The sequence below is a fragment of the Neorhizobium sp. DAR64862/K0K3 genome, from assembly GCF_050500185.1.
Classification (GTDB): Bacteria; Pseudomonadota; Alphaproteobacteria; order Rhizobiales; family Rhizobiaceae; genus Neorhizobium; species Neorhizobium soli.
Window position 1 is genome coordinate 2,081,508 of sequence record NZ_CP191449.1, and the last position, 911,573, is coordinate 2,993,080.

At 60.9% G+C, this 911,573-nt stretch carries 867 protein-coding genes, 12 tRNA genes, 1 other RNA gene, 4 pseudogenes and 1 riboswitch (2 of these 885 cut by a window edge); of the genes and pseudogenes, 392 read left to right on the forward strand and 492 right to left on the reverse strand.

Annotated features, from left to right (window positions below; translation table 11 throughout):
• The 10 genes from ACQY1L_RS10155 to ACQY1L_RS10200 form a co-directional block, all read right to left on the reverse strand.
• A protein-coding gene (locus ACQY1L_RS10155; protein ID WP_430240803.1) for a DUF3168 domain-containing protein crosses the window boundary here: on the reverse strand, positions 1-118 show its beginning. The gene continues 284 nt to the left of window position 1, outside the view; the window shows 118 of its 402 coding nt (coding positions 1-118); the start codon lies at positions 116-118; its stop codon lies beyond the left edge, outside the window.
• A complete protein-coding gene (locus ACQY1L_RS10160; protein WP_430240804.1) occupies positions 115-447 on the reverse strand; it encodes a phage head closure protein in 333 nt (110 codons plus the stop codon). Before ACQY1L_RS10160 ends, ACQY1L_RS10155 begins: the two co-directional genes overlap by 4 nt.
• Positions 447-1,016, reverse strand: a complete 570-nt coding sequence (locus ACQY1L_RS10165) for a head-tail connector protein (RefSeq protein WP_430240805.1) — start codon at positions 1,014-1,016, stop codon at positions 447-449. Before ACQY1L_RS10165 ends, ACQY1L_RS10160 begins: the two co-directional genes overlap by 1 nt.
• Before the next feature lie 116 nt (positions 1,017-1,132).
• Positions 1,133-2,416, reverse strand: coding sequence for a phage major capsid protein (locus ACQY1L_RS10170; protein WP_430240806.1), 1,284 nt, complete (start codon positions 2,414-2,416; stop codon positions 1,133-1,135).
• A gap of 16 nt (positions 2,417-2,432) precedes the next feature.
• A complete protein-coding gene (locus ACQY1L_RS10175; protein ID WP_430240807.1) occupies positions 2,433-3,026 on the reverse strand; it encodes an HK97 family phage prohead protease in 594 nt (197 codons plus the stop codon).
• A 76-nt stretch (positions 3,027-3,102) separates the two neighbouring features.
• Positions 3,103-3,429 carry a DUF6107 family protein gene (locus ACQY1L_RS10180; RefSeq protein ID WP_062453454.1) on the reverse strand — a complete coding sequence of 109 codons (327 nt, stop codon included), beginning with the start codon at positions 3,427-3,429 and terminating at the stop codon, positions 3,103-3,105.
• A gap of 179 nt (positions 3,430-3,608) precedes the next feature.
• Entirely contained in the window at positions 3,609-3,917 is a 309-nt protein-coding gene (locus ACQY1L_RS10185; RefSeq protein WP_430240808.1) for a type II toxin-antitoxin system RelE/ParE family toxin, read from the reverse strand.
• Positions 3,917-4,192, reverse strand: a complete 276-nt coding sequence (locus ACQY1L_RS10190; protein ID WP_430240809.1) for a CopG family ribbon-helix-helix protein — start codon at positions 4,190-4,192, stop codon at positions 3,917-3,919. The genes ACQY1L_RS10185 and ACQY1L_RS10190 overlap by 1 nt, the downstream gene beginning before the upstream one ends.
• Before the next feature lie 60 nt (positions 4,193-4,252).
• Positions 4,253-5,422, reverse strand: coding sequence for a phage portal protein (locus tag ACQY1L_RS10195; protein WP_430240810.1), 1,170 nt, complete (start codon positions 5,420-5,422; stop codon positions 4,253-4,255).
• Between the two features lie 46 nt (positions 5,423-5,468).
• A complete protein-coding gene (locus ACQY1L_RS10200; protein ID WP_430240811.1) occupies positions 5,469-6,098 on the reverse strand; it encodes a hypothetical protein in 630 nt (209 codons plus the stop codon).
• A gap of 97 nt (positions 6,099-6,195) precedes the next feature.
• Here ACQY1L_RS10200 and ACQY1L_RS10205 point away from each other — a divergent pair, with 97 nt between their 5' ends.
• The gene (locus ACQY1L_RS10205; protein WP_062453459.1) at positions 6,196-6,396 is read left to right on the forward strand and encodes a hypothetical protein; all 201 of its coding nucleotides are present in this window, start codon (positions 6,196-6,198) and stop codon (positions 6,394-6,396) included.
• A 109-nt stretch (positions 6,397-6,505) separates the two neighbouring features.
• Here ACQY1L_RS10205 and ACQY1L_RS10210 read toward each other — a convergent pair whose 3' ends face one another.
• From ACQY1L_RS10210 to ACQY1L_RS10225, 4 genes are all read right to left on the reverse strand, one after another.
• Positions 6,506-7,843, reverse strand: coding sequence for a DNA-packaging protein (locus tag ACQY1L_RS10210; protein WP_430240812.1), 1,338 nt, complete (start codon positions 7,841-7,843; stop codon positions 6,506-6,508).
• Between the two features lie 88 nt (positions 7,844-7,931).
• Positions 7,932-8,570 carry a hypothetical protein gene (locus ACQY1L_RS10215; protein WP_192086833.1) on the reverse strand — a complete coding sequence of 213 codons (639 nt, stop codon included), beginning with the start codon at positions 8,568-8,570 and terminating at the stop codon, positions 7,932-7,934.
• Positions 8,571-8,818: 248 nt separating this feature from the next.
• Positions 8,819-10,279 (reverse strand): protein adenylyltransferase SelO, encoded by a 1,461-nt coding sequence (locus tag ACQY1L_RS10220; RefSeq protein WP_430240813.1) that lies wholly within the window; start codon positions 10,277-10,279, stop codon positions 8,819-8,821.
• Positions 10,280-10,386: 107 nt separating this feature from the next.
• Positions 10,387-11,784: an MFS transporter gene (locus ACQY1L_RS10225; protein ID WP_430240814.1), complete on the reverse strand. Its 1,398-nt coding sequence runs from the start codon at positions 11,782-11,784 to the stop codon at positions 10,387-10,389.
• Between the two features lie 182 nt (positions 11,785-11,966).
• Between ACQY1L_RS10225 and ACQY1L_RS10230 the strand changes: the two genes are divergently transcribed.
• The gene (locus ACQY1L_RS10230) at positions 11,967-12,596 is read left to right on the forward strand and encodes an outer membrane protein (protein ID WP_062453463.1); all 630 of its coding nucleotides are present in this window, start codon (positions 11,967-11,969) and stop codon (positions 12,594-12,596) included.
• Between the two features lie 268 nt (positions 12,597-12,864).
• Positions 12,865-14,784, forward strand: a complete 1,920-nt coding sequence (locus ACQY1L_RS10235; RefSeq protein ID WP_430240815.1) for a diguanylate cyclase — start codon at positions 12,865-12,867, stop codon at positions 14,782-14,784.
• 24 nt (positions 14,785-14,808) lie between these two features.
• On the opposite strand, the gene ACQY1L_RS10240 is transcribed toward ACQY1L_RS10235, so the two are convergent.
• From ACQY1L_RS10240 to ACQY1L_RS10280, 9 genes are all read right to left on the reverse strand, one after another.
• Positions 14,809-16,035 carry a nickel/cobalt efflux transporter gene (locus ACQY1L_RS10240; protein WP_430240816.1) on the reverse strand — a complete coding sequence of 409 codons (1,227 nt, stop codon included), beginning with the start codon at positions 16,033-16,035 and terminating at the stop codon, positions 14,809-14,811.
• Positions 16,036-16,061: 26 nt separating this feature from the next.
• Positions 16,062-16,343 (reverse strand): metal-sensing transcriptional repressor, encoded by a 282-nt coding sequence (locus ACQY1L_RS10245; protein WP_062453466.1) that lies wholly within the window; start codon positions 16,341-16,343, stop codon positions 16,062-16,064.
• A gap of 113 nt (positions 16,344-16,456) precedes the next feature.
• A complete protein-coding gene (locus ACQY1L_RS10250; RefSeq protein WP_430240817.1) occupies positions 16,457-16,657 on the reverse strand; it encodes a hypothetical protein in 201 nt (66 codons plus the stop codon).
• A 401-nt stretch (positions 16,658-17,058) separates the two neighbouring features.
• Complete coding sequence (locus ACQY1L_RS10255; RefSeq protein WP_062453468.1) at positions 17,059-17,394, reverse strand: hypothetical protein; 336 nt, start codon at positions 17,392-17,394, stop codon at positions 17,059-17,061.
• 88 nt (positions 17,395-17,482) lie between these two features.
• On the reverse strand, positions 17,483-17,680 hold the full coding sequence (locus tag ACQY1L_RS10260) for a hypothetical protein (protein ID WP_062453469.1): 198 nt from the start codon (positions 17,678-17,680) through the stop codon (positions 17,483-17,485).
• Positions 17,681-17,764: 84 nt separating this feature from the next.
• Positions 17,765-18,730 carry a magnesium and cobalt transport protein CorA gene (locus ACQY1L_RS10265; RefSeq protein ID WP_062453470.1) on the reverse strand — a complete coding sequence of 322 codons (966 nt, stop codon included), beginning with the start codon at positions 18,728-18,730 and terminating at the stop codon, positions 17,765-17,767.
• A gap of 44 nt (positions 18,731-18,774) precedes the next feature.
• Positions 18,775-18,975 carry a heavy-metal-associated domain-containing protein gene (locus ACQY1L_RS10270; protein ID WP_062453471.1) on the reverse strand — a complete coding sequence of 67 codons (201 nt, stop codon included), beginning with the start codon at positions 18,973-18,975 and terminating at the stop codon, positions 18,775-18,777.
• Positions 18,976-18,990: 15 nt separating this feature from the next.
• On the reverse strand, positions 18,991-19,401 hold the full coding sequence (gene cueR / locus ACQY1L_RS10275; protein WP_113111210.1) for a Cu(I)-responsive transcriptional regulator: 411 nt from the start codon (positions 19,399-19,401) through the stop codon (positions 18,991-18,993).
• Positions 19,398-21,872, reverse strand: coding sequence for a heavy metal translocating P-type ATPase (locus ACQY1L_RS10280; RefSeq protein ID WP_430240819.1), 2,475 nt, complete (start codon positions 21,870-21,872; stop codon positions 19,398-19,400). The genes cueR and ACQY1L_RS10280 overlap by 4 nt, the downstream gene beginning before the upstream one ends.
• A 135-nt stretch (positions 21,873-22,007) precedes the next feature.
• On the opposite strand from ACQY1L_RS10280, the gene ACQY1L_RS10285 reads away from it, so the two are divergent.
• Together ACQY1L_RS10285 and ACQY1L_RS10290 are read left to right on the forward strand one after the other, a co-directional pair.
• A complete protein-coding gene (locus tag ACQY1L_RS10285) occupies positions 22,008-22,343 on the forward strand; it encodes a hypothetical protein (RefSeq protein WP_192076624.1) in 336 nt (111 codons plus the stop codon).
• Position 22,344: 1 nt separating this feature from the next.
• Positions 22,345-23,151 carry a hypothetical protein gene (locus ACQY1L_RS10290; protein WP_192076623.1) on the forward strand — a complete coding sequence of 269 codons (807 nt, stop codon included), beginning with the start codon at positions 22,345-22,347 and terminating at the stop codon, positions 23,149-23,151.
• 82 nt (positions 23,152-23,233) lie between these two features.
• Here ACQY1L_RS10290 and ACQY1L_RS10295 read toward each other — a convergent pair whose 3' ends face one another.
• Positions 23,234-23,701: a YcgN family cysteine cluster protein gene (locus ACQY1L_RS10295; RefSeq protein ID WP_092662467.1), complete on the reverse strand. Its 468-nt coding sequence runs from the start codon at positions 23,699-23,701 to the stop codon at positions 23,234-23,236.
• A gap of 162 nt (positions 23,702-23,863) precedes the next feature.
• Here ACQY1L_RS10295 and ACQY1L_RS10300 point away from each other — a divergent pair.
• A pseudogene (locus ACQY1L_RS10300) lies at positions 23,864-26,071 on the forward strand (transglycosylase domain-containing protein); the annotation flags it as partial.
• Between the two features lie 197 nt (positions 26,072-26,268).
• Here ACQY1L_RS10300 and ACQY1L_RS10305 read toward each other — a convergent pair.
• Both ACQY1L_RS10305 and ACQY1L_RS10310 read right to left on the reverse strand, forming a co-directional pair.
• Complete coding sequence (locus ACQY1L_RS10305; protein WP_113111215.1) at positions 26,269-26,589, reverse strand: HigA family addiction module antitoxin; 321 nt, start codon at positions 26,587-26,589, stop codon at positions 26,269-26,271.
• Positions 26,561-26,845, reverse strand: coding sequence for a type II toxin-antitoxin system RelE/ParE family toxin (locus ACQY1L_RS10310; protein ID WP_113111216.1), 285 nt, complete (start codon positions 26,843-26,845; stop codon positions 26,561-26,563). The genes ACQY1L_RS10305 and ACQY1L_RS10310 overlap by 29 nt, the downstream gene beginning before the upstream one ends.
• A 117-nt stretch (positions 26,846-26,962) precedes the next feature.
• Here ACQY1L_RS10310 and ACQY1L_RS10315 point away from each other — a divergent pair, with 117 nt between their 5' ends.
• Positions 26,963-27,547, forward strand: a complete 585-nt coding sequence (locus tag ACQY1L_RS10315; protein WP_113111217.1) for a DUF1214 domain-containing protein — start codon at positions 26,963-26,965, stop codon at positions 27,545-27,547.
• Positions 27,544-28,125, forward strand: a complete 582-nt coding sequence (locus ACQY1L_RS10320; RefSeq protein ID WP_430261849.1) for a DUF1254 domain-containing protein — start codon at positions 27,544-27,546, stop codon at positions 28,123-28,125. Before ACQY1L_RS10315 ends, ACQY1L_RS10320 begins: the two co-directional genes overlap by 4 nt.
• A 17-nt stretch (positions 28,126-28,142) precedes the next feature.
• Here ACQY1L_RS10320 and ACQY1L_RS10325 read toward each other — a convergent pair whose 3' ends face one another.
• Positions 28,143-28,316 carry a hypothetical protein gene (locus ACQY1L_RS10325; RefSeq protein WP_156461810.1) on the reverse strand — a complete coding sequence of 58 codons (174 nt, stop codon included), beginning with the start codon at positions 28,314-28,316 and terminating at the stop codon, positions 28,143-28,145.
• Positions 28,317-28,971: 655 nt separating this feature from the next.
• Between ACQY1L_RS10325 and ACQY1L_RS10330 the strand changes: the two genes are divergently transcribed.
• Positions 28,972-30,063 carry a DUF2336 domain-containing protein gene (locus ACQY1L_RS10330; protein ID WP_430240820.1) on the forward strand — a complete coding sequence of 364 codons (1,092 nt, stop codon included), beginning with the start codon at positions 28,972-28,974 and terminating at the stop codon, positions 30,061-30,063.
• A 3-nt stretch (positions 30,064-30,066) separates the two neighbouring features.
• Here the strand turns inward: ACQY1L_RS10330 and ACQY1L_RS10335 are convergent, their stop codons facing one another.
• A complete protein-coding gene (locus tag ACQY1L_RS10335; protein WP_092661659.1) occupies positions 30,067-30,417 on the reverse strand; it encodes a DUF1491 family protein in 351 nt (116 codons plus the stop codon).
• Between the two features lie 146 nt (positions 30,418-30,563).
• Here ACQY1L_RS10335 and ACQY1L_RS10340 point away from each other — a divergent pair, with 146 nt between their 5' ends.
• Positions 30,564-30,725, forward strand: a complete 162-nt coding sequence (locus tag ACQY1L_RS10340) for a Thivi_2564 family membrane protein (protein WP_092662461.1) — start codon at positions 30,564-30,566, stop codon at positions 30,723-30,725.
• A gap of 31 nt (positions 30,726-30,756) precedes the next feature.
• Here the strand turns inward: ACQY1L_RS10340 and ACQY1L_RS10345 are convergent, their stop codons facing one another.
• Together ACQY1L_RS10345 and ACQY1L_RS10350 are read right to left on the reverse strand one after the other, a co-directional pair.
• On the reverse strand, positions 30,757-31,938 hold the full coding sequence (locus tag ACQY1L_RS10345; RefSeq protein WP_430240821.1) for a peptidoglycan-binding protein: 1,182 nt from the start codon (positions 31,936-31,938) through the stop codon (positions 30,757-30,759).
• Positions 31,910-33,517 (reverse strand): sensor histidine kinase, encoded by a 1,608-nt coding sequence (locus tag ACQY1L_RS10350; RefSeq protein WP_162759516.1) that lies wholly within the window; start codon positions 33,515-33,517, stop codon positions 31,910-31,912. Before ACQY1L_RS10350 ends, ACQY1L_RS10345 begins: the two co-directional genes overlap by 29 nt.
• Before the next feature lie 456 nt (positions 33,518-33,973).
• On the opposite strand from ACQY1L_RS10350, the gene ACQY1L_RS10355 reads away from it, so the two are divergent.
• From ACQY1L_RS10355 to ACQY1L_RS10365, 3 genes are all read left to right on the forward strand, one after another.
• On the forward strand, positions 33,974-34,411 hold the full coding sequence (locus ACQY1L_RS10355; protein WP_092661655.1) for a DUF5330 domain-containing protein: 438 nt from the start codon (positions 33,974-33,976) through the stop codon (positions 34,409-34,411).
• Between the two features lie 182 nt (positions 34,412-34,593).
• On the forward strand, positions 34,594-35,016 hold the full coding sequence (locus ACQY1L_RS10360) for a SufE family protein (protein ID WP_062453480.1): 423 nt from the start codon (positions 34,594-34,596) through the stop codon (positions 35,014-35,016).
• Between the two features lie 134 nt (positions 35,017-35,150).
• A complete protein-coding gene (locus ACQY1L_RS10365; RefSeq protein ID WP_430240822.1) occupies positions 35,151-36,167 on the forward strand; it encodes an acyltransferase family protein in 1,017 nt (338 codons plus the stop codon).
• 5 nt (positions 36,168-36,172) lie between these two features.
• On the opposite strand, the gene ACQY1L_RS10370 is transcribed toward ACQY1L_RS10365, so the two are convergent.
• The 10 genes and pseudogenes from ACQY1L_RS10370 to ACQY1L_RS10415 form a co-directional block, all read right to left on the reverse strand.
• The gene (locus ACQY1L_RS10370; protein ID WP_430240823.1) at positions 36,173-36,940 is read right to left on the reverse strand and encodes a DUF6456 domain-containing protein; all 768 of its coding nucleotides are present in this window, start codon (positions 36,938-36,940) and stop codon (positions 36,173-36,175) included.
• Between the two features lie 22 nt (positions 36,941-36,962).
• Positions 36,963-37,403 carry a helix-turn-helix domain-containing protein gene (locus ACQY1L_RS10375; RefSeq protein WP_430240824.1) on the reverse strand — a complete coding sequence of 147 codons (441 nt, stop codon included), beginning with the start codon at positions 37,401-37,403 and terminating at the stop codon, positions 36,963-36,965.
• Positions 37,404-37,613: 210 nt separating this feature from the next.
• Positions 37,614-38,045 (reverse strand): MucR family transcriptional regulator, encoded by a 432-nt coding sequence (locus tag ACQY1L_RS10380; RefSeq protein ID WP_062453483.1) that lies wholly within the window; start codon positions 38,043-38,045, stop codon positions 37,614-37,616.
• A gap of 414 nt (positions 38,046-38,459) precedes the next feature.
• Complete coding sequence (mnhG, locus tag ACQY1L_RS10385; protein ID WP_430243892.1) at positions 38,460-38,804, reverse strand: monovalent cation/H(+) antiporter subunit G; 345 nt, start codon at positions 38,802-38,804, stop codon at positions 38,460-38,462.
• On the reverse strand, positions 38,801-39,094 hold the full coding sequence (locus ACQY1L_RS10390; RefSeq protein WP_430243894.1) for a cation:proton antiporter: 294 nt from the start codon (positions 39,092-39,094) through the stop codon (positions 38,801-38,803). Before ACQY1L_RS10390 ends, mnhG begins: the two co-directional genes overlap by 4 nt.
• 56 nt (positions 39,095-39,150) lie before the next feature.
• Positions 39,151-39,624, reverse strand: a complete 474-nt coding sequence (locus tag ACQY1L_RS10395; RefSeq protein ID WP_062453485.1) for a Na+/H+ antiporter subunit E — start codon at positions 39,622-39,624, stop codon at positions 39,151-39,153.
• On the reverse strand, positions 39,621-41,237 hold the full coding sequence (locus ACQY1L_RS10400) for a Na+/H+ antiporter subunit D (RefSeq protein WP_430240825.1): 1,617 nt from the start codon (positions 41,235-41,237) through the stop codon (positions 39,621-39,623). Before ACQY1L_RS10400 ends, ACQY1L_RS10395 begins: the two co-directional genes overlap by 4 nt.
• 9 nt (positions 41,238-41,246) lie before the next feature.
• Positions 41,247-41,624, reverse strand: a complete 378-nt coding sequence (locus ACQY1L_RS10405) for a Na+/H+ antiporter subunit C (RefSeq protein WP_062453487.1) — start codon at positions 41,622-41,624, stop codon at positions 41,247-41,249.
• A 134-nt stretch (positions 41,625-41,758) separates the two neighbouring features.
• Positions 41,759-42,166 (reverse strand): annotated as a pseudogene (locus tag ACQY1L_RS10410) (Na+/H+ antiporter subunit B); the annotation flags it as partial.
• 295 nt (positions 42,167-42,461) lie between these two features.
• Positions 42,462-44,909, reverse strand: coding sequence for a putative monovalent cation/H+ antiporter subunit A (locus tag ACQY1L_RS10415; RefSeq protein WP_430240826.1), 2,448 nt, complete (start codon positions 44,907-44,909; stop codon positions 42,462-42,464).
• A 173-nt stretch (positions 44,910-45,082) separates the two neighbouring features.
• Here ACQY1L_RS10415 and msrB point away from each other — a divergent pair, with 173 nt between their 5' ends.
• Positions 45,083-45,493 carry a peptide-methionine (R)-S-oxide reductase MsrB gene (gene msrB / locus ACQY1L_RS10420; protein ID WP_430240827.1) on the forward strand — a complete coding sequence of 137 codons (411 nt, stop codon included), beginning with the start codon at positions 45,083-45,085 and terminating at the stop codon, positions 45,491-45,493.
• A 76-nt stretch (positions 45,494-45,569) separates the two neighbouring features.
• On the opposite strand, the gene ACQY1L_RS10425 is transcribed toward msrB, so the two are convergent.
• The 4 genes from ACQY1L_RS10425 to trhA form a co-directional block, all read right to left on the reverse strand.
• Positions 45,570-46,454: an aldose 1-epimerase family protein gene (locus ACQY1L_RS10425; RefSeq protein WP_430240828.1), complete on the reverse strand. Its 885-nt coding sequence runs from the start codon at positions 46,452-46,454 to the stop codon at positions 45,570-45,572.
• Positions 46,455-46,523: 69 nt separating this feature from the next.
• Positions 46,524-46,934 (reverse strand): (R)-mandelonitrile lyase, encoded by a 411-nt coding sequence (locus ACQY1L_RS10430; protein WP_092661642.1) that lies wholly within the window; start codon positions 46,932-46,934, stop codon positions 46,524-46,526.
• 95 nt (positions 46,935-47,029) lie between these two features.
• Entirely contained in the window at positions 47,030-47,530 is a 501-nt protein-coding gene (locus ACQY1L_RS10435; protein ID WP_430240829.1) for an N-acetyltransferase family protein, read from the reverse strand.
• 89 nt (positions 47,531-47,619) lie between these two features.
• The gene (gene trhA, locus ACQY1L_RS10440) at positions 47,620-48,285 is read right to left on the reverse strand and encodes a PAQR family membrane homeostasis protein TrhA (protein WP_062453491.1); all 666 of its coding nucleotides are present in this window, start codon (positions 48,283-48,285) and stop codon (positions 47,620-47,622) included.
• A gap of 320 nt (positions 48,286-48,605) precedes the next feature.
• Here trhA and ACQY1L_RS10445 point away from each other — a divergent pair, with 320 nt between their 5' ends.
• Both ACQY1L_RS10445 and ACQY1L_RS10450 read left to right on the forward strand, forming a co-directional pair.
• Entirely contained in the window at positions 48,606-49,469 is an 864-nt protein-coding gene (locus ACQY1L_RS10445; RefSeq protein ID WP_430240830.1) for a VOC family protein, read from the forward strand.
• 104 nt (positions 49,470-49,573) lie between these two features.
• The gene (locus tag ACQY1L_RS10450) at positions 49,574-50,746 is read left to right on the forward strand and encodes an AI-2E family transporter (protein WP_062453493.1); all 1,173 of its coding nucleotides are present in this window, start codon (positions 49,574-49,576) and stop codon (positions 50,744-50,746) included.
• A gap of 23 nt (positions 50,747-50,769) precedes the next feature.
• Here the strand turns inward: ACQY1L_RS10450 and ACQY1L_RS10455 are convergent, their stop codons facing one another.
• A complete protein-coding gene (locus tag ACQY1L_RS10455) occupies positions 50,770-51,177 on the reverse strand; it encodes a DUF930 domain-containing protein (RefSeq protein WP_082471859.1) in 408 nt (135 codons plus the stop codon).
• Between the two features lie 145 nt (positions 51,178-51,322).
• Here ACQY1L_RS10455 and ACQY1L_RS10460 point away from each other — a divergent pair, with 145 nt between their 5' ends.
• The 4 genes from ACQY1L_RS10460 to ACQY1L_RS10475 all read left to right on the forward strand — a co-directional run bounded on the left by ACQY1L_RS10460 (position 51,323) and on the right by ACQY1L_RS10475 (position 54,790).
• The gene (locus ACQY1L_RS10460; protein ID WP_274598265.1) at positions 51,323-51,454 is read left to right on the forward strand and encodes a hypothetical protein; all 132 of its coding nucleotides are present in this window, start codon (positions 51,323-51,325) and stop codon (positions 51,452-51,454) included.
• 98 nt (positions 51,455-51,552) lie between these two features.
• Positions 51,553-53,643 carry a S9 family peptidase gene (locus tag ACQY1L_RS10465; RefSeq protein ID WP_430243897.1) on the forward strand — a complete coding sequence of 697 codons (2,091 nt, stop codon included), beginning with the start codon at positions 51,553-51,555 and terminating at the stop codon, positions 53,641-53,643.
• 298 nt (positions 53,644-53,941) lie between these two features.
• Positions 53,942-54,217 (forward strand): hypothetical protein, encoded by a 276-nt coding sequence (locus tag ACQY1L_RS10470; RefSeq protein WP_062579631.1) that lies wholly within the window; start codon positions 53,942-53,944, stop codon positions 54,215-54,217.
• A gap of 156 nt (positions 54,218-54,373) precedes the next feature.
• Positions 54,374-54,790: a MerR family transcriptional regulator gene (locus ACQY1L_RS10475; RefSeq protein WP_430240831.1), complete on the forward strand. Its 417-nt coding sequence runs from the start codon at positions 54,374-54,376 to the stop codon at positions 54,788-54,790.
• Positions 54,791-54,794: 4 nt separating this feature from the next.
• On the opposite strand, the gene ACQY1L_RS10480 is transcribed toward ACQY1L_RS10475, so the two are convergent.
• Positions 54,795-55,112, reverse strand: coding sequence for a type II toxin-antitoxin system RelE/ParE family toxin (locus ACQY1L_RS10480; RefSeq protein WP_062453497.1), 318 nt, complete (start codon positions 55,110-55,112; stop codon positions 54,795-54,797).
• A gap of 5 nt (positions 55,113-55,117) precedes the next feature.
• Positions 55,118-55,405, reverse strand: a complete 288-nt coding sequence (locus ACQY1L_RS10485) for a type II toxin-antitoxin system ParD family antitoxin (protein ID WP_113165199.1) — start codon at positions 55,403-55,405, stop codon at positions 55,118-55,120.
• A gap of 182 nt (positions 55,406-55,587) precedes the next feature.
• Here ACQY1L_RS10485 and ACQY1L_RS10490 point away from each other — a divergent pair, with 182 nt between their 5' ends.
• On the forward strand, positions 55,588-56,169 hold the full coding sequence (locus ACQY1L_RS10490; protein ID WP_430240832.1) for an N-acetyltransferase family protein: 582 nt from the start codon (positions 55,588-55,590) through the stop codon (positions 56,167-56,169).
• A gap of 67 nt (positions 56,170-56,236) precedes the next feature.
• Here ACQY1L_RS10490 and ACQY1L_RS10495 read toward each other — a convergent pair whose 3' ends face one another.
• The 7 genes and pseudogenes from ACQY1L_RS10495 to ACQY1L_RS10525 all read right to left on the reverse strand — a co-directional run bounded on the left by ACQY1L_RS10495 (position 56,237) and on the right by ACQY1L_RS10525 (position 59,915).
• Complete coding sequence (locus ACQY1L_RS10495) at positions 56,237-56,605, reverse strand: type II toxin-antitoxin system PemK/MazF family toxin (protein ID WP_430240833.1); 369 nt, start codon at positions 56,603-56,605, stop codon at positions 56,237-56,239.
• Positions 56,602-56,868 (reverse strand): AbrB/MazE/SpoVT family DNA-binding domain-containing protein, encoded by a 267-nt coding sequence (locus ACQY1L_RS10500; RefSeq protein WP_113111231.1) that lies wholly within the window; start codon positions 56,866-56,868, stop codon positions 56,602-56,604. The genes ACQY1L_RS10495 and ACQY1L_RS10500 overlap by 4 nt, the downstream gene beginning before the upstream one ends.
• Positions 56,869-56,951: 83 nt before the next feature.
• Positions 56,952-57,272 carry a type II toxin-antitoxin system HicB family antitoxin gene (locus tag ACQY1L_RS10505; RefSeq protein ID WP_180215451.1) on the reverse strand — a complete coding sequence of 107 codons (321 nt, stop codon included), beginning with the start codon at positions 57,270-57,272 and terminating at the stop codon, positions 56,952-56,954.
• Between the two features lie 105 nt (positions 57,273-57,377).
• A pseudogene (locus tag ACQY1L_RS10510) lies at positions 57,378-57,536 on the reverse strand (type II toxin-antitoxin system HicA family toxin); the annotation flags it as partial.
• A gap of 44 nt (positions 57,537-57,580) precedes the next feature.
• Positions 57,581-58,495: a c-type cytochrome gene (locus ACQY1L_RS10515; RefSeq protein WP_430240834.1), complete on the reverse strand. Its 915-nt coding sequence runs from the start codon at positions 58,493-58,495 to the stop codon at positions 57,581-57,583.
• A 77-nt stretch (positions 58,496-58,572) separates the two neighbouring features.
• Positions 58,573-59,010: a c-type cytochrome gene (locus ACQY1L_RS10520; RefSeq protein WP_062579617.1), complete on the reverse strand. Its 438-nt coding sequence runs from the start codon at positions 59,008-59,010 to the stop codon at positions 58,573-58,575.
• A gap of 302 nt (positions 59,011-59,312) precedes the next feature.
• Positions 59,313-59,915, reverse strand: coding sequence for a superoxide dismutase (locus ACQY1L_RS10525; RefSeq protein ID WP_113111233.1), 603 nt, complete (start codon positions 59,913-59,915; stop codon positions 59,313-59,315).
• 190 nt (positions 59,916-60,105) lie between these two features.
• Here ACQY1L_RS10525 and ACQY1L_RS10530 point away from each other — a divergent pair, with 190 nt between their 5' ends.
• From ACQY1L_RS10530 to ACQY1L_RS10545, 4 genes are all read left to right on the forward strand, one after another.
• Complete coding sequence (locus ACQY1L_RS10530) at positions 60,106-60,429, forward strand: hypothetical protein (protein WP_192086857.1); 324 nt, start codon at positions 60,106-60,108, stop codon at positions 60,427-60,429.
• Positions 60,430-60,544: 115 nt separating this feature from the next.
• A complete protein-coding gene (locus ACQY1L_RS10535) occupies positions 60,545-61,276 on the forward strand; it encodes a sulfite exporter TauE/SafE family protein (RefSeq protein WP_430243900.1) in 732 nt (243 codons plus the stop codon).
• 64 nt (positions 61,277-61,340) lie between these two features.
• Positions 61,341-61,622: a ribbon-helix-helix domain-containing protein gene (locus tag ACQY1L_RS10540; RefSeq protein ID WP_430240835.1), complete on the forward strand. Its 282-nt coding sequence runs from the start codon at positions 61,341-61,343 to the stop codon at positions 61,620-61,622.
• Positions 61,623-61,773: 151 nt separating this feature from the next.
• The gene (locus ACQY1L_RS10545) at positions 61,774-62,403 is read left to right on the forward strand and encodes an alpha/beta hydrolase (protein WP_430240836.1); all 630 of its coding nucleotides are present in this window, start codon (positions 61,774-61,776) and stop codon (positions 62,401-62,403) included.
• A gap of 55 nt (positions 62,404-62,458) precedes the next feature.
• On the opposite strand, the gene ACQY1L_RS10550 is transcribed toward ACQY1L_RS10545, so the two are convergent.
• A complete protein-coding gene (locus ACQY1L_RS10550) occupies positions 62,459-63,346 on the reverse strand; it encodes a branched-chain amino acid aminotransferase (protein ID WP_430240837.1) in 888 nt (295 codons plus the stop codon).
• Positions 63,347-63,493: 147 nt separating this feature from the next.
• On the reverse strand, positions 63,494-63,676 hold the full coding sequence (locus tag ACQY1L_RS10555; RefSeq protein ID WP_430240838.1) for a hypothetical protein: 183 nt from the start codon (positions 63,674-63,676) through the stop codon (positions 63,494-63,496).
• A gap of 211 nt (positions 63,677-63,887) precedes the next feature.
• Here ACQY1L_RS10555 and ACQY1L_RS10560 point away from each other — a divergent pair, with 211 nt between their 5' ends.
• From ACQY1L_RS10560 to ACQY1L_RS10580, 5 genes are all read left to right on the forward strand, one after another.
• Entirely contained in the window at positions 63,888-64,616 is a 729-nt protein-coding gene (locus ACQY1L_RS10560) for a gamma-glutamylcyclotransferase (RefSeq protein ID WP_430240839.1), read from the forward strand.
• A gap of 148 nt (positions 64,617-64,764) precedes the next feature.
• Entirely contained in the window at positions 64,765-64,959 is a 195-nt protein-coding gene (locus ACQY1L_RS10565; protein ID WP_062453509.1) for a hypothetical protein, read from the forward strand.
• 109 nt (positions 64,960-65,068) lie between these two features.
• Positions 65,069-66,583, forward strand: a complete 1,515-nt coding sequence (locus ACQY1L_RS10570) for a phospholipase D-like domain-containing protein (protein WP_430240840.1) — start codon at positions 65,069-65,071, stop codon at positions 66,581-66,583.
• Between the two features lie 168 nt (positions 66,584-66,751).
• Positions 66,752-67,576: an aldo/keto reductase gene (locus tag ACQY1L_RS10575; protein ID WP_430240841.1), complete on the forward strand. Its 825-nt coding sequence runs from the start codon at positions 66,752-66,754 to the stop codon at positions 67,574-67,576.
• Positions 67,577-67,769: 193 nt separating this feature from the next.
• A complete protein-coding gene (locus ACQY1L_RS10580) occupies positions 67,770-69,083 on the forward strand; it encodes an alpha/beta hydrolase family protein (RefSeq protein ID WP_430240842.1) in 1,314 nt (437 codons plus the stop codon).
• A 70-nt stretch (positions 69,084-69,153) separates the two neighbouring features.
• Here ACQY1L_RS10580 and ACQY1L_RS10585 read toward each other — a convergent pair whose 3' ends face one another.
• Positions 69,154-70,170: a magnesium transporter CorA family protein gene (locus tag ACQY1L_RS10585; RefSeq protein ID WP_062453512.1), complete on the reverse strand. Its 1,017-nt coding sequence runs from the start codon at positions 70,168-70,170 to the stop codon at positions 69,154-69,156.
• A gap of 272 nt (positions 70,171-70,442) precedes the next feature.
• On the opposite strand from ACQY1L_RS10585, the gene ACQY1L_RS10590 reads away from it, so the two are divergent.
• Entirely contained in the window at positions 70,443-71,126 is a 684-nt protein-coding gene (locus tag ACQY1L_RS10590; RefSeq protein WP_430240843.1) for a spermidine synthase, read from the forward strand.
• A 16-nt stretch (positions 71,127-71,142) separates the two neighbouring features.
• On the opposite strand, the gene ACQY1L_RS10595 is transcribed toward ACQY1L_RS10590, so the two are convergent.
• From ACQY1L_RS10595 to ACQY1L_RS10605, 3 genes are all read right to left on the reverse strand, one after another.
• A complete protein-coding gene (locus ACQY1L_RS10595) occupies positions 71,143-71,322 on the reverse strand; it encodes a hypothetical protein (protein WP_062579592.1) in 180 nt (59 codons plus the stop codon).
• Positions 71,323-71,399: 77 nt separating this feature from the next.
• Entirely contained in the window at positions 71,400-71,792 is a 393-nt protein-coding gene (locus ACQY1L_RS10600) for a hypothetical protein (protein ID WP_062454796.1), read from the reverse strand.
• 116 nt (positions 71,793-71,908) lie between these two features.
• Positions 71,909-72,916, reverse strand: coding sequence for a YihY/virulence factor BrkB family protein (locus tag ACQY1L_RS10605; RefSeq protein WP_430243902.1), 1,008 nt, complete (start codon positions 72,914-72,916; stop codon positions 71,909-71,911).
• Positions 72,917-73,048: 132 nt separating this feature from the next.
• On the opposite strand from ACQY1L_RS10605, the gene ACQY1L_RS10610 reads away from it, so the two are divergent.
• Positions 73,049-74,635, forward strand: coding sequence for a helicase HerA-like C-terminal domain-containing protein (locus ACQY1L_RS10610; protein WP_430240844.1), 1,587 nt, complete (start codon positions 73,049-73,051; stop codon positions 74,633-74,635).
• Positions 74,636-74,643: 8 nt separating this feature from the next.
• The gene (locus ACQY1L_RS10615) at positions 74,644-75,033 is read left to right on the forward strand and encodes a c-type cytochrome (RefSeq protein ID WP_430240845.1); all 390 of its coding nucleotides are present in this window, start codon (positions 74,644-74,646) and stop codon (positions 75,031-75,033) included.
• Between the two features lie 16 nt (positions 75,034-75,049).
• On the opposite strand, the gene ACQY1L_RS10620 is transcribed toward ACQY1L_RS10615, so the two are convergent.
• The 3 genes from ACQY1L_RS10620 to ACQY1L_RS10630 all read right to left on the reverse strand — a co-directional run bounded on the left by ACQY1L_RS10620 (position 75,050) and on the right by ACQY1L_RS10630 (position 77,545).
• Positions 75,050-75,850, reverse strand: a complete 801-nt coding sequence (locus ACQY1L_RS10620; protein ID WP_430240846.1) for a hypothetical protein — start codon at positions 75,848-75,850, stop codon at positions 75,050-75,052.
• A gap of 71 nt (positions 75,851-75,921) precedes the next feature.
• Positions 75,922-76,746, reverse strand: a complete 825-nt coding sequence (locus tag ACQY1L_RS10625) for a VOC family protein (protein ID WP_430240847.1) — start codon at positions 76,744-76,746, stop codon at positions 75,922-75,924.
• Between the two features lie 46 nt (positions 76,747-76,792).
• On the reverse strand, positions 76,793-77,545 hold the full coding sequence (locus tag ACQY1L_RS10630; RefSeq protein ID WP_430240848.1) for a DUF899 domain-containing protein: 753 nt from the start codon (positions 77,543-77,545) through the stop codon (positions 76,793-76,795).
• A 54-nt stretch (positions 77,546-77,599) separates the two neighbouring features.
• On the opposite strand from ACQY1L_RS10630, the gene ACQY1L_RS10635 reads away from it, so the two are divergent.
• Positions 77,600-78,046, forward strand: a complete 447-nt coding sequence (locus tag ACQY1L_RS10635; protein ID WP_430243905.1) for a MarR family winged helix-turn-helix transcriptional regulator — start codon at positions 77,600-77,602, stop codon at positions 78,044-78,046.
• Positions 78,047-78,157: 111 nt separating this feature from the next.
• Here the strand turns inward: ACQY1L_RS10635 and ACQY1L_RS10640 are convergent, their stop codons facing one another.
• The 7 genes from ACQY1L_RS10640 to ACQY1L_RS10670 form a co-directional block, all read right to left on the reverse strand.
• Positions 78,158-78,580 (reverse strand): organic hydroperoxide resistance protein, encoded by a 423-nt coding sequence (locus ACQY1L_RS10640; RefSeq protein ID WP_062453520.1) that lies wholly within the window; start codon positions 78,578-78,580, stop codon positions 78,158-78,160.
• A 267-nt stretch (positions 78,581-78,847) separates the two neighbouring features.
• Positions 78,848-79,573: a L,D-transpeptidase gene (locus tag ACQY1L_RS10645; RefSeq protein ID WP_092661600.1), complete on the reverse strand. Its 726-nt coding sequence runs from the start codon at positions 79,571-79,573 to the stop codon at positions 78,848-78,850.
• A 285-nt stretch (positions 79,574-79,858) separates the two neighbouring features.
• Entirely contained in the window at positions 79,859-80,683 is an 825-nt protein-coding gene (locus ACQY1L_RS10650) for a L,D-transpeptidase (RefSeq protein WP_430240849.1), read from the reverse strand.
• A 91-nt stretch (positions 80,684-80,774) separates the two neighbouring features.
• Positions 80,775-81,683 (reverse strand): alpha/beta hydrolase family protein, encoded by a 909-nt coding sequence (locus ACQY1L_RS10655; RefSeq protein WP_092661597.1) that lies wholly within the window; start codon positions 81,681-81,683, stop codon positions 80,775-80,777.
• A gap of 87 nt (positions 81,684-81,770) precedes the next feature.
• Entirely contained in the window at positions 81,771-83,408 is a 1,638-nt protein-coding gene (locus ACQY1L_RS10660) for a cisplatin damage response ATP-dependent DNA ligase (protein ID WP_430240850.1), read from the reverse strand.
• Between the two features lie 174 nt (positions 83,409-83,582).
• Complete coding sequence (locus ACQY1L_RS10665; RefSeq protein WP_430240851.1) at positions 83,583-84,593, reverse strand: ligase-associated DNA damage response exonuclease; 1,011 nt, start codon at positions 84,591-84,593, stop codon at positions 83,583-83,585.
• A 40-nt stretch (positions 84,594-84,633) separates the two neighbouring features.
• Positions 84,634-86,172 carry an MDR family MFS transporter gene (locus tag ACQY1L_RS10670; protein ID WP_430240852.1) on the reverse strand — a complete coding sequence of 513 codons (1,539 nt, stop codon included), beginning with the start codon at positions 86,170-86,172 and terminating at the stop codon, positions 84,634-84,636.
• A 122-nt stretch (positions 86,173-86,294) separates the two neighbouring features.
• Between ACQY1L_RS10670 and ACQY1L_RS10675 the strand changes: the two genes are divergently transcribed.
• Both ACQY1L_RS10675 and ACQY1L_RS10680 read left to right on the forward strand, forming a co-directional pair.
• Positions 86,295-86,825 carry a MarR family winged helix-turn-helix transcriptional regulator gene (locus ACQY1L_RS10675; protein ID WP_430240853.1) on the forward strand — a complete coding sequence of 177 codons (531 nt, stop codon included), beginning with the start codon at positions 86,295-86,297 and terminating at the stop codon, positions 86,823-86,825.
• An 82-nt stretch (positions 86,826-86,907) separates the two neighbouring features.
• Positions 86,908-88,287, forward strand: a complete 1,380-nt coding sequence (locus tag ACQY1L_RS10680; RefSeq protein WP_430261851.1) for a TIGR03808 family TAT-translocated repetitive protein — start codon at positions 86,908-86,910, stop codon at positions 88,285-88,287.
• Here the strand turns inward: ACQY1L_RS10680 and ACQY1L_RS10685 are convergent.
• Both ACQY1L_RS10685 and ACQY1L_RS10690 read right to left on the reverse strand, forming a co-directional pair.
• Positions 88,284-88,604: a type II toxin-antitoxin system RelE/ParE family toxin gene (locus ACQY1L_RS10685; protein WP_430240854.1), complete on the reverse strand. Its 321-nt coding sequence runs from the start codon at positions 88,602-88,604 to the stop codon at positions 88,284-88,286. The two genes, ACQY1L_RS10680 and ACQY1L_RS10685, sit on opposite strands and share 4 nt — an antisense overlap.
• Complete coding sequence (locus ACQY1L_RS10690; RefSeq protein ID WP_430240855.1) at positions 88,601-88,882, reverse strand: ribbon-helix-helix domain-containing protein; 282 nt, start codon at positions 88,880-88,882, stop codon at positions 88,601-88,603. Before ACQY1L_RS10690 ends, ACQY1L_RS10685 begins: the two co-directional genes overlap by 4 nt.
• Positions 88,883-89,029: 147 nt before the next feature.
• Between ACQY1L_RS10690 and ACQY1L_RS10695 the strand changes: the two genes are divergently transcribed.
• A complete protein-coding gene (locus ACQY1L_RS10695) occupies positions 89,030-89,677 on the forward strand; it encodes a glutathione S-transferase family protein (RefSeq protein WP_430240856.1) in 648 nt (215 codons plus the stop codon).
• A 287-nt stretch (positions 89,678-89,964) separates the two neighbouring features.
• Here ACQY1L_RS10695 and ACQY1L_RS10700 read toward each other — a convergent pair whose 3' ends face one another.
• Positions 89,965-90,600 carry a glutathione S-transferase family protein gene (locus ACQY1L_RS10700; RefSeq protein ID WP_430240857.1) on the reverse strand — a complete coding sequence of 212 codons (636 nt, stop codon included), beginning with the start codon at positions 90,598-90,600 and terminating at the stop codon, positions 89,965-89,967.
• Between the two features lie 23 nt (positions 90,601-90,623).
• Positions 90,624-91,631: an asparaginase gene (locus ACQY1L_RS10705; RefSeq protein WP_430240858.1), complete on the reverse strand. Its 1,008-nt coding sequence runs from the start codon at positions 91,629-91,631 to the stop codon at positions 90,624-90,626.
• Between the two features lie 101 nt (positions 91,632-91,732).
• Between ACQY1L_RS10705 and ACQY1L_RS10710 the strand changes: the two genes are divergently transcribed.
• Positions 91,733-92,470, forward strand: coding sequence for a DUF3750 domain-containing protein (locus ACQY1L_RS10710; RefSeq protein ID WP_062453533.1), 738 nt, complete (start codon positions 91,733-91,735; stop codon positions 92,468-92,470).
• Between the two features lie 104 nt (positions 92,471-92,574).
• Here ACQY1L_RS10710 and ACQY1L_RS10715 read toward each other — a convergent pair whose 3' ends face one another.
• From ACQY1L_RS10715 to ACQY1L_RS10725, 3 genes are all read right to left on the reverse strand, one after another.
• Positions 92,575-92,721, reverse strand: coding sequence for a DUF1127 domain-containing protein (locus tag ACQY1L_RS10715; RefSeq protein WP_082471856.1), 147 nt, complete (start codon positions 92,719-92,721; stop codon positions 92,575-92,577).
• A gap of 583 nt (positions 92,722-93,304) precedes the next feature.
• On the reverse strand, positions 93,305-94,306 hold the full coding sequence (locus ACQY1L_RS10720; protein WP_430240859.1) for an NAD(P)H-quinone oxidoreductase: 1,002 nt from the start codon (positions 94,304-94,306) through the stop codon (positions 93,305-93,307).
• 100 nt (positions 94,307-94,406) lie between these two features.
• Complete coding sequence (locus ACQY1L_RS10725; protein ID WP_062453535.1) at positions 94,407-96,215, reverse strand: GGDEF domain-containing protein; 1,809 nt, start codon at positions 96,213-96,215, stop codon at positions 94,407-94,409.
• Positions 96,216-96,573: 358 nt separating this feature from the next.
• Between ACQY1L_RS10725 and betC the strand changes: the two genes are divergently transcribed.
• The 3 genes from betC (at position 96,574) to betA (ending at position 101,393) form a co-directional block, all read left to right on the forward strand.
• A complete protein-coding gene (gene betC / locus ACQY1L_RS10730) occupies positions 96,574-98,091 on the forward strand; it encodes a choline-sulfatase (RefSeq protein ID WP_430261853.1) in 1,518 nt (505 codons plus the stop codon).
• A gap of 23 nt (positions 98,092-98,114) precedes the next feature.
• The gene (gene betB / locus ACQY1L_RS10735) at positions 98,115-99,578 is read left to right on the forward strand and encodes a betaine-aldehyde dehydrogenase (protein ID WP_430240861.1); all 1,464 of its coding nucleotides are present in this window, start codon (positions 98,115-98,117) and stop codon (positions 99,576-99,578) included.
• A gap of 162 nt (positions 99,579-99,740) precedes the next feature.
• Positions 99,741-101,393 carry a choline dehydrogenase gene (gene betA / locus ACQY1L_RS10740; protein WP_430240862.1) on the forward strand — a complete coding sequence of 551 codons (1,653 nt, stop codon included), beginning with the start codon at positions 99,741-99,743 and terminating at the stop codon, positions 101,391-101,393.
• Between the two features lie 12 nt (positions 101,394-101,405).
• Here the strand turns inward: betA and ACQY1L_RS10745 are convergent, their stop codons facing one another.
• The 9 genes from ACQY1L_RS10745 to ACQY1L_RS10785 all read right to left on the reverse strand — a co-directional run bounded on the left by ACQY1L_RS10745 (position 101,406) and on the right by ACQY1L_RS10785 (position 109,725).
• Complete coding sequence (locus ACQY1L_RS10745; protein ID WP_184654733.1) at positions 101,406-101,705, reverse strand: type II toxin-antitoxin system RelE/ParE family toxin; 300 nt, start codon at positions 101,703-101,705, stop codon at positions 101,406-101,408.
• Positions 101,702-101,977 (reverse strand): YlcI/YnfO family protein, encoded by a 276-nt coding sequence (locus tag ACQY1L_RS10750; RefSeq protein WP_092661564.1) that lies wholly within the window; start codon positions 101,975-101,977, stop codon positions 101,702-101,704. Before ACQY1L_RS10750 ends, ACQY1L_RS10745 begins: the two co-directional genes overlap by 4 nt.
• Positions 101,978-102,049: 72 nt before the next feature.
• Positions 102,050-103,420 carry a virulence factor family protein gene (locus ACQY1L_RS10755; protein ID WP_430240863.1) on the reverse strand — a complete coding sequence of 457 codons (1,371 nt, stop codon included), beginning with the start codon at positions 103,418-103,420 and terminating at the stop codon, positions 102,050-102,052.
• Entirely contained in the window at positions 103,417-104,736 is a 1,320-nt protein-coding gene (locus ACQY1L_RS10760) for a phosphatidylglycerol lysyltransferase domain-containing protein (RefSeq protein WP_430240864.1), read from the reverse strand. Before ACQY1L_RS10760 ends, ACQY1L_RS10755 begins: the two co-directional genes overlap by 4 nt.
• Before the next feature lie 160 nt (positions 104,737-104,896).
• A complete protein-coding gene (locus tag ACQY1L_RS10765; protein ID WP_430240865.1) occupies positions 104,897-105,946 on the reverse strand; it encodes a sulfate/molybdate ABC transporter ATP-binding protein in 1,050 nt (349 codons plus the stop codon).
• A 13-nt stretch (positions 105,947-105,959) separates the two neighbouring features.
• On the reverse strand, positions 105,960-106,823 hold the full coding sequence (cysW, locus tag ACQY1L_RS10770; RefSeq protein WP_209900142.1) for a sulfate ABC transporter permease subunit CysW: 864 nt from the start codon (positions 106,821-106,823) through the stop codon (positions 105,960-105,962).
• Between the two features lie 197 nt (positions 106,824-107,020).
• Entirely contained in the window at positions 107,021-107,878 is an 858-nt protein-coding gene (gene cysT, locus ACQY1L_RS10775) for a sulfate ABC transporter permease subunit CysT (protein WP_209900140.1), read from the reverse strand.
• 12 nt (positions 107,879-107,890) lie between these two features.
• Positions 107,891-108,925: a sulfate ABC transporter substrate-binding protein gene (locus tag ACQY1L_RS10780; RefSeq protein WP_092661552.1), complete on the reverse strand. Its 1,035-nt coding sequence runs from the start codon at positions 108,923-108,925 to the stop codon at positions 107,891-107,893.
• A 329-nt stretch (positions 108,926-109,254) separates the two neighbouring features.
• A complete protein-coding gene (locus ACQY1L_RS10785; protein ID WP_430240866.1) occupies positions 109,255-109,725 on the reverse strand; it encodes an RrF2 family transcriptional regulator in 471 nt (156 codons plus the stop codon).
• A 359-nt stretch (positions 109,726-110,084) separates the two neighbouring features.
• Between ACQY1L_RS10785 and ACQY1L_RS10790 the strand changes: the two genes are divergently transcribed.
• From ACQY1L_RS10790 to ACQY1L_RS10810, 5 genes are all read left to right on the forward strand, one after another.
• Complete coding sequence (locus tag ACQY1L_RS10790; RefSeq protein ID WP_430240867.1) at positions 110,085-110,891, forward strand: phosphoadenylyl-sulfate reductase; 807 nt, start codon at positions 110,085-110,087, stop codon at positions 110,889-110,891.
• Between the two features lie 69 nt (positions 110,892-110,960).
• Positions 110,961-111,914, forward strand: a complete 954-nt coding sequence (gene cysD, locus ACQY1L_RS10795; protein ID WP_113109652.1) for a sulfate adenylyltransferase subunit CysD — start codon at positions 110,961-110,963, stop codon at positions 111,912-111,914.
• A 1-nt stretch (position 111,915) separates the two neighbouring features.
• Positions 111,916-113,424, forward strand: a complete 1,509-nt coding sequence (gene cysN, locus ACQY1L_RS10800) for a sulfate adenylyltransferase subunit CysN (protein ID WP_430240868.1) — start codon at positions 111,916-111,918, stop codon at positions 113,422-113,424.
• A 223-nt stretch (positions 113,425-113,647) separates the two neighbouring features.
• Positions 113,648-116,377: an ABC transporter transmembrane domain-containing protein gene (locus tag ACQY1L_RS10805; protein ID WP_062453552.1), complete on the forward strand. Its 2,730-nt coding sequence runs from the start codon at positions 113,648-113,650 to the stop codon at positions 116,375-116,377.
• A gap of 39 nt (positions 116,378-116,416) precedes the next feature.
• The gene (locus tag ACQY1L_RS10810; RefSeq protein ID WP_062454806.1) at positions 116,417-116,869 is read left to right on the forward strand and encodes a cyclic nucleotide-binding domain-containing protein; all 453 of its coding nucleotides are present in this window, start codon (positions 116,417-116,419) and stop codon (positions 116,867-116,869) included.
• Between the two features lie 198 nt (positions 116,870-117,067).
• On the opposite strand, the gene ACQY1L_RS10815 is transcribed toward ACQY1L_RS10810, so the two are convergent.
• Positions 117,068-117,550, reverse strand: a complete 483-nt coding sequence (locus tag ACQY1L_RS10815) for a class I SAM-dependent methyltransferase (protein ID WP_430240869.1) — start codon at positions 117,548-117,550, stop codon at positions 117,068-117,070.
• A 43-nt stretch (positions 117,551-117,593) separates the two neighbouring features.
• Complete coding sequence (locus ACQY1L_RS10820; protein ID WP_430243908.1) at positions 117,594-118,871, reverse strand: nucleotide sugar dehydrogenase; 1,278 nt, start codon at positions 118,869-118,871, stop codon at positions 117,594-117,596.
• 171 nt (positions 118,872-119,042) lie between these two features.
• Here ACQY1L_RS10820 and ACQY1L_RS10825 point away from each other — a divergent pair, with 171 nt between their 5' ends.
• Together ACQY1L_RS10825 and ACQY1L_RS10830 are read left to right on the forward strand one after the other, a co-directional pair.
• Positions 119,043-120,149 (forward strand): glycosyltransferase family 4 protein, encoded by a 1,107-nt coding sequence (locus ACQY1L_RS10825; RefSeq protein WP_430243910.1) that lies wholly within the window; start codon positions 119,043-119,045, stop codon positions 120,147-120,149.
• 2 nt (positions 120,150-120,151) lie between these two features.
• On the forward strand, positions 120,152-120,883 hold the full coding sequence (locus tag ACQY1L_RS10830; RefSeq protein ID WP_430240870.1) for a polysaccharide deacetylase family protein: 732 nt from the start codon (positions 120,152-120,154) through the stop codon (positions 120,881-120,883).
• A 27-nt stretch (positions 120,884-120,910) separates the two neighbouring features.
• Here the strand turns inward: ACQY1L_RS10830 and ACQY1L_RS10835 are convergent, their stop codons facing one another.
• Positions 120,911-121,894, reverse strand: coding sequence for a glycosyltransferase family 32 protein (locus ACQY1L_RS10835; protein ID WP_430240871.1), 984 nt, complete (start codon positions 121,892-121,894; stop codon positions 120,911-120,913).
• 247 nt (positions 121,895-122,141) lie between these two features.
• Between ACQY1L_RS10835 and ACQY1L_RS10840 the strand changes: the two genes are divergently transcribed.
• From ACQY1L_RS10840 to ACQY1L_RS10870, 7 genes are all read left to right on the forward strand, one after another.
• Positions 122,142-124,034, forward strand: coding sequence for an ABC transporter ATP-binding protein (locus ACQY1L_RS10840; RefSeq protein ID WP_430240872.1), 1,893 nt, complete (start codon positions 122,142-122,144; stop codon positions 124,032-124,034).
• On the forward strand, positions 124,031-125,950 hold the full coding sequence (locus tag ACQY1L_RS10845; protein ID WP_430240873.1) for an ABC transporter substrate-binding protein: 1,920 nt from the start codon (positions 124,031-124,033) through the stop codon (positions 125,948-125,950). The genes ACQY1L_RS10840 and ACQY1L_RS10845 overlap by 4 nt, the downstream gene beginning before the upstream one ends.
• Entirely contained in the window at positions 125,950-126,948 is a 999-nt protein-coding gene (locus tag ACQY1L_RS10850) for an ABC transporter permease (RefSeq protein WP_062453560.1), read from the forward strand. Before ACQY1L_RS10845 ends, ACQY1L_RS10850 begins: the two co-directional genes overlap by 1 nt.
• Positions 126,945-128,123 (forward strand): ABC transporter permease, encoded by a 1,179-nt coding sequence (locus tag ACQY1L_RS10855; RefSeq protein ID WP_092661534.1) that lies wholly within the window; start codon positions 126,945-126,947, stop codon positions 128,121-128,123. Before ACQY1L_RS10850 ends, ACQY1L_RS10855 begins: the two co-directional genes overlap by 4 nt.
• Before the next feature lie 57 nt (positions 128,124-128,180).
• Complete coding sequence (locus tag ACQY1L_RS10860) at positions 128,181-129,386, forward strand: glycosyltransferase family protein (protein WP_430240874.1); 1,206 nt, start codon at positions 128,181-128,183, stop codon at positions 129,384-129,386.
• Between the two features lie 86 nt (positions 129,387-129,472).
• Positions 129,473-130,723, forward strand: a complete 1,251-nt coding sequence (locus ACQY1L_RS10865; protein WP_430240875.1) for a glycosyltransferase — start codon at positions 129,473-129,475, stop codon at positions 130,721-130,723.
• Positions 130,720-131,886: a glycosyltransferase family protein gene (locus ACQY1L_RS10870; RefSeq protein ID WP_430240876.1), complete on the forward strand. Its 1,167-nt coding sequence runs from the start codon at positions 130,720-130,722 to the stop codon at positions 131,884-131,886. Before ACQY1L_RS10865 ends, ACQY1L_RS10870 begins: the two co-directional genes overlap by 4 nt.
• A gap of 59 nt (positions 131,887-131,945) precedes the next feature.
• Here the strand turns inward: ACQY1L_RS10870 and ACQY1L_RS10875 are convergent.
• Positions 131,946-132,022: transfer RNA gene (locus tag ACQY1L_RS10875), tRNA-Pro, on the reverse strand.
• Between the two features lie 284 nt (positions 132,023-132,306).
• Here ACQY1L_RS10875 and ACQY1L_RS10880 point away from each other — a divergent pair.
• Positions 132,307-132,666, forward strand: coding sequence for a hypothetical protein (locus tag ACQY1L_RS10880; protein WP_062453565.1), 360 nt, complete (start codon positions 132,307-132,309; stop codon positions 132,664-132,666).
• A gap of 36 nt (positions 132,667-132,702) precedes the next feature.
• Here ACQY1L_RS10880 and ACQY1L_RS10885 read toward each other — a convergent pair whose 3' ends face one another.
• Positions 132,703-134,031: a capsular polysaccharide biosynthesis protein gene (locus tag ACQY1L_RS10885; protein ID WP_430240877.1), complete on the reverse strand. Its 1,329-nt coding sequence runs from the start codon at positions 134,029-134,031 to the stop codon at positions 132,703-132,705.
• Positions 134,032-134,315: 284 nt separating this feature from the next.
• On the opposite strand from ACQY1L_RS10885, the gene ACQY1L_RS10890 reads away from it, so the two are divergent.
• The 3 genes from ACQY1L_RS10890 to ACQY1L_RS10900 are packed head-to-tail and all read left to right on the forward strand — an operon-like array spanning position 134,316 to position 137,040.
• A complete protein-coding gene (locus ACQY1L_RS10890) occupies positions 134,316-135,032 on the forward strand; it encodes an ABC transporter permease (RefSeq protein ID WP_430243913.1) in 717 nt (238 codons plus the stop codon).
• Positions 135,029-135,688, forward strand: coding sequence for an ABC transporter ATP-binding protein (locus ACQY1L_RS10895; RefSeq protein ID WP_092661524.1), 660 nt, complete (start codon positions 135,029-135,031; stop codon positions 135,686-135,688). The genes ACQY1L_RS10890 and ACQY1L_RS10895 overlap by 4 nt, the downstream gene beginning before the upstream one ends.
• 2 nt (positions 135,689-135,690) lie before the next feature.
• Positions 135,691-137,040 (forward strand): RkpR, polysaccharide export protein, encoded by a 1,350-nt coding sequence (locus ACQY1L_RS10900; protein ID WP_430240878.1) that lies wholly within the window; start codon positions 135,691-135,693, stop codon positions 137,038-137,040.
• A 345-nt stretch (positions 137,041-137,385) separates the two neighbouring features.
• Here the strand turns inward: ACQY1L_RS10900 and ACQY1L_RS10905 are convergent, their stop codons facing one another.
• Entirely contained in the window at positions 137,386-138,558 is a 1,173-nt protein-coding gene (locus ACQY1L_RS10905; RefSeq protein ID WP_162759496.1) for a polysaccharide biosynthesis/export family protein, read from the reverse strand.
• A 510-nt stretch (positions 138,559-139,068) separates the two neighbouring features.
• On the opposite strand from ACQY1L_RS10905, the gene ACQY1L_RS10910 reads away from it, so the two are divergent.
• On the forward strand, positions 139,069-139,764 hold the full coding sequence (locus tag ACQY1L_RS10910; protein ID WP_113489988.1) for a DUF6656 family protein: 696 nt from the start codon (positions 139,069-139,071) through the stop codon (positions 139,762-139,764).
• 264 nt (positions 139,765-140,028) lie between these two features.
• Here ACQY1L_RS10910 and ACQY1L_RS10915 read toward each other — a convergent pair whose 3' ends face one another.
• Complete coding sequence (locus tag ACQY1L_RS10915; RefSeq protein WP_430240879.1) at positions 140,029-140,640, reverse strand: helix-turn-helix domain-containing protein; 612 nt, start codon at positions 140,638-140,640, stop codon at positions 140,029-140,031.
• Between the two features lie 251 nt (positions 140,641-140,891).
• Positions 140,892-140,965: transfer RNA gene (locus ACQY1L_RS10920), tRNA-Gln, on the reverse strand.
• Positions 140,966-141,159: 194 nt separating this feature from the next.
• Between ACQY1L_RS10920 and ACQY1L_RS10925 the strand changes: the two genes are divergently transcribed.
• Positions 141,160-142,077, forward strand: a complete 918-nt coding sequence (locus tag ACQY1L_RS10925; RefSeq protein WP_430240880.1) for an MBL fold metallo-hydrolase — start codon at positions 141,160-141,162, stop codon at positions 142,075-142,077.
• Positions 142,078-142,084: 7 nt separating this feature from the next.
• Here the strand turns inward: ACQY1L_RS10925 and ACQY1L_RS10930 are convergent, their stop codons facing one another.
• A complete protein-coding gene (locus tag ACQY1L_RS10930) occupies positions 142,085-142,981 on the reverse strand; it encodes a DUF1499 domain-containing protein (RefSeq protein ID WP_092661514.1) in 897 nt (298 codons plus the stop codon).
• A 77-nt stretch (positions 142,982-143,058) separates the two neighbouring features.
• Positions 143,059-143,427: a hypothetical protein gene (locus ACQY1L_RS10935; RefSeq protein ID WP_430240881.1), complete on the reverse strand. Its 369-nt coding sequence runs from the start codon at positions 143,425-143,427 to the stop codon at positions 143,059-143,061.
• A 146-nt stretch (positions 143,428-143,573) separates the two neighbouring features.
• Between ACQY1L_RS10935 and ACQY1L_RS10940 the strand changes: the two genes are divergently transcribed.
• Positions 143,574-143,843 (forward strand): hypothetical protein, encoded by a 270-nt coding sequence (locus ACQY1L_RS10940; RefSeq protein ID WP_430240882.1) that lies wholly within the window; start codon positions 143,574-143,576, stop codon positions 143,841-143,843.
• Positions 143,844-143,847: 4 nt separating this feature from the next.
• Here the strand turns inward: ACQY1L_RS10940 and ppdK are convergent, their stop codons facing one another.
• Complete coding sequence (gene ppdK, locus ACQY1L_RS10945; RefSeq protein ID WP_430240883.1) at positions 143,848-146,520, reverse strand: pyruvate, phosphate dikinase; 2,673 nt, start codon at positions 146,518-146,520, stop codon at positions 143,848-143,850.
• Positions 146,521-146,697: 177 nt separating this feature from the next.
• Between ppdK and ACQY1L_RS10950 the strand changes: the two genes are divergently transcribed.
• The gene (locus ACQY1L_RS10950) at positions 146,698-147,678 is read left to right on the forward strand and encodes a VOC family protein (RefSeq protein ID WP_113109618.1); all 981 of its coding nucleotides are present in this window, start codon (positions 146,698-146,700) and stop codon (positions 147,676-147,678) included.
• Between the two features lie 275 nt (positions 147,679-147,953).
• Here ACQY1L_RS10950 and smc read toward each other — a convergent pair whose 3' ends face one another.
• The 3 genes from smc to ACQY1L_RS10965 all read right to left on the reverse strand — a co-directional run bounded on the left by smc (position 147,954) and on the right by ACQY1L_RS10965 (position 152,972).
• On the reverse strand, positions 147,954-151,415 hold the full coding sequence (gene smc, locus ACQY1L_RS10955) for a chromosome segregation protein SMC (protein WP_430240884.1): 3,462 nt from the start codon (positions 151,413-151,415) through the stop codon (positions 147,954-147,956).
• Positions 151,416-151,466: 51 nt separating this feature from the next.
• Positions 151,467-152,171 (reverse strand): DsbA family protein, encoded by a 705-nt coding sequence (locus ACQY1L_RS10960; protein WP_113109616.1) that lies wholly within the window; start codon positions 152,169-152,171, stop codon positions 151,467-151,469.
• A 288-nt stretch (positions 152,172-152,459) separates the two neighbouring features.
• Positions 152,460-152,972: a DUF721 domain-containing protein gene (locus tag ACQY1L_RS10965; RefSeq protein ID WP_430240885.1), complete on the reverse strand. Its 513-nt coding sequence runs from the start codon at positions 152,970-152,972 to the stop codon at positions 152,460-152,462.
• Positions 152,973-153,064: 92 nt separating this feature from the next.
• Here ACQY1L_RS10965 and mutY point away from each other — a divergent pair, with 92 nt between their 5' ends.
• The 3 genes from mutY to ACQY1L_RS10980 all read left to right on the forward strand — a co-directional run bounded on the left by mutY (position 153,065) and on the right by ACQY1L_RS10980 (position 155,338).
• Entirely contained in the window at positions 153,065-154,177 is a 1,113-nt protein-coding gene (gene mutY / locus ACQY1L_RS10970) for an A/G-specific adenine glycosylase (RefSeq protein WP_430240887.1), read from the forward strand.
• Positions 154,178-154,195: 18 nt separating this feature from the next.
• A complete protein-coding gene (locus ACQY1L_RS10975) occupies positions 154,196-154,810 on the forward strand; it encodes an HAD family hydrolase (RefSeq protein WP_430240888.1) in 615 nt (204 codons plus the stop codon).
• A gap of 93 nt (positions 154,811-154,903) precedes the next feature.
• Positions 154,904-155,338 (forward strand): VOC family protein, encoded by a 435-nt coding sequence (locus ACQY1L_RS10980; RefSeq protein WP_062579460.1) that lies wholly within the window; start codon positions 154,904-154,906, stop codon positions 155,336-155,338.
• Positions 155,339-155,570: 232 nt separating this feature from the next.
• Here the strand turns inward: ACQY1L_RS10980 and ACQY1L_RS10985 are convergent, their stop codons facing one another.
• On the reverse strand, positions 155,571-156,701 hold the full coding sequence (locus ACQY1L_RS10985) for a site-specific DNA-methyltransferase (RefSeq protein ID WP_062453606.1): 1,131 nt from the start codon (positions 156,699-156,701) through the stop codon (positions 155,571-155,573).
• Positions 156,702-156,847: 146 nt separating this feature from the next.
• On the opposite strand from ACQY1L_RS10985, the gene ACQY1L_RS10990 reads away from it, so the two are divergent.
• The 3 genes from ACQY1L_RS10990 to ACQY1L_RS11000 all read left to right on the forward strand — a co-directional run bounded on the left by ACQY1L_RS10990 (position 156,848) and on the right by ACQY1L_RS11000 (position 159,757).
• Positions 156,848-157,144, forward strand: a complete 297-nt coding sequence (locus tag ACQY1L_RS10990) for a nucleotidyltransferase family protein (protein ID WP_430240889.1) — start codon at positions 156,848-156,850, stop codon at positions 157,142-157,144.
• A 176-nt stretch (positions 157,145-157,320) separates the two neighbouring features.
• On the forward strand, positions 157,321-158,958 hold the full coding sequence (locus ACQY1L_RS10995; RefSeq protein ID WP_430240890.1) for a Na+/H+ antiporter: 1,638 nt from the start codon (positions 157,321-157,323) through the stop codon (positions 158,956-158,958).
• A 112-nt stretch (positions 158,959-159,070) separates the two neighbouring features.
• The gene (locus ACQY1L_RS11000) at positions 159,071-159,757 is read left to right on the forward strand and encodes an HAD family hydrolase (protein ID WP_062579455.1); all 687 of its coding nucleotides are present in this window, start codon (positions 159,071-159,073) and stop codon (positions 159,755-159,757) included.
• Here the strand turns inward: ACQY1L_RS11000 and ACQY1L_RS11005 are convergent.
• On the reverse strand, positions 159,754-162,546 hold the full coding sequence (locus ACQY1L_RS11005) for an autotransporter outer membrane beta-barrel domain-containing protein (protein WP_430261855.1): 2,793 nt from the start codon (positions 162,544-162,546) through the stop codon (positions 159,754-159,756). The two genes, ACQY1L_RS11000 and ACQY1L_RS11005, sit on opposite strands and share 4 nt — an antisense overlap.
• Before the next feature lie 126 nt (positions 162,547-162,672).
• Entirely contained in the window at positions 162,673-163,230 is a 558-nt protein-coding gene (locus ACQY1L_RS11010; RefSeq protein ID WP_062453611.1) for a hypothetical protein, read from the reverse strand.
• A 149-nt stretch (positions 163,231-163,379) separates the two neighbouring features.
• On the opposite strand from ACQY1L_RS11010, the gene thrC reads away from it, so the two are divergent.
• From thrC to ACQY1L_RS11030, 4 genes are all read left to right on the forward strand, one after another.
• Entirely contained in the window at positions 163,380-164,774 is a 1,395-nt protein-coding gene (gene thrC / locus ACQY1L_RS11015) for a threonine synthase (protein WP_430240892.1), read from the forward strand.
• A 41-nt stretch (positions 164,775-164,815) separates the two neighbouring features.
• A complete protein-coding gene (locus tag ACQY1L_RS11020; protein ID WP_430240893.1) occupies positions 164,816-166,114 on the forward strand; it encodes a M16 family metallopeptidase in 1,299 nt (432 codons plus the stop codon).
• A 36-nt stretch (positions 166,115-166,150) separates the two neighbouring features.
• Positions 166,151-166,762 (forward strand): GNAT family N-acetyltransferase, encoded by a 612-nt coding sequence (locus ACQY1L_RS11025; protein WP_062453614.1) that lies wholly within the window; start codon positions 166,151-166,153, stop codon positions 166,760-166,762.
• 71 nt (positions 166,763-166,833) lie between these two features.
• Complete coding sequence (locus ACQY1L_RS11030; protein ID WP_430243914.1) at positions 166,834-169,671, forward strand: EAL domain-containing protein; 2,838 nt, start codon at positions 166,834-166,836, stop codon at positions 169,669-169,671.
• A gap of 135 nt (positions 169,672-169,806) precedes the next feature.
• Here the strand turns inward: ACQY1L_RS11030 and ACQY1L_RS11035 are convergent, their stop codons facing one another.
• The 3 genes from ACQY1L_RS11035 to ACQY1L_RS11045 form a co-directional block, all read right to left on the reverse strand.
• Positions 169,807-170,958 (reverse strand): zinc-binding metallopeptidase family protein, encoded by a 1,152-nt coding sequence (locus tag ACQY1L_RS11035; RefSeq protein ID WP_082471851.1) that lies wholly within the window; start codon positions 170,956-170,958, stop codon positions 169,807-169,809.
• 111 nt (positions 170,959-171,069) lie between these two features.
• Complete coding sequence (locus ACQY1L_RS11040; protein ID WP_430261857.1) at positions 171,070-171,261, reverse strand: CsbD family protein; 192 nt, start codon at positions 171,259-171,261, stop codon at positions 171,070-171,072.
• 103 nt (positions 171,262-171,364) lie between these two features.
• A complete protein-coding gene (locus ACQY1L_RS11045; RefSeq protein WP_062579450.1) occupies positions 171,365-171,994 on the reverse strand; it encodes a YqgE/AlgH family protein in 630 nt (209 codons plus the stop codon).
• Between the two features lie 280 nt (positions 171,995-172,274).
• Between ACQY1L_RS11045 and ACQY1L_RS11050 the strand changes: the two genes are divergently transcribed.
• Positions 172,275-173,117 carry a protein-disulfide reductase DsbD domain-containing protein gene (locus tag ACQY1L_RS11050; protein ID WP_430240894.1) on the forward strand — a complete coding sequence of 281 codons (843 nt, stop codon included), beginning with the start codon at positions 172,275-172,277 and terminating at the stop codon, positions 173,115-173,117.
• Between the two features lie 84 nt (positions 173,118-173,201).
• On the forward strand, positions 173,202-173,687 hold the full coding sequence (locus ACQY1L_RS11055) for a peroxiredoxin (protein WP_062453618.1): 486 nt from the start codon (positions 173,202-173,204) through the stop codon (positions 173,685-173,687).
• A gap of 96 nt (positions 173,688-173,783) precedes the next feature.
• On the opposite strand, the gene ACQY1L_RS11060 is transcribed toward ACQY1L_RS11055, so the two are convergent.
• The 13 genes from ACQY1L_RS11060 to coxB form a co-directional block, all read right to left on the reverse strand.
• On the reverse strand, positions 173,784-174,092 hold the full coding sequence (locus ACQY1L_RS11060) for a Dabb family protein (RefSeq protein ID WP_062453619.1): 309 nt from the start codon (positions 174,090-174,092) through the stop codon (positions 173,784-173,786).
• A 121-nt stretch (positions 174,093-174,213) separates the two neighbouring features.
• Positions 174,214-174,657: a ribonuclease HI gene (rnhA, locus tag ACQY1L_RS11065; RefSeq protein ID WP_244508821.1), complete on the reverse strand. Its 444-nt coding sequence runs from the start codon at positions 174,655-174,657 to the stop codon at positions 174,214-174,216.
• The gene (locus ACQY1L_RS11070; RefSeq protein ID WP_430240895.1) at positions 174,651-175,616 is read right to left on the reverse strand and encodes a homoserine kinase; all 966 of its coding nucleotides are present in this window, start codon (positions 175,614-175,616) and stop codon (positions 174,651-174,653) included. The genes rnhA and ACQY1L_RS11070 overlap by 7 nt, the downstream gene beginning before the upstream one ends.
• Before the next feature lie 79 nt (positions 175,617-175,695).
• Positions 175,696-176,721 (reverse strand): 4-hydroxy-3-methylbut-2-enyl diphosphate reductase, encoded by a 1,026-nt coding sequence (gene ispH, locus ACQY1L_RS11075; RefSeq protein ID WP_062453623.1) that lies wholly within the window; start codon positions 176,719-176,721, stop codon positions 175,696-175,698.
• Between the two features lie 71 nt (positions 176,722-176,792).
• Complete coding sequence (locus ACQY1L_RS11080) at positions 176,793-177,560, reverse strand: SURF1 family protein (RefSeq protein ID WP_430243917.1); 768 nt, start codon at positions 177,558-177,560, stop codon at positions 176,793-176,795.
• Between the two features lie 10 nt (positions 177,561-177,570).
• Positions 177,571-177,864, reverse strand: a complete 294-nt coding sequence (locus ACQY1L_RS11085; RefSeq protein ID WP_113166733.1) for a helix-turn-helix domain-containing protein — start codon at positions 177,862-177,864, stop codon at positions 177,571-177,573.
• Positions 177,861-178,133 (reverse strand): type II toxin-antitoxin system RelE/ParE family toxin, encoded by a 273-nt coding sequence (locus ACQY1L_RS11090; RefSeq protein ID WP_430240896.1) that lies wholly within the window; start codon positions 178,131-178,133, stop codon positions 177,861-177,863. The genes ACQY1L_RS11085 and ACQY1L_RS11090 overlap by 4 nt, the downstream gene beginning before the upstream one ends.
• A 159-nt stretch (positions 178,134-178,292) precedes the next feature.
• Positions 178,293-179,168 carry a cytochrome c oxidase subunit 3 gene (locus tag ACQY1L_RS11095; protein ID WP_062453626.1) on the reverse strand — a complete coding sequence of 292 codons (876 nt, stop codon included), beginning with the start codon at positions 179,166-179,168 and terminating at the stop codon, positions 178,293-178,295.
• A gap of 61 nt (positions 179,169-179,229) precedes the next feature.
• The gene (locus ACQY1L_RS11100) at positions 179,230-179,874 is read right to left on the reverse strand and encodes a cytochrome c oxidase assembly protein (protein ID WP_430240898.1); all 645 of its coding nucleotides are present in this window, start codon (positions 179,872-179,874) and stop codon (positions 179,230-179,232) included.
• Positions 179,875-179,899: 25 nt separating this feature from the next.
• Positions 179,900-180,040 carry a hypothetical protein gene (locus tag ACQY1L_RS11105; protein WP_430244047.1) on the reverse strand — a complete coding sequence of 47 codons (141 nt, stop codon included), beginning with the start codon at positions 180,038-180,040 and terminating at the stop codon, positions 179,900-179,902.
• The gene (gene cyoE / locus ACQY1L_RS11110) at positions 180,037-180,993 is read right to left on the reverse strand and encodes a heme o synthase (protein WP_062579437.1); all 957 of its coding nucleotides are present in this window, start codon (positions 180,991-180,993) and stop codon (positions 180,037-180,039) included. Before cyoE ends, ACQY1L_RS11105 begins: the two co-directional genes overlap by 4 nt.
• A gap of 72 nt (positions 180,994-181,065) precedes the next feature.
• Positions 181,066-182,802 carry a cytochrome c oxidase subunit I gene (ctaD, locus tag ACQY1L_RS11115; RefSeq protein WP_430240899.1) on the reverse strand — a complete coding sequence of 579 codons (1,737 nt, stop codon included), beginning with the start codon at positions 182,800-182,802 and terminating at the stop codon, positions 181,066-181,068.
• 17 nt (positions 182,803-182,819) lie between these two features.
• Positions 182,820-183,704 (reverse strand): cytochrome c oxidase subunit II, encoded by an 885-nt coding sequence (gene coxB / locus ACQY1L_RS11120; protein ID WP_062579433.1) that lies wholly within the window; start codon positions 183,702-183,704, stop codon positions 182,820-182,822.
• A 326-nt stretch (positions 183,705-184,030) separates the two neighbouring features.
• Between coxB and ACQY1L_RS11125 the strand changes: the two genes are divergently transcribed.
• The 5 genes from ACQY1L_RS11125 (at position 184,031) to ACQY1L_RS11145 (ending at position 188,675) form a co-directional block, all read left to right on the forward strand.
• Complete coding sequence (locus ACQY1L_RS11125) at positions 184,031-184,702, forward strand: invasion associated locus B family protein (protein ID WP_180215419.1); 672 nt, start codon at positions 184,031-184,033, stop codon at positions 184,700-184,702.
• 119 nt (positions 184,703-184,821) lie between these two features.
• Positions 184,822-186,237: a metalloprotease TldD gene (gene tldD, locus ACQY1L_RS11130; protein WP_192086928.1), complete on the forward strand. Its 1,416-nt coding sequence runs from the start codon at positions 184,822-184,824 to the stop codon at positions 186,235-186,237.
• Positions 186,234-186,674, forward strand: a complete 441-nt coding sequence (locus ACQY1L_RS11135) for a bleomycin resistance protein (RefSeq protein ID WP_430240900.1) — start codon at positions 186,234-186,236, stop codon at positions 186,672-186,674. Before tldD ends, ACQY1L_RS11135 begins: the two co-directional genes overlap by 4 nt.
• 76 nt (positions 186,675-186,750) lie before the next feature.
• Positions 186,751-187,542, forward strand: a complete 792-nt coding sequence (locus ACQY1L_RS11140) for a sulfite exporter TauE/SafE family protein (protein WP_430240901.1) — start codon at positions 186,751-186,753, stop codon at positions 187,540-187,542.
• Positions 187,543-187,634: 92 nt separating this feature from the next.
• Positions 187,635-188,675, forward strand: a complete 1,041-nt coding sequence (locus ACQY1L_RS11145; RefSeq protein ID WP_430243919.1) for a polysaccharide deacetylase family protein — start codon at positions 187,635-187,637, stop codon at positions 188,673-188,675.
• A 21-nt stretch (positions 188,676-188,696) separates the two neighbouring features.
• Here ACQY1L_RS11145 and pdxH read toward each other — a convergent pair whose 3' ends face one another.
• The gene (gene pdxH, locus ACQY1L_RS11150) at positions 188,697-189,317 is read right to left on the reverse strand and encodes a pyridoxamine 5'-phosphate oxidase (RefSeq protein ID WP_062579430.1); all 621 of its coding nucleotides are present in this window, start codon (positions 189,315-189,317) and stop codon (positions 188,697-188,699) included.
• Positions 189,318-189,380: 63 nt separating this feature from the next.
• Between pdxH and ACQY1L_RS11155 the strand changes: the two genes are divergently transcribed.
• The 4 genes from ACQY1L_RS11155 to ACQY1L_RS11170 all read left to right on the forward strand — a co-directional run bounded on the left by ACQY1L_RS11155 (position 189,381) and on the right by ACQY1L_RS11170 (position 192,793).
• Positions 189,381-189,833: an RT0821/Lpp0805 family surface protein gene (locus tag ACQY1L_RS11155; protein ID WP_430240902.1), complete on the forward strand. Its 453-nt coding sequence runs from the start codon at positions 189,381-189,383 to the stop codon at positions 189,831-189,833.
• 223 nt (positions 189,834-190,056) lie between these two features.
• Positions 190,057-191,226, forward strand: coding sequence for a DnaJ C-terminal domain-containing protein (locus ACQY1L_RS11160; protein WP_430240903.1), 1,170 nt, complete (start codon positions 190,057-190,059; stop codon positions 191,224-191,226).
• A gap of 150 nt (positions 191,227-191,376) precedes the next feature.
• Positions 191,377-192,195, forward strand: coding sequence for an enoyl-ACP reductase FabI (gene fabI / locus ACQY1L_RS11165; RefSeq protein WP_062453638.1), 819 nt, complete (start codon positions 191,377-191,379; stop codon positions 192,193-192,195).
• 7 nt (positions 192,196-192,202) lie between these two features.
• The gene (locus ACQY1L_RS11170) at positions 192,203-192,793 is read left to right on the forward strand and encodes a histidine phosphatase family protein (protein WP_430240904.1); all 591 of its coding nucleotides are present in this window, start codon (positions 192,203-192,205) and stop codon (positions 192,791-192,793) included.
• A gap of 24 nt (positions 192,794-192,817) precedes the next feature.
• Here the strand turns inward: ACQY1L_RS11170 and ACQY1L_RS11175 are convergent, their stop codons facing one another.
• Positions 192,818-193,078 (reverse strand): DUF1344 domain-containing protein, encoded by a 261-nt coding sequence (locus ACQY1L_RS11175; RefSeq protein ID WP_062453640.1) that lies wholly within the window; start codon positions 193,076-193,078, stop codon positions 192,818-192,820.
• 297 nt (positions 193,079-193,375) lie between these two features.
• On the opposite strand from ACQY1L_RS11175, the gene ACQY1L_RS11180 reads away from it, so the two are divergent.
• From ACQY1L_RS11180 to glgB, 7 genes are all read left to right on the forward strand, one after another.
• Positions 193,376-196,519: a putative bifunctional diguanylate cyclase/phosphodiesterase gene (locus tag ACQY1L_RS11180; RefSeq protein ID WP_430240905.1), complete on the forward strand. Its 3,144-nt coding sequence runs from the start codon at positions 193,376-193,378 to the stop codon at positions 196,517-196,519.
• Positions 196,520-196,678: 159 nt separating this feature from the next.
• Complete coding sequence (aroC, locus tag ACQY1L_RS11185) at positions 196,679-197,776, forward strand: chorismate synthase (protein ID WP_430240906.1); 1,098 nt, start codon at positions 196,679-196,681, stop codon at positions 197,774-197,776.
• Positions 197,777-197,786: 10 nt separating this feature from the next.
• On the forward strand, positions 197,787-198,887 hold the full coding sequence (ribB, locus tag ACQY1L_RS11190) for a 3,4-dihydroxy-2-butanone-4-phosphate synthase (RefSeq protein ID WP_062453643.1): 1,101 nt from the start codon (positions 197,787-197,789) through the stop codon (positions 198,885-198,887).
• A 225-nt stretch (positions 198,888-199,112) separates the two neighbouring features.
• A complete protein-coding gene (locus ACQY1L_RS11195) occupies positions 199,113-199,604 on the forward strand; it encodes a cupin (protein WP_113166773.1) in 492 nt (163 codons plus the stop codon).
• 133 nt (positions 199,605-199,737) lie between these two features.
• The gene (locus ACQY1L_RS11200; RefSeq protein ID WP_430240907.1) at positions 199,738-202,992 is read left to right on the forward strand and encodes a maltotransferase domain-containing protein; all 3,255 of its coding nucleotides are present in this window, start codon (positions 199,738-199,740) and stop codon (positions 202,990-202,992) included.
• Between the two features lie 23 nt (positions 202,993-203,015).
• Positions 203,016-206,360, forward strand: a complete 3,345-nt coding sequence (gene treS, locus ACQY1L_RS11205; RefSeq protein WP_082471846.1) for a maltose alpha-D-glucosyltransferase — start codon at positions 203,016-203,018, stop codon at positions 206,358-206,360.
• On the forward strand, positions 206,360-208,567 hold the full coding sequence (gene glgB, locus ACQY1L_RS11210; protein ID WP_430262017.1) for a 1,4-alpha-glucan branching protein GlgB: 2,208 nt from the start codon (positions 206,360-206,362) through the stop codon (positions 208,565-208,567). Before treS ends, glgB begins: the two co-directional genes overlap by 1 nt.
• Positions 208,568-208,622: 55 nt before the next feature.
• Here the strand turns inward: glgB and ACQY1L_RS11215 are convergent, their stop codons facing one another.
• Positions 208,623-209,813, reverse strand: coding sequence for a winged helix-turn-helix domain-containing protein (locus tag ACQY1L_RS11215; RefSeq protein WP_430240908.1), 1,191 nt, complete (start codon positions 209,811-209,813; stop codon positions 208,623-208,625).
• A 109-nt stretch (positions 209,814-209,922) separates the two neighbouring features.
• Here ACQY1L_RS11215 and ACQY1L_RS11220 point away from each other — a divergent pair, with 109 nt between their 5' ends.
• The 3 genes from ACQY1L_RS11220 to ACQY1L_RS11230 are packed head-to-tail and all read left to right on the forward strand — an operon-like array spanning position 209,923 to position 211,795.
• Positions 209,923-210,600 carry an energy-coupling factor ABC transporter ATP-binding protein gene (locus tag ACQY1L_RS11220; protein ID WP_430240909.1) on the forward strand — a complete coding sequence of 226 codons (678 nt, stop codon included), beginning with the start codon at positions 209,923-209,925 and terminating at the stop codon, positions 210,598-210,600.
• Positions 210,597-211,202 (forward strand): energy-coupling factor transporter transmembrane component T family protein, encoded by a 606-nt coding sequence (locus tag ACQY1L_RS11225; protein ID WP_192076526.1) that lies wholly within the window; start codon positions 210,597-210,599, stop codon positions 211,200-211,202. Before ACQY1L_RS11220 ends, ACQY1L_RS11225 begins: the two co-directional genes overlap by 4 nt.
• 29 nt (positions 211,203-211,231) lie before the next feature.
• Positions 211,232-211,795: a biotin transporter BioY gene (locus ACQY1L_RS11230; RefSeq protein WP_062453649.1), complete on the forward strand. Its 564-nt coding sequence runs from the start codon at positions 211,232-211,234 to the stop codon at positions 211,793-211,795.
• 4 nt (positions 211,796-211,799) lie between these two features.
• Here the strand turns inward: ACQY1L_RS11230 and ACQY1L_RS11235 are convergent, their stop codons facing one another.
• Positions 211,800-212,198, reverse strand: coding sequence for an acyl-CoA thioesterase (locus ACQY1L_RS11235; RefSeq protein WP_062453650.1), 399 nt, complete (start codon positions 212,196-212,198; stop codon positions 211,800-211,802).
• 133 nt (positions 212,199-212,331) lie between these two features.
• Here ACQY1L_RS11235 and ACQY1L_RS11240 point away from each other — a divergent pair, with 133 nt between their 5' ends.
• The 5 genes from ACQY1L_RS11240 to dxs all read left to right on the forward strand — a co-directional run bounded on the left by ACQY1L_RS11240 (position 212,332) and on the right by dxs (position 216,389).
• Positions 212,332-213,264 carry a histone deacetylase family protein gene (locus ACQY1L_RS11240; RefSeq protein WP_430240910.1) on the forward strand — a complete coding sequence of 311 codons (933 nt, stop codon included), beginning with the start codon at positions 212,332-212,334 and terminating at the stop codon, positions 213,262-213,264.
• 5 nt (positions 213,265-213,269) lie between these two features.
• Positions 213,270-213,536: an exodeoxyribonuclease VII small subunit gene (locus ACQY1L_RS11245; protein ID WP_062454826.1), complete on the forward strand. Its 267-nt coding sequence runs from the start codon at positions 213,270-213,272 to the stop codon at positions 213,534-213,536.
• Between the two features lie 68 nt (positions 213,537-213,604).
• On the forward strand, positions 213,605-213,916 hold the full coding sequence (locus ACQY1L_RS11250; RefSeq protein WP_430240911.1) for a nucleotidyltransferase family protein: 312 nt from the start codon (positions 213,605-213,607) through the stop codon (positions 213,914-213,916).
• Positions 213,906-214,268, forward strand: coding sequence for a HepT-like ribonuclease domain-containing protein (locus ACQY1L_RS11255; protein WP_430240912.1), 363 nt, complete (start codon positions 213,906-213,908; stop codon positions 214,266-214,268). Before ACQY1L_RS11250 ends, ACQY1L_RS11255 begins: the two co-directional genes overlap by 11 nt.
• Positions 214,269-214,469: 201 nt before the next feature.
• Positions 214,470-216,389, forward strand: a complete 1,920-nt coding sequence (dxs, locus tag ACQY1L_RS11260; RefSeq protein ID WP_092661447.1) for a 1-deoxy-D-xylulose-5-phosphate synthase — start codon at positions 214,470-214,472, stop codon at positions 216,387-216,389.
• A 103-nt stretch (positions 216,390-216,492) separates the two neighbouring features.
• Here the strand turns inward: dxs and ACQY1L_RS11265 are convergent, their stop codons facing one another.
• Entirely contained in the window at positions 216,493-217,503 is a 1,011-nt protein-coding gene (locus tag ACQY1L_RS11265; RefSeq protein WP_430240913.1) for a DUF4424 domain-containing protein, read from the reverse strand.
• 132 nt (positions 217,504-217,635) lie between these two features.
• On the opposite strand from ACQY1L_RS11265, the gene ACQY1L_RS11270 reads away from it, so the two are divergent.
• The 3 genes from ACQY1L_RS11270 (at position 217,636) to ACQY1L_RS11280 (ending at position 221,367) form a co-directional block, all read left to right on the forward strand.
• Complete coding sequence (locus ACQY1L_RS11270) at positions 217,636-218,385, forward strand: TlyA family RNA methyltransferase (protein ID WP_174195742.1); 750 nt, start codon at positions 217,636-217,638, stop codon at positions 218,383-218,385.
• Positions 218,382-219,629 carry a class I SAM-dependent RNA methyltransferase gene (locus tag ACQY1L_RS11275; protein ID WP_430240914.1) on the forward strand — a complete coding sequence of 416 codons (1,248 nt, stop codon included), beginning with the start codon at positions 218,382-218,384 and terminating at the stop codon, positions 219,627-219,629. Before ACQY1L_RS11270 ends, ACQY1L_RS11275 begins: the two co-directional genes overlap by 4 nt.
• 133 nt (positions 219,630-219,762) lie before the next feature.
• Positions 219,763-221,367 carry a peroxidase family protein gene (locus tag ACQY1L_RS11280; protein WP_174195741.1) on the forward strand — a complete coding sequence of 535 codons (1,605 nt, stop codon included), beginning with the start codon at positions 219,763-219,765 and terminating at the stop codon, positions 221,365-221,367.
• Between the two features lie 17 nt (positions 221,368-221,384).
• Here the strand turns inward: ACQY1L_RS11280 and ACQY1L_RS11285 are convergent, their stop codons facing one another.
• The 3 genes from ACQY1L_RS11285 to ACQY1L_RS11295 form a co-directional block, all read right to left on the reverse strand.
• Positions 221,385-221,702 (reverse strand): hypothetical protein, encoded by a 318-nt coding sequence (locus tag ACQY1L_RS11285; RefSeq protein WP_430240915.1) that lies wholly within the window; start codon positions 221,700-221,702, stop codon positions 221,385-221,387.
• 92 nt (positions 221,703-221,794) lie between these two features.
• The gene (locus ACQY1L_RS11290; RefSeq protein ID WP_430243925.1) at positions 221,795-222,550 is read right to left on the reverse strand and encodes a crotonase/enoyl-CoA hydratase family protein; all 756 of its coding nucleotides are present in this window, start codon (positions 222,548-222,550) and stop codon (positions 221,795-221,797) included.
• 32 nt (positions 222,551-222,582) lie between these two features.
• Positions 222,583-224,364, reverse strand: coding sequence for an acyl-CoA dehydrogenase (locus ACQY1L_RS11295; RefSeq protein ID WP_430240916.1), 1,782 nt, complete (start codon positions 224,362-224,364; stop codon positions 222,583-222,585).
• Between the two features lie 182 nt (positions 224,365-224,546).
• Between ACQY1L_RS11295 and ACQY1L_RS11300 the strand changes: the two genes are divergently transcribed.
• Positions 224,547-225,578, forward strand: coding sequence for a transporter (locus ACQY1L_RS11300; RefSeq protein ID WP_430261859.1), 1,032 nt, complete (start codon positions 224,547-224,549; stop codon positions 225,576-225,578).
• A 73-nt stretch (positions 225,579-225,651) separates the two neighbouring features.
• On the opposite strand, the gene ACQY1L_RS11305 is transcribed toward ACQY1L_RS11300, so the two are convergent.
• Complete coding sequence (locus ACQY1L_RS11305) at positions 225,652-226,896, reverse strand: aromatic ring-hydroxylating oxygenase subunit alpha (RefSeq protein WP_430240918.1); 1,245 nt, start codon at positions 226,894-226,896, stop codon at positions 225,652-225,654.
• Between the two features lie 405 nt (positions 226,897-227,301).
• Between ACQY1L_RS11305 and ACQY1L_RS11310 the strand changes: the two genes are divergently transcribed.
• From ACQY1L_RS11310 to ACQY1L_RS11325, 4 genes are read left to right on the forward strand one after another with little or no spacing between them, the layout of a single operon-like run.
• Positions 227,302-227,922 carry a DUF6656 family protein gene (locus ACQY1L_RS11310; protein ID WP_430240919.1) on the forward strand — a complete coding sequence of 207 codons (621 nt, stop codon included), beginning with the start codon at positions 227,302-227,304 and terminating at the stop codon, positions 227,920-227,922.
• 33 nt (positions 227,923-227,955) lie between these two features.
• The gene (locus ACQY1L_RS11315; RefSeq protein ID WP_430240920.1) at positions 227,956-228,933 is read left to right on the forward strand and encodes an L-threonylcarbamoyladenylate synthase; all 978 of its coding nucleotides are present in this window, start codon (positions 227,956-227,958) and stop codon (positions 228,931-228,933) included.
• A 22-nt stretch (positions 228,934-228,955) separates the two neighbouring features.
• Positions 228,956-230,401 carry an FAD-binding oxidoreductase gene (locus ACQY1L_RS11320; RefSeq protein ID WP_430240921.1) on the forward strand — a complete coding sequence of 482 codons (1,446 nt, stop codon included), beginning with the start codon at positions 228,956-228,958 and terminating at the stop codon, positions 230,399-230,401.
• A complete protein-coding gene (locus ACQY1L_RS11325) occupies positions 230,398-230,790 on the forward strand; it encodes a winged helix-turn-helix domain-containing protein (protein ID WP_062453665.1) in 393 nt (130 codons plus the stop codon). Before ACQY1L_RS11320 ends, ACQY1L_RS11325 begins: the two co-directional genes overlap by 4 nt.
• Before the next feature lie 4 nt (positions 230,791-230,794).
• On the opposite strand, the gene ACQY1L_RS11330 is transcribed toward ACQY1L_RS11325, so the two are convergent.
• The 4 genes from ACQY1L_RS11330 to ACQY1L_RS11345 all read right to left on the reverse strand — a co-directional run bounded on the left by ACQY1L_RS11330 (position 230,795) and on the right by ACQY1L_RS11345 (position 235,043).
• A complete protein-coding gene (locus ACQY1L_RS11330) occupies positions 230,795-232,630 on the reverse strand; it encodes a methyl-accepting chemotaxis protein (protein ID WP_209900004.1) in 1,836 nt (611 codons plus the stop codon).
• A 229-nt stretch (positions 232,631-232,859) separates the two neighbouring features.
• A complete protein-coding gene (locus ACQY1L_RS11335; RefSeq protein ID WP_062579388.1) occupies positions 232,860-233,369 on the reverse strand; it encodes a plant virulence effector HPE1-like domain-containing protein in 510 nt (169 codons plus the stop codon).
• Between the two features lie 105 nt (positions 233,370-233,474).
• On the reverse strand, positions 233,475-234,746 hold the full coding sequence (purD, locus tag ACQY1L_RS11340) for a phosphoribosylamine--glycine ligase (protein ID WP_430240922.1): 1,272 nt from the start codon (positions 234,744-234,746) through the stop codon (positions 233,475-233,477).
• Between the two features lie 81 nt (positions 234,747-234,827).
• Complete coding sequence (locus tag ACQY1L_RS11345) at positions 234,828-235,043, reverse strand: hypothetical protein (protein ID WP_062453668.1); 216 nt, start codon at positions 235,041-235,043, stop codon at positions 234,828-234,830.
• A 223-nt stretch (positions 235,044-235,266) separates the two neighbouring features.
• On the opposite strand from ACQY1L_RS11345, the gene ACQY1L_RS11350 reads away from it, so the two are divergent.
• From ACQY1L_RS11350 to ubiA, 3 genes are all read left to right on the forward strand, one after another.
• Positions 235,267-237,567 carry a Tex family protein gene (locus tag ACQY1L_RS11350; RefSeq protein ID WP_430240923.1) on the forward strand — a complete coding sequence of 767 codons (2,301 nt, stop codon included), beginning with the start codon at positions 235,267-235,269 and terminating at the stop codon, positions 237,565-237,567.
• A gap of 154 nt (positions 237,568-237,721) precedes the next feature.
• Positions 237,722-238,978, forward strand: coding sequence for a class I SAM-dependent methyltransferase (locus ACQY1L_RS11355; protein ID WP_430240924.1), 1,257 nt, complete (start codon positions 237,722-237,724; stop codon positions 238,976-238,978).
• A gap of 129 nt (positions 238,979-239,107) precedes the next feature.
• Positions 239,108-240,067 carry a 4-hydroxybenzoate octaprenyltransferase gene (ubiA, locus tag ACQY1L_RS11360; RefSeq protein ID WP_430240925.1) on the forward strand — a complete coding sequence of 320 codons (960 nt, stop codon included), beginning with the start codon at positions 239,108-239,110 and terminating at the stop codon, positions 240,065-240,067.
• Positions 240,068-240,136: 69 nt separating this feature from the next.
• On the opposite strand, the gene ACQY1L_RS11365 is transcribed toward ubiA, so the two are convergent.
• The 9 genes from ACQY1L_RS11365 to ACQY1L_RS11405 form a co-directional block, all read right to left on the reverse strand.
• Positions 240,137-240,703 carry a DUF6101 family protein gene (locus ACQY1L_RS11365; protein WP_430240926.1) on the reverse strand — a complete coding sequence of 189 codons (567 nt, stop codon included), beginning with the start codon at positions 240,701-240,703 and terminating at the stop codon, positions 240,137-240,139.
• Between the two features lie 176 nt (positions 240,704-240,879).
• Positions 240,880-241,416, reverse strand: coding sequence for a DUF523 domain-containing protein (locus ACQY1L_RS11370; protein WP_430240927.1), 537 nt, complete (start codon positions 241,414-241,416; stop codon positions 240,880-240,882).
• Entirely contained in the window at positions 241,413-241,718 is a 306-nt protein-coding gene (locus tag ACQY1L_RS11375; protein ID WP_092661418.1) for a type II toxin-antitoxin system RelE/ParE family toxin, read from the reverse strand. Before ACQY1L_RS11375 ends, ACQY1L_RS11370 begins: the two co-directional genes overlap by 4 nt.
• Positions 241,711-241,962 (reverse strand): type II toxin-antitoxin system ParD family antitoxin, encoded by a 252-nt coding sequence (locus ACQY1L_RS11380; protein WP_113166700.1) that lies wholly within the window; start codon positions 241,960-241,962, stop codon positions 241,711-241,713. Before ACQY1L_RS11380 ends, ACQY1L_RS11375 begins: the two co-directional genes overlap by 8 nt.
• 60 nt (positions 241,963-242,022) lie before the next feature.
• Complete coding sequence (gene glyS / locus ACQY1L_RS11385) at positions 242,023-244,179, reverse strand: glycine--tRNA ligase subunit beta (protein ID WP_430240928.1); 2,157 nt, start codon at positions 244,177-244,179, stop codon at positions 242,023-242,025.
• Position 244,180: 1 nt separating this feature from the next.
• The gene (locus ACQY1L_RS11390; protein WP_430240929.1) at positions 244,181-244,639 is read right to left on the reverse strand and encodes an endonuclease domain-containing protein; all 459 of its coding nucleotides are present in this window, start codon (positions 244,637-244,639) and stop codon (positions 244,181-244,183) included.
• Between the two features lie 284 nt (positions 244,640-244,923).
• Positions 244,924-246,837: a DUF2207 domain-containing protein gene (locus ACQY1L_RS11395; protein WP_430240930.1), complete on the reverse strand. Its 1,914-nt coding sequence runs from the start codon at positions 246,835-246,837 to the stop codon at positions 244,924-244,926.
• A gap of 14 nt (positions 246,838-246,851) precedes the next feature.
• A complete protein-coding gene (locus tag ACQY1L_RS11400; protein WP_430240931.1) occupies positions 246,852-247,403 on the reverse strand; it encodes a LemA family protein in 552 nt (183 codons plus the stop codon).
• A gap of 94 nt (positions 247,404-247,497) precedes the next feature.
• The gene (locus tag ACQY1L_RS11405) at positions 247,498-248,433 is read right to left on the reverse strand and encodes a glycine--tRNA ligase subunit alpha (RefSeq protein WP_113166767.1); all 936 of its coding nucleotides are present in this window, start codon (positions 248,431-248,433) and stop codon (positions 247,498-247,500) included.
• Positions 248,434-248,772: 339 nt separating this feature from the next.
• Between ACQY1L_RS11405 and ACQY1L_RS11410 the strand changes: the two genes are divergently transcribed.
• Positions 248,773-250,593 (forward strand): methyl-accepting chemotaxis protein, encoded by a 1,821-nt coding sequence (locus ACQY1L_RS11410; RefSeq protein WP_092661407.1) that lies wholly within the window; start codon positions 248,773-248,775, stop codon positions 250,591-250,593.
• Positions 250,594-250,846: 253 nt separating this feature from the next.
• Here ACQY1L_RS11410 and ACQY1L_RS11415 read toward each other — a convergent pair whose 3' ends face one another.
• The 4 genes from ACQY1L_RS11415 to ACQY1L_RS11430 all read right to left on the reverse strand — a co-directional run bounded on the left by ACQY1L_RS11415 (position 250,847) and on the right by ACQY1L_RS11430 (position 253,047).
• Entirely contained in the window at positions 250,847-251,041 is a 195-nt protein-coding gene (locus tag ACQY1L_RS11415; RefSeq protein WP_430240933.1) for a hypothetical protein, read from the reverse strand.
• Between the two features lie 30 nt (positions 251,042-251,071).
• On the reverse strand, positions 251,072-251,938 hold the full coding sequence (locus ACQY1L_RS11420) for a S49 family peptidase (protein ID WP_430240935.1): 867 nt from the start codon (positions 251,936-251,938) through the stop codon (positions 251,072-251,074).
• Positions 251,939-252,022: 84 nt separating this feature from the next.
• Positions 252,023-252,829 (reverse strand): tRNA1(Val) (adenine(37)-N6)-methyltransferase, encoded by an 807-nt coding sequence (locus ACQY1L_RS11425; RefSeq protein WP_371816118.1) that lies wholly within the window; start codon positions 252,827-252,829, stop codon positions 252,023-252,025.
• On the reverse strand, positions 252,826-253,047 hold the full coding sequence (locus tag ACQY1L_RS11430; RefSeq protein WP_062453679.1) for a DUF2007 domain-containing protein: 222 nt from the start codon (positions 253,045-253,047) through the stop codon (positions 252,826-252,828). Before ACQY1L_RS11430 ends, ACQY1L_RS11425 begins: the two co-directional genes overlap by 4 nt.
• A gap of 106 nt (positions 253,048-253,153) precedes the next feature.
• Here ACQY1L_RS11430 and ACQY1L_RS11435 point away from each other — a divergent pair, with 106 nt between their 5' ends.
• From ACQY1L_RS11435 to moaB, 4 genes are all read left to right on the forward strand, one after another.
• Entirely contained in the window at positions 253,154-254,170 is a 1,017-nt protein-coding gene (locus ACQY1L_RS11435) for a polyprenyl synthetase family protein (protein ID WP_062453680.1), read from the forward strand.
• A gap of 192 nt (positions 254,171-254,362) precedes the next feature.
• On the forward strand, positions 254,363-256,198 hold the full coding sequence (locus ACQY1L_RS11440) for a tetratricopeptide repeat protein (protein WP_430240936.1): 1,836 nt from the start codon (positions 254,363-254,365) through the stop codon (positions 256,196-256,198).
• An 18-nt stretch (positions 256,199-256,216) separates the two neighbouring features.
• Entirely contained in the window at positions 256,217-257,134 is a 918-nt protein-coding gene (locus ACQY1L_RS11445) for a 4-(cytidine 5'-diphospho)-2-C-methyl-D-erythritol kinase (RefSeq protein WP_430240937.1), read from the forward strand.
• A complete protein-coding gene (gene moaB, locus ACQY1L_RS11450; RefSeq protein ID WP_174195720.1) occupies positions 257,131-257,682 on the forward strand; it encodes a molybdenum cofactor biosynthesis protein B in 552 nt (183 codons plus the stop codon). Before ACQY1L_RS11445 ends, moaB begins: the two co-directional genes overlap by 4 nt.
• 9 nt (positions 257,683-257,691) lie before the next feature.
• Here the strand turns inward: moaB and ACQY1L_RS11455 are convergent, their stop codons facing one another.
• Entirely contained in the window at positions 257,692-258,222 is a 531-nt protein-coding gene (locus tag ACQY1L_RS11455) for a glycosyl transferase (protein WP_192076502.1), read from the reverse strand.
• Positions 258,223-258,352: 130 nt separating this feature from the next.
• Here ACQY1L_RS11455 and ACQY1L_RS11460 point away from each other — a divergent pair, with 130 nt between their 5' ends.
• Together ACQY1L_RS11460 and ACQY1L_RS11465 are read left to right on the forward strand one after the other, a co-directional pair.
• The gene (locus ACQY1L_RS11460) at positions 258,353-259,510 is read left to right on the forward strand and encodes a PA0069 family radical SAM protein (protein WP_430240938.1); all 1,158 of its coding nucleotides are present in this window, start codon (positions 258,353-258,355) and stop codon (positions 259,508-259,510) included.
• A 240-nt stretch (positions 259,511-259,750) separates the two neighbouring features.
• Positions 259,751-260,461 carry a ribonuclease HII gene (locus ACQY1L_RS11465; RefSeq protein ID WP_062580170.1) on the forward strand — a complete coding sequence of 237 codons (711 nt, stop codon included), beginning with the start codon at positions 259,751-259,753 and terminating at the stop codon, positions 260,459-260,461.
• 52 nt (positions 260,462-260,513) lie between these two features.
• Here ACQY1L_RS11465 and ACQY1L_RS11470 read toward each other — a convergent pair whose 3' ends face one another.
• The 9 genes from ACQY1L_RS11470 to ACQY1L_RS11510 form a co-directional block, all read right to left on the reverse strand.
• Positions 260,514-260,999, reverse strand: a complete 486-nt coding sequence (locus tag ACQY1L_RS11470) for a F0F1 ATP synthase subunit B (protein ID WP_062453686.1) — start codon at positions 260,997-260,999, stop codon at positions 260,514-260,516.
• A 4-nt stretch (positions 261,000-261,003) separates the two neighbouring features.
• On the reverse strand, positions 261,004-261,648 hold the full coding sequence (locus ACQY1L_RS11475; protein WP_092662415.1) for a F0F1 ATP synthase subunit B: 645 nt from the start codon (positions 261,646-261,648) through the stop codon (positions 261,004-261,006).
• 80 nt (positions 261,649-261,728) lie between these two features.
• Entirely contained in the window at positions 261,729-261,956 is a 228-nt protein-coding gene (locus tag ACQY1L_RS11480) for a F0F1 ATP synthase subunit C (RefSeq protein WP_037087706.1), read from the reverse strand.
• Positions 261,957-262,023: 67 nt separating this feature from the next.
• Positions 262,024-262,776, reverse strand: coding sequence for a F0F1 ATP synthase subunit A (locus ACQY1L_RS11485; RefSeq protein ID WP_062453688.1), 753 nt, complete (start codon positions 262,774-262,776; stop codon positions 262,024-262,026).
• 63 nt (positions 262,777-262,839) lie between these two features.
• Positions 262,840-263,193 carry an AtpZ/AtpI family protein gene (locus ACQY1L_RS11490; protein ID WP_062579350.1) on the reverse strand — a complete coding sequence of 118 codons (354 nt, stop codon included), beginning with the start codon at positions 263,191-263,193 and terminating at the stop codon, positions 262,840-262,842.
• Between the two features lie 242 nt (positions 263,194-263,435).
• Entirely contained in the window at positions 263,436-264,611 is a 1,176-nt protein-coding gene (locus ACQY1L_RS11495; protein ID WP_430243929.1) for a cell wall hydrolase, read from the reverse strand.
• Positions 264,612-264,862: 251 nt separating this feature from the next.
• On the reverse strand, positions 264,863-266,764 hold the full coding sequence (locus ACQY1L_RS11500; protein ID WP_174195716.1) for a potassium transporter Kup: 1,902 nt from the start codon (positions 266,762-266,764) through the stop codon (positions 264,863-264,865).
• Positions 266,765-267,036: 272 nt separating this feature from the next.
• Complete coding sequence (locus ACQY1L_RS11505; RefSeq protein ID WP_430240939.1) at positions 267,037-268,203, reverse strand: Mrp/NBP35 family ATP-binding protein; 1,167 nt, start codon at positions 268,201-268,203, stop codon at positions 267,037-267,039.
• A gap of 379 nt (positions 268,204-268,582) precedes the next feature.
• Positions 268,583-269,317, reverse strand: coding sequence for a helix-turn-helix transcriptional regulator (locus ACQY1L_RS11510; protein ID WP_062453693.1), 735 nt, complete (start codon positions 269,315-269,317; stop codon positions 268,583-268,585).
• 189 nt (positions 269,318-269,506) lie between these two features.
• Between ACQY1L_RS11510 and ACQY1L_RS11515 the strand changes: the two genes are divergently transcribed.
• A complete protein-coding gene (locus ACQY1L_RS11515) occupies positions 269,507-270,400 on the forward strand; it encodes an SMP-30/gluconolactonase/LRE family protein (protein ID WP_430240940.1) in 894 nt (297 codons plus the stop codon).
• Between the two features lie 227 nt (positions 270,401-270,627).
• Positions 270,628-271,236 (forward strand): PRC-barrel domain-containing protein, encoded by a 609-nt coding sequence (locus tag ACQY1L_RS11520; RefSeq protein WP_430240941.1) that lies wholly within the window; start codon positions 270,628-270,630, stop codon positions 271,234-271,236.
• A gap of 91 nt (positions 271,237-271,327) precedes the next feature.
• On the opposite strand, the gene ACQY1L_RS11525 is transcribed toward ACQY1L_RS11520, so the two are convergent.
• The 3 genes from ACQY1L_RS11525 to ACQY1L_RS11535 form a co-directional block, all read right to left on the reverse strand.
• Positions 271,328-273,373 carry an FAD-dependent oxidoreductase gene (locus ACQY1L_RS11525; protein ID WP_430240943.1) on the reverse strand — a complete coding sequence of 682 codons (2,046 nt, stop codon included), beginning with the start codon at positions 273,371-273,373 and terminating at the stop codon, positions 271,328-271,330.
• A gap of 124 nt (positions 273,374-273,497) precedes the next feature.
• On the reverse strand, positions 273,498-274,853 hold the full coding sequence (locus ACQY1L_RS11530; protein ID WP_062579341.1) for a putative bifunctional diguanylate cyclase/phosphodiesterase: 1,356 nt from the start codon (positions 274,851-274,853) through the stop codon (positions 273,498-273,500).
• A 111-nt stretch (positions 274,854-274,964) separates the two neighbouring features.
• Positions 274,965-276,647: a response regulator gene (locus ACQY1L_RS11535; RefSeq protein WP_430240944.1), complete on the reverse strand. Its 1,683-nt coding sequence runs from the start codon at positions 276,645-276,647 to the stop codon at positions 274,965-274,967.
• A gap of 326 nt (positions 276,648-276,973) precedes the next feature.
• Here ACQY1L_RS11535 and mutL point away from each other — a divergent pair, with 326 nt between their 5' ends.
• Positions 276,974-278,797: a DNA mismatch repair endonuclease MutL gene (gene mutL / locus ACQY1L_RS11540; protein WP_430240945.1), complete on the forward strand. Its 1,824-nt coding sequence runs from the start codon at positions 276,974-276,976 to the stop codon at positions 278,795-278,797.
• Between the two features lie 79 nt (positions 278,798-278,876).
• Positions 278,877-279,110, forward strand: a complete 234-nt coding sequence (locus ACQY1L_RS11545; RefSeq protein WP_092661380.1) for a DUF2093 domain-containing protein — start codon at positions 278,877-278,879, stop codon at positions 279,108-279,110.
• Positions 279,111-279,142: 32 nt separating this feature from the next.
• On the opposite strand, the gene lpxK is transcribed toward ACQY1L_RS11545, so the two are convergent.
• The 6 genes from lpxK to ACQY1L_RS11575 all read right to left on the reverse strand — a co-directional run bounded on the left by lpxK (position 279,143) and on the right by ACQY1L_RS11575 (position 284,893).
• Complete coding sequence (gene lpxK, locus ACQY1L_RS11550) at positions 279,143-280,183, reverse strand: tetraacyldisaccharide 4'-kinase (protein ID WP_430240947.1); 1,041 nt, start codon at positions 280,181-280,183, stop codon at positions 279,143-279,145.
• Between the two features lie 3 nt (positions 280,184-280,186).
• On the reverse strand, positions 280,187-280,945 hold the full coding sequence (locus ACQY1L_RS11555; protein ID WP_430240948.1) for an HAD family hydrolase: 759 nt from the start codon (positions 280,943-280,945) through the stop codon (positions 280,187-280,189).
• Complete coding sequence (gene waaA, locus ACQY1L_RS11560; RefSeq protein WP_174195708.1) at positions 280,945-282,273, reverse strand: lipid IV(A) 3-deoxy-D-manno-octulosonic acid transferase; 1,329 nt, start codon at positions 282,271-282,273, stop codon at positions 280,945-280,947. Before waaA ends, ACQY1L_RS11555 begins: the two co-directional genes overlap by 1 nt.
• A 167-nt stretch (positions 282,274-282,440) precedes the next feature.
• Positions 282,441-282,677 carry a DUF4170 domain-containing protein gene (locus ACQY1L_RS11565; protein WP_062454846.1) on the reverse strand — a complete coding sequence of 79 codons (237 nt, stop codon included), beginning with the start codon at positions 282,675-282,677 and terminating at the stop codon, positions 282,441-282,443.
• 62 nt (positions 282,678-282,739) lie between these two features.
• Positions 282,740-283,543: a 3'(2'),5'-bisphosphate nucleotidase CysQ gene (locus ACQY1L_RS11570; RefSeq protein ID WP_430240949.1), complete on the reverse strand. Its 804-nt coding sequence runs from the start codon at positions 283,541-283,543 to the stop codon at positions 282,740-282,742.
• Between the two features lie 3 nt (positions 283,544-283,546).
• A complete protein-coding gene (locus ACQY1L_RS11575) occupies positions 283,547-284,893 on the reverse strand; it encodes a TldD/PmbA family protein (RefSeq protein WP_430240951.1) in 1,347 nt (448 codons plus the stop codon).
• 110 nt (positions 284,894-285,003) lie between these two features.
• Here ACQY1L_RS11575 and ACQY1L_RS11580 point away from each other — a divergent pair, with 110 nt between their 5' ends.
• Positions 285,004-286,812: a monovalent cation:proton antiporter-2 (CPA2) family protein gene (locus ACQY1L_RS11580; protein WP_062579326.1), complete on the forward strand. Its 1,809-nt coding sequence runs from the start codon at positions 285,004-285,006 to the stop codon at positions 286,810-286,812.
• Here ACQY1L_RS11580 and ACQY1L_RS11585 read toward each other — a convergent pair whose 3' ends face one another.
• From ACQY1L_RS11585 to ACQY1L_RS11595, 3 genes are read right to left on the reverse strand one after another with little or no spacing between them, the layout of a single operon-like run.
• The gene (locus ACQY1L_RS11585; RefSeq protein ID WP_113109556.1) at positions 286,813-287,697 is read right to left on the reverse strand and encodes a patatin-like phospholipase family protein; all 885 of its coding nucleotides are present in this window, start codon (positions 287,695-287,697) and stop codon (positions 286,813-286,815) included.
• Between the two features lie 20 nt (positions 287,698-287,717).
• A complete protein-coding gene (gene rsmD, locus ACQY1L_RS11590) occupies positions 287,718-288,278 on the reverse strand; it encodes a 16S rRNA (guanine(966)-N(2))-methyltransferase RsmD (RefSeq protein ID WP_113109555.1) in 561 nt (186 codons plus the stop codon).
• A gap of 3 nt (positions 288,279-288,281) precedes the next feature.
• Positions 288,282-290,513: a pseudouridine synthase gene (locus tag ACQY1L_RS11595; protein ID WP_430240952.1), complete on the reverse strand. Its 2,232-nt coding sequence runs from the start codon at positions 290,511-290,513 to the stop codon at positions 288,282-288,284.
• 144 nt (positions 290,514-290,657) lie between these two features.
• On the opposite strand from ACQY1L_RS11595, the gene ACQY1L_RS11600 reads away from it, so the two are divergent.
• Positions 290,658-291,110: a nucleoside deaminase gene (locus tag ACQY1L_RS11600; protein WP_192086975.1), complete on the forward strand. Its 453-nt coding sequence runs from the start codon at positions 290,658-290,660 to the stop codon at positions 291,108-291,110.
• 15 nt (positions 291,111-291,125) lie between these two features.
• Here the strand turns inward: ACQY1L_RS11600 and ACQY1L_RS11605 are convergent, their stop codons facing one another.
• Together ACQY1L_RS11605 and ileS are read right to left on the reverse strand one after the other, a co-directional pair.
• A complete protein-coding gene (locus tag ACQY1L_RS11605) occupies positions 291,126-291,764 on the reverse strand; it encodes a hypothetical protein (RefSeq protein ID WP_430261861.1) in 639 nt (212 codons plus the stop codon).
• Positions 291,765-291,899: 135 nt separating this feature from the next.
• Positions 291,900-294,809 carry an isoleucine--tRNA ligase gene (gene ileS, locus ACQY1L_RS11610; protein WP_430240953.1) on the reverse strand — a complete coding sequence of 970 codons (2,910 nt, stop codon included), beginning with the start codon at positions 294,807-294,809 and terminating at the stop codon, positions 291,900-291,902.
• 297 nt (positions 294,810-295,106) lie between these two features.
• Between ileS and ACQY1L_RS11615 the strand changes: the two genes are divergently transcribed.
• Positions 295,107-295,331: a hypothetical protein gene (locus ACQY1L_RS11615; protein ID WP_113109552.1), complete on the forward strand. Its 225-nt coding sequence runs from the start codon at positions 295,107-295,109 to the stop codon at positions 295,329-295,331.
• Between the two features lie 5 nt (positions 295,332-295,336).
• Here ACQY1L_RS11615 and ACQY1L_RS11620 read toward each other — a convergent pair whose 3' ends face one another.
• Complete coding sequence (locus ACQY1L_RS11620) at positions 295,337-295,576, reverse strand: BrnA antitoxin family protein (protein ID WP_092661361.1); 240 nt, start codon at positions 295,574-295,576, stop codon at positions 295,337-295,339.
• 80 nt (positions 295,577-295,656) lie between these two features.
• Between ACQY1L_RS11620 and ACQY1L_RS11625 the strand changes: the two genes are divergently transcribed.
• Positions 295,657-295,908: a DUF1902 domain-containing protein gene (locus tag ACQY1L_RS11625; RefSeq protein ID WP_162728240.1), complete on the forward strand. Its 252-nt coding sequence runs from the start codon at positions 295,657-295,659 to the stop codon at positions 295,906-295,908.
• A gap of 200 nt (positions 295,909-296,108) precedes the next feature.
• On the opposite strand, the gene ACQY1L_RS11630 is transcribed toward ACQY1L_RS11625, so the two are convergent.
• From ACQY1L_RS11630 to chrA, 3 genes are all read right to left on the reverse strand, one after another.
• Positions 296,109-297,089 carry a bifunctional riboflavin kinase/FAD synthetase gene (locus tag ACQY1L_RS11630; protein WP_430240955.1) on the reverse strand — a complete coding sequence of 327 codons (981 nt, stop codon included), beginning with the start codon at positions 297,087-297,089 and terminating at the stop codon, positions 296,109-296,111.
• 13 nt (positions 297,090-297,102) lie between these two features.
• Positions 297,103-297,951, reverse strand: a complete 849-nt coding sequence (locus ACQY1L_RS11635; protein WP_430240956.1) for a TIGR01459 family HAD-type hydrolase — start codon at positions 297,949-297,951, stop codon at positions 297,103-297,105.
• A gap of 145 nt (positions 297,952-298,096) precedes the next feature.
• A complete protein-coding gene (chrA, locus tag ACQY1L_RS11640) occupies positions 298,097-299,446 on the reverse strand; it encodes a chromate efflux transporter (RefSeq protein ID WP_430240957.1) in 1,350 nt (449 codons plus the stop codon).
• A gap of 158 nt (positions 299,447-299,604) precedes the next feature.
• On the opposite strand from chrA, the gene groES reads away from it, so the two are divergent.
• From groES to ACQY1L_RS11655, 3 genes are all read left to right on the forward strand, one after another.
• A complete protein-coding gene (gene groES, locus ACQY1L_RS11645; RefSeq protein WP_062453716.1) occupies positions 299,605-299,901 on the forward strand; it encodes a co-chaperone GroES in 297 nt (98 codons plus the stop codon).
• Positions 299,902-299,960: 59 nt separating this feature from the next.
• Complete coding sequence (groL, locus tag ACQY1L_RS11650; RefSeq protein WP_062453717.1) at positions 299,961-301,607, forward strand: chaperonin GroEL; 1,647 nt, start codon at positions 299,961-299,963, stop codon at positions 301,605-301,607.
• A 239-nt stretch (positions 301,608-301,846) separates the two neighbouring features.
• A complete protein-coding gene (locus ACQY1L_RS11655; protein ID WP_092661349.1) occupies positions 301,847-303,781 on the forward strand; it encodes a methyl-accepting chemotaxis protein in 1,935 nt (644 codons plus the stop codon).
• Between the two features lie 119 nt (positions 303,782-303,900).
• Here ACQY1L_RS11655 and ACQY1L_RS11660 read toward each other — a convergent pair whose 3' ends face one another.
• On the reverse strand, positions 303,901-304,221 hold the full coding sequence (locus ACQY1L_RS11660; protein ID WP_062453719.1) for a hypothetical protein: 321 nt from the start codon (positions 304,219-304,221) through the stop codon (positions 303,901-303,903).
• A gap of 267 nt (positions 304,222-304,488) precedes the next feature.
• Between ACQY1L_RS11660 and ACQY1L_RS11665 the strand changes: the two genes are divergently transcribed.
• Positions 304,489-304,935 (forward strand): DoxX family protein, encoded by a 447-nt coding sequence (locus tag ACQY1L_RS11665; RefSeq protein WP_113165584.1) that lies wholly within the window; start codon positions 304,489-304,491, stop codon positions 304,933-304,935.
• A 71-nt stretch (positions 304,936-305,006) separates the two neighbouring features.
• Here the strand turns inward: ACQY1L_RS11665 and ACQY1L_RS11670 are convergent, their stop codons facing one another.
• The 4 genes from ACQY1L_RS11670 to hisS form a co-directional block, all read right to left on the reverse strand.
• Complete coding sequence (locus ACQY1L_RS11670; RefSeq protein WP_062579301.1) at positions 305,007-305,624, reverse strand: class I SAM-dependent DNA methyltransferase; 618 nt, start codon at positions 305,622-305,624, stop codon at positions 305,007-305,009.
• Positions 305,624-306,319 (reverse strand): ATP phosphoribosyltransferase, encoded by a 696-nt coding sequence (hisG, locus tag ACQY1L_RS11675; RefSeq protein WP_430240958.1) that lies wholly within the window; start codon positions 306,317-306,319, stop codon positions 305,624-305,626. Before hisG ends, ACQY1L_RS11670 begins: the two co-directional genes overlap by 1 nt.
• Positions 306,319-307,434 (reverse strand): ATP phosphoribosyltransferase regulatory subunit, encoded by a 1,116-nt coding sequence (locus ACQY1L_RS11680; protein WP_430240959.1) that lies wholly within the window; start codon positions 307,432-307,434, stop codon positions 306,319-306,321. Before ACQY1L_RS11680 ends, hisG begins: the two co-directional genes overlap by 1 nt.
• 199 nt (positions 307,435-307,633) lie before the next feature.
• Entirely contained in the window at positions 307,634-309,154 is a 1,521-nt protein-coding gene (gene hisS / locus ACQY1L_RS11685) for a histidine--tRNA ligase (protein ID WP_430240960.1), read from the reverse strand.
• A gap of 147 nt (positions 309,155-309,301) precedes the next feature.
• On the opposite strand from hisS, the gene relB reads away from it, so the two are divergent.
• From relB to ACQY1L_RS11705, 4 genes are read left to right on the forward strand one after another with little or no spacing between them, the layout of a single operon-like run.
• Complete coding sequence (relB, locus tag ACQY1L_RS11690) at positions 309,302-309,535, forward strand: type II toxin-antitoxin system RelB family antitoxin (RefSeq protein WP_192076477.1); 234 nt, start codon at positions 309,302-309,304, stop codon at positions 309,533-309,535.
• A gap of 33 nt (positions 309,536-309,568) precedes the next feature.
• On the forward strand, positions 309,569-310,321 hold the full coding sequence (locus ACQY1L_RS11695; RefSeq protein WP_430240961.1) for a hypothetical protein: 753 nt from the start codon (positions 309,569-309,571) through the stop codon (positions 310,319-310,321).
• A gap of 39 nt (positions 310,322-310,360) precedes the next feature.
• On the forward strand, positions 310,361-310,735 hold the full coding sequence (copM, locus tag ACQY1L_RS11700; protein ID WP_430243932.1) for a CopM family metallochaperone: 375 nt from the start codon (positions 310,361-310,363) through the stop codon (positions 310,733-310,735).
• Between the two features lie 60 nt (positions 310,736-310,795).
• A complete protein-coding gene (locus ACQY1L_RS11705; protein ID WP_062453728.1) occupies positions 310,796-311,500 on the forward strand; it encodes an HAD family hydrolase in 705 nt (234 codons plus the stop codon).
• Here ACQY1L_RS11705 and ACQY1L_RS11710 read toward each other — a convergent pair.
• Positions 311,487-312,128: a DNA-3-methyladenine glycosylase I gene (locus ACQY1L_RS11710; protein WP_062453729.1), complete on the reverse strand. Its 642-nt coding sequence runs from the start codon at positions 312,126-312,128 to the stop codon at positions 311,487-311,489. The two genes, ACQY1L_RS11705 and ACQY1L_RS11710, sit on opposite strands and share 14 nt — an antisense overlap.
• A gap of 188 nt (positions 312,129-312,316) precedes the next feature.
• Between ACQY1L_RS11710 and ACQY1L_RS11715 the strand changes: the two genes are divergently transcribed.
• Both ACQY1L_RS11715 and ACQY1L_RS11720 read left to right on the forward strand, forming a co-directional pair.
• On the forward strand, positions 312,317-313,111 hold the full coding sequence (locus ACQY1L_RS11715) for a L,D-transpeptidase (RefSeq protein WP_192086988.1): 795 nt from the start codon (positions 312,317-312,319) through the stop codon (positions 313,109-313,111).
• A 150-nt stretch (positions 313,112-313,261) separates the two neighbouring features.
• Complete coding sequence (locus tag ACQY1L_RS11720) at positions 313,262-313,963, forward strand: L,D-transpeptidase (RefSeq protein WP_244473998.1); 702 nt, start codon at positions 313,262-313,264, stop codon at positions 313,961-313,963.
• Between the two features lie 205 nt (positions 313,964-314,168).
• On the opposite strand, the gene glcF is transcribed toward ACQY1L_RS11720, so the two are convergent.
• The 3 genes from glcF to ACQY1L_RS11735 all read right to left on the reverse strand — a co-directional run bounded on the left by glcF (position 314,169) and on the right by ACQY1L_RS11735 (position 318,235).
• Complete coding sequence (glcF, locus tag ACQY1L_RS11725) at positions 314,169-315,485, reverse strand: glycolate oxidase subunit GlcF (RefSeq protein ID WP_430240962.1); 1,317 nt, start codon at positions 315,483-315,485, stop codon at positions 314,169-314,171.
• Between the two features lie 79 nt (positions 315,486-315,564).
• Positions 315,565-316,761, reverse strand: a complete 1,197-nt coding sequence (locus ACQY1L_RS11730) for an FAD-binding protein (protein WP_430240963.1) — start codon at positions 316,759-316,761, stop codon at positions 315,565-315,567.
• 40 nt (positions 316,762-316,801) lie between these two features.
• Entirely contained in the window at positions 316,802-318,235 is a 1,434-nt protein-coding gene (locus tag ACQY1L_RS11735; RefSeq protein ID WP_113109538.1) for an FAD-linked oxidase C-terminal domain-containing protein, read from the reverse strand.
• Positions 318,236-318,527: 292 nt separating this feature from the next.
• On the opposite strand from ACQY1L_RS11735, the gene ACQY1L_RS11740 reads away from it, so the two are divergent.
• The 5 genes from ACQY1L_RS11740 to ACQY1L_RS11760 all read left to right on the forward strand — a co-directional run bounded on the left by ACQY1L_RS11740 (position 318,528) and on the right by ACQY1L_RS11760 (position 323,745).
• A complete protein-coding gene (locus ACQY1L_RS11740; protein WP_174195683.1) occupies positions 318,528-319,034 on the forward strand; it encodes an NUDIX hydrolase in 507 nt (168 codons plus the stop codon).
• A 41-nt stretch (positions 319,035-319,075) separates the two neighbouring features.
• Positions 319,076-320,584, forward strand: a complete 1,509-nt coding sequence (locus tag ACQY1L_RS11745; RefSeq protein WP_430243934.1) for an inorganic phosphate transporter — start codon at positions 319,076-319,078, stop codon at positions 320,582-320,584.
• A gap of 16 nt (positions 320,585-320,600) precedes the next feature.
• The gene (locus ACQY1L_RS11750) at positions 320,601-321,338 is read left to right on the forward strand and encodes a 16S rRNA (uracil(1498)-N(3))-methyltransferase (RefSeq protein ID WP_430240964.1); all 738 of its coding nucleotides are present in this window, start codon (positions 320,601-320,603) and stop codon (positions 321,336-321,338) included.
• A gap of 152 nt (positions 321,339-321,490) precedes the next feature.
• Positions 321,491-322,864: a glutamate--cysteine ligase gene (locus ACQY1L_RS11755; protein ID WP_430240965.1), complete on the forward strand. Its 1,374-nt coding sequence runs from the start codon at positions 321,491-321,493 to the stop codon at positions 322,862-322,864.
• A gap of 89 nt (positions 322,865-322,953) precedes the next feature.
• Positions 322,954-323,745 carry a DUF937 domain-containing protein gene (locus ACQY1L_RS11760; protein ID WP_430240966.1) on the forward strand — a complete coding sequence of 264 codons (792 nt, stop codon included), beginning with the start codon at positions 322,954-322,956 and terminating at the stop codon, positions 323,743-323,745.
• Positions 323,746-323,843: 98 nt separating this feature from the next.
• Here ACQY1L_RS11760 and ACQY1L_RS11765 read toward each other — a convergent pair whose 3' ends face one another.
• Positions 323,844-324,131 carry a DUF1127 domain-containing protein gene (locus ACQY1L_RS11765; protein WP_430240967.1) on the reverse strand — a complete coding sequence of 96 codons (288 nt, stop codon included), beginning with the start codon at positions 324,129-324,131 and terminating at the stop codon, positions 323,844-323,846.
• Positions 324,132-324,343: 212 nt separating this feature from the next.
• Between ACQY1L_RS11765 and ACQY1L_RS11770 the strand changes: the two genes are divergently transcribed.
• Positions 324,344-325,291, forward strand: a complete 948-nt coding sequence (locus ACQY1L_RS11770; RefSeq protein WP_062580164.1) for a LysR substrate-binding domain-containing protein — start codon at positions 324,344-324,346, stop codon at positions 325,289-325,291.
• Between the two features lie 24 nt (positions 325,292-325,315).
• On the opposite strand, the gene ACQY1L_RS11775 is transcribed toward ACQY1L_RS11770, so the two are convergent.
• The 4 genes from ACQY1L_RS11775 to ACQY1L_RS11790 form a co-directional block, all read right to left on the reverse strand.
• Positions 325,316-325,735: an MAPEG family protein gene (locus tag ACQY1L_RS11775; protein ID WP_062453740.1), complete on the reverse strand. Its 420-nt coding sequence runs from the start codon at positions 325,733-325,735 to the stop codon at positions 325,316-325,318.
• A gap of 84 nt (positions 325,736-325,819) precedes the next feature.
• On the reverse strand, positions 325,820-326,191 hold the full coding sequence (locus ACQY1L_RS11780) for a hypothetical protein (protein ID WP_430240968.1): 372 nt from the start codon (positions 326,189-326,191) through the stop codon (positions 325,820-325,822).
• A gap of 133 nt (positions 326,192-326,324) precedes the next feature.
• A complete protein-coding gene (gene guaB / locus ACQY1L_RS11785; protein ID WP_209903243.1) occupies positions 326,325-327,809 on the reverse strand; it encodes an IMP dehydrogenase in 1,485 nt (494 codons plus the stop codon).
• A gap of 188 nt (positions 327,810-327,997) precedes the next feature.
• Positions 327,998-329,014 carry an MBL fold metallo-hydrolase gene (locus ACQY1L_RS11790; protein ID WP_430240969.1) on the reverse strand — a complete coding sequence of 339 codons (1,017 nt, stop codon included), beginning with the start codon at positions 329,012-329,014 and terminating at the stop codon, positions 327,998-328,000.
• A gap of 211 nt (positions 329,015-329,225) precedes the next feature.
• Between ACQY1L_RS11790 and ACQY1L_RS11795 the strand changes: the two genes are divergently transcribed.
• Positions 329,226-330,647, forward strand: a complete 1,422-nt coding sequence (locus ACQY1L_RS11795; protein ID WP_430240970.1) for an MFS transporter — start codon at positions 329,226-329,228, stop codon at positions 330,645-330,647.
• 2 nt (positions 330,648-330,649) lie between these two features.
• Here ACQY1L_RS11795 and ACQY1L_RS11800 read toward each other — a convergent pair whose 3' ends face one another.
• Together ACQY1L_RS11800 and ACQY1L_RS11805 are read right to left on the reverse strand one after the other, a co-directional pair.
• Positions 330,650-331,453: an RlmE family RNA methyltransferase gene (locus tag ACQY1L_RS11800; RefSeq protein ID WP_174195676.1), complete on the reverse strand. Its 804-nt coding sequence runs from the start codon at positions 331,451-331,453 to the stop codon at positions 330,650-330,652.
• On the reverse strand, positions 331,450-333,150 hold the full coding sequence (locus tag ACQY1L_RS11805) for a Ppx/GppA phosphatase family protein (protein ID WP_430261863.1): 1,701 nt from the start codon (positions 333,148-333,150) through the stop codon (positions 331,450-331,452). Before ACQY1L_RS11805 ends, ACQY1L_RS11800 begins: the two co-directional genes overlap by 4 nt.
• A 222-nt stretch (positions 333,151-333,372) precedes the next feature.
• Here ACQY1L_RS11805 and ACQY1L_RS11810 point away from each other — a divergent pair.
• The 3 genes from ACQY1L_RS11810 to ACQY1L_RS11820 all read left to right on the forward strand — a co-directional run bounded on the left by ACQY1L_RS11810 (position 333,373) and on the right by ACQY1L_RS11820 (position 336,392).
• Positions 333,373-333,446, forward strand: a tRNA-Gln gene (locus tag ACQY1L_RS11810).
• A 423-nt stretch (positions 333,447-333,869) separates the two neighbouring features.
• Positions 333,870-334,577 (forward strand): GGDEF domain-containing protein, encoded by a 708-nt coding sequence (locus tag ACQY1L_RS11815; protein ID WP_430240972.1) that lies wholly within the window; start codon positions 333,870-333,872, stop codon positions 334,575-334,577.
• 48 nt (positions 334,578-334,625) lie between these two features.
• Complete coding sequence (locus ACQY1L_RS11820; RefSeq protein ID WP_430240973.1) at positions 334,626-336,392, forward strand: putative bifunctional diguanylate cyclase/phosphodiesterase; 1,767 nt, start codon at positions 334,626-334,628, stop codon at positions 336,390-336,392.
• Positions 336,393-336,476: 84 nt separating this feature from the next.
• On the opposite strand, the gene ACQY1L_RS11825 is transcribed toward ACQY1L_RS11820, so the two are convergent.
• From ACQY1L_RS11825 to ACQY1L_RS11850, 6 genes are all read right to left on the reverse strand, one after another.
• A complete protein-coding gene (locus ACQY1L_RS11825) occupies positions 336,477-336,704 on the reverse strand; it encodes a hypothetical protein (protein ID WP_156466398.1) in 228 nt (75 codons plus the stop codon).
• A gap of 325 nt (positions 336,705-337,029) precedes the next feature.
• Positions 337,030-340,290 (reverse strand): error-prone DNA polymerase, encoded by a 3,261-nt coding sequence (locus ACQY1L_RS11830; protein ID WP_430261865.1) that lies wholly within the window; start codon positions 340,288-340,290, stop codon positions 337,030-337,032.
• A gap of 10 nt (positions 340,291-340,300) precedes the next feature.
• Complete coding sequence (locus ACQY1L_RS11835) at positions 340,301-341,815, reverse strand: Y-family DNA polymerase (protein WP_175487254.1); 1,515 nt, start codon at positions 341,813-341,815, stop codon at positions 340,301-340,303.
• The gene (locus tag ACQY1L_RS11840; protein ID WP_062579172.1) at positions 341,733-342,491 is read right to left on the reverse strand and encodes an ImuA family protein; all 759 of its coding nucleotides are present in this window, start codon (positions 342,489-342,491) and stop codon (positions 341,733-341,735) included. The genes ACQY1L_RS11835 and ACQY1L_RS11840 overlap by 83 nt, the downstream gene beginning before the upstream one ends.
• A 608-nt stretch (positions 342,492-343,099) precedes the next feature.
• Positions 343,100-343,390 (reverse strand): hypothetical protein, encoded by a 291-nt coding sequence (locus tag ACQY1L_RS11845; RefSeq protein WP_062579170.1) that lies wholly within the window; start codon positions 343,388-343,390, stop codon positions 343,100-343,102.
• A gap of 94 nt (positions 343,391-343,484) precedes the next feature.
• The gene (locus tag ACQY1L_RS11850) at positions 343,485-344,951 is read right to left on the reverse strand and encodes an MDR family MFS transporter (protein WP_430240975.1); all 1,467 of its coding nucleotides are present in this window, start codon (positions 344,949-344,951) and stop codon (positions 343,485-343,487) included.
• Between the two features lie 286 nt (positions 344,952-345,237).
• Between ACQY1L_RS11850 and ACQY1L_RS11855 the strand changes: the two genes are divergently transcribed.
• Genes ACQY1L_RS11855 through ACQY1L_RS11865 form a run of 3 tightly spaced genes read left to right on the forward strand, consistent with a single transcriptional unit; the run spans position 345,238 to position 349,199 of the window.
• Positions 345,238-346,485 (forward strand): NAD(P)/FAD-dependent oxidoreductase, encoded by a 1,248-nt coding sequence (locus ACQY1L_RS11855; RefSeq protein ID WP_062453752.1) that lies wholly within the window; start codon positions 345,238-345,240, stop codon positions 346,483-346,485.
• A 55-nt stretch (positions 346,486-346,540) separates the two neighbouring features.
• Positions 346,541-347,899: a glutamine synthetase family protein gene (locus tag ACQY1L_RS11860; protein ID WP_092661257.1), complete on the forward strand. Its 1,359-nt coding sequence runs from the start codon at positions 346,541-346,543 to the stop codon at positions 347,897-347,899.
• 1 nt (position 347,900) lies between these two features.
• Complete coding sequence (locus ACQY1L_RS11865) at positions 347,901-349,199, forward strand: NAD(P)/FAD-dependent oxidoreductase (protein ID WP_430240976.1); 1,299 nt, start codon at positions 347,901-347,903, stop codon at positions 349,197-349,199.
• Between the two features lies 1 nt (position 349,200).
• Here the strand turns inward: ACQY1L_RS11865 and ACQY1L_RS11870 are convergent, their stop codons facing one another.
• The 6 genes from ACQY1L_RS11870 to ACQY1L_RS11895 all read right to left on the reverse strand — a co-directional run bounded on the left by ACQY1L_RS11870 (position 349,201) and on the right by ACQY1L_RS11895 (position 354,170).
• Positions 349,201-349,857, reverse strand: a complete 657-nt coding sequence (locus tag ACQY1L_RS11870; protein ID WP_062453755.1) for a TetR/AcrR family transcriptional regulator — start codon at positions 349,855-349,857, stop codon at positions 349,201-349,203.
• 184 nt (positions 349,858-350,041) lie between these two features.
• Positions 350,042-350,563, reverse strand: a complete 522-nt coding sequence (locus ACQY1L_RS11875; protein ID WP_192087030.1) for a gluconokinase — start codon at positions 350,561-350,563, stop codon at positions 350,042-350,044.
• A gap of 57 nt (positions 350,564-350,620) precedes the next feature.
• A complete protein-coding gene (locus tag ACQY1L_RS11880; RefSeq protein WP_430240978.1) occupies positions 350,621-351,691 on the reverse strand; it encodes an AbrB family transcriptional regulator in 1,071 nt (356 codons plus the stop codon).
• 143 nt (positions 351,692-351,834) lie between these two features.
• On the reverse strand, positions 351,835-352,311 hold the full coding sequence (gene rirA / locus ACQY1L_RS11885; RefSeq protein ID WP_062453758.1) for an iron-responsive transcriptional regulator RirA: 477 nt from the start codon (positions 352,309-352,311) through the stop codon (positions 351,835-351,837).
• Between the two features lie 122 nt (positions 352,312-352,433).
• The gene (locus tag ACQY1L_RS11890) at positions 352,434-352,565 is read right to left on the reverse strand and encodes a hypothetical protein (RefSeq protein ID WP_256413688.1); all 132 of its coding nucleotides are present in this window, start codon (positions 352,563-352,565) and stop codon (positions 352,434-352,436) included.
• Positions 352,566-352,673: 108 nt separating this feature from the next.
• Positions 352,674-354,170 (reverse strand): CoA-acylating methylmalonate-semialdehyde dehydrogenase, encoded by a 1,497-nt coding sequence (locus ACQY1L_RS11895; protein WP_430240979.1) that lies wholly within the window; start codon positions 354,168-354,170, stop codon positions 352,674-352,676.
• A 122-nt stretch (positions 354,171-354,292) separates the two neighbouring features.
• On the opposite strand from ACQY1L_RS11895, the gene ACQY1L_RS11900 reads away from it, so the two are divergent.
• Positions 354,293-355,198 carry a LysR family transcriptional regulator gene (locus ACQY1L_RS11900; protein WP_113166237.1) on the forward strand — a complete coding sequence of 302 codons (906 nt, stop codon included), beginning with the start codon at positions 354,293-354,295 and terminating at the stop codon, positions 355,196-355,198.
• Positions 355,199-355,261: 63 nt separating this feature from the next.
• Here ACQY1L_RS11900 and ACQY1L_RS11905 read toward each other — a convergent pair whose 3' ends face one another.
• On the reverse strand, positions 355,262-355,507 hold the full coding sequence (locus ACQY1L_RS11905) for a helix-turn-helix domain-containing protein (RefSeq protein WP_062579161.1): 246 nt from the start codon (positions 355,505-355,507) through the stop codon (positions 355,262-355,264).
• 244 nt (positions 355,508-355,751) lie between these two features.
• Here ACQY1L_RS11905 and ACQY1L_RS11910 point away from each other — a divergent pair, with 244 nt between their 5' ends.
• On the forward strand, positions 355,752-356,216 hold the full coding sequence (locus ACQY1L_RS11910) for a hypothetical protein (protein WP_092661249.1): 465 nt from the start codon (positions 355,752-355,754) through the stop codon (positions 356,214-356,216).
• 22 nt (positions 356,217-356,238) lie between these two features.
• Here the strand turns inward: ACQY1L_RS11910 and ACQY1L_RS11915 are convergent.
• Positions 356,239-356,315: transfer RNA gene (locus ACQY1L_RS11915), tRNA-His, on the reverse strand.
• A gap of 141 nt (positions 356,316-356,456) precedes the next feature.
• Complete coding sequence (locus ACQY1L_RS11920; RefSeq protein WP_430240980.1) at positions 356,457-356,882, reverse strand: phasin family protein; 426 nt, start codon at positions 356,880-356,882, stop codon at positions 356,457-356,459.
• Positions 356,883-357,141: 259 nt separating this feature from the next.
• On the opposite strand from ACQY1L_RS11920, the gene ACQY1L_RS11925 reads away from it, so the two are divergent.
• The gene (locus tag ACQY1L_RS11925) at positions 357,142-361,194 is read left to right on the forward strand and encodes a PAS domain S-box protein (RefSeq protein ID WP_430240981.1); all 4,053 of its coding nucleotides are present in this window, start codon (positions 357,142-357,144) and stop codon (positions 361,192-361,194) included.
• Between the two features lie 230 nt (positions 361,195-361,424).
• On the opposite strand, the gene ACQY1L_RS11930 is transcribed toward ACQY1L_RS11925, so the two are convergent.
• Positions 361,425-363,401, reverse strand: a complete 1,977-nt coding sequence (locus ACQY1L_RS11930; RefSeq protein WP_430240982.1) for an acetoacetate--CoA ligase — start codon at positions 363,399-363,401, stop codon at positions 361,425-361,427.
• A 134-nt stretch (positions 363,402-363,535) separates the two neighbouring features.
• On the opposite strand from ACQY1L_RS11930, the gene ACQY1L_RS11935 reads away from it, so the two are divergent.
• Positions 363,536-365,419, forward strand: a complete 1,884-nt coding sequence (locus tag ACQY1L_RS11935; protein WP_082471838.1) for an AsmA family protein — start codon at positions 363,536-363,538, stop codon at positions 365,417-365,419.
• A 16-nt stretch (positions 365,420-365,435) separates the two neighbouring features.
• On the opposite strand, the gene ACQY1L_RS11940 is transcribed toward ACQY1L_RS11935, so the two are convergent.
• The 7 genes from ACQY1L_RS11940 to ACQY1L_RS11970 form a co-directional block, all read right to left on the reverse strand.
• Complete coding sequence (locus tag ACQY1L_RS11940; RefSeq protein WP_430240983.1) at positions 365,436-366,254, reverse strand: ABC transporter permease; 819 nt, start codon at positions 366,252-366,254, stop codon at positions 365,436-365,438.
• 1 nt (position 366,255) lies between these two features.
• Positions 366,256-367,167 carry an ABC transporter permease subunit gene (locus ACQY1L_RS11945; protein ID WP_113166233.1) on the reverse strand — a complete coding sequence of 304 codons (912 nt, stop codon included), beginning with the start codon at positions 367,165-367,167 and terminating at the stop codon, positions 366,256-366,258.
• 11 nt (positions 367,168-367,178) lie between these two features.
• On the reverse strand, positions 367,179-368,336 hold the full coding sequence (locus ACQY1L_RS11950; RefSeq protein WP_062579145.1) for an ABC transporter ATP-binding protein: 1,158 nt from the start codon (positions 368,334-368,336) through the stop codon (positions 367,179-367,181).
• 76 nt (positions 368,337-368,412) lie between these two features.
• Positions 368,413-369,510, reverse strand: coding sequence for a polyamine ABC transporter substrate-binding protein (locus ACQY1L_RS11955; protein WP_430240984.1), 1,098 nt, complete (start codon positions 369,508-369,510; stop codon positions 368,413-368,415).
• Between the two features lie 257 nt (positions 369,511-369,767).
• On the reverse strand, positions 369,768-371,489 hold the full coding sequence (locus ACQY1L_RS11960; protein WP_246453877.1) for a methyl-accepting chemotaxis protein: 1,722 nt from the start codon (positions 371,487-371,489) through the stop codon (positions 369,768-369,770).
• Positions 371,490-371,785: 296 nt separating this feature from the next.
• On the reverse strand, positions 371,786-371,920 hold the full coding sequence (locus ACQY1L_RS11965; protein WP_256413687.1) for a hypothetical protein: 135 nt from the start codon (positions 371,918-371,920) through the stop codon (positions 371,786-371,788).
• Between the two features lie 144 nt (positions 371,921-372,064).
• A complete protein-coding gene (locus ACQY1L_RS11970) occupies positions 372,065-373,246 on the reverse strand; it encodes an NAD(P)/FAD-dependent oxidoreductase (protein WP_430240985.1) in 1,182 nt (393 codons plus the stop codon).
• A 184-nt stretch (positions 373,247-373,430) separates the two neighbouring features.
• Here ACQY1L_RS11970 and ACQY1L_RS11975 point away from each other — a divergent pair, with 184 nt between their 5' ends.
• From ACQY1L_RS11975 to edd, 5 genes are all read left to right on the forward strand, one after another.
• A complete protein-coding gene (locus ACQY1L_RS11975; RefSeq protein ID WP_062453771.1) occupies positions 373,431-374,870 on the forward strand; it encodes a glutamine synthetase family protein in 1,440 nt (479 codons plus the stop codon).
• 13 nt (positions 374,871-374,883) lie between these two features.
• Positions 374,884-376,173, forward strand: coding sequence for an NAD(P)/FAD-dependent oxidoreductase (locus tag ACQY1L_RS11980; RefSeq protein WP_430240986.1), 1,290 nt, complete (start codon positions 374,884-374,886; stop codon positions 376,171-376,173).
• A 96-nt stretch (positions 376,174-376,269) separates the two neighbouring features.
• Complete coding sequence (gene zwf, locus ACQY1L_RS11985) at positions 376,270-377,742, forward strand: glucose-6-phosphate dehydrogenase (RefSeq protein ID WP_430240987.1); 1,473 nt, start codon at positions 376,270-376,272, stop codon at positions 377,740-377,742.
• Between the two features lie 7 nt (positions 377,743-377,749).
• Positions 377,750-378,448: a 6-phosphogluconolactonase gene (gene pgl / locus ACQY1L_RS11990; protein WP_430240988.1), complete on the forward strand. Its 699-nt coding sequence runs from the start codon at positions 377,750-377,752 to the stop codon at positions 378,446-378,448.
• 99 nt (positions 378,449-378,547) lie between these two features.
• On the forward strand, positions 378,548-380,365 hold the full coding sequence (gene edd, locus ACQY1L_RS11995) for a phosphogluconate dehydratase (RefSeq protein ID WP_174195637.1): 1,818 nt from the start codon (positions 378,548-378,550) through the stop codon (positions 380,363-380,365).
• 71 nt (positions 380,366-380,436) lie between these two features.
• Here edd and ACQY1L_RS12000 read toward each other — a convergent pair whose 3' ends face one another.
• The 29 genes from ACQY1L_RS12000 to ACQY1L_RS12140 form a co-directional block, all read right to left on the reverse strand.
• Entirely contained in the window at positions 380,437-380,793 is a 357-nt protein-coding gene (locus ACQY1L_RS12000; protein WP_113109509.1) for a hypothetical protein, read from the reverse strand.
• A gap of 183 nt (positions 380,794-380,976) precedes the next feature.
• Positions 380,977-382,065, reverse strand: coding sequence for an ABC transporter ATP-binding protein (locus ACQY1L_RS12005; RefSeq protein WP_062579131.1), 1,089 nt, complete (start codon positions 382,063-382,065; stop codon positions 380,977-380,979).
• Positions 382,066-382,098: 33 nt separating this feature from the next.
• Positions 382,099-383,766 (reverse strand): alpha-glucosidase family protein, encoded by a 1,668-nt coding sequence (locus tag ACQY1L_RS12010; protein WP_430240989.1) that lies wholly within the window; start codon positions 383,764-383,766, stop codon positions 382,099-382,101.
• Positions 383,767-383,792: 26 nt separating this feature from the next.
• Positions 383,793-384,959, reverse strand: a complete 1,167-nt coding sequence (locus tag ACQY1L_RS12015) for a carbohydrate ABC transporter permease (RefSeq protein ID WP_062579128.1) — start codon at positions 384,957-384,959, stop codon at positions 383,793-383,795.
• Position 384,960: 1 nt separating this feature from the next.
• Positions 384,961-385,974, reverse strand: coding sequence for a carbohydrate ABC transporter permease (locus ACQY1L_RS12020; protein ID WP_192087043.1), 1,014 nt, complete (start codon positions 385,972-385,974; stop codon positions 384,961-384,963).
• A 153-nt stretch (positions 385,975-386,127) separates the two neighbouring features.
• Entirely contained in the window at positions 386,128-387,489 is a 1,362-nt protein-coding gene (locus tag ACQY1L_RS12025) for an ABC transporter substrate-binding protein (protein WP_430240990.1), read from the reverse strand.
• A 112-nt stretch (positions 387,490-387,601) separates the two neighbouring features.
• Positions 387,602-388,501, reverse strand: coding sequence for a bifunctional methylenetetrahydrofolate dehydrogenase/methenyltetrahydrofolate cyclohydrolase FolD (gene folD / locus ACQY1L_RS12030; protein WP_430240991.1), 900 nt, complete (start codon positions 388,499-388,501; stop codon positions 387,602-387,604).
• 129 nt (positions 388,502-388,630) lie between these two features.
• A complete protein-coding gene (locus ACQY1L_RS12035; RefSeq protein WP_430240992.1) occupies positions 388,631-390,463 on the reverse strand; it encodes a hypothetical protein in 1,833 nt (610 codons plus the stop codon).
• An 83-nt stretch (positions 390,464-390,546) separates the two neighbouring features.
• Entirely contained in the window at positions 390,547-391,140 is a 594-nt protein-coding gene (locus ACQY1L_RS12040; protein WP_430240993.1) for a hypothetical protein, read from the reverse strand.
• A gap of 145 nt (positions 391,141-391,285) precedes the next feature.
• Entirely contained in the window at positions 391,286-391,822 is a 537-nt protein-coding gene (locus tag ACQY1L_RS12045) for a hypothetical protein (RefSeq protein ID WP_430240994.1), read from the reverse strand.
• Positions 391,822-392,187: a hypothetical protein gene (locus ACQY1L_RS12050; RefSeq protein ID WP_062453786.1), complete on the reverse strand. Its 366-nt coding sequence runs from the start codon at positions 392,185-392,187 to the stop codon at positions 391,822-391,824. Before ACQY1L_RS12050 ends, ACQY1L_RS12045 begins: the two co-directional genes overlap by 1 nt.
• A 19-nt stretch (positions 392,188-392,206) precedes the next feature.
• The gene (locus tag ACQY1L_RS12055; RefSeq protein ID WP_062453787.1) at positions 392,207-392,779 is read right to left on the reverse strand and encodes a rod-binding protein; all 573 of its coding nucleotides are present in this window, start codon (positions 392,777-392,779) and stop codon (positions 392,207-392,209) included.
• A gap of 30 nt (positions 392,780-392,809) precedes the next feature.
• On the reverse strand, positions 392,810-393,229 hold the full coding sequence (locus ACQY1L_RS12060) for a hypothetical protein (RefSeq protein ID WP_430240996.1): 420 nt from the start codon (positions 393,227-393,229) through the stop codon (positions 392,810-392,812).
• A 24-nt stretch (positions 393,230-393,253) separates the two neighbouring features.
• Complete coding sequence (gene fliR / locus ACQY1L_RS12065) at positions 393,254-394,006, reverse strand: flagellar biosynthetic protein FliR (RefSeq protein WP_062453789.1); 753 nt, start codon at positions 394,004-394,006, stop codon at positions 393,254-393,256.
• Positions 394,003-396,087 carry a flagellar biosynthesis protein FlhA gene (gene flhA, locus ACQY1L_RS12070; RefSeq protein WP_062454866.1) on the reverse strand — a complete coding sequence of 695 codons (2,085 nt, stop codon included), beginning with the start codon at positions 396,085-396,087 and terminating at the stop codon, positions 394,003-394,005. The genes fliR and flhA overlap by 4 nt, the downstream gene beginning before the upstream one ends.
• Positions 396,088-396,280: 193 nt before the next feature.
• Entirely contained in the window at positions 396,281-396,547 is a 267-nt protein-coding gene (gene fliQ / locus ACQY1L_RS12075; RefSeq protein ID WP_062454868.1) for a flagellar biosynthesis protein FliQ, read from the reverse strand.
• Positions 396,548-396,703: 156 nt separating this feature from the next.
• A complete protein-coding gene (flgD, locus tag ACQY1L_RS12080) occupies positions 396,704-397,135 on the reverse strand; it encodes a flagellar hook assembly protein FlgD (protein WP_092661202.1) in 432 nt (143 codons plus the stop codon).
• Positions 397,126-397,575 (reverse strand): flagellar biosynthesis repressor FlbT, encoded by a 450-nt coding sequence (gene flbT / locus ACQY1L_RS12085; RefSeq protein WP_062453791.1) that lies wholly within the window; start codon positions 397,573-397,575, stop codon positions 397,126-397,128. Before flbT ends, flgD begins: the two co-directional genes overlap by 10 nt.
• Positions 397,572-397,919 carry a flagellar biosynthesis regulator FlaF gene (gene flaF, locus ACQY1L_RS12090; protein ID WP_062453792.1) on the reverse strand — a complete coding sequence of 116 codons (348 nt, stop codon included), beginning with the start codon at positions 397,917-397,919 and terminating at the stop codon, positions 397,572-397,574. Before flaF ends, flbT begins: the two co-directional genes overlap by 4 nt.
• Before the next feature lie 48 nt (positions 397,920-397,967).
• Positions 397,968-398,996 carry a flagellar hook-associated family protein gene (locus ACQY1L_RS12095; RefSeq protein ID WP_062453793.1) on the reverse strand — a complete coding sequence of 343 codons (1,029 nt, stop codon included), beginning with the start codon at positions 398,994-398,996 and terminating at the stop codon, positions 397,968-397,970.
• A gap of 3 nt (positions 398,997-398,999) precedes the next feature.
• A complete protein-coding gene (flgK, locus tag ACQY1L_RS12100) occupies positions 399,000-400,439 on the reverse strand; it encodes a flagellar hook-associated protein FlgK (protein ID WP_430240997.1) in 1,440 nt (479 codons plus the stop codon).
• 16 nt (positions 400,440-400,455) lie between these two features.
• Positions 400,456-401,724, reverse strand: coding sequence for a flagellar hook protein FlgE (locus ACQY1L_RS12105; RefSeq protein ID WP_062453795.1), 1,269 nt, complete (start codon positions 401,722-401,724; stop codon positions 400,456-400,458).
• Between the two features lie 179 nt (positions 401,725-401,903).
• Positions 401,904-402,575, reverse strand: a complete 672-nt coding sequence (locus tag ACQY1L_RS12110; RefSeq protein WP_062453796.1) for a response regulator transcription factor — start codon at positions 402,573-402,575, stop codon at positions 401,904-401,906.
• Between the two features lie 271 nt (positions 402,576-402,846).
• The gene (locus ACQY1L_RS12115; RefSeq protein ID WP_062454870.1) at positions 402,847-403,362 is read right to left on the reverse strand and encodes a transglycosylase SLT domain-containing protein; all 516 of its coding nucleotides are present in this window, start codon (positions 403,360-403,362) and stop codon (positions 402,847-402,849) included.
• Between the two features lie 169 nt (positions 403,363-403,531).
• Positions 403,532-405,106, reverse strand: a complete 1,575-nt coding sequence (locus ACQY1L_RS12120; RefSeq protein ID WP_430240999.1) for a flagellar hook-length control protein FliK — start codon at positions 405,104-405,106, stop codon at positions 403,532-403,534.
• Positions 405,103-406,383, reverse strand: a complete 1,281-nt coding sequence (locus ACQY1L_RS12125; RefSeq protein WP_430241000.1) for a chemotaxis protein — start codon at positions 406,381-406,383, stop codon at positions 405,103-405,105. Before ACQY1L_RS12125 ends, ACQY1L_RS12120 begins: the two co-directional genes overlap by 4 nt.
• A 6-nt stretch (positions 406,384-406,389) precedes the next feature.
• Positions 406,390-407,598, reverse strand: coding sequence for a MotB family protein (locus ACQY1L_RS12130; RefSeq protein ID WP_430241001.1), 1,209 nt, complete (start codon positions 407,596-407,598; stop codon positions 406,390-406,392).
• Positions 407,595-408,242 carry a hypothetical protein gene (locus tag ACQY1L_RS12135; protein ID WP_062453800.1) on the reverse strand — a complete coding sequence of 216 codons (648 nt, stop codon included), beginning with the start codon at positions 408,240-408,242 and terminating at the stop codon, positions 407,595-407,597. Before ACQY1L_RS12135 ends, ACQY1L_RS12130 begins: the two co-directional genes overlap by 4 nt.
• Before the next feature lie 303 nt (positions 408,243-408,545).
• Positions 408,546-409,430, reverse strand: a complete 885-nt coding sequence (locus tag ACQY1L_RS12140; protein ID WP_092661188.1) for a flagellin — start codon at positions 409,428-409,430, stop codon at positions 408,546-408,548.
• A gap of 585 nt (positions 409,431-410,015) precedes the next feature.
• Between ACQY1L_RS12140 and ACQY1L_RS12145 the strand changes: the two genes are divergently transcribed.
• Together ACQY1L_RS12145 and ACQY1L_RS12150 are read left to right on the forward strand one after the other, a co-directional pair.
• Positions 410,016-410,894, forward strand: a complete 879-nt coding sequence (locus ACQY1L_RS12145; protein ID WP_113109495.1) for a flagellin — start codon at positions 410,016-410,018, stop codon at positions 410,892-410,894.
• Positions 410,895-411,173: 279 nt separating this feature from the next.
• Positions 411,174-412,052 carry a flagellin gene (locus ACQY1L_RS12150; RefSeq protein WP_092661184.1) on the forward strand — a complete coding sequence of 293 codons (879 nt, stop codon included), beginning with the start codon at positions 411,174-411,176 and terminating at the stop codon, positions 412,050-412,052.
• A gap of 105 nt (positions 412,053-412,157) precedes the next feature.
• On the opposite strand, the gene fliP is transcribed toward ACQY1L_RS12150, so the two are convergent.
• From fliP to flgB, 10 genes are all read right to left on the reverse strand, one after another.
• Positions 412,158-412,895, reverse strand: coding sequence for a flagellar type III secretion system pore protein FliP (gene fliP / locus ACQY1L_RS12155; RefSeq protein WP_062453804.1), 738 nt, complete (start codon positions 412,893-412,895; stop codon positions 412,158-412,160).
• The gene (locus tag ACQY1L_RS12160) at positions 412,892-413,398 is read right to left on the reverse strand and encodes a flagellar basal body-associated FliL family protein (RefSeq protein WP_092661182.1); all 507 of its coding nucleotides are present in this window, start codon (positions 413,396-413,398) and stop codon (positions 412,892-412,894) included. The genes fliP and ACQY1L_RS12160 overlap by 4 nt, the downstream gene beginning before the upstream one ends.
• 46 nt (positions 413,399-413,444) lie before the next feature.
• Entirely contained in the window at positions 413,445-414,167 is a 723-nt protein-coding gene (gene flgH / locus ACQY1L_RS12165; RefSeq protein WP_062453806.1) for a flagellar basal body L-ring protein FlgH, read from the reverse strand.
• Positions 414,164-414,721, reverse strand: coding sequence for a MotE family protein (locus ACQY1L_RS12170; RefSeq protein ID WP_184654070.1), 558 nt, complete (start codon positions 414,719-414,721; stop codon positions 414,164-414,166). Before ACQY1L_RS12170 ends, flgH begins: the two co-directional genes overlap by 4 nt.
• Complete coding sequence (locus ACQY1L_RS12175) at positions 414,718-415,815, reverse strand: flagellar basal body P-ring protein FlgI (protein WP_371816134.1); 1,098 nt, start codon at positions 415,813-415,815, stop codon at positions 414,718-414,720. Before ACQY1L_RS12175 ends, ACQY1L_RS12170 begins: the two co-directional genes overlap by 4 nt.
• Positions 415,816-415,832: 17 nt before the next feature.
• The gene (gene flgA, locus ACQY1L_RS12180; RefSeq protein WP_244473995.1) at positions 415,833-416,285 is read right to left on the reverse strand and encodes a flagellar basal body P-ring formation chaperone FlgA; all 453 of its coding nucleotides are present in this window, start codon (positions 416,283-416,285) and stop codon (positions 415,833-415,835) included.
• A gap of 84 nt (positions 416,286-416,369) precedes the next feature.
• The gene (gene flgG, locus ACQY1L_RS12185; RefSeq protein WP_062453809.1) at positions 416,370-417,158 is read right to left on the reverse strand and encodes a flagellar basal-body rod protein FlgG; all 789 of its coding nucleotides are present in this window, start codon (positions 417,156-417,158) and stop codon (positions 416,370-416,372) included.
• Between the two features lie 17 nt (positions 417,159-417,175).
• On the reverse strand, positions 417,176-417,514 hold the full coding sequence (locus tag ACQY1L_RS12190; RefSeq protein WP_062453810.1) for a flagellar hook-basal body complex protein FliE: 339 nt from the start codon (positions 417,512-417,514) through the stop codon (positions 417,176-417,178).
• 2 nt (positions 417,515-417,516) lie between these two features.
• Complete coding sequence (gene flgC / locus ACQY1L_RS12195; RefSeq protein ID WP_062453811.1) at positions 417,517-417,930, reverse strand: flagellar basal body rod protein FlgC; 414 nt, start codon at positions 417,928-417,930, stop codon at positions 417,517-417,519.
• A gap of 5 nt (positions 417,931-417,935) precedes the next feature.
• Positions 417,936-418,325, reverse strand: coding sequence for a flagellar basal body rod protein FlgB (gene flgB / locus ACQY1L_RS12200; protein WP_062453812.1), 390 nt, complete (start codon positions 418,323-418,325; stop codon positions 417,936-417,938).
• A 297-nt stretch (positions 418,326-418,622) separates the two neighbouring features.
• Between flgB and ACQY1L_RS12205 the strand changes: the two genes are divergently transcribed.
• Positions 418,623-419,588: a flagellin gene (locus tag ACQY1L_RS12205; protein WP_062579095.1), complete on the forward strand. Its 966-nt coding sequence runs from the start codon at positions 418,623-418,625 to the stop codon at positions 419,586-419,588.
• Between the two features lie 143 nt (positions 419,589-419,731).
• Here the strand turns inward: ACQY1L_RS12205 and ACQY1L_RS12210 are convergent, their stop codons facing one another.
• From ACQY1L_RS12210 to flgF, 3 genes are read right to left on the reverse strand one after another with little or no spacing between them, the layout of a single operon-like run.
• Entirely contained in the window at positions 419,732-420,277 is a 546-nt protein-coding gene (locus tag ACQY1L_RS12210; RefSeq protein WP_113109493.1) for a flagellar protein, read from the reverse strand.
• Positions 420,278-420,290: 13 nt separating this feature from the next.
• Positions 420,291-421,682, reverse strand: coding sequence for a flagellar protein export ATPase FliI (fliI, locus tag ACQY1L_RS12215; RefSeq protein ID WP_430241002.1), 1,392 nt, complete (start codon positions 421,680-421,682; stop codon positions 420,291-420,293).
• 18 nt (positions 421,683-421,700) lie between these two features.
• Complete coding sequence (gene flgF, locus ACQY1L_RS12220) at positions 421,701-422,435, reverse strand: flagellar basal-body rod protein FlgF (protein WP_062453816.1); 735 nt, start codon at positions 422,433-422,435, stop codon at positions 421,701-421,703.
• Positions 422,436-422,640: 205 nt separating this feature from the next.
• Here flgF and motA point away from each other — a divergent pair, with 205 nt between their 5' ends.
• The 5 genes from motA (at position 422,641) to glf (ending at position 427,549) form a co-directional block, all read left to right on the forward strand.
• Positions 422,641-423,513: a flagellar motor stator protein MotA gene (motA, locus tag ACQY1L_RS12225; protein ID WP_062453817.1), complete on the forward strand. Its 873-nt coding sequence runs from the start codon at positions 422,641-422,643 to the stop codon at positions 423,511-423,513.
• A gap of 2 nt (positions 423,514-423,515) precedes the next feature.
• Positions 423,516-424,454 carry a FliM/FliN family flagellar motor switch protein gene (locus ACQY1L_RS12230; RefSeq protein WP_113166203.1) on the forward strand — a complete coding sequence of 313 codons (939 nt, stop codon included), beginning with the start codon at positions 423,516-423,518 and terminating at the stop codon, positions 424,452-424,454.
• Positions 424,455-424,509: 55 nt separating this feature from the next.
• Entirely contained in the window at positions 424,510-425,106 is a 597-nt protein-coding gene (gene fliN, locus ACQY1L_RS12235; RefSeq protein ID WP_062453819.1) for a flagellar motor switch protein FliN, read from the forward strand.
• A 28-nt stretch (positions 425,107-425,134) separates the two neighbouring features.
• Positions 425,135-426,172: a flagellar motor switch protein FliG gene (fliG, locus tag ACQY1L_RS12240; RefSeq protein WP_062453820.1), complete on the forward strand. Its 1,038-nt coding sequence runs from the start codon at positions 425,135-425,137 to the stop codon at positions 426,170-426,172.
• Between the two features lie 225 nt (positions 426,173-426,397).
• Positions 426,398-427,549: a UDP-galactopyranose mutase gene (glf, locus tag ACQY1L_RS12245; RefSeq protein ID WP_430241003.1), complete on the forward strand. Its 1,152-nt coding sequence runs from the start codon at positions 426,398-426,400 to the stop codon at positions 427,547-427,549.
• A 120-nt stretch (positions 427,550-427,669) separates the two neighbouring features.
• On the opposite strand, the gene ACQY1L_RS12250 is transcribed toward glf, so the two are convergent.
• A complete protein-coding gene (locus ACQY1L_RS12250) occupies positions 427,670-430,399 on the reverse strand; it encodes a beta strand repeat-containing protein (protein WP_430241004.1) in 2,730 nt (909 codons plus the stop codon).
• An 830-nt stretch (positions 430,400-431,229) separates the two neighbouring features.
• Between ACQY1L_RS12250 and ACQY1L_RS12255 the strand changes: the two genes are divergently transcribed.
• From ACQY1L_RS12255 to ACQY1L_RS12275, 5 genes are all read left to right on the forward strand, one after another.
• Positions 431,230-433,281 (forward strand): glycosyl transferase, encoded by a 2,052-nt coding sequence (locus tag ACQY1L_RS12255; RefSeq protein ID WP_430241006.1) that lies wholly within the window; start codon positions 431,230-431,232, stop codon positions 433,279-433,281.
• Between the two features lie 107 nt (positions 433,282-433,388).
• Complete coding sequence (locus tag ACQY1L_RS12260) at positions 433,389-440,225, forward strand: beta strand repeat-containing protein (protein WP_430241007.1); 6,837 nt, start codon at positions 433,389-433,391, stop codon at positions 440,223-440,225.
• 154 nt (positions 440,226-440,379) lie between these two features.
• Positions 440,380-441,462, forward strand: coding sequence for a flagellar biosynthesis protein FlhB (flhB, locus tag ACQY1L_RS12265; protein ID WP_062453826.1), 1,083 nt, complete (start codon positions 440,380-440,382; stop codon positions 441,460-441,462).
• 4 nt (positions 441,463-441,466) lie between these two features.
• Positions 441,467-441,922: a hypothetical protein gene (locus ACQY1L_RS12270; protein WP_062453827.1), complete on the forward strand. Its 456-nt coding sequence runs from the start codon at positions 441,467-441,469 to the stop codon at positions 441,920-441,922.
• Positions 441,923-442,052: 130 nt separating this feature from the next.
• Positions 442,053-444,251 carry a DUF1217 domain-containing protein gene (locus ACQY1L_RS12275; RefSeq protein ID WP_092661168.1) on the forward strand — a complete coding sequence of 733 codons (2,199 nt, stop codon included), beginning with the start codon at positions 442,053-442,055 and terminating at the stop codon, positions 444,249-444,251.
• Positions 444,252-444,256: 5 nt separating this feature from the next.
• On the opposite strand, the gene visR is transcribed toward ACQY1L_RS12275, so the two are convergent.
• The 14 genes from visR to ACQY1L_RS12345 all read right to left on the reverse strand — a co-directional run bounded on the left by visR (position 444,257) and on the right by ACQY1L_RS12345 (position 459,086).
• A complete protein-coding gene (visR, locus tag ACQY1L_RS12280) occupies positions 444,257-445,003 on the reverse strand; it encodes a transcriptional regulator VisR (RefSeq protein ID WP_062453829.1) in 747 nt (248 codons plus the stop codon).
• 17 nt (positions 445,004-445,020) lie between these two features.
• Positions 445,021-445,737: a transcriptional regulator VisN gene (gene visN / locus ACQY1L_RS12285; RefSeq protein WP_082471832.1), complete on the reverse strand. Its 717-nt coding sequence runs from the start codon at positions 445,735-445,737 to the stop codon at positions 445,021-445,023.
• A gap of 370 nt (positions 445,738-446,107) precedes the next feature.
• Positions 446,108-447,790, reverse strand: a complete 1,683-nt coding sequence (gene fliF / locus ACQY1L_RS12290; RefSeq protein ID WP_062579079.1) for a flagellar basal-body MS-ring/collar protein FliF — start codon at positions 447,788-447,790, stop codon at positions 446,108-446,110.
• A gap of 151 nt (positions 447,791-447,941) precedes the next feature.
• Positions 447,942-448,331 carry a chemotaxis protein CheT gene (cheT, locus tag ACQY1L_RS12295; protein ID WP_062453832.1) on the reverse strand — a complete coding sequence of 130 codons (390 nt, stop codon included), beginning with the start codon at positions 448,329-448,331 and terminating at the stop codon, positions 447,942-447,944.
• Positions 448,332-448,362: 31 nt separating this feature from the next.
• Positions 448,363-448,920, reverse strand: a complete 558-nt coding sequence (cheD, locus tag ACQY1L_RS12300) for a chemoreceptor glutamine deamidase CheD (protein WP_062453833.1) — start codon at positions 448,918-448,920, stop codon at positions 448,363-448,365.
• Entirely contained in the window at positions 448,917-449,306 is a 390-nt protein-coding gene (locus ACQY1L_RS12305) for a response regulator (RefSeq protein ID WP_062453834.1), read from the reverse strand. The genes cheD and ACQY1L_RS12305 overlap by 4 nt, the downstream gene beginning before the upstream one ends.
• On the reverse strand, positions 449,306-450,346 hold the full coding sequence (cheB, locus tag ACQY1L_RS12310) for a protein-glutamate O-methylesterase CheB (protein WP_062453835.1): 1,041 nt from the start codon (positions 450,344-450,346) through the stop codon (positions 449,306-449,308). The genes ACQY1L_RS12305 and cheB overlap by 1 nt, the downstream gene beginning before the upstream one ends.
• A complete protein-coding gene (gene cheR / locus ACQY1L_RS12315) occupies positions 450,343-451,251 on the reverse strand; it encodes a protein-glutamate O-methyltransferase CheR (protein WP_062453836.1) in 909 nt (302 codons plus the stop codon). Before cheR ends, cheB begins: the two co-directional genes overlap by 4 nt.
• A complete protein-coding gene (locus tag ACQY1L_RS12320) occupies positions 451,248-451,727 on the reverse strand; it encodes a chemotaxis protein CheW (protein ID WP_062453837.1) in 480 nt (159 codons plus the stop codon). The genes cheR and ACQY1L_RS12320 overlap by 4 nt, the downstream gene beginning before the upstream one ends.
• A 5-nt stretch (positions 451,728-451,732) precedes the next feature.
• Positions 451,733-453,952: a chemotaxis protein CheA gene (locus ACQY1L_RS12325; RefSeq protein ID WP_430241008.1), complete on the reverse strand. Its 2,220-nt coding sequence runs from the start codon at positions 453,950-453,952 to the stop codon at positions 451,733-451,735.
• A gap of 16 nt (positions 453,953-453,968) precedes the next feature.
• Positions 453,969-454,334, reverse strand: a complete 366-nt coding sequence (gene cheY1 / locus ACQY1L_RS12330; protein ID WP_062453839.1) for a chemotaxis response regulator CheY1 — start codon at positions 454,332-454,334, stop codon at positions 453,969-453,971.
• Positions 454,335-454,336: 2 nt separating this feature from the next.
• Positions 454,337-454,630, reverse strand: coding sequence for an STAS domain-containing protein (locus ACQY1L_RS12335; RefSeq protein ID WP_062453840.1), 294 nt, complete (start codon positions 454,628-454,630; stop codon positions 454,337-454,339).
• Positions 454,630-456,252 (reverse strand): methyl-accepting chemotaxis protein, encoded by a 1,623-nt coding sequence (locus ACQY1L_RS12340; protein WP_430241009.1) that lies wholly within the window; start codon positions 456,250-456,252, stop codon positions 454,630-454,632. The genes ACQY1L_RS12335 and ACQY1L_RS12340 overlap by 1 nt, the downstream gene beginning before the upstream one ends.
• Positions 456,253-456,692: 440 nt before the next feature.
• Positions 456,693-459,086 carry a cellulose synthase gene (locus ACQY1L_RS12345; protein ID WP_430241010.1) on the reverse strand — a complete coding sequence of 798 codons (2,394 nt, stop codon included), beginning with the start codon at positions 459,084-459,086 and terminating at the stop codon, positions 456,693-456,695.
• Between the two features lie 242 nt (positions 459,087-459,328).
• Here ACQY1L_RS12345 and bcsN point away from each other — a divergent pair, with 242 nt between their 5' ends.
• From bcsN to ACQY1L_RS12360, 3 genes are all read left to right on the forward strand, one after another.
• Positions 459,329-460,375 carry a cellulose biosynthesis protein BcsN gene (bcsN, locus tag ACQY1L_RS12350; RefSeq protein WP_430241011.1) on the forward strand — a complete coding sequence of 349 codons (1,047 nt, stop codon included), beginning with the start codon at positions 459,329-459,331 and terminating at the stop codon, positions 460,373-460,375.
• A 74-nt stretch (positions 460,376-460,449) separates the two neighbouring features.
• A complete protein-coding gene (gene bcsA, locus ACQY1L_RS12355; RefSeq protein ID WP_062453845.1) occupies positions 460,450-462,621 on the forward strand; it encodes a UDP-forming cellulose synthase catalytic subunit in 2,172 nt (723 codons plus the stop codon).
• Positions 462,622-462,626: 5 nt separating this feature from the next.
• Positions 462,627-465,101: a cellulose biosynthesis cyclic di-GMP-binding regulatory protein BcsB gene (locus ACQY1L_RS12360; RefSeq protein WP_430241013.1), complete on the forward strand. Its 2,475-nt coding sequence runs from the start codon at positions 462,627-462,629 to the stop codon at positions 465,099-465,101.
• A 10-nt stretch (positions 465,102-465,111) separates the two neighbouring features.
• Here the strand turns inward: ACQY1L_RS12360 and ACQY1L_RS12365 are convergent, their stop codons facing one another.
• Positions 465,112-465,705: a DNA-3-methyladenine glycosylase gene (locus tag ACQY1L_RS12365; RefSeq protein ID WP_082471830.1), complete on the reverse strand. Its 594-nt coding sequence runs from the start codon at positions 465,703-465,705 to the stop codon at positions 465,112-465,114.
• A 123-nt stretch (positions 465,706-465,828) separates the two neighbouring features.
• Between ACQY1L_RS12365 and ACQY1L_RS12370 the strand changes: the two genes are divergently transcribed.
• The gene (locus ACQY1L_RS12370; protein ID WP_209903156.1) at positions 465,829-466,269 is read left to right on the forward strand and encodes a DUF2231 domain-containing protein; all 441 of its coding nucleotides are present in this window, start codon (positions 465,829-465,831) and stop codon (positions 466,267-466,269) included.
• 3 nt (positions 466,270-466,272) lie between these two features.
• On the forward strand, positions 466,273-467,838 hold the full coding sequence (locus ACQY1L_RS12375; protein ID WP_430241014.1) for a PQQ-dependent sugar dehydrogenase: 1,566 nt from the start codon (positions 466,273-466,275) through the stop codon (positions 467,836-467,838).
• Between the two features lie 95 nt (positions 467,839-467,933).
• Here ACQY1L_RS12375 and ACQY1L_RS12380 read toward each other — a convergent pair whose 3' ends face one another.
• The gene (locus tag ACQY1L_RS12380; protein WP_430241015.1) at positions 467,934-469,268 is read right to left on the reverse strand and encodes an aspartate aminotransferase family protein; all 1,335 of its coding nucleotides are present in this window, start codon (positions 469,266-469,268) and stop codon (positions 467,934-467,936) included.
• Positions 469,269-469,424: 156 nt separating this feature from the next.
• On the opposite strand from ACQY1L_RS12380, the gene ACQY1L_RS12385 reads away from it, so the two are divergent.
• The 3 genes from ACQY1L_RS12385 to ACQY1L_RS12395 all read left to right on the forward strand — a co-directional run bounded on the left by ACQY1L_RS12385 (position 469,425) and on the right by ACQY1L_RS12395 (position 471,692).
• Positions 469,425-470,192 carry an ABC transporter permease gene (locus ACQY1L_RS12385; RefSeq protein WP_430241016.1) on the forward strand — a complete coding sequence of 256 codons (768 nt, stop codon included), beginning with the start codon at positions 469,425-469,427 and terminating at the stop codon, positions 470,190-470,192.
• A gap of 167 nt (positions 470,193-470,359) precedes the next feature.
• Positions 470,360-470,524 (forward strand): hypothetical protein, encoded by a 165-nt coding sequence (locus ACQY1L_RS12390; RefSeq protein ID WP_430241017.1) that lies wholly within the window; start codon positions 470,360-470,362, stop codon positions 470,522-470,524.
• Between the two features lie 166 nt (positions 470,525-470,690).
• A complete protein-coding gene (locus ACQY1L_RS12395) occupies positions 470,691-471,692 on the forward strand; it encodes a capsular polysaccharide biosynthesis protein (protein ID WP_430243938.1) in 1,002 nt (333 codons plus the stop codon).
• A 126-nt stretch (positions 471,693-471,818) separates the two neighbouring features.
• Here ACQY1L_RS12395 and ACQY1L_RS12400 read toward each other — a convergent pair whose 3' ends face one another.
• Both ACQY1L_RS12400 and ACQY1L_RS12405 read right to left on the reverse strand, forming a co-directional pair.
• Positions 471,819-473,324 carry a Stealth CR1 domain-containing protein gene (locus ACQY1L_RS12400; RefSeq protein ID WP_430241018.1) on the reverse strand — a complete coding sequence of 502 codons (1,506 nt, stop codon included), beginning with the start codon at positions 473,322-473,324 and terminating at the stop codon, positions 471,819-471,821.
• A 22-nt stretch (positions 473,325-473,346) separates the two neighbouring features.
• Positions 473,347-474,300, reverse strand: coding sequence for a glycosyltransferase family 2 protein (locus tag ACQY1L_RS12405; RefSeq protein ID WP_430241019.1), 954 nt, complete (start codon positions 474,298-474,300; stop codon positions 473,347-473,349).
• A 482-nt stretch (positions 474,301-474,782) separates the two neighbouring features.
• Between ACQY1L_RS12405 and gmd the strand changes: the two genes are divergently transcribed.
• From gmd to ACQY1L_RS12420, 3 genes are read left to right on the forward strand one after another with little or no spacing between them, the layout of a single operon-like run.
• Positions 474,783-475,904: a GDP-mannose 4,6-dehydratase gene (gene gmd, locus ACQY1L_RS12410; protein WP_430241020.1), complete on the forward strand. Its 1,122-nt coding sequence runs from the start codon at positions 474,783-474,785 to the stop codon at positions 475,902-475,904.
• A gap of 12 nt (positions 475,905-475,916) precedes the next feature.
• Positions 475,917-476,840 (forward strand): GDP-L-fucose synthase family protein, encoded by a 924-nt coding sequence (locus ACQY1L_RS12415; RefSeq protein ID WP_430241021.1) that lies wholly within the window; start codon positions 475,917-475,919, stop codon positions 476,838-476,840.
• Positions 476,837-478,000 carry a DegT/DnrJ/EryC1/StrS family aminotransferase gene (locus ACQY1L_RS12420; protein ID WP_430241022.1) on the forward strand — a complete coding sequence of 388 codons (1,164 nt, stop codon included), beginning with the start codon at positions 476,837-476,839 and terminating at the stop codon, positions 477,998-478,000. Before ACQY1L_RS12415 ends, ACQY1L_RS12420 begins: the two co-directional genes overlap by 4 nt.
• 312 nt (positions 478,001-478,312) lie before the next feature.
• Here the strand turns inward: ACQY1L_RS12420 and ACQY1L_RS12425 are convergent, their stop codons facing one another.
• The 3 genes from ACQY1L_RS12425 to ACQY1L_RS12435 all read right to left on the reverse strand — a co-directional run bounded on the left by ACQY1L_RS12425 (position 478,313) and on the right by ACQY1L_RS12435 (position 482,572).
• Positions 478,313-479,386 (reverse strand): capsular polysaccharide biosynthesis protein, encoded by a 1,074-nt coding sequence (locus ACQY1L_RS12425; RefSeq protein WP_430243941.1) that lies wholly within the window; start codon positions 479,384-479,386, stop codon positions 478,313-478,315.
• Positions 479,387-479,537: 151 nt separating this feature from the next.
• Complete coding sequence (locus tag ACQY1L_RS12430; protein ID WP_430241023.1) at positions 479,538-481,736, reverse strand: glycosyltransferase; 2,199 nt, start codon at positions 481,734-481,736, stop codon at positions 479,538-479,540.
• Positions 481,737-481,843: 107 nt separating this feature from the next.
• A complete protein-coding gene (locus tag ACQY1L_RS12435; protein ID WP_430241024.1) occupies positions 481,844-482,572 on the reverse strand; it encodes a CatB-related O-acetyltransferase in 729 nt (242 codons plus the stop codon).
• A gap of 1,384 nt (positions 482,573-483,956) precedes the next feature.
• On the opposite strand from ACQY1L_RS12435, the gene ACQY1L_RS12440 reads away from it, so the two are divergent.
• Both ACQY1L_RS12440 and pbpC read left to right on the forward strand, forming a co-directional pair.
• Complete coding sequence (locus tag ACQY1L_RS12440) at positions 483,957-489,422, forward strand: alpha-2-macroglobulin family protein (RefSeq protein WP_430241025.1); 5,466 nt, start codon at positions 483,957-483,959, stop codon at positions 489,420-489,422.
• A gap of 137 nt (positions 489,423-489,559) precedes the next feature.
• Entirely contained in the window at positions 489,560-491,641 is a 2,082-nt protein-coding gene (pbpC, locus tag ACQY1L_RS12445; protein WP_430241026.1) for a penicillin-binding protein 1C, read from the forward strand.
• A 52-nt stretch (positions 491,642-491,693) separates the two neighbouring features.
• On the opposite strand, the gene ACQY1L_RS12450 is transcribed toward pbpC, so the two are convergent.
• From ACQY1L_RS12450 to ACQY1L_RS12505, 12 genes are all read right to left on the reverse strand, one after another.
• The gene (locus ACQY1L_RS12450; RefSeq protein ID WP_062453853.1) at positions 491,694-493,049 is read right to left on the reverse strand and encodes a pilus assembly protein TadG-related protein; all 1,356 of its coding nucleotides are present in this window, start codon (positions 493,047-493,049) and stop codon (positions 491,694-491,696) included.
• A gap of 320 nt (positions 493,050-493,369) precedes the next feature.
• Positions 493,370-493,445 (reverse strand) — tRNA-Phe (locus ACQY1L_RS12455).
• A 181-nt stretch (positions 493,446-493,626) separates the two neighbouring features.
• On the reverse strand, positions 493,627-493,845 hold the full coding sequence (gene yacG / locus ACQY1L_RS12460; protein WP_062579059.1) for a DNA gyrase inhibitor YacG: 219 nt from the start codon (positions 493,843-493,845) through the stop codon (positions 493,627-493,629).
• A 22-nt stretch (positions 493,846-493,867) separates the two neighbouring features.
• The gene (locus ACQY1L_RS12465; RefSeq protein ID WP_062453855.1) at positions 493,868-494,488 is read right to left on the reverse strand and encodes a Maf-like protein; all 621 of its coding nucleotides are present in this window, start codon (positions 494,486-494,488) and stop codon (positions 493,868-493,870) included.
• Between the two features lie 28 nt (positions 494,489-494,516).
• Positions 494,517-494,735: a translation initiation factor IF-1 gene (gene infA, locus ACQY1L_RS12470; protein WP_062453856.1), complete on the reverse strand. Its 219-nt coding sequence runs from the start codon at positions 494,733-494,735 to the stop codon at positions 494,517-494,519.
• 129 nt (positions 494,736-494,864) lie between these two features.
• Positions 494,865-495,296, reverse strand: coding sequence for a low molecular weight phosphatase family protein (locus ACQY1L_RS12475; protein ID WP_209903656.1), 432 nt, complete (start codon positions 495,294-495,296; stop codon positions 494,865-494,867).
• A 68-nt stretch (positions 495,297-495,364) separates the two neighbouring features.
• Positions 495,365-495,838: a UPF0262 family protein gene (locus ACQY1L_RS12480; RefSeq protein WP_062453857.1), complete on the reverse strand. Its 474-nt coding sequence runs from the start codon at positions 495,836-495,838 to the stop codon at positions 495,365-495,367.
• 2 nt (positions 495,839-495,840) lie between these two features.
• Positions 495,841-497,154, reverse strand: coding sequence for a histidinol dehydrogenase (hisD, locus tag ACQY1L_RS12485; RefSeq protein WP_430241028.1), 1,314 nt, complete (start codon positions 497,152-497,154; stop codon positions 495,841-495,843).
• A gap of 42 nt (positions 497,155-497,196) precedes the next feature.
• The gene (locus tag ACQY1L_RS12490) at positions 497,197-497,628 is read right to left on the reverse strand and encodes a DUF2948 family protein (protein ID WP_113109471.1); all 432 of its coding nucleotides are present in this window, start codon (positions 497,626-497,628) and stop codon (positions 497,197-497,199) included.
• Between the two features lie 83 nt (positions 497,629-497,711).
• The gene (locus tag ACQY1L_RS12495) at positions 497,712-498,554 is read right to left on the reverse strand and encodes an oxidoreductase (protein ID WP_174195605.1); all 843 of its coding nucleotides are present in this window, start codon (positions 498,552-498,554) and stop codon (positions 497,712-497,714) included.
• Between the two features lie 153 nt (positions 498,555-498,707).
• On the reverse strand, positions 498,708-500,000 hold the full coding sequence (gene murA, locus ACQY1L_RS12500) for a UDP-N-acetylglucosamine 1-carboxyvinyltransferase (protein ID WP_192087543.1): 1,293 nt from the start codon (positions 499,998-500,000) through the stop codon (positions 498,708-498,710).
• 129 nt (positions 500,001-500,129) lie between these two features.
• Positions 500,130-500,354, reverse strand: a complete 225-nt coding sequence (locus ACQY1L_RS12505) for a hypothetical protein (RefSeq protein WP_113109468.1) — start codon at positions 500,352-500,354, stop codon at positions 500,130-500,132.
• Positions 500,355-500,507: 153 nt separating this feature from the next.
• On the opposite strand from ACQY1L_RS12505, the gene ACQY1L_RS12510 reads away from it, so the two are divergent.
• The 4 genes from ACQY1L_RS12510 (at position 500,508) to ACQY1L_RS12525 (ending at position 504,169) form a co-directional block, all read left to right on the forward strand.
• A tRNA-Thr gene (locus ACQY1L_RS12510) sits at positions 500,508-500,582 on the forward strand.
• A gap of 197 nt (positions 500,583-500,779) precedes the next feature.
• Entirely contained in the window at positions 500,780-501,577 is a 798-nt protein-coding gene (locus ACQY1L_RS12515; RefSeq protein ID WP_430241029.1) for a S1/P1 nuclease, read from the forward strand.
• Positions 501,578-502,055: 478 nt separating this feature from the next.
• Positions 502,056-502,412, forward strand: coding sequence for a hypothetical protein (locus tag ACQY1L_RS12520; protein ID WP_430241030.1), 357 nt, complete (start codon positions 502,056-502,058; stop codon positions 502,410-502,412).
• Between the two features lie 17 nt (positions 502,413-502,429).
• Positions 502,430-504,169, forward strand: a complete 1,740-nt coding sequence (locus ACQY1L_RS12525; protein ID WP_430241031.1) for a tetratricopeptide repeat protein — start codon at positions 502,430-502,432, stop codon at positions 504,167-504,169.
• Positions 504,170-504,252: 83 nt separating this feature from the next.
• Here ACQY1L_RS12525 and ACQY1L_RS12530 read toward each other — a convergent pair whose 3' ends face one another.
• Positions 504,253-505,179: a glycoside hydrolase family 5 protein gene (locus ACQY1L_RS12530; protein ID WP_430241032.1), complete on the reverse strand. Its 927-nt coding sequence runs from the start codon at positions 505,177-505,179 to the stop codon at positions 504,253-504,255.
• Between ACQY1L_RS12530 and tnpA the strand changes: the two genes are divergently transcribed.
• The 3 genes from tnpA to tnpC all read left to right on the forward strand — a co-directional run bounded on the left by tnpA (position 505,178) and on the right by tnpC (position 507,542).
• Complete coding sequence (tnpA, locus tag ACQY1L_RS12535) at positions 505,178-505,567, forward strand: IS66-like element accessory protein TnpA (RefSeq protein ID WP_430241034.1); 390 nt, start codon at positions 505,178-505,180, stop codon at positions 505,565-505,567. The two genes, ACQY1L_RS12530 and tnpA, sit on opposite strands and share 2 nt — an antisense overlap.
• Positions 505,564-505,917 carry an IS66 family insertion sequence element accessory protein TnpB gene (gene tnpB / locus ACQY1L_RS12540; protein WP_430241035.1) on the forward strand — a complete coding sequence of 118 codons (354 nt, stop codon included), beginning with the start codon at positions 505,564-505,566 and terminating at the stop codon, positions 505,915-505,917. The genes tnpA and tnpB overlap by 4 nt, the downstream gene beginning before the upstream one ends.
• Before the next feature lie 68 nt (positions 505,918-505,985).
• Positions 505,986-507,542 (forward strand): IS66 family transposase, encoded by a 1,557-nt coding sequence (tnpC, locus tag ACQY1L_RS12545; RefSeq protein WP_430241036.1) that lies wholly within the window; start codon positions 505,986-505,988, stop codon positions 507,540-507,542.
• Positions 507,543-507,646: 104 nt separating this feature from the next.
• Here the strand turns inward: tnpC and ACQY1L_RS12550 are convergent, their stop codons facing one another.
• Positions 507,647-508,279 (reverse strand): LysE family translocator, encoded by a 633-nt coding sequence (locus ACQY1L_RS12550; RefSeq protein ID WP_430241037.1) that lies wholly within the window; start codon positions 508,277-508,279, stop codon positions 507,647-507,649.
• Positions 508,280-509,002: 723 nt separating this feature from the next.
• Between ACQY1L_RS12550 and ACQY1L_RS12555 the strand changes: the two genes are divergently transcribed.
• From ACQY1L_RS12555 to ACQY1L_RS12575, 5 genes are read left to right on the forward strand one after another with little or no spacing between them, the layout of a single operon-like run.
• Complete coding sequence (locus ACQY1L_RS12555; RefSeq protein ID WP_430241038.1) at positions 509,003-510,070, forward strand: glycosyltransferase; 1,068 nt, start codon at positions 509,003-509,005, stop codon at positions 510,068-510,070.
• Entirely contained in the window at positions 510,063-511,166 is a 1,104-nt protein-coding gene (locus ACQY1L_RS12560; RefSeq protein ID WP_430241039.1) for a glycosyltransferase family 4 protein, read from the forward strand. The genes ACQY1L_RS12555 and ACQY1L_RS12560 overlap by 8 nt, the downstream gene beginning before the upstream one ends.
• A 5-nt stretch (positions 511,167-511,171) precedes the next feature.
• Positions 511,172-511,951: a WecB/TagA/CpsF family glycosyltransferase gene (locus ACQY1L_RS12565; protein WP_062453866.1), complete on the forward strand. Its 780-nt coding sequence runs from the start codon at positions 511,172-511,174 to the stop codon at positions 511,949-511,951.
• 8 nt (positions 511,952-511,959) lie between these two features.
• Complete coding sequence (locus ACQY1L_RS12570) at positions 511,960-512,883, forward strand: glycosyltransferase (protein WP_430241040.1); 924 nt, start codon at positions 511,960-511,962, stop codon at positions 512,881-512,883.
• Positions 512,884-512,926: 43 nt separating this feature from the next.
• Complete coding sequence (locus tag ACQY1L_RS12575) at positions 512,927-514,384, forward strand: oligosaccharide flippase family protein (protein WP_062579013.1); 1,458 nt, start codon at positions 512,927-512,929, stop codon at positions 514,382-514,384.
• Between the two features lie 147 nt (positions 514,385-514,531).
• Here the strand turns inward: ACQY1L_RS12575 and ACQY1L_RS12580 are convergent, their stop codons facing one another.
• Together ACQY1L_RS12580 and ACQY1L_RS12585 are read right to left on the reverse strand one after the other, a co-directional pair.
• Entirely contained in the window at positions 514,532-515,152 is a 621-nt protein-coding gene (locus ACQY1L_RS12580) for a transglutaminase-like cysteine peptidase (RefSeq protein ID WP_430261867.1), read from the reverse strand.
• 370 nt (positions 515,153-515,522) lie between these two features.
• Positions 515,523-515,957 carry a BA14K family protein gene (locus tag ACQY1L_RS12585; protein WP_062453869.1) on the reverse strand — a complete coding sequence of 145 codons (435 nt, stop codon included), beginning with the start codon at positions 515,955-515,957 and terminating at the stop codon, positions 515,523-515,525.
• 197 nt (positions 515,958-516,154) lie between these two features.
• Between ACQY1L_RS12585 and ACQY1L_RS12590 the strand changes: the two genes are divergently transcribed.
• A complete protein-coding gene (locus ACQY1L_RS12590) occupies positions 516,155-517,243 on the forward strand; it encodes a hypothetical protein (RefSeq protein WP_430241042.1) in 1,089 nt (362 codons plus the stop codon).
• Between the two features lie 20 nt (positions 517,244-517,263).
• Here the strand turns inward: ACQY1L_RS12590 and ACQY1L_RS12595 are convergent, their stop codons facing one another.
• The 6 genes from ACQY1L_RS12595 to ACQY1L_RS12620 form a co-directional block, all read right to left on the reverse strand.
• The gene (locus tag ACQY1L_RS12595; protein ID WP_430241043.1) at positions 517,264-519,069 is read right to left on the reverse strand and encodes an ABC transporter ATP-binding protein; all 1,806 of its coding nucleotides are present in this window, start codon (positions 519,067-519,069) and stop codon (positions 517,264-517,266) included.
• Between the two features lie 2 nt (positions 519,070-519,071).
• Positions 519,072-519,926 carry an ABC transporter permease gene (locus tag ACQY1L_RS12600; protein ID WP_371816133.1) on the reverse strand — a complete coding sequence of 285 codons (855 nt, stop codon included), beginning with the start codon at positions 519,924-519,926 and terminating at the stop codon, positions 519,072-519,074.
• Positions 519,927-519,931: 5 nt separating this feature from the next.
• Positions 519,932-520,873, reverse strand: a complete 942-nt coding sequence (locus ACQY1L_RS12605; protein WP_430243945.1) for an ABC transporter permease — start codon at positions 520,871-520,873, stop codon at positions 519,932-519,934.
• A 31-nt stretch (positions 520,874-520,904) separates the two neighbouring features.
• Positions 520,905-522,434: an ABC transporter substrate-binding protein gene (locus tag ACQY1L_RS12610; protein WP_430241044.1), complete on the reverse strand. Its 1,530-nt coding sequence runs from the start codon at positions 522,432-522,434 to the stop codon at positions 520,905-520,907.
• A 62-nt stretch (positions 522,435-522,496) separates the two neighbouring features.
• Positions 522,497-523,978, reverse strand: a complete 1,482-nt coding sequence (locus tag ACQY1L_RS12615) for a M81 family metallopeptidase (protein ID WP_430241045.1) — start codon at positions 523,976-523,978, stop codon at positions 522,497-522,499.
• 365 nt (positions 523,979-524,343) lie between these two features.
• A complete protein-coding gene (locus tag ACQY1L_RS12620) occupies positions 524,344-525,432 on the reverse strand; it encodes a D-TA family PLP-dependent enzyme (RefSeq protein ID WP_430262019.1) in 1,089 nt (362 codons plus the stop codon).
• A gap of 136 nt (positions 525,433-525,568) precedes the next feature.
• Between ACQY1L_RS12620 and ACQY1L_RS12625 the strand changes: the two genes are divergently transcribed.
• Positions 525,569-526,432: a MurR/RpiR family transcriptional regulator gene (locus ACQY1L_RS12625; protein WP_430241046.1), complete on the forward strand. Its 864-nt coding sequence runs from the start codon at positions 525,569-525,571 to the stop codon at positions 526,430-526,432.
• 18 nt (positions 526,433-526,450) lie between these two features.
• On the opposite strand, the gene ACQY1L_RS12630 is transcribed toward ACQY1L_RS12625, so the two are convergent.
• The 7 genes from ACQY1L_RS12630 to mscL all read right to left on the reverse strand — a co-directional run bounded on the left by ACQY1L_RS12630 (position 526,451) and on the right by mscL (position 533,101).
• Positions 526,451-526,846, reverse strand: coding sequence for a RidA family protein (locus ACQY1L_RS12630; RefSeq protein WP_430241047.1), 396 nt, complete (start codon positions 526,844-526,846; stop codon positions 526,451-526,453).
• A gap of 117 nt (positions 526,847-526,963) precedes the next feature.
• Entirely contained in the window at positions 526,964-528,724 is a 1,761-nt protein-coding gene (locus ACQY1L_RS12635) for a putative bifunctional diguanylate cyclase/phosphodiesterase (RefSeq protein ID WP_162237961.1), read from the reverse strand.
• A 171-nt stretch (positions 528,725-528,895) separates the two neighbouring features.
• Positions 528,896-529,099 (reverse strand): KTSC domain-containing protein, encoded by a 204-nt coding sequence (locus ACQY1L_RS12640; protein WP_430241048.1) that lies wholly within the window; start codon positions 529,097-529,099, stop codon positions 528,896-528,898.
• A 170-nt stretch (positions 529,100-529,269) separates the two neighbouring features.
• On the reverse strand, positions 529,270-530,037 hold the full coding sequence (locus tag ACQY1L_RS12645) for a polysaccharide deacetylase family protein (RefSeq protein WP_113109457.1): 768 nt from the start codon (positions 530,035-530,037) through the stop codon (positions 529,270-529,272).
• Between the two features lie 120 nt (positions 530,038-530,157).
• The gene (galE, locus tag ACQY1L_RS12650; protein WP_430241049.1) at positions 530,158-531,192 is read right to left on the reverse strand and encodes a UDP-glucose 4-epimerase GalE; all 1,035 of its coding nucleotides are present in this window, start codon (positions 531,190-531,192) and stop codon (positions 530,158-530,160) included.
• A gap of 165 nt (positions 531,193-531,357) precedes the next feature.
• Positions 531,358-532,533, reverse strand: a complete 1,176-nt coding sequence (locus ACQY1L_RS12655; protein WP_430241050.1) for a pyridoxal phosphate-dependent aminotransferase — start codon at positions 532,531-532,533, stop codon at positions 531,358-531,360.
• A gap of 124 nt (positions 532,534-532,657) precedes the next feature.
• Positions 532,658-533,101 carry a large conductance mechanosensitive channel protein MscL gene (mscL, locus tag ACQY1L_RS12660; RefSeq protein ID WP_430241051.1) on the reverse strand — a complete coding sequence of 148 codons (444 nt, stop codon included), beginning with the start codon at positions 533,099-533,101 and terminating at the stop codon, positions 532,658-532,660.
• A 187-nt stretch (positions 533,102-533,288) separates the two neighbouring features.
• On the opposite strand from mscL, the gene ACQY1L_RS12665 reads away from it, so the two are divergent.
• Both ACQY1L_RS12665 and ACQY1L_RS12670 read left to right on the forward strand, forming a co-directional pair.
• On the forward strand, positions 533,289-536,810 hold the full coding sequence (locus tag ACQY1L_RS12665) for a PAS domain-containing hybrid sensor histidine kinase/response regulator (protein ID WP_430241052.1): 3,522 nt from the start codon (positions 533,289-533,291) through the stop codon (positions 536,808-536,810).
• A gap of 206 nt (positions 536,811-537,016) precedes the next feature.
• Positions 537,017-538,261: an OpgC family protein gene (locus ACQY1L_RS12670; RefSeq protein WP_192087557.1), complete on the forward strand. Its 1,245-nt coding sequence runs from the start codon at positions 537,017-537,019 to the stop codon at positions 538,259-538,261.
• Positions 538,262-538,333: 72 nt separating this feature from the next.
• On the opposite strand, the gene ACQY1L_RS12675 is transcribed toward ACQY1L_RS12670, so the two are convergent.
• The 4 genes from ACQY1L_RS12675 to ACQY1L_RS12690 form a co-directional block, all read right to left on the reverse strand.
• Positions 538,334-540,547, reverse strand: coding sequence for a 3-hydroxyacyl-CoA dehydrogenase NAD-binding domain-containing protein (locus ACQY1L_RS12675; protein WP_430241053.1), 2,214 nt, complete (start codon positions 540,545-540,547; stop codon positions 538,334-538,336).
• A gap of 15 nt (positions 540,548-540,562) precedes the next feature.
• Entirely contained in the window at positions 540,563-540,946 is a 384-nt protein-coding gene (locus ACQY1L_RS12680; RefSeq protein WP_062453884.1) for a cupin domain-containing protein, read from the reverse strand.
• 2 nt (positions 540,947-540,948) lie between these two features.
• The gene (locus ACQY1L_RS12685; RefSeq protein WP_430241054.1) at positions 540,949-542,157 is read right to left on the reverse strand and encodes an acetyl-CoA C-acetyltransferase; all 1,209 of its coding nucleotides are present in this window, start codon (positions 542,155-542,157) and stop codon (positions 540,949-540,951) included.
• A 197-nt stretch (positions 542,158-542,354) separates the two neighbouring features.
• A complete protein-coding gene (locus tag ACQY1L_RS12690) occupies positions 542,355-544,148 on the reverse strand; it encodes an acyl-CoA dehydrogenase C-terminal domain-containing protein (RefSeq protein WP_430241055.1) in 1,794 nt (597 codons plus the stop codon).
• Between the two features lie 485 nt (positions 544,149-544,633).
• Here ACQY1L_RS12690 and ACQY1L_RS12695 point away from each other — a divergent pair, with 485 nt between their 5' ends.
• The 4 genes from ACQY1L_RS12695 to ACQY1L_RS12710 all read left to right on the forward strand — a co-directional run bounded on the left by ACQY1L_RS12695 (position 544,634) and on the right by ACQY1L_RS12710 (position 552,431).
• Entirely contained in the window at positions 544,634-548,548 is a 3,915-nt protein-coding gene (locus tag ACQY1L_RS12695; RefSeq protein WP_430241056.1) for a peptidoglycan-binding protein, read from the forward strand.
• Positions 548,549-548,800: 252 nt separating this feature from the next.
• Positions 548,801-549,727: a sulfite exporter TauE/SafE family protein gene (locus ACQY1L_RS12700; RefSeq protein WP_062453888.1), complete on the forward strand. Its 927-nt coding sequence runs from the start codon at positions 548,801-548,803 to the stop codon at positions 549,725-549,727.
• Complete coding sequence (locus ACQY1L_RS12705; protein WP_062453889.1) at positions 549,727-550,539, forward strand: TIGR02186 family protein; 813 nt, start codon at positions 549,727-549,729, stop codon at positions 550,537-550,539. The genes ACQY1L_RS12700 and ACQY1L_RS12705 overlap by 1 nt, the downstream gene beginning before the upstream one ends.
• Before the next feature lie 89 nt (positions 550,540-550,628).
• A complete protein-coding gene (locus ACQY1L_RS12710; protein WP_082476242.1) occupies positions 550,629-552,431 on the forward strand; it encodes a chloride channel protein in 1,803 nt (600 codons plus the stop codon).
• Between the two features lie 60 nt (positions 552,432-552,491).
• Here the strand turns inward: ACQY1L_RS12710 and ACQY1L_RS12715 are convergent, their stop codons facing one another.
• Positions 552,492-553,292, reverse strand: a complete 801-nt coding sequence (locus tag ACQY1L_RS12715) for a DUF4394 domain-containing protein (RefSeq protein WP_062578984.1) — start codon at positions 553,290-553,292, stop codon at positions 552,492-552,494.
• Between the two features lie 311 nt (positions 553,293-553,603).
• On the opposite strand from ACQY1L_RS12715, the gene ACQY1L_RS12720 reads away from it, so the two are divergent.
• From ACQY1L_RS12720 to ACQY1L_RS12730, 3 genes are all read left to right on the forward strand, one after another.
• Positions 553,604-554,128, forward strand: a complete 525-nt coding sequence (locus ACQY1L_RS12720; RefSeq protein ID WP_062454893.1) for a sigma-70 family RNA polymerase sigma factor — start codon at positions 553,604-553,606, stop codon at positions 554,126-554,128.
• Positions 554,125-554,850, forward strand: coding sequence for an anti-sigma factor (locus ACQY1L_RS12725; protein WP_062453891.1), 726 nt, complete (start codon positions 554,125-554,127; stop codon positions 554,848-554,850). The genes ACQY1L_RS12720 and ACQY1L_RS12725 overlap by 4 nt, the downstream gene beginning before the upstream one ends.
• An 82-nt stretch (positions 554,851-554,932) precedes the next feature.
• Positions 554,933-555,853 carry an alpha/beta hydrolase family protein gene (locus ACQY1L_RS12730; RefSeq protein WP_430241057.1) on the forward strand — a complete coding sequence of 307 codons (921 nt, stop codon included), beginning with the start codon at positions 554,933-554,935 and terminating at the stop codon, positions 555,851-555,853.
• Here the strand turns inward: ACQY1L_RS12730 and pdeM are convergent.
• The 5 genes from pdeM to ACQY1L_RS12755 form a co-directional block, all read right to left on the reverse strand.
• Entirely contained in the window at positions 555,832-556,578 is a 747-nt protein-coding gene (pdeM, locus tag ACQY1L_RS12735; RefSeq protein WP_430241058.1) for a ligase-associated DNA damage response endonuclease PdeM, read from the reverse strand. The two genes, ACQY1L_RS12730 and pdeM, sit on opposite strands and share 22 nt — an antisense overlap.
• Positions 556,579-556,665: 87 nt before the next feature.
• Entirely contained in the window at positions 556,666-559,188 is a 2,523-nt protein-coding gene (locus tag ACQY1L_RS12740) for a ligase-associated DNA damage response DEXH box helicase (RefSeq protein WP_430241059.1), read from the reverse strand.
• Positions 559,189-559,227: 39 nt separating this feature from the next.
• Positions 559,228-559,872, reverse strand: coding sequence for a YitT family protein (locus ACQY1L_RS12745; RefSeq protein WP_430241060.1), 645 nt, complete (start codon positions 559,870-559,872; stop codon positions 559,228-559,230).
• Positions 559,872-560,489, reverse strand: a complete 618-nt coding sequence (locus ACQY1L_RS12750; RefSeq protein WP_062453896.1) for a YitT family protein — start codon at positions 560,487-560,489, stop codon at positions 559,872-559,874. The genes ACQY1L_RS12745 and ACQY1L_RS12750 overlap by 1 nt, the downstream gene beginning before the upstream one ends.
• Before the next feature lie 138 nt (positions 560,490-560,627).
• Positions 560,628-561,554: a methyltransferase gene (locus ACQY1L_RS12755; RefSeq protein ID WP_430241061.1), complete on the reverse strand. Its 927-nt coding sequence runs from the start codon at positions 561,552-561,554 to the stop codon at positions 560,628-560,630.
• A 229-nt stretch (positions 561,555-561,783) separates the two neighbouring features.
• Here ACQY1L_RS12755 and ACQY1L_RS12760 point away from each other — a divergent pair, with 229 nt between their 5' ends.
• Entirely contained in the window at positions 561,784-562,050 is a 267-nt protein-coding gene (locus ACQY1L_RS12760; RefSeq protein ID WP_062453898.1) for a DUF6460 domain-containing protein, read from the forward strand.
• Positions 562,051-562,536, forward strand: a complete 486-nt coding sequence (locus tag ACQY1L_RS12765) for a CAP domain-containing protein (protein WP_175487290.1) — start codon at positions 562,051-562,053, stop codon at positions 562,534-562,536. It begins immediately after the preceding gene.
• Position 562,537: 1 nt separating this feature from the next.
• On the opposite strand, the gene ACQY1L_RS12770 is transcribed toward ACQY1L_RS12765, so the two are convergent.
• Both ACQY1L_RS12770 and ACQY1L_RS12775 read right to left on the reverse strand, forming a co-directional pair.
• On the reverse strand, positions 562,538-563,626 hold the full coding sequence (locus ACQY1L_RS12770) for a quinone-dependent dihydroorotate dehydrogenase (protein WP_430243950.1): 1,089 nt from the start codon (positions 563,624-563,626) through the stop codon (positions 562,538-562,540).
• 11 nt (positions 563,627-563,637) lie between these two features.
• Positions 563,638-563,985, reverse strand: a complete 348-nt coding sequence (locus tag ACQY1L_RS12775; protein WP_062453901.1) for a DUF952 domain-containing protein — start codon at positions 563,983-563,985, stop codon at positions 563,638-563,640.
• A gap of 92 nt (positions 563,986-564,077) precedes the next feature.
• Between ACQY1L_RS12775 and ACQY1L_RS12780 the strand changes: the two genes are divergently transcribed.
• From ACQY1L_RS12780 to ACQY1L_RS12790, 3 genes are all read left to right on the forward strand, one after another.
• A complete protein-coding gene (locus tag ACQY1L_RS12780) occupies positions 564,078-564,482 on the forward strand; it encodes a hypothetical protein (RefSeq protein WP_430241062.1) in 405 nt (134 codons plus the stop codon).
• Between the two features lie 98 nt (positions 564,483-564,580).
• Entirely contained in the window at positions 564,581-565,228 is a 648-nt protein-coding gene (locus ACQY1L_RS12785; RefSeq protein WP_430241063.1) for a response regulator, read from the forward strand.
• Between the two features lie 209 nt (positions 565,229-565,437).
• The gene (locus ACQY1L_RS12790; RefSeq protein WP_062453904.1) at positions 565,438-566,103 is read left to right on the forward strand and encodes a S24 family peptidase; all 666 of its coding nucleotides are present in this window, start codon (positions 565,438-565,440) and stop codon (positions 566,101-566,103) included.
• Positions 566,104-566,146: 43 nt separating this feature from the next.
• Here ACQY1L_RS12790 and ACQY1L_RS12795 read toward each other — a convergent pair whose 3' ends face one another.
• Positions 566,147-567,001, reverse strand: coding sequence for a transporter substrate-binding domain-containing protein (locus ACQY1L_RS12795; protein ID WP_430241064.1), 855 nt, complete (start codon positions 566,999-567,001; stop codon positions 566,147-566,149).
• Between the two features lie 103 nt (positions 567,002-567,104).
• Here ACQY1L_RS12795 and ACQY1L_RS12800 point away from each other — a divergent pair, with 103 nt between their 5' ends.
• On the forward strand, positions 567,105-569,027 hold the full coding sequence (locus tag ACQY1L_RS12800) for a glycosyltransferase family 2 protein (RefSeq protein WP_430241065.1): 1,923 nt from the start codon (positions 567,105-567,107) through the stop codon (positions 569,025-569,027).
• 13 nt (positions 569,028-569,040) lie between these two features.
• Here ACQY1L_RS12800 and ACQY1L_RS12805 read toward each other — a convergent pair.
• Together ACQY1L_RS12805 and ACQY1L_RS12810 are read right to left on the reverse strand one after the other, a co-directional pair.
• A tRNA-Gly gene (locus tag ACQY1L_RS12805) sits at positions 569,041-569,114 on the reverse strand.
• 70 nt (positions 569,115-569,184) lie between these two features.
• Positions 569,185-570,279 carry a 2'-deoxycytidine 5'-triphosphate deaminase gene (locus ACQY1L_RS12810; RefSeq protein WP_062453921.1) on the reverse strand — a complete coding sequence of 365 codons (1,095 nt, stop codon included), beginning with the start codon at positions 570,277-570,279 and terminating at the stop codon, positions 569,185-569,187.
• Between the two features lie 73 nt (positions 570,280-570,352).
• A riboswitch (SAM riboswitch) is annotated at positions 570,353-570,431 on the forward strand.
• A 46-nt stretch (positions 570,432-570,477) separates the two neighbouring features.
• Here ACQY1L_RS12810 and ACQY1L_RS12815 point away from each other — a divergent pair.
• Both ACQY1L_RS12815 and apaG read left to right on the forward strand, forming a co-directional pair.
• Positions 570,478-571,668, forward strand: coding sequence for an O-succinylhomoserine sulfhydrylase (locus ACQY1L_RS12815; RefSeq protein WP_062578956.1), 1,191 nt, complete (start codon positions 570,478-570,480; stop codon positions 571,666-571,668).
• 166 nt (positions 571,669-571,834) lie between these two features.
• Positions 571,835-572,227 carry a Co2+/Mg2+ efflux protein ApaG gene (gene apaG / locus ACQY1L_RS12820; protein ID WP_062453923.1) on the forward strand — a complete coding sequence of 131 codons (393 nt, stop codon included), beginning with the start codon at positions 571,835-571,837 and terminating at the stop codon, positions 572,225-572,227.
• A 13-nt stretch (positions 572,228-572,240) separates the two neighbouring features.
• Here apaG and ACQY1L_RS12825 read toward each other — a convergent pair whose 3' ends face one another.
• From ACQY1L_RS12825 to ACQY1L_RS12835, 3 genes are all read right to left on the reverse strand, one after another.
• Positions 572,241-573,230, reverse strand: coding sequence for an Hsp33 family molecular chaperone (locus tag ACQY1L_RS12825; protein ID WP_092663650.1), 990 nt, complete (start codon positions 573,228-573,230; stop codon positions 572,241-572,243).
• 199 nt (positions 573,231-573,429) lie between these two features.
• Entirely contained in the window at positions 573,430-574,347 is a 918-nt protein-coding gene (gene argF, locus ACQY1L_RS12830) for an ornithine carbamoyltransferase (protein ID WP_062453925.1), read from the reverse strand.
• Between the two features lie 49 nt (positions 574,348-574,396).
• Complete coding sequence (locus ACQY1L_RS12835) at positions 574,397-575,593, reverse strand: aspartate aminotransferase family protein (RefSeq protein WP_092663652.1); 1,197 nt, start codon at positions 575,591-575,593, stop codon at positions 574,397-574,399.
• A gap of 451 nt (positions 575,594-576,044) precedes the next feature.
• Here ACQY1L_RS12835 and ACQY1L_RS12840 point away from each other — a divergent pair, with 451 nt between their 5' ends.
• Both ACQY1L_RS12840 and ACQY1L_RS12845 read left to right on the forward strand, forming a co-directional pair.
• Entirely contained in the window at positions 576,045-576,584 is a 540-nt protein-coding gene (locus tag ACQY1L_RS12840; RefSeq protein ID WP_062453927.1) for a GcrA family cell cycle regulator, read from the forward strand.
• Between the two features lie 196 nt (positions 576,585-576,780).
• On the forward strand, positions 576,781-577,215 hold the full coding sequence (locus ACQY1L_RS12845; RefSeq protein WP_062453928.1) for a PACE efflux transporter: 435 nt from the start codon (positions 576,781-576,783) through the stop codon (positions 577,213-577,215).
• Here the strand turns inward: ACQY1L_RS12845 and ACQY1L_RS12850 are convergent.
• The gene (locus ACQY1L_RS12850) at positions 577,154-577,942 is read right to left on the reverse strand and encodes an ArsR/SmtB family transcription factor (protein WP_430241066.1); all 789 of its coding nucleotides are present in this window, start codon (positions 577,940-577,942) and stop codon (positions 577,154-577,156) included. The two genes, ACQY1L_RS12845 and ACQY1L_RS12850, sit on opposite strands and share 62 nt — an antisense overlap.
• 124 nt (positions 577,943-578,066) lie before the next feature.
• On the opposite strand from ACQY1L_RS12850, the gene ACQY1L_RS12855 reads away from it, so the two are divergent.
• Positions 578,067-578,981: a DMT family transporter gene (locus ACQY1L_RS12855; RefSeq protein WP_430241067.1), complete on the forward strand. Its 915-nt coding sequence runs from the start codon at positions 578,067-578,069 to the stop codon at positions 578,979-578,981.
• Here the strand turns inward: ACQY1L_RS12855 and phoB are convergent.
• The 7 genes from phoB to phoR all read right to left on the reverse strand — a co-directional run bounded on the left by phoB (position 578,963) and on the right by phoR (position 586,899).
• The gene (phoB, locus tag ACQY1L_RS12860) at positions 578,963-579,646 is read right to left on the reverse strand and encodes a phosphate regulon transcriptional regulator PhoB (protein ID WP_062453930.1); all 684 of its coding nucleotides are present in this window, start codon (positions 579,644-579,646) and stop codon (positions 578,963-578,965) included. The two genes, ACQY1L_RS12855 and phoB, sit on opposite strands and share 19 nt — an antisense overlap.
• Before the next feature lie 125 nt (positions 579,647-579,771).
• Positions 579,772-580,485 (reverse strand): phosphate signaling complex protein PhoU, encoded by a 714-nt coding sequence (gene phoU, locus ACQY1L_RS12865; RefSeq protein ID WP_062453931.1) that lies wholly within the window; start codon positions 580,483-580,485, stop codon positions 579,772-579,774.
• 51 nt (positions 580,486-580,536) lie between these two features.
• On the reverse strand, positions 580,537-581,352 hold the full coding sequence (gene pstB, locus ACQY1L_RS12870; RefSeq protein WP_062453932.1) for a phosphate ABC transporter ATP-binding protein PstB: 816 nt from the start codon (positions 581,350-581,352) through the stop codon (positions 580,537-580,539).
• A 15-nt stretch (positions 581,353-581,367) separates the two neighbouring features.
• Positions 581,368-582,684, reverse strand: a complete 1,317-nt coding sequence (gene pstA, locus ACQY1L_RS12875) for a phosphate ABC transporter permease PstA (RefSeq protein WP_062453933.1) — start codon at positions 582,682-582,684, stop codon at positions 581,368-581,370.
• The gene (gene pstC / locus ACQY1L_RS12880) at positions 582,681-584,165 is read right to left on the reverse strand and encodes a phosphate ABC transporter permease subunit PstC (RefSeq protein WP_062453934.1); all 1,485 of its coding nucleotides are present in this window, start codon (positions 584,163-584,165) and stop codon (positions 582,681-582,683) included. Before pstC ends, pstA begins: the two co-directional genes overlap by 4 nt.
• A 187-nt stretch (positions 584,166-584,352) precedes the next feature.
• The gene (locus ACQY1L_RS12885) at positions 584,353-585,387 is read right to left on the reverse strand and encodes a substrate-binding domain-containing protein (protein ID WP_062453935.1); all 1,035 of its coding nucleotides are present in this window, start codon (positions 585,385-585,387) and stop codon (positions 584,353-584,355) included.
• Between the two features lie 195 nt (positions 585,388-585,582).
• Complete coding sequence (gene phoR, locus ACQY1L_RS12890) at positions 585,583-586,899, reverse strand: phosphate regulon sensor histidine kinase PhoR (protein ID WP_430241071.1); 1,317 nt, start codon at positions 586,897-586,899, stop codon at positions 585,583-585,585.
• A gap of 97 nt (positions 586,900-586,996) precedes the next feature.
• Here phoR and ppk2 point away from each other — a divergent pair, with 97 nt between their 5' ends.
• The gene (gene ppk2 / locus ACQY1L_RS12895) at positions 586,997-587,875 is read left to right on the forward strand and encodes a polyphosphate kinase 2 (RefSeq protein ID WP_430241073.1); all 879 of its coding nucleotides are present in this window, start codon (positions 586,997-586,999) and stop codon (positions 587,873-587,875) included.
• 50 nt (positions 587,876-587,925) lie between these two features.
• On the opposite strand, the gene ACQY1L_RS12900 is transcribed toward ppk2, so the two are convergent.
• Positions 587,926-589,197, reverse strand: a complete 1,272-nt coding sequence (locus ACQY1L_RS12900) for a hypothetical protein (RefSeq protein ID WP_139283895.1) — start codon at positions 589,195-589,197, stop codon at positions 587,926-587,928.
• Here ACQY1L_RS12900 and ACQY1L_RS12905 point away from each other — a divergent pair.
• From ACQY1L_RS12905 to ACQY1L_RS12915, 3 genes are all read left to right on the forward strand, one after another.
• Positions 589,175-589,468, forward strand: coding sequence for a hypothetical protein (locus ACQY1L_RS12905; RefSeq protein ID WP_184654128.1), 294 nt, complete (start codon positions 589,175-589,177; stop codon positions 589,466-589,468). The two genes, ACQY1L_RS12900 and ACQY1L_RS12905, sit on opposite strands and share 23 nt — an antisense overlap.
• A gap of 24 nt (positions 589,469-589,492) precedes the next feature.
• A complete protein-coding gene (locus tag ACQY1L_RS12910) occupies positions 589,493-590,449 on the forward strand; it encodes an NAD(P)H-dependent flavin oxidoreductase (RefSeq protein ID WP_430241075.1) in 957 nt (318 codons plus the stop codon).
• 116 nt (positions 590,450-590,565) lie between these two features.
• Positions 590,566-590,641 (forward strand) — tRNA-Thr (locus ACQY1L_RS12915).
• Between the two features lie 32 nt (positions 590,642-590,673).
• Here ACQY1L_RS12915 and ACQY1L_RS12920 read toward each other — a convergent pair.
• Both ACQY1L_RS12920 and ACQY1L_RS12925 read right to left on the reverse strand, forming a co-directional pair.
• Complete coding sequence (locus ACQY1L_RS12920) at positions 590,674-591,399, reverse strand: response regulator transcription factor (protein ID WP_062580135.1); 726 nt, start codon at positions 591,397-591,399, stop codon at positions 590,674-590,676.
• Between the two features lie 2 nt (positions 591,400-591,401).
• Complete coding sequence (locus ACQY1L_RS12925; protein WP_430241077.1) at positions 591,402-592,634, reverse strand: GAF domain-containing sensor histidine kinase; 1,233 nt, start codon at positions 592,632-592,634, stop codon at positions 591,402-591,404.
• Positions 592,635-592,872: 238 nt separating this feature from the next.
• Between ACQY1L_RS12925 and ACQY1L_RS12930 the strand changes: the two genes are divergently transcribed.
• The 5 genes from ACQY1L_RS12930 (at position 592,873) to ACQY1L_RS12950 (ending at position 598,286) form a co-directional block, all read left to right on the forward strand.
• Complete coding sequence (locus tag ACQY1L_RS12930) at positions 592,873-593,880, forward strand: substrate-binding domain-containing protein (protein ID WP_062453953.1); 1,008 nt, start codon at positions 592,873-592,875, stop codon at positions 593,878-593,880.
• 87 nt (positions 593,881-593,967) lie between these two features.
• The gene (locus ACQY1L_RS12935) at positions 593,968-595,446 is read left to right on the forward strand and encodes a sugar ABC transporter ATP-binding protein (RefSeq protein WP_430241079.1); all 1,479 of its coding nucleotides are present in this window, start codon (positions 593,968-593,970) and stop codon (positions 595,444-595,446) included.
• Positions 595,443-596,384, forward strand: a complete 942-nt coding sequence (locus tag ACQY1L_RS12940; protein WP_062578936.1) for an ABC transporter permease — start codon at positions 595,443-595,445, stop codon at positions 596,382-596,384. Before ACQY1L_RS12935 ends, ACQY1L_RS12940 begins: the two co-directional genes overlap by 4 nt.
• Positions 596,381-597,328 carry an ABC transporter permease gene (locus tag ACQY1L_RS12945; protein ID WP_113109430.1) on the forward strand — a complete coding sequence of 316 codons (948 nt, stop codon included), beginning with the start codon at positions 596,381-596,383 and terminating at the stop codon, positions 597,326-597,328. Before ACQY1L_RS12940 ends, ACQY1L_RS12945 begins: the two co-directional genes overlap by 4 nt.
• Positions 597,329-597,368: 40 nt before the next feature.
• Positions 597,369-598,286, forward strand: coding sequence for an SMP-30/gluconolactonase/LRE family protein (locus tag ACQY1L_RS12950; RefSeq protein ID WP_430241082.1), 918 nt, complete (start codon positions 597,369-597,371; stop codon positions 598,284-598,286).
• Positions 598,287-598,458: 172 nt separating this feature from the next.
• On the opposite strand, the gene ACQY1L_RS12955 is transcribed toward ACQY1L_RS12950, so the two are convergent.
• Together ACQY1L_RS12955 and ACQY1L_RS12960 are read right to left on the reverse strand one after the other, a co-directional pair.
• Positions 598,459-598,713, reverse strand: coding sequence for a DUF6074 family protein (locus ACQY1L_RS12955; RefSeq protein WP_062453958.1), 255 nt, complete (start codon positions 598,711-598,713; stop codon positions 598,459-598,461).
• A 115-nt stretch (positions 598,714-598,828) separates the two neighbouring features.
• Entirely contained in the window at positions 598,829-599,941 is a 1,113-nt protein-coding gene (locus ACQY1L_RS12960) for an NAD(P)/FAD-dependent oxidoreductase (protein WP_430241083.1), read from the reverse strand.
• Positions 599,942-600,026: 85 nt separating this feature from the next.
• On the opposite strand from ACQY1L_RS12960, the gene ACQY1L_RS12965 reads away from it, so the two are divergent.
• Both ACQY1L_RS12965 and ACQY1L_RS12970 read left to right on the forward strand, forming a co-directional pair.
• Positions 600,027-600,977: a D-2-hydroxyacid dehydrogenase gene (locus ACQY1L_RS12965; RefSeq protein WP_430243953.1), complete on the forward strand. Its 951-nt coding sequence runs from the start codon at positions 600,027-600,029 to the stop codon at positions 600,975-600,977.
• 29 nt (positions 600,978-601,006) lie between these two features.
• On the forward strand, positions 601,007-601,852 hold the full coding sequence (locus ACQY1L_RS12970) for a GNAT family N-acetyltransferase (RefSeq protein WP_430261869.1): 846 nt from the start codon (positions 601,007-601,009) through the stop codon (positions 601,850-601,852).
• 64 nt (positions 601,853-601,916) lie between these two features.
• On the opposite strand, the gene ACQY1L_RS12975 is transcribed toward ACQY1L_RS12970, so the two are convergent.
• The gene (locus ACQY1L_RS12975) at positions 601,917-602,309 is read right to left on the reverse strand and encodes a PRC-barrel domain-containing protein (RefSeq protein ID WP_113167380.1); all 393 of its coding nucleotides are present in this window, start codon (positions 602,307-602,309) and stop codon (positions 601,917-601,919) included.
• A 262-nt stretch (positions 602,310-602,571) separates the two neighbouring features.
• Here ACQY1L_RS12975 and ACQY1L_RS12980 point away from each other — a divergent pair, with 262 nt between their 5' ends.
• From ACQY1L_RS12980 to ACQY1L_RS12995, 4 genes are all read left to right on the forward strand, one after another.
• The gene (locus tag ACQY1L_RS12980; RefSeq protein ID WP_062453962.1) at positions 602,572-604,269 is read left to right on the forward strand and encodes a long-chain-fatty-acid--CoA ligase; all 1,698 of its coding nucleotides are present in this window, start codon (positions 602,572-602,574) and stop codon (positions 604,267-604,269) included.
• 136 nt (positions 604,270-604,405) lie between these two features.
• Complete coding sequence (locus ACQY1L_RS12985) at positions 604,406-605,659, forward strand: alpha/beta hydrolase (protein ID WP_192087583.1); 1,254 nt, start codon at positions 604,406-604,408, stop codon at positions 605,657-605,659.
• A gap of 101 nt (positions 605,660-605,760) precedes the next feature.
• Positions 605,761-607,377 (forward strand): glucose-6-phosphate isomerase, encoded by a 1,617-nt coding sequence (gene pgi / locus ACQY1L_RS12990; protein WP_430241089.1) that lies wholly within the window; start codon positions 605,761-605,763, stop codon positions 607,375-607,377.
• Between the two features lie 176 nt (positions 607,378-607,553).
• On the forward strand, positions 607,554-607,718 hold the full coding sequence (locus tag ACQY1L_RS12995) for a DUF3096 domain-containing protein (protein WP_082471821.1): 165 nt from the start codon (positions 607,554-607,556) through the stop codon (positions 607,716-607,718).
• A gap of 60 nt (positions 607,719-607,778) precedes the next feature.
• Here the strand turns inward: ACQY1L_RS12995 and ACQY1L_RS13000 are convergent, their stop codons facing one another.
• From ACQY1L_RS13000 to pyrC, 4 genes are all read right to left on the reverse strand, one after another.
• Positions 607,779-608,705 (reverse strand): carbohydrate kinase family protein, encoded by a 927-nt coding sequence (locus tag ACQY1L_RS13000; protein ID WP_430241091.1) that lies wholly within the window; start codon positions 608,703-608,705, stop codon positions 607,779-607,781.
• A gap of 91 nt (positions 608,706-608,796) precedes the next feature.
• Entirely contained in the window at positions 608,797-609,492 is a 696-nt protein-coding gene (locus ACQY1L_RS13005; RefSeq protein ID WP_430241093.1) for an orotate phosphoribosyltransferase, read from the reverse strand.
• 160 nt (positions 609,493-609,652) lie between these two features.
• The gene (locus tag ACQY1L_RS13010) at positions 609,653-610,828 is read right to left on the reverse strand and encodes a GGDEF domain-containing protein (RefSeq protein ID WP_174195538.1); all 1,176 of its coding nucleotides are present in this window, start codon (positions 610,826-610,828) and stop codon (positions 609,653-609,655) included.
• Positions 610,829-610,941: 113 nt separating this feature from the next.
• Positions 610,942-611,985 (reverse strand): dihydroorotase, encoded by a 1,044-nt coding sequence (gene pyrC, locus ACQY1L_RS13015; protein ID WP_092663692.1) that lies wholly within the window; start codon positions 611,983-611,985, stop codon positions 610,942-610,944.
• Positions 611,986-612,238: 253 nt separating this feature from the next.
• Here pyrC and ACQY1L_RS13020 point away from each other — a divergent pair, with 253 nt between their 5' ends.
• A complete protein-coding gene (locus ACQY1L_RS13020) occupies positions 612,239-613,165 on the forward strand; it encodes a tetratricopeptide repeat protein (RefSeq protein WP_082471820.1) in 927 nt (308 codons plus the stop codon).
• Between the two features lie 39 nt (positions 613,166-613,204).
• On the opposite strand, the gene ACQY1L_RS13025 is transcribed toward ACQY1L_RS13020, so the two are convergent.
• The 5 genes from ACQY1L_RS13025 to ACQY1L_RS13045 form a co-directional block, all read right to left on the reverse strand.
• The gene (locus ACQY1L_RS13025; RefSeq protein ID WP_430241096.1) at positions 613,205-614,242 is read right to left on the reverse strand and encodes a 4-hydroxyproline epimerase; all 1,038 of its coding nucleotides are present in this window, start codon (positions 614,240-614,242) and stop codon (positions 613,205-613,207) included.
• 66 nt (positions 614,243-614,308) lie between these two features.
• Positions 614,309-615,838: a glycosyltransferase family 39 protein gene (locus ACQY1L_RS13030; RefSeq protein ID WP_430241098.1), complete on the reverse strand. Its 1,530-nt coding sequence runs from the start codon at positions 615,836-615,838 to the stop codon at positions 614,309-614,311.
• 113 nt (positions 615,839-615,951) lie between these two features.
• Positions 615,952-616,028: transfer RNA gene (locus ACQY1L_RS13035), tRNA-Arg, on the reverse strand.
• Positions 616,029-616,164: 136 nt separating this feature from the next.
• A complete protein-coding gene (locus ACQY1L_RS13040) occupies positions 616,165-617,673 on the reverse strand; it encodes a sensor histidine kinase (protein ID WP_113109678.1) in 1,509 nt (502 codons plus the stop codon).
• Positions 617,674-617,891: 218 nt separating this feature from the next.
• A complete protein-coding gene (locus ACQY1L_RS13045; protein WP_430241099.1) occupies positions 617,892-619,928 on the reverse strand; it encodes a methyl-accepting chemotaxis protein in 2,037 nt (678 codons plus the stop codon).
• 484 nt (positions 619,929-620,412) lie between these two features.
• On the opposite strand from ACQY1L_RS13045, the gene rpmH reads away from it, so the two are divergent.
• The 5 genes from rpmH to yihA all read left to right on the forward strand — a co-directional run bounded on the left by rpmH (position 620,413) and on the right by yihA (position 624,635).
• Entirely contained in the window at positions 620,413-620,547 is a 135-nt protein-coding gene (gene rpmH, locus ACQY1L_RS13050) for a 50S ribosomal protein L34 (RefSeq protein ID WP_062578914.1), read from the forward strand.
• A 25-nt stretch (positions 620,548-620,572) separates the two neighbouring features.
• A complete protein-coding gene (rnpA, locus tag ACQY1L_RS13055; protein ID WP_062453971.1) occupies positions 620,573-620,965 on the forward strand; it encodes a ribonuclease P protein component in 393 nt (130 codons plus the stop codon).
• Complete coding sequence (yidC, locus tag ACQY1L_RS13060; RefSeq protein WP_062453972.1) at positions 620,965-622,773, forward strand: membrane protein insertase YidC; 1,809 nt, start codon at positions 620,965-620,967, stop codon at positions 622,771-622,773. Before rnpA ends, yidC begins: the two co-directional genes overlap by 1 nt.
• A 193-nt stretch (positions 622,774-622,966) precedes the next feature.
• On the forward strand, positions 622,967-623,923 hold the full coding sequence (locus ACQY1L_RS13065; protein WP_430241101.1) for a DMT family transporter: 957 nt from the start codon (positions 622,967-622,969) through the stop codon (positions 623,921-623,923).
• Positions 623,924-623,981: 58 nt separating this feature from the next.
• On the forward strand, positions 623,982-624,635 hold the full coding sequence (gene yihA / locus ACQY1L_RS13070; protein WP_062453973.1) for a ribosome biogenesis GTP-binding protein YihA/YsxC: 654 nt from the start codon (positions 623,982-623,984) through the stop codon (positions 624,633-624,635).
• Positions 624,636-624,717: 82 nt separating this feature from the next.
• On the opposite strand, the gene ACQY1L_RS13075 is transcribed toward yihA, so the two are convergent.
• The 3 genes from ACQY1L_RS13075 to ACQY1L_RS13085 all read right to left on the reverse strand — a co-directional run bounded on the left by ACQY1L_RS13075 (position 624,718) and on the right by ACQY1L_RS13085 (position 626,722).
• Positions 624,718-625,275, reverse strand: coding sequence for a fasciclin domain-containing protein (locus ACQY1L_RS13075; RefSeq protein WP_062453974.1), 558 nt, complete (start codon positions 625,273-625,275; stop codon positions 624,718-624,720).
• Positions 625,276-625,445: 170 nt separating this feature from the next.
• On the reverse strand, positions 625,446-626,186 hold the full coding sequence (locus ACQY1L_RS13080) for an anti-sigma factor (protein WP_430241105.1): 741 nt from the start codon (positions 626,184-626,186) through the stop codon (positions 625,446-625,448).
• Positions 626,183-626,722: a sigma-70 family RNA polymerase sigma factor gene (locus tag ACQY1L_RS13085; RefSeq protein WP_062454914.1), complete on the reverse strand. Its 540-nt coding sequence runs from the start codon at positions 626,720-626,722 to the stop codon at positions 626,183-626,185. Before ACQY1L_RS13085 ends, ACQY1L_RS13080 begins: the two co-directional genes overlap by 4 nt.
• A 142-nt stretch (positions 626,723-626,864) precedes the next feature.
• Between ACQY1L_RS13085 and argB the strand changes: the two genes are divergently transcribed.
• Positions 626,865-627,752, forward strand: a complete 888-nt coding sequence (gene argB, locus ACQY1L_RS13090; protein ID WP_062578904.1) for an acetylglutamate kinase — start codon at positions 626,865-626,867, stop codon at positions 627,750-627,752.
• Positions 627,753-627,773: 21 nt separating this feature from the next.
• Here argB and ACQY1L_RS13095 read toward each other — a convergent pair whose 3' ends face one another.
• On the reverse strand, positions 627,774-628,676 hold the full coding sequence (locus ACQY1L_RS13095) for a DMT family transporter (RefSeq protein ID WP_192078175.1): 903 nt from the start codon (positions 628,674-628,676) through the stop codon (positions 627,774-627,776).
• A 106-nt stretch (positions 628,677-628,782) separates the two neighbouring features.
• Here ACQY1L_RS13095 and ACQY1L_RS13100 point away from each other — a divergent pair, with 106 nt between their 5' ends.
• Together ACQY1L_RS13100 and ACQY1L_RS13105 are read left to right on the forward strand one after the other, a co-directional pair.
• The gene (locus ACQY1L_RS13100) at positions 628,783-629,496 is read left to right on the forward strand and encodes a pyrimidine 5'-nucleotidase (RefSeq protein WP_184654148.1); all 714 of its coding nucleotides are present in this window, start codon (positions 628,783-628,785) and stop codon (positions 629,494-629,496) included.
• 267 nt (positions 629,497-629,763) lie between these two features.
• The gene (locus ACQY1L_RS13105) at positions 629,764-630,330 is read left to right on the forward strand and encodes an EF-hand domain-containing protein (protein ID WP_430243956.1); all 567 of its coding nucleotides are present in this window, start codon (positions 629,764-629,766) and stop codon (positions 630,328-630,330) included.
• A gap of 94 nt (positions 630,331-630,424) precedes the next feature.
• Here ACQY1L_RS13105 and ACQY1L_RS13110 read toward each other — a convergent pair whose 3' ends face one another.
• Positions 630,425-631,327: a ribokinase gene (locus ACQY1L_RS13110; RefSeq protein ID WP_430241108.1), complete on the reverse strand. Its 903-nt coding sequence runs from the start codon at positions 631,325-631,327 to the stop codon at positions 630,425-630,427.
• 49 nt (positions 631,328-631,376) lie between these two features.
• Positions 631,377-632,498 (reverse strand): DNA recombination protein RmuC, encoded by a 1,122-nt coding sequence (locus ACQY1L_RS13115; RefSeq protein ID WP_430243958.1) that lies wholly within the window; start codon positions 632,496-632,498, stop codon positions 631,377-631,379.
• Between the two features lie 196 nt (positions 632,499-632,694).
• On the opposite strand from ACQY1L_RS13115, the gene def reads away from it, so the two are divergent.
• The 3 genes from def to truA are packed head-to-tail and all read left to right on the forward strand — an operon-like array spanning position 632,695 to position 634,968.
• Entirely contained in the window at positions 632,695-633,210 is a 516-nt protein-coding gene (def, locus tag ACQY1L_RS13120; protein WP_062578892.1) for a peptide deformylase, read from the forward strand.
• Positions 633,211-633,268: 58 nt separating this feature from the next.
• Positions 633,269-634,204 carry a methionyl-tRNA formyltransferase gene (fmt, locus tag ACQY1L_RS13125; protein ID WP_430241111.1) on the forward strand — a complete coding sequence of 312 codons (936 nt, stop codon included), beginning with the start codon at positions 633,269-633,271 and terminating at the stop codon, positions 634,202-634,204.
• Positions 634,204-634,968: a tRNA pseudouridine(38-40) synthase TruA gene (truA, locus tag ACQY1L_RS13130; protein WP_430241113.1), complete on the forward strand. Its 765-nt coding sequence runs from the start codon at positions 634,204-634,206 to the stop codon at positions 634,966-634,968. The genes fmt and truA overlap by 1 nt, the downstream gene beginning before the upstream one ends.
• Here truA and ACQY1L_RS13135 read toward each other — a convergent pair.
• Genes ACQY1L_RS13135 through dapD form a run of 4 tightly spaced genes read right to left on the reverse strand, consistent with a single transcriptional unit; the run spans position 634,956 to position 638,277 of the window.
• Complete coding sequence (locus ACQY1L_RS13135) at positions 634,956-635,552, reverse strand: hypothetical protein (protein ID WP_430241115.1); 597 nt, start codon at positions 635,550-635,552, stop codon at positions 634,956-634,958. The genes truA and ACQY1L_RS13135 overlap by 13 nt on opposite strands.
• Positions 635,553-635,600: 48 nt before the next feature.
• Entirely contained in the window at positions 635,601-636,221 is a 621-nt protein-coding gene (locus ACQY1L_RS13140; protein WP_430241117.1) for a hypothetical protein, read from the reverse strand.
• A complete protein-coding gene (gene dapE / locus ACQY1L_RS13145; protein WP_430241119.1) occupies positions 636,205-637,401 on the reverse strand; it encodes a succinyl-diaminopimelate desuccinylase in 1,197 nt (398 codons plus the stop codon). Before dapE ends, ACQY1L_RS13140 begins: the two co-directional genes overlap by 17 nt.
• 15 nt (positions 637,402-637,416) lie before the next feature.
• Positions 637,417-638,277 (reverse strand): 2,3,4,5-tetrahydropyridine-2,6-dicarboxylate N-succinyltransferase, encoded by an 861-nt coding sequence (gene dapD / locus ACQY1L_RS13150; protein ID WP_113166991.1) that lies wholly within the window; start codon positions 638,275-638,277, stop codon positions 637,417-637,419.
• 164 nt (positions 638,278-638,441) lie between these two features.
• Between dapD and ACQY1L_RS13155 the strand changes: the two genes are divergently transcribed.
• A complete protein-coding gene (locus ACQY1L_RS13155; protein ID WP_062578882.1) occupies positions 638,442-639,302 on the forward strand; it encodes an LOG family protein in 861 nt (286 codons plus the stop codon).
• A gap of 103 nt (positions 639,303-639,405) precedes the next feature.
• Here the strand turns inward: ACQY1L_RS13155 and ACQY1L_RS13160 are convergent, their stop codons facing one another.
• A complete protein-coding gene (locus ACQY1L_RS13160) occupies positions 639,406-640,347 on the reverse strand; it encodes a nucleoside hydrolase (protein ID WP_430241122.1) in 942 nt (313 codons plus the stop codon).
• A 160-nt stretch (positions 640,348-640,507) separates the two neighbouring features.
• Between ACQY1L_RS13160 and ACQY1L_RS13165 the strand changes: the two genes are divergently transcribed.
• Together ACQY1L_RS13165 and ACQY1L_RS13170 are read left to right on the forward strand one after the other, a co-directional pair.
• On the forward strand, positions 640,508-640,951 hold the full coding sequence (locus tag ACQY1L_RS13165) for an Hsp20 family protein (protein WP_062578879.1): 444 nt from the start codon (positions 640,508-640,510) through the stop codon (positions 640,949-640,951).
• 43 nt (positions 640,952-640,994) lie between these two features.
• Positions 640,995-641,252: a DUF1150 family protein gene (locus tag ACQY1L_RS13170; RefSeq protein WP_062453991.1), complete on the forward strand. Its 258-nt coding sequence runs from the start codon at positions 640,995-640,997 to the stop codon at positions 641,250-641,252.
• Positions 641,253-641,264: 12 nt separating this feature from the next.
• Here ACQY1L_RS13170 and trmB read toward each other — a convergent pair whose 3' ends face one another.
• The 16 genes from trmB to ACQY1L_RS13250 form a co-directional block, all read right to left on the reverse strand.
• Entirely contained in the window at positions 641,265-641,966 is a 702-nt protein-coding gene (gene trmB / locus ACQY1L_RS13175; RefSeq protein ID WP_209902981.1) for a tRNA (guanine(46)-N(7))-methyltransferase TrmB, read from the reverse strand.
• Positions 641,967-642,052: 86 nt separating this feature from the next.
• A complete protein-coding gene (metK, locus tag ACQY1L_RS13180) occupies positions 642,053-643,312 on the reverse strand; it encodes a methionine adenosyltransferase (RefSeq protein WP_062453993.1) in 1,260 nt (419 codons plus the stop codon).
• Between the two features lie 176 nt (positions 643,313-643,488).
• Positions 643,489-643,908 carry a helix-turn-helix domain-containing protein gene (locus tag ACQY1L_RS13185; protein ID WP_062453994.1) on the reverse strand — a complete coding sequence of 140 codons (420 nt, stop codon included), beginning with the start codon at positions 643,906-643,908 and terminating at the stop codon, positions 643,489-643,491.
• Positions 643,909-644,057: 149 nt separating this feature from the next.
• Entirely contained in the window at positions 644,058-645,659 is a 1,602-nt protein-coding gene (gene lnt / locus ACQY1L_RS13190) for an apolipoprotein N-acyltransferase (protein ID WP_430241126.1), read from the reverse strand.
• Between the two features lie 90 nt (positions 645,660-645,749).
• On the reverse strand, positions 645,750-646,946 hold the full coding sequence (locus ACQY1L_RS13195) for a transporter associated domain-containing protein (RefSeq protein WP_062453996.1): 1,197 nt from the start codon (positions 646,944-646,946) through the stop codon (positions 645,750-645,752).
• A 9-nt stretch (positions 646,947-646,955) separates the two neighbouring features.
• Entirely contained in the window at positions 646,956-647,465 is a 510-nt protein-coding gene (gene ybeY / locus ACQY1L_RS13200; RefSeq protein WP_062578871.1) for an rRNA maturation RNase YbeY, read from the reverse strand.
• 17 nt (positions 647,466-647,482) lie between these two features.
• Positions 647,483-648,538: a PhoH family protein gene (locus ACQY1L_RS13205; RefSeq protein ID WP_062453998.1), complete on the reverse strand. Its 1,056-nt coding sequence runs from the start codon at positions 648,536-648,538 to the stop codon at positions 647,483-647,485.
• Between the two features lie 24 nt (positions 648,539-648,562).
• The gene (gene miaB, locus ACQY1L_RS13210; protein WP_430241130.1) at positions 648,563-649,972 is read right to left on the reverse strand and encodes a tRNA (N6-isopentenyl adenosine(37)-C2)-methylthiotransferase MiaB; all 1,410 of its coding nucleotides are present in this window, start codon (positions 649,970-649,972) and stop codon (positions 648,563-648,565) included.
• Between the two features lie 42 nt (positions 649,973-650,014).
• Positions 650,015-650,818, reverse strand: coding sequence for a lysophospholipid acyltransferase family protein (locus ACQY1L_RS13215; RefSeq protein WP_430241132.1), 804 nt, complete (start codon positions 650,816-650,818; stop codon positions 650,015-650,017).
• Positions 650,819-650,857: 39 nt separating this feature from the next.
• The gene (locus ACQY1L_RS13220; RefSeq protein ID WP_062454001.1) at positions 650,858-651,283 is read right to left on the reverse strand and encodes a Fur family transcriptional regulator; all 426 of its coding nucleotides are present in this window, start codon (positions 651,281-651,283) and stop codon (positions 650,858-650,860) included.
• Between the two features lie 38 nt (positions 651,284-651,321).
• Positions 651,322-651,816: a GNAT family N-acetyltransferase gene (locus ACQY1L_RS13225; protein WP_092663734.1), complete on the reverse strand. Its 495-nt coding sequence runs from the start codon at positions 651,814-651,816 to the stop codon at positions 651,322-651,324.
• A 39-nt stretch (positions 651,817-651,855) separates the two neighbouring features.
• On the reverse strand, positions 651,856-652,509 hold the full coding sequence (gene tsaB / locus ACQY1L_RS13230; protein ID WP_430241135.1) for a tRNA (adenosine(37)-N6)-threonylcarbamoyltransferase complex dimerization subunit type 1 TsaB: 654 nt from the start codon (positions 652,507-652,509) through the stop codon (positions 651,856-651,858).
• Positions 652,510-652,530: 21 nt separating this feature from the next.
• Positions 652,531-653,097, reverse strand: a complete 567-nt coding sequence (locus tag ACQY1L_RS13235; protein ID WP_062454004.1) for a NifU family protein — start codon at positions 653,095-653,097, stop codon at positions 652,531-652,533.
• 123 nt (positions 653,098-653,220) lie between these two features.
• The gene (locus tag ACQY1L_RS13240; protein WP_062454005.1) at positions 653,221-653,712 is read right to left on the reverse strand and encodes a universal stress protein; all 492 of its coding nucleotides are present in this window, start codon (positions 653,710-653,712) and stop codon (positions 653,221-653,223) included.
• Between the two features lie 116 nt (positions 653,713-653,828).
• Positions 653,829-654,893 carry a tryptophan--tRNA ligase gene (gene trpS, locus ACQY1L_RS13245; RefSeq protein WP_092663740.1) on the reverse strand — a complete coding sequence of 355 codons (1,065 nt, stop codon included), beginning with the start codon at positions 654,891-654,893 and terminating at the stop codon, positions 653,829-653,831.
• Between the two features lie 138 nt (positions 654,894-655,031).
• Positions 655,032-655,439 (reverse strand): VOC family protein, encoded by a 408-nt coding sequence (locus ACQY1L_RS13250; RefSeq protein ID WP_430241138.1) that lies wholly within the window; start codon positions 655,437-655,439, stop codon positions 655,032-655,034.
• A 225-nt stretch (positions 655,440-655,664) separates the two neighbouring features.
• On the opposite strand from ACQY1L_RS13250, the gene ACQY1L_RS13255 reads away from it, so the two are divergent.
• Entirely contained in the window at positions 655,665-656,147 is a 483-nt protein-coding gene (locus ACQY1L_RS13255) for a YcbK family protein (RefSeq protein WP_430241140.1), read from the forward strand.
• Between the two features lie 2 nt (positions 656,148-656,149).
• Here ACQY1L_RS13255 and murJ read toward each other — a convergent pair whose 3' ends face one another.
• The 3 genes from murJ to ACQY1L_RS13270 form a co-directional block, all read right to left on the reverse strand.
• Positions 656,150-657,742, reverse strand: a complete 1,593-nt coding sequence (gene murJ, locus ACQY1L_RS13260) for a murein biosynthesis integral membrane protein MurJ (RefSeq protein WP_430241142.1) — start codon at positions 657,740-657,742, stop codon at positions 656,150-656,152.
• A gap of 171 nt (positions 657,743-657,913) precedes the next feature.
• Positions 657,914-660,784, reverse strand: coding sequence for a [protein-PII] uridylyltransferase (locus tag ACQY1L_RS13265; RefSeq protein ID WP_430241144.1), 2,871 nt, complete (start codon positions 660,782-660,784; stop codon positions 657,914-657,916).
• A gap of 174 nt (positions 660,785-660,958) precedes the next feature.
• Positions 660,959-662,023, reverse strand: a complete 1,065-nt coding sequence (locus ACQY1L_RS13270) for a helix-turn-helix domain-containing protein (RefSeq protein WP_184654165.1) — start codon at positions 662,021-662,023, stop codon at positions 660,959-660,961.
• Between the two features lie 198 nt (positions 662,024-662,221).
• On the opposite strand from ACQY1L_RS13270, the gene ACQY1L_RS13275 reads away from it, so the two are divergent.
• Positions 662,222-663,202: an alpha/beta hydrolase family protein gene (locus tag ACQY1L_RS13275; RefSeq protein ID WP_430241146.1), complete on the forward strand. Its 981-nt coding sequence runs from the start codon at positions 662,222-662,224 to the stop codon at positions 663,200-663,202.
• 4 nt (positions 663,203-663,206) lie between these two features.
• Here ACQY1L_RS13275 and ACQY1L_RS13280 read toward each other — a convergent pair whose 3' ends face one another.
• From ACQY1L_RS13280 to mutS, 3 genes are all read right to left on the reverse strand, one after another.
• Positions 663,207-664,151, reverse strand: a complete 945-nt coding sequence (locus tag ACQY1L_RS13280; protein ID WP_430241148.1) for an MYG1 family protein — start codon at positions 664,149-664,151, stop codon at positions 663,207-663,209.
• Positions 664,152-664,243: 92 nt separating this feature from the next.
• A complete protein-coding gene (gene greA, locus ACQY1L_RS13285; RefSeq protein ID WP_430241149.1) occupies positions 664,244-664,726 on the reverse strand; it encodes a transcription elongation factor GreA in 483 nt (160 codons plus the stop codon).
• Positions 664,727-664,756: 30 nt separating this feature from the next.
• Positions 664,757-667,405: a DNA mismatch repair protein MutS gene (gene mutS / locus ACQY1L_RS13290; RefSeq protein ID WP_430243960.1), complete on the reverse strand. Its 2,649-nt coding sequence runs from the start codon at positions 667,403-667,405 to the stop codon at positions 664,757-664,759.
• A 213-nt stretch (positions 667,406-667,618) separates the two neighbouring features.
• Between mutS and ACQY1L_RS13295 the strand changes: the two genes are divergently transcribed.
• Positions 667,619-669,916 (forward strand): NADP-dependent malic enzyme, encoded by a 2,298-nt coding sequence (locus ACQY1L_RS13295; RefSeq protein WP_430241151.1) that lies wholly within the window; start codon positions 667,619-667,621, stop codon positions 669,914-669,916.
• An 84-nt stretch (positions 669,917-670,000) separates the two neighbouring features.
• Positions 670,001-670,264 carry a type II toxin-antitoxin system Phd/YefM family antitoxin gene (locus tag ACQY1L_RS13300; RefSeq protein ID WP_430241153.1) on the forward strand — a complete coding sequence of 88 codons (264 nt, stop codon included), beginning with the start codon at positions 670,001-670,003 and terminating at the stop codon, positions 670,262-670,264.
• 16 nt (positions 670,265-670,280) lie between these two features.
• Here the strand turns inward: ACQY1L_RS13300 and ACQY1L_RS13305 are convergent, their stop codons facing one another.
• Entirely contained in the window at positions 670,281-670,451 is a 171-nt protein-coding gene (locus tag ACQY1L_RS13305; RefSeq protein WP_430244050.1) for a hypothetical protein, read from the reverse strand.
• Here ACQY1L_RS13305 and ACQY1L_RS13310 point away from each other — a divergent pair.
• Positions 670,392-670,622: a type II toxin-antitoxin system VapC family toxin gene (locus ACQY1L_RS13310; RefSeq protein WP_430241155.1), complete on the forward strand. Its 231-nt coding sequence runs from the start codon at positions 670,392-670,394 to the stop codon at positions 670,620-670,622. The two genes, ACQY1L_RS13305 and ACQY1L_RS13310, sit on opposite strands and share 60 nt — an antisense overlap.
• 22 nt (positions 670,623-670,644) lie before the next feature.
• On the opposite strand, the gene ACQY1L_RS13315 is transcribed toward ACQY1L_RS13310, so the two are convergent.
• The 5 genes from ACQY1L_RS13315 to ACQY1L_RS13335 all read right to left on the reverse strand — a co-directional run bounded on the left by ACQY1L_RS13315 (position 670,645) and on the right by ACQY1L_RS13335 (position 676,030).
• Entirely contained in the window at positions 670,645-671,529 is an 885-nt protein-coding gene (locus ACQY1L_RS13315; protein ID WP_113109391.1) for a GNAT family N-acetyltransferase, read from the reverse strand.
• Between the two features lie 112 nt (positions 671,530-671,641).
• Complete coding sequence (locus tag ACQY1L_RS13320; protein WP_430241157.1) at positions 671,642-673,375, reverse strand: ATP-binding response regulator; 1,734 nt, start codon at positions 673,373-673,375, stop codon at positions 671,642-671,644.
• A 95-nt stretch (positions 673,376-673,470) separates the two neighbouring features.
• Positions 673,471-673,977, reverse strand: coding sequence for a signal peptidase II (lspA, locus tag ACQY1L_RS13325; protein ID WP_062578843.1), 507 nt, complete (start codon positions 673,975-673,977; stop codon positions 673,471-673,473).
• Positions 673,977-674,834: a TrmH family RNA methyltransferase gene (locus ACQY1L_RS13330; RefSeq protein ID WP_092663760.1), complete on the reverse strand. Its 858-nt coding sequence runs from the start codon at positions 674,832-674,834 to the stop codon at positions 673,977-673,979. The genes lspA and ACQY1L_RS13330 overlap by 1 nt, the downstream gene beginning before the upstream one ends.
• Entirely contained in the window at positions 674,831-676,030 is a 1,200-nt protein-coding gene (locus ACQY1L_RS13335) for a class I SAM-dependent methyltransferase (RefSeq protein WP_430241160.1), read from the reverse strand. The genes ACQY1L_RS13330 and ACQY1L_RS13335 overlap by 4 nt, the downstream gene beginning before the upstream one ends.
• 133 nt (positions 676,031-676,163) lie before the next feature.
• Here ACQY1L_RS13335 and ACQY1L_RS13340 point away from each other — a divergent pair, with 133 nt between their 5' ends.
• Positions 676,164-676,634, forward strand: a complete 471-nt coding sequence (locus tag ACQY1L_RS13340) for a CoxG family protein (RefSeq protein WP_092663762.1) — start codon at positions 676,164-676,166, stop codon at positions 676,632-676,634.
• A 10-nt stretch (positions 676,635-676,644) separates the two neighbouring features.
• Here the strand turns inward: ACQY1L_RS13340 and ACQY1L_RS13345 are convergent, their stop codons facing one another.
• From ACQY1L_RS13345 to sppA, 3 genes are all read right to left on the reverse strand, one after another.
• Positions 676,645-677,022: a lipopolysaccharide assembly protein LapA domain-containing protein gene (locus ACQY1L_RS13345; RefSeq protein ID WP_092663764.1), complete on the reverse strand. Its 378-nt coding sequence runs from the start codon at positions 677,020-677,022 to the stop codon at positions 676,645-676,647.
• 117 nt (positions 677,023-677,139) lie between these two features.
• Complete coding sequence (locus ACQY1L_RS13350; protein WP_062454023.1) at positions 677,140-677,439, reverse strand: integration host factor subunit beta; 300 nt, start codon at positions 677,437-677,439, stop codon at positions 677,140-677,142.
• Between the two features lie 47 nt (positions 677,440-677,486).
• Positions 677,487-678,443 carry a signal peptide peptidase SppA gene (gene sppA / locus ACQY1L_RS13355; RefSeq protein ID WP_430241163.1) on the reverse strand — a complete coding sequence of 319 codons (957 nt, stop codon included), beginning with the start codon at positions 678,441-678,443 and terminating at the stop codon, positions 677,487-677,489.
• Between the two features lie 213 nt (positions 678,444-678,656).
• On the opposite strand from sppA, the gene lptC reads away from it, so the two are divergent.
• The 7 genes from lptC (at position 678,657) to ACQY1L_RS13390 (ending at position 684,168) form a co-directional block, all read left to right on the forward strand.
• On the forward strand, positions 678,657-679,334 hold the full coding sequence (lptC, locus tag ACQY1L_RS13360) for an LPS export ABC transporter periplasmic protein LptC (RefSeq protein ID WP_062578831.1): 678 nt from the start codon (positions 678,657-678,659) through the stop codon (positions 679,332-679,334).
• A gap of 12 nt (positions 679,335-679,346) precedes the next feature.
• On the forward strand, positions 679,347-679,895 hold the full coding sequence (locus ACQY1L_RS13365; protein WP_062454026.1) for an LptA/OstA family protein: 549 nt from the start codon (positions 679,347-679,349) through the stop codon (positions 679,893-679,895).
• 18 nt (positions 679,896-679,913) lie between these two features.
• Complete coding sequence (lptB, locus tag ACQY1L_RS13370) at positions 679,914-680,714, forward strand: LPS export ABC transporter ATP-binding protein (RefSeq protein WP_371816128.1); 801 nt, start codon at positions 679,914-679,916, stop codon at positions 680,712-680,714.
• Between the two features lie 167 nt (positions 680,715-680,881).
• Entirely contained in the window at positions 680,882-682,465 is a 1,584-nt protein-coding gene (gene rpoN, locus ACQY1L_RS13375; protein WP_430241166.1) for an RNA polymerase factor sigma-54, read from the forward strand.
• Between the two features lie 228 nt (positions 682,466-682,693).
• Complete coding sequence (gene hpf / locus ACQY1L_RS13380; RefSeq protein WP_062454028.1) at positions 682,694-683,266, forward strand: ribosome hibernation-promoting factor, HPF/YfiA family; 573 nt, start codon at positions 682,694-682,696, stop codon at positions 683,264-683,266.
• A gap of 61 nt (positions 683,267-683,327) precedes the next feature.
• Positions 683,328-683,792: a PTS IIA-like nitrogen regulatory protein PtsN gene (ptsN, locus tag ACQY1L_RS13385; RefSeq protein WP_062454029.1), complete on the forward strand. Its 465-nt coding sequence runs from the start codon at positions 683,328-683,330 to the stop codon at positions 683,790-683,792.
• A gap of 139 nt (positions 683,793-683,931) precedes the next feature.
• The gene (locus tag ACQY1L_RS13390; protein WP_062454030.1) at positions 683,932-684,168 is read left to right on the forward strand and encodes a hypothetical protein; all 237 of its coding nucleotides are present in this window, start codon (positions 683,932-683,934) and stop codon (positions 684,166-684,168) included.
• A gap of 72 nt (positions 684,169-684,240) precedes the next feature.
• Here ACQY1L_RS13390 and grpE read toward each other — a convergent pair whose 3' ends face one another.
• Both grpE and hrcA read right to left on the reverse strand, forming a co-directional pair.
• Positions 684,241-684,879, reverse strand: a complete 639-nt coding sequence (grpE, locus tag ACQY1L_RS13395) for a nucleotide exchange factor GrpE (RefSeq protein ID WP_062454031.1) — start codon at positions 684,877-684,879, stop codon at positions 684,241-684,243.
• Between the two features lie 89 nt (positions 684,880-684,968).
• Positions 684,969-686,048, reverse strand: coding sequence for a heat-inducible transcriptional repressor HrcA (hrcA, locus tag ACQY1L_RS13400; protein ID WP_062454032.1), 1,080 nt, complete (start codon positions 686,046-686,048; stop codon positions 684,969-684,971).
• Positions 686,049-686,181: 133 nt separating this feature from the next.
• Between hrcA and rph the strand changes: the two genes are divergently transcribed.
• The 4 genes from rph (at position 686,182) to hemW (ending at position 689,282) form a co-directional block, all read left to right on the forward strand.
• Positions 686,182-686,901 (forward strand): ribonuclease PH, encoded by a 720-nt coding sequence (rph, locus tag ACQY1L_RS13405; RefSeq protein WP_092663772.1) that lies wholly within the window; start codon positions 686,182-686,184, stop codon positions 686,899-686,901.
• 123 nt (positions 686,902-687,024) lie between these two features.
• Positions 687,025-687,429, forward strand: coding sequence for a VOC family protein (locus tag ACQY1L_RS13410; protein WP_192087615.1), 405 nt, complete (start codon positions 687,025-687,027; stop codon positions 687,427-687,429).
• Between the two features lie 8 nt (positions 687,430-687,437).
• Positions 687,438-688,082: an RdgB/HAM1 family non-canonical purine NTP pyrophosphatase gene (gene rdgB, locus ACQY1L_RS13415; protein WP_430241171.1), complete on the forward strand. Its 645-nt coding sequence runs from the start codon at positions 687,438-687,440 to the stop codon at positions 688,080-688,082.
• A 36-nt stretch (positions 688,083-688,118) separates the two neighbouring features.
• Positions 688,119-689,282 carry a radical SAM family heme chaperone HemW gene (gene hemW / locus ACQY1L_RS13420; RefSeq protein WP_062454924.1) on the forward strand — a complete coding sequence of 388 codons (1,164 nt, stop codon included), beginning with the start codon at positions 688,119-688,121 and terminating at the stop codon, positions 689,280-689,282.
• Here hemW and ACQY1L_RS13425 read toward each other — a convergent pair whose 3' ends face one another.
• The 5 genes from ACQY1L_RS13425 to mutM all read right to left on the reverse strand — a co-directional run bounded on the left by ACQY1L_RS13425 (position 689,283) and on the right by mutM (position 694,466).
• Positions 689,283-689,876, reverse strand: a complete 594-nt coding sequence (locus ACQY1L_RS13425; RefSeq protein ID WP_430241173.1) for a class I SAM-dependent methyltransferase — start codon at positions 689,874-689,876, stop codon at positions 689,283-689,285.
• Positions 689,877-689,881: 5 nt separating this feature from the next.
• Positions 689,882-690,499 carry a LysE family translocator gene (locus ACQY1L_RS13430; protein WP_430241175.1) on the reverse strand — a complete coding sequence of 206 codons (618 nt, stop codon included), beginning with the start codon at positions 690,497-690,499 and terminating at the stop codon, positions 689,882-689,884.
• Positions 690,500-690,624: 125 nt separating this feature from the next.
• Positions 690,625-692,193 (reverse strand): chromosomal replication initiator protein DnaA, encoded by a 1,569-nt coding sequence (gene dnaA / locus ACQY1L_RS13435; protein ID WP_062454037.1) that lies wholly within the window; start codon positions 692,191-692,193, stop codon positions 690,625-690,627.
• 847 nt (positions 692,194-693,040) lie between these two features.
• Entirely contained in the window at positions 693,041-693,307 is a 267-nt protein-coding gene (gene rpsT, locus ACQY1L_RS13440) for a 30S ribosomal protein S20 (RefSeq protein ID WP_062454038.1), read from the reverse strand.
• 280 nt (positions 693,308-693,587) lie between these two features.
• Positions 693,588-694,466, reverse strand: a complete 879-nt coding sequence (mutM, locus tag ACQY1L_RS13445) for a bifunctional DNA-formamidopyrimidine glycosylase/DNA-(apurinic or apyrimidinic site) lyase (RefSeq protein WP_062454039.1) — start codon at positions 694,464-694,466, stop codon at positions 693,588-693,590.
• 127 nt (positions 694,467-694,593) lie between these two features.
• Here mutM and ubiE point away from each other — a divergent pair, with 127 nt between their 5' ends.
• The 5 genes from ubiE (at position 694,594) to ACQY1L_RS13470 (ending at position 700,844) form a co-directional block, all read left to right on the forward strand.
• Positions 694,594-695,370, forward strand: coding sequence for a bifunctional demethylmenaquinone methyltransferase/2-methoxy-6-polyprenyl-1,4-benzoquinol methylase UbiE (ubiE, locus tag ACQY1L_RS13450; RefSeq protein ID WP_174195505.1), 777 nt, complete (start codon positions 694,594-694,596; stop codon positions 695,368-695,370).
• A 4-nt stretch (positions 695,371-695,374) separates the two neighbouring features.
• On the forward strand, positions 695,375-696,937 hold the full coding sequence (gene ubiB, locus ACQY1L_RS13455) for a 2-polyprenylphenol 6-hydroxylase (RefSeq protein WP_430241178.1): 1,563 nt from the start codon (positions 695,375-695,377) through the stop codon (positions 696,935-696,937).
• Positions 696,938-697,024: 87 nt separating this feature from the next.
• On the forward strand, positions 697,025-698,611 hold the full coding sequence (locus tag ACQY1L_RS13460; RefSeq protein ID WP_430241180.1) for an aromatic amino acid lyase: 1,587 nt from the start codon (positions 697,025-697,027) through the stop codon (positions 698,609-698,611).
• 93 nt (positions 698,612-698,704) lie between these two features.
• Complete coding sequence (locus tag ACQY1L_RS13465) at positions 698,705-700,072, forward strand: hypothetical protein (RefSeq protein ID WP_430241182.1); 1,368 nt, start codon at positions 698,705-698,707, stop codon at positions 700,070-700,072.
• Entirely contained in the window at positions 700,059-700,844 is a 786-nt protein-coding gene (locus ACQY1L_RS13470; protein WP_430241184.1) for an ATP-dependent Clp protease proteolytic subunit, read from the forward strand. Before ACQY1L_RS13465 ends, ACQY1L_RS13470 begins: the two co-directional genes overlap by 14 nt.
• On the opposite strand, the gene ACQY1L_RS13475 is transcribed toward ACQY1L_RS13470, so the two are convergent.
• Positions 700,841-702,109, reverse strand: a complete 1,269-nt coding sequence (locus ACQY1L_RS13475; protein ID WP_430241186.1) for an MFS transporter — start codon at positions 702,107-702,109, stop codon at positions 700,841-700,843. The genes ACQY1L_RS13470 and ACQY1L_RS13475 overlap by 4 nt on opposite strands.
• 97 nt (positions 702,110-702,206) lie before the next feature.
• Between ACQY1L_RS13475 and ACQY1L_RS13480 the strand changes: the two genes are divergently transcribed.
• Positions 702,207-703,079, forward strand: coding sequence for a LysR family transcriptional regulator (locus tag ACQY1L_RS13480; RefSeq protein ID WP_430241188.1), 873 nt, complete (start codon positions 702,207-702,209; stop codon positions 703,077-703,079).
• Positions 703,080-703,088: 9 nt separating this feature from the next.
• Here ACQY1L_RS13480 and ACQY1L_RS13485 read toward each other — a convergent pair.
• Positions 703,089-703,451 (reverse strand): annotated as a pseudogene (locus ACQY1L_RS13485) (glyoxalase superfamily protein); the annotation flags it as partial.
• A 146-nt stretch (positions 703,452-703,597) separates the two neighbouring features.
• Between ACQY1L_RS13485 and coaBC the strand changes: the two are divergent.
• The gene (gene coaBC, locus ACQY1L_RS13490) at positions 703,598-704,803 is read left to right on the forward strand and encodes a bifunctional phosphopantothenoylcysteine decarboxylase/phosphopantothenate--cysteine ligase CoaBC (protein ID WP_430243963.1); all 1,206 of its coding nucleotides are present in this window, start codon (positions 703,598-703,600) and stop codon (positions 704,801-704,803) included.
• Between the two features lie 3 nt (positions 704,804-704,806).
• Here coaBC and ACQY1L_RS13495 read toward each other — a convergent pair whose 3' ends face one another.
• Complete coding sequence (locus tag ACQY1L_RS13495) at positions 704,807-705,625, reverse strand: class II glutamine amidotransferase (RefSeq protein ID WP_062454047.1); 819 nt, start codon at positions 705,623-705,625, stop codon at positions 704,807-704,809.
• A gap of 192 nt (positions 705,626-705,817) precedes the next feature.
• Between ACQY1L_RS13495 and otsB the strand changes: the two genes are divergently transcribed.
• The 4 genes from otsB (at position 705,818) to ACQY1L_RS13515 (ending at position 709,755) form a co-directional block, all read left to right on the forward strand.
• The gene (gene otsB / locus ACQY1L_RS13500; RefSeq protein ID WP_430241190.1) at positions 705,818-706,615 is read left to right on the forward strand and encodes a trehalose-phosphatase; all 798 of its coding nucleotides are present in this window, start codon (positions 705,818-705,820) and stop codon (positions 706,613-706,615) included.
• Between the two features lie 35 nt (positions 706,616-706,650).
• The gene (gene otsA, locus ACQY1L_RS13505; protein ID WP_062454049.1) at positions 706,651-708,030 is read left to right on the forward strand and encodes an alpha,alpha-trehalose-phosphate synthase (UDP-forming); all 1,380 of its coding nucleotides are present in this window, start codon (positions 706,651-706,653) and stop codon (positions 708,028-708,030) included.
• 152 nt (positions 708,031-708,182) lie between these two features.
• The gene (locus tag ACQY1L_RS13510; RefSeq protein WP_430241192.1) at positions 708,183-709,121 is read left to right on the forward strand and encodes a threonine/serine dehydratase; all 939 of its coding nucleotides are present in this window, start codon (positions 708,183-708,185) and stop codon (positions 709,119-709,121) included.
• 49 nt (positions 709,122-709,170) lie between these two features.
• Positions 709,171-709,755, forward strand: coding sequence for an IMPACT family protein (locus tag ACQY1L_RS13515; RefSeq protein ID WP_430241194.1), 585 nt, complete (start codon positions 709,171-709,173; stop codon positions 709,753-709,755).
• A 2-nt stretch (positions 709,756-709,757) separates the two neighbouring features.
• Here the strand turns inward: ACQY1L_RS13515 and ACQY1L_RS13520 are convergent, their stop codons facing one another.
• Positions 709,758-711,338: a peptide chain release factor 3 gene (locus tag ACQY1L_RS13520; protein ID WP_430241196.1), complete on the reverse strand. Its 1,581-nt coding sequence runs from the start codon at positions 711,336-711,338 to the stop codon at positions 709,758-709,760.
• Between the two features lie 90 nt (positions 711,339-711,428).
• Between ACQY1L_RS13520 and dut the strand changes: the two genes are divergently transcribed.
• Positions 711,429-711,899, forward strand: coding sequence for a dUTP diphosphatase (dut, locus tag ACQY1L_RS13525; RefSeq protein WP_430241198.1), 471 nt, complete (start codon positions 711,429-711,431; stop codon positions 711,897-711,899).
• 33 nt (positions 711,900-711,932) lie between these two features.
• Here the strand turns inward: dut and ACQY1L_RS13530 are convergent, their stop codons facing one another.
• The 4 genes from ACQY1L_RS13530 to rsmI form a co-directional block, all read right to left on the reverse strand.
• Entirely contained in the window at positions 711,933-713,465 is a 1,533-nt protein-coding gene (locus ACQY1L_RS13530; RefSeq protein ID WP_113166954.1) for a YifB family Mg chelatase-like AAA ATPase, read from the reverse strand.
• A 173-nt stretch (positions 713,466-713,638) separates the two neighbouring features.
• Entirely contained in the window at positions 713,639-714,589 is a 951-nt protein-coding gene (gene gshB / locus ACQY1L_RS13535) for a glutathione synthase (protein ID WP_113109371.1), read from the reverse strand.
• 111 nt (positions 714,590-714,700) lie between these two features.
• Complete coding sequence (locus ACQY1L_RS13540) at positions 714,701-715,072, reverse strand: YraN family protein (RefSeq protein ID WP_430241201.1); 372 nt, start codon at positions 715,070-715,072, stop codon at positions 714,701-714,703.
• Positions 715,073-715,081: 9 nt separating this feature from the next.
• A complete protein-coding gene (rsmI, locus tag ACQY1L_RS13545; protein ID WP_430241203.1) occupies positions 715,082-716,023 on the reverse strand; it encodes a 16S rRNA (cytidine(1402)-2'-O)-methyltransferase in 942 nt (313 codons plus the stop codon).
• Between the two features lie 262 nt (positions 716,024-716,285).
• On the opposite strand from rsmI, the gene dnaN reads away from it, so the two are divergent.
• The 4 genes from dnaN to pyrF all read left to right on the forward strand — a co-directional run bounded on the left by dnaN (position 716,286) and on the right by pyrF (position 719,426).
• On the forward strand, positions 716,286-717,404 hold the full coding sequence (gene dnaN / locus ACQY1L_RS13550) for a DNA polymerase III subunit beta (protein WP_062454057.1): 1,119 nt from the start codon (positions 716,286-716,288) through the stop codon (positions 717,402-717,404).
• 123 nt (positions 717,405-717,527) lie between these two features.
• Positions 717,528-718,121, forward strand: a complete 594-nt coding sequence (pmtA, locus tag ACQY1L_RS13555) for a phospholipid N-methyltransferase PmtA (RefSeq protein ID WP_062454058.1) — start codon at positions 717,528-717,530, stop codon at positions 718,119-718,121.
• Positions 718,122-718,140: 19 nt separating this feature from the next.
• The gene (locus ACQY1L_RS13560; RefSeq protein WP_430241206.1) at positions 718,141-718,728 is read left to right on the forward strand and encodes a histidine phosphatase family protein; all 588 of its coding nucleotides are present in this window, start codon (positions 718,141-718,143) and stop codon (positions 718,726-718,728) included.
• Positions 718,729-718,733: 5 nt separating this feature from the next.
• Positions 718,734-719,426 carry an orotidine-5'-phosphate decarboxylase gene (pyrF, locus tag ACQY1L_RS13565; RefSeq protein WP_430241208.1) on the forward strand — a complete coding sequence of 231 codons (693 nt, stop codon included), beginning with the start codon at positions 718,734-718,736 and terminating at the stop codon, positions 719,424-719,426.
• A gap of 24 nt (positions 719,427-719,450) precedes the next feature.
• Here the strand turns inward: pyrF and ACQY1L_RS13570 are convergent, their stop codons facing one another.
• Complete coding sequence (locus tag ACQY1L_RS13570; RefSeq protein ID WP_430241210.1) at positions 719,451-720,521, reverse strand: NosD domain-containing protein; 1,071 nt, start codon at positions 720,519-720,521, stop codon at positions 719,451-719,453.
• Positions 720,522-720,578: 57 nt separating this feature from the next.
• Between ACQY1L_RS13570 and ACQY1L_RS13575 the strand changes: the two genes are divergently transcribed.
• The 3 genes from ACQY1L_RS13575 to ACQY1L_RS13585 all read left to right on the forward strand — a co-directional run bounded on the left by ACQY1L_RS13575 (position 720,579) and on the right by ACQY1L_RS13585 (position 722,329).
• The gene (locus ACQY1L_RS13575) at positions 720,579-720,866 is read left to right on the forward strand and encodes a DUF1330 domain-containing protein (RefSeq protein WP_092663808.1); all 288 of its coding nucleotides are present in this window, start codon (positions 720,579-720,581) and stop codon (positions 720,864-720,866) included.
• Between the two features lie 113 nt (positions 720,867-720,979).
• Positions 720,980-721,960: a complex I NDUFA9 subunit family protein gene (locus ACQY1L_RS13580; protein ID WP_430241212.1), complete on the forward strand. Its 981-nt coding sequence runs from the start codon at positions 720,980-720,982 to the stop codon at positions 721,958-721,960.
• Positions 721,961-722,176: 216 nt separating this feature from the next.
• Entirely contained in the window at positions 722,177-722,329 is a 153-nt protein-coding gene (locus ACQY1L_RS13585; RefSeq protein ID WP_092663810.1) for a hypothetical protein, read from the forward strand.
• A 70-nt stretch (positions 722,330-722,399) separates the two neighbouring features.
• Here ACQY1L_RS13585 and ACQY1L_RS13590 read toward each other — a convergent pair whose 3' ends face one another.
• Entirely contained in the window at positions 722,400-723,206 is an 807-nt protein-coding gene (locus ACQY1L_RS13590) for an undecaprenyl-diphosphate phosphatase (protein WP_062578775.1), read from the reverse strand.
• Positions 723,207-723,368: 162 nt separating this feature from the next.
• On the opposite strand from ACQY1L_RS13590, the gene ACQY1L_RS13595 reads away from it, so the two are divergent.
• From ACQY1L_RS13595 to ACQY1L_RS13660, 14 genes are all read left to right on the forward strand, one after another.
• A complete protein-coding gene (locus ACQY1L_RS13595; protein WP_062454065.1) occupies positions 723,369-724,061 on the forward strand; it encodes a glutathione S-transferase family protein in 693 nt (230 codons plus the stop codon).
• A complete protein-coding gene (queG, locus tag ACQY1L_RS13600) occupies positions 724,042-725,232 on the forward strand; it encodes a tRNA epoxyqueuosine(34) reductase QueG (RefSeq protein WP_430241214.1) in 1,191 nt (396 codons plus the stop codon). Before ACQY1L_RS13595 ends, queG begins: the two co-directional genes overlap by 20 nt.
• Positions 725,232-726,104: an SDR family oxidoreductase gene (locus tag ACQY1L_RS13605; protein WP_430241216.1), complete on the forward strand. Its 873-nt coding sequence runs from the start codon at positions 725,232-725,234 to the stop codon at positions 726,102-726,104. The genes queG and ACQY1L_RS13605 overlap by 1 nt, the downstream gene beginning before the upstream one ends.
• A gap of 383 nt (positions 726,105-726,487) precedes the next feature.
• A complete protein-coding gene (locus ACQY1L_RS13610; RefSeq protein ID WP_062454067.1) occupies positions 726,488-726,904 on the forward strand; it encodes a septal ring lytic transglycosylase RlpA family protein in 417 nt (138 codons plus the stop codon).
• Between the two features lie 99 nt (positions 726,905-727,003).
• Positions 727,004-728,293, forward strand: coding sequence for an RsmB/NOP family class I SAM-dependent RNA methyltransferase (locus ACQY1L_RS13615; protein WP_430241218.1), 1,290 nt, complete (start codon positions 727,004-727,006; stop codon positions 728,291-728,293).
• A 126-nt stretch (positions 728,294-728,419) separates the two neighbouring features.
• Positions 728,420-729,691 (forward strand): imelysin family protein, encoded by a 1,272-nt coding sequence (locus ACQY1L_RS13620; protein WP_430241220.1) that lies wholly within the window; start codon positions 728,420-728,422, stop codon positions 729,689-729,691.
• 200 nt (positions 729,692-729,891) lie between these two features.
• Positions 729,892-731,379 carry a di-heme oxidoredictase family protein gene (locus ACQY1L_RS13625; RefSeq protein WP_430243965.1) on the forward strand — a complete coding sequence of 496 codons (1,488 nt, stop codon included), beginning with the start codon at positions 729,892-729,894 and terminating at the stop codon, positions 731,377-731,379.
• Positions 731,379-732,485, forward strand: a complete 1,107-nt coding sequence (locus ACQY1L_RS13630; protein ID WP_430241222.1) for an imelysin family protein — start codon at positions 731,379-731,381, stop codon at positions 732,483-732,485. The genes ACQY1L_RS13625 and ACQY1L_RS13630 overlap by 1 nt, the downstream gene beginning before the upstream one ends.
• A 3-nt stretch (positions 732,486-732,488) precedes the next feature.
• Positions 732,489-733,574, forward strand: a complete 1,086-nt coding sequence (locus ACQY1L_RS13635) for a DUF1513 domain-containing protein (RefSeq protein ID WP_430241224.1) — start codon at positions 732,489-732,491, stop codon at positions 733,572-733,574.
• A 37-nt stretch (positions 733,575-733,611) separates the two neighbouring features.
• Positions 733,612-734,064: a TspO/MBR family protein gene (locus tag ACQY1L_RS13640; RefSeq protein WP_430241226.1), complete on the forward strand. Its 453-nt coding sequence runs from the start codon at positions 733,612-733,614 to the stop codon at positions 734,062-734,064.
• 70 nt (positions 734,065-734,134) lie between these two features.
• Positions 734,135-734,584, forward strand: coding sequence for a PaaI family thioesterase (locus tag ACQY1L_RS13645; protein ID WP_430241228.1), 450 nt, complete (start codon positions 734,135-734,137; stop codon positions 734,582-734,584).
• Positions 734,581-735,219, forward strand: coding sequence for a 5'-methylthioadenosine/S-adenosylhomocysteine nucleosidase (locus ACQY1L_RS13650; RefSeq protein ID WP_430241230.1), 639 nt, complete (start codon positions 734,581-734,583; stop codon positions 735,217-735,219). The genes ACQY1L_RS13645 and ACQY1L_RS13650 overlap by 4 nt, the downstream gene beginning before the upstream one ends.
• Before the next feature lie 40 nt (positions 735,220-735,259).
• Positions 735,260-736,849 carry a glutamine-hydrolyzing GMP synthase gene (gene guaA, locus ACQY1L_RS13655; RefSeq protein ID WP_430241232.1) on the forward strand — a complete coding sequence of 530 codons (1,590 nt, stop codon included), beginning with the start codon at positions 735,260-735,262 and terminating at the stop codon, positions 736,847-736,849.
• Positions 736,850-736,914: 65 nt separating this feature from the next.
• Positions 736,915-737,505 (forward strand): YqaA family protein, encoded by a 591-nt coding sequence (locus tag ACQY1L_RS13660; RefSeq protein ID WP_430241234.1) that lies wholly within the window; start codon positions 736,915-736,917, stop codon positions 737,503-737,505.
• A 256-nt stretch (positions 737,506-737,761) separates the two neighbouring features.
• Here ACQY1L_RS13660 and ACQY1L_RS13665 read toward each other — a convergent pair whose 3' ends face one another.
• Positions 737,762-737,926: a hypothetical protein gene (locus ACQY1L_RS13665; RefSeq protein ID WP_430241236.1), complete on the reverse strand. Its 165-nt coding sequence runs from the start codon at positions 737,924-737,926 to the stop codon at positions 737,762-737,764.
• Positions 737,927-738,096: 170 nt separating this feature from the next.
• On the opposite strand from ACQY1L_RS13665, the gene ACQY1L_RS13670 reads away from it, so the two are divergent.
• The 3 genes from ACQY1L_RS13670 (at position 738,097) to ACQY1L_RS13680 (ending at position 740,275) form a co-directional block, all read left to right on the forward strand.
• Positions 738,097-738,450, forward strand: a complete 354-nt coding sequence (locus ACQY1L_RS13670) for an ArsC family reductase (protein WP_430241238.1) — start codon at positions 738,097-738,099, stop codon at positions 738,448-738,450.
• 5 nt (positions 738,451-738,455) lie between these two features.
• Positions 738,456-738,929, forward strand: coding sequence for a Cys-tRNA(Pro) deacylase (ybaK, locus tag ACQY1L_RS13675; protein ID WP_430241240.1), 474 nt, complete (start codon positions 738,456-738,458; stop codon positions 738,927-738,929).
• A gap of 92 nt (positions 738,930-739,021) precedes the next feature.
• Positions 739,022-740,275, forward strand: a complete 1,254-nt coding sequence (locus tag ACQY1L_RS13680) for an aminopeptidase (RefSeq protein ID WP_174195472.1) — start codon at positions 739,022-739,024, stop codon at positions 740,273-740,275.
• A 43-nt stretch (positions 740,276-740,318) separates the two neighbouring features.
• Here the strand turns inward: ACQY1L_RS13680 and ACQY1L_RS13685 are convergent, their stop codons facing one another.
• From ACQY1L_RS13685 to ACQY1L_RS13695, 3 genes are all read right to left on the reverse strand, one after another.
• Complete coding sequence (locus ACQY1L_RS13685; protein ID WP_113109354.1) at positions 740,319-740,654, reverse strand: hypothetical protein; 336 nt, start codon at positions 740,652-740,654, stop codon at positions 740,319-740,321.
• A 123-nt stretch (positions 740,655-740,777) separates the two neighbouring features.
• Positions 740,778-742,391, reverse strand: coding sequence for an exodeoxyribonuclease VII large subunit (gene xseA / locus ACQY1L_RS13690; RefSeq protein WP_430241243.1), 1,614 nt, complete (start codon positions 742,389-742,391; stop codon positions 740,778-740,780).
• Between the two features lie 71 nt (positions 742,392-742,462).
• The gene (locus ACQY1L_RS13695) at positions 742,463-744,268 is read right to left on the reverse strand and encodes a hypothetical protein (protein WP_430241245.1); all 1,806 of its coding nucleotides are present in this window, start codon (positions 744,266-744,268) and stop codon (positions 742,463-742,465) included.
• Positions 744,269-744,420: 152 nt separating this feature from the next.
• Here ACQY1L_RS13695 and ACQY1L_RS13700 point away from each other — a divergent pair, with 152 nt between their 5' ends.
• Both ACQY1L_RS13700 and ACQY1L_RS13705 read left to right on the forward strand, forming a co-directional pair.
• Positions 744,421-745,431 carry a glycosyltransferase gene (locus ACQY1L_RS13700; protein WP_430241247.1) on the forward strand — a complete coding sequence of 337 codons (1,011 nt, stop codon included), beginning with the start codon at positions 744,421-744,423 and terminating at the stop codon, positions 745,429-745,431.
• Entirely contained in the window at positions 745,428-745,808 is a 381-nt protein-coding gene (locus tag ACQY1L_RS13705) for a GtrA family protein (RefSeq protein WP_430241249.1), read from the forward strand. The genes ACQY1L_RS13700 and ACQY1L_RS13705 overlap by 4 nt, the downstream gene beginning before the upstream one ends.
• Position 745,809: 1 nt before the next feature.
• Here ACQY1L_RS13705 and ACQY1L_RS13710 read toward each other — a convergent pair whose 3' ends face one another.
• Entirely contained in the window at positions 745,810-746,796 is a 987-nt protein-coding gene (locus ACQY1L_RS13710) for a Gfo/Idh/MocA family protein (RefSeq protein WP_430241251.1), read from the reverse strand.
• A gap of 190 nt (positions 746,797-746,986) precedes the next feature.
• Between ACQY1L_RS13710 and ACQY1L_RS13715 the strand changes: the two genes are divergently transcribed.
• From ACQY1L_RS13715 to ACQY1L_RS13730, 4 genes are read left to right on the forward strand one after another with little or no spacing between them, the layout of a single operon-like run.
• Positions 746,987-747,937, forward strand: a complete 951-nt coding sequence (locus ACQY1L_RS13715; RefSeq protein WP_430241253.1) for an aldo/keto reductase — start codon at positions 746,987-746,989, stop codon at positions 747,935-747,937.
• 60 nt (positions 747,938-747,997) lie between these two features.
• Entirely contained in the window at positions 747,998-748,993 is a 996-nt protein-coding gene (locus ACQY1L_RS13720; protein WP_430241255.1) for an aldo/keto reductase, read from the forward strand.
• A 54-nt stretch (positions 748,994-749,047) separates the two neighbouring features.
• Positions 749,048-749,272 carry a DUF3072 domain-containing protein gene (locus tag ACQY1L_RS13725; protein WP_062578736.1) on the forward strand — a complete coding sequence of 75 codons (225 nt, stop codon included), beginning with the start codon at positions 749,048-749,050 and terminating at the stop codon, positions 749,270-749,272.
• 53 nt (positions 749,273-749,325) lie between these two features.
• On the forward strand, positions 749,326-749,685 hold the full coding sequence (locus ACQY1L_RS13730) for a nuclear transport factor 2 family protein (RefSeq protein ID WP_062454088.1): 360 nt from the start codon (positions 749,326-749,328) through the stop codon (positions 749,683-749,685).
• A gap of 9 nt (positions 749,686-749,694) precedes the next feature.
• Here ACQY1L_RS13730 and ACQY1L_RS13735 read toward each other — a convergent pair whose 3' ends face one another.
• From ACQY1L_RS13735 to infC, 7 genes are all read right to left on the reverse strand, one after another.
• A complete protein-coding gene (locus tag ACQY1L_RS13735) occupies positions 749,695-750,312 on the reverse strand; it encodes a hypothetical protein (RefSeq protein ID WP_430241257.1) in 618 nt (205 codons plus the stop codon).
• A gap of 220 nt (positions 750,313-750,532) precedes the next feature.
• On the reverse strand, positions 750,533-752,968 hold the full coding sequence (gene pheT / locus ACQY1L_RS13740; RefSeq protein ID WP_430241259.1) for a phenylalanine--tRNA ligase subunit beta: 2,436 nt from the start codon (positions 752,966-752,968) through the stop codon (positions 750,533-750,535).
• Positions 752,969-753,100: 132 nt separating this feature from the next.
• Entirely contained in the window at positions 753,101-753,376 is a 276-nt protein-coding gene (locus ACQY1L_RS13745) for a DUF2442 domain-containing protein (protein ID WP_430241261.1), read from the reverse strand.
• A gap of 94 nt (positions 753,377-753,470) precedes the next feature.
• A complete protein-coding gene (pheS, locus tag ACQY1L_RS13750) occupies positions 753,471-754,553 on the reverse strand; it encodes a phenylalanine--tRNA ligase subunit alpha (RefSeq protein ID WP_430241263.1) in 1,083 nt (360 codons plus the stop codon).
• Positions 754,554-754,705: 152 nt separating this feature from the next.
• Positions 754,706-755,110, reverse strand: coding sequence for a 50S ribosomal protein L20 (gene rplT / locus ACQY1L_RS13755; protein WP_062454093.1), 405 nt, complete (start codon positions 755,108-755,110; stop codon positions 754,706-754,708).
• Positions 755,111-755,152: 42 nt separating this feature from the next.
• On the reverse strand, positions 755,153-755,356 hold the full coding sequence (gene rpmI, locus ACQY1L_RS13760; protein WP_046793986.1) for a 50S ribosomal protein L35: 204 nt from the start codon (positions 755,354-755,356) through the stop codon (positions 755,153-755,155).
• A 197-nt stretch (positions 755,357-755,553) separates the two neighbouring features.
• Positions 755,554-756,090: a translation initiation factor IF-3 gene (gene infC / locus ACQY1L_RS13765; RefSeq protein ID WP_430243967.1), complete on the reverse strand. Its 537-nt coding sequence runs from the start codon at positions 756,088-756,090 to the stop codon at positions 755,554-755,556.
• A 219-nt stretch (positions 756,091-756,309) separates the two neighbouring features.
• On the opposite strand from infC, the gene ACQY1L_RS13770 reads away from it, so the two are divergent.
• A complete protein-coding gene (locus tag ACQY1L_RS13770) occupies positions 756,310-757,110 on the forward strand; it encodes an alpha/beta hydrolase (protein WP_430241266.1) in 801 nt (266 codons plus the stop codon).
• A 135-nt stretch (positions 757,111-757,245) separates the two neighbouring features.
• Positions 757,246-757,860: a transglutaminase-like cysteine peptidase gene (locus ACQY1L_RS13775; protein WP_062454096.1), complete on the forward strand. Its 615-nt coding sequence runs from the start codon at positions 757,246-757,248 to the stop codon at positions 757,858-757,860.
• 125 nt (positions 757,861-757,985) lie between these two features.
• Here the strand turns inward: ACQY1L_RS13775 and mbfA are convergent, their stop codons facing one another.
• Positions 757,986-758,969, reverse strand: coding sequence for an iron exporter MbfA (mbfA, locus tag ACQY1L_RS13780; protein WP_430241268.1), 984 nt, complete (start codon positions 758,967-758,969; stop codon positions 757,986-757,988).
• Positions 758,970-759,223: 254 nt separating this feature from the next.
• Here mbfA and ACQY1L_RS13785 point away from each other — a divergent pair, with 254 nt between their 5' ends.
• Entirely contained in the window at positions 759,224-760,330 is a 1,107-nt protein-coding gene (locus ACQY1L_RS13785) for a TRAP transporter substrate-binding protein (protein ID WP_062580107.1), read from the forward strand.
• Between the two features lie 161 nt (positions 760,331-760,491).
• The gene (locus tag ACQY1L_RS13790) at positions 760,492-761,592 is read left to right on the forward strand and encodes a TRAP transporter substrate-binding protein (protein WP_113109343.1); all 1,101 of its coding nucleotides are present in this window, start codon (positions 760,492-760,494) and stop codon (positions 761,590-761,592) included.
• 93 nt (positions 761,593-761,685) lie between these two features.
• Here the strand turns inward: ACQY1L_RS13790 and ACQY1L_RS13795 are convergent, their stop codons facing one another.
• Positions 761,686-761,853 (reverse strand): hypothetical protein, encoded by a 168-nt coding sequence (locus tag ACQY1L_RS13795; protein ID WP_165699867.1) that lies wholly within the window; start codon positions 761,851-761,853, stop codon positions 761,686-761,688.
• A gap of 143 nt (positions 761,854-761,996) precedes the next feature.
• Here ACQY1L_RS13795 and ACQY1L_RS13800 point away from each other — a divergent pair, with 143 nt between their 5' ends.
• A complete protein-coding gene (locus ACQY1L_RS13800) occupies positions 761,997-762,614 on the forward strand; it encodes a TetR/AcrR family transcriptional regulator (RefSeq protein ID WP_430241271.1) in 618 nt (205 codons plus the stop codon).
• Between the two features lie 47 nt (positions 762,615-762,661).
• On the forward strand, positions 762,662-763,903 hold the full coding sequence (locus ACQY1L_RS13805) for an MFS transporter (protein ID WP_430241273.1): 1,242 nt from the start codon (positions 762,662-762,664) through the stop codon (positions 763,901-763,903).
• Positions 763,904-763,943: 40 nt separating this feature from the next.
• Here the strand turns inward: ACQY1L_RS13805 and ACQY1L_RS13810 are convergent, their stop codons facing one another.
• Positions 763,944-764,465 (reverse strand): N-acetyltransferase family protein, encoded by a 522-nt coding sequence (locus ACQY1L_RS13810; RefSeq protein WP_430241275.1) that lies wholly within the window; start codon positions 764,463-764,465, stop codon positions 763,944-763,946.
• Between the two features lie 18 nt (positions 764,466-764,483).
• On the reverse strand, positions 764,484-765,062 hold the full coding sequence (locus tag ACQY1L_RS13815; protein ID WP_430243969.1) for a helix-turn-helix domain-containing protein: 579 nt from the start codon (positions 765,060-765,062) through the stop codon (positions 764,484-764,486).
• 172 nt (positions 765,063-765,234) lie between these two features.
• On the opposite strand from ACQY1L_RS13815, the gene ACQY1L_RS13820 reads away from it, so the two are divergent.
• The 3 genes from ACQY1L_RS13820 to ACQY1L_RS13830 all read left to right on the forward strand — a co-directional run bounded on the left by ACQY1L_RS13820 (position 765,235) and on the right by ACQY1L_RS13830 (position 771,544).
• Positions 765,235-766,482 carry an MFS transporter gene (locus ACQY1L_RS13820; protein ID WP_430241277.1) on the forward strand — a complete coding sequence of 416 codons (1,248 nt, stop codon included), beginning with the start codon at positions 765,235-765,237 and terminating at the stop codon, positions 766,480-766,482.
• Positions 766,483-766,554: 72 nt separating this feature from the next.
• Positions 766,555-768,378, forward strand: a complete 1,824-nt coding sequence (gene lepA / locus ACQY1L_RS13825; protein WP_062454104.1) for a translation elongation factor 4 — start codon at positions 766,555-766,557, stop codon at positions 768,376-768,378.
• Between the two features lie 220 nt (positions 768,379-768,598).
• On the forward strand, positions 768,599-771,544 hold the full coding sequence (locus ACQY1L_RS13830; protein ID WP_184654221.1) for a PAS domain-containing protein: 2,946 nt from the start codon (positions 768,599-768,601) through the stop codon (positions 771,542-771,544).
• A 52-nt stretch (positions 771,545-771,596) separates the two neighbouring features.
• Here the strand turns inward: ACQY1L_RS13830 and ACQY1L_RS13835 are convergent, their stop codons facing one another.
• The 3 genes from ACQY1L_RS13835 to ACQY1L_RS13845 form a co-directional block, all read right to left on the reverse strand.
• A complete protein-coding gene (locus ACQY1L_RS13835; protein WP_062454106.1) occupies positions 771,597-771,848 on the reverse strand; it encodes a hypothetical protein in 252 nt (83 codons plus the stop codon).
• 155 nt (positions 771,849-772,003) lie between these two features.
• Positions 772,004-772,297, reverse strand: coding sequence for a hypothetical protein (locus tag ACQY1L_RS13840; protein WP_062454107.1), 294 nt, complete (start codon positions 772,295-772,297; stop codon positions 772,004-772,006).
• A 126-nt stretch (positions 772,298-772,423) separates the two neighbouring features.
• The gene (locus ACQY1L_RS13845) at positions 772,424-772,612 is read right to left on the reverse strand and encodes a YegP family protein (RefSeq protein WP_062454108.1); all 189 of its coding nucleotides are present in this window, start codon (positions 772,610-772,612) and stop codon (positions 772,424-772,426) included.
• 77 nt (positions 772,613-772,689) lie between these two features.
• On the opposite strand from ACQY1L_RS13845, the gene ACQY1L_RS13850 reads away from it, so the two are divergent.
• The 5 genes from ACQY1L_RS13850 (at position 772,690) to ACQY1L_RS13870 (ending at position 776,246) form a co-directional block, all read left to right on the forward strand.
• Positions 772,690-773,571 (forward strand): NAD(P)-dependent oxidoreductase, encoded by an 882-nt coding sequence (locus tag ACQY1L_RS13850; protein ID WP_430243971.1) that lies wholly within the window; start codon positions 772,690-772,692, stop codon positions 773,569-773,571.
• A gap of 17 nt (positions 773,572-773,588) precedes the next feature.
• Complete coding sequence (locus ACQY1L_RS13855) at positions 773,589-773,900, forward strand: SelT/SelW/SelH family protein (RefSeq protein ID WP_092663878.1); 312 nt, start codon at positions 773,589-773,591, stop codon at positions 773,898-773,900.
• 91 nt (positions 773,901-773,991) lie between these two features.
• A tRNA-Leu gene (locus tag ACQY1L_RS13860) sits at positions 773,992-774,078 on the forward strand.
• Between the two features lie 406 nt (positions 774,079-774,484).
• The gene (locus tag ACQY1L_RS13865) at positions 774,485-775,345 is read left to right on the forward strand and encodes a hypothetical protein (protein WP_430241282.1); all 861 of its coding nucleotides are present in this window, start codon (positions 774,485-774,487) and stop codon (positions 775,343-775,345) included.
• Between the two features lie 52 nt (positions 775,346-775,397).
• Positions 775,398-776,246 carry a hypothetical protein gene (locus tag ACQY1L_RS13870; RefSeq protein WP_139283897.1) on the forward strand — a complete coding sequence of 283 codons (849 nt, stop codon included), beginning with the start codon at positions 775,398-775,400 and terminating at the stop codon, positions 776,244-776,246.
• A 65-nt stretch (positions 776,247-776,311) separates the two neighbouring features.
• Here ACQY1L_RS13870 and ACQY1L_RS13875 read toward each other — a convergent pair whose 3' ends face one another.
• The 4 genes from ACQY1L_RS13875 to ACQY1L_RS13890 all read right to left on the reverse strand — a co-directional run bounded on the left by ACQY1L_RS13875 (position 776,312) and on the right by ACQY1L_RS13890 (position 779,501).
• A complete protein-coding gene (locus tag ACQY1L_RS13875) occupies positions 776,312-776,680 on the reverse strand; it encodes a hypothetical protein (RefSeq protein WP_062454111.1) in 369 nt (122 codons plus the stop codon).
• A gap of 103 nt (positions 776,681-776,783) precedes the next feature.
• A complete protein-coding gene (locus ACQY1L_RS13880) occupies positions 776,784-777,632 on the reverse strand; it encodes an NlpC/P60 family protein (protein ID WP_430241284.1) in 849 nt (282 codons plus the stop codon).
• 47 nt (positions 777,633-777,679) lie between these two features.
• Positions 777,680-778,033, reverse strand: a complete 354-nt coding sequence (locus tag ACQY1L_RS13885) for a MarR family transcriptional regulator (protein WP_062578701.1) — start codon at positions 778,031-778,033, stop codon at positions 777,680-777,682.
• A 73-nt stretch (positions 778,034-778,106) separates the two neighbouring features.
• Complete coding sequence (locus ACQY1L_RS13890) at positions 778,107-779,501, reverse strand: leucyl aminopeptidase family protein (protein ID WP_430241287.1); 1,395 nt, start codon at positions 779,499-779,501, stop codon at positions 778,107-778,109.
• Between the two features lie 155 nt (positions 779,502-779,656).
• Here ACQY1L_RS13890 and ACQY1L_RS13895 point away from each other — a divergent pair, with 155 nt between their 5' ends.
• Positions 779,657-780,508, forward strand: a complete 852-nt coding sequence (locus tag ACQY1L_RS13895) for a tetratricopeptide repeat protein (RefSeq protein WP_162734904.1) — start codon at positions 779,657-779,659, stop codon at positions 780,506-780,508.
• Between the two features lie 100 nt (positions 780,509-780,608).
• Here ACQY1L_RS13895 and ACQY1L_RS13900 read toward each other — a convergent pair whose 3' ends face one another.
• The 9 genes from ACQY1L_RS13900 to ACQY1L_RS13940 form a co-directional block, all read right to left on the reverse strand.
• The gene (locus tag ACQY1L_RS13900) at positions 780,609-781,547 is read right to left on the reverse strand and encodes a type II secretion system F family protein (RefSeq protein ID WP_062580105.1); all 939 of its coding nucleotides are present in this window, start codon (positions 781,545-781,547) and stop codon (positions 780,609-780,611) included.
• A 48-nt stretch (positions 781,548-781,595) separates the two neighbouring features.
• Positions 781,596-782,609, reverse strand: coding sequence for a type II secretion system F family protein (locus ACQY1L_RS13905; RefSeq protein WP_430241290.1), 1,014 nt, complete (start codon positions 782,607-782,609; stop codon positions 781,596-781,598).
• Between the two features lie 35 nt (positions 782,610-782,644).
• A complete protein-coding gene (locus tag ACQY1L_RS13910) occupies positions 782,645-784,141 on the reverse strand; it encodes a CpaF family protein (RefSeq protein WP_062578692.1) in 1,497 nt (498 codons plus the stop codon).
• Between the two features lie 27 nt (positions 784,142-784,168).
• Entirely contained in the window at positions 784,169-785,458 is a 1,290-nt protein-coding gene (locus tag ACQY1L_RS13915; protein ID WP_113109332.1) for a CtpF protein, read from the reverse strand.
• 25 nt (positions 785,459-785,483) lie between these two features.
• On the reverse strand, positions 785,484-786,200 hold the full coding sequence (locus ACQY1L_RS13920) for a CpaD family pilus assembly protein (RefSeq protein WP_430241293.1): 717 nt from the start codon (positions 786,198-786,200) through the stop codon (positions 785,484-785,486).
• Between the two features lie 13 nt (positions 786,201-786,213).
• Positions 786,214-787,770, reverse strand: coding sequence for a type II and III secretion system protein family protein (locus tag ACQY1L_RS13925; RefSeq protein WP_430241295.1), 1,557 nt, complete (start codon positions 787,768-787,770; stop codon positions 786,214-786,216).
• 13 nt (positions 787,771-787,783) lie between these two features.
• Positions 787,784-788,590, reverse strand: coding sequence for a Flp pilus assembly protein CpaB (gene cpaB, locus ACQY1L_RS13930; protein WP_062454122.1), 807 nt, complete (start codon positions 788,588-788,590; stop codon positions 787,784-787,786).
• A gap of 119 nt (positions 788,591-788,709) precedes the next feature.
• A complete protein-coding gene (locus ACQY1L_RS13935; protein ID WP_062454123.1) occupies positions 788,710-789,228 on the reverse strand; it encodes an A24 family peptidase in 519 nt (172 codons plus the stop codon).
• A gap of 102 nt (positions 789,229-789,330) precedes the next feature.
• Positions 789,331-789,501 carry a Flp family type IVb pilin gene (locus tag ACQY1L_RS13940; RefSeq protein WP_062454124.1) on the reverse strand — a complete coding sequence of 57 codons (171 nt, stop codon included), beginning with the start codon at positions 789,499-789,501 and terminating at the stop codon, positions 789,331-789,333.
• A 415-nt stretch (positions 789,502-789,916) separates the two neighbouring features.
• Here ACQY1L_RS13940 and ACQY1L_RS13945 point away from each other — a divergent pair, with 415 nt between their 5' ends.
• From ACQY1L_RS13945 to ACQY1L_RS13975, 7 genes are all read left to right on the forward strand, one after another.
• Positions 789,917-790,315, forward strand: a complete 399-nt coding sequence (locus ACQY1L_RS13945; RefSeq protein WP_092664131.1) for a pilus assembly protein N-terminal domain-containing protein — start codon at positions 789,917-789,919, stop codon at positions 790,313-790,315.
• Between the two features lie 157 nt (positions 790,316-790,472).
• On the forward strand, positions 790,473-791,126 hold the full coding sequence (locus tag ACQY1L_RS13950; RefSeq protein WP_092663893.1) for a TadE/TadG family type IV pilus assembly protein: 654 nt from the start codon (positions 790,473-790,475) through the stop codon (positions 791,124-791,126).
• Positions 791,126-791,716, forward strand: a complete 591-nt coding sequence (locus ACQY1L_RS13955) for a TadE/TadG family type IV pilus assembly protein (protein ID WP_062454127.1) — start codon at positions 791,126-791,128, stop codon at positions 791,714-791,716. Before ACQY1L_RS13950 ends, ACQY1L_RS13955 begins: the two co-directional genes overlap by 1 nt.
• 114 nt (positions 791,717-791,830) lie before the next feature.
• Positions 791,831-793,051, forward strand: coding sequence for a phosphopentomutase (locus tag ACQY1L_RS13960; RefSeq protein WP_430241298.1), 1,221 nt, complete (start codon positions 791,831-791,833; stop codon positions 793,049-793,051).
• Complete coding sequence (locus tag ACQY1L_RS13965; RefSeq protein WP_430241301.1) at positions 793,048-794,034, forward strand: adenosine deaminase; 987 nt, start codon at positions 793,048-793,050, stop codon at positions 794,032-794,034. The genes ACQY1L_RS13960 and ACQY1L_RS13965 overlap by 4 nt, the downstream gene beginning before the upstream one ends.
• Before the next feature lie 59 nt (positions 794,035-794,093).
• Positions 794,094-794,723 carry a uracil phosphoribosyltransferase gene (upp, locus tag ACQY1L_RS13970; RefSeq protein WP_062454129.1) on the forward strand — a complete coding sequence of 210 codons (630 nt, stop codon included), beginning with the start codon at positions 794,094-794,096 and terminating at the stop codon, positions 794,721-794,723.
• 113 nt (positions 794,724-794,836) lie between these two features.
• Positions 794,837-795,361: a TIGR02281 family clan AA aspartic protease gene (locus tag ACQY1L_RS13975; protein WP_430241303.1), complete on the forward strand. Its 525-nt coding sequence runs from the start codon at positions 794,837-794,839 to the stop codon at positions 795,359-795,361.
• Positions 795,362-795,364: 3 nt separating this feature from the next.
• Here the strand turns inward: ACQY1L_RS13975 and deoA are convergent, their stop codons facing one another.
• The 10 genes from deoA to ACQY1L_RS14025 form a co-directional block, all read right to left on the reverse strand.
• Positions 795,365-796,675, reverse strand: coding sequence for a thymidine phosphorylase (deoA, locus tag ACQY1L_RS13980; RefSeq protein WP_430241305.1), 1,311 nt, complete (start codon positions 796,673-796,675; stop codon positions 795,365-795,367).
• 5 nt (positions 796,676-796,680) lie between these two features.
• Complete coding sequence (deoC, locus tag ACQY1L_RS13985) at positions 796,681-797,451, reverse strand: deoxyribose-phosphate aldolase (protein WP_430241307.1); 771 nt, start codon at positions 797,449-797,451, stop codon at positions 796,681-796,683.
• Between the two features lie 112 nt (positions 797,452-797,563).
• The gene (locus ACQY1L_RS13990; RefSeq protein ID WP_062454133.1) at positions 797,564-798,352 is read right to left on the reverse strand and encodes a purine-nucleoside phosphorylase; all 789 of its coding nucleotides are present in this window, start codon (positions 798,350-798,352) and stop codon (positions 797,564-797,566) included.
• Positions 798,349-798,753, reverse strand: a complete 405-nt coding sequence (locus ACQY1L_RS13995; protein ID WP_062454134.1) for a cytidine deaminase — start codon at positions 798,751-798,753, stop codon at positions 798,349-798,351. Before ACQY1L_RS13995 ends, ACQY1L_RS13990 begins: the two co-directional genes overlap by 4 nt.
• 5 nt (positions 798,754-798,758) lie before the next feature.
• Complete coding sequence (locus ACQY1L_RS14000) at positions 798,759-799,730, reverse strand: ABC transporter permease (RefSeq protein ID WP_062454135.1); 972 nt, start codon at positions 799,728-799,730, stop codon at positions 798,759-798,761.
• Between the two features lie 4 nt (positions 799,731-799,734).
• Complete coding sequence (locus tag ACQY1L_RS14005) at positions 799,735-800,853, reverse strand: ABC transporter permease (RefSeq protein WP_430241310.1); 1,119 nt, start codon at positions 800,851-800,853, stop codon at positions 799,735-799,737.
• A 76-nt stretch (positions 800,854-800,929) separates the two neighbouring features.
• On the reverse strand, positions 800,930-802,450 hold the full coding sequence (locus ACQY1L_RS14010; protein WP_113109323.1) for an ABC transporter ATP-binding protein: 1,521 nt from the start codon (positions 802,448-802,450) through the stop codon (positions 800,930-800,932).
• Positions 802,451-802,528: 78 nt separating this feature from the next.
• Positions 802,529-803,521 carry a BMP family lipoprotein gene (locus ACQY1L_RS14015; RefSeq protein ID WP_430243973.1) on the reverse strand — a complete coding sequence of 331 codons (993 nt, stop codon included), beginning with the start codon at positions 803,519-803,521 and terminating at the stop codon, positions 802,529-802,531.
• Between the two features lie 254 nt (positions 803,522-803,775).
• Entirely contained in the window at positions 803,776-804,426 is a 651-nt protein-coding gene (msrA, locus tag ACQY1L_RS14020) for a peptide-methionine (S)-S-oxide reductase MsrA (protein WP_430241312.1), read from the reverse strand.
• Positions 804,427-804,468: 42 nt separating this feature from the next.
• The gene (locus ACQY1L_RS14025; protein ID WP_430241314.1) at positions 804,469-804,777 is read right to left on the reverse strand and encodes a hypothetical protein; all 309 of its coding nucleotides are present in this window, start codon (positions 804,775-804,777) and stop codon (positions 804,469-804,471) included.
• Between the two features lie 209 nt (positions 804,778-804,986).
• Here ACQY1L_RS14025 and ACQY1L_RS14030 point away from each other — a divergent pair.
• A tRNA-Ser gene (locus tag ACQY1L_RS14030) sits at positions 804,987-805,076 on the forward strand.
• A gap of 49 nt (positions 805,077-805,125) precedes the next feature.
• Here ACQY1L_RS14030 and ACQY1L_RS14035 read toward each other — a convergent pair.
• Both ACQY1L_RS14035 and ACQY1L_RS14040 read right to left on the reverse strand, forming a co-directional pair.
• Positions 805,126-806,133, reverse strand: a complete 1,008-nt coding sequence (locus ACQY1L_RS14035) for an NAD-dependent epimerase/dehydratase family protein (protein ID WP_430241316.1) — start codon at positions 806,131-806,133, stop codon at positions 805,126-805,128.
• A gap of 63 nt (positions 806,134-806,196) precedes the next feature.
• Positions 806,197-806,592, reverse strand: a complete 396-nt coding sequence (locus tag ACQY1L_RS14040) for a response regulator (protein ID WP_062454141.1) — start codon at positions 806,590-806,592, stop codon at positions 806,197-806,199.
• A 192-nt stretch (positions 806,593-806,784) separates the two neighbouring features.
• On the opposite strand from ACQY1L_RS14040, the gene ACQY1L_RS14045 reads away from it, so the two are divergent.
• Positions 806,785-807,186: a DUF1236 domain-containing protein gene (locus ACQY1L_RS14045; protein WP_430241318.1), complete on the forward strand. Its 402-nt coding sequence runs from the start codon at positions 806,785-806,787 to the stop codon at positions 807,184-807,186.
• 76 nt (positions 807,187-807,262) lie between these two features.
• On the opposite strand, the gene pncB is transcribed toward ACQY1L_RS14045, so the two are convergent.
• The 7 genes from pncB to ACQY1L_RS14080 form a co-directional block, all read right to left on the reverse strand.
• Positions 807,263-808,567 (reverse strand): nicotinate phosphoribosyltransferase, encoded by a 1,305-nt coding sequence (gene pncB / locus ACQY1L_RS14050; RefSeq protein ID WP_430241320.1) that lies wholly within the window; start codon positions 808,565-808,567, stop codon positions 807,263-807,265.
• 159 nt (positions 808,568-808,726) lie between these two features.
• The gene (locus ACQY1L_RS14055) at positions 808,727-809,071 is read right to left on the reverse strand and encodes a hypothetical protein (RefSeq protein ID WP_430241322.1); all 345 of its coding nucleotides are present in this window, start codon (positions 809,069-809,071) and stop codon (positions 808,727-808,729) included.
• A gap of 108 nt (positions 809,072-809,179) precedes the next feature.
• The gene (locus ACQY1L_RS14060; protein ID WP_430241324.1) at positions 809,180-810,130 is read right to left on the reverse strand and encodes a 2-hydroxyacid dehydrogenase; all 951 of its coding nucleotides are present in this window, start codon (positions 810,128-810,130) and stop codon (positions 809,180-809,182) included.
• A gap of 22 nt (positions 810,131-810,152) precedes the next feature.
• Positions 810,153-811,781, reverse strand: coding sequence for an ABC transporter ATP-binding protein (locus ACQY1L_RS14065; RefSeq protein WP_430261872.1), 1,629 nt, complete (start codon positions 811,779-811,781; stop codon positions 810,153-810,155).
• A 4-nt stretch (positions 811,782-811,785) separates the two neighbouring features.
• Complete coding sequence (locus tag ACQY1L_RS14070; protein ID WP_430241328.1) at positions 811,786-812,928, reverse strand: ABC transporter permease; 1,143 nt, start codon at positions 812,926-812,928, stop codon at positions 811,786-811,788.
• Positions 812,928-814,010: a microcin C ABC transporter permease YejB gene (locus ACQY1L_RS14075; protein ID WP_113166896.1), complete on the reverse strand. Its 1,083-nt coding sequence runs from the start codon at positions 814,008-814,010 to the stop codon at positions 812,928-812,930. The genes ACQY1L_RS14070 and ACQY1L_RS14075 overlap by 1 nt, the downstream gene beginning before the upstream one ends.
• 201 nt (positions 814,011-814,211) lie before the next feature.
• Positions 814,212-816,053 carry an extracellular solute-binding protein gene (locus tag ACQY1L_RS14080; protein ID WP_430241330.1) on the reverse strand — a complete coding sequence of 614 codons (1,842 nt, stop codon included), beginning with the start codon at positions 816,051-816,053 and terminating at the stop codon, positions 814,212-814,214.
• A gap of 177 nt (positions 816,054-816,230) precedes the next feature.
• Between ACQY1L_RS14080 and mepA the strand changes: the two genes are divergently transcribed.
• From mepA to ACQY1L_RS14110, 6 genes are all read left to right on the forward strand, one after another.
• Positions 816,231-817,307, forward strand: a complete 1,077-nt coding sequence (mepA, locus tag ACQY1L_RS14085) for a penicillin-insensitive murein endopeptidase (RefSeq protein ID WP_192078061.1) — start codon at positions 816,231-816,233, stop codon at positions 817,305-817,307.
• A 101-nt stretch (positions 817,308-817,408) separates the two neighbouring features.
• The gene (locus ACQY1L_RS14090; RefSeq protein ID WP_062454150.1) at positions 817,409-817,783 is read left to right on the forward strand and encodes a methylglyoxal synthase; all 375 of its coding nucleotides are present in this window, start codon (positions 817,409-817,411) and stop codon (positions 817,781-817,783) included.
• Positions 817,784-817,799: 16 nt separating this feature from the next.
• Entirely contained in the window at positions 817,800-818,819 is a 1,020-nt protein-coding gene (locus ACQY1L_RS14095; RefSeq protein WP_430241333.1) for a glucokinase, read from the forward strand.
• 134 nt (positions 818,820-818,953) lie between these two features.
• The gene (locus ACQY1L_RS14100) at positions 818,954-820,741 is read left to right on the forward strand and encodes an ABC transporter ATP-binding protein (protein WP_430241335.1); all 1,788 of its coding nucleotides are present in this window, start codon (positions 818,954-818,956) and stop codon (positions 820,739-820,741) included.
• 23 nt (positions 820,742-820,764) lie between these two features.
• Positions 820,765-821,583, forward strand: coding sequence for a 4-hydroxy-tetrahydrodipicolinate reductase (gene dapB, locus ACQY1L_RS14105; protein WP_430241337.1), 819 nt, complete (start codon positions 820,765-820,767; stop codon positions 821,581-821,583).
• A 22-nt stretch (positions 821,584-821,605) separates the two neighbouring features.
• Positions 821,606-822,241: a 2,3-bisphosphoglycerate-dependent phosphoglycerate mutase gene (locus tag ACQY1L_RS14110; protein WP_430241339.1), complete on the forward strand. Its 636-nt coding sequence runs from the start codon at positions 821,606-821,608 to the stop codon at positions 822,239-822,241.
• Between the two features lie 64 nt (positions 822,242-822,305).
• Here the strand turns inward: ACQY1L_RS14110 and phnF are convergent, their stop codons facing one another.
• Positions 822,306-823,031: a phosphonate metabolism transcriptional regulator PhnF gene (gene phnF / locus ACQY1L_RS14115; RefSeq protein ID WP_430241341.1), complete on the reverse strand. Its 726-nt coding sequence runs from the start codon at positions 823,029-823,031 to the stop codon at positions 822,306-822,308.
• A gap of 120 nt (positions 823,032-823,151) precedes the next feature.
• Between phnF and phnG the strand changes: the two genes are divergently transcribed.
• The 15 genes from phnG (at position 823,152) to ACQY1L_RS14190 (ending at position 835,650) form a co-directional block, all read left to right on the forward strand.
• Positions 823,152-823,604 carry a phosphonate C-P lyase system protein PhnG gene (gene phnG, locus ACQY1L_RS14120; RefSeq protein WP_430243975.1) on the forward strand — a complete coding sequence of 151 codons (453 nt, stop codon included), beginning with the start codon at positions 823,152-823,154 and terminating at the stop codon, positions 823,602-823,604.
• Positions 823,604-824,203: a phosphonate C-P lyase system protein PhnH gene (phnH, locus tag ACQY1L_RS14125; protein ID WP_430241343.1), complete on the forward strand. Its 600-nt coding sequence runs from the start codon at positions 823,604-823,606 to the stop codon at positions 824,201-824,203. Before phnG ends, phnH begins: the two co-directional genes overlap by 1 nt.
• A gap of 19 nt (positions 824,204-824,222) precedes the next feature.
• Positions 824,223-825,329, forward strand: coding sequence for a carbon-phosphorus lyase complex subunit PhnI (locus ACQY1L_RS14130; RefSeq protein WP_430241344.1), 1,107 nt, complete (start codon positions 824,223-824,225; stop codon positions 825,327-825,329).
• A complete protein-coding gene (locus tag ACQY1L_RS14135; protein WP_092663942.1) occupies positions 825,326-826,210 on the forward strand; it encodes an alpha-D-ribose 1-methylphosphonate 5-phosphate C-P-lyase PhnJ in 885 nt (294 codons plus the stop codon). Before ACQY1L_RS14130 ends, ACQY1L_RS14135 begins: the two co-directional genes overlap by 4 nt.
• On the forward strand, positions 826,207-826,983 hold the full coding sequence (gene phnK, locus ACQY1L_RS14140; RefSeq protein WP_430241346.1) for a phosphonate C-P lyase system protein PhnK: 777 nt from the start codon (positions 826,207-826,209) through the stop codon (positions 826,981-826,983). Before ACQY1L_RS14135 ends, phnK begins: the two co-directional genes overlap by 4 nt.
• 9 nt (positions 826,984-826,992) lie before the next feature.
• Positions 826,993-827,703, forward strand: a complete 711-nt coding sequence (phnL, locus tag ACQY1L_RS14145) for a phosphonate C-P lyase system protein PhnL (protein WP_113166884.1) — start codon at positions 826,993-826,995, stop codon at positions 827,701-827,703.
• Entirely contained in the window at positions 827,700-828,317 is a 618-nt protein-coding gene (locus tag ACQY1L_RS14150) for a DapH/DapD/GlmU-related protein (RefSeq protein WP_192078054.1), read from the forward strand. The genes phnL and ACQY1L_RS14150 overlap by 4 nt, the downstream gene beginning before the upstream one ends.
• A gap of 113 nt (positions 828,318-828,430) precedes the next feature.
• Positions 828,431-829,285, forward strand: a complete 855-nt coding sequence (gene phnC / locus ACQY1L_RS14155; RefSeq protein WP_430241349.1) for a phosphonate ABC transporter ATP-binding protein — start codon at positions 828,431-828,433, stop codon at positions 829,283-829,285.
• A gap of 82 nt (positions 829,286-829,367) precedes the next feature.
• Positions 829,368-830,273, forward strand: coding sequence for a phosphonate ABC transporter substrate-binding protein (phnD, locus tag ACQY1L_RS14160; protein ID WP_062454164.1), 906 nt, complete (start codon positions 829,368-829,370; stop codon positions 830,271-830,273).
• A gap of 162 nt (positions 830,274-830,435) precedes the next feature.
• Positions 830,436-831,356: a phosphonate ABC transporter, permease protein PhnE gene (gene phnE, locus ACQY1L_RS14165; RefSeq protein ID WP_430243977.1), complete on the forward strand. Its 921-nt coding sequence runs from the start codon at positions 830,436-830,438 to the stop codon at positions 831,354-831,356.
• A complete protein-coding gene (gene phnE, locus ACQY1L_RS14170) occupies positions 831,356-832,708 on the forward strand; it encodes a phosphonate ABC transporter, permease protein PhnE (protein ID WP_430241351.1) in 1,353 nt (450 codons plus the stop codon). Before phnE (ACQY1L_RS14165) ends, phnE (ACQY1L_RS14170) begins: the two co-directional genes overlap by 1 nt.
• Positions 832,709-832,824: 116 nt before the next feature.
• The gene (locus tag ACQY1L_RS14175) at positions 832,825-833,538 is read left to right on the forward strand and encodes a DUF1045 domain-containing protein (protein ID WP_430241353.1); all 714 of its coding nucleotides are present in this window, start codon (positions 832,825-832,827) and stop codon (positions 833,536-833,538) included.
• Positions 833,535-834,674 carry an alpha-D-ribose 1-methylphosphonate 5-triphosphate diphosphatase gene (locus tag ACQY1L_RS14180; RefSeq protein WP_430241355.1) on the forward strand — a complete coding sequence of 380 codons (1,140 nt, stop codon included), beginning with the start codon at positions 833,535-833,537 and terminating at the stop codon, positions 834,672-834,674. The genes ACQY1L_RS14175 and ACQY1L_RS14180 overlap by 4 nt, the downstream gene beginning before the upstream one ends.
• Complete coding sequence (phnN, locus tag ACQY1L_RS14185) at positions 834,674-835,267, forward strand: phosphonate metabolism protein/1,5-bisphosphokinase (PRPP-forming) PhnN (RefSeq protein ID WP_430241357.1); 594 nt, start codon at positions 834,674-834,676, stop codon at positions 835,265-835,267. The genes ACQY1L_RS14180 and phnN overlap by 1 nt, the downstream gene beginning before the upstream one ends.
• A 158-nt stretch (positions 835,268-835,425) precedes the next feature.
• Complete coding sequence (locus ACQY1L_RS14190; protein WP_062454169.1) at positions 835,426-835,650, forward strand: hypothetical protein; 225 nt, start codon at positions 835,426-835,428, stop codon at positions 835,648-835,650.
• A gap of 10 nt (positions 835,651-835,660) precedes the next feature.
• Here the strand turns inward: ACQY1L_RS14190 and polA are convergent, their stop codons facing one another.
• On the reverse strand, positions 835,661-838,651 hold the full coding sequence (gene polA, locus ACQY1L_RS14195; RefSeq protein ID WP_430241359.1) for a DNA polymerase I: 2,991 nt from the start codon (positions 838,649-838,651) through the stop codon (positions 835,661-835,663).
• Between polA and ACQY1L_RS14200 the strand changes: the two genes are divergently transcribed.
• The 3 genes from ACQY1L_RS14200 to ACQY1L_RS14210 all read left to right on the forward strand — a co-directional run bounded on the left by ACQY1L_RS14200 (position 838,589) and on the right by ACQY1L_RS14210 (position 841,044).
• The gene (locus tag ACQY1L_RS14200; RefSeq protein WP_430244053.1) at positions 838,589-838,801 is read left to right on the forward strand and encodes a hypothetical protein; all 213 of its coding nucleotides are present in this window, start codon (positions 838,589-838,591) and stop codon (positions 838,799-838,801) included. The two genes, polA and ACQY1L_RS14200, sit on opposite strands and share 63 nt — an antisense overlap.
• Before the next feature lie 248 nt (positions 838,802-839,049).
• Positions 839,050-839,481, forward strand: a complete 432-nt coding sequence (locus ACQY1L_RS14205) for a MarR family winged helix-turn-helix transcriptional regulator (RefSeq protein ID WP_062454171.1) — start codon at positions 839,050-839,052, stop codon at positions 839,479-839,481.
• A 174-nt stretch (positions 839,482-839,655) separates the two neighbouring features.
• A complete protein-coding gene (locus ACQY1L_RS14210) occupies positions 839,656-841,044 on the forward strand; it encodes a dipeptidase (RefSeq protein ID WP_062454172.1) in 1,389 nt (462 codons plus the stop codon).
• A 303-nt stretch (positions 841,045-841,347) separates the two neighbouring features.
• On the opposite strand, the gene ACQY1L_RS14215 is transcribed toward ACQY1L_RS14210, so the two are convergent.
• Positions 841,348-841,557 (reverse strand): cold-shock protein, encoded by a 210-nt coding sequence (locus ACQY1L_RS14215; protein ID WP_062454173.1) that lies wholly within the window; start codon positions 841,555-841,557, stop codon positions 841,348-841,350.
• A gap of 550 nt (positions 841,558-842,107) precedes the next feature.
• Between ACQY1L_RS14215 and ACQY1L_RS14220 the strand changes: the two genes are divergently transcribed.
• Positions 842,108-842,587 (forward strand): YbaK/EbsC family protein, encoded by a 480-nt coding sequence (locus tag ACQY1L_RS14220; RefSeq protein WP_430241362.1) that lies wholly within the window; start codon positions 842,108-842,110, stop codon positions 842,585-842,587.
• 15 nt (positions 842,588-842,602) lie between these two features.
• On the opposite strand, the gene ACQY1L_RS14225 is transcribed toward ACQY1L_RS14220, so the two are convergent.
• From ACQY1L_RS14225 to ACQY1L_RS14245, 5 genes are all read right to left on the reverse strand, one after another.
• Positions 842,603-842,977, reverse strand: coding sequence for a hypothetical protein (locus ACQY1L_RS14225; RefSeq protein WP_139283901.1), 375 nt, complete (start codon positions 842,975-842,977; stop codon positions 842,603-842,605).
• A gap of 95 nt (positions 842,978-843,072) precedes the next feature.
• On the reverse strand, positions 843,073-843,285 hold the full coding sequence (locus ACQY1L_RS14230; protein ID WP_062454175.1) for a hypothetical protein: 213 nt from the start codon (positions 843,283-843,285) through the stop codon (positions 843,073-843,075).
• A 277-nt stretch (positions 843,286-843,562) separates the two neighbouring features.
• Entirely contained in the window at positions 843,563-843,760 is a 198-nt protein-coding gene (locus tag ACQY1L_RS14235; protein WP_062454176.1) for a hypothetical protein, read from the reverse strand.
• Between the two features lie 104 nt (positions 843,761-843,864).
• A complete protein-coding gene (locus tag ACQY1L_RS14240; RefSeq protein ID WP_174195417.1) occupies positions 843,865-844,107 on the reverse strand; it encodes a hypothetical protein in 243 nt (80 codons plus the stop codon).
• A gap of 111 nt (positions 844,108-844,218) precedes the next feature.
• Positions 844,219-844,422 (reverse strand): hypothetical protein, encoded by a 204-nt coding sequence (locus ACQY1L_RS14245; protein ID WP_062454178.1) that lies wholly within the window; start codon positions 844,420-844,422, stop codon positions 844,219-844,221.
• Positions 844,423-844,662: 240 nt separating this feature from the next.
• Between ACQY1L_RS14245 and ACQY1L_RS14250 the strand changes: the two genes are divergently transcribed.
• The 4 genes from ACQY1L_RS14250 (at position 844,663) to ACQY1L_RS14265 (ending at position 851,885) form a co-directional block, all read left to right on the forward strand.
• On the forward strand, positions 844,663-847,224 hold the full coding sequence (locus ACQY1L_RS14250; protein ID WP_430261874.1) for a PBP1A family penicillin-binding protein: 2,562 nt from the start codon (positions 844,663-844,665) through the stop codon (positions 847,222-847,224).
• Positions 847,225-847,418: 194 nt separating this feature from the next.
• Complete coding sequence (gene dnaK / locus ACQY1L_RS14255; RefSeq protein WP_062578609.1) at positions 847,419-849,320, forward strand: molecular chaperone DnaK; 1,902 nt, start codon at positions 847,419-847,421, stop codon at positions 849,318-849,320.
• 94 nt (positions 849,321-849,414) lie between these two features.
• A complete protein-coding gene (dnaJ, locus tag ACQY1L_RS14260; protein WP_062454181.1) occupies positions 849,415-850,551 on the forward strand; it encodes a molecular chaperone DnaJ in 1,137 nt (378 codons plus the stop codon).
• A gap of 155 nt (positions 850,552-850,706) precedes the next feature.
• Positions 850,707-851,885: a low temperature requirement protein A gene (locus ACQY1L_RS14265; RefSeq protein WP_192078044.1), complete on the forward strand. Its 1,179-nt coding sequence runs from the start codon at positions 850,707-850,709 to the stop codon at positions 851,883-851,885.
• Between the two features lie 3 nt (positions 851,886-851,888).
• On the opposite strand, the gene ACQY1L_RS14270 is transcribed toward ACQY1L_RS14265, so the two are convergent.
• A complete protein-coding gene (locus ACQY1L_RS14270; protein WP_425503195.1) occupies positions 851,889-852,095 on the reverse strand; it encodes a SlyX family protein in 207 nt (68 codons plus the stop codon).
• A 197-nt stretch (positions 852,096-852,292) separates the two neighbouring features.
• Between ACQY1L_RS14270 and recF the strand changes: the two genes are divergently transcribed.
• Genes recF through ACQY1L_RS14285 form a run of 3 tightly spaced genes read left to right on the forward strand, consistent with a single transcriptional unit; the run spans position 852,293 to position 854,722 of the window.
• Positions 852,293-853,417 (forward strand): DNA replication/repair protein RecF, encoded by a 1,125-nt coding sequence (gene recF, locus ACQY1L_RS14275; RefSeq protein ID WP_430241369.1) that lies wholly within the window; start codon positions 852,293-852,295, stop codon positions 853,415-853,417.
• A gap of 37 nt (positions 853,418-853,454) precedes the next feature.
• Positions 853,455-854,243, forward strand: coding sequence for a molybdopterin-synthase adenylyltransferase MoeB (gene moeB, locus ACQY1L_RS14280; protein ID WP_156461793.1), 789 nt, complete (start codon positions 853,455-853,457; stop codon positions 854,241-854,243).
• Entirely contained in the window at positions 854,240-854,722 is a 483-nt protein-coding gene (locus ACQY1L_RS14285) for a GNAT family N-acetyltransferase (RefSeq protein ID WP_062454185.1), read from the forward strand. The genes moeB and ACQY1L_RS14285 overlap by 4 nt, the downstream gene beginning before the upstream one ends.
• On the opposite strand, the gene ACQY1L_RS14290 is transcribed toward ACQY1L_RS14285, so the two are convergent.
• A complete protein-coding gene (locus ACQY1L_RS14290; RefSeq protein WP_062454186.1) occupies positions 854,719-855,723 on the reverse strand; it encodes a 2-hydroxyacid dehydrogenase in 1,005 nt (334 codons plus the stop codon). The two genes, ACQY1L_RS14285 and ACQY1L_RS14290, sit on opposite strands and share 4 nt — an antisense overlap.
• 164 nt (positions 855,724-855,887) lie before the next feature.
• Between ACQY1L_RS14290 and ACQY1L_RS14295 the strand changes: the two genes are divergently transcribed.
• The gene (locus ACQY1L_RS14295; RefSeq protein ID WP_062454187.1) at positions 855,888-856,430 is read left to right on the forward strand and encodes an SH3 domain-containing protein; all 543 of its coding nucleotides are present in this window, start codon (positions 855,888-855,890) and stop codon (positions 856,428-856,430) included.
• Here the strand turns inward: ACQY1L_RS14295 and ACQY1L_RS14300 are convergent.
• Entirely contained in the window at positions 856,423-857,415 is a 993-nt protein-coding gene (locus tag ACQY1L_RS14300; protein ID WP_062578597.1) for an adenosine kinase, read from the reverse strand. The genes ACQY1L_RS14295 and ACQY1L_RS14300 overlap by 8 nt on opposite strands.
• A 349-nt stretch (positions 857,416-857,764) precedes the next feature.
• On the opposite strand from ACQY1L_RS14300, the gene ACQY1L_RS14305 reads away from it, so the two are divergent.
• Positions 857,765-858,709: an AEC family transporter gene (locus tag ACQY1L_RS14305; protein WP_113109293.1), complete on the forward strand. Its 945-nt coding sequence runs from the start codon at positions 857,765-857,767 to the stop codon at positions 858,707-858,709.
• A gap of 25 nt (positions 858,710-858,734) precedes the next feature.
• Here ACQY1L_RS14305 and ACQY1L_RS14310 read toward each other — a convergent pair whose 3' ends face one another.
• Positions 858,735-859,322 carry a c-type cytochrome gene (locus ACQY1L_RS14310; RefSeq protein ID WP_062454190.1) on the reverse strand — a complete coding sequence of 196 codons (588 nt, stop codon included), beginning with the start codon at positions 859,320-859,322 and terminating at the stop codon, positions 858,735-858,737.
• A gap of 150 nt (positions 859,323-859,472) precedes the next feature.
• On the opposite strand from ACQY1L_RS14310, the gene ACQY1L_RS14315 reads away from it, so the two are divergent.
• Together ACQY1L_RS14315 and ACQY1L_RS14320 are read left to right on the forward strand one after the other, a co-directional pair.
• Entirely contained in the window at positions 859,473-860,231 is a 759-nt protein-coding gene (locus ACQY1L_RS14315; protein ID WP_092663973.1) for a 3-deoxy-manno-octulosonate cytidylyltransferase, read from the forward strand.
• 12 nt (positions 860,232-860,243) lie between these two features.
• A complete protein-coding gene (locus ACQY1L_RS14320; protein ID WP_062454192.1) occupies positions 860,244-861,107 on the forward strand; it encodes a prephenate dehydratase in 864 nt (287 codons plus the stop codon).
• 18 nt (positions 861,108-861,125) lie between these two features.
• Here the strand turns inward: ACQY1L_RS14320 and nudC are convergent, their stop codons facing one another.
• Positions 861,126-862,082 carry an NAD(+) diphosphatase gene (nudC, locus tag ACQY1L_RS14325; RefSeq protein ID WP_113109292.1) on the reverse strand — a complete coding sequence of 319 codons (957 nt, stop codon included), beginning with the start codon at positions 862,080-862,082 and terminating at the stop codon, positions 861,126-861,128.
• On the reverse strand, positions 862,079-862,489 hold the full coding sequence (locus tag ACQY1L_RS14330) for an HIT family protein (RefSeq protein ID WP_062578590.1): 411 nt from the start codon (positions 862,487-862,489) through the stop codon (positions 862,079-862,081). The genes nudC and ACQY1L_RS14330 overlap by 4 nt, the downstream gene beginning before the upstream one ends.
• A gap of 85 nt (positions 862,490-862,574) precedes the next feature.
• On the opposite strand from ACQY1L_RS14330, the gene ffs reads away from it, so the two are divergent.
• The 3 genes from ffs (at position 862,575) to ACQY1L_RS14345 (ending at position 864,971) form a co-directional block, all read left to right on the forward strand.
• Positions 862,575-862,671, forward strand: an RNA gene (gene ffs / locus ACQY1L_RS14335) — signal recognition particle sRNA small type.
• Positions 862,672-862,747: 76 nt separating this feature from the next.
• Entirely contained in the window at positions 862,748-864,625 is a 1,878-nt protein-coding gene (locus tag ACQY1L_RS14340; RefSeq protein ID WP_430241375.1) for a DNA polymerase III subunit gamma/tau, read from the forward strand.
• 22 nt (positions 864,626-864,647) lie between these two features.
• Positions 864,648-864,971 carry a YbaB/EbfC family nucleoid-associated protein gene (locus ACQY1L_RS14345; protein ID WP_062454196.1) on the forward strand — a complete coding sequence of 108 codons (324 nt, stop codon included), beginning with the start codon at positions 864,648-864,650 and terminating at the stop codon, positions 864,969-864,971.
• Between the two features lie 37 nt (positions 864,972-865,008).
• On the opposite strand, the gene ACQY1L_RS14350 is transcribed toward ACQY1L_RS14345, so the two are convergent.
• Entirely contained in the window at positions 865,009-865,641 is a 633-nt protein-coding gene (locus ACQY1L_RS14350) for an MOSC domain-containing protein (RefSeq protein WP_430241377.1), read from the reverse strand.
• Between the two features lie 54 nt (positions 865,642-865,695).
• On the opposite strand from ACQY1L_RS14350, the gene recR reads away from it, so the two are divergent.
• Together recR and ACQY1L_RS14360 are read left to right on the forward strand one after the other, a co-directional pair.
• On the forward strand, positions 865,696-866,301 hold the full coding sequence (gene recR, locus ACQY1L_RS14355; protein ID WP_174195406.1) for a recombination mediator RecR: 606 nt from the start codon (positions 865,696-865,698) through the stop codon (positions 866,299-866,301).
• A 66-nt stretch (positions 866,302-866,367) separates the two neighbouring features.
• A complete protein-coding gene (locus ACQY1L_RS14360; protein WP_430243978.1) occupies positions 866,368-867,549 on the forward strand; it encodes a lytic murein transglycosylase in 1,182 nt (393 codons plus the stop codon).
• A 19-nt stretch (positions 867,550-867,568) separates the two neighbouring features.
• Here the strand turns inward: ACQY1L_RS14360 and ACQY1L_RS14365 are convergent, their stop codons facing one another.
• Complete coding sequence (locus tag ACQY1L_RS14365) at positions 867,569-869,218, reverse strand: MFS transporter (protein ID WP_430241379.1); 1,650 nt, start codon at positions 869,216-869,218, stop codon at positions 867,569-867,571.
• Positions 869,219-869,507: 289 nt separating this feature from the next.
• Here ACQY1L_RS14365 and rimP point away from each other — a divergent pair, with 289 nt between their 5' ends.
• The 10 genes from rimP to ACQY1L_RS14415 all read left to right on the forward strand — a co-directional run bounded on the left by rimP (position 869,508) and on the right by ACQY1L_RS14415 (position 882,348).
• On the forward strand, positions 869,508-870,110 hold the full coding sequence (rimP, locus tag ACQY1L_RS14370; protein ID WP_062454201.1) for a ribosome maturation factor RimP: 603 nt from the start codon (positions 869,508-869,510) through the stop codon (positions 870,108-870,110).
• A gap of 61 nt (positions 870,111-870,171) precedes the next feature.
• Entirely contained in the window at positions 870,172-871,788 is a 1,617-nt protein-coding gene (gene nusA, locus ACQY1L_RS14375) for a transcription termination factor NusA (RefSeq protein WP_113109286.1), read from the forward strand.
• Positions 871,785-872,468 (forward strand): RNA-binding protein, encoded by a 684-nt coding sequence (locus tag ACQY1L_RS14380; protein WP_062578573.1) that lies wholly within the window; start codon positions 871,785-871,787, stop codon positions 872,466-872,468. The genes nusA and ACQY1L_RS14380 overlap by 4 nt, the downstream gene beginning before the upstream one ends.
• Positions 872,469-872,568: 100 nt before the next feature.
• A complete protein-coding gene (gene infB / locus ACQY1L_RS14385) occupies positions 872,569-875,412 on the forward strand; it encodes a translation initiation factor IF-2 (RefSeq protein ID WP_430241382.1) in 2,844 nt (947 codons plus the stop codon).
• Between the two features lie 374 nt (positions 875,413-875,786).
• Positions 875,787-876,746 (forward strand): tonB-system energizer ExbB, encoded by a 960-nt coding sequence (exbB, locus tag ACQY1L_RS14390; protein ID WP_430243981.1) that lies wholly within the window; start codon positions 875,787-875,789, stop codon positions 876,744-876,746.
• A gap of 4 nt (positions 876,747-876,750) precedes the next feature.
• Positions 876,751-877,260 carry a TonB system transport protein ExbD gene (gene exbD / locus ACQY1L_RS14395; RefSeq protein ID WP_430241384.1) on the forward strand — a complete coding sequence of 170 codons (510 nt, stop codon included), beginning with the start codon at positions 876,751-876,753 and terminating at the stop codon, positions 877,258-877,260.
• Entirely contained in the window at positions 877,257-878,168 is a 912-nt protein-coding gene (locus ACQY1L_RS14400; protein ID WP_430241385.1) for a cell envelope integrity protein TolA, read from the forward strand. The genes exbD and ACQY1L_RS14400 overlap by 4 nt, the downstream gene beginning before the upstream one ends.
• Positions 878,169-878,224: 56 nt before the next feature.
• Positions 878,225-879,217, forward strand: a complete 993-nt coding sequence (locus ACQY1L_RS14405; RefSeq protein ID WP_430261876.1) for an Ldh family oxidoreductase — start codon at positions 878,225-878,227, stop codon at positions 879,215-879,217.
• Positions 879,218-879,675: 458 nt separating this feature from the next.
• Positions 879,676-880,302, forward strand: coding sequence for a ribonuclease D (locus ACQY1L_RS14410; RefSeq protein ID WP_430241387.1), 627 nt, complete (start codon positions 879,676-879,678; stop codon positions 880,300-880,302).
• Positions 880,303-880,479: 177 nt separating this feature from the next.
• Positions 880,480-882,348: a hypothetical protein gene (locus tag ACQY1L_RS14415; protein ID WP_430241388.1), complete on the forward strand. Its 1,869-nt coding sequence runs from the start codon at positions 880,480-880,482 to the stop codon at positions 882,346-882,348.
• A gap of 94 nt (positions 882,349-882,442) precedes the next feature.
• Here ACQY1L_RS14415 and rpsA read toward each other — a convergent pair whose 3' ends face one another.
• From rpsA to aroA, 4 genes are all read right to left on the reverse strand, one after another.
• The gene (rpsA, locus tag ACQY1L_RS14420) at positions 882,443-884,146 is read right to left on the reverse strand and encodes a 30S ribosomal protein S1 (RefSeq protein WP_062578558.1); all 1,704 of its coding nucleotides are present in this window, start codon (positions 884,144-884,146) and stop codon (positions 882,443-882,445) included.
• A gap of 156 nt (positions 884,147-884,302) precedes the next feature.
• Entirely contained in the window at positions 884,303-884,956 is a 654-nt protein-coding gene (cmk, locus tag ACQY1L_RS14425) for a (d)CMP kinase (RefSeq protein WP_430241390.1), read from the reverse strand.
• The gene (locus tag ACQY1L_RS14430) at positions 884,953-885,594 is read right to left on the reverse strand and encodes an FMN-binding negative transcriptional regulator (RefSeq protein WP_430241392.1); all 642 of its coding nucleotides are present in this window, start codon (positions 885,592-885,594) and stop codon (positions 884,953-884,955) included. Before ACQY1L_RS14430 ends, cmk begins: the two co-directional genes overlap by 4 nt.
• Before the next feature lie 11 nt (positions 885,595-885,605).
• Complete coding sequence (aroA, locus tag ACQY1L_RS14435) at positions 885,606-886,973, reverse strand: 3-phosphoshikimate 1-carboxyvinyltransferase (RefSeq protein ID WP_430241393.1); 1,368 nt, start codon at positions 886,971-886,973, stop codon at positions 885,606-885,608.
• A 213-nt stretch (positions 886,974-887,186) separates the two neighbouring features.
• Between aroA and ACQY1L_RS14440 the strand changes: the two genes are divergently transcribed.
• Both ACQY1L_RS14440 and ACQY1L_RS14445 read left to right on the forward strand, forming a co-directional pair.
• A complete protein-coding gene (locus ACQY1L_RS14440; protein ID WP_062454214.1) occupies positions 887,187-887,576 on the forward strand; it encodes a TIGR02300 family protein in 390 nt (129 codons plus the stop codon).
• Positions 887,577-887,730: 154 nt separating this feature from the next.
• Positions 887,731-887,806, forward strand: a tRNA-Ala gene (locus tag ACQY1L_RS14445).
• Positions 887,807-887,852: 46 nt separating this feature from the next.
• On the opposite strand, the gene ACQY1L_RS14450 is transcribed toward ACQY1L_RS14445, so the two are convergent.
• The 7 genes from ACQY1L_RS14450 to ACQY1L_RS14480 form a co-directional block, all read right to left on the reverse strand.
• On the reverse strand, positions 887,853-888,116 hold the full coding sequence (locus tag ACQY1L_RS14450) for a hypothetical protein (RefSeq protein WP_430241396.1): 264 nt from the start codon (positions 888,114-888,116) through the stop codon (positions 887,853-887,855).
• 100 nt (positions 888,117-888,216) lie between these two features.
• Positions 888,217-889,218, reverse strand: a complete 1,002-nt coding sequence (locus ACQY1L_RS14455; RefSeq protein WP_430241398.1) for an ABC transporter ATP-binding protein — start codon at positions 889,216-889,218, stop codon at positions 888,217-888,219.
• 74 nt (positions 889,219-889,292) lie between these two features.
• Positions 889,293-890,357 (reverse strand): Gfo/Idh/MocA family protein, encoded by a 1,065-nt coding sequence (locus ACQY1L_RS14460; RefSeq protein ID WP_430241400.1) that lies wholly within the window; start codon positions 890,355-890,357, stop codon positions 889,293-889,295.
• Entirely contained in the window at positions 890,354-891,196 is an 843-nt protein-coding gene (locus ACQY1L_RS14465) for a carbohydrate ABC transporter permease (RefSeq protein WP_430241402.1), read from the reverse strand. The genes ACQY1L_RS14460 and ACQY1L_RS14465 overlap by 4 nt, the downstream gene beginning before the upstream one ends.
• Before the next feature lie 15 nt (positions 891,197-891,211).
• Positions 891,212-892,165, reverse strand: a complete 954-nt coding sequence (locus tag ACQY1L_RS14470; protein WP_092664145.1) for a carbohydrate ABC transporter permease — start codon at positions 892,163-892,165, stop codon at positions 891,212-891,214.
• Between the two features lie 170 nt (positions 892,166-892,335).
• Positions 892,336-893,592, reverse strand: a complete 1,257-nt coding sequence (locus ACQY1L_RS14475) for an ABC transporter substrate-binding protein (protein WP_062454219.1) — start codon at positions 893,590-893,592, stop codon at positions 892,336-892,338.
• A gap of 18 nt (positions 893,593-893,610) precedes the next feature.
• A complete protein-coding gene (locus ACQY1L_RS14480; RefSeq protein WP_430241404.1) occupies positions 893,611-894,534 on the reverse strand; it encodes an N-acetylmuramic acid 6-phosphate etherase in 924 nt (307 codons plus the stop codon).
• Positions 894,535-894,739: 205 nt separating this feature from the next.
• On the opposite strand from ACQY1L_RS14480, the gene ACQY1L_RS14485 reads away from it, so the two are divergent.
• The 4 genes from ACQY1L_RS14485 to nagA are packed head-to-tail and all read left to right on the forward strand — an operon-like array spanning position 894,740 to position 898,590.
• Positions 894,740-895,633, forward strand: coding sequence for a BadF/BadG/BcrA/BcrD ATPase family protein (locus ACQY1L_RS14485; protein WP_430241406.1), 894 nt, complete (start codon positions 894,740-894,742; stop codon positions 895,631-895,633).
• Entirely contained in the window at positions 895,630-896,394 is a 765-nt protein-coding gene (locus tag ACQY1L_RS14490; protein ID WP_092664018.1) for a GntR family transcriptional regulator, read from the forward strand. Before ACQY1L_RS14485 ends, ACQY1L_RS14490 begins: the two co-directional genes overlap by 4 nt.
• Positions 896,395-896,404: 10 nt before the next feature.
• Positions 896,405-897,433 (forward strand): SIS domain-containing protein, encoded by a 1,029-nt coding sequence (locus ACQY1L_RS14495; RefSeq protein ID WP_430243983.1) that lies wholly within the window; start codon positions 896,405-896,407, stop codon positions 897,431-897,433.
• Positions 897,430-898,590, forward strand: a complete 1,161-nt coding sequence (gene nagA, locus ACQY1L_RS14500; RefSeq protein WP_430241408.1) for an N-acetylglucosamine-6-phosphate deacetylase — start codon at positions 897,430-897,432, stop codon at positions 898,588-898,590. The genes ACQY1L_RS14495 and nagA overlap by 4 nt, the downstream gene beginning before the upstream one ends.
• 5 nt (positions 898,591-898,595) lie before the next feature.
• Here the strand turns inward: nagA and ACQY1L_RS14505 are convergent, their stop codons facing one another.
• From ACQY1L_RS14505 to ACQY1L_RS14515, 3 genes are all read right to left on the reverse strand, one after another.
• Positions 898,596-899,978: a sensor histidine kinase gene (locus ACQY1L_RS14505; protein ID WP_430241410.1), complete on the reverse strand. Its 1,383-nt coding sequence runs from the start codon at positions 899,976-899,978 to the stop codon at positions 898,596-898,598.
• On the reverse strand, positions 899,975-900,652 hold the full coding sequence (locus ACQY1L_RS14510) for a response regulator transcription factor (protein ID WP_113109268.1): 678 nt from the start codon (positions 900,650-900,652) through the stop codon (positions 899,975-899,977). Before ACQY1L_RS14510 ends, ACQY1L_RS14505 begins: the two co-directional genes overlap by 4 nt.
• Positions 900,653-900,736: 84 nt before the next feature.
• Positions 900,737-901,243, reverse strand: a complete 507-nt coding sequence (locus tag ACQY1L_RS14515; protein WP_430241412.1) for a DUF1993 domain-containing protein — start codon at positions 901,241-901,243, stop codon at positions 900,737-900,739.
• 165 nt (positions 901,244-901,408) lie between these two features.
• Here ACQY1L_RS14515 and ACQY1L_RS14520 point away from each other — a divergent pair, with 165 nt between their 5' ends.
• The 4 genes from ACQY1L_RS14520 (at position 901,409) to ACQY1L_RS14535 (ending at position 905,676) form a co-directional block, all read left to right on the forward strand.
• Complete coding sequence (locus ACQY1L_RS14520) at positions 901,409-902,476, forward strand: ABC transporter substrate-binding protein (protein WP_062454228.1); 1,068 nt, start codon at positions 901,409-901,411, stop codon at positions 902,474-902,476.
• A gap of 230 nt (positions 902,477-902,706) precedes the next feature.
• On the forward strand, positions 902,707-903,651 hold the full coding sequence (locus ACQY1L_RS14525) for a Bug family tripartite tricarboxylate transporter substrate binding protein (protein ID WP_062454229.1): 945 nt from the start codon (positions 902,707-902,709) through the stop codon (positions 903,649-903,651).
• Positions 903,648-904,136, forward strand: coding sequence for a tripartite tricarboxylate transporter TctB family protein (locus ACQY1L_RS14530; protein ID WP_062454230.1), 489 nt, complete (start codon positions 903,648-903,650; stop codon positions 904,134-904,136). Before ACQY1L_RS14525 ends, ACQY1L_RS14530 begins: the two co-directional genes overlap by 4 nt.
• A gap of 22 nt (positions 904,137-904,158) precedes the next feature.
• Complete coding sequence (locus ACQY1L_RS14535; RefSeq protein WP_430241415.1) at positions 904,159-905,676, forward strand: tripartite tricarboxylate transporter permease; 1,518 nt, start codon at positions 904,159-904,161, stop codon at positions 905,674-905,676.
• A gap of 81 nt (positions 905,677-905,757) precedes the next feature.
• On the opposite strand, the gene ACQY1L_RS14540 is transcribed toward ACQY1L_RS14535, so the two are convergent.
• From ACQY1L_RS14540 to ACQY1L_RS14565, 6 genes are read right to left on the reverse strand one after another with little or no spacing between them, the layout of a single operon-like run.
• On the reverse strand, positions 905,758-906,690 hold the full coding sequence (locus ACQY1L_RS14540; protein WP_062578522.1) for a glutaminase: 933 nt from the start codon (positions 906,688-906,690) through the stop codon (positions 905,758-905,760).
• 3 nt (positions 906,691-906,693) lie between these two features.
• A complete protein-coding gene (locus ACQY1L_RS14545; RefSeq protein ID WP_430243985.1) occupies positions 906,694-907,380 on the reverse strand; it encodes an ABC transporter ATP-binding protein in 687 nt (228 codons plus the stop codon).
• Positions 907,377-908,126, reverse strand: a complete 750-nt coding sequence (locus tag ACQY1L_RS14550) for an ABC transporter ATP-binding protein (RefSeq protein ID WP_430241417.1) — start codon at positions 908,124-908,126, stop codon at positions 907,377-907,379. The genes ACQY1L_RS14545 and ACQY1L_RS14550 overlap by 4 nt, the downstream gene beginning before the upstream one ends.
• Complete coding sequence (locus tag ACQY1L_RS14555; protein WP_430241419.1) at positions 908,119-909,096, reverse strand: branched-chain amino acid ABC transporter permease; 978 nt, start codon at positions 909,094-909,096, stop codon at positions 908,119-908,121. The genes ACQY1L_RS14550 and ACQY1L_RS14555 overlap by 8 nt, the downstream gene beginning before the upstream one ends.
• A gap of 13 nt (positions 909,097-909,109) precedes the next feature.
• Complete coding sequence (locus ACQY1L_RS14560) at positions 909,110-910,033, reverse strand: branched-chain amino acid ABC transporter permease (RefSeq protein ID WP_062578515.1); 924 nt, start codon at positions 910,031-910,033, stop codon at positions 909,110-909,112.
• 9 nt (positions 910,034-910,042) lie between these two features.
• Positions 910,043-911,179, reverse strand: coding sequence for an ABC transporter substrate-binding protein (locus ACQY1L_RS14565; protein ID WP_430241421.1), 1,137 nt, complete (start codon positions 911,177-911,179; stop codon positions 910,043-910,045).
• 222 nt (positions 911,180-911,401) lie between these two features.
• Between ACQY1L_RS14565 and ACQY1L_RS14570 the strand changes: the two genes are divergently transcribed.
• On the forward strand, positions 911,402-911,573 hold the 5' portion of the coding sequence (locus tag ACQY1L_RS14570; RefSeq protein WP_430241423.1) for an alpha/beta hydrolase. Its footprint extends 653 nt past the window's final position; only the first 172 of its 825 coding nucleotides appear in the window; it begins with the start codon at positions 911,402-911,404; its stop codon lies beyond the right edge, outside the window.

The window sequence follows — 911,573 nt, forward strand, 5'->3', positions numbered from 1 at the left end:
TCGGCTTCGGCATCAGCCGGTCGTGCACCCCCCCTTGGCCCACCAGCGCCATCAGTGCCGCGTCGCCGGTCAGCCGCGTATGCACCGCCTTCATCAAAGCGTTGGAGGCTGAGGTCATGGTGCCTGCTCCTCGCATTGGCAGACCAGATAGCGCCCGGTCTCGTCAGGGTCGCGCACCAGTTTCAGCAGAAAAATCCGCGCGCCCTTGGTCAACCTCTGCCCGGCCGCGACATCGCTTCGAAACCGGATCCAGATCCGGTGACTGACCGTGCCCAGCTCCGCGCTTGCCGCCTCCGTCACCACGAACGAGACCGGCTCGATCTTTGCCCAAACAGCCGCCACCGACTGCCAGGTCACACTCGCACCGCCTTGACCGTCGGCCACGGAAACCGCCTCTTCCAGCTCCAGCCGGGCGGTCATCTGGCCCGGATCGAGAAACACCACCATCACAGCCTCCGCACGCGAAAGGGCGCAATCAGGCGTTCATAGCCATCGGGAGTGCCCGCCGGCTGCTGGTCCGGCGATAGCACGCCGCGGAAAGCGAACATGTGGCCGATATGGATCAGCATCGCCCGCTTCAGCGTATCCGGCACATCGGTCCCGGCCTCGCCATAACCCGCGGAAAAGTCGATCTCGATCCCGTTCAACGCTTGGCCGGGAGCGGTCGTCGAGCGCAACCACAGTCGGGCTGGCCGTCCCTTGCCGTCGAGCAGATGGTCTTCAAGCGACACATTAACCGCGTTGCCCGCGGCATTATAAATTGTAACGCTCTGAATCGCTTGCACCGGAGACTTGAGGATGCGGATCACGCCATCGGAGGGCCAGAAGTCGAGATAGAGGCGCCACGTCTGCTCCATCAGGCAGACGCCCGTCTCGCGCTCCAGATACTCGCGGGCGGTCGCAATCAGCGATCCGATCAGCGCATCCTCACCGGCGCCGTCAAGACGCAGATGCGCCTTCGCCTCGGCAAGCGTCAGCGGTTCCGCCAAGGGCGGAGTGGTCTGGGCATAGGTCATGGGGATCCTCGTCGAAGATAATATCCGGCCCCACCCCACCCTCCCCAATGATGCGGGAAGAAGGTGGGATGTCCGGATGACGGGCAGTTCCGGCACGCGTCGGTGCGCTTGGCCGATCAGCTCACGGCGAACCGCACCAGCTTGATCGCTTCAAAGTTCTGCACCCCGCCGCCGACCCGCTTGGTGGTGTAGAACAGCACATAGGGCTTGGCGGAATACGGATCGCGCAGGATACGCACACCCGCCCGATCGACCACGAGATAGCCCGAGCGGAAGTCACCGAAGGCAAGCGAGGTCGAACTTGCGGCGATATCGGGCATCTCCTCGGCTTCTGCGATCGGAAAGCCCATCAGCGAGGCAGGCTGGCCCGCACTTGCCGGCGGCCGCCACAGGTAGTTGCCGTCGACATCCTTGAACTTGCGGATATCGGCCTGCACCTTGCGGTTCATCATGAACGTGCCGTTCTGGCGGTGGCCGGCCTTGAGCGCGTAGATCACCTCGACCAGCGTATCGGAGGGATTGGTCGCCTTCCAGCCGCCGGCAACGCCGGTTGCGATATAGCCGAGACTGCCCCAGGCCCAGCTCGCATCGGCAACAGCCGTATAGGCGAGAAAACCCTTCGGCTTGTTTACCCCGTCACCGCGCACGAAGGCATCGCCCTCCTGCTCGGCAAAGACGATATCCACTTCGCCAGCGATCCAGGCCTCCATGTCCACAGCCGCGTCGTCCAGCAGCGCCTGCGTGGCGGCCGGCATGGCGTAGAGTTCCATCGTCGGGAAGGCGAGTTCGGCCAGAAGCGGCGTGTTGGTCTGCGGCCGCGCCGCCGTTTCCGCCACCCAGCCGGTGGTGAGACCCGTCGTCGAGAACGGCTTCTTCAGGACCGAGGTCGAGACGGTGCGCACGGTCGAGAGCGCTCGCATCGGCGACACGACAGACACGCGGCGGCCGATTTCCGTGTCGGTCTCCGGCGGCACGAGATAGCCGCCATCGGCGCCGACCCCGACGGAAAACGCCTTCGCCTCCAGCTCGCGCAGCCCCGAATCCTCGCCGCGACGGATATAGGCGTCGAACCCCGCCTTGTGCTCCATCGCTTCGGGCGAAAGCTCGGCACCCTGGCCGTAGCCACCGCGACCACCGAGCGGCGGTCGCGCCTTCTTCAGCGCCAGCTGGTCCAGCACCCGTTTCTGGTCGTCCATCGCCCGGTTGATGCGGTCCACCTTGTCGCGGGTCACCACATCGGCGGTCAGCTTCTGCTCGATCTCGCCGAGCCTTCGGTCATTGACGTCCTTGAAGGCCTCGAACGCCTCCATGAATTCGTCGAGCGCCGCCGTCACCGTCTCAGGTACGGCTTTCACTTCCGGCGCCACGGCGCCACTTCCCTGTCCCTGTCCCGTCATCATGCCCTGTCCTTCTCCATTATGCCTTGTTCTGCCTGAACGACGATCTCCACATCATCTTCGCCGCCCGCCGCATCTGGCGAACGAGCTCCGTCTCGCGGTCGCGGAAGAAGCGCTGATGCTTGACGTCGGACACCCTTGCCGATGGCAGCATCGGAAAGGTCACGACGGAGATTTCCCAAAGATCCGCCTCGAGGATGCGCCGCACCCCCGTCTTGGCGTCGGTGCGGGCCCGCACGGTTCGAAAACCGATCGAAAGCCCGTCCAGCGCACCGGACTTCATCAGCGCCAGCACTTCCCGCGATCGTGCGACGCCCGGCGAAAGCACGCCCTCGACGTAAAGCCCGCGACCATCCTCGCGGATCGTCTTCCAGGCGCCGATCGGCTCGTTCGGATCGTGCTGGTAAAGCATGCGCACGCCGGTTGCGCCGCGTTCGACCAGCGAAGAGAGAAACGCCCCCCGTTCGATCCGGTCACGACCGAGATCGACCTCGCCGAACACGCTGGCATAACCGGAAAACGTGCCGTCGCCGGCAATGCCGGCCAGTTCCAGATTGGCGAATTTGCGCACATTCGGGCGCATGGGCGGGCGTTGCCCGCGGTCAGCGTGCATCGGGATCTCCTGCAATGTCATTGAACCTGTCGACCCGATCCGCCCGCGGCGGAGGGAGTTCGTCGTTGGGAGCGACTTACTCCCTGCGCCGCCCGTATCGCTCGGCCAAGCGCGAAAGCGCGCCCAGCACCCACCAGGCCGAGAGACTGGCGGCAGCCGATCCCGCCAGCAAGGTCTCCGGCTCGGGAAGCTCACCGCTGATCCCCAGCCTCGCCATCAGCCACAAGCCGGCAGGCCCGCCGAAGATCAGCCCGCAGGCCACCCCGGTCAGAAACCGGCTCGCCGCCTCGTGCCCGCTTTTCGGCAGGAGATAGACCAGCGAAACGCCCGCACCCGCCACCGCACCTGCGGTCCGCGCAGCCCACACGCCAAGCGTTCCCGGATCATGCCCAAGGTCAGCCATCGTTAAACTTTCTGGGTTATGTTGAGAGTGTCAGCCGGAAAGCGGATGTCGATCCGCAACCGCCAAGGCCTCGCGCATCTTCACGCGCCACATGAGGCCTTCAGGTTTTCATCAATCCCCTGAATCGCTTGAGAGACAGCGTTGACGAGTTGGGTCAGGGGTTTGAGAAGTTGAGTCTCTCAGTTTCCATCGTCTGCCTGCCCGTCCGCTAAAAGATCGGGCGGCAGTTGTCGGCCGTGTCGGATGTGGGAAACGGAGACGATCCCCTTCTCCATCCTGTAGTCGATGACATATTCGCCGGACACGAAACGGCGCCTTCCTTCCAGCGCCTCAATCGGGCTACCGGCTTGCGGATAGTCCAGCAAAAGCCGCATAGATCCCCGCAATTGCCGCAGTACCGCTTCGGCGGCGCGCGGATTGAAACGCTCCAGATACCGCTGCTCGCTTCTCAGAAAGAGCGCCGCATCCTTGGAGAGCCTGATCCGCATCAGGCGGCGTCGCTCTTCTTCTCGTCGAGCACCTCCGCGAAGAACACTTCCGCATCGACGAATTCGCCGCGCGCAATCTGTTCCTCGCCCTTGCGGATCTGCAGGATGTCATTCCCCTCCGCCATCAGATAATATTTCAGCGCCCGCACGATCACCCAGCTCCTGCTGCGATCGGATGTCTCGGCGATCTTCTCGATGTCGTCGAGAATGTCCTGCGGCACGCGCAAGGTGATCGGGTCCGAGAGAGCGGGCTTTTCGGATTTGGCATCTGCCATGACGATCTCCATCTGTAATACACCGTATTACAAAATACACCTTGCGCCGCGATCGCGCAATCACGCCGAATACCCCACAGCCTCGCGCTTCTCGTCCTCCGTCAGGAAGCCTGCAGCCCCGATCCGCGCCCACAGCGCCTCGCGCTCGGCCGAGAGACCTGCCACCCGGTCGAGATCCGGCTCCAGCCGCAACCCCTCACCGTAAGCGTCCGAAAGCCAGGCGGAAAAGCTTGCGGCCGTGCGGGCAATCAGCGGCAGCACCGTCAGGCGGTAGAAGGCGCGGTTCGCTTCCTGATAGTTGGCATAGGTATTGTCGCCGGGAATACCGATCAGCATCGGCGGCACACCGAGCGCCAGCGCAATGTCGCGGGCAGCACCGTTCTTTGCCTCGATGAAATCCATGTCCTTCGGCGAAAGCCCCATCGCCTTCCAGTCCAGCCCGCCTTCCAGAAGCAGCGGCCGCCCGGCATTGACCGCGCCTGAATAGCCCGCCTCCAGTTCGTCCTTCAGCCGCTGATACTGATCCGCGGAAAGATTGCCGCCGTCCTTCGGCTGGTAGACCAGCGCGCCCGAGGGCCGTGCGGAATTGTCGAGCAGCGCCTTGTTCCAGCCCGCCGCCGCATTGGAAAGATCGAGCGCCGCCCCTGCCGCCACCAGCGGCGACAGACCGCTATGGTCGTCGAGCGGATGAAACAGCTTCAGATGCAGCAGCCCCGGTCCGTCGCGATCGACAGCAAGCCGCCGCGTCACCTGCCCTGCGCGATAATCATAGGCCGCAATCCAGCCGTCGCGTCCCTCGACGACGCTCACCCGGTCCGGCCGCAGCAGATGCAGCTCGCGCAGGTCGCCGCCAAGCGCCAGCGGCTCCACATAGGCATTGCCGGATAAAAGCAGATGCCCGTACAGCGCCTCGAAGAAATCAGGCCCGCTCTGGCGCCCGTTCGGACGTGCCAGAAGCGCCAGTGCCGGATGATCGGCCACCTCCGTGGTCCCGCGATAGGCGAGCCACGGCACGGCGGCGGCAGCTTCGGCCACCATCCGCATGGCCCGATAGGCGATCGGGTTCTTCATGAACCCGGCCTTTGCCAGAGCCGCATAGGACCGCCCGGACCAGTGCGCCGCGCCATCGCCAGATACGATCGCAAAGCCCGACGATAGCCCCGACGTCGCCTTGGTTTCCTGAGGCGGCGCGATGCGGGAAAGCCCAGGAAGCCGGAATGGAAATCTCATCGTTTCATCCTTCACTCGATCCGGGATCAATTCCCTCTGAAGACGTTCAGGCCGCCATCGCCGCATCGTCCCGCAGCGCTGCCGCGAACGCTTTCGCGTACCCCGCCACCAGCGCCGCCCGGTCATTGCCATTGATGATTTTTCGCGCCCCGACCCAGTCCGATTTCCCAGGGCCGAAATAATCGCCGAGCTTGCGGCCGGTGAAACTGCCGGCCCGCATGCCCTCGATCAGGATTTTTACTGCCACATCCATCTCCATGGCGCGATGAGGTGCCGTGACCAGATCGATCCCTGTCAGCGCCGACATTTTCTGGTAGTTGCGCCTGTGGGTCAGTTGCACGAGCCCGCGCCCCAGCCAGGTGCGGCCATCGGCATCGTAACGCCAGTACGGCGTCTTCACCGTCCGCAGCCGGCCGGCGCTGTAAGCGCTTTCCAGCCGCACCACCGCAAGCTGATCGGTCTTGGCCAGCGTTTCGCGCACCGGCTGCATCGTCGCTGCCGTCTCGTGAAACGCGGTCGCCAGCGCATAGGCAAGCGCCGCGGGGCCTTCGATGGGGTTGCGCGCCTCCCATGCCTCCAAAACAGCAGCCAACCCGGCCACCTGACCACTTGCCAACCGCCCGCTGAACGGGTTCCTGCGCACGTGTTCGAAGAAAAAACTGCGCTCGTATCCCATGTTAATCCTACCCCTTTACCGCGTTCGAAGGTTTCAATCGGTTTAGAAAAAACTAAATCGTTTTAGTCTGTTAGTGACGATTTACTTCGGAGTAAGGATGTGGAACCAATCCAACCATGCGACGTTCATAGGGGCGCACCACCATGATGGTGCAGCGCACAATCCGGAGATCATGATGATGCAGCAGACCGCCCAGACAGCCGCCACGAAATCGGTGCCGCAGCACGTCCTCGAGCGCATGGAATCCGAATGGAAGCAGATGCGCGACAGCGCTCCGGCTGTGCCGGCTAAAAGCTGAATTGCAACTGTTGGCAGTAGCCAACTGTCAGATATAGAACGCTTGAGCGGCCCTGTCCGGGCCGCTTTTCGTTGCGCGGTTCACCAGAAGCGCCACACCGGGCCTAGGCTCAAATCCCCCTGACGCGCGGCTCGCCCAGGCCGTCCAAAACAAGCGCCGTCAGCGCCCAGACCAGCGCGTCCAGCCGGTCCGGCGAGCGTCCGGATGACAGTCCGGTCGGCCCGAAATCGCACATCTGGTCTTCGAGCTCCACAAACCGTCCCGCATGCACCACCCGTCCCTGCTCGTAGAGGGCTGCGACCGGTTCTGCGCGGGCAAACTTTCCGCGGGATGCATGCACCACCGTTACCGGCAGGTTGGCGTCGATGCTTTTCAGCATCGCCGGCACCATGTCGCCGCCCTGGTTGCCCTCGGCCACGACGCGGTCGGCCGAAAACCGCGCATAGGCCTTCACCACGGCCTTCGCCCAGCCGCCCGGCGTATGGCCGGTCACCGAACAGTCGGCCAGCACCACCGCCCTACCAGGCGAACCTTCGCTTGCCTCGACACCCGCCACGACGATGCCGCAGCAGGAGTTCTCGCCGGATCCCGAGGGCGGATCCACCGCCACCACGATGCGCCGCAGAACCCCGGTAAAGCGCGTCACGCAGGCCTCGAGGCCGGTGCGCTTCCACAGCGCGTCGTCGCGATCCTCGATCAGCTCGCCGCCAAGTTCCTGACGACCAAGTCTCGTCCCGCCATAGCGTCGCTCCAGCGCCGCGATAAAGCCCGGTGCCAGATTGCCGGCGTTACCGGCTGTGGAGATCTTGATCAGCCGCGTGCCGGGGTCGGCAATCAGTTGCTTCAGCACCGGCACCGGTCGCGGCGTGGTCGTCACCAGTTGGCGCGGATCGAGTCCCAGCCGCAGGCCGAACTGCAGCATGTCGAACGTTTCCTGCGCATGCTTCCATTTGCCGATCTCGTCGCACCAGGCGTAATGAAACTGCGGCCCTCGCAGGGCTTCCGGATCCTCGGAGGAAAAGATCTGCGCCACCGTGCCGTTCGGCCAGACCAGCCGTTTGCGTGAAATCTCGAATTCGGGCCAGTGCCGTGCCGCAATCCGGCAGATGCCGGACACACCGTCCACCATCACCTCGCGGGCATCGCCCAGCGTTTCCGCCACGAGCGCGATGCGAAGATCGGACCGCTCTCCAGCCGCACACGCCAGCGCATGCACCCATTCGGCGCCCGCCCGCGTCTTGCCGGATCCGCGCCCGCCCATGATCAGCCACGTCCGCCAGTCGCCCTCTGGCGGCCTCTGTCCGGGAAGCGCCGTAAACGCCCAATCCCGGTCGAGACCGGCCACAAACCCGTCAAACGCGTTCTCTCCCGGACCAGGCTCGTCACAGCTCTCCGCCGGCACCGAGTCCGGAGCGCGGGGCACGCCCATCGCACCGGCCAAAACCATTCCGGCCTCCAGATCCCGTGCACTCTTCTCCCTGACATCAGCGATGCCAGACATGCCCGCCCTGAATGACGCGGATGCCTTTACCGCCTCACCCGTGATCTTCTCTGCGGCCCGCCGCATCTTGCGCTGGCTGGGTTCCTCTCGCTGGAAGCCTTTGCGCCACCCATCCCGGTGGGCCATCGCGTTTCCAGGCTTCGAAATACCCAAAGGCTGTTTCATTGGCGCGATCCTCGATCATCCGGACGAAGCGGGCCTTCGCCTCTTCGTATCCGCCGGCATCGGCCAGCCTGTCGGCCTCCACCTGCCGGTCGCGGGACAGCTGACGCTGCAGCGCATCGACCTTTTCCAGCGTGCGCACGATCAGGCTCATCGCATCGGTCGCCGCCTTCACATCGGCCCGCGCCAGTTTTTGCGCCGCCTCGTTGCCGTCAGCTGACACCGCGTCGTCGGCCTCGCCGGACAACAGCCCGGACGCCGCTTCCCGCATCGTCCGGAACGTGGCGAACTGCTGGCGCATCTCCGCCGTCATCTCGTTCAAAAGCTGCCGCAGTTCATCTGCGGGCTTCAGCTCGGTTTCCGCAGACTTGAGCTCCAGCAGAACGTTTCGAACCGTCTCTTCCAGTTCGGCATCCTGCGTCACGTCGTCATCCGCGTCGTAAAGCGGTTCGTCCGTCCACAGGCCGAACAGGTCTGGATCAAAACCGGCGAGAGCATCGGAACGGTTCATGGCAGATCTCCACAGCCGAAAACCCGCCGCGCCGGCTTGCCGTCGCACGTTCGGTTTCGATATCGATGTCCTGGAAAAAAAGAGGGCCCGGAGGTCAATCCGAGCCCTGACTGGAAGCCTTGCGGCGGTCGGGGCGTGAAGCCTCTCCCGACGCAACTCTTCGACTATGCCTAAACACTACCCGACAACCGTCACGCCGTCAAGGATTAAATTCCTATCTCGAAAATTTTACCAGAGCAGCTTCTCGCTCACGTCCCGCAGAAGGTGCGCGCAACCTTCTGTTCCGCCGTCGGCGCAATCGCGTAGTCGGCAAATTCCGGCCGCTCTTCGAACGGTTTTTCGAGCGCCTCCACCAGCTTTTCAAAGAAGCTGAAATCACCGTAATTGGCAGCCGCGATTGCTTCCTCGATCCGGTGGTTGCGGGCGATCAGCCACGGATTGACGCCGCGCATCTCTGTTGCCACGTCCGCCGGGCTGCGACCTTCCTCGGCCAGCCGCTCGTTCCATTTCGGCAACCATTCCCGCAGCTTGGCCGTATCCGCGAAACAGGCGAGCAGGTCGTCGTCGTGTCCTTCCGCGGCGTTGCAGAGCGCTCGGAACGTCCGCGTGAAATCCGCTTCGTTTTCCTCCATCGCAGAAAGCAGTCCCTGCACGAGATCGCCATCACCGTCGCGCGCGGTGACCAGACCGAGCTTTGCGCGGAACACCTCGATCCAGTGCGCCTGGAACGTGTCGCCGAACGCCTTCAGGACAGCATTGGCGGCTTCCACCGCCTTTCCTTCGTCGGCATCGATCAGCGGCACCAGCGCCTCGGCAAGCCGTGCGATGTTCCACTGTCCGATGCCCGGCTGGTTGCGATAGGCATAGCGCCCCTGCCGGTCGATCGAGGAAAACACCTTCATCGGGTCGTATTCGTCAAGAAAGGCGCAAGGACCGAAATCGATCGTCTCGCCCGAAATCGTCATGTTGTCGGTGTTCATCACGCCATGGATAAAGCCGACGCCGAGCCAGCGGGCAATCAGTTCCGCCTGCCGGTCCGCCACCGCCTGCAGCAGCGCCAGATAGGGGTTCCGCGCGTCCATCAGATCAGGGTAATGCCGCTCAATCACGTAATTCGCCAGCGTCCGCACGCCGTCGGTATCGCCGCGTGCGGCAAAGAACTGGAACGTGCCCACCCGCACATGGCTTGCCGCAACCCGCACGAACACCGCGCCCTGCTGCTCCTGCTCGCGCTGAACGAGCTCACCTGTCGAAACCGCAGCCAGGGCCCGCGTCGCCGGTATGCCCAGCGCATGCATGGCCTCGGACACGACATATTCGCGGATGACCGGCCCAAGCGCTGCCCGCCCGTCACCACGGCGCGAAAACGGCGTCGGCCCCGCACCCTTCCACTGGATGTCGCGGCGCTGTCCGGCACGGTCCATGACCTCGCCGATCAGGATCGCCCGCCCGTCGCCAAGCTGCGGCACGAAATTGCCGAACTGGTGCCCGGCATAGGCCATGGCGAGAGGCGATGCCCCCTGCGGCACGACATTGCCGGAAAGCACGGATGCCAGACGATCAGGATCCGGAAGATCCGCCTCGACGCCCAGTTCCGCTGCCAGCTTCTGGTTGAACCTCAGAAGCTTCGGCCCCTCCACCGGCTCCGGGTAGACGGAGGCGAAGAACCGATCCGGCAGGCGGGCATAGGAATTGTCGAACTGGAACACGGGATCTCTCCTTCGGCCCTTTCAGGGGCTTGGTCTCGGGTATGTGCTTGAGTCTGGTCTGTGGCCTATCCCCAATATGGGGTCTCGCGCCTGCGGAACAAGCAAGATCAGCCCTTATTGCCCGCCGTCAAACGCACCCCGAACCCGAGCAGAAACGTCACCAGGGCCGCGGCTGCGGACGTCCCGTAAAGCCAGTAGGCGACCTGCCCGGGATCGCCTTGCGACAACTGCCGTGTCAGCCCGGTCGCTGCCGCGATCATGCCGGCCAGCGCCGATCCGACGGCGTAGCCGGCCGTCGACATGGTCGGCAAAAGTGCGCTCGCCCGGTCACGCTCCTCGTCACCGGCGGCCTCCATCGAGGCCTGGTTGATCGCCGCCCACGACAGACCGAAACCGGTGCCGATCGCCATCTGGCTCAGGACCACGAGCAGGATCTCCCGGACGTCGATCGATATCGCGATCATCAGGAAGCCCGCGAGCTGGAACAGCGGCCCGGCCCGCATCGCAAAATGTCGTCCCTTCAGAGACTTGATCCGGCTGGACGCCATCGCGACCGCGCTCCAGGTCAGCGCCATCGCGACAACGATATAGCCGACCGCCGCCGGTCCGATGCCCCAGACGTCGCGGATGATCAGAGCGAGATAGGTGGCACCAGACGCATGGCCCGCCGACATCAGGAACAGCATCCAGAACCCGTGGCCGAGCACCGATCCCAGCCTGAAAGCGCCAGCCGGAAACAACCGCGGCCCGAGCTTTCCATCCGTCGTCACGGTCAGCGCCAGCGCCAGTGATCCCAGCACGAGACAGGCGACCTGCCAGCCGATCACCCCCGTTGCGGACGACAGTGCGAAAATGAAGGATGCAGTCACGCAGAGCGCTACGGCCAGAGGCGCAAACGCGGCCTTTGCCGCGCTGCCGGTCTCGGGCGTCGTCAACAGCGTGAAAAGACCAAGCAGGATGAGAAACGGCGTCACCGCCAGAAACGCGGCATGCCACGAAAACGCCTCTGCGAGCAGCCCCCCGATCAGCGGCCCGAGCAGAGCCGCGACCGCCCAGACGGTTGCCTCCACCGCAAATACCTTCGCCGTCACCGCGGACGAGAAATTGGCCGGGATGAGGCTGTAGCAGATTGCCACGATCAGACCGTCGGCAATCCCCTGCAACAGTCTGCCCGCAACGATAAAGAAAAAGCTTGGTGCCAGAACCGCCATCAGACCGCCCAGCGAAAACAGCGCCATGGACCAGAACAGGCTGGATTTCACGCCCAACCGATCGCGGAGATAGGCAGCACTGGTGCCGCCGGCGATCGAACCGATGAAATAGAGGCTGTAGACCCAGCTGAACCAGTCGCGCCCGCCAAGTTCGGCGGCGGCCAGCGGCATGGCGGCAACAATCGCGAACTGGTTGAAGGCATGCAACCCGATCCCGGCGGAGATCAGCCCCAGCATCAGGCCGTTCCGGCCGGACAAAAGCGTTTTCCATCCGGTGTCTGTTCTTGTCAGCACGGCATGCTCCCCGGTTCATCCGCAAGGCTTTCCCGCCCGCAGCAGTGGCGGCGCAAAGTCCCCCCGGTCAACGGTCAAGGATCGATTTTGGCGCGCGTGACATTTTAGCTACAGCTTTCCAAGCCGAACGCACTACATTGATCCTCATAACAAGCAGTCGTTGAAAACACGGAGAAATCATCATGAGGAACACACTCGTTCTCGCCGCAGCTCTTGCAGCCGGCCTCTCGTCCGCAGCTCTCGCCGCCGATGCGGTTGAGACCATTCCGAGCGCGCCAGTCGCCTACGAAACAGCTCCGGCATTTTCCTGGTCCGGTCCTTACCTCGGTATCCACGGCGGATACGGCTGGGGCGATGCTGATATCGAAGGCGCTGGTTCCCAGAACTTCGACGGCGCCCGCATGGGTGGCTTCGTCGGCTACAACTGGCAGTTCTCCAACGGTTTCGTTGCCGGTGTTGAAGGCGACGTCAACTACGACTGGAACAACGACGATGTCGCTGCTGGCGTCGATGCCGAAAGCGGCTTCTCCGGTTCGGCCCGTGCACGTCTCGGTTACGCCATGGACCGCACCCTGATCTACGCAGCAGGCGGCTGGACAGCCACCAATGTTGAAGTCGACACGCCGGTTGGCGACGACGACGACACGCTGCACGGCTGGACCATCGGCGCTGGCGTCGATCACGCCTTCACCGACAACCTGTTCGGCCGCGTCGAGTATCGCTACAACGACTACGGCAACGGCAACCTCGCCGGCGCTGATGTCGACTTCAACCAGCACGTCGTGCAGGTTGGCCTCGGCGTGAAGTTCTGATCGCGTCAAGCATCTGATTGTATAAGGAGAAGGCTGCCGCTCGCGCGGTGGCCTTTTTCTTTGGAACTTGCTCTTCAGGGATTTCGACCACTGTCCCGGCCATCATCACGGCAGGATCAGGCTCCCGTTGCGAGAGGTTCGCTTAACTTTCCTGTATTAGACGGGACTTGTCGGCTCTTTGCCCGTGGTCCTGCCGATGACGTCGCGCGCGACGTGAATCAGCCGGGTTGCAGTTTCGTGTTTTGACTATTTTCGGAAGTTTCTGCGCATGCCGTTTTCCCCATCGTCTCGCGGGGCAGACCCCGAGAACCGCAAAGGGCTAGGCCGCCGCACCAGACACGGCCTTGGCCCAGCTCTGGCGACGCCTGCGGCGGTATTGGGCTTCGGTGCGTTTCTGGCACTTTTCGGCTGGGCGGAATATTCCAACTGGAAGACACAGGTCGCACGGGTCGAAGCGGCACTGGAACAGACGGCCGAAGCAATTACCCAGCATGCCGACGACGTGGTGGAAATGTCGCGGCTGCCGCTCGCGAGCCTGATCTCGAAGATCGAGGAGAAAGACGGCGAGGCCGATCTCGCCCAGGCGATCGACGCGCTGATGAAGCGCCAGCTCAGTGCGTCGCCCACACTCGATACGCTCTCCTATCTCAATGCCGATGGCCAGATGGTTGCGACCTCGTCGGCAACACGCCCCGCCGGGGTCTCCTATCAGGACCGCGACTATTTCAAATTCCACAAGGCCAGCCCCTTCCCGCTCCCGGTCCTCGGAAAGCCCATCCTCAGCCGGCTGACCCAGACCTGGGTCCTGCCGATCTCGCAGAAGGTGATTTTACCGGACGGCACGTTCGGCGGGGTTGTGGTCTCCACCATCAAGGTCAACCATTTCGTCAATTTCTTCAGCCGCTACGATATCGGGTCCGATGCCTCTTTCCTGCTCGTTCGCGGAGATGGCGTGGTTCTCGCCCGCGCGCCGATGGCCGACAGCATTCTCGGCCAGGACATGTCCAAGAGCGACCTGTTTGCCCATGTCCGCCAGACCCGCGTCGGCGCCTTTCATTACCAGTCACCGATCGACCAGACGGCGCGGGCGGGTGGCTTTCACCAGAGCCAGTTGACCGGCCTGGTGGCGCTCGCGGCCGCATCGGAATGGCAGGTGCTGATCTCCTGGGCGTCGACCGCGAGGACGCGCTGGATCTATGCGGCGATCCTTCTCATCGCGGCCGGGTTCGCCACGGTCTACTGGCGCCGCCAGATGCAGTTGCGCCAGGAGCGGGAAGCGCTGGTCGCCGCGCGCGAGGCGGAGTTCCGCCTGCTCGCAGAATCCTCCAGCGACCTCATCACCCGGTTCGATGAACACGGCATCCGCGAATATGTCTCGCCCTCCTCGATCGGCATCCTCGGGCTCGAGCCAGAGGACCTGATCGGCCGCAGCATCTTTGCCGGCATGGCCGAAGATACCGAAATCCTGGTGCGCCAGGCAACGGAGCGGCTCGGCAGCGGGCCTGGTCATGAGAAATTCCTGATCCGCCACGTCAAGCCCGACGGCGAGGAAGTATGGCTGGAAACGGCGATGAGCCGTCTGCCGGCTTCGCATCCGGCCCAGGCGCCGCGGGTGGTTGCGATCACCCGCGATGTCAGCCGCCACAAGCGCGCACAGGACGAGCTCGATCTTCTCGCCAATACCGACGACCTGACAAGGCTTGCCAACCGGCGCTTCTTCAACGCGCGGTTCGAAGCGATGGTCACTGCGGCGAACCGTTCGATGATGCCGCTGTCGCTGCTGATGATCGACGCCGACCGTTTCAAGCTTTTCAACGACACCTACGGCCACGCGGCCGGTGACGAATGCCTGCGCGCGATCGCACAGGTGGTACGGTCAACCGTCATCCGCCCCGGCGATGTCTGCGCCCGCTATGGCGGCGAGGAAGTGGCCGTACTGCTCGCCGCAACCGACGCGAAGGCCGCGCATGCCATCGCCGAAAGCATCCGCGTGGGCGTCGAAGAGATCGGCCTGGAACACGGCAGAAACCCACCCTCCAACCGCGCCACGATCAGCGTCGGCCTCGCCACGCTCACCCCCGGCCAGGACCTCGTGACAACCTCGCAAGCCCTCTTCAAGCGCGCCGACGAAGCCCTCTACAACGCCAAGGCCGCCGGTCGAAACCGGGTGGAGGTGGCGGGGAGCTAAGCCCCGCCCAATCCGCGACGCCCCTTACGCCGGCAGTCCCTGCCAGCCGTGGATGCCGACATAGAGGCCGACGGCGATGATGAGGAGGCTGGAGACGTAGGGAGCGCGACGGGCAACCGTCGAAAACCAGCTCCAGCGCGACGTGGCGTGACGCACGCTCAGCGCAGCAACGGCCCCGACGGTCACCAGCGTGATTGCAAGGCCGATGGAAAAGCACATGACCAGAACGAAGCCGAGCGTGAACTCCTTGAGCTGCAGGCAGAGAAGCAGGACCGTGATGGCGGCCGGGCACGGGATGAGACCTCCGGTCAGACCGAACAGAACGATCTGCCATGTGGTCACCTTGCGGTCGGCGAACCGGCGACGAATGTCGTTGGCATGCGCCATTTCATGGGCATCCTGGTACCCGTCCGTCGCCACGTCTAGCCCCTGCATCTCGGCGTGGTCATGGTCGTGGCCTTCCGTGAAGGACAGGTCGTAGTCATGGGTATGGTTGCCGTGGCCAAGGCTCAGGCGTGCGACGAACGCATGCGGCTCGGGAATGTCCGTGGTCGACTGCAGATATCCGCCCTGATCGGCAAAGACGAAGGCCTGCCGCGATCCATCCGGGCGCTGTGTCGTGACAACGACATCGGACGCCGTCCAGCCGTGGCCGCGCTCGGAGCGAAAACGCCAGACAGGCGCAACGCCGTCTTCGAAGATTTCGAGCGTGACGATGCCGTGCCCGGTATCGACCCGCGTGATGTCACCGTGGCCTGCGGCATGCCCCTGCGCTGAACCGTGGTCATGTGCGCCGTGATGGGCGCCGTGATGGCCGTCGTGGCCATGGCCACCGTGGTGGCCGTGATGACCGTCATGCCCATGCGAGCCATCATGCCCGTGGGCGGCAGCGGCCTTTCCCATCTGCTGATCCTGCCATGTTCGCCACAGCATCCAGAGTGCGATCGCAATGATGACCGCCGCGGAAACAAGCTGGAAATAGGGTTCGGAAGCTTCGGCATCCATGCCCTGCCAGAGATACATGCCCGCAAAGGCGATGCCCCAGACGACGATCGTGTGCGAGATCGTCGCGGCAAGACCGAGCAGCACCGCCTGCGTGACCGTCCCCCTCACCGCAACGATAAAGGCTGCCATCATCGTCTTCGAATGGCCCGGCTCCAAGCCGTGCAAGGCCCCAAGCAGGATGGCGCTTGGAACAAACAGCCAGGCATGGGCAGATCCCTGCTGCAGGAGGTCGGCAAAATCAGGCATGGAAATATCTCACGGGTATTTAGGTCTCAAAGGTATTTGGTGATCGACTTGAACTCGTCGATGGAGTGGCGCTTCTCCCGATCGAGCGCGCCGATCGTGTCTTCGAGACAGTGGTCCAGATGGTCCTGGATCAGGGTGCGCTTGGCATTGGTGATCGCCTTTTCCACCGCATGCAGCTGCTGGGCGATGTCGAGACACGGCCTGCCGCCCTCGATCATGGCGATCACACTTTTGAGATGTCCCTCAGCCCGTTTCAGCCGCTTGACGATTTCGGGATGACTTTCGTGGACGTGATCGTGTTCTGTCATGCGATAATCCTATCCCCCTGGAGGGGATAAGGCAAGTATCTTCAGAACTGCTTTCATACGAGTTCCTCCAGCTCTCTGGGTGGAGGCTGCGAGCGTTGTGCCGTTAGCCTGGCTTACGACCGCCGGGCTTCCAGACGTCTTTTGTCACGCTGGATATATTCGAAACCCATCTCTGTCAGTCGGAACTGGCGTTTCTGGAACTCGCCGCGGATGGTGATGAAGCCCTGCTCTTCGGCTTCGCTCAGCGTCTTCAAGCTGGTGCCCTCGGGCGGAGACTGCCATTCGAGGCCGTTGGCGCTGTGAAGCAATACCATGATCTTGATGATTGTCGTGTCTCCCGGCCAATGCGTTCAGGCCAGACGAATAGCTTTTCGCACGATCCCCTGCAATGACCGATGTTCATGCAGGAATGTCGGGCCCGTGTTGCCAAATTTGCAATGGACTTGACGGCTGCGGTCTGCCAAAAGCGCGAAAGGACGCGACTGCCGTTATCTTTAGAACGGGGTCGGGTGGCCGATTGACGTCACGTCGCTGCCGCGAGATCACGCTGGCCGTCCTTTTGATTTCCCAGTTTTCCCAGCATTCAATCTACGACCTTGGTTGTGACTGCGAACCTTTTGTCATGAAAAAAGGTCCTGCGGCTTTCACCGAGGACCTCTGATCAGGCTCGATCAGACGGGGGTAAGACCGTCCAACCGCTACCGTCATTGTTTAATCAGCAACCGGTACCCTGGGCAGTTTCGCCCGTCAGGTTCGGCAGGTTGCCGGAGTTTGCAGCATCGCCTGGCTCACCGCCCGGTGCGCAGCCTGCGCGGCTACCGTAGGCGCCGGTCGAACCGACTGCCGAGCCCGGGGTAACGCTGCCTGTCGAATAGGGGTCTACAGTACCCGATGCGGCTGGCTTCGGCGGGATGTTGCCGCCGGCACCGCTCATGTTCTGCTGGACGTCCGCGCGGTTGGCCGAACCGTTCATATCATAGCTCGTCTGCGCAAATGCTGCAGAGGATAGGCCAAACGAAAGTGCGGCAACAACTGTCAATGTCTTGATCATTTTTGAATTCCTTTTCGTATCCATACAGGGTGTTAACCGGCCGGGCACAAATTGGTTTCATCTCAAATTCCTGTGAGGAACCGCGCTTTTATGGAACCCGTTTGTCGATGAGCGACTGCGCATTGCGCGCTTCGCGTCGCAGCCAGCGCCGGTTGGCGACCTCGGGCAGATCGTGCGCTTTGGGAATGCGCTTGGTCTTCCAGCGGCGCAGGATCAGAAATCCGAGCGTGCCAATACCGGCAAGCAAGACAACGGCCAGCAGGATCATCGGGGTCTGGTCGACCATGGCGGGGTTCTCCGTAGCAAGGGTTTCATCTTTCTGACCGAACCAACTCGACGCCGGCTCGAGAGTTCCCTTGCTTGGTTGCAACTACAACCAGCCGGACTTCCGGAACCGGTAGAAAAGGATGCTGCAGAGAAGGACGATCGCAACCAGCACGGCGGGATAGCCGTATTCGGTCTTCAATTCCGGCATGTTCTCGAAATTCATGCCGTAGATGCCGGCGATGGCCGTCGGCACCGCAAGAATGGCGGCCCAGGCAGCCAGCTGCCTGGTGATGACGCCCTGGCGCTGCTGTTCCAGAAGGTTCGAGGCTTCAAAGACCGAGGTGATGACTTCGCGAAGTCCGCCCACCATGCCTTCGACCCTTCGGATATGATCGAGCACGTCACGGAAGAACGGCTTGGCGTCCCGGTCGAGGCAGGGAAGGTCGAGATTGACGAGCTTGCCCGCCACTTCCGACATCGGGCCCAGGATACGCCCGAACAGGATCAGCTGACGGCGCAGGCGGAAGAGACGGCGGATCTGCTCGCGTTCGAGAAAGTTCGCGAGCATCTTCTGCTCCATTTCCAGCACCTTGTCCTCGATCGTTTGCACCAGCGGCAGATAGCCGTCGGCGATGAAATCGATGATCCCGTGCAGGACGTAGTCAGGCCCCTTGGAGAGAAGCTGCGGCGAGGCTTCGAGCTGTGCCCGGATGGCGGCATGGTTGCGGGCCGAGCCGTGCCGGACGGTGATGATGTGGCGCCTTCCGACGAAGATCGCCGTCTCGCCATACTTGAATTTCTCGCCTTCCAGATGGGCGGTCTTTGCCACCACGAACAGCTGTTCGCCATAGGCTTCCACCTTGGGCACCTGATGGGCGTTGATGGCGTCTTCGACCGCAAGAGGGTGCAGCTCATAGGTTTCGGCCAGCGCATGCAGCTCGTCCGGTGACGGCTCGTGCAGGCCGATCCAGACGAAATCCTGACCGGACAGTCTCGGCGCCGGCCCATCGACAGGCACCGCCTCGGCACGTTTTCCGTTGCGGTACACATAGGAAGCGACAACTGTCATGGTATGCTCTGCGATGGAGTATGGTCTGCGATGCCGATAACGTACTAGGCCTTGGCCCGTTCCGGCGAATAACCCGCGTCACGGATCGCTTGCGCGGCCTTTGCCTCGTCGCCACCCACCATCACCGTATGCGTGACAAGATCGATCGACACGGGTGCATCCGGCAGCGCTTCGGCGAGAGCGTTTCGCAGGGTCTTTTCGCAGTGGCCGCAGGTCATGTCCGGCACGGTGAAGATCACGGTCATCTCAGGTCTCCTTCTTCAATCTGTATGAGCCGGTGACGCGGAACCGGCAAGGTCGTCGAGGATCGGGCAGTCGGGACGGTCGTTTCCACCGCAGCAATGGGCAAGGTGCTTCAATGTCTTGACCATGCCCTGCATCTCCGCGATGCGCCGCTCCAGATCGTCGATATGGGTGGTGGCGATGTCCTTGACGGCGGCGCTCTCGCGGCTGCGGTCCTGCCACAGTTTCAAGAGCGCCTGCGTTTCCTCCAGCGAAAAACCCAGCGAGCGGGCGCGCTTGATGAAGCGCAGCACATGCACCTGATCGCTGCCATAGGTCCGGTAATTGTTGCCGGTGCGGGCGGCCGGCGTAATCAGGCCGATCTCCTCGTAATAGCGGATCATCTTGGCCGAAACGCCGGATGCCTGTGCGGCCTCGCCGATATTCACGCTTTCTCTCCCAGTGCGACGGTTTTCAATCGCAGCGCATTGCCAAGCACGAACGTGCTCGACAGCGCCATGGCGGCGGCACCCAGCATCGGCGAAAGCGTCAATCCGAGCAAGGGATAGAACACACCGGCGGCGAGCGGGATCAGCGCCACGTTATAGCCGAACGCCCAGAACAGGTTCTGCCTGATATTGCGCATCGTCTCGCGGCTGATCGCGATCGCCGACACCACGCCGGTCAGATCGCCGCCGACCAGCACCACATCTGCGCTCTCGATCGCCACATCCGTGCCGGTACCGATGGCAATGCCGACATCCGCATGCGCCAGCGCCGGCGCATCGTTGATACCGTCGCCGACAAAGGCGATCCGGCGCGGCCGAGGCGAAGTCGCCTGTGGCGAGGACAGAGCAGTGGAACCGCTACCCGTCCGCAGATCATCCAGCGCCTTCACCTTGCCCTCGGGCAGAACCTCGGCAACGACCGCGTCGATTCCCACCTGGGCTGCAATCGCTTGTGCCGTGCGATGGTTGTCGCCGGTCACCATGGCGACCTCGACGCCCATCTTCCGCAACGCCTTGATGGCTTGAACGCTCGAAGGCTTCAGCGGATCGGCAACGGCAATCACCGCCGCCAGACGACCGTCTATCGCGGTATAGAGCGGCGACTTGCCCTCGCCGGCCAACCGGGCGGCCGTCTGTTCCAGTGGTGCGACCGAAATGGCGAGCTTGTCCATGAACCTGTCGGCGCCGACCGAAATGTCCCGGCCATCGACGCGGGCACTGATGCCGTAGCCGGTGACGGAGCGGAAATCCTCGGTCTCGGCCAAGACCAGACCCTTCGCCTCCGCCGCCTTGACGATCGCATCCGCAATCGGGTGTTCGGAGCGACGCTCGACGGCGGCGGTGAGGCGCAGAACCTCGTCTTCCGATAACCCGTCCACGACATCCAGATCCGTCAGCTGCGGCCGTCCCATCGTGACCGTGCCAGTCTTGTCGAACACGACGAGATCCACATCCGACAGCGCCTGCAGCGCATCGCCCTTGCGGAAGAGCACGCCGATGCCCGCCGCCCTGCCCGCCCCGACGACGATCGAGACCGGGACGGCGAGACCCATGGCGCAGGGGCAGGCAATGATCAGCACCGCCACCGCCGCCACCAGCGCATGCGACAGCCGCGGCTCCGGTCCCACCAGGAACCAGACGACGAATGTAACGACCGCCAGAAGCATCACGGCCGGCACGAACCACGCAGTCACCTTGTCCACCAGCGTCTGGATCGGCAGTTTGGCGCCCTGCGCCTGTTCCACCAGCCGGATGATGCCGGCAAGCGCCGTATCGCGGCCGACCTTTTCGGCGCGGAAACGGAAGGAGCCGGTGCGGTTGACCGTTCCGGCGGTGACGGACGCGCCCGCCATCTTCTCGACCGGCAGCGGCTCACCTGTGATCATCGATTCATCAACATTCGATTGCCCGTCGATCACGGTGCCATCGACCGGCAGACGTTCGCCGGGACGGATCCCGACGATATCGCCGACCACGACCTCGGACGAGGGAATATCGACGACCGCCCCGCTCCGTTCGACCCGCGCGGTTTTCGCCTGCAGACCGGCCAGTTTCTCGATTGCCTCGCCGGTGCGGCCTGTGGCACGCGCCTCCAGCAGGCGGCCGAACAGGATCAGCGTCACGATGACGGCGGCGGCTTCATAATAGACAAAGCGCGCGCTTTCCGGCAGCAGGCCGGGCGCGAAGGTCGCAAACACCGAATAGCCATAGGCGGCAAGAACGCCCACCGCGACCAGCGAATTCATCTCCGGATGGCCCCGCAACAGGGCCGGCAGACCAAGCTTCAGGAACCGAAGACCCGGTCCGAAAATCACCACCGTTGCCAGCACGAAGTAGAGGTAGTGGAGGTTCTGCGTGTCGATGACTTCCATCAGCCAGTGATGGAACGGCGCGTAGACGTGACCCGTCATCTCCAGCACGAACAGCGGCAACGTCAGCATTGCCGCAATGGCGAGATCACGCTTCAGGACACCCGCTTCACCGCCATGCATATGGGCATGGTCGTGAGCGGCGTTTTCATGCGTTGGATGCGGATGCTCGGCTTGGGAATGGGCGGCCCCGGTATGATCAGCATGGGTATGATCAGCCTGCGCGCTCGTCTCCGCAGGCTTCAACGCCGGGTGATGATCAGAGCCCGCGTCAAAACCTGCTTCCCGCAGCGCAAGAGCCATCGCGCCGTCGGGGATCTCGTAGCCCATCTTGCGGACAGCCGCCTCCAGCGTCTCCGGATCAAACCCCGCGCCCGTCTCGACCGTGAGCTTCTTCGTTGCAAAGTTGACAGCGCTTTTTTCGACGCCCGCCACTTTGGCCGCCGCGGTTTCCACCCGGCGCACGCAGGAGGCACAGGTCATGCCCTCGACGGGCACGGTGATCGGTTCGGAGCGATGGATGGGGCGAATAATCTGGTTCATGGGTCGCGATCCTCTTCGCATCACCATGTAGGGCTTCCCATCATGGGAAGGTCAAGGGCTAGCCGGGTATTTAGCTTTGGCGGATGCTTGTACCGTATCCGGGATACGCCTATTCTACGATGAAGGGAGTTCGCTATGCCGGTGCGCGACAGAATGAAGCGATATCGCGAAAGCGGAGGTGCAGCGCATCTTGTCCGGGTCGAAGTGCTGGTCCCAGCGTCGCAACGGCAGGATATACTCGCAAGCGCTGCAGCGATGCGTGATGCGCACCGAGATAAAAGAGGCAGGATACAGGCGCTCTGCGATCAGGCCGTCACGCTTTACCGGTTGCGCATCCTCGACAACATCGACCTCGACCGGCTGCACACCCTCACGGACCGAGCCCGTGTCATTGCCAACGCCTTGATGGAACGCGGCGACGCCCGCGCCTTTGCCCTCGGGCGAAAGCTAATTGCTGAACTGGACGAGTGACGTGGCTCCCACCGACCTGCAGAAAGCCATCCTCGCGGTCATTGCCGGCAATCGATCCGAAACCAGCTATCTGGCCGGTGGCCTGCTGCTTAACCGCAACTGGCCGCGTCAGTCGGACGACATCGACATCTTCAACGATACGGACGAGGAAATCGGCGAAATCGCCACGCGCGACATCGAGGCGCTGCGGTGCCATGGCTTCCATGTGGCAATCGACGTGTTCATCTATGGCTGCGTCGAGGCAACCGTCAGCCGTGCCGGCGAGGCAACCCTGATCCAGTGGATGAGCGAGACGCGACAGCGCTTTTTCCCCCTTGTGGACGACCCCGAATGGGGGATGCGACTGCATCAGGCCGATCTTGCCGTTAACAAGGTTCTAGCGGCCTCCACCCGACGCAAGGCCCGCGACTACGTGGATCTCATTCTGATCGCTGAACGCTTCTGCGCGCTCGGTCCGCTCGTCATGGCAGCAGCGGGAAAACCGCCACACTATTCGCCGGTTCGCATCACGGACGAGATCCGCCACAAGGGATTGTCGGTTGCTTCGACCGACTACCAGTCCGTCAAGGGAATCTCCGGCGCTCTTGGCGCTGACGTTATTCGCGAACTCCTGCAACAGGCCATTGATAGAGCCGAGATCTATGTCCGCAGCGCACCGGCCGATCTCGTCGGGCTGCTGGCGGTCGATGCGGCCGGGACTCCGGTGGAAGTGGGTGGGGATCGCCCCTACACGATCCGAAAGGCAACGACGGAACCCGAAATTCCGCTAGGTTTTCCGGGCGAGGACTTTCCCTGGCGAAAGACCTGATCAACGCATCTGCCGCCCGGTACATTCTGTCCCGACCACAAAAGAACCAGTTGCGCTTGGGGAGATCCCGAGGCTCTCCTACCTAGCCCCGCTGTGCCTCGCCGACATGCAGTGGCCAGTCGATCAGATAGTCCTCAAAATCCTCGACATCGACCTCTTCTTCGCTGATCGTGCGGCCGCGGGCCGAGATGCCGGCCTGGTGAACCGTTTCCGGATCGCCTGAGATCAGCGGGTGCCACCAGTAAAGATCATGGCCGTCGCGCACCAGGCGGTAGCCGCAGGTCGGCGGCAGCCAGGGGATTTCGTCCACCTGGGCCGGCGTCAGCTGGATGCATTCCGGAACGGTCGCCTGGCGGTTGGGATAGTCCTTGCACTGGCAGCTCGTGCCGTCGAGAAGCCGGCAGGCAACCGAGGTGAAAGCCACCTCGCCCGTGTCGTAATCCTCGAGCTTGTTGAGACAGCAGAGCCCGCAGCCATCGCACAGGCTTTCCCACTCCTGCTGGGACAGATCCTCAAGCGTCTTGGTTTTCCAGAATGCGTCTTCCATCATCATATCTGTCGCGGATGGGGACCAATTTTCCCCTGCCGCCTTTACCCTGTTGCGGATTCTCTATCGCGCATAAACCTTTTGTCAGCTAATGCTGAATAACGGTGAGACGCTCATGCCTTTGATCCCTCCGGGGGGTCGGCGTCAAGCGTTTCTCATCGGGCGATGGGGGAAATGGGGCAGGAACTTCCAGTGCAGGACCATCCGAAATCACCGGTTAAGCAAGAGCGCTCCGGCTCCTCGCGCAAGAAGCGCCACATCCTCCTGCGGATCGACAGCTGGATCGATTCTACTGTCTGGAACCTCGGTTTCCGGGCCGGCGAAGTCTGGGAAGAGATCACCATCTTCTTCCGACGGTTCCGCGTTACAGGCTTGAAAAAGCTTGGTTTCGAGCTTGCCGGCGAGGCTATGACGCTCGGCACGGTCGGTTGCGTTGCGCTTCTGGCGCTTGCCCAGCCAGCCTTTGAAGAAACCAAGGAAGACTGGCGCAACCGGGGCGATTTCGCCGTCACCTTTCTCGACCGCTACGGCAACGTCATCGGCCATCGCGGCATCATCCATGAAGGCTCGGTTCCGATCGAGCAACTGCCCGACCACCTGATCAAGGCGGTGCTGGCGACCGAGGACCGCCGCTTCTTCGATCACTACGGGATCGACTTCATCGGCCTCGGCCGCGCGCTTTCCGAAAACGCCAAGGCCGGCGGCGTCGTCCAGGGCGGATCGACTCTCACCCAGCAGCTGGCGAAGAACCTGTTCCTCACCAACGAACGGTCGATCGAGCGCAAGATCAAGGAAGCGTTTCTGGCCATGTGGCTGGAGGCGAACCTTTCGAAGAAAGAGATCCTGTCGCTCTATCTCGACCGCGCCTATATGGGCGGCGGCACGTTCGGGGCAGCCGCGGCAAGCCAGTTCTATTTCGGCAAGAACATCACCGAAGTCAGCCTTGCGGAAAGCGCGATGCTGGCCGGCCTGTTCAAGGCACCGGCGAAATATGCGCCGCATGTGAACCTGCCGGCTGCGCGCGCCCGCGCCAACGACGTTCTGTCCAACCTTGTACAGTCAGGCCTGATGTCGGAGGGCCAGGTGATCGCGGCCCGCCGCACGCCGGCAACCGCGATCGACCGCGCCGAGGTCAAGTCGCCAGACTATTTCCTCGACTGGGCTTTCGACGAGGTGCAGCGGCTGGCCAAGGCCGGCAAGATCCGCGAGCATTCGATGGTGGTCAGGACCACGATCGACATGGGCCTGCAGCAGGCAGCCGATGCCGCGATGGAAACCAGCCTTCGCGAATACGGCGACAGCTTCAAGGTGAAGCAGGGCGCCATGGTGATGATCGAAAACGGCGGCGGCGTGCGCGCCATGGTCGGCGGCCGCGACTATGGCGAGAGCCAGTTCAACCGTGCCACCAAGGCGCTGAGACAACCGGGCTCGTCGTTCAAGCTTTATACCTACTCCGCCGCGATGGAGCACGGATACAAGCCGGAGTCGGTGATCTCCGACGCTCCGATCACCTGGCGGGGCTGGTCGCCGCAGAATTACGGTCGCTCCTACAAGGGCAAGGTCACCCTGATGAGCGCCATGCAGCAATCGCTCAACACGGTGCCTGTCCGGCTTGCCAAGGATGTGCTCGGCACCGACGTCATCGTCAACACCGCAAAGGCTTTTGGTGTCGAGACGCCGCTCAGAAGCGACAAGACGATCCCGCTCGGCACGTCCGAGGTAACGGTACTCGACCAGGCCACCGCCTATGCGGTGATGCCGGCCGGCGGCGTGCAATCGCATCGCCACGGAATCGAGCAGGTTCTGGGCTACGGCGGCAACATTCTCTACGATTTCGGCCGCGACGAGGTGCCGGCGAAGCGGGTTCTGTCCGAACAGGCGACCTCATCGATGAACCGCATCCTGACGACGATCCCCTATCAGGGCACGGCGCGGCGCGCGGCACTCGATGGTGGCATCGTCACCGGCGGCAAGACCGGCACGTCGCAGAGCTATCGCGACGCCTGGTTTATCGGCTTTACCGGCAATTACACGACGGCGGTGTGGTTCGGGAACGACGACTTCACCTCGATGAACAACATGACCGGCGGCTCGCTTCCGGCGATGACCTTCAAGGTGCTGATGGACTACGCCCATCAGGGGATCGAGCTGAAACCCATTCCCGGCATCGAAAACCCACTGCCGAACGGCGACCACAAGAGCGACAAGAAGAGCCAGGAAATTGCGAAAGCGAAGGAAGGCGAGAATGCCCTGCCGCCGCTGCAAAGACCGCGCTCGCTTTCGGCCGAAGCCACCAGAACGCTCAAGCAGATCGGCAAGGCGCTGTCCGAGGCTCCACCGCTTGCAGCGGGCGGCCCCAAGGTCGCCGATGCCGGCAAGCCAGCTGTCGACGGACAGGCAACGTCTGTTCAGGGTGACAAGGTCCAGGGCGCCGCTACCCAAAGCGACAAGGCGTCGGTGCCGGAAGCCGGTCCCGTGACGGGCTCGATATCGACCCGGCATCAGCCGAAACAATCGACGGCGAAGGTGACGCCGATCAATCTGGAAGTGCGGCGCTAGCTAGGTTGGCCTCAGGCAGCGTGCGGGGTGATCCGCTCGAGCTCATCTCCGAGTTCGCGGCGGCGGCGAAGAAGCTCGTAATCAGCCTGCAGGCCGAGAAAGACGCCTTCCGACATGCCGAAATAGCGTGCCAGACGGAGATCCGTATCGGCTGTGATCGAGCGCTTGCCAAGCACGATCTCGTTGATGCGCCGGGGTGGAACGCCGACGGCACGGGCAAGCCCGTTCTGGCTAAGCTGCATCGGCTTTAAGAAATCCTCCAGAAGAATCTCGCCGGGATGCGGGTTCGGCAGCCATTCAGCATCAGCTGTGGTAGTCGACGATTTCAACATGTTCGGGGCCTCCGTCAGTCCAAATGAAACATATGCGCCACTGATCGTTGATGCGTATCGAATGTTGCCCTGCTCGGTTCCCGCGCAGCGCCTCGAGACGATTTCCAGGCGGCACGTTCAGATCCAACAGCACACGCGCCTGATTGAGCAGACGCAGTTTCCGCAATGCGGGTGACTGAATATCTCCAGGTAGCCTGCGGCTTCGCAGGCCGTCCCAGATCCGTTCGGTCTCACGATCTGCAAAATCTTTGATCATGCGGAACCATAACGCATGCCGTCATAGCAATCAATATGCCGCGCGAGGCCCTTCCCCCTTCCCGCCAAACAATGCTAACCCTTCGCGAACGCTCCAAAAAGACACAAAGCCAATCCCGTGTTCCGTATCCCCTTCCTCATCGCCGTTGCACTTGCCATCGCATTCGGCGGCGGGATCTGGTCGACCCGGCTGGCGCTTGATGCGACGACCGGGTTCGGGGCGCTCCGGATCGGGCCTTGGGAGGCGTTTCCGCAGGCGCAGACGGCCGATGCAGACCCTTATGCCAAATCGCACCGGGCCAATGCCGGAAAGCTTCTTTATGCCAGCGCCGAAGGCCTGACCTTTACCGCGACGACCGACATGACAGGCGAGCGGCTTGTGGCAAGCTGCTCCTACAGGATCCGGGGTCACACGCCGCAGGCACGGTTCTGGACGCTGTTTGCGCAGGCGCCCGGGGCTGCTGCACCCTCGCTGTCGTCGGATTTGCCGCAGGCGCTCAATTCGCGCATCACGCTGCGCCAGCCGAATGGCGAGTTCGAAATCACCGCATCGCCGACGGCCAAGTCCGGCAACTGGCTGGCTCTCACACAAAGCGGGGACTTCAGGCTCGTCCTCACCCTGTTCGACACGCCGACCGCGGGCAGTTCCGGACTGATCGACCTTGCCATGCCGCTCATTGAAAAGATCGGATGCGGCCCATGATCCGGCGGTTTTTCACAGGTCTGGCATTTGCTGTCGCGGCAGGGCTGGTCGGGGCAGCACTGCTGCATTTGATCATCGTGCTCGCACTGCCGCATTTTTCGGAAAACGATGCCTATACGCGGGTGCTGAAGGAAGGCGAAACGCAACGGTTCTATCGACTGACAGAAGCGGCGGACCGGGCTGGTCTTTCCAAGGACGATCCCTTCGTGGAGACCGCGGTCTGCGGTTTTGACGTATCGGAAGGCCCGGTCAGGCTGACGGCTGAAAATACCGGCCTGCCGTTCTGGTCGCTCGGCATCTATGACGGGGCGTCCAACGAGGTGTTCAGCATCAACGACCGAACGTCGCCGGGCGGCATGCTGGATGTGGTGATCGCGACGCCGACGCAGATGACGATGCTGCGCAAAAGCCTGCCCACCGGGATCAGCCAGTCGATCCTTGTCGAGAGCCAGTCGGGCGAAGGCTATGCAGTGCTGCGGGCGCTGACGCCGCAGGCGAGTTTTTCTGAGGCAGCCACACAGTTTCTGAAGGACGAGGATTGTGGCGCGTTCCAGTGGCGCGGCAGAAGCCGCTTCTAGGTCCGTTTCGTACCGGCCTACTCGGCGCGAACGGCGTGGTTTTCGGCCTTGCGGTCCATCCGGTCGTCGAAACGCTCGTAGCGCACGCCGGTAAACAGCACCACTTCGCCGGGATCGGCCTCGCCGATGCGGATCTGCGGCTTGCGGCCATGCTGGTCACGCCATTTGTTCAGTATCACGATCTCTGCCATGCTCGTCTCCGTGACTTTACGAATTCGAGACGGATGAAGACGAAGATATCTCACCCTGCCCTTTCGGGGCTGACGCGACCTGCCTGATACAGCAGGAACATCCGCGTCCTTCTCGTCAGAGCGCCCAATCGCGGCGCAGCGACATTACCTTAGAAAAGCGACCTCACGGTCGTTATGCGAGCCTTCGGGCCATCTACCCCGTTTTACGGGCTTTCAGGGTGCCCAGACGCTTATCAAACCAGATGCTACGCAGCGGTTACAGACCAATACAGCCAGACGTGGATTAACAGTGAGTTAATTCTAATATGGCAGTTGATATCGACGTATGCTGGTATCAGGCTGATGAACGCCAAAACGGCATCTTTGTTCACCGCGTCATACAAACTTCACAGTCTTCGAACGGCACGATTTTGTCGTTTTCGAACGGTCATCGGTGCGCCAAAACGAGCCGCTTTCACTGACCGTTAACCCTCAAAGCGTTAGCATCTGGTAAACCAAGGCGAAACCGACGGGCGCGGCGCGAGAGACAGCTGCATCCGGCGGAATATGCTCCGGGGAGTTCCCCAGGCACAGGTAGATGAGATGCACCGGGGCGCGTGTTTACCCCGGCGGCATCACGCGTTTCGGACATGTATTGCGTAGATGAGAGTTGCCCGTGACCAACGAGTTTCGAGACCTTGAGAGGCCACAAGCCATGCGAAAAAAGGATGTGGTGTTGATGGCCACCGTCACGAGCTTCGAAAGCCTGTCGCGTCCTTCCCGCTCCGAACTGAGACAGTTCGCCGAGCTGTTCGCACCGCTGTTTGCCGCCTCTTCGGAAGAAGCCCGCCGCGATGCGGTGGCAGCCCTTTCGCAATCACCCGCCATTCCGCCGGCCGTCGCCTTTTTCATCGGAAGCCAGCCGATCGCAGTCGCCGCACCCTTCCTGATTGCCTCGCCCTGCCTTTCCAACGATGCGCTGATCACCATCGCCCGCAGCCAGGGCGTCAACCACGCCCGCGCGATCGCCAAGCGCGAAAGCCTGTCGCCGATCGTCATCGATGCGCTGGTCGGCATGCGCTATGATACGATCGCAAGGCCGATCACCGAACGGCGCGAGCTTCCCGCTGCCGCGATCGAGGCCATGTCGACCGTGGTCGAACCCCCGGCAGACACGCCGGTCGAAACCCCAAAGGCCGAAGACGACTTTCTGCTGCCCGAGGAAGCCCGGGCTGCGCGCGAAGAGGAGCTGCGCCGCCGCATCAAGCTTCTGGCCGGCCATATGGAACGCCAGAGCGACGACCGGCAGGGTCTGCGGCAGCTCAGCGAAACGCATGCCGCCCTTCTGGTCCGATTTGCCCGTGCCCGCGAGGCGACGCTGTTTGCCGGCGTTCTGGCAGACGCGCTGTCGGCCAGCCGCTGGCTCGCACAACGGATCATGCTCGATATCTCCGGCCAGCAGCTGGCGACGACGCTCAAGGGTCTGTTCATGGACGAAGCGGAAGCCGTCTTCGTGCTGGAAAGGTTCTACGGTCACCTCGCACACGAACAGCTTGACGGTGCAAGCCGGGCGACGGCCATGTGGCTGGTTCTCGATATCGACGAATGCGGACGAAGGCTCGAAGCCTGGCGCCGGGCCGACGGCTATACCTATGCGGAGCGACCGGTTGCGCAACCCGTCGAGGCCCCTGCCCGCCACGCGACCGAAGAGGCCGAGCGGCCATTCCGTACATCGGCCAGCATGAGACGCGCCGGCCGCGGCCGGTAAGGCCTATCGAGCATCGGCGCTGACGACCTCGATCAGGTCGCCGATCTCGTCCACCTCGATCTCGACCACCCAGAGATCCGGGTCGAAGCGCTTTTCGCGATCGATCGTCTCGCGCACCGTATCGGGCTCTGCCCGCACCAGACGCCGTTCGAACTTGCGCCCGCCATCGTCCTCGTCGTCAAAGAAGTTTTGCGGTGCCGGCGCATAAAGCGTTTCGGTGCCATCGCGAAAGCGTTGGCGGATGAAGATGGCACCAGCCTCCTCGGCACCCTTTTTCTCAACCGCTGCGTAGTCGCCCATGGCAAAGACGCGGCGGGTCAGGGCGGAGACAAATATGTGGGTTTTAAGGCGCATTACAGCGTCATAGCGGCTGCGGACGGCATCGTTAAGCGGAAATAATCAAAAGAAAGTGAGGGTAAAGGCTTGGCAACCCTTTCCTTTTGGCACCGCTGTCATATTTCCCACCCCACTACCGCATTTTTGCCAAAAAGGAGTGGGCCTTGAGCGTTCTTATCAGCATTCTGATCACCTTCCTCGTGATCGTCCTCGTACTTTATCTTGTCGCGCGCCTGCCGCTCGAAGCACGGATCAAGCAGATCATCCAGGTTATCGTTCTGATCATCGGCATCATCGCGCTGCTGAAGTATCTGGCCGTATTCTAACAACCGACCCGGCGCGCTTGCGGCTTCAGGCTTAGAGCGCGCCGATCGCCTTCAGTTTCTTCAAAACCGCTTCGCTTGGTTCACCGGTCTCCGGCAAGCGGTAATGCTTTTCGAAACGGCGTATCGCCGCCTTCGTCTGTGCACCGGCAACCCCATCCACTTCGACATCCGAATAGGCAATGTTCTGCAGCCCACGCTGGATCTGCAGCACGAGCTTCGGCGCCGGGATATCCGCCGTCATGACGGCGTTCGACTTCGCGACCGCAGGCGACGGACGCAATCCGCCGGTCGGAATATCCGCGGGCGGGATGCGGATCTGGCCCGACCGCGAACCTGCGGTTTCGGACGAGCGGATCGCCGCCGCCACCGGGTCTTCACTCTTCAGACTGATATTTTCGGCCGGCCGGTTCGCAGGCACGGTCTTTGGCTGCGCCATCGGCTTTGGCTGCACGCGGGCCGTCTCGTCAGCCGCGGGTTTTGCAACGACTGATGGCTGGGGTACGGGGACATGCACGGCAGCGCTCGAGGGCGAGCCGGTCGAGGGCTTGCGTTCCGCCTTCAGCGCCGCCAGCAGATCGCTGCCGGCCTCTCCGGATTGCGCCAGCCCCATGCGCTGCTGATACTGCACTATGGCCGACTGGGTGCGCGGACCGGTAACGCCGTCATCGGCCCCGTCATAGAGACCGCGCTTCGTCAGCTCACGCTGGATTTCGGCAACCAGCTCACGATCCTCGTCGGAACCGGGGACCGGCGGTGCTGCGGTGATGAGCGTCGTGATCGGATCGACAGCGGGAGCCGGCATGGGTGCCGGCATTGGAGCCGGTTGGACAGCGGTCTGCTCGGCAGGCTGTTCGACCGGTTCGATGACGGGCTTGGCATCGCCGGACCGTTCGATGCGGAACGTGGTGACGTCTTCTGCCGGCATGCGCCTGTAGGGCCGGTAGCCGGCGATGGCGTTCGGGTCTTTCGGATCGCGTGTGGCAAGGAAGGGCGACGGATGTCCGCCCGGCTGGTACCAGAGCGCATTGGCGGCGACGAAACTGAACAGAACGACAAAGCCTGCCGCGCCCAACACAGGACGCGGATGGCGTGTCAGGACGCCGCCCACGACGCCACCAACAATTCCCCCCGTCGCGGTCACCGCGCGAAGGGCAAGCGCCGGCCGTTTTGCCGGTTTGCGCCTCTCAGGCGATTTTCGCTTTCGCGGGGCCATCGGTAAAATCCTCTTCGTCCATCATGGTCGTAAGTATTTCGGGAGCGATGTGGGCTTGCTGCCTATTCGTGCCTGGCTTGTTGGATATCATGAGGCGCGGCGGAAATTCCACCCTCTCCTCACCGTCATCCACGGCTGCGCCTTCGATGCCGGACCCATCGGCTGGCAGGGCGATCGTGACGACGGTACCCTCGCCGAGACGGCTTTCGATCGTGAAGCGGCCGCCGTGCAGGGCGATCAGGCCCTTGACCAGCGACAGGCCGAGGCCCGTGCCTTCATACTGGCGGCTCAAATCGTTTTCGATTTGCGTAAACGGCTGGCCAATCGTCGCAAGCTTGTCTGCGGCAATGCCGATACCGGTATCGCTGACCGTGATCACCAGCTTGCCGGCCACAACGGTGGCATCGATCGAGACGACGCCGCCAGCCGGCGTGAACTTGATGGCGTTGCCGGCAAGGTTGATCAGGACCTGCTGCAGCGCGCGACGGTCGGCCACCACTTCGGCAAGGTTGCGGTTGGTGCGCGCCGTCAGCGTGACGCCCTTTTCGCGAGCCGAGTGATCGAGCATCGCACGGCAGGCTTCGACCGCTTCGCTGATATGGAAGGGTTCGGCGAGCAGCTCGTAACGGCCGGCCTCGATCTTCGACATGTCGAGCATGGTGGTGACGACCGACAGGAGGTGGCCGCCCGACTGGCGGATGAGGCCGACATATTCACGCTGGCGGTCATTGGCGAGCTTGCCGAAATATTCGCCGGCCAGAACATCGGAAAAGCCGAGGATCGCATTGAGCGGGGTGCGCAGCTCGTGGCTGACGGCGGCGAGGAAGCGCGACTTCGCCTCATGGGCCGACTGCGCCTCGATCGTGCGATTTTCGGCTTCGACCCGCAGGCGCTCTTCGGCACTGCGATCGAGCGCCTGGACGAAGATCTGGACCAGATCGCCTTCGCCGTCGCGGATGGCCGACATGTCGAACGACATATGCAGGAACTGCCGGCCGCCGACGGCGCTGAAGGGACGTTCGACACGGATGTCGACGATTGCGTTGCGGCCACCCTGACGCAACGTATCGACGGCCTGAAGGAGCGCCAGACGATCGGAAACGTGGACGATTTCGGCCAGCATTTCGCCAAGGCCGGCTTTCAGTTTGTCCGGGAATGCGGCGTGGTCGCGACCGCCGAGCTTCACCACCCGTCCCTGCGGATCGACGATGAGGGCGAGGCCGGGGCAGGCATGAAAGGCGATATCATCGACGGCTGGCGCGTTGGCGACCGGCCGGACGACATTGCGGGGCCATGCAAAGGCAAGCGCTGCGAGAATCAGGAAGAGCGCCGAAACGACGGTTGCGCCAAGCGGCAGAGCCAGTGCCGGCTTCATAAAGACGGAGAGAAGAGCCGGCACGGCAACGAAGGCGACGCCACCGCAAAAGGCAAGCCGGCGCAGCGACGCGACGGCCGCGGCAGAGACGGTTTCGCCCTCGCCGATGCGTCGCAGCCAACGGGATGCAGCCCCGTCAACCAGCAGAACCGCCCTCTCGGCAATGTCACTCAATACGCGCACGCAAAACCTACTCAGTCTCATATTCGAGGCTTCACAATAGGGCTCGTGCGCTTAAGGAAACTATAAAGACAGGCTTCCGCAGCCCCGTCCAGGGCCCCGTTTTCCGGCTTTGGCACACATCCACGGCTTGTTTTCTGATTGTGGTTAACAGGGCGTAAGCGTCGGAATTGGTTTGATTTTTCCTGATACATTAACCATTGGGGCAGATCCGCGGACCGACAACCCTTGGCGCGTGGGCGGGCCGCCCCATTTATGCTTAATCCGGTTTGTTAAAATTGTCCGGAAGCATCCGTCCACCCCGCCGCCCGAGCAAGGAAAGGTCGCATTTTAATCGAATTTGCCGAAAACCCGAGCGAACCCGTCAAAGCGATGTTCGCTCCCCGCGGCTAGATTGACGCCAAGACCGGAACAGGCAAGCCAGACGACTGGAGCTTAGCCGGCAAGCCCGAAAACGGGCAAAACAGGTGGACCAAGACGATGTGGTTTCTGATCAAGGGAAGTGTGTTCTTCGCAGCCGTGCTGGTGGTGCTGTCCTATTTCAGCGCCGAGCCGGCCTCCGATGACGCCAACATTTCGCCGCTCCAGGTGGCCGATGCGGTGTCTGCCGCAAGCGGCGCCTATCAGTATATCAGTGCGATCTGCAGCGAACGTCCCGAAGTCTGCGAAAAGGGCGCCGACACCCTCGCCGTGCTTGGTGTCCGCGCCAAGGAAGGTGCCCGTGTCGCCTACGAGCTTCTCGACAAGCAGTTCGGCGACGGCCAGCCGAAGCTTGCCATGAAGGCCGACCCAGAAGCCACCCCGATGCCATCAGGTTCGCTTTCCGACATCAGCATCGAGACCCCCCGCGGCGAGCAGGTTGCGACCGGCACGATCCCCCGCAACATTCCGGTGCCGCTCAAGCGCCCGACGCTCTGACCGCTTCTCCAACGAATTTCAAAGCTTGCACCGGGTCTCGTGCCACGGTTCCCGGTGCCGGACTGCCTTAACACTCATCAGCCTGTTGCTGACGCCGTGAGGACCAACATCCTCACGGCGATTTTTTTGCTTTAATCGAGGCCCGGACCGCCTATATGAAGGCGCAAACGGGACCGCACGCCATGGCCAGCATCGAACAGATCATCGACGATTTTGCCTATCTCGAAGAGTGGGAGGACCGCTATCGCTATGTGATCGAACTCGGCAAGGCCATGCCCGACCTTTCCGACGACAAGAAGACTGCGGAAAACAAGGTACAGGGCTGCGCCAGCCAGGTCTGGGTCGTCAGCCACGGCAGCGATGACAGCGCCGACCCCGTGATGACGTTCGAGGGCGACAGCGATGCGCATATCGTGCGCGGGCTCGTCGCAATCGTGCTGTCGGTCTATTCCGGCAAGCATGCGTCTGAAATCGCCTCCACGGATGCGATCGAGGTGTTCGACAAGATTGGCCTCGTCGAGCATCTTTCGGCACAGCGCGCGAATGGCCTGCGCTCGATGGTCAAGCGCATCCGTCAGGAAGCGGTGATCATGCAGGCCGCCTGATCAAGACACGGATTTCCGGTATTAACCCTGTCGCGCGATAGTAGTCCCGCTCACCCGGACGTGAAGGACTGCCGACCCTCGTTGTTATACTGATGCTCTACTCGCTTGTTTAAAAGCAACCACAGGGCAGCAGGATGCAGGACAAGGCAAACCGTATCGCATACCTGGACGGATGGCGCGGCATCGCGATCCTGTTCGTGATCGCCGACCATTTCTCAGGCGGGCTTCTGCCCTTCGGTTCACTCGGCGTCGAACTCTTCTTCGTCTTGAGCGGACGGCTGATGGCCGATATTCTGCTCGTCCGCAAGACCGACATTCCGACCTTCTTCCAGCGTCGGTTCTCCCGCATCTATCCAGCGCTCCTGGTGTTTGCCACGGCGATGCTCGCCGTCTCCGTCGTTGGCGGGCTTGCTGGCGCGCCGTCGCATCTCCTGCTGGAGCCTTCCGCCTATCTCGCGGCGATCACCTTCACCACGAACTATTACGAGGCCTGGACCCACACGTCGTCGGTGCTGGGGCATGTCTGGTCGCTGTCGGTCGAGGAACACAGTTATGTTCTGCTCGCCCTTCTCGTCGTCGTCGTCATCCGCAATGCGAGGGCTGCGGCTTTCGTCAGCCTGGCAATTGCCATCGCCGCAATGGCGAACGGTGCGATCCGAACCAGTCTTGCCGAACCGGGCGCCATGAGCGTGTACTGGCTGAGCGATGTGCGGATGGCCTCGATCTTTGCGTCGGTGGCGCTGTTTGTGCTAATCGACAAGGTTCGCGTCCCGGCTGCGGCTCCCATTGTCGCCGCCATCCTGGGCCTGTCGCTGTGGATCCTGCCGGCGCCGGATATGGCCCGCTATACGGTCGGGACGCTGCTTCTCGCCTTTGCCATCAACACGATCGATTTGGCGCCAAAGGCAGCGCTCGGCGCCCTGTCGTTCCAGCCGCTCGCCATGATCGGCATCTGGTCCTATTCGCTCTATCTGTGGAAGCAGCCCTTTTACAAGGTGGCAGAGATCGCTCCCTGGTGGGCGACGCCTATCCTTGTCGCCGCGATGTTTGTGGCAACGCTTGTGAGCTTCTACGGGGTGGAGCAGCCGGCCCGGAAATACATCAACGGCCTCAACCTGTTTCGCAGGCGCCAGGCCATAGCTGCGGTCTGACGTTGTCAGAGGATCGGCCGGTAATCGTCTGCTCCCCAACTGTGGCTGCGGCGGCGGGGATCCGGCCGCGGCGGATCGTAGTGCCGGCCGAGTGCGAGAAGCGCGGTGCGCAGCATCAGCTTGGCGGAGCGTGCCGGCCATTGCCGCTCCCGTTCGACCAGTTCGAGCCCTTTCGAAAAGCAGCAGACGTCGACGGCGACGCCCGACAGTTCCGGTCCCATCGCCTCCACGGCCGCACCAAATCGGCGTCGTGCGTCAAGGGCGCTGCCGGCCACATCCGCCTGCCCGCCGCGGCCGCCATCGGCACGGCTGGACAGGCGCGGCTCCCACGAGGCGGTGATCTTCGGCTGCAACTGGCCGCGGGTGAAATCGGCAAGCAGCCGCTCGCCCGCCTCGACGGCGGCTGATGGCAGGAAGGCCGACCCGTCCCTCTCCTTCAGCCTTGCGACAGTGCCGAGCGGCGATTCGGCGAGATTGCGGCGGACCGTCTGGCGTGTGCCCTCCACCACCAGCCCGACCTGTTCGATCTCGCCATGCTGAGCGGCAAACCCCTCCTCCTCCCGCTCCACCATCACCCGGCGCAGATAGGACATGGCCTCAGCCGACGCCGAAAGCCGGCCATCCTGCTGGACAGCAAGGCCCAGCGACACGGCCTGGTGCACGAGGTCGCGACCATGCGCCGTCTCGACATCCGAGATCAGGCCGTCGTTTTTCAAAAGCTGGCGCAGCAAGCGCACAAGACGCAGACGCTCTTTGCTCTTTTCATCCTTCATCGACCCGTCTCCTCTTTCAGCCTCAGCCCACATCCGCTTCACCGAAGACGGAGGTGACCATCCGTTCGACGGCGGAAACGAAATCGTCAAAGGCCGGGTTGTCGCGGCGGTCCTCGACCAGATGGCAGGCATGGGCGACGGTTGATCGCTCCCGGCCGAAGCTTGCGGCGATGTCATCTACTGAGATCGACAGCGCCACGTGGCAGACATACATGGCGATCTGGCGGGAATGGGCGGCAAGCCTTCGGCGGTCGCGCCGGACCATGACCCGGTCTCCGAAGAGGAACACCATTTCGGAGACGAGCTGAAACACGATCAGGCATGTGGGTTTCGGCTTTCGACCGATTCGAAGCGTTACCCAGGAAGGCGCGGATGCGCCGGCGGCCATCCGTGCGGTGGAACGGCCGGAAACGCTGAGGCTGGGCGAAACGGGTATTGCCCCGGCGGACGGTTCGGCAGGCATGACAGCTCCTCCACTTCTAGGAATTAATTCACATACGGTAGCGGAGGAAGAGACGGATGGAAATACGAAATGCACCCTAAAGGCCGCCATCCGAGCTAAGCATCAGGAATCTAATTATGATTTTCTTCCTATCTCTAAACAACAAAAAACCGGGCATGCGCCCGGTTCTCTTGATTGGCAGTGTTACAACTGCCGTCTGTTAAAGGCTGATCAAGCCTTGGCGCGCTTGCGGCGCTGGCCGAGGCCCATTTCCTTTGCAAGACGCGAGCGGGCTTCCGCATAGGCTGGAGCGACCATCGGATAGTCGGACGGCAGGCCCCACTTTTCGCGGTATTCTTCCGGCGTCATGTTGTAATGGGTCATGAGGTGTCGCTTCAGCGACTTGAACTTCATGCCGTCTTCCAGGCAGATCAGGTAATCGTCCTCGATGGACTTCTTGATCGGGACCGGCGGCTTCGGCTTTTCAACCACGGCCACGACGGGCGTCGGCGATGCCGTGCCACTCAGTGCCGTATGAACGTCGGCAATCAGTCCTGAAAGGTCGCCGACCGGAACGACGTGGTTGCTCACATAGGCAGCCACGATATCTGCTGTCAGTTCCACCAGCAGGTCCGGGCCTTTGCCCAATGCGATTTCTGTCATTTTCGTCTCCTGTTCGTAATTCGCGGACGGTTGCGAGAGCCGACCAACACCCGCATCCTGCAGAACCACGATGGCATCCCACTGCCCGCACACTGTCCGAAGACTGAAACCTACCCCTAAGTCTCGCGCGCGAAGCCGATCATAAATACCACCGGACATTGTTTACTTCGGACAATTCCCGCATAGGCACACAATTCTGAGACGTATTGTGCGTTTTACACGAGAAATAATCCGCAAGAGAACAATTTCAGGGTTCTACTGCACCTGAATTAGCATCCGGACCCCCAAAATCCAACTGCGAAATCTAGTAATGCCGATCGAATTCTGATGGTAAAGCCGGGGGAAGACCTGATAACTGATAGTGTATCGAAAAAAGACGCCTTTATGACGGGCTTATAGCTCGAACTGCGGCCTCTATATTGATTCTTCGTGCGCTTTCATCTCATCGTGGAGCGAATGTTCGCTCATCGGATAGCCGGCGCGGCGGGCAGCGACGGCCAGAAGATGCGCCGAAACCGGGGCCGTCAGTACGAAGAACAGAAAGCCAGCAATTGCGCGGGCAAGGACCGGCAGATCCCCGGCATAGACCCCGACAGCGAGCAGCAGCAGACCCGAACCGACCGTGCCGGCCTTCGAGGCTGCGTGCATGCGGGTATAGAGATCCGGCAGCCGGTTGATGCCGATTGCGGCAATCAGCGAAAAGCAGGCGCCGGCAAGGACGAGGACGGAGACGACAAGCGAAACGACGAGATCCATCAGCGTTTCCTCCTTTGCACGGGTGTCTTGCCGGATGTCGCTGGATCTTTCGCGGCATCGGTGACGCGCGGCATGATGAAGCGGGCAAAGGCGACGGTCGACAGGAAGCCGACCAGGCCGAGCGCGATGGCAATATCGATATAGAGGTTGAAGCCGGTTCGGATGGCAATCAGCGCGATAAAGCCGATGACGATGCCGACCAGCATGTCGAGGGCAAGCACACGGTCCGGCAGCGTCGGCCCCGCCACCACCCGCCGGATGGTCAACAGGAACGCGACCGACAGGACCGCCATGGCAATCCAGGTGGAGACAGACAGGATCGTCGCGGCCAGGGACGGATCGGACACGGTCATTCGAATGCCTCCAGGATCTTGCGCTCGAAACCGTCAGCGATTTCCCGCTTGGTCGCGTCGATATCGGAGGCGTCAAGCGCGTGCACGAAGAGGAACTTGCGGTCGGCCGAGACATCCACCGACAGCGTGCCCGGCGTGAGCGTGATGAGGTTGGCAAGCAGCGTGATCTCGAAATCGCGGCTGACCGTCAATGGAAAGGCGAAAATTCCGGGTTTGACGTCGAGCCTCGGTCTCGTGACGAGGACCGCCACCTTCCAGGCCGACATTGCCAGTTCCCTGATGAACAGGACGAGGAGCGAGAGCATCCGGCCTATCCGCATCTTACGGCTGGCGCGGTCGATCTCGCCACGCACGACCCAGAGCGCGAGCGCTGCGACGGCAAAGCCGAACACAAGGTTGAGGATGGTGGCGCTGCCCGTGATCGCCACCCAGATGACGGCAAAGACGCAAGCGCGGATGAATGACGTCATCTTATGCCTCCCGACGGCAGGGCTTCCGGAAAGACCGAACGGATATAGGCGGACGGGCCGGCAAGTCCCTCGGCGGCCGATTGCGTCAGCGACAGAAGATGTTCCGGAAACAGGCCGAACCCGGCGGCCAGGAGAACGAGGACGCACAGCGGCAGCGACAGCCGCCAGTCGCCGCGAACTGCGGTCTGTCGCTCAAGGCCGGCGGCGGATTCAGGCCCCTGCCGCCAGTAGGCGAGAAGCACGATCCGGCCAAGCGTGAGGGTGACGAGAAAGGAAGAGACGAGAATGGCGGCGGCAAGCCACCATGCGTTGATGTCCATCGCGGCTTTCAGAAGCATGATCTTCGGCCACAGACCCGACAGCGGCGGCAGGCCGGCGACGGCGAGGAACACGAGAAGCGACACCGCCGTGAAACCCGGCGACGACCGGTAGAGCCCGCCGAGCGTATGCAGCGACCAGCGGTTTGCTTGGTTTTCGTCCCCGGAAAGCAGGCTTGCGCGGCGGGCCGCCTCGCCGACCACGAGATAGAGCGCCGTCATCGCCACCATGGAATGCAGCGCATAAAAGATGGCGCCGGAAATGGCGGCCGGAGACCCGATCGCCACGCCCGCCAGCATGTTGCCGATGCCGGCGATGACAAGGTAGCCGGCAAGTTTGCGGATATCGCTCTGCGCCAGCGCACCCAGGGCACCCCTTATCAGTGTCAGAATGGCGAGTGTGGCGATGGCGGGGCTCAGCACCTCTCGCTCCACCGGCAGAAGCATGACCGTGACGCGGATCAGCGCGTAGATGCCAACCTTCGTGAGGAGCGCGCCGAACAGCGCCGACACGACGATGCGCGGCGTGTGATAGGAGGCGGGCAGCCAGAAGTTGAGCGGAAAGGCTGCCGCCTTCATGGCAAAGGCAAAGGTAAACAGCGCCGTCAGCGTGACGAGCGGTGCCGTGCCCGAGAGGTCGCCGGCCTTGAGTGCGATATCGGCCATATTGAGCGTGCCGAACAGCGAATAGAGATAGCCGACCGAGATCAGGAACAGCGTCGTGGCGATAAGGTTCAGGACCGCGTATTTGAGCGCGCCATCGATCTGTTCGGGTCGTGATCCCAGGATCAGAAGGCCGAACGAGGAAATCAGCAGGACCTCGAACCAGACATAGAGGTTGAAGATATCACCGGTGAGGAAGGCACCCGAGACGCCCGCCATCAGCAGCATCAGGAAGGGATAGAAACCGTAGCGTCGTCCGGAGCCATCGATATCCCTCAGCGCGAAGATGCCGGCGGCGAGTGCCACGAGCGAGGCCGTCAGTGCCATCGTGGCACCGAACAGATCGGCCGTGAAGGCGATGCCGAAAGGTGGCAGCCAGCGGCCCATGACCATCGTCACCGGGCCGTTCTCGATCACCCGCAAAAGCAGGCTTCCATTGACGAGGACGAGCAGAAGCAGCGCTGCAATGGCGATCCCGCCGTGGAGGCGGACGGACTTGCGCACCATCAGGAGAATTGCGCCGGCGCCGATCATCAGCACGACGGGCAGGATCACCAGCCAGTCGCCGAGCGGCGGCGGGGTGAGGACCAGGGCGGCTGCGAGATCAACGGGGGATGTTGCGGGGGATGCCATCAAACGTCCTCAATATCCCATCGGCGGCGATGGTTCGTCGCGGGGTTCCGCCAGTCGCATCTCGTCGGAATTGTCGCTGCCGAGATCCTGAAAAGCGCGGTAGGTGAGCACGAGGAGAAAAGCGAAGAACGAAAACGAAATCACGATAGCCGTCAGGATCAGCGCCTGCGGCAGCGGGTTGGCGGCGGTATGGGACAGCGTGTCTGCGCCCGCCGGAATGATCGCCGGGACCGAACGCGTCAGGCCGCCGGCGGTAAACAGCAGCAGGTTGACGCCATTGCCGAGCAGCACGACGCCAAGGAGAATACGGACGGTGAATTTCGACAGCATGAGATAGATCGCGGCCGAAAAGAAGAGGCCGATCAGGATCGCGAGCGGCGTTTCCATCAGCGTTTTCCTCCCGATTTGCGGCGCTTCTTCTTCGTTACCGGATCTGGCGCGCCCTCTCTTGCGGACGCAGCCGTTTCGGCGCGCCGCGACATCGTGCCGCGCAATGCCGGAGCGGGAAACTCAGGACCGGGTTCCTGTTCCAGCGCCAGCACGATCGAGGTGATGGCGCCGAGCACGACGAGGTAAACGCCGAGATCGAAGGATATGACCGTCGACAGCGGAATGTCCGTGCCGAACAGGCTCGGCGTGATCCACAGCCCGGTCATGAAGGGCACGCCGGCAAAGATCGACACGAGGCCCGACAGCATGGCGATCAGAAGGCCCGCCCCGGCGATTGCCATCGGATGAAAGCGCAAGGCCCGGCGCACCGCACCGGTGCCGAATGCAATCCCGTAGATCGCCAGACCCGACACAGCGATCAGACCGCCAATAAACCCGCCGCCCGGCTCGTTATGGCCGCGCAACAGAACAAAGACCGAAAAGAGCAGCGTCAGTGCAGTGACGACCGGGGCGACGGTGCGAAGAATGATGGTGTTCATGGCAGGGCCACCTGTTCGAAGCTTTCTGTCACCCGCCGCTCGTTCCTGTGGTTCAGCCTTGCTGTATTCCCGTGGCCCAGCCGTCCAGCACGACTGCGCTCCACCCTGCCAGCGCGACGTTGCTCCACACTCCCCTCATTCCTGTGCTCGTCACAGGAATTCAGCGCACCCAAGTCCTTGGGTGCGGGAGAGGTGGTCGCGCGAGACGCGTCATTCACGGCGCGGACGCGCCGCGGCTGAATTCCTGTGACAAGCACAGGAATGAGGGACGTTGGGGGAAGTGTCCGGGCTTTGATCATCGGTCTGGTCTCCCGGTCGATGGTTTGGCCTGCGGGGCTTTGGTGGTCGGGGCTTTGGCCGCTGTCTTTCCGTTGGGGATAGCTGTCGCCGTCCGTTTCGCGCCCCCTGCCCCAAGTTCCGTCTTCGTCCCGGCCCGGACCCGGACGAGCGCCAGAACCGCGAGCCCGGTGATCATGACGACGGCGATTTCGCCCAGCGTGTCGACGCCGCGGAAGTCGACGATGATGACGTTCACGACGTTGGCGCCGTGGGCGATGACCTTGGAATAGGCGTTGAAGAAATCCGTCAGCGCGTTGTCGAACGGCGTCTCCACGGATTTGAGCAGCAGCAGCGTAAAGCCGGTGCCGCAGGCGAGCGCGATCGTGCCGTCGAACAGGCGCTGGAGGAGCGGCCGGTGATCGGACGGCGTCAGACGGAGGCGCGTCATGACCAGCGCCAGGATGACGACCGAGAGCGTTTCGACCATGAACTGGGTGAACGACAGATCCGGCGCGCCAAACAGGAGGAAGAGAACGGCGATGGCAAAGCCCTGGATGCCGAGCGCGACGATTGCCGTCAGCCGGTCGGCCGCGCGCAGGACCGCCGCAACACCGATCACGGCAATGCCGAGAAACACCCATTCGTGCAGGGCAACGGTCTGCGGGAACGCCGGCATGGCCGGGAATTCATTGAACAGGAAGGGCGGCACCAGCAGGGTAAGCGCCAAAAGGATGAAGGTGGCGGTGACATAGATTTCCAGCCGGCCGGGCTGGAGAATGCGGGTCAAGACGACTGACAGGCGGATCAGGCCTTGAACCGCATGGTCGAAACCGCGATCGGGCCCTGGACCGAGCGCATCGAACAGTCTTCGCATCAACCCGCGTGCCGTCTCCAACTGCCACAGGACCAGACCCGCAAGAATCAGCGTGAGGATCGAGAGGAGAAGCGGCAGGCCGAGATGCGGCACGGTGGAGATGTCGATGACCGTGTCTTCATGCAGCACGGCGCTTGCCATGGGCGTCGAAAAATACTGGTGCGCGGTGCCTGAGAAAATGCCCGCTAAAAGTCCGAGCAGCGCGAGAACGACGGGGCCGAGCCACAGGCCCCATGGCCCTTCATGGACGGGCCCAACATCCGGGCGGTTTGGACCGAGAAAAGGTTTGAAACCGATCGCCAGCGCCAGCGCTCCCATCAGCGCGTTGCCGATGACGGCGAGGCAGAGAAAGAAGATCGCTCGCGGATTGCCGTCGACGAGCGCCAGATAGATCTCTTCCTTGGCGAGAAATCCGAAGAACAGCGGCAGGCCGGCCATGGAGAGGGCCGCAAGCGCTGCCGCTGCAAAGGTAACGGGCATCGCCTTGCGCAGGCCGCCGAGTTTCGAGATCTCGCGCGTGCCCGTCTCGTGGTCGATGGCGCCGGCCACCATGAACAGCGCGCCTTTGAACAGCGAATGGGCGATGAGATAAAGCACCGCAGCCTCGATCGCATGGTCGGAGCCGAACCCGGTCAGCATCACCATGAGGCCGAGCGAGGCCATCGTCGTGTAGGCGAGCATCATCTTGAGGTCGGTCTGCCTCAACCCGAGAAGCGCGCCGGAGATCAGCGTGATGCCGCCGAAGAAGGGAAGCAGGATTTCCCAGGCGGGCGTATCGCCGAGAACCGGCTGCAGCCGCATTAGGAGATAGACGCCGGCCTTTACCATGGTTGCCGAATGCAGATAGGCCGAGACGGGCGTCGGCGCCTGCATGGCGTTGGGCAGCCAGAAATGGAACGGAAACTGAGCCGATTTGGTAAAGCAGCCGGCGAGAACCAGAAGAAGAATGGCGAAATACTGGGGGCTGGCGCTGAGCGGTAGGCCCGAATGCAGAAGAAGCGACAGTTGGGTGATGCCAGTGACGTTCCAGAGAAGAACGAGGCCGGCCAGAAGCGCTAGCCCACCGCCGCCGGTGACGACCAGCGCCTGCAGCGCAGCCCTTCGTGCCTCTGCCCGGTCGTGATCGAAGCCGATCAGCAGGAAGGAGGCGATCGAGGTCAGTTCCCAATAGACGAACAGCATGAGAAAACTGTCGGAGACGACCAATCCCAGCATGGCACCCATGAAGAACAGGATGAAGGCGAGGAAGCGGCCCTGCTGTGGGTGGCCCTTCATGTAGGCGCCGGAATACAGCACGATCAGCGTGCCGATGCCGGTGATCAGCAGCGCGAAGGTGAGCGACAGGCCGTCGAGAAACCAGGAGAAGGACAGGTTGAAACTCGGCACCCAGACATAGCCGCCCGTCGCCGATTCTCCGGCGGCAATTTCCGGAAGGAAGGTCAGGAAATGCAGGCATGCGAGCGCGGGTGCGAGAGCAAGAACGAGTGCTGCGCGGTGTCCCAAAAGACGGCTTAGAACGGGGGCAAGAAATGCTGCAAGAAACGGCAGCATGAGTGCCGCGAAGGTCAATGCCGGCGTGGTGGCGGCCATGGTCCCCTCCCGTTGAATAGCGTCGCAAATCTCTGCCAAGCGGCAGTACCCCTCGGTTTCTAGGGGAAAGCAGCGCGTGCCTCAAGCATTGACGGGCAAGAAACACGGTAGCGTGACCTTTATCGACAGGCCTGTCGCACCTATCTAAGGCTTACAATGAAAGGATGGTTCAGATGTCCGACGTCATCACCAAGAAAGTCCAGAAGACAGATGCAGAATGGCGCGAAGAGCTGACGCTCGAGCAGTATCAGATCCTGCGCCAGGCGGGCACGGAGCGTCCCTTTACCGGGCCGTACTGGAACGCCAAGGATAAAGGCATCTACAGCTGCGCCGGTTGCGGCACGGATCTGTTCGTGTCGGATACCAAGTTCGACAGCGGCTGCGGCTGGCCGAGCTACTTCGAGGCCGTCGGCCCCGATGCGGTGACCGAACTGCGTGATACCACGCACGGCATGGTGCGCACCGAAGTCCGCTGCGCCACCTGCAACGGCCATCTCGGCCACGTCTTCCCAGACGGCCCGCCACCGACCGGCCTGCGCTACTGCATCAACGGCCACTCGATGAATTTCCGCCCGGCAGATTAGTCAGCGGGACGGATGTCACCAAAGTACCGACTTGAAATTGACAGCGGCCCCATCCGGGCCGCTGTTTTCGTTTGGCTTACCCCGGCAACTCGACCGTGAACGCAAATCGCGCGGTTTGCCCGGCGGGCAGCGTGACGGTGTAGGGACGCGATTCGAGATCGGCACTGGTCCCGTTCTGGGCGGCCGTTCCGTGCCAGGGCTCGATGCAGAGGAAAGGGCCGTTGAGCTTTTGCCAGAGCGCGAGGTTTGGCAGGTTGTCGAAGGAAAATTTCAGCTCTGGGCCGCCTTCCGCCGCATAGGTCAGGCCCGTTCCGGCGCCCTCTGCAAAGATCATCGCGTCTTCATCGAACATGTCGTGCGACAGCGTCAGCTTGCCGGACGTGAACGGCGAGGCAAGTGGGCTCGGGTCGATCAGCCCGCCGGACAGGCGCGTCATCGCCGGTTCGCCACCGTTGTCGAGCACGATCGTATGGGCCTGGCCTTCTCCACCCGGCAGCGGCCAGAGGAAGGCGGTGTGGAAACCGAGGCCGAACGGCATGGGCCGGTCGCTGCGGTTTTCCACCTCCGCCGAAATTGTGAGTTTCGAACCATCGATCGAATGGGTGACGGCGAGGCGGAAATCGAACGGGTAGACGCTGCGGGTGGTATCGGATGATGCAAGCTCGAAGCGGCAGCTGGTCTCGTCGGAGGCGGCGAGCGCGAAGGTCGAGCGGCGGGCAAAACCGTGCTGCGCCATCGGATAGGGTTTGCCTTCGATTACCACGGTATCGGAGGGCGCCTTGCCGACGATCGGGAAGAGGATCGGCGAGCGGCCGGCCCAGAAGGCGGCGTCGCCGTTCCAGAGAAAGTTGCGGCCATCCGCCGTCTTCAGCGACTGCATTTCCGCACCGAGGGGTGAGATTTCAACGGAGATACGATCGTTGGCGATGCGGGTCACGGTATCATCTGATGCAGCGGACATGCGGCTCTCCTGGCAAATTTAAGGCTTGAGGCGCAGGATTGCCTGCCCTGCGCGTCGGTTAGATGACGATCAGACGGTTTCCGGGGGAATCGCATATTGATCGTCGCTGACCGCCTCCATCCAGTCGGCGGTCTTGCCGTCGAGCGCTTCCCCGATGGCAATATGGGTCATGGCCGTCTGCGACGATGCGCCGTGCCAGTGCTTTTCGCCCGGCGAAAACCAGACGACATCACCGGCGCGGATTACCCGGACCGGGCCACCCCAGGTCTGGGTGAGGCCGGAACCCGAGGTGACAACCAGCGTCTGGCCGAGCGGATGGGTGTGCCAGTTGGTGCGGGCGCCGGGTTCGAACGTGACCGATGCTGCAACGACGCGGGCCGGTGCCGGTGCGGAATTCAGTGGATCGAGGCGGACTGTGCCGGTGAAATACTCTGCCGGCTGCTTCTTGGAGGCCTGCGAGCCAACACGCTTGATATCCATGGAAAGATCCTTCGTCGTCATGCGATTGATGCGAATGCGATGTCAGCCAGCATATAGGCCGTTCGGACGGAAGTGCCATGAGAAAGCGAAGGACGTCAGCCCGCGACCCTGAGCTCCATGCAGGCGAGATCGAGCCAGCGGCCGAACTTGATGCCGACTTCGGAAAACGTGCCGGTCAGGCGGAAACCGAGCCTTTCATGCAGACGGATGGAGGCGGCGTTGCCCGCTTCGACGCAGGCGATCATCACATGAATGCCATTCGACGCGGCGCGGGTGATCAGCTCGCGCATCAGAAGACGGCCGATGCCCTCGCCGCGGGCCTCGCGGTGCACATAGACGGAATGTTCCACCGTATGACGAAAGCCCTCGAAGGCGCGCCAGTCGCCGTAGGATGCGTAGCCTTTGACGACCCCGTCCTCGTCGGCGACCAGAACCGGAAATCCTCTCGCCTGGCGTGCCGCAAACCAGTCGCGACGGTTGGCGAGATCGACCAGCGTCTCGGTCCAGATCGCCGTCGTATTGGCGACGGCGTCGTTATAGATCTCGAGGATCGCCGGCAGGTCGGCTTCGGTGGCATCGCGGATCAAAGGGGGCACTGGCTATCGTCCATTATAGTGATTGCCCGTCCACTTTATCAGACGTCCGCAGTGTGTAAAGCGGGCTGGCGTCTTGCGGACTCGATCGGTCAGGCACTGGCCGACAGGCTAAAGCAGGTCATGACTGCACTATAGTGGACGGCAGCGGCCGCGACGACAAAGGAATGCCAGATGGCATTCTGGAAGCGCAGTCTTTCCCACACGTGGAAGATGACGCCGAGCGAATAGATCAGGCCGCCTATAACGATCAGCAATGCGGAGATCGGCGGCAGATAGGCCGAGACAGGTTCGGCAACCATCAACCCGCTCCAGCCCATGGCCAGATAGAGAAGGATGGTCAGCCGGTCGAACCGGCCGGGGAAAAAGCATTTGATCAGGATACCGAAAATCGCTGTGGCCCAGATCGCGATCAGCATCCCGAAGATCCACGGGTCGGAGGCGCCGCGCTGGAGGAATGGCGTATAGGTGGCGGCGATCAGGATGAAGATCGCCGAATGGTCGAACCGCCGCAGCAGCCACTTGGTCGGCGAGTGCGGCCATATATTGTAGGTAAACGAGATCGACAGGCAAAGGATCAGCCCGATCCCGTAAATCCAGGCGGCAACGATCTCGCCATGGCTCGACCACATGGTGGCGTAAAATATCAGGGCCGTGGCGCCGATCAGGGCGAAGACCAGTCCGATGCCATGGACAATCCCATCCGCGACGATCTCGTGAAAATCGTAGTTTCTGCCAAATTTGAAGAGATCGCTCATTACCCACCTTCCATACCGGTGCCAAGAATGGGGCCGAGCGGAAAGCTTGGCAAGACTGCGCGATTCACAATAAATTTCCGATGGTTTCAACTCTTGGTCATGAGCCCAAAACTCTGGCTGCACGAGCCGGTTCCGGATGGTGCGGGAACGGCGGCAATCAAGCCTGTACGGCTAGAGGTGGCCGCCCCAGCGTCAATAAATCGAGAACAATCTATCGCCGAACTGCTCACTATCGTGAACGATCGATGGCGCGCATAACTGTGGAAAGATTGGCATGGCGCGTCGTCATTTCGATCCCGTTGAAAGCTGGAGGACAGATTATGACAGAACAGAAGCAGCCGTTTGCACTCAGCCGCCCGCTGCATGTCGGGCGGGCGCATCTCGTCGTCAACGATCTTGCTCGCGTCTCCGGTTTCTACCAGAAAATCATCGGGCTTTCGGTGCTTGAAAAGACGCCGAGCGGTGAGGTTCTGGGCGTCGCCGGCGTGCCGCTTCTGACGCTGACGACGGGCGGCAACGTGGCCCGCGCGCCGCGCAATGCGGCCGGCCTCTTTCACACGGCCTTTCTGGTGCCGGGCCGCCTTGAGCTTGCCCAATGGCTGGCCCATGCAGCGCATAACAATATCCAGCTCGAAGGCGCATCGGATCATCTGGTGAGCGAGGCGCTCTATCTTTCCGATCCCGAAGGCAACGGCATCGAGATCTACCGCGACCGCACGCCCACGGAATGGACCTACCATCAGGACGGCACCGTGGCGATGGCGACCGACCGGCTGAACCTTCAGGAGCTTTATAACAGCGCGCCCCAGGCGGCATTTGCCGGAATGGCTGAGGGTACTGCGCTCGGTCATATCCATCTTCAGGTCGGCGACATTCCGCAGGCGGACGCCTTTTACCGCGACGTGCTGGGCCTGAAGATCATGGCGCGGTATCCCGGTGCGAGCTTTTTCGCGACTGGCGACTATCATCACCATATCGCTGCCAACGTTTGGAACAGCCGCGGCGCCACGACCCGGCTTGGAAACATGACCGGGCTTTCCGATTACACCGTGAAGTTCAACGATCAGTCGGCCCTGGCGAATGCTCTTTCCGCACTGGAAAAGCACGAAATCGCGACAACCAAAACCGCCGAGGGCTGGGCTCTCAGAGACCCGTGGGGCATCGGCCTGACGCTTGCTGCGTAACGCGCGCTGAATTCCTGATCGTTGCGATCGTAAACCTGAGCAGTATTCCGGAACCGGAACACTGTTTTTGCGTTGATCGCGACAACGAGGACATCAGACAATTCATGGCCATGACGAGCACGCGCGCAGCCAATCCTAAAAAACGGCTGATCGACTTTGCCGCCAACCGGTCTGCGCATCGCAAGGATGCCGTCATTTCCGGCCTGGAGAGCGAAGACGCCGATGAGAGCCTCGTGCTGGGGCGCGAGGCGCTGGAAGTCGCCAAGGCCTGGGCCGTGATCGGCATCTTTGCGATCGTTTTCTTCGCCATCGTCCACATGATGTCGCTGGTGCTTATCCCTGTCACGCTTGCCGTCGTCGTCGGACTGATTCTCGGTCTGGTGGCAGACAAGCTTGGCCGCCTGGGCGTACCCAAATTCGGCATTGCGATCATCCTCTCCAGCGCTGTGTTCGCCGCGGTCTTTCTGGTCGTCAACGCGCTGGCCGAACCGTTTGCCATGATGATCCAGGAAGGTCCGAGCTTTCTGCAACGCATGATCGACCGGATGATGCCATTTCTGCAGCGCCAGGAATGGCTGAACATCTCTCCTGCCACGTTCGAAACCGGGCCGATGTCGATGCAGGCGCTGTTGGAGAATTCCGGCAACATCCTCAGCGTCGTTACCGCCAATCTGACGCCGGCCGTCGTGCAGGGCATGATCTTCTTTGCGGCGCTGCTTCTGTTTCTCTACGGCAGGCTCAGACTTCGCCGTACCCTCATCCTCGCCTTCCCGCGGCGTCACCAGAGGCTTATTGCGATCCGTGTGCTGAACGCAATCGATCAGGTTCTCGGCTATTATTTTGCGACTGCGAGCGTGCTCTATCTCGGTCTCGGCATCGTGATGATCGCAATTGCCTATTTCGGCGGCCTCAGCATGCCGCTTCTCTGGGGTCTGTTCGCATTCCTGTCGAGCTTCATCCCGTTTCTCGGGATCACGATCATGACCCTCGCGGTTGCAGCAGGTGGCATCATCACGCATGACACCCTTCTCCTTGGACTGTTGCCCGCGATCGTGTTCTTCTCGGTTCACTTGCTGATGGAAAACCTGATCTTCCCCGCGATCATGGGCCGGCAGTGGGAGATCAATCCCTTTGTCGTGTTCGTCGCCATCCTGTTCTGGACATGGATGTGGGGTGCCGTCGGCGCCATGCTGGCGCTGCCCCTGTCGCTGATCATGATGACCGTACTGTCGGAACTGTTTCCAGAAAAGAAGACCGTTCCGCATCTGCCGGGCTAAAGCCCGGCGATGTCAGCGACCCGTCAGTCGTAAAGGTAGTACTTGTCCCATTCCTCACGCGGTATCTTCGATCCGACCTTGTAGTCGAAGGCGGTGACGCTGAGCCCTTCAGCGTTGGTCTCGCACTTGAATTTCAGCTTGAACCAGTCACCGCCGCTGCGGAACGCTGCGCCGGTTGCCTTGAGGCCGTTGTCGTTCCCGACCGGGTCTGAAAACGTGTAGGCGATCACCTTGTCGGGGCGGAAATCGCCTTCCTTGCGCAGGCGATCCATCGCCTCGAGATCGCAGCGCTGTTCGACTCTTTCTTCCGGTGCAAGGGCGTTCAGCTGGCGAACAATGCGGCCGTCGAGCGCGTGGGCAGGCAGGGTGGAGGCGGCGCAAATCAGGAGAGCGCCTGTCATGGATGCCCGGGCGGGCAGCAGTATCGTCATGGAATCCTATCCAAAGTGACTCGGACGGGGCGGAAACTAGAAGACGGATTCGTCGTTGACCACCTACCAGAGCGGGAATTATCCTGACGAGTATTCTTTAGGTGGTCGGGACCGGAATCGGCATCATGCAAAGCGGACTGAACAGATGACAGCCGAACTGGCGATGGTATTCCTGATGAGTGGCATTGGGCTATCACTGGTCGTCGCCTTCATATTCTGGCAGCAGCACCGTGACCTCGCACCTCTCGCCAAGTCCCGCGAGCCTGAGAAGAAGTAGGCTCACGCGGCTTGCCCGCTTGCCTCATGGTCCGGCCGCCCCTATCTCTGGCACTCCTTTCATGACTTCGGAGTGCTTCCTTGGCCCCCTCCCCGAAAATGCCGTTCGAAAATCTGCCCACGCCTCCGGTCGCGGCCAAGAAGCCGGTGACGGATACCCGTCACGGCATCACCCGCACCGACGACTATGCCTGGTTCCGGGCCGACAACTGGCAGCAGATGTTCAAGGATCCGTCGATCCTCGACCCCGAGATCCGCACCCATCTGGAGGGCGAGAACGCCTATATGGAAGCGGCGATGGACGACACGGCCGCATTGCAGAAGACGCTGTTTGCCGAAATGCGCGGTCGCATCAAGGAAGACGATTCCTCCGTGCCGATGAAGGACGGACCGTTTGCCTACGGATCGCTGTTTGTGACCGGCGGCGAGCAGCCAAAATATTTCCGCACCCCGCGCGACGGCGGCGATCAGACGATCCTTCTCGACGGCGACAAGGAAGCGACGGGCAAGGATTATTTCCGTCTGGCCGGAATCGACCATGCGACGGACCATTCCAAGGGCATCTGGGGTTACGACGACAAGGGTTCTGAATACTTTACCCTGCGGGTGCGCGATCTTTCGACCGGCGAAGACATGTCGGACGTGCTGGAAAACACTGCCGGCGGCGGCGTCTGGGCGCCTGATGGCAAAAGCTTCTTCTATACGCTGCAGGACGAGAACCATCGTCCCTCCAAGGTCTTCCACCACATTCTCGGCACGCCGCAGTCGGACGACCGGCTAGTGTTTGAGGAAAAGGATCCGGGCTTCTTCATGGGCGTCGGCGGATCGCTGCTGGACGACGTGATCTATCTCGATATCCACGACCACGAGACCTCGGAATACCGCCTCATCCCGACCTCGGACCTGACCGCCGAGCCGAAGCTGGTGGCGGCGCGCAAAGAGGGCATCGAGTATTCGATGACCGAAGGCGGCGATGTCTTTTATATCCTCACCAATGACGGCGATGCCAAGGATTTCAAGATCGTCGAGGCGCCGTTTGCGGCACCGGGCAAGGAAAACTGGAAAGAGATCGTGCCGCACGAGCCGGGCCGGCTGATCATTTCGCACATGGCCTATGAGCAGCACCTGATCTGGCTGCAGCGCAACCAGGGTCTGCCTGAGATCATCATCCGCGACCGGCGGACCGGCGAGGAACATTCGATCGCGTTTGCCGAGGAAGCCTATTCGCTGGGGCTTTCGGGCGCTGCGGAATATGACAGCACCGTCATCCGCTTTTCCTATTCGTCGATGACGACGCCGACCCAGCTCTACGACTACGATATGGTGAGCCGGACGCGCACGCTTTTGAAGACGCAGGAGATCCCCTCCGGCCACAATGCCGCAGATTACGTGACCCGCCGCGTGATGGCCCCGTCCCATGACGGCGAGCTGGTGCCCGTGTCGCTGCTCTACCGCAAGGACACGCCGCTCGACGGCACCGCGCCCTGCCTGCTCTACGGCTACGGTGCCTATGGGATGACCATCCCCGCATCGTTCTCCACCAACAACCTGTCACTGGCGGATCGTGGCTTCATCTATGCCATCGCCCATATCCGCGGCGGCAAGGACAAGGGTTTTGCCTGGTACGAAGACGGCAAGATGGAAGCCAAGGAAAACACGTTCAAGGATTTCATCGCCGCTGCCGACCACCTCGTGGCCGAGGGCTTCACGTCCTATGAGAACATCATTGCCGAAGGCGGCTCGGCCGGCGGTATGCTGATGGGCGCGATCGCCAACATGGCGCCGGAAAAGTTCGCGGGCATTATCGCGGCCGTTCCGTTCGTCGATGTGCTCAACACCATGCTCGACGATACGCTGCCGCTGACGCCGCCGGAATGGCCGGAATGGGGCAACCCGATCGAGAGCCTGGAAGAGTACCAGTGGATCGCCGCCTACTCGCCTTATGACAACGTGGGTGCAAAACCCTATCCGCCGATCCTTGCGATTTCCGGCCTCACCGATCCACGCGTGACCTACTGGGAACCGACCAAGTGGGTGGCGAAGCTTCGCGAATTCTCGACCGGCTCGGCACCGATCCTGCTCAAGACCAACATGGCTGCCGGCCATGGCGGAAAGTCGGGGCGTTTCCAGCGTCTGGAAGAGATCGCCTTCGAATATGCATTCGCGATCAAGGTGGCCGGGAAAGCCTGACCGGGCGGATCGCCGCAGAATCGGTCACCTCGAATGACAATCGCCGCAGTGCCTCTATCGGGTGCTGCGGCTTTTTTTGTGGGAAAAATCGTTTTGGATATGCGGAAACGCGCATATGCCCTGGCGGCGTTCGGTTTTCCCGTCAGATCGCTGATTTTTCGACAGAAATGGCGGCGGCGCGAATACGTCCCATGCGCGCTGTCAAGCCCCAAAACCGGCCGGATATCTCCCGCCGCAAGCTTCGCGCAAGCTTCAGGCGTTAACTCGTGCTTAACCCAAGCGAGATCGAGGCGGTGCCATGAAGATCGATAGTGGCCTCAGCGGCTACAACTACCCCCAGCGGGCGGTCGACATCGATCGCAAGCAGGACGAAACCCAGCAGCGCGACACACCTGCGTCTACCCGTTCCAGCGGTTCGCTGACCGGCAGCAGCACACTGTTTGCAAGCTCGCTGGTGAGCGCCCTGTGGGCCCTCGATGCCGGCGACGACAGCGCTTCGACCTTTGCCACAAGCGGCGCGACCGCTCCCGTGCAGCAGGCCTGGGTTCAGGACATCTACCAGGAATTCTCCTGATCAACGTCTGATCGATCATGGCCCGTCACCGCGGTGACAATCCCCGTTCAGGGTTAACATTCCCTGAAGGCGCCCTTCAAGCCAACACGCTGATCCTTGTCCCTGTGGTGAATGCGTCCTATCTCAACCTCCAGACATTAGAGGTTTGAGCCTGCCATGCTATCGATCGGCGATCTTTCCAAAAGAACCGGCGTCAAGGTGCCCACCATCCGCTATTACGAGCAGATGGGCCTGCTTGCCGCCGCCACGCGATCTGACGGGAACCAGCGGCGCTACGAGCGCAGCGATCTCGATCGGCTGGCCTTCATCCGTCACGCCCGCGATCTCGGCCTCGACATATCCGCGATCCGTGATCTGATCGCGCTCGGTTCGCATCCGCAACAGCCCTGCGGCGATATCGATCGGATTGCCGCAGAGCACCTTTCCGGCGTGCGCGAAAAGATCGCCAAGCTGAAGAAGCTTGAGGAGGAACTCGAGCGCATCGTGTCCCACTGCGACGGCAACCACGCAATCAAGGACTGTTACGTGATCCGGTCACTCTCGGATCACGGGCTTTGCGAGGGGGAGCATTGAGGGGTTAGAGGCGGTTGCGCAGTATGTCATCGCTCACCAGACGGCCACTGAAGAAGAGACCGAGGATGATCACCTCGGAAGAGCGGACGACAAAGGCTATGCTGACACTGCGCCGATAGCCGATGATACGGATGCCCGGGACCTCGCTCTCGCGCACTGTTCCTCGCTCCGGAAAATCAGCGAGACCATTGAGAAAAGCACGCAGTTTCGTCACATAGGTCCAGGCGACGGTCGGGCCGGCACGGTCAGCGACGTAATCGTAGAACTCTGCAACTTCACGCTCGGCTTCCGGATGCAAGATGATCGCATACCGGTTCCCCATGGACCTTATCGGCCTTCGTCGGCAGATTTCGCTTCGGCGGCAAGGCGGGCGCGGTGCCTGTCTTCCAGACGCGAGAAAGCATCGTCAATCGAAACGCCCTCTGCCCTGCCCTCGATCAGCTCGCCATACCGGCCCGGAATTTCATTCCGGAGCCATTCCTCCAAGGGCTGCTCGTTGCTTGCAAGCATCTGGAGACCGGCATCAATGACCTCATCGGCATTCTCGAAGCGGCCGGACTCGATCTGTTTTCTGATGAAACGCTCTGCGTCCTTGCTCAACGCGATGTTCTTCATCACGGCCCTCGCTTTCAAGACAGCACTGACTGTAGCACTCCTCACGCCACCGAGACAGTCATCAACACCCGCTTGACAAGCATTTTATTCCGGCGCAGAAAGTTGTCATGATGATTACGTGCACCACCACCGCCGCAACGTATTTTTGGGCCTACCTGTAAAGGGCGGCTCGACAGTTCATCATGTCAACAAGCCGCCGTCAGGCGGCTTGGTTGTTTCTAAGGGCACCTGACGGCACGACGAGACCGAAAAGGAATGCCGGAATGCCCCCGATTTCGATCGAAGACAGCGAGATCTCACTGCCGCGCCCGGCCGTGGTGACGATCCGCGCCGCAAAACGCCATGATCTGCCGCAGTTGAAAGAGATGATCGCAGCCCTTGCCGCGCATCACAACGATCTGGCCGACATCACCCCCGAAATGCTGGAACGCGACCTTTTCGGCGACCTGCCCTGGATCACCGCACTGGTTGCTGACGCGGGCGACGCCCTGATCGGCTACGCCATTCTGGTGCCGCTCTACCGCGCGCAGCAGGGAAGCCGCGGCATGGACTTGCACCACCTGTTCGTGCGCGACGGTCACCGTGGCCACGGCATCGGCCAGCATCTCGTCTCGCGCGCCCGCGACATGGCCCGCAATGCAGGCTGCGGCTATCTCTCGGTCAGCGCCGCCACCGGCAACTTCGCCGCCCACAAGTTCTACGAACAAATGAATTTCAAGCCGCGCCCGGTGACGGGTATGCGGTATATGCAGACGTTGGTGTGAGGCTGGGACACGGCAATACCGTCCGAATGAGCGGGACAGACCATACTGTCAGTGCAGCGCAACCACGTTATTCCGACGCGGGATCGATCGCGCCGACCACACGAGCGACGATGTCATCCATCGTCGCCTCGTCCAATGTCTCGATGTATTTCGCGGTCTTGGCCAGTATTCTGGCCGGTATATCGAAGCTGCGAACCTGATTACAGACTGCGATCCCCGTCGTGTCGTGGCCGGTGACCGCGACGGCCAGACCGACGTCCCGGGTCAAGGCGCCACCGGTGGTGATCGGCACCGTCATGCTGACGCCCAATGCGTTGATCGCCCGCGGGGTGATCACGACGAACCGATGCCTGTTCTTCATTTCCCGGCCCGCGACAGGGTTGGGATCGATCCAGAAAACATCGCCGCGATTGGGGACGTTGCTACGGACCATCATGAAATCTCGTGGCCGACGGGGTCTCCCTCCATCGCCCAGGCCATGTCCGCATTCAGGCTGGAGACGACCTCGCCGCCTTCGAGCAACTCGCTGAGTTTATAGCGTCGCGTGGACTTCCTGATGGGCTTTGCGACAAGCTCGCCATTCTGCATTTCCAGCGCGAGCTGATCGCCGACCTGCAATTCCATCATCTTCAGAACTGCAGGAGGAATTGTCACGACAGCTGCCCCGCCCTGTCGCCTGATCTTGGTAATAACGGTCATCGCTCACCTCGTTTGTGCTATAAATATAGCACATCTCAGGCAGCCATCAAGCGCTTCTCACGGTAGCGACGGGGGCAAAAGGATCACTTCGCGGCCTTCGCCAGCACCTCGCCAGCCCATTCGTTGAGGCTCTTGCCGGACAGTTCCGCAGCCCTTGCGGCGCGCGCGTGAACTTCGGGATCGATCCGAAACATCACCTTTCCGGAGTAGGGCTTTTGAGGATCTTTGCCGATCCTCGCGCAGGTTTCGAGATAGTCATCGACAGCCTCGCGGAACGCATTCCTGAGATCATCGACATTGTCGGCGTGGAAACCGACGCCGTCGCGGATGCCAGCGATCTGCCCGAACAGAATACCGTCTTCGTCGTCATAGTCGATGCGGGCCGAATAGCCCTTGTAGGTCATCACATTTTTCACGGCTTTACCCCAAGTCGTATCAGATAGGCGCCGCGCAGCTCGCACCTGATATCGCTTTGCTTCCTTGGACGGGTACGGACGATGGAAGGTCTCGACTTCGCCCTTGTTTTCGAACCGGACGCGTGAGCCGCTTCCCTCGATCACTGTGCATCCGGATGCGACAAGCAGGCTTTCGATCGCAGCCCATGGGAGCGCTCCCGATACCGGGTCTGTGAAAACAGCTTCGAGGGTCTTGCGCTGCTTCCCGTTCATCGCGGCATCATAGGCCTGCTATCATTTATTGCAAGCACCCGCCCTCACCTTGCCGGCACCGCCTTGAGATAGGCGGCGATGGCCTGCAGGTCGCTTTTCGGCAGATGCGCGATGTTCTTCTGAACCTCCACCATGGATCCGCCGACGCTGTCGAAATCGGGGGTGAAGCCGGTCGAGAGGTACTCGGTTATTTCGTCCTCGCTCCAGGCGCCGATGTCCTTGGAGCCGGGGGTGATGTTGGGAATGCTGCCCTGCCCTTCCGGGTTGGGGCCGCCGGCCAGCCATTGTCCTTTTTCGAAGCCGCCGAGCGCGTTGCGGGGCGTGTGGCACTCGCCGCAGTGGCCGGGACCTTCGACGAGGAACTGGCCGCGTTTGACCTTGTCGTCGGCTGAGGCGAGTTCGACGCGTGGGCCGTCGTCGAAATAGAGGAGTTTCCAGCCGCCGACCGCGAGCCGCTGGTTGAACGGAAAGCCCAATTCGTGCGGCGGCGCGACATTGCTGCTGGGCGGCAGGGTCTTCATGTAGCCGTAGAGGTCATTGACGTCGGCTGCCGACAGGCGCGCGTAGGAGCCGTAGGGAAAGGACGGGTAGAGATGCTCGCCACCCGGGCCGACGCCCCGTGTCATCGCATCGCCGAATTGCGCAAGCGTCCAGGAACCGATGCCGGCTTTGGGATCCGGCGAGATGTTGGGGACGTGGAAGGTGCCGAACGGGCTTTTGAGCGCCAGTCCGCCGGACAGGATCTTTGCGGCGTCGCCTTCTGCACCTTCTGCGGCGTGACAACCGGCACAGCCGCCCGCCCAGAACAGTTGCTCGCCCTTGGCAAGATCGGGCTGACCGACGCCGGCCCAGTAGCTCGCGTCATGCGGCTGGGGCTTTGTCAGCGCCCAGGCCGTAACGGCGCCGGCGGCGACAACGACCACGCCGATGCCTAACACTTTTGCCCATCTTGCGGCCATCGCCCGATCCTTCTCCGACATCAACGCGGAACGGAACGGCTGCCTTTGCGACAGCCGTTCAAGCATGTAGGCATGCGCTACTTCTTCAGGCGGTAGGTCTCGTGGCAGGAGCCGCAATTGGCGCCAAGCGTCCCAACGGCCTTCTGGACGCCTGCGGCATCCGTCGGCATCGAAGCGAGGATCATGTCGGCATCGGAGGCGAGCTTGTTCGCTTTGGCGCGGAAATCGGCTTCGTTCTTCCAGATCGCCGGCGATGCTTCCGAATTGGCTTCGGATCCGACAGGGAACTGGTCCGGGAAGGCCTTCATATTGGTGCTGATCGTGGTCAGCGCGGTCTTGATGGCATCGGCGTCGTAGGGTTTGTCGCCTTTGGCGATGTTGCGCATGGCTGCCGTGGAGGCGGCCACCTGCTTCATCATCTGTTCGCGCTTCTCGACCACCGCATCCTGCGCAAGGACAGCGGTGAAGCCGAGACAGAGTGCCGCGGTCGTCATGGCGATAGTTCTGAATTTCATTTCCGGCTCCGATCCCTAAAACGATGTGATGTCTGCGTCTCACATCATCAACGCATTCGCGTGATGATGATGGCAAGCTTACATGACCGAAAGAAGTCACGATTTCGTAATTTAGCGCTCGATTCTAGAAGCCGTCAAACCCAATGCAAAGTCATGTTTTTCAAGCGCTTCAGATCGACCGCGCGTGGGCGGACAGCGGCGCCTGACGATAGCCAGGCTTGATCAGACATCGGTTGATCGGAAATGCAAACACCCAGCGCCTTGCGGCACCGGGTGTCTGGCAAATCAGCAATTGATTGAGCTTACTTGGAAGCGGCTTCGTAGCGTTCCAGCACGTAATCCCAGTTGATCAGGCTATCGACGAAAGCCTCGAGATACTTCGGGCGGGCGTTGCGGTAGTCGATGTAATAGGAATGTTCCCAGACGTCGACGCCGAGGATCGGCTCTGCGCCGTGGACCAGCGGGTTTTCGCCGTTCGGGGTCTTGGAGATGACGAGCTTGCCATCCTTGACCGAAAGCCAGGCCCAGCCGGAGCCGAACTGCGTGGTGCCGGCTGCAATGAAATCAGCCTTGAACTTGTCGTAGCCGCCGAGATCAGATGCGATCGCGGTTTCGAGCTTGCCCGGCAGCTTGTTTCCGCCGCCGTCCTTCTTCATCCACTTCCAGAAATGGACGTGGTTGTAATGCTGGGCAGCATTGTTGAAGAGGCCCTGGTTGGTGCCGAAGGACTTCTTGACGACGTCCTCGACCGACAGCTCGGCCATGCCGGCTTCGGCAGCAAGCTTGTTGCCGTTGTCAACATAGGCCTTGTGGTGCTTGTCGTGGTGGTATTCCAGCGTTTCCTTCGACATGAAGGGTGCAAGGGCTTCGTAATCGTATGGAAGTTCGGGAAGTTCGAAAGCCATTGGTATACTCCTTTTGGCAAACACCGTGGGTGAAGGTCGTGCTGGAACATAGGAGCGCGATGGGGAAGAGGCAACGGTGAACCTTCCAAAAACAACCGCTCAATCGACAAGAAATTGCTGAATTTTCCAAGCATTAGCGAGAGGAATCAATCGCTTTCGCACCGAATGCAGAAACCGGAGAAAATTGACGATGAAAAACTTTGTGGCACCGATCCTCCTCGTTTGCGCAACCGGCGCCGTGACGGCCCAGGCCGCTTCCGACGATGCGTGGACGACGTTTCAGGCTGACGTCGGCAAGGCCTGCGTGGCGGCATCGAAAGACCTGATCGAGAACGGAAGAGCCGTGGTCGATCCGTTCGGAAGCCAGTCCTATGGGCTTGCGGTCGTCACCGGCAAAGCCAAAGGCGCCAAGGTTAGGATCAGCACGATCTGCGCCTACGACAAGAAGACCAAGAAGGCCGAAGTGGGTGGCGAGATCTCCGCCGACATGCTGAGGGCAAAACCTGGCAAGTAACATCCGCGACCGCGCGGGTGGCAGCGTTTGGGAACTTTTCCACCACGGCAGACTTTTCCGGGCATGAAACACTGCCGGGAGGGCTGCCGTGTTTGATTTCTTGACCTTCGACTTTCTGACGTCCGATTTCATGATCTTCGTGGCAATCGGCTTTTTCGCGCAGATCATCGATGGCGCGCTCGGCATGGCGTTCGGCGTTCTCACCACCACTAGTCTGCTTGCTTTCGGCGTGCCGCCGGCAGTCGCCAGCGCCATGACGCATGTGACCGAGTGTTTCACGACGGCTGCATCAGGCGCCTCGCATCTCTACCATCGCAACGTCGACTGGCGGCTGGTCAAACGACTGGCGCCGGCCGGCATGATCGGCGGCGCGATCGGCGCCTATCTCCTGTCCAGTATCGACGGCAAGGCGATCGAGCCGTTCGTCTCGGTCTATCTGATGCTGGTCGGATGTTACATTCTCTACAAGGCCTTCCGCCCGGCCTTCAGGCGCGACATGCATGACCGGATCGTGCCCTATGTGGGCGGTGCGGGCGGCGTGCTCGATGCCATGGGCGGCGGCGGATGGGGGCCGATCGTCACCAGTTCGCTTCTCGGCCGCGGCCATGAACCAAAGAAGGTGATCGGCTCCACGAACCTCACCGAATTTGCGGTAACGACGGTGATCTCGGCGACCTTCATCGCCACGCTCGGCTGGTCCGAACTGTCGTCGGCACTGGGCCTCATCCTCGGCGGCGTGCTGGCGGCCCCGTTTGGAGCGCTGATCGTCAAGCGACTGCCGACCAAACCGCTGATGGTCGCCGTCTCCCTGATCATCATCGGTACGGCTGCGGTGCGGATCATCTGAAGCGGCTTGGTCTAAACCGGGACAGATGATACAATCTCACCGAGAAGTCTCCCGGGAGAATCCTATGCGCCACAACCGTTCTTTTACAGTCATGCTTCCTGATGATCTGGCGGATCTCGTGGACAAGAAGGTCGCGTCCGGCGAGTTTTCTGACGAGAGCGCAGTGCTGACTGAAGGTCTTCGGCAGCTGGCCGGTCGCGACAGCGAAACCGAGGACTGGATCCGCCGCGAGGTTGTCCCGACGATCGAGGCCCATGATCCTTCGAGGGTCATTCCGATGCAGGACGTGCGCCGACGCATCGAGGCGCACATGGACTTGCGTGATCAAAGCGCTCACGATCTCTAACCTTCCAGCCCATCGCAACATCCCACATCCGCTGCCCTGCACCTGTCCCTTTGGCGGCTGGCGCGCTAGATAACGGGTATCGCGGTTTCCTCCGGGGGCCGTAGCGGAGTGTTCTCCGACGTCTGATCCTCATCTGCAAAGGTATGTCTCCATGGCTGAAACCAACCGCCCGAACCTTCTCGTCATCCTCCTGCACGGGGTCGGCTCCAGTGGCGACAATCTGGCGCCGCTTGGGGAGGAATGGGCGGGGACGCTTGGCGATGCCGTCTTCGTTTCGCCCGATGCGCCGGAGGCTTCGAGCTTTGGTACCGGCTACCAGTGGTTCAGCGTTGCAGGCGTTACGCCGGAAAACCGTGGCGAGCGGATTGCGGCCGCGCGGCCGGGTTTCGATGCCTTGATAAACGGTATCATCGCGGACAACGGATTTTCCGACAGGCTCGACCGGGTAGCGCTGGTGGGGTTCTCGCAAGGGACAATCATGTCGCTCGACGCGGTCGCGGACGGACGGTTTGGCGTGGGTGCGGTGGTCGGGTTTTCCGGCCGGCTGTCTTCGCCCGAGCCGTTGTCTCCCTCCAAGGGCATGCCGGTGTTTCTGGTGCATGGCACCGCCGACGACGTCATTCCGTCCTGGGAAAGCGAACAGGCGGCTGCCACGCTGGCGAAGCTTGGTTTCGACGTGGAGACATCGATCGAGCCCGGGCTCGGTCACACGATTTCCGGCGCCGGTGCCGGCCGCGCCGTGGAATTTCTGGCGAAAGTGTTTGGATACGAAGCGCTTTAACGCGGCAGAACAAGGTTGAGGGACGGCGCCCGGACCGGGTGCCGTCCCTCGTCGATCAGACGTCTTCGCCCTTGGTCGAGCTTGCCCAGTCCATATAGAGTTCGAGCGCCTTGCGGGCGACAGGACCTTCCTGCAGGGAGCGGTCCTCGAACCGGGTGACCGGGGCGATCTTGGAATAGTTGCCGGACGTGAAGATCTCGTCGGCATTGGCGAAATCGGCAGCGGTCAGCGTAACTTCGCGAACGTCGAAACCGGCGCCGCGCAACAGGGTCAGCACGCGCGAGCGGGTGATGCCGGCGAGGAACGTGCCGTTGGCGATCGGCGTCATGACCACGCCGTCCTTGACCATGAAGATATTCGAGGATGCGGTTTCGGCGACATTGCCGTTCATGTCGAGCGCGAGCGCATTGTCGAAGCCGCGGCTCTGGGCCTCAACGATCATGCGGCCGCTATTGGGATAAAGGCTACCGGTCTTGGCGGCCGTCATCGCGACTTCGGCGCTCGGGCGACGGAACGGCGAGACGGTCAGCGACGAGGCTTTTGCCGTGTGCATGGGTGCTTCGAACAGGCAGAGCGCAAAGCGGGTCGATTCCGGATCGGCGGCGACGACGCTGTGCGGCAGGCCGTGCTCGGCCCAGTACATCGGCTTGATGTAGATCGCGGTCTTGCCGTCGAACTTCTTGACGCCTTCGAGCGCCAGCCGCTCGATTTCCTCGGCAGCCATGACCGGCTTCATGCCCATGTTGATGGCAGAACGGTTGACGCGCTGGCAATGCATGTTGAGATCCGGCGAGATGCCGTCAAACCAGCGGGCGCCGTCGAACACGGTCGTGCCGAGCCACATGGCGTGCGAGGTGGGTCCGATCAGCTTCGGATTGCCCTCCACCCACTCCCCATCCACGTAGGTCCAGGTGGTGGAGCGAGGGGATGTATCGACGGCCATGATATTCTCCTTCGGGTCTTCAAAGCTTGGCGGGGGTCTCTAAAATTTGGCGTGAATGAAATCCCCGAAGGCCGCAAGGTCAAGCGACAATCCGAGATGATTCATAACAAATATTGATGACCACCTCGAATTGCCGCCGTCTCATGGTCAGGGCGTCCGCTGCGGTGAAGGTGCCGGAAGAAGCGGCGAGTCCGTCTGTTGGCCGGGACTGCCCGGCGCGCCCTGCAATCGGTTATCGCCACCAAGCTGACGACTGTCGTTCTGCATCAGGGTGATCGACAAAATGACGGCCACCAGAAGGCCAAGGACAATGAGAAACAACCAGCGCATGTATCGAAAACTCCCTCTCACGCAGAATAACGCGAACATTTCCGTCTGAAACGTTGCGTGATCCCTTCGACCAGAACAGTGGGGCCACTCTGCGGCAACGCAGCAAATCCTTCACAAACGCGGCCCAAAAACGTTGACAGCAGCCGTTCAGGCTTGCAGTCTTGCGCCTCACCTCCCGTTTACGCACTCATTTTTTTACAACGCAGAGGCCATGTCCAGATCCGGCGCCCTCACCTCAACGTCTCTCAAATCGTCGTCCATGGCGTTGACGCAGGACCTCGTCGACCTGTGTTTTCGTGACGAGACCGATCCCGGCGCACCGCCAACCTGGGAGCCGCTGACGGATGCCGACTATGCCGAGATTACCGAGCGGCTGGTGGCGGATATCGGCGATGAGCCTTTGTGGATCTTCGCCTATGGCTCGCTGATCTGGAAGCCGGGCTTTGATTCGATCGCCTGCCAGCGGGCGACGGCCTATGGCTGGCATCGGTCGTTTTCGCTCCATATCGAACGGGGCCGCGGTTCGCCCGACCAGCCGGGGCTGATGATGATGCTGTCGCGCGGCGGTCGTTGCGACGGCGTGATTTACCGGGTGGCCGATACGGAAAAGCGCGAGCAGATCGACAAGGCGCTGCGCCGCGAGGTGAGCCACAAGGACAGTCTCTCGACCTTCCGTTTTCTCCCCGTGCGGACGCAAGGCGGCGAGACGATCCGGGCACTGACTTTCTGGGCTGGAGGCAAAAGCCCGCGGATCATCCGGCCGCTTCCGCCGCTGCAGGATGTAGCGCCGGTTCTGGCGCGTGCCTGCGGCCATCGCGGTTCCTGCGCCGAATATCTCTATAATACGGTCGTGCATCTGGCCGAATTCGGCATCCGCGACCGCAATCTCTGGCGGCTGCAGGAGATGGTAGCACGCGAAATCGAAGCGATTCACGCTTAAAAGCGTGATGCCGCCCGTCGGGGCCGGCAGTGCGAAATCTGGCACTCTCTCATAAAAGTTGAGGACGGCGGGCTCGATCCGTGTTTGAACGCTTTCGGGGGCGCGTGCGACCCCCATCGCGATGACCGGTACCGTGCCAGCGAGACCCATGACGACTCTAGCCACCATAGTGTACCTGACGGTAGCGACCGCGTTCTTCGGGATGACGTTGGCCGAGGGTGTGACACGACGGCTTCCCTGGAGCTTCGACAGGATCATGGGACTTTTGCTGTCGTGCCTGTGGCCGCTGATCCTGATTGCGATCGCGGTCAGCAGTCATCGCGATCGCAGAAATGCAGGATGACGCGGCTGCGCATTACTCCACCGATCCTTGTATATTTCCCGTAGAAGCAGCGCGGCGCTGCCCTATATCCTCGATAACCGAAAAGACGAAGACTGGGGCGACTGGATCGATGCAAAGCATCCTCAACGAAGGCGACACGTGCTGGCGGATTGCCAAGGCGGACAGACTTTCCATCATCATCGATGCAGCCGATTTCTTTCGCTTCGCCAAGCGGACGATGACGAAGGCGAAAAAGTCGATCTACCTGATCGGCTGGGATTTCGACACGCGCATCCAGCTGGAGCCGGGCAAGAAGGATGGCAAGGCTGACAAGGCCGCGAAGGAAGAATGGCCCGACGAGCTTGGCAAGTTTCTGAACGCGCTCGCCGAGCGAAACAACGGGCTCGATATTCGCATTCTCAAATGGGATATCGGCCTGATCAATTCGATCACCCGCGGTGAAACGCCGTTTTATATTCTGAAATGGATGTTCGACAAGCGCATCCACCTGAAGCTCGACGGGGCGCATCCGGCGCTGTCGGCGCATCACATGAAGCTTCTCGTCATCGACGACGAAGTGGCGTTCTGCGGCGGGATCGACATGACCGTCGGGCGCTGGGACAGTCGCGACCATTCGGAAGACGAGCCGTTGCGCAAGTCGCCGATGGGGTTTGCGCAAGGTCCCTGGCACGATGCCACCACCTGCCTTTCCGGCGAGGCCGCACGGGCGCTCGGCGAGGTCGCACGGCGGCGCTGGAAACTGGCAACCGACGAGACGCTCGATCCGCCCGACGAGAATACCGCCACGCAGAACGACCCTTGGCCGGACGAGCTGGAGGTCGGGTTTCGCGACATCTCGATCGGCATCGCCCGCACCGCGCCTGAATACGGGGGGCGCAGCCAGATCGTCGAGATCGAGACGGCCAAGCTTGCGATCATCGGTTCGGTGAGAAAGACGCTTTATGTCGAGAGCCAGTATTTCGCCTCGCGCCGTATTGCAGAGGCCATGGCGGAACGGCTGAAGGAGCCCGACGGACCGGAAATCGTGCTGATCAATCCGGAGGGCTGCGAAGGCTGGCTGGAAGCCAAGGCGATGGACAGCGCCCGCATTCGGCTGATGAAGATGGTGAAGGACGCCGATGTTCATGATCGCTTCCGGATCTACTACCCTGTCAACGAGGCCCGCACGTCGATCTATGTGCATGCCAAGATGATGTTTGCCGACGACCGGATCGTGAAGATCGGCTCGGCCAATCTTAACAACCGCTCGATGGGCTACGATACGGAATGCGACCTCATCCTCGAGGCGCAGCCGGGTGAGGACACGCTGAGCGAAAAGATCGTCAGCACCCGCGACGATCTCATCGCCGAACATCTTGGGCGCGAACCGCAGGAAGTGCGTGACGCGGTTGCAGCGCATGACGGGTCAATCATCGCGGCCATCGAGGCGTTGAACCGACAGAGCGGCCGAGGTCTGCTGCCGGTCAAGATGCGGGAGCTGAGTGCCGACGAGGAATTGCTGGCGGAATCCGATATTGCCGATCCCGAGCGGCCAAGCGGCGTGCGCTACCGGACATCAAACTTTCTGAAACAGCGGTTCGGTCGAGTCGCGAGACGGGCGAAACGGGCGCGCAAAGAGACCTGACGAGGCGGATTGCGCGGCCTCCAGGGCCTTCTTTCGAGCCGATTTGTCGCATCCGGTCGGGTGATCCTGGGCCGGTCTCTGCTTGATCGCCGGATTTCACGGCCCATCTAGAGTGTGCCTCTTCTTTGCCCGGCTCCCCGGCGGGCCCCCTTTTCCAAGGAGCACATCATGCAAACCGTCAACGCCAACGGCGCCCATATCCCAGCTCTCGGTTTCGGCACGTTCCGCATGCCCGATGCGGATGTTCATCGCATTCTGCCGCAAGCCCTCAAACTCGGCTTCCGCCATGTGGACACTGCGCAGATCTACAAGAACGAGCAGGCTATCGGCGACGTTCTTCGTCAGTCGGGCATTCCGCGCGACGATATCTTTCTGACCACGAAAGTCTGGGTCGACCGCGTCGGTCACGATGCCTTTATCGCCTCGGTGGACGAAAGCCTTGCCAAGCTGCAGACCGATCATGTCGATCTTCTGCTGCTGCACTGGCCGCAAAGCGAAATGCCGCTGGCCGACCGGATCGGCGCGCTGAACGAGCTGAGAACCGCAGGCAAGGTCAAGAATATCGGCGTTTCCAACTTTTCGACCGCGCTGATGGCCGAGGCGGTGAAGCTGTCCGATGCGCCTATCGTCAACAACCAGGTGGAATACCATCCCTATCTCGACCAGACCAAGGTGCTGATGGAAGCGCGCAAGACTGGCATGTCGGTGACCGCCTATTACCTGATGGCCGATGGCGCCGTGCCGAAGGACGAGGTGTTGAAGGAGATCGGCGCGAAGTACAAAAAGACCGCCGCTCAGGTCGTGCTGCGCTGGGCCGTGCAGCAGGAGGGCGTGATCGCGCTGTCCAAGACCGCGACGGAAAGCCGGTTGCCGGAGAATTACGACATCTTCGACTTCTCGCTGTCGCCGCAGGAAATGGAAGCGGTGTTCGCGCTGTCGCGCGCAGACGGCCGCATCGTCTCACCGGCGCATCTCGCGCCTGAGTGGGATTGATCCGGCTTTAAGGCCTCCGTCCTAAACACAGGTCCGTTGGGTCGCTTCCCACACACTCCCGCCGTGGTTTGTGTGGGATCCCGCCCAATTGCCCGGCGAGCCTCCCCCATGCGGCAGCCGAGGCCACGTCTTCTCTTGCCTCTCCCAGCCAGAACCATAGGTCTTGTCACGGGCTGGAAGAGGAGGAGTTTTCATGCATTTCAGAACGATATTGATGTCCGCGGCAGCGATGGTTGTTACCGCCCTGCCCGCCAATGCGCAGCAAAAGCCTGCGGACCCTGCGCCAAAGGACTGCCCGAGTTCGATGCCTGCCGGGACCGAGTGCTTCGCGGGCGAGGATACGCACGGCGCCTATTACTGGATCGCCAAGCCGAAGGACTGGAACGGTACGCTCGTCGTCCATGCCCATGGCGGGCCGCGCACTGCAAAGCCTACGCCGGACGATCCGGTCGAGGATCTCGAGCGTTTCGCGGTCACCGTTCAGGAGGGCTATGCCTGGGCCGGTTCCAACTATCGCCGCGAAGGCTATGGCGTGCGGATGGCGGCGTCCGATACCGACACTCTGCGCCAGATCGCGATCGCGCTTCTCGGGGAGCCGAAGCATGTCCTGCTGCACGGCCAGTCCTGGGGCGGCAATGTGGCGGCAAAGACTGCCGAACTCTACGCACTCGACTGGCGGGGCCGCAAAAATTACGACGGCGTGGTGCTGACCAGCGGCTTGCTCGCCGGCGGCGGCCATGGCTATGACTTCCGCGCCGATCTGCGGGCCGTCTACCAGTATTACTGCAAGAACCATCCGCGTGCCGACGAAGTGCAGTATCCGGTCTGGCAGGGCCTGCCCAAGGGCGCGAAGATGTCGCGCGACGAGCTGCAGCAGCGGGTCGACGAATGCACCGGCATCTCGCTTGCGAAGGACAAGCGGTCGCCAGAGCAAGCGAAGAACCTCGCCAATATCCTCGCCGTCACCAAGGTGCCGGAAAGGACGCTGGTGGCGCATCTGGCCTGGGCGACCGGGTTGTTTTCCGACATCGTCTGGCGGCGGGTGGACGGAAAGAATCCGTTCGACAATTCCAACGTTCAGTACAAGGGATCGGACGACGACGCGGCGCTGAACAAGGGTGTCGAGCGGTTCAAGGCGGACCCGCAAGCGGCTCGGCTGATGGCCTATGATGCCGATCTGACCGGCCAGATCGTCGCGCCGACCATCACCCTGCACGCCAAGAACGATCCTACCGTGTTTGTCGATCACGAGGCGATCTATCGCCAAACGGTGGACAAGGCCGGCAATGGCGAGCTGCTGGTGCAGAACTTTTCGGACGAGGCGGAGCATTCCAAGCTCTCGACGCCGCAATATGCAGCGCTGTTTTCCGCCATGCTGAGCTGGATCGACAAGGGCGAGAAACCGACGCCGCAGACGGTGGCAGCCCTGTGTGAAAAGAAAGCCGAGATCTACAAGGAGCCCTGCAGGCTTCTGCCGGATTTCATGCCACAGATCCAGGAACGCTAGAGCGCGTCTTGCCGCCTAGATCAGACAAGGACGGGCGGAGCAGCCGTGCTCCGCCCGTCTTGGTTTGTGATTACAGCCAGCCCTTGCGGCGGAAGTAGAGATACGGCAGCGCCATCGAGACGATCATCAGGCAGAGCGCCAGCTGATAGCCGTAATGCCACTGCAGTTCCGGCTGGTTGGCGAAGTTCATGCCGTAGACCGATGCGACGAGCGTCGGTGGCAGGAACACGACGGACGCAACCGAGAAGATCTTGATGATCTGGTTCTGCTCCAGATTGATCAGCCCCAGCGTCGCGTCGAGCAGGAAGTTGATCTTGCCGGACATGAAGGCCGAGTGATCGCCAAGCGAGGTGGCGTCGCGCTGTAGCAGTTTCAGGCGCTGGCGCATTTCCTTGGGCAGCTTGCGATCGACACCGTCGAGAGCCGCATAATAGGCGACGACGCGCGAGACGCTGACGAGGCTTTCGCGCACAACGGTGATGAACTCGCCCTTCTGGCCGATCGCCCGGATCAGTTCCTGCAGGTCGCGCGTCTTCTTGTTGACCTTGGAGGCCTTGGCCGCAAAGATATCGCGCGAGATCTGGTCGATATCGTTGCCGAGCCGCTCCAGCGTATCCGCCATGCGGTCGATGATCGCCTCCACCAGACCGGTCATGATCAGTTCGCCGGTTGCCGAATGGAGGCCGAGCCCATTGCCCTTGCGGGCACGCGCCATGAAGGCATCGAAGGGACGCGGCTCGGAATAGCGCACGGTAACGAGAACCTGGCCCTTGACGATAAAGGTGACGGGAACCTTGTGCGGCGTGCCGGCATCCGGGCGTGTCAGCACGGTCATGGTCATGAACTCGGCGCCGTCTTCCTGGTAGAGCCGGGAGGAGAGTTCGATATCCTCCATCTCGTCCTGGGTGGGAATGGTAACCCCGAGGCGGGAGCCGACATCGCGCTCTTCCTTGGCCGTCGGGTTGATCAGGTCGTACCAGATCACAGGCGGCTGCGGAGCAACAGACGTCGCATCGGCGGCTGCACTGGCGATTACGGCGTCGGCCGCGACAAGGCGGTCGTGATCATAGGCATGGATACGCAGCATGACGGCTCCTATTCCGGACCATTGAGGTCCCCGGAGCGCATCACCGATATGAACGGTTCAGAGCCCCGAAGCGGCAGGTCTATCTGTTGACGTCGAACTTCGACTGTCGGGGTTCATCTCGGTTTGTCCTTTGAAAGAGCGGCACCCGAACGGGTAGCGCTTTGCGCGTGAAATGGAGCGAATACGGTGGAAAGTCAACTCCCCGGCACGCAGGATTGACCCGTCCTTTGCGCTTCTGTAGCAAAGCCGCTCAGACCAAGAGGTATCCCCCCATGCTGCCCTGGATCCAGCTCGACCGCGCAACCATTCCCGGCGCCCTGCCCGGCGAGGAAGGCGAGCTGCGTCTGAAGCAGCGCGGCCAGGAATTCTCGATCATGCTCGGCACCAACGAGCTGATGAACAGCCGTCTCAGCGGTTCGGAAGAAGCGCTTGCGACGCTCGCACACGAGAAGATCGGCAAGCGGGCCAAGCCGTCGATGCTGATCGGCGGGCTCGGCATGGGGTTCACGCTGAGGGCGGCACTTGCCGTTTTGCCCGAGGATGCGCAGGTGACCGTGGCCGAGCTGGTGCCGGCCGTGGTCGGCTGGGCGCGCGGGCCGATGGCGCCGGTCTTCAAGGGCTGCCTCGACGATCCACGCGTGACGATCTTCGAGGGCGATGTCAGCGAGTTGATCCGCTCCTCCACCACTGCCTTCGATGCGATCCTGCTCGATGTCGACAACGGGCCGGACGGGTTGACGCGGGCCTCCAACGACCGGCTCTACACGATGAGTGGTCTCTACGCTGCACGTTCGGCGCTGCGGCCCGGCGGCGTTCTCGCCGTCTGGTCGTCAGGGCCCGACGCGGGCTTCACCCGGCGGCTGAAGGAAGTGGGCTTTGAGGCCGAGGTGGTGAACACGCGCGCCAATGGCAAGCGCGGGGCAAAGCACGTGATTTGGCTGGCAGCCAAGGGCTGACGTTCGGCCGGTTTGCTCAGACGCCCGGAGGGGCGCTGCCGGCGAACTGGAAATAGAGGAATGCCAGGACCAGGCCCGCGATAATGGCGACCCAGAACAGCATGCGTTTCACACCGGGCGCCATGTTTTTGAACGGCGACTTGCGCGGCGGCTTGACCGGTTTCGGACGCTGGAACTTGATGATGTTGTCGCTCATCGCCGACCTATAGCATAGCTGATGATTTAGAAAAGCCGCCGGCTGCGGGCCAGCGGCTTTCGATTCACAAGTTGAGATCACACGAACTGGCTGAGGCCGGGCACCGATGCGATGACCGTATCGACTGTTTCATCGCCGGCATGTTCGCGCGCAACAGCCATGGTTTCCTTGGCGAGTGCGGTGATCTCGCCCATGCCGAGGCCCTGCGACATCAGCTGCTGGCCGAGCGTCATGATGCCGCCGCCGCCAAAACTCGACATCAGGCCGCCGAGCAGACCGCCGCCACCGGCACCTTCGCCATTGAACTTGCCGACCAGTTCCGGCGCGCCGGGAATGGCTTCGATCATCCGCGCCACGGCAGCGTCATCCGCCTCGCGCTGCAGGAAGCCCAGCATCATGCCGATCGCCTTTTCGGCGGCATCAGGTGCAAGACCGACGCGGTCGGCAACGCGGGTAACCATCTCGTTCATCAATATCTCCTCAGTTTTGACGTTCACGTCAAGGTCATACATAGACTCGTGCCGGATGCCAACAGGCGTGTTCCAACTGGTGCCACGCAGCCCGGGTTGGCGCAACCGGCGGCTTATCAATCCTCGGCGGCGACACCGACCGTATCGGCCATTTCAGCGCCGCGCGCCCCCATCGGCTTCGGATGGCCGGTGGTGGAATCGACCGAGGTCTGATGCTCGAGCTCGGCGTTGATCTCGGCTCCGACAACCACGATGATGACGGATACCCATGTCCAGACCATGAAGCCGATCAGCGCGCCGAGCGTGCCATAGGTGGCATTGTAATCGGCGACGTTGGCCAGATAGTAGGACACGCCGAGCGAGGCGAGAAGCCAGAAAATGGTGGAAAAGGCAGCACCCCAGGTCAGCCACTGGATCTTCGCCGGCTCGCGGCTGGGGCCGAACCGGTAGAGCGCCATGATGCCGAGCGTGACGAAGACCATCATCAACGGCCAGCGGGCGATGCGGATGATCATTTCCGACCACTGGTCGAGCCAGAAATATTTGAGCAATGCCGGGACCACGCCCATGGCAAACAGGATGACGATGGCAATCAGCATGGCGCCGAGCGTGAAGAGCAGCGACATCAGGTTGAGCTTGACGATGCCGCGCTTTTCCTGCTCGCCGTAAGCGACATTCATGGCCTCGAACAGGGCCTTCATGCCGTTGTTGGCGCTCCAGAGGGCCAAGGCCAGACCGGCAATCAGGCCGATCGACAGTGTAGCGCCGCGTTCGCTTGAAAGCGCCCGGACCTGATCGAGAAAGATGTTCAGCCCTTCGGCGGGCATGATCGTGCTCAGAAACGCGATCCGATCGGCAATCGTCACTGGATCGGCGACGAAACCGTAGATCGACACGAGCGCGCTTGCGGCGGGAAACAGCGCCAGCAGCAGGTAATAGGTGACGCCGGCGGCGATCAGCGTGATGCGATCTTCGGTTACGCCGGCATAGACGCGCCAGAACACGTCTTTGAGGCCGCGGGCCGGAATGCCCATCGGGCCATCCGCATGGCGACCCCTCTGCGCATCGCGCACGCCTTGCGCATCGAGTGTCCGAGTTCCCGCCGGTCCGGCTGTGTCCGTCATCGTCACGTATTCACCCCTCTTCTTCCGCCTCTCGCGCCAGTTTTCACTTGGCCGATTTTCAGCCGTTGCCCGGCTCTTCAGCGCATCCTATAAAAGCCGAGGATTGAACGCGTTTAGGGAGCGCATAGTTGCATGGCGAATATTGATGCGGACGATCAGGCGAAACTCTTTATCGGCGGCAGTCGCAACCCTGACGACACGTTGAACAAGGCCGAATTCCTGGACATGAAATTCGGCAACCGCCACGGGCTGGTGACCGGTGCGACCGGCACCGGCAAAACCGTGACGCTGCAGGTGCTGGCCGAGGGCTTTTCGCGGGCCGGCGTTCCCGTCTTTGCATCCGACATCAAGGGCGATCTTTCCGGCGTTGCCGCCAAGGGCGAGCCCAAGGATTTCCTCGCCAAGCGCGCCGAGCAGATCGGCTTTGCCGACTACGAGTTCGAGCAGTTCCCGGTGATCTTCTGGGATCTCTACGGCACAAAGGGGCACCGGGTTCGCACCACGATCGCCGAGATGGGTCCGCTTCTGCTGGCCCGTCTGATGGATGCATCCGAACCGCAGGAAGGCGTGCTCAACATCGCCTTCAAGCTGGCCGACAAGGCCGGGCTGCCGCTGCTCGACCTCAAGGACCTGACCTCGCTTCTGAATTACATGGCCGAGAATGCCTCGGAACTATCCAAGGAATTCGGCCTCATTTCCAAGGCTTCGGTCGGCTCGATCCAGCGGGCGCTGCTGGTGCTGGAACAGCAGGGTGCCGAGCATTTCTTCGGCGAGCCGGCGCTGAAGATCACCGACATCATGCGGGTGAACCCGAATTCCGGTTACGGCCAGATCTCGATCCTTGCCGCCGACAAGCTGATGATGAACCCGCGGCTCTACGCGACCTTCCTTCTGTGGCTGCTATCGGAACTGTTCGAGGAACTGCCCGAGGTTGGCGATCCGGACAAGCCGAAACTGGTGTTCTTCTTCGACGAGGCGCATCTTTTGTTCGACGAAGCGCCGAAGGTTCTGCTCGACCGCGTGGAGCAGGTGGTGAGGCTGATCCGCTCCAAGGGCGTCGGCGTCTATTTCGTGACCCAGAACCCGCTCGATGTGCCGGAAAGCGTTCTCGCCCAGCTCGGCAACCGGGTGCAGCATGCGCTGCGCGCCTATACGCCGCGCGAGCAGAAGGCAGTGAAGACCGCGGCCGACACGTTCCGGCCGAACCCGGCCTTCGATTGCGCGACAGCGATCACCCAGCTCGGTACCGGCGAGGCGCTGGTCTCGACGCTCGAGGGCAAGGGTGCACCATCGATGGTGGAACGGACGCTGGTCCGCCCGCCATCCGGTCGGATCGGTCCTCTGACCGACGCGGAGCGGCAGTCGGTGATGGATCGCAGCCCGGTTCTCGGGATCTATGATGAGGATCTCGACCGCGAAAGCGCCTTTGAAATGCTGGGCGCCAGGGCAAAGCAGGCCGCCGATGCCGCCGCTGCCCGCAAGGCAGAGGATGAACTCGATCCCGCGCCGCCCGCAGGCTCCGGCGAAACCACCGGCTGGACCCTGCCCGGCTTCGGCAACAAGGAAGAAGACGAGCCGAAGGGCCGCAGAACCGTCGGCCGCTCCGGCTACCAACGCGAGACGATCATCGAGGCTGCCATGAAAAGCGTGACCCGCACCGTCGCCACCCAGGTGGGCCGGGCGATCGTGCGCGGCATTCTCGGCAGTCTGAAGCGGTGACCGGGCGGATGCACAAGGCGGCAAGGACAGGGCTCTGCGCCCTAGCCCTTGTCGCGCTCGCCTCTTCGGCGCAGGCGGCGGATGCCGGCAAAGGCAAGCGCGTGTACCAGAAATGCGTCGCCTGTCATGTGGCCGACCGGGAGACCAACCGGTTCGGCCCGCATCTCAAAGGCGTCGTCGGGCGACCGGCAGCGCAAGTTCCCGATTACAAGTATTCGCAGGCGATGAAGGATGCGGCCGCTGCCGGTCTCGTCTGGGACGACGCGGCACTGTCCGCCTTTCTCTCGAGCCCCAAAAAGAAAGTGCCGGGAACCAGCATGCGCTTCTTCGGACTGTGGACCCAGGCCGAGATCGACGACGTGATTGCTTACCTGAAGACGACCGCGCAAGAAGAGTGACGGCCGGGAACGGTCGTCAGCCGTTCGGGTAAGCAGCTGAGACGGCCACGAATTCGTCGTCGCGGACGGGTGCGGCAGGGGCTGCTTGCGTGCCTGCGAGCGCCGTTTCGCGCCAGGTTTCCAGGAGCCAGGCAAGCTGGGCGAAATCGAGCCCGAAGGCATCGTGGAGGCCGGAATTGCGACCGGTCGCATCGCGGCTCATGCGGATCAGCGCGGTTTCCGGAAGCGTGACATCGTCGAACACGACCATCTTCATCTCCAGCTTGGGCAAAAACCGCACGGAGATCGGCGTCATCGCGCCTGCCTTGAAGCCCTCGACATCCTGCCAGCGCCAGAATTTGCGACGCCCGAGCGTGACCATGGTGAAGCCGTCGCCATCCAGTTCCAGCCGCTGACCGACGAGGACGCCCGCCATCATGACGGAGGCGCAGAGCGACAGAAAGCCGACGCCCAGCCAGAGTATTGCCTGTCGCAACGCCGGCATCGGCGGATCGGCGGGGTCGGCATCCAAAAGCAGAAACAGAAGCAGGACGGCGAAGGCTGCGCAGCCGACGGCCAGCGAGAAATAGCGGACGCGGCTGGAATAGAGGGTGACCGGACCGGGAAAGCGGGCAATCAGCGTTGCGGCATCCTGCCGCCTTCGGTGGAAGGTTTGCGGCCAGAGCATATGCGCAAAAACGAAGGCGCCTGCCCCGAACAGGGCCAGCACCGGCCAGCCGCCCCTGAAAGCCGTCAGGATCATGACGATGCCGGACAGGGCCAGGAACGTGCTGATACTAAAGAAAACAAGGCTCAGCGGACGGGGCAATGGATGCATGAGTGGGTCCTCCGGCCTTATGCGTGAAGGTGCAATTAGGCCTGACGAGGACAGGTTCAAGGTTTCGGGGATCAAGAGCGCTTCGGAGCGACGAGGCAGAAGAAGGCGCCCTGAGGATCGGTGGCCTGGACGATCCAGCTTCCGCCGGGCACTTGCATCGGCCCGAACACGACACTACCGCCGCCGGCCGTGATGCGCTCGATGGCCGCGTCAATCGCCTCGACGTTGAAGTAATAGGACCAGCACGGCGCAGGCACCGTGTCCGGTTTCGTCATCATGCCACCGATCGCCTGGCCGGGATGGCCGTCATAGGCAAAGATGCGGTAGACGCCCATCTCGCCCATGTCCATGTCATGGTCCTTCGCCCAACCGAACACGCTTCCATAGAACTCGAAAGCCTCCTCGCCGTCGCCCGCCATCAGCTCGCACCAGCCGAGATTGCCGGGATCGGCGGGGCCGAGCTGGCGGGGCGGGTTTGCCGGCGGGATCGGCGTCATGATGCAGAGAACCGCCCCATGCGGATCAGCCACAACAGCAAACCGGCCGACGCCCGGGATATCCTCCGGGTCGCGCTGGATGCGTCCGCCAAGCGAAACGAAGTCACTTGCGGTTTCATCGACATCGTCGACGGCGACATAGCCGGTCCAGTTCGGCGGCATCTTGCCTTCAAGCTCCGGCGGAAAGTGCATCATGCCGCCGATGCCGGGGCAATTGTCACCCTCGCCCATTTCGAACAGGAAATAGGACGGCATATCGGGCATGGCGAGTTCGCGGACATTCCAGCCGACCACCGAGGCGTAGAACTTGCCCGCCGCAGACGTGTCTGACGTGATCAGTTCGCACCAGATGAACTTTCCATGCGTGTCCGAACGGGATTTCGAAACGATCTGCAGCATGCCCATCTCCCTCTTGTGTGTGTTGAACGGACCCGGCGACAAGCTCTCAATGGCAGCAGGATGACGCCTGTTGCTCGGGCTTTGCCGCATATTCGTCGTGGCGCTTGAGGAAGCTCATCGTCTTGTCCTCGTTGCGGCCGAGCGGCGCGCGGTCGAGCAGCATCAGCGTGCCGATCACCTCCTCCGGTCCGCGGGCATAGGTGGAATAGGTGTGGAAGATCTCGCCGGCCTCATTCCTGTAGAAGGCGGACAGGCCCGGAAGCTCCTCGAAACCTTCGCTCACGGGCATGTCGCGGAAATTGTAGTTGATCGTCTCGCCCTGCATCTCTCCTTGCGTGAAGGAAACGCGATAGTCGTGGTTGAAATCTGTGGCGTAGGACGAGACCCAGGGAAACTGCCAGTTCATGCGGGCCTTGTAGGCCTCGATTTGCTCCAACGTGCCGCGCGAGACGGCGACCAGCGTGACGTCGTGATGGTTGAGATGGGCAAGCGTGCCGTCGAAATGGTCGGCCATGAAGGAGCAACCGACACAGCCTTCGCTCCAGTCGGGTCCGAACATGAAGTGATAGATCAGCAGCTGGCTGCGTCCGGCAAAGAGATCGGACAAGGTCTTGCCGCCCTGCGGCGTGTCGAAGACGTAGTCCTTGTCCACCCGCACCCAGGGCAAGGCGCGGCGGGCGGCGCGGACCTTGTCACGCAGCCGCGTTTCCTCCTTCTCGAGCGCCAGAAGCTCGAGCCGCGCCTTCAGCCACTCGTCTTTCGACAGGACGGCATTTGTCGGGAATGCGCTGACATCCATAAGAACCTCCCCTTTCTTGACAGAATAGGTTGATATCAACATAATATTTCCATGCTGTCAAATCCCGATTCGGTTCCGTTTTCCACCACGCTTCATGTCCGCGACACCTGTCTTTGCCTGCATGTGCAACGGGCAGCGCGAGCCTTAGCGCGGACCTTCGATACGGCGCTGAAGCCGGTTGGATTGAACAATGGCCAGTTCTCGCTGATGATGTCGCTCAACCGCCCACAGCCGGCGACGATGAAATCCGTCTGCGACCTGCTTGCCATGGACCGCACGACGCTGACTGCGGCCCTGAAAGTTTTGCACGCTCGTGGCTGGATCGGCAGCTTCATCGACCCGAAGGACAAGCGCGGGCGGCTTTTGACGCTGACGGAGGATGGCCGCGCGGTTCTGGCGAAAGCCCTGCCGATCTGGGAAGCGACGCATGCAGAGCTTGATGCCGCGCTGCCCGGCGGCAATGCGGACCAGCTGCGAGATTCGTTGAAGGCTGTGAGCTGATCCAAATCGGCTGGAATCTCGCGCAAACAAAAAGCGGCCGAAGCCGCTTTTCGCCGTCGCGCACGGGCAGTCCGAGAACCGAACTGCCCGCCGGACCATTGTTTTAAAGCTTTACTCGACGGTCACCTGAACTTCGGTCGAGGTGCGCATCGCGTGGCTGTAAGGGCAGACGATATGCGCCTTGGCGACCAGGTCTTCGAGCTGGGCGCGTTCGATGCCGGGGGCGTTGACCGACAGCGAGACTTCGATGCCGAAGCCGCCACCATCTTCGCGCGGGCCGATGCCGACCGTTGCGGTGACCTTGGCCTCGTCGGGGATCTTCACCTTTTCCTTGGCAGCGACGGCTTTCAGCGCGCCGAGGAAGCAGGCGGAATAGCCGACCGCAAACAGCTGTTCCGGATTGGTGCCGGTGGCGCCATCGCCGCCGAGTTCCTTCGGAACCGTCAGCGTGACGTCAAGCACGCCGTTGTCGGAAGCACCGTGGCCGGAGCGGCCACCGGTTGCGGAACCCTTGGTCGTGTAAAGAATGGGCATGGAGTAACTCCCTTGGTGATAGGTATTGCCGGATCATCGCGCGCACATTCGATGGCACGGAACTTGAACCGGCATTAGTCCAGCGACATGGTCGCTAGGCATAAGATAGGGCACGATGGCCCGAAGTCAGGGTCGGGGCGGGAGATAGTGAACGGGGAACGGGGAGAGAAGTCAGCCGATGGCGCCATTGCCGAGGGATGGATGGTTACCGGATGCAAAAAAGGCTGCGGTCTCCCGCAGCCTTTTCGTCGTAGATCAAGAAGATGCTTACTGCCAGACGACGACGCGGGCCTTGTTGGGGACGCGCTCATAGAGGTCGATGATGTCCTGGTTCATCAGGCGGACGCAGCCCGAGGAGACGGCTTTGCCGATCGAGTTCCATTCCGGCGAACCGTGCAGGCGGTAGAGCGTGTCCTGGCCGTTCTGGAAGATGTAGAGCGCGCGGGCGCCGAGCGGGTTTGTGAGGCCCGGAGGCATGCCGCCGTTTGCGATTGAATACTTGACCAGTTGCGGCTGGCGCGCGACCATTTCGTCCGGCGGGGTCCATTTCGGCCACTTCTGACGCCACTGGATGACGCCCTCGCCGCTCCAGGCAAAGCCATCGCGACCGATGCCGACGCCGTAGCGCATGGCCGAACCGCCGGGCTCGACCAGATAGAGGAAGCGCGACGGGGTGTCGACGACGATCGTGCCCGGGCGTTCGCCTGTCGGATCGACAACGCGCTGGCGATAGTAGCGCGGATTGATCCGCTCATAGGGAATTGCGGGGATGAGATAGCCACCATCTTCGACGGCGCCGTACATCATTGCGGCTTCGGGATCGCCGCCAACCGGCGGAAGGCCGTCGTTGCGGAGGGCGACGCCGTCACGGTAGGTGACGATGTTGCCGGAAGGGCCCGGCGCAGTGGAAGCGCAACTCGCGAGCGTCGAGGCAGCGCCGACACCCAGCATGGACAGGAAGCCCCGTCGGGAGAAAGAAGAGTTGGAAATCATGTTCGGAAAGTCACCCTAGAGGAACGCGTCACTGCAAAAGCAAATTTTAACGGCAATCGAACCGATTGGTTCCCTGCCTGATGTTTTGCTCCACTATCACATAACGCGGCCAGCTTCATCGACCATTCACGAGGTTGACACACACCATCACAGGGATGCGACACAGCCTGTGTCCCCTGCGCAACAGCGTAATCACTTCACTGTGTGTGAGGGCAGATACGAGACATGAGGGATTGACGCGCGACATGCAAGCTTGCCGTGGGCAGTTTTGCCACGCGTCAACGGTCAGATTACGACGATCGGAGTGCCGTTCGGGACGCGGTCGAACAGGTCGATGACATCCTGGTTGAGCATGCGGACGCAGCCGGACGAGGTTGCCCTGCCGACGGACTGCCAGTCCGGCGTGCCGTGAACGCGATAGAGCGTGTCCTTGCCGTCCTTGTAGATATAGAGCGCGCGGGCACCGAGCGGGTTGTTGAGGCCGGGATCGGCGCCGCCGGCTGCTGCTGCGAACTGGCGCAGTTCCGGCTGGCGCGAGACCATTTCGCCTGATGGCGTCCAGCGCGGCCATTTCGCCTTGCGCTGGATGACGCCGCGGCCGGACCAGGCAAAGCCCGCCTTGCCGAGACCGACGCCATAGCGGATCGCCTTGCCGCCGGGCTGCACGAGATAGAGGAAGTTGGCACGGGTATCGACCACCAGCGTGCCGGGTGCTTCATTGGTCTGGTAGGACACATCCTGGCGCAGAAAACGGTTGTCGATGCGCGAATAGGGAATGGCCGGCAGCGTGTGGCCGTCGTCGCGGATCACCTCGTACATGACCCGGTGCACGGGGTTGGAGACCGGCATGCCGTAGGTCTGGTGGAACTGCGTCTGATAAAGCTGACGCTTTTGCGGAATAGCCTCCTTCTGGGGAAGAGGCTGCGGCTGGACCGGCTCGTTATAGGCCGGCTGATAGAAGACCGGCGTGGTTTCGCGGGCAAACACGGCCGGATCCATGCGGGTCGTATCGGTGACGAACGGCACCTGGCAACCGCTGAGTGCCGTCGTCGCCACAAGAACGGCCGCAAGACCGGAGGTCCGGCTGAGCGATAAGGCTTTGTTTTGCATGGCAGTCCCGCTTCGGCATTGATGACGTCGGCGGCAATCTGTCAGGCAGCGCTTTCGCGAGGCTGGAGCGGTGGCACTTGGCTAGGGCGGATCACGTGAACTGATTGAAGAAGCGGATGCTTTCGACCACGGCTCCCGGCACCACGCCGCTGTGATTGCCCGGCAGAAGCTTCTTGTCGATCGCAACGCCGGCAGAGCGGGCACGATCGATCAGCAGCTGGTGGTCGGCATCGAAAGGGCGTTCTTCCGAGCCGCGCAAAAGCAGTGTCGGGCATTTGAGGCTCGGCCCGAAACAGGCGGATGACCGCATCACGAACTCTTTCGGATCGGCCGCATCGAAGGGCACTTCGTTCGAGTATCGGGTAAAGAAGCGCCAGGAATTGACGCCGGCGGAAATTGGAACTGCGGCCCTGAACCGGCGCGTCATGCCTGAAAGAAGCGACAGCGTGCCGCCATTGCTGTGGCCGGCGATAAAAAGCCGGCTGCGATCGATGCCGGGCAGGTTTTCCAGATAGGTGGCGGCTGCCAGCGCATCGGAGGTTTCGTCGTAGAAACCGGAGAAATTGCCGGCCTGGCCGTTTTCGCCGCGAAAGGATGGATGCAGGACCACGAAGCCCGCTTCCCAGTAAGCTTTCATCAGTTCCCAGTGGCCGTCGCCGGTGGCATTGCCGCCGTGCAGGAAAAGCACCGCCGGCTTCGACTTGCCCGAGGCTTCGTAATGGGAAAGCCAGGCGATCAGTTCGAGCGAGCCATCCGGACCGCCGTGATAGAGGACCTTTTGCGCACCCGGCGGGGTCCCGAGCGGTGGCGAGGCTTCGGGCGCCGGACCGTGCTTCAGAAGATGCGTGCGGAAGCGACGCCTGGCTTCGGCATAATCTTCCTTTTCCAGCGGCAGGGTTTCGGGGACGGGAAAGGGCGCGGCCAGGGCCTGGGGTGCAGCAAGGGAACCAAGTGCACCGAGTGCCAGACCGGTCATCAGCATGCGGCGGGTGATTGACATGGAACGACCGTCTATAAGGATATGAGTAGTCTCAGATATCGGGATTAAGCGTAACCCCGACGGTTCTAAACGCAAGCGGGCCGGCGGTCACATCTTCGCGTCCGCCGTTTTGGCATCGATCATCGCGGTCAGCGTTTCCAGCCGGTCGGCATCGCGCGGCAGCTTGTCCATCCGCAGCCGTGCAATGCGGGGAAAGCGCATGGCGACGCCGGACTTGTGGCGCGTCGAGCGGTTGATGCCCTCGAAGGCAACTTCCAGCACGAAGCCGAAATCCTTGTCGGCGCGCACCGCCCTCACCGGCCCGAAACGCTCGACCGTGTTGTCGCGCACGAACTTGTCCAGCACTTCCAGTTCCGCATCGGTAAAGCCGAAATAGGCTTTGCCGACGGGCACGAGATGATCGCCATCCGGGCCATCCGTCCACACGCCGAAGGTGAAATCGGAGTAGTAGCTGGAGCGCTTGCCATGGCCGCGCTGGGCATAGAGCATGACCGCATCGACATTATAGGGATCGCGTTTCCACTTGAACCATGGGCCTTTTAGCCGGCCGGCCTGATAGACGCTGTCGCGGCGCTTGATCATGACGCCTTCGATGACCGGATCCGGCGGATCACGGCGCAGGGCTTCGAGCTCATCCCAGGTGGTGAACGGCACGAGATCGGACAGGTCGAACCGGTCATGCGGGGCGTGGCCGATCACCTCGGACAGGCGTTCGCGGCGCTCGAGGAATCCTTTTGCACGCACATCCGCCTCGCCGTCGAACAGGATATCGTAGGCGCGTACGAAGGCGGGGTAATCCTCCAGCATCTTCGCGTTCACAGTCTTGCGGTTGAGGCGCTGCTGCAGGTCGGAAAAGGTGCGGGTGGGATTGTTGGATCGCATCGTGCCGCCGACGAGAAGCTCACCATCGACGACGCCGTCGAAATTGATCTGCTCGACGATATCGGGAAAGGCGCCGGTAATATCATCGCCGGAGCGGGAATAGAGTTTCTTCGTGCCGCCATGGGCCGACATCTGGACGCGGATGCCATCCCATTTCCACTCGGCGGCATAATCGGCGGGATCTAGCTTTTCGAGATCGCCGCTTTCGACCGGATTGGCGAGCATGACCGAATGAAAGATCGCGGGCGTCGCCAGAACCGGCTTGTCGGCATGGCCTTCCAGCCAGGCAAACAGCGACACATAGGGCGGCTCCAGCCCGTGCCAGAGCGTTTCGATCTCGGTCACATCCTTGCCCGACATTTCCGACAGGGCCTGCTTTGCAAGCCGCGCCGAAACGCCGATGCGCAGTGAACCGGTGACGAGTTTGAGGAAGGCGAAACGGCCGGAGGGATCTACATGATCGAGCAGATCGCGGACGGCTGAGCGGACCTCGGTGCGGCCGAGCGAATTCATGCGGGCGACGACTTCGGACAGACGCGGCTGTTCGGCGTCGGTGGTGTCGTCCTTTTCGAGGCCATCCCAGACCAAGGCAATGGTCTCGGCGAGATCGCCGACATAGTCGTAGGAATACTGGAACAGAACCGCATCCATGCGCTCCAACACCAGTTCGCGCAACATGGCGGGCTTGACGCTTTTGAGATCAAGCGCGCTTGCCAGCGCCGCGAGGCCATAGCCGCGATCGGGATCGGGCGTGGTGCGGAAGTAGTCGACCAGCAGCGTGATCTTGCCATTGCGCGACGGGGTGAGGACGAGGCGGTCAAGCAGGGTGGCGAAGGGTTTCATGGGCGCAGCACTCTTCGAAATACCCCCTCTGGCCTGCCGGCCATCTCCCCCACAAGGGGGAGAAAACCAGCGGCACGGAACTGGTCCTGTTGTGCGACAGCGGCGCGACGAGCTCTAGCCCTCCCCCTTGTGGGGAGGGTGGGGAGGGGTCTTTTTCCAACATCGAAGTCATCATCAATCCCCCTCGTCCTCATAGCCGACCAGGTGCAGCGGCCGCGCTGGAATGCCCTTCAGTTCGCACCAGCGTACCAGCGCTTCCTCGCGGCCGTGGGTGACCCAGACTTCGGAGGGGGCAACCTCGTTGATGGTTTCCAGGAGTTCGGGCCAGTCGCAGTGGTCGGAAATCACCAGCGGCAGCTCAACGCCGCTTTGTTTGGCGCGTTGGCGCACCATCATCCAGCCGGAGGCAAAGGCGATCAGGGGTTCGTTGAAGCGGCGGGCCCAGCGATCCTGGAAGGCCGAGGGCGGGCCGACGACGACGGCGCCCTTGAACAGGTCGGGGCTGCTCTTGTCGATCGTCGCGGGGCGGATTTCGCCGAGCGCGATGCCCTGGCTTTCGTAATAGTCGCAGAGTTTTGTGAGCGCGCCGTGGATGTAGATCGGTTCGTCATAGCCGCTGTCGCGGATCAGGCGGATCACCCGCTGCGCCTTTCCCAAAGCGTAGGCGCCGACCATGTGGCTGCGGTCGGGAAACTGCTTGAGCGAGGTCAACAGCTTGCCGATTTCCTCGCGCGGGTGGGGATGGTGGAAGACCGGCAGGCCGAAGGTTGCCTCGGTGATGAAGACATCGCAGGAGACGGGCACGAAGGGTGCGCAGGTCGGGTCGACGCCACGCTTGTAATCGCCTGAGACGACGATGCGCAGATCCTTATGCTCGAGCGCGATCTGGGCGGAGCCGAGCACGTGGCCGGCCGGATGGAAGCTGACATTGACGCCGCCGACATCGATCACCTCGCCCCATGCAGCCTCCTGTTCGGAGGTGCAGAAGTCGTCGCCGTAGCGGATCTTCATGATGTCGAGTGTCTGGCGGGTGGCGAGCACATGGGTGTGGCCGGCGCGGGCATGGTCGGAATGGCCATGGGTGATCAGCGCCCGCTCGACAGGGCGCACCGGATCCACATGGAAGCCGCCGACGGGGCAGAACAGGCCGGCCGGTGTGGGATGAAGCAGTGCCTCGGGTTTCATAGGACGAGAGATAGGCGAGGAAAGCCCGCTTGGAAGAGCCTTACGGGGTGGGCAGCTTGTTTTGTTGTGCGGCGGCCTGGACTTGCGCAGTCGGCAGGCGTTTCGGCTTGAGGAAAAGGGCGGCGATCAGGCCGATGGCGGCGATCACGGCGGCGGCGAAGAAGAGCGGCGTGAAGGCGGAGAAGTAGACGGAGGCCACCGCCTCACGCGAGGCCTGCGGCAACTGATCGAGCACTTTCGGGGTAAGCGCGCCGATATCGGCAACGCCTGGAATGGCCACGCCGCTGCCCTTGACCGACGAGCCGATGATGGCGCCGTAGAGCGAGATGGCGATCGAGGCGCCGCCCATTCGCATCAGCGTCACGGCACCGGTGGCGGCACCCATGTCTTCGCGCGGGGCGGAATTCTGGACGCCGATGATCGGTGCCTGCTGGCCGAAGCCGACGGCAAGACCCTGGAGCATCAGCAGAATGGCAACGAGCCAGAGCGGCGTAGCTGACGTCACCTGCGACAGAAGCAGAAGAGCGCCGATGCTCATGACCAGGCCCAACACGGCGAACGGCTTGTAGCGGCCGGTGATGGAAATCAACCTTCCCGCCGACATGGAGCCGACGACGATGCCGCCGGTGAGGCCGATGAAGAACAGGCCGGCCTGCGATGGCGACAGGCCCGTCGTCGTCTGCAGGAAGAGCGCGTAATAGTTGACCATGCCGATGCCGACGGCGCCGGAGCAGAGCGTGATGATGAGAAACAGCGAGAAGGTGCTGTCCCTGAATAGTTTCAAGGGCACGATCGGTTCGGGGACGCGGCTTTCGACGAAGACCCAGAGGCCGGCGCAGGCCATGCCGAAGCCGAGAAGGACCAGCGATTCGAATGCCATCAGCGAGCCGAACAGCTGGTGGCTATCGGCAAAGGTGACGAGGCTTGCGATCGTCAGTGCCAGAACGACGGCGCCGGCATAATCGATCTTCGGCTTGCGCTGCGGGCGGCGATAGGGAAGCAGCAGGGCGAGGCCTGTCACGACGATGACCCCGAGCGGCAGGTTGATCAGGAAGATCGAGCGCCAGCCGAACAGATCGCTGAGCGTGCCGCCGAGAACCGGGCCGATGCTTCCGGCGGCCATGATCATCAGGCTGGAATAGCTCTGATATTTCGCCCGCTCGCGCGGCTCGAACAGATCCGCATTGATAGAGAAGATCGACACCATTATGCCGCCGCCACCAAGGCCCTGGAAGACGCGGGCCGCAATCAGCGAATTCATCGACCAGGCAAAGCCGCACAGAACCGACCCGAGCGTGAAGAGAACGATGGCAAACAGCATCACATATTTGCGGCCGAACAGATCGCCCAGCTTGCCGTAGATCGGCATGACCGCGCTCATGGCCAGAAGAAAGGCCGAGGAGACCCAGCCGAAACTCTCCATCTGGCCGAACTCGCCGACGATGGTGGGAAGTGCCGTGGAGACGATGTGATTGTCGAGCGCCGCCATGAACAGCGCCGCCATCAGGAACCAGAAAACGAACAGACGCTGCCGTTTGTCGGCAACAAGCGGGGTCTGGGCCGGGCGTGACATATCCATGGCATACTTCCTGAGGGGTCGGCGAATTTATGTGACTTCAGCATATAATTGTCAATGACAGACAGATGCACCCAGCAACAATTTCGTTGAAACAACCCGGCACCTGCTGATAAGTTGCGCAGATGACGACCACGATTTCTCAATCAGACCCACAGCCCCCGACCGAAACCGCTGCTTTTGCGGAGGGGCTTTTGCGTGTCAGCGACAACCTGACCCGGATGCGGCATCTGATGGGGCGCCGGATGATCGCGCGCACCGCAATCGCCAACACGGTTCCGGGTCTGGAAACGGCGCATCTTGACGTGCTGGATGTGATGGGCCGGATCGAGGGCGAAATCACCGTGGGCGCGATTGCCGAGACGATGCGGATAGACCCCTCGCGCGGCAGCCGTCTGGTGACCGATCTCGTGTCGAGCGGCGTTCTCAGGCGTGATGCTTCGCAGGAAGACGGGCGGCGCTCGCTGCTGGTGCGCACCGAGATTGGCGATGCGCTGCTGACCGAGCTACAGGCGGTCAAGCGTTCGGTGCTGGTGAATGTGCTTGGCGACTGGCCGGAGGAAGAGCTTTCGGCGTTTTCGCATCTGTTTGAGAAGTTCATTTCCGGCTTCGAAGCGGTCTATCCGGGCGGCGCGGGCCGCAGCCCGCATTCCTGACCGGGCCTTCACCCGTCCCGAAACCACACACTTCCGCTGGCACGATAAATGCTTGGTTTAGGAGATGATGGAGACGGGCTGAATGATTTCGAGACGCAAAATGCTGGGCTGGGGCATGACAGGCGCTGTGGTTGCCGCATTGCCGCTGCCAGCGCTTGCAGCACCCGCCAGCGTTTCGACCGTTGATCTGCGCGGCTCGATCGATGCACGCGACCATGGCGTGGCGCCTGATGGCGGCGATGTTTCCAGCCGCAAGTTGCTGGCGCTGATCGAACAGGCGGCACGGCAGAACAAGCCGGTCTACCTGCCGCCCGGCGACTACCGCGTCTCCGGTCTCGACCTTCCCGACAACACGCGGCTGGTCGGCGTTTCAGGCGCTTCCAGGCTGGTCTATTCCGGCGACGGATCGTTTATCCGCGCAACCGCGGCACGGCGGATCGAGCTTTCCAATCTGGTGATCGATGGCGGCAATCGCTGGCTGGATGATCAGACCCCTGCCCTTATCCATTTCTCCGGCATTCCCGACGTTTCCATCGACAATTGCGAAATCCTCGGCGCGCGCAAATCCGCGATCCAGCTGGAGCGATGCGGCGGGAGCATCGAGCGCTCCAAGATATCGGGCGCTGCCGACTACGCGCTCTATGCGGTGGAAAGCACCGGTCTATCGGTCACCGGCAACAGCGTGTTCGATTGCGGCAATGGCGGCATTCTCATCCATCGCTGGGAGAAAGGCGTCGATGGCAGCATCGTCACGGGTAACCGCATCTTCCGGATCGGCGCCAGAAATGGCGGCACCGGGCAATATGGCAATGCGATCAACCTGTTTCGCGCGGCCAACGTGATGGTGAGCGGCAACCACATCACCGACTCTGCCTTTTCGGCGATCCGCGCCAACAGCTCCTCCAACGCGCAGATTTCCGGCAACCAGTGCTTTCGCTCCGGCGAGACGGCGATCTATGCGGAATTCTCGTTCGAGGGCGCCGTCATTTCAGGCAATACGGTGGATGGCGCGGCAAACGGCATTTCCGTCGTCAATTTCAACGAAGGCGGCAGGCTTTCGACCATTTCAGGTAATATCGTCCGCAACCTTTCGGCAACCGGCCCCTACAAACTCGACGGCGCAATCTTCGGCGTCGGCATCAGCGCCGAGGCCGACACGGCGATCACAGGCAACGTGGTGGAAAACGCCGCCCTCTGGGGCCTGGCCCTCGGCTTCGGCCCCTACCTGCGCAACGTCGTCGCCGCCAACAATATCGTGCGGGGGGCTAAAGTCGGCTGCGCCGTCAGCGTTGCCGAAGGGGCCGGTTCGACAGTGATCACCGGCAACGTGTTTCAGGACGTGAAGGATGGCGGCGTGATCGGCTATCGCTGGACGGAGGCTGCAACGGAAGAGTTGAGCGGGTCGGGTGATGCGGCTGCGGCGCTTCCGCATCTGACGGTTAGCGGCAACCGGGTTGGTTAGGTTTCGGGGTCGGGAGCTTCGGGGCTGGCGTCGAAATCGATGTTGCGGCCGTGGTGGAAGATGCGCAGGATGGTGACGGTGTTGCCTTCGATCATGAAAGCGATCGTCGCCTTCTTGCGGTAGCCGACAAGGCGGACGCCGAGTTTGCTTTCCAGGCGTGATCCCCGTTCCGGAAAGCGCTCGAACGAGTGACAATGGTCGACGATTTGGTCGACATAGAGCCGAGCAACCCGCTCTCCGGCACGTGGCAAGAGATAGGTCAAAAGTTCGATCACATCGTCTTCGGCCGCGTCAGAAAAGCGAACCGTGTAGTTCATTTTCCTTCGCCAACCATACGGTCGAGCCTGGCGTGCAAACGCTTGCGGGTCTCCTCCAGCGGACGGGTTTTAATGATTCCCGCGTCGATGGCCTGAAGCGTCGGCATGACCTCGTCCCTCAGCCATGCCTCGATCGCGGCATCGTGCGCTGCCATCGGGCGCAGGCCCTCGGCGATCACGTCGCTTTCCGAGGCGTATTCGCCGGAGGCGACCTTGGCTTCGACCATGTCGGCGATCTCGACCGGCAGGGTGATGCTGAGCGAACGGGTGGCGCGCATGGGGTTGGCCCTTGGAAAGATCAGAATGTGGATGACTATACCGAAAACAGAAGCGGACGTCCAACCGGTCGAATTGAGGGGCGCGGCATCTTCCGTTCGGGGCCGAACCGCACTAGCGTCGCCCGCGAAACACAATGGGAGATACGCATGCTGAAAATCTATGGCGTCTATCGTTCGCGCGCGACGCGGCCGCTCTGGTTGATCGAGGAACTGGGATTGCCGTTCGAGCATATTCCGGTCATCCAGGCCTATCGGCTGGACGATGCTTCGGTTGATGGTGCGCCTGTCAACACGCGGTCGCCGGAGTTTTTGAGCGTCAATCCGATGGGCTCGATCCCGTCGATGGACGATGATGGCTTCGTGCTGCACGAATCGCTTGCCATCACGCTCTACCTTGCCCGCAAGCATGGCGGCGAGATCGCTCCGAAGACGATCGAGGAAGAGGCGCAGATGGTGCAGTGGTCGCTGTTTGCGGCAACGAGCGTCGAGACCTCGGCCCTGACGATCCAGTCGTCCAGCGCATCCACCGACGAAGGCAAGGCGGCGATCGAGGCTGCTGCACGCACGCTCGCTCGGCCGTTCGATGTGCTTGAAAAGCATCTCGGCGAAGACGGGTTCATGGTCGGCAAGCGGTTTACGGTGGCCGATATCAACGTGACTGAAATCGTGCGTTACGCCCGCAGCCATGCCGCCCTGTTCGACGGTCGCCCGGCGCTGAAAGCCTGGTACGACGGCTGCGTCGCCCGGCCCGCCTATCAGGCGATGTGGGCAAAGCGCAACGCCGAGCCGGCCTGACGATCAGATGGCAGGTTTCGCCGCCGCTTTAGGCTGCGGATAGAGGTATTGCCGAACAACCCTCTGGGGGCGCTCGGGACATTGAGCCGGCTGCTCCAAACTCCCCTCATCCTCGCCCTTGTGGCGGGGATCCAGTTAGCTCAAGTCCTTGAGCTGAAAAGAGTCCTTGACCCGACAGACGTCGGGTCGCTGGATCCCCGCCACAAGGGCGAGGATGAGGGAGGATAGGTTGTCGCCCTCGTCAAATGAGCTTCTTCGGGGGTTGTCAGCAGTCTGCGGCCTGACGATCAGGCGGCGGGCTTTGCTGCCGCTTCTTCCGCCAACACCTTTTGCACAGCCGGCCGCATCTCGATGCGCCGGTAGTGGGCCGCCACCTTGGGGAATTCGGCCATGTCCACATGGTCGCTTTCCAGCCAGCCGGTCATGACGAAGAGATAGGCATCGGCCACCGAAAAGGTGTCGCCGAGTACGTAGGCGCCTTCGACAAGATCGTTCTCGATCAGGGCGAAGCTGTCGCGCATGGTCTGCGGCACTTTGGCGATCATGTCCGCGTGCGAGGCGGCACTATCGGCCCAGCGCGCGCCACGGCGGCCATGGGCGTGGTTGATGTGGACGGTGGAGGACAGATAGGCGTTGAAGGCCTGCATCCTGGCAAACAGGAAGGGATCATCCAGCGGTACGAGGTTCTTTTCCGGCACGAGCTGGGCGATGTAGGCGAGCAGTGCGACGGTTTCCGTCAGCACGCCCTTGTCCGTGACCAGTGCCGGCACCCGGCCTTTCGGGTTGACATCCAGATAGGCTGGCGATCGCTGCTCACCCTCGGCAAAGCGGATCAGCGAGACCTGATAATCGAGGCCCGACTCGGCCAGCGCGATATGGCTGGCGCGTGAGCAGGTGCCGGGCGTGATGTAGAGCGTCAGCATCGATCCGTATCCCTTCGTCGGTGTCAGGCAAACAGCGCGTCGGTGACCCGGACTTCGCCGACGGTGAGGCCGTTCCAGTTCTTCATCGTGCGGTTGGCCATGGCCATCAGCTTGGCTTCGGTTTCGCCGCCCTTTTCGAAATAGCGGGCGATGAGTGCGAAGATCATCGCTTCGGCGGCGCGGGTCGTACCGTCCTCGCATTTGACCGCCATGGCAATGCCCTGATCGGGAAGTGCGGCGACGAAGACGCCTTCGGCACCTGTCTTGGCAAAGATCTTGCCCGGCGCCAGTTCCATCAGCTTCGTGCAGGCGCGGCCGGTGCCGGCGACATAGAACGGTTCGGCCATGCAGGCGTCCATCAGCCGGCGCGAGGCTTTCGCCCGTTCATTGGACAGGCCGGAGCCGGTCAGCATTTTCGCAAAGCCGTGGGCAAGGCCCTTGAGCGGCACGGCATAGGTCGGGATCGAGCAACCGTCGATGCCGCAATTGTCTTCGGCGAGAACCGCGCCGGTGAGGCTGCCCATCACGTCGCGGATTTCCTTCTGCAGCGGATGGTCGTAATCGACATAGCCCCTGAGCTGCGTGCCGGAATGGACGCAGGTGCAGACGAAGCCGGAGTGCTTGCCCGAGCAGTTGTTATGCAGCGCCGTCGGATATTCGATGGTGCGGGCCTGATGGATGAGCGAGGCCTGTTCGGATGCCCAGTGGGCACCGCATTCCATGTCGTCGACACTCTTGCCGGCCTTGGCCAGCATCGAGGCCGCCATGGCCACATGCGCATCTTCGCCGGAATGGGAGGCGCAGGAAAATGCCAGCTCCTTGTTGCCGAACCCGTAGGCATCGGCTGCACCGCTTTCGATCAGCGGCAGGGCTTGCATGGCCTTGCAGGAGGACCGCGGAAACACGCCGGCTTCCGCATCACCGAAGGAAAACAGCGTCTTGCCTTCGCCATCCACGACGACACCGAGGCCGCGATGGCGGCTTTCGACGAGAGAGCCGCGGGTCACTTCAACGGTCACGGGATTTTGCATCGGTCAGTCCTGAATTTGCCGGCTTCTATTGCTCATTCGGCTTAAACGCCATTTCGGCGGCGTTGATAGCCGTTTCGGCGATTTGTTGCACGGGAATGTTTATGAAATCGGTAAAGCGATTGCTGCTCCTTATCTTCGTCGTCTACCTTCTTCCCACCTTCGCTTCCGCCGGCCTTTGGGCGATGCGCGAACACCCGTCCGGCTGGAGCGCCGCGCGCTGGTCGTCGGCCGGCATCCTGCCCAAGGCGAACGAAAGCAACGATGCGGCGATCTATATCTTCTCGGCGATGACGGGCGGATTGAAAGGTTCGGTGGCAAGCCATGCCTGGATCGTTACCAAGGCAAAGGGTGCGGCCACCTATACCCGCTATGACAAGGTGGGCTGGGGCAACCCGATCCGCCGCAACCACCGCGATCCGGATGCCTTCTGGTATTCGAACCCGCCGCAGCTGGTGACATCGATCACCGGATCGAAGGCGGAGCTGCTGATCCCCAAGATCGAAGGCGCGATTGCCGCCTACCCTTACGCCGAGCCCGGCGGCTACACGATCTGGCCGGGGCCGAATTCCAATACGTTCGTGGCCTATGTGCTGCGCACCGTGCCTGAGATCGGCGCGGTGCTTCCGCCGCATGCGGTGGGCCGCGACTATCTGCCGGATGGGGAATTCGTGCATCTGGACGAGGACAGCCGCGACCTGCATGTGACGCTGCGTGGACTGTTAGGCTTTTCGGTGGGGGTGCGGAGCGGCATCGAGGTCCATTTCCTCGGTCTCGTCGCGGGCCTCGATCTCGCCCGGCCGGGCATCAAGGTGCCGGCGCTCGGACGGATCGGCATCTAGCCGGGAGAGCAGTGCCGCGATGCATGGGAGCCATGCATGAAACGCAAAACGCCCGCAGACTTGCGAGCGTTTGCAAACATTCGGATTATACGATCAGAAACCGATCAGAAGCCGACGGCAGTGCGTGCGACGCGACGGATATCGCTACGGTCGATACCGAGGTCGTGGAGTTCGCGCGAGGTCATACGGTCCAGTTCGGTGACCGTCTGACGATACTTGCGCCAGTTGTTGATGGTGCGTGCTACGTTCATGATGATCCCCTTTCCTGAGGCTTTCGAAGCTTCAGCTGCCAGATGCTGGCGCTTTCTCTTGCTTCGATGACCTCGTTATACGCTGCCCAAGGATGAAGCAGAAGCACTGAAGCGTCAGGCCACCCATGCGCGCCATGCATGTCTTTCCAGGGTGCATGTCAGGGAATTGGTCATCATTGCCAGGCAGGATGGAAGACCATCGAAATTTGCGACCGGCAGACATGGAAAAGGGCCGCTTGAGCGGCCCTTCCATGAGTTTGGTCCGGTTGAACGAACCCGGGCTGCAATCATGCAGTCCGAAGGAAGATGTCATTCAGGCCGAGGGCTGCCCCGTCAAGACCAACAACTTTCCATTGCCCGCTACACAGACCGAAATCTCATTAGACATTGGACCACCTTCCTTTCATTACGTTGATGATGATCAGAAGGTAGGTGCGATCTGCGGCGCTTGCAAGGCAAGTTATGTAAACAATCGAAGATATTATTGAGTTGCGGATCGGCGGCGGTTCGACCACTATTCGCGCAGCCGGCGGCGGGGTGCCTTCCGGGCGATGCCCAAGGCCACCCCTGCCCCCACGTTTCCTCACCCCAGCTTCATCACGATCTTGCCGATATGGCTGCTGGTTTCCATCAGCCGGTGCGCCTCGACCACGTCGTCAAACGGCACCACGGAATGGATGACGGGTGAGACCTTGCCGGCTTCGAGAAGCGGCCAGACCTCGCTCAGCAGTTCGTCGCGGATTGCCCGCTTTTCGTCAGCGGTGCGGGGCCGCATGGTCGATCCTGTCACCGTCAGGCGCTTGACCATGATCGGCGAGAGATTGACCTTTTCCGCCATGTTGCCGCCGAGAAACGCGATGATCGACAGGCAGCCGTCCTTGGCAAGGACCGAAAGGTTCTTCTCGAAGTAGGATGCGCCGATCATGTCGAGCACCACATCGACGCCCTTGCCGTCGGTCTCGGCCTTGATCACCTCGGCAAAGTCCTCGGTCTTGTAATTGATCGCCTTAGTCGCACCGAGCTTTTCGCAGGCCTCGCATTTGTCCTTCGAGCCGGCGGTCGCATAGGCCGTCGCGCCGAATGCCTTGGCGAGCTGGATCGCGGTCGTGCCGATGCCGCTCGAGCCGCCATGGATCAGCACGGTCTCGCCTTCGGTCAGGCCTGCCATCTGGAAGAGGTTGGCCCAGACGGTGAAGAAGGTTTCCGGCACGGCTGCGGCTTTCACCGCATCATAGCCTTTCGGCCATGGCAGCGCCTGGCCAGCCGGCACGACGCAATATTCCGCATAGCCGCCGCCATTCGACAGGCCGCAGACCTTGTCGCCGATTGCAAATTCGGTCACGCCCTCGCCGAGTGCCACCACTTCACCGGCGACTTCGAGGCCAAGGATCGGGCTTGCATCCTTCGGCGCCGGGTAGTTCCCCTGGCGCTGGGCGACGTCGGGCCGGTTGACGCCGGCGGCTTCCACCTTGATCAGAATTTCGCCTGATCGGGCCGACGGGCACGGGCCGGTGACATGGGTCATCACATCGGGCGCGCCGAAGGACGGCAGGTCGACGAAACGCATCTGGGACGGCATGGACATGGGTCTACTCCTGTCAGTATCTGACGACTGACTTAGGACAGTGCCCCTTGCTTGGAAAGGCGGAGGTTGGATGCATGCGTCCGGTTGAGCCGGTGTGGCGCTACTCTGCCGCATCACCATAGCTTGCGAAAACAAGGCCACGGTCGCTCTCCTTGGCGGCCACCTTGACCGTTGCGATCTCCGTTCCGATCCGGGCGATATCGTCGAGGATCAGGCCCTGCGGCAGATGGACAACGCCGATCGAGCAGCGCAGCAACGGGAAATCGCGCTCCACGCCGGTGCGGTCATGGCCGCGGATCCGGCCTGCCGCCCGCTCCTCTTCCGAATAGAGCGCAACGGCGTCATCGTGGAAATCCGATAGAAGGCGCTCGAGGATTTCCTCCAATTCGTCGCGGCTCCAGTCGCGGATGCCGATAAAGAAATCGTCGCCGCCGACATGGCCGAGGAAATGCTCGTCGGAGAAGAAGTAGCGCTTCATCAGCGCCGCAAACAGCGAGATTGCGTGGTCGCCCATCTGGAAGCCGTAATGATCGTTGAACGGCTTAAAATGGTCGAAGTCGCAATAGCAGAAGAAGCGCTGCTCGTCGTCATCGCGGCCGGCCTGGTACATGAAGTCGCGGATGGCCCGGTTGCCGGGAAGACCCGTCAGCGGGTTCTGGTCCTGGGCGATCTTGAGCTGCTTTTCGTTGACCACCTTGATCAGCGATGCCGCCGAGACGACGCCGGCATAACGCATGTTTTCGGTAAGGATGACGCAGGCGCTGTTTTCCATGTTGGCAAACAGGCTCATCAGCTCTTCCGCCTCGGCATCCAGACCGATGATCGGCGCGCGCTCGACGAAATGGGCGATGGTGCGCTCATAGACCTTGTTCTTTAGGAGATCGCGGCCGAAGGGCTGATAGATGAATTCCTTGAGGTGATATTCGTTGATGACGCCGCGCGGTTCGCCATTGGCGTTCAGCACCGGAAAGAAGGCCTGGCGCGGATTGCGGCGAAACAGTTCAAAGACGCTGTCGATGCTCTCGTTCTCGAACACGGTCGGCAGTTTTTCGATCTGCTTGCGGATGAGGATTTCGTCGAGAGACTGGCTGGAGCGGCGCGACAGACCGATTGCGGCCAGATGCGGATAGGCCGGCTGCAACTCCGTGACGAAGCTGGTGGGTCTTGCGATGAAATAGCCCTGTACCAGATCGACGCCGTATTCACGGCAGGCCAGAAATTCGGCCTCGGTCTCGATGCCTTCGGCAATCACGCGGATGCCGAGCACATGGGCAATGTTGACGATGTTCTTGACGAGATGCCGTTTGCGCGGATTGACATCGATATCCGAAATGAAGTGCCGGTCGATCTTCAGGTAGTCGACCGGGTAGTCGCAGAGCAGCTTCATCTCACCATGGCCGACGCCGAAATCGTCAATCGCCAGCTTGAAGCCTGCCTTGCGCATCTCGCTCATCAACTCGGCAAATTCCGGCACCGAGGTGTTGTCGAACCGCTCGGACAGCTCGAAGCAGACCGAGGACGGCGCGACGCCTGCCTGGCGCAGGTGCTGGACGATCTTTTCGAGGAAAAGCTGGCCGTCGCGGATCATCCGGACATCGAGATTGAGAAACAGCGTTTGGCTGGAGAAATCCGGAAGGCCGGCGAATTTGGCAAGTGCCCGGTGGGCGACCATCTGTTCGAGCGCCAGAAGCTGGCCGCCGTCATGGGCCTGGTCGATCAGTTCGAGCGGCGAGGCAAAGCCAAGACGGTCATGGCCGCGCAGCAGCGATTCGTAGCCGAACACGGACCCGGTGGCGACCTCCACGATCGGCTGGAAGGCGTTCTCGATGACGAGCTTGGCCAGAGGCAGAAGCTGATCGCTGGCATAGCGGCGGAAAACGCCCGGTTCCAGAACGGCCGCAGACGACATGCACTTCACCTCATTTACCGCGCGGACCAGTTAGGACCGGCGCTTTACTCACGGACGCCATTTTTGACTCCATTGGTCAAGAATACCTTTCCGCCAGATGACAGTTCGATGAAACTTCAGCGACAGTCATTTATCATTCTAATACAATCGGTTGGGAATTTTACGCCGCATGGCTTCGGGAGCCGCAGTCTGGCGTCAGCGCCACGGGCCGGATGATTGACGGGACCGGAAATCCTCCTCGCGTCATCGGCTTGCGCTTTTGAGACAGCGCTGTTCGCAATCCCTGCTTGATTGCGCGGCCAATCGAAAATAACTCATTCTGGCGGTCTTCCTCATCTCCAAGAAAAGCAGCCCGGTTATGTCCCGTCCGAACATTCTCATCATCATGGTCGACCAGATGAACGGCACGCTGTTTCCGGATGGGCCGGCGGACTGGCTGCATGTGCCGCACCTGAAGGCGCTGGCTGCACGTTCGGCCCGCTTCCAGAACAACTACACCTCGTCGCCGCTTTGCGCGCCGGCCCGCGCCTCGGTCATGGCGGGGCAGCTGCCGAGCAGGACCGGGGTCTATGACAATGCCGCCGAATATGTCTCGTCGATCCCGACCTATGCGCATCACCTGCGCCGCGCCGGCTATTACACGGCGCTGTCGGGAAAGATGCATTTCGTCGGGCCGGACCAGATGCACGGGTTCGAGGAACGGCTGACCACCGACATCTACCCGGCCGATTTCGGCTGGACGCCGGATTACCGCAAGCCGGGCGAGCGGATCGACTGGTGGTATCACAACATGGGTTCCGTCACCGGTGCCGGCGTTGCCGAGATTTCCAACCAGATGGAATATGACGACGAGGTGGCCTTCCTCGCCAACCAGAAGCTCTATCATCTCAGCCGCGACAACGACGACGAAGACCGCAGGCCCTGGGCATTAACGGTGTCGTTCACGCATCCGCACGACCCCTATGTGGCACGCCGGAAGTTCTGGGACCTGTATAACGACTGCGAACACCTGATGCCCGAGGTCGGCATGCTCGCAAAGCAGGATCCGCATTCGGCCCGCATCCTCAAGTCCTGCGACTATCCGGCTTTCGAGATCACCGACGAGCATGTGCGGCGGGCGCGCCAAGGCTATTTCGCCAACATCTCCTATATCGACGAAAAGGTCGGTGAGCTGGTCGACACGCTGACCCGGACACGGATGCTCGATAACACGTTCATCCTGTTCTGCTCCGACCATGGCGACATGCTGGGCGAGCGCGGATTGTGGTTCAAGATGAACTTCTTCGAGGGGTCATCCAGGGTGCCGCTGATGATCGCCGGTCCTCAGATCACGCCGTCGCTAAACTCCGCGCCGGTTTCCAATCTCGACATCACGCCAACGCTTTGCGATCTCGCCGGCATCTCGATGGACGAGATCATGCCCTGGACCGATGGCGAAAGCCTGAAGCCGGTGATCGATGGCGGCACCCGCACCGCGCCGGTGCTGATGGAATATGCCGCCGAAGCCTCTCACGCGCCGCTGGTGGGCATTCGCGAGGGCAAGTGGAAATACGTTCACTGCGAGCTCGATCCCGAACAGCTCTACGATCTCGATGCCGATCCCCACGAGCTCAACAATCTGGCACAGGACCCGGCGCATGCCGCTGTGATGGACGGGTTTCGCGCCAAGCGGGCGGAAAAGTGGGACATGGCGAAATTCGACGCGGCCGTGCGCGAAAGCCAGGCGCGGCGCTGGGTGGTCTATGAAGCGCTGCGCAACGGTGCCTATTACCCCTGGGACCACCAACCCTTGCAGAAAGCCTCCGAGCGCTACATGCGCAACCATATGAACCTCGACAATCTGGAAGAGTCCAAGCGCTATCCCCGCGGGGAATAGGCGCCAAGGAACGGAGAAGACCCATGAAAGCACAACCAGTCGCCAGCCATTTCATCGACGGCGAGTATGTCGAGGATACCGATGGCAGCGTCATCGAGAGCCTTTACCCGGCGACGGGTGAAGTGATCGCAAGGTTGCATGCGGCAACGCCCGCCATCGTCGAAAAGGCGATCGCCGCCGCCAAGCGCGCCCAGCCGGAATGGGCGGCATTGAGCCCGACCGCGCGCGGCCGGATCCTGAAGCGGGCGGCCGAGATCATGCGGACGCGCAACCGCGAGCTTTCCGAGCTGGAGACGCTCGATACCGGCAAGCCGATCCAGGAGACGATCGTCGCCGACCCGACATCGGGCGCCGACAGTTTCGAGTTCTTCGGCGGCGTCATCGCAGCCGGTATGAACGGCCAGTACATTCCGCTCGGCGGCGATTTTGCCTATACGAAGCGGGTGCCGCTCGGCGTCTGCGTCGGCATCGGCGCCTGGAACTATCCGCAGCAGATCGCCTGCTGGAAGGGCGCACCGGCGCTCGCCGCCGGCAATGCGATGGTGTTCAAGCCGTCCGAAAACACGCCGCTCGGCGCGCTCAAGATCGCCGAGATCCTGATCGAGGCCGGCCTGCCGAAGGGCCTCTTCAACGTTATCCAGGGCGACCGCACGACCGGGCCTCTTCTGGTCGAACATCCTGACGTTGCCAAGGTTTCGCTGACCGGCTCGGTGCCGACAGGCCGCAAGGTGGCAGCGAGCGCTGCCGGCAATCTCAAGCATGTGACGATGGAACTCGGCGGCAAGTCACCGCTGATCGTGTTCGACGATGCGGATATCGATTCCGCCATCGGCGGGGCGATGCTCGGCAATTTCTATTCGACCGGACAGGTCTGCTCCAACGGCACCCGTGTGTTCGTGCAGAAGGCAATCCGGGAAGAATTCCTGTCGCGGCTGAAGGCACGCACCGAAAAGATGGTGATCGGCGACCCGATGGACGAGGCAACCCAGGTGGGGCCTATGGTCTCCTACGACCAGCGCCAGAAGGTGATGTCCTATATCGAAAAGGGCATTTCGGAAGGGGCGACGCTCATCACCGGCGGCGGTATTCCCAACAACGTCTCGGGCGAAGGCTATTACATCCAGCCGACGGTGTTTGCCGATGTCACCGACGACATGACAATCGCCCGTGAAGAGATCTTCGGACCCGTCATGTGCGTGCTCGACTTCGATAACGAGGAAGAGGTGATCGCGCGCGCCAACGCCACGGAATTCGGCCTCTCCGCCGGGGTCTTCACCGCCGATCTGACACGCGGGCATCGCGTCGCGGATCTTCTGGAAGCAGGCACGCTGTGGATCAACACCTACAATCTCTGCCCGGTGGAAATCCCTTTCGGCGGGTCAAAGCAGTCCGGTTTCGGCCGTGAAAACTCGCTTGCGGCACTGGAGCATTATTCGGAGCTGAAGACGGTGTATGTGGGAATGGGCAAGGTAGAGGCGCCGTATTGAACTTCACCTCCCCCTTGAGGGGGAGATCGCAGCAAAGCTGCGGGTGGGGGTGATCTTTCTACCCCACCCAATTAACCCCACCCCGGCGCAATGCGCCGACCCTCCCCCTCAAGGGGAGGGTAAGTATCGCCATGGGCTTCTGCTCAAGATGAGAGCTCGGATATGAAAAGTGCAGATTTCGTCATCATCGGCTCGGGTTCGGCGGGTTCGGCCATGGCCTATCGGCTGTCCGAGGACGGGAAGCATTCTGTCATCGTGATCGAGGCTGGGGGCACGGATTATGGGCCGTTTATCCAGATGCCGGCGGCGCTGGCGTGGCCGATGAGCATGAAGCGCTACAACTGGGGATATTATTCGGAGCCCGAACCGAACCTCGGCAACCGACGGATCACCGCGCCGCGGGGCAAGGTGCTGGGCGGTTCGTCCTCGATCAATGGTCTCGTTTATGTGCGCGGCCATGCGGAAGACTACAACCGCTGGGAGGATCTCGGCGCGAGCGGCTGGTCCTATGCGGATGTGCTGCCCTATTTCAAGCGGATGGAAACGGCCCACGGCGGCGAAGCGGGTTGGCGCGGCACGGACGGGCCGATGCATGTGCAGCGCGGGCCGATGACCAATCCGCTGTTCCACGCCTTTATCCGGGCAGGTGCGGAGGCCGGTTTCGAGACGACCGACGATTACAACGGCTCGAAGCAGGAAGGCTTCGGGCTGATGGAGCAGACGATCCATGACGGTCGCCGCTGGTCCGCCGCCAACGCCTATCTGCGGCCGGCGATGAAGCGGAAGAATGTCGAAGTCGTCTATGGCCTCGCGCAGAAGGTCGTGATCGAGAACGGCCGTGCGATCGGCGTCGAAGTTCTGCGGCGGGGCGTGCCGGAAGTGGTCAAGGCGAACCGCGAGGTGATCATTGCCGCCTCGTCGTTCAACTCGCCGAAACTCTTGATGCTGTCGGGGATCGGGCCGGCGGCGCATCTGAAAGACATGGGGATCGAGGTCGTGGCCGACCGGCCGGGCGTCGGTGCCAACCTGCAGGATCACATGGAATTCTATTTCCAGCAGATCTCGACCAAGCCGGTGTCGCTCTATTCCTGGCTGCCCTGGTTCTGGCAGGGCGTGGCGGGTGCCCAGTGGCTGATGACCAAGGGTGGCCTGGGCGCCTCCAACCAGTTCGAGGCCTGCGCGTTCCTCCGCTCGGAACCGGGACTGAAGCAGCCGGATATCCAGTATCATTTTCTGCCTGTTGCGATTTCATACGACGGCAAGGCGGCGGCGAAGAGCCACGGGTTCCAGGTGCATGTGGGCTACAACCTGTCGAAGTCACGCGGCGCGGTGACGCTGCGATCCTCCGATCCGAAGGACGATCCGGTCATCCGCTTCAATTACATGAGCCACGAGGAAGACTGGATCAAGTTCCGCCACTGCGTGCGGCTGACGCGTGAGATCTTCAGCCAGAAGGCGTTCGACGATTATCGCGGACCGGAGATCCAGCCGGGCGAACAGGTTGAGAGCGACGATCAGATCGATGCCTTCCTGCGCGAGCATCTGGAAAGCGCCTATCACCCCTGCGGCACCTGCCGGATGGGTCGCGCCGATGATCTGATGGCGGTGGTCGATCCGGAATGCCGGGTGATCGGCGTCGAGGGGCTGCGGGTGGCCGACAGTTCGATCTTCCCGCATGTCACCTATGGCAATCTCAACGGCCCGTCGATCATGACCGGCGAGAAGGCCGCGGATCATATTCTCGGCAAGCAGCCCCTGCCCCGCAGCAATCAGGAGCCCTGGGTCAATCCGAGAGCGACGATGAGCGACCGCTAGGGTCGTGCGGTGTCAGTGGTAGTCGTCCTCGCGCTGGTGCCGGATGGCGAGAACGGTGACCGACGTCTCGCTGTCTATTCTGAACAGCACGACATAGCCAGACGAACCGAATGGAACGAGCATTTCCCGAAGGAGTGCATTGCCGCCTAAGGCCTTGCGGCAACTGAATGGGAAGTCTTCGAGCAATACCACCGACTGTGCAATGAGTTCCAGCACACGGGCCGCGGCGTCCTCGTCGCGATCCAGCAGATATGCATAGAGCCGTTTGAGATCAACTCGCGCGCGCTCCGTCCACTTCACGAGATAGCTCATTTGGAGCGCTTTTCGGCCCGCTTGGCTTCAAGCATGCCTTTCAGTTCTCCAAAAATCTCTTCAGATGAGTAGTAAACCCCGGTGCGCTCAGCTTCGGCCAGACCTGCCAGCCCCCTGGCGATAAACTCCGCCTGGGTCTTTCGGTAATCGATCTGCTTTTTCAGCGAGTCCTCGACGAAGGCGGAGAGCGTTTCGCCTTCTTTCAGCACGCTTTCGGCAGCCGCGCGGAGTTCCGGGTCGACGCGCAGCGACGGGATGGTTGCGGTTTTCATTAGCATCACCTCATGCGTTGCAAGTGCGATGCATGATGCGCCTGGAAGCGTATTCTGGCAAGTGGATCCGGATCACATCGCGGGTGGAGACAAAGCCCTGATGCGGTCCACGATCAGCCGGTTGAGGGCGCGGTAATCGCCATCGAAATGGTGGCCGCCGGGGCGTGAATGGATGAGTGTGCCGGGGATGTCCTCGACAGCAGGACAGGCCGTGTCTTCCTCCTCCGTGCCATAGATGCACTGGATCTTGTGCGGCTCGATCTTAGCGATGTCGTCGACCGGATCGCCCTGCTTGGCGGCCCCTGCCCAACCGAGCCAGCCGGTGACGGCAATCTCGAAATCGGCCTGATGCGAGAGGGCCAGGAGCGAGAGGAAAGAGACGGCCTTCCTGTCTGCCTCGGGAAGCAGTCGATAGGTGGCGGGCAGGATGTTGGCGCCGAAGGAATAGCCGATCAGGACGACGTTTTTGACGTTCCAGCGCTGGCGGTAGGTGGTGATGATGCGGGAGAGATCGGTGGCCGTCTCCTGCGGTGATTTCTCGGTCCAGAAATAGCGCAGCGCATCGACGCCGACGACCGGGATGCCGTCTTCCACGAGATAGGCGGCGAGCTTCTGGTCGATATCGCGCCAGCCGCCGTCGCCCGAATAGATGATCGCCAGCGTATCGTGCAGCGGCACGGCCGCGGTCGGAACGATCGGCAGGCCGAGCGGCGAGGATGACTGGCGAAGGCGGCCAAGCGTTGTGGAAACGTTTTGCAGCAGCAGGTTTTCCGCGGTTTCGTCCCAGGCGGTGATCTCGATTGCCGGGTGGGTCTGCTTCAGCGCGTCCGCATGGGCTTCACCCGCCGGATCCGCCTGCGGCGTCAAAAGGATGCGCACAGGTTCCGGCAGCGGGCCCGGCGTGAAGCCGTATGCAACGCCGCCGTCGACCACCGTCTTGGGGGCCGGCGTGCAGAGGATCTTTTCGACGGGAATGAAGGCCTGAGGATCGATGGCGATCGTTTCCGCGATGGTCGAGGCCGGCGTCTGGGCGGCAATCGCGAGCGCCAGGGCGCCACCGCCGCCGATGCCGGCGATGACCGGCGGGAGGTAGGCTGAGATCTCCTGCTCGCGGTGGATCTGGCGGCTCAGTTCCTCGATATCGGAGACGAGATAGAGGCAGGTCCGGTCTTCTTCTTTAGCCAGAGCAGCGAAGTAGTCCGGCAGATCGACGCCGACGACCACGGCGCCGTCGGCAGCCAGTGCATCGGAGACCGTCTGCTCGCGGTCCGACCAGCCTTCGGTGCCGGACAGGAGGAGGACGATGCCGGATGCATTTCTGTCGGGATAGGCGATGCGGTCTTTCGGCAGGCTTCTGATGCCGGGGCCGGCCCACCACTCAAACGCATTCACCGCGGCGGCGACCACGGTGATGCCGGCAACGATTGCTGGCAGAAGCTTCATCGGCGAAGGATGCCCCTCAGGCCGCCGGCAATCAGCTTGGTCACGTCGAACAGGGCAACGAGCGGCATGCCGCGGCCGGAGACGGCGAGATAGCGCGGCTGCCATTCCGGATCGAATTTCGACTTGAAAGCCTGAACGCCGCGGAAATTGTAAAAGCGCTCGCCGTTTTCGAAGATGCGGTTGCCGATATGGTTCCAGAGCGGCGCGCGGCGATGCGTGGCAAGACCTGAGAGCGGCGCCATGCCGAGATTGAGCGTGCGATACCCTTCCGACTTGAAGTGCTCCATGATGCGCACGAAGAGCAGATCCATCATGCCGCGATGGGTGTTGGGCACATGCCGCATGAGATCGATAAAGGCATCGCCGCTGGAACTCGTCGCATGGATATTGGCGAAAGCAACGATGCGGCCTTCGAGACGGATGACGGCAACCGGTCCGGCGGCCACATAGGCCGGCTGGAAGGTGCCGAGCGAAAAGCCCTTTTCGGCGGCGTTATGGGCGGCGAGCCAGGCGCGGGAAACGCCAATAAGCTCGTCCATCACGCCGGGCACCGCTTCGGCCGGCAGCAGCGAGAATTCCAGCCCGTCGCGTTCGGCACGGTTGATCGAGCGGCGCAGTTTCAGCCAGGCGCCGCCTTTCAGATCGAAATCGGTGAGATGGACCACCGCCTGTTCGCCGAGCTTGTAGGGTTTCAGACCCGCCTCGACTGCGCAGGGCAGAAACTCGGGCGAGACCTGGTAGAACACGGCGCGGCAGCCATCGCGGCGCGCGGCGTTCATGAACTTGACGATCAGGCCCGGCCAGGCCTTGCGGCAGCCGACCGGATCAAACAGCGCCGCCCAGGACCGGCCGGAGCGGGCATACATGACGAAGGCATTGCCGCAATCGGAAAACAGCACCTTCTTGTCGCCGAGCCGCACGAGGCCGGCGCTGGCATTGGGCTGGAGCGCCAGGATATCGAGCGCTCTCTGCAGGTCTTCGCCGGATGGAATACGGGAGACGGGCCGCGGAATGCGCAGGTGCCGGCTGGCGGCGAGCGTGCCGACGAAAGCGACAGTAACGAAGCCGGCCGAGACGCGGGTCGTGACATCGCCGATGATGAGATGCCAGGCGACTGCGAGCAGGTTCTCCTCCAGAAATACGTAGAGCGACAGCGCCACGGTGAAGGCGATCAGCGCGAAATAGAAGGCAAGGCCGCGATTGCCGAGAATGTCCGCCAAGCGCTCGGCAAGAAACCTGCCGATCTGACCCGCAGCGGAGACCGCTCCACCCTCCGCAACGGCGGGGGCCATCGTTTCATGCGCAATATCTGCCATAGGGGACCTGTCGGACTATCGAACTGCGAGCTTCATAGCGCGTTTTGATTTACCGAAGCTTACGCGCGCAGGCTGCATATCAGCATCCGATGCCGCCGGAATTGATGGGGATCAATTTAAAGTTGGAAAAGCTGGTACCCGAAGAATACCAGCCAACCTGTCATCGGCCGAATATCTTCCAGCGGGTCGGACGGAACCGTGCTTCGGAGCCGAGTTCGATCGGGGCGTGCAGCGGCACCTCGATCTCCACATGGAAGGGCTCGTGGTTGTTGCTTCCACCGGGGTTGGAGATATCGATCTCGGCGATGCGGGTGCCGGCCAGACGGCGCGAGGCGGTGACCTTGCCGAACAGCGCGTCCCGCTCCTGCGTCAGTTCCACGTCTTCGGGGCGGAAGTATAGATCGCCGGAACTGTTCGCCTCTCCGGACACGCCGATCGGCTCGCCCTGGAACAGCACGGTGCCGTCCTTTACATCGACCGGCAGATGCGAGGATTCGCCGATGAAGGAGAACACGAAGGGCGATCCCGGCCGATCATAGACGTCGTCCGCCGAGCCGACCTGTTCGATCTTGCCCTGGCTCATGACGACGACGCGGTCGGCCAGCTCCAGCGCCTCTTCCTGGTCGTGGGTGACGAAGACGGTGGTGTGGCCGGTGCGGTCGTGAAACTCGCGCAGCCAGCGGCGCAGTTCCTTGCGGACCTTGGCATCGAGCGCGCCGAAGGGTTCGTCGAGCAGCAGGATGCGCGGCTCGATCGCCATGGCGCGGGCAAGAGCGACGCGCTGACGCTGGCCGCCGGAGAGCTGGTTCGGATAGCGGCTCTCAAGGCCCGACAGCTGAACCATATCGAGGAGGTCGGAGACGCGCTTGCGGATCTCGGTCTTGGACGGGCGGCTGGCGGAGGGGCGGACCTTCAGGCCGAAGCCGATGTTCTCGGCCACCGTCATATGCCGGAACAGGGCGTAATGCTGGAACACGAAGCCGACATTGCGATCCTGCACGGAATGATGCGAGGCATCCTCCGTGCCGAAGAAGATCTGGCCGGCGGTTGGGAAATCCAGCCCTGCGATCAGCCGCAGCAGCGTCGTCTTGCCGGAACCGGAGGGACCGAGCAGCGCGATCAGTTCGCCGGACGCGATCTTCAGCGACACGTCGTTCAGCGCGGCGAAGCGGTCGAATTCCTTGCGGATATTGTTGATGCTAACTTCCATAGAGCGGGAGCCTTTAATGTCTGCCGCCGGCTGAGCCGGCACCGAACCGAAGTTCGAGAAGGGTTTTGAGAGCGAGCGTGACGAGCGCTAGAAGTGCGAGCAGCGAGGCCACCGCGAAGGCTGCAACCATGTTGTACTCATTGTAGAGTATCTCAACATGCAGCGGCATCGTGTTGGTGAGCCCACGAATGCGGCCGGATACGACCGAGACAGCGCCGAATTCGCCCATGGCGCGAGCATTGCAGAGAAGCACGCCGTAAAGCAGGCCCCACTTGATATTGGGCAGCGTCACATACCAGAATGTCTGCCAGCCGGTTGCGCCGAGTGACAGGGCCGCCTCCTCGTCGCCGGTGCCCTGGTCCTGCATCAGCGGGATCAGTTCGCGGGCGATAAAGGGAAAGGTGACGAACACGGTGGCAAGCACGATGCCGGGCACGGCAAAGAGGATCTCGATGCCATAGCTCTTCAGCCAGGGTCCAAGCACGCTGGCACTGCCGAACAGCAGCACATAGACGAGACCGGATATGACCGGCGAGATCGAGAACGGCAGGTCGATCAAGGTGATCAGAAAGGCCTTGCCCTTGAATTCGAACTTGGCGATGGCCCATGCCGCCGCAAGCCCGAAGACGAGGTTGAGCGGCACGGCGATGGCGGCGACCGTCAGCGTCAACCCGATCGCGGCCCAGGCATCGGGTTCGACCAGCGCTTCCTCATAGGCACCCCAGCCATCGCGAAACGCCTCAACGAAGACCGAGACGAGCGGAAGGAACAGGAAGAAGCCGAGAAACACGAGGGATACGCCGACCAGAACGAGCTTGGTGGTGAGGCTTTCATCGGCGGGGCTGCGGAAACGTGTGATGCGGGCGGACTTAGACATGAGACAAGACCCTCTCTGCCCTGCCGGGCGACCGGGGACGAGCCACCGGTCTCGCCCCGTCCTTCGGCCCACCCACGAGGAGGGAGAACCGACGTGGCAAGCGCTGCGTTCCTGCATCTGAGGGTGAGGCTGGGTTCAGCCCTCCCCCTTGTGGGGAGGGTTGGAAGGGGTTCTTCTTCAAGGCAGCTCTGAAAACATCACACATAACCATACCTCCTGCGGCTCCAGGCCTGGATGAGGTTGATGACCAGCAGCATGGCAAACGAGATCAGCAGCATGATCGTGGCGATTGCGGTGGCGCCGGCGTAGTTGAACTCTTCCAGCCGGATGACGATCAGGAGCGGCGCGATTTCCGAGACGTATGGAATGTTGCCGGCGATAAAGATGACCGAGCCGTATTCGCCCACGCCGCGGGCGAAGGCGAGTGCGAAGCCGGTGAGGATGGCGGGTGCCAAGCCCGGCAGCAGAACCTGGAATATGGTCTGGAACCGGTTGGCGCCGAGCGTTGCTGCCGCCTCCTCCACTTCGCGATCGATCTCTTCCATGATCGGCTGCACGGTGCGCACGACGAAGGGAAGACCGATGAAGATCAGCGCGATGACGATGCCGTAAGGCGTGAAGGCGATGCGGAACGGCATGAACAGCGAACCGATCCAGCCATTCGGCGCATAGAGCGAGGCGAATGCGATGCCGGCGACCGCCGTCGGAAGTGCGAACGGCAGGTCCACCATCGCATCGATCAACCGGCGACCGGGAAACCGGTAGCGGGTCAGCACCCACGCAAGCAGCGTGCCGAACACGACATTGATGAGCGCGGCCGCAAAGGCCGTGCCGAAGGACACGGTGAGAGCCCGGATCGTTCTTTGATCCGAGAGGACGGCGAAGAAGCCTGACCAGCCGAGCTCGGCGGTGCGCCAGAGCAGGCCTGCGATCGGAATGAGGATGATAAGCGACAGGTAGGCGAGCGAAAAGCCGAGCGTCAACCCGAAACCCGGGATGATGCTCGGCTGTTTTACCCGCCACCGTGCCGACGTGGCAGCGGTGGATGAGGTCATGTCGGTTCCGACTTATTTGCCCGGCTTGTAGATCTGGTCGAAGATGCCGCCATCGCCGAAGTGTTCCGGCTGCGCCTTTTTCCAACCGCCGAAGATCGGGTCGTCGATGGTGACGAGCTTGATATCCGGCAGCTGTTTCAGCAATTCAGGCTTTACCACATCGCGCCTGGACGGACGATAGAAGTGCTTGGCCGCGATGTTCTGGCCTTCATCGGAATAGAGATACTGAAGATAGGCTTCGGCGACCTTGCGGGTGCCCTTTTCATCGACCGTCGCGTCGACCACCGCAACCGGCGGCTCTGCGAGGATCGAGATCGGTGGCACGACGATGTCGAATGCGTCCTTGCCGAATTCCTCGCCGGCGAGATAGGCCTCGTTTTCCCAGGCAAGCAGCACGTCGCCGATCTGGCGCTGCGCAAACGTCACCGTGGAGCCGCGGGCGCCGGTGTCGAGGACAGGCGCGCGCTTGTAGAGATCGGCGATATAGGCCTTGATCTTGTCCTGGTCGCCCTTGAATTCTTCGTTAGCCCAGGCCCAGGCGGCCAGATAGTTCCAGCGGGCGCCGCCCGAGGTCTTCGGGTTCGGGGTGACGATCGAAACGTCGCCCTTGACCAGATCGCCCCAGTTCTTGATGCCCTTCGGATTGCCCTTGCGCACCAAAAAGACGATCGTCGACGTGTAGGGCGAGGAATTGTTCGGCAGGCGGGACCGCCAGTTTTCCTTGATCTTGCCGGCCTTCTGGATGGCGTTGATATCGCTTTCCAGCGCCAGCGTCACGACATCGGCCCCGAGACCATCGATGACGGAGCGGGCCTGCGCGCCGGAACCGCCATGCGACTGGCGAATGGCGACATCATCGCCACCTTCTGCCTTCCAGTGCTTGGCAAAGGCGGCGTTGAAATCCTTGTAGAGCTCGCGCGTCGGGTCATAGGACACGTTGAGGAGCTGGGTGGCTGAAAAAGCCGGTGCCACGCTGCCGGCTGCCAGCGTCACGCCGAGCGCCAGTGCCAGAAGCCGCTTCGATATCCCATCGGTAAAATTCAGCATGAATGCCTCCCCTGTGATCTGCCCCAAACTCTACCGAGCCGGTCGTCTTAGTCAATCGACGGCGAAACCAAGGCAAAACTGTTTCCCTTTGGTGGGCTGCGGCGACAGAGGCGCGCTCCTTCATGGCCAAGCGGCGAAACGGCAGCGTTGGGAAAAGCGGATGAAGGGGTAAGGCAATCCTCAGCAGAAACGCGATTTCGGCGAAAAAGGAGGCTCGAACAGACGCTCAGATACGTGCGTAGGCCCGCCGACATCCGCGCGGCGGTGGAAGAGAAGCAGCTCGGGCGCAAGGGACGTAACAGGTAAACGTTAAGCGCGCGCGCCGGATATCAGGCCGACAGCAGTTCCGGGACTTGTGGCGCCTTAGCAGCGGCCACTTCGACCCCTGCCCCTTCCACCGCATCGGCGATTGTAGTGCTGAACAGCACGTCGCGGGTGGCGTCAGCAACGCGGGCGAAGACGTGGCGGATTTCGCAGAGGTGTTCGCCGTCGCAATCATCGCATTTGCGGTAGGCGGTCTGGGACAGGCACGGCAGCGGCGCGATCGGTCCGTCGACCAGACGCAGCACTTCGCCGAAGGTGATGGCGTCGGCGGCCCGCAGGAGGAGATAGCCGCCCTGCTTGCCGCGCCGCGACACGACGATCCCCGAACGTTTGAGGTCGAGCAGGATCTGCTCCAGAAACTTCTTCGGAATGCTCTGCTGAACCGCGATCTCGGAGATCAGCATCGGTTCTTCAGGATCCGCCTGCGCCAAGGCCGTCAGGGCTCTCAACGCATATTTCGCCTTCTGGGATATCATACCGCGACCACTAACAGCAGCGCCGCCGCAAGGCCGAAATCGGTCTCACGTCGCCGCTTATTTTTCCTCTGGGCATCCACGATGAAGCCGCAACCGGCATTCGCGAGGAGCAGGCCGGCACGCGGCGATGCCGCAATGCGAAACCTGGTCCTGGGATAGCGCAAATGGCAAGAAATTACAAACCAATGGCCGCATTGGCGGGCAAAAAAGGCTCACATTTGGTTAAGGCGTCGGGTTTTCTGTGTAGGCGAAGCTTTGGAGAGATATTTGCTCCCGCAGTCCGAAGGTTGAAACGGCTTTTCCTGTCTTTCCGCAACGGGTCCGACAATAATCTTGCCATTGCTTACGGAAGATGACCGATGACCTTTCAGGACGTGGCAAGGCTTGACCATCAGGCACTTGCAGCAAATCTCGATACTCGCCTTGCAGGCCTCGACCTTGCCGGTCGTCTGTCGCTTGTGGCAGGGCTCGGCCGCGCCGTGTTCACCACGTCGCTCGGGATCGAGGATCAGGTGATAACAGCTGCGATCGGCACGCATCGTCTGCCGATCGAGGTATCGACGCTGGAGACCGGCCGGCTGTTTCGCGAAACCGTCGACCTGATCGCCGAGACCGAAGCGCGCTACGACCTCGAGATCATCAGGTTCTACCCTGATAAGGACGATGTCGATGCATTTGTCGAGACCTACGGCATCAATGGTTTCTATGACAGCGTCGAAGCCCGCCACGCCTGCTGTCGTGTGAGGAAGCTGGTGCCGCTCGCGCAAGCGCTGTCAGGCGCCGAGATCTGGATCACCGGGCTTCGCCGCGGACAGTCCGGCAACAGGGCGACGACGCCGTTTGCCGAATTCGACGCCGAGCGCAACCTGATCAAGATCAATCCGCTGGCGGACTGGGACATCGACCGCATCAACGCGCATGTCGCGGCCGAACATATCCCGATCAATCCGCTGCACGCTCGCGGCTATCCGTCGATCGGCTGCGAGCCCTGTACCCGCGCCATCAAGCCGGGCGAGCCCGAACGGGCCGGCCGCTGGTGGTGGGAAAACGACGAAAAGCGCGAATGCGGTCTGCATGTTTCGGAAAGTCACGCGTCTGACGCGCAGGCCTCCGAAGACCCCGCGGCCCGCTCCTCGGTCATCCAAGGGGCAAGCGCCATCCGATGATCCGTCCGGATCGCAGCGCCTGCCGCCCTTGCCATCTATGTTGTGTCTTTAAGAATACCGGAGACTGAAATGCCCCTGTCAGTACAGGAAACGGAAATCAAGAACCCGCCCGTTTCCCGCCCGCCGCTCGATCCTCATCTGAAGGCCCTTGAAAACGAAGCGATCCACATCTTCCGGGAGGTGGCGGCCGAATTCGAAAACCCGGTCATGCTCTATTCGATCGGCAAGGATTCCTCCGTCCTGCTGCATCTCGCCCGCAAGGCCTTCTTCCCGGGTCGCGTGCCCTTCCCGCTTCTGCATGTGGACACGACGTGGAAGTTCAAGGAAATGATCGCGTTCCGCGACAAGGTCGCAGAGGACTACGATCTCGACCTCGTGGTGCACAGCAATGCCCGTGGCAGGGAAGAAAACATCACGCCGTTCACCCATGGTTCGTCCTTCTATACCGACGTGATGAAGACCGAAGCGCTGAGGCAGGCGCTGGATGCCGGCGGTTACGACGCAGCCTTCGGCGGCGCGCGACGCGACGAGGAAGCAAGCCGCGCCAAGGAACGGATCTATTCGTTCCGCACGCCGGACCATAAATGGGATCCGCGCAACCAGCGGCCGGAACTTTGGAACGTCTATAACGGCATGATCCGCAAGGGAGAAAGCGTGCGCGCCTTCCCGCTGTCGAACTGGACCGAAGTGGATATCTGGCGCTACATCCAGGCGGAAAACATTCCGCTGGTGCCGCTCTACTACGCTGCCGAGCGCCCTTACGTGGAGCGCGACGGAATGATGATCCTTGCCGAAGACGAGCGGCTGGAACTGCTTCCCGGCGAAGAGATAAAGCATGGCTCGATCCGGTTTCGCACACTCGGCTGCTTCCCGCTGACCGGCGCGATCCGCTCGACCGCGTCGAACCTCGAAGAGGTCATCGCCGAACTGGAAATTGCCACCGTTTCCGAACGCCAGGGCCGCGCCATCGACCGCGATCAGTCGGGTTCGATGGAAAAGAAGAAGCGTGAAGGATATTTCTGAGATGAGCGTGACAGCAACATCCACCGCCGCTTCGGCCACCATTCTGCCCTTCGCCGAATCCGCTGCCAAGATCACCCGTGACGTGCGGCCGCTGCGGCTGATCACCTGCGGTTCCGTCGATGACGGCAAGTCGACCCTGATCGGCCGGCTTCTCTGGGACACCAAGGCCGTCAAGGAAGACCAGGCGGTGACGCTTGCCCGCGATAGCGGCGGCCAGAACGATCTCGGCCTGCCGGATTTCGCGCTGCTTCTCGACGGTCTCCAGGCCGAGCGCGAACAGGGCATCACGATCGACGTCGCCTATCGCTATTTCTCGACCGAGAAGCGTTCGTTCATCGTGGCCGACACCCCCGGCCACGAGCAATACACCCGCAACATGGCGACCGGCGCCTCGACGGCCGATCTTGCCATCCTGCTCGCGGACGCCCGCGTCGGGCTTCTGGAACAGACCCGTCGGCATGCGACGATCGCATCGCTGATGGGCATCCGGCAGTTCGTTCTAGCGGTCAACAAGTTCGACCTTGTGAATTACGACCGCGAGATCTTCGACCGTATCAGCCATGAATTCCGCGAATTCGCGCTGTCGCTCGGCGTTCGCCAGATCACCGCAATCCCGATGTCGGCGCTGAAGGGCGAAAACGTCGTCTATCCCGCAACGTCCACGATGCCGTGGTATGAAGGCCCGACGCTGGTCGAGGCGCTGGAACTGGCAACGACCCGCTCCACCCAGACCGGCGGCTTCCGCCTTCCCGTCCAGCGCGTCTCGCGCCCCGGCGAAAGCTTTCGCGGCTATCAGGGCACGGTTGCGGGCGGCTCGATCAAGCCGGGCGACAGCGTCGTCATCCTGCCGTCTGGCACGATCGCCAACGTCAAACAGATCGTCACCTTCGACCTCGTGCGGAACGCTGCCGTCGCCGGCGACGCGATCACGCTCGTGCTCGACCGACAGGTTGATGTGGCGCGCGGCGACGTGATCGCCTCGCTCGATGGCCAGCCAATGAGCGGGGTCAGCTTCGAGGCGCAGATGGTGGCGTTGCAGCCTGGCGGCATCGAGCCGGGCAAGCGCTACTGGCTGAAAAGCGGTTCGCGCCGCCAGCGCGTGGCGGTGGAGCCGATCTCGCAGCTCGACCTGCAGTCGGGCAGCTGGGCTCCGCATGCGTCCGGCCTAGACATGAACGCGATCGGCAAGGTGCGCCTGTCTTTCGAAGAGCAGGCGGTGTTCGACACTTATGAGCAGAACCGCTCGACCGGTGCCTTCATCCTGATCGACCCGGATACGCTGAATACGGTCGCCGGCGGCATGATCACGGCCAAACGCAGCGAACTCGGCGGCATTCGCCGTGGCGAGCCAGTGCAGGGCGACCGCGTGATTCTCTCGCTGCCGGCCGATCTTGCCGAGCTGCTGATGGCAACCGACGCGTTTGCCGCCCGCCGCGACGACGTGGAGATCCGCAGGGTGAGCGGCGCGGAAGCTGCCCAAATCCTGACATCGGGCGACAAAGACCGTTGATTCAAAACAGGAATTTTCAAACACTGATGGGCCGGGGTGCAGAACCCGGCCCTTAGCCATCCCGGCAGGTTTGCCACACTTGGCGGCGAACCAATCGCCTAATCAAGCAGCATCGTGCACGAGACGTTTGCACAAGCGGCGGATCCACCTATATCATGCCTCCCTTCACCCTTCCGGGAGGCGCGCTGTGCAATCCAGCCTCGGGAACTGAGATCCGTTGCCGATGGAAAAACATCTACTTCGTTATATCTGGAATCATACGCGACCGCAGCAGTTATGGGTTCTCGCGATCGTTCTGATTTCGATGATTCCGTACTTCCTTGCGTTCGACCTTCCCAAGCAGATCATCAACGGGCCGATCCAGGGCGAAGGGTTCGAGATGGCGGCCGCAACCCGGCCCTTTCTCGCGTTCCAGTTCACCATTCCTTTGACGCAGTGGTCCTTCGGTTTCGAAGGCTTTGAGCTCAACCGGCTGGCGACGCTGATGGCGCTTTCGGGCGTGTTCCTGCTGCTCGTCATCGTCAACGGGTTGTTCAAGTTCTACATCAACACCTACAAGGGACGCCTGGGCGAACGGCTGCTGCGCCGTATCCGCTACGAGCTGGTGGACCGTCTTCTGCGGTTTCCGCCAAGCACGATGCGGCAGATCCGCGGTGCGGAAGTCTCCAGCATGGTCAAGGACGAGGTGGAGCCTTTCGGCGGCTTTACCGGTGATGCTTTCGTGCAGCCGGCCATGCTGGGTGGACAGGCGATCGCCGCCCTCACCTTCATTCTCTTGCAGAACCTGTGGCTTGGGCTGATCGCAGCCTTCATGGTGGCGATCCAGGTCGGCATCATTCCGAAGATGCGCCGTCGCCTGATCGATCTTGGCCGTCAGCGGCAGATCACCGCCCGGCATCTGGCGGGCAAGGTGGGCGAGATTGTCGAGGGCATGGATACGATCCACAGCTACGACACCAGCAATTACGAGCGTGCCGATATTTCCGACCGGCTGGGGCAGATCTTCCAGATCCGCTACGACCTCTATCGGTGGAAATTCATCGTCAAGTTCGTCAACAATTTCCTGTCGCAGCTGACGCCGTTTCTCTTCTATTCGATCGGCGGTTATTTTGCCTTGCGCGGCACGCTCGACGTCGGCCAGCTGGTGGCCGTCATCAACGCCTACAAGGACCTGCCGGGCCCGCTCAAGGAACTGATCGACTGGGACCAGGCGCGCCAGGACGTGCAGGTAAAATACGAACAGGTGCGCGAACAGTTCGAGCCGGGCGTGCTGATCGCGCCGACGCTGCATGCGCTCGCCCACGATGTGCCGGACCATACGCCGTCTCCCCTCGCCGCGCTCAACCTCACCATTGTCGATGGCAGCGGCGCCCATATCGCCGAAAACGTGACACTCAAGATCGAGCCCGGCGAGCTGGTGGCGATGATCGACAATGCCGGCATCGGCGCCGAAGCGACGGCGGAAGCGTTCGGCCGCATTACCTGGCCGGCATCGGGCCGCGTGATGCTGGGCGAGGTCGACCTTCTGGAACTGCCGGAAGCGGTGACCGGGCGTCAGGTCTCCTATGCGTCGGCCGACAGCTACTTTTTCCACGGCACGCTCAAGGACAATCTTCTCTACGGACTCAAGCACGCGCCTGCCGTGCAGGAGAAGTCCGCAGACGAGCCCAAACACAAGAAGCTGCGGCGGCGCTGGAAAATGAGCGAAGCCGAACGCGCCGGAAACACGACGCACGATCCGTCCGTCGACTGGATCGACCGTCGATCCACCTCCGTATCGGAAGGCGGCGAAGACGATGTCAAGCAGTCGGTCTTGAGGGCCCTTGATGCGGTGCAGCTGACAGCCGACGTGATGGAACTGGCCTTGCATTCCTATCTCGACCCAGCCGAACACGAGGAACTGACCGGTCGTGTCGTCGAGATGCGGTTTGCCCTGCGCGAGGAACTCGCCAGTCAGGGGCTTGGCAATCTCGTCTCCTATTTCGATTTCAGCGCCTACAACACCGAAGCGACGGTGCGGGAAAACCTTCTGTTTGCGGCGACGCGCCAGTCGGCGGAACTGGATATGGAACTGGCCGAGGGAGAGTACGTCTTCGAAGTGTTGAAGACGGCCAATCTGTTCGACCTGTTCTACGACATGGGACTTTCGATCGCCGAAAACCTGTCGGAAATCTTCCAGGGCCTACCACCGGAACATCCGTTGTTCCAGCAGCTCGAGCATATCACCACCGACGATATCGCGTTCTACGAGCAGCTTTTGAAGCGCAAGCGCAGCCGCCGGGACTTCAAGCCCAGCGAGGACGACCGGCGCGCGGTGGTCAAGCTCAGCCTCTACTATATCGAGCCACGCTACCGCTTCGGCGTCCTGACCGCCGAGATCATGAACCAGATCGTTGCCACGCGCGACATCTTCTATGCCAACCTTCCGGCATCGCTGCGCAGCCGGATCGAGCGCTACGATCCGCACAAATACATGGGCTCGGCGACGCTTCGCGAAAACATCCTGTTCGGCAAGCTGTCGCAACGCAACGCCGACGCGCCGACCAAGATCCGCAACGTGGCGGGCAAGCTGCTGCGCGAAATGGGTCTCTATGAGAGCTTTATCGGCATCGGGCTGGACTACGACATGGGCGCCAGCGGCCGGCGACTGACACTGGTCCAGCGCCACAAGCTGAGCCTTGCCCGTGCCCTGGTGCGGCGTTCCAATTATTACATCTTCAACAAGCCCCTTCCGGGCCTCGATCGGAGGGCTCAGGAAGAAATTGTTAAGAATGTGCTTCACTTCCTCGCTCAGCAGGACAATAATCCTTCTGTGGCGTGGGTTTTGTCGAATACTGCCCTGTCACGATTGTTTCATCGTGTTATCGTATTCGACAAGGGATCCGTGGCCGAAGACGACTCTTTTGAGGCTCTGGATACAAAGAGTGGTATTTTTAAATCGTTGGTGGCATAATATCGCAGCCGCCAACAAGATGACCAAATGGTGGAAACCATGTTGCTCAACGATGAAGTGCAGTTGCTGAAGAAAGTTCCTTATTTTTGCCGGGTCGATCCGTGCAAACTTAAGCTGCTTGCCTTTACCTCCGACCGCGTCCTCTACGAACCGGGGCAGGATATTTTCTCACAGGGCGACAGCAGCGATGCTGCCTACGTGATCCTGTGCGGAAAGGTTGACATGATCAGCGGTTCGGCGAATTCCGAGACCAAGATCGGTGAGGCCGGGTGCAATTCCATTATCGGCGAGATGTGCCTTCTCTCCAATTGCTCGCAGGCCGTGACAGCACGTGCCGTGACTGAGGTCGATGTTCTGCGCATTACCAAGGATGCCTTCTTCAAGGTGATCTCCGACAATCCGCGCATGAGCATGGAAATCAGCCGGACGCTCGCCGAAACGATCCGTGGTGCCCGCATGGACGACATGCGCCGGGACCGTCAGCACGCCTGATTGCCCGTCATCGGCCGTTATCCACAGGTTATCCACAGCCTTTCCCTCGGCTCATCCGCTGGTCTTTGAGCGCGCAAACGATGCCATTTGCGCGCCTTGGACACTCGGTCAGCGATGCTGACGACAGGTTTTCTCTGACCTGATTTTGTGGCGGAACACGGGCGTGGCGCTGGTCCTCACGGCCGTTTCACGGCCTGTTTATCGCTTGCGATAATAGAAGTAGCGACCCTCTTCCACACTGGGCAGCCGCGGCATTTCTTCAAGATCGGGGTGGTCGAGCGGCAGGCCGCTGACGGCATAGGCGCCTGACGCGAGCATGCCAGCCGCCATTTGCGGCAACCACTGCAAGGTTCTCGCATCCGCATCCGGATAGCCGGTGCCGATATCCGCATGCACGAGGGCAGCGTTCTTGCCGACATAAGCCTGGCCGGTATCCTTGATCTCTCCCAGCACGACGTCGTCTTCGGACGGCGCTTCTGTGCGGTGGGCGCCGTTGGAGCGGTCGAAGGCGAGGATGCGGCGGTCGGCGAACAGCTCGCGCAGATGGCTATAGGTGCGGCCGTTGCCGATGCCGACCTCGTAGACATCGCCCGATGCCGGCAGGCCGAGATCGTTCTTGATGTGATTGAGGATGTCGCGCTGCGCGGTCATCCGGTTGATGAAGCTGTCCAGTCTGCTCATTGCTTTCCCTTTTCCGGCGATCAAGCGTTGAGATAGGGCACGGTTACGCCTTGACGATGGTTTGCGACGTGATGCCGCGATTGGCCATCGCATTGCGGGTATCAACGACCAGCGGCGCACCATCGGCAATCGCCTGGTAGTCGAAACTGTCGTGGTCCGTGGCGATAACGACGGCATCGAAATCCGCGAGCTGATCGAGCGGGACCGACTTGCGACCCATCAGGTGACCGTATTCCCGGGTGCGTGGCACTTCGGAGACGTAAGGATCGTGATAGGCCACGTCGGCGCCGCGTTCCAGAAGCAGTTCCATCAGCCTAAGCGACGGGCTTTCGCGGATATCCGGCACGTTCTTCTTGTACGCCAGACCGAGGATGAGAACCCGCGAACGGCTAAGCGCCTTGCCGAGCATGCGGTCGAGCGCTTCGGCCAACCGGTCGACGACATAGCGCGGCATCGCCGTGTTGATCTCGCCGGCAAGTTCGATGAAGCGGGTCGGCTGGTCGTATTCGCGTGATTTCCAGGTGAGGTAGAACGGGTCGATCGGGATGCAGTGACCGCCGAGGCCCGGGCCCGGATAGAAGGGCATGTAGCCGAATGGCTTGGTCTTGGCGGCGGCAATCACTTCCCAGACGTCGATGCCCATCCGCTCGTAGACGATCTTCAACTCGTTCACGAGCGCGATATTGACGGCGCGGAAGACGTTTTCCGTGAGCTTGACCGCTTCCGCGGTGCGGGTGCCGGAGACCGGAACGATGGTTTCGACGACGGCGCCGTAAAAGGCTGACACCATGGCAGACGCCGCCTCGCCATCGCCGGCAACGACCTTCGGGATGGTCGAGGTCTGGAAATCGCGGTTGCCGGGGTCTTCGCGTTCCGGCGAATAGCCGAGGAAGAAATCCTCGCCCGCAACCAGCCCGGTCTTTTCGAGGATCGGCTTCATCACCTCTTCGGTGGTGCCGGGATAGGTGGTGGATTCGAGAACGACGAGCTGGCCCTTGCGCAGGGTGCCGGCGATCTGTTCGCAGGTTTTCGCGACATAGGAGAGGTCCGGTTCGCGGTGACGGGTAAGCGGCGTCGGCACGCAGATGGCGATCACGTCGCATTCGGCAAGGCGTGCGAAATCGGTGGTGGCTGCGAACCGGCCGGCATCGCGCTCGGCGGAAAGCACGTCGTCGGGCACGGCCTCGATATAGCTTTTTCCCGCTTCGATCGCGGTCATCTTGGATGGATCGATGTCGAAACCGGTGACCTTGAAGCCGGCGCGGGCAACCGTCATGGCGAGCGGCAGGCCGACATAGCCGAGGCCGATAACGCCGATCATTGCGCGCTTGTCTTCGATGGCGGACAAAAGATCCGTCGCCTGTGGCGATTGCTGGTTCAAGGATGGCACTCCGGAGGCATTCAAACTGGGAAGCCATCAGGTGAGCCCAACGACTGGCTCTGTCAAGAGATCGGGCTTTTCACGCTGGCGTGACGGATGCTATCCCACAGCATGGACATCGCCTTCTACGCGCCACTGAAATCGCCGAACCATACCGTCCCCTCAGGCGACCGGCTGATGGCACGGCAATTGATCGAGATCCTTGGGGTCAAAGGACACAAGGTCGATCTGGTTTCGGAGTTCCGCGCGTTTCTGCCCGAGCAGACCTCGTCGACTGGGGAACGCGATGCGCAGGCGGCGCACGAGGTCGAGCGGATTTCGACTGAGTGGGAAAGACGACTGGCACTCGGCGAGAGACTGCCGGACCTGTGGTTTACCTACCACCTTTATTACAAGGCGCCGGACCTGATCGGCCCTACCCTCTGCCGTCGTTTCGACATTCCCTATGTGACGGCGGAAGCCTCCTATTCGCATCGGCGCAATTTGGGGCAGTGGGTGGAAGCGCAGGAAATTGTAGTGGATGCGGTCGCACTGGCGGCGACCAATATCTGTTTCACCGGTCGCGACGGACGCGGGCTTGCAGAGGTGGTGCCGGATGCGAAGCTTTCGCGGCTGTTTCCGTTTATCGATCCGACGCCCTATCTGGCCCGCGCGCCATCGCCCGAACCGGGGCGGCTGGTGGCTGTCGGCATGATGCGGCCGGGCAACAAGTTTGCCTGTTATGCAGCGCTTGCCGAGGCGTTGAAGCAGATTGCCCATCGTGACGACTGGCACCTCACGGCGATCGGCGACGGGCCGATGCGGGCTGAGGTGGAGGCTCTCTTTGAGGGGGCGCTTGCCGGGCGTGTGGAGTGGATGGGCTTGCAGAGCGCCGAGGAGGTTGCAGCGCTGCTTTTGACCGCAGCGATCCTGACATGGCCGGGGGTTTCGGAAGCCTATGGGCTTTCCTATCTGGAGGCACAGGCATCCGGCGTGCCTGTGGTGGCGGAAAACGGGGCCGGTGTACCCGAGGTGGTGACCGACGGGATCGGCGGCATCCTGACGCCACCGGGAGATGCGGCGGCCTATGCGGCGGCTATCGAGCGGCTGCTGGATGACGAGACGGAACGGCTGCGGCTTGGCCAAGGGGCGCGGGATTTCGTCGTGTCGCAACGATCGATCACGGCTGCGGCCGACAGGCTTGACGAGATCATCACAGCGATTGGCGCAAAGGAATGAGCATGACCGAAAACGACCTGAGGCTGGCGCTCGACAGGCTTGCAGACGACGGACGGCGGGTCGATTTCTGGCTGCGCGACGATGACGCTGTGGAACCGACGGAACAGCTGGCAAAGCTTGCGACCATGACCGATGCGTTTTCGGTGCCAGCGACGCTTGCTGTCATCCCCGAAAAGACAGGCGCTGATCTCGCATCCTATCTCGACACCCAGCCGCATCTCGACGTCGCTGTGCATGGCTGGTCGCATCGCAGCTATTCGGGTCCCGATGAGAAGAAGCAGGAACTGGGGAGCCATCGCCCCCTGCCCGATATCGTGTCCGAGCTGAAGCATGGGTTCGACAAAATGGCAGAGCTGCACGCCCCCCGGTTCGTGCCGATGCTGGTGCCGCCGTGGAACCGGATCTCACAGGAACTGATCGAAAAACTGCCAGAGCTTGGGTTTGCGGCGCTATCGACCTTCGGGCCGGAAAAGACGGCGCCGGTTGCGATGCTCAACAGCCATGTTGACATCATGGATTGGCACGGAACGCGCGGCGGAAGGCCGGCTGCCGATCTGATCGCGGAAACGATCGCGCTGATCGAGGCACCGGACCGGGCGCCTGTGATCGGCGTGCTCGGCCATCATCTCGTACATGACGACAGTGCCTGGCATTTCCTCGACCTGCTGTTCGGCGTGACGGCGGATCACCCCGCTTGCCGCTGGCGCTCGGCCCGGGTCTTGCTGGGGCTCTAACCCGACGCGTTACTGATCGCTTCGAGCCTACCAGCTCTTCCAGGCGACCAGCAGGCCCTCTCCGGACGCAACCGCGTCCGCGCAGGCTTTCTCGACTTCTGCAATCGGTGCGCCGCGCTTTAGCGAGGCGGCGACGAGGCCGAAGGGGGCGAGGAACACATTGGTCTGCCGAAACAACATGGTCATGATCAGCGGACCTGTGGACCACCAGGCGGGCGCCTGCGGCAGCGCCGCCATCACGTCGGGAAACACCTCGAGCATCTTTGCAAAGGCGGGATGGCCGGGCGGTGTGGCGATGAAGGAATTGGCAAGAAGAAGGCTTCCCGCCCCGACATCGCGCGCCACATCCTCGGCGATGGCGCCGAGACCGATCAGCGGCAGGAGATCGCCAAAACCGATATCCTCGCGGGTCGGATACCAGTCGCAGTCGAGATAGATGCCGCCATGCTCCAGCAAAATGGCATAGCGGGCGACATCGACGGCGCCCGGATAGTCTCCGTCTTCAAGCATGGCAAGATAGGCGGGATGGCTTGCGATACCAAGCTGTTCGAGATCCGCCTCGCGCCACAGGCGGTATTCGAAGCCGGTCGCCTTTGCATGGCTTTCCCAGCGGGTGACTGCTGGCGGCAGCGGCAGCGTGCCGATCCAGATCTGGTGGATAATGCGCGGCACCGGCTTTCGCCCAAGCTCTGCCATCAACCGTTTCTCGTCTGCATCGAAGGTGATGAACGGCGCCATCACGGCGGGATCGGGGACGAGGCCGTGCTGCAGACCGACGCGGCCGATTGCGTCGCCCTCCGCTTTGGCAAGCTTCAGCCATGCGGAGTGAAGCTTGCGCGGCATTCCGAGAGCCGTGCGCTCGCCAAGAACGTCTGTCGTCATCACCGTTTCGTCGGCGGAAAGTGATGTCAGCGCCGCCTGCGCCTCCTCCAGTTTTCCAGCCTCTATCAGGGCACGGGCATCGGTGATCTTGCGCTTATAGGTTTTCTGGTCAGACTTTTCGGCTGTCACGTGTAATTTCACCTCGCTGTCACGCAACGCTCCTAGGGGATATGCGTTTAACACTCGAATTTCTCGATCTCCGCCAAGAGGTCAGGCTTATTGGCGCAGATGTCAACCGACATGCAGGGGGGCGCATGATAGGGACGATCGGCAGCGGGGTTGCTGCAATGGACAGGTGCACGAGCGTGCGCTACCGTGTTTTGCAATCGATCAATCTCACCTCTCTGCTCCAATCTCCGGGAGCCGGACTTCATTGATGAACCCACCGAAGGAAGTTCTCCGCATCGAAGGATTGAACGTGTCGTTCCCGGTCTGGGGCGGCGCGATCCAGGCGGTCCGGAATCTCAGCATGCGGATACGCCCGGGCCAGGTCACGGCACTGGTGGGCGAAAGCGGTTCCGGCAAGTCGGCTCTCGGCCGCGCGATCATGGGGATCGAGACCGACGTCGCCAAGATTTCCGGGCGCGCGGTGTTCGACGATCCAGCGACCGGCCAGTCCGTCGATTTGATTGCGCTGCCCCGCGACGGGCGGCAGATCCGCGCGATCCGCGGCAGCCGCATCGGCATGATCTTTCAGGAACCAATGACCTCGTTCTCGCCGATCCACACGGTCGGCAACCAGATCGAGGAAAGCCTGAAAATCCATACGGCGATGTCGCCTGCCGAGCGGCGCGAGGCGAGTGAGGAGACGCTGTCTCTCGTCGGTTTCGACAATCCTGCCCGCGTGTTCGACATGTATCCGTTCGAGCTTTCCGGCGGCATGCGCCAGCGTGCGATGATCGCGATGGCTCTGGTCTGTCGCCCGGCGCTTCTGATCGCCGACGAGCCGACGACGGCGCTCGATGTGACGATCCAGGCGCAGATCCTCAAGCTGCTGCAGGAGTTGCAGGCCAAGCTCGGCATGGCGATGCTCCTGATCACCCACGATCTCGGTGTCGTTGCATCGATGGCCGATGAAGTGGTGGTGGTCTATCGCGGCGAGGTCATGGAGGCTGGCTCCGCCTCGGACATTTTCCGCAATCCGCAGCATCCCTACACGAAGGGGCTGATGGCAGCGGTGCCGGATTTCGACAGGCCACGCGAGGAACGCCTGAAGCCGCTGCGGGAAATCAAGGTGGATACGGTCGGCCTGATGGGACGGCGCAAAAGCGAGAAGGTCCTCCCCGAGATACTGCTGTCGGTCAACCACGTCACCAAGAGCTTCGTCACCAAGAAGGGTGCAGGCTTCGGTTTCGGGGCAAAGCCCGAGCGCACGGTCGCGGTCAACGATGTCAGCTTCGAGATCCGCCGTGGCGAGACGCTCGGGCTCGTGGGCGAAAGCGGCTGCGGCAAGACCACGCTCAGCAAGATCCTGATGCGCGGACTGTCGGTCGATCATGGCAGTGTCGTCTATAACGGCGAAAACGGTCCGGTCGACGTGCTTAACTGCGAAGGCGAAGTGCTGGACGATCTGCGCACTCGGCTGCAGATGGTGTTCCAGGATCCGGTCTCATCACTTTCGCCGCGCATGCCGGTTCGCAGCATCATTCGCGAACCGCTCGACATCCATGACCGCGGCCCACTCGCCAAGCGGCAGGAAGCGGTGCGCCGGCTGATCCATGCGGTGGGCATGCCCGAAAGCGCGCTGATGCGCTATCCGCATTCGTTTTCCGGTGGCCAGCGCCAGCGTATCGGCATCGCCCGGGCGCTTGCTCTCGGGCCGGATCTGGTGATCTGCGACGAACCGGTCTCGGCGCTCGACGTGTCGATCCAGGCGCAGGTGCTGAACCTGATGAAGGACCTGAAGTCCGAACTCGGGCTGACCTATCTGTTCATCTCGCACAATCTGGCGGTCGTGAACTACATGGCAGACCGGGTGGCCGTGATGTATGCGGGGCGGATCGTGGAGATCGGCCCCTGCGAAACGATCATGCGGGCACCTGTTCATCCCTATACGAAGAAGCTGCTGGCCGCCGTGCCTCTGCCGAGCCTCGACCACAAGCTGGATTTCGAGACGATCGGCACGCCGACAGCATCGGCCATGAAGATCTGGGGCAAGCAGTTCCTGGACGAGAAGGACAGCGCGGAGCTGACCCATGTGGATCTCGGCGGCGGGCATCTGGTTCTTGCCCGCACCAATGTCGATGCGCGGGAGCTTGTGGCAGGATGACGATTTCCAGACGGCATATGCTGGCCCTGTTGGGCTCGGTCGCGGGTGCAACCGCAATCCCGGCGCGGGTGTTTGCGGCCTTTAGCCAGTCCGACTATCTGGCGCAGATCCCGACCGAGACGCCGCTGCCGCCCATCGAGGAGCGTCTGCCGAAGACGCCGCGCGTCCTCAACCTTGCAGAGCGCGGGCTCAAACCCGGACGTTACGGCGGTTCGATGCGGATGCTGATCGGCGGACAGCGCGACATCCGCTTCATGCCGATCAACTGTTACGCCCGGCTGGTGGGATATAATTCCGACCTGAAGCTGGAAGCCGATATTCTGGAAGCCTACGAGGTCGAGAACGATCGCATCTTCACCTTCCACCTACGCGAAGGCCATAAATGGTCGGACGGAAGCCCGTTCACGGCGGATGATTTCCGCTATGTCTGGGATGATGTCTTTCACGAGAAGAAGCTCGCCAAGGGCGGACCGCCGGCCGGGCTGATGATCAACGGCAAGCCGCCGCGGTTCGAGGTGATCGATGCGCGCACCGTGCGCTACAGCTGGGACGATCCCAATCCGGATTTCCTCGCCGACCAGGCCTCGCCTTCGCCGATCCGTCTGATGTTCCCCGCTGCCTACATGAAGCAGTTCCATATGCGCTACCAGACGAAAGAGCTGCTGGCACAGCATATCGCCCGCGAACGGGTGGACGACTGGGCGGCGCTGCACCAGAAGATGTCGCGCGTGGTGCGGCCGGAAAACCCGAACCTGCCGACACTGGATGCCTGGCGCAACCGCACGGCGCCGCCGGCCGAGCGCTTCGTGTTCGAGCGCAACCCCTATTACTACCGCGTCGACGAAAACGGCCTGCAGCTTCCCTATATCGACAAGGTGATGCTGGACGTGTCCTCCGCGGACCTGATCGCCGCCAAGACCGGCACCGGCGAGAGCGACCTGCAGGTGACCAACCTCGATTTTGCCGATTACACGTTCCTGAAGAATGCCGAGCAGCGCTACCCGTTGAAGGTGGATCTGTGGAAGCGGACGCAAGGATCGCGCATGGCGCTGTTTCCCAACCTCAACTGCAAGGACGAGGGCTGGCGCAACCTCTTCCGCGACGTGCGCTTCCGGCGTGCGATGTCTCTTGCGATCAATCGCGGCGAAATCAACAAGGCGGTGTTCTATGGTCTTGCGACCGAGAGCTCCAATTCGATCCTACCCGACAGCCCGCTGTTCAAGCCGGAATACCAGAACGCCTGGGCGGCGTTCGATCCTGATCAGGCGAACCGGCTGCTCGACGAGATCGGTCTTGCCATGGATGATAGTGAGGGCATGCGCCGCCTGCCCGATGGCAGGCTGGCAAAGATCATCATCGAGATTACCGGCGAGAGCACGTTCGAGACCGATGCCTTGGAACTGATCGGCGACCAGTTGCTGCAGGTCGGCATCAAGATCTACCCGCATGTGGCCCAGCGTGAGCTTCTGCGCCGGCGGGTGAAGGGCGGCGATGCGATCATGTCGGTCGGCGGCGGCCTCGACAATGGCGTACCAACTGCCGACATGGCGCCGAAGGAACTGGCACCGACCAGCGACGACCAGCTGCAATGGTCGATCTGGGGACTGCATGCGCTTTCCGGCGGCAGCGATGGCAAGGCGCCTGATCTTCCCGAGGCAAAGGCGCTGCTGGACCTTTACAGTGAATGGCGCAAGGCCGAGGGTTTCGACCAGCGGACGGATGTCTGGCACAAGATGCTGGCGCTGTTTACCGACCAGGTCTTTACGATCGGCATCGTCAACGCCACGCTACAGCCCGTCGTGCAATCGTCCAAGCTGCAAAACGTGCCGTCGAAGGCGCTCTACGGTTTCGACCCCACATCCTATCTCGGCGTCTATCTGCCGGATGCATTCTGGTATGACGAGGAAACTGCCTGATGTTCCGCTACATTATCTGGCGCATCCTCGTGATGATCCCGACGCTGGTCCTGATCTCGATGTTGATCTTCACGATCATAGAGCTGCCGCCGGGTGACTACTTCGAAAGCTATGTCGAGCAGCTGAAGGCGATGGGCGAAAAGGCCGATCTTCAGGAGATCGAAGACCTGCGTGCCCGTTACGGTTTCGATCAGCCCGAGCCGATCCGCTACCTCAACTGGGTGGCCGGCATGATGACGGGCGATTTCGGTTATTCGTTCGAATATCGCATGCCTGTCACGGACGTGGTCGGCGACCGGGTGTGGCTGACGATCCTGGTGTCTACCCTGACCATCATCATCACCTGGGTTCTTGCCTTCCCGATCGGCGTCTATTCGGCCACCCACCAGTATAGCTGGGGTGATTACGGGCTGACGCTTCTCGGCCTGATCGGTCTTGCCGTTCCGAATTTCGTGCTGGCGCTGGTTCTCATGTATCTCGCCAACATCTATTTCGGCACGTCGATCGGCCATCTGATGGACGCGCAGTACATGTCGGAATCGATGAGCTGGGCAAAGTTCAAGTCGATCCTCGAGCATATATGGATCCCCGTGCTGATCATCGGCACTGCCGGGACGGCCGGCATGGTACGGCGGCTGCGGGCCAACCTTCTGGATGAACTGCACAAGCAGTATGTGATGACGGCGCGTGCCAAGGGTCTGCATCCGTTCAAGGTTCTGACCAAGTATCCGCTGCGGATGTCGCTCAACTTCTTCATCTCCGATATCGGCTCGATTCTCCCCTCGATCATTTCAGGGGCTGAAATCACCGCGGTGGTACTTTCGCTCGAGACGACCGGGCCGATGCTGATCCGGGCCCTGCAGAGCCAGGACATGTATCTTGCCGGCTCGTTCCTGATGTTCCTAAGCTTCCTTACTGTTATCGGCGTGCTGATTTCAGACATTGCGCTTGCGATGTTCGACCCGCGCATCAGGCTTCGCGGCGGGAGAACCAAATGACGGTGATCGACAGCAGCGACGCGGGCAAGCTGCCGCATTACGTCCGCGAGGGGGCGTTCGACCCTTACGAGATCGAGCGCGATGCCGATGGCGGCGCGCTGAAGGTTCACGAGGCATCGCAGCTGCAGCTGATGTGGTGGCGCTTCAAGCGGCATCGGCTGGCGCTGATCTCCGGCATCCTTCTCCTCATCGCCTATCTGATGATCGTGGTCGTCGAGTTCCTGGCGCCCTACAAGGTGCATACCCGCAATATCGATTTCATCTACGCGCCGCCGCAATCGGTGCATCTGTTCCACGAGGGCAACTTCGTCGGTCCGTTCGTCTATGGCCAGAAGATGGACCTTGATATGACGACGCTGCGGCGGAACTATTCCGACGATACGGCCGATGTGCAGAAGCTGCGTTTCTTCTGCCAGGGCGATCCCTACCGGTTCTGGGGCGTGGTGGAGATGAGCACGCATCTGGTTTGCCCGGCTGAAGGCGGCCAGTTCCACCTGCTCGGCACCGACCGGCTCGGCCGCGACATGCTGTCGCGCATTCTCTACGGCGCACGGATTTCGCTGACGATCGGCCTTCTTGGCGTGGCCACAAGCTTCATCCTCGGCATCGTCATCGGCGGCATCGCCGGCTATTGGGGCGGATGGTTCGACACGGTGACGCAGCGCATCATCGAGGTGCTGCAGTCGATCCCCAGCATTCCGCTGTGGCTGGCGCTTGCCGCCGTGATGCCGGCCGACTGGAGCCCGCTCGTCATCTATCTCGGCATCACCTTCATCCTCGGTCTGCTCGACTGGACAGGGCTTGCGCGCGCGGTGCGCTCGAAACTGCTGTCGTTGCGCGAAGAGGACTACGTGCTTGCCGCACAGCTGATGGGCGCCGGCAGCACGCGCATCATCGGACGGCACCTCATCCCTGGTTTCATGTCGCATCTCATCGCCAGCGCGACGCTGACAATTCCGGGCATGATCCTTGGCGAGACGACGCTGAGCTTCCTCGGCCTCGGTCTTCGCCCGCCGATCACAAGCTGGGGCGTTCTTCTCACAGAAGCGCGAAGCGTCAGCGCTATCGCACTTTATCCTTGGCTGCTGCTGCCGGTCGTGCCAGTGATATTCGTCATACTTGCCTTCAATTTCCTCGGTGATGGTCTTAGAGATGCGGCAGATCCATATAAATAGTGACTGCTGCGGCACGCCGCGTTGTCAGACACATCGTTGCCGGTAGGAGTTTCGGGCATGCCGCGACATCTGAATAATGCCCGCATTCTCATGTACAGCCATGACACGTTCGGGCTTGGCCACCTGCGCCGTTGCCGCACCATCGCTCATTCGCTGGTGGAGAATTACCGCGGCGTGCAGGTGCTGATCATTTCCGGTGCGACGATTGCCGGTGCCTTCGATTATCGCGCCCGGGTGGATTTCGTGAAGATCCCCAGCGTGATCAAGCTGCACAACGGCGATTACACGTCGATGGACCAGCATATCGATCTGGCCGAGACGCTGAAGATGCGCCATTCCAGCATTCGCCATACCGCCGAAAGCTTCGAGCCCGATATTTTTATCGTCGACAAGGAGCCGCTTGGCCTTCGTGGCGAAGTGGAGGACACGCTGGTCTATCTGAAGACCAAGGGCACACGTCTGGTGCTCGGCCTTCGCGACGTGATGGACGCGCCGCATCTGCTCAAGGCCGAATGGGAGCGTCACGATACGTTGCGCAAGATCGGCCAGCTCTATGACGACGTGTGGGTTTACGGCCCGCCGGAGTTTCATGATCCGCTCGAAGGGCTGGATGCGCCGGCATCCGTGCGCAAGAAGATGCATTTCGTCGGCTTCCTGCAGCGCAAGGTGACCTCCGGTGCCGTGCCGGAAACTGATGCGGACGAGGATTACCTGCTGGTGACGACCGGTGGTGGCGGCGATGGCGCAGACCTGGTGCGCGACGTGATCGCAGCCTATCAGGCCGATCCGGCGCTGACCTACAAGACGGTGATCGTGCTTGGTCCCTACATGCCGGCCGAGCAGCGCGCCGTGTTTACCGAAGCCTGCAAGGATGATCCACGGCTGGAGGTGATCGAATTCGACAACCGCATGGAAGACCGGATCGCCGGCGCCAAGGCGGTGATCGCCATGGGCGGCTACAACACCTATTGCGAGATCCTGTCGTTCGACAAGCCGGCGCTGATCGTGCCGCGCACGCAGCCGCGCGAGGAACAGCTGATCCGTGCAACGCGCGGCGCGGAGCTCGGTCTCGTCGACATGCTGTCTGCCGACGACAGTGCCGATGCCACGAAATTTGCAGCCGCGATCAAGGCGCTGTGGCAGCGCGACCCGCCCTCGGTGACGGCACCCGGCTTGCAGATGGAAGGCCTGCCGCATATCGGCGAGATCGTCGAAGGGTGGATGAAGAACAAGGGACGCCACCTTTCGATTGCGCAAGGCTAACACGCCCTCTCCTGACCGGACGCAGTGCCGCCGCCAAACGGCCCGGGTGCAAACCCGCTGCGCATTTCTGCTGGAACTGCTTTGACATGACCAACAAGACTATCGTCGTGCTGCTGAAAGGTTATCCGCGGCTCTCGGAAACGTTTATCGCCCAGGAACTGCTGGGGCTGGAACGGGCAGGCTTTGCCCTGAAGCTGGTGGCCATGCGCCGCCCGACCGACAAGAAGCGGCATCCGGTGCATGACGAGATAAAGGCGCCGGTCAGCTACCTGCCGGAATACCTGCATGAGGAACCGGTGCGGGTGGCAAGAGCGCTCATGAAGGTCGTGACGCTGCCGGGTTTCGGCTCGGCGCTCAAGGCGTTTTTCCGCGACCTGCCGCGGGACTTTTCCCGCAACCGTTTCCGGCGTTTCGGCCAGGCTGCTGTTCTGGTGGCGGAATGGCCTGATAATGCCGGCTGGCTGCATGTGCATTTCATTCACACGCCGGCAGCCGTTGCCCGCTACGCAAGCCGCATGAGCGGCATTCCCTTTACCGTTTCGGCACATGCCAAGGATATCTGGACCTCCGAACCCTGGGATCTCTCCGACAAGCTTGATGAGGCCGACTGGACGGTAACCTGCACCAAGGCGGGCCATGAGCGGCTGCAGAGCCTTTCCTCCCGCGACAACGTGCATCTGAGTTATCACGGGCTCGATCTCGACCGGTTCCCGCATTTTGCAGGAACCCGCCCTGCCCGCGACGGGCGCGATCCGGATGATCCCGTGAGGATCGTCAGCGTCGGCCGGGCGGTGAAGAAGAAGGGATATGACACGCTTCTGCGCGGGCTTGCGCTGCTGCCCAAGGAGCTTGCCTGGCGCTTTACCCATATCGGCGGCGGCGACGAGCTTGCGCCCCTCAAAGCGCTGGCGGAAGACCTTTCGATCGCATCCCGCATCACCTGGAAGGGGGCGCTGGACCAGCGCGAGGTGCTGGAGCATTACCGCGACAGCGATCTTTTCTCGCTCGCCTGCCGGATTACCGCCGACGGTGACCGCGACGGGCTGCCCAACGTGATGGTGGAGGCCGCCAGCCAGAACCTGGCCGTGGTGGCGACCAATATTTCAGGCATTACCGAACTTTTCGTTGATGGTGAAAACGGGCTGCTGGTTGCGCCGGAAGATCCGGTGGCGCTGGCGGCAGCGCTCGAAAAAGCGATCCGCGAGCCCGCGCTTCGCCAGCGCCTGGGTCAGGCCGCGGAGGTAAAGGTGCGCCACGACTTCGACCACCATACCAGCATTGCCGACCTCAAGCGGCTGTTCACCAAGAGCTTTGCGAGCCGGGAGACAAGTCGATGAACAACGGCACCTCTATCGGCAAAGGCCGGCGCGTTTTGTTCTATGTGCAGCACCTGCTGGGCATCGGTCATATCGTTCGCGCCAGCCGCGTGGCGTCGGCCTTGCAGAGCGCCGGGTTCGACGTGACGCTGGTGACGGGTGGCACGCCGGTGAAAGGCTTTCCGCCTGCAGGCATGGCGCATGTGCAGCTGCCGCCGGTGGTCGCCTCCAACAGCGGATTTTCATCGCTTAGCGATGCCACGAGCGGCGAGCCTGTGGACGAGGCCTTCCAGGACCATCGCACCGGCCTGCTGCTGGATCTCTTTCACGACCTGAAGCCTGACGTGGTTATCACCGAGGCCTTTCCCTTCGGTCGCCGGCAGATGCGGTTCGAACTTCTGCCGCTGCTGGACGCGATCAGGTCTGCCGAGCCAAAGCCGCTGCTTCTTGCCTCCGTGCGCGACATTCTGCAGGAAAACCGCAAGTCCGGCCGCGACGACGAGACGATTGCCCTGATGCGGGATCATTTCGACGGCGTGCTGGTGCATGGCGATGCGGGCTTCGTGAAGCTTGAGGAGACGTTTCGCAGGGCGTCGGAATTTGCGGGCAAGATCCATTATACCGGCCTCGTCGCACCCAACACGCCCACCCCCTCGCCCGACCGGTTCGACGTGCTGGTATCCGCCGGCGGCGGCGCCGTCGGTGCGGGGCTGATCGGCGCGGCCCTGGAAGCCGAGCGCATTCTCAACGACGGCCGCAGCTGGTGCGTCATCACCGGGCCCAATCTTCCCGCGGAGGATTTCGACCGTATTTCGGCAGAGGCCGGCTCCCGCGTGACGGTCATCCGTTTCCGCCCCGACTTCCCGTCGCTTCTGGCAAATGCCCAAATCTCTGTCTCGCAGGCCGGCTACAACACCGTCTGCGACCTGTTCCGCACCACCTGCCGGCCAGTCCTCATCCCGTTCGCGGCCGGCGGCGAGACTGAGCAGACTGTGCGCGCCGAAAAGCTCAAAGCGCTTGGACTTGCGCAAGTGGTGGATGAGGCTTCGCTGACCGGTGAAGCGCTGGCAGAGGCCATCCGAAGGGCGAGCGGGATCACTGGCGTTCAGGAACTGCCGTTTTCGCTGGATGGTGCGGAGAGGTCGGCGGAGATTGTGGCGGGGATGCTGGATGGGCGTGGATGAAACGCGCGCTTGTGAAGTGAGCTTTTTCGGGAAGGAGCCTTGCGGGACAAGGGTCAAACTGGTCGGAGTGAGAGGATTTGAACCTCCGACCCCGTCGTCCCGAACGACGTGCGCTACCAGGCTGCGCTACACTCCGTGACCAGTGGCGCCTCTATAAACCGGCATTTTCCGTTGCACAAGCGTGTGCTTTGAAAAAATATGAGGTCTCGTGCAGGCCTGATCACCGCTTCAAACACCTCGAGAACAAGGCGTTGCAAAAAAGCGGCTCGGATGAAAATTGAGAGCTGTTTGGAAAGATGATGTCGCGACAGGCAGCGGAAATCTGTTAGTGCGAGATCAAAGCTTTGCCCATCTCAAAAGTCCTGCCTGGCAGGCATTGTCTGGGGCGATCACCACATGCAAGAGGATTTGTTGAAGATTATGAGCCGCCGCCTGTTCCCCTTGACCGCCGTTCTCGCGGTAGCGCTTTCTGCATGCACCACTGTCAGCGTTGCCAGCAGCCCGATCAACACCTACTGGACCGGCCGTTCGGCTGGCGAGTTCTTCGCCAAGTTCAGCCCACCCTTGAGCGATGTCGATAGCGGCAGCTCGACGATCTACAACTGGCGCGGCGGCTATACCCGCATCAAGCTTGCAAACGGCAAATCGGTAAGCGTTAGCTGCTCGGCCAAGGTTACTGTTTCCGAAAGCTACACGATCCGCGACATCACCATCACCGCAGATCGTCCCGGCTCCACTGGCCCAAGCTATTGCGAAGAGTTGCTGCTACCGAAGAAGTAAATGGAACGGGCATCGCCGTCACTCGGCGATGCCCGCTCAACGGCTCTCCCCATCGAGGGGATAGAGGATCCGTCCGAGGCGTCTCAGCCACGGATTGGATAGCTCGCGGAAGAACAGGATCGGGTTCCGGCGGAAATCGCGCGCATCCTGCTCTGACCCCGCCAGTTTGATCAGCCAAGCAATCGGCACGGTCAGCAGATGCCGCCAGCCGAACAGGCCATAGGCCCCCCGCATCGCGAAGCCTGGCCGCGCCGGCATCGGCACTTCCCTGATTTGAGTTTCCGGCATGCCCTTTTCCCGCCACTGGAGTGCCAGCGCCAGACAGGTTTCGAAATCGATCTGGGTTCCATCGACTGGATTGAAATAGCGCGGGTAGAGAAGATAGGCCGCGGCGAACAGCTGTTCAATAGTAAGCTTGCGGCCCCGCCGCGGGTTGGGCTGCCGATCGTCGGTCAAGCCCCACCCGGCATAGAACGGACATCCGGCCAGCGTCACGGGAAGGCCCCGCAGCAGCGCTTCGAAGCCTGCGAGCGACGTGATGGCGTAGACATGATCGGCGCGCGCGAGAAGATCCGGGAGCGACACCGGCGCGGAGACAATTGTTGCGAGATCGGTGACGTCGGACGGATCGGACCGCTGCGCCCGGACACCGTTCAGAACATCGGGATGCGGCTTGTAAAGGATTTCGGCATCCGGGTTTTCCTTGGCTGCCAACCGCACGAGGTCGTTGTTGGTAAACGGACGATCGCAACCGAAGCGGATCGACGCGTCGTCCTCCACCTGGCCGATAACAAGGATGCGACGTTGCGCCTGCACCACAGAATCGGCCGGTACAGCCTTTGCCGCCAGGAGATCTGCTCCTGCGCCTTGTCGGGAAGCGGAATTGTATTTGCTGAGGCCGGACCCGAGCAGAAGATCGATGCCGGCCCTTGACCGCTCCATCAGATCAGGGTCGGCATCGAAATCATAGCTGTTCAGGATATCTTCGAGATCGGAGGGCTGGCGGCTATCGAAATAGGGCGTGCGGCTATCGAGTGTGAGCGAGAACGGCAGGCTCTTGCTGGCATTGCCGACCAGCGAGCGGATGAACCCGTCTTCCAGAAACACGACCTGGATATGGTTGGAATGCGCGAATTCCAGGATGGCATCCGAGACATTCCGGCTCCAGACCAGCAGGGTCGCGCCGGGTGTTGCGAGGATTAAGTCCTGCCAGTCTCGAACAAACGTGAGATCGCTCAGGTAAAGCGGCAGATACTGAAAGCTCAAATGCGGAAAATAGGCCTCCAGCATCCCCCGCTTCCAGCGGCGGATATGCACCGCAAACACGTGTCGTCCGTCAAGACCCGGCACTCCAGCGGCAATCATCCTCGATTGGGTTCCTTCGTTGGGTGTGTTGGTGTTGGTGCGATGGGTAAGGTCTACGGGAATGGTTGGTGGAGGTCATTAGGTCAACAGGGATCGCTGGCACGCCATTCAATCGGCATGATTCGAACCACTGGCGTATTCCCTTCAAATGACATATTTTAGGTGCAAGAACATGCCCTGCGGCGGCGTGGCAAGTCCAGTTTCAACCCGCGAGCAAATCACGAGGTCGTTTGTACTACTTTACGTCCCACTTGCGCGTCGTGACAGCTCTCGTCATCCGAGAGATGTCGACCCGGTTCGGAAAGAACCCGGGCGGATACCTGTGGGCGCTGCTTGAGCCTATCGCCTATATCGCGTTCATGTCGCTGATCTTCATGGCGATCGCGCACAAGCCTGCACTGGGAACCAGTTTTCCGCTTTTCTTTGCCAGCGGCTTTGTCTGTTTCCAGTTTTATGCGGCAATGGCCGGCTATCTAAACAGCGCCGTCAATGCCAACCGGCCGTTGCTGAGCTATCCAAATGTTGCTCCGATCGACACGATCGCGGCCCGCTTCTCGTTGCAGTTCTGCACGACCTGCGTGGTTGCGATTTGCATCATTGCACCGCTGATCATGCAGCTGAAAACAACGCCGACGATCCGGTTGTCACCGATCCTGACAGCGATTAGCCTCGGCAGCCTCATCGCGCTCGGGCTCGCGCTCGCCAACAATGTGCTGTTCCAGCGATTTCCACTGTACGACAAGATTTTCGGCATCGTCAGCCGGCCGCTGTTCCTGATCTCAGGGATTTTTTACCTACCGGATTCACTGCCACCCGTGGCGCGTGATGCCATTCTGATCAACCCGATTGCACATCTTGTCATGCTGTTTCGGACCGGACTCTATCCAGAATATCGGGCGATAGGCTTCGATCTGGACTATCTCCTCCGCGTCACGACCGTCTTGCTGTTCGCAGGCATGGCGATATTCACCATTTCGAGAGGCGTGTTGAGAGCACGATGATAAAGCTGGACAAGGCCACGAAACGTGTCCGGATGAAGGGCGTTTCGAAGACGATCATAGACAATGCGAGCATTGTGATCCCGCGTGGTAAGAGCGTGGGACTGCTCGGCCGCAACGGCGCCGGAAAATCGACCCTGCTGCAGATCATCGCCGGGACGCTGGATCTCGACTCTGGCAAGGTCACCCGGCAGGGGAAAATTTCGTGGCCGCTTGGGTTCGCGGGCAGCTTCCAGGGCAATCTTTCCGGCGAACAGAATGTCCGCTTCGTTGCGAGGATCTACGGGGTCGATACGGAAGAACTGGTGGCCTATGTCGCAGAATTCGCCGAGCTCGGCTCCTTTTTCCAGGCGCCGGTGCGCACGTATTCATCGGGCATGAAAGCCCGCCTCGCGTTCGGCGTCAGCATGGGCGTCAAATTCGATTATTATCTCGTCGACGAGATAACTGCGGTTGGAGATACGAATTTTAAACGGAAATCGAAGGAAACATTCAAGGAGCGTTTAAGCGCTTCGGATGTTATCATGGTTTCCCATAGTGCTGGCACGCTTCGTGATTACTGCGAGACTGGAATCGTGCTGGAAGACGGCAAGCTGACGTATTATGATAAACTTGAAGACGCCATCACGGTGCACGAAAACAATATGAAGAGGCATTGACGTTGGACAACGCGCAACAGAAGATCGCCGGTGCATCCGACAACAGGATCGAACCCGAGCTGCGCCAGCCGCGACCGGTGCCAAAGAACCTTGTTCTCCTTCAGGGACTGCTGGAACGCCCGTTCAAAGCTCCTGCTACCCCTGTCCCGCCACCGGAGCCGGAAGTCGTTGCACCCGAGCCGAGTTCAGATGTGGTCTCGACGAGTGCCGCTGCCGGCAAGACGCACCTGCTGAAAACAAGACATTTCGTGATCGGCGCCAGCTTTGTTCTAGCGGTAGCTGTCCCTACGGCCTTGAGCTCGCTCTACATGGCGTTCGTCGCGGCAGACCAATATCACAGTTCATCGTCATTTTCTGTGCGCAGCATCGAGTCGGCCCAAGCTTCCGACCTGATGGGCATATTCGGACAGGCATCGAGCGGCAGCACGATCTCGGACTCCTACGTTCTGCTCGACTTCATCCTGAGCGAGCGCATGGTGCAGGCCATCGACGAGGCGTTCGGAATAGACAAGATCTTTGCGCCACGGGGATCTGACTTTTTCTACGGCCTTTCGAAGGATGCGCCGATCGAGGACAAGCTCGACTACTGGCGCAATATGATCAGCGTCAATCTCGATCATACATCCGGTATAATGAACCTTCAGGTTAAGGCGTTCTCGGCCGAGGATTCGCAGCAGATTGCCAATTTCGTGATCACCCAGAGCGAGAAGCTCGTGAACGAGCTTTCCCTTTACGGCCGTACCGAAGTCCTGAAAGTGGCGCAGGAGGAAGTTAGCACGGCGGAAAACAGGCTTGCCGGCGCCAGAGAAGCCCTGCGCGACTACCGTGATTCGTCCCAGGAAGCTGATCCGGTCGAAGGTGCAAAGCTTGCTGCGCAGTTGATCGGCTCGCTTGAACAGCAACTCGTCCAGTTGCGCACGGACCTGTCCACAGCATTGACACAGTTGAGCGAAAACACGCCGCGCGTCCGAGTGCTGCGGTCGCAGATCACCAGCCTCGAATCCCAGCTTAACCGGGAACGGCAGCGTTTCGGTAGCGGTACCGCGGCCGGAAAGCAGGGCCGCAGTGCTACGGGCTCGGATGTTGCCGGTCGTATCCAGAAGTATGAGACACTGCAGACCAGTAGCGAATTTGCTGAACGTGCCTACACGTCATCGCTCGCCAGCCTCGAGAAGGCGCGGCTCGATGCAAACGCGAAGCAGCGCTACTTGGCCGTCTTCATTCGTCCAAGCCTCTCGGAAATGGCGCAGTATCCGTCCCGCGTACTGAACTCATTCCTGGTTCTGATCGGCAGCTTGCTTCTGTGGGGCGTGGTGGTGATGGGGTATTACAACATCCGCGACAGGAACTAGGCCTCGCCTATCTCCTAAATACGGCTGAAGCCGCGACGCCAATCATCGATGCCGTCTTCCCTTGGAAGGCGGCATTTTTCGTCATGGCACCGCGGAGAGCTCTCAATCGTAACCATCTGCCGACCGGCTTCTCTGCAGGCCGCAGATCGCACGGTCTGCGATCAGGCAGCGCACAACTTACGAGGCGTTTGGCAGAGGTAGTGATGGGGAATACGGGCTCGCAGCAGCCCTTTACGGGCCAGGCACTGCCCTAGGCGTAACTCTATGAAGCAACAGCGCTCCGCCGTCGCAGTGGCCCTTGAAGATACCGTCGAAATCCCTTGGGAGGGCTCCGGCGGCTGCGGGCTACAAGTCCTCCAGCAAGCGCTGGCCCTGATACGCCGTGCTGATCGGCGCGCCGATGATGCGCAGGAACTTCGTGAAGTCGACCGAGAAATGGCGTGCCGCGTAGATGACGTCGCGGTTCTTGACCGGGAACGTCTGGCCGACGATCAGGCTGTCGGGCTTGCTCATGTCGAACCTGTAGACGATCGGGTAACGTCCGTCTCTGTTGAGCTTCATTCCCTTGCGCAACATGGCATCGAGGCGTGCAGGACCGAGCAGGCTCTGAACGACTTCCTGTTCCTCGTAGCGGAACAGGAAGTAACCGCTGCCATTGACCGACGCGTCGTCGCCGCCGCCGCCCATCGCAACTGCTTCAAGAAGGTTCAGGTCGTTCGCGCCGAATTCCTTGCGACTGTTGCCCTTGATCGCGCCCAGAAGCGTGAAGGTGCGCGAATCATGCGACAGGAAGATCTGGTCGCCCGGCTGGACGAAAATGTTCTCGTTCGGATTGTCGATGATCGATTTAAGAAGCACCGTGCCAGTGCGCTTGCCGCGCACAAGCGTGACATATGTTTCATAGGGCTGTGCCGTTGCGCCGCCGGCCTTGGCGATGACATCGGTGATATGGTCGCCACTGAGGCCGATCGGGGTCTGCGACGACTTCGCCACCGCGCCTGATACCGTCACAGAGCGTGAAGGCGTGTCTGCGCTTGTCACGATGACATCCGGCTCGACTGCCTTGCTCTGGAGCGCCGTGAGAATGGACTGGCGAGCTTCCTCAAGCGTCTTGCCTGCGAACCGCACCTGGCCGACATAAGGGATCGCGGCCTTGCCATCCGGCTGTACGACCAGCTCGATAGGGGTCTGCTTCGACTCGCGTGTCGAGAACAGGCCATCTGCCCCGGCCTCGAAGATCGTCACGCGCAACTGGTCGCCGATGCCGATCACGGCACGGCCGCCGCCGCCGCCAAATCCAAATCGACGCTTCAACGCGGTCGAGACATAATCGGAGATAAGGCGTGCGGAACGGCTGTCCACGTCGACAACGTCAAAGACCTCGGCATTCGGACGATTCAACTCGGCTGCGGACTGACCGCCCTCGGTCGTGATTGCCGACGCCAAAGGCCCCTGCCCCGGAACGGCCTGACATCCCGTCAAAGCCACGCAGAACACGACTGCAGTCATTCGCAACAAATCAACTACTCCAGATTCCGAAGTCGATGGCCGACACGACGCAAGGCCGGTGTCGCGCAAGGACGCCCCTTGAAAGCACACTGCGCCTTCAACAACAAGTGGACAGCCACCTACCCTCGCCAAATTTAGGATCGGTGCGGTTTTACGGTCTCAGTTAACCACCTCAACCGTTTCCAGACGCTAGGCTTCGGCGGTTAAAGCAAGGCTAAGGAATTTGGTTAAGACATCAAGGCCGCTGCGCCTATGTGCCAGTCGAGAACATCGCGGGGCGTGGGAGCGCTCCCGCTTCCAGCAGCCGCGCACCACGGTGTCACTGCACCCATTCTTATCCGCACACCGAATGCCATTGCCATTGCCATTGCCGCGAAGAACCGCCTTTCCAAAATGCTGCAAGCGCCCCGAAGCGAAAGTTGACCTGCATCAATTGAGGGGGAAACTACGGAGCGTCTGGGAGCAACCTCTTAAGGCTGCACTCATATCTTCTTCATCAACGCAAGAAGAGAGGGCATCATGAGTGTAGCCAAGCTCCAGTACGGGGACCGTTTCGGTGACGACGTAAAGAAAATCTCGCGCACGGCGTTGTCCGCCTCAAGTTCTAGCGATGCTGCGCTCCCATCAGCGAAATACACACGCTGGTTTCATGGCGAAGCGGGCGAGCCGGAACCGATGGCAACCTCAGCCAAAAAGTTTCGACGGCTCGCCGCAGACATGGTTCTTTCAGAAGTCATCGCTGTCACGAAGGAGAACCTGTCGATCCTCGGCGACGATGCCAATCACCTCTTCGCCTCTTCGCTTCCGACAGGGCACCGGATGCGCAAGGCAATTCGTGCGTCGATTCTGCAGTCTGTCCCGCATCTTGGAGCCTGCAAGTTCGGGGAAGTCGTGACCGAGCACGGCCCCAACGCCATCGCCGTCACGCAGATGTTCATCGCGAATTTCGACGGCGAGATCAACACGTCCGCAGGCGGCACAGATCTTTACAAGCCGCGAAGCCAGGACTTCGACCAGATGTTCTTCGGCCTCCACGTACTCCTCGACCGCAATGGCAATTTTCTCGGCTTCAATCACCGGCTCGGCGAAAATGGTCTGGCCTTCCAGACCAAGAATATCTCCACTGCCCTCTACAATGTCGCATCGACAAGTACCGGATTGTCGCTTGAGGCTCTCCGGGAAAGAGCTGCCATCAATCGGGTTGTAAACCGGTAACCGAGAGCGTTTCCCAGCGAGAGTAAAACATCCTGCCGGCGCAGGATTTCGGACAGGCAAGGCGAAGGGCATATCTGTGGGTACGTCAAAGCCGATCGGCTTTGATCCTGGCGAAAGGCTGCCCGGCCCATCGGGTTGGCTGGATCGGGGGGCCTGAGCGCCCGGCCGACTTGACCGTCGAATGTGGCTACGACGGGCGCCGACCGGGCAACCATCTGCAATCGTTCGAGCCAACAGAATGCTTCAATCTTGCCAGGAAACGCTCTAGGGCTTCTCTCTTTCCCGATGACCAATCTGCGTGGCGACGAGCTTTGCCACCAGGTGCACGAGGTTCTTGGCTTCGAACCGACCCTTCAACTTGTCGATGCGATGCTCGATCGTCCTGGGCGAGAGGTGAAGGTCTTCGGCGATTTCCTTGGTCGTCTGCCCCTCGATCAGCAACTGGATGATGTTGTCATCCGTCATGTCGGTCTTTGCTTCTTTCGACGGCGGAATAAAGAACCGCCCTTCGACCAGGCTGATACACCAGTTCGGCCTTCCCTCGCACTTTTGAGGAAGCAGCAGTCGCTCGTATCCGATCCTGACCCCGAGAACCTTCGTTCTGACAAGCTCAAGCGTCGGGCGCCCGACCTGCAGACAGCGGGAATAGGTTGGGATGATGGCCTCATCGACGAAGCCTCGATCGAGATCTCGAAGGTTGGCATCGGGAAATTGCAGCCTCAATTGACCAAGCAAATGGCTCTTGAACCCGAAGTCCCTCACCCGCCGAAACCGCCAGTCATACGGGTCTTCGTCTCCCGTTGCGACAACGGACAGCGCCATCTTGATGGAGAGGCTGGAGACGAAGCTAGAATACACGCTTTCCGGGTCTGCCATCTCGCTCGACCGCAGCCAAACATCGATAAGGCTTTGAGAGATTGTATTGAATGAACTCATTAATGCGACACAAGAACCAATTTCTTCCTGTTCGCATATGCAACTCTCAAGGGTTTCAAAAGAATTACATTCGTCTAAAATAAACTACGTCGTCAGTTATGGAAAACACGGCAGACCACAGCATCTGAGGACCATATGCGGCCAAGCGCTTCTCGGTCACTTGTTGGAGGGTTTGCACGAAACGTGATGCGTGGCTGGGGCGCCAGGATTCGAACCTGGGATGCCGGTACCAAAAACCGGAGCCTTACCGCTTGGCGACGCCCCAACAGGTCGGGGGCAAATCATTGCTGGCCCGGACCGGAAGTGGCCTTGCTCTAGCAAAGCTTTGGCGCCCTCTCAACGGCAAAATTCGGGATTGTCACGAATAAACGCGGGGTTTCGGGTTTACGCGCGTTGATCGGGTGTTAAACCTCGGGGAGATGACAACAAGCGCCCTTGGCAGCAGGACAGTTTTTGAGCATGCCGGAAGACCTTGATTTCGATCTGACCTTTTCGCCGTCCTACGGCGTGCCCGTGACGATCGCGGCAGGGGTGCAGCGGTTGACGGTGAACAATCCCTCGCCGTTTACCTTTCATGGCACCAACAGCTATATCGTCGGGACATCGTCGGTGGCCGTGATTGATCCGGGGCCGGAGGACGAGGCGCATTTTGAAGCCTTGATGGCGGCGCTTGAGGGGCGGCGTGTCAGCCATATCTTTGTCAGTCACACGCATCGCGACCACTCGCCGCTGGCACGGCGGCTGAAGGCGGCGACCGGCGCGTTGACGGTGGCGCAGGGGCCGCACCGGGCGTCCCGTTCCCTGCACGCGGGCGAGATCAATCCGCTCGCTGAAAGCGCTGATACCGATTTCGTGCCCGATATCGCGGCCGGTGATGGTGAGAGGATCGAGGGCGACGGGTGGGCGCTGACCGTCCTCCATACACCCGGCCATACCGCCAACCACTGCGCCTTCGCGCTGGAAAATTCCGGCATCCTGTTTTCTGCCGACCACGTGATGGCCTGGGCGACGACGATCGTTGCGCCGCCGGATGGATCCATGGCGGATTTCATGGCGTCGGTCGAAAAGCTTCTGGCGCGCGGGGACGAAGACCGGATCTTCTTTCCAGGGCACGGCGGACCGGTGACGGAGCCCGCCTCTTTTCTGCGCGGCCTGCGGACGCACCGGCGGATGCGCGAGCGCGCGGTGCTGGAGCGCATCCGCGCCGGCGACCGGTTGATCCCTGACATGGTGACGGCGATCTATGCGCGTACGGATCCGCGTCTGCATGGTGCGGCCGCCCTTTCGGTGCTGGCGCATCTGGAAGACCTGATCGGCAAGGGACAGGTTGCGACGGACGGACCGCCATCGCTTTCAGGCATCTATACGCTGGCTTGACGGGCGCTTAGCCGCCGGTGATGCCGAGCAGTTCGGTATCGAGACGATCGAGGAAATCCTGGGCAATCTCAGCCCCGAGGCCGAGATCATGCGGGCCGAAGCGCGAGACGACGCGCAGATCGACGGAGGTCGTCTCGGCATCTTCACGCAACCGGATCACGATATCGAAGCGCAGGCCGAGCACCAGCGTGCGGGTCTCGCCCTGAAGCAGCACATCGCCGGCGGTGCCGATCGTCGGCTCGAGCGTGAGTTCAGGCCGGCGCAGCGGCACCGGCGCCACATCCGGCACCGGCGCCTGCTCGTCGCGGGGCGCTGCACGGGTGAGGATGTCGGGCTCCACCAGCTCCAGCCCCTCTGTCTTGACGATGCCGATCCGGGCGGACCGTAGCGCCTTCTGGACGCCTTCGTAGACGCGGTCGACGGCCCCTTCGTAACGTCGTCCGGTGAGGCGCGGATAGGCGGCAAACTGCGCGCGGCGCTCAGTGGGCGTGACCATCGGCGGGCGCTGCGGCAGGAAGCGCTGGTCGGCTGTCGGTTCGAAGACGAAGGCAGGCGGATCGGCGATATCGGTGGAGATGTCGTAAAGCGGCGGCAGCGTGAGATAGGACACGGTTCCCATCACCACGACGGCAAGCGGGACGGCTGCAAACACCAGCCCGTGGGCAGCAGCAACGCCTCCTCTTGCACCGACACTCCAGAGCCGCGCGAGACCCAGCAGCGACAGCGGTACCGAGGCAGCCGCTATGGCTGCGGAACACAGAACAAGTGCCACGAAATCCGGCTCGTTCAGCGGCCCGAACCGATGCGCGACGGCTGAAACCACGAATAGAAGAAAAGCGCAGAAGCCGAGCCTGCGCCCGAAATAGGCGGCGCGGGAAACGGGCCGGACAAAGCGGACGGTCATTGTGTGAAAGCGGCTCCATGCAAAGTCTCGTTCCATCTGTAGAACAGCGCGGCGGGGAATGGAATCCTTGCAGATTATTAGTCGCGGATCACTCGGCTTTCCGTCACGTTCCCAGATTGAGACAGGCGCATCACGAGCCATTCGGAGTCTATGGACAAGAAGCCGCGTTCATCGCTGAGGTGATAGACGAGATCATAGTCCGTGAACTTGGCTGTGGGTGGTGGCTGTCCGAGTTTCGCCAGGACCTCGCCACGGCTCAAGCCTTCCAATGCGCCTGTCACCACGAGCCAGTCGGCCATGCGGTGGCGTTTGGAGAAGAGGTCGTGCGGATCGTCATATGCAGCGTGCCACCAAGCCTGCACAAAAGGAAATTGAACGCTGGTTATCAGATAGAACGCAAACAGGGCGGCGATGATCGCCCATGCAACAATGCCTGCCTTCTTCATTCGGTCACACGAGTGCCGGGCCAATCCAACCTCCACTGGTGACAGGCTTTGACATGTCTGGAGCATTCCGTCGTTATAGGTTTGGTGCCGAGTTGGGATCCGCGAAAGCGACCTCCGGGTGCCGCAGCCATCATCTGGAGCCTGTCATGCGTCTTGCCTATATCGCCACACTGGCCGTCATCGGAACGGCACTCACTTCCTGCCAGACAATCACACCGGAGGAGCGGCGGGCGGCGGATCAGCAGTCCTGCGCGCGCTTTGGGTTCCGTCCCGGGACCGATTCCATGGCGCGGTGCCTGCTCGATATCGAACTCGACCGGCGCGCGGAGCGACGCGCATGGCGGGCGGAAAGCGATGCGATGATGTGGCGCCAGCCGATCGTGGTGACGCGGCCGGTTTATATTCACCGCCACTGACCGGTCATCTCTTCGTCCGCTCGATCGCTGCCTGGGCGGCGGCGAGCCTTGCGATGGGGACGCGGAAGGGGGAGCAGGAGACGTAGTCGAGATCGGCGTTTTCGCAGAAGCGGATCGAGGCCGGGTCGCCGCCGTGTTCGCCGCAAATGCCGAGCTTCAGGTCTGCCCGCGTCTTGCGGCCGCGCTCGACTGCGAGCTGGATCAGTTCGCCGACGCCATCGAAATCGAGCGAGATGAACGGGTCGTGCTCGATAATTCCCTTGCGCTGATAGGTGGGAATGAAGGCCGACGCGTCGTCGCGCGACATGCCGAAAGTGGTCTGGGTGAGGTCGTTGGTGCCGAAGGAGAAGAACTCGGCGGTTTCCGCGATCACATGGGCGCGCAGTGCGGCGCGCGGCAATTCGATCATCGTGCCAGCCAGATAGGCGATCGGCACGCCGGTTTCGCGGGCGACGTCTTTCGCCACCGCATCGATGACGCCCTTCACGTAATCCAGTTCCTTGCGCAGGCTGACCAGCGGCACGAGGATTTCGAGTTCGACCGGCTCTCCGGTGGTCTTTCCGGCCTCTACAGCCGCTTCGAAGATAGCGCGTGCCTGCATTTCGGCGATTTCCGGGTAGGAGATGGCAAGCCGGCAGCCGCGGTGGCCGAGCATCGGGTTGAACTCGTGCAGCGCATCGATGCGTCTGGCGAGGAAAGCGGGCGGCATGCCCATGGCGCGGGCGACGTCGTCGATCTCGGCCTCGGTCTTGGGCAGGAATTCATGCAGCGGCGGATCGAGCAGGCGGATCGTGACCGGCAGGCCGTGCATGATTTCGAACAGTTCGGTGAAATCCGACCGCTGCATCGGCAGAAGTTTGTTAAGCGCTGCGCGGCGCGCCTTCTCGGTTTCCGCCAGGATCATCTCGCGCATGATGTGGATGCGGTCGCCCTCGAAGAACATGTGCTCGGTGCGGCAGAGACCGATGCCCTCCGCCCCGAACGAGCGGGCGGCGCGGGCATCCTGCGGCGTATCGGCATTGGTGCGCACGGTCATGCGGCGGGTCTTGTCGGCCCAGGCCATCAGCTTGCCGAAATCGCCAGACAGCGCGGGCTGGGTCATCGGCACGGAGCCCTTCAGCACCTGGCCGGAGGAGCCGTCAATGGTAATGATTTCGCCGCGCCTAAGGCTGACGCCGTTTGCGGCAAGAAGAACCTCGTTGCGCAGGTCGACGCGCATGGAGCCGGCACCGACGACGCATGGAATGCCCATGCCGCGGGCAACGACGGCCGCATGGCTGGTCATGCCGCCGCGGGTGGTCAGGATCGCTTCGGCGGCGTTCATGCCGTGGATGTCTTCCGGGCTGGTCTCGATGCGCACGAGGATGACCTTGCGGCCTTCCTTGTCAGCCTCGACGGCCTCCTCGGCTGTAAACACGATCTCGCCGGTAGCAGCGCCCGGCGATGCAGGCAGGCCGGAGCCGATCACGTGGCGTTCGACGCGCGGATCGATGGTCGGGTGCAGCAGCTGGTCGAGCGAGGGCGGATCGATGCGGCAGACGGCCTGGCTTTCGGTGATGACGCCTTCCTCGACCATGTCGACGGCGACTTTCATGGCGGCACGGGTGGTGCGCTTGGCGTTGCGTGTCTGCAGCATCCACAATTTGCCGCGCTCTATGGTGAATTCCACATCCTGCATGTCGCAGTAGTGGGCTTCGAGCCGGTCGCAGATCGTGCGGAATTCGGCGAAGGCCTGCGGCATCAGCTTTTCCATCGACGGCTTGTCGGAACCGGAGGCGAGCCTGCCCTCCTCGGTGATCGACTGCGGTGTGCGGATGCCGGCGACCACATCCTCGCCCTGCGCATTGACGAGGAACTCGCCGTACAAGGCTTTCTCACCGGTCGACGGATTGCGGGTGAAGGCAACGCCTGTGGCCGATGTCGAGCCGAGATTGCCGAACACCATGGCCTGGACATTGACCGCGGTTCCCCATTCCTCGGGGATCCGGTGCAGCATGCGGAAGGTTTGCGCGCGCGGGTTCATCCAGCTTGCAAATACGGCGGCGATCGCCTTCCAGAGTTGCTCGTGCGGATCCTGCGGGAAACCCGTTTCCAGTTCCTCACCGATCAGCTGCTTGTAGAGGGAGACGATGTGCCTCCAGTCGGCGGCGCAAAGTTCGGTATCGTATTCGTGGCCCAGCCGCGCCTTCTCGTCTTCGAGGATTTCCTCGAAGATCTCGTGGTCGAGGCCCATCACCACGTCGGCATACATCTGGATAAAGCGGCGGTAACTGTCCCAGGCGAAGCGGGCATCGCCGGAATCTTCGGCCAGCGCCTGCACCGTATGGTCGTTAAGGCCGAGATTGAGGACGGTGTCCATCATGCCGGGCATGGAGGCCCTGGCGCCGGAGCGGACGGAAAGAAGCAGCGGCTGGACGCCGGCACCGAAACGGCGGCCGGTGATCGCTTCCATGGCGGCGATGCCATCGAGCACTTCGGCCTTCAGGCCATCGGGCAGCATGCGGGCGTTTTCGAAATAATGGGTACAGGCATCGCAGACGATCGTCAGTCCCGGCGGCACCGGCAGGCCGAGGCTTGCCATTTCCGCGAGGTTTGCGCCCTTGCCTCCAAGACGGACGCTGTCACCAGCGCCTCCTTCCGCCTTGCCATCGCCGAAGCGATAGACCCATTTCGACATTTCACATCTCCACCCAGTGTTCTCAAGCATTTACCGCGTTTATGATCGTTTGGGAATTATACGTCAGGATTATGTTGCAGCGCAGCAAGATCGGTGAGTTGTCATGCCTGACAGGAAAGTGACGTGCGCATGGGCTAGCGCGTCTCTATAACGCCGCCGGAACCTGCAGGGCCTTCGATGACCATCACGAGACGGAATGCTTTGAAACTGGCGGGTGTCGTGTCTGCGACGGCCGCCCTTAACGGCGCGCTGCTGGCGGAAGGAACGAGCGCGGCTATCGCTGCACCTGCCCTGCCCTTTGCCGTGACGACGCCTGTCCATGTGGATCAGGCGGCGCTTCGGGTGCGGGACCTCAAATCCATGACCGCGTACTACCAGGGCATGCTCGGGCTCGAGATCATCGAGCAGGATGATGTTTCCGGCGATCGCGTCGTGCTGGGTGCGGGGGGATCGCCGCTTCTGCATCTCGTCCGTTCGGCAGAGGCCGCCTTCGAGACGCCGGGGTCTGCCGGTCTGTTTCACATCGCCTACCTGATGCCGGACCGCGGCGATCTCGCCCGCTGGCTGGTGCATGTGGCGCAGCGGCAATTTCCGATCACAGGATTTGCCGATCACAGCGTCAGCGAGGCGGTGTATCTGACCGATCCCGAAGGAAACGGCGTCGAGGTCTATTGGGATCGGCCGCACGAAATGTGGACATGGGAGGGCGAGGTGGTGACGATGGGCACCAATGCGCTCGACGTGGACGATATCGTCGCCACTACCGACATCAACCGCGACACCTACACAAAAGCGCCCGCCAACCTCAGGATCGGTCATATCCATCTGCGGGTCGGCGAGATCGACAAGGCGCGGGCCTTCTATGGCGATCTGATCGGCCTGTCATCGACACGCGGCAACCGGGACGACTCGGGCTTCTTCTCGTCCGGCCATTACCATCACCACCTCGCCTTCAACACCTGGCAGAGCGCCGGTGCGGGAATGCGGGAAGAGACGCAAACCGGGCTCGACTGGTTCTCGCTGGAATTTGCGGAAAAGAGCGACCTGCTGGCGCTGAAGGACAAGCTGAAACAGGCGTCGGTTAGCTTCACGAGGGCTGTCGATCATATCGACATTCTCGACCCCTGGGGGACGAATGTGCGGCTGACGGGGCTGTAAGGACGCCTGCGGCGCGGATGTCGGAAAGAGATGAAAACGCTTTGCGGGGCCGGATCACATCGGCCCCGCAAAGCCTTCCGCACAGGACAGGAAAACCCGTGCGGGGGGTCTCTATATCGGCGGTACTTCGATGCTGAACTTGCGGCATCGAGGCACCACACGTCAATATGATTTTAGTTAAATTACACTACGCCGAGACGCTGATGTCCCATATGAGTAAATTGACGTAGGTAGAAATACGGAGTCCGCGACCGGTTGACCGGGAAAGCCTGCTATCAGCTGGCTTCGCGCAGCAGTTCCGCCGTCTGCAGATCGACCGAGACCAGCTGCGATACACCCTGCTCCGCCATGGTCACACCGAACAGTCGGTTCATGCGGGCCATGGTGATGGGGTTGTGGGTGATGATGATAAATCGCGTCTCAGTCGACGCCGCCATCTCGTCCATCAGGTTGCAGTAGCGCTCGACATTGTGGTCGTCGAGCGGTGCATCCACTTCGTCCAGCACGCAAATCGGTGCGGGATTGGTGAGGAAGACGGCAAAGATCAGCGCCATCGCCGTCAGTGCCTGCTCGCCACCGGACAGAAGCGTCATCGTCTGCGGCTTCTTGCCCGGCGGGCGGGCGAGGATTTCGAGGCCGGCTTCGAGCGGATCGTCGCTCTCGATCAGCTGCAGCTCTGCCGTGCCGCCATTGAAGAGATGCGTGAACAGCCGCTGGAACTGCTTGTTGACCACATCGAAGGCGGCCAGCATGCGTTCGCGGCCTTCGCGGTTGAGGCTCTGGATTGCGCCACGCAGTTTGCGAATAGCATCGATGATGTCGTCACGCTCGTGGATCAGCGCGCTGAGCTTGTCGGAAAGCTCCTTCTGCTCTTCCTCGGCACGCAGGTTGACGGCACCGAGCCGCTCGCGCTCCATTTTGAGGCGATCGACTTCGCGTTCGATCTCGCGGATGTCGGGAAGCGTGGCACCGGGCGCGATGCCGGCGATGCGCATCACGTCATGCGGCTCCACATTGAGCGCCTCGCGGATCCGCAGCTCGCCCTCGTGGCGCTTTTCGGCGGCGGAGACCAGACGCTCTTCGGCACGGCCGCGCTTTTCGCGGGCTTCGGCAAGTTCCGACAGGGCCGTGGCGGCGATACGGTCGGTCTCGCGCTGGCGGGTTTCGGCCTCAACCAGCCGGTCGGAGGCAGCCTTGCGGGCGGCTTCGGCCTTTTGCAATTCGTTGATCAGTGCCCGGCGGCGCTCGTCGAATTCTTCAGGCGCTGCTTCGAGATCGGCGATCTCGTCGCGCGCCTCTTCCTCGCGCTGGCGCAGGCTGCCGATATGATCGGCGGCGCTGGCGATGCGGGAAACCCAGGCGGCGCGTTCCTGGGCGATGGCGGCGATGCGGCGCTTGCGCACCTCGATCTCGCGGCTCTGGCCCTCATAGGATGCGCGCGCTTCGGCGAGACGGCCCCGATCGGTGGCGACGACGCTTTGCTGGTTCAACAGCTTGGCATCAATGGCGGAGAGATCCGGCGCATCCTCGAGCTCGATGCGCGCATCTTCTTCCTGGACACCGAGATCCTCGATCTGGCCGGTCAGCTGGCTGACCGCTTCCGCAACCACATCGCGGCGACGGGTGAGATCGCCGGCTGCCCGTTCGGCTGCGGCAAGCGCATCGCGGGCATCGCTCAACTGGCGGGCGGCAAAACGGCTGCGGTCGCGCGCTTCGGCGAGCCGTTTTTCCTCAATCGAGATGGCGGAGCCGGCTTGCGCCAGCGCATCCTCGGTTTCCGAGAGGATATCGCGCGCCTCTTCGATCTCGCCTTCCAGCTCCGACAGACGGTTTTTCTGGGACAGGCGAAGGGCAGCCGCACCCGGCGCTTCGGAGCCCGAGATATGGCCATCCCAGCGATAGACGGCACCCTCTCGGGTCACGAGGCGCTGGCCAGGGCGCAGCAGCGGCATCAGCCTCTCGGCGTCGTCTTGCGAGATCACGCCGATCTGCCCGAGCCGGCGCGCCAGTTCCGGCGGCGCCGTGACATAGGACGACAAGGCTTGCGCACCCTCCGGCAGGCCGGGATCAGAGGCGCCGTCGCCATTGATCGACCAGTGGGCGGAGGCGGATGCATCGACAGGTGTTTCGAGATCATCGCCCAAGGCTGCACCGAGCGCTGCCTCATAGCCACGGTCGACACGGATCATTTCGGCGACGGGGACGAAGCCACCGGACAGGGCGCCTGCGGCGAGCATGCGGGAAATCGTGCGCTTTTCGGTTTCGAGCGCGTTCAGCGCCGAGCGGGCGGCTTCCACCGGGCCGCGGGCCATCAGTTCGTTAGAGCGCGCATGGGCGAGCGCCGACTCGACTTCTTCGGCCGCGATCGTCGCATCTTCGACGGCGATTTCGGCGGCTTCCACCGCGTCCTGCCGCTCGGCCGGATCGTCAAGGCCATCAAGCTTTTGTCCGATCGCGTCGAGTTCGCCCGTCGCATCGGCCATCTGCCGGTCGAGGCGCTGGCGTCGTTCGGCGAGATCGCGGATCAGCCGGTCCAGCGCGTTGCGTCCGGCGGAAGCTTCGGCACGTTCGGCGGTCACCGCGGCAAACAGCTTTTCGCTGTCGGCAAGCGTTGCGGCAGCTGACTCGAAGTCCTCACGCAGGTCTTCGGCTTCCGCACCAGACTCCGCCAGCGTCTCGGTCAGCTCGGCTTCTTCGCCATCCAGCTTGTCGAGGAAAGCGGTGTTGTCGGCGGCGAGCTGTTCCTCGCGTCTTATGTCTTCGGCAAGCTGGGACAGTCTTCGCGTCAGTTCATCGCGACGGCGCAGCAGACGACCGGCTTCTTCCTCCAGCTGGCCGCGGGCGATCTGCAGCCGCTGCAGGGCGGCACCGGCCTTCGCCTCGTCCTCACGCAGTTCCGGCAATCTGAGGCTGGCAATCGCTTGCGCCTTTGCCGCTTCCATCTGCCCTTGCGCCTTTTCGGCGACGATATTGGTGGCCTGGTTGAGGGCGGTTTCGGCTTCCGCCTCCGCCTCGCGGGCCTGGACGAAGCGGATATGCAAAAGCATCGCCTCGCGGGCGCGGATATCGGCCGACAGCATGCGGAAACGGTTGGCCTGGCGGGCCTGGCGCTTCAGGCTCTCGATCTGGCTTTCCAGCTGGGCGACGACATCTTCCAACCGCTCCAGATTGGTCTCGGCGGCGCGCAGGCGAAGTTCTGCCTCATGGCGGCGCGAATGCAGGCCGGAAATGCCGGCGGCTTCTTCGAGAAGCTGGCGGCGCGCCTGGGGCTTGGCATTGATCAGTTCGCCGATCCGCCCCTGTCCGACCATGGAGGGCGAGCGTGCGCCGGTCGAGGCATCCGCGAACAGGAGTTGCACATCCTTGGCGCGGGCTTCCTTGCCGTTGATACGGTAGAGCGAGCCGTTCTCGCGCTCGATGCGGCGCGACACCTGGATCTCGTCGGCATCGTTGAAGGCGGCGGGTGCCGTATGATCGGAATTGTCGAGATAGAGGCCGACTTCGGCGCTGTTTCGGGCCGGACGGTTGCCCGAGCCCGAAAAGATGACGTCGTCCATGCCGGACGCGCGCATGTTCTTGTAGGAGTTTTCGCCCATCACCCAGCGCAGCGCTTCGACAAGGTTGGACTTGCCGCAGCCATTGGGGCCGACCACGCCGGTCAGCCCTCGCTCGATGATGAATTCCGTCGGCTCAACGAAGGACTTGAAGCCAACGACGCGCAGCTTGTTGAATTTCATGCTGCGCCCTTTCTCCCGCCGACGGGTCCCCTACCCGCCGGGGTGGCGATCTTACAGAAGGCTGTCGAAAAGCTTCGACATGGAGTCAACCGTCATATCTCCGGAGTATTTCTTGCCGTTGATCAGGAAGGTCGGTGTGGAATTGACGCCGAATTCCTCGTTGCCCCGCTTAACGACGGTATTAATGTCGTCGAGAAGCTTCTGGTTCGTCAAGCAGGCTTCGAAACTCTGCTGTGAGTAACCTGCAAGCTTGACCGACTGCAGGAGAGCGCCGCGCACATCCTTGTCGGCAGGGGCTGCCCAGGCGCGCTGCTGCTTGAACAGCATCGACACCATCGGGTAATACTGCGCCGACGTTGCAAGTTCGGCCGGGTTCTGCGGGTTGCAGCGGGCCAGCATGAAGGCCGCGGTCGCGACCGGATCGAACGGGAATTCGCGGATGATGAAGCGAACCTTGCCCGTATCGATATAGTTCTTCTTGATCGTTTCGAACGTGGTGTTGTGGAAGTGTGCGCAATGCGGGCAGGTCATCGACATGTATTCGATGACGGTGACCTTGGCGTTTTCCTCGCCGAGCGCCATCTCCGGCAGGGTGCCAGGCTTCAGCGCCGCCGCCATATCCACATCGCCCTGCGATTCCGGAAGTGCCTGGGCAAAGGCGTCGGAGATGCCGAGCGGCAGCGACAGGCAAAGCGCCGTGACCGCCACTCCGCCGAGAAGCGCGCGTCTGGTGATGGTCTTATCGTTCAACTGCATGGAACACCCGTGTTCGAGATTTGAAAAAGTTTGATATTCCGTATCGTGGCGCCTTGGCCCCGACAAGCGGTGGAGTGTTAAATCCCTTCAAAGAATTGTGACGAAATGGCGGTGCGAGGGAATAGTTCTGCGGATTGATGCTGCTGATCTGAGTTTTCTCTAAGACCAGTAGAGCAATTCTGGCGAAGCATATTCCCCGCTGGAAAGAGTTATTTCAGCCCAAGGACTTGGGGCTGGATTCCTGTGACGAGCACAGGAATGAGGGTGGCGAGGGTGGGCCAGATCCCCTTACTTGCGCTTCTGCTGGAGAACGGCGGTGCCGAGCCTGGCGACGGCTTTCTTCAGCGCTTCGCTTTCGATCCCCTCCATCATGCCCTCCAGCCGTTTCGCCGCTTCGCCTTTGAGGGGCTGCAGTTTGCGGGGATGCTTGAAGGTCTGCGATACCGGCTTTTGCACGATGCGGATCTGGCGCACGGCGGGAAAGCCGAAGAAGGCGTTGATGCGGGCGATGAGTTCGCCTTGGGCATGGCCGAGGAACAGTGCTCGCGCACCCTCGCAGGCGATGGTGAGGACGCCCGGCTGATGGCCGCCCTCGCTATAGCCATCGTTATAGCGCGACCAGGCGATCTTTTCAGGCCTCGTACAATCGGCGAAATCCTCGCCGGCGATCTCGTCCCAGGAGCCGAGCAACGCGGTGGATATTCCGGCGCGACGAGCCAGCACCGGATCGATGATGCCGTTCGCCACTTCGGAGATCTGCAGCGCGCCTTTGCGGCGGAACGGGGGTTTCGGAGCATTCATCGCTGGATAACTGGCCGCCTGAGGTTGTGCCGTCCTTGATGCCGGCGCATTGACGCATACCTATAGGCCATTCCAGCGGCAAACGGCAAACGATGCTCCAGACGCTTCCCAAGACGACGAATTCGCCCGATGGCCCGACCCATGCGGAAAGGCTTCTCGCCTGGTACGACCGGCACCACCGCGAGCTGCCCTGGCGCATCAGCCCGACGGCTGCAAAAGCCGGGATCCGGCCCGACCCCTATCGGATCTGGCTATCGGAAGTGATGCTGCAGCAGACGACGGTGCAGGCGGTCAAACCGTATTTCGCAAAATTTCTCGAACGCTGGCCGAAGGTGACCGATCTTGCCGCAGCCCCTTCCGACGACGTGATGGCGGCCTGGGCGGGGCTTGGCTACTATGCCCGCGCCCGCAACCTGAAGAAATGCGCAGAAGCGGTTGCAGCCGATCATGGCGGGGTGTTTCCCGATACGGAAGACGGCCTGCGCGCCCTGCCCGGCATCGGCGACTATACGTCGGCCGCCGTTGCCGCGATCGCGTTCAACCGGCAATCGGCTGTGATGGACGGCAATGTCGAGCGGGTCATTTCGCGTCTCTATGCGATCGATGCACCGCTGCCGGGTTCCAAGCCCACCATGAAGGCAAAGGTCGTGGAGCTGACGCCATCAGACCGGCCGGGCGATTTTGCCCAGGCGATGATGGACCTCGGCGCGACGATCTGCACGCCAAAACGTCCCGCCTGCGCGCTCTGTCCGTTCCGGGACGACTGTCTGGCGTTGGCCGGCGACGATCCCGAGCGGTTTCCGGTGAAGGCCGCAAAGAAGGAAAAGCCGGTGCGGCAAGGCGCTGCCTTCGTGGCGGTGACGCCTGATGGCGAGGTGCTGCTTCGAAAGCGCATCGAGACCGGACTTTTAGGCGGCATGACGGAAGTGCCGACGACGGCCTGGACCGCGCGGCTCGATGGCGGCACGACGATCGATCACGCACCCATCCCGTCTGCCGACTGGCAGACCTGTGGTACGGTCATTCACGTCTTCACCCATTTCGAACTGCGGCTTTCGATTTTTCGCGCGAAGGTGACCAAGGTGGCTGTGGACAATGGCTGGTGGGAACCGGTGGAAAGCCTGGAGAACCAGGCCTTGCCGACCGTCATGAAAAAAGCAATCGTCCAAGCTATACCACTCGCCTTCGCAAAAGCTCCAAACTGACAGCAGGAAACATCCTCTATGGCGGCCAAGATTGATCACATCGTTTTCGACATCGGCAAGGTTCTGATCCACTACGACCCCAACCTTCCCTATAGCCGCATCATTCCCGACGAGACCGAACGCAAGTGGTTCTTCGACAACGTCTGCACCCACGAATGGAACCTGGAACAGGACCGCGGCCGCAGCTGGAGCGAGGCCGAAGCGCTGCTGCTTGAACAGCATCCGCAACAGGAAGCCAATATCCGGGCCTTTCGCCAGCACTGGCACGAAATGGTGCCGCATGCCTATGACGGCTCGGTTGCCATCTTCGAGAGCCTGATCGAGAACGGCCGCGACGTGACCATGCTCACCAACTTCGCCGCCGACACATTCGTCGAAGCCCGCCGGAAATTCCCGTTTCTCGACAAGCCGCGCGGCGTCACGGTGTCGGGCGAGATCGGCCTGATCAAGCCGGATGTGGCGATCTACGAAAAGCACGCCCGCGACTTCGGCCTCACCCCCGAAGCCTCGATCTTCATCGACGACAGCTATCCCAACGTCGAAGGCGCCCGCGCCGCTGGCTGGCACGCTGTGCATTTCACGGATCCGGAAACGCTGCGGAAGGCTTTGAGGGATCACGGTATCGAGGTGTGAGCGTTGGGGGTGGTAGCCGGTATGCTGACGATATAAGTTCCCGGCCCACCCACCTCGTTTTGCAATCGACCTCACGTTAACCCGGCACCCCTCATGGCAATTCCATTCGCTCCCGTCGGCATTGATCACATCGTTCTTCTGATCGACGACATGAAACGTGCGCTTACGTTCTACACGGATGTCCTGGGGTGCCGGCCTGGCTATTCCTATCCGGCACTGGGGATGGAGCAGGTCTGGTTCGGCTCGTCATTGATCGTCTTGTGGGATGTAACTCACCCGGGCGGAACGAAAGCAGCGCCTCCGGTGACCGGTGGGCGCAATGTCGATCATGTCTGTCTTGCGACCAGCCCTTTCGACCATGACGAACTGCGTACGCATCTCGATAAGCACGGGGTAGAGATCGTCCAGGAAGCGTTTCATGGCGGCGCCCGGGGCATGGGGCACTCGTTCTACATCCATGACCCGTTTGGCAATAAGATCGAGATCAAGGGGCCTGCAGAATACCCGGATGGACGGCAGGCAACCTAGCCGGGTGATCGGCGGACGGGCCGAAACATTCTAATTCGGAGGTGTTTAGGGTTACTCTGGTCAGAGCCTGCGTCGTTGCGGCCCCGAAATCAGTGCATTTGCCCCATAAAAAAGATGACGCCCGGAGCCTTCAAACTCCGGGCGTCACATGATCCTCTTCCGGGACTAGAGGTACAAAACCGGAAGAGGAAGCTCGCGAGCTGACATGGGATCTGGTCCCGGGACTGGTGGCTCAGTCCGCTTTTGGCAGGCCGTTGCGAATGATGGTGCGAAGGTCGTCGATCGGCTTCAGAACGCCGGCCTCCTCGTAGTGCCAGAAGGTCCAGCCGTTGCAGGCATCAAAGCCCTGAACCTTGGCGCCGAGGCGATGGATCGATCCGGCGTCGCCGTTCGAGGTCAGCGTGCCGTCGGCGCGGATGATGGCGCTGTGTCGGCGGCGGGCGTCGGTGAGGATCTGGCCAGGCTTGACGAGACCGCTTTCGACCAGTGAATTGAAGGCGACACGCGGTTCGGCGCGCTTGCCGGTCATGACCGTCAGTTCCGTCTTGCCGAGCGGTTCGACCGACGCGATGCGGGCGGATGCGGCGTCGATGTAATCCTGCTCGCGTTCGATGCCGACGAAGTTGCGGCCGAGACGCTTGGCGACAGCACCCGTGGTGCCGGAACCGAAGAACGGGTCGAGCACGACATCGCCGGGCTTGGTGCAGGACATGATGATGCGGGCGAGCAGCGCTTCCGGCTTCTGGGTCGGATGAACCTTCTTGCCGTCGTCACCCTTCAGGCGTTCGCCGCCGGAGCAGATCGGGAACAGCCAGTCGGAGCGCATCTGCACGTCGTCGTTGGAGGCTTTGAGCGCTTCGTAATTGAACGTGTAGCCCTTGGCCTTGGCATCGCGGCTGGCCCAGATCATCGTCTCGTGGGCGTTCTGGAACCGGCGGCCCTTGAAGTTCGGCATCGGGTTGGTCTTGCGCCAGACGATATCGTTGAGGAGCCAGAAATTCAGGTCCTGCATGATTGCGCCGACGCGGAAGATGTTGTGGTAGGAACCGATCACCCAGATCGTGCCGTTCGGCTTGAGCACGCGGCGGCAGGCAAGCAGCCAGGCGCGGGTGAAGGCATCGTAGACCTGGAAGGACGCGAACTGGTCCCAGTCGTCATCGACGGCATCGACCAGGCTCTGGTCGGGGCGATGCAGGGCGCCGCCGAGCTGCAGGTTGTATGGCGGATCGGCAAAGATCGCATCCACCGATTTATCCGGCAGCGCCTCGAGGGCTGCCACGCAATCGCCCTTGATGATGGAGTTCATCCAGGCGTGAGGACGGGCCTGTTTCTGGAGGTCGATCAAAGGAAGGACTGCGGCCATGAGACACTCGCTACGCTGTACTGGATACGAATTTACTGACTGTTATGGTTACTCATTTTGGTTACCAAAGACTGAAGCCGGTGGCCTGTTTCTGGAAAAAAGCAAAATGATGGGAAGCGGCGCGAAGATGCGCTAGGCTACAACTCATGAAAGAAGCAGAGGCGATCGAGAAGCTGAGACGGCAGGCCGACGCGATCAGGGCGCTCGGCGCGACCTCGCTTTATCTGTTCGGCTCGGTTGCCCGCGACGAAGCCGGACCCGACAGCGATCTCGATCTGTTTATCGATTATGACGAGAGCAAGAAGTTCTCTCTGCTCGATCTTGTCGGGATCAAGCTGTTTCTCGAGGATGAACTCGCGGCCGACATCGATGTTACCACCCGCAACAGTCTGCATCCAAGGCTGAAGGACCGGATCGAAGCCGCTTCGGTGCAGGTGTTCTGATGGACCAATTTATCTGGGACGTCATCGCGCATGACCTACCGCCGCTCAAATCCGCGATGCTGGGTCTGCAGGAACGACTGAGCCGGGCGTAAAGGTCGCACCGCCCTTCCCGGCTCTTGCCTCATCCATTCCCATTTCCTATTCAGGCCCGAAGCGGAACGGATAGGAGTGCCACCATGGAAAGCATCACCATTGCCCTGGTCCTGCTTCTCGCCGTGGTTCTGAGCGGTACGCTTGCGAGGCTTTCGCCGGTCGGCATTCCGCTGCCGCTGGTGCAGATCGCGCTCGGGGCCGCGATCGCCGGCGTGACGGGGTCTGCGGTGCAGCTCGATCCGGATTTCTTCTTCCTCCTGTTTCTGCCGCCGCTACTGTTTCTCGATGGCTGGCGCATTCCTAAGGAAGGGCTGTTTCGCGACAAGGCGGTGATCCTTGAACTGGCGCTCGGGCTTGTCGTGTTCACGGTGATCCTGATCGGCTTTCTGGTCCACTGGATGATCCCGGCGATACCGCTTGCGGTCGCCTTCGCGCTCGCCGCCATTCTCTCGCCAACCGATCCGATCGCGGTCTCGGCGATTGCCGCGCGGGTGCCGATCCCTGGCCGGCTGATGCATATTCTGGAGGGCGAATCGCTGCTCAACGATGCGTCGGGCCTTGTCTGCATGCAGTTTGCGGTGGCCGCCGTGCTGACCGGCGTGTTCTCGCTGGCGGATGCGGTGGGCACCTTCCTCTGGGTGGCGATCGGCGGCATCCTGATCGGCTTTGGCACCACATTCGTGGTGATGAAGGCAAAGTATTACGTGTCGCGCAAGCTGGGCGAAGAGCCCGGCGCGCAGATCCTGATCAGCCTGCTCATTCCGTTCGGCGCCTATCTTCTGGCCGAACACCTGCATTGTTCCGGTATTCTGGCAGCCGTTTCGGCCGGTATCACCATGAGCTTTGCCGAACTGCGCGGCCAGACGATGGCTGCCACCCGCATGCGGCGCTACGCGGTGTGGGATACGGTGCAGTTTGCGCTGAACGGCATCATCTTCGTGCTGCTGGGCGAACAGATGCCGGGCATCGTCTCGGGCGCCGCCAGGATCGTCACCGAGACCGGCCACCTCCACCCGATCTGGCTGATCGCCTATGTGGCGGTGATTACCACCGCACTCGCGGCCCTGCGGTTTGCCTGGGTGTGGGTCTCCTTGCGCTTTACCCTCTATCGCGCCGCGCGTCGCGGAGAGGCGATCCGCAAGCCGCACTGGCGGCTGCTGGCGGCCATGTCGCTTGCCGGCGTGCGCGGTGCGATCACGCTTGCGGGTATCCTTACCCTGCCGCTTGCCATGAACGACGGCACATCGTTTCCGGCGCGCGATCTGGTGATATTCCTGGCAGCCGGGGTGATCATCCTGTCGCTGACGGCGGCCAGCATCGGCCTTCCCTATCTTCTCCAGAACCTCGAACTGCCGCCGGAGGATGATCACCACCAGGAAGAGGACAATGCCCGGATTGCTGCGGCGGAGGCTGCGATCCGGATGATCGAGAAACTGCAGCATGCGATGAGCGAAGGCCGCACCGACGCTGATCTTTACGGCGAGGTCGGCACGCGGCTGATGGAACTCTACCGGCAGCGGATCGAGGGCCGTTCCAAGCTGGGGGACGAGGCAGAGCTGTTGCGCAAGATGGAGGAGGTCGACAAGCGGTTCAGGCTGGCTGCGCTTCGCGCCGAACGCGACGAGCTGTTCAGGCTCGGCCGCCGGCGCAAGATTTCCGAGGAGATCGCACGCAAGCTCGTTCGCGAGATCGATCTTGCCGAGGCGCGCTACGGTTTCTGAGGCGCGCCGTGTTGTTGCCGCTTTGGCGGTAGAGGAAATCGCCCTCCGCATTGTTTCCGGCGCTGCCCTCGTGTAGATCGCCCTCACCTTCTTTCATCAAAGAGTATCCATCATGAGCGGCTTCGACCTCATCATCTTCGATTGCGACGGCGTGCTCGTCGATTCCGAAATCATCGCGGCACAGGTCGAATCCCGGCTGCTGACGGAAGCGGGCTATCCGATCAGCGTCGAGGAAATGGGCGAGCGCTTCGCCGGTATGACCTGGAAGAACATTCTTCTGCAGGTGGAACAGGAAGCGGATATTCCGCTATCGGCCTCCCTGCTCGACAAATCGGAAAAGCTGCTCGACCAGCGGCTGGAACGCAGCGTCAAGATCATCGACGGCGTCAAGTTCGCGCTGGCGCGGCTGACCACGCAGCGCTGCATCTGCTCGAATTCATCGAGCCAGCGGCTGGACATGATGCTGACCAAGGTGGGGCTCAAGCCCTATTTCGAAAACCATATCTATTCCGCCAAGGACCTCGGTCCCGACCGGGTGAAGCCGAAGCCGGACATTTTTCTACACGGCGCAAAGCAGTTCGGCGTCGAGCCTGACAGATGCCTGGTGATCGAGGATTCCACGCATGGCGTCCATGGCGCACGCACGGCCGGAATGCGGGTGGTGGGCTTTACCGGCGCATCGCATACCTATCCGAGCCATGCCGACCGGCTGACGGATGCCGGTGCCGAAACGGTGATTTCGCGGATGAGCGACCTGCCGGCGGTAATCGCCGCACTTGGTGAATGGGGCGGGATCTAGAACTTCACCGCAAGGCTGGCCTTCGCGGTATGGCTCGTCAGCGAATGGGCAAATTCGCCGGAATAGCTGAGCTTCAGCCGTGCGGATTTTGAAACCTGCGCGGTGACCGATGCTTCGACGACTGCCGTGTCACGCGGCAGCGCCACGCCTTCGAGCATGAACGGACTGCCGCCGCTGGCAAAAGCGAGCCGCGATGCGGGCGTCAGGTCGCCCATTGCGTGGCGCCAGCCGAGCATGCCTGAGACGGTGAGCGGCAGGTCCTCGACCGGCATTTGCGCCGACCAGCGAAGGCCGAATGTGGAAAGGGCGATGTTGTCCGTTTCGCCATTCCCCGTCAAAGCGGCCGCCCCGCCCTTTTCGCGAAAACCATCGGTGTCGAGATTGACATAGGCAAGGCTCGCGAAGGGCTGCAGCGTCACGGGACCTGCCGTTGTCTTCCAGGACAGGTCGGTAAACAGCTGGCGGGTGGCACCTCTGTAATCGGCTTGAAGATCGTCGGTGAACGTGCCGAAGTCGACGCTGCGTGACGTCGAGATGCGGTTTTCGGAATAGACCGCGCCTGATGTGAGGGCAACGTCTCCCCAGTTTGCGGCGGCGTAGAGCCCGGCATGATAGCTTTCCCAGTCCGCTTCGCTGCCCGAGGAGGCATTGCTGTAGCCGAACAATCCGCCGAGCCGCCAGTGATCGGAGGCCTGCCCGTCGAAGCCTGCGATCACTCCCGCCGCATGGCTGTCGATGCCCGCCGCGTTGCCGTCGCTGCGCAATTGCCCTGATGCAGCGATGCCGGTTGCCCAGAAGCTGGTCGCACCATCGGCCGATGAGCGGATCGGGACGGCACCGTTGACGCGGTCGACGATTGCGTCCCGGACGAGCCGGCTGTCGCTCAAAAGCTGGGTTTTCAGCGAGGCGTGGATCTCGCCGCCAAGCTGCGAGAAGGCATCGCGTGCGCCGTCGGCGTTTTGCTGGAGAACGCCGAGGAAGATATCGTTTTCGGTTCCGAGCGATTGGACCGCTGTAGCCGTTGCGCGGGTATTGGCGGTGTTCGCGACATCGGCGAAATCGACATCGTTCCGGTAGAGGCTCAGCGTCACATCGTCGGCGCCATAGGCAAGGATGGGCGACAGGAAGGCGAGGTCGGTGATGACATCGTCGAAGGCGCCGGTAACGCTTTCGCCTGTGATGATCGTGTAGGTCGTAGCGGGTGAATAAGTGCCGCTACCCGCGAGAACCTTTACCGTGCCGCCTTCGATGCTGACGGAACCGGTTGCGGCAAGGCTGTCGGACGTGCCGTCTGCTTCCGTTTCCACCTGATAGGTCGAGCCGGCTTCGAAGGTGACGTCGCCGTTGACGGCAAGTGTTGCGATACCCGGGCCGGGTGAAAGCGTACCGCCGTCGCTGACGGTGAGGCCACCGATCTCGCCTGTGCCTGACAGCATGCCATCCGTGCCGATATCGATCGCGCCGCCGATCGTGCCGTCGTTGACGAGCGTTCCTCCTGTGACCGTCGCATCGCCACTGATCTCGCCGGTGTTGGAAAAGCTGCCACCGGTGTTGGTGAGCGAAGCGATGGTGCCGTCGTTGGATGAGGTTCCGGCGTTTGTGACATCGCCGGCGACCGCGCCGGAATTGTTGACGAAGCTGGCGGAAGCCGCGACATCCACGTCGGTGACGACGAAATTGTTGGTGACCGTGCCGCCTGTCACGGTTGTGCTTCCGGTGATTTCGCCGCCGTCGTTGTTGGTGAAGGTGCCGCCGGTATTGGTGAGCGAGGCGATCGTGCCGGCGTTCGAGGCATTGCCTGAGTTGGTGACCTCGCCGGCCGTGGCACCTGAATTGTTGACGAAGATCGCAGCCGCCGCCACATCGACCGTCGTCACCACGAAATTGTTGGTGAGCGTGCCGCCCTCGAGTGACGTTGCGCCTGAAATGGTTCCGTTGTTGGTAAAGCTGCCGCCGGTATTGGCAAGCGATGCCACAGTGCCGGCATTGGACGCCGTGCCCGCGTTGGTGACGGCTGCTGCCGAAGCGCCGGAATTGTTGACGAAACTGGCGGTCGCCGCGACATCGACGTCGGTGACGACGAAGTTGTTGGTGACGGTGCCGCCCGAGACGACCGTATCGCCGGTGACCGTGCCGCCGTCATTGTTGGTGAAGGATCCGCCGGTATTGGTGAGCGACGCGATCGTGCCGGCGTTGGAGGTCGTGCCCGCATTGGTGACCGCGCCGGCCGTGGCGCCGGAATTGTTGACGAACCGGGCCGTCGCTTCGACATCGACATCAGTGACGACGAAATTGTTGGTCATCTGCGCATCGCCGGACAGCGTCGTGCGGCCGTCGATCGTGCCGTCGTTGACGACTTCGCCACCCGAGGATGCAAGGTCGCCGTTGAGCGTGCCCGAGTTGGAAAGAGAGCCTGATGACATCGTGACGTCTGATGTCAGCGTGCCACTTTGCGAGATCTCGATGCGTCCCATGTCGAACAGGGTCGTGCCGCTCGTCGCTGTCAGATCTGCATCGACATGAAGCGTGCCGCCGGACACATCGAGCGTATTGACGGCCGTGCCGCTTGCGACTGTCGGCGCGCCGGAGCCGATCGAGGCTGCGTCCGATACGCCGGGGGCTGCCGGGGCCGTCGTCCAGTTTGCGCCGTTTGCGAAATCGTTGTCGGAAGCTCCGGTCCAGACCGATTGCGCGCAAGCGCCACCGGGCGCAACCGCTGCCAGCGTGACGATAGCGGTGCAAAGCCGCAGACGCCGCTTCGCGTCCGCCACGATAGCTGGAGCAATCATCCCAAACCCTGTCTCGAATGGTCGTGGGCGACGCGCCCTTGACGATCTTCACATACTGGGTACGGATTTATGGTTAACCGAAGATTAAACGGGCGCCGTCAGCGCCCGACCGGAGTGGCCGCAGGCTTAGCTGCGGCGTGCGGGCTTCTTGCCGGGTGCGCCATTGTCGAAACCGACGCGGACGCGGGTGAAGCGCGATGCGCCGCCCTGCGCGTTCGGGATCTGCACATCCGCCTTCTGGAAGATGAACTGCGTGCCGCCGGCCGGAAGATCGACCGGATAGGCGACCTTCTGCGAGTAGATCGTGTTGTCGCCATCGACGACCTCGACCAGGATCGGCAAAGTAACGCGGCCCGGCGCGCCAACAGGTCCGTCGACGAGGCGGCCCTGGACCACGACATTGATGGTCATCGTCGTTTCGTTGGCCGTGCACTGACGCGTCGCGTCGGCAAGCGATGCCTGGTAGACGAGCTTCTGCGGATCATCCTGACCGCCACGCGCGTATTCCTGGCGTATCGCCGTCTGCTCGCGCAGAACGACCTGCGGGCAATAGGCCTGCACCACCGCCGGGGTTTCAGCCTGTGCCGTCGGCGCAAGGCCACCCGCCGGAGAGGACGAGTTGCAGCCGGCGAGCGCCGTCAGGAGGGATACCGTTACGAGACCATGGGAAATCTTGCCAAACACAATACTCAACCTTGTTCCATCCCTTTTGACCGGCTTGCCGCGCCAAACATGCTCATGGCGTAACGCAGCGCCGTTTTCCAGTCTTTCACCGCAGATTTCAATCGTCTATACCAGCGGCGCGAATAAAAATCGATTGGGGATTATCGGTCGTGGACTACATTTCTACCCGGGGCGAAGCGCCCGCTCTCGGCTTTCGTGATGCACTGCTGGCCGGCCTTGCCCGCGACGGTGGTCTTTACCTGCCGCGCCACTGGCCGCAGCTGTCCAAGCGGGACATCCGCAATCTGCGCGGAAAGTCCTATGCGGAAGTGGCTTTCGAGATCCTCAAGCATTTTGTCGACGGGGAAATTCCGGACGACAAGCTGAAGACCATGATCAACGAGGCCTATGCGACCTTCCGTCATCCGGCGGTCGTACCGCTCGTGCAGACCGGCCCGAACGATTTCGTTCTCGAGCTTTTCCACGGCACGACGCTTGCCTTCAAGGATGTGGCGATGCAGCTGCTGGCGCGGCTGATGGATCATGTTCTGGCCGAGCGCGGCGAGCGCGCGACGATCGTCGGCGCGACATCGGGCGATACGGGCGGTGCGGCGATCGATGCCTTTGCCGGGCGCGACCGGACCGATATCTTCATCCTCTTTCCCGAAGGCAAGGTATCGCCGGTGCAGCAGCGCCAGATGACCTCGTCGACCGCATCCAACGTGCATGCGGTGGCGCTCAAGGGCAATTTCGACGACTGCCAGAACATCGTGAAAGAGATGTTCAACGATGTCGCCTTCCGCGACCGGGTGAAGCTTTCGGGCGTCAACTCGATCAACTGGGCCCGCATCATGGCGCAGGTGGTCTATTACTTTACAGCTGCTGTTTCGCTCGGCGGACCGGATCGCAAGGTATCGTTCACGGTGCCGACAGGCAATTTCGGCGATATTTTTGCAGGCTACGTGGCCAAGAAGATGGGCCTGCCGATCGACCGGCTGGTGATCGCCACCAATGACAACGACATTCTTGCCCGCACGCTGAAGACCGGGCGCTACGAGATGCAGGGGGTGATGGCGACCACGTCGCCGTCGATGGATATCCAGATCTCGTCGAATTTCGAGCGGCTTCTGTTTGAAGCCTATGGCCGCGATCCGAGCGCCGTGCGCTCATCCATGGCGAGCCTGAAGCAATCGGGTGCGTTCGAAATCAAGCCGGAAGCGCTGAAGGCGATCAAGCGCGAATTCCGCGCCGGCCGCGCCACGCAGGAGCAGGTTGCCGAGACAATCCGTGAGACGCTGGAAGCCACCGGATACCTGCTCGACCCGCATACGGCGACCGGTGTTTTCGTGGCTCAGAAGAACGCTCGACCCGGCAGCCCGATGGTGACATTGGCCACGGCGCACCCCGCCAAATTCCCGGCGGCGGTAAAATCCGCTTGCGGAATTGATCCGGCACTTCCATCATGGCTCGCTGATCTGATGCAAAGGGAGGAGCGCTTCGATACGCTGGACGCCGAGCTGAAGGCCGTTGAAACATTCATCGGCGACCACGCACGGGCCAATTGAGCCAGTTATCGGCAGTGCCGGAAAGACGCGAAGACGTGAATATGAATGTTGAAATCACCCGGCTCCCCTCCGGGCTCACAGTCGTGACCGAGACCATGCCACACCTGGAGAGCGTCGCGCTCGGTGTGTGGATCAAGTCCGGAGCCCGCAACGAGACCGAGAACGAGCACGGCATCGCGCATCTTCTCGAGCACATGGCGTTCAAGGGCACAGCGAGGCGCAGTGCCCGCGATATCGCCGAGCAGATCGAGGATGTCGGCGGCGAACTCAATGCCGCGACTTCGACCGAAACCACATCCTATTACGCAAGGGTGCTCAAGGACCACGTGCCGCTCGCGGTCGATATCCTTGCCGATATCCTGACGGAATCGGAATTCGACGAGGAAGAGCTGCGCCGCGAAAAGCACGTCATCCTGCAGGAAATCGGCGCGGCCAACGACACGCCCGACGACGTGGTGTTCGACCGCTTTTCCGAAGTCGCCTATCGCGGCCAGACGATCGGGCGCGCCATTCTCGGCACGCCGGAGACGGTAAAAGGGTTCACGCCGCCGCAGATCCGCGGCTATCTCTCGCGCAATTATACGACCGACCGGATGTTCATCGTCGCGGCCGGCGCTGTCGATCACCAGGTGTTCTGCAAGCAGGTCGAGGAGCGGTTCGCCAGCCTGCCGACCATGCCGAGTGCGACGCCCGTCCTCGAGCCCGCCCACTATATCGGCGGCGACACCCGCGAAGACCGCGACCTGATGGATGCCCAGCTGCTGATCGGCTTCGAGGGCAAGGCCTATCACCAGCGGGACTTCTACTGCTCGCAGATCCTTGCCAACATCCTCGGCGGCGGCATGTCCTCGCGGCTGTTCCAGGAAGTGCGCGAGCGCCGCGGCCTTTGCTATTCGGTCTATGCGTTCCACTGGGGCTTTTCCGATACGGGCATTTTCGGCGTCCATGCCGCGACGAACGGCGACGAGTTGCCGAACCTCGTGCCTGTCGTCGTCGAAGAGCTGCGCAAGGCATCCGAGCAGATCCATCAGGCGGAAATCGACCGGGCCCGCGCGCAGATCCGTGCCCAGCTTCTGATGGGACAGGAAAGCCCTGCCGCCCGCGCTGGCCAGATCGCCCGCCAGATGATGCTCTACGGCAAGCCGATCCCCAATGACGAGATGATGGAGCGCCTGGAGGGTATCACCACCCAGCGGCTGACCGATCTTGCCGGACGGCTGTTCTTCGACACGATCCCGACGCTTTCGGCGGTTGGGCCGATCGCACAACTGCCCTCGATCGACGAGATCGCCGCGTCGCTTTCCTCACCCGGCGTGACAACCAAGACGGCGGCCGGCTGATCAAGCCGCCTGCCCTGCCCGGAGCACACAAGCACCATGGCCAAGTCCGTGTTTCGGTTCCTATCGCGACATCCGGACACACCGGAGATTTCAGGCGAGCGCCACATCATGCGCCTGCCGCTTTATGCCGACTACAAGGCCTGGATGACGCTGCGGTCGCAAAGCCGGGCGTTCCTGCAGCCGTGGGAGCCGACCTGGCGCCCTGACGAGCTGACGGAATCGGCGTTTCGCGCTCGCGTGGTGCGCGCCACCCAGGAACATGCGTCAGGCGTTGCCATGCCGATGCTGCTTTTCCGCCGCGACACGATGGAGCTTTTGGGGGGCCTGACGATCGGCCATATCCGCCGCGGCGCGTCGCAAAGCTGCATGGTCGGCTACTGGATGGGCGAGAAACATTCGGGCCAAGGCCATATGTTGGCCGCATTGGAGATGGCTATCCCCTACATCTACGGCGGACTTCAGTTGCACCGGATCGAGGCAGCCTGTATTCCGGACAATTGGAAAAGCATCCGGCTTCTCGAAAAGGCCGGATTCGAGCGGGAAGGTCTTTTGCGGAAATATCTCAAGATCAATGGCGAGTGGCGCGACCACGTGATTTTCTCCCGACTGCCAGAAGATGGTGAATTTGCGAAAATGCTGAACACATGATGCTGCGTCACATGAGTTTCTCGGCCATGCCGCGCCTGCCGTCGGTTCTTGGAATCGTTTCCGCTGTCCTGATGTTTTTTGCAGCGGCGACGTTTGCACAGGCGGCCGAGCCGGTGAAAATCTCGCGCGACGACACCGCGCTCGACCTGACCCGCACGACCGACATCTACGCCAACCAGGGCGAGGCCTTTCAGGTATCCACCGCCGCTGCTGCCGACGGTATCCGTCGCCGCATCGAGGTGCGCGCGTCTTCGCCGTCGCACCAGGGCGACTGGGCAGTGTTCGCGCTTTCCAACGTTTCCGAAGAGCAGCTGGAGCGGGTGATCGTCGCGCCGCATTTCAGGCTGGTGAATTCCAAGGTTTTCTGGCCGGATCTCGGCTCGCAGCGCATCATCTCTATCACGCCATCCGAAGGGTTTGCGCTCGACCGTATCGCCAGCCCCGATGCCGACGTGTTCCGCATCACGCTCAATCCGGGCGCCACGATCACCTTCGTCGCCGAGCTTTCGACGCCGGCGCTGCCGCAGATCTATCTCTGGCAACCGGATGCCTACAAGGATTCGGTCAACTCGTTCACGCTCTACAAGGGCATCGTGCTCGGCATTGCCGGTCTGCTTGCGGTGTTCCTGACCATCCTGTTCGTGGTCAAGGGAACCTCCATGCTGCCGGCGGCGGCAGCCCTTGCCTGGGCGGTGCTTGCCTATATCTGCGTCGACTTCGGGTTTCTCGACAAGCTCATCAGCGTGACATCGTCCGACGAGCGAATATGGCGTGCCGCAGCCGAAGTGGCGCTTGCCTCGTCGCTCGTCATCTTTCTGTTCACCTATCTCAACCTCAACCGCTGGCACGTGCACCTGGGTTATGCGACGCTTGCCTGGGTGGCCGGCCTCGTGCTCCTCGGCGGTGTGGCGATCTACGATCCGTCTGTCGCATCCGGTATCGCGCGGCTTTCGTTTGCGTTGACCGGCACTGTCGGCATCCTCCTGATCGTCTATCTCGGCTTCAACCGCTATGACCGCGCCATCCTTCTGGTGCCGACCTGGGCGCTGCTGCTGGTCTGGCTGTTCGGGGGATGGCTGACGGTGACCGGCCAGCTCGACAACGACATCGTGCAGCCGGCGCTTGGCGGCGGACTGGTTCTGATCGTGCTTCTGATCGGCTTTACCGTGATGCAGCACGCCTTTGCCGGCGGCGCCTACCAGCAGGGTCTGTTTTCCGATCTGGAGCGGCAGTCGCTGGCGCTGACCGGTTCGGGCGACACCGTGTGGGACTGGGATGTGGCGCGCGACCGCGTGGTGACTACGCCCGACATCTCGACGCGGCTCGGCCTCGAGCAAGGCTCCATGCACGGGCCGGTGCGCAACTGGCTGCCGCGGCTTCATCCCGATGACCGCGACCGGTTCCGCGCCACGCTGGACGTGCTGCTGGAACATCGCCGCGGCCGGTTGAACCACGAATTCCGGATTCGCGCGGAAGACGGGCATTTCCACTGGCTGCAGATCCGCGCACGGCCGGTGCTCGGCTCAAACGGCGAAATCATCCGCTGCGTCGGCACCGTCATCGACGTGACCGAGCAGAAGAACTCGATCGAGCGTCTGCTGCAGGACGCGATGCATGACAACCTGACCGGGTTGCCGAACCGCCAGGTGTTCCTCGACCGTCTGCAATCGGTACTGACGCTGGCACCCAGCGACGGGCATCTGCGCCCTACCGTCATGGCGATCGATATCGACCGCTACAAGCAGGTCAACGACTCGCTTGGAATTGCCGCAGGCGACAACATTCTGATCGCGCTGACGCGGCGCCTGCGTCGTCTCTTGAAGCCACAGGATACGCTGGCACGGCTTGCCGGCGACCAGTTCGGCCTCATCCTTGTGTCCGAGCGGGACCCGGGCAAGGTCGCGGATTTCGCCGATGCGGTGTCCAAGGCAATCATGGTGCCGATCAACTTTGCCAACCGCGAGATCGTGCTCACCGCCTCGATCGGCCTAGCCTCCTGGGTAGATCAGCAGGAAAGCGCCCCGGGACTTCTCGCCGATGCGGAACTGGCGATGTACCGGGCCAAGCGCGCCGGCGGCAATCGCGTCGAACCGTTCCGTCCGGCATTCCGCTCGACCGGTACAGATCGTCTGCAGATCGAAACTGACCTTCGCCGCGCCATCGAGCGACGCGAACTGACACTCGCCTATCAGCCGATCATCAGGCTTGTGGATGGCGAGATCGCCGGCTTCGAAGCGCTGATGCGTTGGGAACATCCAAAACGCGGCAGCATTCCGCCCTCCGAATTCATTCCGATCGCCGAAATGTCGGACCTGATCGGCCCTCTCGGCCTCTTTGCGATGGAACGGGCGGCCTCAGACCTCACGTCCTGGCAGGCACAAACCGGTTCGCTGCCGATCTTCGTATCCGTTAACGTCTCGAGTGCGCAGCTCCTGAACGCCGATCTCTACAATGACGTCCGGGCGCTGTTGCAGCGGACGCAGGTGGCGCCGGGCCAGCTCAAGCTGGAGCTGACGGAGTCGCTGATGATGGAGAACCCGGAACAGGCGCGTCTTGTTCTGGCCAAGCTCAAAGAGACCGGCCTCAGCCTCGCGCTCGACGACTTCGGTACCGGCTACTCTTCGCTCGGCTATCTCACGCAGTTCCCGTTCGACACTATCAAGCTCGACCAGTCGTTGGTGCGCGATGCCACCGACAAGCGTGCTGTGCTTCTGCGCTCGGTCATCGCCATGGCGCGGGCGCTCGAGATGGACGTGGTGGCTGAGGGCATCCAGACCGACGAAGACGCGGCAGAGCTTGCCAAGATGGGCTGCCATTTCGGACAGAGCTACCTGTTCGGCCCGCCGGCGACGACGGATGCGATTGGCCGACTCCTGAAAGAACGGTTTCCGCTGACGAAACGGGCTTGAGTTCCGACTTTCTCATCCTGCCCTTGTGGCGGGGATGAGGGAGACCGGCTATCGCTCTCGTCAACCAAGCCTCACCTGTGTTTCGAGCAGCCTGACAGGCCTGATGTCAGGCCCGTCCGCGTGCATAGAGCCTGATCACACAGCCGTTGCCATCGCAGCGCCGCTCATGGCTTCCCAAGTCGCGCCCGGATGCTGACGGCGGTTTTCCTGGATCATGTCGTGGATGAACTGCAGCTTGGTGGTGACCGCCGGGGCGAGGATGAACGGATAGAGATCCGGCACACCCATGGCCCTATGGATGCTGTTCAATGCCATGCTGAACGGAATCCACGCCCGAACGAGCTGCTCGGCGCTCGCTGCCTCGTAGGGCTGGAACGCAACTTCTGCCGCCAGTTCGCCGTGGCGTCTCGGATCGATCGACAGGCCGTAGGCGCGTGCCATTTCCAGCGTATCGACGATATGGATGTAGTGGGCGAAGGTTTCGGCAAAATCCTCCCACGGATGCGAGCTCGCATAGGTGCTGATATAGGACTGTTGCCAGCCAACCGGCGGGCCTTCTTCGTAGTTGCGGCGCAACGCGTCGGCATAATCCATCGTCTCGTCGCCGAACACGGCGCGGAATGCATCGGTCCTGCCGCCGTCGCGGATAAGCTTGTCCCAGATGTAGTGGCCGGTCTCGTGGCGGAAATGGCCAAGCATCGTGCGATAAGGCTCGTTCATGGATATTCGGATCTGCTCGCGCGTCGCGTCGTCGGCTTCGGCAGCGCGGATGGCGATGAGGCCGTCTTCGTGGCCGGTCATGGCGGGCTTCACCGTTCCATCCGGCTGGATCTCGTCGATCAGGAAATCGAAGACGAGGCCGCCCTGCGGATCTTCTTCGCGGTTGGTGCGCGGCAGGTTCCATTTCATCAGCGAATAGAACAGATGGCGCTGCGCCTGGCTGATGCGACGCCACTGGTCGAGCCCCTCCTCGGTCGAGGCGTCAGGCACCAGGCGGTTGTGCCGGCAAGCCGGGCAAAACGGGTTCGGGTCCTCGGCAACGACCGTCCAGTTGCAGATATCCAGGCTGCTGTTGGCACAGAGCCTCACCTTGCTGTCGAGGTCACCGAACAGGTGCCAGGTCGGGTCCGCCACGGGGGCGTCGGGACCCGCAACCATCTCGTCCTGCTCCAGAGCCATGATGGCGAGCTTTTCCGGAACGAAAGCCAGTTTGTAACCGCAGTGGACGCAGTTGCGATTGTCGAAATAAACCGGTTGGCCGCAGTGATCGCAGTCGAAGAGGCGCATGGACAGATCCGCTAGACGAAGTGGAAGTTGGGGTGAACTGAATTCTGGATGATAAAAAACCTGCCCCGGTAGGACCGGAACAGGTTTCTGGATTTGGCGGATTCGGATCGCTTAGGCGCGATCAACGATGTCCTTGCCGGCTTCCTTGATCTTACCCTTGGCCTGCTGGGCTTCGCCCTTGGCTTCCTGGGAAGCGCCCTTGGCTTCCAGCTCGTGGTTGTCGGTCATGTCGCCGACAGCCTGCTTGACCTTACCGGAGACTTCATTGCCCATTCCGGAAATTTTATCGCTGGTGCTACCCATAGTGTTTCTCCTTGAGCTTAGCGGCATCGTTTTCGATGTCTTGCACTAGGAGAACTCCGAGCCTTGGCAGTTCGTTCCGGCATAGCTCAAGAATTTCAGAAATTCAGGCGTGGCCGGCGTCGGAGGACAGCATTGCGGGCGTCACGCCCATCGAGGCGAGCGCGCGCTCGTACTTGTCTTCCAGCGTCGTACCGAAGATCAGATCTTCGCTGGCCGGGCAGTTCAGCCAGCCGTTGCTGGAAATCTCCCGCTCCAGCTGTCCTGCACCCCAGCCTGCGTAACCGAGCAGCATGGTGGCGCGTGATGGCCCCCTGCCGTCACAGATGGCGCGGATGATATCGAGCGTGGCGGTGAGCGAGATATCGTCGCTGACGGGAATGGAGGATTCGCTCGAGAAGTCGTCGGAATGCAGCACGAAGCCGCGACCGGTTTCCACCGGACCTCCAGACAGGATCGGGAACTCACGGCATTCGTGCGGGAGAGCGATGATCTCGTGCTCGTCCAAGAGCTTGAGGTGCCGCAACACTTCCGTGAAGGAAATTTCCTGGGCGCGGTTGATGATAAACCCCATGGCGCCGGCCGGAGAATGGGCGCAGACATAGATGACCGTGCGGGAGAAATTGGTATCCTGCATGCTCGGCATCGCAATCAGGAACTGTCCGTCAAGAAAGCCGCGTTCGCGACCGCCCTTGCCGCCGTCGTCCTGAGCACCCGAGAGAAGCGAAAAAGCCATCATGCCTCCACCTGCAGCGCTTTGAAACCTATTCTAGCAAAACTGCGGCCGTTTGAAATGTCTGTACTGACTGTCTTTGAAGGCCGGGCCCGCCTGGTTGTGAGAGCGTGCCGTGGCTGCTGCTTCACAGCAGCGTTCCTGAAACATGGGGCACGAACCGCGGCGATCAACGGAAAATGATCCTGTTTTTCGAAAGCGCTGCTGGTTCGTTCAACATTTAACGGTTAATCCCTGAGCGATGAGGAGCCTGACCCCAATTCGAACCACAACCGCAAACCTGTTGCTTGGTGCTGCCGTCTGCCTTGGATTGCAGACTCCGGCGGCCGATGTTCTGGCGGAAATGACGCCCTGGGCCACCAACGAGGGCGGCCGCATGCGGATCGTCACCATGCCTCCAGAGCCCGATGGAACCGTGCGCGGGGCTCTGCAGATCGAGCCGAAGGATGGCTGGATCACCTATTGGAAAGAGCCGGGTGAAGCGGGCATTCCGCCGCAACTGACATTTTCGCGCGAAAGCGGGATCACCTCCCAGAAGATGTCCTATCCGGTTCCAAAGCTGATCACCAACGGTGACGTTACCGACATCGGCTATGATCGCGCCGTGGCATTTCCGTTTGCGCTGAAGCTCGACAAGCCGACCAAGGCGGGGCAAGCCTCACAGGTCTTGCCGTTGGGGGCGGCAAGCATCGACGTTTCCGCGTTTATCGGCATTTGCCGCAATATCTGCATACCCTTCCAGGCCGAATTCTCTCTGCCGATGAAAGCGGTCCGGGGCACGCCGGTGGAAGAGGCAATGATCCTCAACGCCGCCAGCGCCGCACTCCCCTCGCCTCCGGCCAACGATTTTGCCGTGACTGATTATGCGATGGTGAAGGGCGGGAAGGTTCTACGGCTGACGCTGCGGCTGCCGGACAGTGCGACCGCGCCGCCGCAGGTGGTGGTGACCGGTCCCGAGGGGCATGTGCTATTTGAAAGCGTCGATGCGAAGCGGCAGGGTCATGCCTATACGCTGGATATGCCGGTGGGCAAATTGCCTGACAATTACGACATCAGCGGCAAACGGTGGGGCATTCTGGCGACCAGCGGCAGTCGGTCCATGGAGACGTCCATCGTTTTCGACTGAGACCCCTCCCGTCTTCGCTTGCCTCTTGCCGACCGCGACCTATAGTTCCGCCGAACGGCAAACTTCAAGCAAACAGGAGATCCCATGACCATCGCCATCGGTGAAAAACTACCCAGCGCCACCTTCAAGGAAAAGACTGCTGACGGCCCGGTCGAGATCTCGACGGACGCGCTGTTTGCCGGCAAGAAGGTCGTGCTGTTTGCGGTACCTGGCGCCTTCACGCCCACCTGCACGCTGAACCACCTGCCCGGCTATCTCGACAATCGCGACGCGCTGCTTGCCAAGGGCGTCGACGACATCGCCGTCGTTGCCGTCAACGACTGGCATGTAATGGGCGCCTGGGCACAGCAGACCGGCGGCATGGACAAGATCCATTTTCTGGCCGACTGGGACGGTGCCTTTACCAAGGCGATGGGCCTTGATGCCGATCTTTCCGCCGGCGGGCTTGGCGTGCGCTCCAAGCGCTACGCGATGCTGGTCGAGGACGGTGTGGTGAAGTCACTCGACATCGAGGAAAGCCCTGGCCAGGCCACCGTCTCGGGTGCCGACGCGATGCTGGAACGCCTCTAAGTCAATTAATATTCCACGAGATCGTTTGAGGGGCTCATGCCCCTCATTCCCATTGCGAATGAGACGCTGCGAGGGGCTAGAGCCCGCCTCGAACCATTACACTGCCATATCGAAAACCATCAGGCCCGACACGCCGCCATCGGATGCGGCGACAATTCGTTCGGCGACGGTAATATGGTCGGGATGGACGAGATAGGCGTCACGGCTTTCCAGCGTGTCGAAGGTGACGATGAAGCCGTCGAGGAAGCCGCCGTTCAGGCCTTCCGATGAGGCGTTCGGGCCGGACTTCACATCAACAATGCCGGGAATGAGCGTTTTGAGGCCGTGAACGGCGTCGTAGATTTCCTGCTTCTCTGCCGGCTGCAATGCAGTCTTGAAACGCATGAAGACGCAATGAAGGATCATCGGTGGGTCCACCCTATGGCTGTTCTGTATGGCGCGAAATCGTCGTGGAGCCTGCTTCAACGCTATGCCCGACGGGAAACCGCTTCGCACCTTTGCTGCAAACCGCCCCCGAGAGCAACCGCTACTTTCTCTTGAACGGCGCCATGCCGGTGCGGGCCAGTTCGTCGGCCCGTTCGTTTTCCGGATGGCCTGCATGGCCCTTGACCCAGTGCCATTTGACCTTGTGGCGCTGGTTGGCGACATCGAGCTGCTGCCAGAGTTCACCGTTCTTCACCGGCTTCTTATCGGCCGTCTTCCAGCCGTTTTTCTTCCAGCCGAAGATCCACTTGGAAATGCCGTCCATCACGTATTTGCTGTCGGTGTGGAGATCGACCTCGCAAGCGTCCTTGAGCGCGTTGAGGGCGCTGATGGCCGCCATGAGTTCCATGCGGTTGTTGGTCGTTTCGGCCTCGCCGCCGGACAGTTCCTTGGTGGTTTCGCCGTAACGCAGGATAGCGCCCCAGCCGCCCGGGCCGGGATTGCCGGAACAGGCGCCGTCGGTGAAAATGTCGACCTGTTTCATGATGTCAGTCCATAATCTGCAGCAGAGGAAATGCCGCGGTGGAACCGCAGCTTGCGGAGGTATTCGAGCGGATCCTTCTTGACCACCAGCGCGCCCTCGGGCGTCGTCAGCCAATCATAGAGGCGGGTCAGAAAGAAGCGCAGGGCCGAGCCGCGGGCAAGCACCGGCAATGCGGCGATCTCCGCATCAGACAGTGGCCGGACGCTGCGATATCCTTCCAGCATCGCCATACCCTTCTCAACGTTATAGCTGCCGTCCGCTTCGAAGCACCAGGCATTGAGGCAGATGGATACGTCGTAGGCTAAGAGATCGTTGCAGGCGAAGTAGAAGTCGATGAGGCCGGAAAGTTCGTCGCCGAGGAAGAAGACGTTGTCCTGAAACAGATCCGCATGGATGAAACCCGCCGGCAGATCCTTCGGCCAATGGGCGGCGAGAAATTCCAGTTCCGAGGTGATCTCGTCCTGCAGCCCCGTTTCGACCTCGTCGGCGCGGTCCGCGGATTTCTCCCACAGGACCTTCCAGCCATCGAGCGACAGCGCATTGGGGCGCTTGATCTTAAACCCTTCGCCGGCGAGATGCATCTGCGCCAGCGCCTTGCCGACCTCGCGGCAGTGCCTCGCCTCCGGCCGTCTCAGCCACATGCCCTCGAGAAACGAGATGAGGGCCGCCGGCCGGGTCGAGAGTTCGCCTAGCAACTGCCCGTCGCGGCGTGGCAAAGGCAGCGGGCAGGACAGACCCCGATCGGCCAGGTGCTGCATCAGGCCCAGAAAGAACGGCAGGTCGGATTTCTCGACGCGCTTTTCATACAGCGTCAGGATCAGCGGCTCGCGGGTTGTGTGCAGCAGGAAATTCGAGTTCTCGACGCCCTCGGCAATGCCCTTGTAGGACGTGAGCTCCCCGACATCATATTCGGCCAGGAACCGGTTCAGGTCGATTTCGGTGATATCGGTATAGACGGCCAAGATTTCGTCCCGCTGATGATCGTTGCGCTGGATCTCTTCCTAGCGGCTTGGCCGATGCTTCGCTAGGGGCGAAGGCGGTTCATCCAGCGGAGAGAGGGCGCTCGCCGTTGACCCAGGCCATGTCTTCGATGGTGAGGGGGACGGAGCGGAGTTCGCGGTTGACGAGGAAGTTTTCGGTTTCCTCGGCGGTGATCGCAAGCTCGATTTCGGCCGAAAACCTCTGCTTGAAGGCTTCGATGATTTCGTCGACGATGACTTCCGGGGCAGAGGCGCCGGCGGATAGGCCGAGCGTCTGGATCTGGCCGATCTCATCCCAGTTCAGCTCGGAGGCGCGCTGCACCAGGATCGAGCGTCTGGCGCCGGCCCGCAGAGCGACTTCGACGAGACGCTTGGAGTTCGACGAGTTCGGTGCGCCGACCACGATGAAGAGATCGCAGCCGGGTGCTGCCTCTTTCACCGCTTCCTGGCGGTTGGTGGTGGCGTAGCAGATACTGTCGGCGGCCGGTGCCGTCAGGTTCGGAAAACGTTCCTGCAGCTTGGCGATGACGCCCGCGGTATCGTCCACCGACAGCGTCGTCTGGGTGACGTAACCGAGATTGTCAGGATCGGCGGGGATATAGGCTTCGGCATCGGCGATCGTGTCGACGAGCGAGACTGTGCCTTCCGGCAACTGGCCCATTGTGCCGATCACTTCCGGATGTCCAGCATGGCCGATCAGCACCACATGGCGGCCCAGCCGCTGGTGGCGCATCGCCTGCTTGTGGACTTTTGAGACGAGCGGGCATGTGGCATCGAGATAGAACAGGTTGCGGGCCTGCGCATCCTCGGGCACCGATTTCGGCACGCCATGGGCGGAAAACACGACCGGCTGCTGGCGATGCTCGGCCGGGATCTCGTCCAGTTCCTCGACGAAGACGGCGCCCTTGGCTTCCAGTCCCTCGACGACATAGCGGTTGTGGACGATCTCGTGGCGGACATAGACCGGCGCGCCATAGGCCTTCAGCGCCAGCACGACGATCTGGATTGCCCGATCGACGCCGGCGCAAAAGCCGCGCGGACCGCAGAGGCGGATCGTGAGAGCCGGTTTTGTGACCTGGATGTTCATGTCGCTTCCGTAAGCCGTTGCAGCCCCCATATAGGCGAGCCGGCTCCGCCACGCCAAGAAAAAAGTGACGGCTATGACGTCGCAGGTCTGCGGCTGCGCCACCAGGCACCGATGACGACCGCCACCAGAGCTGCGGCCAGCCCATACCAGGTGAAGGCGTATTGGAGATGGCTGTTGGGGAGATCGAACTGGGTGACGCCGCCCTTCGGCCAGCCGCCGGGATTTTGAACCTGATCATCCACATCGACAAAGAACGGCAGGGTTTTGGCCGGATCGAGACCTGATGACGACGCCATGACGTCTAGATCCTTCCAGAAGAAGATGTTCTTGGCGATATCGTTATCGGGCACGATGGAAGATGGCTTTTGCGCCAGTCGGCTTCGGGCATAGCCGGTCAGCCGCTGCTCACCCGCAACTTCGCCGGCGGTGCGCGTCGAGACCTGTTTCATCTCGTAGGGAATGAAACCGCGATTGACGAGGATTGAGCGGCCGTCGGAAAGGATCAGCGGGGTGTAGACGTAAAAACCGGTCTGGCCCTGGAACGTGGCGAAGAAATGCCGTTCTTTCGTGTGGTCGAATGTGCCTGTCAGCGCGACGCGGCGGTATTCGATATCGCCGCCATTGGCCGCGATTTGTTCGATCTCCGAAAGCTCAACGGGATTTGCGCTGCGCCGCTCGGCGATATCGGCGAGCAGGCCTTCCTTCCAGTGCAGCCGTTCCATCTGCCAGGTGCCGAGAGCAAGGAGGATGGCGAGCGAGGCCAGGATGAGGGTGATCGTGGCGATGGTGCGCACAAGACTGCGGGAGCGCCTTGAAGAGGCCGGCTGTCGCTCGGTCAACTGATGCATGCTAGACCAGCTCGATACGGAGATTGCGGCCGACAGCTGTCGCAGCACGGCGCAACGTCAGAAGGGTAACCGAGGGATTGTTCGGGTCGAGCAATCGATCAAGCTGCTGACGGCTGGAATTCATCCGCTCGGCCATGGCAGTCTTCGTGAGGCCTTCCTTTTGCATGGCCGCCCGTAACTGGTCGGCAATCACCTGTTTCAGGGCAATCGTCTCGGTTTCCTCCAGCAGGCCATCGGCTTCAAGGAAATCGTCGAAAGTCTCTGTCCTGTCGATATAGCCCTTTTGCTCCGTCATAGTTCCACATCCCGTTTTCGTGCCAGCGCGAGATCAAGATCCTGAGCCGGTGTCTTCTGGGTCCTCTTTTCAAAGCCGTGGAGAAGGATCATCTCACCCTCGTGAATGAAAAAGATTACCCGTGCGATGCGCCCGCCGGAGAGGTTGGTCCGAACTTCCCACAGTCCATTTCCGAGAGAGCGGCAATAGGGCATGCCCAACGGCCAGCCAAACTCGACCCTTTGGATATCGATACCGATCTGCCGCCTGTCTTCTCTCGTGAGATCCATCAGCCATTCGCGTACCGGCCTGCGCCCATGTGCGGTCGCGTAGAACCTTCCGACGATCTTTTTCGGCAAATCCGTCATCACGGCGAATTGTACCAATTTTGGTACACTTTCGCAACAAAAAAGGGCGGCATCGGCCGCCCTTCGAAGTGTCGTTTGTTCTCAATGCGCCAGCGGTGCGCCCCAGCCGCCCCAGATGTAGATGGAGAAGAACAGGAACAGCCAGACGACGTCGACGAAGTGCCAGTACCAGGCGGCTGCTTCGAAGCCGAAGTGTTTTTCCGAGGTGAAGCCGCCGTTCATGGCTCTGATGAGGCAGACCAGCAGGAAGATGGTGCCGACCAGAACGTGGAAACCGTGGAAGCCGGTGGCCATGAAGAACGTGGCGCCATAGATCGAATTGGCGAATTCGAACGGGGCGTGGGCATATTCGTAGGCCTGCACGAACGAGAACAGCACGCCGAGTGCGACTGTCAGTGACAGGCCGGTGACGAGGCCCTTCCGATCGTTGTGCAACAGCGCGTGGTGAGCCCAGGTGACGCAGGTGCCTGACAGCAGCAGGATGATCGTGTTATAGAGCGGCAGATGCCATGGATCGAGAACCTCGATGCCCTTCGGCGGCCATTGTCCGCCGAGAACCTGCGTTCTGGACGCCTGGATCGCCTCGTTGGCGTAAAGGCTGGCGTCAAAGAAGGCCCAGAACCAGGCGACGAAGAACATCACTTCCGACGCGATGAACATGATCATGCCATAGCGCAGATGCAGCGACACGACGCGCGTATGGGCGCCCGCATTACCTTCCTTGATCGTATCCGACCACCAGCCGATCATCACGTAGATGACGATCGCGAGGCCGATGAAGAAGACCCATGGCGTTGCCAGGTTCATGCCGAAAATGTGAAATTCCGAACCCTTCAGGTAGCGCATGTATCCGACGCCGCCGAACGCCATGACGAAGGCGCCGATCGAGGCAAGAAGCGGCCAAGGGCTGGGGTCGATAATGTGATAATCGTGGTTCTTCTGGTGCGCTTCTGCCATGCCTGCCCCTCCCAAAGGTGCTTACCGCAAGTGTTCCACCCGCCAAAAACGGCGGGCCATTTTAAAGCTTACTGCCCTTATCCTGCACTTCATTCCGCAAGGCCGCAACCGGCTTCGGCGGCGGTTCCTTGCCCGGATAGAAGGTGTAGGACAGGGTAATGGTCTTGATGTTCTTCGTCTCGTTCGCCTTGACGATCTCGGGATCGACGAAGAAGACGACCGGCATATCGATCGTCTGGCCCGGCTGCAGGGTCTGCTCGGTGAAGCAGAAGCACTGGACCTTGTTGAAATAGACCGCCGCCTCCATGGGGGTGACGTTGAAGACCGCGCTTCCAGTCGTCGCCACCGGCGAGCGGTTCTTCGCGGTAAAGGACACCTGCCCGGTCTCGCCGATCTTCAGTTCAACCGGTTTCGACGGCTTGAAATCCCAGTTCAGGCCGGGCGACACATTGGCGTCGAACGTGACCTTGATGGTCTTGTCGAGGATGGTATCGGAATATTGCTCGCTGCGCTGGGTGGTGCCGTTATAGCCGGTGACCTGACAGAAGAGGCGGTAGAGCGGCACGGACGCGTATGCTGCGCCGACCATGCAGGTGACGAACACAGCGCAGCCTGCAAAGATCGCGGCATTGCTGACGCGCTTTGCCTGACCATGGCCCGGCCGCTCGGCGTTGCCCTGACCGTTCCCGTGAACCCCTCCTCCCATGTGCCTCCTCCTCAAGCGTTCTGGGTCAGTTGCCGACGCCGCCGACTTTGACCAGCGTCATCACGTAGAAAAGGACGACCAGTCCGGCGAGGACCAGTCCCAGCGCCACATTTCTGTTGCGGCGGGACTTTTGCTGGGCGTCGTTGAGCTTGACGGTGTCAATCATAGAAGGCTTCCGATCAGGGTCGCCACACCGGCTGCCGCGTGGTCGGCAAGCAGCGCGGAAAAGATGATGAAGAGATAAAAGATCGAGTAACCGAACATCTTGCGGGCCGGCACCATCCGCTCGTCGCCTTCAGGCATGCGCAGGACTGAGATGGAACAGGCAATGAAGATGAGCCCCAGCACGCCGGCAAATAGGCCGTAGCCGATGCTGGCAAGGCCGGTGAAGCTGGGTGCGACGCCGAGAACAGCCGTCAGAACCGCATAGGCGAACATCTGGATTTTGGTGGAACGCTCGCCGGCGACGTTCGGCATCATCGGCACGCCGACCGAGCCGTAATCGCGCATCTTGTAGAGCGCCAGCGCCCAGAAGTGGGCAGGCGTCCAGAGGAAGATGATGAGGAAGAGAATGACGCTGTCGAGCGAGATGCCGCCGGTGACGCAGGCCCAACCGATCATGGGCGGGAAGGCGCCGGAGGCACCGCCGATGACGATGTTCTGCGGCGTCGAGCGCTTCAGCCACATCGTATAGACGACGGCGTAGAAGAAGATGGTGAAGGCGAGCAGGCCGGCGGCCAGCCAGTTGACGGCAAGGCCGAGGATCGCCACCGAAAACACCGACAGCGTGAGGCCGAAGGCAAGCGCCTCGCTCGGCCGCACGCGACCGTCAGGAATGGGGCGCTTGGCCGTGCGGGTCATGACGGCATCGATATCCGCGTCGTACCACATGTTGAGCGCGCCGGACGCACCGGCGCCAACGGCGATACAGAGAACCGAAATTGCAGCGAGAACCGGATTGAGCGTGCCGGGCGCCAGAACGAGACCTGCGAACGCCGTGAAGACGACGAGCGACATGACCCGCGGCTTCAGAAGTTCGAAGAAATCGCGCGCGCCCGCTTCAGACAGGAACAGGCCTGCGTCATTGCCGAGAGCGTCGCGATCATCGATAACTGTCATGAGACCTAAAAACCTTGCAATTTCACGGGACAGCGCGTGTTACACGCGATGTCCCTTGTTTGGAACGCTGCCTTAGCGGATGCGCGGCAGCTGTTCCCACTGGTGGTAAGGCGGCGGTGAAGACAGCTGCCACTCGAGCGTCGTTGCACCTTCACCCCATGGATTGTCGCCGGCAACACGCTTCTTGGCGAAGGCTTCCCAGACGCCGAAGAGGAAGACCAGAACACCCGCGAAGGAGATGTAGGAACCGATCGAGGAGATGTAGTTCCAGCCCACGAAGGCATCCGGATAATCGATATAGCGGCGCGGCATGCCGGCGAGGCCTAGGAAATGCTGCGGGAAGAACACCAGGTTCACGCCCACGAACATCACCCAGAAATGCAGGTGTGCCACCTTCTCGCTATACATGTAGCCGAACATTTTCGGGAACCAGTAATACCAGCCGGCAAAGATTGCAAATACCGCGCCGAGCGACAGCACGTAGTGGAAGTGAGCCACCACGTAATAGGTGTCGTGCAGCGACCGGTCGAGGCCGGCATTGGCGAGCTGGACGCCGGTGACGCCGCCCACGGTAAACAGGAAGATAAAGCCGATCGCCCAGACCATCGGCGCCTTGAAGGTGATCGAGCCACCCCACATCGTCGCGATCCAGGAGAAGATCTTGATGCCGGTCGGCACCGCGATCACCATCGTTGCGAAGACGAAGTAGCGCTGCGCATCGAGCGACAGGCCGACCGTGTACATGTGGTGGGCCCAGACGATGAAGCCGACCGCGCCGATCGCCACCATCGCATAGGCCATTCCGAGATAGCCGAAGACCGGCTTTTTCGAGAAGGTCGAGATGATGTGGCTGACGATGCCGAAGCCGGGCAGGATCAGGATGTAGACCTCCGGATGACCGAAGAACCAGAACAGGTGCTGGTAAAGGATCGGATCGCCGCCGCCTTCAGGCGAGAAGAACGTGGTTCCGAAATTGCGGTCGGTCAGCGCCATGGTGATGGCACCGGCAAGAACCGGCAGCGACAGAAGCAGCAGGAAGGCAGTGACCAGAACCGCCCAGGCAAACAGCGGCATCTTGTGCAGTGTCATGCCCGGAGCGCGCATGTTGAGAATGGTGGTGATGAAGTTGATCGCGCCGAGGATCGACGAGGCACCTGCAACGTGGAGCGCAAGGATCGCCAGATCGACGGCCGGACCCGGATGGCCCGAGGTCGACAGCGGCGGATACATCGTCCAGCCGCCGCCCGCGCCATAGGCACCGGATGGTCCCTCGACGAACATCGACAGCATCAGAAGCAGGAATGCCGGAATGATCAGCCAGAAGGAGATGTTGTTCAGACGCGGGAAGGCCATATCCGGCGCGCCGATCATGATCGGCACCATCCAGTTGGCAAACCCGCCGATCATCGCCGGCATGACCATGAAGAAGATCATGATCAGCGCGTGCGCGGTGGTGAACACATTGTACATGTGCTTGCCGCCATCGATCGCGGCATCGCCCTCAAAACCGTAGACCATGGCCGCCAGACCGTGGAAGATCTGGATGCCCGGTTCCTGCAGCTCCATGCGCATCGCAACCGACAGAAGGCCGCCGAGGACGCCCGCCATGATCGCGAAGATCAGATAGAGCGTACCGATATCCTTGTGGTTGGTCGAAAACAGCCAGCGGGCGGCAAAGCCCGGTGTGTGGGAATGATGATCGCCATGCGCATGCGCATCGTCGTGAGACGCGCGGGCATGGGCATCATGAGCATGGTCGTCATGGGCGTGAGCGCCATGGGGATCCGTATGAGTGGTACGTCCGGCCATTATCGTCAGCCTCCTGATTACTTCGCAGCGACGGCAATGCCGTCAGCGGGCTTGGCCGTGCCGGCATCGGCGACCAGTCCCTTATAGGCACCGGGAAGGTCGCTGGCGGCCTGGGCAAGCCAGGTGTTGTACTTTTCCTCGGAGACGACGTGGATGGCGATCGGCATATAGGCGTGATCCTTGCCGCAAAGCTCGGAACACTGGCCGTAGTACATCCCCTCGCGATCGGCCTTGAACCAGGTCTCGTTGAGACGGCCGGGAACAGCATCGATCTTGACGCCGAAGGCCGGCATGGCGAAGGCGTGGATCACGTCGGACGGCGCTGCCGTCACCAGCATGCGTACCGTCTTGCCGACCGGAATGATCATTTCGTTGTCGACGGCAAGCAGCCGCGGATAGCGATCGATATCGGTCTTGCCGGCGGCAGCGCGATCCGGATCCTTCAGCATGTAGCTGTCGAAGGCGACGGGCGTTTCGCCGGAACCCTCATATTCGTAGTTCCACTGCCACTGGGTGGCGGTGGCCTTGACCGTCATGTCCGCATCCGGAATTTCCAGCTGTGCGTTCAGAAGGTTGAAGGACGGGATGGCGAGGAAGAACAGGATCAGCACCGGCGCCACGGTCCAGACGATCTCGATGACCGTGTTGTGGCTGGTGCGCGAAGCAACCGGATTGCGGCTGGCGCGGAACTTGACCGCAACCATGATCAGCAGCACCAGAACGAGCAATGTCACCGGCACGATGAACCAGAGCGTATAGTGCTCGAACCAGCGAATTTGGTGCATGATCGGTGACGCGGGCGCCTGCAAATCCATCTGCCATGGCCTCGGCTGGTCCGCATGGGCCAGCGAAGCCGTGAAAAGACAGATAAGCGACGCCATTGCGGCGTAAGCTCTCAACATAACGATAAACCCTCTCTCCCATGCGCCCGAGTCCCGCGATCGAACGGCATGCGGAATTAAAGCGCCTCGTTTGGTTCAATCACAGTTTGCGGGTCGTCGCAATATCTGCGCGGCATTGCTCATGCGGCATTTTGAACCTATCGGCATGCGGCCGAGTGCCTGCGCCGTCAGGAACATGCGGCATTGCTTGACGAGATGGCGCCGCACGGTCGCAAACCTCTCAAGTCCCATTTTCGCCGTACTCGGCTGAAAAGAGAGCGAGGCCTTTCATTTCGGCGTAGGACCGCCAAGAATAGTCACACTGATTCGTCCGTTTAGAGGTCTACATGGGTCGTCCCTACCGCCTTCGCGCCTGCCTTGCCTTGATGCTTGCGGGGGCCGTCGCATTACCCGCACTCGCGCAGCAGCCGGGACCTCGGCCGACTCCCAATACCCCATCGGCACCGGCTCCTTCCGCGCCGGCTCCTGCCCCATCGGCCCCTGCCCCATCGACTGGTGCAGCACCGAAGACCGGGCAGAATGCACAGCAGGCGCCACAGAGCCCTGCCCCCGGTTCTCCGGCACAGCCCGGCAACGTGAAGGAAAACCACGGCGCCTGGTCGATCATCTGCGACAAGCCGGCCGGTGCCTCCGTCGAGCAGTGCGCGATGATGCAGAACGTGATCGCCGAAGATCGCCCGGAAGTCGGCCTGTCCGTCGTCGTCCTCAAGACCGCCGACCGCAAGGCGCGCATCCTGCGCATCCTTGCCCCGCTCGGCGTTCTCCTGAAGGACGGCATGGAGCTCTATGTCGACAGCAACAATATCGGCCGCGCCTATTTCACCCGCTGCTTCTCGGAAGGCTGCTATGTGGAAGTGGAAATCGACGACGAGCTGATGCGCATCCTTCGCGCCGGCAAGAACGCCGTGTTCGCGCTGCGCGAGTCCGCTGATCAGGACCGCGTCGGCATCCCGATCGAGCTCAACGGTTTTGGCCCCGGCTACGACGCGCTTCCGTAAAGACGCTTGTTTCGGCGGATTGCCGGAACTACATCGGGCTCCAGATATCTCGACTTGGGCGCACAGATCGTGCCCTTCGGTCCCGAATGCACTGACGTGCGCAAGCGGAGCATAGAACAATGAACACCGACCTGATCTCCCTCTTCGATTGCGACGAGACGAAGCTGCGCTCGATTCTGAGCCAGGCGCTGTCAGGCGCTGACGATGGCGAGCTCTATCTCGAGCATGCCCAGGCGGAATCGCTTTCCTTCGACAACGGTCGCCTGAAGGGTGGATCGTTCAACACCGATCAGGGTTTTGGCCTGCGTGCCGTTGCCGGCGAGGCTGTCGGGTATGCGCATGCGGGCGAGCTTTCGGCGTCCGCGCTTTCGCGTGCGTCGGATGCGGTTCGCGCCGTCACCGCCAACCATTCCGGCTCCTATGCCGCCGCACCCCAGCGCACAAATAAGAAATACTATGGCGACGAGAACCCGATCGGCTCTCCGAGCTTCGAGGCCAAGGCCAAGCTTCTGACCGAGATCGACGGTTATCTGCGCGCCAAGGATCCGAAGGTACGGCAGGTTTCGGCAAGCCTTGCTGCCAGCTGGCAGGTGGTCGACATTCTGCGCGCCGATGGACACCGGGTGCAGGACATCCGGCCGATGACGCGCATCAACATTTCGGTCGTCGTGGGTGACGGCGACCGCCAGGAATCGGGTTCGTTCGGCACCGGCGGCCGGATCGGCTTCGGCGATTTCGTCGCGACCGGCAACTGGCAGGCAGGCGCCGACGAGGCGCTTCGCCAGGCACTCGTCAATCTCGAGGCGATCGACGCACCGGCCGGCACGATGGATGTGGTGCTTGGCAATGGCTGGCCGGGCGTGATGCTGCACGAGGCTGTCGGCCACGGGCTGGAAGGCGATTTCAACCGCAAGAAGACATCCGCCTTTGCCGGCCTGATGGGCGAGATGGTGGCAGCCCCCGGCGTCACTGTCGTCGATGACGGCACGATCGACAACCGCCGCGGGTCGCTGACCGTCGACGACGAAGGCACGCCTTCGGCCTATAACGTCCTGATCGAGGACGGAAAGCTGGTTGGTTACATGCAGGACCGCCAGAATGCGCGGCTAATGGGTGTCGCACCAACCGGCAACGGCCGCCGCCAGGGCTATGCGCACATACCCATGCCGCGCATGACCAACACATTCATGCTGGGCGGCGACAAGTCCCCGCAAGAGATCATCGCATCGGTCAAGAAGGGCATCTATGCCGTCTCCTTCGGCGGCGGACAGGTGGATATCACCTCCGGCAAGTTCGTGTTCGGCTGCACCGAGGCCTACATGATCGAGAACGGCAAGATTGGCGCACCGGTCAAGGGTGCGATGCTGATCGGAAACGGTCCGGACGCGATGAAACGCATCTCGATGGTCGGCAACGACCTGAAGCTCGATACCGGTATCGGCAATTGCGGCAAGGGCGGCCAGTGGGTGCCAGTTGGCGTCGGCCAGCCGCATCTGCGGATGGATCAGGTCACGGTGGGCGGCACCAAGGCGTGACGCGGCACCGGTCCAACGCGCTGGTGCCTGAGCTTTCCGTCAGCGATTGGCGGAAAAGCTGCGATTTCTACTGCGAGCTGATCGGTTTCGATATCGTCTATGACCGTCCGGACGAAGGGTTTGCATTCCTGGCGCTTGGCCAGGCGCAACTGATGATCGACCAGATCGGCGTCGGCCGAGATTTTGCTCTGCCCGACGGGGCGTCCCCCGCCTATCCGTTCGGTCGCGGCTTGAACCTGCAGATCGAGGTTCCGTCGTCTGGAGCGATCCTGACGCGGCTGCAGGCAGCGGACGTGCCCCTTCAGCTCGAACCGGAAGATAAGTGGTATCGCCGCGGCGATCATGAGGTCGGCAATCGGCAGTTCATTGTTGCCGACCCTGATGGCTATCTGCTGCGGCTGTTTGAACATCTGGGAGAGCGGCCCCTGCCGCTCTGAACCCGTCGGCGTGACGGCTTGACACTTTCGGCCAAATCCCTGCAGTTGCCGGCTTTGTAACAGTGCAAGCCGATCCATGCCCTCCTCCACCCCCATTGCCGACATGTTCAGCCTCTGGCTTCCCGGCCATTCGCCGGGTGAACTCGCCTTCGTGTTCTCAGCCGCCATGATCGCCGGCCTTGCCCGCGGGTTCTCGGGATTTGGTGGCGCCCTGATCTTCGTCCCGCTGGCAGGCACGGCGATCGGTCCGAAACTCGCGGCGGCGCTGCTGCTGGTTATCGATGGCGTGATGACGCTCGGGATGGTGCCGGACGGCTGGCGAAGGGCAAACCGGCGCGAGGTGTTCACGATGATGATGGGTGCCGTCGTCGGCGTGCCCGTCGGTGCGGCGGCGCTGGCGCTGCTTCCCTCCGTCACCCTGCGCTGGATCATCTCGGTCGTCGTGTTGTGCCTTCTCGTGTTCCTGATCTCGGGCTGGCGCTACCACGGACGGCCTAAGGCGCCGCTGACCATCGGCGTCGGGGCGCTTGCCGGCCTGTTCGGCGGTGCGGCGCAGATGTCGGGACCACCGATCGTTGCCTACTGGCTTGGCGGCGCGACGGCACCGGGAGTCGTCAGGGCAAACCTCGTCCTCTATTTTGCGCTCGCCAGCGTCATCTCGTCCGTGTCGTATCTGATCGGCGGCATCCTGACGTTCGAGGTGCTGCTCATCGCGCTGATCGCAGGACCGGGCTACGGGATCGGGCTTTACGCGGGTTCACGGCTGTTCGGGCGTGCGAGCGAGGCGACGTTCCGGCGTATCTGCTTTTGCCTGATCGCATCCGCCGCCCTGATCGGCCTGCCGCTGTTTGACGGCATGATTCGCTAAAACAGGTCTTCAGCAACGCTTAACGGCTGACACGGTAGGTTGCATCTCGGGGTTGAACGGGCGTGGCGACGATGGTGAATTTGAAAGCAAAGTTGCCGGCGGCATGGATCCGTGGCCTGAAACGTCAGGTCACGACGACAGGTCTAGAGGCGTCGGCAGCACTCGCGCGGGCCGGCATGCTGGCAGGTGCGCGCGGTCGTGGTTCTATCTTCACGCTTCATCACGTGCGCCCCAAACAATCGCTCGCGTTCCAGCCGAGCGGTCATCTGGAGGTTACCCCGGAATTCCTGGCCGATGCGATCGAACGGCTCTCGGCGGATGGATATGCGTTCGTGCCGCTGGACGAAGTGCCGGAGCGGCTTGCCAATCCAACCGGCCAGCCGTTTGCAGCCTTCACGCTTGACGATGGCTATCGCAACAACGCCGAACATGCGCTGCCGGTATTCGAGAAATACGGCGTGCCATTCACCGTTTTCGTCGCCCGCGGCTTTGCGGAGCGGACCCATTCGATGTGGTGGGAGACAATGGCGGACCTGATCGGTCGCGAGCGGGAGCTGAGTTTCGATTTCGGCAATGGACCCGAGCGGATCGAGCTCGGCTGTGAAGAGCAGAAGTTCGACGCCTTCGACCGGTTTGCCGATCTCGTGTTTCGCGATGACGAGGCAAGTGCCGTCTCAAGGATGGATGAGCTTGTGCGGAGCCATGGCATCGATCCGTTGCAGATGACCGCCGAGCTGACGATGGACCCTGCGCAGTTGCGCGAGCTTTCGCGGCACAGGCTGGCAACGCTTGGCGCCCACACGATCAGCCACCGCGCCGTTGGACGGTTATCGGAGGCGCAAGCGCGGGCCGAGATGGCTGGTTCGGCCGACTATGTGGAGGCACTGACGGGCATACGGCCGACCACGATCGCCTATCCCTACGGCACGCGGCAGGCGGTGGGCGAGCGCGACTACCGCATCGCCCGCGACCTCGGCTTTTCGGTCGCCGTCACGACCCAGCCGGGCACGATCTGCGGGAAATGGCTGACCCGGCTGACGGGTCTGCCGCGGATTTCGCTGAACGGCCATTACCAGCGGGCGCGCTATGTGTCGGCGCTCGCCTCGGGCATTCCCTTCAAGCTTGCGCGCTAGGCGCAAGCTCTGATCGGTCGCTCACGGATACATCCGCACCTTTTCCCAGGCACCGTCTGGCGTATCGCGGCGGAATTCGATCCGGTCATGCAGGCGGAACGGTCGATCGTGCCAGAACTCGATCGACACGGGACGGATGCGGAAACCGGACCAGTGCGGTGGCCGCGGTATCTCGCCGATCGCAAATTTCGCGGTGTATTCGGCCACGGATTTTTCCAGCGCGAAACGGCCTTCGAGCGGCCGTGACTGTTTCGAGGCCCAGGCGCCGATTCGGCTTCCGCGTGGCCGCGTTGCATAATAGGCATCCGCTTCGGCATCGCTGACGATCTCGACGGGGCCGCGCAGACGCACCTGACGTCTCTGCGACTTCCAGTGAAAGACCATCGCAGCCTTTTTCTGGCCGAGAATTTCCTCGCCCTTCTGGCTTTCGAAATTCGTATAGAATACAAACCCGTCCTCGTCGTAGCCCTTCAGCAGGACCATTCGGACATTGGGAAGCCCATGTTCATCGACGGTCGCAAGCGCGACGGCGTTCGGATCGTTGATCTCACTGGATTCGGCATCCTTCAACCACGACCCAAATAAGGTGAAGGGTTCACTTTCCTGCGTGAAGTCACCGCTTGTTAACCCGTTTTCCGACATATTGACTAAAGTGCTCCCGATCTGATGAACATGCCCGAGACACTTGGCCGGACAGGATGCAAGGTGATTGTGATAGCAAATTCGATGTGCCGTACAAAGAGCCTGAATGGCGCCAGCCTGCGAATCATCGCGATCGTCGCACTGTGCTGTTCGCTTGGCAGCTGCACCAGCATGGATGTGTTCGGCGGCGCGGACAAGGTCGATCGTAGTATCTCGACGAGCAGCATTCCCAGCAAGCCAAAAGCGGGTGATCCGCAATCGGACGAAGCCACCGTGCGCAATGCCGTGACCTCGGCCGATCTCGCCAAGGTGGGTGCGAACCCCCTTCCCTGGGCAAATTCGGCGACCGGCAGTGCCGGTGTCGTCTCCTCGATCCACGAGGACCGGAGCGCCGGCCTACTCTGCCGCGCCTTCACCACCAGCCGCCATTCCTATGAGGGAATATCGCTGTTCTCCGGTCAGGCATGCCGGACCGAAACGGGCGACTGGTCGCTCACGGCATTTGATCGCCAGTAATGTTAAGGCCAGCACTGTGCGGTAAACGTTTTGTTTACCGTAACATGCATCGACCTTCTCTCCGTAACCTCTGATTCAGCAATTCCTCCATACGGTTACTGCCTGTGATCCGGCCAGCCTCGGGGCATGAGGAACCGAAGGCTGCCGCGAGAGTTGTTGAGTTACGGGGGGTCCGGGATTGGATACGCGACCCGCCGCCCCAAGCTTTACGGGTGGTTTCAAAATGCGCGATCCCTACTCTATTCTCGGCGTCAATCGGAGCGCCAACGCTGACGAGATCAAATCGGCGTGGCGTTCGAAGGCAAAGACCATACATCCCGATCAGAACCAGGACGACCCCGACGCCGGCGAGCGATTCGCCGAAATGGGCCAGGCCTATGAAGTGCTGAAGGATCCCGAGCGGCGCAAGCGCTACGACCGCGCATCCGCTCTTCAACAGACATTCATGCAGCAGCGCCAGGCAGCCCGCGAAGCGGAAATGCGTGCCAAGGCTTCCCGCGAGCGCGCGGCAAAAGTGATGGAAGAGCTTGCCCGTGCCAGCGCCAAGCGGGCGCAGGCCGAAGTGCTTCAATCCCAGGCGCAGCAGCAACAACAAAACGGCAAGGCCCGTGGCGATGCTCCGCCGGAACCGGCCGAAGACATGGTCGAGCGTATCTTCGGCGTCTCGCCAGACGGTCAGACCGCCGACTCCGGACAGAAGAAAACCGCAGACGAGGCGTCGAGCGCGCAGGCCGCTCGTCCATCGTCGAAAAGCGAAGCGACAGGAGCCGATGCAGCGGATGAGGGACCCGGCAGCCGCCCGGCCCCGCCGACCACCGGCATGGGTTCCGGTCTTCTCAACACGCTGCTGCGGCGCATCCGCGGTGAAACCGTGACCGTTCTCGAAACGGCGCCGGATCTTCTGGCCGAAGCCGTCGTGACGATCGAAGACCTTCTCAACAGGGGTTCCGTCATCGTGCATTCCAGCGACGATCGTGACGTGCGCGTTTCGCTTTCCGCGGGCATGACCGAGGGTCATGTTGTGCGGCTGAAGGGCCAGGGGCTGAAGCTTCCCGGGATGAAGCAGGGAGACCTCGTGGTGACGCTGAAAGTGGCGAAACACGCGGATTTCCGGGTGAGCGGTTTCGATATCCACACCATTTTGCCGATCTCCCTCGAAGACGCCGTTCTCGGCGCCGAGCCGATGCTGAAGACGCCTGAAGGCGAGCAGACGATCGCGGTTCCCGCATGGTCGGGGTCCGATCAGGCAATCCGGCTGGAAGGCATGGGGCTCTACAACGATGCAGGCGGCCGCGGCGATCTGGTGGCGGAACTGCGCATTGTGCTTCTCGAAAAGCCCGACCCGAAGGTGACCGATCTGATGCGCCACATGCGCCACGGGCTGTATCTGTAAGACATCGATCCCCAACCGGCTCCGGCGACAGCTGAAACGTTGGCCTCCCCTTTCGCCAAAGAGTGGGCGTATGAGTTGGTATCCGCAAGCTTGAACCCTTGCCCTGCCTATGTCATAGGCAAGGCCAAATCGAGTTTCCAGGGGATATTCATGGTTCAGGCTTCCGGCCTCATGTCAGGCAAACGCGGCGTCGTCATGGGTGTCGCCAACAATCGCTCCATCGCATGGGGCATTGCCAAGGCCATTCACGATCAGGGTGGCGAAGTTGCTCTGACCTACCAAGGCGACGCCCTGAAGAAGCGGGTCGAACCGCTCGCAGCCGAAATCAACGCTTTCATGGCCGGCCACTGCGATGTGAGCGACGAGTCGACCATCGATGAGGTGTTCGCCAATATCGAGAAGAAGTGGGGCAAGATCGACTTCTTCGTGCATGCGATCGGCTTCTCCGACAAGGATGAGCTGACCGGCCGTTACGTCGATACGACGCCTGACAACTTCGCCAAGACGATGCAGATCTCGGTCTACTCCTTCACGTCGGCCGCACGCCGCGCCGAAAAGCTGATGACGGACGGCGGCGCCATGCTGACGCTGACCTATTACGGTGCCGAAAAGGTGATGCCGAACTATAACGTCATGGGCGTTGCCAAGGCTGCACTTGAAGCCAGCGTCAAATACCTGGCCGTTGACCTCGGACCGAAGAATATCCGCGTCAACGCGATCTCGGCCGGCCCGATCAAGACGCTTGCTGCGTCCGGTATCGGCGACTTCCGCTATATCCTCAAATGGAACGAGTATAACGCACCGCTGCGCCGCACGGTCACGATCGAGGAAGTGGGCGATGTCGGCCTTTATCTTCTGTCGAACCTGTCGCGCTCCGTCACCGGTGAAATCCACCATGCGGATAGCGGCTATCACGCCATCGGAATGAAGGCCGTCGACGCGCCTGACATTTCCGTCGTGAAGGACTGAGCGCCCCGTGCTTCTCTACGTCATCCGTCATGGCCAGACGGACTGGAACGCTGAAGGCCGGCTTCAGGGTCAGAAGGATATTCCTTTGAACGATACGGGCCGCCTTCAGGCGACCGGCAATGGTGAAGCGCTGAAAGACATACTCGGCGACGATGTCGGCAGTTTCGACTTCGTCTCAAGCCCGCTCTCGCGTACCCGCGAGACCATGGAGCGGCTGCGCCGGGCGATGGGGCTCGATCCCCTAGCCTACCGGACCGACGAGCGGCTGGTGGAAGTGTCATTCGGAGACTGGGAAGGCCAGACGCTGGCCGAAGTCAAAAAAATCGAGCCCGCGCTGCTGAAGGAAAGAAAGCGCCAGAAATGGAGCTTCATTCCGCCGGGCCAAACTGCCGAGAGCTACGAAATCCTGTCATGGCGCATCGGCGCCTGGATGCAGTCTCTGACCGGTCCGACCGTGGCGGTCGCCCATGGCGGCGTCATCAGGTCGATCTTTCGCCTGATCGGCGGCGTGGGAGAAGAAGAAGCATCGTCTATCGCCATCCATCAGGACCGTATCCTGAAAGTCGAGCCGCTCGACGGCCGGATGGAATGGCTGTAAGCCGCTGAGGCCCGGTTCCGGCCCTTACTGTACGATTTCGAGATCGTCCACGACGCGGTTGCCATCGACGACCGTGTAGAACACCAGAACCTTGACGCCTGCCTTCAGGCCCTCGAAGTTGAACTCTTCCGGCACCTTGTAGGTCTTGCCGTCGTCCAGCGTCAGGCTGAGCGACTTGGCGTCGATCGTCTTGATCGTCGCCTCGACGTCCACGCTCTGCGCCCAAGTGCTCAGCGGCGAGAAAACACCGGCGGTCGCAAGCAAGGCAGCAATGAGGATACGCATGATGAAGATCCCTGGAACAAACGGTCTGTACTAATTCGGTGCAAGATAGCCTGCCGATTGTGGCGAAAATTGCTCGCCAGCATGACATTTTCGCTACAAACAACAGTTTGATTATTAACCATATTCTTCCGAATTCAAGACGTCTCAAGACCAAATCGAACGTTTAGTGACCGCGTTTACCAACTATTTGCAATAAAACGCGGCTTCACAGCTCTAAGGCGGATGTGGAATGGGAAATTAACTGCGCCACAATACAGTTATACCCGGTCACAAGAGTTAACGAGAAGGTGTTCAGTTTTGGCGCTCTGGCGTTCCTCCATTACCGAAAGGTTTCGCCCTTTCAGCAGTGCATGCGCGCCTGCCGTCGCAGCCTTCCTCGTTTCGCTGACAGTTATCGTCACCGCGGTGGTCCTCGATCACCGATTCGTGCAGAAACATCGCGACGATATTCACGCCGCCACGACACGCGCGGCCGGCACGGCGGCCCGTCAGATCGCCTCGCGGCTGGAGCTTGATTTCGCGGTCGCCGATAGCCTGCGCAATGCGTTGATCGGTCAGGCAGGATACAAGCCCAACGATATGCAGACCTCTGCTCGTCAGGCACTCGCCGACCTGCCGCACCTTTCCGCAGTGATCGCGGCACCGGGATTCACACCAACGACCTTCTTCCGCCGCGACAGCTTGGCCGGTGAGACCGGTATCGATCTTGCTGGTCTTAAGGCGGATCTCGACCGGGCCGGCAACAAGGCGCGCCCAAGCGTGCTGACCGGATCGCAGACGGGCAGGCTTACCCTCATCATGCCGGTGCCTTCCGCCAGCGGACAGGAAGCCGGGCTCTGGGGCGCTCTGGTTCTCGTCCTCGATGTCGCCGATCTGCTTGATCCCGCGACACGCCCTCAGGTTGGCGACGCGGCACAAACGTCCGAGACGGTCTTCGACTGGCTCGATCTCGCGCTCGTCGACAACAGTCGAGCCGACCAGGCCGTGTTTTACGGCAATGAAGCGGTAAAGGGCGGCGATCCGGTCCGGTGGTCGATCACCGTCAAGGGTACGGACTGGCAGATCCTTGCGGCGCCGCGCGTCGGCTGGAATGCTTCGCCCGCCGGTCAGATGCGGTTCCGGTTGATCCTGGCGCTGGCATCGCTTGCGATCGTCTTGCCGGTGCTCATTGCGACCTCGCTGATTTCGGAACGCAACCGGCATATCGAGACGCTGCGGCTGCGCGAAAACAAGCTGTTTGCACTGTCGCGACGGTTCGGGCTTGCCATGGAAGCGTCGATGATGGGCATCTGGGAAGTGACTGATGAGGGTGTGCAGCTCTCCTGGGACGATCGCTCCGCCGCTCTCCACGCCAATCCGTCAGCCACCACCGGCAACAGGTTCGATGACTGGATGGCATCGATCGCGCCTGAGGACAGGGCTGTCGCGGAAGCGCATCTCTTTACAGTTCTCTGCACCGACAGCCCATCGACCGAGACCTATCGCCTGATCCTGCCCGGCGGCGACATCCGGCATCTTCGCTCCGCCGGCGCGAGGGTCCAGAACGAGCGCGGCATCCAGGCGACCGGCATCGTCTGGGACGTCACCGCCGACGTGACGATGGCACAGACCCTGCGCGACGCGAAAGACAATAGCGAGGTCAAGAATGCCGAGCTCGAACTGGCGCTCGACGAATTGTCGGACCGGGAGCAGGAACTGGAAGGTCTGTCGCGCAAGCTCGACCTCGCACTCGGTTCCTACGGATGCGGCGTCTGGGAATATGATCCGGCAACCGGCAGCGAGATATGGGACGCTCGCATGTGCCAGCTTTATGGCGTTGCCCCGATTGCCGGCCCCCTTCCCCACGACTTCTGGCTGTCTCTGCTGGTTCCGGAGGATCGCCAGAGTGCTCTTGACGCGGCAATGCGTTACCTTTCCGGCGACGTCGAGGAGGCTCTGATCGTTCGCGTGCCGCAATCTGACGGCAGCCTCCGCTATATCCGGTCCGTCGGTCAGCTGGTGATCGGTCGCGACGGTTCACGCAAGCTTATCGGGCTCGCCTTCGACGTGACCAAAGATGCGGTGATGACGACCGAGCTCAAGTCTGCGAAAGCGGAATCGGATGCTCGCAATGTCGAGCTTCAGATGGCCAAGACCCGCATCGAGCACAATGCGCTGCACGACCCGCTGACGATGCTTGGGAATCGCCGCAAACTGGACGTGGAACTCGACCACCTCTCGCGTGCAAGCCAGGTGGAGCGGCAGAAGTTCTTCATCCTCCATCTCGACCTCGACCGGTTCAAGCAGATCAACGACACGATGGGCCATGCCGCCGGTGACGCGATGCTGGTGCATTCATCCCGGATCCTGTCGCGCAACGTGCGTGACGAGGATATCGTTGCGCGGATCGGCGGCGACGAGTTCGTCATCCTGATGAACAATTCCGCATCCATCGAGGACGTGGCCGAGCTTTCGCAGCGGATCATCGCCGAGTTTCGTCAGCCCTTCGACTTCGACGGCTTTTCCTGCCGGTGCGGCGTTTCGATCGGCATTGCGCAGGCAACCGGTCTCAATGTCGATGCACGACGCACGCTGGTCAACGCCGACATCGCGCTCTACCGGGCCAAGGGCCTCGGCCGCAACCGTTTCGAATTCTTCACGCTCGACCTGCAGGAAGAGATCGTCAGCCACAAACGGACCGCCGACGAAGTGCTCTCGGCGATCGACAACGGCGAGTTCGTGACCTGGTACCAGCCGCAGTTTTGCGCCAGAACCGGTGAACTGACCGGGGCCGAGGCGCTGCTGCGCTGGAACCATCCGCATCACGGCATCCTCGCGCCAGCGCGGTTCCTGAGGATCGCGGAAGACCTCAACGTGTCGGCGGTGCTCGACCAGATCGTGCTTGAGACGGTGCTGAAGGACAAGATGCGGTGGACCGCGCTCGGCCTCAAGGTGCCGAAGGTCTCCGTCAACGTCTCGTCGAAGCGGCTGCATGACGAAAACCTGATCGCCAACCTCGAGTCGCTGTCCATCACACCCGGCGAGATCTGTTTCGAGCTGGTGGAGTCGATTTTCCTCGACGACGGCGACGTGTCGGTATCGGGCAATATCGAACGCATCAAGGGAATGGGCATCGACATCGAGATCGACGATTTCGGGACCGGCCATACCTCGATCGTCTCGCTGCTGAAGCTGAAACCGAAGCGGCTGAAGATCGACCGGCAGCTGGTGATGCCGATCCTCGAAGCGCCGCAGGAACGGACCATGGTTCGCTCGATCGTCGACATTGCCCGCTCGCTTGGCATCGACACGGTGGCGGAAGGTGTGGAGACGATGCAGCATGCGGAATTGCTGCGCGAACTCGGCTGCGACCTTCTGCAGGGCTATGCCTTTGCCAAGGCCCTGCCCTTTGACGAATTCGTTGAGGCGGCCAGAGCCGACTGGCTCAAACAGGCGGCATGAATGGCACCGAATGGCCGGCCGTGCATCCATGTCCGGGATCGACAGCCCGATATGGGGCAAGAAGGGCTTGTCGCCCGCCGACCTTTTCCATAAGACATCCGCGTCAAAGTTTGACGTCCAAGATTGACGGAGGCGGCCCCTCCGAAGCCGGTTAGTGAAATGTCGCACAATACTTTCGGTCATCTTTTCCGTGTCACGACCTGGGGCGAAAGCCACGGGCCGGCGCTCGGCTGTGTCGTGGACGGATGCCCTCCCGGCCTGCGCTTCACGCTTGCCGAAATCCAGGCCTGGATGGACAAGCGCAAGCCCGGACAGTCGCGTTTCGTGACCCAGAGGCGCGAGGACGATATCGTCAAGATCCTCTCCGGCGTGATGATGGATGCCGACGGCGAGACGATGATCTCGACCGGCACCCCGATCTCCATGCTGATCGAGAATACCGACCAGCGCTCCAAGGACTACGGCGAGATCGCCCGCAGCTATCGCCCCGGCCATGCGGATTTTGCCTACGATCTCAAATACGGAATTCGAGATTACCGCGGTGGCGGCCGCTCATCGGCCCGCGAGACGGCAGCGCGTGTGGCGGCCGGCGCGATTGCCCGCAAGGTCGTGCCGGGAATGACCGTGCGCGCAGCCCTGGTGCAGATCGGCAAGCACAAGATCAACCGGGACAACTGGGACTGGGGCCAGGTCAACGAGAACCCGTTCTTCTGCCCCGATCCTGAGATGGTGCCTGTCTGGGAAACCTATCTCGACGGCATCCGCAAGGCCGGATCGTCGATCGGTGCGATCGTCGAGGTGGTGGCGGAGGGCGTTCCCGCAGGGCTTGGCGCACCGATCTATGCCAAGCTCGACCAGGAAATTGCTTCCGGCCTGATGTCGATCAATGCCGTGAAGGCCGTCGAGATCGGCGATGGTTTTGCCGCCGCCGAGCTTTCCGGCGAGGACAATGCCGACCAGATGCGGATGGGCAACGATGGCCAGCCTATCTTCCTCTCCAATCATGCCGGCGGCATCCTCGGGGGCATTTCGACCGGCCAGCCGATCATTGCCCGCTTCGCTATCAAGCCGACCTCGTCGATCCTGAGCGAGCGCCAGTCGATCGACGCTGACGGCAACAATGTGGATGTGCGCACCAAGGGTCGCCACGATCCTTGCGTCGGCATCCGCGCCGTGCCGATCGGGGAGGCGATGATGGCCTGCACGATCGCCGACCATTTTCTCCGTGACCGGGGTCAGACCGGTAAAACCCGCTAGGAATCATCACATGCCCTACGATCAGAAGCGCGTCGTCGACGCCATCCGCGCCTTCGAAGCCGGCGAAATCGTCGTTGTTACCGATGACGACGGACGCGAAAACGAAGGCGATCTGATCGTCGCTGCGGTTCACTGCACGCCGGAAAAGATGGCCTTCATCGTGCGCCACACATCCGGTATCGTCTGCACGCCGATGCCGCGCAGCGAAGCCAAGCGCCTGAACCTCAACGCCATGGTGGCGGAAAACGACAGCGCGCATACGACCGCCTTCACCGTAACGGTGGATTTCAAGCACGGCACGACGACCGGGATCTCGGCCGACGACCGGACGCTGACGGTGCGCAACCTCGCCAACCCGAATGTCGGCCCGGCCGACTTCGTGCGTCCCGGCCACATCTTCCCGCTGATTGCCCGCGAAGGCGGCGTTCTGATGCGGTCCGGCCATACGGAAGCGGCCGTCGACCTGTGCAAGCTCGCCAACCTGCCGCCGATCGGCGTGATCTGCGAACTCGTCAACGACGACGGCACGGTGACGCGCGGTCCTCAGGTGACGGAGTTTGCGATCACCCATGGCCTGAAGCAGGTGTCCGTTGCCGATCTCATCGCCTATCGCCAGCGCAAGGAAACGTTGATCGAACTGCACGGCACGTTCGACATCGAGACCCCGAAGGGCAAGGCCAAGGCACACGCCTACTCCCTGCCCTGGGAGACGATGCAGCACGTCGCCATCGTGTTCGGCGACATCAGGGACGGCGTCGACATTCCGGTCCGCCTTCATCTGGAAGACGTGGCGCGCGATGTGTTCGGCGCGGCGCGCTCCGTGGACCGTTACATGGCAAAGATCGCCGACGAGGGTCGCGGCGTCATCATCTATCTGCGCGAGGGTTCGGTTGGCGTCGGTGCCAGCACGACGTCGCGCAAGGTCCGCTTCGGCGAGGAATCGCACGCGGAGGCCAAGGTCCGCGACAGCGAGTGGCTGGAAATCGGCCTCGGCGCCCAGATCCTGCGCGATCTCGGCGTGTCTTCGATCAAGCTTCTGACCAGAAGCGAACGTCATTACGTCGGCCTCGAAGGGTTCGGCATCCAGATCGCCGAGACCGTGATCTGCTGAACGGCCACTGAGCGGAGCGCGTTTCCGTGCTGACCTTTTGAAATAGAGGTTGTCGCGGGAACATCGCATTTGCGCACGGGTTCAGTCTCAGGACGTTGCTGGAAAATGCCGGCGACGTCCGACAGACGCAACCGTGCAAGGATCAAGTCCGTGACCCGAAGCCTGAACATCGTTCCGCCAGCCCTCGATCCCGCCGTCTCCGCTGGAAGGACGACCGTCGAGAGCATGACGTTTCCGCCGAGCGGCTTCGTGCCCAACCACCCCCACCTTCCGGCTCTGATCTACCGCAACGCCCTTACCATCGACCCTCTGGTCGGCGACCCCGCCAGCCTGTTCGAAGACCTTTTTGCGAAAAACGGCTGGCAGGGCATCTGGCGCGATGGCGTATTCGATTATCAGCACTACCACACGGGCGCCCACGAGGTCCTCGGCATCGCAAATGGTCGCGGCCTGCTGCTGATCGGCGGTCCGGATGGCACCGAAATCTCAGTCCATGGCGGCGATTGCATCGTGTTGCCGGCAGGCACCGGGCACATGCGGCTGGAAGCCAGCCGCGACTTCGTGGTTGTCGGCGCCTATCCGCCAGGACAGCGTGCGGATCTCCAGACCGGACCCGCGGATTCTGAGGGTCTCAGCCGAATTTCGAGCCTTCCCTTGCCGCAGACCGATCCGCTTCGTGGCCGCGACGGCCCCCTCCTTCGGCACTGGGTCCGTTAGGGTTCATTCATGTACATCTAATGCGTGCGCAAAAATCCGATAGGCACAATTTTATCGGAACAAGCACAGCAGCCTTGCAGTTACCCCGCTGATCGCCACCCGCTCTACGGCCCGGCAACCCAAGGCTATAAAGATGAACACGCGTCCTCAATTCGCCTCGTCCACCCCGCTTTCAAAGCTCCCGCCGCAAATCTACTACGTGCATCCTCTCATGCTCAAAGGCTTGCAGGATTGGCGCCAGGTTTTTGCCCATGCGAAGGATCTCGGCTTCGATACGGTCCTCAGTGCGCCGCTGTTTGCACGCGGCGCGGACACGAGCATTTTCGTCAGCGGAGACCTGGACAGGCTTGATCCGGCGCTGGGACTTGGGGAAAGCATCGACGATGGCGTGAAGGCACTGACAGGTGCCGCTAAAGAGCATGGCATCACGCTGATGCTCGACATTGCCGTCGATCGTATCGCCGATGCGTCAAACCAAGGCAGCGCCGTCGTATTCGACCCGCGTCGCTCGCCGCAGGAAAGCGGCAGCCGCACGATCGATATCACTCATGAAACGCAGCTGCTCGATGACTGGCGCCGCCGACTGGCGCGGCTGGCCGGGCTTGGCATCGCCGGCTTCCGCTGCATCGGCATTGGCAAGGTCGCGCCCGACGTCTGGAAGGACCTGATCGCTGCGGCCCGCAGTGCCGTCTCCGACACCATCTTCCTTGCCTGGACGCCGGGCACCAGTTTTGAAGATCGCGGGGCGCTCAAGGGCGTCGGCTTCGACGGCAGCTTTTCGTCCTTTGCCTGGTGGAACATGGAGGAACGCTGGATCCTCGACGAATACGAGGTGCAGCGCGAACTCGGCTACCAGATCACCTTTCCGGAAGCCCCGTTCGGCAAGCGAATGGCGCATGGTATTGACGGAACCGAAGTGTCGGAGCGCAGAGCGGTCCGGGCCCTGAAGCTTGCGTCGACCTTCGCCAGCGGCCTCATGGTGCCGATGGGCTTCGAATACGGCTCATCCATCCCACTTGACCCGCTGACCGGTGACGGAATGGGTCTGCGTGGGCTCAAGGACCAGGGCGTGTTCGACCTGTCGAGCGACATCCGAGCCATCAATGCCGCGCCGAACAAGACATCGGCCGGGTTTGGCCGCCAGCCGCTGAGGTTGATTTCCACCAGCCAGACTCAGGCTGTGGCGCTCTTGCAGACCGACCATGAGGATATCCGTGCGTCGTCGAAGATCCGCGTCGTGATGCTGAACCGCGATTTGCGCAGGGTTACCAAGGCTCCGTTCAACGTGCTGCGTGAAGCAGCCTCCCCTTTCCTGCCGCTGACGGCGCCGGGGAATGACGCCGACATTTTTGCGCCCGATCTCATGCTGAAGCCGGGCGAACTGCGCGTTTTCGAAGGCCATGCCTCGCAGCCGATCATCGAAGCTGTTGCGGTTTCCACCGCAGCAGAGGCGGCGGCCACGCCGCGGCTGGCGATCGAGAAGATCACGCCGTCGGTGGATGACGGCCGTTTCGTGGTAAAACGGGTGGTCGGCGAGACGGTCAAGGTCGAAGCCGACGTGTTCGGCGACGGGCACGATCCGCTGTCCGCATCCGTGATGTGGCGCGCGGCCGACGAGGACCAGTGGACCGAAGTGCCGATGACGCTTGTCACCAACGATCGTTGGGCGGCAGAATTTCCTCTGAAGCGGATGGGTCGCCACGAGTTTGCAATCGAGGCATGGAAGAACCCCTTTCAGATCTTCCGCTACGAATTCACCAAGAAGCACGAGGCGCGGCTCGATCTGCGGCTGGAGATCCAGGAAGGCATCAATCTGGTGCTTGATGCGCTGGATCATGCCACGGGTGACCTCAAGACCGAACTGAAGGTGCTGTTCGACAAGCTGACGGCGCAAGACGATCCGAAGCGGATCGAAACGCTACTGCTGGCCGACACGGCCGAGCTGATGGTGGAAGCCGACCGCCGCCCGCATCGGGTTCGCTCAACCTCGATCCCGGTCGATGCCGAGCGGACGGCCGCAGCGTTTGCGAGCTGGTTCCAGGTGTTCCCGCGCTCCCAGAGCGGCGATGCGAACCGTCACGGCACGTTCGACGACGTGATCGCACGGTTGCCGGCCATCCGGGAGATGGGCTTTGATGTCCTCTACTTCCCGCCGGTACATCCGATCGGTTCGACCAACCGCAAGGGAAAGAACAACACGCTGACGCCGGCCCCTGAAGATCCAGGCAGCCCATACGCGATCGGCTCGGAAGATGGCGGACATGACGCGATCCATCCGGAGCTCGGCACGTTCGAGGATTTCCGCCGGCTGGTCGATGCGGCCAAGGACCACGGGCTTGAGATTGCACTCGATCTCGCAATCCAGGCATCGCCCGATCACCCTTGGCTCAAGTCCAATCCCGGCTGGTTCGACTGGCGGCCTGACGGCACGATCCGCTATGCCGAAAACCCGCCGAAGAAATACGAAGACATCGTCAACGTCGATTTCTACGCGAAGGACGCAGTGCCGTCACTGTGGATCGAGTTGCGCGACGTCGTGCAGAAGTGGGTCGATAACGGCGTCAAGCTGTTCCGCGTCGACAATCCGCATACGAAGCCGTTTCCGTTCTGGGAATGGATGATCGCCGACATCCGCTCACGCCATCCGGACGTCGCCTTCCTGTCGGAAGCCTTTACCAAGCCGAAGGTGATGTACCGCCTCGCCAAGGTCGGGTTCTCGCAGTCCTACACCTACTTCACCTGGCGCAATGCCAAGTGGGAGCTCGAGCAGTATATGCGCGAGATCACCACAGAAGAGCCGAAGGAATTCTTCCGTCCGCACTTCTTCGTCAACACGCACGATATCAACCCGGATTTCCTGCAGAACGCACCGCGTCCGGCTTATCTGATCCGTGCGGCTCTGGCCGCGACGCTATCGGGCCTGTGGGGCGTCTATAACGGGTTCGAGCTTTGCGAGGGACGCCCGGACGCCAAGCGCAAGGAATACGCGGACTCCGAGAAATACGAGATCCGTGCCTGGGATTACGACCGTCCGGGTCACATCAAGGGCGAGATCGCGCTTCTCAACCGCATTCGCCGCGAAAACCCGGCGCTGCATTCGCATCTCGGTCTGCAGCTCCTGCCCGCCTGGAACGACAACATCATGTTCTTCGAAAAGGCCAGTGCCGGCCGCGAGAACGTGCTGCTGATCGCCGTCAATCTCGATCCGCACAATGCGCAGGAAGCGGATATCGAACTGCCGCTGTGGTCGTTCGGCATTCCGGATCACGGAACCCTCGACCTCGAAGACGTCATCGGCGGCGATCGCTTCTCATTGACCGGCAAGGTGCAACGCATCCGCCTCGACCCTCACTCCGGCCTGCCATTCTCCATCTGGCGCGTCCGTTAAAGACAAGAATGGGAGGAGACATCATGGACATCACGAGCGGCCGAAACCAGGGCCAGGACCAGAATCAAGCGATGAACGACGATCCACTATGGTACAAGGATGCAGTTATCTATCAGCTGCATATCAAGTCGTTCTACGACGCCAATGGCGACGGTATCGGCGACTTTCAGGGGCTGCATGAGAAGCTGGATCACGTCGCTTCGCTTGGCGCCAACACGATCTGGCTCTTACCGTTCTTTCCGTCGCCGCGTCGTGACGATGGATACGATATTGCCGATTATACCAGCGTCAGCCCGGACTATGGCACGGTGGAAGAATTCAAGGCGTTCGTGGCTGCTGCCCATGCACGCAATCTGCGTGTGCTGATCGAGCTCGTCATCAACCACACGTCCGACCAGCATCCGTGGTTCCAGCGGGCACGTCATGCGCCTCCCGGTTCGCCGGAGCGGGATTTCTACGTGTGGTCGGATACGGACCAGAAATTCCCGGAAACGCGGATCATCTTTCTCGATACGGAAAAGTCCAACTGGACCTGGGATCCGGTTGCCGGCGCCTATTACTGGCACCGCTTCTATTCGCACCAGCCCGACCTTAACTTCGACAACCCAGCCGTTCTGGAAGAGCTGTTCGAAGTCATGCGTTTCTGGGCCGATACGGGCATCGACGGTTTCCGCCTCGACGCCATCCCGTATCTGATCGAGCGCGAAGGCACGATCAACGAGAACCTGCCGGAAACCCACGACATCCTGAAGAAGATCCGCGCGGCGCTCGACAGCACCCATCCCGGCAAGATGCTGCTGGCGGAAGCCAACCAGTGGCCGGAAGATACGCGCGAATATTTCGGCGATGGCGACGAGTGCAACATGGCGTTCCACTTTCCGCTGATGCCTCGCATGTATATGGCGATAGCCAAGGAAGACCGCTTCCCGATCACCGATATCATGCGCCAGACGCCCGAAATCCCGGACAATTGCCAGTGGGCGATCTTCCTGCGCAACCATGACGAGCTGACGCTCGAGATGGTGACTGACGAAGAGCGCGATTACCTCTGGAACATCTATGCAGCCGACCGGCGCGCCCGCATCAATCTCGGCATCCGCCGCCGCCTTGCGCCACTGATGGAGCGCGACCGCCGCAGGATCGAGCTGATGAACGGCCTGCTGCTGTCCATGCCAGGAACGCCCGTCATCTACTACGGTGACGAGATCGGCATGGGCGACAACATCTATCTGGGCGACCGCGACGGCGTTCGCACGCCGATGCAGTGGTCTCCGGACCGCAATGGCGGTTTCTCCAAGGCCGATCCGGCGCGTCTCGTGCTGCCGCCGGTCATGGATCCTCAGTACGGCTATGAGGCGGTGAATGTCGAAGCGCAGGGCGCCGACGCACATTCGCTGCTGAACTGGATGCGCCGGATGCTTGCGCTGCGCAACAAGCATGCCGCATTCGGCCGCGGCACGCAGCGTTTCCTGACGCCCGGGAACCGCAAGATCCTTGCCTATCTTCGCGAATACGAGGGTGAGACGATCCTGTGCGTCGCCAACCTTTCACGCCTGCCGCAGGCGGTGGAACTGGATTTGTCGCAGTTTGCCGGCTGGGTGCCGATCGAGATGTCCGGCATGTCGCCGTTCCCGCCGATCGGTCAGCTGACCTATCTGCTGACGCTGCCGCCCTACGGCTTCTTCTGGTTCCAGCTGGTGGAAACTTCCGACGGCCCCGTCTGGCGCAAGGAGCCACCGGAGCAGATGCAGGACATGGTGACCATGGTCGTTCGCCGTGACCTGCAGGAGCTCGGCGAAGACTCGCCGCTGTCGAAGATGTTTGCCAAGGATATCCTGCCGCCATACCTCTCGAAACGACGCTGGTTCGGCTCCAAGGGCTCGATCCTCAATTCGGCGCGGCTTGCCAACGTGACGCCGATCGCATTTGCCAACAACATCCTGCTCGGCGAGCTAGAGGTCGATGTTGCCGGCAAGTTGGATACCTATCTCCTGCCGCTCGCCATCGCCTGGGATGAAGCCCAGCCTTCGGCGCTTGCCCAGCAGCTGGCGCTTGCGCGCATCCGTCAGGGTCGCCGTGTCGGCTTCCTGACCGACGGCTTTGCGATGGAAGGGCTGGCGCGCGGCGTGATCCGCGGACTGTCCGAACGGGCCGTGATCTCGGGCGTTTCAGGCGCCCTTGAATTCGTCGGCACCGACACTCTCGACCAGCTCAACTTCAACGACGACATGCCTGTGACCTGGCTTTCGGCCGAACAGTCGAACAGCTCGCTGATCATCGGTGATCTCGCCATGGTAAAGCTGATCCGTCACATCTTCCCGGGTATCCACCCGGAAGTGGAGATGACGCGTTATCTCACCAATGTCGGCTACCAGAATACGGGACAGCTGCTCGGCGAAGTCGCCCGCACCTCGCCGGAGGGCAACCGCTACACGATGATCATCGTGCAGCGCGCGATCCGCAATCAGGGCGATGCCTGGAACTGGATGCTCGGCAACCTGCGCCGCGCAATCGACGAGATCGTGGTGACCGGGCTCGAGGGCGAAGGGATCGACGAGCACTTCAAGCCGCTCGTCAATCTTTCGGCCACCATCGGAACACGGCTTGGTGAGCTGCATGTCGCACTGGCCCAGCCGACCGATGACGAGGCATTCAGCCCGATCTGGGCTGGCGACGCCGATATCTCGAGATGGCGCGCGGGCGTAACGGCTCAGATCGACCAGAGCCTGACCATGCTCGAACTGAACAGCGAGGGACTGGAAGGTCGCGCCGCAGAGGACGCACGCATGATCCTCAGCCGTCGCGAAGACCTGTTCGGCCTTGTCGAGACGCTGTCCGGCTTTGCCATTTCGACGCTGATGACCCGTACCCACGGTGACTTCCACCTCGGCCAGATCCTGGTGGCAGAAGGCGACGCCTATATCATCGACTTCGAGGGCGAACCTGCCCGCGATCTCGAGGAACGTCGTGCAAAGTCCAACCCGCTGCGCGATGTGGCCGGCCTCCTACGGTCGCTCAGCTATCTCGCAGCCTCGGCCGATCTCGATCGGGAAGTCGTCAGCGAAGTGGACGACGCCCGTCATCCGGAGCTCGTCAGCCGCTTCATCGACAAGGCGGAACCGGCATTCCTGCAGGCCTATTTCGATGCTGTGGAAAAGTCCGACTCGCTCAACATCCCGCACGAGAAGCGGTCGAAAATACTCGACCTCTTCCTGCTGGAAAAGGCCGCCTACGAGATCGCCTACGAAGTGCGCAGCCGGCCGAAGTGGCTGCCCCTGCCGCTCGCCGGCTTTGCGACCATCGCGGCGCGACTTCTCGACACCGACAGCAATTCCACCCCTGATGCACCCAAGGGAGAGACAGAGTGATGCGATACGAGCGCACGGACCTCATCATCGGAACCGTTGAGGAGGGCCTCCAGGCCCTCGTCGACGGCCGTCATGGCGATCCCTTTTCCATTCTCGGCCGCCATCAGTACGGCGACCTCACCGTGGTGCGGGTGCTGCTTCCCGGGGCGCTTTCGGTTGAGGTCGTCGAGCGCGATACGGCCAAGGTCGTCGCGGAGCTGGACAGCATCCACCCCGGCGGTCTGTTTGCCGGCGTGACCAATTCGACTGCGCCCTATTTCCTGCGCATCGAATGGCCGGAAGCGATCCAGGAAACCGAGGATTCCTATTCCTTTCCGCCACTGCTCGGCGATCTCGATCTGCACCTGTTCGGTCAGGGCACCCATTACGATCTCGGCCGCACGCTCGGCGCGATCCCGATGGAAGTGGATGGCGTTGCCGGCGTGCGTTTCGCCGTCTGGGCACCGAACGCCACCCGGCTTTCGGTCGTGGGCGATTTCAACGCCTGGGACGGACGCCGTCATCCGATGCGGCTGCGGCCGCAGGCCGGTGTCTGGGAACTGTTCGTGCCTCGTCTGACCCATGGCGAACGCTACAAGTTCGAGATTCTCGACGCTCACGGCAATATGCTGGCGCAGAAAGCCGACCCGATCGCGCGGGCGTCCGAAGCTGCCCCGTCGACTGCCTCCGTCATCGCCTCGTCCAAGCCGTTCCGCTGGACCGATGGCGACTGGATGGCGGCACAGGCTAAGGACCGTGCCCGCGAAGGCGCGATGTCCGTCTACGAGGTGCATCTCGGTTCCTGGGTGCGGATTGCCGAGGAAGGCAACCGGACGCTTGACTGGGTGGAACTCAGCCAGCGCCTGGTGCCTTACGTCAAGAAGCTTGGCTTTACCCATATCGAGATGCTGCCGATCATGGAGCATCCGTTTGGCGGATCCTGGGGCTACCAGCCGCTCGGTCTGTTTGCGCCGACCGGACGCTACGGCACGCCTGAAGACTTCGCCTACTTCATCGATCGCTGCCATGCCGCCGGTATCGGCGTCATCCTCGACTGGGTGCCAGCGCATTTCCCGACAGACGTCTGGGGTCTGGCGCAGTTCGACGGGACGGCGCTCTATGAGCATGCCGATCCGCGCGAAGGTTTCCACAAGGACTGGAACACGCTGATCTACAATCTCGGCCGCAACGAGGTGAAGGGCTTCCTGATCGCGTCTGCGCTGGAGTGGCTTGATCATTTCCACATCGATGCGCTGCGGGTCGATGCGGTCGCCTCCATGCTCTACCGCGACTACAGCCGCGATCACGGCGAGTGGATCCCCAACAAGTTCGGTGGCCGGGAAAATCTCGAATCCGTCGAGTTCTTCAAGCATTTAAACAGCATCATCCATGAGCGCTGCCCGCATGCCTTCACAGTCGCCGAGGAATTGACCGCCTGGCCGGGTGTGACCGAAAGCGTCGAGCAGGGCGGACTGGGCTTCGACTTCAAGTGGAACATGGGCTGGATGCACGACACGCTCCATTACATGGAGGAAGATCCGGTCTATCGCAAATACCAGCACGGAAGCCTGACCTTCGGCATGGTCTATGCCTATTCCGAACGCTTCATGCTGCCGCTGTCCCATGACGAAGTGGTGCACGGCAAGGGCTCGCTGTTCGGCAAGATGCCGGGCGACCACTGGCAGAAGATGGCCAATCTTCGCGCCTATTACGGTTTCATGTGGGGCCATCCGGGCAAGAAGCTGATGTTCATGGGCGGCGAAGTCGCTCAGGTGACCGAGTGGAACCATGACGCATCCGTTGTCTGGGATCTGTTGGATAGCCCTCAGCATGCGGGCATGCAGCGGTTGATCGCCGATCTCAACGCGATCTATTCGGCTGAGCCGGCGCTTCAGTATGGCGATGTTCATCCTGAAGGCTTCGAATGGGCCGTATCCGACGATGCGGAAAACTCCGTCACCGCGATGCTGCGTCTGTCGCAGGATCGGCAGTCGGCGATTATCGTCGCGTCCAACATGACGCCGGTGCCGCGGCATGGCTACCGGATCGGCGTGCCGTTCGAGGGACGCTGGGAAGTGGTGCTGAATACCGATGCCGCGATCTACGGCGGCACCAATTTCGGCCAGACCGAAGCCTGGACGGAAAACCAGTCGGCGCATGGCAAGACGGCATCCATCGCTCTCGACATTCCGCCACTTGCGACGGTGTATCTGCGGTGGCGGGGTTAAATCCCCGGCATCACCCGGATTGAGCGCTTCCAAAAGATGAAACGGCTGACGGGACCTAGTCCCGCCAGCCGTCCCGATAGACGACCTTGTCCACGCCGGCAAATCGCCCGACCCGCTGCAGCTCGGCATCGAGCTTGTCCAGCCTGCCCGCGGATGCCCGGACGCCCTTTTCCAGCCACAGCCGCCTGACATCGAGCACGCCGGACTTGCGCTCCGCCTTCATGTCGATGCGACCGATCATGCGGTCGCCTTCCAGAAGCGGAAAGACATAATAGCCGTATTGGCGCTTCGGCTCCGGCACAAAAACCTCGATACGGTAGAAGAAATCGAACAGCCGCACCGCCCGGTCACGGTTGCGCAAAAGCGGATCGAAGGGGCTCAGCACCCTCACCCGTGCCGGCGGCTCTGGAATATCACCGAGGTTTTCGGGAAAGCCTGCAAAGGCAAAGCAGGCGCGCGGTCGGCTGCCGTCGGCGGCTTCGATCAGGACTTCGACGAGTTCGTCGCGATGGGCTTTCACCCAGTCCCTCGCCTCTTCCGGCGTGACGATATCCCAGAAGGCAGCGAGTTCTCCCGATGTGGCAAAGCCGAGCTTTTCCATCGCGCTGCGGCAGGCCCAGTCGATGAAGTCCTCGTGGCTGACATTCGGTTCGTGATGGTGGGCGGCAATAACGCGCTCGGTCAGATCGTAGATCTTCTGGAAATTCACCCGGCCTGCAATCGAAAGCTTGCCGGTGTGCCAGTAATATTCGAGCGCCGTCTTGTTCGGGTGCCAGTTCCACCAGCCGCCGGATTTGTGATCCTCCATCTTCATGTCGCGCGACATGATCGCGCCGTTTTCCGAAATGTGCCGGAACGTGTCCTCGAAGGCGGAATCGAAACTCTCGCCATGCCATTTGCGCCAGCGGTCGGCCAGAATCGGTTCGCGGCGGCGGAAGCGATGCTTCCAGTAGCGGAACAGACGCGCCGGAATGATCGAGGCGTCGTGGGTCCAGTGCTCGAACAGCTCGCCGTCTTTTTCCAGAAGCGATGTCAGATGCTCTCGCCGATAGGTCTGGTTGCGCGAAAACAGGATCATGTGATGGGCGCGCTCGACGGTGGCGATACTATCCACCTGCACGAAGCCCAGATCATCGATCAGTTGCAGAAGACCGGCCTTGTTGAGCGCACGGGTCGGCGGTGCGGAAAGCTGCTGCCGTTCGATGAAAATCCGTCTTGCGCGGGCATTGTCGATCAGAATCGCCATGGCAACGAGACTAGGGCGACAGTGGACCGGATGCAATGTTCACTTTTCATTCCGCCTTCCCGCTCTGCTCCCGCCGCGATATAGACCGTTCAGCAACCGAGGACCGGCATTGGACATCCATTTCGACAAGGCCGAAGCCCGCTTCGACGGGCGTGTCACGCTGCATCCGCTGACGGTGCGGCTGACCGAGCGCCGCATCGGCGTGATCGGCCTCAACGGCTCCGGCAAGACAACGTTTGCGCGGATGATCAATGGGCTGGTTTCTCCCGCAAACGGGAAAGTCGTGGTCAACGGCTTCGATACGAAGGCAGACGCCGACAGCGCCCGCAGCCAAGTGGGTTTCATCTTCCAGAACCCGCAAAACCAGATCATTCTGCCGATCCTGAAGGAAGACATCGCGCTGGGCCTGACGTCGCGCAAGCTTTCGAAAGGCGAAATCGAGGCCCGCACGACGGCGATCCTCAAGCGCTTCGGCATCGGACATCTTGCCGACCGTCGATCGCACGAGCTTTCCGGCGGCGAATTGCAGCTTGCGGCCTTCGCCTCGGTTCTGGTGACAGAACCGGACATTTTGATCATGGACGAGCCGACCAACCAGCTGGACCTGAAGAACCGCAACCTGGTGGCCCGCACGATCAGCGAGCTCACCGAAAACGTCATAGTGCTCACCCACGATCTCGATCTCATTGCGGGTTTCGATCGGGTTCTGCTGTTCGACAACGGCCGGCTTGCCGGCGACGGAACGGCTTCCGAGACCATCGCCCGTTACCGCGAGCTTGCGGCATGAAAACGCTTTACGTGGACGGCAGCGGCTTTCTGCACCGGCTTTCGGCCCGGGCGAAGCTTGTGCTGCTGGCTGCCGCAAGCCTTGCTCTGTTCCTCATCCAGTCGCCGTTAGTACTTGGCGTCGGTGCGGTCGCCAGCGGCCTGCTCTTCGCTTCGCTGCGAATCGGATGGCGGCAAACATGGCTGCGGCTGCGGGTTCTTTTCCTCACCATCGCAGCCGTTGCGCTGTTCACGCTGGTTTTCAACAGCCCTGTCGAGGCCGTCAGCGTGTTTTTCCGGCTCTCGGCACTGGCGCTTCTTGCGTCTGCGGTGACAGCCACGACCACTACCGGCGATTTTATTACCGAAGTGACATTTGCGGCCACGCCGCTGGAAAAGCTCGGGCTTGTAAAAGCTGCGGATATCGGCTTGTCGATCGGGCTTGTGCTGCGCTTCATTCCGGAAATCCTGCTGCGTCACCAGGCCATCCGCGATGCGCATATCGCGCGAGGGTTGCGCCCTCGAACCCTCTCCATCATCGTCCCGCTGATCATCCTCACATTGAAGAATGCCGACGAGATTGCCAGCGCAATTGACGCCCGGGCAATCCGTGCGCAGAAGTGATACAGATTCAGTCGTCAAGGAATAGCTATTTGCCTACTCGTGATCTCGTTCTGGCCGCCCTGTTTGCCGCTATCATCATCGTGCTGGGACTGGTGCCGCCGGTCATGCTCGGTTTCATTCCCGTCCCCATCACGGCGCAATCGCTCGGCGTGATGCTGGCCGGCGTCGTGCTCGGCGCCAAGCGCGGCACGATCGCGGTCCTCCTGGTCTTGGTGCTTGCAGCGATCGGTCTGCCGGTTCTGTCCGGCGGCCGCGGCGGCCTTGCCGTCTTCATGGCGCCGACGACCGGTTATCTGATCGGCTGGGTGTTTGCAGCCATGGTAACCGGCTATCTGTCGCAGATCATGGTGGGTCGCGACCAGGCGGGGCTGGTGCAGGGCGTGAACTTCTTTATCGCAGCCCTGATGGGCGGCGTGATCGTGCTTTACGGGATCGGCATCACCTATCTGGCGCTGATCACCGGCATGGGCTTCGTCAAAGCGTTTCTCGGCTCGCTCGCTTTCATTCCGGGCGACGTCCTGAAGGCTGTGATTGCGGCGCTCGCCGGTCGGGCCGTGATGGCAGGCTATCCGCTGCTGCCGCAGCGCGCGTAAGCGGTCAGTCGAGGAACTGATACAGCCAGTCGCGCAGGTCTTCGGGCAGCGCGGCCGGCGTCCGGGTTTCCGGATCGCATGCGGACCAGACGATTTCGGCTTCGGCCACCTCATCGCTGCCGCGCGTGAAGCGGACGATAAAGCCTGCGGACTTGCCGCCGATCTTGCTCACTCCGACATGGGTATGGACGAGATCGCCGAGCTTCAGCGGCATGTGATAGGTGCAGGAGATCTTGCCGACCGCAAAGAACGGGTCATCCGTTGCCGGCTTGCGGCGGTGCCAGAATTCCGTGACCGCCTGTTCCGCAAGGCCGATATAGGCAGCGCGAAACATTTCGCCGTTAAGATCCACATCGCGATAGGCAACGCGAAAATCATGGGTCTTGCCGATATCCTTCGCCATTCCTGCCCGCACTCCAAAAAACGCCTAATGCGCCTACTTCACGGCAAATCCGGTGAAGAGCAAGGGGTATGCGCTTGAAAACATCGCCGTTCTGCGCCATGTCCGAGCTCAACACACCTCACGAGGCCGCCCAATGACCACGCGCCTTTACGAAAACTCCATTTTTCTCGAGCACGCGACGCCGGAAGGCCATCCTGAACGGGCAGACCGGCTGCGTTCGCTCAACATCGCGCTCGAACATCCCAATTTCGACAAGCTCGACCGCAAACAGGCGCCGCAGGCCAATGAAGACACGGTGCTTCTGGCGCATCCGGAAGAACACCTGCGCTGGGTGATGCGCAAGATCCCCGAGGAAGACACGATCCTGCAGATCGAGGCCGATACGCATGTGGGGCCGAAAAGTTTTCAGGCGGCGCTGACCGGTATCGGCGGCGCGATCGCGGCCGTCGACGACGTGATGACCGGCAAGGTGGACAACGCATTCGTTGCCTCGCGTCCGCCGGGACATCACGCGGAAAAGACCAAGGCGATGGGCTTTTGCCTGTTCAACAACATCGCCATCGCCGCCCGCCATGCGCAGCAGACCTATGGCGTCGAACGTGTCGCGATCGTCGACTGGGACGTGCATCACGGCAACGGCACGCAGGACATCTTCTGGGACGATCCGTCCGTTTTGTTTTGCTCGACGCACCAGATGCCGCTTTATCCCGGCACAGGCGCCAGAGACGAGACGGGCACGAAGAACACGATCGTCAACGCGCCGCTTTCGGCCAATGACGGCAGCGACCATTTTCGCGATGCCTTCAAGAGCCGCGTCCTGCCGGCGCTCGAAAACTTCCGCCCGGATCTTGTGCTGATCTCGGCAGGCTTCGATGCGCATCACCGCGATCCGCTGGCGCAGATCAATCTGGTCGGCGACGATTTCGACTGGGCGACCGGCCGGTTGATGGAAATTGCGGGGAAATACGCCGGCAACCGGGTCGTCAGCCTGCTCGAGGGTGGCTATGATCTGGAAGGGCTGGCGGAATCGGCCGGCCTGCATATCTGCAGACTGATGAGAGGATGAAGGACATGACCGAAGCCCCAGGCGAGCCGAACGCTCCGATCGACGTCACTGGTTATTCCTTCGAAAAGGCCGTTGCCGAGCTGGAAAGCATCGTAGCGCGGTTGGAACGCGGCGACGTGGCGCTTGACGAATCCATCGCCATCTACGAGCGCGGCGAAGCGCTGAAGAAGCATTGCGAAAAGCTGCTCAACGCTGCCGAAAGCCGGATCGAAAAGATCCGCCTCGACCGCAGCGGCAAGCCGCAGGGCGTGGAGCCGCTCGACGGCGAGTGAGGCCTTCACTCGCATGAAGCCCTGAGTTGCATCTCGACTGAAATCCCGACCTGCGCTATAGTCTCCCCATGGACAAGGACCAGGTCATCGCCAAGCTTCGGGAGCACGAGGCCGAAATGCGCGCCGCAGGCGCGGAGCAGATGTCGATATTTGGCTCGGTAGCGCGTGGCGAGGCGACGGACGAGTCAGATCTTGATGTTCTGGTAAAGCTGACCGACCCTGTCGCAAAATCGGGCTGGGGCTATTTCAGCGCGCTTGCAATGCTGCAGGAGCGCATCATCAATATCACAGGTTTTGACAAGGTCGATGTCATTGCAGAGCCGATCGAGAAAGAACGCGTTCGGCAATCGGTAGAGAAGGACCGCAAGTTTGCCTTCTAAGCGCCCTTTGACGCGGATGCGCGACATCGTCGAGAACGCGAGATCCATTGTTGATTACACGCACGGGTTTGACCTGCAAACTTACGGCGAAAACAAGCTCGTCCGCGATGCGACCGAGCGATGTTTCGCGCGGATATCGGAAGCCGCTGTCAAGATCGGACCTTTGGCAGAAGAACTGTTTCCAAGCCACGACTGGATCGCGATACGCCATCTCGGTAACATCCTGCGACACGACTACCACGGTTCGCTGAACTCAAGCCTCTGGACGATCCGCACCAACAATCTCCAGCCCCTCCTCACCGACCTCGAAACCTTCCTTTCGCGCTACCCCGTTGATCAGGAAACGCTGTAGGTTCGATATCTTACCCGGCGACCAGGAGTTCGTGCCGTTGGCGACACCCTCCCTTCCCCGAGTCCCTCCCCTTGCCCGTCAGCTGAAATCGATTAAAACCGCGGCAAGGTTGTCTCCGTGGACAACTTGAAAAAGCCGGTTTCATCCTCATGTTGGGGTGATAGTTGCTTTTGAGAACAAAAGAAGAGAAAGCCAGCCTCTGTGACACCCCTGCCCGAGACGCCGCTGCTCGACACCGTCAAGCTTCCCGCCGACCTTCGCAAGATCGATGACCGCGACCTGCCGAAGCTTGCCCGCGAACTGCGTGACGAGATGATCGACGCCGTCTCCAGGACCGGCGGACATCTGGGTGCCGGCCTCGGCGTCACGGAACTGACGATCGCCATCCATAAGGTGTTCAACACGCCTGACGATCGGCTTATCTTCGATGTGGGACACCAGTGCTATCCCCACAAGATCCTGACCGGTCGCCGCGATCGCATCCGCACGCTGCGCCAGGAGGACGGTCTCTCGGGCTTCACGCGCCGGGCGGAAAGCGAATACGATCCGTTCGGTGCAGCGCATTCCTCGACCTCGATTTCGGCCGGCCTCGGCATGGCAGTGGGTTCGGATCTCGCCGGTTCGAAGCGCAATGTGATCGCCGTGATCGGTGATGGCGCGATGTCGGCCGGCATGGCCTATGAGGCGATGAACAATGCCGGTGCGCTCGACGCGCGGCTGATCGTCATCCTCAACGACAACGACATGTCGATCGCGCCGCCGACCGGCGCCATGAGCGCCTATCTCGCCCGCCTTGCTTCCGGCCGCACCTATATGGGCATGCGCGAAGTGGGCAAGAAGCTGACCGGCTATCTCGGCAAGAATATCGACCGGGCGATTACCCGTGCCGTCGAACACGCCCGCGGTTATGTGACCGGCGGCACGATGTTCGAGGAGATGGGTTTCTATCACATCGGCCCGATCGACGGTCATTCGTTCGAGCATCTTCTGCCGGTGCTGCGCAATGTGCGCGACAATGCCAAGGGCCCGGTGCTGATCCATGTCGTCACGCAAAAGGGCAAGGGTTATCCCCCCGCCGAAGCTGCGGCCGACAAGTATCACGGCGTCAACAAGTTCGACGTCATCACCGGCGCGCAGGCCAAGGCCAAGCCAAATGCGCCGTCCTATACCAGCGTGTTCGGCGACGCCCTCGTTCAGGAAGCCGGTTTTGACGACAAGATCGTCGGCGTGACTGCCGCGATGCCGAACGGTACGGGGCTGGACAAGCTGCAGCTTGCCTTCCCCAACCGCACATTCGATGTGGGCATTGCCGAACAGCATGCCGTTACCTTTGCGGCAGGCCTTGCGACGGAAGGCTTCAAGCCGTTCTGCGCGCTCTATTCCACCTTCCTGCAGCGCGGTTACGACCAGGTTGTCCACGACGTGGCGATCCAGGGTCTGCCGGTGCGCTTCCCGATCGACCGCGCCGGTTTCGTCGGTGCTGACGGGCCGACCCATGCCGGTTCGTTCGACACGACCTTTCTTGCGACTCTCCCCGGCATGGTCGTGATGGCCGCCAGCGACGAGGCCGAACTGAAGCATATGGTACGCACTGCCGCGGCCTATGACGAAGGCCCGATCTCGTTCCGCTATCCGCGCGGCGAAGGCGTCGGTATCGAACTGCCGGAACGCGGCCAGATCCTGGAGATCGGCAAGGGCCGCGTCGTCAAGCAGGGCGCGAAAGTGGCGCTTCTCTCGTTCGGCACGCGCCTCAAGGACTGTCTGCTGGCAGCCGAAGATCTCGATGCCGCCGGTCTTTCGACGACGGTTGCAGACGCTCGCTTCGCCAAGCCGCTGGACCACGACCTCATCCGCCAGCTTGCCCGCCATCACGAAGTGCTTGTCACCATCGAGGAAGGCGCCGTCGGCGGCTTCGGCAGCCATGTGCTGCAATTCCTCAGCACGGAAGGTTTGCTCGACCACGGTGTGAAAGTTCGCTCGCTGGTGCTGCCCGATGTCTGGATGGAACAGGCAAGCCCCGACGTGATGTACGCCAAAGCCGGCCTCGACCGCGCCGGCATCGTCAAGACGGTGTTCAATGCGCTGGGCAAGACCCAGGTTGGTGTTGGCGCTGCGGGGTAAAGGCCTCAGCCTCGCTCTCCTTGCCCGTCCGTCTCGTGACTTAGATGTCGTGCTAGCACTCGGCAGGGCGAGATGAAGATGTTCGTCCGGGCGAGTTTGTTCGCTACTCCCCCGCCGTCAGAAACAGCACGTGCAGGTCCTTCTCCGGCGTGAAATCCTCGGCGGTCATCTCGAAGGTTGTCGGGTCGGTTTTCTTGATGTTGGCGGCGCAGAGGCTGACGTAATCCTTGGGGTTGCCCTTGTCGATTGTCAGGCGGAATTTGCCGATGGGGCCGGACCAGTTGGCGCCGGTGGTGAGCACGTAAGATAGCCATTGCTCGGCATAATGCGGGCCGCCCTTGGTGGCTGCGACTTGAAGCTTTGCGGCTGTCTTCATGAAGCTGTCGTCGATGCAGTAGCGTTCGACGTAGCGGGCGTGCTCATAGGCCGGCTTGCCGTTTTCGATGAAGGTCATGGCCACCGTGCCGCCGACGCTCGGTTTGTAGCGGTGGCTGACCTTGACCGGCTTTTGCGCGGGGAACGTCGTCTTCCACCAATAGGCGGAGCGGAGCGTCCATGCCGGCGTGATGTCCTCCTGCCAGCCTTTTCCGGCATCGTAGCGATCGATCCGGACCAAGCCCTTGGCAATGAAGTCGGCCTTGACGTCATCGGGCAGGGTCTTGAGGGCCTCGGTGGTTCTGTCGCTATAGGGCAGAAGCGGTACCTTTTGGGCGACGAGGTCTTCGGTGCGGTCAATGCCGGTGGCAATGATGCGTTGCTGGAGCTGCGGCTTGATCTCGCGGCCGTCCTGCAGGACCGTGAAGCCGAGGAAGTTGTCGGCTTCCGGATCGCCATAGGCGATGTCGCTCTCAGCGCCGCCTGTAATATCCGGCATCGGAAAGGCGATGACGCTTTCGACATCCTTTTCGGTGTCGTTCCTGAAGACGTAGTCGACCCGGACTTCCTGGCGGGAAAGATGAAGATGCTCTTCGGCCATGGTGATATCGGCGGTCTGGACATAGACGAGGCCGCCGGTCGTCAGTTCCGCCGTCGTATCATTGGCGAAAAGCGGCGGTGCAGCCAAAAGCAGGCCGGCCGTCAGCGTGGCCCCGAAAGCGATTGTCCAGCGTCTCATTCATTCCCCTTCCGGTTGGCGCGGCAACAATAGGCAGAAGAAGCGAACTATAAAAGACCGGCTGAGGCTTGTCCGGCAGGTCGAAACGCGATTTTGTCTTGCGTGCGGGGCTCGCCCGCGTCATGGGAAGGCATGTCAGACATTCAACAAAGACTTGACCAGCTTCTGGTCACCCTCAACCTCGTCGACAGCCGCTCGCGCGCGCGCGACGCGATTGCCCGCGGCACCGTCAAGGTCGACGGTCGCATCATTACCAAGTCCGGACAGATCGTGTCCTCGACAGCGCAGATCGAGATGGACGATCCCGCGAGCGCCTATGTGTCGCGCGCGGCGCTGAAGCTGGTTGCCGCACTCGATCACTTCAAGCTCGATCCGACCGGTTGCGAATGTCTCGATGTGGGCGCCTCGACAGGCGGCTTTACCGAAATCCTGCTCGCCCGCGGCGCAGCACATGTGACGGCACTCGATGTCGGCCATGCGCAGATGCATCCGCGGATTGCCGATGATCCACGCGTCAGCAATATCGAGGGGGTCAACGCCCGCTATCTCGAGGCTGACGATATCGACGACCGGCCGATCGATTTCGTCGTTTCGGACGTGTCCTTCATCTCAATCAAGCTGGCCCTGCCGCCGGCGCTGGAACTGGCGCTGCCGGGCAGCTATTGCGCGCTGCTGGTCAAGCCGCAGTTCGAGGCCGGCCGCGACGCGATCGGCAAGCGGGGCCTTTTGAAGGAGCCGGACACGGCACCGGCGGTGGCGGCTGAGCTGGAACGCTGGCTGGTGGAAGACATGGGCTGGGAAAGCCTTGGCCTGATCCCCTCGCCGATTGCCGGCGGTGATGGCAACGAGGAGTTTCTCCTGGCAGGACGGAAGCCGGAATGAGCACGGTTCACGTCACCATCAACCGTCTTGGCGCACAGGGCGACGGTGTCGCCAACGGCGAGGACGGGCCGGTCTATGTTCCCTATGCTCTTCCGGGCGAAACGCTGGCGATCGCCCGCAATGGCGACCACGGCACGGTCATGTCGACGGGCAACCTTTCGCCGGACCGGATCGAACCGGTCTGTCGCCACTTCGGACCCGATGGCGATGCCTGCGGCGGCTGTTCGCTGCAGCATCTCGCCAAGGCGCCGTATAATGACTTCAAGCGCCAGCTCGTCATCGACGCGCTGAAATCCAAGGGCCTGACGCCCGACGTCAAGGAGACGGTCGAGTGTCATCCGGGCGAGCGGCGGCGCACGGTGTTTTCCGCGCGCAAGACGGAGAAGGAGCTTCTGCTGGGCTACAACCGGGCAGAAACGAACCATATCATCTCCATCGTCGAATGTCCGATCGCCGCGCCCGGCATCGTGGCGCGGCTTGATGCGATCCGCGCGATCGGCATGGCGCTCGCAACCGGCTCGGAGACGTTCCGCATTTCGGTGCTCGAAAGCCTCTCCGGTCTCGATATCGCGGCCGAGGGATTGAAGCCGCTTTCGGACAAGCAGCGCCGCAAGGTGACCGAGACGGTTCTGGCGCTGAAGGGCATCGCCCGTGTTTCGGCCAATGGCGAAATCGTGCTGGAGCCGCAAAAGCCGGTGATCGATTTCGGTGGCGTCAAAGTTTCTCCTCCGCCCGGTAGCTTCACGCAGGCGACGAAAGAGGCAGAGGAAGCCATGGCGACGCTGGTGCATGGCCATATGGGCAAGGCCAAGCGGGTGCTGGACCTGTTTGCCGGCTCGGGCACATTTGCGCTGCGAATGGCGAGAACGGCACGCGTGCACGCGGTGGAAAGCGACGACAAGGCATTGAAGGCGCTGGACCATGCGGCCCGCAACAGCCAGGGGCTGAAGCCCGTCAGCATCGAGAAGCGCGATCTCTTCCGCCGACCGCTGATCCCGATGGACCTGAAGCACTTCGATGCCGTCGTCTTCGACCCGCCGCGGGCGGGTGCCGAAGTGCAGGTCAAGGAACTGGCGCGCTCGAACATCAAGACGATTGCTGCGGTCAGCTGCAATCCCCTGACGCTCGCACGCGACCTGAGGATCCTGGTCGATGCGGGATACCGGATTGTCTCGGTCACCCCGGTTGACCAGTTTCTCTGGTCGCCGCATGTCGAAGCCGTCGCGCTGCTCAGCAAAGTTTGACGCTAGTCTTGACAGAACGCAATTCGGTTGTGCAACCTTGGTTTACAACCTAGCCATAGAGGCGTAGCTTTCCCGTGTCGCATCCAAGGCGGCAAATGACTTGCCGCCAGTGCGATCTCCAAGGGGGGAAAGCATGGCACAGATCGCAATGCATGGGCATGGCGTGCGCGGCATGAAGCCGGAAACGCTGCATTCTTTCGACGGCATCGGTGATCCCGGGAAATTCGGGATCATGTTTCCCAATCTCTTACCGTTTTCGGCAAGCGACGATGCGCTTGCCGCCCTGGCCAAGTCTATGGCGGATAAACTGCTCGACGACGGCAACCCGGAACCGGGCAAGGACAACCCGAACATTCCGGCCGGCTACACCTATCTTGGCCAGTTCATCGACCATGATATCACGCTCGACACGACGCCTCTCGACCAGCAGCATGCCGACCCGAAGGCGACCACCAACTTCCGGACACCGGCGCTCGATCTCGATTCGCTCTACGGCGATGGGCCGGGTATCCATCCCTATCTTTACCAACGCGACGTCGAAACGCTGCAAACTTCCGGCAAACTGTTGATCGGACGGGCAGCGGCGTCATCGGATCAGCAAGGCGCTGCGATCCCGGATCTTCCCAACGACCTTCCACGCAACCAGGAGGGCCACGCGCTCATCTTCGACGAACGCAACGATGAGAACCTGCTGGTGGCACAGACGCATCTGCTGATGCTGAAGTTTCACAACAAGGTGTTCGACAAGGTCGCATCGGAAAGGCCTGACCTCAAGGGCACCGCGCTCTTCAAAGAGGCTCGGCGGATCGTCACCTGGCACTACCAGTGGATTGTGCTGTTCGATTTCGTCGAACGTCTGACCGAGCCCGGCTTGATCCAGAAGATCAAGAAGGAGGGTCGGCGGTTCTACCGGTTCAAGCAGCGGCCCTATATGCCCGCCGAATTCGGCGCCGCGTGCTACCGGCTCGGCCATTCGATGGTACGGGAAAGCTATAGCCACAACCGGGTGTTCAACCCTACAGCCGATAGTCTTGCGAACGCGACGCTCGACCTTCTGTTCCTGTTCACCGGAAAGTCCGGGAACATTACCGGCGAACTCGCCAACGACCCGGGCGTCGGGTTTGCCGCGCTCCCGTCGAACTGGGTCGTCGACTGGCGGCGGTTCTACGATCTGGATACGCCCGAAGGCGAGAAGGAGACTAATTTCGCCATCAACCACAGCCGGCGACTGGACCCGTTCATCACACCCGCCCTGCACACCCTGCCCGGCGGACCTGGTGATGGCTCGGTTGCATCGCGGGAATTTGACCTTGCCTTCCGCAACCTGCGTCGCGGCGTACAGATCGGACTTCCCTCCGGGCAAGCAATCTGTCGCGCCATGGGTCTTCAGCCACTGACGCCCGAGCAGATTGCCACGGGTCCGGACGGCAAGGCGGCCAAGCAGCACAAGATGCTCGAGGAAACACCGCTGTGGTATTACGTTCTCAAGGAAGCGGAGGTCTTCAACAAGGGAAGACGGCTCGGGCCGATGGCATCCACCATCATCGCCGAGACATTCCTCGGCATGGTGCATGGCGACCACGAGTCGTTCCTGTGGCTGCGCTCCGACTGGAAGCCGGAACTGCCGAGCGACACGCCCGGCCACTTTACCATGGCCGATCTCGTCAAGTTCGTCGGTGACGTCAATCCTCTCGGTGCGGCTGTGCCGCAACCCGCAGAAGAGAAGGTCGACGGCTGACGGGTGGAGGACATGCTCTAGTCGTCGAGGTCGAGCCTGCCGGTGCCTGTGACGCCGGAGCAGCGGCAGGTACCGCCGACGCGGCCTTCATCGGCCCGGCAGACATAGGGACGGTTGCGGTCGTCGCTCTGGCGCGGCTGCACCACGCAGACATAGCGCTGACGGCGTCGGTCGCGCCGGTCCGTCTGCTCGGAAAGACTTTGCTGGCTCTGTATCAGGGTGATCGGCGCGTTCGCTGTATTGGCGGACGCGGCAAATGCCGGGCCAGCATCGGCGGGCAGGCAGGAGAGGCTAAGAGTTGCAAGGGAAAGCAGGCCGGTCAGGGCTGTACGCATGATGTCCTCCTCGTTTGAGGAGTATCTAGCCACGCTTGCCTTGCGAATGAAGGCGCAGCGCGGCGTGGATGGAACTTTGATGCAACTCAGCGTTAACGCCGCATGAAGGCCTCGAAAGCGGCGCGAGCTTCGGCGCTTTTCAACCGGGCAGAGAAATGCGTCAGTTCCTCGTCCATCCGGGCGAGCACGTCGTCGCGGGGGCCTCGCACCAGATCGCGGGCGATCTTCAGCGCCTGCGGTGGCTTCGCCGACAGTTTTGCAGCGAGCGCCAGCGTTTCCGGCTCGACGGCCTGCGGCTCGACCACTTTCCACACAAGGCCCGCCTCGCGCGCGGCATCGGCGGAAAAGCCCTCGCCGGCAACAAGCATCGCGAAGGCGCGCTGGTGGCCCATTACCCTTGGCGCCAGAAGGCTGGAGGCTGCTTCGGGCACGAGGGCGAGATCGACGAAGGGTGTCTTGAACAGGCTGCGGGACGAGGCGATCGTCAGGTCGCAGTGCAGGTTGAGCGTGGTGCCGATGCCGATCGCCAGGCCATCGACGCCTGATACCATCGGCTTTTCGGCGAGCGCCAGCGCCCGGATGAAGAGGGCCGCGGCCGGTGGTTCGTCCGTGCCTGAGACCGCGTGGGCCAGAAAATCCGCCATGTCATTGCCCGCGGAAAAGCAGCCTTCGGTGCCGAGAAAGGCGACCGTGCGGATCGTGTCGTCGGTATTGGCGCCTGCGAGCGCCGCCGTCATGCGGTGATACATGGACGAGGTGATCGCGTTCTTCTTTTCCGGCCGGTTGAATCGGATCGTGAGCACGCCCTCGAAATCCGTAGGGCGTTCGATCAGGACGTGGTTGTCGATTGATAGGGTGGCGTCGCTCACGGCATTCCTCCTCAGGCAAGCACGATGCGTGCGGCTTCCAGGCTCTGAGCCCCGGCGATGACGCGGTCCTTCAAGGCTGCGGTTTCCGACAGCATGTTTTCGGCCGCAAAGCGGCAAAGCGACACGCGCTTGTCACCCGATCCGTCTTCGGATGCGACGAGCGCGCCCTTGGCGAGATAGGCACCGGTCAGGACGAGGCCGAACAGGCGCTGGTAGGGCGTCGCGCCCGCAAGGGCTTCCGCCACGCGGCCCGTTGCCTGCGCTTCCAGCAGCCAATCGGTCGATGCCTGGAGATCGTCGATCGATGCGTTTAGCCGTTCCGCTGTGCTGCCGAAGCCGGGTGCGTTGAGGCTTTCCACTCTCTGCGCGATGTCGCGCAGTTCACCGATGAAGGTCCGCACCTGCGCGCCCTTGGAAAGCGGCAGTTTGCGCAGCACGAGATCGATCGCCTGGATGCCGTTGGTGCCCTCGTAGATCGGGGCGATGCGGGCATCGCGGAGATAGCGCGCGGCACCGGTTTCCTCGATATAGCCCATGCCGCCATGCACCTGGATGCCGAGCGAGGCGACATCGACGCCGCAATCGGTGGCGAAGGATTTGGCGATCGGCGTCAGGAGAGCCGCACGCTCAACCCAATGGGTGGCCTGATCGCCTTCGAGGTGATGCGACATGTCGATCGCGTGGGCGCAGGCAAAGCAGATGGCGCGCGAGCCTTGCGTCAAAGCCTTCATGGTCAAAAGGGTGCGGATGATATCGGGGTGCTGAATGATCGGGCTCATCTGCGGACCAGTCGACCCGGGCGCCCTGCCCTGGGTTCGATCGGACGCGTAGGCGACCGCCTTCTGGGTCGCAGCTTCCGCGATCGCGACACCCTGCATGCCGACGGCGAGACGTGCGTTGTTCATCATCGTGAACATGCAGGCGAGGCCCTGGTTTTCTTCCCCGATGAGATAGCCGATCGCGCCGGTGCCATCGCCGAACTTGCCGTCGCCATAGATCATCGTGCAGGTGGGCGAACCGTGGATACCGAGCTTGTGCTCGATCGAATGACAGATCACGTCGTTGCGCTCACCGAGCGATCCGTCGTCAGCGACCAGGAATTTCGGCACCAGAAACAGCGAAATCCCGCGGGTGCCGGCCGGCGCATCCGGGAGACGGGCGAGAACCAGGTGGATGATATTGTCGGCGGCGTCGTGTTCGCCCCAGGTGATATAGATCTTCTGCCCGAACACACGGTAGCTGCCATCGGTGTGGCGTTCGGCACGGCTCTTCAGCGCGCCGACATCGGAGCCCGCATGCGGCTCCGTCAGGTTCATCGTGCCGGTCCATTCGCCCGAGACCATCTTTTCGAGATAGATAGCTTTCAGATCGTCGCTGCCATGGGCAACCAGCGCCTCGATCGCACCCATCGTGAGGGTCGGCGCGAGCGCGAAGGCCATGGAGGCGGAATTCCACATTTCCAGCGTCGCGACGTTGAGCATATGCGGCAGTGCCTGACCGCCAAACGCTTCCGGCGCCGTCAGGCCATTCCAGCCGCCTTCGCGCCAGTGGCGATAGAGCTGCGGCCAGCCATCTGGCGTCTTCACCACGCCGTTCTCAAGCCGCGCGCCCTGGCGATCACCGATATCGCCGAGCGGCGCCATTTCGTCGCTGGCAAAGCGACCGGCTTCCGCCAGGATGGCATCGACGAGATCGGGGGAGAGGTCGCCGAACCGGCCGATCTCCAGCGCGTCTGAGAGACCCGCCACATGGTTCAAGGTGAAGGCAATCTCCTCCACGGGTGCCTTGTACATGTCGCTTCTCCCAAATTGACAATTCTTCCGGACGATGCCGCAGCGGCGGCCACCGAACTCCCTCTGGCTTTTTACGTAAACGTAAACGCGGTTGTCAATCGCTCCCTCCGGGTTGTTCGATCAGGATACGGATAAATCTGCGTTGCAACAGGTGTCACAGATAGCGCCTAATGAGGAGCGTCATGTTTGCAGGTCTTAAGTCCATGCCTTCGATAAATTCTCCGCTGATTTCCGCCACGCCGGGGCTTGTCTGGGCCTATCATTTCCGGCCCGGCGAGGCTGGCACATGCTCAAGGCTCTCGCTGGAGGCGACGCCGTCGGAGCTGGCGATCGACACCGGTTTCCTGTGGCTGCATCTCAACCTTGCAGACCTGCGGGTCGGCGCCTTTCTGGAGAATTTTCCCGGCCTTCCGGCGGCCGCAGCGGTCGCGCTGACCACCCATGAAACGCATGCGTCGATCACGCTGGACGAGCAGTCCGTCTATGGCACGCTGATCGATTTCCAGCGGGAGTTCGACAGCGACACGCGCGATATCGGCTGGCTGCATTTCTTCGCCTCCGACAACGTGATCATCACGACCCGGCTGCAGCCGCTGCGTTCGGTCGACCGGGTGCGGGCCGCAATCGAGAAAAATGCGGGTCGCTACAAAAGGCCGCTCGACCTGTTCGAGACATTGGTGGCCGAATTCCAGCGCACGATGATCGCGATGGTAATGGAATTTACCGAAGAGCTGAACCTGATCGAAGACTTCGTCTATGACAACGTGCCGCGCGACGAACGCCGGCGGCTTGCTCCCGTGCGGCGGATGGTGGTGCGGCTGCACCGGCACCTGCGCACGACCCTGTCGCTGATGCGGCGTGCGGCGGCGGCCGACGACGAGGATATGCCGCCCGGATTCGACGATATCGCCTCCCGGCTGATCGGCCGGCTTGAAGCCGTCGATCACGACGTCTATGCGCTGCAAGAACGGGCCCGGCTGCTGCACGAGGAAATCGATTCCAAACAGGCATCGGAAACCAACCGGCACCTCTACATCCTCTCGATCATGACCGCCTTCCTGCTGCCGCCATCGCTGGTCACGGGCTTTTTCGGCATGAACACGTCGTCGCTGCCGTTTGCCGAGGGTCTGCACGGCACGGCATTCGCGCTGGGTTTCATGGTGCTTTCGGCGGCAATCGCCTGGTGGCTTCTGAAGCGGACGGGAATTTTCTGAAAGAATGGCAAAACGAAATCAGCCCGCCCGGGCATGCCGGACGGGCTGTCTTGTCGTGCACGGTTTCGCCGGATCAGGCGACGGCGTGGAGCTTGGCCTGATCGCCCTTAAGACGATCGGTCATGAAGTTCGCGTACCATTCCACGAACTGCATGACGCCGCCTTCATGCGCTTCCGAATAGGGACCCGGCTCATAGGCCGGCGAGCGGATGCCGAAAGCGTTTTCCTCGACGATCTGGCGGTCCTGGTCGTTGGTCATGTTCCAGACGTGGGTCAGTTCCTCGACCGTGTAGTCGACGCCCTCAACCGCATCCTTGTTGACGAGCCATGTGGTGGTGACGGCTGTCTCTTCCGGCCCGATCGGAATGACGCGGAAGGAAATCGCGTGGTCGACCAGCATGTGGTTCCAGGTGGTTGGATAGTGGAACATCAGCATGGTGCCGATATGGGAGATCGTCACGTCCTCCGACAGCGCCTTGGCGACTGCCGGCCGGCCGTTCATCGTGTAGCTTTCGGCATCCTCGATCAGCGGCATGCGGGCGACGCGGTACTGGCCGTCCGTCGACATGTTGAACGTGCTTGGCAGGTTTGCCGCCTCGCAGCGCTGCCAGTGCTCGGAAATGAACGGATCGTCGCCGGCGCCCTGCACGCCCGTCGCCGTCGGCGCTTCCGGATAGGTGCGGCAGAGTTCCGGATGATTGGCGGCGCAGTGGTAGCACTCGCGATTGTTCTCCCAGACGAGCTTCCAGTTGCCCTTTTCGATGATCGTGTTCTTGGCAGCGACCTTCGTTTCGGCCAGCCGATGCGGCGCCATATAGGGTTGGATGGTGGCGCGGACGGGAGCGAAATCGGGCGCCTCGTTGGCAAGGCAGACGAAGATATAGCCGGCGACGGATTCGCAGTGGACAGGCTTCAGGCCGAACTGCTTCTTGTCGAAATCATCGCCCATATGGCGCGCCGACATCAGCGTGCCGTCGTGCTGGTAGGTCCACTGGTGATAGGGACAGACAAGACGGGTCGCAGAACCGCTATCCTTGGTGCAGACGCGGTGGCCGCGGTGGCGACAGGTGTTGTGGAAAGCGCGGATCTCGCCTTCGCGGGTGCGCAGGACGAGGACCGGATAGTCGCCGATCTGCAGCGTCACGTAATTGCCGGCCTTCGGGATTTCGCAATCATGGCCGACGAAAAGCCAGTCGCGATACCAGATCATTTCCAGATCGAGCTTGTAATAGTCCGGATCGATGTAAAAGGGCTGTTCGAGGCTGAAGCCTTCGCGGCGATTGTTGAGCTGCCGCAGAACCTGGCTGTGAATGTCCATCGTGTCTTCCTCGTCAATTCCACTAGCGAAAGACTTGGGGGGTAATGCGGACAGACCTCCTGCCCCCAATCCTACCCCGAACGTCCACCGCGATCGGTCGTCAATCACGTCCCCAGACTGGCACCGGATCGGCCGAGGGTTCTCGTCACGCCTGCCGGCTTCCCAATTTAACGCCGTCCCTAGCCTAGGCGACTCCATGAGTTTTGCCGATTTAAGCACTCGCGCTGCCTGTCGCACAGGCGACATTGCGACATCGGAAAACGCATTGACGACGATGGCTCACATGACGGCTTCGGTTTTCCGCTGACAAGTGGGGGACAGGGTGCTTCTCGCGGTGCGTTGAGACGTAAACCGGCTGTTAAACCGCTCCGGCTAGACTTCTTTTTGCGCGAAGGGGCCAGCCGCATGCAGACGACCGGAAAACTACGCTACTACGACGCGAACCGGCCAATTCCGCCGGTGCCGGTTTCGGCGCCAACGAGCGCGATCGGGCATTCGGAGTTCCTGCGCACAGGCCGCATCTCCAAGGCGCAGCCGCTGTGGCTTCCCAAGGAACGCCGTTATCTCACCTATGACGAAGTGGCGGAGCGGACCGGGTTCAAGCTGGAGTCCGCCGGCGAGCGCACGCATCAGCGGATCAACGGCTTTCATCGCTCGATCCAGTTTCCGAAGATGGTATTCCACCGCACGCTGGAGCAGACCCCGCATCTCGGCTATTGCCATGTTACCGCCGCAAGCACCCTGTTTTCGCCGAAGGCGAAGGTGAAATGGTCTTTCTACATCGCCAATTTCCTGGCCGAGATCGGCGATGAGGACGAGTTCTTCAAGCGGGTGAACACCGAGTATTCCCGCATGTATTTCGCGGTGGCGACCGAAAGCGACCCGGATCAGTCGATGAAGATCGACCGCAGCATTCGCAAGAACGGCCTTCTGTTCAGGACCACCGACCCGAAGGAAGCGCTGAAAAACGTGCTGATGCTGGGCGCGCCCGACCAGGCGGTGCGGGCCATCATCAAATCGCTTTAACGCGGTCTCAGTCCGCGCTATGCACAGCGGGACATGACGGCAGAGATCATCGACATCAGGACGGACAGGAACGGCGCGCTTGACCAAGCGTGCGCCGTGCTGTCGCAAGGCTTTCCGGTCGCCATTCCGACGGAGACCGTGTACGGCCTTGCCGCCGACGCCACGAACCCTTCGGCGATCACCCGCATCTATGAAACCAAGGGGCGGCCGCGCTTCAACCCGCTGATCTGCCATATGGCCGATGTCGCGATGGCGGAGCGGTATGCATCGTTCGATCCGATCTCGCGTCGGCTGGCGGAAACCTTCTGGCCGGGGCCGCTGACGCTGATCCTGCCGCTCATTCCAGAAAGCGGTATCCATCCGCTCGCAACTGCAGGGCTCGATACGGTCGGCATCCGCCTGCCATTGGGCTTTGCCGCCGATCTCATCCGCTCCTTCGGCAAGCCGCTGGCAGCACCGAGCGCCAACACGTCCGGCAAGGTCAGCCCGACCAGTGCCGGCCATGTCGCTGGTGATCTCGGGAGCAAGCTGAAACTGATCCTCGATGGCGGCGCGTCTTCGGTCGGCGTCGAATCGACCATTATCCGCGTCGAGGGCGAGACTGTCCGGCTGCTGCGTCCCGGTGGCGTTGCCGCTGAAGAGATCGAGGCGCTGATCGGTCGCGCCGTCATTCGTCCGGAAGGACCGGCCGCGATCATCGAAGCGCCCGGCATGCTCGCCTCGCATTATGCGCCATCGGCAGCCGTGCGGTTGAATGCGACCCATGTGGCGCCGGGCGAGGCGTTGATCCGGCTGGGATCGGATCCGATCGAGGGCATCGAGCAGGCGAAGGCAGTGTTCGACCTCAGCCCCTCCGGCGATCTTGCCGAGGCAGCCGCCAATCTGTTCGATTATCTGAAGAAAGCCGATGCGGTGGGGGCGACGCGCATTGCAGTCACAGCCATTCCCGATACCGGGCTTGGAGAAGCCATCAACGACCGGCTGGTCCGAGCGGCAGCCCCGCGGGAATAAAACAAGCCCAGGAGAAAACGCCATGGACATGCCTCTCCCTTCCCCGGATCTACTTGCCCGGTTTACGGCGATCGTCGGCGCTGCGCATGCGGTCAGCGATCCGGTGGAGCTTGCCCCGCATCTCGTCGAAAACCGCGGGCTCTACAGGGGCGCGTCCCCTCTCCTTCTCAAGCCCGGCTCGACGCAGGAAGTGTCGGCGATCCTGAAGCTTGCCAGCGAGACCGGGACGGCCGTCGTGCCGCAGACTGGCAATACGGGTCTTGTCGGTGGCCAGACGCCACGCAGCGGCGGATCCGACATCATCATCTCGCTGGAACGGATGAACCGCATCCGCGAGATCGACCAGATGGCAAATGTGATCGTTGTCGATGGCGGCGTCATTCTTGCCGAAGTGCAGAAGGCGGCGGAGGAGGTCAACCGGCTGTTTCCGCTGTCGCTCGGGTCGGAAGGCTCATGCCGGATCGGCGGCAACCTTTCCACGAATGCCGGCGGCACGGCCGTGCTTGCCTATGGCAACATGCGTCAGCTCTGCCTCGGGCTGGAAGTGGTGCTTCCGACCGGCGAAATCTGGGACGGGCTGCGCAAGCTGAAGAAGGACAATACCGGCTACGACCTGCGCGACCTGTTTATCGGCGCCGAAGGCACGCTCGGGATCATCACCGGCGCGGTCTTGAAACTCTATCCGCGGCCGGTCGGACACCAGGTGGCGCTTGCCGGGCTTGCCTCGCCCGCCGATGCGCTCTTGCTGTTTCAGAAGGCATCAAACCTCTGCGGCACGGCGCTGACCGGGTTCGAGCTGATGCCGCGGATCGGCATCGAGTTCACGACGCGGCATATCGAGGGCGTGCGCGATCCGCTGTCGGAGCCTTATCCATGGTATGCGCTGATCGATATCTCGACCTCGGACGCGGCCGAAACTGCCGACACGATGGTGCAGGCGCTGCTGGAACAGGGGTTCGAGGCCGGACTGGTCATGGACGCGGTGATCGCCTCGTCGGTCGCGCAGCAAAAGGCGCTGTGGCACATGCGGGAAAGCATGTCGGATGCGCAAAAGCCCGAGGGCGGATCGATCAAGCACGACGTTTCCGTGCCGATCTCGAAGATCCCGCATTTCATGGAGGAAGCCGAGCAGGCTGTTCTCGCCGCCGTTCCCGGTGCCCGCATCTGCGCCTTCGGCCATCTCGGCGACGGCAACATCCATTACAACATCTCCCAGCCTCTCAGCAACGACATGGGAGGCAACAAGGCCGCCTTCATCGATCGCTGGCGGGAGGTCAATGCCATCGTCCACGGGATCGTGCTTGCCGCAGGCGGCTCGATTTCCGCCGAACACGGGATCGGCCAGCTGAAGCGCGACGAGCTTGCGCAGATCCGCCCGCCGATCGAGATGGAGCTGATGCGGCGCATCAAGCACGCCTTCGATCCGGCCGGGATCATGAACCCCGGCAAGGTCGTGGCATTGCCATGAGCAAGCCGGCACCGGACCGGCCGACCATGACGATCCGCGTCGATCTGGAAAACGGCGTCCGGCTGGGGCCCGGCAAGGCGCAGCTTCTCGAACTTATTGCCGAGCATGGTTCGATCCGGGCTGGCGGAGCGGCGATCGGCATGTCCTACCGGCGTGCCTGGCTGCTGGCAGACGAGATCAACCGGATGTTTCTGGAGCCCTCGATCTCGACCCGGCACGGCGGCAAGTCGGGCGGCGGTGCTGGCCTGACCGAATTCGGCCAGCAGCTTCTTGGCCGCTACCGGGATATGGAAGCAAAAAGTCGGGCTGCAGTGCAACCCGACCTCGATTGGCTTGATAGTGTGACGGACCCTCAATTCCGGGCCGCCGGTAGCGACAAGGCCGACTGAGCGATCAGCCCGCCCGGCGCATGCGTTCACCCATGCCCTGCAGAGCGCCCGGCTGACGCCCGGTGCCGCTGACGCGGAAGCTGCGGATGAGGTTGAGCAGTTCTTCCGTATCGGCAGACAAAGCCTCGGCGGAGGCCGTGGTCTCTTCGGCCATCGCGGCATTGTGCTGGGTCGCCTGGTCGAGCATGTTGAGCGACGAGGAGATCGATCGCAGCGTCGTATCCTGTTCGGCTGCCGAATGGGCGATGCGGCCGACGATGTCGCTTGCCGACTTCACCTGATCGGAAATCCGCTTCAGGGCCTGACCGGCCTCGCCGACGAGGCGGACGCCGTTTGCGACCTGGCCCGACGAGCGGGAGATCTGTTCCTTGATCTCCTTGGCGGCGGCGGCCGAACGCTGGGCCAGTTCGCGCACTTCCTGGGCGACGACGGCAAAACCCTTGCCGCTTTCGCCGGCGCGGGCCGCTTCGACACCGGCATTGAGGGCCAGAAGGTTGGTCTGGAAGGCGATCTCGTCGATGACGCCGATGATCTTGGTGATTTCCGCCGAGGACTGTTCGATGCCGCTCATGGCGCCGATGGCTTCCTCGACGACGGCGTCGCTGCGATTGGCTTCGGTGCTGACAGCCGTGACGCGCTGGGCCGCGTCGCGCGCACCGTCGGCGGTCTGGCGAACAGCGACGGTCAGTTCGTCGAGTGCCGCGGATGTTTCCTCGAGGTTGGCCGCCTGGCGTTCGGTCCGCTGCGACAGTTCGTTGGAAGCGCGGCGGATTTCCTCTTTCGAGCCGCCGATGTCGATACCCTTGTCGTTGACCTTGGACATCGCAGCTTCCAGATGGCCGAGCGCTTCGTCGAAGTTGTCGCGCAGGCCGGCGTAACGGGTACCGAGATCGCCGCAGCGAACCGTCAGATCTCCCTTGGCGAGCTGTTCGAGCGCCAAGCCGATCGTCGAGACGACGCGGGCCTGAAGCGCTGCTTCGTCGCGCTGCATGTCGAGATTGTGCTGGCGTTCGCCGTCGAGCTCCTCCTGCTGGCGCTGCTGGCTTTCCTGCATGGCATGGCGCTCGCGCACCTTTTGCTGCAGCGCCTGGGTGGCACGGGCCATCAGGCCGACTTCGTTTTTCATGTCCGTGTGCGGGATCTGCATCGTTACGTCTTCGTCGGCGACGGCGTTCAGCGCCTGACGGATCGCACCGAGCGGACCGGAGATGTTGCGGATTACGACGAAGGCCAGCAGCGAGCCAAGGACCAGGATGACGAAGCCGAAGGACAGCGCCTTGAAGACTTCGCTGCGGATCTGCGCCTGGAGATCGTCGACGTAGACGCCGGTGACGAGAACCAGCTGCCAGGGCTCGAAGGCAAGCGCGTAGGAGCTCTTCAGGAAGGTATCGCCTTCCTGACCAGGCTTGGGACCGAGAAAATCGACGGTGCCGCCACCGGCGCGGCCGATCTTGACCAGTTCGTCACGGTACATGAAGCCCTGGCTGTCCGGCTTGCCCTTGAAACTCTGGCCGAGCCGCTTGGGATCCGGATGGACACGCATGTTCACATCGTAGTCATAGGCAAAGAGGTAGCCGTCCGGGGTGAAGGTCATGGCCGACACGGCTTCGAACGCCCGCTTCTGCGCCTCTTCGCGACCCATCGCACCGGAGGCCTCGAGAGCCTGGAAACGCTTGAAGATACCGATGCCGGATTCCACCTGCGTGCGCAGCATGCCGTAACGTTCGGCGTAGATCGCCTGGGTGGACGTGCGCAGCTGCATGTATGTGGCAGCGGCAAAGCCGGCGATCAGCAAAAGCACGAGCAGCAGCAGCTGGTGGGAGATTTTGAGGTTCTTCATGGTCCGCTCACCTGTGACCGGCAGCGACCGCGCAGGCCGCACCTTGGGAAAAATGATATTTGTGGGAGGCGGCACATTCTGCACCATGTCGTCTGCAATGATTGCAGTGCAACGACCATATGAGCGATGCATAAATAATTATTTAATCACACAATAACGCAGAAAAACGTATGGCCGCACAGTAACTGCGCGGCCTTTTATTGACTGCCTGCAATGACTTGCTGACTGTTTATTCAGCCCGTTTCAGCCTGAGGCTGAAGTCTTCGAACGTGATCGGTTTCGCCGAGGCTTCCGCAACTTGAGGGGCTGGCGCAACAGCGCTCGTGGTGGCCTCCAGATCGATCCCATCGCGCGGCGGTGGCGCATTCTCAATCATCTCTTCGAACGAGGTGGAGGTCGGCGCCGGCACGTTCGCAATGGTTTTTCCGGCGTCCATCCAGGCCGGGACTTTTCCGACGAAGACGACGGGCGATCCGCCGAACCATGCTTCGGTGCGGACAAGACGCTTTTCGCCGTTGATTTCGATGATCTCGGTCTTCTGTGTGCCGGGCTCGAGGACCGGAACCTTGTAGTTGGACAGATCGGGCTTTGCGGCCGGAGGCTCGCAGTCGCTGCAATGCCACGATACGATGCTCGAGGATTTCTGACTGCCATTGGTTGCGGTGACGGACGACGCCTGGGCGCCGCCGGCCAGCAGTGCTGCGGCTACCGTTGCTGCCGTGATCAGAACGCGATGCATCGCCGGACTCCCGAGTTTGGTCCGACAATCTATAGCAATGCTTCGTTTCCAACCCGTCAGGAGAATTGGTAAATTTTGAACGAAACCGCGGCTGCTGAACCGTCTCTAGCGGGTTTCGCGCTCGATGGCGCGCCAGCCGATGTCGCGACGGCAGAAGCCGTTTTCCCAGTCCACCGCGTCGACCAGCCGGTAGGCGTTTGCCTGGGCTTCCGCAACCGTTCTGCCTGTCGCGGTGACGTTGAGTACGCGGCCGCCGGTTGCGACCAGCGCGCCATCCTTCATCGCCGTGCCGGCATGGAAGATCTTCTCGCCCTCGCCTGCTGATGGCAGCGAGGCGATCGGCGTTCCCTTGTCATAGGCGGCCGGATAACCTTTCGAGGCCATGACGACGGTGAGCGCCACATCGTCGCTCCATTCCGCCTTCACCTCGTCGAGCGTGCCGGTGGCGGCGGCGTAAAGAATCTCCAGCAGATCGCTCTTCAGCCGCATCATCAGCACCTGGGTTTCCGGATCGCCGAAGCGGACATTGTATTCGATCAGTTCCGGCCCCTTGGCCGTGATCATCAGGCCTGCGAAGAACACGCCGGTGAACGGATAGCCGCTTTCCGCCATGCCGCGAATGGTCGGCTCGATGATTTCCTTCATCGTCCGCTCGACCATATCTTGCGTCATCACCGGGGCCGGCGAGTAGGCGCCCATGCCGCCGGTGTTGGGGCCGGTATCGCCATCGCCGACTCGCTTGTGATCCTGCGCGGTTGCCAATGCCAGCGACGTCTTGCCGTCGGAGAGGCAGAAGAAGCTTGCTTCCTCGCCATCGAGATAGGCTTCGACCACGACCTCGGCACCGGCGGCCCCGAAGGCGCCATCGAAACAGTCGTCAATCGCCGCCAGCGCTTCTTCCACGGTCATGGCGACGGTGACACCCTTGCCGGCCGCCAGACCATCGGCCTTGACGACGATCGGCGCACCCTGCGCCTCGACATAGGCCTTGGCGGCGACGCCGTCCGTAAAGCGCTGGTAGGCGCCGGTCGGGATATTGTAGCGGGCGCAGATATCCTTGGTGAAGCCCTTGGACCCTTCGAGCTGGGCGGCGGCGGCGGACGGGCCGAAGACGGCGATGCCCGCTTGCCGGATGCGATCGGCAATGCCGGCGACCAGCGGCGCTTCCGGGCCGACGACCACGAAATCGATCGCCTCGCTGCGGCAAAATGCAAGGACCGCCTCATGGTCGTCGACATCGAGCGCGACCAGTTCGGCATTTTCGGCCATGCCGGGATTGCCGGGAGCGGCAAAGAGTTTCGTCAGTTTCGGTGATTGGGCAAGCTTCCATGCCAGCGCATGTTCGCGACCGCCCGTGCCGATAAGAAGAACCTTCATCTGCCGCCCTCGATTTATCATCTGTGCTGGCGGTTAAGGCGAGGGACGGAAAAGGTCAAGTCTCGCCGGCAAAAGCGGCATTCAAGACGGCCGGTCCGGTTGCTGACGAAAACTGTCGCTGCGCAATCTCAACGTTGCTTTGAATATCACTTTGTTACGAAAGGCCAGAAATGGGACAGGCTCGTTGCGCCGCGCCGCGTCCTGCAGTTTTTCGTCGAGATAGATGATCGCCGCCTCCAGTTCTTCGGAGCCAACGGCATCGTCGGACGCCAGTATATGGGCTATTTTGCTAGGCATTCATACCTCCTTACACGCCAAATCATGTGGCAGGAGCAACTATAGGATTCTGGCACAATGCGAGAAGGTGTCATCTCTTTTTCCACCGGTTCGCGGTTACCGACCGGTAAATGACGCCCCATTCCGAGACGACTGCCGGGGTAAGCTGTGAACCGTTCCGATGGTCGGTTGTCTTGCCGCAAAGTTTGACTATGGTCTCGCCTCCTATCCAACGAGGACTTGCATGGCCGTCGAAAACCGCCTTCTCGCCGCCGTGATCGCCGCGGAAATCAACGCCCGCCCGGACCAGGCCATTGCCGCAATCGGGCTTCTGGACGAAGGCGCAACCGTGCCCTTCATCGCGCGCTACCGAAAGGAAGTGACCGGTGGGCTTGATGACACCCAGTTGCGCAACCTTGCCGAACGGCTGATCTATCTTCGGGAACTGGAAGCACGCCGCGCATCGATCGTCGATTCGATCAAAGGCCAGGACAAGCTGACCGACGAGCTTGCGGCCAAGATCGGCAAGGCGGTGACCAAGGCCGAACTCGAAGACCTGTATCTTCCCTTCAAGCCCAAACGCCGCACCCGCGCCGAAATCGCCCGCGAGCGCGGTCTTGGTCCGCTGGCCGATGCGATCTGGGCCGACCGCACGCTCGATCCGGCCAAGCTAGCCGAGACATTCGTCAAGGGTGAAGTGACCGACGTGAAGGTTGCGCTGGATGGCGCGCGCGATATCGTCGCCGAAGCATTCTCGGAAAATGCCGACCTGTTGAAGCGGCTGCGCCAGCACATGCGCGACGGTGCTGTGCTGAAAGCCCGCGTGGTTGCCGGCAAGCAGGAGGCCGGCGCCAAGTTCTCCGACTATTTCGAGCATACGGAGCGCTGGGCCACCACGCCGGGACACCGTGCGCTTGCCATGCTGCGCGGCTGGAACGAGGAATTCCTGACGCTGACGATCGAGGTGGATGCAGACGACACCTCGCCGATCAAGCCGGCGCAGCGGATCATCGCGCTTGCTTTCCATATCAGCGACAAGGGTGCCGCCGACCGCTGGCTGATGGAGGTCGCCGGCTGGACCTGGCGAGTGAAGCTCTCTGTCTCCCTCTCGCTCGACCTGATGCGGGAGATGCGTGAACGCGCCGAGCAAGAGGCGATCCATGTGTTTGCCCGCAATCTGAAGGATCTGCTGCTGGCCGCTCCCGCCGGTTCGCGCGCGACGATGGGCCTCGATCCGGGCATCCGCACCGGCGTCAAGGTGGCGATCGTCGATGCCACCGGCAAGCTTCTCGAAACCACCACCGTCTACCCCTTCCCGCCCCGCAACGATGTGCGCGGCACCCAGGCGGAACTCGCAAGCCTGATCGCCAAACACAAGATAGAGCTCATCTCGATCGGCAACGGCACCGGCAGCCGCGAGACGGAAAAGCTGGTGGCCGACATGCTGGCAAACCTGCCGGGCACCAAACCGACCAAGGTGATCGTGTCTGAGGCAGGCGCTTCGATCTATTCGGCATCCCAGGCGGCAGCAGACGAGTTCCCCGGCCTCGACGTGTCGCTGCGCGGTGCCGTGTCGATTGCCCGCAGGCTGCAGGATCCGCTGGCCGAACTCGTCAAGATCGAGCCGAAATCGATCGGCGTTGGCCAGTACCAGCACGATGTCGATCAGAACAAGCTGTCGCGTTCGCTCGAAGCCGTTGTGGAAGATGCCGTGAATGCCGTCGGCGTCGATCTCAACATGGCATCGGCACCGCTTCTGTCGCGCGTGTCGGGCCTCAGCAAATCGATTGCCGAGGCGATCGTCGCCCATCGCGACCAGAACGGTGCCTTTACCACGCGCCGGGAGCTCCTGAAGGTCGCAAGGCTCGGCAACCGCACGTTCGAACAGGCGGCCGGGTTCCTTCGTATTGTCAACGGCAAGGAACCGCTCGATGCGTCTTCCGTGCATCCGGAAGCCTATGGTGTCGCGAAGAAGATCGTTGCCGCCTGCGGCCGCGACCTGCGTTCCCTGATGGGTGACAGCGCAGCACTCAAATCTGTCGATCCGCACCAGTTCATCGACGACACGTTCGGTCTGCCGACGATCAAGGACATTATCGCGGAACTGGAAAAGCCCGGTCGCGATCCGCGTCCCAGCTTCAAGACCGCAACCTTTGCCGACGGGATCGACGAGATCACCGACCTCAAGCCCGGCATGCAGCTGGAAGGCACCGTCACCAACGTGGCGGCGTTCGGCGCCTTCGTCGATATCGGCGTGCATCAGGACGGGCTGGTTCATGTCTCGCAGCTGGCGGACAAGTTCGTGAAAGACCCGCACGAGGTAGTGAAGGCCGGCGACGTGGTGAAGGTGCGCGTCGTCGAGGTGGATGTGAAGCGCAAACGCATCGCGCTCAGCATGCGCAAGGACGGCGGCGAAGCCCCGCCTCCGGGCCCCCGCGGCGGTGATCGCGACAAGCCCGTCAACCCGAAGTTTGCAAAGACCGACAGCAAGCCATCTCAGGGCGCGTTCGGTGCAGCGCTTGCCGAAGCTATGAAGCGCCGCTGAGCCTGCGACGCCCTGGATAACCTCGAAAGCACTCCGTTGAGCACTGGCTCGACGGAGCTACTTACAGTTGCGTTTTTTTGCGCTTGCAGTTGAATTGAAAGACGGTAGATTTTGATGATCAGCAAGGCATCCATCGTGTTCAGGAAGTGGGTCCATGACCTTGTCCCTTCACAGACTGCTTTCCAAGATCATCAGAAATGGCACTCTCATCGTCCGCGGATCGGGCGGGGAAACCTATTACGGCAGCGGCGGCGGACGGACCGTTGCAATCCGCTTTACCGATGAAGCGGCCGAAAAGGCGCTGGTTTCCGATCCGCAACTGCAGCTCGGCGAACTCTATATGGACGGCCGGATCATCGTCGAACAGGGCGACATTTACGAGTTCCTGGCTCTCATCAAGGACAACACGCTGAAGGAAGGACTGACCTTCCAGATCCTTACGCGCAGCCTTGGCAGAATAATCGCATCGCAGTTTCGCAATCGTGTGCCGATCAACCACAACCGCCGCAACGTCGCCCACCATTACGATCTCGACGAACGGCTGTTCGCATTGTTTCTGGATGAGGACTGGCAATATTCCTGCGCCTATTTCAACCCGCCCGATATTTCGCTGGATGAGGCCCAGATCGCCAAGAAGCGTCATATCGTGGCAAAGCTTTTGGCAGAACCCGGGCACAAAGCCCTGGAGATCGGCTCCGGATGGGGCGGCATGGCGATGTATCTGGCGGAATCGTCCGGCGTCGACGTAACCGGCATCACGCTTTCCACCGAACAGCTGAAGATTTCCAAAGAGCGTGCGGCACGACGCGGGCTTGCTGGCAGTGTGCGCTTCGAGCTGCAGGACTATTATCACCTTCCCGCCGACCAGCGCTACGACCGGATCGTCTCGGTGGGCATGTTCGAGCATGTGGGACGGCTGAACTACCGAAAGTTCTTCAACAAGGTCACCGACGTGCTGTCCGACGACGGCGTGATGGTGCTGCACTCGATCGGCCAGCCCTACCCGGCGGTCTATAACAATCCCTGGATGGACAAATACATCTTTCCGGGTGGCTACATTCCCTCGCTTTCGGAAGTTCTGCCGGCGATCGAGAAAGCGGGACTTCTGGTTTCCGACATCGAGATCCTGCCGATGCACTACGCGCATACGCTGCGGCACTGGCGCGAGCGCTTCATGGCGAACCGGGACAAGGCAATCGCGCTCTATGACGAACGCTTCGCGAGAATGTGGGAGTTCTATCTGGCCGCGTCGGAAATGGCCTTCACGCATGAGGCCTTTCACATTTTCCAGATCCAGATCGTCAAGAAGCGGACGGCCGTACCGGACAATCGCGACTATATCTATGAGCGGGAGGCCGAGCTCTACGCATTCGAACAGGGCCGCATGCCGCTCGAGCAGATTGCAGGTTGAGGCTGGACGCGCTGAGCGGGGTCTATGGGGAAGATCATAGGCTGGAAGAGACGGCTCGCGGCGGGTCGCACCACCCTGTCCGGATCGTCCCGCTTGACGATTTCCACCACGGGGGGCATGACATCGGCTATGACCGAGAAACCAAATTCCGATGCTTTCGGCGGCCGCGTCTCAGACGCTCCATCCGACAATTTCGTCTATCAGGTGCTGCCGCGCGCCGCCTGGCCCTATGCGCAGCTGGCCCGCTGGGACCGGCCGATCGGCTGGCAGTTGCTGATGTGGCCGTGTTTCTGGTCGGCCGCGCTTGCCGCCAATGCGGCGATGGACGAAGGCATGTTCCAGCCCTGGCAGCTGATCTCGCATCTGGTGCTGTTCTTCATCGGGGCCGTGGCGATGCGCGGCGCCGGCTGCACCTATAACGACCTGATCGATCACGAGATCGATAATGAGGTGGCGCGCACCCGCTCGCGGCCGCTGCCCTCCGGCCGGGTGTCCCGCTTCGAGGCGAAGGTGTTTTTGGCGGTTCAGGCGCTGGTCGGGCTTGTCGTGTTGTTGCAGTTCAATACGTTTTCCATCCTGCTCGGCATCGCGTCGCTTCTGGTCGTCGCGATCTATCCGTTTGCCAAGCGGTTCACCGACTGGCCGCAGTTCTTTCTGGGACTGGCGTTTTCCTGGGGCGCGCTGATGGGCTGGGCCGGCGTGTTCGGCAGCCTTTCCTGGGCGCCGATATGGCTTTATGCGGCAGCCGTTGCCTGGACGATCGGTTACGACACAATCTATGCCCATCAAGACAAGGAGGACGACGCTCTGGTCGGCGTGCGCTCAACGGCAAGACTGTTCGGGGACAATACCAAGGCCTGGCTGATCGGGCTTTACGGTCTGACGCTTGTGTTTTTGCTGTTCGCCTATATTGCCGGCGATGCGGGTGTGCTGGCCTATGTCGGATTGATCGCCGCGACCGTGATGCTCGCCTGGCAGATCCTGATCATCAATATCGACAATCCCGACCAGTGTCTGAAACTGTTCAAGTTCAATACACAAGTCGGCGCCGTTCTGTTCGGCGGCCTGATCCTGGGACTGATCTGGTAATTACGGAAAAGCCCGGCTGTTTGCCGGGCTTCGCATTTTCGCGGGCGGTGGTTCTTAGGAGAGTGTCTCCTAACGCCGCGCGATGATTTCCTTGCCTTCGATTTTCATCACCACGCCGAGGCTGCCGGTTGCGCGGCGGACCAGGAAACGCGGGCGGCGCTCTGCGAAATAGGAATGGCGGCGGCGCGGCTTGGTGGTGGCGGTGCGAAGGTCGCCGAGGTGGTTTTCCAGCGGACGGGCAATGCCATCGGCTTCGACCATCAGCATCGGGATGCGGAACGCATCCGACCAGGTGCGCCAGTCTGCTGCGATATCGCAGAGATCGTGGGCGACGAGAAGCGGGATGCAGAGATCCGGATCATCGTGATGCAATTCAAGCGTGACAGTGACGTCGCCATCACCATGATCGATGGCGCGGGCGGCCACACCTTTGAAGGCGCGGGCCGGGAGAGCGAAGGAAAGCGGCAGACCGCTTTCCGGAAGGATCTTGCGCAGAACAGCTCCGCGCTCGTCGATGGTGATTGTTACATCTCCTGACGTCTCGTTCATCGCATAGGTGACCTGCTGCGGGAAACGTGACGGATCGATCCTCAATGTCGACCCTGCCCAGACGGGCTTCAGAACGGTATTCGTCATCGGTTGTGCTACCCTTGTTTTACCTGAGAGCCGTTTCCGGTGTTTCCGGCTGCGTATCTCTGCGGGACTTATGTCCTCTGATAGGCTCACAATAAGCGGCTGCTGTTCGAGACTGCTTAAAAATCGCGGTTAAGGAAAACCTGCCGTTTTGAATGGTTAGCGAAACCAGATATGCTTTAAGTTTCCGAAGGATGAACGGGATGTCTCGCGTCCCCGATCGGGACGGATCCGACCCTCGCCGCGAGACGGTCGATCTCGATATGGGAAAACACCTCGATCCCTGCGGAGGCGAGCAGCGCTGCGGTGACGCCGTTGCCGGCGTGCTTTCTTCCGGAAAACGACCCGTCATAGATCAAGCCCGAACCGCAGGACGGGCTGCCGTCGATCAGCAGCGCATGGGTGCAACCGTTTTGGCTCGCAAAATCCAGCGCCCGGCGGGCACCGGCCACAAACTCCGCCGTCACGTCGCCGCCGGTGATTTCCAGCACGCGGGCGCGGCCGGCAAGCACGTCCTCGCCCGTCATGCCATTCTCGATCTCGGCTGGCGGACGCGGCACGCTCATGCCGCCCGCGAGCTCCGGACAGATCGTCACCAGACGCCCCTCCTCGAGCCACCGCTCGATCGCCGGATGAACGAGCGGCTTGCCCGTGCCATCATAACGGACGGCATGGCCGAGAAGGCAGGCGCTGATGAGGATCTTTTGTCGTGTCATGCGGATGGATCGAGATGCCGGAGGGCGTCGCTCTTTTCGTGCAGGATGCGGATGATTTCGACCGATCCGTCCGGAACGACTGCGTAGAATACGAGGTGATGTCCGGCTCGGCGCCGGCGATAGGAATGGCGGATCCCAGACAGGTTCTGCCCCGACAGCGGATGCTCCGCTATCAGCTCGATCACGTCCATGATGTCATCGATATATCGTTCTGCCTGCTTGGCCGACCAGATGCTTCGGGTATATTTGCCGATATCGTGCAGGTCGACCTTAGCCGTTCTACGTATCCGGACATCAACCACGTTCTTGCCAGGACTTTTTTATCGATGCCATGAGCGCATCGCGATCGAAAACCTCAGCCGGACCGCTGTTTTCGCCCTCGATCAGAAGCGCGCGCAGCTTTCCATATTTGGCGTGGTCTTCCTCGAGCAGGCGCAAGCCGGCTTCGATGACGGCCTGGGGCGAGGCGAAACGGCCGCTTTCCACTTCGTTTTCGACGAAGTCTGCGAAGGGTTCGCCGAGGGTGATCTGCACGGGCTTGTTCATGGGCTTTGTCCTATCGGCTCCACGCTATGAAGATAGCACGGAGCCGATGGAGAACAAAGGTTAGGACACGATGCGGGAGAAGTCCGCAACGGTGGCTGTCGCCTCGCGGATCGCCTTCAGGAGAGCGAGGCGGTTGGCGCGGATCGCTGCATCCTCGTCATTGACGAGCACGTCCCCGAAGAACGTATCGACCGGAGCGCGCAGCTTCGACAGGGCTTCCATGGCCGAGCGGAAATCTTCCTTGGCAACCGCGTCCGACGCTTCCTTCGAGGCTTGCGAAATCGCTGCCCAGAGCGCCTTTTCGGCATCGAGCGTCAGGAGAGCTTCCGAAACGCCATTGGCAACGACGGTACCCTTCTTCTCCTCTGCGGCCAGCAGCTGGGTGGCGCGCTTGGTGCCGGCAAGCAGGTTCTTACCGTCCTCGGAGGTGATGAAGGCGGTCAGCGCTTCCGCACGACGGGCCACGAGCAGCAGATCGTCAGCGTCCGGCGTCAGCACCGCATCGATGATGTCATGACGGGCGCCGAGATCGCGCAGATAGACTTTGAGGCGGTCGTGGAAGAAGGAGAGGAGATCTGAATCCTTGGTGACCGCAAGCAACGGCAACCGCACCTTCCGCTCGAGCAAAATCCGCACGACACCCAGCGCTGCACGGCGCAGCGCATAGGGGTCCTTGGAGCCTGTCGGCTTTTCGTCGATGGCCCAGAAGCCGACGAGCGTGTCGAGCTTGTCGGCGAGTGCGAGCGTCAGGCCGACCTTGTCTTCCGGCAGGCGGTCGGAGGGGCCGTTCGGCTTCCAGTGGTCTTCGATGGCGGCGGCAACCGATGCGTCTTCGCCCTGCAGCAGCGCATAGCGGCGGCCCATCAGGCCCTGCAGTTCCGGGAATTCGCCGACGGCTTCGGTGCGCAGGTCCGCCTTGGCGAGCACGGCGGCACGATCGACCAGATCCGGATCGGCGCCGGTGATCGGTGCCAGTTCCTTTGCCAGTGCGCGGATGCGGGTGACGCGTTCACCCTGGCTGCCGAGCTTGGCGTGGAAGGTGACGTTGAGCGCATCGAGCTTTGCCATGCGCTGGTCGAGCGGCTTCTTGAGATCGAGGCCGAATTTTTGGGCCGACGCTTCCAGCGTCGCGAGATCAGGCAGGTCGCCCTGGTCGCGGGTCCAGAAATGGCGGGCGTCGGAGAGGCGCGCGCGCACGACCTTGCCGTTGCCGTGAACGATTTCCTTGCCGCCATCCTTGGCCTCGATATTCGAGATGAGGATGAAGTGGTTGGACAGGCTGCCATCGTCAGCACCCTGACGACGGGTGACGAAGCATTTCTGGTTTGTCTTGATGGTGAGACGGATGATCTCGGCCGGGATTTCCAGATAGTCTTGCTCGAACGTGCCGAGCAGGACATGCGGCCATTCCACGAGGCCGGAGACTTCCTCCAGCAGGCCTTCGTCCTCGACAAGGTCGAGACCGTTGGCGAAGGCAATGTCGCGGGCATCGTGCAGGATCATGTCCTTGCGGCGGTCCGCATCGAGCATGACCTTTGCCTTTTCGAGGTTCGACACATAGTCGTCGAAGCGGCGCACGGTGATGGCGTCAGGCGCATGGAAGCGGTGGCCATAGGTGATGTTGCCGGCGGTGATGCCGTCGATCTGGAACGGAATGACCTTGGTTTCTTCATGCTCGGTGCCGAACATGCAGACGATCGACTGCAGCGGGCGAACCCAGCGCAGGCTTTCAGGCCCCTTGCCCTCGATGCCGGCGAAGCTCAAACCCTTCGGCATGGAGGCAGCACCCCAGCGCATGGATTTCGGCCAGGGGAAGGAGCGGATGATGCCGGGCATGACCGCTTCGATGATCTCTTCCGCCGCACGGCCGGGCTTTGAGACGACGGCCACGTAGAAATCGCCCTTTTTCGGGTCGCTGGCGACCTGGGCTTGCGAGATATCGGCAAGGCCTGCCTTGCGCAGGAAGCCGGCGATCGCCTGTTCCGGCGCCTTGGTGGATGGGCCCTTGATCTCCTCGCGCTGATCGGCCGAGCGCGCGTTGAGACCGCGGATATCCAGGGTGAGGCGCCGCGGCGTCCAGTATTCGCGAACGCCCTCATAGGTCAGGCCCGCATCCACCAGCGCATCGGTAACGAGTTTCCTCAGATCGCCGGCAGCCTTGCGCTGCATGCGGGCCGGAATTTCCTCGGAGCGGAGTTCTAGGAGCAGATCGGGCATATCATTCTTCCTCACCCTCCCCTTGAGGGGGAGGGTCGGACCGCAGGTCCGGGGTGGGGTGACAATCGTGTGCTTCTGCTAGCAAAGTTAAGCGCTGCTGCACAATGGCAAATATGGTGTCGAGAACGGCTTCGAGTTCGTCAAGCACTTCAGCATTCCAGAATCGGACGACGTGATAACCCGACGCCTCAAGGTAAGCGGTGCGTTCGGCGTCATATCGGCGCGCAGTCTCCTGCCCATGCTGGATACCATCCAGTTCGATGACCAGGCCGATCTGGTGGCAGGCGAAATCGGCAAAATACCGACCGATCGGGACTTGCCGGCGAAAGTGCGTGCCTTCGATCGGGATCTTCCAGAGATGGCGCCAAAGCCTGGATTCGGCATCCGTCGTGGTGTTTCGCAGGCGACGCGCGTTGGCGGTTTTGAAGCGTTGGAGTTTTGCGGGTTTTTCCTCTGCCATGCGCCACCTCACCAGAGTGTTCGAAGCATGCAATCACCCCCACCCGCCGCTTCGCGGCGACCTCCCCCCTCAAGGGGGAGGTGAAGGAAGTCATGAGCCGCGTCCCCCTGGAGGGGGATGTGGTTGTGGCAGGGTCGAGGTTTCTGCCATGCGTCACCCCACGAGAGTGCTCGAGGCAGGCGTCACCCCCACCCGCCGCTTTGCGGCGACCTCCCCCCTCAAGGGGGAGGTGAAGGAAGTCACCGGCGACTTCACCTCCCCCTTGAGGGGGGAGGTGAAGGACACTACCAGCCGCCTCCCCCGCCTCCACCGCCGCCACCACCCGAGAAACCGCCGCCGGAGAAGCCTGATGATGAGGAGGATGTGGGTTGTGGCAGGGTCGAGGCGATGGTCGAGGCCATGGAGGAGGAGAAGCCGCCGATGCGGTCGCCGAAACTGTTGAAGCCGCCGCCGTGATACCAGGCGGCGGTGTAGGCGGCGCCGAGACCGGCGGCTGCGAGCCAGGTGTCGAATGCCTGGCTCCACGGCTTCTCGACGCCGAGCGCTACTGCATAGGGCAGAAGCTTTTCGAAATGCTGCGGCGACATTTCCGGTGCGCCGGCCATGTTCATACGGTCCTTCTCGGCGACGGTCAGATAGAGGCGCAGGCCTTCGATCCCGTCCATCAGCTTGGCGCCGATCGGTGTCGGCGCGCCCATCAGGAAGAAGAACATGACGTTGGCGAGCACGATGCCGCCGACCGATACGAGCAGCGGCCAGTGATCGGTGCCGGTGAGTTCGGAGACGAGCGCCACCAGAACCGAGGAGACGATGGAGAGCGCGACGAGGCCGATAAAGCCGAGCACGACTACGGTCATGATGCGGCCAAACAGCGACGAGCCGCGCCGCAGCTTCTTGCCGAAGCCGACCGCGATGAAGCCGAAGAAGACAGCGACGAAGACCGGCACAATCAGCACGGCGACCATATCCGGTTCCAGATTGCCGAACACGAGCAAGGCTATGAGAAAGATGACGCTGAGGCCGATGCCGCCGAGAACATAGCCCCAGTTGGCGTTGTAATATTTGCCGCGATGCTCGCGTTCGATCGCCTGCCGGAAATTCTTGCCGACGGTCTGGACGGCGGTGCCGTTGTCCTTGTCGATGACGAAGCTTTCACCCTTGCCGCCGACGGCTGCGAGAATGACGGACTGACCGGCGGGCAGATCGCGACCGCTCCCCTTGTCGGTGCGCCTGATGACGATCTGCTTTGAGAGATCATCGAGCACGACATAGCCCTTGACGGCAAGATCGATGGCGCTCGCCGCAAAGGCGGTCCAGCCGCCACCGGAAAAGCCCTTGTTGTCGATATAGTTGACCAGCGCCGGAGACAGGCCATCGGGCGCATCCCAGCGCGGAACGACGATGCCGCGGGCCGGATCGCGGCCGACGCGTTTCCAGACGGCAAAGTAATAGGCCAGCACGATGACGAGGCCGGCGCCGGCAATCAGCGTGCCCATATGATCGCGCAGCCACCAGCTGCGTTCCTGATCCTTGGAGGGTACGGCGACGACGCCTTTCGGAAAGCCGGCAACAATCGTCAGCCCTTCCTGGGGGCCGAGCGGTCGGGTTGTTGCAAAGACAGCATAGTCACCGTTTGCCTGCATGCGGGCATTGCGGGCGGTCGAGCCGAGCGGGCCGGTAAAGGCGGCCGTCTGCTGCACCTGCCCGCCATCCGGCAGCGTGACCCTGGCCGAGGCCTGGGTGATGCGGAAATCCCAGCCGTTGCCGGTGACGTTCCAGTAGAGTTCGTCGTGATCGGTAAAGTAGCGGATCTGCCGGTCTGTTTTGTAGGTGAGCACGAATGTATGCTCGCCGTCGCGCAGAAAAACGTCCTGGTCTCCGGAATAGATGCGGATACCGCCGGCGATCGTCTCGGTGCGGTAGGGCTCATCGCGGCCATCGCGGGTGACGGAGACGATATCGAAGCCGACGCGGACCGTGCGTCCCTCAGCATCGACCATGGTCAGCGGAAAATCGCGGAAGATGCCGCGGCGGATGCGGTTACCTTCCGACCTGGCGACGATCGTCTCGGTCACCGTGAGCTCGCCATCCGGTGCGATTGCGATTTCGGAATGGTAGCTGCGGATATACTCTTCGGCAGCGGCCGGAAGCCATGCCGCGCAGACAAGCACAACAGCGAGAACAAGGCGCCGAACCATCAGCCGGCTCCTCTTTAGAATTTCACGGTGGGAACGGCGCGATCGGCTTCGTTGGTGATCTCGAAGTATTCGCGCTTGGAGAAGCCGAACTGGCCGGCAACAAGGTTGTTAGGAAAGGTTTCCACCTTGACGTTCAGTTCGCGCGCAGCACCGTTGTAATAGCGGCGCGACATCTGGACTTCGCTTTCGATGGTTTCGAGCGAGGCCTGCAGCTCGGAGAAATTCTGGTTGGCCTTGAGATCCGGATAGGCTTCGGCCAGCGCAAACAGTTTTCCGAGCGCCTGGGAAAGCATGCCTTCGGCCTGGGCACGGCCCGCGACATCGCCGGCCGGCACCGCCTGCGCCTGGTTGCGCAGCCGCACGACCTCTTCGAACGTGCCCTTCTCATGGGCCGCGTAGCCCTTGACGGTCTCGATCAGGTTGGGGATCAGATCGGCGCGACGCTTCAGCTGCACGTCGATGCCGGACCAGGCTTCCTCCGCCATCTGTCGCGCCTTGACGAGGCCGTTATAGATTATGACGAGATAGACAGCCACGAGGGCAAGAATGCCGAGCGCGATATACATGACGAGAACTCCCCCGGATAATAATAGCCGGGCGGAGACTAAGTCGGGTTCAATGAATTGTCACTGGAAATCGGTGGGTTAGCCCGGAAACGCTCTAGGCAGCTTCCCGGCCGAGTTTGGCACCACCGGCATCCGTCAGCAGGAAGGCTTCGCCGCAGGCCTTGGCCAGTGTGCGCACCCGCAGGATATAGCTCTGGCGTTCGGTGACCGAAATCACGCCGCGGGCATCCAGCAGGTTGAACACGTGGGATGCCTTGATGCACTGGTCATAGGCCGGGAAGACGCATTTGTGCAGCATCTGGTTCGCCTGATCGCCCGGCGCGCCGAAGGCGAGAAGTGCCAGGCATTCCTTTTCGGCATCGATGAAGTGCCGATGCAGCATTTCGGTGTTGGCGAATTCGAAGTTGTGGCGGGAATATTCCTGCTCTGCCTGCAGGAAGACATCGCCATAGGAGATCTTCTCTTCGCCTTCGCGGCCGTTGAAATTCAGATCATAGACGTTGTCGACGCCCTGGACATACATGGCCAGCCGCTCGAGACCATAGGTCAGTTCGCCGGCGACCGGCGAGCATTCGATGCCGCAGACCTGCTGGAAGTATGTGAACTGCGAGACTTCCATGCCGTCGCACCAGCATTCCCAGCCGAGACCCCAGGCACCGAGCGTCGGGCTTTCCCAGTCGTCCTCGACGAAGCGCACGTCATGCAGAAGCGGATCGAGACCGATCGCGGCAAGCGACCCCAGATAGAGTTCCTGCAGATTGGACGGGTTCGGCTTCAGGATGACCTGATACTGGTAATAGTGCTGCAACCGGTTGGGATTTTCGCCGTAGCGACCATCGGACGGGCGGCGCGACGGCTGCACATAGGCGGCCTTCCACGGCTTCGGCCCGAGCGCGCGCAACGTGGTGGCCGGATGGAACGTGCCGGCACCGACTTCCATGTCGTATGGCTGCAGGACCGCACAGCCCTTGTCAGCCCAATAGGCATGCAAGGTCAGGATCAGCGCCTGGAACGAGCGCTTCGGGTTCATGTGATCTGGCAGGGTCGTGGCGGTCATGGGACTGGTCGCTATTTGCTTATTTCCGGTGGCGTCAGGTGCCACGGGCGGGACTGGGGGTCAAGAGTTTTGCGGCATTCGCCCGGCTGCGGCCGCAGTTGCGAACCGCGACATCGCCGGGCCAAACGTCACTTGATCAATCGCAAGTCACGCAGGGGCAGGTCACCTATGGTTCAAAGCACCGTTCGGATAAATCTCTGATTTTATTGCCAAGTATAGAACTTCTCAGACCAGACCGGGCGTCGGAACGTTTCATTTTTCTTAAGTAAACTATGCTAAATTTCAACAAATCCGCACAATAGGACGATTGAAATGGTAACAATTCGTACCAAGATGATCTTTACGAGCCTTGCGATGTTCGTGCTTGCGGGCGGTGCTGCCGGAGCCGGGATTTGGGGTTCGACGACGCTGACGAACAATGTCGATACCGTCGCGCGCACCGCCGAGATTTTGCGCAATCACATGCAGGCCGACATGATGCACGACGCCCTGCGCGCCGATGTTCTTTCGGCGCTGATGGCACGCAATGCCCAAGGCGAGATCTCCACCGCTGACGTCACCTCGGATCTGAAAGAGCATGTCGAGTCGTTCCGCAAGGCAATCGACGACAACAAGGCTCTGGTGACCGATCCCGAGATACAGGCTGTTCTTAAAAACCTGGATACGCCTCTGCGCGGTTACATCGACAATGCCAGCGCCATTGTCGCGCAGGCAGCGAGCAACCCGGATCAAGCACTGTTGTCGCTGCCTGCATTCCAGCAGCAATTCTCGATCCTCGAAACCGCCATGGAAAAAGCAGGCGATAGCATCTCGTCGCTGTCCGACGGCGTCAAGCTCAACAGCGACCGGCTGGCGGTTCTGATCGACACGATCCTCAAGACTGTGCTGGCCGCAACGGCCGTATCTGCGCTTGTCCTGCTGTTCGTATCGCGAAAGACCATCATTCAGCCGATCCGCTTTCTTGCAGGCGACATGCAGAAGCTGGTCGGAGGCAACACGGCGCTGTCCATCACGGGGATCAATCGCACCGACGAAATCGGCGAGATGGCGACGGCTGTCGAGGTGTTCCGGCAGGCAGCGATTACCAACAAGCGACTGGAAGCGGAGGCGATTGCCGCGCGGGAGCGCAACGAAGCCGATCGCATCCGGGTGACCAGGGAAGCAGAAGCGGCAGCCCGCGTGATGCTGCACGAGGCAACCTCCAGCCTGGCGGGCGGGCTGCGAAAGCTCGCGGCAGGCGATCTCAGCTTTCATCTCTCGGACGCTTTCGCACCTGATTTCGAAGCGCTGCGGCACGACCTGAACACAGCCGTACACCAGCTTGACCAGACGCTGACCACCGTCGCACAGGCGGCAGGCTCGATCGACACCGGCACCCGCGAAATCAGCATCAGTTCAGACGACCTGTCGAAACGCACGGAACAGCAGGCCGCCTCGCTCGAAGAAACTGCTGCGGCGCTCGACCAGATCACCATCAATGTCGCCAACGCCTCCAAGCGCGCCGACGAAGCCCGCGCGATCGCGATCCAGGCCAATGCCAGCGCCACCCAGTCCGGCATCGTCGTTGCCAGTGCGGTCGATGCGATGCAGCGGATTGAGGAGTCCTCGGGACAGATCTCCAGCATCATCGGCGTCATCGACGAGATCGCCTTCCAGACCAACCTTTTGGCCCTCAATGCGGGCGTCGAGGCCGCCCGCGCCGGCGAGGCCGGCAAGGGCTTTGCGGTGGTCGCACAGGAAGTCCGCGAGCTGGCGCAGCGCTCTGCTCGGGCCGCCAAGGAGATCAAGGAACTGATCCGGAATTCGACGACAGAGGTCGAGAGCGGTGTGAAACTGGTGCGGGAAACCGGCGGCTCCCTGAAGGTGATCGGCGACTACATCATCACCATCAACCAGCATATGGACGCGATCGCAACGTCGTCGCGCGAGCAGTCGGTCGGTCTTGCCGAGGTCAATACAGCCGTCAACCAGATGGACCAGGTGACGCAGCGCAATGCAGCGATGGTGGAGGAAACCAGCGCCGCCAGCGCCTCATTGGCCACCGAAAGCCACCGCCTGCACGAACTGATCTCACAGTTCACACTCGGCCGGCCCGCTGCCACAAAGCATGACAAGACACGCCGGGCTGCCTGATCATCGGAGCCAGGAACTACCAACGCAAAAGCAGCGCCCGGGAACGGACGCTGCTTTTTTTGTATGTGGAGCGCCAACCTCCCTCATTCCTGTGCTTGTCAGGGAAGAGAGGGAGGCGTGGGCGGAGGAATGAACGAGAGCGCGAGTAGAGGATGGAGCAACGTGGCAAGCGGTTGACGCGGCCATGAGCGCGATATCAAAGTGTATGTCTTCAAACCGTATCGACAGCGACTATCCGCCGGCGACAGCCTGATCAGACGTCGTCGTCGCGCTTGACCCGGTATTCGCCCGTCACCGGATCCTTTTCCAGCGTTCCCATGGCGCCGGTGCGTTGCTGCTCTTCCTCACGGCGCGTGCGGGCCGTCAGTTTTTCGGCGTCCTTGATAAAGCGCTTGTAGAGCATCCATCCGCCGCCGATCAGCAGGGCCAGAAGTATGAGCTGAGTCATTTCCCGTCGAAACCTTATAAGGCGGGCATATCAGAGCCCGAAGCGGCTCCACATTGCCCGTTCTTCCAGGCCTTCGGCAAGACCTGCCGTGGCGCCTGAGGCGATTTCCCCCAGATTGGCGGATCCTAGCGCAACGCCCGGCACCCGGCGACCGAACAGGGTCCGCGTGCCGCCGATCAGCTCCAGCTTGGCATCCTTGCCGAAACGGCGCTTGATCACATCGCGCATCTCGCCCAGCCCATCGATGAGGCCGAGTTCGAGGCCACGGCTGCCAGTCCAGAAGAGCCCGGAGAAAATCGTGCTATCTTCGCCAAGCCGCGACCCGCGGCGCGATTTCACCATGTCGATGAAGACCTTGTGGATCTCGAGCTGCAGCGTCTTCAGATACTCGATGTCGCCTTCCTTTTCCGGCTGGAACGGATCAAGGATCACCTTGTTCTCGCCGGCCGTATAGACGCGGCGTTCGACGCCGATCTTCTTCAGCATTTCCGGGAAGCCGAAACCACCCGACACGACGCCGATCGAGCCGACGATCGAGGTCGGATCGGCAAAGATCTCGTCGCCGGCAAGAGCGATCATGTAGCCGCCAGACGCTGCCACATCTTCCACGAAGATCAGAACCTTCTTGTTCTTTTCCTCGGCGAGAGCTCGGATGCGCTGGTAGATCAACCTCGACTGGACAGGCGAGCCGCCCGGCGAATTGATGGAGATGGCAACGACCGGCGCATCCTTCTTTGCGAAGGCCTTTTCCAGCATCGGCGCCACGGTTGCGATGTTGAGGGTCTGCTTGAACTGGCTGCCGCCCGCCATGATCGTGCCATGCAGTCGGACCACCGGGATCGACAAACCGGTCTTGCGGAAACGTTTTGGCAGCAGGCGATTCAAGAAGCTCATCATCCATCCTGTTCAAGCATATATCGGAAGCCTGGATGTATGTTCTCGAAGGGCGAACACAATGGCTGAGCCTCTAAAAACGGGGTTTTACCGCCGTCTTCGGTGATAGGCGGTGCGGCCGTTGTTCAAATCGTCCGCCTGCGACATGAAGGAATTGCCATCCGCTCCATGCACGATCAGCGGCGCGCGGAACACCAGCCGCGCTCTCGATCCCTTGACCCCGGTTACCAGAATGCGGGTCGCATCCTCGCCCGGGCGGGGGTGGACCGGGGTTATTTCAAGCCCGCCGAAGCGCTTGCCGCAGGCCTCGATGATATCGACGATGGAATCCGGACGGGCGATCAGCGACAATTGCCCGCCGGGTTTCATGATGGCGGCGGCCGTGCGCAGCCAGTTTTCGAACAGGCCAGCGGTCATTGCATGCGCTTCGGCCTTCAAGGCATCCGGCGTTATGCGGTCGTCGGCGTGGTTGAAGGGCGGGTTCATGATCACATGGTCGTGCACGCCGTCGTGCAATCCCGCGTCGACCCGGGCCTTGCCCGTGAGCGTCACATCGGCGCCGAGAACCGTGATACGATCAGACAGGAAAGCATTTTCCGGCAAAGCCAGCGTTCGCCGCGCATACTCCGCCATCAACGGCAACTTCTCGACCAGAACGATGCGGGCGTTTTCGAGCCGGCTCGCGACCGCTAGTCCTGCGGCACCGGCGCCGGATCCGAGATCGGCAACCGAAACGGACCGTTCGTCCGCCACAAGCGAGGCGAGCAGCATCGCATCCACGCCGGACCGGTGGCCGCCGCCCTTCGGCTGCACCAGATGGAAGCGGCCGCGGTGAAACGCATCGATGGTGAAGTCCGACGAAAGATCCTGCGGGATGCCGGCGGACGTGGTCACGGGCGAAGCTCCGCCTCCAGGCCCGCATCGATCAGGATGCGGCGGGCTTCATCTCCCCTCTCCTCCTCGACAAGGAAGCGCTTCGACAGCATGCCGAGCGAGCCTTCGAGCACGCTCATGGACTGGTCCGCAACCATAAAATGAATGCCGGCATCCTTCATCAGGCTGCTCGCAACCGAGAGAAGCACCGGGTCGTTGGCGCGAATGAGTTCCCGCATGCGGCAAAAATCCCCCTCAAAAACGGCAGGTCAGCGAATTGTCACTTGCCGCATCCTGCCACGCTTTCTATTGTCCAAGCCGGAACTTAATTTAGGAGTCCGGTCGTTGGGCGTCGTAATACCGCTTGAAGAAGGCAAAAACAAATCTGCTTCCGTGAAGCCCCTGGTGGACCTCACGAGAGGAGACATGGAGCGGGTCAACCAGCTGATCCTGTCGAAGGCAGGCTCCGACGTGCAAATGATCCCGGAAGTTGCCAACCACCTGATCTCGTCGGGCGGCAAGCGGCTTCGGCCGATGCTGACGCTCGCGTCTGCGGTGCTGTTCGGCTACAAGGGCGAAGGCCATGTGAAGCTCGCGACCAGCGTCGAATTCATGCACACGGCAACGCTGCTGCATGACGATGTGGTGGACGAAAGCGATCTGCGCCGCGGCAAATCCACCGCACGGATGATCTGGGGCAACCAGGCCAGTGTTCTCGTCGGCGACTTTCTGCTCGGCCAGTCCTTCAAGATGATGGTCGAAGTTGGTTCGCTTGAAGCGCTGGACGTTCTGGCAACCGCGGCTTCCGTGATTGCGGAAGGCGAAGTGCTTCAGCTTTCCGTCGCCAAGAACATGGAAACCACCGAGGACGACTATCTCTCCGTCATTCGCGCCAAGACGGCGGCTTTGTTTGCGGCGGCGGCGGAAGTCGGCCCGATCATCGCCAATGCGGACAAGGCCGGGCGTTCCGCAATGCGCTCCTACGGCATGAACCTTGGCTACGCTTTCCAGCTGGTCGATGACGCGCTCGATTACGGCGGCACCGCTGCCGATCTCGGCAAGAATGTCGGCGACGATTTCCGCGAGGGAAAGATCACGCTCCCGGTCATCCTTGCCTACCGGCGTGGCACCGAAACGGAGCGCGCATTCTGGAAGACGGCGATCGAACAGGGCGAAAGCAGCGAGGAAAATCTTGAAAAGGCGCTGGGCCTGATCAAGAAATACGACGCGCTGAACGACACGATCGGTCGGGCCCTGCATTACGGCACGATTGCCCGCGATGCGCTGGCGCCGCTGCCGGCATCGCCGCTCAAATCCGCGATGCTCGAGGTGATCGACTTCTCCATCCAGCGCGTGAACTGACGCTCTCTCCGTCGCGTTGACGAAGGTGTGACCGTTCCTGCCCGGCATCCGCTCTCTGCGATGCCGGAGAATTCCTTGCGGACATGCTTCAAAAAAGCCATTCTGTCATGACTCAATTGGCGCGGGATGGTGGCGATTTGCCACCGTCAAAGCGTCGCCTGCTCAAGGCCCACCACGAAAGGCATTCTTTTTATGCGGCAGAAATACAGCCTCCGTCTGCTTTCCAGCGCAGCGCTCGCAGCCGTTCTCATGCTCGCCGGTGCAGCGCAAGCGGCGACGCCAGAGGCGAAGCCGGCCGCCGCGGAGAGCGTGAAATTTGATGCCAGCGACGCGCAGTCGTTTTCGGGCGCGTTCCTCGCTGCCCGCACCGCCGATGTCGACCATGATTACGCGAACGCGATTGCGCTCTATCGCAAGGCGCTGTCCTTTGATGCGGCCAACCTTGAAATCCGCGAACGGCTGATGATTTCGCTGTTTCTGAGCGGCGATTTCGAAGGCGGCTTGAGCGAAGCGGAGAGGCTGAAGGACGATGCCGGCGTCGAGCGCATCACCCGCATCGTGCGGGGGCTGGACGCGATCCGCGACAAGCGCTTCGATGCCGCCAAGAAGACGCTTGCCTATACCGGCCCGAACGATCTTGACCGGCTGACCCACCAGATGATGATGGCGTGGGCGGATGTCGGCGCAGGCCGCGGCCGTCAGGCGATCTCGACTATTGCCGGCCTCAAGGGGCCCGACTGGTTCAAGGTGTTTACGGACTATCATCTTGGCGCCATGGCGCTGGTTTCTGGCGACACGGCCAGTGCACGCAAATATCTGACCACCGCCATTACCAACCAGGAAGCGGTTGCGACAGCGCCCGATACGTTCATGCGCGCCATCATGGCGCTTGCCCGTCTTGAAGCCGCTGCCGGCAACAAGCAGAAGGCGCTCGACGCGATTTCGGTCGGCGACCAGATGATCAGCAACTATGCGCCACTGAAGGCGCTTCGCCAGAGCATTGAAAAGGGCGAGAAGCCCGAGCAGCAGATCACCACCGCTGCCGAAGGCGCGGCCGGCGTGCTGTTTTCGATCGGCGGCGCGCTGAACCGCCAGGGCGCCGAGGATATGGTCGGTCTCTACCTGCAGATCTCCCATGCAATGGACCCGAAGAGCGCCGACACGCTAATCCTGCTCGGCGGCATTGCCGAGAAGATGGAACAGCCGCAACGCGCCATCGAGCTTTATGCAAAGGTGCCGGCCGACAGCCCGATGCGCCGGATTTCCGAACTGCAGCTGGGCATCACCCTGTCCGATACCGGCAAGGTCGACGAGGCAAAGAGCCATCTGAAGGCGCTGATCGATTCGGATCCGGCCGACATCCGCAGCTATATCGCCTATGGCAGCGTGCTTTCCGAAGCCAAAGACTACAAGGCGATGGCCGCCAATTACGACAAGGCTGTCGAAATGATCGGCTCCGTGCCGAAGCCGGGCGACTGGACCGTGTTCTTCCAGCGCGGCATTTCCTATGAGCGGCTGAAGCAGTTCGACAAGGCCGAGCCGAACTTCCGGCGGGCGCTGGAGCTCAATCCCGAGCAGCCGCAGGTGCTGAACTACCTCGGCTATTCGCTTGTCGACCTCAACCTCAACCTTGCCGAAGGCCTCGACATGATCCGCAAGGCAGTCGATGCGCGGCCGGACGATGGCTATATCGTCGATTCGCTGGGATGGGCCTATTTCCGCCTCGGCAAGTTCGATGAAGCCGTGACCGAACTTGAACGCGCGGTACAATTGCGGGCCGGCGATGCGACGATCAACGACCATCTGGGCGATGCCTACTGGCGTGTCGGCCGCAAGCTGGAAGCGGTCTACCAGTGGAACCGGACGCTGATTTCCGAAGGCGAGGACGTCAACAAGGAAATGGTCAAGGAAAAGATCGCCAACGGCCTGCCGCCGCTCGATCCGAACGCGACGACGGCCGATCGCGGCCAGGCAGCACCAGTGCCGCCTGCCCCGCCGGCACCTGCCACTCCCGACAAGAAATCCTGATAAAGCGGGCTTTCCAGCATGACCATATCCGATACGCAAGACGCCGCCACAGAGGTGGCCCTGACGGAACTTGCGCCTGCGAAGATCAATCTTGGCCTGCATGTCGTGGGGCTTCGCTATGACGGGTTCCACCTGCTAGAAAGCGTCGTCACCTTCGCCGATCTGGGTGACGAGCTGACCTTCACGCTCTCGGAAGCCGATGAGTTTTCCGTTTCCGGCCGCTTTGCGTCCGAGCTTTCAAATGACGAGGCGGGCCAGGCTGGCAATCTCGTGATCAAGGCGCGCGATCTCTTTCGCCAGCAGCTGGTTTCCAACGGCTTTCCGGCGCCTCCCGTTTCGATCCACCTCGAGAAGAAACTACCGATCGCGGCCGGGATCGGAGGCGGGTCGGCCGATGCGGCGGCCACGCTTCGTGGCCTGTTCCGGCTGTGGAATGCGGAAATACCGGAAGCAGCCCTTCTGGCGCTTGGCCTTTCGCTGGGTGCCGACGTGCCCATGTGCCTGACGGGGGCTGCCGTTCTGGCCGAGGGGATCGGCGAAAGGCTTGAAACGCTGCCGACCATGCCGTCCCTTTCCCTCGTGCTCGCCAACCCGCTGATCAGCGTCTCGACGCCTGAGATTTTCAAGCTACTGGTGGACAAGGAAAACGAGGCCTTGCCGCCGACGCCGACCGATGCAGGCGGCTGGCTGCCTTACCTGAAAACGCTTCGCAACGACCTGGAGCCGCCGGCTCGCGCGCTCATCCCCGAGATCGAGGAACTCTCCGCGATGATCGCAGCGCAAGGTGCCGAGCTGGTGCGCATGTCCGGATCCGGAGCGACCTGTTTCGGTGTGTTCCCTTCGAAGACAGACGCGGAAGCCGCCGCGCAGGCGCTGACCGCCCTGAAGCCGGACTGGTATGTCGAAGCGGTCGAAACCGTCGGAGCAAAGCCATGAGCAAGATCGCCGAAACGCGCCAGTTCATTCCTATTTCGATCGCGGTACTGACCGTGTCGGATACCCGGACTATGGTAGACGACAAATCCGGCGATACGCTGGTTGCCCGTATCGCGGAGGCCGGTCACAGGCTTGGGGCACGCGCCATCGTGCCCGACGACAAGGAGCGGATCGCCGGCCAGGTGCGCGAATGGACCCTCGACCCTGAGATCGACGTGGTCATCACCACCGGAGGAACCGGCTTTACCGGCCGCGACGTGACGCCGGAAGCGCTGGAGCCGCTGTTCGACAAGAAGATGGACGGGTTTTCCGAGGTGTTTCACCGGATTTCCTACGACAAGATCGGCACCTCGACGATCCAGTCGCGGGCAACCGGCGGCGTTGCCAATGCAACCTTCATCTTCGTGCTGCCGGGCTCTCCCGGTGCCTGCAAGGATGCCTGGGACGGCATCCTGAAAGCGCAGCTGGACTACCGCCACATGCCCTGCAACTTCATCGAGATCATGCCGCGGCTGGACGAGCATCTGCGGCGCGGATCGGGCAAGTAACGGTCTGATTTATCGCGCGGACGCGGCAACCCACGCTGGGATCATTTCGCTCACCAGTCTCGACGGCTTTGCGGCTGACGTCACAGCCTTGGCGACATCCACGAGACCCATGCCGGACTTTGCGAGCGCGACGGCTTCGCGCTTCGGCAGGATCAGCCCCTGCTCGAGCGGCGGGACTGAACGGACGATCCTTGTAAGGAACGGCTTGCGGTAGGTTCGCGAAGGCGAGAACCGCACGGGCTGACGGTTGAGCGCCAGATATTCCATCACCTCGTCGATCCAGCCGGCCTGGAGACGCGCTCCGGGCTCCAGCAGAAGCAGCCATTCGGCACGCGCCTTGTGCAGGATATCGACGATATCCCAGGAGCTGTGGAAACGGCAGCCGGCGGCATCCGCGACACGGGAGGACCCGTCGCGCGAGTTGTGATCGAGCACCACGACATCGCTGACCAACCCCTCCACCGCGGCGGAAACAAGTACGGACAACGTCTGCGCGAGCTCGGCTTCCTGATCCCGGCATTCCAACAAAACAGTCAGCATTTTCAATGTCTAGCGCATTGCACAACGGATTGCCACAAATCCTTTGCGAGTTTGTTCTTGCATTGTTCTCAATGTCGCGATAGGAATCTTGTCATTCGAGAACGGGAATTTTTCCCGTCAGGAGTGCCCCATGAACGAGCTGTCCCATTTGCGGCAGGACGCATTCGCGCCTGCTCATACGGCTGATATTGCCGATGCATTGGTGAAGACCTCCGGCCTCCGGATCGAGGGGGATCGCCGGCGCGGTCGTGGCGCCGGACTGAACCCTTCAGGACGTTTCGAGACGGAGCGTCGCGAGGCTTTCGACGACGGCTGGCAGACGATCGAGGAACTGGAACCGTTCCGGACCGAGGTGCAGGTGGAAAAGCCACGTACCGCGATTACCCGAAACGATTCTCCCGACATTCCCTTCGACCGCTCAATCAACCCGTACCGCGGCTGCGAGCATGGCTGCATCTACTGCTTCGCGCGGCCGAGTCACAGTTTCATGGGGCTTTCGCCGGGGCTGGATTTCGAATCGAAACTGTTTGCCAAGCCTGACGTGCCGAAGCTTCTGAAGCGCGAACTGAGCCGGTCCGATTACAAGGTCCGGGCGATTGCGATCGGCACCAATACCGATCCCTACCAGCCGATCGAACGGGAATGGCGCGTCATGCGCCAGATTCTGGAAGTCCTGCAGAAGGCCAACCACCCGGTGACCATTGTCACCAAATCGTCGCTGGTCACCCGCGACATCGACATTCTTTCCGACATGGCGTCGAAGGGCCTCGCCAAGGTCGCGATATCGCTAACCACCCTCGACCGCAAGCTTGCTCGCAGCATGGAGCCGCGCGCGTCGACGCCCGCCAAACGGCTCGAGGCGATCAAAGCGCTCTCGGACGCTGGCATACCGACAGCTGTGTTTACCTCGCCGATCATTCCGGCGCTGAACGACCACGAGATCGAGCGGCTTCTGGAAGCGGGGCACGCTGCCGGCGCAACGGAGGCGAGTTACGTGCTCTTACGTCTGCCGCTGGAAGTGGCGCCGCTGTTCCGCGACTGGCTGCTGCAGCATTACCCGAACCGCTACCGGCATGTGATGTCGCTCGTTCGCTCGATGCGGGACGGCAAGGATTATGACGCGGAGTTCGGCAAGCGGATGAAGGGCACCGGTCCTTACGCCTGGCAGATCGGGCGACGCTTCGAGATGGCAACGAAGCGGCTCGGCATGACGCGTCGGGGCGTGCCGCTTAGGGACGATTTGTTTGTTCGTCCGAATGGCGCGGGCATTCAGCTTTCGCTGCTTTGAATTTGGCCTGCAGGGGCACCCGTCGTCCCTGCGAAACGGCCTGATGACGTCGCGAGAGTTACAGCGACTTTCATTCAGGTCGATTAATTTCGAATTTCGGCACGGTTCCCGCATATCACCTGCCGAAAGACCCCCGGTTCCCACCATCATCCCGAAAGGGCGCCCCCGATGGTGGGCAACGACGCCGCACTCGTTGTCCGGGGGTTGCCGGAGGTCGGGCGGGCGTGCGAAACTGCCGCCATGTTGCTTCGCACGCCGCCCGATTCTCCGACATTGTTTGAAGAGACGCCATTCGTTCCAGATTTCAGCCTGGAGCTGATGGCGCGGGATGCCGGACATTGGCCGGTGGCTGGCACCGACGAAGCAGGCCGCGGTCCCTTGGCGGGTCCGGTTGTGGCAGCCGCCGTGATTCTCGATCCCGACAACATTCCACCCGGTCTCGACGATTCCAAGAAGCTCAGCCTGAAGCAGCGGGAAGCGCTGTTTGCGATGATCATGGCGACGGCGCATGTGTCGATTGCATCGTCTGGTCCGCGCCTCATCGACGAGCGCAACATCCTGCGCGCCAGTCTCGACGCCATGCGGCGTGCGGTGATCGGACTGAATATCAAGCCGGCCTATCTCCTCACCGATGGCCGCGACATGCCGCCTGGGCTCGCCTGCCCCGGCAAGGCCGTGATCAAGGGCGATAGCCGCTCTGTCTCCATCGCCGCGGCCTCGATCGTGGCGAAAGTCACCCGCGACCGGATGATGGGTCGCGCCTGCACCGTTTTTCCGGCCTATGGCTTTGCCAAGCATGTCGGATACGCCACCAAACAGCACCGCGACGGCATTACGAGCCACGGCCCCTGCCCGCTCCACCGGATGAGCTTTCGTCCGATGCGGAAAGATCCGCTGCCGGAAGACGATCTCGCCGATCTCCAGGACTCGGACATTACCCTCACCGCATAACGCAAAAGGCCGAGCTTTCGCCCGGCCTTTTCTTAATTCATGTATCTGAAGCTTAGTTCAGGCGCGTTTGAACCGTACCGACGGCGTCCCTGAACAGGGCTTCCTGCGTTGCTGCATCGGCCTTGCGGGCGATGACGCTTTCGGCGGCGGCGATGGCGAGGTCGACGGCTGCGGCGCGAACGGCGCTCACGGCATCAGCTTCCGCCTGCTTGATCTTCTGCTCGGAGACCGCATTGCGGCGAGCGACGAATTCTTCCGTCTTCTGGCGGGCTTCTTCCGTCAGGGCAGCGGCTTCGCGTTCGGCGGATGCGACGATGCTGGCAGCGTCGGCTTCGGCCTGCTTGCGCTTCTTCTGGTATTCAGCCAGCAGCGCCTGGGCTTCCTCGCGAAGCTTCTTGGCTTCGTCGAGTTCGCTGCGGATGTTGGCGGCGCGTTCGTCGAGCGACTTTGCCATCATGCCCGGCACCTTGATGTAGATCAGGATGCCGAGGAAAATGACGAGACCAACGAGTGCGAAAAATGTTGCGTCGAATGCCATGCGATCAGGCCCCCGTCTTGGCGGCCGCGACGGCAGCCTTGATGTCATCGCCGCTTGCCTTGCCGCCGATCATAAGATCGACGATGGCGGATGCGGTGTCTTCGGCGATCTGGCCGACTTCAGCAAAAGCCTTGTCCTTGATCTCGCCGATGCGGGTTTCTGCTGCACTGAGCTTTGCGGCCAGTTCGGCTTCGATGGCGCTACGGTCGGCAGCAGCCTTGGTCTTGGCGGCTTCGCGGGCCGCTTCGGCAATGCCGTGCGACTTGGCGCGGGCGGCGGCCAGTTCCTTTTCATAGGTCTCGACGGCAGCGTCGGCTTCCGCCTTGGCGCGGCCGGCTTCTTCGAGATCCTTTGCGATACGATCGTGACGATCCTCGATGATTCCGCCAACGCGCGGAACGATCACCTTCTTCATGAGAAGGTAGAAGAGACCGAACGTGATGACGAGCCAGAGAAGCTGCGACGCGAAATGGGATGAATCGAGCGGCGGAAACGCGCCACTGTGCTCAGTGTCGTGGGCGACACCGGTTTCGGTATGCACTTCGCCAGCCGGAGCAGCATGCGGTTCGGCCGCCGGTGCGGCGCCCGGTGCTGCAGGCGTTTCAGGAGCGGCCGGCGCGGTCTGCGCATATGCCGAAGTCACGAACATCATCACCTCCGGGTGAATTCCAAATGCGAAGGATCACGGTGCGCTTTGAAACGACCGTGATCCGAAGTCCAGGTCTGGTATTAGACCACGAACAGGAGAAGGAGAGCTACGAGCAGCGAAAAGATGCCCAGAGCTTCCGTAACGGCGAAACCGAATACCAGACGGCCGAACTGGCTGTCAGCGGCAGACGGGTTGCGCAGGGCGCCCGACAGGTAGCTGCCGAAGATGTTGCCGAGGCCGAGGGCCGTGCCGGCCATGCCAAAGCAAGCCAGACCTGCGCCGATGAACTTTGCTGCTTCCGCTTCCATGATGAACTCCTTGAATGGGTTTGCGGCTGATGACTGACGCCTCAGGACGCCAATTTGGTAGTTATTCTTAGTGCCCGCCGGGATGGACCGCGTCGTTCAGGTACATGCATGTGAGTACCGCGAAGACATAGGCCTGGAGGAAGGCAACGAGGAATTCGAGACCGGTCAGGGCGACCGTCATGGCGAGCGGCAGGATGGCGCCGCCGATGCCGAGTGCGCCGAGTGCTCCAAGCGAGCTAACAAAGCCCGCGAACACTTTCAGCGTGATGTGGCCGGCCAGCATGTTCGCGAAAAGACGAACGGAGAGCGAGATCGGCCGGGACAGGAAGGAGATGACTTCGATGACGACGACCAGCGGCAGAAGAGCGCCGGGTACACCGCTTGGCACGAACAGCTGAAGGAAGCCGAGGCCGTGCTTGTAGAAGCCGTAGACGATGACCGTGCCGACCACCAGAAGCGCAAGCGCAAAGGTGACGATGATCTGGCTGGTGACGGTAAAGAAGTACGGGAACATCCCGAGCAGGTTCGCGGTCAAGACGAACATGAACAGCGAGAAGACCAGCGGGAAGAACTTCATGCCATGGCTGCCGGCGCCTTCGCGCAGCATGTTGGCAATGAACTGGTAGGACATTTCCGCAACCGACTGCGCACGGCCCGGGATCAGGCTGCGGGCGGACGATGCGAAATACAGGAAGCCGGCTGCGCAGGCGACCGTAGCAGTCATGAACAGCGATGCATTGGTAAAGGATAGGTCGATACCGCCGATCTCGATCGGGACGATCTTGCTGATCTGGAACTGATGGATCGGATCGTTTGCCACCGCTTACCCTCTTTCATATGCCGCCATGCCGGCGGCTCAATTCGTGTTGCGAAACCGAGCCTGTTAGTGCCCTGCCCCGTCCCCGCTGCCTTTTTTCCGCAAGGGCGGCGGCTCGGCCACCTTGCCCACGGATCGAAGCACGTTCAGAACGCCGGCGCAGAAACCAAGAAGGAGAAGAATGATCATCCCCCACGGCGACGTGCCGGCATAGTAATCCAGTCCATAGCCCAGAATGGCGCCGACTGCGACAGCCGAGATGAATTCGGAGGAAATCTTGAAGCCGAGGGCCATGCCCTTTCGACTTTCTTCAGATTGCGCTTCCCGCTTCGCCTCTACCGCGTCACCAGCCTTCCGATCCGCCAATTGTGCGGACAGACGCTTTCGGCGTTCTTCCAGACCATCCTCGCGGTTGTCCATACTCACGTCCTCCCATCCGCCCTTGTTCGGAGCGGACCAACCGCAAAAGCAGCCAGCGGGGTTTCGCGCCTTCCGGCCCGCTTCTAAGTCGCGCGCAACATAGTTTTGAGAGGACTTATAGTCAAGGCGGTGCCGGGCCTTGATTCAGGGGAAATTAACACTTCGATTTCAATCGGTTATCGCTGAATTCCCGGCAACATGGCAAAACCTTCGCGGGAATATTCACAGATCGGCCGGGTTTATCAGCTCCAACCACCACCATAGGTACGGTAAAACACGTGCAGACCGATGCGTCCGACCTTTTTCATGGTCTTTGCCCAGTTCGGACGCACATAGACCGCGTGGTAGTGAGTGGCCGAGCCGACTTCCGGCAACCAGATCTTGCCGGCGGTCACCGCCATCGCTACTTCCTGGGCTGTTTCGAAATGATCCGGCGCGCGGATTCGATCCGGAATGTTGTCGCAGGCGAAGGAGAACTGGCAGCGGTTGCGCCAGTCTTCGTTCTGATAGACGACGTCGCAGATGCTTTTCGGATAGTGCGGATTGCGGACGCGGTTGAGAATAACCTGTGCGACCGCGGCCTGGCCACGCACTTCTTCTCCGCGCGCTTCAAAATAGATGCCGGCGGCCAGGCATTGCTGCTGCTTGGGCGAAAACGATTCTTCCGGCAGCGCTGTTGCTGCCCAGGCGTGGTCTTCCGGGCCGATCGGCGGAATGAATCGGCCGGTTTCGGGCTTTGCGCCGAGGATCGCATCGAAGGGTGACTTGCGTGAGAAGTCGGGCTTGGCCGGTGCATAGGCGGTTGCCAGCACATCGGCCTTTTCGTTGGTGATGAGGTCGGCGAGCATCGAAGGAAGACCGGGCTCCTTGACCTCGTCCTTGCGGAAATAGAATTCGGCGAGCTCGACCGGCTGGTCGTCGGCTTCGGCTTTGACGAAGGCGGTCATTTCATCGCTGGCATCCACAGGCGTGGTCAGCGAGCTGGAACGGTCGAGGATCGACCCGGCCGAAAAGGCCTTCGGCGGCTGCATCTGTTCCACGGCTACGATCCGGCTCTTCTTTTCCGCGCGGTTGACGCGGTCTTCGTCCGGCGTGTCCTCACCTGACTTCTCGCTGCCGGTGAATGCAACGCGGCGACCGTCGGGCAGCGTCATGCCGGCATCGCCGCCGAGCACGGAACCGCCACCCGGAAAGGCAAGCGATGCGTTATGAATAGAACCGGCCGGCGAGTTGGTCATGACCATGCGCCACTGGTCGCGGCCGCGATCGATGCCGGAGAGGAGATCGGTGAGATCGCCTTGTGCGGGAACGGCTGGAAACACCAGCCAGGCAGCAAGTCCGAGGACGCCAGGCGCCAGCCAGATATCGCGGCGCGACAGGGCGCGGTGCAAAAGAGACTTCGTCCGAGCCGCCGGCATGGCCACTTTAGAGGACTTTCGACGCTGTACGGTCTTCGAACGCAAAACCGGCTACTCCACAAGGCAGGTCAACCAGGGACCTCAATGACTGATCGATGGGTCAAACATCAATCATTAACCTTGATGAGCAGTTAACGCTTATAGACAGAATCCCTTGTAACGCTGGGATTTGGGCATTTTCACTTAAACGTCAGAGGCTCGTGTCCGAAATGCCACGCGGGTTTTGGGCGACCTCTCCGTCACCCTTTCCGTCAGATGATGACGTGCGAACCCAGTTCGACGACGCGGTTGGCCGGCAGGTGGAAATAGTCGGACGGATCGGTTGCGGCATTGGCGAGTGCGATAAACAACCGGTCCTGCCACATGGGCATACCGGAAGCTGCGTCCGGTACCAGCTTGCGTCGGCCGAGATAGAACGACGTCGACATGATATCGAACTTGAAGCCGGTCTTTCTCAAATAGGCAAGCGACTGCGAGACATTGTGGGATTGCATGAAGCCGAATCGCAGTTCGATGACCGTAAAACGATCCGACAGCTTCTCGACCCGGTAGCGGTCCTCGATCGAGACGCGCGGCTTGTTGACCGTGATGATGGTCAGGATGACGTTCTTCGCATGCAGCACGTGATTGTGCTTGATGTTGTGCAGCAAGGCCGCGGGTGCCGTCTGCGGATCACCGGTCAGGAAGATGGCGACGCCGGGCACGGACACCGGAGCATGATCGCTTTTCTTTTCCACCATGGGGATAAAGGTCTGCAGCGGCACATCGATGCGGCGGGTCTTTTCGAACAGGATCGCAGCACCCCGCTTCCAGGTCCACATGACGACGGTAAAGCCGATCGCCATCATGACCGGCACCCAGCCGCCATCATGGATCTTCAAGAGATTGGCGCCCAGGAAAACGAATTCGAGCAGCAGAAGCGGCGCGAGCACAAGGGTTGCCAGCACACGCGGCCAGCGCCATCTCAGCCGAACGAACTCGAACGCCATCAGCGTCGTCACCACCATGGCGCCGGTCACCGAGATTCCATAGGCGGTGGCCAGAGCATCGGAGCTCTCGAAACCAAGAACCAGCGCGATGACGCCGACCAGAAGCAGCGTGTTGACGCCCGGCAGGAAGATCTGGCCGGTATTGGTTTCCGAGGTGAACAGGATCTGCATGCGCGGCAGATATCCGAGATGGATCGCCTGGCGCACCAGCGAGAAGGCGCCGGTAATGACGGCCTGGCTTGCGATGATGGTGGCGCAGGTGGCGAGAATGATCACCGGAACGAGCGCCCATTGCGGGAACATCAGATAGAACGGATCGCTCATCGCTTCGGGGTGGCTCAGCACCATGGCGCCCTGACCGAGATAATTCAGCGTCAGCGCCGGAAAGACCAAAACGAACCAAGCCCACTGGATGGGACGGCGACCGAAATGGCCGAGATCGGCGTAAAGTGCTTCCGCGCCGGTCACCGTCAGGAAGACGGCGCCGAGAACGACGACGCCGGCAAAGCCTTCTTCGCTCATGAACTGGAAGGCATGCAATGGATTGAAGGCGGCAAGAATACTAAGGTCGTCGAAAATATGCACCAGGCCGATGCCGCCCATCACGAGAAACCAGACGGCGGTGATCGGTCCGAAGAACTTCGCCACCATGCCGGTGCCCTTCGACTGGATGGCAAACAGCGCAACCAGGATGGCAATCGAAATCGGCAGAACGGCGCTTTCGAAATGCGGTGATACGTATTTCAGGCCTTCCACCGCAGACAGGACCGACAGCGCCGGCGTGATCATCGCATCGCCTAGAAACAGCGCGGCGCCGATCAGCCCGAGCAGCATCAGGACAGCCCGATGGCCGCACGCTCCTTTGGTCATGAGCGCCAGAAGCGACAGCGTGCCACCCTCTCCATCGTTATCGGCGCGCAGCAGGAAGAGAACGTATTTGAAGGTGACAATGATGGTCAGCGTCCAGATCATCAGCGAGATGAGGCTGATGATTTCCATCTGCGTGACGCCGTCATGGGCGACGGGCTTCAACGCCTCGCGAAAGGCATAGAGCGGGCTCGTGCCGATATCGCCATAGACGACACCGACAGAGCCGAGCGCAAGCGCGAACAGCCCATGTCCTTTGGTTTTCTCGGCGGCACTATGTTCTGCTGGGTGGCCCATTCGGCATCTGGCGTTCGAGCCAGCCTTTCAACGGAAAAATGCGGATACTTCGCTCCGCCCGCGAAGAGCAAGGAAGCGCCCTCCGGCGGGAGGCGCCTATAAAGACAGCAATTGCACAAGGCAAGGGCTGCAACTGCATGCTTTCACTATCGCCGCAGACGTCTAGCGGCGATGTTTAACAATTTCGAAACAAAAAGAGAGGCGATTTCAGAGTATTGACCGCCACTGACCGTGTATTCCTGCCCGGGAGACCGTCCAAACTCGAATAGGTTCTATTCGAAAACGATGGCAGGCGCCTTGCGCAGCGGCTTGCCCTTAATCTCTGCCCAGGCCTTGGATGCGATCTCCCGATAAACGGCGGCGGATGCACTGTCCGGATCGGAAACGACGACCGGCGTGCCCGCGTCGGAGCGTTCGCGGATGTCCATCGTCAAAGGGATTTCGCCGAGGAAGGGAACGCCGATGCGCTCGGCTTCCGACTTTGCGCCACCATGGCCGAAGATGTCGTAGCGGGTGCCCGTATCGGGAGCGAGGAAGTAACTCATGTTCTCGATGATGCCGAGGATGGGTATCTCGACCTTGCCGAACATGGCGATGGCCTTGCGGGCGTCGATCAGGGCGAGATCCTGCGGGGTCGAGACGATCACGGCACCGGCGAGCGGCACCTGCTGGGCGAGCGTGAGCTGCACGTCGCCGGTTCCAGGCGGCATGTCGATCACGAGAATATCGAGCTCGCCCCAGCCGACTTCGCGCAGCATCTGCAGCAGTGCCGACTGGATCATCGGGCCGCGCCAGATCATCGCGGTGCCCTCCTCGACCAGAAAGCCGATCGACATCGCCTTCAGCCCATAGTTCTCCATCGGAGCGATCTTCCGGTCTTCAAGCTGCTGCGGCTTGCCGGAGATGTTGAGGAGACGCGGGATGGACGGGCCGTAGATATCCGCATCGAGAATGCCGACCTTGAGACCGTTGGCTTGGAAACCCAGCGCCAGATTGACTGCTGTCGTCGATTTGCCAACGCCACCCTTGCCGGACGCCACCGCGATAATGGCACCCACGCCCGGAACGCCGGCTTTCGGTGCGGGCTGTCTCGGCCCGGGTGTGGCGGGGGGGTGCGGATGCGCGTGGCCGGCGGCAGACGCTTGCGGCTTTGGCGGAGGTGCCGTCTTGGCAGGTGCCGTTCCAGCTCTGCGATCGGCCGTCAGCGTAACCACCGCGCCGTTGACGCCCTGCATCGCGGCGACCGTCCGTTCGGCGGCCATGCGCAGCGGCTCGAGTTCGGTTGCGCGATCCGCCGGCACGGTAATCGAGAAATAGACCTTCTTGTCGGAGATAAAGACATCGGAGACCATTCCGCGAGAGACGATATCACCTTCGAGGTCGGGTCCGCGAACCTTCGCGAGAACCGCCAGAACCTGTTCCTTGGTGACGTCGGACATTGCCTGCTCCTGATAGCGATCTCGACACAAACTGCCCGCGCCGGATCCAAGGCTTATATAGGAAGTGTCACCGGTCTCGAGCAAGACGCTTCGTTGAAACGCCCCATGTCAGAAAAAAGAAAGCCGCTACCCGGATGGCAGCCAGACGGCGCCCCGGATAGCGGCTTGTTTTTATCGCGCCTCTTGGGACGCTTTCAGCCCCCTCTGGACCTGCCTGTAGACAAGCACGAACCATGCCAGACCGTAATGCGGATGTTTACGTAGTCGAAACAGGGTGTTAGGGACAGGCAACTCGAGAGCGTTGGGAATTTGCCCAGTGAACGATCAATTGACCGCGTAGAAAACAGAGGCGTTGATCAAATAATGATCGCCGGCATCGTTACTTGATGATGCCGGATCTCAACGCCTTGGCAACCGCCTGGGTGCGGTTGACGGTATCGAGCTTGCGGGCCGTGCGGTTGAGATAATGGTTTACGGTGTGCTCGGAGAGTCCAAGGATTTCGGCAATTTCCGCGCTGGTCTTACCCGCAGCCGTCCAGTTCAGGCAATCGACTTCGCGTTCGGTCAGGACATCGTTGGTCTTGACGTCGAGGCTGCGGATCTGCGCCAGCTGTTCATAGACGTGAACCGAGAGATAATGCAGTTCCATCATCTGCTGCTGGTCAAATGTCTTGCCCGTACCGCCGAAGCAAACGGCGCCGCGATTGCCAAGCCGGTCATGGACGGGGAAACAGGCGCCGCGCTGGATGCCGAACCCGGAAAAGATCTGCGTGACCTCGTCGCTCGAATTGATCACGCCGCGATCGCTCGAGAGATCGAAGACGAAGGGCGTCGTGAACTTGCGCAGATGTGCAAGGCCGGAGCTGGTCTGCATCAGACCGCTTTTGTCGAACTGCGACATCAGCTCCGCCGGCCAATTGGTAACGACGGTATTTTCGGACAGTTCGCGAGACGTGATCGACGGAAGGTTGAGAACCATGAAGGTGCGACAGTTATAATACTGCGTCACTCGCTTCAGGAACCGGATGACATCAAACTGGGTCTGCAGGGTGGCGATTTCGGCGACACTGCCGTCGAGAAAGGACATCTCTTCGGCTTTTTCGGTCTTAGACATGTACTGCTTCTTGCTCCGACCAGACCTTACGCACGCAAACGTCACCAGGTGATGGTGATAGGTTCTCGCATTTGCGAATCTTGTCGCATGGTTTCAGGAATTTGTCAGGGAAAATCTGATGACGCGGCTAGCCATCGCGGCGGTTCGCGTTAATTCTGCAACGAACAGAAGCTTCTGCGGAGGATGCCCGTGACCACAGCCGATTTTGTCTCTCACCCGTTCCAGGGTAGCGTATTGTCCTCGACGCCTTGTGAACTTGGCGAAGGAGCCAGCTTCGATGCGGATACCGGGACGATCTGGTGGTTCAGCATTCTCGAAAAGCAGCTTCGCTCGCTCGACATCAACACCGGCAAAGAATCTGTGCAGATCCTCCCCATAATGGGAAGCGTTCTCGTGCCGGTCGACGCCGAGCGGCAGCTGATCGCCTCCGATCAAGGGCTCTTCATACGGGATCGCGCCACCGGCGAACTGACCCTGCACTGCGACCTCGAGAAGGACAAGCCGGACAACCGCTCCAACGACGGCCGGCTGCACCCTTCCGGTGCGCTGTGGATCGGCACGATGGGGCGCACCGCTGCGGAAGGCGCGGGTGCGATCTATCATGTCGTGGGCGGCAAGGTCACGACGCTGTTTGACAAGATGAGCATTCCGAATGGGATCTGCTTTTCGCCGGACGGAAGCACCGGCTATTATGTCGACACGCGCATCAACCACCTCATGCGTGTCGACCTTGATCCATTGACCGGACTCCCGACGTCAAAACCCACCCTCTTCATCGATGGCAGCGGCAGCCCCGGTGGAATGGATGGCGCGATCTGCGATCAGGACGGCACGATCTGGAACGCCCGCTGGGGTGAAGGTGCGGTCGACCATTATGGTCTGGACGGTGTCCTTCTCGCGCGTTTCGAAGTGCCCGCCAAGAGAACGACCTGCCCAGTCGTGATCGGAAATGGGCGCTTGGCTGTCACATCAGCCTGGGAGGGAATGGACCAGAACGCCCGAACCTCCGATCCGCTGGCGGGAGCGTTGTTCGAACTCGCCGTTCCAGTCACGCTTGGTCGGGAACCCCGATACTCGGCCTGACTTTAAGGATCTATATTCTCGCTGATAAAGCCCCAAACCCGCCAAATGCTGAAACGTTCCGCAGTCTCTGCCTAATAAAACGGCATGGAAATGCGGAACCAAACCGGCGTTTCGGCCATTTCCCTACCGAAGCCAAGCAGAACGAACGCGTCCTTCTTGGTCGAGACGGCCCTTCAATCCGAGAAGCCGTCCTTCACGACGAATTAGATGGAAAAGGTAGGAACACGATGAAAAAGACTCTCAGCACGATCGCCGCAGCAGCCGTTCTCATGGCGTCCACCACACTTGCGCCGGCTTTTGCCCAGACGGCACAGCCTGCTCCGGCGACACCGGCAGCACCTTCGGCACCGGCCGATACCACGACAACGACCCCGGCTGCACCAGCAGGTGGCATGGCTACCACTGCAGACGGCAATTACCTGACAGAACAGGCGACCACCCAGGTCAGCGCCAACGATTATATCGGCAAGTCGATCTACAATTCGGCTAACGAAAGCATTGGTGACGTCAACGACCTCCTGTTTGAAGAAAACGGCGGAATCGTTGCAGCAGTTGTCGGCGTCGGCGGCTTCCTCGGCATCGGCGAAAAGGATGTAGCCCTTCCGATCAGCAAGCTGACGCTCACCCGCGACGCACAGAACAACAACGAAGTGCGTCTGTCGACCACTGAAACGGCGGAAGCACTGAAGTCTGCTCCAGAGTTCAAGACACTGGACGACAAGCAGGCAGCATCCGACACATCGACAACGTCGTCCACGATGAATCCGGCTCCGGGCACCCCGGCAGCACCGGCTGAAAATGGCGCGACAACGCCGTCGACGGCTCCTAAGAACTAATTCTTAGGGACCTGGAACGGGCTACACGCCACGTGACAGACGATTGAATGGAAGAGGCGGCATCGATAATGCCGCCTTTTTCGTGCGCGGTTTACAAAAGCGAGCAGTATCGCAGCGCATCGTAGATTGCTGCATGGACATTGCGGCTTGCCACAGCGTCGCCGATCCTCACGAGATCGAAAGCCGCGCCGGGGTTCTTCGGCAGCAGCGGCGCTCTTCTGTTAATCAGCATCGCGTAGTCCACGGCGCCAAGATTGCGCGAGACCGGCTTCAGCTCGAAATAGAGATCCGCGTTCGCGGCCGTGCCGTGCTCGACCACGACCTGTGCGACACGCCTTTCCTCGACCACATCCTTTGCGTAATCGGATCCGAGGCTTGCCACCAATGCATTGCCGTCACGCCGCACCGACTTCAACCGCGTGTTGATCGTCACGCGGACACCCTTCTCGGCAAAAATCCGTGCGTAGGGGACATGGTTCATGCCCCCCATCTCAGGTGCGAAGAAGCGTTCGGGGGAGACAAGCTCGAGATCCGCGCCTGATGTGGCGATGACTTCGGCGGCACTCATACCCGGATGGCCGCCATTGTCGTCGAACAGCAGAACCGGGCCGTTGGGTTTGGCGGAGCCGGCAAGGATATCCCAGCTCGACGTCAGAAGCTCCTCGCCCGCTTCCAGTTGCTGCGACTGCGGTATGCCGCCGGTTGCGACGACGACGAGATCTGGCTCGAGTCCGAGGACATCGTCGGCGCCGGCAAACACGTCGTAGCGGATCTCGACACCCAACCGCTCAAGCTCCGCCAGCCGCCAGTCGATGATGCCGATCATTTCGCGGCGGCGCGGATTGCGAACCAGAAGATTGATCTGACCACCCGCCTCCCCCGTTGCCTCGAGCACGGTGACTGCGTGGCCGCGCTCTGCCAGCACGCGGGCCGCCTCGAGCCCGGCAGGACCGGCACCGATCACGACGGCCCTTCGGACAGCTGCTGCCTTTTCGATCACATGCGGCAGCAAGGCTTCGCGCCCCGTCGCCGCATTGTGGATACAGAGAGCCTCTCCTCCCTCGTAGATGCGATCCAGACAGTATGTCGCACCGACGCAGGGGCGAATGGTCGCCTCCTTGCCACTTGCTACCTTGTTCGCGATATGCGGATCGGCAATGTGGGCACGGGTCATGCCGACCATGTCGAGCTTGCCTTCGGCGACCGCATGCCGGGCCGTTGCAACATCGGCGATTCGGGCTGCATGAAAGACCGGGAATTTCGTCGCCTTCCTGACATCGCCGACAAAGTCGAGATGCGGCGAGGATCGCATGCCCTGGATCGGGATCACCTCGTTCAGGTCCGCATCGTGATCGATATGGCCGCGGATGACGTTCAGGAAGTCGATACCGCCAGATGCCACCAGCCGCCGGGAGATCTCGATCCCCTCTTCGCGGGAAAACCCCTTGTCCCAGTTCTCGTCGGCAACCAGGCGGATGCCGACGATGAAATCCGGACCGACGGATTTTCGCACCGCATCGATCACCATGGTCGAGAACCGCATGCGGTTTTCGAGCGATCCGCCGAACGCATCGTCGCGGTGGTTGGTGGCGGGCGACCAGAACTGGTCGATCAGGTGGCCGTAGGCTTCGATCTCGATGCCATCGAGACCCGCCGCCTGCATGCGGCTGGCGGCATCGGCATAGTCTGCAACGATGCGCTCGATATCCCAGTCCTCGATCTCCTTCGGGAAGGCGCGGTGGGCGGGTTCGCGAATGGGAGATGGCGCCAGCACAGGAAGCCAGGCGCCCTTGTTCCATCCGGTCCGGCGCCCGAGATGGGTGAGCTGGATCATCACCGCCGTGCCGTATTCATGACAGTCATCGGTGAGCTTCTTCAGCCACGGTACGATGTCGTCGCGATAGGCGTGCAGGTTGCCGAATGCGGGTGGACTGTCCTGCGAGACGATCGCGGAACCGGCGGTCATGGTGAGCGCGATGCCGCCCTTTGCCTTTTCGAGATGGTAGAGCCTGTAACGATCCTTCGGCATGCCGTCTTCGGAATAGGCCGGTTCGTGCGCCGTCGACATGAAGCGGTTCTTGAGGGTGAGATGCTTCAGCTGAAACGGCTGCAGAAGGGGATCGTTTGAAACGGACATGGTGATCTCGCAATGCGGCTTGCAAAACCACATCATCGCGCAGCGGACAGCCCCGTGCGAGCATCAGACGCGGCGCGGACTGTCCACTCCGCGCCCTCTCCTCAACGGTGGTGGAGGCAGAAGATCAGTCCCGTTCGGGGGTCATGAAGTCGCGGTGATGGGTGCTCAGATAGCGCAGCGTCGAGGCCGTATCGGCGGGTCTGCCGTGGTAATAGCCCTGACCCATGGCACAGCCCAGCGATCGCAGCATCTCCGCTTCTTCCGGCTGCTCGATGCCCTCGGCGACCACTTCCAGTTCCAGGCCGTCGCACATGGCGATGATCGCCCTGACGATGTGTCCAGAGGCACGGTCCGAGGTGATGCGGGAGACGAAGGCGCGATCGATCTTGACCTTGTCGAAGGTGAAGTCGCGCAGACGTCCGAGACTGGACTGACCGGTGCCGAAATCATCGAGCGAGATGCGCGCGCCTGCCTTGCGAAGATCCGTGATGATGCGCTCTGCCGTATCGGCCGAGGTCATCACAGCAGTCTCGGTGATCTCGAATTCCAGCCGATGCGGATCGAGCCCGACGCGGGCGAGCGTCGAAAGGATGCTTTCCGTGGTCGTCGGGTCCATCAGCTGGGCAGAGGACAGATTGAAGGACAGAAACAGATCCCGGGGCCAGGACAGCGCTGCCTCGGCTGCCTTGCGCAGCAGGGTTTCCGACAGCGCATCGATGAAACCGCGCTCTTCGGCAAGCGGCACGAAGACGGCGGGCGATACGAAACCGAGATCCTTGTCGTTCCATCTCGCGAGTGCCTCGAACCCGACGACCGATCCATCGTCCAGGCGCACGATAGGCTGGAAATGGACATCCACGGCATCGCTGATGATCGCATGGCGCAGCGCCTGTTCAAGCTGCGTCGCGCGCATCATCTCCTGCGCGATTTCCTGGGAATAGACCGTGATCTGGCCGCGACCGCGGCGTTTGGACCGGTAAAGCGCGGTTTCAGCGCTCTTCAGCAGTTCCTCGAAATGCTCGCCGGCGAAGGGGTAGATGGCAAAGCCGAAGGACGCCGAGAGACGCACATTGCGATCCCCCAGATCATAGGGTGCGGAAAGAACATCCCGGATCATCTGGCCGATCCGTTCGGCACCGGTGCGCTCGAAGACGAGCGGCAGCACGAAGGCAAACTCGTCGCCGTCGTGACGAGTGACCGTTGCGCCATCCGGAATGCAGGCCTTGAGGCGATGCGCCACCTGGCAGAGGATCTCGTCGCCCGCTTCCATACCGAACAGGTCGTTGATCGGCTTGAAACCATCGAGATTGGCAATGCAAACAGTAAACGGGGCGGGATCGGCTGCACGCTCTGCGGCGAGAAGGTGAACCTTGTCGCGCATACGGTGTCGGTTTCCAAGACCCGTAAGCGGGTCGCTATAAGCCTTGGCCTGCAGCTCATGCTGACGGAGCTGCGGCAACGGGTTTTCCGCCAACGTCATAAGTTTATCCGCTTGCACCACATTTGATAGGCGACGATGCGGGACAAAGCTTAACATTTCATAGCGGAACCGTAGCGTTTCGGGAAAGCCGCCCGCGCTTCCGATCCATGCTCAAGACAGCATCTGCTGCGAACCGGCAACGACGAGAAACTTCGCGAACAGGGTTTCCAGTACATCGGGACTGATCGGCTTCAAGATCACGTCGTCCATTCCCGATGCAAAGCATTCCTCGCGGTCGCGGTCGAATGCCTGGGCGAGGACGCCGACGATCGGTGTCGACGCCTGCCCTTCTTCCTCGAGCGTGCGGATCGCCCGCGCTGCCTCGAAGCCGTTCAGGGTCGGCAGAGTGATATCCATCAACACCAGCGAGGGACGAAGCTCGTGCCACATCCTGACCACCTCTTCTCCATCGACCGCAATCGCATAGCGGTACCCGAGGCTTTCGAGGATCTGCGAGAACACGATCTGGTTCACCTCGTTATCTTCAGCAACAAGGATATCGACGCAAGGCTGACGGTCATCGGGCAGGATCTGCCAGTTGTCTTCTTCGTCCTGTTCGACGGGTCCACGCAACTTGGTCAGTTCGCGGCTGAGGGTCGGAACGAGATGCTCTTCGAGAGCCGCAGCATCGAAGGCCACGACCTGTTTGTCGAAATTTGAGCCGATGGCGCGGCAGGCGGACGCCAGATCGCGATCCGCGACGATGAGATCGACCCTGACCGCGGCGTTGGACACGAGTTCGAGGCAAAGCGCCAGTTCGTGTTCATCAACGACCGAGGATGCCTCGACCTGAAAATCCGCAAGGATCGCCTTCGCGGTTCCGGTGAAAAGCGGGTCGCTTGAAACGATCAGGATCTGGCTGCCGGCGATATCGGGATCGGCGCCCTGCAAAGCGTCGCGCATCTTGGTCTTGCGATGCAGCTTGGCGGAAAACAGATTGGGGTCGTCGAACAAGCGGATAAAGCCACGCCCGTCCTCTTCCACCTCTACCATCCGGGAAATGTCCTGCATGGCGGTGACGAGATAGTAGCGGCCCGGCTTGCCGATCCGGTACTTGTTGGCGACGATCACCAGTTGCGAACCATCCGGCCGGGTCAGACGCTCCGGCAGCTGGATCTCCTCGCCGTCTTCCACCACCCGGCGGTTGATACCGTCGAGCCGCTGGGCCAAGGCCGGAGCATGGATGTCGGTCCCCGTGCAGCCGAGCAGCGCTTCGGCCGGGAGATCATGAAACCGGCAGGCAGCCTTGTTGACGGCGACGAAGGCGAGATTGGTGTCCTTGACCATGACCGGGAACGGCAGGTTGTCGAGGATATCCTCGGTCAACTGCACACGCTCCATGTCGGCGCGCCACTGCTCTTCGCGCTTGCGCTGTTCGGAAACGTCCCGGAGGATGCAGACGCCGTAGCCCGACGGCAGGCGCCGTTTGGCAAGACTGATCCAGCGATCGGCACCACGGCGCATCAGCGCCTCGTGCCGCTCCTTCCAGAGCGCGGCAATATTGTCGGAAATCCAGTCGTCGCGGCTGAGCAATCGTTTTGTGCCGCCGGTCTCGGACATGAACCGTCCGCCGCCGTCATAGATGGCACCAAGGAGATCGCGCAGCCGTGTACCGGGTGCAAGGACGCTGTCAGGAATGCCGAGAAGGATGGTCAATTGTTGACCGGCAAAGATCAACAGGTCGTTCTTGTCGTAGACGACAAGGCCGCCTGAGTGCCCACCCGAGATCGCCTCGGAAATCACTTCCATCATCGCAGTCTGAATGTCCGCGTCCGCCGACGCCAAATCATTCATGTGACAAAACCCCCTGTGTGTTCACAGACTCGGCCAATCGCCGGCACCATGCGGTGCAATCCGTCTCAATTAATCAAGTCGGGTAAGACACATGCTGGCTTCAAGTCCTCGAACAAAGGGCCGATCCTCGTGTACGGGTGCCCAGCCGGCCCATACATCGGTTCCTCTGCGGAGAGCTGGCGCTCTCCCGGGTTCATCCTGTTCAACTCAGATTGAATATCGGTTTTCGGTTAAGGCCGAATTAAGATAGGCTTGCTGCAGGGCTTGCAGGGGACAAACCATCCGGCAGCCTTTCCTTCCCGCCGGAAATCCCTGAAAATAGCGCCATGTTCATCAAGCAGCTTTCCGAAACGCTTATCAACCAGATCGCTGCCGGCGAGGTCATCGAGCGACCCGCAAGCGCTGTCAAAGAACTGGTCGAAAACGCCATCGATGCGGGTGCGACGCGCATCGAGATCGCCACGGCGGGCGGTGGCAAGTCTCTTCTGCGCGTCACGGACAATGGATCGGGCATGGAGCCCGCCGATCTCGACCTCGCGATCCGGCGTCACTGCACCTCGAAGATCGCGACGACGCTCGACGATATCAGAACGCTCGGCTTTCGCGGCGAGGCGCTGCCATCGATCGGGTCGGTCGCGAAACTCACGATCACCAGCCGGCGCCAAGGGAGTGACAGCGGCTCGCAGGTGTCGGTGACCGGCGGCAAGACGACCGCGGCGCGGCCGGCGCCGGCCAATCCCGGCACGGTGGTGGAAGTTCGCGACATCTTCTTTGCGACGCCGGCGCGCCTGAAATTCCTGAAGACCGAACGGGCGGAAGCCGGTGCGATCACCGAAATCGTCAAGCGCATGGCGATCGCTTTTCCGCATGTGCGTTTCGTTCTGTCGGGCTCCGACCGCACCACGCTGGACCTGCCGGCGACCGGCGAGGACCATCTGGCGCGCATGGCGCAGGTTCTCGGGGCCGAGTTTCGCGACAATGCGATCGAGATTGACGCGATGCGCGAGGATGTGGGCCTCACAGGCTTTGTCGGGCTGCCGACGTTCCACCGGGGCAATTCGGGACATCAATACGCCTTCGTCAACGGACGGCCGGTGCAGGACAAGCTCATCCTGTCGGCCATCCGCGGTGCCTATGCGGAGCGGATGCCGTCAGGTCGCTATCCGGTGGCGGTGCTGTCGATCACGCTCGATCCGGCGCTGGTGGATGTCAACGTTCACCCGGCCAAGGCAGACGTCCGGTTTCGCGATCCGGGGCTGGTGCGCGGGTTGATCGTCGGCGCCATCCGCGAGGCGTTGCACTGCGAGGGCGACCGGGCGAACACGACCGGCGCATCCGGCATGATGCAGGCGTTCCGCCCTGGATTCTCGGCAGGGTTTTCGGCTTCGCCCGCCTATCGGTCTCCGACGCCCGCTCCCTGGAGCCCGGCGGCCTCTCCGTCGCGGCCGCTGCAGGCACCGTTCGGGTTCGGGGAACGGGCGCAGCAGGATTTCGACGGTCTAACCATGCCGGCGGCCCGCACGGACGATGCCATATCTGAAACGGTGCATGTCCCGGAGGACCGGCAGCGCCACCGGCTGGGTGCGGCCCGTGCGCAGGTGCACGAGAACTATATCGTCGCCCAGACGGAAAACGGCCTCGTCATCGTCGACCAGCATGCGGCCCATGAAAGGCTGGTCTACGAGGCGCTGCGTCAGGCTTTGAACGACAAGCGGCTGGCGTCCCAGGTTCTGCTCATTCCGGAGATCGTCGATCTGCCGGAAGAGGAATGCGACCGGCTGATGATGCATGCGGAAGAACTCGACCGGCTGGGGCTGGCAGTCGAGCGGTTCGGTCCCGGCGCGGTTGCCGTGCGCGAGACGCCGGCGATGCTGGGCGAAGTGGATGCATCCTCGCTGATCCGCGATCTCGCCGACGAAGTGGCTGAATGGGGAACCGCTGGGGCCCTGCGCGGCAAGCTCGAATATGTCGCGGCCACCATGGCCTGCCATGGCTCGGTGCGCTCAGGGCGCCGGCTTCGGCCCGACGAGATGAATGCGCTTTTGCGCCAGATGGAGGCAACGCCCGGTTCCGGCACCTGCAACCACGGCCGCCCGACCTATATCGAACTCAAGCTATCCGACATCGAACGCTTGTTCGGGCGGACTTGAAGGCGCGCCACACGCGGTGTAGGGAATGACGGCCAAAGGCGCGAGCAATCCGATGTTTTTTAGCAGGAGACGCAGACAGATGAACCGGTTCGAAGGCGGCAGCTTCCGCGAAGCGAAAATCCGGTACCTGGATGGCGACTACCAGATCGTCAGCAGCGGTTCATACGTGATCTGCGCGATGACGGGTGCTCAAATCCCCGTCGACGAGCTGAAATACTGGAGCGTGGCGCGCCAGGAAGCCTATGCCGACTGCGCTTCCTCGCTGGAAGCCGACAAGCGTGCCGGCATGCTGCCGAACCAGAGCCGGGCTTAAGCACAATCAACCGACGCGCGTTTGCGCCCTGATCAGGGTTTCACGCCGTTCTTCAAGCGACGCTCCCGAAACCTTGCGAAAGCCGCATCGATGATCTGGCCGGGCGCCTTCGGATTGTCGAAGCGCATCTCCACGTCCACCACCTGTACCCGGTTGAGCAGTTTTTCGGCCGGACCGTGATGACCGACGAGACGCACCGCGTCCTTGGCCGTCGTCACGAGATGGAGACCGTTCCTGTCGGCATCCTCCAGCAGGCTTTCGATTTCATCCGCCGTGAAGAAATGATGATCCGGGAACGACTGGCGCTCTGAAATCAACCCGCCGACGCTGTTGACGGTGCGGTAGAATTTCTCCGGATCGGCAATCCCGGTAAAGGCGAGAAGATTTGTGCCCGCCAGCGACTGGCCGGGGCTTGGATCGAGTGTCGCGACGTGGACCTGCTTGCCGGCGCGCGATGCCTGGCGCACGATCCTGTCGGCCGCGTCGCCGGTGCCGACCTTGAGGATGGCGGAGGCCTGGCGCATCTGCTCGGCCAGCGGTGCCCGCACGGGACCGCCCGGCACGAGATGGCCATTGCCGATGCCGCGAACGGAATCGATCACGACAAGCGCGAAATCGATCGAGAGACGGGCGCTCTGGAACCCGTCATCCATGATGATCAGGTCGGCGCCGTTTTGCGCGAGCATTCTTGCACCGTCCACGCGGCGGCGGGAAATGACTGTCATCGCTTCGCGCTCGAGAAGCAACGCTTCGTCGCCGACGGCCTCGGCCTTGTGCTTGGAACGATCGACCATTGTCGTGACGTCGAGCGATCCGCCATAGCCGCGGGTGAGGAAACCAGGCGTGAGGCCCTTCGCCTTGGCGGCGCGGGCAAGCGTGATCGCCGTCGGTGTCTTGCCGGCACCGCCGACGGTGAAGTTTCCGACGCAGATGACCGGCAGCGGCGCCTGCGCCCGCTTCGACTTCGCCATGCGGCGGCCGGAGACGGCACCATAGACAAACGAAACCGGCGACAGCGCCCAGACGCGCCAGTCGGCCTTGGTCCACCAGAAGGGCGGCGCTTCGGAAACCACCGCTCAGCCCGCCGCAGCCGGTGCCGAGACCGGCAGGAGGGCGGCAAAGGCGGAGATATCGTCGAGGCAGAGATCGGCGGCAGTCGACAGCGTCTGGCGCGAACCGGTCCCGGTCAAAACCGCGACCTTGATGCCGGCGCCTGCCGCCTCGCCCATGTGCATATCGTGATTGTTGTCGCCGACCATCGCCACCTGCGCGGGGTCGAGACCGACGACCTCGCAGAATTTCAGAAACATGCCGGGTTTGGGCTTCACACCAAAACCGCTGTCATAGCCGCAGATGAAATCGACATGATCGATAAAGCCGAAACGGATCGCCGTCTGGCGGATGGCTTCCTCATTGTCGCTGGAGGCGATGCCGAGCTTCAGGCCGCGTGCCTTCAGCGCGCCGAAGAAGGCGGCGAGATCGGTGACCGGAACGGAATATTCGGCCGAGCGCACGAAGAGTGCATCGAGCTGACGGGTGAGATCTGCCACATCCATGGGGGCGCCTGCGGACACGAAACCTGCGGCGATCTCGGCGGCATTGCCGGCCGCAAGCAGGCTGTCTGCACGGGTGTGGCCGGAGACGGGATCCATGCCGCCGGCTTGCAGGAGGCGCGTTTCGAGATCGGCGTCGCCGCCCGACGCGATGCGCGCCGCTTCCCGGTTCACCGGGCCCCAGCTCGCATCATAGTGCAACAGCGTGCCGTCCTTGTCGAACAGGATGCCGGCGATATGCGAGAAGTCCATATCCACCACGTCGCTTGTCGCCCCGGCCATCAGCGTGCAGCACCGGCGGCGGCTGTCTTCGGCTGAAGTCTGGCGCTGACGGTCAGCGGATTGACGTAAGGTTCGAGCGCCTTGACGGTCTTGGCCAACGCGCCGCGCATTTCGTCCATCGCGTCATGGCCGGCTTCGACCATCTTGCGGCGGGCAAGGTCGTTGATCATCAGGTAATGCACGGCCTTTGCCAGCATCTCGACATCGCGGACCATCCGGGCGCCGCCCTTCTTGACCAGATGCTGGTAGGCATCGCGGAAATTGTCGATGTTCGGGCCGGACAGAACGGCAGATCCGAGCATGGCCGGCTCCAGCGGGTTCTGGCCGCCCTCGTTGGTCAACGACTTGCCGACAAAGGAGATTTCGGTCAGCCGCAGGTAAAGACCCATTTCGCCGATGGAATCGCCGAGGAAGATATCGGTTTCCGGCGTGATCGTGTCGTTGCGCGAGCGGCGCGCGACGGTGAGACCTTCGGCCTTCAGCATGTCCTCGATCGCATCTGCGCGATCCGGATGACGGGGCACGAGGATGGTCAACAGGTTGCTTTTCGGCTTCAGCGCCCGATGCACGGTGGCGGCGGCCTTTTCCTCACCATCGAAGGTGGAGATCGCAGCCCAGGTCTTGCGCTCGCCGATTTCGGCCTTGTAGCGCGCCAGAAGCTCCTCGTCGCAAGGTGGCGGGTCGGTATCGGTCTTGAGATTGCCGGACACGATCACCGGCCAGGCGCCGAGATCACGGAAACGCTCGGCATCGAGATCGGACTGGGCCACCACGAGCGCCAGCTTTTCGAACAGCGCTTCGGCGATGGTATTGTGATTGTGCCAGCGCGTGAACGAGCGATCGGAGAGGCGTGCATTGACGCGGATCTGCGGGATGCGACGGCGCGCCAGCTCGGCCACCGTCGTCGGCCAGATTTCGGACTCGGCCGTAATGCACGCATCCGGCTTCCAGTAGGAGACAAAGCGCTTGATGGAGAATTTTAGATCGAACGGCACATACTGATGAATGACTTCATCGCCGAGCCTGGCATCGACCAGCGCTGCGGATGTAACGGTCCCTGTCGTCAGCAGGACATGGATCTCGCGACGACGAAGTTCGCGGATCAGCGGCATGATCGACATGGTTTCGCCGACGCTTGCGGCATGAACCCAGACCAGCGGTCCGCGCGGGCGCGGGAGGCTGGCATAGCCGAGCCTTTCGAGACGGCGCGAGGAATCTTCCTTGCCCTTCATCGACCGGTACGTGAGGTACGGCCCGGCAAAGGGATAAAGCGCGATGCCGGCCAGACGGTATCCCGCCAGGGCCATGCGTGCCATACTGCCGCTCATCGCTTTTGCCCCCACTGCATGATGGCCGTCATCAATCCCGGTCGTCCTTCTGATATCGTATCAGTCGCCGAATTTCTGTCATGCACAAATGCGTCAAAAAGGGGTCCCGGACCCTATGTTCCAGACCCTGGCATTTCGAAACCTGGCAGATCAGGCTTGCTTCAGCGTTACTTGGGGCCCGGCTCGAGCAGGCGGTGCATGTGAACGATGAAATAGCGCATCTGGGCGTTGTCGACCGTCTGCTGTGCCTTGCTGCGCCAGGCCGTCAGGGCCGTTGCATAATCGGGATAGATGCCGACGATATCCAGCGCCGCAAGATCCTTGAACTGAACCTCTTCGAGGCTCGAAAGTTCGCCACCGAAAACCAGATGCAGAAGCTGTTTCTTGTCAGTCGTCGCGGTCATGTCCATCCTGTCCCGTTTATCCTCTCCGCCCGATCCTCATCTGCGGCATTACGCCACAAAGGTCAAGCGGCCGGAAATCGCTGGATCTGCGGCAATAGCCGTTCCAGTGCATGCTCTGCGCCAGCCACCAGCATCTCGTGGCGGACCTTTCGCCGGTTGTAGGTGAGCGGGCTTCCCGCAAGGTCGGTCAACCGGCCGCCTGCGCATTCCAGGATAAGGTCGGCGGCGGCGAGATCCCAGTCATGCGAGTTGCGCTTGACGACGGTGCCATCGAGGCGTCCGTCCGCGACCATCGCCAACCGGTAGGCGAGCGACGGGATATGTCGATGGCGTTCGACATGGCTGCGGAACGGCAGATCAAATTTCTTCACAAGGTTTTCATCGGCAGCGATCACAAACTTATCATGATCATCCTTGGTAACAGAGATCGGCACACCGTTGCGGATCGCCTGACCGCCCTTGACGGCAAAGAACTCCTCGCCGAGCGCCGGCGCGACCAGAACACCCGCCACGGGTCGGCCGTGATGGACGACGGCGACCGAGACGCACCAGGTCTTTTCGCCATTGATGAAGGCGCGTGTTCCATCGATCGGATCCACCACGAACAGCGTATCGAGCGAAAGCCTGGCGTCGTCGTCATCCGTTTCTTCCGAGAGCCAGCCGTAATTGGGACGGGCGGTCAGAAGCAGGCTCTGGAGAATGTCGTTTGCCGCAAAATCTGCGGCACTGACGGGAGACGAGCCCTCGTTTTTCCACCAGACTTCCGGCGACTGGCCGAAATAGCCATGCGCGATCTCGCCGGCCTGACGGGCGGCATCCCGGATCAGGTCAAGATCCTCAAGCCACTGACCCTCCGCACCATCCATCGGTCAGCGTCCTGCCAGGGTCATGCCTTCGATGGCGATCGTCGGTGAGGCTGTGCCGAACTTGCGGTCGATATCGTTTGCCGGCGTCATCCGCATGAACATGTCCTTCAGATTGGAGGCGATCGTGACTTCGGAGACCGGATAGGCAAGCTCGCCATTCTCGATCCAGAAGCCGGTGGCGCCGCGCGAATACTCGCCGGTGATCATGTTGACGCCCTGGCCGATCAGTTCGGTGATGTAGAAACCGGTGCCGATCTGGCGGATCAGGTCTTCGGGCGAAATATCGCCCGGTTCCAGCGCGAGGTTCGTGGAGGCCGGGGTGACGGACGTGCCGCCGCGCACGCCGCGGCCATTGGTCGGGAACCCGATCTCGCGGCCGGTCGAGGTAGAGAGGAACCAATGGTTCAGCACGCCGTCCTCGATCATCACGAGACGCTCGCCCTTCACACCCTCGCCATCGAAGGGGCGCGAGGAAGACCCGCGCACGATCAGCGGATCATCGGTGATGTTGAGGCCTGATTTCAGAACCTGCTGGCCCATCTTGTCGCGCAGGAACGATGTCTTGCGGGCAACAGATCCGCCGTTGATGGCGCCGGCGATATGGCTGACAAAGCCGCGCGCGATGCGGGGTTCGAAGACGACGGTGACATTGCTGCCGGTATCGACCTGGCGCGGATTGATGCGCTTGACCACCCGCTCGCCGGCCCGCCGGCCGATCAGCTTCGGATCGTCGAGATCGGCTGCAAACAGACGGCTGTCGAAATCGTAGTCGCGCTCCATCTTCGTGCCCTCGCCGGCGATGACGCTGACGGAGCGGCCGAAGCGGCTGGCCATATAGGCGCCGGAAAATCCGTGCGACGTGACGAGAACCATTCCGCCCATGCCGGCAGAGGCGCCGGATCCCGACGAATTGGTGACGCCTTCGACATCGAGCGCTGCCTGTTCCATCTCGAGCGCCACGTCGCGCATCGTATCGGCGGTGACTTCGGTCGGGTCGAACAGGTCGAGATCCGGGTAATCCCTGGCCAGGTCCTTTTCATCCGCCAGGCAGGCGAAGGGATCCTCGGGCGAGACCTTCGCCATCGCCACTGCGCGTTCGGCCAAGATCTTGAGATCGAAACCCGGATTGGCGGAAACGCTTGCAACCTTGTTGCCGACAAAGACACGCAGCGAAAAATCGTCGCTTTCCGAGGATTCGGTTCCTTCCACCTTTCCGAGCCGGACGCTGACCGAACTGGAGCGGGAGCGGACGACCACCGCATCCGCCTTGTCGGCGCCCGCCGCCTTGGCCAGATCGATCAGTTCGCCGGCACGCGCCAGAAGGGAGGCGGAATCGATTTGCGAGGTCATGTTTGCAAGCCTTTCGTTTGCACCCCATTTATTGTGCACCGACCAAAGCATCAAGGGCAGCGCTCCGATTCCCCGGTTGACCTTCCGCATTCCCGACCCGAAAGTGCCCCATGACTGCAAACGGCTCCCACTTTACCGAAATGTTGATGCTGCTTGCCGGTGCGGTGATCGCCGCCCCGCTGTTTCGCAGGCTCGGTCTTGGCACCGTGCTTGGATATCTCGCGGCCGGCATCCTGATCGGTCCGGTGCTGCAACAGGTGACCGATACGCAGGAAGTGCTGCATGTCGCCGAATTCGGCGTCGTGTTCCTGCTCTTCGTCATCGGGCTGGAGCTGAAACCCTCGCGTCTGTGGCAGATGCGGGCCGATGTGTTCGGGCTTGGGCCGGCGCAGGTGGCGATATCGGGTGGCATCCTGAGCGGTTTCGCCTACCTGTCGGCGATGGCGGACTGGCGCGGCAGCCTGATGATCGGCTTCGGGCTTGCCCTGTCGTCCACCGCCTTTGCGCTGCAGATCCTCAATGACACAGGTGAGATGAACAGCCGCTACGGCCAGCGCTCCTTCTCCGTTCTCTTGTTCCAGGATCTCGCGATCGTGCCGCTTCTGGCGTTGATCACAATCCTGGCACCCGGCACGAGCGAGGCTGCCGCCACCCCGATGCTGGACTTTGCAATCGCTGTCGCTGCCGTGGGCGCCATGGTGATTGCCGGCAAGTACCTGCTGACACCGATGTTCCAGATCATTGCCAGCAGCGGTGCCCGCGAGGTGATGATTGCCGCCGCCCTTCTCGTCGTGCTCGGTTCGGCGGCTGCGATGCAGGCCGTCGGTCTGTCGATGGCGATGGGTGCTTTCCTCTCCGGCGTCATGCTGGCGGAATCCTCCTATCGGCACGAGCTGGAAGCGGATATCGAACCCTTCCGCGGCCTGCTTCTGGCGCTGTTCTTCGTCGCTGTCGGGCTTTCGCTCGAAGTCCAGGTGATCTTCGAAAACCTTGCCTTCCTGATCCCGGCCGTTGCCGTGTTCATGGGTGTGAAGGCGGCCGTGGTCTACGCTCTCTCGCGCCTGTGGGGTTCGCCGCCCAATGACGCCCTGAAGATCGCGTTCCTGCTGCCGCAGGGTGGCGAATTCGGCTTCGTGCTGTTTACCACCGCAACCGCCGCGGGCCTCCTCTCTTCCGCCACCGCTTCGCTTCTGATTGCCGGCGTGACGCTGTCGATGGCGCTGACGCCGCTCGGCTCGGCGCTTGCTAGGCGCCTGCAGAAGAGCGAGACGCGCGAACATCTGGAGGAGGATTTCGAAGGCGCCGGAGCCGATGTGCTGATGATCGGCTTTTCCCGTTTCGGCCAGATCGCCGCGCAGATCCTGCTTGCCGGCGGCAGTTCCGTGACTGTCATCGATGACAGTCCGGAGCGTATCCGGCAGGCGGCCAATTTCGGCTTCCGGATCTATTTCGGCGATGGTGCGCGCAAGGACGTTCTGATCGCGTCCGGTATCGAGAAGACGAAGATCGTTGTGGTCGCGACGCAGAAACGGGAAACGACGGACCGGATCGTCGACCTGATTGCGTCGGAATTTCCCGATGTGCGCCTGTTCGTGCGGTCCTACGACCGGGTTCATTCGCTGGCGCTGCGCGAAAAGAACGTCGAATACGAGTTGCGCGAAACGCTGGAGTCCGGGCTGCTGTTCGGGCGACGGACGCTGGAAGCGCTCGGCATGAGCGAGGCTGCCGCCTCCGAGATCGGCGACGACATCCGCCGTCGCGACGAGGAACGGCTGCAGGTTCAGGCCGTGCAGGGTTTGGGCGCCGGCCGCGAGATGCTCTTCAACAGTCCCGTTCGCCCCGAGCCACTGATCAAGCCGAAACGCACCGGCAAAAGCCCGGAGGAAAAGGCTTCCGGTGTTTCGATCGGCAAGTGGTGATCAGGCGGCCCTTTCCAGAGCCTCGATCGCCCGCTTCAACTCGTCTCTTGTGCCTTCTGAGGCTTCGAGGATGTCGCGCGCCTTGTAGAAATCCATCACGCCGAAGCGATTGACGCTGGGACGCAGGAAGATGTGCGGCGGGTTGAGTTTCAGCTTGAGGGCAATGCTGGCCTGCATGGTGAGCTGGCTTGCGCCGAACAGGCTGTCGAAGCGGTTTGGCGGATGCAGGCCATCGCCTTCCGGCGCGCCGACCACATCGATGCCGATCACCACGTCGGCGAGATCCATCAACTGCTCGTAAGGGACGGGATTGAAGACGCCGCCATCGATCATGATGCGGTTGTTGACCCTGACCGGCATGAACAGGCCGGGAATGGCGGCAGAGGCGGCAATCGCCTTGCGCAGATTGCCCGTCTCGAGGATCACCTCCGCCTGGCCATAATAATCGGTGGCGGAGATCTTCAAGGGTATGACGAGATCGGCGAAATCCTGGGGGATCTGGCTCGGCAGGAAGGCCTCGAGGATCGGCTCCAGATTGAAGTGACCGAAGCGAAATCCGCCGAGTGCATCCCGCATCGTCGACGGGCCGAGACCCCAGAGCCGGTTCACCAGCGAGCCGCGGTTGCCGACGGTCTCGACGGTATAGTCGCGGATCTCGCGGCCCGACATGCCCGATGCCATGGCGGCACCCATGATCGCGCCGATCGAAGAGCCGGAAATTGCTACCGGCCGGATGCCGAGTTCGTCCAGCGCTTCGATGACATGGATATGGGAAATGCCGCGGGCGCCGCCGCCGCCGAAGGCGACCGCATAGCGCAGATCGCCCTTCTTGCCGCCAGGGCGATCCGCAGTCTCATGATCAGCAAGGGTCAGCCTCGTGTTCATGGATCGCCTCCCGCCTTTGCTCAGGCCGGCTCGTAGCGGAAGAAATCCATCCGCGTATCGCCGAATGTTCGGCTTTCGAGCAGCTTGTAGGCCGGATCGACTTCAACCGTCACATCGGCGCGTTCTTCGAGAATCGCGAGTGCGCCGGGCACCAGCCAGCCGCCGACATGGGCGGCAAACAGAGCCCCCTCACCCAGCTTCTGACCATAAGGCGGATCGGCGAAGAGGAAGTTGTAGGGTTCCAGCGTACCGACCGGGCCGAGCTTGGTGGCATCGCGGCGCAGGATGCGGGCGCGGCCATGCAGGCCGAAAGCGTCGATGTTCTCCCACAGGAGACCGCGACCTTCGACACCGTTTTCGACGAACAGCGCATGACGACAGCCACGCGAGACGGCTTCCAGTCCGACGGCACCGGTGCCGGCGAAAAGATCGATCACCCGCGTGCCATCCAGCGCCTGCGGATAGACATGGCCGATGATGTTGAACAGGCTTTCGCGCGTCCGGTCGATGGTCGGCCGGATCGCGCTGGTTTTCGGCGTGGCGAGCGTGCGGCCGCGGAATTCACCCCCTACGATGCGCACGGATCAGCCTCTCGGGGTCCGCGGTTTTCCACCTGGGCCGCCTGATCGAGCGCCAGCCGGACGTCCGCCGGGCTTGCCACCCGAGGGACGGCCACCGGAAGGCTTTCCGCCCGAAGGTTTGCCGCCGAAGCTTGGCTTGCCACCGCTCGGCTTGCCACCGAAGGATTTGCCGGCAGGCCGTGCACCTCTGGGCTTATCGCCGAACGCGGGCTTGTCACCGAACGGACGATCCGAGCGCGGACGATCGGGACGACCTTCTCCAGCACTGAACGAGCGGGCTGGACGATCACCATCCTCGCGCGGGCGACGGTCACCAGTCGGGCGGTCACGCGTTGGGCGGTCACCGGTGGGGCGATCACCGCGCGCCGGCCTGTCGCCATAAGGGCGATCCGAGCGCGGACGATCGGAACGGCCCTCGCCGGCGTTGAAAGCACGGGCGGGACGGTCACCATCCTGACGCGGGCGACGGTCGCCGCTTGGGCGGTCACCTGTCGGACGATCTCCACGGGAAGGACGATCCCCAAACGAACGCTCGCCACGGGGCTTGTCGCCATAGGGACGATCGCCGCTTTCGCGTGGCTTGCGGTCGCCGAAGGAGCGCTCGCCTCTCGGGCTGTCACCGCGGGGGCTATCGCTGCGGGGTCTGTCGCTTCTCGGCTTGTCGCCACGGGGTTTGTCACCGCGGGGTTTGTCACCGAAGGAACGCTTGGCGCCGAATTCGCCCTTTTCCGGCTCCGGCGGAGAATCCGCACGGATCCAGTCGGCGTCGTCATCGGCGCGCTTCACGATCACGCGGCGGTCATTTTCCGGCACCTGTTTCCTGAACAGCTGCTCTGCCTGGGCACGAGCGGAAACCGCCCGGACGCTGCCGTCGGCGTTTGGACGCGCACCCGGCGCCATCCAGACATTGGCCGTGCGGCTGGTGCCCATCGGCGGACGCTTCTTCGGCTTTTCGTCGCCGAGATCACGGTCGTTGGACTTGAAGCCTGGCTTTGCGCCGAACTTGCCCTCGGGCTTTGCGCCGAATTTGCCGGCCGGCTTTTCGGAGAACTTGCGTTCGGTCGCCTTGGTATCGAGACGGCCGAGCGAGCGCTCGCGTCTGTCCTCGTCGCGAGGACGTGCCGGGCGATCCGCCGGGCTCGACCATTCGGAGCGGGAGGAGCGCGCCGGCTTCTCGTCTTCAGCAGCGGCAGGCGTTTCGTTGTAGATCGGCGCGTCGAAATTCGCCTTCGCTTCTTCGATCAGGCGCGGACCGAGCTGGTCGCGCAGCGTGCGGCCGCGCACTTCCATGACCTCGCCTTCCGGCAGGTCACCGAGCTGGAACGGGCCGTAGGAGATACGGATCAGGCGGTTGACTTCAAGCCCGAGCGCGCCGAGGACGTTCTTGATCTCGCGGTTCTTGCCTTCGCGAAGACCCATGGTGATCCAGACGTTGCGGCCCTGCGAACGGTCGAGCGTGGCTTCGATCGAGCCATAGAGAACGCCATCGACGGCAATGCCGTCCTTCAGCTTGTCGAGCGATTCCTGATCCACCTCGCCATGGGCGCGGACGCGATAGCGGCGCAGCCAGCCGGTGGTCGGAAGTTCCAGCACGCGCGACAGACCGCCATCGTTGGTGAGAAGCAGCAGGCCTTCAGTATTGATGTCGAGGCGACCGATGGAGAGCACCCGCGGCAGTTCGCCGGGCAGGTTTTCAAACACGGTCTGACGTCCTTCCGGATCGGAATTCGTCGTCACCAGGCCTCCGGGCTTATGGTAGAGCCACAGGCGCGTGCGCTCGACACCGCGGATCGGCACGCCATCCACCTCGATCGCATCGTCGAAGGTGACGTTGACGACAGGCGTATCGAGAACCTTGCCGTTGAGCGACACACGGCCATCCATGATCATCCGCTCGATATCGCGGCGGGACGCCACGCCGACGCGGGCGAGGATCTTGGAAATACGCTCGGGCTTGCCATCCGACGCTGCCGTTTCGGCAGAGGCTGCCTGACGGCGCATCGGCTTTGCCGGCTTGTCGGCGGCAGCGTTTTCGCCACGGGGCTTTTCAGCGCGCGGCGCAACGGAGCGCGGACGTTCTGAGCGGGGCGCGTCGGAACCGGGCTTTGCGGGCGCCCGTTTCTTGAAGCCCGTCCCCGTCTTTGTCTTGCCGGCTGCAGCATCTGCAGATTTCGGCTTGATCTCGCGGATGAAGGTTTTGGCTTCGCCGCGCTTCGGCTTGTCTTTTGAAGTCATTTGTTGTTTGCCTGAAGCATGATGTCTACGGAAACGAACCGGACATTCGTGTTCGTGGATGGTGATGAAACACGCGCACAGCGCGCTTCGTGTTGAATGCTTCCTACCAGTTCATGCGAGCCGGGTTAAGAGGAAATCGCGGAAATGCCCAAGAGCGACGGTTTCATGGATGCCGCACTCACAGAAGCCAGGCTTGCAGCGGCACAGGGCGAAGTTCCCGTGGGTGCCGTGCTGGTCATGGACGGCCAAATTATCGCCAGATCCGGCAACCTGACCCGCACCAAGAACGACGTGACGGCGCATGCCGAGATTGCGGTTATCCGGGCTGCGGCCGGGGTTCTCGGCCAGGAACGGCTTAGTGGTGCCGATCTTTACGTGACGCTGGAACCATGTACCATGTGTGCGGCGGCGATTTCGTTCGCGCGAATTCGCCGGCTGTATTACGGCGCGGGAGATCCGAAGGGTGGCGCTGTCGAAAATGGCGTGCGCTTCTTTTCGCAGCCGAGCTGCCATCATGCGCCGGATGTCTATTCCGGGCTCGGAGAGCGGGAAGCCGCCGACATTCTGACAGGCTTCTTTCGCTCACGCCGGGATTAGGCAAGACAAAAGGTCTTACTGGAAGGGCTTCCACCAGCTGCTGTTCGACGCCTGGGTTGCGCTCTGCGCTTCCTTCTTGCGACGGCGCTCCTTCTCGTTCTCGGGTTCTCCGAGATCCTGAAGCGTTGCGGCATCGGCGGCACGGAATTCAGCCGGCGGCTCGGACAGCGAACGGCGGCGTGAGCCCATGTTGACCGTTTCGGCATCCTGCTTGGCCTTGCGGAAGGCTTCCCATTTTTCCGTCTCGGTCATCTGGCCGCCCTGGCCACGACCAGCCATCAGCGGCGACCGGTAATTGTTGTTGCCTTCGTTTTCCTTGGCTTCCAGACGCAGGCGCGCACGGGTCTCTTCCGGCGATTCAACCCAGTTCGGGTTGCTTTCACGATTGGCAAGGGACTGCTGGGGCGCCGGAAGGCTGGCCTGACCCTTGCCGGCAACGACCAGCGTCGGGCGGGGATTGTAGCGCAGCTTTTCTTTTTCTTCATCGCGGGCGCTGCCGAGAGCGACAGCTGCTCCAAGATCGTCGCCGAGCTGGGCCATTGCCGTCTTGTCGGTGCCATAGGTCGGGCCGCCCATGCAGCCGGAAAGAGACACGGTTGCAGCCAGCATGCCAACCGCACCGATCGCGGCACGAAACGCATAAGTCGTTTTCATCAAACCCCTACCATCGGCGCCCGTCCTGACGCCTTCAAAACCGGAAGTCATCTCGTGCCGGAACATTCCGGCCAATTTCAGGCAGGAATACCGGATGACGCGGCCAAGCGCAATCATCCGGTAATCTGCAAGCCATCAGAGCCGGCCAAGCTTGGCCAGTTCTGTCAATGCAGCCGCATCGCGGGCCGAAACATCCGGCCAGGCGGGATCTGACCCGACATCCGTCGTCACCCGCCACGAGCGGGCGCATTTGACGCCGTCAGCAGGCTTCGGCTCAACCGACACGCCCGAGACTTCCGCAAGACGGAACGCTGTCTGCGGGCCTTCGCCCGACGTGATCGTGATGGCTGATGTGATGCAGGTCTCTTCGAAGTCCAGCCCGTCCAGCGCCTTCAAAAGCTCGGCATCGGCGACATAGACGACGGGAGCAGCTTCGAGCGAAGACCCGATGCGCTTGTCCTTGCGCTCGATTTCCAGCGCGCCTGTGACGACCGAGCGAACTTTGCGGATCTTTGCCCATTTCTCGGCAACCGCATCGTTCTTCCACTCGGCGGGCACATCCGGGAACTGTTCCAGATGCACGGAGACGGCATCGGGCTTCAGCGACAGCCATGCCTCTTCCGTGGTGAAAGGCAGCATGGGTGCAAGCCAGGTGACCGTGCATTCGAAGATCTTGCGGATGACCGCAAGCGAGGCGCGACGGCGCAGCGACGACGGGGCGTCGCAATAAAGCGCGTCCTTGCGGATATCGAAGTAGAAGGCCGACAGTTCGATATTGCTGAAATCGATCAGCGCGCGGGCGATCTTCTTGAACTCGAACGCATCGTAACCGGTGCGCACGACTTCATCGAGTTCGGACAGCCGATGCAGCATGAGCTTTTCAAGTTCCGGGAGCTCGGCATAAGCGATCTCTTCGCCGTCGTCGTGGGCCAGCGTGCCGAGCATCCAGCGAATGGTGTTGCGCAGCTTTCTGTAAGCATCGACATTGGTCTGGATGATCGTCTTGCCGAGGCGCTGGTCTTCCCAGTAATCGGTGGTCATGACCCACAGGCGCAGGATATCGGCGCCGGCATCCTTCATGACGTCCTGAGGCGCCACGACATTGCCAAGCGACTTCGACATCTTCTGGCCCTTCTCATCCATGGTGAAACCATGGGTGACGACCGTGTCATAGGGCGCCCGGCCGCGGGTGGCAGCCGATTCCAGAAGCGATGAATGGAACCAGCCGCGATGCTGGTCCGACCCTTCGAGATAGACGTCGGCCGGCCATTTCAGGTCCGGACGATCTTCGAGCGTGAATGTGTGCGTCGAGCCTGAATCAAACCAGACGTCGAGGATGTCCATGACCTGCGTCCACTTGGCGCCGTCATGGACATTGCCGAGGAAGCGTTCCTTGGCACCTTCGGCAAACCAGGCATCGGCCCCTTCGGCATCGAAGGCTTCCAGGATGCGGGCATTGACCTCTTCATCCTGCAGGACATTGCCTTCCTCATCTGCAAACACGCAGATCGGGACGCCCCAGGCGCGCTGACGCGACAGAACCCAGTCCGGGCGCTGCTCGATCATGGCGCGCAGGCGGTTCTGGCCGGCGGCGGGCACGAAGCGGGTATCGTCGATGGCGGTCAGCGCACGGGTGCGAAGCGTCGTTCCGTCCGCCAGGTCCTTGTCCATATAGACGAACCACTGCGGCGTGTTGCGGAAGATGATCGGCTTCTTCGAGCGCCAGGAATGCGGATAGGAATGCTTGAGGCGGCCACGGGCAAACAGCGCTTTGCGTTCGATCAGCGCCTTGATGACGCGGTCGTTGGCATCGCCCTTCTTGCCGTTGTCATCCATGACGCGAGCACCCTCGAAACCGGGGGCGTCGGTGGTGTAGGTGCCGCTATCATCGACCGGGAACGGGATGCGCGGATCGATGCCGCGGGCTTCGAGTTCCTTGACGCTGGACATCCAGGCCTCAAAGTCCTCGCGGCCGTGGGACGGAGCGGTGTGGACGAAACCGGTACCGGCATCGTCGGTGACATGGTCGCCGGCGAGGAGTGGAACGGTGAAGTCGTAGCCGAGATCCTTGAGGGGATGGGCGCAGGTGACGCCAGCCAATTCGTCGGCGGAGACGCCCCGCAGACGGTTGAAGGCGAGCTTTGCCTTAGCTGCGGATTCGTCCGCCAGGCTGTCTGCAAAGATCAGTTTCTCGCCCGGCTGCGGGCCAAAATCATTGGCAGCTTCGGTGACTTCGTAGAGGCCATAGGAGACCTTCGGCGAATAGGCGATGGCGCGGTTGCCCGGGATGGTCCACGGCGTCGTCGTCCAGATGACCACATGGGCGTCAGCCAGTTCTGCCGAGCCACTGTTCACCGGGAACTTCACCCAGATCGTGTCGCTCTCGTAGTCGTGGTATTCGACCTCGGCTTCCGCCAGCGCCGTGCGCTCGACAACCGACCACATGATGGGCTTCGAGCCGCGATAGAGCTGGCCGCTCATGGCGATCTTCAGGAGCTCGCCGGCGATGCGGCTTTCCGAGTGGAAATCCATGGTCAGGTAGGGTTTGTCGAAATCGCCGACGATGCCGAGGCGCTTGAATTCTTCGGCCTGGATCGCGATCCACTTCTGCGCATAGGCGCGGCATTCCTTGCGGAATTCGATCATCGCGTCCGGCTGTTTCAGGTCGGGCTTGGCCTTGCCCTTGGCGCGGTAATTCTCTTCCTCGATCTTCCACTCGATCGGCAGACCGTGGCAATCCCAGCCGGGAACGTAGTTCGCATCATAGCCGCGCATCTGGAACGAGCGGGTGATGACGTCCTTGAGGATCTTGTTCAGCGCATGGCCGATATGGATGTTGCCGTTGGCGTAAGGAGGGCCATCGTGCAGCACGAATTTTTCGCGACCGGCGGCGGAGGTGCGCAGCTTCTTGTATAGGTCCATCTCGCGCCAGCGGGCAACGGTTTCCGGCTCTTTCTGCGGCAGGCCTGCCCGCATCGGAAACTCGGTCTCGGGCAGATAGAGGGTCTTCGAGTAATCGAGCTTTTCAGTCACTGTATCGGTCATATTGGCTATCGTCTCTGGCGCCGGGACAGGGGCGCATGCGGATGAATTCGGTGGCAGAAGCGCTCCTGGAAGCGCCGAAAACCCGGACCCTCCGGCCGACTGTTCAAGCCGCGCGGAAGGCCGGGCCGATAATTCGTATGATCATCGCGGCCATGATCCTGGCCCGCCGGAAATCTGTCATGGGGGCGGTTATTACGGTGTTTTTCGGGTGAAAGGAAGGGGCAAAACGGTAGCCCGTCCTGCGCGCTTGTTGGCAATTCGGACAGCGTGTATCTTCCAGCCTGAGAGGTAACGCCGATGACGAAAGACGCTTCGTTGACACTGCAGATCGATCGGTCGCTGCATGACGAGTTCATGGAAGCTGCCGAGGCTGCCAATCAATCGCCATCGAAAGTTCTGCTGGGCCTGATGCAGGACTATATCCTGCAGCAGAAGATGGCTCCGGATTATCTCGCATTTCTGCAGAAGAAGGCAGACATTGCTCGCGGCGAACTGACCGCGGGCGAAAGTTTTTCGGGCTAGGACCGTTAATCCTTCGGGTTCGCCTTCATCACCGCCACCAAGGCATCGTTGATGCGATCCTGCCAGCCGGGGCCGTCGTCCTGGAAATATTCGATCACGGCGCTGTCGAGCTTCAGGGACACGAGTTCCTTTGCCTGAGGAGCGGCGCGTCGTTCCACTGCCGGAGCAGCGGGTTTCTTGACCGGCTTGAACAGCGCTTCGGCCGCTTCCATCGGGTTTACGGGCCTGCGGGGTGGAGTTGCCATGGGATATCATTCCTGCGTTGCGGACTACTGATGACAGATATATGGTTTTCGGGAAACCGCAGACCTTCAGAGTAGACACCGTGAAGAGAACATTCTTTATCAAAGCTGTCTGGGATGAAGAAGCCAGGGTCTTCTATTCGGAGAGCGACATCGAGGGCCTTCATATCGAGGCGCCCGACGTGGATTCTTTTGAAGACGTCATCTTCGATGCAGCCATCGATCTCATCGTTGCCAATCATATATCCGCAGAGGATCTGGCACAGACGCCGGTGAAGGACCTCATCCCGGCAATTCTCTGGCAACGGCCCGCCGAGATGACGGCGGCCGCCTGATGGTGGACGGTTTTTACAAGACCGTCCGCTCGATCATTTCAGAACTCGGCTATGTTTACCTGACGAATGCCAAGGGCTCTCACGAAAAGTGGCAATCGAAGGCGACGGGGAAGATAATTCTCGTACCCCGCACTCTTCTCAGCCGCCACACAGCGAATGCCATTCTGAAAGACGCCGGGTCGGACAGGCGCCTCTAAAGCCTAAAACGCGATCTTCATGTCCAGTTCGCCGAGCGGCTTTACGCCTGAAAGCAGTGCCCTCGCCTCTTCCTCGTCGTTTTTCATCTGCGCGACCAAGGGGTCGAGGCCGTCGAATTTGAGTTCGGGGCGCAGATAGCCGAAGAAGGAGACCGAGCTGATCTCGCCGTAGAGGTTTCCGGAGAAATCGAACAGATAGGTTTCGAGGAGCGGTGCACCGTCGTCCGTCACCGTCGGGCGGCGACCGTAGCTTGCAACGCCGTCATGCAGCGTGCCGTCGGCTCGTCTGAAGCGCACGGCGTAGATGCCGGGCTTGAGTTCCGTTTCAGGGGCAAGCTTCATGTTCGCTGTGGGATAGCCGAGCTGTCGGCCAAGCTGTTCGCCGCCGATCACTTCCGCCTCGACCGTGTAGCGATAGCCGAGCAGGCCTGCCGCAGCGACAACGTCTCCTTCGGCGATCAGATCGCGAATGCGGCTCGACGACACGACTTCCGCGTTTTCATCGCGAAAGGCATCCACCAGCGACACGGTGAAGCCGTGACGATCTCCGGCCGTCATCAGGAAGGCCGGTCCGCCTTCACGGCCCTTGCCGAAATGGAAATCGAAGCCCGTGACGACGGCGCTTGCGCCCAGCCAGTCGGTCAGGATCGTCTTCACGAAATCCTCGGCCGAACGGGTCGCGAAGTCGCGATCGAACGGGTACTCGATGACCGAGCGGAACCCCATCGCTTCCAAGAGCCGTGCCTTGAGTGGCGCCGGCGTCAGCCGGAAGACAGGCTGGTCGGGCTTGAAGACGGTGCGCGGATGCGGCTCGAAGGTCAGAACGAGTGCTGGCACGCCGCGGCTGGCGGCAAGCTCCAGCGCACGATCGAGCACGCTGCGATGGCCGCGATGGACGCCATCGAAATTGCCGATCGCGACGACGCCGCCCTTCAGGCTTTCGGGCAGCGGCTCCTTCATTTCGTTGCGGTGAAATACGGTCATGACAGGTTCCGGATCAGGCGAGGCGCGGCATCCAGAATTTTGGCGCCGCGTTCTCGCTTTTCAGCCATTCCTGCATGATCGCCTCATCGGTTTCGCCATCGACGGAATATTCCGCGATGTGAATGCCGGCACTGATATAAAGCAGGTCGAGGCCTTGCGAAAGCGCGCCACGAACATCGGTCGGCATGCCGTCGCCGATCGCGAGAACCCTCGCCTTGTCGACATCGCCGCGCTCCTGGCGGGCAATCGAGAGCGCCTCGTCGTAGATCGGCTTGTGCGGCTTGCCGGCCACGCGCACCTGGCCGCCGAGTTGTTCGTAATAGGCGGCGACCGCACCGGCGCAGGGGATGATCCGGTGACCGCGCTCGACCACCAGATCCGGGTTGGCGCAGATCATCGGCACGTCGCGCGCAATGAAGGTGTTCAGCATCTGGGTATAGTCTTCGGGCACTTCCTTCTCGTCGTCGAAGAAGCCGGTGCAGACGACGCAATCGGCGTCGGCTTCAGAAACGATCTCGATACCCAGTCCATCGAAGAAATTGAGGTCGCGTTCAGGCCCCAGCAGAAACACCTTCTTCGGGCCTTCGGCGACCAGATGCCGGGTGACATCGCCAGACGTGACGATCCGGTCATAGGTTCCATCGGGAACGCCGAGATGCTTCATCTGTTCGATGACGCCAAGTGCGGGGCGCGGCGAGTTGGTGATCAGCACGACAGTGGCGCCGGCTTCTCTCGCGGCGGCCAAGGCTGTGCAGGAATGCTGGAAGGCTTCGACACCGTTATGGACCACGCCCCAGACGTCCGAAAGCACGACATCGTAGCCCTCGATCACGTCGTTCAAATTCTGGATGCGCTTTGCCATGTCAAAAGTTCCTGCCGGTTTTGCCTGCTCGATTAGGAGGCTGACATCGCAAACCGTTGGCGAGATTACAAGGGACAAGGCGGTGAAAGGCGCCGCTGCGAGGCAGAACCTGGGAAAACTTCATATTTTTGCAATGGTCCGATCTTCACTGGATCAGGACGATTTGGGCGAGGAAACCGGCCGCCGCGCTGATGGCTAGCACCGGCACCATGCCGAGCTTCAGGACGAACAGCATGACGGAGGAGGCTGCGAAAAGCACGAGCGCGATGGGATCGAGGCTGGACCAGACCGGGACGGAAAGGCCAAATCCTGCTAGCGCAAAGAGATCGACGTGGCGAACCTCTCTGAACAGAACATGCAGGCCGAACCAGATCGCGAGGTTGAGGATGACGCCGACGACCGCGGCGGTGATGGCCGACAGCGCGCCCGATAAAAGGGCGTTGCCGCGCAGGCGCTCGATCAGGGGCGCGCCCGCAAAGATGAAGACGAAGCTCGGCACGAAGGTTGCCCAGGCAACAAGCAGGCCGCCGATTATTCCGCCTGTGACGGGGCCGAGACCGGACGCTTCCCGGAAGCCGACGAGGAAGCCGACGAAGGACAGAACCAGCACGAGCGGACCCGGCGTGGTTTCGGCAAGCGCCAGTCCGTCCAGCATCTCGCCCGGCTTCAGCCAGCCGTAATCGGCGACTGCAACCTGCGCCACATAGGCCAGCACCGCATAGGCGCCGCCGAAGGTGACCAGCGCCATCTTGGAGAAGAAGGCGAACAGACTGGAAAGGCTGTCCGGGGCACCGAAGACCCAGAGCACCAGGACAGGCGACTGCCAGACGAGGATCCAGAATGAAAGCGTCGCGATCGTGCGGGCGATACCAGGTGTTTTCGCGCAGGGAGGACTGTCCTCTTTGGCGACGCTGTCTTGCGGTTGCTGCCCCCCTGCCCGAGTCATCAGATAGCCTGCGAGACCGGCCGCAAACACGACGAGCGGAAACGGCAGACTGAAGAAGAACAGGGCGATGAAGGCGGCGGCCGCGACACCACGCAGAAAAGTGGTTTTTAGCGTGCGGCGCCCGAGGCGGATCACGGCTTCCACCACGATCGCAAGGACGGCGGCTTTCAGGCCGAAGAACAGGCCGGCCAGCCACGTCGCATCCTGATAGAGGACATAAGCTGCCGAAAGCCCCAGAATGATTGCAAGGCCGGGAAGCACGAAAAGCAGGCCCGAAACGATACCGCCGCGCACGCCGAACAGCAGCCAGCCGATATAGGTTGCCAGTTGCTGCGCTTCCGGACCGGGCAGCAGCATGCAGTAGTTGAGGGCGTGCAGAAACCGCTCTTCCGAGAGCCAGCGTCTTTCTTCCACCAAAGTCTTGTGCATCATGCCGATCTGTCCGGCAGGCCCTCCGAAACTGAGAGCTCCGATCCGGGCAAACACGGCCACGAGCTCACGAAAGCTCGGCGCTGCGCCCAGGTTTTGGTCGTTAAGCGTATTCTGCATGGCCGCTCCTTGAGCCCTGAATTTTTCAAGCCCGTTCTTGACTCAGCTCGCAGCCATCCTTATCTCGGGTCTCGTTAGCACTCTCGATAGATGAGTGCTAAACGTCACTCCGCGGGTCCTTGAGACCCGTCCATGTCATTTGATCGAGGGATTAGACAATGACAAGCACCAATTTTCGCCCCCTGCACGACCGCGTTGTAGTCAAGCGCGTCGAGTCTGAAGAAAAGACCAAGGGCGGCATCATCATTCCCGATACCGCCAAGGAAAAGCCAGCTGAAGGCGAAATCATCGCCGTTGGTCCTGGCGCCCGCGACGAAAGCGGCAAGCAGGTTGCACTCGACGTCAAGGTCGGCGACCGCGTTCTGTTCGGCAAGTGGTCGGGCACCGAAGTCAAGCTCGATGGCGTCGACCTTCTGATCATGAAGGAAGCCGACATCATGGGCATCATCGGCTGATTTTAGCCGACTGCTCTTCTTCCAATATTTGCTGACACCCCTTTTCAGGAGTTCCCAACATGGCAGCTAAAGAAATCAAGTTTGGCCGCACCGCGCGCGAAAAGATGCTTCACGGCGTCGATATCCTCGCTGACGCAGTGAAGGTCACGCTCGGCCCCAAGGGTCGTAACGTCATCATCGACAAGTCCTTCGGCGCTCCGCGCATCACCAAGGACGGTGTTTCGGTCGCCAAGGAAATCGAACTTGAAGACAAGTTCGAAAACATGGGCGCCCAGATGGTCCGCGAAGTTGCTTCGAAGACCAACGACATCGCCGGCGACGGCACAACGACTGCTACCGTTCTTGCACAGGCCATCGTTCGCGAAGGCAACAAGGCCGTTGCAGCCGGCATGAACCCGATGGACCTGAAGCGCGGCATCGATCTCGCCGTTGCAGAAGTCGTCAAGGATCTCCAGGCCAACGCCAAGAAGATCTCGACTTCGGAAGAAGTTGCACAGGTCGGCACGATTTCGGCAAACGGCGACGCACAGGTCGGCCGTGACATTGCTGAAGCCATGCAGAAGGTCGGCAACGAAGGTGTTATCACCGTCGAAGAAGCCAAGACCGCTGAAACCGAACTCGAAGTCGTCGAAGGCATGCAGTTCGACCGCGGCTACCTGTCGCCTTACTTCGTGACCAACCCGGAAAAGATGGTCGCCGATCTCGACGACGCTTACATCCTTCTGCACGAAAAGAAGCTTTCGAACCTTCAGGCCATGCTGCCTGTTCTCGAAGCTGTCGTTCAGACCGGCAAGCCGCTCCTGATCATCGCTGAAGACGTCGAAGGCGAAGCTCTTGCAACGCTCGTCGTCAACAAGCTGCGTGGCGGCCTGAAGATTGCTGCCGTCAAGGCTCCTGGCTTCGGCGACCGCCGCAAGGCCATGCTGGAAGACATCGCCATCCTGACGGGCGGCACTGTCATCTCCGAAGACCTCGGCATCAAGCTCGAAACCGTAACGCTCGACATGCTCGGCCGTTCGAAGAAGGTTTCGATCACCAAGGAAAACACGACGATCGTTGACGGCGCCGGTCAGAAGACCGACATCGAAGGCCGCGTTGCACAGATCAAGGCACAGATCGAAGAAACATCTTCGGACTATGACCGCGAAAAGCTGCAGGAACGTCTTGCCAAGCTCGCTGGCGGCGTTGCCGTCATCCGCGTTGGCGGTTCCACGGAAATCGAAGTCAAGGAACGCAAGGACCGCATCGACGACGCGCTCAACGCGACGCGCGCTGCCGTTCAGGAAGGTATCGTCCCAGGCGGCGGTACCGCACTCCTGCGGGCTTCGACCAAGATCACGTCCAAGGGCGCGAACGACGACCAGGAAGCCGGCATCAACATCGTCCGCAAGGCGCTGCAGTCGCTGGTTCGCCAGATCGCAACCAACGCTGGTGACGAAGCTTCGATCGTTGTCGGCAAGATCCTCGACGGCGACAGCGACAACTTCGGCTACAACGCCCAGACGTCGGAATATGGCGACATGATCGCCATGGGTATCGTCGACCCGGTCAAGGTCGTTCGCACGGCTCTGCAGAACGCAGCTTCGGTTGCTTCGCTGCTGATCACCACCGAAGCCATGATTGCCGAACTTCCTAAGAAGGAATCGGCTGGCGGCGGCATGGGCGGCGGCGGCATGGGCGGAATGGGCGGAATGGACATGATGTGATCAGGCCGTAAGGTCTGCACATCTGATCCTTCAGGTTCAGTGTTTCGGAAAGGGCGTCGGGCAACCGGCGCCCTTTCTGCTATTGAGGCATACGGCATGCATAGCATTTCCCCCTCTGAACTTACCGAACGACAAGGACTGATAATTTTTATTCGTATAAAATAGTAATTCGGCAGTGACGCTCTTCTAAGCAACTTCACATTAACTGCGCTTAATCAAACACCAACGCGCAGGTTGCCATGAAGCACGTATCTTTGATCGGTAAATTTCTGACGCTCATGTCGTTCTTCGGCATATTCGTCGTCGCAACTGCCTTCTACAGCAGCAACAGCATTCGAACGCTGGATAGCGAGTATGGCGGGCTTCTCCAGCAGGAAAGCCTGGCAACTTTGGCAATTGCACGCGCCAATCGCTACATGCAGACCGGGCACGCTGCCGCTGGCGACCTGCTTGTGTCGCGCACTGACGAAGAGAACGCGAGCAATCTTGCGGCGTTTGAAAAAGCCAAATCCTCTTTTGGTGGCTGGATGGACAAGGCGATGGCGGCCCTTCCCGCTAATGCCAAGCTGGCGCCGATCAAGGCGGAAGGTTTGAGCGTTCTCAATGACGCTTGCGGCCCTGTGGTTCAGGCCGCAGCTCAGGCCACGGACGAGGCTGCCGTGCTGGCGTCTCAGGAAGCCTTCATGAGGGACTGCAAGCCGAAGTTTGCGGCCGTTACCGAAAAACTCACGGTGGTGACCGACGAAGTGATGACAGCTGCAAATCAGGAAAGCGAAAATCTCAGCGCCAGTGCGAAGACAACCATCTACGCCACTTTCGGGGCCGTTATCGGAGGTCTCGCCCTCGTGCTCGTCGCAGGCTTCTTCCTGATCCGTGCCTGGCTTGCACGACCCATCCAGCACTTGCAGCGCACGATGCTGACCCTTGCAAACGGGGATCTGTCGGCGCTGGTGGCCGGCGCGGACCGCCGCGACGAGGTCGGCAGCATGGCCAAGGCCTTGCAGGTGTTCAAGGACAATGCTCTGCGCAGCAAGGAAATGGAGCACGAAGCCGAGCTGAACCGTACGACCCAGGAAGCGGACCGTGTCCGCAACGCGGAGAGCGAACGCCAACGCAGCGAGGCGATGGCCGAGGCGACCAATGGTCTGGCGGAAGGCCTCAAGCGGCTCTCGGCCGGAGACCTGACCTTCCAGTTGGACCGGGCTTTCGCCGCAGACTTCGAAGGCTTGCGAGCGGATTTCAACGACTCGGTCGCCAAGCTGCGCGACACGCTCCACTCCGTCGCCAACGCCACCAACGCGATCGACGGCGGATCCCGCGAACTCAGCCAGAGCGCCGGCGACCTGTCAAAACGCACCGAACAACAGGCCGCCTCGCTCGAAGAGACAGCTGCAGCGCTCGACCAGATCACGGCCAATGTCAGCACCTCCACCAGCCGCACGGAGGAAGCCCGGTCGATGGCGATCGAAGCCAATCAATCGGCTGCCCAGTCCGGCGCCGTCGTTGCAAAAGCGGTCGATGCGATGCAGCGGATTGAACAGTCGTCCTCGCAGATCTCCAACATCATCGGCGTGATCGACGAAATCGCCTTCCAGACCAACCTTCTCGCCCTCAATGCGGGCGTTGAGGCGGCGCGCGCCGGTGAAGCCGGCAAGGGCTTTGCGGTGGTTGCCCAGGAAGTGCGCGAGCTCGCGCAGCGCTCCGCGCAGGCCGCAAAGGAGATCAAGGACCTGATCCGGAACTCGGCGTCCGAAGTCAAGAATGGCGTCGAACTGGTGAGCGCCACAGGCACTGCGCTCCAGGTGATCCAGAATCATGTCGTGGCGATCAATTCGCAGCTCGATGCGATTGCCACGTCCGCAAAGGAACAGTCGGTCGGCCTGTCGGAAGTCAATGTTGCCGTCAACCAGATGGACCAGGTAACCCAGCAGAACGCCGCGATGGTGGAAGAAGCAACGGCGGCAAGCGCTGCGCTTGCCCAGGAAGCCCAGCGACTGCGCGAGCTCGTCGGCCGGTTCAACACCGAAGGCGACCGCGGGATGTCCGCATCGGTGCGCGTTGCCGATCACGCAACCGCCCGCGCCACCCCCTCGCCGGCACGCACCCTCGCCAAGAAGGTTGCGTCGGCCTTCGGTTCGCTAGCGCCAGCCGCCTCCAACTGGGAAGAGTTCTGATTGACCACATTGACGAACCGAAAGGGCGGTCTCCGGGCCGCCCTTTTTTCGTTTCGCGCCCATAAAAAAACCGCCCGGCAGAGCCGGACGGTGAAGGGTCATTTCAAGTGCCGCTCGGCTTAGTACATCGTGCGGCCGTTGTTGTTCTTGCGGTAGATGTTGCGCGACGCGTTGTTCTGGCGGCGCTCGATCTCGCGGCGCTCGCGCGGGGTGATTACGCCATCGCGGGCTGCGCGGTTCTGGGCGCGATCGATGCGGTTCTGCTGGCGAGCGATGTTGCGAAGCTCCTGCGGCGTCAGTTTGCCGGTGACGGCACCGCGGTAGATCCGGTTTTCCTGCCGGTTTTCGCGGCTTTCGCTGCGGTATGTCTGCGCAAAGCTCGGCACTGCAAATGCAGACGCCATGACGAGTGCGAGCGTGGTGATGGCGATCTTCTTCATATCTTCCTCCTAGTTCGAGGTCGAACTCAATGTGAGAACGACCCGATGGTAGGTGCCAAACGGTGAACCCCGGCTGAAGGTTGCGTTCACCTTCGCTTGCATATGCGGTTTTTTGCACATTCTAAAATGGCCGTGATCGTTCACTTTTATGAGACAAACAGTCTCCGATCGTTCATCTTTCGCGTTTGGCAGAAAGGGGTAATGTCCGGTTCAAGAATTCACACGCGGCGGGGAGAAAGATCCAGCGCCGCAACCCGGAGACTTCCCATGTCCAGCACCAACAACGTCATCATTCTCGTCGCACGCATTCTTCTGTCGTTCATGTTCATCTTTGCCGGCTTCGGCAAGCTGGCCGATCCTGCAGGCACTGCCGGCATGATCGCAGGCGCCGGCATGCCGGCTGCAACCGCCCTTGCCTATCTCGCCGGCCTGTTCGAATTCGTTGCCGGTCTTGCCGTTCTCGTCGGCTTCCAGACCAAGATTGCCGGCTGGGCCATCGCCCTGTTCTGCATCTTCACCGGCGTGATGTTCCATTCGGGCACCGTTGCCGTTCCCGGCTGGCCGGATGCCGCTCTCGGCTGGATCAACACGCTCAACGGCATCATGCTGATGAAGAACGTGACCCTTGCCGGCGCCTACATCCTGCTCGCTACCTACGGCCCCGGTCTCTACTCGGTCGACGCTCGCCGCGGTAAGGTCGCAATCGCTGCCTAACCTTTGAGCGTTCCCTGCCATGAAGGCCCGCCAGTCAACTGACTGGTGGGCTTTTTTTTATTATGGAATTGCTATGATGTCCGGCGGCGGATGTTCTTTGCCAGCCAGACGGTTGCGCCACCGCATTGCGGATCCTGGGCGACGCTTGCCAGCACCTCGAAGCCGTTTTTTGTAAGGAGCGCTTCGTATTCCTCCGGCGACAGGCTGGCGTGGTAAAGCGGTTCACCGCCGAACTCCCCCATCGCCTCTCCTTCGAAATGGCCGGCGGTAAACATCAGCGCCGCACCGGGGCCAGCGAGTGCTGCAAAGCGCGGGAACATGGCGCGCTGGTCCTGCGGGTTGAGGTGGAAGAAGCTGTGCCAGGCGATGATGCCATCGAACTTGGTCGGCTGGTAGAACTTGCGCATGTCGGCAACGATCCAGGCGCGGCCCGGAAACCGTTCGCGGGCAAGCCCGATCAGCGTTTCCGACGTATCGACGCCGGTGAGGCGAAGATTGCGGCGGATCAGATCTGCCGCAATCGGTTCCGCTGCACCGCAGCCGAGATCGAGCACGTGACCGCGCGGCGGCATGGTGGCCGCAAACCTGTCGAGCCACGGCCTCTCGAACAGGGTCTTGCCGCGCAGCTTGTCGAAGGCAGCTGCGTGGCGTTCGTAGAGCCCGATGATATTGGCGTCTTCGCCGGCCATCAGAGCGCGTTGCACACGGCGTCGACGATATGCGCGATGCGCGGATCGCTCTCATGCGCGGATTTGCGCGCTCTCACCAAGCAGGCCTGCGACTTCAGGATGACGCCATCCGACAGGATCTTCAGGTGGTTGGCGCGCAGTGTCGAGCCGGTCGAGGTGATATCGACGATGATATCGGCCTGGCCTGCCGCCGGTGCGCCTTCCGTGGCGCCGAGGCTTTCGACGATGCGGTAAAGCTGAATGCCGTGCTGCGACGAGAAATGCTGCTGGGTGAGCCGCCAGTATTTCGTGGCGATCTGCAACCGCCGACCGTGACGCGCGCGAAAATCGGCGGCGACATCGCCGAGATCGGCCATGGTATCGACGTCGAGCCAGATTTCCGGAACGGCGACGACCACATCCGCATGGCCGAAACCGAGGCGGGCGACGATCTCGACCTGCCGGTCCGCATCGACCAGTCCCTCGCGCACGAGATCCTCGCCGGTGACGCCGAAATCGACGGCGCCGGCGCCCAGTTCACGGGCGATCTCGGAGGCCGAGAGAAAGGCGATCTCGATATCCTCATGGCCTTCGACGCGACCGCGATAGGAGCGGTCATTGCCGACGGCGACGATGGGAAGGCCGGCGCGCTCGAAGATCGCCGAGGCGTCGTCCTTCATGCGGCCCTTGGAGGGCAAAGCGATGGTAATGGTCATCAGCGCGCCCTCGCCTGTTCGATCCGGTCGAGCCACAGCGAAAAGCCGACGGCCGGAATATCGTCGACGGCGCCGAGCAGCGTCAGCAGCCGATCGAAGCGACCGCCGCCGACCAGAACCGCATCCGACCCCTTTTGCGTGACCTCGAAAACGAGGCCGGTGTAATAATCGAGCGGACGACCGAAGGCGGCACGGTATGTGATGCGCGACGGGTCCATGCCGAGATCCTGAAGCGCTGCAACGCGGGCTTCGAATTCGCCAAGCGCATGGCCGAAGGACAGGCCTGCGGCATCGGCAAAACCGGCAAGAGCGGCGGCTGCCTCCGAAAGTGGCAGTTCCAGCGACAGGAACTCGCTTAAGAGAAGAAGTGCTGCGCCATCCAGCCGGGTTTCGGCGAGCGCCAGCTTTTCCGTCAACCGTGCGGCAATCTCGCGCGGCGAGCGGCTGGCATTGGTGGAATAGCCGGTGTCCTGCATGGTCTGGTCGATATGGTCGATCAGCGCCGCCTCGTCCTGTTTCAGGAGATCGGCAAGCTCGGGCGACAGGCCGGCGACGGGCTGCGGGGTGGCGAGTGTCAGCAGCAGTTGCTTGAGAAGCGCGGTATTGCCGAAGGCCTGGATCAGCCGCTTCTGCCAGCCGAGTGGCAGGCCGAGCGAGCGCACGACCGCTTCGAACACGGTCTGATCGCCGAGCGTGATCGTGAGGGCGCGGCCGGGCAACAGGCCCGCGATGATTTCGACCGCATCGGTGACGGCACGGGCATCGGCGCTTGCGACGTTCTTTTCGCCGAGATCCTCGATGCCGGCCTGGTAGAATTCGTTGTCGCCATCACGACGCTGGCGAAACACTTCGCCGAGATAGCAATAGCGCCGCGGCGTGCCGGTGGCGGTCTCGATATGGCGCAGGCAGACGGGAATGGTGAATTCCGGCCGCAGACACAGGCTTTCGCCCCGCTCGCTTTCGGTGAGGAAGATGCGACGGCGCAGATCCTCGCCGGCCATGTCGAGAAACGGTGCTGCCGGCTGGATCACCGGCGTATCGATGCGGGCCGCACCGCGACCGGCAAATTCATCGAGCAGGCGACCGGAGAAATCGGGCATGTTGATCAGCGGCATGGGACGGCTCCTGCGATCGGGGAAAAAGTCCCCCTCTGGGCTGCCGCCCATCTCCCCCACAAGGGGGGAGAAGACTTGTGGCGGTCGCCGATCTCAACAGAGAGGTGCAGCGGGACATCCGACGCCGGCGTCACGCACCAACGCGCTCCCTCCCCCTTGTGGGGAGGGTTGGGGAGGGGAAAAGCCACCGTCACAGACATCATTCGCCCTTTGCCCGCCTGCGGTCTTCGGCCTGGGCTGCAAGGATTTCCTGCACCTTCGCGACGAGATCGGCTTCTGAGACCGTATCCTGGGCGACGCGGGCTTCGCGCCATTCGGCATTGTCGGTGATCTCGCCGGAGAGGCGCTTGCCCTCGAACAGGTCCTTCAACTGCACGACACCTTCTGCGCGCTCGTCGCCGCCCTGGATGACGGCGATCGGGCAGCCGCGGCGGTCGGCATATTTCAGCTGGTTGCCGAATTTCTTCCAGTTGCCCTGGTACATTTCGGCGCGAATGCCGGCTTGGCGGAGATCCTGCGTGAATTTCTGGTAGCGTCCCATGCTCTCGACATCACCATCCATGACGGTGACGAGGACGGGTGCGACCACCTCATCCTGGCCGAGCTTGCCAAGGTTCTTCAGCGCCGTCAGCAGCCGCGAGACGCCGATGGAGAAACCGGTGGCCGGCACCGGCTGGCCCATGAAGCGCGACACGAGACCATCGTAACGACCACCGCCGCCCACGGACCCGAACACGACCTTTTCGCCTTTATCATTTGTGACGTCGAAGGTGAGTTCGGCTTCGAAGACCGGGCCGGTGTAGTATTCGAGGCCGCGGACGACGGAGGGGTCGATCTTGATACGATCGGGGCCGTAACCGGCACCTGTTGCCAGCGCGCCGATGATGTTCAGTTCCTCAACGCCCTCGCTGCCCCTGGCTGTTCCAGCAACCAGTTCGCCGAGTTCAGCCGCGCTTTCCGCGTAATCCTTGATGCCAACGAAGAAGAGAACCTTTTCGATCTGTTCCTCGCCAAGTCCCGCACCCTTGGTGAAGTCGCCACTCTCATCCTTGCGGCCGGCACCCAGCAACAGAGCAACGCCCTCAGAGCCGAACTTGTCGAGCTTATCGATGGCGCGCAGCACGTTCAGCCGCTGGCCGGCCTTGTCGTCGCCACCGAGGCCGATCGCCTCCATGACGCCATCCAGAACCTTGCGGTTGTTTACCCGGATCACGTAATCGCCGCGCTTGATACCCAGCGCTTCCATCGTGTCGGCCATCATCATGCACATTTCGGCATCGGCCTGGACGCCGGGTGCGCCGACCGTATCGGCGTCGAACTGCATGAACTGGCGGAAACGGCCGGGGCCGGGCTTTTCGTTGCGGAACACGTAGCCGGCGCGGTAGGTGCGGAACGGCAGCTGGATCTCGTTGAAGTTTTCCGCGACATGGCGGGCGAGCGGCGCGGTCAGATCGTAGCGCAGCGACATCCACTGTTCGTCATCGTCCTGCAGCGAGAAGACGCCTTCGTTGGGACGGTCGCTGTCGGGCAGGAACTTGCCGAGCGCATCGGTATATTCAAACAGCGGCGTCTCGAGCGGATCGAAGCCGTAGCGTTCGTAGACCTCGCGGATTTTTCCGACCATCTCGTTGGTGGCGTGGATATCGGCGCTCGAACGATCGACAAAGCCGCGCGGCAGGCGGGCCTTCAGTTTCTGGGGCTTCTTTTGTTTGTCGCTCATGATCGATATTCCATTGCCTTCGGGCCTTCGGGAAAGGCCGGATTAGTGTGCGGTTTCTTAGAGGATGACAGCCGGAGCGGCAAGGGCGGCGGCTGGCGATCAGGCCAGAGCAGTGGTATATATTGCGCCACCACAGGGGTTACGGCCATGGACAAGCGCGTCACGATCGAAATCCCGCAACCGATGCATCGCCTCTTGAGGCGCTATGCCGATCTGCATGGCTTTGATACCGACGCATATATTGCTCAGGTTCTCCACAAGCATCTCGAAGATCTCCACGATGCTGCCGTCGCTGAAGCGTATCTTGAAGAAGTCCGAAATGGCAAATCAGGCACGTATTCGATGGAACAACTCGAACGCGAGCTTGGCCTGAATGGTTGACAGAACTGGCAGCCAGGCCTCTATCGCTCACCCATGATCCTCGAAGCGCTTCATTACACCGCGACCCTGCCGGTCACGCCAGCCGAATTCCGGCCGTTTATCCGGTCCTCAGTCAACCTCTGGTCGCGGGCCAATCGATGCTCTGCGGCCTGGGCGCCGCATGAGGAGAATTGCAAGGCGTTCATTCGCGAGACTGTTGCGGACATGAAGCAGCGGCGGACCGTCGTCGTGCTTGGCTCCGGTCTGTTGCGCGACGTGCCGATCGAGGATTTGGCGAAGGGTTTCGATACGGTCGTTCTGGTCGATCTGGTGCATCTCGCCTCCGTGCGGCTGCGGATGCTTGCGCGCAGATACCGGAATGTGCGGCTGATTTCGCGCAATCTCTCCGGTCTCGACAAGGCGCTTGCCGGCGCGGTGCCGGAGCCTTTGGCGTTCCTGCGGCAGGTGCCGTATCTCGATCTGGTCGTCTCGGCGAACATCCTGTCTCAGATCGGCGTCGGTGCGAGGCGGCAGCTTGAGGAGATGAGGCACCCGGAGCCGGATGCCATCGTTGCCAAGCTTGTCAGCGCGCATCTGGACGGGATCTCCGCCCTGCCCTGCCGCCAGATCCTGTTGACCGATACCGCCTATAGAATTGTCGATCGGCAGGGAGAGGTTCTGGAGACAACGAATCTTCTGGCCGGCGTTACGCCGCCGCAGGCGGTCCGAGCCTGGTCCTGGCCGGTCGCGCCCTATGGCGAACTTGGCCGGGAGTATCAGGCTGTCCATGATGTGATCGCGCGGTAGCTTGATTTGCGCGAAGCTGCGTTTTAGCTTTGGTGCATGATGACACGCACGCTCCCCATCGCCGCCGCCGTTCTTGCCCTTTCCTTCAGCCTGGCCGTTGCGCAGGACATGAAGGGGCATGACCATTCCTCGACAAAGCCGCAGGGACAGACGGACACAAGCCCGTCTACGAAGGCTTACAAGGATGCGGCTGCAAAAATGCACAGCGACATGTCGCTGAACTATTCCGGCGATGCAGATGTCGATTTCGCGCGCGGCATGATCGCTCACCACCAGGGCGCGATCGACATGGCCAAGGTCGAGCTGGAACACGGCAAGGACCCTGACCTGCGCAAGCTGGCTGAAGAGATCATCAAGGCGCAGGAAAAGGAAATTGCCGAGATGGAGGCATGGCTGAAGGCGAAGGGACAGTAAGCTTAGAAGCTTGTCCAACGTCGCATCCTTCCGTATCTTGACGGTCTGGAGGCTGGTGACATGCGCCCGATTACCGCAATCGGTTTTGATGCCGACGACACGCTCTGGCAGAACGAACAATACTACCGCCTGACGGAACGGCACTTCCAAAAGCTGCTTGGTGATTTTGGCGATGGCGCCGATATTTCCGCGCGACTGCTGGAGGCCGAGAAGCGCAATCTCGGATATTATGGTTTCGGCATAAAGGGCTTTACCCTGTCGATGATCGAAACCGCGATCGAAGTGACGGACGGCAACGTACCATCCCGCACCATCGGCGAAATCCTCGATATCGGCCGGGAGCTGCTGCGCCACCCGGTCGAGGCGCTGCCGCATGTGGAAGAAACGCTAAGATCGCTGAACGGCCATTATCTGCTGGTGCTGATTACCAAGGGCGACCTGTTCGACCAGGAACGCAAGCTGGCACAATCGGGCCTCGGTGATTTCTTCGACGCGGTGGAGATCGTTTCGGACAAGACTGCCACCACCTATCGGCGCATTTTCCAAAAATTGGCCGACGGGCCTGAAAGGGCGATGATGGTGGGCAACTCGCTCAAGTCGGATATCGTGCCGGCCATCGCCGCGGGATCCTGGGGCGTTTACGTGCCGCATGCCCTGACCTGGGTCCTGGAACATGTGGACGCGCCGACCGAAGCGCCGCGTTTCCGCAAGATCGAGAACCTTGGCGAGTTGCAGCGGGTCCTTACCGAAGTCATGGCCGTTTGAAATTCAGCCGTGCCTGCGCGACCTCCGGCTGGCAGAAACAGCCCTCGAAATGATCGTTGACGAGGCCCATGGCCTGCATGAAGGCATAGACGGTTGTCGGGCCAACGAAGGTCCAGCCGCGCTTCTTGAGCACCTTGGACAGTGTGACGGAGACTGGCGTCGTGGGGTTGGCGCACAGCGTGGCGAGATCCATGATCGCGGGTCGGTCTTCCTCGCGAGGTTCGAAACTCCAGAAGAATTTGGCGAGGGTGCCAAACTCATCGCGCATCTCGACGGCGCGCTTGGCATTGTTGATGGTGGACACGATCTTGCCGCGATGGCGGATGATGCCCGCATCGAGCACCAGTCGTTCGACATCGTCTGGACCGAACTGCGCCACGGTGTCGAAATCGAAGCCTGCGAAGGCTGCGCGGAAATTCTCGCGCTTGCGCAGGATCGTCAGCCACGAGAGACCGGACTGGAAGCCTTCGAGGCAGATCTTTTCGAACAGCCTGATATCGTCGGCCATCGGCCGGCCCCATTCCTCGTCATGATAGCGGCGGTAGTCTTCGAGACCGCCGTGCCAGAAGCAGCGGCCCTTCCCATCTTCGCTCGTGATGATGCCGGCCACTTGCTTCTCCCAAACCATGACAATCCAATCCTTAACGTCAGTCTGACAGGTCTTCAGCTTGCGGCAACCATGTTTACACACGGGCCGGTAACCCTGCCTAAAGCTTTATGCGAATTCCAGCGCCGAACACCCCACCCGTTTACCAAACGCTTTGACGTGCCATTCACCATGGCCGCCAGATCCGTAAACGAGTGGACGTGGAACCGATGACGACGAAGACCCTGCTTCTGGCCCTAGGCCTGACGACCGCGCTTTGCAACACAGCTTTGGCAAACGACCGCTACGGCGACCGCCCGCCGGTCATCGTCAGCCCGGATCTTGCCGCCCCGTGGGTGATGCAGCTTGCCGGACCGAATGGACGATCGGCAGCAACCGTGCGCCAATATCGCCAGCCGCAGAACGACCGGCAGCAGACCGCACAGCCGCGGGTGATATACCGCGAGCAGGCCCAGCCGCGGCCGGTGCGCCGTGGCATATTCGATCGCGGTCAGCCGAGAGCGCAACAGGTCGCCATGCGGCCCAACGCGCCGGCACGCAGCCGCATCGATCCGCAGTTCCTGCCGCAGATGGTGGCCTATGACACCAAGGAAAAGCCGGGCACGCTCGTCATCGATACGAACAACCGCTTCCTCTATCTTGTCATGGCGGATGGCCAGGCCCGGCGCTACGGCGTCGGCGTCGGCAAGCCGGGCTTCGAATGGGCCGGCGAACACAAGGTGACCCGCAAGGCCGAATGGCCGAGCTGGATCCCGCCGCAGGAAATGATCAGCCGCGAGGCCGCCAAGGGCCACTATCTTCCCGCCCGCATGGACGGCGGACCGGAAAACCCGCTCGGCGCCCGTGCCCTCTATCTCGGCTCTACGCTCTACCGCATCCACGGCACCAACGCGCCCTGGACGATCGGCAGCGCCGTCTCCTCCGGCTGTATCCGCATGCGCAACGAGGACGTGACAGACCTCTACGGTCGTGTTGATGTCGGCACCAAAGTCATCGTGATGTAAGCGCCACCGCGGCTGCTGTGGCCATATGGCCACGGTGGCTTCGGCGATCGTTGAGCGCCCGTGTATATTCACCTCGTCTCATCTTGCCGCGGGCGATGGGTCGGGACATGTTTTCCTGCAGTTCAAGACGAAAATACCAAGGGGGTAAGGATGAAATCGGGTAAAATGCTGTTTGCCGTGGCCGGCATGATGGTTTCGATTCTGGCAGTGGATGCTTCGACCCACGCAGCCTCAGCGCAGAGCTCCAGTTCGGCGCGGCCGCAGACGACCGCCAGCGACGTGGCGCCTTCGGTGCGCAACCGCACGGTGCCGGAGAAATTCCAGCGCCGGAAGGTTCGGTTCGCCACCAATGAAGCGCCGGGCACGATCATCGTCGATACGAACAACAAGTTTCTCTACTACGTCGAGGGCAACAACCGCGCTACCCGTTACGGGATCGGCGTCGGTCGCGAAGGCTTCGGCTGGTCGGGCGTGGTTTCGATCGGCCGCAAGTCGGAATGGCCGACCTGGACGCCCCCTGCCGAAATGCGCGCCCGTGAGGCCCGCCGCGGCATCAAGCTGCCCGTCGTCATGCAGGGCGGCCCAGAAAACCCGCTCGGCGCCCGCGCCATGTATCTCTACAAGGGCGGCCGTGACACGATCTTCCGCATCCACGGCACCAACCAGCCCTGGACGATCGGCCTCAACCTCTCGTCCGGCTGCATCCGCATGATGAACAAGGATGTCGAGCATCTTTACGCGCGCGCTGCTGTCGGCTCCAAGGTCGTGGTCATCGGCCCCGGCAGCAAACCGGGCGATGTCGCCTTCGAAGACCGCGGCCTCGACATTTTCCGCACCATCTTCGGCGGCTGATTGTTAGGCATCTCTTCTCGCATTCCTGTGCGCGTCACAGGAATGCGGTCGGTCTAGGTTAACGGACCGAAGAGATTCTTCCGCATCGCGGACGCGACGCTGCTCACTCCCTGTGACAAGCACAGGGATGAGGGTGGAGAGTGGGCGGTGCCGGCGGCAATCAGACGACGATGTCGCCTTTCAGGGTAAGATCGGCCGGCCTCGCCTAGACGAGTGCCTTTGCCTTTCTCGCGAGCTTTGCCGGTTCGGGCCCGCCATAGGCCCAGTCCAGCAGTTCCACCGTGTGGACGATCGGGATGGCTGTTCCAGACGCGATCTGGGTGATGCAGCCGATATTGCCTGTTGCGATCACGTCCGGCTTCGTCGCTTCGATATTCCTGACCTTGCGCGCCTTCAACTGGCCTGAAATTTCCGGCTGCAGAATATTGTAGGTCCCGGCCGATCCGCAGCAGAGGTGGCCTTCTGCGGGATCGCGGACGGTAAAGCCTGCGGCCTTCAGAAGCTGCTTTGGTGCTGCGACGATCTTCTGGCCGTGCTGCATCGAACAGGCAGAATGATAGGTGACGGTGAGCTTTTTCGGCTCCAGCTTGGCAAGATCAAGCGTGAACAGGTATTCGGTAATGTCCTTTGCGAGCGCCGAGACTGTTGCTGCCTTGTCCGCATAGGCCGGATCGAGCCGCAGCATGTGGCCGTAATCCTTGATCGTGGTGCCGCAGCCGGACGTGGTGATGATGATTGCATCGAGACCGCCCGTTTCGATTTCGCGGGTCCAGACATCGACATTGCTGCGGGCGAAATCGAGTGCCTGTTCCTCGCGCCCCATGTGATGCACAAGAGCGCCGCAGCAGCCTTCGCCTTGCGGGCTCACGACCTCGACGCCGAGGCGCGACAGCAGCCTGTGGGTCGCGGCATTGATGCCAGGATCGAGCACCGGCTGGGCGCAACCCGACAGGATCGCCACCCGCCCGCGGCGTTCCGGTTGCGGCATCTGCGATATCGCGGGGGCTGATCCGGCCGGTGGGGCGGCTCTCGGCGCGAGCTCCAGCATGGCTGCGAGGGGCCGAAGCGGCTTGATGCGCTTCAACAGCGGGCCGAAGGGCCGGCCGAGCCTTGCCAGCGACAATGCCGTCCTGAACCGTTCCGGATAGGGAAGGACCGCGGCCAGCAGGCTGCGGATCAGCCGGTCGGCAAGCGGCCGGCGATAGGTGTTTTCGATATGGATGCGGGCGTGATCGACCAGATGCATGTAGTCGACGCCGGAGGGACAGGTGGTGACGCAGGAGAGGCAGGACAGACAGCGATCGATATGGGTGACGACCTGCTCATCGGCTGCCCGATCGTTTTCCAGCATGTCCTTGATGAGATAGATGCGGCCACGCGGACTGTCGAGCTCGTCGCCCAGCGTCACATAGGTGGGACAGGTGGCGGTGCAGAAGCCGCAATGAACACAGCGGCGCAGGATCTTTTCGGACTCCGCCACATGCGGATCGAGCAGTTGTTCGGGGGTGAAGGAGGTCTGCATCAGTACGCTTCTTCCCTGTCAACTTGGCCCCGCCTGCCGCAAGCGGCCCAGGACCGCGATACCGATAATGGTCTCATGATCACCACCCCATCTTGCCCGGCGAGAAGATCCCGGCCGGGTCGAGTTTCTGTTTGACCCGGGCCGAGAGTGCGGCCACGGCATCCGGCACCGGCTCGAATGACGGGGTCGTGGACCTAGCGGTTTTCGAGGCACGGATGAGCGTCGCATGGCCTCCCCCAAGAGCGCGGATGTAACCGCGCAGGAACTCGGCTTCGGGATCTGCCTCCATCTGCATCCAGACCAGCCCGCCCTGCCAATCGTAATAGGCATCGACGGCTGCCTCCATGCGAAGGGCGGCGACCAGCTGGCAGCCGGCCATCGGCGCCATCGAGACGCGCCAGAGGGGCCGACCGGCACCGTTGACATAGGGATGGACGTCGCGGATCTCGCGCCAGAGCGACAGGCTGTGTTCCATGCCGAGTCGGATGACGGGACCAAAGGCCTGCATCACGGCGACCAGCTTTTCGGCACGCACCGCGACGGAGGCCGCGAGGCCTTCGAGACGCAGGACGGTTGCTTCGTTCTCGGGCAAGGCGCCATCGATAAACCGGGCTCGCACGGTCTGGGGCAAATGGGCGGCACCGGACACCTCCACCGGCAGCGCCATGGCGGCCGCCATTGCCTTGGCGGCGGTCTCGTCATCGAGGCCGGAGATGACGATGGTTTCCACCGTCTGCGGCACCGGAAGGACGCGAAAGGTCACTTCCGTCAGAAATCCCAGCGTGCCGTGCGAACCGGCGAGAAGTTTGACCAGATCGAGGCCGGTAACGTTCTTCATCACCCGCCCGCCCGCGCGCAGCAGTTCGCCGCTGCCGTTGACGAACCGGATGCCGAGAAGACTGTCCCTCGCCGCCCCTGCCACGAAGCGACGCGGACCGGAGACATTGGCGGCAAACACGCCGCCGATCGTGGGCTCTCCTGACGTGCCCATGATGCCGCGGTGATCCATGGGCTCGAACGCCATCATCTGGCGGTTTGCGGCAAGGGCCGCTTCCACCTCGGCGACGGGTGTGCCGGCCTTAACGGTCATCACCATTTCGGCCGGATCGTAATCGACGATGCCGGTCAGGCCGCGTGATGACAGGGCCTCTGCGCCCTCGGTGGCATTGCCGAAGCCGGAGCGGGTGTTGCCGCCGCAGAGCGCGAACTTCCGGCCATCGGCCACGGCGCTGCGGATGACATAGGCGGCATCGGTTTCGGAATGGGGTATCAGCAAAGGACACCCACTTCAGGAATGGTGTTGGTGGGCATGAAATTCACCTGCGCCCCTCGAGCGGAAACACCTTGGACGGGTTCAGTATCCATTGCTCGTCGAAGGCTGAGCGGATTGCCATCTGCTGGTCGAGTTCGGGCTGGGTAAACTGATGCCGCATCAGGTCGCGCTTCTCGATACCGACGCCATGCTCGCCGGTGAGACAGCCTCCGGCATCGACGCAGAGCTTCAGGATCTCGTTGCCGGCTTCCTCCGCCTTCATGGCTTCTTCGGGATCGTTGGCATTGAACAGGATCAGCGGATGCATGTTGCCGTCGCCGGCGTGAAACACGTTTGCCACGCGCAGGCCGAAGCGTTCGACGATTTCGGCTGTCTTTTCCAGCACATAGGAGAGTTTGCCGAGCGGCACCGTGCCATCCATGCAGATATAGTCGGCAATGCGGCCGGTGGCGCCGAAAGCCGATTTGCGGCCTTTCCAGATCAGCGCCGCCTCGGTGGCCGACTGGCATTCGCGCACGGTCTTGACCTGATGCCTTCGGGCGATTTCGACGATATCTTTGAGCGTCGCGTCCATCTCCGCTTCCGACCCCTCCACCTCGACGATCAGGAGCGCTGCGACATCCAGCGGATAGCCGGCCTTGGCGAACGCCTCGCAGATCTCGATCGCCGGTTTGTCCATGAACTCGATCGCCACCGGAATGATGCCGGAGCCGATGATATCGGCGACGCAGGCTCCCGCCTCTTCCGAGCTATCGAACCCGAACAGGACCGGGCGCGCGCCCTCCGGTTTGGCAATCAGGCGCACCGTCGCCTCGGTGACGATGCCGAGCTGGCCTTCCGAGCCGCAGACGAGGCCGAGAAGATCGTAACCTGCGGCATCCAGATGCTTGCCGCCAAGCTCGATCACCGTGCCATCGACAAGCACCATCCGGACGCCGAGCAGGTTGTTGGTGGTGACGCCGTATTTCAGGCAGTGGGCGCCGCCGGAATTCATGCCGATATTGCCGCCGATCGTGCAGGCGAGCTGCGAACTCGGGTCCGGCGCATAGAAAAACCCGTCGATGCCGACCGTCTCCGAAATGCTGAGATTGGTGACGCCGGCCTGCACGGTGGCGGTGCGATTGCTGTAGTCCACTTCCAGCACCCGCGACATCTTGGAAAGGCCCAGAACGACCGCATCCTCCTGCGGAATGGCCCCACCCGAAAGCGAGGTTCCCGCCCCCCTTGCAACGACCGGAATGGCGTGGCGATGGCAGTATTTCATCACAGCCGCAACCTGCGCCGTGGTGCGTGGAAGGACGACGGCAAGCGGGACGCGCCGATAGGAGATGAAGGCGTCGGTCTCGAACGGTGCGAGTTCGCGTTCTTCGTGGATGAGACAGTCCGCCGGTACGAGACGGGCAAGATCGGTCACGATGTTATCCCGCCGCGACAGGACGGACGCGCGTGGCGGCAGGAAAGCGATTGCCTCGGCCATGGCCTCCTCCTCAGAACGCGTGGCTTTCTCTATCTCGTTACAGCGTATGCCATGACGGTGTCGCACATCAACTCGAATGCGGGTTGCCCACGCATAAACCACAGATCCGCTCTCGACATTATCAGCGTACAAAGCGCGGTCCGCGCAAAATAGACGTTGACGCAACAGTAGCCGGCTTCAGAATGGAGAATGCGCCTTTAGAGATGATTCTCCTAAAATAATCCTCTTTTGCTCGTTAAGCCCGGCGCAAGCATTATATTAGCAACATACATTTTTTGGAGGCGTTTCGAAATTGGGCTTGATGGACCGACTGACCGGCAATCTTCGTTTGATGCTGCAGCGCCCTGCGCGACAGCAGTATGCCGCGTTGTGCTATCGTCTGACGAAGAAGCGGACGCAGCTGGAAGTTCTGGTCGCCACAAGCCGCGATACGGGGCGTTGGGTCATTCCCAAGGGATGGCCGATGAAGGACAAGAAGGCGCATCAGGTAGCCGAACGCGAGGCTTACGAGGAAGTGGGCGTCAAGGGTAAGGTCGAGAAGGACGCGCTTGGCTTTTTCCACTACCGCAAGACCCTCGACAGCGGCCTGAAAGTGCTGGTGCGCGTGCAGGTTCACGCACTGGAAGTTGCCGATTGCCTGAAGAATTTTCCGGAAAAAGGATCCCGGAAGCTGGAATGGGTCTCCTGCGAGGAAGCGGCCAACCGCGTCAACGAGCCGGAACTGAAAATTCTCTTCCTGCGGTTTGCCGAAAAAATGGATCCGCTTCGTTCAACGGTGCCGATCAAGGCCGCAGGCTGACAGTCCGCTCGACCAACCAAAATCGTATACTGGAATAAATGATGGGCCAAACGCGGCCGCGTCTGGCCAAGCCGACGCTCGACAAGGATCTTGAAAAGCTCTCCTCGGTGGAAGATGCCGCGCGGCAGACGTCGCGCGGGCTTGCAGCACCCGGTGCAGCGCTGTTGTTCATCGTGCTGGTGGCGATCTTTGCCGCTTCCTATGTGACCGGACATCCGGGTGCTGTGGTGGTGATCGCGGCCTCTGCGCTTGCGGCCTACATGGCGATGAATATCGGCGCCAACGACGTTACCAACAATATCGGTGCCGCGGTCGGCGCGCGCGCGATGACGATGGCGTTCGGCCTGGCGTTGGCGGCAGTGTTCGAAATTGCCGGCGCGGTGATTGCGGGCGGCAGCGTTGCCGGTACGATCGCCAACAACATCATGCGTGCCGGTGTGATCACCGATCCGAACGTGATGATCTGGGCGATGATGGCGGCACTGCTTTCCGCAGCCGTGCTGATCAATGTCGCGACATGGCTCGGCGCGCCGATCTCCACCACCCATTCGATCGTCGGCAGCGTGATGGGTGCAGGCATCGCGGCGGCCGGTTTTTCGGCCATCAACTGGGCGACCGTCGGCGGCATTACCGCAAGCTGGGTCCTGTCGCCGCTCCTTGGTGCCGCGATTGCGGCCGGCCTGCTGTTCCTGATCAAGGAAACCATCATCTACCGCGAGGACAAGATCGCTTCTGCCCGCACATGGGTTCCGATCCTGATCGGCCTGATGGCGGGCGCCTTTGCGGGCTACCTCTCGCTTGTCGGTCTTGGGCAGTTGGTAACGGTGTCAAAACTGACCGCGACCGCCATCACGCTGATCACGGGTCTTGCCGTCTGGCGACTGGTCATCCCTGTCATTGCCAGACAGTCGCGCGGACTGGAGAACCGCAACCAGTCGCTGCGCAAGCTGTTTCGCATTCCGCTGGTGTTCGCGGCGGCGCTGATGTCGTTTGCGCATGGGGCGAATGACGTGTCGAACGCGATTGGTCCGCTGGCAGCGATCGTTGCGGCAGCGCAACGCGGCGGCGTGTCCGGTTCCGTCGGCATACCGCTGTGGGAACTGGTGATCGGCGGGCTCGGTATTTCGCTCGGGCTTTTGCTCTACGGGCCGAAACTGGTGCGGCTGGTCGGCGCCGAAATCACCAAGCTCAATCCGATGCGCGCCTATTGCGTATCATCTTCGACGGCGCTGACGGTGATCGTCGCGTCCTGGGTCGGTCTGCCGGTTTCCTCTACCCATATTGCCGTCGGTGCCGTGTTCGGCGTCGGGTTTTTCCGCGAATGGTACACGCGCCATTCACGCCGCCGTTACGAGTATATGCGGGTCAGGGCCGGCAAGGATCCAGATGTCGGTCAGGAGCACGAGCACGACGAGAACGAGGTGAAACGCCGTTTTCTGGTGCGCCGCTCGCATTTCCTGTCGATCATCGCCGCCTGGATGATTACGCTGCCCGCATCGGCTGCGCTTTCCGCGCTGGTCGCGACGGTTATCTTCGCGCTGTTCGTCTGAGTTTTGAGAGTTTTCCATGCGTGCCAATTTCCGGATACAGCGCCTGTTCATCGACGCACCGCTTGCCAAGGCAGAGCACCAGGAGGTGGGAGCGGAGCATTTCAACTATCTCGCCAATGTGCTGCGCCTGACTGAGGGTGCCGAGATCCTGGCGTTCAACGGGCGCGACGGCGAATGGCTGGCGAAACTCATCTTTCCGAGCCGCAAGAAGATCGCGCTTGAGCCGATCGAGCAGGTGCGCCCGCAGCCGCCGGCACCGGACCTGCATTACCTGTTTGCGCCGCTGAAGGTGGGACGGCTGGACTATCTCGTGCAAAAAGCGGTCGAAATGGGCGCCGGCACGCTTCAGCCCGTCATGACGCAGCACGTGCAGGGCAAGATCACCAGCATGGAACGGCTGCAGGCGAACGTGATCGAAGCTGCCGAACAGTGCGGCATATTGTCAGTCCCGCAGGTCCTTTCGCCCAAGAAACTCGGCGATGTCCTCGACCACTGGCCGTCCGACCGGCGTATCATTTTCTGCGACGAGGGCGATGAGGGACAGAACCCGCTGACGATCCTGTCGACGATCGAGGAGACCAAGCTGGCGCTGCTGGTTGGCCCGGAAGGCGGGTTTTCCGAAGAAGAACGGGCGCGTCTGCGTTCGCTGCCATTCGTCAGTGCCATTCCGCTCGGACCGCGTATCCTGAGGGCCGATACCGCAGCGGTTGCAGCACTTGCCGTGGTCCAGGCTTCGATCGGCGACTGGCGTTAGACACCCCTTCAACCGGCGCGACAGATTTGACACACAGCTGCCTCTTTTTCTAAACCAGCGTTGAAAGAAATTCACTTGCACCGCACATCATTCCGGTCCAATCAGCCGGACGTTCGCTCTCTAAATACGGCACTCCGAACAAGGTAGTTTTCATGGCCCGCGACACCACCGACCAGACCCCGCTTTCTTCGGTGGCCGAGCTTTCCAGCTACATGGCCGAGGGACCGCGTCCGAAGGAAAAATTCCGGATCGGGACCGAGCACGAAAAGTTCGTCTTCTTCAAAGCCGATCATTCGCCCGTGCCCTATGCCGGTGACGCCAGCATTTCCGCGCTGCTGAATGGCATGCAGGAACGGCTGGGCTGGGAGCCGATCACCGATGGCGGCAACATCATCGGGCTTGGCGAACAATCTGGCATGGGCGCGATCTCGATCGAGCCCGGCGGCCAGTTCGAGCTTTCGGGCGCGCCTCTGGAGACGCTGCACGAGGTGGCGACCGAGGCCGAGCAGCATATCGCTCTCGTCAAGGAGATTGCCGAGCCGATGGGCATCGGCTTCCTCGGCATTGGCGGCAGCCCCAAATGGACGCGCGAAGAAACGCCGCGCATGCCGAAATCCCGTTACGACATCATGACCCGCTTCATGCCGAAGGTCGGCAGCAAGGGTTTGGACATGATGTACCGCACCTGCACGATCCAGGTGAACCTCGACTTCTCGTCCGAGGAAGACATGGCCGCGAAGATGCGGGTGTCGATGAAGCTGCAGTCGATCGCGACCGCGCTGTTTGCGGCATCGCCGTTTACCGAGGGAAAGCCGAACGGACTATCCTCCTGGCGGGGCGACATCTGGCGCGACACCGACAACAGCCGCTCCGGCGTGCTGCCCTTCGTGTTCAACTCCGATTTCGGCTATGCCGACTACGCAGAGTGGGCGCTCGACGTGCCGATGTATTTCATCGTGCGCAACGGCAAGTATCACGACTGTACCAGCATCACCTTCCGGCAGTTCATGGACGGCGCGCTGAAGGGCACGGTCGACGACTGGCAGCCGACGATGGGCGACTGGATCAACCATCTTTCGACGCTGTTCCCGGATGTGCGGCTGAAGAAGTTCCTGGAAATGCGCGGTGCCGACGGCGGTCCGCTCGATCGCATCTCGGCGCTTCCCGCCTTCTGGGTCGGTCTTCTCTATGACGACACGGCGCTTGCGGATGCGCAGGAACTGACGAAAGACTGGACCTTCGAAGACGTCGTCCAGATGCGCGATACCGTTCCATCAAAGGGGCTTTCAGCCGAGATCCGTGGCGTGTCGGTTCTCGACATCGCCCGCGAGACCGTGCTGATCTCCAAGGCCGGCCTCAAGGCCCGCGCGCGCAAGAATGCTGAGGGCGACGACGAGACGATTTTCCTTCGTCCGCTGGAAGAAATTCTGGTGAAGAAGGCAACGCTTGCCGACGAAATGCTGGCGCTGTTCAACGGGCGCTGGGAAGGCTCGGTCGAGCCGGCGTTCAAGGACTACGCTTACTGAAACCCGCATCCGAGTGGCCCGATAATCCGCTTTGAGGCTCTGCCTTTCCGGCTATAATGGGGCAATCACCCGTGCCGGAAGGGATGCCCATGCTGCCATTGTTCGACATGATGATGAAGGCCGGAGGCGGCCAGGGCGGCGGCGCATCCATGGAGGCCTTCGCCAAGCAGTTCGGTCTTGCCCAGGAGCAGGTCTCGGAAGCGATGGCGGCGCTGATGCCTGCCTTTTCCTCCGGTTTCAAGCGCAAGGCTGCCAACCCTTACGACCTTTCTGACCTGATGAGCACCGTGTTTTCCGGCGCCTATGGCAAATATTTCGAGGATATGGGCAAGGCTTTCACGCCGCAGGGCACAGCCGACGGCAATGCCGTTCTGGAGAAGGTGTTCGGCTCAAAAGAGGTGTCCCGTGCAGTCGCCGCGCAGGTGGAGAAGTTTACCGGCATCGGCCAGGACATCATCGAGAAGATGATGCCTGGCATGGCCAATACGCTGATGGGCGGCTTCTTCAAACAGTTTACAGGGCAGATGGGGGCGCCTTTCGCGACCCAGTTTCCGGCCGGCGGCGATACGTTCGGCCCGGCGCTGGAGACGATGCAGAAGCAGTGGATGACCGCGATGGGTTTTGACAAGGCGGCACCGAATCCGGACGCGACGAGCAATCCCTTGGACAATCCCTTTGCACAGGCGATGCGGGCGATGTGGGGCCTGGAAAAGCCAGAGCAGCCGCAGCCTTCCGCCACCGCTCCGGGCGCTGCCCAAACCTATGCGGATCTCGTCAACCGGATGTTCGACAGCGGAGTCGAGGCGAACAAAGGCTACCAGAAGAGCCTGGAGACGATGTTCGACGGTTACTTCGGCACTGGAAAAGCGGCCAAGCCCTGAACGAAAAAGTCACTTGAACGAAAAAGCCCGGCGCGGATAAACCGGCCGGGCAAAGGCAGGGCTATTGGCAATCGCCCTGCGGGGAAACTTGAGGCTCGCTAGAGCCGCTTGAAGCGTGTACGCGCATGCTCGCGGGCGGCACGCGTCAGAAGCCGTGACGGGTCATCCAGAACGCCCGAACGATCGAGCGCCTTCACCACATCGTGGCGGGTAATGCCGATATCTTCGAGCTGGTAGTCGTCGAGGTCGTGAAGCGAATTGGCCTGAAGACGATTTCGAAGAGCGCGCCATACGGATTTCGTTCGAAGCATGATCTGCGCTGCGAAGCGGGTCTTCGCTGCTGCAGGGTAAAGCTTCAATTCGGTTCCGTAGTTGGTCGTGCTCATCGGATCATCCTTTCGTAAGGCACGGAGAGGCTCACCCCTTCCACAACGGCTTTGCGGAAAGGTTGCCCTTTGTGAAGGCATCCGGGAGGAGGCCTTCGCTGGTTCTGATTTTGCATCGTGTTTATGCGGGAAAATCTATTGATCAGTCCAACGAATGTTTCTAATGATATGCATCAATCGCTCTTATGAATGACGTTCATCTGGAGGCCTGCATGTCCGCACCGCTCGACATCGATCAGCTACACACGTTCATCGCCATCATCGACACCGGCAGTTTCACCAAGGCGGCCGATCGGGTGTTCAAGACCCAGTCGGCGGTGTCCATGCAGATGCGCCGGCTGGAAGAACGGATCGGCAAGCAGCTGTTTGCCAAGGACGGGCGCGGCAACCGGGTGACGGCCGAGGGCGAAAAGCTGATGAATTACGCAAGGCGCATCATCAGGCTCAACAACGAGGCGATCGCCGCCTTCGACGACAACCGCCTGGAAGGTTCGATCCGGATCGGCACGCCGGACGATTACGCGGACCGCTACATGCCCGAGATCATCGGACGATTTGCGAAGACGCATCCCAATGTGGAGCTCTATATCGTCTGCGAACCCTCGGTCAGCCTTGCCGAGAAGATGGCGCGCGGAGAGCTGGATATCGCGCTGGTCACGCACAACCCGCGGCAGCGGATCTCCGACGTGGTTCGCACCGAGCCTTTGTGCTGGGTGGGTTCAGCCAACCACACGCTGAAGGACGACGCGCCGGTGCCGCTTGCGGTCGGTCGGCGTGACTGCCTCTGGCGCCAGCTTTCCTGTTCGGCGCTGGATGCGTCAGGCCGCGAATATCAGGTCCTGTTTACGAGCTGGTCGTCGACCGTCGTTGCGGCGGCCGTGCTTGCGGGGATGGCTGTTTCCGTGCTGCCGGAATCGGCGCTGCGGCCCGGCATGAAGGTTCTAACGGCTGCCGACGGTTTTCCGCCGCTGCCACCCGTGCAGATCGGCCTGATGAAGCGGCCGGGGGTCTCACCGTCGCTGATGAACGCCATCACCGACCATATCACCGCCTGCCTCGACAATATCTCGCCGGCCGTGGTGCCTGACGATCTCGATGCCGACACCAAGGCATTTCCGCGCATGGTGCGTTCGCGCGGTTCGGTGATGCCCGGCTGGTAATGCAGACAATAACGCCGCCTGCCCTCAGTTGAGGGCAAGCCACACGGCCTGCCAGACCCAGAGCGCGCCGAGCGTGAAAAAGCCCAGCATAAACAGCGGCCGGCGATAGCGCAGGCGATTGCTGGTCACATGCACATAGGCATGGGCATAGCGGGAGGCGACGAAGAGCCAGGAGAGCGCCACCGTGCCCCAGTTGTCTGCGGTCGATGCATAAAGCACCAGGCAGACGACGTGAAACAGCACCGGCAGTTCAAACTGGTTCTTGATGTTGTTGTGGACCAGCAGGCTTTCCGCCGGTTCCTGCAGGTTCTCGCGAAACTGCGCTACCTCGACGCGGCCGGACCTTACGGCGGCAACGCGTTTCTTCGACAGCATCCAGTAGAGACAGAAGACGAGCGCGACATGCGCGATCATCGGCCAGAGCGTTGCATTGGTGGAAAGCATTGATCCTCCTGTCGTCATAAGAATGCATAGACGAAGGAAAGGCCGCCGACAACGGGCCGACGGCCCTCCTTACACAGACTTGGACTACCGCGGCGTCAGGGTTTCGGTGCCGGATCCGTCCTGGCCGGAAATCGTCCAGGCACCTTCCAGCACGCCATCATCGCGTACCTCGTAGACGACGAGGCCGACTTCGCCATCCAGCACGTAACCTGCGGCAAAAGCGTTCTCATAGAGCATGCAGATGCCGTTCGACGTAGCCTTCTTGCCCGAACCCGTCTTCCAGACGATGGCACAGGTCGTCTCGCTGGTCAGCTTGATGGTGGCGGTGCCGTCATAGGCGGATCCGTCGAGATTGGTGCCCTCAACCGTGTACGCGCCGGCCTTGACGGTCTGCGCCTGGGCAGGCGCAATGAGAGCGGCGCCCAGAAGCACCGCAGCAAGAACTGTTCTCTTCACGAAAGTCTCCCCTTAAGTCGATCTCTATCGACGACGAGAAGATATCAAAATTTGTGCTGGCGGATACTGGGGGCACGAAATAAAAAGGGCCGGGCTACTATGCCCGGCCCTGTTGTTTTGGACGTCGCTACGTTCAGGCCCCGGAGCCCGGATAGTTCGGGCTTTCGCGGGTGATCGTCACGTCATGCGGATGGCTTTCGCGCAGGCCAGCACCGGAGATGCGAACGAAGGTCGCCTTTTCCTGGAAGTCCTTGATGTCCTTGCCGCCCACATAGCCCATGGCAGCTTTCAGGCCGCCTGCGAGCTGATGGATGACGCCGGAAACCGGACCCTTGTAGGGAACCTGGCCTTCGATGCCTTCCGGCACCAGCTTCAACGTGTCGCGGACTTCGGCCTGGAAGTAACGGTCGGCGGAACCGCGGGCCATGGCACCGACGGAACCCATGCCGCGATAGGCTTTGAACGAGCGGCCCTGGTAGAGATAGACTTCGCCCGGGCTTTCATCGGTGCCGGCGAGCAGCGAGCCGATCATCACGGCCGACGCGCCGGATGCGATCGCCTTGGCGACGTCGCCGGAGAACTTGATGCCGCCATCGGCAATGACCGGAATGTCCTGCGCCTGCGCTGCTTCGACCGCCGACATAATGGCGGCGAGCTGGGGAACGCCGACGCCCGCAACGATACGCGTGGTGCAGATGGAGCCAGGGCCGATACCGACCTTGACGGCGTCTGCGCCCGCATCGATCAACGCCTTGGTGCCGCTTGCGGTGGCAACGTTGCCGGCCATGACGCGGACGTGGTTGGACAGCTTCTTGACGCGGGTGACGGCTTCGAGAACGCGGGCCGAATGGCCATGCGCGGTATCAACGACCAGAAGGTCGACGCCGGCTTCGATCAGCCGCTCGGCACGCTCAAAACCATCCTCGCCGACGCCGATCGCAGCAGCGGCGCGCAGGCGGCCCTGCATGTCCTTGGAGGCATGCGGGTTGAGCTGCGACTTTTCGATATCCTTGACGGTAATGAGACCGACGCAGCGGCCTTCGCCATCGATGACGAGCAGCTTTTCGATGCGGTTGGTATGCAGCAGGCGCTTGGCCTCCTGCTGGTCGACGTTTTCCTTGACGGTGATGAGGCCCTGATGGGTCATCAGCTCGTGGATCTTCTGGGCCGGATCCGAGGCAAAGCGCACGTCGCGGTTGGTTAGGATGCCGACCAGACGGCCAGACGCTTCGACGACCGGAATGCCGGAGATGTGGAAGGTCTTCATCAAGGCCAGCGCGTCGGCAAGCGTCGCATCCGGGCCGATCGTGACCGGGTTGACGACCATGCCGCTTTCGAACTTCTTGACCTGGCGAACCTGTTCGGCCTGCTCGACCGGCGTCAGGTTCTTGTGGATGACGCCAAGACCGCCGGCCTGCGCCATCGCGATGGCGAGACGACTTTCGGTGACGGTATCCATCGCAGACGAGATGATCGGAATGTTCAGCTCGAAATCAGTGGCAATACGCGTGGCGACGCTGGTCTGGCCCGGCAGAACTTCGGAATGCCCCGGCTGCAGCAGGACGTCATCGAATGTGAGGGCGTCGAGACCGGTCGGCGTTTCTATAATACGAGCCATTGCCAATTCCTTCGATCTTAAAAAATGCGGGACCGCTCAGGACCGTGAATACGTCCCGACGTTCCGGCAACAATTGCTTGGAAGTTGGCGAGGGCTGGTAACACGATAATGACAGGAAGGGAACATTTAAAACCCGGAGGCAGGCCCTCCGGGTTTGCATAGCTGTGAATTTACCGCGTCAATATTCGTCAGATATCGAACTGGTAGCTCTTGGGGACGAAGCGGTAGCCGGTTTCCTGCTTTTCGGCGTAGCCGACGGCGGGGAATGGCATGTGGTAGCCGAGGAAGGCGACCTTGTCGGTGGCGATCATGTCGAACACGCGCTTGCGGGTTGCGACGGCCTTTGCCTTGTCCATGTCGAACCTGACCTCCCACTCCGGGCGCTGCAGAGACAGCACAAAATGGTTGGCGGTATCGGCCGTGAGGACCAGGCGCTTGCCCTGCGATTCCACGTTGAAGATCATCATGCCGGGCGTGTGGCCGGCTGCGAGCATGCCGGTGATGCCGGGTGCGACTTCGCCGCCCTCTCCGATAAAGGTCATCTTGTCCGCCAGAGGCTTCACATTGGCGAGCACTGCCTTCTGATTGCCTTCAGCGGGCGTTCCGGCGCGGGCGCCGTCGACCCAGAAATCATATTCCGTCTGACCGGTGATATAGGTCGCCTTGGGGAAAGCCGGCTTGCCGTCTTCCATCAGGCCGCCGATATGGTCGCCGTGAAGATGGGTCAGGACCACTTTCGTGACATCGCCCGGCATATAGCCGGCAGACGCCATGCCTTCGACCAGACGGCCGGCACCCATGGCATGACCTGACTGGCCGAAGCCCGTATCGAACAGGATGACGTCGCTGCCGGTATCAATGAGCGTCGGGGAAAAGCCGTTGACGAACTGATCGGTCGGCAGAAAGTTGTCTGCGAGAAGCGCGCTGACGGTCTCGGCCGACTGGTTGGTTCCAAACGTCTCGTTCGGAGTGCCGGAGGCGCGGGAACCATCCTTCACCACGAGAACATCGAAGCTACCGAGCTTGAATTTGTGAATGTCGGGAGGGGTTACGCGATCGATTGCCAATTTCTTCTCCTGTGCCAGCGCTTTGCTGCTCATCAGCGCCTGGCCACTCCATATAGCCGGCGCCGCGAGGACGGCCAGTCCGGCACTTCCCAGCAGCGTGCGGCGTTCCATGCCCTTTGGTTCGTCCTTGAACGTCATGATCTCATCCCTCCGTTTGAAAGCTTTCGGGGGTGCACTGAAAATGCCCAAGCCCCGCACACGAATAGATAACAGGCGACAGGCAAAGGGAAACAAGCCTCACGCAGACGTGACATGGTCTCCCGGAAATTGACATTGTGCAATTGGCTTCATGCCGGAACAGGTCTAGAGCGGGGACGTTGAAGTGCGTCGCGTATCGCAGGCCCTCCCCATGAACCGCATCATTCCGCTTATTCTGGCCGTCGCTCTGTTCATGGAGCAGATGGATTCGACCGTCATCGCCACCGCACTTCCCACCATCGCCGCCGATCTCGGGGTCAGCCCGATCACGCTGAAACTGGCGCTGACATCCTACATGGTGGCTCTTGCCATGTTCATTCCGCTGAGCGGCTGGATGTCCGACAAATTCGGGGCAAAGAAGATCTTTCGCCTGGCAATCTGCGTCTTCATCGTGGGCTCGATCCTCTGCGCAATCTCGGATTCACTGCTGCAGTTCGTGATGTCGCGCTTTCTGCAGGGCATGGGCGGGGCGATGATGACGCCAGTCGGCCGTCTCGTGCTGCTGCGAACGACGAAGCGAAGCGAACTTGTTTCCGCCATGGCGCTTCTGACGATCCCGGCGCTGGTCGGGCCTTTGACCGGGCCGCCGATCGGCGGTTTCATCACCACCTATTTTTCCTGGCACTGGATCTTCATCATCAACGTGCCGATCGGCATCGCCGGCGTGATCCTGACCGGCATCTACCTGCCGCACGTGCCGCCGGTGGAAACACCAAAGATGGACTGGTTCGGCTTTCTGCTGACCTCGGTCGCGGCATCAGGCGTCGTCTTCGGCCTGTCGGTGATCGGCCTGCCGGCGCTGCCGCCGGTCGTCGGCATCACGGCCACGTTTGCCGGCTTTGCCGCCTGCATTCTCTATTATTTCCATGCCAAGCGGCATCCGTTTCCGGTGCTAAACCTCACGATCTTCAACGACCGGGCTTTCCGTGCCTCCACCACCGGCGGCACGATGTTTCGCATCGCGACCGGGGCGATCCCCTTCCTGATGCCGCTGATGCTGCAGCTGGGTTTCGGCCTCAATCCGTTTCAGTCCGGCCTCATCACCTTCGCCGGCGCGATCGGTGCGCTGACGGTCAAGTTCCTTGCAAGGCGAGTGTTTGCGATGACAGGCTTTCGAACCGCGCTGATCTTTGCCGGCATCCTTGGCGCAGCATCGACGGCGGTCAACGGGTTTTTCACCCCGGACACACCCCATATCGTGATCATCGGCGCGCTGCTCGCGGCGGGGCTATTCCGCTCCCTGTTTTTCACAGGTGCCAATGCTCTCGGCTATTCGGAGATTACGGACCAGCAGGCGAGCCAGGCGACGTCCATGGCCTCATTCCTGCAACAGGTGAGCCTGGCACTCGGCGTCGCGTTTGCAGCCTTCATTCTGGAGATGTCGTCGACGTTTTCCGGCAGCCAGCTGGCGCTCGCGGATTTCCATCTCGCGTTCTTTATCGTCGCCGCTGTTTCGGTGTTTGCGGTGATCCCGATCCTCAAGCTCGACCCGATGACCGGCGCCGACGTATCGGGACACCGGCGCGGAGTGCGTGTCGGACAGGTAGAGCCGACACCGGGAGCCGGCGAGTAAACTCAGTCCCGGCCGAAGCCCTCGTCGCCCGCCTGTTCCCGCGGATCATCCTGCGCTTCGTCCGCTGCATCATCGCCGGAATGTTCGCCGCCCGCTTCGTTGGCGAGCCTGTGGGCCTGGCCTTTGAAGTGTTTTGCAAGCAGGAACATTTCCACCGATTCCTGGCGCGACGAGCCGGGCTTGATATGGATCACCTGCTTGAAATTCTTCTTGAGCATGTCGAGAAGGTCCTTCTCGGTGCCGCCCTGGAAGGTTTTCGCCAGGAAATGGCCGCCCTCGCCCAGAACCGAGACGGCAAAATGCGCGGCGACTTCACACAGATGCATGGTGCGCAGATGGTCTGTACGGTGGTGGCCGGTGGTCGGTGCCGCCATATCGGATAGGACGACATCCGGCGTGCCGCCGATCGCTTCCATCAGCTGGCGCGGAGCATCGTCGTCGAGGAAGTCGAGCTGCAGGATCTTGACGCCGGCAAGCGGCGCCATTTCAAGAAAATCGATCGCCGCGACGCGCATATCGTCATCGCTGGATTCGGTGACCTTGGCGGCGATCTGCGACCAGCTGCCGGGGGCTGCACCCAGATCGATGATGCGGCGCGCGCCCTTGAGCAACTGGTGCTTCTCGTCGATCTCCAGAAGCTTGAACGCCGCACGGGCGCGATAACCCTCGAGTTTGGCGCGCTGGACATAGGGATCGTTGATATGGCGCTCCAGCCAGCGGCGTGAAGACGCCTTCAGCTTGCCCTTCTTGACCTTCTGGCCAAGCTTGCGACCGGTGCGGTTGCCGCCAACGGATGGTTTCGTCATTGCTTGCGTCCCGTTTCCTGCGTCTGCCCGTGGCCTGAATTATTCGTCTGATGGTGGCCCTGGCCTGAACCGCTGCCTGACCCCTGGCCGAACCTTCGTCCCCTGCCGCGGCGCCAGACACCGTCATCAGCCATCATATCCGTCAAAAGACCTTCGCGCAGCCCGCGATCGGCAACCCGCATGCGCTGGCTCGGCCAGCGGCGGCGGATCGCTTCGAGGATGGCGCAGCCGGCAAGAACCAGATCGGCCCTGTCAGGACCGATGCAGGCATTGGCGGCACGGCCGGCGAAATCCCATGACAGGAGCTTTGCCTGCATGGCGGAAACCTCGGAATCCGACAGCCAGAGACCATCGACCTTGCGGCGATCGTAGCGTGGCAGATCGAGATGGACGCCGGCAAGCGTGGTGACCGTGCCGGATGTGCCGATCAGATGAAAGTCCTCGGCACCCTGCTGGTGCGGGGAACCGATCGGCGGGCAATCGAACTTCGACAGCATGCCCTCGACCTCATCGACCATGCCGGCAAAGACGGCCGGCGTGACATCACGGCCGCCATGGCGTTCCGACAGCGTCACGACGCCGACCGGCAGCGAGGTCCAGTGGGTAATGTGGTTGGCGAGCCGCGACGAGCGGCTGTCGCCGATGCGGATGACCGCGATTTCAGACGAACCGCCGCCGATATCAAACAGCACGACGGAGCGGGCCTCGCGACCGACCAGCGACGAGCAGCCGGACACGGCAAGCCGCGCCTCGGTTTCGCGATCGATGATTTCGAGCTCGAGCCCGGTTTCCTCAGTGACCCGCGCCAGAAATGCCTCGCCGTTTTCGGCAGCGCGGCAGGCTTCGGTGGCAATCAGCCGCATGCGGCGGATCGGCCGGTGCGCAAGTTTCGACGCGCACACGCGCAAGGCATCGACGGCGCGATCCATCGCTTCCGTCGACAGGCGACCGCTTGCAGCCAGCCCCTCGCCCAGACGGACAATGCGCGAAAACGCGTCGATGACCCGGAACTGGCCCGGCCGCGTCGGCTGGGCGATCAGGAGACGGCAATTGTTGGTGCCGAGATCAAGGGCTGCATAGAGTTCGTCGCGGAAGCCTGCGAACTTGTCGGCGCCGGGAGAACCATGGCTTTCATGCCCGAGCGCCGCATAACCGGCATGGCCTGCGGCCGAAACCGTCTTGGCGGTGACCAGCGGTCCCTGCTTGGCCTGCGTCAGCGGCCGACCCTGCGGGCCCCGACCGGCACGCTTCTTCTTGCGGCTCTGATTGCGATCCTGCTGCGGGCCCTGCTGGCGCGGCTGCTTTCCGACCGGCTTCGCGTCACCGCGCAAGCCTTCGCCCGCCGACGCATCAGCACCAATCGGTCGATCGCCACTCTCCGCAGATGGATTCGGCGCATGTGCGGAGTTCTCCGTGACCGCGGAGCGCGAACGGGAGCGACGGCGCTTGCGCTTGCGCGGATGCGGTGAGCCCGGCTCTGGCCGCCCTCCGTCGGACGTGCCACCATCCGGTTTCATGCCGTGCGAGCTTCCGGCCTGGCCGGCCTTTTCAGCCGGGCTTGCGTGCGCCATCGACGCCGCGTCACGGTCTTTGCCGTTTCGCTTCGCCTTGCGGCGCCGGGAGTTCTTGACATCCCTGCGCAGTTCCGCCGACGCCCCGCCTTCCGGCGGCTTTCCGCCGCTATCGGGGTTCATCACTTTATAAGTCCATCTCGCCGCGCAACACTTTGAAGCATGCAGCTGGCGTCTGATCGTTTCGTTGACCTGAAGATAACAGCCTCAGGCGCATTCGCCAACGGCTTTTTAGGGCGCGGCAAACACGACCAAAAATGATGTGGTTTTTTTCACAAAGGGTATTTGCAAGCGCCAAGTGTTTGGTTATAAGCGCCGCACACCGATGAGCCACAAGGCTAATCCTGCTGGGGAATAGTTCAACGGTAGAACGACGGACTCTGACTCCGTTAATCTTGGTTCGAATCCAGGTTCCCCAGCCAATTCTCCCCGACAACAATCGCGGTCGTTGCAAAACTCTCAGCGCCAATGCTGTCGCGTTTGGTTGCGCATCATTTCTCGGTATTACTTCGCAGGTTCAACTCGTCCACGCGACAATTGCCCGAGAGACCGTCCGGCAATTGGGAACAATGTCCGAGCGCAACTTCGAAAAGAGCCTATCGCCAGCACACTCCGTGAGCAGTTCAACCGGTCATGACGCGAGCGGATCTCACTGTCGATGATCCGAATTTGCCGCGCATGGGACAAGCCCAACATGTACGGGTATCTACGTACCAAATCGAGACGATTTGAATGTTTGATATAGCGCTTTTCTTAATAGGCAGATGCTAATTCAGAAGGTCTGAATCTAGGGTACAGCATTGCCGTTCGTCCACCTTATCCGTCAAGAGACTTCGAGACTGCGTGTGTTTGCAGGAACACTGCTTGGCACAGCTCTTTGCGTTGTCGCCGCAGTATTGGCCGACTCGTTTAATTTCGCGGAGATGTCGCAGGATCATTTTCGTCGCGCACTCGCGACAGACATCCTGCTCCCGACCCTGATCGGCGGGCCTTTCTTTTACTTTCTGCTGGAGAAGATTCGGCAACTCGCCGTGGCCAAGGTGGAGCTGCAGCGGCTTGCTTCGACAGACAGTCTTACCGCCGTGCTTAGCCGCGGTGCATTCGAAATGCTGGTCGAAGCCTATCTGGAAAGAGCGCGGGCGGGATCGCTTCCGCAAACGGGATCGTTTCTGATCGTCGATGCGGATCATTTCAAGGCAATCAATGACAGTCACGGGCATCAGGCGGGTGACCAGGCCCTGAAGTTGATTGCTGGGGCGATCAGGGAAACTCTGTCGCCGGCAGATCTTGTCGGACGCGTCGGCGGCGAAGAATTCGCCGTCTTCCTGCCGGCTGTTGTCGATGACACGGCGTCGCGCACGGCCGAACTGATAAGACAGAGGATCCGCGCACTGCCCTTCCCCAGGGACGTTGGCGAAGGGTTGCTGTCGGTCAGCATCGGCGGGGCCACCTTCCGCGAAAACATTAGTTACGAAGAACTGTTCAAGACGGCAGATCGCCGTCTGTACGAGGCAAAGGCGTCAGGCCGCAACCTTGTGAGAATGTCAATTTAAACGCCGTCCCAACTTTATCCCGAAAAGACATTACGACTGAGATATTACATGAAAACCAATGAGGAAATCCGTCTCGCCGCTCTGCACTCCCTGAAATTGCTCGATACGCCAGCAAGTGAGAGCTTCGACCGTATCACGCGCATGGCGAGCCAGATATTCGACCTGCCGATCGCGGCCATATCGCTAACCGATTCCGACAGGCAGTGGTTCAAGGCGCGTGTCGGGGTGGAGCACCAGTCTATTCCACGAGACAAGGCGCCCTGTGCGGCAGTGGCCGAGAGTACCGAACTTCTCGTCGTTCCGGACCTGTCCAAGGATGCGCACTACCACGACAGTGTCCTTGCAAAGACAGGCGTGCGTTTTTACGCGGGAGCACCGCTCACGACGCGCGAGGGGCATTGTCTCGGCGCCTTGTGTGTCCTTGGAGCCGAGCCGCGTGAGACCACCGAAAACGAGATTGCCAGTCTCCAGGACCTTGCCGCAATGGTGATGGCCCAGATCGAACTGCAACATGCGTATGGCAGGATCGAACCGGTCAGCGGGCTTCCCAATCGTACCCAGTTTTCCGAGGACGTGAGCGACCTTCTCAGAGGACCGGCCTGGCGGACGGCCTATACCGGTGTCCTGATCGACCTTGCCGAGACGCGGCAGCTTGACGACCTTTCCCGCGTGATGGGAACAGCCGAAATCGATGCGAAAGTGCGCGATGCCGCACAGCGGCTCAGAGCCATCGTTGGCGGCAAAACAACACTTTATCACGTCTCCACGACGCAGTTTGCGTTCATAAGGGACAGAAATATCGCAGGCCTCGACTGCATGGTTTACCTCAGACAGCTGCTGGGTGACCTGGACGACGAGTCGGACCTCAGGTTTCTGATGACGCCGGCAATCGGCGTCGCGCCGCTCAAACCCGACACCACGCCGTCGGATTTCCTGCGTGCCATGAGCAGCGCAGCGCAGGACGCTCGTCTGACAGCGACACATGTCGCGGTCTTTTCACAGGCCAGCGACGATCGCTACCAGCGGAGTTTCCGTCTGCTGCAGGATTTCGACAACGCCCTTCAAGGCAGCGATCAGCTATCGATCGTGTTCCAGCCGCGTGTCAGTTTGCCGGATGGCCATTGCGTCGGAGCAGAAGTCCTCCTGCGCTGGCTCCATCCGGAACTGGGAGCCATCTCCCCCGGCGAATTCGCTCCCATCATCGAGCAGTCTCCACATATAGGCAAGATGACCGCGTGGGTTCTGGATGCCGCTCTGCGCGAAGCCGGCAACCTGAAATCCAGGGGGGTAATCGTTCCGGTATCGGTCAATATCTCGGCGGCAAACCTCGATGAACCGGACTTTGTTCAACGGGTGCAACTGTCCCTCTTGAGACATGGTATCCGGCCGGCGATGCTGGAGCTGGAGGTCACCGAAAGCGCGATCATGAAGGACGCGGCAAACGCGCTGGCGAAGTTGCAGGCGCTTTCCGATGGCGGGGTCCGACTATCGATCGACGACTTCGGCACGGGCTACAGCAGCCTGTCCTATCTCCAGACCTTGCCGACCACCGTGGTCAAGATCGATCAATCCTTTATCCGCAGCATGGATGATGGCTTTCGCGAAACCAATCTCGTCAGATCGATGATCCAGCTGTCGCACGACCTGGGCTACCAGGTCGTGGCGGAAGGGGTGGAGACGACCGAGGCGGCCGACGCTTTGAGCAAGATGGGTTGTGATGAAGCGCAGGGGTATCTTTTTGCAAAGCCGCTGTCGCCAGCCGCATTCGAAGAATGGTTCTTCGAGAGAAAAATGGAACACCAGATCGCATGCTGATCCGATAGGCTGCCGGCACGAGAAACAGACGATGTCGAATTTCCAACGCGCATCGTGTTTCAAGCGTGTCGGCTCTGCCGGAAGCTAGATCAAGGTCGATGATTTCAAGACGCTGAAGCTGTTGTCATGGTGCAATGCTATGACGCCTTCATGTTCCAGGGCGTAGAGCGCGTTCAGAAGTTCGTTTCTTGAATATCCGGTAGTCGCGGGCGTGTTCGCGATCGTCCCGAACTTGACCTGCGATGGCGGCCTGACCCGCAACCGTCTTAAAACATCCGTCACGGCATTGACGACTTCGATACGTGATTTCACGATAGCGGGCCTCCGGAGAACGGTCATCCCATAATCCGTTCTGTCTTCAACAACACCGGAGGGCTGACTTTGATCCATCAAAAAGACATATCGTGAGCATGCGCCCTCTCCCGCATGCGCCTGGTCTACGCTGTCAAGCGGGCATAGCGCCGACGCTATCAACGTCCGCAGTCAGTCATGGGAATGGATGACACGGACGAATTCGTGCGGATACGCAACCCGCCGCTCCAACCCTGTGAGGGAAACCGTAACCGGCTGGAGCACAGGCAAAACGGGACAGACTTGAGAGCAATATCAACAACGCTGTCTTTGACATCCTTGCCGGTCAATGGAAGTTTCTCGACTTGACCTTGAGCGTGTCGATGTGGAGATCCGGGATATAGATGTCGCGCGTCGGGATGACAGGCTTCGGATTGTCGCGGGGATCAGGCCCGCTGCCATGTTTGGCTCCGTCGCCACGGCCGTACGGCAAGGGGAAGTCGCCGCCAAGCTCGCCGAGACTGGAGAGATCGCCGGAAAAGTCGAACAGGCGCTGGGCGACGAGATGCACGACCTCGCCTTCGCGCTGTATCCTGCCATGGATCGCCATCATCGAAGCCGACATGACGATCCGGCGCTGCTTCTCGAATAGCGAGGGCCAGACGACGGCATTGACGACGCCCGTCTCATCTTCGAGCGTCAGAAACATCACGCCTTTGGCGCTACCAGGCTTCTGACGCACGAGGACGAGGCCCGCCGTCCAGAGCCAGCGGCCGTCGCGCTCACCCATCGCTTCGGCGCAGGTGACGATCCGCTTTTTCTTCAGTTCCGGACGCAGGAAAGACACAGGATGCGACCTCAAGCTGAGGCCCGTATGGGAATAGTCCTCAACGACCTCCCTGCCCTCTTTCATCGACTTGAGCGACACGTCGGGTTCCTGCATCTCGGCAACGACCCTTGCTTCACGCTTTGCGGCTGCGGCCCATAGTTCCAGCGGCTCGTCGCGCAGCGCCTTGATGTCCCAAAGTGCCTGACGCCGTTCCAGCTTCAACGAGGCTAAGAAGGCATCGGCCTCTGCCAGCTTGACCAGCGACGCTGTCGGCACGCCGGATCGCCGCCACATGTCGTCGGCACTCTCGAAAGGCTGGTCAACACGGGCAAGAACAATTCTGGCAGCATTATTCAGCGGCAACCCCTTTACCATGCGCATACCGAGACGAACCGCAAAGCGGCCGGGCCTTCCGGTCTCCTCCATCGTGCAGTCCCAGCGAGACCGATTGACACAGACAGGCCGGACCTCCACCCCGTGGTTGCGGGCATCGGTGACGATCTGGGCAACGCTATAGAACCCCATGGGCTGGGAGTTGAGGAGAGCGGCGCAGAAGATATCCGGATGATGGCACTTCATCCAGGAACTGGCATAGGCGATGAGGGCGAACGAAGCTGCATGGCTTTCCGGAAAGCCATAGGAGCCGAAGCCTTCCAGCTGGCTGAACGTCCGCTCCGCGAAGTCCTGAGCGTAGCCGTTCTTGACCATGCCGTTGACGAGCTTCTCCTTGAACCTCGACACGCCGCCCGTAAACTTGAAAGTCGCCATGGCCCGACGCAGCTGGTCCGCCTCGCCTGCACTGAAACCCGCACAGACCATGGCAACCTTCATGGCGCTCTCCTGGAAGAGCGGGACGCCGAGCGTCTTGCCAAGCACCGCCTCGAGCTCCGGCGTCGGATACTCCACCTTCTCCTTGCCCTCCCGCCGACGCAGATAGGGATGCACCATGTCGCCCTGGATCGGGCCAGGGCGGACGATGGCGACCTGAACCACGAGATCATAGAAGGTGCGTGGCTTGAGCCTTGGCAGCATCGCCATCTGGGCGCGGCTTTCGATCTGGAAGGTACCAAGCGTATCCGCCTTGCGGATCATCGCGTAGGTCTTCGGATCCTCCTGCGGAACGTCTGCCAGACCCATCGCTTCGTTCTTGTACTCCGCCAGCAGCTCGAAGGAGCGGGCCATGCAGGACAGCATGCCAAGCGCCAGCACATCCACCTTCATGAACTTCAACGCGTCGATATCGTCCTTGTCCCATTCCACCACCTGGCGGTCACCCATGGCGGCGGGCTCTATGGGGACAAGATCATCCAGCCTGTCCTGCGTCAGCACGAAGCCGCCTGGATGCTGCCCCAAATGGCGCGGCGCTCCCATGAGTTGCGAGGCAAGGTCGAGCGCCAGACGCAGCCGGTAGTCGGATGCGTTCATGTTGTTTTCTTTAAGCTGCTTTTCGCCGATGCCATCCTTCGACCAGCCCCAGACGCCGGAGGTCAGTTGACCGATCAGGTCTTCGGGCAGGCCGAGCGCCTTGCCCACATCGCGCAGTGCACCCTTGGTTCGGTAGCGGGTGACGGTGGAGCAGAGGGCCGAACGGGAGCGGCCATAGGTTTCGTATATCCACTGGATGACCTCCTCGCGCCGGTTATGCTCGAAGTCGACGTCGATATCCGGCGGCTCGTTACGCTCCATCGAAACGAAGCGCTCGAACAGGAGGTCTCCTGTTTCCGGGTTGATGCTGGTGATCCCGAGGCAATAGCAGACGGCGGAGTTGGCAGCTGACCCTCTGCCCTGACAGAGGATGTTCCTGGAGCGGGCAAAGCGGACGATGGAAAAGACGGTGAGGAAGTACGCAGCGTAGTTCATCTTCCGGATCAGGTCGAGTTCGTGCAGGATCGCCTTGCGGACCTTGTCGGGAATGCCTTCCGGGTAGCGTGCCGCCGCACCTTCCCAGGCGAACTTGGCCAGCGACTGCTGGGCGTCGAGCCCTGGCACAATTGCCTCTTCAGGATACTGGTACTGCAGCTCGCTCATGTCGAAACGGCAACGCTCGACGATCTCGCGGCTTCTTGCGAGAGCTTCGGGATAGTCGACAAACAGGCGGTGCATCTCCTCCGGCGCCTTGAGGAAGCGGTCAGCATGCCGCTCCCGGTCAAAGCCGACGCTGTCGATGGTGGTGCGGTTGCGGATGCAGGTGACGATGTCCTGAAGCTGTCGGCGGCCGGGCTCGTGGAAGAGCACATCGTTGGTCACCACCGTCTTCACCTTGTGACGCTGCGCCATGTTCGACAGATCATGCAACCGCAGCCGGTCGTTCGGACGCCGCCGCAGGCAGAGCGAGACATAGGCGCGGTCACCAAAGACTGCGGCCACCTTGCGGAGCTGACCCGCATAGATATCGTCCGCCTCATCCGGAATGAGGATCGCGATGAGGCCCTCGCTATAGGCCTCGACATCAGCAAGGTCGAGAACGCACTTGGCCTTGCCGCCCCGACTTTTGCCAAGCGTCAGCAGCCGGGTGAGCCTGGAATAGGCGAGCCGGTCCGTCGGGTAGACGAGCAGCGACATGCCATCCGTGAGGTCGAGATGGCAGCCGACCACCAGGCGCACCCCGGTTGTCTTTGCCGCTTCCCAAGCCCGGACAATGCCGGCAAGCGAGTTGCGGTCGACGACACCAAGGGCGTCGATGCCCAGTGCGGCGGCCGTGGCAAACAGTTCTTCCGCGGAGCTTGCACCCCGCAGGAACGAGAAATGCGTGGTCACCTGGAGTTCGGCATAGCGCATAGTTCAAACCTTACCCGAAGATGCCGTGGAGGAACCATTTGTGTGACCCCGTGCCTGCATCGACGCCGTCGCCGGCGCGGAAGACCCACAGCCGATCGCCGTGCTCATCCTCGACCACGAAGTAATCGCGCACCGCCTGCATTTCGCGCGGCCGGAGCCACCATTCGCCGAAGATGCGCTCGGGCCCATCGGCACGAACGATGCGGCGGCGCTTGCCGCGCCAGGTGACGACGACTGGCGGCTGGTCGGGCAGGACAGCCATGGTTTCGATTTCTTCGGGATAAGCCAGCAGCCGTGACGGCCGCGGCCACCTGGCTGCCCACTCGGCACCCGTCTCGACGGCCGTCGGTCCGATCCGCCGGAGAGATCGTTCCGGAACGTCGGAGGCCACCGGCGTGATGCGGTAAAGGCGCTGGCCCCGGTTGCCGAGAATATCGACAAGCGGCGTCACATCCACCACCGCCTCTTCCACCAGCGCGTTTGCGACCTGCTTTATTTCCAGCGGCTCGGCCATGACCGCCACCAGCACCATCCGCTCGATGCCGAAGCCCGGGTCGATCTTTTCGATACGGTCACAGAGAAGCTTTGTCAGGCGGGCAGGATCACGCACGGGCTTGGCAAGTCCTGCTCGAAGACACTGGCGTGTGTTGTCGACGCGATGGATGATCAGATCGGAGCGCCGGACGCCCAGCCCCCGCTCCTCCAGCTTTGCCGTCAGTTGCGCCACCAGCCGGCGGACGTATTTTGCAATCGTATCGGGCGCACCGATGGGCTCCTGGAAATTGCGCGCCACCTCGACCAGATCCGGCGTGCGCAACGGATCGATGGGTTCTGCAAGACGGCCGAAGAGCTGATCGAGACGGCGTCCGACCTCCGGACCAAATCGCAGTGTCAACGGCGCACGCGGCAGTGCCGACAGCTCTCCTACCGTGTCGATACCCAGGATGCGCAATGCCTGGATCGTATCTGCCGCAAGCCGCAGACAGTGGATTGGAAGTCCGATCACGGCCTTGGTGACATCACCGCGCGGCACCACCGTCGTTTCGTTCGTCGTCAGTCGCGCCAGTGCATGCGCCGCGCCCCAGGTATCGGCGACAGCGGCACGTGCCGTCAGGCCCTTGCCGCGGAGACCGTTGACAACGCCGGAGATCAGCAGCTCTTCACCACCCTGAAGGTGATCGGCACCTTCGGTATCCATGACGATGCCATCCGTTCCATCCACGGCAACGACGGGGCTGTATTGACGAAGCGCCCATAGCGCCAGGCGCTCGACGGCTGCGGCGTCGGCAACGGGATCGGCGTCCACCATATGAAGGTTGCCAATCATCGCCTGTGCCTTGCTGGCAGCCATGCCGACTTTGAGGCCCAGCTTGCGGGCAGCCGTATCGGCTGCCGATATCCAGCGTTTCGAGCCGCTGCGCGAGACCACGACCAGCGGCTGGTCAACCGACACGGCTTCCTCGCCATGTCGACGTATCCGATCCGTTGCTAGATAGGGGAAGTAAACAGACACGACCCTCGGCATCGCAGGCTCCTAACTCAAACTCGGCACATTGCCCCGCCTTTACCCGCATCAATTCCGCCAGCCACCTCGCCCGTCCCACGCCGGCGACAGGAAGCGGCTCGGACGGCAGGGTGCTGATCCTCCAGCGTGTTGTGGACGCCGTCGGCTGACCGTAGTCGGAGGCCTCCGTCTGCCGTCGCCAGCGCCGGACGACCAGGCCGAGCGTCCCCGTCTTCTCGGCAGCCAGTTGAAGACGCCGCGACGCGGTCATCGGCAGCCTCACCAGTTCCCCGACGACGGCCGCCAATCCCCCGAAGGACAGCCCCTCTTCCATCGAGGCAAGCACGTCCTCCTCCTTATCGGCTTCGCAATAGATGACGCGGTCGGGGTGAAGCCCGGCCTGCGACAGCGCCGGCGCAAAGAGATCCGGCCGGGTCAGGCACCAGAGAACCTTTCCCTTGGCCCGGGCCGCAATACCTGCCGCAAACAGGGCGGCCGCGGCACCATCGATTGTACCCGCCCCGCCGCCTGCAATTTCATGCAATGCGCCATAGGCAAGCCCCCCGCCCGGCAATCGCTCGTCGACGTCAGGCACCCCGAAGGGCAGCACAAGCGCCTTGCGCGACACGCTGCCTTCCAGATGCGCAATCCGGTCTCTCAGTTCCTCGACAAGCCTTGAGGCAGGGGCATGCGACATCGTTCACGGCCCTCCTCAAGGTTCGCGTTGCACAGGACTTCATGTCCCAAAGAATGTTGGTGTTCTGTTTCTGTTCCGCCGCGACAGAAGAGTCAAGCGGGGTCAGAACGGGATAGCTCTCGGCATTTTAGCGCCGGTGAAGATTCATCGTTCTGAATCAGCTTTGTAGGCGGCTTGAGAGGCTCGATGGAGTGCTTGAGATTTTTTGCATGTTCTTGATCTTAGCTGGGGCGACACGAAAACCGTGAGAACTTTCCGTTCTCAAATCGCCCAATCTGCATATCAAGAATGTAACAGAGTGGCTCGGCGATGTGTGGCAGAGCCAAAGGGGATGAACACTCGCGCTCATGCGGGACTATGGCCGTCTGCGGCCATCCGCCCACGAGCCGCCGCCCTTTGGCTCTTTCCCATTCCCGCAGACACCAAGGAGCACAACGCTACCATCTGTGCCATCGCCGAGGAACTCGACGTTGGATTTGCAGGCGTTCAATGTCAGACGTTTTGTATAGGAGACCAGTGAAGGCTTGCCGCATCAGGTGGCGTCTTCTCCGCTGCGAGAGAATGCGGGAGACAGGCAAGGTTGCCCGTCGCCCGCCGTGCCGCCGTCCTCAGTGGATCGCGGTGCTGACGATCCGGTAGGGGTGTTCAGCTTCATATTCGACCATGATCTGGACGGCCTGTTCGAGAACCTGTTCGGCTTCCTCGACGTGATCGCGTGCAAGCTGATCGGCGTTGATGAAGATCGCTTCGGCCATGTTGCCGGAGATCGCAGCGAACTGGCGGTTACCTTCGACCAGGGCTTCTCTGGCAGCGCCTTCAAGCGCGTGCGCCATGGTGATCAGCGCGTCTTCGCGCTCCTCGATCGTCAGGTCCCGGATTGTCTTTGTCATCTGCTGCATCGTGCCACCCACCTTAATAGTCGTTGTGACGATATCGGTCCCGATAGGGCCCCGTTCACAGCGAAATGGGCATGTTGGCGCCAGATTTCAAGGTTCAGGCCGGCGCGGGCTCGTCCTTGTGGACGGCATCGCGGGGCACGAACAGGCAAGCGGGCACGATCAGGACGGCAAACAGGAGCATGGTCAGGAAGGTCGCGTGCAGGCCGTCCTGCAGCGCAAGGCGAACCGCTTCGGCATCGCCACTCACGAGACCGGTTCCGTTCAGGAGAGCACGCAGCTGGTCGGTCGTGATCGCCTGTCCGCTGGTCGTATGGACCAGGCCCCAGCTCAGCACCGCCCCGAGAATCGCCGCGCCCAGCGTGCTGCCGAGGTTGCGGGAAAACACGTTCGACGCCGTGGCACTGCCGCGTTGCGAGGCCGCGACGCTTCCCTGGGTGAGGATCAGTGCGCCGATATTGAGAAGGCCCATGCCGAAGCCCATGACGAGCGAGCCGGCACCCGCAAGCACCGCCGAACTGGATGGCGTCAGCAGGGTCAGGAGGAAGGTTCCCACGGGGACGAACACGGCGCCCACCAGCATGATCGGCCGCAGCCCGAACCGGGTGAAGTTCCGCGAAGCGATCGTTGCGCCGCACGGCCATCCCAAGAGAAGCATGGTCAGCGCAAAGCCCGCCACCAGCGGCGACTGGTTGAGCACGGTCTGCACATACATGGGCAGGAACGTCGTGAGCCCCATGATCGCCATGGAGGCGAAGAAGACAGAGATGTTTGCGGCCGCAATCGGCCGGTAGAGCCAGAGATCCGGCGCGACCATCGGTTCGTCGACGCGACGCTCCTGCCAGATGAACAGCGCAAGCGACACGGCAAACAGGACGAAGGAGACGATCGCGGATGTGGACAATCCCGTTTCGGAAACCGTGAGGCCAATCATCAGCGCCGAGATGGAAATTGCAAACAGCACGGCGCCCAGGACATCGATCGAGACCGTGCGCGTGTGCTTCTCCTCGTGATAAAACAGGGTGAAGGCTGCGGCAGCGGCAAGGCCGACCGGCACGTTGATCCAGAAGATCCAGGCCCAGGGCAGGTTATGGATGATGACGCTGCCGAGCAGCGGGCCAACCACGGCCGAGAGCGCCCAGACGCTGGCCAGATAGCCCTGAACCTTTCCACGCTGGCTGCCCGGAAAGAGATCGGCCACCACCGTCATGGCGACGGGCTGAATGGCGCCAGCGCCGATGCCCTGGAGCAGTCTGAAGGCAATCATGGACGGCATCGACCAGGCAAATCCGCAGAGGATGGAGGCGACCAGGAAGACGGCGATGCCAGCCAGCACGATCGGCTTTCGCCCGTAGATATCGGAAAGCTTGCCGAAGACGACGGTCAGCGCGGTCTGCGACAGAAGGAAAGCGGAAAACACCCAGCTGTAGAGATTGAGCTGCCCGAGCTGGGCTGCGATCTGCGGCATGGCGGTGGAGACGATGGTCGCTTCGATGGCGATCATCGCCATGCTTGCCATGATCGCGGCTACGACGAGCCCGCGATGTGAGACTTTTTCAGACATGAATGAATCCGAAGCCCTGACGGAGGGCGCGACAAGAGAGAAATTCGGCGGTCGCGGCAGGATATTGCGTCTGCAAAGCGTGCATCTGCAAGTTCTGGTGGCCGTCAGTGCGTCATCGACTTAGGAGCGCAAACTTGGTTGCGTCAAGCTATATTTGATTTAGATCAAGTTCCACAAGCGCTCCTCACCCCTTGGATATCCAGGCGGCCGCTGCAATTTTCATTTGCGCTGCGCCTGACCCGGCGTCATGGTAACCTGCTCAGTTATCTCATATGGATTCAATATCATGGCAGCGGATGTGATCGTTCTCGGCGCCGGCATCATCGGTGTTTCGACGGCTCTGCAATTGGCGCGACGGGGAAAATCGGTCGCCCTGGTGGACCGCAGGGAGCCCGGGATGGAAACCTCCTACGGCAATGCCGGCCTGATCCAGCGCGAGGGCGTTGTCCCCTACAGCTTTCCCCAGCAGTTCGCCCAGATCCTGCGCTATGCCAGGAACAACCGCATCGACGCGCATTTTCACTGGAGCGCGATGCCGTCGGTCTCCTCGTTTCTGGCAAAATACTGGTGGCATTCCAATGTGCCGAGGCATGAGCTGATCGCCCGCGCCTATGCGCCGCTGATCGAGCATTCGATCGCCACCCATGACGAACTGATCCGCGAGGCGGGCGCCGAGGATCTGATTGCCAAGAACGGCTGGCAGGAAGTGTTCCGCTCGCAGGCCAAGCTCGACGAGACGGTGCGCGAAGCCGACCGACTGAAGCGCGAATACGACCTTTCCTTCAAGGTTCTGACGCCTGCGGAACTTGCGGTTGCGGAACCCAATCTCTCCGACGATTTCATCGGCGCGCTGAAATGGGAAGACCCGTGGGCGGTCAAGGATCCGCTCGCGCTGACGCGTGCCTATGTGGCGCTGTTCGAAAAGCTTGGCGGTCGGGTGCTGACGGGTGACGCAAAGAGCCTTTCGAAGACCGCGACCGGCTGGCGCATCATTGCCGGCGAAGGCGTGGTCGAGGCGAAGGATGTCGTGGTCGCACTTGGTCCGTGGTCGGACACGGTGACCAAGCCGCTCGGCTACAATTTCCTCGTCGGCGTCAAGCGCGGCTACCACATGCATTATGCGCCAAAGGGCAATGCGAAACTCAACGGCTGGACGATGGATGCAGAGCGCGGCTATTTCCTGGCCCCGATGAACCAGGGGATCCGGCTGACGACCGGTGCCGAATTTGCGCGCCGCGATGCGCCGAAGACGCCGGTTCAGCTTGCCCGCGCCGAAGCTGTGGCACGCGAGATCTTTCCGCTTGGTGAGCGGCTGGACAAGGAGCCCTGGATGGGCGCTCGCCCCTGCACGCCGGATATGATGCCTGTCATCGGCAAGGCGCCGCGTCACGACGGATTGTGGTTCGCCTTCGGCCATGCGCATCACGGCCTGACGCTCGGTCCGGTCACGGGTCAGGTCATCGCGGAAGCGATGATGGGCGAAAAGACCCGGATCGACATATCCGCTTACAGGCCGGAGCGGTTTAACGTCTGACCCTCTTCTTCATTTGGTCTAGCGGCAGGAGAAAGTCTGGGCTACCGGTGTTTTCATGGATACGATCGATACAGCCCGGACCTTTCTCGATGACAATCCCGATATCGAGGTTCTCGAAGCCTTCGTGATCGACGTCAACGGCGTGCCGCGGGGCAAGTGGATCCCGCGCGAACGAGCGCTCGACGTGCTTTCGAAGGGCATGGCGATGCCGCGCTCGGTCTACGCGCTCGACGTCTGGGGACGCGACGTCAATGCCGCGGGCCTTGCGGAGGGCACCGGTGATCCGGATGGCATCTGCTTTCCCATCGCCGACACACTGTCGCGCGTGACATGGCTGAAGCGGCCAACGGCGCAGGTTCTACTGGGCATGAACGAGCAGGACGGGACCGGATTTTACGGCGATCCGCGCCAGGTTCTGGCGAATGTTCTCAAAGGTTTCGAGCGGATCGGCCTGACGCCGGTCGTGGCGACGGAGCTGGAATTCTACCTGATCGACCCGATCCGGTCGGCGATCGACCCGGTGCGGCCACCGAATTCACGCGAGGGCCGCTGGCATACGGGCCAGACACAGGTGCTCTCGATTTCCGAGCTGCAGGATTTCGAGAATGTCTTCCACGGCATCGCCTCTGCAGCGAGGGCGCAAGGGATACCGGCCGATACGACACTGCGGGAAAACGGCCCGGGCCAGTATGAGATCAACCTCAACCACGTGCCAGACGCGCTGAAGGCTGCGGATTATGCGGTGCTCCTCAAGCGGATCGTCAAGGGCGTGGCGCGCGCCAACGATCTCGACGCGACGTTCATGGCAAAGCCCTATGGCACGCAGGCCGGAAGCGGCATGCATGTGCATTTCTCGCTGATCGATAGCGACGGCCGCAATGTCTATATGGGCGAGAACGGGCCGTCCGAGGCGCTGTTTCATTCGGTGGGCGGGCTTTTGGAAAACATGGGGGAAAGCATGGCGGTGTTTGCCCCGCATGCCAATTCCTACCGGCGCCTGCGCCCTTCCGAGCACGCGCCGACCTATGCCTCCTGGGGCTTCGACAACCGCTCGGCCGCCGTGCGCGTCATCACCGCGTCGAAGCCGGCGACCCGCATCGAGCACCGCGTTGCAGGTTCCGACACCAATCCCTATCTTGTGCTGGCGATGATCCTCAGTGCAGCCCTTGCCGGCATCAAGGAAAAGCGCAATCCGGGCGGGGCGATCACCGGCGACGACCATGCGATCAGCCACGAACCGCTGCCGACCAACTGGGACTATGCGCTGCAGCAGTTTTCCCGCTCCACGTTCGCCTATGCGACGCTCGGGCCGAAATACCGGTCGCTCTACACGGCCTGCAAGCAGCAGGAGCTGTCGGAATTTTCTCTGCGGGTGACCGACGTCGAATACGACGCCTATATCAGGACGGTGTAAGATGGCTTTCAAACCCGCAGACAATCCCCGCCACGCCAATTCCTGGTATGCCGCCTCAGCCAATGACAAGCGTGTGCGCCCTGCCCTCGAGGGCGAGATCGAGGCCGATGTCTGCGTGATCGGCGCGGGCTTTTCCGGCATCTCGGCCGCTCTCGAACTGGCCGAGCGCGGCTATTCCGTCGTGGTGCTGGAGGCCGAGCGGATCGGCTTCGGCGCGTCCGGCCGCAATGGCGGGCAGATCGTCAACGGCTACAGCCGCGATCTGGAGACGATCGCCGGACGCTACGGGCGCGACAAGGCCGTGCAACTCGGTGCGATGTCGCTCGAAGGCGGCGAGATCATTCGCGGCCGCGTGGCGCAATACGGGATCGACTGCGGTCTCGTGCCCGGCGGTTTCTTTGCGGCGTTTACCGACAAGCAGGTGCGCGAGATGGAGGTGCACAAGGCCGTATGGGAACAGCACGGCCATGACGGGCTGGAGATGGTCTCGAAGGCTGACGTCGGACGCTATGTGAAAAGCGACCGCTATGCCGGCGGCATGATCGACCGAAAGGGTGGCCATATCCATCCGCTCAATCTGGTGCTCGGGGAAGCGGCAGCGGCCGAAAGCCTCGGCGCGCAGATTTTCGAGGGATCACGGGTGGTCGGCATCGACCAGACGGCAAAGCCCGTGGTCAGAACCGACAAGGGCCGTGTCACGGCATCCTATGTGCTGGTGTGCGGCAACGCCTATCTATCGCCGCTGCTGCCGGAGATCCATGGCAAGATGATGCCGGTTTCGAGCCAGGTGATGGCGACGGAGCCGCTCGATGCGGGCCTGATCGAGAGCCTTCTGCCCGCAAATTACTGCGTCGAGGATGCCAATTACATTCTCGACTACTATCGCCGCACCGCCGACAACCGACTGCTGTACGGCGGCGGGATCGGTTATGGCGGCAGCGACCCGAAGGACCTGACGGGCGTGATCCGCCCGAACATGCTCAAGACCTTTCCGCAGCTGAAGAATGTGAGGATCGACTATGCGTGGAGCGGCAATTTTGCACTGACGCTGACCCGCATTCCGCATGTGGGAAAGCTGTCCGACACCGTGTTCTTCTCGCACGGCGACAGCGGCCACGGCGTGACCACCACGCATCTGCTCGGCAAGATCCTTGGTGAGGCGGTTGCCGGCCATGCGGAGAGGTTCGATACCTGGGCATCCCTGCCCAACCTACCCTTCCCGGGCGGGCGGGCGTTCCGCGTGCCGCTCACCGCGCTTGGGGCCTGGTGGTACGGCATGCGGGACAAACTCGGGCTGTAGCTTACAGCGATGCGGGAAAACTGCCTTTGAAGTAATAGGTCGACTGTGCCCGCACGATCGACTTGAACTGTGCAACGATTTTGGCTGCCTCGTCTTCCGTCACCATCAGCGCCAGACGCAATGTTGCCGCGGCCATGTGGAACATGAGAAACAGTGTGCGGGCGTAGTTCTCCCAAAGCTGTTCGCTGACGAACCGCTTGGTGATCTCGAAGAAGAGGTCGGCCTGGAAGCGGGTCTCGGTAATATCACGGTCTGCCAGCGCCTTGTCGGCCTGGATGGCGTTCAACAGATCCTGGGTCGACGGCTTTTCGCGCATGCGGGTGTAATAGAGGTCGAAAAGAACGTCCGTTGCATCCAGCGCGTCTTCGGCCGTCGAGATCTGCGGAATATGTCCGACGATGATACCGCGGACTTCCTCGACATAGCGCTCATGGAGCATGGCGATGATAGCCGACTTGTTGGGGAAATACTGGTAGACGGAGGCGATCGGACCACCTGAAAGAGACGCAATCTCCTTCATCGTGACCGCATCGATACCCTTTTCGCCGATCAGCTCCATCGAGACCTTCAGGATATCATCAATGCGTTCGCGGCTTCTTTCCTGTTTCGGTACCCGACGAAGTGAACTCCCGCCTGCACTCTGCATCGAATCTCGCATCCGCAACTCTCTCCGTACGCCCTGTTGCCTATACTGGACGGGGCGATAAGAGAGGCACCTGGCAGCATAGTTACATTATAAGTTTGCGTTGTACGGCAAGTCAGGCATGTCGGATCACCGAAAGCATTAGAATTTTGAAAATAATTCGACACTCAAACAGTTTATCTTGAATTAGGATCGCGTGTCATATCGCATCCTTCAGCCCCGCTACGGCATCTGCCACGATGCGGTCGAGCGTGGCGTCAATGTCGACGGTCACGACGCCTGCTTCACCCTCGGGGCTTTCCAGCGTGGCGAGCTGGCTTTGCAACAGAGACGTCGGCATGAAATGGCCCTTGCGCTCGCCCATCCGGCGGCTCAACAGCTCCTGGCTTCCTTTGAGAAACACGAAGGTCAGCTTGCCACCCGCAGCGCTGCGCAGCCGTTCGCGGTAGACGACTTTCAGTGCAGAGCAGGTCACCACGAGGTCTTCTGAACGCGCGAGAGCCTCGGCGATCTTCTCGCCGATCACATCGAGCCAGGGCCAGCGGTCTTCGTCGGTGAGCGGTGTTCCCTGCGCCATCTTGTCGACATTGGACTGCGGATGCAGACTGTCGCCTTCCATGAAGCGGCAATTCAGGCTCTCTGCCAAACGCTCAGCGACGGAACTCTTTCCAGCGCCGCTGACGCCCATGACGATGATGGCTCTGCCAGCCTGTTTGCTCATTGGTTGCTCCTCTTTGATATCGACAGCCGGTCTCCTTCAACCGCATTGAGCGACAGATCACAAGTCCCGGCGATCTTCAACGCCAGTCGCGGACTTGCCCGGACCCGTTTCATCGCGCCCGAGCGCAAACGGCATCAGGATCGACAGAAAGATCAGGCGCAGGACGTGATGGGCACCGACATAGGTCGGGTCGGCATGCAGCATGACCGCCATCGCCGCCATGGTCTCCAGCCCACCGGGCGAAAACGCGATCAGGGCCGCATCGAGCGGTATGTCCAGGACATACGAGACGGTGCCGGCCATGGCCGCCGCCATGACCGAGACGATCACCGTGACCACGAGGCCGGATACGAGCGCTGTGCGCACCTCGAGAAGCGAGATTCCGCAAAAGCGCGTTCCGATGTTGGCGCCGAGAAGGATATAGACGGGGACAATGAGCCAGGAGGGAACGCCACCGGTGGCGAACGATGTCACGTGGGTGGAGATCGAAACCAGTGTGCCGGCGAGCAGAAGGGCTGCGGGAAGCTTCCAGCGCAGGAAGAGCATGCCGATGACGGTCGAGACCGCAAGGATGCCCAACAGCATCGGCAGGTCCATCGCGATGACCTGAGCGACACTATCTCCGCCGCCAAGATCAAATGCTGTGACAATCATGGGTACGCTGATCGTCAACAGAAGCACGCGCACGCTCTGGGAAATGCCGACCGTTCGCTGGTCGCAACGCATGTCAGCGGCAAGACTGAGCACGTAGCTCAGATGTCCCGGCGAAGCTGCGAGGAAAGCCGTGGTGCGGTCGTAATGGAAGAAACGCTGCATGACCCAGGCCGCGACGTAAAGCAGGGCCGTGACGGTAACCATGACCATCACGAAGCTTAGCGGCCAGCGCTTGATCGCCACCAGGATGTCGGGCGTGACGGTCGCCCCCATCGAGATGCCGATGACGATGAAGCAGCCGTTCCGGACGATTTTCGGGATCGAGAGGGTGAGGCCTGCGATACCCGCAAGCGACACGGCCAGCGCCGGACCGATCAGATAGGGAGCGGGGAAGCCGATCATCGCGGCGATCAGCGCACCGCCGGCACCGACCAGCGCGGTCAGGGCAAATTCACGCAATTGGGAAAAGGGCATGGCAACGAATATCTGGGTGACCACCCGGAGCCACGCTCAAGGGGCCATCAATAAAGGAAACGTTGCCTACTCCTAAAGAAGACAGCCCGGAGGTCAACCTGCCGGGCCGCTAAACTGATGCTGCGATGAGATCTGTATTGAGATCAGGCGGCCGGTGCCGCGACCATCTTGGCGATTGCCGGCGGCGGATCGATCCCGAGCAGGAAGTTAATCTGCGGGCGCGCCTTGACCAGATCGTCGATCGTATAGTCTGCCAGCACGTCGAAGAAGGCATTCAGCGCCTTGCGAAGTGCCGAGTTGAGACCACAGCTATCGACCAGAGGACATTCGGCGACGCCCTCCTCGAAACATTCGGCCATCGCGAAACTGTCTTCCGTCACGCGGATCACATCAAACAGAGTGATACGGTCGGCAGCGCGACCGAGGCGAACACCGCCGTTTCGGCCGCGAACGGTCTCGACCAAGCCGGCCTTGGTCAAAGGCTGCAGGATCTTGAAGAGAAACAGTTCGGACACGCCATAGGCGCGCGCGATCTCCGGGATGCGGCTGAGCTTCCCCTCGTTCGCAGCACAGTACATGAGCATGCGAACGGCGTAGTTGGTCTGCTTTGTCAGGCGCATATTCGTCTCCCGAGACTCGTCACGGCCCCATACATAGTGGGTTTGCTAGTTTTGAACAATTCCAAAGTTTGCGAAATTGCCCTTGAACGCTACGTTGCCGATGACGCGCTTTATTGCCGGCATTATCCGGCAAGACCCATGTGTACCGCAAACCAGACTGGAACTGCAAACAGGAAGGTCGCCGCCAGAAACGTTATGCCGATTTTCGCCAGGCGGATGCGGCGCGCGCGCGAAACGTCCCACTCGTAATTCATGATGAACACTCCCCCTCACACGAATGTGTAAATTAGCAGCGCCTAGGAAGAGGTCAATGTCTCCGCCGCACGAGAATGCGGCGGAGCGTGTCTATTCGACAGTCGGGCTTACTTCATGACGGGCATGACGAATTCGGCGCCATCCTTGATGCCTGTGGGCCAGCGGCTGGTTACCGTCTTGGTGCGGGTCCAGAACTTGATCGAATCCGTGCCATGCTGGTTGAGGTCGCCGAAGGACGAGGACTTCCAGCCGCCAAAGGAGTGATAGGCGAGCGGCACCGGGATCGGAACGTTGACGCCGACCATCCCGATATTGATCCGCGAGGCGAAGTCGCGGGCGGCATCGCCGTCGCGGGTATAGATCGCGACACCATTGCCGTATTCATGGCGCATCGGCAGGTCGAGCGCTTCCTCATAAGTCTTGGCGCGCACCACTGACAGGACAGGGCCGAAGATTTCGGTCTTGTAGATGTCCATGTCGGGCGTGACGTTGTCGAACAGGCAGCCGCCGACGAAATTGCCGTTTTCATAGCCCTGCAGCTTGAAGTCGCGGCCATCGACAACGAGGTTTGCGCCCTCTTCGACACCCTTGTTGATCAGGCCGAGAATACGCTCCTTGGCCTCCTTGGTGACGACCGGGCCCATGTCGGCCTTTTCGTCCGTGTAGGGACCAATGCGCAGGGATTCGACCATTGGCGTCAGCTTCTCGATCAGACGGTTGGCGGTGTCCTCGCCGACCGGGACCGCAACCGAGATCGCCATGCAGCGCTCGCCGGCCGAGCCATACCCGGCGCCCATCAGGGCGTTGGCGGCCTGGTCGAGATCTGCATCCGGCATGATGATCATGTGGTTCTTGGCGCCGCCGAAGCACTGTGCGCGCTTGCCGTTCATGGCGGCGGTTCCGTAGACGTAGCGGGCGATCGGCGTGGAGCCTACAAACGAGACGGCAGAGATATCCGGATGCGTCAGGATCGCATCGACCGCGGACTTGTCGCCGTTGACGACGTTCAAAATGCCGGCCGGAAGGCCTGCCTCGATCATCAGTTCGGCCAGACGCATCGGCACGGAGGGATCGCGCTCGGAAGGCTTCAGGATGAAGGCATTGCCGCAGGCAATCGCGGGTGCAAACATCCACATCGGGATCATCGCCGGGAAGTTGAACGGCGTGATGCCGGCACCGATCCCGACCGCTTGCCGAATGGAATACATGTCGATGTTCGGACCGGCACCTTCGGTGAACTCGCTCTTGGACAGATGCGGGATGCCGATGACGAATTCACAGACTTCAAGACCGCGAACGATGTCGCCCTTGGCATCCTCGATCGTCTTGCCATGCTCGCGCGACAGCATCTCGGCAAGTTCATCCATGTTGTCATTCAACAACTGGACGAACTTCATGAAAACGCGGGCGCGGCGCTGCGGGTTGGTGGCGGCCCAGTTCGGCTGGGCAGCCTTGGCATTCTCGACGGCTGCATTCAGATCCGCATCGCTTGCAAGCGCCACGGTCGCCTGGACTTCGCCCGTTGCCGGATTGAAGACATTGGCCGTGCGCCCGCTCGTACCGGCAACATGCTGGCCGCCGATGAAATGACCGATCTCGTACATGGTGATCCTCCTTCTTGAAATTGTAAGGGACGAGGATACGCGTCAATTTGCACAAGGCAACGCCATGGTTTACGCATCCGTTGTGCAAAATTCGACACAACTATACCCACCGTGAGGTGACGATGAACTGGGATGACCTGCGGCTTTTCCTGGCTGTTGCGCGCAGCGGACAGATCCTGGCGGCTTCCCGTCGGCTGGGGATCAATCATGCCACGGTCGGGCGACGGATATCAGCGCTGGAAGAGGATCTGCGCACGCGGCTGCTGATCCGCCGCACCAATGGCTGCGAGTTGACGCCTGAGGGAGAGGTGTTTCTGCGGGCCGCCGAGCGGATCGAGACGGAGATGCTGGACGCGCAGGCGAGTACCGGTCGGATCGACGCGGCAATTGCCGGTACCGTGCGGGTCGGCGCGCCCGACGGGTTCGGCGTGCACTTCCTGGCCTCGCGCCTGGGAATGCTGACGAAGCGGCATCCGCAGCTGAAACTGCAACTGGTGCCGGTGCCACGCTCGTTTTCGCTGTCGCAACGGGAAGCGGATATCGCAATCACGATCGACCGGCCAGAACAGGGGCGCCTGGTCTCATCGCGGCTGACGGATTACACGCTCGGGCTCTACGCCTCGAAAGCCTATCTCCAGGACGCAGGCGCGCCCGACAGTATCGAGGCGCTCAAGGACCATGCGCGGATCGGTTATGTGGAAGACCTGATCTTTTCCCCGTCGCTGAACTTCACCGGCGAGGTGATGCGCAACTGGGATGCCGGGTTCGAGATTTCGAGCGCAATCGGCCAGATCGAAGCGGTGCGGTCCGGCGCCGGGATCGGCATTCTGCACGACTATGTCGCTTCGCAGGACATGAACCTGACCCGCATCCTTCCGGACATCTCCATTCGCCGGGCCTATTGGAGCAGTTATCACGAGACGGCCAGGAACCTGGTGCGGGTTCGAACCGTCGCGGATTTCCTGCGGGAAGTCATTCAGGAGGAAGCGCGGATCTTCGTGTGGAAACCGCCGTCCGGACAAAAATAAAGCCCGCGAGAAGCGGGCCTTAAGCATTCACAGCGTCCAGCATGATAGGCCGGACGTCTGCGATTACGACGCCTTTAGAACCGACATCGGCATCTTGAGGGCATTTGCGATGCGCTTCAACTTGGCAGGATCGAAATCCGTGCCGTTCTCCATACCCACGATCTCATCCGTGACCAATCCGGTCGTAACGGCAAGATCGTCGATGCTGTAGCCGGCAGCCTGGCGCGCCTGGGCAATCAACCCAGCCACCTGATCCGGTGCGAGAACCTGTTCTGTCGAGGCACGAAAGTTATTAATGGAAACCGTCATGGTAATCTTCCTTCCGTCAAAATCTGCCGCTAGGCAGCGAAGGGGGCAAGCAGCCCGAAGTTCGACTGCACAATTTTGGTGCCGCCAGAGCCCAATAGATATGCATTGATGCCCCCACGGCAAGGGCATTCGCTGCACTGCAACAAAAAGTGTTGAGCGTCGTCGCGGATCTGAGCCCGTTGTTTGCCGCTTTTTCGAACAAAAACAGTCTTCGCGCGTTCTCTGCTCGAATAGGGACGTCAATATGCATCAGTCGAGTTCGAAACGTTTTGAAAATCTGGGTATACCCGGAAGCACGGATGCTGACATTCTCGAGGCGGCGCATCGCCTTGTGGAGCTTCACCTGACCTATTTGCGCGAACACGAGACGAAGAACGACCTCTTCGACGTGCGCGACCTGCCGGCCTCCAAGGACTCGCTGGTCAATGCTTTCCGGTTGACGCTTGCGACCGAAAACAGGACTCATATGCGCACGCTGTTGCTGAAGGCGGGCATGACATTGGCGCAGTTTCAGGAAAACATCGGTCGCCCGATGATTGTCAAATCGCAGGATGGCCAGAAACCAAACCAGGTCCGGCGGAGCGATATCGATGCTGCCGTAGCGCGGCGGTTCAACAAGGCCCTGGTCCAACTGGGCGAAGAACGCGCCAGGCTCGGCCGTGTGTTTCAGGACGCCATGCGGATTGCCGGCGACAAGCCGCTTCACTGATCTGACATTCCAGGAAAAGAAGTGGTACGGTTGAGTGGGGTCGAACCACTGACCTCAGGCGCCACAAGCCTGCGCTCTAACCAACTGAGCTACAACCGCACGAGACGCCTAAATCGCGTCGCCGGTGCAGATACTGCCATCGGCAGCGTTTGGCAAGCCCCTTTTGAGAGAACGAAGCCAAAAATGGAATGGCCGCCCAGTCGGCGGCCATGGAATACGGGCGTGATGCGCTGGTCGCGATCAAGCGGTTCGGAAATTTGCCATTGCCTTTTCGGCAGCTTCCTTGCCCGGCCGCGACACGTCTTCTGCAAGCTGGCGGGCCATGTCCTGCATGGATTTTGCCTGCTCGACCGTCGCCTCTGCCTGACGGCGGATGAACGAGGTCTGCAATTCGAAGAATTCCGACGCTGATTTGACGCCGAGCAGCGCCTGCATATGCGAGAGCGACAGATCCGCACTGGACCGGAACGCTTCCAGTGCCTTAAGCCCGAGTTCAACGGAACCGGACTGGGCCGTGTGAACTGTGGATTCCACCGCCATGGTGGCTTCCTCTGTCGCGGCTTTCATTCTAGCATAGGCTTCACTGGACTGGCTTGCGCCCTGCCCGGTAAGGTCGCGAAGGCGTTCGCCAAGCTTCATGGGATCGGAAGCGGAAAACGAAAACATCTATTCTGTGCCGTGTGCCATCGCGAAAGCTCCTCCAAGGCTCTACCCCGACTTTTAAATAGGCAAAAGCCGGAGTTGGATGCCTGAAATATAATCGCAAACGTTGTGCCGCGCAACGAATTTGTGCGGCGCACAAAAGCGCCGCCGTTAACCCTGACGGAGGTTTAACCGGTCGGCCTGTGGACCCCGGAAGGGGGGCAAGGTATTAACGAAGGATTAAGTCTCTCAGGAATGCCGGTAGTTAACCGACAGGTCGTTCATGTCCTCTGTACAGTACCCTTTCATCGACATCGCCGTCCACGAGCGCGTCAGGGAACGCTTTGCAGCGGGCGACGGTATAGTGCTGTTTTCCTCCGACATGCGCATGCCTTTGTGGGCGAACGGACGCGGTGCGGCGCTCTTCGGATTTGGCTCGATCTACGACCTGATCGATCAGGGGCCGAACCGCGCCGACGTGGCCTTTCGGCAGGTCGAGGCAACCGCCCGCCAGCTTGCCAAGGTCGGCGATACAAGAGGCCTCGCAGTCCGCGTTATTTCCGGTTTCCAACGGGTCGTGCTTCGCGGGGCCTGTGAACTTGTCGAAGTCCATGGCGAGCGGGCCATTCTCTTTTCGGCAGCACCCGAGCGGGAGCTTGCAACGATCGCCGAGCGTGCGGAGCGGATGATCGAGGGCTTCGAGGAAGCAGACACCCATATCGCTATCGTTGACGCGGCAGGCAAGGTTGCCGCTGCCTCCGAGCGTTTTGAAAGTCTCGACATATCGGAAGCGGCGATCACGACGCTTTCGGCGACGGCATCCGCCGATCCCAGCCGGCTTGCCAAACGCCCGATCACGACCGCCAAGGGCAACCTTCCGGCTGCCATCGGCAAGCTTTCGGACGCCCCTGCCCTCTACATTCTGTTCACTGTCGATATGGCGACCGATGACGCGGTTACCCCGCAAACCTTGGTTGATCCCGGCGTCGTTGCGATGGTGCCCGACGACGAGACTGCGGTCATCGACGCCCTTGCCGCGATCGAGGACGATGTTGAGGCTCAGGAAGAGTTCGAGCTTCCTGAAACCGTGACGGCGGCAGAGGCAACCGAGATCAACACGGTCGCGATCGAAGAGACTGCGGCGGACGAAGAAAATTCCGAGCCCGCCGAGCAGCCGGAGCCGGTTGCGGAAATAGAGGCTGCGGTAAGCGCGGTTAATGACGCAGCTACGGTTGCTGACGCGCCGGTCGATGGCGACGTACCAGTTGAAGAAGCGGCGGCGGTAGAGCCGGAGAGTGAAGAAGTCGATCTGGAGCCCGCTCCGGAAGCAGTTGCCGAAGACATCGTGTCGGAGGATGTTGTCGAAGACATTCCGGCGCATGAGATCGCGGAAGCCTCGGACGAGATCGCGGAAGACCGCCTTCCGGCACCGGAGGCAGGGGATGCATCCGAGCCGGCCGAAACACGGAGCGAGCAGGCTCTGATATCGGTCGCCGCTCCAGAAACTACGGTTGCCGAGCCCGATGCATTCGGCGACGTGGAAGGCTTTGTGTTCAGCCGCGATTCACGCGCGGTGCGTTTCGTCTGGAAGATCGATGCCGATGGGCAGTTTACAGAGGTCTCGGGCGAATTCGCCAAGGCCGTGGGACCGCATGCCGCAGATGTTGTCGGCATGGCGTTTTCCGACCTCGCCGCTCTCTTCCATCTGGATCCCGAGGGGCGCATCACCGAACTGCTCGGCAAGCGCGACACCTGGTCGGGCAAAACCATCTGGTGGCCGGTAGAGGGCACGGCACTTGTCGTGCCGGTCGATCTGGCGGCACTGCCCACCTATACCCGGAGTCGCGAATTCGACGGCTTCCGCGGCTTCGGCATCGTACGGATCGCCGACGCCAAGGATGATCCTGACGCCACCGGCCTGACGCTTTCGCCGACGACGGTCGAGGATGAAGCGGTCAAGGAGACTGAAGAACCGGGCATCGAGGACGCGGTAAACGCCGCCGATCGGCAATCCGATGACGCGGAGCAGGTCTCCGACGTTCTGGAAGACCGCCTGGTGGCGACGGAAGCGCAACAGGAGGAGCCGGAAGCAACGTCCCCGTCTGATAGCGCCATCTACGGAACCACCTATTCCGATAGCGACCGTTCCGACGCTGCCCCGCTCGAGTGGCCAGCCGGTGAGCGTCCTGCGCTGCGACTGGTCGAGAACCCCGGCCGTCGCCAGTCCGACAAGGTCATCCAGCTCGAAGAACACCGCGCCCGCCTGACGCCGGTCGAACAGGCGGCCTTCCGCGAGATTGGGCGCCAGCTCGACCGCGCAACGGAAGAAACGCCAGCAAACGCCGAGACTGCGCCGGCTGAACCAGCGCCGAGCAAAGCTTCCGCCGCAAGCGAGATTTCCGCAGAGAATACTGACGTTTCAGAGCCAGTGGCAGATGAGACTGGTGTGACCAATGCTTGGCAGGAGCAGCCTGCTTCGCACGTGGCATCCGAAGAAGAGGTGCTTTCCGCCGAAGAGGCACCGGCCGCAGAAGACCACGTGTCGGATGAGGCTGAGATTGTCGCTCAGGCGGGCGACGAAGGCCATAGCATCGAGGCATCCGAAACGGATCTCGACGGCAGCGCTGTTGACGACCACTTCGCCTCGGACTTCCCGCCTGTCGCTGCAAACGAGAACCAGAGCGACAGCGAGGACGACGCTGGCACGGAAATCCCGGCTGCGCCAATGCTTGAGCCCGCAGATGTTGCGCCGGAGCCAGACCATGTCGAGCCATCCGACGTCCCTCTGCTGAGCATGATCCCGGTGCGCGAGCGCATCGGCCTCTCCTCCGAGATTGTCGACCAGATGCCGGTGGCACTGCTCGTTCACAACGGCGACACGCTGATCCATTGCAATCCGGAATTCCTCAAGCTGACCGGCTATGCATCACTTGAGGAACTGGAAGAGGTCGGCGGTCTGGATGCACTCCTGCAGCGTCAGGATTTCGATGGCGATGGTGCGAGACCAAGCGGCATGGTGGTGGTGCGCGCCGACGACGAGATCCTGCCGGTGACCGCACGTCTGCAATCGGTTCGATGGGACGACACGACGGCCCTGATGCTGGCGCTGATGCCGACGACATCCGACGCGTCGGAAGCAAACTCGCTGTCCGATCACCCGGGCGAGGAAATCCGTACGGTTGCCCGAACGGTCCGCCCTGCCGACCAGTTGGTCCGGCTGCAGGTGGAAGTCGAAGAGTTGCGTGCAATCCTGGAAACTGCGACCGATGGCGTCGTGCTGATCGGTGCGGATGGCGAGATCCGTTCGGTGAACAGGGCAGCAAGCGCGCTGTTCAACTACGATCAGGAAGAAATCGACGGCAAACCGTTCGTGATGCTGTTTGCCCATGAAAGCCAGCGGGCGATCGTCGATTATCTTTCCGGACTTGCCGGGCATGGCGTTGCCAGCGTGCTGAACGATGGCCGCGAGGTGATCGGTCGCGAAGCGTCCGGCGGGTTCTTGCCGCTGTTTATGACGATCGGCAAGCTGACCTCGTCGAACGGTTATTGCGCCGTGATCCGCGATATTACCCAGTGGAAGCGCACCGAAGACGAGCTTCGCACGGCAAAGCGCGCCGCCGAGACAGCCAACGCGCACAAGAGCGATTTCCTGGCGCATGTCAGCCACGAGATCCGCACGCCGCTTAACGCCATCATCGGCTTTTCAGACATGATGGCCGGCGAGCGGTTTGGGCCGATCGGCCATCCGCGCTATATCGAATATGCCAACGACATCGGTCGGTCCGGTCGCCACGTACTCGACATCGTCAACGACCTTCTCGACATCTCGAAAATCGAAGCCGGCGAGATGGAGCTGGATTTCGTCGCTGTCGGTCTCAACGAGACGATATCGGAAGCCGTGTCGCTGGTGCAGCCGCAGGCAAACGGCCAACGGGTGATCATCCGCACCGCGCTGTCGCAGGCTGTGCCGCAAGTCGTGGCCGATCTGCGCTCGGTCAAGCAGATTGCACTCAACATTCTTTCGAATGCGATCCGCTTCACGCCATCGGGCGGGCAGATCGTGGTGTCGACCGCCTACGAGCCGAATGGCAGCGTGGCGCTGCGTATCCGGGATACCGGGATCGGCATGACCCGGGCGGAACTGGAACTTGCGATGAAGCCTTTCCGGCAGGTTGCCGGTGCTGCCCGCAAGCGTGGCGACGGAACAGGTCTCGGGCTGCCGCTTACCAAGGCGATGGTGGATGCAAACAAGGCAGCCTTCTCGATCAGCTCGGCGCCGAACGAGGGAACGCTGGTGGAAATCACCTTTCCGCCGCAGCGGGTGCTTGCCAACTGAACGCACGTAAAAAGAAGGCAGCCCTGAGGCTGCCTGGAATTGATGCTGTTCGAAAAGTGACGGAAGACTTCCTAATCAGCAAAGCCTGAGCCTTGCTCATCTTCCCTACACGAAAAGTATCATGCCGGATCAGTTTTGGCGGGCGAGGCTTAACACGCCGTTAAAAACCAATACCAGTTCCGGCAATGCAGGAACGGCGACCCGCAATGGCACAGGGCACCTGATGGCCGTCAATTCCGCAACTCCGCGACATTGGCAAACAGCTCCAGCGCGTCCGGGTTGGCAAGCGCCTCCCGATTTCTGACCGGCCGACTGTGAACGATATCGCGCACGGCAAGTTCGACGATCTTGCCGGATTTGGTGCGGGGAATATCGGCGACCTGGATGATCTTTGCCGGCACGTGCCGTGGCGAGGCGCCTGCTCGAATACGCGCCTTGATCTCCCTGGTCAGTCGGTCGTCCAGCGTCAGTCCGTCCGCCAGCCGGACGAACAGCACGACGCGCACATCCTCGTCCCAGTCCTGGCCGATGCAGATCGCTTCGGCGATCTCGTCCATCTGCTCCACCTGATTGTAGATCTCAGCCGTGCCGATCCGAACCCCGCCAGGATTAAGCGTCGCATCGGAACGGCCATGGATGACGATGCCGCCATGGGACGTCCATTCCGCGAAATCGCCGTGGCACCAGATGTTGTCGAACCGCTCGAAATAGGCGGCTCGGTATTTCTGACCGTCGGGATCGTTCCAGAACATCAGCGGCATGGAGGGGAACGCCTTGGTGCAGACCAGTTCGCCCTTTTCGCCACGCACCGGCTGGCCCTCGTCGTTCCAGACATCCACGGCAAGGCCGAGTCCCGGCCCCTGGATCTCGCCGCGCCAGACCGGCTTCAGCGGATTGCCCAGCACGAAGCAGGAGACGATATCCGTGCCACCGGAGATGGAGGCGAGATGGACGTCGTTCTTGATGCCCTGATAGACGAAGGAAAAGCCTTCCGGTGATAGCGGCGAGCCCGTCGAGGTCACGAGGCGAAGGGTGGACAGATCGTGGCTCTGCGCAGGCACGATGCCACTTTTGCGCACGGCGTCGATATATTTCGCGGACGTGCCGAAAACGGCGAACCGCTCCTGTTCCGCATAGTCAAACAGGATGTTGCCATCCGGAGCAAAGGGCGAACCGTCATAGAGGCAGAGTGTGGCGCCAACTGCGAGACCGGAGACCAGCCAGTTCCACATCATCCAGCCGCATGTGGTGAAATAGAACAGGTTTTCACCCGGCTCGATGCCGCAATGCAGCCGATGTTCCTTCACATGCTGGAGAAGCGTGCCGCCGGCCGAGTGGACGATGCATTTCGGGACGCCGGTCGTGCCTGACGAAAACAGGATGTAGAGCGGATGCGAGAACGGCAGCGGCTCGAATTCGACGGTCCGTGCCGCAAACGGCGCCAGGAAATCGGCAAGCGCGCGGCCGTCGGAGAGGGTCTTTGCGAGCGGCGCGGCATTCTTGTCCTGCGACCCTGCATAGGGCACGACCAGAACCGGTACGCCGAGCGTCTTTGAAACCGCGTCGACCTTTGCCGACACATCCTGCAGTTTGCCGTTGTACCAGTAGCCATCGCAGGTGATGAACAGCTTTGGGCCGATCTGTCCGAACCGGTCCAGCACGCCCTGTTCACCGAAATCCGGTGAGCAGGAAGACCAGATTGCCCCGATAGAGGCTGCTGCCAGCATGCAGGCGATCGTTTCAGGCATATTCGGCATCATCGCGGCGATGCGATCTCCCCTGCCGATGCCGAGTGCGCGGTATGCCTGCTGAAGCCTCGACACCTCGCCCTGCAACCTTTCCCAGGACCAACGGTCCTTGACCTTGTCCTCGCCCCAGAAGACCAGAGCGTCCGAGGTCTTCGCGTCGGCTCCGCTGCCGGCAAGCAGGTTTTCGGCGAAGTTCAGGCGTGCATGGGGAAAGAAGCGGGCGGCGAGCATCTCGCCATCGTCGTCCAGGTAGACGTCGCCCTTGTCGCCCTTGACGCCGCAGAAATCCCAGACGGCGGACCAGAAATCGCCGCGCTGTTCGATCGACCAGCGGTGGAATGCGTCGTAATCCTCAAAACCGATTGAATACCGCTCGCTGCACCAGACGATGAAGCGGGCAAGCGGTGCTGTCCGCAACGTCTCCTCCGATGGCGACCAAAGCGGCTGCTGCTCACTCATGCAATTCTCCTCCTATGCCGTTCGCAGGCGCGTCCCTGACCGTCTGTATATCATGCGATCGAGGGGGATAAAGCACGGGAGCGCGCGCTTGCTGCATTTGCGCGACGCCGGCATTTCCTATATTCGCGTGAGCCATGCCCAACGAGACAGACGGAAAGCTGCGTAGGACCTTCGGACGCCCCTTAGGGAAGCGGACGCGCATCGCCTTGATCGTTCTGGTCTCGCTGCTGAGCCTCTTCGTCGCCTTCCAGCTCGCGGCACCCTTCCTTGTTTCGACCGTGCTGGTACGGGAACGAATGGAGCGCGCCGTCGAGGAATGGATCGGCCACGACGTGTCGATCGGCGGACAGCCGTCGCTTGCCTTCTGGCCGGAGCCGCGCATCACATTCTCCGATGTAATGGTTCGCAACATCGATCATGGCAAGAAAGGCATGCTTGGCAGCGTCCGTGAACTGTCGGCGTCGTTCGATCTTCTGGGCGCGCTGGTGGGTCAGCCGGAATTCAAGGATTTCCACCTCAAGGACCCGCAGCTTTTCGTGCTGCGCAAACCGGATGGGCGACTGGACTGGACCAATGACGGATTGCTCAGCCGCGCCGTTCGCGCTGTCAAAAGCGATGGCACCGGTCAGTTGCTGGACAATTCGAATGATGCGCCGATCGGCGATGTCCTGATCGAGAACGGCACGCTTCAGATTACCAACGAAGAGGATGGCCGCATCGTCCGGGTCGACCGGATCGACAGCGAGATCGACTGGTCCTATCTTTCACGCAGCGCGAGCTTCAAGGGCCAGGCAACGATTGCCGGCCGCAGGGTCACGGCCGATATCACCTCGCGCCAGCCTCTGCTTCTGTTTTCGGGCCGCAGCAGTAGCACTTCGGGCTCGATCCAGTCGGACCTGTTCAACGCCAAGTTCAGCGGCGTCGTCAACCTCGCGAGCCACGGCTTTTTGTCCGGAGATGCCGAATTTGCAACGGCGGATGGCGCCAAAGCCATGCAGTGGATGGGGTTCGACCTGCCAGGCACGGAAAAGCTGAAGCAGCTCTCCGTGAAGGCCCGGCTGATCACCAACGATACGGCGATGCGGTTCGAAAGCCTGTCGCTCGGTATCGACGACATCACGGCAAGCGGCATTCTGGACCTGACCATGCCGGCGGATGCTCCCCCGCGGCTGACCGGGACGCTCGCCCTCAACACCCGCGACGTGTTGCCGATGCTGGCCGAGATCGCGCCGCGACTTCTCGACAAAAGCGATCCCGCCGCAAGACTGCGCGACCGGCTCGAGCTGGATTTGAGGCTATCCGCACAAAGCGTCGAGATCGGCCCCTTCCAACTCAGCGAAGTTGCCGTCGGCATCATGAATATCGGTGACCAGTCACGGATCGATATTCTCGACAGCGATTTCGAAAACGGACGACTGACCGGCCGCATCGCGACGATCAAGGACGGGGAAACGGGCGGCGTTGCAATAAGGCTCTCCGTACAGGACGCCGACTTCGCCAGCGTGATCAGCCGGCTTGGCCTGACGGCCCCGCTACCCGGCGCCTCGGGCTCGCTCGAACTGGCGCTGGACGTGGCGCGACCGGTGACGGCGGAAACGCTGCGCAACGCCAAAGGATCTCTGCGCTTTCGTGCCGGCAGCGGAACTCTGCCCGGTGTGGACATGGCAGGCATAAGACGGCTGGCGACCCAAAAACCCTATTTCACGCTGAGCGAAGCAGGGACAGGAGCTTACGAATTCCAGAGTGTCGATATTAACGTCACCGTCGCCGATGGTTTAGCCGATATCCGCAACGGGCTGATCGTTGGAACCAACGAGCGTATTACGCTCAACGGCATCGTGCCCTATGCCAATAACAGCCTCGCGCTTTCTGCCGGTGTGCTCACAGATTCCAGCGGGACAACCAGCGGGGACGCTGCCGCTGGCCGCCCGGATGCCACCCACTTTTTCATCGGGGGATCCTGGCAGAACCCGGTGATCTGGCCGGTCGCAAAGCCCACGCCGAAGATCACCGAATAACACACGCCCTGACGGTTCAGCTCCCGGTCCGCAGCGCCATATGCTCGTCGCGGATACGCCGGACCTCGGCGCGCTTGGTGCCGATCGAGGTGGCGATGACGCCGAGTGTCACCAGCGCGATCAGGATCGTGCAGATTGCGTTGATTTCCGGCGTCACACCGAGCCTCACCTGCGAATAGATCTTGATTGGCAGCGTGGTGGCACCTGGCCCGGTGTTGAAGCTTGCGATCACAAGGTCGTCCAGCGACAGGGTGAAGGCGAGCATCCAGCCGGAGATGACGGCGGGCAGGATCAGCGGCAGGGTGATCTGGAAGAACGTCTTGACCGGCGGGCAGCCAAGATCGAGCGCTGCCTCTTCCAGACTGCGATCGAAGGTGAGAAGCCGCGACTGAACGACGATCGCCACGTAACACATGGTGAAGGTCGTGTGGGCGATGATGACAGTCCAGAACCCGCGATCGACGCCGATCGCCACGAACAGAAGCAGCAGCGACAGGCCGGTGATGACCTCCGGCATGACCAGCGGCGCATAGATCATGCCTGAGAACAGCATCTTTCCCGGAAACTTCTGGTAGCGGACCAGCGTCAGCGCGGCCAGCGTGCCGAGGATGGTACCGAACGTGGCGCTCAACAGACCGACGCGGGCCGTGACCCAGGCGGCATCCATAAGACCCTGGTTCGACCACATCGAGACGTACCAGTCGAGCGAGAAGCCGCCCCAGACCGTGACGAGCCGCGAGGCGTTGAACGAGTAGACGACCAGAATGATGATGGGGATGTAGAGGAAGGCGAAGCCAAGCGTCAGGACGGTGGCATCAAGGCGGTTCTTTGTCATCTCACGCCACCTTCTTCTGCTGGTTCTGGAATATGGCGATCGGCACGACCAGCATCAGCAGCAAGACCACTGCTACGGCCGACGCAAGCGGCCAGTCGCGGTTGCTGAAGAACTCCGTCCACAGCGTCTTGCCGATCATCAGCGTATCGGCGCCGCCGAGCAGATCCGGGATGACGAATTCGCCTGTGATCGGGATGAAGCAGATCATCGAGCCTGCGATGACGCCCGGCAGCGACAGTGGAAAGGTAATCTTCCAGAACGCCTTCCACGGCGGGCAGCCGAGATCGTTGGCGGCTTCGAGCAGGGTATTGTCCATCTTTTCGAGCGCCGCATAGAGCGGCAGGACCATGAAGGGCAGATAGGAATAGACGATGCCGATAAAGACGGCCGTGTCGGTTCTGAAGATCTCCACCTGTTGATCCGGTCCCATCAGCCCGATCGTCTGCAAGGCGAGCGTCAGCAACCCGTCCGGTTTCAGGATGCCGATCCAGGCATAGACGCGGATGAGGAACGAGGTCCAGAACGGCAGGATGACCAGCATCAGAAGGATCGGCCGGATGGAATTGGGTGCGCGCGCCATGGCAAGCGCCATCGGATAGCCGATGAGGAGAAGCAAGAACGTCGAGATCGCGGCAATCCGCAGCGACGACATATAGGCCTGGAAGTAAAGCGGGTCCTCGGTCAGGAACAGGTAGTTCTCGATGTCGAGTTCGGAGACGAAATCGCTGATGGCGCCCCAGCCGCCGAACACCGGCGTATAGGGCGGCATGGCAATGGCCGTGTCCGACAGCGAGATCTTGAAGATGATCAGGAAGGGCGCGACGAAGAACAGCAGCAGCCAGAGATAGGGCACTGCGACGACCAGCCAGCGGGCCGGGTTGGCATGCGGATTGTCGGCTGTCGTATCGGCCATGATCGCGCTCCCTATCGTGTCAGCACAAGGCCGGCATCGCGTGACCAGGTCAGCCACACCATGTCGCCGAAGGTGATCGGCCGATCGACCAGGCGCGAGACGTTGGCCTGCGCGGCGCGGACGATACGGCCGTCCTCCATCTTCACGAGAAATACCGAGAAGTCGCCGAGATAGCCGATGTCCCAGACTTCGCCATAGGCCGCATTGAGGGACGTATCGGCGGGCTGTTCCTGCGAGATGCGCACCTTTTCCGGGCGGACCGCGTAGGCGACGTGATCTCCCTTGACGGCCTGGCATTCCTGTTCTGCGGCAACGCTCAGACCGTCGCTGTCGATCCGCACCAGGCCGGGGGCGCCGAGCGCGCTATCGGTTTGCGTCACCGTGCCTTCGAGGATGTTGATATCGCCGATGAAGTCCGCCACGTAGCGGCTGTTTGGGGCCTCATAGATTTCGGCAGGTGTTGCCACCTGCATGATGATGCCCTTGTCCATGACCGCGATACGGTCGGACACGGTCATCGCCTCTTCCTGGTCATGGGTGACAATCAGGAAGGTGAGGCCCAGCGTCTGCTGGATATCCATCAGTTCGAACTGGGTTTCCTCGCGCAGCTTCTTGTCCAGCGCGCCGAGCGGTTCGTCGAGCAGCAGGACCTTCGGGCGCTTTGCGAGCGACCTTGCCAGCGCCACGCGCTGGCGCTGGCCGCCGGAAAGCTGTGCCGGCTTGCGCTTGGCGAACTGCTCCAGCTTGACGAGCTTCAGCATTTCCTCGACGCGGGTATCGATCTCGCCCTTTGGCAGATTGTCCTGCTTGAGACCGAAGGCGATGTTCTTTTCAACCGACATATGCGGGAAGAGCGCGTAGGACTGAAACATCATGTTGGTCGGGCGCTTGTAGGGCGGAACACCGGAAATGTCCTTGCCCTGCAAAAGGATGCGGCCTTCCGTCGGCTCCTCGAAGCCTGCCAGCATCCGCATCAGCGTCGTCTTTCCGCAGCCGGACGGCCCGAGCAGCGAGAAGAATTCCCTCTCGTAGATATCGAGCGTCAGATTATCGACGGCGGTGAAATTGCCGAAGCGCTTGGTGATGTTTTCAAAGCGGATGAAGGGCACCGAAGCCGGATCGGTCCACGGAGAGAATTTTCGTTTTACCGGTCCGAGTGTCTTTGCCATCGCCTGCCCCGCCTGCCCTCAAGAAATATTGCCAGAAACAGATCGGGGCAGGTTTTGCCTGCCCCGAAGCCGATGGTTACTTGCCGGTCTTGATCTGGGTCCAGAGCCGGTTCAGCACGCGCTGTTCCTTGGGCCCGTAAGGCGAGATCGTGAAGAGCTTCTTGGTGACCTCTTCGGTCGGGTAGACCGCCGGGTTTTCCAGGACTTCCTTGTCGATGAACTTCTGCGAGGCCAGGTTGCCGTTGGCATACTGAACGTAGTTCGATGCCTTGGCGATCACTTCGGGCTTCATCAAGTAATTGATGAATTCATGCGCTTCGGCCACGTTCTTTGCATCGGCCGGGATCGCAAGGTTGTCGAACCACATATAGGTTCCTTCCTTGGGGATCGAGAACTCGATGTTGACGCCGTTCTTGGCTTCCTCGGCGCGGGTCTTTGCCTGCAGAATGTCGCCCGACCAGCCGATGGTGATGCAGATGTCGCCGTTGGCGAGATCATCGATATAGGACGAGGAGTTGAACGTCTTTGCCGAGGAGCGGATGTCGGAATAGACCTTGCCGCCCGCTTCGAGATCCTTCGTTTCCTTGCTGTCGGGATCCTTGCCGACATAGTTCATGCCGATCGCGAAGGTCTCGTCGGATGCATCGAGGATGTTGACGCCGCAGGACTTGAGCTTTGCAGCATTTTCAGGCTTGAACAGCACGTCCCAGCTGTCGAGGGGCGTATCGCCGAGTGCCTTCTTGACCTTATCGGCATTGTAGCCGATGCCGGTCGTGCCCCACATGTAGTTGACGGCGTATTCGTTGCCGGGATCGTATTTGGCAAGACGCGCCGAGATTTCCGGCCACAGGTTGGAAAGGTTGGGGATCTTGGACTTGTCGAGCTTCTGGAAGACGCCGGCCTGGATCTGGCGGGCGAGGAACGGGGCGGTCGGCACCACGACGTCGTAACCGGAGCCGCCGGCAAGCAGCTTGGTTTCCAGGATATCGTTGCTGTCAAAGACGTCGTAGACAACCTTGATGCCGGTTTCCTTGGTGAAGTCCTGCAGGATCGATTCATCGATGTAGTCGGACCAGTTGTAGACATGCACAGTGCGTTCCTGGGCGGAAACACCAGACACGCTGAAAGCGGTCGCAGCCAAAGCGGCGGCTATGCTGAGCAAATGGGCTTTCATCAATTCTCTCCTGTTGCAGCACCTGCAGCCACCGCCCCTGCGCGGCAGGACGGTTCGCGCGAATTTCCCTATAATTTTGAGGAGAGTAGAAAGGAATTCCCCAGGCCACAAGGGGGAATGTGCAATGCAGCAGCGGTTACCGGAAATCGACGCCGCCTGAATCCATGCCCTTGTGCCAAGCCGAAATCGCAACCGGCTCATCGTTCACAAAAAAGGGCGGCCCGAAAGCCGCCCCTTGTCATTTCATCTGCCCGCGCTCAGGCTGCCCGGCTATCCTGACGGGCCATTGATCTCTGGCTGTCGATCTTGAACTGCTGGACGAGGCCGAGCAGCATATCCGCCTCTTCAGCAAGGCGACGGCTCGCCTCGCTGGTTTCGCCCACCATGGCACCGTTCTGCTGGGTCATCTGATCCATCTTGTTGACGGAGCTGTTGATGTCCTGAAGCGCTGCGGCCTGGTCGCGGCTGGCAGTGGCGATCGTATCGACATGCTTGCTGATGATGGTGATGTCGCTGCTGATCGTGGCCAGCACTTCGCCGGCTTCCTGCACCAGCGTCGATCCGGAATGGACCTCGTGGCTGGACTGGTCGATCAGGCCCTTGATTTCCTTGGCCGCATCGGCGGAGCGCTGGGCCAGTTCACGGACTTCCTGGGCAACGACCGCAAAGCCCTTGCCGGCATCCCCTGCCCGCGCGGCTTCGATGCCGGCGTTCAAGGCGAGGAGGTTGGTCTGGAAGGCAATGTCGTCGATGACATCGATGATCAGCTCGATCTTCTTGGACGCTTCCTCGATCTTGCCCATCGCTTCGACGGCATTGCGGACCACGGTGCCGGAACTGTCGGCGCTCTTCTTGGTCTGCGTCACGGCGTCATTGGCTTCGCGAGCGCGTTCGGCGGAGGAGCGTACGGTAACGGTGATCTCGTCCACGGCGGCTGCCGTCTCTTCGAGCGAAGCGGCCTGGCTTTCGGTGCGGCGTGACAGGTCCGTCGACGAGTGGCTGAGATCGGAGCTGCTCTTCTGGATCGAGAGCGTGCTGGCCCGGATATGCGTCATCGTTTCACGCAGCCGCAGGATCGAATTGTTGAAATCGGTCCGCAGGCCTTCAAGACGACCGGAGAACGGCGTGTCGATCGATGCGGACAGATCGCCCTGGGACAGACGCGACAAGGCCGATCCAAGCTGCGTGACGGCGTGCTCGATCTGGGCGTCGACATGCTGCTTTTCGGTATCGTTGCGATGGCGATCCGCTTCCGCTTCGGCACGCTCTGCGGCGCTGCGGCTTTCGATCAGCTGCTTTTCGCGGTCCTTATCGCGGAAAACCTCAAGGGCTCTGGCAATGTTGCCGAATTCGTTCGGCAGCTGGAGATAGGGGATCGCACTCTTGTTATCGCCCTGCGCAATGGCGCGGACGCTGCCGGTCAGCACGCCGAGCGGGCGCACGAGTGCCCGGATGGCGAAAAAGCTGAAGAAGCCGAGCACCAGAAGCGCGATCGCCGACGTGCCGATGAGGATATAAGCAGACGACGCGATATGGGCGAAATAGACTTCCATCGGAACACCGATGAAGAGGACGCCGGTGACTGCACCTGCGGCATTGGTGATCGGGTAATACCCGGTCATGTAGTCCTTGCCGAACAGAACCGCGTTTCCGAAATAGGATTCGCTCTTTCCGAGCTTCGGCTGCGCCGGATGTTCGGGAGCAAGCTTCGTGCCGATGGCGCGCTCACCCTTCTCAGTCTTCACGTTGGTGGAGATGCGGACGTAGTCTGCGCCCTGCTTTTCAAAGATCGTTGCAACGCCGCCGATGGCAGCAGCGGCACGGTCGACCACATCATGGCCTTTCAGAGCGCCTTCGCCCTGGAGAACCTTGTTGACGACTTCGTCGCGGATCTCGGTCTTCGCACCGGGCAGTTCCAGCTCATAAAGAAGCCCCAGCGTGCGCATCGCCTTATAGGCATCGGCACGTGCACTCGACATGACGTCGTTCCGAAGATTGACATAGGCAAGCCCGGAAAGAGTAGCCGCTGCCACGGAAACGAGAAAAAGGCAGAGGAGAACAATCCGGGATACAACGGATGAGGGGAGAAGCTTCTTGGTCAAAACAGGGCTCTTTCCAAAATGTGAGAGACACTGTTGTTTTTGACGGAGATATCTGAAGATTAGATAAATAGGAAATTGACGTAACTCAAGCGACCGACGTAGATCCAGAGCTACACCGACGCCGTTACTCGTTCACACATTCCTTGCCGCAGCAAGGCAGCGGGGAGACTACGTCAGAAGTAGAAAGGAACCGAAAGAAGAGCAACAGTTGCTCCAATCGCCATCGCCAGAAATCTTACGCGGATCAACTTTGCGTTATCCTGGGTCTTGGCAATAGCAATTGCACGGGCGCTGCGGGTCTTCTGCATAGGTATCCGACTCCACGATCTTGGTGATGGCCGCCGGAAGCCGGCGGGTACGCAGCCTATAGACCAAACAAATGGGCTGGCATTAAGGCAGCATCCTCCAGGCATATTAACAACACCTGAATCGAGCACAACTGGCATTTCTACCTAGAGGCTGTCTCCGCAAGCATAGCCGGAAGACCAGGCCCACTGGAAGTTATAGCCGCCAAGCCAGCCTGTAACGTCGACGCACTCGCCGATGAAATACAAGCCTGGCACGGCCTTGGCCTGCATCGTTTTGGAATCCAGTGCGGAAGTATCGATACCACCCAGCGTGACCTCGGCCGTGCGATACCCTTCCGAACCGGCGGGGCGGATCTTCCAGTCCTGGATCGATGCTGCAAGCCCTGTCAGCATCTTGTCGGAGAGATCCGCGAGATTGCCAGTGACGCCGCGGTTTTCCACGAAATACTGAGCAAGACGCTTGGGCAGTAATTCGCCAAGCGCCGTCTGCGCCGCCTGTCTGCCGTTCGTCTTGCGGGCCGCCTTCAGTGCATCGCTGATTGAGGCATCCGGTTCGATCGACAGCGTAATGTCGTCACCTTCCCGCCAATAGGAGGAAATCTGCAGGATGGACGGGCCACTGAGGCCGCGATGGGTAAACAGCATGGCCTCGCGAAATCCCGTCCGGCCGTGGCGCACTTCTGCAGGAACCGCGATCCCAGACAGCGGCGACAGTTTTTCGAGTGTGTTCTGATCGAAGGTCAGCGGCACGAGGCCGGGGCGCGTCTCGACCAGCTTGAGCCCGAACTGCGCAGCAATCTCGTAGGCGAAGCCCGTGGCGCCCATTTTCGGGATGGACTTGCCGCCCGTCGCCACCACCAGCGACCCGGCTTCGAACTGGCCGGCAGAGGTGGCCAGCCGATATCCGTCGGGCGATTTTTCGATGCCGTCGATCGCCGTCTGAAGCTTCAGGGACACTTTCGCGGCCGACATTTCCGCCAGCAGCATCGCGATGATGTCCTTGGCGCTGTTGTCGCAGAACAGTTGGCCGAGCGTCTTTTCATGCCAGGGAATCCGATGCCGTTCCACCAAGTCGAGGAAATCGCGGGCAGTGTAGCGGGCAAGTGCCGATTTGACGAAATGCGCGTTGCCGGAGAGGTAATGCTGGGGGGCCGCACCGATATTGGTAAAGTTGCAGCGGCCGCCGCCCGAGATGCGGATCTTTTCGCCGGGCGCCTTGGCGTGATCAAGCACCAGCACCGAGCGACCACGCTGGCCGGCGCGGATGGCGCACATCATGCCGGCGGCACCGGCGCCCAACACGATCACATCGAATTTCTGTGCCAATGGTCATCCTCTCGTCATCGACTTGCTGTTTTCGATTGGAGCCTCCAAGTCAAGATGGCGGGGACACAATAGCGAATTCAGCCTGCTCCTCGCCAAGAAGTCAGCGCGCTCTCAGCCAAAGAGTGTTCCCAAACATCATTCCATGGCTATGATGGGGCTCCGATCAACATGACCCCGGTGTGTTATGCCGCGCAAGAAATCATCCCCTGTCCTGGCAACCGGAACCGTGGCGAAAGCCGCGACAGCCCAGCCGACACTGACTTCGCTTCGCGGCGTTGCAGACTGGCGCGAGGCAGCCGCTTGGCTTCGGGCACGCGGGATCGAAGACATCGAATGCATCACGCCCGATCTAGCCGGCGTGCCGCGCGGCAAGATGATGCCCTCGTCGAAGTTTACGTCCAACACCTCGCTGGCGCTGCCTTCGGCGCTCTATCGCCATACCATCTCCGGCGAGTATCCCGACGAGACGGCAAACTTCCGCTATGAGCCGCGCGACAGCGACCTCAAGCTGATGCCTGACCTTTCGACGCTTGCCGTCGTTCCCTGGGAAAGCGACCCGACGGCGCAGGTGATCTGCGACATCGTCGACACCGATGGTCAGGCGGTGTCCTATACGCCGCGCAACGTTTTGAAGAATATCGTCAAGCTCTATAACGACCGCGGGTGGAAGCCCGTCGTGGCGCCGGAGATCGAGTTCTATCTGGTCGCCAAAAACGACGACCCGGATTATCCACTGCATCCGCCGAAGGGCCGCTCCGGTCGGTCGATCCTCGGTGGACAGAGCTATTCGATTGCCGGCATCAACGAGTTCGACGAACTGATCGACGACATCTACCATTTCTCCGAAAAGCAGGGCCTCGAGATCGATACGCTGATCCACGAGGAAGGCCCGGCGCAGCTGGAAATCAATCTTCGCCATGGCGATCCGGTGGAACTAGCCGACCAGGTCTTCATGTTCAAGCGCACCATTCGCGAGGCGGCGCTGAAACACGGCATCTATGCAACCTTCATGGCAAAGCCGATGCAGGGCCAAGCGGGATCTGCGATGCATATCCACCAGTCGGTGGTGGAAATCGAGACCGGCAAGAACGTCTTTTCCAACGCCGACGGTTCGGCATCGGAGGAATTCTTCCACTTCATCGGCGGTATGCAGGCCTTCATCCCGAAGGCGCTGGTGATGATGGCGCCTTACGTGAATTCCTACCGGCGCCTGACGCCGGATATGGCGGCACCCGTCAACTCCGCCTGGGGTTACGACAACCGCACCACGGCCTTTCGCGTACCGGTTTCGGACGCGAACTCGCGGCGTGTCGAGAACCGGTTGCCGAGCTCCGATGCAAATCCGTATCTTGCGCTTGCTGCCTCTCTCGGCTGCGGCCTGCTCGGCATCAAAAACAGGCTCGATCCGACACCGCCCACGGAAGATTCCGCCAATGAAGGCGAGATCGACCTGCCGCGCGACCTTCTGAAGGCCGTCTCGCTGCTCGAGGACGAGCCGGCGCTTGCGGAAGTGTTCAGCAAGGAATTCATCGGCCTTTATGCCGGCGTGAAGCGTGGGGAGTTCGAGACGTTCATGCAGGTGATCAGCCCTTGGGAACGGGAATTCCTGCTCCTCAACGTGTGAGGGAAAAGGTATCTTGGACAATTGGCAGAGCCCCATCGCCTCGGGCATTTCTTGGTATCAGGCAAGCGTTGGCGACCGGGCGACCTACCCTCCCCTCGACGGCTCGAAGAGCGTTGACGTTGCCATCATCGGCGGCGGCTATACCGGGCTCCAGGCCGCCTACACGCTGGCGAAAGCCGGCACGTCGGTGGTGCTGATCGAGGCCGCGCATTTTGGCGATGGCGCATCGGGACGCAATGGCGGACAGTTGGGCACCGGCCAGCGCTCATGGCCGGAAGAGATCGAGGAAAAGCTGGGTTTCGAGCGCTCGAAAGCGCTGTTCGACATGGCCGAGGGCGCCAAGCGCTATCTGATGGATTTCGCGTCCGCCCACGGCATCGACATGGAATACGTGCCGGGACAGCTGAACGTTGCCCACAAGCGGGGATACGAGCGATATTACCAGGCCAATGCCGCAATCGCGGCCGAGCGCTACGGCTATCCGCATGTGACGTTCATGGGCGCGGAGGAAACCGCCGAGCGGGTCGGCACGACCGACTACCATTGCGGCGTGCGCGACACGGGAACCGGCCATATCCATCCGCTGAAACTCCTGATCGGACTGGCACGGGTGGCGCATGACGCAGGCGCTGCGATCCACGAGGAAACGCCGGCAACCAGGATCACGCAGTCGGGCGGCAAGACGCTTATCGAGACGCCGCGCGGCACGATTTCGGCCGCTCGGGTGCTGCTTGCCACCAACGCCTATATCGGCAATCTCGAACCGGTGACCGGCGCGCATATCATGCCGATCGGATCCTTTATCGCGGCAACCGAACCGCTCGACGAGTTTCCGCAGGTCATTCCCGGTGGCGAGGCCGTCTGCGACAGCCGTTTCGTGGTGCGCTACTTCCGCAAGTCGCTGGACAACCGGCTGTTGTTCGGTGGCCGCGAGGTCTACACGTCGAGCAATCCGAAGGACACGGCCGAGGCCATCCGCCGCCAGATCGTCGATACCTATCCGGCGCTGAAGGATGTCCAGATCACCCATGCCTGGGGCGGCAATGTCGGGATTACCCTGCCGCGACATCCGTTCGTTCGCGAGGTGATGCCGGGCGTCACATCGATCGGCGGCTATTCCGGTCATGGCGTGATGCTGTCGAATTATTGCGGCAAACTTTACGCCGATATGGTCCTAGGAAATCGCACCGAGCTCGATTATCTGCGGGACCTCGACATACCGTCCTTCCCCGGCGGGCGGCGCATGCGAAGCCCTCTTCTGTTCCTCGCGCTGACTTGGTTTGCGCTCAGAGACAGGATGTGAGACGCCTCCCCTACCGCCCAGTTGCGATTTCGGGCTAGCGTTTTTAAATCGATTAGAATATGTGTTCCACCAACTATGCGAGATGAAAGAATAGCGATGAGCAGCCAGATCATCCCAGTCGAGCCGTTTGATTGCGTCGTTTTCGGCGGCACCGGCGACCTTGCGGAGCGCAAGCTTCTGCCGGCCCTCTACCATCGTCAGATCGAAGGCCATTTCACCGAACCAACCCGAATCATTGGCGCATCGCGCAGCGCGCTTTCGCACGACGACTACCGCAAGTTCGCCCAGGACGCCCTCAAGGAGCATCTCAAGAAGGGTGAATACGACGAGGCGGAAGTCGAGAAGTTCTGCAAGCGTCTCTATTACGTGTCCGTTGATGCGAAATCGGAAGGCGGCTGGGCCGACCTGAAGAAGCTGCTCGACGAGGGCAAGGACCGCGTCCGCGTGTTCTATCTGGCGGTCGCCCCTGGGATTTTCGGCGCTATTTCCGAAAAGATCCGCGATCACAAGATGATCACCAAGCAGACCCGTATCGTCGTCGAAAAGCCGATCGGCCGCGACCTTGCGTCAGCGCTGGCGCTCAACGACCAGATCGGCAAGGTCTTCCCGGAAGAGCAGATCTTCCGCATCGACCACTATCTCGGCAAGGAAACCGTGCAGAACCTGATGGCGCTGCGGTTTGCCAACGCGCTCTATGAGCCGCTGTGGAATGCCAACCATATCGACCACGTGCAGATCACCGTTGCCGAAGCGGTGGGCCTCGAAGGCCGCGCCGGTTACTACGATACGGCGGGTGCTCTGCGCGACATGGTGCAGAACCACATCATGCAGCTCGTGTGCCTTGTGGCGATGGAAGTCCCATCGTCGATGGACCAGGAAGCCGTTCGCGACGAAAAGCTGAAAGTGCTGCGTGCGCTGAAGCCGATCAACGAATCCAACGTTCAGCAGATGACGGTGCGCGGCCAGTACCGCGCCGGTGCTTCGGCAGGCGGCGCCGTCAAGGGCTACCTGGAAGAGCTGGAAGGCGGCGTTTCCAACACCGAGACCTTCGTTGCCATCAAGGCCGAAATCGGCAACTGGCGCTGGGCCGGCGTTCCCTTCTACATCCGGACCGGCAAGCGTCTTGCCAGCCGCATGTCGGAAATCGTCATCACCTTCAAGCCGATCCCGCACAATATCTTCGATGCGAGTGCTGGCCGGATTGCAGCCAACCAGCTGATCATCCGCCTGCAGCCGGACGAAGGCGTCAAGCAGTCCCTGATGATCAAGGACCCGGGTCCGGGCGGCATGCGCCTGCGCGAAGTGTCACTCGACATGAGCTTTGCCGCCGCCTTCAACGTGCGCAATCCGGATGCTTACGAGCGTCTGCTGATGGACACGATCCGTTCCAACCAGACGCTGTTCATGCGTCGCGACGAAGTGGAAGCCGCATGGCGCTGGGTCGACCCGATCCTCAAGGGTTGGGAAGCCGCCGGCCAGCAGGTTCAGGGCTATACGGCCGGAACCTGGGGACCGAGCCAGGCGATTGCCCTGATCGAGCGCGACGGCCGCACCTGGCACGAGACCTGAGGTAGCCATGTCCTACACGAAACACGAATATTCTGACGGTGCGGCTCTGGCAGCCGCGCTTGCCGACGAGGTGGCAAGCCGCCTCGCCGCTGCGATCTACGCACGCGATTCGGCCTGCATCGCTGTTTCGGGCGGCTCCACGCCGAAGAAATTCTTCGAGGAGCTTTCGAAGCGCGAGCTCGCCTGGGACAAGGTGAAGGTGACGCTGGTTGACGAGCGCTTCGTGCCCGCCGACAACGAGCGCTCCAACCATCTTCTGGTTGCCAAGCATCTTTTGGCGAACAATGCGGCTGCCGCGACCTTCGTGCCGCTCTATTACGATGCGCCCTCGATCGAGGATGCGGCCGTCATTGCGACAAAGGCAACGGCTGCGCTCGACAAGCCGTTCGACGTCGTGATCCTCGGCATGGGCGGAGACGGGCACACGGCCTCGTTCTTCCCGCATGGCAACAATCTGGAACAGGCGCTCGACCTTACCGGTCTTTGCCGCGTCATGACGATGGAAGCGGAAGCGGCCGGCGAAGAGCGGTTGACCTTCTCCTTCTCCAGCCTTTCGGATGCAAGGTTCCTGGCGCTGCATATCGAGGGACAGGGCAAGAAGGACGTGCTGGAAAAGGCGATCGCCGGATCCGACGAGACCGAAATGCCGGTCCGTGCGGTCTTGAACCGTGCCGCCTCGCCACTCGACATCTACTGGGCGCCGTAACACGCGTCTTACCTGGCGGCTCCTTTTGAGGGGTCGAAGCAGTAACACCAGCGATCCCGGCACTCTCCCAGACCGGGATCGACCCAAGGAGGATGAACCATGGGCGCCCATTCCGGCATCGAGGCGATCACCGCCCGCATCGTTGAACGATCGAAACCACATCGTGAGGCCTATATCGACCGGGTGCGCCGCGCCGCATCGCGCGGGCCACATCGCACCACGCTCTCCTGCGGCAACCTTGCGCACGGTTTTGCGGTCTGTTCCCCCGCCGAGAAGGACGCGCTCGCTGGCGACGTCGTTCCGAACCTCGGCATCATCACCTCCTATAACGACATGCTCTCGGCTCACCAGCCCTACGAGACCTTCCCCGCGATCATCCGCGAGGCGGCACGCGCAGCCGGCGGCATCGCCCAGGTGGCTGGTGGCGTTCCAGCCATGTGCGACGGCGTCACACAGGGGCAGCCCGGCATGGAGCTTTCGCTGTTTTCGCGCGATGCGATCGCCATGTCGGCCGGTATCGGCCTGTCGCACAACATGTTCGACGCGGCCGTCTATCTCGGCATCTGCGACAAGATCGTCCCGGGCCTGGTGATCGCGGCGCTGTCGTTCGGACATCTGCCGGCAGTGTTCATTCCGGCCGGACCGATGACGACGGGTCTGCCGAACGACGAGAAGTCGCGCATTCGCCAGCTCTACGCGGAAGGCAAGGTCGGCCGCGCCGAACTGCTGGAAGCCGAATCCAAGTCCTATCACGGCCCGGGCACCTGCACCTTCTACGGCACGGCCAACTCCAACCAGATGCTGATGGAGATCATGGGCTTCCATATGCCCGGCGCCTCCTTCGTCAATCCGGGCACGCCGCTTCGCGAAGCGCTGACACGCGAGGCCGTCAAGCGGGCGCTCGCCATCACCGCACTCGGCAACGAGTTCACGCCGGCGGGCGAGATGATCGACGAACGCTCGATCGTCAACGGCGTCGTCGGCCTGCATGCGACCGGCGGCTCCACGAACCACACGATGCATATCGTGGCGATGGCGCGTGCCGCCGGCATCCACCTGACCTGGGAAGATATTTCGGAACTGTCCGACATCGTTCCGCTGCTGGCCCGCGTCTATCCGAACGGACTGGCCGACGTGAACCATTTTCACGCAGCCGGCGGCATGGGTTTCCTCATCCGCGAGCTTTTGAAGACAGGCATGGTGCATGACGACGTGCGCACCGTGTTCGGCCACGGGCTCGAGGCCTATACGGTGGAAGCCAAGCTCGACGAGAAGGGCCTCGTGGAGCGCCATACGGTGCCGCAGACAAGTGGCGACCCGAAGGTTCTGGCGCAGATCGAAACGCCGTTCCAGCCGACCGGCGGCCTGAAGATGCTGACCGGCAATATCGGCAAGGGCGTCATCAAGATTTCGGCCGTGAAGCCGGAGCGACATATCATCGAGGCGCCGGCCATCGTGTTCCACGACCAGCAGGAACTGCAGGACGCGTTCAAGCGCGGCGACCTGAACCGTGACTTCATCGCCGTCGTGCGCTTCCAGGGACCGCAGGCGAACGGCATGCCCGAGTTGCACCGTCTGACGCCGCCGCTCGGCGTGCTGCAGGACCGCGGCTTCAAGGTGGCGCTTCTCACCGACGGGCGCATGTCCGGCGCATCGGGCAAGGTACCGGCCGCCATTCACATGACGCCGGAAGCCTGCGATGGCGGGGCGATCGCCAAGATCCAAAACGGCGACATGATCCGTCTCGACGCTGTTGCCGGAACGCTTGAGGTTCTGGTGGACGCCGCCGAATTCGAGGCGCGCCTGCCTGCCAAGGCGGACCTTTCCGAAAACGAATTCGGCATGGGCCGCGAACTCTTCGCCGCCTTCCGCCGCAACGTTGGCCGCGCCGAGCACGGCGCCAGCGTGTTTTCCTGAAATAACAAAGGGCGGCCTTGAGCCGCCCCTTCAATAACTCCGACAGTGCCCACGGTCCTTGGACAGGTGGCTTACCAGGCCCGGAGATCGATCGTCATGTCGCGGTGGTTCGGATGTGTCGAGAAGACGAAGATGCGGTTCATTTCCTTCTTCGTCAGCATCTTTAGAAAGCGAACCTGAATGGTGTTGTTGGTGTTGACCCGCATCAGGATGCAGCCGACCTTGGAGATGCGGGCGTCCGGGATGTCGAGATAAAATTGCTTGGGCAGGTGGTACTGGGTGATGATGCCGAGAACCGCTTCGGTTTCGGATATCTGCAGAACGTCGCAGCGGCGCTGCGCCATGTTCATCACGCCGTTTTCGGTATACTCGATGCGGGCTGCGTTCATCGTGTCATGCATCTTGAACCGCGCTTCGCGGTCGTACATGAACGACTCTTCCTTATTCAGAAAATGGCTTTTTCCAATGGGGGCCGCGGTCACGACAGTGTCTCCTATTCCAATGTCAAAAGAGTAGGGCCTGAAGTTTAACAGAGCGTTGGAATTTCATATGCGGCCCGAATCGGAGCATTAGTCACAAAATTCCGGTAAATGTAAAGTTATCCCGATCCGTCAGCGGCGATAGGTCTGGCCGTCCGCGTCGAAGAGATGCAGCTTCTGCGGATCGGCTGAAAAACGCATCGTGTCGCCTCTTTTTACGTCGATGATCCCAGGCAGTTTGGCGATGATCGGCTCCTTGGCCGACAAGCCTTCGATGTAGAGGAGCGTCACCTCCCCGAGCGCCTCGACGATGGACACCTTGCCTTCGAAGAGATAATCCTCGCCGGTCGCGATGGTCAGATCTTCCGGCCGGACGCCGAAGCTTGCGCTCTTGCCGTTCGCCCCGGTTTCGGTCGAGATCGGTACGATGACCGACTTTCCGTCGACAAGCGAAACGGTGGTCACAGCGCCGGTTTCCTTGACGGTGACGGGCATGATGTTCATCGCCGGCGAGCCGATGAAGCGCGCGACAAAGAGGTTTTTGGGGCGCTCATAGAGTTCGAGCGGTGGCCCGACCTGTTCAATGCGGCCGGCCGAGAGGACCACGATCCGGTCGGCGAGCGTCATCGCCTCCACCTGATCGTGGGTGACGTAGATCATCGTCGTGTCCGGCATCTGCTCCTTGAGCCGGGCAATCTCGATGCGGGTCGCGACGCGGAGAGCTGCGTCGAGGTTCGACAAAGGCTCATCGAACAGAAAGACTTTCGGGTCACGGCAGATCGCCCGGCCAATCGCCACGCGCTGGCGCTGGCCGCCCGAGAGCGCTTTCGGCAGGCGGTCGAGATAGGGCGTGAGTTGAAGGATATCGGCGGCCGCGCGGACCCGTCGGTCGATCTCCTCCTTGCTTTCCTTGGCGATCCGCATGCCGAAGGCCATGTTGTCGTAGACGGTCATATGCGGATAGAGCGCATAGGACTGGAACACCATGGCGATGCCACGGCGCGATGGCGGAACGTCATTCACCACCTGACCATCGATTAGCATCTCGCCGCCGGTGATCGTCTCGAGCCCGGAGATCATCCGCAGCAGCGTGGACTTGCCGCAGCCGGACGGGCCGACAAACACCACGAACTCGCCCTGCGCAATGTCCAGGTCGATGCCGTGCAGCACCTTCACCTGGCCATAGGACTTGCGGATATCCTTCAGTACGACACCGGTCATGACGTGATCCTCCCCGTTACCCTTTGTTGTCTCTTACGTGTGGCGAGCGAAATACGCCCCCCAAGGTGGCAGCTCGACACGATTGCCTTCGACACGGCTGTCAAAACCGTGGCCGACGAGCATGTCCCACTGACCGATCGGCAGGTCGGTCGCGACCTCGCCCGCACTCATGTTGAACAGGCAGAGCAGCGTCTCATTGCCGTATTGGCGTTTGTAGCCCAGCACCGTGTCATCGACCGGAAGAGACATGAACTGCCCCTTGCTCAGGGCCGGATGCAGTTTGCGGAAGGCGAGAAAGCGGCGGTATTGCTCCAGCACCGAAGCCGGATCGCCATACTGGGCGCCGACGGCTTTCAGCTGGTGTTCGACGGGGATCGGCAACCATGTCTTTTCGGCCGTCGAAAAGCCGGCCTGAAGCGCCTGGGCATCCCAGACCATCGGCGTTCGGCAGCCGTCGCGGCCCTTGAATTCCGGCCAGAACTGAATGCCGTAGGGATCGCGCAGGTCGGCATATGCGATATCGGCCTCGGTCAGGCCCAGCTCCTCGCCCTGATAGATGCAGACCGAGCCGCGCTGGGTGAGAAGAATGGCCGAGAGCATTTTTGCGTAGGCTTCACGGTCGAGCACGTCCATGCCCCAGCGGCTGACATGGCGCACGACGTCGTGGTTGGAAAAGGCCCAGCATGCCCAGCCCTCAGGCGCGGCCTCGGAAAAGGCGGTCTGCACTTCGGCCACGCGGGCGGGTGTCAGAGCGTCGGGCGCCAGGAATTCGAAGGCGTAGCACATCTGCATCTTGTCATCGCCGGAAGTATATTCGCCGACGATTTCCAATCCGCGCTGACTGTCACCCACTTCGCCGACGGCAGCGATTGCCGGGAATTCGTCGAGAACGGCGCGGAAGCGCTTCAGGAACGCGATATTTTCCGGCCGGTTCTTGTCGTAGATGTGTTCCTGGAAATTGTAGGGGTTCACGGCGGGCGCCGTCGACGCGTTGCGGCGCGAGGGATCGAGCGCCGGATTGTCGCGCAATTGCTTGTCGTGGAAGTAGAAGTTGATCGTATCGAGGCGGAAACCATCGACGCCGCGGTTCAGCCAGAAGCGCGTCATGTCCAGCAACGCATCCTGAACCTCGGCATTGTGCAGGTTGAGGTCCGGCTGCGAGGTGAGGAAGTTGTGCATGTAATATTGCATGCGGGTCGGATCCCAGTGCCAGGCCGAACCGCCAAAGATCGACAGCCAGTTGCAGGGCGGCGTGCCGTCGGGCTTCGCGTCTGCCCAGACATACCAGTCGGCCTTGGGATTGTAGCGCGAGGAACGGCTTTCGATGAACCACGGATGCTGGTCCGACGAATGCGACATGACGAGATCGATCATCACCTTGAGGCCGAGGCGATGGGCTTCCGCGATCAGGCCATCGAAATCCGAAAGCGTACCGAACATCGGATCGACATCGGAATAATTGGAGACGTCATAGCCGAAGTCCTTCATCGGCGACGGAAAGAACGGCGAGATCCAGATGGCGTCGGCGCCAAGCGCTGCGATATGCGGCAGGCGCGCGGAAATGCCCTTCAGGTCACCGATGCCGTCGCCGTTGCTATCCTGGAACGAGCGGGGATAGATCTGGTAAATGACGGCGCCACGCCACCAGTCCCGATCCTTTGCTGCGTCCGTTGCTCCGGAGACTTCCGCCGAACTTGTCATCCACTATCCCTGTTGGTTCACAGACATCATCCGCCCTTGACCGACCCGGCGAGCAGGCCGCGGACGAGGTATCGCTGCAGTGCAAAAAAGACGATAATCGGGACGATGATGGTTATGAAGGCCGAAGCGGTGAGAATTTCCCATTTGCCGCCCATCGACCCCAACAGCGCGTTGAGAGAGCCGGTCAGGACCAGCTGATCCTTGCCAGTACCGAGAAATACCATGGCGACGAGAAGGTCGTTCCACGTCCACAGGAACTGGAAGATCGAGAAGGAGGCGAGTGCCGGAAACGACAGCGGAAGGACGATCTTGACGAAGATCTCGAAATCGCTGGCGCCATCGACACGGGCGGATTCGATGATCTCCTTGGGCAGACCTGCAATGTAGTTTCGCAGGAGATAGATCGCGAGCGGCATGCCGAAGGCCGCATGCGCAAGCCATATCCCGACATAGGAGCGCGACGACACGCCGAACAGGTTGCCGATGTCGTTATAGAGCGTCAGCAACGGGATCAACGTCATTTGCAGCGGCACGACGATCAGCCCGACCACGAGCGCGATGATCAGCGACCGGCCGGGAAACTGCATCCAGGACAGGGCATAGGCTGCGAAGGCTGCAATCAGGATCGGGATGATGGTAGCGGGTATTGCGACCGTCAGCGAATTGATAAAGGACTGGCCGATGCCGGCGGACGTCAGTACCGTGCGGTAATTGTTGAGGGTGAAGTTCGGCGGTTGGGTGATCGAGAGATAGATGCGCTTGCCGCGCTTGTCGTCGAACGGGCCGCTCTTCACGTAGGAATAGCTGCCATCCGTGTTGACGGTGAGCTTCTCGCCGTCTCCCAGATCCGCTTCCTTGCCGGCCTCGAATTCTGTCGGTGCAGCGACCCTGGTGCCGAAGGCGACGACACTGCCGCTCTTGACGTCGCCGCCATCGAAGACGGAGCCTGAAATGATGTAGTTGGGTCCGTCCTGCAGGGCGCTTGCGGGATCGCCGAGGCGTGCTGCGCTGGTTTCGGCGGCACCGGTCAGCGCCGTCCACCAGCCCGAGGAGGTGATCTGGCCGGCATCGCGGAACGAGGTGACGAGGATGCCGAGCGTCGGGATCAGCCAGATGATACAGATCAACAGAACCGAGGCATGAAGGATCAGTCTTGGAACGCCGATGCGGCGCAGGCTTGCGACAGCGCTCATCTCAATGGTCTCCCATGTCGCGGTTCGCCTGACGGATGTTCCAGATCATGATCGGCGTCACCGCCGCCATGATGACCAGCGCGATGACGGCACTTCGGCCGCTGTCGCCGCCGCCGCGGAACATCCAGTCGAACATCAGGTTGGCCAGCACCATCGTGTTCCACTGACCGTTGGTCATGGTCAGAACGATATCGAACACCTTGAGGACGAGAATAGTGATCGTGGTCCAGACCACTGCGATCGTGCCCCAGATCTGCGGCACCATGATTTTCCAGAAGATCTGCCAGCCATTGGCGCCATCGATGACGGCCGCTTCGACGGTTTCCTCAGGAATCCCGCGTAGCGCTGCCGACAGGATGACCATCGCAAAACCGGTCTGGATCCAGATCAGGATAGCCATAAGGAAAAAGTTGTTCCAGAAGGGCAGCGAGATCCATACCTGCGGATCGCCGCCGATTGCCCGGACGATCGCGTTCAGGAGGCCGATCTGCGTTTCGTTGCCGCCACGGAATTCGTAGATGAATTTCCAGATCACCGAAGCGCCGACGAACGAGATCGCCATCGGCATGAAGATCAGGCTCTTGGCGAGATTTCCCCACCAGATACGGTCTGTGAGCACCGCGATGACCAGGCCGAGGAAGGTGCAGGCTGCCGGCACGACGGCGAGCCAGAGGATGTTGTTGAAGATCGACTGGCGGAACTGCGCGTCGAAGAAGGCCCAGCGGTAATTGGCCAAGCCGACGAAATTGCCGCCGGAACGATCGTAGAAGGACAGGATGAACGTCGCGATGACGGGATAGACGAGATAGACCGCGAGCAGCAGGAGTGCGGGTCCGAGAAACAGCCAGGGGCGGATCGTGGCTCTACGGTTGAGATTGGCCGAGGCCTTGCGGGCATCGCCTTCCGGCACCGGAAGTGCCGCTGATAGCAGCTTGTCGGAAAGCCAGTAGTAGAGCGCGCAGGCAAAAACGCCGGCAACGACGACACCCATGGCAGATGCAATCTGAGCTAACATAGGCCCTCCCCCTTTTCTGCAGTGCTAAGCAGGTCTTCCGTCGTCATATCCGGGAAATGCCAACCCTGGAAATGCCCCTCGCCCCCGCATCCACCCTTCTCCCCGTGGTCGAGGGAGAAGGGCAGTCGCGAGCGCAGCCTTCGACGCGAATGACTACTTCAGACCGTCCCACGCCTTCTGGATATCGCCGCCCACAGCCTTTGCATCCTTGCCGCCGACATAGTCGATCATGCCGGTCCAGAAGGCGCCGGCGCCGATCTTACCGGGCATCATGTCGGATGCATCGAAGCGGAAGGTGGTGGCGGTGGTCAGCAGTTCGCCCTGCTTGCGCAGTGTGTCGTTGGCATAGGCTTCCGTCTTGGCGCCCTTGAACGGCGTGAGGAAGGAGGCCTGCGCCATCCAGACTTCATGGGCGATCGGCGTCTTCAGGAATTCGATGAAGGCCTTTGCCGCAGGCGAATCCTTGGTGATAGCAAACATCGTGCCGGCACCGAGGACCGGTGTGCCGAGTTCAGGCTTGGAGGCATAGGTCGGCAGGTAGAAGAAGTCCGCATCGACGCCCAGTTCCTTGTGCGCAGGGAAGAAGGACGGCACGAACGAGGCCTGGTGATGCATGTAGCACTTCGGCGGGATGTCGAAGAGGCCCTTCGGGCTGTCGCGGAAGTCGGTCGAGGCGACCGCTGCAACACCGCCCGCGACGTATTTGTCATTGCGGGCGAACTTGCCGAATTCCTCGATGGCGCCAACCACTGCCGGATCGTCGAACTTGATCTCGTTGGACACCCACTTGTCATAGGTTTCGGCCGACGACGTCCGCAGCATCATATCCTCGACCCAGTCGGTCGCAGGCCAGCCGGTGGCACCGCCCGATCCGAGACCGATGCACCACGGCACGCCGCCATCCTCGACGATCTGGTCGGAGAGCTTGATCAGGTCTTCCATCGTCTTTGGGACTTCGTAACCGGCTTCCTCGAAATTCTCCGGCACGAACCACACGAGCGATTTCAGGTCGGCCTTGAACGGGAAGCCGAAATAGGCCTCTTTGCCGTCCTTGCCCTTGTAGGTCCCGTAGCGGATCCAGTCCTCGCCGGAGCCGTAATTGGTCTTGATCCAGTCGGCATTTTCCTGGCCGAGCGGCGTCAGAAAGCCCTTGGTCGCGAGATCGGCCAGAAGACCCGGCTGCGGGATGATGGCAATGTTGGGCGGCGAGCCGGCCTGGGTATCGATGACGATCTGCTGCTCGTAGTTCTCGGAAGACGAGTATTTACCGTTCGCACCCGTCGCGGCATTGAAATAGGCGAGCACGCTGTTAAACAGCACCTCGTCCTCGCCACGCCAGGGACCGAACAGGGTCAGGCTCTGGCCCTTCAGGTCACCATGCGCGGATTTGAAATCCTCGTAGCTTTTCCAGTTGAACTTGGCATCTTCGCCGGGCGCGAACTTCAGTTCCTGCGCACCTGCGGCACCAGCCAGCAGTGCGACGAAAGCCGTGCCGATCCAAAACGATTTCTTCATCAAAATATCCTCCCCTTTGAAGCGTAATCTACAGGGGGATTTAAGGCAGAGCCAGAGGTTTCAAGGGCGCCAGTGCAAGCAAAGCGCCTTGAATGTGATGAATGGTCCGAAATCAGAACTTTGGCGCAGGCAGCCCGGCGGCGCGATGGGCGGCGATTACGGTGTTGGCCATCAGCATGGCGATGGTCATCGGACCGACGCCGCCTGGAACCGGTGTGATGGCTGCGGCGACCTCTGAGGCCTCGTCAAAAGCAACGTCGCCGACGAGACGGGTCTTGCCCTCACCATTTTCCGGTGCCGGCACCCGGTTGATGCCGACATCGATCACGGTCGCGCCGGGCTTGACCCAATCCGCCTTGACCATTTCGGGCCGACCGACGGCGGCAACCAGGATATCGGCGTTGCGGCAGACGGCGGCGAGATCCTTCGTCTTCGAATGCGCCATGGTGACGGTGGCGTTTGCGGCCAGAAGCAACAGGCCCATCGGCTTGCCGAACAGGTTGGAACGGCCAATAACCACGGCATTCAGGCCGGACAGGTCTTCGCCATGGATGCGCTTGACCAGCAGCATGGAGCCGGCCGGAGTGCAGGAGATCATGCCCGTCGTCAGGTCACCGGTGGCGATCTTGCCGGCATTGGCGATGTTGAGGCCGTCGACATCCTTTTCCGGCAGGATGGACTGGATCACCGGCTCCTGATCGAGATGTCTCGGAAGCGGCAGCTGGACGAGAATGCCATGGATCGCCGGATCGGCGTTGAGCGTATCGACGAGAGACTGAAGCGCCTCCTGCGTCGTTTCTTCCGGCAGAGTGTGCTGGATGGAATTGAAGCCGCACTGCTTCGCCATCCGGCTTTTGGAGCTGACGTAAGCGTGGCTGGCCGGATCGTTGCCGACGATGACGACCGCAAGGCCGGGCTTTGCGCCGCCGGCCCGTTCGAGACTTTCCGCTGCCTCCGTAACTGCCGAAATGACCGATGCTGCCGCCTGCTTGCCGTCGATTACCGTGACCACGTGCCATCTCCCGTTGACCGAACAGATCTAAGCCGGAGGCTACCGCCTCAACTGGCTCACCTGCGCCTAATGCTGTCGGGAGCAAACAAAAGCAAGTTCAAATCTTGATCCGGGTGACCCGTGCCTGCCCTATCGTCCCGACGCGGTGCGCAGTTCGGAGTAGGTCTGCACCCGGTCGCGCAGTTCTATCATTTCCTGTCGCAGGAGCTGCAATTCCTCGATCGCCCGGCGATCCTCATGCGAGAGTTCGGAATAGGCAAGCTCTTCCTCCCGCATCGCATGCCGGTGCGGATCCGAAATTGCGACCGCGAGAAGCGGTGGAACGGCGGCCTGATCGTAGGGCTGTCTGTTTGCCATTAGCAGTTCGCGAAGCTGAGCGGACAGCGGCAGGCCATTGGCGGCCTCGCGCTCCTCCATCTCGTGTTTGTAATCCCCGGACACGGCATAGGTCTCGACGTCCTGCGCCCAGGCGTCGGAGCCTGGACCGTGGTCATATTCGTAGGCGGCTGCGATCTCTTCGGAATCATCGGTAAGATCCAGATCGGCGGCCCAACCCGCATCCATCGGCAGCTCGGCGATGTTCTCGACATCGTCCATTTCAATCGGCGCGTGCTCTGCCTCGAGATGGTCGATCGCGGGCTCCGGCGACGAACGGCGTCCCATCAATATTGCGCCGGCAGCGCCGAGAAGCAGGCCAGCCATGGCGCCGAGCCCGCTCAGCTCGTACCAGGGCAGGCCGAGCCAGACGGTCGCTGGTGCTTCGTTGGGGGTGACGGTCAGAGGCTTTGATATCTGCACCCGTGGGGCGGTGACCAGCTTGGAAGAACCGGGGCTGTTGAACCGGCCGCTTGAGTAATTGTCGCGCGCTTCCGCAACGGCCGTTTCCAGCCCTGAGAGCGCTGCGATCTCGTCAGACACCGTCTTGTCTGCGGAAAGCTGTTCCAGCTTGGCGCGTAGTTCCGCGAGCTGCGCGGCGGCATGCACCTGCTGGCTGTTCAGCGACTTCACCAGTTGCTTCAACGCGTCCTGGATCGAGAGGCGCGCCTGTGCAAGCACTGCTTCGGCAGCCTGGAAACGCGGATGAAGCGGGCCGAGATCGCTGGAAAGCTGATCGACGGCAAGCTGTGCTTCCACATGCCGCTGGCGCTGATATTCGAGGCCGGTATAGTCCAGACTGTCCGGCAAAGGCTTGTTCAGAACGTCGGCGACCTTCATGGCGGAGGCCTGGCTCAGCCTGTCTTTCAGAGCGACGAGATCGCTCTCGGCCTGCTCGACATCGCGGCTCAGGTCGCGCATTTCGGAGGCCCGGCTTTTCAGTTCGGCAACCTTGTCCTTGCCGGTTCGGCTGACAAACCCTGAAAGCGCCGCTTCCGCGCGGCCAAGCGTGTCGCGAAGGGCTTCGACGGCCGGGTCGCGGCCATCGAAGGCGCCGACAGACAACGCTGTCGGCACGGCATTGCCCAGCATGCCGACGATCTGGCGGGCCTCTTCAGGCTTTCCGGCCGTCGCCGCAATGCGCAGATCCGTGCTGCTGCGGTCGTATGAAATGGTGATTGCGCGGGTCAGGCGGTCGCGCAGACCCGCTTCGTCCTGCAGGGTCGTCGTCCCGGTGCCGGACAGGATTTCGTAGAGAAGGCCGGTCACGCTCTGGGGTTCGGTCGCAAAACTGCTGTCCTTGCCAAGGTTCAGGGCATGGATGAGATTGTCGATCGTGGTTCTGGCGAGAAGCTGCCCCGTCGCAGCAGATACGGTCTGCTCACTGACTGCCCCGACCTTCAGCTGCGTCTGGGCGGTAAACGTCGCCTCGCCGCTGCCGAAGAGGACGAGCGGCGCCACGCCTCCGAGGGCCGTCAGGAGACCGATCCCGAGCAGCGCGGACGGGAGTGCACGCCGCGCCGGGAGGTTGTCCCGGGCGCTATCCTCGAGCAGGCTGTCGGGCTTTTCGATCTCAGAATTATCCATGGAAAGACCGTCTTGTTTCGCGGGCAGCACCGAAGCGCTCCGATTTTCTTAAGACAGTCTAAATTTCCATGGCAAAGAAAGCGTTAACGACGCGAAATCTGACCCGGCAGCCGGAAGAGATCATCGTTTGCGGCAATCGTCAGAGCTGCGGAGGCAATGGCCGGCAGATGGACGAGGCGATCGAGATCCTGTGGACGGCGAAGATCGGCGATCACGAGATCAAAGCCGCCTTCGAGAACCGACGACGGATCGACAGTCTCGAAACGGTGCCAGGGCGCATGGCGGGAGAACGCGGTGCGGAGGGGCTTGAGAACCGCCACGTCGTTGCCGACCAGGCCAATGCGGCGGTTCTTCTCGGAAAATGTCAGGAACGCCGGGACGAAGGCCGAGGCGGTGAAGCGGTCACGCAGGCCGGGGCCGAACAGGCGTGCCGATATGCCGGCCAGACGTACGCTGCCACGAACGGGAAGCCGCGCGCGCGCAACGCTCTCACCCGTTTCTGAAAGGGTCCGATATTCGACGAGACCGCGTGAAAACGTTATGGTCGACGATGGATGTGGATCGTTGAGCATGGCCTCCGCACGCTCGAATGCGGCAGTCCAGCTCAGCTCTTCGATGCCGTTGCCCAGACCCTGCGGGACTGCCTTGAAGGCGTTGATGTGTACCGAGGCGTTCACGTGTGCTCTCCGCTCGAAAATCCAGTCGTCCTGGAGCCTAGCGGAAAGCGCTGAATCGGCTTTGAAGCCAACCGTTAAAATGCGAGTGATGTGTCGAAAAGACATGGCCGTTGAAGCGGCATGCCTGATCCGGAGCGACGGATGCTTAGTGCGCCGGAGCTGCCGCCGGTGCCTCGACCTTGACGCCCTCGACGATTTTCTGGGCCGGAATGGGGTTGCTGCCGCGTCTTGCCGTGTTCGTGTCGATCGTCTCCTTCGACATGTAGTCGAGCTGTTCGATCAACACGTTGGCGACGACCGTATCGCCGAGCTTGGCGTTGATGCCGTCCTTGATCTTCGTGCGGAAGCTTTCCGGATCGAAGGTGCCGATGCTTTTCAGGTCGATCATCTTTTCGCCCATCAGAAGCGAGAACAGTTGGTCCGTCAGAACGACTTCCATCGGAAGCTGAACGTGCTTGGACTTCATGCTGTCGACCGAAAGCGAGATCCGGCCGAGGAAATAGCCCTGAACCGTACCATTGTTGATGACCGGCAGGCTGACCGGGTTGCCTCGCACGATCGTGGTCACGACCGCGGCTTCCGCCTCGGTCGCCACGGGCGCCTTCGACATCTGCGCAGAGACATACACGCCACCGATCGTGGCGATGCAGACCCAGAGCCCGATCAGCAGAACCTTGATCATCAGGACGTGCCGAACCGGAACTGATGTTCCGAATAGGTGCCGTCGGCGTCCATGTCCTTGACGGCGTTCTTGAGGATGTCGGCAACGGCGCGGACGGCCTCAAGATGCGCTTCGACGCGCTGGGCGTTGAGCTTCAGCTTCTTCTTCAGGCCCTGCAACTGACCAAGATAAGGTGCCGACGTTTCCTTGACGTCCGGCCCGCGGAACAGGGTCGTCAGTTCATAGAGGCAGCGGCTCTTGTGGGCGTTCGACACTTTGAGGTCGAAGCCGGAGTCGCGGCCGATCCGATCATTCTCGTTATCGATGATCATCTCAAGACGGGAGAGCACGGTCTTGATGCGGTAGTCAGTGGAAACGACGTCCATATCAACCTTCTAATGTTAATTAATTTGATTTCTTGGCTGCGCCGGCGTTTTCCGACGGAGACAGGATCTGCCGCTGGAAATCAGTGATCATGCCCACCGCCATCTGGCGATCGCCTTCGTCGGTCTTGGCATTCGGTGCCGTGCCACGTGCATGCTGAACCGACTGCGAGAATAGTTTTTCGGCAATACCGAAACCGCCCTGCTTGGAGACGGCATCAGCAATCTGTTCCGCCATCATGCCTTTCCAGAAATCGCCGGCGGAACCCTTGCCGAAGACTTCTTCGCTCTCGGATGGAAGCATGTTCTGGATAAACGTGGAGGCAACGCTTGCCTCGAACTTCCGGTAGGTCTCCGGAATATCTTTGTGGCGCGAAACACGGACGTTTTCGACCGTGGCTTCGGACCCGGCGGACTCTGCGGACTTGGCAGTCTGGCTTACGGCCTGGGCGAAACCCACACCGTTGGAGGCCAGCATGACCGATTGCGCCGTTGCTTCGTTTGCCTTCAGCTTTTCACGTGCGGCCTGAAGCAGGCCCGGATCTGCGGCCTGGACAACATCCAGGACAAGATCGCTCGGGGGGGAAATAGCCAATTCCAGTTCCTCATTATTTAGCGAACTGGATCATCCCTTATCAAGCTTGCTGGAAGCTGGTGTGGAGACCATCAGGCCGAGATCGACGAGATCGTACATGCGCTCGTCCTCGGCAAGCCGGCCTTCCAGCTCCTTTGCGTCGCCCATGCGCTCCTCGAGCCTATCGCCCTTGGTCTTTTCGCGCAGGACCCGCTGTTCCTGCGCCTTCTGCTGGGCAACGATCTGCTGGCTTCGCGCAAACAGGCGCGTCAGCCGGTCGGCGTAATTCTTGGAGAACTGCTGGTGTACGGGATCGGTCGAGGACAGCGCATCAACAGTCGAGTCGATCGACTGATCGATTTCGGCCTTGCGCTGCACCGTGGTGCTGAGCTCGAACTCGGCGAGCTTTTCAAGCTGGCGCTGGACATCGACCAGACGCCGCAGCTTGTCGGATTTCTTGTTGCCTGCCACGCGCGTCCTCCTTGGAAGCCTTGCTTACAGCCCGGTGAATACAAGCGGAAACCCGCGCACGAATTCCTCGATCATGGAGGCGATGCCGAGATAGAGCAGGAAGATACCGCCCATCAGCGCATAAGGCGTCGAGATGAAGTAGACCGGGATCTGCGGCGCCATCTTGTTGATCATTCCGACAGCGACGTTGAACATGATGCCGTAGACGAGGAAGGGGCTCATCAGCCTCAAGACGATCATGAACGTCGCCGACAACGTATCCGTCAGGGTGATCAGGATGCGCCGCGGATTGAGACCTTCGGCGAGCGGAATGGTCGTGTAGGAATCGACCAGCGACCTGATGACGATGTGATGGAAGTTTAGCATGAACAGGACGAGCAGGCCCGACAGAGTCAGAAGACTGGTCAGCTGGCTTTCCGACGAATCTTCCAGCACGTCGGATCCGGGCGGACCGCTGAAGGAGATCGACATGGCGATGGCGGCGCCGGCAAACTGCAGACCCGACGCATAAAGGCGGGCGATCAGGCCGAACACGGCCCCGACGAGGGTTTCAGACGCAATCAGCAGGCCGAGACCCGCAGCGTCACCGGAAACCCTGGGGTAGATCGTATCCCAGACCATCGGCAGCACCGCCATGGACAGCGCCACCGATAAAAACAGCCGGACTTCCATGGGCAATCTGGCAGATGAGAACCCGGGCATGATCATGATGCAGCCGCCGATTCGGCAGAATGCAAGAAAGAGAGCGATGACCGTGCCCTGCGGGTCCGTTATCATGAGATCGATCCAAGTACCTTGATCTCGGTGCCCTTTGCCAGCTCGACATGCGACAGGACGGGAAGGGTTGCGAACAGCCGCTCGATGATCATGCGCACATAAGAGCGTGTCTCCGGCGACGTGACAAGTACGAAGGGCATGCCCTTGTCCATGTATTCACGGATGACTTTGCCCGCCTGTTCGCTGAACTCTTCGAGCGAGCGCGGATCGATGTCGAAATCGATGATGTCGCCCTTCGGATCGCGCTTGATTGCCTGGTGGAACAGAAGGTCCCATTTGGAGCCGAGACGCAGGACGCGAAGGATGCCGTTGTCGGCGAGATCGCCGCAGATCTGCTGGGCCATGCGGACCCGCACGTGCTCGACGAGCTGCTCGGTCTTGCGGACATGCGGCGCGAGTTCGGCGAGCGCTTCGAGAATGAGGTGCAGGTTGCGGATCGAGACGCGTTCGGCAAGCAGAAGCTTGAGAACCGCCTGAAGGCCGGAATAGGACATGTGCGACGAGCACATCTCGTCGGCAAGCTTCTTGTACTCCGGATCGAGACGTTCGATGAGGATCTTGACGTCCTTGTAGGACAAAAGCTGCGGCAGGTTGTTGCGGATGACTTCGCTGACATGGGTCAGAAGCACCGAAACGTTGTCGATCGGGTGGAAACCCTCGCGCTTCAGATCCTCGACGAAATGCTCCAGCACCGAGACGGCCGGCATGCCGAACGTGGGTTCGCGAACCTCGTCGCCGGGAACCGACGGCTTGCGATCCTTTCCGACTATGACGAGGACTTCGCCCAGTCGCAGCGTGCTGCTGGCGACCGTCGTTCCGTGGATGCGGATCTGGTAGGACTTTTCCGGGATCTGGATATCGTCGACAACCTTGATTTCCGGCACGACGAACCCGTATTGCGTGGCAAACCGCTTGCGCATCTTGCCGACGCGGAACCCGAGTTCCTGGTGGGCGCCGAGAAGACGCGGCGAGACCTGCTTGCCGAGCGCCAGTTCGATTTCTGCCGTCTTGAGGACGTTCTTGACCGAATCCTTTTCCGATTCGCGGTTCTCGACGACCTTCTTCTCCTCGCTTTCGCGCACCCTCTGGTTCTCGGCTTCGATCTGCCTCGGAATGACCCAGCCGGCACCGGCGAGAAGGAATGCAAGCGTCATGAACGGCATGAACGGCAGGCCGGGCACCAGTGCCAAGGTCGCCATCATGCCGGCTGCGACCCACAGCGCGCGAGGATAGCCGCTCAGCTGGCCGATAACGGCTACGTCGGTGGAACCCTGGGTACCGCCGCGGGTGACGATCAGGCCGGCTGCGAGCGAAACGATCAGCGCCGGAACCTGTGACACGATACCATCGCCGACCGACAGCTTGACGAAGACGTCGGCGGCTTCGCCGATTTCCATGCCGTGACGGAAGTACCCGATGATGATGCCGCCGAACACGTTGATCGTGGTGATCAGCAGGCCGGCGACCGCGTCACCGCGTACGAATTTGGAGGCACCGTCCATGGCGCCGAAGAACGAGCTTTCTTCTTCCAGCTCGCGGCGGCGCAGCTGCGCCTCCTTCTCGTCGATGATGCCGGCTGACAGATCGGCATCGATCGACATCTGCTTGCCGGGGATCGCGTCGAGGGTAAAGCGCGCGCCGACTTCGGCGATACGCGTCGCACCCTTGGTGATGACGATGAAGTTGACGACGATCAGGATCAGGAAGACGATCAGACCGATCACGAAATCGCCGGACATGACGAGGTTCGCAAAACCGGCGATCACGCCGCCGGCGGCGGTATGGCCCTCGTGGCCGTGCGAAAGAATGACGCGGGTGGTGGCAATATTGAGCGCCAGCCGGATCATCGTCGCGATCAGCAGGATCGTCGGGAAGGACGAGAAGTCCAGCGGCCGCTGGATCCACAGCGCCACCATCAGGATCAGGACGGAAAAGGCGATCGAAAACGCCAACCCGATATCGATCATGAAGACCGGCACCGGCAGGAACAGGATGCACAGGATGGCCATGATACCGACGGCAAAGCCGATATCGCGGCCATTCGGCGCGGCCTTCACGGGGGTAATGGACGTCTTCGTCATTGCCATATGCGGTATCTCTTCATGAGATTAGAAAGGCGCGTGCTGCGCCCATGGATCGCGCAAAAAGCAAGACATGATAATGCCCGGACCTGTTGCGACAGATCCCTTCTAGGCAGCGAAGCTTGTGTGAGGGTGTCCGCCATCATCGCAGGCGAAGCGTGCGAGCAAGCCTCGCAGCCTTGGCAGCCCTGCGCTAGAAACCGGACTGGACGCGCGAAAAGACGAGATCGGTGAAGAGCGAGATCTGGCCGCCGATGAAGGGAGCGGCAATCCCGAGCGCCAGCATGACGGCGACGATCTTGGGCACGAATGTCAGTGTCATTTCCTGGATCTGCGTCAGCGCCTGAATGAGCGCTACGACCATGCCGACAATCATCGCGGTCAGCACTGCCGGGCTTGAGGCGATGAGAATCGTCCATATCGCCGAGTGCATCATGTCGAGAGCATCGGCTTCATTCATTGCAGGATCATCCGGGGCATTGGTGTCGTGGCCATCATCATCTGGCGCGAATCGCATGCGGATGATGACAGCCACCGACCGCCAATGCAATTGAGCGACCGGTACTGCCCCCGGCAAAACCGCAGGCTCGCCTGCAATTTCAGGAATTCAGTCGGTTCAGGACTCCGAGGACTTCGTCGCAGATATCGTGATGCCGTCGCCGATCGTGATCTCCTTGCCAGCCTCGGTCGTTGCAACCAGACCGTCGGACGTGACTTCGATCGATTCGACCACACCGCTGGTCTTGCCATCACTGCTGGTGATCGTCTTGCCGATATAGGACGAGGCGTTGGACAGCGACGACTGTGCGATCAGGCTTTCCAGGTTGGTGTTCGTCTGGATCGACTGTTCGACCTGCGAGAAGGTTGCCAGCTGCGAGATCTGTTCGCTGGCATCCAGCGGATCGGTCGGATCCTGGTTCTGCATCTGGGCGATCAGAAGCTGCAGGAAAGCGTCGTAATCGAGTGAAGCGCTTGCCGCAGCGGATGAAGCCTTCGACGAACTGGTTGCAGTCGTCGAGGTTGCGGACGATACCGTATCTACTGCCATAGCCCCATCTCCTTGCGCAGACCGGCGATAGCAGCCGGCGCGACTTCCTTGCTGTTCAGGATGCGCTCTTCGACAGGATAGAGCGCGCGGATTGCCTTCAGTGCTTCAAAAGCGCGATCGGAGGCGACAAGCGCATCGATCTGCTTGAGCTCGTCGATGATTTCCGGATTGCGGAAGCATGCAAGCAGCATCATGACCGACCGGCGGAACATGGTCACGGCCTGGTCCTTGCCTTCAGGATTGATCAGCATCATCTGTGCGATGAAGTACAGCTGACGAAGCGGGGTCGTCGTATCCTCGGGCTGGAGAACATGGTTTTCCAGCAGGAACGTAACGTTGTTGAGGAATTCGAGAGAAACCTTGCGATCAACACGCAGGACTGCGCCGTTGATGAAGATCTTTTCGCCGGACTTCAGCGAGATACGCAGTGTGCTTTTCATCTTAGGCCATCCCTGATGATGGTAGTCACGTCGATAATGCCCTGGTAATTGTCGGACTGCTTTTTACGAATGCGTTCGCATTCCTTCAGTATCCAAAGGGCGATGGAGATCAGCTTTGCGCGCAGCTCGATGCCGAGCTCGTTGTCGGGCTGGTTGAGGTCTTCGATAAACCGGGTCCAGACCCTGCGCGTATAATGGATGGCCTCGACGGCCTCGCGTCCATAATGCGATTTGTTCGGGACTGCAGAGAGGAGCTCAATGGAGCGGGCCAGAACCTGGCGTTCTCTCTCTCTAGCGCTTGCGAGGTCATCCTTGATTACCTCGGCATACGCAAACTGGAACATGCTTGCTTCCTTCATGTTGCAAACCAAATGCCGCGGGGCAACTACCCATTATAGATAGTTGACGAGGCTCAGTCCCTGGATCTTGGAGGTGATGGTGTATGAGGTCTCTACTTGCGTCAACAACGTGTTGAGACGCACCGAAGCATCATAAGTATCCACGCCGACGAGATCTGTCAGTTGGGTGTTGATGATATCCATTTGCGCCGACATGGCGGTATTGGCCTTTTCGACGCGCTCCTGGGAAAGACCCATGGAAGAGCGCTCAGCATCGATGCCGGACACCGATAGGCCGGCAAGATTGGTAACGGTCGCGTTGACCTTGTTCAGTGCATCGGCGGACAGGCCGGCCGTCGCCAACTGGGACGTGATCAGGCTGCCGAGAACGAGGTTCTTGAAGCCATCGGCATTCAGGCTCGTCGAAGTGGTGACGGTCTCAGACGTGCTGACACGACCGGTCATTTTGGTGTCGGACGCGTTTGTCCAGCCGGACCAGTCGAAGGACGACGTATAGTCCTCGAGGAAGGTCGCCATCTGGCTGGACGATATATCCGATGCGCTGGAGATACCGTTGGCCGACATGAAGCTCGAAAACTGCGTGTTGAAGTCGTCCTTCAGGTCGGTGATGAAGCTGTCGTCCAGAGGCGCGGCATCGGTGTTGATGCCGGAAAACAGATACTCGCCATTGACCGAGACGTTTGCGTAGCTGACGAAATTCTCGAGCACGGACGTCGCCGTATCGGCAGAAACCTGCAAGCTCGTCTTGTCGCTGCTGCCGGAGAGCGCGACCAGCGAATCCAGCAGCGTCTGGCCGGAGTCGGACATCTGCTCCATCGCAAGCTGCGAGGAATCCATTCGCTGATTGGTCAGCGAATTGGAATCGATGATTGCCTGCAGCCGTGATGACTCGCGGCCGTAATCGAGGCTTGCAGACGTCCGCGTACCGAGTTCCAGACCCGTATCCGCATAGGTACCGTTGACCGATTCCTTCTGCAGCTTGGCGATCTCGGTCTGCGAGTTCTGTACGGTCAGCTGCATTGTCTGGCTGACGGACAGGGTTGAGATGGATGTCGTCTTCATGACTTAGTTCGCAGCCTCCATCAGCGCCGCCAGCATCTCGTCGATGGTCGACAAGAGCTTTGAGGCCGCCTTGTAGGATTGTTCGACATCGAGGAGGAGGATCAGTTCCTCATCGAGATTGACGCCCGTTGCGTTGGAATAGGCCTCGGTTGAACGCGACAGCATGGCCGTCGTGGTTTCCGCAGCATTTGTGGCTCCGCTCCGGTATTCCTCGACCCAGCCGACAGAATCCGTTGAGTAATCCAGCAATGTGGCCTTGTCGCCGATCTTGGCGGCAGGATCAAATTCCATGGAAGTCTCGAAGCCCGAGACATATTCGCTGAGCAACGTGGAAAAGCCGCTCGCGCTTTCGGTGTTGACACTGGCACCCGAAATCGAGCCGTCCCTGAGCTTGGTGGGGTCGGCGACCGCCTCGGCATTGACCGTGATGATCCCAGCCAGGCCGGTGATGATCTCAGCCGTTTCGAAATCGACTTCGTCGCCTGTGGTCGTCGTGAAAAGACCGGCGATCTGGCTTGCGCCATCTGTTTCGGAAAACAGGGAAATCAGGCCGCGGGCGATTTCGTCGAGCTGGTCCTGGTACGTTGGATAGACCTCGTCACGCAGCTGGACGAGTGCCTGAAGCGACCCTTGCGCCGTCGTGTCGCTGCTCTGGCCGGCCTTCAGCTCCACGCCGTCGATATAGACTGCGCCGCCGACTGTCGTTGCATCGTAACCCGCAGTCGAATCGAACGTTACAGGCCGTGCCGTGCTTTCGAACAGCGTGATGCCGCCATTCGTATAGATCGACATGTCGTTGTTGTCGCGCGTCGCGGTGCTGATGCCGACGATGCCGGAAATCTGCTTGAGCAGGCTTTCGCGGGTATCGAGAGCGTTGTTACCGTCGGTGCCGGCCGCAGCCGCCGTCACAACCGCCTTGTTGGCCTGCTCGAACTGCGCAAGCAGCTTATTGAGCTTGTCAACCTGGCCGGAAATCTGGGCGTCGGTGCCAGCCCGAAGCTGCTGCACTTCGGTGGTGCTGGTATTGAGAGCCGTCACAACATCGACCGCCGAGTTGACCGCAGCCGAAGCGAGCGTCACGTCTCCGGGGGTCGCCGCGTAGGTCTGCAGCGCGTCCCGCAGTTCGGACAGTGCCGTGGACGGAGCAAGCGAATACCCGTCCCCGCCCATGATTGTGTAGACGGATTCCAGTCCGGCCAGCAATGTCTGCTGTCCCGCATCGTCGGCCGTAGACGAGAGTGTCTGCTTCAGCAGCGCGGCGTCTTCCGTCCGCGCTGTCTGAACGGTCGTGGCACCGGTATAGGCGTTCGTGACAGTCGCGGCGGAACGGCGGTTGTAATCGCTGTTCCCGACGTTTTGAACGTTTGTCGACAACACCCCCGTCTGCGTGGCGGTGTTGTTCAAGATATTCTTTGTCGTACTCAGTGCCGATGCGAGTGACATCGCTTAACTCCTGAAACTACCGGACCAGATTAATCAGTACGTCCATCAGATCGGAACCGGTCTGGAACACTTTGGAATTGGCGCTATAGCTGCGCTGCGCTTCGATCATCTCGGTCAGTTCGTTGGCCAGATCGACGTTGGAGGTTTCGAGCGCGCCCGAAACGATCTCGCCAAATCCACTGGAGCCGGCAAAGCCGAGGGTGACCACGCCGGAGCTACTCGTCGTGCGGTAGACGTTGCCGGAGGAGACTTCGAGGTTGTCGGGGCTTTCGACCGTCGCCATGGCGATCTGGTACAGCGACTTCGACGAACCGTCCGCATAGACCGCGTTGATCGTGCCGTCAGATTCGATCTTGACGCTGGAGATGGAGCTCGGCGCGCTGCCGTTGACGCTGCCGCTCGAGATGTTCGACTTGGCCGACAGCTGCGTCATGCCGGCGAGATCGAACTTGATCCCGTTGACCGTGACAGAAAGCTCCTCGGCACCATCAACTGTTTCAAGCTTGCCGGACGAATTGAACGCGAGCGACAGGTTGGCGAGTTCGCCATCACCGCCATAAGGGAAGCTGCCGGTGCCGGTCGTGCTTGCGTCAGCTGCGTTATAGACGCTGAGCTGCCATTCGCCTGCAGCCGTCTTCGAGAAATAGAAGTCGTAGACGATCGGGTTGCCGAGGCTGTCGTAGCTGGTCAGCGACGTCTTCAGCGTGCTGTCCATGTCGACGTCGACATCTTCGGTGTTGTCGGACGGCAGGTCTGCGGCGACGACATCGGACGCGCTGTTGAGGTTGCCGGAGAGCGACCCGGAGGTCGACGCAACCGCACTCAGTTCCGAGCCGCCGACATTGATCGGGACCAGGCCGTCATAGCTGTTGACGACGGTCGTCGGGGTTCCGGAATCGTAGGAGTAACCGAGGAGCGTATAGCCGGCAGAGTTGACCAGGTTGCCCTGCTCGTTCGGCGTAAAATCGCCGGAACGGGTCAGAAAGGTCTCGCCCGCTGAATTCTGTACGACGAAAAATCCGTCGCCCTGGATGGCAAGATCGGATCCTGACGTGGTGTATTCGAGAGCACCCTGCTCAGAAATCGAATACTTCACGCTGGTTTCGACACCACCGGAATTGTATGAGCCGGCCGTCGATGGCAGCACTAGCGACGCAAACTGCGTGGACGACTTTTTGTAGGCAGTCGTTGACGAGTTAGCAATGTTATCGCCAACGGTGCCCAAGCGGTTTGCCTGCGCATTCATGCCCGATACGGCGGTTTTCATAGTTCCGAAAAGGCTCATAGCAATCCTCGTTGCACTTAGGCTTATGACTTTAGGGGATGGGCCTTGCGTGAAGCTGTCTGCGTGCTGGCATCGAGCGCTGATCTGCGTCGAAGTCGAGGGCCCTATCTGTCTGACAAAAATGACAAATCGAGCACGCAAAAAAAATGGCACCTCATATTTGGGTGCCATTTTCAGTGTTATTTCCAGTCGATGCAGTATCCTAGGAACCGCTTCGAATCGATGGGATCGAAGCCCAGTTTCTTGCGAAGCTTCTTGCGAAGCTTGCTGATGTGGCTTTCGACCACATTCTCTTCGACGTCCTCGTCGAACACACCGTAGATGGCGTTGAAGATCTGCGACTTGGAAACCCGACGGCCGCGATTGGCAATCAAGTATTCCAGGATGCGGCGTTCGCGCCGTGGAAGTGCAAACGCTTCGCCTTCGACTTCCGGATCGCGGCCATCGGAGAAAACCCGGATCGCGCCGATGTCGGTGTGATTGGCAACCGCGTTCAGGCGGCGGCGGATAGCCGCTGCCCGTGCCAGAATTTCCCTTGGATGAACCGGCTTGCGCACAACATCGTCGACACCGCAGTCGAAAAGCGCAAGCGTGGATTCCAGGGACGGCTGATCGCTGACAGCGATTACCGGTGCACTGCTGCGTCCACGGATTGCCCGTGGCAAATCATGAATCAGGTCGCCCTGACCAATCAAAAACGCCTCGATTGCAGCAATATCGGCTTCCGCTGCCGAATTCACCCAATCTGTAAATTCTTCCGGATCAAACCCGGTAGAAGGAACGCCTTCGCGCCCAAACAAAGACGTGTAACCGTCTTTCACTATTTCTCGTTCATCAACCACTACGATCATTCGTCCGCCTCCGAATCAATATCGCATCTCAGTGAGAGAGTGATACGAATCGTCAGGAATCTGGGCAACTAGAGGAAGTAACAGGGGCTTGCTAATAATTGATTAACCATGTTGCGCCGATTTGGTACTAGATCTAGTGGAAAAAGGGTGGCCTCCGCATAATGCGCGGTGGAAAATTAATTTTTGAGAAAATGCTCACTTGAAAACGCAGTTTGAACGCATTCTCTCACCGGCAGCCGTAAACAGATATTAGATTTCACTAATTGCTATTTCAGGTTGCGCTCGGACCGCAAAAATTCGTCGCGTTCCGCGTCCATTTTCCGAAGTCGGTGGCAACAAGATTGGCGATCACCCGGCACACATAGCGCTGCTGCGCCGGATTGTTGTTGGGACCGGCATGATATCTGGCGACTGCCATCGTCCATGTCTCGTGCTTGTCGTGCAGCCGTTTCAGAAATAGCGCCGCATATTCGACGTTCTTTCTCGGGTCGAGCATGTCCGGAACCGAGGCAAACTCCTCGCCATGGAAGTGGTGATTGATCTGCATGCAGCCGAGATCGATCAGCTTGGCGCCCGTGCTCTTCGCCTGGGTAAAGAGCTGCATTGCCTCCTGCACAGACGACGCGAAATAGGCCTTGCCTTCGATATTCAGCGCATAGGGACTGAGCGATCCCTTGCGGCCGGTCTCGGTCAGTCCCACCGAGTAAAGGATGCCTTCAGGGACGCCGTATTTTCGCGCTGCGGCCTGGATCTGGGCCTCGCAGATGCTGACCTGTTCCGAGGTGATCTTGCCGTTTCCAGTCTGGCCAGTCCCTGGCTGGGCGGTTCGGGCCTGATCGCGCCGCTGCGGCGCGCCGGCGCGCTTCTGCGTCCCCGGCTGCGCGGCGTTGGGCACGTCTGCCTGCTGAGGAGGCTGCTGGGTGGCGTAGAGCTGCCAGGCGCGGGCTTCGAGCGCGCTACAGGTAAATGTCGCCAGTGCCAGTGCTGCCGATGTCAGTTTCAACGACAGTCTCATTGCGCTTCTCCATGTCGTTGCGATTGCCGTCGTTGGAGCGGCCACCCTGAGCCTGTCCCTGCTGGCGGGCTGCCTCGCCGTCACGGGCGAGCTGCTGCTGTGTCTGGGCGCCGCTGCCGCCCTGCTGCTGGTCTGCAGACGAGTTCGAGCTGTCGGTCGACGGCGCCATGCTGACGGTCACCTGGTCGACGTTGAAGCCCTGGGCCCGCAAGGCATCGAGCATCGGCTTGCTGTCATCGCTGAGCTCGCGATAAGCCATGCTGCTGTGGACGGTAAGATGGATGCTCAGCTGATCTCCCACCAGCCGCATATGCGCGGTCACGGTACCGAGATTGTCGGGCGTCAGCTGGAGCTTGAGCGTATTGACCACGCTGCCGGTGCCGGAACTTCGGGTCGGATCGGTCAGCGCGGAAGACGGCTGCATGGCCGCGGTCCATTCCCTGTTGCTGGAGGCGGCACTCAAAAGATTGCTGGCATTTTCGCCGACGCCAAAGCCGAGATAGCGTCGCGAGTCGAGAACCGTGACGGTTTCGGTGTTGGCTGTGCCTGGAAGGCTGTCCTGCAGGTCGGATCCACCGTCCGCGCCTGTGACGATCGACAGGCTGACAGCCGCAATCGCATCTCCGGCTTTCTGGAAGCGGTAGGATTTAACGTCTGTCTGGGGTTCTGCCTCGCCCGTATCGAGGAAATCGAACGACGTGGCAGCATCCGTGTCGTCGGACGGCATGGTGGCGTCCGTCTTATCGTTCGGGATCCCCGTCTCGGTCACGGAGATCATGGCCGACACTGCGGCTATATCCGCGGACTGGGCCGGGTTACCGGTCTCGACGCTGGCCGTCAGATTGAGCAGTGCCGCTGTTGAGAGTGCAGCCGTTAAATCTGGCCCAGCGGCAGCAAGCTCCGCTCCCTCGCCTTGATCATCCGTCACGTCCCTCGACGTTGGGTCTGCGGCCTTCGCCTTGCCATTCTCGACAGTGGCCGTCGCGACGCGCTTGGTCGCAGCGGCGACAAGTTGCGTGACGTCTATCTGCCCACTAGCAGGGTCCTGGCTGCCAGTCTGGTCCTGACCGGATGGGACTTCGGGCGAGGTCTTTCCGCCAAGGTTGTCTTTGACAGCGACATCTGTGGTCGGTGCCGGAACGGGTTGGGCGGCCGGCTGCTGCAATTGCAGCTGCGGGTCCGCGATCGGCACCTCGGCTGTAGCCGGGGTCGGCGTTGCATTAGATGGTGGGGCGGTCTCCGCCGGGTCCGTCGCCTTGAAGTTTGCAGCGAGCGACGTCAGGTCGGTGAGCGACTTGAAGCGGGAGCTGCCGAGCGAGACCGTTCCGCTCTCGGATCCGTCCTCGGCGACGGGCTTGCCGTCCTCGGTCGTTTTTCCGGTATCGGCATCCGCATCGGTGAGCACCTGGGCGAACTGCCCGGCTTCACCGTTCTGCGACGATGCCTTTCCAAAGAGATTTCCGACCGGACCGTCTGATACTGTCTTAACCGAAGCATTCGCTACGTTCGTCATCATTGTGCCTCTTCGCTCAAAAGGTCGTCGATCTGCTTCAGCTTCATTCGGTTCTGGTCGACATAGGTCTGGAGGCTCGCCTCCATCTCCGGATTGGGAGTGGCTGCCGCGGGCTGTGCGGCCGACGCAGACGTGGTCGGCGCCAGCGCTTTAGGCATTGCGGCGGGCGCCGTCGGCGCCTGGCCTGCCGCTTGCGTCTGGGCGGCCACAGGCTCTGCCGATACGCTCGAGGTTTCGGGCGCCATCAAAATCTGTTCGACGACCTTTTGTGCTGCCGCGCGCAGGTTCCTGTCGCGTTCCGAGAGCGCGCCATCCGGGATCTGCGACAGACTCTTTGCCGCTTCCACAACGTTACTGGACGAAATGCTGGCAAGATCGCCATACAGCTGCCCGATCGCATTGTTCTCCGAACCGGGACTGGGGGAGAGACGTTCCGCGTTCAATGCCGCAAAGCGAGCCAGATCCTTGTTGCCCGCGAGCAAGGCGCGCCTGGATACCCGGAGGTAGAATTCGTGCGCGCGCGGATCGTCCATCATTGAGACGACGTCGGTCCAGCGGCTCCGGTCACCCTTGCCGTCATCGTCAGTGGCAAGTTGCACGAACATGTCGATAAACTGGCTGGCATAGGGAGAATAGAGAAAACGACGGACGTATTTCGCCGCCAGATCGAAGCCCCTGCCCGGCTCCGTCGGCAGGATCACGGCGAGCGACCGTCTGAGCGCTGCCTCTTCCAGATTGGTCCCGGGTGCGAGCAGCCGAACCTGATCGAAATAGCCGATCGCCTTGGCGGGGTCGGCATTCGCCGTGATGTTGCCGGCGACGAGCGCCAGATAGGGGCCAACCGGGCTTGTGCCATACTCCTTGACCAACCCCTCGAATGCAGCGACCGCCGTCAGGCCCTGCCCCTGGAAATAGCGACGGAGAACGCGCGCCAACCGGCCATCGAATTCACCGTCGACATCGCGTGCCGCAAGAAAATCCAGCGTCTGCGGATTGCCGCCACTCATGGCGAATACGAAAACCGCATCGACGTTGCGGGGATCCTTGAACACATCAGGTGATGCCGTGCGTAGCCGCTGGTCGAGTGTCTTGAGAAGGAAGCGCTGCATTTCGTTGGCGGAATGATCGCCCGCGACAATCGCGTCCTGCAGATATTGCAGGGACCGGATCATCTTGTATGGCTCAAGATCCTCACTGGCCACGGCGTTGCCCGCGGCGGCGAGAAAAACCCCGGCGACCAGTGAGCGCAGCAAGTTATGGCGATCGCGCGAACGCATCATCTCGATTTATCCGTTGCCCAGCAGGATTTCGATACGGCGATTGGCGCCGCTCATCGGATCTTCGACGTTTTGAAGTCGCCGGTCGGCAAATCCAGAGACCTGCTTTACCCTCTCCTCGTTCAAGCCGCCCCGCACGAGCATGTAATAGGCCGCATGCGCGCGGGACATAGACAGGCTCCAATTGTCTCCGGTGCGTCCCTTGAAAGGCCGTCCGTCCGTGTGGCCACGAATGATCACCGACCCTGGACGCGCGGCCAGGAGTTTGCCGATCTTTTCCATGGCGAGCACGAGCTCCTTGCCGGGCAATGCGGATCCGACATTGAACATCGCGGTATTTGCTTCGTCCGAGATCGTGATCAGCGTGCCGCCTTCGGCCGGCTGCACCACGATGCCCTCGGCCAGCTTGCCGGCAATCCCGGCGACCTGCGCCTGAATTTCCTTCTGAAGCTCTTCGGCCTTGTCCTGTCCGGCGGCGTCGAGTTCAGCCTTTGCCTTCTTGACCGATGCATCGGAAGCATCGGGCGCTGAGACGGCATCCGGCTTTACCGATACTGGGACAGTTTCCACCGCGGGCGGCTGGGAAAAGGCGCTCGCCTGCTCGCCCGGCAGACTCGTGTCCGAAGCAAGCTTGGCTTGCGCCGGGGTGTCGAGCTGCTTGCTCCAGAAATCCGGATCGAAAGGATCGCGATAGGCTTCTCCGCCATCCGCACCGGTGGACGGACCGGAATCGCTCGCGCCGCCCTCGCCCTTCGTGCTGACATTGGCCTGTTGGCCTACTTCCTGAGCGATGCTGGCAAGCACGGAATAGGGATTCTGGAACAGAGCTGCTTCGGAAAAGGTCATGTCGTCGCCAGAGGCGGAAATGGACTCGCCATCCATGCCTGCCTTGCCGCCGCCCGTCTTGTCGTTCTCCACGGTGGACTTCTTGTCGGAATCTTCGCCCTTGGCCTGATCCGACGGCTTCTTGATGCCCTTGGATGCGGGCGTGTCGTCGGACAGCGGCACGGGATTGAAATAGCTCGCGAGCGATGCCTTCGTTTCCTCATTGGCGGCGTTGACCAGCCACATGACGAGAAAGAAGGCCATCATGGCGGTCATGAAGTCGGCGAACGCAATCTTCCACGCACCGCCGTGATGGCTGTCGTGATCGCCGCGGTGACGCTTGATGATGATGATTTCGTTTTTGCCGTGATGATGGTTCTCAGCTTCGCTCATGCCAGCACCCTCTCAAGGTCGGCGGCAAAGGCAGAAAGGCGCGTCACGAGAAGCGAATCACCGATCTCGACGCGGATGTCGGTGTCGTCTGTGTGGACGAAAGACACCGCATCGCCTTTCTCCTCTAGCTGGGCTTTGAGAAGATCGCAGAGATGCACCGGTCCGAAGACCGTAATCTGCTCCAGAATTTCCTTGGCGAGCGTCGGTTTCAGCTCCTCGACAAGCTCGTTGATAGCGCCGCGCATCACCTGTTCTTTGAGCAAGGGAGACAGAACGCGGGCCGTCGCCTCGGACAGTTCGGCAGAGACCCGTGACGCGAGATCCGGAAGAGCCTTCGAGAGATAATCGGCCAACCCGTCCTCGAACTGGAGGCGCTGCTGTTCGATCTCCTGCGCATGCTGTTCCTTCAGCGCCTCGAGCTCTTCGGCATGCTGCGCCGTCAAGGATTGGGTCGCCGCAAGATGACCTTCATCATAGGCTTCGCGACGCTCGGCCTCGAGATCGACTTCTACCGTCTGCGCAAAGCTTTCCAGCGCCGGCATCTCGGCGGGCGACGCAAAGTGAGAGGGCGTTTCTATCGGGGCCGCAAGCAGCGCAGCCTCGGCGCCGAAATCTCTGAGATACCGCGCAAGTGGGGAATTCATCAACGCACTCCATCAACGTCGTTTGCGGAACAAGGCCGCAACGTCTCACGCATCGCCCGTTCTGTGATGCTCCACACCGGCCTCCGGCCCGCGCCCGATCGCCGGGGCGGCGGAGTTCGCCATGGGAATAGATCAGAAATTAGGAAGTTAAACTTGTGCGAGGATGATGCAGTCCTCGTGAACCTGAACGACAAGGTGCGACGACACCAGATACCTGACACCTACGCCGCAAGAGCCGTACCGCAAATGCAATCGGCCGCGCTCGAAAGCGCGGCCGGCATAGTTTCGCTGGTATGTTCAATCTTACTGCTGGAAGAGCGTAAGAATGTTCTCGGAGCTGGAGTTTGCAATCGACAGCGACTGGACGGCCAGCTGCTGCTGCGTCTGCAGAGCAGACAGTCTGGCAGACTCTTCTTCCATGTCGGCGTCGACGAGGCGGCTGATGCCTTCCTCGATCGCATCCGTCAGAGTTCCGGCATAGCTGGTCTGAAGGTCGATACGGGTGGTCAGCGCGCCGAGGGCAGCACCTGCATCCGTAAGGCTGGAGAGAGCCAGTTCGACATTGTCGAGATATTCTGCGAGTTCTGTGTCCGTGGTGGCGGCCGTCAGGGTGATGTCCATGACATCGCCAAGAAGACCGCCCGAACCGACGCCGTCGGCATCGATGGAGCCGAACATGGCGTTGGTTGCAACGTCATAGGATGCCGTCGTGACTTCGACTGTACCGTCGTCGTTGCGGATGAAGCCGTCGACGACCGATTCCGGGTCGGCGCCGGTAGCGGCGACCATCCAGTTTTCACCGCTGAACGAAGCGCCCTGGGCGATCGAGGACAGCTGTTCCTGCAGCTTGGTGATTTCAAGCTGGATCTGTGCCTTGTCGGTCGAGTTTTCGTTCGCGGTGACGATCTTCGACTTGATTTCGTTGACGACGTCGATAGCGCTTTCCATGGCGGCGTAGGCCGTATCGACCTTTGCAGCACCAACTCCCAGAGCGTCGGTCGCAGCCACCAAAGCGTCCTTGTCGGAACCCATCGTGGTCGAGATCGACCAGTAGGCAACGTTGTCGGAGGCCTCGGATACGCGATAGCCCGAGGATACACGGCTCTGCGCCTGCTCCAGGCTATCGTTGATACCCCTCAACGTCTGAAGTGCAGAGTTTGCGGCGTTGTTGGTCAAGATGCTGGTCATTAAAACTGCCCCTTATGGCATTGGATGGGAGGGCATCCCGGGTGTTCCGGTAACGACGATCAGCTTCATGCCTGCCGCGCCCTTGCATTCGGCTCGCCGTTGCGATGGATACAGAAAATCATCTTATGGTTAATGGAGGGTTAAAGCGGGAACAAAAGTTAACGCGTGCTGGAACATTTTCAGCTTTCGCGAACGAAGATTAATGGGCGGTAGGTTTTGCGGGAGCGTGAACGAATGCCTCCACGGTCTGTTCGCAGGATAGAGTTGGAAAGGATCCCATCGTTTCACCGGAGCTGAATCGCGGCTCCAACGCCGCTGCGCGTTCCACCTTCGGACAGCCTGGCGAACATACCTGCAACGGCGTGATTTTGCTGTTGTTTTGAAGTCATTAACCACGCTGGAAGCTGTTTTAGCAATGCCGCCAGATTTAAGACCTTGGCAAGGAATGGCTGCGAAATTGCAGCCTAGATGACGGGCTTGGATCCGGTAAGGAACAAGAGGCATGAAGCCGGACCGTCATTTGCCGGTGACACTACCGAACCCGGTATGTCCTCCTTTTTTGTATAGAGTCCAAGGGGACAATCCATGACTAGCATCAACTTCAATTCTTCTGCTTCGTCCGCTCTTCAGACACTGAGCACCATCAACAAGAGCCTGGAGCAGACGCAGAACAGCGTTTCGACCGGCTACAAGGTGAGCAAGGCTTCGGACAACGTTGCCTACTGGTCGATCTCGACCACGATGAATTCCGACAAGGGCGCCCTCAACGCTGCTTCCGACGCTCTGGGCGTTGGCGCTGCCAAGGTTGATACCGCCTATGCCGCCATGGAAAGCGCCATCGACGTCGTCAACGAAATCAAGGCGAAGCTTGTTACCGCTTCGGAAAGCTCGACCGACAAGGCTCAGATCCAGCTCGAAGTCGGCAAGCTGAAAGAACAGCTGTCCTCGATCGCCGAAGGCGCTTCGTTCAGCGGTGAAAACTGGATCGTCAAGGGCGACCAGGACTCTGCCAGCGTTGTCGACGGCTTCGTTCGCGACGCAGACGGCGCTGTCAAGGTCACGACGGCAACCTACGACATCGAAACCAACGCACTGTTTGACTCGGTCACAGCCGGCGTCGGCAGCGGCGGTATCCTCGGCGATCTGATGGCGACTGCCGATCTCACGGACTCGACGAGCGACACGGACATCGCAACCTACCTCTCAACTGTTGAAACGGCTCTTTCCAGCATGACGATCGCTGGCGGCGCACTTGGTGCTCTGACCACCCGTATCGACCTGCAGTCGGACTATTCCGGCCAGCTGTCTGACGCGATCGAAGAAGGCGTAAGCCGCTTGGTCGACGCCGACATGGAAGAAGAATCTGCCAAGCTGTCTGCCCTGCAGACCCAGCAGCAGCTCGCCATCCAGTCGCTGTCGATTGCCAACTCCTCTTCGCAGAACGTGCTCTCGCTGTTCCAGTAAGAAGACCAACCTTTACCTTCTGGTTTGTTCAAGAAAAGCCCCGGGTCATCCCCGGGGCTTTTTCCGTACCTTCGATCGGATCATGGTAAAGAAAGATATTTTTTCTCGTCAAAGATCGTCAGCCTTCGGACTTCATTAACGTTAATGCTGTTATCTAAGCTCATCTAAGCGGCGGGCCGGAATGAGTGAGTATTTTCCGACTGGCATGATGCACTCAGGCCGCTTTCCGGTGCTTCCGGAATGTCCCCTCCTTTTTGTTTTGCCTAGGGGTTTAGTAACATGACGAGTATCCTTACCAACACTGCAGCGAATTCTGCACTTCAGACGCTCAGCAACATCAACAAGGGCCTGGAAGACACTCAGGACCGCGTTTCTTCCGGCTACAAGGTCAGCAAAGCATCGGACAACGTTGCTTACTGGTCGATCTCCACCACAATGAATTCCGACCAGAAGGCCCTCAACTCCGCTACCGACGCGCTTGGCGTTGGCGCTGCGAAGGTCGACACGGCCTATGCCGCGATGGAAAGCGCCATCGACGTCGTCAACGAGATCAAGGCCAAGCTGGTTACGGCAACGGAAACCTCGACCGACAAGGAACAGATCCAGCTCGAAATCGACAAGCTGCAGGAACAGCTGTCGTCGATCGCGCAGGGCGCTTCCTTCAGCGGCGAGAACTGGATGGTCACTGGCGACCAGACAGACGGCGGTACGGTCGTAGACGGCTTCATCCGCAGCGATGACGGTACAGTCAAGGTCACGTCCGCCTCCTACGACATCCCGACCTATGCTCTGTTCGATGACGTGTCAGGCGGCGTCGGCACCGGCGGCGTCCTCAACGACACCATGGACATCGATCTCGCCACGATCACTGACGAAACCGACATCGCAGCGATGCTCGACACTGTGGAAACTGCTCTTGCGAGCATGACCATCGGCGGCGCCGCTCTCGGTGCTCTGACTACCCGTATCGATCTCCAGACGGACTATTCCAACCAGCTTTCGGACGCCATCGATGAGGGCATCAGCCGTCTCGTAGACGCTGACATGGAAGAAGAGTCTGCCAAGCTGTCTGCCCTGCAGACGCAGCAGCAGCTCGCTGTCCAGTCGCTGTCGATCGCGAATTCCAGCTCGGAAAACATCCTCACGCTCTTCCAGTAAGACGCGTTTGGTCCAACATACGAAAGAAAGGCCGCGCTCAATGCGCGGCCTTTTTTCGTCACGTTGTCCGGGAATAAAACTTCGCCTTGAAGAAGGCGCCGTGCCTTACGAGAACGATCTCACCAGCGAGCCGACGAGAAGGTTCCAGCCGTCGATAAGGACGAAGAAAAGGATCTTGAACGGCAGCGAGATCGAGGTTGGCGGCAGCATCATCATGCCCATCGCCATCGTGATGCTGGCAACGATCATGTCGATGACGAGGAATGGCAGGACGATGAGAAAGCCGATTTCGAAGCCGCGGCGGATTTCCGACAGCATGAATGCCGGGATCAGCACGCGGTAGTCCGTCTGCGCGCCGAGCGTGACCGTCTGGCCGCGTTCCCGGGCGATGTCGACGAACAGCGCCACATCCTTGTCGCGGACGTTGGCAATCATGAATTCGCGGAACGGCTGGGCGATCCGCTGTATCGCTTCGGCCTCGTTGATCTGGTTCTGCAAAAGCGGCTGTGCGCCATCCTGCCAGGCACGGTCCATCGTCGGCGCCATGACGTAGAAGGTCATGAACAACGCCATGCTGGTCAGGATCATGTTGGACGGTGTGGTCGACAGGCCCATGCCGGACCGCAAGATCGAGAAGGCGATGATGAAGCGCGGGAAGCTCGTCACCATGATCAGGATGCCGGGCGCGATGGATAGAACCGTCAGCAGGCCGAAGGTGCGGATGATCCAGGCGGAAACCGAGCCGTCGACCGGCAGGTTCAGCATGTCCAGGGCAGACTGTTGCGCATTCGCCGCGTCGGGTAACGCAGCGAAGAGAGCAAGAACGGCTAAAAAACGAATCATTCGATGATGAAAGTCCTGAACACCAGATCAGCAACCTTGCCCTGAGACCTCAGCTTGGCGCGTTCCTTCAGGTCATCTCGGAGATAACCGAAGCCGCGTGGCCCCTGAATTTGCTGCAGCGACAAGGTCCGCATATAGGCGAGTATATCTTCCTGAATGGAAGCCGCCACCGCTTCATCGATGTTTTCACCGAATATTAACGAAACCTCGAGGCGGACCATGCTGTCCGAAGGATAGGCGAGGTTGGCAATGATCGGCTCCAGCGGCCGGACGTGGCTCGCACCGGCAGCGGCGCCGTGCTCCCCTCCCCCAGCAGGAGCCGCGGCTGCGCCGTGACCGGCGGCAGGTGCCTCCTCCACGACCGGCGACGGGACGATCATCTTGCCGACAACCCAGCCTCCGCCCACGCCGACGACCGTCAGTCCCAGTACGGCCGCCGCAGTCATCACCAGGGAAGACTTTTTCTTCGCTGGTTGATCCGCCGTGAGGCTGGCGTCGGTCATGGTGGCTAAACTCCGCTAGTAGTGAGGGACATCGAATTGCGCCCGGTCAGATCGGCGAGAAGATGTCGCTGATCTGCTGGCCGACCGGCGGCTGCTGGACTTCCATCAGGCGACCGCGGCCACCGTAGGAAATGCGGGCTTCGGCGATCTTCTCATAGGATATCGTGTTCTCGGCATTCACGTCCTGAGGGCGCACGATGCCGGCAACGTTGAGGATGCGGATCTCATGGTTGACGCGCACTTCCTGCGAGCCGCTGATGATGAGATTTCCGTTTTCGAGAACGCCGGTGACGACCGCGGCCACGAGAAGCGTCAGCTTCTCGGCGCGGCTGATGGAGCCCTTGCCGTTCGACTGGCTGTCGGAATCAAAGCCCGCCGTCGAATCTGCCTCCGGCTTCCAGCCAAGGATTTCCGCGGCGGCCTGCCAGTTGGTGGTCTTGGAATTCTTGCGGCTGCGATCCGTCTCGTTGTCAAAGCTCGCCTTGTCGTTCATCGAGATATTGACCGTCAGGATGTCGCCCACGTTCAGCGCGCGGGCATCCTTGAACAGGGCGCCCTGGCTGTCGCTCCACAGCGAGAAGCCGCTCGCCATGTGGCGCGGCTGCTTCGGATACATCGACATCTGCTGCGTCTGGCCATATTGCAGGCCGCTGCCGATCGGGCTCATGGCCGGCGCATTGCCGATTTCCTTGATGGTCGTCATCTGCCCGTTCTGACATCCGGCGATCAGCGATGTCATCGCAAGAAGAGCCGTGAGTTGCTTTTTCATGACGGGTCCTTGGAGGTATTGGGGTCTGCGGCGCTCGCCATGATCATTGCGACCATGGCAGCCTTCTGGGCGTCCATTTCGGCAAGGATCAGTCCCGATTGCCGCGGTGGCAGCTGCATGATGATGGCGGCTGCAATGTTGATGTTCATCTGGTCGAACTGCGGCGCGACTTCGTCAGCCTTTGCCGTCTTGTAGATTTCGACCAGACTGGCCTTGGCGCTGGCCAGGAACGCGTTGCGTTTCTTCAGCCAGTCCTGATATTCGGCGCGCCGATTTTCGAGCTCGGTGATGCGCGTGTTGATGTCGCCCTGCAGCTTTTCCAGTTCCTGCTTCTGCAGGAGATAACGCTGGTCGCGGGCCGAATCGACGATGTTGCCGCAGAACTGCTGGACTTCCTGCTGGCTGCCACCGGCTTCCTGTGCGGCGCCAAGAAGTTGCGGCTGCTGCTGCGCGCGGGCGCCCGGTAGGAGGCAGAGCGAGAGAGCGGCGGCGATCAGATAGACCGAGCTGCGAGTGCCGAGAACCGGGAACCTGCCTGAAACTGTGTCGGTCATTGCAGAACGAGCTCCGCTTGCAGGGCTCCGGCAGACTTTATCGCCTGGAGGATCGAGATGATGCCGTCCGGCTTGACGCCGATATTGTTCAGGCCGGCGACCAGCGTCTTCAGATCAGGTCCGTCGATGACGGCAATCGGTCCGCCGGTCTTTTCGGCCATGATATCGGTCTGCGGCTGCACCGCCGTTTCTCCCCTAGAGAACGGTTCGGGCTGGATGACCTGCGGCGTCTCCGTGACCTGAACAGTCAACGTGCCGTAGCTGACCGCAACCCGGGCGACCCGGACATCGGCGCCGATGACGATCGTACCGGTGCGCTCGTTGATCACCACGCGTGCGGGGGCGTCGGTCTGGACCACGAGATTTTCGATGTCGCCCATCAGGCGGGTCAGGTCGGCTGAGCGCGGTTTCTGGACAACCACTTCCTGGCTGTCGCGCGCTTCGGCGATCGGATCGCCGAAGGTGCGGCGGGCATAGGCGTTGACGACATCGGCGATACGAACCGATGTCGAGAAATCCGGGTTGCGAAGCTGCAGCACCAGATTGACCGAATCCTTGAACTTGGACGGAAGCTCGCGCTCGATGATCGCTCCCGACGGCACACGACCGGCTGTGGTGACGCCTTCGGTCAGTGTCGCAGCAGCACCCTGTGCGTTGAAGCCGGAGACGATCACCGATCCTTGCGCGACGGCATAGATCTGTCCGTCGGCACCGGTGAGCGATGTCATGATCAGCGTGCCGCCCCGCAACGAGGTGGCGTCGCCGAGCGAGCTGACATTGACGTCGATGCGGCTGCCGGGGCTTGCAAACGAGGGAAGATTGGCGGTGACCATGACCGCAGCAATGTTCTTGGCGCTGGACTGACCGCCCTGCGTCGAGATGCCGAGGTTCTGCAGCATGGCGCGCAGCGACTGATCGGTGAACGGAGACGAACGCAGGCTGTCGCCGGTTCCCTGCAGACCCACGACCAGGCCATAGCCGATCAACTGGTTCTCGCGACCGGACTGCAGCGAAGCGATATCCTTGATGCGGGACGACGTGGCCGTGGCATCGGTGACGGGCAGCATCGTGATGACCGCGATCGCCGCAATCATCAGTTTCCGGACCATACTCATTTCTGAACCACCTCGACGCTGCCGTCCGCCATCACCGTGCCGTTGACCATGACGCCCGTATCGAGGTTCCTGACCTTGATGACCTCGCCTGTCATCGCATCGTCCATGGGCGCGCCGCGGGCAGCGATGACCATGCGCTGCGACGAGAAGGTAAGCCTGACACTTGTGCCGCGCTTGACCGTGAAAGGATCGCGGAGAACGTTCAAAGGAATGGTGCGGCCGGCAAGCAGCGTCTTGCGCGTGACCTTGCCGACCACCTGATCCAGCGAACTGGCATAGCCCGGCGCGATATTCGGATTGGTGACGGCCACCTCGCTGACGAACGCCTCGCCGATCGTATCGCCCGGATAGATCGTGGTGCTGGGCACGACGGCATTGCGCGGCTCCGCGAATGCCGCCCCCGGCAGGATGAGCGCGCTCAAAAGCGCCCCGGCCAGCCAGGTCTTCATTCCGGTTTTCCAGCTGCTTGCCCGACCGGTTTTCCGGACGTTCTCTTGCCAAAGCATCATGCTCGGTCCGCCTTCTATCTTCCGCTACTTGAGGTTCTGGCTGACGATCTGCGCCATCTCGTCGGCGGTGGTGATCACCTTCGAGTTCATTTCATACGCACGCTGAGCGGAGATCAGATCGGTGATCTCCTTGACTGAATCGACGTTGGAGTTCTCGAGATAGCCCTGCTTGAGGTAGCCGAAGCCAGTCTCCTGCGGGTTGGCGACCACCGGCTGCCCGGATGCCGCCGTTTCAGAAAACAGGTTGTCGCCCAAAGGCTTCAGACCGGCATCGTTGACGAAGTTGGTCAGAGTGATCTGGCCGAGTTCCGTCGGGGTCGTCGATGTCCCGATCGTCGCATTGACGATCCCGTCTTCGCTGACGCTGACCGACGTCGCGTCAGTCGGAATGGTGATTTGCGGGATGACACCGTAACCGTCGGCAGTCACCAGTCTTCCGTTGGCATCCTTGTTGAAGGACCCGGCGCGGGTGTATAGGGTCTCACCGTTGGTGCCTTCGACCATGAACCAACCACGCCCGACGATCGCCATGTCGAGATCGTTGCTCGTCTGGGTGATTTCGCCCTGGATGTGGAGCTTGCGGACGGACTGCGTCTGAACACCGAGACCGATATTGGCACCTTCCGGCACAGCGGACTGATCGGCGCGGTTGGCGACGCCCGAAGCGCGCTCGGTCTGATAGAGAAGGTCGGTAAACTCGGCACGCGACCGCTTGAAGCCGGTCGTGTTGATGTTGGCGATGTTGTTTGCGATGACTTCGAGATTGGTCTGCTGCGCATCCATGCCGGTAGCGGCAATTGCTAGTGCTCTCATGGTCTCTGCTCCAGTCTCTAGATCTGCATCTTGGTGATGTCGAGGTAGGCGGACACGATCTTGTCGCGGAACGCCGTTGCCGTCTTCAGCGCCTGTTCGGCCTGGAGAACGGCATCGACCACTTCACGCGTGTTCGCCTTACCCTGGATGCCGGCAAACGATGCAGTTTCACCGCCCTTGACGGCGTTGATCGCGTCTGTTGCCATGCTGCCCAGGACATCACCGAAGCCCGGTCCTGCAACGGCCGTCGTTGCCGCGTTGACCGCGGTGCCGAGAACATTTGCTGCCGTATTGTCGCCGGAGACGCCGTCGGTCTGCTTTGTGAACAGGCCGAGGCCCTCAATAGGATTGATCATCTTTAACCTTTCAAGAGATCGATGGTCGCCGAGATCAGATCGCGGGACTGGCGAATGCTCTGGAGATTTGCCTCGTAGCTGCGGTTTGCTTCACGCAGGTCTGCCATTTCGATCAGCATGTTGACGTTCGGCATCTTGACGACGCCGTTTGCGTCCGCTGCCGGATTGCTGGGGTCGAGTTCTTCAACGAAGTCACCCTTGTCGACACCGATCTTCTGGACGCCGACGGTCCTGACCCCTGTTGCCCGGTCGAGTTCGGCGCCGAACGTCACCGTCTTGCGGCGATAGGGATCGGCACCCGGCGTATCGCCGGTGGTGCGGGCGTTGGCGATGTTTTCCGACACGATGCGGAGCCTGGTCGCTTCCGCTTCCATGCCGCTGCCAGAAATCTTGAGGGCTGCTGATAAAGGATCCATTGGGCTCACTTGCCGACTGCGGTCAACATCATGTTGTGGAACGCCTTCACCAGCTGCGTATTCAGCTCGTACTGGCGCTTGATCTCCCCGCTCTTGGAGAGTTCGCTGGCAACAGCAACCGTGTTGCCCGACTCCTGATTGCCGATCTCGTTGTTGAGATCTTCGTCCCTGACGTCGACATTGTCCGAGCCGAGGCCGACGCTGGCGAAATGGGCCGAATTGGTGCGCGCCATCGGGATGTTCGAGGCGTCGAGTACCGATTGGAACGGCGTCACGTCCTGTGCCCGGTATTGCGGTGTATTCGCGTTGGCGATGTTGGTGCTGACGACTTGTTGCCGGATCGACAGCCACTCCGCCTGCCTGGAGGCAAGCTCAAACAATTGGATCTGTTGCATCACGTCTTCTCCGTCTTCTCGACAAAGGAGTAAGATTAGAAACTTGCGTGGGACTTGTGCTGATGCCCGCAGACCCGCGGCGAGCCCGGCATCCAAGATGAATCCTGCGTGGGTGCGGACCCGTTGCACGAGGTTTTGCCGGTCGACCGTTGAGGCCTAATTAACTTTCTGTTAAACATAAGCTTACAAATTGCTACAAAAGCGATGGGCCTGCGTCTTCGACCAGGCGGGCATGAAGCCATTCGATCGCAGCCAGATGTTTTGGCAAAATCCCTTAGTTTTCAAGGATCATGCCTGATGTCCGACGCTATCTCCGTCAGCTATATCCAGAGTGCGTTGCAGACTCTGCTGTTCACCAGTGATTCGCTGGAAGAGGCACAGAAGCGTACCTCCAGCGGCTACAAGATCAATTCCCCGGCGGATAATGCGAGCTACTGGTCGGTCGCAAATTCGATGACGTCGGACACGAAAATTCTGAGCAGCGTGAACGATGCGCTCGGTCTTGGCGCCGCAAAGGTCGATGCCGCCTATTCCGCTGTCGAATCGTCGATCGATATTGCCGACCAGATCGTGGCCAACCTGACCACCGCCAAGGAAGACGGTGTCGACCAGAGCGCCGTCAACGCCACAATCAGCGATCTCAAGGCCAGCCTCTCGTCACTGATCAAATCCGCATCGTTCGGGAGTGACAACTGGCTTTACAACTCGTCGGAGGCCGACGCTGGCGCGAAGACCGTTCCGGCCTATTTCCAGCGCAGTGTGTCGGGTTCAGTATCGCTGTCCTACGCGACATTCGATGCAACAAATTCCACGCTGATCGATACCGGCGATGCAAACCGCGGGCTTCTTACGAGCTCGATCGATCCGAGTACTCTTGCCTCGAACGGAACCGGCTCGGGCAAACAGTATTATCTGCTGGACGCAGGGTCGGAGATCGCCACGGATGGTTCCCCGATCGAACTGACCGACGAGACGACGTCCGAAGACATCGACGACATGATCAACGTCATGAACTACATTCAGCAGAAGCTGACGACGCTCGGTTCAACGCTTGGGACGATGTCGAACCGGATCGATACCCAGTCGAGCTTCGTTTCGAGCCTGGCGGACGTGTTTGACAAGAGCATCTCGCACCTCATCGATGCGGACATGGAGGCGGAGTCGACCAAGGTCAGCGCCTATCAGGCCCAGCAGGAGCTTTCGTCCCAGATCCTCGGCATGGCCAATACCCATCTGCAGAGCCTCGCGACCCTCTTTAGGTAGGGCGGCCCTCTTCAGCGCCACGGCTCTGAAATTATCGCAATAAAAAGCCTCGGACGCCGGTGAACTGACCCCATCGAAGCTGGATACAGCTTTGATGGGCAGCGTACGGACGTGCCGAAGCTTTTTGCTGTGCTGCCAGTTGCTTACTGGGCGCTCTCGTACATTTCTCCGGTGGAGGTGACGATCACCCATTTGCCGTTCTTCTGGGTAAGCGCGGCCAGACGGCTGTTGTCCGGCAGGACCGAACCCGTCTGAACAATGTACATTCCCCGATCGTCCTCAATCATCGCGCGTCCGTTGGCCACGTGAAGAAGACGGAAGCTGGAGCGTCCCGGGAACGGCTGCTGAGTGCCCGTGTCCTCGCCCTTCGCATCGGCCGCGCCCGCCTTGGGAACTGTTGCCGTTACAAGCAGGTCGGCCGGGTCCTCGGGCGGTCTGCGGGCCACCGACATCGGCGGCACTTCGACCACGTCGCGCTGACGGAAGCTGCGCAGGTCGCGCAGTTGCTCCCAACCCGAAACGTTGACGCCGAACTTATCTTCGTTGAGGAAGACGTACCACGGGAACATGGCGGCGGCGACGGCGAGCAACAACGTGCCGCCCTTCAGCGTGATGTCTGCCGCCGTGGTCTTTTCGTCCGACTTCTTCTTGAAGCGTTTTGCCAGTTTCTGCCGTTGCGTGAATTTCATCCCCAATCCCTCATCAACCCCTCTTGAGAGCCGGCATCTGGCCCTGGGCCGCGACATTGCGCAGCGCGATGGCCAGCTCCGCGTAGGCATCGGCAACGCGCTTGTCGCCGGGCGTCTGCTTCAGCACTTCATAGATCGCGGGCACCTGCCTCACCGCCATGTCGAGATCGGCATCGGTCCCTTGCCGGTAGCCGCCGATCAAGCGCAGATCGCGGGTTTCCTCGAAGCGATGCATCAGTGTTTTCAACCGCATGACCAGTTTCTCCTGGTCGGGCGTCCAGGCCTTTCGGGCGAGACGCGAGATCGACGACAGGGGATTGATCGGCGGGTAGCGACCTTCGTCGGCGAGACCGCGCTCCAGCACAATGTGCCCGTCGAGAATGCCGCGGGCGGAGTCGGAGACCGGATCGTTGTGGTTATCGCCGTCGACGAGGACGGAAATGATGGCGGTGATCGTGCCGCTGTCTTCGAGGCCCGGCCCTGCCCGTTCCAGCAGTTTGGGCAGTTCGGTAAACACCGAAGCCGGATAGCCGCGCGAAATCGGCAGTTCGCCGCCGGCGATCGCGACTTCACGCACGGCATGCGCAAAGCGCGTCACGCTGTCTGCGATGAACAGCACGTTTTCGCCCTTGTCGCGAAAGTGCTCGGCGATGGTCATGGCAATCAGCGGCGCCATCTTGCGCAGCATCGGGCTTTCATCGCTCGTGGCGACCACGGCGATGGATTTCTTCATATTCTCGCCCATCGTGTCTTCGATGAACTCGCGCACCTCGCGGCCGCGTTCACCGACAAGGGCAATCACGACGCGGTCGAACGCATCGGCGCCGGCCATCATGGACAGGAGCGTCGACTTGCCGACGCCGGAGCCTGCGAAAATGCCGAGACGCTGGCCGAAACACAGCGGTGTGAAGATATCGATCGCCTTCACGCCGGTGCGGAAACCTTCCTCGACACGGCGTCGCGACATGGATGGCGGCGCGGTGCTCATGATCGAGCGCGCCACGTCGCCCTGCACAAGCGGACCGCGGTCGTCGATCGGCCGGCACAGCGCATCGATGGCGCGACCGCACCAGCTGTCATGCGGGGAGACCTTGAACTCCCCGATGCGCAGAACGCTGTCATGAATGCCGATTGGCTCGCCCGGCTCGATCGGGCAAATATGAACCTGGTCGGACTCGACCTTGATCACCTGGCCGAGATGCGTACCAACACTGCTGCAATGCTCGACGAAGTCGCCCAGCCTGACATGTTTCGAAAGGCCGCTGACGGTGTAATAGGTCGCGGAAATTGCGGTGACCACGCCGCCCGGTGCAAACGCAAAGGCCGGCCCGGTGTGGCGCCCAACGAGGGCTGCCAAGAGATCGAGCTTGTTTGCCGGGCCGTGAACTGTCTGACTTGCGGTCATGAGGGATCGTTTTCCGGCTTACTGGCTACCGCCCAAGGTCTTGATGGCCTCGGTGAAGCTGCTATCTGTGGAGCTGAGAAGCGAGGAAATGCTTTCAAAATTGCGGCTGATCGAAATCAGCTCGGTCATCTGGCCGATGCCGTTGACGTTCGACTGCTCGATAAAGCCCTGCATGACGCCGACGTCGCTGTTGTCGACGACCGGCTGTGCCGGTGACGACGGCAGGACGCCGCTGTTTTCATAGCGCAGATAGCCCTTGGAAAGATCGGCCTGGAAGAGGCCGAGCGAAGCGACAATCCTGCCGTCCTGCATGATGCGACCATCGGTGCCGACCGAGGGCGGGCCGCCGTTGCGGTCGAGCTGGATGGCGCCACCGCCGGCATCGAGAACCGGATAGCCGCGGATCGACTGGAGTTCGCCCGTGTCTGCCATGGTGAAGCGTCCGTCACGGGTCAAGACCTGGCCCGCCGGCGTATCGATCGCCATCCATGCGTCACCCTTGACCGCAAAGTCGAGAGGGTTGCCGGTCTGCTGCAGTTCTCCCGATCTCGTGGAGAGGTAGTCGTTGCCCTGCGACACGAAGGAAACCGACGCGGAGATGTTGTTATCGATCTTGGCGAGCATCTGGTCGAACTTTACTTCGGTCGCCCGGAAGCCGACGGTGTTCATGTTGGCCATGTTGTCCGCGACGGTCGTCAACCGCCGCTCAAGCGCCATTTGGGCCGACAGGCCAACATAAATACCAGATTGCATCGATGGATCTCCTGAGATGAAGCGGCTCCTACCATCGAGGAATCGCCGAGCGGCCTGAACCGGCCTTCGTGCGCATTCAAACAGGGGTTGCTTGTGTGAAGCTGATCGAAAGTGCGAAACGGCGGAGAGGCCGCGATAGCCAGCTTCACGCAAGGCTACCCGCCTAGATGTTCCGCTGCATTAATGACGGCGGATACACATCAAAATGATGATCATTGTGGGTTTCATAATCACTATTGGCTGCGTGCTTGGTGGCTTCATGGCCATGGGCGGCCATCTCAATGTTCTGTTCCAGCCTTTCGAGCTGGTGATCATCGGCGGCGCAGGCCTGGGCGGCTTTATCATGGCCAACCCGATCAAGGTCGTGAAAGACAGCGGCAAGGCACTGGGTGAAGCCTTCAAGTTCGCGGTTCCCAAGGAGCGCGAATATCTCGACATCCTCGGCGTTCTCTACGCACTGATGCGCGACCTCAGAACCAAGCCGCGCAACGAGATCGAAGCGCATATCGACAATCCGCAGGAATCGTCGATCTTCCAGACGGCTCCGACGGTTCTGAAAAACAAGCAGCTGACCGTGTTCATCTGCGACTATGTTCGCCTGATCATCATCGGCAACGCCCGCAGCCACGAGATCGAAGCGCTGATGGACGAAGAGCTGGAGACGATGCTGTCCGACAAGCTCAAGCCCTATCATGCGATTACCGCAATGGGTGACTCGTTCCCGGCCATCGGTATCGTCGCCGCCGTTCTCGGTGTCATCAAGGCCATGGGCAAGATCAACGAGTCGCCTGAGGTCCTGGGCGGACTGATCGGCGCCGCACTGGTCGGCACCATGCTCGGTATCATTCTCTCCTACTGCGTTTGTAATCCGCTGACCTCGCAGATCAAGGTCGTCCGCACAAAGCAGCATCGCCTCTACACGATCGTCAAGCAGACGCTCATCGCCTACATGAACGGCTCCGTACCGCAGGTCGCTCTCGAATACGGTCGCAAGACCATCGGCAACGGCGATCGTCCTTCGATCGACGCCGTCGAGCAGGAGATGATGAACCCCGGTGGTGAGAGCAAGGCGGCCTAACGATGAACAATCCGTCGAGCGAAGTCACTAAGCCGATCGACCCGATCGTCCTTGCGCGGCTGACAGGCAGCCTGGGTGACGTGAAGACGATTGCCCATTGCTGCAGCGATGTTGCAGCCCTGCAATGCCAGCTTCTCGGCGATGTCGTCCAGGAGGAAATGCAGCTCGACATCGGCGTCGAATATGCCGGCCACGTCTCCGGTCTGCGCTCTCAGGTCATCGCGGGGCTTGGCGCGGGTTACACGCTTGTGAGCGCCAGTCAGCGCAACTGGTGTACCCATTTCGTGATCGCCACCCGGAACAGCCTGCCGATCGCCATGATCGCGCAGCTGCTCGGCGATACCGACCAGCCTTCTGATGACACGCGCACGTTGACGTCTATCGAGGGCGATATCGCATCGCTGCTCGTTTCGCGGATCGCGGGCGTGCTTCGCCTCGGCCTCGGCCCCAAGGGGGAGTTCGAGCCGGTGCTGTCGCCATGCTATCCGATCACCGACTACGCCCGGCAGTCGCTGGAGATCCCCGACTGTTTCGCAGCCGCGGTCCGGCTTCAGGTCAAGCTTGGATCGCTGACGGGTGAGGTCGTGATCGTCATTCCGCAAAGCGTGTTGCTGAAGACGACGATCACCCGTCCTTCCGGACAACTGGCAAACAGTCTTCCGGCGCCGGCCGAGGCCGTTGCCGATCACGTGCTGCGCTCGCAGATCGATCTTTGCGCGCGCATCAAGCTCACGCCGCTCAAGCTTGGCTCAATTGCCAGATTGAAGCCTGGTGATACCATACCGTTCGAAGACATCGGCGACATTGGGGTCGATATGGATGCGAACGGGAAACTGATCTACCGCTGCGAGTTCGGCCGGTCCGGCGACAGCTATTCCGTAAAGATAAAATCCAACGTCTCTCCAGACGGCAATATACTCAAAAAAATTCTCGATAATTGATGCGGCGCTTCCGCGCCCGGCAGCTTCAGACAAGTTTCGATGTGGATAATAGATCATGGCTAGAAAAACGACCGTCAAAAACGAACTGACTGAAGATCCGATCGCCTCGAGCAGCCTGGATCTGGAACACGCGATCGACGACCTGCGTGGCGCATTGAAGGCGGACGAGGACGGCACGCTGCTGTCGGCTGATCCGTTCGCGTCACCGGCTTCAGATTTCGGCAGCGACAGCTTCGGTTCGACGGATTTCGGAACGAGTGACTTTGGCTCGACCGATTTCGGCGGCAGCGACTTTGGTGGTGGCGACCTTGGCAAGTCCGACTTCGGAGCCAGCAGCTTTGGTGGTGGCGCAAGTGCGATGCCGAGCTTCGGATCCGACACGCACGGCGAAAGCCTCGAGGCCAATCATGACCTCATCTTGGACATTCCGATCGATGTCCAGATCGTGCTCGGTTCAAGCCGCATGCCGGTCAAGGGTCTGATGAGCCTCAAGGAAGGCACGACGATCACGCTCGACAAGAAAATCGGCGAGCCGGTCGATATCACCGTGAACGGTCGCCTGATCGCCCGCGGCGAAATCACGCTTCTCGAAGACGACGATACACGCTTCGGCGTAAAGCTCACTGAATTGTCAGGAGCTCCCAAGAGCTAAAATGAATTTAGCGTTTTAGGACAAGCCCATGATGGACTTCGATACCTTTAGTGACAACCTGCCCGGCCAGCCGCTTTCTCAGGCAGAGAAAGCGGCTGCGGTTCTGCTCGCAATGGGAACGGGCGTTGCAGGTAAGCTGCTGAAGTATTTTACCCAAGCCGAACTGCAGACAATCATTGCTTCTGCGCAGAGCCTGCGCGCCATTCCGCCAGACGAACTGACCACTCTCGTCAACGAGTTCGAAGACCTGTTCACCGAGGGAACAGGTTTGATGGACAACGCCATGGCGATGGAAAAGATTCTCGACGAAGGCCTGACGCCGGAAGAGGTCGACGGCCTGCTCGGCAGACGCACCGCGTTCCAGACCTACGAGGACAGTCTCTGGGACCGTCTTCAGGACGCCGATCCGGTGTTCATCTGCAAGTATCTCGGCCGCGAACATCCGCAGACGATCGCCTACATCCTTTCGATGCTGCCTTCCGCCTTTGGTGCGAAGATCCTGGTCGAACTGCCGGAAAGCCTGCGTGCCGACATCATGAAGCGTGCGGTGAACCTGAAGAACGTCAATCCGCAGGCGGTGCAGATCATCGAAAAGCGGATCGCCGATCTCGTCAACGAAATCGATGCCGAGCGGAACTCGACCGGCCCGGTCAAGGTTGCAGACCTGATGAACCAGCTCGAAAAGCCGCAGGTCGATTCCCTGCTCGAATCACTGGAACAGGTCAGCCAGGAAGCAGCCCAGAAGGTTCGCCCGAAGATCTTCCTGTTCGAAGATCTCATGGTCATGCCGCAGCGCAGCCGTGTCATCCTGCTCAACGATATCGCGGGCGACATCCTGACGATGGCGCTGAAAGGTTCGTCGGCACCGATGCGCGAATCCGTGCTCGTCTGCCTCAGCCCACGCCAGCGCCGCATGGTCGAATCGGATCTTGCCGCCGGCGGTACGATCAACCCGCGCGAAGTGGCGCTTGCCCGCCGCGCGATCTCGCAGGAAGCGATCCGGCTTGCCAATTCCGGCCAGATCGAACTCAAGGAAAAAGAAGCACCGGCAAGCGAAGCGGCCTGATTGCCTCCGCTGCCGGACGCATCCAACACCGAAATGCCCGCCTCGTGCGGGCATTTTGTTATCCTTCGCCATCTCGGATGCGGTCAAGCATAGCCGGGACACGATGGAAACTATGCTCGCAGCGCCGCGAATCGGTTAAGGCTTTCGCGCTCGCCGAGCTGGACGAGTATGGGGAGATGTCGCGCTTTCGTGGGCCGACATGCTGAATGCCACTGGGAGAGATCGATGTCGAATAAGCGCATATTGCTGGTCGGAGCCGGATTGTCGGGCGCCGTCATCGCCAGGAAACTTGCGGAGGCCGGTCATTCCGCTGTCGTTCTCGACGAGCGCGCCCACATCGCCGGCAACTGTTTTACCGAGCGTGACAGCGATACGGGCGTGATGGTGCATGTCTACGGACCGCACATCTTTCATACGGACGATGAGCCGGTCTGGGATTATGTCAACCGGTTCCAGACCTTCATGCCCTATGTCAACCGCGTGAAGACGACCAGTGGCGGGCGCGTGTTCCTGCTGCCGATCAACCTGCACACGATCAACCAGTTCTTCGGCAAGACGCTGCGACCCGACGAGGCAAGAGAGTTCATCGCGTCGCTGGCCGATACGTCCATCGGTGAGCCGAAGACGTTCGAAGAGCAGGCTTTGAAATTCGTCGGCCGTGATCTCTATGAGGCGTTCCTGAAGGGCTACACGGTCAAGCAATGGGGCTGCGAGCCAAGCCAGCTGCCGGCCAGCATTTTGAAGCGTCTGCCCGTCCGTTTCAACTATGACGACAACTACTTTTTCCATCGTTTTCAGGGCATGCCGGAGAACGGCTATACGGAAATGGTCGAACGCATTCTCAATCACGAGCGCATCGAGGTCAGGCTCGGGACCCGTTTCACCCGGCCAGATGCCGCGTCATTCGACCATGTCTTCTATTCGGGACCGCTTGACGGTTACTTCGACTTCGAACTGGGTCGGCTAGGCTATCGGACGCTGGATTTCGATCGATTCAGCTACAACGGCGACTACCAGGGCTGCGCCGTGATGAACTACGGCGATCTCGACATTCCCTATACCCGGATTACAGAGCACAAGCATTTCTCGCCTTGGGAAACCCATGAGAAGAGCATCTGCTACCGGGAATATTCGCGCGCCTGCGGACCAAGCGACATCCCCTACTATCCGATCCGCATGGCCGACGAAAAGGCCTTGCTCGAGCGCTATGTCGAGCTGGCCCGGACGCAGCAGAACGTGACATTCGTCGGCAGGCTCGGGACCTATCGCTACCTCGACATGGACGTGACGATCCGCGAGGCCCTGGACACGGGGGACGCTTATATCAATGCCCTGCAGGGGAAAGGCGCGCTCGGAGCGTTTTTCGTTGATCCGTAGAGAGATCGTCAGAGACAACCATGTGTCTAACAGTTGGGGCGCGGTTATAAACCGCGCCCCAACTTCGTTTAGAGAGTGCCGGGAAGACCAGAGAGTCTGTGGTCTTCCCGTTAGTCGCAATCAGTAGGTTTTGTACGCTGCAATAACGGCCTCAACCTGTGCAGTGTTCAGTGCCTGAAGCTGCGATGACGACAATGCAGCCATGTGGGTGCTGTCGAGACCGGCGAGTGCGTCCGTGGAGAAGCCGGCGACCGCCTTCAGGCCAATAGCAGAGATCTCGTCGGTGGAGAACAATCCGAGCTCTGTGGCGTCCAGCGTCCCTACCTGGGCGGAGCTCAGACCAGCGATCTGCGTGCTGGTCAGCGCTGTCACCTGATCGGAAGACATAGCGCTGAACTGGGTGGATGTCAGTGCTGCAACCTGCGTCGAGCTCAGAGCCGCAATATTGTCCGTGCTCAGCTTGGTAACATCCAAGCCACCGATCGCCTTTTTGCTGATCGCAGCAATATCGGTGGTCGAGAAGGTCGCGAGCTGGCCCGAGGACAAGGCGGCAAGCTGGGTCGACGAAAGTCCCGCAACCTGTGTCGAGGTCAGAGCTTCCGCGTTGGCTGTCGTGAGACCGGCGATTGCGTCAGAGGAAAGGCCGGCAAGAGCCTTGGCGCTGATGGCCGCAATTTCGTCGGTGGAGAACAGCGCAATTTCTGTCGAGTCCAGAGTTCCTACCTGGGCGGAGCTCAGACCAGCGATCTGCGTGCTGGTCAGCGCTGTCACCTGATCGGAAGACATAGCGCTGAACTGCGTGGCTGACAGAGCTGCAACCTGCGTCGAGCTCAGAGCCGCGACATTTGCCGTGCTGAGCTTGGTAAGATCCAAGCCACCGATCGCCTTCTTGCTGATCGCAGCCATATCGTCGGACGAGAAGGTCGCGAGCTGGCTCGAGGACAAGGCGGCAAGCTGGGTCGACGAAAGTCCTGCGACCTGTGTCGTGGTGAGGGCTTCCGCGCCGCCTGTGCCAAGACCGGCGATTGCGTCAGCGGAGAGGCCAGCAAGAGCCTTGGCGCTGATGGCAGCAATTTCGTCAGTCGAGAACAGTGCAATCTCAGTCGAATCCAGAGTTCCCATCTGAGCGGAGCTCAGACCGGCGATCTGCGTGCTGGTCAGCGCCGTCACCTGATCGGAAGACATAGCGCTGAACTGGGTGGATGTCAGTGCTGCAATCTGCGTCGAGCTCAGAGCCGCAATATTGTCCGTGCTGAGCTTGGTAACATCCAAGCCACCGATCGCCTTTTTGCTGATCGCAGCCATATCGTCGGACGAGAAGGTCGCGAGCTGGCCCGAAGACAGGGCGGCAAGCTGGGTCGAAGAAAGTCCTGCAACCTGCGTCGTGGTCAGGGCTTCCGCGCTGCCTGTGCCGAGACCGGCGACTGCGTCAGCGGCGAGGCCAGCAAGAGCCTTCGCGCTGATGGCAGCAATTTCGTCGGTGGAGAACAATGCAATTTCTGCAGAGTCCAAGGTCCCTACCTGAGCGGAGCTCAGACCGGCGATCTGCGTGCTGGTCAGCGCTGTCACCTGATCGGAAGACATAGTGCCGAACTGCGTGGCTGACAGCGCTGCAACCTGCGTCGAGCTCAGAGCCGCGACATTTGCCGTGCTGAGCTTAGTAAGATCCAAGCCACCGATTGCCTTTTTGCTGATCGCAGCCATATCGTCGGACGAGAAGGTCGCGAGCTGGCTCGAGGACAAGGCGGCAAGCTGGGTCGAAGAAAGTCCTGCAACCTGTGTCGTGGTCAGGGCTTCCGCACCGCCTGTGCCGAGACCGGCGATTGCGTCAGCGGAGAGGCCACCGAGAGCTTTGGCACTGATGGCAGCAATTTCGTCGGTCGAGAACAATGCAATTTCTGTGGAGTCCAAGGTCCCTACCTGGGCGGAGCTCAGACCAGCGATCTGCGTGGTGCTCAGCACCGTCAACTGATCGGAAGACAGACTGCCGAATTGCGTGGCCGACAGCGCAGCAATCTGAGTCGAGCTGAGAGCTGCGATATTGTCCGTGCTGAGCTTGGTAACATCCAGCCCGGCAAGAGCCTTTTTGCTGATCGCAGCCATATCGTCAGACGAGAAGGTCGCGAGCTGGCCCGAAGACAGGGCGGCAAGCTGGGTCGAAGAAAGTCCTGCGACCTGTGTCGTGCTCAGGGCTTCGGTGCTGCCGGTGGTGAGGCCGGCGATTGCGTCAGCGGAGAGGCCACCGAGAGCCTTGATACTGATGGCCGCAATTTCGTCGGTGGAGAACAATGCTATTTCTGCAGAGTCCAGGGTCCCTACCTGAGCGGAGCTCAGACCGGCGACTTGCGTGCTGGTCAGCGCCGTCACCTGATCGGAAGACAAACCGCCGAATTGCGTCGCTGACAGCGCTGCAACCTGCGTGGAGCTGAGAACTGCGACATTGTCGGTGCTGAGCTTGGCAACATCCAGGCCAGCGATCGCACTCTTGCTGATTGCGACGATCTGCGTGCTATCAAGAGACCCGATCTGCGCAGTTGAGAGCTCAGCAACCTGGCTGCTGTACAGACCTGCCACCTGGGCGGTGGAGAAGCCATCGAGCTGTGCAGAGCTGAGAATTTGGATCTGATCGAGGCTCAAGCCCGCAAGTGACTTTACCGAAATGGCGCTCATATCCGCTGAATCGAAGCGAGCTAGGCCGTCGGTCGTTAGGGCGGCAATCTGCGATGAGGTGAGGGATTTGATTTGAGCACTGCTCAAAGCATCGACATCTTCCGAGGTCAATCCCGCGATCGTGGTCGTCGATAGTTTGGAAATCTGCGTATTGGATAGGGAAGAGATGATCGTGGTCATGGACGTGTCCTTGATGTCGTTAACGAGAGGTCACGCCTATCTGCCGTCAGACACCCACACACCTGGCGGCAATCCGACCTTGCGCAAATACAGCGAAACAAAAGGGGACATGGCTCACGTGAACCTCGGCGTCGGAAAGGCATCATGCAATTCGAGCCAGAACATAGCTCGGATTTCCCACGCTCACTTGTGCGAAAACTTGAACGCTGTTTTCGCGCCCTAAAATATTTAGCCGAGAATTCTTAAATGAGGCTTAACAAGGGCACAGGCATAAAGTGTTGGCGCTCCGTCCGACACATTGTTGGGTTAATCCAGCGATGCCTGGAGCTTTCCGCTGCTGCGAGCAAGAACAGTTGGCAGGCATGATAGATTCGAAATTCATGAATTACCAAAGTCACTTGGCCACGGCTTATTTTGATTAAAAATGCATCCACTACAAATACGGTTACCCATATGAACCGAGAGATCGCAGCTCTTAAGGTTGAAGAACAGATATCAGGCGCTGCTGCGAAAAAACTCAGGCGCTTTCTCCAATACTAACGGCTACTGCATCAACCACGTTTATTCTTCAGCTATTTCGTCGGCGAATTGAGCGATGTGACATACATGGACATGCTGCATAAGACGACCGTCCTCTGGAGCAAAGGTCCTGGATAATCTTATCACGTAGTACGCGACATCGTCGCGCGCGCCACTGCACGTCTGGATTGCCCTCACCCTGCTTCGCGACCGCAATAACAAGCCCGACGCAAGCTAACCCCGATAATTACAAGGATAAGACGCGTGGAGTGCGTCAATCGTCAGCATCGCTGCCTTGGAACGGGATGGTCATGAACGCCAATATCGCACCTGCAACTGCCCAGGCTTCGCCCTTCGCCAGTATTCTGGAGAAGGCGCAGAACCAGCAACTCTCGCTCGGCGATCTGTTCCAGGTTGCAGAAGCGCTCAATTCCAGCGGCCAGCAGGCGCGCGCCGTCGAGGTCTACAAGGTGTGGACCGCCTTCAACGAAACCCACCCGCTTTTGCATGTCGCCTATTTCAACTACTCCGTGACGCTGCGACAGCAGGGCGACAATGCCGGCGCCATTCTCGCCTTGCAGGCGGCCAACAGGCTCGATCCGCTTTTCGGCCCGGCCCATATCAATCTGGGACGTACGCTCGAAGATTCCGGCCTCATCAATCAGGCACTCCAGAAATGGCGCACCTATATCGATCTGACCGACGAAGTCATTCCTGACCGCATCAACAACCGCCTGATGGCCATGCAGCATACTGGCCGCGTGCTCGAAAACGCAGGTCGGCTGGATGATGCCGAATCCATCCTGTGGCAGGCGATCGAACTGCAGCCAAACAAGACGGAGGCCGGCCAGCACTGGAGTTCGATTCGCCAGCGCCAGTGCAAATGGCCGGTTCTGACCACGACATCGCCGCATGTGACGCCGCGCCAGCTTCTCGATGCCATGTCGCCGCTGACGCTGTCGTGCTATTCGGACGATCCGATGTTCCAGTTGGCCAAGGCCTATCGCTACAGCAAGCAGCTTATCGGCGGGCCGTTCGACCTCAGTGCCTTCCCGCGCAAGGCTCCTAAGAAGAAGACCGGAACCGGCCAGCGCCTGCGCATCGGTTACCTGTCATCAGACCTTCGCGACCATGCCGTCGGTTTCGCATTGCGCGAAGTGCTCGAGTTGCACGACAAGGATAGCGTCGAGATCTACGCCTACTATTGCGGCGAGGCCCGCACCAATGACGCGACGCAGGACCGCATCAAGGCGGTCGCCGACCAGTGGCGCGATATTGCGGCACTTGGCGATGCGGAAGCGGCGAAGACGATCCGCGCCGACGAGATCGATATCCTGATCGACGTCAACGGCTATACGAAAATGGCCCGTGCGAAAATCTTCGCCTACCGTCCGGCACCGGTCATCGTCAATTTCTGCGGCTATCCGGGATCGATCGGCAGCCCGTTCCACCAGTACATGATTGCCGACGGTCACATCGTGCCACCGGAAAACGAGATCTTCTACACCGAGAAGGTGCTGCGGATCGCCTGCAACCAGCCGATCGACCGCAAGCGCGTAATCGCCCCGACGCCGAGCCGCATCGATGCCGGACTGCCGGACGGCGCCTTCGTCTATGCCTGCTTCAACGGCATGCAGAAGATCACATCGGACTGCTTCAATCGCTGGATGAAGATCCTGTCTGCAACGCCCGGCAGCGTCCTCTGGCTGCTCGCGGGGGACGAGGATGCCAATGTGCGGCTGCGTCAGTTGGCAGAAAAGCAGGGCATCGCGGCAGAACGGCTGATCTTCGCGCCGAAAGCGCCGAACGCCAATCACCTTGCCCGCATCGCCTGTGCCGATCTCTTCCTCGATACATTCCCCTACGGCGCGCATTCGACGGCATCGGACGCCATCACCATGGGTCTTCCGATCCTCACCGTGTCGGGCAACGGCTTTGCCTCGCGGTTCTGCGGCAGCATTGTTGCCGCCGCCGGCATTCCGGAGATGATCTGCGCCACACCGGAGGAGTATGTCGCGCGCGCCATCGGATTTGCGCATGACCGCGAGAGCCTGCGGGCGATCAGAAAATCGCTCTGGGACAAGCGCGATACGAGCGCGCTTCGGGACATGCCCGGCCTCGCGCGTCGGCTGGAAGAACTCTACTGGCAGATGCAGGGCGAGGCCGAGCGTGGCGAGACGCCGGTGCCTGATCTTCGCAATCTCGACATCTATTATGAAGTCGGCGCGGAGCTCGTTCTCGAGGGGATCGAGTTCGAAACTGCCGATGCCTACCGGAAGCGCTACACATCCAAGCTGGCATATCAGAACGAATATGCGCCGATTCCCTACGACGACCGTTTCTGGAAACAAAACAAGGGCTGAACTGTCCTGACCCGGCTGTTCTCGATCGAGAGCGTCCGGGTTTTCGGCAGTCTCAAACGCTCAAAATCCATTTTTAAAATCAAGTGCCGCATCAAGGATCATAGCGTATGACCTCGACCATTTCCTCCCTGAGTGCCTCTCAGGTCAGGTCCCTCTCAACGGCAAGCGTTGCTGCGTGGACCACGGAAGATGTCGCATCGCTTTCGACCAAGCAGATCGCTGCGATGTCGTCCTCGCAGATTGCGGCCCTTGATGTCGAAGACGTCGACGTGATGAACACGGTGCAGCTCAATGCCATTTCGCAAAATGCGATCATCGGCCTGACGCTGGACCAGTTGTCCATTCTCAACGGGAACGAAATCGCCAGCCTGAGCACGAGACAGGTTTCCTCACTGTCAACCGCACAGATCAGCAGCCTTTCGGACGATCAGGCCGAGGCTCTGACCTCCGTCCAGGTCGGTGCCCTCACCTCGGAACAAATCGCGGCCCTTACACCGGACGAGATCGCAACATTTTCGACCGCCGACATGGCTGCGATCAGCGCGAAAGGTGTGCGCGGCCTGACATCGACGCTGATCGCCGCACTGTCGGAAGAACAGGTCGCAGCGCTCAACACAGCGGCGATTTCCAATCTGGCCACGAGCCAGATCGATGCCTTTTCCGCCGATCACCTTGCCGCGCTGAAGACAATCCAGATCGCCGCTCTCGGCGGGTCGCAAATGGGCGCATTGACCAGCAACGATATCGCGGCGCTGTCGACGGATCAGGTTGCGGCGCTCAACACGAGGGCGATCGTCGGTCTCAACACCGATCAGATTGCTGCTCTGTCCATCGACCAGGCCGAAGCGCTATCCTCGGTCCAGGTAAAAGCGCTGACCTCGATCCAGCTTGCGGTTCTGAGCGCAGAGGCGATCGAAACGTTTTCGACGGCGGACATCGCATCGATTAGCAGCAAGGCGGTCTCGGGTCTGACAACCGACGTGATCTCAGCCCTGTCCGAACAGCAGATCGCCGCCCTGACCGTGGGGACGGTTGCGAAGCTTTCGGCAACGCAGGTGGCAGCGCTCTCGGTCGATCAGTTCACTGCCATGGCGACAGCGCAGATCGCAGCGCTCAGCGCAACGCAGATCACCGCCATCAGCACGGGCACCATAGCCGAATTTTCCACGCAGCAGATTGCAGCACTCGGAACCGCGACCGTTGCCAAGCTTTCGACGGTTCAGATTGCAGCACTTTCCGAAGATCAAGCGGAAGCGCTCTCCTCGGTCCAGGTAAAGGCCCTGACCTCGTCGCAGATCGCAGCCTTCAGCGATTCGGCAATCGCCACCTTCTCGACCGACGATATCGCTGCCATCAGCAATCGTGGCATTGCGGGGCTGACCGTCGAGAACATTGCCGCGCTGACAACCGGACAGATCGCTTCGCTCAGCACGTCCGCCATTTCCAACCTCGGCACGGACCAGATTGCCGCCCTTTCGGTCGAACAGGCCGAGGCCTTGTCTTCGGTCCAGATCAAGGCGCTGAGCTCGAAGCAGCTTGCCGCACTGTCGCCGGAGGTAGTCGCGACCTTTACCACCGCCGAAATCGCCGCGATCAGCAGCAAGGGTATCGGCGGCCTCAGTTCGGATGCGATCGCAGGACTTTCCATCAGCCAGGTCGCGGCTCTCGGCACGGGTGCGATCGCCAAGCTTTCGACAACCCAGATCGCCAGCCTTTCGGCCGAGCAGGCGGATATCCTATCCACCCTGCAGATCGCGGCACTGACCTCGAAACAGCTTTCAGCGCTTTCCCCCGAGGCAATCGCGACGTTTACGGCCGCAGAAATCGCGACGCTCACCAACAAGAGCATCGGCGGCCTCAGCACCGATATCATTGCGGCACTCACGACAGCGCAGATCGCCGCTCTCGGGACGAGCGCGATTGCCAACCTCGGCACGCAGCAGATTGCGGCACTGTCGACGGATCAGGTGGCTACGCTTTCGGCGGCTCAGGTGAAGGTCCTGTCTTCCAAGCAGGTTTCTGCGCTGACGGAAGACGGTATCGCGACACTGTCGACGAACCAGGTGGCAGCACTGTCAACAGGTGCCATCAAGGGCTTGGTCGCGGACCAGATCGGTGCAATGTCGACCCGGCAGGCCGAAAGCCTGACGTCGGCACAGGTCGGCGCCCTGTCGTCGAAACAGCTCTCGGCGTTCGACGATGATCACATCGCCACCTTCTCGACGCTCGATATTGCAGCAATCGGATCGAGCGCGGTTGGCGGGCTGTCGGAGGATGCTATCTCGTCGCTCTCCGCAAGCCAGATCGCAGCGCTTGGGACAGGTGCCCTGGCGGCACTTGGTACAGGCCAGATCGCAGCTTTTGCAACATCACAGATCGGAGCATTGAGCACTCAGCAGATCGCCGCCCTGAAACCGACACAGATCGCAGCGCTCGGCGCGAGCGACATTGCGGTTCTCTCCACGGCGCAGGTCGCCGCACTGAGCGCCTCCGCAGTGGCAGCGCTTGGCGTCGATCAGGTCGAGGCTCTCACATCCGCACAGATCACGGTGCTCGGCTCCAAGCAGATGGCGGCCCTGACATCGACGCAGGTCGCAGCGCTTGATACCGCCGACATCGCACGGCTATCTTCCATGCAGGTCGCAGCCCTAAGCGCCTCCGGCGTTGGGGGTCTCAGCACCAGACAACTCGCCGTTCTGTCGGTCGATCAGGCCGAAGCGCTGAATTCCAATCAGATCGGCGCACTCACATCCTCGCAGCTTGCTGCACTCGGGACCGACGACATCGCGACATTCTCGACCAAGGAGATTTCGGCGATCGGTTCGGGCGCAATTTCGGGTCTGTCCACGTCAACGATCGCCAGCCTGTCGAGCGAGAAGATCGTGGCGATCAGCACAGCCGGTATCTCCGGCATGACGACACGGCAGGTCGATGCCCTGAGCGCTGGTCAGATCGCGATCCTTTCCACCAAGCAGATGTCGGCGCTGACCTCGCTGCAGGTCTCTGTTCTTGAGACTACAGATATTGCCGCTCTTTCCTCGAGCCAGGTGAACGCACTCAGTTCCACCGGTGTTGTCGGCCTGACCACGAGCCAGATTGCCGCGCTCTCCTCGGATCAGATCGCAGCGCTGTCCACCCGCCAGGCTGCGGTTCTGAGCTCGTCGCAGATCGTGGCGATCATCTCCAACAATATCGAGGCGTTTTCCGCCAAGAACCTCGGCGTGATCAGCTCCAGCGCGGTTGCCGGGCTTTCAACATCGGTGATCGCTGCTCTTTCGACCGCAGCCATCGCGGCGCTCAGCACGAACGGCATTTCCGGACTGACGACGAAACAGGTGGATGCGCTGACATCCGACCAGGTTTCGGTCCTCACCACGAAGCAGCTCGCGACACTGACCTCGGCGCAGGTCGGTGCTCTCGGCGCCAGCGACGTGACCGTGCTGACGACCTCCCAGATCGCGGCGCTTAGCGCGGCGGGTGTCGCCGGGCTTTCGACCGGCCAGCTGAGTGCGTTGAGCACGGCGCAGGTCGAAGCCATGACGGCCTCGCAGGTCGGCGCGCTCAGCTCCAAGCAGCTTGGAGCGCTCGGCACCGACGATATCGCCACATTCTCCACCGCAGATATCGCCGCGATCGGCTCGGACGCCATTGCCGGCCTCTCCACCGACATGATCGCGGCACTGTCGGTCGACCAGGTCGATTCGCTCAGCACAGCCGGCATAGCCGGTCTCAGCACCAGGCAGATCGACGCCATGGACTCGGCGCAGATCGAGGCGCTGACAAGCAAGCAGGTCGCGGCCCTCAATTCCCGGCAGGCGACGGCGCTCGACACTGCCGATATCGGCAAATTCTCGACGCAGGATATTGCAGCGATCGGCTCCGACCTCATCGTCGGGCTTTCGACCGCCGTGATCGCAGCACTGACCACCGATCAGGTCGCAGCGCTGAGTGCAGCCGGACTGTCCGGGCTGTCGACGAAGCAGATCCAGTCTCTGACAAGCGACCAGATCGGATCGCTCTCATCGTCCCAGATTGCGGTTCTCAACTCCAAGCAGATCGCAGCGCTGGATACGGAAGATGTCGCGGCCCTTTCGGCCGGCCAGATCGCCGCTCTGAGTTCTAGCGGCGTTACGGGGCTTTCGAGCGCTCAGATCAGCGTCCTTAGCACCGCTCAGGTCGAGGCCTTCACTGCGACCCAGGTTGGCGCCTTCAGTTCATCGCAGATTGCAGCGCTTGGCGCCGACGATCTTTCGACCTTCTCGGAAGCCGATATCGCCGCGATCAGCTCGGCTGCGATGCAGGGTCTGTCGACCGCGACCATCGCGGGCTTTTCGGCAGACCAGATCGAAGCGCTAGGCACCGCCAATATCGCCGGCCTGACGACGGCTCAGGTCGGGGCGATGAGCACGGATCAGCTGTCTGCGCTGACCACGAGCCAAATCAAGAACCTGACCTCGCGGCAGATTTCGGCGCTCGGCACATCCGGGATCGCTGCCTTCTCCCACGATCAGATCGAAGCGCTCAACACGGCCGCCATCGCGGGGCTGACAACGGCCCAGATGAGCAGCATGAGCAGCGATCAGATCGAAGCTCTGACGTCCGTTCAGGTTGCCATGCTGAGTTCGACGCAGATCGCATCGCTTGGCACGGACGATCTGGCGACATTCAGCACTGGCGATCTTTCGGCGATCAGTTCGTCGGCCATGCAGGGGATCTCGACAGCGACGATTGCAGGCTTCTCCGCCGATCAGATCTCTGCACTCGGCACCGGCGGCATTGCCGGGCTGACAACGGCCCAGATCAATGTCCTCAGCACCGATCAAGTCGGCGCACTCACCACCGGCCAGCTTTCGGCTCTGACATCGAGGCAGGTGGCAGCGCTCGGCACCGACGACATTCTTGCCATCTCGGCCGATCACATTTCGGCGCTCAACCCGTCGGTGATCGCCGCTTTTTCGACGGTCCAGATCGCAGCGCTCAGCACGAGCCAGTCGGAGGCCCTGACATCCAGCCAGATCGCCACCTTGAGCTCAGGCCAGATCGCAGCCTTCGGACTTGACGACATCGAGACATTCTCGACTGCAGACATCGCCGCCATCACGTCCAAGGCCGTGCCCGGCCTGTCGACGTCGATGATTGCGGCACTTTCGACCGACCGTATCGCGGCTCTCAGCGCCGACGGCATTGCAGGCCTGTCGACCGCCCAGATCAATGCCCTGAGCGTGTTGCAGGTGGAAGCCCTGACGACTGCACAGTTCTCGGTGATGACGTCCCGCCAGCTTGCGGTGCTCGGCACGGACGATCTGGCGATGCTGTCGCCGAACGATATCGCGGCGCTCAACACAGGCGCGATATCAGGCCTCTCGGCGACCCAGATTGCCGCCTTGACGGTCGATCAGGTGGAGGCATTCACCTCCGATCAGGTGGGCATGCTCACATCCACACAGCTTGCCGCGCTTGGCCAGGACGATATCGAATCGTTCTCGACCAGTGACATTGCCGCGATCAGTTCGAAGGCGATGCCTGGCCTTTCCACAGCAATGCTGTCGGCGTTTTCGGTCGAGCAGATCTCCGTGCTCGGTACCGGCGGCATTGCAGGACTTTCGACGGCGCAGATCGCCGTCTTGAGTTCGATGCAGATCGAAGCTTTGACGACCACGCAGATCGCGGTCTTCACGTCCAAGCAGATTGCAGCGCTCGACACCGGCGATCTCGCCGTTCTCTCGAGCCAGCAACTCGCGGCCATCAGCTCGGCCAGCGTCGGCGGACTTTCGACGGCAACGATCGGCGCCTTCACGACGGAGCAGATCGCGGCCTTGAGCCCGGCGGCGATCTCGGGTCTCTCCACCAGCCAGATCAACGCCATCAGCGTCGATCACCTGGAAGCGCTGACGACCGACCAGGTCGGCGCCCTGACCTCCAAGCAGATGGCCTCGCTCGGCACAGACTATATCGCAGCACTTTCGGTCGAACAGATCGCAGCGATCGGTGCCGGCGGCATTTCCGGTCTCGGCAGTGTTCAGATCGCGGCTCTCAATACCGAGCAGATCGACGCGTTCACGACGAGCCAGATTGCGGCGCTGAGTTCCGGCGCGCTGATGGGGCTCTCGTCGGAAGATTTCGAGACCTTCTCGACGGCGGATCTGGCAGCGATCAGCTCATCCGCAATCAAGGGCCTTTCGACCGGCTTTATTGCCGCGCTTTCTAACGATCAGATTGCTTCTCTGAGTGCCGGAAGCGTCGGCGGCCTGACAAGCCTGCAGATCGACGCCATGAGTTCGCAGCAGATCGACGCGCTTTCGACCGAACAGCTTGCGGGCCTCAGCGCCAACGGACTTGGGGGGATTTCGGCAGACGATTTCGGCACGTTCACACTCGAAGAGCTGGCCGTGCTCAACCCGACTTCGATCAAGGGACTGCCGGTCAGCATCATCGCAGGTCTTTCCACGATCCAGATCGGCGCGCTGACGACCAGCCAGGTGGCCGGCCTCGGCTACAACCAGATCGTCGCCATGAGCACCGATCAGCTCGCCGCATTGTCGGTCGATCAGGTCGGGGCCCTGGGCGCGCTTCAGGCATCGGGCATCGGCGCCGACGATATTCTCGGCTTCACCACCGAGGAGATTGCCGCCTTCAGCACCGGTGCGATCTCAAGCTTGAGCACGCTGGTCATCGCGTCGCTCACCACGGCACAGGCAGAGGCCCTCACACCGCTGCAGGTCAACGCGATGACGTCGGCACAGATTTCCGCACTGACGGATGCGGGCCTTGCGACATTCTCGGCCGAAGACATCTCGCTCATCAGCGCCTCGGGGATCTCTGGCATATCGACGGCAGACATCTCGCATCTGACGAGCGACCAGCTTGCGGCGTTGATCGATACGCAGATGGGATCGTTGAGCCCGGACCAGATCTCCGCCGTGATCGCCCGCTATGTCGCATAATTAAGGTTCACCGCGTCGCGGTGAACCGCTCGACGGCCGTTGGGTTCAAAGCATCTGTGAGAAACCGGTAAACCTTGCGGCGCGGCACGGGCGGACAGATGCCACCGCGCCGTGCTTCTGCTAAGCTTGCTGCCGATGAAGCAGGAGTTGGCTCTTGTCCGACGATCAGGATAAAGACAGCAAAACCGAAGACCCGACTGGTAAAAAAATCCAGGACGCGATGGACAAGGGCAACATCGCGATCTCGTCCGAGGTGGCGATCTTCGCCTCGACGCTTGCCTTCTACATCTACCTGATCTTCTTCCTGCCGCAAAATACCGCTCATCTGGCTGAGGTTCTTAAAGATCTGGTCGAACGCCCCGAACAGTGGCGCATCGATTCGAGCGCGGACCTGGTGTCGCTTTGCGCCTATGTGCTGCTTCAGAGCGCTTATTTCATGCTTCCGGCAGCCGTCCTTTTCATGGGCTTCGGGTTGCTGGCGTCGGCAGGTCAGCACATGCCGTCGTTCATTCTCGAACGAATCAGGCCGCAGTGGAACCGGATCTCGCCGATGTCCGGGTTCAAGCGGCTTTTCTCGATGCAGGGCATGGTCCATTTCGGCAAATCGCTGATCAAGATCGTCGCCGCCGGCATCATCATGTACCTGTCGCTGCGCAACGAGTATTTCAAACTGCTCGATTCGATCTTTTCCGACCCGCAGACGCTTTTTCCGATTCTGGCGCGAATCATCAAGAAGATGATCATCGTCGTCCTGGCGTGCACGTTTCTGGTTGCAGCGCTGGATATCGCCTGGACGCGTTTCCACTGGTTTACCGAGCTTCGGATGACCAAGCAGGAAATCAAGGACGAGATGAAGCAGTCGCAGGGCGACCCTTTCGTCAAGGCCCGGCAGCGTTCGATTGCCCGTGATCGCGCCCGGCGGCGCATGATCAACAGCGTTCCGCGCGCCACACTGATCATCACCAACCCGACCCATTATGCGATCGCATTGCGGTATGTCGCGCAAGAATCGGAAGCTCCGGTTGTGGTTGCCAAGGGCCAGGATCTGATTGCGATGCGAATCCGCGAAATTGCTCAGGAGCACGGAATACCGATTTTTGAAGACCCACCGCTCGCCCGTTCCATGTTTGCGCAAGTCTCGGTTGATAGCGTCATCCCATCGGTTTTTTATAAGGCGGTCGCTGAACTGATCCATCGGATCTATGCGGGACGTCGTCAGAACAAACGGATGCGCTGACAGAATGAAAAAATGCTCCTATTCCGCCGTACGTGAAGAAATTCTCGCAAAGGCCATCGGCCCGCTTGCATCCGAATTACGGCTCATCGATGCGGCCGATCTCATTTCGCTTTTGCGGCTTGAGTATCATGCCAATATCTCGGACCTCGTCTCTTCGGCGGCCGAGCTGTATTTCCATCCCGGCACCGTGAATTTCGGCGTCGGTGGCGACTATCATCTCGACTGGGATACGCACCCATCGGTCACGCTGGACCTGGAGATCAAGCCGCGTGGCGTGACGATCCATGCTCAGCTGACGCTTCAGGCCGAAAAGGCGAGCGTCGAAATCAACTACATCAGCTTCCTTTCGCCCTCGGCCAATCCTGACGAGAACACCCGGTTTCTCGAGCGCAGTCTTCAGGACGCAGCCTTCGTACCGTCCATGCGCGGTTTGGCCGGCATGGCCGCCACGGCGAACTAAAAGGCGTCGTACCGCGGATCGTAAAGCTCCGCTTAACCGGGTCTCTGGTACATATGCTTGATTCGGCATTTGACTGCCGAATCAAGCGGCGATGCCCGGGAATGAAGCCCGATCTTTAAGGGTGAAGACCATGACTTCGACGACGCTGTCGACCTATACGAGCTATCTGATCGTCAACCGCGACATGAAGTCGTCGCTTGACCGCGTCGCCAACCAGGGCACGGTCGCTCGCGATACCGAATATTACGAAGCCAATATCGACAAGGTGACGACAGCCGACGAATTCGTCGATGACTATCGACTGTATTCCTATGCGATGAAGGCCTATGGCCTTGAGGAAATGACGTACGGAAAGGCCTTCATGAAGAAGGTCCTGGAGAGCGATCTCAGCGATACTGCAAGCTTTGCCAATTCGCTGACCGACAAGCGCTATGCGACCATGGCGGCAGCTTTCAACTTCGGCACGAAGACCGCCGAGGCGCAGACTTCGGTTCAGGAAGATAATCTCGTCAAGGCGTATCAGGATTCCTTCGATCAGGAAGAAAAGGATATCCAGTCCGAGGTCGACTATTACAGCAAGGCCATCGCTAATATCACCGATGTCGACGACCTCCTGTCGAACAGCCGGCTGAAGACATATGTGCTCGATTCATTCGGGCTCGATGCCAAGTACACGTCCACCAGCTATCTGAAGCAGGTGTTGACCAGCGATCTCGAAGACCCGAACAGCTTTGCCAACCAGACCGGCAGCGACAAGTTCGTGGCGCTAGCCGAAGCGTTCAACTTCCAGGCTGACGGCACGGTCGCAGACGGCGACAGCGCCCAGACGAGCGGCCAGATCGAATCGCTGAGGCTCGATTACGTCTACAACAAATCGACGTTCCCATCCGATACGCTCGCGGCCGCCAACCAGACCTATTGGGAAACCAATATTGCCTCGATGACCAGTGTCGACGAGTTGGTCGACGACCCCCGGATGGTCGAGTATCTGACAACGGCCTTCAGCGTCAAAGTGCAGTTCACCTCCACGATCCGGTCGCTGCTGACCAGCGATTCGGCTGCAGCGACGCTCGGCTATACGGGCGTCAAGGCGATGTTCAATTTCCAGAGCGACGGTTCGATCGCCGCTGGCGAGACCGCTCAGAACCAGACCCAGCTGGCGTCTACCAGCACCTCCTACCAGACGGCCTTCAAGGCCAACCAGGAAGATGCGGTCACCAATGCGGTCACCAACTATCAGACGCGCATCGCCGAGGTGAAAAGCGTCGATGACTTTCTAAGTTCGAATAAAGACGACGACGACGATACCAATGACGATGTGACGGAGATCTGGGACGTCGCGCTGCGCGCCTATGGGATCGATCCGGCCGATGTCAGCAAGAGCCGGCTCAAGGATATTCTGGCAAGTGATCCGAACGACCCGAAGAGCTATGTCAACCAGCTGAAAGACGACCGGTACGTCAATCTGGTCAAGGCGTTCAACTTCGACGCGGAAGGCGATATCGACACGCCTCTCCTCGTCCAGTCAGCCAGCGTCATCAGCAATTTCGCGACAGACTACAAGACGGAACAGCTCAAACTTCTCAAGGGCAGCGCTCGCGAGAAGGCGGAGGAAGCTGCCGACAAGGAGATCGACTACTACAATACCCAGATGCAGACGATCACCACGGCCGCCGAGCTTATTGCCGACGACCGCCTGGTGTCCTTCGTGCTCGAATCGAAGGGGATCGATCCCAAATCGGTCACCAAGGACGAGCTGAAGAACATGTTCTCGTCCGATCTCGACAATCCCAAAAGCTATGTGAACAGTCTTGCCAACGGCGTATTTGCTGAGATCGTCGCATCGTTCAACTTCGATAGCGAAGGCAACCTTTCTGCGCAGCCCGTGGGCACGATCCAGCAGCGCGGCGACGTGCTGGCGACCGTCAATAACTACAAGCAACAGACGCTTGAAGAGCAGGAGGGGGAATCCAACGAGGGCGTGCGGCTGGCGCTGTATTTCGAGCGCAAGGCGGCGGACGTTACGAGCGCCTATACGATCCTTGGCGACACGGCGCTTTTCGAGTTCTTCAAGACGACGTTCAGCATGTCCGACTACATATCCAACATGGATACGGATCAGCAGGCGAGCATGATCGAGAAATACGTCGACATCTCGAAGCTTCAGGATCCGGACTACGTGACCAAGTTGATCAAGCAATACACGGCGCTCTACGATTCCGAGAACAGTTCGACGACATCGCCGGCGCTGACGCTGCTCACAACCACCGGCACGACACGCATCAGCTCCGATACGCTGCTTGCCGTCGCCCAGCTTTCATCGAAATAGAGACTTCAGTGGATGTAGCCGAGGCGGATCGCCTTGGCGATCGCCTGGATGCGGTTCACGGAATTGAGCTTGATCGTCGCGGAGCCGAGATAGGCGTTGACAGTGTGAACGGAGAGGCCAAGCTTCTCGGCGATCTCTTCGCTGATACGACCGTCGCCGGCCAGTTGAAGACACGCCACTTCCCGTTCGCTCAGGGATTCGGCCGGCACGCTTCGACGCTCATCGAGTGCAAGAAGGTCCATCATGACCTGACAACTTCTGACGTGCTGGTCGATGATCAGATTGCTGCCCAGCTCCAGCGAGCCCGACAAAAACGTGACGTAGCCATTCCCGAGAGCACCCAACCGCACCGGGAATGCAATTCCTGACGATGGCATGATCCGGTCGTCGATCTTGCGCACGAGCGAGGAAAAATCGCCGGCCTCGCTATAGGCCCCTTTTTCCGTGCCGGTCCACACGATCGGCAGGATCGACATTTCGATATGATCGAGAAACATATCGCCGTAGGAGCTCACGAGTACGCCCTGATGCTCCCCGCTTCCGGCGCCCCAGTTGTCCAGCTCGCAGACCAGCTTGCGCTTGTTGGGAAGCCCGGCGCCGGTAACACGAAACACAGCGAAGTGCCGCGCCTTGAGGTTCCTCTGCATGGCGACGAGTTTGGGAAATATGTCCGAACGACTGGAGGCACGCTGAAGACGCAGATACTGGATGCTGCCCGGTCCATCTGACGTTCCACCGCGGGAAAAGCCCATTGTTGCCCCAAGCCTTCCTAAACCAGATTGTTGCGTACGGCATAAGCGATCGCTTCCGACCGCGTTTTGGTTGCCGTCTTACGCATCACGCTGGTGATGTAGTTGTTGATCGTATTGCGGGAGATCCCGAGGATCACCGCTATCTCATCGCTGGTCTTGCCCTCGGCGATCCAGAACAGGCATTCCAGCTCGCGTTCCGTCAGTTCGAAGTCGCGTTCGGCCTTGGCATCGCGCGCCTCGGCAAAGCTTGCGCCATAGGATGCAAACAGTCCGACTTCGCGAAGTCTTTCCTGTGACAGGATGATGCCTTCCAGGAAAAGCAGCATCAGAGAGAAACGGGTTTTGCCGACGCAGAATGTCAGCGAACAGTATTGGCGGCTGATGTCGTCCGGCGGCGTGATGTCATCGGGCAGGAGCGCGAAGCTCGGGGTCAGCAGCGACAGACACTTTTCGAGTTCCGTCGAACGCGCATAACCACTCGCCAGATCCGCCCCGAGCCGTCGGACGAGATCGAATGGCCAGTTGGAGGTTACGATGAAATCGAGACCGTGTTCCTGGACGAGGTCGTAGCGGGCGAGAAGAAAATGCGAAGCGCCAACGTAGTCTGCGAGCAGCCGCATGATAGCCTGAACGTTGTTCGATCTCGACAAGATCGAAAGCCGTCTTACCAGTTGTTCACGGGAGATAATTTTCGACCCAGGTCCATCGTGATACGCGCGCTGGTCGATCGTCATCTCTGCTTCAGGCAACTCCACCGTTATCTGCTCCCCACCGGCTCCTCTCCCCGAAGGGCGACACCGGTATGTTCAAACGACGTATGGCATCCGCTTCCAGAATTAAGGCAGTTCCGGGTGCCGATACCCTGGCGTGACCGGTCCATTCCGAATCAGACTTCACATGTGCAAAGCCTAGACGTTGCCGTACGAATCAGGGCCATTGTAGGAATCGCTTTTGGAAATGCTATGCCGCGAGCGCCGATTTTGCCCACTTCAATCCATAAAGGCTTCATCAATGAGGCTAAAATGCGCCAACTGTATGGCAATGCCCACGCGACAAGGCCGGGACGAGCCCGGCCTGTTGTGATCATATGTTTGTGAAGGCAGTTTAGGCTGCTTTGTCGATCGCCCATTTGCGCAGGATTTTCGCGGCCCGCTCTTCGGAGATCTCGACCATGCGGGAGAGACGTTTTTCCGGACCTTCCTTGACCCGGCGGTTGAAGCCGCCGTCGTCCGCACCGCCCATAAGATCATCGGAGCTGTCGAAACCGAAGTCGGCGCCGAAGCCATCCATGAGCGCCGGGCTTGCGCCACCCGGTGAGAAGTCGGGAAGTTCGAGGCCGGCCGCATCGGCGGTAAGCTCTCCGGCCGGGACGCTGGTGTTGCCACCGACGGTGCGCACCAGAGGACGAAGGCCAAGCCAGACCACGAGGAAGGCGACAAGAACGAACGCAAGCGAGTTGATGATGCCGCCGATATTACGGTTGAGCACTTCCATCATACCCGGACCAGACGAAGCGGCCTCGTCGAGAAGCTGGGTTTCGACGAAATCCATGGCCGTGAGTGTGACGACATCGCCGCGGTCGCTGCTGATGCCGGCAGCCGAAGACACGATCTTCTGCATTTCGGCAAGATAGGCGTCGACCTTTGCCTGATCCGCGGGCTCGCCCACCATCTTGGCAATACGGCCCTTGTTGACGACGACGGCGATCGAAATCTTTTCAATCTGATAGCCGTTGCGAACTGTCGCCGTGGTCTTCTGATTGATTTCGTAGTTGGTCTGCTCTTCCTTCTTGTCCGACTGGTCGGAGGATTTAGGAGCGCCGTCGCCGCCGGCCTGAGGAGCGGCCTGGGGAACGTTCTGCTCGACCGTGGTCGCGCTGTCGTTCTGGGCCTGCTGCGACTTGGAAGCTTCCTTGGTGGAGCGCACCGACCGTTCAACGCGGGAGTTCGGGTCGAAAACGGTTTCCTGGATCTGCTGGCTGTCTGTGTTGAGGGCGGCAGTCACGCTGGAGCGGAAGTTATCCATTCCGAGAAAGGGTGCCAGCGCCTTGTCGATGTTGTTTTCGATTTCCTGCTGGACCGACTGAACCACACCGAGCGAACGGCTGATCTGGCTGTTGCTGCCATCGTCACCCGAGGCGAGAAGCTGGCCGGTGGAATCGAGGATCGTGACATCGTCGACTTCGAGGCCCGGGACGGCCGAGGCGACGAGATGGCGGATAGACGCAGCGGCTTTGCGACCGGCGGATGCGTTCGCACGGATCATCACGGACGCCGTCGGCTTCTGCTCGCCGCGACGGAAGTTGCCGGCATCAGGCATGACGATGTGGACGCGTGCGGCCGACACGCCGGAGATCTGCTGGATCGAACGGCCGATTTCGCCTTCGAGCGCCCTCACCCGCGTGACTTCCTGCATGAAGGAGGTCAGACCGAGCGAGCCGACATTGTCAAACAGCTCGTAGCCGGCATTGGCGCTGTTGGGCAGGCCGCGTTCTGCAAGCATCAGACGCGCCTTGCCGGTCATACCGACAGGCACCTGGATGCTTGCGCCATCAGAGCCAACCTCAAAGGGCATGTTGGCTTCCGCAAGGGCGATGCTGATCTGATTGAGATCGGCTGTTTCCAGACCGACATACAGTCCCTCATAGGAGGGCTTGTTCACATAAAGGGCAGCGGCCAGAACGATCGCTATCGAAACGACGCCGACGGCGCCCAGCGCGATCAATCGTGTCTGGCCAAGACTGGCCAGATTTTTGAATATTGTTGGAAATTGAGATAACAGATTCATTCTGTCCCACGCCGCCAGATAACATCTCGAGCCTATGCCCAGCATCACCCTAGGGAGCGAAGCTTGCGCGAGCGTTTCGAAACGTCCTGTCTGGTTGCCGCATGATGATTGCAACGCGGCCTGGCAGCAGGGTCAGAGACAGTCTCTGACGTCAGAAGAAATCGAAGTCTCCAGCGGCCTTGTTGAGCGGCTGGGAGTGGCCGTGGCGCATCCCGTTGGCCAGCGCCTTCTGCATGTCGGCAAGTTTGACGAGGCTGAGAGCCGTCGACAGATCCACCATCCAGTCGCTCGGAATGCTCGCGGTGACGGTATCGATGAACTCTGCGAGACCCCGCGTTTTCTGCACCGCGAGATCGATGCCCTGCAGCACTTTTACGCTGTCGGGCGAATGAAGCAGGCCCGGGCCGCCCAGTTCCAACACCTGCGGTTCGATACGCTCGATCAGATAGGCGACATCGTGCAGCTCCGAGACGAGGCGCATCAGTACCTCGGGCAGAGATTCCTCAAGGGAATCGCGTATCGGGGCGGTGATTTCAGTCATGAATTTCCTCGTCTTTACCCAGGCGTAAGAATTAAAAGAATTCGATCGAGCTTTCGACGGGCTTTGGTGGCGTACGGACAGGACGCTGCTCCAGCGCAACCGTCTTTTGCGTTTCGGCGCCTGTGAGAGGATATTGCCGGGCACGGCCGCTGACCGGCCAGAATTCCAGCTTGCGGCCGTGATCGCCTCCGGTCGAGGACCCCACCACCGGAATGCCTTCGTCACGCAGGAACTCCACGGCGAAGGCCGCATTCTGTTCGCCGACATTGGAGAAACTGGCAATCGTCTTTGCGCCGCCGAAGATCTTTGCCTCGAGCCGGTCACGACGGGCACCCTTTTTCAGGAGACCGTTGATCAGCAACTCCATCAGGTGCACGCCGTAGCGGGTCGCGTCGCCCCCCGACGACGCTGCCCCGCCCGAGCCCGGAAGCAGGAAGTGGTTCATGCCGCCGACACCGGCGACAGGATCACGAAGGCAGGCAGCCACGCACGAGCCAAGAATCGTCGACAAAACCACATTGGGATCGCTTTCGACCTTGAATTCGCCCTGGATAATATGGACGCGTTTGGCACCTGCCGGGTCGTTCATTTAAGGGCTCCGAACACCGCCTCGATAGCAGCTTTCATCTTTTCGATTGTGAATGGCTTGGCGAGCACGTTGTTGGCGCCGAGCTGAGCAGCCTTCTGAACCAGAGCGCGATCGCCCTGCGCCGTCAGAATGATAAACGCTGCCTTCTTGGTGTTCGGGTTGGTGCGCACTGCCTGCAGCAGGCCCAGACCGTCCATGTTCGGCATGTTGAAGTCCGAGATCACCAGGTGATGCGGCTGCTCGGCCATGATCTTCATGCCCTGCACACCATCGCCGGCGGCAGTGATCTGCTTGAAACCGAGCTGTGTCAGAGCGTCGCTGAGCAGCAGTCGGCTGGTGACCTGATCGTCGACGATCAGAACTTTGATTTTTTCAGCGAGGGACATTATTCGGTACCTTCTTTTCGGGCGGCAGTTAGTTTCAGTATTTCGTCTCCGATGGAGCCGAGCGGCAGCTGCTGCTCGACTGCACCAATTTCGTAGGCGACCCTCGGCATGCCGTAGACCACACATGTCTTTTCGTTCTGGCCGATCGTGCGAGCGCCTGCGCTACGCATCCTCAACAGTCCCGAAGCCCCGTCGCGACCCATGCCCGTCAGGATAGCCCCGACCGCATTGCGACCAGCCAACTCCGCGACCGAATCAAACAGGACATCGACCGAGGGCCTGTGGCCGTTCACCGGATCGCGTTCGACCAGCCGGCAGCATGGCGCCGACGGATTGACCACCTGAAGGTGCCGGTCGCCACCAGGCGCGAGATAGATCTTGCCGATCTCGAGACGCGCACCATCGGTCGCTTCCTGCACCACAGGAGCGCAGATACGATTAAGCCGTTCAGCAAAACTTTTCGTAAACGTGGACGGCATATGTTGAGTGATTACAGTCGGTGGGCAGTTCAGCGGAAACTTTTGAAGCACTGCGATCAACGCTTCAACGCCACCGGTAGAAGATCCGATCGCCACAACCTTGCGACCGTTGCGGTAATCTGATGCCGGCGTCGGGACCATTGAGACCGGAGCACTGACCTGTCGGCGTGCAGAGCGTGCCGCGGCCTTTACCTTTTCAGCCAGATCCATGAACGGGCGAACGTCTCCCGGCACCGGCTTTCCGACGCAGTCGAACGCACCGATTTCGAGCGCGGCAAGCGTTGCGTCGGCGCCGCGCTGGGTCATGGTCGAGACCATGATGACCGGCATCGGACGCAGACGCATGATCTTTTCGAGGAAGTCGAGGCCGTTCATGTTCGGCATCTCGATGTCCAGCGTCACGACATCAGGATTGAGCTGCTTGATGGCGCTACGCGCTTCCATCGCATCGCTGGCCTGCCCGACGACGCTGACATCGGGATCGGAATTGAGGACGGCCGTGATCAGGCCTCGCATGGTCGGGCTATCGTCGACGACGAGAACTCTGGCCGGTGCGATCATGCCTTCCTCCCGGCATTCTTACCCATATATTTGTAGGTCGTGATACCGATATTATCGAACGTGTTCTTCGCTTCGCCCGATACCCGCTCCGAATGGCCGATATAGAGATGGCCGCCTTCCGGCAGAAGCTGGGAGAAGCGCGACCAGATTTTCACCTGGGTCGGTTCGTCGAAATAGATCACGACGTTGCGGCAGAAGATGATGTCGAAACCGCCCTTGAAGGGCCATTGCGCCATCAGATTCAGTTCGTTGAAGGTGATGAGCTTCTTGACGCGATCATCGACCTGGAACTTGCGGCGGCCACCGACGTCGACCTCGCGGAACCACTGCTTGCGCATGGCCGGGGAGACGGTTTCGAGGGCACCTTCGTCATAGGCTCCTGCCCGCGCGGCAGCCAGGATCTTAGGGTCGATATCGGTTGCCAGGATGCGGAAATCATAGTCGGCAGCGTTGGGAAGAAGGCCCAGCACCGTCAGCGCGATCGAATAGGGCTCCTGCCCGTCGGAACAGGCCGCCGACCATATGCGCACACGTCCGCCATTGCGGGCACGCTGGATCAGCCCGGGCAGCACCTCGTCCCGAAGGTGCTCGAAGTGGTGGTTCTCTCGAAAGAAACGGGTGAAGTTCGTCGTCAGATGCGACAGCATCTCCCGGCGTGCCGGAGCGCCCTCAACGGAGGCGACCAGGGTACAGTATTCCCGAAAGCCCCGCAGTCCGAGGTTGCGGATATGCTTGGACAAGCGGGAATAGACGAGCGACGCCTTGGAATCGTTGAGGTAGATCCCGGCATCGGCGTAGATCATCGCCGCAATCTCCGACAGGTCGCGGCGCGTCAACGGGTATTCCCCGCTGGCGAGGACTTCGTCCGGCGACTGTCTGGCTTCTATGGCGCCCAGGGGCATCATGCGGCTTCGCTTTCCTTTTCGAGGTACGTCTCGGGGAAGAGATGATCCAGCTCGATCATGCAGATCATCCGCTTGTCGAACGCCAGAATGCCCTTCGCGTATTGTTTCGCCAGGTCGGAGGAAATCTCCGGCACAGGCTGGATATTCTCTTCTGTAATCGTAAGGATATCGGAAACGGCCTCGACCAGCAGGCCGACAATCCGTTTCCCGACCTGCGCAACGATGATGACGTGACGCGCCGTCGGTTCGGCATCCTTCATTCCAAGCCGCGCCGACAGATCGACGATCGGCAGCACGGCGCCGCGCAGATTGATCACGCCGCGCACATCGGCGGGAGCGTGCGGCAGCTGCATTGCCGGCGTCCATCCGCGGATTTCGCGGACAGACATGATGTTGACGCTGAATTCCTGATCGCCGATCCGGAAAGCGATCAGCTCCCGGCTTGCCTGCGTCAGATTTTTCACAGCGTAGGACATTGTGTTCAACCTGTCGCAGCGAGCGACATCTCCGGACTGAGCGACTGACCGCGGGATGCCGCAACCACCGCGTCCACATCCAGGATGAGAGCGACGCGGCCATCACCAAGGATGGTGGCGGCGGCAATGCCCGGAACATGGGTGTAGTTGGCTTCCAGCGACTTGATGACGACCTGACGCTGACCCTGGATGGCATCGACCATCAGCGCGCGCTGACCGCCGCCTTCGGATTCGACCAGAAGTGCCACGCCCTCGACCGGATTTGCCTGTGTGGCGCGGAAGTTGAGGATGCGGCCGACATCGACCAGCGGGCAGAACGAGTTGCGGATCGAGATGAGCCGCTGCGTTGCGCCAAACGAGTGGATGGCAGACGCTTCCGGCTGCAATGTCTCCACGATCGCCGTCAACGGCACGACAAGCGTCTGGCCGGCAACCGTTACCACCATGCCGTCAAGGACGGCGAGCGTGAGCGGCAGGCTCATGGTGAAGGTCGAGCCCAGACCCGGGCGCGAGGAGATCGAGATACGGCCGCCAAGTGCCTGGATCGAACGCTTGACCACATCCATGCCGACGCCGCGGCCGGAAATGTCGGAGATCGTGTCGGCCGTCGAGAAGCCAGGCGCGAAGATGAGGTTGTCGATTTCCTCGTCCGACAGATTGGCATCCGGCGAAATCAGGTCGTTGTCGATTGCCTTCTGCTTGACGCGCTCACGGTTGATGCCGCCACCGTCGTCGATCAGTTCGATCAGGATGCGGCCCGAACGATGCTTGGCCGAAAGCTTGATCGTGCCTTCCGGATCCTTGCCGGCGGCTTCGCGCTTTTCGGGGCTTTCGATGCCGTGGTCGACAGCGTTTCGGATCATGTGGGTCAACGGCTCGGCGATCTTGTCGATAACCGTCTTGTCGACTTCGGTGTTCTCGCCTTCGGTGACCAGACGGATCTGCTTGCCGACCATGTCTGCGACTTCGCGGACGATACGCGACATGCGCTGGAAGACCGGCTTGACCGGCTGCGCGCGGATCGCCATGACCGAGTCCTGGATCTCGCGCGTCAGCTGCTGCAGCTCTTCGAGACCCATATTGACGGCGGAGGTGCCGCTGGCATCGTTTTCGATGACGCTCTGCGAGAGCATCGCCTGGTTGATGACAAGCTCGCCGACCAGGTTGATCAGGCGATCGACGCGATCGAGATCGACGCGGATCGTCTGGCCGGCGGCCGCTGTGGCAGCGGCCTGGGCCGGAGCCGGCGCGGGTGCTGCGGCTTCCTTCTTTTCGACGCGTGCCGCGGCGGCAGCCATCTTGCTGACGTTGGCGGCAGCTTCATTCGCCACGACGGCGGCTGCCTCGTCGGCAGCCTTCGTGTCGGAGCCGAGCTCATCGTCGAGCGACGAGAGATCGAATGGTACCGGAACCATCGGCAGTTCTTCGTCGCTTGGCTTTGCTGCGGCCAGCTTGACGTCGAGATCACAGTCCCACTCGGCGAATTCGAACACCGAGCGAATATCGGCTTCGGTCTTTTCGGTCGTCAGCGAGATTTTCCAGCTGAAATAGGAGGCTTCCGGATCCAGCTTGTCGAGGGTCGGCAGCTGCTCCATGTCGCAGCCGACGCTCATCTCGCCGAGCTTGGACAGGTCGCGCAGCAGGAGGGCTGCTTCGTTGCCCTTGGCATAGAGATCGTGGCGCGGCTTGAAGCCGATCTCGTAGACCGACCCTTTTGCTGCCGGGACGTCGTCGTCGAAACCATCGAAGGTGAAAGGGATCGGCTGGAAACCGCTGTCATCGCTCGGCTTCGGTGCCTCGGCCTTTGCAGGCTTTGCGACTTCGGCATGGGCCGAAGGCATTTCGCCATGGGCAAGGGCTTCCAGTTCCTTGACGAGGCCGCGTGATCGCGCCTCGTCCACACCACCGCCGTCACGGGACGCGGTGACGAGATCGGCGAGCACGTCGGCCGATTTCAGCATCACCTTCAGAACGTCCTGGTTCGGCTCGAGCTTGTTGGACCGGACGCAGTCGAGCGTCGTCTCGAAGACGTGGGCAAAGCCCACGAGATCATCGAGGCCGAAGGCGCCTGCTCCACCCTTGATGGAATGAACGGCGCGGAAGACGGCGTTGACCGTTTCGGGGTCGCGGTCCCCGTCGTTCAGCTTCAGCAGACCAGATTCCAGTTCAGCGAGCTGTTCTTCGCATTCCTGAAAGAAGATCTCTTTGATTTCGTTCATATCCATGGGAGGATTTCCTGGCTCAGGCGGTTACACGCTCGATGGCATCGATCAGTTTGGCGGGATCGAACGGCTTGACGATCCAACCCGTGGCACCGGCCTGGCGGGCGCGGTTCTTCTTCTCCGCGTCGCTTTCCGTGGTCAGGACCAGGATCGGGATGGCGCGGTACTTGTCGTTGCGGCGAACGCCTTCGATGAAACCGAAGCCGTCGAGGCGCGGCATGTTGATGTCGGTGACGATCACATCGGGGTTGCAGCCTTCGAGGACTTCGAGACCTTCGATGCCGTCTTCAGCCTGGATGGTTTCGAAACCGGCGTTGTTGAGAGTGACCAGAAGCATGTTCCGGATCGTCCGTGAATCGTCCACGGTCAGGACTTTTTTCTTCATCGCTAAATCTCCTTAGCAACCAAATTCTGTGTATCGAGGCCGATGAGCTGCATCGTCTTGACGAAGGCATCGGAAGGCTTTTGGACGGCAAAGGACTTCTTGTCGTCATCCCAGGCGTTTGCGCCGGCGACGAGGACCTGGACGCACTGGACGCCGAGACGCTCGACACCGGACGCATCGATGACGATGTCGCTACCGCGCATGGACAGCAGTTTGGCGTGCAGCGCGGACGCCTCGTTGAGGTCCAGCACGGAAGACAGTTTCAAACTTCCCGGACCGGCTTTCTTGGCCGCCATCAGCTTATTCCTTGTCGTTTGGAGTAAAATGTCTCTGAGGAACCGATGCGTTCCGCCGCGGCCCGCGGGGAGATGTCGGTGGCAATTTCCGGCCGGCGTGCAGCCGGTCTTGAGCGGTCGTCATCGTAACGGCCCTGTCGCGCAATCCGGAATTCGCGAACCGTGCGTCCAAGCTCCAGGATCACCGTCTGCAATTCGTCCGCGCCTTCGCCCGAGCGACGCGCCAGAACGGCATTGGATGCGACTTCCTGGCTGAGATCACTGACATGTGCCGTGACGACGTCGAGGCCTTCCGCCTGGACCCCGGTATCGCGAGCTATGCCCGCAATCGTGTCGTTGATGGCGGACACCTGCTGGACGATGCCATCGATGGCGCCCTGCGTGCGGTGAACCATTTCGACACCGGCATCGACCTGCGTCTTAGTGCCGTTGACGAGCGTCTTGATCTCGCGGGCGGCCTCGGCGGAACGCTGGGCGAGCGCCCTCACCTCCTGCGCAACGACAGCAAAGCCGCGGCCACTGTCGCCGGCGCGGGCGGCTTCGATGCCGGCATTGAGGGCGAGGAGATTGGTCTGGAATGCGATCTCGTCGATCGTGCCGATGATCTGGCCGATCTTTTCGGCTGACGCTTCGATATCCGCCATGGCGCTGATCGCCTGACCGACGACCTTGCCGCTGTCTTCCGCTGACCGGCGTGTGGCGGCCGTCGCCTTTTCGGCGGCGGCCGTGCCGACGGCACTCTGGCGGACACCGGCAGCGATCGAAGAAAGCGCTTCGCCAGACTTTTGCAAGCGGGCGGACTGGTTCTCGGAAGTTCTGGCGAACGTGCGTGCGCTCTCGGAAAGAGCGTCGGTCAGCATGTCCGCCTGGATTCCGGTCTCGCCGACGGTCTCGAATGTCGTGCGGATGTCGCCGATGGCGCTGTTGAGGATGTCGCCGAGTTCGCGATAGGCGTCCGGCATGTCGTCCGGAACCTTTGCGGTCAGATCGCGATCGGCCAGCGCTGAAACCACGTAGAGGAACGTCTCAACGGCCTGCGCCTGATCGGCCTGGCGCTGCTCGGTCAGGGCACGCTGGTGCTTGAGGCGCAATTCGTTAAAGCGCAACGACACCGCGATCTCCGCGTCGACCATGACGAGGCGCACGATTGCGCTGACGAGATCGTTGAGTTCCTGTTCGCGCTTGCGACTTGCCGGAAGAATGGAGCGGGATGACATTCCGGTGACCGCACCGGTGATCAGATGCTCGAGCATCACCGAATGACCGGCAAGGTGCCAGCGCGGATCAAGACCCATGCGGCTTTCGGTATCGGAGAGGAGTTTGACTCGTTCGGCATACAGTGCATCGAAGCGCGCGTCGCTGAGCACGCTCCAGTGAGACGCCTGGAGGTCATGCAGGCGTTCGATCTGCTGTTCGCTTTCGAAGATACCGGCAGCCTCGGGAACGGACTGCAGCCGGTGAAAATAGTCGCGCAATCCGGCTTTGAGATGAGGTTCGAGCTGCGGCCGGCACCGGCGCAGCAAGTCGCGCAGGTCCCCGTCGAGGCCAGCAAAGGCCAAGCGTTCACTCAGGCTGCCTGCCTGGCTCCGTCGCCCCTGTTCTGTCGGCGTGTCCTGCACCAAAACCGTCCCCGCATGAAAGTCAGACCAACCCGACGAGTTGGTGTATTGCCGCCCAGCGAGGCAAATCCGAAACGGGCGGGAGCGTGCCGGGACAGGCCATGACCTGTCTGCGGTGGCGACGCTTATACCGCGAAGCATTTCGTAATCTGTCGATGAGAAATACCGGATTCAGACCGGTACGGCTTGGCGGCTTCATGCCTGTTGGGAGCCCTCGGGACATCCCATTCGCCGTCTATCTAATATGTATGGTTAATTCCTTGCCCGAAGGTTAACACGGGCGGTGTGAAATGCTCTTTCAAGCAAAGTCAGAAACCGGCCATAGCTCGGACTGTCCGCAAAGGTGACAACAAACAGAGGCGCAGAAAAGCTCAACCAAAAGCTTTAAAACTTTCAGTAAAATCAAATGGATCTAATCTGGAAGTTCAGCTTGTGGCAGTGTTTCAATTGTCCGGCGGCCAGATCAGTTCGGCCAGCGCTCGTTGGCCGTCCTTGCTTCCGGTCGATGCAAGGGCCTGAAAAATTCTTCGCGCATCGGGCTTGCGACCGACATTGAGGTAGGCGTAGCCGCGAAGGATCATAAGATCGGTCTGTTCCGGCGTGATCTGGGCGCGCTGATCGAGCGCGATGAGCGCCTCCCGATAGCGACCGAGGTTGAAGGAGCTTTGGGCGCGATTGGCAAGAATGGCGCTCTGAAGCTCCACGGCGCGGGAGTTGGTCTGCTTGGCTGCGGCCGCGGCAACAGACGCCTGATCCGTCAGGCCTGCCCGCAGATAGGCAAGGCTTCGACCATAGGACGCATCGGAGCGGACCACGTCGGAAGCACTGTTTTGCGCGACCTCGAAAGCCTTGACGGCTTCGAGCGGCCTGTTCAGATCCATCAGGCACCAGCCGCGCGATAGCGCCTGGTCCGGATTGGTCTGGCGGAGTTCCGTCAGAGCACAGCCGCGCGACGGCGGCCCGGAGCTTGCCTGAGCGGATCTGGTTGCCTGGCGGACCGACGGCTGCACGGCAACAGGCTGCCGGGTTGCGGCGGCACGCTGCGGGTTGGGTTGCTGAACGCTGCGTTGCGCTGATTGCTGATAGGGTTGTCCGTCCTGCTGCGAATAGGCTTCCGCAGTGCGATCCTCGGGCCTGACGCTCGGCAGCGGCGGTTGGCGACGGTAACCTGTCCGATCATCGACGCCCGCTACAGATGGTCTGCCGAGATTTGCAATGCGCTCTGAACGACCGCCCCAGGCACGCTGGAGAGAAGCGACACCGGCCCGGTCGCCCAGGTCGTTGCGGGTCAGCGCCAGACCATAGGCGGAGGGCTCGTCATCCGGCTTCCAGGCGAGTGCTGCCCCGAACCACTCGGCGGCTGTGCGAAGCTGCCGCATTGCTCTTGCATACCAGCCGAACTGTTGTGCCGCGTCGGCATCGCGGGCGGCGATCACGACAGGCGCCATGCGGGCCAGAACCTCTTCCTGCAGCATGGGCGGAGGATCGAGTGCAAGAAGATTGGCGACGGCGGAAAGATAGGCCGCCTTGGTGCCTTCGGAACTTTCCCGGAAACGATAGAGAACGTTTTCCGCTTCGAGCGGCGACTTCTGGCGGACCAGGGTGAGCGCCAGCCCCTCAGCAGCGGAGGCCGTCTCTTCCTTGCCATAGGCGCGCCGGAACCAGCGCTCGGCACCGCCGAGATTGTCTCTGCGATAGGCATACCAGCCCAGCAGCAGCGCGTCCGAGGCGAGCCCCTCGCGTTCCGCGAGTTGTTCGAGACGCGTGACATACTGCTGGCCGACGACCAGTTTCGCATCGTCGCCGGCTTCGTTGACAAAGCGGCGCGCGAGATCGTTTCTCAGACCCTCGAATTCCGGCTGACCACCGGCGGGAGTTTTTTCCTTGGCGAGGAGATCTTCCAGCATGGTGGAGGAAAGAAGTTCACTCGCCTTCTGCACCGTGGCGACACGCGCGGCGGTGTCCTCGCAATTGTCCAGAACGTAGAGATAGGCATCCCGGGCGCGACCCTGTCGCTCGGTCTCGGCAAAGGCTTCCGCCACCCGCCACAAGACGTCGATTTCGCTGCAGGTGAGAAGGCTCGGGTTTTCGGCCGCCATGCGGATGACGACGTCGTAATCCTTGCTGTCGGAGGCGCCGGTCAGGCTGACACGTGCCTCGGCAAGCTTTAGCCGGTCGAGGAGATCGTCCGGTGCCTGCCAGCCGCTCTCGGCAGTCTGACGGTCGGCGATTGCCTTACGCACGTCGGCAAAGCGCGACTGTGCATAGAGTTGCCACATGTTTTCGAGCTGTGGATCACCGCTTGCGCGCACAGCCAGCGGATCAGCGGGCGGCGACCAGGTCGGATAGAGCGCGCGCAGGCGCGAGATCTCGGCCTGAAGCCGTGCCGTGTCGCCACGGGCGGCAAAATATCGCAAGGCGCTTTCATCCACGACCACCGGAGGCGGCGTGTTGCCGCGCTGCGCCGTCGAGTTTTCGGGACGCTGCAAGGGTGGTGGCGACGATGCGGCCGGGGACTGTGCGATCAAGGGCATGCCCGAACGCGCCGGGGAAGGCGTATCGGCCGGTTCGGCGGCGGATCCGTTCGGCAGCGTTTGCGTGATCACAAGCGCTGCTGCACCCGGAGACTGCGCGGAAGGTTCGTCTGAGGAGAGCAGTTGAGCCGTAAGCCGCTCGGTCTTGGGACGCGGCTGCATACCGTCTGCCCATGCGGGCGCGTCGGGACTGATGGCGCCGGTCAGCTGCGTCATGTCGACATTGGAGGATTGTCTATCGAGGCTCCAGAATCCAACAGCGGCGATACCTACCACCGTCAATGAGATCATCATAACCTTCATGGACTTCCGATCCCGATCCTAACCCCGACCTGTTGCCCCGCAACGAGGCGTATCAATGGCATGAACGCCATGATGTGTAAGAATGAGCTGATATGGTTAACGAACAATTTAGATTTGTTTAGCAAATTGTAAGCAAGACTCGCGATTCGCTTCGTTGCGTAGACTTTTGTGGAAGCGGAAATCGAGACGGAAGCGATCGGACGATGACTGTCCAGTAGATGCGCCATTATATGCGAGTGCCCATGACGAAAAGATCATTTGCCGAAGTTCGCCGGTTCGTACGCAGCGACCGCCGAAGCTTCGCAATTGCCATCGTAGGATTGCTGCCTCTCGTCCTGGCAAGTTGCGGCGGAGCTCCGATCCAGCCGGGCGCCCTGGTGAAGACCGTGCAGGCGGAAGAAGCCATGGTCATGCCCCCGCCATCCGGCCCCGGTATCGTCGGCGTCATCGAGCGGCGCTACGACAACGCCATCGAGCAGGAAATTCCGCTCTTCACATCCGCACTCACGCCCGGCCAGAACTTCATCAAGGCGCAGTTCTTCGGCACGAAGAGCGCGTTCAGCTATAGCTCGAACCGGCTGACGTCGAAAATGGTCTCGCAAAGCGGCACGGCCCGCGAAATGGCATCCGGGTTTCCCGGTGTACGGATGGTGCGGTCGCAATTTTACGTCCAGAACAGCTATGGCCCGTTCGGCTATGCGTTCGGACGCGGCAGGGGCAGCGATCTTTGCCTCTATGGATGGCAGCAGATCCGCTCGCAGGCGCAGAAGATGTCGCCGGTCGATAATTACGGCTCGATCCAGATCCGCGTGCGGATCTGCGAGGCCGGCGCGACGGAGCAGGCGCTTCTCGCCTTCATGTACAATTTCACTATCAACGCCTCCGTCGACTCGCTCGGCTGGAATCCCTATGGCGATGCGAGCCCGCTTTCGCCGGAAATCGGACGAACCGGCGCTCCCACCTACCCGCGTCCTGCCTCGACGGAAGCTATCGTTCCGGTCCTGCCGCAACGACAAGCTGCGCCGATGATCCGCCGCGCAGCCCCTGCCGCGCCGGTCCGGCCAGCCTTAGCACCGGTCGCCAGCAGCATGATGGAGCCTGTCATGCAGCCGGTGGGGCCAAGGATCCCCAGCGTTTCCGCACTTTCTCCCGCAGGCCTCAGTCCGTCAGCACCCTCGGACGCTGCTGCGTCCCCGAGGTCACTGACACCCGCAGCCGCTCCGCGCGTCACGGTTCCTTCGCCTTCCTGCTCGACACAGGCGGAGGGTGCCAATGTCGTATGTCGCTGAGCGTCAGGCCGGCAATCCCGTCGTGATCCTGCCAACCGTAATCCGGTCGATCGAACCGCAAAGGTAATCCGGCGATGCGTACTTTTATTTCTGCCATCGTGTGGGTTCTCGCCACGATCATGATCGTGACCCTGGTCACCCTGCCGATCAACACGCGCACCCAGTTGATCGCGAGCGTCCTGATCGTCACGGTGATGATCATCATCAAGATGCTCAACGCCGACGGCAAATGGCGTCTCGTGGCTCTCGCCTTCGGCACCGCGATGGTGATGCGCTACGTCTACTGGCGCACGACGAGCACGCTGCCGCCGGTGAACCAGCTGGAGAATTTCATTCCCGGCATGCTCGTCTACCTGGCCGAGATGTACAGCGTGATGATGCTGGCGCTCAGCCTCTTCGTCGTTGCCATGCCGCTGCCGGCGCGAAAGCCGCACGGCCGCACGGAAGGACCGCTTCCGAGCGTCGACGTCTTTGTGCCGTCCTACAACGAGGACGAGACGCTGCTTGCCAACACGCTTGCAGCCTGCCGCAACATGGATTACCCGGCCGACAAGTTGACCGTCTGGCTGCTCGATGACGGCAGCACGCTGCAGAAGCGCCGCGCCGACAACGTGGCGGATGCAAGGGCTGCGGATGCGCGCTACAAGGCCCTCAACCAGCTTTGCGAAGACCTCGGCGTCAAATACCTGACCCGCGAGCGCAACGAACACGCCAAGGCCGGCAACCTCAACAACGGGCTTGCTCATTCAAGCGGCGATCTGATTGCCGTGTTCGACGCCGATCACGCCCCGACGCGCGACTTCCTCTTGGAAACCGTCCACTATTTCGAGAAGGAGCCGAAACTCTTCCTCGTGCAGACACCGCACTTCTTCCTCAATCCTGATCCCGTCGAGCGCAACCTGCGCACATTCGAGAAGATGCCGAGCGAGAACGAGATGTTCTACGGCATCATCCAGCGTGGTCTCGACAAGTGGAATGCCGCCTTTTTCTGCGGGTCCGCGGCCGTTCTCAATCGCAAGGCACTCGAAGTCTCCAACGGTTTCAGCGGCGTCAGCATCACGGAAGACTGTGAAACCGCGCTCGATCTGCACGGTCTCGGCTGGCACAGCATCTATGTCGACCGCCCACTGATCGCCGGCCTGCAGCCGGCGACCTTCGCCAGCTTCATCGGCCAGCGCTCGCGCTGGGCGCAAGGGATGATGCAGATCCTGCGGTTCCGCTTCCCGCCGCTCAAGCGCGGGCTCTCCTTCCCGCAGCGCCTGTGCTACATGTCCTCGACGCTATTCTGGCTGTTTCCCTTCCCGCGGACGATCTTCCTGTTTGCACCGCTGTTTTATCTGTTCTTCGATCTGCAGATCTTCACCTCCTCCGGCGGCGAGTTCCTCGTCTATTCGCTAACCTACATGATCGTGAACATGCTGATGCAGAACTACCTCTACGGTTCGTTCCGCTGGCCGTGGATTTCGGAGCTTTACGAATACGTCCAGACCGTGCACCTGCTGCCGGCTGTCGTTTCGGTCATGCTCAATCCGCGCAAGCCGACCTTCAAAGTGACGGCGAAGGACGAGTCCGTGTCCGTCAGCCGACTTTCGGAGATCAGCCGTCCGTTCTTCGTGATCTTCTGCGTTCTCGTCATAGCCTTCTTCATCAGCATCTACCGGGTGTATACCGAACCGTTCAAAGCGGACGTGACGCTGGTGGTTGGGGGCTGGAATCTTCTCAACATCATCATTGCGGGCTGCGCGCTCGGCGTTGTTTCCGAACGTGGAGAGAAGCAGTCGTCCCGCCGTATCCGCGTCAGCCGGCGTTGCGAATTCGGGATCGGCGACCGCTGGTTCACGGCGACGATCGAGGATGTTTCGGTCAATGGTGCAGCACTGCAGATCTATACGGAAGGCGCCAGGGACATCGCGAACGGTGCCATGGGTGTGCTCCGGTTCCAGCCGTTCAGCGACCTGCCGATCAGCGACTTGCCGATCGAAATCCGCAACTTCGATACGGTCGGCGACGTGACAACGGCGGGGTGCCGCTACATGCCCCAGAAATCCACCGATCACCGTTTGATCGCCGATCTCATATTCGCCAATTCGAGCCAGTGGACACAATTCCAGACCTCGCGACGTTACAACCCCGGTCTCTTGCGCGGCACGATCTGGTTCCTGGGTCTTGCCGCCTATCAGACGACCCGCGGCCTCGGCTACCTGTTGAAGGATCTGGGCAAGAGCCAGACGACGAAGGAAGGTTGAGCGACATGATCACCAATACACGCTTCCCCCGCCTTCTCTTCGTCGCGGCCATGCTGGCATCGACCGGCGCCCTGTCGGTCTCGTCGCTTGCGCAGCAACCCGGTCAATCGCCGGCCCCCGCATCATCGCCATTCGACATGGGTCCGGAGCGGTCCCGCCAAGGTGTAACCCCGACCGCGCCGCCTTCACCGCAAACCCCGGCTCCGGCACCTGTGCCACAGGTTCAACGGCCCATTCCAGCCGCTCCGAAAACGCCCGCGGCACCGGCACCGGCGGCCACCGCTTCTCCCTCTCCGGTAACGGCCCCTGCTCCTCAGGCGGCAGCCAAGGCTTCGACCGAAACGGCGCGGCGCTACCTCATCCCTGCCCCGTCGCTGCGCCTGAACGGCGAGGTCCAGCAGCGTTCCTGGTCCGTCTACCTGACCGAGGAGCAGGCGGCGACGGGTGCAAAGCTGCACCTTACGTACCAGAACTCGATCGTCGTTGCGCCGGAGGCCTCGCGCCTTTCCGTGACGATCAACGACGTCGAGATCTATGGCGACAAGATTGCATCGCCCGACCAGCCGTTCGAACGGGTGCTCGACATACCGCCAGGCGTTCTGAAGGCGGGCGGCAATATGGTACGGTTCGCGGCCAATCAGCGTCACCGCACCGACTGCACGGTCGAATCCACGTTCGAACTCTGGACCGACATCGACCCGAAGCGGACGTTCCTGGCGTTCGACGACGAGCGTAGCGACCGGTTCAACCGACTGGACGATGTCAGGGCGGTCGGCGTCGACGGCAGCGGAAAGACGCGGTTCCGCTTGATCGTGCCGGCGCTCGACCAGCTGGGCGCGACGGATGTTCTGATGCGGCTTGCGCAGGGACTATCGCTGGTGGGCGGCATGCCGAACCAGTCGTTTTCCTTCCAGAAAACCATCACACCCGATCTGAGGCCCGGCGAACTTGCGGTCTTCGTGGGAACGCCGGACGAGCTTCGACCGATCCTTCCGAACCTGGCGGCAGCCGCTTCCAGTGCAGCCGTTGCAAGCTTTACCGATTACCCCGGGCACGGATCCTCCGCTCTGGTCCTGTCGGGACCAAGCTGGCCGGCGCTTCAGGGCCTTATCGACAGTTTCGTTGCCTCCACCGATGGCGGCAGCATCCAGCGCCGCGATACACTGGCGACCTCGAGCTGGCGCGGCATCGATACGCCATTCCTGTTTGCCGAGAAATCGATTGATTTCAATTCTCTCGGGGTCAGCAGCGAGGAGTTTTCCGGGCGGCTTTACCGTACCGAGTTCACAATCGGCGTTCCGGCGGATTTCTACGCGAACGCCTATGGCGAAGCGCGCATCCTGCTGGATGCCGCCTATGTGTCGGAGGTTCTTCCGGGCAGTCACATCGACGTCTTCGTCAATGGGAATATTGCCTCAACCGTTCCGATCACCTCGGACGGAGGCGCCATTCTGCGCCACCTGCCGATCAAGCTGACGCTGCGTCACTTCAAGCCTGGGGTCAACACGATCACGCTCGAAGCTGCGCTGCTGACGGCGTCGGACAAGGCCTGCGCGCCGGGTGCCACTGCGAATGAAGGCACGCGGTTTGCTCTCTTCGGTACTTCACAGTTCGAGATGCCGGATTTCGCCCGCATCGCCCGCGTCCCCAATCTCGGCGCTACGTCGGGCACCGGCTTTCCCTATTCGACCGGCACCGAGTCCGTTCCCTTGTTCCTCGGGCGGATCGATGAAAAGACCCTCGGATCCGCGGCGACTTTCCTTGGCAAGATCGCGACCGCGTCACATCGGGCAATACCGGTCTCGGTGACGATTTCAACGGCGCGTATAGCCGGGCGCAATGCGCTGTTTGTCGGCGCGATCTCCGAATTTCCAGCCAATATCCTGACGGATCTCGGCATCGAGCAGAAAAGCCGCGGTAGCTGGGGTGAGAACAGCGATCACGTCCCGGCCGACCGGGCGTCATTGACGCTCCAGGACTGGCAGGATCGCAACGGCAACAACTTCTTCGGCCGACAGCTTTCTTCCGTGGCGGATTGGGCCAAGCGGAACTTTGACCTCTCCGCACCGATGCTGCGGTTTGCGCCGGCCGGTGACGCGATCTATGTGCCGCCGAAAACCGCCGGAATGATCATCGCACAGGAAAACGATCCGACCCAAACCGGCACCTGGACGGCAGTGATCGGCGCGACGGGCGATGAGCTTTCCGCCGGGATGGAGGCCTTTTCGGCACGCGAGGCGTGGAACCAACTCGACGGACGCGTGTCCGTGCACGATGTTTCCGAAGCAGATCCGGTGATTGTTCCGGTCAACTGGTTCCACTTCACGCCGACTGCAAACTTTTCACTCTCGAATGCACGGTTGATCGCAACGAACTGGCTGTCGGACAACATCATGTCCTACGGACTGCTTCTCGTCGCGAGTGCAATTCTCGTGGGGCTGGCAACCGGTGGACTGCTGACCCGGCTCGGTCGGAAATAGGCACGGCAGGTCAATCCCGTGCGGCTGTCGGGTCCTCCGGCAGCCCTCCCTTGCCGGTAAAGCGTCGGCTGACATGCAGCGATCCCTGAAGGCCGAACCGCCACGGCTGGTCGATACCACGCGATATTCCGATCCGCCGTCCCGCGACCACCAAGGGCGGCGTTACCGGCGGAGCAAGCCGGAAAGGCGCTTCCATGAGCGACAGGCCGTCATGCTCGATACCAATTCCCAGCGCCTGGCAGACGCGTCCGGGGCCGGAGCATAACAGCAGGGGCTCCGCCCTGCCCCGCCGGTGTTCCATCTCGGCAATGCCGTTCACGGGCTGCAAGGCCCGGATCAGCACCGCGCTGCCCGGCGTGCAGACGAAATTCACGCACCAGTGGATGCCGTAGGAACGGTAAACATAAGCATGACCGGCCGGCCCGAACATGGCAAGGTTGCGGGGCGTCGGCCCGCGAAAGCTGTGGGATGCCGGATCATCCGGCTGGTAGGCCTCTGTCTCGACGATGACGCCGCCGACGCCCGAAAGCTCGAATTCAGCGCCGATCAGGTCGCGCGCCACATCCACCGCGGACCGCGTGAAAAATCCGGCTGCCAGTGCCATGTCGTGCCTCACCATTTCTGCGGTTCATGATCCAACCTAACCACTCGAGAGCGCCAAGGGAACAAAGGGCCTCGTCACGGGTTGGCGTCCATTCCCTGGCTCTTTGCCTCCCGGAGCGTTTTCATGACTGTTTTTTCTTCCGATAACAGAGACTCTGCGGCCTATCCGCTGCAGTCCCTCTTCGTTCCCTTTCCTTTCGTCTGCTTCACCCTGACACTCGGGACCGACCTGGCCTTCTGGCTAAGCGATGGTCACCTGATGTGGCAGAACTTTTCCTCCTGGCTTCTGTTCGCCGGCCTTGTCTTCGGTGGCGTTGCAATCGTCGCTGGCCTGCTGGATATGCTTCGTCCAAGAACACGGCCGCTGCGCCCGGCATTTCTCACCATCGTCATCTATATCGTCATTCTGGCGCTGGCTTTCCTCAATAGCCTTGTTCACGCCGGCGACGGCTGGACGGCCGTTGTGCCTTACGGACTGGCGATTTCTGTCGTCACATTCGTTCTCTCGATTTTCGCCGCCGCGATTTCCGCCCGCAAGTATTCCCGCCTGGCCTGGAGGATCTGATCCATGAAGCCGTCCCGCATTCTCTTTGCCTCCGCGCTTTCGCTGTCGCTCGGCACCGCCTTGCCGGCCTTTTCCCAAAGCAGTGACTTCGATGTCAACTCGCAGATTGGCCCCGATCCTGTCCTGCCGGAACCATCGCACCCGCTCATCCCCGACCTGAAAGTCGCGGAAGTGATCGGCTGGAAGGATGGCGAAACGCCGAAGGTTCCTGAAGGCCTGAAGGTTACCGTTTACGCCAAGGATCTTTCGAGCCCGCGCACCGTCCACACGCTGCCGAACGGCGACGTGCTTGTCGTGCAATCCAAGGCACCGGCAGGCGAGCCGACCTCGAGGCCGAAGGATTTCATCCGCGGCTGGATCATGTCGATCGCCCACGGCGATATTGGCGCTGAGAAGGAAACCAATATCATCACTCTGCTGCGCGATACCAATCGCGATGGCACGGTCGACGAACGACACGACCTTCTGACCAAGCTGGATTCGCCGTTTGGCCTGGCTTGGGTGGACAATACGCTCTACGTGGCCTCGGCCAGCGCCGTGATCGCCTACCCATACGAACTCGGCCAGAACGAGATTACCGCGCCGCCGAAGGTGCTGACCCCGCTTCCTGGTGGGCCAATCAACCACCACTGGACCAAGGATCTGGCGCTCAGCCCCGATGGCAAGATGCTCTACGTCTCGGTCGGCTCGAACTCCAATATCGTGGAGAACGGGCTCGAGGCTGAAAAGGGCCGCGCCGCGATCTGGCAGGTCGATCGTCAGACGGGGGCGGCACGCGTCTTTGCATCCGGCCTACGCAACCCGAATGGTCTTGCCTTCAACCCGGATACGGGCGTTCTCTACACCGTCGTCAACGAGCGTGATGAACTCGGTCCGAACCTGGTGCCGGACTACATGACGTCGGTCAAGGAAGATGGCTTCTACGGCTGGCCGTGGAGCTACTATGGCAACCATGTCGATGTTCGCGTTCACCCGCCACGGCCGGACATGGTCGAACGGGCGATCGCGCCGGACTACGCGCTGTCCAGCCATGTCGCAGCACTCGGCCTGACGTTTTCGGCCAATTCCGCCATGCCGTCCGCCTTCGCAAACGGTGCCTTCATCGGCGAACATGGCAGCTGGAACCGGGATCACTTCAACGGCTACAAGGTCGTCTATGTGCCCTTCGAAAACGGCAAGCCTGTTGGCAAGGCACAGGACGTCGTGACAGGCTTTATCGAGAACGATCAGGCGCGCGGCAGACCTGTCGGTGTCGGGATCGATGGAACGGGGGCGCTTCTGGTTGCCGACGATTCCGGCAACACGGTCTGGCGGGTCGCCAATGCCGACGGCACGGTCATTCCGCAGCCGATCGGCACCGACCAGACCGCGGCAACCGACAAGACGGATCGGGCACCCGTTGCAGCAGTGAGTCCTCCGGCCAACGGGACGACCGGCTCCACGGAACCGGCACTCGCCGCACCAACCGCCCCTGCAGAAGAGCGACTGACCGGTCAGGCCCCAGTGTCCGGTAAAAGCGATACGCTGCAGCCGTCGCAAACCGACATTGCGCCAGCAGCAAGGCCTTAATCCGGAAACGGTCTCGCGCTTATCGACGCTAGACAGACGAACTCATGTGCAGCCGGTAACGCCTACCGGCTGCACTTTCTTTTTAAGGTCGCCCGTCATGCCGCGCGCTTGAGCGCATCACCGAGCATCGAGACGATGGTGCCGATCTGCTCCTTTTCGATGATCAGCGGCGGCGACAGCGCGATCGTGTCGCCCGTGACTCGGACCAGCAGCCCCTTCTGGAAGCAATCGACGAAGACATCATAGGCACGTGCTCCCACAGCGCCTTCGCGCGATGCCAGCTCGACGGCGCCGACGAGGCCAAGGTTTCTGATGTCGATGACGTGCGGCAGGCCTTTCAGCGAGTGCAGCGCCTCTTCCCATTCGCCAGCAAGACCAGCAGCGCGGGTCAACAAGCCCTCTTCCTCGTAGATTTCCATGGTCGCTAGACCGGCGGCGCAAGCGACCGGGTGGCCGGAATAGGTATAGCCGTGGAACAGCTCGATCGCGTTCTCAGGCCCTGCCATCAGTCCGTCATAGATCGTGCGGCTGGCAAACACCGCGCCCATCGGGATCGTCCCGTTGGTAATGCCCTTGGCGGTGGTGACGAGATCCGGCACGACACCGAAGTAATCCGTGCCAAACGGCATGCCGAGACGGCCAAAGCCGGTGATGACTTCGTCGAAAATCAGAAGAATGCCGTGTTTCGTGGCCGTTGCGCGCAGCTTTTCGAGATAGCCCTTGGGCGGCAGGATGACGCCGGCGGAGCCTGACATCGGCTCCACGATCACGGCTGCGATGGTTTCCGCCCCGTGCAGTCCGACGAGACGTTCGAGATCGTCGGCAAGCTCAATGCCATGCGCCGGCAATCCCTTCGAGAAGGCGTTGCGCTCGATATCGAGCGTGTGACGCATATGGTCTGCCGGGATCTGCGGAAAGACACGGCGATTGTTGACGAGACCGCCGACCGAAATGCCGCCGAAGCCGACGCCGTGATAGCCCTTCTCGCGACCGATGAAACGGGTGCGGGTCCCCTGCCCGATCGACCGCTGATAGGCGATGGCGATCTTGAGCGCGGTATCGACAGATTCGGAACCGGAACCGGTAAAGAACACACGATCCAGCTTGGCGGAGGCGCCGCCCGGCGCATGCTCCGCCAGTTTCGTGGCGAAATCGAACGCGATGGGATGACCCATCTGGAAGGTCGGGGCAAAATCCATGGTGGTGAGCTGGCGTTCGACGGCCTGTGCGATCTTCTTGCGACCATGGCCGGCATTGCAGCACCACAGCCCCGCCGTGCCGTCGAGAACCTTGTTGCCGTCGACATCGGTGTAATGCATGCCATCCGCCTGCGCGAGCAGACGCGGCGTCGCCTTGAACTGGCGGTTTGCCGTAAACGGCATCCAGAAATTGTCAAGATTGAGCGCGTTTGTCTTGCTCGCGTGGTCCATGAAAGCCTCCTGTTCGATAGGGTAGATGTCACGGATTTTTCGGTGGCGGACAAGTCTTTTTGTGTTGGGGGCGGGAGAGGTGGCGGATATCGAGAAATCCATTTTGCCGCCACAAATTCCGCGCTATGACAATTGGGAAGCAGTGCCGGGGACGTAATGCAGTATTTCAAGACACATATAAGGGTATCGACGTCGTTTGCTTTGCGTGAGGTCGCGACGCGATATGGAAAGCATCCCGGCGGATATATTTGGGCGCTCCTTGAGCCGGTATCCTACGTGGTGCTGATGAGCTTCCTCTTCGGAGCCCTTGCGCGTCATCCTGCTTTGGGTACCAGCTTTCCGCTGTTCTTCGCGACCGGTTTCATCGCTTTCGCACTCTATTCCGATACATACCGGTATTTGACCTCCTCGATCAGCGCGAACAGAGCACTTCTTTCCTATCCCACAGTCGCTCCAATCGACGCTTTCGTAGGACGCTTCATTCTGCAATCCATAACGTCGCTTCTGGTGGCGCTGGTGATCCTGACTGGTGCTCGCATGACGGAACCTCACGCGTTAGCCTTGAACTGGAAAGCATTACTGGAAGCAGTTTTCTATGCGTGGGCGCTAGCGATGGGCATGGCCTTCTTCAATGCAGCGCTTTTTCAGAGGTACTCGTTGTATGAGAAGCTGTATTCGATCGTGACGAAGCCGCTTCTACTTCTTTCCGGCGTGTTCTATGTACCCAGCCTGCTGCCATCGCCGTTTCGCGAATATATGCTCCTTAATCCGCTCACGCATGTTGTGATCCTTTTCCGGGAAGGCTTTTACGGAGAGAGCCCGTTGGACGGAGTAGATCGCTTCTATCTGGCCGAATGGTCCGTGTGCATGTTGTTCGTTGGCATGCTTGCGTTCACTTTCATTCCGTTTGCGCGTGAACGATAAGATAGCGCGGACTGACCTTGCAAATCGTCTCACCAGAAGAATTGTGCTCGGTAATTAGATGCCGCACTTAGTTCGCATGCGGCGAACGCAGGCTGCCGCGGGATATCCGATCATTAGCCTGAAGTTCTGCTACACTCCACTCGCGATAGGCGAAGGGGTTAGCAAATATGGAGGATGAGTTTTCAGCGGCTGGTATCAGCATCGATGTGATCGACCGCATCACGTATACGATCGAGAATTACGATTCTCTGCCGTCCGACGACGTCATCGTGGTTTTAAACGAAGCACTCAATGTGATCCGAGAGCTTCTGCGGATGCTCGACGCCGAGTGAGATGGTTGAAGAAGCGGCTCGGCATGCTAAAGTACTGCGCTTTCAAGTCAGGATCATTCCTGGACAAACTATTGCGGTGACATGCGGGATGTACGACCAATATCTGCGTTGGGTAGTTTCATGTTTCGCTTGGGCCGGTTTAAAGCCGCGTGCCTATGTGTTCGGGATGATCCCTTGGAAAAATCAACTGGCGCATTGGCTTCACGGTGAAACCGTTTCCCGAAAGAGCAGGCATGTCGGCAAGGCGTGGTTTAGGGCCTTTATCGCTCCTGTAATTGCGGCTCGCAAAGGATCGAAGGTCTATGTCTGGGGCTACAAGGTCCAACCTTTCGTGGAACAGTTCTGTCGATCACGCAGCATTCCCATCATTCGTGTCGAAGACGGGTTCATCCGGTCCATATCTCTCGGCGCAACCAAGGCGCCGCCGCTATCTCTGTGCTTCGATCGGGGGGGGATGTATTTCGATTCGACCCAGCGTTCTGACCTAGAACAGCTGATTGATACGTACGACTTTGACGCCGACCCGGATCTGATGGCCCGGGCCCGGGCGGGGATCGACACGCTCATTGCCTCTCGGCTTTCCAAATACAATACGTCGACGGACACCGATATTGCCGCAGCCTATGGACCAAAGGCCAAGGGCAAGCGCATCCTTGTCGTCGGTCAGGTTGAGGACGATGCCTCGATCCGATTGGGCTGCGACCGGGTCATCGATAATAACGAGCTTGTGCGGATTGCCGCGGGTGAGAACCCGCAGGCACAGATCATTTACAAGCCTCACCCGGAAGTCCTTCACGGAACGCGCGCCAACCAGTCCGATCCGAATGATGTCAGCGATCTGGCGATGATCCTTAGACAGGACATCACCCTGGCAGATGCCTTTCAAACCATTGATCATGTCTACACGATCACCTCGCTGTCAGGCTTCGAGGCGCTTATTCGCGGCATCCCAGTCACATGCGTCGGGATGCCATTCTACGCAGGCTGGGGCGCAACAGACGATCGACAGAAATGCGAACGGCGGACAGCAAAACGATCATTTGAAGAGATATTCGCAGCGGCCTATATTCTCTACGCCAGGTACTTTCACCCAGCGCTGAACAAGCCGCTCAGCTTCGAAGAAGCGATCGACCTACTGGCGGAGATGAGGGAGCACACCTCGGCATAAGGGAAATACTTAGTTCCGCCAGGTCAGATATCGAACGCTATCTCATTGTATTGCATTAATGCAAATCGGAATTTGCGCTCCTTGCCCAATTTGCTTTTTCACCGCGGCGCCGCTTCGATTTCGCTCCTACTTCTCGCAGCCAGATTTGAAAGGGTAGAAGGAGGCAAGAAAGGTCGTCTTGAATTTGTTGAACGCAGCGTGTGTTGAACTGCCACCGCCATCGTTCATGCAGAAAAAGCGCAACGAGCGATACATTTTCTTATTCTGAAAAGCGCTGAAATTTGTATGGCGTACGATCAAAGACTGCTCATTGCTCTCGATGCAAAGTCCCTTAGAACGCGCGTAGTGGTGATAGAAGAACGATGCAAAAGAGATATCGTCTGCCGTACGAAAGCGCGCTGCACGCGTTGTCGCTGCTTCGTCACCGAATTCGTCTATCATCTCCTTGAACACTGTACGCGTAAACGCATAGGGAGCGTGCCTGTGCATCTGAATAGGCTTAATACCCGTTCTTTCGTCCAGTAATCTCGCTCCACCGACGGCAGCATTTTGCCATTCCTCAGCGCGCCCAGCGTCACTTAGTTGCTCAAGATAAGGCAACACACCGTACGGCTCAAGACGGGCAACAGTTTGCCCGTAAGCATTGAAGAAATCCTGTGGTCTTACAAACCCAGACAGAAAGAAATCATCATTGAAATAAATGAATTTCTCACTGAGGCCGGAAATCTCGTGAAGAAACGTTTCTATAACATGAGAATTGAATGTTGGCAGAATGTCCGCAGGCATCAACGCTTCGTGATAGACCCATTTAAACCGGTCGCTCTCCGTGAACCAATCCGGAGGAGCGCAATTCGAAACGATATATATAGTCCGGACCCACGGTGCGAACAGCTCAATTGAGCGAATCGAATGCTTCAACTCATCATTGTGCGAATATCGATCGGGGTCGATAGCAGCGGAGCCTCTGTATGGCCTAATTAGTTCCTGCCAAGCAGGATCGCTACCGTTTACCCAAGTATATACTGCATCAATCTCTTCAATTTTATAAGGCGTAAGTGAAGCCTGTGGTGGATTCCAATTTTTCTCGACAAGTATGCGCTTGACGGGAGTAGTCTCACCGACTGCTACCGCCACGCCTTTCTGCTCCCGCCACAGCGTGATCGAATGCCTACTAAGCAACGCGCTACCGGAGTCGACAACCGCCAACTCTATCCTGCCACTGCTTCCCGGCTTGAGAATCGAAGCTTTAAACCTTGACGGGTTAAAATGAGTCCATCCAGATACGTTGGAATGAACGAAAATACGGACTCCCGCACCTTCGGCAATTTTGGCCATTGCGGACATCAAGAACGGCAACGAAAAGGCGCTGATATCGACGTCGGATTTCAACCCAGAGAAACTACGGGTTATTCCAAGATCGACTGAAGACAGCAGTTGCGACACGCTCTGCGGGGGGCGTCCTTCAACGGTATTACTGAGAACTCTCGACCATTTCCCCGCCTGTTTAGCCGGAAGCATCAAATGAGTGATTGGGTAACGCTGATTCAGTTCATCTCTAAGCAGCACAGCGTATCGTCTAGTTTTCGAAGAAAACCATCTGGTTATGCGTTGGAACATCACAAACTCGCTCATGCCGCGGAATTACCCGGCGGACCTACTTTAGTTGGCCTGCCATATTATATGGCGTGACTCGTCGTTGTTTCATTTGCTCGTGTTGCGACATAAGGCTGTCCCACTCGGCTACAACTGACTTTTTTCTCTCGAACTGAACCCTGCGACCGGTAATTTTCACATTTTCGCAACTGGAAAAAAATGATGAATCCTCTCGAAACTGCGCCTCGTACAAAGTACGAAATATATTCGTATCGCAACCTTCTCCGAAAAACACCTTTATCCTCTCAAAAAAATCCGAGTCTTCACTCACATTAGCTTCTCTAAAGAAACCGACATTACCCAAGACATCCTGGCGAGGAAACATCATTGAAATTATGCAGTTCATGACTCGCTTTTCGTTCACTTCCAGTCGTTCTCGTCTGGAGTTAACCCTGACGTAGTTGCAAGTCACAACTTTTTTCGCCGGATCCCGCAACAACTCAATGACCTGTCTCTCGATCCGGGTCGGGTCACTGACATCATCACCATCCTGAAATGTCAGGTATGCGCCTGTTGCCATCCGCATCCCAAGGTTCCGACTTGCGCCGGTACCGATCGACATCTCATTGGTAACGACACGTATGCGCGGGTCACGTTCGCATAGTTCCGCAATAATGCCAGGCGATGCGTCGGTGCTTCCGTCGTCTACGACGATAATCTGCAAGTTCCTAAACGACTGCGCCATGATAGAAGTCAACGAGGCACTAATCGTATCTTCATTATTGCGTGTCGCGACCACGACACTCACGTATTCGGCCTTGAAATTACCGAACTTACGTCGAAAAAAGCGGTATGGCCACCATGCTTCGTACACCAGCTGAGGGTCTGCGATCACGTCTGACAACCGGCCTCTCTTATCGAAAGCTTTGAAGAAAATCTTCAGCAGACCACTGACGGTTGCCGGTCGAATGCGCTCGAGCTCAACGCGAGGATTCCGGCGAAACTTTCGCATCATGTTCGAATTCATCCTGTCTTGAATAGTAGACATGTGACAGGGATATGACACTTTTATGACCGTGAATCTAGGGGGAGGTTGCACAACTCCGAGCAAGATTGGTGCCTGGAGGCCGTTTAGCAGAAAATGCTCTCGTCGGTTGCTGTCTGAGGGCTATGTAGCTCGTATATCTCAGCTAAATGGCAGGCTTCGTCCGGAGTGAAACATCCTATAGCCCCGTGCTTTCTGGGACTGCCCCGAACAAGAGCTAGTGCATCACTGCTCCCTAGGCATCCCAGCGCGCTGCTGTATGCAGCCTTTGACCAACACGGAGCGGCTCCGAAATGCGACACGGCATAGCTAAATTGTTGGCCGTCGAGCAGCTTGCATATTCATGTTAGCGCCGATATCTACAGGCGATAAAATTTTGACAAGATCGCACGATCCTGTCCTACAGTGAATGTCAAGTTGACGCTGCTCAGGAGGCCTAAGGCTTAACCACTATGGCAAAAAAAGCATTGATTACCGGGGTGACTGGCCAGGACGGCTCCTACCTTACCGAACTGCTAATCGAAAAAGGATACGAGGTCCATGGGATCAAGCGTCGCAGTTCGAGTTTCAATACACAGCGCATTGACCACCTTTACCAAGATCCTCACGAGACCGGCCTCAAACTTCACCTGCATTACGGCGATCTGAGCGACACGTCTAATCTTACACGTATCGTAAAGGAAGTTGAGCCGGACGAGGTCTACAATCTCGGTGCCCAGTCACATGTCGCAGTAAGCTTTGAATCCCCTGAATATACGGCTGACGTTGACGGATTAGGCACATTGCGACTTCTGGAAGCAATCCGATTCCTCGGCTTGGATAAGAAGACGCGTTTCTATCAGGCGTCCACGTCAGAGCTTTATGGCTTGGTTCAGGAGATCCCGCAGCGGGAAACAACTCCTTTCCACCCTCGCTCGCCGTATGCGGTTGCGAAACTTTATTCTTATTGGATTACGGTCAACTACCGGGAAGCGTACGGCATGTACGCGTGCAACGGAATCCTCTTCAACCACGAGTCGCCGCGACGTGGGGAGACCTTCGTCACCAGGAAAATCACCCGAGGTCTGGCCAACATTTCCCAAGGCCTCGAAACCTGCCTTTACATGGGTAACCTGGACTCGTTGCGTGACTGGGGTCATGCCAAAGACTACGTGCGCATGCAGTGGATGATGCTCCAGAAAGACGAGCCCACTGACTACGTGATCGCCACCGGAAAGCAGTACTCGGTCCGGGAGTTTATTCTTTGGTCCGCAACTAGGCTCGGTATCGAACTTGTCTTTGAGGGTAGCGGTATAGACGAGATTGGTGTTGTGCAAGCGTTGCATAGCGATGAGGTTCCAGGCGTTAAGCCGGGTGATGTCATTGTCAAGATCGACCCGCGATATTTCCGGCCTGCGGAGGTAGAGACCCTGCTTGGTGATCCATCCAGGGCCGAAAATGAACTTGGCTGGAAGCCAGAAATCACTCCACAGGAAATGTGCAAGGAGATGGTTGACCACGATCTTGGCGTAGCAAAACGTCATGCTTTCCTTAGAAAGCACGGCCATTCCGTGCCTTTTTCAATCGAAACGTAGTGGTCGAATGCAATGAAACTTTTTCTCAGCGGCGGCTCAGGAATGGTCGGAAGGAATATTCTCGAGCATGCGTATGCTAGCCAACACACTATCCTCGCACCACGCCGGTCGGAACTCGACTTGCTGGATGGGGATGCGGTTGATGAATATCTGCTGAGGCACAAGCCAGATGCCGTGATTCACGCGGCAGGTACGGTTGGCGGAATCCAAGCCAATATAGCCGCGCCGGTCAGCTTTCTTAGCGACAATCTTAATATGGGTATGAACGTCTTGTTGGGCGCAAGACGGGCGGAGATCCCCAGATTGCTCAATATTGGTAGCTCATGCATGTATCCGCGGATGGCGACCAACCCGCTTCGGGAAGAGACAATCCTGTCCGGCGAGTTGGAACCAACCAACGAGGGCTACGCAATCGCCAAAATTACGTGTGCTCGCCTTTGTGAGTACATCAACAAGGAAGTCCCCTCGTTTCTCTACAAGACGATCATACCCTGCAATCTATACGGCCGACATGACAAGTTCGATCCGAACAAATCGCACATGATACCTGCGGTCGTGCGGAAAATCTCCGAGGCTGTCGAGTCGAAGTCAAATATTGTAGACGTGTGGGGTACTGGCAAAGCCCGCCGGGAATTTATGTATGCCGGAGATTTGGCAGACTTTGTATTTGCTGCGATTACTCGCTTCGCCGACTTGCCTCAAAACATGAATGTCGGTCTCGGGTACGATCACAGTATTATGGACTACTACCGAACGATCGCGACGGCCTTGGGCTTCAGTGGCGAATTCGTTCATGATCTGTCAAAGCCTCAAGGGATGAACCAGAAGCTCGTCGACATTACTAGACTCGAGGCATTTGGCTGGAAGGCAACGACATCGCTTGAGAGCGGCATCGAGAAAACCTACAATTTTTACAAGAATGGAACCGTGCAATGATCGATCTAGCCCTGGCGACAGATACGTGGGACAGCGAAGAATTTTCGGCGATTCAGCGCGTTATCGACTCGCGTATGTTTTCGATGGGGCCGGAAGTTGCGGCCTATGAACGTCAATTCGCAGAATTTTTTGGCTCCAAACATGCCGTAATGGTAAGTTCGGGGTCGACCGCAAACCTGCTGATGGTTGCCGCCCCCTTCTTTACGAAGACCCCGAAATTTGAGAGGGGCGACGAAATCATCGTTCCCGCAGTATCGTGGTCAACCACGTACTATCCTTTTCACCAGTACGGGCTGAAACTGGTATTTGTCGACGTTGATCCGCATACGCTCAACCTCGATCTAACAAAGCTGTCAGCGGCGATAACGGAGCGGACAAAGGCTATTTGCCTTGTCAATTTGCTCGGAAACCCAAACGATTTCGCTTCGGTGAAGGCGATCATTGGAGCCCGAGACATCCTCGTGCTTGAAGATAATTGTGAGTCAATGGGTGCGACTTTCGAAGGGCGCCAAGCGGGCACATTTGGACTTATGGGTACATTCAGCTCGTTCTATTCGCATCATATTGCGACTATGGAAGGCGGCTGCATTGTTACGGACGACGAAGAGATCTACCACATACTCCTCAGTTTACGCGCTCATGGCTGGACGCGGAACTTGCCGAAATTCAACCATGTTACCGGCGAAAAGAGTGATGACGCATTCGAGGAGTCGTTCAGGTTCGTGCTCCCCGGCTACAATGTCCGCCCGCTGGAAATGAGCGGGGCTATTGGCAGGGCGCAGCTGAAAAAGCTACCTAGTTTTATCGAAAATCGAAAGCTTAACGGCCGCCATTTTCAGGAGATTTTCAGTAACCACCCGTTCCTTCACATTCAAGAGGAGACCGGAGACAGCAGTTGGTTCGGCTTTGCCATGACTGTTCGTCAGGACGCCGACATTGCTCGTATGGAGATCCTTCAGAGGCTTCGGGACAACAATGTTGACGTCAGGCCTATTGTCGCTGGTAACTTTGTCAAGAATCCTGTGATCAAATATTTTGATTATTCGGTTGCAGGAACCCTTGAGGCTGCCGAGCGTATCGACACTCACGGTTTCTTTATCGGCAACCAACAAGTTGATATCAGGGAAAAGTTGGACGCCGTGAGGGCGTTGCTGAGCTAAGGTCCAGTACGCGGGAGACAGTGATTTAGGGACTGAGACGTGACTTAGTTCCTAGATCTCGATTCATCGCCAAGTACGACCTACGCGGAGACCCTGGGAGTTCTTCCAGGCATATGCTCCGATCTGTTCCCGATGGTTTGTGGAAATTCAATTGGTTCGAGAGACCGGAAAACGCGACCGATGTGTTTACAGCTCGTGCGCGTGTCGGGGGCAGTGGTAAAATAGACACTATTTGCTTTGACGAAATACAGTGCGTATAGCGCACACGGCCCTGCGATGGACAATTTGTGATTCAGAAAATTGGAAGCGGTTTCATTTGACGAATTGACACGTCTCTCGCTGAGCAGAAGAGCGCATTCTGAGGAGCAAACGAAGGGCATCCTCGATCTCGATATAGCTTTTTGTGCTCGGGTCGAAATATTTTGGATACAAAATATAGGCTGCGGCAAATATTTGTTCGACTGAGAGTTTCCGCGTCCGCCTCCCATTCGGTTGACGGTCATCCGTCAGGCCCCATCCAGCGTAGAAAGGACAGCCTACAGTCGTCACTTCAACGCCGCGCAGAAGTGCCTCAAAGCCTGACAACGAGGTAATGGTATAGACGTGGTCGATCGTGTGAAAACTATCGGACAAACTTACATCTTGCGTCAGAATATTGGCAAGGCCGCGTACTTCATTCAAGTTGGATCCGACCGGCGCAATCCCGTTGAGTACCTCGGGATGCGGCTTGTAGATTATGTCGGCGTCTGGATTTTCCAGTCTTGCCAACCTGACGAGATCGTTGTTTGTAAATGGCTTCGAGCAACCGTAAGCGATCGATGCATCACGCTCGACTTGGCCAACGACCAGAACACGTTTCGCTGTCTTTGGTCCGTAGATCGTTTCAACATTTACGGAAGCGCCTGAATTGTATTTGCTCAATCCTCCGTCCAGCATTTGAGAAATTGCCGAGCGCGCCCGCATCATGAGGTCGGGATCCGCATCGAAGTCATACGACGCGAGGATACCCTCAAGATCTGTTGGGGTGGCTGCGGCAAAATACATGTCCTGCCGGTCAAATGCCAGAGACAGAGGCGGGACGCGAAGCGCACCTAAGTTAAGGGATCGGATGAAGCCGTCCTCAACGTGCGAAAAAGAGATGCCGTATTTCAAGCAAAAGCCCTTGAGCGGTTTGGGGCCATTGTACTGCCAGGTAAGAACTTCGGCCCGGGGATGTCGAAGAATGAGCCAACGCCAGTACAAGAAAAATTCGAGCGAATTGATTTTTGTTGGTGCGAAAATAACATCGTTGTCGGGAAACCAATCACGTATGAACGTTTTCCAACGGCTGAACCCGAACACATATAACGGGGGCCGCGCTTGGCGTTTCAATACCCTCTCGTACATGCTTGAAGCGACGACAAATGGATAACGGAGGAGAAGCCGTAAAAGGCGTCTTGGCTGCAATTTTGGCTCAACAACAGTCGACACGGAAGCCTCGCAAATTTCTGGCGATATCATGGCTACTCCATGTGGTGCGGCGGGCCACTGCACGGCGCTATTCAGCCGCCGCCCGCGCAAAATCGGATTGCGTATCAACGCCAATTTCAGACCTCCGAAGAGACTGAACTAAATCAAAGGCATCTTCGATTTCAATCAATCTCTGAGACACGGGATCCACGTAGACAGACATATCGATGCATGCCGCGTGAAACAGCTCTTCGGCGGTTCTCGTCTGGGTACGCCGGGCAATCGCCTGGCGGTCATCGGTCAGGCCCCAGCCCGAGTAGAAGGGCATTCCAAATGTTACGACTTTCTTGCCGCGTAGGAGCGCCTCGAAGCCCACCTGAGATGCGACCACGTAGACGATTGCGCACTGGTCCAGCACCTGCGTGATGTCGGCATCATCTGGGAGGATTTTTACACGTGCAGTCGAGGGAAGAATATTGCGGTCGGTTTTTACGTTGTCGGGATGGCGCTTGAAATACACTGTTGCTCCAGGATTCTCTCGGACAGCGGCAGCAACCATGTCGGTAATCGTACGCTTCTCGGCGCCACCGAATCTGATCGAAGCGTCATGCGGGGTCTGATCGATTGCGACAACGCTTCCCGGCTCCAGAACGATTTCCCGCCCCTTGCCTGAGTTTCGGTTGTATTTGGTCAGACTCTCGGTTCTGATGCGCTTTATCAACCTTTTGGCGCGGTCGATTTCTGCATCGCTCAAACGATAGGCGTTATCGTTCAGTTTGAGTTCGAGTCGCGATGGCTGTCGGGCATCGTAGTAGTAGCAAAGATCATCAAGAATATAACCGAATGGTCGCCTGCCGACGGTCGGCGCTTCCTTGTCGAAATACCCAGCGTAAGCTCCAAAGAAAGCGGCTTCGCCGAAGACGATTTCCCGGTCGAAACTTCCGGTCAGCAAGGCATCCCAGAAACCAGATGTTCGGATCGCCATGTGCAGCACAAGTGAGAAGTCGGCCTCGTAGGGGAGGACTTTCATGCCTACATTCGGCGTCTGGAAAATGAGCTTTATATTCTCGTGAAAGCCGCCCTCCAGATCGTCGTTAGGGGCATTAGCATAGACTTTGGCATTTCGCGGGATACTGCGAACGAAATCGGCGGCAGAAAACTTTTTGTCCCGCCTCAGTAGCCCGCGCATCGTCAGGAAGGTGTGCATCTGGATGAGAGACTGCTTTTCTGAAAGAACACGCAGTTCGTCAAAGGGCTTCTGTTTCCACAGCTTTCCGCCCTTCACGTTTCTGTCTAACCAGGTACGTGTACCCTTGGCTCTATAACCCTCAGTCAAGGCCTGTGAAAGTTTGTCGAGCCAAAGCGTTCGGTAAATCTTGTTTGATATCGAGCGCGTCCTCCGGCTCTTTGTTTTGGAAACCGGCCAGCTCGGCTCGAAAAATATATCATTGTATGTTGAAAGTCTGGCAAACCGATACCAGTCACGCCGCCTCGGATGAGCCCCACCATTCCAAGGCTTCATGGCGCCGTTGTAGTGGATGATGCTGGGCGACTTACGGCCCTCAGCAGCGTCTTCGGGACTAATCAATGCGCGACCACTCAAGTTGGAAGCGACCCAGTCGGGCTCAAACAGCTGCCCATGCATGTTCCACCGAATGTGGATGTATTTCATTCTTCCAGCGAATAGGTAGTTCAGGATCTGCTGATCGCCATGGAATATCAGATACCGATTTTGCTCGATATACGCAGATACCTCTTCGAGAAAGTCCATCGCGCGGATGGCTTTGATATTGCAAACGAGAACGCCAGCGTTCAGATTTACAGACGTTGGCGGGGTCTTGTAGGATTTGCGATGTGCGACGCTATTATAGTCCTCCGCTCCTGCAAATAGCGTTCTGTCGTCTAGGACAGTATCAAAAACCTCCGCGATATTACCCAAAATGATCATGTCGGAGTCGAGATACACGACTTTCTCCAGATCACTCGGCAAGACGAGGTGCATTCCTAGCCGAAAATACGTGGCGGCTGAGATGCCGCGGCTCGTCCGGACTGCTGAGAAGTCCTCGGCCGAGACCAAAAGTGGATAGATCTCGATATCGAACCGCTCGGCAATGCAGCTAAAGCGATTTGCGTCGTCTTCCGGCATCGGCCTGTCGACTAGAACAAACACCCGAAGTCTGCGGGCGTCTTTATAGTTTGCAGCTAGGGACGTCATCGCAACCGCAGTAATCGGCAGATACTCCTCGTCTGTTGCAAACACAACGTTGACGTAGCTGTCGTTATTCATTTGTTGCACCGCCCCCTGAACCTAGATTGCATACCTCCTGACTTAATGCATGTTCGATGACTGTATTGTGACACTAGATCCAGCTTCAGCAGCACGGACGCGCATGATTATTGCGGTTCCGTCAGAGTGGCTCCGTTTGCTGCGATCAACAGTCGTCTGGGCTGGTAGATGGGCTCGTCAAGCATTCGCAGCTGTCTGACGAAACCTATTGCCGCAACAGGGTGATCGAAGGGGCAGCCATCGAGCTGCGCTGGCGAGTACTCCCACCACCGGGTCTCCAACATTTCATCTATCAACTCAGGTTCAAACCGCTTACGGACCAACCGGCCCGGATTGCCGGCGACGATGGAATACGGTGGAACGTCTTTGGTCACGACCGCGTGGGCACCGATGATCGATCCTGTACCCACGGTGACGCCTGTGCGAATGAACGCCCCAACACCAACCCATACGTCGTGCTGGATAACGGTTTCTTTGATTGTCGTATGTGCCATACGCTTCCAATCACCTACAACGGTTGCCCAATTTGGGCGAAGATATTGGACAGGCGACGTACTGAGCCAATTCGTGGGATGCTCCGGATAGCCAATCTCTACACCTTCGGCGATAGAGCAGTATCGACCAATTCGGACATTGGTGAACCGTCCTTTGCCATTGATGTACGAAAACGCCCCGACGGAGAGAACGTCCCTCATCGAGGTTTTGACCTGGCAAGGGACTTCATAGGAGTTTCCGAATTGAAATTGGCTTTTCGGACTGAACTCAAGGTCTAGGCCAAAGCTTTTTAGCTCGTCGGCGGTAAACCGAGCGCCAAATTCGACGCGCTTAATGCTCATTTCGTACGGCCTCCGAAGCAACCGTCATCAAGGCCGCAAGACAGATCGCCAAGGCCGGCGTCGCCGCGGTCACCCTCGGGCCTCCTTCTCCCACTTGCGCTGTCGCCGACTTGTCCTGCCACGAGAACCCGCTCACTGCAGATGACCGAACCTGCTGTACAAGCAGATAAGCAGCTTCGATGTTGGAAGTGTAAAGTGGTAACCGCCCGGGATCATTGGAGTTTGGTATAAGCCAAAGAGTTTTATCCCGAACCTCTCCAGTCCGCTCATCCCTTATCAGCCTGTCAATCTTCCGCCAACCGATTGCCTGCGCAACCATCGCATCAAGTGGCCTCGATCCGAGACTTGCTTCACGGAGGAGATCGACAACGCTTTCGACGCGCATATTCAAGCCTAAACCTATATCAGTCCTAGGAAGCGTCTATGATAGTTTTGATACAGAAATACGACAGCGAGATGTGACGTAGCGCCGATGGCTACGAAGTCTGAAATAGAAATTTCAGAGCAGCGCAACTTAGTGCCATGGCCGGTGTTCGAGCTTGGCTGTACGGGCCGGAGCCAATCCGGGCACTTGCTGCACCGTCTTCCCAACTACAGCCTCCCGTGCTTTCCGGGGCAACGAATTTCGCGAGGGAATGCGCTGCCTCAAGATCTCCAGTGTAGTTTGGTATAGTTCCAGCTTTTCCGGAAGTCGGCTCAAACCAGATACCGCGCTCAATGATCCGGCCTTGGGGATCGCGGTCTTCGCGTATCTCGCGCCGCCATCCAATCGCTTCCGCAATTTGGCGGTCCAAAAGGCGCGACCCTTCTCTCGCCGTTTCCAAACTTGCAACTATCATCGGGATATCCAAAAACCAGCTCCAAAATGTCTGTCACAATTTCAAATGAGTGATCTCTGACGAACTCGTTTGTTTTTTAATTGCTTGTCCATGTTTAAGGCAAGGGACGAACCGTGACTAGGTGGCTGCGACCGATGCAAGACGCCTGTTGCACTAGATGATTATACCATTTCAGAAACTTAGGTATCCCGATCTATATGACGCTTTCTAGACAGGCGCGAGCCGCGAGGGACACACTGCGGCGGGAAAGAAGCTTAGGAGTAGGCCGGCGCTGCAACCGGCGACGGTCTGCATATTTGGTAGTCTGAGAGTCAACTCACGTTCTCCGTACAAGAGATCATCTTTGCGATAGCCAATCCGATCACTCAGCTTCGTCATTATAGATCCGTGGCCTTGGGCAAAAGAACCCAATTCCAAATCGTGATGGTGAGAGACGCGTCATAACGTCGGCGAATGGCCACTGCTCGTTGCCTCCACCTCCGTTGACAACTGTCCGCTGCCATCCGACAACAGACCCCGAACGGCAGCCACCGGGGGGACTTTTGATGTCTAGGCGCGCGATCTTCGGACTTTCCGCATTGTTGTTTTCGTCTCTCGTTCTGGCGCTGCCTCTAGCTGCTGCCGAGCGGCGGATAGAGACCACGGTGGATGGCGACTATCTGGGTTTCGATCTGCGGACTGTGAAGAATGTCAGCCAGGGTCAGTGCGAAACCGCCTGTATCGGCGACAACCAGTGCCGCGCCTTTACCTATAATGTCAAAGCCAAGTGGTGCTTCCTCAAGTCCGACCACGCTCAGCTCAATCCGTTTATAGGCGCGGTTGCCGGCAAGATCGTCGAAGTGGCGGCAGAGCCGGATATCGGAGCGGCGCCACGGCTCTCCTTTCTGACGGAGGAACTGCTTCAGCAGGCCCGCGAGCAGAAGGATGGCCTGACGCTTGGTGACAACCAGCAGGGCCGGGATGTCGAAAGACTGAAGACCGACGCGCAGGCCGAACTTCTTGCAGGCCGCTTCGACAACGCGATCTACAACTACAAGGGTGCCCTGTCGCTGACGCCGGATGATGGCGCACTCTGGATCGAATTTGCCCGCGCCGCCTCCACTGCCAACGGCAACAGCTCTGCAGACGGCGATGCAACGCTTGGCGCCATCAACGGCTATCTTCTGACCCGCACGACGCAGGCAAGAGCCGATGCGCTTGCCGTTCTTGGCGCAGCGCTTGCCAAGCAGCAGGCTTACCGCCAGGCGATTTCCGCCTACAAGCAGAGCCTTGCGCTCGTCAGTGCCCGCATGGTGCAGGCTTCCTATAACGACCTTCGCGAGCGTCACGGGTTTCGCGTGACCGGCAACACGGTCGATGCAGACAGCGCCAATCCGCGCGCCTGCGTTCAGTTTTCCGATCCTCTGGTGAAGGCCGGCGTCGACTATGCGCCCTTCGTCACGCTGGATGGCAAGGCGCCGAAGGCGATGGAGGCAAAGGACAGCCAGATCTGCGTCGAGGGTCTGACCCACGGCCAGCGTTACAAGCTGTCGCTGCGGCGCGGCCTTCCCTCCTCCGTCGATGAACCGCTGCCAGCACAGGTCGATCTCGACCTTTACGTCAAGGATCGCTCTCCGACGGTGCGGTTTACCGGCGACAGTTTCGTGCTGCCATCCACGGCCCGGCGCGGCATTCCGATCGTTTCGGTCAATACCGAAACGGCCGCTCTCAAGCTTTATAGGATCGGCGACCGCAATATCGCACCGCTTTTGACGGACTCGGAATTTCTGACCCAGATGAGCGGCTACACCGCCGACCGCATCGAGCAGGAAAACGGTGAACTCGTCTGGCAGGGCACGATCGCTCTTGGGCCCGAATCCAACCGCGAACTCAACAAGGATGTGGCGACCAGTTTCCCGGTCGACGAGGCGCTGCCGAGCCGCAAGCCTGGTGTCTATGTGCTGACAGCATCGGCCGCCAACGCCATTTCGCAGGAATGGGATAACAAGGCGACCCAGTGGTTCGTCGTTTCCGATATCGGGCTCACCACCTATGCCGGCACGGACGGGCTCAGTGTGTTTGCCCGCTCGCTCGGTTCCGCCAAGCCGATTGCCGGCGTCGATCTCCAGCTTCTTGCCAAGAATAACGAAGTGCTCGGTACCGCAAAGACCGATGGCGATGGCCGTGCCACATTTACGGCCGGCCTGATGCGCGGGACGGCGGCCATGGTGCCGGCAGTGCTGACGGCCCAAAACAGCGGCCAGGACTACGTCTTTCTCGACATGACCCGCGCCGGTTTCGATCTTTCTGATCGCGGCGTCACCGGCCGGCCGGCACCCGGCGCGATCGATCTTCTGCCCTGGACGGAACGCGGCATATACCGGCCCGGCGAGACGGTGCATGCGAGCGCGCTTGCCCGCAATGTGGATGCGACCGCGATCGACAACCTGCCGCTCACCTTCGTCTTCCTGCGCCCTGATGGCGTCGAGGATCGCCGCATGGTGAAGTCAGGCGCGCTCGGTGGCTACACGCTTGATCTCGCCCTGCAGGACACGTCCATGCGCGGCACCTGGACGATGCAGGTCTTTACCGATCCGAAGGGCTCGGCGATCGGCGAAAAGACGTTTCTGGTCGATGATTTCGTGCCCGATCGCATCGAGTTCGACATGACCAGCGCGGCGAAGGAAATCGTGGTCGGCGAACCCGCTACGGTCGAGATTGACGGACGTTTCCTCTATGGCGCACCGGCGGCGGGACTTGGCCTGGAAGGCGAGATCGCCCTCAAGCCGACCCGCGAAAACGCTGCCTTCCCGGGCTACCAGTTCGGCCTTGCAGACGAGGAACAGGCGGAAACCGTCCGCATTCCGCTCGAGGCCCTCGACGATACCGATGAAGACGGCAAGGCATCGTTTGCGGCTGATGTCGCGGAGCTTCCCTCGACCACCAAGCTGATCAATGCCGATATCGTCGTGCGCATGCAGGAAACCGGTGGCCGTGCCATCGAGCGGACACTGTCGCTACCCGTCAAGGCGGATGGACCGCGGATCGGAATCAAGCCGGAGTTTTCAGGTGACCTGCCCGAGGGCGCGGTCGGCAGTTTCAACGTCATCCTCGTGGACGAGACCGGAGCAAAGCAGGCCGCGAAAGGCTTGGCCTGGAAGCTGGTCAAGGTCGAGCAGGACTATCAGTGGTATCGCGAGGGGAGTTCCTGGCGCTACGAGCCGATCACCCGCACCAAGCAGGTATCCAATGGCAGCGTTGACGTGTCTGCCGACGGTGGCCGGATTTCGGTTCCGGTCGCATGGGGCCGTTACCGCCTCGAAGTCGAGACGGTCGATGCCGGCGGCCCGGCCACAAGCACCGAGTTCGATGCCGGCTGGTTCGTGACCGCCACGTCGACCGAGACGCCGGACGCGCTGGAAATCGCCCTCGACAAGCCGAGCTACAAGGTCGGCGATACTGCCAAGCTCAAGGTTTCCTCGCGTTATGCCGGCGAACTGATGATCATTGCAGGCTCCGAGCAGCTGATTGCGGTGAAGACGGCGAGCCTTCCGGAGACCGGTGGAGAGATCGAGATCCCCGTCACGGCCGAATGGGGAGCAGGTTCCTATGTGACCGCAACGCTCTACCGCCCGGGTGCGGCGCGTGAAAACCGTATGCCGATGCGGGCGATCGGCGTGACCTGGCTGAAGGTCGATCCGGAAGCGCGCGATCTCGCGGTCGCGATCACGGCACCGGATAAAACCCTGCCGCGCCAGCCATTGGATATCTCAGTCGCCGTAACCGGTGCCGGCGCCGACGAAGACGCTTATGTGACGATTGCAGCCGTCGATGTCGGCATCCTCAATCTTACCCGCTATGTGCCACCGGCGCCGGACGACTGGTATTTCGGCCAGCGCCGTCTCGGGCTCGAAATCCGTGACATCTACGGCCGGCTGATCGATGGCTCGCTTGGTGCCACGGGACGGCTGCGAACCGGCGGCGATGGTGGCAGCATCGCGCTGCAGGCGAGCCCGCCGAAGGAAAAGCTGGTCGCTTTCTTCTCGGGCCCGGTGAAGCTGGATGCAGAAGGCAAGGCGAATGTCTCCTTCGACATTCCCCAGTTCAACGGCACGGCGCGCGTCATGGCCGTCGCCTGGTCGAAATCCGGGGTCGGTCACGGGGTGAAAGACGTCATCATCCGTGATCCGATCGTCGTGACCGCCAGCCTGCCGCGTTTCCTTGCGCCGGGAGACGACAGCAACCTCAGACTGGACATCGTCAACACCGATGGGCCTGCCGGCACCTATGACCTCGGCATTACGACAAACGACCCGGTTGCGGTGGGCCAAAGCGCGATCAAGCCGGTCCAACTGGCGGCCGGGGCGAAGACGAGTGTCACGCTGCCACTGGTCGGCATCGGGCCAGGTGACGGTACTGTTGCGATCCGGGTCTCGAATGCGTCGGGCCTGTCGGTCGATCAGGTTCTCAACATCCCGGTTCGCCCGGCAGCCATGCCGGTGACGGAGCGGCGGCTGGTGGATCTGAAGCCCGGCTCAAGCGTAACGGTGGATTCCAACCTTCTTGCCGACAGCATGCTTCAGGGCGCCTCGGTTAGCGTCAATGTCAGCCGTTCCAACGCGTTCGATATTCCGGCGCTGCTGATGAGCCTTGACCGCTATCCCTATGGCTGCGCCGAGCAGACGACCAGCCGGGCACTTCCGCTTCTCTATCTGAGCCAGATGGCGGTTCAGAACGGGCTTGCCGATGATGCCGAGGTCAAGAAGCGCGTCCAGGATGCGATCTTCCGCGTGCTCTCCTTCCAGGCATCGGCTGGCAGTTTCGGGCTTTGGGGACCTGATGGTGCCGGCACCGATCTCTGGCTGGACGCCTATATCACCGACTTCCTGTCGCGGGCTCGCGAACAGGGTTTCGACGTGCCTGAAAAGCCCCTCGTGCAGGCGCTCGAAAATCTGCAGAACACTCTGGCCTACACGACCAATGTCGCCGACCAGGGCAATCAGATCGCCTATGCGCTCTACGTGATGGCGCGCAACCGAAAGGCTGCGATCAGCGACCTGCGCTATTATGCCGATACGATGCTCGGCGACTTCCCGACACCGCTTGCCAAGGCGCATATCGCTGCAGCGCTTTCGCTTTACGGCGATGCCCAGCGCTCGCGCACCATCTTCAACGACGCGCTGCAGATGTCGGAAGAAGCGCAGATCAAGAAAGTCAGCCTCAGCCGTTCGGATTACGGCTCCTCGCTGCGAGATGGTGCAGCGGTTCTGGCGCTGGCCGCCGAAAGTCGGCCGGTGCCGCCGATCGTGCCTGCACTTGCCAATGTCGTTGCCAAGGAATGGGTGGCGAAGAAACATACCAGCACGCAGGAACAGACCTGGATGCTGCTGGCGGCCCGGGCCTTGCAGAACGGCGATGAGGGCCTGCGTCTCAGCGTCAACGGCGCGGCCCACATCGGGACGCTGATGTCGCAGATGCCAGGCGACGTGCTGCTCGATCATCCGCTGACGGTGCGCAACGACAGCAAGGATAAGCTGTCTGCCGCCATCACCACGGTTGCCGCCCCGGCGCAGCCGTTAGCTGCCGGCGGCGATGGTTTCGAGATCACCCGCACCTACTACACGATGGATGGCGAGGAGGCGAATGTCAGCACGGCGCAGCAGAACACGCGTTATGTCGTCGTTCTCAACGTCACGGAGACAAACGACTGGCCTTCGCGCATCGTCGTGACGGATCTCCTGCCGGCGGGTTTCGAGATCGACAATCCGAGCATCGTCAACAGCGCCAGCCTTGCCAATTTCGACTGGATCGAAGAGGTGCAGGCCGCCCATACGGAGTTCCGCAACGACCGTTTCGTTGCAGCCTTCAACCGCGCAGAAGGTGACAACCGCAAGATCACGCTCGCCTATGTGGTGCGCGCCGTGACACCCGGCACCTACGATCATCCGGCGGCACAGGTGGATGACATGTACCGCCCGCAGCTTTCCGCAAGGACTGCGATGGGCAAGATGGAGGTGGTGGCGGCGCCGTGAGATCCGGCAGGCCGGTGGCTGCCGCCCTCCTCACCGGGCGGCAGCTTGCAGCATGAGATTGCGACCAGGAAGCCTCGAATGACGATCGCCTTGCAGAGCGAAGTCGAGGCAGTCAGCGGCAGGACGACAAGAAGACTATGAGACGCAGATGGACGTATTCGTTGGGTCTTGGTCTTTGCGTCGCGCTCGCGGCGGGGCTGGCGATCGGACTTGACGCTGCAGACCGCGCCTATCCGCCGCCGCTCGACAAGGCGCAAACCGTATCGGCAGAGGTGCTTGACGCGGACGGGCTGCTGCTCCGTGCATTTGCCACATCCGAAAGCCGCTGGCGTCTGAAGACCTCGATCGCGGATGTCGATCCGCGATTCCTGAAGATGCTTGTTGCCTATGAGGACCAGCGGTTTTACCAGCATGGCGGCATTGACCTGAAGGCGATGGGCCGCGCGGCGTTCCAGCTTCTCGTCAACGGGCGGATCGTTTCCGGCGCCTCGACGCTATCCATGCAGGTCGCGCGTCTGATCGAGCCCCGGGAAGCGCGATCCTTTTCGGCAAAGCTTCTGCAGATCGCCCGCGCCATCCAGATCGAACGCCGTCTCGACAAGCAGGAGATCCTCGAGCTCTATCTCACCTACGCACCCTATGGGGGAAATTTGGAAGGCGTGAGGGCTGCAAGCCTTGCCTATTTCGGCAAGGAGCCGGGGCGGCTGACAGTGGCGGAAGCCGCTCTGCTTGTCGCCCTGCCGCAATCGCCGGAAACGCGACGGCCGGACCGGCACCCGCAATCGGCCATGCGGGCCCGTCAAGGCGTTCTCTCAAGGCCGGCCGTGGCGTCGCTGACGGGTGAAGGGGAAGCGGAACGGGCATCCCATGACGGCCTCCCCCGGCGCAGACTGCAACTGCCGGCGCTCGCCGCGCATATGGCGGAAGCCGCAATCCGCAAACAGCCCGGGGTGCCGCGATACCAGAGCACACTGAAACGCGGCATTCAGCAGAAGCTGGAAGACGTCGCGAGGGAAGCTTCGGCGAAGCTCGAACCGAAGGCATCGCTCGCCATGGTCATGGCGGATGCGGTGACGGGCGAGATTGTCGCCCAGGTCGGTTCGGCCGACTATTTCGATGCCAGCCGCGCCGGCTGGATCGACATGACACGGATGCTGCGGTCTCCGGGGTCAACCCTGAAGCCGTTCATCTACGGACTTGCCTTCGAACAGGGGCTGGTGGCGCAAGAAACGATGATCGAGGATCGACCCGCCGATTTCTTCGGCTATCGGCCGAAGAATTTCGACATGAGCTATCAGGGCGATGTCACGGTGCGCCAGGCGCTTCAGCTGTCGCTCAATGTTCCGGCGATCCGGCTGCTCGATGCAGTTGGCCCGTCACGCCTGATGATCCGCTTCCGACGGGCAGCGGTGCACCCGGTGCTTCCCCCGAACGAGGCGCCGGGCCTTGCGATCGGACTTGGCGGGGTCGGCATTACACTGAGGGATCTGGTCCAGGCCTATGCGGCTCTCGCCAATGGCGGTCAGCCGGTCCGCCTCGGCAACGGTATCGACACCGTCGCGGCGCGTCTGGACAGCGAGCCATTGCTGGAGCCACAGGCGATCTGGAACGTCACGGACATCCTCTCGGATGTGCTGCCGCCAACCGGAAGCCGCCGCCTCGGCATCGCCTACAAGACCGGCACGAGTTACGGATACCGCGACGCCTGGTCGGTGGGTTATGACGGACGCCATGTCCTGGGTGTCTGGGTCGGGCGGCCGGACAATGGTGCGGTTCCCGGCATCGCCGGCTACCAGACAGCGGCGCCTATCCTGTTCGAGGCATTTGCCCGCTCCGGCGTCGCGATCACGCCGCATCCCTCGCCACCATCAGCCACGGCACGGCTGGCGCAATCCGACCTGCCGATCGGCCAGCGGCGCTTCTCGATGACGGCAAGCGGCCTGATCAGCGCCTCGACCCGCGAAGCCGCCCCGCAGATCGTCTATCCCCCCGAGGGTGCCAAGGTGGATCTCGGCGCCCAAACCGGCGAGATCTCGCCGCTGGTGCTGAAACTGCAGGGCGGCCGCCCGCCGTTCCGCTGGCTGGCCAACGGAAAACCCCTCACCGATCTTTCCCGCCGCCGCACCAACAACTGGTTACCCGAAGGCGCGGGCTTCTCGACACTGACGGTGATCGATTCCGCCGGCCGGGCTGCAACCGTGCGGGTGTTCGTGGAGTGAGGGCAGGTTAGGCCAGGAGTGAACCGGACCGAGATCGGAATGATCAGGCCCGTCAGCTTGTCAGCCGTACACGGCCCACGATCTTGCGAAACAAGACATCCATTGCCTCGCTTATGCCGTCGGTCGGACTGACCTCGAAATAGTAGCCTTCCGTGGCGCAAGATTGCATCTGCGTCGGAATTTCCTTCTGAAAGGGTGCGATCCACTTCTTGTAGAAACCGTCTTTGGGCAGAGGCAAATAGGTCGTGTACAGGACTGCGACCTTTATTCCGCGCGCCTTCAGGGCGTTGCAATGACTGGCATTCAACGGCTCCATGCAGCGATCGCCGTTGGATGATGAGAGCTTCTTTGTACAATCGGAACGGTATGCGTCTCCAACGCCGTCCGCGACAAGGAAAACGATTGGCTGTCTATCCGCCGAACTGCTCCCGTCACCGACGGTTTTGATCTTTTGGCCGATCTTGGACAGTATTTCATTGTAGTCGGTCTGCCCGTTCGGCGACGAATGGCTCGGAACGCTCATCAGCTCAATCATCTTCGTGGCCTTTGCCACTGAGGTGAAATTGCTCGTCGGCTCGGAAACGGTGTATAACTGGGCATCGGCAGAGGTTTGTCCGAACGTATAGGCACCGATCTTGAATTGGCCTGAAACGGTCTGAGTCTCCTGCGCCGTTGTCATGAGCGCGGAGACCGCCTCCGCGACAACGTCGATGCGGATGGTCGCGCCAACTTCTTTGGCGAGATAGTAATAGCTGTTTTTGTCGGCGACACCGCTCGTCGAAACGATGTGGCATGCAAAAGCGCAGTTGGCGTCCTTGCCTTTCCCATCCGATCCATTCTTCGTTGCAGCTTCCAGTTTCGCCACGTCGTCGGCAGTCGCGCCGACCCCCATCGATGGCGTGTTGTCCAGCAGCATGTAGAAATCCAGAAAACTCGGTATCAGGTAGGCTGCGGTCGCTTGCCCCGAAATCGCCATCTCGTCATTGCCGAGGATCCGCGTAAAGGTCGTGGGTAGAGTGGCGGCGTATTTCAGTCTCGATGTGACGACGCCGTCGGACTTTACCAGCTCCAGCTTGACGTCGATCAGCAGGCTCGACAAACCTTCCATGTTGTCCCCATATCTGGCCGACAACTGAGATTTGAAGATTTTCTTGGCTTCGGTGTCCGCGATGGCGACAGTACCGTCCTCGGCCATTTTCATGGCTTTTGCGACCGCTGCGGATTTTTCGGAGACAGCAGCAAGTACCGCAGCATCCGCAGCGGCATCGAGATAGGATTTTGCCTCCAGGGCGCGTCCGAAATCGATTGCCAATCCGACACTACCGATCAAAGGAACCATGATAAGGCCGGTGAGCACGCCGAAATTGCCCCGGGTGCAGGAAAAAATAGACCTCAATTTTGCAAGCATAAACCGCAATCTGCCTTTTAGTTTCTTATAGCGGCATCATGCTGCATTTCGATCAGAGCATTCGATCAGCTCCCACCGTTTCAAATGTTTGTTACTAAAGTAGCTAATTGAAATTGTTAACGAAACGTGTTTTTGCGGCGCCTGTTCTCGTTGGCAGTGGTGAGGAACGGGAAGCCGCTCACCAAAGAAGTCGGCCGATCCTTGTGGAGTAGCGTTTTTGACGAACAACAGGTGAGTGGTAGAGATGCCCGGATCTGCAAAGACGAGAAAAATCGCCTTCAACTGGACTCGATCAACACAGGCATTTTCTTGATAAAAAATGGTGCCCGGAGGCGGATTTGAACCACCGACACGCGGATTTTCAATCCGCTGCTCTACCAACTGAGCTATCCGGGCATCCGGGCTTTATGCAAGCCGTTCCGGTCCTTGGTTGACCGGCCGGGGTTTGTATCCCCGGGAAGCGAGCGGGGTTATAACATCTTGTTCGGCCATGTCCAGCACCCCGGACGACTTTTTTGAAAGGTTTGTGAAAAACCTGATTTCATGAGCGAAATCAAAGGCCGAACCGGACGAGGATCTAGTCCTCGTAGTTGTCGGCTTTGCTTTCATCGTCGGCCACGGGGATGGCGTAGCTGCCCTGCAGCCAGCGGGAGAGATCCAGATTGCGGCAGCGGTCCGAGCAGAAGGGATAGTGTTCGCGCGCGGAAGGGCGGCTGCATTCGGGACAGGGCCTTGCCTTGCGCAAAGGCTCCACCTTGCCGCCTGTCGTGATGTCCTTGTTTGAAGTTTCAGCCATATCAGGCCTCCTTCTTAGGTCTTCAGCCTTGCGGCCATGCGCCGGCTACGTCAAAACCTTCGCCAGCCAGCAGACCCGTCACTTCATGAAGCGGCAGGCCGACGACGTTGGAATAGGAACCGACGAGTTTCTGCACGAAGGCGCCGGCGATGCCCTGGATCGCGTAAGCCCCGGCTTTTCCCCGCCACTGGCCCGATGCGATATAGTTCTCGATCTCGCGGGTCGACAGTCGCTTGAAGCGCACCTTGGTCTCAACCACCTTCTGGCGGAACTGGCCGCCCGGCGTGACAAGACAGATGCCGGTATAGACCCAGTGGCCGCGGCCCGACAGAAGATGCAGGGCGGCACTGGCGTCCTGCGTATACTCCGTCTTTTCCAGGATGCGGCGTCCAACCGCCACGACCGTATCGGCAGACAAGATATAGCTGTGGCGCCAGGCGGGATCGTTGTTGACGGCGGCGAAGGCGGCTTCCGCCTTTTCCGTCGAAAGACGACGCGCAAGCGAACGCGGATGTTCCACCCGCTTGGGTGTCTCGTCAATATCCATCGGCATCAGCCGGGCCGGTTCGATGCCGACCTGATTGAGAAGATCGAGACGACGCGGCGAGCCTGAGGCCAGGATGAGCTTTTGTTCGATCGCCATGGGGACCCGTCTTTGCCGCGAGAAATTCTTACTTGAAGCGGTACGTGATGCGACCCTTGGTCAGGTCGTAAGGGGTCATTTCGACAAGAACCTTGTCGCCTGCCAGAACGCGGATACGGTTCTTGCGCATGCGGCCCGCGGTGTGGGCGATGATTTCGTGTTCGTTCTCGAGCTTCACGCGAAAGGTCGCGTTCGGCAACAGTTCGACGACAATGCCCGGGAATTCAAGAACTTCTTCTTTAGCCATGTATTGGTTTTCTTTCTGTGTTGAAGGTCGGGCAGGCCGAAATCTGATCAGCCGCCTCGAAATTTGCGCGGAAACTACACAATCGCGTCCGGTTTGTGAACCTCGCTTGACAGCGATTCTTGAAGACCGTCAATCGCCTGCCGGAGGTGGCCTGCGAATGGGCCTCATCCGTCGGTCAATCAGCTTCCACAGATGCTCTCGCACCTCGCGATAAGCGTCGAGAACCTGCTCACGCGTGCCGGTCGCAGCCGTCGGATCCATGGTCGGCCAATAGACCACATCGACGGCGTTCGAACGGGTGAGTTCCAGCGCCACGTGATGGGCCTCCGGCGTCAGCGTCACTATCAAATCGAAGAAATCATCCTCAAGGTCATCCATCGTCCGCGGCTTGTGCTGCCGGTTGCGGTTAAGCGAAAGGCCCACCTCTTCCAGAACGACATCGACGAAGGGATCGTGCTCGCCGGAACGGACACCCGCCGACTGGATGTAGATATCGGGCTGCAGCAGGCTTTTTGCAATGGCCTCCGCCATCGGCGAACGGATGGAGTTGAAACCGCACATGAAGAGGATCGCGGTCGGAATGCCGATCGTCTGCTTCCTTGTCGGTTCGTCATCGGCCGCCATGGTCTTCAGCCGCGCCAGTAGAGCACGCAGACGAGCGTGAACAGCCGTCTTGCGGTATCGAAGTCGATGCGGATCTTGCCGTCGAGACGATCCATCAGGGTTTGCGAGCCCTCGTTGTGAATGCCGCGGCGGCCCATGTCGATCGCCTCGATGCGCGATGGCGTGGAGGTCTTGATCGCCTCGTAATAGCTTTCGCAGATCATGAAGTAATCCTTGATGATCCGCCGGAACGGCGTCAGCGACAGGATGTGGACCGCAACCCCCTCGCCCGCTTCGCCCGTGATGGTGAGCATCAGCTTTGCCTCGACCAGCGAAAGCTTCAACGTGTAGGGGCCGCCTGCATGGCCGACCGGCTCGAAGGCGTTTTCCTCGACAAGGTCGAAGATGGCAACTGCCCGCTCATGTTCGACATCGGGCGTCGAGCGCCCGATCGAGTCGTCGAGGACGACATCCGAGAGCCGGAAGTGCCCTTGTCCCATCCCTAGCCCTCGTCTTGCGGAGGATGGGCGTTCATGCGGATGGCGACCGAACGGGCGTGTGCATCGAGCCCTTCCGAATGGGCGAGCGTGATGGCGGCCGGCGCCAGTTGCCGCAGCTGATCGGGTCCGAGCCTGAGGATCGAGGTGCGCTTGACGAAATCGAGCACACCGAGGCCGGACGAAAAGCGTGCCGAGCGTGCCGTCGGCAGAACGTGGTTGGAGCCGCCGACATAATCGCCGATGACTTCAGGCGTGTGGCGACCGATGAAGATGGCGCCGGCATTGCGGATGCCGACCATGAGCGCATCCGGATCGGCAACGGCCAATTCAAGATGTTCGGCGGCAATGCGGTTTGCCAGCGGCAACGCGGCTTCGAAATTCTCGACCAGGATCACAGCGCCGAAATCGCGCCAGCTCGCGGCGGCCGTTTCTGCGCGCGACAGTGTCTTCAATTGTCGCTCGACGGCTGCCTCGACCGATTTTCCGAATTCGGCATCGTCGGTGATCAGGATCGACTGGGCACCGGCATCGTGTTCAGCCTGGGCCAGAAGGTCGGCGGCGATCCAGTCGGGGTCGTTGTCCTTGTCGGCCAGGATCAGCACTTCAGATGGGCCGGCGATCATGTCGATGCCGACGATGCCGAAGACCTGGCGCTTGGCGGCCGCCACATAAGCGTTGCCGGGACCGACGATCTTGGCGACCGGCGCAATCGTATCGGTACCATAGGCAAGCGCTGCTACGGCCTGCGCACCGCCGACGCGGTAGATTTCCGTAACGCCCGAGATGCGCGCCGCGGCAAGGACGGCCGGGTTGATGCTGCCGCCACCGGCCGGCACGACCATGACGACGCGCGGCACGCCGGCAACCTTTGCCGGCACCGCATTCATCAGCACGGAGCTTGGATAGGATGCCGTGCCGCCCGGCACGTAGAGGCCGACGGCTTCGATCGCTGTCCAGCGGGAGCCGAGGCCGACGCCGATCGCGTCTTCGTAGATATCGTCCTTCGGCATCTGCCGGGCGTGGTGCTTTTCGATCCGCTCGGCTGCGAACTTCAGCGCGTCGATCACCTTGCGGTCCGTTTCGGCGAAGGCCTTGTCGACCTCCTCATCGGTCACGCGGATGCCGGTCGCGGCAAGATCGATGCCGTCGAAGCGTTTTGAATAGTCGATAAGTGCCGCGTCGCCGCGGGCGCGCACGTCATCGATGATGGCGTGCACGACGGCGTTCACATCCTCTGAGACTTCCCGCTTGGTCGAAAGAAAAGCGGAAAAGCGTGTCTCGAAGTCCGGTGCTGTCTGCTCAAGCCAGAGTGCCAAGCGGATATTCCTTCCCGTTCCATGCCATGATCACAAGGCCGGTCAAGGATGGCGCGGCCTCGTTGCGGTTTCCCATGCGCCGCCGATATCTGCAAGAGCAACTTCGATGCATTCGACATCGAGAGCAATGGTGCCGCCGCCGGAAAGCATCAGTTCCACGGTGCCATCAGGCCCCTCGCCCTTGGGCGTGAAGCGCACGGCGAGAAGCGACAGGACATCATCCTTGCGGTTGCGGTCGATACCGGTCGAACGGACTGCTTCCACGCGCTTGAGGACGAGCGCTGCACGGTGCCGCTCGAACCCCTTTTTCTTCTCGCCGGCCTTTTCCCAATCAAACCTGTTGGCAGCCAGCGAGAATATCTTTTCCGACGCCGACCACTGCACGTCGGACAGCTTGAAGACCGCATCCTGCATATGGGCAGACACGATCCCCAGATCGTCGGTATCGAGAGCCAGAAGCTTGAGCTCGGTCATGCGCGTCCATTCCGTTCCTGGGCCGCGATCTGCGGCCCGTTGTTTGATGGTCTGGAGATAGGATGGCGCATGGCAAGAAGCAACTATTTCGGGAAGTCGGCAGAGAGCGTCGTGTCCTTCCAGGCAACGATCTCGTCGCGGCGTTCCGAAAGCTTGGCGGTGATGCCGGTATAGGCAATTTCGCCGAGCACGAGGTGGCGCGGCGGGTTGGACGCCTCGACGACCTTGATCATGGCTTCGCCGGCACGGACAGGATCGCCCGGCTGCTGGCCGCTATAGCCTGCCGTCTGCGACAGACGGGCGCCTGCGGTATCCTGATACTCGTCGATCTTGACAGGCGTCTGTTTCAGCGAACGGCCGGCCCAATCCGTCCGGAACGGACCCGGTGCGACGCAAGTGACCTTGATGCCAAGCGCTGCAACTTCGGCGGACAGCGCATCGGAAAAGCCTTCAACGGCGTGCTTGCTTGCCGCGTAATAACCGGAGCCCGGGAAGCCGATAAAGCCGGCCTGGGAAGTGATGTTGAGGATGTGGCCCTTGCGGCGGGCGCGCATGCCGGGCAGCACCGCCCGCGTCATGGCGAAAAGGCCGAAGACATTGGCATCGAACATGCCGCGGATCTCGTCTTCCTCGCCTTCCTCGATCGAGGCCTGGTAGCCGTAACCGGCATTGTTGACGAGGACGTCGATGCGCCCGAACTTTTCCTCGGCAGCGCTGACAGCAGCTGCGATCTGGCCTTCGTCGGTCACGTCGAGATCAACGGCGAGCGCATTGTCGTGGCCTGCAACGAGATCAGCAAGCCTCGCCTTGTCGCGGGCCGTGACGACGGTCGGAAAGCCCTTTGCAATTGTCAGCTTGGCGAGTTCCAGGCCGAAGCCGGAGGAGCAGCCGGTGATGAACCAGACGTTGGAAGATGCATCAGTCATAAAAATATCTCCGATGGAAAAGCCGGATCATGAAAATGAGGCGGGGCGTGTTGGATGACAATACCTGACATAGGCATGAAAAAAGGGACGGCAAGGTATCCCCCTGGCCGCCCCTCATCCGTCGAAACATGCGGCCTCTTCAGGCGATATTGCTCAGTCGCTGACGCGTTCGACGATGGCGCCGCAGCGTGTCAGCTTTTCTTCAAGACGCTCGAAACCACGATCGAGATGGTAGACGCGGCTGACGATCGTTTCGCCTTCGGCCGCAAGGCCGGCAATGACGAGCGACACCGATGCGCGAAGGTCTGTTGCCATCACTGGCGCACCCTTCAGCTGCGAAACGCCTTCGATACGCGCCATCTGCCCCGACAGCGAAATGCGCGCACCGAGACGGGCGAGTTCCTGCACGTGCATGAAGCGGTTTTCGAAGATGGTTTCGGTGACGTGCGAAACGCCCGACGACATCGTCATCAGCGCCATGAACTGTGCCTGCAGGTCCGTCGGGAAGCCCGGGAAGGGTTCTGTGACGATATCGACCGGCTGGATCCGGTTGCCGTTCCTGACGACACGCAGACCGCTTTCGGTTTCGGTGATCTCGGCACCGGCAAGGCGCAGCGTATCGAGCGCATTTTCAAGCAGCGAGGCCTGCGTGCCTTCGAGCACCACATCGCCGCCGGTCATGGCAACCGCCATCGCATAGGTGCCGGTCTCGATCCGGTCCGGCAGGACGCGGTGACGGGCGCCCGACAGCGAGGCAACGCCTTCGATGGTGATGGTGCGCGTGCCGGCGCCGCTGATCTTCGCGCCCATAGCCGTCAGGCATTTTGCGAGATCGACCACTTCGGGTTCGCGGGCGGCGTTGTCGATGACGGTGGTGCCACGGGCAAGGGTTGCCGCCATCAGCATGACGTGCGTGGCGCCGACCGAAACCTTGGGGAAAGTGTAATGTGCGCCGACAAGGCCACCCTTGGGGGCCGACGCGTTGATATAGCCGGCATCGACCTCGAGGATGGCGCCGAGCGCCTGCAGGCCGTCAAGGAACAGATCGACCGGACGCGTGCCGATGGCGCAACCGCCCGGCAGCGACACGCGCGCCTTGCCTTCACGCGCCAGCAGCGGGCCGATGACCCAGAAGGAGGCGCGCATCTTGGAGACCAGCTCGTAAGGGGCGGTCGTATCGACGATGGTGCGGCAGGTGAAATTGATCGTGCGGGAATAGCTTTCGGCCTGGCTTTCGCGGCGGCCGTTGACGGAGACATCGACGCCATGATTGCCGAGGATGCGCAACAGCTGTTCGACATCGGCCAGATGCGGCACGTTTTCGAGCGTCAGCGTATCGCTGGTCAGAAGCGACGCAATCATCAGCGGCAGCGCGGCGTTCTTGGCGCCCGAGATCGGGATCGTGCCGTGAAGCTCGTTGCCGCCGGAAATTCTGATGCGATCCATGGTGTGGTAACTCTTTCTCTCAAGCGGCCGGGTTTGCGTCTCTAGACCAAACCTTGCCCCGCTTCAATCCGTGATGAAAACTGCGGATGAGAGCAAATCGTGCCACAACCCGTTTATGCACTGCAAAGACTATGATGATTCGTCCGTTTTTGCGGCAGAGGGCGAAGACGCCGGCAAACCTTGCGTCTCGTCCGCCTCGCCGGCGCGCCGCGCACGCGACTGACCTTTGCGCCGCATCAGGTTTTCCCGCAATTTCGCAGCCGCCCGCTGCTTGCGATCCAGCTCACGCCGCTCGGCTTCGCTCAAGGATGCGGCCGGCGCCTGGCTATCCAAGGTTTCTGGTTTTTTCGACATGGCTTCTCCTTAAAGAAAAAGCCCGACACACGAAAGCACCCCGGGCGTTTTCCCGGATGGTTCTCCAAGAAGTTCGATTTTGCTGCTTGCACTTGCCCCGAACCTATGGCAATAGCCCCCTCGCTGACGACACGAACCCGAACGTCCGCAGATGCTGCTATAGCTCAGGGGTAGAGCACTCCCTTGGTAAGGGAGAGGCCGAGAGTTCAAATCTCTCTAGCAGCACCATTTTTCTTTCCCCCTCCGTTACAGCAGAAATGAACCCACGTTATCCTTCGTTTTTCGGGATTGATAAGCAGCAAATGACGGCGTCGGCTGCTACCTCTGCGGCGCTCAGGCGCACAGAAATCAACGTGGTTGCAGAGGTTAGAATATAAGCCGACGCTTAGGCTTGCCCCTCGGGGCGAATGATGTAGCCTGCGCCGATGAAAAAGATATTCATTACCCTTGCATCCGCCGCGGTTATGTGTGCCGCACTCCTGCCAGCATCCCAAGCATCCGCCTGGACAACTCGCGGCCACCAGATTGTGGCCCAGATAGCGGAGGACAATTTGAATCCATCCGCTAAACGTGAGGTTCAGCGGCTCCTTGCTGCCGAGGGGAAAAAACACCTCAGCGAAATATCATCTTGGGCGGACTCAATGAGGGGCGTAACATTTCCCCGCCAGCCGTCGCACGCGGTTAGAATTCCGCTTGATGCAACCTCGTACGATCCTGCCCGCGATTGCGCAGATAAGAATTGCGTCCTCGAAGCAATCAGCCACAACATTTCAGATCTATCGAACCGCGAATCGGATGACGAAAGCCGACTGGTCGCCTTGAAGTACCTTGTCCATTTTATTGGTGACCTCCACCAACCGCTTCATGCCAATAAAGATACTGGCGGACGAAAAGTGATATTCAATGGAAAGGTACGTAGCCTTCACGAAGTTTGGGACCAAGACATTGTGAGCTGTCCCGAAATGAAGTTTACCGAGATCGCGAAGCGTCTTAATGGTACCGATGCAAGGGTGGCCAGAGGTAACGACCCCGTTCAGTGGGCGATGGAAAGCCACGATGTCGCCCGTGACGTCATATTTCCTGAATTGGCGGATCTGCAGGGTGACCCTATTACTCTTCCCGGGAACTACTGCGAAGTGAATTGGCCAGTCGCCGCGGCCCAGTTAAAAGTAGCGGGGATTCGGTTGGCATTCCTACTCAACAGGACACTTGAGAACAGATAGCTGTTCGGATTGTCGATAGACCCTCTCATAAAACATTCACATTTGCGCGCGGTTATGTATTTTGGGTGCTATGAATGAGGTGCCGCATGGATGCAAAAACACTGGTCATGGCTCTGTTGAGAGCATCCGGCCCTAGTAAGGAACTAGATCGCGATATAGCGATCTTCTCCGGTTATACAGTGCGAACTGGCACTAAGCCTGGCGAGGAATTCTGGACCTCACCGTCCCAGGTCGACTTCCTTAATCTACCGAAATTTACTGCTTCAATCGACGCTGCGTTTGATCTCTTCAAACAAACCTCTCCGGCTTATCCGGGGGGGCTAAGCTGGGAACCGCAATCAGCTTCGGCCCGTCTCGCTGACGACAGGTTTATGCAAGCGGAATCTCCCGCTCTCGCACTATGCGCATCCGTAGTGCTGCGACTTGCACTGTCTCAATATGCTGATTCCACTGTACTACCACGTGCGGAGGAATTGTGATGTCGTTGCAGCCACTGATTCAAAAATTGTCTGATGCAGAAGAGCCGAGCCGAAAATTCGACACGGCAATTGCGATTGCCCTTGGCTTCGAGTCCTTTGAAGAAGAAGGAACCCGTAAAGTGCTGTGGCTTCATCCACACTCGAAAACCCCAACGCGAATTCCCTGGTACACACGGTCTTTGGATGAAGCCAAAGAGCTTCTCGATGTCATCCTCCCCAATTCTGCTGTAGCACTGAGCTGGACCGCAGAGGGTTTATTTTATGCGAAAATTGAGGGTGGAGACGCATGCCGAGGCGCGACAGGCCCGCTGGCGATCTGTATAGCGGCTCTTTCCTACCATAACTCCATTCGCTAGCAATAGAGGCAAGCCAAGTGAAATATGCTGTTGTTACCCGGTCCGATGGGCTCGGAACTCGCCTGTGTGCGATGGTAAATGCGATTGACGTCGCTCAACGCCTTGGCTTGGGTTTCAAGTTTAGCTGGCCTTCGTCTACTTACTCAGATGCCGATTCCCACGCGATCAAACACGCTTCGCTCCTATTTTCTGACCGGTTTGTTCGTGATCATTTTGATCCAGACCTAGATCCGCGTCGCTACATAAAAGTTCTCGATACCCCAATTACGAAGAAGCTTATCGCCAAGGTAGAAGAAAGCAAAGATGGCTTCTTGATTGACCACTGGTCGAAGCAAGTGCAAATAGATTCAGCCCCTGGCGTGCCGCGCAGAGACTTGGCGGCAGCGTTCGAAAAGATAGAGTTCTCCAAGCGCCTTACGAGAGTCATCGAAGCTGCAAAGTCTAGCGTACCGAACGGTGCAGTAGCCATACATGCCCGCCGGGGCGATCTTGTTTATGGCAGCTACAGGACGCGACTCTATAACCAGAAATATGCGCCGACGGCGCTGGTTAAATCTGTCGTAAAGCGCCTAATCGAGGTCGGCAAAAAGCCTATTATATTCAGCGACGACGAACGCATCAAAACGATATTGAAGCGCGACACAACTGCAATCATCTCGACCGAACTCAGTGGATCGACCCTAAAAACTTCTGATGAAGATGCGATGTTCGATATCGCTGCAATGATTGCATGCGATAGCGTCATTTCCACTCGAAGCGGCTTCTCCGTTGTCGCCAGCTTCGCCAATGGACGGCCGTTTTACAATATTTCCGATTTCTACCAGATGTGTGAGGGGCGAGCTTCCATCCTCACAGACATCGCAGAAAACCCGAACGATTACTCGGATCTGGATAAGGCGAAATCACTGCAGTTTGTCGCCAGTGTCTATACTCCTGTTCTCCGAGAAGGTGAGCGCGACGATCTATATGCTCAGGCGAGCATACTCGATCCTGATAATCAAGCTTACCCGCACATCCGAGCGACCGATGCCATGGCGAAAGGTGATCTCAGTAAAGCTGAAGAGATTCTGCGCTCTTATACAAGGCGATATTTTAAGTCGCACAATATGACATCGAGCGATCTGGCCGCAGGTTTCGACTACATCAGCATCCCCAACAAAGTAGCCAAAGACGCGTTGCATAGCTCCCGCAACCCGTACATCAAGGCTTACGCCAGCCATCTAGATCCCGATCCCATCAAACAGGAACGACTGGCTGGCTTAGCCTACGAAGCCGACCCATCGAGCCCTCTACTTGCAGTTCGCTGGGCTAGGGCTATGATAGCTACCGGCCGCCCTGAAACTGCCCGCCGTTTCATGATCAACGATCTGGATCGGATCAAGTGCTCTGCTGTCTATGAAGCACTTTGCGATATCGAAGACGACCCACACCAGCGCGTTGTCTGGGGCCGTTTGTCAGTCCAGTCTGCAGCCGAAAATAAGCAAGCAGCTGCCAAAGTCGCACTTGCGCTCCTATTGAATGGAGAATTAGAGGAGGCAAACGCCATATCAGACGCTCTAACTGCAGAAGATCAATCTAACCCTGCAGTGTACTATTACCTTTCTAAATTTTACGTTGAATGCGGAGTATTTAGTGAGGCGCTTGTAGTCATCGAAAGAGCTTTAGCGATGAGGCCGGGTCGTTTGCGATATCAAAATATGAAGCAGTCGATATTGGAGATTATTGCAAATCAGGTAGTTAAGGATCCCGCCGACTAAAAAGATAGCCGCCCAATTGCGACCTGGAAACTGACGCTGTAAAGCGCGTCCCGCAAGGCCGCAATCGCTCTCCCCCTCCCCGACTAGCCCCGACACCCAACATACGGCAGCAGCAGCTCCAACTGCTCGCTCATGACGCCCGGTCTATGGCGTGGGGGATCGACGGTTTGCTGGTTGGTGTTGCCCCAGACGCCGCCGCCGGCCCAGTAGGTGGCGCCGAGGAAGATGTCGGGGCGGGCCATCATGGCATCGAGCAGGTCGCGCAGTTCCCGTAGAGAGCCTTCGGTTCGGTCGGTGGCGAATTCGCCGATGAAGATGCGTTTTCGATGTTGGGTCGCCCAGTCTGTGGCGCTTTTCAGGATCCGTTTTCCGATGCCTTCGGTGGCGATCGGGTTGGAGCCGCCAAATCCCTTGTCGAGATACTGGTGCATGTCGAAGCCGCAATTGTCGGCGGGATCGAATGCCTGCAACATCACGGTGCCGTTCGAGGTCTTCGTCCAGGAATGGGCGCCCGTCCAGGCGATGCCGGAAAACAGCACGGTTCCCGTTGCGCCACGCCGCCTGATTTCGGCGCATGCGGCGTTCTGGGTGTTGAGGTTGAGAATGGGATCCTGGTCATGCGGCTCGTTCATCAGCCCGTACCAGACAAGGCTGTTTTTCCCGTAACGCTGTGCCAGCTCGCCCCAGAACGCCGCGTAGCTTTCGAGCGTTGCAGCTGACGTGCCGTCTCCGATGACGATCTTATCGCGCCTTCCGTAGTCATGCATATCCAGGAGGACAACCGCACCCTCGCCCACTGCCCGGCCGACCAGACGATCGAGGCCCTCAAGTGCCGCCGGCTCAAGCGGTTTTGCAATATCGGGCTGCAGGCGGTTCCACTTGAAGGGGATCCGAAACACTTTCACGCCCAGCGAGAGGTAATAAGTAACCGCTGTTCTGCCCCCACATTGCCTGCAGCCGCCTGATCTGTGATCGACATTCCATGGATGAGCGACAAGGAGTTTCTCCATGGAGACTACGTTGGAGGTTCTCACGAAGCGACGGAGCCGACGGGAGGTTCACCGCCAATGGCCAGACGACATCAAGGCACGGATCGTTTCAGAGAGCTTGCGTCCGGGCATGACGGTGAACGAGGTCGCGGAACGTCACGGGCTGAAAGCCAATCATCTGTCGTCCTGGCGAACGCTGGCGCGGCAGGGCAAGCTGGTTTTACCGGAGCCGGAAGACGCAGTCGAATTCGCGGCCATGGTTGTCGAGATGCCCGCACCGGAGCCGCCTGCTGCCAAAGCAGTCTCCCGCGCCGAGATTCTCGTCGGCCCTGTCACCATCCGTCTTGAGGAAGGTGCGTCTGTTGCCCGGATCGCCGCCATCGCGCGTGCCTTGGCGGCGGCGACATGATCTTTCCATCGAACCGCGTTCGGATCATGGTAGCGACCAAACCAGTCGACTTCCGCAAGGGGCATGACGGACTGGCGGCGCTTGTGAAGAACGAGCTGCACAAGGACCCGTTCACCGGAACGGTCTTTGTGTTCCGGTCGCGCAAGGCAGACCGGCTGAAGCTGATCTACTGGGACGGCTCCGGTATCGTCCTGGCCTACAAGAGGCTGGAAGAGCACAGCTTCACCTGGCCCGGTATCAAGGATGGATTGATGACGCTGACCCACGCCCAGTTTGAGGCCCTGTTTGCGGGCCTCGATTGGCGGCGGGTTCATGCCGTCCAGACGAGAACGCCGGAGGCTATCGAATAGCTGCGGCATGATGACTCAGGGCGACGGATTCCGAAGGCAAACGAGCGGGATTTTGGTAGGTTCTGGCCATGCTTGATGCCGCCGATCTTCCCGATGATGTTGCCGCCCTGAAGGCAATGCTGATTGCCGCACAGGCGCGCGAGGCAGGCAAAGACGCGCAGATCACTCGCAAGGACGAGCGGATCGAACGGCTTGAGAAGCTGGTCGCGGCTTTCAAACACGCAGCCTTTGGGCGCAAGTCCGAGAAGACCGATCCCGACCAGTTCGATCTGGCTCTGGAAGACCTGGAAATGGCCATGGCCGCGATCCATGCCGAGGATGAAGCGGACGTTCCTGTCGGGAACAGGACCGCCAAGCCACGCGCGATCAATCGCGGTTCCCTTCCAAAGCATCTTCCCCGTGTGGAAGAGATCATCGAGCCGGAAAGCCTGGTCTGCGCCTGCGGCGGATGCATGCATTGCATTGGCGAGGATGTTTCCGAGCGGCTGGACGTGGTCCCGGCACAGTTCCGCGTGATCGTCACCCGTCGCCCCAAATATGCGTGCCGCGCCTGTACCGACGGTGTTGTTCAGGCCCCAGCTCCAGCACGGCTGATCCAGGCAGGGCTTCCGACGGAAGCCACCGTCGCCCATGTGCTGGTCTCCAAATATGCCGATCACCTTCCGCTCTATCGGCAGGCCCAGATCATGAGCCGTCAGGGTATCGATATCGACCGTTCCACGCTGGCTGACTGGGTCGGTCGGGCGGCGTTCGAACTGCGTCCCGTCTTTGATGCGCTGATTGCCGACCTGAAGCACTCGACCAAGCTGTTCATGGACGAGACCTGTGCTCCGGTGCTCGATCCTGGCTCCCGCAAGACCAAGACAGGTTACTTCTGGGCGCTCGCGCGGGATGACCGGCCGTGGGGCGGCGGTGCTCCGCCAGGGGTGGCCTTCACCTATGCTCCCGGTCGCGGGGGCATTTATGCCGAACGGATATTGCAGGGCTTCTCCGGCATCCTGCAAGTTGACGGCTATGCCGGATACAACAGGCTGATCGCCCCAAACCGCATCGGCCCGGACATTCAGCTTGCCTACTGCTGGGCACACGCCCGTCGCAAGCTGGTCGAGATTACTCGCAACGGAACAGCACCAATTGCAGAAGACGGCGTTAAATGGATCGGTGAACTCTATCGGATCGAGGCCGAATTGCGCGGCCTTGACCCGGAAGCTCGCCTTGCTGGACGGCAGGAAAGATCAGCGCCGCTGGTCGCCGACATGCAGACGTGGCTCGTTCATCACCGTGCCCGTGTTGCGACGAAATCCCAACTCGGCGAGGCTCTGGCCTACATCACCAAATACTGGGATGGTTTGAAGCTCTTCCTGACCGACGGCCGGATCGAGATCGACAACAACAGCGTCGAGCGAACCATCCGGCCGATTGCTTTGAATCGAAAGAATGCTCTCTTCGCCGGGCACGACGCGGGAGCGGAGAACTGGGCGACCATCGCGTCACTCATTGAAACGTGCAAACTCAATGCCGTCGATCCGATGGCCTACCTGGCCAGCACTCTCACCGCCATCGTCAATGGCCACAAACAGAGGCAGATTGATGTCCTCCTACCGTGGAACTATCAGGCAGGATAACAACCGGCCCAAAAATTTATCCGACCTGAGGTGGACATCATATCCTTGCAAAACTCGGGCGAGAAACTTCGATTGTCGCTACAGACCGGCCTTCGTTCAACAGGTCAAGGTCGGGTGCTGAGGGCCAACCGGCACGCCAATCCAGCGAATACGGTTGCAAGCAGAAACTGAGGAAGCTTGGGAAAGCGGCGCATGGCGGAAAGTCGATTCCGGATGTGGCCTCCCAAAAGTATTACCGTGCCATTCACAAGGAAGCCAACGGCGTTCAAGACAGTGGCGAGTAGGACCATTTGCACGAGCATCGAGCCGCCCGAAGGGGCAACGAATTGCGGGAAGAGTGCCAGCACAAACAGCGCCATCTTCGGATTGAGAATATTTGTAGCGAGACCTTCCGTGAATATCCGCCTGTTTGAGAGGCGTTTGAGCGCGGAAGATGGTGCGAAAGCTGCTCCTTCCGAACGAACGGTCTTATAGGCAAGATAAATGAGGTAGATGCAGCCCGCCCATCGAACGACTTCATAGGCAATGGGAACTGCAAGAAAGAGCTGTGACAGACCAAGCCCCGCAGCGATAGCGTGGCAGTATGTGCCGACAGCTATTCCTGCATATGTGAGGAACCCGGCAGAGCGTCCTTGGCTCACGCTACGAGAGGCGATGAGCAACATGTCTGGTCCGGGTGTGGCAGTCAGCACAAGTGACGCAGCGGCAAACAGCATGAAAGTGGAAAAATCCGGCATAACATCTTCCTTTTTGAATGGAGCCGGAATTCCTGTTTATCATCGCCACGCTTAATAGCAACTTTCTTGGAGCGACTATCGCGAAAATCCCTAACCTAGCGACACTTGTTTGGCCGACTGTTGCGGCGTCGGACATCAGGGAGTTTTGCGGAAGCCAAAATCTTCCCATTGGCGCGAACTTGCCGCCTCCTCATGGTGCAAGCCTTCGAAAAGACAAAGCATGGTGGACAAAGTGCGAGCGACACAGCGCTTACGGTAATAATTCAGGTTCTCCAGGTGGGGCCACTTCCAACGGCCGCCAATCATCTCGAACTCAGCACCGGCCAGGTTAACCCCGATCAGCGGGCACGTTCCCGTTCGGGCACCTACGGAAGGACCTGACGACACAACCGACGCCGCAAAGGCGCCAGCGCCGAACAACAAAGATCTTCTTGAGCATTCATTCATGTAAGACGCCTGTAATAAAGATTTTATTATAATATTGATGCACTAAACAATCAACAACTTACGGATTTTTGTGCAACACCTCAGCGAATTCACACTACAATACCCATATTGAATTCCATTATACGATTAACCTAGCGATTAGTTTTGTTTAATGAGGACTCAGCAAGAGCATATCCATGCTGTAACCACGATTCGATGTCGTGCTACTCGACATTTCACTGATTAGCAGCGGTGATGGACGGCATGCGCGGGTGTCCGGCGACAGCAGGAGTGGGAATGCGAGTGATATTCGATCTGACGCTTGCCACGCGCAAGCCGGAGATTACCGGTGTCGAACGTTACGGGATCAATCTATTCGAGGCATTCCGGAAAATTTGCCCTGGCAGCACGGCCTATGTCATGTCGACATCGTTTTTTTCGAGCGCCGACAACCTGGTCCTCTGCCGGCATCCTTTTATGGCCTGGCTCACTTTGCCATTCAGGCTGGCATCTTCCAGTTACGATGCGGCCGTCTTTCCGAGCATGCCAGCAAGTCCGCTCTCCATATCATCCAAACTGCCCCTCTATCGCATCATTCACGACGACTTCCCCTGGACAAGGGGACAGGAGATGCCGATCAAGGGGCGCCTTCTGTTTCGGGATGTGGAGCGCGCCGTTTCATCCCGATACCGCGCCATCTTTGCGCCAACCGGCTACTCGGCGGCAAAGCTTCGTCCGATCTTTCCCTCCCATGATGTGAGCGAGATCGGCAACGCCCCCGCGCTGCCGTTCGACGGCGAATTGTCCGAGATCGCGGAACTGCGGGGCAAAGACTTCGTCCTGAGCGTGGGGACGGTGGAGCCCCGAAAGAACTACGAGAAGATCATCGACGTCGCGGCAGCGCTTCACCCTCACAATGTCGTGTCGGTCGTTGTCGGGCGCAGCGGTTGGGGGAATATTGTCACCGATCTCGACCGGGCAAGCAACGACCCAACGAGCAACATCCGATGGATGAAGGACATATCCGACAGCCAGTTGCGGTGGCTTTACGCAAACTGCCGGTCGTTTCTGTCCTTGTCGCATGACGAGGGGTTCAATATGCCGCTCGTCGAGGCCGGGTCGCTGGGCTGCAGCATTGTCGCGTCCGACATCGCCATTCACCGGACTGTTTCTCCGCCATGGGGACGGCTGGTCTCGCCGGGCACCCCCGCTGACGAGATCGCGACTGAGATCATGACGGCTCCGCGAGCGACTGAGAGCGCGTATCTTGCCTACAGAGCCCGGTATTCCTGGGATTTTATCGCGGCAAACCTGCTTTCGAAAATCCAGGCCCATAGACGCACCGGAGCACGGTCCCATGCCTGAGCACCAGTTGACCATGCTCTGGCATGAAGCCGGAAACTCGCACTACCATGACCGATTTGTCGAGCTTTCGAAGGTCGCCAATCTCACGGTCATGGGGCCAAAAACCTTTCAAGGCACAACGTTCGACCCTGAGAAATTCCACTTTCCGGTGAAGCTGTTTAATTCCGTCTTGTCGTCGCACTGGCTGACATTCATCCCGAGCACCATCGCTTTCTACCGGGAAGCGCGACGGGCGGACATTCTCTACGTTCATGAGGAACCGCACTCGCTTGTCGCGTTCCTAAGCGCCACCCTGCGTCTCGGGCGGCCGATGTACATCGAAAGCTCGGCCATCAATCTCAAGGGAAACCTCTCCGGATGGAATGTCCTCGAGCGGTTCGTCTATAAAACAGCGACCAAAATCATTCCCAAGAACCATGAGGTCGCCGATGTCCTTCACAGACGGGGGGCTCCCCCGAGCAAGATCTCAAGCCCCATCGGTAACGGCGTTTCAAAGTCGTCGTTTTCGATCGTCGATAAGTCGGCGGCACGTTCTGCGCTTGCGCAAAAGTATCCGCAGGTCTCCGATGCATTCAAGAAGGGCGGTCTCGTTCTCGGCTATGCCGGGCGGATCTGGCAGCCGAAAGGGATAGAGATCCTGGCGCAGCTTGCACAGGAACTCCCGGTCACGATCCTCGCCTGCGGGCCGGTCGCAGATGATTATCTGGTCGATACACTCGTTGCGGCGGGGGTAACGGTTCTTCCCAGTCTTCATAAGGATGATCTGCGGACATTTTACAGCGCGCTCGATCTCTTCATTCTGCCGAGCCTCTCGACGAAGAACTGGCGGGAACAGTTCGGCCGTGTCTGCATCGAGGCAATCTATTGCGGGACGCCGGCTGTCGGTTCGCATGTGGGCGGCATTCCGATGGTGATCGGCGCCAGCCAGACCTTCGAGGCAGGCAATATCGAGCAGGCCAAGGCACTGCTGACCAAACTTTCAGACGAGGCGGAGCGGGCGGAAATCCTGCGGTGGCAGACCGCCCATGTCGATGAGAATTTTTCCTGGAAAGCGATTGCAGAGCAAGTTTTAGCCGTCACACACTTAAAGAGATAAATGCAATGACCGAAGACCGACTTGGGTCCAGAGATAAAATATTCGGTTTATCCTTTTACGAATATTCCGACGACGCTCTCGTAGAACAGGCTCTTTCTCCCCTTTCCGAGACGGACGGGGTAAAACTGGTCGTCACTGCGAATACGGATCACGTCTCCAACCTGTACAAAAATGCTGAATTCAGACGTGCTTACGACAGTGCGTGGTCAGTCACGATCGATGGCATGCCCGTCTTTCTCTATGCGAAACTGTGCGGCGCGGCCGTCAAGCAGCGGATACCAGGCGCCGATCTCTTTCCCAAGCTGCTCGATGCCCTGACAGACACGAACCATCGGCCGTTCTTCGTCTGCTCGAGCCAGGCGACGGCGGACGGGCTGGCAGTCCAGATGACGGCACGTGGCTTCCCCGAGGCCGGCTTCGGCTACGCGATACCGCCGTTTGGTTTTGAAAAACAACCCTCTCATACGCGCGACCTGCTGAGCGCGATCCGCGACAACCGCACAACGCATCTGTTCATGGGTATCGGCGCGCCCAAATCCGAAATTTGGGTGAACCAGAACAGATCCGCGCTTGGGCACCTTTACGCCTTCTGCTTCGGCGCGGCTCTCGAATTCACAGCCGGCACCAAGACTCGAGCGCCAAAGGTTTTCCGTCTGGTTGGAATGGAATGGTTCTGGCGAGTGGCCACCGAGCCCCGTCGCTTGTTCAAACGGTACTTCATCAGTTCCTGGGGCTTTTTCTCAGCCGTTGTCGCCGATCTGAACCAATCCAGAATAAGCTCGTAGGTGGCCCGATGTACGATGTGTCCGTGATCATTCCAGTCGTATCGAAAAGCAGTCGTCTGGCGCGCACGCGCGAAGTGGTGCGGCGATTGCAGGAGCAGAGGGCGATCGCGCTTGAAATCATCATCGTGATGCAGGGGTTCGACGAGACCGAAACGATCGGCATCGACGGTGTGAAAACCATATTCTCGCGCGTGTTCAGCTCGTCGCATTCCCGAAATGTCGGCGCCTGTCACGCGACGGCCGATCTCATCTCGTTTCTGGATGACGACACATTTCCGGCCGCGAGCGATTTCTACCGCAGGGTGAAAACCATTCTCGATGTCGGCGCGGTCGATTTCGTCACCTGCAACATCGTCTCGAACGGCAAGCGGCTGGCTGCAAGCCGGATCGAAAGCGATGTCCAAATCAACAGGCAAACCATCATCGGCAACATGTGGGAACCGGGGCTGACGCTTCGCCGCAAGACGTTCTTAAAATTCCAGTTCGATGCCACGCTGGGTATCGGCGCCATTCATGGATCGGGAGAGGGCTTCGATCTCGGGGCACGTTTGGTCGATGCCGGCCTGAAGGGCAAGCGGTTGGCCGGCCTGGAAATCGACCATCCGCCTTTGCCGTTGAACTCCGAATTCGATGTCCAGCGCACGTTCTACTACTCGCTTGGCAACGGCAGCTCCCTGGTCGCCAGAGGGTTCCACAAGGCCTATGCAAAGCAACTCTTCAAGCAGGTCGCAAAGACGGTGCTCTATCCATGTCTCAACAGGTGGAGCGAGGCGAAGCTTGCCCTGCTGCGGCTTACCTGCCTGCTGATCGGGCCGGCGATCCCGCGCGGCGTTCCGAAGATCATTCCAAACCAGTTGGCGAAGGACCTGATCGACGGTGAAATCGACCCGTTCCCTAAGGTGGAACCTCGGATCGACCGGGCCACAGCCTAGACCATTCGCATGACGCGACCGAAATATCACCGATCGGGTTCACATGTCCTATTTGAAACTGGCAATCAAGGGTACGAGCTGGTCGCTTGCGCAGGTGCTCGTCGAGCGGCTGACGCAGACCGTGGTGTTTCTGATTGCGGCAGCCTTGCTCGGGCCGCATGAGTTTGGTGTCGCAGCGCTTTCAACCGCGCCGGCCGTGATCATCGCGTCCACCCTGCAGTCCGGAAGCCAGGTGGTGATACAGCGGCGATTGCTCGACGATGACTTCGTCAATTCGGTCTTCGGTCTCTTCCTTCTGCTTGGCCTTTGCGGCTCGGCGCTACTGTTGATAGCGAGCGCCCTTCTCCGCCACCTGGAAACCTTCTCCGGCCTCAGTGCCATGGTTGCCGTGACGTCGATCGCTCCCCTTGTCTCAGCGCTCGCGGTCGTGCCGGAAGGACTGCTCGCGCGAGATTTCGCCTACAAGGTACTGGCGGTCCGAAAGTCGGCCGGGTTGCTTGTGGGCGGGATTGTCTGCTGCGCGCTTGCGTTTTCGGGGTTCGGCGCCTGGAGCATCGTTGCAGTCGTCGTGATAACGCCGATCGTTGCGGCGATGGTCAGTGTTGTGGCGGCGCGCTGGAAGCCAACGGCCATGCCGACGCTGATCTCGATGCGGTCGACGCTGAATTTCTCGTTCGCCGTAATCGGAATGTCGGCAGTCACGCAGATCAACGTGCGCTCTGCCGATGTGGTGGTCGGTTTGGTCGCGACACCGACAGCGACGGGTGTTTTTCGGCTATCACGCACGGTGCTTGATCTCGCATCAAGCCTGTTTCTCAATCCGATCAACAACATCCTGCTCCCAATCTTTTCGAGGATGGGTGAGGATCGTGACCGGATGATAAGCACGATGTGGAGGTCATGCGCGGTAACAGGCCTTGTTGCCGCGATACCTTTTGTCGCTTCCGCGTTTTCAGCGCCCTATGTCGCATTTATGTTTTTTGGAGACAGGTGGCCACAACTGCCCGAAACGATAACACTGATGCTGGTGGCGCTACCGTTCATTGCGGTTGTCGTGCCAGTGCAAACCTTCCTGGTTGCAACAGGACACCCAAGCTTGGCATTCCTGAACAATGTTTACCAGGCACTTGCTGATGTCGCGATGATTGCAGTCGGAGCATATTTCGGGATTTTTTGGGCAGCAGCGATGTTCAGCCTGAGATTCTCTCTGACAGCGTTGTTTATTCTCCTGGCCGTGCAGAAACGATTCAGTGAGATCAACGCGTTTGATGGGATCAAAACAACATTTCCGGCGCTTGTCGCGATTGCGATCGTATCAACCCTGACCGGGTTTCTATGGCTATGGCAGCTCGATCTCAAACACTTATCAGTCGCTGTATCATTTAGCGTTACGGCCTCTCTGGCATACGCATTGATATGCGCGTTCGTATTTCACGATCGTATCCGGCCAGTTCTTGAGATCTGGAAGGCGCGGCGCGTTCGTGCGCCGACTGCTGCCTGATCTAAAGCCCGGCTGTCTCGCAGGCTGGCCTCCGTCTCGAGGTCCTGGGGAAGGTTGGTGGTCTGATACGGTATCATCGTAACCGTCGGGGCGTCCGACCTGATCGATCAGGACATCGCGCCGGTGGCTGACGAGTGCGACCCTAGTTTACCATTGGTTAGCAACAAAGGTCGGGCGGTCGTCGGATGGCCCGATCTTGACCCAGATCCTAGGGCTGTTCTGCGATTGCATCATGATCCAGGTCAGGTCAGTCTTCTTCCACGGCTTGATTTCAGAGAACCGGTTGTCCAGCACCAGGTCGCCGGCGGATGTCTTTGCAACCAGCACCGCATGTCCCTCTCCGGACCGCGTTCTTGCCACAGCCATTCTCAGCGATCCGGAAGGCCAGCCTAGGGAGATGAGGTGTTTGCGCTTCGTGAGCGCGTAATCTTCGCAATCGCCTGACGCCACATCAATGCTCCACTCGTCGGAGCCGTCGGCATCATTGACGGGACGGACGGTGCGATTGATGCCTGAATTCACCGAAAGCAGTTGCGCCTTGCGATCATCAGTCAGTTCGACGACGCCGTCGCCGCCGGTATCGGCGCACTGCTCCTGATTGCTACGGCAGAATTTCGCAAAAGCGTAAGGTGCAAGCGCAAAACCACTTTCCTGGATGCGCTGCATTGAGCCTCTCACATCCCGCAGAATGCCGACAGGGCCAGCCGCCATCGTTACCGATGGAACTGCGAAAAACGCCAGAGTCATGACTATCGAATGCAGTTTCATGGCACGTCTCCATGTGGAATGGAGAGAAATTTACCTGCATTCGTTGTATATCACGTTTTGAGAAAGTGTAAGATTTTAATCGTCGTGCAGATTGAATTTTTCTGTTTAAGAACTACTGCAGATATCGATTTGCTGATGGTTCAAGGAACTGCTGCCATCAGGGCAATAAAAAAGGCCGGAGCGAATACACGCGCCGACCTCCCTGCATTGCTCTCAGCCACTGCGCCAGTACATCCGTGGTCGCCGACGAAAACAATGTTGTAGCCAAGATATGGTAGCTCGATCCAGATATTCAACAGGGAACCTGGATCAAAAATGGGGGCAGCGGCTCAATGCGCTGCCCCTCATCACCTCAAAAGGCTAGACGCCCTCAGTAGGGCGAGTTGCACTGTGCGCGAACGCCGGCACGTGGCACGTAGCTGTTATCCGATGCACGGTAGCTGCGGTAGCGGTCGGCACACCACTGGACGTGAGCACGGGTACCTGCGCGGGCCGGGCGACTTGTCACGGCACCGCCGATGATTGCGCCTGCGCCGAATGCTGCGAGGGGATACCAGAAACCATCGGAATGGCGGCGATAGCCCGGACGGCGGTCACGGTATCCACGGTGGCCCTGGTGCCACCCGCGACGATCACGCATTTCCCGACGTTCGCGCATGTCACGACGATACTGGACATGTTCGACATCGGATACCTGAGGCGACTTCACCATCGGCAGGGGTGCGGCAGTCGCCGGGACAAGCGAGGTGAGGCCCAGTGCCACCGCAAGCGACGACGCGGTCAGAAACTTCGTAACAATATGCATATTAGTTCTCCGTGTTATGGAGAGACAACACATTGACGCAACAGGGAGTTCCCTCATCACGCGAGAGTGAGGCCCACGTTACAGGTGTTTCCAACCTTGAGCGAGCGCGACAGCGGAAACAGCGGCCAATACATCGTTTAAATCTTAAATAAGCATTCTCCGCTATTTCTGATTGTTCAGAGCGTGCGGAGCATCCCATGGGCTTTTACGGCAACCCCTTCGGCTACGAGTATCAGTTCCCAAACAGGCTTACGCCGTCCCTGGACAAGGACGTCGTCAGCGTGGTTGACACCACCGCGGTTGCCGCGCTTACCGTCAATACAAAGTCGCTGTTCCAGCTGAAACTGCAGGACAACTCGATCCGCTTCGAGTTTACCCAGTATGCCTTGTGGACCTTCGGCTACAAGCCGACCCCAAGCGATACCGCCAGCGCTGTGCACTTCAACGGGCCGGTGTTTACCGATATCAACAACAACCTTTCTCCGATCTTCGGCGTCTCGATCAAGAGCAATATTGCCGGCCTCGACAGCCGGGACGTTTCGTTCGACTACAACAAGATCGCGATCGACTTTACCGGCATCAAGGCGGGTCCGACGTCGTACATCACAGTGTCCGTGACCTTCAATGAACCCAAGCTTGGGGGTGACGGCAACGACGTGCTGAACGGATCGCGTTACGCAGACATCATGTCCGGCGGCAAGGGCGACGACAAGCTGATGAGCAGCGCCGGCGCCGACAAGATGGACGGTGGCGCCGGAACCGATACCGTCTCCTACGCCAATGCCACCATGGCAATTGTTGCGAGCCTCGCCTCGCCGCAGAGCAATACAAACAATGCCAAGGGCGACACCTATACCTCGATCGAGAACCTCATCGGGTCGCAATACCGCGACGTGCTGACGGGCGACCAGGGCTCGAACGTCCTTTCCGGCGGCCTTTCGAACGATCGCCTGACAGGCGGCGAAGGCGCGGACAGTTTCGTGTTCGACACGCGACTGAACAAGAAGGGCAATGTGGATACGATCACGGATTTCTCCGTCGCGGATGACACGATCTGGCTCGACACGGATATATTCACAAAGGCCGGCACGGTTGGGGATCTCGCATCGGATGCATTCCATAGCGGCACCGCGGCCAGCGACGCATCCGACCGGATCATCTACGACAAGGCGACCGGTCGTCTCTACTACGACGCCGATGGAACCGGGAAATACGGGCAGATGCTGTTTGCCACCGTCGACAAGGGCCTCAGCATTACCGCAGCAGACTTCGACGTCATCGCCTGACCGTATCCGGCACGCGGGTGCTACGCCGCCTGCTGGACGAAATGGCCTGGCGACACCTCGAGATAGGTGCGCTTCGGCGCCACGTAATCGAGCGGTCTCACGGGGCTCTTGATCTCTTCGGACAGCGGCGGCGGCGTCTCGCCGCGGCGTGACGGGTCTGGAACCGGCACGGCCGAGATCAGCCGACGGGTATAGGCGTGCTGCGGATTGTCGAAAATCGCCGCACGCGGTCCGATCTCGACGATCTCGCCGAGGAACATGACCGCGACGCGGTGGCTCATGCGCTCCACGACGGCCATGTCGTGGGAGATAAACAGATAAGCCAGACCGTGCTTTTCCTGAAGCTCGAGCAGCAGGTTGGAGACCTGCGCCTTGACCGTGACGTCGAGGGCCGAGACCGCTTCGTCAGCGACGATGAATTTCGGCTCCAGTGCCAGAGCACGGGCGATCGAGATGCGCTGGCGCTGTCCGCCCGAAAATTCATGCGGATGGCGATCGGCCATTCCCGCCGAGAGCCCCACCTGTTCCAGCAGTTCTGACACCCGTGCCTTGGCCTCGCGCTTGCCCATCATCTTATGCGCAAGGATAGGTTCGGCAATGGCCGAACCGACGGTGATGCGCGGATTGAGCGAGGCAAACGGATCCTGAAAGATCATCTGCGAATTGCGACGCATGGTGCGCAGATCGCGCGTGCCGGCCTTTGTCACATCCTGGCCGTCGATGACGATCGAGCCGGCGGATGGATTGAGCAGACGAATGATTGCGCGTCCGGTCGTCGACTTGCCGCAACCGGATTCACCGACCAGCGACAGTGTTTCACCGGAGCGCAGATCGAAGGATACGTCTTCCACGGCATGGACGCGACCATTGGGCAGGTCGAAACGGACCGCAAGATTCTCGACCTTGAGGATTGGTGCGACGGACTGGGAAACCGGTTTCATTTCGCGGCCGTCGGTCGCCACGCCCGTCGCAGGATCGACTTCGGGAAAACGCTTGGGCGCCAGGCACGCGCCCATCGCGCCGAGGCGCGGGATCGAGGCGAGCAGCGACTTCGTGTAGATCGCCTTCGGGCTTGCAAAGATCTCGGTGGTCGGACCGGTCTCGATCATGTCGCCGCGGAACATCACGACGGTGCGGTCGGCGATCTCGGCCACCACGCCCATGTCGTGGGTGATGAACAGCACACCCATGTTTTCCTCGCGCTGCAACTCGCGCAGCAGGTGGAGGATCTCGGCCTGGATCGTCACATCGAGTGCCGTCGTCGGTTCGTCGGCGATCAGCAGTTTCGGACGGCAGGCAAGTGCCATGGCAATCATCACGCGCTGGCGCATGCCGCCGGAGAACTTGTGCGGATATTCGTGCAGCCGCGCCTTGGCGGCCGGGATGCGGACCCGCTCCATCAGCCGCACGGTTTCGGCCTCGGCTTGGCTCCACGACAGGCCGCGATGCAGGACCAGCGCTTCGGCAATCTGGTTGCCGATGGTGAAGACAGGATTGAGCGAGGTCATCGGCTCCTGGAAGATCATGCCGATCGAGCCGCCGCGGACCTTGCGCATTTCGGATTCGCTTGCGGCAAGCAGATCCTTGCCGTCGAGAAGGATCCTGCCCTCGGTGCGCGAGCGTCCGGGCGGCAGGAGCCGCATGGTGGAGAGCGCTGTGACGCTTTTGCCAGAACCGCTCTCGCCGACGATCGCCACCGTCTCACCGGCATCGACGGACAGGCTGATGTTGCGGATGACGGCCTTCCATCCTTCCGGCGTCTTGAAGGAGGTCGTCAGGTTTTCGACCGACAGAACAGGCGGGGTCGTTTTTACTGTGTCGGTCATGATCAGCTTTCCTTCGCCAGCCGTGGATCGACGAGATCGCGCAGGCCATCGCCCAGCAATTGCAGGGAGAGAACCGAAAACACGATGGCGAGGCCTGGAAACACCATTAGCCACGGAGCGTTGTTCATGTATTCGCGCCCTGACGCGAGCATCGTGCCCCAGGTCGGCATGTCAGTGGAAACACCGACGCCGAGGAAAGAGAGGCTTGCTTCCGCCAGCATCGCCGAGGCGAACACGAAAGTTGCCTGCACGAGGATGGGCGATGCGAGGTTGAGGAGAACGTGGCGGAGCAGGATCTGCCATGTGGGCAGACCCATGGCCACAGCTGCCTCGATATAGGGCAGTTCGCGCAACACCAGCGTCGAGCCGCGGATGATGCGGGCAAGACGCGGCGCGTAGGTGATGCCGAGCGCCAGGATGACGGTCGTGAGCGACGGACCGAGTGCCGCGACGAGCGCGATCGCGAGCAGGATATCGGGAAACGACATCATCGCATCGAGGAGGCGCGAAATCGGCGCGTCGAGCTTGCGGAAGAAGCCGGCAGCGACACCCAGAATGACCCCGAGAACCGTGGAAATGGCGACCACGCCGAGGCTGACCATCAGCGAGATGCGGCCTGCGAAGATGGCGCGCGAAAAGATGTCGCGGCCGAATTCGTCCGTGCCGAAGAAATTCGCCATCGACGGCGGCTTCAGCTTGTTGACGATCGACAGCTTGTTTGGCGCGTAAGGGGCGACCCAGGGCGCAAGCAGTGCAGCTGCAACGACGACCACGAGAATGATGGCGCCTGCCAGCATCGCGCGGTTTCCGAACAGGCGGCGAAGGCTTGACGCGAAGGGCATGGAGACGGAGGCCATGGTGTTCATAGGCGCACCCGCGGATCAACGATGATGTAGAGCATGTCGACGATGAAGTTGATGAGAACGTAGATGGCGGCAACGACGAGCAACGCGCCCTGGATGACCGGATAATCACGCCGCAACACGGCCGAGACGACGAGGTTGCCGACGCCGGGAAGGCCGAACACGGTTTCCGTCACAACGGCACCCGCGACCAGCATGGCAACCGACAGGCCGATGACGGTGATGATCGGGATCAGCGCGTTCTTCAAGGCGTGCTTGAGGATAACGCGGCCTTCGCCCGCTCCCTTGGCACGCGCGGTGCGCACATAATCGTCGCCGAGCACATCGAGCATTGCGGCGCGCGTGAAGCGGGTGATCAGCGCCGAGTTGACGACGCCGAGCGCCACGGCCGGCAGGATGAGGTGATGCAGCCGCTCGAAAAACGGCGTGCCCGGACCGCCGTAGCCGGAGGCCGGGAACCAGCCCTGCCCGACCGCGAAGATCTGGATCAGCATCAGCCCGAGCCAGAAGCTCGGCACGCTTGCGGCCACCATTGTCAGCGTCACGACGATCTGGTCGAAGATCGTGCCGCGCTTGACGGCGGAGAGAATGCCGACGGGAAGCGCGATGGCGACCGCGATCAGGATCGAGAACAGGGTGAGGAAGAAAGTCGGCTCAGCACGGGCGGCAAGTGCAGTCGTGACCGGCTGGTTCAAGAAGATGGACTGACCGAGATCGCCTTTCAGAATGCCCAGCACGAACTTGCCGTACTGGACGAGCATGGGCGCATCGAGGCCCATGCGGGTGCGCAGCTGCGCGATGTCTTCCGGGGTCGCATCCGACCCCAGCATGACAGCGGCAGGATCGCCAGGCGTCACGCGAACGATGATGAAGACCACCGTCACGACGAGGGCGAGCACGATGGCCATGCCCCCCAGCCGTTTCAAAAGTGCCTGTGCGATCCTTGCCATAGCCAGTCCCTAGTTATCCAGCTTACTTCTTCGGGCTCACGTTCCAGAAATGCGGCCAGTAGGTCGGCTCATAACCGGAAACGCCGTTGGCGAGACCCGAAACACCATTGAAGTTGCCGACCTTGTAGAGCGGCGCATCGTCGTAGATGACCGTCTGGATGGCGTCCCATGCGGTCTTCTTGGCGTCGTCGGTCGTGGCGTCCATGTAGGTCGCAACGGCCTTGGTCTTCTGGTCGGAGACGTACCAGCCCGGATAGGTGTCGGTGATCGTGTTGATCGTCGTCGGATCGCCCGGGAAGTTGGAGTGGGTGATGAAGATGTCCCACTGCTTGGCGTCGGCGCGACGGGTCGTCAGCGTCGCCCAGTCGACCACCTGCAGATCGACCTTGAAGCCTGCGGCTTCCAGATAGGCCTTGGCGACTTCGCCGATCTTGTAGTGGAATTCATACTGGCGGCTGGTCATCAGGCGCAGCGGCTGGCCATCGTAACCGCCATCCTTGAGCAGTTTTGCAGCCGCTTCCGGATCGCCTTCGCCGTAACGGGCAACGCCTTCCTCGGTGTGCCAGACGGAGCCTTCCGGGAAGATCGAGGCATCGACGCTGAAGAAGCGGTCATCGGAGAAGGCGGCGAGCATCATATCGGATGCATTTAGCGCTGCCTGAACGGCCTGACGGAGCTCCTTCTTGACCAGAAGACCTTCCTTCATGTTCATGTTCATCGATGCCCAGCCGGCATTCTTGAAGATCACGGGCTTGGCATTGCTGCTCTTTTCGACGCGCTCATAGGCGCTGACCGGCAGCGAGTCGGCGAAATCGAACTGGCCGGAGATCAGGCCTTCGACGCGGGTATTGGCGTCCGGAACCGGTACGAAGCGGATTTCCTTGGCGATTGCCTCGCGCTTGCCGGCATAGTTGCTCGGCTCACCCTCGGGCGACTTGTAGCCGTCGAAGCGGACGAGCTGGGTGTACTGGTCGGGCTTGCGTTCCTTCAGCGAATAAGGACCCGTGCCGACGAATTCGGTCAGCGTATCGGCGATCTTTTCGGACGGCAGGATGACCGACGCCTGCGACAGGGTTGCGAGCAGCGGCGCATAACGCGACTTCAGCTTGATGACGACGGCATGGTCGCCATCTTCCGCGATGCTTTCGACGACGCCGGCAACCTGCTTGCCCTTGGAATTGATGGTCATCCAGCGCTTCAGCGACGCCGTGACGTCCTTGGCATCGAAGTCGCTGCCATCGTGGAACTTGACGCCTTCGCGCAGCGGGATCTTGTAGGTGAGGCCATCTTCCGAGAGCGTCGGCATGGCGGCGGCCAGAAGCGGCACGGACTTCCACTCCGCGTCGTAGGTGTAGAGCGTTTCGAAAATGTGCTGATCGATCGTCAGCACGATATCGGTCGGCGTCTGCATCACGTCGAGCGACGGCGGCTCGCCGATCGTCGCAACCGTCAGCACGCCGTCGCCTGCCTGGGCATTCGCCTGTGTCAGCGCTAGGCTGCTGGTGCCGGCCAAAGCCGCCAGCGTCATGAGAACAAGTGCACTCTTTTTCATGGTCATCCCCTTGTTGTCTTCAGTGGTCAGATCCCGGGCGGCTTTCCTGTCCGGTCGAAAATTCAGGCGTCCAGTCCCAGCGGATCGGCGACGCGCGGCCATATTTCGAGGCTCGCCTTGCGATAGGGCGTCGTTGCGGGATCGGTCGGATAACAGGTCGGCGCGGCGATATAGACGATCTCGGAGGAGACCGGCTGGAAGCCCGCGTGAAAATGGTTGGTCGACTTAACGAGCAGATAGGATTTGGCCGCAAATTCGATGCCCTGATTGGCGAAGATATCAGGCTGGTAGGTCTGGGTGCGGCTGGTGATCAGCACGATATCGATATGGGTGCCGACCGGGCGCACGACGGCGGTGCTGCCGAGCGTGACGCGGCTGTTGCGAAAGCTCTGCCAGCCCGCATCGAACACGCTTTGCACCGTGACGCGCAGATCGAGCGGTTCACCGCCTTCCGGGCCGGATTTTCCACCGATGCGCAGGCTGAGTTCGGCGCCCTCTCCCGCCGCCTGGCAGAAGGCGACGGCAATCGGATCCCAGATGGTCGCAACGGCGAAATCGTCCATGCCGCGCTCCATCATCCGGCGCAGGATGAAGGTCGCATCACCCGCCACGCCGCCGCCGGGATTGTCCCAGACATCGGCAATCGTCACCGGCACGCCGGGATGCGACGCGCGGATCGACACGGCCTTGTCGAGGCCGGCTTCGGTATCGAGCATGGGCATCGCCGTCTGCCGGCGCAGGCTGTAGAGCTCGCGTCCCAGGGATGCGGCCAGCGCATCCCCCTTGGCCTTGTCGTTGTCGGTCACGACGACGATGCGGGTGCCCATGTCGGGCAGGTCGCCGGCCATGAAGCCGTGGATGACCGAGGCCGACAGGATGCCGTCCTTGCCTTCCAGCGCCTGCATGCGGTCGACGAAGGAGCGCATCGGCTCGCGGCTGGTCGGAAAGATCGTGATCATCCGGCAATCGAATGTGGAGATGACCGGCTTGATCTCGCCCTTCAAGGCCTGCAGCGCCAGCTCGACCACGTGTTCACCGCGCTGTTCGAAATCCGTATGGGGGAATTCGAGGAAGGCGGCCATGATATCGAGATTGGCGACGCGCAGGGGCGTCAGGTGACTGTGCGGATCGAATTCGGCGGCAACCAGAACATCCGGGCCGACGATCTGCCGGACACGGGCCAGAAAATCACCTTCCGGATCGTCATAGCCCTGCGCTGCCATTGCACCGTGGAGACCGAGCACGACGCCATCGACGGGAAGTGCTGCCGTCAGTTCGGCGAGGATCAAGTCGCGCAGCGCCTCGTAGGTCTGACGCTGGATCAGGCCCGCCGGCTCTGCCCAGCAGGACGTGCCCTCGATCACGGTAAAACCTTCCGCCCGGCCTCGGCGGCGCAGAATTGGCACGACGGACGAGCACAGCGTCGGCGTATCCGGATGCTCTCCGGGCCCGGCGAAGAACGCCGCCTTGAAGGCGTTCATATCCGTCGGAACGGGAGAGAATGTGTTCGTCTCGGTCGCCAGCGAGGCGGTGAAGATGCGCATGTGTCTTATCCGGATAGGTCCGACGGCATCAGGCTCCCATCGCGGTCGCCGAGCGCCAGCACCCCTATTGCATGAATTTTGTCGATCGCCGGAGCAGGCACGCCATGCTCCGGAAAACCTCAGTCCCGTTTCTCGTTCAGTTCGCCCGCTCACCATTTTGGTGTAATTTATTTTCTTCATAATGCGTCAAACCCAGCTGAAGTCAACGAATTTCCAGAATATGCACCAATTTGTGTAATTTATTTTCTATAAGTCTAAATTCGGGGAAATTTTCACCTCCACCGCATTTCGCGCTCCGAACATGAAAAAGGGCGCCCGAAACAGGCGCCCCATTTTCATTCGGTCCGTAACGATCGATCCGGCGGTTACCAGACGGTGCCGCGCGCATCGACGTTTTCGACCCTCGTCACGATGCCGTTCCGGTGAAACACCATCCGGTCGAACAGGTTGGTGACGACGCAGGTGTGGTTCGGCACGACCTGCACGATCTGGCCGATCTCCGCAAACGGCACTGCACAGCCCGATAGATCGACCACCGCATGTTCTTCCGACAGCGACACGATACGCGCACCCTCGAAGCCGACGAGGGAGCCGTAATCCGAAAAGCCGAGCAGGTCGGAGGTCAGGGCCTTCGAGCCGCAATCGAGCACGGACCGGTCCGCAGCCGGTTTCGACACGACCGTTGCCAGGATATGCATGGCGAGATCATCGGGCGTGCAGTGACCGGCGCGAACCATGCTGCGGTCGTTATAGACATAGGTGCCGGCACGGTGTTCCGTGGCGGAGGGGACCAGATGCGCCGAAAAGAGATCCGGCGAACCACCGCTGGACCGCACCGGGCATTCGATTCCCTTTCCCGACAGAAGCGACATGGTGGTTGCCATGAACTCCTCGACGGCCTCTGCGCCACCGATGGCCGGATAGGTCATGATGCCACCGAAGCGCAGGCCGGGCGCTGCCGAAATCTTTTCAGCCAGGACCACCGCCTGTTCCGGGGTCTGCACGCCGCAGCGTTTTGCGCCCGTATCGCATTCGATCAGGACCGTCAGCGGGCGTTCGGCATCGAACGTTAAAGCCAGGCCCGACACGGTGGTTTCACTATCTGCGACGACGGCAAGCTTTGACACGCGGGCATTCAGCGCCTTCAGCCGCGCAAGTTTCACGGGTCCGAGGATATTGTAGGTGATCAGGATGTCGTCGAAACCGGCATCGGCGAACACTTCGGCTTCGGTGACCTTCTGGCAGTTGAGGCCGACGGCACCGGCTTCGATCTGCTGGCGGGCGACGGCTGCGATCTTGTGGGTCTTGATATGCGGGCGGAACGCCTTGCCCTGCGCATCGCAGTACGCCTGCACCCGCGCAATATTGGCGGCGAGCCGATCCTCGTCGATCACAGGCATCGGCGTTGCAATCTGATCGAGTGGCGTGCCGGGTTCAGGCCAGGGATAGTTCATGATGTAAACCTCTGTGGGCATGGCTGGTTTCGTTGATGCTTGCCCGTTTTGTGCTATCAGGGCAAGAACTGGTGAAATTCATTTTCACGATCGTGACGTGCTTCGTGTCTGCGCCAATCTTCGAGGAAAGTACCTGATGGATCTGTTTCACGCGCTTTCCGACGAAGACGGCAGGCTCTCGAGCCTGGAGGCGAAACTGGCGCAGTTTGCGCTCGCCAATGTCGATTTCGTGGTCAATTCCTCGATCAGCGACCTGGCCGAACGCGCCGGAGTTTCGCCGCCGACCGTGACAAGGTTCTGCCGTCGGCTTGGCTGCCAGGGCTATTCCGATTTCAAGGTGCAGCTGGCCAAGATGGCCTATGTGGGCCTGCGCTATCTGAAACCGGAAGCACCGACCGCGACGGTGGAAGAGGTTGCCCAGGACATCATCTCGAAAGCCCAGAACGCGCTTTTCGACCTGCACCGGCAGCTCGATCTCGCCGCGATCGAGAAGGCGGCGCAGATGCTGCGCGGCGCCGACTTCATCCAGGCATTCGGTGCCAGCGGCAATTCCGCGATGGTCGTCAACGAGCTGCACAATCGCCTCTTTCGTCTCGGCTGCCGCATCAATGCATCGAACGACCACAACATGAACCTGATGATCTCGGCGGCGACCCAGCCTGGCACGGTCGTGTTCGGATCGTCCTATACCGGCCGCGACATGGGTCTCGTGCAATGCCTCAAGCTGCTGCGTCAACATGGCATTCCCACCATCGTGATGACGCAGCGGGGCTCGCCTGTCGCCGATGCGGCCGACCTGACGATCGCCATCGACATGCAGGAGGGCAAGAACATCTTCCGCCCCACCTCGACCCGCTTTGCCTATCTCGCTGCGATCGACATCCTCGCCAACATGGTCGCCTATGCCGACCGCAACATTGCGCTCAAGGCGCTGCGCAGCATCAAGGAAGAACTGGTGCGCAACCGCGACGGCGACGACCGCCAGCTTCTCGGCGACTGACGGTCGTCATTGACACAATCAGTCGATCGGCTTGTAGGCGATCACGTCCATCTCGACCTTGGCATCGACCATCAGCTGCGACTGGACCGTCGAGCGTGCCGGCGGATGATCGATGAAGTGCTTCTGGAACACGGCGTTAAAGCTGGAGAAGTCACGGGCATCGTCGAGCCAGACGTTGACCTTCACGACGTCGGCGAGCGTGCAGTCCGCAAGCGCCAGCACGTCTTTGATATTGGCAACGACCTGTTCGGTCTGGGACACGATGCCACCGGTCACCACTTCGCCATCCACCGTCGGCACCTGTCCGGAGACATAAACGAAATCGCCGGCGCGGACCGCCTTGGCAAATGGACGTCGCTGGCCGCCCGCCTGTGCGTCGGCCGCAGCGAGACGTTCGATTTTCTTGTGACTCACGATGCTCTCCGTAATTTATTTTCACCGACCGCGAATCTAGCACTGCCTGGATGCGAATTTCCAGCACCTCGGGGGAATACGAGAAAATTATTTACGGTAGTTAAAACTGCTCGGATATCAGCGACGCCTTGCCGAAGACGCGCGCGAACCGGTCGGCGCCGTCGTATGGCGCTTCTCCAAGCGCTTCTCGACGACATGTGCCGGCTCCGGCCGGCCAAAGGCAAAACCTTGCAGCAGGTCAACGCCAAGACTTGCCAGCACGTCCGCATGGCCGAGCGTTTCGACGCCCTCGGCGACGACTTCCATGTCCAGCGTCCGGGCGATATCGACCAGTGCGGCGACCAGGCGCTGCTGGGGCAGGCCATCCAGCATGGGCAGGATGAGCTGCCGATCGATCTTGACGCGGTCCGGGCGAAGCTTGATCAACCCGAGCAGTGAGGCATGGCCCGAACCGAGATCGTCGATCTCGATTTCAATCCCAAGCGACCGGATCGCATCGATATTGGCTCTGATCTCCGGTGTGAGCTCATCGAGGAAGATCGTCTCGACCAGTTCGAAACTCACCTGGCCTGCCGGGATATCGAGACGCTTGAGCTTTTCCTCCAAATCAGGATCGGAGAGGCGGGAGGCCGACATGTTGACGGACACGCGCGGCAGAGCAAATCCCTCGGCTTGCCATCGCCTCAAGTCGGCAAGGACGAGGCGCAGCATGATTTCGTCGATTTCGTCAATCAACCCGTTCGTCACCGCAGTCGGCAAAAATGCGCCGGGTGGTTTCAGCTCTTCTCCATGTTTCCACCGCACCAGCGCTTCGAGGCCCTTGATCGCGCGGGTCCGGGCATCGACCTGTACCTGGTAGAACGGCACGAAATTGCCGTTGGTGATGGCGCTGCGCAGCTCGTAGAGGATGTGTTTTTCGGCGATCGATGCGGCTGCCATGGCGGGCGAGAACCATTCGGCGCGGTTACGTCCGTTTCTCTTGGCCTCATAGAGCGCGAGATCGGAACAGGCGAGCAGTCCGGTGACATCCGACGCCGAGGTTTGCGCCACGCCCATCGAACAGGTGACAACGACATTCTTGCCGTTGAGAAGAACGGGTGACTGTAGCTCGGCGCGGATTTCGGCGACGATCTTCTCCATCGCGTTGAGGCCGCGGTCCATCGAAACGATGGCGAATTCGTCACCCCCCAGCCGCGCCACGATATCTCCCGGGCGGCTTGCCTGCTTCAGGATCGACGCGACATGGGCGATGACCACATCTCCACAGGCGTGGCCATATCGGTCGTTGATTTCCTTGAAGTTATCGACGTCGAGATGGCACAGCGACACGAAATCCAGCTCACCGCGTTTTGCAAGGCTGGCACATATCGCGTCGAAGCTGCGGCGGTTGAGAAGTCCGGTCAGGTGGTCGTGGTCAGCAGCATAGCGCGCTTCGGCGCGGCTCTGGTCTGCGGCTTCCCGCTCTTCCGCCAGTTGATGGCTTCGCATCACATCGTCCGTGACATCCCATTCCGCGCCGACGAAGCATGGCTCGCCATTCCCGTCGATGAAGAACTTTGCGCGTGAGCGAAGGTGGCGAATGGAGCCATCCTGGCGGATGATCCTGAACTGTGACGCATAGTCTTCGCGGTTTTCGATTGCCTTTTCGAAGTGCGCATTGGCGGCATCTCGGTCGTCTGGGTGGACGCATTCGAGCCACACCACATCCGTCGGTCCCTTCGGGACACCGTAGAGCTCCTGTAGCTGCTCATCCCAGCGGGTCTGGTTCTTGCGCAGATTGTGCTGCCAGATGCCGATGCCGGAAGCCTCCAAAGCAACATTCAACTGGCGCAGGAGGTCGTCCAGTTCGTTGTTCGTCCAGATGCGTTTGTTTTCCATGGCTTGCTCTGCCGACATCAGTGGCGACGACAATAACAGCCATTACTTAGCGAATACTAAAACAATGTGCACGTGTTATTATGAGGGAGCTCTACCCTTTAAACACCGGCGATCCGCGTCAGCGAGATAGCTCAGGCCATTCGCGACCGCCGCGCGACGCCGATTCGGCGATCAACCGAACATCGGGAACTTGGAACGTATGTTTTCGATGTAATACTGTCCGGGCGACCGGGACCCTGCCAATTGCTGGAAAATCTGCACGGGTACCGTCTCGAATTCGCGAATTTGCCCGTTTTTCATGAACAGCCGGAGACGCTCTGCACCTTCATCATAAGCAGCAGCATCGAAGAGAGATGAGTTTAGCTCTGCTTGCATAATCGCACTCCTTGAACGGAGACAATAATGCAGTGCAGCATAAAAATTGCAAGAAAATTTAAGCTTAATTAAGTAATCGAGATGCTCACGCTCTCTTCGTTGCTTTCACATGAAATTCGGAGGAACTAGCAATTTCCGAGCCCTACTTTTGAGGCTGATCCCGATCCACCTCAAAACAATCCAGGCAGCTTGGCGGTCGTCTCATGGTCGCCTGAGGCCTCGAAATCAGAGAGGCGAACGAATTCTGCGCCTCTGTTTTTCAGATCAACCAGTGCACGAGCGACCCCCTCGCCGGCGGCATGAGTCGGCTGGTTGATGTGTGAAATCACCACATCGCCATCCTTCGCAGCAGCAATCCGTTTTTCGGCAGCCGCGGCGCCGAGGAGCGAGCCATCATCGCCGTTCAGCGAATAGCCGGCGATCTTGAAACCCATGGCCCGGATCTCCCGGATGGCCGAGAGATCATATTTTGCCGTCGCGCCGCGAAACCAGTGCGGTCTCGGAAGACCGGCTGCAAGCATGGCGTCGGCTCCTCTCCCCACCTCGCGGCCGACAGCTTCAGGCGAGCCTGCGGCCGGTATGCCATAGATCGCGATCGGAATATCGACTGCGGGAATGTGATTCTCGCCGTGATTTTCCAGCTCGAAGAGATCGCTGTTTTCACGCAGAACAGCGACGGTTTCCGGATTGTGCTTCAGCCAACGTGACGTGACGAAGATCGTTGCGGGAATTCTTTCACGAACCAGCGTCGTCAGAATACGCTCGTCGGCCTTGCCCATGCAGGCATCGAAGGTAAGGGCAACACGGATGTGTTTCGCATTTCCCGCAGGCGCCACCGTCAGACGCGGCTCGACCAGTTTCTGAACCGCCAGAGTGTCTGCCTTCGCCAAAGGCGCAAGACAGCAAAGGAGGATAGCGGCGGTGGACAAGAGGCGCATGGTCAGTTTCCGCAGGATCGGGTTGTTCCAGGATCCCGCTTTTAATCCCCTGCACGCCATTCGACCATGCGCATTCTCACGTATCAGCAATGCGGCTGCATCACTGCATCTTGCTTGCGCTCAGAAGCTCGCCGACGCGAGCCGGGTGCGGATCGCACGGATGCTTTCCGGACGGCGATCGCCCAGTTCTCGTTCCCAGCGGATTGCGGTCTCGACGATCAGATCGAGATCGTCGTGGCGCGGGGTCCATTCAAGAAGGCGCCGGGCGAGCGTCGCATTGGCGACGACGCTTGCTGCATCGCCCGGGCGACGCGGGCCGTAGTTGATGTCGAACCCGCGGGCTCCGGCTTTCTTGACCGCTTCGAGCACTTCCAGCACCGAATAGCCGCGGCCATAACCGCAATTGGCAATCAGCGGTTCGCCGCCACGACGCAGATAGCTCAGTGCCTTCAAGTGCGCTTCGACCAGATCGGTCACATGGATGTAATCGCGCACACCGGTACCATCGGCTGTCGGATAATCGGTGCCATAGACATCGACGCCGCGGCGCTTGCCGAGAGCCGCCTCGCAGGCAATCTTGATGAGATGCGTCGCACCTTCCGTGGAAAGACCGGTGCGCCCAAGCGGATCAGCACCGGCGACGTTGAAGTAGCGCAGCGCGACGAAGCGGAAAACATGGGCTGCAGCCGCATCGCGCAGCATCAGTTCGGACATCAGCTTGGACTGACCGTAGGGGTTTTTCGGCAGCGTCGGCGCGCTTTCCAGAACCGGCGTGTCATCCTTCTGATCGCCGTAGACGGCGGCGGTGGAAGAGAAGACAAAATGCTTGATGCCCGCTTCGACGGCGGCTGCCGCCAGGAAGCGGGTCTTGCCGGTATTGTTCTCGTAATAATCCAGCGGATGCGCGACCGATTGCGGCACGACGATCGAGCCTGCGAAATGCAGGATGGCGTCGATGTCATTTTCAGCAAAGATCTGCTTCAGGATGATGGAATCGCCGACATCACCCAGATAGAAGCGCGCCTCGTCCGGAACCGCCCAGCGAAAGCCTGTCGACAGCCGGTCGAGCACGACGACATCCTCGCCAGCGTCGAGCAGCGCCCAGACCATGTGACTTCCGATATACCCTGCACCACCCGTGACCAGAACAGCCATTTTCTCGCCCCTGCTTTTTTCTTTCGCAGAGAGAAACACGGCCGTTCTTCAGCAAACCTTACCACCGGGCGGGGCCGCCGGGTTTAACGCGGAACACGGAAAACACGGCGTTCAGGCGGTCGATAAAATTTTACAGACCGCCCTCTTTGCGGTGATGGAGCGGGGTTAGAGGCGCTTGATATAGTCCGCCAACCGACCGGCGGCTTCTTCGACATGGGCCGAATTGCGCAGAAAACAGGCCCGCAGAAACAGTTCGCCACCCTCTCCGAAGGCAGAACCGGGCGCCAGCGCCACGCCGATCTTGTCGACGATGTCCATCGCCGTCAGGCGGCTGTCGGTCACGCCGTCCACCTTCAGGAAGGCGTAGATCGCGCCATCCGGTTTCAGCGTCTGCACGCGGTTGGTGGCGATCAGCGCATCGCAGAGGATATCGCGGCCGGCGACGGCGCGGGCCACGTTCTCGTTGACGAAGCCATCGCCTTCGTTCAGCGCCACGACCGCGCCGCGCTGCATGAACTGGGCAACGCCCGAATTGGAATACTGGATGAGGTTTTCGATCACTTGCCCCATTTCCGGCGGGGCCACCAGCCAGCCCATGCGCCAGCCGGTCATCGACCAATTCTTGGAGAAGGAGTTTGCAAAAATGATCCGATCGCCCTCTTCCATGATGTCGAGGAAGGACGGAGCCCTTGCCGCACCACCGTAGTAGTAACGGGCATAGATCTCGTCGGCGATGATCCAGATCCCATGTTTGCGGGCGAGCGTCAGAATGTCTCGGAGATCATCAAGCGTTGCCGTCCAGCCGGTCGGGTTGGCGGGCGTATTGATAAAAAGGCCACGTGTCTTTGGTGTGATCGCAGCGTCCAGCGTGTCGAGATCGAGAGACCAGCCGCCGCCGGTAAAGGCAAGCGGCAGGCCGATGGCGGAAGCGCCGGAAATCTCGATCGCGGAGATGATGTTCGGCCAGGTCGGAGAGAGGTAGATCAGTTCATCGCCCGGCGAGGCGATCGCCTGCACGGCCATCATGATCGCGTGCATGCCGGAGCCGGTGACATAGAAATGCTCTGACGACAGCGTCTTTAGAAAATGCCGCGTGTAATAGTCTGACAGTGCCTGGCGCAGTTCGGGAATTCCGCGCTGCCAAGTATAGAAGGTCTCACCGCCCAGAAGGGCGCTCGATGCCGCCTGATTGATGAAATCCGGGCTCGGCAGGTCGCCCTCGCCTGCCCATAGCGGGATCAGGTCGCGGCGGCCACCGGCGCGGGCGTGATTGATGATCTCGACAATACCGCTTTCGGGAGTGGAGACGGCCCGCGGGCTGAGACTTGCAATGATCGACATGGTTCCTGAACATTTCCCTATGCTTTCATTCTGTTTAGCGCAGAGAACTCGGAAAATCCCATGACAATCCGTGGATCGGCGATCGTTTTTCTTGATGGATCGCCGATCTGTTGACGCGGTTGGATTACCGGATCGGGTTACCCGTCTTCAGAATATCGCGGATTTCCGACAGCAGCTGGATATCGGCCGGCGGCGGGGCCGGTGTGGCATCCGCAGGCTTCTTTTCTTCCAAGGCGCGGAGCTTGTTCACGCCCTTGACCATGAGGAAGATGATGAAGGCGAGGATGAGAAAGTTGATCGCGACCGTGATGAAGCTGCCATAGGCGAAGACGGCGCCCTGCTTGCGGGCTTCTTCCAGCGAGGGCGCTGTGACCGCACTCGACAGCGCCACGAAGTAGTTGGAAAAGTCGAAGCCACCGCCTGTCACGGCACCTACGACCGGCATGACGAGATCGTTGACCAGTGATGTGACGATGCCGGTAAAGGCGCCGCCGATGATGATGCCGACGGCGAGATCGACGACATTGCCCTTGGCGATAAAGGAACGGAATTCGGAAACAACGGACATAGCATTACCCCTGCTGCTCGGGTTGTTGATCCGCCCCAACATAGTGCATCACCACTTGCTGAAAAGGTGAAAAAGACAGAGACTTAAAGATGACCAGGCATTGGACTTTTTGCCAATGCCGCGGCGATTTGCAAACCCTTGCTTTTGACCTAATCTCATCCGCGTCGCGGCATTGCGGGGAGGAGACATGCTTTCGGGCTGGGTGATCATCGTCGCCGCTTTCGCCTATATCCTGCTGCTGTTTGCGGTCGCGAGTTATGGCGACCGGAGAAGTCGCGTCGTGGGCGTGCCGAAGATCGGCCGGCCCGTGGTCTATGCGCTCAGCCTGGCGATCTACTGCACCTCGTGGACCTATTTCGGTGGCGTGGGTCTGGCTTCCCGTCGCGGGATTGAATTCCTCGGCATCTATATCGGCCCGATCCTGATGCTGACGTTGGGCATGCCGCTGATCCGACGCATCGTCGAACTCGCGAAAGCCGAGAAACTGACCTCCGTCGCCGACTTCGTCGCTGCCCGCTATGGCAAGAATTCGACTGTCGCGATGATTGTCGCGATCATCGCGCTGGTGGCCTCCGTGCCCTATATCGCGTTGCAACTCAAAGCCGTGTCGAGTTCGGTCGCCGTGATGGTCAATCCCTCCGACTACGGGATTGGCAGCGGCAACCTGCATTTCATCGATCTGGCCTTGATCGTGACACTGCTGATGGCCGGTTTCGCCGTCATGTTCGGCACACGCCATACGGATGCGACGGAGCATCAGGACGGTCTGATCCTGGCAGTGGCGATGGAATCCGTCGTCAAGGTCTTCGCCTTTGCAACCGTTGGGCTGACGGTGCTGTTCGTGCTGTTCGACGGTCCTGCAGACCTGATGGCCAAGGCTGCCGACAACCTCCTGATCACCTCGGCACTGTCCTACGAAACGCCCCTCAGCCGCTGGCTGATTTTGATACTGCTCTCGGCCTTCGCCATCCTGCTTCTGCCTCGGCAGTTCCATGTGACGGTCGTGGAAAACCGCACGGACCGGGAACGAAAGGTCGCTTCGTTTCTGCTGCCGATCTATCTCGTCGCGATCAACCTGTTCGTCCTACCGGTGGCGATTGCCGGACTGGTCACGTTCGGTGGAACCGGCAATGCCGACCTCTACATTCTCACGCTTCCGCTCCACGGCAATCTGCCGGTCGTGACGCTGATCACCTTCATCGGCGGCTTTTCCGCCGCAACCGCGATGGTGATCGTCGAATCCGTCGCATTGTCGATCATGGTGTCGAACGACATCATCATTCCTGTCTTCCTGCGCCGCAAGCTGATGGCGGCACGCTCGGCGCATGGGGGTCGTGCCGATTTCACCCGTGCACTTCTCAATATCCGACGGCTCGCGATCTTCGCCGTGCTGCTTCTCGGCTACGGCTATTACCGGATGGCGGACACCCAGTCGGGTCTTGCCTCGATCGGCCTTCTGGCGTTTGCGGCGATCGCGCAGGTGGCACCCGCGCTGTTCGGCGGGCTGATCTGGCGCCGGGCCAATGCCCGCGGCGCAATCCTTGGCATGTGCCTCGGGTTTGCGGCCTGGGCCTATCTACTGTTCGTGCCGAGCCTCGGCGGACCGGACAATTCCCACATCGCCGCGGCCGTGCTGAATTTCCTGATCCCCGGCACCGGCATATTCTCCGGTCCCGAAACCGATCCGCTCGTCAACGCGACGATCTTCAGTCTGGCGCTCAACATGCTGGCCTTCGTGCTCGGCTCTCTCTCACGCAATCCGCGACCGGTGGAGCGTTTGCAGGCCGGGATTTTCGTCAAGCGGCATCTGCGCTCGGAGTTTGCGACCCGCGGCTGGAAGACCCGTGTCAGCGTGGGAGACCTCAAGGCGACGATTGCGCGCTATCTCGGCGAGGAGCGCATGCAGCGTTCGTTTTCCCACTATGAGCGCACCGCGGGACGCCGGTTCGAGGACGACCAGCCGGCCGATATGGCGCTGGTGCATTTCTCCGAACAGCTGCTGGGAAGCGCGATCGGTTCTTCCTCGGCACGGCTCGTCTTGTCGCTGATCCTGCAGAAGGCCGAGGATGCCAGTGCCGACACCGCCTTCCTGCTCGATCAGGCGAGCGAGGCGCTGCAGTATAACCAGGACATGCTGCAGACGGCGCTTTCGCAGATGGACCAGGGAATTGCCGTGTTCGACAGTGCCGACCGGCTGACGATCTGGAACCGGCGTTTTCGCCATCTTCTCGACCTTCCCGACCAGGTCGGACAGGTCGGATTTCCGCTCTCAGAAATCGTGGCGATGCTTTCGGACCGGGGCGACATACCTGCAGACGAACAGGCGGATGTGGTCAACCGGTTCAAGACGCTGGATGCGTCGTTCTCGCTTGTCGTTGCAAGCGGCGAGCGGATCATCGAAGTGCGCACCAACCCGATGCCGGATAGCGGCATCGTTGCAACCTTCACCGATATTTCCGACCGTGTTGCGGCGGCAAAGGCGCTGAAACAGGCGAATGAAACGCTCGAACAGCGGGTGACACAGCGCACCTCAGAGCTGACCCGCGTCAACCATGCACTGGGCCAGGCGCGTGCCGAGGCCGAGGAAGCCAATATCGGCAAGACACGTTTCTTTGCCGCTGCCGGCCACGATATCCTGCAACCGCTCAATGCCGCGCGGCTGTACTCATCCGCACTGGTCGAGCGCATGACGCCTGCCGACCGCAACGGTCCGCTGGTGCGCAACATCGATTCCGCGCTCGAATCGGTTGAGGCGATCCTTGGGGCGGTACTGGATATTTCGCGGCTCGACACCGGCGCAATGAAGCCGCAGCTTGAAACCATCGCCCTCGACGACCTGTTGCGCCGAATCGCGACCGACTATGAGCCGATGGCGCGCGAGAAGAACCTGACCTTCGTGGTCATGCCGACCTCACTCAGGGTTCGCTCCGACGCCAATCTCCTGCGCCGGCTGGTGCAGAATCTGGTGTCCAATGCGATCAAATACACAATCAGCGGCAAGGTTCTGGTCGGCGCGCGGCGGCATGGCGGGCGAGTATCGATCGAAGTGCACGACTCCGGCATCGGCATTCCGGCAGCCCAGTTCGAGACCGTGTTCAAGGAATTCGCAAGGCTCGACGAAGGGGCGAAAACCGCAACCGGTCTCGGCCTTGGTCTTTCCATCGTCGACCGTATTTCGCGCGTGCTCGACCACCCCGTGCAGCTTGCATCGCGGCCCGGTCGCGGAACCATCTTCAGGGTGGATCTGCCGCTCGACGCATCGGTCGCGCGACCGGCGAAAGCCTCCGAGCGGCCTGAACGGCGCAAACGCTCGCAGCCGCTGACCGGGCTGAGGGTTCTGTGCATCGACAACGAGCCGAAGATTCTGGAGGGGATGGCGCTGTTGATTACGGGTTGGGGTTGCACGGTCAGGGAAGCGCAGTCCATCACGGCGCTGGACGAAATCACCCGTTCGGGTGAGCCGGCGCCGGATATCATTATCGCCGATTATCATCTCGATGACGGCGACGGGATCGCGGCGATCCAGTCGCTGCGTGCCGCTTACGAGGCCGATGTTCCGGCCCTGCTCATCACCGCCGATCGGTCCGCGGATGTGCGCAACGAGGCTGAGAAACACGGCATTTCACTGCAGCACAAGCCGGTGCGACCGGCGGCGCTGCGCGCTTACCTCACCCAGATCGCCGGTCTGCGGCGTCTCGCGGCGGAATGACGCAAACTGCTTAAAAAGCTGTTCATCGAATAGTCATCACAGACTGTTTACGGTTGAAATGTCTGAACGTCAGATACAAAGCGAGTGTCGCTCGGAACTCTCCGGCGCGTCGCGACGTTTAGGCGCGTGACTTCCCGGCCCGAAGAGGCCTTACGGACCGAAAGGCACGAGGCCATCGGAACCGGTAGAGACGGAGACCGCGACCGATGAAACGATTCGAGATCATTGACGGGATGCGGGGATATTTCCTTGTATTTATGGTTCTCAACCACCTGATATTTGCCGGTGGCTACTTCCTGGTCAAAATCAATCACAACCAGCTTGCTTTTGTCGAGGATGCGCAGGGCTTCGTGTTCCTGTCCGGCCTGATGATCGGCATGGTCTACGCCCGCAAGATGATGAAAGGCGGATATGCCGCCGGTCGCACTGCGATCTACAGCCGTGCCTTCGAGCTCTATCGCTATGCCATGGGCATCGTGATCGCCGTGCTGGTGGCGCAGATGCTGCTGCCGGGGGCCTATTCGGTCTGGTTCAACTGGCTGGGCTATACCAATTTCGACGATCCGCTGCGTCTCGCTGCGATCGCCACCTTCCTATACCAGCCGACCTTCATGGACATCCTGCCGCAGTATATCGTCTACATGCTGTTTGCACCGATGCTCATCAAGCTGGTGCTTGATGACAAGTGGCACTACGTGGTCGCCGCCTCGATCATGATGTGGATGGCCGGACAGCTGGGTCTGCATCAGATCGCAACGATCCCGATCAATGAGCTGATCATGGGCTCGGACGATCAGGGCATCCGCGTGTCGTTCAACCTGTTCGGCTGGCAGATCGTGTTCTTCTCGGGCCTCGTTCTCGGTGCGTTGACCTCGTCCGGCAAGATCAACTGGGGCAAGATCCTGTCGCCAGACAACACGTTCATCCCCAAGGTGGCGCTGGTGCTGGTGATGTTCTTCCTGCCGCTGCGCCTGATTACCGCCAACGAGCTGATGCCGGCCTACATGATCGGCAAGTTCGCATCGATGGAAATCCGTGCCGATTTCGGTCCGGTCTATCTCCTGAACTTCGCCGCGATGGGTCTTCTCGTCACCTGGCTGCTCGTTGCCGGTCCGCAGCACAAGGCAAACTGGGTGCGCAACATCGCGTCTGCCGTGACCTGGGTGTTCACCCTGCGGTACCTGCGCCTGCTCGGCCGCCACTCGCTTTATGTCTACGTGTGGCACGTCGCGATCGTCTACTTCGTCTACTACTTCGATGGTCGTACGCCGGAACTCGGCGAGTGGACGAAGACTGCGATTGCACTGACCGCCGTCGGCCTTCTCTCGATCCCTGCCCTATGGCGCGAGCGCGACAAGTTGCTCGGCACGGCGGAGCCGGCACCTGCGAAGAACCTGAAGTCGCCAAAGCCGGCGGCCCAGAGCGTTCCGCAGCAGATGGTCATCCGGTAAAGACGACTATCGTTCGCATACAAAAAAGGGCGGCTCCAAGCCGCCCTTTTTTGTGGTCGCTTGACGGCGACGTCAGGCCGCTTGGCCGATTTTCGCGTAGGGGTCGAACCGACCGTAGAAGGTCTCTCCGTTCGCCGCCATGTCCTTGAGCAGCTGCGTCGGCTTGAAATGGCTGCCATATTGCGCGGCCAGCTTTTCGGCGAGTTCGACGAAGGTCTTCACGCCCATGCCGTCGATGTAGGACAGCGTGCCACCCGTATAGGGGGCAAAGCCGAAGCCGAGGATGGAGCCGACATCGGCTTCGCGCGGATCGGTGACGATGCCTTCCTCGACGGTGCGGGCGGCTTCCAGTGCGATCGTCACGAGGAAGCGCTGCTTCAGCACGGTAACGTCGACATCTCGGGCCGGCTTTTGCGGATAGAGATCCTTGAGGCCGGGCCAGAGCGATTTTTTCGCGGGCTTGGCGGGGTAGTCGTAGAAGCCCTTGCCGTTCTTGCGGCCGCGGCGATCGAGCACATCGACCATGTTGTCGATCAGCGCCATGTGTTCCGGCTTGACCGAGTTGGGGCCGAGATCGGCGATCGAGGCCTTCATGATCTTCTGGCTGAGATCGACAGCCACTTCATCGTTGAGAGAGAGCGGCCCAACCGGCATGCCGGCCATCTTGGCGGCATTCTCGATCATGGCTGCCGGCACGCCTTCGGCCAGCATGTCATAGGCTTCGTTGATATAGCGGAAGACGCAGCGGTTGACGAAGAAGCCTCTCGTGTCGTTGACGACGATGGGCGTCTTCTTGATCTTGCCGACGAAATCCAGCGCCACGGCAAGCGCCCTGTCGCCGGTCTTTTCGCCCAGGATGACTTCGGTCAGCATCATCTTTTCGACCGGCGAGAAGAAATGCACGCCGACGAACTGGTCCGGCCGTTTCGAGTTTTCGGCAAGGCCCGAGATCGGCAGTGTGGAGGTGTTCGATGCGAAGATCGTGGTTTCCGGAATGACGGCTTCGACCGCCTCGATCACGGCCTTCTTGACGTTGCGGTCTTCGAACACCGCCTCGATGACCAGATCGGCATCGGCAAGCGTCGAATAGTCCGGCGTGGCGGTGACGAGCGAGAGGAGCTTTTCGCCCTCTTCCTTCGTCAGGCGACCCTTGGCGACACTGTCGGCCACCAGCTTTTCGGAAACGGCCTTGCCCTTGTCGGCTGCTTCCTGGCTCTGGTCGATCAGCACGACGGGAATGCCGGCGGCAGCCGTCACATAGGCAATCGAGGCACCCATGAAGCCCGCGCCGACCACGCCGACCTTCTTGAATTCGCTTTTTGGAACGCCTGCCGGACGACGGGCGCCCTTGCCCAGTTCCTGCATCGAGATGAACAGCGAACGGATCATCGAGAAGGCTTCGGTGGTGCCGAGGATCTGCGTGAAATAGCGCTGCTCGACCTTGAGCGCCGTATCGAAGGGCAGCTGAAGTCCCTCGTAGACGCATTTGAGGATGGCGAGCGCGCCCGGATAATTGCCTGCCGTCTCGCGGCGCAGGATGGCGGGAGCCGCCGGGAAAAGCTGTGCAGCCTGCGGCGTCCAGACCCCGCCGCCGGGTGCCTTGAAGCCCTTTTCGTCCCACGGAGCGACGGGCTTCAAACCATCCTTGATCATCTGCTTTGCAGCGGTCACGAGCTGATCGGGTTCGACGACCTGATGCACGAGACCCATCGCCTTGGCGCGTTGCGGCGTCAGCGTCTGACCGGTCGTCATCATTTGCAGGGCGGACTGGGCATCGGTCAGGCGCGAGACACGCTGCGTGCCGCCGGCGCCCGGAAAGATGCCGACCTTGACTTCAGGCAGCGCGAGCTTGACCGACTTGGAATTGGCGACGACGCGCCCGTGGCAGGCCAGCGACAGCTCGAGAGCGCCGCCCATGCAGGTGCCGTTGATGGCCGATACCCAGGGCTTGCCGTTGGTTTCGATGGCGCGGAACAGCCAGGTCATTTGCCCTGCAACCTCGAACAGCTTCTGCTTGGCGGTGGCCGGATCCTTGGCGGTTGCCTCCTGCAGCATGGAGAACATGCCGCGGATCATGGTGAGGTCGGCACCGCCGGAAAACGAGGATTTGCCGCTGGTAAAGACGACGCCCTTGATCGCGGCATCCGCGACGGTTGCCTTCAGGATCGCGTCGAGTTCTTCCAACACCTCGGCGGTAAAGACGTTCATCGACTTGCCCGGCATGTCCCAGGTCACGACAGCAATGCCGTCGGCGTCGGTTTCGATGGTGAAGTTGGTGTAGGTCATTGGGTTCCTCCCCTATCAGGCCGACAAATGGCTGCGCTGGGTTTCCAACGTCCTGGTCTTTTCGACCACGACATCGCCGGTGTGCTTCGTCTCGGACGGCTCGAACAAGAGTATCCAGCACTCATCGGCCGCGACCGGATTGTGCTCGACGCCCTTCGGAACGACATGGAAGTCGCCTGCCTTCATATGAACATGCGGCCGGTCCCGATATTCGATCGTGAGTTCGCCCTTCCAGATGAGGAACAGTTCGTCCTCGTCGCGATGCGAATGCCAGGTCAGATGATCCTTGACCTTCGCGACCTTCACGCTCTGTCCGTTGAGATCGGCAATGACGCGTGGCGACCAGTGGTCGTCAACATGCGCAAATTCGTCTTCGATTGTACCGGTATTGAAGCTCACGGTCAGACCCTCTCGATCACGGTAGCAGTACCCATGCCGGCACCGATGCAGAGCGTGACCAGTGCGGTGTTGAGATCGCGGCGTTCGAGTTCGTCGAGAACGGTGCCGAGGATCATCGCGCCGGTGGCGCCGAGTGGATGCCCCATGGCAATCGCGCCGCCATTGACGTTGATGATGTCGTGGGAAATGTCGAACGCCTGCATGTAGCGCAGCACGACGGCGGCAAAGGCCTCGTTGAGTTCGAACAGGTCGATATCGGCAATCGTCATGCCGGTGCGGGCCAGCAGCTTTTCGGTGACGTCGACTGGGCCGGTCAGCATCAGCGCCGGGTCGGAGCCGATGTTTGCGAACGCGCGGATACGGGCGCGCGGCTTGATGCCCATGCTTTCGCCGCCGGCCTTCGAGCCGATCAGGACGGCGGCGGCGCCATCGACGATGCCAGACGAATTGCCGGCGTGGTGGACGTAATTGATCTTTTCGATTTCCGGATGCGCCTGAATGCCAACAGCTTCGAAGCCGCCCATTTCGCCGGGCATCTGGAACGAGGCATTGAGCGAGGCAAGCGCCTGCATGTCGGTGGACGGCCGCATATGCTCGTCGCGGTCGAGAATGGTCAGGCCGTTCTGATCCTTGACCGGGATCACCGAGTTCTTGAAGTAGCCGGCATCCCAGGCTTTTCCGGCGCGCTTCTGGCTTTCGACGGCATAGGCATCGACGCCATCACGGGAGAAACCGTATTTTGTCGCGATCAGATCGGCCGAGACGCCCTGCGGCATGAAGTAGGATGGGAAGTTGACCGAGGGATCCATGTACCAGGCGCCGCCCGACATGCCCATGCCGACACGCGACATCGATTCGACGCCGCCGGCAATGACGATGTCGTCGGACCCGGCCGCGATCTTGCCGGCGCCGAAATTGACGGCATCAAGGCCCGATGCGCAGAAACGGGAGATCTGCATGCCGGGTGCCCGGGTCGAATATCCCGCTTCGAAGGCCGCAGCCTTAGGGATGACGGCGCCGCTGTCCATGACAGGATCGACGCAGCCCATGATGATGTCGTCGACGGTTCCCGTATCGAGCCCGTTGCGATCACGGATGGCTTCGAGGGTCTTTGCCGCGAGACGGACGGCCGGCACTTCGTGCAGCGAGCCGTCCTTCTTGCCGCGACCGCGCGGCGTGCGCACGTGATCGTAAATGAAGACTTCGGTCATGGTGTCATCTCCCTTGGTGGCAAATTACATTGCCTTTGTTTCACTGCGGGAGAGAAGACCCCTCCCAAACCCTCCCCGCAAGAGGGAGGGTTTATCCCGCCGCGCCGCCGATGTTCAATCGGGACGAGCAGTCGCCACACATTTTCTCCCCCCTTCTAGGGGGAGATGGCCGGCAGGCCAGAGGGGGTAGCCAACGCTTAGAACGCCTCGGCGGCCAGTTCCATCATGGTGTCGGAGCCGGCCTCGATGCGCACCTTGCGCAGCGCGGTTTCCGGCATGATACGCTCCATATAGAACTTCGCCGTGACGAGCTTTGCTTTCAGGTACTCTTCGCGCAGGTCCCCGGCGGCCAATGCGGTTTGAGCTGCCTTTGCCATCTTCGCCCACATGTAACCGAGCGTGACGAGGCCGAACAGGTGCATGTAGTCGGTCGAGCCGGCACCGGCATTGTCGGGCTTGGCCATGGCGTTCTGCATGAACCACATGGTCGAGGCCTGCAGGTCGTTCAGACCCTTCTTGAGGCCCTTGGTGTAGAGAACCATCGCCTCGTCGCCGCGGTTTTCCTCGCAGAAATCACCGATCTCCTTGAACATGGCCATGACCGCGCGGCCGCCATTGAGGGCCAGCTTGCGACCGACCAGATCGAGCGCCTGGATACCGTTGGCACCTTCGTAGATCATCGCGATGCGGGCATCGCGGACATACTGGCTCATGCCCCATTCTTCGATATAGCCGTGGCCGCCGAAGACCTGCTGGGCCATGACCGCGTGATCGAAACCCTTGTCGGTCAGCACACCCTTGAGGATCGGCGTGGCAAGACCGAGGAGATCGTCGGCGTTCTGGCGTTCCGCTTCGTCCTGCGACCGATGGGCGATATCGGATTTCAGCGCCGTCCACAAAACGAAGGCGCGGCCTGCCTCGTTGAAGGCCTTGATGGTCATCAGCGAGCGGCGGATATCCGGGTGGACGATGATCGGGTCCGCCTTCCTGTCCGGCGCTTTCGCGCCCGAGAGGGAACGGCCCTGGATGCGCTCATTGGCATAGGCTACGGCATTCTGATAGGCGGTCTCGGCGATCGACAGACCCTGCAGGCCGACACCGAGGCGGGCTTCGTTCATCATCACGAACATGGCCGAGAGACCCTTGTTCTCGGCGCCGATCAGATAGCCCGTGGCATCGTCGTAGTTCATCACGCAGGTCGAATTGCCGTGGATGCCCATCTTTTCTTCGAGCGCACCACAGGAGACGCCGTTGCGGGCGCCGAGCGAACCGTCTTCGCCCACCATGAACTTCGGCACGATAAACAGCGAGATGCCCTTGGTACCCTCCGGCGCGCCTTCGATACGGGCGAGAACCAGATGCACGATGTTGTCGGTCATCGAATGTTCGCCGGCGGAGATAAAGATCTTCTGGCCGGAGAGTTTGTAGGAGCCGTCGGCCTGCGGCACCGCCTTGGTGCGCAGCAGACCGAGATCCGTGCCGCAATGGGGCTCGGTGAGGTTCATGGTGCCAGACCAGCTGCCGCCGACCATGTTGGGCAGATAGGTGGCCTTCTGCTCGTCCGTGCCGTGGACGAGGATGGCGGCGATCGCCCCTTGCGTCAGGCCGGGATACATCATCAGCGACATGTTGGCCGACGACATGTATTCGCCGACGGCGGCATGCAGTGTGTAGGGCAGGCCCTGGCCGCCGAACTCTTCCGGAACGGCCAAACCGATCCAGCCGCCCTGGACATACTGGTCATAGGCCTGCTTGAAGCCGTTGGGCACCAAAACAGTGCCGTCGTCGTTGCGGGTGCAGCCTTCCCGGTCGCCGGAAAGGTTGATCGGGAACAGGGCCTCTTCGGCCACTTTCGCCGCCTCGCCGATGATCGCCTCGATCATGTCGGGCGTCGCATCGGCAAAACCCTGCAGGTTGCCGTAACGCTCCAAGCCGAGCACATCATTCAGAACGAAAAGTGTATCGTTTACCGGTGCCTTATAGACGGGCATCGTTATCCATCCTCCAGATTAGCCTGACGCTTCCTCCCGGGCATTGCAGCCCGTCGTCTCCTGCACTTACTTAATTGACGTTCGCGTAAACGTCAAACAGTTGGAGGCTCATATCGCGAGCCGATTTTGACCCGGCGTTAGCATCACCTAATAGGTGCTTTCGCCTGCACTGCCGAGGAAGTCGCGCCCGCCGCGCTGCATCACAGTGATAGCATCGTCGAAACCCGTGTCATCCGGGCAAACATGCGGAATCGTGGCAAAAAGGTTAAGATCTTAACGAACATTAACGATTTATTTACTACGTTTCTGGAAATAGTGGGGACTACGGGAGGTCAGTCAAATCCATCCAACGAATGAGTCGTTCTTTCATAAGGCAAGCCTTGCGTAAGAAATGTCTAATATTGATGTGATTCACCGGTGCCAATAGGCGGCGGATGAGGCTGAAACCGAGCGTCGGCAGGTAAAACGCGGAAGCGAGCGAGCACATGAACGGATCACGATCGAATCCTAACCGCCCGGGCGAACGCTCCTCTCTTGACGCCCTGAACCGTACGATCGAGGGCCTGGAGGCCCGAATCGAGGATCTGATGTCGGGCGCCGGGCGCGAACGCCGCCAGCCCGCTTCCGACCCGCGCCTCGAAAAACCGGCGTCCGTGCAGCCCCCGCAGATGCAGAGGCCAGCGGCGCCTCGCTTTGCCGACCCGCTGGCGGAAATCCGCGAGCGACAGCGCATGCTGGGATCGGCCCGCGAGCGCATGGCAAGCGCACAGCAGTCGCATGCGGCCGAACCGGTCCGCCAACCCGTCCAATCACCACTCCGCGAAAAGATCACGCCGCCGGAAGCCTATCGTCCCAGCCAGGAGCGCCGTCCGGCTGCACCGGTTGCGGCAACTGCCACCGAAGTTTCTGCGAGCCGCTTCGAGCGGGCCGTCGCCAGCCGCGATATGCAAATGCGGGAAACCCGCCAGCAGGCGACCGATGGCGCCTCCATGCGCGAAATCGCCGAAGCGCTGGTCGGCTTGCGTCATGAACTGAAGCAGGACATCGCCGAAGGCGTCGCCCGCGAGATGGGCGCACTGCAAACCGAAATCCGCTCGATCCGCTCGATTGCCGAAGATCATCGCGGCACCGAAGACCTGCGCGGCGATTTCTCCCGTCTTGCCGACAGCATTAGTCAGCTGGGCTACAGCAATTCTCCCGATGCGGAGGCCCTGCGCGCCGAGTTCGAGGAACTGCGCAATGTCATGGCCCAGGTCATGGATGGCGTGGCACGCGAAGATTCCGTGCAGCGCATGGAAAGCCGCTGGCAAGGGCTGGAAGAGCGAATCCACGGGCTTGAGCCAGAGCTTCTGCGCGACGAGGTTTCGCAGCTCGCCTACCGGATCGACGACATCAAGACCCAGCTTGGCGGCATGAACGACAGCCCCGCGCTGCGCGCGCTGGAGCAGAAGCTGCTTGCGATCGCGACCGCGATGGAGCAACTCGGCAGCCGCATGCAGCCATCCGACGAACTGCTTGCCGAACAGTTCACCATTCTCGACGAGCGTCTCGACGAAATCACTCGCGCCGTTGCCGCCGGCAGCCGTGCTTCGGCCGCAGCCACGCTCGACCAGGCTTTCATGCAGAAGCTCGACGGCCGGATCGTCGCTATCGCAGAGCAGGTCGATCAGATCAGCCAGGCTGCTGCCGATCCGAGCGAGATGCTGTCCGGACGGATCGAAGCGCTGACCGCGCGGATCGAGGAACTCTCCGACGAACAGGCCGCCATGCGGCTGGAGGAGCGGCTCGACCAGCTTTCGGTCATGCTGACGCAGGCGCAGAAGCCCGCGTATCAGACCGAGCTTTCCGACCACCTCGCCGATATCTCGCGCAAGATCGATGGTCTTGATCACAACTCGATCAACGACATGCTGGGCGAGCGGCTGGATGATCTCGCCCGTCGTATCGACGAGATCGAATATCGCCCGGCGCCTGCCACCGACGAGCGGGCCTTCGACCGGTTGGAAACCCGGCTGACCGACATCGCCATGCGACTGGACGAAGCAGCCAGCGCACCGCGCGGCGACGAAAACGCCCTGCGTAGCCTGGAAGACCAGATCGCGCATCTTTCGAGCCTGATCAGCGAGCCGCAGACATCTTCGGCCACTGCGCTACCTGATGGTTTCGAGCATCGGTTCTCGGCAATCGAAAGCTACATGTCGACCAACGACGAGTACATTCTGGAAGCCGCACGGCAGGCCGCAGAAGCCGTCGTCGAGGCCTATTCGCGCAATACCGGGGCCGGTGGCATGGCCGTCGCGTCCGGCGACATGGCAGCCCTTTCGGCCCTCGCCGACGATCTTCGCCACCTTGAAGAGCTAACCCGCGGCACGGAAACGCGCAGCCATCAGACTTTCGAAGCCTTGCACGGAACGCTGGTGCAGATCGCCAATCGTCTGGACACGCTGGAAGACAGCATTTCCACGGCCCGTTTCGAGCCCGCCTATCGCGATGCGCCGGCCGGTCGCGAAGCCCAGACCGACCAGCCGATTCGCCATCCCAAGATGCCGGCCGCAGCGCAACTGTCCGTTCCAGCGATGGAATTTGCCGGCGCCGAGGACCGCAATGTTGCTTTGGCAGATGCGCCCGTCGAAACCGACGAGGTCGTCGTGCCCCCTGCAGCCGCGCGGGAAGAGCCGGCCAAGCCCGGTCTGCTGGCCGGTCTCTCGAAGCGTTTCAAGTCGGGCACCCGCGATGCAGGCGAAAAGCCGGCCCGCACCGTCATAGAGCCAACGCCTTCGATCGATCCAGCCGACATTCTCCCAGCCGGCCGTGAAAACGACCTGCTGGAGCCGGGCTCGGGCGCTCCCGACGTCAAGAAGATCCTCGAGCGCGTGCGTGCCAGCCAGGCCGCCGGCGATTTCAGTGGCGAGAAACCCGGAACGGCCGACAAATCGGACCGCGCTGACTATATCGCCGCTGCCCGTCGTGCAGCCAAGGCCGCAGCACAGGAGACGGATCCTTCACAGGTCAACGCGGTCAAGAGCGTTCGCTCCGCCACCAAGTCGCAGACCACGTCGGTTGCCGGCACGCCGTCCGAAAAGACCGGCATGTTTGCCAAGTTTTCGCAGCATCGCCGCCCCATCCTGATGGCCGTCGGCGCCGTGCTGCTGGTGATGATGTCGATGCAGGTGGTCAAGAACGTGACCGGAAGCCGCGACAGCGCGCCCGAACAGGCTGCCCTCGAAGCCCCGGCTCCGGTCTCCGTGCCGGAAGAGACTGCGCAGGCTCCGAGCGCACCAGTCGAAGCTCCCGCTCCTGTCGACACCGCTCAAACCCCGGCCGAAAGCCCTGCAGCCAGCGATGGTGACGGACAGGATGTGGCAGCGACGCCGCCTCCGGTCGCGCCCGACGCCGCGACAAACCACCTGATCGATCCGGTTCCCGCAGCCGGAGACCTCGCTTCAATGCGTCCGGCCGCCGAAGCTGCTCCGGCACCTTCAGAAGACGCCGGCTTCACGGCACAAGCGCCGGCTGCCGCTGAAATCGAGGCACCGGCTCCGATCGTCGTGCCTGTCGGCCTGGAGCCGAAATCGCTTGCCGACGCCGCATCGTCGGGCGATGCCAACGCGCTGTTCGAGATTGCCACCCGCTTTACCGAGGGACGTGGCGTCAAGACCGATCTCGCAGAGGCGGCAACCTGGTACAAGCTTGCCGCCGACCGTGGTCTTGCGCCTGCCCAGTACCGCATGGCGAACATGTTCGAAAAGGGAACGGGCGTCGAGCGCAACCTCGGTGAAGCCGTTCGCTACTATCAGCTGGCCGCCGAAGCCGGCAATGCCAGCGCCATGCACAACCTCGCCGTTCTCTACGCGTCCGGTGCCACGGGCCAGCCTGACTACACCCAGGCCGTCAAGTGGTTCACCCAGGCCGCCGACCACGGCGTCGCCGACAGCCAGTTCAACCTTGCCATCCTGTTTGCCCGCGGCAACGGCGTGAAGCAGGATCTGGAAGAGAGCTACAAGTGGTTTGCCGTTGCGGCAAAGGCAGGCGACAACGACGCCGCCCAGAAGCGCGACGAAGTGGCGAATGCCATGCGCAAGGAACAGCTGGAAAGCGCCCGCGCCAAGGTTGACCTCTGGAAGGTGATGACACCCGAGCCGCGGGCAAATGCCGTTGTTGTTCCGGATGAATGGGCTGCCGGCAAGCGTCTTACCACCGCATCTGTTGACATGGAAAAGGCCGTCCGCAACATCCAGGCGATCCTCAACAAGAACGGCTTTGAAGCCGGACGGCCGGACGGCAAGCTTGGGGCCAAGACGGTAAGCGCAATCAAGTCGTTCCAGTCCTCGATCGGCCAGGAGCCTTCCGGCCGCATCAACGACGCACTGGTTCGGGAATTGCTGGCACGCAACAAGTAGCCAGCAACCCGTAAGACGACCAATCCGGTCGGGCTGGGGACTATCGGCCACGCCCATTGGAAAACGCTGAAGCTGCTGTTTTCCCCGCGGATTCACGAATTGACACCCCGGCAGGCCAAGCGCATGACGGGGTGTCCTTCATGCGCGGTTCATCGCGTCTGTGAAAGGGTTCCCCAAAGCCAGAGCGACGGCCATCTTGAATGCGTGCCGCCTGCAACGGCGTTGTCTTTTTCGACGTGTCGAGGTTCAGCCGTGACTGTCTACCTGCCGATTGCAGAGCTTTCGGTGAACATCTTCATCATCCTTGGCATGGGTGCAGCTGTCGGGTTTCTGTCCGGCATGTTCGGCGTCGGCGGTGGCTTCCTGATCACGCCGCTTCTGATTTTCTACAACATTCCACCCGTCGTTGCCGTGGCAACCGGCGCCAATCAGGTCGTTGCCTCCTCGATCTCGGGCGCGATCACCCATTTCCGGCGCGGGTCGCTGGATATGAAACTGGGCACGGTGCTGCTTGCCGGGGGCCTTGTCGGCGCGACGGTCGGTGTGTGGATCTTTTCCTGGCTACGGCGCATCGGCCAGCTCGACCTGTTCATCTCGCTTCTCTATGTCGTGCTTTTGTCGACGATCGGCGCGCTGATGCTGCAGGAGAGCCTGAGAGCCATGCGGCGGGCAAAGAACAACCAGCAGCTTCCGCTGAAACGCCCGGGCCAGCACAACTGGGTGCACCGCCTGCCCTTCAAGATGCGGTTCAAGAAGTCGAAGATCTATCTCTCCGCCATTCCGATCCTGGTGCTCGGTTTCGTCATCGGCGTCCTCACCTCCATCATGGGCGTCGGCGGCGGCTTCATCATGGTGCCGGCGATGATCTATCTCCTGCGCATTCCGACCAATGTCGTGGTCGGCACCTCGCTGTTCCAGATCATCTTCACCACCGCCTATACGACGATGGTTCAGGCGGCGACGAACTACTCCGTCGATATCGTGCTTGCGACGATCCTGATGATTGCCGGCGTGATCGGCGCCCAGTACGGCGTGCGCGTCGGCCAGAAGCTGCGCGGCGAACAGCTGCGCGCGCTTTTGGCGCTGCTGGTTCTCGCCGTCGGCATCCGTCTTGCGATCGGCCTGATCGCAACGCCGAGCGACGTCTATTCGGTGGCCGTCGGAGGACTGTCCTACTGATGCGCAGGCTGATCCTCTCCCTCCTTCTTCTTCTCTCATTCGGATTGTCGCTGGCAACGCAGGTCGCGGCCCAGACGCCGTTCGACACGGCCTCGCCGATCAAGGAAGGGCTGGAGATCGGAGCATCGTCGAGCGAGATTGCCATCACCTCGGATTTCCGCGGCGCCGACCTCACCATCTTCGGGGCCATTACCAATCCGGACGAGCTGCTGCTTGCGATCGGTCAGTACGATATCGTCGTGACGCTTGAAGGTCCGCGCGACTATGCCACCGTGCGGCGCAAGGAACGCGTGCTCGGGATCTGGATGAACACTCAGGCGATGACGTTCGAACAGGTGCCGGAGAGCTATTCGATCGCCAGCACACGCCAGCTGAACGACCTCGATCACCAGGCGCCGTCCTTCAACAACATCGGGGTCGGCATCGAACACCTGCCTCTCAACCCCACCGGCTACATTCCGAATTCCGGTCTGATCAGCGATTTCCGCGAGGCCTATCGCCGGCAGAAGCTCAACAGCGGGCTTTACCAGCGCGACACGAGCGGCGTGCGCTTCGTCTCGTCCAGCCTGTTCCGCGCCTCGTTGCGGCTTCCAGCCAACGTGCCCGATGGCGTGCACATGGTCCACGCCTATCTGTTCAAGAGCGGCGACCTGATCTTTCAGCGGGAGATGCCGTTGCGCGTGGTCAAGACCGGCCTGGAGCAGGCGATCACCGATGCCGCGCACGAGCGTCCGATCGCCTACGGTCTGTTCTGCGTGCTGATCGCTGTCGTAACCGGATGGGGCGCCAGCATCATCTTCCGCAAGGACTGATCGTCTAACAAATTCGCCGGAACGGTTTCCAATCCTCTCCTCACGCCCTAGTTAGGGCGCAACATACAGTTCCAATGCAAAGCGTCAGCATGTTCCGCCGGATCGCCGCACGCCTTTTGGCTTCCCTGTCCCTCCTCCGTCCGCTGCTTCGGCCGTCCGAACTGCGCGCAGTCATCAGGCGCAGCGAATTCGGCCTGATCCTGATTGCAGGCGTTGTCGGGGTTCTCGCCGGCCTCGCGGTCGCCGCGATGAGTTTTATCTCGCACGCGCTGCATGTCCTGATCTTCAAGATCGGCAGCACCGAGCGCTTAAGCTCGGCAGCGTTTCTCGAGCCGACGACGGTGCTTTTGGCGCCGGTTGCCGGCGGTGTCGTGATGGGCCTGCTCTACCTGATCCTGCGCAAGTGGCGTAAAAAGCCGATGGTAGACCCGATTGAGGCCAATGCGCTGCATGGCGGTCGCCTGTCACTGACCGACAGCATCATCGTCGCGGTGCAGAACCTGATCTCAAACGGCTTCGGCACCTCGATCGGGCTTGAGGCCGGCTATACGCAGCTGTCCTCCGGCATTGCGTCGAAGATCGGCTCATTGGTGCAGTTGCGCCGAACGGATCTGCGCGTGCTGGTCGGCTGCGGTGCTGCCGGTGCCATCGCGTCCGCCTTCAACGCGCCGCTGACCGGCGCCTTCTACGCGTTCGAGCTGATCATCGGCACCTACACGATCGTGAGCCTCGCGCCCGTCGTCGTTGCGGCGCTTGCGGCAACCTTCGTCACCCGGCTTTTTGTCGGCGACGCCTTCATGATCGATATCGGCAAGATCGGTACCGTCGTGCCCGCCGATTACCTGCCGGCGGTGGTGCTGGGCATCGTCTGTGCGGGCGGCGGCATCCTGCTCATGCAGGGTGTGACCAAGGTCGAGGAACTGGCGCGCGCCAGTTCCATCTCGTCCGCCTTCCGGCCGGCGATCGGCGGACTTGCGGTGGGCCTGCTGGCGCTGATCGATACGCAGGTGCTTTCGGCCGGTCACGGCGCGCTGCATGCGAGCCTCAACCAGAATATGGCGATTGGCGCGGTGCTGGGCCTGCTTCTGCTGAAATCCGTCGCTTCGGCCATCACCATCGGCGCCGGTTTCCGTGGCGGCTTGTTCTTTGCCTCACTGTTTCTCGGTGCGCTGATCGGCAAGCTGTTTGCCTATTCGACACCCTACATTTTCGCCAATGCGACGCTGACCCCAGTCATCTATGCCGTGGTCGGAATGAGCGCGATGGCCGTTGCCGTGATCGGCGGACCGCTGACCATGACCTTCCTGGCGCTCGAAGTGACCGGTGACTTTCCGATCACGGCGCTGGCGCTTGCCGCGGTCATCACCTCGTCCGTCGTGGTGCGCACCACATTCGGCTACTCGTTTGCGACATGGCGTTTTCACCTGCGTGGTGAAAGCATCCGCAGCGCCCATGACGTCGGGTGGATCCGCAACCTTACCGTCGACAAGCTGATGCGCGCCGACGTGAAGACGGCACCGGCATCCATGACACTCGAGGACTTTCGCAAGGAGTTTCCGCTCGGATCAACCCAGCGCGTGATCATGGTCGGTGAGGACGAAAAATATATCGGCATGGTGCTGACGCCGGAAATCTATTCGGCGGCGACCGAAGGCGGCGAGGAAAAGCCGCAGCTAGCCGATTTCATCCGCTTCAAGAACGACGTTCTCCTGCGCAGCATGAATGCCAAGCAGGCAGCGGCGATGTTCGACAAGACGGAGACGGAAGCGCTGGCCGTGGTCAACAACCAGATCGAGCGCAAGGTGATCGGCCAGCTTTCGGAAAGTCATACGCTGCGGCGCTATACGGAAGAGCTGGACCGACGGCGTCGGGAGATCTCGGGCGAGATCTAGGCGGCACGCATCGTTTGAGTCGACGGGGCGGAACCGCTGTGGCCCGCCCCGCCGGTGGCATTACATAGCAGGTAGAACCGCGATGTCACGTACATCGGTCTCGACGCCGGAGATTGTACCGACTTCGGTCGCAGCGCCCGTTTCCAGGTTGACCGTGTAGAGCATCTTTCCGGCTGCGAGATAGGCGGTGTTCTTGCCGCCGTCCTCACCCTGGATATCGAAGGCGTAGGTCGCAGGCTTGTCCTTGAGACCGAGCTTGCCGATTGCCTTCAGGGTACCGTCGTTCGGCTTGGTCTGCTGGATCAGTGCGCCGATCGTGGCATCGATGTTGTACATCGCGGTCTTCTCGGGCTTGCCGATCGAATTGGTATAGGCCGCGGCGACGATGTTCGGGGCTTCGCCCTTGTGCATGTCGCCCTCTTCGAAGGCGAGCGTCCCATCGACCGTGACGGCGCCCGTATCCGGATGGACGCGGTGGTTGGTGGTGCCGGTCATGAAGCGCAGGCGGTCCGCCATCGGGTTGAAATCGACCACGACCGGAGCGTCCGACATGGTCAGCATCTTGTCCATCTTGGCGACTTCGGTGGCGGCACCGGTTTCGAGATTGATCGAGACGATCGCGTGTTCCGGCGTGACGCCGATCACGGTCTTGTTGCCCGGGCGGAAATCAATGCCAACCAGCTTGGTGACGCCGGTGACTTCCATCGTCTTGGTGACTTCAGGCTTTGCCGTGTCGAACATCACCAGCGTCTTGTCGCCGGTGAGACCGAGGACCGGGGCGGCGGAGGCGGCAACTGCGCCCGTGACGGCTGAAGCTGCGAGGATCGAGGATGCGATCAGAGCGTGGCGAAGGGTCTTCATGGTGTCTGTTCTCCCGTTGAAACCTTTGACGAGAGCATGTCGGCGCATGGCCTTTTCGATGCTCTCAGAAGGGAGACACACGGGAGGATACGTTTGGATGCAGCAGACGAAAATATTTTTTCGCTGCATCCATTTTCCGGTTTGGCGTGTCCTTAAGTTCGAAGGCGACTTTGCAGCCGGTAAACCTTTCGAGACTGGACGAGCCCATGCCCGCCGTGGCAACAGCACAGAGACAATATTCGCGTTCCTGCGAACGCGCATGGGGAGAGAGCGGCTTGGCCCTGGTGACCGACCAAACACACGATCTCGAGATGGCGCTTGCCGCCTGCGCTGCGGGCGACCGTCAGGGCTTGCGCCGCATCTTCGACGACGAGGCCGGCCGGCTGGTGGCTGTTGCGCAGCGGATCGTGCGGCGGCGGGAACTGGCGGAAGAAGTGGTGCAGGAAGCCTTCATCCGCATCTGGACCCATGCGCACCAATATTCCCCCGACCGCGGATCGGCGCGCGGCTGGATCTACGCGATCGTGCGCAACCGCGCGCTCAATCTGTTGCGCGATGGCAAGCGCGAGGATCTGGTCGGCGAAGATAGGCTCGAGACGCTGCAGGACGGCGAGCAGCTGGACCAGATCATGGCCTCTTTCCACAGGCTCGACCGCAACAGCCGCCTGCACGAGTGCCTCGGTTCCCTCGACGAGATCAAGCGACGCGGCATCCTGATGGCCTATGTCGGCGGCTACACGCATGGCGAGATCGCCGGACGCCTCAAGCTTCCGCTTGGAACGGCAAAATCGTGGATCCGGCGCGGACTTTCCTCGTTGCGGGAGTGCATGGCATGAGGATCGAGGAAAGAGACTTTCCGGCCATCGCCGATGACTATGTTCTGGGTCTTCTCGATGCGGCTGAGGCTGCCGAGGTCGAAGCCGCCATCGAGCGCGACGGCGGCCTTGCCGAAGCAGTCGCCAGGGCACGCGAGCGGTTCCTGCCGCTCGACACCAGCGTCGAGCCGGCTCCGGTATCCTCGGCGCTGTGGGACGCGATCTCTTCCCGTCTGCCGGAGCAACCGGGCGCCGCTGCCCCGTCTCTCGCGTCGGTTTCGCCGAGACTGCCTCTCGCCGGCAACGACAACAGCCGCTCCGGCTGGCGGGCAACCGCGATCTCCGCGATCGCGGCTTCGCTGATCCTTGCCGGTGGTCTGGTCTGGAGCGTCACCCGGGTGAACGAGCCGCTGGTGGTGGCCGTGCTCCTCAACGAGGCCGGCGAAATCCAGGCCGTGGTCGAGGATTTTGGCAACGACACGGCAAGTGTCAGACTGCTCAGCGACTTTACGGTGCCGCAAGACAAGACGATGCAGGTCTGGACGCTGCCCTCGCGTGACATGGGGCCGATGTCGCTCGGCCTTTTGGAAGGCGCGCATTCCGCAACGCTGCACGGCCCTGCGCTGCCGAGACCCCAGGATACCCAGCTCTACGAGATCACCCTCGAACAAGCCGGCGGCTCCCCGACCGGCCGCCCGACCGGCCCGATCCTCGCCAAGGGGTTCGCAAAACTGCCACGCTAGAGGCGCGCAACCGCCTTGGCCTTTCGGCCAATTGCGCACCAAAAACAGGGCTGTATTCTCCCTTCGCCGAAGGGAGAATGGGATGACGCTGACGCAGGACACACCACGTCCGATAGGTGAACCGGTGACGATCACCTGCCAGGACGGGGTGGTGCTCGGCGGTCACATCTGGCCGGCATCGGGGCCGCCGCTTGCCAGTGTCGTCATCAACCCGGCAACCGGCGTCCTTGCCCGCTACTATCACTATTATGCAGAGTTTCTAACGAGGCACGGCTTCGATGTGCTGACCTACGATTATCGCGGCATCGGACTGTCGCGACCGGCGAGCCTTAAGGGCTGCGGCTATCGCTGGCGGGACTGGGGCGAGCAGGATTTCGACGCAGCGCTTCGGTTCATGCACGACAGGCGGCCGGATCAACCGCTGCAGGTGGTTGGCCACAGTATCGGCGGCTATCTGCCCGGCCTATCTCCGAACGGGGCACGGATCGACCGGATGCTGACGGTGGGCGCGCAGTACGCCTACTGGCGCGATTATGCGCCGGGGCACCGCGCCCGGCTGTTTTTCAAGTGGCATGTAGTGATGCCGGTGCTTACCGCCGCATTCGGCTATTTCCCGGGCAAGCGGCTCGGCTGGCTCGAAGACCTGCCGGCAGGCGTTGCCAACGAGTGGAGCTTTCGCGGGGCCCGGATGGAGATGACCCATCCGGTCGGCGAGCGCGACGAGGTTCTGCGCCGGTTTGCGGCGGTCACGGCACCCATCCTGGCCATTGCCGTTGCGGACGACGACATCGGCAGCGTGGCAGCTATTCGCCGCAGCCTTGCCTATTATACCGGCGCCGAACGGACGGAGGTTCTGCTGGAGCCCGCGGTCTACGGGCACTCACGGATCGGGCATTTCGGCCTGTTCCACGCGCGCCACAGTGAGGAGTTCTGGACCGACACACTGCGTTGGCTGAAGGAGGGGATTGATCCCTGGGGCGATCAGCCCAGCAAATTTCCGTAGCGGACGGAATAGATGCGGTCGCGGCCGAGGAGGTGGGCGACCAGGGTTTCGCGGTCGAATATGCCGTGCATCGCCTTGTGATTGAGGTCGAGGCCGCCGGCGAGAACGCCGAAGGCGGGCATGAGGAGGCGGTGGCCGTCACTGGCAAAGCACGGACGGCGGACGGACTTTTCGCGGCGGCGGACTGTGGCGGATGGGTGAAGGTGGCCTGCGACCTCACCCTTGACGGCGTTCGGGCCGGCAGCGAGGCTCGGTTCATGGCGGAAGACGAGGTCGCCATAGACGAGTTCGTCGGTGCAGGTGCCCGGCAGACTGATCGTTCCGTCCGGATCGTGGTTTCCGTTGATCCAGATCCAGTCGCGGCCGCGCGCCATGTCTGCGATCATGGTGCGAAGGTTATCCGGCAGGTATTCGGAGCCGCGGCGATCGTGGAAGTTATCGCCGAGCGAAACGACGACTTTCGGATCATAGCGGGCAATCACGGCGGCGAGGATGTTGAGAGTGGCGATCGTATCGTAGGGCGGCAGCATCATGCCGCGACGCGCGAAGGCAGCACCTTTTTCCAGATGCAGGTCGGACACGACGAGCATGCCGGTTGCCGGCAGATAGAGGCCGCCGAGCGGATCGCAGACGGCAGCGACGCCATGGACGACGATCTCTTCCGCGCCGGTTGCGGCCGGGGTCATCGTGCTGGATTGGGCGGCGAGGCGCAGGCGGTGCAGCAATGTCTTTCCGTCTTTCCTGTCTTGCGGTGCAAAGCCTTTTATCCGCCGTGCCGGGCCCTTGTCCGGGCTAGCGTCGAGAATAAAGCCTTACCCCATCGCCTCGGCGATCAATTCGTCTGCGGCCTCGGCCAACACCACGTCCTGCGCTTCGCCCGGTACCGTTTCACGGCCGATTTCCAGCATGATCGGCACCGCCAGCGGCGAAACGCGATCCAGCGCACGGTGGGTGATATGCCCTTTGATTCGGGCCAGCATATCTCCTAGCCGCCCAATATCCAAAAGCCCCGTTGCCGCATCGCGGCGTGTCGCCTCCAAAAGAACGTGATCAGGCTCGTGGCTGCGCAACACGTCGTAGATCAGATCGGTCGAGACCGTGACCTGCCGGCCGGTCTTTTCCTTGCCCGGATGACGCCGCTCGATCAACCCGGAAATCACGGCGCAATTGCGGAAAGTCCGCTTCAGCAGATAGCTTTCGGCGAGCCAGGTTTCGAGATCGTCGCCCAGCATGTCTTCGTCGAACAGGTCGGAAAGGCTGAGGCTGCCATCGGCGATCATGCCCCCCATGTCGTTGAGACCATAGACGGCGAGCGAATAGTCGGTGGCGACGAAGCCGAGCGGCCTGCCGCCTGCGCGTTCCAGCCGGCGTGTGAGAAGCATGCCGAGCGTCTGGTGGGCGAGCCGCCCTTCGAAGCAGTAGGCGATCATGAAGAAGCGTTTGCCGCGCGGAAACGTCTCGATCAGCAACTCGTCGCGGCGTGGCAGGATGGAGCGTTCCTTCTGGATCGCCAGCCAGTCGCGCACCTGATCCGGCAAAACCTTCCAGCGCTCCGGATCGGCCAGCATGGCGCGCACCTGATCGGCGAGGTAGGTGGTGAGCGGAAATTTTGCGCCCGCATAGGTCGGGATCATCGGATCGGTGGAATAGGTGTTCGACACCAGGCATTCGTTCTCGCGGATGGTTTCGAACCGCAGCACCTTGCCGGCAAACAGAAACGTATCGCCGGGCACGAGCTGTTCCAGGAACTGTTCCTCCACCTTGCCGAGCGTCATGCCGCCGCGGCCGACCGCGCCCTTGGCATTGCGCTTGACGAGGCGGACACTGAGCTCGGTCGCCTCGACGATGGTGCCGAGGTTGAGTCGGTATTGCTGGGCCACCTGCGCATTCGACACCCGCCAGCGCCCCTCCTCCGTCTTGCGGATCTTGGCGTAACGCTCGTAGGCGCGCAGCGCATAGCCGCCGGTGGCGACGAAATCGACGATCCGTTCGAACATTTCCCACGAAAGGCCCGCATAGGGCGAGGCCGAGATGATCTCGTCATAGAGCTCGAGCGGATCGAACGGCTCGGCGCAGGCCATGCCGAGGACGTGCTGGGCGAGAACATCAAGCGCACCTTCGCCGACCGGCGGCGTATCCTGGGCGCCCAGGTAATTGGCATCGAGCGCCGCCTGGCATTCCATCACCTCGAACCGGTTGCCGGGCACGAGGATCGCCTTCGACGGCTCATCCATGCGGTGATTGGCGCGGCCGATACGCTGGGCAAGACGCGAGGCACCCTTGGGCGCGCCGATATGGAGGACGAGATCGATATCGCCCCAGTCGATCCCCATGTCGAGCGTCGAGGTCGCAACGACGGCGCGCAGCTTGTTTTCGGACATAGCCGCTTCCACCTTGCGACGCTGGCCGGCATCGAGAGAACCGTGGTGAAGGGCGATCGGAAGATTGTCGTCGTTTATGGTCCACAGCGCCTGGAACAGGAATTCCGCCTGGAAGCGGGTGTTGACGAAGATCAGCGTCGTCGCATGGCGCTTGATCTCACGGTAGACGTCCGGAATGGCATAGGCCGAGACATGGCCGCCCCAAGGGATGCGGTTTTCGGTGTCGAGAATGGTGATGTCGGGTGCCGCCCCGCCCGTCACATGGACAAGGCCGGCGGGTTGGGCCGGATGTTCCCCCTGCGGCACCAGCCAGCGCTGGAGATCCATCGGGTCGGCCACGGTGGCCGACAGCCCGATCGTCTGCATGGTCGGTGCAAGCCGGCGCAGGCGCCCGAGGGCGAGCGACAGGAGATGGCCGCGCTTGGAGGTGACCAGCGAATGCAGTTCGTCGAGGACGACGTATTTCAGGTCCTTGAAAAAACGCTCCGCTTCCTTGTTGGCGAGCAGCAGCGACACCTGTTCGGGTGTGGTCAGCAGAATATCGGGAGGGTTGAGCTTCTGGCGCTGTCGTTTCGACTGCGGCGTGTCGCCGGTGCGGTTCTCGACGGTGACGGCAAGCCCCATTTCGGTGACCGGCTTCATCAGGTTGCGTTCGATATCGACCGTCAGGGCCTTCAGCGGCGAGATGTACAGCGTGTGGATGCCGGTAAACGCCGAGCCCGGCGGGATCTTGCCGCGCATGACCAGATCGGTCAGCGACGGCATGAAGCCCGCGAGCGTCTTGCCGGCACCGGTCGGCGCAATCAGCAGCATGTTTTCGCCGGCCTGGGCGCGGGCCAGAAGCTCCAACTGATGGGCGCGCGGAGACCAGCCCTTTTCCGCGAACCATTTGAGGAACGGGCGGGGCAGAGCGACAGCATCAGAGCCGGGCGTTGGGTTTTCGACGAGATCCACGTCGTTAAGGTAAGACGAACCGCGCGAAAATGAAGAGCATTACCGAACGATATATCTATCGGTGCGGTGGTTGATCGCAAGCGTCAGGTTCAGCGTCACCGCGGCGATGACCGAGCAGAGGATGACGAAGGGGCTGGCAACAAGGAAGGACAGGGCCAGCACGACGCAATCAAGGCTGAGCTGCACGAAGCCGGCGCGCCAGCCGAGACGGTCCTGCAGGTAGAGGGCGAGGATGCCGAAACCGCCGAGCGAGGCGCGATGGCGAAACAGGATCAGCATGCCGCATCCGATGAGGAGACCGCCGAACAGGGCGGCGATGACCGGATCGATGGAGCTGATGGTGATCAGCTTCGGCAGGACGCCTGTCAGCACCGACGTGACCGCGACGGCGGAGAAGGTCTTGACAGTGAAGACGGGACCGAGACGCTTATAGGCAAGCCAGTAGAACGGCAGGTTGAGCAGGAAGAATGCGGCGCCGAAACTGATATCGACCGAATAGCGCAGCAGGAAGCCGATCCCTGCCGTGCCGCCGATCAGAAGATTTGCGGCCTGCAGCAGCACGACGCCCAGCGCTGCCAGCATGGAACCGGCAAGGATCGCCTGCACATCTTCGATGAGCGAGTGTTTTTCCGAGCTTGAAGCCCAAAGGCCGACGGGGCTCTTTTTGTCGGTCACGTTTGCCATCAGCGCACCGCGATATAGCGATCGGAGCGATGGTTGACGGTCAAGAGCAGGTTGAGCACGACAGCACTCAGCAGCGACCAGACCACGGTCATCGGGCTGACGACGAAAAAGGCAGCGGCCATGACGCAGAGATCGAAACCCAACTGGACGAGCCCTGCCGGGATCTTGAACCGGTCCTGGATGTAGATCGCGAGAATGCCGATGCCGCCAAGCGAGGCGCGGTGCCGGTAAAGGCCCAGAAGGCCGAAGCCGATCAGGATGCCGCCGAGCAGCGCTGCCCAGAACGGATCGAGATACTGGATCACCAGAAAGCGCTTCTCCAGCTCGGCAATGACGGAAACGCCGGCAATGGCGATGAAGGTCTTGACCGAGAAGCCGAGGCCGAGGCGCTTGAAGGACAGGTAGTAGAACGGCAGATTGACGACGAAGAACAGGACGCCGAAGGGAATGTCGAACGCATAATGCAACAGGAAGGCGACGCCGGCCGTGCCGCTGGTAAGGAGCCCGACCTGGTTCAGCAGGTAGAGACCTAGGGCTGCGACCATGGCGCTGATGAACAGGCCCTGCGCATCTTCCAGCATCGTGTGGCGTGCCGGATCAAGGCTGTAGAAACCCATACGGCGCCTTGCTGCAACCTGTTCATCGGCCACGCTATTCCCCTAGATTTTTGGCGATTGTGCACCGCGATAGCAGCTTCATCAAGCGACATCGCTGCGCCCGCCGACGGCCTTTCGAAATAACAACAAAGTGAAGGCTTATCCGGTCTTTCGCGACAGAAACAGTATGCCGTGGATGGGTTTGCCGGCATCCATGCGAATAGTCGTCCGCTCGACGGCGATGAGATCGAAGCCGTAATGCGCGAGCAGGCCGCCGATATAGACTTCCGAATGGGCGTAACGGAGCGAATCCTTGAGCACAAACGTCTCGTCCTCGCCCGCATCTTCCACCGAGAAGGCGAACAGACCCGCCGATGCCAGAAGCTCGGTCACGAGCGGAAAGACGGTTTCGAGCGAGCCGAGATACATCAGCACATCGGCTGCCGAGACGAGGTCGGCGCGGTGGGGCGGAAGCGTGTCGAACAGGCCGGACTGTGCTGCCTCAAGGCTGAGGTCCGATTGCCCTAGGTGATCGTAGAGGTGTTTTTCCGCAGCCTTGGCCAGCATGTTGGCTGACAGGTCGAACCCTTCCAGGCGCCCTGCCCGGTCGCGGATCTCGGCCCCGAACAGGCCGGTGCCGCAGCCGAGATCGACCACGGTCGCAAACGGCCCATGTGGCGCGACCAGCGTGCCAAGCTTTTGCGGGACCGAGTAGTTGAGCTTTTCCACCAGTGACGTATCGAACCTGTCGGCATAATCATCGAACAGGCCTTCGACATAGCGGCTCGGCGGCTGGTCCGGGACATCACCGGCGCCGATCAGCGCGAGCCGCAAGCTGGCACCGAAAATATCGTCGGGCTGCAGCTCGAGCGCACGGCGATAGGCGTCGGCTGCATTCGCAAGCGCTGCCTTTTCGCGGTATTCGCCGAGCCTGAACCATCCGGCTGCCCATGTGGGCACGAGCTCCAGGGCCTGCTCCATCAGTTCCGCGGCGGCCGCAAAATTCTGTCCCTCGGCCAGCATGCGAGCATAATCCGCACGGCGGTCGGCGATGACGTCACCGGAAGAGAACTGGATCGCGCTCATGGCGTGACGGCTTTCACTGGAGTTAAACGGGAATTTCGGCGGCAATTACGGCGACGGCGGAGTTGCGTCATCTCGCCATTCCCCTCGCCCCTCCTGTCACCCGGGCCACAAAAAAACTCAAGTTGTATTTGAGAGGCTAGTGAAGAGTGCCTATGTGACTGGTTGCGGGACTGATCCTGCAGGGCTATGGCAATCCCAAACCAATTTTCAACGGTGGAGACGATCGACGATGGCGGATGGCGTGAACAGGTTCCTCGGCGATTCGATCGGCCGCACGATCATCAAGCTGATCGTCGTCTGCCTGATCGTCGGCTTCGTGCTGGCGTTCTTCGGCTTCACGCCGGACAATATCGTCGACACCATCCGCTATTATTTCCTCGACCTCTGGTACAACGGCTTCCAGGCACTGGGACGCGTCGGCGACTATCTTCTGCTCGGCGCGATCATCGTCGTGCCCGTTTTCATCGTGCTGCGCCTTCTGAGCATTCGCCGCTGAATGTCGATGGTGTCTCTCCCCTCCCGCCGCACGTTTCTGGTGCTCGCCGGCACCGGCCTTCTGCTTGCCGGCTGCTCCACCACATCTGTCATGACGCCGACGCCTGGTTCTGTCGACGAGACGGAAGCAGCCCTTCCGCTCGTCAACAAGCTGCGCCAGGCCCAGGGCCTTTCGCCGCTTGGCCTCGACAGGCCGGCCCAGCAAGCAGCCGGACGGCAGGCCGTTAGAATGGCGAAGGCGAAAGAGATGAAGCACCTGATCGGCTTCGGCGACGATTTCGGCGACCGGATGCGAAAGAGCGAGGTGGCGCTGCCAGCCGCCGAAAACATCGCGACCGGACAGCACACTGTCGGCGAAGCTGTTCAGGCCTGGATCGATTCGCCGAAACACCTGCGCAACATGCTGGGCAGCTACAAGAGCCTCGGCGTTGCCGCCGCCCGCGCAAGCGACGGACGGCTTTACTGGGCGATGGTACTTTCCAACTGATCTAGAGGCTTTTGGCCGCCCACTGGTCGAGATGCGTGTCGCGCAGTTCGCGGATCGATGTGGCCTTTTCCTGGTCAAGCAGAGATGACAGGCCGCGGACGATCGCGGATGGCAGGCCCGGTCCTTCATAGACCATGCAGGAATAGACCTGAACGAGATCGGCTCCGGCGCGGATCTTTTCGAGCGCTTGCGCCGCACTTCCCACACCGCCGACGCCGATGATCGGCAGATCCTTGCCGACCCGCTGGCGCATCTTGGCAAGCACGGTCGTGGAGCGTGAAAACAGCGGCGCGCCGGAAAGGCCGCCCGCTTCTTTCGCCTGGGTCTGGTTGCGCAGACCGTCACGCGCCAGTGTCGTGTTGGAGACGATCAGACCATCCAGCGCATGGGACGTCGCTTCAGCTGCGACATCGTCCATGCCTTCTTCGGTCAAATCCGGCGCGATCTTCAGGAAGATCGGCACGGAACGGCCATGGCGGGTCGCCTCTTCGTCACGCACGGACAGGATTGCCTCAAGCAGCGCCTTCAGACTGTCGCGTGCCTGCAGGTCGCGCAGGCCGGGCGTGTTGGGAGACGAGATATTGGCGGTGAAATAGGTGGCAAGGCCGTAGAATTTGCGGATACCAGCGACGTAATCGGCGATACGGTCCTGTGCGTCCTTGTTGGCGCCGATATTGACACCGACGATGCCGCTTGCGCCTCTACGGGCCGACAGGCGCTGGAACGCTGCCTCGTGCCCCTCGTTGTTGAAGCCGAGCCGGTTGATGATGCCGCGATCTTCGACCAGCCGGAAAATCCGCGGCTTGTCGTTGCCGGCCTGCGGCTTGGGCGTGACGGTACCGACCTCGGTAAATCCGAAGCCGAGCTTCAGGACCGCATCCGGCACTTCGGCATTCTTGTCATAGCCGGCGGCAAGCCCGACGGGGTTTTCGAAGCGGATGCCGGCGATCGTCTGGGCAAGCCGCGGATCGGCTTTCAGGCTGCAGGCCGGCACGACACCGCTTTTCAGCGCCGCGACCGACAGGCCATGGGCTTTTTCCGGATCGAAGACGAACAGACTGCGCGACGCGAACGCCGAAAAGGGCCGCATCACTGTTCCGATCATGGCATTTTCTCCGGAAAGGCATGCTGGCCGTCAACGCCGATCAGCAGTGGCATTTCCCACAGCACGGCCGAAAACGGCAGGAAGCCGTAAAGGTGGGGGAAAAGATCGCCACCGCGAGAGGGTTCGAATTTAAGGGCATCGCCCAGAACCAGCGTGTTGACGGCGACCAGCATCAGGCCCGTCAGGCCGGCGAAATGCCGCTTGGCCGTTTCGCGCGCCTGGGACCCGGTGGAGAAATGGATATAGCCATCACGCAGGTCGATTTCCGCACCTTCGAAGCGGCCGGTCTCCTTAGCCTTGCGCCAAAGTGAATCGGGTACGATCTTGTAGACGATATCGGGCATCACGAACTCCCATAGTCCGGCTCTGATCTATGATCGGCACCGTTTGCCGCAAAGGGCGTTGATTGTCCATGGTGCAATGAGGAGGAAGGATCATGAAAAGGATCACTGCGACACGCGTCTTTGTGACCGTTGCACTTTCGACGCAGATGCTTTCGCTGCCGGCTCAAGCGCAAGACGACCGGCGGTTCCAGCTGGAGCGGACCGAACAGGGGATCGTTCGGCTGGATACGCAAACCGGCGCGATGTCGCTGTGCAACGACACCGACGGAGAACTGGTCTGCCGCATGGCACCGGACGAGCGGGCCGCCTATGAAAACGAACTGGATCTGCTCGAAAAACGGGTGACCGCGCTGGAACAGCGTCTTGCCGATCGCCTCAAGACCTTTCCTGATGACGATGCTGTCGACCGGTCGCTCTCGATCATCGAGCGGCTCATGCGCGGCGTCATGTCGATGGTGCGGGAATTTGGCGGTGAGCCGCAACCGGACAGGACCTGAGTCATGCTATTTTGCAGACTTGTGTCGCGCCACACTCGGCGCTACACATTAGGTATTACAGGGAAAGCACGACTATGCCTTTGGGAGGGGGCGTGGACATGCAGACACTCAACATCATCATTGCCGACGACCATCCGCTTTTCCGCGGTGCGCTGAAACAGGCGATTCAAGGCGTTGCCGACGAAATTGTCATCATCGAAGCGGGCGACTTCGATGCGGCGAGAACAGCGGCCCAAGACAATCCCGATACCGATCTCATGCTGCTCGACCTTGCCATGCCGGGCGTGAGCGGATTTGCGGGCCTGACGTCGCTCAGGTCGGCCTTTCCGGCGCTACCGGTGATCATCGTTTCAGCCACGGACGATCGCAGCACGATCAGGCGGGCGCTCGATCTGGGCGCTTCCGGCTTCATTTCCAAATCCTGCGGGCTGGACGATATCAGGGCCGGAATACAGGCCGTGCTGGAAGGCGATATCTGGGTGCCGAAAGGCGAGACATCGCAGAGCGAGGAAGACGCCGCAAGATCAGACATTCTCGACCGTCTGCGGACGCTGACGCCCCAGCAGCACCGGGTTCTGTCGATGCTTGGCGAAGGCCTGCTCAACAAGCAGATCGCCTACGAGCTGGGCGTCTCGGAGGCGACCATCAAGGCGCATGTCTCGGCTATTCTTTTGAAGCTGAACGTCGATAGTCGCACCCAAGCCGTCATCAAGCTCGGCCGGCTCAACATGGCCATGGTGGCGTAGGATAGCAGCAAAGGATTTTATTCCTTTTCTGCTTTACGAAATCCCCCTGCTGGGCTAAATTCTGCGACGAGCAAGCGGAGATCGCTCATCTCCGGGCGGCGGCCTTGAGGGCCGGTATCCTTGACGCTTGCATCCAACGGGACTGATCGGCAATGGCAGGCGGAAGGCGGCAACGGCTGTTTCCTCTTGTGCCGGGGGCAGGGACGACGATGCTGTCACATGAGACGATATGGATCGCGATCGACACGCTGGCTGAGCGTCATCAGCTGTCGCCGTCCGGGCTTGCCCGACGCGCAGGACTGGATCCGACCTCGTTCAACAAGTCGAAACGGCTTGGCCCCGACGGACGTCTGCGATGGCCCTCGACGGAATCGATTGCCAAAGTTCTGGAAGCGACCGGCGCAACGGTCGATCAGTTCATGAGCTATCTGCCGCATGCGATGGGCAGGTCGCAACTTCCCGACGGCAATTTTCCCTCCCAGAACGGCACGATCCCGCTGCTCGGCTTTGCCCAGGCCGGCTCCGGCGGCTTTTTCGACGATGGCGGTTTTCCTGCCGGACAGGGCTGGGATGTGGTGGAATTTCCCGTCGATCCCGCCCGAAAAGCCGGTGTCTACGCGCTCGAGGTCCAGGGCGATTCCATGATGCCGCTCTATCGGGACGGCGACGTGCTGATCGTCGAGCCCGGCGCACAGGTTCGGCGTGGCGACCGCGTGGTGTTGAAAACCCGCGAGGGCGAAGTGATGGCGAAAGTTCTGGCGCGCCAGAGTGCGCGCCTGATCGAGCTTCTGTCGCTCAACCCCGAACACGCGAACCGTTCCTTCGACACGGCCGATGTGGAATGGATGGCACGGATCATCTGGGCGAGCCAGTAAGCCGCGTTGCATTCAACGTATCTTGAGAAAAAATTCCTTGGTCTCAATAGAGGCCGTTCGGGAAATAGCGCAGGTAGAGTTCCTGCAGGCGGCCGTTGCGCGACAATTCGGCCAGCGCCTGATCAAAGGCGGCGGCAAGGGTCGGATCGTTTCTGCGGACCATGATGGTCAGGCCCTCGCCTAGAAATTTCTGCGACAGGTAGGGGCCGTCGAACAGGCTGCAACAGGTCTCCGATGCCTCGCTTGCGACCCAGAACGGCAGGCGAAGGCCATCGGCAAAGACCGCATCGACTTGTCTCTCCTTCAGCGCTGCCAGCATGTCCTCGTAACTGTCGAACGGCTTTTGCGTGATCTTCGGGAAGAACGCTCTTAGCATCGCCTCATGCGCCGTTCCCTTGACGACACCGACCGGACGATCGCTGAGGTCCGATACCGTGGTCGCAGCCGGTGTCGCCGCGTTGTTGCGGGCAAACCTTGCCGGGATACCGAGATAGGGCCTGGAAAAAAGAAAGCGCTGCCGCAGCGACGGAGTTGCAGCGACCGCTGCCATCACGGCCTCCCCGCCCCCGTCTTCCAGGGTCTTTTCGAGATCCGCGAAGGGCATGGCCTGAATCTGGCACTTTGCCTCGATCTTCAGGACCGAGCAAATCTCGCGGGCGAGATCGATGTTGAAGCCTGACAGCCGGCCCGATTGATCTGCGAAATTGAAAGGGGGGAAATCGACTGTCGTCAGGATGCGCACGCGCAGGATTGTCGACAGATCCTGACGCTCCACGCGTTCTCGTGCGTCAAACATCAGCGGAAGCTGGGTCGCCGGGGTAGAAGGCGGAGCGGTGGAGGCCGCAAGTGCCTGCGTTGCGGACAGAAGTCCGTGTATCACCACCACCAAGAGCTGCATAAACTTGAAAACACCACTGCTTTTTAGGGATGTAATCAGGTATCGCATCTTTATGATCCGTGTGGGGCAATAGGGGTTCGTCTGCGGACGGTGTAGCAGCAACATGCGCTCAGAGGAACATGCTTCGCAGCCGACCTATCACGACGAAACGGGGGCGCCGCCGACCGACGAGACCGAGTCCGGGCAATTGCTCGACTTTCGTCCCGGCATCCAGGTCGAGCTGACAGCGCTTGCGGCCCTCGGTTTCTCGAAACCGTTGATCGCCAAGCTGGCTGGCCTCTCCAGGCAAAACGGGACGACGGTCGAGGCCGAGCTTCTGGCAAGCGGCGACGTGAGGGAAGACGCCTATTACGGTGCCATCGCCCGTCTGCTGCGACTTCCCTTCGTCTCGTCGCTCGATCCCGCGCTTGTCGTTATCCTGCCCTCGACCGACGCCCAGCTGACACGCCCGACCATGGTGAGGATCGCCCATCGCAACAAGGCGCAGGAAATCGCCATCGTGCCGGAGGCGGCGCGACTTTCGCAGATTGCGGCAACGCTTGCGACCCTGCCGCTTGTGGGCCGCGATCTCGTCATCACCACGCCGAGCGCCATTCGCGAATCCGTCTGGAAAGCCGATGCAGCGCGCCGCATCCGCGAGACCACGAATACCCTGTTCGAGCAGAGACCCCTGCTGTCGGCCCGCGTTGTGCTCGCAGGCCACCAGGGCTTTTACGGTGGGTCGTTTCTGACGACCCTTGCCTGTCTCCTGCTGATTGCACCGATCGATACGCTGCTTGCGCTGCATATCGTCCTGTCGCTCACCTATTTCTCGACGCTCTGTCTTCGGCTTTCGGCGATGATCCGGCAAACGTTGGTGGCGCCTGAACGCGTGCCAGTCGCTCCACCGTTCGGGCTGCTGCCGCGTTACACTATTCTGGTCGCACTCTACCGCGAAGAGGACATGGCCGAGCAGTTGGTCGCAAGCCTCAAGCGGCTGGACTGGCCCGCATCTCTGCTCGACATCAAGTTCGTATGCGAAATCGACGACCGGCAGACGATCGAAGCCTTGAAGGCGCTTGAGCCTGGCCCCCAGTTCGAGATCGTCGAAGTGCCGGCCTATGGTCCGCGGACGAAGCCAAAGGCTCTCACCTATGCGCTGAAAGGTGCGCGCGGCGAATTCACGGCAATCTACGACGCCGAGGACAGGCCGCACCCGCTACAACTCCGCGAGGCGTACCGACGGTTTCGCGCGGCACCATCCGAACTTGCCTGCCTGCAGGCACCACTGATCATCACCAACGCCCGGGAAAGCTGGTTGAGCGCGTTGTTTTCGCTCGAATATGCAGCGCTGTTTCGCGGCCTTTTGCCGATGCTCGGGAGAATGAACATGCCGCTTCCACTCGGCGGCACGTCCAACCATTTCCGCACCAGCGCGCTGATCGCAGCCGGCGGATGGGATCCGTACAACGTGACGGAAGACGCCGATCTTGGCATGCGGCTCTACCGGCTCGGCTTTACCGCCGACGTGATGCGGCACCAGACGCTGGAGGACGCGCCTTTATCGATCAAGGTGTGGACGTCGCAGAGAAGCCGCTGGTTCAAGGGCTGGCTGCAAACCTGGCTGGTGCTGATGCGCGACCCGGCGCGGCTGATCGGCGAAATCGGCATCAAGCCTTTCTGCGTGATCCAATTGCTGGTGGGCGGCATGCTTTTGTCATCGCTGCTGCATCCGCTGATCCTCGTCTTTCTCGGCGTCGGCTTCTCAGCAATGCTGCGGGCGCCGATCGACACGCTGCCGGTCGAGGTCGTCGGCCTGTTCGCGATCGACTTCACCAACATTCTCGGCAGCTATCTCATCTTCCTCGGCCTCGGCATCGGATCGATGACCAACCACGAAAAGCGCCTCGTCGGCCGTCGCTGGGTTGCGGTGCCGCTCTACTGGATGATGACATCCTTCGCCGCCTGGAAGGCGCTGTGGGAACTCAGGACAAAGCCGTTCCACTGGAGCAAGACACCCCACATGCCGCGACGGAAGGAGAGCTGATCGGGAGGGGGATTGGAGCGGGTGAAGGGAATCGAACCCTCGTATTCAGCTTGGGAAGCTGCTGCTCTACCATTGAGCTACACCCGCGTCGGGGGAAGGTTTCCAACAATGGGCCTTGTCTGTCAAGGTCGCCGGGGTGGAAGCGTCCGGGGATGTCCTAGCTGCGGAAATGCTTGGAGAGTTTGAGGCCCTGCGCCTGATAGTTCGAGCCGAGGCCGGAGCCGTAGAGGCCCTGGGGTTCTTCCAGCATGTGTTCGTAGACGAGGCGACCGACGATCTGGCCGTCTTCGAGGATGAACGGGACCTCGTGGCTGCGCACCTCTAGGACTGCGCGGCTGCCGCGGCCGCCGGCGGCCTCGTGGCCGAAGCCGGGGTCGAAGAAGCCGGCGTAATGGACGCGGAATTCGCCGACCAGCGGGTCGAACGGTGTCATTTCGGCCGCGTAGAGCGGTGGCACATGGACGGCCTCGCGCGAGACGAGGATGTAGAATTCATCCGGATCCAGAATCAGTTCGTTGCGGCCGCGGCTGTGGATCGGCTCCCAGAAATCGAACAGATCATGCTGGGCCTTCTTGTCGACATCGACGACGGCCGTGTGGTGCTTGCCGCGGTAGCCGATCAGGCCATCGTTGTCGCCGGCAAGGTCGATCGATAGCGCTATGCCGCCGCCGGAAATGTTCGGCTGCGCGGCGGCGACCAGCGTTTCGGCTCCATGCAGCGCCAACAGCTCCGGCTCCTGCAGAAGGGCGTTGCCGACGCGGAAGCGGATCTGCGACAGGCGCGAGCCTTGGCGCACGACGATCGGAAATGTGCGCGGGGAAATTTCGAGATAGAGCGGACCGCGATAGCCTGAAGGGATCTTGTCGAACTCCTGGGCGCGATCGGTGATGACGCGGGTAAAGATATCGAGGCGGCCGGTGGAGCTTTTCGGATTGGCCGAAGCCGACATCTCGGCCGGCAGATCGAGGCTTTCCATCAGCGGCACGATATAGACGCAGCCGGTTTCGAGGACGGCGCTTTCGGAGAGATCGATGACGTGCAGGCTGAGGCGCTCGAGCTTGTCGGACACGAGGCTCATCGGCCCCGGCATGAACGAGGCGCGCACGCGAAACGCCTTCTGCCCCAAGCGCAGATCAAGGCTCGCCGGCTGGATCTGGTCCTGATCAAGCGCCCTCTCGGACTTCAGCCGTCCTTGTTCGAAGAGCGCCGCAATTGCGCGGTCCGCCAGAATTCCCGTTTCGCGAGCCATCATGTCTCTTTCAGATTTTGGGGGCGACAAAACCAAATGCGGACCATTGACGCAAGCGGAAGCGAGGCGTAAGGCAGCTTTATCCCGTGGTGATTTGGCCGGTCGGCTTGCAGCCACGTTAAACAAGTGGCTAAAAAGACCGGGTTGAAAACCGGTCTGCGATTGCGGCCGGTTTTTTTGTATCACGAAGGTGATGAACACATGAGCAAATCCCCGAACAAGAACTGGCGCCCGGCCACCACGCTCGTCCATGGCGGCACGCTGCGCTCGCAATATGGCGAGATGTCGGAAGCCATCTACCTGACGCAGGGCTTCGCCTACGACAGTTCAGAAGCCGCCGAGGCCCGTTTCAAGGGCGAGGCCGACGGCTATATCTATGCCCGCTACGGCAGCCCCACCAACGACATGTTCGAAAAGCGCATGTGTGCGCTGGAGGGTGCAGAAGAAGCCCGCGCCACCGCCTCCGGCATGGCCGCCATCACGGCAGCGCTCATGTGCCAGCTTCGCGCCGGCGACCATATCGTTGCCGCGCGGGCCCTGTTCGGTTCCTGCCGCTGGGTTGTCGAAACGCTCGCCCCGCGCTACGGCATCGAATGCACGCTGGTGGACGGTCGCGACCTTGCCAACTGGGAAGCGGCGATCAAGCCCAACACCAAGGTGTTTTTCCTGGAAAGCCCGACAAACCCGACGCTGGAAGTGATCGACATTGCCGGCGTTGCCAAGCTTGCCAATCAGGTCGGCGCCCGTCTGGTGGTCGACAATGTGTTTGCAACGCCGCTCTTCCAGCGGCCGTTGGAACTCGGCGCCCATGTGGTCGTCTATTCCGCCACCAAGCATATCGACGGCCAGGGCCGCAGCCTTGCCGGCGTCATCCTTTCGGACCGCGAATGGGTTCTGGAGCACCTGCAGGACTATTATCGCCATACCGGTCCGGCAATGTCGCCGTTCACGGCATGGACACTGATCAAGGGGCTGGAAACGCTGCCGATCCGTGTTGCCCAGCAGACGTCGAATGCGGCAAAGATCGCCGATTTCCTGGCCGAGCAGTCCAAGGTCGCGAAAGTGATCTATCCCGGTCGCAAAGACCATCCGCAGGCCGATATCATCGCCAAGCAGATGACGGGCGGATCGACGCTGGTCTGTTTCGAGCTGAAGGGCGGCAAGGAAGCGGCCTTCAAGCTGCAGAATGCCATGGAGGTGGTCACCATCTCCAACAATCTCGGCGACACCCGCTCGATCATCACGCATCCGGCAACGACGACGCACAAAAACCTCAGCGACGAAGCCCGTACGGAACTGGGAATTTCGCCCGGCACCGTGCGCTTTTCGGCCGGCATCGAGGATGCGGACGACCTGCTGGAAGATTTCGCGCAGGCGCTGAAGCAGATCTGATCGACTTTACGCCGAACGATGGGTAGACCCGGAACGCTCCGGGTTTACCATATCAGTTATCCCTATCATCAAGAACGCGACATTGCCTCAGATGCAAGCCGCGAGAATTCTTGACCTTTCTCCCCCACTGTACGATATCGGCACGATGAGCAATCTTGAGGTGCCAATGTACCGCGCCCGCACCAGAGACATAGACGTCGCCGTCGAGCCCTATTATCTCGAGGAGCAGTCGAGCCCCGAGGACAGTCGTTATGTCTGGGGATACCGGATCGTGATCGAGAACAAGTCCTCGATCAGCGTCACGCTCGTGCATCGCTACTGGAACATCACGGACGAAAACGGGATCGTCGACGAGGTCGACGGACCAGGCGTCGTTGGCGACCAGCCGCGACTGGAGCCGGGCGACAGCTACGAATATTCGTCCGGGTGCCCGCTCGACACGCCATCCGGCGTCATGTTCGGCACCTACGATATGAAGACGGACGAAGGCGAGACTTTCAAAGTCGACATTCCCGCCTTCTCGCTGGATTCACCAGGCGTCGTGCGCGTTCTGAACTGACCCGCAAGGCGGATCAGGCGCTTTCGAATTCTTCCGTCACGAACTTGTAGGTGGTCGAGCAGAACTCGCAGGTTACCGCGATTTCTCCATCTTCCACACTCGCGTGGATTTCTTCTGCAGAGAACCCGTCTAGCACGCCCTTGATCTTGTCGCGCGAGCAGCTGCAGCGGTCGAACACCGTCTGCGGATCATAGACCCGCACGCCGCGCTCGTGGAACAGCCGGAACAGCAGCCGTTCGATCGCCACCTGCGGATCGGTCAGCTCGTCCGTATCGATGGTGCCGACCAGCGTGCTCGCCTCTAACCAGGCATCGTCCTCGACTTCGACGGCATCGCGTTCGTCACCGTCGCCGCCATGCAGGTCGGGCTGGCGCATGCGCTCAGGCGCCTGCGGAAGGAACTGGGCGACAAGTCCGCCGGCGCGCCAGTTGTGGCGTGGGTTGCCGTCCTCGTCGCGGTCGATGAGTTCGGCGACGGCAAGGCGAACCCGGGTCGGGATCTGTTCGGACTGGCGGAAGTAGACGCCGGCCATTTCTTCAAGCGACGAGCCGTCCATCGGCACGATGCCCTGATAGGGCTGCATGCCGCGGCCCTGATCGATCGTCAGCGCAAGAAAGCCATGGCCGAGCAGTTCGGCAGGCGAGATCTTGCCGTTCTCGACAGCTTCGGCCAGCGCATCCTCGTCGTAGCGGGCATAGGCGCGCAGTGCATCCGGCGTGGAGAAATCGGCAACCAGCAGGTCGACCGGGCCGTCGCCCTTGGTCTGCATGGTGAACTTGCCTTCGAATTTCAGCGAAGTGCCCAGCAGTGCAGTGAGCACGACGGCTTCCGCCAGCAGCCGCGCGACCGGTGCCGGATAATCGTGCCGTCCGAGGATCGCGTTGAGGAGTGGCCCGAGCTGGACTGCACGGCCACGCACATCAAGACCATCCACCTGGAAGGGCACGACGCGGTCGTCGCCGGCAAAATCGAGTTCGTTCAGTTCAACAGTCGCTTCCGCCATGAGTTAACTCCTTCGCGCCGGCGCTCTCAGTTCCTCGAACGCTTTTACACAAGCGCCAGCCGCAGCGGAACCGCCGGCCGGGGATTTGAGAACGTTGACGATATCGTGTTGAAGCGCCGCACTCGTTCGGCGGCGCGCTTTGAAAGCCGTCAGATGGTGGCGGCTCTCATCGAATTCAAGTCGGAAGCGCTTTCGATCCTCAGACGATGCCGAAGCACCAGGCTAGGATCGACTTCTGCGCATGAAGGCGGTTTTCCGCCTCGTCGAACACTACTGACTGCGGTCCGTCGATGACCTCGTCGGTGACTTCCTCGCCGCGATGCGCCGGCAGGCAGTGCATGAAGAGCGCGTCCTTGTTTGCCTGATCCATCAGCGCCTTGTTGACCTGATAGGGCTGGAAGATGTTGTGGCCGCGCGCCTTGTGCTCCTGGTTCATCGACACCCACGTATCGGTGACGACGACATCAGCGCCGGTGACCGCTCGTTCGGCGTCGTGGCAGAGCATGATCTCGCCGCCATTGTTGCGCGCCCAGTTCAGGAACTTGTCATGCGGCTCGGAGCCCATCGGCACGGCCATGTTCATCTTGTAGCCGAACCGTGCCGAGCCTTCGACGAGCGAGTGCAGCACGTTGTTGCCGTCACCCGTCCAGGCGATGGTCTTGCCTTTGACAGGACCGCGATGCTCCTCGAAGGTCATCAGGTCGGCCATGATCTGACAGGGATGGGTATCGTCGGTCAGCGCGTTGATAACAGGCACGGTGGCGTGCTCGGCCATTTCCCGCATGCGGTTGTGATCGGTGGTGCGGATCATGATCGCATCGACATAGCGCGACAGGACACGTGCCGTATCGCCGATCGTCTCGGCGCGGCCGAGCTGCATTTCCGTGCCGGACAGGAAGAGCGTCTCGCCGCCGAGCTGGCGCATGCCGACATCGAAGGAGACGCGGGTGCGGGTGGACGGCTTTTCGAAAATCATCGCCAACATCTTGCCGGCGAGCGGCTGGTCTCCCTTGCCGGCCTTGAAGGCCTGCTTGCGGCTTTTCGCGTCGTCGAGAATGGTGCGAAGATCCTCCGGCGAAACCGCCGAAAGATCCAGGAAATGCTTTGGTGATGCCATGCTATCGTCCCCTATCGAGGGGAACCGTCACCGGCACCCCTCATCGCGCTCAGGCTGTTTTCTTGAGTTCTGCCTCGGTCAGCTTTTCCGCTGCCCGTTCGATCCGTGCGAGCCCCTCGCGGGCTTCCTCCGCCGTGATCGTCAACGGCGGCAGAAGGCGCACGACGTTATCGCCAGCAGGTACCGACAGCATTTTCTCATCGCGCATTGCAACGACCAGATCGCCAGCTGGCACCCTTGCCTTGATGCCGAGCATAAGGCCTTCGCCTCTGATATCTTCGATCACATCCGGGAAGCGATCCTTCAGGCTTGCCAGTCCCTGGCGGAACACGAGCGCGACATCGCGGACGTTTTCAAGGAAGCCATCGGCGAGCACGACGTCGAGCACTGCGTTGCCGCAGGCCATGCCAAGCGGATTGCCGCCATAGGTCGTGCCGTGGATGCCGGGCTTCATGCCGGAAGCAGCCTCTGCTGTCGCAAGGCAGGCGCCGAACGGGAAGCCGCCGCCGATGCCCTTGGCAACAGCCATGATATCAGGCGTGATGCCTGTCAGTTCGTGGGCGAAGAACCGGCCGGTGCGGCCAACCCCGCTCTGCACTTCGTCGAGGATCAGCAGCAGACCCCGGTCGTCGCAGATGCGACGCAGCTCGCGCAGGAATTCCTTGTCCACGACGCGCACGCCGCCCTCGCCCTGGATCGGCTCGATCAGCAGGGCGCCGGTGTTTTCGTTTATCGCAGCGTTGAGGGCATCGAGATCACCGAATGGGACCTGATCGAACCCTGGCGCCTTCGGGCCGAAGCCTTCCATGTATTTTTCCTGACCACCGGCGGCGATCGTCGCGATGGTCCGGCCGTGGAAAGCACCCTCGAAGGTGATGATGTGGAATTTCTCCGGATGGCCCTTGGAGAAATGATAGCGACGCGCCGTCTTGATGGCGGTCTCAAGCGCTTCGGCGCCGGAATTGGTAAAGAACACCTTGTCGGCGAACGTGGCATCCACCAGACGGCGGGCCAGACGCTCCTGCTCCGGGATCTCGTAGAGGTTGGAAAGGTGCCAGACCTTCTCGGCCTGCGACTTCAGCGCGTTTACCAGATGCGGATTGGAATGACCGCAGGAGGTGACGGCAACGCCTGCCCCGAAATCCAGATATCGCTCGCCACCTTCCGTCACAAGCCATACGCCCTCGCCTCGATCAAAGCGCAAAGGTGCCCGGGCAAACGTGTCGTAAAGTGCGGCTTCAGCCATGGCGACATCACTCCTCTGGGTAGGTTCCGACCCCCCTCTCCAGACCTCTCCGGAGACCGGGAATGCGGCCTGAAAAATCAAAAATGCCGCCCACCGGGCGGCGCGGGCACTATCATGGCTAAGTGCCTCCATGTCAACAAAACTTGGTGTTTTATAGGGCTTTCGGGGCATACGCCGCGATGCAACCTGATGCTGTGTTGCGGCATTTCGGTCTGTGACAAAAATGACTCTTGAGGGCAGCAAGTTGGGGAAAACCGCGAAATCGATTCGCGGCGATTCGAGCGACTCTTGCCACGGAGTCAGCCACACACTAGGTTAATCCTCAATTACTAGAACGCATGCGGCGGAACTAGTCACCTCGAAGCATAGATTGCGTGGGTGCGGCGGATTTATTTCGCCGCAGAGGTGAACGGATTCTGTCTGCCAGCAACGTTCAAAGGCGGAGAACGGCATGAACTGGACTGATGAGCGCGTCGAGCGACTTAAAAAACTATGGTCGGAAGGTCTCAGCGCCAGCCAGATTGCAGCCCAACTTGGAGGCGTAAGCCGCAATGCCGTGATCGGCAAAGTGCACCGTCTCAACCTTCCGGGTCGCGCCAAAGCAGGCGGTTCGGCGTCGGCCAATCGCCCGGCATCCAAGCGCCCAGCGCCCGCAGCTCCGCGCGCGCCGAGCTTTGCCGGACGCGACACAGCCCGTCCCGCAGCACGGACGGTGGGTGCAAACGCCCTCAAGGAAGATCAGGACGTCAACGTCGCCGAACCGGTGAAATACACCGCTTCCGGCAGCGTCGTTGTGCCGATCTCGCGCCGTCTGTCGCTGACGGATCTCACCGAGCGCACATGCAAGTGGCCGGTTGGCGATCCGCTGACGGACGACTTTCATTTCTGCGGTTGCGATGCGCAGGATGCGTCGCCCTATTGCAAATATCACGCGAAGCTTGCCTACCAGCCGGTGCACGAGCGCCGTCGTCCGGCTGCCCGCGCGTCCTGAGTCAGACGGCTGCGGAAACAAGATCGAAGGCGGGCTCTGGCCCGCCTTTTGCGTTTTCGGCATGGCTGACTTGCGCTGAAAAAACTTGCCTCGCACTCCCTGGGCTCCTATTTCGGCCTCGAGAGAGGACGACCTCCCCCTGAATGGGCATAACGCTGGGACGACCCGGCATGAACCTCACCTAAAGGGGAAGATCATGCGCTCGATAAGAGACCGTATTCGCCACGCCATCAGCTTTGAAATCATCGGGCTTCTGATGATGGTGCCGCTCGGCGCTTTCGTCTTCGACATGCCGGCCGAACATATGGGCATTGTCGGCGTCGTGTCTGCGACGGTCGCGACCGGCTGGAACTACCTCTACAATCTGGGTTTCGACCGCTTTCTGCAGGCGCGACGGGGTACGACGCTAAAGACGCCTGCCTTGCGCATTGCTCATGCGGTGCTGTTCGAAATCGGTCTGCTGGTCGTGCTGATGCCGTTTATCGCGTGGTATCTGCAGATTACCCTTCTCCATGCGCTGACAATGGATATCGCGATCGCGCTGTTCTACGTGGTCTATGCCTATCTCTTCAATCTTGGCTACGACAAGTTGTTCCCGCTGCCGGAATGGAAGACCCAGGAAGCCGCCTGACCATCAGAGTTTCGGACGGTGCAATACGCCAGTCCGATGGAAGCCTGAATTTGTCAGCAAACCCGATCTCTCCGGCGCGCGTGATCCGCAGAGCCCGGGTTTCCTCTCGGCGGCTGATCCAGCCGACGCCAAGAGCGCGGTCCAGCAGCGCCGCACCCATTTGTCCCGCCAGATGCGGCCGTCGCTCGCTCCAATCGAGGCATGTCCGGCAGAGCGGGCGTTTCGAACGGGTCAGCTGGTCGAGATCGATCCCGAAATCACAAAAGAAACGCCGACCTTCATCGGTGATCAGGCCGGCTCCATCGCCGAGCAGCAGATAGCCGTTGCCGGTCAGGGAGTCGGCGAGCGCGATGGCGAGACGGCCGGCCATGTGGTCGTAACAGGTGCGGACTAGCCGTAACGCTTCATCTTTCGGGCCCACAGGGTGATGGCGCTTCGGTCCGTCTGCGGCGACTGCCATCAACGCGTGGATCGCGTGCGCGACTTCCGGAGAGGCAAGTCGGTAATAGCGGTGCCTGCCCTGCTTTTCGACTGCGATCAGATGCGCCTGGGCCAGTTTGCCGAGATGGCCGCTGGTTGTCTGCGCGGTGACGCCGGCATGGCGTGCCAGTTCGCCCGCCGTCAGCGCCTGGCCGCCCATCAGCGCGGACAGCATGTTGGCGCGCGCGACATCGCCGATCAGGCTTGCAACTTCCGCAATCGTATTTCCTGAAACCATATTGGACATGATCCAGTTCTAGCACCGGAAAACTTTGCCGTCAGCGATCAACGGTTCGGCCGTCGCCGAAGCATTTCTTTTCCTCTCTCCGCTAAGAGGGGCGGAGATTGCATGGATGGGGATAGGAACTGGAATGGCGGACACCAAAACAAGCATGGCAACGGATCTGTTGCTGCTCCTCACGCTCGCGACGCTTTGGGGCGCGTCCTACACGCTGATCAAAGTCGGTGTGGAGACGATTTCGCCCGTCACCTTTATCGCCGTCAGAACACTGGTCGCCGGTCTCATTCTCGCTGCGGCACTTCGCCTTCGCGGATTGAAGCTGCCGACCGACCGGCAGACCTGGACGCTCTTCACGGTTCAGGCCGGCCTCAACAGCGCTGTCCCCTTCACCCTGATTGCCTGGGCCGAACAGACGACCGATGCGGGCCTTGCCACCATTTTGAGTTCCACGACGCCGATCTTCGCGTTTCTGCTGACGGCGCTGATCACGCGCCATGAAAGCGTCTCTGCGGCCAAGCTGTTTGGAGTTGCCGCAGGCATTGTCGGCATATGCCTGATCGTCGGCATGGAGGCGCTTGCCGGGTCGGGCGAGAACCTCTGGGCTCAACTCGCCATCGTGGCGGCGACGATCTGCTATGCGGCGGCTGCCATCTTCGGCAAGAATTTTAAGGGATTGGACCCGATGATGCCCGCCGCGGGATCGCTGATCGCAGGGGCGGCCATCCTCATTCCCGTGAGCCTCGTGGTCGACCGGCCCTGGACGCTGACGCCCAGCACCGATTCGATGCTCGCCCTGTTGGCGCTCGCGGTATTTTCGACGGCGCTCGCCTTCGTCATCTATTTCCGGCTGGTGCGGACGCTGGGCTCCGTCGGCACGACGGCGCAGGCCTATCTGCGGGTGCCGATCGGCGTTGGCATCGGCGTCGTGTTTCTCGGCGAAACGCTTGCCTCGACAGCCTGGCTCGGTCTCGCCTGCGTCGTGACCGGTGTCATTGCCATGACGCTGCCGGCTAGGAGACGCGGTGCTCAGGCTTCCATCGAGTAGCCGGCACCGCGGACCGTGCGGATGACGTCCTGCATGTTGGAGAAGTTGAGTGCCTTCCGCAGGCGCCCCACATGCACGTCGACGGTGCGTTCGTCGACATAGATGTCATGGCCCCAGACGCCGTCGAGCAACTGCGAGCGCGAAAAGACGCGGCTGGGCGACGCCATCAGGAATTCTAGAAGTCTAAACTCTGTCGGCCCGAGGCGAACTTCGCGGCTCTTGCGGTGAACGCGGTGGGTTTCGCGGTCGAGTTCGATGTCGCCGCATTTGAGGACGCTCGACAGCACTTCGGGTCGGGCACGACGCAGCATCGCCTTGACGCGGGCCATCAGCTCCGGTGTCGAAAACGGCTTGACCACATAGTCGTCGGCGCCCGTGGCAAGCCCACGAACGCGCTCGCTTTCTTCGCCGCGCGCCGTCAGCATGATGATCGGCAGGCGTTCCGTCTCCGGCCGCATGCGCAGGCGACGGCACAGTTCGATGCCTGAAACGCCCGGCAGCATCCAGTCGAGAATGAGAAGATCCGGAACGCGCTCCTGAAGCCTGATTTCCGCTTCGTCACCGCGAAGCACGGTATCGACCTCGTAACCCTCGGCCTCCAGGTTATACCGAAGGAGGACGCTGAGGGCCTCTTCGTCTTCCACGACTGCGATCTTCGGCTGCATTCCGACTTGCTCCGTCACTCGTCCCGAACTGCACTTAGATCCGCCAGATCCGCTCGCGCTGCTTCAGGTCATTGGTTTTGGCAGTTATCGTCCCGAAACCGGCAGGCGATTTCGGGAGAGCTGCATCATGTCCCGGCGGAGCCGAGCATGTTGGACGTATCGTCCTTCGGACGTTCGCCCTCCGGCTGTGCGCCGGTTGCGATGTAGTAGATGGTCTCGGCGATATTGGTCGCGTGGTCGCCGATGCGCTCGATGTTCTTGGCGCAGAACAGGAGATGGGTGCAGGTGGTGATGTTGCGCGGATCCTCCATCATGTAGGTGAGGAGTTCGCGGAACAGCGAGGTGTACATCGCGTCAATCTCTTCATCGCGCTGGCGGATGATTTCGGCTTTTTCCGCGGAGCGGTTGGCGAAGACATCAAGAACGTCCTTGAGCTGCACCAGCGCCAGTTCGGAAAGATGCTCCAGACCACGGGCGAGCTTGCGCGGGACGCCTGTTCCCTGCACGGCGAGCACGCGCTTGGCGGTGTTCTTACCAAGGTCGCCGACGCGTTCCAGGTCAGCTGCAATGCGCAGCGTGCCGATGATCTCGCGAAGATCGGCTGCCATCGGCTGGCGCTTGGCGATGGTGACGATCGCCTTGTCCTGGATATCGCGCTCGGCGTGGTCGAGAATGACGTCGTCCGAGATGACCTTCTGGGCCAGCGCCGAGTCGGAGTTGACGAGCGCACGCACGGCATCACCGCACATCTGCTCCGCCAGGCCGCCCATTTCGGAGATCCGGCGGTTCAGGTATTTCAGTTCCTCGTCATAGGCCGAGAGAATATGGGTCGAAACCATGTGTCTGATCCTTGATGTCTGCAGTTGCGGCTGACGGGCTCTGCGCCCGCATCAGCCGAAGCGGCCCATGATGTAATCCTGGGTGCGCTGGTCATCCGGATTGGTGAACATCTTGTCGGTATCGTTTTCCTCGACCAGATGGCCGAGATGGAACATTGCCGTGCGCTGTGAAACGCGGGCTGCCTGCTGCATCGAGTGGGTGACGATCACGATCGTGTAGTTGGCGCGCAGTTCGTGGATCAGTTCCTCGACCTTGGCCGTGGCGATGGGGTCGAGTGCCGAGCACGGCTCGTCCATCAGAATGACTTCAGGCGAAACGGCGATCGCACGGGCGATGCAAAGGCGCTGCTGCTGACCGCCGGAAAGGCCGGTACCGCCTTCATGCAGGCGATCCTTGACTTCTGCCCAGAGGCCGGCGCGCTGCAGGCTTGCCTCGACAATCGCGTCCATTTCCGTCTTGCCGCGGGCAAGGCCGTGGATGCGGGGACCGTAGGCAATGTTCTCGTAGATCGACTTCGGGAACGGGTTCGGCTTCTGAAACACCATGCCGACCCGGGCGCGCAGCTCCACGACGTCGATTTCCTTGTCGTAGATATCGTCGCCGTCGAGCGTGATCTTGCCGGTGACGCGGCAACCCTCGATCGTGTCGTTCATGCGGTTCATCGTGCGCAGGAAGGTGGACTTGCCGCAGCCAGACGGACCGATCAAAGCAGTGACGGTATTTTGGCGGACATTCAGGTTCACGTCATAAAGAGCGCGCTTGTCACCGTAATAAACGGAGACATCCTTGCCGATCATCTTATATGCAACGTCGTTCATTTTCTTGTCCAGCGCCTTCTCAACTGCAGCTTCTGACATCATGTTCATTGCTTCCCCCTTCCTCTACCAACGCCGTTCGAAGCGGCGTCGCAAGAGAATTGCGCCAACATTCATCAAGATCAGGAACAGGAGCAGGATCATGATCGCTCCCGAGGTTCGTTCAACGAAGGCGCGTTCCGCCTCGTTAGCCCACATGTAGATCTGTACCGGCAGCGCTGTCGACGGATCCATCGGCGTGGTCGGATAGTTCGCCACGAAGGCGACCATGCCGATCAAGAGGAGCGGCGCGGTTTCGCCAAGGGCGTGCGCGAGGCCGATGATCGTACCGGTCAGGATACCGGGCATGGCAAGCGGCAGGACATGGTGGAAGATGGTCTGCATCTTCGAGGCACCGAGCCCGAGCGCTGCAGCACGGATCGACGGTGGCACTGCTTTCAGTGCCGCGCGGGTGGCGATGATAATGGTCGGAAGCGTCATCAGCGTCAGCACCAGGCCGCCGACCAGCGAGGCCGAGCGCGGCAGGCCCATGAAGTTGATGAAGACCGCGAGACCCAACAGACCGTAGACGATCGACGGGACCGCTGCGAGATTGTTGATGTTGACCTCGATCAGGTCGGTGAACCGGTTCTTCGGGGCAAACTCTTCAAGATAGATCGAGGCTGCGACGCCGATCGGCAGCGACAGGACGAGCACGATCAGCATCATGTAGAAGGAGCCGATCAGAGCGACGCCGACGCCGGCTGCTTCCGGACGGCTGGACGCGCCGTTGAAGAAAATGCCGGTGTTGAATTCCTTGGCGAGCGCACCGCTGTCGGTCAGCTGCTTCATCCATCCGACCTGCTGGTCGGACACCTTGCGGCTGGTTTCCGCCACGTCGAGATTGATCTGGCCTTTCACGGCGCTGTCGATATCGCCGGCCGCCAGAAGCGAAACCGTCTGAGTCGTGCCGATGATCTCAGGATCGGAAACGACCATATCGCGCAGCTGGCCACGAACGCCGTCCGAAATCATCTGGTTGACGGCACGCAGGCCCTGGCGATCGGTTTCGGCGACGCCCAGAACCTTCGCCAGCGCATTGCGGGCGACGATCGGGTAGTTGGCCGTCATCAGCTTGGCCGGATCCGTAGCCCGCACATTATCCTTGTCGATGATCTGCTGCGAGAACTCGACAGGGATCGTGATCATCGTCTGCTGAAAGGCGGTATAGCCCTTCGAGACGACCGACCACAGAAGGAGCATCAGGAACAGGATGCCGAACGAGAGAGCAGCGATGCCATAGGCACGGAAGCGGCGCTCGGCGGCGTAGCGGCGTTTGATACCGATATCGCGACGGGCAGGCTTGGCCAAGACGCCGGCGGTGGAGGAAACCACGTCGGTCATTCGTACTGCTCCCGGTATTTGCGCACGATGTAGAGCGCGTAGATGTTGAGGCAAAGCGTGATCGCAAAGAGCGTGATGCCGAGTGCGAAGGCGACAAGCGTCTGCGGCGAGGTGAATTCAAGGTCGCCCGTCAGCTGGCTGACGATCTTGACGGTCACCGTCGTCATCGGCTCGAACGGGTTGAGCTGCATGCGGGCGGCGACGCCGGCGGCGAGCACTACGATCATGGTTTCGCCGATGGCGCGCGAGGCGGTCATCAGAAGTGCGCCGACGATGCCCGGCAGTGCTGCCGGCAGGACGACCTTCTTGATGGTTTCGGACTGGGTGGCGCCGAGACCGAGCGAGCCGTCACGAAGCGTTCCCGGCACGGCGGTTATGATGTCGTCCGACAGCGACGAGACGTAAGGGATCAGCATGATGCCCATGACGAAGCCGGCGGTGAGAACGCTCTGTGCCTGGATGAAGTTGGCGTAATCGCCGGTGACAAGGCCGTTCAGCTGCGAAGACAGGTCGCGCAGGAACGGGCCGACCGTCGTCAGGGCAAAGAAGCCGTAGACGATGGTGGGAATGCCGGCGAGAACTTCGAGCAGAGGCTTTGCCACGGAGCGGACACCGCGGGAGGCGTATTCCGACATGTAGATCGCGGAAAACAGACCGCTCGGGACGGCGACGAGCATGGCGACGAAGCCGATATAGAGTGTGCCGAGAAGCAGCGGGATAAGGCCGAACTGACCAGCCGAATCCGTGGCGCCGGCGGCCGCAAAGCGCGGATCCCACACGGTGCCGAAGAAGAACTCCCACGGCGGGATGCTGGTGAAGAAGTGCGTCGCTTCCGTCAGCATCGAGGCAACGATGCCGACCGTGGTCAGGATCGCGATCGAGGATGCGACGACGAGGCTTGCGAGGATCACCTTCTCGACACGGTTGCGAGCCCGAAACCGCGGCGCGATGCGCGTGTAGGAAAAGCCGGCGCCGATCAGGGCTGCCAGAAGGACTACCGCGGTCATAACCCAGTTGCTGATCTTGGTCATGACGTTGAGATCGCCAGCGGACTCGACCATGTATGGTTCGGGGTCGCCGGCAAGCGGGACGCCCTTAGCGCCAAGCGCTGCGCGCAGTTCGACGGGATTTCCGCCGATGCGCTCGATCTCGTCCAGGCTCAATACGTTCATGCCGCGCGCGAGCGAGCTTACCATGCCGAAGGAGAGACCCTGTTCGGCCGGCGAACGCGCCTTTACGTCTTCAGGAAAGCCATCGAGGACAGTGGAGTTGATATAGAGGGGGCTGACGACCAGCCACGCGGCCAGGATGAGAACCGACGGCAGAACGGCGCAGAGTGCGACGAAGGTGCCGTAGTAGCCCGGACGTGAATGAAGCTTTGAGGAACGGCCGCCGGCGATTGCCAGGGCGTGCCTGGTTCCGACAACGTAACAAGCGATCGCAATTATCGCCAGAATCAATAAAATCAATGGTGTGCTCATTAAAATCCCCCGGCCTACCGCCATCGACGGCACCCATTACCGCACAAATCCCACCATCGGAATCAATATGTTTCGCCATCCAAAACGCAGCGACTGACGCCAAGCTTTGCTTCTGTCGCACGACGGACAAGTCGCCGCCTGGCACGAAAGAAGACCGGCGCCGCAAGAAGCGGCGCCGGAATTTTGATTACATGGTCTTGCCGGCTTCGAAGTCCTTGCGGACCTGTTCGCGCTGATCGTCCGGAGCAGCAACCAGGCCGTATTCGGCGAGCGGGCTGTCAGGGCCGATCATTTCGTCGGAGATGAAGAACTCAACATATTCCTTGAGGCCTGGGATAACGCCGAGGTGAGCCTTCTTGACGTAGAAGAACAGAGGGCGCGACACCGGGTACTTGCCCGAAGCAATGGTTTCGGTGGAAGCAACGACATCCGAAACGGTCGCGACCTTCAGCTTGTCCATGTTGTTTTCATAGAAGGCTAGGCCGAAAACGCCGAGGCCGGTCTTGTTGGCCGAGATGCGGGCCAGCGTTTCGGTGTAATCGCCGTCGATGTCGACAGCTGCGCCGTCCTTGCGAACTGCAACGCACTTGGCAGCAGCCTGCTTGGCATCGGTGATGGCAGCCTTGATGACGTCAGTCGCGCCGGCTTCCTTGCAGCCTTCAGCCATGATCTTCTCTTCGAAGACTTCGCGGGTGCCGTGCTTGGAGCCTGGGATGTAAGCTGCGATCGGGCCCTTCGGCAGGGTCGCATTGACTTCCGACCAGTTCTTGTAAGGGTTGGCAACGAGCTTGCCGTCAACGACGACTTCAGCAGCCAATGCCTTGTAGAGATCCTTCGGGGTGATCTTCATGTCGCCGTTCGACGAGTCGGCAGCGAATACGATGCCGTCGTAACCGATGCGGATTTCCTGAACGTCCGTGACGCCGGCAGCCTTGCAGGCTTCGGCTTCGCTCTTGTTGATCTTGCGCGAAGCATTGGCAACGTCGATCGTGCCTTCGCCGACGCCGGAGCAGAATGCCTTCAGACCGCCGCCCGTGCCGCCGGACTCAACAACCGGTGCCTTGAAGTTCGGGTTGGTCTCGGCAAAGGTCTCGGCAACGATCTTCGCATAGGGAAGAACGGTGGAGGAGCCGGCAACCTGAACCTGGTCGCGTGCGGATGCAACGCCGGCAAAGGCAACAGAGGCCACGAGGGCTGCTGCGGAAAGTTTGAACATGTTCATCGAAGTTCTCCCGGTATGGGTTTCCAGAAATCTTGTCATGCCGGCCTCTTAGACATTTGCCGGCTCTCGGCCCGCTGGTCATAGCCGCCCTTGGCCTTAGCTTTTATGTCACTTCGGTGAAACATTTGTGACAATTCAAGCTGTTGAAAATACTGATGTTCTGGAAGCAACCGGGAAAACTGGGTTGGTTTTATGTCAGAAACGGACGGTAAACTCCGTCCCCTTGCCGAGTTCCGACTTCACAAGCAGGCGGGCGCGGTGCCTGGTGAGGATATGCTTGACGATGGCAAGCCCCAATCCGGTGCCCTTCTTGGAGCGGCTGTCGGCGACGCTGACGCGATAGAAACGCTCGGTCAGGCGCGGAACGTGCTCCGCCGGTATGCCCGGCCCCTTGTCGATGACATTGACTTCGACCGGCAGCCTGCCGCCGCCTTTCAGGAAGACATCGACGAACTTGCCCTCCTGACCATACTTGCAGGCATTCTCGATGAGGTTCTCGATCACTTCGATCAGTTCGTCTCGATCGCCCAGCACATCGACCCTGCCTTCGGGAAGATGCAGGCGGATTTCGACGCCCAGTTCCTCAGCCAAAGGCAAGAGCGCGTCGCTGACATGGATGATCAGCGGCTTCAGGTCCACGGTCTGGTCCGGAGCAATATGCGACTTCAGTTCCAGCCGCGACAGGGAGAGAAGGTCGTCCACCAGTCGGCTCATCCTGGTCGCCTGGTCGAGCATGATGCCGAGAAAGCGTTCCTGCGCCTTCGGATCGCCGCGAGCCGGGCCCTGAATTGTCTCGATGAAGCCTCTGAGCGAGGCAAGCGGCGTTCTCAGCTCATGGCTTGCATTGGCGACGAAATCGGATCGCATCCGGTCGATGCTGCGCAGTTCGGAGACATCGCGGAACGACAGGAGGTAATAGTTTCCCATGCCCGGCGCCAGGCCGCCGATATCGATCGGCGCCACGCGCAGGATGAAGACCCGTTCGGATGGGAGCCGCTCGGAATGTTCGATCTGGTTCGGCTGGCCAGTTGCGATAGTTTCGCGCAGCATGTCGAGAATGCCGGGCGACCGCAGCCGCGCCGTCAGATGGGTGCCGATCGGCAGATCGCCGAAGGCCCGCTCCGCCGCCTTGTTGCGGTAGAGAACGGTGATGTCTCCACCCAGCACCACGACCGGCATGTCCAGCGTGCCGAGAGTTGCCGAGATCAGCGGCAGCGGGTCGAAGACGGGTGGCTCCGGAACAGGCATTTCAACCGGTACGACAGGTATCTCCGGCAAGGGCCGGGACAGCACGGCGACGACGAGGGGAAGCCAGAGCGCGAAGACCAGAAGATCGTTCGCGCCGGCAATAAAAGCGATCACCGCGATCGTCGAGAGCAGCAGAAGCAGCAGCCACTCGCGCCGGAAGCGAAGTGCCAGCTCTTGCGCAAACCCGCGCTCTTCCTTCGGCAACGCTTCCACGCGCGAACCCCTTTTTGTTTGGTCGAACTTGCGGTCATATAACGCTTGCATGACAGATATGCATCGGTCCTGAGGGAAACCTCAAGCCCTGCAAACCGTTGAAGCAGTCGCAGCCGTTTCGGCCGCCGAAGGAAAAAGGACAGCAATCATGGCAGAGACAAGCAGCCGGTCAGCGGAACTGGAAATCGATGGCAAGCTGAGGCATTTCGACATTGACGATCCGAAACTGCCCGGCTGGGTGCATGATCACGCGCTGGAATCCGGCGGCTTTCCCTATGACCACAAGTTGGACAAGGAGAAATACGCCAAGCAGCTGGAGAAGCTGCAGATCGAGCTCGTGAAGGTGCAGTACTGGCTGCAGGATACCGGCAAGCGGATGATTGCGCTGTTCGAGGGGCGGGATGCTGCCGGCAAGGGCGGTACGATCATGTCCATCCGCTCCTATATCAATCCGCGATCTGCACGCGTGGTGGCGTTGAGCAAACCTTCGCCCACCGAAGCGGGCCAGTGGTATTTCCAGCGTTACGTGTCGCACTTCCCGACGTCGGGCGAGATCGTGCTGTTCGACCGCTCCTGGTACAATCGCGCGGTGGTCGAGCCTGTCATGGGCTTCTGCAAGCCGGGCCAATACGAAGCCTTCATGAAGGACGTTCCGCAATTCGAGGAGATGATCGTCGACGACGATATCCATCTGTTCAAGTTCTGGCTGGATATCGGCCAGGAAATGCAGCTGAAGCGGTTTCACGACCGGCGCCACGATCCGTTGAAGATCTGGAAGCTTTCGCCGATGGACATCGCGGCACTGAACAAATGGCCTGACTACACCGCAAAGCGCGACCACATGCTGGAGCGAACACACAGCAAGCTTGCGCCATGGACGGTGGTGCTGGCAAACGACAAGCGGCGTGCGCATCTGAACGTCATCCGCCACATCCTTGGATCCCTCGATTACGAAGGGAAAGACAGGGACGCGATCGGTGAGATCGACGACAAGATCCTCGGATTTGGCAGCAAGTTCCTGAAATAGAGACAGACAGGTGAGCGAGCCGGACGACGTTGTCGTCCGGCGTTCAGGTTTCAGCCTGCGGGCAAAATGCGGACGGAGTAGAGCAGGACCGGTCTGTCGGAACCGTCGAGGCCGGTATTGATCAGGATGCGGCCCGGCGCGTTTGGCGCGATCGCCCGGTCGAAGCTGACCTTGAACAGGGCTTCCAGTCGCTCCTGGGTTGCTGTGAACCGATGTCTTGCGCAGCCCCCAAGGCTGCCGAAATCGCAGCGTATCGACATCTGGACACCTTGGTTGCCGCCAGCCTGGACGGTGACTGCGATGGTGGCCGGCCCGCCCGCCAGGCGCTGCAATACATCCGCCGGAACCGTGACGGCGATATCACCGCCGGTTTGCGGGGTTGCCGACAGGAGCCGAACGGCTGGACCTTCCGAACCGGTTGCAGCCTCTGCCTTTGCCTCGCGACCGACCTGCAGCGTATCGATCTGCTTCGGTTCGAAGACCTGCGCCCATTCATCGGAAAAGCCGCCGCGAGGATCAAAACGCGCATTGGGACCCGCCTGCGATTGCGACGCCCGGTTGGCGGCCTGCAGGGCCTCGTCCATCACCGACTGGACCAGGCCCGAATTATAGAAATACCAGCAAGCGACGCCGACGACTGCAAGCGAGATGACCCATTTCAGCAGCCAGGAGATCAGCCGCTGACGACGGCTCTTGCGCGGCTTGGCTGCAGGGTTCGTCTCGGCGTCGAGAGATCCGCGCCGCTTCCTGCCGCGCTCGGGCTTGGCAACAGGCGGTTGGCCACGTTGCACGCGGTCCGGCTCGACCGAGGTCAGTCCGTCCATCTGCGGCACTTCGGATGAGGCCGGACGGAAATCCGGTCGCGCGGCGCCGAGACTTCCGAGATCCCCGGCCGACTGGACATCGTTGGGCTGCCTCTGGTCATTTGCCGGGGATGGTGCGCGTGTTGCGCCGCCGAGACCGGTATCCGGATCGGGGGCGGCTACCCTTTCATCCGCAACGATCGGGGCTGCGACATCTGGAGCTGCGGCTCTGGCCGTGGCGGCAGGTGCGACAACCGGGTCGATGACAGGGTGAGTGATCTCGTCAGGCTCGATAGCGGGACCGGCCAGCCGGTCCACTTCCTCCGTCTCGATCTCGCGGATCTTTTCCTCCAGCCGCTTTTGCTGCTGCATGACAATCAGCTTGTCGGTCACGCCCTGGCGCTGCAGACCTGCTTCCAGCGCCTGTCGCGCCGACTGATAAATCCGTGCCCGCGTGTCGCCATCGGTCCGATCGGAACGATCAAGGGCATTCCTGATGGCTGTTTCCAAACCGCTCACTGCGGATCCTTCCGATTGTGCATACCCGACTGCCGGCCTTGCTGAAAAGACGGCGTTAATTTTCGGTAACCTCTCCGTCGCCGAACTGCAAGCCGGTGGTCAATGGCCTTCCTTCGCCAAGATTGGGGAGAAGATATGGTTAGGCGTGAGAATGCCGCGGAAACAGCCGCTTATCGAGCCGCCAGTGCGCATGGCACGCATACCTTCGCCAGACGGCGCCATCTTTCCCGAGCCGAATGCATCTGCTAAAACCGATCTTACGTGTGCGTAAACGTAAATCAAAAGGAGATTGCCGATGCTTCCGGACGTGCTGAGACAAGGACTGCGAATTCCCGTCGTGGCGTCGCCGCTGTTCATCATCTCGCATCCGGCACTGACCTTGGCGCAGTGCAAGGCCGGCGTGATCGGCGCCTTCCCTGCCCTCAATGCTCGCCCGGAAAGCCAGCTGGACGAATGGCTTGCCATGATGACCGAGGATCTTGCCACCTATAATGCAGCCAATCCCGATAGGCCGGCCGCACCGTTCGCCGTCAACCAGATCGTCCATACATCCAACAGGCGGCTGGAACACGATCTGACGATGTGCGTGAAATACAAGGTGCCGATCGTCATCTCCTCGCTCGGCGCAGTGCCGGAAGTGAATGCAGCCGTGCATTCCTATGGCGGCATCGTGCTGCATGACGTCATCAACAACCGGCATGCGACGTCCGCGATCCGCAAGGGTGCCGATGGGCTGATTGCTGTCGCAACCGGTGCCGGCGGTCATGCGGGGACGCTGTCGCCCTTCGCGCTTGTCCAGGAAATCCGCGAGTGGTTCGACGGGCCGCTCCTGCTGGCCGGCTCGATCGCCACCGGCGGCGGCATCTTGGCGGCGCAGGCGATGGGGGCCGACATGGCCTATATCGGCTCACCCTTCATCGCCACGCACGAGGCGCGCGCGGTTGACGGCTACAAGCAGATGATCGTTGAATCCTCCGCTTCCGATATCGTCTATTCCAACTATTTCACCGGCATCCACGGCAACTACCTGAAGGGCTCGGTGACGGCGATGGGGCTCGACCCGGACGCGCTTCCGAGCGCCGATCCGACCAAGATGGATTTCGACACGGCGGTGAGCGGCCCGAAGGCCTGGAAAGACATCTGGGGCGCCGGCCAGGGCGTCGGCGCCGTCAAATCAGTGACCTCAGTCGAGGATCTGGTCGGCCGCTTGGAGCGCGAATATGCAGACGCGCGCACAAGGCTCGCCCTCTGATAGTCCAAGGAGTGCATCGATAAAATTTCACGCCAATCGAAAACCGGCTTGAAATCACGCCCCATTGCCTGTATCAGCGCCTTCACTCGCAGAAGGCAACACCTTGCGCTGCGTAGGCCGCTTTAGCTCAGGTGGTAGAGCACATCATTCGTAATGATGGGGTCAGAGGTTCGAGTCCTCTAAGCGGCACCATTTTTCCCAATACCTCTCATCTCACCACCCCCTCACATCCGCCCCGATGCCTGCAAATCGCGTTCGGCGCGTTCAAGTGCGCTGGTGTTGAGGACCTTGCGCTGGAGGGCGACCGCGACGGCGCGCATGCGGAGGTTGAACCAGCCTTCGCTGCCTTCGTGGTTGCGGCCGCATGATTCGTAGACATCGAGTTTTTCGTAGAGCTGCTGCAGACGGTTCTGGACGCTGCGGAGCGACAGGTGCTTGCGGTGGGCGATCGCCTTGTCGGTGAGGCCGAGCGCGACGTCGATGAGGATTTCGTATTCGACATCGCTGAGGCCGAGCGAATTGCCGAGGCTTTTCTGCTGGATGCCGCGCACTTCGCGGTCAATCACGCATTGGGATTCCATGAAGACGCTGCGCAGCGCCAGCTTCAACCGGTCTTCGGATGCGGATTTGAGGACATAGCCGTAGGTCGCGCCCTCGGGCACGATGCGCGAGACGCCCCGCACATAGGCCTCGTCGGAATAGTTCGACCAGAACAGGATTTTCGTATCGGGACGTTCGCGCCAGATGGTGCGCGCCGCTTCGATGCCGTTGCGCTCGCTCATCTGCAGGTCCATCACCACGTGCTCGATGCGCGAGGAGCGCGCCTGTGCTTCGCCGATGAGGCCGTTTTCGGCCTCCACAACGCTACGGCACTCGGGAAGGGCCGCACGCACCGCCTCGTGGAGATAGGAGCGGTGAAGCGCGTCGTCCTCGATGATCAGGACATCCATCATCATCCTATCTCCGCTCCCGTCTTCGGTTGTATCGGAAGGGTCAGCCGCACGAGCGTGCCGCGATCTTTGGCGCTGGTGATCTCGAACCTTGCGGAGATCAGCCGCGCGCGGGTCTTCATGTTGTCGATGCCGTGACCGGCGCGGTTTTCAGGCGCGCCGATGCCGCTGCCGTCGTCCTTGACCTCGATCGAAAGGGCCCTGCCCGCCTGCGTCAGCGCCACGTCGATCCGGTCTGCCTGGCCATGGCGGATGGCGTTGTTGACCGCTTCCTGGACGATCCGGAACAGGGCGATTGCGACCGTCGGATCGAGATCGCGAAGCGTGCCGCCGGTCTCGTCGGTCATCTCCCAGGCGATCGTCTGGCCGCTTTCGCGCACCGACCGCTCCAGATGGTTCTCGATCGCCTCGGCGACGCCGAACAGTTGCAGCACGGTGGGCTTGGCTTCCTCGATGATCTCGCGGAGATCGTGCATGCATTGCTGCATGGCGCGGCAGAGCGGCTCCAGCGCATCGCCCGGCACGCTCGCAACACCCGTCAGCTTCTCCATGCGGCGCGTCAGCCGGGTGAGATCGGCGAGCGTCTGGTCATGAAGATCCATGCCGATCCGCTGGCGCTCTGCCTCCAGGGCCTCGGTGAGTTTCAGGGCGCCGAGCCGCAAGCCCTCTTCGCGGGCGCTGGCTTCGGTCTGGATCACGGCCGAGCGCTTGGCCTGTTCGGCGGCCCGCAGCGCGAAGAAATAGGGGGCGAGCAGGTCGGCCACCGCGCGTGCGTTCTCGACATCCTCCATCGTGTAGCAGTCATACTGCCGGCTGGAACAGCTGAGCGCGCCGATCACGTCGCCCTGGGCTTTGAGCGGAACATGGAGACGGCTTTTGAGCGACAGCTCGATGATGGGGCTCGCAAAGGCGCCGTCGAAATGGAAGCGCGGATCGGTCAGGGCATTGCCCGAGAGAAGATAGTCCACCTCGCCAGCCAGCAGCGTGCGGATCGGACTGCCGGTCAGAAGTGCGGGCGGCTCCTTGCTCCAGGCGGTATCGAGGCCGCTTTCGTAGGCAATATGGTATTTTCCATCCAGCATCTTGATGCAGACATCGAGATGGTCGTGCGGGATGATATGGCTGATCTCCTCGCCCACGGCCTTGATGATCGCATCGAAATCGAGCTGGCCTGCCAGCAATCTCGAGATGCCGAGATAGCGGTCGAACAGAGAGTTGCGCGCCGGATTGAGCATGATCAGGCCTCCTCCCAGGCCTTGGCGACATTAAGCGCCAGCTTTTCGGTTGCGTCCTGCGGGAACCCGCAGACTTTGCGCGAAAGCCCGCAGAAAGCGTGCTTGGATGCGCCTGTACAACATTAGAAAACTCCTCCATTCTCGATTTACTGAGCAAAAGGGGCTCAGGGCAATCATTATCTCCGGACACCCGTTGAGGAGCGGCCGGGGATATAGAGGGAGCTTTTGGGAGGAAATCATGAATATCAGAACGATGCTTGCGGCATCCGTTGCCGTCGCGTGCCTGTGTGGTCCGGCGCTTGCCGATACCTCATCCAAGAAGATCGCGCTTTCCAACAATTATGCCGGCAATTCCTGGCGACAGGCGATGCTGACGAGCTGGGACAAAATCACCAAGGAAGCCGTTTCCAATGGCGTGGTCGCAGCTGCTGATCCGTTTACCACGGCCGAAAACCAGGCGACCGAACAGGCCGCCCAGATCCAGAACATGATCCTGCAGGGTTATGATGCGATCGTCATCAATGCCGCGTCGCCGACCGCACTCAACGGCGCCGTCAAGGAAGCCTGCGACGCCGGCATCACCGTCGTGTCCTTCGACGGTATCGTGACTGAACCCTGCGCATGGCGCATCGCGGTTGACTTCAAGAAGATGGGCGAGAGCCAGGTCGACTATCTCGCGAAGAAGCTGCCGAAGGGCGGCAATCTTCTCGAAATCCGCGGCCTTGCCGGCGTTTCCGTGGACGACCAGATCCATGCAGGCATCCAGGCAGGCGTTGCCAAGCACACCCAGTTCAAGGTGGTCGGCTCTGTCAACGGCGACTGGGCGCAGGACGTGGCCCAGCGTGCGGTTGCCGGCATCCTGCCGAGCCTTCCGGACGTAGTTGGCGTGGTGACACAGGGCGGCGACGGGTATGGTGCGGCACAGGCATTTGCCGCCGCCAAGCGCCCGACGCCGACGATCGTGATGGGTAACCGCGAAGACGAACTCGTTTGGTGGAAGCAGCAGAAGGACAAGGACGGTTACGAGACCATGTCGGTCTCGATCGCGCCTGGCGTCTCGACGCTTGCCTTCTGGGTGGCCCAGCAGATCCTCGACGGCAAGGAGGTCAAGAAAGACCTCGTCGTGCCGTTCCTCAGCATCGACCAGGCGGGCCTCGAAGAAAGCCTGAAGACCACCCAGAAGGGTGGCGTGGCGAATGTCGAATATTCGCTGGCAGACGCCAAAAAGGTGATCGACGCCAAGTAGCGTCGCCTCCCGCGTGCCGGGCCGCGAGGGCTTCGACCTCTCGCGACCCGGCATGATTTCCCATTCAAAAAACAGACTGCGATCTGCATGAGCGAAACCTTGAACCGACAAGAGGTTGTGGCCGCGCGCGGCGTCCGTGTGACTTTCGGAGCCGTGAAGGCGCTTGATGGCGCCGACCTCGTGATCCACGCGGGCGAATGCGTCGGGCTGGTCGGCCATAACGGTGCCGGCAAATCCACCATCGTCAATGTCATCAATGGCGGCTTATCTCCCCATGAAGGCTCGCTCCGCTACAGCGGCAACGATGTGCGGGGCATTTCGGCTGCGCGTGCCAACGGCGTGCGCTGCGTATTCCAGGAACTGTCGCTCTGCCCGAACCTGACGGTCGGCGAAAACGCCCGCATCATGCATGCGGAGCTGAAGGGCTGGAACTGGCGCGGCCGGGCGCTTTCGCTGGTCGAAACCCAGCTGAAGGACATCTTTCCCGGCCATGCGATCGATTGCGACAGCACGGTCGACGACCTCTCGATCGCCGAACGGCAGATGGTGGAGATCGCCATCAGCTTTGCCGGCATCTCGGCGCCGCCGAAGCTGGTCATTCTGGATGAGCCGACGTCATCGCTCGATGCCGGACTTGCGGCACAGCTGATGGCCTATATCCGCAAATTCGTCTCCGCCGGCGGGTCGGTGCTGCTGATCTCGCATATTCTCGGCGAAATCCTCACCACCTCCGACCGCATCGTTGTGATGAAGGATGGACGCGTGGTGGCAGACCGCGCCGCTTCAAAATTCAATAACCGCAGCCTTGTCGAGGCGATGGGCAATGTGGTGCGCGAACAGGAGCTGTCGCGCAAAGCGGTTGCAAAGTCGGGCGCTCCGGTGCTTTCGATGCCGGCGCGGCGTGGGCACGGGCATGGACAGGCCAAGGCCCTGCCGTTCGAAGCCTATCGCGGCGAGATGATAGGGCTTGCCGGTCTCGGCGGCCATGGCCAGACCCAGGCGCTGCTCGATCTCTATCTGGCCCGTAACAGCAACTGGTTTCCAACAAAGAAGCGCGACATCGCCTTCGTCGCCGGCGACCGAAGCTTGAATGGTACGTTCCCGCTCTGGAGCATTCTTAAGAACCTGTCGCTCGCTTCGCTCGACCAGCTGTCGTCGAAGCGGATGATCGACGGTGACCGCGAGACTGCGCTCGGCGAAGGCTGGAAGAAGCGGATCGAGATTCGCACGCCCGACATGGGCAACCGCATCCTGTCGCTTTCCGGCGGCAACCAGCAGAAGGTTCTGTTTGCGCGGGCACTCGCGACCACCGCAGATATCGTGCTGATGGACGATCCGATGCGCGGCGTCGATATCGGCACCAAGCAGGAAGTTTATGAAATTCTGCGCTCGGAGGCCGCCAACGGCCGGACATTCATCTGGTACTCGACAGAGATGGACGAAATCCGGCTCTGCGACCGGGTCTATGTGTTTCGCGAGGGCGCGATCGTCGCCGAACTTGTCGGAGAGGAGATCAGCGAGAAGAGCGTGCTTTCTGCCTCGTTTTCGCAGGGAGAAGCGGCATGAAGATCTCGTCCGGCACCATTCGCCTGATCATTCCCGCCGCATCGCTGGTGCTGCTGCTGGCGGCCGTCTTCTACATGCAGCCGCGCGCCATGAGCTATAACGGCCTCAACCTGCTGTTCAATCTGGCGGTGCCGATCGCGCTTGCGACCATCGCCCAGATGCTGATCATGTCCGTCAACGACCTCGACCTATCGATGGGCACGTTTGTGAGCTTCTGCGCCTGTGTCGCCGCAACGCTTTTGCAGACCTCGCCGGCACTCGGCATCCTGATCCTGCTCGGAGCGATCGCGACCTATGCCGTCATCGGCGTCGTCATCCATCTGCGCGAACTGCCGTCGATCGTCGTTACGCTCGGGATGAGTTTTGTCTGGGGCGGGCTTGCGGTGCTGATCCTCCCCTCGCCTGGCGGTACGGCACCGGGTTTTGCGCGATGGATCATGACCGCCAAGCCGCCGCTCGTGCCGATGGCGATCGTTGCCAGCATCCTCATCGCCGCCGTCACCCATTATATCGTGATGCGCTCGTCGTTCGGGGTTCTGATGCGCGGCGTCGGCGGCAACGACCGTTCGGTCGAACGGGCCGGCTGGTCCGTGATCGGCATCCGTGCCGGAACCTACGCGCTGGCCGGGCTGTTTGCCGTGCTTGCCGGTATCGCGCTGGTGGGGCTTACCACCTCTGCCGATGCCAATATCGCGCTGCGCTACACGCTGTTGTCGATCGCGGGCGTCATCCTTGGTGGCGGCGAGTTCGTCGGCGGCAAGGTGTCGCCGATCGGGGCCGTCATCGGGGCGCTGACGCTGACGCTTGCCGGGTCTTTCCTGTCCTTCATGCGGATTTCGCCGGACTGGCAGATCGGCGCGCAAGGGGCGATCCTGATCGTCGTGCTTGCCCTTCGCCTTGCCCTCAACCGTCTCGAAAAGCGGGAGAAGAGCCAATGACCATGCAACGTCTTCTCGTCGCCAAGCCGTGGATCTGGTCGTTTGCAGCGACTGCCGTCGTCTGGATCATCACCGTTCTCTTTACCGGCGGGGCAAGCTCGTTCGGCCTGTCGCAGGCAGCGCTGACCTTTGCCGCCTTTTCCGTCATCGTCGGCATCGGCCAGATGTTCGTGATTACGCTTGGGCCGGGCAATATCGATCTGTCCGTGCCGGCGACGATGACGCTATCAGGCACGCTTGCCCTGAAGCTGATGGACGTACAGGACGGCATGATCGTCGTCGGGCTTTTAGCATCCGTCGGCATCGGGCTCGTCGTCGGGCTGGGCAATTACATCCTGATCAAGCTCTTGCGCATTCCGCCGATCATCGCGACGCTGTCGATGAGTTTCATCGTTCAGTCGGTGGCGATCTGGAGCAATCGCGGCCTGCGCATCAAGCCGCCGGAAACGCTGGCGGAATTTGCCACATCCGGCCTGCTCGGCATTCCCAATGTGGCGCTGGTGGCGTTGATCCTGTCGGCCGTAGCATGGGTGCTTCTGGAAAAGTCGATCTACGGGCGCTGGATCTCGGCGATCGGCCAGAGCACGTTTGCGGCCCGCATGACCGGCATTCCCGTCGATGGAACCCGGCTTGTCACCTATATGCTGTGCGCGGTTCTCGCGTCCGTCTGCGGTTATCTGCTGGCGAGCTTTTCCGGAGGTGCTGCGCTCAACATGGGCTCGGAATACCTGCTGATGTCGATTGCCGTCGTGGTCATCGGCGGCACGGCGGTGGCGGGTGGAAATTCGAACATACCGGGCATCTGGGGCGCCTCGCTGTTCATGTTCCTGGTGGTGTCGATGCTCAACACCTATGGCTTCGGCGCCGGTGTGCGCCTCATCCTCACCGGCACGATCATCATCGCCGTCATTCTTCTCGCCGGCGGTCGGCAATCGAGCCGATAGATTTTAAATACTTCAGACACATTCAACCGGACGCAATGCCATGTCGCAGACATCTTCACCTTACGAAATCCACGACGACCGCTTCCGGCACCTGATCGTCCCGAGTTCAGGCCTGGAAGAACTCTATTCGGACTGCCGCTGGGCGGAGGGGCCTGTGTGGTTTTCCGATCTGCAATGCCTGATCTGGAGCGACATTCCCAACCAGCGGATGCTGCGCTGGGTCAAAGATGGCGGCGTTTCGGTGTTTCGCACGCCTTCCAATTTCACCAACGGCAATACCCGCGACCGGCAGGGGCGGCTTGTCTCGTGCGAGCACGGTGGCCGCCGCGTGACACGCACGGAGATCGACGGCTCGATCACCGTGCTTGCCGACAGCTACGAGGGCAAGCGGCTGAATTCGCCCAATGACGTGGTGGTGCGCTCGGATGGAAGCGTCTGGTTCACCGACCCGACCTATGGCATCAAATCCGATTACGAGGGTTTTCGGGCAGAGCCTGAACAGGCGACCCGCAACGTCTATCGGCTGGATCCGGAAACCGGCGAGATCGACGCGGTGGTGACTGATTTCGGCCAGCCCAACGGGCTCGCCTTCTCGCCGGACGAAAAGATCCTCTATGTGGCCGACTCATCGTCGAGCCATGACCCGTCCGCGCCGCGTCATATCCGCGCCTTCGATGTCGTGGACGGCAGGCAGCTCAAAAACAGCCGGGTATTTTGCGATATCGACAACGGTCTGGCGGACGGGTTCCGCGTCGATGTCGACGGAAATGTCTGGACGAGCGCCGGAGACGGGGTGCATTGCTTCGGTCCCGACGGCAAGCTTTTGGGGAAAATCCTGCTGCCGCAGACGGCAGCGAACCTCACGTTCGGCGGCCCGCGGCGCAACCAGTTGTTCATCACGGCAACGAAATCGCTCTATGCAATCTTCCTTGCGACGACAGGTGCTGGCCTTAGCTAAGCAAGTGTAAAATTAGCAAAACGCAATCCATGGTGAGGCAAGCTTCGGTTATTATTCAACAACCCGTCGCTCACCGCCAAGGAGCGTCACTCGGGAGGATTGGCTACCCGCCGTAGGCGGTCCTCCCGTCATTCACGCGTCACGCGATACCAGTCACGCGCTCCGCGAAAAATCAGCCAGCCGATACGTCCGCATCCTGTTCTGCAAACATCATCTGCAGTTCCATCTGGACGGCATGCATGAACAGTGCGGCCTGCCTTGAGATTTCCTGGTCGTCAGCGCCGCGCTGGCGCATGGACCGTGCAAATTCCGCCATTTCCGTTCTCCAGAACTGGTTGGCGGCGTGGCCATGAAGATCACTCAGGGTTTCAGCACATCGTCTGACATCACCAGTGCGTCGATCGGCCGGGAATTGTAAGAGCGTCATTTCAACTCCGTAAATACCGGGCGAATCGCCCGTACTGAGCGAAACAATGAGCTTTACTCCTTCACAAAAGCTGAACGAGGTTCGCGGAGGTGCGTTCCCAAACCTCGCGAAATCGTTAATATATTAGTTTTTCTAGATATTCGGCGATTGCCATCGACGATGTCAGCCCGGGCGACTCTATTCCGTAGAGCGCCGCATACCCCGGATGACCCGTCTGCTTCGGTCCCTGAATGATGAAATCTCCCCCGCCGCCTCCCTTGGGACCGACGACCTTGGGGCGGATGCCGGAATAGGCGGGAACAAGCGTGCCATCGGCAAGGCCCGGCCAGTAACGGCGGATGGCGGAATAGAACTTCTGCGATCGATCGGGATCGACGTCATAGTCGACCCTCTCCACCCATTCGACGTCAGGGCCGAACCGTGCCTGACCGGCCATGTCCAGCGTCAGATGCACGCCGAGCCCGCCGGGTTCCGGCACCGGATAGATCAGCCGTTGCGCCGGCGCGCGTGCGGACAGCGAGAAATAGGATCCCTTGGCATAATGGCGTTCGGGGATGGTCGTGGGGTTGAGACCTTCGAGACCGGCGGAGATGCCCCACGCGCCGAGGCCCGCCGCATTGACGACCAGCTTTGCGTCGACATCAACCGGATCGGCTCCACCGACCGACAGGCGCACCGAATCGTCCCGCAAGGTGCCGCCAAGAACCGGAGAGTTGAGGACGATGCTGCCGCCGTGGTTCTCGATATCGGCGATATAGGCTTCCATCAGCCGGTGGCTGTCGATGATGCCGGTCGAGGGCGAAAGCAGCGCCTTGAAGCCGCGGATCTGCGGCTCCATAGCGGCCAGTTCCGCGCCGTCGATCAGCCGGCAATCCTCGACGCCATTGGCCGTTGCCTGCTTCAGAAGTTTCTCGAGGTAGGCGACCTCTGTCTCGCTGGAAGCAACGACGAGCTTGCCGCAGCGCCGGTGGGGAATGCCGCGCTCCTCGCAGTACTGGTAGAGACTGTGTTTGCCGGCGACCGACAGTGACGCCTTGAGACTGCCTGTCGCGTAATAGAGTCCGGCATGGATGACTTCGCTGTTGCGGGCGGAGGTAATGCTGCCGGTCAGTGATTCGGCCTCGAGCACGATCACCTCGCGGCCGGAGAGCGCAAGGCGACGCGCGATCGCCAGCCCCACCACACCGCCGCCGATGACGACGCAATCGAGCTCCAGTATTTCCGCCATGCCCACTCTCGCAGTTTCCGCCTTCCACGCGGCATGACGGATGTTATACGAGAAATCCGGTGAGGCCAGAGGAGGAAAGCCAGTGCTGAAGATCGTATTCCTGGATCGCGACACGATCGGCCCTTCGGTAACGATCACAAGGCCGGGGTTTGCGCATGAGTGGATCGAATACGGCAAGACGCCTGAAGATGACGTCGCAGCGCGCATTGCCGATGCCGATATCGTCATCACCAACAAGGCGCCGGTGCGTGCCGCCTCGATCGCGCAGGCATCGCGGCTGAAGATGATTGCGGTCGCCGCCACAGGTTATGACGTGATCGATCTGGCAGCGGCAAAGGAGCGCGACATCGTCGTTTCGAACGTGCGCGGTTATGCGGTCAACACGGTTCCGGAGCATACATTCGCGCTGATCTTTGCGCTGCGCCGCTCGATCATCGGCTTCCGTCAAGACGTGATCGATGGCGAATGGCAGAGGGCGAACCAGTTCTGTTTCTTCAACCATCCGATCAAGGATCTTGCCGGCTCGACGCTCGGCATTTTCGGCGGCGGGACGCTGGGCAAATCCGTGGCACGGATCGGCGAAGCGCTGGGCATGACCCCGCTGTTTGCCGCTCGCAAGGGATCGACGGAGGTTGCGCCGAGCTATACGGCGTTCAACGAGGTGCTCGAGCGCGCCGATATCATCACGTTTCATATGCCGCTGACGCCCGAGACCCGCGACATGATCGGCATCGCGGAATTCCGGCGGATGACGCGCAAGCCGCTGGTCATCAACACGGCGCGCGGCGGGCTGGTGAACGAGGCCGACCTGGTGACGGCACTGAATGAAGGGCTGATCGGCGGGGCGGGCTTCGACGTGCTGACGAAGGAGCCTCCGGCACCGGACAATCCGCTGCTTGCCGTTCTCGACCGGCCGAACGTGATCGTCACGCCGCATGTCGCCTGGGCAAGCGACGAGGCGATGCAATCGCTCTGGGCACAGGTCATCGACCATGTAGAGAATTTTGAGAAAGGCGCACCCTCCAACGTTCTGTAGACAGTGTCGGTGGGTGGAGGTCTTGATAAATGCAGCGAACGGAAGCCGTCACGCGTCGGAGCCTTGCGGAAACAACGATGGAGGATGCAGCCGCCGCCTTCACCGAAGGATTTCGCGGCTATGTGGTGAAATTCACGATTTCGCCTGAGGCGTTCTCTTTGCGCATGGCGCGTGAAGATGTCGACCCTGAAGCAAGCGAAGTGTTTTTCGACGGTGACAAGCCCGCCGGGACCCTGCTGATTGCGCGACGGGGGAAACGGTCGCGCGTCAGTGCGCTCGGCATCGGCCCGACGATCCGCGGTCAGGGCCTCGGGACCCGCGTCATGACGGATGCGATTGCCGCTGCAAGGGCACGGGGCGATGCGGAGCTTATCCTCGAAGTCATCGATTCCAATATCCGTGCTCGCGATCTCTATCGGTCTCTCGGCTTCGAGTTGTCCCGCAAGCAGGTCGGCTTCAGCCGCAGCCGGACACGACCGGTGCCGGAGGTTCCGCCCGCGGCCGAATGCGAATATATGGAAGCGGCCGCAATGCTGTCCCGGTTTGCGGATGCAAACCCAACTTGGCAGACCGATCCGGACTGTTTTCGCCATCCCGGGTCACCGCTCATAAGTTTTTCGATCGGGACGAAGGCTGTCGCTTTGCTTGATGATACGAAGGATGACGTGCGGATCTATGGTTTCGCGGTCGATCCGGCGGAAAGGCGCAAGGGTCTCGGCCGCGCCTTGGCCGACAGCCTCGCGGCGCGCTATCTTGGTCGCAGGCTTTATACGGCGGAGAATATTGCAGGTGGGTTGCTTGATCCCTTCATGCGCCGCATCGGATGGCGACGCAGCCGGCTGACGCAGTCCGAGATGGTGCTGAGGCTGGATTGATCGGAAACCCAAAAAGGCCCCGCACGCGGCGAGGCCCTTCGATCAAAAATAGCTTATTGAGCGACTACATCCAGTATGGCGGGACGCCGTAGTAGTCGTAAACCGACTTGTCCCTCGCGCTGTAGAAGCTGTCGTCGTCGATATCTTTGTAGCGCGGCGCGCCGGAGATCTGGTCCTTGGTAAGGTCGATCCGGTAACCGTCCAACTCCTCGTCGTAGTGAAGCTTTTCCCAAGGCAGCGGATAGTAATCGTCGCCAATGCCAAGGAAGCCACCGAAGCTCAGGACGGCGTAGGCAACGCGGCCACCCTTTTTCTCCAGCAGAATTCGCGCAATCGAGCCGATCCGCTTGCCATCGGCGCCGTAAACTGCGGTGCCTTCGACCTTGTCGCTGGCAATCAGCGAAACGGTATCCTTGACATAGGGGTCCTGCCCCGCACGCGGTTCATGATGCATCATAACGCAACTCCTTTTTGTCGTGTCGTTATGGTTGAAAAACGGCTTGCGGCCGTGGAGGTTCCGCACTTTGCGTCCAAAAGCTTGTCGAGTATCAAGTCTCGGCACATTGACGCTTACGTCAAAGTTAGATAGCAATTCACGATAGGTTGCGCTGGTCTGTTGGGGCTGACGCATGGCATAATCATCGACGATGGCCGGCGGAGGAGGAAGCCGCCAGCCAGCTGCGCCTGATGCGCGCAGATCGATATGGGAGGAGACGCAGATGAGCGAATTGTCCAAGCAGCCCGCCACAGCGAGGGAAAAGATCTGGCTTGCCAGCTACCCGCCCGGCGTTCCCCCCGAAATCCCACCCCTGGCACATGCTTCGCTCGGCGCTCTATTCGAAAATAGCTGCGCCCGTTATGCCGATCGCCCGGCCTTTTCGAGCATGGGCAAGGCCATCACCTTTCGCGAGCTTGAAGCCGAGAGCCGCAAGATCGGCGCCTGGCTGCAATCGACGGGCTTGCAAAAGGGAGACCGGGTGGCGGTGATGCTGCCGAACATCCTGCAGAACCCTGTCGTTGTCTACGGCATCCTTCGGGCAGGCTATACGGTCGTCAACGTCAACCCGCTCTACACACCGCGCGAACTGCAATACCAGCTGGAGGATTCGGGTGCCAAGGCGCTCTTCGTACTGGAAAACTTCGCCCATACGGTAGAACAGTCGCTTGCTGGCACCGATGTGAAGCATGTGGTCGTAGCAACGATGGGCGACATGCTGGGCCTCAAGGGCCATATCGTCAATCTCGTCGTGCGAAAGGTGAAGAAGCTCGTTCCGAACTGGTCGTTACCCTCGGCGACAAGCTTCAAGCAGGTTCTCTCCGACGGATCGGGCAAAACCCTGACGCCGCAGGATGTGGGACCACAGGATGTCGCGTTCCTGCAATATACGGGCGGCACGACGGGTGTTTCCAAGGGCGCGATCCTGACGCACGCCAATCTTCTTTCCAACGCATCGCAGATGGGCCTGTGGCTGGACACCGCCTTCCTGACAAAGCCGCGTCCGCCGCAATTGCAGTTCCTATGCGCGCTACCCCTCTACCACATTTTCGCGCTGACGGTGAATTCGCTGATGGGGGTTGCGACCGGCAGCCACAATATCCTGATTGCCAATCCGCGCGATATCCCGGCCTTCGTCAAGGATCTGCAGAAATACAAGATCCACGTCTTCCCCGGGCTCAACACGCTGTTTAATGCGCTGATGAACAATGCCGATTTCCAGAAGCTGGACTTTTCGGCGCTGCTGCTTGTGTTCGGCGGTGGCATGTCGGTGCAGCGGCCGGTCGCCGAGCGCTGGCTTGAGATGACCGGTTGCCCGATTACCGAAGGCTACGGCCTGTCCGAGACGTCGCCGGTCGCCACCGCCAACCGGATGGATGTCCAGGGATTCACCGGCATGATTGGCTTGCCGATCTCGTCTACCGATATCTCGATCCGCGACGACGACGGGCTGGAGGTCGAACTCGGCGGCGTCGGCGAAATCTGCATCCACGGCCCGCAGGTGATGGCCGGATACTGGAACCGGCCGGACGAGACGGAGAAGGCGATGACCCCGGACGGATTCTTCCGCACCGGCGACATGGGCTACATGGACGCTGCCGGCTATATCAAGATCGTCGATCGCAAGAAGGACATGATCCTTGTCTCCGGCTTCAACGTCTATCCGAACGAGGTTGAGGAAGTCGTGGCGAGCCATCCGGGCGTGCTGGAATGCGCAGCAGTTGGCGTCAAGGACGAACATTCCGGCGAGGCGGTCAAGGTGTTCGTCGTGCGCCGGGATCCGGAACTGACCGAGGCCAATATCAAGGCGCACTGCATTGCCAACCTGACAAACTACAAGCGCCCTCGCTTTATCGAGTTCCGCGACGCGCTGCCGAAAACGAATGTCGGAAAAATTCTGCGGCGCGAGCTTCGGCAATAGCCATTCGTTGCGCTGCTGCGACAAGCGCTGCCCAACTGCCCCCCGTCCGAGGAGAGATCACCCGTTTGAGGTGGACCTTGGACGCCTGCTCCGTTAGCCGTTGAGGATAATTAACTTTTTGGCATGTGGAGTTCGCTTGGATAGAAGCGCTGGACCCTTTCGTTGCATCGTCATTGCTGCGCTCTTGGCAGCCGCCCTTTCGGGCTGCGCCGGGCGGCCTGAAGGCGTGCTCGTTCCAGCCGCGGCAGGGGCTGCGGAAACCAAGGGCATATCCAAGGTAGACGTTCTCGTCGCCACCACCCGCCGACCCTCCGAGACGCCGGGCGTGCTGTTTTCCGGAGAGCGCGACAAGACCCCGAGCGTGACCGAAATCAGCGTCTCGATACCACCCGATTCCGTCCGCAAGATCGGCGAGGTCCAGTGGCCGAAAAAGATCGTGGCGGATCCGACCAAGGAATTTGCGACGCTTTCGGTCACGCCGCTCTCGCCGCAGCGTGCCAGTGAGTGGCTGCGCGGCAACCTGCCGAAAAGCCGACGGGTAATGGTGTTCGTGCACGGGTTCAACAACCGCTACGACGACGCCGTCTACCGTTTTGCCCAGATCGTCCACGACAGCGGAACCGATGTGGCACCGGTCCTCTTCACATGGCCTTCGCGCGGCAGCATCTTCGCCTATAACTACGACAAGGAAAGCACCAACTATTCCCGCGACGCGCTGGAAGACATGCTGAGCCGGCTTTCCAAGGATTCCCAGGTCAGCGAAGTGACGATCATGGCGCATTCCATGGGCTCATGGCTGACAGTCGAGGCGCTGCGCCAGATGGCGATCCGCGACGGTCGCGTGGCACCGAAGATCACCAACGTCATCCTTGCCTCGCCGGATCTCGATGTCGACGTGTTCACCAACCAGTTCTCGGCGCTTGGTCCCAAGCATCCGAAATTCACGTTGTTCGTTTCGCGCGATGACCGTGCGCTCAATCTGTCGCGACGGATTTCGGGCAATATCGATCGGCTCGGGCAGGTCGATCCGACCGTCGAACCCTATCGTACCGAATTCGAGAAGGCCGGTATTACCGTGCTCGATCTGACGGCGCTGAAGGGGAATGATCCGCTCAACCACGGCAAGTTTGCCTCAAGCCCGGATGTCGTGAAGCTGATCGGCAACCGTCTGATCGCCGGCCAGGAAGTGACCGACAGCGATGTCGGACTTGGCGAGCGTCTGGGTGCTGTGGCACTTGGCACGGCGCAGACGGTCGGCAGTGCGGCAAGCGTTGCCGTCTCAACACCGATCTCGATCTTCGACCCGCGCACGCGGCGCAACTACGCCGAACAGGTAGATCGCTTCGGCCGCGCCATCGGCAACACGGCCGAAAGTGCCATCGTTCCGTAAGGCCAGAAGTCCAGGCACGCAGCGAACATCGCGCGCAGCGCTTGATTTGAACGCGAAAGCGAATAGGTTCCCACGCATCCATCCGAATGCGAGGAACGTCCATGCAGACCATCGTCAAAGAGCTGAAATCCACTGCCGAAAAGACAAATGCCACGGATATCCGCGAGGCTTTTGCTGCTGATCCCGGCCGGTTCGGGAAATTCAGCGTCAGCTTTGATGACCTCATCATGGATTATTCCAAGACTGCGGTGAACGACGACATCCTCGCTTTGTTCGAGACGCTGGCCGAAGCTGCCGGTGTTGCGAAAAAGCGCGATGAGATGTTTTCGGGCGTCGCCATCAACTTCACGGAAGACCGGGCCGTTCTTCACACCGCCCTGCGCAACCGTTCCAACACGCCTGTTATGGTCGATGGCCGGGACGTGATGCCGGATGTCAACGCCGTGCTTGCGGCGATGGGCAAATTTTCAGACGGCATTCGCTCCGGCAGCCTGAAGGGCGCAACGGGCAAGGCGATCACCGACGTCGTCAATATCGGCATCGGCGGCTCCGATCTCGGCCCGGTCATGGCAACGCTGGCTCTTGCACCTTTCCATGACGGCCCGCGCGCGCATTTCGTTTCCAATGTCGATGGCGCCCATATTGCCGACACGCTGAAGCATCTCGACGCCGAAACGACGCTATTTATCGTCGCCTCGAAAACCTTCACGACGATCGAGACGATGACCAATGCCGCCACGGCCCGCAAGTTCATCGCCGACAAGCTGGGTGACGATGCGGTGAAGCATCATTTCTGCGCGGTCTCGACGGCGCTCGACAAGGTTGCCGCCTTCGGCATCGACCAGGACCGGGTGTTCGGCTTCTGGGACTGGGTCGGCGGTCGCTATTCGATCTGGTCGGCGATCGGCCTGCCGCTGATGCTTGCCGTCGGTCCGGAGAATTTCGGTAAGTTTCTCGATGGTGCACATGCGATGGACACCCATTTCCGCACGGCGCCGACCGCGCAGAACCTGCCGATGCTGCTCGGCCTGATCGGCTTTTATCACCGCAACGTGCTGGATTACCCGACCCGCGCGATCCTGCCCTACGACCAGCGGCTGCTGCGCTTTCCGGCCTATCTGCAGCAGCTGGACATGGAATCGAACGGCAAGGGCGTGACGATCGACGGCACCCCGGTCGAGGGCAATTCCGGCCCGGTCGTCTGGGGCGAACCCGGCACCAATGGCCAGCACGCCTTCTACCAGCTGATCCACCAGGGCACGAGCGTCATCCCGGCCGAATTCATGATTGCAAAGACAGGCTTCGAGCCGGAACTGCGCCACCAGCACGATCTGCTGATCGCCAATTGCCTGGCGCAGTCCGCGGCCCTGATGAAAGGCCGGACACTGGATGAGGCCAAGGCGCAGCTGGCAAAGGCCGGCATGGACGACGCGAAGGCCAGCCACATCGCGCCGCATCGGGTGTTCACCGGCAACCGCCCGTCGATCACCTTCGTGTACGAGAAGCTGACGCCGTTTGCGCTCGGCCGGCTGATTGCGCTCTACGAGCACCGGGTCTTTGTCGAAGGCGTGCTGTTCCGCATCAATTCCTTCGACCAGTGGGGCGTGGAGCTTGGCAAGGAACTGGCGACAGGTCTTTTGCCCGTCGTGCAGGGCAAGGCCGCCGCTGACGACCAGGACGGCTCGACGCAAGGTCTCGTGAAGGCATTGATTGGCTGAGACGCCTTAGGATGAGCCGGGTTCGCCCGGCTCATCCTTGATACCACGGAAGCGCATGCCGGACTCGTCGTGATTGGCGATCCGAGCAACCAATAGCTCCTCACCGAGTTTGTGAAGGCGCGGACATTTTTGCCGTTGCAGGCGAAACGCCCAAAGTCTGACCAGGAGCCAAGACAATGCAATCGATCGTCTTCATACAGCCGCTCGTCGCGCTCATCGCGGGGATTGTCATCCTTCTGATGCCGCGCATTCTGAATTACGTGGTGGCGCTCTATCTGATCTTCATCGGCGTTACTGGCCTTTGGCCCAATGTGATGCAAAACATCCCGATGCCAAATTAAGCCTGTCCTGCCGCTGCCTCGTTCTTCAACGAGGACAGCTGGCAGGCGACACGGTCCTTGTCAGAGCCCGATCTCGTGGGCAAACGGCGGGTTCGCCCCTGCTCGCGAGACGGTGACTGCCGCAGCCTTGGCACCGAGTGCCAGAAGCGCTGCGATTTGATCTTCGGATAGGCTTGCGACCTGTGCCTTGGTGAGCAGGTTCTGCATTTTCAGCGAGGCCAGCACACCAGCGTCGAACGTATCACCGGCGCCGACCGTATCGACGACCGTCACCTTTTCGCTCGGCACTGTAACCTTGTGATTGGCGGTGTAACCGACCGCACCATCGGCGCCGCGGGTGACGACGACGAGCTTTGCGCCGTGATGCAGCCAGTGGCGGGCAAGCGTATCCTCATCGCCTTCGAGGCCGAACCAGGCCAGGTCTTCGTCGGAAAACTTGACGATATCAGACATCGCCGCCATGCGGTTGATGCGGGCCAGATGCGAGGCCTTGTCCTTGATGAAGCCGGGGCGGATGTTCGGATCGAGAGAGATGACGCGCTCGCCCTGCTCGCGGGCCATCAGTGCCTCGTAGGTCGAGCCGCACGGTTCCGGGATGAGGCTGATCGCGCCGAAATGCAGGGCTTCGCAATCGTCGCCGATCGCCGGCAGGTCGGCCTCGGTGATCATGCGGCCGGCCGTCCCCTCGTCATAGAAGGCGTAGGTGGCATGGCCATCGACCAGCTTGACGAAGGCAATGGTGGACGGGCGGGCGGTGATGGCGCAGTAGCTGAAATCGACATTGCTGCCGCGCAGCGTCTCGCGCAGCACATCGCCCATCATGTCGTCGGCAAGGCCTGTGAAGAAGCCCGTGTCCACGCCGAGGCGCCCGAGCGCGATGGCCGTATTGAAAATGGCGCCACCGGCATAGGGCGCAAAGCCCTTTTCGCCAAGCGTGGTTTCACGCGGAAGCATGTCGATAAGAGCTTCGCCGCAGCACAGGATCATGGTTTTCCTCCCAAGGAATTTGCCTGTTTTCGACAGGAATAAGCGAGCTTTTGTCCGTTGACCAGAGCAAAAGCTCGCGTTCCGCGAATGCTTAGCGCGGCAGTTCGCTGATGCCGCCGTTGCGGGCCGACCATGCCAGCGGGGCATCGAGAAATGCCTCGACTTCCGACAGCGTGTTCTCGTCGAACAGCTTCTGGTCGCGGGCGACCGAAAGCACGTTGCGCCATGTGGCAATGTGGTGGAACTGCACCTTGCCATCGGCAAAACGCAGCGCGCCCTCGTCGAAGATACCGTAGTAGAACAGGGCCATGCCATGATCGACGACGCCGCCGGCAGCGCGGATGGCATCGATGAACTTGAACATCGAACCGCCGGCCGTGGTCAGATCCTCGATCACGAGGACGCGTGAACCTTCGGGCAGGTTACCCTCGATCTGGGCGTTGCGGCCATGGCCCTTGGGCTGCTTGCGCACATAGATCATCGGCAGCGCCAGGCGGTCTGCCAGAAGGGCAGCGAACGGAATGCCGGCGGTCTCGCCGCCTGCGATGCAATCGAATTTCTCAAAGCCGGCGTCACGCAGAAGCGTCGACACGGCGAAATCCATGATGGTGGAGCGGATGCGCGGGTAGGACAGCAGCTTGCGGCAATCGATATAGACCGGGCTCATCATGCCTGAGGCAAACTTGTAGTGCTTTTCGGCATTGAAATGCACCGCACCGATTTCCCACAGCATCTTGGCCATGAGTTCGGCCATAACGCCCCGGTCCGGAAATGTGGTCTGAATCATGCGCCCGCTCCTTTGCTCGATTCATCGTGTCGCAAGTCCCGGCGGTAAGACCGCATGACATTCTCGTCGGAACTGCATCTAGAAACCACGCGCCGCAATATCAGCAAGCGGGAGACCGCGCCAGCGCAAGGCGGGTACGATTTACTGAATTCAGGCGTTTTCAGGCGCTTGTGCGATTTTCGCCCGACGACACTGACCGCAGGTAGCCTGAGACCTGGACGCGGTCACGCCCGGCCCGCTTTGCTTCGTAAAGTGCCGCATCGGCGAGGCTAAGCACAGTTTCGAAAAGCACGCCCGATTGGGAACCCACCGCGATTCCGGCGCTGACCGTGCAGCGCACGCGGTCAACCCCGACCGTGATGTCACGGGCACCGAAACGATTGCGGATATCGTTGGCGATCCGCTCGGCGCGCCCCGGCAGAACATTGTCGAGAAGGACGGCGAATTCCTCGCCGCCCAGTCGCGCGGTGTTGGGGCCCGGCGTTTCCACCAGCAGATCCTCGGCAAAGATCTTCAGCACTTCATCGCCGACCGCATGACCGTACTGGTCGTTGATTGTCTTGAAACGGTCGATGTCGAACACGATGACTGCGCTGGAGGTGCCCAGCATCCGACCGCCGTTGCGCTCGAACATGGCGCGGCGGTTCATCAGTCCGGTCAGCGCATCGGTCATTGCCTCGCGCCGATGCAGCGCTGCCATGCGCCACTGGTGAAGCGCCAGCGAGAGCGCGCCGATGCCTGTCATGCCGGCGATGCAGATGCCGATATTGAGCGTCTCGGCCCAGTTGTTCGGGGCGTGACCCAGCACCCACTGCTGGTTGGCAATGAGGACGGATGCACACAGAACGAAGGAAAATCCGCTCATCGCATAAAGGATGGCCATGCCGGTCAGCGGACCGGGCGCTTCGCTGCGCGCCAGCCAGTATTGCCATGCCGTACCGCCAAGAAGCAGCGCTGCTGCAATGTTCATCAGGATGAAGCCCAGCCCGTCGAGACCGCCGATCATCAGCGGCAGACCCGGGGCGATCGCCGCAAGCGCCAAAAGTGCGGCAAGCCGCCAGGGCCTTGCACCGGTGCGGAACTGCACGGAAGCACCGTATATCACGCTGAGGCCGGAGATCATGAACACGTATGCGACGGATGCGGTCAGGGTACCGGCTTCGGCCGTGTAGAAGCCATAGGCGAAGATGCCGGTTACCGTCATGCTCAATGCGATGACCAGCGTCAGCAGGAAAGAATCGGTCCGCCTTGAAAACCAGGTGCCGAACAAGGTCACCATCAGGCACGCGGCAGAAACGCCGAGCGCAAGCAGAAGAGATTTATAGTCTAGCGTCATGCCGGCAAACTCTTCGGTGATCGAAGTCAGGTAACGGGCGGAAAACTATCTCCCGTTTGTCTCCAAATTATTACCAAGCAACCGTCAAGCTTAAATTTCCTGCCAAATGCCGCTTAGGTTTCAACGACTTCCCAGTGCAGCGGAAACATCGGATCAAACACGGTGATGAGGCCAGCCCCCGTGTCCCGCTTGTCCGGGAAAGCAACCGGATCAGCCTGGCGAACCATCGAGATGCGTTCTTCGTTGGGCGCCAGACCATACCAAGCAGGGCCGTTCAGCGAGGTGAAGGCTTCGAGCTTGTCGAGCGCGTTATCCTGTTCGAACACATGGGCAAGGCAGCTCATGGTGTTGAGCGAGGTATAGATGCCGGCGCAACCGCAACCGCATTCCTTCAGCGGATCCACATGCGGCGCCGAATCGGTGCCGAGGAAGAAGCGGGCATCGCCGGAAGTCGCAGCGGCTCTCAGCGCCAGCCGATGGTTTTCGCGCTTGGCGACCGGCAGGCAGTAATAATGCGGGCGGATACCGCCCACCAGAAGCGCGTTGCGGTTGATGATCAGGTGATGGGTGGTGATCGTTCCGGCCAGATTGGATTCGGCCGACTTGATATAGTCGATGCCGTCGGCCGTGGTCACATGCTCCATCGTCACCTTCAGTTCCGGCAGGCGCTTGCGCAGCGGATCGAGAACGGTCTCGATGAAGACGGCTTCGCGGTCGAAGATATCGACGTCCGGCGTCGTGACTTCGCCGTGTACGCAAAGCGGCAGGCCGATCTTTGCCATGCGCTCGAGCGCCGGCATCGCCTTGTCGAAATCGCGCACGCCACCATGCGAGTTGGTGGTGGCACCGGCGGGGTAGAGTTTGACTGCGGTGATCAGGCCGCTGTTCTTGCCGTCTTCGAGATCATTGGGATCGGTCTGTTCCGTCAGGTACAGCGTCATCAGCGGTTCGAACCGGTCGCCCTTGGGCAATGCCGCCATGATCCGTTCGCGGTACGCTCTTGCGTCTGCGGTCGTGACCACCGGCGGGACCAGATTGGGCATGATGATCGCGCGCGCGAAATGCCGGCTGGTATCGCCGATCACCCCTTCGAGAACCGCGCCGTCGCGCAAATGCAGATGCCAGTCGTCGGGGCGGCGGATACTGATGGTATTCATGGGGCCTCTGGGCGGTTGTTGGCGCTGGAAGAGTTCATCCCCCTTAGCATCAACATTCCGCTCAAAACAATCACCGCGACAACAAACTGACGCGGACGATAGTGTGGAACCCCATCACTACACGCCCCGATTACACGCAAATGTGCACAGGCTGGATACCATTTATCAATGAAAGCTTAAGATCGGCAGGAACCAGTCTGCATTTCCGGCGTTCGTCCACCAATCGAACAGTTCTACCAGCCGGAGCGAGAAGATGAAATCCCTTAATTCGAAAGTCAACAGGGGATTGGCAATTGCAGCAGGCGCTGCCGCAGCTTTCTGTGCATTGACGGTTTCCCTGAGTGCCCAAGAGCGTTCCAACCTCCTCGTGACTGTAGCTCTTCAGACCGAGTGCGACCAGCTTGCCGGCAGCCCGTTCGACGAGCAGCGCAATGGTTCATTTGCTCCGGTCGATATCGCAAACATCGACGTTAAGGCCGTTGATGCGTGCCGCACCGCTTACGAGGCGACCGGCAACCCGCGTTTCGCCTATCAGCTGGGCCGCGCACTCAACAATTCCGAACAGGCCGATCAGGCGATGACGGCTTATAATGTAGCTGCCGAAGCAAACTACCCTGCAGCCAAGGTTAACTTCGGCATGCTGATGGGCCGCCTGGGTGACGAGCAGCAGGAATTCCGTCTCTATACAGAAGCTGCAAACGGCGGTAACCGGCTCGCAGCCTACAATCTTGGCGTCGCCTATCGCGATGGCCTGGGAACTCAGGTCGACGTCACCAAGGCGCTCACCTGGTTTGAAAAGGCAGCTGCTGAAGGCGACGATACCGCTGCGTTCAACATCGGCGCGATTTATGACGAAGGCACGATGTTGCCGGCCGACGATCAGACGGCGATCGCCTGGTACGATCTGGCTGCACAGCGCGGCAATACCGATGCGATGATCAACCTCGGCCTGATGTACGAAAGCGGCGAGGGCATTACGGCCGATGCGCAGAAGGCGGTCGACCTCTATCGCAAGGCTGCCGAGAAGGGCGACCTGTTCGGCGCACAGAAGGTCATGGAATTCCAGGAACTCGGCATGATCCCAGCTCAGCCGAAGCAGGACATGAACGAGGGTATGAACACGCTGGTTCTGAAGCAGGGCGACATTGAGACTCCTGCCAAGAACGGCAGAGATATCTAAGACCGTCGAGACGACGCAAGGCTCGCCAACGGCCTACGCTTAGATCTCTCCGGCTGACGGACCCCAGACATCCGTCATCGCGAAACCATCGGCCAGTGGGTCGAACGGATCAAGCGCGATCTGGTGCAGACCAAATGTGAACCCGCGTCCCGCTATCGTCGGGATGATCGCAGTTTTACCGGCAACCGTCGTTTCGGCAGCCAATCCCACTTCGAACTGAGTGCCGATGATGGAGCGCGAGATGAAGCTGTCTCCGACCTTTGCCCTGCCGCGCGCGTGAAGCGTTGCGAGATTGGCCGAGTTGCCGGTGCCGCAGGGCGACCTGTCTGCCCGGCCCGGCCACATCGTCGTGCAGGTTCTGACCGTGCCATCCGCTTCCGTATCGCGAAACATCACATAAGCAACGCCGTAAATTTCGGGAATTTCAGGGTGTACGACCTCGACCTGCCGGTTGACCAGATCCTTCAGGATCATGCCGGCCTTGACCAGTTCCGCGGCATTGCCCTTCTCGATCTTCAGGCCGATCTGGTCGACATCAACCAATGCATAGAAGATGCCGCCGTATGACAGGTCGAGCGTGACATCTCCCCATTGCGGTGTGCTGATCGTCACATCAAGCTGATGGACGAAGGACGGCACCATGGTGAGCTTCACCTTCTCGCATCGTCCGTCGCGGCAGGTAGCAACGGCCCTGACGAGGCCCGCAGCCGTTTCCAGCGTCACGATCGTCTCGGGCTCCTTCATCTCAACGATACCAGCTTCCAGAAGCGCGGTGGTGGCGCAGATGGAGTTGGACCCGGAACTGGCATGCGCCTGATCCGGCTGGAGAATCACAAAGGCTGCATCCGCATCCGGATGCTTCGCCGGCAGCAGCAGGTTGACGGAACCGATCGGGGCGCCACGCGGTTCCAGGCAGAGGAAGCGGCGCAGTTCGTGACCCTTGGGATCGGAATTCAACCAGGCAAGCTGGGCTGCGACCGTATCGCCCGGGATTTTGGGGACACCACCGATTGCGACCCGTCCGATCTCACCTTCGGCATGGACATCCAGTAACTGGATCGTGCGTTTCCATCTCATGTTTCGCCCCTGACGCGCTTGAACCTTTTGCCGGATCTCACCGGCCTGATCTCTTTGAAACCGGCCTCAGCGAAGCCAGAGGTACCGGAAGCCCATGTTTCGGTCCGGCGCGCGATGATACGGAACGAGCCTTGTCCGGAAATCGGTGGCGGAAAGACCGGTCGCGCTTTCCAGCATTGCCGCATCGAGTTTCGGCTCGACAACGGCACCGTCTCCATCCGCCTCGATCACGAGGACCGGCGGCGCGAGATCCCGCATCGCGCGCTTGCCCGATGCACTGTCGATGTCGAACACCGGTACATCGGGAAACTGCATGCGGATATTGCCGGAAAGATGCATCCCGAGTGCCAGGATGGTTGCCGGGCGATCCTCTGTGCGGATCTGCTTTGCCAGGTCAGCAAACGGCATATTGATACGGCCCGGAGGTCCAAGCAGGCCTGCCGTCAGAACCTTTGCCGGCCCCGGTACCAGCACGACCACCATGATCACCAGAAACACGGGGACCAGCCGTTTGAAACCCAAACCAAGGTCGGCCCCGGCGCGATCGAATTTCAGCAGCAGATATAGCGGCAATGCCAGCAGATAAGGGTCGAGCCAGCGCTCGGTGATCCGTGTCGTTCCAGCCACGAGGACGACCGCAACCACGCCGACCAGCGAGAACAGCATGATGCGGCCAAACAGCGTGGTCCAGCGATCCCCTGCCCTGACCGCCCGTTTGACCGACGACTTGAATGCAAGTGCCAGCACGACGACAGCCAGTGCGCCGAAGGCGAGGCAGGCGACGAGGAGCGATCCGAGCGCCTTGGTGACGCGGAAAATACCCTGCGGCGCATCCGACTCGACCATTTTGCCGAGCGTGCCACGCGTTGCGAGATCGAGATTGCCGAGAAGCCAGACCGCGTGCGGCAGGACGATGGCAATGCAGATGACGGCGGCGAGCAGCATGCGCGGATCAAGAAGACGCGGGCGCCAGTCCCGATCGAGCGCAACCGCCACGATCGTCGCGGCCGGAAGGATGACGAAATTGTACTTCGAGATCGTACCGATCCCGATCGCAACGCCGATGATCGCATATCCCTGCCAGTCAGGACGCACCAGCGTGCGGCAAAGACCGTAGAAAAACAGGGAGGTCGCCATCAGAAGCGCGATCGTGTGCGTGAGGTCCTGCTGCGGCATGAAGGAGACCTGCGGCAGCAGCGTCAGGCTGAGCATGGCAAGGCCGGCAAAGCTGCGGCTGACCTGCAGTTCCCGCGCGGCAAGGCCCATGAACAGATAGACCAGGAACAGCATTCCGAACCGGGGCAGCGCCAGCGACAGCAGCGAGATGTCGAGCGCGCCAACGAACAGGTTCTGTACCCAGTTGTAGAAAGGCGGCTGCGGTCCGTAGCCGAGCAGCCAGAACTGCGAGTTGAGCGACTGCTCAGCCTCGTCGAGCGTCAACGAATTGGGAAGCGACACGCGAATGGCGATGCTGAGTATGAAGTAGATGCCGAACAACACCGCGACCGGCTTCACACCGCCGGAAAGAAAGCCGGAGATGCCCCCACTAGCGCCGGAGCCACCATCTCTCGATGACAGCATGTTTGCGTTCTGCATGGTTCTCGCTCCGAATTGACGGAACAGCAGGTCGCATATCCCCTATCGACAAATCAACAAAAATGATTGCCGGCGGACCGAGAGTTGAGAGAACATTTTTGGGAAGAAGAGAATGGCGCACCCGAAGAGATTCGAACTCCTGACCCCCAGATTCGTAGTCTGGTGCTCTATCCAGCTGAGCTACGGGTGCGTCTGCAAGCAGTGTGTTTTGCTTGCGTGGCGATCCTCTAAATGCTGCGGCAAAGGATTGCAAGCGATTTTCGGTCAGCGGCTGTCATTTTCATGTCAAATAGTTCGCAAGCCCCTGAATTTGCGTGATTTTGCGATCAGGCGCGGGCGCGGTAGTCGTCCAGCGATACGGGACGGTCGGGAATTTCGATGCGGAACTGAGTACCCTCGGTCGGCTTTTCCACCAGCGCAATCGTGCCGCCATGGGCAAGGACAAGCTCGCGTGCGATCACCAAGCCAAGACCGGTGCCGCCGGACCGGGCCGAACCGCGGAAGGCCGAGAACAGGTTCTCGCGGGCCTTGCGGGGCATGCCGGGGCCGGTGTCGTCGATCATGATGCTGACGACGCTGCCGACCCTGTGGGCTGAGACCGTGATGCGGCGCGCAATCGACTTGTCGTCCGGCTCGAACGTCACCAGCGCCTGCAGCGCGTTGCGGCAGAGGTTGTGGATCACCCGGAAAATCTGTTCGCTGTCGCAATCGACCTCGAGATCGACGGCGATCTGATCGTGAAATTCGATGCCGGCATCAGGATCAATGGCAAGGATGTCGCGCACTTCCTGGAAAAGTTCGGCGAGCAGAATCCTGCGCCGCTTCGGCGCGGCTTCAGAGGCCTGCCCGTAAGCCAGCACTTCGGTCGTGTAGCCGACGGCGCGGTCGATCGTGCGCAACAGTTTTGGTGCGAAGCTGCGCACCATCGGATCTTCGACATCGGTCAGGCGGTCCGACATCAGCTGCGCTGACGCAAGGATGTTGCGCATGTCGTGGTTGATCTTGGAGACGGCGAGACCGAGATCGGCCAGGTTGCGCTGTTGTTTCAGCGTCCGCTGCAGCTCCGTCTGCATGGCCGACAAATGCCGGCCGGCGACGGCGAGCTCGCCACGAGACCGGTCGGCAGTAAACACACGCGCAGGATCTTCCGGCTGCTCGGAAAATTTCTGCATGCTTTTCGTCAGGCGGCGGATCGGCAGGATCATCATGCGGTTGATGGCGAGGAAGATAAGAACTGCCGTGATGATCGAAATCAGGAGTGACAGGAGAAACATCATCTTCGCGTATTTGAGCATATCCTTGCGCAGAGCATCGTCGGTCATTACCAGTTCGATGATCATGTCACTTTCGCCGATCGGGCCGTAGATGCGCATGACGCGTCCGCCGCCCAAAAACAGCGTGTCCAGCGCGTCGCGCATCGTCACCAGAAGCGGCGTATCGGTCAGATCATACTGCTCGTCGATCTGCGGCGGCACATCGACTGCTGCCAGCAGGCGCGAGGTCCCGTCCTTGCGCAGCGCAATCACCTTGGTTCCTGTGGCAAGAAGCGTGTCGTCCTGCACGGCGCGGGGCAGTTCCGCCGGCTGAAGTCCGTCGATGACAATCCCGGCCGCAGCGGCAGTATCCAGCCGGTCACGCAGCCAGTTCATCCGCATGCCGGCAACAGACGGCATGAAGATCAGGATTTCGGCCAGCATCACGAAAACGATCGTCAGCCAGAGAAGACGACCGGAGAGCCCACGGAAAAGCTGCGGCATCTGCTCGGCAGACGCCCTGGAGGCTGTTCCGGTCTGCGCCGATTGCTCCTGCTTTGGAGTTTCGGCCGCATCATCCATGTGGCTCGTCATCGTTATCTCGCCTGTCCAGCCGTTCGGTGGTGGCTGCAATCATCTGCATATTCTAGCTTTCTGGCGCATTTTTTCCACCCCCCAACCGGAAGTCGGCCTTGGAGCGTTTCCTGAGCTAGATTGAAGCACGACAGAACCGACAAAAACAAAGGGCCCGGATGGACGATACCACCTGGGCCCCTGTTCGCTTGCACGGTTGGTTCGGCTCAGAACTCTTCCCAGTCCGCGCTTGCCGACGGCGCCGCTGCCGCAGCGGCGGATCCGCCGCCAAAGGCGCGGGCGATCGATTTGGTCATGGTCTTGACTGGGGACACGCGGGGCGCCGGTGTTCTTGCAGTGGCAGAACCGGAAGCGACTGCGACGAGCCCACGATGACCCGACGCTTCTCCGTCGATCCGGAACTTGGATACGAGTGCGAAAAGATTGTCCGCTTCACCGGAAAGCCTTGAGGTCGCGGCGGATGTTTCTTCCACCATCGCGGCATTTTGCTGCGTCACCTGATCCATCTGGTTGATGGCGCTGTTGATCTCCGCCAAGCCGGTCGCCTGCTCGCGCGATGCAACGGCGATCGAGTTGATGTGATCGTTGATGCTGATGACGCGGGATTCAATGTCGGACAGGGCATGGCCGGTGTTCTGGACGAGACGCACGCCGGCCGCTACTTCGTCACCGGACTTGCCGATCAGCGCCTTGATATCCTTGGCCGCACTGGCAGACCGCTGCGCCAGTTCGCGCACTTCCTGTGCGACGACGGCAAATCCCTTGCCGGCTTCGCCCGCACGAGCTGCCTCGACACCGGCGTTGAGCGCCAGGAGGTTGGTCTGGAAGGCGATCTCGTCGATGACGTTGGTAATCTGGGCAATCTCGCGCGATGCCTGCTCGATACGGCCCATGGCGTCGACGGCGCTGCGCACCACCTCACCGGACTGCACGGCACTGGTCTTGGCTTCGCTCACCATCACGGTCGCCTCGGTGGCGCGCTCTGTCGAGGTCTTCACGACAGCTGTGATCTCGTCGAGTGCCGCCGAGGTTTCTTCCAGAGCTGCTGCCTGCTGCTCGGTGCGCTTGGAGAGATCGTTGACGGCGGAGCTGAGTTCGGATGCTCCGTCGTTCATCGCGCCGGTTCCGGCACGGATGTTGCGCATGGTGCCACGCAGCGTGTCCATCGTCGCATTGACGTTCTGCTGCAGTTCGGCAAAGGCGCCCTTGAAATGGCCGGCCATGCTGTCGTCGAACTTGCCTTCCGCCAAGCTGCCGATGACACGGCGCGTTTCCGCCACGCCTGCATCGACACTTGAGACAAGCTGATCGACATTGCGTGCGAACCGGTCGAGGTTTTCATCGCCCCACTGCTTGTCTATGCGCCGCGAAAAATCACCTTCGACCGCTGCGCCGACGACGTTGGCCATGCGCGCCTGAAGATCATCGTTCTTCGATCGCATCTCTGCTTCGGCACCGCTCATCCGCGCCACCTCGAGGCCGTTCTTCTTGAACACGCCGACAGCCTCGGCCATGTCTCCGATCTCGTCGGCACGGCCGGCAAAGGGCACAGCTGCAGCGTAGTCGCCGGTGGCCAGGCGCTTCATCGAAGACGTGAGCTCGAGAATTGGCTGGCTTATCTGCTTGCGACCGAGCGAAATTCCGAATGCCAGACCACCCATCACACCCAGCAGGGTAGCGCCGAGCACGCTGTAGAAGATCATGTCGCCAAAGCCGTCGATTTCGGCGCTGAGCTTGTCCATCGCCGCCTGGTCGATCTTGACGATTGCGTCGATCTGCTCCTGGTAAGCCTTGCGGTTGGCGCGATTGGCGTCGTTATTGCCCTGAACGTTGGCGGCCTGTGGCCCTTCGGCTTGGCCCAGACGCGCAGTCTCGGAGCGGAAGGCCTTAAATTCCTGGAAGCGCGCGACGAGCTTGTCGAAGATTTCCTTCTCCTCCGCCGGGACGGTCGGCCCCCAAGCGGCGAGGAGCTTCTCGATTTCGGCAAGCGATTTCATGATACCATCGCCGAACGGCTTGGCGCTTGCTGCGTCCTTGGCTGCATAGACGCCCCGCGCATCCATAACAACGGCCGTCACCATGCGGTTAAGATGCTCACCCTGGTACACGCGCTGCGCAACAGCAGCATAGTCTCTGGTCTGCTGATTGTATTTCTGGACTGCGAAGAGCGATATGCCACCGATGACACAGGTTACAACGCTCATCACACCAACGAGCATGTTGATCTTGGCTCTTATATTCACAATGCATTCCCCCGAAGCGACAAATTAAAAAATGCGGAGGGCCCTAAACCCCTACATCTTGATGGTGCGAGAAATAGCACTGAGAGATTAACATTTGTTGATGATCAAAAGCTCAATTAGTGAGCGCCTGCCTAGTCTAGCGCTGCCTCGCAACTGACTGAAGTCTCCCAAATCCACGAAAATACATGGGGTGTACTCCGGAAAAGCACGGTTTTCATCCGTCAGGCTTACAGGACATGGAAAGCGCGTTGGGACACAAGCGTTAACGCGACATCCAGAATCCAGCCAGCTTCGTCAGACACTTGCCCGGAACCGAGCGCAATCGCGGTGCTGCGATTGACTTTTCGCGCCTCTTCCCCTTATAAGCCGCGCACGTTCACAAGGCTCAAAGTCGCATTGCGGCCGGCGCCCGAACGTTTACTAAACGCTCTTGCTTTTAACGAAGCAAACTTCAAGAAGGGCCGCACACCGCGGTATTAAAAAAATGAAGCGTACCTACCAGCCGTCCAAGCTTGTCCGCAAGCGTCGTCACGGCTTCCGCGCCCGTATGGCAACCAAGGGTGGCCAGAAGGTTCTTGCCGCTCGCCGCTCACGTGGCCGCGCTCGTCTCTCGGCTTAACGCCGGGATGCCCGGATAGCGGGCGATGACGACCGAACCTACGAACAAGAAGACTGCCGGGCGGCTGAAAAGCCGGCCGCAGTTCCTTGCCGTGCGAAAGGGTGAAACCCGACGCGGCCGGACTTTCCTTCTGGAAGTCCTTGATCGACATCAGCCGGACGAAGCGCCGCGGGTCGGATTTACTGTTACCAAGAAGCACGGCAACGCGGTTGAACGAAACCGCATGCGCCGCCGCCTGAAAGAGGCGGTTCGGCACTCAGCCGCATTTGCAATGAAGAACGGACACGACTATGTCATTGTCGCGCGGAGGGAGGTCCTCAAGACCCCGTTTGCAGACATGACGGCACAGCTCATCGAGCGCATCGAAAGCCTGCCGAAATCGAAGCGGTCCGAGGAGACCCTTTCCAGGAAAGCATGATGGAAAAAAACCGCAATTACTTCATCGCGATCGCACTTTCTGTGATGATCGTCCTTGCCTGGCAGTTCCTCTATATGAACCCGAGGATGGAAGCTCAGCAGCGCGCCGACGAAGCACGGCTTGCGCAGCAGCAGCAGACCACCGAGCAGGCCGGACAGAACTTCACGCCGGAAAGCCCGGGCGCTGCAACCTCGACCGGCAACCTTCCTGGCGCAAACCAGGCGCAGGCGACGGCTACCCGCGAAGAGGCGCTTGCAAAGTCTCCGCGCGTTGCGATCGAGACCGCGGCCGTCTCGGGCTCCATCAACCTGGTCGGCGCTCGCTTCGACGATCTGAAGCTTCGCGAATATCATGAGACGGTCGACGACAAGAGCCCGATCATCACGCTATTCTCCCCGGCCGATACCAGAGACGGCTATTTCACCGAGCTTGGTTACATCGGCAGTGACACCAGCGGCACCGTACCCGGTTCCGGCACGCGGTGGACGCTTGCTGGCGGCGACCGGCTGACGCGCGAAACTCCGGTGACGCTGTCGTTCACGAACGACAAGGGCATCGTATTCAACCGCACCATCGCGATCGACGAACACTACATGATCACGGTCAACGACAAGATCGACAACCCGACCCAAGAGCCGGTTTCGATCTCCTCCTATGGCCGCGTGACCCGTTACAACAAGCCGGCAACGCCGTCCGTCTGGGTCATCCACGAAGGCTTCATCGGCGTTCTCGGTGCCGACGGCAGCCTCAGCGAACATACCTATCACAATATCGAGGAAGAGGCTGTCGCCAACACGAAGGCGACCGGCGGCTGGCTCGGCATTACCGACAAATACTGGGCCTCGACGATCGTGCCGCCACAGGCGATGCCGTTCGAATCCCGCTTCACGCATTTCACCGACGGCCAGCCGCGTTACCAGGCGGATTACAAGGGCGACGCGCTTTCGATCGCTCCCGGCCAGTCGACAGAGCTGAAGAGCCTCGTGTTTGCCGGCGCCAAGGAAGTTCCGCTGATCGACCAGTATGTCGAGCAGCTCAAGATCCCGCATTTCGATCTGGTGATCGACTGGGGCTGGTTCTACTTCATCACCAAGCCAATGTTCAAACTGATGGACTTCTTCTTCCGTCACGTGGGCAATTTCGGCGTGGCAATCCTTTTGACAACCGTCGTCGTCAAGCTGCTCTTCTTCCCGCTGGCGAGCAAGCAGTATGCCTCCATGGCCAACATGAAGCGCATGCAGCCGCGGATGGAAGAGCTGAAGGCCAAGCACGGTGATGACCGCATGGCCCTTCAGCAGGCGATGATGGCGCTCTACAAGGAAGAAAAGATCAACCCGATCGCCGGTTGCTGGCCGGTGGTGCTGCAGATCCCTGTCTTCTTTGCGCTCTACAAGGTGATCTATACCACCATCGAAATGCGGCATGCGCCGTTCTTCGGCTGGATCCAGGACCTTTCCGCGCCGGACCCGACATCGCTGTTCAATCTGTTCGGTCTTCTGCCTTACGACGTCCCGCATTTCTTGATGATCGGCGTCTGGCCTATCATCATGGGCATCACGATGTTCATCCAGATGCGCATGAACCCGACGCCGCCGGATCCGACACAGGCGATGATCTTTACCTGGATGCCGTTGGTCTTCACCTACATGCTGGCGTCCTTCCCGGCCGGTCTCGTGATCTACTGGGCATGGAACAACACGCTTTCGGTGTCGCAGCAGGCCCTGATCATGAAGCGCCACGGCGCCAAGATCGAGCTGTTCGACAACATGAAGGGGCTGTTCAAACGAAAGCCCGCGGCGTCCAAATAGCTATTCTTCAGAAACCCCGGTTCGCCGGGGTTTTTCTTTGGCCGATTGAGAGCCTAGCGAGCGGAAAGCGACATTGGCTGGCGTGGGTGGATCAGTCCCGCCTTTGGGCCGGCGCTAGGTTGCCCGAGGCAAGTTCCGCAAGCAGAGTAGAACATGCTGACGCTGGAATTGCTCCAGCAACCGGAGCAGTCCCATGCCCGCGCCCTTCCCGCCGCCCACCCCACCGGGTCCACCCTTGGCCGGCACGATCCCCGCGAGCCTTCCCGGCTCGGAATACCGTATCGGCGCCCTGCTCGTCTTCGGCTCTGCTTTTGCCTGGAGTTTCGGCGGTGCGATCGCCCGCTTTCTCGATATTCCCGACAGCTGGACGATCGTGTTCTGGCGCAGCCTGTTCGGCACCCTGTTTCTGCTCGCCTTCATGCTGCTGCGCGACGGACCGCGCGGCACGGTGGCACTGTTTCGCAGCATGGGCTGGCCGGGCCTTTCGGTCGGCCTCTGCTTCATGGTGGCGTCCACCTGCTTCATCATATCGATCCAGTATACGACCGTCGCCAATGTGGTGCTGCTCGGTGCCGGTGTGCCGCTGTTTGCGGCGCTGATGGTCTGGCTGTTTTACGGCGAGCGCATATCGGGCGTTACCTGGCTTGCGATCGGCACCGTGATCGTCGGTGTCGGCATCATGGTATCGTCCTCGTTTACCGGAAAGGTCTCGCCGCTCGGAGACGGTCTGGCGCTGATCATTCCGCTGGTGTTTGCGCTGGCGACCGTCATCACCCGCCGTTACCCGCATGTGCGGATGACACCCGCCACCTGCTTCGGATGCTTTGCAGCCGGCATGATCGCGCTGACGATGTCTTCGAACCTCGCGGTCACCCCGGGCGAACTCGGTATTCTCTTCATCTTCGGTGCGCTCAATCTCGGGCTCGGCATGGCACTGTTCGTCACCGGTGCGCGGCTTATCCCCTCAGCGCTGGCTGCCCTGCTCGGCACTGGTGAAACCGTTCTCGGGCCCGTCTGGGTCGCCGTGATCCATGGCGAGATCCCGGCACCGCGCACAATCGCGGGCGGGGTGCTGATCCTTGCGGCGCTCATCACCCATCTGACATTCGAGTTTCGTCGCCAGAAGAGACAGAACCGGTCGGACGCTTGACATATGGGGCTAAAACCCGGAAGCGATGTCCTTGAATTGAAGACAGGACGACGAGACCATGGCCGCAGACCATAATTCCGAGGAAAAGACGCTGTTCGGCCGCGCGTGGATCTTTATCCGCGGCGTGCCCTCGATGGAGTTTCTGCCGCCGGAAGGACCGCTTGAGATCGCGTTTGCCGGACGCTCGAATGTCGGCAAGTCCTCGCTGATCAATGCGCTCGTGGGCTACAAGGGGCTGGCGCGCACATCCAACACGCCGGGCCGCACACAGGAACTGAACTATTTCGTGCCCGACGGCTATTCCGGCCAGGCAGGCGACCTGCCGCCGATGGCGCTGGTTGACATGCCCGGCTACGGCTATGCGCAGGCGCCGAAAGAAAACGTCGATGCCTGGACGAAGCTTGTGTTCGATTACCTGCGGGGCCGCGCCACGCTGCAGCGCGTCTATGTGCTGATCGACAGCCGCCACGGCATCAAGAAGAACGACGAGGACGTGCTCGACCTGCTCGACAAGGCCGCCGTGTCCTATCAGATCGTCTTGACCAAGACGGACAAGATCAAGGATCCTGCGGTTCCGAGGCTGATTGCCGAGACGCTAGAAAAGATCCGCAAGCGGCCCGCTGCCTATCCGGAAGTGCTGTCGACATCGTCTGAAAAAGGCCGCGGCCTGGACGAGCTGCGCGCTGAGATCATGAAGACCATCGGCCGGTAAATCTCCCGAAACGCAAAAATCCGGCCGCCTGTGACAGGCGACCGGATCTCTATCCGAGGCTTTGACCTGTTTAGGCCAGCCGTTACATCTTCGGCAGCAGAACCTTGTCGATGACGTGAATGACGCCGTTCGACTGCTTGACGTCGGCGATCGTCACAGTGGCCACACCACCGGTTTCGTCGGTGAGCGTGATCTTGCCCATGCTTTCCTTGGCCTTCAGAACGCAGCCGCCGACGGTCTTGACGTCATGCGTCCCCTTGTCGTCCTTGATCATCTTTTCGATCGCCGTCGACATGGCGTTCGCGGCCACCACGTGGCAGGTAAGGATCTTGGTCAGCTGCGCCTTGTTTTCCGGCTTCAGCAGGGTTTCGACAGTGCCCTTCGGCAGCGCAGCGAAGGCTTCGTTGGTGGGCGCGAACACGGTGAACGGACCTTTGCCCTGCAGGGTCTCGACGAGGCCCGCAGCCTTCACGGCGGCGACCAGCGTCGTGTGATCCTTGGAGTTCATGGCATTCTCGACGATGTTCTTGTCTTCATACATGGCAGCGCCACCGACCTTCGGGTTTGCGGCGTAGGCGCCGGCAACGGAGGCGGACAGGATTGCGGCGCATGCGGCAAGGCGGATTGCGGATTTAAACATTGTTCTCTTCCTCTCTACAGCCTGAACGACCCCGGCGCTGAAGGCGCCTCCCAGGTCCGGCTTTCCCTCTGTGGGGACATGGCTAGAGACGAGAGGAAAGCGGGAAGAGTTTCAAAGGCTGGCGACGCGAAGACAGAAATCCGCTATGCCTTTGATTTAGCATCCCTTAATTAGAGATCCCGGATCTTTCCGACGGCGAGAACCGGCCCGGTCCGGTGACCGGTCGGCGAGCCGCCCAATGGTTCAAGGCTGACGGCGAAGGACGCGCCGTTCTCGACACGCTTGCGATGCCCGGCCGGCACTTCGATCGTGTCGCTGCCGCTTTCCGGCAGGATACCGAGCGAGATTGCCTCTTCACCGCTGCCGGGGACAAGCCACAGTTCGAGCGAGCGGCGTTCCGCCGTCGTTGCGGCAACGGGCGTCAGCTGCAAGCGACCGCTGGCACCGTCATAACGGGCCCGCAGGCCGAATGCATTGCCTTCGCCGCTCAGTTCCGCGACCAGTTGCTTGCCCGGTGCAGAGCCGCCCACAGGTCCGCCGATCCAGCCTGATGACAGCGACACATAGGTCACCAAAAGGGCAACGGACGCGAACGACAGGCCGCGCCACAGAAGCAGCGAGTTCCACCATCCGCCGCGCGCCATCTCGCTTCCGAAACCGTTCTGGGAGAAGATGCGCTTTTCGATCTTTGCGTAGATGCCTTTCGGCGGGCGTTCATCGCCGTATTCCGCATCGAGGTCGGAAGAGAGGTTTTCCTGCCAGCGCATCACCATGGCGGCAAAGGCCGCATCGCGGACGATGCGATCCTCGACGCGGCGGCGCTGGTCAAGCGGCAGGACGCCGAGCACATATTCGCCAGCCAGAAGCTGGTCGCGGGAGCGATCGTTTTCGCTTTGGTCTGGTGTCGTCATCGGTCCAGGCACTCCCTCAGCTTGAGAAGGCTGCGCCTCAGCCAGGTTCGCATCGTATTCAGCGGCACGCCATGGCGTTCCGCCAGTTCCTGATAGGTCAGTCCCTCCACATAGGCGCTTTTGACGGCACCTGCGCGGTCAGGATCGAGCTCCTGCATGCAGCTGTCAATGCGCCTTCCTTCACCGCGCATCACCGACGCCTCCTCCGGATCAGGACCGAGGTCGGCGATATCCGTCCTGTCTTCCAGAGCGTCCGTCACGGGCCGGCGGGCGCGAAGGCGGTCGATCGAATGGTTTCGGGCGATTGCGACGAGCCAACCGGCTGCGCTTGTTCCCGAAGGGGCAAACCGATCGGCTCTCTGCCATATCCGCACGAAAATCTCCTGCAGGGCATCTTCTGATTCGGCCCTATCCTTCAGGATACGCAGGCAGACTGCGAATAGTTTCGGCGAAACGCCGGAATAAAGCTTTGTGAATGCCGTCCGGTCGCGCAAACCTACGCGGCCGATCAATTCGGCAATCTCGCGATCACTCACCAAAACCAAAGCCTCCCCGTGCGGCACAAGACGCAACGCATCGCCGCCACATACACGCCTGACCGTAATTTTGCTCATGAATTATTTGATCTGTCAAAAACATGCGTTAAAAGGCCCCACACATTTCCCCAGAGGTATTTCCATGACGGCTTCGGAAAGCGAACTTCAGGCACAACTTCTGGCACAGGCGCTGCCCTATATGCAGCGCTACGAGAACAAGACGATCGTCGTGAAATACGGCGGCCATGCGATGGGCGATATGGCTCTGGGCAAGGCTTTCGCGGCCGATATCGCCCTTCTCAAGCAGTCCGGCGTCAACCCGATCGTCGTTCATGGCGGCGGCCCGCAGATCGGCGCGATGCTGACCAAGATGGGCATCGAATCGAAATTCGAGGGCGGGCTTCGCGTCACCGACGCAAAGACGGTCGAGATCGTCGAGATGGTCCTGGCCGGATCGATCAACAAGGAAATCGTCGCGCTGATCAACCAGACCGGCGAATGGGCGATCGGGCTCTGCGGTAAGGACGGCAACATGGTGTTTGCCGAAAAGGCCAAGAAGACCATCATCGACCCTGATAGCCACATCGAGCGCGTGCTCGACCTCGGCTTCGTCGGCGAGGTTGTCGAAGTTGACCGGACGCTGCTCGACCTGCTTGCCAAATCCGAGATGATCCCGGTGATCGCCCCGGTCGCACCCGGCCGCGACGGCGCGACCTACAACATCAATGCCGACACGTTTGCGGGCGCCATTGCCGGCGCGCTGCATGCCACCCGCCTCTTGTTCCTCACCGACGTTCCAGGCGTGCTCGACCGCGACAAGAACCTGATCAAGGAACTGACCGTCGCGCAGGCACAGGCGCTGATCAAGGATGGCACGATTTCCGGCGGCATGATCCCCAAGGTCGAAACCTGCATCGAGGCGATCCGCGCAGGCGTTCAGGGCGTCGTCATCCTGAACGGCAAGACCGCGCATTCGGTGCTGCTCGAGATCTTCACCGAACACGGTGCGGGCACGCTGATCGTTCCCTGATCAGCAGCAAGAGCTCGGCCCTCAGGACATCAGAAGGCCGAGAATGCCGCAGACGATCAGCAGGCAGCCCGACAGTTCCATGCGGTTCAGCCGTTCGTGGAACAGGAAATAGGACGAGGCGAAGGTGAAGATCAGCTCGATCTGGCCGAGCGCCTTCACATAGGCCACCTGCTGCAGCGTCATCGCCGTGAACCAGCAGGCGGAGCCGACAACGCCAGCGAGCCCGACCAGCGCCGAGGAGCGCCAGGTGCGCACGACCTGGACAATCTCTCGCTTGTCCTTCCACAGCATCCAGATCAGCATGAAAACGGTCTGGAATATCGTGACGCATGTCAGCGTGACGGCGGCCTGCATGATCGAATTGGGTCCGTTGAGCGACAGCGACGCGGAGCGGAAGGAAATCGAGGCGATGGCGAAGAGGCCGCCCGAGGCCATGCCGATCAGCGCGATCCTGCCGACCATGGCGGTGCCGAGATTGCGCCACGAGAGCGGTAGATTGGCCATCGAGATCAGCATCACCCCGATCACCCCGACGATGATCGCCACTATGCCGCCGGTGGTCAGTTTGTCGCCCAGAATGATAAAGCCGAAAATCGCCGCCTGCACCGGCTCGGTCTTCGAATAGGCGGTGCCGACCGCGAAATTCCTTAGCGAAAACAGATAGACCAGAAGCATGGTCGCGAATATCTGCGCAAGCCCGCCGAGCACGACCCAGAAGACGAACTCAAGATCCGGGCTGGGCAATGCATAGCCCACACCGAAATGCAGAACGAGCACGTAGATGACGGCGAGCGGAAATCCGTAGCCGAAGCGCACGAAGCTTGCGCCGCGGGTTCCGAGCGAGCCTTGCAGATGCTTCTGAAGCGCTGACCGCAAATTCTGACAAAAAGCGGCAGCGATGGTGATGGGGATCCAAAGTTCCATCCCAAGGCGGTATCACGCAGGGTCACGACCGGCCAAGGTCGGCGCGGCGTGTAAATGTTCGTAGGGGCGGATTTTCTTCCCGTTCAAACGCTGGCATAACACGGCTATGGACAAGACGCCGAAGACTGCCCCCGACGCCGCCGATTTCGCAAATATCCGTGACTGGGTTTTCGATCTCGACAACACGCTCTACCCGCATCACGTCAATCTGTTTTCGCAGATCGACAAGAACATGACGGCCTATGTGCAGGAATTGCTGCAACTGGAGCATGACGAGGCCAAGCGGCTGCAGAAGCAGTATTATCACGAGCATGGCACGACGCTGCAGGGCCTGATGCTGAACCACGGTATCGATCCGGACGGGTTTCTCGAACAGGCGCATGCGATCGACTACTCGGCGCTGTTGCCGCATCCGGAACTGGGCGCGGCAATCCGGGCGCTTCCCGGCCGCAAGTTCATCTTTACCAATGGCAGCGTGCCGCATGCGCAGGCGGCTGCCCGCGCTCTCGGCATTCTCGACGATTTCGACGACATCTTCGATATCGTCGCCGCCGGTTACCTGCCCAAGCCCGCCGGCGAGACCTACGATAAGTTTGCGGCCCTCCACACGGTCGATACGAAGAATGCCGTGATGTTCGAGGACTTGCCCCGCAACCTCGTCGCGCCGAAAGCGCTCGGCATGCGCACGGTGCTGCTGGTGCCGCGCAACCTCGATACTGTCGTCATTGAGCGCTGGGAAAAGTTTTCCGACGAGGACGATCACATCGATTACGTCACCGACGATCTCACCGCATTCCTGTCAGGCCTCAAATTCGCGTAGGCCGCGCCTTACCAAAAGTTCATCTACATTACAGATGTTTAAGTGGTTTTGACCAGTTGCCGATCCTATCTTCAGGCTATCGAAGCAACCGGAAAGGACCACTCGATGATCGCGAAGAAGATAGTTTTGGCAAGCCTGAGCGCTGCTCTTATCGCTGGCGCAGCCATCCCCGCCTTCGCTGCACCAGGCCCTGACGGACCACGCCACCATGAAGGTCGACGCGGAGGCCCTGACGGCGGCCCGCATGGCGGTCCACGCGCTGCGATTATGCAGGATGTAATGTTCGTTCGCCTTCTCAAGCAGGCGGATACGAACAAGGACGGCAAGATTTCCAAGGAAGAGCTGACCGCTCGCCAGGAAGCGCTTTTCGCCGAGATCGACCTCAACAAGGACGGGTCCATCACTCGCGGTGAAATGGTTGATTTCCGTGACAACAAGATGGCCGAGTTCCGCAAGAACAACCCGCCGCCGACGCCTGAAGAGGCTGAGGACGAAGGCCCGGATGCAGACGGCCCGATTGCAGAAGGACCCGAGGGTGAAGGCCCTAAGGCTGAGGCCCCCAAGGCTGACGGACCACGTGCCGACCGCGAACAGGCCCGTGACCGCCACCACGACCGGCATGAGCGCCGGGAAGCTCGCAGGGACCGCGGTCCAAGGGGTGGACCAGACGGCGGCATGATGGGTCCTGCCATGTTCCGCATGATCGACGAAAACCGCGATCGCAAGATCAGCAAGGAAGAGGCCGCAGCCGCCACCGAAAAGCTGTTCGCCCGCATGGACACGAACAACGACGGACAAATCACGATCGACGACCTGCCGGACCGCCCCCTCTAGTTCTACGCCCCCCTGAACTAGACCGGTAGTCGTCTGATGGACCCGCCTTCCCTTCCGGGAGGCGGGTCCAGTCGTTTCAACTGTCCAAAACGTGTCAGAGCCGCGCCTCGACGGCCGATACCTCAGGGATAGACGGCTGGGCGCCTCTTTCGAGGCAGGCGAGCGAGCCCGCAACGGCTGCGCGCCGCAGGGCATCCGCAAAGCCTATCCCCTGATCGAGACTAGCAGCCAGATAGCCGCAGAACGTATCGCCGGCACCCACCGTGTCGACGGGCTCGATCTTCAGGCCCTTGGCCGACAGGATTTCACCACCAAACATGGCAACGACACCTTCGCCGCCAAGCGTGACCACGAATGTCTGGCCGGTCTCACTGTGAAGGCGGCGCAAAACCTCTTCGCGAGCCTTGGCATCTCTGATGGTGCAACCTGCGAGCAACTCGAATTCGGTCTCGTTGGCGACGACGATATCGGCGAGGCCGGATAGTCGAACCGCATCTGCCGTCAGCGGCGCAGTGTTGATCATCGTCCGGATGCCCTTCGCCTTTGCTGCGCGCAGTGCCGCCTCGACGGCTGCCGGCGGGATCTCGAGCTGCAGCATCAACGTGTCGGATGGAGACATGGCCTCCACCGCGCCCTGCGCCTGCGCCTCGCCGATCGTGCCATTGGCACCGGGCACGACGGCGATCATGTTCTCGCCGCTGTCATCGCCGACCAGGATCAGTGCTGTGCCGGTCGAAATGTTTGTCCGCGTGACCGCTGACAGGTCGGTTCCGGATGCCTGGAGCAAAGCCAGCGCCGGGTCTGCAAAACCGTCGTTTCCGACCGCGCCGACCATGCGCACGTCGCTGCCTGCGCGGCGGGCGGCCAGTGCCTGGTTCGCACCCTTGCCGCCGGAGGCCGTCGCAAAGGTCGAACCCACAACCGTTTCGCCCGGGCCCGGCAACCGCTCCGTCGTTGCGATAAGATCCATGTTGATGGAGCCGAAGACGGTAATCATGCTGTGCCTGCCTGTTTTGTGAAATGCGGGCTGACACTGCCCGAGAGGATCAGTCCTCGTCAACTACCCTCAGGCGCAGCGATCCGGTGCGGCTCTCGACTGCGCCGGATGCCGGAGCTGCGGGGGTTGGTCCAGCGTGGGGTATCGGGGCGGCCACTGGTGCTTCCAGTTCGAGCGCTTCGATCCTTGCACCGCGCCGGCCGAGCTTTTCGGTCGACGTCACGATCTGCTCGACGTCCTTCTGGGCTGCGAAGAAATGCGATTGCAGCTTACGGGTCCGCTCGTCGAGGCGACCGAGATCCTCCATCAGCAAGGCCACCTCGCCCTGGATCAGATGCGCCTGTTCGCGCATGCGCTGGTCTTTCAGCACGGCCTGGATGACCTGGATTGACAGCATCAGCAGCGACGGCGAGACGATGACGATCCTCGCGCGCTGCGCCTTCTGGATCACGCCCTCGAAATGCTCGTGGATCTCGGCAAAAATCGATTCGGACGGCACGAAGAGAAAGGCGGTGTCCTGCGTTTCTCCGGCGATCAGGTATTTCTCCGAGACATCGCGGATATGGACTTCCATGTCGCGACGGAATTGCTGGGATGCGGCACGGCGTGCTTCGGGAGCAGCCGCTTCGCGAAACGCATTCCATGCCTCCAGCGGAAATTTCGCGTCGATGACGAGCGGTGGCAAGCTGTTCGGCATGCGGATCACGCAGTCCGGTCTCGACCCGTTCGACAGGGTCTTCTGGAATTCGAAGGCACCCATCGGCAGGCCGTCGGAAACGATCGCTTCCATCCGGCCCTGACCAAAGGCGCCGCGCGTCTGCTTGTTGGAGAGGATGGCCTGCAGTCCCACGACATCCTTGGCAAGGCTCTGAATGTTGTTCTGGGCAGCATCGATGACGGCCAGACGCTCCTGCAACTGGCGCAGGTTGTCATGGGTGGATCTGGTCTGTTCGGTAATGGTTGCGCCGATCCGGTGGGTCATGCCATCGAGCCGCTGGCCGACGACCTGGCTGAGTTCGACCTGGCGCGCGGCAAGCGTTTCGCCCATCGCCGAAAGCCTGCCCTGCATCTCACCCTGCATCCGCATCAGTTCCCCCATGCGGGCCTCGGCGTCTTCCGCCTGACGGCCGCTGCCTCCGGAAAGGCGCATGAGAAACAGCATGAGAAGCATGCCGAAGACGCAGGAAGCGGCCATCAGCACCATCGGGTGCTGGCTCTCCAGAAAACGGGAAATCTCGGGGAACAGGTCATTCATGGCGGCAAGCTAGCAGAAAACCGCGGATTGGAAAGATCAAAACAGGAACATTGATCGAAAACGGCGATCCGGGGCTGTTCCATCGGCGAAAAAGATAGGTTATGGGATCGCCATGACGATCAAGCCGCTTATCATTCTTCCAGATCCGCTCCTGCGTCAGGTGTCCAAGCCTTTCGAACGGGTGGACGACGCACTTTTGAAGCTCGCGGACGACATGCTGGAAACCATGTACGACGCTCCGGGCATCGGCCTTGCCGGGATCCAGATCGGCGTTGCCCGCCGCATTCTCGTGGTCGACGTGTCGCGCGAGGAGGACGAGAAGAACCCGATCGTCGTGATCAATCCGGAAATTATCCGCTCTTCGGACGAGCGATCGGTGTATGAGGAAGGCTGCCTTTCCATCCCGGAATACTATGCAGAGGTGGAGCGCCCCGCTTCCGTGACGGTCAAGCATATCGGACGCGACGGCAAGGAACACGTGATCGAGGCCGATGGCCTGCTCGCCACCTGCCTGCAGCACGAGATCGACCATCTGGACGGCGTGCTGTTCATCGACCATATATCGCGGCTGAAGCGCGAAATGGTGGTCAAGAGGTTCACCAAGGCTGCCAAGGCGAAGGCGGTCTAGCGATCGTTTGCAGGCAATCTCGGTTTGAAGGCGCGTTCCTTGCGGGCGCGAAAGGTCCATGTCTCTTCGCATCATCTTCATGGGCACGCCGGAATTTTCCGTGCCGACACTGCAGAACCTGAAGCAGGCCGGCCACGAGATCGTTGCGGTCTATAGCCAGCCGCCGCGTCCCGGTGGGCGCCGCGGGCTCGATCTCGTCAAGTCGCCGGTGCATCAGGCGGCAGAACTTCTCGGCATTCCGGTCCTGACACCGCTCAATTTCAAAAGCGAGGAAGACCGCGAGACCTTCAGGTCCTTCAAGGCGGATGTCGCCGTGGTCGTTGCCTATGGCCTGCTTCTGCCCGAAGCGATTCTGACCGGCACCCGGCTTGGATGCTACAACGGTCACGCTTCGCTGCTGCCGCGCTGGCGCGGTGCTGCCCCGATCCAGCGCGCCATCATGGCCGGCGACGACAAGACCGGCATGATGGTGATGCAGATGGAAAAGGGCCTCGATACCGGTCCGGTGGCACTCACCCGGGAAGTCGAGATCGGCGAGGCCATGACCGCGGGCGAGCTGCACGACCGCCTGATGCTGACGGGCGCCCGCGCCATGGTCGAGGCGATGGAGAAGCTGGAAGCCGGCGACCTGCCGCTGACACCGCAATCTGAGGACGGCGTGCTCTACGCGTCGAAGATCGACAAGGGTGAAACCCGCATCGATTTCTCGAGGCCCGCGCGCGACGTTCACAACCATATTCGCGGGCTCTCCCCGTTTCCCGGCGCCTGGTTCGAGGCCGAGATCAACGGAAAGCCGGAACGGATCAAGGTCCTCTCGTCCGCGATCGGCGCCGGACAGGGAGACGCCGGCACTGTTCTGGACAATCACTTGACGATCGCCTGCGGTGAAGGCGCCGTTTGTCTGACGCGGCTGCAGAAGGCCGGCGGCAAGCCGCTCGATGCCGCCGATTTCCTGCGTGGCACGGCGATGACGGCCGGAATGCGGGTCGCCTGATGCCACGTTACAAGATGATCGTCGAATATGACGGCACGTCCTATGTGGGCTGGCAGATCCAGGACAACGGTCATTCGGTGCAGGCCGCGCTGCAGAAAGCAATCCTGAAGCTGACCGGCGAGACGGTATCGGTCCGTGGCGCAGGGCGGACCGATTCAGGCGTGCATGCCTGGGGCCAGACGGTTCATACGGATCTTTCCCGCGAGTGGGTGCCTTACAAGCTGCGCAACGCCGTCAACGCCTATCTGATGACGGCATCGGAAAAGGTTTCGGTCATCGATGTCAGCCTCGTCGACGAGACCTTCGATGCGCGGTTCTCGGCCACCAAGCGGCACTATCTCTACCGCATTCTCAACCGGCCTTCTCCCTTAGCGCTCGAGGCGAACCGGGCGTGGTGGGTGTCAAAACCTCTCGATCATGAGGCGATGCATGCCGCAGCCCAGATGCTGGTCGGGCATCATGATTTTACCACCTTCCGCTCCACCCACTGTCAGGCGAAAAGCCCGGTCCGGACGCTCGACCGGCTGGACGTGACGCGCTCAGGCGATCTGATCGAGATCCGCGCTTCGGCTCAAAGCTTTCTGCACAACCAGATCCGCTCCTTTGCCGGAACGCTGAAGATCGCCGGACAAGGCAAGGTTACGCCTGAAGACGTTAGGGCAGCGCTCGAGGCACGCGACCGCAAGCAGTGCGGCCCGGTGGCCCCGCCGGATGGTCTTTATTTCATGAAGGTGGATTATCCCGACGACCGTCAGGACGGATAGACGCCCAGGAACCGCTGCAGCACCTCGGACAGAAGCATGTCCGGCACGATCAGCACCATCACCAGTGCCGTCACCAGCAGCGGCTGCGGGCCGCAAAGCATGCGCATCACTCGCGTCAGCGCGACGACGACGGCAACCAGCAGCGACAGATGTAGAAGCGCCAGAAATCCGGTCATGCCGATCGGCAGGATGAAGGCTGCCGCCAGAACTGCGTAGGCATAGGCAAACGGCACGGACAGCCAGTTGACCACGATCACCATCGTCGGGAATTTCTGGCCGAGCCCGAACAGCGCGCAGACGATGCCCACCAGAATGAGCGGCAGGATCCAGTCGATCGCCTCCAGCATGCCGAGCCGGAAGAAGAACAGGCCACCGGTCTTCGTCCCCGGCGGCATCGCCTGCAGAAACATCATCCGCCACCAGGCCCAGGTGACGAACATTGCCGGCAGACACCAGACAAAGGCCCAGAAGGAGCGCAGCAGGCCGCGGTCGGAGAGATCGAGCTGTTTGAACCCTTGCTCATCGCCCTTGATCAGCAGCCAGATGCCGGACACGTAAAACCGGACTTCAGCGTAGCTGGGCATCGGCACCTCTTGGATTGGGAATGCGGGAAGAATGTCCGCGGTGGGCAATCATGCGACCGTTACTCCAAGGCTTGTCTCCAGCCAGGACACGACGACCAGTTCGGTCAACACGGTGAACCCGAGCAGCGAAGCCCGCAACCATGGGGAACCGCCGACAACCGTCGTCAGGAGCCGCCAGTAGAGAAGAACTGCACCGACGAGAACGGCGAGCATGACGGCAAGCAATCCATATCGGTAAACGAGGCCCGCACCGAACAGGCTGCCCAGCGCAAGGCTGACCGGAAATGCCGTCACGTAAGACGCATAGACCAGTGGCACCGTGAACCAGTTGCGCGTCACGATCAGCGTGCGCAGCAGCGGTCGCAGTCCGAAGGCGACAGCGACGAGGCAGATGGCGAGAACCGGAACGATCCACTGCGCGATCTCCACCAGAAACATCTTTCCGGCGAATGCGATGACACCGTCACCGCCCCTTGGATGCGCCTGCGCATATTCGGCACGCTTGAACATCCATCCCGCGACGATCGCGGGCAGGCACCACAGGATCGCAAGGAAGGACCGGGCAACGCCTTGGTCGGAAATGTCGAAGGCGCTGAGGCCGCGCGCATCGCCGCGGATCAGAAGCCAGAGGCCACTTAAGTGGTGCCTGACGTCATGAAACGGCAGCATCGCCGAACCAGCGGGAGAGGAAGGTTCCGTAGATCTGCGTCAGTGTTTCGAGGTCGGCGATCGCGACACGCTCATCCACCATGTGCATGGTCTGGCCGACGAGGCCGAACTCCACGACCGGGCAGTAATCCTTGATGAAACGCGCATCGGATGTGCCGCCGGTGGTCGACAGCGCCGGCACCCTGCCCGTCACGGCCTCGACGGCGCCGGAGAGCGAACTGATCAACGCGTTGTTGCGGGTCAAAAAGACGTGGCTCGGTCGCTCGGCCCAGACGATCTCGTAACGGACCTTGTCGCGACCGGGACGCAGCGTCTGGTCGCCTGCGGCCGCATCGAGACGGCGCAGGATCTCGGCCTGAACGGTTTCGGCCGTCCAGGTGTCGTTGAAGCGGATGTTGAAGGCAAAACTCGCCTTGGCAGGCACGACATTGGTGGCCGGGTTACCGATATCGACCGTGGTGACTTCGAGGTTGGAGGCCGGGAATTCCGGTGTGCCTTCGTCGAATCGCGGGTGCATCAGGGCATGCGCCAGGGGTAGCAGCCCGCGCACGGCGTTGTCCGCAAGATGCGGATAGGCAGCGTGGCCCTGAACGCCATTGACCGTAACCTTGCCGGAGACGGAGCCGCGGCGGCCGATCTTGATCATGTCGCCCAGCACGTCCGGATTGGTCGGTTCGCCGACCAGGCAGGCATCCCAGCGCTCGCCCCTGTCGGCTGCCCATTTCAGCAGCTTCTCGGTGCCGTTTACGGCCGGGCCTTCCTCATCGCCGGTGATCAGGAATGAGATCGAGCCCTGCGGGGCGCCGTGTTCTTCGATATGGCGGGCAACGGCTGCGGCAAAGCAGGCAATGCCGCCCTTCATGTCGACGGCGCCGCGACCGAACATCTCTCCACCTTCGATCTCGGCGGAAAACGGCGGATGGCTCCAGGACGCCTCGTCGCCGACCGGCACTACATCCGTATGGCCGGCAAACATCAGGTGCGGACCGTTCGTTCCAAGCCGGGCATAGAGGTTCTCGATGTCGGGCATGCCGGGCTCGGTCGCCACCATCCGCTCGACGGTAAAGCCGAGCGTCGAAAGCATCGCCTCAAGCGCCGACAACGCGCCGCCTTCGGCGGGCGTGACGGACGGGCAGCGGATGAGGTCCCGCAGGTTTGCGATCGGGTCGACAGCGGACATCGGGATGGCCTTCGGTTAGTCGCGCAGCAGTTCGTTGATGCCGGTCTTGGAGCGGGTCTTCTCATCGACCGTCTTGACGATGACAGCGCAATAGAGATGCGGTGCGGCCAGGCCGTTCGGCATCGTGGCATTACCGGACGGCATCGAGCCGGCAACGACGACCGAGTAAGGCGGCACTTCGCCGAACGAGACTTCACCGGTGGCGCGATTGACGATCTTGGTCGACTTGCCGATGTAGACACCCATTCCGAGGACCGAGCCTTCGCGAATGATGCAGCCTTCGACGACTTCCGAACGGGCGCCGATAAAGCAGTTGTCCTCGATGATGGTCGGGCCGGCCTGCATCGGCTCCAGCACGCCGCCAATGCCGACGCCGCCGGACAGGTGCACGTTCTTGCCGATCTGTGCGCAGGAGCCGACGGTTGCCCAGGTATCGACCATCGTGCCTTCATCGACATAGGCGCCGAGATTGACGAAGGACGGCATCAGCACGACGTTCTTGCCGATATAGGCCGAGCGGCGCACGACGGCGTTCGGCACGGCGCGGAAACCGGCCGAGCGGAACTGGTTCTCGCCCCAGCCTTCGAACTTCGAGGGAACCTTGTCCCACCAGGTGGAGGCGCCGGGGCCACCCTTGACGACTTCCATGTCGTTGAGACGGAAGGACAGGAGAACCGCCTTCTTCAGCCACTGGTTGACGGTCCAGCTGCCATCCTCGCCGCGCACGGCCACACGCGCCTCGCCGGCATCGAGAAGGTTGAGCGATTGCTCTACGGCATCGCGGATCTCTCCCTTGGTCGAGATCGTCACGCTGTCGCGGTTGTCGAACGCGGTTTCGATCGTCTTTTCGAGGGAGGAGAGGTCTGCGCTGCTCATGAAGAATCCTTCGTCGTCGTCGATATCGTGATGGCCGCAAAGGCCCGGGACACAGCCGTGTGGCTGGCCAAATGGTGCCAATTGCTCTAAGCGACCGGCACTCAAGCGTCAATGCGAATTGGCGTCAACGCATATAAGCGAACGGCTCCGGAAGGGTTATTGCGATGGCACGGGTGAAGAATGACGGACCACGGCGGAAGGACGGGGTCTGGGATCCGCTGAAGGACAACAAGGCCGACAAAAGTGCCGCCGCAGTTCAGCCGAAAACACCGCAGACGCTGTCGCCGACCTATCGCCTTGCCTTTGCCGATGAGGATTTCCTGAGCCGCGAAGAATTGCGGCCGGTGCGGCTGCAGCTGGAACTCATGAAGGCCGAGATGATGCTCGCCGAGGCCGGGATCAAATCCACGGTCGTGCTGTTCGGCGGTGCCCGCATTCCGGCACCGGGCCAGGCGCCTTGGGCGGCTCACAACGAGACCCAGCGCAATAGCCTGATCGCAGCCTCGGTTTTCTACGAAGAGGCCCGCAAGTTCGCGACGCTCTGTGGTGTGCATTCGGCAGCCTACGACCATCAGGAATATGTGGTCGTGACCGGTGGCGGACCGGGCGTGATGGAGGCCGGCAACCTTGGCGCGTCGGAGGTTGGCGCACCGAGCATCGGGCTCAACATCATGCTGCCGCACGAACAGGCGCCCAATCCTTACGTGACGCCGGAGCTCTCATTCAACTTCCACTATTTCGCGATTCGCAAGATGCACTTCCTGATGCGCGCCAAGGCCGTTGCCGTCTTCCCGGGCGGCTTCGGCACGCTCGATGAGATGTTCGAGGCGCTGACGCTGATCCAGACCAAGCGCATGGAGCGAATCCCGCTCATCCTGTTTTCAGAAAAGTTCTGGCGCGGCATCGTCAACTTCGAAGCGCTTGCCGATTTCGGCACGATCTCGCCGAAGGATCTTGAGTTGATCAGCTTTGTGGAAACCGCAGATCAGGCGTGGAAGATCATCGCGGATTTCTACGGGCTTTGATGGTGGGACGGTGCAGGTTCCTTACCCTCTCCCCGTGCGCGGGGAGAGGAAACAGGCCCTGATCGGGCAGTGACCATTCAGCTTGCCGGTTGAGCTTGGAGCCCTAGAGACGGCCGACGCGCTCGGTCAGCAGCTCGAAGAAACCATCCGCGTCGACATGGCGCATGAAGGTCGCATTGGCCGTGCGGCCGGTAACGCCCCACCAGTCGGCGACCGTCATGCCGACGGTGAGTTCCGATTCGGTCTCGATCTCGACATTGCAGTTACGGCCGGTAAAGAGCTCCGGCTTCAAGAGATAGGCGATGACCGACGGGTCATGCAGCGGGCCGCCGTCGGAGCCGTATTTCTCGATGTCGAAGCGCTCGAAGAAGGCAAGCCATTCGACCAGGACCTGAGATGGCCGGTTGCCGAGTGCGGCGATCTTTTCGACCCGTGCCTTGGTGGTCAGCAGCTGATGCGTGACATCGAGCGGCATCATGACCACAGGGATACCGGCGCCGAACACGATCTTGGCCGCCTCCGGATCCACATAGATGTTGAATTCGGCTGCTGGCGTGATGTTGCCGCCTTCGAACAGGCCGCCACCCATCATCACCAGTTCCTGGACGCGCGAAGCAATGTCCGGCGCCTTGGTGAGCGCCATGGCGATGTTGGTGAGCGGACCGAGCGTGCAAAGCGTCACGGTGCCTTCCGGCTCGCGGCGCAGCGTCTCGATGATGAAGTCGATGGCGTTCTGTTCCTGCGCGACCATGGTCGGCTCAGGCAGTTCCGCTCCGTCGAGACCAGTCTTGCCGTGGACGTGTTCGGCGGTCACCTGCGGCCGGTTCAATGGCTTCAATGCACCTTCATAGACCTTGGCATCGGGCCTGCCGCAGAGCTCGCAGACGATCCTCAGGTTGCGGCTGGTAAACGACAGCGGCACGTTGCCGGCAACGGCAGTCAAACCCAGCACATCCAGCTCGTCGGGGCTCGCAAAGGCCAGCATGATGGCCGCTGCGTCGTCCTGACCGGGATCGGTGTCGATGATGATCTTTCTGCGCTGCATGTCTCTTCCCCTTGAACTTTACGGGTTTTTGAGCCGGGTTGCGGATCGTGTCAAGCGCTCGCCGGCGTCTTGCGCTGACTGTCGCAAATTCCCATATATTGACCCGTCGGCGGGCCTTATGGACGCCGGCACAGTCGCTGGACAAAAGCTGGGACGACCGATGAGCCGTATGACACCTTTCGCAAGCCCTCTCCTCCTGGGCTTCGACGCGATGGAAAAGACACTCGAGCGATTGGGCAAGGGAAGCGACGGCTACCCGCCCTACAATATCGAGCGCGTCAAGAAGACAGCGGGTAACGAGCCGCCCGAAGACGAAGGCGACCTGCTGCGCATCACGCTTGCGGTTGCCGGTTTTTCGGAGGCCGAGCTCGAGGTCATGACCGAAGAAAACCAGCTTATCATTCGCGGCCGGCAGGCCGAGCAGAACGAGCGCGACTACCTCTACCGCGGTATTGCGGCCCGCCAATTCCAGCGGATCTTCGTGCTGGCGGACGGGATGCAGGTGTCCGGCGCATCGTTGAAAAATGGTCTTCTTTCGATCGACCTGATCCGCCCCGAGCCGGAGCGTGTAGTGCGAAAAATTAACATTTCCGTCTCACAGTAGATCAATCAGCAATCGCTGATGCGTCCCCACTGTGGAGGCAGAAATGCTTATGAAAGAAGCGAATCCGAGCTTGACGGAGTCCGAACTCGCGCATCTCGGAAACGGCGAAGTCGGTTACATTCGCAAGATGAAGTCGGACGATGTGTCCCGCTGTTTTCCCGAGGCTCCGGACATCGATCCCAGCCTTGACCTTTGGGCCCTGTTCGGTGCGGACGGTACGCCGATCCTGCTCACCGACAACCGCTCCAGCACCTTTTTCAAGGCTGCCGAAGACGAGCTGAAGACCGTCACCCTGCACTGATCGGAATGAGCGTCAGACCTTGATGAATGTCAGGTAGGCGGATGACCGTCCTTCCCGGCGAGCCTTGTTCTCGTATCGCGTACCCGGCCAGCCGGCATAGGGCGTCAGCCAGTCCGAAGCCTGTTCCGCCTGCCAGGCAAAGCCGCCATGATCGCGGCAATGGATCAGCGTCCAGTTCACATAGGTATCGATGTCGGAGGCGAAGCAGAATGTTGCGCCCGGCTTCAGCACGCGGTGGAACCGCTCCAGGTTGACCTGCGAAACGAAGCGGCGCTTCCAGTGCTTCCGCTTTGGCCAGGGATCGGCATAGAGAAGGTCGATCTGATCGATCGAAGCATCCGGCAGCCAGTCCAGAACCTGGGTCGCATCGTCATCGTAAAGGCGGATGTTGCGCAAGCCCTGCTCTTCCACGCTGGTCAAAAGCTTTGCCATGGAATTGACGAAGGGCTCGACGCCGATAAAGCCGGTCGACGGATTTTCGGCGGCGCGGTGGATCAGATGCTCGCCGCCACCGAAACCGATTTCCAGCCGCATCCGCTCGACAGAGAAGTCGTAGAGGCTCTCGATCGTGTCCGGCGCCGGGTTGCCGAGATCGAGCTTCAGCTGCGGCAAAAGCGTCGCCAGACCTTCCGCCTGCTTCTCGCGCAACGGCTTTCCCTTGCGGCGGCCGAAAAAGGCTTCCGTGGAACGGCTGGGATGCGGCTTGTCGGTCATGGATCGTATTCTCTCAAAGTAAAAGCGGGCGCCTTCGGCAGAAGGCACCCGCTTTACTGTTTTACAGGCGTGCTCGTAAAGGGCGATCAGGCTGCTTCGAGCTGATCACCCTTGAGGGCGTCCTTCAAAGGCTTCACGAGATCGGTCTTTTCCCAGGAGAAGGAACCGTCGCGACCGGCCTTGCGACCGAAGTGGCCGTAGGCGGACGTCTTTGCATAGATCGGCTTGTTGAGATCAAGGTGACGGCGGATACCGGACGGCGAGAGGTCCATGGTCTTGCGGATTGCCGCTTCGATCTGGTCTTCCGTCACGTTCTTGCCGGTTCCGTGCAGGTCGACATAGATCGACAGCGGCTGGGAAATGCCGATCGCGTAGGAAATCTGCAATGTGCAGCGTTCGGCAAAGCCGGCGGCCACAACGTTCTTGGCGAGGTACCGGGCTGCATAAGCTGCCGAGCGGTCGACCTTGGTCGTGTCCTTGCCGGAAAACGCGCCACCGCCGTGGGGCGCTGCACCACCATAGGTGTCGACGATGATCTTGCGGCCGGTGAGGCCTGCATCGCCATCGGGACCGCCGATCACGAACTTACCGGTGGGGTTGATGTACCACTTGCAGTCGGCTGCGATCGGAAGTTCGCCCAGCGCTTCGCGGATATAGGGTTCGACGACGGAGCGGACCTTCTTCGAGTCCCAGCTGGGATCGATATGCTGGGTGGAGAGCACGATCGAGTCGACGGCGGCGGGCTTGCCGTTTTCGTAACGGACGGTCACCTGGCTCTTGGCATCGGGGCCGAGCTTGGCGGCTTCGCCCTCGCCCTTCTTGCGGGCCGTGGCAAGCAGCTGAAGGATCTTGTGCGAATAGTAGATCGGCGCCGGCATCAGGTCCGGCGTTTCCTTGCAGGCGTAACCGAACATGATGCCCTGGTCGCCGGCACCTTCGTCGCCCTGACGGTCGCTTGCGTTATCGACGCCCTGCGCGATATCAGCGGACTGCGAATGGAGGAGGACGTCGATCTTGACCGTCTTCCAATTGAAGCCATCCTGTTCGTAGCCGATGTCGCGGATTGCCCGGCGCGCGGCCGACTTGAACTTCGACGGGTTGATCACGTCGTTGCCGTTCTTGTCCTTCTTCATCAGGCTCGGCGGCAGGCGGACTTCGCCCGCAATCACCACCCGGTTTGTCGTCGCCAGCGTTTCACAAGCGATGCGGACGCCCCAAGGATCAATCCCGGTCTTTGCGGCTTCGCGGTAGACGAGATCGACGATCTCATCGGAAATACGATCGCAGACCTTGTCCGGATGACCTTCTGCAACGGACTCACTCGTGAACAGATAACTGGCGCGCATAACGGGATTCCCCTCAAAGAACAGACATCGAATGTTTAGTAAGTTCATCCGCTGAAGACAAGCGTACAACGACATAAATATATCTTTATGCGTCCAAGCGATTACCAATTCCTTGAGGTCACGGCATAAAAAAAGCGGCCCGGAGGCCGCCTTTCAAATAATGACCGGTCGACCGGTCATTCCGTCTCGGCATCGGCGGCAAGCGCCTTGACAAGATCCACCAAACGGCGGCGAACCTTGGGATCGGCGATCTTCACAAATGCGCGGTTCAACTGCAGCCCCTCAGAGGACGACAGGAAATCAACCACGTAGTTCGAGCTGGATGCTTCCGCCATACCGGACGCTCCACCCGCCTGATCGCCTGGCGCATCTTCGAAGAAGAAGGAGACCGGGACGTTCAAGATGGACGAAATGTTCTGCAGACGGCTGGCGCCAACGCGGTTCGTTCCCTTCTCGTATTTCTGAATCTGCTGGAATGTGATACCAAGGCTCTCCCCCAGCTTTTCCTGGCTCATGCCCAGCATTGTGCGGCGCAGACGAATCCGGCTCCCGACGTGAATATCAATCGGGTTCGGCTTCTTCTTGTTTTCAATCATAACGACGTCCTGACGAAGTTGCTGTCAATCTTCAACCCGGTCCGCGTGTGGGAGATACACTTTGGTGGCGCCGGTCACAACAAATCCGGCAAGCAAGGTGTATGGCGAGACGATAGGCCAAACCACTATGCAATTTTAGGGGTTTTGGGTCAATTCTTCCAGAATTTAAAACTTGTACGGGAAATAAGTGCAATCACAAACATGAGACATATCAGCAACCAGAAGTAAAAACGCCGTTCGGAAGCGTTCCAAAATGGGACTTCGACACTCGACATGGTTGAGTCAATCACACCCTTTTGATTGTAATCCAGGCCGCGTACGACCCTGCCAAAAGGATCGACGAAAGCCGAAATACCGGTGTTGGCACCGCGAATCAACGGCATGCCGTTTTCGACAGCCCGGACACGCGCCTGCTGGAAATGCTGGAAGGGTCCGGGCGTTTCACCGAACCATCCATCGTTTGTGACGTTCAAGAGCGCGCTCGAGCGTTCAATGCCGGCACCGATTTCATCCGGGAAGATCGCTTCGTAGCAGATCAGCGGATAGAAGGTTTGCCCGCCCGGGAGCGTCAGCATGGTGCGGCCCGGTGCTGCGGTAAAGCCGCCCGGCATGGCGATCGCATCGGGGATGCCGAGCGACCGCAGCATGTCCTCGTAAGGCACATACTCGCCGTAGGGGACCAGATGCACCTTGTCCGACGCCGACACGATCTGGCCGTTGCTGTCGATGACGTAGATCGAGTTGTAATAGCGGGTCGCGAAGCCCGGCCCGGCATTTTCAGCGCGGACGGCGCCGGTCACCAGAACCTGACCATCTTCCAGCACGTCAGCAATGCGCGACAGGGCATCGGGGTTATCGGTCAAGATGAACGGAACCGAGGTTTCCGGCCAGACGATGATATCCGGACGCTTTGCACCATCCTTTGCGGGCAGCGCCGTCATCGCCAGATGTTCTTCAAAAATCGCCCCGCGCTCGGAATCGTCGAGTTTGCGCGACTGGTCGATCATCGGCTGGACGAGGCGCACCTCGACCGGATCCTTGGCAGTGGCTGAAAGCACCGCGTCGGCACCCGCAAGCCGCCAGGCGCCGAAGCCTAGATGGGCGCAGAGGAGAAGACCTGCGAGCGCGAGGCCAAGCCCCATGCCGCGTCGGGTCCCGATCAGTGCCGGTGCGGAGAACACGAAAACAGCCAGCACCGTCACACCCGTCACGCCGAGCGGAGCGGCCGACTGCATCATCAGCGGCATCGGCATGGCGCCGTAGCCGATCGAGTTCCAGGGAAAGCCCGTCAGCATGAAGCCCCGCAGCCATTCCGCAAGACCAAAGCCAAACGCGGCAGCCGCAATCCTGCCCAAGCCATCTGACCAGAGGATGCGTGCCACCAGCGCCGCAAAGCCCCAGAATAGCGCCAGAAAAGCCGGCAGACCCAGAACTGCAAGCGGTATTGCCCAGGCAAACTCGTCCGCCTCGACGAGAAGCGCATTGCCGAGCCACCAGAGGCTGGCGACGAAGTAGCCGAAGCCGAACACCCAGCCGAGGAAAAAGGCCGATCGCAGGCGGCTGAGCCGCCCACCATCCGGATTGCCGGTCGTGCCGTCCATCAGCCAGATGAACAGCGTGAAAGACACGAACAGGGCAGCAAAGAAGCCGAAGGGTGGAAGGGCGAGTGCGCCGACAGCGCCTGCAAAAAAACCAAGGAGGATGCGCGGCCAGCCCCATAGAAGCATGACCCTGCCAGCCAGTCGCTCCATCGATGTCCCCTTCGCCCGAATCAGAAGCCGCAGTCTTTCATGAAAAACTGCGGCTTGTCCTGTTATCGGCTGTTCAAAACACCTGGAAACTCAGGCCGATGGATGATCATTGCCACGATCGGACGAGGGTGCCGGCAGAAGCACGGTCGGCGTCTTGTCAGTAATAGCCTTCTGCTGCGTCTCGGCCACGGGCTCGCCCTCGCCCTTGAGCTGCCTGCGGCGAACGAGCGCGCGCTTGCGCATGATCCGGACGCGCTTGATGCGGCGCGGATCGGCGTCGAGGATCTGGAATTCGAAGCCTGGCACAGCCTGCACGACTTCACCGCGCACCGGGATGCGTCCGAGCGCTGAGAAGATCAATCCGCCCAGCGTATCTACGTCGTCCAGCCGGTCCCGCACGTCGAAATCGGAGCCGATCGCCTTGGAGATTTCCATCAGCTCGATACGGGCATCGGCAATGAAGATATCGTCGCCGGCACGCGAGAACATCACTTCTTCGTCGTCATGCTCGTCCTCGACATCGCCGATCACCATCTCGACGATATCCTCATGCGACACGAGACCATCGGTGCCGCCGTATTCGTCGATCACGAGCGCCATCTGCGTACGGGCGGCCTGCATGGTGCTCATCAGCTCGGATGCCAGCATCGAGGGCGGCACAAACAAAAGCTTGCGCACCAGGCCTGCCTCGGCAACGGTCTGATCGAGATTGACGCGGCTGAGATCGAAGGCCGCCTTGGCGGTACGGGCCGGCTTCTCGACCGCTCCACCGGCAACGACGGCTGCTGCTGCCGTTGCACGGGTACCGGTCCGACGCTTATTGCGGGCCTGCTTTGCCAGATAGGACAGAAGGTCGCGGATATGCACGAAGCCGCGGGCATCATCCAGATTGTCGCTGTAGACCGGCATGCGCGAGCGGCCGGTCTCCTCGAAATGGATCATCAGCTCGCCGATCGTCATGCTCATGTCGACAGCTTCGATATCGGCGCGCGGCACCATGATGTCCTCGACGCGAACCTCGCGGAAGCGGAGGATGTTGTGCAGCATGGCGCGCTCTTCCGGAGAAAAGGCGTTGCTGACATTGGTGTCGGTCATCAGCGCGTCGGCGAGATCCTCGCGGAGCTGTTCGCCCTGCGACGGCCGCAGCAGGCGGACCGCCCGAGACCAGAATGTATTATGGGATTTGGGGTGGTGCTCGGATCGTCCCGAACTACTTCCCTCGTCCGACGAGGGTGAGTCCGAACTGTCCTTGCCCTCGCGGGCGACATTGCTCGAATAATCGTTCATTGTTCCAAACTACACTATCGGGTCCTGCCCCGCATAGGGGTCAGATAGGCCGAGACCGGCTAAAATGCGAGTCTCGAGTGTCTCCATTTCCTCCGCCTCGTCCTTTTCCATGTGGTCGTAACCGAACAGATGGAGAAAGCCGTGGACCAGAAGATGGGTCAGATGATCGTCGAAACTCTTGTCGAGATCAACTGCCTCGCGTTCGACAGTCTGCCTTGCGATGACGATATCGCCCAGCATCGGGCCCGGCATACCGCCGGGTTCGAGCGGAAAAGCGGGGAAAGACAAGACGTTGGTCGGCTTGTCCATGCCGCGCCATTCGGCGTTGATTGCCCGGATGGAATCATCGTCGGTAAAGACGAGAGAGACTTCGGGCGGTATTTTCGGAAACGGTTGATCTTCTTCGCGGACGAGATAATCGGCGGCCGCGGCGAAAACCTTTTGCGTCAACGCCAAAAGCGCCGGCTCTTCCGGCCAGCCTTCGTCGTCGATGCTGATCTGTATATCGAGTTCGGGCATAGGGACTGGAAACCGGACTAGCGTCCGGCCTCCTCGCTTTCTTCGTGGACGGCATATTGCGCGTCATAGGCCCGGACGATGCGGCCAACCAGCGGGTGGCGCACGACGTCGGTATCCTTGAAGCGGATGACCGAGATGCCTTCGACCCCGTTGAGGATCTGTAGCGCCTCGACCAGACCGGATTTCACGCCGCGCGGCAAATCCACCTGGCTCGGGTCGCCGGTGATGATCATCCGTGCGTTTTCACCCAGACGGGTGAGAAACATCTTCATCTGCATCGACGTGGTGTTCTGCGCCTCGTCGAGGATGATCGCGGCATTGGCAAGCGTGCGGCCGCGCATGAAGGCGAGCGGCGCGATTTCGATGACGCCGGCCGTGATTGCCCGTTCGACCTTGTCGGCCGGGATCATGTCGTAGAGCGCGTCATAGAGCGGCCGCAGATAGGGATCGACTTTTTCCTTCATGTCGCCAGGAAGGAAGCCCAGACGTTCGCCCGCCTCGACGGCCGGACGCGAAAGAATGATCTTGTCGACGGCACCGCGTTCCAGCAGCTGCGCGGCATGGGCGACGGCCAGATAGGTCTTGCCGGTACCGGCCGGACCGACGCCGAACACCATCTCTGCCCTATCGAGCGCCCGCATATAGGCGTCCTGCGTCGGGGTACGCGCGACGATCGTCTTTTTCTTGGTGGAGATCTGGCTCATCGAAAGCCTGGCCTTTTTCTCGAGCGTCGGCAGTTGCAGCTGGTCGTCCGCAGCCTGTGCCATGCGGATAGCTCCTTCGACATCGGATGTTTCGATGGTGCCGCCCTTCTGGATTCGCTCATAGAGGGTATCGAGAGCCCGACGGGCCTGATTGGTGGCTGGGACATCGCCTGAAATGGCCACGGAATTGCCGCGGGGCCGCGCATCAATATTGAGGCGCTGTTCGAGAAGTTTCAAATTCTGGTCGAATTGACCGAACAGCTCGCTCGCGAAGCGATTGTTCTCGAACGTCAGGACAAAGTGGTTGGCGTCGGTCGCTGCTGATTTGGGGTGGCGCGCTGTCGAAGAAACCGATTCTCGTCCGCTCAAGTAAACAAGCTCCTCACTTGCTGGTCAGGCACCCATTAAACTCTCTGCCGGCTCGGCAAACAAGCTGTTCGGGCCGGTACCAATGATTCGTACACGGATAATCTCACCGATTTGCGATGTTTTTGCATCAACATTCACAGACTGGAGCCAGGGCGAACGGCCGATCACCTGTCCGGGCATACGTCCCGGCTTTTCCAGAAGCAGATCGATCGTCTTTCCAACACAGGATGTGGCGAAATCGGCCTGCTGTTTCAAGAGCAAAGCCTGCAATCGTTCGAGACGCTCGGCTTTTACCTCTTCAGCGACCTGATCGGTGAGATCCGCGCCGGGTGTTCCCGGCCGGGTCGAATATTTGAACGAGAAGGCGGAGGCGTAGTTGACATCCTCGACGATCTTCAACGTGTCTTCGAAATCCTGATCGGTTTCGCCCGGGAAACCGACGATGAAATCTCCCGACAGGGCGATATCGGGACGGGCATTGCGGATGCGGTCGATCAGCGCCAGATATTCGGCGCCCGTATGGCGACGGTTCATGGCCTTCAGGATGCGGTCGGATCCCGACTGAACAGGCAGATGCAGATAAGGCATCAGGATGCGCAGGTCGCGATGCGCCTCGATCAGTCGGTCATCCATGTCGCGCGGATGGCTTGTCGTATAGCGCAGGCGGGCAAGGCCCGGGATTTCAGCAAGACGATAGAGAAGGTCGGCGAGACCCCAGTCGTTCCCGGTTGGACCTTCAGCGCTCCAGGCATTGACGTTCTGACCAAGCAGGGTGATTTCGCGCACGCCGCTTTCGACCAGCCGGATGGCTTCGTCGACAATCTGGCTGATGGGGCGCGACACTTCCGAACCGCGGGTATAGGGGACGACGCAGAAGGTGCAGAACTTGTCGCAGCCTTCCTGCACGGTAAGGAAAGCCGTGACGCCGCGGGCGCGGATAAGCTTGCGGTCGGTGGCCGGCAGATGGTCGAACTTGTCCTCGACCGCGTATTCCGTATCGACCACAGGCTTGCCGCCGCGGGCCTTGCGCAGTGCATCCGGCAGTCGGTGATAGGTCTGCGGGCCGATCACCACGTCGACCGATGGCGCGCGGCGGATGATTTCCTCGCCTTCCGCCTGGGCGACGCAGCCGGCAACACCGATCATCAGTTCTCGACCTTCGGCGGCACGCGCCTTCTTCATGTCGCGCAGACGGCCAAGCGCCGAATAGACCTTCTCGGCAGCCTTCTCGCGGATATGACAGGTGTTGAGCAGGATCAGATCCGCCTCGCCCATCTCCTCGGTCGCGACATAGCCTTCGCTCGCCAACGCGTCGCCCATGCGGGTCGAATCGTAGACGTTCATCTGACAGCCGTAGGTCTTGATGAAGACCTTGCGGGTGTTGGGGATGGTGACGGGCTCTTCTGCCGGCGAAAGGGTGACGTGTTCGTTCATGGCCGTCTCCTTACTCCAAGAAGGACCGGATTTGAAGCGGTTCTAATCGGCGTCGTACTCTCTTTGGCGAAGATGCCTGATCAGCATGCGGCGAAGCCGGGCGGTAATGGTCTGGCTGAGATGCTTGCGGTTGTCGCCCGTGCGGAAATCGACCGTCTCGCCGAACGCCACATCCACGTCGATCGCGCCTTCCTTCAGCACACCCATCAGGTGCGGCATGAGCTCGATATCCCCCGGCCAGGCCGCAAGCGGGCGGTGGAAACGACCCATCGCCATGCCGTGCACCCGCGTATAGGCGATCGATACAGGCTGGACATACACGACGCCATGGGGCGTGTGCGGCACGGCGGCAGCGGCTGCCCCGAACAGCGATGACTTTACCTCGAGCAGACGGTTGCCGTCCGATGTCGTGCCTTCCGGGAAGAGCACGACGATCTCGCCCGCCGTCATGCGTGCGGCAATCTCGTTAATCTGGTCGCCGGTGCGGCGCTTTTCCTCGCGGACGACGAAGATCGTCTTCTGCAATTTCGCGAGCGTGCCGAAGATCGGCCATTTGGCGACTTCCGACTTGGCGATGAAGACGACATCCGCGATAGCACCAAGCACGAGGATATCCTTCCACGAGACGTGGTTGGAGGCGAGCATCAGGGGGCGCCGATGCTGCAGGTGACCGTGGACGTGGATGCGGATGCCGAGCAGGAAGCAGGCGGTGCGGTGCCAGAGGCGCGGAATATAACGGCGCATCTTCAGATCGAAGGCGAGGCCGATCAGCTGAAACGGCAACAGCACAGCCGTGACCGCCAGCAGACAGACGACGATGAACCCGATGCGGATTGAGGTGATCACTGTCGATCCTTGGCTGTCGTCACGCCGTTCGTGTTCAGGCTATTCGTCTTTGTCGAGCGGGATGCCGTAGAGTTCCAGCCTGTGTCCGACCAGCCGGAAGCCGAGTTCGCGGGCAATGCGCTCCTGCAGCGCTTCGATCTCCGCAGATTGGAATTCGATCACCGTGCCGGCATTGAGATCGATCATGTGATCGTGATGTTCTTCCGGCACCGTCTCGTAGCGAGAGCGACCGTCACGGAAATCGTGGCGCTCGATAATGCCCTCGTCCTCGAACAGTTTCACGGTGCGATAGACGGTCGAGATCGAGATCCGTGGATCGACCTTGGAGGAGCGACGATACAGTTCCTCGACATCCGGATGGTCGTCGGAGTCCTGCAGGATACGCGCGATCACCCGGCGCTGATCCGTCATGCGCATGCCCTTCTCGGCACACAGTTCCTCCAGATTTTTGGAAAGATCCGTCATGACGTTTTGGCCTTCAAATGCTCTCGTTTCATCACGAACTAACGAAGAACGCGGCTCATGACAAGCGCCGAGGAGCGTCGTCCATCGGCACCGGTATAATAGGCCGGGCGTTCGCCGACCTTTTTGAAACCCAGCCTGCCATAGAGCGTCACAGCGGCCTTGTTTTCGGCCTCGACCTCGAGAAACATTGTTTCGGCGCCGCGCGATGTCGCTTCGCGCAAGCCGGCCTGCATCAGCCTCCATCCGAGCCCAAGACGGCCAAACTTTTCGGGGACGGCGATCGTGAGAATTTCCGCCTCGCCGGCTGCTTCGCGCACCAGCACGAAGCCCCCGAAGGGTTTGGAAAAGAACGCGTTGGTCTGGCGTGCGACGAAACCGAACACGCCTTTCTGAAGAAGAAGATTCTGAAATTCGCCATCGTTCCAGCCGCGCGGAAAGCGCGCACCATGAAGCTCGGAAACTTCGACGCAGTCGGAGATCTCCATCGGGACGACTTCGAAAAACGGCTTCCAGCTGAGATAATCGTCAAACATCGGGCATTCGGTCGCGTGAAAGAATTGAACGACGCGGAGTTACGAGATCTGCCGCGCCAACGCAAAGCCTGTCTGCGGTTTTGCATCCGGTCCACGAAGATAAAGCGGTTTCGGCTTTTGCGAACCTTTCGGCTTTGAAGCCGCAAGTCTTGCAATGACGGCGATATCGAAATGGTCAGGCAGGACCGGCGCCTCGTGCGGGCGCCATGAGCCGGTGACATCAGCCGAAAGCTGGGCAATCAGGGCCGCCGCATCGTGCGGAGACAGCGCCGCGGGTTCGCTGAGCGCAACGCCTTCGGATGAGAATGCCTGGGCATAGACCTCGTCCCGCTTGGCATCCATGGCGGCAACAACGGGGCGTCCCGGATGCTTGGCAAGATGCGCTGCTGCGAGCGTTTCGAGCGCGGTGACCCCGACGCATTCCACATTGAGCGCCAGGGCCAGACCTCGGGCGGCGGCGACGCCCACCCGGATACCGGTGAACGAGCCCGGGCCGATGCCGACGGCAATGCGCTGGACGGATTGAAGTGGCAGGCCAGCGTCATCAAGCGCCTGGTCGATGATCGCCATCAGGCGCTCGGCATGACCCTTGCCGAGCGTTTCGGTGACGGCCGACAACAGCCTGCCCGACGCGCCATCATAGAGCGCGGCAGAACAATCAACCCCGGCAGTATCGATGGCCAGAACGAGCATGTGCGGAACTGTTTTTCGAAATCAGATGGCTTCGACTGCCTGCACTTCAGGCACGAAGTGCTTGAGCAGGTTTTGAACGCCATGTTTCAGGGTTGCCGTCGAAGACGGGCAACCGGCGCAGGCGCCCTTCATGTTGAGATAGACAGTGCCATCGCGGAAACCCTTGAAGGTGATGTCGCCGCCATCCTGGGCAACGGCCGGCCGAACGCGGGTTTCCAGCAGTTCCTTGATGGTCGCGACGAGGGTTTCGTCGTCGGCTTCGTAGAACTCGCCGTCCTCATCGGAATCTTCGGCAAGCGCAGAAGTACCGCCCATGACCGGCTGGCCGGACATGAAATGCTCCATGATCGAGCCGAGGATAGCCGGCTTCAGATGCTGCCATTCGGCGCTATCCTTGGAGACGGTGATGAAGTCGTAGCCGAAATAGACGCCGGTGACGCCGTCGATGCCGAACAGTCTGGCGGCCAGCGGAGACGCATCGGCCTCGCTCGCATTGCGGAAATCGGCCGTGCCCTTTTCCATGACGATCTTGCCGGGCAGGAACTTCAGGGTTGCCGGATTGGGTGTGGCTTCCGTCTGAATGAACATGATTTGTCTCCTTGACCCGTGCGCGCCAGCGGGCGCCGCAAACTTAGAACTCTTCCAAAGAAGATAGTCGCGATCAGCTTTTGGTTCAAGTGCGCCTTTCTGCCAATCCGGTCAAGAGAGAGGTCAGGCGAGCGCGTCGATTTCCTCGTCGGTCAGCGTATCCGGCAGAACGGTGACGGGAATGGGGAAAGCAGCACCCCTGCCCGCAACCGCTGAGACCAGCGGGCCCGGCCCTTCCTTGGTCGAACCGGCGGCAAGAACAAGAACGGCGATATCGCGGTCTTCCTCCACCAGCATGTTGATCTGCTCGGGCGCGCTTCCCTCGCGGATGACGATTTCGGGATCGATCCCGATCGTTTCGCGCACCCTCTGGGCGGCCTTCGCCATGATCGATTCCGCTTCTTCCATGGCTTCGGCGCGCATGATCTGCTCGACGCCGATCCATTGCTGGAAATCGCCATCGGGAATGACGAAGAGCAGCACCAGGCCGCCATTGGAATTCTTCGCGCGGCGGCCGGCATAGTGCACGGCAAGCTCGCATTCGGGGGTGCCATCGATGACCGCTATGAACTTGCGCCGATGTCCCTCAAGCCTGGAAAGCCGTTTCGAAACCATGCCGCCCCCTCAATTCCCGTCGGACGTTGTCGTTGTGGCGAAATTATACGAACCCGCGAAAATGAAAACCCGCCACGCGACCGTGACGGGTGCAAGATTTTCGCCGATGTTCCCGCTCAGCGCAGGAAGCCGACGATATCGAAGACTTCGCCCATGACCTTTTCGGCGCGGGCGCGGGCACGCTCGCCCCCATCACGCAGGATGGCATCGATATGGGTCGTGTCGTCCAGCAGGCGGCGCATTTCGAGCGAGATCGGCGCCAGGACATGAACGGCGAGGTCGGCGAGCGCCGGCTTGAACACCGAGAACTGCTGGCCGCCGAATTCGGCAAGCACATCCGCCTTGGTGCGATCGGCAAGTGCCGCGTAGATGCCCACGAGATTTGCTGCTTCCGGGCGACCTTCGAGGCCTTCGAGTTCGCTCGGCAGGCCTTCCGGATCGGTCTTCGCCTTGCGGATCTTCTTCAGGATCTCATCGGCATCGTCCATCAGGTTGATGCGCGACAGATCCGACGGATCGGATTTCGACATCTTCTTGGTGCCGTCACGCAAGCTCATGACGCGCGGGGCCGGACCATCGATCAGCGGCTCGACGAGCGGGAAATAGCCGTGGATCGGTTCTTCGCCGACAACCATGTCGACGCCGGTGCCGGTAGCCCGGATCTTGTCCTGGAAATCGATATTGAACTTCTGGGCGATATCGCGGGCAAGTTCCAGGTGCTGCTTCTGGTCGTCGCCGACAGGCACATGGGTGGCGCGATAGACGAGAATGTCAGCCGCCATCAGGCTCGGATAGGCGAGCAGTCCGAGCGAGGCGTTCTCGCGGTCCTTGCCGGCCTTGTCCTTGAACTGGGTCATCCGGTTCATCCAGCCGATGCGGGCGACGCAGTTGAAGATCCAGGCAAGTTCCGCATGCTGCGGCACGGCGGACTGGTTGAAGACGATATGCTTCTTCGGGTCGATGCCGGACGCGATAAAGGCCGCTGCGATCGAGCGGATCTGGCCGCGCAGATCGTCATGCACGAGCTGGGCCGTGATCGCGTGCAGATCGACGACGCAGTAGATGCAGTCGTTGTTTTCCTGCAGGGCGACGAACTTGCGGATAGCGCCGAGATAGTTGCCGAGATGGAGATTGCCGGTGGGCTGGACACCGGAAAAGACGAGCGGCTTGAAGCTGTTCATTCTAGATCCTCGATAGGCTGATGGAAGGCCTCAGGCCGTTGGACTTGCGCAACCTGACAAGTGTGCGTGCTTGCCGCTGCTGCGCCCCGCGGGCCATGTAGCTGATGGCCGGGCTTATGCACGCCCCGCCACGAGGGATCAAGAGGCTGCATCATCCGCGTGCTGAATGAGATCCCAAAGGTTGCCGTAGCAATCTTCAAACACTGCGACCGTGCCATAGGGTTCATGGCGCGGTTCTTCGATGAAGCGGACGCCTTTTGCCGACAACCGGGCGTGATCCCCGGCAAAATCGTCAGTTTTTAAGAAAAAACTTACCCGACCCGCCGTCTGGTTGCCGATCGCGTCCGTTTGGACGTCGCTGTCGGCGCGTGCCAGCAGGAGCGCTGCCCCCTCTTTGCCCGGCGGGCGGACCACCACCCAGCGCTTGGTCGCCTCCAAAGGGGTATCGGAGACAAGCTCAAAGTCCATGATTCCGCAGTAAAAATCGAGCGCCCGATCGTAGTCGTCAACGACCAGCGTGACCAGAAAAAGGGAACGGATCGACATTGAAGCACACCTTGTTTTGACGTGGCGGGAACCTGTCTTCGACGCTTCCTGCCTGGCCTGTCAAGAACGCCGAAGCAACCGCAAGGTTAACGCAGCTTAACCCCTGAGGCAGACAAATCCCACTTTGGGGCAAATTCCTCCATACTGAGGTCACTTTTCGGAAAGAAATACTCCCCCACCAAGTCGACCCCAATCGGTCGTGAGTATTTTCCGAGGTTTACCCGTATGCGCATCTTTTACCGCGTCGCGCTGTCCTGCTTCATGACGCTCTGCCTAACGCTGTCCGCGACCGCACAAGCCGCCGAAAAAGGCGAGAAACGCCGCAGCAGTTCTTTCAAACACGACTACTCTGCTTACTATACTGTCCAGCGCGTCAGCGTTCGGACCAACTGCTTTCCCGAGAAACTGGGCGCGATCCTTGCCCATATCGCCAAGGAGACAGGCAAGAAGCCGATGGTGACCTCCGGCCACCGTCCGCGCTCTGGAACGTCACAGCACAGCCATTGCTACGCTGCTGACATTCGCGTTCCCGGCGTTGCCGAAAAGAGGGTGCTTGCGGCAGCAGCGAGCGCCCCGGGCATCGGCGGCATCGGCCGCTACTGCAACGGCATCGTGCATGTGGATGTCGGCCCGCGGCGTGCCTGGGCGCATTGCGGCAAAGGTGGCAAGGGCAGCCTTGCAAGCCTGAAGCGCCGCGGAAAGTCCTGAGATCAGGACTCCGCCGGTGGTGGAACCGAAGACTTTGGCTTCCGCTTGATGTTTCGCCTGATCATGCCGAGATCGGCACCGCCGATCGCAAACGCGCAGGCGAAATAGACGACCATCGCAATCCCCAGAAGGCAGGCCAGAGCCAGCACCTGGGTCAACAGATGCGAGCCCGGCTGCAACCATGGGCTGGCATAGGGAAGCGCATAAAACAGGGCCGCCGCCATAATCCCTGTCGCGACGAGCAGCAAGGCAGTACGCCGGGCAAGCGCCCATTCCCAGACGAGATCACCCCGCCAGACCAGCGTCGAGAATAGCAGGATCGTGTTGATCCATCCGGCCGCGGCCTCCGCCGTCGCGATGCCGCGTTCGGCGATCATCGGAAACAGCGTGATGGCGAGGCCGGAGTTGATGACGACCGACACCATGGTAAAGCGCATCGGCGTTTTGGTATCCTCGCGGGCATAAAAGCCCGGCTGCAGCGCCTTGATCAGCACGAAACCCGGAAGACCGATGCCGTAGATCGCAAGGATCGAGGCGACGACGGCCGTGTTTTCGGCCGAGAACGCACCGCGCTCATAAAGCACGCGGATGATCGCATCCGACAGGATCCAGAGACCGGCAGCGGCAGGAAGCGTCAGGAACAGCACGAATTCGATCGAGCGGTTCTGGATGTTGCCGGCTTCCTTGACATGGCCGCCCTTCAGCGCCCGTGACAATTCTGGAAGAAGCACGACACCGACGGCAACGCCGACGACACCGAGCGGCAGCTGGTAGATGCGGTCGGCATATTGCAGGGCAGCGATTGCGCCTTCCTTGCCCGACGCAATCGCCTGGCCGATGATCTGGTTGATCTGGGTAATGCCGCCGGTGATCGCGGCCGGAACCGCAAGCCAGAGCAGGCGCTTGACGTTGGGCGTCATCTTGGGCCGGCGAAAGCCGATATTGATGCCCGCATGACGCACGCCCGCATAGACGACGCCAAGCTGCAACACGCCCGCAACCAGCACGCTCCACGACAGATACCAGGCGATTTCGCGCGGATCGGCGCCAACCCAGAGGCCGTAGAGAAGCGCTGCGATCATCACCACGTTCAAGAACACCGGCGCGATGGCGGCGGCAAAGAAATGATGCAGCGAGTTGAGCATGCCGCTCATCATCGCCGTCAGCGACATGCACATGAGATAGGGGAACATGACGACGGCCATGCGCACAGTCAGCGCCGTCTTTTCCGCGTCATCTGCAAAGCCTGGGGCAATGACCCACCGGACCAGCCAGGGCATGGCCAGCTGCATGGCGATGGTGATGATCAGTAGCGCGGAAAACAGGACGCCGAAGACCTCTTCGGAAAACCGCTTGGCTCCGTCGACGCCGTTCGCCTCGATTTCCTTGGAAAACAGCGGAACGAAAGCGGCGTTGAAGGCGCCTTCGGCAAACAGCCGGCGAAACAGGTTGGGAAACCGGAAGGCGGCGTAAAACACGTCTGCCATCGGCCCCGTGCCAAGGGCCGCCGCCATGAAGGTTTCACGGGCGAAACCGAAGATGCGGCTGCCGAGCGTCGCGCCGCCGACGGTTGCGAATTTTCTGGCAAGACTCATCGGTTTGGGCTCATCGGCTTGGTCTCATGCTGGGGAAGCTGGGATTGTTCATGTTCTGCCTGTGCGTTGGCATGCGTCGTTCGGCCGGCGCCCTGCCCCACAGTTTCTGCGGCGCAAAAGATCGGACCGAACGAAGCACCCGTTCAGCAGGGATAGCACCGGTGTCGTGTTTCAGACACCGACTTTCGACTTCCGCGGCAAGACATTCGCTCCGTCGGCAGCAGCCGGCTGAGGCGCGACGATACCATCCGGCATGGCTTCCTGAAGCTCGTCTTCCTGTTCCGCCATGACCGCCTTCAGCCGGGTGATGATATTGCCCTGGCGGTTCTCATTGGTCACCTTGTGACCGACGAGATCGGTGACGTAGAACGTATCGATCACCTTTTCACCAAACGTGGTGATACGCGCCGACTGAATATCCAGCGAGAGATCGGCAAGGGCCGCGGTGATTTCCGCAAGCAGACCGGTCCGGTCGAGGCATTCGACCTCGACGACGGTGAACTTGTTGGAAAGCCCGTTGGAGATGATCGCGGACGGTGGGATATCGAAGGCCTTGTTCTTGTTCTTCTTGGCTTTCGCGCGGATGGCGATGACTTCCGGCAGTCGCTTCTTGCCGGCAAGCACGTCCTCGATCATCCGTCCGATCGTACCGCCACGGCGCATCTCGTCGTCATCAACCGCAAATTCGCGGTTGATGTGGATCGTATCGAGCGCGCGGCCATCGGAGGTGGTGAAGATCTGCGCATCGGCGATGTTGGCACCCGCTGCCGCACAGGCGCCTGCGATGATCGACAGAAGACGCGGATGGTCGGGCGCCAAAACCGTGATCTCGGTGATCGCCCGGAAACTGTCGGTGCGAACCATAGTGGCGAGCGGCTTGCCGGCCTTGTCGGTTTCGCGGATGAAACCTGCGTGGCGAACCTGGTCCTCGACGGGCACGGAGAGGAGATACGGCTGGTAATGGAGCTTGACCAGCGCCTCGCGGTCCTGCTGGCTCCAGTCGGACAGGGCGTTGGCGAGATCTTCCTCCGCCACCTTGGCCCGCTCCTTGCCGGATGCTTCCGAGAAGCCGCCGGAGAGACGCAGTTCCGTTTCATAGTAGAGGGTGCGCAGAAGCTGACCCTTCCAGCCGTTCCAGACGCCCGGGCCGACGGCGCGGATATCGCAGATGGTCAGCACCAGCAGCAGCTTCAAGCGATCGAGCGACCGGACTTTTTCGGCAAAGTCGGCAATGGTCTTGCGATCATGCAGATCGCGGGTCTGCGCCGTCATCGACATGATCAGGTGTTGCTCCACCAGCCAGACGACGAGTTCGGTCTGTTTCGGGTTGAGACCGAGACGCGGGCAGAGTTTGCGCGCGATTCGGGCGCCGGCGATCGAATGATCCTCCTGGCGGCCCTTGGCGATGTCGTGGATCAGAACTGCGACGTAGAGCGCCGCGCGCTCCTCGATCGTCGGCATCAGCTTGTTGGCGAGCGGATGCATGTCCGCCGCTCGGCCGTGATCGATCTCCGACAGCGCATCGACCGAGCGGATCAGGTGCTCGTCGACCGTATAGTGGTGATACATGTTGAACTGCATCATCGCCACGACCTTGCCGAATTCGGGAATGAAGCGGCCGAGCACGCCGGCCTCGTTCATTCGCCGCAGCATCAGGCCGGGATCCCGCCTAGAGGTGAGGATGGAGAGAAAGAGGCGGTTCGCCTCGTCGTCTTCGCGCAGGGCACTGTCGATAAGCGAAAGCGATCGGGTGATGCTTTTCAGCGCGTCAGGATGCAGTTCCAACCCGGTCAGGTCCGCCACGTGGAAGAAGCGGATCAGGCTGACCGGATCGCGCTTGAAGACGCCCGGATCAGCCAGCGTGATGCGACCGCGGTCCTCCACGAATTCGACGGAGCCGGCGATCTTGTGCAGCCGTTTGGTGAAGCGCGAGATGACGCGCTGGGTGAGGCCCGGTGCGGCCTTCGCCTGCTGGTCCTCCAGCGCTGCGCAAAGAATGCGGGTAAGATCGCCGACGTTCTTCGCGACCAGGAAATAGTGCTTCATGAAGCGTTCGACGGAGGAGAGGCCAGGCCGCGCGTTGTAACCGAGGCTTGCCGCGATATCGCGCTGAATGTCGAACGACAGACGTTCCTCTGCCTTGCCCGTCAGAAAATGCATCTGGCAGCGCACCGCCCAGAGAAAGTCGTCGGCCTTTTCGAAGGACCGTGCCTCTTCGCGCGAGAGGACGCCGAGCTTGACGAGTTCGGTCGTTTCGCGGACGCGGTAGTAATATTTGGCGATCCAGAACAGCGTGTGCAGGTCGCGCAGGCCGCCCTTGCCCTCCTTGACGTTGGGCTCGACCAGATAGCGTGTGTCGCCAGCCTTCTTGTGGCGCTGGTCGCGCTCGGCAAGTTTGGCGGCGACGAATTCCGGACCGGTGCCGGCGACGACTTCCAGATCGAAGCGCGACATCAGCTGATTGACCAGCGCGCCGCTGCCGCAGATCGGGCGGCATTCGAGAATGGCGGTGCGGATCGTCATGTCGGTTTTCGACAGGCGAATGCATTCCTCCACCGTGCGGGTGGCATGGCCGACCTTGAAGCCCATGTCCCACAGGAGATAGAGCAGGAATTCCACCGCCTTGCGCATGGCATCGGAATTCTTTTCGGGCAGCAGGAAAAGAAGATCGATATCGGACCCCGGCGCCAGCGTGCCGCGGCCATAACCGCCGGTGGCGGCAACGGCGATCTCGCGGCCTTCCGGATAGAGGCTCTCGGTGATGGTTTCATTGAGGACGCAGATCAGCTGGTCCTGGATCCAGGATATGCGGCGGGCGCAGCGAAGACCGCTGCCATCCTGGCTCAGCAGTTCGCGTGCCTTTTCGCGACCGTCGACACTGGCCTGCCGCAGGATCGGCAGGAGAGCTGCCCGCGATTCCAGCAGCGGCCGATCCTTGGTTCCGAGCGCCTCGCGGCATTTCGTCTGCAGGCCGGCGACGTCCATCAGTTCGGAAAAATCGATATCGTGACGATGATCTTGTCTTGTTGCTTGCTTGGCCATGTCTTCCTGCCGGTGCCCGCCCTCTCCATTCCCGATGGAGACGACGACGGATTTCGGGCACCTCCCCTAAAGCGCTTCAGGTCCCTGCGGCCCTGCCCCATACGCTTTAGCTCATTTTTCTTGCGCAGCCGTTACCGCACAGTGCTCCGCATGTGAGCGGCGTGCTTACCACGGTTACGGCTTGACGGCGCCAAGTTGTTTGTTCGCGACCGGAACGTCAAGCCCGATATTGCCCGGGTCTGCGATAGACTTCGATCCGCTGCGCCACTGACGCGGGCTCATGCCAGTGATGCGGCGAAACTCGCGGTTGAAGTTCGACTTGGTCGAAAACCCGACATCGAACATGATGACCGTCGCCGGCCGGCGGGTTTCGCGAAGCAGCAGACATGCTTCCGCGATCCGGCGTCTGTTGACGAACTGCGAGATGTTGAGGCCGGTTGCGCGATTGATGGCAACCGACAGATCCCGCGCAGGGACGCCGGCCTTGCGGGCCAGTTTCGCAAGACTGAGGTTTTCGTCGCGGTAGAGACCGTCCCGATCCAAAGCCTCTGTCGCGCGCTGGACGAGACGCTCATCCTGTGGATTGGCTTCCGGTGCCTTCCCGTTCGGCAGCGGGCTTTCTGCAGCTTCCGGTGCAAAATAGTAGATGCCGGTTACCACGAGAACGACGATGTTGATCGCCGTCAGGACAAGCGGAATGTCGTCCCTCCCGTTGAACGTCGTGTAGACCGAGAGGGCGGCATCGCTGACTGCGAAAAACAGCATCAGCGCGGCCGTCATTCTTGCGGCCCGCAAGGCGGGATGCATTCGCTGAAGGCTTGCTTCGACCATAAGATCGGAGCTTTCGGAACGGGTCAGCCGCCAGAGCGCGACGCCGTAGAAGAGAAAGATCGCCAGCAGGAGCGGATCGACCAGGATCGGTACAAAAAAGACTGAAGCGCCGACGCAAAGCGGTGCGGCGAGGTGGCGCCAGGGCGCAGATCGGCCGCCGCCGGAAAGCGACTGGAAGGCGAGAAACGCAAGCGGCGGCATGACGGAGGCGGTGACCGGCTGAACCGGTGCGAGTGCCGTTATGCCGTAGCCGAAATGAAGGCCGACGACCAAGCCTTGGGCCGCATAGAGAACGACAAATGCGATGAAGTAGCGACGGCTTCCCGGCACGTCGACGCCTTTGAGGCTGTGATAGAGCGCAAGGGCAAAGACGATACCGACCAGAAACGGCAAAGGGATAGAGAGCACTGCAGTGACCCCGGCGGTAAATGGCCTGAAACATGTTTGAGGTCCGACCATATCACGATCGAGGTCGAAAGGCAGGCAGATACAGGCGCAAGGGTGGTGCCGTTCACAACCCCGATGGAGATTTCCATGGCTCTGCCCCTACCCCGCCTTCGCCTTGCAACCCTTGCCCTGATCGGTTTCGGCTAATCCGCAACCGCCTTGCCGGCCCTCGCCTTCGAGGCGGGAACCCAGTGGATCCAGATCAATCCGTCGCATCGAACCCAACCCGAGAGAGTGCTGATCACCTATCCGGCAAAGGCCGACGGCGATCCCTATAGGCTGGGCGCCGATGCTCTGTGGGTCGGCGTGCCTGCTCGCCGCAATGCCAAGCCTGTGCAGGAGAAGTTTCCGCTGGTCATTCTGAGCCATGGCTCGGGCGGCAATGCAGCGGGGCTGGGCTGGCTTTCGACAGAACTCGCGCGCAACGGCTTCATCGTTGCGGCACCCAATCATATCCATTCGACATCAGGCGATTCCATTCCAGTGGAAAGCTTCAAGATATGGGAGCGGGCACAGGATGTTTCAGCCCTGATCGATACACTGACGACGAGCGCCACGTGGAGCGCGCTTGTCGACAAGGAGCGGATCGGCGGCATCGGCTTTTCGCTCGGGGGCACCACGATGATGCTGACCGCCGGTGCCCGCGCGTCGCTTCAGACCTTTGTCACCCATTGCGCGGAGGCAGGCGGCAAGGATGCGGGCTGCAACTGGTTTCAGAAAGGCGGGGTGGATTTTTTCCAAGTCGATCGGGAGGCATTCGAAGGTGGTTATGGCGACAAGCGCGTTTCAGCGGTGATTGCGGTCGATCCGGGTTTTGCCATGGCTTACCAGAACGAAAGTCTTGCCGGCATCGATAGACCAATGCTTTTCATCAACCTCGGCGAAGGCGACGGCATCATGTCCGGCACCAACGCCCAGTCGCTGGCGGTCGATATTCCGGAGGCCAACTACGCGCTAGTTCCCGGCGCAAACCATTTCTCGTTCCTCAGCATCTGCAACGCGAATGGAGCAGAATTGCTGAAGCAGTATGAGGATGATCCGGTTTGCGATGAGGTGAGCGACATCCCACGCGAAAAGCTGCATCAGCAGATCTTCTTCAATATTGCCGTCTTTCTTCGCAGAACGCTGCTGGAACGCTAAGCGCTCAGCCGACGGCAGGACGGAGGCCTTCCGACAGGGCCTCCTTCACCGCGAGTTCCGCCATGGCGAGCGTTGCTTCGCGGGTTCTGGCGGCGGCGATAAAGCGGCCGTTGTGGCAGAACGTGGCGCCTTCGACGCCGGATGCGGCTTCCAGATCTGCATTGGTGAGGCCGGCCCATGCGGCGGGGAGATCGGCGCGCAGTTCGAAACCGTCATCGGCACGGCGGATGCCGGTGACGCACCAGTCCTTGTCGCGCGGGTGGACGACGAAGAGAAGCTGATCGGCGCCAGCCTTCAGGATGGCGGGGCGGAATGGCATGCCCATCGGCAATTCGAGGATGCGACCCTCGCCGGCCTTGGCAATGGCGTCCAGAACCAGCGTCTCTGCCCGCAGCTTTGCCGCGCGCTGGGAAATACCGGCTTCGACAAAGGCGCGGGCAATGACAAGCGCTGCATGGAAGGCGCGATCATCGGCGCCTTCGTCCTTTTCGTCGAAGGCGGGCTTCAGGGTTTCGAGAAGCGACGGCAGCGTCAGGCCGGCCATCGGACCTGCGACCGAGGGGCTGAGCGCGCCATTATCCATCAGGTCGATCGGCAGCACGAACTTGGTGTCGAAGGCTGCGTGCACCGCCTCGACATGGGCTTCCGGTACGCCGAAGGCGAGCAGGTAATCGCGGCCGTAGTGCTTCCAGATCAGGCCGAAGGAACTGAACGGCGCGCCGTCATCTCGCAAGGGCGCACCGCGCTGGTGATGATCGAAAATCTGCGCCTGCGCGTCGAAGGAGCCGCCGACGTCGTAGATGATGCGGTCGCCACCCGGCGTGATCCATTCGGGAGCCCGGCTGCGGACGATGCGTGCATCGGGGAACAGCCGCGTCAGGATGACACTGGACAGGAGTTCGTCGGCATGGAAGCCACCGGAATGGGTGACGAGATAATCTGGAGTCATGCCGCGATCAGCCTTTTCTTTCAATGGAAAGAATCAGATAGCCGGAGCGGAGGGCCTTCTCAAGCGCTGAGGTGTGGTTTCGGGAGAATGCGTCAGGAAATTGCAGTAATTTCGAGTTCATGACCGTTTACGGTCACGACATCGCCGACCGACTTGCCCAGAAGCGCACTTGCAACGGGAGAAACGTAGGAGATCGAACCTTCCTTCGGATCGGCCTCATCCTCGCCGACGATGCGATAAGCCTGCTCGCGGCCGTCGTCACGGCTGAAGCGCACCGTGTTGCCGAAGGCGACGACTTCAGTCGAAACCGGTGCAGGGACTAGCTGAGCGCTGTGCAGCCTCTCGGCGAAGTAGCGGAGGTCGCGCGCGGGACCTGCGGCCTGGCGGCGGCGCTCGTTGACGTCCTCAACCGTGTTGGCCGCGTCAAAAGCCTCCTTTGCGGTACGAAGCTGCGCCTCGAGCGCCTTCAGGCCGGCCTCGGTGACGAGGTTGGGATACGACGAGACGGGCCTGTCCGGCAGTTGGGTTTCCGCTGCGGTTTCGGCACTTTCTTCCTTCACGAAGGCGACGCTCACGTGCGTGTTCCTTTCAACTGAGATGCGGCCTTACTTGGCCGCAAGTTGCTTCTTCAACGCATATAGGGCGTCGAGCGCATCGCGCGGGCTCATTTCGTCCGGATTGATGGCTTTCAGCGCTACCTCGACCTTGGACGGACCGCGCTTCATCTCATCTTTCCTCACCGCCACCTGGAATAGCGGCAGATCGTCGATGAGCTGGCTTGCGGGGTTCTTGCGATCGCTGTCCTCAAGCTTGGTCAGCACATCTCGGGCACGGGCGACAACGCTGTCGGGCAGGCCGGCAAGCCGTGCGACCTGGATACCGTAGGAGCGATCGGCAGCACCGGGTCCGACTTCATGCAGGAAGATGACCTCGCCGTCCCATTCCTTGACCTTCATCGTGGCATTGGAAAGGCGGTTGAGCTTTTCCGAGAGCACGGTGAGTTCGTGGAAATGGGTGGCGAACAGCCCACGGCAGCGGTTGCCTTCGTGCAGGTGCTCGACTGCGGCCCAGGCAATCGACAGGCCGTCGAAGGTTGCCGTGCCGCGGCCGATCTCATCAAGGATGACCAGCGAACGGTCCGTCGCCTGGTTGAGGATCGCTGCCGTCTCGACCATTTCGACCATGAAGGTGGAACGGCCGCGGGCAAGATCGTCGGAGGCTCCGACGCGGGAAAACAGGCGGTCGACGATGCCGATATGGGCGGACGCGGCGGGCACGAAGGACCCCATCTGGGCAAGGATCGCGATCACCGCGTTCTGGCGCAGAAACGTCGATTTACCGCCCATGTTGGGGCCGGTGAGAAGCCACAGGGCACCGAACTCGTCGGTTCCGGCAGGCGAAAGATCGCATTCGTTGGCGATGAACGGGCCTGATGACTGACGGCGCAGCGCCTGCTCGACCACCGGGTGGCGACCGCCTTCGATCGCGAACATGCGCGACGCGTCGACTGCCGGGCGGCGGTAGTCCCACTCCTCGGCGAGCATCGCAAGGCCGACTGCAACGTCGACGATGGCAAGCGCGCGGGCGCCGGCCTTGATGGCTTCGGCTTCGGCGGTCACGGCCTCGACCATGAGACGGAAGGCTTCGAGCTCGATCGTCAGGGCCTGGTCGGCGGCGTTGGCGATGCGGCTTTCGAGATCGGCCAGTTCGGTCGTGGTGAAGCGCATCGCATTCGCCATGGTCTGGCGGTGGATGAAGCGCGCCTTGCCTTCCGGCGTATCGGTCATCGGGCCGGAATTGCCGGCGGTTACCTCGATGAAATAGCCGAGCACGTTGTTGTGCTTGATCTTTAGCGACTTGATGCCGGTCTCTTCGGCATATTGCAGCTGCAGCCCGGCGATGACCTTGCGCGACTGATCCCGAAGTGCGCGGACCTCGTCCAGTTCGGCACGTGCACCATCCGCAAGAAAGCCGCCATCGCGCTTGAGAAGCGGAAGGTCTTCCGCAAGTGTGGTGCCAAGCAGGGTTTCGAGTTCCCCCGGCAGCATCTTCAGATCATCGAGCGCTTCCGACAGTTCCTGCGGCAGCATGGCACCACTGAGGAAGCTTGCAACGCCACGCGCTGCTTCAAGGCCAGCAAGGATCGCGCCGAGATCACGCGGGCCGCCGCGATCGAGCGCCAGACGTGACAAAGCGCGCGGCATATCCGGCACGTGTTTCAGCGAGGAGCGCAGATCCGAACACAGGCCCGGCTCGTCCCCGAGGAAGGAGACGGAATCGAGCCTTCGGTTGATGCGGTCCGGATCCGTCAGCGGCGACATCAGCCGTTCGGCCAGAAGCCTTGCACCGCCGCCGGTGACGGTTCGGTCGATCGCTTTCAGGAGCGTGCCTTCGCGCTCGCCTGACAAGGTTTTCGTCAGTTCCAGATTGCCGCGGGTGGCTGGATCGATGAACAGCGTCGAGGCGCCGCTTTCGCGCTCCGGCCGGCCGAGCGGCGGGCGCTCCGCCATCTGGGTCTTTTCCACATAGGCGATGGCAGCTGCGGCCGCTGCCATTTCAGCGCGGGAAAACGTGCCGAAGCCATCTAGCGTGCCGACGCCGAAATAGCGCGCGATGCGGCCTTCCGAGGTGGCGCTGTCGAACAGGACCGAAGGCTGCGGCACAGCGACGCGGCCAAGCACGTCGAAGACCGGCTTCAGTTCCGCATCGTGAAACATCGTATCCGGCATGATCAGTTCGCGCGGCTCGATCCGCAGGATGTCGGCCAGCAGGCGCGACGGCTCGGTTTCCGCCAGCCGGAAGACGCCGGTGGAGATATCGATCCAGGCAAGCGCCATCAGCGGTTCGGCAGCGCCCTTGATGCGGGCAAGCGTCATCAGGTAGTTGGATTCCGAGGCGACGAGCAGCTTTTCCTCGGTGATTGTGCCGGGCGTGACGAGCCGCACGACATCGCGTTTGACCACCGATTTGGAGCCGCGCTTCTTCGCTTCCGCCGGATCTTCCACCTGTTCGCAGACGGCGACGCGGAAGCCGAGCATGATCAGCCGCTGCAGATAGTCATCCGCTGCATGCACGGGTACGCCGCACATCGGAATGTCCTGCCCCATATGCTGGCCTCGCCTGGTCAGCGTAATGCCGAGCGCGCGCGAGGCATCGATCGCATCCTCGAAGAACAGCTCGTAAAAATCGCCCATCCGATAGAACAGCAGCGATCCGGGATTGTTGGCCTTGATCTCGATGAACTGTTCCATCATCGGCGTTGCCGACGCGCGGCTTTCCTCCGAAGCCAGCTGGTCGGTCGTCAGGGCATCGAGCGTAGGTCTTTGAAAATGGGTCACGGCACCAATGTTTGTTGCGCAGATTTATTGTTGCGTCTGGAAAGAGGCGACACTATCGGTGATGACCCTTGAATTACAACATCCCCCGCGACCTCGAGGGGCGCTGCCCACAAAAAGCTGGAGAGGCCAATGCCCGCAAACGACAAGACGCCGGAAAAGAACACGCGCAACAGAGCGTCGGTGACCGAGCAGGAAGCGCTTGATTTCCACTCGCAGGGCCGTCCCGGCAAGCTCGAGATCACCCCGACAAAGCCGATGGCGACGCAGCGCGACCTCTCGCTGGCCTATTCGCCGGGTGTCGCCGTGCCGGTTCTGGCGATCGCCGCCGACCCTTCCAAGGCCTACGACTACACGACGCGCGGCAACATGGTGGCCGTGATTTCCAACGGCACGGCAATCCTTGGTCTCGGCAATCTCGGTGCACTGGCATCCAAGCCGGTCATGGAAGGCAAGTCTGTCCTGTTCAAGCGGTTTGCCGATGTGGACAGTATCGATCTCGAGGTCGATACGGAAAACGTAGACGAATTCATCAACTGCGTTCGCTATCTCGGCCCGTCCTTCGGCGGCATCAACCTTGAGGACATCAAGGCGCCGGAATGCTTCATCATCGAGAGCCGTCTGCGCGAACTGATGGACATCCCGGTTTTCCATGACGACCAGCACGGTACGGCGATCATCGCCGCCGCCGGTCTCATCAACGCGCTGGAACTCACCGGCCGCGACCTCAAGACGACGAAGCTGGTTTGCAATGGCGCCGGTGCTGCCGCGATCGCCTGTATCGAGCTGATCAAGGCGATGGGCTTCAACCCTGCCAACATCATCCTCTGCGACACCAAGGGCGTGATCTACCAGGGTCGCACCGAGGGTATGAACCAGTGGAAGAGCGCCCACGCCGTCAAGTCCGACAGCCGGACGCTGGAAGAGGCCATGAAGGGTGCCGACGTGGTGTTCGGTCTTTCCCAGAAGGGTGCGTTTACCGAAGCGATGATCCGCTCGATGGCGGACAAGCCGATCATTTTCGCGATGGCCAATCCCGATCCGGAAATCACGCCGGAAGAAGTGGCGCGGATCCGCGACGACGCGATCATGGCGACCGGCCGCTCGGACTATCCGAACCAGGTCAACAACGTGCTGGGCTTTCCCTACATCTTCCGCGGTGCGCTCGATGTGCGAGCCCGCCAGATCAACGATGCGATGAAGATTGCCGCCGCGCAGGCGCTGGCCGATCTTGCCCGCGAGGACGTGCCTGATGACGTGGCTGCCGCCTACCAGGGCAACCGCCCGCGTTTCGGGCCGCAATACATCATTCCCGTGCCGTTCGATCCGCGGCTGATCTCGGCCATTCCCGTCGCCGTTGCCAGAGCTGCAATGGAAAGCGGAGCAGCGCGTCGCGACATCACCGACCTTGACGCCTATGGTCGCGAGCTTTCCGCCCGCCGCGACCCGATCGCTGCAACGACGCAAGGTATCTACGACCGGGTTCGCCGCTTCCCCAAGCGCGTGGTGTTTGCCGAAGCCGAAGAAGAGCAGGTCATGCGGGCCGCGATCTCGTTCTGCAGCCAGGGTCTCGGCACCGCCATCCTGCTCGGCCGCGACGATGTGATCCGCGAGACGGCGGAAAAGGCCGGTATCGACCTCGAACGCCCCAGCATCGAGATCATCAACGCGCGCATTTCCAAGCGCGTCGATACCTATATCGACTTCCTCTACGCCCGCCTGCAGCGCCAGGGCCTGCTTCTGCGTGACGTGCAGCGGCTGATCCACCACGACCGCAACCATTTTGCCGCGACCATGGTGGCCGTGGGCGATGCGGATGCGATGGTAACCGGCACGACGCGCAATTATGCGACCGCTCTTTCCGACGTGCGCCGCTGCATCGACGACAAGCCCGGACACAGGGTGATCGGCGTGTCGATCGTGGTGGCCCGCGGCCGGACGATCTTCGTGGCCGATACCGCCGTGCACGACATGCCGACTGCCGAGCAGATCGCCGACATCGCCGTGGAAGCCGCGCGCGTCGCCAAGCGCATGGGCTACGAGCCCCGCGTGGCGCTGCTTGCCTATTCCACCTTCGGCCAGCCGATCGGCGAACGGTCGGAGCGGGTCCGCGAGGCGGTGAAGATCCTCGACGGACGCCGGGTGGATTTCGAGTATGACGGCGAGATGGGTGCCGACGTGGCGCTTAATGCCAGCCGCATGGAGCAGTATCCGTTCTGCCGCCTCTCCGGCACGGCCAACGTGCTTGTCATGCCGGCCATCCATTCGGCCTCGATCGCCACCCGCATGCTGCAGGAAATCGGTGCCTCGACGCTGATCGGGCCGCTTCTGGTCGGTTTGGATAAATCGGTGCAGATCACCCAGATGGGCGCCAAGGACTCCGAAATCGTCAACATGGCGGCGATTGCGGCCTATAACGCGGGCTCCTGAGCGACCCCGCGCCGACGCATTTGTTGAAAGCTTCAGCCGATCGGATTAGGGTGTTTCATCTGGTCCGATCGGAGTTCCCTTCTCATGAAGACCGTCAGCATTCAGGAAGCCGAAGAAAACCTGTCGCAGCTTGTCGAGCAAGCTGCGAACGGGGAACCGTTCGTCATCGCAAAGGCGGGCAAGCCGCTGGTGACGGTGGTTGCTGTGAGCGGGGCGGCGACACCCGAGGTGACCGCGCCCAAGAAACGGCGGATTGGATTTTTGAAAGGACAAATTTCTGTCCCTGACGATTTCGACACCGTGTTCGCCAAGGAAATTGAAGACATGTTCCACGGCGACGGGAAGTGAGGGCGCTTCTCGACTCTCACCTTCTGGTCTGGATCTCGGAGGACTCGCCCAAACTGCCGAAATCGGTGCGGGAAATGATCGAAGACGATCGCAACAGTTCTTTTTCAGTGCGGTCAGTCTCTGGGAGGTGGCGATCAAAAGCGCGCTCGGCAAGACCAGCTTTCAAGTTGACGTCCGACAACTCCACTCAAGCCTCCTCGAAAACGGCTATGCGGAGTTGACCCTGAGCTCCCGACACGCCTTTGCGCTCGAAACGCTTCCGCCCATCCACAAGGACCCGTTCGACCGCATCCTCATCGCGCAGGCGATGATGGAGGATATGGTGCTGCTGACATCTGACGAGATGTTGGGGCGCTAGGGGGACGGATCAGGCTCGTTCTCTAGTTCGCGAAGCGGCCGGCGTCGGCGCCGAAGTAGTTGATGTAGCGGCCGGAGATCGAGGCGATCGGTAGCACGATCAGCACATCCGTGGTGTTGAAAGCCTGATCGACGACAGCTCCCATTCCGATCATGGCGCCGAGGCGAAGGTAGCCCTTGACCAGCGGTGGCATGGCGGAAAGCGCCTGGCGCGGATTGATCGCCTCGGCCGGCATCAGATCCATGTTGCGATTGAGATCAGGCAATGCGTGGACCATCCACTCGTCCTTCACCAGCGCATTGTGATGGAGGAAGGACAGCGCCAGCGCGTGTTCTTCCGGACGCACGCCGGGGAAAGAGGCGCAGCCGAACATGGCATTGACACCATGCTTCAGCGCATAGGCCCAGTTGCCCTGCCAGAGCAGTTCGACGGTGCGTTTGGTGCGGTAGTCGGGCAGCACGCAGGAGCGGCCGAGTTCCATGAACTGCTTGTCGGGATGGCGGGCGAGAAGTGGCGCGATATCGAACTCGGACGTCGAATAAAACCCGCCATTCGCCTCAGCGACGCTCTGGCGCAGAAGCCGGTAGGTTCCGACGATCTGGTCTTCGATTTCACCGTCTATCGCGTTGTCGACGACAAGCAGATGGTCGCAGATCGCATCGTAGCTATCGATATCCCGTCGAAGCCGCATCGCCTCGGGCTCGATCGTGGCGCCCATCTCCTCGACGAAGACGCGGTAGCGCACGGCCTGGGCGGCATCGATTTCGCGCAGGTTGCGGGCAAGCCGCGTTTCCAGCGTGCCGATGCGACCGAAGACATCGCTACCAACGCGGCTATTTGCCGGATCAGCAGCCGGGGCCTGCTTTGTCTCAGAGGTCAATGTGCGGTTCAGGAGTTCGATAGCCATGGTGATTCTTCCCGTACCGGTTGGATCACCCGCGTTTAAACATGCATCTGCAACAAGAGCGTGACAGATATCGTCACAATAGGAAGTGGTGCAAGGCCCGTCAACGCGACTGTCAAGACGTGCTGGAAGCCTGCGCAAAAAGGCGCAATTCCTCAATCAGAACAGCCGGATCGAGCGGCTTCTGGAGCACTTTGCAGGCGCCCTGATCGATGACTTTGCGCCGCGCCTCGCCGCGGCTTTCGGCTGTCAGCACCATGACGGGAACCGGCTGCAGCGCGGTTCTGGAGGCGGCAGAGATGAGATCCATGATGTTGCCGCCGGGCATATGCATGTCGCAGAGAACGACATCCGGACGGCTTTCGCCAAGGGCTTCGATGAGACTTCCGAAATCCTCCACGGAACGAACCGTGTGCCCTGCCTTGCGCAGAACCGCGGCGACCAGAAGCGCACTGACGGGATCGTCTTCTCCGAGAAGAATATCGAGGGCCTGACCGGCTTCCCGCTTGCGATCGACCGAGTTTGAATTTTCAGGAGCCGGCACGTCCATTACCGGGCGGTCGCGGGCGCCAAAACCACGCATGCGGCCACTGAGGACATCGACCAGCGATTTTTCGCGCAGCGGCCGGATCAGCCAGGCATCGAAATATTCCTGGGGTTGCGACGCCCTTTCCTCCGGATTGACCAGTAGAATACGGTGCAGCGGCGCGTGCGACGGTTCCCACGCGTAGTCGGAGGCCAGTCGGTGATCGACGATGAGATCGGTATAGGGCGAGCCTGTCGCTTTGGCCCGATCGATCAATAGCTGCACCTGGGCGGGATCGGACACATGCCTCCCACGGCCGCCGAGTGTTTCGATGCTGGAAACGGTCGCAAAGGCGGCCGGACCATCTGGCGCGAGCAGAAGCACGCGAGAGCCAAACAGCGAGCGGTTGCGAACGGCAGCACCGGCCGGCGCATCCTCGGCCAGACGCATGGGGTAGCGGATAGTGAAGACGCTGCCATTGCCCTTGCGGCTGGAGACCGACAGCGAGCCGCCGAATTCGGCGAGGATGCGCGAGGCGATGCCAAGGCCGAGACCTGTGCCGCCGCTGCGCGTTTCCGCCGATCCTGCCTGTTCGAACGCACCGAAGATCCGGGTCTGCTCTTCCTCGGTCATGCCCGGGCCGGTATCGGCAACAGAAATCGCCACGGTCTCGTTCTCGATGAAGGCTCGAACCAGCACGCCGCCTGTGGTCGTGAACTTGACGGCGTTGCCGATGACGTTGAACAGAACCTGGCGAATGCGGGCAGGATCGAAGTCGAGAAGCTCCGGCACGGCGGCGGATACGGTGGCGGCGATCTCGATCCGTTTGCCATGGGCGCGGGGAGCGAGCATTTCCACGACACCTTCGATCAGCTGGCGCAGATCCGCTGCACGGTTGTTGAGACGGAACCGGCCGGCCTCCATCGTGGAATGATCCAGCAGATCTTCGACCAGTTGAGCCAGGGCGTAGCCGGACTGGCGGATACCGCTCAAGTAATTCTGCTGCTCCGCCGTCAGCTTCGTCTGACCCAAGAGGTGGGTCATCCCAAGAATGCCGTTCAGTGGCGTTCGTAGCTCATGGACGACGTTGGCGATCTGCGGAGAGCCCGAGACGTCGGCAGCAATGGCCTGTGGGCGGCGCCATTTGAGGATTTTTGTGAAGAGTGCGCGAAGAGCGCCTGGATGTCTCTGGACGTTCGCCGCGACCGGCTGCTCCGGCGTGCGGGGCACTCCATTCCATGCGGCGTCGTCAGACCCGTCCTTCGGCGCGAGCGACGTGAAGGCCTGTGAGATACGGTTCTGTATTTCGGCGATGTCGCGCATACGGAAAGATTACCCGAGGTTTCCTTCCGAAGTCTTAGATCAATCCGGTAAAATTATGCCAATCGCTCGATTTCGCAATTATCCGTCGAGCAAAATTACTTCTGCTCGTCTACGGATGCCGCCGCTTTGGGACCGAACAGCTCGTCGACAATGACGAGACCTGCACCGACGCTGATAAAACTGTCCGCGAGATTGAACACGGCAAACGACCAGGTGGCGGTGTGAAACAGGATGTAATCCACCACATGCCCGTAAACGATGCCATCGATCAGATTGCCGATCGCACCGGCGATGATCATCGCATAGCCGAGATGGGCAAAGGGCCGGTCCTTGGGCGTGCGGCGCCAGAGCCACAGCACGAAGGCAACGATGACGAGGCGCATGCCGATGATGAATTCGCGCTCCATGCCGGACAGAAGCGAGAAGGCTACGCCCATATTATAGGTGCGGTAGAGCGCCAGAAACGGAATGACCGGCACCATCTGCTCGAGCGGCAGCGAATTTTCGACGGCGATCTTGATCGCCTGGTCGAGCAGCACGGCGATGATGATGAAGATGACCGCACTGATGGGTCGCGACAGGAGACCAACGCGAGCGGTCATTATTTATCCTCCAGCGTCAGCAGATGGCGGCGGGCTTCAAACAGCATGACGGCCGTCGCGACCGCGAGATTGAGCGAGTCCGCCCTGCCCTGTTGCGGAATTTTGACCGTGCGATCGGCGGCGCGCGCAAGGCTGTCTGGCAGCCCGGACTGCTCGTTGCCCATCAGGAGAACGACCGGTTTGCGGGTATAGTCCGCAGTGCGATAATCCACGGCGCCGGCCAGATGGGTGGCGACGACGCTGACGCCCGCTCCCTTTTGCCAGTTCAGGAATTCTTCCGCCGAGCAGCGGATGACCGGCATCGCAAAAATCGAGCCCATTGTGGCGCGTACGGTTTCCAGCGAAAACGGGTCGGTGCTTTCGCCGACCAGAAGAACGGCGGAGGCGCCAGCGGCATCGGCCGTGCGGATGATCGTGCCGAGATTGCCCGGATCGCGGACGCGGTCGAGCGCGACGAATGTCTGCTCAGCCTGAGGCTTCAGATCGGCAAGCCGTGCCCAGCGCTGCTCGAAAATACCGACCACCATCTGCGGATTGTCGCGGCGCGTGATCGACGACAGGACCTTTTCGCTGACCTCGAGAACGAGGCCGCCATCAGCAACGGTCTTTGCCGCAACCTGTTCGACCAGCGGCTTGGCCTTGGCAGCCTTGGCATAGACGAGCGTGCGGATTGTCCAGCCGAGTTCCAGCGCATCGATGACCAGTTTCAGCCCCTCCGCCATGAAGGCACCGGCTTCTTCCCGGTGCTTCTTGTCGGTGAGAAGCTTGATGTCCTTGATGATGGGGTTGGCGAGCGAGGTGACTTCCTTCACCTGCCCGACGCGCCGTGGCCCGTTTCTGTGAAAATTATCGCTCATGCGGGTACCCAACGGCTGAAAAGAGAGGTGGAAAGCGCGCGGCCATGGACTTTGCCGTCAAGGCCCGCTTCCCGGATGACGAGTTCGCCCGATTCCACCACGCCATCTGCGCCGCGCATGGTTTCGCGCATCAGTTCATGGATGGAATAGAAGCTGGCGCGGATCGAATAGGCGGTCAGCACCAGGCCGACGGCCTTGGGCGACAGGAGTTGGCGGCAGACATCGAGCATCAGCGGCAGATGATCGAACAGATGCCAGACCTCGCCATTTGGACCGCGGCCGAATTTCGGCGGGTCGGTGAGAATGATATCGTAGGTGTTGCCGCGGCGTTCCTCGCGCAGGATGAACTTCATCGCGTCTTCGCAGATCCAGCGGATCGGTGCCTTTTCGAGACGCGACAAGGCCTGGTTCTCGCGACCCCAGCCGATCGCCTTTTTCGACGCATCGACATGGGTGACCTCAGCGCCGGCTGCGGCCGCCACGAGCGACGCGACACCCGTATAGCCGAACAGGTTGAGGACTTTCAGGGTGCGTCCAGCCTTGGCGGCTTCCTCGACGCGATCCTTCATCCACTCCCAGTGGACGATCTGTTCCGGAAACACGCCGACATGGCGAAATGCGGTGAAGCGGCCGTGGAAATCGATACCGAGAAGGGCGAGCGGCCAGGTTTCTCCAAGCGTCTGCGCCGGAAAGCGCCAGCGGCCCATGCCGTCTTCATCCGTATCGCCGGTAAAGATCGCGTCGGCATTTTCCCAGATATCGTCGGCAAGCGTCGGCTGCCACAGGGCCTGGGCTTCCGGGCGCACGACGCGGTAATCGCCGTATTGCTCAAGCTTCAGGCCGCGGCCGGTGTCGATCAGGTGGAAATCGCCGGCGCCGGACGATTCCAGAATGATCGGCACGCGTTCGGCTGGCAGATCGCCGCTGCGGGCAAGAAGCGGACGCGTTTCGACCGGTACGTGCGGTTGTGCCTGTGGCCTGTCAGGACGGCGCGACTGGGTGGTTTGGGCTTCGGCCCGACCTTCCGAGCGCGCAGCCTGGGGGCCGGTCGACCTGGTACGGGTTGCGACAACGGCCGGACGGCTGCCCGCTTCGCTGCGGCGCTTGTCCGGGCTTTTGGCAGGCGACTTAGGCGCGCCCTTGGCTGCTGGCTTCTCCGGGCGCTTGCCGGTCGGCCGCCTTTCCTTGTTCTTCACTGCGATCATCCGCTCGGGTTCTTGTCTTTCGCAGCAGATAGCATCTGTGCCGCGTTCTTCAAAGCCGGCAATAGCGTCAGATCTGTTTTCGCGCGCTTCCATGCCTATCTTATCAGCGAAACGGGAGATCGAGATGGATATCGAAGGGCAGGAACGGATCGCGGCGCCGCGGGATATCGTGTGGCGCGCGCTGAACGATGCCGAAACCATCCGCCAGTGCATTCCCGGTTGCGAGCGTCTGGAGTGGATTTCGGACAACGAACTTGCCGCCAGCATCAAGGTTCGCTTCAGCCTGATCTCGCTCGGCCTTGCCGGCACGATCACGCTTTCGAACATTGAGGCGGGAGAAAGCTACACGCTCGCCGCCGAAGGTCAGGGAAGCATTGCCGGCTTTGCCAAGGGGGCGGCCGATGTGCGGCTTGAGGAAGACGGCACTGAGACCGTGCTGCATTACATCGCACGTGCGCAAACCGGAGGACGGATTTCCCAGCTCGGTTCCAAGCTCGTGCGGTCGACAACCGAAAAGCTGGCAGCGAAATTCTTTGCGGACTTCAACGCAACGGTGATGGCGAAGACGGCGGAGGCCAGAACCGAGGGGCTCTGACCGCGGGTCGTTATCTGGCGGGAAGCGCGGCGTTGTTGGTCGGCGCGGGAACAACGGCCTGGTTGGCCGGAACGACTGACGGCGACGGCTTGACCGCGGCAGTGTTCTCCTTTTGCAGACGGACGGCCTCGCGCGCTTCAATCCGGGCCTGTCTGCGATGCTTGCCCTGGCTCCACCAGGTCACGAATGAGCCAAGCGCCATGCCAAACAGGACGGCCAGGAACAGCAGCAGAAACAGCGGCGCCGTCAGCGACAACAGGCTGTCTTCCGGACGGAAGGGATTGAGCGCGAGCGTGACGCTTTGACGGTTGGCGACGGCCAGCACGATCAAAACGATGCCGAGGGGCACAAAGATCACGAGGCTCACGATCCTCTTGAACTTGGTCATGGTTTTCTCCCGGCAAGTGACAATCAAACGATGGATCGCCGGTCATCGCTGCCGGCGTCCAGTGCAGAATAGAGGGCGGCGTCATGCTTTCAAGTGTGACGCCTGCCTTCGAGGCGATCAATCGTCCTCGTCGGCCAAATCCGGGTTGAGGCGCTCGCGCAATTCCTTGCCCGTTTTGAAGAACGGCACCCATTTTTCCTCGACAAAGACGCTTTCGCCTGTGCGCGGATTGCGGCCGGAACGCGACGGACGGTTCTTTACCGAAAACGCGCCGAAGCCACGCAGCTCGACCCGGTTTCCGCCGGCGAGAGCATCAGTGATCTCGTCGAGGACCGCATTGACGATATTCTCGACGTCACGATGGTAGAGATGCGGATTGCGCGCTGCAACGATCTGCACCAGTTCAGATTTGATCACTTCTGCCCCCTGAAAAAAGTTAGGTGCCCCCTGAAAAAATTAGGCTTTCAGTCGCTTCCAACCTGCCAAACGGAAACCAGACCGTCAAGGAACAACTTGTCGGAGCCGAAGATCCGAAGCGCTGCCGGGGAAAGCTGGTCGCCCAGTCCGGTCATGCGCAAAAACTGCGACACGGCACTGGCGAACCAGAATGAGGACGAGGACTTGCCGTCCTTCCATTCGACCTCGGGCAGGCTTTTGGCAACGCCGCGGGTCTCCAGATAGGCACGGACCTCGTCTTCGCCGCCGAGTTCATCGACCAGCTTGACGGCAAGCGCCTGACGGCCGGTGAAGATCGTGCCGTCAGCGAGTTTGAGAACCTCATCGCGCGGCATGTTGCGGCGATCGGCGACAAGGTCGACGAACCAGGCATAGCTGTCCATCACCATGTTGCGGATCATCGTCTTGGCTTCTTCGCTGGCAGGATGGAAGGGCGACGGTTCGGCCTTGAGCGGTGCGGACTTGATCTCCTCCAGCGACACGCCGATCTTTTTCAGGGCTTCATCGACCTGCGGATACTGGAAGATGACGCCGATCGAGCCGGTGATGGAGCTTTCGCCGGCGACGATATGATCGCCAGCAGACGCAATCATGTAGCCTGCGGATGCGGCAAGGGTGCGGACCTGCGAGACGACGGGCTTGGTTTGCGCGATATGGCGGATGGCCTTGAAGATGCGCTCGCCGCCATAGGTCGTTCCGCCCGGAGAATTGATCGAGACGATGAGCGCTTTTGCCTGGCTGCTTTCGGCGATCTTCTCCAATCGCTCCAGCAATTCCCTGTCGTCGAGGATCATGCCTGAGATATCGACGCGAGCGACGTGCGCGACCGCGGAGTTGCCACTGGTGCCGACCGTGACCCGATACAGCGCGAAACCGATACCGACGAGAAACACGAGGGCCGCAACCCGCCAGAAACTCAGTTTCCGACGCAACTGGCGCCGTTCAGCAATCCCCATCTGATCCATTCTCAATCCTCAAAGCGAGCCAGCCCAAATAGGGTCCGGCTTATTGTTTCAAGCGGGCATATCACGTTTTTATGTTGTCCATTATTGTTTGTTGAACGATAAAAACCATATTGAGGCCGCAGGTGAACAACTAGCGCCGCTTCCGTCGATCTCAACGCGGGCGGCCCAGTCATCTTTACGACAAATCTTGCCGGAAAGGACCGGACGAGCAGAATGCTGCAGCATATCCGCAACCCAGCCCTGGCCGGCGCTTCCCGTGCGATCGGGCAGTCGCCCGACGATATCTATCAGTCGGCACTTGCCCATTCCGCAAGGGTGCGCAAGCTCAAGATATTCCTGCCGATCAGTGCAGCCATCATCTCCGCCGCCTTTATCGGGGTGGCGATCGTGCGCGCCTATCTGCCGGAAAACCTGTCGATCGAAAGCGCGCGCATCGAAAATGGCAAGATCGTCATGGAACGGCCCGCGATTTCCGGCCGCAACAGCGACGGCATCAGCTATTCGATGATTGCCAACCGCGCATTGCAGGATATCCAGAACCCGAACATGATCAGCCTCGAAAACGTCAAGGCGGCCGTGCCGATCAATGACGAGGTCGTTGCGCGTGTCACCGCCGCCGGTGCCGATTTCGATCGTGGCGCCGACAAGCTGGATCTGACCAAACCATTCGACGTTAATTTATCCAACGGGATTACTGCGCGCTTCCAATCCGCCCGCCTCGATATACCGGGTGGATTGATGGATACGCCGGACCCGGTCAAAATCTCCATGGACGCGGGTTCCATTGTTGCGAACTCCCTGAAGATAACGGATAAGGGACACACAATCACCCTGATCGGCAAGGTTCAGGTCGACCTCGACCCTGCCCGCATCCGCAACCAAGGCAAATAGGGCACGGCCGCAATGACGAATCGACTCTTTCGTATCTCTTCCGCCGTAATGGCCACCGGACTGGTGTTCGGCCTTGCCTTTAGCGCGACCGCCCAGACCACCAGCAGCAAGATGGAAGGCTTGAAGCTTTCCAACGATGCGCCGATCCAGATCCAGAGCGACCAGCTGGAAATCAAGGATCAGGAAAAACGTGCCTTCTTCACCGGCAATGTGCAGGTGGTGCAGGGTACGACCACGATGAAGGCCGGCAAGATGACCGTGCTTTACAAAGGTGAAGGCGCTTCGGTGACCTCCGGCAGCACCGACATCGACAAGATCTTTCTCGACGACACCGTTTTCCTCACCTCGGGCACTCAGCAGGCGACCGCCGAAAAGGGCGAGTTCGACATGACCTCGCAGACCTTCGTGCTTTCCGGCAAGCAAGTCGTGCTTTCCGAAGGCGCCAACGTGTTTCGCGGCTGCAAGCTGACCGTGCAGATGGCGACCGGACAGGCGAAGCTCGATTCCTGCGGTGGCCGCGTGGAAATTATGCTCGACCCGAAGTCGCGGCCTAAGCAATAGAAATCCAAGCCCTTGAAAATACCTTTCCTCTCCAACCGGTCTGCCGACCGGTCGCCCGTGACCGAACCTTTCATTGCACGCGACAAGGCGCGCTATGAGGGTACGCTGGTGGCGCATGGTCTTTCCAAGACCTATGACACGCGGCGCGTGGTGAACGGCGTATCGCTGGTCGTGCGCAAGGGCGAGGCTGTCGGCCTGCTCGGACCGAACGGCGCCGGCAAGACGACGTGTTTCTACATGATCACCGGGCTTGTGCCTGTCGATGAGGGCATGATTGCCATCAATGGCAACGAGGTGACGCATATGCCGATGTATCGGCGTGCACGTCTCGGCGTCGGCTACCTGCCGCAGGAAGCCTCGATCTTTCGCGGACTGTCCGTCGAAGACAATATAAGGGCGGTTCTCGAAGTTCACGAACCGAACCGCGACAAGCGCGAAGCAAAGCTCGACGAGTTGCTGGAGGAATTCCACATCAGCCAGTTGCGCAAGTCCGCGGCTGTCGCGTTGTCGGGTGGCGAACGGCGTCGTCTCGAGATCGCCCGCGCGCTGGCGACCGACCCTGCCTTCATGCTGCTGGACGAGCCGTTTGCCGGTGTCGACCCGATTTCCGTTTCCGACATCCAGAACCTGGTTCGCCACTTGACGGCGCGCGGTATCGGGGTACTGATAACGGATCACAACGTCCGCGAAACGCTTGGTCTCATCGATCGCGCCTACATTATTCACGCAGGCGAAGTCCTGACGCATGGCAGGGCCGACGATATCGTCAACAATCCGGATGTTCGTCGTCTTTACCTTGGCGACAAGTTCAGCCTCTGAGGCCAGAAAGAATCTACTTTCCCGCTTCGTGCCGCTTGACCAAATCTATCAAAAAAGCAATTCTTGTGCCAGTTGAAGGATGGCACCGATAATCTCGGTGTCTTCCTCTCGACTATCGTGCGATGACCGCATGATTTTAAGGAGATCACGGGAGTTTCGCGTCCGCCATGGGGTTATCTGCCAGTCTTTTTCTGCGACAGAGCCAATCGCTGGTGATGACACCGCAGCTGATGCAGTCCATTCAGCTGCTGCAGATGACGCATTTTGAACTCAACCAGTTCATCGCCCAGGAAGTCGAGAAAAATCCGCTGCTCGAAATAGCGGCAGGCGACGGCGATGGTGATGCGGATTTAGGCGCGCTTGATCCCCGCGATCTGGAATTTTCCGGTTCGCGCGAGGATGACGGACAGTTCGAAGGCCAATCGGCGGCGCAAGCCGATGTCGGCTCCCTCGACTGGTATGAGAGCGCAACCCGCGACGGCACGGCCAAGCTTGGCGATCACCTCGATGCCAGCCTTGAAAACGTGTTTCCCGACGACGCACCGGCACAGCGGCCGGACGCGCCCGAACTTCTCGGCCAGTGGAAATCGATGCCCGGCGGCGATGCCGGCGAGGACTACGACCTCGACGATTTCGTTGCGGGTCAGGTGACCCTGCGCGATCATCTCGGACAACAGCTGCCTTTCGTGGTGACCCCCCCGGGCGACCGGTTGATCGCCCAGGACCTGCTCGACCAGTTGGACGATGCCGGCTATTTCCAGGGCGACATAGAAGAGGTCGCGGCCCGTCTCGGCAAGGCGCCGGAGGCGGTAGAGGCCGTTCTCGTTCAGCTGCAAACCTTCGATCCACCCGGGGTATTTTGCCGTAGCCTGAGCGAATGCCTGGCGATCCAGTTGCGCCAGAACGACCGGCTGGATCCGGCCATGGCAGCGCTGATCGATCACCTCGATCTTCTCGCCAAGCGTGACTTTGCGTCTCTGCGCAAGATCTGCGGCGTGGACGACGAAGATCTGATCGACATGATGGCTGAAATCCGCAAGCTCAACCCGAAGCCGGGTGCGGGCTTCGAGGGCGGGTTCTCGCAGTCTATCTCACCTGATGTCGTGGTCCGGCCATCGCTTGATGGTGGATGGAACGTCGAACTCAATCCCGATACCCTGCCGCGCGTTCTGGTCAACCAGACCTATTTCAACACGGTCTCCAAACACTGCCCGAAGAACGGCGAAGATCACAATTTTCTGTCGGACTGCATGCAGACGGCGAACTGGCTCGCCCGCAGCCTCGACCAGCGCGCCAAGACGATCATGAAAGTGGCAAGCGAGATCGTACGCCAGCAGGATGCCTTCCTGCTGCACGGCGTCGATCACCTGCGACCACTCAACCTGAAGACGGTGGCAGAGGCCATCAAGATGCACGAATCCACCGTCAGCCGCGTCACCTCCAACAAGTATGTGCTGACGCCACGCGGCCTGTTCGAACTGAAATACTTCTTCACAGTGTCGATCGGCTCGGCGGAAGAAGGTGGAGACACCCATTCGGCCGAATCGGTGCGGCATCGCATCCGATTGTTGATTTCTCAGGAGCTGCCGAGTGCCGTCCTGTCGGATGACGACATTGTCATCAGCCTCAAACAGGGCGGTGTCGAACTTGCGCGCCGGACGGTGGCGAAATATCGCGAGGCGATGAATATTCCGTCATCGGTGCAACGCAGGCGGGAAAAGCGCGCCATCGCGAAACTGGCAGCGTTCTAGCCTCACATATCGAGGGCAGTCATAGGCGACCCGGTATTCGCCACACGTGCCGCACAGATTGACATTCCGTTAATGGCAGTTTAGAGACCCGCCGCAACCTGACCGGGCGACACGGGATCTAAACCAATTCCCAAACCAATTTGGCCCTGCCATTCGTGAACCGCTTGGATCAAGAGGCCGGTTGGCGTAGACTGGAACATGCAAGTCACGACAATAAGGAGTAACTCCATGAGTGTGCGTGTATCCGGTAAACATATGGAAATCGGCGACTCGTTTCGACAGAAGATCGAGGACCACATCGGCGGTGCAGTGACCAAATACTTCGACGGGGGGTATTCCGGTCAGGTGATCGTCGAGAAGTCCGGCTCGCGTTTTTCGGCAGACTGCAAGGTGCATCTCGATACCGGGATCGTCCTGCATGCGGCCGGAGAAGCGAATGATCCACAGGCAAGTTTCGATGCTGCAGCGGAGCGGATCGAAAAACGCCTTCGTCGCTACAAGCGTCGACTGAAGGACCATCACGCCGGCAATCACGCGAACGGTTTTTCCGAAGTGGCTTACACGGTCATGGACCGTGTACCGGATGAAGAAGACGACGTGCCAGACGATTTCGCACCGACCATCGTTGCGGAAAGCACGAAGCAGTTGATGACCATGTCCGTTGCGACCGCCGTGATGGCGCTCGACATGACGGACGAACCGGTCCTGTTGTTCCGCAGCCCTGGAAAGGAGCTGAACATCGTGTACCGGCGCAATGACGGAAATATCGGTTGGATCGATTCCACCGGTATGAAGAACTAAAAACTCTCGGGAGAGCGCCTTTGGCGCTCTCTTCGCCCTTCGCGGCAAAAGGATGATAAGAATGGCTTTGGCGGATTTGCTGCAGCAAGATGCGATTGTTCCTGCCCTTAAAGTGACCTCCAAGAAGCAGCTTCTTCAGGAACTTGCTGTGAAAGCGGCCAAGCTGACGGGTGTTCCCGAGCGGGAGATCTTCGACGTCATCCTGCAACGGGAGCGGCTGGGGTCGACGGGCGTTGGCCACGGCATTGCCATCCCACATGGCAAGCTCAGCAGCATATCGTCCATCAAGGGCGTGTTCGCCCGCCTGGAATCGCCGATCGACTTCGAAGCGCTGGATGACGAGCCGGTCGATCTTGTCTTCCTGCTGCTCGCCCCAGAGGGCGCCGGCGCCGACCACTTGAAGGCGCTTTCGCGTATTGCCCGCGTATTGCGCGATCAGGATCTCGTTGCCAAGCTTCGCAAGACCGATTCCGCGTCGGCAATCTACGCCTTTCTGAATGCAGAACAGGCAAACCACGCCGCCTGAGGCGGCTTTATACTCCTTTTCTATAGAGTAAAGCCGCCCGCTCGCCCTCGAATGGAGCGGCTAATCTTGTTTTCGAGCCCTCTTTAGAATTGCCTTTTGTCAAATACGCCACATGTCTTTCACGTTGAAGGAGATAGACATGAATGACGACATACGTGCCAGGATCGCTGCGAATGACAGACTGCTCAAGGCGGTTATCATCCTGCTGGCGATCAAGGATCCCCATCTTCTCGATGAGCTCGATGCAATCTTCAAAATTGCCGATGGTCAGGAGGGACTGATCGGCGATGCGGACAAGAAGACCCGAGCCCATCTCAATTCGGAACTGGCCCTGATCCGTTCCCTGGCGCATGTTTCGCTGGATACGACGCACTGATCCTTACCCGCGGTCGCCAAACGCAAATGGGCGCCCGAGGCGCCCATTTTTCTTGGAAAGGCTCTGAGGAGCTCAGTCCTTCTTGTCTTCAGCCGCCGCTGCTTCAACCTTCGGGCCGCCCTTGGCGACGCCGACCATGGCCGGGCGCAAGACGCGTTCGCCAATGATGAAGCCGGCCTGGACGACCTGCATGACAGTGTTGTTGGGTACGTCCGCATTCGGGATCTCGAACATGGCCTGATGGAAGTTCGGATCGAACTTCTCGCCTTCGGCATCGATCTTCTTGACGCCGTGCCGCTCGAGTGTCGACAGCATGCCACGCTCGGTCATTTCGACGCCTTCAAGCAGGCTCGTCAGCGTCGCATCGGCTCCGGCACGCTTGTCTGCCGGAACAGTGTCGAGCGCGCGGCGCAGATTGTCCGAGACGGCCAGCATGTCGCGGGCAAAGCCCGAGACGGCGTAGGACTTGGCATCCTTTACTTCACGTTCGGTGCGGCGGCGAAGGTTGTCCATTTCAGCGGCAAGCCGCATGAAACGATCGCGCAGATCGGAATTTTCGGCCTTGAGCACATCGATCGGATCGGGCTCCTGCGCGAAGAAGGCTTCCCCTGCGCTCTGATCGGCGGCGTCTTCGAGAGCGGACGCCACGGCTTCCGCCGTGTTTTCGACAGCAGCTGCGTCAGGTCCGTTCTTCTTGGTTTCGTCGGTCATGACGGTCTCCGGTGCGTATTGGAATCTGGAAGGGTGGTTGCGCCCGATATCGAGGTTCGGGGCGAAAAAATCAAGGCCTTGGGAACATCCTAGCGGGATAGCCTTGCAAGCAGCTGCGCCGTGTAATCCACCATGGGCACGATGCGCGAGTAATTCAGCCGGGTTGGGCCGATCACGCCGACCGCGCCGACGATGCGTTCCTCGCCGTCACGATAGGGCGCAACGATGAGCGAGGAGCCGGACAGGGAGAATAGTTTGTTTTCCGAACCGATAAAGATCCGCACGCCCGGTCCCTTTTCGGCAAGGTCGAGGATCTCGATCAGGCTGTCCTTCTTTTCGAGATCGTCAAACAGCAGACGCAGCCGATCGAGATCGCTGACGTCAGCCAGACCTTCGAGAAGATTTGCCCGGCCGCGTACGATGAGCTGGCCCGGCTTTCCGTCCTCCTGATCACCAGACCAAAAAGCCAGACCACGCTCCACCAGATCATGCGACAGCGTGTGAAGCTCGCTTGCGACCTGTTCCTTCAGCATTTTCATCTGGCCGCGGAATTCCGGCAGCGTTTGGCCGGCGAGATGCGCGTTGAGGAAATTTGCGGCCTCGCCGAGCTGCGACGAGGTCACGCCTGCGGGCAGGTCGATAATCCGGTTCTCCACCTGATTATGATCGCCAACAAGGACGGCCAGCGCCTTGGTGGGCTCCAGGCGGATGAACTCGACATGTTTGAGGACGGGATCGTTCTTGGCGGTGATGACGATGCCGGCGCCGCGCGAGACGCCAGACAGCATCAGGCTTGCATCGGCCATCAGGTTTTCGAGCGTCTGATCGCGATCCGGCGGACGGATCTGCCGGTCGATGCTGGCGCGGTCTTCTTCCGAGAGATTGCCGACCTGCATGAAGGCATCGACAAAGAACCGCAGCCCTGTCTGGGTCGGCATGCGGCCTGCACTGATATGCGGCGAGTAGATGAGGCCGAGCTCTTCCAGATCGCTCATGACATTGCGCACGGAGGCTGGCGAAAGCGACATGGGCAGAAGTCGCGACAGATTGCGCGAACCGACCGGCTCGCCGGATTCCAGATAGCTTTCCACGATGCGGCGAAAGATTTCCCGCGAACGATCATCAAGCACGGAGCCGTTGTCGCGACCCGTCAGTCCCGGAAATACCATTGGCCCCTTTACCATCCTGCTGATCTCATCTCCCAGATATAGTCGCTCACTTGCGCATCCGCAAAAGGGAAATTCTTTGCAAATGACGGCTCCGAGCCTTAGAAGGCGGAAACAATAATTTAGGGAGTGACGGATGCGGCCTTCAGGCAGACAGACAAATCAGATGCGCAAGATTTCGTTCGAGCGCAATTTCTCCAAGCATGCCGAGGGCTCCTGTCTCGTCAAGTTCGGCGATACCCATGTTCTGTGCACCGCAAGCCTTGAAGAAAAGACGCCGCCGTGGCTGCGCAATTCCGGCAAGGGCTGGGTCACCGCCGAATATGGAATGCTGCCGCGCGCCACCGGCGACCGGATGAAGCGCGAGGCTGCGACCGGCAAGCAGGGTGGCCGTACCCAGGAAATCCAGCGCCTGATCGGCCGTTCGCTGCGCGCCGTGGTCGACCTTTCCGCGCTTGGTGAAAAGCAGATCACCATTGACTGCGACGTGATCCAGGCCGATGGCGGCACCCGTACGGCGGCCATCACCGGCGGCTGGCTGGCGCTGTATGATTGCCTGAAATGGATGGATACCCGCTCGATGATCAAACTCGACAAGGTTCTGAAAGACCATGTCGCGGCGATCTCGTGCGGCATCTTTGCAAGCCAGCCGGTCATCGATCTCGACTATCTCGAAGATTCGGCCGCCGAGACAGACGCGAATTTCGTCATGACGGGTAGCGGCGGCATCGTCGAGATTCAGGGCACGGCCGAGGGTGCTCCCTTCAGCCAGGAGGAATTCCTCAACCTGCTGTCGCTGGCACAGGACGGCACCCGGGAACTGGTAGCTCTGCAGAAGCAGGCGATCGGCGGCTGATTTCAACGCTGGCTGATCCAAGAGTTGCGAGGGGCAGTCTTCCTTTCCAGAGAGACTACCTCTCGATCGAACCTCCTCCCCCGCCTTCATGGCGGGGCAGCATCAGACAAGGGAGCCACTGTTTTGATCGACGGCATTCTCGAAACAGCGCTCTATGTCGATGATCTCGATGCGGCGGAAGCCTTTTACGGTGAACTGCTCGGGCTTGAGCGGGTGCTGCGGGCCGGCGATCGCCACGTGTTTTACCGATGCGGACCCGGCATCCTGTTGATCTTCAATCGCGCCGAGACGCTGAAGTCGCCGCCTGATGATGCGCTGCCGGTTCCGCCGCATGGCACGACAGGACCGGGGCATGTGTGCTTTCGTATGGACGGCCCGGCGATTGACAGAATGGTCGAAAAGCTCAACAAGGCGGGCATCGTGATTGAAAGCGATTTTCGCTGGCCAACCGGCGCCCGATCCCTCTATTTCCGCGACCCGGCCGGCAACAGTCTGGAATGCGCAGAGCCGAGGCTCTGGAATCTATAGGAACCTTCATGCGCAAGCTTGAGACGAAAACGATCGTCGTTGCCAGCCACAATGCCGGCAAGATCCGTGAGATTGCCGAATTGATCGGTCCGTTCGGCTTTTCGGCAAAGTCCGCAGCCGAACTGAAGTTCGAGGAACCGGACGAGACCGGCACGACATTCGAGGAAAATGCGGCGATCAAGGCGCTTGCGTCTGCCAAGGCGTCCGGCCTGCCCGCCCTTTCCGACGATAGCGGCATCGTCATCGATGCGCTGGACGGTGCTCCCGGTGTCTATACCGCCGACTGGGCTGAGCGCGAGGATGGCAGCCGTGATTTCGCGATGGCGATGCAGAAGGTGGAAGACGCGCTGCAGGAAAAGGGTGCGACCACGCCCGACAAGCGCAGCTGCCGTTTTGTGAGCGTTATCTGCCTTGCCTGGCCGGATGGCCACACCGAACTCTTCCGCGGCGATGTCGAAGGCGTTGTCGCCTGGCCGCCGCGTGGTGCTGCCGGTTTCGGTTACGATCCGATCTTCCAGCCGGAAGGGCACGAGACCACGTTTGGCGAAATGACCAGCGAGGAAAAGCACGGCTGGAAGCCCGGCGATGAGCATGCGCTTTCGCACCGGGCGCGCGCGTTCAAGCTGTTTGTTGAAACCTGCCTGGAGGCCTGAACCCATTTGAACGCCGTCGCTCCCCTTTTTCCCGGCATGCTGCTACCCGACACGGGTGAGCCGGGCTTCGGCGTTTACGTGCACTGGCCGTTCTGCGCAGCCAAATGCCCCTATTGCGATTTCAACAGCCATGTCCGCCACCAGCCCGTGGATCAGCTCCGCTACACCGCCGCGTTTCTGAAAGAAATGGAAACGATGCGGAAGATGAGCGGACCGAAGACGGTCACGAGCATCTTTCTGGGCGGCGGCACGCCTTCGCTGATGGATCCGTCAACCGTCGGGGCGATCCTGAACGGGATCGCGCAGCACTGGCATGTGCCTGACGGCATCGAGATCACCATGGAGGCCAATCCTTCCAGCGTCGAGGCGGAACGCTTCCGCGGCTACCGGGCTGCCGGCATCAACCGTGTCTCGATGGGCGTGCAGGCGCTCAACGATACGGATCTCAAATTCCTCGGCCGCCTGCATGACGTGGCCGACGCGCTGAAGGCGATCAAGCTGGCGCGCGAGATCTTTCCGCGCATGTCGTTCGACCTGATCTACGCCCGGCCGAAGCAGACCGTGGAGGCCTGGGAAGCGGAGCTGAAGCAGGCCATTTCCTATGCCGTCGATCATCTTTCCCTGTACCAGCTGACGATCGAGGAAGGCACGCCGTTCTACGGCCTGCACAAGGCCGGCAAGCTGATCGTTCCAGATGATGAGCAGTCGGCGCTGCTCTACGAGGCGACGCAGGAGATCACGGCCGCGCATGGCATGCCGGCCTACGAGGTTTCCAACCACGCCAAGCCGGGTGCTGAAAGCCGGCACAACCTGACCTACTGGCGCTATGGCGACTATGCCGGCATCGGCCCTGGTGCGCATGGTCGCCTGACGCGGGGACGCGACAAGATCGCCACCGCCACCGAGCGACGTCCGGAAACCTGGCTGGACCAGGTCGAGACACAAGGCCACGGCATGGTCGACCAGGAACTGCTAGGCTTCGACGAGCAGGCGGACGAGTTGCTTCTGATGGGACTGCGCCTGACCGAAGGCGTCGACCTGGCGCGCTGGCAGGAGCTTTCCGGCCGCGATCCGGACCCGGTCCGCGAAGAGCGGCTTCTGGAACACGGCTTTATCGAGCGGCTGGGAAATTCCAGGCTGCGCTGCACGCCGTCCGGCATGCTGATCCTCGATGCTGTTGTTGCCGACCTCGCCTGCTGACTAGGCCTTTACCGCCGTCACATGCAGCCATTCGGTCGGCCGGTCATCATAGCCGCTGCCGTCGTTCGTGCTTATCTCGAGCGATGACCACGTGACGGTCCTGTAGGCCTGTTCGAGCCAGGGCCGCGACGGGTTGTTGTAATAGCGACCTATCGCATCCGTCATCTCTTCCTCGCCGGTCTTATAGCTTGCGTAGAAAATGCCGTCAGGGCGCAGCGCCCGGTGGATGCGGGCAAGGATATCGGCGAGATCATTTCTCGGCGTGTGCAAAAGGCAGGCATTGGCCCAGACGCCACTATAGGCAGCAACGCTGTCGATATCCCCGAAGCGCAGTAGCGCGACTCTACGCCCCAGACGGCGCGAGGCTTGCTCTGCCATTTCCGCAACGCCATCCGTCGGGGTGACGTCAAAGCCGCGTTCAATCATGAAACCGCTGTCGCGGCCATTGCCGCAGCCAAGTTCCAGAACTCGGGCACCCGGAGAGAGGCGGGAGAGAAATGCTTCCAGCCGGATCTCGTTCGCCTTTTCCCGATAACCGGCATAGGCCTTCGCATTGTCGGCGTAGAAGCGGAGGGTCTGATCGTGCTCCGCCATGGCTCTTACTTCTGTGACAGGAGAAGCTTGGTGCCGAAGCCGACGAAGACGGTGGCAACGCCGAGGTCGATCTTCTGCTTGGCCTTGAGATAGGCGCTCGCTACCCGCGGATGGGTGATCAGGCCGACCAGAAACGTATAGTAACAGGCCGAAACCGCGACCATGACAGCGATTGCCGCTAGCCCGTAGAGAAACGGCGTGCCCGCCGGCATGGTAGCGGCAAACAGCGAGGCGACGAAGAGAGCCGATTTCGGATTGGCAAGATTGGTGGCAAGGCCCAGTCGGTAAGCCTTCCTCAGCGGTATCTCGCGTTCTGTGGGGGCAAATTCGGGTGTTGTCCGGGCCTTCCGGACATCCAGGAAAACGCGCAGGCCGAGCCATACGAGATAAAGACCGCCGACGATCTTCAGCGCGACATAGGCGAAGGGAGCTGCCTGAAACAGGGCATTGATCCCGAGCCAGCCCGCAAAGCCCCACAGGCATGTTCCGGTAATCGTTCCCATGGCTGCCGTAATGGCAACCTTGCGCGGTGCTGTGAGGCAATAGCGGATCACCAGCAGCGTATTTGGCCCGGGGGTAATGCAGGCGACAGCCCAGATGGTCGCCACGGATAAAAGAAACACGACACGCTCCTCGCACACCAGAAAGATTGGTGTGCGCCAGAAGCCAAATCCCGTCAACGCCCGGACAAACAAAAACCGGCTCTCATCCGATGGGTAAGAGCCGGCTTCGGTCGGTCAGTCGATGATCACAGATTGTTTTCGTTGATCAGGCGCTTCAGAAGCTCGACCTCGTGGCTGAGCTTGCTGTCGCCCGAGATCAGGTCCTCGATCTTGCGAACCGCATGCAGCACGGTCGTATGGTCGCGGCCACCAAACCGACGGCCGATTTCCGGGAAGGAGCGCGGCGTCATGGTTTTCGAGAGGTACATGGCGACCTGGCGCGGCTTGACGATGACGCGGGTGCGGCGGTTGGAGACCAGTTCCTGCCGCGAGACGTTGTAATGGCGTGCCACGACGCGCTGGATATCCTCGATCCGGACGCGCCTTGCTTCCCCGGCGCCGACCAGATGGGCGAGAAGCTCGTCGACGCGCTCGATCGAGAGGTTCGGCTCAAACGAGCGACGGAACAGCAGCTGGTTGAACGCGCCTTCCAGTTCGCGACCGGTGCTGACGACGCTGCGTGCGACGTGATCGAGAATTTCGTGCGGGATATCGAGCGATGGATCATCCTGCTGGGCAGCCGCGAGACGACCTTTGAGCATTTCCATGCGCATATCGTAATCCGGCGTCTCGACCTCGATGGCCACGCCGCCCTGCAGACGCGAGCGAACCCGCGGATCGAGCGATTCCAGCTCCCAAGGGGCGCGGTCGGCAGCAACCACGACCTGCTTGGCGCTGTCGAGCAGCATGTTGAGCAGATGGCAGAATTCGTTCTGGATCATCTTGCCCTGCAGGAACTGCATGTCGTCGATGATCAACAGATCGATATGGCGCAGGCTGTCCTTGAGCGTCAGGGCATCATTGTCGCGGATCGCGGTTGCGAAACGCCACATGAAATATTCGGCGGTGAGATAGACCACGCGCGGCATGCGGGGGCTGCCGACGGCGGCGTTGGCGATGGCCTGAAGAAGGTGGGTCTTGCCGAGACCGACACCGGAATGAATAAACAGCGGGTTGAAGCGCACGGCACCGGCACCGGCTTCCGCAATCGTCTTGGCAGCGGCAAGCGCCACGCGGTTCGAGGCGCCTTCAACGAACGTGTCGAACGTATAACGGCTGTCGAGTGGCGAACCGAACAACGGGCCGGGCTGCGAGGACTGGCGAACCGGGGTGGACGCGGCCGTCGGGAACGTGGCGATTTTGCCGATCTCACGCGGTGCAGACGGGCGTTGCGACGCGACAGGTGCCGGGGCATCCGAGCCAATGACGCCGTCCTGGACATCCGATACCGGCTTTGCAGCGCGGGTTGCCGTGCGGACCAGGATCTCCACCTTGAGGATCTCGGCATCTTCCGCCTGGAAGATCGACGTGATCAGATCAAGATAACGGTTGTTGATCCAAGACTTCAGAAACGTCGTGGGCACCGTGAGCCTGACGACACTCTTCGAGACGGTGTGAAGCTTAAGTCTTGCAAACCAGCTTGCGTAAACATCCTGGCCGACCTGTGCTTTAAGACGCACACTGAACCGCTCGAAAAGAGCATCATGCTTCATAACTGGTGTTTCCCCTGCCGCCTGTGCGCAAACGGAATCAAACGCCTGTCGTGCATTGCCCCCGTTGCCGGTTGCACGAGCCGATACGTTATTCATTTGCATTATTCGCCGCCTTTTCCATAGGAGCCCGGCGGTTCTGTTTCCCGCCAGGACACATTCTTTTTAACTACGTCCGACAGCCCGTCTCCGTGCGGAAACGATGACTGCCCTTCCCCATCGATCAAAGTTCCAGGCCAACCGCCCGGACCATCAAAGATCGATCCGGATCACCTCGTCTGATCCAGACCTGCGGGAGCCAACCCGCAACTCAGCGCACGCTCCATCCTCGTTATGAAGAGCCGCTGACTTCCCAATGCCTTCTTCCGACTCCCCAGTCGGCCCCGTCACGCATAAGTTCAGCTGTTGCCGGAAAAGCCAATTTCCGGCTTGCAACCATCGGTTAAATAAGGAAACGAGAAAAACATCTCGCCGCAAGCTGCTTAAAGTCCCCGGGCCGCTCGGTGTCGAGCGGTTGTCGGCAGGCTCTAGGAGTGATCTCCATGCCTCTCGCTAAAAGCCATTTAGGCAGGATCAAATGGCAAGATCAATGATGAATTTTACGCAAAATCCGAGCGCGACCGTTGACTCTCTGGGCGCGATTTGAATGGCCGGAGGGTTGCGGAGAAGAATCCCAGTTGAATCAATGGGATTCAAAATCCATCTATTTCTGATGGTACGATTCAGAGAAAAAATAAAAAAAACCTTGACTCAAAAAGCAGGCGGCGGGTTGGCGGAATTGCCGCCAGACTTGGGCAGACCTCTCATAAGCCTTTGTATTTCATCGGGAAAATCTGTCACGCACCTGACACGTAACCGTTACTGAGCCGGTTAACGAAGTACAAAGGACCGAGAATCACAAAAAGCCCGGTCGACCGACCAGGCTTTTGATGCATGCACGCTAAAGGTGATATTAGGCGGAGAGTGCCTTGACGCGAGCTGCCAGGCGCGAGACCTTGCGGGACGCCGTGTTGCTGTGAAGGACGCCCTTCGTTGCAGCGCGTGCGATTTCCGGCTGAGCTGCCTTCAGAGCAGCAGCAGCGACGGATACGTCACCCGTTGCGATCGCTTCTTCAACCTTGCGGATAAAGCCACGAACGCGCGAGCGGCGGGACTTGTTGACTGCGGTACGGCTAGCGATCTTGCGGGTCGCTTTTTTCGCCGAAGTTGTATTGGCCATATCATGCCTCTCTACGAATTCGAACCAAAACTCCGCCGTTGCCGCGTAGGTCCTGCGACCATCAATCCAGCAATTCGGGAGCAATAGAGGAAGCCGTCGATCAGGCTTTCCCAACTGTGGGCGGGCATATAACCGGTATAGCGCGCCTCGTCAACGCGGATTCGCATGAAGGGTGCTGCTGAATTTGCCGTTTGGCGAAGTCCCGCGTCCTTTTCGCGACCATAACCCCTCCCACTCTCCTTATAGGGATGCGTGTTCAAACATCGCCTGCAACGCCTGATCACTTCTGGCAGCGCGGGCAGTAGAAGGTGGAGCGGCCGGCTTGGGTGATACGAGCAACGGTGCCGCCGCAGCCCGGCGTGCGGCAGGGCTTATCCTCCTGGTCATAGACAGAGAAGGAATGCTGGAAATAGCCAAGCGAGCCGTCCGTCTGGATATGGTCGCGCAGAGACGAGCCGCCGGCTGCAATCGCATCGGCAATGACAGCGCGGATCGCTTCCGTCAGCAGCACCAGCTCCTTCTTCGGCCGGCCCTTGGGCGTGACGATGCTGCCCGCTGCCCTCTTCGGCGACAGGTGCGCGCGCCACAGCGCTTCGCAGACATAGATATTGCCGAGACCGGCGATCACGGTCTGATCGAGCAGCGTGCTCTTCAATGGCTGCGCCTTGCCGGAAAACCGCTTGCCGAGATACTCCGCATCGAGCGCGTTGCCGGTCGGCTCCGGACCGAGTTGCGCAAATGCCGGGTAGAGATCGAGCTCGCTGCGCTTTGCCAGATGCAGGAAGCCGAAACGGCGCGGATCATTATAGATGACCTTCAATGTCTCGTTGCCACGCTCCAGATGAAAGACGACGTGGTCATGCTTCTCGTCCTTGGAGCGCGGATGATGAAATGTGCCAAGCGCCTCTTCCTCGACCCTGAACGAGCCGGACATGCCGAGATGGGCAATGATGGTGAGATCGTCTTCGAGGTCGATCAGCAGGTATTTGGCGCGTCTTCCCAGCGCGATGATCTGCCGGCCTTCGACTGCGGCGACAAGATTTTCCGGGAACGGAAAGCGCAGATCGGTGCGGTTCAGCTGCAGCCTTGCAAGCTTTGCTCCCTCCATGGCCGGAGAAAGGCCGCGACGAACGGTTTCGACCTCTGGCAATTCGGGCATGGTCTACCTAACTTCCTGTTTCAACGATGCCGCCGGTGCTCTATAGACCGGGCGGTAATCCACCACATAGCGTCCGGAAACCGGTTTCGCTATGGTCCGCCTGGATAGAGACACCGAGGAGCTGCCCATGACCGAAGCCCGCACCCGCGCCGAAGGCGGAATGGAAACCTCCTATGGCTTCCGCCAGGTGGCCGATGGGGAAAAGCAGGGCCTCGTCAACGACGTATTCCACAAGGTCGCCAAGCGCTATGACGTGATGAACGACGTCATGTCGGCGGGCATGCACCGGGTGTGGAAGGACGCGATGATTACCGCGCTCAATCCGCGCAAGGATGCGAGCTACCGGACGCTGGATGTGGCGGGCGGCACCGGCGACGTCGCATTCCGCATCGTCGAGGCCTCGGGCCTCAAGGCCCATACGACGGTGCTCGATATCAATGGCTCGATGCTGGCCGTGGGTGCCGAGCGGGCGCAGAAGAAAAAGCTGTCCGGCAATCTCGATTTCATCGAGGCGAATGCAGAATCCCTGCCATTCGAGGACAATTCCTTCGACGCCTATACTGTCGCCTTCGGGATCCGCAACGTTCCGCGCATGGACGTGGCGCTGTCTGAAGCCTTTCGCGTGCTGAAGCGTGGCGGACGGTTGCTGGTTCTGGAATTTTCGGAAGTGGAGCTTCCGCTGCTCGACAAGTTCTATGACGAGTGGTCGTTCCGGGCGATCCCGCGCTTCGGCAAGATGATCACCGGTGATTCCGAGCCCTACCAGTATCTGGTGGAATCGATCCGCAAATTCCCCAACCAGGAGAATTTCGCAGCGATGATCCGGACTGCCGGTTTTTCGCGTGTGAGCTACACCAATTATACCGGCGGGATAGCAGCCCTGCATTCCGGCTGGAAGCTCTGAAGCGATGAGCACGATCGGCGCTTATTTCCGGCTCGCCCGCGTCGGCTGGGTTCTTGTCCGCGAAGGCGTGGTTTCGGCCCTGCCGACCCAGGACCTGCCGCCGGCCGTCGGCATTCTCAAATCCATGCTGGAGCCGCTCACCCGTTTTCGGGCGAAGAAGCAGCCACGCAGCGAAAGGCTGACCCGCGCCGTGGGAAGGCTTGGCCCTTCCTATGTGAAGATCGGCCAATTTCTCGCCACCCGCCCGGATGTCGTCGGCGTCGACTGGGCCGTCGATCTTGCCATGCTGCAGGACCGGATGGCCTTCTTCCCCACGGATGCTGCAAAAACCGCCGTCGAGACCTCGCTTGGCCGCCCGATCAGCGATCTCTACACATCGTTCCACGAGCCGATCGCGGCCGCCTCGATCGCGCAGGTGCATCCGGCCGAAGTGAACGGCAAAAAGATGGCCGTGAAAGTGGTGCGCCCCGGCGTGCGCCAGCGTTTCGCAAATGACATCGAAGGCATGTATGTGGTTGCCCGCATGCAGGAACGGCTGATGCCCTCCAGTCGAAGACTTCGCCCGATCGAGGTGACGAAGACGCTGGAACAGACCACCAAGATGGAAATGGACCTGCGCCTTGAGGCTGCGGCCCTTTCCGAAATCGCCGAAAACACGAGGGACGATCCCGGTTTCCGCGTGCCCGAGGTGGACTGGGAGCGGACCGGTCGCGATGTCATCACCATGGAGTGGATCGACGGCGCCAAGATGAACGACGTCCCGGCGCTGAGGGCTGCCGGCCACGATCTGGAAAAGCTCGCAGAAGTGCTGATCCAGTCCTTCCTGCGTCACACGCTTCGCGACGGCTTCTTCCATGCCGACATGCATCCCGGCAACCTCTTCGTCGAGCGGGACGGTACGATCGTCGCCGTCGACATGGGGATCACCGGACGGCTGGGCAAAAAGGAACGACGCTTCCTCGCCGAAATCCTCTACGGCTTTATTACCCGCGACTATATGCGTGTCGCCGAGGTGCATTTCGAAGCGGGCTATGTGCCTGCGCATCACGACGTTGCAGCCTTCGCGCAGGCGATCCGGGCGATCGGCGAGCCGATCCACGGTCAGCCCGCCGAAACCATCTCCATGGCCCGGCTGCTGGCGCTGCTGTTCGAAGTGACCGACCTGTTCGAGATGCAGACCCAGCCGCAGTTGATCCTCTTGCAGAAAACCATGGTCGTCGTCGAAGGCGTGTCGCGCATTCTCGACCCGCGTTTCAACATGTGGAAGGCCGCGGAACCGGTCGTCGGCCAGTGGATCCGCGACAATCTCGGCCCCAAGCGCATCGCATCCGACCTCAAGGACGGGATGAAGGCGGGCCTGAAGCTCGCCGAAGCCTTGCCGGAGATTGCCGCCAAGACGGAAACCCTGCACCGGGAACTCGTTCACATGAGCGAACACGGCCTGCGTTTCGACCCCGAGACGGCGGACGCAATCGGCAAGGCGGAAGCCCGGCACAGCCGCTCCGGCCGCTGGGCACTGTGGATCATCGCGATCTCGCTCGTCGTCATCGCCTTCGCCGTCGTCTGAAAAGGCGCGTTGCGACATCAGATGTCCAGGTTCTGGGATATACCTTGGACGACAGGATGAATTAGTGTGCGGGCAAAAAGGAATGCCATGTCCGCCGCACCCGAAAACCCAGACCGCATCACAATCGAACTCACCGGCCAGCCGATCGGCTTTGCCGAGCTGATCAAGATCGGCCGTGGCGAAGTTACCGTGACAGCCAGTGCCGAAGGGCTTGCCCGTGTCGCTGCGGCGCGGTTGGTGCTGGAGAGCACGATTGCCGAGGGCACGCCCGTCTATGGCGCGACGACCGGCGTTGGTGCGATGAAGGACGTCGCGTGGTCGCCGGAAGAGCTCGACGCTTTCAATATCGGGCTCGTCCGGGCCCATCACTTCGGCACCGGCGAACCGTTTCCGATCTGCGTCGTGCGCAATGCGATGGCGCTCCGCGTCAACACGGCGCTGACGGGCTATGTGGGCTGTTCGACCGAACTGGTTCAGGCCTATCTTGAACTCCTCAAGGCCGACGTCATTCCGATCGTGCGGCGCACCGGCTCGATCGGCTGCGCGGATATCGGCCTGATGGGGCAGATCGGTGCTGTCCTGACCGGCGTCGGCGAGGCTGTCTTCGAGGGACGCCGCCTGCCCGCGGCGGAAGCCTTTGCGGCGGCAGGCATCGCGCCCATGAAAATGGCGCCGCGCGACAGTCTTGCCTCACTCAGCGTCAATTCCGTCAGCTTTGCGGCCGCCGCCGACGCGACGCGCACGGCGGCCTGCGCCATCCGCACGCTGCTTGCCACCGGCATGGCCGCTTCCGGTGCCATGGGCGGCTCCCGCGATCCGTGGATTGCCGTCACCCATGTGGGCACGCCGCGCGAAGCGATGATCGGAAAATGGCTGTGCAACGCATCCGAAGGCTGGGACTGGCCGAAGGCGACGCAAATCCAGGACCCGTTGAGCCTGCGCATGATCGCGCAGGTGTTCGGCACCGTGTTTGAAAGCGTGCTGACCGCCGGCCACAAGATCCTCGCGGCAACGGGCCGCTCCGACGACAACCCCGTGATCGTCGACGGCCGGGTTCTGACATCAGGCGGTTCACTGCCGCTCGACGTTACGGTGCTCCTGGAATCGGCGTCGCTGACGATGGCGCATGCGGCACGCAATGCCTTCAACCGCTGCGTTCTTCTTGGAAACGGCCAGCGCCGCGACCTTCCGGTCAACCTCGTTCCGCATGGCGTGATCGCGACCGGCTTCGGGCCTATCATCAAGTTGGCCGGCGAAATCTTTTCGCGCGTGCTGTCGATGACCAACCCGGTTTCGGCGCAGTCGCTGGTGGTGGCCGGCGGCATGGAGGACGAGGCAGCGTTTCTGCCGCTGGTGATCGAGCGGTTCGAGCGACAGGTGCAGGCCCTGCAGAGACTGGCGGCGCTTGAAGCGCTGCTTGCTGCCCAGGCGATGGATATCCACGGCGACGAGCCGGGTGGCGCGGTCAAGCTGATCTACGATGCCGTACGCCGCCATGCAGCCTTCTACACGGTCGATCGGCCGCTTTCGGCGGAGGTTGAGGCGATCGAGGCAGAACTCGCGTCCGAGGCCTTCCTGACAGAGCTGATCGCCATCTCGCCGATCCATGCGATCGACGGTTTCTTTGCGCTTGGTGGCTTCGGCATGCAGGGCGTACAACCCACGCAAGCGTGAGCGTAATGCGCCTTTATTCCGCCGGGTTCTTCAGACTTTCTTGAAGGAATATAGTCCTTTCGCGTGCCCCAGGTGGCCATTTGGAGTTTGCCCATGGCGCTTGGCGCTTCCCGACGGCTGCAGGACGGCGTCGTTGCCGTCGAAACGATGACGCGATTTGCGCTGGCAGTGCTGGCGCTGGCATCGGGCGTCTATACCTATCTCGGTGCCCGCACCATTCTCGACGGGTCGCCGACGGCGGTGTTCTTTGCCGCGATCATCTATTCCGTGTCGGTGTCGGTCGGCATCTATGCCTTCTGGTCCTACATGGCGCGGTTCTATCCGCATATCACATCGCGGACCGGGCGCACGGCAATGCTGGCAGTGATGGCCGCAGGTGCCGTGATGATCATGGCGATGTCGAGCTGGCTGAACGCTGCGGCACTTGCCGGTTCGTCCGCCGTCGAACAGCACCTTTCCGAAACCGTGGAAGCCTATACGGCCGATCTCGACCGCGCGCACCAGAACGCGATCGCCGCGCAGAGCCTGCTGCCGGATATCCAGCGCGCTGGTGAGCGGTTCTCGCAGCTTTCCGGTGTCGAGCGCCAGTCCGGCTCGCTGACCGGCACCACCGGCTCCGGCAGCGTGGTGCAGTTGCTCACCCAGATGTCGGCCCAGATGAAATCGCTGGAAGGCAATATCAACGGGTCGCGCGAACAGGTGGCCGATCTTTTCGAACAGGGCCAGAAGCGGCTGGAGGCAATGCGCGGACTGGTCTCGGCGCCGGGCGACATCGGACCCCGCGCCGACCAGTTCTCGACCGAGGCCGTGGCGCTGACGGGCGTCGTGTCCTCGCTTTCGCAGACATCGATCGCGCCGTCCATCCGTCGTGCGGCAGACGATCTGGCGATCGGCTTTATCGCGCCGGTGCCGGATGGGGCAGCGCCAGACCTCGTCAACCGCCAGAACCAGGTGATGGAGACGGTGAAGGCTTCGGTGACCGCGCAATCCAAAGCGCTGGCCAAGGCTGCCGACGAGATCCTGTCGCGTCCGACTGTCGGAGAACGGCGCTTCGTGCCGCTTTCGCCGGCCGGCGCCGTTCTGGAGTATGCCGGCGACTTCATTCCCGCCTGGGCCGGTGCGATCTCCATTGATCTTCTGCCGGGTGTGATGGTGTTCATCCTGGCCGTCGTGCATGGCGCGATCCGCCGACAGGAAGACCCGCTTCCATTTGCCGAGCGCATTACCGCTGCCGAGCTTTTGCAGGCGCTGGAAGTCCAGCGCGCCGTCAGTGCCAGCGGCATGAGCGTGGAACAGGCGACCGCTGCCATGGAAAAGCCCGAGACATCCGAGGAGGATGAACGATTGGCCGAGGCGAAGGCGGACGAGGTGAAGGCGGAACAGGCAAAGGCCGACGAGAATACCAATATCACCAGTCTCGATCCGAAATCGCGCCGGGACCGCAGCCATGAGGATCGGTGAGGCAATCCGCCGGCTCGACGACGGTGTCATCCTGAGCGGCGTCTTCTATCTCATGCTCGGCATTTCCGGCATTTTCCTGGTGACCGACATTCGCGAGATCGCGACCGCAAAGCCCGAGAGCCCGGGGTACGATCCGATGCGCGAGACGGATCCCGTGCTGCCACCAGCGCTGACCGAGGGGCGACCGGCAGCGCCGCCCGTCGAGCCTTCAAGCCCGGCAAACGTGCTGCGCAAGGCGATGACCTTCAACCTGACAACGGGTGGCATTCTGAAGGCTGAAGGAGCGATCGAGCCGGGTGCCGCCGAGCGCTTTGCGACCGAGATCGAAGCCCGCGGCGAATATGTGAAGACGGTGTCGCTCAACTCCCCCGGCGGCTCGGTGGGCGACGCAATCGCCATGTCGAAGCTGATCCGAGAGAAGAAGCTGGCCACGCTTGTGGTGACCAAGGGGCTCTGTGCTTCCTCCTGCCCGATCGTGTTTGCCGGTGGTGTCACGCGGGTGGCCCAAAAGGATGCGGTGATCGGCGTGCACCAGGTGTTCAACGGCGGCCGCAACAGGCCGAGCGCCGACGAGGCGATGTCCGGCGCACAGGCGACCACGGCGCGCGTCTCGCGGCATCTGGAGGAAATGGGGATCGGCTCCGGCCTGTGGCTGCACGCACTGGAGACCCCGCCGGACCGACTGTACTATCTGACGCCGAAGGAAATGACGGATTTCAAACTGACGACCCCGCCGGCTCCCGCCGTCAACGCGTCCGCCAAGAAGAGCTAGCTTCGCTGCGTGATACTGCGCGACAGCAGTGCTGCCGCGAGCGCGAGCGCCAGCATGGTCCCGGTAAATGCCGATACGGCCCACCAGCCATCGGCGCTCCAGAAGTGGCCGCCCACCGAGCCGGCGACGCTCGAGCCCAGATAATATCCCAGAAGATAGAGCGAGGAGGCGTGGCCCTTGGTGCCTTTCGCCATCCGGCCGACCAAAGCACTTGCCACAGAATGGGCGATGAAGAAGCCGGAGGTGAGCAGGACGATGCCGAGAATGATCAGCGGCAGCGGCGTGGCGAGTGTGATGACGACACCAGCAAAAGCCAGGACGATGCCCGTGAGCATGACGGCGAAATGGCCGAAGCGATCCCCAAGAATACCCGCGGCCCAGGACGCGACGATACCGAACAGATAGACCGTGAAGATGAGGCCGAGCTCCGTCTGATCGAGACTGTAGGGTGCGTCCACCAGCCGGAAGCCGATGTAATTGTAGATGGTGACGAACGCGCCCATCAGCAGGAAGCCGATGGCAAACAGGAGTGCCAGTGCCGGATGGTTCAGGTGACCGAGCCAGGCATCGACATGATAGCGCAGGTTGGATTTGCGCGGCACGAAGTTGCGCGATGGCGGCAGGAGAACGAGAAAGCCGATGGCGGCGACGATGCCGAGCGCGCCCATGCCGACAAGCGCCAGACGCCAGGAGAAATATTCGGCCAGAACCCCGGTGACGACACGCCCCGCCATGCCGCCAAAGGCATTGCCGGCGATATAGAGGCCCATCGCGGCGCCGAGACCTTTCGGATCGACTTCCTCCGACAGATAGGCCATGGCGACCGCCGGAACGCCGCCGAGCAACAGGCCTTCCAGCGCACGAATGATCAGAAGCAGGTTCCAGTTCGGCATGGCGGCGCAGGCGATGGTGCAGATCGAGGCGCCGAGCAGAGACACGAACATCAGGCTGCGGCGGCCGAACCGCTCCGACACGGCGGCGGCGCAAAAGATGGCGACCGCCAGAAAGCCCGTCGACAGCGACAGGGACAGCGAGCTTGCCGCCGGACTGACGCCGAAGTCACGCGCGAAGATCGGCATGAGCGGCTGGACGCAGTAGAGCAGCGCAAAGGTTGAAAAGCCCGACATGAAAAAGGCGAGGCTTGCTCTCCCATAGGCAGGCGTGCCGCGGACAAGATAGAGCTTCTCACCCTCCCCCTCTTCTGCAAGAGCTTGACCGTTCGGTGCCGCTGACAAATCGGCGTTCAGGGATGCGGAGGCGGGCATGGGGAATTCGACCTTTCAGGTCTATCAAAGGTAGCCAGTCGGTTCCCATTAATCCAATATATGGCGCAGGCGTTCTCGATAGGTTTTACAGATACCGATGGAACTCAGGCATATCCGCTATTTCCTCGCTGTCGCCGAGGAGCAGAATTTCACGCGGGCTGCGGCACGGCTTGGTATTGGCCAGCCACCGCTCAGCCAGCAGATCCGCGACCTCGAAACCGAGATCGGGGCAGCACTTTTTCACCGGGTGCCGCATGGTGCGGAATTGACTGCGGCCGGGGCAGCCTTTCTGCCCGAAGCGCGGGCTTCGCTTGCGGCAGCAGAGGCTGCGAAACTTTCTGCCCGCCGTGCCGCGCGCGGCGAGACAGGCAAGCTGGCGCTGGGCTTTACCGCGTCTGCGGCCTTCAACCCGGTCGTAACCGGCGCGATCCGGCGTTTCCGGAGCGAGTGGCCGGGCGTTGCGCTGTCGCTGGCGGAAATGAACAGCAACTGGCTGATCGAGAAACTGGAACGCGGCGAGATCGACGCAGCCTTTATCCGTCCAGGGTTGGAAGACCCGAAGGCGGTACGGCTAAAACGTCTGGCGGACGAGCCGATGCTGATCGCACTGCCGGCGCACCACGAGCTTGCGACCTTAAGCACCGTGCCGATTGCAGCGCTTGCAGGAGAGCCCTTCGTGCTGTTTCCGCGCACGGTGGGTCTCAGCCTGTTCGACGATATCCTCAGCGCCTGCCGCGATGCGGGGTTCGAGCTCAACGTCACGCAGGAAGCGCCGCAGATCCCGTCCGTGGTCAATCTGGTTGCCGCAGGGCTGGGCGTCTCGATCGTCCCGGGCTCTATCACGAAGATCGCCATCGAGGGCGTCGTGTACCGGCCGATCGAGGGGCCGGGACCGGTGGCGCGACTGGGCATCGCCGTGATGAAGGCACAGCGTTCCCCGATCGCGCTCAACCTGTTCGAACTGGTCTAGGCTGACCGGTTAGCCTTTGATCTCGCGTTCGCAGAAGGTGATGCGGTTGCTGAACGGATCCGTCACCGAAACCTCCAGACCCCAGGGCGCCTGGTGCAGCCCCGGCCGCATATAGGCGTAGTCCTTGGCATTGAGTTCCCTGTGGAGCGCTGCAGCACCGGTGATGGGGACAAACACGCGGGCACCCGGCGAGGCATCGCGCGCATGTTCGGACAGATGCATCAGCATGCCGCTGCGCGATATCTGGCAATAGAGCGGTGCGTCGGGAGCGAACCGATGCTCCCAATCGACGCTGAAGCTTAAGAACCCGCAATAGAACTCCATCGCCTTGCCGACGTCGAAAATGCGGAAGATCGGGATGGCCGGCTGGATCAGGGTCTGGCTTGACGCAGGTTCGACCGACTTGAAATCATTCATTGCGACCGCCGTTCATCGGAGTTTCACCACTCTTGCTGCAGGACGATTGCATGTTCAAGAACAAAACCCTAGCTTCCGGTCACTTCGAAAGCGGGCGGGCTATGGAACTCAAAGACAAGCGCATCCTTCTCATCATCTCAGGCGGCATCGCGGCTTACAAGAGCCTCGACCTGATCCGGCGGCTGCGCGAACGCGGGGCCTCGGTGCGGCCGGTCATGACGCGGGCTGCCCAGGAATTCGTGACGCCGCTTGCCGTCGGGGCACTGTCGGGCGGGCATGTCTATACGGAGATTTTTTCGCGCGAGGACGAACAGGATGTCGGCCATATCCGGCTGGCGCGCGATGCGGACCTTGTGATCGTGGCACCGGCAAGTGCCGACCTGATGGCGAAGATGGCCCATGGAATGGCGGATGATCTGGCAAGCGCCGTTCTTCTGGCAACCGATCTGCCCGTGCTGGTGGCACCTGCCATGAACCCGAAAATGTGGTCGGCCGCACCGACGAAACGCAATGCCGAGACGCTGAAGGCTGATGGCATCCATCTGATCGGGCCGATGGTCGGCGAGATGGCTGAGAGCAACGAGGTAGGTGCTGGCCGGATGGCCGAGCCGCTTCAGATCGTTGCTGCAGCGATTGCGCTGCTGGATGCTTCGCCGAAGCCGCTTTCCGGCAAGACGGCGATTGTGACCTCCGGCCCCACGCACGAGCCGATCGACCCGGTGCGCTACATTGCCAATCGCTCATCCGGCCGTCAGGGCCATGCGATTGCCGCGGCCCTCGCTAAACTTGGTGCCGATGTGACGCTGGTTTCAGGCCCAGTAACGATCCCCGATCCCGACGGCGTCACGACGCTGCATGTGGAGACAGCGGCTGAGATGCTCGACGCCGTGACGAGCCGTCTGCCCGCCGATATCGCCGTGATGGTGGCGGCCGTTGCCGACTGGCGGGTGGCGTCTTCGACCGACCAGAAGATCAAGAAGATGCCGGGCGAAGCGCCGGCGCCGCTGCTGCTGACCGAAAACCCGGACATCCTCAAAACCGTCGGGCATCACAAAAAGCGTCCCACTCTCGTCGTCGGTTTCGCCGCCGAGACGCAGAATGTCGAAGAGAACGGGCGCTCGAAGCTTCAGCGCAAGGGTGCAGACCTGATTGTTGCAAACGACGTCTCTCCTCAGACCGGCGTCATGGGCGGCATGCGCAATCAGGTGAAGATCATCAGCAAGACCGCGATCGATGCGTGGCCCGATCTTGGCAAGGACGAGGTTGCGATGCGGCTGGCCGAGCTGATAGCGGCCCGCCTCGCATAAGGATCACGCAGCCTTCGACAGCGCCTGCGGCTGGAAGAGCAGTGCCTGCATGCCATCCGGGCAGACCTTGACGGCGCTGCCGTCTGGAATTTCTACCCAGGTATCGGCCTCGTCGTTCAAAGGTTCGGACACCAGGCAGTAGCCGGTCTTTGATCCATCCGCATCCGACCCCTTGCCCGTCATCGGTGCGGCATAGAGGGTCGGTGGCTTGTGATCCGTGGCATAGCGTACCGCATAAAGCTGGCGGCCGTTGGAAAAGCATGCGGTGAAGCGCACGAGTGCCGTGCCAAGCCGTTCCATCGAGATGTCTTCGACGGCGGCGATCGCCTTTTCCATCGCACCCAAGGGATCGGTATCCATGCCGAACTGCAGCGCCAGAAGGAAGAGAAGCTCGGAATCGGTCGATCCGGTCCGGGCCGAGAACAGTTCGTCCGATAACAGGCTTTCGAGCGGCCGGCGGATCGCTTCGAAGCTCGCGACCTGGCCATTGTGCATGAAGGACCAGTGGCCGTGGACGAAGGGGTGACAGTTGTCGCGCCGTGTTGCGCCCGTCGTTGCGGCGCGGACATGGGCAAGGAACAGCGGCGAGCGGATCTGCCGTGCGATACTGCGCAGATTGCAGTCGGACCAGGCCGGAAGGATGTCCCGGTAGCGGCCGGGCTCAGGCCTGTCGCCATACCAGGCGATGCCGAAACCATCGCCATTGGTGGCGGTCTTTGCGCGTGTGGCACAGTGGGATTGCTCGATCAGGGAATGGGCGGGCGAAGAGACCAGTTCTTCCAGATAAAGCGGTTCACCCCGATAAGCTGCCCAACGACACATCTGTCTTTCTGCTCCACTCTGTCTGCCTGCAACGCACGCAACCGTCGAAAATCAAGCGTCTCGAAATAGGGTTAATGAAACATGAATTACCGGCCCAGATGACAGTTTTGTGGCCCCTTCCCCATCACGTTTTGCAACGCAATGTTGCCTCAGCCTGTTGTCGCGGCGGCTTCAAAGCCTAAATGAAGCCGCATGGTTGATGACACGAAAGCGAGCGCGAACGCGCATACGAACACATCTGACGGCACCGACATTCTGCACGAAGTGCTGAACCAGCCCGGGAAATGGGCAGTTTTCTTCGATATCGACGGTACGCTGATCGACATCGCGGATACGCCTGATGGTATCGTCGTGCCTGACGATCTGGCCGAGAATCTGACCCGGCTTTCCGCGAAACTGAGCGGTGCCGTGGCGCTGGTGACGGGTCGGGCTCTGCCCTACGCCGATCAGCTGTTCAAGCCGCATGTCTTTCCGATTGCCGGCCTGCACGGGGCGGAAAGACGATCGATGTCGGGAGCGATCGAGCGGGTAACGCCAGGTCCTGATTTCGAGGCGCTGAAAGCAAGCCTTGCCGAGGAAGCAGCAGCCTGGCCGGGCGTTCTTGTCGAGGACAAGGGTCTCGCCGTGGCTGCCCACTACCGACAGGCGCCGACATTCCAGGGGCAAGTCGAGGCGGCGATGGAACGCTATCGCGAGCGGGCAGGATCCGACTTCACTCTGCAGCGGGGCAAGATGGTGGTGGAAATCCGCCCTGCCCGCGCCAGCAAGGGCGATGCGCTGCGGGCTTTTCTCAGCGAAGAGCCATTTGCCGGCCGGTTGCCTATCGCGATCGGTGACGATGTAACTGATGAAGCGATGTTCAGGGTTGCCAACAAGTTGGGCGGCCACTCGATCCGTATTTCCGATATCGCGGCAGACACCGTCGCGTCGGCAACATTGGGATCGGCCGCCGAACTGCGCGCGCTGATCGCCAAGCTTGCCGCAGCCTGAACTGATTTGAGAATGCATTTTCGAAAGGAAATATCGTGAGCCGTCTAGTGGTCGTATCGAACCGCGTCACCGTTCCGGACAAGACCGGTGCGGCACCTGCCGGCGGCCTTGCCGTAGCCCTGCAGGCAGCCCTTGAGGAACGCGGCGGCATCTGGATGGGTTGGTCCGGCAATTCCAGCGGCAACGAGGAACCCGGCCCGCTCGAGATGCAGGAGCATGGCGCGATCACCTATGCGCTAACCGATCTCACCGACACCGACGTCGAGGAATATTACCACGGCTTTGCCAACCGGGTGCTCTGGCCGATCTGCCACTACCGGATGGACTTGGCCGAATACGGTCGTAAGGAAATGGCCGGCTATTTCCGGGTGAACCGCTTCTTTGCGCAGAAGCTTGCGCCGCTTCTCAAGGAAGACGACATCATCTGGGTGCATGACTACCACCTGATCCCGCTGGCAGCCGAACTTCGCCAGATGGGTTTCAAGAACAAGATCGGCTTCTTCCTGCATATCCCGTGGCCACCAGCCGACGTGCTGTTCACCATGCCGGTTCATGAGCAGATCATGCGCGGTCTTTCGCAGTATGACCTTGTCGGTTTCCAGACGGATTTCGATCTGGACAATTTTGGCGGCGGGCTGGTTCGCGAAGGAATCGGCGAGCGGATCGACGGCGGCAAGAAGTTTTCGACCTTCGGGCGCACCTTCAAGGGCGGCGCCTATTCGATCTCGATCGAGACCGAGATCTTTTCCAAATTCGCGATCAAGGCCGAAAAGAACGCGATGGTGCGCAAGGCCCGCCAGAGCGTCGAGGGCAAGGATCTCATCATCGGCGTCGACCGCCTGGATTATTCAAAGGGCATCACGCAGCGTATCGACGCCTTCGAGCAGTTTGTCGCCACCAACCCGGATCACCACAACAAGGTGACCTATCTGCAGATCACGCCGAAATCGCGCTCCGAAGTGCCGGAGTACGAGCAGATGCAGCGCATGGTCGCCGAACAGGCTGGCCGCGTGAACGGGGCGATCGGCACCGTGGACTGGGTGCCAATCCGCTATATCAACAGATCCGTGCCACGCCCGGTACTTGCAGGTCTCTACCGGCTGGCGAAGATCGGCCTCGTGACGCCCCTGCGCGACGGGATGAACCTTGTCGCCAAGGAATATGTGGCGGCGCAGGATCCGGAAGATCCGGGCGTGCTGGTGCTGTCCCGCTTTGCCGGAGCGGCCCGCGAGCTGCGCGGCGCGCTTCTGGTCAACCCATACGACATCGAGGGAACGGCGCATGCCATCGCGCGCGGGCTCAGCATGCCGCTGGATGAGCGGAAGCAGCGCTGGCAGATGATGATGGATCATCTGCTGACCTACGACATCAATCGCTGGTGCGACGACTTCCTCAAGGACCTCATCGAGGACTGACTATCCGCTGGAGCCGCCCCGCAATGCCGGGCGGCTTCGACTCCCTTGAGTGAGGCGGATTGACCGGCCGCCGCCAATGCGCTGAATAGATCCCGTTGCCTTTTCATCATTTCGCGACCTGCGGATTGATGCCAATTCATTTCGAGGTCTCCATGCCGGTCGCAGTCACAGCCGAACATATTGCCGACGCCGAAACCCTGATCCGTCCGCATATCCGCCGAACCCCGACGATGCGGGTGGACATGCAGGACTTTGGGACCGAACCATGCCAAGTCGATCTCAAGCTCGAGCAGTTGCAGCATTCCGGTTCGTTCAAGGTCCGCGGCGCCTTTACCAATCTTCTTGGCCGCGAGGTGCAGGCAGCAGGTGTGGTTGCAGCGTCCGGCGGCAATCACGGAGCAGCGGTTGCCTATGCGGCCCACAAGCTCGGTGTGCCCGCGCATATCTTTGTCCCAAGCGTCGCCTCCAAGGCGAAGATAGATCTCATCCGCTCCTACGGGGCAGAGCTCGTGATCGGCGGCGACCGCTATGCGGATGCGCTGGCCGCAAGCGAGAAGTATGTCGCGCAGACGGGGGCGATGGCGGTGCATGCGTTCGACCAGAAGGAAACGCTGGCGGGACAAGGCACGCTCGGCAAGGAAATCGAGGAAGACCTGCCACATATCACGACGTTGCTGGTAGCTGTCGGCGGCGGCGGACTGATCGGCGGTATCGCATCCTGGATGCGCGGCCGGGTGAAGATCGTCGCCGTCGAATCCGACCGCGCGCCGACGCTTTACGACGCCTTCAAGGCAGGCCGTCCCGTGGATGCGCCGGCCGGCGGTATCGCGGCCGACTCGCTTGCGCCAAGGCAGGTCGGGCAGCTGATGTTTCCGGTGGCCCAGGCATTCATCGAGCCGCCGGTCCTCGTGACCGACGAGGACATTCTGAACGCGCAGAAGGTGCTCTGGTCTGGCGCGCGGCTGGTGACCGAGCCGGGTGGTGCGGCGGCGTTTCCGGCTGTCTTGTCCGGCAAATACCGTCCACATCCGGGTGAGCGCGTCTGCGTGCTGGTCTGCGGATCGAACACGACGGCCGTCGATTTCGGTTGAGCGTGCGCCACACTTCCCTTCGGGATGCGGCAGCGATAATGCTGAGACCATGTTTCAGCTAGAACAGCCGGCCACATTCGAGCAGGTCATCAAGAAAAGCCGCTTTCTGGCGATCGCGCTTCCCGTGGTAAGCGAGGGGGAAGCGAAAGACGCCATTGCTGGGCATAGCGTTGCCGATGCCACTCACAACTGCTGGGCCTGGCGGATTGGATCAGCCTATCGCTTTTCCGATGACGGCGAGCCGAGCGGTACGGCGGGCAAGCCGATCCTTGCGGCCATGGACGGCCAGTCGCTGGACAAGGCTGTCGTCATCGTGATCCGCTGGTTCGGCGGCATTCTGCTCGGTAGCGGTGGTCTGGTGCGCGCCTATGGCGGCACGGCTGCCGCCTGTCTGAGGGCGGCCCCGCTCATCGAAGTCAAACCGTCGGTGCTGGGTGCCGTCAGCATCGAGTTTTCCGACCTTGCACGAACGAAAGCCAGGCTGCAGTCGATCGAGGACGTGAAGATCACCGAGGAAGTGTTCACGGATACGGGCGCCGAGCTGCGGATCCAGATACCGGAAGCCGAGCAGGACGTCATTTCAAGGCTGATCTCCGACCTCACCAGCGGCAGGTCGGAGCTATCGCTGGATTGAAATCACGCCGCCTTGGCGACGTGATATTCCTTGATGGCCACCATCTTGATGGCCGGGAAGCGTTCGGACTCGTAGCGCAGCGAAAACGAGTCCTGCGCCAGAAAGACCGGATCGCCATCAAGATCGCGGGCGATATCGCCGCGCTTGACCGTCAGGAACTTCTCAAGCTCCGCCGGCTGATCCGACGAGATCCAGCGGCAGACGGAGAAGCGGGACATTTCGAACGAGACCGGCAGCGTATATTCCCCCTGCAGCCGCTCTTTGAGAACGTCGAGCTGCAGCGCGCCGACGACGCCGACGATGGCGGGCGATCCGTCTTCCGGGGAAAACAGCTGCACGACGCCTTCTTCTGCCATCTGCTGCAGGGCTTCCTTCAGCTTCTTCGCCTTCATCGCATCTTCCAGACGCACGCGGCGCAGGATTTCCGGCGAGAAGTTCGGGACGCCCTGGAAGACAAGATTTTCGCCTTCCGTCAGCGTATCGCCAATACGAAGCGTCCCGTGGTTGGGAATGCCGACGACATCACCGGCAAAGGCGGTATCGGCGATGTGACGCTGCGAGGCGAAGAAGAACTGCGGCGCCGTGAGGCCCATCTGCTTGCCGGTGCGGGCAAGCCTTGCCTTCATGCCACGCTCCAGCTTGCCCGAGCAGATGCGCGCAAAGGCGATACGGTCGCGGTGGTTCGGATCCATGTTGGCCTGGATCTTGAAAACGAAGGCCGTCATCTTGTCTTCGCTTGCATGCACAGTGCGGATATCCGCGACCTGGTCACGCGGCGGCGGAGCAAAGTCTGCCAACGCCGTGATCAGATCCCGGACGCCGAGATTACGCAGCGCCGAGCCGAAGAAAACCGGCGTCATGTGACCTTCGAGAAAGGCCTTCCTGTCAAACGGGCGGCAGGCTTCCCGCGCCAGTTCGACTTCCTCGACGAAGGCCGCGCGTTCGTTTTCCGGCAGGCGGTCGGCGACGGCCTGCGGTCCGTTGACCGAGATCGCGTCCTCGCTGTCTGGACCACGCACCCGGTTATCGGCTAGGTGGTAGGTTCCGCAGAAGCTCTTGGAACGACCGATCGGCCAGGTAATGGGCGCCGTATCCAGCGCAAGCTTCTCCTCGACCTCGTCGAGGACTTCGAAAATGTCGCGGCTTTCGCGGTCCATCTTGTTGATGAAGGTGATGATCGGAATGTCGCGCATGCGGCAGACTTCAAACAGCTTCAGCGTGCGCGGCTCGATGCCCTTGGCGGCATCGATGACCATGATCGCCGCATCCACAGCCGTCAGCGTGCGATAGGTATCGTCCGCGAAGTCTTCGTGGCCGGGCGTATCGAGAATGTTGAACACCTTGTCGGCATATTCGAACGTCATCACCGACGTCACGACCGAGATGCCGCGTTCGCGTTCGATCTTCATCCAGTCGGACCGCGTCTGGATGCGATCCTTCTTGGCCTTGACCTCACCGGCGAGCTGGATGGCGCCCCCGAACAGAAGCAGCTTTTCCGTCAGCGTTGTCTTGCCCGCGTCCGGATGCGCAATAATCGCGAATGTGCGGCGGCGGGAGACCGCCTCTGCAATGGTTTCGGCCATCTTTTATATCCTGTGAATTGCCGCGGTATCTAGCGACTAAAGCCCGCCATTGCAATTGACCTGCCGCGCTGCGGCGCAAAGTAATGGGCAATGACCATTCAAGCCCCCTCCTCACCCGTGCTCAATGTCCTGCGTCTGCCGCACGGGCAGAACCTGGATCTGCCCGCCTACGAGACATCAGGTGCTGCCGGCATGGACCTGCGTGCCGCCGTGACCGATGGCGAGCCGCTGACGATAGCACCCGGCAAGCGCGCCCTGGTGCCGACCGGTCTCGTGTTCGAGATCCCCGCCGGGTTCGAGGTGCAGATCCGCCCGCGTTCGGGGCTTGCGTTCAAGAACGGCATCACCTGCCTCAACACGCCGGGCACGATCGACAGCGATTACCGCGGCGAAGTGAAGGTTCTGCTGATCAATCTGGGCGACGAGGATTTCGTCATTACCCGCGGCATGCGGATCGCACAGATGGTGATCGCGCCCGTTACCCAGGCGCAGATCGTCGAAGTGAGCGAGGCAAGTGCCACGGCACGCGGTGCCGGCGGGTTCGGATCCACCGGCGTCTGAAGTTCGTCAGAAACCCGTGACGTCTAAGGTCAATCATGCGGATACGGTGGGCCGCTCCCCGGCCATCCGATACGAGATCGCCTCGGCAAGGTGTATTCTCCCGATACCATCCTTCTCGTCGAGATCGGCCAGCGTCCGCGCCACCCGCAAGACCCGATGATAGCCGCGGGCGGAGAATTTCAGCTTTTCCGCCGCGTCGCGCAACAATTGCAGCCCTCCCGCATCGAGCTCGGCGAACTTCTCGATCATGGCGGTGGAACAGCGCGCGTTGGTGAGAACCGTGTACTGGCCCTCGCCTTCGAAGCGCTCTCTTTGCCTGTCGCGTGCGGCCGCCACCCGCCTTGCCACGCCGGCGCTTGGCTCTGCCGGTGCCGGGCGGATCAGATCGCTTGCGGAGACAGCTGGCACATCGATACGGATATCGATGCGGTCCATGAGCGGGCCGGAGATACGTGCCTGATAATCCGAGGCACAGCGCGGGCCACGGGCGCAGCTATGTCCCGGTTGTCCCGCCATGCCGCAGCGACACGGGTTCATCGCGGCTACGAGCTGGATGCTCGCCGGATAGGAGACCCGGTGGTTGGCCCGGGCGATAACACATTCGCCAGTCTCCAGCGGCTGGCGGAGCGCATCGAGAACCTGGGGCGAGAATTCCGGAAACTCATCCAGGAAAAGGATGCCGTGATGCGCGAGCGAGGCTTCTCCGGGCCTGGCGCGCAGACCGCCGCCGACCAGTGCCGCCATCGTGGCGGAATGATGCGGCATGCGATAGGGCCTCCGGTCCGACAGCTTTCCGCCCGAAAGCTGGCCGGCGATCGAGTGGATCATCGAGACTTCGAGCAGTTCGGTTGCCGAAAGCGGCGGCAATATCGACGGAAGGCGGGCTGCGAGCATGGATTTTCCCGAACCGGGCGGACCGACCATCAGGAGGTTATGACCGCCGGCAGCCGAGACTTCGAGCGCGCGCTTGGCGCTTTCCTGGCCTTTGATATCGACAAGGTCAGGCAGATTGGCGGGCGGTGCACGGACCGCCGGCTGCGGCCGCGACATGACCTGCGTGCCGCGAAAATGATTGGCGAGCGCGATCAGGCTGCGGGGGGCGAGAATATCGACGCCGGGTCCAGCCCATGCCGCCTCGGCGCCGCTTTCGGCTGGGCAGATCAAGCCTTTTCCGATCGCATTGGCGCTGATGGCCGCCGGAAGCGCACCGGCGACGGCTGCAAGCGTTCCATCGAGGTTCAACTCGCCGATCACGACATAATCGGCCAGCATGTCGCCGGGTACGGCACCGAGCGCTGCCATCAGGCCAACGGCGATCGCGAGGTCGAAATGGCTGCCTTCTTTGGGAAGGTCGGCCGGGGCGAGATTGACCGTGACTTTCTTCGGCGGCATGGCGAGGCCCGAGGCATGCAGTGCTGCCTGCACCCGCTCGCGGCTTTCGGCCACTGCCTTGTCCGGCAGGCCGACAATATGCATGCCGATCTTGCCAGGGCCGATCATGACCTGCACATCGACCGGAATGCCCTCAATGCCCTGAAATGCTACCGTTCTGATACGCGCGACCATTCCGACCCGCCCACTTGCGCAAGCTAAGGTGGGGAAATTCCCGCCTACCGTGCCGCAGGTTGAAAGCTCGCACGATTGACGGTGAATTTCAAGAACAGGTAGTGAACAATTTCGCGCATGAGACGAGGACAGCGTGCATCAGGTTGCATAACGAGAACAAATGTGAACGGTTATCAGCTCTGCTTGGCGTCGATTGCATCCCACATCAGGCTCGCGACGTCTGCACCGCCGAATTTCTTGACCTCGCGGATGCCTGTCGGAGAGGTGACGTTGATCTCGGTCATGTAATCGCCGATGACGTCGATGCCGACAAAGATGAAGCCGCGTTCACGCAGAGCCGGCCCGATACGGGCGCAGATTTCCTTCTCGCGCGGCGTGATGTCGGTCGCCTCGGCACGGCCGCCGACATGCATGTTGGAGCGGCTGTCGGTTTCCGCGGGCACGCGGTTGATCGCGCCGACCGGTTCGCCGTTGACGAGAAGAATGCGCTTGTCGCCCTTTCGCACCGCCGGAAGGTAGGCCTGCGCGATATAGGGCTCGCCGCGATACATCTGGCCGAACATTTCAAGCAGCGACGTGAAGTTGCGATCATCGCGGGCGGAGTGAAAAACGCCGGCGCCGCCATTGCCGTAAAGCGGCTTCAGGATGATATCGCCGAGCTCTTCGCGGAACTTGGCGATTTCAGCCGGGTCACGGGAGATCAGTGTCGGCGGCATCAGGTCGGCGAATTCGGTGACGAAGATCTTTTCCGGCGAGTTGCGCACCCAGGCCGGGTCATTGACGACGAGCGTCTTTGGATGAATGCGCTCCAGAAGATGGGTGGATGTAATGTAGCCCATGTCGAAGGGCGGATCCTGGCGAAGCTGCACCACATCCATCGTCGACAGATCGGTCGGCTGCTTTTCCCCAAGGGTAAAGTGATCGCCCTTGATGTCACGCACCTGCAGCGGCTCGAGGGCTGCAAAGATGCGGCCGTCGCGCATCGTCAGGCGGTCGGGCGTATAGTGGAACAGCTCGTAACCGCGCGATTGCGCTTCGAGCGCCATGGCGAATGTGGAATCGCCGGCAATGTTGATGCCGGAAATGTGGTCCATCTGAAATGCGACCGTGCGAATTTTCGCCATGACTTCAGCCCCCTAGGATTGGCCCGCCTGATGTAGGACGACGAACCCCGAAAGGCAACCTTGGCCGGGATATTCCGACAAGGCCGCGGCGGAGCCTCCGCTGCCAGAGGCCTAGAACGCATCCTCAAAATGGCGCGGAAACCTTCCCGGCAGAACGGCGACGATGTCGTATCGCTGCGATAACCCGGATGCGTCCTTGCGTTTCGACAGCCAGAGATCGCTCGCGTCCCGGATCCGTTTCTGCGATGCGTAGGAGACGGCGTCGAGCGCGTTCATCTCGGATTGTCTCGCCTTCACCTCGACAAAGACCAAGAGATCGCGCTTGCGGGCGATGAGATCGATCTCGCCCAGCTTCGTGCGGTGGCGGATGGCGAGGATGCGGTAGCCTTTCAGCATGAGATAGGCGGCAGCGACATACTCCGAGACATGGCCGCGGCGCTCTGCCTTGCGGCGTCTGGCGCCGATCTCATCCCGTTGTGCCATCGCGATCCATCAGGTCCCGTTCTTCATGGCGATGAGGCGCTGATAGAGATCCTTGCGCGGCAGGCCGGTGATCCGCGCCGCCTCAGTCGCAGCCTTTGCCGTCGGATGCGTTTTGGAAAGGTCCTGGAGGATGGCATCGACCTCCACCTCGCCCGGCGCCTCTTCAGGTGCTGGGGGTTCGATCAGAAGGACGATCTCGCCTTTGACGTTGTGGCCGTCACCGTAGTGCGCGGCAAGCTCTGCCAGTGTGCCCCGGCGAAACTCCTCGTAGGTCTTGGTGAGTTCCCGGCAGACGCAGGCGAGCCTGCTGCCGCCCAGCACATCGGCTGCAGAAACGAGAGTGTGAGCGATGCGATGGGGCGATTCAAACAGGATCAGCGTTGCCGGGATCTTTGAAAGTTCGCCAAGCCGGTCGCGGCGGGCTTTGTCCTTGGAAGACAGGAACCCGACGAACAGGAAAGCATCCGACGGCATGCCGGAACCGACGAGGGCCGCAAGCGGGGCGGACGCGCCGGGGATCGGCACGACACGATAACCGGCATCGATCGCCATCTGGCCGAGGCGATAGCCGGGATCCGAGACCAGCGGCGTGCCGGCATCGGAGACCAGCGCCACAGACTTGCCGGCTTCGAGTGCCGCAATCAGCTTCGGCCCGGCTTCGTTGGCATTGTGCTCGTGGTACGAATAAGGGCGATTGACGATGCCGTAACGATCGAGCAGCACGCGGGTCACCCTTGTGTCCTCGCAGGCCAGCACATCGACACCGGACAGGGTTTCGAGCGCACGCAGCGTGATATCGCCGAGATTGCCGATCGGGGTGGCGACAAGATAGAGCGCCGGTTCGATGGGGCGGGACGCGATGAACGTGTTGCCGACGCGGTAACCGCGCTGCCCCTTGGCGGGTTCGGCAGCGGTTTCGGTGGATTGCTCTGAAGATTGGTCGAGGGTCATCGCCTGTTATGGTCGAGGCCGCAGACTTCGGCAAGCAGAGGCCGGCGATGTTTTGCGCGTCCGGTTTCGCCGCGTTGCGTTTTCTGTGTGCAAGTGCGGTATGAACAAGCAATTCAAATGGCGCAGGGACGGTTCTGCTCTTGCTTTCGCATCCGAATGTCTGCCATTTTGCCGGTCCACATGTTCCGGCTGCGCAATGGCCGGCAGAGAATATCAGGTGGTCCGCCCAGCCGGATCGCCACGGTCGAAAGCGATAGTGTCCATGCGTATTACTCTTGAGCGCTCCAATCTCTTGAAGTCGCTGAATCACGTGCACCGCGTCGTGGAACGGCGCAACACGATTCCGATCCTGTCCAACATCCTGCTGCGCGCGTCCGACGCGAGCCTGGACATGAAGGCGACGGACCTTGATCTGGAAGTGACGGAATCGACACCGGCCATGGTGGAACAGTCCGGCGCCACGACTGTGCCGGCGCATCTGCTTTATGAAATCGTCCGCAAGCTGCCGGACGGATCGGAAGTGCTGCTCGCCACCAGCGCCGACGGCGCGACCATGACCGTGCAGTCCGGCCGTTCGAAATTCTCGCTGCAGTGCCTGCCGGAAACGGACTTCCCGGATCTCACCGCCGGCAGCTTCAGCCATACATTCAAGATGAAGGCGACCGATCTCAAGATGCTGATCGATCGCACGCAGTTTGCGATCTCGACCGAAGAGACCCGCTATTATCTGAACGGCATCTTCTTTCACACGATCGAGGCCGGTGGCGACCTGAAGCTGCGTGCCGTCGCAACCGACGGCCATCGCCTTGCCCGTGCAGATCTCAAGGCGCCATCCGGCTCTGAAGGCATGCCTGGCATCATCGTGCCGCGCAAGACCGTGGGCGAGTTGCAGAAGCTGGTCGATGATCCGGAAGCCTTCGTGACGGTGGAAGTTTCGGATGCCAAAATCCGCCTCTCGATCGGCGGCATCGTCATGACATCGAAGCTAATCGACGGCACATTCCCCGATTACCAGCGCGTCATCCCGACCGGCAACGACAAGGAAATGCGCGTCGATTGCCAGAGCTTCACCAAGGCCGTGGACCGCGTCTCGACCATCTCTTCGGAGCGCGGACGTGCCGTGAAGCTGTCGCTGTCCGAAGGGCAGCTGATGCTGACGGTCAACAATCCGGATTCCGGCAGCGCCACGGAAGAAGTGGCCGTCGGCTACGAATATGACGCGATGGAAATCGGCTTCAACGCCAAATATCTGCTCGACATCACCGCCCAGCTTTCCGGCGACGACGCGATCTTCATGTTGGCGGATGCGGGGTCACCGACGCTGGTTCGTGATACGGCGGGCGACGATGCGCTCTATGTGCTGATGCCGATGCGCGTATAGCATCTTACCAGGCGGCTCGGTTAACCCCAGCCGCCTTTTTTGTGCCGTATTCCGCTTGCGACATTTCATCTTGTGTTTGCGGCAAAACGGTTCACATTGGATGAAACTGGAGGGGACGACCTGATGGAACTGCGTTTGAAGGAACGGCTTGGCCGGAAATTTGACGAGGAAATCCGTTTCTTCAAAGGATGGATCGACGGTCCGAAACAGGTCGGAGCCATCATCCCGACATCGTCAGTCACCGCCAAGCGGATGGCGAGCATCATCGACACGAGTTCCGGCCTGCCGGTACTCGAGCTTGGACCAGGCACCGGCGTTATCACCAAGGCGATCCTGAAAACCGGCATCGAGCCTCAGAACCTTGTTTCGATCGAGTATTCGACCGATTTCTACCAGCATCTGATGAAGACATTCGAAGGCGTGCATTTCATCAATGGCGACGCGTTCGATCTGGATCGCACGCTCGACACACTGAAACATCAGAAATTCGACTGCGTGATCTGCGCCATTCCGATGCTGAGCTTTCCGATGGAACGCCGCATCGAACTTCTGGAAGATCTTCTCGACCGCGTCCCGCCGGGACGCCCGGTGATGCAGATCACCTACAGCCCAGTTTCGCCTATTATCGCCAAGCCAGAGCGCTACAAGATCAAGCACTACGACTTCGTGGTGCGCAACATTCCGCCGGCGCAGCTGTGGACATATACGCGCGCTTAGCGTCCGGACCTTCTCCGACATGACATTCGGGATTTACATCACGCATCCGCAGGTCCGGATCGACCCCAACGTGCCGGTGCCGCAATGGGGCCTGTCCGACACGGGACGTCTCCGTGCCGAACAGGCTGCCAGGTCCGACTGGGTTTCGAAGCTCGGGCGTATCGTGTCGAGCGACGAGACAAAGGCGATCGAGACCGCCGACATCCTGGCCGCGGCCGTCGGTCTCAAGACAGAAGTCATCGGGGAACTGCACGAGAACGATCGCTCGGCGACCGGCTTTCTGCCGCCGCCGGATTTCGAGGCGGCGGCCGACTGGTTTTTCGCCAACCCGACCGAGAGCTTCAAAGGCTGGGAGCGCGCCGTGGATGCGCAGGCGCGGATCGTGTCTGTGGTCGAATTCGTTCTGGCGGACCACGATCCCGCGGTGCCGATCGCCTTTGTCGGTCATGGCGGCGTCGGCACGCTTCTGAAATGTCACCTGAAACGATCGGCCATATCCCGCACGGAAGATCAGCCTGGTGGCGGTGGCAATCTGTTCCGCTTCACCCTTGCGGATCGCGCCGTCACATGCGACTGGACCCCGATCGAAACATGGAAGGGAGACTGACAGACATGCAAGCGCGTGACAGGCTGATTGTGGGCCTTGATATCCCGACCTTGTCCGAGGCGGAAAAGATGGTGGCAACGCTTGGCGACACCGTCTCCTTCTACAAGATCGGCTACCAGCTGGCCTTTGCCGGCGGACTGGAATTTGCCCGCGAGCTTGCAGAGGATGGCAAGCAGATCTTTCTCGACATGAAACTGCTCGATATCGACAACACGGTCGCCAAGGGCGTCGAGAATATCGCCAAGATGGGCATGACCATGTTGACGCTGCATGCCTATCCGAAGGCAATGCGCGCCGCGGTCGAAGCAGCAAAGGGCTCCGATCTCTGCCTGCTCGGCGTTACCGTGCTGACCTCGATGGATGCGGCCGACATGACAGAAGCCGGCTATTCGCAGACGCCGGGCGAGCTGGTGGCACGCCGCGCCGAACAGGCGCGTGCGGCCGGCATGGGCGGCATAGTCTGCTCGGCCGAGGAATCGGCGGCCGTCCGGGCGATCGTCGGACGCGACATGGCGGTCGTTACCCCCGGCATCCGTCCGACCGGCTCCGACGCCGGCGACCAGAAACGTGTCGTGACACCTTTCGATGCCCTGAAGTCAGGCTCCAGCCACCTTGTCGTTGCCCGCCCGATCGTCCAAGCAGCCGACCCGAAGGCGGCCGCGCAGGCTATCCTCGCGGCGATGCAGGCGGCGCTCTGACCTGCAGACGACGCTTGATCCGGATCAGCGGTTGTCCGAGACGACATTGTTCGCGTCGCTGTTGAGGACGAAGGTGGCGACGCCGCCCGACAGGCGGTTGCCGGTGACCCGGTTGTTCTGCGCGTAATCGAGCGGGCTGGCTCCGCTGCCAAACGACGCCGTTGGCCGTGTCATGCAATATTTGCGCACCCCTTGCCGGCTGCCGAGCCAGACCGCCGGCATGGCAAGCCAGTCCTTGTAGCGGAAGCTGTTGTCGGAGATGACGTTGCGCTGCGGCGCCTGGTGGCGGATCGTGCCGCCCTCGCCGCAATTGCGGTACAGAAACACGCCGCCCTTGACCGGGTTCACGAACGTGTTTTTCTCGATGAGATTTTCCGCAGATCCGTCGATGGCGATGATCTCGCGCTGGCTGGCTGATGTTTCAAACGTATTGCCGATGACGCGGTTTCTGGCCGATTCCGCATCCAGGTAAATAACGGCCGAGACCGTCTTGCCGGTAAAGCGCGAGTTTTCGACAATGACGTTGGTGACGCCAGGCGCGAGATAGACCGGCGTGCCGACATTGGCGATGAAGCGGTTTTGTGACAGCACGATATCGCTTGGCGCAATCGACTGCGCTCGCTGTGTATGGCCCGGCGTGAGTGAGGATTCCCTGACCTTCTCGGCCTCTCCGTTGTGACCGAGGCCTTCGATGCGGATATCACCCTTGATTGTGCAGTTGCGGATATGGATGTCGCGGGGCGTATCCCAGCTGCCGTCCTTGCGTTGAACCGAACGGATCACGATCGTGCGGGCCTTGGGCTTGGTGCCATCAAGCGTCGCGCCGTTGCAGTCCATCGTCGTCCCAGACGCGCGACTGCCGGAAAACGCGATCGGCACGGTGATGACGGCATTCTTCTGAAGGGTGAGATCGCAATCGATTTCGATCGGGCGCGTGGCCGCTTCGGCGGGCGAGCGGAGCTGTTCCAGCGTATCGGCGCTGCAGGATGCCGCGCTTGCCGTAGGCGCGCCAAGAAGCATGAACGGCACGAGATAAGGGAGCGCCCAATAGGCGTTGCGCGCTTCAATCCGGCCGCGTGGTCCGGTCTTTATCATGTTGACTCCCCGCCAGATTTGCTCGAATCGAATATGCCCAATCGAGGAGAGGTTATTATGGCAAAAGGTTACTGGATTGCTCGGGTCGATGTTCGCGACGCCGAGCGATACAAGGACTATGTCGCTGCGGCAAAACCGGCGTTTGAGGAATACGGCGCCAATTTCCTTGCACGTGGCGGCGCGATGACCGAACTCGAGGGCACGGCCCGGGGTCGCAATGTGGTGATCGAGTTCCCGTCGATGCAGGCTGCAGTCGATTGCTACAACTCGCCGGCATACCAGATCGCTGCAAAAATCCGCCAGGAAGCGGCCGATGCGGAAATGGTTGTGGTCGAGGGCGTCTGATATCGCTCGCTGACAGCGACAACCGGTTGCGGAAACACTTCCACCGTCGCCCGGATTCGGCTAAACAGCATTCCATATTTCGTCGTCCCTTCTTCAGGCTCCCGGAGCTTATCATGACCATCAACAATCTACCGCCTCTCGTCACCGTCTTCGGGGGATCCGGCTTCGTCGGCAGACAGGTCGTGCGCACGCTTGCCAAGCGCGGCTACCGTGTTCGCGTCGCGGTGCGTCGCCCGGATCTTGCCGGCTTTCTTCTGCCCGCCGGCTATGTCGGCCAGATCTCGCTGGTGCAGGCGAACCTGCGCTACCGCGATTCCGTGCTGCGGGCCGTCGAAGGCTCCGCGCATGTGGTCAACTGCATCGGCATCCTGTTTGAAAGCGGCCGCAACACGTTCGACGGCGTGCAGGATATCGGCGTGAAGACGCTGGTCGAAGCCGTCAAGGCTGCCGGCGCGAATCTGACCCATGTTTCGGCCATCGGTGCCGATGTCAATTCCGCTTCGAGCTATGCCCGCAGCAAGGGCCGCGCTGAGGTGACGATCCAGGCCGCACTGCCGGATGCGGTGATCCTGCGTCCTTCAGTGGTTTTCGGTGCTGACGACAGCTTCTTCAACCGGTTTGCCTCGATGGCACGGACGTTCCCGTTCCTACCGCTGATCGGTGGTGGCCATACGAAACTGCAGCCGGTCTTCGTGGAAGACGTGGCGGAAACCGTGGGACGCTCCGTCGACGGCTCCATTCCGTCCGGCAAGATCTACGAGCTGGGTGGCGGCGAAGTGATGACGATGCGCGACTGCATGGAAACGGTCATGCGTGTGACCGCCCGCAAGAAGCCGCTTCTCTCGCTGCCTTTCGGCGTGGCTTCCATGATCGGCAGCGTTGCCTCGATGGTGCCCCTGATCACCCCGCCGATCACGGCGGACCAGGTGGAACTCCTGAAACGGGACAATGTGGTTTCGGACGCTGCGGAAAAAGAAGGCCGCACGCTTGCCGGTATCGGCATCACGCCGACGCTGGCTACCTCCGTTCTTGCGTCCTATCTCGTGCGCTACCGGCCGCAGGGCCAGTACACGGGCTCCGGCAAGGCCGCCTGATTTCAATATCCTAGATCCTTACCGGATCCTTGACGACGTGCTCTCCGGGGCGCGTCGTTTTTTTTGGGCGCAGGTGTCGAAAGCTCTGTGGCGCAAAGGTCGCAGTTATTGGCCGTCTTGCGTTAACGGGCAGTTTAGCAAAAACGTTTATTGAATATCAGCCACACGGCCCGTAGACCCACACACAGATATTTCCCTTCTGAAAGGCGCATTTGCATGGGCAAACCCATCGCCCTCTTTTTCGTATGTGCAGCACTTGTGATCCTTGCAGGATCGTTCATGGCTCCTGAAACCGGAGCCGCCGGCAAGCTCGATTGTGCGCCTGCTTATGGCGTCGATCCCTGCAGCACTGCATCAATTCGTTACTGAAGCAGTGATTGAACGACCCATATGACAAAGGCGGCCGATGGCCGCCTTTTTCTTTTTCGGGTAGCGGCCTTCAGGCCCCGAGCAACAGGGCAACAAGGCCGATGGCGCCGACTGCGATCCGCCAGTAGGCGAAAGGCGCGTAGCCGCGGCTCGATATGAAATTGAGCAGCGAGCGCACGACAAACACTGCCGTCACGAAGGCTGCCAGAAAGCCGACCACGATCACGGCGCTGTCGTCGAAGGAGAGCAGCGCACGGTTCTTGACGAGATCGAGCGTGAAGGCGCCGACCATTGTCGGCATCGCGAGGAAGAACGAGAACTCCGCGGCCGAACGCTTGTCCGCGCCAAGCAGAAGCGCGCCGACGATGGTGGCGCCGGAGCGCGACGTACCTGGGATCATCGCGAGGCACTGGCAGAAGCCGATCTTGATCGCCAGCGACAGTGGATAATCCATCACGTCATGGTATTTCGGCTCGAACTTCATGCGATCGACGGCAAGCAGGATAAAGCCACCGACGATCAGCATGACGCAGATCAACATCGGCGTTTCGAACAGGACCGTCTTGATGAAATCATGCGCGATCGCGCCGATCACGGCGGCCGGGAGAAAACCCGCCAGGATGGTCAGAACGAAACGGCGCGACTGGACACTGGTCGGCAGCGAGACGGCGATCGAGATCAGCCTTTGCGCATAGACCAGGAGAATGGCCAGTATGGCGCCGAGCTGGATCAGGACCGCAAACGTATTCCCCGGAGAATTGAAACCGAGAAAATGGCCGGCGAGCAGCACATGTGCGGTGGATGAAACGGGCAAAAATTCCGTGAGCCCCTCGATAATACCGAGTACGAGGGCGCTGATAATGGGCTGATCCACCATTCTTAGTCCTTTGCTATGCGATAGAGGTGGTTTTTAATCGTTTCTTAGCGGTTTGTGGCCCCTGCTTGTACTGGCCCTACCAAATCCATATAGCTGGCATATGTCAGGCGGGCGCCCGAAGCAGCCGCTTTCCTATACATTATAACTGAAGTTTTCTTATCGATGCCCACCCTGTATCATCATCAAATGTCGTCTTCCTCTCGCTTCGTCCGTCTGATCCTCGCCGAATACGGCTTCCAGACGGATCTTGTCGAGGAGCAGCCCTGGGAGAAGCGCCGCGAGTTTCTCACGCTCAACCCGGCGGCGACCCTGCCTGTCTATGTTGACGACAATATGCGCGTTCTGTGCGGTCCGTCGGTTCTGATGGAATTTCTCGACGAGACCCATGGCGTGCTGAAGCGCGACCGCCGGCTGCTTGCCGAAGACCCGTGGCAACGGGCTGAAATCCGCCGGCTGACGGAATGGTTCCTGATCAAGATGGAGCAGGACGTGACCCGGCCGCTGACGCGCGAACGGGTCTACAAGCTGCAGATGACCGCGGCTCAGGGCGGCGGCGCACCCGATTCGAAAGTGCTGCGTACATCCCGCGCCAATATTCGCCAGCACATGAAATATCTTGCCTGGCTTGCCGGCTCGCGCCAGTGGCTGGCCGGCGAGCGCCTGAGCTATGCCGACCTTGCTGCCGCCGCTTCGATTTCCGTGCTCGATTATCTCGGCGAAATCGACTGGTCGGAAATCCCGATCGCCAAGGACTGGTACCAGCGGATCAAATCGCGCCCCTCCTTCCGTCCGCTGCTGTCCGAGCGCATCCGCGGCCTCACTCCGGTATCGCATTATGCGGACCTTGATTTCTGAGCCGGACCACGACCTGAGCCTAGAGAAGGTCGACCTTCGGGCCGACCGGCGTCGGCAGAAGCTGACCGCCTTCATTCGCGAGGAAGCCGCAGCCCAGGGCTTCGATCTCTGTCGCATCACAAGGCCCGACAGCATTCCGAAAGCACCGGAACGGCTAACGACATTTCTATCCGACGAGCATCACGGCACGATGGACTGGATGGCGGAGACGCGCGAGCGTCGCGGCGATCCCAAGGCGCTCTGGTCCGAAGTCAGGTCGATCGTGATGTTTGCGATGAATTACGGGCCGGACGAGGATCCGCGCGGCATTCTGGAGAAGCCCGACAAGGCCGCGATTTCCGTCTATGCCCGCAACCGCGACTATCACGACGTGATCAAGGGTCGGCTGAAGGAGATCGCCACACGGTTTGCCGCCCGTGCCGGCGAGGATGTCAAAGTATTCGTCGATACGGCACCGGTGATGGAAAAGCCGCTTGGCGAAGCCGCCGGCATCGGATGGCAGGGCAAGCACACCAATCTGGTCAGCCGCACGCACGGGTCCTGGCTTTTTCTCGGCAGCCTGTTCACGACAGCGGATCTGGCCTTCGACGAGGCTGAGCGGGACTATTGCGGCTCCTGCCGCGCCTGTCTCGACGCCTGCCCGACGGCGGCGTTTCCGGCGCCCTACCGGCTGGATGCGCGGCGCTGCATCTCCTACCTGACGATTGAGCACAAGGGACCGATCGCGCCCGAATTCCGTTCGCTGATCGGCAACCGTATCTATGGCTGCGACGATTGCTTAGCGGCATGCCCATGGAACAAGTTCGCGGCCAGCGCGTCTGAAATGAAGCTGAAGGCGCGCGAGGACCTCAAGGAACCGTCGATCGCCTTTCTTCTGACGCTGGACGACCCGGCATTCCGGGACTTCTTCAGCGGATCGCCAGTGAAGCGGATCGGGCGCGACCGGTTCGTGCGCAACGTGCTGATCGCTGCCGGCAATTCCGGCGACCGTGGTTTCGTCGATCAGTGTCGCAGGTTATCGGTGGATGCGTCCCCTACCGTGCGCGGCATGGCGATCTGGGCGCTGAAGCGGCTGATGTCGGAGGCGGAGTTCGCTATGTTTGCGGAGGCACGCGGCGCGGAAGATGATGCCGAGGTCGAAAACGAATGGACGATGGCAGGAGTGGTTTGATGCGGGTGATGATCTTCGGATGCGGCTATTCCGGCCAGGCAATTGCGGAGGCCTTCATAGCCGACGGCGCGGCAGTTTCCGGCACTGTTCGCAGCGAGGAGAAGGCCGTTGCTCTACGCGCAAGAGGCATCCAGCCCTTTCTCTTCGATGGCAGCGACTTCGATGACGCGCTATTGGGCGAGATGGCCGAGGTGACGCATCTGGTTCAATCCATTCCGCCCGGCCAGGAGGGCGATCCGTTGCTGAAGCTCGTCGAGGGCAGGCTTGCGGCACTGTTTCCGAAGCTCGAATGGATCGGCTATCTCTCGACAGTCGGTGTCTATGGTGACCATGGTGGCGACTGGGTGACCGAAGAGACGCCGGGAAGCCCCATCCTTGGCCGCTCGATCGAACGGGTCGATACAGAGGATGCCTGGACGGAGCAGGCGACCAGCGTTGGCGTGCCATGCGCAGTGCTGCGTCTCTCCGGCATCTACGGGCCCGGGCGCAACGCCTTCATCAATCTCTCCCGCGGCAGCGCGCGACGCATCATCAAGAAGGGTCAGGTGTTCAACCGGATCCGGGTAGAGGATATCGGGGGCGCCTCGCTGTTTCTCGGGAGCCAGCGGATGGGTGGCCTCTATAATGTCACCGACGACGAGCCATGCCCGCCCCAGGACGTGATCGTCGAGGCTGCCCGGATGATGGGCGTCGAACCGCCTCCTGAACAGGATTTCGACACCGCCGACATGTCGCCGATGGCGCGGTCCTTCTATGGCGCCAACAAGCGCGTCTCGAATGAGAAGATCAGGGCCGCCGGCTTCCAGTTCCGCTTTCCGAACTACCATGTTTCACTCTCGGAATTGTGGTGTTCCGACCGCTGGAGAGGGTGAAATCTCCTCTACTCATCGGTGGGAATTTTCATCCTGAGCCATTATCCCGGTCATAAATTCTTAATCCCTGGGGCGCAGCGCCCCAAAACCGGTCCAAATAAGACAGCAGACCGACTTTAAGAGAAAAAAAATTTTGCCTGTTTTCGTGAACACGAGTCATCCATGGGATCCAGCGGAATGACGTTTCGCTTGGAGACTGATTCTAAAGCTTTTCTTCCGAAAAAGCTTAGCCGGGTGCATTAACAACATCGATCGCAATGTAATCACGAATGTTACAATGCGTAACACTCCGTGATACCGAATCCCACTTTTTCGCCATTTTTGGCCCCGCTTAAGCCGGCTGCACGCCACGTGCAGGGACAAAACGGACGGGGACGACCGACTTGACAACAATTCGACGCTCGACACTCGCGGTTGCCATTGCTGCTTTTGCACTACTCGGCACCGCGCAGGCCAATGCTGCGCCCGGCTGCGGCCACGCATCCTGGTACGCGCTTTCTTCGAAGACCGCTTCTGGCGAGCGGATGAACGCCGCCAAGCTGACCGCCGCACATCGCTCGCTGCCCTTCGGCACCAGGGTTCTCGTGACCAACAAGCGCAACGGCAAAAGCGTCGTCGTGCGCATCAACGATCGCGGCCCATTCATTCGCGGCCGGGTGATCGACGTTTCGAAAGCCGCAGCCAAGGATATCGGCATGGTCTCTTCGGGCACTGCGCAGGTCTGCTACCAGATCGTTGCCGACACCCGCGCTTCCAGCCAGAAGATCTCCGGCAAGGGCATCAAGGACGTCGACGGCTGAGGCACCAGAGCTTTGAACGCCTGACGTGCTGCACTTGCCCTTTCGACCGTTCGCGGTTACGACCCACCCCACACGGGTTCAACCGAGACGGAGAATGACATGCGACTGGGCGGACGAGTAGCCGGAGCAATCGACGTACTGGCGGATATCGAGGCACGCAGACGCCCCGTCGCCGACGCGCTGAAGGACTGGGGCCTCGCGCACCGCTTTGCCGGATCCGGCGACCGCGCCGCAATCGGAAACATCGTCTACGACGCATTGCGCATGCGGCTCAGCCACGCATTCATCATGGATGACGATAGTGCCGTCGCACTGGCCTATGCGGTTCTCCTTCGCCAGTGGGGATATTCTCCGGAAACCCTGACTGCCGATTTTGCCGACGACCGTTTCGCGCCGCCGGTTTTGACCGAAGCGCATGTGGCAGCCTTTTCCTCCCGCAAGCTGGAAGACGCGCCGCTTCACGTCCAGGGCGACATCCCGGACTGGGTTCAACCCTCCTTCGAAGCAAATTTCGGCGACGACTGGCTTGCCGAGGCAAAGGCACTTGCCACCCGACCGACGCTTGATCTGCGCGCCAACACGCTGAAGGCGTCGCGCGACAAGGTGGTCAAGGCGCTGGACCGCGCCGGTGCCAAGCCTGCGCGCATTGCCCGCAACGGCATCCGGATCGCTGCCGGCGAAGGTGCTTCCCGGCTTCCCAATATCACCGCCGAGCTTTCCTTCCAGAAGGGCTGGTTCGAGGTGCAGGACGAGGGCTCGCAGATCGTGGCCGAGCTCGTACAGCCTGCCGAGAACCATCAGGTGCTGGACTATTGCGCCGGTGGCGGCGGCAAGACGCTGGCGATGTCGGCTGCGATGAACAACAAGGGCCAGGTTCACGCCTACGATACCGACCGCAAGCGGCTGGCGCCGATCATCGAGCGCCTGCGTCGGGCCGGCACCCGCAATGTTCAGGTTCACGACGATGCACGCCAGCTTGAAGGTCTCCGGAACAAGCTTGACGCAGTTCTGGTCGATGCGCCCTGCACCGGCACGGGAACGTGGCGCCGTCGCCCCGACACGAAATGGCGGCTGACGCAGAAGAACCTCGACGAGCGCATTGCGCAGCAGCAGGACGCACTTTCCGAAGCATCCGCTTTCGTGAAGCCGGGCGGCGCGCTTCTTTATGTGACCTGTTCGATCCTGCCGGAAGAAAACGACCAGCAGGCTGTCCGTTTCTGCGAGCAAAACCCCGAATTCTCCATTGTGCCGGCAGCCGACCAGTGGGCGAAGATTTTCGGCAACGACGCGGCCACGCCTCGCGCCAAGGATGCAGCGACGGTGACACTGTCTCCCGCAAGTACCGATACGGACGGATTCTTTTTCTGCCGCATGCAACGCAAGGTTTGAGCGGGACTTGTCTTGCGGATTTACCCTGAAAGCATTCTAAACTAGATCATTTGACACAAGTTTAGATTTGCGCGATGAGCCTTTGAGGCAGCCTCGTTTTCAAACGACGCCGCAATGGAGAGGGACATGATCCGCAAATTCGCTTTCAGCGCCGCACTGGCGCTTCTCGCCGCATCGACGACATTAACGGCAGCGCGCGCCGACACGAAGCCGGCCGCCGTGCTCAAGCATTATTCCGAGCTGGCGCATGCCAAGTTCGAGGATTCGCTGATATCAGCGCAAAGCCTCGAAAAGGCCATCGACGGGCTGATTGCAAGCCCAAGCGAGGAAACGCTGAAGGCGGCGAAAGCAGCCTGGATCGCGGCGCGTGTTCCCTACCAGCAGACCGAAGTCTATCGCTTCGGCAATTCTGCCGTTGACGACTGGGAAGGCAAGGTCAACGCCTGGCCGCTGGATGAAGGCCTGATCGATTACGTCGACCCCTCCTATGGCACCGAAAGCGACGAGAACGCGCTCTATACGGCCAACATCATTGCCAACCCCAAGATCAAGGTGAACGGCAAGACGCTCGACACGACCAAGATCACCACGAAGACCCTTCGCATCCTGCATGAGGCCGGCGAGATCGAGGCGAATGTGGCGACCGGGTACCATGCGATCGAGTTTCTGCTGTGGGGCCAAGATACCAATGGCACCGGGCCTGGCGCCGGTACGCGCTCCTATACGGATTACAGCAAGACCGAATGCACCAACGGCAATTGCGACCGTCGCGCCGCCTACCTGAAAGCGGCAACCGCATTGCTGGTTGCCGATCTGAAGGACATGGTTGTGGCGTGGGGCCCCAAGGGCAAGGCTACCAGGACTGTCGAGGCCAATGGCAAGAAGGGTCTGAGCGCCATCCTGACCGGCATGGGCTCGCTTTCCTATGGCGAGCTTGCCGGCGAACGGATGAAGCTCGGCCTGCTGCTGCATGATCCGGAAGAAGAGCATGACTGCTTCTCCGACAACACCTATGCCTCGCACCTGAACGACGCGATCGGCATCAAGTCGGCCTATACGGGAGAATATACCCGCATCGACGGCACCAAGATGACCGGTGCTTCGCTTTCGGACCTCGTCTTGGCCAAGGACAAGGCGCTGGACAACGAGATGAAGGGCAAGCTGGACGCGACGCTTGCGGCCATGAACGCGATGGCCGACCGTGCCCAGAAGGTCGAGGCCTATGACCAGATGATCGGCGAGAACAATGCCGACGGCAATGCGGTGGTCCAGAAGGCGATCGATGGGCTGATCGACCAGACCAAGACGATCGAGCGCGTCGTTGCGTCGCTCGATCTCGGCAAGGTGGATCTCGAAGGCTCCGACAGCCTGGACAATCCGGAAGCCGTATTTCAGTAAGCCGCTGAAGCGGTTGCCAAGCGATTGCGATGAAACACTTCACCTCATTCACCCCTCCCCGAACGCGGGAGGGGCATAACCACTCCCCAGGTTGTCGCCAGCACCCGCTGGACGACGGGCTTGCTTGCGGCTGCCTTCTTCCTTCCGGGAAAAGCAGCGGATATCTGTTTCGGCTGGTTTTGCCGCTGCTTTCCGGCGCTCTGTTTCTGATCCCCATCGTCGCCACCGGCGGCGACAGCCTTTTTCCGACGTCGCGCACCGATCTCAACCCGAAAGACCAGAAGCGGGTGGAGAGCGTGACGCGTGCCACGACGGACTTCTCCAAGCCGGAGCAGTTCGAGCTGATGGCCGGCGGCGGGGCAACCACCAAGGCAAGCGTCAACGGGAATATCTTCTCGCATTTTTCTGCCAACATCACGTTCGAGGAAGAGCAGGAGTTCAAGCTCGGCAATGCGCTGTTCACGAAGCTCTGGGTGTCTTCTCCCTCGTCGACGCAGGCTTCCGACGGGTTGGGTCCGCTGTTCAATGCGCGGGCCTGCCAGAGCTGTCACCTGAAGGATGGTCGCGGGCATCCGCCGGAAGGTGGCGCCGACGCGACCTCGATGTTCCTGCGGCTGGCCCGCCCGGCCCGGACCGACGAAGAACGCGCGGTGATCGCCGATTATCGCAAGCTCAACTTTCCGGATGCGGTCTATGGCGAGCAGTTGCAGGATCTCGCCGTGCCCGGGCTGCAGGCCGAAGGCAGACTGCAGATTGCCTATCAGGACCTGCCGGTGAAACTTGCCGATGGCGAGGTGGTTACTCTGCGCAAGCCCAGCTATTCGGTTGCAGACCTGGGATTTGGCCCGATGGAGGGCGACGTTACGCTTTCGCCGCGTGTCGCCCCGCCCATGATCGGCATGGGTCTCATCCAGGCGATCCACGAGGCCGACCTGCTTGCCAACGCCGACCCCGACGACACCGATGGCGATGGTATTTCCGGAAAGGCCGCGCTGGTGCGCGACCACAAGAGCGGTGAGCTGAAGATCGGTCGTTTCGGCTTCAAGGCGCAGAACGCTTCCATCCGCGACCAGAGCTCATCGGCCTTCGTCGGCGATATAGGCATTTCGACGCCGGACGATCCGTTCGATCACGGCGACTGCCGGAAGGCGCAAAGCGACTGTCTGGCCATGCCGACCGGTGTACAGCCGCGGCTCGGTCCGGTGGAAGCGCCTGATCCGGTGCTGCCGCTCGTCACGTTCTATTCGGAAAACCTTGCCGTGCCTGCCCGACGCGATATCGGCGATGCCGGCGTGCTGAAGGGCAAGCAGCTGTTTTATCAGGCAGGCTGTGCTTCCTGCCACATGCCGAAATTCGTGACCAGCCGCGATGCGGGAAACAAGGCGCATGCGTTCCAGCTGATCTGGCCCTATTCCGACTTCCTGCTGCACGACATGGGCGAAGGTCTTGCCGATGGGCAGCAGGTGGGTGTGGCGAACGGGCAGGAATGGCGCACCCAGCCGCTCTGGGGTATCGGCTTGACGCAGACCGTCAATGGGCACACGTTCTTCCTGCATGACGGGCGGGCGCGAAACCTGACCGAGGCAATTCTCTGGCATGGCGGCGAGGCACAGAAGGCACGTGATGCCTTTGCATCGCTTTCCAAGACTGATCGCGCTTCTCTTCTCACCTTCCTGGAGTCACTCTGATGCGCATGATCTTCGCGGCCGGCCTGGCTCTGATGCTGTCCACAGCGGCGCAGGCACAGGATGCCGACAGCGTGCCGGCAGTCGAGCTTCCGGCAGCAGCCGTCACAAAAGTGATGACCGCGGCCGTCAACGGCTTTATCCGGCCGGGCTATGATGCGTTCGAGACGTCTGCACAGGATATGGCCGACAAGAGTGCTGCGCTCTGCAAGGCGCCTTCGGTCGCCAATCTCAACGTCGTCAAGACTGCATTCCGCGCGCTCGTCGTCAGCTGGGGGTCGATCGAGATCGTTCGCACCGGACCGATCATCGAGCAGAACCGGTTCGAGCGGATTTTGTTTTATCCTGACCGCAAGAGCACCGGGCTGAAACAGGTGCAGGCTGTGCTTGCCAAGAAAGACGAGACAGCGACCGACCCTGCGACGCTGGCTTCAAAAAGTGTTGCCACTCAGGGCCTCGGCGCACTCGAATATCTGCTTTACGGCACCAATGCCGATAGCGATCTTCTAGAGGCCGAGAATGCGTTTCGCTGCCGTTATGCAGCCGCGGCCGCGCAGAATATCGCCAATGTCGCCAAGGACGTCGCCGGGATCTGGGACGCGCCGGATGGCATCGCCAAGACCTGGGAACAGCCGGGACCCGACAACCCGGCCTTTCGCACCGGAGGCGAGGCGATAACTGCGTTGCTCGGTATTCTGGTCCATGGCGCGGAGGCCGTGCGCGACCAGCGGATCGAGACATTCTACAAGGGAGCCGGCAAGGCGACGTTCCCAAAACAGGCACTGTTCTGGCGGTCGCAGAACACTTGGGACAGCCTGCACGGCAATCTCGACGGATTGTCGAAACTGCTTGCCACGTCGGGCATGGTCGAGCTGTTGCAGGAAAAGGACCAGCCGGTCGTCGCGGCAACACAGGCCAGATTGCAGTCCATGATCGCCACGGCCCGCACCGTCATGCCCAATATCGAATTGGCGGTTGAAAACCCCGGTGAACAGGCAAAGCTTCAATCGCTTCTCGACGGCGGCAAGGACGTGATCGCCAAGCTGAACGACGGTTATGGCGGCGCGATCGGGCTTTCCTCCGGCTTCTCGTTTGCAGACGGCGACTAGGCCATGAGCTGGCGCGGCGAAACGATCGATCGACGCGGTTTCCTGAAGGCGGCAGGCGTCGCCTTTACCGCAGCCCTTCAACCGGGCGCGCTGATGGCGCTGGAACGGGCTGACGCGGTCTATGCCTCCGGTTTTCGTGCACCCGATGGGTCATTCGGCATTGCGACCGTGTCGGAGCGCGGCGAGATCATCGACCGTGTTCCCCTGCCCGCGCGGGCGCATGGCATGGCCTTCAGTGCTGCGACCGGTCGAACCGTCGCCTTTGCCAGACGGCCCGGCACGTTCGCCATGGTGTTCGATGCGGCACGCCGGGCAGAGCCTGTCATGATCACCGCGCCGGAGGGGCGACATTTCTACGGGCACGGGCATTTTTCGCCCGACGGCACCAGGCTCTACGCGAGCGAGAACGATTTCGACGGCAATCGCGGCATGATCGGGGTCTATGATGGAAGCGACGGCTTCCGGCGCATCGGCGAATTCGATGCCCATGGTGTCGGGACCCACGACATGACCGTCTCCGACGACGGATCGATGCTGGTCATCGCCAATGGGGGTATCGAGACGCATCCGGATTTCGGCCGCACCAAGCTCAATCTCGATCGTATGGAGCCATCGCTGGTGCTGCTGGATGCACGATCCGGCGCGCTGATCCAGAAACACCTGGTGCCGCCGTCGCTATCCCAGCTTTCCACCCGGCATCTGGATATTGCCGACAGTGGCCGGATCTGGTTCGCCTGCCAGTGGGAAGGTGCGCGCAACGCATTGCCACCGCTTGCCGGCTGGTTTTCGAAGGGCGAGGACATCGCATTCCTCGACCTGCCCGAACAGACCACCGTCCGGCTCGGCAATTATGTGGGCGCAATTGCCGTCAACCGTCGCGAGGGGCTTGTCGGCCTGACATCGCCGGTGGGCGGTGCGGCGGTGACGCTGGATGCAAGGACGGGTGAGGTGCTGAGGGAAGAGACGGTGCGGGACGCTGCAGGGGTGGCCCCGGCCGCGCACGGCATCGCGGTCTCGACCTATGACGGGCGTTTCAACGAGACCAAAAGCCGGATAGCCTGGGATCAGCATATCGTTCGCATCGGATGATCTTTCCGGCCGCTCCAACCGCTCTATCTGAGGGCTCATGCGCAAACCTATCGTCTACGGTCTCTTCATCATCGCGTCGGTCGCCGTCGGCGTGATCAGCGGCGTCAGCAACATTCCCGGCGAATGGTACCAACAGCTGAACAAGCCGTTCTTCAATCCGCCGAACTGGATCTTCGGACCGGTCTGGACGGTTCTCTATGGCATGATCGGCGCAGCGCTTGCCTCGACATGGTACGACCAGAACAACACTCGAAGGCTGGTCGTGTTTGCGGTGCAGGCCGTGTTGAACCTTCTCTGGTCTCCGGCCTTCTTCGGGATGCAGAACCCGGCTCTGGGTCTTGCCATCATCGTGCCGATGCTGGCCTTTATCCTACTTTTCATCGCCATGAGCTGGCGGCCCAACCGCACGGCGGCGCTGCTATTCGTGCCCTACGCGCTGTGGGTCGCGTTTGCGACGATGCTCAACCTCTCGATCGTCATGCTCAACTGACGAGCCGAGACCAAACCGGCTTGCCGATACCGGCCCGGCATGGCACCTTGCCTCGATCAAAGGGGCCGGCATGAGCATTCTCGAAACAGGCGATTTTCGCGAGCGTATTCGCCAGAGTTTTGACCGGCAGGGCGCGATGGCAATGCTTGATGCGGCTCTGACCCGGGTCGAGCAGGCGATGATCGAGATCGAGCTGCCCTATAGCGAGAAGCTCACGCAACAGCATGGTTTCCTGCATGCCGGCGTGATTTCGGCGGCACTCGACACGGCCTGCACCTATGCCGCCTACACGACGATTGCGCCTGACGCTTCGATCCTGACCATCGAGTTCAAGGTGAACCTGTTGTCGCCGGGACGTGGAGAGCGTTTTCTGTTTCGCGGCGAAATCACCAAGCCCGGGTCAACGATCATCGTCGCGGACGGGCGCGGTTATGCGATCAGTGACGGGCCGGCAAAACTCATTGCGTCCATGACCGCATCGATGATGGTCATCCGCGGCAGGCAGGATATCGTCGGATGAATTTCGAACTTAAATCGGTCGCGGGCAAAAAGGTCATGTTCGTCATGGCCGTCGACGCCGAATATGGTCCGCATCTCAAAAACCGGATCAAGCCGCTGATGACCGGCGTCGGCCCGGTGGAGGCGGCGGCCGTCTTGTCGCGCGCGCTGACACGGCTGGAGGCGGAAAGCCGGTTGCCGGATCTGGTCGTCTCACTCGGGTCCGCCGGCTCGCGCAGTCTCGAGCAGACGGAAGTCTATCAGGTATCCTCCGTTGCCTATCGCGACATGGACGCCTCCCCGCTCGGTTTCGAAAAGGGACGCACACCGTTTCTCGATCACCCGGCGATCGTTCCGCTGACGCTTCGCATCCCCGGCATCGCGGAAGCGTCGCTTTCGACGGGCGGCAACATCGTTTCGGGAGCAGCCTATGATCTCGTGGCCGCCGACATGGTGGACATGGAGACCTTTGCGGTGCTGCGATGCTGTCAGCTTTTTGGTCTTCCGCTGGTCGGTCTGCGGGGCATTTCCGACGGCAAGGCGGAGCTGAAGCATGTCGACAACTGGACGGAATATCTCCATGTTATTGACGAGAAGCTTGCCGCGGTCATCGACCGGCTTGAAAACGCCCTCGAAAGCGGCGATTTGGCGCTCTGACGCAGTTGCACAAAAGCCAGTTTTTCTCTAAAGGCTCGCCATGACCCAGACAACGCCCTTGGTAGCTCATCCCGACAGCATTCTCATCATCGATTTCGGCAGCCAGGTGACGCAGCTGATTGCGCGCCGCGTGCGCGAAGCGGGTGTGTATTGCGAGATCCACCCGTTTCAGAGTGCCGCGGACGCCTTCGACAGGATGGCGCCGAAGGGCGTGATCTTTTCCGGCGGCCCGGCATCGGTCACGACAGAGGGAAGTCCGCGCGCACCGCAGGCGGTGTTCGACAGCGGCGTTCCGATCCTTGGCATCTGCTACGGCCAGCAGACGCTGGCAACCCAGCTCGGCGGCGTCGTCGAGGGTGGCCATGCTGCGGAATTCGGTCGCGCCGACGTCGAGATCAAGAAATCCAGCCCGCTGTTTGATGGGTTTTGGGAACAGGGCGGCCGCTATCCGGTCTGGATGAGCCACGGCGACCGCGTGACGCAGTTGCCCGATGGCTTCGAAGTTATCGCCACATCCGAAAACGCACCGTTCGCGATCGCTGCCGACGAGAGCCGTCGCTATTATACGACGATGTTCCATCCGGAAGTGGTTCACACGCCTGATGGCGCCAAGCTCTTGTCCAATTTCGTGCACAAGATCGTCGGCCTGAAATCCGACTGGACCATGGCTGCCTACAAGGCCGAGATGATCCGCAAGATCCAGGAGCAGGTAGGCACCGAGCGCGTCATCTGCGGCCTGTCCGGCGGCGTCGATTCATCCGTTGCAGCCATTCTGATCCATGAGGCAATCGGCGACCAGCTGACCTGCATCTATGTCGACCACGGCCTGATGCGCCAGGGCGAGACCGAACAGGTCGTCGGCATGTTCCGCGACGCCTATAACATCCCGCTCGTGGCCGTGGATGCATCCGACCTCTTCCTGACGCAGCTGGCCGGCGTTTCCGACCCCGAGGTCAAGCGCAAGACGATCGGCCGTCTGTTCATCGAGGTTTTCGAAGCGGAAGCCGCCAAGATCGCCTCCGACGGCAAGGGCGCTCCACGCTTCCTCGCGCAGGGCACGCTCTATCCTGACGTCATCGAGAGCGTTTCGTTCTCCGGCGGCCCTTCGGTCACCATCAAGAGCCACCACAATGTTGGCGGCCTTCCAGAGCGCATGAACATGCAGCTGGTGGAGCCGCTGCGCGAACTGTTCAAGGACGAGGTGCGCGCGCTGGGTCGTGAACTCGGCCTGCCGGAAAGCTTTATCGGCCGCCACCCGTTCCCGGGTCCAGGCCTTGCCATCCGCTGCCCCGGTGCGATTACCCGCGAAAAGCTTGATATCCTGCGCAAGGCGGATGCAATCTATCTCGACGAAATCCGCAAGGCCGGTCTCTACGACACGATCTGGCAGGCATTCGCCGTGCTTCTGCCGGTGCAGACCGTCGGCGTGATGGGCGACTACCGCACCTACGACTTCGTCTGTGCGCTGCGCGCCGTGACCTCGGTCGACGGCATGACGGCGGACTTCTACCCCTACGACATGAACTTCCTTGGCCGTGCGGCAACCCGCATCATCAACGAAGTGCGCGGCATCAACCGCGTCGTCTACGACGTGACGAGCAAGCCGCCCGGCACGATCGAGTGGGAATAGGCCTTTAGTGACCGGCCGCATCACGCAGCGGCCTGTCACCTCCCAATCCCTTCCCGGATATCCCTATGCTCCGCAGCCTCTATGACTGGACGATGGCGCTCAGCGCCCGCAAGTCCGCAAGCGTGTGGCTTGCGGTCATCGCCTTCGTCGAAAGCTCTGTCTTCCTGGTGCCGGCGGATGTGCTGTTTCTGCCCATGGCGCTTGCCAGGCCCGAGCGCGCCTGGCGCTACGCCCTGATCGCCACGACGTTTTCCGTCCTCGGTGGCATTGCCGGTTGGTGGATCGGGTTTTTCGCTTTCGATGCGATCGCCGTGCCGATCCTCGAATTCTGGGGCAAGCTCGATACGTTCAACGAGCTGAAATCCGGCATCACCTTTGAGACGATCCTGCTGATGCTGGTCACATCAGGCTTCGCGCATCTGCCACCGATCAAGGTGGTCACGATCCTGTCCGGTGCCGTGCATGTCAATATCTGGCTGTTCATCGCGGCGGCCGTGGTGACCCGCGGAGCCCGCTTCTTTCTCCTCGCATGGCTCCTGCGTCGGCACGGCGAGAGCATCCGGCATTTCATCGAGAAGCGGCTCGGCAAGATAGCACTGATCGGCGCCGTCGTGCTGATCGCCATCTATTGCGCCTACAAGATGCTGATGAGCTGAGTTGGCGCGACGCCGGCTGCGGGTACGCTATCAGGCAGCCTGTGCACGCCTGATCTAGTATCATTATTTCTGCGGGGAAGTTTTTGGCTTGACCGCCTATCGGCTTGCGAAACAAGCCATGCAGTGAGCGGGATGGTGGCCTGCTGTGGCTGAAGGTCTCAGCCGGGTCATGTCATCAGCGCTCGTGGTGTGGCGAAGGACTACGCCACACAGGTCCGGCAGGAACTTTCCCGCCGGGCGGTCTTTGGAAGTATGATTAGCGAACCTTGCGGAAAGCCTGGGGATCGATGCCGAGTATCTCGAGATCACGGGCGTGAGGACGACGGTTGTTCTCGACAGCAGCGGATGCGGAGACGGCAGCGCCGAGCAGTGCAAATGCACGACCGAATGCGCCAACGCGGTTCTTGATAGATGCAGACATTTGATCTCTCCTTGTGATGTTCCTAAAATAGGCTGCACATTGTGCCTATACAATCGACAAGCTCACAGAGGAGGCATGCGTCATTCACATAGCGCAGACCTTCCAGCATCCATGGCTTGCCTAAACTGTCACGTGGTTGCTATCGATCGTCATCAACCGAAGAGGTTCTCATGGTGATCACCATCTATGGCATCAAGAACTGCGACACGATGAAGAAGGCCCGCGCCTGGCTGGATGAGAAGGGCGTTGCCTACACCTTCCACGACTACAAGGCGCTCGGTATCGACCCCGACCATCTTAACGACTGGACGGGGCGCGCCGGGTGGGAACAGGTGCTGAACCGTGCAGGCACCACGTTCAAGAAGCTGCCCGAGACCGACAAGCTGGATCTCGACCGGGAAAAGGCGATCGCGCTGATGGCGGCTCAGCCGTCGATGATCAAGCGGCCGATACTGGAAGCGGATGGAAAATTGGTCGTCGGCTTCAAACCGGAAAACTACGCCGCGACATTCACCGAGACCTGAATTTCATGTCCAAGGCGACCCGCGCAACCGAAGTCCTCGAGAAGGCCGGCGTGAGCTTCACGACGGTTACCTATGACTATGATCCGAACGCCGAACGCATCGGGCTTCAGGCAGCCGACGCGATCGGCGAAAATCCTTGCCGGGTCCTGAAGACGTTGATGGCGGAGGTGGACGGCAAGGCGGTCTGTGTTGTCATCCCATCCGATAGAGAAGTCTCGATGAAGAAGCTTGCCGCGGCCTTCGGCGGCAAGTCTGCGGCCATGATGAAGCCGGCTGATGCCGAACGGATAACCGGTTATCGTGTCGGCGGCATCAGCCCGTTCGGACAGAGGAAGCTCGTCCCGACGGCCATAGAAGCGACGGCTCTCGAACAGGTCTACGTTTTCATCAATGGTGGCCAGCGAGGGCTTCAGGTTCGTCTTGCCCCAAAAGACGCACAATCGGCATTGAAAGCGATAGCGGCGGCCCTTGTTGCGTGAAGCGAGGGGACTATGATCGTGACCGATCGACTTCAAATTCACCTCAGTTACCCTAAGTCGTGTCAGCAGATATTCCAAGAACAGAGGCCATTATGACAATCGTGCCGAATTTCCAGACCGCCATCGATCCGCAGAAACTCGAAAAGCTTGCCGAAGTGGCGGTCAAGGTTGGCCTTGGGCTCGCGAAGAACCAGGATCTCGTCATCACGGCGCCGATTGCGGCCCTGCCGCTGGTGCGGTTCCTGACCCGCCACGCCTACAAGGCCGGTGCGGGTCTCGTCACCACGTTCTATTCCGACGAGGAGGCGACGCTTGCGCGCTACGAGTTCGCACCCGATGCGAGTTTCGACAAGGCCTCGGACTGGCTCTACGAAGGTATGGCGAAGGCCTATGCCAATGGTGCGGCGCGTCTGGCGATCTCCGGCGACAACCCGATGATGCTGGCCGACCAGGATCCCACCAAGGTGGCACGGGCGAACAAGGCCAATTCGATGGCCTACAAGCCGGCGCTAGAAAAGATCGCCAATTTCGACATCAACTGGAACATCATTTCCTATCCCAACCCGGCATGGGCGCGGCAGGTGTTTCCGGACGTGCCGGAAGACGTGGCGGTGCGCAAGCTGGCCGACGCGATCTTTGCCGCCTCCCGCGTCGATCTCGACGACCCCGTCGCTGCCTGGGCATCGCACAACGCAAACCTCAAGAAGCGCTCCACCTGGCTGAACGGCGAACGCTTTTCGGCGCTTCACTTCACCGGCCCCGGCACGGACCTGACGGTTGGCCTGGCTGATGGCCATGAATGGCATGGCGGTGCGTCCGTCGCGAAAAACGGCATCACCTGCAATCCGAACATTCCGACCGAGGAAGTGTTCACGACTCCGCACGCGCTGAAGGTGGAAGGCTATGTTTCCAGCACCAAGCCACTGTCGCATCAGGGCACGTTGATCGACGATATCAGGGTGAAGTTCGAGGGCGGCCGCATCGTCGAGGCAAATGCTGCCAAGGGCGGGGAAGTGCTGAGCCGGGTTCTGGACACGGATGCTGGTGCCCGCCGGCTGGGCGAAGTGGCACTGGTGCCGCATTCCTCGCCGATTTCGGCAAGCGGCATCCTGTTCTACAACACGCTGTTTGACGAAAACGCGTCCTGCCACATCGCGCTTGGCCAGTGCTATTCGAAGTGCTTCCTCGACGGCGCTTCGCTGACACCGGAGCAGATCAGGACGCAAGGCGGAAATTCGAGCCTCATCCACATCGACTGGATGATCGGTTCCGACAAGGTGGATATCGACGGTATCAGGGCCGACGGCTCCAAGGTGCCCGTCATGCGCGCCGGCGAATGGGCCTGACGCACGAGACGCGAGGCCCGGATTTGCCGGGCCTTTGCCACTATCAACGGTAATAGACGACCTTGCCGCCGTTGGCAGCGGTTTCCACCGACAGGACGTTGTGGATGGCAATGCCGCGGGCTTCGAGCGAGCGCATCAGGCTGCTATCGGCACTGACTTCCGCCTGGGCCCGGCGCATGATCAGATCGTTGCCGGAGCCCGACCACTCGGAAAACCCATCCTTGCGGCTGGTGAGCGAACCGGACTGGATGGCGATGACGTTGTCGTCATAGGCCTTGCCGAAGATGATCTCCGATGCCCTCGTCTGGCCGGCCAGTGCCGGCGTGCCGAAAGCTGCCGCCGAGAGGATCAGCAACGAGGTCGCGAATGCTTTTTTCATGGCCATGGTCTCCGTTTGCAACTGCCGAGGAAACGCAGCTTGCAACGCCGTGTTCCAGAGAGGTCTCTTCGTGGAGAAGATAGGAAGTCTTGGCGGGGATTTGAATGGGCTGCCGCCCAAGGGTTAGAACAGCGTGCCCTGCTTGGCAGGCTGGTCGGCACCTTCCGGTTTCGGCAGCTTCTTTTTCGGCTGAGACGGCCGTGCGGCAGATGACGGATCTTCGGTTGGTGCCTCGCCGCCCGTGACGGCTGAGATACGACCGTCGGCAAATTCCACGGAAATCGCCCTTCCCTCGCCGATGCCAGCGGCCCGTGTCAGGGGGTGGTTGTTCTCATCTCGAATGACCGCAAAACCGCGTTGCAGGACGTTCTTGTAGGAGAGCGACTGCAGGACGCGATCCTGCGCCGAGATGGCCGAACGGCTGCGCGCGAGCGTGTGCGACATAGCGGTATCGGCATGGCGCCCGAACGATACGAGATGTTGACGCTCGCGCTGGATCTGGCCGAGCAGCCGCGCGGGCAGCGACTTCAGCGACGCTTCGAAACGCGACAGACGCCCGCGTTCGCTCAACGCTCTTCTCTCCAGGCAACGATCGGCCCGTAGCAGCCGGTCGTTCAAAGCCTGGCGTTGTTGCTGGAGCCTGCCCGTCAGGAGATCGAGGCGCAGACCGGACGAGACACGCTCGAACGCGCGGCGCTTGACGACCGTCGTGCGCTCCAGCCCGCGGCCGAGGCCAGCCGCGGCTTCATCGAACCTTCGGCGCGGAAGTGCCAGCAGCTGGTCGAGCGACGGAAGCGCGCGGACGAGCGCCCGCAGCGACTGTTTGCGGTGGTCCATCTGGCGCGCTGCGCAGCCCCGCAGCCGGGCGGCCAGGCTGGCGAGCTGAGCTTCGAGATCCGCCTTCACGGGAACAGCCATTTCGGCGGCGCCTGTCGGCGTCGGTGCGCGAACATCGGCGGCGTGATCGAGGAGCGTCCAGTCGGTCTCGTGGCCCACGGCCGAGATCAGCGGTATCCGGCTTTCGGCTGCAGCGCGCACGACGATCTCGTCGTTGAAGCTCCAGAGATCTTCCAGACTGCCGCCACCGCGGCCGACGATCAGCACATCTGGTCTTCGGATGGCGTCACCTGGCCCGAGCGCGTTGAACCCGCGGATGGCAGCGGCGACTTCCTCGCCGGACCCCTCGCCCTGAACCTTGACGGGCCATAGGACCACATGGACGGGAAAGCGATCGGAAATGCGGTGCAGGATATCGCGGATGACGGCGCCGGTTGGCGAGGTCACCACGCCGATGACACGCGGCAGATAAGGCAGGGGCTGCTTGCGGTCCTGATCGAACAGGCCTTCGGCACCGAGCTTGCGGCGGCGCTCCTCAAGCAGCGCCATGAGCGCGCCGGCGCCTGCCGGCTCGAGGTTTTCGATGACGATCTGATATTTCGACGAGCCTGGAAATGTGGTGATCTTGCCGGTCGCGATCACTTCCATGCCTTCTTCCGGCCGGAACCGCAGGCGCGAGAAGGTGCCCTTCCAGATGACCGCATCAATGCGCGAGCGGTCGTCCTTCAGCGAGAAATAGGCATGACCGGAAGAGTGCGGACCGCGATAACCGGAAATCTCTCCCCTCACCCGCACATGATCGAACGCATTTTCCATCGTGCGCTTGATCGAGCCGGAAAGCTCCGACACGGAAAATTCGGTGAGGTTCGTCGGCGATTCTTGGGCGATAGGGCTCGTCATGCCCTTTGTTCTAACCGAAGGCTGCGCCGATTTCATCCGTCTTTCCGGATCATCCGACGCTTAATCTCGCCCTAGTCTCTCACGACCCGGTAGATTATGAACCCATCCAGCGGACCGGTGGCCACAGGCTGCAGGTATGGCGGGACGTCACTCCGGGCGAGCGCGGCATAGAGGCCGTCTGGTTTCATGGCGATCAGACGCTCGGTCTGCGGATCGCTCTTGCAGAAGGTGAGAGCCGTGACACCGGCACCATCGATAAAGGCCTTGGCTTCATCAGGTTGCGCGAGGCCGATATGCAGTTCGGTCAGCATGCCGCCCTGATTGCGATGATAGGGCGCGGACAATGCACGATGTCGCGTGAAGCGAATGATCTCCGCGCCGCTGTTGGAGGGAGAAGCGATAACGCCGACCGGAAGGGCATTCAGCGCGGACCATGTCTGCGGCCCGCCGCATTCTCCTTCTTCACCTGCGTTATCGGTGGAGAGGATATTGAGGTCGACGGAGCCGACGCCCTCTTTGATGAGAATGCCGGCCACGCCCCAGACGACCGGGACGGAAGCAAGGACCGTGACGATATAGGCTGCAGCAAGGGATGGATTGTTGCGGTCCGCATTGGCACGGACGCGGATATCGGCAATCAGCAGAGACAGCGGCAGGATGCTGAGGAGGTTGGAGAAGATCGTTCCGCGCACCTGAATGGCCGCGACAGCGAAGGAAACGAGGAGCAGAACGAGAAGCACGACGTGGGTTTCGACCTTGCTGCGGCACGCGATGCGGGCAAGGCAGACGAGGATGGCGAAAAGGCCCACGGCATAGAAGCCGCCGACGAGTTCGGGCGTGTCGCGCATTTCAGCCACGATCGAGCGTGCCTCGGATACGCCGTTCAGCCAGAGTTCGACAAGCAGCGGATCAAGGTTTGCCAGCGGATTGCCGAGGCATTCCGGCGCAATTGCGCGGGCTGCGGCAAGAAGGGCGACGCCGGCGACCGCCAGCATGCCGAAACGCAGCAACCGTTTATCGGGCAAGGGCAGGCTTGCCAGAATGAACAGGCCGGCGCCACCGATTGCCGTCAGCGAATAAAAGCCGAAGGAAAGATTATCGCAGGTGACGACCGCATAGCGATAGGGCGGCACGGTGGCGAAAAAGGCGGCGGAGATCGCAAGCGTGAGGCAGAGGCCGAACGCTTTGGCGGCCCCGGCGAACGACCTGCCGTGCCAGGCCCAGTGCAGCACGACGCAGATGCAGGCGGCAGCGACGAAAGGGACCGTTTCGGCACCGACGGCGATCGCCAGCGCCGCCGCAATGCCGGCGACGGCATAGCTTGACCGGCTATACTGCGGATCGACCAGCATGGCTGTGACCCACATGGCAAGCGCCAGTTGGACGTTATGGTGATCGAGCGCGCCCGGCTGGAACTTGATGTTGGTGAAGACGAAGATCGCGCCGATGCCGATCGCCAGATGCATGGTGACCACGCCGCCGATGCGGCGGCCGGCAAGGCCGAGCGGGACGAACAGGAGGAGCGAGACGAGAAGCGGCCAGACCGTCGCCGCGACACCTTCGGCCAGCGGCATCGCCATGAATAGCGAGAGGAATTTGATCGTTGCTGCAATCGGCAAATCGACCAGTCGCGACCAGTGCATGAGCGTGCCATCGGCAAGACCGAGCCGGTACTGCATCATGTCGAACCAGCCCTGACCGCCGAGGAGATCGCGGACTTCAACCAGCCGCATGATGTCGTCGTTGTCGGCACCGATCAGATCGGTGGCGGTGGGCAGCTTGATGACCAGTGCCATGATCGAGATTGCAAGCCAGTAGATCATCACCACGGGCGCAAGCCTCGACGATATCGCACCGCGCCCGCTAACGACCTGCATGTCTTCCCCACCTCCGACCATGATTTCCGGGGCTTTCACATTTTCGCCCCGAAATATTCCAGCCCGAAACCTAGCCTTAACCTTCCCAAGAAATAGTAAAGCGATGAAGCGGCGTGTGCCGTCTGCGGTCTTCTTTGTATCGAGTGAAAACCATGACCGATGCCCTGACGGGTGATCTGAAGATCGCCGTTCTTCTGCCCTGCTACAACGAAGCATCGACGATCGAAGCGGTGGTAAATGGCTTCCGGCAGGCCCTGCCGGATGCGCACATCTACGTCTACGACAACAATTCGACCGACGGCACCGCGCTGAAAGCAATGCTGGCCGGCGCCGAGGTGATGCGCGAACGGCGCCAGGGCAAAGGCCATGTGGTGCGCCGCATGTTTGCCGATATCGACGCCGACATCTATCTGATGGCGGATGGTGACGGCACCTATTCTCCAAAAGACGCGGAAGAGCTGATCCGCACGCTACTGACCGAGCGCGCCGACATGGTTGTCGGCACCCGCCGCGGCGTTCATGCGGATGCCGGACGCCAGGGCCATGCGACCGGCAATCGGCTGTTCAACATTCTCTACCGGACGATCTTCGGACGCGACTTCACCGATATCTTTTCCGGTTACCGCGCCTTCTCGCGTCGCTTCGTCAAAAGCTTTCCGGCCGTATCAGGCGGGTTCGAGATCGAGACGGAAATGTCGGTGCATGCATCGCGTCTGAAACTGCCGATATGCGAGATTGAGCTGGATTACGGACGGCGTCCGGAAGGATCGCATTCCAAGCTTTCGACCTTCCGCGATGGCGCGAAGATACTCTGGATGTTTGCAATGCTGATGAAGGAAACACGGCCCTTCGCATTCTTCGGCACGATCAGCGCTGCCTTCATGGCGGCAAGCCTCGCCTTCATGGCGCCGGTGCTGGTCGAGTATTTCGAGACGGGCCTGGTCGAGCGGATGCCGACCTGGGTCTTCTCGCTGGTGCTGATGCTGATCTCGTTTCTGGTGTTCACGGCCGGGCTCATCCTCGATTCCCTATCGCGGGCACGGTCCGAGCAGTTGCGCATCCACTATATGAGCATGCCGCAACGCGTCCATGCACCCATCCATCTGCAGAAATCTGCTGGTGGCCGCCGCAAGACTGCCAAGGACGCCAAGAGCGCCGCATGAAGCGACTTTTCTGGTTCCTGGCCGCGGGCGGCTGCGGCTTCGTTATCGATGCTGGACTGACGTATTTTCTCATCGCGGTTGCCGGGTTCGGTCCGTTTGCGGCCCGTATCCCTGCGATCATGGCCGCGATGAGCTTTACCTGGCTGATCAACCGCAGCCGCACGTTCGAGCCATCGCCGCACTCGCTTGCGCAGGAGGGTTTTCGATACTGGGCCGTGGGCATCACCTCGGCCTGTATCAATTATGCCGTCTATTCCCTGCTGATGTGGCGGGCGCCGTTCCTGCAGCCGATTGCGGCGATCGTGTTCGCCTCGGCTGCAGCAACGGCCTACAGCTATTTCGGGTATTCCCGCTTCGTCTTCCGCCACAAGAACTAGGTCAGACCGTCTCCCAGCCGTCGGTCTCTCCGGCGCGGTAGATCGCATCGATGAAGCGCTGGTTGAGAAGCGAGTTCTCGAGCGTCACGATGTCCGCCGCCTCGCCCATGGCTGCCTTGGCAAAGGCTTCTGCCTGCCGGCGATACTGGCGGCTGTCGGGGAAACGGAAGATCTGCGAGACGTTGTGCTTCTGGTTGGTGAGTTCGATCTCTTCGGCGCCCCAGCGATCCGCATTGAACGGAGACTTGACCTCGATCGTGCCCTCTGTGCCGTGGAACACCATGAGCTGGCGACCCGCCATCTGGGTCGAGATGTAGAAGCTCATTTCAAATGTCTCGAACGCCGCCTTGACGCTTGCATAGATATCCGTGCCGAAGTCCGGATCGCGCACTACCGTGGCCTGGACGCGTAGAGGTTCTAGGCCGGTCGCAAAGCGCGTCGCAATGGTCGGGTAGACGCCGATATCCGGCAGCGCGCCGCCGCCGAGTTCCGGGATGTTGCGCATGTTATCCGGATCGCGGTTGAAATAGCTGAAGGCGCCCTGGACATGCTTGAGGTCGCCGATCGCGCCCTCCTTCAGAAGGTCGCGCACTTTGTGCCAGACGGGCGCATAGGTGACCATGAAGGCTTCGGAAATCAGGACGCTGTTGTCATCCCTTGCCGCGATCAGTCGCTCGATCTCGCTCGCCTTCAGCGCGATCGGCTTTTCGCAGAGAACATGCTTGCCGGCCTCGGCCGCCTTGATCGACCATTCCACATGCTGGCTGGTCGGCAGTGGGATATAGACGGCATCGATCGTGTCCGACGCCAGCATCTCGTCATAGGAACCGAACGCATGCGGCACGCCGAACCGGTCCGCAAATGCGCGCGCCTTGGCAATGTCACGGCTGGCAACGGCGCTGACCACGCAGTTTTCGGCGTCTAGCAGTGCGGGAACGACAGCGTCCCGTCCGATTTTCGCCGTCGACAGGATTCCAAAACGCAACATAGCAGTGCCTCCACACATTCACAGACAGTCATTGGGAGGCTAACCTAGGGCCGCTTGGTCGGGCGGGCAACTGTCGTTGTTGGCAGTGCTGAAACCTTGTGCCCGCTTGTCGGTTTGACAGTCGATCCAATCAGCATAGTTTCATCCTTCACCACTATCGCTTCCCCACGTCATCTATCTGGAGACCATCATGGACATGCGCTTGCTCGGCCGTACCGGACTTTCCATCTCGCCCGTCGTTTTCGGCGGCAACGTGTTCGGCTGGACCGCGGACGAAAAGACTTCTTTCGAGATGCTGGACGCGTTCTTCGAGGCCGGCTTCAACACGATCGACACGGCCGATGTCTATTCCGCATGGGCGCCGGGCCATCAGGGTGGGGAGAGCGAGACCGTGATCGGCAACTGGCTGAAGCGCGGCACGGTGGCCCGCGACAAGGCTGTCATCGTCACGAAGTTCGGTTACCCCACCATGGGCGACGACAAGAGGCTGAAGGCAAAGTGGGTGGTGGAAGCCGTCGAGAAATCCCTGCAGCGGTTACAGACCGACTATATCGACCTCTACCTCTCGCATTTTCCCGATGACGACACACCGCACGAAGAGACGCTTGGCGCGCTTGCGAAGCTGAAGGATGCAGGCAAGGTGCGCTCGATCGGCTGTTCGAACTTCAGTGCGGAACAGTTGCAGACCTCGCTCGACGCTGCGGACAGAAACGGCCTACCCCGTTACGACGTGCTGCAGCCGGAATACAATCTCTACACCCGCAACAAGTTCGAAGGCCCGCTTGCGGACCTTTGCATCGCCGAAGACATCGGCGTCATCAGCTACTACGCGCTGGCAGCTGGCTTCCTGACCGGCAAGTATCGTAAGGCCGAAGATGCCGAGGGCAAGACGCGCGGCAACCGCATGCCCGACTATATCAACGACCGGGGCCTGAAGGTGCTTGCAGCACTCGACGAGGTGGCCGCGGAAACCGGCGAAAGCCTGGCTGCGATTTCGATTGCCTGGGTTGCCGCGCGGCCGGGCATTACCGCGCCGATCGCCAGCGCGACCAGCCTGAACCAGCTCGAGGCGATCCTTGCGGCCGGCAGACTCACGCTCACCGACGCGCAGATGGCGCTGCTCAACGAGGCCGGCGCCTGATCTATCCCTCCGGCGGACCTCCCGCCGGACCCTCCTCAAAGCCCAACCTGGAGAATCCCCGTGCAGACACGCAAGCTTGGAACTGAACTGACGGTCTCGGCGATTGGCCTTGGCTGCATGGGCATGAGCCATGCCTATGGCGGGCAGGATGAAGCAACGTCGATCAGGACGCTCCACCGCGCCGTCGAGATCGGTGTCAATTTCTTCGACACGGCCGAAGTCTATGGTCCCTACATAAACGAGGAGCTGGTCGGCAAGGCGTTGAAGCCGTTCCGCGGCAAGGTGGTGATCGCCACCAAGTTCGGCTTCAAGATCGATCCCACTAAAAAGGACTCGAGCGCAATGTCCGGTCTCGACAGCCGGCCGGAGCAGGTGCGCGCGGTTGCCGAAGCGTCGCTGAAACGCCTCGGCATCGACGTCATCGATCTCTTCTACCAGCACCGCGTCGATCCTGACGTTCCGATCGAGGAGACGGTCGGGGCGATGGCGGAGCTGGTGACACAAGGCAAGGTGCGCGCGCTCGGGCTTTCGGAGGCAAGCCCTGACATCATCCGGCGCGCCCATGCCGTGCACCCGATTGCGGCGCTGCAAAGCGAATACTCTCTCTGGACCCGCGATCCCGAGGGCGACGTGCTCGATACCTGCCGCGAGCTGGGAATCGGCTTTGTGCCGTTCAGCCCGCTCGGCCGCGGCTTCCTGACCGGCAAGATCCAGAACACGTCGGAATTTGGCGAAGGTGATCTGCGCCGCACCATGCCGCGCTTCGAGGCTGAGAATATGGAGGCGAACCTGGCGCTGGTCCGGCTTGTCGAACAGATGGCGTCGGAAAAGGGCATCACGGCGGCGCAGCTTGCTCTTGCCTGGGTACTCGCCAAAGGCGACTTCATCGTGCCCATTCCCGGCGCGCGCAAAATCCCCAATCTGGAGCAGAATGCCGGAGCGGCCGACGTCGTGCTGACCGCCGACGACGTGAAGCGCCTCGACGACATGCTGTCTCCCGACAAGATCGCCGGTGCGCGTTACGGCGGACAGGCGGCATGGACACCGCGCCGCTGATGGAACTTCGTTTCACCGAGAACGTTTAAGGAACATCCAAACGGTGAGGAAACTATGAGCGACATACATAACCCGAAGACTGACCCGGATCCCGCATCGAACACCGAGAAGGACCCGGATGACTGGGTCACCGGTGACGAGCCGATGACCGGCGCGCAGGGCTCCTATCTCAAGACCCTCAGCGAGCAGGCGAAGGATCCCGACGCTTTCGCCGAAGATCTGTCCAAGGCCGAAGCCTCCAAGCGCATCGATGCGCTGCGCGAGAAGATGAAAATGTGAGTGTCTAGCCTTCCCCGGGTTCTGCTATCGTAGAGCCTGGGGAGGGCCTCGTCATGTCTGAAGAGCAGGCAGTGCAGTCGGTCGTGCATCTTTACGTGGACGGGATGACGTTTGCGCACGAAGGCGCGCTCCGCAAAGCGTTTCATCCAAAAGCTTCGATCATCGGTAACTACGACAATGCGGTCGAATGGCTATCGGTGGCCGAATTTGTCGCAGCGGTCGCCTCAGAAGGGCCAGCGCCGGCGGGTACGCAGCCTCTGATCGAGATCATTGCTCTGGATATCGCCGGCGATGCGGCCAGCGTCAAACTCATCGACGAATTTGCCGGCCTCCGGTTCACCGACTACCTCTCTCTTTTGAAGGTGAATGGTCGCTGGGTCATTGTCAGCAAGCTTTACCACCTGCATTCCTGACACCGCTGGCTATCGCCTCACATTCGGAAAGCCCTGGTACCATTCCGAATGGTCGCCGCCATGGTTGGCCATTCCGGCCTTTGTCAGGAGGCCGCGGGGCCGGGCATAGCTCGTGATCCGCCGAACCGGCCGCTCATGCCACTGGATATTGAAGGCCCAGAGTTTCGGGAAAAAGCAGAGCGAGGCATAGGGAAGGTGATCGTGGATCCACCAGGCCAGCTTTCGCCAGTCGCCCTCCTCGCTGACATTGTCGATCAGCCATGGGACCACGATACAGGCCGTTGCCCCCATGCAGCCATCAGCATCGCGAAGATCCCAGATATGGTCGGCAGATGACGCTGCATTTGTGGCGCAGTTCAATCCCCGGGCATTGCCGAAGGCGTTGACTTCAGCTGCGCGGTAACCTGAGCGGACATGCAGCCGGCCGAATGTCGCCTGCAGCGGTTCCAGCAGCTCCTGACAGAGACACCGTCCTGCCTCGATCGCGAGATCAGGATCATCAGGGACATTGGCCATGCCATAGACTGCGGCAATCTCGGAAAACAGGAAATCGCGGAAGAAGAAGTTTTCCGACAGCCTGACCCTGCCAAGCTCCTCCAGCCCCTTCATGGAATTCGGTTTGCGCATCGGAAGTTCCCCCAACGGTTCGTGTGAAGTTACCACGCCCGTTTCAAACCCAAGAAACCAATACCAAACGCGAAAAGGCCGCCTTTATTCAGGCGGCCTTTGCAGGATTTTCGGCTCTCCTCGATCTGCATGAGGAGAGCTACATCTATGTTCAGGACGTCCGCGCCGCATCCTATGGATATGGCGGCAGGACACAGGAATGGCGTTACCAGCGCGCCAGTTAGGCGCGCAGCACGCCGCCGGTCACCTTGACGACGTTGGCGACGATCTTGGCGGTGAGTGCCTCGAAATCCTCGTCCGTCAGTGTCTTGTCGACCGGCTGGATCAGGATCTCGATCGCGACCGACTTCTTCCCCTCGCCCACTGACGCGCCTTCGAAGACGTCGAACACGTTGACGCCCGAGATCAGCTTGCGGTCGGCACTGGTTGCGGCCTTCACGATCGCGCCGGCTTCGACGGTCGATTCCACCACGAAGGCGAAGTCGCGCTTGACGGTCTGGAACGGCGATAGCTCCAGCGGCGGCTTGGTGCGGGTCGCCTTCTTCTTCGGCTCGGCCATGGCGTCGAGATAGACCTCGAAGCCGCACAGCGCGCCTGAAACATCGAGCGCCGACAGCGTCTTTGGATGGAATTCGCCGAACGTGCCGAGCACGATCTTCGGACCCATCTTGATCGTGCCGCAGCGGCCCGGATGATACCAGGCGGGACCACCCTGTTCGACCTGCACGTTCGACATGGGCAAGCCGCAGGCTTCGATCACGGCCAGCGCATCGGCCTTGGCGTCATAGACATCCACCGGCTTGCCGCCGCCCTTGGCACCGTTCGACCAGAGGCGCCCCGCGCCATTGATCGAGGCCGTGCCGCGGCGGATACCGCCGGCAACGCGACGCTGGCCTTCCGGCGTGTCGTTCTCGTAGGTGCCGGAGACTTCGAAGATCGCCACATCGCCCAAACCCTTGTCAGCATTGCGCTGGGCAGCGGTCAACAGACCCGGCAGCAGCGAGGGACGCATATCCGACATATCCGCGGCGATCGGGTTGGCGAGCTTCAGCGACGGCGCGCCGCCACCGAACAGCTTTGCCTGCGCCTCCGGAATGAACGACCAGGTGACCGCTTCCAGCATGCCGCGGGCAGCGAGTGCACGCTTTGCCGTGCGAGTGCGAATCTGCAACGTGGTCAGGATCTTGCCGTTGACGCTGCCGATGCTTTCGAGCGGCTCCGGCTTGATGTGATCGACGCCGTGGATGCGCATGACCTCTTCGACGAGATCGGCCTTGCCATCGACATCCGGACGCCAGGACGGGACCTTGACCGACACTCGTTCGCCTGAACCTTCGACCATGAAGCCGAGGCGATCGAGGATCTGGCGGCTTTCGTCGGACGAGATCTCAAGGCCGGTCAGGCGCTTGACTTCAGCGAAGGGGAAATCGACGACCTTCGGCTCATATGCCGTGTAGCCGACGACCTTTGCTTCGGCTGCCGTGCCGCCACAGAGTTCCAGCACCAGTTGCGTGGTGCGGTCGAGGCCGGGCAGCATATAGGCTGGATCAACGCCGCGTTCGAACCGGTAGCGGGCATCGGTGATGATGCCGAGCGCGCGGCCGGATTTCGCGATGTTGATCGGGTCCCACAATGCCGATTCGATCAGAACATCGACGGTGTTCTCGTCGCAGCCGGAATGCTCGCCGCCCATGATGCCGCCGATCGATTCCACGCCGTTGTCATCGGCGATGACGACGTTGCTGGGCGTAAGCTTGTACTCGCGGGTATCGAGCGCCAGGATCGTTTCGCCTTCGCTGGCGCGGCGAACGACCAGATCGCCCTTCACCTTGGCTGCATCGAAGACGTGCATCGGCCGGCCCTGGTCGAAGGTCATGTAGTTGGTGATGTCGACGAGCGCGTTGATCGGACGCAGGCCGATCGCCTTCAGGCGCGTCTGCATCCAGGCCGGGCTTGCGCCGTTTTTCACGCCGCGCACGAGGCGCAGGCCGAAACCGGGGCACAGGTTTTCGTCATCGAGATCGATCGACAGGCCGACCGGTGTCTTGCCTTCGAGATTGAGCTGAGGCTGAACCCGCGGCTTCAGCGTACCGAGGCCGGATGCGGCAAGATCACGGGCGATGCCGTAGATCGAAGTGCAATCTGGACGGTTCGGCGTCAGGTTGATCTCGATCATCGGATCGTCGAGGCCGGCATAGGCGGCGAACGAGGTGCCGACCGGCGCATCTTCGGGAAGATCGATGATCCCGTTATGGTCTTCCGACATGTTCAGCTCCTTTTCGGAGCACATCATGCCGTGGCTTTCGACGCCGCGGATCTTGCCGATGGCAAGCGTTACATCGATACCCGGAACGTAATCGCCCGGACGCGCAAGCGCACCGACCAGACCGGCGCGGGCATTCGGCGCGCCGCAGACGATCTGCAGCGGCTTGCCGCCGTTGACATCCGGACCGGCATCAACGGACAGAACCTTCAGGCGGTCCGCCTCCGGATGTTTTTCCGCCGACAGGACCTTTGCGATGACGAAGGGCTTGTAAGCTGCCTTGTCATCGACATCCTCGACTTCCAGCCCGATCGCCGTCAGGCGCTCGCAGATCTGCTCGAGATTGGCATCGGTTTCAAGGTGATCCTTGAGCCAGGAAAGCGTGAATTTCATTACTGCACCCTTATAAAATCGAGCGGGCTTTCCGGCAGACCCCGGGCCACATCAAATAGTTTCGAAAGAAGTGACGCATAACCGCGTGCGTCATCGATAGCGCTGTGGGTATGTTGGCAGGTCGCTCACACTCTACGCTGCCTTTTCCGGAGCCGTCGCACCGGGGGCCGTCCAGCCCGCCAGCATTCCGCGGATAGACAGATCCTCATCGTTATCCGGCCAGTGGATACCAGCCAGCATCAGCTCAATGTTGTTTCGCTCTGCCGGCGTTGCCGCATACAGGCTCGGATACCACCAGAGTGGGGTGATGACCTCACGCCCATCCGCCAGCCGGACATGAACGCTATGGAGATCGCACCAAGCCTCGATAGGCTGTTCGTTCTCAGGATACAGACTTGGCGAATTCATCCCATGCCTCCACAAACTGCCCGTGATGGTCTTTGACGACCTCCATGATACGCCTTAGATCGACCGCCTTGAACCCCTTGGCCTCGGGATGGCCTTAGGCGCTCAACCCACCAAACAATGTCGGCATGTCGAGCGGGCGGAAACCGTAGTGGTTCATCCAGCGCACGTCGGCATTGAAGAAGTCGCGAAGGTCCGGCATGCCGTATTTCAGCATGGCGATACGATCGAGGCCCATGCCCCAGGCAAAGCCCTGATATTCATCCGGATCGAGCCCGCCGGCGCGCAGCACATTGGGATGGACCATGCCGCAGCCAAGGATTTCCATCCAGTCGGTGCCTTCGCCGAATTTTACGATCGGGCCTGAACGGTCGCACTGGATATCGACTTCGAACGACGGTTCGGTGAACGGGAAGAAGGAGGGGCGAAACCGCATCGTCACAGACGGCACTTCGAAGAAGGTCTTGCAGAACTCTTCCAGCACATAGCGCAGATTGCCAACATGCGCCTTCTTGTCGACCACGAGGCCTTCGACCTGGTGGAACATCGGCGAATGGGTCGCGTCGGAATCCTGGCGGTAGGTCTTGCCCGGAATGATGATGCGGATCGGCGGGTCCTGCGCTTCCATGGTGCGAACCTGGACCGGCGAGGTGTGGGTGCGCAGCACCTTGCGCTCACCCTTTTCATCCGGCTGGAAGAAGAACGTGTCGTGCATTTCGCGGGCGGGATGGCCTTCGGGGAAATTCAGCGCGGTGAAGTTATAGTAGTCGGTCTCGACATCAGAGCCCTCGGCGATCGAGAAGCCCATGTCTGCAAAGATCGCGGTGATTTCGTCGGTGATCTGGCTGATGGGATGGATACGGCCGCGCTCGGCAGGAGAAGAGCGCACCGGCAGCGACACATCGAGCGTTTCGGCCTTCAGACGCGCGTCGATCGCTGCGTCCTTCAGCATCGTCTTGCGGCTCAAGATCGCCTCGGTGACCTCGGTCTTCAGCGCGTTGATTGCTGCACCGCGGGTCTGGCGTTCTTCGGCAGACATGGCGCCGAGTGTCTTCAGGAGCTCGGAGACGGAGCCTTTCTTGCCAAGCGCGTTGACGCGCACGGCTTCGATCGACGCCTCATCGCTGGCACCTTCGATTTCAGCCAGAAGCGAGGTTTTCAGATTTTCCAGATCGGACATGATGTGTTCCGTTGATGCTCGGACAATGAAGCGGATTCGAATGCGAATGCTGGCAGACAAAACATGAAGGCCGACAAAAGAAAAACCCGCGCCAGCTCACTGCCAGCGCGGGTTCCCCAAAATCTATCAGCTACAAGCTTGGGAAGCGCTGGTTACTTGACCGCGCTTTCAAACTCGTTCTTCGTGCCGGCGTCCTTGAGGTAGGCCAGAGCCGTCTTGGAAGCTTCGACGAGAGCGCCGAATGCTGCAGGTTCATGGATTGCCAGGTCAGACAGGACCTTGCGGTCGACTTCGATGCCAGCCTTGTTGAGGCCGTCGATGAAGCGGCCGTAGGTCAGGCCGGATTCGCGCACAGCGGCGTTGATACGCTGGATCCAGAGAGCGCGGAAGTTGCGCTTCTTGACGCGACGGTCGCGCGTTGCGAACTGACGCGAACGATCGACTGCTGCCTTTGCGGCGCGGATGGTATTCTTGCGGCGGCCGTAGAAGCCCTTGGCTGCCTTGAGTGTCTTGGTGTGCTTGGCGCGGGAAGTTACGCCACGTTTTACGCGTGCCATGTCATGATCTCCTTAAAACTGTTCCAAATCGTCGAATGAGTCTTAGAGACCGTTCGGCAGGTAGTTCTTGATAACCTTCTTGCCGTCAGGCTCAGCGAGGATCATCGTGCCGCGTGCATCGCGGATGAACTTGTTGGAACGCTTGATCATGCCGTGGCGCTTGCCAGCAGCGGCGGCAACGACCTTACCGGTCGCGGTTACCTTGAATCGCTTCTTGGCAGCCGATTTCGTCTTCATCTTGGGCATTTTGCTACTCCAGAATTGTATCGGAACCGCAGACGATGCGAATTCCAAGCATTTTGAACTGCCACGGCATGCCCTGCCGGACCGTTCGGACGCGCGCTTATAACCGCAGAGGATTAAAAGCGCAATGGGATAAGAAGAATGGCGTGACAATGCCGATACCCTTACCTTCTAAAGGCACGGGGCGATTGGCGTGGCGCTTACTTCGGCGCCAGCACCATCATCATCTGGCGGCCTTCGAGCTTGGGCTCGGCTTCCACCTTGGCGATTTCGACAGTGTCTTCCTTGACCTGCAGCAGAAGCTTCATGCCGAGTTCCTGGTGGGCCATTTCGCGGCCACGGAACTTCAGCGTCACCTTTACCTTGTCGCCTTCTTCAAAGAACCGGTTCATCGCCTTCATCTTCACCTCATAGTCATGGGTGTCGATGTTCGGGCGCATCTTGATTTCTTTGATTTCGACGATCTTCTGCTTCTTGCGCGCTTCGGACGCCTTCTTCTGGTTCGCGTATTTCAGCTTACCAAGATCGAGGATCTTGCATACCGGCGGATCGTTGTTCGGCGAGATCTCGACGAGATCGAGTCCGGCGTCCTCGGCCATCTTGAGGGCCTGGTCGGTCGGTATCGCACCGAGATTAAAGCCTTCGGCATCGATAAGCTGGACCTTGGGAACGCGGATTTCCCGGTTTGAGCGCGGGCCTTCCTTGACGGGGGCATCGGCTTTGAATGGTCTGCGAATGGTCGTGTTCTCCTAGATAATTTCAGCACGCAGCAACGACAATTCCTCGCTTGGCTGCAGCCGAAAGCGGAATGTCGTCATCACTGGATAGATGTCAATACCATATACGCGGGGAAAAATCACCTGCTGCAATCGTCTGACAATGTGATTTATAGATGCCCGCCTTTCAGGATGCCTCTGTTTGACGCAATCGGAGGCTGCGATACCAAGGAGACCCACATGTCAGCGACCACCCCATCAGACCTTATCCGCATTCCGGTTGGCACCGCAGAGACAATGCGCGAGATCGCAATCCTCGTCAGGCCGGCATCCGCTTCCAACGACAATGCGGCTTTCGTCTGGCTCGGCGGCTACCGTTCGGACATGACGGGCACCAAAGCCGTCGAACTCGACGCGCTGGCCGAGACGCTCGGCACCGAGTGCATCCGCTTCGACTATTCCGGCCACGGCGTCTCCGGCGGCGCGTTTCGCGACGGCACGATTTCCCGCTGGCTGGAGGAGGCTCTTGCCGTGCTCGACCACACGAAACCCAAGAGCGTAGTGCTGGTCGGCTCGTCGATGGGCGGCTGGATCGCGCTTCGTGTGGCACAGGAACTGAAGAAGCGCGTCGGGTCACCCAAAGTCGAGGGAATGGTGCTGATTGCCCCCGCCCCCGATTTTACGGGGGAGCTGATCGAGCCGCATCTGACGGAAGAGCAGCGACAGTCGCTTGCTGTCAACGGCTATGTCGAGGAACCCTCCGAATATAGCAGCGAACCTGATATCTACACCCGCGACCTGCTTGAGGATGGAGCACGCAACCGAGTACTGACCGGCATTATCGAAACCGGTTGCCCCGTGCATATCCTTCAGGGAATGAACGACCGCGACGTGCCTTATGAACACGCGCTGAAACTCATGGAATTCCTGCCTGCCGACGACGTGACGCTGACGCTTGTACGTGACGGTGATCACCGCCTTTCCAGGCCTCAGGATATCGAAAAAATGAGGGGTGCAATCATGGGCCTAATAAATAAATGAGTAAATTTTGGGCTGATGCGAGAATGCAGCATTGTTAACCATAAAGCAGTTTTAATGAAGATTAACAAAACCTGAACGATTGACTTGACCCCCATTCGGCCCTTAACTTTTCGTTAGGACTTTAAGGGACGGGTCATGATGAAAGCCTTGCTGGTACGGCGCTTTGCGGTGATCCTTTTGTGCGCGCTGGTGCCTGCGGGCGCCGCAATGCCGGCTCCGCGGTCGATTGCATCGATGGTGACCGGTGACGTGACGTCGCAACCGATCGGCCATTTCGAGTTCTGCCAGCGTCTGCCCGCGGAATGTTCTCTGAAGAGCCGGTCGGCGCCCGCTCCCAAACTCAACGAAGACAGCTGGCAAACGGTTCGCCGGATCAACCTGGAAGTCAACGAGCGCTATATCGCCAAGACCGACATGGATGCTTACGGTCGGGAAGAGTTCTGGACCTATCCGACCATCTTCGCCGACTGCGAGGATTTCGCGTTGCAGAAGCGCAAGGAACTCGCCGAAGCAGGCTTCAGTTATTCCGACCTTCTGATGACGGTCGTGCGCAAGCCGGATGGAGAAGGTCACGCCGTTCTGACGCTTCGCACTGCGGATGGAGATTTCATTCTCGACAATCTTGATAACGATGTCCTGCCCTGGACGGCCACGCATTACACTTTCCTGAAGCGCCAGGCTTCGTTCAACGCAGGGCGTTGGGTCACCATCGAAAATGGCCGCGATCTTCTCGTCGGCGCTCTCCGGTAAAGCCATCCGTTCAGACGACGGTCCGCATCATCTAGCAGAAATGACAAGACCCGCCCTGCTTTGCAGCGGCGGGTCTTCTTTTTTGCTGTCGATGCGCCGGCTGCGGCGAACCGATAACCAGCGCGCTATCCGTTGCCGATCAGGATACCTGCGGCCAGGACCAGCGAGCCGCCGAACACGACCTGGAAGACAGCCTTGAAGAACGGTGTCTCCATGTAACGGTTCTGAATGAAAGCGATCGCCCAGAGTTCGAAGAAGACGATGATCGCCGCAACGATAGTGGCCGTCCAGAAATGCGGAATGAGATAGGGCAGTGTATGGCCGAGGCCGCCGAGCGCGGTCATGATGCCTGAGGCAAATCCGCGCTTGATAGGGGAGCCGCGACCGGAAATCTTGCCATCGTCGTGTGCCGCTTCGGTAAAGCCCATCGAGATACCCGCACCGACCGATGCGGACAGACCGATCAGGAAGGTCGACCAGGTATCGCCCGTGGCGAATGCTGCCGCAAAGATCGGCGCCAGTGTCGAAACCGAACCGTCCATAAGGCCGGCAAGCCCTGGCTGGACATAGGTCAGGATAAACTGACGCCGGGCAGACAGGTCTTCTTCCGAACGCGTTTCCTCGGGTACGTGCTTTTCGCTGAGCATCCGGGCGATGTCTTCATGCCCGTCCTCCGCCAAGGCCAGATCGCCCAGGAGCTGCCGCGTCGAGGCATCCGATACCCTTTTGGCGGCCTCGCGATAGAACCGTGCTGCCTGGCGCTCCATCGCTTCCGTCTGTTCGCGGATCTTGTCGAGCGGCAGATTGCGCATCAGCCAGTCGGGCTTGCGGGCGTAAAATCCCTGCACATGCTCTCTGCGGATCAGCGGAATGTTCTCGCCGAAGCGGGAGCGAAACATCTGGATCAGCATGTTCTTGTGCGTCTGCTCGACCTCGGCCATGTCCTCGAACACCTTTGCGGAGCTCGGATATGCCTCTTTCAGGTTCTTCGCGTAGGAGAGATAGATGCGCGCATCCTCCTCTTCCGACGAGATGGCAAGAGCGAGGATTTCCTCTTCGCTCAGCGACAAAAACGCCCGGCGGGACCCGGGCACCAAACGAGTGAACATCGAAGCTCCTTATTAGAATAATTCTAACCTAACTTTTTTGTGTGAAAGTTCAAGTCACTCCAAACCGTGCCCTTCGATCCGTTTGAGAAAAAAATTCGCGCGCAATATTCGCAAACCAATGCTGCAGCGCAGCGCAACTTCCTGCACTTTTTACTTGCCGGTGACGAAATGATCGGATTAAGAGCAGACGCCGGTGAGGACCGGTGAAATGAAGTTACCGGCCGTCAAGGGCCAGTCAGAAAGGCATGACCCGTATGAACCGCAGACATTTCTTTCGGCAGGCAGGGACCGCCGGAATCGGCGCAGTTGCAGCCGGGGCTCTGGCCGCTCCCGCGATCGCGCAGGAAAGCCCCAAGCTCACCTGGAGGATGACATCCTCCTTTACCAAGAACACCGACATCCTCTGGGCCGCATCCACCGATATCGCGCAAAGCGTCAAGGAAGCGACGGACGGCAACTTCACCATCCACACATTCGCGGCCGGCGAAATTGTGCCTGGCCTTCAGGCGGCAGACGCTGTTTCCAACGGCACCGTCGAAATGGCGCATACCTGCTCCTACTATTACATTGGCAAGGATCCGACATTCGCGCTCGGGACGTCGGTGCCCTTCGGTCTTAATGCCCGCCAGACGAACTCCTGGTTCTCGATCGGCGGCGGCAACGACCTGCTCAACGAATTCCTCGGCAACTACAATCTCTACGCGCTGCCGGCCGGCAATACGGGTGCCCAGATGGGTGGCTGGTTCCGCAAGGAGATCAACACGATCGACGACCTGAAGGGTCTGAAGATGCGCATCGCAGGTCTTGCCGGCCAGGTGATGACCAAGCTCGGCGTCACGCCGCAGCAGATCGCCGGCGGCGACGTCTATGCGGCGCTGGAAAAGGGCACGATCGATGCGACCGAATTCGTCGGTCCGTATGACGATCAGAAGCTCGGCTTCGTGAAGGTCGCCAAATACTACTACTATCCGGCATGGTGGGAAGGCGGCCCGGCCGTCCACGCCTTCTTCAACCGCGACAAGTTCAACAGCCTGCCGAAATCCTACCAGCGTATCCTGAAAGATGCCTGCGCCAACGCCAACATGAACATGCTGGCTCGCTACGATGCCAGCAACGCCAAGGCGCTACGCCAGCTTGTGTCGGAAGGTGCCGTGCTGAAGGCCTTCAACCAGCAGATCCTCGATGCCAGCTACGCAGCGGCGCAGGAAACCTATGCGGAACTCACGGCCAAGAACGCTGCCTTCAAGAAGATCTACGACAGCCAGCAGGCCTTCAAGAAGGATGCCTATCTCTGGGCGCAGATTGCCGATTACACCTACGACACGTTCATGATGATCCAGCAGCGCAACGGCAAGCTTTGATCATCAAGCGCACCTGCTCAATCGAGAACCCCGGCCCAGTCCGGGGTTTTCCTTTTGCGGCAAGGCAAACACTGTCGATTCCTCTTGTCGGAGCCGGGAAAAGAGCTTTAAGACCAAGACGGCTTGAACGAGATTTTTCAGACATCTCAGGAGGATATTTCATGGATCGCAGACGTTTCCTGCACAATGCTACCACTGCCGGTATCGGCGCCGCGGCTGCCGCTTTGGCCACGCCGGCGATCGCCCAGGAGCGTCCGAAGATCACCTGGCGGTTGACATCGTCGTTTCCAAAGAGCCTGAACATCATCTTCGATGCGGCGACCCAGATCGCCAACAGCGTCAAGAATTCGACGGACGGCAATTTCACCATCCAGACCTATGGCGCCGGCGAACTGGTGCCGGCTCTGCAGGCAGCCGACGCGGTTGCCAACGGCACGGTCGAGATGGCGCATACATGCTCCTATTATTACATCGGCCAGGATCCAGCCTTTGCGCTTGGCACCGCCATTCCGTTCGGCCTCAATGCCCGCATGACGAATGCCTGGTTCCTCAACGGCGGCAATGATCTGATCAACGAGTTCCTGGCGCCCCGCGGCCTTTACGCACTGCCGGCCGGCAATAGCGGCACGCAGATGGGCGGCTGGTTCCGCAAGGAGATCAACACGATCGACGACCTGAAGGGCCTGAAGATGCGTATTGCTGGCCTTGCCGGCCAGGTGATGCAGAAGGTTGGCGTGACGCCCCAGCAGATTGCCGGCGGCGATGTCTATGCAGCGCTCGAAAAGGGCACGATCGATGCGACCGAATTCGTCGGTCCGTATGACGATCAGAAGCTCGGCTTCGTCAAGGTCGCCAAATACTACTACTACCCGGCATGGTGGGAAGGCGGCCCGGCCATGCATGCCTTCTTCAACCTCGAAAAATTCAACAGCCTGCCGAAGAGCTACCAGCAGATTCTGACCGATGCCTGTGCGGCAGCCAACATGAGCATGCTTGCCAATTACGACGCGCACAACGCTGTCGCCCTGAAAAAACTGGTCGGCGAAGGCGCTATCCTGAAGGCCTTCAACCGCGACATTCTGGATGTCTGTTTCAAGGCTGCGATGGAAACCTATGCCGAGCTTTCGCAGAAGAGCCCAGCCTTCAAGAAGATCTATGATCACCAGCAGGCGTTCAAGAAGGATTCCTATCTCTGGGCGCAGGTGGCCGAATACAGCTACGACACGTTCATGATGATGCAGCAGCGCGCAGGGACGCTTTGAGCATCGAATAAAACGATGAAAGCCCCGCACGCGACGGGGCTTTCGAAACTTTTGAAAGCTTCGGCCTATCTCTTCAGACGGGCCTCAATGACCTTAGCTACCGGTATTCGGTCGATTGCTGCCGACATTGGTATTTGTCGACGCGGTCTTCCCGTCGGCGGTCTGGCCGTAATAGGTACCACCGAGGTGGCCGCCGGAACTGGTGTTTTCCACCTGGCGTTCTGCGCGCTTTACGGTCTGTTCTACGTCACTCTTGCTCATAATGTCCTCCAGCTTTTGGGGTTGGTGACGGTGTTTCCAACTCAACTCTCAAAGATCTGTTCCCGAAAAACCGACATCTCGCTTGACGACAACATAATCCGATCCTATTTGGAAACGATCATTTCCTAATTAGGCAATCCGCTATGACGATCGAAACCCTCACCGATACAGCGCGAATGGCAGGCCGCCCGCGCGAGTTCGAAATCGAGGCGGCGCTGGACAAAGCGATCGTCGTGTTTTCCGAGCAGGGTTATCACGCGACGTCGATTGCGGACCTCAAGGACGCGATGGGGCTGACGGCCGGAAGCCTCTACAAGGCGTTTAAGGACAAGAAGGCCATCTTTCTCGCGTCCTTCGATCGCTACAAGCAGGTTCGCAACGCAGCCCTTGCGGAGGCAATTTCGGTGGGAGGCAACGGCCGCGAACGGATGCGCCTTGCGCTGCATCACTATGCTAACTCGGCGCATGGCGAACTTGGCCGGCGCGGCTGCCTCGTGGTCGGCGCTGCCGTCGAACTTGCGCTCTTCGATCTCGAAACGGATCTGCGCGTGAAACTATCGCAAGCCCGGATTGAAGGTCTGTTCGAAAACCTGGTTCGGGAGGGCCAGGCGGACGGATCGATTTCGGATCGGAGCGATCCCGAAGTGACGGCGCAGTTCTTCTACGCCGTGATTCAGGGTCTGCGGATCGCGGGAAAGGCCGGACAGGGCCAGGAACGCGCCATCGCCACCGTGGAAACCGCGCTTAAAATTCTCGACTGACAGCACGTCTCTTTTCTCCCTCCCTTTTCTCCTCCCAAGAGCCCACCATGACATCCCCAGTTCCTTCCCCCGCTCGTCGGGTTTCGCCGGACGCCGAAACGGCGGCCACATCGCCAAGTGCAGCGCCCACCCTCTCCCCGATAATGGCCTTCACTATGGCCGCCGCGGCCGGGCTGATCGCCGCCAACCTTTATTACGCGCAGCCGCTTGCAGGCCCGATTGCCGCATCGATCGGCCTTTCCGAAAGCGCCACCGGCCTGATCGTGACGCTGACGCAGATCGGCTATGGTCTCGGCCTGCTGTTCATGGTGCCGCTCGGTGATCTCGTCGAGAACCGCCGGCTGATCATCCTGATGATTTCCGCCACGAGCGTTGCCCTGATCGCGGCCGGGCTTTCGACGACACCGCTTCCGTTTCTCGCGGCATCGCTGGCGATCGGCATCACCTCCACTGCGGTGCAGATGATCGTGCCGTTTGCGGCAAACCTTGCACCGGAGGAGAGCCGCGGCCGGGTCGTTGGAAATGTCATGAGCGGGCTGATGATCGGCATCATGATGGCGCGACCCGTCGCGAGCTTTATCGCGGGCTTCTCGTCGTGGCATACGGTGTTCTTCCTGTCGGCTGCGGTGATGGTTGCCGTCGGTCTGGTGCTGTCCGTCCGCCTGCCGAGACGCATGCCGAAGACGACACTCCGCTATCCGGGCCTGATCGCGTCGATGGGACGGATCTATACGACGCAGCCGCTTTTGCGCCGACGGTCCTTCTACCAGTTCGCCCAGTTCTTCGCGTTCAGCCTGTTCTGGACGGTGACGCCGCTGCTGCTGGCAGGGCCCGCTTTCCAGCTGGGACAGGGCGCCATCGCCATCTTCGCGCTTGTCGGCGTCGCCGGTGCCGTTGCGTCTCCGATCGCCGGACGGTTGGCCGACCGCGGACTTGGCAGGCCGGCAACCGCCTTCGGCATCCTCGCCGTCGTTGCCGCCTTCCTGATGACGCATATTGCGCCTGAAGGTTCGACCATTGCGCTGATGATGCTGGGTCTGGCTGCCATCGCGCTCGATTTCGGCGTGTCGATGACGCTGGTGATCGGCCAGCGATCAATCTACGGCCTTGATGCAGAGCTGCGCAGCCGTTTGAACGGCCTGTTCATGGCAACCTTCTTTGTCGGCGGAGCACTGGGTTCGGCAATCGGCGCCTGGGCCTATGCGCAAGGCGGCTGGCTTGCCGCATCGGCGATCGGCCTCGCCCTGCCGGCCGCAGCCTTTGCTTATTTCCTCACGGAAAAACGATGACGAGATATGGCCCGCGTGTTTTGCGGGCCACTCATGGCGCTTACCCGATCCGCTTGTAAAACAGCGTCGTGCCGCAGAGGCCGCCTTGCGGCCACAGGGCGTAGTCGGGAATGACGCCGACGCGTTCCCAGCCGAACCGGGGATAGATGCGTTCCGCGTCGCTGCCGGTTGCGGTGTCCAGCACCAGAAGCGTGCGTCCCTGCCGTGCTGCTTCCGCTTCGACGGCCTCCATCAGCTTGCGCGAAAGGCCAAGGCCGCGGGCATTGTGATGGACGAGGAGTTTCATCAGGTCGCCCCGATGCGGCTGGTTCGGCTTCGACGCAAGACCGATCTGGACGGTGCCGACCGCCCGCCCCTCGACCTCTGCGACAGCCAGAATGATGGCACCCTTTTCCACCTCGTCTGCGATACCATTCCAGTATCCGGTGGCATCCTCAGGCGCGAATGGCAGCATGAAGCCCAGCGATGCGCCGCCATTGATGCAGTCGGACAGGATGTCACTGAGATCGGGGATCGCCTCGCGGGTGGCGTCGGCATCGAGAATACGGATGGTCGGGGTCATTGTTTGCTCCTGTGGCGGTCAGCGGCCGCGGTTGAGGATCACCGCGTAGCGGGCGGGGCGATCACTCGGATTGTGGAATTCGAAGGCGTCGCCGATATCCATGAACAGGCAGTCGCCGGGCATGAGACGGTGGGTCACGTCCGGAAGCACCATGTTCAGTTCCCCCTCGAACAGCCAGACATGCTGGGTCATGATCCGGCTTTCCTCCCGCGGCGGAAAACTCACACGTGCGCCGGCCGGAAATTCCACCTCGACGATATCGACCGGTGTCGGCATGCCCGGCGGCGAGACGGAGCGACGCAGATATCCGGTCGTCGGGTCGCGCCACAGCCTTTGCTCGGTCTTCTTCGACAGAGGTGATGATGACGGCTCGTCTGGCGCAAAGAAGGTGGAGAGGCTTTGACCCAAGCCTTCGCAGAGCCGTGCCAGAAGCGCCGCCGTCGGGCTCGCCTCCGCCCGTTCTATGCGCGAGATCATCGCCCGGCTGACACCGGAGCGCACCGACAGTTCGTCCAGTGTTAGCCCTGCGGAAGCCCTCAGCGCCTTCAGCCTTTCGCCAATTGCCAGTTCGATTTCACCGTCTGAATGTTCCATTATCGTAGATATAAAATCTCTTTTGATGGAATCAAGCGAATTGCGAAGGCTGGATGAATTTTACAGGTGATGGCGTTTCCGCGATAGCGAATGTCCTATTCGATACGCTATGGATCGTCGACCAAGGCAGCCGCGACGGAAGCGCCGAGGGTCCACTAAAATCAGGGATTTCGCAATGAACGGACAAGCGGCTGTCTCGCCCTTTTCAATCGCCAGCATCGTCGTCTCGATGACGATCGCCGCGATCGGAAGCGGCATCATGTTCGCCTATGTGCCGTTCATGCTGACAAGGTCGGAAACGCCCTGGGCGGCAGGTGCTGCGGTGACGGCCGTCGCATTCGGCGGGCTCGTCGGTTGCGTGCTCGGCGGACCGCTGATCAAGCGCGTTGGACATGCGCGGCTGTTTGCCTGCTCGATGGCAATGGTCATCATTGCAGCCGTGCTGATTGCCGCCGACCTTCCGGCCTATATCTGGATTTTTGCACGCGGCATTTATGGCGCCGCTGCCAACGTCAACTTCATCATCGCCCAGAGCTGGCTCAATCACGCTGCCTCCAACGAGTGGCGCGGTAAGGCGATGTCGTTCTTCTACATGGCCTATGTTCTGGGCCTCGGCTGCGGCAACTGGATCTTCGGCCAGATCCCGACCGACAGCAATCTTGCGCCGTTGGCGGTGGTTTTCTTTACCGCGCTTGCGATCCTGCCAATCGGGCTGACCCGCCTGCCCAACCCGCCGGCACCGGCGCGCGTCAATGTCGATATCAAGATGGCCTGGAAGATCTCGCCGGTCGGTCTGGTCGGCGTGCTTGCCTCAGGCGGTCTTTCGATGGTGGTGCAGGGCTTCCTGCCGATCTACGCCTCCACCAACAACGTGTCGCAGACCGATGTCGCGATGCTGATGTTCGTGATGCAGACCGGACTGCTGTTCGTCCAGTATCCGCTGGGCATCCTGTCTGACCGGATGGACCGACGCTTTGTGCTATTGATCACCTGCGTGCTGATCGTGTTTGCCGGCTTCGGAGCGTTTCTGTCATCCTTCTCGCATCTCTATATCCTGATGATCGTCTTCCTGATCTTCGGGGGATCAGTGGAGACCGTGTATTCGGTCGCAAACGCCCATGCGAACGACCGTGCCGACCCCGGCGATTTCGTGCCGCTGTCTTCCACGCTTCTCGTGGCATGGTCGACGGCTGCGACGATCGTGCCGCTGATGGTGACGATGCTGACGCCTGTTCTGGGCGGAAAAACCTTTATCGTTGCGGCAATGGCGGTGGCTGTCGTCTATGGCCTGTTCGTTCTGCAGCGCCTGAAAGAACGCGGTCCGGCACCCGAGGCAGAGCGGGAGAGCCACGAAGTGCGCAGCGCCCAGCTTCCGAATGCAGCGGCGCTGACCGAACCCGGGGCCGTAAATCCGGGAAATTAAGGCCTTTCATCCTCAACGAAAGGTTATCTTCCCTCTTTGCGGCAGACACGGGCGCTGCTATATGCGCGAGCCATGAGCACCAATTCCCGCACGCCGCTTGACCATATCCGCAATTTCTCGATCGTGGCGCATATCGACCACGGCAAATCGACGCTCGCCGATCGTCTAATCCAGACGACCGGCGGCCTTGCCGAACGCGACATGTCCGAGCAGGTTCTCGATTCGATGGATATCGAGCGCGAGCGCGGCATCACCATCAAGGCACAGACCGTGCGCCTGCACTACAAGGCGAATAACGGCGAGACCTACGTTCTCAACCTGATCGACACGCCCGGCCACGTCGACTTCGCCTACGAAGTGTCGCGTTCGCTGTCGGCCTGCGAAGGTTCGCTGCTGGTCGTCGATGCGTCACAGGGCGTCGAAGCGCAGACGCTTGCCAACGTCTATCAGGCGATCGACAACAATCACGAGATCGTCACGGTCCTCAACAAGATCGACCTGCCGGCCGCCGAGCCCGACCGCATCCGCGACCAGATCGAGGAAGTGATCGGCATCGACGCCAGCCAGGCCGTGCTGATCTCGGCAAAGACCGGCCTCGGCATTCCCGACGTTCTGGAAGCCATCGTCCACCAGCTGCCCCCGCCGAAGAGCGAGATGGGCGACAAGGGTCCGCTGAAGGCGCTGCTGGTCGACAGCTGGTACGACACCTATCTCGGCGTCATGGTTCTCGTTCGCATCCTTGATGGCGTGCTGACCAAGGGCCAGACCATCCGCATGATGGGCACCGATGCCAAGTATCAGGTGGAACGCGTCGGCGTTCTGACGCCGAAGATGCTGGCCGTCGATAGTCTCGGCCCGGGCGAGATCGGTTTCTTCACCGGCTCGATCAAGGAAGTGGCCGATACGCGCGTCGGCGATACCATTACCGAAGACAAGAAGCCGACCGCCAAGGCACTTCCGGGCTTCAAGCCTGCGCAGCCGGTCGTGTTCTGCGGCCTGTTCCCGGTCGATGCGGCCGATTTCGAAGACCTGCGTGCCGCGATGGGCAAGCTGCGCCTCAACGACGCTTCGTTCTCGTTCGAGATGGAATCGTCTGCGGCTCTGGGCTTCGGTTTCCGTTGCGGCTTCCTCGGACTGCTGCATCTCGAAATCATCCAGGAGCGTCTGGAACGCGAGTTCAACCTCGATCTGATCGCAACCGCGCCTTCGGTGGTCTATCAGCTGACCATGACCGACGGTTCCGAGCGCGAGCTGCACAACCCGGCCGACATGCCTGATGTCGTCAAGATCTCGGAAATCCGCGAACCTTGGATCAAGGCGACGATCCTGACCCCGGACGACTATCTCGGCGGCATCCTGAAGCTTTGTCAGGACCGCCGCGGCATCCAGACCGAGCTTACCTATGTGGGCAAGCGCGCGATGCTGACCTATGAACTGCCGCTCAACGAAGTGGTGTTCGATTTCTACGACCGTTTGAAGTCGATCTCCAAGGGCTATGCCTCGTTCGACTACCACCTGCACGGCTATCAGGAGGGCAACCTCGTGAAGATGTCGATCATGGTGAATGGCGAGCCTGTCGACGCGCTGTCGATGCTGGTGCACCGGACTGCTGCCGAAAAGCGAGGCCGCGACATGTGCGAGAAGCTGAAGGATCTGATCCCCAGGCACATGTTCAAGATCCCGATCCAGGCAGCCATCGGCGGCAACGTGATTGCCCGCGAGACGATTTCTGCGATGCGCAAGGACGTGACGGCGAAGTGCTACGGCGGCGACGCCACCCGCAAGCGCAAGCTGCTCGACAAGCAGAAGGAAGGCAAGAAGCGCATGCGGCAGTTCGGCAAAGTCGACATTCCGCAGGAAGCATTCATTGCAGCGCTGAAGATGAAAGACGATTGATTTGCACAGGGGCTGGTTCGAAAGAACCGGCCCTTTTTACTCGCCGAATGCTCGGTCAGCCGGATCATTTCGGGACAGGAATCAAAAGATCTGGGCCGGACCGCAATAAACGAACATATCGCGCCGTCCAAAGTTTGATAATCTGCAAAAATTGCTTTGAAAACCGCCGATTGACGGCATATTACCGGCGCCTATTCCATCACACGCATTTGGTGACGTCATGAACTATCAGGTCGTATCCGCGCATTGGCCTATTGGCGGAGGCGAGACCGGCGAGCTCATACGCCAGTTCGACTGGACGAAGACGTCTCTCGGGATGATCAAAGACTGGCCTTCGCATCTGCGGATCAAGGTCAACTCGATGGTCAATTCGCCGATCCCGCAGGTTTTGATGTGGGGCGACGATCATGTGATGATCTACAATGACGGCTATAAGGAGATTGCCGGGGATTATCATCCACGCGCGCTCGGCGACAAAGTTTCCGCTGTCTGGCCGGAAATCTGGGAGTGGAACAAGACAATCCTTGAAGCCGGCTTTCGGGGAGAGGTCCAGTCCTTCCGCGACCAGGTCATGGTGCTGAACCGTCATGGATCGCCTGAGGATGTCGTCTTCGACCTCTTCTACACGCCGATCTACGACGAAACCGGCAAGGTAGACGGTGTCCTGTGCACGGTGCTCGAAAACACCGAGAAGGTGCACGCGCTGAACGCCTTGGCTCAGAGCCAGGAAGAGCTCAGCCGCCTTACCAACGCGCTCCCCATCCTCGTCGGGTTCCTCGACCGCGACCATGTCTATCGCTTCGCCAATGACGGTTATCAGGAGTGGTTCGGACTTGCCGCCAGCGACGTGATTGGCAAGCATGCCGCGGAGGTGATCGGCAACGCCTATTACGCCGCCCGCATACCATTGCTTCAAAAAGCGCTCTCCGGCGAACGGGTGATCACGGACACGGTGATCAAACGTCCTGACGGAGAAGAACGGACAGCCGAAATCCGCTACGTTCCGCGCTTCACCTCCAAGGGTGAGATCGACGGCATCTATGTGCTGATCATCGATATCGAAGACCGCAAACAATCCGAGAACGCACTTCGTCGCAGCAATGAACGGTTCCGGGCCGCGGTCGCGGCCATCCATGGCGTGCTGTGGACCAACACCGCCGACGGCCGGATGCTGGGCGAACAGACGGCCTGGGCCACGCTGACCGGCCAGCGTTACGAGGAATACCAGGACTACGGCTGGGCAGATGCCGTGCATCCCGACGATCGGGAAGGTTCGGTCGCCAGCTGGCAGGCAGCCGTCGCGTCCAAATCCACCTATGTCTGGGAACATCGCGTCCGCCGCCATGACGGCCTCTATCGTACCTTTGCCATCCGAGGCGTGCCGATCATCGGTTCCTCGGGCGACATCGAGGAATGGGTCGGTGTCCATACCGATATCACCGAGCAGCGGGAAGCCGAATCGAACCTGCAGGACCATGCCAGCAACCTAGAACGGCAGGTCCGCCACCGCCTGCGGGCAGAGGAACAGCTAAGACAGCTGAACGAAAGCCTGGAAGCGCGCGTCGAATCGGAGATCGCGGAGAGGCGCCAGGCCGAACGGGCATTGCAGCAGGCGCAGAAGATGGAATCGATCGGTCAGCTGACCGGGGGCGTTGCGCATGACTTCAACAACCTGTTGCAGGTCGTTGCCGGCAATCTTCAGCTCCTGGCCAAGGACATTGTCGGCAATGCACAGGCGGAACGGCGTGTCGGCAATGCGCTTGCCGGCGTCAGCCGCGGTGCAAAGCTTGCCAGCCAGTTGCTGGCTTTCGGCCGCCGGCAGGCGCTGGAGCCACGCGTCATCAACATCAGCCGCTTTATTGCCGGAATGGACGATCTGCTGCGCCGTTCGCTCGGTGAGGCGGTTGAGGTCGAGGTAATTGCCAGCGGCGGGCTCTGGAACACCTATGCCGACCCGACACAGGTCGAAAACGCGCTTCTGAACCTCGCAATCAACGCACGTGATGCGATGGAGGGGTCCGGCAAATTGACGATTGAGGTGGGTAACGCCTTTCTCGACCAGGATTACGCCCGCACCCACGTGGAAGTCACGCCCGGTCAATACGTGATGCTGGCCGTGACGGACACGGGCGCCGGCATGGCGCCAGATATTCTCGATAAAGTGTTCGAGCCGTTCTTTTCCACCAAGCCAGAGGGCAAGGGAACCGGATTGGGACTGTCCATGGTCTACGGCTTCGTCAAGCAGTCCGGCGGGCATGTGAAGATCTACAGCGAGGTGAACGAGGGCACGACCGTGAAGGTCTACCTGCCGCGGTCCGTCGCCGATGAGGACCGCGAAGTGGTCGTCCAGGCCGGCCCGGTCGTCGGCGGCTCGGAAACCGTGCTGGTCGTGGAAGACGACGAGGCGGTGCGCAACACCGTTTTCGAGACGCTGACCGATCTCGGCTACCGCGTCCTGACGGCAAAGGATGCACAGGCCGGCCTCAACGTGGTCGAGAGCGGCATTCCAATCGACGTCATCTTTACCGACGTCGTGATGCCGGGCCCGCTGAAGAGCCGCGAAATGGCGCGTCGCGCAAAGGAGCGCCTGCCGCACCTCGCGGTGCTATTCACCTCCGGCTACACTGAAAATTCCATCGTGCACGGCGGCATTCTGGATGCCGGTGTCGAGCTCTTGTCAAAACCCTATACCCGCGAGGCTTTGGCGCGCCGTATTCGCCATGTCATCGCCAACCAGAAGCAGGTGGACCAGGCGACCGCCCCCAGGGCGGAAACAGTCAAGCCCGTTGCCGAAGTTGCCGCCGCGACGCCGAAAACGCTGACGATCCTGCTGGTCGAAGACGACTTTCTGATCCGGGGAAACACGGCCGAGATGCTTGCCGAACTCGGCCATCAGGTAATCGAGGCTGGGACAGGAAAAGAAGCGCTGGTCGAGCTCGAAAGCAATTCGATCGATGTCCTGATCACCGATATCGGCCTGCCGGATACAGTCGGCGGTGATCTGGCGGTGCGTGCCGTGGCGGAAAAGCCCGACCTGACCGTCGTGTTCGCAACGGGAGAGAGCCACAAGCCGGACAACGCGCCACCCGGCTCCCGCCTTCTGCAGAAGCCTTATAACGAGATGGACCTTGCGGCGGTTCTGGCAGGCGTCAACGCGGGTTCGTAGTCCGGATCCCCGCATGGCCGGGGCCTGTTGCCTGCATCACGCCCCGGCGCCTTCAATGTTTCGCCGGGAGGAAGGGATGCGGAAGGTCCGCCGGTGTGATCCAGACGCAGCCGTCGAATGCCACTTCCCCATGGTCCAGTTTGCGGCTGGCGATCGTCTCCATCAGGGAGAGCTTTGATCGCACGCTGCCGATTCCGTCATCGTTGAGGACCCGGACCGCTTGGCAGGTGGGGCCATCCCGCATCACGATCAACGTATGATGGCTGTTCTCGACGATTTTGTTTTCGATGGTAACGAGCTTCATGCTCTCTCCTTCGACTGACGGATGGGGTTGAGGCGTCATCGAAGGGTCGGCAAATTTGGTTAACAAAGGGTTAACGACGCGGGGGCGTCCCCCGCAAACGAAAAACCGCCCGTCCTTGCGGACGAGCGGTTCGATCGATGGTCTTTCCCTGCCTGTTACGGCTGGGTCGTACCGCCTGTTGCCGGTGCAGCAGGAGCCGGTGCGGCCGGAGCAGGTGCGGCTGGCGTTGCCGGAGCAGGTGCTGCCGGTTCCGTGACAGCAGGCGGCGTTGCGGTCGAGGATGTCGTGGCAGGATCGGTGGTCGAGCCACCCATCTGCGACCAGACAAACGCGCCGACGACGATAACTGCCAGAATGGCTACCCAGCCCATCCAGGAAGAGCTTTTGCGCGTCTCCGGGGTGGTGCGAAGGTCAGGGCGGGTGTTATTCGAGTTTGGATCGTAAGCCATGTTTGTTTCCTCCGTTTCAGCAGAGACAATGCGACCACAAGGAATTTGTTCCAAAGATCTGCGGATCGGACATTGTGTCTGCGCTAAAACCTTACGTTGGAATGCGGCAGACGAACGTTCAAACCGTCAAACGGTGGCGGTTGTACCGTCTTCGGTTGTGGCACCAGGCGCATTCTTCTTGATCGATTCGATCGCGTTGATTGCCGACGCCTTCTGCTTGTATCCTTCAGAGATAAACATCGTTTCGCCGTTCGACGCTTTGAAGCGGAAACGGAACTCACCAGTCTTGTCCTTGTAGACCTGAAACTTGTACAATTTAGCCTCCCTCAGCTGACCCTAAACAAGAAGATGCCACTGGATAAGGGATGGAACAAGAGGGATATGCGCCTGCCATGAAGGAAACGGGTTTGAACAAAGAGCGTGTCGGTATCGTCGGTCTCGGACGGATGGGAAGCGCCATGGCGACGCGCCTTGCACAACAGGGCTTCACTGTCACCGGATGGAGCCGAAGCGACGCTTTTGGTGCGCGGCAGAGGGCTCTCGGCATTGATGCCGTTGAAGACCTTTCCTCCCTAGCAGAGCGTTCCGACGTCATCATTCTTGCCCTGATCGACGATCAGGCGGTGCATGATGTGCTTAACACACTCGCGGCTACGGACCTTACGGGCAAGCTGATCGTCGATACCAGCACGGTCAACCCTATGACTCTGCGGAGCCACCAGGAGGCCATCGGTCGATCGGGTGCCGGCCTCCTCGACGCGCCGATCGCCGGCGGCCCGGAGATGCTGCTTCAGGGAAAGGTCGGGCTTTATATCGGCGGCTCGCCTGAAGACCACGAGCGCTTTCGGCCCGTTGCGGAAACGCTTTCCGACCGTGCGCTGCATGTGGGAAAACTCGGAGATGGCGCATCGGCCAAGCTCGTCAACAACATGATGCTGATGGGACTGTGGCAGAATCTCAAGGAGGCACTTCTGCTAGGCAAGAGCGCCGGCCTCTCTTCAGCGAAGATCCTCGAAATCCTTGCGGGAAGCCCGGCTGCGAGCCCGGCGATGAAGAGCAGGCTTCCTGTCATTTCAGGTGAGACGGACACGGTCGGGTTTCCTGTGTCGGGTGCGGTGAAGGATGCGCGGCTGGTGCGAGATTTCGCAAAGGAGCTCGGGATCTCCATCCCTGCGATCTCGGCGTCGCTTGCAAGCTTCGAGGCGGCATTGGACGCCGGCTATGGCGACGCAGACTTGGCGACCATGGTCAAACTGGTTGCCGACGCGGACTGAAACAGGAGTTGAGTTGCATGACGGACAAACCGCATATCACCATCCTCTACTGCACCCAGTGCAACTGGCTGCTGCGCTCCGGCTGGATGGCGCAGGAACTGCTGCAGACATTCGGTGATTCGCTAGGCGAGGTCGGGCTTATCCCGGGCACCGGCGGAGCATTCGAGATCCGCATCGACGGCGCGTTGATCTGGGAGCGCAAACGCGATGGCGGTTTTCCTGGTCCCAAGGAATTGAAGCAGCGGGTTCGCGATATCCTCGACCCCGACCGGGACCTTGGCCATATCGACCGACACCAAGCCAAAACCGAAGTCGACACCGCGGGTTAGGACGGTTTTTGAAAGTTTTTCGGGGCCTGACATGAAAACTTCAAAAACCCTGTTGACTTGACCCGGTGTCCCTCGTACATCGCTCTCCGTCGCCCAGATGGCGGAATTGGTAGACGCGCCAGCTTCAGGTGCTGGTACCCGAAAGGGTGTGGAGGTTCGAGTCCTCTTCTGGGCACCATTCCCATTTTACTATTGGCTTTAGCTATAAGCCACTGATTGTGCAGGTCTTGTTCTGTCTGCGTCTCCGCGGCGCATGACACGCGCGATGAGTAACCATTGTCCCCCAAAGAATGGATGGTGCGGATGAGGTCTTGGAAAGACTGTTCAAGGCTATTGATCTGCCAGTGAGGTTTGGTCCTTGCCCTCTGCTCTGTCGAGGGCCTCACCAACACCACTCCAGTGATCATTGGATCGATGCTCAACGTCGCAACACGGACTGAGATACAATCTCGGATCAGCTCCGATACTCCAAGATCCAGATAAGCCTCAGGACAGCCAATGCACGTAACGCATGCAGCAGCAACGATGCTCGGTCTTCAGTCGTCGAATGCAACGCAATCGCCATTTAACGACCAGGTGTCCCTATGGAAAAATTGCTTTTCTCGATCACTGCGAATGGTAGCCCGGAAGTTCTCGAGCGTCAGATTTCGGCAATCGATCGTTTCTCGCCTGGGTCGTTTATCTGCGTTCATCATGCGCGGGGCTCGACATTTCGAGGAGGCGATGTCCCTCAAAGCAGCGGCTCCTGCAACGTCTTCTTCAATCCAAATTCCTATGAGATCAGGCCGCAGGAGGGCGTTTTACATGCCCATGTCAGCAACTTCCAACATGCCGTTGCGCAGTCTCTAGATTTTGACAAGATCGTCCTTTTGTCAGCGGAGGACCTGCTCATCAAATCCGGATTAGGCGAGTATACGAAGCGGTTCACAACGGGCGCTCAGACCGAGCTCTATGAAAGCATAGAGACCGCGAACAACTGGTCTGTGTTTCGGCCTGAGGTTTTAGACTCGGCCGGTATGAAACACTTCCTGTCCCTGCTTGGGCTTCCGCTCTTCGCTGGCGGGCAGGCGGAAGGTCAGTTCTTCAGCCGACGTGTCTTCGCCCATCTGGAGCGCATGTACATGGAATCGTTTCCGATGGAGCCGTGCGGGTTTCCGACGGAGCAGATCCTACCTCCAACGCTTAACATGTGGCTGGGTTTTACCGGCACGAACGTCTCACTGCCCATCACGTTCACGGCTGCCAACGCTCAGATGGACATATCGGAAGCTGTTCTTCACCAACTCAAGACGGGCGACGGAGCTCTCCACGCGCGCGCTAAACCAAGGGCCCTGCGGCCGGTTCATCTCGGAGCGTGCGTGTTGAAAAACGTCTATGCGGTCAGTTTGCCGGCTGATCGATACGAAGCCTGGGAGAACGTGATGTCACAATCGGAAGATGGTTAAGTCGCCGCAGTGTTCTAACGCCATCGTCAATTTTTCTGAGCCAGGCCCGTTGATGACCAAAATCCTCTTTTCCCTGCCGGTCCATGAAATGCCCGCCATCGTGCGGGATCAAATCGCAAACATTAATTACTTCTGCCCCGGCTCAACAATTGCCATCCACATATCAGCGGGAGCCGCCGCGCTGCAGGACGAGTTTCGTCGGGAGTGCGACCTTCCGAACGTCCTGATCAATCCTAGTTCATACGAGACCAGATGGAACGCGGGCCTCCTCCATACGCATGTCAGCAACTATCTCTACGCGCTTGAGCGGGGCGCCGACTTCGATCGCGTCGTTCTGATTTCATCCAACGAACTTCTCGTGAAGCCAGGGCTTAGTGAGTATGTGTCCAGGTATGCAATGGGGTCTCATGTCCAGATCTACGACCTTGCTGCCGATTGGGGAGGTTTCCGCACCGACGTCGCGAGCGATATGTCCGTCCGCAACTTCGTCGCCAGTCTCGGGCTAACGTCGTACTTCGCTGGGCAGGCGGAAGGCCAGTTCTACAGCAATCGCATATTCGCTCGGATTGCGCGCCTATTCGTCGAGAATTTTCCTATGGCTCCGTGCGGGTTCAATAGCGAAGAGGTCATCCCTCCTACCGTCGCAGCGAGCCTTTCAATGGCGGGCGTAAACTACGCTCACCCGATTACCTTCTGCGATTACTGCACGGCCATTAAAATTACGCCGGAGTTGATCGACCAGATTAGATCAGGCAACGGCGCGGTCTACGCTCAGCGCGTACCCCGGTCGATGCGCTCTCCACATATCGGTGTATCAACCTTCGACGGGATATTCAGCGTCAAACGCGTCCCTCGCGAGGAATGCGAATTGCGCCAGTATATCCGCGGGCTGATGACCTAGCGACTGCCTCTCAGCGTCAACCCCAATCCGAGAGAGACGTGTGAAGCCTCGTAAACACCTCCGCTCTACTTCGGAAGATGCCGCGGGTTGATGCCTGGGACCCAGTGCGTATTCGGCATCTGCGTGCCCGTATAGCGAATGCCGTTGTTCGTTTCGCAGTGATACAGCCGCCGCGGCACGTCATCCCAGAAGCGGGCGCCCGGCCCTGACCTCAGTTCCGAGACGTAGCCGATATCACTGGTGCATGAGTAGGAATCGGGATCCGACTTGACGAGGCTTTCCGTCGGTTTCACGCCGGGCAGGTTCTTGAAGAAGGTCTGGGGCGACTGGGTGAACACGTCGCCTTCCGCAGCCATCGTGTCATCAGGAACAAGGGCCGTTACGACGACCCCCATCAGCATCGCGGCTGGTAAAATCCATGCACCCTTCAGCATTTTTCTGTCCCTGTCGGCACTCTATCACCTTCACGAAATAAGAGGTGCAACGCCACGGTGCCAGCGGATGCGATCCCACATTTGCGTGATCGTTGCGCCCGGATCATGGAAAGCGGCGGTAATCGGTCGGCTGTCCGTAGAGCCAGCCTATCCGCTCCACAGCGGCTTTGAAATTTTCGCGTGCCACGGTCATCGTGTGGCCGTTGGCGTGGAGCAGGGTTTCCGGGTCTTCCATGATGCCGACATGGCCGTTCCAGAAGACGAGATCGCCGCGGCGGAGATCCTCGGCATCGATTCTCTCACCGAAGGCTGCCTGCATGTCGCTGTCGCGCGGTACCGGTTTTCCGATCATTGCCATTGCAAGCTGGACGAGGCCGGAGCAGTCGATGCCGAAGCCTGTGCGGCCGCCCCAGAGATAGGGCGTTTCGAGGAACCTCAGAGCAACCGCGACATAGTCGTCGCCGGCAACTTCCGAGATCGGCAGGCAGTGATCGGCGATGACGGCGCCGCCGCCGGCCAGCGTGAAATAGTGCGTGCCGCGGGTTTCGCTTTTGCCGACGACCGTCACGCGACTGCCCATCGACAGTGCTCGAAGCGGCGGCTTGCGCAATTCCGGGCCCGGATAGACGAAGGTGCGCTGCGTCACGATACGGTGCGTCGCCTGTTCGACCACGTCGAGCATCACGTCCGGCATGTAGCCGACATAGCCATCCTGATCGGCCTGGACCCAGACGAAGCCGTCCTTGCGGTCGAAGACGCGCACGGTTTCACCGAACAGAAGTTGCGTATCGATCCCGCTTTCCAGATCCGGTGAAGGTCGAAGCGGGGCAACGGGGACGGCGATTTGGGCTGCGACGCCCTGCACGAAGCGGGGGGCATCGACGCGACCTTCGAGCGCCGCATCGGCAAGGTCGGCACGGAAGGCATGGAGGCGTCTGTCGAGATCGGTCATCTTTGTGTTTCCAGGGTCAGATCGGAGTTATCAGCAGGTTCGTCGCACTATGCGGCAGCCGTGCGGCGGCTTTCACGGATGATGAGGTCGCCGAGATTTTCGAGGTAGAGGGCGCCGGCCACGGTCCGCTTTATCACGACATTACGGCGATCGCGCTCGTCCCTCACCCGATCGACCAGACCGAGCGCACCCATCGTATCGAGTGCGCGGGTGATCACCGGCTTGGTGACGTCGAGGGTGGCGGCCAAGCCACGTACCGTGTGGGGCGGCGGCACGAGATAGATATGCAAGAGGATCGACAACTGGCGCAGGGTAAGATCCCGCTCGTCGCGCTTCACCTGTTCCAGCGAAACGCGATGCCAGAGGCCGAGTGCCTGCGTTGCGGTTAAGTCTGCGGCCATCCCGCCTCCAAGATTGCGTGTCGCGTCCATCTTAGGTGCGAGATCTTACCGCTTCGTTTGATGCCCCGCGCTCTTACCTCGCCGCCATATCCTTGATGACCTTGTAGAGCGCCCGGATCGCGAATGCTTCGCCGCCGACGGAAGCATGCGGCTTGTCCGCTGCAACCCAGGCATAGATATCAAAATGCACCCAGCTCTTTGCGGCCGTGACGAAGCGTTTGAGAAACAGCGCCGCGGTAATCGCACCGGCCATGCCACCGGAAGGCGCGTTCGTGATGTCGGCGGCGCGAGACCGGATGTCCTTGTCGTAGCCCATCCACAAAGGCAGTCGCCACATCGGATCCGCCTGCGAGCCTGCTGCTGCCGTAAGTTTGGCTGAGAGCGCCTCGTCGTCGGTGAAATAGGGGGCGAGTTCTGTGCCGAGCGCGACGCGTGCGGCACCCGTCAGCGTCGCCATGTCGATCAGCAGGTCCGGCGGGGTCTCGTCCGCATAGGCGAGCGCGTCGGCCAGCACGAGCCGGCCTTCCGCATCGGTATTGTCGATCTGGACGGTGATGCCCTTGCGGCTCTTGTAGATGTCGCCGGGACGGAAGGCGTTGGATGAGATCGAGTTTTCAACCGCGGGCACCAGAACCTGAAGATCGATCGCCAGGCCTGCATCCATGATCATCAACGCAAGACCCATGACATTGGCGGCACCGCCCATGTCCTTCTTCATCAGCGCCATGTTGGCGGCGCCCTTGATGTCGAGACCGCCGGTATCGAAGCACACGCCCTTGCCGACCAGCGTGACCCGCGGATCGCCCTTTTTGCCCCAGCGCATCTCGAGGAGACGCGGCTGCGAGGCGCTGGCGCGACCGACCGTGTGGATGAGCGGGAAGTTCTGTGTCAGCAGGTCATCACCGACGATCGTGGTGACGGTTGCGCCGTACTGCGCGCCGAGCGCCCGGAAGGCTGCGTCCAGTTCGTCCGGCCCCATCTCGTTGGTCGGGATGTTGACGAGATCGCGGGCGAGGAACACACCGGCAAGCTGGCGCTCGAGATCTGCCGCATCCGCAGAAGCTCCAATGGCGAGGCGGACATCCTTCGACTTTTCAGTCTTGTAACGGCTGAAGCAATAGCTGCCGAGACCAAATCCGAGCGCGAACTGCTCGGGCGATACGCCCTCGCCTTCCAGATGCCAATCACCTGGCGGAAGCAGCTTTGACAGCTTTCCCGCGACGAACGGTTGCTCCGACGGGTTCTTGCCCAGTCCGAACAGCGCGCCGGCAACGCCGCCGTCCTTGCCCGGCAGCAAGGTGAATGCGCCGGCTTCGGCCTTGAAGCCTGCAGCCCTCGCCCAGTCGGTGACCGCCGCGTCGAGACGACCGTTCTCCAGATCCGCGGGCGTGACGGCATGGACGGGCCGGGTCGCAACACCCATAGAGCTGAACAGTGCTGGACGGACGGTATGCTGGTATGGGGTCATGGCAGCCTTCGCAAGGATCTGGAAACGTTCATTTTAACGGATCGTTAGGGTTAACAGTTTATTCCTTTCTTTCAAATGTGTTCGCAAAGCGCCGACGACAATCGGCTGCAAGAGCGGACGACGATTGAACGACGCCCCCAACGAGATCGCCATCGATGACTGCATCTGTCGCCACCCCGTCTCGCTCGTCCCGGCTGTTCGCGCTCGCGCCGCTTGCGCAGGCAACCGCGATCGTTCTTCTGGCACTGTCTGTGACGGGGTGTACCACGAGCAAGCGCGATACGCTGACGACGGGCTCAATTCCCCAGAGGATCTCCGCTGCGCCGCTGGATGGCATGAACGCAAGCGAACTCGCTGAAGCGGAACGCTCCATCGGCGCTGCTTATGTCAAGAACCCGAGCAACAAGGATATCGGCCTGCGCTACGCCAACGTTCTCGGCATGACCGGCAAGAACACCCAGGCACTCGCCGTAATGCAGCAGGTGGCGATTGCGCATCCTGCAGATCGCGATGTCCTTTCCGCCTATGGCAAGGCACAGGCAGGCGCTGGCCAGCTCGAACAGGCACTCACCACGATCAACCGCGCGCAGACTCCTGACCATCCCGACTGGCGCCTCTATTCGGCGGAAGGTGCCGTTCTCGATCAGCTCGGCCGCTCGCAGGAAGCTCGCGCGAAATATCGCCAGGCCCTGAACACACGGCCGAACGAGCCGACGGTCATGTCCAACCTCGGCATGTCCTATGTTCTCTCCGGCGATCTGAAGACTGCCGAAAGCTACATGAAGAACGCCTCGCAACAGCCGGGCGCCGACAGCCGCGTGCGCCAGAACCTGGCGCTCGTCGTCGGTCTGCAGGGACGCTTCGCAGAGGCAGAGGGCATTGCCCGCCGGGAACTTTCCCAGCAGCAGGCCGATGCCAACGTGACCTATCTGCGCTCCATGCTCTCCCAGCAGAACTCCTGGCGCAAACTCGCTGACAGCGACAAGGGCACGACGGCGGTCAACTGATCCAGTCGGCTTCGACAATTGCAGCGAAACAGAACCGCCATTTCCATCGGATTGGCGGTTTTTGCTTTTGAGCCAATGCGGGCGGTTCTCAGGCTGCCGGTCAGAACCGGTCTGAGACCTGGATGCCGGCCGGGCCGAGGATGACGGCGATGAGGACGGGCAGGAAGAACAGGATCATCGGGACCGTCAGCTTTGGCGGAAGTGCCGCGGCCTTCTTTTCTGCGTCATTCATGCGCTCGTCACGGCCTTCCTGAGCCAGAACGCGCAAAGCCTGCGCGATGGGCGTACCATAGCGTTCGGCTTGGATCAGCGCCTGCGCCACGGCCTTCACAATATCAAGCTGAGTGCGGATGCCGAGGTTTTCGAGAGCCGTGCGCCGATCCTGGAGGAAGGACAGCTCCGCCGTGGTCAACACCAGTTCTTCCGCCAGTTCAGGCGATTGGGTGCCGATCTCCTCGGCCGCCCGGCGCATGGAGGCTTCGATCGAGATCCCTGACTCGACGCAGATCAGCATCAGGTCGAGCGAATCGGGCCAGGCTCTCTTGATCGAATGCTGCCGCTTTTTCATACGGTTGGAAATATAGATGTTGGGAGCGTAGAAGCCCAGATAGCCGAACCCGATGGCCGCCAGCATGCGGATGGCAATCGGTTTGGATTCCAGATTGCCAAGCACGAAGATCCACACCGCGGCTGCTGCGAGGAAGCAGAACGGCAGGATGAAACGCGCCGCCAGGAACAAGTTGAGGGCGTTCTGGGTGCGCAGACCTGCGGCGCGCAGCTTGTTCACCGTATTGGCATCGACAAGCGCTTCGCGCAGATTGAACCGGTCGACGATGTGACTTGCAGAGCGGTTGTTCTGGGTGCGCAGCGATGCCTTCGACAGATCGTTCATTCTTGCGCGCTCGCGGGCACGGATCGCATCACGCTCGGTCGAGACTGCTTTCATGCGCTTGTCGAGCGTTCCCTTTTCCATGAAGGGGATCGCCAGCGTGTAGCAGGTCGCAAACACTGCGACGGCGACCAGAAGCGCAAACAACATGGCCGGATCGGTCAAAGTGGCGGCGAGATCCTTCACGTGCGGTTCTCCTCAGATCTCGAAGTTGATCATGTTGCGCATCACGAAAATTCCGATGCCCATCCAGACTGCGGAGAAGAGCATGATGATATGGCCGCGTGGGTCTGTAAAAAGGATCGATATGTAGTCCGGCGAGGTCAGATAGACGAGCGTCGACACGACGAAGGGCAATGAGCCGATGATCCACGCGGAAGCCTTGGCTTCCATCGACAGCGCCTTCACCTTGGCCTTCATCTTCTTGCGCTCGCGCAGGACGCGCGAAAGATTGCCGATCGCCTCGGAAAGATTGCCGCCAGCCTGGCTCTGGATGGCGATGACGATGGCGAAAAAGTTGACTTCCGAAAGCGGCATCGTCTGCAGCATGCGTGCGCAGGCTTCGGGGATGCTGAGGCCGATCTGCTGGGAGTCCACCACGCGCCGGAACTCGGTCTTGACCGGCTCCTGACCATCCGACGCGATCAGCCGGATGGCATCATTGAGCGGCAGTCCCGACTTGATCGAGCGAACCATGACATCCAGCGAATTGGCGAACTCGTCCAGGAACTTGGCCTGACGGCGTTTGATCAGGAAACCGACGACCCAGCGCGGAAACCCAAGGCTCGCCGCAAACGCGGCACCGGTGGCGCCAAGCAGCGGCAAGCCGGCGATCAACGTCACCAGAAAGACGAAAAGTCCGAACACGGCGCTGTAGACGTAGAAGCGTGGGACGGTGAGAGCCAGACCGGTCTGCGGCAGCCGCGCCTTCAGGCTGCGGTCGCCCATTTTCTTGTTTTTTTCCTGCTGCTGCTTTTCGAGGTCCTTGAGGCTGTCCTGGACCGACTTGCGGCGCTTGGAAAGCTCCTGGACCCGATCCCGCGATGCCTTCATGCGGGTCAGGTCGGTTTCCGCACTCTTGACCTGGCTCAACCGCGCATCGGTCTTTTTCTCGACCTCGATGCGGGAAAACAGCAGCGCATAGCAGACCGCACCGGCGGCCACGGCCGCCAGAGCGATGATCAACACAACGGTCATATCCAGTCCGAACATCCGTCGCTCCCGCGAAACCTATCTCTGATCCGCTCTCAAGATTTTACCATTTCCATCGCGTCGAGAGCTGCCGCCAGACGGCGCTCCTCGCCGAAGTAGCGTGCGCGATCCCAGAAATGCGGCTTGGCAATACCGGTCGATGCGTGGCGTCCGATCAGGCGACCATTGGCATCCTCGCCTTCGATTTCGTAGCGCATCAGGTCCTGGGTGACGATCACGTCGCCTTCCATGCCGATCACCTCGGTGATCTGGGTGATGCGGCGGGAACCGTCGCGCAGACGTGCCGCCTGGATGATGATGTCGACCGATCCCGTGATGATCTCGCGAACCGTCTTTGCCGGCAGGGTGAAGCCGCCCATGGCGATCATCGATTCCATACGGCTCAGGCATTCGCGCGGCGTGTTGGAGTGGATCGTTCCCATCGAGCCGTCGTGGCCCGTGTTCATTGCCTGCAACAGGTCGAAGACTTCAGGTCCGCGCACTTCGCCGACGATGATGCGTTCCGGGCGCATACGCAGGCAGTTCTTGACGAGGTCGCGCATGGTGATCTCGCCCTCACCTTCGATGTTCGGCGGCCGGGTTTCAAGACGCACGACATGCGGCTGCTGCAATTGCAGTTCGGCCGTATCCTCGCAGGTGATGACGCGCTCGTCCTTGTCGATATAGCTCGTCAGGCAGTTCAAAAGCGTGGTCTTGCCAGAGCCGGTACCGCCGGAAATGACGACATTGCAGCGGACGCGGCCGATGATCTGCAGAACAGTTGCACCTTCAGGCGTAATCGCTCCGAACTTGACCAGCTGATCGAGCGTCAGCTTGTCCTTCTTGAACTTGCGGATGGTGAGCGCAGGGCCATCGAGCGCCAGTGGCGGCGCGATGACGTTGACGCGCGAACCGTCCGGCAGACGGGCGTCGCAGATCGGCGAGCTTTCGTCGACGCGGCGGCCGACCTGGCTGACGATGCGCTGGCAGATCGACAGGAGCTGCGCGTTGTCGCGGAAGCGGATCTCCGACTCGATCGTCTTGCCGCCGACTTCGATAAAGGTCTGGCCGGCGCCGTTGACCATGATATCGGCGATGTCGTCGCGGGCCAGAAGCGGCTCCAGCGGACCATAGCCCAGCACGTCGTTGCAGATGTCCTCGAGCAGTTCCTCCTGCTCGGAAATCGACATCGCGAAATTCTTGATCGTGATGATGTCGTTGACGATGTCGCGGATTTCCTCGCGCGCGCTCTCGGCATCGAGCTTGGCAAGTTGCGACAGATCGATCGTATCGATAAGTGCTGAGAAAACCTGGCTCTTGGTATCGTAATACTGTTCGGTGCGGGCCTGGCGACGACGGCCGGCGGCCGGTGGCGCAAGCGGTGGCGGTGCGACGGCTTGGCGTACTCCGCCTGTATCGCGCACGGGCTCGGCCAGAATCTCCGGTGCTGTGGATTTCATGGCCGATTGCGGCGTCATGGCAGGCGGCGCAGAGACGGGCGGCATCAAGCCGACGCTCTTCCCAGAACCTTCGTTTCCGCGCTTTCCAAACATGATTTGATCCAGTCCCTAAACGTCTGACTATTTGCGGCCGAGAATCTGCATGACCTTGCCGAGACCGCCCTTTTTCGCCTTCTTCATGGCCACCCGACCGGTGACGATGTGAGCGATCTGCGAGAAGGTTTCGGCCATCGGAGATTTTGCGTCGATCTCCGAGATCATCCGACCGCTGTTTGCGGCATTGCCGAACAACTGCGCATCGAAAGGCAGGATGGCGATCGGTTCGATTTCAAGCGGCTCGACGAAATCGGCAGGCGCAATCTCCGGGCGCTTCGGCATGCCGACCTGGTTGAGGATGAGATGCGGAGCGCGGTCGTTGGGACGCAGCTTCTTCAGCGCATCGATCATGTTCTTGGTGTTGCGCAGGTTGGCAAGGTCGGGAGCGGCGCAGATGACCACCTCGTCCACCGACGCGAGAACCGAACGGGTCCATTCCGACCAGCCATGCGGGATATCGAGAACAGCCACGGGCGCCGAGCGCTGCAGGACCTCGATGATCGGCTGGAAAGCCATGCTGTCGAAATCATAGGCCCGGTCGAGCAGCGAGGGGGCGGCCAGAAGCGAGAGGTGTTCGGAGCATTTGGTCAGCAGGCGATCGAGAAAAACTTCGTCGAGGCGCTCGGGTGCAAACACCGCTTCGGCAATACCCTGGGCCGGATCCTGATCGAAATCGATATTGGCGGTCCCGAACGGCAGGTCGAGATCGGCAAGAATGGTTTCGGTGGAGAACAGGCTGGAAATGCCGAATGCGCAGTTATGCGCAATGGTCGATGCACCGACGCCACCCTTGGCGCCGACAAAGGCGATCGAACGGCCCAGAGGTTCGGCTTCCGGATCGACGAAAATGGCCGAAATCGATGCCAGCATGTCCGCCATCTCGACAGGACCGACAAGATATTCCGATATGCCGTTGCGGATCAGTTCGCGATAAAGCGGGATATCGTTATAGCGCCCGATGACGATCACACGGGTCGTCGGGTCGCAGACTTCCGCAAGCGGTGTCAGCTCGTGCAGCAGGTTTCTTGGCTCCGCATCGGTCTCGAGAATGACCAGATTCGGGGTTGGTGACGACGCAAACATGTTGGCGGCTGCAGCAACGCTGCCGCTTGTGACACGCAAATTGACTTTTGCCATGCGCCGGTCGCGGCCCATGCGGTCCATCATCCGCTGCATGGTGTCGCTTTCGCAAAAGGCGTGGATGGAAATGCGTGGAAGAGGCCGCAGGGCCTCCATGTCGCCGTTCCGCTCCGGCTCGGCGCCCGAGATGTCCTCCTGGCCGGAACCGCGAATTTCGTAGTTGATCGCGCTCATGGTTCTCTCCGGTTCAAGGCCGCCGTCAGTTGCCGTTGATGTTGATCGTCGTGCCGCTGCCACTGTCGCTGCTTGTCGTCTCGCCGCGGTAACTGCGGATCACACCGGCGCGCTGCGTGGCATCGATCGGCGTCATTCCGCGTGGAGCAATCAGGTCCGACGGGCTGGCGATCTGGGCGGCCAGATTGTTTTGCGAGGCGCAACCGAAATTGTACCAGTTGCTGTTGTTGTAGGTATCGTTCGACAGGTCTGCCGGCCATTTGCCGCACTGGCCGGTCATCGCCTTTGTCGTGACGAAGGAAAGCCGGATCGGGGCCGCATCGCCGGTCGGCGAGGCTCCATAGCTCGTCATCAGGATGCGCTGTGGCTTGATGCCGTTGGCGATTAGGGTGCGGCGAACGTCGCCAGCCAGATGCGATGCAGCACCGGCATTGTATGAGCCCTGCGGAACCTGGACCTGGATGACGCCGGCAGGCGAGGATACGAACCGCTGTGCGAAACCCTTCACCGTGTCGCGCAGTCCGATCGTCAGGCGAACGTCGCCCGATCCAATCGGAATATCCAGCGACGATTCACCCTCCGCCAGAACGATCGGATGGCGGGTGCGGTAGTCGTCTGGAACCGAGCCGGTCGTCATGTTGTTGCCGCAGGAGGACAAAAGCGCGGCAAGTGCCGCAATGCCCAGGGCAGACCTGATTTGGCGACGCTTTGCAGCGGAGGCCGATGTCGATGTGATGGTCATGATCGATCCCCGCTTACTTGTAGATGAAGCCGACGGAGCCATGATACTGGCTGCCACCGCTTTTGGCCGGCTCATTGCGGCCGTAGATCTTGTTGACGCGGTTCAGGAAGAAGGAAGCCGCGTCGTTCTCAGGATTGAAGTTGTCATCCGGGCGGGCGATCTCGTTGCGGGCCACGGGCCTCACGAGATAGGGCGTCGCGATGATGACGAGTTCGGTCTCGTTGCGGATGAAGTCCTTGCTGCGGAACAGCGTACCGAACACCGGAACCTTGGAGATGCCCGGGAAGCCCGACATCGCCTGGCGGACGTTATCCTGGACAAGACCTGCAATGACGATCGAGCCGCCGGAGGGAAGCTCGACCGTCGTCGACGCTTCGCGCTTGCGGATCGACATGTAGGTGTTGCCGGGAACACGCAGGTCCAAGTCGTTGCCCGTCGTTGCGGAACCCTCGTAGGTTGGTTCCGAAACGTTGGTTTCGATATTCAGACTGATACGGCCAGGTGACAAAACGACCGGCTTGAAATTCAGTTCGATGCCATAGTCCACTGACTGAACTGTTCGCGATACGGTCGTCCCTCCATCCTCTTTGCTGACCTCCTGGTCCGCCGGAAGACGGTACTCGCCTCCAACGTAAAATTTGGCCTGCTGGCCCGAAATTGCAGTCAGGCTTGGTTCAGCAAGCGTCCGCATGACGCCGGCTTGTTCCATTGCATTCATGTAGGTCGAAATGCTTGCGGCACCGATGGACCCCGCGAGGCCGCCCGAACCGAAGGTGTTGACCGCATTGCCGAGGTTGGTTGGATTGGCGAAGTTGATCGCCCCCTTGTTGCCGCTGATCGAGCCGTTGAAACCGAGCTGTTTCAGAACCTGACGGCTGACTTCGGCGACGGTGACTTTGAGCGTGACCTGGTCTTCTCCCTCGATCGTCAGCAGGTTGACGATCTGCGACTGCTGGCGGTTTTCGGCGAAGATATCCGCATCGCCGTTATTGCCCTGTGCGGTGATGTTGCGGGTGGTTGCTTCACCGCCCTTGAGGAAGGCGCGCGCGAGCTTTTCCGCCTGCGACGAATCCTGCGGCGTGCGCACCGTGCCCGACAGCACGATGTTGTCGGAGATGATCTCGACCTTGATGTCGGATTCCGGCAGGAACCGGCGAAGGTTCTGCTGCAGACCGGAGATGTCGCGTTCGATCTCGACGTCGAGACTGACGATCTCCTCGCCGTTCGGGCCGAACACGAAGATATTGGTCTGGCCGACAGTCTTCCCGAACAGGTAGATGCGGCGCGAGGTTCGCGTGACCGCATCGGCAAGCGAAGGATCTGCGACCAGGATGTCGTGCGCATCGGCCGGGAGATCGACAACCAGCGCCTTGTTCAAACCGAGTTGGACACGACGCTTGACGCCCGGGCCACCTTCAGTGATGCGGATAAGGCTGGCATCGGAAGCGGCGACCGCATCGCGGACCGACAGACCGACCGGCGCGTATCCGCCTGGAAAGCCCGATACCGACAGGCAGAGGGCTATCCCGGCGACCGAGGACCTACGAATTCTGGCTCTTAGCTTGCTCATGTGCCCGCCCCGTTCACTTCGTCTGCTGTGAGGCAGAACTTTTGACGATCGCCCCTGATTTGATGACCTGGACCTCTGCCTTGCCGCCGCCATGCAGCAGATAATCTGCTGCAACCGTATCGGCTTCCTGGGCATCCGCGACCGAACGGAGAGCAAGCGTCAGGCGCTCTGCCATCTGCTGCGCCACCGTGATGATCTTTGCCTGATCGGGGGTCAGTTCCAGCGTGGCGGTCGTTCCGACCACCGACTTGCTGCCATCCGGCGCCTCCTGGATCTGCTGGTCGATCGCGAGCACCCGGACGTTGTTGAGGACGTTTTCGGTGATGAAATTGCCGCTGTCCTTGTTCTCGCGCACCATGATCACGTCGACGCGGTCATTGGGGAGCACGAAGCCGCCAGCCCCGGTGGCGACGGAAATTTCGGTCGCGACAGCGCGCTTTCCGGACGGAAGCAGCGAGGACATGATGCGGCTGGAGGAGTCTGCAATCTTCTCGGCGCGGATCGGCTCGCCCTTGAAGATCGGCAGGCGCACGACGGAGCCGGCGACATCGGCGATGGCATCCGGCCGGGCGTCGCTCGTGATAAAGCCTTCGACGACGCTGCCGTTCGGCCACTCTACCCACTGGACCGACTTGTCATTGAGCCGGCTGCCGACGGGAATGTTCTCAGCCGAAACGAGAACTTTCGTCGTCGGCTCCCGCTGGATGACCGTCTCGACGAGGTCCGGGCCCTTCTGACCAGTAAGGCGCATCGCCAGCAGGCCGGCAAGACCTGCCGCTACAACTGCGACTGCGAGAATCATAAGACGAGCGGGCTTCATGAGCTTCCTCGGAGGAATACAAATCAATCCTCGAGAGCATGCGCCGGAATGGTGTAATTATGGTTAATAGGAAGCTTACGATTTGGGTTAACGCAATGTTACCCTGCCGTGCGCGTCGATTAGCTTGCGGCCAGAAGCACAAGATTGACGACAGGCGACTGCTGGAAGGTCAAGTAGCCGCCGATCGCGATCGCGATACCATAGGGAATCTTGCTTTCTGTCACCAGCGAAGCCGGCAGGCGGATCCCCATTGCCATTGCTGTATTGGCGTTTGCTCTCAACAGCAGGAAGATGAGTGTAATAAATCCGCCGACGAAGGCGACGGTGACCAGAAACGAAATCAGGGCGGGCGTAAAGCCGAACCAGATTGCCGTTGCCGTCAGAAGCTTGGCATCGCCGCCACCCATCACGTTCATCGCAAACAGCATGAAGCACACAGCAAACACGGCGGAAGCTGCGGCAATACTCATCCCATAGTCCGCCCATCCAAGACCGACCAGCGGTGCGAAGACGAGAAACGAAACGAGGATAGCGGCAGACAGCTTGTTCGGGATCTTCATGGTGAAAAGATCGCTGATGGCAGCGAGCGCAAGACAGAATGGAACGATCAAGGTTACAATGACAACCATTTCAAGCATCCTTTTGGCGCCGCGTCCCTCGATCTTATGTATCAAGGCCTAAAGCTGTAAAACCGCCCCTGGTGGGGCGGTCTACACATAGACATCACGGTTCTTAAGAACTTACTGCTGGTTCAGCTTGGTAGCGAGGTTCTTGAACTGGTTGTTCAGAGCGCCGCCGAGCGTGGTCGCACCGGCGATCAGGGCCACGGAAATGAGAGCTGCGATGAGGCCATACTCGATGGCGGTCGCACCAGACTCATCCTTCATAAAACGAGCAAAAATCTTGGACATGGAATCTCCTATTCCCACCTACGGTTCAGCACTTACCGACAACTGTTTTCCGCTGTTCGGATAACCCAAACTAACCCCAGACGATTGCTATCGACTTAACGAAGAACCTTTCCAAAGTGTTAACTCCCCTGATACGGCACATTGGGTAAACAACCCACCAACAGCATCATTCAAATCGAAAACTGCGTCCCCGAACATTATATTTACCTAATAAAATATCATAAACATGCGGATATGGGATATTTGCAGCCGCATTTTTGCACGGAAATGCCGCTCTTGCTCCTGTCATCATTGGTTAACGTTTCGGAAAGCTCAGCCTCGAGATGTTTAATTAAGGCTTCATTCACCATTCCACGCCATCTTCGAGACACGACTGTTCATCGATTCAAAGGCCACCACGATGGTTGTGCGCAAAATGCTCGTTGCCTTCGCATGCCTTTGCGGCATTGCCACAAGCCTCAGCGGCCCGGCATTGGCGCAGGAAGACGGCCTTGTGCGCGTGTTCATGAATCACGCGCGGGTACTGAAACTGGATAGGCCAGTGGCCAAGGTGATTGTTGGCAACGCGGAAGTCGCCGACGCGACCGTGGCCGACCCGACAACCATCGTCCTGACGGGCCGTGCGTTTGGAACGACCAATCTCGTCCTGCTCGATGAGGACGGCAATGCAATTGCCGACGAACGTATTCTCGTCTCTATTGACGAAGGCAATACGGTTCGCGTGTACCGTCAGACCGAGCGCTCTGTTCTCTCCTGCACGCCCAACTGCGAGCAGCATGTGGAATTCAAGAATACGGCTGGTGCAACGCCCTGACGGCCTTGATCTGATACGACGCCAGACACAAAATAGCCCAGCTGCGTCGCCCGACCTGCTCTACGTGGACACAGGTGCCTAAACTCTAATCCCATTCGGCAACGGAATATCAATATTCCCCTCCTAGTATTGCGGCTCGAATGGACCGGGGGCGGCAATGCATCAGAACGATAGGCACACTGACGGCGCTGGCGCGTCGCGCGTGCCGGCGACGCACTCTCGGCGTCCATGGCGCCGGTTCAGCCGGTCCACGGATGGTGCCGCGGCGATCGAATTTGCGCTCCTGGCCATCCCCTATTTCGTGATCGTCTTTGCCATCATCGAAACCTTTGTTGCCTTCGCCGGCGAGCAACTGGTTGCCAATGCCGTCGACACGATGGCCCGCAAGATCAGAACAGGCAACATCACCTACGCTCTCGGCCGTCCCGGCACCGATATGGACCGGACGAAATTCCGGACCGCGTTCTGCGGCGAGATTGCGATCCTGATCAAATGCGATGCATCGGAAATCGCGACCCCGAACAAGCTCTGGCTCGACGTTCGCACCTTTACGACCTTCTCAGCGATCCCGAAGACGGTACCCCGGACGCCCGCAAACACCGCTTTCGGCGAACTGGATACAGCCTCCATCAACAATTATTCGCCGGGCGGGCCAAAGACCGTCAATATGCTGAGGGCCTATTACAAATGGGAGGTCATCACCGATCTGGTGCGGCCCTACATAACCAATGTCCGGCCAACCAACGGGACACGGCCCAACTACTTCCTGATCGTCGAGACGGCTGCATTCCAGAACGAGGACTATCCGTGATGGCGACCCCAACAACCAGGCGGGCTGCACAGACCGGATGGCTCTGCCGCTTCAGGGCATTGATCGTTGACACGAAGGGCGCGGGCGCCGTCGAGTTCGCGTTGATCGTGCCGCTTCTGATCTTTCTCTACATCACGGCATTCGAGCTGACGATTGCGCTCAGTGTCTCCAAGCGAACCGCGAGTTCCGCAAGCACGATTGCCGACATTACGACCCAGCAGGCGAGCGTGACCCCGACGTGGCTTGCCACAATGAAGGATGTGACGGGCAGCATCTTTGCGCCCTACGCGCCGCAGAACCTGAGCCTGAAGATCACCGGCGTGCAGCTGGACGCAAACAGCAATCCGACCGTTGCCTGGTCGTGGGATCAGTCTAACGGCAAGCCGTACGCGGTGGGCAGCACCGTCAACGTTCCGAGCGACATGCGCACAGCCAGCACGTTTCTGGTGCGTACAGAGCTATCGGTTACGCACAAGTTGCTGATGATCATGCCGGGACTGCTTCCGCCTCAGCTCCAGACGATCACGCTCAGCCGCCAGTACTACTACCGTCAACGCGTCGGAACCAGTATCGACTGTAACGGCTGCTGACGCGGTCCTCTGCTGCCCCTTTGCCAACATGATCGCGCGACTATATGTATCGCCATCCGGGCAGGTGATTTGTGTCACTTGTCCGCACAGGCGATTTCAATTTCCGGGTGACAGATGGCACGGGCCTTCCTCTTCGTTCTCGATTCCTTCGGCGTCGGCGGCGGCCAGGATGCGCAGGCGTATAATGACCTTGGCTCCAACACGTTCGGCCATATTGCCGAATTCTGTGCCGCCGGTGCCGCGGACCGAGCCGGCTTGAGGCAGGGACCGCTCAGCCTTCCGAACATGTCCTCGCTCGGCCTTCTCGAAATCGCAAAGATTGCCAGCGGCGACTACCCGATCGGCATGCAGCGGCCCGAACGCGTCTTCGGCCTTCACGGCGCGGCAAACGAACTGTCGCTCGGCAAGGACACGCCGTCGGGACATTGGGAAATCGCCGGCACGCCGGTCACCTTCGACTGGGGTTATTTCCCGACCGAAGGCGATGCGTTTTCGCCCGAACTCGTCGAGGCGATCTGCCGCGAAGCCGGGATTCCCGGCGTTCTCGGCAACTGCCATGCTTCGGGCACAGACATCATCGCAAAACTCGGAGAAGAGCATGTCCGGACGGGCAAGCCCATCTGCTATACGTCCAGCGACAGCGTCTTCCAGATCGCCGCGCACGAGACCCATTTCGGGTTGGAGCGGTTGCTGCAGCTCTGCGAGACCGTGCGGACGCTGCTCGATCCCTTGAATATCGGAAGGGTGATTGCCCGACCATTCACTGGCGAGACGCCGGAGACGTTCGAGCGAACCGGCAACCGGCGCGACTATTCAGTGCTGCCGCCGGAGCCGACATTGCTCGACCGGCTGGTTTCGGCGGGCCGAACCGTCCACGCCGTCGGCAAGATCGCCGATATATTTGCGCACCAGGGCATCAGCCGCGTGATCAAGGCAAACGGCAACCACGCCCTGATGGATGCGACGCTCGACACGATGGCGCAAGCCGAGCAAGGCGATCTCGTCTTCACCAACTTCGTCGATTTCGACATGCTCTACGGACACCGTCGCGACGTCGCGGGCTATGCGGCCGCTCTCGAAGAGTTCGACCGGTCTCTTCCGGAAGTGCATCGCCGCCTCCAGCCGGGCGATATGGTGATCATCACCGCCGACCACGGCTGCGATCCGACCTGGCGCGGCACCGACCACACACGCGAGCGGGTGCCGATCATGGCGTTCGGCCCCGGCATTCGCTCCCGCTCGATCGGGCTTCGTCCGACTTTCGCCGATATCGGTGAGACAGTCGCTGCCCATCTCGGCATTCCCGCCGGAAGACACGGATGGAGTTTTCTGTGACGAAGAACTTTGTGAAGGCCGAGATCCACTGCCACATCGAAGGTGCCACGCCCCCGCATCTGGCACGGGCGCAAGCCCAGAAATACGGCGTGGACATCGCCCCTCTCCTCTCCGGTGACACCTATACCTGGAAGGATTTTTCCGAGTTCATCCTGAGCTACGACGCCATCGCCTCGCTGTTCCGAACGGAAGCCGACTATGCGCTGCTGACGGAGACCTATCTCTGCGAGCTTGCCGCCTGCAACACGATCTACAGCGAGATCATCGTATCGCCTGATCATGGTGACCGCATCGGGCTCGGTGCCGACGCCTATCTCGCCGGTATCTGTGACGGGATCCATGCCGCGAAGGAAAAGACCGGGATCGAGACCCGCATCATCGTGACCGGCGAGCGGCATTTCGGCCCTGACAGCGTGATTGCCGCCGCGGAATACGCCGCCCGATGCCGGAACCCGCTGATCACGGGTTTCAACATGGCCGGCGAGGAGCGTATGGGCCGCGTTGCCGATTATGCGCGCGCATTCGATATTGCTCGCGACGCGGGTCTTGGTCTGACGATCCATGCCGGCGAAGTCTCCGGGGCATTCAGCGTGTCCGACGCGCTCGATCTCGTGCGTCCATCGCGGATAGGCCACGGCGTTCGCGCCATCGAAGATCCCGCTCTGGTCGAGCGGCTGGTCGAGCTCGGAACCGTGCTGGAAGTCTGCCCCGGTTCGAATATCGCGCTGCAGGTCTTTCCGGATTTCGAGAGCCATCCCCTGAAAGCCCTGAAGGCTGCCGGTGTGCGGGTCTGCATCAATTCCGATGACCCGCCGTTCTTCAAGACTTCGCTTGCCCGGGAATACGACATTGCGGCGGAGGTCATGGGTTTTAGCGATGCCGAAATCGATGCCATGACCCGTGTCGCGATCGAGGCGGCTTTTGTGGACGAGGCGACCCGCGGCGCGCTGCTTGCCCGGTTTGACGCTACCGCGGCACAATGACGACTTGCGCGCGAGACCATTTTCCCGGATGAAGACACTGATAACAGAGAGGTAAAACCATGGACGGCGTGACTGTCATCGATCATCCGCTGGTGCAGCACAAGCTGACCATCATGCGCAAGAAGGAAACCTCGACGGCCGGCTTTCGGCGGCTGTTGCGCGAGATTTCCATGCTTCTCTGCTATGAAGTGACGCGGGATCTCGACCTCACCATGGAGACGATCGAGACGCCGCTGACGCAGATGCAGGCGCCTGTCGTCGAAGGCAAGAAGCTCGTGTTCGTTTCGATCCTGCGCGCCGGCAACGGCCTTCTGGAAGGAATGCTCGAGCTGGTGCCATCCGCACGTGTCTCCCATATCGGCCTCTACCGAGACCATGACACGCTGCAGCCAGTGGAATACTATTTCAAGGCGCCTGAAAATCTCGATGAGCGATTGCTGATTGTCGTTGATCCGATGCTCGCGACGGGCAATTCGGCGATCGCCGCGATCGAAAAGCTCAAGGAGCGTGGGGCAAAGAACATCCGTTTCCTCTGCCTTCTTGCAGCCCCGGAAGGTCTCAAGAATTTCCAGGACGCGCATCCCGACGTGAAGATCTATACGGCTTCGATCGACAGCCACCTCAATGAAAAGGGCTATATCATGCCCGGCCTCGGCGACGCGGGTGACCGGATGTACGGCACGAAGTAACGCAGTTCAGACTTTGCTTACCTAGATTTCATGCCAATGGCCTGCGGAGCTTTTCGCGGGCCATTTTTTCATTGTCCTTTGCTACCTTCACGGCGAACTCGCAAAGGATGACCATGCTTCTGCGCACCCTTGTTTTCGCAGGCCTCGTAGCTCTGCTTGCAACGCAGATCCCGGCGGTGATGACGCTTGTCGATCGTGTGCCGGAGCCTGCCAGCGGCACTGCGGAAACACCGACCTCTGCCAAGGCCCAACCAGCGTCCGTCTCCCCCGGCCGGGTACGGCTTTCGGCCGATGGCAGGGGCCATTTCAACGGCCAGTTCCGGATCAATGGAAAGACGGTCGAAGGGCTGGTCGATACCGGCGCGTCGGCCGTCACCATCAACGAAAGCACGGCCCGAAAACTGGGCTTCGGCGTCAACAGTCTCGATTTCCGGTATCAGATGAATACGGCGAACGGCAAGACGGACGGCGCGCGCATCATCCTCGATCGCATCGAGATCGGCAATGTCCGCGTCAGACAGGTCGATGCCTTCGTGCTGCGCGACGAGGCGCTTTCCAGCACGCTGATCGGCATGACCTTCCTGAAGAAACTGAAATCCTTCCAGGTCGAATATGGCAGCCTGACGCTGATCCCTTAGCGATTACTCGACCCGGCCGAGGATGACAGGCGGCAGGACAGGCGCTTCATCAGACACCGAAAAGCAGGCCGTGACGTCGGCTGCTGCTCGCGCTGCACCCTCTTCCGTTGCCGCATGGACCATGGCGATCGGCTGCCCTTTTGAGACCTTGGTGCCAAGCGGGAGAATGGCATCGATACCGACACGGTGATCGATCGCGTCTCCGGCACGGCGCCTGCCACCGCCAAGCTCCACCACCGCCATGCCGAGTGCCCGTGTTTCGCAGCTGGCGAGGAAGCCATCGGCAGGGGCCAGCACCGGGCGAATGACCGGTGCGTCGGCAAGATAGACATCCGGCCTATCGCAGAAATCTGCTGGACCGCCGAGCGCATGGGTCATGCGGGCAAAGCGTTCCAGGGCGGCGCCGGATGCCAGCGCCCGTCGAGCAACCTCTTCCGCCTCTGGCATGGTCGCAACGAGATGGCTCAGAACCAGCATTTCCGCAGTTTCGGCGATCACGACGCTTTCCAGCCGCGTCCCTGCTTTCTGTCCCCTGAGGACCGAGAGACAGTTTTTGATCTCCAGCGCATTGCCGGCTGCATCGGCAAGCGGCTGGTTCATATCCGTCAGCAGAGCCACGGTCTTCAGGCCTGCGCCATTGGCGACATCGACCAGCGAGCGGGCCAGAGCCTCGGCCTCGTCCTTTGACCGCATGAAGGCACCGCTGCCGACTTTCACGTCGAGGACCAGAGTTTCGAGACCGGCTGCGAGCTTTTTCGAGAGGATAGAGGCGGTGATGAGAGACACGGCCTCGACCGTCGCGGTAACATCGCGGATGGCGTAGAGCCTGCGATCGGCCGGTGCCAGTTCCTGTGTCTGGCCGACGATGGCGCAACCGATATTCCTGACGATGGCACGCAGGCGCGTTTCATCCGGCATCACGTCGTAACCGGGTATGGCCTCGAGCTTGTCGAGCGTACCGCCGGTATGGCCAAGGCCGCGACCGGAGATCATCGGAACGGCAAGGCCGCAGGCAGCCGCAAGCGGCGCAAGCATCAGCGAGACATTGTCGCCGACGCCGCCTGTCGAATGCTTGTCCGCCACCGGCCGCCCGGCATCCGACCATTGCAGAACACGACCGGAATCGCGCATCGCCAGCGTCAGCGCAATCGTTTCGTCGCGTGACATGCCCTTGAAAAAGACGGCCATGGCGAAGGCTGCTACCTGGCCTTCGGAGATCGTCTCATCCGTCATCGCCGCGATGAAAGCGGCTATGTCACCCGATGACAGAACCTCGCCATCACGTTTGCGACGGATGATCTCCTGCGGGATCATAGCGCCTAGTAGCCGGTGGAAGCGCGGGATGCGGGTGCGCCGCTCAACACGCCCAGGATATCGTCGAGAAGGCTGGAGGCACCGAAGCGGAATGTCGATGGCATGAGCCAGTTCGGACCCATGGTCGATTCGGCAAGGCGAAGGTAGAGATCCGCATCCGCCATTGTGCTGATGCCACCGGCCGGCTTGAAGCCGATGCGCTTCTTGGAGGCGCGGATCGCACGCAGCATGCTGTCTGCCGCTTCCAGTGTCGCGTTGACGGACACCTTGCCGGTGGAGGTCTTGATGAAATCGGCACCGGCAGCGATTGCCAGTTCCGAGCCGCGTCCCACGAGCGATGCGTCCTTCAGTTCTCCGGTCTCGAGAATGACCTTGAGGCAGGATTGCGGGCAGGCTGCGCGCACGGCCTCGACCATGTCGGTCACCGCCTGCTCATCGCCCGCCATCAGCTTGCGATAGGGAATGACCAGATCGATCTCGTCGGCGCCATCTTCCACCGCCTGCCGGGTCTCTTCGACCACGGAGGCGACCGGCAGGTCACCGCCCGGAAAATTCACCACCGTCGCAATGCGAACCTTGTGACCGTGCCCCAGGATACCGCGCGCATAGGCGACAAAGCGCGGCCAGATGCAGATTGCGGCCGCTGCCCCATAGGGTGTCTGCGACCGCGCGCACAGTTTCTCGATTGCGGCATCGTCGCAGTCGTCGCGCAGGTTCGTAAGGTCAAGTAGCGAGAGCGCAAAGGATGCTGCTTCGCGCGGACTATGCAGTTCCATGATCTGCCTCCCTTAAAGAGCGGACATATTTATCGTTGAAAGGATTATATGCAAGCCGTCGGGACGCGTGCGGTCGCCGACGGACAGCTATCCAGCTGCACTGAAACGGGAATCAGGCCAGCATTTCCTTGAGGACGGCCGCCAGCCGCTGGCCACCGACCGGTGCCATATCCTTGGTTTCGTCGTGGCTGAGTTCGGCGCCTGTCATTCCGGCGCCGAAATTCGTGATCACGGAGGCTGCTGCGACCTTCATACCGAAATAGCGGGCGAGGATGACTTCCGGCACGGTGGACATGCCGACGGCATCGGCGCCAAGCGTTCGCGCCATGCGAATTTCCGCTGGCGTTTCGAAGCTGGGGCCTGAGAACCACATGTAGACGCCGGAAAACAGCGGAATGCCGGCTCGTATCGCGGCATTGCGCATATCCAGCGTCAGGCCCGCATCATAGGCCGAGGTCATGCCGACGAAGCGCTGATCGCCGCGTTCGCCGATCAGCGGGTTCATGCCGGAATAATTGATGTGATCGGAGATCTGCATGACCGAACCGGGTGGCATGTCTTCCCGGAGCGAGCCTGCGGAATTGGTGAGGATCATGGTCTGGACACCCAGACCGCGCATCACTTCGATCGGGAAGCGCATCGCCTTGGCATCGCCGTGCTCGTAATAATGCGCCCGGCCGGACAGCATGATCACAGGCTCCTCGCCGAGGTAACCGGCAACCAGTTCGCCGGCATGGCCCGTGACGCCGCTGACGGGGAAGCCCTCCAACATCGTATAGGGAATACGGACCTGATCGCGCACTTCCTCCACAAGCGTTCCGAGGCCGGAGCCCAGCACGATCGCATGGCGCGGAATGAGGCCGTCCAGCCGATCGACGAGCAGATCGATGACGTCTCTCATCCGATCGTATCCGTCTCAAAGGCGTAGGGCAGAAGTTCTGCCATCGTCACGGTCTTCTGCACGCCGGCGTCATCGCAGAGATAGATGAGCGTATCGGCCGAGGCGAATTCGGAGATCTTCTGGCGACAGCCGCCGCAGGGCGTGCAGAGCGGAAGCTTTTCGGCAATCACCGCAAGCGACTTCACCTTCTTGCCACCGCCCATGATCATGGCGCCGATTGCAGTTGGTTCGGCGCACCAGCCTTGAGGGAAGGACAGGTTCTCGATATTGGCGCCGAGATAGACCTTGCCGTCATCGGCAAGGATGGCGGCACCGACCGGGAACTTGGAGTAGGGCGCATGCGCTTTCGACATGGCATCGCGGGCAGCTTCGAACAGGTCGTGTGGCGAAAATTCGGACATCGCGATCAGCGCTCCTTGGTATAGGGGACACCGCCGGCCTTGGGCGGGCGGGCAATCCCGATAAAGCCGGCGAGTAGCACGCAGGTGAGGATATAGGGCAGCGCCTGGAAAATCTGCACCGGCACCTCGCCGATCAGCGGAAGCGACTTGCCCTGCATGAAATTCGCGAAGGCATCGAGGAAGCCGAACAGCAGGCAGGCGAACATGACCGGCACCGGTTTCCACTTGGCGAAGATGAGTGCCGCAAGCGCGATGTAACCCTTGCCGGCCGACATGTTGTTGATGAAGGCCGCCGACTGCGCGATCGCCAGATAAGTGCCGGCAAAGCCTGCGAGGAAGCCGGTGACGATCAACGCCCGGTAGCGCAGCCAGCTGACCGAGATGCCGGCCGTATCGACCGCACCGGGATTTTCGCCGACCGCGCGGAGACGAAGGCCGAAGCGCGTGCGGTAGAGGATCCACCACGACAGCGGCACCATCAGGAAGGCGATGTAGGTGAGGATATTATGGCCCGAGATCACGTTCGCATAGAGCGGTCCGATGATCGGCACTTCGCGCATCATGTCTGCGCCTGGTAGAGTTATGCTTGAGAAGCGGCCGGATGCCGGAACCTGTCCCGTGCGTCCGCCCTGGCTGAACCAGGCCTGGCCGAGCACGATGGTGAGGCCCGCCGCGATGAAGTTCAGCGCCACGCCGGAGACGATCTGGTTGCCCCGGTTTGTGATCGAGGCAAAGCCGTGCAGCATGGAGAACAGGATGGCCGTGACGATGCCCGCGCCAAGTCCGGCCCAGGCATTGCCGGTGTAATAGGCGACGCAGGCCGAGGCGAACGCCGATACCAGCATCTTGCCTTCAAGCCCGATGTCGAAAATACCGGCGCGCTCGGAAAACAGGCCAGCGAGTGCAGTAAACAGCAGTGGGATCGACAGGCGGATCGCAGAACCGAGAATGCTGATGAAAACTTCGAAATAATCCATGCGCCTATCTCCCCCCTGCCGGTGATCGGGCAAATTGCTGGTAGGCACGCACGATTGCCGGTCGAAGCATATATTCGAGCGCTCCGGCAAACAGGATGACCATGCCCTGGATGACGACGATCATGTCGCGGGTGATCGCCGGCATATCGAACGAAAGCTCGGCGCCGCCCTGATAGAGGATGCCGAACAGCAGCGCCGAAAGAACGATGCCGGCCGGGTGGTTGCGTCCCATCAGGGATACCGCGATGCCGACGAAGCCTGCGCCACCGACAAATTCGATCTGCAGACGGGCGGATGCGCCCATGACCGGGTTCAGCGCCATCATGCCGGCAAGGCCGCCGGACATCAGCATCGTGATCATGACGATCTTCGAATAGCTGATACCGGCATAGCTTGCGGCAGAGGGGCTGATACCGAGCGTGCGCATTTCATAGCCGAGCTTGGTGCGCCAGATCAGGACCCAGACGAGGAAGCACATGATGAGTGCGATCAGGAACGAGAAGTTGAGCGGAGCCGCACCGAGCTTGCCGCCAAACATGGCGATCAGCCAATCGAGCTTGGGCAACTGGCCGCCCGGCAAAAACGTGCGGCTTTCCGGCGCCATCTTGCCGGGCACGATCAGCATGTGCACCAGCACGTAGTTCATCAGCGACGACACGATGAAATTGAACATGATGGTGGTGATGACGATGTGGCTGCCGCGCTTTGCCTGAAGCCAGGCAGGGATGGCGGCGCAGGCGGCACCGAAGAGTGCTGCCCCGATCACCGCAAACGGCATCGTCACGTACCAAGGAACATAGGCATCGAGCGAGAGCGCCACCAGCGCAGCACCGAGACCACCGAGATAGGCCTGGCCTTCCGAGCCGATGTTGAACAGGCCCGAATGGATGGCGACTGCGACCGACAGGCCGGTGAAGATGAAGCTCGTGGTGTAAAACAGGGTGAAGCCGATGCCTTCGCCGCGGCCAAGCGCACCGACCAGAAGCAGCTGCAGCGCTTCGAACGGGTTTTCGCCGATCGCCCACACCACGATGCCGGAAAAGAAGAAGGCGAGCGCGAGGTTGATCAGCGGGATGACGCCGTAATTGATCCAGCCAGGCAGGGGCACGGATGCGGTGCTCATGCGCCCTCTCCCTTCCAGTCGTTTGCAGGGAGAAGCCCAGGCATCGTAAACTCCAAAAATATCATTCCAGGCCGGATCATGCTGCGATCCCGGCCATCATCAGGCCCAGTGTCTGCTCGCCCGCCTCGCCCGACTTTTCACCGACGACCTTGCCGGCAAACATGACGAGGATACGGTCCGACAGGGAGCGGATCTCGTCGAGTTCGACGGAGACCAGAAGCACGGCCTTGCCGGCATCGCGCGTATCGATGATGCGCTTGTGGATGAACTCGATCGCGCCGATATCAACGCCGCGGGTGGGCTGGCCAATGATCAGCACATCCGGATCGCGCTCGATCTCGCGGGCGACGACGATCTTCTGCTGGTTGCCACCGGAGAAATTGGCGGTCTTCAACCGCGCATTCGGCGGACGGATGTCGTATTTGACGATCTGTTCCTCAGCCTGCTTGCGGATCGCATCGAGATCCAGCATCGCCCCGCCATAGCGGCGGTCGCGATGATAGCCCAAGATGGAGTTCTCATATTCCTCGAATTTGAGGACCAAGCCCATATGATGGCGGTCTTCGGGAATGTGCGCGAGGCCAAGCGCGCGCAACATGGCGGGATCTGAACCGGCAATCGACTGGCCGTTGACGATGATCTCCCCCGAGGACGGCTTGCGGATGCCGGCGATGGCCTCCAGCAGTTCCGACTGGCCGTTTCCGGCAACACCCGCAATGCCGACGATCTCTCCGGCGCGGACCTCGAACGACACGTCGTCGACCATGGTCACGCCGCGGCTGTCCTTGACGGTGAGGTTCTTGACCGACAGCAGAACCTTGCCCGGATCGGCCTCGCCCTTTTCGACACGCAGCAAAACGCGGCGACCGACCATCAGTTCGGCAAGTTCTTCCACCGTCGTCTCAGCAGTCTTGCGCGTGGCCACGATCTCGCCGCGGCGCATGACGGAGACCGTATCGGTGATCGCCATGATCTCGCGCAGCTTGTGGGTGATGAGAATGATCGTCTTGCCCTGGTCACGCAGCACGCGCAGGACCTTGAACAGGTGGTCCGCCTCGGGCGGTGTCAACACGCCGGTCGGCTCGTCGAGAATGAGGATTTCGGCGCCGCGATAGAGGGCCTTCAGGATCTCGACACGCTGCTGGCGTCCGACCGGCAATTCCTCGATCACCGCATCAGGATCGACGTCGAGGCCGTAATCGTCCTCCAGACGCTTCAGCTCCTTGCGGGCACTGGCCACGCCCCGGCGCAGCAACTGGCCGCCCTCGGCGCCCAGCATGACGTTTTCGAGCACCGTGAAATTTTCGACCAGCATGAAGTGCTGGTGCACCATGCCGATGCCCGACGAGATCGCGGCCTGGCTGTCGCGGATCGTCACCGGCTTGCCGGAGATGCGAATCTCGCCCTCATCGGCCTGATAGAATCCGTAAAGGATCGACATCAGCGTCGACTTTCCGGCACCGTTTTCTCCGATAATGCCGTGGATCGAGCCTTTGGCAACCGTGAGGTTGATATTCTTGTTCGCGTGCACCGCGCCAAACTTCTTGTCGATCCCGACAAGTTCGATCGCCGGCTCTTTCGCAGGTTCGAAGCTCAATGATCCGCCCTTCCGCTTGATATGCAAAAAGGGCGCATGACGACATCGATCGCCATGCGCCCTTTGATGGTTACCTGCTTACATCGGGCAGGCGTTGTCCGACATATAGTCGTGAACCTTGACGGTGCCGGCAATGATGTCTGCCTTGGCCTTGTCGACGGCTGCCTGCATTTCAGGCGTGATCAGCGACTTGTTGCTGTCGTCGATCGCAGCCGAAACGCCATCTTCCTTGACGCCAAGCGACTGGATGCCAGCCGTGAACTTGTCGTCCTTCAGATCCTTGTAGGCATCGTAGACAGCCAGATCGACGCGCTTGACCATCGACGTCAGAACCGAGCCTGGATGCAGATGGTTTTGGTTGCTGTCGACGCCGATCGAGAACTTCTTGTTGTCGGCCGCCGTCTGAAGCACGCCGAGACCGGTCGCACCTGCTGCCGCGTAAACGACATCGGCACCCTGATCGATCTGGTTCTTGGTGAGCTCGCCACCGCGAACCGGGTCGTTCCAGGCAGCACCGGTCGTGCCGGTCATGTTCTGGAATACCTGCGCATCAGGCTTTGCCGCCTTGACGCCCTGGGCATAGCCGCAACCGAACTTGCGGATCAGCGGAATATCCATGCCGCCGATGAAGCCAACCTTGCCGGTCTTGGATGCCAGGCCCGCGAGAACGCCCACGAGATAGGAGCCTTCCTCTTCCTTGTAGAGGACGGAACGGACGTTCTTCAGGTCAACGACGGAATCGACGATGACGAACTTGGTGTCCGGGAATTCAGCAGCAACCTTTTCCATCGCCGATGTCCAGGCGAACGAAACGGCGACGACCGGGTTATATCCGCGGCTTGCGAAGTTGCGGATCGCCTGCTCGCCCTGCGTGTCGTCCTTCGGCTCGAAGTCGCGGTAATCGGTGCCGGTTTCCTTCTTGAACTTCTCGGCGCCTGCATAGGCTGCTTCGTTGAACGATTTGTCGAACTTGCCGCCGGTGCCATAGACGAGCGCCGGCTTGACGTCAGCGGCGATTGCTGTCGAGGACAGCGCAGCCACGGCGATGAGGCTCAAAAGTGTTTTTTTCATCATCCAGCCCTGTTTTTTTAATGTTAGGTCCTCCCGTAGCGCCTCACAAAGGTCTCGCCAACGGTCACCTGCCCCCCTCTTAGAAGGCTTGGCTGGCGATTACTCTTGCATGGGCGTTGGAAAATTTCACGAGATTTTTTTCATTTGGTAAAAAACCACAGGCCCGCCAAAAGGCTGCCCACGGCTTCGCCAAATGCGCCTCGGCGCTGCTCAAATCCGCGGCGGCGTGACCCGATATTAGGCAGCCATCCGGACTAACCGACGGGACAACTCACGCCGGTTCCACGCAACCCGCAATAGCCGCCCGGATTCTTCGCCAGATACTGTTGATGGCTCTCTTCGGCATAGTAGTAATCGCCGATCGGCGCGATCTCGGTCGTGATGGTGACGGCACGCCCTGCGGCATTCAACGCTGCCTGAAAAGCGGCAACCGCTTCTTGCGCCGCAACCGCCTGCTCTTGCGACGTGGTATAGAGTGCCGACCGGTAGGTCGTGCCGATATCGTTGCCCTGCCGCATGCCTTGCGTCGGGTCATGCTCTTCGAAAAAGAGCTTCAAAAGCTGATTGTAGGAGACGACCTCCGGATCGAACACGACCTTCACGATTTCCGCGTGACCGGTCATCCCTGTCGTCGTCTCGTGATAGGTCGGGTTCGGGGTCAAGCCGCCTGCGAAGCCCACCGAGGTGACATGCACGCCCGGGACTTTCCAGAACAGCCGCTCGGCGCCCCAGAAGCAGCCCATGCCGAAATAGGCCACGTCCAGACCCGGCGGATAGGGGTCCTTCAGCGCACGGCCGTTGACGAAATGGTGGCCCGACGTTGCGACCGGCGTCTCTCTGCCGGGCAAGGCCTTTTCGACCGACGGCATGACGGTTTTCTTGCTGAACATATCGATCAGGAACATTTCAAACCTCCGGGCCGAGGCGCGCCCTGCACGACCCTCACTTTATCTAGCAGAGAAACGCCCGTAAGGCGCGGGTTTCCTGTATCCGACAATCCAGAAAAACAGCGCCAGCCCGAGAAAGATCGCAAAGGCCGGTTGCGCCAGAACCGGCGCCACATAGGGACGCCAGATATCGGAGCCGACATAGGAGTTGGCGGAAATCTCCGCCATCGTCAGACCCTCAGGATCGAAATTCAGCCAGGCATTGCCGAGGCTCGTCATGACGACCGAGGAAGAGGACACCGACTGGACCGAGTCCATCGTGCCCGCGACAATGGCTGCGATGAGCGCCGCCAGGCTCAAAGCGTGCATTAGAAACCTTACCGTCCTCATCGCAGGCTCCCCTGATGACACTCGATCACTTGAGCAAGCAGAAATAGTTGCAAGCCCGATCCGTGACAACGCGGAACAGAAGAATTGTCCAACTGACACAAATCGTCCAGATTCCGGTTGATCCTTGGAAATTCATTGGTATATATCGCGCCGACCGCTGCTTCGCCTAAAGCTTGCACCGGTTTTAAGGACAGGTGGCCGAGTGGTTGAAGGCGCACGCCTGGAAAGTGTGTATACGTGAGAGCGTATCGCGGGTTCGAATCCCGCTCTGTCCGCCATCACTACCCAACCCCGATCTCCAGACTTCCCCGTTGAAGACCCCGCGCGCTAGTCGATCTGGCTGCGGTGTTCGAGATACCATTCGACGAAAGCGCCGACGCCCTCGTTGAGGCCGATCTCGGGCTTGCGGCCAGTCAGCGCGAGCAACAGGTCGGGGCTTGCGAACGTGCGGGGGACGTCGCCCTGCTGCATCGGCAGCATTTTGCGTTTGGCCGGCTTGCCCATGATCTTTTCGATCGTCTCGACAAAATCCATCAGGCCGGCGGGCTGACCGCCACCAATATTGACGATGCGGAACGGACCCTGATGCGAGAGCGTGTCGATGCCGGCCACGCGGTTTGCCTCAGACGGAATGATCGCCGCGAGATCCACGATCGAGTCGACGAGGTCGTCGATATAGGTGAAATCGCGGCTCATCTTGCCTTCACCGTAGATCTCGATTTCCTGATCCTCGATCATCGCCTTGACGAATTTGAACAGCGCCATGTCCGGCCGGCCCCAAGGGCCATAAACGGTGAAGAAGCGGAAGGCTGTGGTCGGGATCTTGTAGAGATGGGCGTAGCTATGGGCCATCGCCTCCATCGCCTTCTTGCTGGCTGCATAGAAGGTAAGCGGCTCATCGGCCTTGTCGGTTTCGCGGAAGGGCACATCCGGATTGGCGCCGTAGACCGAGGAGGTTGAGGCCAGCAGAAGGTGGCCGACATTGGCTTCGCGTGCCGCTTCGAGCACGTTCCAGGAACCGATCAGATTGCTATCGAGATAAGCTTTGGGGTTTTCGAGACTGTAGCGGACACCCGCCTGCGCGGCGAGGTGGACGATGACGTCAGGCTTGAATTCGCGGGTGGCTGCCTGCAGCGTTTCGCGATCTTCCAGCATCGCCTCGACGGGGCGGAAGATGGGAAACTGCACGAGGCCGGCGACACGCGCCTCCTTGAGCCTGAGGCTGTAATAGGGCGTCATCCCATCGAAGCCGAGAACCTCGTGGCCATCCTGAAGCAGGCGCCGCGCCAGATGAAATCCGATAAACCCAGCCGTGCCAGTGATGAAATACCGCATCAATCGTCCCGCAATTGCTTTGCGCAACGTCATAACCGCTTGGCGCGGCTATGGACAGACCAATTAGTGGAACAGGCGGAGCCTTGCCGGCGGCGTTCCCTGGCGTCCGTTTTTGCGATCCACCGCAAACTGGATGAGATCCATGGAGGCCTGATCGGTCAAAGGCTTTGCCATGACGCCGACAACGCCGGAAACTCCCGATGCGACGAGACCCGGATTGCCCGTGATCATGATGACGATGATGCCGAATTCGGCGAGCGTTTTTGCGATTTCAGGACCAGTCTCGCCATCTGCCAGCCTGACATCCACGAAAGCGATATCGGTCTCGCGGGTGTAGTTCAAGGCGACGGTCATGTCGGGTGCAATGCCCACGACGTCGTGCCCGCTGCGATGGACGGCATCCTCGATGTCCATCGCTACAAGCAAGCTGTCTTCGACAATCAGAAATCGGTATTCCACATCAAATTCCTCTGCGCGTGAAAAGAAAACATAGGCGGAAGCGCGAGAGAGGCAAGCCCTGCTCACATATCCGCCAATGCCTGTGACTATCCCACACCGTTACAGCCGGTCACGAAAGGTGACAACAGCTCCGGAACGACTTTGCTGTTTCTGCCGTTGTTGTGGCCGAACGAGTAAAAAAGGAGAACCACCATGAAGAAGCTCACATTTGCTTCCTGCATCATCCTCGCAGCTGCCTTTACCGGCCAGGCCGTGGCGCAGCAGGGTACTGTCACAGGCGCTGCTGGCGGCGCAGTCACCGGCGCGATCGTCGGCGGCCCGGTCGGCGCTGCAGTGGGTGGCGTTATCGGCGCAGTTGCCGGTACGGCGATTGACCCTCCGCCGCGCGAAGTTGTCACCTACGTCCAGGAACAGCCGCTGCCGACCACCGCCTACAGGGTCGAGCAGCCGATAGCCGTCGGCAAGCCTATCCCGAAGACAGTCGTCGTGACACCTGTGCCGAGCAATCCGAAATACGCGTACACGGTCGTCAACAACCAGCGCGTCATCGTCGATCCGGAAACCAACACCGTGGTTCAGGTGATCGAGCAGTAAGCTCGATCTCGACTTAGAAATGCAAATCAGGCCCGGCGAGCTTTCCTCGCCGGGCCTGATGCGTTCAGGGATATGATCAGACAATGACCTTCTGGTCGACCCGGTCTTCCTGGCCGAAGAATTTCAGATACCGCTCGACTTCCGACGGTTCGCCGGTCGCCTTTTGGGGATTGTCGGACAGCTTGACCGCGGGGCGTCCATTCGCTTCGGTCACTTTGCAAACGACCGAGATCGGCTTGAGGCCGGCGATTTCCTGCGGTGCGCAACCCGCAAAGTCGTTGGTGAGGTTGGTGCCCCAGCCGAAGCTCATGCGCACCCTTCCCTCGAAGTGGCGATAGGTGTCGACGATTGCTTCGACATCCAGACCGTCCGAGAAGATCAAAAGCTTTTCTCGCGGATCGCGGCCCATCTTGTTCCACCAGGCGATGATCTTCTCGCCGCCTTCGATCGGCGGCGCGCTGTCCGGCCGGAAGCCGGTCCAGTCGGCAACCCAGTCCGGCGCGTCGCGCAGGAAGGCGGCCGTGCCGAATGCATCGGGAAGCACGATCAGAAGGTTGCTGTGATAGAGCCGGTTCCAGTCTTTCAGCACCTGATAGGGTGCCTGGCGCAGGTCCTCGTCGGTCTCGGCCAATGCTGCGGCGACCATCGGAAGTTCGTGCGCATTGGTGCCGACAGCTTCCAGATCGGAATCCATCGCCAGAAGCACGTTGCTTGTTCCGGTGAAGGCGCCGCCGATGCCTTCCTTCAAGGCTTCCACACACCAGCGCTGCCACATGAAGCTGTGGCGGCGTCGGGTGCCAAAATCCGAGATCCGAAGACCCGGAAGCGTGCGCAGGCGCTCCACCTTCTCCCACATCTTGGCCTTGGCGCGGGCATAGAGCACATCGAGCGTGAAGTAGCCGAGCGAACGTATGGCCGAGCGGGATCGCATTTCGTTGACGATCGCCAATGCCGGGATTTCCCACATCGTCGTCTCCATCCACTTTCCGTGGAAGGTCAACTCATATTGGCCATTATGCTTGGAGAGCTCGTATTCCGGCAGCTTGAACGTCGAAAGCCAGATCAGGAATTCCGGCTCGAAGATCTGCTTCTTGCCGTAGAAGGTGTTACCGGCCAGCCAGATCATTTCCTTCTTGGAAAGACCGACGGTGCGGGCGTGGTCGAGCTGCTCACGCAGGGCGGCCTCGTCGATTTCCTCGGCGAGTTTGACGCTGGTGGTGCGGTTGATCACAGAGAACGTCGCGTTGACGTCCGGATAAAGTTTCCAGATCATCTGCAACATCAGCAGCTTGTAGAAATCGGTGTCGATCAGACTGCGTATGATCGGGTCCAGCTTCCAGGTGTGGTTGTAAACCCTGGTTGCGATATCAGTCTTCGTCATGCCTGCCCCTGCCCGGCCAGACGGCCGGCTCCACCACATTGGCGTCTCGCGAGAATTGCAAACCCTGCGCCAATCCCGCGCAAAGTCTTATCGGCAAATGACTTGGCAAGTCCAGACCGCAATTCGGCCGCCAGAGAGCGGCCGAACGAGACCTGCCAATCACGGATTTCCGGAAGGACGATCATTGGTGGTCGGTGCCTGCGGCTGCGTGACGGGTGCGTTGCTCGGTGCGGCTCCTGAAGAATTGCCGGGCGTCGTGCTGCCGGCTGGCGGCGTGGCAGTCTGCTCTGCCGGGGCATCTGTCGATTCGCCCCACCACTCGGCTCCGCTCCAGGCGACGACCGCTAGAACGAGACCGCAGACCAGAACGATCAGCATCGGCTTACCATAAGAGCCCTGGCGAGCGTCGGTCGCGGTTTCCTGCACCGGCGCGCCGTTCGGGTTGGGATTGGCGCCCTTCGGAGAGGTCGCTGAGGGTTTGTCGGCATCGAAACGCGTGTTCATGATCGCTCCTCCATTGCCGGCCTCATCGTCGTCAAGCCGGTCCATGCCAGCTAAACCGCGGGTTGGTGCGAATGGTTCCGTTTCGGCCCCGTTGGTTGGAACAGGGGCCTAGTAGCCGGCGGTGCGGTCCACCACGTGCTGCAATGGCTCACCCGCTTCGAACCGCTGCATCTGCGCTTCCGCATTGTGGAACAGCGCGCGGACATCCGATGCGGAGGCCGCATGCGGCGTTACGATGACGTTGTCCATGGCCCAGAAAAGGCTGTCCTTCGACAAGGGCTCCTGCTCGAAGACATCCAGCGAGGCGCCCCCCAGCACGCCAGTTCCAAGCGCCGACACAAGATCGGCCTCGACCTGGCTACCGCCGCGGCCGGCGTTGATGAAGACAGGTTTTCCGAGCGCGCCACCCTGGCGAAGTTTCGCAAACAGCAGCGCGTCGAACAGGCCGCGGGTCTCCGGCGTCAGCGGCAGGAGGCCGACGAGGATATCTGTGCGACCGAGAAAGGTATCCAGGCCAGCGGCATCGAAGGTCTCGACGCCTTCGATTTCTTTGGCACTGCGCGACCAGCCGATGACATTGAAGCCCATGATCTTGAGCTTGGCGACGGAATCGAGACCGAGCTTGCCGAGGCCCATGACGCCGACCGTCAGGTCCTTTGCCTCCGGCTGGGCCAACTCGCGCCACTCGCTGCGACGCTGCTGGGCAAGATAGGTCGGCATCTGGCGCAGATGGCTCAGCGCCTGCAGGACAACCCACTCGCTCATGCGTGTCGTCAGGCTCTGGTCGACGAAGCGGACGATCGGACGATCCGGCAGTCCGGGTGTCGCGAGAATGCCATCGACGCCGGCGCCGCCGGAGAAGAGCACGTCGAGGTTCGGCGCGCGTTGGAAGAGATCGACATCCGGCTTCCACATGACCGCGTAGCGCGCCTGGGACAGATCCGCCGACTTGTCCGATGCATGCATCACCGTGCGCCCGGGGAACGCGCCCTGAAGTGCCGCGTGCATTTCACGCTGCTCGAACTTGAGATCGATGACGACCGCAGCTTTATCGGACATGACGGCTTCCCGGATTTTGAGATTACTGATTGATGGCGCCGGCTTCGACGGCTTCCAGGTTGAAGGCGGCGGCCATCAGGGCGCGGGTATAATCCTCGCGGGGTGCCCGGAAGATCTGATCGGCCGGGCCCTCTTCGACCACCTTGCCGAGCCGCATGACGATGACGTGGTTGGCAAGCGCCTTTACCACCTTCAGGTCATGGCTGATGAAGAGATAGGCGAGGTTGTGCTTCTTCTGAAGGTCTCGCAGGAGATCAACGACCTGCGCCTGCACGGTCATGTCGAGCGCCGATGTGGGTTCGTCGAGCATGACGAAGCGTGGCTTCAGCACCATGGCGCGGGCAATCGCGATACGCTGCCGCTGGCCACCGGAGAATTCATGCGGGTAGCGCCAGCGCGTGGCCGGATCGAGCCCGACTTCACCGAGCGCCCAGACGACGCGAGCATCCCGCTCGTCGGCCGAAAGCTGGCTCTCGTGGACCTTGAGACCCTCGGCGATGATGTCGCCGACCGGCATGCGCGGGCTGAGTGAACCGAACGGATCCTGAAACACGACCTGCAACCGGTCGCGGAACGGTCGCATCTGTTTGAAGCTGTATTTTCCGATATCGTTGCCGATGAAGACGATGCGGCCTTCCGACGAAATCAGCCTTGCGAGCGCCAGGCCCAGCGTCGTCTTGCCGGAACCGGATTCGCCGACGACGCCTAGCGTTTCCCCGGCGCGCAGCGTCAGGTCGACACCATCGACCGCCTTGACGTGATCGACCACCCTGCGCATGAAACCGGCCTTGACCGGGAACCAGACACGGATGTCCTTGCCTTCCATAACCACAGGACTTGCCGGATCGACGACCGGCGGTTCGCCGCGCGGTTCGGATGCCAGGAGGTGCTGCGTATAAGGGTGCTGCGGCTTGGTAAAGACGTCCTCGACGCTGCCGGCCTCGACGATCTTGCCCTTGGTCATGACGCAGACGCGATCGGCGAATTTGCGCACGATGCCGAGATCATGGGTGATGAACAGCATCGACATGCCGTGCTCGCCCTTCAGCGCGCGCAACAGATCGAGGATCTGTGCCTGTACCGTGACGTCGAGGGCCGTGGTCGGTTCGTCGGCGATCAGCAGTTTCGGCCGGTTGGCAAGCGCCATGGCGATCATCACGCGCTGGCGCTGGCCGCCCGAAAGCTCATGCGGATAGGCCTGTAGGCGCTTTTCCGGATCGCGGATACCGACCTGGTTCAACAGTTCCAGCGTACGATCCCGCGCCGTCTGGCCGGAGACGCCATGATGCAGATCGAGGATCTCGCCGATCTGCTTCTCGATCGTGTGGAGCGGATTGAGCGAGGTCATCGGCTCTTGAAAGATCATCGTGATGTCGTTGCCGCGCACGCGGCGCAGGTCGGGTTCCGATGCCTGCAGGAGATCGCGGCCATCAAACAGGATCTCGCCGGAAGGATGGCTTGCCGCCGGATATGACAGGAGCTTGAGGATGGAATTGGCGGTTACCGACTTGCCGGATCCGGACTCGCCGACAAGCGCCAGAACCTCGCCGGGGTTTATGTCGAACGACACCTTATCGACGGCAAGCGTCGTTGCGCCGCCTTGGTGAAAGGCGACGGAGAGATCGCGAACGGAAAGAAGCGGTTCGGTCATGGTTTCACCCAAACGTCTTTCTCGGATCGAAGGCATCGCGCACCGCCTCGCCGATGAAGATCAGCAGCGACATCATGATCGACATCGTGAAGAAGGCCGTGAGGCCGAGCCATGGCGCCTGAAGGTTGTTCTTGCCCTGGGCGATCATTTCCCCCAGCGACGGCGAGCCGGCAGGCATGCCCAAGCCCAGAAAATCGAGCGAGGTCAATGTCGCGATGGAGCCCGACAGGATGAAGGGCAGGAAGGTCAGGGTTGCGACCATCGCATTCGGCAGAAGGTGCCGGTACATGATTGTGGCATTTCCGACGCCCAGCGCGCGGGCGGCCCGGACGTATTCGAAATTGCGGGCACGCAGGAATTCCGCACGCACGACGCCGACAAAGCCCACCCAGGAGAAGAGGAGCATGATGCCGAGCAGCACGAAGAAGCCCGGCGGCAGGATGGCGGCGATGATCAGCAGGATATAAAGGACCGGCATCGACGACCAGATTTCGATGAAGCGCTGCATCAGGAGATCGACCCAGCCGCCGAAATAGCCCTGGATGGCACCTGAGGTGACACCGATGACGGCCGAACAGATGGTGAGCGCCAGGCCGAACAGGACGGAGAGCCGGAAACCGTAAATCATCCGCGCCATCACGTCGCGCGCCTGGTCATCGGTACCGAGCCAGTTGAGGTTGCCGAGGCTGCAATTGGGATCCTGCGCTCCTTGCGGATAGGCCTTGCAGCGTTCATCTGCCGACATCAGCCAGAAGGGTTTTGTCGGTGCCGAGTGCGGGATCTGCGAATTCACCGTCTGATAGGAATAGCGGATCGGTGGCCAGATCATCCAGCCATTGGCCTCGATTTCCTGCTGGATGAAGTCGGAGCGATAATCCGTGGTGGCGAGGAAGCCGCCGAATTTCTCTTCCGGATAATCGATCATCACAGGATAGAGGATCTCGCCCTTGTAGGACGCAATGATCGGCCGGTCATTGGCGATCAACTCGGCGGACAGCGCCAGAACGAACAGGACCATGAAGATCCAGAAGGACCAGAAGCCGCGCTTGTTGGCACGGAAATTGGCCAGCCGTCGTCGATTGGTCGGCGACATCAGCGGGCGCTTTACGGGGATTGTCTCGGACGGTGTCACGGCAGGTGTCTGCATCACACGTCCCTCCGCTCGAAATCGATGCGCGGATCGATCCAGGTATAGACGAGGTCGGAGATCAGGCTGACGACAAGGCCCATCAGCGAGAAGATGTAGAGCGTGCCGAACACGATCGGATAATCGCGGTTGATGATGGAGAGGTAGCCGAGGCGGCCAAGCCCATCCAGCGAGAAGATGTTCTCAATGAGCAGCGAGCCAGTGAAGAAGGCCGAGATAAAGGCGCTCGGGAAACCGGCGATGACGATCAGCATGGCGTTGCGGAAGACGTGGCCATAGAGCACCTGCCGCTCGTTGAGACCCTTGGCGCGCGCGGTCGTGACATACTGTTTCTTGATCTCGTCGATAAAGGAATTCTTGGTCAGAAGCGTCGTCGTGGCAAAGGCCGATAGAGACAGCGCGATCAGCGGCAGCGTCAGATGCCAGAAATAGTCGATGATCTTCTGCCACCAGGTGAGCTGGTCGAAATTATCAGAGACGAGGCCGCGCAAGGGAAACCAGTCGAGGAACGATCCGCCCGCGAACATCACGATCAACAGGATGCCGAACAGGAAGCCCGGAACCGCATAGCCGACGATGACGATGCCCGACGTCCAGACATCGAAGGTCGAACCGTCCTTGACCGCCTTGCGGATGCCGAGCGGGATCGAGATCAGATAGGACACGATCAGGATCCAGAAACCGAGCGAGATCGATACCGGAAGCTTGTCGATGATCAGGTCGATCACGGACGTGTTGCGGAAGAAGCTTTCGCCGAAATCGAAGCGCGCGTAGTTCCACATCATGTCGAGGAAGCGGGTGAGCGGCGGCTTGTCGAAACCGAATTGCTGCTCGAGCTTCTTGATGAATTCCGGATCGAGCCCCTGAGCGCCGCGATAGCGCGATTCATCGCCACCGCCGCCCTGGCCCATCATATCGCCACCACCGGACAGGCGGTCGCCGCTATCCTGTCCCTGAACCTGCGCAATGATCTGCTCGACAGGCCCGCCGGGCGCGAACTGCACGACAAGGAAGGAGATTGCCATGATGCCGACCAGCGTCGGGATCATCAGCAGCAGGCGACGAAGAATATAGGCGCCCATCAGAGCACCCTGCTTTTCGGCTGTGGCCTCATATCGGACGAAACTCCGGACGCACGTCCGCTTCGCACGTCTGCTGGGACTGCTCTCGCATCACCGAAATCCGGCGCAGGGGTCAAACGGCAATCCTCATCGTAGGTGCGAATCAATCGGGTCATTTGGAACAGGTGCGCAGAAGCCACGCAAGCCCGTCAGTTTCTATGATCACTTCTTGGCCGCGGTCGACGACCATGTCGAGGGGAAGCCGATACCATATTCCGGCAGCTTTGCCGGATGGGTGATCCGGTTCCAGTAGGCGACCTTGGCTTCGCCGGAGTAGAAGAGCGGAACCACGTAACGTTTTGCCAGCAACACGCGATCCATCGCCTTGACCGCAGCCACCTGGTCGTCACGGTTCGGCGCGAAGACGATTTTCCTGATCAGGGTATCGACTGCCGGATCGGCGATGCCGGCAAAGTTCCGCGATCCATTGCGATCGACCGACTCCGATCCCCAGTAGTCCGCCTGTTCGTTGCCGGGGTTCATCGATTGTCCCCATACGTTCCAGATCATGTCATAATCGAAGCTGCGGGTTCGATTGATATACTGCGAGGAATCAACGGTGCGAAGCCGTGCCTCTACCCCGATCTTTTTCAGACTTGCGACAAAGGGATTGACGGTACGCTCCAGCGAGGCACTGCCGAGCAGGATTTCGAAACTCATCGGCTGGCCGGTCTTGGCATTGACCATCCGGTTGCCTTTCAACTCCCAGCCCGCCTCTTTGAACAGGCTGATTGCCTTGCGCAGATTGTCACGAACCTTGTTGGGGTCGCCACCGACAGGATTTGTAAACGGGGTGGTGAAGACCGATGGGGGAACCTGGTCCTTCACTTCGTTCAGGATCTCAAGCTCGCGTCCCTGCGGCAGGCCGGACGAAGCAAGTTCGGTTCCCCAGAAGAAACTGTCCACACGCTTGAGCCCGCCAAAGGCGAGGTTCTTGTTCAGATCTTCAAAATCAAGCGCGTAATTCAGCGCCTCGCGGACCCTCGCGTCCTTGAACATATCGCGTCGGCCATTCGGCACCAGCGCTTGCATGATGCCGCTTGCCCTGAATGGATTGGCGAGCGCTTCCTTTTTGATGCGCCCGTCCTTCACAGCATCGAAATCATAGCGGGTGACCCACCGGCTGGAGCTGTTTTCCTGCCGGTAATCGATCGTGCCGGCCCGGAATGCCTCGAACTCGACATCGGCATCGGAGAAGTATGTGTAGCTGACGGTCCTGAAATTGTTCTGGCCGAGGTTGATGGGCAGGTCTTTGGCCCAGTAGTCGTCGCGCAGTTCGAAGCGGATGGCGGATCCGGGCTGCACCGAGGCGATCTTGTAGGGCCCTGACGCCATCGTCGGCTCCAGAGTCGTGCGGGAAATGTCGCGCTGCTTGCCCGCCGCATCCTTGCCTTCCCACCAGTGTTTCGGGAGGATGGGAAAATCACCGACAATCGATGGTAGTTCGCGATTGTTTTCCTGGTCAAACCGGAAGGTCACTTCGCGGTCGCCGGTCTTCTCGACGCCTGCGACATGGCGATAATAGCCGGAATACATGGCACTCAATTCCTTGAGCTTTGCCATGCTGAAGATGACGTCCTCCGGCGTGACCGGCTGACCATCAGCCCATTTCGCTTCCGCGCGCAGCCTGAACGTAGCAGTCGACATGTTCTCCGGATAAGACACCGCTTCGGCCAGGAGACCATAGGTGCTGAAGACCTCGTCCTCGGACCGTTTCATCAGCGTGTCGTAAATCATACCGACACCGGCTGCGGAAGCTCCGCGGTCTATCGCCGGGTTGAGGTTGTCGAACGTCCCCTCATCCGCCAGACGCAGTTCGCCTGCCTTCGGAGCGTTGAGATCCACATAGGGCAGTTGCTTGAAATCTGGGGGCAGAGCAAGATCGCCGATGACGGCGATCCCATGCCGCCATCTGGTGCCTGCATCCTGTGCCGCAACGGATGTGCCAATGACCGCGACGGCTGCCACGGTTACAAAACCCATCTTCCACCAAGCCAAGCCCATGCAACATCCCTTTGTCATTCGTGTTGCAGTGAAGCATAGGCCAAATAACAGCAAAAGACAGGCAGCCGCTGTCACAAGCGATTTATCCGCGAAATCCGGCAGCGGATGCGATCTCCATTTCAACAAAATCGCATTCCACGGTAGAAGAAGGACTGATTTGATTTGCGGCGGATGTGCATGAGACCGATTTCTAAGACCATTCTGGGCCTGGCTGCTGCCGCTTTGTTTTGCGGCGCGATTTCCGAACCGACGTTCGCCCAGGAAGAAAAGACTGCAAAACAGCTGTTCGGATCCGTGAAACTGCCCAACCGAGGCGATGCCGAACCGTTGGGCTTTTATGCCAAGGGCTGCCAGTCCGGCGCCGTGGCCTTGCCGACGGACGGGCCGACCTGGCAGGCGATGCGCCTTTCGCGCAATCGCCGCTGGGGCAATCCGGCGATGATCTCCCTGCTGGAACAGTTCTCACGCGATGCGGCCGGTCTCGGCTGGGGTACGGGCATTCTGGTGGGTGACATCTCGATGCCGCGCGGCGGCCCGATGCCAAGCGGCCATGCCTCGCACCAGATCGGGCTCGATGCCGACATCTGGTTCACGCCGAAGCCGCAGCGGCCACTTTCGCCGGCGCAGCGCGAAGACATTCCGTTCACCTCGATGCTCGACAAGAGCAAGTTCCTCACGGTCGACAGCCGCCGCTGGAGCCCCACCCATGCCCGTCTGGTGATGCAGGCTGCCAGCTATCCGCAGGTGCAGCGCGTTTTCGTCAATCCGGCAATCAAGAAGAAGCTGTGCGAGACCTGGACCGGCGACCGGAGCCTGCTTGGCAAGGTGCGGCCGGTTTACGGCCATGACGAACACTTTCATATCCGCATGAACTGCCCGCCGGGCGCTGCCGGCTGCGAACGCCAGGCATCGACGCCTTCCACCGACGACTGCAACAGCAAGGCGCTCGCCTGGTGGTTTACCAAGGAGCCTTGGGCGCCGCCGAAGCCTGCGGATCCGAACAAGAAGCCGGTAAAGCCGCGCCAGGTCATGCTGTCCAACCTTCCCAAGGCCTGCGCTGCGGTTCTTAGCGCCCCCTCCCGCTCCGAGCAGGACGCGACTTTCCAAGGTGGTGGCCAGGGTGGCGGCGGGATGGCCTACTCGCCATCGGTACCGCTTCCTGCCGCGGCCAGCAGTCTGGATACGATGACGGACGGCGAGATGCCCGGCCCGGGCTCCGACGTTCCGCTGCCGAGCCCGCGCCCTTCCCGCTGACCGGGATTCCGTCGGGACCATCTTTTCTTCCCGCCGGAGGCAGGCTAGAAGGCCAGCATCAATCGCCAGCAATCCGATCTACGGCTTTGCAGAGGAATTCCATGTCGACGCTTCCCTGCATCGCGCTTATTGCCCACGACTTGAAGAAGGACGAGATGGCGGAATTTGCGCGCCGGCATCAGGCGGCACTATCCAAGTTTCGCATCGTCGCGACCGGTACGACCGGCGGCCGCGTGCTTGAAGCTGCTCCCAATCTCGATGTCACACGCCTGAAAAGCGGTCCGCTTGGCGGGGACCAGCAGATCGGCGCGATGATCGCAACCGGCGAGGTGGGCATGCTGATCTTCTTTATCGATCCTTTGAGCGCGCTTCCCCATGACGTCGACGTCAAGGCGCTGACGCGGCTTGCGACCGTCTACGATATCCCGATGGCGCTCAACCGCGCCACGGCCGAAAAGCTTGTTGATTTCCAGTAGGAGGAGAGAATTCGCCATGGCTGAAGTGCAACCGCACACATTCGCCTTCCCGATCCTGATCGGCGATATCGGCGGCACCAATGCCCGCTTCTCCATTCTCGTCGATGCAACGAGTGCGCCGGATCAGTTCCCGCATGTGCAGACGGCAGACTATGAAACGATCGACGATGCGATCGCCGATGTCGTTCTGAAGAACTCCGTGCACAAGCCACGCAGCGCGATCCTTGCGGTCGCCGGCCCGATCGACGGGGACGAGATCGACCTCACCAATTGCGACTGGATCGTGCGTCCGAAAAAGATGATCGGCGAACTTGGCTTCGATACGGTTCTCGTGCTCAACGATTTCGAGGCCCAGGCACTGGCCGTTGCCTCGCTGTCTGCAGCCGATCGCCAGCCGATCGGTCCGATCGCCGAAGCGACCGAGGCTTCGCGCGTCGTGCTGGGTCCCGGAACCGGTCTCGGCGTCGCAGGGCTCGTTCATGCCCGTAACACCTGGTTCCCAGTCCCCGGCGAAGGTGGGCATGTGGATATCGGTCCGCGTTCGAAGCGGGATTTCGAGATCTTCCCGCATCTGCGCCGCATCGACGGCCGGGTGTCGGCCGAAGAAATCATTTCCGGCCGCGGTCTTCTCAACATCTACAACGCCGTTTGTGCTGCCGATGGCATCGCTCCGAGCCTGGATGCTCCGCCCGAAGTGACCGAACAGGGACTTTCCGGCGAAAACCCGCAGGCGACGGAAACGATCGAGCTTTTCGTCCGCTATCTCGGTCGCCTTGCCGGTGACCTCGCGCTCATCTTCATGGCACGCGGCGGCGTCTTCCTCGGTGGCGGCATCTCGCCGCGGATCCTTGATGCATTGAAGAAGCCCGCGTTTCGTGAAGAGTTCGAAGACAAGGCGCCGCACAACGAGCTGATGAAGACCATTCCGACCTTCGTCGTCACGCATCCGCAGGCGGCCCTTGCCGGTCTCGCCAGCTTTGCGCGCTCGCCTGCGACCTACGGAATTGCGCTGGAAGGCCGTTGCTGGCAGCGGTAGTTGCGCCGGGCCGACGTGCCCGAATGCAACAGCGCGATGGAATCACCCGCGATTGGCTGGCAAAAGCCTGCCCAAGCGTTTAATAGCGCCTTCGGAAATATACTCCGGCATGACGCCGAAACGGGAACGCCCTATTGAACGCCGCAAAAGACAAGAAGCGCCACGTGGATTCCGTCACCATCGTGAGCGTGCTCAAGCGGGTGATCGCCGAGAATGGCCGGGATCACGTGCGATCCTACGCGTTTGCAATATCCTGCCTTGTCATGGTCGCCCTTTCGACAGCCTTCACGGCGTGGATCATGGAAAAGGTCGTCAACGAGGCGTTCGCCAACAAGCGGGCGGATATCGTCTGGCTGATCTGCGGATCGATCCTTGCCGCCTTCGTGCTGCGCGGCTTTGCCACCTACGGCCAGGCCGTGACGCTGTCGAAGATCGGCAACAATATCGTCGCCCGTTATCAACGCCGGATCTACTCGCACCTGATGTCGCTGTCGGTCGGCTTCTTTGCCGAAGCCCGATCCGCCCATCTTGCAGCCCAGATCAGCCAGAACATCAACGGCGTTCGTGACGTCCTCAACCTGACGGTCACCTCCACGGCGCGCGATCTCCTGACGCTGGTCGCGCTGATCGGGGTGATGGTGACGAAGGACTGGGTCCTGTCGCTCATCGTCTTTGCCGTCGCACCGCCGCTTCTTTATGCGCTGCGCTACGTTTCCAAGCGCCTTCGCGCCGCCACAAGAGAGGCTGTTGAACAGAACAGCCGCGTGCTTGGCGCCATGCAGGAAACCATCCAGGGCATCGCCGTGGTCAAGGCTTTCACGATGGAAGGCGAACTCGACAGCAAGGTGAGCCGCATCATCAAAGCGGCAGAAGGCCGCGCCAACCGTATCGCCCGTCTGTCGGAGCGCACGTCGCCGCTGACCGAAACCTTTGCCGGTTTTGCGATCTCCAGCGTGCTGGCCTATGCGGCGTTCCGCTCGATCTATGACAACGTACCTCCAGGCGCTTTCTTTGCCTTCGTCACCGCGCTGCTGATGGCCTATGACCCGGCACGACGGCTGGCCAAGCTGCAGGTGCAGCTCGACCGTGCCGTCGTCAACGCGCAGATGATTTATGCCCTTCTCGACATGCAGCCGGCACAGCGGGAAATGGCCGGTGCCAAGGACCTCGTCGTCGACAAGGCGCGCGTCGAACTGAACAACGTCGTGTTCTCCTACGGCAGTGGCAGCCCGATCCTGCGCGGTGTCGATCTTGTGGCCGAAGGTGGCCAGACGACGGCGCTTGTCGGTCCATCCGGCGCCGGAAAATCGACGATCATCAGCCTCATTCCCCGTTTCTACGACCCGGCGGAAGGCGCAATCCTGATCGACGGGCAAAACATTGCCGAGGTCACCAAGTCGTCGCTGCGCCATCAGCTCGCCTATGTCTCGCAGCAGCCCTACCTGTTTGAAGGCACCATCCGCGACAACATCCGCTACGGCCGGCCGGAAGCGACGGATGCAGAAGTCGAAGAGGCGGCAAGACTTGCATATGCCCATGAATTCATCCTGGCGCAGCCGCTCGGATATGAAACGCCTGTCGGCGAAAACGGCATGAGCCTGTCCGGCGGCCAGCGGCAGCGGCTTTCGATCGCCCGCGCACTGGTGCGAAATGCGCCGATCCTGCTGCTCGACGAAGCGACGTCTGCGCTCGACAACGAGTCTGAAGCCGCCGTTCAAAAGGCGCTCGATACCGCCATGCGCGGACGCACCGTGATTGTCATCGCGCATCGGCTTTCCACCGTCGTCAAGGCCGACAAGATCATCGTGATGCACGAGGGCCGGGTGATGGAAGAAGGCACGCATGAGGTTCTTGCGCAGCGCAAGGACGGGCTCTACGCTCGCCTCAACAACCTGCAACTGCCCGTCAGAGATCTTTCGTGAATTCGTCAGGAAACAATTAGCCCATGGCCGCAAACGACATGAAGCTTGTAGTGGTTGGTGCGGCAGGCCGGATGGGCCAGGCCCTGATCCGGATCATCCATGAGACCGACGGCGTCACGCTGCATGCCGCAATCGAACGGGAAGGCTCAGCCTTCGTCGGCAAGGATGCCGGTGATCTTGCCGGAACCGGGCCGCTTGGCGTCACCGTCACCACCGATCCCCTGAAAGCGTTTCTCGACGCCGATGGCGTTCTGGATTTCACGGCACCCGCAGCGAGCGTGACCTTCGCCGGGCTCGCCGCACAGGCGCGCATCGTGCATGTGATCGGCACGACCGGATGCGGAGCCGAGCACGAGGAAAAGTTCGAGGCCGCCGCCCGGCATGCACGGGTCGTCAAATCCGGCAATATGAGCCTCGGCGTCAACCTGCTCGGCGTTCTGACCAGGGATGCGGCAAAAGCGCTTCCGGCAGCCGGCTGGGATATCGAAATCGTCGAGATGCACCACAAGCACAAGGTGGATGCGCCATCCGGCACCGCGCTGCTGCTTGGCGAAGCGGCGGCTGCTGGTCGCGGCATCGATCTTGCCACGCAGTCGGTGCGGGTGCGCGACGGCCATACCGGCCCTCGCCCTGCCGGCACGATCGGCTTTGCGACGCTTCGCGGCGGCTCCGTTGTCGGCGATCATTCGGTCATCCTCGCCGGCGAAGGCGAGCTGGTGACGCTGTCGCACAGTGCCCGCGACCGCTCGATCTTTGCCCGCGGCGCGGTTGCTGCGGCCGTCTGGGCGCGCAACGAAAAGCCGGGTTTCTATTCCATGCTCGACGTACTCGGGCTTTCTTGACACTATCGGAGGAATTCAATTCATGAGCGGTACACTCGTCCTCGTTCGCCACGGCCAGAGCGACTGGAACCTGAAGAACCTTTTCACCGGCTGGAAGGATCCCGAGCTTACCCCGCTCGGCATTCAGGAAGCCGAGACCGGCGGCCAGGCGCTTGCTGACACCGGCATCAAGTTCGATATCGCCTTCACCTCCGATCTCAAGCGCGCGCAGGATACGCTGAAGATCGTGCTCGACAAGCTCGGCCAGACCGACCTTGAGACCATCCGCGACCAGGCCCTGAACGAGCGCGACTACGGCGATCTCTCCGGCCTCAACAAGGACGATGCGCGGGCGAAGTGGGGCGAAGAGCAGGTGCATATCTGGCGCCGTTCCTACGACATCCCGCCACCGGGCGGCGAGAGCCTGCGCGACACCGGTGCCCGGGTATGGCCCTATTACATGACCGAGATCCTGCCGCGCGTGCTGCGCGGCGAAAAGATTCTCGTTGCCGCCCATGGCAATTCGCTGCGCTCGCTGGTGATGGTTCTCGACCGTCTCAGCAAGGAAGAGATCCTCAAGCTCAACCTCGCGACCGGCGTGCCGATGGTCTACGTACTGAACGCGGATTCGACCGTCGCTTCCAAGAAGGTTCTGGGCGACATGTCCGCCGCGCATTAATACGCGCCAAGTCTTCAAGATCGCGCCGGCTCGTATGGACAATGCGGGCCGGCGTTTTCATTTGTCAGTTCTCGATCGTGAACTGCACCATGTCGGCCGGGAAACGGCTGATCGCATACTGCACGGGCACGCCTTCCGGATCGGCGTTCAGTGCGCGCGTTACCAGCATGATCGCACCCGGCGACAATTCCAGATCTGCAAGGTCGGCGCTTTCGGCGTGGACCGCCGTAACCTCGGTCGAGACGCGGAGATAGTCGGTCAGGCCGATTGCCGCGAAGGCTGCGGTTATGGAGCCGCTCTCGCGATAGGCCTCTGCGATCCCTGAAAAGCGATCGGCCGGGAACCAGGCGGTTGCCCGTGATACCGGACGGCGATCCGCTTTGCGCAGGGTTTCAAGCCGGATCACGGCAGCGCCGACCGCAAGCTGCAGGCGCGACGCCAGGTCCGGTGTCGCCGATTCCTCGGACGCCGCCAGCAGCAGACCTTCCTTTTCTTTCGCCTGATCACCGATGCCCTCGCTGAACCGGGTTCGCCTGGAAATCGGGAAGTTCAGCCGCTCCTTGCGCTCGATCAGCGTTCCCCGTCCCTGAACGGCCCGCACAATGCCCTCCTGCGCCAGCGCTGCCAGCGCGCTTCTCACCGTATGGCGGTTCACGCCGCACTCCGCCGCCAGCGAGATCTCCGGCGGCACCTTGCCGGTCGCATCGTAATCGCCGTTTGCGATCGCCGTGCGGATACGGTCGGCTATCTGCCGCCACAACGCGACGCCGCTCTGCCTCTGAACAATCACCCGATCAGTACCCCTGTCACACGCTTGTTATACGCCGCCTTTATTGGTACATGTAATTTGTATGGTTGTCTATATAAATAGACATTTAGGAGATGACCGATGGATCCTGCGGGAAATCACATGGCGCTGGCGGAACCGGAAAAGCGGCGCCGCTGCATCGAGCTTCTGGCGCAAACATCCTGCGACGAATTGAAGGCCGCATGGAACGGGCTGTCCGACAAGCCCACCGTCAAACCCGTGCGCGGACCGGAAACCGGTCTGGTGATGGTTCGCGGCCGGATCGGCGGCGGCGGCTCGCCCTTCAATCTCGGTGAAGCGACGGTGACCCGCGCAACCATCCTTCTTGCCTCCGGCACGGCCGGCCACGCCCAGGCGCTCGGCGCCGACAAGGGAAAGGCGAGGCTGTCTGCGATCTTCGATGCGCTGTGGCAGGAAGCAGAGACCCGCGACTTCGTCGAAACGGCGCTTCTTTCACCGACCGAAAGCCGCATCGCCGCTGAGGACAGACAGAAAGCGGAAGAGACCGCGGCGACCCGCGTCGACTTCTTCACAATGGTACGGGGAGACGATTGATGGCCGTTCATGCACAAGCCCTCGCCGGTGGGTTCGCCGATCCGGTTTTCCAATCCCAGACCATTTTCAAAACGCTGATGGACGGGATGGCGCGGCCCGGAACGATCTACGACGCCGCGCTTCAGGCCGGCCAGCCGGAACCGCTCGGCAATGCGGCCGGCGCGATTGCTCTGACCCTCTGCGATCACGATACCCCCGTCTGGCTGAGCGCCGGTCTTGCAAAGTCTGCCATGCCGGAATGGATCGGTTTCCATACGGGTGCACCGATCACCCGCGAAAAGGCGCAGAGCAGCTTCGCCTTTATCGAATCAGGCACGGCACCCTCTTCCTTCGGCCTGTTTGCCGCCGGCACCCAGGAATACCCTGACCGATCCACGACACTGATCCTCGAAGTCTCAGCTCTTGGCGACGGCGAACAACTGACCCTGACCGGACCGGGGATCCTCGGCACCAGGACGGTCGCCGTCGCGGGACTGCCGGATATGTTCGGGAGGCTCTGGGACGACAACAGGGCGCTCTTTCCCCGCGGAGTCGACGTCATTCTCACTGCCGGAGCGCAGTTCCTGTGCCTGCCGCGCACCACCCGGATTGCCGGCTGAGCCGAAGGAGATCAAACCCATGTATGTTGCAGTCAAGGGTGGCGAGGCCGCCATTACCAACGCTCACGCATTGCTTGCCGACCGACGTCGCGGCGACCGGTCGCTTCCAGCCCTCACGATCGAGCAGATCGCCGAACAGCTTGGCCTTGCCGTCGACCGGGTGATGGCGGAAGCCTCGCTTTATGATCGGTCACTGGCAGCGCTTGCGGTGCGCCAGTCGCGTGGCGATCTGATCGAGGCGATCTTTTTGCTTCGGGCTTACCGCACCACGCTGCCCCGCTTCGGTTCTTCCCTTCCGGTCGATACCGCGGCCATGAAGGTCGAGCGGCGCGTCTCGGCGACCTACAAGGATCTGCCGGGCGGCCAGTTGCTCGGTCCCACCTTCGACTACACCCATCGTCTTCTCGATCCCTCGCTTCTGACGGATGAGGTGATCGCCGATCCTGCACGCAAAGAGGCGTCCGGCGAGGAGATCATGCGTGTCTCCGACATTCTGGCGCATGAAGGGCTGATCGAGCCGGACGGCGACCTTCCCGATGACCATGCGGCGGGAGACCTGACGCGCGAGCCGCTGGAATTTCCGATGGGTCGTGACCTCCGGCTGCAGGCACTCGCCCGCGGCGACGAGGGCTTCCTGCTGGCGCTCGGCTACTCGACGCAGCGCGGCTATGGCCGGAACCACCCATTCGTCGGCGAAATCCGGATCGGCGAGGTGGAGGTGGAAATGGACATGCCGGAACTCGGCTTCCCGGTCTCCCTCGGTCGCATCCAGCTGACCGAGTGCCAGATGATCAACCAGTTCAAGGGCTCCTCCATAGCACCGCCGCAGTTTACCCGCGGCTACGGGCTCGTGTTCGGGCAGAGCGAGCGCAAGGCGATGTCGATGTCGCTGGTGGACCGCGCCCTTCGCGCCGAAGAGCTTGGCGAGGACATTACCGCGCCGGCGCAGGACGAGGAATTCGTCATTTCGCACTCCGACAACGTGCAGGCGACCGGCTTCGTCGAACACCTGAAACTGCCCCATTACGTCGACTTCCAGGCGGAGCTTGCCATGGTGCGCAAGATGCGCGCCGAGATTGAGGCCGCTCGCCACGGCGATACCGAGATGAAGGATGCTGCCGAATGAGTGCCGATCTCGCCACCTACAATTTCGCCTATCTAGACGAACAGACGAAACGGATGATCCGCCGGGCAATCCTGAAAGCGATCGCCATACCCGGCTATCAGGTACCGTTCGCGTCGCGCGAAATGCCGATGCCCTACGGCTGGGGTACCGGCGGCGTGCAGGTGACGGCCGCGATCATCGGTCCGGACGATGTGCTGAAGGTCATCGACCAGGGTGCCGACGACACGACCAATGCGGTCTCCATCCGCGCCTTCTTCCAGAAGGTCGCCAATGTCGCGGTCACCACCCATACGAAGGACGCGACCATCATCCAGACGCGCCATCGCATTCCCGAGCAGAAGCTGACCGAAGGCCAGGTGCTGGTCTACCAGGTGCCGATCCCGGAACCGCTGCGCTTCCTCGAGCCGCGCGAGACCGAGACCCGGAAAATGCATGCGCTCGAAGAATACGGACTGATGCATGTGAAGCTTTACGAGGACATTGCCCATAACGGCCGCATCTCCAAGACCTATGCCTATCCGGTCAAGGTCGACGGTCGGTATGTGATGGACCCCTCGCCGACCCCGAAATTCGACAATCCGAAAATGCACATGTCCGATGCGCTGCAGCTGTTCGGCGCCGGACGTGAAAAACGGATCTATGCGGTTCCGCCGCATACCGAAGTGGTCAGCCTGGATTTCGAGGACCACCCCTTCGAGATCCAGACATTCGAGCAGGATTGCGCACTCTGCGGCGCGCACGGCGTCTATCTCGACGAAGTGGTGCTCGACGATCAGGGCGGGCGAATGTTCGTCTGCTCGGACACGGACCATTGCGAAGACAGACGCGAACATGGCCATGTCGGCGAGATGCTCGCCCCCAACCAGGAGGCAGCGGAATGAGCGACAATCCTCTTCTCAAAGTCAGCGGCGTTTCGAAATTCTATGGCAGCCGGATTGGTTGCCAGGATGTCAGTTTCGAGCTGTGGCCGGGCGAAGTGCTGGCCATCGTCGGCGAATCCGGTTCCGGCAAGACGACGCTCCTCAATTGCCTGTCGACCCGGCTGATGCCGAGCGCCGGCAGTGTCGAATACCGGATGCGCGACGGCAACTTCCGCGATCTCTATCACATGAGCGAGGCCGAACGGCGGTTCCTGATGCGCACCGACTGGGGTCTCGTGCACCAGAACCCGGCGGATGGTTTGCGCATGACGGTATCGGCTGGCGCCAATGTCGGCGAACGGCTGATGGCAGTCGGTGACCGGCATTACGGCAAGATCCGCGAAACGGCGACCGACTGGCTGGGACGCGTGGAAATTTCCGCCGACCGCATCGACGACCAGCCGCGCGCCTTTTCCGGCGGCATGCGCCAGCGTCTGCAGATCGCCCGCAATCTCGTCACCGGTCCGCGCCTCGTGTTCATGGACGAACCGACCGGCGGCCTCGACGTCTCGGTGCAGGCAAGACTGCTCGACCTCGTGCGCGGGCTTGTCAACGATCTCGGTCTCTCGGCCATCGTCGTTACCCATGACCTCGCAGTCGCACGCCTTCTCTCGCACCGGATGATGGTGATGAAGGACGGTCATGTGATCGAACAAGGGCTCACCGACCGTGTCCTCGATGACCCGCGCGAGCCCTACACGCAGTTGCTCGTCTCCTCGATTCTCCAGGTATAGGACAGACCGATGGCCACTCCACTCGTCGTCTCGGAAGTCTCCAAAAGCTTCATCATGCACCTGCGCGACGGCATCAAGCTGCCGGTCGTCAACGACGTCAGCTTTTCCGTTGCCGGCGGCGAATGCGTCGTGCTCGGCGGCCCCTCGGGGATCGGCAAGAGCTCCATCCTGAAAATGCTCTACGGCAACTATGCCGTCGATGCGGGCCAGATCCTGGTGAATCACCGCGAGAAGATCGTCGATATCGCGGCAGCCGATCCGCGCACGATCATCGAGGTTCGCCGGCATACGATGGGTTACGTCAGCCAGTTCCTGCGCACCGTGCCGAGAGTCGCTGCCGTCGACGTGGTCGCAGAGCCGCTCGTTGCCCGCGGTATCGATGCCGCGGAAGCCAAGGACAGGGCGGTCGAACTGCTCGCCAGGCTCAACCTTCCGCGCGAACTCTGGTCGCTTCCGCCTGCCACCTTTTCCGGCGGCGAGCAGCAGCGCGTCAACATCGCCCGCGGCTTCATCACCAACCACCGCATTCTACTTCTCGACGAGCCGACCGCATCTCTCGATGCGACCAACCGGCGTGTGGTGATCGAGATGATCGCTGCCAAGAAAGCCGAAGGCGTTGCCATGCTCGGCATCTTCCATGACGAGGAAGTGCGCGAGGCCGTTGCGGACCGTATTCTCGATGTCAGCGCGTTTTCACCACGAAAGGCAGTTGCCGCATGAGTGCCAAGGTCGGTATCAACCCCGTCATCCACGCGACGGCGAGCGTCAGCAATTCGACGATCGGTCGCTATACGGAAATTTCCGAGCGCTGCCGCATCGACGAAGCAGAGATCGGCGACTACTCGTACATCATGCAGGACGGCTCCATCTGGTGCGCGACGATCGGCAAATTCGTCAACATGGCCGCTTCCGTGCGCATCAATGCGACGAACCATCCGACATGGCGCGCCACGCTGCATCACTTCACCTATCGTGCCGCCAACTACTGGGACGACGCGGAAGACGAGACGGACTTCTTCGAGTGGCGACGCGACAACCGGGTGACGATCGGCCATGACGTCTGGATCGGCCACGGTGCCACCTTGCTGCCGGGCGTGACGGTCGGCAACGGCGCGGTGATCGGCGCCGGAGCCGTGGTGTCAAAGGATGTCGCCCCCTACACGATCGTCGGCGGCGTGCCGGCCAAGCTGATCCGGGAGCGGTTCACGAGGGAGGTCGGCGACGGCATGGACCGGCTGGCGTGGTGGGACTGGGATCACCTCAAGCTGCGCACCGCACTCGACGATTTCCGGGCGCTTTCGGCTGAGGACTTTCTTGCCAAATATGCGGCTTAGCAAAGCATTCAAGCCGCGCAAAGATGTAACAAAACCTACATAAAACCGACATTCAGGGTTCATCAACCAAGTCTAATCCGATCCTCACCAGGCAATGGGACGGATTGAAAAACATGAAGTTTGAATTGAGGAATGTCACCCGACGTTTCGGCGATCATATCGCAGTCAACGCCGTCAGCGTGGAGATACCTCAAGGTCAGATGGTCGGCGTCATCGGTCGCTCCGGCGCCGGCAAATCGACGCTTCTGCGCATGATCAACCGCCTGCAGGAGCCGAGCTCCGGTTCCATCCGGTTTGGCGATCTCGAGGTTTCCGATCTCAAGGGCGCCGGGCTGCGCAACTGGCAGCGCGATTGCGCGATGATCTTCCAGCAGTTCAATCTCGTGCCGCGTCTCGACGTGATGACCAACGTGATGCTCGGCCGCTTGAACCACCGATCCACGATCAAGAGCCTTCTCAACATCTTCTCCGACGACGAGCGGATGGCTGCGATCGCAGCGCTTGAGCGTCTCGGTATCGAGCAGACTGCCATGCAGCGCGCCGGCACGCTTTCCGGTGGCCAGCAGCAGCGCGTGGCCATTGCCCGCGCCCTGATGCAGGCCCCAAAAATGCTTCTGGCCGATGAGCCAATCGCATCGCTCGACCCGCTCAACGCCAAGATCGTGATGGACGCGCTGCGCGACATCAACGAGCGCGAGGGCATTACCGTCATCACCAACCTGCACACGCTCGATACGGCGCGCGCCTATTGCGAGCGGATCATCGGGATGGCCGGCGGCCGCGTCGTCTTCGACGGCACGCCGTCGCAGCTGAACGCGCAGGCCGTCAGCGAGATCTACGGATCGGACCGCGACGGTGCCGGCATCGACGAGACGATGACCTCGACCAGCATCAACAATCCCGCGGCCCCTGCAGCTGCGGCCAAGCAATCGGCCGGAATAGGCAGCCTGGCAAGCGCCAGGGCCTGAGCCGCATCCAGATCGTCTGCCCACGTTAAGGGCGCGTTGCTTCACGACCCAACTCCGGATGATCCGGAAACAGGAGATCACCATGTTCAGAAAAACTATGCTTGCTGCCGCGACGCTCAGCCTGCTCGCCGGTTCCGCCCTTGCCCAGGACGTCAAGGTTCTGCGCATCGGTCTCGACGGCTCGGAAAACGAAGCCGACCAGATCCGCAACACCCAGTGCGTTGCCGATGGCCTGAAGGCTGCGACCGGCGTATCCGAAGTGAAGCTGTTCCCGTCGCCGAACTATAACGGCGTTATCCAGGGCCTGCTCGGCGGCACGATCGACATTGCTTCGATGGGTGCGGCTTCCTATGCCGCCATCGCGCTCAAGGACGACAAGGCTGTCGACCCGATCCTGACCTACACGGGTTCGGACGGCTCGAGCGGTTACTACTCGATCATGGTTGCCCGCAAGGACAGCGGCATCAAGACGCTGGCCGACCTGAAGGGCAAGAAGATCGGCTTCGCCGATCCAGATTCGACCTCGGGCTATCTCGTCCCGAACGTCGCGCTGCCGAAGGAAATCGGCATGCCGGTCAAGCAGTATTTCTCCGAAACCGGCTTCGGCGGCGGCCACGAGAACCTGGTTCTCGCAGTCCTCGACAAGAAGTTCGATGCCGGCACGACATTCGGTTCGGGCGTTGGCAAGTGGGAAGAAGGTTATAGCGGCGGCAACCTGCACCAGATGGTCGCCAAGGGTAACCTCGACATGGACGATATCGTCCAGGTCTGGAAGTCGCCGCTGATCCCGAACGGTCCGCTGATGGTTTCCAACAAGGTTCCGGCCGACATGAAGGCCAAGGTCAAGGCGTTCTTCATGGAACTGCCGAAGAAGAACCTCGCCTGCTTCCAGTCCTTCACCCAGGGCAAGAACAAGGATTACATCGAAGTTAATCCGGCCTTCTACCAGACGATCGTCGACGCCCGTAAGTCCGTTATCGGCGGCTGATCACCCTTCAAAAGACCTGGCGGCGGCATCTGCAGAAGGTGCCGCCGTTCTGCAACGAGAGACACGGGCATGGCGACGATCAGCAAACAGACATCCGGAAATCTCGGCGGAAATCTCGGCGGCGATACCGCTAGCAGACTAGGCCCGGCGGCATCGCTGATGATGCAGCATTACCGGCAGCAGCTGAGAACCCGCCGCGTCTATACCGCGATCACGATTGGCGTGTTTCTGGTCGTGCTGTTCGCCTCGCTGAAATTCGCCAATGACGCCAATGCGGGCAAGTTCTTCGAACGCCTGCCCTATATGTTCGATTTCATTCGCAGCTTCGTGCCTGACAGCCCGATGGAAATCATCCGGGCGATGTTCGACCTTCCCTCCCCCTACGCCGACGGCTCGCTGAAATACGATTACACGGCCGATCGCCACTATATTACCGACACGTTCTACATTCCGAATTTCTTCTACCAGCTGATCATCACCATCAATATCGCGCTGGTTTCGACGATCATCGGTTCCGCCATCGCCTTTGTGCTCTGCTTCTTCGCCTCCACCAATCTTGTCGGCGCCGGGCCTGTGCGTTTCGTCGTTCGCCGCATCATGGAAATCCTGCGGGCCTTTCCGGAAATCGTTATTGCCGGACTTCTGACGGCGATCCTTTCGATCGGGCCGATTGCGGCGATCATCGCGATTACCGTCCACACCATCGGCGCGCTCGGAAAGCTGTTCTTCGAGGTGGTCGAGAATTCCGACATGAAGCCGGATGAAGGTTTGCGGGCCGCCGGTGCGTCCTGGGTCGAGCGGGTGCGCTTCGCGATCGTTCCGCAGGTGCTGCCGAATTTCGTCTCCTACACGCTGCTGCGCGCCGAGGTAAACGTGCGCGCCTCGACCATTATCGGTGCGGTCGGTGGCGGCGGTATCGGCGAGGTGTTCCGGCTGGCGATCGGCCGCGATCACGCGGCCAAGACCTATGCCATCATCATTCTGCTGCTGGTCAGCGTCATTGCCATCGACCAGTTCTCGTCCTGGCTTCGCCGCCGGCTGATCGGTCAGCAGTCCTTTGAACTTGGCAGGGGAGCAGCCTGATGCCTTCAGTACCCGCCATCAATGCATCCGACAGAGAGCGCCTGCGCGAAACCTATCCGCAGGTGTTTCAACGGTCCTTCCTGCAGCGCTACGGACTGGTGATCGGCGCCGGACTGATCCTTGCCTATCTGGTTGCCTGCTTTTTCGCCTTCAATGTCGGTCCCGCCTTCAGGAACGGCCAGTGGGACCGAGCATCGCTCTATCTCCAGGACTGGTATTCCTGGCGCGCCCAGCCGCGCCTGCGGTTTCAGGACGACGGCACCGTCAAGCCGCAGTGGTCGAGCCGCGGGCAGTATGCCGAAGGCTCCGACATTTCCTGGCTGAAGCCGACCGAAGGCGGCGGTTACCGCGTGACCTATGGCAGTGATGCGGACCGTCTGGATGTGACGCCGGGCCGGGTCGATGTCTATCTGAACGGCACGGTCTATCCGGTCATGATCGACAGCAACGCAGCGACGGCGCCGGCCGACGCGCCCTCGGCACTCCGCCAAGACGGAGCCAAGGTGCTGGTCGATTACGGCTTTGCGGGTCAGGCGGAAATCCGCCCGGCACAAGTCTATGTGCAGCGTCGCTTCCTTGGTTGGGCAAACTTCCTGTTCGACACCAAGTCGGCATTCTGGGGCAAGAGCTGGGGCGAGCTTGCACACCTTGCAACGATCGGCGAGCGGCTGGATCCGGAACGCTCGAACATCGGCCACATGCGCGACGACTTCCTTGGCAATAATGTCTGGCAGCATGCGGACATTCTGTCGAAACTGCTTCAGACGCTGGTCATGGCCTTTGTCGGCACGCTGCTCGGGACGCTGTTCGCCTTCCCGCTCGCCTTCATCGCGGCGCGCAACATTACCCGCAACCGGGCCGCCAACTGGGGCATGAAGCGGTTGTTCGACTTCCTGCGCTCCGTCGACATGCTGATCTGGGCGTTGTTCTTCACCCGCTCCTTCGGCCCCGGACCTATCCCCGGCATCGCGGCGATCTTCTTCACGGATGCCGGTGCGCTCGGCAAGGTCTATTCGGAAGCGGTCGAGAATGTCGACGACAAGCAGCGTGAGGGTGTGAAATCGGTGGGTGCGCCCTCCGTCATCGTCAACCGCTTCGGCGTCGTGCCGCAGGTGCTGCCGGTGTTCATATCCCAGTCGCTGTATTTCTGGGAATCGAACACCCGTTCGGCGACTGTTATCGGCGCCGTCGGTGCGGGCGGCATCGGTCTCAAGCTGCTTGAAGCGATGGGCACCAATGCGGACTGGGACAAGGTTGCCTACATGGTTCTCTTGATCCTGATGGTGGTCTTCCTGTTCGACAATGTGTCCAACGCGATCCGGTCGCGGTTGATTGGCGGTCCGACACACTAAAAGGTTTGCCGCATCATCATTCTGTCACGGAAATCTTTTAGCCGAAGGCTGTCTCGAGGCGCGACAGATGGTTAGTCTCGGGACGTCGCTTCCTTTCCTGATTCCGGAACCATGCCTTGCGATATGCTCTCTACTTTTCGCCCGCAGCGGATCATCCGCTGACGAAGACCGCCTCCCGTTGGCTCGGCCGCGATGCCTTCAACGATGAGCGCTTCGAGACAGCGGTCGTCGAGGGCATTTCCGAAGAGGATGTGCACGCGCTGACGGCCGATCCGCGGCGCTACGCCTTTCATGCGACGCTGAAGGCACCGTTCGAGCTTGCCGAAGGACGCAGCGAGGCCGAACTGATCGAGGCGTTCGAGGCGTTTGCGGCGGTGACACCGGCTTTCGACATTCCGAATGCCATCATCGGCCAGTTCGGCCGTTTCTTTGCGCTGGTGCCGGACCAGGTCTATCCGGAACTCCAGGCCTTTGCCGCCCGCGTGGTCGAAGAGTTCGAGCCATTCCGGGCGCCGCTTTCCGATGCCGATATTGCCCGGCGCAAGCCGGAGACCCTGTCACCCGAACACCGCGATAACCTGTTGGCCTGGGGCTACCCATACGTCATGGACGAGTTCCGCTTTCACATGACGCTGACCGGACAGGTTCCGCCCGAACAGGCGCCGTCCATGCGCAAGGCGCTTGAAACCAGATTTACAGATTTTACCAATGCACCGCTCTCCATCAACGGAATTGCGCTCTTCATAGAGCCTGAGCGGGGCGCAGATTTCAAAGTTCACCGCTGGCTGCCCCTGGCGCCGGCCTCCGACATCAGAAAGACGACCCCATGACCGTCGAGACCGTATTCACAAATGCCCGTATAGTGCTGGAGGACAGCATCGTGACCGGCTCCATCCAGATCCGGGACGGCAAGATTGCAGACATCTCCAGTGGCACGGCACAGGCTGGCGAGGACTTCGAGGGCGATTACCTGATCCCCGGGCTTGTCGAGCTGCATACCGACCATCTGGAACAGCACTATTCGCCACGTCCGGGCGTGCGCTGGAATGCGACGGCAGCGATCCAGGCGCATGACGCTCAGATCGCTTCTTCCGGCATCACCACCGTGTTCGATTGCCTGCGGATGGGATCCGACGAAGACGGCGGCTTTGAGCAGGGCGAGATGCGGGCGATGGCAGACGCCATCCAGGCGGCAGAGCGCCAGGGCCGCCTGCGGTCCGAGCATCTTATCCACCTTCGCTGCGAAGTTTCGGCCGACAATGTGCTCGATCACTTCGCCGATTTTGCCAACGACCCTTTTGTCAGGCTCGTTTCGCTGATGGATCACGCCCCTGGCCAGCGCCAGTTCCAGACGATGGACCAGTACATCTTCTACTACCAGAAGAAGCGCGGGCTTTCCGACGAAGCCTTCAAGATCTTCATCGACAAGCGCGTCGAGGAGTCCGAGCGCAATTCGACGCCGCATCGCATCGCTATCGCGAAGGTCTGCGCCGATAACGGCATTACGGTTGCCAGCCATGACGATGCGACGCTTGCGCATGTGGACGAGGCGATCGGCAACGGTGTGAAGCTCGCCGAATTCCCGACCAGTCTCGATGCCGCCAAGGCCTCGCATCAGGCCGGTATGAGCGTTTTGATGGGCGCCCCCAATATCGTGCGCGGCAAGTCGCATTCCGGCAATATTGCCGCCCGCGATCTGGCTGAGAAAGACGTGCTGGACGTGCTTTCCTCCGATTACGTGCCGCTCAGCCTGCTCTATGCGCCGTTCATTCTGGCCGATGACGTCGACAGCATTTCGCTTCCGAAGGCCATTGCCATGGTGAGTGCGACGCCTGCCCGCACCGTCGGGCTCGACGATCGCGGCCGGATCGCCACCGGCCTGCGCGCCGATCTGGTCCGGGTCCATCGTCCGGAGGGTGTGCCGGTGGCGCGCGCCGTCTGGCGCGAAGGTCGGCGGGTCGCCTGATGGACGGCTGCCCGACAGATAGCGACAGTGGCAAAAGCGGCGTGATCGTCGTCGTGGTTGGACCGAGCGGTGCAGGCAAGGACACGCTGATGGCGGAGGCTGCGCGGCATTTTGCGGATCGTGACGACGTGGTGTTTGCCCGCCGCACAATCACCCGGGACCCGGCTTCCGGCGGCGAGGACCACGACGGCGTCTCGGAGGACGAGTTCGCTGCGATGGAAAAAGCCGGACGCTTTGCCGTGTCCTGGAATGCGCATGGGCTATCCTATGGCATTCCCAAGGATACGCTCGATGCTGTCGAAGATGGCCGTCTGGTCATCGCCAATGGCTCCCGTTCGGCGCTTGCACACTTCCACTCAGCGTATCCGGCCATGCTGGTCATCAACGTCATTGCCTCGCGCGACGTGCTGGCCGCGCGGCTCGAAGCGCGGGGACGGGAGTGCCGCGAGGACATCCTGCAGCGTCTCGAGCGCGGCTCCCTCACTGTCGATGGCGACTATTCGGTCGTAACGATCGACAACAGCGGGTCCCTGAGCGAAGCCGCCCAGACACTGATCGACACGCTGGAACGACGTCTTTTCCGGCGCGTGTGATTTTGCGACTATCTTCACGACGGGCACTTTACAGTCCCGATTTTGCCTCTATGTGGACTTTCTAACATAAGAGGCGCAGCATGGACCAAACGCGAAGGCTTGATGACTTAGACGACGGGGAGGCTGCGGGAACTGCAAGGCTCAATCTGGAAGCCCGGATGACCGTGCTCGAGATCGTGTCCATCACCTCGCTCGCCATGGCGTTGGATACCTCCGAAAACGCGAATGTTGATCATGCCAAGGGCATTGCCAGCCTGATCCTCGACACCGTCCACCACCGCTGTCGTGAACTGGGCATGACGGATGAAGGCAGCCAGTCGGCGCACCGATACGCCGACGAGCTGCTATCGACAGCTCTTCTGTCCCTTTACCCCAACGGCTGATCAAGCCAGATCAGTGCGCCTCGTCCCAGTTCGCGGCGGCGCGCGCGTCCACCTTCAGCGGCACCCGCATCGAGACAGCCGGCATTGTCGCCTCTTCCATAGTCGATACGATCAGCGGGATCGCTTCTTCGATCGCCGCATCCTCGACTTCGAAGATCAGTTCGTCATGCACCTGCAGCAGCATGCGGACCTTTTCGTCGAGACCGGCCTTCTTCAGGGCAGGCTCCATCCCGATCATCGCACGGCGGATGACATCAGCGGCCGACCCCTGGATCGGGGCGTTGATGGCAGCGCGTTCATTGAAGGCGCGCATCGATGGGTTGGACGACTTGATATCGGGATAATGGGAGCGACGGCCGAAGATCGTTTCCACATAGCCATGCTCACGGGCAAAGGCCTTCGTCTGCTCCATGTAGTCCTTGATACCGGGAAAGCGCTCGAAATACCGCTTGATGTAATCGCCTGCTTCCGAGCGATCGATAGACAGCTGGTTGGCAAGACCAAAAGCGGAAATTCCGTAGATGATGCCGAAGTTGATCGCCTTCGCGCGGCGACGGACCTCACTCGACATGCCCTCGACGGGAACGCCGAACATTTCCGATGCGGTCATCGAGTGAATGTCGATGCCATCCGCGAAGGCCTGACGCAGCTGCGGAATGTCGGCGACGTGGGCGAGGACGCGCAGCTCGATCTGGCTGTAATCCGCGGAGAGAAGCTTGTGGCCGGGGGTCGCGATGAATGCGGTGCGGATCTTGCGGCCTTCGGCATTGCGGACCGGGATGTTCTGAAGATTGGGTTCCGACGAGGAAAGACGCCCGGTCGTGGTCGATGCCAGCGAATAGGACGTGTGGACGCGCTTGGTCTGCGGATGGACGTAGCCTGGAAGCGCATCCGTGTAGGTGGATTTCAGCTTTGTCAGCTGGCGCCAGTCGACGATCTTGCGGGGCAGATCATGACCGGTTGCCGCCAGATCCTCCAGCACGCTTGCCGAGGTTGACCACTGGCCGGTCTTGGTCTTGGCGCCGCCGGGCAGGCCCATCTTGCCGAACAGGATATCGCCGAGCTGCTTGGGAGAGCCGATGGTGAATTTCTCGCCGGCGAGCGCATAGATCTCGTCTTCGAAGGCCGCCGCCTTCTGCGCAAGCTCGCCGGAAAGGCGCGACAGGATTTGCCGATCGATCGTGATGCCGCGTTCTTCCATATCGGCGAGAACAGAGACCAGCGGTCGTTCGAGCCGTTCGTAGACGCGCGTCAGGCCCGCTGCGGCGAGCTGCGGCTTCAACACCATCCAGAGACGCAGCGTGACATCCGCGTCCTCGGCCGCATAGGCAGTCGCCTTCTCGATATCGACGTAATCGAACGTCACCCCGCTCTTGCCGGAACCGGCAACATCCTTGAAAGCGATCGGCTTATGATTGAGCCAGCGTTCGGACAATGCGTCCATGCCGTGGTTGGCCTTTCCGGCCTCCAGCACGTAGGACATCAGCATCGTATCGTCATGGGCCTGGACGGTTATGCCGTGCCGCTTCATGACGAGGTAATCGAACTTGAGGTTCTGCGCGACCTTGAGGACGGTCGGATCTTCCAGCAGCGGCTTCAGGCGATCCAGCGCTTCGCGGCTGGCCATCTGGTTTTCGGCCAGACCGCCGCCTAGGAGATCGCCGACACCGGTCTTGTGGGTAAGCGGGACATAGGCGGCGCGGACTTCGAGACCGGACGGGCTGTCGGTATTGTCGGCGATCGCCAGCGAGAAGCCGACCAGTTCGGCCTGCATCGGGTCGAGCGAGTTCGTCTCCGTGTCGAAGGCGACGAAACCGGTCTCGCGCGCCGCCCGGATCCAGTCATCCAGCACTTCCACATCGCGGATCGTCACGTAGTTCTCCATATCGAGCTTCGCCTGCCCGAATGCAGCGATACGAGCTTCGGCAAAGGAGACTGGCGTCGCTTCGCCGGTTACCTTTGTAGGGGTCGAAACCGCTCGCTCGGCGGGCGCCGGAGCTGTGGTCTCTCCCGTGCCGGCCTTCGCCGCCTCGCCCGCATCGAGGTCTGGACCACGGGCGGCACCGCCCCATTCGACCTCGACATCCGCCGCTTCTATCTCATCGGCGTTGCAGTCGCAGGCTGTGGCAACCCTTCGCGTCAACGTTCCAAAGTTCATGGCCTTGAGGAAGCCGATCAGCTTTGGTCCGTTCTGGGGTTCGAGAACCAGCGCATCGAGTTCGAGCTCCAGGGGAACATCGGTGCGCAGCTCCACCAGTCGCCTCGACAAGCGCGCCTGCTCGGCAAAGGCGATGATGCTTTCGCGGCGCTTGACCTGCTTGATCTCTCCGGCGCGGGAAAGAAGAGTTTCGAGATCGCCGAACTCTTCCAAAAGCTGCGCTGCCGTCTTCGGCCCGATGCCCGGAATACCCGGCACGTTGTCGACCGAATCGCCGACCAGAGCCTGGAGATCGATCATCTTTTCAGGCGCTACCCCCCACTTTTCGACGACGTCGGGCACGCTGATCTGCTTGTCCTTCATGCTGTCGTACATGTGGACCATCGGCGTCACCAGCTGCATCAGATCCTTGTCGGAGGACACGATGGTGACGTCGGCGCCGGTCGCTTCGGCCTGGCGGGCATAGGTGGCAATGATGTCATCCGCCTCGAACCCCTCCGTCTCGATGCAGGGCAGGTTGAAGGCGCGGGTCGCCTGGCGGATCAGACCGAACTGCGGAACGAGCTCTTCCGGCGGCGCGGACCGGTTGGCCTTGTACGCATCGTAGATCTCCTTGCGGAAGGTCTTCGAGGAATAGTCGAAAATGACGGCGAAATGCGTCGGCGTGACGCCGACAGACGTATCGCGCGCATCGGTCAGAAGCTTCCACAACATGTTGCAGAACCCCGACACGGCGCCGACCGGCAGCCCGTCTGATTTGCGGGTCAGCGGGGGCAATGCATGGAACGCCCGGAAGATGAAACCGGAGCCGTCGATGAGGAAGAGATGATCGCCTTTTTTCATGGGGATGGAATACCCCGAGGCATCTTCGGCGTCCACGAAAAGTTCGCCGACAGCGCCACCGAACGCTCACCGCAACGTTACCGATTTGTAATAGACCAATCCCTTGAAAAGCCGCATTCCGCCGCACATTTCAAGCTTACCGGCGATTGATCACGCCGCAGTCTGGCACCCGGCTTGCCCCCTGCCGCGTCAGACCGGACAAAGGCTCACCCCCCTCTCCGGGCCTTTGTTCTTCTATCATGCCGCCACGACCGCTCCCCTCCCGGTCGTGGCGGTTTTTGTTTGCGGCTCACAGCATCTAGCGAAGCGTTGCAGGGTTGGCGAAAGCACGGCGTGCGATATATCCTTCCGGGCAAGGTCTGTTTGGACTTTCAACCGGGAAGCAAGATACCGAAGCCATGGCATTCGATCGCTCTCATTCCGCAACCTATCTCGCCAACCAGCTTGCGAAGGGTTTTGCGCGATCCCTGCAACAGCGCTCAAGCAGCCTCGGCTTTTCCCCGGGCCAGTTTCCCGTTCTCCTGGAACTCTGGCAGCAGGATGGCCTTACCCAGAAGCAACTCCTGGACAAGCTCGAGGTGGAGCAGGCGACGGTCGCCAATACGCTCGCGCGGATGCAGCGCGACGGTCTCATCGAGCGCATCCCCCATCCTGACGACAAGCGGGCAAAGATCATTACCCTGACGGCGCTTGGCCGCAGCCTGGAGGCCCGTGCGGTGGAGGCGGCAGCGGAAGCCGACGCGGCCCTGTTTTCCGGGTTCAAGCGGTTCGAGCGTGATCTGATGATCGAATACATGCGGATGATTTTGGAGAACGCCCGCAAGCTCTAGGGGGCGCCAGAGACTTGTCAGTGCAAGGTTGCAGTCGACGTTACTGCCCGCTAGTTGTCCTGCACCAATCAGCCTTTTCCATTGTACGGTGACATAAAGGCTTGCTAGTTTCCGGAACGAGCGTCGCAAGCCACGTCTACAGCGGCGCCGAGCATCCACACACAGGATATTGTTATGACCGAACTTTCCCCCGTTCTTGACCGTGCCGATCAGAACCTCAGCGCCAGCATCGATCGGATGTTCGATCTCGTGCGCATCAAGTCCATCTCGACTGATCCGGCCTTCAAGGACGATTGCCGCAAAGCTGCTGAGTGGCTTGTCCAGGAATTGACGACGCTGGGCTTCGAAGCATCCTTGCGCGACACCCCCGGTCATCCGATGGTGGTCGGTCATCACGCGGGAGCAACGCCGGATGCGCCGCACGTTCTGTTCTACGGTCACTACGACGTGCAGCCGGTTGATCCGATCGAGCTCTGGGAAGATGATCCCTTCGATCCGAAGCTGAAGGAGCTCCCGGGTGGCCGCAAGATCATGACCGGACGCGGGACATCCGACGACAAGGGCCAGTTGCTGACCTTCGTCGAAGCCTGCCGCGCCTACAAGGACGTGCATGGCGCGCTGCCGATCCGCATCACCATCCTGTTTGAGGGCGAGGAAGAATCCGGTTCGCCGTCGCTGAAGCCTTTCCTCGAAGCCAATGCCGAAGAGCTCAAGGCCGACTTCGCCCTGGTCTGCGATACGGGCATGTGGGACACCGACACACCGGCAATCGCTGCCGCCCTTCGCGGCCTGGTCGGCGAAGAGATCACTGTCACCGCTGCCGATCGCGACCTGCATTCCGGTCTTTACGGCGGTGCTGCCGCAAACCCGATCCACATTCTCACCGGTATCATCGCCGGCCTTCGCGACGACACGGGCCGCATCACCCTTGAAGGTTTCTACGACGGCGTCGAGGAAACGCCTGAAAACATCAAGGCAAGCTGGGAAACGCTTGGTCGCTCGGCCGAAAAGTTCCTCGGCGAAATCGGGCTCTCAGAGCCGGCCGGCGAAAAGGGCCGTTCGGTTCTGGAAATGACCTGGGCCCGACCGACCTGCGAGGTCAACGGGATCTGGGGCGGTTACACTGGCGACGGCTTCAAGACCGTCATTGCGGCCAAGGCTTCGGCAAAGATCTCGTTCCGCCTCGTGGGAACGCAGGACCCGGACAAGATCCGCGACGCGTTCCGCGCCTATGTGACATCCAAGATCCCGGCGGACTGCAACGTCGAGTTCCACCCGCATGGTGGCTCGCCCGCGATCCAGCTTTCATACGACTCACCGGCCTTGACCAAGGCCAAGAGTGCACTTTCGGACGAATGGGCAAATCCAGCCGTCATCATCGGCATGGGCGGCTCCATTCCGATCGTCGGCGATTTCCAGAAGATGCTCGGAATGGATAGTCTGCTGGTCGGCTTCGGACTCAATGACGACCGGATCCACTCGCCGAACGAGAAGTATGACCTGAAGTCCTACCACAAGGGGATCAGGTCCTGGGTCCGGATCATCACGGCCCTCGCAAAGTGAGGGCACCGGCGGGGCGCAGCAGACAGCTCCTTTGCCGATGCACGTCCAACTCATACGAAACGAAAAAGGTCGGGCTAGCCCGACCTTTCTGATCCCAATCACAAGTGCCAGTACATCCGTGGTCACTCTTATGGGCATGCAATGCGAAACAGCCGCCGTCGACGACATTGGCTCTAATGTTCATCGTCTCGCTAATTGGTTAATATTTGGTTAACGGCGCTCTGTGCCTTGCTCTAAACGCATCGTCGGAACGCAAAAAGGCCGGTCGATGACCGGCCTTCATGAATAAATGAAACGAGTATCTTAGACGGCGCGGAGGCTGTCAGCCGATTCCTTGCCGGAACGGCGGTCGGTCGTCAGTTCGAAGCCGATCTTCTGACCGTCCTGCAGCTGGCCGAGGCCTGCGCGCTCGACTGCGGTGACGTGAACGAAAACGTCCTTGCCACCGTCGTCAGGGGTGATGAAGCCGTAGCCCTTGGTTGCGTTGAACCATTTTACAGTACCAGTCGCCATAACGATGCCTTTCTCTTGCAAATGACCGACTGCCCCGTTCGGAATTTCCCGGGGCGTTTGTGTTTCGTATTTGAAGAAAGATCGTCGCAGGCGGGGCAGTTTAGCCACGTGCTGGCTTGTCAAACAAATATCGATGCAGAGGATTTAAGGTCTGGCCGTTTTGGCGTCAAGCCTGCAGGACCGGGCGCAAATCGATCGATCCAGACGCGATCGTGGTGCCCTGCATCCGCTACATCGACGCAAGTTCTTGGAGTTGCGGGCCTTTTCGAGAGCTTCAGGCGCTTAAGATATCTCATCGCTCCAACCCCTCAGAAAACAGAAAAGCCCGACGCGGGAGGAGGTGCGTCGGGCTTCTGAAACTGGCCAACAACTGGGAGGAGGAGTGTTGCCGGCCCCATCGGGGACGCTGGGAGGAGGAGTGCGTCCGTCGATGATTTAAACATACAGCGGAAACGCACAAAAAACAGACGTAATTTCGCACCGCAGCATTGCAAGAATTGCATGCCTCGCGAGACTTGCCCGCTGGATGCGCTTCGGTCATGCTGCACCCATGAGCCTTAAATCCGTACGCAGCTTTTTCGCGACCCACGCGCCTGACATCGAGATCATCGAGACCGAACAGAGTTCGGCGACCGTTCCGCTTGCAGCACTCGCGCATGGCGTCGATCCTGATCAGATCGCGAAGACAATCTGCCTGCGAGCGGGCGACGTCATGCTGTTGGTCGTGATGTCGGGAAATAGTCGCATCGACAATAAGAAGTTCAGGTCGGTCTTCAGCGCCAAACCGCGGATGCTGTCCGGCGATGAGGTCATAGCGGCAACTGGCCATCCGATCGGAGGGGTGTGCCCGTTTGGTCTTGCGACTGAGCTCCAGGTCTATTGCGACCTTTCGCTGAAGAATTACCCTGAGGTTGTGCCCGCGGGTGGAGCTACAAACGCTGCGATCAGGATAGACCCGGACCGACTTGCAGAACTCACCAAGGCCATCTGGATCGACTGCGCCAGCCGAACGGATAGTTCGGCCGGCTAGACGGATAAGGTATTCTTAGAAGCGGTCGTTGATGTAACGCTGATACCAGGCCTGCTTGCTGTCGACGGACGCGTTGGCGACGAGATAGCCGATCGCAAAGCCGATACCGCCAATCAGGGTGATCAGGGTCGTGGTTGCTGCAGGATGCTCGCGGACAGTGGCGGCCACGGAATTTGCTTCTTCCGAAACGTAGCTTGCGGCATCGGACGCACGGCTTGCGACGCGGTCATAAGCAACGCTGCCTTTTTCTGCCAACAGATCACGTAAATTGGCGATCTCGGACTTGAGGCTGGCGATCTCGGAATTGAATGCCGAATTTTCGCTCGGCACATGATCGAAGGATGGCGACTGGGATTCGGTTGGCTTCAGGCTCTTCACGGATTCTGCCATTTTGGCCTCCTGTCTGTTGTTGATCGAGAGCACGGTCAACTTTCGAAGACAGGATATGTTCCTTGAATGGCCCGAATGTCTGTTCGACCGGGAATCTACCGCGCCTTGGCGAGAGTTTCCGCCAATGCAGCCAGTTTCTCTTTTTCGTCGGCGCCCTTTTGAAGCGAGTTGACGAGAATGAGCGCCAGTGCTTCTGCATCTGGACTGCTTTTATCGATGTGGTGCTCGGAGCAGGTCTCGTCGAAGACTTGCTGCAATAGGTTGAGCTGGCCGGAACTGACCGGCTTGCGGATAAGCTGACTTGGCATTTGCCCCTCACGTGCGGATGGCGAGGCTCCTCCCCATACCCCTGGGAGCCGCGATCAGGCTAAAAGACTTATCCGCTTGCAGCCTCCAAACCTCAGCGAAGGAAACGAGTGGATGCAGCCGGCAGTGTGAGATCTGACTAATTGAATAGCAATAACAAGATCGCACGGGTGCAATTTAGGGGGTTATTAACAATAGCCACACCCTTATCGCGAGCCACGCCGCCCGGCGCGCTTGTCACCGGACGGCGTAGATCATCAATTTCTCTCGGACCACGAATCAGGCAGCGCCTGCCGGGTCTCCCGTCGGCATCAGAGCCGGCTCCAATGTGGGATCCTGCGGGTTTTTCGTATCCCCCGGATCCTGCGTCGGGGTCAGCGGCGGCTTTTCCTGCGTGCGGTCGGGCACTCCACCAGTCCCCACGGGACCACGGGGAGTCTCGACGCCGGGAGTTGGCAATGGGTCACGATTCGGCATGAATGCCTCCTTTGTCTCAGGGTAGGTCTAGAGGAAACGGCTATAACCGATGATTGTTCCGGTCCGCTCATCGGGCAGGGCTAGCGCTGGACGCGGATCGCGGGTCAAAGCCAGCGTCGCCTGTCGTGGGGCCGGGACGAAACGCCTAGCAGATAACCGAGTAGAAATGCCGCCACGCCGATGGATGCGGCAACGGATGCAGTAGCGGCCGGGTGATCCACAGCATGCGCTGCGACCATTCCCGCTTCGTCCTTCACCTTCGCGGCTGTGGATTTTGCTTTTTCAACGACGCCCGTTTCAGGGTCGATATCACCGGTGAAGCCGACATTGAGTGGTTTTCTCGCCATGGTCATCTCCTTTTGAAGACAATCCACGGGCCGGAATGAAGTTCCGTCCGCAAGACGCGACTGGGCATGCAGCGCCGCCGTAGCGGGTTTGCGGGCAAGGCCACCGAGCTTCTACATGAGCTGCAACTTCGACAGCGCCTCTCGCGTCAGAAACACATCGGTCTTTCCAGCCTCATAGGCCGGATGACTGAATTCAAACATGCCGCTGGAAAAGACACCGTTATGTGGCATCTCGAGCGCCTGCTTGACGCTAACGAGACCGACCGGAACACGCCGGTCGCCATTGATGACCACAGCCTCAACGATCCTGTTCATGCACTCCCCTCCTCCAAGGTGGAACTCAAACCGATCCGACAGGCAAATTACCGTATATAGAAAGCAACTGTTTTACGTAGAAATCCAGCCTTTTTTAGGCGGCACTCATATTAAATAGCGTCCGATCGGATTTTACATCTCCTTAAATCGCCGCATTTACACTGCAGCGAGATAACTCGGGCGACAATTTGTGAGAACAGCGCATTCAGGATGCGCGTAACGGGGATATGCCGGCTCATCATGGCAGCCAGAAAATCGGACAAACGCGTCGAACCGTCTTTTGGCGGATCGCAGGACAAAGATGACTTCCGTCTCGACGCGGACGACCGCATCATTGGCAATGGACGCTCCACCCGGCGTGCGCAGAAGGCCGATGACGAGTACGACGATCTCCCGCCCCGCAAGACACGCAAGCAGTCCGACCCGTCCAACGACCGCGACAGGTCTTCGCGCAAGGCATCGTCAAATCGCGGTGGCGACAATGGTGGCTTCTTCACGCCCCTGAAACGACTGGTTTACTGGTGCGTCGTCCTGTCGATCTGGGCAGCGATCGGCATCGGTGGACTTGTTCTCTACTACGGCGCGCAGATGCCGTCTGCCAGCAGCTGGACCATTCCAGACCGTCCGCCAAACATGAAGATCACCGCGACCGATGGGTCGGTCATCGCCAACCGCGGCACGACTGGTGGCGAGGCGCTGGCGCTGGAAGACATGTCGCCCTACCTGCCCCAGGCCGTCATGTCGATCGAGGACCGGCGCTTCTATTCCCATTTCGGCGTCGATCCGCTGGGTCTGGCGCGCGCCTTCGTCAACAACCTGACAGGCCAGCCGATCCAGGGCGGTTCGACGATCACCCAGCAGCTTGCCAAGAACCTGTTCCTATCCCCGGACCGCACGTTCGAGCGCAAGATCCAGGAAGTGCTCTTGTCCTTCTGGCTGGAGACGAAATTCACCAAGGACCAGATCCTGGCGATGTACCTCAACCGGGTGTACTTCGGCGCGAACGCCTATGGTGTCGAGGCCGCTTCGCGTCGCTACTTCAACAAGTCGGCACGGGACGTCAACCTCGGCGAGGCGGCAACGCTTGCGGGTCTCTTGAAGGCGCCCTCGCGGCTTTCGCCTGCCAGAGATCCGAAAGCGGCCGAAGAGCGGGCACAGGTCGTTCTCGGCACGATGCGGGAAGAAGGCTACATCACTGACAGCGACCTCAAGACCGCGATGGCGCAGCCGCCTTCCAACGCCAAGAGCTCCTGGAACGGCGCCCAGCACTACGCCGCAGACATGGTGGTCGATGAGGTCAAGCGTCTGATCGGGGAGCCGAAGGTCGATGTCGTCGTCGAGACCACCGTCGATCTGCGTCTTGAGGAAGCCGCCGAAAAGGCTTTGAAAGATGTGCTGACCAAGGAAGGCGGCAAGCTGAACGCCTCGCAGGCGGCGCTTGTTTCCGTCGATGCGACCGGCGCCATCCGCGCAATGGTGGGCGGCCGCGATTATGCGCAGAGCCAGTTCAACCGGGCCGTCAAGGCCAAGCGCCAGCCAGGCTCGGCGTTCAAGCCGTTCGTCTATGCCTCGGCTCTCGAAGCGGGCTACAATCCGGACACGATTGTCAACGACGCGCCTGTCCGCATCGGCAACTGGACGCCGGAGAATTACGAGAAGGAATACAAGGGGCCGGTTCCGCTTTCCTATGCGATGGCCCATTCGCTCAACACCGTCGCCGCTCAACTGGTGATGGCGGTGGGACCTGAAAAGGTCGTGTCGATGGCGCATCGGCTCGGCGTCGATTCAGACATCCAGCCGAACGCCTCGATCGCGCTCGGGACATCCGAAGTCTCGCTGACGGAACTCACCTCATCCTATGCGGCCTTCATGAACGGCGGCTACAAGGCGACGCCTTATATCGTGAAGCGGATCGCGGATACGGACGGCAAGGTTCTCTATGAGGCCGACTACACCAACCCGCCGCGTGTTCTCAGCGCGCCGGTTGCCGCTGCCATGAACAGCATGATGTCGGGCGTGGTCCGTGACGGCACCGGACGGGCCGCGCGCCTCGACGGCTGGCAGGTTGCCGGCAAGTCGGGGACGACCCAGTCGTTCCGCGATGCGCTGTTCGTCGGTTATACCAGTATCATGACGACAGGGATCTGGTTCGGCAACGACGACGGCGCCTTCATGAAAAAGGTGACGGGTGGCGGCCTGCCGGCAAAAGCCTGGAAGGAATACATGACGGTGGCGATGAAGGGCTATACCCCGACGCCACTGTTCGGTTTCAACAGCGGCCTTCAGCTGCCACCGCCCGTCGAGGAGGAACAATCGCCATCGACATCGATTGGCGACATCATTTCCGGCATCATACCGGGGGCGAGCGATCAGCGTGAAGCGCCTGCGCCGGATAATTTTCCGCCAGCTCCGCGTGCGCCGGTCCAGCAGGCGGCACCTCGTGGAGAAGCCTCTCTCGAACAGCCGGCACGCAGGCCTCCGCCCGCGACGCGCCAGCAAGTCCAGCCTGCCCCCCCGGGCCAGCCCGATTGCGCCTATGGTGACAACGCGGTCTGCAACACCGGGACGGTTTATGACAACAGACCGCCGCCGCGACAGTATCGCGAAGGCGGTTCTGCCAACCGGGCGCAACCCGGAGAATACAGGGATTACCGCGAATATCGTGCCCCTTACGATAGCCAGGCACCGGTGCCGCCCGGCGATGTCGGCGGCCGTCCGATGCCGCCTTCGGACGTCGGACAAGTCTACCAGCCGCAGGAAACGCGTCGCACGACGCTGTACGATATCCTCATGGGCCAGTAGCCCGTTAGAAAGACAGAAGGAAAATTGCATTTTTTTGCGTGAATGCAGGCGAATTCCCGCCTTGCAGTCCGAAAAACCCGTCCTTATATACCCCGCATGACAGCAGCCGGTGCTGCGAAAATTCCCAGTCGAGGAACTGTCAAAGGAATGCCTTTCACGGGGTTCCGACAGTTCGCTTAAAGGAGAGAGAAGATATGGCAAAAGTAATTGGCATCGACCTTGGCACTACCAACTCCTGCGTCGCCATCATGGACGGCAAGGATTCCAAAGTCATCGAGAATGCGGAAGGCGCGCGCACGACGCCGTCCATGGTCGCATTTTCTGACGACGGCGAACGTCTCGTCGGTCAGCCGGCCAAGCGCCAGGCTGTAACCAACCCAACCAATACGCTTTTCGCAGTGAAGCGCCTTATCGGCCGCCGCTACGAAGACCCGACCGTTGAGAAGGACAAGGGCCTCGTACCCTTCGACATCGTCAAGGGCGACAACGGCGACGCTTGGGTGAAGGCCCAGGACAAGGCCTACTCTCCTGCCCAGATCTCGGCGATGATCCTTCAGAAGATGAAGGAAACCGCAGAAGCCTATCTCGGCGAGAAGGTCACGCAGGCCGTCATCACGGTTCCCGCATACTTCAACGATGCCCAGCGCCAGGCAACCAAGGATGCCGGCCGCATTTCGGGTCTTGAAGTTCTGCGCATCATCAACGAGCCGACGGCTGCAGCACTTGCCTACGGCCTCGACAAGAAGGAAGGCAAGACGATTGCCGTTTACGACTTGGGCGGCGGCACGTTCGATATCTCGGTTCTCGAAATCGGCGATGGCGTCTTCGAAGTGAAGTCGACCAACGGTGACACCTTCCTCGGCGGTGAAGACTTCGACATGCGTCTCGTCGAATATCTCGCAAACGAGTTCAAGAAGGAAAACGGCATCGACCTGAAGAACGACAAGCTCGCTCTGCAGCGCCTCAAGGAAGCATCCGAGAAGGCAAAGATCGAACTGTCGTCGTCGCAGCAGACCGAAATCAACCTGCCGTTCATCACGGCCGATGCTTCCGGTCCGAAGCACCTGACCTTGAAGCTGACCCGCTCGAAGTTCGAAAGCCTGGTCGACGATCTCGTCCAGCGCACTGTCGCACCGTGCAAGGCAGCCTTGAAGGATGCCGGCGTGACTGCCGCTGAAATCGACGAAGTCGTTCTGGTCGGCGGCATGAGCCGCATGCCGAAGGTACAGGAAGTCGTCAAGCAGCTGTTCGGCAAGGAGCCGCACAAGGGCGTCAACCCGGATGAAGTGGTTGCCATGGGCGCCGCGATCCAGGGCGGCGTTCTGCAGGGCGACGTCAAGGACGTTCTCCTTCTCGACGTGACCCCGCTGTCGCTCGGCATCGAAACGCTCGGTGGCGTCTTTACCCGCCTGATCGACCGCAACACGACGATCCCGACGAAGAAGTCGCAGACCTTCTCGACCGCCGACGATAACCAGTCGGCCGTGACGATCCGCGTTTCGCAGGGTGAGCGTGAAATGGCGCAGGACAACAAGCTGCTTGGTCAGTTCGACCTCGTCGGTCTGCCGCCGGCTCCGCGCGGCATGCCGCAGATCGAAGTCACGTTCGACATCGACGCCAACGGCATTGTCCAGGTTTCGGCCAAGGACAAGGGTACCGGCAAGGAACAGCAGATCCGCATCCAGGCATCTGGTGGTCTGTCCGACGCCGACATTGAGAAGATGGTCAAGGACGCCGAGGCGAACGCCGAAACCGACAAGAAGCGTCGTGCCGGTGTGGAAGCCAAGAACCAGGCCGAAAGCCTCATTCATTCCAGCGAGAAGTCGCTGGCTGAATATGGCGACAAGGTAACCGAGACCGACCGCAAGGCGATCGAGGATGCCATTGCCGCGCTCAAGGCTTCTGTCGAGGCTCCCGAGCCTGATGCAGACGATATCCAGGCGAAGACCCAGACCCTCATGGAAACATCCATGAAGCTTGGTCAGGCCATCTATGAGGCCCAGCAGGCTGATGGTGGCGCTGCCGAAGCCGGCAAGGACGACGGTGTCGTCGATGCCGACTACGAGGAAATCAAGGACGACAAGAAGTCGGCCTAAGTCTGGCTCCGTTGACGGATACCGCTAGATAGTCGACTAAGATATCCGGCTGCCATCGTGCAGCCGGAACCCTTTCTGGAGCCGGTTACCGCTTATGGCTAAAGCAGATTTTTACGAAACGCTGGGTGTCGGCAAATCCGCTGACGAGAAGGAGCTGAAAAGCGCCTTCCGTAAGCTTGCGATGAAATACCATCCCGACAAGAACCCCGGCGATGCGGAAGCTGAGAAGAAATTCAAGGAAATCGGCGAAGCTTACGAGACGCTGAAGGATCCCCAGAAGCGCGCGGCCTATGATCGCTTCGGTCATGCTGCCTTCGAACAGGGTGGCATGGGCGGCGGCGGTGGCGGCTTCTCCGGCGGCGCGGGAGCAGGTGGCTTCTCCGACATTTTCGAAGACATTTTCGGCGACATGATGGGCGGCGGCCGTGCGCGCCGGTCGTCCGGCGGTCGCGAACGTGGCGCCGATCTTCGCTACAATATGGAGATCACCCTCGACGAGGCCTATGCCGGCAAGACGGCGCAGATCCGGGTTCCGTCCTCGATCACCTGTGACGTCTGTTCGGGTTCGGGCGCCAAGCCCGGCACCCAGCCGAAGACCTGCGGCACCTGCCAGGGGTCCGGGCGGGTCCGTGCATCCCAGGGCTTCTTCTCGGTTGAGCGGACCTGCCCGACCTGTCATGGCCGCGGACAGACCATCACCGATCCGTGCACCAAGTGCCACGGCCAGGGTCGCGTCACCGAAGAGCGTTCGCTGTCCGTAAACATTCCATCGGGCATCGAAGACGGCACGCGCATTCGCCTGCAGGGCGAAGGCGAAGCCGGTGCGCGCGGTGGCCCAACCGGGGATCTCTACATCTTCCTGTCGGTCCGACCGCACGAGTTCTTCCAGCGTGATGGCGCCGATCTCTACTGCGCCGTGCCGATCTCCATGACGACGGCAGCGCTTGGCGGCACGTTCGATGTCGGGACGCTGGATGGATCGAAGTCACGTGTGACCGTTCCTGAGGGCACACAGGCCGGCAAGCAGTTCCGCCTCAAGGGCAAGGGAATGCCGGTGTTGCGGTCTTCACAGACGGGTGACCTCTACATTCAGATCCAGATCGAGACGCCGCAGAAGCTGACCAAGCGCCAGCGCGAGCTGCTGCAGGAGTTCGAGGACATCTCGTCCAAGGAGAACAATCCGGAATCGACGGGCTTCTTTGCCCGGATGAAGGAATTCTTCGACACCTGATGGCTGTCGCAACGACGAAGATTGCAAAACGCCGGCCCTGCGCCGGCGTTTTTCTTCGTTAAAACCCTTATAGACACCGCAATCTGCCCAGCCATTATTATAGAGCTGAACAAGCCCGCTCTGTAGTTGCGGGACTGAAACAATCGAGACCAGACATGACGGACGGTAAACACTACTGGCTTCGCAAAGACGACAAGCAGGCGACCAAGGCCAACTTCCCGGAACTGTTCTTCGACCTGGTCTTCGTCTTCGCCTTCATCCAGTTGTCGGAAACGCTGGCCGCGGATTTCTCGCTCGGGATCGCCGCCGAAGCGCTCATTTTCATCTTCGCGCTCTGGTGGGTCTGGATCCACACAACCTGGGTCACCAATCTTCTCGATGCCGAAATAGAGCCGGTGCGGATCCTGCTGTTCGGCCTGATGTTTCTCGGCGTCATTCTGGCAATTGCCCTGCCGAGGGCGTTTCAGGACATGGGCCTGACCTTCGCGCTCGCCTATTCGGCCATGCAGATCATCCGATCGCTGTTTGCCCTCTACGCCTTCCGACACGCCGATCGGGCCTCTTATGTCACCTTCCAGCGGATTACCGTCTGGCTTTCGGTTTCAAGCGCTTTGTGGATCGCCGGCGGCCTCAGTGAACAGTCCGTCCGGGTGTATTTCTGGATCGCTGCGCTGGCGATCGAATATATCGCACCGATCCTGCGTTACCGGGTGCCCGGGCTAGGTGCCGCGCCTGCGGAAACGCTTGATATCAACGGCGAGCATATGGCCGAACGCTGCGCGCTGTTCGTCATCATCGCACTTGGGGAAACGATCCTCACCACGGGCAAGAATGCGTCCAGTCATCTGGAAAGCAGCTTGACGCCACTCGTGCTGTTTGTAGCCTTCCTTTCGACCGTGCTGATGTGGTGGATCTACTTCCATGACGGGCAGGAAAAGGCAGCCGACAAGGCGGAAGAAAGTTCAGAGCCGCAGGCGACCGCGAATCATCTTTTCACCTACGGTCATCTGCCGATTATCGCTGGCATCATCCTTACTGCAGTCGGTGAAGACTTCGCCCTGTCGCATGCGCACGAGCATGCAACGCTTGCTCAGGCTTTCGCGCTTCTAGGCGGTCCGATCCTGTTCTTAAGCGGCATGATCTGGGTAAAGACGCATTCGACAAAGCATGTGCCATGGTCGCATTGTGCCGGCATTGCCGTCCTTGTTACCTGCTTTCTGCTTGTTGCGAGCCTGACAACCGTCCACATCCAGATGCTTGCGACGGGTTCGCTTCTTGCCGTCGCAATCTGGGAATATGTGGCCCTGAGGCGCTTTGCCCGCGCCGCCGCGTGACGGTCAGTAGTGTGGCGGCCTGGTGTTGGCCGGCGCTTCCAGCGAGGTTTCCTCGAGGGACAGAAAGCGTACGGTCAGCCGGTCGAGCTTCGAGCGGGTCTGCTCGACGACCGTCCACTGTTCGGCAAGCTGGTCGGACAATTCCTCGATGACCTTGGCCTGATGCGCCGCCAATTCCTCCAGCTTCAAAATTCTATCGTCGTCGGTCACACTATTCACTCGCACTCGATTTCGGGCCGTCGCCGGATCCTTCCGGCTGAGGCTTTCTCCGAGACTACAGCGTTTGGAGCGGGAAGAAAACGGCGGGCACGGCCTGCAACTCGCTAAGGGTGATGTCAGTTACAGACCTGCGCTTGCCTTCTTGGCGCGAAGTCCTTAGCTCCTACGTGGAAACAACGCGATACAAGATGGCGCAAAAGACTTTCCTTTCCCGGCTGAAGCTGACCGACTTCCGGAATTACACCCAGGCTTCGCTCGATCTCGACGGCCGGCATGTCGTCCTGACCGGCGAGAACGGTGCAGGCAAGACCAACCTTCTCGAAGCCGTGTCCTTCCTGTCTCCCGGCCGTGGCCTGCGCCGCGCCGTGCTGAGCGATGTCACGCGCGTCGGTGCTGCCGCAGGTTTCAGCGTCTTTGCGGATGTGGACGGGATGGAGGGCGAAGTTTCGCTCGGCACCGGCATCGAAGCGAATGACGGCGACGGTGTCAGCCGTAAGCTCCGGATCAACGGCACGCCGGCAAAATCGACGGAGGAACTTTCCGACCATCTTCGTGCCCTGTGGCTGACGCCGGCGATGGACGGCCTGTTCACCGGCCCCTCGGCCGACCGCCGCCGCTTTCTCGACCGACTGGTTCTCTCGCTCGATGCAGGTCACGGCCGGCGGGCGGGCGATTTCGAACGTGCCATGCGCAGCCGCAACCGGTTGCTGTCCGAAGGACGGTTCGACCCTGCGTGGCTTTCCGCAATCGAGGCGCAGATGGCGGGTCTCGGTATATCCATGGCGGCGGCCCGGCACGAGATGCTGGGACTGCTGAAGACGCTTTCCGCCAATCTCGGCGACACGCCGTTTCCGACGCCTGAGCTTTCGCTGGAAGGGTTTCTGGACGGCGCCATGGATCGGCCGGCGGCGGACCTGGAAGATGAATACCTGGCGATGCTTTCGTCAGGGCGCGGCCGCGACGCGGCGGCAGGCCGGACATTGGACGGGCCGCACCGTGTCGACCTAACAGTTCGTCACCGCGAGAAGGACATCGAGGCTTCGCGCTGCTCGACCGGCGAGCAGAAAGCCCTGCTGATCGGGCTCGTGCTTGCCCAGGCCCGCCTGACGGCTGATATGACCGGCCATGCGCCAATCCTGCTTCTGGACGAGATAGCAGCACATCTGGACGAGGGACGGCGCGCGACATTGTTCGATCTCGTGCATGGACTGGGCGGTCAGGCCTTCATGACCGGCACCGATCGCCACATGTTTGCAGCGCTTGCCGATCGGGCGCAGTTCCTGACCGTTTCCCATGGCGGCATTAGCCGCTGAACCTGCTTACACTCGATTGCCGCGGTGCTATGATCCCATGATGGAAAACCAGAATTCGGACACGCTCCGCCCAGATGAAATCGAGCGCTATCGCCGCCATATCCTGCTGCCGGAGATCGGCGGTCAGGGCCAGCAGAAGCTCAAGAGCGCACGTGTGCTGGTGATCGGTGCGGGCGGTCTTGGGGCGCCCATTCTCGAATATCTCGCAGCGGCCGGCGTTGGCACGATCGGCATCGTCGACGACGACCGCGTTTCGCTCTCCAACCTGCAGCGACAGGTGATCCACGATACCGGCACGATCGGCGAGATGAAGACACGGAGTGCCCGAGAGGCGATCGCCCGGTTGAACCCGAATACGCGGGTGATGGATTTCGAGGAGCGCTTCTCCGCCGAATGGGCTCAGATGCATCTCTCCCGTTTCCGCCTGCTGATCGACGGCTCGGACAATTTCGACACGCGCTATGCAGCAGCGGACGCGGCGGAAGCGGCCCGCATCCCCTTGGTGACGGGTGCGGTCGGGCGCTTCGACGGATCGTTGACGGTGCTGAAACCTTACGAGGCCGGCGAGGACGGAGATCTCAACCCCACCTACCGCGACCTCTTCCCCGAGCAGCCGCCGGAAGGCCTCATCCCCGCCTGCGCGGAGACTGGCGTGGTTGGTGCGTTGACCGGCGTGATCGGGACGCTGATGGCGATGGAAGCGATCAAGTTGGTGACAGGGATTGGCGAACCGCTGGTTAGGCGCCTGTTGCTCTACGATGGACTTGCAACGCGGTTCGATGTGATCAAGTACAAGCGCCGTGCGAAACGGACGGCTACCGAATGACTGAGATCGTTCGCATCGACGAGAGTTTCACCGGCTGGGAAGACCTGCTGACGCTGATCATGTCATCCTTTGCCTATATGGACGGGGTGATCGATCCGCCCTCCTCTGCCCACCGGCTCACGCTTGTGTCGCTTGAGCAGAAGGCGCGCGACGAGATTGCGTTCGTCGCGGTGGAAGAGGGACAGCTTGCAGGTTGCGTGTTTCTGAAGCCTGAACCCGGATGTCTCTATGTGGGCAAGCTGGCGATATCGCCTGCGTTCCAGAGCCGAGGCATCGGCCGGCATCTGCTTTCCGTGGCGGAGGATATCGCGCGGCAAAGAGGCCTGCCTGCGCTCAGGCTGGAGACCCGCATCGAGCTTACCGGCAATCACACGACCTTCGCGAGGTGGGGCTTCGTGAAGACGGCCGAGAATGCCCATGCGGGCTATGCCAGAACGACATCGATCGAGATGCGGAAGCGGCTTTCGCAGACAACCTAGTTCCGGCCGGGCAGAACCCGGTTCGGTGGGCGATGGCCATCGAAATAAGTGCGGATATTGATGATCACCTTGTCGCCCATGTCGATGCGACCTTCGATCGTTGCCGAGCCCATATGCGGCAGCAGAACCACACGCCCTTCGCGCGCAAGCTTGACCAGCTTCGGATTGACGGCCGGTTCGTTCTGATAGACGTCGAGACCTGCGCCGGCAATTTTTCCGTCACGCAGAAGCTGCACCATCGCGACCTCATCGATAATATCGCCGCGGGCGGTGTTGACGATGATCGACCCAGGCTGCAGCAAGGCCAGCCGGCGGGCCGAGAGAAGGTGGAAGGTCGCCGGCGTCGACGGGCAGTTGATCGAGACGATATCGACGCGCGCAAGCATCTGATCGAGGCTGTCCCAATAGGTCGCCTCGAGCTCTTCCTCGGTGGCCGGGCTGACCGGTTTGCGATTGTGATAATGGATGGCGAGGCCGAAGGCCTTGGCCCGGCGCGCCACGGCACTGCCGATGCGGCCCATGCCGACGATGCCGATACGCTTGCCCCAGATCCGCCGGCCGAGCATCCAGGTCGGGCTCCAGCCTTCCCAGTCACCGGGCTTGTCGGTGAGGATCCGCGATCCTTCCGCCAGGCGACGGTTGACGGCAAGAATCAGCGCCAAGGTCATGTCGGCCGTGTCTTCGGTCAGGACGTTCGGCGTGTTGGTGACCGTGATCCCCTTCTTGGCGGCCGCATCCACATCGATATGATCGGTACCGTTGGAAAAACTGGCGATCAGCTTCAGCTGCGGGCCTGCTTCCGCGATCAGCCCTGCGTCGATCCTATCGGTAACCGTCGGTACCAGCACATCGGCGGTCTTCATCGCAGCGATAAGCTCTTCGCGCGAACGGGGACAATCGTCGATATTGAGCTCTGCGTCGAAAAGCTCGCGCATGCGCGTTTCAACGGCGTCCGGAAGTTTGCGAGTGATGTAAACCTGAGGTTTTTTCTTCGCTGTCATGGTTTCAAAGCCGCATTGCAATCAGCTGCCATTAGGACGTCCTTAACCAAGGTGCGCAATAGTCTGAGGCATCCAGGGCGTTTTCTTAACAGACCCGTCGGCGAAGACAAACAAAACCTCGCATGGACAGGAACGCTTGTGGAATTTCAGCCGGAATGAGATTCATGCGCAGAACATTCTTTACATCCTTCCTTGCAGCCTCGATCGGGCTCCTCACCTGCCTTTCCGGCGCCGACGGCGCACTTGCACAGGGCGTTGCCAAGGGCGCAAGCGGCCTGCCGCTTCCGCGTTTCGTCAGCCTGAAATCGAGAAAGGTGAACATCCGCATCGGTCCGAGCACGGATTATGCGGTGTCATGGATGTACATGAAGTCGGGAACCCCGATGGAAATCATCCAGGAATACGACAACTGGCGCCGTGTTCGCGATGCCGAGGGCACGGAGGGCTGGGTCAACCAGGCCCTGCTATCGGGCGAGCGCACTGCCGTTGCAGCGCCGTGGATGCGCGGCAAGGGCAAGGACATCTATGTCAACATGCGCAACGAGCCGCAGCAATCCGCCGGCCTCACCGCAAAGCTCGAGCCCGGCGTCATGATCAAGATCAGCGAATGCAATGGCGACTGGTGCCATGCGGAAGCAAACGGTGCCGAGGGCTGGATCGCCCAGGCGGAAATCTGGGGCGCTTACCCGGGAGAGGCCTTTAAATAAGGCCTCTTTCCTTCGCCGCCTGCGCGAGCGAGACCATCGGCCGCGGCCCGATCTGCTGAATGACGATGGCCGCGACCAGGCAGCCAAGCTTGCCGCAATCCTCAAGCGAACGATCTGCGGTATAGCCGTAGAGAAAGCCGGCGGCGAACAGATCGCCGGCACCGGTCGTATCGACGAGTTCCTCGATGGCATAGGCCGGGATCGCGATCCGCTCCTTGCCACGCACGAGAACCGCACCTTCCTCGCTCAGCGTGATAGCCGCCAGCTTGCAATCGTGAGCGATCTTGCCGAGGGCGAGCTCGAAATCGTCCGTCTCGTAGAGCGACAGAAGTTCCTGCTTGTTGGCAAAGACGATATCCACGGTGCCGGATTTCATCAGCTCCAGGAATTCCTCGCGGTAGCGACCGACGCAGAACGGATCCGACAGCGTCATCGAGACTTCACGACCATGCGCATGGGCGATGCGGGCTGCTTCGCGGATCGCATCCTTGGCGCGCGGCGGATCCCACAGGTAACCTTCGAAATACGTCACCTTCGATTCGGCAACCACATCTTCCTCGACATGTTCAGGACCGAGTTCGACGCAGGCGCCGAGATAGGTGTTCATCGAACGCTCGCCATCCGGCGTCACGAAAATCATCGAACGGGCGGTCGGTGGATGAACACCGTCAGGCTTTGTTTCGTAGTGGACACCCTGGGCACGGATATCATGCTGGAAAATGGTGCCGAGCTGATCGTTGGCGACCTTGCCGAAGTAGGCAGCCCTGCCGCCGAGACTGGCAACGCCGGCCGCTGTGTTGCCGGCGGAACCGCCTGAGGCTTCGACCGCAGGACCCATCTTCGAGTAGAGAAGTTCGGCGCGCTCGGCATTGATCAGGTTCATCGCACCCTTGATGATCGCGTTGTCGCCGAGGAATTGATCGTCGCAGCGCGCGAGGATGTCCACGATGGCATTGCCGATGGTTAGCACGTCGAATTTCGGCATCCGCCTCTGATCCTCTTTCGAATGAATGGATGAGAGAACGGGTATTCGCCTTTAGCCGTGATTGGAAGCAAAAAACGCTGTCGGCACTAAGGCTCCAAAAATCCGCAGCTGTCATTCTCCCGTCATGGTGAGCCGCTAGATAACGATCATCCGATTGCTGATGTCGACCACGGATGAACTGGCGACGAAGCGTTTGGACACCCCTGGCTGGACCGGGGAAGGAAGCGGGGATCAAGCCCCGCTTTTCTGTTTTCGGCTTTCGCCTGCAACGGGTTTGCGCCCGACGCATTTGTCGTTCAGCCAGATCTGCGCTAGACGCAGATAACAGTCTCCTCCGAAAGCCGCGTCCGTGTCGTCAGTCTTCGCCAATGTGCTGCCCGTCTTCATCCTGATCCTGATGGGCTGGCTCGCCGCCAAAACCGGGCTTTTGAAGGCCGAAACCGGTGACGCGCTGGGGGAATACGTCTTCAAGATCGCGGTTCCGATGCTGATCTTCCGGACGGTTGCGGACGCCCATTTTGGCGGCGTCTCTCCCTTCGGGCTGTGGAGCGCCTATTTCATTGCCGTTGCCGTCACATGGACGACCGGGCATCTGATGGCCACGCGGTTCTTCGCAAGGGATGCTAAGGTCGGCGTCATCGCGGGCATGTCGAGTGCGTTTGCCAACAACATCTTCATCGGCCTGCCGTTGATTGATCACATGGTCGGCAGGGAAGGGCTTCTTGCCGTCTCGATCCTGCTCGCCATCCATCTGCCGATCATGATGATCGCCGGCTCGATCCTGATGGAGGGGGCAACTGCGCGGGTCGACGGCACACAGAAGCGCACGCTTTCCGTGGTTCTGCGGCAGGTCGCCAGCAACCTGGTCCGCAATCCGCTCGTGATCGCGATCGCGATCGGGATACCGTTCAATCTTCTGGGCTTCTCGATCCCCACGTCCGTGCTGCCTGTCGTCAACCAGATCGCCGCCTCAGCCGGGCCGGTGGCGCTGATTTCAATCGGCATGGCGCTCACCCGTTATCCGATCCGTGGCGATATCAATCTCGCCACGGCCGTTGCAGTCCTGAAGCTTACCCTGATGCCGGCGATCGTGTTCGCCACAAGCCATGCGATCGGGCTGCCGCGGGACTGGGCGGCCGCTCTGGTTTTGACCTCGTCTGTTCCAACGGGCATCAATGCCTGGCTGATTGCCCAGCGGTTCAGGTCCGGACAAAGCCTTGCGGCCTCGACCATCAGCATCACGACAGCGTTCGGCCTTATCACCGTAAGCTTCTGGGGTTGGCTGCTGTCGTGATCGGAATGTCTGCCGCCGGGTGGGATCAGTTCGTCGGGGCGGGAGCGGGTGCAGCGCCGGGTTCAGGCAGTGGCGCAGGGCTATCAGACTGTTCGCGGATATAAGCAAGCAGGTTGCCGCGTTCCTTGTCGTTCTTCAATCCGGCAAAGCCCATCGCTGTCCCCTTCACGTAGGCCTTGGGCGCAACGAGGAAGTGGTTGAGGTGATCGAACGTCCAGGTCTCCGCACCGCCCTTGGAGAAATCCTTCATGGCAGCAGAGTAGGAAAAGCCCTCATGGCTGGCGATCGGACGGTTCACAACACCCCATAGATCGGGACCCACCTTGTTGGGGCCTCCCTTTTCAATGGAGTGACAGCTCTGACACTTCTTGAATACCGTTGCGCCGGCAGCGGCATCGGCACCCGCCATCAGCTGACCAACAGGGACAACTTCCGCGGCACCGCCACCGGCAGCCGCTTCGCCGCCGGCTGGCTCTTCCAGCGCGGCGATTGCAAATCCTTCCTTCTCAGGCGACGGCGAGTGGAAAATCCCCTCCGACGCGATCGATACGGACATCATCACGAAAACCGTGGCAAGCAATGCGCCTACCGACATGTTTACATAGGGATTCATCAGCAAATTCTCCTCACCGGCCCGCCGTCCCAAAGCAGGCACCTTGAATTTGTTTGGAAGCTATGTCTTTTGCAGAGGCCTTGCAACACGATACGCTCGTTCTGCTTGAGACTTTTTGCCACTGCACAGGCTGGATTGGAAGGTTTTACGATGACTTACACGGCTTTCGACCGGACGCTCGTCCTCATTCCAGCACGAATGGCGTCGACGCGCCTTCCCGGCAAGCCGCTCGCAGACATCGCCGGCCTTCCCATGATCGTGCAGGTCGCAAAGCGCGCCGAGGAGGCCAATGTCGGTCGCATCGTCGTTGCCGTGGACCATCAGGACATTTTCGATGTGGTGAAAGCTGCAGGCTTCGAGGTAGTCATGACCCGCGAAGACCACCAGTCGGGTTCCGATCGGATCTTCGAAGCGCTGACCAAGGCAGACCCCGATGGCAGGGTGGAATACGTCATCAACGTGCAGGGCGACCTGCCGACCGTGGAAGCCGACGTCGTGCGCGCCTCGCTCAAACCGCTGCTGGACAGCCCGCAGACGGATATTGCCACGCTGACCGTCGAAATCACCGAAGAGCACGAGAAGACCAATCCGAACGTGGTCAAGATCGTCGGTTCGCCGTTGTCAGACACGCGGCTGAAGGCGCTCTACTTTACCCGCGCCACAGCCCCTTACGGCAACGGCCCGCTCTACCACCACATCGGGCTTTACGCCTATCGCCGCACTGCGCTTGAGAAATTCGTGACGCTCGGCCCTTCGGTGCTCGAAAAGCGCGAATCGCTCGAGCAGTTGCGGGCACTCGAAGCGGGCATGCGCATCGATGCCGAAATCGTCGCATCGGTGCCGCTGGGCGTCGACACGCCGGCCGACCTTGAAAAGGCGCGTGCCATCCTTTCCTCCCGCGGTTTGTAACGGATCAGCCTCATGAATGCCTCGACCAACCGCATTTCCTTCCAGGGTGAATTCGGCGCCAATTCCGATATGGCGTCCAGGGACATGTTTCCGGACATGGAACCCCTGCCCTGCCCGACCTTCGAGGATGCGTTCCAGGCGCTGGAGAACGGTGATTCGGATCTCGCAATGATTCCGATCGAAAACACCATCGCCGGACGTGTGGCCGACATTCACTACCTGCTGCCGGAATCGCGTCTGCATATCGTCGGCGAATATTTCATGCCGATCCGGTTCCAGCTGATGGTGTTGCCGGGTGTGGAGCGCGAAGAAATCCGCACCGTCCACAGCCATATCCACGCGCTTGGCCAGTGCCGCAAGATCATCCGCGCCAATGGCTGGAAGGCCGTTGTTGCCGGCGACACGGCGGGTGCTGCGAAACTCGTTTCCGAAAAGGGCGACCGCTCGATGGCGGCCCTTGCGCCACGGCTTGCGGCCAGTCTCTACGGGCTCGACATCCTCGCCGAAAATGTCGAGGACACGGAAAACAACGTCACCCGTTTCGTGGTTTTGTCGCGCGACGAGAAGTGGGTGCAGCGCAACGAGGCGGACGACGTGATCGTCACCACCTTCGTGTTCAACGTGCGCAACATACCGGCTGCGCTTTACAAGGCGATGGGTGGATTTGCCACCAACGGCATCAACATGACGAAGCTCGAAAGCTATCAGCTGGGCGGCAAGTTCGTGGCGACGCAGTTCTATGCGGATATCGAGGGGCATCCCGACGATGCCCCCGTGCGCCGTGCGCTCGAGGAGCTGCGGTTCTTCTCCGAGAAAGTCCGCATTCTCGGAACCTATAAGGGCCATCCGATGCGCGGCGCGCTGCAGAAAGGCTGACGGTCGGAAGCGCTCCTTTCAGCGCTTCCAGTCGATCCAGTCGCGCATCAGCCGATAGGCAATCGCTCCCTTGGCGGGGCCGAACGGCTTGTCGTCCGGACCTGCATCCAGCATCGCCTGAACCTCGCCGCGCGAAAACCAGCGAACATCAGACATTTCGTGGACGTCGATGGTAATCTCCGTCGACGTCGCCTCGGCGAAACAGCCGATCATCAGCGAATGCGGCATCGGCCAGGGCTGCGATGCGTGATAGCGCACGCGTCCGACCTCGATCGCCGATTCCTCGACGGTTTCGCGTCTGACGGCCTGCTCGATCGTTTCGCCGGGTTCGACGAAGCCAGCCAGGCAGGAATACATACCCTCCTGGAAATGATGGCTGCGTCCCAAAAGGCAGCGGTCGTTTTCCTCATCGATCGTCATCATGATCACGACGGGGTCGGTGCGCGGAAACATCATGTGCTGACACTGTGTGCAGACGCGCTTGTAGCCGCCGATCTTCATCTCGGTGGGTGAGCCGCATTTGCCGCAGAAGATATTGGCGGCATTCCAGTTGAGCAGGGACACGGCCTGGGCGACCTCACCCTGAAGCTCGTCATCGAGCAGCCCTTCCCGGAAAAGAGCGCGCGCCTCGGTCGGCTTGTAATGGCTTGCGAGTTCTTCATCGGCGATCGTGACCGGGACAGCGACGCGCGGCTCGCCATTCTGGTGATGGCCGAGCAGCACGGCGCGGTCGAAATCCGGCTTCAGCTCCGCGAGCTCATAGGCGGCAAACAGCGGATCGAGGATCTGGCCGTCGTGCTTCAGAATGACCCGGCTGCCGGAAAAGGCGAGGATATGGGTGCCATCGACGGAAAGCGCCTTCTCGATGCAGTCGTCTTCCCGGTTTTCCGCTTGCCGGTCGAGCTTGTTGCCGGAAAACGCCGTGAGACTGCTTGGGTCGGGATGCGGTGTATCGGTATCGAATATGCTGCTCATCGGGAAAGCTTTTCCATCAGTCTGTTCATCAGGGCCTGCCTCTTTTCGCCATCATACGGTTCTGCGGATCCGTAGCCCCAGATCGGGCCCGGCCAGTTCGCATCGCCTTCGAAGCGGGCAATCACATGAACATGGAGCTGCCGGACGATGTTGCCAAGCGCACCGACATTAATCTTGGTCGCGCCCGTTATCTCTTTCAACGCTGCCGCAACCTGATTGACCTCGGCCGCCAGGTGCGCCTGATCCGCTTCTGAAAGCTCGAAGATCTCGGTCATGTCGGCCCGCTGCGGCACCATGACAAGCCACGGCCAGCGGCTGTCATTCTGGATCCGCAGCTGGCAGAGATCGAGGGTGGCGATGAGATCGGAGTCCCGCGCAATGCGCCCGTCCAGTTCGAACTCGCTCAAGCATTCCTCCTAATGTTTTTATCTGGTCGTAGTTTTTTACAGGCTTGGCTTGCATTTGGAAGCGTTATTGACGATATGAGCGGTGGGAGGTTGGTGGTGGACGAGCCACTCGCCAACCGGGTCAGGTCCGGAAGGAAGCAGCCCTAACGAGCCAGGCACGGGTCGCCGTGCCAGCCTCCCACCCTCTCATCTTGGTCAGCATCCGGCGCGCTCAGTCTCTGACGGCCGGAATGGCCCGTACAGGCTGGCAGGATTTTCATGAGCGACGACGGGCCGACATATTCCAGCAACCCGACTGCGCCGACGCCTTCCGGCAGTGGCTACCGGGTTCTCGCCCGCAAATACCGTCCCAAGGATTTTTCCGACCTGATGGTCGGCCAGGAGCCGATGGTGAGAACACTCACCAACGCCTTCGAGACCGGCCGCATCGCCCAGGCCTATATGCTGACCGGTGTGCGCGGTGTCGGCAAGACGACGACTGCCCGCATTCTGGCGCGTGCGCTCAATTACAAGACCGCCGAGATCGATCGCCCGACGATCGATCTGCGTATCCCCGGCGAACACTGCCAGGCGATCATGGAAGGTCGGCATGTCGATGTCATCGAGATGGACGCAGCCTCGCACACCGGCATCGACGATATCAGAGAGATCATCGAGCAGGTGCGCTATCGGCCTGTCTCGGCGCGCTACAAAGTCTACATCATCGACGAAGTGCACATGCTCTCCACGCAGGCCTTCAACGGCCTGCTGAAGACGCTGGAAGAGCCGCCGGAGCATGTGAAGTTCATCTTCGCGACGACGGAAATCCGCAAGGTGCCGATCACTGTCCTGTCGCGCTGCCAGCGGTTCGACCTCCGCCGGATCAGTGCTGCCGATCTCGTCGGCCTGTTCACGACCATCCTTGAAAAGGAAGGCATACCGGCCGAGACCGAGGCGTTGTCGATGATCGCGCGCGCGGCCGAAGGTTCGGCTCGCGACGGACTTTCCCTTCTCGACCAGGCGATTGCCCATGGCGCAGGCCATGTGGTGGCTGATACCGTCCGCGGCATGCTGGGTCTTGCCGACCGCGCCCGCATCGTCGATCTGTTCGAACAGATCGTGCAGGGCGACGTGACGGCTGCCCTTTCCGAATTCACCGCCCAATACGAGGCCGGCGCCAACCCTGTCGTGGTTCTGACCGACCTTGCAGACTTCACCCATCTCGTCACACGCTTCAAATATATCCCGGAAGCGGCGGACGATCCTTCGCTGAGCGAAGTGGAGCGTGTGCGCGGTCGCGAATTTTCCGAGACGATCGCCGTCAGCACCCTGTCGCGGATCTGGCAGATGCTGCTCAAGGGCATTCCGGAAGCGGAGAACTCTTCCCGCCCCGCCGGTGCCGCCGAAATGGTGCTGATCCGCCTCACTCATGCCGCCCACCTTCCCTCGCCGGAAGACGCGGCGCGGCGGCTTGCCGACCTTTCCGGTGGCGATGGCCAGCGCGGCGCGCCCAATGGGAACGGCGGCGGCAATGGCGCAGGCCAGACTTCGTCATCGCAGCCGCCGCTTAATGCCCGCGGGATCGATATGCAATCGCAGCGGATGCCGTCAGGCGGACCGACCGCGATGCTGAAAGCCGTGCCGAACGACAACCCGCGCGAGATGCCGGTCGGCCGTGTCGAGGAGAAGCCCGAGCCCAGCGTTGCGATGCGCTCGCTGGCCGACATCGTCGATCTCTGCTCCAAGAACCGTGACGCGAAGCTGAAGGCGCTCGTGCGCAATTTCGTGCGTCTGGTGAAGATCGAGCCGGGCCGGCTCGACATGCGCCTGACCGACGGCGGACCAACGACGCTGCCCGGCGAACTCGGCGTCAAGCTGAAGGAATGGACCGGCATCCACTGGATCGTCTCCCTCAGCAAGGAAGACGGTTCGCCGACACTGGTCGAGGCAGAGGGTACGGCGCGCGAGGCGCGGCTGACCGACGCCCGCTCCGACCCGGATGTCGCGGCGATCCTGTCGCAGTTTCCCGGCGCAAAGATCACCGACGTCCGGATCCGCGTGAGCGAGGACGAAATCGACGCAGACGAATTGCCGCCGCCAGCCGTGGTGGAAAGCGCCGAGGGCGATATCCTGCCGGGCGACGACATCGAACTTTAAAAATCAGGAAGAGGAGATCCCGATGCGCGACATCATGGGCATGATGGGCAAGGTCAAGGAAATGCAGGCCAAGATGGAGAAGATGCAGGCGGATATCGCCGCTCTCGAAGTCGAAGGCACGGCCGGTGGCGGCCTCGTGACGATCCGGATGAACGGCAAGGGCGACATGCTGGGTCTGAAGATCGATCCGTCCCTGTTCAAGGAAGACGAATCCGAGATCCTCGAAGACCTGATCATTGCAGCGCACAAGCTGGCCAAGGATCGGGCAGAAGAAATCACTGCCGAAAAGACCAAGGAACTGACCGCCGGCCTGCCGATCCCGCCCGGCATGAAGCTGCCGTTCTAAGACGAGACCGGCGTTCCGTAGAGGACCCGCCTTTTCGCTAGAATTTGGCGGGTTTTCCGGCTTCGATCGCCTCTCGCATATCGGCGTGGATGGGTGCGGATAAAAACCCCTGCCGGTCGTCATCTCCCAGACGCTTGCCGAATTTTGCGAGCATTTCCGGAATGGAAACCCTCGTTCCCTGATACGCGCTGAATTCGACGGCATCGCCCGCCGATGCGAAACCCGGCGTCAGCACCCGGCAGTAGATGCCGGGGCGAGCAGCCGTCCTGTAGGCTTTGACGAAAGTCGGGTCGCCCATCTTGGCGGCAAGCGTGGCACAGGGCGTGCGGGCCGATGTCGCCTGCAGAACGAGCTCGGCACCGATGCGGAAACAATCGCCGGCGGCCACGTCGCGGTTGTCGAGCCCTTCGATGACGAGGTTTTCGCCGAACGTGCCATCGGGAATATCGCGGCCGAGTTCCGACCGCCACCAGTCGAGCGTGAGACTGCCTTCGAGCAGGATCGCCTGCTCCGGGCCACCATGATATTTCGTGTTGCAGACGGCATCGCCGACCAGTCCTTCGATATCGACCATGACCGGATTTTTCATCGGCATCTTGTTGATGCCGGTCTTGTAGCTCTTGCCCGGAAGCTTTTCCGGATGACCAAGGCAGAGGCTAAGAAGTTTCATTCGGCTGGTCCTTCGTCGATTCCGTTTCCCCTGCATATGGGCTAAAGGAGAACCATGGCAAAGCGAGTCACCGGCCCCGAAATCGAAAAACTCATCCAGCTTCTGGCGAAAGTACCGGGTCTCGGCCCCCGTTCGGCCCGCCGGGCGGCATTGCATCTCATCAAGAAGAAGGACCAGTTGCTCGGTCCGCTGTCGAACGCGATGGGCGAAGCCTATGACAAGGTGAAGATCTGCTCGCGCTGCGGCAATGTGGATACGTCCGATCCCTGCACGGTCTGCACCGACATCCGACGCGACCAGTCGACGCTGATCGTCTGCGAAGATGTGTCGGATCTTTGGGCTCTGGAGCGCGCAGGGGCGATGAACGCGGCCTATCATGTGCTGGGCGGCACGCTGTCGCCGCTCGATGGCGTCGGACCCGATGATCTCAACATTCGCGGGTTGATCGACCGGGTGAGCGAAGGCGTGGTCAAGGAAATCATCATCGCCGTCAACGCCACGGTCGAGGGACAGACCACAGCACACTATATAACCGACCAGCTAGCCGGCATCGATGTCAAGATCACCCGGCTGGCGCATGGCGTTCCTGTCGGCGGCGAGCTCGACTATCTCGACGAAGGCACGCTGACGGCGGCACTTCGAGCACGAACGGCGATCTGAGGAGACATCATGCGCAAGACACTCATCGCCCTTGGCGCGATCCTCTGTCTGCTTCCCCTACCCGTCATGGCGCAGAACAAGCCGGATGTGGAAAAACAGTTCCAGCGATGGATCGCCAGCGATCTTGGGCCGGAAGCCCGCAAAGCAGGTATTTCCGAGCGGACGATGAAGACCGCCTTCAGCGGGATCTCGCTCAACTGGAGCCTGCCTGATCTGGTGCCGCCGGGATCAAAGCCGCCGAAAAGCCAGGATCAGAGCCAGGCGGAGTTCTCTTCCCCCGGCGCCTATTTTTCCGAAAAGCGGCTGCAGGGACTGGCGGCAACGGGCCGTGGCCTTGCATCGACACATGCCGCGACGCTGAAGCGGATCGAGGCCGCTTACGGCGTTCCCGGCGAGATCGTCGTCGCCATATGGGGTCGCGAATCCGGTTTCGGCAAGGCACGGCTTCCCTATTCGGCAATCGAGGTTCTGGCAACCAAGGCCTTCATGTCCACCCGCAAGCCGATGTTCCGCGAGGAGTTGATTGCGGCGCTGACGATGATCGAGCGCGGCGACGTGGATGCGGCGACGATGAAGGGTTCGTGGGCGGGCGCTCTCGGCCAGCCGCAATTCATGCCGACCAGCTACCTGAAATACGCCGTCGATTTCGACAAGGACGGGCATCCGGACATCTGGAATTCCGTGCCCGACTCGCTCGCGTCCATAGCCCACTATCTTCAGAAGGAAGGCTGGCAGCGCGGGCGTGACTGGGGTTTCGAGGTTTCCATTCCTGCCAAGGTTTCCTGCGCCCAGGAAGGCCCGGATCTGGCCAAGCCGATCTCCGCCTGGGCGGCGACCGGGATCACCCGCGTGTCGGGCAAGCCTTTTCCTTCCGCCGATCTCAAGGCATCCGGCATGATGCTGGTACCTGCCGGCCGCAACGGACCGGAATTCGTCGTCACGCCGAATTTCTACGTGCTCAAGGAATACAACAACTCCGACCTCTATGCGCTGTTCATCGGCAATCTCGCCGATCGCATTGCCCACGGCGCCGGCGCCTTCGAGGGCGCATGGGGTGACGTCGGCAAGATGCTTCGCTCCGACGTGCTCGCCATGCAAAAGGCGTTGGTGGCCAAGGGTTACGACGTCGGAAACGTCGATGGTCTGCCGGGCTTCAAGACCCGCCGGGCGCTTGGCGACTGGCAGGCAAAGAATGGTCTGACGCCGACCTGTTATCCGGATGCATCGCTGAAGACCCGGCTCAGGTAACAATCGCCGGCCTTTCGCCTTAGTGGTGAAAGTCGATATGGGGCTTGTGCATGATGTCGGTGGAGGGCGGGATCGTCTGCCGCTCGATCATGCGATGGACCTTCGGGTCTTCTTCACCCTGATGCAGCTTGCGGATCGCATCCCAGATTTCCGCATCCATCTGCATGCGCCGCTGGTTGTGGCGGACGTAATCTGCCCAGGTGGCGGTATGATAGGTCTCCGTCCAGACGTCCGGATGCTCGAGATCGCGCATCAAGGCCCACTGCCGTGCACCGTCACGTATCCGCACCCGTCGGCGGCGTGCCATCAGGGTCAGGAATTCGGGGATGTCGGCCTCGCCGATCAGGTAGTCGATCTGGAGTACGATCGGGCCGCTGCGCGGCTGCAGCGCGAGGCTGAGAAGCGGCGCGTTGAAGCGGTTGAGCGGATCGAGATTGACATCGCCGAACTGCGGCAGCGGCATGCGCCAGCCGACGAGAGCGCCGACAAGCATGGCGAGGCTTGCGATGGAGAGTGCAACCGAAGCACCAAAGTTTTCGGACAGAAGACCCCACATCCAGCTGCCTCCAGCAATGCCGCCAAAGGTTGCCGTCTGATAGAAGGACAAGGCACGGCCGACGACCCAGCGCGGGGTGGAAAGCTGCACGGTTGTATTGAACAGCGATAGCGCGAGAACCCAGCAGGCGCCGGGGAACAGGAGGGCGATCACCGTCACCGTCGTATTCGTGCTTGCGCCGATGACGGCGGAGCTTGCGGCAAAGCCCACGAACGCGAACCGGACGATCCACTCGCTCGAAAACTTTTCCCTAAGCCTGGCATTGGCGATGGCACCGGCGACGGCGCCGATGCCAAAAGCGCCGAGCATGATGCCGTAGGTGAACGGGCCACCGGACACGAGATCGCGGGCAACGATCGGCAGAAGGGCCAGAATAGCGCTTGCGGTCAGACCGAACAGCAGGCCGCGCAGCAGCACATTAAGAATGTTCGGCGACATCGCGACGTAGCCAAGGCCGGCAGACAGCGCCCGCAGCAAAGTTTCACGCGGAAGCGAATCGTCGGCACGCTGCGGTTTCCAGCGAAACAGCGCATAGATGATCGCGAAATAGCTCATCGCGTTGACCGCGAAGGCGGCGGCAGCCCCTGCTGCTGCGACGATCGCGCCGCCGATCGCCGGGCCGACGCTGCGGGTGATGTTGAAGCCGACGCTGTTCAACGTCACTGCGGTCGGCAGGATTTCGCGTGGTACGATATCGCCGACCGAGGCCTGCCAGGACGGGTTATTGAGCGCCGTGCCGCAGCCAATCAGGAAGGTGAACATCAAAAGAAGCCAGGGCGTCAGCAGGCCGAGATAGGCAAACACCGTCAGTGCAATCGACACGGTCATCATGAAGACCTGCGCCGTCAGCATTAGGCTTCGGCGATTGTAATTGTCGGCCAATGCGCCGGCGACCAGCGAAAACAGCATGATCGGTAACGCGTTGGACGCCTGCACCAGCGCCACCATATCTTGCGAACTGGCGATCGCCGTCATCATCCAGGCGGCACCGACGGCCTGGATCAACCCACCGAAATTCGACGCGATGCTGGCAATCCAGATCATTCGGAACGTCGGCAGCCGAAACGGCGCCAGCGTCGAAATCCGATCGGGCAAGTCTCTTCCTCCCATCATGGCACTGTCACCAAAGGGTTATAGACCTGAAGACCACAAATTCCACCCGCGTCATGTCCTAGAATGCCCGATGATGGAGATCTGCTGTCACCAACCCATCACGGACCGGAGCGAATGCGACGAGTCTTGCGGCGGTCTTGCAATCGCCGGTGTGAAAGCGTATATGCAGGCCATATTCTTGATCGTCCGATGAAGAGTGGGCCCTCCCGGACCCGCTCTTTTTTGTTAGGCGATCGCTTTTCTCCCCCTCGTCCGGAAACCGGACAGGGAGCACGAATTCGGAGGGCGCATGCCACAAACCGACAGCGAACCGCGCCTGATCGTCGAGACCGGGCTTGAACTCAGAGTGGCCGAGATCATCGAGCCCGTTCTGACATCCATGGACTTCCGCCTCGTGCGCGTCCGGATGCTCAATCAGAATGGCGCGACGCTGCAGATCATGGCCGAACGCAACGATGGCACGATGGATGTCGAGGGCTGTGAAGCCGTCTCGATGGCGATCTCGCCCGTTCTCGATGTGGAAGATCCGATCGATCGCGAGTATCATCTCGAAGTGTCGTCGCCCGGCATCGATCGCCCGATGGTGCGCAAATCCGATTTCGAGCGCTGGAACGGCCATATCGTGAAATGCGAGACGTCGATCCTGGTCGACAATCGCAAGCGTTTTCGCGGCAAGATCACCGACGTCACGTCCGAGGGCTTCACGATCGACCGCGATCAGGTCGCCGATGGCGAGACACAGCATTTGCTCATTCCGTTTACGGCGCTGTCCGAAGGAAAGCTTGTCCTCACCGACGAACTGATCCGCGACGCGTTGCGGGCTGACAAGGCGGCCAAGCAGCAGGCCGCCAATCAGAACGACGAAACCGACGAAGACACTGACGAAGAATAACCGACAGCACGCCTTCCTTTGAGAAGGTCGCACATAGCTCGACTTACGGAGACCAACGACAATGGCAGTGAGCGCAAACCGGCTTGAACTTCTGCAGATCGCAGATGCAGTAGCCCGCGAAAAGGTCATCGACCGCGAAATCGTGCTGGCTGCGATGGCCGACGCCATCCAGAAGGCCGCCCGCTCGCGCTATGGTTCGGAAACCAACATCCGTGCCGACATCAATTCCAAGACCGGCGAGATCCGCCTCCAGCGCCTGCTGGAAGTGGTCGACGTCGCCGAGGATTACGGCACGCAGATCCCGCTGACGCTGGCACTCGATCGCAACGTTGACGCCAAGATCGGCGACTTCATCGCCGATCCGCTGCCGCCGATGGATTTCGGTCGTATCGCTGCCCAGTCTGCCAAGCAGGTTATCGTCCAGAAGGTGCGCGAAGCGGAACGTGACCGTCAGTTCGACGAGTTCAAGGACCGCGTCGGCGAAATCGTCAATGGCACCGTCAAGCGCGTCGAATATGGCAACGTCATCGTCGACCTCGGTCGTGGCGAAGGCATCATTCGCCGTGACGAGATGATCCCGCGCGAAAACATGCGCTACGGTGACCGCGTTCGAGCCTATGTCTACGACGTGCGCCGCGAACAGCGTGGCCCGCAGATTTTCCTGTCGCGTACCCATCCGCAGTTCATGGTGAAGCTGTTCACCATGGAAGTGCCTGAAATCTACGACGGCATCATCCAGATCAAGTCGGTTGCCCGCGATCCCGGCTCGCGCGCCAAGATCGCTGTCGTTTCCAATGACTCGTCGATCGATCCGGTCGGTGCCTGCGTCGGTATGCGCGGTTCGCGCGTTCAGGCCGTCGTCGGCGAACTGCAGGGCGAAAAGATCGACATCATTCCGTGGAGCCAGGATCCGGCATCGTTCATCGTCAACGCGCTGCAGCCGGCAGAAGTCTCCAAGGTTGTTCTCGACGAAGACAGCGAGCGGATCGAAGTCGTGGTTCCGGACGAGCAGCTGTCGCTGGCGATCGGTCGTCGTGGCCAGAACGTCCGCCTTGCATCGCAGCTGACCGGCTGGGATATCGACATCATGACGGAAGCCGAGGAATCGGAGCGCCGCCAGAAGGAATTCAACGAGCGCACCAACCTGTTTATGGACGCGCTCGATGTCGACGAGATGGTTGGCCAGGTGCTGGCGTCCGAAGGCTTTGCCGCCGTTGAAGAGCTTGCCTATGTCGAGCTCGACGAAATCTCCTCGATCGACGGTTTTGACGAAGATACCGCGACCGAGATCCAGACCCGTGCCCGCGAATATCTCGAGCGGATCGAGTCTGAAAACGATGCAAAGCGCGTCGCACTCGGTGTTGCCGACGAACTGAAGCAGATCGACGGCCTGACCGGTCAGATGCTGGTCGCGCTTGGCGAAGACGGCATCAAGACGATCGAGGATTTTGCCGGCTGCGCGGCTGACGACCTTGTCGGCTGGAGCGAGCGCAAGGACGGCGAGACCAAGAAGTTCGAAGGTCTGTTTTCGAAGTTCGAGGTTTCCCGCACCGAAGCTGAAAACATGGTCGTGCAGGCCCGCCTGCTGGCTGGCTGGATCACCGAAGCGGATCTTGCCACTGAAGAAGCACCAGAGGCCGAAGACGCCGAGGAGGCGCCTGCCGCCGAGCGGGAATGATCCCCATTGGCAATGAACCAGACGACGATGCAGACGACGAGCTTATCGTGAATGACCGTACCTGCATCGTCACCCGTGAAGCCGGATCACCGGAAACGCTGATCCGCTTCGTGGCCGGGCCTGATGGCCAGGTTGTTCCCGATCTCAAGCGTCGCCTTCCGGGGCGGGGCTGCTGGGTAAAGGCCGAACGGGCGTTGATCGACCGGGCGGTCCAGAAGAAATCCTTCGCCCGCGCGTTGAAGACCGACGCAAAGGCGGATGCCGATCTGGGCGCGACGGTTGACAGACTGCTCGCGGCCGATCTGATCGGCATGATGAACATGGCTCGCAAGGCGAGCCAGTTTATCTCGGGCGCGACGAAGGTCGATGCCGCAGTTCGCTCCGGCGGCGCGATTGCCGTCTTTCATGCCTCAGACGCTGCGGCAGACGGTATCCGGAAGATCGATCAGGCCCGCAAGGCCTTCAAATTCGGCTCGAATGCCGAGGAAGAAATTCCATCCTTTTTGCTCTTCACGGGGGCCGAACTGGACGAAGTGATGGGCCAGAATGCTTTTATCCATGCCTGCGCGCTTGCGGGACAGGCGGGTGAAGGTGTAGTGAAACGCGCAAACCTACTTGAACAGTACCGCAAGGGCGGTCTGTCCCAGACAAAAGGTGTCGCTGACATGCCGAAACAATGACGCGGTTACCGGTTTTTGCCGGACGCACATCGATATGTACGAATTGAACGACAGGCACTGATGGCTTCCATCTGTTCCTGTCCGAAGGAACAGGAACGGAATGACTGATAACAACGACGACAAGACACTGGGCGTGAAGAAGACCCTTACCCTGAAACCATCGGGTGTGACCCAGGGTACTGTGCGCCAGGACATGGGTCGCGGCCGGACCAAGGCGGTCGTCGTCGAGACGGTCAAGCGCCGTCCGACCCGTCCGCTCGACGAAAAGCCAATTACACCGATCGCAGCACCGGCCCCTCGGCCAGTCGAGGCAGCCGCTCCTGTAGCGCCACGCCCGCAGCCGGCAACCCCTGCAGCGCCGGCACCAGCTGCCGCTGTGGCCGCCGCCGCACCTGCACCCCCCGCGCCTGCTGCACCCGTCAGCCAGCCTAGCCCGCCGCAGCCACGCGTCCAGCAGCCTTCATCGCAGGGATACCGCCCCGGTTCTTCGCAGGGCCAGCGCCCTTCGTCATCGCAGGGTCAGCGTCCCTCGTCGCATCAGGGCCAGCGTCCGCAGCAGCCGTCACAGCCGCAGCGCCAGCCGCAGCGTTCGGGTGGTGCTGTCCTGCACGACCTGTCCGCAAGCGAGATGGATGCACGCCGTCGAGCACTCGTCGAAGCCCAGGCGCGCGATGTGGTCGAAGCCAAGCAGCGCGTCGAGGATGATGCACGCCGCAAGGTAGAAGACGAGCGCCGCAAGGTCGAAGAAGCAGCCGAAGCAGCACGTCTGGCCGAAGAAGCCAAGGCACGCGCTGCCGAGGAAGCTCTGCGTCCGGCACCCGTCGCGCCAGCGCCAGCCGCTGCAGATCGCAACGCAAATACACAAGACAACCGTAACTCGGCTCGCCCGACGCCGGGAGCCGCACCTGTTGCCGCCCCCGTCATCGGACGTGGTCGCCGCAACGACGAGGAAGAGGATCGCGCACCTGCCCGGACCATTCCAGGTCGCGGCCGCGTTGCAGCGCCCGTTCCTGCCAAGCCACCAACACGCCCGAAGGTCGAAGAAGGCCGTCGCCAAGGCAAGCTGACAATCACTGCTGCCAGCACCGATGATGACGGTACCGGCCGCGGTCGTTCGATGGCTGCCATGCGCCGCCGGCAGGAAAAGTTCCGCCGCAGCCAGATGCAGGAAACCCGCGAAAAGGTTATGCGCGAGGTCATCCTGCCGGAAACCATCACCATTCAGGAACTGTCGCAGCGCATGTCTGAACGCGCCGTCGACGTTATCAAGTACCTGATGAAGGAAGGCCAGATGATGAAGGCCGGCGACGTCATCGACGCCGATCTCGCTGAAATCATTGCCGGTGAATTCGGCCATACGGTCAAGCGCGTTTCGGAATCGGACGTTGAAGAAGGTATCTTCAACCAGATGGACGACGCCGGCGAAATGGTGTCGCGTCCTCCGGTCGTGACGATCATGGGTCACGTCGACCATGGCAAGACCTCGCTTCTCGACGCGATCCGCCAGGCCAACGTAGTTTCGGGTGAAGCCGGTGGCATCACCCAGCATATCGGTGCCTATCAGGTCGAACAGAACGGCCAGAAGATCACCTTCATCGACACCCCCGGCCACGCCGCCTTTACGGCCATGCGTGCCCGTGGTGCCCAGGCAACGGACATCGCGATCCTCGTGGTTGCAGCCGACGACAGCGTGATGCCGCAGACGATCGAATCCATCAGCCACGCAAAGGCTGCCGGCGTTCCGATCATCGTGGCGATCAACAAGATCGACAAGCACGAAGCCAACCCGGACAAGGTGCGCCAGCAGCTGCTGCAGCACGAAGTGTTCGTGGAATCGCTGGGCGGTGAAGTTCTTGACGTCGAAGTTTCGGCCAAGAACAAGACCAATCTCGACAAGCTGCTCGAGGCAGTTCTGCTGCAGGCCGAAATTCTCGACCTCAAGGCAGATCCGGTCCGTACGGCAGAAGGCATCGTCATCGAAGCCCAGCTCGACCGTGGCCGCGGTGCGGTTGCAACCGTGCTCGTCCAGAAGGGCACGCTGAAGCCTGGCCAGATCATCGTTGCCGGCGATCAGTGGGGCCGCGTCCGCGCGCTCGTCACCGACAAGGGTGTTCACGTCAAGGAAGCCGGCCCGGCCATGCCGGTCGAAGTGCTCGGTCTTTCCAGCACGCCTGCTGCCGGCGACAAGTTTGCCGTCGTTGAAAACGAGAGCCGTGCTCGCGAGATTTCCGAATATCGCCAGCGGCTTGCCCGCGACAAGGCGGTTGCTCGCCAGTCCGGTCAGCGCGGTTCGCTCGAGCAGATGATGAGCAAGCTGCAGAATACCGGCTACAAGGAATTCCCGCTGCTCATCAAGGGCGACGTTCAGGGTTCCGTCGAAGCAATTATCGGCGCTCTCGACAAGCTTGGCACCGACGAAGTCCGCGCCCGCATCGTCCATTCGGGCGCAGGTGCGATCACCGAGTCGGATCTTGCGCTTGCCGAATCCTCCGAAGCAGCGATCATCGGCTTCAACGTCCGTGCCAACGCACAGGCGCGCATAGCGGCCGATCGTGCCGGCACCGAGATCCGCTACTACAACATCATCTACGATCTGGTGGATGACGTGAAGGCAGCAATGTCGGGTCTGCTTTCGCCAGAACGTCGCGAGACCTTCCTTGGCAATGCCGAGATCCTCGAGGTGTTCAACATCACGAAGACCGGCAAGGTTGCAGGTTGCCGCGTCGTCGAAGGCAAGGTCGAGCGTGGTGCAGGTGTTCGCCTGCTGCGCGACAACGTTGTCATTCACGAAGGCAAGCTCAAGACGCTCAAGCGCTTCAAGGACGAAGTTGGCGAAGTGCCGATGGGTCAGGAATGCGGTATGGCGTTCGAAAACTACGAAGATATCCGCGCAGGCGACACGATCGAGTGCTTCCGCGTGGAGCACATCACGCGCACGCTGTAAGTTTAGCGCTGCCGAAACCATCAACCGCCGAAGAGAAATCTCCGGCGGTTTTTTCGTTTGTGCGGAGCTTTGGGAGACAGGCTGCGGCTGGCAGCAGGGCCATGCGGACCAAATCATGACGGAAGCAGTCAAATTTAAGCGATACTCTCCCGATTATAGTTGCCAACCACACTCATGTTTATTATCGCATAGCGGCAAGCCGCCGCCCTCAGTTTTCGGACCGGCTGAATGATATCGAGCCGTTGGGCCAACTGAGCCTTCCGGCGACCAGTCGGAGTATCGCTGCCATGTCCGTTGTGCCGAAGTCTCACCTCTACAGGAAGCAGTTGCGCGTTGCCGGGCCAGGTCCCCTCGTGACAACGATTGCGGCCTTGATGCTGATGACGACAAATGCGGTCGCGCAGGTCGAGGCGCCTGCACCGGAAGCGCCTGGTCCGGCACAACAGACGGCGCCGGCCCTTGCTCCTCCAACCGCTGTTCCTACGACACAGCAGACCCCGCCACCCGTTCAAGACGCACCCCCGGCAGAACCTGCTGCTCCCTCCGTGACGCCAATCGAGCAGGCTCCGGCTGCAACGGGTGCACCTTCCCCCGAAGCACGCGCCGATATTCCTCACAATCTTTCGCCCTGGGGCATGTTCATGGCGGCCGACTGGGTGGTGAAGGCCGTGATGATCGGCCTTGCCATTGCGTCGCTTCTCACATGGACCATCTGGATCGCCAAGACGCTGGAGCTGATGGGCGCCCGTACCCGCGCCAGGCGCGTCCTCAAGATCATCCAGGGCGCGCATACGCTGCCGGAAGCGCTTGAGACGACAGGCAGCCGCGGCGGGCCTGCGGCCCTGATGCTGCGCGCGGCGACGGAAGAGGTGGAGCTTTCCGAAGCCGCTCTGGATTACGCCCATACCGGTGGCGTCAAGGAGCGCGTGTCTTCGGTCCTGTCGCGCATCGAAGCCTATTCCGGACGGCGCATGGCCCGCGGCACGGGCATTCTCGCCTCGATCGGTTCGGTTGGCCCGTTTGTCGGGCTGTTCGGCACGGTCTGGGGCATCATGAATTCCTTTATCGGCATTTCGCAGTCCAACACGACCAACCTTGCGGTCGTTGCGCCCGGCATCGCCGAAGCGCTGCTCGCAACCGCGCTCGGTCTTGTCGCCGCAATCCCGGCCGTGATCATCTACAACGCCTTCGCCCGCTCGGTCACCGGCTACCGCCAGCTGCTGGCGGACGCCGCTTCCGGTGTCGAACGACTGGTCAGCCGCGATCTGGATTTCCGCAAGGTGCCGCCAGGCGGACGCCGGCCTGCGTCAATGTCTCTGGTCGCGGGGGAATAAACCCATGGCAGGTAGCATTCGCGAACATCACGGCGACGAACTTCCCGAAAACCACGAGATCAACGTGACGCCGTTTATCGACGTCATGCTGGTGCTGCTGATCATCTTCATGGTGGCCGCGCCGCTGTCGACCGTCGACGTCAATGTCGATCTGCCCGCCTCCAGCGCGAAGCCCGCGGAACGACCTGACGAACCGCTCTACGTGACGGTCAAGGACGACCTGTCGCTGAACATCGGCAACGATCCGGTTGCGCGCGAACAGTTTGCCGCAAATCTCGACCGCCAGACCGCGGGCAACAAGGATACGCGGATCTTCCTCAGGGCCGACAAGGCCGTCGATTACGGGCAGTTCATGGAAGTGATGAACCTGCTACGCGATTCCGGCTATCTGAAGATCGCGCTGGTCGGGCTGGAAGCGGCGGCGGGCGCCCAGGCGGCGCAAGCACCGGCACCGGCACCGGCAGCGGCAGCTCCGGCTCCAGCTGTCGCGCCGGCTACCGGAGGCGCTCCATGAGCCTTGTCCTGCAGCGCAGAGGATATGCGAGCCGGATCGGCGAGATCGCGCTGTGGGGATCTGCCGCTATCCTTGTGCTCACGGTCCACATTGCCGCCGCAGCGCTTCTGATGAGGCAAGAGCCGGAGGAATTTGCCGACAACGGTCCGCAGGCCGCCATCATGATCGAGCTTGCGCCGGAGCCGGAGGCGGCGATCCCGGAAGAAGAGCAGATCGCTACCGACACCGAAGACCGGCAACTTGTCGAGACCCAGCAGACCGAGCCGGTCGAAGAGGTCGAACCCATCGAGGAGCCGCCACCGGCCGAGCCGCCACCGGAAGTGGCTGAGGAGACACCCGAACCGCCGCCGGAACCCGTGATCGAGACGCCGCTGCCGGAGGAAACGCCCCCGCCGCCGGAGATCGTCGAAACGCCGCCGCCCGAGCCTGTCGATCCGATCGAGCAGAAGGTCACCGCAGCGTTGGAGAACGTGGAAGTCCCGCTGCCGGTCACTCGTCCACCACCACTGAAGCCGGTCCAGAATGTAGAAAAGCCACGGCGTCAGCCGCAGGCGCAGAAGGAAAAGGCGCAGGCAAAGGTTCAGGCAAAGCCGTCGGAGCGCACTGCCGCTGCGCAGACCTCGAGCGGATCGGTGGCCTCGACGATGTCACCGTCCACCTGGATGACCCGTGTGCGCACGAAGATCGCCCGTAATGCCCGCCGCTGCCCGTCCAACCAGAAGGGGATCGTGACGATCAGCTTTAATTTCGATAGCGATGGCAATATCGGGCGCGTGTCCGTTGCCAGATCGTCTGGAGATACGCGTATCGACGACTACGTCGTCTCAGCCGTTCGGCGCGCATCACCTGTTCCGATCGCACCGGCAGGTGTTGCAAGCCTCGTCACTCAGTCGGTAGAGTGCAAGTAGCCGTGCTTTCGGGTTCGGTTGCCCTCCTTAACACTCGCTCCCGGAACAGCTTGTCCATGCAGATTACCCTTGAAGAAGCCGAAACGCTGGTGAGCGGCGTTTTCGAAGCCAACGGCGTGCTTGATAGCACCGCACGCTCGGTTGCCCGCGCCCTGGTGCAGGCGGAAGCCGCCGGCCAGTCCGGTCACGGGCTTCGCCGCATCCCGGCCTATGTCAAACAGGTGCGGACCGGCAAGGTGGATGGCACTGCTCGGCCTGAGGCGAGCAGGCCAAGACCCGCAGTTCTTGCGATCGACGCGAACTTTGGCTTTGCCTATCCGGCGCTCGATCTCGCTGTCTTGGAACTTCCAGCGATTGCGCGCGAACAGGGCATCGCCTTTGCCGCCATCAACCGTTCGCACCATGCAGGCGTCATGGCGTTGACCGTGGAGCGCTTTGCCGAGCAGGGGCTGGTTGCGATGATGTTTGCCAACGCGCCCGCCTCCATGGCCCCTTGGGGTGGCAAGGTGCCGCTGTTCGGCACCAATCCGATCGCTTTTGCGGCGCCTATTGCCGGTGACGAGCCGCTGGTCATCGATCTAGCACTCTCCAAGGTCGCCCGCGGCAAGGTGATGGAAGCGACCCAGAAGGGGACGAGTATTCCGGACGACTGGGCCTTCGACTCCGACGGCAATCCGACGACCGACGCATTTGCCGCGATCAAGGGAACGATGGCCCCTTCCGGCGGTGCCAAGGGGGCGGCGCTCGCCCTGATGGTGGAAGTGATGGCGGCCGGCATCGGCGGTGCGCATTACTCCTACCAGGCAAGCTCGCTGTTCGATGAGACCGGGCCTCCGCCGGCGCTTGGCCAGTCGCTGATCGTCATCGATCCGGATGCCACGACCGGTGGCGGCGCGGCAGAACGCTTTGCGGCATTGGCTGGGGAAATGGCAAAGCAGGACGGCGTCCGCCTGCCCGGTCGTCGCGGCCGCGGTCTTCGTGCCGAGAGCGTCCAGCACGGACTTCGGATCGATGACGACGTGATGAAGGCGATCGAAGCTCTGGGCTGACCTCACGATCGAACGCTATGCCGGACAAGCCAGTGCAGCGATGCGCTGGCTTTTTCTTTTTCTGCAGCAAGGCGTTCTGCGGAGGCAGCGTCAGTCGTGCAAAAGATTTTGGGGGGTATAAAACGAGAAAAGCCTGGCGCGGGAGGAGGATGCGCCAGGCTTTAAACTTGATCAACAACTGGGAGGAGGAGGGTGTTGTTGATCCGTATCGAACGACACTGGGAGGAGGAGGTGCGTCGTTCGATGACCAAACTTCTAGCCAGATCTTCCCGATGCGCCAAGAGGCTCTGCTGCATTGCAGCAATGCGTTTGCTGCATTGCTGGGCAATTGCTCACGCGTTCGTGTTTCGTCGTCGCCAAGCGATAGCCATAGTCCGGGATAAGACGATGCGGCCGCGTGCTTCCACCGGAGCTTTCCTCTAGGTTATCCTGCATAGAGCCTGACAGCGGAGACACGCATGAAGACGTCGATACGGTACCATCAGGGGGACATCCCGGCCTCCGACGCGTCGCGCTACACGGGCGCGGTCGCGATCGATACCGAAACGCTTGGCCTCGTTCCCCGCCGCGACAGGCTTTGTGTCGTGCAGCTATCGCCGGGCGACGGAACGGCGGACGTCATCCGGATCGCTTCGGGGCAAAAAGACGCTCCCAATCTCGTCGCATTGCTTGCCGATCCCACCCACCAGAAAATCTTCCACTACGGACGGTTCGATATCGCAGTTCTGTTTCACACGTTCGGGGTTACGACCACGCCTGTCTTCTGCACCAAGGTCGCATCGCGGCTTGTGCGGACCTATACGGATCGACATGGCCTCAAGGACAATCTGAGAGAGTTGCTCGACGTCGACATCTCCAAGGCGCAGCAGCAGACCGACTGGGCGGCCGAAACCCTGTCGCAGGCCCAACTGGAATATGCGGCGTCCGACGTGCTTCACCTTCATGCGCTGCGCGACAAGCTGACCGAACGCCTGCTCCGCGATGAGCGTATCGAACACGCCACGGCTTGTTTCGAGTTCCTGCCGACCCGTGCAAAGCTCGATCTGCTCGGATGGGGCGAGACCGACATTTTTGCGCACAGCTGACCATCGGCCCGTGAAAACCAGCGATTAGTGATGATTTAACCATAGCGCACTTAAAATTGCTGATCGGCAAATCGTGCGCCATGAGATGGCGACACAGTTTCGGCGTGCGACGTGCACTCGAATTCGTGTGTGGCCGAGTTGTCCCTTCCTTTCACACGCGAGAGATGGAAGCGCGCTATGCTTACTCCTGTCAGTGCTACGCAAAGCATGCAGGCCGACCCACTCTCTCCGGTCCGTACGGTTGCTTCCACGCGTCCTGTCGCGGCGGCCGCAGGAGCAGACCTTGACCTGTCCGCGAACGATGGACTGATTGCGGGTGGCCGCCTGAACCTTCTGTCGCTCTCCGGCCAGTTGCAGCTTGCCTACGGGTCGTCGATCTTCGCCGAAACGATCGGTCAACTCCTGCAGATACCGCGAAACGACGGCGAGTTGCTGGCAGACTATGCGGAGCGCCTGACTGTCGCGGTGCAGTCCATGAGCGCCGTTGACTTAGCCGCACTTGAGAAAACGCTGAGCCAGCTGGTCAAGGGCTTGTCCGTGCCGCTGCTGGCCGAAATCCTCAAGAACCCCGGTGGTCTCGATGCCGCCAGGCTGATCCTGTCGCTGGAAGCAGCGCTTGTCGCGGATAGCGATACGGTTGAGAATGCAGCGGTCAGCTCCTATCGGCAGAATGAGATTGCCAGCGCAACGGGAGATGATACGAAACCCTCCCTTGCGTCACGGGCCAGCGCCCCCTCGCCGTCAGCTTCCCTGCCCGGCACCTCAGCGCCCCAGACCTCGGCGCCGGGCCCCGCATCGCCGGCAGTTCCTCTGCCCGGTTCTTCTCCGGACACAGCAAGTACAGAGACCCCCAGGCCATCCCCCGGTGCTTTGCCGGATATCGGAGCAAAATCGCAGTCGGTGACGTCACCTGCCACCAGCGCAACGCCGCCCGCCACCGGCGCAGCGGCACCAGCTATCGCTCCGTTCTCGCCACCCACGAGCGGGTCAGCCGCCGCGGCTCCTGACACAAAGGTTCCCGGTACGGAGCTTCAAAAACCCCAACTGCTGCCGCCCCTCGTTGACTTGCAGGAAGAGCCGACCCGCGAGGCGATCCTTGCGCGGCCGATGCCGGTACGATCAGAAGGTCTCGCGACAGCAACCGCCGACCTTCAAACCAAAACCGCTCCGCCTCCTGCCGTGCCAAATGCTGTTCCGATCAAGCCGGACGCGAGCCCCGTGCCTGCGCAAGCCTTATCGATCGCGGCCGCAGATGCGGGGCGGATGCAGCAAGTTTCGCCAGGAGCCCTGCCGCAGACCTCCGTACCGGGCATCTCTACGGTGACGAATACCGGGGCTCTGGTCGCATCGGTTATCGATGCCTTCGACAATGACATGAAAATCCCGATCAGCGATGCCGAAACGGCGTTGGCACCGAAACCAGCTGTGGAATGGCCCAGCAATCTCGCGCAACTCGTGTCTGCGATCGCACCAAGCGCGCTTCAGGCGGCGCTGCTCGCGACAGGAGCTCCGGTCGGGAATTCGACAGCGGCACTGTTCAAGACCCTGTTTGGCGGAGGGGGCAGTGGAACGGTGGCACATGCCGGCGGGCAGGGACAACCTGCCCCGGGTGCCCCGGACATAGACGCAATGCATACGGCCGGGATAACCCATGCCGAGGACGATCTACTGCGCATTGCAAACGAACGTTACGTCACCACCGCAAAAACCAGCCGAGCCCCGGAGGCCGTGCCAGACCCCGACATCCAGCCGATGCCCGTGCCGCTGCCGCTTGTCCAGCGGGAGGCGATAGGCCTGCCGTTTGTCCCCTACCCAATGGCGGACGACGAGCCGCGGCGCGAAAACCGCAAGACGCAGCCGGTGACGGCAATCGACGAGGATGGCGAAGCAGACCACAGCCAGGACCAGGCTTTCGATCACGCTGATGACGGCAACGAGCCGACTGACGACGACAACCCAGGCGACGACGAAGCTGCGTCCTCGGAGGCCAGCAACGACGATCGTCGTCCGAACGAACTTTACTGGCGCATGGCAGGGTGGGCCTGAGCCGACGGTTCACGGTGCGGCCTCAAAAAAGCGGGCATGAAAAAAGCCGCCGGATCTTTCGATCCGGCGGCTTTCGCATTTCAAGCTACAACGATTACTCGCCGCCGCGGTTCTTCAGAGCCGCGCCGAGGATGTCGCCGAGCGAAGCGCCTGAGTCGGACGAACCGAACTGTGCAACTGCTTCCTTTTCTTCAGCGATCTCGAGAGCCTTGATCGACAGCATGACCTTGCGATCCTTCTTGGAGAAGTTCGTGACGCGGGCGTCAAAAACCTGACCGACCGAGAAACGCTCCGGACGCTGATCGTCGCGATCGCGTGCCAGGTCGTTGCGGCGGATGAAGGACGTGATGTCTTCGTGAGCCACGAGCTTCACTTCAACACCACCGTCGTTGACGGCGATGACTTCGCACGAAACGACAGCGTTCTTGCGCAGTTCGCCGGATGTTGCGGCTTCGCCGACAGCATCCTTGCCGAGCTGCTTGATGCCGAGCGAGATACGCTCCTTCTCGACGTCCACATCCAGAACGACAGCCTTGACGACGTCGCCCTTGTTGAACTCCTCGATGACCTGTTCGCCTGGACGGTTCCAGTCGAGGTCGGAGAGGTGAACCATGCCGTCAACGTCGCCGTCGAGGCCGATGAACAGGCCGAATTCGGTCTTGTTCTTGACTTCGCCTTCGACTTCAGTGCCGGCCGGATGGCTGAACGCAAATGCCTGCCATGGGTTCTCGAGGGTCTGCTTGAGACCGAGCGAGATGCGGCGCTTCGACGGATCGACTTCGAGAACGACAACGTCGACGTCCTGCGTGGTCGAAAGGATCTTGCCGGGATGTACGTTCTTCTTGGTCCAGGACATTTCCGAGATGTGGATCAGGCCTTCGATGCCTGGCTCCAGCTCGACGAATGCGCCGTAGTCCGTGATGTTCGTGACGGTACCGGAGATCTTCTTGCCAACCGGGTACTTGGCAGCAATGCCATCCCACGGATCCGACTCGAGCTGCTTCATGCCGAGCGAGATGCGGTGGGTTTCCTGGTTGATGCGGATGATCTGAACCTTGACCTGCTGGCCAATGGACAGGATTTCCGACGGATGGTTGACGCGGCGCCATGCCATGTCGGTCACGTGCAGCAGGCCATCGATGCCGCCGAGGTCAACGAACGCACCGTAATCGGTGATGTTCTTGACGACGCCGTCAACAACCTGACCTTCTTCAAGGTTCTGAACGATTTCCGAGCGCTGTTCTGCACGGGACTCTTCAAGAACCGTACGACGCGAAACAACGATGTTGCCGCGACGCTTGTCCATCTTGAGGATTTCGAAGGGCTGCGGGTTGTGCATCAGCGGGGTCACGTCGCGGATCGGACGAATGTCGACCTGGCTGCGCGGAAGGAAGGCAACAGCGCCGTCGAGATCGACCGTGAAGCCGCCCTTGACCTGGTTGAAGATAACGCCTTCAACGCGTTCGCCAGCTTCGAACTTGACTTCGAGCTTGACCCAGCTCTCTTCGCGGCGAGCCTTCTCGCGCGACAGAACTGCTTCGCCAAGCGCGTTTTCGATGCGCTCGACATAGACTTCGACTTCGTCGCCGACCTTCAGCGAACCGTCTTTGCCCTTGACGCCGAATTCCTTCAGCGCGATGCGACCTTCGACCTTGAGGCCGACGTCAACAACGGCCATGTCCTTTTCGATCGCCGTTACCAGACCTTTGGTAACGTAGCCTTCGGCCAGATCATTGGTTGCGAAGGATTCTTCGAGAAGGGCTGCGAAGTCCTCCCGCGACGGGTTAGTTACTGCCATGAAATCTCCTGGTCGTGTCCAGTCAAGGACACATTGCGCCGTGGGTTCGTGTTGATCACACCCGAAATCCAAGCCCGCCTCGTCATGTTCAGAGGCAATCCGGCGCAAGGACTAAGATATCGGGCTCGAATGCGCCGCCGGTTATCCGGTCGGTCATCATCCTTTCAGGGCGGCGTCGATAATCGCCTTCGCGGCCTGAAACGCGGCCTCTATACCCATTTCTGACGTATCAAGCAAGTGCGCGTCTTTCGCAGGCTTCAAAGGGCTGTCGGCACGCCCCATGTCGCGCTCGTCGCGCTTTCGCACATCGGCAAAAATCTCGTCGAAATCTGCGGCATCGCCGCGGCCAACGATCTCGTCGTAACGGCGTCTGGCGCGCACTTCAGGCGATGCGGTCACGTAAAGTTTAACGGGTGCATCGGGGCAGACGACGGTGCCGATATCGCGCCCGTCGAGGACCGTTCCGGGCTTGCGCCTCGAAAACGCCTGCTGCGCTTCCACCAGCGCCCGGCGCACGGCGGGCATGACGGCGATCTTCGAGGCCGCTTCTCCAATCGCATGGGCCGAGAGAATTTCGCGGTCGAGACCTGCCAGTTCAACGTCGCGCGCCATCGTCTCGGCAACGGCCTCGTCGTTGAGGGGCAGACCCCGGTCGAGCAGCGCCTTGGCCGCTGCGCGGTAGGTGAGGCCCGTATCGAGATGCTGGAAGCCGTAGGTTTCGGCGATCTGGCGCGACAGGGTTCCCTTGCCGGCTGCGGCAGGGCCATCGATTGCGATCACCAGTGGCGTAGTGTTGTCTAAAGGATTCATGTCAGGCGGGAAGCTCCGTAGCGGCGTACAAGATCGGCCATTGCGTTCTGACCGGGCATATCATCAAGTCCGGAGGCAACGCCTTCACGATCGCCGACCGGGCGGTTCTGACTGACCTTCCACTTTCCTTCGATCGCCGAGATTTCGATCTCGATACCGACGATACCCTTCAACTGGGCGGAAATGAAATCGTCTGGCGCATCGTTGACGGACCAGGGCATTGGCCGGCTGTTTTCATGCTGGCTGGTGATCGCCTCAATCTGGGCAAGCAGCCAGCCGGCGTCTTCGACGATGCGGGCCGGACCGCGGGCCTGAACGATGGCGTAGTTCCAGGTGGGCACGACCTTACCTGTCTCCTGCTTGGTCTTGTACCAGGAAGGTGTCACGTAACTGTCAGCACCCTGAAACACAGCGAGCACCGTCGCGCCATCGCGGATGTCTTTCCACTGGCTGTTCGCCCGGGCAAGATGCAACCGCAGCACGCCTTTGTCTGCCGCTTCTCCATCGAGGTGAAACGGCACAGGATTGGCCAGAAGGCCGGAATTTCCCGATGTGATCAGCATGCCCAGCGGATAGGCGCGGATCAGCGCATGCTGGGTGCCAAGATCGTCTTCGCGGAAATGCGGCGGTTGGTACATTGGCGTGCGCCTCAGATCTTTCCCTCGGTCTGGTTCTCGATCTGCGCGCCGAGACCGGTCATCAGATCCATGAACTCCGGAAAGCTGGTGGCGATGATCGAGGCGTCGTCGACCGTGACTTCATGTTCCGATGCGAGACCGAGAACGAGGAAGCTCATGGCGATGCGGTGATCGAGATAGGTGACGACGGCAGCGCCGGACGCATTGCCGTAGCCCTTGCCGCCTGGACGCCCGCGCACCACAAGCGTTTCCTTGCCTTCATCGCAATCGACGCCGTTCAGCTTCAAACCTTCGGCAACGGCCGAGAGACGGTCGGACTCCTTGACGCGCAGTTCCTCGAGACCGAGCATCGTCGTCGTTCCCTCGGCAAAGGCTGCAGCGACCGCGAGGACGGGATATTCGTCGATCATCGATGGTGCACGATCGGCGGGGACAGTCACGCCCTTGAGGTCGGAACCGCGGACGCGCAGGTCTGCCACGTCCTCGCCACCGGCGCTGCGGGCATTCATCACCTCGATATCCGCGCCCATTTCCTGCAGCGTCAGGATAAGACCGGTGCGGGTGGGGTTCATCAGGACGTTCATGATGGTCACATCCGAACCCGGCACCAGGATGGCGGCCACAAGCGGGAACGCGGTCGAGGACGGATCGCCGGGCACGTCGATCACCTGCCCCTTGAGAGCGCCGCGACCTTCCAGCCGGATCGTGCGAACGCCGTCGGCATCGGTCTCGACGGTCAGATCAGCGCCGAAACCCTGCAGCATTTTTTCCGTATGGTCGCGGGTCATGACCGGTTCGATCACGGTGGTGACACCAGGCGTGTTGAGGCCGGCAAGTAGCACCGCGGACTTGACCTGCGCCGAGGCCATGGGGACGCGGTAGACGATCGGGTTGGGCGTGCGTGGGCCCCGCAGCGTGACGGGCAGCCTGTCGCCGTCCATCGACGTCACCTGAACGCCCATCTCGCGCAATGGATCGAGCACCCGGCCCATCGGGCGCTTGGACAGCGAGGCATCGCCGATAAAGGTGGACTCGAAATCGTAGACGCCGACCAGCCCCATCGTCAGGCGGCAGCCGGTGCCGGCATTGCCGAAATCGAGAGGCGCCTGCGGTGCGAGCAGCGCGCCGTTGCCGGTGCCCTGGATGATCCACTCAGCGCCGACCTTGTCGATTTTCGCGCCCATGGCACGCATCGCCTTGCCGGTATTGATGACGTCTTCGCCTTCCAAGAGGCCGGTGATGCGCGTCTCGCCGGCAGCCAGGCCTCCGAACATGAAAGAACGATGCGAGATGGACTTGTCGCCCGGGATGCGGACGGTCCCGGTGAGGTTTGTCGATCTTCTCGACTTTGCCGGTTTGAGGGCAATCCCATGCGACATGATCGGTCCTTGCTCGTATGCCTTTGATTTCCGCCGTCGTTATCACAAAGCAAAAGGCGGGTCATTAGCCTGCCTGCCAAGGAATTCAGGAAAAGTTAGTCTTTGACATGGAGCCCGCCAGGCCTTATGGGGACCGGCTTAGATTTTTCACCCATTGATTGCCGCTTTATGCGGCTTCGCCGACCTGTTCGGCCATCTCATGAGGCTTTGATAGTGGCTAAAGCGGAACTCGGAACCAAGCGCACCGACCCGGATACCGGCAAGAAGTTTTACGATCTGAACCGCGATCCCGTCGTTTCCCCCTATAGCGGCAAGTCTTGGCCGTTGTCGTTCTTCGCCGAAAACAGCGCCGCTGCAAAGCTGGAGCAGGCGGAAGAAGAAGATGTCGAGGAAGTCGACGTCGAGAACCCAACTGTCGAGCCCGTCGCAACCGACGACGCCGACGATGCGGCAACCGGCGACGACATCCCGGATCTGGGCGACGACGATGATGTCGATATCGGCGACGATGACGACAACACCTTCCTCGAAGCCGACGAAGACGATGAAGACGACGACGTAACCGGCATTGTCGGCGTTGGCGGCGACGACGACGAGAATTGATCTTTCGACCTAAAGCCCGGTAATTTGAAGAAAAATTGCCGGGCTTTGAAAAACAGGCTTGCACTCTCCGAAAACCGGACGTAATAAGCCGCCACTCCGGTCAGCATCGCTGCTTCGGAGTTCCCAAGGACCGGAACACCCGGACCACCCTGATGGGGCTATAGCTCAGCTGGGAGAGCGCTTGCATGGCATGCAAGAGGTCAGCGGTTCGATCCCGCTTAGCTCCACCAAATCTTTCTCGCAATAAACCGACTGCTGAATAGAGGCCGACAAGGCTTAATTCGCGAAGTACGCGGCTGTGCTGTGTGCAGCTTTGGTCTGATGGATCCGGGTGCGGCGGGCGGCGAGTTTGCGGGTTTTGTGGGCCGCGTGCCGGAAGCGCTTCTTGGTGCGCTCGACTTCGCGCAGATAGCCGAGATCTGAGGCCAGAACCTCGTCCTGGTACTGCTGGCGGCGAGCATCCGCGATCTGGCGAACCACCAAGGCGCCGGTCCCTGCGAGAGTGGCGACCGCTGCAATCAGAATTAAAACTACCGTCATTGCCGTTTCCTCCATCCCCACAACGCGGAAGGAGCGCAAAGGTTCGCTTTCCCGCATTGGAGGTAGTGGAACACGAAACTGGTTACAGCCGATTTAAAGGTTAACCGATCGCCTGATCGTTTTCGTCGAACCGGTGCAGCGAGGCCTTGTCTGGTGTGGCAAAGACGATGTCGTCTGGACCATAGCGATGCTCGCCGAACAGACGGACCGTGATGAGGCCCGCCGTCTCGGTTTCGAGATAGAGGATGGTATCGGCGCCGAGGTGCTCGGCATGGACTACCTTGGCCTTCCAGTCGCCGCTTTCGCGCGACAGGGCGATATGCTCCGGCCGGATGCCGATGGTCTTGATGCCGCTTTCCGAAAGCGTCTCGCCCGGGATGAAGTTCATCTGCGGCGAGCCGATGAAACCGGCGACGAAGACGTTGGCCGGCTTGTTGTAAAGCTCCATTGGAGACCCGACCTGCTCGATCGCGCCGGCGCTGAGGACGACGATCTTGTCGGCAAGCGTCATCGCCTCAACCTGGTCGTGGGTGACGTAGATCATCGTCGCCTTCAGGCGCCGGTGCAGGCGGGCGATCTCGAGCCGCGTCTGGACGCGCAGCGCCGCATCGAGGTTGGACAGGGGCTCGTCGAACAGGAAGAGTTTTGGTTCACGCACGATGGCACGACCGATCGCCACGCGCTGGCGCTGTCCGCCGGACAGCTCGGCAGGGCGACGGGCGAGATAGGGATCGAGCGACAGAAGCGACGAGGCATTCGACACACGTGTCTCGATCTTGGCCTTGTCCGTTCCGGCCTGTTTCAGACCGAGGCCCATATTGTCCTTGACCGTCAGATGCGGATAGAGCGCGTAGGACTGGAAGACCATGGCGATGCCGCGCTTGGCGGGAGGGGTCGTTGCCATTTCCTGGTCGTCGATCCGGATCGAGCCGGATGACGCATCTTCAAGGCCTGCAATGACCCGCAGCAGCGTGGACTTGCCGCAGCCGGAAGGACCCACGAAGATGACGAATTCGCCATCCTGAACCTCGAGGTCGATGCCCTTCAGCACTTCATGATCGCCGAAGGCCTTTCGGATGGATTTCAGTTGCAGCGAACCCACGAGCGTATTCCCACTTCTGTCGTTTGGTGCAATCGCGGACGCTGTCCCGTCCGGCACGATTGCTTGCGTTGCTTTCAGAGATAGATCGGCTTGCCGGTCCGTGCGCTTTCATCCGCCGCAAGGCAGATGCGCAGCGACTGGACCGCATCGTCCATGTGCCGGCTGAGATCGATATCCTCGCGGATCGCCTTCAGCATATAGGCCTGCTCAAAATCGCAAAGCTCCTGATGGCCGGGCTCGCCCGCCATCGTCATATCCTCGTCGGGCCTGATGAACCTGCCGTCCGGGCCCGTCTCGGCGCTGTGAAGGCGGATGACGGAGGTTTTGGTATGCGTGTCGATATCGTCGGACTTGGCATTGGGGTCCATTACGATGGAGACCGAGCCTTTCGGCGACATCACGTCCTTCACGAAGAACGCAGTTTCGGAGATCATCGGCCCCCAGCCCGCCTCGTACCAGCCGACCGACTTGTCATCGAAGATCACCTGAAGGTGGCCGTAATTATACATGTCGGGCGCAATTTCATCGGAAAGGCGCAGACCCATGCCGCGCACTTCCACCGGCTTGGCATCGGTGATCTGGCACATGACATCGACATAATGAACGCCGCAATCAACGATCGGCGGCGTCGTCTGCATCAGCGCCTTGTGGACATCCCAGGTGGGGCCTGACGATTGCTGGTTGAGGTTCATGCGGAACACATAGGGCGGGCCGAGCTTGCGGGCTTCGGCAATCAGGCGGATCCAGGACGGATGGTGGCGCAGGATATAGCCGATCACCAGTTTCTTGCCCGCGGCCTTGGCGGCGGAAACGACGCGCTCGGCATCGGCAACCGTGGTTGCCAGCGGCTTTTCGACAAACACGTCGCAGCCGGCTTGGAAGGCTGCGACCGCATAGTCCGCATGGCTGTCGGAATAGGTGCAGATGGCGCAGAGATCTGGCTTCAACTCGGCAAGGGCGGTCAGGAAATCGGCATGGATCTCGTAGCCGGCAAGGGCCGGATCGAGCGTCGGCTTCGAGCGGTTGACGAGACCGACGATCTCGAAGCCCGGGTTGTTGTGATAGGCCAGCGCATGACTGCGGCCCATATTGCCGAGGCCTGCGACAAGAACGCGGATCGGCTTTTCGGTTGAACTCACTTGACGGCTCCAGACGTGATGCCGCGGATCAGTTGCCGCGAGAAGATGACGTAAAGGACGAGGATCGGCAGGATGGCGAGCGACAGGGCCGCGAGCACCGCGTTCCAGTTGGTGACGAACTGGCCGATGAAGATCTGCGATCCGAGCGTCACCGTCTTGGTGGCCTCAGACGGTGCAAGGATCAGCGGGAACCAGAGATCGTTCCAGATCGGGATCATGGTGAAGACGGCAACCGTTGCCATGGCCGGCCTGATCAGCGGCAGGACCAGGCGGAAGAAGATCGCATATTCCGAGAGCCCATCGATGCGGCCGGCATTCTTGAGGTCATCGGAGACCGTGCGCATGAATTCCGACAGGATGAAGATCGCAAGCGGTATGCCTTGCGCCGTATAGACAAGGATCAGCGCGGTCAGCGTGTTGACGAGGCCCGATGCGACCATGCCCTGCAGGATTGCCACCGTGCCGAGCCTGATCGGGATCATGATCCCGATCGCCATATAGAGCGCCAGAAGCGTATTGCCGCGGAAGCGATACTCGGACAGCGCAAAGGCGGCCATCGCGCCGAACAACAGCACGAGCGCGATCGAGACGACCGTGACGATCATGCTGTTTTGGAAATAGCCGATGAAATCCGCCTGGCCGAGAACCGTCTGATAGCCGATCAGGCTGAAGCTCGACGGTGTGGGAACCTGCATCGGATTGCGGAAGATCGAATTGCGATCCTTGAACGAGTTGATGATGGTGAGGAACACCGGAAACAGCGCGATCAGCGTGTAGGCGATCAGAGCCAGATGCACGAGGCTTGAGCGGAGCGGTGAAGAGCGTGCCTTGTTGGACATGTCCGGACGCCCCCCTTAGAACTGGTAGCGGCGCATGCGCCGCTGGATGGCGAAAAGGTAAAACGAGACCCCGGCGAGAATGATGACGAACATCACCGCGGCGATCGTTGCCCCCATGGAGCGATCTCCGAGCTGCAGCTGGAAACCGAAGAAGGTGCGATAGAGAAGCGTGCCGAGAATATCCGTCGACATATCGGGGCCGGCAAGCGCGCCCTGCACCGTATAGACAAGATCGAAGGCGTTGAAATTTCCGACGAAAGTCAGGATCGAGATGATGCCGATGGCCGGCAGAATGAGCGGCAGCTTGATCTTCCAGAACTGGCTCCAGCCGGTAATGCCGTCGCATTCGGCAGCTTCGACCACTTCTTCGGGGATGCTCAAAAGCGCTGCGTAGATCAGCATCATGGGTATGCCGACATACTGCCAGACCGAGATCAGGGAAACCGCGATCAGCGCCGGCCCGGACTGACCAAGCCAGGGCGCAAACAGCCATTTCGCACCGGCAAGGCTCATCAGCCAGGGCGCAACGCCCCAGATGGGCGAGAGGATGAGCTTCCAGATAAAGCCGACGATGACGAAGGAGAGAAGCGTCGGAAGAAAGATGGCGGTGCGGTAAAAGGCGGCGAAACGCAGTTTCGGCAGCGACAGGAGTGCTGCGAGCGCAATGCCGATCGGGTTCTGCACGCACATGTGGATGGCGAAGAAGATCAGGTTGTTGGTGAGCGCATTCCAGAAATCGCGCGCCCAGCGGACATCACCGAAGAGGACCTGGTAGTTTGCAAAGCCGACGAAGGACTGAGCACCATCGACAGTGTTGTAGAACGAAAGCCTGAGCGTCTCGATCAGCGGCAGGATCATGATCGCCGTGTAGACCAGCAGCGCCGGCGCCATGAAGACGACGATATGCCAGCGGAACGGGCGCTTGATCGATACCGACTGCAGGGCAGATGAAGGGTGGATGTCGCTCATGGCTTTGCCTGTTTTCTTGTGCTTGCGCTGGCGCAGCATGATCACGATACCTCCCCCTTGAAGGGGGAGGTCGCAGCGAAGCTGCAGGTGGGGGTGACACCACACGCACAAGGATCACCCCACCCCGGCCCGTCGGGCCGACCCTCCCCATCAAGGGAAGGGGAAGCTTGTCACTTACCTGGCTTGTACCAGCTGTCGAGGCCCTTCTGGAGCTTTTCGGCGGCAACGGCCGGAGTATCGGTGCCGTTGATGACGTTGGCCGATTCGACCCAGGTCTCGTTTTCGAGGTTCGGGGTGCCGCGCGACAGGATCTGATAGGTCGAGCGGACCGTCGGCTTGTATTTTTCACGCCAGGAAACGAATTCCTGCGCCATCGGATCTGCCATCTTCACCGGCGACGAATTCAGACTGAAGAAGCCCGGAAGAGAATTGGCGTAGATCTCGGCGAATTCCGGCGAAGCAACCCAGGTGAGGAACTTCTTGGCTTCTTCCGGATGCTTGCTCTTGGTGTTCAAGCCAACGCCGATATCCGGATGGTCGGAGATGTAGCCGGTTTCGCCAGCCTTGAGCACCGGCGGCGGGAAAGCGCCCATCTTGAACTGGGCCTGGCTGGTGAAAAGCGCAATTTCCCATGAACCGGCAGGGAAGATCGCCGCGCGGCCGAGCGTGAAGAGGTTCTGGCTATCGGCGTAGGTCTGGGCTTCGAAACCGTCGCCGAGATAAGGCTTCCACTTGGCCAGTTCTTCGTAGGGCTTGACCCATTCCGGATCGGTCAGCTTCTGCTTGCCTTCGATCAGCGCCTTGCGGCCTTCCTCGCCCTTCCAGTAGTTCGGGCCGATGTTCTGGTAGCCCATCGTTGCGGCTTCCCAGAGATCCTTGGTGCCCATGGCAAGCGGGATGAACGTACCGTCAGCCTTGATCTTGTCGAGCGCGGCGTAGAATTCTTCGTTCGTCTTCGGCACTGCGATCTTCAGCTGGTCGAAGGCGTCCTTGTTGTAGATGAAGCCGTGGATGACGGATGCCATCGGCACGCAGAAGGTGGACTTGCCGTCGTCTGTCGACCAGGCGGCCTTGGCGACCGGCGAGAAATTGCTCATGCCCGACAGGCTGGTGAGATCGACGAGCTGCTTCTTGTTGAAGAGTTCGAGCGAGGCATCGAACGGACGGCAGGTAATGATGTCGCCGGCGGAACCTGCATCGAGCTTGGCGTTGAGCGACGCATTGTACTCGGTCGGTGCGGTCGGCGAGAAGTTGAGCTTGATGCCGGGGTTCTTCGCTTCGAAGGCCGGGATCAGCTTTTCTTTCCAGATCGCCAGATCGTCATTGCGCCAGCTCTCGATGTTGAGCGTGACATCGGCCGCAGACGCTGCACCCGCGGACGCGAGCACCGTCGTGGCCAAAAGAATTGTTTTCAACAGGCTGTTCATGCTGTTCTCCCTTATTGGTTAGCGCCTTGCGGCGCGAGTCTCGGTCGTTTCCGTCATCTTCAGTTCCGCTAGTGCTTTCCTCAACACCTGATCGGAACGAATAAGCAGCGATTGTGCGGCGTCGATATCGGGGGCGCCTTCAGCCAGAAGCACGGCGATCTTCACCGATCCGTCCGCCACCTGCAGATATCTTACCGCCTCGTCGGCAGTCACGCCTGCGATATCGGCAACCATGCCGGCGGCGCGGGTGCGCAGCTTGGCATTGTCGGCGCGCAGATTGACCATGTGTCCGTCATGCACGTGACCGAGCTTGATCGCAGCCAGCGTCGACAGCATGTTGAATGCAAGCTTCTGTGCGGTCCCCGCGCCCATGCGCGTCGATCCAGCCACCAGTTCCGGCGGCGTTTCGAGAAGGACGGCGACATCGGCATGATTGAAAAGCGGTGCATCGGGATTGTTGGCGAGTGCCACGACCTTTGCGCCACGGGCCCCGGCAATTTCGACGATCTTCAGCACGTAAGGGGTCGAGCCGCTTGCAGAAACGGCGAGAACGCAGTCTCCCGCCGCAATGATCGCTGCATCCTGATCGGCCAGGGCGATATCATCCTCCGGCGCACCCTGCAGGTCAGCCAGGACGGACGTTCCGCCGGCAAGAAGAAGGACGATCTGCTCGCGTGCAATGCCGTAGGTTCCGGGAAGCTCGAGCGCATCGGCCATGGCCATCAGGCCGGAGCTGCCGGCGCCTGCATAGACAAGCTTTCCGCCACGCCTCAGAGCCGACGCAACGAGTTCCGCGGCATCCGCAAGAGCGGGGATCGCCGCATCGACGCTCTTGGCCGCCTGCTGCTGACCGGACGCCAGAAGCCGAAGGATTTCGGTCGGGGCGCGCGTATCCAGCCCTTCCGTATTCCCATGCCTGGCTTCGGTGGCTGTTTGGCTCATCCGTTTCTCCCTCAAGCAAAATGATGCCAAAAAAATACCAATTGTCCAGCAGGAAATTAACGAAAGTTACCGACTGAAACATGGCAGCTGGCGTTTAGTACTAATAATCGAGTTAAAATAGCGTCTTAGCCCCGCTCTGTCCGCATCAATAATTTCGCGCTTGGTAAATGGTATTTTTTTGGTATCATTCTTCGTGGAGGTATCCATGGCGGATTACGTGATCGGGATAGATGGCGGCGGGACAAGCTGCCGGGCGGCACTGGCCGATAGGAACGGCACCCTACTCGGCCGCGGCAAGAGCGGTGCCTCCAATATCCTGACCGATCCCGACACTGCCCTCAGGCATATTGCTGAAGCCGCAGAGCTGGCGTTCGAAGATGCCGGGCTCACGCCGGATCTTTCATCCGCATCTGCAATCCTGGGTCTTGCCGGCAACAATGTCGGCGGCGCGGTGGGCTATGTGACCGAACGTCTCCCCTTTGCCAGATCGCAGATCGTTTCTGACGGCGTCATCGCCTTGCAGGGCGCGATCGGTGACGAAGACGGTGCGATCGGCATCGTTGGGACCGGGACAGTCTACATCATCCGCAGCCACGGTCAGTTCAGATCCATCGCCGGCTGGGGGTTTCAGGTGAGCGATCTCGGTAGTGGCGCAAGGCTCGGGCAGCTCGCGCTGCAGGAAACCCTGCTTGCCTTCGACCGGATAAGGCCGATGACGCCGCTCTGCGAGGCGATCCTGGCCGAGTTCGACAACAATCCGGAACTGATCGTCGATTTCGCGCGGCTGGCCAAGCCTGGCGACTTCGGTCGTCAGACTCCAAAGGTTTTCGACTATGCTCGCCGTGGCGACGAGACGGCTTTGCGGATCCTCCATACCGGTGCTGCCGGGATCGACGAAGCGCTCGATGCCGTCATGGCGCTGAGCGGCGACAAAGCAAAACTCTGCCTGCTTGGTGGCCTTGCACCGCTTTATCCTCGCTATCTTGCCGAGAGGCACAGGCTCCGTCTTTCCGAGCCGCGGGCCGACGCAATGACCGGCGCCGTCGAACTGGCCGTCAAGGCCTTTGCATCTGGAGCACGGATGGAGGCGTGCGCATGAGCGAGGCGCTGACGGCCATCTTGCCCCTCGACGGCCTGCAGTCCGGCGGCTCCGGCCCGCTTTATCTCAAGCTGCGCCAGAGCCTGGAAGATGCGATCCGGTCCGGCAAGCTCGGTCACGGCGACGCGCTTCCCGCGGAGCGGGATCTCGCCGACTATGCGAGCGTCAGCCGCGTCACGGTGCGCAAGGCCGTCGACGATCTTGTCCGGGACGGGCTTCTGACCCGCCGCCATGGATCCGGGACCTTCGTGGTAAAACCGCTGTCGCGCGTCGAGCAACCTCTGACCAAGCTGACATCGTTTACCGAGGACATGGCACGGCGTGGCCTGGTTTCCCGATCGGAATGGCTGGAGCGCGGATTGTTTCATCCCTCGCCCGAAGAGATGATGATGCTGGGTCTCGCACCCGGCACGATGGTTGCCCGGATCGGACGTTTGCGCTTTGGGAACGACATGCCGCTTGCCATCGAGCGCGCCAGCATATCGGCAGAATTCCTGCCCAACCCGGTATCGCTCCAGCAGTCGCTTTATGCGGAACTTGAAAAGAAGGATGCGCGACCGGTACGCGCCATCCAGCGGATCTCCGCGACCAATCTGAAAAAGATCGACGCCGGCCTGCTTGAAGTGCCCATCGAGGCGGCGGGCCTGTCGATCGAACGCGTTTCCTACCTGGCCTCCGGCCGGGTGGTGGAGCTTACCCGCTCGCTTTACCGGGGCGATGCCTATGATTTCGTGGCCGAGCTTTCGCTTGGCGACAGCTGATCAGACGAGGATGACGATGAAGACCCATATGCGCCAGGAAATCGACGAGATACCGGAGGCGACAGCCCGATTGCTCGACCGTTCGGCGGCAGACATTGCCAAGGCCGGCAAGGCCCTGCGCGACAAGGATCCGGCCTTCCTGGTAACGATCGCGCGCGGTTCCTCGGACCATGCTGCGACGTTCATCAAATATGCGATCGAGTTGACGGCAGGACGTCCGGTCGCCTCGCTCGGACCGTCGCTTGCCTCGATCTACGGTGCCAATATGCAGCTTGGCGGTGGCGCTGCGATCGCCATCTCCCAGTCCGGCAAGAGCCCGGACATCGTCGCGATGGCGGAGGCTGCGACCCGGTCAGGAGCGGTGACGATTGCGCTGACCAATACGCTCCCGTCGCCGATCACCGAGGCATCGCTGTATGGGGTCGATATCAATGCGGGTCCGGAAATTGCGGTTGCGGCAACCAAGTCTTTCGTCAGCTCGATTGTCGCCGGTCTTGCCCTTCTCGCCGAATGGACCGCCGATGACCGGCTGAAAGCGGCGGTTCGCGCCCTGCCCGGCCATTTCGATGGAGCCATCAAGCTCGACTGGAGCGCGTTTGCGAGCGAACTCGGAGATGCTGATTCGCTCTACATGCTCGGCCGCGGCCCGGCGCTTGCGATCGCCAGCGAGGCTGCGCTCAAATTCAAGGAAACGTCCAACATGCATGCGGAGGCCTATTCCGCGGCAGAAGTCCTGCATGGTCCGGTGGCGCTGGTGGAAAAGCGTTTCCCCGTGCTGACATTTGCCGCAAGGGACGCGGCGGAAGCTTCCGCCGTCCAGATCGCAGACAGTTTCGCGACCAAGGGCGCGCTCGCCTACGCGACCTCCGACCGAGTCACGGCTGCCCGAAAGCTGCCCTTCGTCGCAACAGGCCATCCGCTGACCGACGCGCTGGCGCTGATCGTGCCCTTTTACGGTTTCGTCGAAGCCTGGTCGCGGTCGAAGGGGTTTGATCCCGATCAGCCGGCAGCCCTCAACAAAGTCACCGAAACCCTATGACCGACCTCAAGGCTCTGACTGCAAACCGCATCTTCGACGGCGCCGACTGGCATGAGAATGCCGCGGTCGTGTTTTCGAACGGCCGGATCGATCGCATCCAGCCTACGGCTTCGCTTTCGCCCGAGATCCAGAGGATCGACGGTGGCGAGATCATCGCTCCGGGCTTTATCGACCTGCAGGTCAATGGCGGCGGTGGCGTGCTCCTCAACGAAGAGCCGACGGTCGAGGGTATCGCCACCATCTGCGCCGCGCATGCGAAGTTCGGGACGACGGCGCTGTTGCCGACACTGATCACCGACACGCCTGACATTTCCGCCCGGACCGTCGCCGCCGGCATGGATGCGAAGAACCGCGGCATTCGCGGTTTTCTCGGACTGCATCTCGAAGGTCCGCATCTGTCCGTTGCCCGCAAGGGAGCGCACGATCCCAAGCTCATCCGCCCGATGGAGGATCGCGACCTCGATCTGATGCTTTCCTGCAGACGGGCGCTCGATGTTCTGATGGTGACCATTGCGCCAGAAAGCGTGACCGCCGAACAGGTGGCAAAGCTTACAGATGCTGGCATCATCGTCAGCCTCGGCCACACGGAAGCGAGCTATGATACGGCGACGGCCTATGCCGAAGCTGGCATCCGCACGGTCACGCATCTCTTCAACGCCATGAGCCCGCTCGGTCACCGCGAACCGGGGTTGGTTGGGGCGGCGCTCGATACGGCAGCGCTCTATGCGGGCCTGATTGCAGACGGCATCCATGTCCATCCCGCCGCAATGGGGGCAGCGCTTCGCGCCAAAGCCGGTCCTGGAAAGATTTTCCTGGTGACCGATGCGATGTCGACGATCGGGACCGACATGACATCCTTCACGCTCAACGGCCGCGAAATCCTGCGCAAGGATGGCCGGCTGACCCTTGCCGACGGAACACTCGCCGGCGCCGATATCGACATGATCTCTTCGGTTCGATACGTGCACCGCAATCTCGGCCTGTCGCTGGAGGAGGCCTTGCGCATGGCTTCTGCCTATCCCGCCCAGGCCGCTCGCATCGAGGATCGGAAGGGTTTTCTGAAGCCCGGATATGATGCGGATTTCGTCATGCTTGGCGCGGATCTCTCCATGCAAAGCACCTGGATTTCAGGAGAATGTTCGCACGCACAGATCTGAAGGACCTATCCGGCCAGCGGGAAATCGATCCGGACTTTCAAGCCTGTGCCGCCTGAGCCATCGTGAAGCGATAGGGCAGCGCCGTGTAGGCGGGCGATCTCTTCGACGATCGGCAGTCCGAGACCGGTGCCGGATACATCGCCGCGGCCGAGGCGTCCGAACCGTTCGAGCACGGTAGCTCGCTTTTCGGGCGGAATGCCCGGGCCGTTATCCTCCACCTCGAGCCGGGCCGTCTCGCCACTCCGTTCGATGCGGAGGGTGACCTCCGTGCCGGAGCCCGCATGAAGGATCGCGTTGACGATCAGGTTCTTCACCAGTTCTCCGATCAGCAGCGGCTCGACATTGACTTGCATTACGCCCTCTCCTTCGAACCCGAGGTCGATGCCACGATCGGCGGCGCCCGGCACATGATCGCCCGTCAGGCCGCGGACGAGATCGGTGAGATCGAGCTTGCGGAATGCTGCCGAGCGTCCGGCCGCATCGATCTTTGCCATCAGCAGCAATTGCGCGAGGATATGTTCGGCACCTGCGACCGCTTCATCTGCCTTGCGGACCGCCGTCTTTGCCGTGGCCAGGTCGTCCGCCCGGTCGGCAAGTGCGAGCTGCGTGCGCACGATCGCAAGCGGCGTGCGGAGCTGATGGCTGGCATTGCCGGTAAAGTGGCGCAGCGCATTCAGCGCGCTTTCGAGCCGGACCATGAACGAATTGACGGTGTCGACCAGGCCCTGCACCTCGTTCGGCACCCTTTCCCCGATCGGATGCAGATCGTCCGGACTGCGTTCGGCGATCGCTTCGCTGAAGCGATAGAGGGGCCGCAGAGACAGCGTGACGGCGACCCAGACGATCACGGCGGCACCGATGATCATGAAGAGAATTCGCAGCGCCGAGCGTATCAGGATGGTGCGCGTCAGCTGTTCACGGGCCATGGTGGTTTCGGCGACCGTGACGACGAAGGGAACCGAGCGGATGCCGGTCGACGCGGATCTGGCAAGGACGGCGACCCGGATGGGCTCGCCCCGAAAGCTGGCGTTCTCGAACGCCACCGCCTGGCCCTCCCGACGCGCGATGGAGGGAAGGTTCTGGTAGCCGGTGATGAAGGTGCCGGGCGGCCCGTCGACGCGGTAGAAGACCCGGTCCTGCGCGGCAGAGGTCAGCATTTCCAGCGCCACATAGGGGATGTCGACCTCGAGCGCTCCGTCTTCCGCGACGATCACGCGCTCGGCGATCGCCAAGGCCGAACCCGCAAGCACACGATCGGACACTTCGTTGGCCGTATCGAGAGCCTCATCCCATGTATCGAACATGGCGACGCCACCGATCAGCGCCGTGGAAAGAAGGAGCCATGCAAGAAGCCGGCGGCGGAGCGAATAGGCGGCTGTCGGCGTCATTCCGGAGAGGCCATTTTCTCGAGATAATAGCCAATGCCGCGCGCGGTCTTGACGGTCAGACCATAGACCGCAAGCCGCTTTCTTAGTCGGCTCACATACTGCTCGATCGCATTGGACGAGAGGTCGTCGTCGAACCCTGTCAGCGACCGAATGATCGCCTCCTTGGAGACCACCTTTCCGGCCCGCATAAAGAGGAGTTCGAGAAGGGCCACCTCGCGCGCCGGGATATCGAGCGGCACGCCCTGGCTCGAAAAGGTTCGGGAGGTCAGATCGAAGGTGACGCCGCCATAGGTGACGACAGAGCTTCGAAGGCCCGCCTGGCGGCGAAGAAGGACGCGGATGCGCGCCTCGAATTCCGGCACGTCGAACGGTTTCGTCATGTAATCGTCGGCGCCGAGATCGAGGCCTTTGACCCTCTCTTCCGGCGTGCCGCGGGCGGTGAGGATCATCACCGCCGCCCGGTTCTGGCGGGCGCGCATGGCCTTCAGAACATCGAGACCATCCATTTCGGGAAGGTTGAGGTCGAGAATGACCAGATCGTAGCTTTCGGCGGCGACCGTTGCCTCCGCCGACGTTCCGTCGGCCACGAGATCGACCACATAGCCGCTGCCGCGCAAAATCGCGGCAAGGCCCGATGCCAGCGTCTGATTGTCTTCGACAAGAAGGATACGCAAACCGTCATTTCCCCGTTCCGGCTGACTCTTATCGCCGGGACGCGGGGTTGTCACTGGACACAGCAGCGTCTGCCGTTAGCTCGCCTAGCTGCGGCCGAGATAATCGGTCTTGCCGATGGGTACGCCTTTGTGGCGGAGGATCGCGTAGGCGGCGGTGAGATGGAAATAGAAGTTGGGCAGGGCAAACCCGAGAACGTAGTCGGTGGCTGTGAATTTCATCTCGCCGGACCGGGTCTTCAGCACGACCTCTGCCTCGTCGCGACCGGACATGCTGGCGGGAACGACGGTCTTCAGGAAGGCGACCGTCTTGTCGATGCGGGCATGGAGATCGGCGAACGTGACTTCGTTATCCTCCATCGCGACGTTTTCGAGCTGGCCGACGCGCACCGGGACGAACTTGGCCGTGTCGCTGGCGCGCTGGATCTGACCCGTCAGCGGCAGCATGTCCTCGATCAGGCGCGCTGCGAGAAGCTGGCTGTGGGGAATGCCCTTCTCGTCGGCGAAGGCTTCGGCTTTCTTCAGGATCTCGGAGAGATTGGCAAATCCACGGATAAACGCCGGGACGGAGACGTCGTATAGGGAAAGCGACATGGTTGTGACCTCAAAGGGCTGGTGGGGAAATCGCCATTCACAGGTAATAACGGCGACCGGCAATACAACAGGGGAGCGGTAGACCGCGAGCCCTGCATTCCGGACACCAGTGAGGGATTTCCAACGGCTTGCCGTAAGCGCCCGGGTCGGGCATTCTTGCCCGCAATGAAAAAGCTTCTCCTCTGTCTTTGTCTCATCGCTGCGCCGCATCTGGCCGTCGCGGAAGTGCTGATGTTTCCTGCCCTTTCGGGCAACAAGGATGCGCCTGTCCTTACCGTCTATTCGTCGCTGGACGAGCCTCTTGCCAAGCCGATGATCACAGGCTTCCAGTCGTCCAACCCAGATGTGGCGGTGTCCTACGAGGACATGCTGACGGGAGAGATCTACGACCGGATCGTGCGGGAGACCGACGCGGGCCGCAAGACCGCCGATTTCGCGTTTTCGTCGGCCATGGATCTCCAGGTCAAGCTCGCCAATGACGGTTACGCCCAGGCGAGCGATCTGCCGATGAGCGGGCGATGGCCCGAATGGGCGAACTGGCGCAATACGGTTTACGCGCTGACCTTCGAGCCGGCCGTGTTCGTCTACAACAAGCCGAGTTTCAAGAACGAGGCGCCGCCTGCCACCCGCGCCGAGTTCATCGCGTTTCTGGCGCGCCAAGGTGACCAGGCGCATGGCCGCATCGGCACCTACGATATCGAACGCTCCGGTGTCGGCTTCCTGTTCATGTCGCGCGACCAGGAACAGTTCGGCGACATCTGGTCGGTGGTGCGGGCGATGGGCGAAGCGGGCGTCAAACTCTATTCGACAAGCGGCGCCATCCTCGAGAGGGTGGCGGATGGCCGTTTCCTGATGGGTTACAATATCGTCGGTTCCTACGCCGCCGACTGGGCCTCACGGAACCCGAATGTCGGGATCGTCCTGCCGAAGGACTATACGGTGGTCATGTCGCGTATCGGGCTGGTGCCGCAAGCTGCTCAACGTGCCGATCTCGGAAAGCGCTACCTCGAATTCTTCATGTCGAAGGAGGGCCAGACGATTATGGCCCGCGAACTGCAGATCCCGGCCGTCAGTCCCGAAGTGTCCGGCAACAACACCGCAACGACGATGCGCGAGATGCTGGGCGGCCAATTGAAGCCGGTGCCAGTCAGCCTCGGGCTGATGGTCTATCTCGATCAGGTGAAACGGGCGCGGCTGATCTCGAAATGGAACGAGGTCTTGCGCCAGCAGTGATCAATTCTGGCGATTTTGAGGCATTTACCCTTGTCAAACAGACGCAGTCAGGGAAATGTCAGGTAGATGTCAGCTTGTTATGCTGCCTTAGAACCATTCGAGACCCGTTCGGAGGCGGACTCGATCGGTGACGGGAGGAGATCAACGGACGGCACCAGTCCGCTCAAATCGATCCTACCGTTGCGCCATCAAAGATTTCGTCCAAAAGGACGTCAACGGAGGACATACCCTTGAAACATTTTCTCATCGCATCTTTCCTCGCGGGCGCAGTCGCCTTCCCGGCCGTAGCGGCTGACTATTCGGTCATGGCACCGGCAGCGCCGGGCGGCGGCTGGGACCAGACGGCCCGCACCATGCAGGTCGCCCTGCAGCAGGAGAAGATCTCCAACCGCGTCCAGGTCATGAACGTTCCGGGCGCCGGCGGCACGATCGGCATCGCCCAGTTCGCCAGCCAGCAGAAGGGCAACCCGAACGCTCTGATGGTTGGCGGTTACGTCATGGTCGGCGCAATCCTCACCAACAAGTCGCCGGTAACCCTGAAAGACGTCACACCGATCGCACGCCTCACCGGCGAATACGAAGTGATCGTCGTCCCGACATCTTCCGACATCAAGACGATGGCGGATCTGGTCACCAAGCTGAAGGCTGATCCGGGTTCCGTATCCTGGGGTGGCGGTTCGGCTGGCGGCACCGACCATATCGGCGCTGGCCTCATTGCAAAGGCTGCCGGCGTAGACCCGACCAAGATCAACTACATCGCGTTTTCCGGTGGCGGCGAAGCGCTTGCCGCGATCCTGGGCAGCCAGGTGACGGCCGGTATCTCGTCCTACGGCGAGTTCGAATCGCAGATCAAGGCCGGCTCGCTGCGCCTGCTGGGGATCTCGTCCGACAAGAAGATCGACGGCATTGATGCCCCGACGCTGAAGGAATCCGGTCTCGACGTCGTGCTGCAGAACTGGCGCATGGTTGCCGCTGCTCCCGGCATTTCCGACGAGCAGAAGAAGACCATCACTGCCGACATCGAGAAGCTGGTAAAGTCCAAGACCTGGCAGGATAACCTGAAGACCAAGGGCTGGATGGACACCTACCTCTCCGGTCCGGCCTTCGATGAGCAGCTCGCCAAGGATATCGCTGCGACGGAAACCATCCTGAAGGACATCGGACTGGTCAAATGAGTTCTGAAAACACGACTACCGAACAGCGCCGCCCTGATTGGGCGGCGCTTGCCATTGCAGCCGTACTCGCGATCGTCGCCGCCGTCATCTTCATCGATGTGTCGCGGCTGACGAGTACGACTGGCTACTCGCCTGTCGGCCCCGCCTCCGTGCCCTACTGGATCGCTTTCGGCCTGATCGGCCTTGCCATCTGGACGGTCTTTGCGGCATTCCGTCGGGATTTCCCCGCGCGCGAACGGCAGGAATTCGGTCCCGTCGCCTGGGTTGTCGCCGGGCTTCTCGCCCAGATGATCCTGATCCGGTTCGTCGGGTTCTCGATTGCGACGGGCCTGCTTTTCGCTTTCGCCGCACGCGGCTTCGGTGCCCGTCGGCTGCATATCAGCATTCCGATCGGCATCGCGATCTGTCTCGCCATCTGGTACCTGTTTGCGGGCGTCCTGCAGCTTTCCCTTCCCGCCGGTCCGCTGGAAAACCTGCTCCTTTAACTTGGAGCCAGAGAGTTAATCCATGAGCACTTTCGAATTCCTTCTTCAGGGTCTGGCCTCTGCCGCAGAGCCGATGAACCTGTTTTACGCGCTCGTCGGCGTAACGCTCGGCACGATGGTCGGCGTGCTGCCCGGCATCGGCCCGGCAACCACCGTCGCGCTGCTTCTGCCCGTTACCTACCAGCTGGATGCGACCGGCTCGCTGATCATGTTTGCCGGCATCTATTACGGCGGCATGTACGGGGGATCGACGACCTCGATCCTTCTCAACACGCCAGGCGAAAGCGCCTCGATCGTGACCGCGCTCGAGGGCAACAAGATGGCCCGCGCAGGACGCGGGGGGCCAGCGCTGGCAACAGCTGCGATCGGTTCCTTCGTGGCCGGCCTGATCGCCACGCTCGCGCTCGCCTTCGTTGCACCCTATATCGTGAAGCTGGCGCTGGTGTTCGGTCCGCGCGAATATTTCGCGCTGATGGTTCTCGCCTTCGTCACAGTCTCGTCGGCTTTCGGAAACTCGACGCTGCGTGGCCTGACATCGCTGTTCATCGGCCTTGCTTTGTCGCTTGTCGGCATCGATCAGCTGACCGGCCAGAACCGCCTCTCCTTCGGCGTACCTGACCTTCTCGACGGCATCGAGGTCACGACCATGGCAGTTGCGATGTTTGCGATCGGCGAGACGCTGTTTATCGCAGCCCAAGGTGCCAAGGCCCCCGACAAGGTGGAAGCGATCAAGGGCTCCGTCTGGATGACCGCTCAGGACTGGGCGCGTTCGTGGAAAGCCTGGCTGCGCGGGACCGTCATCGGCTTCCCGATCGGCGCGATGCCGGCCGGTGGTGCAGAAATCGGCACGTTCCTCTCCTATGCGACCGAGAAGCGTCTTTCCAAGCATCCTGAAGAGTTCGGCAATGGCGCGATCGAAGGTGTTGCCGGTCCGGAAGCTGCCAACAACGCCTCGGCCGCCGGTACGCTCGTTCCGCTGCTGACCCTTGGTCTGCCGACGTCCGCGACGGCTGCGATCATGCTGGCCGGCTTCCAGCAATACGGCCTGCAGCCGGGCCCGCTGCTGTTCGTAACCAACCCGCAGCTGGTCTGGGGCCTGATCGCTTCGCTTCTCATCGCCAACCTGATGCTGCTGGTGTTGAACCTGCCGCTGGTCGGTCTGTGGGTGAAGCTGCTGACGATCCCGAAGCCTTGGCTCTATGCCGGCATTCTCGTGTTTGCGACGCTTGGCACGATCGGCGCCAATCCGTCGGTGTTCGAGCTTGGCATGCTGCTCGCCTTCGGTCTCGTCGCCTACATCATGCGCGTGTTCGACTATCCGATCGCTCCTGTTATCGTCGGCCTGATCCTTGGTCCGCTCGCCGAGCAGCAGCTGCGTCGTGCACTGTCGATCAGCCAGGGCGACGTGACAGTGCTGTTCACCTCGCCGATCGCTGCAGGCCTTCTGCTCGTGGCAGCGGCTGCCCTGATCGTACCGCTGGTGTTGCGCATGCGCGGACGCGGCAATGTGCTGAACCAGATGGCTGCCAGCGAAGACTAAGGACCTCAGACTTCCCAAACGAAACAAGCCCGGTCTTCCGAAAAGGAGGCCGGGCTTTTTGCTTTCTTAACGGAGGTTCTCTCAGTGCCCGAACACGGACCAACCGGTTTCATCGGCCAGCATTTCGAGCGCCAGCGAGCCGACCAGCGAATTGCCGTTCTGATTGAGGCCCGGCGACCAGACGGCCATCGACGCGCGTCCGGGCGCCACGGCCATGATGCCGCCGCCGACGCCACTCTTGCCGGGAAGCCCGACGCGGTAGGCGAATTCGCCGGACCCGTCATAGTGGCCGCAAGTCAGCATCAACGCGTTGATGCGGCGTGCCCGCTGGCTTGAGACCACCGTGTGCCCGGTCATCGGGTTGCGGCCGTTGGCGGCGAGGAATAGACCGGCGCGCGCCAGCTGGGTGCAGGTCATGGAGATGGCGCAGTGGTGGAAATAGACGCCGAGCACATGCTCGACCGGATGCGAGAGCTTGTTGAAAGAGCGCATGAAATTGGCAAGCGCAAAATTTCGGTAGCCGGTCGCTTCCTCGGATTTCGCAACCGACGGGTCGATCGCGATCGTTTCGTCATCCGCCAGATAGCGGACGAAGCGCAGGATCTCCCCGATCGCCTCGCGCGGCGTATGGCCAGCAAGAACGAGATCGCTGACGGCAATTGCGCCGGCATTGATGAAAGGGTTGCGGGGCTTTCCGGCCTCCTGTTCAAGCTGGACAATGGAGTTGAAGGGAGAGCCCGACGGCTCCCGACCGACCCGGTTCCAGGTGGTTTCGCCATGCTTGCCGAGTGCGAGCGTCAGCGTGAAAACCTTCGACACGCTCTGGATCGAGAAGGGTTCGGCACAATCACCAGCGCTATGGACCTTGCCGTCGACCGTGACGACCGCCATGCCAAACTTGCGTGGATCGACATGGGCAAGCTGGGGAATGTAGTCGGCCACCTTGCCCTCGCCCAGCCGGCTCTGCAGCTTGGCGTGGATCCGGTCGACGATGGCCTGCAGATCGTCCGTCATTGCTCACACTCCGAGATATCGATCCTGCAACCCTGGTGTCAGATCGGCTGGTGCGCCGGTCCAGACGCTTCTGCCGTTTTCGAGGATGACGCACCGGTCGGCAACCGGTAAGAGCTCGGACAGCGTCTTGTCGACCAGGAGAATGGACAAGCCCTTCGTCTTCAACTGGCGCAACGCCTTCCAGATATCCTGGCGGATGACAGGTGCAAGCCCCTCCGTCGCCTCGTCGAGGATCAGCAGCCGCGGATTGGTCATCAGCGCGCGTCCGATCGCCAGCATCTGCTGCTCGCCGCCGGAGAGCGATCTGGCCATCTGCGCATGCCGTTCCTCCAGACGGGGAAACAGGGCATTGATCTCTGAGACGGTCCATTCACCGGGTCTTGCGGCGGCGACCAGGTTTTCGTGAACGGTGAGGTTCGGGAAACAGCGGCGTCCCTCGGGCACAAGTCCGACGCCCAGCCGCGCCACCTTGTAGGGTGCCAGCTTCCCGGTGTCCTTACCATCGAAGACGATGCGGCCGGTTTTCGGGCTCAAGAGATTGCAGATCGACTTGATGGTCGTGGACTTGCCCATGCCGTTGCGGCCCATCAGCGCCACGACCTCGCCTTCCGCCACCGCAAATTCGACGCCGAACAGCGCCTGGCTGCTGCCGTAGTACGTCGCGATATCCTTGACATCGAGCAGCATCAGGCGTGATCTCCCAGATAGGCGGTACGGACCGCCGGATCGCGCCTTATATCCTCAACCGTGCCGGTTGCGATGATGCGGCCGTAGACCAGAACCGAAATCCGGTCGGCCAGCGCGAAGACGGCATCCATATCATGTTCCACAAGCAGGATCGGTGCTTCCTGGCGCAGCGTATCGAGAAAGCCTGTAAGCCGTTTCGAACCTTCCGGCCCCATTCCCGCCATCGGCTCGTCGAGAAGCAGAGCCTTCGATTGCAGGGCCAGCGCCATGGCGATCTCCAGCTGGCGGCGCTCGCCGTGGGAAAGCTCGGCCGCCGGCAGGCGTGCCCGGTCGGACAGACCGACGCGCTCGAGGATCGCCATCGCAGGATCGATCAGCGATCTGTCGCGCATGACAGGTCGGAAGAAGCCGAAACTCGAGCCTTGCTTCGCCTGGACCGCCAGCATGACGTTTCGAAGCGCCGAAAACTCCGGTGCCAGCGACGACACCTGAAAGGTGCGCCCGAGCCCACGGCGTGTGCGTGCGGCAGCGCTCAATGCACCGATGTCTTCGCCGGCGAGGCGGATCGTGCCGCTATCCTGCTTGAGCGTGCCGCAGATCTGGTGGATCAGGGTCGATTTTCCCGCACCATTCGGGCCGATCAATGCGTGGATTTCGCCCGGCTTGAGATCGAGCGTGATGCCGTCGGAGGCACGAAGCGCGCCGAAGCTTTTGACGAGATTGTCTATCTGAAGAACCGGCTCAACCATGTTTCGTCTTCCCGGCAAGCAGGCCCAGCAATCCGCCGCGGGCAAAGAGAACCACGCCGAGAAGGATGAGACCGAGGAAGAACTGCCAGCGTTCGGTGAGGCCGCCCAGCGCGAACTCGAACGCCACATAAAGCGCTGCCCCTGCCAGCGGCCCGAAAAGCCGTCCGGTGCCGCCGAGAATGATCAGCACGATGAGTTCGCCCGACATGTGCCAGGCAAGCATGGACGGGCTGACGAAGCGGTTGAGATCTGCGTAGAGCGCGCCGGCAAGGGCTGTGATCATGGCCGAGATGACGAAGCCCGCGAGCCGGATCCGGTAGGGGTCGATCCCGAGGGCGGCGACGCGGATCTCGTTCTGGCGGGTGGCAGCCAGCGCCGCACCGAACCGCGACGCGCGGATCAGCGCGAAAAGGCCGATACCGGTCAGCAGAACGGCATAAGCGACGAAGAAGAAATTCAGCGGGCGCATGGTGTTCGTGCCCGGAAATTGATTGCGCACCGCGATCGATAGCCCGTCCTCGCCACCATAGGCCGGCCAGGATATCGCGAAGTAATAAACCATCTGCGCGAAGGCGAGCGTGATCATGATGAAATAGACGCCTGAGGTCCGCAGGCTAAGCGCCCCGATGGCCAGCGCCACCAGACCGGCCGCGATGACGGCGACCAGCCAGATGATCGGCATCTGCGCCGTGCCCGAGAGATCGAACAAAAGCGGCTCGCCTGATAGCGCGTGGCTTGCAAGAATGCCGGCGGCATAGCCCCCGATGCCGAAAAAGGCCGCGTGGCCGAACGACACCATACCGCCGAGGCCGAGCGCAAGATTGAGGCCGAGTGCGGCCAAAGCGAGGATGGCGATGCGGGTCGCAAGGGTTATGTAGAACGGCTGGCCGAGCGCGCTCGCGGCCAGGGGCACGGCGAGCAGCAGCACGGCCAGCGTGAAATTGACGGCGTTTTCGCGGGTCAGCACCATCGTTGAACGGCCTTCATGCATGGGCTGGCGGAAACAGGCCGCGAGGTTTTACCGACAGGATCACCGCCATGACCACATAGATCAGCATCGATGCCGCAGCGCCGCCGATCATGCCCGCCTGGGACGGATCCATGAACAGGGTCAACAGTTGCGGCAGAAGAAGGCGGCCGAGCGTATCGGTGATGCCGACGAGCAGTGCGCCAACGAGCGCACCTTTGATCGAACCGATGCCGCCGATGACGATCACCACGAAGGCGAGGATGAGCACCGGTTCGCCCATGCCGACCTGAACCGATTGCAGCGGGCCGACGATTGCGCCGGCAAGCCCGGCCAGAGCGGAGCCCAGTGCAAAGACCAGCGTATAGAGCGTGCGGATATCGACGCCGAGTGCGCCGATCATCTCGCGGTCGCTTTCGCCGGCCCGGATGCGCATGCCGAGCCGGGTCTTGCCGATCAGCAGGTAAAGGCCGAGCGCCACCAAGGCACCGACGGCGATGATCGCCAGGCGGTAGACGGGATAGGTTGCATCCCCCGGCAGAGCGACCGCGCCCTGCAGCAACGGCGGAATATCGAGATAAAGCGGGAAGGAGCCAAACAGCCAGCGGGTGCCTTCGGAAAAGATCAGGATCAGTGCAAACGTCGCCAACACCTGATCGAGATGATCGCGGTCATAGAGCCTGCGGATGACCAGGAGTTCGACGATGGCACCGGCTGCCGCCGCACAGGCAAGGCTGGCGACGAGACCGAGCCAGAACGACCCGGTCAATGCTGCAACGGCCGCGCAGGCGAAGGCGCCGACCATATAGAGCGAGCCATGGGCGAGATTGATCAGGCCCATGACGCCGAAGATCAGCGTCAGCCCGGCAGACATGAGAAACAACATGACGCCGAGCTGGATACCGTTCAGCAGCTGCTCGAGAGCAAGCGAGATGGTCACATGCTTCCCTTAGATCTTGCAGTCTTTGGCGTAGGCATCGCCATGATCGGCAAAGATCTTCTCGACTGTCTTGTTGGTCAGAACGCCGTCCTTCTTCACCACTTCCGTCAGGTAGATGTCCTGGATCGGATGCTGGTTGGTGTTGAACTTGAACTTTCCACGCGGCGACTTGATGTCGGCTTTGAGAAGTTCGGCGCGGAAAGCCTCGGTATCCTTGACGTCTGCCTTGGCAGCGGCCGACGCGATCAGCTGACCGGCATCATAGGCCTGAAGCGCATAGATCGACGGCAGGCGATTGTATTCGGCCTTGAAGTCGGTGACGAATTTGCGACTGACGTCGGTATCGAAATCCGGAGCCCACTGCCCCGATGCCTTGGCGCCAAGCGCCGCATCGCCGATGGCCGGCAGGACGTCCTGGCTGAAGGAGAAGCCCGGGCCCATGACGGGGATCTTCACGCCCGACTGCGCGAACTGCTTCATGAAGGAAATGCCCATGCCGCCCGGCAGAAAGACGAAGATGCCGTCTGCACCCGATGCCCGCATCTGGGCGATTTCGGCGGCGTAATCGGTCTGGCCGACCTTGGTATAGACTTCGCCCGCCAGTTCGCCCTTGTAATAGCGCTTGAAGCCGGTCAGCGAATCCTTGCCGGCCGGATAGTTCGGCGCCAGGATGAACATCTTCTTGTAGGACTTGTTGGCATATTCGCCGACAGCTTCGTGAAGATTGTCGTTCTGATAGGCCGCGTTGAAATAGAGCTTGTTGCAGCCGGCACCGGCGAGCGCTGCGGGTGCCGCATTGGTCGAGACGTAGAACTTGTCCTGCGCAACCGCGCCAGGCACGACAGCCATCAACAGGTTCGACCAGACGATGCCGGTGAGCAGGTCGACATTGTCGCTCTGAATCATCTTGTCGGCGATCTGGACGGCAAGTTCCGGCTTCTGCGCATCATCTTCGGTGACGACGGTGATATCCTTGTTGCCGGACTGCTTGATCGCCAGCATGAAGCCGTCGCGCGTATCGACACCGAGGCCTGCACCGCCGCCTGATAGCGTGGTGATCATGCCGATCTTCAGCGGTTGGGCGATCGCCAGACCGGATGCGCCGAGGCCGAGTGCCATCGTGGCGGCTGCCAGGATTTTCTTCATCGTCATTCTCCCCTTTTTTTGTCCCCTGCTCCGCCAATCCATCGATGGCGGTGAAACCGTTACCTTCCACATTCGCCGGCAAACTTCCACCGCGTGCAAGCGCAAAAAGCATCACAAAGCAAACTATGCCGACGAGGAGAAGTCTTGGAACAGCAAGTCAGGCTTTCCAGCGACATCGGGGGCGGGTTATGACGCTTGTCGGATCGAACAGGAGACAATCACATGCGCCACGGGATCATCGACTGGGACGACGCCTATGCCAATGGCCCGAACATTCCAAAGGGCGATCGTTGGCCTGCTGCCTGGGTGGAACCGGCAAGACTGTACCGCGAAACGCTCGCGGCCGAAGGCCGTGCAAAGCTCGGCATTGCCTATGGCGACAAGCCGCGCAACC

Coding starts and splice junctions, on each gene's coding strand:
- ACQY1L_RS12050 (WP_062453786.1), bottom strand. CDS start 392,187: ATGGACGTCGTTTCCACTGACTACCGCATCAAGACCGTGCTCTCCCGT.
- ACQY1L_RS13390 (WP_062454030.1), top strand. CDS start 683,932: ATGAATGACGACATACGTGCCAGGATCGCTGCGAATGACAGACTGCTC.
- ACQY1L_RS11085 (WP_113166733.1), bottom strand. CDS start 177,864: ATGACGGAGCAAAAGGGCTATATCGACAGGACAGAGACTTTCGACGAT.
- dnaK (WP_062578609.1), top strand. CDS start 847,419: ATGGCAAAAGTAATTGGCATCGACCTTGGCACTACCAACTCCTGCGTC.
- ACQY1L_RS12480 (WP_062453857.1), bottom strand. CDS start 495,838: ATGGGACAAGGGCACTTCCGGCTCTCGGATGTCGTCCTCGACGACTCG.
- phoU (WP_062453931.1), bottom strand. CDS start 580,485: ATGGTTTCGACCCATATTCTCTCGGCCTATGACGAGGAACTGAAATAC.
- ACQY1L_RS11655 (WP_092661349.1), top strand. CDS start 301,847: ATGAAGCACGTATCTTTGATCGGTAAATTTCTGACGCTCATGTCGTTC.
- ACQY1L_RS13570 (WP_430241210.1), bottom strand. CDS start 720,521: ATGATAAAGACCGGACCACGCGGCCGGATTGAAGCGCGCAACGCCTAT.
- ACQY1L_RS13880 (WP_430241284.1), bottom strand. CDS start 777,632: ATGACCGATCTCGACAGACGCCTCCATGCCTTCCGTGCCGACCTTGCC.
- ACQY1L_RS14135 (WP_092663942.1), top strand. CDS start 825,326: ATGAGTGCCGATCTCGCCACCTACAATTTCGCCTATCTAGACGAACAG.
- pstA (WP_062453933.1), bottom strand. CDS start 582,684: ATGACCGACGTGGTTTCCTCCACCGCCGGCGTCTTGGCCAAGCCTGCC.
- ACQY1L_RS10845 (WP_430240873.1), top strand. CDS start 124,031: ATGACGATTTCCAGACGGCATATGCTGGCCCTGTTGGGCTCGGTCGCG.
- visR (WP_062453829.1), bottom strand. CDS start 445,003: ATGGGCTTTTCCCGCGGTGGAACGTCAGATGGACCGGGCAGCATCCAG.
- ACQY1L_RS13165 (WP_062578879.1), top strand. CDS start 640,508: ATGAGCCGTATGACACCTTTCGCAAGCCCTCTCCTCCTGGGCTTCGAC.
- ACQY1L_RS13960 (WP_430241298.1), top strand. CDS start 791,831: ATGGCACGGGCCTTCCTCTTCGTTCTCGATTCCTTCGGCGTCGGCGGC.
- ACQY1L_RS12565 (WP_062453866.1), top strand. CDS start 511,172: ATGACCGAAGACCGACTTGGGTCCAGAGATAAAATATTCGGTTTATCC.
- ACQY1L_RS12135 (WP_062453800.1), bottom strand. CDS start 408,242: ATGAATTCCCCACTTGCGCGGTATCTCAGAGATTTCGGCGCCGAGGCT.
- ACQY1L_RS10650 (WP_430240849.1), bottom strand. CDS start 80,683: ATGCAAAACAAAGCCTTATCGCTCAGCCGGACCTCCGGTCTTGCGGCC.
- ACQY1L_RS11405 (WP_113166767.1), bottom strand. CDS start 248,433: ATGAACCCGAAGCGCTCGTTCCAGGCGCTGATCCTGACCTTGCATGCC.
- ACQY1L_RS12645 (WP_113109457.1), bottom strand. CDS start 530,037: ATGCGCCTCTTGTCCACCGCCGCTATCCTCCTTTGCTGTCTTGCGCCT.
- ACQY1L_RS10370 (WP_430240823.1), bottom strand. CDS start 36,940: ATGAAGGATGAAAAGAGCAAAGAGCGTCTGCGTCTTGTGCGCTTGCTG.
- phoR (WP_430241071.1), bottom strand. CDS start 586,899: ATGCAAGCGTTATATGACCGCAAGTTCGACCAAACAAAAAGGGGTTCG.
- ACQY1L_RS12385 (WP_430241016.1), top strand. CDS start 469,425: ATGCAGTATTTCAAGACACATATAAGGGTATCGACGTCGTTTGCTTTG.
- ACQY1L_RS11630 (WP_430240955.1), bottom strand. CDS start 297,089: ATGACCGTATTTCACCGCAACGAAATGAAGGAGCCGCTGCCCGAAAGC.
- ACQY1L_RS13920 (WP_430241293.1), bottom strand. CDS start 786,200: ATGACCATCACATCGACATCGGCCTCCGCTGCAAAGCGTCGCCAAATC.
- ACQY1L_RS13645 (WP_430241228.1), top strand. CDS start 734,135: ATGAGCATTCTCGAAACAGGCGATTTTCGCGAGCGTATTCGCCAGAGT.
- cpaB (WP_062454122.1), bottom strand. CDS start 788,590: ATGAAGCCCGCTCGTCTTATGATTCTCGCAGTCGCAGTTGTAGCGGCA.
- ACQY1L_RS11225 (WP_192076526.1), top strand. CDS start 210,597: ATGAAAACGCTTTACGTGGACGGCAGCGGCTTTCTGCACCGGCTTTCG.
- ACQY1L_RS12395 (WP_430243938.1), top strand. CDS start 470,691: ATGATCCCTTGGAAAAATCAACTGGCGCATTGGCTTCACGGTGAAACC.
- ACQY1L_RS11200 (WP_430240907.1), top strand. CDS start 199,738: ATGAACACGCGTCCTCAATTCGCCTCGTCCACCCCGCTTTCAAAGCTC.
- ACQY1L_RS12515 (WP_430241029.1), top strand. CDS start 500,780: ATGAAAAAGATATTCATTACCCTTGCATCCGCCGCGGTTATGTGTGCC.
- ybeY (WP_062578871.1), bottom strand. CDS start 647,465: ATGCCCGAACTCGATATACAGATCAGCATCGACGACGAAGGCTGGCCG.
- mutY (WP_430240887.1), top strand. CDS start 153,065: ATGCTCCAGACGCTTCCCAAGACGACGAATTCGCCCGATGGCCCGACC.
- ACQY1L_RS14550 (WP_430241417.1), bottom strand. CDS start 908,126: ATGGTTGAGCCGGTTCTTCAGATAGACAATCTCGTCAAAAGCTTCGGC.
- ACQY1L_RS12320 (WP_062453837.1), bottom strand. CDS start 451,727: ATGTCCTACGCTGTGAAAAATCTGACGCAGGCAAGCCGGGAGCTGATC.
- cmk (WP_430241390.1), bottom strand. CDS start 884,956: ATGAATCCTTTAGACAACACTACGCCACTGGTGATCGCAATCGATGGC.
- exbD (WP_430241384.1), top strand. CDS start 876,751: ATGGCAGGTAGCATTCGCGAACATCACGGCGACGAACTTCCCGAAAAC.
- ACQY1L_RS11635 (WP_430240956.1), bottom strand. CDS start 297,951: ATGGCAAAGCGCATCCAGAATTTGAACGACGTGATCGAGGGCTACGAT.
- ACQY1L_RS12785 (WP_430241063.1), top strand. CDS start 564,581: ATGCAGACACTCAACATCATCATTGCCGACGACCATCCGCTTTTCCGC.
- cheY1 (WP_062453839.1), bottom strand. CDS start 454,334: ATGAAGAAAAAAGTCCTGACCGTGGACGATTCACGGACGATCCGGAAC.
- ACQY1L_RS14380 (WP_062578573.1), top strand. CDS start 871,785: ATGATCCCCATTGGCAATGAACCAGACGACGATGCAGACGACGAGCTT.
- ACQY1L_RS11020 (WP_430240893.1), top strand. CDS start 164,816: ATGAATGTTGAAATCACCCGGCTCCCCTCCGGGCTCACAGTCGTGACC.
- ACQY1L_RS11890 (WP_256413688.1), bottom strand. CDS start 352,565: ATGAATTACGAGTGGGACGTTTCGCGCGCGCGCCGCATCCGCCTGGCG.
- ACQY1L_RS13865 (WP_430241282.1), top strand. CDS start 774,485: ATGGAAAAATTGCTTTTCTCGATCACTGCGAATGGTAGCCCGGAAGTT.
- ACQY1L_RS11500 (WP_174195716.1), bottom strand. CDS start 266,764: ATGGGCCACCCAGCAGAACATAGTGCCGCCGAGAAAACCAAAGGACAT.
- ACQY1L_RS10880 (WP_062453565.1), top strand. CDS start 132,307: ATGAGCCGCCGCCTGTTCCCCTTGACCGCCGTTCTCGCGGTAGCGCTT.
- ACQY1L_RS11510 (WP_062453693.1), bottom strand. CDS start 269,317: ATGTCTAAGACCGAAAAAGCCGAAGAGATGTCCTTTCTCGACGGCAGT.
- ACQY1L_RS12655 (WP_430241050.1), bottom strand. CDS start 532,533: ATGTCGATCATTGCAAGTCTCAGCCCGCGGGCCGTCTCCACTCCCGAA.
- ACQY1L_RS13890 (WP_430241287.1), bottom strand. CDS start 779,501: ATGACCCCATACCAGCATACCGTCCGTCCAGCACTGTTCAGCTCTATG.
- ACQY1L_RS11880 (WP_430240978.1), bottom strand. CDS start 351,691: ATGCCCTTTTCCCAATTGCGTGAATTTGCCCTGACCGCGCTGGTCGGT.
- ACQY1L_RS13685 (WP_113109354.1), bottom strand. CDS start 740,654: ATGAAAAAAGCATTCGCGACCTCGTTGCTGATCCTCTCGGCGGCAGCT.
- ACQY1L_RS10855 (WP_092661534.1), top strand. CDS start 126,945: ATGACGGTGATCGACAGCAGCGACGCGGGCAAGCTGCCGCATTACGTC.
- ACQY1L_RS12430 (WP_430241023.1), bottom strand. CDS start 481,736: ATGAATAACGACAGCTACGTCAACGTTGTGTTTGCAACAGACGAGGAG.
- ACQY1L_RS11235 (WP_062453650.1), bottom strand. CDS start 212,198: ATGGCGAAGGATATCGGCAAGACCCATGATTTTCGCGTTGCCTATCGC.
- ACQY1L_RS14235 (WP_062454176.1), bottom strand. CDS start 843,760: ATGCCGAATCGTGACCCATTGCCAACTCCCGGCGTCGAGACTCCCCGT.
- ispH (WP_062453623.1), bottom strand. CDS start 176,721: ATGAACATCCAGGTCACAAAACCGGCTCTCACGATCCGCCTCTGCGGT.
- ACQY1L_RS13830 (WP_184654221.1), top strand. CDS start 768,599: ATGAACTATCAGGTCGTATCCGCGCATTGGCCTATTGGCGGAGGCGAG.
- ACQY1L_RS11895 (WP_430240979.1), bottom strand. CDS start 354,170: ATGTACGAGATCGGTCATTTCATCGGCGGCCAGCATGTTGCCGGTACG.
- bcsA (WP_062453845.1), top strand. CDS start 460,450: ATGCGTACTTTTATTTCTGCCATCGTGTGGGTTCTCGCCACGATCATG.
- ACQY1L_RS12205 (WP_062579095.1), top strand. CDS start 418,623: ATGTCCGACGCTATCTCCGTCAGCTATATCCAGAGTGCGTTGCAGACT.
- ACQY1L_RS11905 (WP_062579161.1), bottom strand. CDS start 355,507: ATGACGGTTTCCATTAATAACTTTCGTGCCTCGACAGAACAGGTTCTC.
- ACQY1L_RS11045 (WP_062579450.1), bottom strand. CDS start 171,994: ATGGCTTTTTCGCTTCTCTCGGGTGCTCAGGACGACGGCGGCAAGGGC.
- ACQY1L_RS13805 (WP_430241273.1), top strand. CDS start 762,662: ATGACATCCCCAGTTCCTTCCCCCGCTCGTCGGGTTTCGCCGGACGCC.
- ACQY1L_RS11830 (WP_430261865.1), bottom strand. CDS start 340,290: ATGCGCTATGCCGAACTCCAGGTGACCACGCATTTCTCGTTCCTGCGG.
- ACQY1L_RS11315 (WP_430240920.1), top strand. CDS start 227,956: ATGACGGCAGAGATCATCGACATCAGGACGGACAGGAACGGCGCGCTT.
- ACQY1L_RS10645 (WP_092661600.1), bottom strand. CDS start 79,573: ATGATTTCCAACTCTTCTTTCTCCCGACGGGGCTTCCTGTCCATGCTG.
- ACQY1L_RS14000 (WP_062454135.1), bottom strand. CDS start 799,730: ATGGATTATTTCGAAGTTTTCATCAGCATTCTCGGTTCTGCGATCCGC.
- ACQY1L_RS11295 (WP_430240916.1), bottom strand. CDS start 224,364: ATGTACAAGGCACCCGTGGAGGAGATTGCCTTCACCTTGAACCATGTG.
- ACQY1L_RS12945 (WP_113109430.1), top strand. CDS start 596,381: ATGACCATGCAACGTCTTCTCGTCGCCAAGCCGTGGATCTGGTCGTTT.
- ACQY1L_RS10715 (WP_082471856.1), bottom strand. CDS start 92,721: ATGAACGTAGCACGCACCATCAACAACTGGCGCAAGTATCGTCAGACG.
- ACQY1L_RS10160 (WP_430240804.1), bottom strand. CDS start 447: ATGGTGGTGTTTCTCGATCCGGGCCAGATGACCGCCCGGCTGGAGCTG.
- ACQY1L_RS11505 (WP_430240939.1), bottom strand. CDS start 268,203: ATGTCCGACGTCACCAAGGAACAGGTTCTGGCGGTTCTCGCGAAGGTT.
- tsaB (WP_430241135.1), bottom strand. CDS start 652,509: ATGCTCGTTCTGGCCATCGATACTGCCGGGGTTGATTGTTCTGCCGCG.
- miaB (WP_430241130.1), bottom strand. CDS start 649,972: ATGAACGAACACGTCACCCTTTCGCCGGCAGAAGAGCCCGTCACCATC.
- ACQY1L_RS12580 (WP_430261867.1), bottom strand. CDS start 515,152: ATGAAACTGCATTCGATAGTCATGACTCTGGCGTTTTTCGCAGTTCCA.
- relB (WP_192076477.1), top strand. CDS start 309,302: ATGGACAAGCGCGTCACGATCGAAATCCCGCAACCGATGCATCGCCTC.
- ACQY1L_RS12730 (WP_430241057.1), top strand. CDS start 554,933: ATGACGCTGACGCAGGACACACCACGTCCGATAGGTGAACCGGTGACG.
- ACQY1L_RS10200 (WP_430240811.1), bottom strand. CDS start 6,098: ATGGGATACGAGCGCAGTTTTTTCTTCGAACACGTGCGCAGGAACCCG.
- ACQY1L_RS11280 (WP_174195741.1), top strand. CDS start 219,763: ATGGCACAGATCGCAATGCATGGGCATGGCGTGCGCGGCATGAAGCCG.
- glf (WP_430241003.1), top strand. CDS start 426,398: ATGTCGAATAAGCGCATATTGCTGGTCGGAGCCGGATTGTCGGGCGCC.
- ACQY1L_RS10520 (WP_062579617.1), bottom strand. CDS start 59,010: ATGAAATTCAGAACTATCGCCATGACGACCGCGGCACTCTGTCTCGGC.
- ACQY1L_RS13975 (WP_430241303.1), top strand. CDS start 794,837: ATGCTTCTGCGCACCCTTGTTTTCGCAGGCCTCGTAGCTCTGCTTGCA.
- ACQY1L_RS12305 (WP_062453834.1), bottom strand. CDS start 449,306: ATGTCCCTCGCTGAAAAAATCAAAGTTCTGATCGTCGACGATCAGGTC.
- ACQY1L_RS11875 (WP_192087030.1), bottom strand. CDS start 350,563: ATGAGCAAACAGGCTGGCAGAGCCATCATCGTCATGGGCGTCAGCGGC.
- pheT (WP_430241259.1), bottom strand. CDS start 752,968: ATGAAATTCACGCTTTCCTGGCTCAAGGATCACCTTGAAACCGATGCC.
- ACQY1L_RS14485 (WP_430241406.1), top strand. CDS start 894,740: ATGGCGGATTACGTGATCGGGATAGATGGCGGCGGGACAAGCTGCCGG.
- ACQY1L_RS10830 (WP_430240870.1), top strand. CDS start 120,152: ATGACCGAAAACGACCTGAGGCTGGCGCTCGACAGGCTTGCAGACGAC.
- ACQY1L_RS10475 (WP_430240831.1), top strand. CDS start 54,374: ATGCTATCGATCGGCGATCTTTCCAAAAGAACCGGCGTCAAGGTGCCC.
- ACQY1L_RS12005 (WP_062579131.1), bottom strand. CDS start 382,065: ATGACCGGTGTCGTACTGAAGGATATCCGCAAGTCCTATGGCCAGGTG.
- ACQY1L_RS11060 (WP_062453619.1), bottom strand. CDS start 174,092: ATGATCCTTCATTGCGTCTTCATGCGTTTCAAGACTGCATTGCAGCCG.
- ACQY1L_RS13795 (WP_165699867.1), bottom strand. CDS start 761,853: ATGAGCAAGAGTGACGTAGAACAGACCGTAAAGCGCGCAGAACGCCAG.
- ACQY1L_RS12400 (WP_430241018.1), bottom strand. CDS start 473,324: ATGAGCGAGTTTGTGATGTTCCAACGCATAACCAGATGGTTTTCTTCG.
- ACQY1L_RS12715 (WP_062578984.1), bottom strand. CDS start 553,292: ATGAAGACCCTTCGCCACGCTCTGATCGCATCCTCGATCCTCGCAGCT.
- groES (WP_062453716.1), top strand. CDS start 299,605: ATGACAAGCACCAATTTTCGCCCCCTGCACGACCGCGTTGTAGTCAAG.
- ACQY1L_RS11195 (WP_113166773.1), top strand. CDS start 199,113: ATGACGTTTCCGCCGAGCGGCTTCGTGCCCAACCACCCCCACCTTCCG.
- cheB (WP_062453835.1), bottom strand. CDS start 450,346: ATGATCGCACCGGCCAGAGTTCTCGTCGTCGACGATAGCCCGACCATG.
- lptC (WP_062578831.1), top strand. CDS start 678,657: ATGCTGCAGCATATCCGCAACCCAGCCCTGGCCGGCGCTTCCCGTGCG.
- ACQY1L_RS10455 (WP_082471859.1), bottom strand. CDS start 51,177: ATGACGATACTGCTGCCCGCCCGGGCATCCATGACAGGCGCTCTCCTG.
- ACQY1L_RS12790 (WP_062453904.1), top strand. CDS start 565,438: ATGCTGTCACATGAGACGATATGGATCGCGATCGACACGCTGGCTGAG.
- ACQY1L_RS13850 (WP_430243971.1), top strand. CDS start 772,690: ATGAAGGAAACGGGTTTGAACAAAGAGCGTGTCGGTATCGTCGGTCTC.
- ACQY1L_RS11960 (WP_246453877.1), bottom strand. CDS start 371,489: ATGTCGAGTGCACGTGCCGATGCCTATAAGGCGATGCGCACGCTGGGG.
- ACQY1L_RS13225 (WP_092663734.1), bottom strand. CDS start 651,816: ATGTTTGACGATTATCTCAGCTGGAAGCCGTTTTTCGAAGTCGTCCCG.
- ACQY1L_RS10260 (WP_062453469.1), bottom strand. CDS start 17,680: ATGGTCGACCAGACCCCGATGATCCTGCTGGCCGTTGTCTTGCTTGCC.
- ACQY1L_RS10680 (WP_430261851.1), top strand. CDS start 86,908: ATGATTTCGAGACGCAAAATGCTGGGCTGGGGCATGACAGGCGCTGTG.
- betA (WP_430240862.1), top strand. CDS start 99,741: ATGAAAAGTGCAGATTTCGTCATCATCGGCTCGGGTTCGGCGGGTTCG.
- ACQY1L_RS12810 (WP_062453921.1), bottom strand. CDS start 570,279: ATGATGGCTCGCGAAACGGGAATTCTGGCGGACCGCGCAATTGCGGCG.
- ACQY1L_RS13065 (WP_430241101.1), top strand. CDS start 622,967: ATGCCCGCGCCCTTCCCGCCGCCCACCCCACCGGGTCCACCCTTGGCC.
- ACQY1L_RS13080 (WP_430241105.1), bottom strand. CDS start 626,186: ATGACGACACCAGACCAAAGCGAAAACGATCGCTCCCGCGACCAGCTT.
- ACQY1L_RS11355 (WP_430240924.1), top strand. CDS start 237,722: ATGACCTTGTCCCTTCACAGACTGCTTTCCAAGATCATCAGAAATGGC.
- ACQY1L_RS10185 (WP_430240808.1), bottom strand. CDS start 3,917: ATGCGGATCAGGCTCTCCAAGGATGCGGCGCTCTTTCTGAGAAGCGAG.
- edd (WP_174195637.1), top strand. CDS start 378,548: ATGGGCGCCCATTCCGGCATCGAGGCGATCACCGCCCGCATCGTTGAA.
- ACQY1L_RS10820 (WP_430243908.1), bottom strand. CDS start 118,871: ATGATCGGCGTTATCGGCCTCGGCTATGTCGGCCTGCCGCTCGCCATG.
- ACQY1L_RS12560 (WP_430241039.1), top strand. CDS start 510,063: ATGCCTGAGCACCAGTTGACCATGCTCTGGCATGAAGCCGGAAACTCG.
- ACQY1L_RS10950 (WP_113109618.1), top strand. CDS start 146,698: ATGACCATCACGAGACGGAATGCTTTGAAACTGGCGGGTGTCGTGTCT.
- ACQY1L_RS13510 (WP_430241192.1), top strand. CDS start 708,183: ATGCCGGTCGCAGTCACAGCCGAACATATTGCCGACGCCGAAACCCTG.
- ACQY1L_RS13465 (WP_430241182.1), top strand. CDS start 698,705: ATGGCGCTTGGCGCTTCCCGACGGCTGCAGGACGGCGTCGTTGCCGTC.
- rpsA (WP_062578558.1), bottom strand. CDS start 884,146: ATGGCAGTAACTAACCCGTCGCGGGAGGACTTCGCAGCCCTTCTCGAA.
- ACQY1L_RS13250 (WP_430241138.1), bottom strand. CDS start 655,439: ATGTCGATCCGTTCCCTTTTTCTGGTCACGCTGGTCGTTGACGACTAC.
- tldD (WP_192086928.1), top strand. CDS start 184,822: ATGAACACCGACCTGATCTCCCTCTTCGATTGCGACGAGACGAAGCTG.
- ACQY1L_RS10500 (WP_113111231.1), bottom strand. CDS start 56,868: ATGACCGTTATTACCAAGATCAGGCGACAGGGCGGGGCAGCTGTCGTG.
- ACQY1L_RS10765 (WP_430240865.1), bottom strand. CDS start 105,946: ATGGAAGTTAGCATCAACAATATCCGCAAGGAATTCGACCGCTTCGCC.
- ACQY1L_RS12905 (WP_184654128.1), top strand. CDS start 589,175: ATGGCTGTTTCCAAACCGCTCACTGCGGATCCTTCCGATTGTGCATAC.
- ACQY1L_RS11525 (WP_430240943.1), bottom strand. CDS start 273,373: ATGTCCGTTTCAAACGATCCCCTTCTGCAGCCGTTTCAGCTGAAGCAT.
- ACQY1L_RS12405 (WP_430241019.1), bottom strand. CDS start 474,300: ATGATGCGAAAGTTTCGCCGGAATCCTCGCGTTGAGCTCGAGCGCATT.
- ACQY1L_RS14245 (WP_062454178.1), bottom strand. CDS start 844,422: ATGAACAGGATCGTTGAGGCTGTGGTCATCAATGGCGACCGGCGTGTT.
- ACQY1L_RS11420 (WP_430240935.1), bottom strand. CDS start 251,938: ATGATGAGCTTCTTGAATCGCCTGCTGCCAAAACGTTTCCGCAAGACC.
- pgl (WP_430240988.1), top strand. CDS start 377,750: ATGTCCTACACGAAACACGAATATTCTGACGGTGCGGCTCTGGCAGCC.
- ACQY1L_RS12250 (WP_430241004.1), bottom strand. CDS start 430,399: ATGACCACGATCATCTCTTCCCTATCCAATACGCAGATTTCCAAACTA.
- ACQY1L_RS11845 (WP_062579170.1), bottom strand. CDS start 343,390: ATGCAGCAGATGACAAAGACAATCCGGGACCTGACGATCGAGGAGCGC.
- ACQY1L_RS10985 (WP_062453606.1), bottom strand. CDS start 156,701: ATGGCCGCAGTCCTTCCTTTGATCGACCTCCAGAAACAGGCCCGTCCT.
- ACQY1L_RS13995 (WP_062454134.1), bottom strand. CDS start 798,753: ATGTCCGAATTTTCGCCACACGACCTGTTCGAAGCTGCCCGCGATGCC.
- gshB (WP_113109371.1), bottom strand. CDS start 714,589: ATGGCGAAAATTCGCACGGTCGCATTTCAGATGGACCACATTTCCGGC.
- ACQY1L_RS12600 (WP_371816133.1), bottom strand. CDS start 519,926: ATGGCCTCCGTCTCCATGCCCTTCGCGTCAAGCCTTCGCCGCCTGTTC.
- ACQY1L_RS10540 (WP_430240835.1), top strand. CDS start 61,341: ATGCGCCACAACCGTTCTTTTACAGTCATGCTTCCTGATGATCTGGCG.
- dnaJ (WP_062454181.1), top strand. CDS start 849,415: ATGGCTAAAGCAGATTTTTACGAAACGCTGGGTGTCGGCAAATCCGCT.
- ACQY1L_RS11160 (WP_430240903.1), top strand. CDS start 190,057: ATGCGCGATCCCTACTCTATTCTCGGCGTCAATCGGAGCGCCAACGCT.
- ACQY1L_RS11820 (WP_430240973.1), top strand. CDS start 334,626: ATGAAAACCAATGAGGAAATCCGTCTCGCCGCTCTGCACTCCCTGAAA.
- ACQY1L_RS13300 (WP_430241153.1), top strand. CDS start 670,001: ATGAAGACCGTCAGCATTCAGGAAGCCGAAGAAAACCTGTCGCAGCTT.
- guaA (WP_430241232.1), top strand. CDS start 735,260: ATGACCCAGACAACGCCCTTGGTAGCTCATCCCGACAGCATTCTCATC.
- ACQY1L_RS13530 (WP_113166954.1), bottom strand. CDS start 713,465: ATGGTCGCGCGTATCAGAACGGTAGCATTTCAGGGCATTGAGGGCATT.
- fmt (WP_430241111.1), top strand. CDS start 633,269: ATGTCTCTTCGCATCATCTTCATGGGCACGCCGGAATTTTCCGTGCCG.
- pheS (WP_430241263.1), bottom strand. CDS start 754,553: ATGTCCGATCTGGAAAATCTGAAAACCTCGCTTCTGGCTGAAATCGAA.
- ACQY1L_RS11835 (WP_175487254.1), bottom strand. CDS start 341,815: ATGCCGAGGGTCGTGTCTGTTTACTTCCCCTATCTAGCAACGGATCGG.
- ACQY1L_RS13810 (WP_430241275.1), bottom strand. CDS start 764,465: ATGACCCCGACCATCCGTATTCTCGATGCCGACGCCACCCGCGAGGCG.
- nagA (WP_430241408.1), top strand. CDS start 897,430: ATGACCGACCTCAAGGCTCTGACTGCAAACCGCATCTTCGACGGCGCC.
- ACQY1L_RS11345 (WP_062453668.1), bottom strand. CDS start 235,043: ATGCCTAGCAAAATAGCCCATATACTGGCGTCCGACGATGCCGTTGGC.
- bcsN (WP_430241011.1), top strand. CDS start 459,329: ATGACGAAAAGATCATTTGCCGAAGTTCGCCGGTTCGTACGCAGCGAC.
- ACQY1L_RS12370 (WP_209903156.1), top strand. CDS start 465,829: ATGACTGTTTTTTCTTCCGATAACAGAGACTCTGCGGCCTATCCGCTG.
- ACQY1L_RS14350 (WP_430241377.1), bottom strand. CDS start 865,641: ATGAAACTTCTTAGCCTCTGCCTTGGTCATCCGGAAAAGCTTCCGGGC.
- ACQY1L_RS10995 (WP_430240890.1), top strand. CDS start 157,321: ATGGAAAGCATCACCATTGCCCTGGTCCTGCTTCTCGCCGTGGTTCTG.
- ACQY1L_RS10530 (WP_192086857.1), top strand. CDS start 60,106: ATGAAAAACTTTGTGGCACCGATCCTCCTCGTTTGCGCAACCGGCGCC.
- ACQY1L_RS11395 (WP_430240930.1), bottom strand. CDS start 246,837: ATGGTTCGGCGCCTTGTTCTCGCTGTTGTGCTTGTCTGCGCGGCATGG.
- ACQY1L_RS14200 (WP_430244053.1), top strand. CDS start 838,589: ATGGAACGCCCGGAAGATGAAACCGGAGCCGTCGATGAGGAAGAGATG.
- ACQY1L_RS14315 (WP_092663973.1), top strand. CDS start 859,473: ATGACTTACACGGCTTTCGACCGGACGCTCGTCCTCATTCCAGCACGA.
- ACQY1L_RS12825 (WP_092663650.1), bottom strand. CDS start 573,230: ATGGCGGAAGCGACTGTTGAACTGAACGAACTCGATTTTGCCGGCGAC.
- ACQY1L_RS11790 (WP_430240969.1), bottom strand. CDS start 329,014: ATGACGTTCAAGGACGAACCAAAGGGCATGGAACGCCGCACGCTGCTG.
- ACQY1L_RS13790 (WP_113109343.1), top strand. CDS start 760,492: ATGGATCGCAGACGTTTCCTGCACAATGCTACCACTGCCGGTATCGGC.
- ACQY1L_RS12850 (WP_430241066.1), bottom strand. CDS start 577,942: ATGTCCAATATGGTTTCAGGAAATACGATTGCGGAAGTTGCAAGCCTG.
- rdgB (WP_430241171.1), top strand. CDS start 687,438: ATGCGCAAGCTTGAGACGAAAACGATCGTCGTTGCCAGCCACAATGCC.
- aroC (WP_430240906.1), top strand. CDS start 196,679: ATGTCGCACAATACTTTCGGTCATCTTTTCCGTGTCACGACCTGGGGC.
- pyrC (WP_092663692.1), bottom strand. CDS start 611,985: ATGAATACCATCAGTATCCGCCGCCCCGACGACTGGCATCTGCATTTG.
- ACQY1L_RS12270 (WP_062453827.1), top strand. CDS start 441,467: ATGAAAAAATGCTCCTATTCCGCCGTACGTGAAGAAATTCTCGCAAAG.
- ACQY1L_RS11570 (WP_430240949.1), bottom strand. CDS start 283,543: ATGGATGGTGCGGAGGGTCAGTGGCTTGAGGATCTTGACCTGATCCGG.
- ACQY1L_RS10250 (WP_430240817.1), bottom strand. CDS start 16,657: ATGGTATTGCTTCACAGCGCCAACGGCCTCGAATGGCAGTCTCCGCCC.
- ACQY1L_RS14045 (WP_430241318.1), top strand. CDS start 806,785: ATGAAGAAGCTCACATTTGCTTCCTGCATCATCCTCGCAGCTGCCTTT.
- ACQY1L_RS14470 (WP_092664145.1), bottom strand. CDS start 892,165: ATGAGCGACATCCACCCTTCATCTGCCCTGCAGTCGGTATCGATCAAG.
- murJ (WP_430241142.1), bottom strand. CDS start 657,742: ATGAGTCTTGCCAGAAAATTCGCAACCGTCGGCGGCGCGACGCTCGGC.
- ACQY1L_RS11945 (WP_113166233.1), bottom strand. CDS start 367,167: ATGGCCGATACGACAGCCGACAATCCGCATGCCAACCCGGCCCGCTGG.
- ACQY1L_RS14060 (WP_430241324.1), bottom strand. CDS start 810,130: ATGTCCGATAAAGCTGCGGTCGTCATCGATCTCAAGTTCGAGCAGCGT.
- phnE (WP_430241351.1), top strand. CDS start 831,356: ATGCCTTCAGTACCCGCCATCAATGCATCCGACAGAGAGCGCCTGCGC.
- ACQY1L_RS12125 (WP_430241000.1), bottom strand. CDS start 406,383: ATGATGCGTTCGCGCGATCGCCATAACTTGCTGCGCTCACTGGTCGCC.
- ACQY1L_RS10485 (WP_113165199.1), bottom strand. CDS start 55,405: ATGAAGAACATCGCGTTGAGCAAGGACGCAGAGCGTTTCATCAGAAAA.
- ACQY1L_RS11735 (WP_113109538.1), bottom strand. CDS start 318,235: ATGGCCGAGGCAATCGCTTTCCTGCCGCCACGCGCGTCCGTCCTGTCG.
- ACQY1L_RS11765 (WP_430240967.1), bottom strand. CDS start 324,131: ATGAGCACGACCAACTACGGAACCGAATTGAAGCTTTACCCTGCAGCA.
- pstB (WP_062453932.1), bottom strand. CDS start 581,352: ATGAACATGATGTCAGAAGCTGCAGTTGAGAAGGCGCTGGACAAGAAA.
- ACQY1L_RS10365 (WP_430240822.1), top strand. CDS start 35,151: ATGCAGGACAAGGCAAACCGTATCGCATACCTGGACGGATGGCGCGGC.
- ACQY1L_RS13955 (WP_062454127.1), top strand. CDS start 791,126: ATGGCGACCCCAACAACCAGGCGGGCTGCACAGACCGGATGGCTCTGC.
- ACQY1L_RS13470 (WP_430241184.1), top strand. CDS start 700,059: ATGAGGATCGGTGAGGCAATCCGCCGGCTCGACGACGGTGTCATCCTG.
- ACQY1L_RS12690 (WP_430241055.1), bottom strand. CDS start 544,148: ATGCCCGTCTATAAGGCACCGGTAAACGATACACTTTTCGTTCTGAAT.
- moeB (WP_156461793.1), top strand. CDS start 853,455: ATGATGGAAAACCAGAATTCGGACACGCTCCGCCCAGATGAAATCGAG.
- ACQY1L_RS11755 (WP_430240965.1), top strand. CDS start 321,491: ATGGCCCGCGACACCACCGACCAGACCCCGCTTTCTTCGGTGGCCGAG.
- ACQY1L_RS13715 (WP_430241253.1), top strand. CDS start 746,987: ATGGACATGCGCTTGCTCGGCCGTACCGGACTTTCCATCTCGCCCGTC.
- ubiE (WP_174195505.1), top strand. CDS start 694,594: ATGACCGAAGCCCGCACCCGCGCCGAAGGCGGAATGGAAACCTCCTAT.
- ACQY1L_RS11030 (WP_430243914.1), top strand. CDS start 166,834: ATGTTTTTTGCAGCGGCGACGTTTGCACAGGCGGCCGAGCCGGTGAAA.
- ACQY1L_RS12745 (WP_430241060.1), bottom strand. CDS start 559,872: ATGGCAAACGTGACCGACAAAAAGAGCCCCGTCGGCCTTTGGGCTTCA.
- nudC (WP_113109292.1), bottom strand. CDS start 862,082: ATGAGCAGCATATTCGATACCGATACACCGCATCCCGACCCAAGCAGT.
- ACQY1L_RS12175 (WP_371816134.1), bottom strand. CDS start 415,815: ATGATTGCGGCGATCGCGGTCATCACGATGCTGCCCGTCACCGATGCC.
- ACQY1L_RS10190 (WP_430240809.1), bottom strand. CDS start 4,192: ATGGCAGATGCCAAATCCGAAAAGCCCGCTCTCTCGGACCCGATCACC.
- ACQY1L_RS13480 (WP_430241188.1), top strand. CDS start 702,207: ATGGAACTCAGGCATATCCGCTATTTCCTCGCTGTCGCCGAGGAGCAG.
- ACQY1L_RS12120 (WP_430240999.1), bottom strand. CDS start 405,106: ATGATGACGAACGTAGCGAATGCTTCGGTTAAGACAGTATCAGACGGT.
- ACQY1L_RS13170 (WP_062453991.1), top strand. CDS start 640,995: ATGCTTATGAAAGAAGCGAATCCGAGCTTGACGGAGTCCGAACTCGCG.
- ACQY1L_RS11760 (WP_430240966.1), top strand. CDS start 322,954: ATGCTGCCATTGTTCGACATGATGATGAAGGCCGGAGGCGGCCAGGGC.
- ACQY1L_RS12230 (WP_113166203.1), top strand. CDS start 423,516: ATGAACAATCCGTCGAGCGAAGTCACTAAGCCGATCGACCCGATCGTC.
- ACQY1L_RS14240 (WP_174195417.1), bottom strand. CDS start 844,107: ATGGCGAGAAAACCACTCAATGTCGGCTTCACCGGTGATATCGACCCT.
- ACQY1L_RS10195 (WP_430240810.1), bottom strand. CDS start 5,422: ATGAGATTTCCATTCCGGCTTCCTGGGCTTTCCCGCATCGCGCCGCCT.
- ACQY1L_RS11520 (WP_430240941.1), top strand. CDS start 270,628: ATGAAAAAGACTCTCAGCACGATCGCCGCAGCAGCCGTTCTCATGGCG.
- ACQY1L_RS11935 (WP_082471838.1), top strand. CDS start 363,536: ATGCCCAACGAGACAGACGGAAAGCTGCGTAGGACCTTCGGACGCCCC.
- ACQY1L_RS14210 (WP_062454172.1), top strand. CDS start 839,656: ATGACCGAACTTTCCCCCGTTCTTGACCGTGCCGATCAGAACCTCAGC.
- ACQY1L_RS14005 (WP_430241310.1), bottom strand. CDS start 800,853: ATGAGCACCGCATCCGTGCCCCTGCCTGGCTGGATCAATTACGGCGTC.
- ACQY1L_RS12670 (WP_192087557.1), top strand. CDS start 537,017: ATGAAACGATTCGAGATCATTGACGGGATGCGGGGATATTTCCTTGTA.
- ACQY1L_RS13140 (WP_430241117.1), bottom strand. CDS start 636,221: ATGCTGCCGTTTCATGACGTCAGGCACCACTTAAGTGGCCTCTGGCTT.
- ACQY1L_RS10495 (WP_430240833.1), bottom strand. CDS start 56,605: ATGATGGTCCGTAGCAACGTCCCCAATCGCGGCGATGTTTTCTGGATC.
- ACQY1L_RS12275 (WP_092661168.1), top strand. CDS start 442,053: ATGACTTCGACGACGCTGTCGACCTATACGAGCTATCTGATCGTCAAC.
- ACQY1L_RS13240 (WP_062454005.1), bottom strand. CDS start 653,712: ATGGTTTCGAAACGGCTTTCCAGGCTTGAGGGACATCGGCGCAAGTTC.
- ACQY1L_RS13875 (WP_062454111.1), bottom strand. CDS start 776,680: ATGCTGAAGGGTGCATGGATTTTACCAGCCGCGATGCTGATGGGGGTC.
- ACQY1L_RS11580 (WP_062579326.1), top strand. CDS start 285,004: ATGACTGCAAACGGCTCCCACTTTACCGAAATGTTGATGCTGCTTGCC.
- phnH (WP_430241343.1), top strand. CDS start 823,604: ATGGCCGTTCATGCACAAGCCCTCGCCGGTGGGTTCGCCGATCCGGTT.
- ACQY1L_RS13160 (WP_430241122.1), bottom strand. CDS start 640,347: ATGCAGCGCAGAAAGATCATCATCGACACCGATCCCGGTCAGGACGAC.
- def (WP_062578892.1), top strand. CDS start 632,695: ATGACGATCAAGCCGCTTATCATTCTTCCAGATCCGCTCCTGCGTCAG.
- ACQY1L_RS12615 (WP_430241045.1), bottom strand. CDS start 523,978: ATGCGCATCTTCACCGCCTCGCTGGCGACCGAGACGAACACATTCTCT.
- ACQY1L_RS11715 (WP_192086988.1), top strand. CDS start 312,317: ATGACGACGAAGACCCTGCTTCTGGCCCTAGGCCTGACGACCGCGCTT.
- ACQY1L_RS13725 (WP_062578736.1), top strand. CDS start 749,048: ATGAGCGACATACATAACCCGAAGACTGACCCGGATCCCGCATCGAAC.
- ACQY1L_RS12970 (WP_430261869.1), top strand. CDS start 601,007: ATGCAGCGAACGGAAGCCGTCACGCGTCGGAGCCTTGCGGAAACAACG.
- ACQY1L_RS11245 (WP_062454826.1), top strand. CDS start 213,270: ATGACCGAAGCCCCAGGCGAGCCGAACGCTCCGATCGACGTCACTGGT.
- ACQY1L_RS13110 (WP_430241108.1), bottom strand. CDS start 631,327: ATGATTACCGTCTTCGGCTCCATCAACATGGATCTTATCGCAACGACG.
- ribB (WP_062453643.1), top strand. CDS start 197,787: ATGCCCTACGATCAGAAGCGCGTCGTCGACGCCATCCGCGCCTTCGAA.
- ACQY1L_RS13695 (WP_430241245.1), bottom strand. CDS start 744,268: ATGCAGGTCGTTAGCGGGCGCGGTGCGATATCGTCGAGGCTTGCGCCC.
- ACQY1L_RS13265 (WP_430241144.1), bottom strand. CDS start 660,784: ATGGCCAAGCAAGCAACAAGACAAGATCATCGTCACGATATCGATTTT.
- infA (WP_062453856.1), bottom strand. CDS start 494,735: ATGGCTAAAGAAGAAGTTCTTGAATTCCCGGGCATTGTCGTCGAACTG.
- ACQY1L_RS10445 (WP_430240830.1), top strand. CDS start 48,606: ATGACAGAACAGAAGCAGCCGTTTGCACTCAGCCGCCCGCTGCATGTC.
- ACQY1L_RS10255 (WP_062453468.1), bottom strand. CDS start 17,394: ATGATCAAGACATTGACAGTTGTTGCCGCACTTTCGTTTGGCCTATCC.
- ubiA (WP_430240925.1), top strand. CDS start 239,108: ATGACCGAGAAACCAAATTCCGATGCTTTCGGCGGCCGCGTCTCAGAC.
- ACQY1L_RS10355 (WP_092661655.1), top strand. CDS start 33,974: ATGTGGTTTCTGATCAAGGGAAGTGTGTTCTTCGCAGCCGTGCTGGTG.
- ACQY1L_RS14290 (WP_062454186.1), bottom strand. CDS start 855,723: ATGACAGCGAAGAAAAAACCTCAGGTTTACATCACTCGCAAACTTCCG.
- ACQY1L_RS13615 (WP_430241218.1), top strand. CDS start 727,004: ATGCGACTGGGCGGACGAGTAGCCGGAGCAATCGACGTACTGGCGGAT.
- dnaN (WP_062454057.1), top strand. CDS start 716,286: ATGCGTATTACTCTTGAGCGCTCCAATCTCTTGAAGTCGCTGAATCAC.
- ACQY1L_RS12845 (WP_062453928.1), top strand. CDS start 576,781: ATGCGCTCGATAAGAGACCGTATTCGCCACGCCATCAGCTTTGAAATC.
- ACQY1L_RS10745 (WP_184654733.1), bottom strand. CDS start 101,705: ATGAGCTATCTCGTGAAGTGGACGGAGCGCGCGCGAGTTGATCTCAAA.
- ACQY1L_RS10930 (WP_092661514.1), bottom strand. CDS start 142,981: ATGACCGTCCGCTTTGTCCGGCCCGTTTCCCGCGCCGCCTATTTCGGG.
- ACQY1L_RS11745 (WP_430243934.1), top strand. CDS start 319,076: ATGGGCCAAACGCGGCCGCGTCTGGCCAAGCCGACGCTCGACAAGGAT.
- infB (WP_430241382.1), top strand. CDS start 872,569: ATGACTGATAACAACGACGACAAGACACTGGGCGTGAAGAAGACCCTT.
- ACQY1L_RS13705 (WP_430241249.1), top strand. CDS start 745,428: ATGAAGCGACTTTTCTGGTTCCTGGCCGCGGGCGGCTGCGGCTTCGTT.
- ACQY1L_RS14265 (WP_192078044.1), top strand. CDS start 850,707: ATGACGGACGGTAAACACTACTGGCTTCGCAAAGACGACAAGCAGGCG.
- ACQY1L_RS12035 (WP_430240992.1), bottom strand. CDS start 390,463: ATGGATAATTCTGAGATCGAAAAGCCCGACAGCCTGCTCGAGGATAGC.
- ACQY1L_RS12465 (WP_062453855.1), bottom strand. CDS start 494,488: ATGGCGATCGAACAAAAGCTCATCCTGGCCTCAGGCTCGCCGCGTCGT.
- ACQY1L_RS10285 (WP_192076624.1), top strand. CDS start 22,008: ATGCCGGTGCGCGACAGAATGAAGCGATATCGCGAAAGCGGAGGTGCA.
- ACQY1L_RS11840 (WP_062579172.1), bottom strand. CDS start 342,491: ATGTCGCATGCCCCTGCCTCAAGGCTTGTCGAGGAACTGAGAGACCGG.
- ACQY1L_RS11910 (WP_092661249.1), top strand. CDS start 355,752: ATGCATCAGTCGAGTTCGAAACGTTTTGAAAATCTGGGTATACCCGGA.
- ACQY1L_RS10400 (WP_430240825.1), bottom strand. CDS start 41,237: ATGGCATCCCCCGCAACATCCCCCGTTGATCTCGCAGCCGCCCTGGTC.
- fliP (WP_062453804.1), bottom strand. CDS start 412,895: ATGATTCGTTTTTTAGCCGTTCTTGCTCTCTTCGCTGCGTTACCCGAC.
- apaG (WP_062453923.1), top strand. CDS start 571,835: ATGTACCGCGCCCGCACCAGAGACATAGACGTCGCCGTCGAGCCCTAT.
- lnt (WP_430241126.1), bottom strand. CDS start 645,659: ATGGAGCGACTGGCTGGCAGGGTCATGCTTCTATGGGGCTGGCCGCGC.
- ctaD (WP_430240899.1), bottom strand. CDS start 182,802: ATGGCCGGACGTACCACTCATACGGATCCCCATGGCGCTCACGCCCAT.
- ACQY1L_RS11695 (WP_430240961.1), top strand. CDS start 309,569: ATGATCCTCGAAGCGCTTCATTACACCGCGACCCTGCCGGTCACGCCA.
- ACQY1L_RS12840 (WP_062453927.1), top strand. CDS start 576,045: ATGAACTGGACTGATGAGCGCGTCGAGCGACTTAAAAAACTATGGTCG.
- ACQY1L_RS11330 (WP_209900004.1), bottom strand. CDS start 232,630: ATGAAGAACCTCAAAATCTCCCACCAGCTGCTGCTGCTCGTGCTTTTG.
- ACQY1L_RS10750 (WP_092661564.1), bottom strand. CDS start 101,977: ATGAAAACCGCAACCATCCCGTCGCTGCGCGTCGACCCGGAACTCCGC.
- ACQY1L_RS13320 (WP_430241157.1), bottom strand. CDS start 673,375: ATGCGCGACATCGCCGAAATACAGAACCGTATCTCACAGGCCTTCACG.
- hemW (WP_062454924.1), top strand. CDS start 688,119: ATGCTGCTACCCGACACGGGTGAGCCGGGCTTCGGCGTTTACGTGCAC.
- ACQY1L_RS10405 (WP_062453487.1), bottom strand. CDS start 41,624: ATGGAAACGCCGCTCGCGATCCTGATCGGCCTCTTCTTTTCGGCCGCG.
- ACQY1L_RS10695 (WP_430240856.1), top strand. CDS start 89,030: ATGCTGAAAATCTATGGCGTCTATCGTTCGCGCGCGACGCGGCCGCTC.
- ACQY1L_RS10615 (WP_430240845.1), top strand. CDS start 74,644: ATGCACAAGGCGGCAAGGACAGGGCTCTGCGCCCTAGCCCTTGTCGCG.
- flgA (WP_244473995.1), bottom strand. CDS start 416,285: ATGAAGACCTGGCTGGCCGGGGCGCTTTTGAGCGCGCTCATCCTGCCG.
- mscL (WP_430241051.1), bottom strand. CDS start 533,101: ATGTCCGTTGTTTCCGAATTCCGTTCCTTTATCGCCAAGGGCAATGTC.
- ACQY1L_RS13940 (WP_062454124.1), bottom strand. CDS start 789,501: ATGTCCAAGATTTTTGCTCGTTTTATGAAGGATGAGTCTGGTGCGACC.
- ACQY1L_RS10205 (WP_062453459.1), top strand. CDS start 6,196: ATGTGGAACCAATCCAACCATGCGACGTTCATAGGGGCGCACCACCAT.
- exbB (WP_430243981.1), top strand. CDS start 875,787: ATGCTGATGACGACAAATGCGGTCGCGCAGGTCGAGGCGCCTGCACCG.
- ACQY1L_RS11530 (WP_062579341.1), bottom strand. CDS start 274,853: ATGACGTTGGCGGAAAACCCGTTGCCGCAGCTCCGTCAGCATGAGCTG.
- ACQY1L_RS11285 (WP_430240915.1), bottom strand. CDS start 221,702: ATGCGTACAGCCCTGACCGGCCTGCTTTCCCTTGCAACTCTTAGCCTC.
- ACQY1L_RS12450 (WP_062453853.1), bottom strand. CDS start 493,049: ATGCTTGCAAAATTGAGGTCTATTTTTTCCTGCACCCGGGGCAATTTC.
- ACQY1L_RS10940 (WP_430240882.1), top strand. CDS start 143,574: ATGCGTCTTGCCTATATCGCCACACTGGCCGTCATCGGAACGGCACTC.
- ACQY1L_RS10350 (WP_162759516.1), bottom strand. CDS start 33,517: ATGAGACTGAGTAGGTTTTGCGTGCGCGTATTGAGTGACATTGCCGAG.
- deoA (WP_430241305.1), bottom strand. CDS start 796,675: ATGATCCCGCAGGAGATCATCCGTCGCAAACGTGATGGCGAGGTTCTG.
- ACQY1L_RS10785 (WP_430240866.1), bottom strand. CDS start 109,725: ATGATATCCCAGAAGGCGAAATATGCGTTGAGAGCCCTGACGGCCTTG.
- ACQY1L_RS10840 (WP_430240872.1), top strand. CDS start 122,142: ATGAACCCACCGAAGGAAGTTCTCCGCATCGAAGGATTGAACGTGTCG.
- ACQY1L_RS11325 (WP_062453665.1), top strand. CDS start 230,398: ATGAGCAAGCCGGCACCGGACCGGCCGACCATGACGATCCGCGTCGAT.
- ACQY1L_RS10490 (WP_430240832.1), top strand. CDS start 55,588: ATGTCAACAAGCCGCCGTCAGGCGGCTTGGTTGTTTCTAAGGGCACCT.
- ACQY1L_RS11095 (WP_062453626.1), bottom strand. CDS start 179,168: ATGGCAGAAGCGCACCAGAAGAACCACGATTATCACATTATCGACCCC.
- ACQY1L_RS10705 (WP_430240858.1), bottom strand. CDS start 91,631: ATGCAAAATCCCGTGACCGTTGAAGTGACCCGCGGCTCTCTCGTCGAA.
- ACQY1L_RS13605 (WP_430241216.1), top strand. CDS start 725,232: ATGCGGGTGATGATCTTCGGATGCGGCTATTCCGGCCAGGCAATTGCG.
- ACQY1L_RS12425 (WP_430243941.1), bottom strand. CDS start 479,386: ATGTACGAGAGGGTATTGAAACGCCAAGCGCGGCCCCCGTTATATGTG.
- hisG (WP_430240958.1), bottom strand. CDS start 306,319: ATGACCATTACCATCGCTTTGCCCTCCAAGGGCCGCATGAAGGACGAC.
- ACQY1L_RS10325 (WP_156461810.1), bottom strand. CDS start 28,316: ATGGCAGAGATCGTGATACTGAACAAATGGCGTGACCAGCATGGCCGC.
- ACQY1L_RS11660 (WP_062453719.1), bottom strand. CDS start 304,221: ATGAAGAAGATCGCCATCACCACGCTCGCACTCGTCATGGCGTCTGCA.
- ACQY1L_RS10580 (WP_430240842.1), top strand. CDS start 67,770: ATGCATTTCAGAACGATATTGATGTCCGCGGCAGCGATGGTTGTTACC.
- polA (WP_430241359.1), bottom strand. CDS start 838,651: ATGAAAAAAGGCGATCATCTCTTCCTCATCGACGGCTCCGGTTTCATC.
- ACQY1L_RS13650 (WP_430241230.1), top strand. CDS start 734,581: ATGAATTTCGAACTTAAATCGGTCGCGGGCAAAAAGGTCATGTTCGTC.
- ACQY1L_RS10600 (WP_062454796.1), bottom strand. CDS start 71,792: ATGAACGAGATGGTTACCCGCGTTGCCGACCGCGTCGGTCTTGCACCT.
- phnK (WP_430241346.1), top strand. CDS start 826,207: ATGAGCGACAATCCTCTTCTCAAAGTCAGCGGCGTTTCGAAATTCTAT.
- ACQY1L_RS10215 (WP_192086833.1), bottom strand. CDS start 8,570: ATGAACCGTTCCGATGCTCTCGCCGGTTTTGATCCAGACCTGTTCGGC.
- ACQY1L_RS10760 (WP_430240864.1), bottom strand. CDS start 104,736: ATGGCAGATATTGCGCATGAAACGATGGCCCCCGCCGTTGCGGAGGGT.
- ACQY1L_RS13785 (WP_062580107.1), top strand. CDS start 759,224: ATGAACCGCAGACATTTCTTTCGGCAGGCAGGGACCGCCGGAATCGGC.
- ACQY1L_RS12725 (WP_062453891.1), top strand. CDS start 554,125: ATGAGGATCGAGGAAAGAGACTTTCCGGCCATCGCCGATGACTATGTT.
- ACQY1L_RS14220 (WP_430241362.1), top strand. CDS start 842,108: ATGAGCCTTAAATCCGTACGCAGCTTTTTCGCGACCCACGCGCCTGAC.
- smc (WP_430240884.1), bottom strand. CDS start 151,415: ATGAAATTCAACAAGCTGCGCGTCGTTGGCTTCAAGTCCTTCGTTGAG.
- ACQY1L_RS11305 (WP_430240918.1), bottom strand. CDS start 226,896: ATGGACATTCACAGCCAGGTTCTGCGGCAGCTCAACAATCGCCGCGAA.
- ubiB (WP_430241178.1), top strand. CDS start 695,375: ATGAGCACGATCGGCGCTTATTTCCGGCTCGCCCGCGTCGGCTGGGTT.
- ACQY1L_RS10595 (WP_062579592.1), bottom strand. CDS start 71,322: ATGAGCGACAACATCATCAAGTTCCAGCGTCCGAAACCGGTCAAGCCG.
- ACQY1L_RS14400 (WP_430241385.1), top strand. CDS start 877,257: ATGAGCCTTGTCCTGCAGCGCAGAGGATATGCGAGCCGGATCGGCGAG.
- rsmI (WP_430241203.1), bottom strand. CDS start 716,023: ATGACCCTCGACCAATCTTCAGAGCAATCCACCGAAACCGCTGCCGAA.
- ACQY1L_RS11350 (WP_430240923.1), top strand. CDS start 235,267: ATGGCCGTCGAAAACCGCCTTCTCGCCGCCGTGATCGCCGCGGAAATC.
- ACQY1L_RS13730 (WP_062454088.1), top strand. CDS start 749,326: ATGTCTGAAGAGCAGGCAGTGCAGTCGGTCGTGCATCTTTACGTGGAC.
- ACQY1L_RS10980 (WP_062579460.1), top strand. CDS start 154,904: ATGGCAATTCCATTCGCTCCCGTCGGCATTGATCACATCGTTCTTCTG.
- ACQY1L_RS14095 (WP_430241333.1), top strand. CDS start 817,800: ATGGCTGAAGTGCAACCGCACACATTCGCCTTCCCGATCCTGATCGGC.
- ACQY1L_RS11380 (WP_113166700.1), bottom strand. CDS start 241,962: ATGAACAAGCCCGTGCAGATCACCCTCGGCGAACCCTTCGCAGACTTC.
- ACQY1L_RS10620 (WP_430240846.1), bottom strand. CDS start 75,850: ATGCATCCATTGCCCCGTCCGCTGAGCCTTGTTTTCTTTAGTATCAGC.
- ACQY1L_RS14055 (WP_430241322.1), bottom strand. CDS start 809,071: ATGAACACGCGTTTCGATGCCGACAAACCCTCAGCGACCTCTCCGAAG.
- ACQY1L_RS13010 (WP_174195538.1), bottom strand. CDS start 610,828: ATGACGCTAGACTATAAATCTCTTCTGCTTGCGCTCGGCGTTTCTGCC.
- ACQY1L_RS11720 (WP_244473998.1), top strand. CDS start 313,262: ATGAAATCGGGTAAAATGCTGTTTGCCGTGGCCGGCATGATGGTTTCG.
- ACQY1L_RS14300 (WP_062578597.1), bottom strand. CDS start 857,415: ATGCCGAAATTCGACGTGCTAACCATCGGCAATGCCATCGTGGACATC.
- rirA (WP_062453758.1), bottom strand. CDS start 352,311: ATGCGCCTGACAAAGCAGACCAACTACGCCGTTCGCATGCTCATGTAC.
- guaB (WP_209903243.1), bottom strand. CDS start 327,809: ATGGCTCGTATTATAGAAACGCCGACCGGTCTCGACGCCCTCACATTC.
- ACQY1L_RS11770 (WP_062580164.1), top strand. CDS start 324,344: ATGTCCGCACCGCTCGACATCGATCAGCTACACACGTTCATCGCCATC.
- glgB (WP_430262017.1), top strand. CDS start 206,360: ATGCGATACGAGCGCACGGACCTCATCATCGGAACCGTTGAGGAGGGC.
- ACQY1L_RS11705 (WP_062453728.1), top strand. CDS start 310,796: ATGCGCCCGATTACCGCAATCGGTTTTGATGCCGACGACACGCTCTGG.
- flaF (WP_062453792.1), bottom strand. CDS start 397,919: ATGTTCCAGTTTGCGTATGCCGAGGTAATCAAGGATGACCTCGCAAGC.
- ACQY1L_RS11390 (WP_430240929.1), bottom strand. CDS start 244,639: ATGGCAGAGGAAAAACCCGCAAAACTCCAACGCTTCAAAACCGCCAAC.
- ACQY1L_RS11870 (WP_062453755.1), bottom strand. CDS start 349,857: ATGCGAGATTCGATGCAGAGTGCAGGCGGGAGTTCACTTCGTCGGGTA.
- fabI (WP_062453638.1), top strand. CDS start 191,377: ATGGTTCAGGCTTCCGGCCTCATGTCAGGCAAACGCGGCGTCGTCATG.
- ACQY1L_RS10470 (WP_062579631.1), top strand. CDS start 53,942: ATGAAGATCGATAGTGGCCTCAGCGGCTACAACTACCCCCAGCGGGCG.
- ileS (WP_430240953.1), bottom strand. CDS start 294,809: ATGACCGATACAGTGACTGAAAAGCTCGATTACTCGAAGACCCTCTAT.
- ACQY1L_RS12490 (WP_113109471.1), bottom strand. CDS start 497,628: ATGACCGAGCTCAAGCTTCTGGCTCTCGATACCGACGATCTGGGGATC.
- trpS (WP_092663740.1), bottom strand. CDS start 654,893: ATGAACAGCTTCAAGCCGCTCGTCTTTTCCGGTGTCCAGCCCACCGGC.
- rpmH (WP_062578914.1), top strand. CDS start 620,413: ATGAAGCGTACCTACCAGCCGTCCAAGCTTGTCCGCAAGCGTCGTCAC.
- ACQY1L_RS13665 (WP_430241236.1), bottom strand. CDS start 737,926: ATGTCTGCATCTATCAAGAACCGCGTTGGCGCATTCGGTCGTGCATTT.
- tnpC (WP_430241036.1), top strand. CDS start 505,986: ATGCTTGATGCCGCCGATCTTCCCGATGATGTTGCCGCCCTGAAGGCA.
- ACQY1L_RS10305 (WP_113111215.1), bottom strand. CDS start 26,589: ATGTTGAAATCGTCGACTACCACAGCTGATGCTGAATGGCTGCCGAAC.
- cheD (WP_062453833.1), bottom strand. CDS start 448,920: ATGAACGACCCGGCAGGTGCCAAACGCGTCCATATTATCCAGGGCGAA.
- ACQY1L_RS13585 (WP_092663810.1), top strand. CDS start 722,177: ATGGGCAAACCCATCGCCCTCTTTTTCGTATGTGCAGCACTTGTGATC.
- ACQY1L_RS12955 (WP_062453958.1), bottom strand. CDS start 598,713: ATGACGCTCTTACAATTCCCGGCCGATCGACGCACTGGTGATGTCAGA.
- ACQY1L_RS10605 (WP_430243902.1), bottom strand. CDS start 72,916: ATGACGGACACAGCCGGACCGGCGGGAACTCGGACACTCGATGCGCAA.
- ybaK (WP_430241240.1), top strand. CDS start 738,456: ATGTCCAAGGCGACCCGCGCAACCGAAGTCCTCGAGAAGGCCGGCGTG.
- ACQY1L_RS11750 (WP_430240964.1), top strand. CDS start 320,601: ATGCGTGCCAATTTCCGGATACAGCGCCTGTTCATCGACGCACCGCTT.
- ACQY1L_RS11680 (WP_430240959.1), bottom strand. CDS start 307,434: ATGCCGCTGATCAACATGCCCGATTTCTCCGGTCGCCTGCTCGATGAA.
- ACQY1L_RS13025 (WP_430241096.1), bottom strand. CDS start 614,242: ATGAGATGGAAACGCACGATCCAGTTACTGGATGTCCATGCCGAAGGT.
- ACQY1L_RS10975 (WP_430240888.1), top strand. CDS start 154,196: ATGGCGGCCAAGATTGATCACATCGTTTTCGACATCGGCAAGGTTCTG.
- ACQY1L_RS10230 (WP_062453463.1), top strand. CDS start 11,967: ATGAGGAACACACTCGTTCTCGCCGCAGCTCTTGCAGCCGGCCTCTCG.
- ACQY1L_RS14535 (WP_430241415.1), top strand. CDS start 904,159: ATGAGCACTTTCGAATTCCTTCTTCAGGGTCTGGCCTCTGCCGCAGAG.
- ACQY1L_RS14205 (WP_062454171.1), top strand. CDS start 839,050: ATGGCATTCGATCGCTCTCATTCCGCAACCTATCTCGCCAACCAGCTT.
- ACQY1L_RS12590 (WP_430241042.1), top strand. CDS start 516,155: ATGGGCTTTTACGGCAACCCCTTCGGCTACGAGTATCAGTTCCCAAAC.
- ACQY1L_RS12685 (WP_430241054.1), bottom strand. CDS start 542,157: ATGACCGAAGTCTTCATTTACGATCACGTGCGCACGCCGCGCGGTCGC.
- tnpA (WP_430241034.1), top strand. CDS start 505,178: ATGGAGACTACGTTGGAGGTTCTCACGAAGCGACGGAGCCGACGGGAG.
- ACQY1L_RS13670 (WP_430241238.1), top strand. CDS start 738,097: ATGGTGATCACCATCTATGGCATCAAGAACTGCGACACGATGAAGAAG.
- ACQY1L_RS10430 (WP_092661642.1), bottom strand. CDS start 46,934: ATGGATATCAAGCGTGTTGGCTCGCAGGCCTCCAAGAAGCAGCCGGCA.
- ACQY1L_RS11100 (WP_430240898.1), bottom strand. CDS start 179,874: ATGGGAGGAGGGGTTCACGGGAACGGTCAGGGCAACGCCGAGCGGCCG.
- mepA (WP_192078061.1), top strand. CDS start 816,231: ATGAGACCGATTTCTAAGACCATTCTGGGCCTGGCTGCTGCCGCTTTG.
- ACQY1L_RS13905 (WP_430241290.1), bottom strand. CDS start 782,609: ATGTTCGGACTGGATATGACCGTTGTGTTGATCATCGCTCTGGCGGCC.
- ACQY1L_RS10415 (WP_430240826.1), bottom strand. CDS start 44,909: ATGGCCGCCACCACGCCGGCATTGACCTTCGCGGCACTCATGCTGCCG.
- fliN (WP_062453819.1), top strand. CDS start 424,510: ATGGCTAGAAAAACGACCGTCAAAAACGAACTGACTGAAGATCCGATC.
- ACQY1L_RS11105 (WP_430244047.1), bottom strand. CDS start 180,040: ATGATTGACACCGTCAAGCTCAACGACGCCCAGCAAAAGTCCCGCCGC.
- ACQY1L_RS10935 (WP_430240881.1), bottom strand. CDS start 143,427: ATGAAGAAGGCAGGCATTGTTGCATGGGCGATCATCGCCGCCCTGTTT.
- ACQY1L_RS13915 (WP_113109332.1), bottom strand. CDS start 785,458: ATGAGCGCGATCAACTACGAAATTCGCGGTTCCGGCCAGGAGGACATC.
- ACQY1L_RS12160 (WP_092661182.1), bottom strand. CDS start 413,398: ATGACCGACGCCAGCCTCACGGCGGATCAACCAGCGAAGAAAAAGTCT.
- cysT (WP_209900140.1), bottom strand. CDS start 107,878: ATGACCTCATCCACCGCTGCCACGTCGGCACGGTGGCGGGTAAAACAG.
- ACQY1L_RS11710 (WP_062453729.1), bottom strand. CDS start 312,128: ATGGTTTGGGAGAAGCAAGTGGCCGGCATCATCACGAGCGAAGATGGG.
- ACQY1L_RS10675 (WP_430240853.1), top strand. CDS start 86,295: ATGACGACCACGATTTCTCAATCAGACCCACAGCCCCCGACCGAAACC.
- ACQY1L_RS11000 (WP_062579455.1), top strand. CDS start 159,071: ATGAGCGGCTTCGACCTCATCATCTTCGATTGCGACGGCGTGCTCGTC.
- ACQY1L_RS13095 (WP_192078175.1), bottom strand. CDS start 628,676: ATGGAACTTTGGATCCCCATCACCATCGCTGCCGCTTTTTGTCAGAAT.
- trhA (WP_062453491.1), bottom strand. CDS start 48,285: ATGAGCGATCTCTTCAAATTTGGCAGAAACTACGATTTTCACGAGATC.
- ACQY1L_RS11175 (WP_062453640.1), bottom strand. CDS start 193,078: ATGCGTATCCTCATTGCTGCCTTGCTTGCGACCGCCGGTGTTTTCTCG.
- ACQY1L_RS11615 (WP_113109552.1), top strand. CDS start 295,107: ATGACGAAAGACGCTTCGTTGACACTGCAGATCGATCGGTCGCTGCAT.
- ACQY1L_RS10805 (WP_062453552.1), top strand. CDS start 113,648: ATGGAAAAACATCTACTTCGTTATATCTGGAATCATACGCGACCGCAG.
- ACQY1L_RS12835 (WP_092663652.1), bottom strand. CDS start 575,593: ATGGCTGAAGCCGCACTTTACGACACGTTTGCCCGGGCACCTTTGCGC.
- rimP (WP_062454201.1), top strand. CDS start 869,508: ATGCCACAAACCGACAGCGAACCGCGCCTGATCGTCGAGACCGGGCTT.
- ACQY1L_RS11025 (WP_062453614.1), top strand. CDS start 166,151: ATGGCCAAGTCCGTGTTTCGGTTCCTATCGCGACATCCGGACACACCG.
- ACQY1L_RS14410 (WP_430241387.1), top strand. CDS start 879,676: ATGAAGACGTCGATACGGTACCATCAGGGGGACATCCCGGCCTCCGAC.
- ptsN (WP_062454029.1), top strand. CDS start 683,328: ATGGCTTTGGCGGATTTGCTGCAGCAAGATGCGATTGTTCCTGCCCTT.
- truA (WP_430241113.1), top strand. CDS start 634,204: ATGCCACGTTACAAGATGATCGTCGAATATGACGGCACGTCCTATGTG.
- cyoE (WP_062579437.1), bottom strand. CDS start 180,993: ATGACAGTTATCGATGATCGCGACGCTCTCGGCAATGACGCAGGCCTG.
- ACQY1L_RS10575 (WP_430240841.1), top strand. CDS start 66,752: ATGCAAACCGTCAACGCCAACGGCGCCCATATCCCAGCTCTCGGTTTC.
- flgD (WP_092661202.1), bottom strand. CDS start 397,135: ATGGCAGTAGATACGGTATCGTCCGCAACCTCGACGACTGCAACCAGT.
- ACQY1L_RS10895 (WP_092661524.1), top strand. CDS start 135,029: ATGATAAAGCTGGACAAGGCCACGAAACGTGTCCGGATGAAGGGCGTT.
- ACQY1L_RS12780 (WP_430241062.1), top strand. CDS start 564,078: ATGAAAAGGATCACTGCGACACGCGTCTTTGTGACCGTTGCACTTTCG.
- ACQY1L_RS14530 (WP_062454230.1), top strand. CDS start 903,648: ATGAGTTCTGAAAACACGACTACCGAACAGCGCCGCCCTGATTGGGCG.
- tnpB (WP_430241035.1), top strand. CDS start 505,564: ATGATCTTTCCATCGAACCGCGTTCGGATCATGGTAGCGACCAAACCA.
- ACQY1L_RS10360 (WP_062453480.1), top strand. CDS start 34,594: ATGGCCAGCATCGAACAGATCATCGACGATTTTGCCTATCTCGAAGAG.
- ACQY1L_RS11125 (WP_180215419.1), top strand. CDS start 184,031: ATGGGTCGTCCCTACCGCCTTCGCGCCTGCCTTGCCTTGATGCTTGCG.
- ACQY1L_RS13495 (WP_062454047.1), bottom strand. CDS start 705,625: ATGTGTCGTTGGGCAGCTTATCGGGGTGAACCGCTTTATCTGGAAGAA.
- ACQY1L_RS10565 (WP_062453509.1), top strand. CDS start 64,765: ATGACGACTCTAGCCACCATAGTGTACCTGACGGTAGCGACCGCGTTC.
- ACQY1L_RS13950 (WP_092663893.1), top strand. CDS start 790,473: ATGCATCAGAACGATAGGCACACTGACGGCGCTGGCGCGTCGCGCGTG.
- recR (WP_174195406.1), top strand. CDS start 865,696: ATGGCAAAGCGAGTCACCGGCCCCGAAATCGAAAAACTCATCCAGCTT.
- glyS (WP_430240928.1), bottom strand. CDS start 244,179: ATGCCCGATCTGCTCCTAGAACTCCGCTCCGAGGAAATTCCGGCCCGC.
- ACQY1L_RS12635 (WP_162237961.1), bottom strand. CDS start 528,724: ATGGAAAACAAACGCATCTGGACGAACAACGAACTGGACGACCTCCTG.
- ACQY1L_RS14225 (WP_139283901.1), bottom strand. CDS start 842,977: ATGGCAGAATCCGTGAAGAGCCTGAAGCCAACCGAATCCCAGTCGCCA.
- ACQY1L_RS12190 (WP_062453810.1), bottom strand. CDS start 417,514: ATGATCAATCCTATTGAGGGCCTCGGCCTGTTCACAAAGCAGACCGAC.
- ACQY1L_RS13620 (WP_430241220.1), top strand. CDS start 728,420: ATGATCCGCAAATTCGCTTTCAGCGCCGCACTGGCGCTTCTCGCCGCA.
- ACQY1L_RS13870 (WP_139283897.1), top strand. CDS start 775,398: ATGACCAAAATCCTCTTTTCCCTGCCGGTCCATGAAATGCCCGCCATC.
- rpsT (WP_062454038.1), bottom strand. CDS start 693,307: ATGGCCAATACAACTTCGGCGAAAAAAGCGACCCGCAAGATCGCTAGC.
- ACQY1L_RS11035 (WP_082471851.1), bottom strand. CDS start 170,958: ATGCGCCTCTTCGACTGCGATCACTGCGGCCAACCGGTTTATTTCGAC.
- ACQY1L_RS10810 (WP_062454806.1), top strand. CDS start 116,417: ATGTTGCTCAACGATGAAGTGCAGTTGCTGAAGAAAGTTCCTTATTTT.
- xseA (WP_430241243.1), bottom strand. CDS start 742,391: ATGACGAGCCCTATCGCCCAAGAATCGCCGACGAACCTCACCGAATTT.
- betC (WP_430261853.1), top strand. CDS start 96,574: ATGTCCCGTCCGAACATTCTCATCATCATGGTCGACCAGATGAACGGC.
- ACQY1L_RS12420 (WP_430241022.1), top strand. CDS start 476,837: ATGATCGATCTAGCCCTGGCGACAGATACGTGGGACAGCGAAGAATTT.
- ACQY1L_RS10790 (WP_430240867.1), top strand. CDS start 110,085: ATGACCTTTCAGGACGTGGCAAGGCTTGACCATCAGGCACTTGCAGCA.
- ACQY1L_RS10210 (WP_430240812.1), bottom strand. CDS start 7,843: ATGGTTTTGGCCGGTGCGATGGGCGTGCCCCGCGCTCCGGACTCGGTG.
- hpf (WP_062454028.1), top strand. CDS start 682,694: ATGAGTGTGCGTGTATCCGGTAAACATATGGAAATCGGCGACTCGTTT.
- ACQY1L_RS10345 (WP_430240821.1), bottom strand. CDS start 31,938: ATGGCCCCGCGAAAGCGAAAATCGCCTGAGAGGCGCAAACCGGCAAAA.
- ACQY1L_RS10165 (WP_430240805.1), bottom strand. CDS start 1,016: ATGACCTATGCCCAGACCACTCCGCCCTTGGCGGAACCGCTGACGCTT.
- ACQY1L_RS10390 (WP_430243894.1), bottom strand. CDS start 39,094: ATGGCGGTCCTGTCGGTCGCGTTCCTGTTGACCATCCGGCGGGTGGTG.
- rpoN (WP_430241166.1), top strand. CDS start 680,882: ATGGGGTTATCTGCCAGTCTTTTTCTGCGACAGAGCCAATCGCTGGTG.
- flgK (WP_430240997.1), bottom strand. CDS start 400,439: ATGTCACTCGCATCGGCACTGAGTACGACAAAGAATATCTTGAACAAC.
- ACQY1L_RS14090 (WP_062454150.1), top strand. CDS start 817,409: ATGTCGACGCTTCCCTGCATCGCGCTTATTGCCCACGACTTGAAGAAG.
- ACQY1L_RS10545 (WP_430240836.1), top strand. CDS start 61,774: ATGGCTGAAACCAACCGCCCGAACCTTCTCGTCATCCTCCTGCACGGG.
- ACQY1L_RS10505 (WP_180215451.1), bottom strand. CDS start 57,272: ATGACCTACAAGGGCTATTCGGCCCGCATCGACTATGACGACGAAGAC.
- ACQY1L_RS12140 (WP_092661188.1), bottom strand. CDS start 409,430: ATGACCAGCATCTTGACCAACAACGCCGCAAACTCTGCACTTCAGACG.
- ACQY1L_RS10625 (WP_430240847.1), bottom strand. CDS start 76,746: ATGCTGCAGATCGTTTCGAAATCCCGTTCGGACACGCATGGAAAGTTC.
- ACQY1L_RS12015 (WP_062579128.1), bottom strand. CDS start 384,959: ATGAGCGCTGTCGCAAGCCTGCGCCGCATCGGCGTTCCAAGACTGATC.
- ACQY1L_RS12675 (WP_430241053.1), bottom strand. CDS start 540,547: ATGACCTACACCAACTTCACCATCGAAACCGACGCCGACGGCATTGCT.
- pgi (WP_430241089.1), top strand. CDS start 605,761: ATGCAGACCATCGTCAAAGAGCTGAAATCCACTGCCGAAAAGACAAAT.
- ACQY1L_RS10685 (WP_430240854.1), bottom strand. CDS start 88,604: ATGAACTACACGGTTCGCTTTTCTGACGCGGCCGAAGACGATGTGATC.
- ACQY1L_RS10640 (WP_062453520.1), bottom strand. CDS start 78,580: ATGCCCATTCTTTACACGACCAAGGGTTCCGCAACCGGTGGCCGCTCC.
- ACQY1L_RS14190 (WP_062454169.1), top strand. CDS start 835,426: ATGACCGTGCTCGAGATCGTGTCCATCACCTCGCTCGCCATGGCGTTG.
- ACQY1L_RS14230 (WP_062454175.1), bottom strand. CDS start 843,285: ATGCCAAGTCAGCTTATCCGCAAGCCGGTCAGTTCCGGCCAGCTCAAC.
- ACQY1L_RS10570 (WP_430240840.1), top strand. CDS start 65,069: ATGCAAAGCATCCTCAACGAAGGCGACACGTGCTGGCGGATTGCCAAG.
- ACQY1L_RS11415 (WP_430240933.1), bottom strand. CDS start 251,041: ATGACTCAGCTCATACTTCTGGCCCTGCTGATCGGCGGCGGATGGATG.
- ACQY1L_RS13105 (WP_430243956.1), top strand. CDS start 629,764: ATGCAGGATGTAATGTTCGTTCGCCTTCTCAAGCAGGCGGATACGAAC.
- ACQY1L_RS13135 (WP_430241115.1), bottom strand. CDS start 635,552: ATGCCCAGCTACGCTGAAGTCCGGTTTTACGTGTCCGGCATCTGGCTG.
- ACQY1L_RS12010 (WP_430240989.1), bottom strand. CDS start 383,766: ATGACAAGTTCGGCGGAAGTCTCCGGAGCAACGGACGCAGCAAAGGAT.
- ACQY1L_RS13710 (WP_430241251.1), bottom strand. CDS start 746,796: ATGTTGCGTTTTGGAATCCTGTCGACGGCGAAAATCGGACGGGACGCT.
- ACQY1L_RS13840 (WP_062454107.1), bottom strand. CDS start 772,297: ATGGCTTACGATCCAAACTCGAATAACACCCGCCCTGACCTTCGCACC.
- nusA (WP_113109286.1), top strand. CDS start 870,172: ATGGCAGTGAGCGCAAACCGGCTTGAACTTCTGCAGATCGCAGATGCA.
- ACQY1L_RS12335 (WP_062453840.1), bottom strand. CDS start 454,630: ATGGCGGCCAAGAAAGCCGGTCCGGGAAGTTTGAAACTGTCTTCCGTG.
- pdxH (WP_062579430.1), bottom strand. CDS start 189,317: ATGTCGGAAAACGGGTTAACAAGCGGTGACTTCACGCAGGAAAGTGAA.
- ACQY1L_RS10585 (WP_062453512.1), bottom strand. CDS start 70,170: ATGCTGCGTATCCATGCCTATGATCACGACCGCCTTGTCGCGGCCGAC.
- ACQY1L_RS12620 (WP_430262019.1), bottom strand. CDS start 525,432: ATGAACTATCCCTGGCCTGAACCCGGCACGCCACTCGATCAGATTGCA.
- ACQY1L_RS13745 (WP_430241261.1), bottom strand. CDS start 753,376: ATGAATTCGCCAAGTCTGTATCCTGAGAACGAACAGCCTATCGAGGCT.
- argF (WP_062453925.1), bottom strand. CDS start 574,347: ATGGCATCACCAAAGCATTTCCTGGATCTTTCGGCGGTTTCGCCGGAG.
- groL (WP_062453717.1), top strand. CDS start 299,961: ATGGCAGCTAAAGAAATCAAGTTTGGCCGCACCGCGCGCGAAAAGATG.
- ACQY1L_RS10395 (WP_062453485.1), bottom strand. CDS start 39,624: ATGACGTCATTCATCCGCGCTTGCGTCTTTGCCGTCATCTGGGTGGCG.
- cysN (WP_430240868.1), top strand. CDS start 111,916: ATGAGCGTGACAGCAACATCCACCGCCGCTTCGGCCACCATTCTGCCC.
- ACQY1L_RS12360 (WP_430241013.1), top strand. CDS start 462,627: ATGATCACCAATACACGCTTCCCCCGCCTTCTCTTCGTCGCGGCCATG.
- fliR (WP_062453789.1), bottom strand. CDS start 394,006: ATGATAACGGACCCGCAGGGCACGGTCATCGCTCTCTTTCTTGCATTC.
- ACQY1L_RS12000 (WP_113109509.1), bottom strand. CDS start 380,793: ATGTACGACCGCGAAGCGCGGTTCAAGATGCATGACACGATGAACGCA.
- pyrF (WP_430241208.1), top strand. CDS start 718,734: ATGCAAGCGCGTGACAGGCTGATTGTGGGCCTTGATATCCCGACCTTG.
- sppA (WP_430241163.1), bottom strand. CDS start 678,443: ATGGATCAGATGGGGATTGCTGAACGGCGCCAGTTGCGTCGGAAACTG.
- ACQY1L_RS10710 (WP_062453533.1), top strand. CDS start 91,733: ATGAAATCGGTAAAGCGATTGCTGCTCCTTATCTTCGTCGTCTACCTT.
- ACQY1L_RS13075 (WP_062453974.1), bottom strand. CDS start 625,275: ATGTTTAAATCCGCAATCCGCCTTGCCGCATGCGCCGCAATCCTGTCC.
- ACQY1L_RS10870 (WP_430240876.1), top strand. CDS start 130,720: ATGAACAACGGCACCTCTATCGGCAAAGGCCGGCGCGTTTTGTTCTAT.
- ACQY1L_RS13855 (WP_092663878.1), top strand. CDS start 773,589: ATGACGGACAAACCGCATATCACCATCCTCTACTGCACCCAGTGCAAC.
- ACQY1L_RS10550 (WP_430240837.1), bottom strand. CDS start 63,346: ATGGCCGTCGATACATCCCCTCGCTCCACCACCTGGACCTACGTGGAT.
- ACQY1L_RS10245 (WP_062453466.1), bottom strand. CDS start 16,343: ATGACAGAACACGATCACGTCCACGAAAGTCATCCCGAAATCGTCAAG.
- metK (WP_062453993.1), bottom strand. CDS start 643,312: ATGCGCGCCAGTTATCTGTTCACGAGTGAGTCCGTTGCAGAAGGTCAT.
- motA (WP_062453817.1), top strand. CDS start 422,641: ATGATGATCATTGTGGGTTTCATAATCACTATTGGCTGCGTGCTTGGT.
- grpE (WP_062454031.1), bottom strand. CDS start 684,879: ATGACCGACGAAACCAAGAAGAACGGACCTGACGCAGCTGCTGTCGAA.
- ACQY1L_RS10175 (WP_430240807.1), bottom strand. CDS start 3,026: ATGCACGCTGACCGCGGGCAACGCCCGCCCATGCGCCCGAATGTGCGC.
- ACQY1L_RS12950 (WP_430241082.1), top strand. CDS start 597,369: ATGTCGCAGACATCTTCACCTTACGAAATCCACGACGACCGCTTCCGG.
- ACQY1L_RS12380 (WP_430241015.1), bottom strand. CDS start 469,268: ATGGACCACGCGAGCAAGACAAACGCGCTCAATCTTGACAATTTCTGG.
- ACQY1L_RS10460 (WP_274598265.1), top strand. CDS start 51,323: ATGACAGCCGAACTGGCGATGGTATTCCTGATGAGTGGCATTGGGCTA.
- ACQY1L_RS12555 (WP_430241038.1), top strand. CDS start 509,003: ATGCGAGTGATATTCGATCTGACGCTTGCCACGCGCAAGCCGGAGATT.
- ACQY1L_RS13365 (WP_062454026.1), top strand. CDS start 679,347: ATGACGAATCGACTCTTTCGTATCTCTTCCGCCGTAATGGCCACCGGA.
- ACQY1L_RS14340 (WP_430241375.1), top strand. CDS start 862,748: ATGAGCGACGACGGGCCGACATATTCCAGCAACCCGACTGCGCCGACG.
- ACQY1L_RS10610 (WP_430240844.1), top strand. CDS start 73,049: ATGGCGAATATTGATGCGGACGATCAGGCGAAACTCTTTATCGGCGGC.
- ACQY1L_RS10295 (WP_092662467.1), bottom strand. CDS start 23,701: ATGATGGAAGACGCATTCTGGAAAACCAAGACGCTTGAGGATCTGTCC.
- ACQY1L_RS13520 (WP_430241196.1), bottom strand. CDS start 711,338: ATGGCCGAAACCATTGCAGAGGCGGTCTCCCGCCGCCGCACATTCGCG.
- ACQY1L_RS12130 (WP_430241001.1), bottom strand. CDS start 407,598: ATGAGCGAAGCTGAGAACCATCATCACGGCAAAAACGAAATCATCATC.
- ACQY1L_RS14080 (WP_430241330.1), bottom strand. CDS start 816,053: ATGGGCTTGGCTTGGTGGAAGATGGGTTTTGTAACCGTGGCAGCCGTC.
- ACQY1L_RS11250 (WP_430240911.1), top strand. CDS start 213,605: ATGGACAAGGACCAGGTCATCGCCAAGCTTCGGGAGCACGAGGCCGAA.
- ACQY1L_RS14015 (WP_430243973.1), bottom strand. CDS start 803,521: ATGAAAAAAACACTTTTGAGCCTCATCGCCGTGGCTGCGCTGTCCTCG.
- ACQY1L_RS10630 (WP_430240848.1), bottom strand. CDS start 77,545: ATGGATGTCAGCGCATTCCCGACAAATGCCGTCCTGTCGAAAGACGAG.
- moaB (WP_174195720.1), top strand. CDS start 257,131: ATGAGCAAGATCGCCGAAACGCGCCAGTTCATTCCTATTTCGATCGCG.
- phoB (WP_062453930.1), bottom strand. CDS start 579,646: ATGCAGCCGAAGATCGCAGTCGTGGAAGACGAAGAGGCCCTCAGCGTC.
- ACQY1L_RS11475 (WP_092662415.1), bottom strand. CDS start 261,648: ATGTTCGTGACTTCGGCATATGCGCAGACCGCGCCGGCCGCTCCTGAA.
- recF (WP_430241369.1), top strand. CDS start 852,293: ATGGCGCAAAAGACTTTCCTTTCCCGGCTGAAGCTGACCGACTTCCGG.
- ACQY1L_RS14025 (WP_430241314.1), bottom strand. CDS start 804,777: ATGCACGCTTTGAGCCTGGCGGCGCTCATCGCAGCCATTGTCGCGGGC.
- ACQY1L_RS13295 (WP_430241151.1), top strand. CDS start 667,619: ATGCCCGCAAACGACAAGACGCCGGAAAAGAACACGCGCAACAGAGCG.
- ACQY1L_RS11575 (WP_430240951.1), bottom strand. CDS start 284,893: ATGACCTCGCAAATCGATTCCGCCTCCCTTCTGGCGCGTGCCGGCGAA.
- ACQY1L_RS11040 (WP_430261857.1), bottom strand. CDS start 171,261: ATGGGTAGCACCAGCGATAAAATTTCCGGAATGGGCAATGAAGTCTCC.
- trmB (WP_209902981.1), bottom strand. CDS start 641,966: ATGACCGACAAGCCGCATCCCAGCCGTTCCACGGAAGCCTTTTTCGGC.
- ACQY1L_RS10725 (WP_062453535.1), bottom strand. CDS start 96,215: ATGTCGTCTGCGGCCGTTCTGGAACCGGGCGTTTTCCGCCGCTATGCC.
- ACQY1L_RS11965 (WP_256413687.1), bottom strand. CDS start 371,920: ATGCAGAAGACCCGCAGCGCCCGTGCAATTGCTATTGCCAAGACCCAG.
- ACQY1L_RS10515 (WP_430240834.1), bottom strand. CDS start 58,495: ATGGCCGCAAGATGGGCAAAAGTGTTAGGCATCGGCGTGGTCGTTGTC.
- fliF (WP_062579079.1), bottom strand. CDS start 447,790: ATGAATCTGTTATCTCAATTTCCAACAATATTCAAAAATCTGGCCAGT.
- ACQY1L_RS11320 (WP_430240921.1), top strand. CDS start 228,956: ATGGACATGCCTCTCCCTTCCCCGGATCTACTTGCCCGGTTTACGGCG.
- ACQY1L_RS13895 (WP_162734904.1), top strand. CDS start 779,657: ATGACTGCATCTGTCGCCACCCCGTCTCGCTCGTCCCGGCTGTTCGCG.
- mutM (WP_062454039.1), bottom strand. CDS start 694,466: ATGCCCGAATTGCCAGAGGTCGAAACCGTTCGTCGCGGCCTTTCTCCG.
- ACQY1L_RS10590 (WP_430240843.1), top strand. CDS start 70,443: ATGCTGCCCTGGATCCAGCTCGACCGCGCAACCATTCCCGGCGCCCTG.
- hrcA (WP_062454032.1), bottom strand. CDS start 686,048: ATGGTATTTCCGGGACTGACGGGTCGCGACAACGGCTCCGTGCTTGAT.
- ACQY1L_RS12440 (WP_430241025.1), top strand. CDS start 483,957: ATGTCTAGGCGCGCGATCTTCGGACTTTCCGCATTGTTGTTTTCGTCT.
- ACQY1L_RS13635 (WP_430241224.1), top strand. CDS start 732,489: ATGAGCTGGCGCGGCGAAACGATCGATCGACGCGGTTTCCTGAAGGCG.
- ACQY1L_RS14130 (WP_430241344.1), top strand. CDS start 824,223: ATGTATGTTGCAGTCAAGGGTGGCGAGGCCGCCATTACCAACGCTCAC.
- ACQY1L_RS14070 (WP_430241328.1), bottom strand. CDS start 812,928: ATGCAGACACCTGCCGTGACACCGTCCGAGACAATCCCCGTAAAGCGC.
- ACQY1L_RS13560 (WP_430241206.1), top strand. CDS start 718,141: ATGACATTCGGGATTTACATCACGCATCCGCAGGTCCGGATCGACCCC.
- ACQY1L_RS11865 (WP_430240976.1), top strand. CDS start 347,901: ATGGCTTTCAAACCCGCAGACAATCCCCGCCACGCCAATTCCTGGTAT.
- mbfA (WP_430241268.1), bottom strand. CDS start 758,969: ATGTTCACTCGTTTGGTGCCCGGGTCCCGCCGGGCGTTTTTGTCGCTG.
- ACQY1L_RS12260 (WP_430241007.1), top strand. CDS start 433,389: ATGACCTCGACCATTTCCTCCCTGAGTGCCTCTCAGGTCAGGTCCCTC.
- ACQY1L_RS14345 (WP_062454196.1), top strand. CDS start 864,648: ATGCGCGACATCATGGGCATGATGGGCAAGGTCAAGGAAATGCAGGCC.
- ACQY1L_RS11795 (WP_430240970.1), top strand. CDS start 329,226: ATGAACCGCATCATTCCGCTTATTCTGGCCGTCGCTCTGTTCATGGAG.
- ACQY1L_RS12960 (WP_430241083.1), bottom strand. CDS start 599,941: ATGGCGGAAATACTGGAGCTCGATTGCGTCGTCATCGGCGGCGGTGTG.
- ACQY1L_RS10890 (WP_430243913.1), top strand. CDS start 134,316: ATGTCGACCCGGTTCGGAAAGAACCCGGGCGGATACCTGTGGGCGCTG.
- ACQY1L_RS14285 (WP_062454185.1), top strand. CDS start 854,240: ATGACTGAGATCGTTCGCATCGACGAGAGTTTCACCGGCTGGGAAGAC.
- ACQY1L_RS13820 (WP_430241277.1), top strand. CDS start 765,235: ATGAACGGACAAGCGGCTGTCTCGCCCTTTTCAATCGCCAGCATCGTC.
- ACQY1L_RS12390 (WP_430241017.1), top strand. CDS start 470,360: ATGGAGGATGAGTTTTCAGCGGCTGGTATCAGCATCGATGTGATCGAC.
- phnG (WP_430243975.1), top strand. CDS start 823,152: ATGGCGCTGGCGGAACCGGAAAAGCGGCGCCGCTGCATCGAGCTTCTG.
- ACQY1L_RS12705 (WP_062453889.1), top strand. CDS start 549,727: ATGCGCAGGCTGATCCTCTCCCTCCTTCTTCTTCTCTCATTCGGATTG.
- ACQY1L_RS13475 (WP_430241186.1), bottom strand. CDS start 702,109: ATGCCCGCCTCCGCATCCCTGAACGCCGATTTGTCAGCGGCACCGAAC.
- ACQY1L_RS12815 (WP_062578956.1), top strand. CDS start 570,478: ATGAGCAAATCCCCGAACAAGAACTGGCGCCCGGCCACCACGCTCGTC.
- ACQY1L_RS11455 (WP_192076502.1), bottom strand. CDS start 258,222: ATGCTGACTGTTTTGTTGGAATGCCGGGATCAGGAAGCCGAGCTCGCG.
- ACQY1L_RS11490 (WP_062579350.1), bottom strand. CDS start 263,193: ATGGACAACCGCGAGGATGGTCTGGAAGAACGCCGAAAGCGTCTGTCC.
- ACQY1L_RS12925 (WP_430241077.1), bottom strand. CDS start 592,634: ATGCTCAATCCGGCGCGCAACTCTCTGTTCGACCGCTATCTCGGCATC.
- ACQY1L_RS13735 (WP_430241257.1), bottom strand. CDS start 750,312: ATGCGCAAACCGAATTCCATGAAGGGGCTGGAGGAGCTTGGCAGGGTC.
- ACQY1L_RS13515 (WP_430241194.1), top strand. CDS start 709,171: ATGTTTCAGCTAGAACAGCCGGCCACATTCGAGCAGGTCATCAAGAAA.
- ACQY1L_RS13185 (WP_062453994.1), bottom strand. CDS start 643,908: ATGATTGAAAACAAGAAGAAGCCGAACCCGATTGATATTCACGTCGGG.
- ACQY1L_RS12210 (WP_113109493.1), bottom strand. CDS start 420,277: ATGAAATTCACGCAACGGCAGAAACTGGCAAAACGCTTCAAGAAGAAG.
- ACQY1L_RS13100 (WP_184654148.1), top strand. CDS start 628,783: ATGGACAAGACGCCGAAGACTGCCCCCGACGCCGCCGATTTCGCAAAT.
- ACQY1L_RS10310 (WP_113111216.1), bottom strand. CDS start 26,845: ATGATCAAAGATTTTGCAGATCGTGAGACCGAACGGATCTGGGACGGC.
- ACQY1L_RS14430 (WP_430241392.1), bottom strand. CDS start 885,594: ATGTACCAACCGCCGCATTTCCGCGAAGACGATCTTGGCACCCAGCAT.
- flgH (WP_062453806.1), bottom strand. CDS start 414,167: ATGAAAAAGCAACTCACGGCTCTTCTTGCGATGACATCGCTGATCGCC.
- ACQY1L_RS11265 (WP_430240913.1), bottom strand. CDS start 217,503: ATGAGACGCTGGACAATCGCTTTCGGGGCCACGCTGACGGCCGGCCTG.
- purD (WP_430240922.1), bottom strand. CDS start 234,746: ATGAAGGTTCTTCTTATCGGCACGGGCGGTCGCGAACATGCGCTGGCA.
- ACQY1L_RS10850 (WP_062453560.1), top strand. CDS start 125,950: ATGTTCCGCTACATTATCTGGCGCATCCTCGTGATGATCCCGACGCTG.
- rph (WP_092663772.1), top strand. CDS start 686,182: ATGCGGCCTTCAGGCAGACAGACAAATCAGATGCGCAAGATTTCGTTC.
- ACQY1L_RS11930 (WP_430240982.1), bottom strand. CDS start 363,401: ATGAGTGAGCAGCAGCCGCTTTGGTCGCCATCGGAGGAGACGTTGCGG.
- ACQY1L_RS14365 (WP_430241379.1), bottom strand. CDS start 869,218: ATGATGGGAGGAAGAGACTTGCCCGATCGGATTTCGACGCTGGCGCCG.
- ACQY1L_RS10755 (WP_430240863.1), bottom strand. CDS start 103,420: ATGAAGCTTCTGCCAGCAATCGTTGCCGGCATCACCGTGGTCGCCGCC.
- ACQY1L_RS11275 (WP_430240914.1), top strand. CDS start 218,382: ATGAGCACGGTTCACGTCACCATCAACCGTCTTGGCGCACAGGGCGAC.
- ACQY1L_RS11370 (WP_430240927.1), bottom strand. CDS start 241,416: ATGACACGACAAAAGATCCTCATCAGCGCCTGCCTTCTCGGCCATGCC.
- ACQY1L_RS12625 (WP_430241046.1), top strand. CDS start 525,569: ATGGATCTGTTTCACGCGCTTTCCGACGAAGACGGCAGGCTCTCGAGC.
- yihA (WP_062453973.1), top strand. CDS start 623,982: ATGGCCGCAGACCATAATTCCGAGGAAAAGACGCTGTTCGGCCGCGCG.
- ACQY1L_RS14490 (WP_092664018.1), top strand. CDS start 895,630: ATGAGCGAGGCGCTGACGGCCATCTTGCCCCTCGACGGCCTGCAGTCC.
- ACQY1L_RS11950 (WP_062579145.1), bottom strand. CDS start 368,336: ATGGCAAAGACACTCGGACCGGTAAAACGAAAATTCTCTCCGTGGACC.
- flgB (WP_062453812.1), bottom strand. CDS start 418,325: ATGCAACAGATCCAATTGTTTGAGCTTGCCTCCAGGCAGGCGGAGTGG.
- ACQY1L_RS14150 (WP_192078054.1), top strand. CDS start 827,700: ATGAGTGCCAAGGTCGGTATCAACCCCGTCATCCACGCGACGGCGAGC.
- ACQY1L_RS12665 (WP_430241052.1), top strand. CDS start 533,289: ATGCTTTCGGGCTGGGTGATCATCGTCGCCGCTTTCGCCTATATCCTG.
- ACQY1L_RS11665 (WP_113165584.1), top strand. CDS start 304,489: ATGTCCAGCACCAACAACGTCATCATTCTCGTCGCACGCATTCTTCTG.
- ACQY1L_RS11140 (WP_430240901.1), top strand. CDS start 186,751: ATGCCCTCCTCCACCCCCATTGCCGACATGTTCAGCCTCTGGCTTCCC.
- ACQY1L_RS12530 (WP_430241032.1), bottom strand. CDS start 505,179: ATGGAGAAACTCCTTGTCGCTCATCCATGGAATGTCGATCACAGATCA.
- deoC (WP_430241307.1), bottom strand. CDS start 797,451: ATGGAACTGCATAGTCCGCGCGAAGCAGCATCCTTTGCGCTCTCGCTA.
- fliG (WP_062453820.1), top strand. CDS start 425,135: ATGATGGACTTCGATACCTTTAGTGACAACCTGCCCGGCCAGCCGCTT.
- dapD (WP_113166991.1), bottom strand. CDS start 638,277: ATGAGCAGCGCAGACCTCTCCTCCCTCGAAAAGACGATCGAAACCGCG.
- phnE (WP_430243977.1), top strand. CDS start 830,436: ATGCAGCATTACCGGCAGCAGCTGAGAACCCGCCGCGTCTATACCGCG.
- ACQY1L_RS12770 (WP_430243950.1), bottom strand. CDS start 563,626: ATGCGGCCCTTTTCGGCGTTCGCGTCGCGCAGTCTGTTCGTCTTCGAT.
- ACQY1L_RS10560 (WP_430240839.1), top strand. CDS start 63,888: ATGTCCAGATCCGGCGCCCTCACCTCAACGTCTCTCAAATCGTCGTCC.
- ACQY1L_RS10425 (WP_430240828.1), bottom strand. CDS start 46,454: ATGTCCGCTGCATCAGATGATACCGTGACCCGCATCGCCAACGATCGT.
- visN (WP_082471832.1), bottom strand. CDS start 445,737: ATGACGATCGACCAGCGCGCGTATCACGATGGACCTGGGTCGAAAATT.
- ACQY1L_RS10655 (WP_092661597.1), bottom strand. CDS start 81,683: ATGTCAATCACCCGCCGCATGCTGATGACCGGTCTGGCACTCGGTGCA.
- ACQY1L_RS10555 (WP_430240838.1), bottom strand. CDS start 63,676: ATGCGCTGGTTGTTTCTCATTGTCCTTGGCCTTCTGGTGGCCGTCATT.
- msrA (WP_430241312.1), bottom strand. CDS start 804,426: ATGTTCCTGATCGATATGTTCAGCAAGAAAACCGTCATGCCGTCGGTC.
- ACQY1L_RS13700 (WP_430241247.1), top strand. CDS start 744,421: ATGACCGATGCCCTGACGGGTGATCTGAAGATCGCCGTTCTTCTGCCC.
- copM (WP_430243932.1), top strand. CDS start 310,361: ATGACACGCACGCTCCCCATCGCCGCCGCCGTTCTTGCCCTTTCCTTC.
- glcF (WP_430240962.1), bottom strand. CDS start 315,485: ATGCAGACCTCCTTCACCCCCGAACAACTGCTCGATCCGCATGTGGCG.
- ACQY1L_RS11465 (WP_062580170.1), top strand. CDS start 259,751: ATGTTGCTTCGCACGCCGCCCGATTCTCCGACATTGTTTGAAGAGACG.
- ACQY1L_RS12570 (WP_430241040.1), top strand. CDS start 511,960: ATGTACGATGTGTCCGTGATCATTCCAGTCGTATCGAAAAGCAGTCGT.
- mutL (WP_430240945.1), top strand. CDS start 276,974: ATGTTCATCAAGCAGCTTTCCGAAACGCTTATCAACCAGATCGCTGCC.
- ACQY1L_RS11300 (WP_430261859.1), top strand. CDS start 224,547: ATGTTTGCAGGTCTTAAGTCCATGCCTTCGATAAATTCTCCGCTGATT.
- ACQY1L_RS12375 (WP_430241014.1), top strand. CDS start 466,273: ATGAAGCCGTCCCGCATTCTCTTTGCCTCCGCGCTTTCGCTGTCGCTC.
- ACQY1L_RS11975 (WP_062453771.1), top strand. CDS start 373,431: ATGCCGCGCAAGAAATCATCCCCTGTCCTGGCAACCGGAACCGTGGCG.
- ACQY1L_RS12150 (WP_092661184.1), top strand. CDS start 411,174: ATGACGAGTATCCTTACCAACACTGCAGCGAATTCTGCACTTCAGACG.
- ACQY1L_RS10235 (WP_430240815.1), top strand. CDS start 12,865: ATGCCGTTTTCCCCATCGTCTCGCGGGGCAGACCCCGAGAACCGCAAA.
- cysW (WP_209900142.1), bottom strand. CDS start 106,823: ATGTCTAAGTCCGCCCGCATCACACGTTTCCGCAGCCCCGCCGATGAA.
- ACQY1L_RS11055 (WP_062453618.1), top strand. CDS start 173,202: ATGACCATCGCCATCGGTGAAAAACTACCCAGCGCCACCTTCAAGGAA.
- ACQY1L_RS11940 (WP_430240983.1), bottom strand. CDS start 366,254: ATGACAAAGAACCGCCTTGATGCCACCGTCCTGACGCTTGGCTTCGCC.
- ACQY1L_RS10690 (WP_430240855.1), bottom strand. CDS start 88,882: ATGCGCGCCACCCGTTCGCTCAGCATCACCCTGCCGGTCGAGATCGCC.
- ACQY1L_RS11535 (WP_430240944.1), bottom strand. CDS start 276,647: ATGAATGATTTGGCGTCGGCGGACGCGGACATTCAGACTGCGATGATG.
- ACQY1L_RS13340 (WP_092663762.1), top strand. CDS start 676,164: ATGGATATCGAAGGGCAGGAACGGATCGCGGCGCCGCGGGATATCGTG.
- ACQY1L_RS12585 (WP_062453869.1), bottom strand. CDS start 515,957: ATGCATATTGTTACGAAGTTTCTGACCGCGTCGTCGCTTGCGGTGGCA.
- dapB (WP_430241337.1), top strand. CDS start 820,765: ATGGCCGCAAACGACATGAAGCTTGTAGTGGTTGGTGCGGCAGGCCGG.
- ACQY1L_RS12930 (WP_062453953.1), top strand. CDS start 592,873: ATGAATATCAGAACGATGCTTGCGGCATCCGTTGCCGTCGCGTGCCTG.
- phnD (WP_062454164.1), top strand. CDS start 829,368: ATGTTCAGAAAAACTATGCTTGCTGCCGCGACGCTCAGCCTGCTCGCC.
- ACQY1L_RS11620 (WP_092661361.1), bottom strand. CDS start 295,576: ATGGCAACTCCACCCCGCAGGCCCGTAAACCCGATGGAAGCGGCCGAA.
- ACQY1L_RS11440 (WP_430240936.1), top strand. CDS start 254,363: ATGCGGCAGAAATACAGCCTCCGTCTGCTTTCCAGCGCAGCGCTCGCA.
- ACQY1L_RS10320 (WP_430261849.1), top strand. CDS start 27,544: ATGATCCGGCGGTTTTTCACAGGTCTGGCATTTGCTGTCGCGGCAGGG.
- ACQY1L_RS12855 (WP_430241067.1), top strand. CDS start 578,067: ATGGCGGACACCAAAACAAGCATGGCAACGGATCTGTTGCTGCTCCTC.
- ACQY1L_RS11270 (WP_174195742.1), top strand. CDS start 217,636: ATGTCAGACATTCAACAAAGACTTGACCAGCTTCTGGTCACCCTCAAC.
- yacG (WP_062579059.1), bottom strand. CDS start 493,845: ATGGCTGAAACTTCAAACAAGGACATCACGACAGGCGGCAAGGTGGAG.
- ACQY1L_RS11400 (WP_430240931.1), bottom strand. CDS start 247,403: ATGTATATCGCGCTCGGCATTCTTGCCCTCGTGGCTGTCTATCTCGTC.
- ACQY1L_RS11670 (WP_062579301.1), bottom strand. CDS start 305,624: ATGGCCGGCGAAGACGCCAATATCATCGGGCTCTACGAACGCCACGCA.
- ACQY1L_RS10270 (WP_062453471.1), bottom strand. CDS start 18,975: ATGACCGTGATCTTCACCGTGCCGGACATGACCTGCGGCCACTGCGAA.
- ACQY1L_RS12750 (WP_062453896.1), bottom strand. CDS start 560,489: ATGGGTTTCTACAGCCTTGATCCGGCACGCCACACGATGCTGGAAGAT.
- pncB (WP_430241320.1), bottom strand. CDS start 808,567: ATGACGAAGACTGATATCGCAACCAGGGTTTACAACCACACCTGGAAG.
- ACQY1L_RS11775 (WP_062453740.1), bottom strand. CDS start 325,735: ATGCTTTCCACCAATGCAACGCTCTGGCCGATGATCGCGCATGTCGCG.
- ACQY1L_RS11955 (WP_430240984.1), bottom strand. CDS start 369,510: ATGAAAGCCCATTTGCTCAGCATAGCCGCCGCTTTGGCTGCGACCGCT.
- lspA (WP_062578843.1), bottom strand. CDS start 673,977: ATGACCGCTCGCGTTGGTCTCCTGTCGCGACCCATCAGTGCGGTCATC.
- rpmI (WP_046793986.1), bottom strand. CDS start 755,356: ATGCCCAAGATGAAGACGAAATCGGCTGCCAAGAAGCGATTCAAGGTA.
- ACQY1L_RS14540 (WP_062578522.1), bottom strand. CDS start 906,690: ATGACGGACGATCTGCAGGCCATCGTCGACCGGATCCACGCCAAGCTG.
- ACQY1L_RS12505 (WP_113109468.1), bottom strand. CDS start 500,354: ATGTCGAAAAAACCAGAAACCTTGGATAGCCAGGCGCCGGCCGCATCC.
- ACQY1L_RS11480 (WP_037087706.1), bottom strand. CDS start 261,956: ATGGAAGCGGAAGCAGCAAAGTTCATCGGCGCAGGTCTGGCTTGCTTT.
- ACQY1L_RS10825 (WP_430243910.1), top strand. CDS start 119,043: ATGGACATCGCCTTCTACGCGCCACTGAAATCGCCGAACCATACCGTC.
- ACQY1L_RS14555 (WP_430241419.1), bottom strand. CDS start 909,096: ATGGTGCTGACCCGCGAAAACGCCGTCAATTTCACGCTGGCCGTGCTG.
- ACQY1L_RS10915 (WP_430240879.1), bottom strand. CDS start 140,640: ATGGCAGACCCGGAAAGCGTGTATTCTAGCTTCGTCTCCAGCCTCTCC.
- ACQY1L_RS13640 (WP_430241226.1), top strand. CDS start 733,612: ATGCGCAAACCTATCGTCTACGGTCTCTTCATCATCGCGTCGGTCGCC.
- ACQY1L_RS12885 (WP_062453935.1), bottom strand. CDS start 585,387: ATGAACATGTTCAAACTTTCCGCAGCAGCCCTCGTGGCCTCTGTTGCC.
- ACQY1L_RS11600 (WP_192086975.1), top strand. CDS start 290,658: ATGCCCAAGAGCGACGGTTTCATGGATGCCGCACTCACAGAAGCCAGG.
- ACQY1L_RS12975 (WP_113167380.1), bottom strand. CDS start 602,309: ATGATGCATCATGAACCGCGTGCGGGGCAGGACCCCTATGTCAAGGAT.
- yidC (WP_062453972.1), top strand. CDS start 620,965: ATGGAAAAAAACCGCAATTACTTCATCGCGATCGCACTTTCTGTGATG.
- ACQY1L_RS12610 (WP_430241044.1), bottom strand. CDS start 522,434: ATGAAAAAGAGTGCACTTGTTCTCATGACGCTGGCGGCTTTGGCCGGC.
- ACQY1L_RS11555 (WP_430240948.1), bottom strand. CDS start 280,945: ATGGCCGGGGCGACAAGCGACGTGGTGGATATGGACTTCTCGCATATC.
- ACQY1L_RS13005 (WP_430241093.1), bottom strand. CDS start 609,492: ATGATTCAGACCACATTTCCGGACCGGGGCGTTATGGCCGAACTCATG.
- ACQY1L_RS14360 (WP_430243978.1), top strand. CDS start 866,368: ATGGCGCAGAACAAGCCGGATGTGGAAAAACAGTTCCAGCGATGGATC.
- ACQY1L_RS11240 (WP_430240910.1), top strand. CDS start 212,332: ATGACCACGCGCCTTTACGAAAACTCCATTTTTCTCGAGCACGCGACG.
- ACQY1L_RS10240 (WP_430240816.1), bottom strand. CDS start 16,035: ATGCCTGATTTTGCCGACCTCCTGCAGCAGGGATCTGCCCATGCCTGG.
- lepA (WP_062454104.1), top strand. CDS start 766,555: ATGAGCACCAATTCCCGCACGCCGCTTGACCATATCCGCAATTTCTCG.
- msrB (WP_430240827.1), top strand. CDS start 45,083: ATGTCCGACGTCATCACCAAGAAAGTCCAGAAGACAGATGCAGAATGG.
- ACQY1L_RS12095 (WP_062453793.1), bottom strand. CDS start 398,996: ATGAAGACGACATCCATCTCAACCCTGTCCGTCAGCCAGACAATGCAG.
- waaA (WP_174195708.1), bottom strand. CDS start 282,273: ATGAGCGGCAGTATGGCACGCATGGCCCTGGCGGGATACCGTCTGGCC.
- ACQY1L_RS14035 (WP_430241316.1), bottom strand. CDS start 806,133: ATGCGGTATTTCATCACTGGCACGGCTGGGTTTATCGGATTTCATCTG.
- coxB (WP_062579433.1), bottom strand. CDS start 183,704: ATGTTGAGAGCTTACGCCGCAATGGCGTCGCTTATCTGTCTTTTCACG.
- ACQY1L_RS11855 (WP_062453752.1), top strand. CDS start 345,238: ATGGCAGCGGATGTGATCGTTCTCGGCGCCGGCATCATCGGTGTTTCG.
- ACQY1L_RS10465 (WP_430243897.1), top strand. CDS start 51,553: ATGCCGTTCGAAAATCTGCCCACGCCTCCGGTCGCGGCCAAGAAGCCG.
- ACQY1L_RS13935 (WP_062454123.1), bottom strand. CDS start 789,228: ATGCTTGAAATGGTTGTCATTGTAACCTTGATCGTTCCATTCTGTCTT.
- aroA (WP_430241393.1), bottom strand. CDS start 886,973: ATGTCGCATGGGATTGCCCTCAAACCGGCAAAGTCGAGAAGATCGACA.
- ACQY1L_RS13835 (WP_062454106.1), bottom strand. CDS start 771,848: ATGAAGCTCGTTACCATCGAAAACAAAATCGTCGAGAACAGCCATCAT.
- ACQY1L_RS13660 (WP_430241234.1), top strand. CDS start 736,915: ATGCTCCGCAGCCTCTATGACTGGACGATGGCGCTCAGCGCCCGCAAG.
- ACQY1L_RS13580 (WP_430241212.1), top strand. CDS start 720,980: ATGACCATCAACAATCTACCGCCTCTCGTCACCGTCTTCGGGGGATCC.
- ACQY1L_RS10335 (WP_092661659.1), bottom strand. CDS start 30,417: ATGCGCCTTAAAACCCACATATTTGTCTCCGCCCTGACCCGCCGCGTC.
- ACQY1L_RS10965 (WP_430240885.1), bottom strand. CDS start 152,972: ATGAATGCTCCGAAACCCCCGTTCCGCCGCAAAGGCGCGCTGCAGATC.
- ACQY1L_RS14515 (WP_430241412.1), bottom strand. CDS start 901,243: ATGTCGCTTTCCCTATACGACGTCTCCGTCCCGGCGTTTATCCGTGGA.
- ACQY1L_RS10910 (WP_113489988.1), top strand. CDS start 139,069: ATGAGTGTAGCCAAGCTCCAGTACGGGGACCGTTTCGGTGACGACGTA.
- ACQY1L_RS12255 (WP_430241006.1), top strand. CDS start 431,230: ATGAACGCCAATATCGCACCTGCAACTGCCCAGGCTTCGCCCTTCGCC.
- ACQY1L_RS13900 (WP_062580105.1), bottom strand. CDS start 781,547: ATGTTGTTTGCGCTTCTGGTCGCCGTCGCAGTGTTTGCGACCTGCTAC.
- murA (WP_192087543.1), bottom strand. CDS start 500,000: ATGGATCGCATCAGAATTTCCGGCGGCAACGAGCTTCACGGCACGATC.
- ACQY1L_RS10480 (WP_062453497.1), bottom strand. CDS start 55,112: ATGGGGAACCGGTATGCGATCATCTTGCATCCGGAAGCCGAGCGTGAA.
- ACQY1L_RS11460 (WP_430240938.1), top strand. CDS start 258,353: ATGAACGAGCTGTCCCATTTGCGGCAGGACGCATTCGCGCCTGCTCAT.
- ACQY1L_RS12980 (WP_062453962.1), top strand. CDS start 602,572: ATGAGCGAATTGTCCAAGCAGCCCGCCACAGCGAGGGAAAAGATCTGG.
- pmtA (WP_062454058.1), top strand. CDS start 717,528: ATGGAACTGCGTTTGAAGGAACGGCTTGGCCGGAAATTTGACGAGGAA.
- flbT (WP_062453791.1), bottom strand. CDS start 397,575: ATGAAAAGCACACTGCGTATCTCGCTGAAGTCCGGCGAAAAGATCTTC.
- cheR (WP_062453836.1), bottom strand. CDS start 451,251: ATGATGCCCCTGGGCGCCATAGAAGCCAGACAGTCGCCGGACGAAGTC.
- ACQY1L_RS13255 (WP_430241140.1), top strand. CDS start 655,665: ATGCGCATCTTTTACCGCGTCGCGCTGTCCTGCTTCATGACGCTCTGC.
- ACQY1L_RS14465 (WP_430241402.1), bottom strand. CDS start 891,196: ATGTCCAACAAGGCACGCTCTTCACCGCTCCGCTCAAGCCTCGTGCAT.
- ACQY1L_RS13990 (WP_062454133.1), bottom strand. CDS start 798,352: ATGAGAGACGTCATCGATCTGCTCGTCGATCGGCTGGACGGCCTCATT.
- ACQY1L_RS12105 (WP_062453795.1), bottom strand. CDS start 401,724: ATGAGCCTTTTCGGAACTATGAAAACCGCCGTATCGGGCATGAATGCG.
- ACQY1L_RS11090 (WP_430240896.1), bottom strand. CDS start 178,133: ATGGATCTCACGAGAGAAGACAGGCGGCAGATCGGTATCGATATCCAA.
- ACQY1L_RS13925 (WP_430241295.1), bottom strand. CDS start 787,770: ATGAGCAAGCTAAGAGCCAGAATTCGTAGGTCCTCGGTCGCCGGGATA.
- flgC (WP_062453811.1), bottom strand. CDS start 417,930: ATGGATCCTTTATCAGCAGCCCTCAAGATTTCTGGCAGCGGCATGGAA.
- ACQY1L_RS12935 (WP_430241079.1), top strand. CDS start 593,968: ATGAGCGAAACCTTGAACCGACAAGAGGTTGTGGCCGCGCGCGGCGTC.
- ACQY1L_RS14450 (WP_430241396.1), bottom strand. CDS start 888,116: ATGACGGTAGTTTTAATTCTGATTGCAGCGGTCGCCACTCTCGCAGGG.
- ACQY1L_RS10170 (WP_430240806.1), bottom strand. CDS start 2,416: ATGATGACGGGACAGGGACAGGGAAGTGGCGCCGTGGCGCCGGAAGTG.
- ACQY1L_RS12475 (WP_209903656.1), bottom strand. CDS start 495,296: ATGTGCGGTTTCAACTCCATCCGTTCGCCGATGGCGGAGGCCATTGCA.
- galE (WP_430241049.1), bottom strand. CDS start 531,192: ATGGCTGTTCTGGTCACGGGTGGTGCAGGGTATATCGGAAGTCACATG.
- ACQY1L_RS13425 (WP_430241173.1), bottom strand. CDS start 689,876: ATGGCGGAGCACGATCAGACCCTCCGCTTCTACGCCGACAATGCGAAG.
- ACQY1L_RS14415 (WP_430241388.1), top strand. CDS start 880,480: ATGCTTACTCCTGTCAGTGCTACGCAAAGCATGCAGGCCGACCCACTC.
- ACQY1L_RS12795 (WP_430241064.1), bottom strand. CDS start 567,001: ATGCAGCTCTTGGTGGTGGTGATACACGGACTTCTGTCCGCAACGCAG.
- ACQY1L_RS13910 (WP_062578692.1), bottom strand. CDS start 784,141: ATGTTTGGAAAGCGCGGAAACGAAGGTTCTGGGAAGAGCGTCGGCTTG.
- ACQY1L_RS12520 (WP_430241030.1), top strand. CDS start 502,056: ATGTCGTTGCAGCCACTGATTCAAAAATTGTCTGATGCAGAAGAGCCG.
- ACQY1L_RS12695 (WP_430241056.1), top strand. CDS start 544,634: ATGAACGGATCACGATCGAATCCTAACCGCCCGGGCGAACGCTCCTCT.
- dnaA (WP_062454037.1), bottom strand. CDS start 692,193: ATGCAAATGAATAACGTATCGGCTCGTGCAACCGGCAACGGGGGCAAT.
- ACQY1L_RS11800 (WP_174195676.1), bottom strand. CDS start 331,453: ATGACGAAACCATCCGTTGGCGGCAACCGCACCGGTCGCAAGCTTGGC.
- ACQY1L_RS10885 (WP_430240877.1), bottom strand. CDS start 134,031: ATGATTGCCGCTGGAGTGCCGGGTCTTGACGGACGACACGTGTTTGCG.
- ACQY1L_RS10660 (WP_430240850.1), bottom strand. CDS start 83,408: ATGAAACCCTTCGCCACCCTGCTTGACCGCCTCGTCCTCACCCCGTCG.
- ACQY1L_RS12345 (WP_430241010.1), bottom strand. CDS start 459,086: ATGAAGGTTATGATGATCTCATTGACGGTGGTAGGTATCGCCGCTGTT.
- flgG (WP_062453809.1), bottom strand. CDS start 417,158: ATGAGAGCACTAGCAATTGCCGCTACCGGCATGGATGCGCAGCAGACC.
- ACQY1L_RS14565 (WP_430241421.1), bottom strand. CDS start 911,179: ATGAAGAAAATCCTGGCAGCCGCCACGATGGCACTCGGCCTCGGCGCA.
- ppdK (WP_430240883.1), bottom strand. CDS start 146,520: ATGTCGAAATGGGTCTATCGCTTCGGCGATGGCAAGGCGGAAGGAGGC.
- rplT (WP_062454093.1), bottom strand. CDS start 755,110: ATGGCACGCGTAAAACGTGGCGTAACTTCCCGCGCCAAGCACACCAAG.
- ACQY1L_RS11445 (WP_430240937.1), top strand. CDS start 256,217: ATGACCATATCCGATACGCAAGACGCCGCCACAGAGGTGGCCCTGACG.
- ACQY1L_RS11920 (WP_430240980.1), bottom strand. CDS start 356,882: ATGTTTTCGTTTTCCGCTTCCGATCCCATGAAGCTTGGCGAACGCCTT.
- ACQY1L_RS13040 (WP_113109678.1), bottom strand. CDS start 617,673: ATGGATGATGCGGCCGAAACTCCAAAGCAGGAGCAATCGGCGCAGACC.
- ACQY1L_RS14295 (WP_062454187.1), top strand. CDS start 855,888: ATGCGCAGAACATTCTTTACATCCTTCCTTGCAGCCTCGATCGGGCTC.
- ACQY1L_RS14475 (WP_062454219.1), bottom strand. CDS start 893,592: ATGAACAGCCTGTTGAAAACAATTCTTTTGGCCACGACGGTGCTCGCG.
- ACQY1L_RS13235 (WP_062454004.1), bottom strand. CDS start 653,097: ATGTTCATTCAGACGGAAGCCACACCCAATCCGGCAACCCTGAAGTTC.
- ACQY1L_RS10265 (WP_062453470.1), bottom strand. CDS start 18,730: ATGACAGTTGTCGCTTCCTATGTGTACCGCAACGGAAAACGTGCCGAG.
- ACQY1L_RS11495 (WP_430243929.1), bottom strand. CDS start 264,611: ATGCCGGCGGCTCGGACGAAGTCTCTTTTGCACCGCGCCCTGTCGCGC.
- ACQY1L_RS13945 (WP_092664131.1), top strand. CDS start 789,917: ATGCTCGTTGCCTTCGCATGCCTTTGCGGCATTGCCACAAGCCTCAGC.
- ACQY1L_RS13540 (WP_430241201.1), bottom strand. CDS start 715,072: ATGGCACAACGGGATGAGATCGGCGCCAGACGCCGCAAGGCAGAGCGC.
- ACQY1L_RS12025 (WP_430240990.1), bottom strand. CDS start 387,489: ATGAAGAAATCGTTTTGGATCGGCACGGCTTTCGTCGCACTGCTGGCT.
- cheT (WP_062453832.1), bottom strand. CDS start 448,331: ATGACTGAAATCACCGCCCCGATACGCGATTCCCTTGAGGAATCTCTG.
- ACQY1L_RS14520 (WP_062454228.1), top strand. CDS start 901,409: ATGAAAAAGCTTCTCCTCTGTCTTTGTCTCATCGCTGCGCCGCATCTG.
- ACQY1L_RS10720 (WP_430240859.1), bottom strand. CDS start 94,306: ATGTCCATGCCGTCCCAGATGCGTTTCGTCGACCTGCCGTCCTTCGGC.
- ACQY1L_RS11005 (WP_430261855.1), bottom strand. CDS start 162,546: ATGATTGCTCCAGCTATCGTGGCGGACGCGAAGCGGCGTCTGCGGCTT.
- hisS (WP_430240960.1), bottom strand. CDS start 309,154: ATGAGCGACAAACAAAAGAAGCCCCAGAAACTGAAGGCCCGCCTGCCG.
- ACQY1L_RS12365 (WP_082471830.1), bottom strand. CDS start 465,705: ATGGCACTGGCAGCCGGATTTTTCACGCGGTCCGCGGTGGATGTGGCG.
- ACQY1L_RS13330 (WP_092663760.1), bottom strand. CDS start 674,834: ATGAGCGATAATTTTCACAGAAACGGGCCACGGCGCGTCGGGCAGGTG.
- ACQY1L_RS11430 (WP_062453679.1), bottom strand. CDS start 253,047: ATGCGGGAACTCATTCGCGCCAACGACCCGGTGCTTCTCTCGGTTGCG.
- ACQY1L_RS14495 (WP_430243983.1), top strand. CDS start 896,405: ATGACGATGAAGACCCATATGCGCCAGGAAATCGACGAGATACCGGAG.
- ACQY1L_RS11410 (WP_092661407.1), top strand. CDS start 248,773: ATGGTAACAATTCGTACCAAGATGATCTTTACGAGCCTTGCGATGTTC.
- ACQY1L_RS12760 (WP_062453898.1), top strand. CDS start 561,784: ATGGCGGATGGCGTGAACAGGTTCCTCGGCGATTCGATCGGCCGCACG.
- ACQY1L_RS12495 (WP_174195605.1), bottom strand. CDS start 498,554: ATGACTGATGCATCTTCCAACGTCTGGTTCATCACCGGCTGCTCCTCC.
- ACQY1L_RS10375 (WP_430240824.1), bottom strand. CDS start 37,403: ATGCCTGCCGAACCGTCCGCCGGGGCAATACCCGTTTCGCCCAGCCTC.
- ACQY1L_RS14320 (WP_062454192.1), top strand. CDS start 860,244: ATGAATGCCTCGACCAACCGCATTTCCTTCCAGGGTGAATTCGGCGCC.
- ACQY1L_RS13315 (WP_113109391.1), bottom strand. CDS start 671,529: ATGGCTATCGAACTCCTGAACCGCACATTGACCTCTGAGACAAAGCAG.
- ACQY1L_RS10700 (WP_430240857.1), bottom strand. CDS start 90,600: ATGCTGACGCTCTACATCACGCCCGGCACCTGCTCACGCGCCAGCCAT.
- ACQY1L_RS14180 (WP_430241355.1), top strand. CDS start 833,535: ATGACCGTCGAGACCGTATTCACAAATGCCCGTATAGTGCTGGAGGAC.
- ACQY1L_RS11595 (WP_430240952.1), bottom strand. CDS start 290,513: ATGACTTCAAAAGACAAGCCGAAGCGCGGCGAAGCCAAAACCTTCATC.
- ACQY1L_RS10450 (WP_062453493.1), top strand. CDS start 49,574: ATGGCCATGACGAGCACGCGCGCAGCCAATCCTAAAAAACGGCTGATC.
- ACQY1L_RS12110 (WP_062453796.1), bottom strand. CDS start 402,575: ATGATCGTAGTGGTTGATGAACGAGAAATAGTGAAAGACGGTTACACG.
- ACQY1L_RS13680 (WP_174195472.1), top strand. CDS start 739,022: ATGACAATCGTGCCGAATTTCCAGACCGCCATCGATCCGCAGAAACTC.
- rnpA (WP_062453971.1), top strand. CDS start 620,573: ATGACGACCGAACCTACGAACAAGAAGACTGCCGGGCGGCTGAAAAGC.
- ACQY1L_RS14065 (WP_430261872.1), bottom strand. CDS start 811,781: ATGACCGAACCGCTTCTTTCCGTTCGCGATCTCTCCGTCGCCTTTCAC.
- ACQY1L_RS11470 (WP_062453686.1), bottom strand. CDS start 260,999: ATGGCATTCGACGCAACATTTTTCGCACTCGTTGGTCTCGTCATTTTC.
- ACQY1L_RS14405 (WP_430261876.1), top strand. CDS start 878,225: ATGCAGATTACCCTTGAAGAAGCCGAAACGCTGGTGAGCGGCGTTTTC.
- ACQY1L_RS10865 (WP_430240875.1), top strand. CDS start 129,473: ATGACCAACAAGACTATCGTCGTGCTGCTGAAAGGTTATCCGCGGCTC.
- ACQY1L_RS12775 (WP_062453901.1), bottom strand. CDS start 563,985: ATGCCCGATATCGTCTACAAGATCGTACCCGATTCACTTTGGCGCAAG.
- dut (WP_430241198.1), top strand. CDS start 711,429: ATGACCATTCAAGCCCCCTCCTCACCCGTGCTCAATGTCCTGCGTCTG.
- betB (WP_430240861.1), top strand. CDS start 98,115: ATGAAAGCACAACCAGTCGCCAGCCATTTCATCGACGGCGAGTATGTC.
- ACQY1L_RS12720 (WP_062454893.1), top strand. CDS start 553,604: ATGGCGCTTGCCGCCTGCGCTGCGGGCGACCGTCAGGGCTTGCGCCGC.
- ACQY1L_RS12575 (WP_062579013.1), top strand. CDS start 512,927: ATGTCCTATTTGAAACTGGCAATCAAGGGTACGAGCTGGTCGCTTGCG.
- ACQY1L_RS11365 (WP_430240926.1), bottom strand. CDS start 240,703: ATGACGAATACCGTTCTGAAGCCCGTCTGGGCAGGGTCGACATTGAGG.
- ACQY1L_RS11215 (WP_430240908.1), bottom strand. CDS start 209,813: ATGGCGATTCTGATCGACAATGCCCGCGCAAGACGGATTTTCATCGAA.
- ACQY1L_RS10180 (WP_062453454.1), bottom strand. CDS start 3,429: ATGGCTGACCTTGGGCATGATCCGGGAACGCTTGGCGTGTGGGCTGCG.
- ACQY1L_RS13630 (WP_430241222.1), top strand. CDS start 731,379: ATGCGCATGATCTTCGCGGCCGGCCTGGCTCTGATGCTGTCCACAGCG.
- ACQY1L_RS12170 (WP_184654070.1), bottom strand. CDS start 414,721: ATGACCGACACAGTTTCAGGCAGGTTCCCGGTTCTCGGCACTCGCAGC.
- ACQY1L_RS13115 (WP_430243958.1), bottom strand. CDS start 632,498: ATGCTTCTCATGCTGTTTCTCATGCGCCTTTCCGGAGGCAGCGGCCGT.
- ACQY1L_RS11565 (WP_062454846.1), bottom strand. CDS start 282,677: ATGACCGCGACGACTGACAAGAAACAGCTTCTGCATCTGGTTTTCGGT.
- ACQY1L_RS11860 (WP_092661257.1), top strand. CDS start 346,541: ATGGATACGATCGATACAGCCCGGACCTTTCTCGATGACAATCCCGAT.
- ACQY1L_RS14215 (WP_062454173.1), bottom strand. CDS start 841,557: ATGGCGACTGGTACTGTAAAATGGTTCAACGCAACCAAGGGCTACGGC.
- ACQY1L_RS12045 (WP_430240994.1), bottom strand. CDS start 391,822: ATGATCAAGGTTCTGCTGATCGGGCTCTGGGTCTGCATCGCCACGATC.
- ACQY1L_RS13770 (WP_430241266.1), top strand. CDS start 756,310: ATGTCAGCGACCACCCCATCAGACCTTATCCGCATTCCGGTTGGCACC.
- ACQY1L_RS14075 (WP_113166896.1), bottom strand. CDS start 814,010: ATGGGCGCCTATATTCTTCGTCGCCTGCTGCTGATGATCCCGACGCTG.
- ACQY1L_RS14250 (WP_430261874.1), top strand. CDS start 844,663: ATGGCAGCCAGAAAATCGGACAAACGCGTCGAACCGTCTTTTGGCGGA.
- ACQY1L_RS11850 (WP_430240975.1), bottom strand. CDS start 344,951: ATGTCTGAAAAAGTCTCACATCGCGGGCTCGTCGTAGCCGCGATCATG.
- ACQY1L_RS13800 (WP_430241271.1), top strand. CDS start 761,997: ATGACGATCGAAACCCTCACCGATACAGCGCGAATGGCAGGCCGCCCG.
- ACQY1L_RS10960 (WP_113109616.1), bottom strand. CDS start 152,171: ATGCAGTTGAACGATAAGACCATCACCAGACGCGCGCTTCTCGGCGGA.
- ACQY1L_RS13030 (WP_430241098.1), bottom strand. CDS start 615,838: ATGCAGAACGCAAACATGCTGTCATCGAGAGATGGTGGCTCCGGCGCT.
- ACQY1L_RS13345 (WP_092663764.1), bottom strand. CDS start 677,022: ATGACCAAGTTCAAGAGGATCGTGAGCCTCGTGATCTTTGTGCCCCTC.
- ACQY1L_RS13195 (WP_062453996.1), bottom strand. CDS start 646,946: ATGAACGATTATTCGAGCAATGTCGCCCGCGAGGGCAAGGACAGTTCG.
- ACQY1L_RS12020 (WP_192087043.1), bottom strand. CDS start 385,974: ATGTTAGCTCAGATTGCATCTGCCATGGGTGTCGTCGTTGCCGGCGTT.
- ACQY1L_RS11925 (WP_430240981.1), top strand. CDS start 357,142: ATGTCCTCTGTACAGTACCCTTTCATCGACATCGCCGTCCACGAGCGC.
- ACQY1L_RS12550 (WP_430241037.1), bottom strand. CDS start 508,279: ATGCCGGATTTTTCCACTTTCATGCTGTTTGCCGCTGCGTCACTTGTG.
- ACQY1L_RS14480 (WP_430241404.1), bottom strand. CDS start 894,534: ATGAGCCAAACAGCCACCGAAGCCAGGCATGGGAATACGGAAGGGCTG.
- ACQY1L_RS10525 (WP_113111233.1), bottom strand. CDS start 59,915: ATGGCTTTCGAACTTCCCGAACTTCCATACGATTACGAAGCCCTTGCA.
- ACQY1L_RS13575 (WP_092663808.1), top strand. CDS start 720,579: ATGGCAAAAGGTTACTGGATTGCTCGGGTCGATGTTCGCGACGCCGAG.
- ACQY1L_RS12595 (WP_430241043.1), bottom strand. CDS start 519,069: ATGACCGACACAGTAAAAACGACCCCGCCTGTTCTGTCGGTCGAAAAC.
- ACQY1L_RS12995 (WP_082471821.1), top strand. CDS start 607,554: ATGCAATCGATCGTCTTCATACAGCCGCTCGTCGCGCTCATCGCGGGG.
- ACQY1L_RS13460 (WP_430241180.1), top strand. CDS start 697,025: ATGTCCGCCGCACCCGAAAACCCAGACCGCATCACAATCGAACTCACC.
- ACQY1L_RS10670 (WP_430240852.1), bottom strand. CDS start 86,172: ATGGATATGTCACGCCCGGCCCAGACCCCGCTTGTTGCCGACAAACGG.
- ACQY1L_RS12910 (WP_430241075.1), top strand. CDS start 589,493: ATGCTTCCGGACGTGCTGAGACAAGGACTGCGAATTCCCGTCGTGGCG.
- ACQY1L_RS12435 (WP_430241024.1), bottom strand. CDS start 482,572: ATGAGCATTAAGCGCGTCGAATTTGGCGCTCGGTTTACCGCCGACGAG.
- fliQ (WP_062454868.1), bottom strand. CDS start 396,547: ATGAATGAAGCCGATGCTCTCGACATGATGCACTCGGCGATATGGACG.
- flgF (WP_062453816.1), bottom strand. CDS start 422,435: ATGCAATCTGGTATTTATGTTGGCCTGTCGGCCCAAATGGCGCTTGAG.
- ACQY1L_RS13595 (WP_062454065.1), top strand. CDS start 723,369: ATGCCCACCCTGTATCATCATCAAATGTCGTCTTCCTCTCGCTTCGTC.
- ACQY1L_RS10665 (WP_430240851.1), bottom strand. CDS start 84,593: ATGAAACCCGAGGCACTGCTTCATCCCACACCGGCCGGCCTGTTCTGC.
- ACQY1L_RS13280 (WP_430241148.1), bottom strand. CDS start 664,151: ATGACTCCAGATTATCTCGTCACCCATTCCGGTGGCTTCCATGCCGAC.
- ACQY1L_RS10990 (WP_430240889.1), top strand. CDS start 156,848: ATGAAAGAAGCAGAGGCGATCGAGAAGCTGAGACGGCAGGCCGACGCG.
- phnN (WP_430241357.1), top strand. CDS start 834,674: ATGGACGGCTGCCCGACAGATAGCGACAGTGGCAAAAGCGGCGTGATC.
- pstC (WP_062453934.1), bottom strand. CDS start 584,165: ATGAGCACACCATTGATTTTATTGATTCTGGCGATAATTGCGATCGCT.
- ACQY1L_RS11585 (WP_113109556.1), bottom strand. CDS start 287,697: ATGAACACGAGGCTGACCCTTGCTGATCATGAGACTGCGGATCGCCCT.
- ACQY1L_RS11545 (WP_092661380.1), top strand. CDS start 278,877: ATGAACCGGTTCGAAGGCGGCAGCTTCCGCGAAGCGAAAATCCGGTAC.
- ACQY1L_RS12940 (WP_062578936.1), top strand. CDS start 595,443: ATGAAGATCTCGTCCGGCACCATTCGCCTGATCATTCCCGCCGCATCG.
- chrA (WP_430240957.1), bottom strand. CDS start 299,446: ATGCAGAATACGCTTAACGACCAAAACCTGGGCGCAGCGCCGAGCTTT.
- ACQY1L_RS12145 (WP_113109495.1), top strand. CDS start 410,016: ATGACTAGCATCAACTTCAATTCTTCTGCTTCGTCCGCTCTTCAGACA.
- mutS (WP_430243960.1), bottom strand. CDS start 667,405: ATGATGGAACAGTTCATCGAGATCAAGGCCAACAATCCCGGATCGCTG.
- pbpC (WP_430241026.1), top strand. CDS start 489,560: ATGAGACGCAGATGGACGTATTCGTTGGGTCTTGGTCTTTGCGTCGCG.
- queG (WP_430241214.1), top strand. CDS start 724,042: ATGCGGACCTTGATTTCTGAGCCGGACCACGACCTGAGCCTAGAGAAG.
- phnC (WP_430241349.1), top strand. CDS start 828,431: ATGAAGTTTGAATTGAGGAATGTCACCCGACGTTTCGGCGATCATATC.
- ACQY1L_RS12800 (WP_430241065.1), top strand. CDS start 567,105: ATGCGCTCAGAGGAACATGCTTCGCAGCCGACCTATCACGACGAAACG.
- ACQY1L_RS14110 (WP_430241339.1), top strand. CDS start 821,606: ATGAGCGGTACACTCGTCCTCGTTCGCCACGGCCAGAGCGACTGGAAC.
- ACQY1L_RS12710 (WP_082476242.1), top strand. CDS start 550,629: ATGTTCCGCCGGATCGCCGCACGCCTTTTGGCTTCCCTGTCCCTCCTC.
- ACQY1L_RS14310 (WP_062454190.1), bottom strand. CDS start 859,322: ATGAATCCCTATGTAAACATGTCGGTAGGCGCATTGCTTGCCACGGTT.
- ACQY1L_RS11605 (WP_430261861.1), bottom strand. CDS start 291,764: ATGAAAACGACTTATGCGTTTCGTGCCGCGATCGGTGCGGTTGGCATG.
- ACQY1L_RS12765 (WP_175487290.1), top strand. CDS start 562,051: ATGTCGATGGTGTCTCTCCCCTCCCGCCGCACGTTTCTGGTGCTCGCC.
- upp (WP_062454129.1), top strand. CDS start 794,094: ATGGACGGCGTGACTGTCATCGATCATCCGCTGGTGCAGCACAAGCTG.
- ACQY1L_RS14505 (WP_430241410.1), bottom strand. CDS start 899,978: ATGACGCCGACAGCCGCCTATTCGCTCCGCCGCCGGCTTCTTGCATGG.
- ACQY1L_RS13000 (WP_430241091.1), bottom strand. CDS start 608,705: ATGATCCTGTGCTGCGGCGAAGCTCTTATCGACATGCTTCCGCGTGAA.
- ACQY1L_RS10860 (WP_430240874.1), top strand. CDS start 128,181: ATGCCGCGACATCTGAATAATGCCCGCATTCTCATGTACAGCCATGAC.
- ppk2 (WP_430241073.1), top strand. CDS start 586,997: ATGGCAGAGACAAGCAGCCGGTCAGCGGAACTGGAAATCGATGGCAAG.
- ACQY1L_RS13885 (WP_062578701.1), bottom strand. CDS start 778,033: ATGGCCGCAGACTTAACCGCAACGCAGGCACTCGGCCTCTGGCATCGC.
- ACQY1L_RS12640 (WP_430241048.1), bottom strand. CDS start 529,099: ATGCAAGCAGAGCTAAACTCATCTCTCTTCGATGCTGCTGCTTATGAT.
- ACQY1L_RS10925 (WP_430240880.1), top strand. CDS start 141,160: ATGCCGGAAGACCTTGATTTCGATCTGACCTTTTCGCCGTCCTACGGC.
- argB (WP_062578904.1), top strand. CDS start 626,865: ATGACGGCTTCGGAAAGCGAACTTCAGGCACAACTTCTGGCACAGGCG.
- ACQY1L_RS11310 (WP_430240919.1), top strand. CDS start 227,302: ATGCAGACGACCGGAAAACTACGCTACTACGACGCGAACCGGCCAATT.
- ACQY1L_RS12920 (WP_062580135.1), bottom strand. CDS start 591,399: ATGGATGTCCTGATCATCGAGGACGACGCGCTTCACCGCTCCTATCTC.
- ACQY1L_RS12755 (WP_430241061.1), bottom strand. CDS start 561,554: ATGAGCGCGATCCAGTTCTCTTCCGGTGACGTCATCGCCGACCGCCGT.
- flhA (WP_062454866.1), bottom strand. CDS start 396,087: ATGACGAAGACGTCCATTACCCCCGTGAAGGCCGCGCCGAATGGCCGC.
- ACQY1L_RS12415 (WP_430241021.1), top strand. CDS start 475,917: ATGAAACTTTTTCTCAGCGGCGGCTCAGGAATGGTCGGAAGGAATATT.
- ACQY1L_RS13590 (WP_062578775.1), bottom strand. CDS start 723,206: ATGGTGGATCAGCCCATTATCAGCGCCCTCGTACTCGGTATTATCGAG.
- ACQY1L_RS10780 (WP_092661552.1), bottom strand. CDS start 108,925: ATGCTGAATTTTACCGATGGGATATCGAAGCGGCTTCTGGCACTGGCG.
- gmd (WP_430241020.1), top strand. CDS start 474,783: ATGGCAAAAAAAGCATTGATTACCGGGGTGACTGGCCAGGACGGCTCC.
- ACQY1L_RS10280 (WP_430240819.1), bottom strand. CDS start 21,872: ATGAACCAGATTATTCGCCCCATCCATCGCTCCGAACCGATCACCGTG.
- ACQY1L_RS11900 (WP_113166237.1), top strand. CDS start 354,293: ATGAACTGGGATGACCTGCGGCTTTTCCTGGCTGTTGCGCGCAGCGGA.
- ACQY1L_RS10380 (WP_062453483.1), bottom strand. CDS start 38,045: ATGACAGAAATCGCATTGGGCAAAGGCCCGGACCTGCTGGTGGAACTG.
- ACQY1L_RS12325 (WP_430241008.1), bottom strand. CDS start 453,952: ATGGATATGAACGAAATCAAAGAGATCTTCTTTCAGGAATGCGAAGAA.
- treS (WP_082471846.1), top strand. CDS start 203,016: ATGGACATCACGAGCGGCCGAAACCAGGGCCAGGACCAGAATCAAGCG.
- ACQY1L_RS13775 (WP_062454096.1), top strand. CDS start 757,246: ATGATGAAAGCCTTGCTGGTACGGCGCTTTGCGGTGATCCTTTTGTGC.
- ACQY1L_RS13020 (WP_082471820.1), top strand. CDS start 612,239: ATGAAATCCCTTAATTCGAAAGTCAACAGGGGATTGGCAATTGCAGCA.
- zwf (WP_430240987.1), top strand. CDS start 376,270: ATGAGCAGCCAGATCATCCCAGTCGAGCCGTTTGATTGCGTCGTTTTC.
- ACQY1L_RS10815 (WP_430240869.1), bottom strand. CDS start 117,550: ATGAGCAGACTGGACAGCTTCATCAACCGGATGACCGCGCAGCGCGAC.
- ACQY1L_RS13155 (WP_062578882.1), top strand. CDS start 638,442: ATGGCACGGGTGAAGAATGACGGACCACGGCGGAAGGACGGGGTCTGG.
- otsB (WP_430241190.1), top strand. CDS start 705,818: ATGGTTGATGACACGAAAGCGAGCGCGAACGCGCATACGAACACATCT.
- phnL (WP_113166884.1), top strand. CDS start 826,993: ATGGCCACTCCACTCGTCGTCTCGGAAGTCTCCAAAAGCTTCATCATG.
- coaBC (WP_430243963.1), top strand. CDS start 703,598: ATGGAACTCAAAGACAAGCGCATCCTTCTCATCATCTCAGGCGGCATC.
- ACQY1L_RS11335 (WP_062579388.1), bottom strand. CDS start 233,369: ATGCATCGCGTTCTGATCACGGCAGCAACGGTAGCCGCAGCACTGCTG.
- cysD (WP_113109652.1), top strand. CDS start 110,961: ATGCCCCTGTCAGTACAGGAAACGGAAATCAAGAACCCGCCCGTTTCC.
- fliI (WP_430241002.1), bottom strand. CDS start 421,682: ATGACCGCAAGTCAGACAGTTCACGGCCCGGCAAACAAGCTCGATCTC.
- ACQY1L_RS13220 (WP_062454001.1), bottom strand. CDS start 651,283: ATGACGGATCTTTCCAAAAATCTGGAGGAACTGTGTGCCGAGAAGGGC.
- dapE (WP_430241119.1), bottom strand. CDS start 637,401: ATGTCCGCTGTCGACCCGATCGCAAACCTGCGGGACCTCATCCGCTGC.